864 protein-coding genes, 3 tRNA genes, 16 pseudogenes and 4 riboswitches (1 of these 887 running past the window's edge) are annotated in these 908,139 nt (G+C 66.6%); of the genes and pseudogenes, 471 read left to right on the top strand and 412 right to left on the bottom strand.

What is annotated here, in order from left to right:
* Positions 1-304: 304 nt before the first annotated feature.
* Together OHB26_RS31970 and OHB26_RS31965 are read right to left on the bottom strand one after the other, a co-directional pair.
* Positions 305-1,435, bottom strand: a complete 1,131-nt coding sequence (locus OHB26_RS31970; protein WP_330180972.1) for a cytochrome P450 — start codon at positions 1,433-1,435, stop codon at positions 305-307.
* Positions 1,436-2,194: 759 nt separating this feature from the next.
* Positions 2,195-3,442 carry a cytochrome P450 gene (locus tag OHB26_RS31965; RefSeq protein WP_442942766.1) on the bottom strand — a complete coding sequence of 416 codons (1,248 nt, stop codon included), beginning with the start codon at positions 3,440-3,442 and terminating at the stop codon, positions 2,195-2,197.
* A gap of 480 nt (positions 3,443-3,922) precedes the next feature.
* Between OHB26_RS31965 and OHB26_RS31960 the strand changes: the two genes are divergently transcribed.
* Positions 3,923-5,620 (top strand): SDR family oxidoreductase, encoded by a 1,698-nt coding sequence (locus OHB26_RS31960; RefSeq protein WP_330180970.1) that lies wholly within the window; start codon positions 3,923-3,925, stop codon positions 5,618-5,620.
* Positions 5,621-5,639: 19 nt separating this feature from the next.
* On the opposite strand, the pseudogene OHB26_RS39785 reads toward OHB26_RS31960, so the two are convergent.
* A pseudogene (locus OHB26_RS39785) lies at positions 5,640-5,753 on the bottom strand (acyl-CoA desaturase); the annotation flags it as partial.
* A gap of 301 nt (positions 5,754-6,054) precedes the next feature.
* Positions 6,055-6,894, bottom strand: coding sequence for an SAM-dependent methyltransferase (locus tag OHB26_RS31955; RefSeq protein ID WP_330180969.1), 840 nt, complete (start codon positions 6,892-6,894; stop codon positions 6,055-6,057).
* A gap of 635 nt (positions 6,895-7,529) precedes the next feature.
* On the opposite strand from OHB26_RS31955, the gene OHB26_RS31950 reads away from it, so the two are divergent.
* On the top strand, positions 7,530-8,111 hold the full coding sequence (locus OHB26_RS31950; protein ID WP_330180968.1) for a hypothetical protein: 582 nt from the start codon (positions 7,530-7,532) through the stop codon (positions 8,109-8,111).
* Positions 8,108-8,869, top strand: coding sequence for a cobalt-precorrin-6A reductase (locus OHB26_RS31945; RefSeq protein ID WP_330185845.1), 762 nt, complete (start codon positions 8,108-8,110; stop codon positions 8,867-8,869). Before OHB26_RS31950 ends, OHB26_RS31945 begins: the two co-directional genes overlap by 4 nt.
* On the opposite strand, the gene OHB26_RS31940 is transcribed toward OHB26_RS31945, so the two are convergent.
* The 4 genes from OHB26_RS31940 to OHB26_RS31925 form a co-directional block, all read right to left on the bottom strand.
* Positions 8,840-9,385, bottom strand: a complete 546-nt coding sequence (locus OHB26_RS31940) for a PadR family transcriptional regulator (protein ID WP_330180967.1) — start codon at positions 9,383-9,385, stop codon at positions 8,840-8,842. The two genes, OHB26_RS31945 and OHB26_RS31940, sit on opposite strands and share 30 nt — an antisense overlap.
* Positions 9,386-9,420: 35 nt before the next feature.
* A complete protein-coding gene (gene cobJ / locus OHB26_RS31935) occupies positions 9,421-10,992 on the bottom strand; it encodes a precorrin-3B C(17)-methyltransferase (protein ID WP_330180966.1) in 1,572 nt (523 codons plus the stop codon).
* Positions 10,989-11,624, bottom strand: coding sequence for a precorrin-8X methylmutase (locus tag OHB26_RS31930; RefSeq protein ID WP_330180965.1), 636 nt, complete (start codon positions 11,622-11,624; stop codon positions 10,989-10,991). Before OHB26_RS31930 ends, cobJ begins: the two co-directional genes overlap by 4 nt.
* A 186-nt stretch (positions 11,625-11,810) precedes the next feature.
* On the bottom strand, positions 11,811-12,248 hold the full coding sequence (locus tag OHB26_RS31925) for an Lrp/AsnC family transcriptional regulator (RefSeq protein WP_330180964.1): 438 nt from the start codon (positions 12,246-12,248) through the stop codon (positions 11,811-11,813).
* A gap of 138 nt (positions 12,249-12,386) precedes the next feature.
* Here OHB26_RS31925 and ddaH point away from each other — a divergent pair, with 138 nt between their 5' ends.
* The gene (gene ddaH, locus OHB26_RS31920) at positions 12,387-13,262 is read left to right on the top strand and encodes a dimethylargininase (RefSeq protein ID WP_330180963.1); all 876 of its coding nucleotides are present in this window, start codon (positions 12,387-12,389) and stop codon (positions 13,260-13,262) included.
* Here ddaH and OHB26_RS31915 read toward each other — a convergent pair.
* The 3 genes from OHB26_RS31915 to OHB26_RS31905 form a co-directional block, all read right to left on the bottom strand.
* Complete coding sequence (locus tag OHB26_RS31915; RefSeq protein ID WP_330180962.1) at positions 13,231-13,779, bottom strand: hypothetical protein; 549 nt, start codon at positions 13,777-13,779, stop codon at positions 13,231-13,233. The genes ddaH and OHB26_RS31915 overlap by 32 nt on opposite strands.
* A gap of 107 nt (positions 13,780-13,886) precedes the next feature.
* Positions 13,887-15,086: a precorrin-3B synthase gene (gene cobG / locus OHB26_RS31910; protein WP_330180961.1), complete on the bottom strand. Its 1,200-nt coding sequence runs from the start codon at positions 15,084-15,086 to the stop codon at positions 13,887-13,889.
* 65 nt (positions 15,087-15,151) lie between these two features.
* Positions 15,152-15,406 (bottom strand): hypothetical protein, encoded by a 255-nt coding sequence (locus OHB26_RS31905; RefSeq protein ID WP_330180960.1) that lies wholly within the window; start codon positions 15,404-15,406, stop codon positions 15,152-15,154.
* 149 nt (positions 15,407-15,555) lie between these two features.
* A riboswitch (adenosylcobalamin-variant (AdoCbl-variant) riboswitch) is annotated at positions 15,556-15,632 on the top strand.
* A 47-nt stretch (positions 15,633-15,679) separates the two neighbouring features.
* Between OHB26_RS31905 and cobN the strand changes: the two genes are divergently transcribed.
* From cobN to OHB26_RS31890, 3 genes are all read left to right on the top strand, one after another.
* The gene (gene cobN, locus OHB26_RS31900) at positions 15,680-19,318 is read left to right on the top strand and encodes a cobaltochelatase subunit CobN (RefSeq protein WP_330180959.1); all 3,639 of its coding nucleotides are present in this window, start codon (positions 15,680-15,682) and stop codon (positions 19,316-19,318) included.
* 249 nt (positions 19,319-19,567) lie between these two features.
* On the top strand, positions 19,568-20,107 hold the full coding sequence (locus tag OHB26_RS31895) for a hypothetical protein (RefSeq protein ID WP_330180958.1): 540 nt from the start codon (positions 19,568-19,570) through the stop codon (positions 20,105-20,107).
* Positions 20,108-20,277: 170 nt separating this feature from the next.
* Entirely contained in the window at positions 20,278-20,658 is a 381-nt protein-coding gene (locus OHB26_RS31890) for a PPOX class F420-dependent oxidoreductase (protein WP_330180957.1), read from the top strand.
* On the opposite strand, the gene OHB26_RS31885 is transcribed toward OHB26_RS31890, so the two are convergent.
* The 3 genes from OHB26_RS31885 to map all read right to left on the bottom strand — a co-directional run bounded on the left by OHB26_RS31885 (position 20,655) and on the right by map (position 22,669).
* Positions 20,655-21,038, bottom strand: coding sequence for a PPOX class F420-dependent oxidoreductase (locus OHB26_RS31885; RefSeq protein WP_330180956.1), 384 nt, complete (start codon positions 21,036-21,038; stop codon positions 20,655-20,657). The two genes, OHB26_RS31890 and OHB26_RS31885, sit on opposite strands and share 4 nt — an antisense overlap.
* Before the next feature lie 9 nt (positions 21,039-21,047).
* Positions 21,048-21,731 (bottom strand): TetR/AcrR family transcriptional regulator, encoded by a 684-nt coding sequence (locus OHB26_RS31880; protein ID WP_330180955.1) that lies wholly within the window; start codon positions 21,729-21,731, stop codon positions 21,048-21,050.
* A 170-nt stretch (positions 21,732-21,901) separates the two neighbouring features.
* A complete protein-coding gene (map, locus tag OHB26_RS31875; protein ID WP_330180954.1) occupies positions 21,902-22,669 on the bottom strand; it encodes a type I methionyl aminopeptidase in 768 nt (255 codons plus the stop codon).
* A gap of 77 nt (positions 22,670-22,746) precedes the next feature.
* Here map and OHB26_RS31870 point away from each other — a divergent pair, with 77 nt between their 5' ends.
* Positions 22,747-23,022, top strand: a complete 276-nt coding sequence (locus OHB26_RS31870) for a helix-turn-helix transcriptional regulator (protein WP_330180953.1) — start codon at positions 22,747-22,749, stop codon at positions 23,020-23,022.
* 25 nt (positions 23,023-23,047) lie between these two features.
* On the opposite strand, the gene OHB26_RS31865 is transcribed toward OHB26_RS31870, so the two are convergent.
* Entirely contained in the window at positions 23,048-24,085 is a 1,038-nt protein-coding gene (locus OHB26_RS31865) for a S1C family serine protease (RefSeq protein WP_330180952.1), read from the bottom strand.
* 226 nt (positions 24,086-24,311) lie between these two features.
* Between OHB26_RS31865 and OHB26_RS31860 the strand changes: the two genes are divergently transcribed.
* Entirely contained in the window at positions 24,312-24,437 is a 126-nt protein-coding gene (locus OHB26_RS31860; RefSeq protein ID WP_330180951.1) for a hypothetical protein, read from the top strand.
* Positions 24,438-24,448: 11 nt separating this feature from the next.
* On the opposite strand, the gene OHB26_RS31855 is transcribed toward OHB26_RS31860, so the two are convergent.
* Positions 24,449-24,910 carry a phage tail protein gene (locus tag OHB26_RS31855; RefSeq protein WP_330180950.1) on the bottom strand — a complete coding sequence of 154 codons (462 nt, stop codon included), beginning with the start codon at positions 24,908-24,910 and terminating at the stop codon, positions 24,449-24,451.
* Between the two features lie 463 nt (positions 24,911-25,373).
* Between OHB26_RS31855 and OHB26_RS31850 the strand changes: the two genes are divergently transcribed.
* From OHB26_RS31850 to OHB26_RS31840, 3 genes are all read left to right on the top strand, one after another.
* A complete protein-coding gene (locus tag OHB26_RS31850; RefSeq protein ID WP_330180949.1) occupies positions 25,374-25,844 on the top strand; it encodes a GNAT family N-acetyltransferase in 471 nt (156 codons plus the stop codon).
* 472 nt (positions 25,845-26,316) lie between these two features.
* Positions 26,317-26,997, top strand: coding sequence for an SDR family NAD(P)-dependent oxidoreductase (locus OHB26_RS31845; protein WP_330180948.1), 681 nt, complete (start codon positions 26,317-26,319; stop codon positions 26,995-26,997).
* Positions 26,998-27,024: 27 nt separating this feature from the next.
* Positions 27,025-27,639, top strand: a complete 615-nt coding sequence (locus OHB26_RS31840) for an SDR family oxidoreductase (protein ID WP_330180947.1) — start codon at positions 27,025-27,027, stop codon at positions 27,637-27,639.
* Positions 27,640-27,817: 178 nt separating this feature from the next.
* Here the strand turns inward: OHB26_RS31840 and OHB26_RS31835 are convergent, their stop codons facing one another.
* Complete coding sequence (locus tag OHB26_RS31835; RefSeq protein WP_330180946.1) at positions 27,818-28,573, bottom strand: class I SAM-dependent methyltransferase; 756 nt, start codon at positions 28,571-28,573, stop codon at positions 27,818-27,820.
* A gap of 243 nt (positions 28,574-28,816) precedes the next feature.
* On the opposite strand from OHB26_RS31835, the gene OHB26_RS31830 reads away from it, so the two are divergent.
* The 3 genes from OHB26_RS31830 (at position 28,817) to OHB26_RS31820 (ending at position 31,685) form a co-directional block, all read left to right on the top strand.
* Positions 28,817-30,139 (top strand): family 1 glycosylhydrolase, encoded by a 1,323-nt coding sequence (locus OHB26_RS31830; RefSeq protein WP_330180945.1) that lies wholly within the window; start codon positions 28,817-28,819, stop codon positions 30,137-30,139.
* A gap of 144 nt (positions 30,140-30,283) precedes the next feature.
* Entirely contained in the window at positions 30,284-30,946 is a 663-nt protein-coding gene (locus OHB26_RS31825; protein WP_330185844.1) for a class I SAM-dependent DNA methyltransferase, read from the top strand.
* A gap of 55 nt (positions 30,947-31,001) precedes the next feature.
* The gene (locus tag OHB26_RS31820) at positions 31,002-31,685 is read left to right on the top strand and encodes a GAP family protein (RefSeq protein ID WP_330180944.1); all 684 of its coding nucleotides are present in this window, start codon (positions 31,002-31,004) and stop codon (positions 31,683-31,685) included.
* A gap of 255 nt (positions 31,686-31,940) precedes the next feature.
* Here OHB26_RS31820 and OHB26_RS31815 read toward each other — a convergent pair whose 3' ends face one another.
* Positions 31,941-32,153 (bottom strand): thiol-disulfide oxidoreductase DCC family protein, encoded by a 213-nt coding sequence (locus OHB26_RS31815; RefSeq protein ID WP_330185843.1) that lies wholly within the window; start codon positions 32,151-32,153, stop codon positions 31,941-31,943.
* Positions 32,069-32,350 carry a hypothetical protein gene (locus tag OHB26_RS31810; protein WP_330180943.1) on the bottom strand — a complete coding sequence of 94 codons (282 nt, stop codon included), beginning with the start codon at positions 32,348-32,350 and terminating at the stop codon, positions 32,069-32,071. The genes OHB26_RS31815 and OHB26_RS31810 overlap by 85 nt, the downstream gene beginning before the upstream one ends.
* Before the next feature lie 723 nt (positions 32,351-33,073).
* Here OHB26_RS31810 and OHB26_RS31805 point away from each other — a divergent pair.
* The 5 genes from OHB26_RS31805 to OHB26_RS31785 all read left to right on the top strand — a co-directional run bounded on the left by OHB26_RS31805 (position 33,074) and on the right by OHB26_RS31785 (position 36,166).
* Entirely contained in the window at positions 33,074-33,481 is a 408-nt protein-coding gene (locus OHB26_RS31805; RefSeq protein ID WP_330180942.1) for a hypothetical protein, read from the top strand.
* Between the two features lie 39 nt (positions 33,482-33,520).
* Positions 33,521-33,817, top strand: a complete 297-nt coding sequence (locus OHB26_RS31800; RefSeq protein WP_330180941.1) for a DUF4383 domain-containing protein — start codon at positions 33,521-33,523, stop codon at positions 33,815-33,817.
* Positions 33,818-34,061: 244 nt separating this feature from the next.
* The gene (locus tag OHB26_RS31795) at positions 34,062-34,937 is read left to right on the top strand and encodes an AraC family transcriptional regulator (protein WP_330180940.1); all 876 of its coding nucleotides are present in this window, start codon (positions 34,062-34,064) and stop codon (positions 34,935-34,937) included.
* A gap of 19 nt (positions 34,938-34,956) precedes the next feature.
* Complete coding sequence (locus OHB26_RS31790) at positions 34,957-35,373, top strand: cupin domain-containing protein (RefSeq protein WP_330180939.1); 417 nt, start codon at positions 34,957-34,959, stop codon at positions 35,371-35,373.
* A 1-nt stretch (position 35,374) separates the two neighbouring features.
* Positions 35,375-36,166 (top strand): SDR family NAD(P)-dependent oxidoreductase, encoded by a 792-nt coding sequence (locus OHB26_RS31785; RefSeq protein WP_330180938.1) that lies wholly within the window; start codon positions 35,375-35,377, stop codon positions 36,164-36,166.
* Between the two features lie 328 nt (positions 36,167-36,494).
* On the opposite strand, the gene OHB26_RS31780 is transcribed toward OHB26_RS31785, so the two are convergent.
* From OHB26_RS31780 to OHB26_RS31750, 7 genes are all read right to left on the bottom strand, one after another.
* Positions 36,495-37,439, bottom strand: coding sequence for a nitrilase-related carbon-nitrogen hydrolase (locus OHB26_RS31780; RefSeq protein WP_330180937.1), 945 nt, complete (start codon positions 37,437-37,439; stop codon positions 36,495-36,497).
* The gene (locus tag OHB26_RS31775) at positions 37,436-38,719 is read right to left on the bottom strand and encodes a pyridoxal-dependent decarboxylase (protein ID WP_330180936.1); all 1,284 of its coding nucleotides are present in this window, start codon (positions 38,717-38,719) and stop codon (positions 37,436-37,438) included. The genes OHB26_RS31780 and OHB26_RS31775 overlap by 4 nt, the downstream gene beginning before the upstream one ends.
* Positions 38,720-38,975: 256 nt before the next feature.
* On the bottom strand, positions 38,976-39,158 hold the full coding sequence (locus tag OHB26_RS31770; RefSeq protein ID WP_330180935.1) for a hypothetical protein: 183 nt from the start codon (positions 39,156-39,158) through the stop codon (positions 38,976-38,978).
* 327 nt (positions 39,159-39,485) lie between these two features.
* Positions 39,486-39,974: a hypothetical protein gene (locus OHB26_RS31765; protein WP_330180934.1), complete on the bottom strand. Its 489-nt coding sequence runs from the start codon at positions 39,972-39,974 to the stop codon at positions 39,486-39,488.
* Between the two features lie 449 nt (positions 39,975-40,423).
* Positions 40,424-41,227: an alpha/beta fold hydrolase gene (locus OHB26_RS31760; RefSeq protein WP_330180933.1), complete on the bottom strand. Its 804-nt coding sequence runs from the start codon at positions 41,225-41,227 to the stop codon at positions 40,424-40,426.
* A 217-nt stretch (positions 41,228-41,444) separates the two neighbouring features.
* Positions 41,445-42,842, bottom strand: a complete 1,398-nt coding sequence (locus tag OHB26_RS31755) for a metallopeptidase TldD-related protein (RefSeq protein ID WP_330185842.1) — start codon at positions 42,840-42,842, stop codon at positions 41,445-41,447.
* A 21-nt stretch (positions 42,843-42,863) separates the two neighbouring features.
* Positions 42,864-44,390, bottom strand: a complete 1,527-nt coding sequence (locus OHB26_RS31750) for a TldD/PmbA family protein (RefSeq protein ID WP_442942765.1) — start codon at positions 44,388-44,390, stop codon at positions 42,864-42,866.
* Between the two features lie 187 nt (positions 44,391-44,577).
* Between OHB26_RS31750 and OHB26_RS31745 the strand changes: the two genes are divergently transcribed.
* Positions 44,578-45,552 (top strand): helix-turn-helix domain-containing protein, encoded by a 975-nt coding sequence (locus tag OHB26_RS31745; RefSeq protein WP_330180931.1) that lies wholly within the window; start codon positions 44,578-44,580, stop codon positions 45,550-45,552.
* Between the two features lie 24 nt (positions 45,553-45,576).
* Here the strand turns inward: OHB26_RS31745 and OHB26_RS31740 are convergent, their stop codons facing one another.
* Entirely contained in the window at positions 45,577-46,344 is a 768-nt protein-coding gene (locus OHB26_RS31740) for a TSUP family transporter (protein ID WP_330180930.1), read from the bottom strand.
* 697 nt (positions 46,345-47,041) lie between these two features.
* On the opposite strand from OHB26_RS31740, the gene OHB26_RS31735 reads away from it, so the two are divergent.
* Positions 47,042-47,683 carry a helix-turn-helix domain-containing protein gene (locus OHB26_RS31735; RefSeq protein ID WP_330180929.1) on the top strand — a complete coding sequence of 214 codons (642 nt, stop codon included), beginning with the start codon at positions 47,042-47,044 and terminating at the stop codon, positions 47,681-47,683.
* Positions 47,683-48,087 (top strand): hypothetical protein, encoded by a 405-nt coding sequence (locus tag OHB26_RS31730; RefSeq protein ID WP_330180928.1) that lies wholly within the window; start codon positions 47,683-47,685, stop codon positions 48,085-48,087. The genes OHB26_RS31735 and OHB26_RS31730 overlap by 1 nt, the downstream gene beginning before the upstream one ends.
* 25 nt (positions 48,088-48,112) lie before the next feature.
* On the opposite strand, the gene OHB26_RS31725 is transcribed toward OHB26_RS31730, so the two are convergent.
* From OHB26_RS31725 to OHB26_RS31715, 3 genes are read right to left on the bottom strand one after another with little or no spacing between them, the layout of a single operon-like run.
* A complete protein-coding gene (locus OHB26_RS31725; RefSeq protein WP_330180927.1) occupies positions 48,113-49,483 on the bottom strand; it encodes a cytochrome P450 in 1,371 nt (456 codons plus the stop codon).
* Positions 49,480-50,631, bottom strand: a complete 1,152-nt coding sequence (locus tag OHB26_RS31720; RefSeq protein WP_330180926.1) for a DUF6545 domain-containing protein — start codon at positions 50,629-50,631, stop codon at positions 49,480-49,482. Before OHB26_RS31720 ends, OHB26_RS31725 begins: the two co-directional genes overlap by 4 nt.
* Positions 50,628-50,951: an ImmA/IrrE family metallo-endopeptidase gene (locus OHB26_RS31715; RefSeq protein WP_330180925.1), complete on the bottom strand. Its 324-nt coding sequence runs from the start codon at positions 50,949-50,951 to the stop codon at positions 50,628-50,630. Before OHB26_RS31715 ends, OHB26_RS31720 begins: the two co-directional genes overlap by 4 nt.
* Positions 50,952-51,357: 406 nt before the next feature.
* Here OHB26_RS31715 and OHB26_RS31710 point away from each other — a divergent pair, with 406 nt between their 5' ends.
* The 10 genes from OHB26_RS31710 to OHB26_RS31665 all read left to right on the top strand — a co-directional run bounded on the left by OHB26_RS31710 (position 51,358) and on the right by OHB26_RS31665 (position 74,947).
* A complete protein-coding gene (locus tag OHB26_RS31710) occupies positions 51,358-52,563 on the top strand; it encodes a sensor histidine kinase (RefSeq protein ID WP_330180924.1) in 1,206 nt (401 codons plus the stop codon).
* Positions 52,564-52,638: 75 nt separating this feature from the next.
* Positions 52,639-53,301 (top strand): response regulator transcription factor, encoded by a 663-nt coding sequence (locus tag OHB26_RS31705; RefSeq protein ID WP_330180923.1) that lies wholly within the window; start codon positions 52,639-52,641, stop codon positions 53,299-53,301.
* Positions 53,302-53,316: 15 nt separating this feature from the next.
* A complete protein-coding gene (locus OHB26_RS31700) occupies positions 53,317-54,132 on the top strand; it encodes a class I SAM-dependent methyltransferase (RefSeq protein WP_330180922.1) in 816 nt (271 codons plus the stop codon).
* A gap of 70 nt (positions 54,133-54,202) precedes the next feature.
* The gene (locus OHB26_RS31695; RefSeq protein ID WP_330180921.1) at positions 54,203-54,697 is read left to right on the top strand and encodes an FxsA family protein; all 495 of its coding nucleotides are present in this window, start codon (positions 54,203-54,205) and stop codon (positions 54,695-54,697) included.
* Between the two features lie 81 nt (positions 54,698-54,778).
* A complete protein-coding gene (locus tag OHB26_RS31690) occupies positions 54,779-55,555 on the top strand; it encodes an alpha/beta fold hydrolase (RefSeq protein ID WP_330180920.1) in 777 nt (258 codons plus the stop codon).
* An 81-nt stretch (positions 55,556-55,636) separates the two neighbouring features.
* Positions 55,637-57,232: an amidohydrolase gene (locus OHB26_RS31685; RefSeq protein ID WP_330180919.1), complete on the top strand. Its 1,596-nt coding sequence runs from the start codon at positions 55,637-55,639 to the stop codon at positions 57,230-57,232.
* Between the two features lie 215 nt (positions 57,233-57,447).
* Complete coding sequence (gene lnt, locus OHB26_RS31680) at positions 57,448-59,064, top strand: apolipoprotein N-acyltransferase (RefSeq protein ID WP_330185841.1); 1,617 nt, start codon at positions 57,448-57,450, stop codon at positions 59,062-59,064.
* A gap of 348 nt (positions 59,065-59,412) precedes the next feature.
* Positions 59,413-73,101 (top strand): amino acid adenylation domain-containing protein, encoded by a 13,689-nt coding sequence (locus tag OHB26_RS31675; RefSeq protein ID WP_330180918.1) that lies wholly within the window; start codon positions 59,413-59,415, stop codon positions 73,099-73,101.
* Positions 73,098-74,090 carry an ATP-binding cassette domain-containing protein gene (locus OHB26_RS31670; protein WP_330180917.1) on the top strand — a complete coding sequence of 331 codons (993 nt, stop codon included), beginning with the start codon at positions 73,098-73,100 and terminating at the stop codon, positions 74,088-74,090. The genes OHB26_RS31675 and OHB26_RS31670 overlap by 4 nt, the downstream gene beginning before the upstream one ends.
* A gap of 56 nt (positions 74,091-74,146) precedes the next feature.
* Complete coding sequence (locus tag OHB26_RS31665; protein ID WP_330185840.1) at positions 74,147-74,947, top strand: ABC transporter permease; 801 nt, start codon at positions 74,147-74,149, stop codon at positions 74,945-74,947.
* A gap of 173 nt (positions 74,948-75,120) precedes the next feature.
* Here the strand turns inward: OHB26_RS31665 and OHB26_RS31660 are convergent, their stop codons facing one another.
* The gene (locus OHB26_RS31660; protein ID WP_067563234.1) at positions 75,121-75,456 is read right to left on the bottom strand and encodes an RNA polymerase-binding protein RbpA; all 336 of its coding nucleotides are present in this window, start codon (positions 75,454-75,456) and stop codon (positions 75,121-75,123) included.
* Between the two features lie 314 nt (positions 75,457-75,770).
* Between OHB26_RS31660 and OHB26_RS31655 the strand changes: the two genes are divergently transcribed.
* A complete protein-coding gene (locus OHB26_RS31655; RefSeq protein ID WP_067563858.1) occupies positions 75,771-76,094 on the top strand; it encodes a hypothetical protein in 324 nt (107 codons plus the stop codon).
* Here OHB26_RS31655 and OHB26_RS31650 read toward each other — a convergent pair.
* Positions 76,045-77,100 carry a hypothetical protein gene (locus OHB26_RS31650; protein WP_330180916.1) on the bottom strand — a complete coding sequence of 352 codons (1,056 nt, stop codon included), beginning with the start codon at positions 77,098-77,100 and terminating at the stop codon, positions 76,045-76,047. The genes OHB26_RS31655 and OHB26_RS31650 overlap by 50 nt on opposite strands.
* A 215-nt stretch (positions 77,101-77,315) precedes the next feature.
* On the opposite strand from OHB26_RS31650, the gene OHB26_RS31645 reads away from it, so the two are divergent.
* A complete protein-coding gene (locus OHB26_RS31645) occupies positions 77,316-78,233 on the top strand; it encodes an alpha/beta fold hydrolase (protein WP_330180915.1) in 918 nt (305 codons plus the stop codon).
* Between the two features lie 16 nt (positions 78,234-78,249).
* Positions 78,250-79,335, top strand: a complete 1,086-nt coding sequence (locus OHB26_RS31640) for a GlxA family transcriptional regulator (RefSeq protein ID WP_330180914.1) — start codon at positions 78,250-78,252, stop codon at positions 79,333-79,335.
* Between the two features lie 92 nt (positions 79,336-79,427).
* Here OHB26_RS31640 and OHB26_RS31635 read toward each other — a convergent pair whose 3' ends face one another.
* On the bottom strand, positions 79,428-80,114 hold the full coding sequence (locus tag OHB26_RS31635; protein WP_330180913.1) for a M23 family metallopeptidase: 687 nt from the start codon (positions 80,112-80,114) through the stop codon (positions 79,428-79,430).
* Positions 80,115-80,296: 182 nt separating this feature from the next.
* On the opposite strand from OHB26_RS31635, the gene OHB26_RS31630 reads away from it, so the two are divergent.
* Positions 80,297-80,623: an ArsR/SmtB family transcription factor gene (locus tag OHB26_RS31630; protein WP_330180912.1), complete on the top strand. Its 327-nt coding sequence runs from the start codon at positions 80,297-80,299 to the stop codon at positions 80,621-80,623.
* A gap of 76 nt (positions 80,624-80,699) precedes the next feature.
* Here the strand turns inward: OHB26_RS31630 and OHB26_RS31625 are convergent, their stop codons facing one another.
* The 3 genes from OHB26_RS31625 to OHB26_RS31615 all read right to left on the bottom strand — a co-directional run bounded on the left by OHB26_RS31625 (position 80,700) and on the right by OHB26_RS31615 (position 82,438).
* Positions 80,700-81,689: a glycosyltransferase family 9 protein gene (locus tag OHB26_RS31625; protein ID WP_330180911.1), complete on the bottom strand. Its 990-nt coding sequence runs from the start codon at positions 81,687-81,689 to the stop codon at positions 80,700-80,702.
* Positions 81,690-81,899: 210 nt separating this feature from the next.
* Positions 81,900-82,211 (bottom strand): hypothetical protein, encoded by a 312-nt coding sequence (locus OHB26_RS31620; protein WP_330180910.1) that lies wholly within the window; start codon positions 82,209-82,211, stop codon positions 81,900-81,902.
* Positions 82,208-82,438 (bottom strand): hypothetical protein, encoded by a 231-nt coding sequence (locus tag OHB26_RS31615; RefSeq protein WP_330180909.1) that lies wholly within the window; start codon positions 82,436-82,438, stop codon positions 82,208-82,210. Before OHB26_RS31615 ends, OHB26_RS31620 begins: the two co-directional genes overlap by 4 nt.
* Positions 82,439-82,560: 122 nt before the next feature.
* Here OHB26_RS31615 and OHB26_RS31610 point away from each other — a divergent pair, with 122 nt between their 5' ends.
* On the top strand, positions 82,561-82,911 hold the full coding sequence (locus OHB26_RS31610; RefSeq protein WP_330180908.1) for a hypothetical protein: 351 nt from the start codon (positions 82,561-82,563) through the stop codon (positions 82,909-82,911).
* 2 nt (positions 82,912-82,913) lie between these two features.
* Here OHB26_RS31610 and OHB26_RS31605 read toward each other — a convergent pair whose 3' ends face one another.
* The 5 genes from OHB26_RS31605 to OHB26_RS31585 all read right to left on the bottom strand — a co-directional run bounded on the left by OHB26_RS31605 (position 82,914) and on the right by OHB26_RS31585 (position 86,215).
* Entirely contained in the window at positions 82,914-83,051 is a 138-nt protein-coding gene (locus OHB26_RS31605) for a hypothetical protein (protein WP_330180907.1), read from the bottom strand.
* Between the two features lie 131 nt (positions 83,052-83,182).
* Positions 83,183-83,518 (bottom strand): YnfA family protein, encoded by a 336-nt coding sequence (locus OHB26_RS31600; protein WP_330180906.1) that lies wholly within the window; start codon positions 83,516-83,518, stop codon positions 83,183-83,185.
* A 59-nt stretch (positions 83,519-83,577) separates the two neighbouring features.
* Positions 83,578-84,810: a Dyp-type peroxidase gene (locus tag OHB26_RS31595; protein WP_330180905.1), complete on the bottom strand. Its 1,233-nt coding sequence runs from the start codon at positions 84,808-84,810 to the stop codon at positions 83,578-83,580.
* Complete coding sequence (locus OHB26_RS31590; protein WP_330180904.1) at positions 84,803-85,363, bottom strand: copper chaperone PCu(A)C; 561 nt, start codon at positions 85,361-85,363, stop codon at positions 84,803-84,805. Before OHB26_RS31590 ends, OHB26_RS31595 begins: the two co-directional genes overlap by 8 nt.
* Positions 85,364-85,663: 300 nt before the next feature.
* Positions 85,664-86,215: a hypothetical protein gene (locus tag OHB26_RS31585; protein WP_330180903.1), complete on the bottom strand. Its 552-nt coding sequence runs from the start codon at positions 86,213-86,215 to the stop codon at positions 85,664-85,666.
* 260 nt (positions 86,216-86,475) lie between these two features.
* Between OHB26_RS31585 and OHB26_RS31580 the strand changes: the two genes are divergently transcribed.
* The 3 genes from OHB26_RS31580 (at position 86,476) to OHB26_RS31570 (ending at position 90,299) form a co-directional block, all read left to right on the top strand.
* Positions 86,476-87,165 carry a response regulator transcription factor gene (locus tag OHB26_RS31580; protein WP_330180902.1) on the top strand — a complete coding sequence of 230 codons (690 nt, stop codon included), beginning with the start codon at positions 86,476-86,478 and terminating at the stop codon, positions 87,163-87,165.
* A gap of 95 nt (positions 87,166-87,260) precedes the next feature.
* A complete protein-coding gene (locus OHB26_RS31575; RefSeq protein ID WP_330185839.1) occupies positions 87,261-88,223 on the top strand; it encodes a HAMP domain-containing sensor histidine kinase in 963 nt (320 codons plus the stop codon).
* Positions 88,224-88,340: 117 nt separating this feature from the next.
* Entirely contained in the window at positions 88,341-90,299 is a 1,959-nt protein-coding gene (locus OHB26_RS31570) for a DUF4153 domain-containing protein (protein ID WP_330180901.1), read from the top strand.
* A 9-nt stretch (positions 90,300-90,308) separates the two neighbouring features.
* Here the strand turns inward: OHB26_RS31570 and OHB26_RS31565 are convergent, their stop codons facing one another.
* Together OHB26_RS31565 and OHB26_RS31560 are read right to left on the bottom strand one after the other, a co-directional pair.
* Entirely contained in the window at positions 90,309-90,659 is a 351-nt protein-coding gene (locus OHB26_RS31565) for an iron chaperone (protein WP_330180900.1), read from the bottom strand.
* A 14-nt stretch (positions 90,660-90,673) separates the two neighbouring features.
* On the bottom strand, positions 90,674-91,570 hold the full coding sequence (locus tag OHB26_RS31560) for a TIGR03619 family F420-dependent LLM class oxidoreductase (RefSeq protein WP_330180899.1): 897 nt from the start codon (positions 91,568-91,570) through the stop codon (positions 90,674-90,676).
* Positions 91,571-91,654: 84 nt separating this feature from the next.
* On the opposite strand from OHB26_RS31560, the pseudogene OHB26_RS31555 reads away from it, so the two are divergent.
* Positions 91,655-92,190 (top strand): annotated as a pseudogene (locus OHB26_RS31555) (sugar O-acetyltransferase).
* A 99-nt stretch (positions 92,191-92,289) separates the two neighbouring features.
* Positions 92,290-93,156 (top strand): NAD(P)H-binding protein, encoded by an 867-nt coding sequence (locus OHB26_RS31550; RefSeq protein WP_330180898.1) that lies wholly within the window; start codon positions 92,290-92,292, stop codon positions 93,154-93,156.
* Between the two features lie 9 nt (positions 93,157-93,165).
* Here the strand turns inward: OHB26_RS31550 and OHB26_RS31545 are convergent, their stop codons facing one another.
* Positions 93,166-93,507, bottom strand: coding sequence for a VOC family protein (locus tag OHB26_RS31545; protein ID WP_330180897.1), 342 nt, complete (start codon positions 93,505-93,507; stop codon positions 93,166-93,168).
* A 133-nt stretch (positions 93,508-93,640) separates the two neighbouring features.
* Between OHB26_RS31545 and OHB26_RS31540 the strand changes: the two genes are divergently transcribed.
* Both OHB26_RS31540 and OHB26_RS31535 read left to right on the top strand, forming a co-directional pair.
* Entirely contained in the window at positions 93,641-94,432 is a 792-nt protein-coding gene (locus OHB26_RS31540; protein WP_330180896.1) for a helix-turn-helix domain-containing protein, read from the top strand.
* A 38-nt stretch (positions 94,433-94,470) separates the two neighbouring features.
* Complete coding sequence (locus OHB26_RS31535) at positions 94,471-95,397, top strand: fructosamine kinase family protein (RefSeq protein WP_330180895.1); 927 nt, start codon at positions 94,471-94,473, stop codon at positions 95,395-95,397.
* A gap of 7 nt (positions 95,398-95,404) precedes the next feature.
* On the opposite strand, the gene OHB26_RS31530 is transcribed toward OHB26_RS31535, so the two are convergent.
* Entirely contained in the window at positions 95,405-96,796 is a 1,392-nt protein-coding gene (locus OHB26_RS31530; RefSeq protein WP_330180894.1) for a family 1 glycosylhydrolase, read from the bottom strand.
* Positions 96,797-97,201: 405 nt separating this feature from the next.
* The gene (locus OHB26_RS31525; RefSeq protein WP_330180893.1) at positions 97,202-97,993 is read right to left on the bottom strand and encodes an SAM-dependent methyltransferase; all 792 of its coding nucleotides are present in this window, start codon (positions 97,991-97,993) and stop codon (positions 97,202-97,204) included.
* A 411-nt stretch (positions 97,994-98,404) separates the two neighbouring features.
* Between OHB26_RS31525 and gloA2 the strand changes: the two genes are divergently transcribed.
* Both gloA2 and OHB26_RS31515 read left to right on the top strand, forming a co-directional pair.
* A complete protein-coding gene (gloA2, locus tag OHB26_RS31520) occupies positions 98,405-98,791 on the top strand; it encodes an SMU1112c/YaeR family gloxylase I-like metalloprotein (protein ID WP_330180892.1) in 387 nt (128 codons plus the stop codon).
* Between the two features lie 189 nt (positions 98,792-98,980).
* Positions 98,981-99,472 carry a peptidylprolyl isomerase gene (locus OHB26_RS31515; RefSeq protein WP_330180891.1) on the top strand — a complete coding sequence of 164 codons (492 nt, stop codon included), beginning with the start codon at positions 98,981-98,983 and terminating at the stop codon, positions 99,470-99,472.
* 78 nt (positions 99,473-99,550) lie between these two features.
* On the opposite strand, the gene OHB26_RS31510 is transcribed toward OHB26_RS31515, so the two are convergent.
* From OHB26_RS31510 to OHB26_RS31500, 3 genes are read right to left on the bottom strand one after another with little or no spacing between them, the layout of a single operon-like run.
* The gene (locus tag OHB26_RS31510) at positions 99,551-100,045 is read right to left on the bottom strand and encodes a phosphoribosyltransferase (RefSeq protein ID WP_330180890.1); all 495 of its coding nucleotides are present in this window, start codon (positions 100,043-100,045) and stop codon (positions 99,551-99,553) included.
* Positions 100,046-100,098: 53 nt separating this feature from the next.
* Positions 100,099-100,809 (bottom strand): metal-dependent hydrolase, encoded by a 711-nt coding sequence (locus OHB26_RS31505; protein ID WP_330180889.1) that lies wholly within the window; start codon positions 100,807-100,809, stop codon positions 100,099-100,101.
* A gap of 19 nt (positions 100,810-100,828) precedes the next feature.
* Entirely contained in the window at positions 100,829-101,122 is a 294-nt protein-coding gene (locus OHB26_RS31500) for a hypothetical protein (protein ID WP_330180888.1), read from the bottom strand.
* A 166-nt stretch (positions 101,123-101,288) separates the two neighbouring features.
* Between OHB26_RS31500 and OHB26_RS31495 the strand changes: the two genes are divergently transcribed.
* Together OHB26_RS31495 and OHB26_RS31490 are read left to right on the top strand one after the other, a co-directional pair.
* Positions 101,289-102,032, top strand: a complete 744-nt coding sequence (locus OHB26_RS31495; RefSeq protein ID WP_330180887.1) for an SCO6745 family protein — start codon at positions 101,289-101,291, stop codon at positions 102,030-102,032.
* A 1-nt stretch (position 102,033) separates the two neighbouring features.
* Positions 102,034-102,549, top strand: a complete 516-nt coding sequence (locus tag OHB26_RS31490; protein WP_330180886.1) for a hypothetical protein — start codon at positions 102,034-102,036, stop codon at positions 102,547-102,549.
* A gap of 43 nt (positions 102,550-102,592) precedes the next feature.
* Here the strand turns inward: OHB26_RS31490 and OHB26_RS31485 are convergent, their stop codons facing one another.
* Positions 102,593-103,447 carry an alpha/beta fold hydrolase gene (locus OHB26_RS31485; protein ID WP_330180885.1) on the bottom strand — a complete coding sequence of 285 codons (855 nt, stop codon included), beginning with the start codon at positions 103,445-103,447 and terminating at the stop codon, positions 102,593-102,595.
* A 78-nt stretch (positions 103,448-103,525) separates the two neighbouring features.
* On the opposite strand from OHB26_RS31485, the gene OHB26_RS31480 reads away from it, so the two are divergent.
* Entirely contained in the window at positions 103,526-104,398 is an 873-nt protein-coding gene (locus OHB26_RS31480) for an endonuclease/exonuclease/phosphatase family protein (protein ID WP_330180884.1), read from the top strand.
* Between the two features lie 99 nt (positions 104,399-104,497).
* Positions 104,498-106,021, top strand: coding sequence for a hypothetical protein (locus OHB26_RS31475; protein ID WP_330180883.1), 1,524 nt, complete (start codon positions 104,498-104,500; stop codon positions 106,019-106,021).
* 564 nt (positions 106,022-106,585) lie between these two features.
* Here OHB26_RS31475 and OHB26_RS31470 read toward each other — a convergent pair.
* From OHB26_RS31470 to OHB26_RS31455, 4 genes are all read right to left on the bottom strand, one after another.
* On the bottom strand, positions 106,586-107,503 hold the full coding sequence (locus OHB26_RS31470) for a TAXI family TRAP transporter solute-binding subunit (RefSeq protein WP_330180882.1): 918 nt from the start codon (positions 107,501-107,503) through the stop codon (positions 106,586-106,588).
* Positions 107,500-109,080, bottom strand: a complete 1,581-nt coding sequence (locus OHB26_RS31465) for a HAMP domain-containing sensor histidine kinase (protein WP_330180881.1) — start codon at positions 109,078-109,080, stop codon at positions 107,500-107,502. Before OHB26_RS31465 ends, OHB26_RS31470 begins: the two co-directional genes overlap by 4 nt.
* A 75-nt stretch (positions 109,081-109,155) precedes the next feature.
* Positions 109,156-109,815, bottom strand: a complete 660-nt coding sequence (locus OHB26_RS31460) for a response regulator transcription factor (RefSeq protein WP_330180880.1) — start codon at positions 109,813-109,815, stop codon at positions 109,156-109,158.
* Positions 109,816-109,839: 24 nt separating this feature from the next.
* A complete protein-coding gene (locus OHB26_RS31455) occupies positions 109,840-111,186 on the bottom strand; it encodes an MFS transporter (RefSeq protein ID WP_330180879.1) in 1,347 nt (448 codons plus the stop codon).
* Between the two features lie 196 nt (positions 111,187-111,382).
* On the opposite strand from OHB26_RS31455, the gene fadD11 reads away from it, so the two are divergent.
* From fadD11 to OHB26_RS31440, 3 genes are all read left to right on the top strand, one after another.
* The gene (gene fadD11, locus OHB26_RS31450; RefSeq protein ID WP_442942763.1) at positions 111,383-113,185 is read left to right on the top strand and encodes a fatty acid--CoA ligase FadD11; all 1,803 of its coding nucleotides are present in this window, start codon (positions 111,383-111,385) and stop codon (positions 113,183-113,185) included.
* A gap of 149 nt (positions 113,186-113,334) precedes the next feature.
* On the top strand, positions 113,335-113,958 hold the full coding sequence (locus tag OHB26_RS31445; protein ID WP_330180878.1) for a TetR/AcrR family transcriptional regulator: 624 nt from the start codon (positions 113,335-113,337) through the stop codon (positions 113,956-113,958).
* Complete coding sequence (locus tag OHB26_RS31440; RefSeq protein WP_330180877.1) at positions 113,955-114,611, top strand: enoyl-CoA hydratase-related protein; 657 nt, start codon at positions 113,955-113,957, stop codon at positions 114,609-114,611. The genes OHB26_RS31445 and OHB26_RS31440 overlap by 4 nt, the downstream gene beginning before the upstream one ends.
* Positions 114,612-114,633: 22 nt before the next feature.
* On the opposite strand, the gene OHB26_RS31435 is transcribed toward OHB26_RS31440, so the two are convergent.
* Positions 114,634-115,476 (bottom strand): class I SAM-dependent methyltransferase, encoded by an 843-nt coding sequence (locus OHB26_RS31435; protein ID WP_330180876.1) that lies wholly within the window; start codon positions 115,474-115,476, stop codon positions 114,634-114,636.
* 76 nt (positions 115,477-115,552) lie between these two features.
* Here OHB26_RS31435 and OHB26_RS31430 point away from each other — a divergent pair, with 76 nt between their 5' ends.
* Positions 115,553-115,966, top strand: coding sequence for a helix-turn-helix domain-containing protein (locus tag OHB26_RS31430; protein ID WP_330180875.1), 414 nt, complete (start codon positions 115,553-115,555; stop codon positions 115,964-115,966).
* A 68-nt stretch (positions 115,967-116,034) separates the two neighbouring features.
* Here the strand turns inward: OHB26_RS31430 and OHB26_RS31425 are convergent, their stop codons facing one another.
* The 9 genes from OHB26_RS31425 to OHB26_RS31385 all read right to left on the bottom strand — a co-directional run bounded on the left by OHB26_RS31425 (position 116,035) and on the right by OHB26_RS31385 (position 125,852).
* Complete coding sequence (locus OHB26_RS31425) at positions 116,035-116,406, bottom strand: hypothetical protein (RefSeq protein WP_330180874.1); 372 nt, start codon at positions 116,404-116,406, stop codon at positions 116,035-116,037.
* Entirely contained in the window at positions 116,400-116,654 is a 255-nt protein-coding gene (locus OHB26_RS31420) for a hypothetical protein (protein WP_330180873.1), read from the bottom strand. The genes OHB26_RS31425 and OHB26_RS31420 overlap by 7 nt, the downstream gene beginning before the upstream one ends.
* Positions 116,655-116,730: 76 nt before the next feature.
* On the bottom strand, positions 116,731-117,630 hold the full coding sequence (locus tag OHB26_RS31415) for an alpha/beta fold hydrolase (protein WP_330180872.1): 900 nt from the start codon (positions 117,628-117,630) through the stop codon (positions 116,731-116,733).
* 353 nt (positions 117,631-117,983) lie between these two features.
* Positions 117,984-120,947 (bottom strand): crotonase/enoyl-CoA hydratase family protein, encoded by a 2,964-nt coding sequence (locus OHB26_RS31410; RefSeq protein WP_330180871.1) that lies wholly within the window; start codon positions 120,945-120,947, stop codon positions 117,984-117,986.
* A 405-nt stretch (positions 120,948-121,352) separates the two neighbouring features.
* The gene (gene mshC, locus OHB26_RS31405) at positions 121,353-122,591 is read right to left on the bottom strand and encodes a cysteine--1-D-myo-inosityl 2-amino-2-deoxy-alpha-D-glucopyranoside ligase (RefSeq protein ID WP_330180870.1); all 1,239 of its coding nucleotides are present in this window, start codon (positions 122,589-122,591) and stop codon (positions 121,353-121,355) included.
* Positions 122,592-122,757: 166 nt separating this feature from the next.
* Positions 122,758-123,543, bottom strand: coding sequence for an SCO1664 family protein (locus tag OHB26_RS31400; RefSeq protein ID WP_442943052.1), 786 nt, complete (start codon positions 123,541-123,543; stop codon positions 122,758-122,760).
* Positions 123,539-124,126 carry a DUF3090 domain-containing protein gene (locus OHB26_RS31395; RefSeq protein WP_067563343.1) on the bottom strand — a complete coding sequence of 196 codons (588 nt, stop codon included), beginning with the start codon at positions 124,124-124,126 and terminating at the stop codon, positions 123,539-123,541. Before OHB26_RS31395 ends, OHB26_RS31400 begins: the two co-directional genes overlap by 5 nt.
* Before the next feature lie 27 nt (positions 124,127-124,153).
* Positions 124,154-124,888, bottom strand: a complete 735-nt coding sequence (locus OHB26_RS31390) for a histidine phosphatase family protein (protein ID WP_330180868.1) — start codon at positions 124,886-124,888, stop codon at positions 124,154-124,156.
* Between the two features lie 16 nt (positions 124,889-124,904).
* Entirely contained in the window at positions 124,905-125,852 is a 948-nt protein-coding gene (locus OHB26_RS31385; RefSeq protein ID WP_442942762.1) for an undecaprenyl-diphosphate phosphatase, read from the bottom strand.
* A 240-nt stretch (positions 125,853-126,092) separates the two neighbouring features.
* Between OHB26_RS31385 and OHB26_RS31380 the strand changes: the two genes are divergently transcribed.
* The 4 genes from OHB26_RS31380 to OHB26_RS31365 all read left to right on the top strand — a co-directional run bounded on the left by OHB26_RS31380 (position 126,093) and on the right by OHB26_RS31365 (position 130,305).
* Complete coding sequence (locus OHB26_RS31380) at positions 126,093-127,055, top strand: aldo/keto reductase (protein ID WP_330185837.1); 963 nt, start codon at positions 126,093-126,095, stop codon at positions 127,053-127,055.
* Between the two features lie 21 nt (positions 127,056-127,076).
* Positions 127,077-128,120: a heme/hemin ABC transporter substrate-binding protein gene (locus OHB26_RS31375; protein ID WP_330180866.1), complete on the top strand. Its 1,044-nt coding sequence runs from the start codon at positions 127,077-127,079 to the stop codon at positions 128,118-128,120.
* A gap of 212 nt (positions 128,121-128,332) precedes the next feature.
* Positions 128,333-129,454 carry a FecCD family ABC transporter permease gene (locus OHB26_RS31370; RefSeq protein WP_330180865.1) on the top strand — a complete coding sequence of 374 codons (1,122 nt, stop codon included), beginning with the start codon at positions 128,333-128,335 and terminating at the stop codon, positions 129,452-129,454.
* Complete coding sequence (locus OHB26_RS31365; protein ID WP_442942761.1) at positions 129,451-130,305, top strand: heme ABC transporter ATP-binding protein; 855 nt, start codon at positions 129,451-129,453, stop codon at positions 130,303-130,305. Before OHB26_RS31370 ends, OHB26_RS31365 begins: the two co-directional genes overlap by 4 nt.
* Before the next feature lie 74 nt (positions 130,306-130,379).
* On the opposite strand, the gene OHB26_RS31360 is transcribed toward OHB26_RS31365, so the two are convergent.
* From OHB26_RS31360 to OHB26_RS31340, 5 genes are all read right to left on the bottom strand, one after another.
* A complete protein-coding gene (locus OHB26_RS31360; RefSeq protein WP_330180864.1) occupies positions 130,380-131,411 on the bottom strand; it encodes a DUF6670 family protein in 1,032 nt (343 codons plus the stop codon).
* Positions 131,412-131,495: 84 nt separating this feature from the next.
* Positions 131,496-131,885, bottom strand: coding sequence for a DUF2568 domain-containing protein (locus tag OHB26_RS31355; RefSeq protein WP_330180863.1), 390 nt, complete (start codon positions 131,883-131,885; stop codon positions 131,496-131,498).
* Complete coding sequence (locus tag OHB26_RS31350; RefSeq protein WP_330180862.1) at positions 131,882-133,999, bottom strand: MMPL family transporter; 2,118 nt, start codon at positions 133,997-133,999, stop codon at positions 131,882-131,884. Before OHB26_RS31350 ends, OHB26_RS31355 begins: the two co-directional genes overlap by 4 nt.
* Positions 133,999-134,526, bottom strand: coding sequence for a hypothetical protein (locus OHB26_RS31345; RefSeq protein ID WP_330180861.1), 528 nt, complete (start codon positions 134,524-134,526; stop codon positions 133,999-134,001). The genes OHB26_RS31350 and OHB26_RS31345 overlap by 1 nt, the downstream gene beginning before the upstream one ends.
* A 142-nt stretch (positions 134,527-134,668) precedes the next feature.
* Complete coding sequence (locus OHB26_RS31340) at positions 134,669-135,040, bottom strand: hypothetical protein (protein ID WP_330180860.1); 372 nt, start codon at positions 135,038-135,040, stop codon at positions 134,669-134,671.
* Positions 135,041-135,285: 245 nt separating this feature from the next.
* Here OHB26_RS31340 and OHB26_RS31335 point away from each other — a divergent pair, with 245 nt between their 5' ends.
* From OHB26_RS31335 to OHB26_RS31325, 3 genes are read left to right on the top strand one after another with little or no spacing between them, the layout of a single operon-like run.
* Entirely contained in the window at positions 135,286-136,293 is a 1,008-nt protein-coding gene (locus OHB26_RS31335) for a YncE family protein (protein WP_330180859.1), read from the top strand.
* Positions 136,293-136,556, top strand: coding sequence for a DUF5703 family protein (locus tag OHB26_RS31330; protein WP_330180858.1), 264 nt, complete (start codon positions 136,293-136,295; stop codon positions 136,554-136,556). The genes OHB26_RS31335 and OHB26_RS31330 overlap by 1 nt, the downstream gene beginning before the upstream one ends.
* Before the next feature lie 32 nt (positions 136,557-136,588).
* Positions 136,589-137,668: a quinone-dependent dihydroorotate dehydrogenase gene (locus OHB26_RS31325; RefSeq protein ID WP_330185835.1), complete on the top strand. Its 1,080-nt coding sequence runs from the start codon at positions 136,589-136,591 to the stop codon at positions 137,666-137,668.
* A gap of 113 nt (positions 137,669-137,781) precedes the next feature.
* On the opposite strand, the gene OHB26_RS31320 is transcribed toward OHB26_RS31325, so the two are convergent.
* Together OHB26_RS31320 and OHB26_RS31315 are read right to left on the bottom strand one after the other, a co-directional pair.
* Entirely contained in the window at positions 137,782-138,204 is a 423-nt protein-coding gene (locus OHB26_RS31320; protein ID WP_330180857.1) for a hypothetical protein, read from the bottom strand.
* Between the two features lie 172 nt (positions 138,205-138,376).
* Positions 138,377-138,655 carry a hypothetical protein gene (locus tag OHB26_RS31315; RefSeq protein WP_330180856.1) on the bottom strand — a complete coding sequence of 93 codons (279 nt, stop codon included), beginning with the start codon at positions 138,653-138,655 and terminating at the stop codon, positions 138,377-138,379.
* A 476-nt stretch (positions 138,656-139,131) separates the two neighbouring features.
* Between OHB26_RS31315 and OHB26_RS31310 the strand changes: the two genes are divergently transcribed.
* The 4 genes from OHB26_RS31310 to OHB26_RS31295 all read left to right on the top strand — a co-directional run bounded on the left by OHB26_RS31310 (position 139,132) and on the right by OHB26_RS31295 (position 144,274).
* Positions 139,132-140,595, top strand: a complete 1,464-nt coding sequence (locus tag OHB26_RS31310) for a carbohydrate kinase family protein (RefSeq protein WP_330180855.1) — start codon at positions 139,132-139,134, stop codon at positions 140,593-140,595.
* A 75-nt stretch (positions 140,596-140,670) separates the two neighbouring features.
* A complete protein-coding gene (locus tag OHB26_RS31305) occupies positions 140,671-141,570 on the top strand; it encodes a GTP cyclohydrolase II (protein ID WP_330180854.1) in 900 nt (299 codons plus the stop codon).
* Positions 141,571-141,658: 88 nt separating this feature from the next.
* A complete protein-coding gene (locus tag OHB26_RS31300) occupies positions 141,659-142,279 on the top strand; it encodes a GTP cyclohydrolase II (protein WP_330180853.1) in 621 nt (206 codons plus the stop codon).
* Between the two features lie 165 nt (positions 142,280-142,444).
* A complete protein-coding gene (locus OHB26_RS31295) occupies positions 142,445-144,274 on the top strand; it encodes an AMP-dependent synthetase/ligase (protein ID WP_330180852.1) in 1,830 nt (609 codons plus the stop codon).
* 54 nt (positions 144,275-144,328) lie between these two features.
* Here the strand turns inward: OHB26_RS31295 and OHB26_RS31290 are convergent, their stop codons facing one another.
* Positions 144,329-145,642 carry a phthiocerol/phthiodiolone dimycocerosyl transferase family protein gene (locus OHB26_RS31290; protein ID WP_330180851.1) on the bottom strand — a complete coding sequence of 438 codons (1,314 nt, stop codon included), beginning with the start codon at positions 145,640-145,642 and terminating at the stop codon, positions 144,329-144,331.
* Between the two features lie 128 nt (positions 145,643-145,770).
* Here OHB26_RS31290 and OHB26_RS31285 point away from each other — a divergent pair, with 128 nt between their 5' ends.
* The gene (locus OHB26_RS31285; protein ID WP_330180850.1) at positions 145,771-146,328 is read left to right on the top strand and encodes a TetR/AcrR family transcriptional regulator; all 558 of its coding nucleotides are present in this window, start codon (positions 145,771-145,773) and stop codon (positions 146,326-146,328) included.
* Positions 146,329-146,534: 206 nt separating this feature from the next.
* On the opposite strand, the gene OHB26_RS31280 is transcribed toward OHB26_RS31285, so the two are convergent.
* The 3 genes from OHB26_RS31280 to OHB26_RS31270 all read right to left on the bottom strand — a co-directional run bounded on the left by OHB26_RS31280 (position 146,535) and on the right by OHB26_RS31270 (position 149,806).
* On the bottom strand, positions 146,535-147,071 hold the full coding sequence (locus OHB26_RS31280; RefSeq protein ID WP_330180849.1) for a YbhB/YbcL family Raf kinase inhibitor-like protein: 537 nt from the start codon (positions 147,069-147,071) through the stop codon (positions 146,535-146,537).
* A gap of 27 nt (positions 147,072-147,098) precedes the next feature.
* Positions 147,099-148,448: a M20/M25/M40 family metallo-hydrolase gene (locus OHB26_RS31275; protein ID WP_330180848.1), complete on the bottom strand. Its 1,350-nt coding sequence runs from the start codon at positions 148,446-148,448 to the stop codon at positions 147,099-147,101.
* Positions 148,449-148,588: 140 nt separating this feature from the next.
* Complete coding sequence (locus tag OHB26_RS31270; protein WP_330180847.1) at positions 148,589-149,806, bottom strand: hypothetical protein; 1,218 nt, start codon at positions 149,804-149,806, stop codon at positions 148,589-148,591.
* 177 nt (positions 149,807-149,983) lie between these two features.
* Between OHB26_RS31270 and OHB26_RS31265 the strand changes: the two genes are divergently transcribed.
* Positions 149,984-151,030, top strand: a complete 1,047-nt coding sequence (locus OHB26_RS31265; protein ID WP_330180846.1) for a phospholipid scramblase-related protein — start codon at positions 149,984-149,986, stop codon at positions 151,028-151,030.
* 91 nt (positions 151,031-151,121) lie between these two features.
* Complete coding sequence (locus tag OHB26_RS31260) at positions 151,122-152,672, top strand: FAD-dependent oxidoreductase (protein WP_330180845.1); 1,551 nt, start codon at positions 151,122-151,124, stop codon at positions 152,670-152,672.
* Positions 152,673-152,841: 169 nt separating this feature from the next.
* Here OHB26_RS31260 and OHB26_RS31255 read toward each other — a convergent pair whose 3' ends face one another.
* Complete coding sequence (locus tag OHB26_RS31255; protein ID WP_330180844.1) at positions 152,842-153,231, bottom strand: winged helix-turn-helix transcriptional regulator; 390 nt, start codon at positions 153,229-153,231, stop codon at positions 152,842-152,844.
* Positions 153,232-153,373: 142 nt separating this feature from the next.
* Here OHB26_RS31255 and OHB26_RS31250 point away from each other — a divergent pair, with 142 nt between their 5' ends.
* Positions 153,374-154,279 carry an NAD(P)-dependent oxidoreductase gene (locus OHB26_RS31250; RefSeq protein ID WP_330180843.1) on the top strand — a complete coding sequence of 302 codons (906 nt, stop codon included), beginning with the start codon at positions 153,374-153,376 and terminating at the stop codon, positions 154,277-154,279.
* A gap of 67 nt (positions 154,280-154,346) precedes the next feature.
* Here OHB26_RS31250 and OHB26_RS31245 read toward each other — a convergent pair whose 3' ends face one another.
* From OHB26_RS31245 to OHB26_RS31215, 7 genes are all read right to left on the bottom strand, one after another.
* Entirely contained in the window at positions 154,347-155,570 is a 1,224-nt protein-coding gene (locus tag OHB26_RS31245) for a hypothetical protein (protein ID WP_330180842.1), read from the bottom strand.
* The gene (locus tag OHB26_RS31240) at positions 155,567-155,791 is read right to left on the bottom strand and encodes a hypothetical protein (RefSeq protein ID WP_330180841.1); all 225 of its coding nucleotides are present in this window, start codon (positions 155,789-155,791) and stop codon (positions 155,567-155,569) included. Before OHB26_RS31240 ends, OHB26_RS31245 begins: the two co-directional genes overlap by 4 nt.
* A gap of 83 nt (positions 155,792-155,874) precedes the next feature.
* The gene (locus OHB26_RS31235; protein ID WP_330180840.1) at positions 155,875-158,241 is read right to left on the bottom strand and encodes a GMC family oxidoreductase N-terminal domain-containing protein; all 2,367 of its coding nucleotides are present in this window, start codon (positions 158,239-158,241) and stop codon (positions 155,875-155,877) included.
* A 14-nt stretch (positions 158,242-158,255) separates the two neighbouring features.
* A complete protein-coding gene (locus OHB26_RS31230) occupies positions 158,256-159,269 on the bottom strand; it encodes a hypothetical protein (protein WP_330180839.1) in 1,014 nt (337 codons plus the stop codon).
* Between the two features lie 10 nt (positions 159,270-159,279).
* Positions 159,280-160,761, bottom strand: a complete 1,482-nt coding sequence (locus tag OHB26_RS31225) for an aldehyde dehydrogenase family protein (protein ID WP_330180838.1) — start codon at positions 160,759-160,761, stop codon at positions 159,280-159,282.
* Between the two features lie 119 nt (positions 160,762-160,880).
* Positions 160,881-161,600 carry a FadR/GntR family transcriptional regulator gene (locus OHB26_RS31220; RefSeq protein WP_330180837.1) on the bottom strand — a complete coding sequence of 240 codons (720 nt, stop codon included), beginning with the start codon at positions 161,598-161,600 and terminating at the stop codon, positions 160,881-160,883.
* A 50-nt stretch (positions 161,601-161,650) separates the two neighbouring features.
* Positions 161,651-162,274, bottom strand: coding sequence for a winged helix-turn-helix transcriptional regulator (locus OHB26_RS31215; RefSeq protein WP_330180836.1), 624 nt, complete (start codon positions 162,272-162,274; stop codon positions 161,651-161,653).
* Positions 162,275-162,362: 88 nt separating this feature from the next.
* Between OHB26_RS31215 and OHB26_RS31210 the strand changes: the two genes are divergently transcribed.
* Together OHB26_RS31210 and OHB26_RS31205 are read left to right on the top strand one after the other, a co-directional pair.
* Positions 162,363-162,716 (top strand): hypothetical protein, encoded by a 354-nt coding sequence (locus tag OHB26_RS31210; protein ID WP_330180835.1) that lies wholly within the window; start codon positions 162,363-162,365, stop codon positions 162,714-162,716.
* A gap of 101 nt (positions 162,717-162,817) precedes the next feature.
* A complete protein-coding gene (locus tag OHB26_RS31205) occupies positions 162,818-163,948 on the top strand; it encodes a glycosyltransferase (RefSeq protein ID WP_330180834.1) in 1,131 nt (376 codons plus the stop codon).
* Here the strand turns inward: OHB26_RS31205 and OHB26_RS31200 are convergent, their stop codons facing one another.
* Positions 163,949-164,488, bottom strand: coding sequence for a hypothetical protein (locus OHB26_RS31200; RefSeq protein ID WP_330180833.1), 540 nt, complete (start codon positions 164,486-164,488; stop codon positions 163,949-163,951).
* Between the two features lie 145 nt (positions 164,489-164,633).
* Here OHB26_RS31200 and OHB26_RS31195 point away from each other — a divergent pair, with 145 nt between their 5' ends.
* The 5 genes from OHB26_RS31195 to OHB26_RS31175 all read left to right on the top strand — a co-directional run bounded on the left by OHB26_RS31195 (position 164,634) and on the right by OHB26_RS31175 (position 168,724).
* Entirely contained in the window at positions 164,634-165,143 is a 510-nt protein-coding gene (locus tag OHB26_RS31195) for a hypothetical protein (RefSeq protein ID WP_330180832.1), read from the top strand.
* Between the two features lie 38 nt (positions 165,144-165,181).
* Positions 165,182-165,751 (top strand): AAA family ATPase, encoded by a 570-nt coding sequence (locus OHB26_RS31190; protein WP_330180831.1) that lies wholly within the window; start codon positions 165,182-165,184, stop codon positions 165,749-165,751.
* A 21-nt stretch (positions 165,752-165,772) separates the two neighbouring features.
* Positions 165,773-166,720 carry an extracellular catalytic domain type 1 short-chain-length polyhydroxyalkanoate depolymerase gene (locus tag OHB26_RS31185; RefSeq protein WP_330180830.1) on the top strand — a complete coding sequence of 316 codons (948 nt, stop codon included), beginning with the start codon at positions 165,773-165,775 and terminating at the stop codon, positions 166,718-166,720.
* Positions 166,721-166,906: 186 nt separating this feature from the next.
* Positions 166,907-167,755 carry a slipin family protein gene (locus OHB26_RS31180; RefSeq protein ID WP_330180829.1) on the top strand — a complete coding sequence of 283 codons (849 nt, stop codon included), beginning with the start codon at positions 166,907-166,909 and terminating at the stop codon, positions 167,753-167,755.
* Between the two features lie 132 nt (positions 167,756-167,887).
* Complete coding sequence (locus OHB26_RS31175) at positions 167,888-168,724, top strand: DUF4389 domain-containing protein (RefSeq protein WP_330180828.1); 837 nt, start codon at positions 167,888-167,890, stop codon at positions 168,722-168,724.
* Here OHB26_RS31175 and OHB26_RS31170 read toward each other — a convergent pair.
* The 4 genes from OHB26_RS31170 to OHB26_RS31155 form a co-directional block, all read right to left on the bottom strand.
* A complete protein-coding gene (locus OHB26_RS31170) occupies positions 168,714-170,129 on the bottom strand; it encodes an amidase (RefSeq protein WP_330180827.1) in 1,416 nt (471 codons plus the stop codon). The genes OHB26_RS31175 and OHB26_RS31170 overlap by 11 nt on opposite strands.
* Before the next feature lie 81 nt (positions 170,130-170,210).
* The gene (mgrA, locus tag OHB26_RS31165; protein ID WP_330185834.1) at positions 170,211-171,215 is read right to left on the bottom strand and encodes an L-glyceraldehyde 3-phosphate reductase; all 1,005 of its coding nucleotides are present in this window, start codon (positions 171,213-171,215) and stop codon (positions 170,211-170,213) included.
* A gap of 22 nt (positions 171,216-171,237) precedes the next feature.
* Positions 171,238-172,542, bottom strand: a complete 1,305-nt coding sequence (locus OHB26_RS31160; protein ID WP_330180826.1) for a glycosyltransferase 87 family protein — start codon at positions 172,540-172,542, stop codon at positions 171,238-171,240.
* A gap of 153 nt (positions 172,543-172,695) precedes the next feature.
* Entirely contained in the window at positions 172,696-173,490 is a 795-nt protein-coding gene (locus OHB26_RS31155; RefSeq protein ID WP_330180825.1) for an SAM-dependent methyltransferase, read from the bottom strand.
* A 395-nt stretch (positions 173,491-173,885) separates the two neighbouring features.
* Between OHB26_RS31155 and OHB26_RS31150 the strand changes: the two genes are divergently transcribed.
* The 11 genes from OHB26_RS31150 (at position 173,886) to arsA (ending at position 184,906) form a co-directional block, all read left to right on the top strand.
* Positions 173,886-175,223 (top strand): DegT/DnrJ/EryC1/StrS family aminotransferase, encoded by a 1,338-nt coding sequence (locus OHB26_RS31150; RefSeq protein ID WP_330180824.1) that lies wholly within the window; start codon positions 173,886-173,888, stop codon positions 175,221-175,223.
* Positions 175,220-176,392: an MFS transporter gene (locus OHB26_RS31145; protein WP_330180823.1), complete on the top strand. Its 1,173-nt coding sequence runs from the start codon at positions 175,220-175,222 to the stop codon at positions 176,390-176,392. Before OHB26_RS31150 ends, OHB26_RS31145 begins: the two co-directional genes overlap by 4 nt.
* On the top strand, positions 176,389-177,327 hold the full coding sequence (locus tag OHB26_RS31140; protein ID WP_330180822.1) for a sulfotransferase: 939 nt from the start codon (positions 176,389-176,391) through the stop codon (positions 177,325-177,327). Before OHB26_RS31145 ends, OHB26_RS31140 begins: the two co-directional genes overlap by 4 nt.
* 6 nt (positions 177,328-177,333) lie before the next feature.
* Positions 177,334-178,152, top strand: a complete 819-nt coding sequence (locus tag OHB26_RS31135; protein WP_330180821.1) for an SDR family NAD(P)-dependent oxidoreductase — start codon at positions 177,334-177,336, stop codon at positions 178,150-178,152.
* Positions 178,146-179,021, top strand: coding sequence for a family 3 encapsulin nanocompartment shell protein (locus tag OHB26_RS31130; protein WP_330180820.1), 876 nt, complete (start codon positions 178,146-178,148; stop codon positions 179,019-179,021). Before OHB26_RS31135 ends, OHB26_RS31130 begins: the two co-directional genes overlap by 7 nt.
* A gap of 9 nt (positions 179,022-179,030) precedes the next feature.
* Positions 179,031-180,323 (top strand): NAD(P)/FAD-dependent oxidoreductase, encoded by a 1,293-nt coding sequence (locus tag OHB26_RS31125; protein ID WP_330180819.1) that lies wholly within the window; start codon positions 179,031-179,033, stop codon positions 180,321-180,323.
* 12 nt (positions 180,324-180,335) lie between these two features.
* Positions 180,336-181,046 carry an aspartate/glutamate racemase family protein gene (locus OHB26_RS31120; RefSeq protein WP_330180818.1) on the top strand — a complete coding sequence of 237 codons (711 nt, stop codon included), beginning with the start codon at positions 180,336-180,338 and terminating at the stop codon, positions 181,044-181,046.
* 91 nt (positions 181,047-181,137) lie between these two features.
* A complete protein-coding gene (locus tag OHB26_RS31115) occupies positions 181,138-181,425 on the top strand; it encodes a hypothetical protein (RefSeq protein WP_330180817.1) in 288 nt (95 codons plus the stop codon).
* 488 nt (positions 181,426-181,913) lie between these two features.
* Positions 181,914-182,132 (top strand): 2TM domain-containing protein, encoded by a 219-nt coding sequence (locus OHB26_RS31110; protein ID WP_330180816.1) that lies wholly within the window; start codon positions 181,914-181,916, stop codon positions 182,130-182,132.
* Between the two features lie 174 nt (positions 182,133-182,306).
* Positions 182,307-182,885 (top strand): flavodoxin domain-containing protein, encoded by a 579-nt coding sequence (locus OHB26_RS31105; protein WP_330180815.1) that lies wholly within the window; start codon positions 182,307-182,309, stop codon positions 182,883-182,885.
* Between the two features lie 245 nt (positions 182,886-183,130).
* Positions 183,131-184,906 carry an arsenical pump-driving ATPase gene (gene arsA, locus OHB26_RS31100; RefSeq protein WP_442942760.1) on the top strand — a complete coding sequence of 592 codons (1,776 nt, stop codon included), beginning with the start codon at positions 183,131-183,133 and terminating at the stop codon, positions 184,904-184,906.
* 130 nt (positions 184,907-185,036) lie between these two features.
* Here arsA and OHB26_RS31095 read toward each other — a convergent pair.
* Positions 185,037-185,566, bottom strand: a pseudogene (locus OHB26_RS31095) (GNAT family N-acetyltransferase); the annotation flags it as partial.
* 78 nt (positions 185,567-185,644) lie between these two features.
* On the opposite strand from OHB26_RS31095, the gene OHB26_RS31090 reads away from it, so the two are divergent.
* Both OHB26_RS31090 and OHB26_RS31085 read left to right on the top strand, forming a co-directional pair.
* The gene (locus tag OHB26_RS31090) at positions 185,645-186,343 is read left to right on the top strand and encodes an arsenate reductase/protein-tyrosine-phosphatase family protein (protein ID WP_330180814.1); all 699 of its coding nucleotides are present in this window, start codon (positions 185,645-185,647) and stop codon (positions 186,341-186,343) included.
* Positions 186,344-186,387: 44 nt separating this feature from the next.
* Positions 186,388-187,053, top strand: coding sequence for an arsenate reductase ArsC (locus tag OHB26_RS31085; protein ID WP_330180813.1), 666 nt, complete (start codon positions 186,388-186,390; stop codon positions 187,051-187,053).
* Positions 187,054-187,199: 146 nt separating this feature from the next.
* Here the strand turns inward: OHB26_RS31085 and OHB26_RS31080 are convergent.
* A tRNA-Leu gene (locus OHB26_RS31080) sits at positions 187,200-187,284 on the bottom strand.
* A gap of 155 nt (positions 187,285-187,439) precedes the next feature.
* Positions 187,440-187,754 carry an integration host factor, actinobacterial type gene (gene mihF, locus OHB26_RS31075; protein WP_153807097.1) on the bottom strand — a complete coding sequence of 105 codons (315 nt, stop codon included), beginning with the start codon at positions 187,752-187,754 and terminating at the stop codon, positions 187,440-187,442.
* Positions 187,755-188,003: 249 nt separating this feature from the next.
* Between mihF and OHB26_RS31070 the strand changes: the two genes are divergently transcribed.
* A complete protein-coding gene (locus OHB26_RS31070; protein WP_330180812.1) occupies positions 188,004-188,855 on the top strand; it encodes a tetratricopeptide repeat protein in 852 nt (283 codons plus the stop codon).
* Here the strand turns inward: OHB26_RS31070 and OHB26_RS31065 are convergent.
* Complete coding sequence (locus OHB26_RS31065) at positions 188,842-191,127, bottom strand: excinuclease ABC subunit UvrA (RefSeq protein ID WP_330180811.1); 2,286 nt, start codon at positions 191,125-191,127, stop codon at positions 188,842-188,844. The two genes, OHB26_RS31070 and OHB26_RS31065, sit on opposite strands and share 14 nt — an antisense overlap.
* A 127-nt stretch (positions 191,128-191,254) precedes the next feature.
* Here OHB26_RS31065 and OHB26_RS31060 point away from each other — a divergent pair, with 127 nt between their 5' ends.
* The 3 genes from OHB26_RS31060 (at position 191,255) to OHB26_RS31050 (ending at position 193,037) form a co-directional block, all read left to right on the top strand.
* Entirely contained in the window at positions 191,255-191,572 is a 318-nt protein-coding gene (locus OHB26_RS31060) for a hypothetical protein (RefSeq protein ID WP_330180810.1), read from the top strand.
* 72 nt (positions 191,573-191,644) lie between these two features.
* Positions 191,645-191,727, top strand: a tRNA-Leu gene (locus OHB26_RS31055).
* A gap of 671 nt (positions 191,728-192,398) precedes the next feature.
* A complete protein-coding gene (locus OHB26_RS31050) occupies positions 192,399-193,037 on the top strand; it encodes a Uma2 family endonuclease (protein ID WP_330180809.1) in 639 nt (212 codons plus the stop codon).
* Between the two features lie 136 nt (positions 193,038-193,173).
* Here the strand turns inward: OHB26_RS31050 and OHB26_RS31045 are convergent, their stop codons facing one another.
* The 5 genes from OHB26_RS31045 to OHB26_RS31025 all read right to left on the bottom strand — a co-directional run bounded on the left by OHB26_RS31045 (position 193,174) and on the right by OHB26_RS31025 (position 204,722).
* Positions 193,174-194,301 carry an SDR family oxidoreductase gene (locus OHB26_RS31045; RefSeq protein ID WP_330180808.1) on the bottom strand — a complete coding sequence of 376 codons (1,128 nt, stop codon included), beginning with the start codon at positions 194,299-194,301 and terminating at the stop codon, positions 193,174-193,176.
* Positions 194,298-201,671, bottom strand: coding sequence for an SDR family NAD(P)-dependent oxidoreductase (locus tag OHB26_RS31040; RefSeq protein ID WP_330180807.1), 7,374 nt, complete (start codon positions 201,669-201,671; stop codon positions 194,298-194,300). The genes OHB26_RS31045 and OHB26_RS31040 overlap by 4 nt, the downstream gene beginning before the upstream one ends.
* Positions 201,672-202,088: 417 nt before the next feature.
* The gene (locus tag OHB26_RS31035; protein WP_330180806.1) at positions 202,089-203,273 is read right to left on the bottom strand and encodes an acyl-CoA dehydrogenase family protein; all 1,185 of its coding nucleotides are present in this window, start codon (positions 203,271-203,273) and stop codon (positions 202,089-202,091) included.
* Positions 203,274-203,383: 110 nt separating this feature from the next.
* Positions 203,384-204,007, bottom strand: a complete 624-nt coding sequence (locus tag OHB26_RS31030; RefSeq protein WP_330180805.1) for a cytochrome b/b6 domain-containing protein — start codon at positions 204,005-204,007, stop codon at positions 203,384-203,386.
* Positions 203,988-204,722 (bottom strand): molybdopterin-dependent oxidoreductase, encoded by a 735-nt coding sequence (locus OHB26_RS31025; RefSeq protein WP_330180804.1) that lies wholly within the window; start codon positions 204,720-204,722, stop codon positions 203,988-203,990. The genes OHB26_RS31030 and OHB26_RS31025 overlap by 20 nt, the downstream gene beginning before the upstream one ends.
* A 97-nt stretch (positions 204,723-204,819) precedes the next feature.
* Here OHB26_RS31025 and OHB26_RS31020 point away from each other — a divergent pair, with 97 nt between their 5' ends.
* A complete protein-coding gene (locus OHB26_RS31020) occupies positions 204,820-205,014 on the top strand; it encodes a hypothetical protein (RefSeq protein WP_330180803.1) in 195 nt (64 codons plus the stop codon).
* 64 nt (positions 205,015-205,078) lie between these two features.
* On the top strand, positions 205,079-205,822 hold the full coding sequence (locus tag OHB26_RS31015; protein WP_330180802.1) for a hypothetical protein: 744 nt from the start codon (positions 205,079-205,081) through the stop codon (positions 205,820-205,822).
* Here the strand turns inward: OHB26_RS31015 and OHB26_RS31010 are convergent, their stop codons facing one another.
* Positions 205,823-206,641 carry an SDR family oxidoreductase gene (locus OHB26_RS31010; RefSeq protein ID WP_330180801.1) on the bottom strand — a complete coding sequence of 273 codons (819 nt, stop codon included), beginning with the start codon at positions 206,639-206,641 and terminating at the stop codon, positions 205,823-205,825.
* Positions 206,642-206,653: 12 nt separating this feature from the next.
* Here OHB26_RS31010 and OHB26_RS31005 point away from each other — a divergent pair, with 12 nt between their 5' ends.
* The 3 genes from OHB26_RS31005 (at position 206,654) to OHB26_RS30995 (ending at position 208,117) form a co-directional block, all read left to right on the top strand.
* Positions 206,654-206,950, top strand: coding sequence for a hypothetical protein (locus OHB26_RS31005; RefSeq protein ID WP_330180800.1), 297 nt, complete (start codon positions 206,654-206,656; stop codon positions 206,948-206,950).
* A complete protein-coding gene (locus OHB26_RS31000) occupies positions 206,947-207,591 on the top strand; it encodes a DedA family protein (protein WP_330180799.1) in 645 nt (214 codons plus the stop codon). Before OHB26_RS31005 ends, OHB26_RS31000 begins: the two co-directional genes overlap by 4 nt.
* Positions 207,592-207,676: 85 nt before the next feature.
* Positions 207,677-208,117 (top strand): hypothetical protein, encoded by a 441-nt coding sequence (locus OHB26_RS30995; protein ID WP_330180798.1) that lies wholly within the window; start codon positions 207,677-207,679, stop codon positions 208,115-208,117.
* Between the two features lie 23 nt (positions 208,118-208,140).
* Here the strand turns inward: OHB26_RS30995 and OHB26_RS30990 are convergent, their stop codons facing one another.
* Complete coding sequence (locus OHB26_RS30990) at positions 208,141-208,959, bottom strand: class I SAM-dependent methyltransferase (RefSeq protein ID WP_330180797.1); 819 nt, start codon at positions 208,957-208,959, stop codon at positions 208,141-208,143.
* A 75-nt stretch (positions 208,960-209,034) separates the two neighbouring features.
* Between OHB26_RS30990 and OHB26_RS30985 the strand changes: the two genes are divergently transcribed.
* Positions 209,035-209,622, top strand: coding sequence for a TetR/AcrR family transcriptional regulator (locus OHB26_RS30985; protein ID WP_330180796.1), 588 nt, complete (start codon positions 209,035-209,037; stop codon positions 209,620-209,622).
* Between the two features lie 70 nt (positions 209,623-209,692).
* Entirely contained in the window at positions 209,693-210,106 is a 414-nt protein-coding gene (locus OHB26_RS30980; protein WP_330180795.1) for a nitroreductase family deazaflavin-dependent oxidoreductase, read from the top strand.
* A gap of 46 nt (positions 210,107-210,152) precedes the next feature.
* On the opposite strand, the pseudogene OHB26_RS30975 reads toward OHB26_RS30980, so the two are convergent.
* A pseudogene (locus OHB26_RS30975) lies at positions 210,153-210,507 on the bottom strand (aminotransferase class III-fold pyridoxal phosphate-dependent enzyme); the annotation flags it as partial.
* A gap of 199 nt (positions 210,508-210,706) precedes the next feature.
* Positions 210,707-212,143, bottom strand: a complete 1,437-nt coding sequence (locus tag OHB26_RS30970; protein ID WP_330180794.1) for an aminobutyraldehyde dehydrogenase — start codon at positions 212,141-212,143, stop codon at positions 210,707-210,709.
* A gap of 216 nt (positions 212,144-212,359) precedes the next feature.
* On the opposite strand from OHB26_RS30970, the gene OHB26_RS30965 reads away from it, so the two are divergent.
* Entirely contained in the window at positions 212,360-213,880 is a 1,521-nt protein-coding gene (locus OHB26_RS30965) for a PucR family transcriptional regulator (protein WP_442942757.1), read from the top strand.
* Positions 213,881-213,886: 6 nt separating this feature from the next.
* Here OHB26_RS30965 and OHB26_RS30960 read toward each other — a convergent pair whose 3' ends face one another.
* Entirely contained in the window at positions 213,887-214,660 is a 774-nt protein-coding gene (locus tag OHB26_RS30960; RefSeq protein WP_330180792.1) for a TetR/AcrR family transcriptional regulator, read from the bottom strand.
* A 100-nt stretch (positions 214,661-214,760) separates the two neighbouring features.
* Here OHB26_RS30960 and OHB26_RS30955 point away from each other — a divergent pair, with 100 nt between their 5' ends.
* Complete coding sequence (locus tag OHB26_RS30955; protein ID WP_330180791.1) at positions 214,761-216,269, top strand: APC family permease; 1,509 nt, start codon at positions 214,761-214,763, stop codon at positions 216,267-216,269.
* Positions 216,266-217,894, top strand: a complete 1,629-nt coding sequence (locus OHB26_RS30950) for an amidohydrolase (protein WP_330180790.1) — start codon at positions 216,266-216,268, stop codon at positions 217,892-217,894. The genes OHB26_RS30955 and OHB26_RS30950 overlap by 4 nt, the downstream gene beginning before the upstream one ends.
* 154 nt (positions 217,895-218,048) lie before the next feature.
* On the opposite strand, the gene OHB26_RS30945 is transcribed toward OHB26_RS30950, so the two are convergent.
* The 5 genes from OHB26_RS30945 to OHB26_RS30925 form a co-directional block, all read right to left on the bottom strand.
* Positions 218,049-219,161, bottom strand: a complete 1,113-nt coding sequence (locus OHB26_RS30945) for a polyprenyl synthetase family protein (protein WP_330180789.1) — start codon at positions 219,159-219,161, stop codon at positions 218,049-218,051.
* Between the two features lie 202 nt (positions 219,162-219,363).
* Positions 219,364-220,344: a terpene synthase family protein gene (locus OHB26_RS30940; RefSeq protein WP_330180788.1), complete on the bottom strand. Its 981-nt coding sequence runs from the start codon at positions 220,342-220,344 to the stop codon at positions 219,364-219,366.
* Between the two features lie 79 nt (positions 220,345-220,423).
* Positions 220,424-221,200: an ABC transporter permease gene (locus tag OHB26_RS30935; protein ID WP_330180787.1), complete on the bottom strand. Its 777-nt coding sequence runs from the start codon at positions 221,198-221,200 to the stop codon at positions 220,424-220,426.
* A complete protein-coding gene (locus OHB26_RS30930) occupies positions 221,197-221,853 on the bottom strand; it encodes an ABC transporter ATP-binding protein (RefSeq protein WP_330180786.1) in 657 nt (218 codons plus the stop codon). The genes OHB26_RS30935 and OHB26_RS30930 overlap by 4 nt, the downstream gene beginning before the upstream one ends.
* Before the next feature lie 44 nt (positions 221,854-221,897).
* Positions 221,898-222,476, bottom strand: coding sequence for a TetR/AcrR family transcriptional regulator (locus OHB26_RS30925; protein WP_330180785.1), 579 nt, complete (start codon positions 222,474-222,476; stop codon positions 221,898-221,900).
* A gap of 74 nt (positions 222,477-222,550) precedes the next feature.
* On the opposite strand from OHB26_RS30925, the gene OHB26_RS30920 reads away from it, so the two are divergent.
* Together OHB26_RS30920 and OHB26_RS30915 are read left to right on the top strand one after the other, a co-directional pair.
* Positions 222,551-223,762: an FAD-dependent monooxygenase gene (locus OHB26_RS30920; RefSeq protein WP_330180784.1), complete on the top strand. Its 1,212-nt coding sequence runs from the start codon at positions 222,551-222,553 to the stop codon at positions 223,760-223,762.
* A gap of 139 nt (positions 223,763-223,901) precedes the next feature.
* A complete protein-coding gene (locus OHB26_RS30915; protein WP_330180783.1) occupies positions 223,902-224,351 on the top strand; it encodes a nuclear transport factor 2 family protein in 450 nt (149 codons plus the stop codon).
* On the opposite strand, the gene OHB26_RS30910 is transcribed toward OHB26_RS30915, so the two are convergent.
* Both OHB26_RS30910 and OHB26_RS30905 read right to left on the bottom strand, forming a co-directional pair.
* On the bottom strand, positions 224,309-225,052 hold the full coding sequence (locus OHB26_RS30910; protein ID WP_330180782.1) for a hypothetical protein: 744 nt from the start codon (positions 225,050-225,052) through the stop codon (positions 224,309-224,311). The genes OHB26_RS30915 and OHB26_RS30910 overlap by 43 nt on opposite strands.
* 9 nt (positions 225,053-225,061) lie before the next feature.
* Positions 225,062-225,640, bottom strand: a complete 579-nt coding sequence (locus OHB26_RS30905; RefSeq protein ID WP_330180781.1) for a hypothetical protein — start codon at positions 225,638-225,640, stop codon at positions 225,062-225,064.
* 410 nt (positions 225,641-226,050) lie between these two features.
* Between OHB26_RS30905 and OHB26_RS30900 the strand changes: the two genes are divergently transcribed.
* Both OHB26_RS30900 and OHB26_RS30895 read left to right on the top strand, forming a co-directional pair.
* The gene (locus tag OHB26_RS30900; RefSeq protein ID WP_330180780.1) at positions 226,051-227,286 is read left to right on the top strand and encodes a transcriptional regulator; all 1,236 of its coding nucleotides are present in this window, start codon (positions 226,051-226,053) and stop codon (positions 227,284-227,286) included.
* 188 nt (positions 227,287-227,474) lie between these two features.
* Positions 227,475-227,882 (top strand): DUF779 domain-containing protein, encoded by a 408-nt coding sequence (locus OHB26_RS30895; RefSeq protein WP_330180779.1) that lies wholly within the window; start codon positions 227,475-227,477, stop codon positions 227,880-227,882.
* A gap of 116 nt (positions 227,883-227,998) precedes the next feature.
* Here OHB26_RS30895 and OHB26_RS30890 read toward each other — a convergent pair whose 3' ends face one another.
* Positions 227,999-229,552: a succinic semialdehyde dehydrogenase gene (locus OHB26_RS30890; RefSeq protein ID WP_330180778.1), complete on the bottom strand. Its 1,554-nt coding sequence runs from the start codon at positions 229,550-229,552 to the stop codon at positions 227,999-228,001.
* Between the two features lie 143 nt (positions 229,553-229,695).
* On the opposite strand from OHB26_RS30890, the gene OHB26_RS30885 reads away from it, so the two are divergent.
* Together OHB26_RS30885 and OHB26_RS30880 are read left to right on the top strand one after the other, a co-directional pair.
* Positions 229,696-231,117: a DHA2 family efflux MFS transporter permease subunit gene (locus OHB26_RS30885; protein ID WP_330180777.1), complete on the top strand. Its 1,422-nt coding sequence runs from the start codon at positions 229,696-229,698 to the stop codon at positions 231,115-231,117.
* Between the two features lie 5 nt (positions 231,118-231,122).
* Positions 231,123-232,133, top strand: coding sequence for a sigma-70 family RNA polymerase sigma factor (locus OHB26_RS30880; RefSeq protein ID WP_442943051.1), 1,011 nt, complete (start codon positions 231,123-231,125; stop codon positions 232,131-232,133).
* A gap of 315 nt (positions 232,134-232,448) precedes the next feature.
* Here OHB26_RS30880 and OHB26_RS30875 read toward each other — a convergent pair whose 3' ends face one another.
* Together OHB26_RS30875 and OHB26_RS30870 are read right to left on the bottom strand one after the other, a co-directional pair.
* On the bottom strand, positions 232,449-233,087 hold the full coding sequence (locus OHB26_RS30875) for a hypothetical protein (RefSeq protein WP_330180775.1): 639 nt from the start codon (positions 233,085-233,087) through the stop codon (positions 232,449-232,451).
* The gene (locus OHB26_RS30870) at positions 233,084-234,586 is read right to left on the bottom strand and encodes an alkaline phosphatase (protein WP_330180774.1); all 1,503 of its coding nucleotides are present in this window, start codon (positions 234,584-234,586) and stop codon (positions 233,084-233,086) included. Before OHB26_RS30870 ends, OHB26_RS30875 begins: the two co-directional genes overlap by 4 nt.
* A 403-nt stretch (positions 234,587-234,989) precedes the next feature.
* On the opposite strand from OHB26_RS30870, the gene OHB26_RS30865 reads away from it, so the two are divergent.
* The 7 genes from OHB26_RS30865 (at position 234,990) to OHB26_RS30835 (ending at position 242,451) form a co-directional block, all read left to right on the top strand.
* Positions 234,990-237,428, top strand: coding sequence for a sensor histidine kinase (locus OHB26_RS30865; RefSeq protein WP_330180773.1), 2,439 nt, complete (start codon positions 234,990-234,992; stop codon positions 237,426-237,428).
* Positions 237,406-237,813 (top strand): roadblock/LC7 domain-containing protein, encoded by a 408-nt coding sequence (locus OHB26_RS30860; RefSeq protein ID WP_330180772.1) that lies wholly within the window; start codon positions 237,406-237,408, stop codon positions 237,811-237,813. The genes OHB26_RS30865 and OHB26_RS30860 overlap by 23 nt, the downstream gene beginning before the upstream one ends.
* 8 nt (positions 237,814-237,821) lie before the next feature.
* Positions 237,822-238,394, top strand: a complete 573-nt coding sequence (locus tag OHB26_RS30855) for a GTP-binding protein (protein WP_330180771.1) — start codon at positions 237,822-237,824, stop codon at positions 238,392-238,394.
* A 99-nt stretch (positions 238,395-238,493) separates the two neighbouring features.
* Positions 238,494-241,100 (top strand): sensor histidine kinase, encoded by a 2,607-nt coding sequence (locus OHB26_RS30850; RefSeq protein WP_330180770.1) that lies wholly within the window; start codon positions 238,494-238,496, stop codon positions 241,098-241,100.
* A complete protein-coding gene (locus OHB26_RS30845) occupies positions 241,078-241,503 on the top strand; it encodes a roadblock/LC7 domain-containing protein (RefSeq protein ID WP_330180769.1) in 426 nt (141 codons plus the stop codon). The genes OHB26_RS30850 and OHB26_RS30845 overlap by 23 nt, the downstream gene beginning before the upstream one ends.
* On the top strand, positions 241,503-241,877 hold the full coding sequence (locus OHB26_RS30840) for a DUF742 domain-containing protein (RefSeq protein ID WP_067563524.1): 375 nt from the start codon (positions 241,503-241,505) through the stop codon (positions 241,875-241,877). The genes OHB26_RS30845 and OHB26_RS30840 overlap by 1 nt, the downstream gene beginning before the upstream one ends.
* A gap of 13 nt (positions 241,878-241,890) precedes the next feature.
* Complete coding sequence (locus tag OHB26_RS30835) at positions 241,891-242,451, top strand: GTP-binding protein (RefSeq protein WP_330180768.1); 561 nt, start codon at positions 241,891-241,893, stop codon at positions 242,449-242,451.
* A 64-nt stretch (positions 242,452-242,515) separates the two neighbouring features.
* Here OHB26_RS30835 and OHB26_RS30830 read toward each other — a convergent pair whose 3' ends face one another.
* Genes OHB26_RS30830 through OHB26_RS30820 form a run of 3 tightly spaced genes read right to left on the bottom strand, consistent with a single transcriptional unit; the run spans position 242,516 to position 243,655 of the window.
* Entirely contained in the window at positions 242,516-242,638 is a 123-nt protein-coding gene (locus tag OHB26_RS30830; RefSeq protein WP_330180767.1) for a hypothetical protein, read from the bottom strand.
* A gap of 37 nt (positions 242,639-242,675) precedes the next feature.
* Complete coding sequence (locus OHB26_RS30825; protein ID WP_330180766.1) at positions 242,676-243,068, bottom strand: RidA family protein; 393 nt, start codon at positions 243,066-243,068, stop codon at positions 242,676-242,678.
* Positions 243,065-243,655 carry a DinB family protein gene (locus tag OHB26_RS30820; protein ID WP_330180765.1) on the bottom strand — a complete coding sequence of 197 codons (591 nt, stop codon included), beginning with the start codon at positions 243,653-243,655 and terminating at the stop codon, positions 243,065-243,067. Before OHB26_RS30820 ends, OHB26_RS30825 begins: the two co-directional genes overlap by 4 nt.
* A gap of 78 nt (positions 243,656-243,733) precedes the next feature.
* On the opposite strand from OHB26_RS30820, the gene OHB26_RS30815 reads away from it, so the two are divergent.
* The 3 genes from OHB26_RS30815 to OHB26_RS30805 are packed head-to-tail and all read left to right on the top strand — an operon-like array spanning position 243,734 to position 245,769.
* The gene (locus OHB26_RS30815; RefSeq protein ID WP_330180764.1) at positions 243,734-244,708 is read left to right on the top strand and encodes a helix-turn-helix transcriptional regulator; all 975 of its coding nucleotides are present in this window, start codon (positions 243,734-243,736) and stop codon (positions 244,706-244,708) included.
* Between the two features lie 33 nt (positions 244,709-244,741).
* Positions 244,742-245,071 (top strand): ArsR/SmtB family transcription factor, encoded by a 330-nt coding sequence (locus OHB26_RS30810; RefSeq protein ID WP_330180763.1) that lies wholly within the window; start codon positions 244,742-244,744, stop codon positions 245,069-245,071.
* A gap of 11 nt (positions 245,072-245,082) precedes the next feature.
* The gene (locus OHB26_RS30805; RefSeq protein ID WP_330185832.1) at positions 245,083-245,769 is read left to right on the top strand and encodes a cation transporter; all 687 of its coding nucleotides are present in this window, start codon (positions 245,083-245,085) and stop codon (positions 245,767-245,769) included.
* Positions 245,770-245,800: 31 nt separating this feature from the next.
* Here the strand turns inward: OHB26_RS30805 and OHB26_RS30800 are convergent, their stop codons facing one another.
* The gene (locus tag OHB26_RS30800) at positions 245,801-246,943 is read right to left on the bottom strand and encodes an epoxide hydrolase family protein (RefSeq protein ID WP_330180762.1); all 1,143 of its coding nucleotides are present in this window, start codon (positions 246,941-246,943) and stop codon (positions 245,801-245,803) included.
* 63 nt (positions 246,944-247,006) lie between these two features.
* Between OHB26_RS30800 and OHB26_RS30795 the strand changes: the two genes are divergently transcribed.
* Entirely contained in the window at positions 247,007-247,981 is a 975-nt protein-coding gene (locus tag OHB26_RS30795; RefSeq protein WP_330180761.1) for a helix-turn-helix transcriptional regulator, read from the top strand.
* 31 nt (positions 247,982-248,012) lie between these two features.
* Here OHB26_RS30795 and OHB26_RS30790 read toward each other — a convergent pair whose 3' ends face one another.
* From OHB26_RS30790 to mtnA, 4 genes are read right to left on the bottom strand one after another with little or no spacing between them, the layout of a single operon-like run.
* Entirely contained in the window at positions 248,013-248,549 is a 537-nt protein-coding gene (locus OHB26_RS30790; protein ID WP_330180760.1) for a MepB family protein, read from the bottom strand.
* Positions 248,550-248,558: 9 nt separating this feature from the next.
* Positions 248,559-249,233 (bottom strand): acireductone synthase, encoded by a 675-nt coding sequence (gene mtnC, locus OHB26_RS30785; RefSeq protein ID WP_330180759.1) that lies wholly within the window; start codon positions 249,231-249,233, stop codon positions 248,559-248,561.
* On the bottom strand, positions 249,230-249,805 hold the full coding sequence (locus tag OHB26_RS30780) for a 1,2-dihydroxy-3-keto-5-methylthiopentene dioxygenase (RefSeq protein ID WP_330180758.1): 576 nt from the start codon (positions 249,803-249,805) through the stop codon (positions 249,230-249,232). The genes mtnC and OHB26_RS30780 overlap by 4 nt, the downstream gene beginning before the upstream one ends.
* Positions 249,802-251,445: an S-methyl-5-thioribose-1-phosphate isomerase gene (gene mtnA / locus OHB26_RS30775; protein ID WP_330180757.1), complete on the bottom strand. Its 1,644-nt coding sequence runs from the start codon at positions 251,443-251,445 to the stop codon at positions 249,802-249,804. The genes OHB26_RS30780 and mtnA overlap by 4 nt, the downstream gene beginning before the upstream one ends.
* A 224-nt stretch (positions 251,446-251,669) precedes the next feature.
* Here mtnA and OHB26_RS30770 point away from each other — a divergent pair, with 224 nt between their 5' ends.
* From OHB26_RS30770 to OHB26_RS30760, 3 genes are read left to right on the top strand one after another with little or no spacing between them, the layout of a single operon-like run.
* Entirely contained in the window at positions 251,670-251,951 is a 282-nt protein-coding gene (locus OHB26_RS30770; protein ID WP_330180756.1) for a hypothetical protein, read from the top strand.
* Positions 251,948-252,361 (top strand): hypothetical protein, encoded by a 414-nt coding sequence (locus OHB26_RS30765; protein ID WP_330180755.1) that lies wholly within the window; start codon positions 251,948-251,950, stop codon positions 252,359-252,361. The genes OHB26_RS30770 and OHB26_RS30765 overlap by 4 nt, the downstream gene beginning before the upstream one ends.
* Before the next feature lie 31 nt (positions 252,362-252,392).
* A complete protein-coding gene (locus tag OHB26_RS30760) occupies positions 252,393-253,841 on the top strand; it encodes a sensor histidine kinase (protein WP_330180754.1) in 1,449 nt (482 codons plus the stop codon).
* On the opposite strand, the gene OHB26_RS30755 is transcribed toward OHB26_RS30760, so the two are convergent.
* The gene (locus OHB26_RS30755) at positions 253,758-254,477 is read right to left on the bottom strand and encodes a response regulator transcription factor (protein ID WP_330180753.1); all 720 of its coding nucleotides are present in this window, start codon (positions 254,475-254,477) and stop codon (positions 253,758-253,760) included. The two genes, OHB26_RS30760 and OHB26_RS30755, sit on opposite strands and share 84 nt — an antisense overlap.
* A 171-nt stretch (positions 254,478-254,648) precedes the next feature.
* Here OHB26_RS30755 and OHB26_RS30750 point away from each other — a divergent pair, with 171 nt between their 5' ends.
* Complete coding sequence (locus OHB26_RS30750; protein ID WP_330180752.1) at positions 254,649-255,335, top strand: phosphatase PAP2 family protein; 687 nt, start codon at positions 254,649-254,651, stop codon at positions 255,333-255,335.
* Between the two features lie 11 nt (positions 255,336-255,346).
* Here the strand turns inward: OHB26_RS30750 and OHB26_RS30745 are convergent, their stop codons facing one another.
* Positions 255,347-256,588 (bottom strand): KasA/KasB family beta-ketoacyl-ACP synthase, encoded by a 1,242-nt coding sequence (locus tag OHB26_RS30745; protein WP_330180751.1) that lies wholly within the window; start codon positions 256,586-256,588, stop codon positions 255,347-255,349.
* A 40-nt stretch (positions 256,589-256,628) separates the two neighbouring features.
* On the opposite strand from OHB26_RS30745, the gene OHB26_RS30740 reads away from it, so the two are divergent.
* From OHB26_RS30740 to OHB26_RS30715, 6 genes are all read left to right on the top strand, one after another.
* The gene (locus OHB26_RS30740) at positions 256,629-257,186 is read left to right on the top strand and encodes a TetR/AcrR family transcriptional regulator (protein WP_330180750.1); all 558 of its coding nucleotides are present in this window, start codon (positions 256,629-256,631) and stop codon (positions 257,184-257,186) included.
* Between the two features lie 165 nt (positions 257,187-257,351).
* The gene (locus OHB26_RS30735) at positions 257,352-257,603 is read left to right on the top strand and encodes a hypothetical protein (protein ID WP_330180749.1); all 252 of its coding nucleotides are present in this window, start codon (positions 257,352-257,354) and stop codon (positions 257,601-257,603) included.
* 194 nt (positions 257,604-257,797) lie between these two features.
* Positions 257,798-258,205 (top strand): NUDIX hydrolase, encoded by a 408-nt coding sequence (locus OHB26_RS30730; RefSeq protein WP_330180748.1) that lies wholly within the window; start codon positions 257,798-257,800, stop codon positions 258,203-258,205.
* 119 nt (positions 258,206-258,324) lie between these two features.
* Positions 258,325-259,446: a nitronate monooxygenase gene (locus OHB26_RS30725; protein WP_330180747.1), complete on the top strand. Its 1,122-nt coding sequence runs from the start codon at positions 258,325-258,327 to the stop codon at positions 259,444-259,446.
* A gap of 288 nt (positions 259,447-259,734) precedes the next feature.
* Entirely contained in the window at positions 259,735-260,511 is a 777-nt protein-coding gene (locus tag OHB26_RS30720) for an HNH endonuclease family protein (RefSeq protein WP_330180746.1), read from the top strand.
* 35 nt (positions 260,512-260,546) lie between these two features.
* Positions 260,547-260,771 (top strand): hypothetical protein, encoded by a 225-nt coding sequence (locus tag OHB26_RS30715; RefSeq protein WP_330180745.1) that lies wholly within the window; start codon positions 260,547-260,549, stop codon positions 260,769-260,771.
* A 65-nt stretch (positions 260,772-260,836) separates the two neighbouring features.
* Here OHB26_RS30715 and OHB26_RS30710 read toward each other — a convergent pair whose 3' ends face one another.
* On the bottom strand, positions 260,837-261,286 hold the full coding sequence (locus OHB26_RS30710) for an SRPBCC domain-containing protein (RefSeq protein ID WP_330180744.1): 450 nt from the start codon (positions 261,284-261,286) through the stop codon (positions 260,837-260,839).
* Positions 261,287-261,393: 107 nt separating this feature from the next.
* Between OHB26_RS30710 and OHB26_RS30705 the strand changes: the two genes are divergently transcribed.
* A complete protein-coding gene (locus tag OHB26_RS30705; RefSeq protein ID WP_330180743.1) occupies positions 261,394-261,924 on the top strand; it encodes an NUDIX hydrolase in 531 nt (176 codons plus the stop codon).
* A 62-nt stretch (positions 261,925-261,986) separates the two neighbouring features.
* On the opposite strand, the gene OHB26_RS30700 is transcribed toward OHB26_RS30705, so the two are convergent.
* Positions 261,987-263,132 carry a serine hydrolase domain-containing protein gene (locus OHB26_RS30700; protein WP_330180742.1) on the bottom strand — a complete coding sequence of 382 codons (1,146 nt, stop codon included), beginning with the start codon at positions 263,130-263,132 and terminating at the stop codon, positions 261,987-261,989.
* A 118-nt stretch (positions 263,133-263,250) separates the two neighbouring features.
* Positions 263,251-264,645, bottom strand: a complete 1,395-nt coding sequence (locus tag OHB26_RS30695; protein ID WP_330180741.1) for an MFS transporter — start codon at positions 264,643-264,645, stop codon at positions 263,251-263,253.
* Positions 264,646-264,745: 100 nt separating this feature from the next.
* Here OHB26_RS30695 and OHB26_RS30690 point away from each other — a divergent pair, with 100 nt between their 5' ends.
* Complete coding sequence (locus OHB26_RS30690) at positions 264,746-265,225, top strand: winged helix-turn-helix transcriptional regulator (protein WP_330180740.1); 480 nt, start codon at positions 264,746-264,748, stop codon at positions 265,223-265,225.
* 36 nt (positions 265,226-265,261) lie between these two features.
* On the opposite strand, the gene OHB26_RS30685 is transcribed toward OHB26_RS30690, so the two are convergent.
* From OHB26_RS30685 to OHB26_RS30675, 3 genes are all read right to left on the bottom strand, one after another.
* Positions 265,262-266,713 (bottom strand): amidase, encoded by a 1,452-nt coding sequence (locus OHB26_RS30685; protein WP_330180739.1) that lies wholly within the window; start codon positions 266,711-266,713, stop codon positions 265,262-265,264.
* Positions 266,714-266,962: 249 nt separating this feature from the next.
* Entirely contained in the window at positions 266,963-268,099 is a 1,137-nt protein-coding gene (locus tag OHB26_RS30680) for a winged helix DNA-binding domain-containing protein (RefSeq protein ID WP_330180738.1), read from the bottom strand.
* Positions 268,100-268,142: 43 nt separating this feature from the next.
* On the bottom strand, positions 268,143-269,309 hold the full coding sequence (locus OHB26_RS30675) for a thiolase family protein (RefSeq protein ID WP_330180737.1): 1,167 nt from the start codon (positions 269,307-269,309) through the stop codon (positions 268,143-268,145).
* A 136-nt stretch (positions 269,310-269,445) separates the two neighbouring features.
* Here OHB26_RS30675 and OHB26_RS30670 point away from each other — a divergent pair, with 136 nt between their 5' ends.
* Together OHB26_RS30670 and OHB26_RS30665 are read left to right on the top strand one after the other, a co-directional pair.
* Positions 269,446-270,213 (top strand): YoaK family protein, encoded by a 768-nt coding sequence (locus tag OHB26_RS30670; protein WP_330180736.1) that lies wholly within the window; start codon positions 269,446-269,448, stop codon positions 270,211-270,213.
* A gap of 25 nt (positions 270,214-270,238) precedes the next feature.
* Positions 270,239-270,841: an HdeD family acid-resistance protein gene (locus OHB26_RS30665; RefSeq protein WP_330180735.1), complete on the top strand. Its 603-nt coding sequence runs from the start codon at positions 270,239-270,241 to the stop codon at positions 270,839-270,841.
* Between the two features lie 67 nt (positions 270,842-270,908).
* Here the strand turns inward: OHB26_RS30665 and OHB26_RS30660 are convergent, their stop codons facing one another.
* From OHB26_RS30660 to OHB26_RS30640, 5 genes are read right to left on the bottom strand one after another with little or no spacing between them, the layout of a single operon-like run.
* On the bottom strand, positions 270,909-271,787 hold the full coding sequence (locus OHB26_RS30660) for a phosphoribulokinase (protein WP_330180734.1): 879 nt from the start codon (positions 271,785-271,787) through the stop codon (positions 270,909-270,911).
* Positions 271,788-271,824: 37 nt separating this feature from the next.
* Positions 271,825-272,901, bottom strand: coding sequence for a class 1 fructose-bisphosphatase (locus tag OHB26_RS30655; RefSeq protein WP_330180733.1), 1,077 nt, complete (start codon positions 272,899-272,901; stop codon positions 271,825-271,827).
* Positions 272,902-272,916: 15 nt separating this feature from the next.
* Complete coding sequence (locus OHB26_RS30650) at positions 272,917-273,969, bottom strand: AAA family ATPase (protein ID WP_330180732.1); 1,053 nt, start codon at positions 273,967-273,969, stop codon at positions 272,917-272,919.
* Between the two features lie 27 nt (positions 273,970-273,996).
* On the bottom strand, positions 273,997-274,419 hold the full coding sequence (locus OHB26_RS30645) for a ribulose bisphosphate carboxylase small subunit (protein ID WP_330180731.1): 423 nt from the start codon (positions 274,417-274,419) through the stop codon (positions 273,997-273,999).
* Between the two features lie 16 nt (positions 274,420-274,435).
* On the bottom strand, positions 274,436-275,893 hold the full coding sequence (locus OHB26_RS30640) for a form I ribulose bisphosphate carboxylase large subunit (RefSeq protein WP_330180730.1): 1,458 nt from the start codon (positions 275,891-275,893) through the stop codon (positions 274,436-274,438).
* A gap of 121 nt (positions 275,894-276,014) precedes the next feature.
* On the opposite strand from OHB26_RS30640, the gene OHB26_RS30635 reads away from it, so the two are divergent.
* Positions 276,015-276,890, top strand: a complete 876-nt coding sequence (locus tag OHB26_RS30635; RefSeq protein ID WP_330180729.1) for a LysR family transcriptional regulator — start codon at positions 276,015-276,017, stop codon at positions 276,888-276,890.
* Here OHB26_RS30635 and OHB26_RS30630 read toward each other — a convergent pair whose 3' ends face one another.
* Entirely contained in the window at positions 276,891-277,700 is an 810-nt protein-coding gene (locus tag OHB26_RS30630) for an amidohydrolase family protein (protein WP_330180728.1), read from the bottom strand.
* Between the two features lie 158 nt (positions 277,701-277,858).
* Here OHB26_RS30630 and OHB26_RS30625 point away from each other — a divergent pair, with 158 nt between their 5' ends.
* The 4 genes from OHB26_RS30625 (at position 277,859) to OHB26_RS30610 (ending at position 281,315) form a co-directional block, all read left to right on the top strand.
* Entirely contained in the window at positions 277,859-278,287 is a 429-nt protein-coding gene (locus OHB26_RS30625; RefSeq protein ID WP_330180727.1) for a DUF1707 SHOCT-like domain-containing protein, read from the top strand.
* Between the two features lie 135 nt (positions 278,288-278,422).
* Positions 278,423-278,908: a hypothetical protein gene (locus OHB26_RS30620; protein ID WP_330180726.1), complete on the top strand. Its 486-nt coding sequence runs from the start codon at positions 278,423-278,425 to the stop codon at positions 278,906-278,908.
* Between the two features lie 156 nt (positions 278,909-279,064).
* The gene (locus OHB26_RS30615; RefSeq protein ID WP_330180725.1) at positions 279,065-280,831 is read left to right on the top strand and encodes an MFS transporter; all 1,767 of its coding nucleotides are present in this window, start codon (positions 279,065-279,067) and stop codon (positions 280,829-280,831) included.
* A 4-nt stretch (positions 280,832-280,835) separates the two neighbouring features.
* On the top strand, positions 280,836-281,315 hold the full coding sequence (locus OHB26_RS30610) for a MarR family winged helix-turn-helix transcriptional regulator (protein WP_330180724.1): 480 nt from the start codon (positions 280,836-280,838) through the stop codon (positions 281,313-281,315).
* A gap of 218 nt (positions 281,316-281,533) precedes the next feature.
* Here the strand turns inward: OHB26_RS30610 and OHB26_RS30605 are convergent, their stop codons facing one another.
* Entirely contained in the window at positions 281,534-281,986 is a 453-nt protein-coding gene (locus OHB26_RS30605) for a VOC family protein (RefSeq protein ID WP_330180723.1), read from the bottom strand.
* A gap of 107 nt (positions 281,987-282,093) precedes the next feature.
* On the bottom strand, positions 282,094-283,305 hold the full coding sequence (locus tag OHB26_RS30600; protein WP_330180722.1) for a pyridoxal phosphate-dependent aminotransferase: 1,212 nt from the start codon (positions 283,303-283,305) through the stop codon (positions 282,094-282,096).
* A 92-nt stretch (positions 283,306-283,397) separates the two neighbouring features.
* Here OHB26_RS30600 and OHB26_RS30595 point away from each other — a divergent pair, with 92 nt between their 5' ends.
* Positions 283,398-283,976 carry a winged helix-turn-helix transcriptional regulator gene (locus OHB26_RS30595; RefSeq protein ID WP_330180721.1) on the top strand — a complete coding sequence of 193 codons (579 nt, stop codon included), beginning with the start codon at positions 283,398-283,400 and terminating at the stop codon, positions 283,974-283,976.
* Here OHB26_RS30595 and OHB26_RS30590 read toward each other — a convergent pair.
* Positions 283,965-284,393, bottom strand: a complete 429-nt coding sequence (locus OHB26_RS30590) for a CBS domain-containing protein (protein WP_330185831.1) — start codon at positions 284,391-284,393, stop codon at positions 283,965-283,967. The genes OHB26_RS30595 and OHB26_RS30590 overlap by 12 nt on opposite strands.
* A gap of 89 nt (positions 284,394-284,482) precedes the next feature.
* Complete coding sequence (locus OHB26_RS30585; RefSeq protein WP_330180720.1) at positions 284,483-285,853, bottom strand: dihydrolipoyl dehydrogenase family protein; 1,371 nt, start codon at positions 285,851-285,853, stop codon at positions 284,483-284,485.
* A gap of 197 nt (positions 285,854-286,050) precedes the next feature.
* Between OHB26_RS30585 and OHB26_RS30580 the strand changes: the two genes are divergently transcribed.
* The 12 genes and pseudogenes from OHB26_RS30580 to nuoK all read left to right on the top strand — a co-directional run bounded on the left by OHB26_RS30580 (position 286,051) and on the right by nuoK (position 297,387).
* Positions 286,051-286,461 carry an Rv3143 family two-component system response regulator gene (locus OHB26_RS30580; RefSeq protein WP_330180719.1) on the top strand — a complete coding sequence of 137 codons (411 nt, stop codon included), beginning with the start codon at positions 286,051-286,053 and terminating at the stop codon, positions 286,459-286,461.
* 321 nt (positions 286,462-286,782) lie between these two features.
* Complete coding sequence (locus OHB26_RS30575; RefSeq protein ID WP_330180718.1) at positions 286,783-287,163, top strand: NADH-quinone oxidoreductase subunit A; 381 nt, start codon at positions 286,783-286,785, stop codon at positions 287,161-287,163.
* Positions 287,164-287,237: 74 nt separating this feature from the next.
* On the top strand, positions 287,238-287,792 hold the full coding sequence (locus tag OHB26_RS30570; RefSeq protein WP_330180717.1) for a NuoB/complex I 20 kDa subunit family protein: 555 nt from the start codon (positions 287,238-287,240) through the stop codon (positions 287,790-287,792).
* A complete protein-coding gene (locus OHB26_RS30565; protein ID WP_330180716.1) occupies positions 287,789-288,604 on the top strand; it encodes an NADH-quinone oxidoreductase subunit C in 816 nt (271 codons plus the stop codon). The genes OHB26_RS30570 and OHB26_RS30565 overlap by 4 nt, the downstream gene beginning before the upstream one ends.
* Positions 288,605-289,936, top strand: a complete 1,332-nt coding sequence (nuoD, locus tag OHB26_RS30560) for an NADH dehydrogenase (quinone) subunit D (RefSeq protein ID WP_330180715.1) — start codon at positions 288,605-288,607, stop codon at positions 289,934-289,936.
* Positions 289,933-290,625 (top strand): NADH-quinone oxidoreductase subunit NuoE, encoded by a 693-nt coding sequence (nuoE, locus tag OHB26_RS30555; protein WP_442942752.1) that lies wholly within the window; start codon positions 289,933-289,935, stop codon positions 290,623-290,625. The genes nuoD and nuoE overlap by 4 nt, the downstream gene beginning before the upstream one ends.
* Complete coding sequence (gene nuoF / locus OHB26_RS30550; protein WP_330180714.1) at positions 290,622-291,959, top strand: NADH-quinone oxidoreductase subunit NuoF; 1,338 nt, start codon at positions 290,622-290,624, stop codon at positions 291,957-291,959. Before nuoE ends, nuoF begins: the two co-directional genes overlap by 4 nt.
* Positions 291,956-294,421, top strand: coding sequence for an NADH-quinone oxidoreductase subunit G (locus tag OHB26_RS30545; protein WP_330180713.1), 2,466 nt, complete (start codon positions 291,956-291,958; stop codon positions 294,419-294,421). Before nuoF ends, OHB26_RS30545 begins: the two co-directional genes overlap by 4 nt.
* Before the next feature lie 82 nt (positions 294,422-294,503).
* Positions 294,504-295,700, top strand: a pseudogene (nuoH, locus tag OHB26_RS30540) (NADH-quinone oxidoreductase subunit NuoH); the annotation flags it as partial.
* Positions 295,689-296,267, top strand: coding sequence for an NADH-quinone oxidoreductase subunit NuoI (gene nuoI, locus OHB26_RS30535; RefSeq protein ID WP_330185829.1), 579 nt, complete (start codon positions 295,689-295,691; stop codon positions 296,265-296,267). The pseudogene nuoH and the gene nuoI, both read left to right, overlap by 12 nt.
* Complete coding sequence (locus OHB26_RS30530; protein ID WP_330180712.1) at positions 296,264-297,091, top strand: NADH-quinone oxidoreductase subunit J; 828 nt, start codon at positions 296,264-296,266, stop codon at positions 297,089-297,091. Before nuoI ends, OHB26_RS30530 begins: the two co-directional genes overlap by 4 nt.
* Positions 297,088-297,387, top strand: a complete 300-nt coding sequence (gene nuoK, locus OHB26_RS30525) for an NADH-quinone oxidoreductase subunit NuoK (RefSeq protein WP_067563639.1) — start codon at positions 297,088-297,090, stop codon at positions 297,385-297,387. Before OHB26_RS30530 ends, nuoK begins: the two co-directional genes overlap by 4 nt.
* 54 nt (positions 297,388-297,441) lie before the next feature.
* Here the strand turns inward: nuoK and OHB26_RS30520 are convergent, their stop codons facing one another.
* On the bottom strand, positions 297,442-298,626 hold the full coding sequence (locus OHB26_RS30520) for an RNA-guided endonuclease InsQ/TnpB family protein (protein WP_442942751.1): 1,185 nt from the start codon (positions 298,624-298,626) through the stop codon (positions 297,442-297,444).
* A gap of 60 nt (positions 298,627-298,686) precedes the next feature.
* Here OHB26_RS30520 and nuoL point away from each other — a divergent pair, with 60 nt between their 5' ends.
* From nuoL to nuoN, 3 genes are read left to right on the top strand one after another with little or no spacing between them, the layout of a single operon-like run.
* Positions 298,687-300,567 carry an NADH-quinone oxidoreductase subunit L gene (nuoL, locus tag OHB26_RS30515; RefSeq protein WP_330180711.1) on the top strand — a complete coding sequence of 627 codons (1,881 nt, stop codon included), beginning with the start codon at positions 298,687-298,689 and terminating at the stop codon, positions 300,565-300,567.
* Positions 300,564-302,180 carry an NADH-quinone oxidoreductase subunit M gene (locus OHB26_RS30510; protein ID WP_330180710.1) on the top strand — a complete coding sequence of 539 codons (1,617 nt, stop codon included), beginning with the start codon at positions 300,564-300,566 and terminating at the stop codon, positions 302,178-302,180. The genes nuoL and OHB26_RS30510 overlap by 4 nt, the downstream gene beginning before the upstream one ends.
* Before the next feature lie 14 nt (positions 302,181-302,194).
* The gene (gene nuoN / locus OHB26_RS30505) at positions 302,195-303,814 is read left to right on the top strand and encodes an NADH-quinone oxidoreductase subunit NuoN (RefSeq protein WP_330185827.1); all 1,620 of its coding nucleotides are present in this window, start codon (positions 302,195-302,197) and stop codon (positions 303,812-303,814) included.
* A gap of 59 nt (positions 303,815-303,873) precedes the next feature.
* Here the strand turns inward: nuoN and OHB26_RS30500 are convergent, their stop codons facing one another.
* A complete protein-coding gene (locus OHB26_RS30500; protein WP_330180709.1) occupies positions 303,874-304,599 on the bottom strand; it encodes a TetR/AcrR family transcriptional regulator in 726 nt (241 codons plus the stop codon).
* A 94-nt stretch (positions 304,600-304,693) separates the two neighbouring features.
* Between OHB26_RS30500 and OHB26_RS30495 the strand changes: the two genes are divergently transcribed.
* The gene (locus OHB26_RS30495; protein ID WP_330180708.1) at positions 304,694-305,818 is read left to right on the top strand and encodes an FAD-dependent oxidoreductase; all 1,125 of its coding nucleotides are present in this window, start codon (positions 304,694-304,696) and stop codon (positions 305,816-305,818) included.
* A gap of 710 nt (positions 305,819-306,528) precedes the next feature.
* Here OHB26_RS30495 and OHB26_RS30490 read toward each other — a convergent pair.
* From OHB26_RS30490 to OHB26_RS30480, 3 genes are read right to left on the bottom strand one after another with little or no spacing between them, the layout of a single operon-like run.
* Entirely contained in the window at positions 306,529-306,957 is a 429-nt protein-coding gene (locus OHB26_RS30490; RefSeq protein WP_330180707.1) for a nuclear transport factor 2 family protein, read from the bottom strand.
* Positions 306,958-306,971: 14 nt separating this feature from the next.
* On the bottom strand, positions 306,972-307,538 hold the full coding sequence (locus OHB26_RS30485; protein ID WP_330180706.1) for a TetR/AcrR family transcriptional regulator: 567 nt from the start codon (positions 307,536-307,538) through the stop codon (positions 306,972-306,974).
* 4 nt (positions 307,539-307,542) lie between these two features.
* Positions 307,543-308,178: a hypothetical protein gene (locus OHB26_RS30480; protein WP_330180705.1), complete on the bottom strand. Its 636-nt coding sequence runs from the start codon at positions 308,176-308,178 to the stop codon at positions 307,543-307,545.
* Between the two features lie 203 nt (positions 308,179-308,381).
* On the opposite strand from OHB26_RS30480, the gene OHB26_RS30475 reads away from it, so the two are divergent.
* Positions 308,382-309,974 carry a GMC family oxidoreductase gene (locus OHB26_RS30475; RefSeq protein ID WP_330180704.1) on the top strand — a complete coding sequence of 531 codons (1,593 nt, stop codon included), beginning with the start codon at positions 308,382-308,384 and terminating at the stop codon, positions 309,972-309,974.
* Here OHB26_RS30475 and OHB26_RS30470 read toward each other — a convergent pair.
* Positions 309,961-310,980 carry a helix-turn-helix transcriptional regulator gene (locus OHB26_RS30470; protein WP_330180703.1) on the bottom strand — a complete coding sequence of 340 codons (1,020 nt, stop codon included), beginning with the start codon at positions 310,978-310,980 and terminating at the stop codon, positions 309,961-309,963. The genes OHB26_RS30475 and OHB26_RS30470 overlap by 14 nt on opposite strands.
* A gap of 105 nt (positions 310,981-311,085) precedes the next feature.
* Between OHB26_RS30470 and OHB26_RS30465 the strand changes: the two genes are divergently transcribed.
* From OHB26_RS30465 to OHB26_RS30455, 3 genes are all read left to right on the top strand, one after another.
* Positions 311,086-311,487 carry a RidA family protein gene (locus tag OHB26_RS30465; RefSeq protein ID WP_330180702.1) on the top strand — a complete coding sequence of 134 codons (402 nt, stop codon included), beginning with the start codon at positions 311,086-311,088 and terminating at the stop codon, positions 311,485-311,487.
* Between the two features lie 308 nt (positions 311,488-311,795).
* On the top strand, positions 311,796-312,647 hold the full coding sequence (locus OHB26_RS30460; protein ID WP_330180701.1) for an SMP-30/gluconolactonase/LRE family protein: 852 nt from the start codon (positions 311,796-311,798) through the stop codon (positions 312,645-312,647).
* Positions 312,648-312,827: 180 nt separating this feature from the next.
* Positions 312,828-313,070, top strand: a complete 243-nt coding sequence (locus OHB26_RS30455) for a hypothetical protein (protein WP_330180700.1) — start codon at positions 312,828-312,830, stop codon at positions 313,068-313,070.
* Positions 313,071-313,103: 33 nt separating this feature from the next.
* On the opposite strand, the gene OHB26_RS30450 is transcribed toward OHB26_RS30455, so the two are convergent.
* Complete coding sequence (locus tag OHB26_RS30450) at positions 313,104-313,970, bottom strand: helix-turn-helix domain-containing protein (RefSeq protein WP_330180699.1); 867 nt, start codon at positions 313,968-313,970, stop codon at positions 313,104-313,106.
* A 117-nt stretch (positions 313,971-314,087) separates the two neighbouring features.
* Here OHB26_RS30450 and OHB26_RS30445 point away from each other — a divergent pair, with 117 nt between their 5' ends.
* The 4 genes from OHB26_RS30445 to OHB26_RS30430 all read left to right on the top strand — a co-directional run bounded on the left by OHB26_RS30445 (position 314,088) and on the right by OHB26_RS30430 (position 316,717).
* Positions 314,088-314,489: a GlcG/HbpS family heme-binding protein gene (locus tag OHB26_RS30445; RefSeq protein WP_330180698.1), complete on the top strand. Its 402-nt coding sequence runs from the start codon at positions 314,088-314,090 to the stop codon at positions 314,487-314,489.
* Between the two features lie 72 nt (positions 314,490-314,561).
* Entirely contained in the window at positions 314,562-315,413 is an 852-nt protein-coding gene (locus OHB26_RS30440; RefSeq protein ID WP_330180697.1) for an alpha/beta fold hydrolase, read from the top strand.
* Positions 315,410-315,769 (top strand): VOC family protein, encoded by a 360-nt coding sequence (locus OHB26_RS30435; RefSeq protein WP_330180696.1) that lies wholly within the window; start codon positions 315,410-315,412, stop codon positions 315,767-315,769. Before OHB26_RS30440 ends, OHB26_RS30435 begins: the two co-directional genes overlap by 4 nt.
* A gap of 111 nt (positions 315,770-315,880) precedes the next feature.
* The gene (locus tag OHB26_RS30430) at positions 315,881-316,717 is read left to right on the top strand and encodes an NAD(P)H-binding protein (protein ID WP_330180695.1); all 837 of its coding nucleotides are present in this window, start codon (positions 315,881-315,883) and stop codon (positions 316,715-316,717) included.
* Positions 316,718-316,739: 22 nt separating this feature from the next.
* On the opposite strand, the gene OHB26_RS30425 is transcribed toward OHB26_RS30430, so the two are convergent.
* The 3 genes from OHB26_RS30425 to OHB26_RS30415 all read right to left on the bottom strand — a co-directional run bounded on the left by OHB26_RS30425 (position 316,740) and on the right by OHB26_RS30415 (position 320,320).
* Positions 316,740-318,779 (bottom strand): M3 family metallopeptidase, encoded by a 2,040-nt coding sequence (locus tag OHB26_RS30425; RefSeq protein WP_330180694.1) that lies wholly within the window; start codon positions 318,777-318,779, stop codon positions 316,740-316,742.
* Between the two features lie 77 nt (positions 318,780-318,856).
* The gene (locus tag OHB26_RS30420) at positions 318,857-319,372 is read right to left on the bottom strand and encodes a hypothetical protein (RefSeq protein ID WP_330180693.1); all 516 of its coding nucleotides are present in this window, start codon (positions 319,370-319,372) and stop codon (positions 318,857-318,859) included.
* A gap of 75 nt (positions 319,373-319,447) precedes the next feature.
* Positions 319,448-320,320 carry an LLM class flavin-dependent oxidoreductase gene (locus tag OHB26_RS30415; RefSeq protein ID WP_330180692.1) on the bottom strand — a complete coding sequence of 291 codons (873 nt, stop codon included), beginning with the start codon at positions 320,318-320,320 and terminating at the stop codon, positions 319,448-319,450.
* 182 nt (positions 320,321-320,502) lie between these two features.
* Between OHB26_RS30415 and OHB26_RS30410 the strand changes: the two genes are divergently transcribed.
* On the top strand, positions 320,503-322,059 hold the full coding sequence (locus tag OHB26_RS30410) for an alpha/beta hydrolase (protein ID WP_330180691.1): 1,557 nt from the start codon (positions 320,503-320,505) through the stop codon (positions 322,057-322,059).
* 21 nt (positions 322,060-322,080) lie between these two features.
* On the opposite strand, the gene OHB26_RS30405 is transcribed toward OHB26_RS30410, so the two are convergent.
* From OHB26_RS30405 to OHB26_RS39780, 5 genes are all read right to left on the bottom strand, one after another.
* Positions 322,081-322,740 (bottom strand): response regulator transcription factor, encoded by a 660-nt coding sequence (locus tag OHB26_RS30405; RefSeq protein ID WP_330180690.1) that lies wholly within the window; start codon positions 322,738-322,740, stop codon positions 322,081-322,083.
* A 4-nt stretch (positions 322,741-322,744) separates the two neighbouring features.
* A complete protein-coding gene (locus OHB26_RS30400) occupies positions 322,745-323,908 on the bottom strand; it encodes a sensor histidine kinase (protein WP_330180689.1) in 1,164 nt (387 codons plus the stop codon).
* A gap of 94 nt (positions 323,909-324,002) precedes the next feature.
* A complete protein-coding gene (locus tag OHB26_RS30395; protein WP_330180688.1) occupies positions 324,003-324,794 on the bottom strand; it encodes a MerR family transcriptional regulator in 792 nt (263 codons plus the stop codon).
* Positions 324,784-325,290: a VOC family protein gene (locus tag OHB26_RS30390; RefSeq protein ID WP_330180687.1), complete on the bottom strand. Its 507-nt coding sequence runs from the start codon at positions 325,288-325,290 to the stop codon at positions 324,784-324,786. The genes OHB26_RS30395 and OHB26_RS30390 overlap by 11 nt, the downstream gene beginning before the upstream one ends.
* A gap of 40 nt (positions 325,291-325,330) precedes the next feature.
* Complete coding sequence (locus tag OHB26_RS39780) at positions 325,331-325,438, bottom strand: hypothetical protein (protein ID WP_442942749.1); 108 nt, start codon at positions 325,436-325,438, stop codon at positions 325,331-325,333.
* Between OHB26_RS39780 and OHB26_RS30385 the strand changes: the two genes are divergently transcribed.
* A complete protein-coding gene (locus tag OHB26_RS30385) occupies positions 325,424-325,651 on the top strand; it encodes a TetR/AcrR family transcriptional regulator C-terminal domain-containing protein (RefSeq protein ID WP_330180686.1) in 228 nt (75 codons plus the stop codon). The two genes, OHB26_RS39780 and OHB26_RS30385, sit on opposite strands and share 15 nt — an antisense overlap.
* Here OHB26_RS30385 and OHB26_RS30380 read toward each other — a convergent pair.
* Positions 325,624-326,565, bottom strand: coding sequence for a LysR family transcriptional regulator (locus OHB26_RS30380; RefSeq protein WP_330180685.1), 942 nt, complete (start codon positions 326,563-326,565; stop codon positions 325,624-325,626). The two genes, OHB26_RS30385 and OHB26_RS30380, sit on opposite strands and share 28 nt — an antisense overlap.
* A gap of 75 nt (positions 326,566-326,640) precedes the next feature.
* Between OHB26_RS30380 and OHB26_RS30375 the strand changes: the two genes are divergently transcribed.
* The 4 genes from OHB26_RS30375 (at position 326,641) to OHB26_RS30360 (ending at position 330,531) form a co-directional block, all read left to right on the top strand.
* Positions 326,641-328,149, top strand: a complete 1,509-nt coding sequence (locus tag OHB26_RS30375) for an MFS transporter (protein ID WP_330180684.1) — start codon at positions 326,641-326,643, stop codon at positions 328,147-328,149.
* A 1-nt stretch (position 328,150) separates the two neighbouring features.
* A complete protein-coding gene (locus tag OHB26_RS30370) occupies positions 328,151-329,047 on the top strand; it encodes an SDR family oxidoreductase (RefSeq protein ID WP_330180683.1) in 897 nt (298 codons plus the stop codon).
* A gap of 69 nt (positions 329,048-329,116) precedes the next feature.
* Positions 329,117-329,923: a metalloregulator ArsR/SmtB family transcription factor gene (locus tag OHB26_RS30365; RefSeq protein ID WP_330180682.1), complete on the top strand. Its 807-nt coding sequence runs from the start codon at positions 329,117-329,119 to the stop codon at positions 329,921-329,923.
* Positions 329,920-330,531: a dihydrofolate reductase family protein gene (locus tag OHB26_RS30360; RefSeq protein WP_330180681.1), complete on the top strand. Its 612-nt coding sequence runs from the start codon at positions 329,920-329,922 to the stop codon at positions 330,529-330,531. Before OHB26_RS30365 ends, OHB26_RS30360 begins: the two co-directional genes overlap by 4 nt.
* Here the strand turns inward: OHB26_RS30360 and OHB26_RS30355 are convergent.
* The gene (locus OHB26_RS30355; protein ID WP_330180680.1) at positions 330,492-330,632 is read right to left on the bottom strand and encodes a hypothetical protein; all 141 of its coding nucleotides are present in this window, start codon (positions 330,630-330,632) and stop codon (positions 330,492-330,494) included. The genes OHB26_RS30360 and OHB26_RS30355 overlap by 40 nt on opposite strands.
* Positions 330,633-330,763: 131 nt before the next feature.
* Here OHB26_RS30355 and OHB26_RS30350 point away from each other — a divergent pair, with 131 nt between their 5' ends.
* Entirely contained in the window at positions 330,764-331,117 is a 354-nt protein-coding gene (locus tag OHB26_RS30350; protein WP_330180679.1) for a nuclear transport factor 2 family protein, read from the top strand.
* An 11-nt stretch (positions 331,118-331,128) separates the two neighbouring features.
* On the opposite strand, the gene OHB26_RS30345 is transcribed toward OHB26_RS30350, so the two are convergent.
* From OHB26_RS30345 to OHB26_RS30325, 5 genes are all read right to left on the bottom strand, one after another.
* On the bottom strand, positions 331,129-332,067 hold the full coding sequence (locus tag OHB26_RS30345) for a hypothetical protein (RefSeq protein ID WP_330180678.1): 939 nt from the start codon (positions 332,065-332,067) through the stop codon (positions 331,129-331,131).
* 7 nt (positions 332,068-332,074) lie between these two features.
* The gene (locus tag OHB26_RS30340; protein WP_330180677.1) at positions 332,075-332,293 is read right to left on the bottom strand and encodes a hypothetical protein; all 219 of its coding nucleotides are present in this window, start codon (positions 332,291-332,293) and stop codon (positions 332,075-332,077) included.
* A 48-nt stretch (positions 332,294-332,341) separates the two neighbouring features.
* Complete coding sequence (locus tag OHB26_RS30335; protein ID WP_330180676.1) at positions 332,342-332,911, bottom strand: DUF308 domain-containing protein; 570 nt, start codon at positions 332,909-332,911, stop codon at positions 332,342-332,344.
* Between the two features lie 75 nt (positions 332,912-332,986).
* Positions 332,987-333,610, bottom strand: coding sequence for a maltokinase N-terminal cap-like domain-containing protein (locus OHB26_RS30330; protein ID WP_330180675.1), 624 nt, complete (start codon positions 333,608-333,610; stop codon positions 332,987-332,989).
* 32 nt (positions 333,611-333,642) lie between these two features.
* Complete coding sequence (locus tag OHB26_RS30325) at positions 333,643-334,779, bottom strand: epoxide hydrolase family protein (RefSeq protein ID WP_330180674.1); 1,137 nt, start codon at positions 334,777-334,779, stop codon at positions 333,643-333,645.
* 154 nt (positions 334,780-334,933) lie between these two features.
* Between OHB26_RS30325 and OHB26_RS30320 the strand changes: the two genes are divergently transcribed.
* Positions 334,934-335,440: a nuclear transport factor 2 family protein gene (locus OHB26_RS30320; RefSeq protein WP_330180673.1), complete on the top strand. Its 507-nt coding sequence runs from the start codon at positions 334,934-334,936 to the stop codon at positions 335,438-335,440.
* Position 335,441: 1 nt separating this feature from the next.
* Here OHB26_RS30320 and OHB26_RS30315 read toward each other — a convergent pair whose 3' ends face one another.
* Positions 335,442-336,164, bottom strand: a complete 723-nt coding sequence (locus OHB26_RS30315; RefSeq protein WP_330180672.1) for a class I SAM-dependent methyltransferase — start codon at positions 336,162-336,164, stop codon at positions 335,442-335,444.
* A gap of 104 nt (positions 336,165-336,268) precedes the next feature.
* On the opposite strand from OHB26_RS30315, the gene OHB26_RS30310 reads away from it, so the two are divergent.
* The 4 genes from OHB26_RS30310 to OHB26_RS30295 all read left to right on the top strand — a co-directional run bounded on the left by OHB26_RS30310 (position 336,269) and on the right by OHB26_RS30295 (position 339,111).
* Positions 336,269-336,712 (top strand): nitroreductase family deazaflavin-dependent oxidoreductase, encoded by a 444-nt coding sequence (locus tag OHB26_RS30310; RefSeq protein WP_330180671.1) that lies wholly within the window; start codon positions 336,269-336,271, stop codon positions 336,710-336,712.
* Positions 336,713-336,780: 68 nt separating this feature from the next.
* Complete coding sequence (locus tag OHB26_RS30305) at positions 336,781-337,272, top strand: MarR family transcriptional regulator (protein WP_330180670.1); 492 nt, start codon at positions 336,781-336,783, stop codon at positions 337,270-337,272.
* Between the two features lie 81 nt (positions 337,273-337,353).
* Positions 337,354-337,722, top strand: a complete 369-nt coding sequence (locus OHB26_RS30300; protein ID WP_330180669.1) for a DUF4913 domain-containing protein — start codon at positions 337,354-337,356, stop codon at positions 337,720-337,722.
* 75 nt (positions 337,723-337,797) lie between these two features.
* A complete protein-coding gene (locus tag OHB26_RS30295) occupies positions 337,798-339,111 on the top strand; it encodes a cytochrome P450 (RefSeq protein WP_330180668.1) in 1,314 nt (437 codons plus the stop codon).
* Positions 339,112-339,122: 11 nt separating this feature from the next.
* Here the strand turns inward: OHB26_RS30295 and OHB26_RS30290 are convergent, their stop codons facing one another.
* Entirely contained in the window at positions 339,123-339,551 is a 429-nt protein-coding gene (locus tag OHB26_RS30290) for a MerR family transcriptional regulator (protein WP_330180667.1), read from the bottom strand.
* Positions 339,552-339,650: 99 nt separating this feature from the next.
* Between OHB26_RS30290 and OHB26_RS30285 the strand changes: the two genes are divergently transcribed.
* On the top strand, positions 339,651-340,592 hold the full coding sequence (locus tag OHB26_RS30285) for an MBL fold metallo-hydrolase (protein ID WP_330180666.1): 942 nt from the start codon (positions 339,651-339,653) through the stop codon (positions 340,590-340,592).
* On the opposite strand, the gene OHB26_RS30280 is transcribed toward OHB26_RS30285, so the two are convergent.
* The gene (locus OHB26_RS30280) at positions 340,576-341,169 is read right to left on the bottom strand and encodes a DUF4232 domain-containing protein (protein ID WP_330180665.1); all 594 of its coding nucleotides are present in this window, start codon (positions 341,167-341,169) and stop codon (positions 340,576-340,578) included. The genes OHB26_RS30285 and OHB26_RS30280 overlap by 17 nt on opposite strands.
* A gap of 132 nt (positions 341,170-341,301) precedes the next feature.
* On the opposite strand from OHB26_RS30280, the gene OHB26_RS30275 reads away from it, so the two are divergent.
* Complete coding sequence (locus OHB26_RS30275) at positions 341,302-341,910, top strand: GNAT family N-acetyltransferase (RefSeq protein WP_330180664.1); 609 nt, start codon at positions 341,302-341,304, stop codon at positions 341,908-341,910.
* A 92-nt stretch (positions 341,911-342,002) separates the two neighbouring features.
* Complete coding sequence (locus tag OHB26_RS30270) at positions 342,003-342,281, top strand: YggT family protein (protein WP_330180663.1); 279 nt, start codon at positions 342,003-342,005, stop codon at positions 342,279-342,281.
* Positions 342,282-342,329: 48 nt separating this feature from the next.
* Here OHB26_RS30270 and OHB26_RS30265 read toward each other — a convergent pair whose 3' ends face one another.
* The gene (locus tag OHB26_RS30265; RefSeq protein ID WP_442942748.1) at positions 342,330-343,184 is read right to left on the bottom strand and encodes an NmrA family transcriptional regulator; all 855 of its coding nucleotides are present in this window, start codon (positions 343,182-343,184) and stop codon (positions 342,330-342,332) included.
* Positions 343,185-343,288: 104 nt separating this feature from the next.
* Between OHB26_RS30265 and OHB26_RS30260 the strand changes: the two genes are divergently transcribed.
* Positions 343,289-344,188 carry a LysR family transcriptional regulator gene (locus tag OHB26_RS30260; protein WP_330180661.1) on the top strand — a complete coding sequence of 300 codons (900 nt, stop codon included), beginning with the start codon at positions 343,289-343,291 and terminating at the stop codon, positions 344,186-344,188.
* A 64-nt stretch (positions 344,189-344,252) separates the two neighbouring features.
* On the opposite strand, the gene OHB26_RS30255 is transcribed toward OHB26_RS30260, so the two are convergent.
* Together OHB26_RS30255 and OHB26_RS30250 are read right to left on the bottom strand one after the other, a co-directional pair.
* Entirely contained in the window at positions 344,253-345,050 is a 798-nt protein-coding gene (locus tag OHB26_RS30255; protein ID WP_330180660.1) for an SAM-dependent methyltransferase, read from the bottom strand.
* A 232-nt stretch (positions 345,051-345,282) separates the two neighbouring features.
* Positions 345,283-346,224 (bottom strand): hypothetical protein, encoded by a 942-nt coding sequence (locus OHB26_RS30250; protein ID WP_330180659.1) that lies wholly within the window; start codon positions 346,222-346,224, stop codon positions 345,283-345,285.
* A 505-nt stretch (positions 346,225-346,729) separates the two neighbouring features.
* On the opposite strand from OHB26_RS30250, the gene OHB26_RS30245 reads away from it, so the two are divergent.
* Complete coding sequence (locus OHB26_RS30245; protein ID WP_330180658.1) at positions 346,730-347,578, top strand: hypothetical protein; 849 nt, start codon at positions 346,730-346,732, stop codon at positions 347,576-347,578.
* 86 nt (positions 347,579-347,664) lie between these two features.
* Here the strand turns inward: OHB26_RS30245 and OHB26_RS30240 are convergent, their stop codons facing one another.
* Positions 347,665-348,657: a DUF1353 domain-containing protein gene (locus OHB26_RS30240; protein WP_330180657.1), complete on the bottom strand. Its 993-nt coding sequence runs from the start codon at positions 348,655-348,657 to the stop codon at positions 347,665-347,667.
* A gap of 147 nt (positions 348,658-348,804) precedes the next feature.
* Between OHB26_RS30240 and OHB26_RS30235 the strand changes: the two genes are divergently transcribed.
* The 4 genes from OHB26_RS30235 to OHB26_RS30220 all read left to right on the top strand — a co-directional run bounded on the left by OHB26_RS30235 (position 348,805) and on the right by OHB26_RS30220 (position 351,970).
* Positions 348,805-350,547, top strand: a complete 1,743-nt coding sequence (locus OHB26_RS30235) for an N-acyl-D-amino-acid deacylase family protein (protein ID WP_330180656.1) — start codon at positions 348,805-348,807, stop codon at positions 350,545-350,547.
* Positions 350,544-351,188 (top strand): TetR/AcrR family transcriptional regulator, encoded by a 645-nt coding sequence (locus tag OHB26_RS30230; protein ID WP_330180655.1) that lies wholly within the window; start codon positions 350,544-350,546, stop codon positions 351,186-351,188. The genes OHB26_RS30235 and OHB26_RS30230 overlap by 4 nt, the downstream gene beginning before the upstream one ends.
* Entirely contained in the window at positions 351,181-351,534 is a 354-nt protein-coding gene (locus OHB26_RS30225) for a hypothetical protein (RefSeq protein ID WP_330180654.1), read from the top strand. Before OHB26_RS30230 ends, OHB26_RS30225 begins: the two co-directional genes overlap by 8 nt.
* Positions 351,535-351,613: 79 nt before the next feature.
* Positions 351,614-351,970, top strand: a complete 357-nt coding sequence (locus OHB26_RS30220; protein ID WP_330180653.1) for a VOC family protein — start codon at positions 351,614-351,616, stop codon at positions 351,968-351,970.
* A 62-nt stretch (positions 351,971-352,032) separates the two neighbouring features.
* Here the strand turns inward: OHB26_RS30220 and OHB26_RS30215 are convergent, their stop codons facing one another.
* On the bottom strand, positions 352,033-353,262 hold the full coding sequence (locus OHB26_RS30215) for a serine hydrolase (RefSeq protein WP_330180652.1): 1,230 nt from the start codon (positions 353,260-353,262) through the stop codon (positions 352,033-352,035).
* Between the two features lie 94 nt (positions 353,263-353,356).
* Between OHB26_RS30215 and OHB26_RS30210 the strand changes: the two genes are divergently transcribed.
* Both OHB26_RS30210 and OHB26_RS30205 read left to right on the top strand, forming a co-directional pair.
* Positions 353,357-354,682: a S8 family peptidase gene (locus OHB26_RS30210; protein ID WP_330180651.1), complete on the top strand. Its 1,326-nt coding sequence runs from the start codon at positions 353,357-353,359 to the stop codon at positions 354,680-354,682.
* Between the two features lie 9 nt (positions 354,683-354,691).
* Positions 354,692-354,925: a hypothetical protein gene (locus OHB26_RS30205; protein ID WP_330180650.1), complete on the top strand. Its 234-nt coding sequence runs from the start codon at positions 354,692-354,694 to the stop codon at positions 354,923-354,925.
* 24 nt (positions 354,926-354,949) lie between these two features.
* Here the strand turns inward: OHB26_RS30205 and OHB26_RS30200 are convergent.
* Positions 354,950-355,239 (bottom strand): annotated as a pseudogene (locus tag OHB26_RS30200) (carbonic anhydrase); the annotation flags it as partial.
* Positions 355,240-355,294: 55 nt separating this feature from the next.
* Positions 355,295-355,585, bottom strand: a pseudogene (locus OHB26_RS30195) (helix-turn-helix transcriptional regulator); the annotation flags it as partial.
* A gap of 23 nt (positions 355,586-355,608) precedes the next feature.
* Between OHB26_RS30195 and dinB the strand changes: the two are divergent.
* From dinB to OHB26_RS30165, 6 genes are all read left to right on the top strand, one after another.
* On the top strand, positions 355,609-356,835 hold the full coding sequence (dinB, locus tag OHB26_RS30190) for a DNA polymerase IV (RefSeq protein ID WP_442942747.1): 1,227 nt from the start codon (positions 355,609-355,611) through the stop codon (positions 356,833-356,835).
* A 53-nt stretch (positions 356,836-356,888) separates the two neighbouring features.
* A complete protein-coding gene (locus OHB26_RS30185) occupies positions 356,889-357,737 on the top strand; it encodes a class I SAM-dependent methyltransferase (RefSeq protein WP_330180647.1) in 849 nt (282 codons plus the stop codon).
* A gap of 74 nt (positions 357,738-357,811) precedes the next feature.
* Positions 357,812-358,273, top strand: coding sequence for an SRPBCC family protein (locus OHB26_RS30180; protein ID WP_330180646.1), 462 nt, complete (start codon positions 357,812-357,814; stop codon positions 358,271-358,273).
* Complete coding sequence (locus tag OHB26_RS30175; RefSeq protein ID WP_330180645.1) at positions 358,270-358,623, top strand: ArsR/SmtB family transcription factor; 354 nt, start codon at positions 358,270-358,272, stop codon at positions 358,621-358,623. The genes OHB26_RS30180 and OHB26_RS30175 overlap by 4 nt, the downstream gene beginning before the upstream one ends.
* A 39-nt stretch (positions 358,624-358,662) precedes the next feature.
* The gene (locus OHB26_RS30170) at positions 358,663-359,106 is read left to right on the top strand and encodes an SRPBCC family protein (RefSeq protein ID WP_330180644.1); all 444 of its coding nucleotides are present in this window, start codon (positions 358,663-358,665) and stop codon (positions 359,104-359,106) included.
* Positions 359,107-359,516: 410 nt separating this feature from the next.
* Positions 359,517-361,538, top strand: coding sequence for an ArnT family glycosyltransferase (locus OHB26_RS30165; protein WP_442942746.1), 2,022 nt, complete (start codon positions 359,517-359,519; stop codon positions 361,536-361,538).
* A 3-nt stretch (positions 361,539-361,541) separates the two neighbouring features.
* Here the strand turns inward: OHB26_RS30165 and OHB26_RS30160 are convergent, their stop codons facing one another.
* Positions 361,542-362,588, bottom strand: a complete 1,047-nt coding sequence (locus OHB26_RS30160) for an FAD-dependent monooxygenase (protein WP_330180642.1) — start codon at positions 362,586-362,588, stop codon at positions 361,542-361,544.
* A gap of 128 nt (positions 362,589-362,716) precedes the next feature.
* Positions 362,717-363,580, bottom strand: a complete 864-nt coding sequence (locus tag OHB26_RS30155; RefSeq protein WP_330180641.1) for a class II glutamine amidotransferase — start codon at positions 363,578-363,580, stop codon at positions 362,717-362,719.
* 131 nt (positions 363,581-363,711) lie between these two features.
* Here OHB26_RS30155 and OHB26_RS30150 point away from each other — a divergent pair, with 131 nt between their 5' ends.
* The 5 genes from OHB26_RS30150 (at position 363,712) to OHB26_RS30130 (ending at position 369,244) form a co-directional block, all read left to right on the top strand.
* Positions 363,712-364,137, top strand: coding sequence for a nitroreductase family deazaflavin-dependent oxidoreductase (locus tag OHB26_RS30150; protein ID WP_330180640.1), 426 nt, complete (start codon positions 363,712-363,714; stop codon positions 364,135-364,137).
* 76 nt (positions 364,138-364,213) lie between these two features.
* A complete protein-coding gene (locus tag OHB26_RS30145; RefSeq protein ID WP_330185826.1) occupies positions 364,214-365,617 on the top strand; it encodes an FAD-binding oxidoreductase in 1,404 nt (467 codons plus the stop codon).
* A gap of 61 nt (positions 365,618-365,678) precedes the next feature.
* Entirely contained in the window at positions 365,679-366,557 is an 879-nt protein-coding gene (locus OHB26_RS30140) for an ABC transporter ATP-binding protein (RefSeq protein ID WP_330180639.1), read from the top strand.
* Positions 366,554-367,759, top strand: coding sequence for an ABC transporter permease (locus OHB26_RS30135; RefSeq protein WP_330180638.1), 1,206 nt, complete (start codon positions 366,554-366,556; stop codon positions 367,757-367,759). The genes OHB26_RS30140 and OHB26_RS30135 overlap by 4 nt, the downstream gene beginning before the upstream one ends.
* A 168-nt stretch (positions 367,760-367,927) precedes the next feature.
* On the top strand, positions 367,928-369,244 hold the full coding sequence (locus OHB26_RS30130) for an IS4 family transposase (protein ID WP_330180637.1): 1,317 nt from the start codon (positions 367,928-367,930) through the stop codon (positions 369,242-369,244).
* Between the two features lie 36 nt (positions 369,245-369,280).
* Here the strand turns inward: OHB26_RS30130 and OHB26_RS30125 are convergent, their stop codons facing one another.
* Positions 369,281-369,832 carry a hypothetical protein gene (locus OHB26_RS30125; RefSeq protein WP_330180636.1) on the bottom strand — a complete coding sequence of 184 codons (552 nt, stop codon included), beginning with the start codon at positions 369,830-369,832 and terminating at the stop codon, positions 369,281-369,283.
* Between the two features lie 180 nt (positions 369,833-370,012).
* Between OHB26_RS30125 and OHB26_RS30120 the strand changes: the two genes are divergently transcribed.
* Positions 370,013-370,399: a DUF4333 domain-containing protein gene (locus OHB26_RS30120; protein ID WP_330180635.1), complete on the top strand. Its 387-nt coding sequence runs from the start codon at positions 370,013-370,015 to the stop codon at positions 370,397-370,399.
* 19 nt (positions 370,400-370,418) lie between these two features.
* On the opposite strand, the gene rox is transcribed toward OHB26_RS30120, so the two are convergent.
* Positions 370,419-371,852 (bottom strand): rifampin monooxygenase, encoded by a 1,434-nt coding sequence (gene rox / locus OHB26_RS30115; protein ID WP_330180634.1) that lies wholly within the window; start codon positions 371,850-371,852, stop codon positions 370,419-370,421.
* Positions 371,853-372,003: 151 nt separating this feature from the next.
* Positions 372,004-372,249 carry an alpha/beta fold hydrolase gene (locus OHB26_RS30110; protein WP_330180633.1) on the bottom strand — a complete coding sequence of 82 codons (246 nt, stop codon included), beginning with the start codon at positions 372,247-372,249 and terminating at the stop codon, positions 372,004-372,006.
* Between the two features lie 134 nt (positions 372,250-372,383).
* Between OHB26_RS30110 and OHB26_RS30105 the strand changes: the two genes are divergently transcribed.
* Positions 372,384-373,214: a MerR family transcriptional regulator gene (locus OHB26_RS30105; RefSeq protein WP_330180632.1), complete on the top strand. Its 831-nt coding sequence runs from the start codon at positions 372,384-372,386 to the stop codon at positions 373,212-373,214.
* A gap of 10 nt (positions 373,215-373,224) precedes the next feature.
* Positions 373,225-373,968 (top strand): TetR/AcrR family transcriptional regulator, encoded by a 744-nt coding sequence (locus OHB26_RS30100; RefSeq protein ID WP_330180631.1) that lies wholly within the window; start codon positions 373,225-373,227, stop codon positions 373,966-373,968.
* 66 nt (positions 373,969-374,034) lie between these two features.
* Here OHB26_RS30100 and OHB26_RS30095 read toward each other — a convergent pair whose 3' ends face one another.
* Positions 374,035-375,642, bottom strand: a complete 1,608-nt coding sequence (locus OHB26_RS30095) for an SMI1/KNR4 family protein (protein ID WP_330180630.1) — start codon at positions 375,640-375,642, stop codon at positions 374,035-374,037.
* 201 nt (positions 375,643-375,843) lie between these two features.
* Positions 375,844-376,833 (bottom strand): AurF N-oxygenase family protein, encoded by a 990-nt coding sequence (locus OHB26_RS30090; RefSeq protein ID WP_330180629.1) that lies wholly within the window; start codon positions 376,831-376,833, stop codon positions 375,844-375,846.
* A 384-nt stretch (positions 376,834-377,217) separates the two neighbouring features.
* Between OHB26_RS30090 and OHB26_RS30085 the strand changes: the two genes are divergently transcribed.
* Complete coding sequence (locus tag OHB26_RS30085) at positions 377,218-377,613, top strand: helix-turn-helix transcriptional regulator (RefSeq protein WP_330180628.1); 396 nt, start codon at positions 377,218-377,220, stop codon at positions 377,611-377,613.
* Between the two features lie 76 nt (positions 377,614-377,689).
* Here the strand turns inward: OHB26_RS30085 and OHB26_RS30080 are convergent, their stop codons facing one another.
* Together OHB26_RS30080 and OHB26_RS30075 are read right to left on the bottom strand one after the other, a co-directional pair.
* Positions 377,690-379,459, bottom strand: coding sequence for an acyl-CoA dehydrogenase family protein (locus tag OHB26_RS30080; RefSeq protein ID WP_330180627.1), 1,770 nt, complete (start codon positions 379,457-379,459; stop codon positions 377,690-377,692).
* 709 nt (positions 379,460-380,168) lie between these two features.
* Positions 380,169-381,404 (bottom strand): epoxide hydrolase family protein, encoded by a 1,236-nt coding sequence (locus tag OHB26_RS30075; protein WP_330180626.1) that lies wholly within the window; start codon positions 381,402-381,404, stop codon positions 380,169-380,171.
* Between the two features lie 93 nt (positions 381,405-381,497).
* On the opposite strand from OHB26_RS30075, the gene OHB26_RS30070 reads away from it, so the two are divergent.
* Positions 381,498-382,724 (top strand): site-specific integrase, encoded by a 1,227-nt coding sequence (locus tag OHB26_RS30070; RefSeq protein ID WP_330180625.1) that lies wholly within the window; start codon positions 381,498-381,500, stop codon positions 382,722-382,724.
* A gap of 12 nt (positions 382,725-382,736) precedes the next feature.
* Here the strand turns inward: OHB26_RS30070 and infA are convergent, their stop codons facing one another.
* The 4 genes from infA to OHB26_RS30050 all read right to left on the bottom strand — a co-directional run bounded on the left by infA (position 382,737) and on the right by OHB26_RS30050 (position 386,536).
* Positions 382,737-382,961 (bottom strand): translation initiation factor IF-1, encoded by a 225-nt coding sequence (infA, locus tag OHB26_RS30065; protein ID WP_330180624.1) that lies wholly within the window; start codon positions 382,959-382,961, stop codon positions 382,737-382,739.
* Positions 382,958-383,752 carry a GNAT family N-acetyltransferase gene (locus OHB26_RS30060; protein ID WP_330180623.1) on the bottom strand — a complete coding sequence of 265 codons (795 nt, stop codon included), beginning with the start codon at positions 383,750-383,752 and terminating at the stop codon, positions 382,958-382,960. The genes infA and OHB26_RS30060 overlap by 4 nt, the downstream gene beginning before the upstream one ends.
* A gap of 193 nt (positions 383,753-383,945) precedes the next feature.
* A complete protein-coding gene (gene helR / locus OHB26_RS30055; RefSeq protein WP_330180622.1) occupies positions 383,946-386,111 on the bottom strand; it encodes an RNA polymerase recycling motor ATPase HelR in 2,166 nt (721 codons plus the stop codon).
* Positions 386,112-386,260: 149 nt separating this feature from the next.
* The gene (locus tag OHB26_RS30050) at positions 386,261-386,536 is read right to left on the bottom strand and encodes a hypothetical protein (RefSeq protein WP_330180621.1); all 276 of its coding nucleotides are present in this window, start codon (positions 386,534-386,536) and stop codon (positions 386,261-386,263) included.
* A gap of 141 nt (positions 386,537-386,677) precedes the next feature.
* Between OHB26_RS30050 and OHB26_RS30045 the strand changes: the two genes are divergently transcribed.
* The 6 genes from OHB26_RS30045 to OHB26_RS30020 all read left to right on the top strand — a co-directional run bounded on the left by OHB26_RS30045 (position 386,678) and on the right by OHB26_RS30020 (position 392,069).
* Positions 386,678-387,025 carry a hypothetical protein gene (locus OHB26_RS30045; protein ID WP_330180620.1) on the top strand — a complete coding sequence of 116 codons (348 nt, stop codon included), beginning with the start codon at positions 386,678-386,680 and terminating at the stop codon, positions 387,023-387,025.
* A 253-nt stretch (positions 387,026-387,278) separates the two neighbouring features.
* The gene (locus OHB26_RS30040; protein WP_330180619.1) at positions 387,279-388,121 is read left to right on the top strand and encodes an RICIN domain-containing protein; all 843 of its coding nucleotides are present in this window, start codon (positions 387,279-387,281) and stop codon (positions 388,119-388,121) included.
* A 120-nt stretch (positions 388,122-388,241) separates the two neighbouring features.
* The gene (locus OHB26_RS30035; protein WP_330180618.1) at positions 388,242-388,676 is read left to right on the top strand and encodes a hypothetical protein; all 435 of its coding nucleotides are present in this window, start codon (positions 388,242-388,244) and stop codon (positions 388,674-388,676) included.
* 26 nt (positions 388,677-388,702) lie between these two features.
* Entirely contained in the window at positions 388,703-389,329 is a 627-nt protein-coding gene (locus tag OHB26_RS30030; RefSeq protein ID WP_330180617.1) for a class I SAM-dependent methyltransferase, read from the top strand.
* Positions 389,269-390,588, top strand: a complete 1,320-nt coding sequence (locus OHB26_RS30025; RefSeq protein ID WP_330180616.1) for a family 1 glycosylhydrolase — start codon at positions 389,269-389,271, stop codon at positions 390,586-390,588. The genes OHB26_RS30030 and OHB26_RS30025 overlap by 61 nt, the downstream gene beginning before the upstream one ends.
* Positions 390,589-390,734: 146 nt before the next feature.
* Positions 390,735-392,069 carry a family 1 glycosylhydrolase gene (locus OHB26_RS30020; protein ID WP_330180615.1) on the top strand — a complete coding sequence of 445 codons (1,335 nt, stop codon included), beginning with the start codon at positions 390,735-390,737 and terminating at the stop codon, positions 392,067-392,069.
* Between the two features lie 6 nt (positions 392,070-392,075).
* Here OHB26_RS30020 and OHB26_RS30015 read toward each other — a convergent pair whose 3' ends face one another.
* Positions 392,076-392,750 carry a MerR family transcriptional regulator gene (locus OHB26_RS30015; protein WP_330180614.1) on the bottom strand — a complete coding sequence of 225 codons (675 nt, stop codon included), beginning with the start codon at positions 392,748-392,750 and terminating at the stop codon, positions 392,076-392,078.
* A gap of 101 nt (positions 392,751-392,851) precedes the next feature.
* Between OHB26_RS30015 and OHB26_RS30010 the strand changes: the two genes are divergently transcribed.
* The 5 genes from OHB26_RS30010 (at position 392,852) to OHB26_RS29990 (ending at position 397,453) form a co-directional block, all read left to right on the top strand.
* Positions 392,852-394,576 carry a GMC family oxidoreductase gene (locus OHB26_RS30010; protein ID WP_330180613.1) on the top strand — a complete coding sequence of 575 codons (1,725 nt, stop codon included), beginning with the start codon at positions 392,852-392,854 and terminating at the stop codon, positions 394,574-394,576.
* Positions 394,577-394,672: 96 nt separating this feature from the next.
* Positions 394,673-394,954, top strand: coding sequence for a hypothetical protein (locus OHB26_RS30005; RefSeq protein ID WP_330180612.1), 282 nt, complete (start codon positions 394,673-394,675; stop codon positions 394,952-394,954).
* Positions 394,951-395,298 carry a hypothetical protein gene (locus OHB26_RS30000; protein WP_330180611.1) on the top strand — a complete coding sequence of 116 codons (348 nt, stop codon included), beginning with the start codon at positions 394,951-394,953 and terminating at the stop codon, positions 395,296-395,298. Before OHB26_RS30005 ends, OHB26_RS30000 begins: the two co-directional genes overlap by 4 nt.
* Positions 395,299-395,576: 278 nt before the next feature.
* Positions 395,577-397,178 (top strand): C1 family peptidase, encoded by a 1,602-nt coding sequence (locus OHB26_RS29995; RefSeq protein ID WP_330180610.1) that lies wholly within the window; start codon positions 395,577-395,579, stop codon positions 397,176-397,178.
* Positions 397,175-397,453 carry a protease inhibitor I42 family protein gene (locus OHB26_RS29990; protein WP_330185825.1) on the top strand — a complete coding sequence of 93 codons (279 nt, stop codon included), beginning with the start codon at positions 397,175-397,177 and terminating at the stop codon, positions 397,451-397,453. Before OHB26_RS29995 ends, OHB26_RS29990 begins: the two co-directional genes overlap by 4 nt.
* A gap of 69 nt (positions 397,454-397,522) precedes the next feature.
* Here the strand turns inward: OHB26_RS29990 and OHB26_RS29985 are convergent, their stop codons facing one another.
* A complete protein-coding gene (locus tag OHB26_RS29985) occupies positions 397,523-398,017 on the bottom strand; it encodes a flavodoxin family protein (protein ID WP_330180609.1) in 495 nt (164 codons plus the stop codon).
* A gap of 113 nt (positions 398,018-398,130) precedes the next feature.
* On the bottom strand, positions 398,131-398,610 hold the full coding sequence (locus tag OHB26_RS29980; RefSeq protein WP_330180608.1) for a hypothetical protein: 480 nt from the start codon (positions 398,608-398,610) through the stop codon (positions 398,131-398,133).
* A 267-nt stretch (positions 398,611-398,877) separates the two neighbouring features.
* Here OHB26_RS29980 and OHB26_RS29975 point away from each other — a divergent pair, with 267 nt between their 5' ends.
* From OHB26_RS29975 to OHB26_RS29940, 8 genes are all read left to right on the top strand, one after another.
* Positions 398,878-399,393 (top strand): DUF2599 domain-containing protein, encoded by a 516-nt coding sequence (locus OHB26_RS29975; protein WP_330180607.1) that lies wholly within the window; start codon positions 398,878-398,880, stop codon positions 399,391-399,393.
* 127 nt (positions 399,394-399,520) lie between these two features.
* Complete coding sequence (locus OHB26_RS29970) at positions 399,521-400,777, top strand: aminotransferase class V-fold PLP-dependent enzyme (protein ID WP_330180606.1); 1,257 nt, start codon at positions 399,521-399,523, stop codon at positions 400,775-400,777.
* Positions 400,774-402,051 (top strand): heavy-metal-associated domain-containing protein, encoded by a 1,278-nt coding sequence (locus tag OHB26_RS29965; protein ID WP_330180605.1) that lies wholly within the window; start codon positions 400,774-400,776, stop codon positions 402,049-402,051. Before OHB26_RS29970 ends, OHB26_RS29965 begins: the two co-directional genes overlap by 4 nt.
* Positions 402,048-403,514, top strand: a complete 1,467-nt coding sequence (locus OHB26_RS29960) for an alanine racemase (RefSeq protein WP_330180604.1) — start codon at positions 402,048-402,050, stop codon at positions 403,512-403,514. The genes OHB26_RS29965 and OHB26_RS29960 overlap by 4 nt, the downstream gene beginning before the upstream one ends.
* Positions 403,514-404,845, top strand: coding sequence for a pyridoxal-phosphate dependent enzyme (locus tag OHB26_RS29955; RefSeq protein ID WP_330180603.1), 1,332 nt, complete (start codon positions 403,514-403,516; stop codon positions 404,843-404,845). Before OHB26_RS29960 ends, OHB26_RS29955 begins: the two co-directional genes overlap by 1 nt.
* 113 nt (positions 404,846-404,958) lie before the next feature.
* Entirely contained in the window at positions 404,959-406,836 is a 1,878-nt protein-coding gene (locus OHB26_RS29950) for a Na+/H+ antiporter (protein ID WP_330180602.1), read from the top strand.
* Between the two features lie 162 nt (positions 406,837-406,998).
* Positions 406,999-407,400, top strand: a complete 402-nt coding sequence (locus tag OHB26_RS29945) for a hypothetical protein (RefSeq protein ID WP_330180601.1) — start codon at positions 406,999-407,001, stop codon at positions 407,398-407,400.
* A 76-nt stretch (positions 407,401-407,476) separates the two neighbouring features.
* A complete protein-coding gene (locus OHB26_RS29940; protein WP_330180600.1) occupies positions 407,477-408,100 on the top strand; it encodes a TetR/AcrR family transcriptional regulator in 624 nt (207 codons plus the stop codon).
* Positions 408,101-408,191: 91 nt separating this feature from the next.
* Here OHB26_RS29940 and OHB26_RS39775 read toward each other — a convergent pair whose 3' ends face one another.
* Positions 408,192-408,623, bottom strand: a complete 432-nt coding sequence (locus OHB26_RS39775) for an FAD-dependent oxidoreductase (RefSeq protein ID WP_442942744.1) — start codon at positions 408,621-408,623, stop codon at positions 408,192-408,194.
* Between OHB26_RS39775 and OHB26_RS29935 the strand changes: the two genes are divergently transcribed.
* The 3 genes from OHB26_RS29935 (at position 408,589) to OHB26_RS29925 (ending at position 411,993) form a co-directional block, all read left to right on the top strand.
* Positions 408,589-409,170, top strand: a complete 582-nt coding sequence (locus tag OHB26_RS29935) for a TetR/AcrR family transcriptional regulator (protein WP_330180599.1) — start codon at positions 408,589-408,591, stop codon at positions 409,168-409,170. The two genes, OHB26_RS39775 and OHB26_RS29935, sit on opposite strands and share 35 nt — an antisense overlap.
* A 311-nt stretch (positions 409,171-409,481) precedes the next feature.
* Positions 409,482-410,771 (top strand): MFS transporter, encoded by a 1,290-nt coding sequence (locus OHB26_RS29930; RefSeq protein ID WP_330185824.1) that lies wholly within the window; start codon positions 409,482-409,484, stop codon positions 410,769-410,771.
* A 61-nt stretch (positions 410,772-410,832) separates the two neighbouring features.
* Positions 410,833-411,993 carry a PQQ-dependent sugar dehydrogenase gene (locus tag OHB26_RS29925; protein ID WP_330180598.1) on the top strand — a complete coding sequence of 387 codons (1,161 nt, stop codon included), beginning with the start codon at positions 410,833-410,835 and terminating at the stop codon, positions 411,991-411,993.
* Positions 411,994-412,099: 106 nt separating this feature from the next.
* Here the strand turns inward: OHB26_RS29925 and OHB26_RS29920 are convergent, their stop codons facing one another.
* On the bottom strand, positions 412,100-413,056 hold the full coding sequence (locus tag OHB26_RS29920) for an alpha/beta fold hydrolase (protein ID WP_330180597.1): 957 nt from the start codon (positions 413,054-413,056) through the stop codon (positions 412,100-412,102).
* Positions 413,057-413,251: 195 nt separating this feature from the next.
* Between OHB26_RS29920 and OHB26_RS29915 the strand changes: the two genes are divergently transcribed.
* From OHB26_RS29915 to OHB26_RS29895, 5 genes are all read left to right on the top strand, one after another.
* The gene (locus tag OHB26_RS29915; protein ID WP_330185823.1) at positions 413,252-414,019 is read left to right on the top strand and encodes an ArsR/SmtB family transcription factor; all 768 of its coding nucleotides are present in this window, start codon (positions 413,252-413,254) and stop codon (positions 414,017-414,019) included.
* A complete protein-coding gene (locus OHB26_RS29910; RefSeq protein WP_330180596.1) occupies positions 413,992-414,543 on the top strand; it encodes a hypothetical protein in 552 nt (183 codons plus the stop codon). Before OHB26_RS29915 ends, OHB26_RS29910 begins: the two co-directional genes overlap by 28 nt.
* Before the next feature lie 166 nt (positions 414,544-414,709).
* A riboswitch (M-box (ykoK) riboswitch) is annotated at positions 414,710-414,883 on the top strand.
* Positions 414,884-415,085: 202 nt separating this feature from the next.
* Positions 415,086-415,787, top strand: coding sequence for an MgtC/SapB family protein (locus OHB26_RS29905; protein ID WP_330180595.1), 702 nt, complete (start codon positions 415,086-415,088; stop codon positions 415,785-415,787).
* Positions 415,784-417,514 (top strand): ABC transporter permease, encoded by a 1,731-nt coding sequence (locus OHB26_RS29900; protein ID WP_330180594.1) that lies wholly within the window; start codon positions 415,784-415,786, stop codon positions 417,512-417,514. The genes OHB26_RS29905 and OHB26_RS29900 overlap by 4 nt, the downstream gene beginning before the upstream one ends.
* Before the next feature lie 12 nt (positions 417,515-417,526).
* Positions 417,527-418,843, top strand: coding sequence for an ABC transporter ATP-binding protein (locus OHB26_RS29895; protein WP_330180593.1), 1,317 nt, complete (start codon positions 417,527-417,529; stop codon positions 418,841-418,843).
* 65 nt (positions 418,844-418,908) lie between these two features.
* Here the strand turns inward: OHB26_RS29895 and OHB26_RS29890 are convergent, their stop codons facing one another.
* Positions 418,909-420,441, bottom strand: coding sequence for a DHA2 family efflux MFS transporter permease subunit (locus OHB26_RS29890; RefSeq protein WP_330180592.1), 1,533 nt, complete (start codon positions 420,439-420,441; stop codon positions 418,909-418,911).
* Between the two features lie 259 nt (positions 420,442-420,700).
* On the opposite strand from OHB26_RS29890, the gene OHB26_RS29885 reads away from it, so the two are divergent.
* The 8 genes from OHB26_RS29885 (at position 420,701) to OHB26_RS29850 (ending at position 426,951) form a co-directional block, all read left to right on the top strand.
* On the top strand, positions 420,701-420,934 hold the full coding sequence (locus tag OHB26_RS29885) for a hypothetical protein (RefSeq protein WP_330180591.1): 234 nt from the start codon (positions 420,701-420,703) through the stop codon (positions 420,932-420,934).
* A 19-nt stretch (positions 420,935-420,953) separates the two neighbouring features.
* Positions 420,954-422,054, top strand: coding sequence for an SPFH domain-containing protein (locus OHB26_RS29880; RefSeq protein WP_330180590.1), 1,101 nt, complete (start codon positions 420,954-420,956; stop codon positions 422,052-422,054).
* Between the two features lie 43 nt (positions 422,055-422,097).
* Positions 422,098-422,493 carry a cold-shock protein gene (locus tag OHB26_RS29875; RefSeq protein ID WP_330180589.1) on the top strand — a complete coding sequence of 132 codons (396 nt, stop codon included), beginning with the start codon at positions 422,098-422,100 and terminating at the stop codon, positions 422,491-422,493.
* Positions 422,494-422,604: 111 nt separating this feature from the next.
* Complete coding sequence (locus OHB26_RS29870) at positions 422,605-423,714, top strand: ATP-dependent DNA ligase (RefSeq protein ID WP_330180588.1); 1,110 nt, start codon at positions 422,605-422,607, stop codon at positions 423,712-423,714.
* Positions 423,711-424,781 carry a DNA polymerase domain-containing protein gene (locus tag OHB26_RS29865; protein ID WP_330180587.1) on the top strand — a complete coding sequence of 357 codons (1,071 nt, stop codon included), beginning with the start codon at positions 423,711-423,713 and terminating at the stop codon, positions 424,779-424,781. The genes OHB26_RS29870 and OHB26_RS29865 overlap by 4 nt, the downstream gene beginning before the upstream one ends.
* A 51-nt stretch (positions 424,782-424,832) precedes the next feature.
* Positions 424,833-425,324: a hypothetical protein gene (locus OHB26_RS29860; RefSeq protein WP_330180586.1), complete on the top strand. Its 492-nt coding sequence runs from the start codon at positions 424,833-424,835 to the stop codon at positions 425,322-425,324.
* A 3-nt stretch (positions 425,325-425,327) separates the two neighbouring features.
* Positions 425,328-425,627 (top strand): hypothetical protein, encoded by a 300-nt coding sequence (locus tag OHB26_RS29855; protein WP_330180585.1) that lies wholly within the window; start codon positions 425,328-425,330, stop codon positions 425,625-425,627.
* A gap of 65 nt (positions 425,628-425,692) precedes the next feature.
* Positions 425,693-425,773, top strand: a riboswitch (ZMP/ZTP riboswitch).
* 29 nt (positions 425,774-425,802) lie between these two features.
* Positions 425,803-426,951 carry a phosphoribosylaminoimidazolecarboxamide formyltransferase gene (locus tag OHB26_RS29850; RefSeq protein ID WP_330180584.1) on the top strand — a complete coding sequence of 383 codons (1,149 nt, stop codon included), beginning with the start codon at positions 425,803-425,805 and terminating at the stop codon, positions 426,949-426,951.
* Positions 426,952-426,987: 36 nt separating this feature from the next.
* Here the strand turns inward: OHB26_RS29850 and OHB26_RS29845 are convergent, their stop codons facing one another.
* A complete protein-coding gene (locus tag OHB26_RS29845) occupies positions 426,988-427,443 on the bottom strand; it encodes a hypothetical protein (RefSeq protein WP_330180583.1) in 456 nt (151 codons plus the stop codon).
* A 196-nt stretch (positions 427,444-427,639) separates the two neighbouring features.
* On the opposite strand from OHB26_RS29845, the gene OHB26_RS29840 reads away from it, so the two are divergent.
* Positions 427,640-427,891: a hypothetical protein gene (locus tag OHB26_RS29840; protein WP_330180582.1), complete on the top strand. Its 252-nt coding sequence runs from the start codon at positions 427,640-427,642 to the stop codon at positions 427,889-427,891.
* Here the strand turns inward: OHB26_RS29840 and OHB26_RS29835 are convergent.
* A complete protein-coding gene (locus OHB26_RS29835) occupies positions 427,888-428,727 on the bottom strand; it encodes an LLM class F420-dependent oxidoreductase (protein WP_330180581.1) in 840 nt (279 codons plus the stop codon). The two genes, OHB26_RS29840 and OHB26_RS29835, sit on opposite strands and share 4 nt — an antisense overlap.
* 62 nt (positions 428,728-428,789) lie before the next feature.
* Complete coding sequence (locus OHB26_RS29830; RefSeq protein ID WP_330180580.1) at positions 428,790-429,188, bottom strand: winged helix-turn-helix transcriptional regulator; 399 nt, start codon at positions 429,186-429,188, stop codon at positions 428,790-428,792.
* Between the two features lie 154 nt (positions 429,189-429,342).
* On the opposite strand from OHB26_RS29830, the gene OHB26_RS29825 reads away from it, so the two are divergent.
* Positions 429,343-430,263 carry an NADP-dependent oxidoreductase gene (locus OHB26_RS29825; protein WP_330180579.1) on the top strand — a complete coding sequence of 307 codons (921 nt, stop codon included), beginning with the start codon at positions 429,343-429,345 and terminating at the stop codon, positions 430,261-430,263.
* Here OHB26_RS29825 and OHB26_RS29820 read toward each other — a convergent pair.
* Positions 430,234-431,190 carry an AraC family transcriptional regulator gene (locus OHB26_RS29820; RefSeq protein ID WP_330180578.1) on the bottom strand — a complete coding sequence of 319 codons (957 nt, stop codon included), beginning with the start codon at positions 431,188-431,190 and terminating at the stop codon, positions 430,234-430,236. The genes OHB26_RS29825 and OHB26_RS29820 overlap by 30 nt on opposite strands.
* Positions 431,191-431,341: 151 nt before the next feature.
* Here OHB26_RS29820 and OHB26_RS29815 point away from each other — a divergent pair, with 151 nt between their 5' ends.
* Complete coding sequence (locus OHB26_RS29815; protein ID WP_330180577.1) at positions 431,342-432,391, top strand: saccharopine dehydrogenase family protein; 1,050 nt, start codon at positions 431,342-431,344, stop codon at positions 432,389-432,391.
* Here the strand turns inward: OHB26_RS29815 and OHB26_RS29810 are convergent.
* From OHB26_RS29810 to OHB26_RS29800, 3 genes are all read right to left on the bottom strand, one after another.
* Positions 432,375-433,070 carry a TetR/AcrR family transcriptional regulator gene (locus OHB26_RS29810; protein ID WP_330180576.1) on the bottom strand — a complete coding sequence of 232 codons (696 nt, stop codon included), beginning with the start codon at positions 433,068-433,070 and terminating at the stop codon, positions 432,375-432,377. The two genes, OHB26_RS29815 and OHB26_RS29810, sit on opposite strands and share 17 nt — an antisense overlap.
* The gene (locus OHB26_RS29805; RefSeq protein ID WP_330180575.1) at positions 433,054-434,199 is read right to left on the bottom strand and encodes an acyl-CoA dehydrogenase family protein; all 1,146 of its coding nucleotides are present in this window, start codon (positions 434,197-434,199) and stop codon (positions 433,054-433,056) included. The genes OHB26_RS29810 and OHB26_RS29805 overlap by 17 nt, the downstream gene beginning before the upstream one ends.
* An 82-nt stretch (positions 434,200-434,281) precedes the next feature.
* Positions 434,282-434,980 carry a TetR/AcrR family transcriptional regulator gene (locus OHB26_RS29800; RefSeq protein WP_330180574.1) on the bottom strand — a complete coding sequence of 233 codons (699 nt, stop codon included), beginning with the start codon at positions 434,978-434,980 and terminating at the stop codon, positions 434,282-434,284.
* 138 nt (positions 434,981-435,118) lie between these two features.
* Here OHB26_RS29800 and OHB26_RS29795 point away from each other — a divergent pair, with 138 nt between their 5' ends.
* From OHB26_RS29795 to OHB26_RS29775, 5 genes are all read left to right on the top strand, one after another.
* Positions 435,119-435,334: a hypothetical protein gene (locus OHB26_RS29795; RefSeq protein ID WP_330180573.1), complete on the top strand. Its 216-nt coding sequence runs from the start codon at positions 435,119-435,121 to the stop codon at positions 435,332-435,334.
* Positions 435,331-436,401, top strand: coding sequence for a hypothetical protein (locus tag OHB26_RS29790; protein WP_330180572.1), 1,071 nt, complete (start codon positions 435,331-435,333; stop codon positions 436,399-436,401). Before OHB26_RS29795 ends, OHB26_RS29790 begins: the two co-directional genes overlap by 4 nt.
* Positions 436,402-436,513: 112 nt before the next feature.
* Positions 436,514-437,977 (top strand): SDR family NAD(P)-dependent oxidoreductase, encoded by a 1,464-nt coding sequence (locus tag OHB26_RS29785; protein WP_330180571.1) that lies wholly within the window; start codon positions 436,514-436,516, stop codon positions 437,975-437,977.
* 335 nt (positions 437,978-438,312) lie between these two features.
* Entirely contained in the window at positions 438,313-438,678 is a 366-nt protein-coding gene (locus OHB26_RS29780; RefSeq protein ID WP_330180570.1) for a DUF2784 domain-containing protein, read from the top strand.
* Between the two features lie 38 nt (positions 438,679-438,716).
* The gene (locus OHB26_RS29775) at positions 438,717-439,490 is read left to right on the top strand and encodes an O-methyltransferase (RefSeq protein ID WP_330180569.1); all 774 of its coding nucleotides are present in this window, start codon (positions 438,717-438,719) and stop codon (positions 439,488-439,490) included.
* A 1-nt stretch (position 439,491) separates the two neighbouring features.
* Here the strand turns inward: OHB26_RS29775 and OHB26_RS29770 are convergent, their stop codons facing one another.
* Positions 439,492-440,262: a thioesterase II family protein gene (locus OHB26_RS29770; protein ID WP_330180568.1), complete on the bottom strand. Its 771-nt coding sequence runs from the start codon at positions 440,260-440,262 to the stop codon at positions 439,492-439,494.
* Positions 440,263-440,295: 33 nt separating this feature from the next.
* Here OHB26_RS29770 and OHB26_RS29765 point away from each other — a divergent pair, with 33 nt between their 5' ends.
* Together OHB26_RS29765 and OHB26_RS29760 are read left to right on the top strand one after the other, a co-directional pair.
* On the top strand, positions 440,296-441,669 hold the full coding sequence (locus OHB26_RS29765) for a CoA transferase (RefSeq protein WP_330180567.1): 1,374 nt from the start codon (positions 440,296-440,298) through the stop codon (positions 441,667-441,669).
* A gap of 148 nt (positions 441,670-441,817) precedes the next feature.
* Positions 441,818-443,380 carry an MFS transporter gene (locus OHB26_RS29760; RefSeq protein ID WP_442943050.1) on the top strand — a complete coding sequence of 521 codons (1,563 nt, stop codon included), beginning with the start codon at positions 441,818-441,820 and terminating at the stop codon, positions 443,378-443,380.
* A 39-nt stretch (positions 443,381-443,419) separates the two neighbouring features.
* On the opposite strand, the gene OHB26_RS29755 is transcribed toward OHB26_RS29760, so the two are convergent.
* A complete protein-coding gene (locus OHB26_RS29755; protein ID WP_330180565.1) occupies positions 443,420-443,992 on the bottom strand; it encodes a TetR/AcrR family transcriptional regulator in 573 nt (190 codons plus the stop codon).
* A gap of 103 nt (positions 443,993-444,095) precedes the next feature.
* Here OHB26_RS29755 and OHB26_RS29750 point away from each other — a divergent pair, with 103 nt between their 5' ends.
* The 3 genes from OHB26_RS29750 to OHB26_RS29740 are packed head-to-tail and all read left to right on the top strand — an operon-like array spanning position 444,096 to position 447,246.
* Complete coding sequence (locus tag OHB26_RS29750) at positions 444,096-445,307, top strand: FAD-dependent monooxygenase (RefSeq protein WP_330180564.1); 1,212 nt, start codon at positions 444,096-444,098, stop codon at positions 445,305-445,307.
* A 20-nt stretch (positions 445,308-445,327) separates the two neighbouring features.
* Positions 445,328-446,374 carry a nucleoside hydrolase gene (locus tag OHB26_RS29745; RefSeq protein ID WP_330180563.1) on the top strand — a complete coding sequence of 349 codons (1,047 nt, stop codon included), beginning with the start codon at positions 445,328-445,330 and terminating at the stop codon, positions 446,372-446,374.
* On the top strand, positions 446,371-447,246 hold the full coding sequence (locus tag OHB26_RS29740) for an amidohydrolase family protein (RefSeq protein ID WP_330180562.1): 876 nt from the start codon (positions 446,371-446,373) through the stop codon (positions 447,244-447,246). Before OHB26_RS29745 ends, OHB26_RS29740 begins: the two co-directional genes overlap by 4 nt.
* 9 nt (positions 447,247-447,255) lie before the next feature.
* Here OHB26_RS29740 and OHB26_RS29735 read toward each other — a convergent pair whose 3' ends face one another.
* The 3 genes from OHB26_RS29735 to OHB26_RS29725 are packed head-to-tail and all read right to left on the bottom strand — an operon-like array spanning position 447,256 to position 452,552.
* Positions 447,256-448,203 carry a 1-phosphofructokinase family hexose kinase gene (locus OHB26_RS29735; RefSeq protein ID WP_330180561.1) on the bottom strand — a complete coding sequence of 316 codons (948 nt, stop codon included), beginning with the start codon at positions 448,201-448,203 and terminating at the stop codon, positions 447,256-447,258.
* Between the two features lie 51 nt (positions 448,204-448,254).
* Positions 448,255-450,951 (bottom strand): formate dehydrogenase subunit alpha, encoded by a 2,697-nt coding sequence (gene fdhF, locus OHB26_RS29730; protein WP_330180560.1) that lies wholly within the window; start codon positions 450,949-450,951, stop codon positions 448,255-448,257.
* On the bottom strand, positions 450,951-452,552 hold the full coding sequence (locus OHB26_RS29725; RefSeq protein ID WP_330180559.1) for an NADH-ubiquinone oxidoreductase-F iron-sulfur binding region domain-containing protein: 1,602 nt from the start codon (positions 452,550-452,552) through the stop codon (positions 450,951-450,953). Before OHB26_RS29725 ends, fdhF begins: the two co-directional genes overlap by 1 nt.
* 168 nt (positions 452,553-452,720) lie before the next feature.
* On the opposite strand from OHB26_RS29725, the gene OHB26_RS29720 reads away from it, so the two are divergent.
* From OHB26_RS29720 to OHB26_RS29705, 4 genes are read left to right on the top strand one after another with little or no spacing between them, the layout of a single operon-like run.
* The gene (locus tag OHB26_RS29720) at positions 452,721-452,951 is read left to right on the top strand and encodes a hypothetical protein (RefSeq protein WP_330180558.1); all 231 of its coding nucleotides are present in this window, start codon (positions 452,721-452,723) and stop codon (positions 452,949-452,951) included.
* Positions 452,948-455,713, top strand: a complete 2,766-nt coding sequence (locus OHB26_RS29715) for a cation-translocating P-type ATPase (RefSeq protein ID WP_330180557.1) — start codon at positions 452,948-452,950, stop codon at positions 455,711-455,713. The genes OHB26_RS29720 and OHB26_RS29715 overlap by 4 nt, the downstream gene beginning before the upstream one ends.
* A gap of 40 nt (positions 455,714-455,753) precedes the next feature.
* Positions 455,754-458,354: a cation-translocating P-type ATPase gene (locus OHB26_RS29710; protein WP_330180556.1), complete on the top strand. Its 2,601-nt coding sequence runs from the start codon at positions 455,754-455,756 to the stop codon at positions 458,352-458,354.
* Positions 458,351-458,992: a hypothetical protein gene (locus OHB26_RS29705; RefSeq protein WP_330180555.1), complete on the top strand. Its 642-nt coding sequence runs from the start codon at positions 458,351-458,353 to the stop codon at positions 458,990-458,992. The genes OHB26_RS29710 and OHB26_RS29705 overlap by 4 nt, the downstream gene beginning before the upstream one ends.
* On the opposite strand, the pseudogene OHB26_RS29700 reads toward OHB26_RS29705, so the two are convergent.
* The 6 genes and pseudogenes from OHB26_RS29700 to acsA all read right to left on the bottom strand — a co-directional run.
* A pseudogene (locus OHB26_RS29700) lies at positions 458,981-459,637 on the bottom strand (DUF4389 domain-containing protein); the annotation flags it as partial. The gene OHB26_RS29705 and the pseudogene OHB26_RS29700 sit on opposite strands and share 12 nt — an antisense overlap.
* A gap of 46 nt (positions 459,638-459,683) precedes the next feature.
* Complete coding sequence (locus OHB26_RS29695; protein WP_330180553.1) at positions 459,684-459,938, bottom strand: acyl carrier protein; 255 nt, start codon at positions 459,936-459,938, stop codon at positions 459,684-459,686.
* Between the two features lie 6 nt (positions 459,939-459,944).
* On the bottom strand, positions 459,945-461,732 hold the full coding sequence (locus OHB26_RS29690) for a 2-oxo acid dehydrogenase subunit E2 (RefSeq protein WP_330180552.1): 1,788 nt from the start codon (positions 461,730-461,732) through the stop codon (positions 459,945-459,947).
* 1 nt (position 461,733) lies between these two features.
* Positions 461,734-462,708 carry an alpha-ketoacid dehydrogenase subunit beta gene (locus OHB26_RS29685; protein ID WP_330180551.1) on the bottom strand — a complete coding sequence of 325 codons (975 nt, stop codon included), beginning with the start codon at positions 462,706-462,708 and terminating at the stop codon, positions 461,734-461,736.
* On the bottom strand, positions 462,705-463,865 hold the full coding sequence (gene pdhA, locus OHB26_RS29680; protein ID WP_442942743.1) for a pyruvate dehydrogenase (acetyl-transferring) E1 component subunit alpha: 1,161 nt from the start codon (positions 463,863-463,865) through the stop codon (positions 462,705-462,707). The genes OHB26_RS29685 and pdhA overlap by 4 nt, the downstream gene beginning before the upstream one ends.
* The gene (gene acsA / locus OHB26_RS29675; protein ID WP_330180550.1) at positions 463,862-465,667 is read right to left on the bottom strand and encodes an acetate--CoA ligase; all 1,806 of its coding nucleotides are present in this window, start codon (positions 465,665-465,667) and stop codon (positions 463,862-463,864) included. The genes pdhA and acsA overlap by 4 nt, the downstream gene beginning before the upstream one ends.
* A 287-nt stretch (positions 465,668-465,954) precedes the next feature.
* On the opposite strand from acsA, the gene OHB26_RS29670 reads away from it, so the two are divergent.
* Complete coding sequence (locus tag OHB26_RS29670) at positions 465,955-467,106, top strand: site-2 protease family protein (RefSeq protein ID WP_330180549.1); 1,152 nt, start codon at positions 465,955-465,957, stop codon at positions 467,104-467,106.
* Positions 467,103-469,121: an erythromycin esterase family protein gene (locus OHB26_RS29665; protein ID WP_330180548.1), complete on the top strand. Its 2,019-nt coding sequence runs from the start codon at positions 467,103-467,105 to the stop codon at positions 469,119-469,121. The genes OHB26_RS29670 and OHB26_RS29665 overlap by 4 nt, the downstream gene beginning before the upstream one ends.
* 78 nt (positions 469,122-469,199) lie before the next feature.
* On the opposite strand, the gene OHB26_RS29660 is transcribed toward OHB26_RS29665, so the two are convergent.
* Positions 469,200-470,615: a wax ester/triacylglycerol synthase family O-acyltransferase gene (locus OHB26_RS29660; RefSeq protein ID WP_330180547.1), complete on the bottom strand. Its 1,416-nt coding sequence runs from the start codon at positions 470,613-470,615 to the stop codon at positions 469,200-469,202.
* 221 nt (positions 470,616-470,836) lie between these two features.
* On the opposite strand from OHB26_RS29660, the gene ppsA reads away from it, so the two are divergent.
* Positions 470,837-473,146, top strand: a complete 2,310-nt coding sequence (ppsA, locus tag OHB26_RS29655; RefSeq protein WP_330180546.1) for a phosphoenolpyruvate synthase — start codon at positions 470,837-470,839, stop codon at positions 473,144-473,146.
* Between the two features lie 10 nt (positions 473,147-473,156).
* Here the strand turns inward: ppsA and OHB26_RS29650 are convergent, their stop codons facing one another.
* Complete coding sequence (locus OHB26_RS29650) at positions 473,157-474,638, bottom strand: MFS transporter (RefSeq protein ID WP_330180545.1); 1,482 nt, start codon at positions 474,636-474,638, stop codon at positions 473,157-473,159.
* 173 nt (positions 474,639-474,811) lie between these two features.
* Between OHB26_RS29650 and OHB26_RS29645 the strand changes: the two genes are divergently transcribed.
* Positions 474,812-475,648 (top strand): hypothetical protein, encoded by an 837-nt coding sequence (locus OHB26_RS29645; RefSeq protein WP_330180544.1) that lies wholly within the window; start codon positions 474,812-474,814, stop codon positions 475,646-475,648.
* 74 nt (positions 475,649-475,722) lie between these two features.
* Here OHB26_RS29645 and OHB26_RS29640 read toward each other — a convergent pair whose 3' ends face one another.
* The 6 genes from OHB26_RS29640 to OHB26_RS29615 form a co-directional block, all read right to left on the bottom strand.
* Positions 475,723-476,085, bottom strand: a complete 363-nt coding sequence (locus OHB26_RS29640; protein WP_330180543.1) for a hypothetical protein — start codon at positions 476,083-476,085, stop codon at positions 475,723-475,725.
* Between the two features lie 155 nt (positions 476,086-476,240).
* Positions 476,241-477,239, bottom strand: a complete 999-nt coding sequence (locus OHB26_RS29635; RefSeq protein WP_330180542.1) for a helix-turn-helix transcriptional regulator — start codon at positions 477,237-477,239, stop codon at positions 476,241-476,243.
* Positions 477,240-477,350: 111 nt separating this feature from the next.
* On the bottom strand, positions 477,351-478,808 hold the full coding sequence (locus OHB26_RS29630; RefSeq protein ID WP_330180541.1) for a flavin-containing monooxygenase: 1,458 nt from the start codon (positions 478,806-478,808) through the stop codon (positions 477,351-477,353).
* Between the two features lie 15 nt (positions 478,809-478,823).
* Entirely contained in the window at positions 478,824-480,455 is a 1,632-nt protein-coding gene (locus OHB26_RS29625; RefSeq protein WP_330180540.1) for an AMP-binding protein, read from the bottom strand.
* Positions 480,445-481,383, bottom strand: a complete 939-nt coding sequence (locus OHB26_RS29620; RefSeq protein ID WP_330180539.1) for an SDR family NAD(P)-dependent oxidoreductase — start codon at positions 481,381-481,383, stop codon at positions 480,445-480,447. The genes OHB26_RS29625 and OHB26_RS29620 overlap by 11 nt, the downstream gene beginning before the upstream one ends.
* Complete coding sequence (locus OHB26_RS29615) at positions 481,383-482,681, bottom strand: TetR/AcrR family transcriptional regulator (RefSeq protein ID WP_330180538.1); 1,299 nt, start codon at positions 482,679-482,681, stop codon at positions 481,383-481,385. The genes OHB26_RS29620 and OHB26_RS29615 overlap by 1 nt, the downstream gene beginning before the upstream one ends.
* Before the next feature lie 215 nt (positions 482,682-482,896).
* Here OHB26_RS29615 and OHB26_RS29610 point away from each other — a divergent pair, with 215 nt between their 5' ends.
* The gene (locus tag OHB26_RS29610) at positions 482,897-483,043 is read left to right on the top strand and encodes a hypothetical protein (protein ID WP_330180537.1); all 147 of its coding nucleotides are present in this window, start codon (positions 482,897-482,899) and stop codon (positions 483,041-483,043) included.
* A gap of 6 nt (positions 483,044-483,049) precedes the next feature.
* Here the strand turns inward: OHB26_RS29610 and OHB26_RS29605 are convergent, their stop codons facing one another.
* Entirely contained in the window at positions 483,050-483,559 is a 510-nt protein-coding gene (locus tag OHB26_RS29605; protein WP_330180536.1) for a GNAT family N-acetyltransferase, read from the bottom strand.
* Positions 483,560-483,970: 411 nt separating this feature from the next.
* Here OHB26_RS29605 and OHB26_RS29600 point away from each other — a divergent pair, with 411 nt between their 5' ends.
* Positions 483,971-484,672, top strand: coding sequence for an alpha/beta hydrolase (locus OHB26_RS29600; protein ID WP_330180535.1), 702 nt, complete (start codon positions 483,971-483,973; stop codon positions 484,670-484,672).
* Between the two features lie 85 nt (positions 484,673-484,757).
* Positions 484,758-485,381 (top strand): maleylpyruvate isomerase family mycothiol-dependent enzyme, encoded by a 624-nt coding sequence (locus OHB26_RS29595; RefSeq protein WP_330180534.1) that lies wholly within the window; start codon positions 484,758-484,760, stop codon positions 485,379-485,381.
* A gap of 2 nt (positions 485,382-485,383) precedes the next feature.
* Here OHB26_RS29595 and meaB read toward each other — a convergent pair whose 3' ends face one another.
* The 3 genes from meaB to mutA are packed head-to-tail and all read right to left on the bottom strand — an operon-like array spanning position 485,384 to position 490,589.
* Positions 485,384-486,478, bottom strand: a complete 1,095-nt coding sequence (gene meaB, locus OHB26_RS29590) for a methylmalonyl Co-A mutase-associated GTPase MeaB (RefSeq protein ID WP_330180533.1) — start codon at positions 486,476-486,478, stop codon at positions 485,384-485,386.
* The gene (gene scpA, locus OHB26_RS29585) at positions 486,475-488,727 is read right to left on the bottom strand and encodes a methylmalonyl-CoA mutase (RefSeq protein ID WP_330180532.1); all 2,253 of its coding nucleotides are present in this window, start codon (positions 488,725-488,727) and stop codon (positions 486,475-486,477) included. Before scpA ends, meaB begins: the two co-directional genes overlap by 4 nt.
* Positions 488,728-488,729: 2 nt before the next feature.
* The gene (gene mutA, locus OHB26_RS29580; RefSeq protein WP_330180531.1) at positions 488,730-490,589 is read right to left on the bottom strand and encodes a methylmalonyl-CoA mutase small subunit; all 1,860 of its coding nucleotides are present in this window, start codon (positions 490,587-490,589) and stop codon (positions 488,730-488,732) included.
* A 519-nt stretch (positions 490,590-491,108) separates the two neighbouring features.
* On the opposite strand from mutA, the gene OHB26_RS29575 reads away from it, so the two are divergent.
* Complete coding sequence (locus tag OHB26_RS29575) at positions 491,109-491,780, top strand: TVP38/TMEM64 family protein (protein ID WP_330185821.1); 672 nt, start codon at positions 491,109-491,111, stop codon at positions 491,778-491,780.
* A gap of 33 nt (positions 491,781-491,813) precedes the next feature.
* Here the strand turns inward: OHB26_RS29575 and OHB26_RS29570 are convergent, their stop codons facing one another.
* On the bottom strand, positions 491,814-492,236 hold the full coding sequence (locus OHB26_RS29570; protein ID WP_330180530.1) for an Hsp20/alpha crystallin family protein: 423 nt from the start codon (positions 492,234-492,236) through the stop codon (positions 491,814-491,816).
* Between the two features lie 262 nt (positions 492,237-492,498).
* Here OHB26_RS29570 and OHB26_RS29565 point away from each other — a divergent pair, with 262 nt between their 5' ends.
* Positions 492,499-494,289, top strand: coding sequence for an adenosylcobalamin-dependent ribonucleoside-diphosphate reductase (locus OHB26_RS29565; RefSeq protein ID WP_330180529.1), 1,791 nt, complete (start codon positions 492,499-492,501; stop codon positions 494,287-494,289).
* 38 nt (positions 494,290-494,327) lie between these two features.
* On the opposite strand, the gene OHB26_RS29560 is transcribed toward OHB26_RS29565, so the two are convergent.
* From OHB26_RS29560 to OHB26_RS29535, 6 genes are all read right to left on the bottom strand, one after another.
* Entirely contained in the window at positions 494,328-496,190 is a 1,863-nt protein-coding gene (locus OHB26_RS29560; RefSeq protein ID WP_330180528.1) for an alpha/beta hydrolase, read from the bottom strand.
* Between the two features lie 227 nt (positions 496,191-496,417).
* Positions 496,418-498,436: a tetratricopeptide repeat protein gene (locus OHB26_RS29555; protein ID WP_330180527.1), complete on the bottom strand. Its 2,019-nt coding sequence runs from the start codon at positions 498,434-498,436 to the stop codon at positions 496,418-496,420.
* Positions 498,433-500,259, bottom strand: coding sequence for a hypothetical protein (locus OHB26_RS29550; protein WP_330180526.1), 1,827 nt, complete (start codon positions 500,257-500,259; stop codon positions 498,433-498,435). Before OHB26_RS29550 ends, OHB26_RS29555 begins: the two co-directional genes overlap by 4 nt.
* 7 nt (positions 500,260-500,266) lie before the next feature.
* Positions 500,267-501,559 (bottom strand): ABC transporter substrate-binding protein, encoded by a 1,293-nt coding sequence (locus tag OHB26_RS29545; RefSeq protein WP_330180525.1) that lies wholly within the window; start codon positions 501,557-501,559, stop codon positions 500,267-500,269.
* A 154-nt stretch (positions 501,560-501,713) separates the two neighbouring features.
* Complete coding sequence (locus OHB26_RS29540; RefSeq protein WP_330180524.1) at positions 501,714-502,664, bottom strand: pyridoxamine 5'-phosphate oxidase family protein; 951 nt, start codon at positions 502,662-502,664, stop codon at positions 501,714-501,716.
* 598 nt (positions 502,665-503,262) lie between these two features.
* Positions 503,263-503,592 (bottom strand): transglycosylase family protein, encoded by a 330-nt coding sequence (locus OHB26_RS29535; protein WP_067568731.1) that lies wholly within the window; start codon positions 503,590-503,592, stop codon positions 503,263-503,265.
* A 442-nt stretch (positions 503,593-504,034) separates the two neighbouring features.
* On the opposite strand from OHB26_RS29535, the gene OHB26_RS29530 reads away from it, so the two are divergent.
* The 4 genes from OHB26_RS29530 (at position 504,035) to OHB26_RS29515 (ending at position 507,599) form a co-directional block, all read left to right on the top strand.
* Positions 504,035-504,517 carry a helix-turn-helix domain-containing protein gene (locus OHB26_RS29530; protein WP_330180523.1) on the top strand — a complete coding sequence of 161 codons (483 nt, stop codon included), beginning with the start codon at positions 504,035-504,037 and terminating at the stop codon, positions 504,515-504,517.
* A 4-nt stretch (positions 504,518-504,521) separates the two neighbouring features.
* Positions 504,522-504,683 (top strand): hypothetical protein, encoded by a 162-nt coding sequence (locus tag OHB26_RS29525; RefSeq protein WP_330180522.1) that lies wholly within the window; start codon positions 504,522-504,524, stop codon positions 504,681-504,683.
* A 142-nt stretch (positions 504,684-504,825) separates the two neighbouring features.
* Positions 504,826-505,098 (top strand): hypothetical protein, encoded by a 273-nt coding sequence (locus OHB26_RS39770; protein WP_442942742.1) that lies wholly within the window; start codon positions 504,826-504,828, stop codon positions 505,096-505,098.
* Between the two features lie 407 nt (positions 505,099-505,505).
* On the top strand, positions 505,506-507,599 hold the full coding sequence (locus tag OHB26_RS29515; protein ID WP_330180521.1) for a phosphocholine-specific phospholipase C: 2,094 nt from the start codon (positions 505,506-505,508) through the stop codon (positions 507,597-507,599).
* A 19-nt stretch (positions 507,600-507,618) separates the two neighbouring features.
* Here the strand turns inward: OHB26_RS29515 and OHB26_RS29510 are convergent, their stop codons facing one another.
* Both OHB26_RS29510 and OHB26_RS29505 read right to left on the bottom strand, forming a co-directional pair.
* A complete protein-coding gene (locus tag OHB26_RS29510) occupies positions 507,619-508,896 on the bottom strand; it encodes an SPFH domain-containing protein (protein WP_330180520.1) in 1,278 nt (425 codons plus the stop codon).
* Positions 508,897-509,328 carry an NfeD family protein gene (locus OHB26_RS29505; protein WP_330180519.1) on the bottom strand — a complete coding sequence of 144 codons (432 nt, stop codon included), beginning with the start codon at positions 509,326-509,328 and terminating at the stop codon, positions 508,897-508,899.
* A 128-nt stretch (positions 509,329-509,456) separates the two neighbouring features.
* Here OHB26_RS29505 and OHB26_RS29500 point away from each other — a divergent pair, with 128 nt between their 5' ends.
* Positions 509,457-510,284 (top strand): DUF3097 domain-containing protein, encoded by an 828-nt coding sequence (locus OHB26_RS29500; protein ID WP_330180518.1) that lies wholly within the window; start codon positions 509,457-509,459, stop codon positions 510,282-510,284.
* Positions 510,285-510,322: 38 nt separating this feature from the next.
* Here OHB26_RS29500 and OHB26_RS29495 read toward each other — a convergent pair whose 3' ends face one another.
* Entirely contained in the window at positions 510,323-511,045 is a 723-nt protein-coding gene (locus OHB26_RS29495; RefSeq protein WP_330180517.1) for a hypothetical protein, read from the bottom strand.
* A gap of 122 nt (positions 511,046-511,167) precedes the next feature.
* Here OHB26_RS29495 and OHB26_RS29490 point away from each other — a divergent pair, with 122 nt between their 5' ends.
* The gene (locus OHB26_RS29490) at positions 511,168-511,977 is read left to right on the top strand and encodes a hypothetical protein (RefSeq protein WP_330180516.1); all 810 of its coding nucleotides are present in this window, start codon (positions 511,168-511,170) and stop codon (positions 511,975-511,977) included.
* 11 nt (positions 511,978-511,988) lie between these two features.
* Here the strand turns inward: OHB26_RS29490 and OHB26_RS29485 are convergent, their stop codons facing one another.
* A complete protein-coding gene (locus tag OHB26_RS29485; RefSeq protein WP_330180515.1) occupies positions 511,989-512,858 on the bottom strand; it encodes a hypothetical protein in 870 nt (289 codons plus the stop codon).
* Positions 512,859-513,017: 159 nt separating this feature from the next.
* Here OHB26_RS29485 and OHB26_RS29480 point away from each other — a divergent pair, with 159 nt between their 5' ends.
* On the top strand, positions 513,018-513,416 hold the full coding sequence (locus OHB26_RS29480) for a VOC family protein (protein WP_330180514.1): 399 nt from the start codon (positions 513,018-513,020) through the stop codon (positions 513,414-513,416).
* Here OHB26_RS29480 and OHB26_RS29475 read toward each other — a convergent pair.
* The 3 genes from OHB26_RS29475 to OHB26_RS29465 form a co-directional block, all read right to left on the bottom strand.
* Positions 513,402-514,037, bottom strand: a complete 636-nt coding sequence (locus tag OHB26_RS29475) for a helix-turn-helix transcriptional regulator (RefSeq protein WP_442942741.1) — start codon at positions 514,035-514,037, stop codon at positions 513,402-513,404. The two genes, OHB26_RS29480 and OHB26_RS29475, sit on opposite strands and share 15 nt — an antisense overlap.
* A gap of 413 nt (positions 514,038-514,450) precedes the next feature.
* Positions 514,451-515,929 (bottom strand): FAD-binding oxidoreductase, encoded by a 1,479-nt coding sequence (locus OHB26_RS29470; protein ID WP_330180513.1) that lies wholly within the window; start codon positions 515,927-515,929, stop codon positions 514,451-514,453.
* 100 nt (positions 515,930-516,029) lie between these two features.
* Positions 516,030-516,623, bottom strand: a complete 594-nt coding sequence (locus OHB26_RS29465) for a TetR family transcriptional regulator (protein WP_330180512.1) — start codon at positions 516,621-516,623, stop codon at positions 516,030-516,032.
* A 143-nt stretch (positions 516,624-516,766) separates the two neighbouring features.
* Here OHB26_RS29465 and OHB26_RS29460 point away from each other — a divergent pair, with 143 nt between their 5' ends.
* A complete protein-coding gene (locus OHB26_RS29460) occupies positions 516,767-517,909 on the top strand; it encodes an acyl-CoA dehydrogenase family protein (RefSeq protein WP_330180511.1) in 1,143 nt (380 codons plus the stop codon).
* A 125-nt stretch (positions 517,910-518,034) separates the two neighbouring features.
* On the opposite strand, the gene OHB26_RS29455 is transcribed toward OHB26_RS29460, so the two are convergent.
* A complete protein-coding gene (locus tag OHB26_RS29455; protein ID WP_330180510.1) occupies positions 518,035-518,274 on the bottom strand; it encodes a hypothetical protein in 240 nt (79 codons plus the stop codon).
* A 350-nt stretch (positions 518,275-518,624) separates the two neighbouring features.
* On the bottom strand, positions 518,625-520,406 hold the full coding sequence (locus OHB26_RS29450) for a thiamine pyrophosphate-requiring protein (protein ID WP_330185819.1): 1,782 nt from the start codon (positions 520,404-520,406) through the stop codon (positions 518,625-518,627).
* A 543-nt stretch (positions 520,407-520,949) separates the two neighbouring features.
* Here OHB26_RS29450 and OHB26_RS29445 point away from each other — a divergent pair.
* Positions 520,950-522,782, top strand: a complete 1,833-nt coding sequence (locus OHB26_RS29445) for a glycoside hydrolase family 15 protein (RefSeq protein WP_330180509.1) — start codon at positions 520,950-520,952, stop codon at positions 522,780-522,782.
* A gap of 14 nt (positions 522,783-522,796) precedes the next feature.
* On the opposite strand, the gene OHB26_RS29440 is transcribed toward OHB26_RS29445, so the two are convergent.
* Positions 522,797-523,918, bottom strand: a complete 1,122-nt coding sequence (locus OHB26_RS29440) for an enolase C-terminal domain-like protein (protein WP_330180508.1) — start codon at positions 523,916-523,918, stop codon at positions 522,797-522,799.
* Positions 523,919-524,031: 113 nt separating this feature from the next.
* On the bottom strand, positions 524,032-526,959 hold the full coding sequence (locus OHB26_RS29435; protein WP_330180507.1) for an FAD-binding and (Fe-S)-binding domain-containing protein: 2,928 nt from the start codon (positions 526,957-526,959) through the stop codon (positions 524,032-524,034).
* 497 nt (positions 526,960-527,456) lie between these two features.
* Here OHB26_RS29435 and OHB26_RS29430 point away from each other — a divergent pair, with 497 nt between their 5' ends.
* On the top strand, positions 527,457-528,293 hold the full coding sequence (locus OHB26_RS29430) for a SigB/SigF/SigG family RNA polymerase sigma factor (RefSeq protein WP_330180506.1): 837 nt from the start codon (positions 527,457-527,459) through the stop codon (positions 528,291-528,293).
* 284 nt (positions 528,294-528,577) lie between these two features.
* Here OHB26_RS29430 and OHB26_RS29425 read toward each other — a convergent pair whose 3' ends face one another.
* From OHB26_RS29425 to OHB26_RS29415, 3 genes are all read right to left on the bottom strand, one after another.
* Positions 528,578-529,585, bottom strand: coding sequence for an SDR family oxidoreductase (locus OHB26_RS29425; protein ID WP_330185818.1), 1,008 nt, complete (start codon positions 529,583-529,585; stop codon positions 528,578-528,580).
* A 170-nt stretch (positions 529,586-529,755) separates the two neighbouring features.
* Positions 529,756-531,102, bottom strand: coding sequence for a sensor histidine kinase (locus OHB26_RS29420; protein ID WP_330180505.1), 1,347 nt, complete (start codon positions 531,100-531,102; stop codon positions 529,756-529,758).
* 28 nt (positions 531,103-531,130) lie between these two features.
* Complete coding sequence (locus OHB26_RS29415; protein ID WP_330180504.1) at positions 531,131-531,865, bottom strand: response regulator transcription factor; 735 nt, start codon at positions 531,863-531,865, stop codon at positions 531,131-531,133.
* A gap of 201 nt (positions 531,866-532,066) precedes the next feature.
* Between OHB26_RS29415 and OHB26_RS29410 the strand changes: the two genes are divergently transcribed.
* Genes OHB26_RS29410 through OHB26_RS29395 form a run of 4 tightly spaced genes read left to right on the top strand, consistent with a single transcriptional unit; the run spans position 532,067 to position 536,242 of the window.
* Positions 532,067-532,684: a TetR/AcrR family transcriptional regulator gene (locus OHB26_RS29410; protein WP_330180503.1), complete on the top strand. Its 618-nt coding sequence runs from the start codon at positions 532,067-532,069 to the stop codon at positions 532,682-532,684.
* A complete protein-coding gene (locus OHB26_RS29405; RefSeq protein WP_330180502.1) occupies positions 532,647-533,396 on the top strand; it encodes an ABC transporter ATP-binding protein in 750 nt (249 codons plus the stop codon). The genes OHB26_RS29410 and OHB26_RS29405 overlap by 38 nt, the downstream gene beginning before the upstream one ends.
* A 5-nt stretch (positions 533,397-533,401) precedes the next feature.
* On the top strand, positions 533,402-535,750 hold the full coding sequence (locus tag OHB26_RS29400; protein WP_330185817.1) for an ABC transporter permease: 2,349 nt from the start codon (positions 533,402-533,404) through the stop codon (positions 535,748-535,750).
* 21 nt (positions 535,751-535,771) lie between these two features.
* On the top strand, positions 535,772-536,242 hold the full coding sequence (locus OHB26_RS29395; protein ID WP_330180501.1) for a nitroreductase family deazaflavin-dependent oxidoreductase: 471 nt from the start codon (positions 535,772-535,774) through the stop codon (positions 536,240-536,242).
* A gap of 14 nt (positions 536,243-536,256) precedes the next feature.
* On the opposite strand, the gene OHB26_RS29390 is transcribed toward OHB26_RS29395, so the two are convergent.
* On the bottom strand, positions 536,257-537,006 hold the full coding sequence (locus tag OHB26_RS29390) for a DUF4396 domain-containing protein (RefSeq protein ID WP_330180500.1): 750 nt from the start codon (positions 537,004-537,006) through the stop codon (positions 536,257-536,259).
* Between the two features lie 117 nt (positions 537,007-537,123).
* Here OHB26_RS29390 and OHB26_RS29385 point away from each other — a divergent pair, with 117 nt between their 5' ends.
* A complete protein-coding gene (locus tag OHB26_RS29385; RefSeq protein WP_330180499.1) occupies positions 537,124-538,929 on the top strand; it encodes a chloride channel protein in 1,806 nt (601 codons plus the stop codon).
* Positions 538,930-538,950: 21 nt separating this feature from the next.
* Here the strand turns inward: OHB26_RS29385 and ehuA are convergent, their stop codons facing one another.
* The 4 genes from ehuA to ehuB all read right to left on the bottom strand — a co-directional run bounded on the left by ehuA (position 538,951) and on the right by ehuB (position 542,063).
* Positions 538,951-539,715 carry an ectoine/hydroxyectoine ABC transporter ATP-binding protein EhuA gene (ehuA, locus tag OHB26_RS29380; protein ID WP_330185816.1) on the bottom strand — a complete coding sequence of 255 codons (765 nt, stop codon included), beginning with the start codon at positions 539,713-539,715 and terminating at the stop codon, positions 538,951-538,953.
* A gap of 64 nt (positions 539,716-539,779) precedes the next feature.
* Entirely contained in the window at positions 539,780-540,457 is a 678-nt protein-coding gene (gene ehuD, locus OHB26_RS29375; protein WP_330180498.1) for an ectoine/hydroxyectoine ABC transporter permease subunit EhuD, read from the bottom strand.
* On the bottom strand, positions 540,457-541,176 hold the full coding sequence (locus OHB26_RS29370; RefSeq protein ID WP_330180497.1) for an amino acid ABC transporter permease: 720 nt from the start codon (positions 541,174-541,176) through the stop codon (positions 540,457-540,459). The genes ehuD and OHB26_RS29370 overlap by 1 nt, the downstream gene beginning before the upstream one ends.
* An 11-nt stretch (positions 541,177-541,187) precedes the next feature.
* Positions 541,188-542,063, bottom strand: a complete 876-nt coding sequence (ehuB, locus tag OHB26_RS29365) for an ectoine/hydroxyectoine ABC transporter substrate-binding protein EhuB (protein WP_330180496.1) — start codon at positions 542,061-542,063, stop codon at positions 541,188-541,190.
* A 353-nt stretch (positions 542,064-542,416) separates the two neighbouring features.
* Here ehuB and OHB26_RS29360 point away from each other — a divergent pair, with 353 nt between their 5' ends.
* The 4 genes from OHB26_RS29360 (at position 542,417) to OHB26_RS29345 (ending at position 546,520) form a co-directional block, all read left to right on the top strand.
* A complete protein-coding gene (locus tag OHB26_RS29360; RefSeq protein WP_330180495.1) occupies positions 542,417-542,863 on the top strand; it encodes a CBS domain-containing protein in 447 nt (148 codons plus the stop codon).
* Positions 542,864-542,900: 37 nt separating this feature from the next.
* Positions 542,901-544,190 carry an ArsB/NhaD family transporter gene (locus OHB26_RS29355; protein ID WP_330180494.1) on the top strand — a complete coding sequence of 430 codons (1,290 nt, stop codon included), beginning with the start codon at positions 542,901-542,903 and terminating at the stop codon, positions 544,188-544,190.
* Positions 544,187-546,259 (top strand): acyltransferase family protein, encoded by a 2,073-nt coding sequence (locus tag OHB26_RS29350; protein ID WP_330180493.1) that lies wholly within the window; start codon positions 544,187-544,189, stop codon positions 546,257-546,259. The genes OHB26_RS29355 and OHB26_RS29350 overlap by 4 nt, the downstream gene beginning before the upstream one ends.
* A gap of 63 nt (positions 546,260-546,322) precedes the next feature.
* Positions 546,323-546,520, top strand: coding sequence for a hypothetical protein (locus OHB26_RS29345; RefSeq protein ID WP_330180492.1), 198 nt, complete (start codon positions 546,323-546,325; stop codon positions 546,518-546,520).
* A gap of 153 nt (positions 546,521-546,673) precedes the next feature.
* Here OHB26_RS29345 and OHB26_RS29340 read toward each other — a convergent pair whose 3' ends face one another.
* Together OHB26_RS29340 and OHB26_RS29335 are read right to left on the bottom strand one after the other, a co-directional pair.
* Positions 546,674-547,468, bottom strand: a complete 795-nt coding sequence (locus tag OHB26_RS29340; protein ID WP_330180491.1) for a maleylpyruvate isomerase family mycothiol-dependent enzyme — start codon at positions 547,466-547,468, stop codon at positions 546,674-546,676.
* Positions 547,469-547,483: 15 nt separating this feature from the next.
* Positions 547,484-547,639: a hypothetical protein gene (locus tag OHB26_RS29335; RefSeq protein WP_330180490.1), complete on the bottom strand. Its 156-nt coding sequence runs from the start codon at positions 547,637-547,639 to the stop codon at positions 547,484-547,486.
* A gap of 262 nt (positions 547,640-547,901) precedes the next feature.
* Here OHB26_RS29335 and OHB26_RS29330 point away from each other — a divergent pair, with 262 nt between their 5' ends.
* From OHB26_RS29330 to OHB26_RS29310, 5 genes are all read left to right on the top strand, one after another.
* Complete coding sequence (locus OHB26_RS29330; RefSeq protein ID WP_442942739.1) at positions 547,902-549,413, top strand: SulP family inorganic anion transporter; 1,512 nt, start codon at positions 547,902-547,904, stop codon at positions 549,411-549,413.
* A 1-nt stretch (position 549,414) separates the two neighbouring features.
* Positions 549,415-549,834 carry a MerR family transcriptional regulator gene (locus OHB26_RS29325; RefSeq protein WP_330180488.1) on the top strand — a complete coding sequence of 140 codons (420 nt, stop codon included), beginning with the start codon at positions 549,415-549,417 and terminating at the stop codon, positions 549,832-549,834.
* 253 nt (positions 549,835-550,087) lie between these two features.
* A complete protein-coding gene (locus tag OHB26_RS29320; protein WP_330180487.1) occupies positions 550,088-550,708 on the top strand; it encodes a hypothetical protein in 621 nt (206 codons plus the stop codon).
* Entirely contained in the window at positions 550,708-552,561 is a 1,854-nt protein-coding gene (locus OHB26_RS29315; protein WP_330180486.1) for an SPFH domain-containing protein, read from the top strand. The genes OHB26_RS29320 and OHB26_RS29315 overlap by 1 nt, the downstream gene beginning before the upstream one ends.
* Positions 552,562-552,569: 8 nt before the next feature.
* Entirely contained in the window at positions 552,570-557,606 is a 5,037-nt protein-coding gene (locus OHB26_RS29310) for a DNA repair ATPase (RefSeq protein WP_330180485.1), read from the top strand.
* A 330-nt stretch (positions 557,607-557,936) separates the two neighbouring features.
* Here the strand turns inward: OHB26_RS29310 and OHB26_RS29305 are convergent, their stop codons facing one another.
* Both OHB26_RS29305 and OHB26_RS29300 read right to left on the bottom strand, forming a co-directional pair.
* The gene (locus OHB26_RS29305; protein ID WP_330180484.1) at positions 557,937-559,145 is read right to left on the bottom strand and encodes a cation:proton antiporter; all 1,209 of its coding nucleotides are present in this window, start codon (positions 559,143-559,145) and stop codon (positions 557,937-557,939) included.
* A gap of 171 nt (positions 559,146-559,316) precedes the next feature.
* Positions 559,317-560,003, bottom strand: coding sequence for an arsenate reductase/protein-tyrosine-phosphatase family protein (locus OHB26_RS29300; protein ID WP_330180483.1), 687 nt, complete (start codon positions 560,001-560,003; stop codon positions 559,317-559,319).
* A 283-nt stretch (positions 560,004-560,286) separates the two neighbouring features.
* On the opposite strand from OHB26_RS29300, the gene OHB26_RS29295 reads away from it, so the two are divergent.
* Together OHB26_RS29295 and OHB26_RS29290 are read left to right on the top strand one after the other, a co-directional pair.
* Positions 560,287-561,282, top strand: coding sequence for a cytochrome c oxidase assembly protein (locus tag OHB26_RS29295; RefSeq protein WP_330180482.1), 996 nt, complete (start codon positions 560,287-560,289; stop codon positions 561,280-561,282).
* 28 nt (positions 561,283-561,310) lie between these two features.
* Complete coding sequence (locus tag OHB26_RS29290) at positions 561,311-561,937, top strand: hypothetical protein (RefSeq protein WP_330180481.1); 627 nt, start codon at positions 561,311-561,313, stop codon at positions 561,935-561,937.
* Between the two features lie 4 nt (positions 561,938-561,941).
* Here the strand turns inward: OHB26_RS29290 and OHB26_RS29285 are convergent, their stop codons facing one another.
* Positions 561,942-564,179: a hypothetical protein gene (locus OHB26_RS29285; RefSeq protein ID WP_330185815.1), complete on the bottom strand. Its 2,238-nt coding sequence runs from the start codon at positions 564,177-564,179 to the stop codon at positions 561,942-561,944.
* A 181-nt stretch (positions 564,180-564,360) separates the two neighbouring features.
* Here OHB26_RS29285 and OHB26_RS29280 point away from each other — a divergent pair, with 181 nt between their 5' ends.
* Positions 564,361-564,849 carry a MarR family winged helix-turn-helix transcriptional regulator gene (locus OHB26_RS29280; protein WP_330180480.1) on the top strand — a complete coding sequence of 163 codons (489 nt, stop codon included), beginning with the start codon at positions 564,361-564,363 and terminating at the stop codon, positions 564,847-564,849.
* Between the two features lie 24 nt (positions 564,850-564,873).
* Here OHB26_RS29280 and OHB26_RS29275 read toward each other — a convergent pair whose 3' ends face one another.
* Positions 564,874-565,866: a YeiH family protein gene (locus OHB26_RS29275; RefSeq protein ID WP_330180479.1), complete on the bottom strand. Its 993-nt coding sequence runs from the start codon at positions 565,864-565,866 to the stop codon at positions 564,874-564,876.
* Positions 565,867-565,996: 130 nt separating this feature from the next.
* Here OHB26_RS29275 and OHB26_RS29270 point away from each other — a divergent pair, with 130 nt between their 5' ends.
* The 12 genes and pseudogenes from OHB26_RS29270 (at position 565,997) to OHB26_RS29215 (ending at position 578,193) form a co-directional block, all read left to right on the top strand.
* A complete protein-coding gene (locus tag OHB26_RS29270; RefSeq protein WP_330180478.1) occupies positions 565,997-566,926 on the top strand; it encodes a LysR family transcriptional regulator in 930 nt (309 codons plus the stop codon).
* 122 nt (positions 566,927-567,048) lie between these two features.
* Positions 567,049-567,858 (top strand): GntR family transcriptional regulator, encoded by an 810-nt coding sequence (locus OHB26_RS29265; RefSeq protein WP_330180477.1) that lies wholly within the window; start codon positions 567,049-567,051, stop codon positions 567,856-567,858.
* A 12-nt stretch (positions 567,859-567,870) separates the two neighbouring features.
* Positions 567,871-570,536, top strand: a pseudogene (locus OHB26_RS29260) (fumarate reductase/succinate dehydrogenase flavoprotein subunit).
* Positions 570,536-570,763: a 4Fe-4S dicluster domain-containing protein gene (locus OHB26_RS29255; protein WP_330180476.1), complete on the top strand. Its 228-nt coding sequence runs from the start codon at positions 570,536-570,538 to the stop codon at positions 570,761-570,763. Before OHB26_RS29260 ends, OHB26_RS29255 begins: the two are co-directional and overlap by 1 nt.
* 12 nt (positions 570,764-570,775) lie before the next feature.
* A complete protein-coding gene (locus OHB26_RS29250) occupies positions 570,776-572,203 on the top strand; it encodes an ABC transporter substrate-binding protein (RefSeq protein WP_330180475.1) in 1,428 nt (475 codons plus the stop codon).
* 26 nt (positions 572,204-572,229) lie between these two features.
* Positions 572,230-573,102: an ABC transporter permease gene (locus OHB26_RS29245; protein ID WP_330180474.1), complete on the top strand. Its 873-nt coding sequence runs from the start codon at positions 572,230-572,232 to the stop codon at positions 573,100-573,102.
* Complete coding sequence (locus OHB26_RS29240; protein ID WP_330180473.1) at positions 573,099-573,866, top strand: ABC transporter ATP-binding protein; 768 nt, start codon at positions 573,099-573,101, stop codon at positions 573,864-573,866. Before OHB26_RS29245 ends, OHB26_RS29240 begins: the two co-directional genes overlap by 4 nt.
* On the top strand, positions 573,863-574,198 hold the full coding sequence (gene fdxA / locus OHB26_RS29235; RefSeq protein ID WP_330180472.1) for a ferredoxin: 336 nt from the start codon (positions 573,863-573,865) through the stop codon (positions 574,196-574,198). Before OHB26_RS29240 ends, fdxA begins: the two co-directional genes overlap by 4 nt.
* On the top strand, positions 574,195-575,571 hold the full coding sequence (locus OHB26_RS29230) for an FAD-dependent oxidoreductase (RefSeq protein WP_330180471.1): 1,377 nt from the start codon (positions 574,195-574,197) through the stop codon (positions 575,569-575,571). The genes fdxA and OHB26_RS29230 overlap by 4 nt, the downstream gene beginning before the upstream one ends.
* A 68-nt stretch (positions 575,572-575,639) precedes the next feature.
* Positions 575,640-576,770, top strand: coding sequence for an Mrp/NBP35 family ATP-binding protein (locus OHB26_RS29225; protein ID WP_330180470.1), 1,131 nt, complete (start codon positions 575,640-575,642; stop codon positions 576,768-576,770).
* 352 nt (positions 576,771-577,122) lie between these two features.
* The gene (locus tag OHB26_RS29220; RefSeq protein WP_330180469.1) at positions 577,123-577,323 is read left to right on the top strand and encodes a hypothetical protein; all 201 of its coding nucleotides are present in this window, start codon (positions 577,123-577,125) and stop codon (positions 577,321-577,323) included.
* 168 nt (positions 577,324-577,491) lie between these two features.
* Positions 577,492-578,193 carry a TetR/AcrR family transcriptional regulator gene (locus tag OHB26_RS29215; protein ID WP_330180468.1) on the top strand — a complete coding sequence of 234 codons (702 nt, stop codon included), beginning with the start codon at positions 577,492-577,494 and terminating at the stop codon, positions 578,191-578,193.
* Here the strand turns inward: OHB26_RS29215 and OHB26_RS29210 are convergent.
* Positions 578,190-579,134, bottom strand: coding sequence for an alpha/beta fold hydrolase (locus tag OHB26_RS29210; protein ID WP_442942736.1), 945 nt, complete (start codon positions 579,132-579,134; stop codon positions 578,190-578,192). The two genes, OHB26_RS29215 and OHB26_RS29210, sit on opposite strands and share 4 nt — an antisense overlap.
* A gap of 219 nt (positions 579,135-579,353) precedes the next feature.
* On the opposite strand from OHB26_RS29210, the gene OHB26_RS29205 reads away from it, so the two are divergent.
* The 10 genes from OHB26_RS29205 to OHB26_RS29160 all read left to right on the top strand — a co-directional run bounded on the left by OHB26_RS29205 (position 579,354) and on the right by OHB26_RS29160 (position 588,910).
* Positions 579,354-580,178 carry an SDR family oxidoreductase gene (locus OHB26_RS29205; RefSeq protein ID WP_330180467.1) on the top strand — a complete coding sequence of 275 codons (825 nt, stop codon included), beginning with the start codon at positions 579,354-579,356 and terminating at the stop codon, positions 580,176-580,178.
* Positions 580,179-580,378: 200 nt separating this feature from the next.
* Positions 580,379-581,131: an SDR family oxidoreductase gene (locus OHB26_RS29200; RefSeq protein WP_330180466.1), complete on the top strand. Its 753-nt coding sequence runs from the start codon at positions 580,379-580,381 to the stop codon at positions 581,129-581,131.
* Positions 581,132-581,145: 14 nt separating this feature from the next.
* Positions 581,146-582,180 carry a phosphotransferase family protein gene (locus tag OHB26_RS29195; RefSeq protein ID WP_330180465.1) on the top strand — a complete coding sequence of 345 codons (1,035 nt, stop codon included), beginning with the start codon at positions 581,146-581,148 and terminating at the stop codon, positions 582,178-582,180.
* A complete protein-coding gene (locus tag OHB26_RS29190; RefSeq protein ID WP_330180464.1) occupies positions 582,177-583,370 on the top strand; it encodes an acyl-CoA dehydrogenase family protein in 1,194 nt (397 codons plus the stop codon). The genes OHB26_RS29195 and OHB26_RS29190 overlap by 4 nt, the downstream gene beginning before the upstream one ends.
* Entirely contained in the window at positions 583,367-584,476 is a 1,110-nt protein-coding gene (locus OHB26_RS29185) for an acyl-CoA dehydrogenase family protein (protein WP_330180463.1), read from the top strand. The genes OHB26_RS29190 and OHB26_RS29185 overlap by 4 nt, the downstream gene beginning before the upstream one ends.
* Before the next feature lie 41 nt (positions 584,477-584,517).
* Positions 584,518-585,741 carry an acyl-CoA dehydrogenase family protein gene (locus OHB26_RS29180; RefSeq protein ID WP_330180462.1) on the top strand — a complete coding sequence of 408 codons (1,224 nt, stop codon included), beginning with the start codon at positions 584,518-584,520 and terminating at the stop codon, positions 585,739-585,741.
* A gap of 35 nt (positions 585,742-585,776) precedes the next feature.
* Positions 585,777-586,778 carry an NADP-dependent oxidoreductase gene (locus OHB26_RS29175; protein WP_330180461.1) on the top strand — a complete coding sequence of 334 codons (1,002 nt, stop codon included), beginning with the start codon at positions 585,777-585,779 and terminating at the stop codon, positions 586,776-586,778.
* A 90-nt stretch (positions 586,779-586,868) separates the two neighbouring features.
* Positions 586,869-587,480, top strand: a complete 612-nt coding sequence (locus OHB26_RS29170) for a TetR/AcrR family transcriptional regulator (protein ID WP_330180460.1) — start codon at positions 586,869-586,871, stop codon at positions 587,478-587,480.
* Positions 587,481-587,663: 183 nt separating this feature from the next.
* Positions 587,664-587,945 carry a hypothetical protein gene (locus OHB26_RS29165; protein ID WP_330180459.1) on the top strand — a complete coding sequence of 94 codons (282 nt, stop codon included), beginning with the start codon at positions 587,664-587,666 and terminating at the stop codon, positions 587,943-587,945.
* 272 nt (positions 587,946-588,217) lie between these two features.
* Positions 588,218-588,910, top strand: a complete 693-nt coding sequence (locus OHB26_RS29160; RefSeq protein ID WP_330180458.1) for a hypothetical protein — start codon at positions 588,218-588,220, stop codon at positions 588,908-588,910.
* Here OHB26_RS29160 and OHB26_RS29155 read toward each other — a convergent pair whose 3' ends face one another.
* The 8 genes from OHB26_RS29155 to OHB26_RS29120 form a co-directional block, all read right to left on the bottom strand.
* Positions 588,911-589,153, bottom strand: coding sequence for a hypothetical protein (locus OHB26_RS29155; RefSeq protein ID WP_330180457.1), 243 nt, complete (start codon positions 589,151-589,153; stop codon positions 588,911-588,913).
* 46 nt (positions 589,154-589,199) lie between these two features.
* Entirely contained in the window at positions 589,200-589,712 is a 513-nt protein-coding gene (locus OHB26_RS29150; protein ID WP_330180456.1) for a mycothiol transferase, read from the bottom strand.
* 101 nt (positions 589,713-589,813) lie between these two features.
* Complete coding sequence (locus OHB26_RS29145) at positions 589,814-590,881, bottom strand: ferrochelatase (RefSeq protein ID WP_330180455.1); 1,068 nt, start codon at positions 590,879-590,881, stop codon at positions 589,814-589,816.
* 20 nt (positions 590,882-590,901) lie between these two features.
* Positions 590,902-591,738 carry an NADH-dependent enoyl-ACP reductase InhA gene (gene inhA, locus OHB26_RS29140; RefSeq protein WP_330180454.1) on the bottom strand — a complete coding sequence of 279 codons (837 nt, stop codon included), beginning with the start codon at positions 591,736-591,738 and terminating at the stop codon, positions 590,902-590,904.
* Positions 591,739-591,824: 86 nt separating this feature from the next.
* Complete coding sequence (gene fabG1, locus OHB26_RS29135; RefSeq protein WP_330180453.1) at positions 591,825-592,544, bottom strand: 3-oxoacyl-ACP reductase FabG1; 720 nt, start codon at positions 592,542-592,544, stop codon at positions 591,825-591,827.
* A gap of 49 nt (positions 592,545-592,593) precedes the next feature.
* Positions 592,594-593,598 (bottom strand): VWA domain-containing protein, encoded by a 1,005-nt coding sequence (locus OHB26_RS29130; RefSeq protein ID WP_330180452.1) that lies wholly within the window; start codon positions 593,596-593,598, stop codon positions 592,594-592,596.
* Positions 593,595-594,569, bottom strand: coding sequence for a DUF58 domain-containing protein (locus tag OHB26_RS29125; protein ID WP_442942735.1), 975 nt, complete (start codon positions 594,567-594,569; stop codon positions 593,595-593,597). The genes OHB26_RS29130 and OHB26_RS29125 overlap by 4 nt, the downstream gene beginning before the upstream one ends.
* Positions 594,570-594,595: 26 nt before the next feature.
* Positions 594,596-595,792 carry an AAA family ATPase gene (locus tag OHB26_RS29120; RefSeq protein WP_442942734.1) on the bottom strand — a complete coding sequence of 399 codons (1,197 nt, stop codon included), beginning with the start codon at positions 595,790-595,792 and terminating at the stop codon, positions 594,596-594,598.
* 383 nt (positions 595,793-596,175) lie between these two features.
* Here OHB26_RS29120 and OHB26_RS29115 point away from each other — a divergent pair, with 383 nt between their 5' ends.
* A complete protein-coding gene (locus tag OHB26_RS29115) occupies positions 596,176-596,643 on the top strand; it encodes a DUF6328 family protein (protein ID WP_330185812.1) in 468 nt (155 codons plus the stop codon).
* Between the two features lie 5 nt (positions 596,644-596,648).
* Here OHB26_RS29115 and OHB26_RS29110 read toward each other — a convergent pair whose 3' ends face one another.
* Positions 596,649-598,370 (bottom strand): DUF885 domain-containing protein, encoded by a 1,722-nt coding sequence (locus tag OHB26_RS29110; RefSeq protein WP_330180450.1) that lies wholly within the window; start codon positions 598,368-598,370, stop codon positions 596,649-596,651.
* Between the two features lie 187 nt (positions 598,371-598,557).
* Between OHB26_RS29110 and OHB26_RS29105 the strand changes: the two genes are divergently transcribed.
* The 5 genes from OHB26_RS29105 (at position 598,558) to OHB26_RS29085 (ending at position 602,415) form a co-directional block, all read left to right on the top strand.
* Positions 598,558-598,983 carry a YciI family protein gene (locus OHB26_RS29105; RefSeq protein ID WP_330180449.1) on the top strand — a complete coding sequence of 142 codons (426 nt, stop codon included), beginning with the start codon at positions 598,558-598,560 and terminating at the stop codon, positions 598,981-598,983.
* Positions 598,976-600,127 (top strand): RNA polymerase sigma factor, encoded by a 1,152-nt coding sequence (locus OHB26_RS29100; RefSeq protein ID WP_330180448.1) that lies wholly within the window; start codon positions 598,976-598,978, stop codon positions 600,125-600,127. The genes OHB26_RS29105 and OHB26_RS29100 overlap by 8 nt, the downstream gene beginning before the upstream one ends.
* 274 nt (positions 600,128-600,401) lie before the next feature.
* Complete coding sequence (locus tag OHB26_RS29095; RefSeq protein WP_330180447.1) at positions 600,402-600,563, top strand: hypothetical protein; 162 nt, start codon at positions 600,402-600,404, stop codon at positions 600,561-600,563.
* A gap of 20 nt (positions 600,564-600,583) precedes the next feature.
* Positions 600,584-601,213 carry a disulfide bond formation protein B gene (locus tag OHB26_RS29090; RefSeq protein WP_330180446.1) on the top strand — a complete coding sequence of 210 codons (630 nt, stop codon included), beginning with the start codon at positions 600,584-600,586 and terminating at the stop codon, positions 601,211-601,213.
* Between the two features lie 35 nt (positions 601,214-601,248).
* Positions 601,249-602,415, top strand: a complete 1,167-nt coding sequence (locus OHB26_RS29085) for a TDT family transporter (protein WP_330180445.1) — start codon at positions 601,249-601,251, stop codon at positions 602,413-602,415.
* Positions 602,416-602,599: 184 nt separating this feature from the next.
* Here OHB26_RS29085 and OHB26_RS29080 read toward each other — a convergent pair whose 3' ends face one another.
* Positions 602,600-603,034, bottom strand: a complete 435-nt coding sequence (locus tag OHB26_RS29080) for a hypothetical protein (RefSeq protein ID WP_330180444.1) — start codon at positions 603,032-603,034, stop codon at positions 602,600-602,602.
* A gap of 197 nt (positions 603,035-603,231) precedes the next feature.
* On the opposite strand from OHB26_RS29080, the gene OHB26_RS29075 reads away from it, so the two are divergent.
* From OHB26_RS29075 to cynS, 3 genes are all read left to right on the top strand, one after another.
* Positions 603,232-603,951 (top strand): FAD-dependent monooxygenase, encoded by a 720-nt coding sequence (locus tag OHB26_RS29075; RefSeq protein WP_330185811.1) that lies wholly within the window; start codon positions 603,232-603,234, stop codon positions 603,949-603,951.
* Entirely contained in the window at positions 603,842-604,084 is a 243-nt protein-coding gene (locus OHB26_RS29070) for an aromatic-ring hydroxylase C-terminal domain-containing protein (protein ID WP_330185810.1), read from the top strand. Before OHB26_RS29075 ends, OHB26_RS29070 begins: the two co-directional genes overlap by 110 nt.
* A 75-nt stretch (positions 604,085-604,159) precedes the next feature.
* Positions 604,160-604,606 carry a cyanase gene (cynS, locus tag OHB26_RS29065; RefSeq protein ID WP_330180443.1) on the top strand — a complete coding sequence of 149 codons (447 nt, stop codon included), beginning with the start codon at positions 604,160-604,162 and terminating at the stop codon, positions 604,604-604,606.
* On the opposite strand, the gene OHB26_RS29060 is transcribed toward cynS, so the two are convergent.
* Both OHB26_RS29060 and OHB26_RS29055 read right to left on the bottom strand, forming a co-directional pair.
* Entirely contained in the window at positions 604,566-605,345 is a 780-nt protein-coding gene (locus OHB26_RS29060; RefSeq protein ID WP_330180442.1) for an alpha/beta fold hydrolase, read from the bottom strand. The two genes, cynS and OHB26_RS29060, sit on opposite strands and share 41 nt — an antisense overlap.
* A 72-nt stretch (positions 605,346-605,417) precedes the next feature.
* Complete coding sequence (locus OHB26_RS29055) at positions 605,418-605,921, bottom strand: pyridoxamine 5'-phosphate oxidase family protein (protein ID WP_330180441.1); 504 nt, start codon at positions 605,919-605,921, stop codon at positions 605,418-605,420.
* Positions 605,922-606,396: 475 nt separating this feature from the next.
* On the opposite strand from OHB26_RS29055, the gene OHB26_RS29050 reads away from it, so the two are divergent.
* Complete coding sequence (locus tag OHB26_RS29050; protein ID WP_330180440.1) at positions 606,397-606,879, top strand: NUDIX domain-containing protein; 483 nt, start codon at positions 606,397-606,399, stop codon at positions 606,877-606,879.
* 10 nt (positions 606,880-606,889) lie between these two features.
* Here OHB26_RS29050 and OHB26_RS29045 read toward each other — a convergent pair whose 3' ends face one another.
* From OHB26_RS29045 to OHB26_RS29020, 6 genes are all read right to left on the bottom strand, one after another.
* Positions 606,890-607,201: a transcriptional regulator gene (locus OHB26_RS29045; RefSeq protein ID WP_330180439.1), complete on the bottom strand. Its 312-nt coding sequence runs from the start codon at positions 607,199-607,201 to the stop codon at positions 606,890-606,892.
* The gene (locus tag OHB26_RS29040; RefSeq protein ID WP_330180438.1) at positions 607,198-607,662 is read right to left on the bottom strand and encodes a hypothetical protein; all 465 of its coding nucleotides are present in this window, start codon (positions 607,660-607,662) and stop codon (positions 607,198-607,200) included. The genes OHB26_RS29045 and OHB26_RS29040 overlap by 4 nt, the downstream gene beginning before the upstream one ends.
* Before the next feature lie 91 nt (positions 607,663-607,753).
* Positions 607,754-608,218, bottom strand: coding sequence for a GyrI-like domain-containing protein (locus OHB26_RS29035; RefSeq protein ID WP_330180437.1), 465 nt, complete (start codon positions 608,216-608,218; stop codon positions 607,754-607,756).
* Positions 608,219-608,286: 68 nt separating this feature from the next.
* Positions 608,287-608,694: an arsenate reductase ArsC gene (locus OHB26_RS29030; RefSeq protein WP_330180436.1), complete on the bottom strand. Its 408-nt coding sequence runs from the start codon at positions 608,692-608,694 to the stop codon at positions 608,287-608,289.
* Positions 608,695-608,710: 16 nt separating this feature from the next.
* Entirely contained in the window at positions 608,711-609,442 is a 732-nt protein-coding gene (locus OHB26_RS29025; protein ID WP_330185809.1) for an MIP/aquaporin family protein, read from the bottom strand.
* Positions 609,443-609,447: 5 nt separating this feature from the next.
* The gene (locus tag OHB26_RS29020; protein WP_330180435.1) at positions 609,448-609,816 is read right to left on the bottom strand and encodes an ArsR/SmtB family transcription factor; all 369 of its coding nucleotides are present in this window, start codon (positions 609,814-609,816) and stop codon (positions 609,448-609,450) included.
* A gap of 117 nt (positions 609,817-609,933) precedes the next feature.
* Here OHB26_RS29020 and arsM point away from each other — a divergent pair, with 117 nt between their 5' ends.
* Positions 609,934-610,746 carry an arsenite methyltransferase gene (arsM, locus tag OHB26_RS29015; RefSeq protein WP_330180434.1) on the top strand — a complete coding sequence of 271 codons (813 nt, stop codon included), beginning with the start codon at positions 609,934-609,936 and terminating at the stop codon, positions 610,744-610,746.
* 48 nt (positions 610,747-610,794) lie between these two features.
* Here arsM and OHB26_RS29010 read toward each other — a convergent pair.
* The 3 genes and pseudogenes from OHB26_RS29010 to OHB26_RS29000 all read right to left on the bottom strand — a co-directional run.
* A pseudogene (locus tag OHB26_RS29010) lies at positions 610,795-613,176 on the bottom strand ((Fe-S)-binding protein); the annotation flags it as partial.
* 159 nt (positions 613,177-613,335) lie between these two features.
* Positions 613,336-614,322, bottom strand: a complete 987-nt coding sequence (locus tag OHB26_RS29005) for a hypothetical protein (protein ID WP_330180433.1) — start codon at positions 614,320-614,322, stop codon at positions 613,336-613,338.
* A gap of 116 nt (positions 614,323-614,438) precedes the next feature.
* Positions 614,439-615,650 (bottom strand): beta-ketoacyl [acyl carrier protein] synthase domain-containing protein, encoded by a 1,212-nt coding sequence (locus OHB26_RS29000; RefSeq protein WP_330180432.1) that lies wholly within the window; start codon positions 615,648-615,650, stop codon positions 614,439-614,441.
* A 159-nt stretch (positions 615,651-615,809) separates the two neighbouring features.
* Between OHB26_RS29000 and asnB the strand changes: the two genes are divergently transcribed.
* Entirely contained in the window at positions 615,810-617,624 is a 1,815-nt protein-coding gene (gene asnB / locus OHB26_RS28995) for an asparagine synthase (glutamine-hydrolyzing) (RefSeq protein WP_330180431.1), read from the top strand.
* Between the two features lie 122 nt (positions 617,625-617,746).
* Complete coding sequence (locus OHB26_RS28990; RefSeq protein ID WP_330180430.1) at positions 617,747-618,595, top strand: acyl-CoA thioesterase; 849 nt, start codon at positions 617,747-617,749, stop codon at positions 618,593-618,595.
* 28 nt (positions 618,596-618,623) lie between these two features.
* Here the strand turns inward: OHB26_RS28990 and OHB26_RS28985 are convergent, their stop codons facing one another.
* Both OHB26_RS28985 and OHB26_RS28980 read right to left on the bottom strand, forming a co-directional pair.
* Positions 618,624-619,055: a nitroreductase/quinone reductase family protein gene (locus OHB26_RS28985; protein WP_330180429.1), complete on the bottom strand. Its 432-nt coding sequence runs from the start codon at positions 619,053-619,055 to the stop codon at positions 618,624-618,626.
* Between the two features lie 56 nt (positions 619,056-619,111).
* Positions 619,112-622,396: a BTAD domain-containing putative transcriptional regulator gene (locus OHB26_RS28980; protein ID WP_330180428.1), complete on the bottom strand. Its 3,285-nt coding sequence runs from the start codon at positions 622,394-622,396 to the stop codon at positions 619,112-619,114.
* 55 nt (positions 622,397-622,451) lie between these two features.
* Here OHB26_RS28980 and OHB26_RS28975 point away from each other — a divergent pair, with 55 nt between their 5' ends.
* Positions 622,452-623,135 carry a hemerythrin domain-containing protein gene (locus tag OHB26_RS28975; protein WP_330180427.1) on the top strand — a complete coding sequence of 228 codons (684 nt, stop codon included), beginning with the start codon at positions 622,452-622,454 and terminating at the stop codon, positions 623,133-623,135.
* 19 nt (positions 623,136-623,154) lie between these two features.
* Here the strand turns inward: OHB26_RS28975 and OHB26_RS28970 are convergent, their stop codons facing one another.
* Together OHB26_RS28970 and OHB26_RS28965 are read right to left on the bottom strand one after the other, a co-directional pair.
* Positions 623,155-624,567: an NlpC/P60 family protein gene (locus OHB26_RS28970; protein WP_330180426.1), complete on the bottom strand. Its 1,413-nt coding sequence runs from the start codon at positions 624,565-624,567 to the stop codon at positions 623,155-623,157.
* Positions 624,568-624,903: 336 nt separating this feature from the next.
* Complete coding sequence (locus tag OHB26_RS28965) at positions 624,904-625,467, bottom strand: Rv1476 family membrane protein (RefSeq protein ID WP_330180425.1); 564 nt, start codon at positions 625,465-625,467, stop codon at positions 624,904-624,906.
* Positions 625,468-625,723: 256 nt separating this feature from the next.
* Between OHB26_RS28965 and OHB26_RS28960 the strand changes: the two genes are divergently transcribed.
* The 3 genes from OHB26_RS28960 (at position 625,724) to OHB26_RS28950 (ending at position 629,404) form a co-directional block, all read left to right on the top strand.
* Positions 625,724-628,537 (top strand): aconitate hydratase, encoded by a 2,814-nt coding sequence (locus OHB26_RS28960; RefSeq protein WP_330180424.1) that lies wholly within the window; start codon positions 625,724-625,726, stop codon positions 628,535-628,537.
* Between the two features lie 187 nt (positions 628,538-628,724).
* On the top strand, positions 628,725-629,291 hold the full coding sequence (locus tag OHB26_RS28955; protein WP_330180423.1) for a TetR/AcrR family transcriptional regulator: 567 nt from the start codon (positions 628,725-628,727) through the stop codon (positions 629,289-629,291).
* Positions 629,292-629,331: 40 nt separating this feature from the next.
* A tRNA-Ala gene (locus tag OHB26_RS28950) sits at positions 629,332-629,404 on the top strand.
* 4 nt (positions 629,405-629,408) lie between these two features.
* Here the strand turns inward: OHB26_RS28950 and OHB26_RS28945 are convergent.
* Positions 629,409-629,915: a MarR family winged helix-turn-helix transcriptional regulator gene (locus OHB26_RS28945; protein WP_330180422.1), complete on the bottom strand. Its 507-nt coding sequence runs from the start codon at positions 629,913-629,915 to the stop codon at positions 629,409-629,411.
* A 71-nt stretch (positions 629,916-629,986) separates the two neighbouring features.
* Between OHB26_RS28945 and OHB26_RS28940 the strand changes: the two genes are divergently transcribed.
* From OHB26_RS28940 to OHB26_RS28925, 4 genes are all read left to right on the top strand, one after another.
* Positions 629,987-630,484 carry a cupin domain-containing protein gene (locus OHB26_RS28940; RefSeq protein ID WP_442942733.1) on the top strand — a complete coding sequence of 166 codons (498 nt, stop codon included), beginning with the start codon at positions 629,987-629,989 and terminating at the stop codon, positions 630,482-630,484.
* A gap of 153 nt (positions 630,485-630,637) precedes the next feature.
* The gene (locus tag OHB26_RS28935; RefSeq protein ID WP_330180421.1) at positions 630,638-631,054 is read left to right on the top strand and encodes an acyl-CoA thioesterase; all 417 of its coding nucleotides are present in this window, start codon (positions 630,638-630,640) and stop codon (positions 631,052-631,054) included.
* Positions 631,055-631,224: 170 nt separating this feature from the next.
* Positions 631,225-631,686, top strand: a complete 462-nt coding sequence (locus OHB26_RS28930; protein ID WP_330180420.1) for a hypothetical protein — start codon at positions 631,225-631,227, stop codon at positions 631,684-631,686.
* Between the two features lie 7 nt (positions 631,687-631,693).
* Entirely contained in the window at positions 631,694-632,653 is a 960-nt protein-coding gene (locus OHB26_RS28925; RefSeq protein ID WP_330180419.1) for a hypothetical protein, read from the top strand.
* Positions 632,654-632,762: 109 nt separating this feature from the next.
* Here the strand turns inward: OHB26_RS28925 and OHB26_RS28920 are convergent, their stop codons facing one another.
* A complete protein-coding gene (locus OHB26_RS28920; protein ID WP_330180418.1) occupies positions 632,763-633,014 on the bottom strand; it encodes a helix-turn-helix domain-containing protein in 252 nt (83 codons plus the stop codon).
* 87 nt (positions 633,015-633,101) lie between these two features.
* Positions 633,102-634,022 (bottom strand): APC family permease, encoded by a 921-nt coding sequence (locus OHB26_RS28915; protein ID WP_330180417.1) that lies wholly within the window; start codon positions 634,020-634,022, stop codon positions 633,102-633,104.
* A 205-nt stretch (positions 634,023-634,227) separates the two neighbouring features.
* Here OHB26_RS28915 and OHB26_RS28910 point away from each other — a divergent pair, with 205 nt between their 5' ends.
* Positions 634,228-635,655, top strand: coding sequence for an RNA-guided endonuclease InsQ/TnpB family protein (locus OHB26_RS28910; RefSeq protein WP_330180416.1), 1,428 nt, complete (start codon positions 634,228-634,230; stop codon positions 635,653-635,655).
* A gap of 63 nt (positions 635,656-635,718) precedes the next feature.
* Positions 635,719-636,444 (top strand): annotated as a pseudogene (locus tag OHB26_RS28905) (P1 family peptidase); the annotation flags it as partial.
* 30 nt (positions 636,445-636,474) lie between these two features.
* Here the strand turns inward: OHB26_RS28905 and OHB26_RS28900 are convergent.
* Positions 636,475-638,106 carry an ABC-F family ATP-binding cassette domain-containing protein gene (locus tag OHB26_RS28900; RefSeq protein ID WP_330180415.1) on the bottom strand — a complete coding sequence of 544 codons (1,632 nt, stop codon included), beginning with the start codon at positions 638,104-638,106 and terminating at the stop codon, positions 636,475-636,477.
* Positions 638,107-638,386: 280 nt separating this feature from the next.
* Between OHB26_RS28900 and OHB26_RS28895 the strand changes: the two genes are divergently transcribed.
* A complete protein-coding gene (locus OHB26_RS28895; RefSeq protein WP_330180414.1) occupies positions 638,387-638,593 on the top strand; it encodes a CsbD family protein in 207 nt (68 codons plus the stop codon).
* 117 nt (positions 638,594-638,710) lie between these two features.
* On the top strand, positions 638,711-639,724 hold the full coding sequence (locus tag OHB26_RS28890; protein ID WP_330180413.1) for an AraC family transcriptional regulator: 1,014 nt from the start codon (positions 638,711-638,713) through the stop codon (positions 639,722-639,724).
* 85 nt (positions 639,725-639,809) lie between these two features.
* Here OHB26_RS28890 and OHB26_RS28885 read toward each other — a convergent pair whose 3' ends face one another.
* The gene (locus tag OHB26_RS28885; protein WP_330180412.1) at positions 639,810-640,172 is read right to left on the bottom strand and encodes a hypothetical protein; all 363 of its coding nucleotides are present in this window, start codon (positions 640,170-640,172) and stop codon (positions 639,810-639,812) included.
* Between the two features lie 253 nt (positions 640,173-640,425).
* Here OHB26_RS28885 and OHB26_RS28880 point away from each other — a divergent pair, with 253 nt between their 5' ends.
* From OHB26_RS28880 to OHB26_RS28870, 3 genes are all read left to right on the top strand, one after another.
* Positions 640,426-640,992, top strand: coding sequence for an NADPH-dependent FMN reductase (locus tag OHB26_RS28880; protein WP_330180411.1), 567 nt, complete (start codon positions 640,426-640,428; stop codon positions 640,990-640,992).
* Between the two features lie 158 nt (positions 640,993-641,150).
* A complete protein-coding gene (locus tag OHB26_RS28875; protein WP_330180410.1) occupies positions 641,151-642,302 on the top strand; it encodes an MFS transporter in 1,152 nt (383 codons plus the stop codon).
* A gap of 51 nt (positions 642,303-642,353) precedes the next feature.
* Positions 642,354-643,220: an alpha/beta fold hydrolase gene (locus tag OHB26_RS28870; RefSeq protein ID WP_330180409.1), complete on the top strand. Its 867-nt coding sequence runs from the start codon at positions 642,354-642,356 to the stop codon at positions 643,218-643,220.
* A gap of 22 nt (positions 643,221-643,242) precedes the next feature.
* Here OHB26_RS28870 and OHB26_RS28865 read toward each other — a convergent pair whose 3' ends face one another.
* Together OHB26_RS28865 and OHB26_RS28860 are read right to left on the bottom strand one after the other, a co-directional pair.
* Positions 643,243-644,487: a cytochrome P450 gene (locus OHB26_RS28865; RefSeq protein WP_330180408.1), complete on the bottom strand. Its 1,245-nt coding sequence runs from the start codon at positions 644,485-644,487 to the stop codon at positions 643,243-643,245.
* A gap of 39 nt (positions 644,488-644,526) precedes the next feature.
* A complete protein-coding gene (locus OHB26_RS28860) occupies positions 644,527-645,879 on the bottom strand; it encodes a cytochrome P450 (protein ID WP_330180407.1) in 1,353 nt (450 codons plus the stop codon).
* Between the two features lie 202 nt (positions 645,880-646,081).
* On the opposite strand from OHB26_RS28860, the gene OHB26_RS28855 reads away from it, so the two are divergent.
* The gene (locus OHB26_RS28855) at positions 646,082-646,228 is read left to right on the top strand and encodes a DUF1059 domain-containing protein (RefSeq protein ID WP_330180406.1); all 147 of its coding nucleotides are present in this window, start codon (positions 646,082-646,084) and stop codon (positions 646,226-646,228) included.
* 46 nt (positions 646,229-646,274) lie between these two features.
* On the opposite strand, the gene OHB26_RS28850 is transcribed toward OHB26_RS28855, so the two are convergent.
* Positions 646,275-647,789 (bottom strand): dihydroorotase, encoded by a 1,515-nt coding sequence (locus tag OHB26_RS28850; RefSeq protein WP_330180405.1) that lies wholly within the window; start codon positions 647,787-647,789, stop codon positions 646,275-646,277.
* Positions 647,790-647,895: 106 nt separating this feature from the next.
* On the opposite strand from OHB26_RS28850, the gene OHB26_RS28845 reads away from it, so the two are divergent.
* The 6 genes from OHB26_RS28845 (at position 647,896) to OHB26_RS28820 (ending at position 654,499) form a co-directional block, all read left to right on the top strand.
* Positions 647,896-649,083 (top strand): CaiB/BaiF CoA transferase family protein, encoded by a 1,188-nt coding sequence (locus OHB26_RS28845; protein WP_330180404.1) that lies wholly within the window; start codon positions 647,896-647,898, stop codon positions 649,081-649,083.
* Positions 649,080-649,904, top strand: coding sequence for a cyclase family protein (locus OHB26_RS28840; protein ID WP_330180403.1), 825 nt, complete (start codon positions 649,080-649,082; stop codon positions 649,902-649,904). Before OHB26_RS28845 ends, OHB26_RS28840 begins: the two co-directional genes overlap by 4 nt.
* Complete coding sequence (locus tag OHB26_RS28835) at positions 649,901-651,334, top strand: MmgE/PrpD family protein (RefSeq protein ID WP_330180402.1); 1,434 nt, start codon at positions 649,901-649,903, stop codon at positions 651,332-651,334. The genes OHB26_RS28840 and OHB26_RS28835 overlap by 4 nt, the downstream gene beginning before the upstream one ends.
* A 253-nt stretch (positions 651,335-651,587) precedes the next feature.
* A complete protein-coding gene (locus OHB26_RS28830; protein ID WP_330180401.1) occupies positions 651,588-652,742 on the top strand; it encodes a helix-turn-helix domain-containing protein in 1,155 nt (384 codons plus the stop codon).
* Between the two features lie 519 nt (positions 652,743-653,261).
* Positions 653,262-653,483 carry a hypothetical protein gene (locus tag OHB26_RS28825; RefSeq protein ID WP_330180400.1) on the top strand — a complete coding sequence of 74 codons (222 nt, stop codon included), beginning with the start codon at positions 653,262-653,264 and terminating at the stop codon, positions 653,481-653,483.
* A 542-nt stretch (positions 653,484-654,025) separates the two neighbouring features.
* A complete protein-coding gene (locus tag OHB26_RS28820) occupies positions 654,026-654,499 on the top strand; it encodes an NUDIX domain-containing protein (protein ID WP_330180399.1) in 474 nt (157 codons plus the stop codon).
* Between the two features lie 200 nt (positions 654,500-654,699).
* On the opposite strand, the gene OHB26_RS28815 is transcribed toward OHB26_RS28820, so the two are convergent.
* Positions 654,700-655,623, bottom strand: coding sequence for a hydroxymethylglutaryl-CoA lyase (locus OHB26_RS28815; RefSeq protein WP_442942732.1), 924 nt, complete (start codon positions 655,621-655,623; stop codon positions 654,700-654,702).
* Positions 655,624-655,749: 126 nt separating this feature from the next.
* On the opposite strand from OHB26_RS28815, the gene OHB26_RS28810 reads away from it, so the two are divergent.
* From OHB26_RS28810 to OHB26_RS28800, 3 genes are read left to right on the top strand one after another with little or no spacing between them, the layout of a single operon-like run.
* Positions 655,750-656,961: a CaiB/BaiF CoA transferase family protein gene (locus OHB26_RS28810; protein WP_330180397.1), complete on the top strand. Its 1,212-nt coding sequence runs from the start codon at positions 655,750-655,752 to the stop codon at positions 656,959-656,961.
* Positions 656,962-656,970: 9 nt separating this feature from the next.
* Positions 656,971-657,588, top strand: a complete 618-nt coding sequence (locus tag OHB26_RS28805; RefSeq protein ID WP_330180396.1) for an isochorismatase family protein — start codon at positions 656,971-656,973, stop codon at positions 657,586-657,588.
* 32 nt (positions 657,589-657,620) lie between these two features.
* The gene (locus OHB26_RS28800) at positions 657,621-658,328 is read left to right on the top strand and encodes a hypothetical protein (protein WP_330180395.1); all 708 of its coding nucleotides are present in this window, start codon (positions 657,621-657,623) and stop codon (positions 658,326-658,328) included.
* Here the strand turns inward: OHB26_RS28800 and OHB26_RS28795 are convergent.
* Positions 658,325-659,110 (bottom strand): IclR family transcriptional regulator, encoded by a 786-nt coding sequence (locus tag OHB26_RS28795; RefSeq protein ID WP_330180394.1) that lies wholly within the window; start codon positions 659,108-659,110, stop codon positions 658,325-658,327. The two genes, OHB26_RS28800 and OHB26_RS28795, sit on opposite strands and share 4 nt — an antisense overlap.
* Positions 659,111-659,237: 127 nt before the next feature.
* Here OHB26_RS28795 and OHB26_RS28790 point away from each other — a divergent pair, with 127 nt between their 5' ends.
* From OHB26_RS28790 to OHB26_RS28770, 5 genes are read left to right on the top strand one after another with little or no spacing between them, the layout of a single operon-like run.
* Positions 659,238-659,717 (top strand): flavin reductase family protein, encoded by a 480-nt coding sequence (locus OHB26_RS28790; protein WP_330180393.1) that lies wholly within the window; start codon positions 659,238-659,240, stop codon positions 659,715-659,717.
* Positions 659,714-661,006 carry an acyl-CoA dehydrogenase family protein gene (locus OHB26_RS28785; protein WP_330180392.1) on the top strand — a complete coding sequence of 431 codons (1,293 nt, stop codon included), beginning with the start codon at positions 659,714-659,716 and terminating at the stop codon, positions 661,004-661,006. Before OHB26_RS28790 ends, OHB26_RS28785 begins: the two co-directional genes overlap by 4 nt.
* The gene (locus OHB26_RS28780; protein WP_330180391.1) at positions 661,003-662,391 is read left to right on the top strand and encodes an aldehyde dehydrogenase family protein; all 1,389 of its coding nucleotides are present in this window, start codon (positions 661,003-661,005) and stop codon (positions 662,389-662,391) included. The genes OHB26_RS28785 and OHB26_RS28780 overlap by 4 nt, the downstream gene beginning before the upstream one ends.
* Positions 662,388-663,527 (top strand): FAD-dependent oxidoreductase, encoded by a 1,140-nt coding sequence (locus OHB26_RS28775; protein ID WP_330180390.1) that lies wholly within the window; start codon positions 662,388-662,390, stop codon positions 663,525-663,527. The genes OHB26_RS28780 and OHB26_RS28775 overlap by 4 nt, the downstream gene beginning before the upstream one ends.
* Positions 663,527-664,936, top strand: a complete 1,410-nt coding sequence (locus OHB26_RS28770; RefSeq protein WP_330180389.1) for an aldehyde dehydrogenase family protein — start codon at positions 663,527-663,529, stop codon at positions 664,934-664,936. The genes OHB26_RS28775 and OHB26_RS28770 overlap by 1 nt, the downstream gene beginning before the upstream one ends.
* Positions 664,937-664,946: 10 nt before the next feature.
* Here OHB26_RS28770 and OHB26_RS28765 read toward each other — a convergent pair whose 3' ends face one another.
* From OHB26_RS28765 to OHB26_RS28750, 4 genes are read right to left on the bottom strand one after another with little or no spacing between them, the layout of a single operon-like run.
* Complete coding sequence (locus OHB26_RS28765) at positions 664,947-665,522, bottom strand: neocarzinostatin apoprotein domain-containing protein (RefSeq protein WP_330180388.1); 576 nt, start codon at positions 665,520-665,522, stop codon at positions 664,947-664,949.
* 8 nt (positions 665,523-665,530) lie between these two features.
* Positions 665,531-665,944 carry a neocarzinostatin apoprotein domain-containing protein gene (locus OHB26_RS28760; protein WP_330180387.1) on the bottom strand — a complete coding sequence of 138 codons (414 nt, stop codon included), beginning with the start codon at positions 665,942-665,944 and terminating at the stop codon, positions 665,531-665,533.
* Between the two features lie 20 nt (positions 665,945-665,964).
* The gene (locus OHB26_RS28755; RefSeq protein ID WP_330180386.1) at positions 665,965-666,543 is read right to left on the bottom strand and encodes a GPS-CTERM domain-containing protein; all 579 of its coding nucleotides are present in this window, start codon (positions 666,541-666,543) and stop codon (positions 665,965-665,967) included.
* Positions 666,540-667,700, bottom strand: a complete 1,161-nt coding sequence (locus OHB26_RS28750; RefSeq protein WP_330180385.1) for a hypothetical protein — start codon at positions 667,698-667,700, stop codon at positions 666,540-666,542. Before OHB26_RS28750 ends, OHB26_RS28755 begins: the two co-directional genes overlap by 4 nt.
* A gap of 221 nt (positions 667,701-667,921) precedes the next feature.
* Here OHB26_RS28750 and OHB26_RS28745 point away from each other — a divergent pair, with 221 nt between their 5' ends.
* From OHB26_RS28745 to OHB26_RS28710, 8 genes are read left to right on the top strand one after another with little or no spacing between them, the layout of a single operon-like run.
* Positions 667,922-669,559: a nitrilase-related carbon-nitrogen hydrolase gene (locus OHB26_RS28745; protein ID WP_330180384.1), complete on the top strand. Its 1,638-nt coding sequence runs from the start codon at positions 667,922-667,924 to the stop codon at positions 669,557-669,559.
* Complete coding sequence (locus OHB26_RS28740; protein ID WP_330180383.1) at positions 669,556-670,365, top strand: oxidoreductase; 810 nt, start codon at positions 669,556-669,558, stop codon at positions 670,363-670,365. The genes OHB26_RS28745 and OHB26_RS28740 overlap by 4 nt, the downstream gene beginning before the upstream one ends.
* Positions 670,366-670,367: 2 nt before the next feature.
* On the top strand, positions 670,368-671,303 hold the full coding sequence (locus OHB26_RS28735) for an alpha/beta hydrolase family protein (protein WP_330180382.1): 936 nt from the start codon (positions 670,368-670,370) through the stop codon (positions 671,301-671,303).
* A gap of 8 nt (positions 671,304-671,311) precedes the next feature.
* On the top strand, positions 671,312-672,433 hold the full coding sequence (locus OHB26_RS28730; protein ID WP_330180381.1) for an aromatic ring-hydroxylating dioxygenase subunit alpha: 1,122 nt from the start codon (positions 671,312-671,314) through the stop codon (positions 672,431-672,433).
* The gene (locus tag OHB26_RS28725) at positions 672,430-673,119 is read left to right on the top strand and encodes a hypothetical protein (protein WP_330180380.1); all 690 of its coding nucleotides are present in this window, start codon (positions 672,430-672,432) and stop codon (positions 673,117-673,119) included. The genes OHB26_RS28730 and OHB26_RS28725 overlap by 4 nt, the downstream gene beginning before the upstream one ends.
* A complete protein-coding gene (locus OHB26_RS28720; RefSeq protein ID WP_330180379.1) occupies positions 673,116-674,027 on the top strand; it encodes a hypothetical protein in 912 nt (303 codons plus the stop codon). The genes OHB26_RS28725 and OHB26_RS28720 overlap by 4 nt, the downstream gene beginning before the upstream one ends.
* Positions 674,024-674,818 (top strand): SDR family oxidoreductase, encoded by a 795-nt coding sequence (locus OHB26_RS28715; protein WP_330180378.1) that lies wholly within the window; start codon positions 674,024-674,026, stop codon positions 674,816-674,818. The genes OHB26_RS28720 and OHB26_RS28715 overlap by 4 nt, the downstream gene beginning before the upstream one ends.
* A gap of 4 nt (positions 674,819-674,822) precedes the next feature.
* The gene (locus tag OHB26_RS28710; protein ID WP_330180377.1) at positions 674,823-675,566 is read left to right on the top strand and encodes a maleate cis-trans isomerase family protein; all 744 of its coding nucleotides are present in this window, start codon (positions 674,823-674,825) and stop codon (positions 675,564-675,566) included.
* Between the two features lie 48 nt (positions 675,567-675,614).
* Here OHB26_RS28710 and OHB26_RS28705 read toward each other — a convergent pair whose 3' ends face one another.
* Entirely contained in the window at positions 675,615-676,508 is an 894-nt protein-coding gene (locus OHB26_RS28705; protein WP_330180376.1) for a DUF4437 domain-containing protein, read from the bottom strand.
* A gap of 82 nt (positions 676,509-676,590) precedes the next feature.
* On the opposite strand from OHB26_RS28705, the gene OHB26_RS28700 reads away from it, so the two are divergent.
* Positions 676,591-677,160: a TetR-like C-terminal domain-containing protein gene (locus tag OHB26_RS28700; protein WP_330180375.1), complete on the top strand. Its 570-nt coding sequence runs from the start codon at positions 676,591-676,593 to the stop codon at positions 677,158-677,160.
* A gap of 28 nt (positions 677,161-677,188) precedes the next feature.
* Positions 677,189-677,932 carry a maleate cis-trans isomerase family protein gene (locus OHB26_RS28695; RefSeq protein ID WP_330180374.1) on the top strand — a complete coding sequence of 248 codons (744 nt, stop codon included), beginning with the start codon at positions 677,189-677,191 and terminating at the stop codon, positions 677,930-677,932.
* 26 nt (positions 677,933-677,958) lie between these two features.
* On the opposite strand, the gene OHB26_RS28690 is transcribed toward OHB26_RS28695, so the two are convergent.
* On the bottom strand, positions 677,959-678,789 hold the full coding sequence (locus OHB26_RS28690; RefSeq protein WP_330180373.1) for an HpcH/HpaI aldolase/citrate lyase family protein: 831 nt from the start codon (positions 678,787-678,789) through the stop codon (positions 677,959-677,961).
* A 220-nt stretch (positions 678,790-679,009) separates the two neighbouring features.
* Between OHB26_RS28690 and OHB26_RS28685 the strand changes: the two genes are divergently transcribed.
* Entirely contained in the window at positions 679,010-679,978 is a 969-nt protein-coding gene (locus tag OHB26_RS28685) for an alpha/beta hydrolase (RefSeq protein WP_330180372.1), read from the top strand.
* Positions 679,979-680,002: 24 nt separating this feature from the next.
* Here OHB26_RS28685 and OHB26_RS28680 read toward each other — a convergent pair whose 3' ends face one another.
* Entirely contained in the window at positions 680,003-680,743 is a 741-nt protein-coding gene (locus OHB26_RS28680; protein WP_330180371.1) for an MBL fold metallo-hydrolase, read from the bottom strand.
* Positions 680,744-681,154: 411 nt separating this feature from the next.
* Here OHB26_RS28680 and acpM (OHB26_RS28675) point away from each other — a divergent pair, with 411 nt between their 5' ends.
* Positions 681,155-681,460: a meromycolate extension acyl carrier protein AcpM gene (gene acpM, locus OHB26_RS28675; protein WP_330180370.1), complete on the top strand. Its 306-nt coding sequence runs from the start codon at positions 681,155-681,157 to the stop codon at positions 681,458-681,460.
* Positions 681,461-681,690: 230 nt separating this feature from the next.
* Here acpM (OHB26_RS28675) and OHB26_RS28670 read toward each other — a convergent pair whose 3' ends face one another.
* The 5 genes from OHB26_RS28670 to prpD form a co-directional block, all read right to left on the bottom strand.
* A complete protein-coding gene (locus tag OHB26_RS28670) occupies positions 681,691-682,608 on the bottom strand; it encodes a methylenetetrahydrofolate reductase (protein ID WP_330185807.1) in 918 nt (305 codons plus the stop codon).
* 222 nt (positions 682,609-682,830) lie between these two features.
* Positions 682,831-683,053, bottom strand: a riboswitch (cobalamin riboswitch).
* 100 nt (positions 683,054-683,153) lie between these two features.
* The gene (locus tag OHB26_RS28665; RefSeq protein WP_330180369.1) at positions 683,154-683,723 is read right to left on the bottom strand and encodes a histidine phosphatase family protein; all 570 of its coding nucleotides are present in this window, start codon (positions 683,721-683,723) and stop codon (positions 683,154-683,156) included.
* 150 nt (positions 683,724-683,873) lie between these two features.
* The gene (locus OHB26_RS28660) at positions 683,874-684,998 is read right to left on the bottom strand and encodes a bifunctional 2-methylcitrate synthase/citrate synthase (protein ID WP_330180368.1); all 1,125 of its coding nucleotides are present in this window, start codon (positions 684,996-684,998) and stop codon (positions 683,874-683,876) included.
* On the bottom strand, positions 684,998-685,912 hold the full coding sequence (gene prpB, locus OHB26_RS28655; protein ID WP_330180367.1) for a methylisocitrate lyase: 915 nt from the start codon (positions 685,910-685,912) through the stop codon (positions 684,998-685,000). Before prpB ends, OHB26_RS28660 begins: the two co-directional genes overlap by 1 nt.
* Positions 685,912-687,414: a 2-methylcitrate dehydratase PrpD gene (prpD, locus tag OHB26_RS28650; protein WP_330180366.1), complete on the bottom strand. Its 1,503-nt coding sequence runs from the start codon at positions 687,412-687,414 to the stop codon at positions 685,912-685,914. Before prpD ends, prpB begins: the two co-directional genes overlap by 1 nt.
* A gap of 154 nt (positions 687,415-687,568) precedes the next feature.
* Here prpD and OHB26_RS28645 point away from each other — a divergent pair, with 154 nt between their 5' ends.
* Together OHB26_RS28645 and OHB26_RS28640 are read left to right on the top strand one after the other, a co-directional pair.
* Entirely contained in the window at positions 687,569-688,993 is a 1,425-nt protein-coding gene (locus OHB26_RS28645) for a short-chain fatty acyl-CoA regulator family protein (protein ID WP_330180365.1), read from the top strand.
* Positions 688,990-689,754, top strand: coding sequence for a helical backbone metal receptor (locus OHB26_RS28640; RefSeq protein ID WP_442942731.1), 765 nt, complete (start codon positions 688,990-688,992; stop codon positions 689,752-689,754). Before OHB26_RS28645 ends, OHB26_RS28640 begins: the two co-directional genes overlap by 4 nt.
* A gap of 91 nt (positions 689,755-689,845) precedes the next feature.
* Here OHB26_RS28640 and OHB26_RS28635 read toward each other — a convergent pair whose 3' ends face one another.
* Positions 689,846-690,103: a hypothetical protein gene (locus OHB26_RS28635; RefSeq protein ID WP_330180364.1), complete on the bottom strand. Its 258-nt coding sequence runs from the start codon at positions 690,101-690,103 to the stop codon at positions 689,846-689,848.
* Between the two features lie 135 nt (positions 690,104-690,238).
* Between OHB26_RS28635 and OHB26_RS28630 the strand changes: the two genes are divergently transcribed.
* Entirely contained in the window at positions 690,239-691,768 is a 1,530-nt protein-coding gene (locus OHB26_RS28630) for an FAD-dependent oxidoreductase (RefSeq protein ID WP_330180363.1), read from the top strand.
* Between the two features lie 3 nt (positions 691,769-691,771).
* Here the strand turns inward: OHB26_RS28630 and OHB26_RS28625 are convergent, their stop codons facing one another.
* The gene (locus tag OHB26_RS28625; RefSeq protein ID WP_330180362.1) at positions 691,772-692,083 is read right to left on the bottom strand and encodes a hypothetical protein; all 312 of its coding nucleotides are present in this window, start codon (positions 692,081-692,083) and stop codon (positions 691,772-691,774) included.
* Between the two features lie 705 nt (positions 692,084-692,788).
* On the opposite strand from OHB26_RS28625, the gene OHB26_RS28620 reads away from it, so the two are divergent.
* Positions 692,789-694,330, top strand: coding sequence for an AMP-binding protein (locus OHB26_RS28620; RefSeq protein ID WP_330180361.1), 1,542 nt, complete (start codon positions 692,789-692,791; stop codon positions 694,328-694,330).
* A 9-nt stretch (positions 694,331-694,339) separates the two neighbouring features.
* On the opposite strand, the gene OHB26_RS28615 is transcribed toward OHB26_RS28620, so the two are convergent.
* Together OHB26_RS28615 and OHB26_RS28610 are read right to left on the bottom strand one after the other, a co-directional pair.
* Positions 694,340-695,410 (bottom strand): NAD(P)H-dependent amine dehydrogenase family protein, encoded by a 1,071-nt coding sequence (locus tag OHB26_RS28615; protein ID WP_330180360.1) that lies wholly within the window; start codon positions 695,408-695,410, stop codon positions 694,340-694,342.
* Positions 695,411-695,423: 13 nt separating this feature from the next.
* The gene (locus tag OHB26_RS28610) at positions 695,424-696,242 is read right to left on the bottom strand and encodes an SDR family oxidoreductase (RefSeq protein ID WP_330180359.1); all 819 of its coding nucleotides are present in this window, start codon (positions 696,240-696,242) and stop codon (positions 695,424-695,426) included.
* A 93-nt stretch (positions 696,243-696,335) separates the two neighbouring features.
* Between OHB26_RS28610 and OHB26_RS28605 the strand changes: the two genes are divergently transcribed.
* The gene (locus tag OHB26_RS28605) at positions 696,336-696,917 is read left to right on the top strand and encodes a TetR/AcrR family transcriptional regulator (protein ID WP_330180358.1); all 582 of its coding nucleotides are present in this window, start codon (positions 696,336-696,338) and stop codon (positions 696,915-696,917) included.
* On the opposite strand, the gene OHB26_RS28600 is transcribed toward OHB26_RS28605, so the two are convergent.
* Together OHB26_RS28600 and OHB26_RS28595 are read right to left on the bottom strand one after the other, a co-directional pair.
* A complete protein-coding gene (locus OHB26_RS28600) occupies positions 696,914-697,123 on the bottom strand; it encodes a DUF397 domain-containing protein (RefSeq protein ID WP_330180357.1) in 210 nt (69 codons plus the stop codon). The genes OHB26_RS28605 and OHB26_RS28600 overlap by 4 nt on opposite strands.
* Entirely contained in the window at positions 697,120-697,998 is an 879-nt protein-coding gene (locus tag OHB26_RS28595) for a helix-turn-helix domain-containing protein (RefSeq protein WP_330180356.1), read from the bottom strand. Before OHB26_RS28595 ends, OHB26_RS28600 begins: the two co-directional genes overlap by 4 nt.
* 197 nt (positions 697,999-698,195) lie before the next feature.
* On the opposite strand from OHB26_RS28595, the gene OHB26_RS28590 reads away from it, so the two are divergent.
* Positions 698,196-698,420 carry a hypothetical protein gene (locus OHB26_RS28590; RefSeq protein WP_330180355.1) on the top strand — a complete coding sequence of 75 codons (225 nt, stop codon included), beginning with the start codon at positions 698,196-698,198 and terminating at the stop codon, positions 698,418-698,420.
* A gap of 216 nt (positions 698,421-698,636) precedes the next feature.
* Here the strand turns inward: OHB26_RS28590 and OHB26_RS28585 are convergent, their stop codons facing one another.
* Positions 698,637-699,965 carry a cytochrome P450 gene (locus tag OHB26_RS28585; protein WP_330180354.1) on the bottom strand — a complete coding sequence of 443 codons (1,329 nt, stop codon included), beginning with the start codon at positions 699,963-699,965 and terminating at the stop codon, positions 698,637-698,639.
* Positions 699,966-700,210: 245 nt separating this feature from the next.
* Here OHB26_RS28585 and OHB26_RS28580 point away from each other — a divergent pair, with 245 nt between their 5' ends.
* The 7 genes from OHB26_RS28580 to OHB26_RS28550 all read left to right on the top strand — a co-directional run bounded on the left by OHB26_RS28580 (position 700,211) and on the right by OHB26_RS28550 (position 718,625).
* Positions 700,211-710,662 (top strand): HAD-IIIC family phosphatase, encoded by a 10,452-nt coding sequence (locus OHB26_RS28580; protein ID WP_330180353.1) that lies wholly within the window; start codon positions 700,211-700,213, stop codon positions 710,660-710,662.
* Positions 710,649-713,198, top strand: a complete 2,550-nt coding sequence (locus OHB26_RS28575) for a thioester reductase domain-containing protein (protein WP_330180352.1) — start codon at positions 710,649-710,651, stop codon at positions 713,196-713,198. Before OHB26_RS28580 ends, OHB26_RS28575 begins: the two co-directional genes overlap by 14 nt.
* The gene (locus tag OHB26_RS28570) at positions 713,195-714,337 is read left to right on the top strand and encodes an alpha/beta hydrolase (RefSeq protein ID WP_330180351.1); all 1,143 of its coding nucleotides are present in this window, start codon (positions 713,195-713,197) and stop codon (positions 714,335-714,337) included. Before OHB26_RS28575 ends, OHB26_RS28570 begins: the two co-directional genes overlap by 4 nt.
* Positions 714,270-715,559 (top strand): glycosyltransferase, encoded by a 1,290-nt coding sequence (locus OHB26_RS28565; protein WP_330180350.1) that lies wholly within the window; start codon positions 714,270-714,272, stop codon positions 715,557-715,559. Before OHB26_RS28570 ends, OHB26_RS28565 begins: the two co-directional genes overlap by 68 nt.
* 3 nt (positions 715,560-715,562) lie before the next feature.
* Entirely contained in the window at positions 715,563-716,807 is a 1,245-nt protein-coding gene (locus OHB26_RS28560; RefSeq protein WP_330180349.1) for a glycosyltransferase, read from the top strand.
* A 72-nt stretch (positions 716,808-716,879) separates the two neighbouring features.
* Complete coding sequence (locus OHB26_RS28555; protein ID WP_330180348.1) at positions 716,880-717,899, top strand: hypothetical protein; 1,020 nt, start codon at positions 716,880-716,882, stop codon at positions 717,897-717,899.
* A gap of 72 nt (positions 717,900-717,971) precedes the next feature.
* A complete protein-coding gene (locus OHB26_RS28550; RefSeq protein ID WP_330180347.1) occupies positions 717,972-718,625 on the top strand; it encodes a hypothetical protein in 654 nt (217 codons plus the stop codon).
* 47 nt (positions 718,626-718,672) lie between these two features.
* Here the strand turns inward: OHB26_RS28550 and OHB26_RS28545 are convergent, their stop codons facing one another.
* On the bottom strand, positions 718,673-719,167 hold the full coding sequence (locus OHB26_RS28545) for a winged helix-turn-helix transcriptional regulator (protein WP_330180346.1): 495 nt from the start codon (positions 719,165-719,167) through the stop codon (positions 718,673-718,675).
* A 44-nt stretch (positions 719,168-719,211) separates the two neighbouring features.
* Between OHB26_RS28545 and OHB26_RS28540 the strand changes: the two genes are divergently transcribed.
* Positions 719,212-719,634 (top strand): nuclear transport factor 2 family protein, encoded by a 423-nt coding sequence (locus tag OHB26_RS28540; protein ID WP_330180345.1) that lies wholly within the window; start codon positions 719,212-719,214, stop codon positions 719,632-719,634.
* Between the two features lie 126 nt (positions 719,635-719,760).
* A complete protein-coding gene (locus OHB26_RS28535; protein WP_330180344.1) occupies positions 719,761-720,336 on the top strand; it encodes a TerD family protein in 576 nt (191 codons plus the stop codon).
* Between the two features lie 34 nt (positions 720,337-720,370).
* Here the strand turns inward: OHB26_RS28535 and OHB26_RS28530 are convergent, their stop codons facing one another.
* Entirely contained in the window at positions 720,371-721,396 is a 1,026-nt protein-coding gene (locus tag OHB26_RS28530; RefSeq protein ID WP_330180343.1) for an LLM class flavin-dependent oxidoreductase, read from the bottom strand.
* Between the two features lie 203 nt (positions 721,397-721,599).
* On the opposite strand from OHB26_RS28530, the gene OHB26_RS28525 reads away from it, so the two are divergent.
* The 3 genes from OHB26_RS28525 to OHB26_RS28515 all read left to right on the top strand — a co-directional run bounded on the left by OHB26_RS28525 (position 721,600) and on the right by OHB26_RS28515 (position 725,925).
* Positions 721,600-722,919 (top strand): lipase family protein, encoded by a 1,320-nt coding sequence (locus OHB26_RS28525; protein ID WP_330185805.1) that lies wholly within the window; start codon positions 721,600-721,602, stop codon positions 722,917-722,919.
* Positions 722,920-722,996: 77 nt separating this feature from the next.
* Entirely contained in the window at positions 722,997-724,151 is a 1,155-nt protein-coding gene (locus OHB26_RS28520) for a PucR family transcriptional regulator (protein WP_330180342.1), read from the top strand.
* 205 nt (positions 724,152-724,356) lie between these two features.
* Positions 724,357-725,925, top strand: coding sequence for a hypothetical protein (locus tag OHB26_RS28515; RefSeq protein WP_330180341.1), 1,569 nt, complete (start codon positions 724,357-724,359; stop codon positions 725,923-725,925).
* 19 nt (positions 725,926-725,944) lie between these two features.
* Here the strand turns inward: OHB26_RS28515 and OHB26_RS28510 are convergent, their stop codons facing one another.
* From OHB26_RS28510 to OHB26_RS28500, 3 genes and pseudogenes are all read right to left on the bottom strand, one after another.
* Complete coding sequence (locus OHB26_RS28510) at positions 725,945-727,009, bottom strand: lipocalin-like domain-containing protein (RefSeq protein WP_330180340.1); 1,065 nt, start codon at positions 727,007-727,009, stop codon at positions 725,945-725,947.
* A gap of 62 nt (positions 727,010-727,071) precedes the next feature.
* Complete coding sequence (locus tag OHB26_RS28505) at positions 727,072-728,361, bottom strand: oxygenase MpaB family protein (RefSeq protein ID WP_330180339.1); 1,290 nt, start codon at positions 728,359-728,361, stop codon at positions 727,072-727,074.
* Between the two features lie 191 nt (positions 728,362-728,552).
* Positions 728,553-729,068 (bottom strand): annotated as a pseudogene (locus tag OHB26_RS28500) (multicopper oxidase domain-containing protein); the annotation flags it as partial.
* Positions 729,069-729,388: 320 nt separating this feature from the next.
* Between OHB26_RS28500 and OHB26_RS28495 the strand changes: the two are divergent.
* Positions 729,389-730,024: a TetR/AcrR family transcriptional regulator gene (locus tag OHB26_RS28495; RefSeq protein ID WP_330180337.1), complete on the top strand. Its 636-nt coding sequence runs from the start codon at positions 729,389-729,391 to the stop codon at positions 730,022-730,024.
* Between the two features lie 86 nt (positions 730,025-730,110).
* Here OHB26_RS28495 and OHB26_RS28490 read toward each other — a convergent pair whose 3' ends face one another.
* Positions 730,111-730,437 (bottom strand): MerR family transcriptional regulator, encoded by a 327-nt coding sequence (locus OHB26_RS28490; RefSeq protein ID WP_330180336.1) that lies wholly within the window; start codon positions 730,435-730,437, stop codon positions 730,111-730,113.
* A 139-nt stretch (positions 730,438-730,576) separates the two neighbouring features.
* On the opposite strand from OHB26_RS28490, the gene OHB26_RS28485 reads away from it, so the two are divergent.
* The 4 genes from OHB26_RS28485 to OHB26_RS28470 all read left to right on the top strand — a co-directional run bounded on the left by OHB26_RS28485 (position 730,577) and on the right by OHB26_RS28470 (position 739,201).
* Positions 730,577-731,020 carry an Hsp20/alpha crystallin family protein gene (locus OHB26_RS28485; RefSeq protein WP_330180335.1) on the top strand — a complete coding sequence of 148 codons (444 nt, stop codon included), beginning with the start codon at positions 730,577-730,579 and terminating at the stop codon, positions 731,018-731,020.
* Positions 731,021-731,345: 325 nt separating this feature from the next.
* Positions 731,346-731,714 (top strand): cold-shock protein, encoded by a 369-nt coding sequence (locus tag OHB26_RS39765; protein WP_442942730.1) that lies wholly within the window; start codon positions 731,346-731,348, stop codon positions 731,712-731,714.
* Between the two features lie 688 nt (positions 731,715-732,402).
* Positions 732,403-732,768 (top strand): MerR family transcriptional regulator, encoded by a 366-nt coding sequence (locus OHB26_RS28475; protein ID WP_442942729.1) that lies wholly within the window; start codon positions 732,403-732,405, stop codon positions 732,766-732,768.
* A 346-nt stretch (positions 732,769-733,114) separates the two neighbouring features.
* Positions 733,115-739,201, top strand: coding sequence for an amino acid adenylation domain-containing protein (locus OHB26_RS28470; protein ID WP_330180334.1), 6,087 nt, complete (start codon positions 733,115-733,117; stop codon positions 739,199-739,201).
* 188 nt (positions 739,202-739,389) lie between these two features.
* Here OHB26_RS28470 and OHB26_RS28465 read toward each other — a convergent pair whose 3' ends face one another.
* The 8 genes from OHB26_RS28465 to OHB26_RS28430 form a co-directional block, all read right to left on the bottom strand.
* Positions 739,390-740,583 (bottom strand): ROK family protein, encoded by a 1,194-nt coding sequence (locus OHB26_RS28465; protein WP_330180333.1) that lies wholly within the window; start codon positions 740,581-740,583, stop codon positions 739,390-739,392.
* A gap of 150 nt (positions 740,584-740,733) precedes the next feature.
* Positions 740,734-741,915, bottom strand: coding sequence for a xylose isomerase (xylA, locus tag OHB26_RS28460; protein WP_330180332.1), 1,182 nt, complete (start codon positions 741,913-741,915; stop codon positions 740,734-740,736).
* Positions 741,916-742,028: 113 nt separating this feature from the next.
* A complete protein-coding gene (locus OHB26_RS28455) occupies positions 742,029-743,048 on the bottom strand; it encodes an ABC transporter permease (RefSeq protein ID WP_330180331.1) in 1,020 nt (339 codons plus the stop codon).
* Entirely contained in the window at positions 743,045-744,571 is a 1,527-nt protein-coding gene (locus OHB26_RS28450; protein WP_330180330.1) for a sugar ABC transporter ATP-binding protein, read from the bottom strand. Before OHB26_RS28450 ends, OHB26_RS28455 begins: the two co-directional genes overlap by 4 nt.
* Positions 744,572-744,652: 81 nt before the next feature.
* On the bottom strand, positions 744,653-745,609 hold the full coding sequence (locus tag OHB26_RS28445; protein WP_330180329.1) for a sugar ABC transporter substrate-binding protein: 957 nt from the start codon (positions 745,607-745,609) through the stop codon (positions 744,653-744,655).
* Between the two features lie 36 nt (positions 745,610-745,645).
* A complete protein-coding gene (gene rbsD / locus OHB26_RS28440) occupies positions 745,646-746,035 on the bottom strand; it encodes a D-ribose pyranase (protein ID WP_330180328.1) in 390 nt (129 codons plus the stop codon).
* On the bottom strand, positions 746,025-746,993 hold the full coding sequence (locus tag OHB26_RS28435) for a ribokinase (protein WP_330180327.1): 969 nt from the start codon (positions 746,991-746,993) through the stop codon (positions 746,025-746,027). Before OHB26_RS28435 ends, rbsD begins: the two co-directional genes overlap by 11 nt.
* Positions 746,994-747,007: 14 nt before the next feature.
* Positions 747,008-748,069 (bottom strand): LacI family DNA-binding transcriptional regulator, encoded by a 1,062-nt coding sequence (locus OHB26_RS28430; protein ID WP_330180326.1) that lies wholly within the window; start codon positions 748,067-748,069, stop codon positions 747,008-747,010.
* Between the two features lie 567 nt (positions 748,070-748,636).
* Between OHB26_RS28430 and OHB26_RS28425 the strand changes: the two genes are divergently transcribed.
* Positions 748,637-749,971: an MFS transporter gene (locus OHB26_RS28425; protein WP_330185803.1), complete on the top strand. Its 1,335-nt coding sequence runs from the start codon at positions 748,637-748,639 to the stop codon at positions 749,969-749,971.
* Here OHB26_RS28425 and OHB26_RS28420 read toward each other — a convergent pair.
* From OHB26_RS28420 to OHB26_RS28410, 3 genes are read right to left on the bottom strand one after another with little or no spacing between them, the layout of a single operon-like run.
* Positions 749,968-750,939, bottom strand: coding sequence for an alpha/beta hydrolase (locus OHB26_RS28420; protein ID WP_330180325.1), 972 nt, complete (start codon positions 750,937-750,939; stop codon positions 749,968-749,970). The genes OHB26_RS28425 and OHB26_RS28420 overlap by 4 nt on opposite strands.
* A gap of 39 nt (positions 750,940-750,978) precedes the next feature.
* Complete coding sequence (locus OHB26_RS28415; protein ID WP_330180324.1) at positions 750,979-751,677, bottom strand: DUF6875 domain-containing protein; 699 nt, start codon at positions 751,675-751,677, stop codon at positions 750,979-750,981.
* On the bottom strand, positions 751,674-755,612 hold the full coding sequence (locus OHB26_RS28410; protein WP_330180323.1) for an amino acid adenylation domain-containing protein: 3,939 nt from the start codon (positions 755,610-755,612) through the stop codon (positions 751,674-751,676). Before OHB26_RS28410 ends, OHB26_RS28415 begins: the two co-directional genes overlap by 4 nt.
* A 350-nt stretch (positions 755,613-755,962) precedes the next feature.
* On the opposite strand from OHB26_RS28410, the gene secY reads away from it, so the two are divergent.
* The 12 genes and pseudogenes from secY to OHB26_RS28350 all read left to right on the top strand — a co-directional run bounded on the left by secY (position 755,963) and on the right by OHB26_RS28350 (position 765,582).
* Complete coding sequence (gene secY, locus OHB26_RS28405; RefSeq protein WP_330180322.1) at positions 755,963-757,273, top strand: preprotein translocase subunit SecY; 1,311 nt, start codon at positions 755,963-755,965, stop codon at positions 757,271-757,273.
* 17 nt (positions 757,274-757,290) lie between these two features.
* The gene (locus OHB26_RS28400) at positions 757,291-758,169 is read left to right on the top strand and encodes a response regulator transcription factor (protein ID WP_330180321.1); all 879 of its coding nucleotides are present in this window, start codon (positions 757,291-757,293) and stop codon (positions 758,167-758,169) included.
* A gap of 119 nt (positions 758,170-758,288) precedes the next feature.
* Positions 758,289-758,486, top strand: a complete 198-nt coding sequence (locus OHB26_RS28395; protein ID WP_330180320.1) for a hypothetical protein — start codon at positions 758,289-758,291, stop codon at positions 758,484-758,486.
* Between the two features lie 46 nt (positions 758,487-758,532).
* Entirely contained in the window at positions 758,533-758,946 is a 414-nt protein-coding gene (locus tag OHB26_RS28390; protein WP_330180319.1) for a VOC family protein, read from the top strand.
* A 100-nt stretch (positions 758,947-759,046) separates the two neighbouring features.
* Positions 759,047-759,979, top strand: a complete 933-nt coding sequence (locus OHB26_RS28385; protein WP_330180318.1) for an SDR family NAD(P)-dependent oxidoreductase — start codon at positions 759,047-759,049, stop codon at positions 759,977-759,979.
* 120 nt (positions 759,980-760,099) lie between these two features.
* Positions 760,100-760,612, top strand: coding sequence for a DinB family protein (locus OHB26_RS28380; protein WP_330180317.1), 513 nt, complete (start codon positions 760,100-760,102; stop codon positions 760,610-760,612).
* Positions 760,613-760,683: 71 nt separating this feature from the next.
* Positions 760,684-761,439, top strand: coding sequence for an ATP-grasp domain-containing protein (locus tag OHB26_RS28375; protein ID WP_330180316.1), 756 nt, complete (start codon positions 760,684-760,686; stop codon positions 761,437-761,439).
* Positions 761,435-761,782: pseudogene (locus tag OHB26_RS28370) on the top strand (TauD/TfdA dioxygenase family protein); the annotation flags it as partial. The gene OHB26_RS28375 and the pseudogene OHB26_RS28370, both read left to right, overlap by 5 nt.
* 143 nt (positions 761,783-761,925) lie before the next feature.
* Positions 761,926-762,570 (top strand): ABC transporter permease, encoded by a 645-nt coding sequence (locus OHB26_RS28365; RefSeq protein ID WP_330180315.1) that lies wholly within the window; start codon positions 761,926-761,928, stop codon positions 762,568-762,570.
* Positions 762,567-763,880 carry an ATP-binding cassette domain-containing protein gene (locus OHB26_RS28360; protein WP_330180314.1) on the top strand — a complete coding sequence of 438 codons (1,314 nt, stop codon included), beginning with the start codon at positions 762,567-762,569 and terminating at the stop codon, positions 763,878-763,880. Before OHB26_RS28365 ends, OHB26_RS28360 begins: the two co-directional genes overlap by 4 nt.
* Positions 763,877-764,614, top strand: coding sequence for an ABC transporter permease (locus tag OHB26_RS28355; protein ID WP_330180313.1), 738 nt, complete (start codon positions 763,877-763,879; stop codon positions 764,612-764,614). Before OHB26_RS28360 ends, OHB26_RS28355 begins: the two co-directional genes overlap by 4 nt.
* Complete coding sequence (locus OHB26_RS28350; RefSeq protein WP_330180312.1) at positions 764,611-765,582, top strand: glycine betaine ABC transporter substrate-binding protein; 972 nt, start codon at positions 764,611-764,613, stop codon at positions 765,580-765,582. The genes OHB26_RS28355 and OHB26_RS28350 overlap by 4 nt, the downstream gene beginning before the upstream one ends.
* A gap of 43 nt (positions 765,583-765,625) precedes the next feature.
* Here OHB26_RS28350 and OHB26_RS28345 read toward each other — a convergent pair whose 3' ends face one another.
* The 4 genes from OHB26_RS28345 to OHB26_RS28330 form a co-directional block, all read right to left on the bottom strand.
* A complete protein-coding gene (locus OHB26_RS28345) occupies positions 765,626-766,186 on the bottom strand; it encodes a hemerythrin domain-containing protein (RefSeq protein WP_330180311.1) in 561 nt (186 codons plus the stop codon).
* 43 nt (positions 766,187-766,229) lie between these two features.
* Positions 766,230-767,093 (bottom strand): DUF1206 domain-containing protein, encoded by an 864-nt coding sequence (locus OHB26_RS28340; RefSeq protein WP_330180310.1) that lies wholly within the window; start codon positions 767,091-767,093, stop codon positions 766,230-766,232.
* A 138-nt stretch (positions 767,094-767,231) separates the two neighbouring features.
* Complete coding sequence (locus tag OHB26_RS28335) at positions 767,232-767,543, bottom strand: GNAT family N-acetyltransferase (protein ID WP_330180309.1); 312 nt, start codon at positions 767,541-767,543, stop codon at positions 767,232-767,234.
* A gap of 4 nt (positions 767,544-767,547) precedes the next feature.
* Complete coding sequence (locus OHB26_RS28330) at positions 767,548-767,844, bottom strand: putative quinol monooxygenase (RefSeq protein ID WP_330180308.1); 297 nt, start codon at positions 767,842-767,844, stop codon at positions 767,548-767,550.
* A 138-nt stretch (positions 767,845-767,982) separates the two neighbouring features.
* Here OHB26_RS28330 and OHB26_RS28325 point away from each other — a divergent pair, with 138 nt between their 5' ends.
* Positions 767,983-768,342: a VOC family protein gene (locus tag OHB26_RS28325; RefSeq protein WP_330180307.1), complete on the top strand. Its 360-nt coding sequence runs from the start codon at positions 767,983-767,985 to the stop codon at positions 768,340-768,342.
* Positions 768,343-768,347: 5 nt separating this feature from the next.
* Here the strand turns inward: OHB26_RS28325 and OHB26_RS28320 are convergent, their stop codons facing one another.
* Positions 768,348-768,539, bottom strand: coding sequence for a hypothetical protein (locus OHB26_RS28320; protein ID WP_330180306.1), 192 nt, complete (start codon positions 768,537-768,539; stop codon positions 768,348-768,350).
* Between the two features lie 211 nt (positions 768,540-768,750).
* Between OHB26_RS28320 and OHB26_RS28315 the strand changes: the two genes are divergently transcribed.
* Both OHB26_RS28315 and OHB26_RS28310 read left to right on the top strand, forming a co-directional pair.
* A complete protein-coding gene (locus tag OHB26_RS28315) occupies positions 768,751-769,788 on the top strand; it encodes an alpha/beta hydrolase (RefSeq protein WP_330180305.1) in 1,038 nt (345 codons plus the stop codon).
* A gap of 22 nt (positions 769,789-769,810) precedes the next feature.
* Entirely contained in the window at positions 769,811-770,617 is an 807-nt protein-coding gene (locus OHB26_RS28310; protein WP_330180304.1) for an SDR family oxidoreductase, read from the top strand.
* An 8-nt stretch (positions 770,618-770,625) separates the two neighbouring features.
* Here OHB26_RS28310 and OHB26_RS28305 read toward each other — a convergent pair whose 3' ends face one another.
* The 3 genes from OHB26_RS28305 to OHB26_RS28295 form a co-directional block, all read right to left on the bottom strand.
* Positions 770,626-771,312 carry a respiratory nitrate reductase subunit gamma gene (locus tag OHB26_RS28305; protein ID WP_330180303.1) on the bottom strand — a complete coding sequence of 229 codons (687 nt, stop codon included), beginning with the start codon at positions 771,310-771,312 and terminating at the stop codon, positions 770,626-770,628.
* A 93-nt stretch (positions 771,313-771,405) separates the two neighbouring features.
* Positions 771,406-773,469: a neutral/alkaline ceramidase gene (locus OHB26_RS28300; RefSeq protein WP_330180302.1), complete on the bottom strand. Its 2,064-nt coding sequence runs from the start codon at positions 773,467-773,469 to the stop codon at positions 771,406-771,408.
* A 22-nt stretch (positions 773,470-773,491) separates the two neighbouring features.
* On the bottom strand, positions 773,492-774,124 hold the full coding sequence (locus tag OHB26_RS28295) for a TetR/AcrR family transcriptional regulator (protein ID WP_330180301.1): 633 nt from the start codon (positions 774,122-774,124) through the stop codon (positions 773,492-773,494).
* 54 nt (positions 774,125-774,178) lie between these two features.
* On the opposite strand from OHB26_RS28295, the gene OHB26_RS28290 reads away from it, so the two are divergent.
* Together OHB26_RS28290 and OHB26_RS28285 are read left to right on the top strand one after the other, a co-directional pair.
* Entirely contained in the window at positions 774,179-774,847 is a 669-nt protein-coding gene (locus tag OHB26_RS28290; protein WP_330180300.1) for a class II aldolase/adducin family protein, read from the top strand.
* Positions 774,848-775,208: 361 nt separating this feature from the next.
* Positions 775,209-776,909, top strand: coding sequence for a serine/threonine-protein kinase (locus OHB26_RS28285; RefSeq protein WP_330180299.1), 1,701 nt, complete (start codon positions 775,209-775,211; stop codon positions 776,907-776,909).
* Between the two features lie 4 nt (positions 776,910-776,913).
* Here the strand turns inward: OHB26_RS28285 and OHB26_RS28280 are convergent, their stop codons facing one another.
* Together OHB26_RS28280 and OHB26_RS28275 are read right to left on the bottom strand one after the other, a co-directional pair.
* The gene (locus OHB26_RS28280) at positions 776,914-777,780 is read right to left on the bottom strand and encodes a MinD/ParA family ATP-binding protein (RefSeq protein WP_330180298.1); all 867 of its coding nucleotides are present in this window, start codon (positions 777,778-777,780) and stop codon (positions 776,914-776,916) included.
* Positions 777,781-778,143: 363 nt separating this feature from the next.
* Complete coding sequence (locus OHB26_RS28275) at positions 778,144-779,070, bottom strand: cyclase family protein (protein WP_330180297.1); 927 nt, start codon at positions 779,068-779,070, stop codon at positions 778,144-778,146.
* Between the two features lie 167 nt (positions 779,071-779,237).
* On the opposite strand from OHB26_RS28275, the gene OHB26_RS28270 reads away from it, so the two are divergent.
* Entirely contained in the window at positions 779,238-783,125 is a 3,888-nt protein-coding gene (locus OHB26_RS28270; protein ID WP_330180296.1) for a Pls/PosA family non-ribosomal peptide synthetase, read from the top strand.
* Positions 783,125-784,465 (top strand): M1 family metallopeptidase, encoded by a 1,341-nt coding sequence (locus tag OHB26_RS28265; RefSeq protein WP_330180295.1) that lies wholly within the window; start codon positions 783,125-783,127, stop codon positions 784,463-784,465. Before OHB26_RS28270 ends, OHB26_RS28265 begins: the two co-directional genes overlap by 1 nt.
* On the opposite strand, the gene OHB26_RS28260 is transcribed toward OHB26_RS28265, so the two are convergent.
* Both OHB26_RS28260 and OHB26_RS28255 read right to left on the bottom strand, forming a co-directional pair.
* On the bottom strand, positions 784,453-785,244 hold the full coding sequence (locus tag OHB26_RS28260) for an MBL fold metallo-hydrolase (protein WP_330180294.1): 792 nt from the start codon (positions 785,242-785,244) through the stop codon (positions 784,453-784,455). The genes OHB26_RS28265 and OHB26_RS28260 overlap by 13 nt on opposite strands.
* Positions 785,241-785,804, bottom strand: a complete 564-nt coding sequence (locus OHB26_RS28255; protein ID WP_330180293.1) for an ester cyclase — start codon at positions 785,802-785,804, stop codon at positions 785,241-785,243. The genes OHB26_RS28260 and OHB26_RS28255 overlap by 4 nt, the downstream gene beginning before the upstream one ends.
* Positions 785,805-785,884: 80 nt before the next feature.
* Here OHB26_RS28255 and OHB26_RS28250 point away from each other — a divergent pair, with 80 nt between their 5' ends.
* A complete protein-coding gene (locus OHB26_RS28250; RefSeq protein ID WP_330180292.1) occupies positions 785,885-786,565 on the top strand; it encodes a TetR/AcrR family transcriptional regulator C-terminal domain-containing protein in 681 nt (226 codons plus the stop codon).
* 55 nt (positions 786,566-786,620) lie between these two features.
* Here OHB26_RS28250 and OHB26_RS28245 read toward each other — a convergent pair whose 3' ends face one another.
* Positions 786,621-787,025, bottom strand: coding sequence for a tautomerase family protein (locus tag OHB26_RS28245; RefSeq protein ID WP_330180291.1), 405 nt, complete (start codon positions 787,023-787,025; stop codon positions 786,621-786,623).
* Positions 787,026-787,139: 114 nt separating this feature from the next.
* Positions 787,140-788,162: a DUF3089 domain-containing protein gene (locus OHB26_RS28240; RefSeq protein ID WP_330180290.1), complete on the bottom strand. Its 1,023-nt coding sequence runs from the start codon at positions 788,160-788,162 to the stop codon at positions 787,140-787,142.
* Positions 788,163-788,290: 128 nt separating this feature from the next.
* Here OHB26_RS28240 and OHB26_RS28235 point away from each other — a divergent pair, with 128 nt between their 5' ends.
* Together OHB26_RS28235 and OHB26_RS28230 are read left to right on the top strand one after the other, a co-directional pair.
* Entirely contained in the window at positions 788,291-788,908 is a 618-nt protein-coding gene (locus OHB26_RS28235; protein ID WP_330180289.1) for a TetR/AcrR family transcriptional regulator, read from the top strand.
* Positions 788,905-789,729 carry a dienelactone hydrolase family protein gene (locus tag OHB26_RS28230; RefSeq protein WP_330180288.1) on the top strand — a complete coding sequence of 275 codons (825 nt, stop codon included), beginning with the start codon at positions 788,905-788,907 and terminating at the stop codon, positions 789,727-789,729. Before OHB26_RS28235 ends, OHB26_RS28230 begins: the two co-directional genes overlap by 4 nt.
* Positions 789,730-789,733: 4 nt before the next feature.
* On the opposite strand, the gene OHB26_RS28225 is transcribed toward OHB26_RS28230, so the two are convergent.
* Positions 789,734-790,741 carry an LLM class flavin-dependent oxidoreductase gene (locus OHB26_RS28225; protein WP_330180287.1) on the bottom strand — a complete coding sequence of 336 codons (1,008 nt, stop codon included), beginning with the start codon at positions 790,739-790,741 and terminating at the stop codon, positions 789,734-789,736.
* Positions 790,742-790,903: 162 nt separating this feature from the next.
* Here OHB26_RS28225 and OHB26_RS28220 point away from each other — a divergent pair, with 162 nt between their 5' ends.
* Positions 790,904-791,269 (top strand): hypothetical protein, encoded by a 366-nt coding sequence (locus tag OHB26_RS28220; RefSeq protein WP_330180286.1) that lies wholly within the window; start codon positions 790,904-790,906, stop codon positions 791,267-791,269.
* 7 nt (positions 791,270-791,276) lie between these two features.
* Here OHB26_RS28220 and OHB26_RS28215 read toward each other — a convergent pair whose 3' ends face one another.
* Positions 791,277-791,720 carry a TIGR03618 family F420-dependent PPOX class oxidoreductase gene (locus OHB26_RS28215; RefSeq protein ID WP_330180285.1) on the bottom strand — a complete coding sequence of 148 codons (444 nt, stop codon included), beginning with the start codon at positions 791,718-791,720 and terminating at the stop codon, positions 791,277-791,279.
* Between the two features lie 134 nt (positions 791,721-791,854).
* On the opposite strand from OHB26_RS28215, the gene OHB26_RS28210 reads away from it, so the two are divergent.
* Positions 791,855-792,289 carry a hypothetical protein gene (locus tag OHB26_RS28210; protein WP_330180284.1) on the top strand — a complete coding sequence of 145 codons (435 nt, stop codon included), beginning with the start codon at positions 791,855-791,857 and terminating at the stop codon, positions 792,287-792,289.
* A 4-nt stretch (positions 792,290-792,293) separates the two neighbouring features.
* Here OHB26_RS28210 and OHB26_RS28205 read toward each other — a convergent pair whose 3' ends face one another.
* Together OHB26_RS28205 and OHB26_RS28200 are read right to left on the bottom strand one after the other, a co-directional pair.
* A complete protein-coding gene (locus OHB26_RS28205; RefSeq protein ID WP_330180283.1) occupies positions 792,294-793,505 on the bottom strand; it encodes a TMEM143 family protein in 1,212 nt (403 codons plus the stop codon).
* A 166-nt stretch (positions 793,506-793,671) separates the two neighbouring features.
* Positions 793,672-794,166: a carboxymuconolactone decarboxylase family protein gene (locus OHB26_RS28200; RefSeq protein ID WP_330180282.1), complete on the bottom strand. Its 495-nt coding sequence runs from the start codon at positions 794,164-794,166 to the stop codon at positions 793,672-793,674.
* A 278-nt stretch (positions 794,167-794,444) separates the two neighbouring features.
* On the opposite strand from OHB26_RS28200, the gene OHB26_RS28195 reads away from it, so the two are divergent.
* Positions 794,445-794,705, top strand: a complete 261-nt coding sequence (locus OHB26_RS28195; protein ID WP_330180281.1) for a GlsB/YeaQ/YmgE family stress response membrane protein — start codon at positions 794,445-794,447, stop codon at positions 794,703-794,705.
* Here OHB26_RS28195 and OHB26_RS28190 read toward each other — a convergent pair.
* Complete coding sequence (locus OHB26_RS28190) at positions 794,665-794,955, bottom strand: hypothetical protein (protein WP_330180280.1); 291 nt, start codon at positions 794,953-794,955, stop codon at positions 794,665-794,667. The genes OHB26_RS28195 and OHB26_RS28190 overlap by 41 nt on opposite strands.
* Positions 794,956-795,042: 87 nt before the next feature.
* A complete protein-coding gene (locus OHB26_RS28185) occupies positions 795,043-795,900 on the bottom strand; it encodes an alpha/beta hydrolase (protein WP_330180279.1) in 858 nt (285 codons plus the stop codon).
* A gap of 134 nt (positions 795,901-796,034) precedes the next feature.
* Here OHB26_RS28185 and OHB26_RS28180 point away from each other — a divergent pair, with 134 nt between their 5' ends.
* Positions 796,035-797,216 (top strand): PucR family transcriptional regulator, encoded by a 1,182-nt coding sequence (locus OHB26_RS28180; protein WP_330180278.1) that lies wholly within the window; start codon positions 796,035-796,037, stop codon positions 797,214-797,216.
* Between the two features lie 46 nt (positions 797,217-797,262).
* Here OHB26_RS28180 and OHB26_RS28175 read toward each other — a convergent pair whose 3' ends face one another.
* The 3 genes from OHB26_RS28175 to OHB26_RS28165 form a co-directional block, all read right to left on the bottom strand.
* Positions 797,263-797,961: an alpha/beta hydrolase gene (locus OHB26_RS28175; protein WP_330180277.1), complete on the bottom strand. Its 699-nt coding sequence runs from the start codon at positions 797,959-797,961 to the stop codon at positions 797,263-797,265.
* Positions 797,958-798,917, bottom strand: coding sequence for an alpha/beta hydrolase (locus OHB26_RS28170; protein ID WP_330180276.1), 960 nt, complete (start codon positions 798,915-798,917; stop codon positions 797,958-797,960). Before OHB26_RS28170 ends, OHB26_RS28175 begins: the two co-directional genes overlap by 4 nt.
* A gap of 95 nt (positions 798,918-799,012) precedes the next feature.
* On the bottom strand, positions 799,013-800,020 hold the full coding sequence (locus OHB26_RS28165; protein ID WP_330180275.1) for a GlxA family transcriptional regulator: 1,008 nt from the start codon (positions 800,018-800,020) through the stop codon (positions 799,013-799,015).
* Positions 800,021-800,105: 85 nt separating this feature from the next.
* Here OHB26_RS28165 and OHB26_RS28160 point away from each other — a divergent pair, with 85 nt between their 5' ends.
* Positions 800,106-800,696 (top strand): TetR/AcrR family transcriptional regulator, encoded by a 591-nt coding sequence (locus tag OHB26_RS28160; RefSeq protein ID WP_330180274.1) that lies wholly within the window; start codon positions 800,106-800,108, stop codon positions 800,694-800,696.
* Positions 800,697-800,784: 88 nt separating this feature from the next.
* Here the strand turns inward: OHB26_RS28160 and OHB26_RS28155 are convergent, their stop codons facing one another.
* Positions 800,785-801,627 carry a phytanoyl-CoA dioxygenase family protein gene (locus OHB26_RS28155; RefSeq protein WP_330180273.1) on the bottom strand — a complete coding sequence of 281 codons (843 nt, stop codon included), beginning with the start codon at positions 801,625-801,627 and terminating at the stop codon, positions 800,785-800,787.
* Between the two features lie 47 nt (positions 801,628-801,674).
* Between OHB26_RS28155 and OHB26_RS28150 the strand changes: the two genes are divergently transcribed.
* Positions 801,675-802,277: a TetR/AcrR family transcriptional regulator gene (locus tag OHB26_RS28150; protein ID WP_330180272.1), complete on the top strand. Its 603-nt coding sequence runs from the start codon at positions 801,675-801,677 to the stop codon at positions 802,275-802,277.
* On the opposite strand, the gene OHB26_RS28145 is transcribed toward OHB26_RS28150, so the two are convergent.
* Positions 802,246-802,935, bottom strand: a complete 690-nt coding sequence (locus OHB26_RS28145) for a class I SAM-dependent DNA methyltransferase (protein ID WP_330180271.1) — start codon at positions 802,933-802,935, stop codon at positions 802,246-802,248. The genes OHB26_RS28150 and OHB26_RS28145 overlap by 32 nt on opposite strands.
* 186 nt (positions 802,936-803,121) lie before the next feature.
* Here OHB26_RS28145 and OHB26_RS28140 point away from each other — a divergent pair, with 186 nt between their 5' ends.
* The 3 genes from OHB26_RS28140 to OHB26_RS28130 all read left to right on the top strand — a co-directional run bounded on the left by OHB26_RS28140 (position 803,122) and on the right by OHB26_RS28130 (position 805,264).
* The gene (locus OHB26_RS28140; protein WP_330180270.1) at positions 803,122-803,295 is read left to right on the top strand and encodes a hypothetical protein; all 174 of its coding nucleotides are present in this window, start codon (positions 803,122-803,124) and stop codon (positions 803,293-803,295) included.
* A gap of 104 nt (positions 803,296-803,399) precedes the next feature.
* Entirely contained in the window at positions 803,400-804,404 is a 1,005-nt protein-coding gene (locus OHB26_RS28135) for a saccharopine dehydrogenase NADP-binding domain-containing protein (RefSeq protein WP_330180269.1), read from the top strand.
* A gap of 11 nt (positions 804,405-804,415) precedes the next feature.
* Positions 804,416-805,264: an NAD(P)H-binding protein gene (locus OHB26_RS28130; RefSeq protein ID WP_330180268.1), complete on the top strand. Its 849-nt coding sequence runs from the start codon at positions 804,416-804,418 to the stop codon at positions 805,262-805,264.
* Between the two features lie 4 nt (positions 805,265-805,268).
* On the opposite strand, the gene OHB26_RS28125 is transcribed toward OHB26_RS28130, so the two are convergent.
* Together OHB26_RS28125 and OHB26_RS28120 are read right to left on the bottom strand one after the other, a co-directional pair.
* Positions 805,269-805,436: a hypothetical protein gene (locus OHB26_RS28125; RefSeq protein WP_330180267.1), complete on the bottom strand. Its 168-nt coding sequence runs from the start codon at positions 805,434-805,436 to the stop codon at positions 805,269-805,271.
* Positions 805,437-805,725: 289 nt separating this feature from the next.
* On the bottom strand, positions 805,726-806,373 hold the full coding sequence (locus OHB26_RS28120; protein WP_330180266.1) for a maleylpyruvate isomerase family mycothiol-dependent enzyme: 648 nt from the start codon (positions 806,371-806,373) through the stop codon (positions 805,726-805,728).
* A 96-nt stretch (positions 806,374-806,469) separates the two neighbouring features.
* Between OHB26_RS28120 and OHB26_RS28115 the strand changes: the two genes are divergently transcribed.
* Positions 806,470-807,381, top strand: a complete 912-nt coding sequence (locus tag OHB26_RS28115; protein WP_330180265.1) for a MerR family transcriptional regulator — start codon at positions 806,470-806,472, stop codon at positions 807,379-807,381.
* A gap of 46 nt (positions 807,382-807,427) precedes the next feature.
* Here the strand turns inward: OHB26_RS28115 and OHB26_RS28110 are convergent, their stop codons facing one another.
* Positions 807,428-807,778, bottom strand: coding sequence for a hypothetical protein (locus OHB26_RS28110; RefSeq protein WP_330180264.1), 351 nt, complete (start codon positions 807,776-807,778; stop codon positions 807,428-807,430).
* A gap of 116 nt (positions 807,779-807,894) precedes the next feature.
* Here OHB26_RS28110 and OHB26_RS28105 point away from each other — a divergent pair, with 116 nt between their 5' ends.
* Together OHB26_RS28105 and OHB26_RS28100 are read left to right on the top strand one after the other, a co-directional pair.
* Positions 807,895-809,049: a glycoside hydrolase family 76 protein gene (locus OHB26_RS28105; RefSeq protein WP_330180263.1), complete on the top strand. Its 1,155-nt coding sequence runs from the start codon at positions 807,895-807,897 to the stop codon at positions 809,047-809,049.
* Between the two features lie 722 nt (positions 809,050-809,771).
* Complete coding sequence (locus OHB26_RS28100; RefSeq protein WP_330180262.1) at positions 809,772-810,176, top strand: hypothetical protein; 405 nt, start codon at positions 809,772-809,774, stop codon at positions 810,174-810,176.
* Between the two features lie 921 nt (positions 810,177-811,097).
* Here the strand turns inward: OHB26_RS28100 and OHB26_RS28095 are convergent.
* The gene (locus tag OHB26_RS28095) at positions 811,098-812,543 is read right to left on the bottom strand and encodes an aminotransferase class V-fold PLP-dependent enzyme (RefSeq protein ID WP_330180261.1); all 1,446 of its coding nucleotides are present in this window, start codon (positions 812,541-812,543) and stop codon (positions 811,098-811,100) included.
* A gap of 200 nt (positions 812,544-812,743) precedes the next feature.
* Here OHB26_RS28095 and OHB26_RS28090 point away from each other — a divergent pair, with 200 nt between their 5' ends.
* Together OHB26_RS28090 and OHB26_RS28085 are read left to right on the top strand one after the other, a co-directional pair.
* Positions 812,744-813,460, top strand: coding sequence for a PP2C family protein-serine/threonine phosphatase (locus OHB26_RS28090; protein ID WP_330180260.1), 717 nt, complete (start codon positions 812,744-812,746; stop codon positions 813,458-813,460).
* Between the two features lie 139 nt (positions 813,461-813,599).
* Entirely contained in the window at positions 813,600-813,893 is a 294-nt protein-coding gene (locus tag OHB26_RS28085) for a hypothetical protein (protein ID WP_330180259.1), read from the top strand.
* 83 nt (positions 813,894-813,976) lie between these two features.
* Here OHB26_RS28085 and OHB26_RS28080 read toward each other — a convergent pair whose 3' ends face one another.
* The 3 genes and pseudogenes from OHB26_RS28080 to thrS all read right to left on the bottom strand — a co-directional run.
* The gene (locus OHB26_RS28080) at positions 813,977-814,159 is read right to left on the bottom strand and encodes a hypothetical protein (RefSeq protein ID WP_330180258.1); all 183 of its coding nucleotides are present in this window, start codon (positions 814,157-814,159) and stop codon (positions 813,977-813,979) included.
* A gap of 45 nt (positions 814,160-814,204) precedes the next feature.
* The gene (locus OHB26_RS28075; RefSeq protein WP_330180257.1) at positions 814,205-815,257 is read right to left on the bottom strand and encodes a fatty acid desaturase family protein; all 1,053 of its coding nucleotides are present in this window, start codon (positions 815,255-815,257) and stop codon (positions 814,205-814,207) included.
* Between the two features lie 214 nt (positions 815,258-815,471).
* A pseudogene (thrS, locus tag OHB26_RS28070) lies at positions 815,472-816,695 on the bottom strand (threonine--tRNA ligase); the annotation flags it as partial.
* Between the two features lie 281 nt (positions 816,696-816,976).
* On the opposite strand from thrS, the gene OHB26_RS28065 reads away from it, so the two are divergent.
* The 4 genes from OHB26_RS28065 (at position 816,977) to OHB26_RS28050 (ending at position 823,527) form a co-directional block, all read left to right on the top strand.
* Positions 816,977-817,876, top strand: coding sequence for an ADP-ribosylglycohydrolase family protein (locus OHB26_RS28065; RefSeq protein WP_330180256.1), 900 nt, complete (start codon positions 816,977-816,979; stop codon positions 817,874-817,876).
* Between the two features lie 102 nt (positions 817,877-817,978).
* Positions 817,979-821,032, top strand: coding sequence for an alpha-mannosidase (locus tag OHB26_RS28060; protein ID WP_330180255.1), 3,054 nt, complete (start codon positions 817,979-817,981; stop codon positions 821,030-821,032).
* Positions 821,033-821,373: 341 nt separating this feature from the next.
* Positions 821,374-822,855 (top strand): hypothetical protein, encoded by a 1,482-nt coding sequence (locus OHB26_RS28055; RefSeq protein WP_330180254.1) that lies wholly within the window; start codon positions 821,374-821,376, stop codon positions 822,853-822,855.
* 45 nt (positions 822,856-822,900) lie between these two features.
* A complete protein-coding gene (locus OHB26_RS28050; RefSeq protein WP_330180253.1) occupies positions 822,901-823,527 on the top strand; it encodes a LysE family translocator in 627 nt (208 codons plus the stop codon).
* Between the two features lie 19 nt (positions 823,528-823,546).
* Here the strand turns inward: OHB26_RS28050 and OHB26_RS28045 are convergent, their stop codons facing one another.
* The 3 genes from OHB26_RS28045 to OHB26_RS28035 are packed head-to-tail and all read right to left on the bottom strand — an operon-like array spanning position 823,547 to position 826,551.
* Positions 823,547-824,929, bottom strand: a complete 1,383-nt coding sequence (locus tag OHB26_RS28045) for an acyl-CoA dehydrogenase family protein (protein ID WP_330180252.1) — start codon at positions 824,927-824,929, stop codon at positions 823,547-823,549.
* Positions 824,930-824,971: 42 nt separating this feature from the next.
* On the bottom strand, positions 824,972-825,823 hold the full coding sequence (locus OHB26_RS28040) for a hypothetical protein (RefSeq protein WP_330180251.1): 852 nt from the start codon (positions 825,821-825,823) through the stop codon (positions 824,972-824,974).
* A 50-nt stretch (positions 825,824-825,873) separates the two neighbouring features.
* Positions 825,874-826,551 carry a TetR/AcrR family transcriptional regulator C-terminal domain-containing protein gene (locus tag OHB26_RS28035; protein ID WP_330180250.1) on the bottom strand — a complete coding sequence of 226 codons (678 nt, stop codon included), beginning with the start codon at positions 826,549-826,551 and terminating at the stop codon, positions 825,874-825,876.
* A 110-nt stretch (positions 826,552-826,661) separates the two neighbouring features.
* On the opposite strand from OHB26_RS28035, the gene OHB26_RS28030 reads away from it, so the two are divergent.
* The gene (locus OHB26_RS28030) at positions 826,662-827,150 is read left to right on the top strand and encodes a nitroreductase/quinone reductase family protein (protein WP_330180249.1); all 489 of its coding nucleotides are present in this window, start codon (positions 826,662-826,664) and stop codon (positions 827,148-827,150) included.
* Here OHB26_RS28030 and OHB26_RS28025 read toward each other — a convergent pair.
* On the bottom strand, positions 827,147-828,145 hold the full coding sequence (locus OHB26_RS28025; RefSeq protein WP_330180248.1) for a zinc-binding dehydrogenase: 999 nt from the start codon (positions 828,143-828,145) through the stop codon (positions 827,147-827,149). The two genes, OHB26_RS28030 and OHB26_RS28025, sit on opposite strands and share 4 nt — an antisense overlap.
* A 54-nt stretch (positions 828,146-828,199) precedes the next feature.
* On the opposite strand from OHB26_RS28025, the gene OHB26_RS28020 reads away from it, so the two are divergent.
* Positions 828,200-829,030: a helix-turn-helix transcriptional regulator gene (locus OHB26_RS28020; RefSeq protein ID WP_330180247.1), complete on the top strand. Its 831-nt coding sequence runs from the start codon at positions 828,200-828,202 to the stop codon at positions 829,028-829,030.
* Between the two features lie 135 nt (positions 829,031-829,165).
* Positions 829,166-829,363 carry a hypothetical protein gene (locus OHB26_RS28015; protein ID WP_330180246.1) on the top strand — a complete coding sequence of 66 codons (198 nt, stop codon included), beginning with the start codon at positions 829,166-829,168 and terminating at the stop codon, positions 829,361-829,363.
* Between the two features lie 61 nt (positions 829,364-829,424).
* On the opposite strand, the gene OHB26_RS28010 is transcribed toward OHB26_RS28015, so the two are convergent.
* Positions 829,425-830,417 carry a hypothetical protein gene (locus OHB26_RS28010; protein WP_330180245.1) on the bottom strand — a complete coding sequence of 331 codons (993 nt, stop codon included), beginning with the start codon at positions 830,415-830,417 and terminating at the stop codon, positions 829,425-829,427.
* Between the two features lie 156 nt (positions 830,418-830,573).
* On the opposite strand from OHB26_RS28010, the gene OHB26_RS28005 reads away from it, so the two are divergent.
* On the top strand, positions 830,574-832,139 hold the full coding sequence (locus OHB26_RS28005; protein ID WP_330180244.1) for an adenylate/guanylate cyclase domain-containing protein: 1,566 nt from the start codon (positions 830,574-830,576) through the stop codon (positions 832,137-832,139).
* Here the strand turns inward: OHB26_RS28005 and OHB26_RS28000 are convergent.
* Together OHB26_RS28000 and OHB26_RS27995 are read right to left on the bottom strand one after the other, a co-directional pair.
* Positions 832,115-833,350, bottom strand: coding sequence for an RNA polymerase sigma factor (locus OHB26_RS28000; protein WP_330180243.1), 1,236 nt, complete (start codon positions 833,348-833,350; stop codon positions 832,115-832,117). The two genes, OHB26_RS28005 and OHB26_RS28000, sit on opposite strands and share 25 nt — an antisense overlap.
* Positions 833,340-833,756: a YciI family protein gene (locus OHB26_RS27995; protein ID WP_330180242.1), complete on the bottom strand. Its 417-nt coding sequence runs from the start codon at positions 833,754-833,756 to the stop codon at positions 833,340-833,342. The genes OHB26_RS28000 and OHB26_RS27995 overlap by 11 nt, the downstream gene beginning before the upstream one ends.
* 144 nt (positions 833,757-833,900) lie before the next feature.
* Here OHB26_RS27995 and OHB26_RS27990 point away from each other — a divergent pair.
* The 3 genes and pseudogenes from OHB26_RS27990 to OHB26_RS27980 form a co-directional block, all read left to right on the top strand.
* A pseudogene (locus OHB26_RS27990) lies at positions 833,901-834,203 on the top strand (magnesium transporter); the annotation flags it as partial.
* Positions 834,204-834,292: 89 nt separating this feature from the next.
* On the top strand, positions 834,293-835,420 hold the full coding sequence (tmpA, locus tag OHB26_RS27985; RefSeq protein WP_330180241.1) for a 2-trimethylaminoethylphosphonate dioxygenase: 1,128 nt from the start codon (positions 834,293-834,295) through the stop codon (positions 835,418-835,420).
* Complete coding sequence (locus OHB26_RS27980) at positions 835,417-835,986, top strand: HD domain-containing protein (RefSeq protein ID WP_330180240.1); 570 nt, start codon at positions 835,417-835,419, stop codon at positions 835,984-835,986. Before tmpA ends, OHB26_RS27980 begins: the two co-directional genes overlap by 4 nt.
* Here OHB26_RS27980 and OHB26_RS27975 read toward each other — a convergent pair.
* The 6 genes from OHB26_RS27975 to OHB26_RS27950 all read right to left on the bottom strand — a co-directional run bounded on the left by OHB26_RS27975 (position 835,964) and on the right by OHB26_RS27950 (position 841,392).
* Positions 835,964-836,728, bottom strand: a complete 765-nt coding sequence (locus OHB26_RS27975) for a GntR family transcriptional regulator (protein WP_330180239.1) — start codon at positions 836,726-836,728, stop codon at positions 835,964-835,966. The two genes, OHB26_RS27980 and OHB26_RS27975, sit on opposite strands and share 23 nt — an antisense overlap.
* A gap of 13 nt (positions 836,729-836,741) precedes the next feature.
* Complete coding sequence (locus tag OHB26_RS27970; protein WP_330180238.1) at positions 836,742-837,812, bottom strand: ABC transporter ATP-binding protein; 1,071 nt, start codon at positions 837,810-837,812, stop codon at positions 836,742-836,744.
* A complete protein-coding gene (locus OHB26_RS27965) occupies positions 837,809-838,690 on the bottom strand; it encodes an ABC transporter permease (RefSeq protein ID WP_330180237.1) in 882 nt (293 codons plus the stop codon). The genes OHB26_RS27970 and OHB26_RS27965 overlap by 4 nt, the downstream gene beginning before the upstream one ends.
* The gene (locus OHB26_RS27960; RefSeq protein WP_330180236.1) at positions 838,678-839,553 is read right to left on the bottom strand and encodes an ABC transporter permease; all 876 of its coding nucleotides are present in this window, start codon (positions 839,551-839,553) and stop codon (positions 838,678-838,680) included. The genes OHB26_RS27965 and OHB26_RS27960 overlap by 13 nt, the downstream gene beginning before the upstream one ends.
* Positions 839,550-840,686 (bottom strand): ABC transporter substrate-binding protein, encoded by a 1,137-nt coding sequence (locus OHB26_RS27955; RefSeq protein ID WP_330180235.1) that lies wholly within the window; start codon positions 840,684-840,686, stop codon positions 839,550-839,552. The genes OHB26_RS27960 and OHB26_RS27955 overlap by 4 nt, the downstream gene beginning before the upstream one ends.
* A 259-nt stretch (positions 840,687-840,945) precedes the next feature.
* Positions 840,946-841,392, bottom strand: coding sequence for a hypothetical protein (locus OHB26_RS27950; RefSeq protein ID WP_330180234.1), 447 nt, complete (start codon positions 841,390-841,392; stop codon positions 840,946-840,948).
* Positions 841,393-841,513: 121 nt separating this feature from the next.
* Here OHB26_RS27950 and OHB26_RS27945 point away from each other — a divergent pair, with 121 nt between their 5' ends.
* Entirely contained in the window at positions 841,514-842,281 is a 768-nt protein-coding gene (locus OHB26_RS27945) for an XRE family transcriptional regulator (protein ID WP_330180233.1), read from the top strand.
* 13 nt (positions 842,282-842,294) lie between these two features.
* Positions 842,295-842,762: an NUDIX hydrolase gene (locus tag OHB26_RS27940; RefSeq protein WP_330180232.1), complete on the top strand. Its 468-nt coding sequence runs from the start codon at positions 842,295-842,297 to the stop codon at positions 842,760-842,762.
* Here OHB26_RS27940 and OHB26_RS27935 read toward each other — a convergent pair.
* A complete protein-coding gene (locus OHB26_RS27935) occupies positions 842,750-843,313 on the bottom strand; it encodes an HD domain-containing protein (RefSeq protein WP_330180231.1) in 564 nt (187 codons plus the stop codon). The two genes, OHB26_RS27940 and OHB26_RS27935, sit on opposite strands and share 13 nt — an antisense overlap.
* A 33-nt stretch (positions 843,314-843,346) precedes the next feature.
* Positions 843,347-843,637 carry a meromycolate extension acyl carrier protein AcpM gene (acpM, locus tag OHB26_RS27930; RefSeq protein ID WP_330180230.1) on the bottom strand — a complete coding sequence of 97 codons (291 nt, stop codon included), beginning with the start codon at positions 843,635-843,637 and terminating at the stop codon, positions 843,347-843,349.
* A 98-nt stretch (positions 843,638-843,735) separates the two neighbouring features.
* On the opposite strand from acpM (OHB26_RS27930), the gene OHB26_RS27925 reads away from it, so the two are divergent.
* Positions 843,736-844,659 carry a MerR family transcriptional regulator gene (locus OHB26_RS27925; RefSeq protein ID WP_330180229.1) on the top strand — a complete coding sequence of 308 codons (924 nt, stop codon included), beginning with the start codon at positions 843,736-843,738 and terminating at the stop codon, positions 844,657-844,659.
* Here the strand turns inward: OHB26_RS27925 and OHB26_RS27920 are convergent.
* From OHB26_RS27920 to OHB26_RS27910, 3 genes are all read right to left on the bottom strand, one after another.
* Positions 844,647-845,072, bottom strand: coding sequence for a hypothetical protein (locus tag OHB26_RS27920; RefSeq protein WP_330180228.1), 426 nt, complete (start codon positions 845,070-845,072; stop codon positions 844,647-844,649). The two genes, OHB26_RS27925 and OHB26_RS27920, sit on opposite strands and share 13 nt — an antisense overlap.
* A gap of 98 nt (positions 845,073-845,170) precedes the next feature.
* Positions 845,171-846,385, bottom strand: a complete 1,215-nt coding sequence (locus tag OHB26_RS27915) for an FAD-dependent monooxygenase (protein WP_330180227.1) — start codon at positions 846,383-846,385, stop codon at positions 845,171-845,173.
* Between the two features lie 30 nt (positions 846,386-846,415).
* A complete protein-coding gene (locus OHB26_RS27910; RefSeq protein ID WP_330180226.1) occupies positions 846,416-846,850 on the bottom strand; it encodes an alpha/beta hydrolase fold domain-containing protein in 435 nt (144 codons plus the stop codon).
* Between the two features lie 109 nt (positions 846,851-846,959).
* Here OHB26_RS27910 and OHB26_RS27905 point away from each other — a divergent pair, with 109 nt between their 5' ends.
* Together OHB26_RS27905 and OHB26_RS27900 are read left to right on the top strand one after the other, a co-directional pair.
* A complete protein-coding gene (locus tag OHB26_RS27905; RefSeq protein ID WP_330180225.1) occupies positions 846,960-848,201 on the top strand; it encodes an alpha/beta hydrolase fold domain-containing protein in 1,242 nt (413 codons plus the stop codon).
* A 169-nt stretch (positions 848,202-848,370) separates the two neighbouring features.
* Positions 848,371-849,558, top strand: coding sequence for a cation:proton antiporter (locus tag OHB26_RS27900; RefSeq protein ID WP_330180224.1), 1,188 nt, complete (start codon positions 848,371-848,373; stop codon positions 849,556-849,558).
* Here OHB26_RS27900 and OHB26_RS27895 read toward each other — a convergent pair.
* The 6 genes and pseudogenes from OHB26_RS27895 to aspS form a co-directional block, all read right to left on the bottom strand.
* Positions 849,514-850,731, bottom strand: a complete 1,218-nt coding sequence (locus tag OHB26_RS27895) for a fatty acid desaturase family protein (protein ID WP_330180223.1) — start codon at positions 850,729-850,731, stop codon at positions 849,514-849,516. The two genes, OHB26_RS27900 and OHB26_RS27895, sit on opposite strands and share 45 nt — an antisense overlap.
* Positions 850,732-850,871: 140 nt before the next feature.
* A complete protein-coding gene (locus tag OHB26_RS27890) occupies positions 850,872-851,588 on the bottom strand; it encodes a TetR/AcrR family transcriptional regulator C-terminal domain-containing protein (RefSeq protein WP_330180222.1) in 717 nt (238 codons plus the stop codon).
* 85 nt (positions 851,589-851,673) lie between these two features.
* Positions 851,674-852,384: pseudogene (locus tag OHB26_RS27885) on the bottom strand (M23 family metallopeptidase); the annotation flags it as partial.
* 149 nt (positions 852,385-852,533) lie between these two features.
* On the bottom strand, positions 852,534-853,364 hold the full coding sequence (locus tag OHB26_RS27880) for an RNA polymerase sigma factor SigF (RefSeq protein ID WP_330180221.1): 831 nt from the start codon (positions 853,362-853,364) through the stop codon (positions 852,534-852,536).
* A gap of 98 nt (positions 853,365-853,462) precedes the next feature.
* Entirely contained in the window at positions 853,463-854,896 is a 1,434-nt protein-coding gene (locus tag OHB26_RS27875; RefSeq protein WP_442943049.1) for a sensor histidine kinase, read from the bottom strand.
* A gap of 217 nt (positions 854,897-855,113) precedes the next feature.
* On the bottom strand, positions 855,114-856,412 hold the full coding sequence (gene aspS / locus OHB26_RS27870; RefSeq protein WP_330180219.1) for an aspartate--tRNA(Asn) ligase: 1,299 nt from the start codon (positions 856,410-856,412) through the stop codon (positions 855,114-855,116).
* A gap of 376 nt (positions 856,413-856,788) precedes the next feature.
* Between aspS and OHB26_RS27865 the strand changes: the two genes are divergently transcribed.
* From OHB26_RS27865 to OHB26_RS27850, 4 genes are all read left to right on the top strand, one after another.
* Positions 856,789-856,959 (top strand): hypothetical protein, encoded by a 171-nt coding sequence (locus OHB26_RS27865; RefSeq protein ID WP_330180218.1) that lies wholly within the window; start codon positions 856,789-856,791, stop codon positions 856,957-856,959.
* Between the two features lie 22 nt (positions 856,960-856,981).
* Positions 856,982-858,496 (top strand): MutS-related protein, encoded by a 1,515-nt coding sequence (locus OHB26_RS27860; protein ID WP_330180217.1) that lies wholly within the window; start codon positions 856,982-856,984, stop codon positions 858,494-858,496.
* Positions 858,493-859,965, top strand: coding sequence for a MutS-related protein (locus tag OHB26_RS27855; RefSeq protein ID WP_330180216.1), 1,473 nt, complete (start codon positions 858,493-858,495; stop codon positions 859,963-859,965). The genes OHB26_RS27860 and OHB26_RS27855 overlap by 4 nt, the downstream gene beginning before the upstream one ends.
* A 146-nt stretch (positions 859,966-860,111) precedes the next feature.
* A complete protein-coding gene (locus tag OHB26_RS27850) occupies positions 860,112-861,335 on the top strand; it encodes a molybdopterin-binding protein (RefSeq protein ID WP_330180215.1) in 1,224 nt (407 codons plus the stop codon).
* Positions 861,336-861,488: 153 nt separating this feature from the next.
* Here the strand turns inward: OHB26_RS27850 and OHB26_RS27845 are convergent, their stop codons facing one another.
* Positions 861,489-863,045 carry a hypothetical protein gene (locus OHB26_RS27845; protein WP_330180214.1) on the bottom strand — a complete coding sequence of 519 codons (1,557 nt, stop codon included), beginning with the start codon at positions 863,043-863,045 and terminating at the stop codon, positions 861,489-861,491.
* 44 nt (positions 863,046-863,089) lie between these two features.
* Between OHB26_RS27845 and OHB26_RS27840 the strand changes: the two genes are divergently transcribed.
* On the top strand, positions 863,090-863,437 hold the full coding sequence (locus OHB26_RS27840) for a GNAT family N-acetyltransferase (protein WP_330180213.1): 348 nt from the start codon (positions 863,090-863,092) through the stop codon (positions 863,435-863,437).
* 42 nt (positions 863,438-863,479) lie between these two features.
* Here the strand turns inward: OHB26_RS27840 and OHB26_RS27835 are convergent, their stop codons facing one another.
* Both OHB26_RS27835 and OHB26_RS27830 read right to left on the bottom strand, forming a co-directional pair.
* Positions 863,480-863,779, bottom strand: coding sequence for a hypothetical protein (locus tag OHB26_RS27835; protein ID WP_330180212.1), 300 nt, complete (start codon positions 863,777-863,779; stop codon positions 863,480-863,482).
* A gap of 109 nt (positions 863,780-863,888) precedes the next feature.
* Positions 863,889-864,035: a hypothetical protein gene (locus tag OHB26_RS27830; protein WP_330180211.1), complete on the bottom strand. Its 147-nt coding sequence runs from the start codon at positions 864,033-864,035 to the stop codon at positions 863,889-863,891.
* A 27-nt stretch (positions 864,036-864,062) separates the two neighbouring features.
* Between OHB26_RS27830 and OHB26_RS27825 the strand changes: the two genes are divergently transcribed.
* Positions 864,063-864,284: a hypothetical protein gene (locus tag OHB26_RS27825; RefSeq protein WP_330180210.1), complete on the top strand. Its 222-nt coding sequence runs from the start codon at positions 864,063-864,065 to the stop codon at positions 864,282-864,284.
* Positions 864,285-864,312: 28 nt separating this feature from the next.
* On the opposite strand, the gene OHB26_RS27820 is transcribed toward OHB26_RS27825, so the two are convergent.
* The 3 genes from OHB26_RS27820 to OHB26_RS27810 form a co-directional block, all read right to left on the bottom strand.
* Positions 864,313-865,911: an FMN-binding glutamate synthase family protein gene (locus OHB26_RS27820; protein ID WP_330180209.1), complete on the bottom strand. Its 1,599-nt coding sequence runs from the start codon at positions 865,909-865,911 to the stop codon at positions 864,313-864,315.
* An 81-nt stretch (positions 865,912-865,992) separates the two neighbouring features.
* Positions 865,993-866,304 carry a hypothetical protein gene (locus tag OHB26_RS27815; RefSeq protein WP_330180208.1) on the bottom strand — a complete coding sequence of 104 codons (312 nt, stop codon included), beginning with the start codon at positions 866,302-866,304 and terminating at the stop codon, positions 865,993-865,995.
* Between the two features lie 64 nt (positions 866,305-866,368).
* Positions 866,369-867,139, bottom strand: a complete 771-nt coding sequence (locus tag OHB26_RS27810) for a DUF6907 domain-containing protein (RefSeq protein WP_442942726.1) — start codon at positions 867,137-867,139, stop codon at positions 866,369-866,371.
* A gap of 218 nt (positions 867,140-867,357) precedes the next feature.
* Here OHB26_RS27810 and OHB26_RS27805 point away from each other — a divergent pair, with 218 nt between their 5' ends.
* A complete protein-coding gene (locus OHB26_RS27805; RefSeq protein ID WP_330180206.1) occupies positions 867,358-868,197 on the top strand; it encodes a helix-turn-helix domain-containing protein in 840 nt (279 codons plus the stop codon).
* Here OHB26_RS27805 and OHB26_RS27800 read toward each other — a convergent pair.
* The 3 genes from OHB26_RS27800 to OHB26_RS27790 form a co-directional block, all read right to left on the bottom strand.
* Positions 868,166-868,981: an alpha/beta fold hydrolase gene (locus OHB26_RS27800; protein WP_330180205.1), complete on the bottom strand. Its 816-nt coding sequence runs from the start codon at positions 868,979-868,981 to the stop codon at positions 868,166-868,168. The genes OHB26_RS27805 and OHB26_RS27800 overlap by 32 nt on opposite strands.
* A 102-nt stretch (positions 868,982-869,083) precedes the next feature.
* The gene (locus tag OHB26_RS27795; protein ID WP_330180204.1) at positions 869,084-869,356 is read right to left on the bottom strand and encodes a hypothetical protein; all 273 of its coding nucleotides are present in this window, start codon (positions 869,354-869,356) and stop codon (positions 869,084-869,086) included.
* 165 nt (positions 869,357-869,521) lie between these two features.
* Positions 869,522-869,989 (bottom strand): MarR family winged helix-turn-helix transcriptional regulator, encoded by a 468-nt coding sequence (locus OHB26_RS27790; protein WP_330180203.1) that lies wholly within the window; start codon positions 869,987-869,989, stop codon positions 869,522-869,524.
* 91 nt (positions 869,990-870,080) lie between these two features.
* Between OHB26_RS27790 and OHB26_RS27785 the strand changes: the two genes are divergently transcribed.
* Together OHB26_RS27785 and OHB26_RS27780 are read left to right on the top strand one after the other, a co-directional pair.
* The gene (locus OHB26_RS27785) at positions 870,081-870,863 is read left to right on the top strand and encodes a dioxygenase family protein (RefSeq protein WP_330180202.1); all 783 of its coding nucleotides are present in this window, start codon (positions 870,081-870,083) and stop codon (positions 870,861-870,863) included.
* A gap of 27 nt (positions 870,864-870,890) precedes the next feature.
* Complete coding sequence (locus OHB26_RS27780; RefSeq protein WP_330180201.1) at positions 870,891-871,433, top strand: DoxX family protein; 543 nt, start codon at positions 870,891-870,893, stop codon at positions 871,431-871,433.
* Here the strand turns inward: OHB26_RS27780 and OHB26_RS27775 are convergent.
* The 3 genes from OHB26_RS27775 to OHB26_RS27765 all read right to left on the bottom strand — a co-directional run bounded on the left by OHB26_RS27775 (position 871,420) and on the right by OHB26_RS27765 (position 873,830).
* Positions 871,420-871,674 carry a hypothetical protein gene (locus tag OHB26_RS27775; RefSeq protein ID WP_330180200.1) on the bottom strand — a complete coding sequence of 85 codons (255 nt, stop codon included), beginning with the start codon at positions 871,672-871,674 and terminating at the stop codon, positions 871,420-871,422. The two genes, OHB26_RS27780 and OHB26_RS27775, sit on opposite strands and share 14 nt — an antisense overlap.
* 81 nt (positions 871,675-871,755) lie before the next feature.
* On the bottom strand, positions 871,756-871,956 hold the full coding sequence (locus OHB26_RS27770) for a three-helix bundle dimerization domain-containing protein (RefSeq protein ID WP_330180199.1): 201 nt from the start codon (positions 871,954-871,956) through the stop codon (positions 871,756-871,758).
* 62 nt (positions 871,957-872,018) lie between these two features.
* A complete protein-coding gene (locus tag OHB26_RS27765; RefSeq protein ID WP_330180198.1) occupies positions 872,019-873,830 on the bottom strand; it encodes a pyruvate kinase in 1,812 nt (603 codons plus the stop codon).
* A gap of 248 nt (positions 873,831-874,078) precedes the next feature.
* On the opposite strand from OHB26_RS27765, the gene OHB26_RS27760 reads away from it, so the two are divergent.
* Positions 874,079-875,653: an ABC1 kinase family protein gene (locus OHB26_RS27760; protein ID WP_330180197.1), complete on the top strand. Its 1,575-nt coding sequence runs from the start codon at positions 874,079-874,081 to the stop codon at positions 875,651-875,653.
* A 37-nt stretch (positions 875,654-875,690) separates the two neighbouring features.
* Here OHB26_RS27760 and OHB26_RS27755 read toward each other — a convergent pair whose 3' ends face one another.
* The 3 genes from OHB26_RS27755 to OHB26_RS27745 form a co-directional block, all read right to left on the bottom strand.
* Entirely contained in the window at positions 875,691-876,725 is a 1,035-nt protein-coding gene (locus OHB26_RS27755; RefSeq protein ID WP_330180196.1) for a hypothetical protein, read from the bottom strand.
* Between the two features lie 149 nt (positions 876,726-876,874).
* Positions 876,875-877,423 carry an Rv1733c family protein gene (locus OHB26_RS27750; RefSeq protein ID WP_442943048.1) on the bottom strand — a complete coding sequence of 183 codons (549 nt, stop codon included), beginning with the start codon at positions 877,421-877,423 and terminating at the stop codon, positions 876,875-876,877.
* Positions 877,424-877,494: 71 nt separating this feature from the next.
* Positions 877,495-878,427: a universal stress protein gene (locus OHB26_RS27745; protein WP_330180194.1), complete on the bottom strand. Its 933-nt coding sequence runs from the start codon at positions 878,425-878,427 to the stop codon at positions 877,495-877,497.
* Positions 878,428-878,620: 193 nt separating this feature from the next.
* On the opposite strand from OHB26_RS27745, the gene OHB26_RS27740 reads away from it, so the two are divergent.
* From OHB26_RS27740 to OHB26_RS27730, 3 genes are all read left to right on the top strand, one after another.
* Complete coding sequence (locus OHB26_RS27740) at positions 878,621-879,973, top strand: polysaccharide deacetylase family protein (protein WP_330180193.1); 1,353 nt, start codon at positions 878,621-878,623, stop codon at positions 879,971-879,973.
* Between the two features lie 332 nt (positions 879,974-880,305).
* The gene (locus OHB26_RS27735; RefSeq protein WP_330180192.1) at positions 880,306-881,049 is read left to right on the top strand and encodes an SDR family NAD(P)-dependent oxidoreductase; all 744 of its coding nucleotides are present in this window, start codon (positions 880,306-880,308) and stop codon (positions 881,047-881,049) included.
* 178 nt (positions 881,050-881,227) lie between these two features.
* Positions 881,228-882,109 (top strand): STAS domain-containing protein, encoded by an 882-nt coding sequence (locus tag OHB26_RS27730; RefSeq protein ID WP_330180191.1) that lies wholly within the window; start codon positions 881,228-881,230, stop codon positions 882,107-882,109.
* On the opposite strand, the gene OHB26_RS27725 is transcribed toward OHB26_RS27730, so the two are convergent.
* The 3 genes from OHB26_RS27725 to OHB26_RS27715 form a co-directional block, all read right to left on the bottom strand.
* Positions 882,106-882,273 (bottom strand): hypothetical protein, encoded by a 168-nt coding sequence (locus OHB26_RS27725; protein ID WP_330180190.1) that lies wholly within the window; start codon positions 882,271-882,273, stop codon positions 882,106-882,108. The genes OHB26_RS27730 and OHB26_RS27725 overlap by 4 nt on opposite strands.
* Positions 882,270-882,575, bottom strand: a complete 306-nt coding sequence (locus OHB26_RS27720) for a hypothetical protein (RefSeq protein ID WP_330180189.1) — start codon at positions 882,573-882,575, stop codon at positions 882,270-882,272. Before OHB26_RS27720 ends, OHB26_RS27725 begins: the two co-directional genes overlap by 4 nt.
* A 148-nt stretch (positions 882,576-882,723) precedes the next feature.
* Positions 882,724-882,897, bottom strand: coding sequence for a CsbD family protein (locus tag OHB26_RS27715; RefSeq protein ID WP_330180188.1), 174 nt, complete (start codon positions 882,895-882,897; stop codon positions 882,724-882,726).
* A 215-nt stretch (positions 882,898-883,112) separates the two neighbouring features.
* On the opposite strand from OHB26_RS27715, the gene OHB26_RS27710 reads away from it, so the two are divergent.
* The 5 genes from OHB26_RS27710 to OHB26_RS39760 all read left to right on the top strand — a co-directional run bounded on the left by OHB26_RS27710 (position 883,113) and on the right by OHB26_RS39760 (position 886,260).
* Positions 883,113-883,442, top strand: a complete 330-nt coding sequence (locus OHB26_RS27710) for a plasmid stabilization protein (protein WP_330180187.1) — start codon at positions 883,113-883,115, stop codon at positions 883,440-883,442.
* Between the two features lie 73 nt (positions 883,443-883,515).
* Positions 883,516-883,698: a hypothetical protein gene (locus OHB26_RS27705; RefSeq protein WP_330180186.1), complete on the top strand. Its 183-nt coding sequence runs from the start codon at positions 883,516-883,518 to the stop codon at positions 883,696-883,698.
* Between the two features lie 193 nt (positions 883,699-883,891).
* A complete protein-coding gene (locus OHB26_RS27700) occupies positions 883,892-884,953 on the top strand; it encodes an alpha/beta hydrolase (protein ID WP_330180185.1) in 1,062 nt (353 codons plus the stop codon).
* Between the two features lie 384 nt (positions 884,954-885,337).
* The gene (locus OHB26_RS27695) at positions 885,338-886,156 is read left to right on the top strand and encodes an SDR family NAD(P)-dependent oxidoreductase (protein WP_330180184.1); all 819 of its coding nucleotides are present in this window, start codon (positions 885,338-885,340) and stop codon (positions 886,154-886,156) included.
* Between the two features lie 26 nt (positions 886,157-886,182).
* Positions 886,183-886,260, top strand: a complete 78-nt coding sequence (locus OHB26_RS39760; protein ID WP_442943047.1) for a 50S ribosomal protein bL37 — start codon at positions 886,183-886,185, stop codon at positions 886,258-886,260.
* A 154-nt stretch (positions 886,261-886,414) separates the two neighbouring features.
* Here the strand turns inward: OHB26_RS39760 and OHB26_RS27690 are convergent, their stop codons facing one another.
* Entirely contained in the window at positions 886,415-886,621 is a 207-nt protein-coding gene (locus OHB26_RS27690) for a hypothetical protein (RefSeq protein WP_330180183.1), read from the bottom strand.
* Positions 886,622-886,786: 165 nt separating this feature from the next.
* On the opposite strand from OHB26_RS27690, the gene OHB26_RS27685 reads away from it, so the two are divergent.
* Positions 886,787-887,353 carry a hypothetical protein gene (locus OHB26_RS27685; RefSeq protein WP_330180182.1) on the top strand — a complete coding sequence of 189 codons (567 nt, stop codon included), beginning with the start codon at positions 886,787-886,789 and terminating at the stop codon, positions 887,351-887,353.
* Between the two features lie 12 nt (positions 887,354-887,365).
* On the opposite strand, the gene OHB26_RS27680 is transcribed toward OHB26_RS27685, so the two are convergent.
* The 4 genes from OHB26_RS27680 to OHB26_RS27665 all read right to left on the bottom strand — a co-directional run bounded on the left by OHB26_RS27680 (position 887,366) and on the right by OHB26_RS27665 (position 891,609).
* Entirely contained in the window at positions 887,366-887,734 is a 369-nt protein-coding gene (locus OHB26_RS27680; protein WP_330180181.1) for a nuclear transport factor 2 family protein, read from the bottom strand.
* Positions 887,735-887,864: 130 nt separating this feature from the next.
* Positions 887,865-889,010 (bottom strand): low temperature requirement protein A, encoded by a 1,146-nt coding sequence (locus tag OHB26_RS27675; protein WP_330180180.1) that lies wholly within the window; start codon positions 889,008-889,010, stop codon positions 887,865-887,867.
* 91 nt (positions 889,011-889,101) lie between these two features.
* On the bottom strand, positions 889,102-890,739 hold the full coding sequence (locus tag OHB26_RS27670) for an L-lactate permease (RefSeq protein WP_330180179.1): 1,638 nt from the start codon (positions 890,737-890,739) through the stop codon (positions 889,102-889,104).
* 57 nt (positions 890,740-890,796) lie between these two features.
* A complete protein-coding gene (locus tag OHB26_RS27665; RefSeq protein WP_330180178.1) occupies positions 890,797-891,609 on the bottom strand; it encodes an AraC family transcriptional regulator in 813 nt (270 codons plus the stop codon).
* Positions 891,610-891,769: 160 nt separating this feature from the next.
* Between OHB26_RS27665 and OHB26_RS27660 the strand changes: the two genes are divergently transcribed.
* Entirely contained in the window at positions 891,770-892,639 is an 870-nt protein-coding gene (locus OHB26_RS27660; protein ID WP_330180177.1) for an alpha/beta hydrolase, read from the top strand.
* On the opposite strand, the gene OHB26_RS27655 is transcribed toward OHB26_RS27660, so the two are convergent.
* The 7 genes from OHB26_RS27655 to OHB26_RS27625 all read right to left on the bottom strand — a co-directional run bounded on the left by OHB26_RS27655 (position 892,622) and on the right by OHB26_RS27625 (position 897,917).
* Positions 892,622-893,635, bottom strand: coding sequence for an AraC family transcriptional regulator (locus OHB26_RS27655; protein WP_330180176.1), 1,014 nt, complete (start codon positions 893,633-893,635; stop codon positions 892,622-892,624). The genes OHB26_RS27660 and OHB26_RS27655 overlap by 18 nt on opposite strands.
* A gap of 100 nt (positions 893,636-893,735) precedes the next feature.
* Entirely contained in the window at positions 893,736-894,038 is a 303-nt protein-coding gene (locus tag OHB26_RS27650; RefSeq protein WP_330180175.1) for a hypothetical protein, read from the bottom strand.
* A 135-nt stretch (positions 894,039-894,173) separates the two neighbouring features.
* Positions 894,174-894,476, bottom strand: coding sequence for a hypothetical protein (locus tag OHB26_RS27645; RefSeq protein ID WP_330180174.1), 303 nt, complete (start codon positions 894,474-894,476; stop codon positions 894,174-894,176).
* Between the two features lie 127 nt (positions 894,477-894,603).
* The gene (locus OHB26_RS27640; protein ID WP_330180173.1) at positions 894,604-894,804 is read right to left on the bottom strand and encodes a hypothetical protein; all 201 of its coding nucleotides are present in this window, start codon (positions 894,802-894,804) and stop codon (positions 894,604-894,606) included.
* A gap of 63 nt (positions 894,805-894,867) precedes the next feature.
* Complete coding sequence (locus OHB26_RS27635; protein ID WP_330180172.1) at positions 894,868-895,422, bottom strand: hypothetical protein; 555 nt, start codon at positions 895,420-895,422, stop codon at positions 894,868-894,870.
* Positions 895,419-896,264, bottom strand: coding sequence for a hypothetical protein (locus tag OHB26_RS27630; protein ID WP_330180171.1), 846 nt, complete (start codon positions 896,262-896,264; stop codon positions 895,419-895,421). Before OHB26_RS27630 ends, OHB26_RS27635 begins: the two co-directional genes overlap by 4 nt.
* 213 nt (positions 896,265-896,477) lie before the next feature.
* The gene (locus OHB26_RS27625; RefSeq protein WP_330180170.1) at positions 896,478-897,917 is read right to left on the bottom strand and encodes a helix-turn-helix domain-containing protein; all 1,440 of its coding nucleotides are present in this window, start codon (positions 897,915-897,917) and stop codon (positions 896,478-896,480) included.
* Positions 897,918-898,084: 167 nt separating this feature from the next.
* Between OHB26_RS27625 and OHB26_RS27620 the strand changes: the two genes are divergently transcribed.
* The 3 genes from OHB26_RS27620 (at position 898,085) to OHB26_RS27610 (ending at position 900,290) form a co-directional block, all read left to right on the top strand.
* Positions 898,085-898,984 carry a helix-turn-helix domain-containing protein gene (locus tag OHB26_RS27620; RefSeq protein WP_330180169.1) on the top strand — a complete coding sequence of 300 codons (900 nt, stop codon included), beginning with the start codon at positions 898,085-898,087 and terminating at the stop codon, positions 898,982-898,984.
* Positions 898,985-899,000: 16 nt separating this feature from the next.
* Positions 899,001-899,825 carry an SAM-dependent methyltransferase gene (locus tag OHB26_RS27615; protein WP_330180168.1) on the top strand — a complete coding sequence of 275 codons (825 nt, stop codon included), beginning with the start codon at positions 899,001-899,003 and terminating at the stop codon, positions 899,823-899,825.
* Positions 899,826-899,888: 63 nt separating this feature from the next.
* Positions 899,889-900,290, top strand: a complete 402-nt coding sequence (locus tag OHB26_RS27610) for a hypothetical protein (protein WP_330180167.1) — start codon at positions 899,889-899,891, stop codon at positions 900,288-900,290.
* A gap of 33 nt (positions 900,291-900,323) precedes the next feature.
* On the opposite strand, the gene OHB26_RS27605 is transcribed toward OHB26_RS27610, so the two are convergent.
* Both OHB26_RS27605 and OHB26_RS27600 read right to left on the bottom strand, forming a co-directional pair.
* The gene (locus tag OHB26_RS27605; RefSeq protein WP_330180166.1) at positions 900,324-901,154 is read right to left on the bottom strand and encodes an SAM-dependent methyltransferase; all 831 of its coding nucleotides are present in this window, start codon (positions 901,152-901,154) and stop codon (positions 900,324-900,326) included.
* A gap of 25 nt (positions 901,155-901,179) precedes the next feature.
* On the bottom strand, positions 901,180-902,097 hold the full coding sequence (locus OHB26_RS27600; protein WP_330180165.1) for a helix-turn-helix domain-containing protein: 918 nt from the start codon (positions 902,095-902,097) through the stop codon (positions 901,180-901,182).
* A 145-nt stretch (positions 902,098-902,242) separates the two neighbouring features.
* On the opposite strand from OHB26_RS27600, the gene OHB26_RS27595 reads away from it, so the two are divergent.
* Positions 902,243-902,461, top strand: a complete 219-nt coding sequence (locus OHB26_RS27595; RefSeq protein ID WP_330180164.1) for a hypothetical protein — start codon at positions 902,243-902,245, stop codon at positions 902,459-902,461.
* Between the two features lie 63 nt (positions 902,462-902,524).
* Here OHB26_RS27595 and OHB26_RS27590 read toward each other — a convergent pair whose 3' ends face one another.
* Positions 902,525-903,223, bottom strand: coding sequence for an oxygenase MpaB family protein (locus OHB26_RS27590; RefSeq protein WP_330180163.1), 699 nt, complete (start codon positions 903,221-903,223; stop codon positions 902,525-902,527).
* A 238-nt stretch (positions 903,224-903,461) separates the two neighbouring features.
* Here OHB26_RS27590 and OHB26_RS27585 point away from each other — a divergent pair, with 238 nt between their 5' ends.
* Positions 903,462-907,445: an nSTAND1 domain-containing NTPase gene (locus OHB26_RS27585; RefSeq protein ID WP_330180162.1), complete on the top strand. Its 3,984-nt coding sequence runs from the start codon at positions 903,462-903,464 to the stop codon at positions 907,443-907,445.
* Positions 907,442-908,139 carry the 5' portion of a hypothetical protein gene (locus OHB26_RS27580; protein ID WP_330180161.1) on the top strand. It continues 46 nt past the right edge of the window, so 698 of the gene's 744 nt are visible here — the first part of the coding sequence; it begins with the start codon at positions 907,442-907,444; the stop codon falls past the right edge of the window. Before OHB26_RS27585 ends, OHB26_RS27580 begins: the two co-directional genes overlap by 4 nt.

Genomic DNA, 908,139 nt, shown 5'->3' with positions numbered 1-908,139 from the left:
TGAGCGCCTGAATCCAGTCGAATCAGCCGTCTCCATGCAGATATTCGACGGCTGGTGTCTCGGCGCTTCGCCGCGGTCGCGCCAGTCGAAGATCCGCGTCTCACTGGTCGAGATTGCTGATGAATTGCCCGAGTGGTTCGGCGCACCATCGAAAGTGGACCGAGACAGACGGGTTGGACCGGTAGGTATCGAGGCGAGAATGTTGCGGCGTTCTCGATGTCAGGGCAACGGCGCCCGCGATGGTGACAATGGGGTCTCCTCGATCAAGTCCTTTCCGGGCGTCCCGAAGCGTGAGGAGCCCGCATCAGTGCGGCGCAGGCAGTGGCGGGGCGGGGAGGAAGGTGACCGGTAACTGCGTCAGAGCGCGATGGAATGGGTCCGGGCGCCACCGCAACTGCTGCGGGTCTACCGACAGGGATATGTCCGGTAGCGCGTCGAGCAGTTGGTCGAGAGCCACCTCCACGATGACCGATGCCGCAGCCTGCCCGGGGCACATGCGTGGGCCCGCGCCCCAAGCGAGATGTGAACGATTGCCTTTGCGGTCGCCGGTCACCGCGGGGTCGGTATTGCAGGCTGCCAGGCTGATGATCACCGGTTGATGCTCCGGTAGCCACACCTCACCGATGATCTGCGGCTGACGCGGGTAGCTGATGCAGGCGTTCGCTATCGGTGGATCCGTGAACAGCACTTCATCGATCGCATCCCGGACGGAGAGTCCGCCGCCGAGGAGTTCGCCGCCGAACCCGTCATCGGTGAGCATCGAGAGCAGGGTGTTCGCGATCAAGTTCCACGTCGGTTCCGAGCCCGTCAGATACAGCATGGCCGCCTGGTGGGCCAGCTCCTCGTCGGATAGCTCGGTGGCGTGCTCGAGCAGCCGTGACGCCACATCCGCGGCCGGGGCTACGCGCTTGGCGGCCAGCACTTCTCGCAGCACGGTGACGAGCAGTTCGTCTGCCTGGGCGGCCGCCGCGGCGTCCACCGCGTCGCGGCGCAGCATGATTGCCGTATATGCCTCGTCCCCGGACTCGATCGAGAGTCCCAGCACAGCCTCGAGCGCCTCGACAGTGAGTGGGATCGCGTAATCGCCGAGCAGATCGGCGGTTCCCGCTTCGCAGAACCGGTTGATCAGCGCGACAGCGGTGTGTTCGACGGTGTTCCGCAACGCGTATAGGTCGATGCGGTCGAGACTCGCCGCGATGGCGTTCCGGTACACGGCATCTGCGTCTCCCGCGGCGCGTAATGCGTTGGGCTGCCACCGCATCAGCGAGAGTGCTGGACATCCGGTGGGGGCGTCGGACTGCCCCGGCCTGGGGTCCGCGGGAAAGCCGGCCGGGTTACCGAGTATGTGGCGCGCTGCGTAGTAGCCGGTGACCAGCGTCGCCGCCACCCCCGGCGCCACCTCGACCGGCACCAGATCGCCATGGGCGCTGCGCATCTTCTCATATGCGCGATGTGGGTCATCGGTGAACTCTGTCGAATGGAGCCTCACCCGAGAACACCACCGATATCGGTCGGCAGGGGCAGGCAGGTGCCTGATAGCGGGCATAGTGACATGGTCAAGGAACGGTTCCTGTCAACGAATACGTGATCAACGAAAGCGAAACAGGCGACAAATTCCCCGTCTTCAATGCGACGGAAGACTGTAACCGGGAAGAGATCAGAGAGCTGCCGGCCTTCGAGCGCGCAGGCCGCTACACCAAAGATGTGCGGCCACAGCAGCTCTCGGGTCAGTCACCTGATCATACCCACTCTCGGCGCACCGGCCGCCAGAAACGAGGGGACAGCAACACTTCCGCAGGTCGGCAGGCAAACGCTCCGGTGAACGCGGTTGCCGACCCCGCCGCGACGCCGTCGCGGGGCAACATAGGGCGCGGGCACAAGCACGCTGTGTCACAAAGTATTTCGTGTCTACCTCGGCTTACCGCATGCATGCGGCCTCAGTGAGATCGCGGGCTGAGGCCATCGACCGGCAGGTTCGGCCGCGGCCGGCCGATGCGGATCCGATGGCGGTCAGCCATCAGGGGGCGAATCCACAGACTCGCACCGGGATACTCGCGAAGCGCCGATGGTGCTGTGCCGCACAGACTTCAGGCCGGGTAGCGGAGACGCGTGGCCCGCCGGGCCACGAAAGGTGGCGGAGAGCCTGCTGATCCTCGGGATGCCGGATCGGCATCCCGAGGGATCGGCAGAGCGGTCAGAAGAGAGTTCGCGAGGGCGGGAAAACCACCGGCAGCTTCGCCAGGGATCGATGGAAAGGCCCTGGTCGCCAGATCAATTGGTCGGCAGGGTGGGCGAGCTGGATCTCCGGTAGCGCATCGAAGAGCTGATCGATGGCGTTGTGGGCGACGGAGTAGGCGACGTCCTGCGCGGGGCAGGCATGCGGTCCGGTGCCCCACGCCAGATGTGAGTTGTTGCCGTGGTGGACCCCGGAGATCGCGGGATCGTTATTGCACGCGGACATGCTGGTGACGACCGGTTGATTGGGCGGCAACCAGACGCCCTCGACCTTGCTCGGCTGCGCCGGGTAGGTGATACCGAAGTTCGCCAGCGGCGGATCCTTGAACAGCAACTCGTTCAACGCATCCCGCGTCGTCGATGCGGTCGCCCCCGAGAACCTGTCGTCGGTGAGCATCAGCAGCACCGTATTCGCGATCAGGTTCGTCAGGGGTTCGATCCCCGCGCCGTAGATCGTGACCAGCTGATGGACGAGCTCCTCATCGGTCAGCTCCGCCGCGTGGGTCACCAACCGCGTCGTCACATCCTCGCCCGGTTTGATCTGTTTGAGCTGTACCAGCTCCAACAGCGCGCGGGCGAACAGCGCGCTGCCCTCCCCGGCCTCGGTGCCCTCGAACATCATCGCCATACCCTGCGCCACCTGCTGCCCGATATCGGCCGGGCACCCGACCATGGCGTTGAGATAGGCGAAGGTGACCGGGAGCGCGTACTGGCTGATCAGATCCGCCTGCCCGTCCAGACAGAACGTGTTGATCTGCGGGATCGCCATCTGCTCTATCTCGAGGTGGATACCGTAGAGGTTGATGGCGTCGATACTGTCCACGCTGGCTTTGCGATAGCGCTCATGAGCCTGGCCCGCGCTGCGCAAAGCGTTCGGACGGTACTGCAGCATCGGGAGTACCGGACAGTCGGCGGGTATGTTCTTCTCCCAGGTGCGGGGGTCGGCCCGGAAACGCTGCGGATCGTTGTTGATCTGTACCGCGGCGCGGTAGCCGATCACCAATGTCGCCGCGATACCGGGCGATAGCTCCACCGGAACCAGGGAACCGAACTTACGACGCATCTCGGCGTAGAACCAATGCGGATCGGCGGCGAACTCGGGTGTGTACAGGGGAACCGGGGTGTGGTCGTGGGCGGTGACGGTCGAGGCCGGCGCCTCACTCCAGCCGGCCGGCGAGGGGGGATCGTAGGGTGTTGTCAACGACATGACTCCAGGTGTGGGCAGGGTCGCAGCGATGGACTGAGCGATCTCAGAATGCCTCTGAGCTGGCCCTGATTTCAGGGAAATAGGTTCTTCAGCGTGGGCGTTGGACGCGCGCCGAACTCCATGCGCGTTCGTCGAGGGAGTAGCGCACTCGTCGCTCCCGGGCCGGCACTTACACCGAAGGGTTCGTACCCAACAGGCTCCACGTCGCAAGATCATACGCACTCGGTTGCGCAGCGGCTGCTGGAGAGCTCAAGCGCGCGAACGCAATTCGTCAGGCGACCGCGGTGCGTGCTGGAGGCTCTCGTGCCTACGACAGGAATTGGTGGCGACGAACGTCTCGAAACCGATCTCTCCGGACCGGCCGTGGTCGGCCGAACATCGGCATGGTCCGGATTACGTCAAGACAGCGTCATCTGACAGATTCGGCGCCCTGTCACCGGCGGCGAAGGTATTTCCATGGCTACCGTTCGCTCTCACCCGATGTCCACCCAGTCTCCCGCCGAGCCTCTCGCACCCGGCGTGCACGCTTTCGACTCCGACGGCGTCACTCAGCGGTACCACGTGTACGGCAGCGGACCGGTCTGCCTGGCTCATCCCGGCGGACCGGGCATCGGCTGGGAGTACCTGCGCACGCCCGAGCTGGAGAAGCACCTGACCATGGTGTACGTCGAGGCGCTCGGCACCGGCGAATCCGGCCGACTGCCGACGCATCCGAACGGCTATACGCGCGAGCGCTACAGCATTGCGCTGCAACGGATCATCGATCATCTCGGTGTGCCGAAGGTCTATCTGCTCGGCCACTCACACGGGGCGTTCGTCGCCGCCTACCATGCGATCCACCGCCCCGCCGGGCTCGCGGGCATCATCCTGTACGAGGGCGCACCGGTAACCGGACCCGAGCACGGTGCGGAGGCCGCACGGCGGCTGCAGGAGTTCGCCGCGGCGCACGCCGATCGCCCCGGATTGAACGATGTGCTCGCGACTTTCGCGGCGATGCAAGACATTTCGACCGATGAGCAGACCCTTGCCGTCGCCCGCGGCGTGCTGCCCTCGTATATCGCCGACTACTGGGGCGACGAACGGCGCTGGGCTCCGGTGCGAGATGCGTTGCGCGCCAGCTACATCTCGGGACTGGACGCGATCGGTTCCCCCGATCTCGTCGACGACCGCGCCGACCTGCCGAAGGTGACCGTCCCGGCGCTGGTCATCGTGGGTCTCTTCGATGTCATCTGCGGACCACGGTGGGGCCGGGAACTGCACGAGCTCATCCCCGGCTCGCGGCTGGTGGTCCTGGAACACAGCGGACACCTGGGGCATCTGGAGGAACCGGAACGTTTCACCGACGCGGTTCGGGACTTCGCTCGCTCACCACGATCCACGTCACCGACGAACAAAGGAGAACCCATGTCCTCGCGACTGCACGGCAAGACAGCCCTGATCACCGGCTCCACCAGCAATATCGGGCGCGCCACCGCGCTCGCCTTCGCCGCCGAAGGAGCGCACGTCATCGTCTCCGGGCGGGACCGAAGCCGGGGCGACGCTGTCGTCGCCCATATCCGCGGAGCGGGTGGGCAGGCCGACTTCATCGCCGCCGATCTCGACGGCAGCCTCGCCGCCAGCCGAGCCCTTGCCGCGGCGGCGACCGAACAACTGGGCGGGCACATCGACATCCTGGTCAACAATGCCGGGATATTTCCCCCGGGGAGCACCCTGACCACCGATGAGGAGACGTTCGATCGCGTCTACGCCGTCAATGTCAAAGCCGCCTTCTTCCTCACCCAGGCGGTTGTTCCCGGCATGATCAGCCGCGGTGACGGCGTGGTCATCAACCTCGGATCGTGGGTTGCCCGCCTGAGCCTGCCGGTGGGCGCCCTCTACGCCTCGACCAAGGGTGCGATCGAAACCCTCACCCGCGCTTGGTCATCCGAGTTCGGTAGCCAAGGCATCCGGGTCAATGCCATCTCACCGGGGGTCATCGTGACCCCCGAGCAGGACACCGGAACCGACCCCCTGGGAGTGCTGATGCACGGCACCCCGGCGGGGCGCACCGGACATCCGGATGCCATCGCCGCCGCAGCCGTATACCTTGCCTCCGACGATGCCGCGTTCGTGCACGGCACCGTCATCGACGTCGATGGCGGCCGCACCGGCGTCGCGGTCGTCAAGGATGCGGTGTGAAGACAGAACCGGTCTCCGATTCGAATGCGCTCGCCAGCAACAGATTTCGCGATGGTTGCAGGAGATGGCCAGGCTGCCACCGCTGGTCGCGGGTGATTCGCACGATCCCGAATCCGAGATCGTCGTCGATTCCGCCGGGAGTCGCTGGGCGTGCTCGTCGTCGTTCGGGAGAACCGCTACGGACCGGGTAGCGGGACAGTGCGGTGGTCGACCTTGGGGTTCATGCCGACATAGTTCAACGGTCCCGGAGGTGCGGCCGGTGTCCGGCCAGCAGGATGGCCAATCCGGCCGGTCCGGTGGCGCCCACAACGATGCCGTAGCGGAATAGCGTGCCGGTCGATCCGGTGACGTGGTAGCCGAATCCCGCGAAGAACCACGATCAGCCGGGTCGATGCCGTCTGCGGCCTCGTAGGCGCCGCAGACGGCATCGAGAGTTACTCCGCCTTGCGGCCGACGCCGCCGACTATGCAGTGGCGCACCGCGCTGAGCATGCGCAGGCGCGGGCCGTCCTGCCACCAGTCGTCGCACAGCACCAATCCGGGTTCGATCATCTCCAGATCACCGAACATGGCCTGGATTTCCTCGCGTGTGCGGAAGCGGCCGCTGCCCATCGGGCTGTGAATGAACTTGTCCTCCATCTGCGCCGCCAGTTCGCTGAGCTCGGGCTCCTGTGGATCCTGCGGGTCGAAGAAGTGTGAGATCGCGACGAACGAGCCGGCGGGCAGTGCGTCGATGTAGGTCTGCATCAGCGCGGCCGAGTCCTGGCCGAGGTAGTGGTGCAGTGTCCCCACCTGCAGCAGCGCCAGCGGGCGGGTGAAATCCAGATGTTCGAGAACCGATGCGTCCTTGAGCACTTCCAGCGGCTGGAAGATATCGCAGGCGGAGATCGTGGCTTTGGTGTTCTCGGCCAGCAGTGCTCGGCCGTGCGCGAGGACCATCGGATCGTTGTCCACGTACACCACACGAGCGTCCGGGTTGACGCGCTGCACCACCTGATGAGTGTTCTCCGCCGTCGGCAGCCCGGACCCGAGGTCGAGGAACTGATCGATTCCCGCATTGCGGACCAGGAAGCGGCACACTCGAATCAGAAAGTCGCGATTGGCCCAGGCCAGATCGGTGGCCTGCGGTGCGACGGACTGCACCCGTGCGAGCACCTCACGATCGACCTCGAAGTTGTCCTTCCCATTGAGGAAGGCGTCGTAAACCCGCGCGATGCTGGCGCGGGTGGTGTCCACCCCTACCGGCACCGAACTCGGGTAGTCGGACTCGGGCATCGCAGACTCCTGAGTGTGATGTGTCCAGATCGCCACAAGTATGCGATACGACGGTGGCGAACACCGCGCGAATGCGTTGATCACCAATAACTTTGGCTACCCAGCGAGGGCGCTGAGGTCGAGTCCCACCTGGCGGAAGTCCGATCCCGGGCGGGAGATTGCCGCCTTTGGGCGGAATACGCCCGGTAAGCGACGGGGCGTTCAGACCGGTCTACGCCTTACGCGCTGATTACCGCAGTGTTCCGCAATGCCGCGAGACAGATGGAACCCGGCGGTGGGCCGATGAAACATCAGTTGGTCGGCGGTGGAATGGGTTATCTGGGGCAACCCGCGAGACACCGTGGCTACCCATGCCGCAGGGAAGACAGGCGATAAGTGGCGTGCTGGTGCGCAATTGGGCCATGCGGACGGCGCGCATTCTGCGTGCGTCACTACATAGACCAGCGGGAATACGTGCACGTGATGGTGGACAACTCCGAGATGCCGGAGGAACTGAAACCATCGAAACTTACACCAAGACTGTAGTCGGGCGCGGAAATGAACCATCCATACTGAAACATCTATCGGTCAACGGTAGTGTGACGTGCTGGAATCCGATCGAAATAGGGTTCTGTACTAGCCAATTTGGGAGATTCATGAAGTACAGGAAGTTCGCTGTCACCGCGCTCATGGCTGCCGCCGCGACCGGTATTGCCGCCGGTACCGGTTATGCGGCTCCGGCTGATCCGGCTCCGGCTGCTGTGCAGCAGTTGACGCCGGCCGCGCAGGCGCAGGGGCAGGATCACGGGGTCGATTACGCGGTGAAGCTGGCCGATACCGGCAAGACCGTCGTGACCCAGGTGACCGGGGGCGCGTTCAGTCTCGATACCGATGGCAAGGCTGTCACGCTCAAGGGGCAGGACGGCCAGGTTGTGGCCCAGTTGCCGTTGGTCGGCAAGGTCGGGCAGCAGGAGGTCGCGTTGACCGCGGCGATCGATCAGGATGGGCGGCAGCTTTCGCTGACCGCGCCCAAGGATGTGTCGGTCAAGTTCATCGGGTCGCAGGAATGGTTCTTCTCCGAGTTGCAGCACGCCGCGCTCGGTGGCGTGATCGGCGCGATCATCGGTGCGTTCTTCTTCGGGATCGGGTTGCCGTTCGGTGCGTTGATCGGCCTGCTGATCGCGGGTGGGCAGCCGCTGATCGATTCGGGTATCGCCTACTTCAGCGGGCAGCCCTGAGGATTTTGATTCTCGGCGGGACCCGGGAAGCCCGGGAGCTCGCCGATATCGCCTCCGGCGAGCGAGGATATGAGATCGTATCCTCGCTCGCCGGTCGTGTCCGCGAACCCGTACTGCCGGTGGGGCGGGTGCGGGTCGGGGGATTCGGGGGAGTGGACGGGCTGCGGGAGTGGCTGGGCGAGAACGGTATCGACGCCGTTGTCGATGCCACGCATCCGTTCGCCGGGGGGATTACCGCCAATGCCGCGCTGGCCGCCGCGGACGCCGGATTGCCGGTACTGCATGTGCGCCGCCCGGGATGGCGGGAAGAGCCGGGGGACAGCTGGATTCGCGTACCTGATCTGAAGACTGCGGCCGAAGCTGTTGCGGGGCTGGGGGATCGGGTATTTCTCACCATTGGACGGCAAGGTGTGGCGGCGTTCGCCGAAGCGGGGCAGTGGTTTCTGATCCGCGCCATCGATCCGCCCGAGGGCGCGGTACCGGCTCGGCATGAATTATTGCTGGCGCGTGGACCTTTCGCGCTGGCGGACGAGATCGCGCTGCTGCGCGCGCATCGCATCGATGTCATGGTGACCAAGGACAGCGGGGGAGCGTTGACCGGGGCCAAGCTCACCGCCGCTCGTTCCCTCGGAATCGCGGTGGTGGTGATCGATCGCCCGGCGTTGCCCGAGGGGGCGCATCAGGTGGAAACCGTTGCCGCGGCCTGGGATTGGCTGCGGCAACTCGGTTCAGGAGAGTCGGCTGGTGGGTTCGAGTAGCTCCGGCAGGCGGTCGAACCAGGCCAGTACCGCACGCTCGTAGCGGATGCCGAAGTCCACGGTGGCGCGTTCGAACGGGGACAGCTGTTGTTCGTCATGGCTGCCGAGGTATCCGGAGAGGCGCTGTTCGTGAATGAGGCGGTTGGTGGCGATGATTCGATCCAGTCGCGTGCGCTCCACGAATTCACCGAAGGAGAGGGTGAGTAGCAGTGGTACCCGGATGGTTTCGGCTCCGGGATCGCGGGCGATCCACTCGGCGAAGGCTTCCCGGCCGTTCTCGGTGATCCGGTACGGGGTGCGATCGCGCGCACCGGCCGCACCCTTCTCGACCAGCCCGATCTGATGCATGGTCGCCAGCTCGCGGTAGACCTGGCTCTGGGTGATGGTCCAGAAATCGCCGATGCGGTCCTGCGCCTGGGCGACCAGGTCCCAGCCGGACATATCGCCCCGGTGTAGGAAACCGAGTAGGGAAGCGGCCGTCGAATTGAGCGGGCGCTGGGTCTTTTCCTCTGCCACTACACTCCTTCCAGCCTGTATTCCACTATGGAATATTAATCGCCGTATCGGCGAGAGGTGTACACCCTGGGTCCGTCGGCCGTGTCGAACACCGTGGTGGTGGAGGCGCCGATGATCAGGAGCGTGCGCATATCCACCTCGTCCGGGTTCAACTCGGCGAGGGTGGTCACTCGCACGGTCTCGGTCGGGCCGCCCACATCGCGCCCGATCACCACCGGGGTCTCGGGTTTGCGATGCTCGAGCACGAGATCCCGCATGGCCCCGACCTGCCACTTACGCTGCGAGGAGGCCGGGTTGTAGACGGCGAACGCCATATCGGCCGCGGCCACGGCGGAGATCCGCCCGGCCACCACCTCCCACGGCTTGAGCCGGTCCGATAGCGAGATCATGGCGAAATCGTGGCCCAGCGGTGCGCCCATACGGCTCGCCACCGCACTTGCCGCGGTTACGCCGGGGAGCACCCGCACCGGGACGTCCCGCCACTGCGGATCGGCCGACTCCTCGACCACCGCCGCTGCCATGGCGAATACCCCTGGGTCGCCACCGGAAACAACGACGACCTTATGCCCGTTCTTGGCGAGGTCCAAAGCCATTGCGGCGCGCTCGGATTCGACCTTGTTGTCACTGGAGTGCCGCTGTTGGCCCGCGCGCTCCGGCACCCGATTCACGTAGGTCGCGTAGCCGACGATATCGGTCGCTGCTTCGAGCGCCCGTGCGACCTCGGGGGTGACCCATTCGGCCGCGCCGGGGCCGAGGCCGACCACGACCACCTCACCCATCGAATTGCGCTGCGCCGCAGTGGATACGCTCGCATCGCTCGCCGCTGCGGTGTCGTTCCGCGCGGCGGATGTCGCTGCGGAAGCCGCGCCGGTCAAGGCGATTCGGGTCTCGGGCTTCGGGCCGGGGACGATGGTGATGGCGAAGTACGGAACGCTCGCCTCATCGACATCGGCGGCGCGCAACACCCGCTGACGGGTGGAGCTCGCGCGCTCGACGTAATAGGCGTCATCCAGGCGGCCGGAATCCGAAAGCGCCTGGCGCACACCGGGATACGTGCGGCCGAGCTTCATGATGGCGGCCGCGTCGGCGGTGCGCAGTCGCTCGGTGAGCTCCTCGACCGGCATGGTGCCGGGCAGTATCGACAACACCTGCTCGCCCTCGACCAGGGGGGTGCCCAGCGCGGCGGAGGCGGCGCTGACCGAGGTGACGCCCGGAATGATCTCACTCTCGAAGCGATCGGCCAGGCGGCGATGCATATGCTGAAAAGAGCTGTAGAAGAACGGATCTCCGGCTGCCAGCAGCGCCACCGAGCGTCCGGCCTCGAGATGCTCGGCCAGTCGGGCGGCCGCGCTCTCGTAGAACTCGTCGATCGCGCCCTGATAACCACCCGGATGATCGGTGGTCTCGGTGGTCACCGGGTAGACCAGGTGCTCCTCGAGCTGCCCCGCGCGCATATACGGCGCGGCGATGGCCCGCGAGATGCTGCGCCCGTGCTTGGCGCTGTGGAACGCGATCACATCGGCCGCGCCGATGATCCGCGCCGCCTTGACCGTCACCAGTTCCGGATCGCCCGGACCGAGGCCGATGCCCCAGAGCTTGCCGCTCATTCCTGTTCGCTCGCAATCGCATTGAGGGCGGCGGCGGTCATGGCGCTGCCACCGCGTCGTCCGCGCACGGTGAGGAATTCGATATCCCCGTACTCGGCCAGGGCCTGCTTGGATTCGGCCGCGCCGATGAATCCGACCGGAATCCCGATCACCGCGGCGGGTTTGGGCGCACCGGCGTCGAGCATGTCGAGGAGGTGGAACAGGGCGGTCGGCGCATTGCCGACGGCGACCACCGCGCCATCCATGCGATCACGCAGGAGCTCCAGCGCCGCAACGGATCTGGTGTTCCCCATCTCGGCCGCGAGCCCGGGCACCCGGGGATCGCCGAGCAGGCACAGCACCTCGTTGTCGGCGGGCAGGCGCTTACGGGTCACGCCCGAGGCCACCATATTGGCATCGCAGAGAATGGGCGCTCCGGCCCGCATGGCCGCGCGCGCCGCATTCACCACACCATTGCTGAACTCCACATCCGCGGCCAGATCCACCTGCCCGCAGGCGTGGATCATGCGCACCACGACCTGCGACACATCCGCCGGGAAGCGCTCGAGATCGGCTTCGGAGCGAATCGTGGCGAACGAGCGCCGATAGATCTCGGCCCCGTCGGTGAGGTAGCTGGTACGCACGTCGGACATGGGCCCCAGCCTAGATTTCGCCCCCGCGCCGATGTGGAGCGGGTGGCCCGGGCCACTGCCGAGAACCCCTGAATCCACTTCGGCCACGCCCGGATCGGGTGGTCGCGGCATGGCCGACCGCGGTGCGCGGTGGACTCGAATCGGCCCGCGAAGGGGCGGCCGCGCGGCGGTAGCCCCACCTCGGGCTCAGGTGCGCGGACGCTCCAGCAGGCGTGACATGACGATGCTGCTGCGGGTGCGGCCGACCCGCGCGTTCTCGCGAATGCGCTCCACGGTCACCTCTATCTCGGCCATATCGGTGGCCATGACGTGCACGAGCGCGTCGGCCTCACCGGCGATGGTCCAGATCCCGACGACCTGGGGGATGGGCTCCAAGCTTTTACGCAGTTCGGCGGGTGAGATGTTGTCGCGGTAGTAGACCTCGACATACGCCTCGGTGCGCCAGCCCAGTGCGGCCGGATTGACCAGGGCGGTGAAGCCGGTGATCTGCCCGCCCGCCACCATCTTGTCCACCCGGCGCTTCACCGCGGGCGCGGACAACCCGACCACCGCGCCGATCTCCTGGAATGATGCCCGCGCCTGTTTGAGCAGATGGGCCAGAATTCGCCGATCGAGCTCGTCCACGACTCCACCTTTCGCCCCGGCGCAACGATTCGCTACAAATCTTCGAAACTACGCAACGATTCGCTATTTCAAGCGCAACGGTACGCCATTTACCTTCGTGATCAAGCTGTGTACCGCACAAGTTCAGAAGGAGCCTCGTTGACCTCCGTTGCCACGCTCCGCGCTCCAGAACCGGCAGGCGCTCGCCGCCCCACCCCTCGCCGGTATCTCATGTGCCGACCCGATCACTTCGACGTGTACTACGCGATCAACCCCTGGATGGACACCTCGGCCCCGGTCGACCGGGCGCTGGCCCTGGCGCAGTGGGAGAACCTGCGCGCCACCTTCGAACGGCACGGCCACACCGTGGATGTGGTCCAGGGCCTGCCCGCCCTGCCGGATATGGTCTTCGCCGCCAATGGCGGTCTGGTCATCGGGGATCGGGCGCTCTCGGCCCGCTTCGCCAATCCCGAACGCGCCGCCGAGGGCCCGGCCTACCACGATTGGCTTGCCGCGCAACGGTTCACCCGGGTCGCCGCCGCCCGTGAAACCAATGAGGGCGAAGGTGATTTCGCCATCGCCTCCGATCGGATTCTGGCGGGCACCGGTTTCCGCAGCTCCCGTGCCGCGCACGAGGAGGTGCAGGAGTTCTTCGAATTGCCGGTCATCTCACTGGAATTGATCGATCCGCGGTTCTATCACCTCGATACCGCGCTCATGGTCCTGGGTGACACCATCGCCTACTATCCGGCGGCCTTCAGCGGTGAGAGCGCGCGACTGCTCGCGAGTATGTACCCGGACGCCATCATCGCCACCGAGGACGACGCGAATGTCCTCGGCCTGAACGGGGTTTGCGACGGATACCACGTCTTCCTCAGTGATAAGGCGGTTGCCATCGCCGATCAGCTGCGTGTCCGCGGCTACGAACCGGTGGGCATCGACCTCTCCGAACTGCTGAAGGCGGGCGGCAGCGTGAAATGCTGCACCATGGAACAGCATTCGGTCAGAACGGCAGCGGTGCCCGCCATGGACTGACCGCCGGATCGTTCAGCGGATGCGCCAGCACCAGGAAGCGCAACAGCATGAGCGCCCCGCTGATCTGCAGAATCGCCAGGGGAATCTCACCGATGACCGCCGTGCCCACCGACACCCACACGTCGCCGGGCGCGGCGGTCACGATATCGAACCAGGCATCCACGAGCAGCAGCATGCCGGTGGCGAAGGCGGGCAGGATCAGGAACACCCGCCGTCGCCAGCCCAGATAGGCGGTGGCGCCCATCGTGAGCACCAGCAGCACATCGAATCCGATCCAGGTCAGGGACCAGTTGCGAGCGTGATAGTCCGCGGGCAGCGTCATACCGAGGTACACGATCCACGGGATCAGAATGAGCGAGCCGCCGACCATGAGCGTCAAACGGATGCGGCGGTGGAGCTTCACCATCTGCGGTGGGGGCAGGACCCGGTCGGCGGGCTGTAATCGGGCGATGAGTTCGCGGCGCTCGAGGTCGGACATGGCCGCGATCTCGTCATCGCTGAGCTTCGAAGTAGTCACACCGACCTCCCGCACGTGAACCGTTCCGCGCCGATCAACAATCCAGGCTGCTGGAACAATCCATTCTTCGCCGAAATCGGTCGGGGCGCGGCATCGACCCGCGCTGATCAGTCGGCGGGGTCCAGTCGGTAGCCGTCGGGGGTGGCGATGACATCGGTGACCGATCCACGCGGACGGCCGCAGCGGCGATCACAGCCGGACCAGTGCTGCCGTCCGGCGGCGACGATCTCCTCGGCGTCGAGGCCCGTACGCGCGGATTGCGGTGCGCCGATGGGCACTACGCGTCCGGATTCGACGGCCTCGGCGACATCGGCGCGGACATCGGTGATGGATTTACCGCAGCCGGGCATGCCCGCGCAGGCGCTGACCAGCAGCCAGGGGGAGTTGGCGTCGAAAATCAAGCCCATCGGGGCGAGGACCCGCACCACCTGTTCGGCGGTCCATTCATCCATATCGGTGATGACCAGGCTCCGCCACGGGGTCACCAGAATCGGCCGCTCCACGGCGGCGATGAATTCGGCGGTGCGGGCGGGCAGCGAGCCCAGGCGCACTCCCGCCCCGAGCGCGACACGGTCATCGGCCTGGGTCAGCCAGCCGATCGGAATATCCTGGCGCGCAGTCACTTCCACGACATCATCGGAGGTGGCCAGGTGGGACCGGGCCCTGAGCAGGTGGTCGGTGAGGCGGGCGGTGGCCTCCGGAATCTCGTGCAGCCGCCACTGCCCGTCGCGGAGATCGAGGAATCCGTGTGCGGCCGCGAGCATCAGGTCCACGGCCTCGGCGGCCGGGACTCGCACCCCGCTGTCCACGCCCGCGAGCAACAGTGCGAAGGTACCGCCGTCGAGCGCGTGCACGCCGATATCCCCGCCGAGTCCGCTCACATCGCCGCGCCCGTCATCGAGGGTGAACAACACGCGCCCGGGCAGCTCGGCCAGCCTCGCGTCGCTCTGCAATCCGGTATCGAGCGCGGGAACAAGGGGATGCACATCGGCCCAACCGCCGACCCGCCCCGCCAGCGGCGAGGCGATGATATTGCGAATCCGCTCGTGGGTGGCGCTGGGCAGCAGCCCGGCAGAGGTCAATCGCTCCTGCAGCGCGGCCGCGTCGCGAACCTGCCGCAACTGCACATTGCCGCGCGAGGTGAGTTCGATATTGCCGTCGGCCAATTCGCGTGCGGCCTCGGCGAGCGCCTGCAACTGTGGCGGCGTGAGCTGTCCGCCGGGTACGCGAATACGGGCGAGGGGCCCGTCGGCGGCGTCGTGCAGACGCAGTACGCCCGGGCAGGAGTCGGGATCTGTTCGGGTCATGACCACACCAGCCTACGGCGGGCGCCGGTGCGCGGCACCGACACCCGCCGGGCGGTCGGCGGTGGTCAGCCCGCCTGGTGCGGTTCGATCGATCGGGGCGCGCCGCGGCGCCGGGCGAAGGCGGGTGAGAGCTCCCAGGTGTCCTGGAGCAGATTCGGGGTGTTGTGATGATCCTGATGGTCGCGGCGGACCGTCGTCACAATGACGGTGATACCGAACAGGATCGTGCCGGCGCAGATGATGCCCGCGAGCATCGCATACTGCGTATGTCCACTGCCGGCGGCCGTCAGAGCCATAGCCAGCGTTGCGAAAGCAACCAATGCGCAAAAATATCCTGACCAGGCAGTGAAGCGATTCCGCCTGACCCATCCCGGAGTGTTTGGCATACCGGCAGCGTACGCGCGGTGGTGGCACCGGAACAGCCTCGCCGAGCAGCGTTTGCGGCACTGTGATGTGGGCGCGATAGCATCGGCGGGCTCGTCGGACGGAGAAACCGGTGCAATTCCGGTGCGGTCGCGCCACTGTGACAGTCAGACCTTCCCGTCGAGCGCCGTACCGTGCTGGGCGCGTCCACCCTAGGAAGGCCGAAACCTGTGATTTTGCTGCTGTCCACGTCCGATACCGATCTGCTGAGCGCGCGAGCCAGCGGTGCGGAGTATCGGCTCGCCAATCCGGCGCGCATTCTCCCCGAGGATCTGCCGGGCCTCCTTGACGGCGCGGATCTGGTGATCGTGCGCATTCTCGGCGGTAAGCGGGCCTGGGAGGAGGGCCTGGAGACGGTGCGCGCCAGCGGGATTCCGATGGTCGCCCTGGGTGGTGAGATCGCACCCGATGCCGAGCTCATGGAGTGCTCCACCGTGCCCGGCGGTGTGGCGGCGGACGCGCACAACTACCTCGCGGCCGGTGGCCCCGGAAACCTGTTGCAGCTGCACAACTTCCTCTCCGACACCGTGCTGCTCACCGGCCACGGCTTCGAACCGCCGGTGGAGCTGCCCAGCTGGGGTGAGCTGGACCGGGATGCGCGGGAGATTGCCGAGGGTGCGCCGACGGTCGCGGTCGTCTACTACCGGGCCCAGCATCTGGCCGGGAACACCGGCTATATCGACGCGCTCTGCTCGGCCATCGAGGACAAGGGCGCGCGGGCGCTGCCGGTGTACTGCGCCTCGCTGCGCACCGCCGAGCCGGAGCTGCTCGCCGAACTCCGCAAGGCCGACGCGCTCGTGGTGACCGTGCTCGCGGCGGGCGGCACCAAGCCCGCGACCGCCTCCGCCGGTGGCGATGACGAAGCCTGGGATGTGGGCGCGCTCGCCGATCTGGATGTGCCGATCCTGCAGGGACTCTGCCTCACCAGCGGGCGGGCGCAGTGGGAGGCCAATGACGATGGGCTCTCACCCCTGGATGTCGCCACCCAGGTCGCGGTGCCCGAGTTCGACGGGCGCATCATCACGGTGCCGTTCTCGTTCAAGGAGTTCGACTCCGATGGGCTCTCCACCTATGTGCCCGATCCCGAGCGCGCGGCGCGGGTGGCCGGTATCGCGGTGCGGTACGCGCGGCTGCGGCATATTCCCAACTCCGACAAGCATATTGCGATCGTGCTGTCGGCCTATCCGACCAAGCACGCGCGTATCGGCAATGCCGTCGGCCTGGATACCCCGGCCAGTGCGATCCGGCTGCTGAATGAATTGCGTTCGGCCGGTTACTACCTCGGCGAACCGGGGGAGATCCCGGGCCTGGAGCAGGGTGATGGCGATGCGCTGATCCACGCGCTCATCGCCGCCGGCGGTCAGGATCCGGACTGGCTGACCGCGGAACAGTTGGAGGGCAACCCGATTCGCATCGGGGCCGACACCTACGGCAAGTGGTTCGCACAGCTGCCGCAGGATCTGCGCGAGGGTGTCGAAGAGGCGTGGGGGACCGCGCCGGGTGAGCTGTATGTGGATCGCTCGGCCGATCCCCAGGGCGAAATCGTCATCGCCGCACTGCGATTCGGCAATGTGGTGCTCATCGTCCAGCCGCCGCGCGGCTTCGGGGAGAACCCGGTCGCCATCTACCACGACCCGGATCTGCCGCCGAGCCACCACTATCTGGCCGCCTACCGCTGGCTGGCCGCACCGGACGGCTTCGCCGCCGACGCCATGGTGCACCTGGGCAAGCACGGCAATCTCGAATGGCTGCCGGGTAAGACCCTCGGCATGTCCGCCTCCTGCGGCACCGATGCCGCCCTCGGTGATCTGCCGCTCATCTACCCGTTCCTGGTGAATGATCCGGGCGAGGGCACCCAGGCCAAGCGCCGCGCCCATGCCACCTTGGTCGATCACCTCATCCCGCCCATGGCGCGTGCCGAAACCTACGGCGATATCTCGCGTTTGGAGCAGTTGCTCGACGAGCACGCCAATATCTCCACCCTCGATCCGGCCAAGCTGCCCGCCATCCGCCAGCAGATCTGGACGCTCATGCGCGCGGCCAAGATGGACCATGACCTCGGACTGGCCGAGCGGCCCGACGAGGATGTCTTCGACGATATGCTGCTGCATGTCGACGGCTGGCTCTGCGAGATCAAGGATGTGCAGATCCGCGACGGCCTGCACATCCTCGGACAGGCCCCAGCCGGGGAGGCCGAGGTGGATCTGGTGCTCGCCATGCTGCGCGCCCGCCAGCTGTGGGGCGGCGAGGTGAATGTGCCAGGGCTGCGGGAAGCGCTGGGGCTCAGTGAAAGTGGTGACGAATCGCGCGAGCGAGTCGACACGTTCGAGACGCGTGCCCGCGAACTGGTCGCGGCCATGCAGGAGGTCGACTGGGACGTCGACGCCATCGACGCGATCACCGAAGACCTGGTCGGCGCCGACGGCGCGGCCATCGTCGGTGCGGGCGCGGAGCCGGAGTCGAGCCTGTCGGCGGTGCGTCGGGTACTGGGATTCGCTGCGACAGAGGTGGTTCCGCGCCTGCGGCAGACCGGCGTCGAGATCGCGCGCATCCTGCACGCGCTGAACGGCGGCTTCATTCCGGCCGGACCCAGTGGTTCGCCGCTGCGCGGACTCATCAATGTGCTGCCCACCGGGCGCAACTTCTACTCGGTCGACCCCAAGGCCGTGCCGTCGCGACTGGCCTGGGAGACCGGGCAGGCCATGGCGGATTCACTGCTGGCGCGCTACCTCGCCGATCACGGCGAATACCCACGCTCGGTGGGTCTTTCGGTCTGGGGCACCTCGGCCATGCGCACCTCGGGCGACGATATCGCCGAGGTGTTCGCACTGCTGGGTGTGCGGCCGGTCTGGGATGAGGCCAGTCGTCGTGTCACCAAGCTCGAGGCCATCGGCCTGCAGGAGCTGGGGCGCCCGCGTGTCGATGTGACCGTGCGTATCAGCGGTTTCTTCCGCGACGCCTTCCCGCATGTGCTGGCCCTGCTCGACGACGCGGTGCGCCTGGCGGCCGGACTCGATGAGCCCGCCGAGTCGAATTACGTTCGCGCGCATACCCAATCGGATCTGGCCGAGCATGGTGACGAGCGCCGCGCCACCACCCGTATCTTCGGCTCCAAGCCGGGCACCTACGGTGCGGGCCTGCTCCAGCTCATCGACTCCAAGAGTTGGCGCACCGATGACGATCTGGCCCAGGTGTACACGGCCTGGGGCGGTTTCGCGTACGGGCGGGAGTTGGACGGTGTCCCGGCGGCCGATGACATGCGCACCGCGTATCGCCGAATCGCGGTGGCGGCCAAGAACACCGACACCCGCGAACACGATATCGCCGACTCCGACGACTACTTCCAGTATCACGGTGGAATGGTCGCCGCGGTGCGCGCGCTCACCGGTAAGAATCCGGAAGCCTATATCGGTGACAGCACCCGTCCCGATGCCGTGCGCACGCGCACGCTGTCGGAGGAGACCGCGCGGGTATTCCGGGCCCGTGTGGTGAATCCGCGCTGGCTCGAGGCCATGCGCCGGCACGGTTACAAGGGTGCCTTCGAAATGGCCGCGACAGTGGACTATCTGTTCGGTTATGACGCCACCACGAATGTGGTCGCGGACTGGATGTACGAAAAGCTCGCCGAATCCTATGTATTCGACGATGTGAATCGTAAGTTCATGGAACAGTCGAATCCGTGGGCGCTGCACGGTATTGCGGAGCGGTTGCTGGAAGCTGCCGAACGTAAGCTCTGGGAGCAGCCGGAGGCCGCTACCCTGGACCGACTGCGCCAGGTCTATCTGGAAACCGAAGGCGAACTGGAATAAGGGAATTCCGCATTGTGCGGTGTGCCGGGGTAGGACGCATAGGACAACGGCGGACAACCCCGGCACCTGATCTACCCTCGCGGCAAGTCTGAGGGGACGATAAGAATCGTCCCGGCGTCAGACTCGGGGAGGCGTCGGGAACTCCAATCACACCAATTGGATAGAGAATTGGATGTGGATTCCCTGATTCGCCGACCGATTGTCATCGACCGAGCGGCGAATCGGCTCTTTCGAATACAGGTAATCATCATGAGAATAGCCAAATTCGCCGCAACTACACTTCTTTCCATAGCCGCGCTCTGCGTCGCCACCGTCACCGCTCACGGTGAACCGGCCATCGCGCAACCGGGCGTCAGTGGTGTCGATCGAGGGGTCGAGTACACCACCAGCCTGGCGCCCGATCACTCGGCGGTCACCACCACCCTCGCCGGTGGCAGGTTCGAAATGGCCGGTGGCACCGTCACTGTGCTCGGTCCGAGCGGGGAGACCCTCGCCTCGCTACCGCTGGCGTATCAACTGGCCGACCGGTCGGTTGACGTGATTCCCGAAATCGACGCCGCCGGAACCACATTGACCATGCGACCGGCGAGCACGGCCGATATCGCCACGCCCGCTGCCGATCCGGTGGCGCTACAGAATGTCGCCAATGCCGGATCGATTGTGGCCGGAGCCCTGATCGGCTGTGTGGTCGGCGCGGTCATCGGCATCTGGTTCTTCCTGGTCGGCGCGATCGTCGGCTGCGGGGTGGGCGGTCTGCTCGGGGCGATCATCGCCGATCAACAACTATGAGGTGAGCACGGCTGTGCGCGGGGCAGCACTCGGCCGTGCGCACGGCGGACCGCCGGACCGATTATCCGGCCCGGCGGTTCGACCGTGCTCGCGCGTACGCCTACGGTCGTAGGCGAATTTCCGCGCGTCGGCGGATGTGCACGCCCTACGGTGCGCAATACCGTTCAACCATGACTTGGAACGATCTGGCTCAGGCCAAATACGCCCTGCTCACCACGTACAAGAAGGACGGCACCCCGGCGAGCACGCCGGTCTGGATCGCCCCCGACGGTGAGCAGCTGGTGGTGTGGACCAATCCCAAGACCTGGAAGGTCAAGCGCATTCGCCGCAACCCGAGTGTCACCGTACAGATCTGTGACAACCGCGGGCGCCCGCGGGCCGATGAGGTGCTCCCCGGCAGTGCGCGGATTCTCGATGCCGCGGGCACCGAACACGTCCGCGCCGTGGTCTCCGCGAAGTACGGCCTGCTGGGCACACTGGCCATTCGCGGGCACAAGCTGATTCGCGGCGCGGACGCCTCGGTGGGCCTGGCGATAAGTCCGCAGGTCTAGGCGTCGGCGGTGATCTCGATACCCACGGTGCCGGTCTTACCGCGCCGCAGCGTGCTGCCGGTGACGATGAGATGACCCTGTAGTCCGTAGCGGCGCTTGACCAGGCCGCGCACCCGATCACCGCCCGCATCGTCCAGGATCTTCGCGGTGCCCTTGACGATATCGCCGTGCGCCTTGCCGCGCACATCGCACGCCTGCACGGTGACCTCCGGATTGCGCCGAATGCGCTTGACCTTCCAACTGTCGGTCACGGTCCAGATGTACAGGCGACCATTGTCGAGGGCGGCCCACAGTGGGGTACCGACCGGGGTGCCGTCCTTCTTGAAGGTGGTCAACAGGACGTACTTGGCGGTCCCCACGGGGCCGAACGGGTTATCCACGCCCGCAGCCTATCCGGTGCTCCGGGCTCCTACCATGCGCAGCGCCAGGGCGGCGTAGTCCTGGCCGAGTTGGATCGGGCTGCGGCGGTAGCCGGGGTGGTACCAGCGGGCGGTATCCACACAGAGCGAGAGCAGGGCGAGGGTGGTCACGCCCGGATCGGCGACGGTGAATTCGCCTGCGGCGGCGCCCGCGCCGACCAGATCGCGAATCAGGCCGTGGATGCCGAGTTGTACATCGAGTACCTCGGCGTGATGTTCGGGTGTCAGGTCCGTGAGGTGATTGAGCACCACGCGGACCGAGGCGCTGTGTTCGGCGTGCCAGGCGGTCAGCTCGCCGATGGTGGCCGCCAATCGGACCGCGGTTGTGCCCGGCGCACCGGCTGCGCTCTCGGCGACCTGCTTGGTCAACTGCGAAGACGAGAGGGAAATACGATGCAGCACCTCCTCTTTCGATCCGAAGTGGACGTAGAGGGCGGCGGGGCTGAGCCCGGCCCGGGCGGCGATATCGCGCGTGGTGGTGGCATGAAAGCCGCGTTCGGCGAAGGCGTCGATAGCGGCCAGGAAGATACGCCGTTGCCCTTCGGGAAAACGGCGCCGACCGCGCTCCGATCCGGTGAACGCGGCCGCCAGTGCTCCGCTGCCGGTGACCTCGGCCGCGTTCGGTTCGGGCGGTGGGTCGTGCTGGGTGTTCATCGAAACAGTATGGCGCGCGGACGGATTCCCGCTCGCAGGCACTGAACACCAACCGTCGCTTGGGAATACGGCGGTTGCCGGTTCTCTGTCCCCGCACCGCCCGACCGAGTCGGTGGTCGCCTCGACCGCAAGACCTACCTCGAATGATCCGCCGAGGTGTGCCTTGCGGATCAGGCGGCGCGGGTGAGGACCTGCGGGCCCGCCTCGGTGATCGCCACGGTGTGCTCGGAGTGTGCGGTGCGTGAGCCGTCGGCCGAGCGAATGGTCCAGCCGTCCGGGTCGGTGATGATGCGGTCGGTGGTGCGGGCGAACCAGGGTTCGATGGCGATGGTCAGGCCCGGGCGCAGGGTGTAGCCGCGGCCCGCGCGGCCGTGATTGGGGATGTGCGGGTCCTCGTGCATGGTGCGCCCGAGGCCGTGCCCGCCGAATTCGGTGTTCACCGGATAGCCGTAGGTCTGGGCGATCCGGGCGATGGCGGCGGAGATATCGCCGATTCGATTTCCGGGCAGCGCAACGGATATGGCGGCCTCCAGGGCCTCTTCGGTGGCGCGGACCAGGCGGGTGTCCGCCTCGGCGGCCGCGCCGACAATGACCGTGGTGGCCGAATCGGCGACCCAGCCGTCGATGCCGACCGCGAGATCGGCGGTCAGCACATCGCCGTCCCGGAGTGCGTAATCGAACGGAAGGCCGTGTAGCACAGCGTCATTCACCGAGAGACAGACGGTATTGCGGAACGGCCCGCGGCCGAACGAGGGGGAGTAGTCCCAATAGCAGGAGACCGCACCGCGTTCGCGAATGCGTTCGCGCACATAGGCTTCCAACTCCAGTAGATTCACCCCGACCTGTGCCCGGGCGCGCAGTTCGGTGAGTACGCTCGCGACGAATTCGCCGGTCACCCGCATGCGGGCGATCTCCGCCGTGGACTTGAGTTCAACCATGACAACCTCCGTATCGGTATTTTAATACCGACCATAGCGGGTTGCGGTATTTTTATACCAACCGTAAGGTGGCGGGCATGGTTCGACTACCCTTGACTCCGGCCCAGGTAGAGGCCGGGCGCCGCCTCGGCTCCGCCCTGCGTACCGCACGCGCCGGGCGGGACCTGGTCGAGATCGCCGTGGACGCGGGCATCTCCCCGGAGACGCTCCGCAAGATCGAATCCGGGCGTATGCCCACCCCCGCCTTCGGCACCGTGGTCGCGCTGAGCCGGGCACTGGGCATCTCCCTGGAGGAGTTGGCCGAGCATTGGCAGCCCGCCGTCGCCGAAACCGCGCGCCGCACGGCCTCCTGACCGCTTCGCCCGGTGTGAATCCCGTTCAGTCCACGGTCAATTCGACCGGGACGGCGATCACGTCGACCATGGCCCCATTGCGCAGCACCGTCACCGGTAGGGCGCGGCCGATGGCCTCGTCGAAGAGTTGGCGCTGAATGCCCTGGGCGTCCCGGACTTCGCGGCGTGCGACGCTGAGCACGAGATCGCCCCGGCGCAATCCGGCGTGATCGGCGGGGCCGCCCCGCACCACCTCCACGATGCGCAATCCGGCATCCTGGCCGGTCCGCGCCGCCACGCTCGCTGGCAGCGGTACGGGTACACCCACTATCCCGAGGTAGGCGCGCCGCACCCGGCCCTCGTGTAGCAGCGTGGTGATAATGCGGCGGGTGGTGATATTGATCGGAATCGCCAGGCCCAGGCCGATTCCGGCGACGGCGGTATTGACCCCGACCACGCGTCCCGCCGAATCCGCCAGTGCGCCACCGGAATTGCCGGGATTCAGCGCGGCGTCGGTTTGGATCACATCCTCGATGACCCGGGCCGCGCGGCCATTGCCGACCGGAACCGATCGGCCCAGTGCGCTGACCACGCCCGCCGTCACCGATCCGGCCAGCCCGAGCGGGCTGCCGACCGCGACCACCAATTGCCCGACGACCAGATTGTCGGCATCGCCCAGGGTGACCGTGGGTGGCGCACCGCCGCGCGCCCGCAGCACCGCCAGATCCGAGAGCGGATCGACGCCGATCACATCGAATCTGGACTCGACACCATCGGCGAACACGACCACACCGTTCTTGGCCGAACCCACCACGTGTGCGTTGGTGAGCAGGAATCCGTCATCGGTGAAGACCACCGCCGAGCCGCCACCGCGCCGCGTCTGCACGCTCGCCACATGCGGGGTCACCGCCTGCGCGACACCGATCACGGCGCGCGAGTATGCGTCCAGTGCGGCGGTTTCCGGTGCGGACGAGCCGTTTCCGGATACCGCATCTGAGCCGGGATGCTCGCCGGGCACGTCTGAGTTCTGCCGATCGGCCCCATCCGGGCTCGCCGCCGGCGAGAGCGCTGATTCGTCGGCCATGTGACCACCACCCGATTACATGATTACGTTGCCTGCTCCCAGGATGCCCGTGCGCGGGCGCAGCGGCATCCTTTTCGCTGGGGGCGCAATGTGATCGGGCCGGGAATTCGGCGGTGCGGTCGCGGCGTCAGTTCACCCGGAGGCGTTCAGGGGCGAATGCCTCCACGAGGTCGAGGGTCTTGCCGATCGGCCGGATCGGCGGGAAGCGACACGTAACCTCCTGAACGTGTCGGCGACCTGGCGCACCCTCCCCGACGTCGGGCACGTCCCCATGTACGACGACCCGGAGTTGGTGGCGCACACCATCCTCGAATGGACCGCCCGGGCCGCCGCCACCCGCGCGGCGGGCTGATCACCGCGTGATCAGTACTCGCCCTTGATCACGAAGTAGGATCCGCGAATCGTTCCCGCCAACTTGGATTTCTGCCTGGCGAATTTGAACGCGGAGAGCTCCTCGGGAACATCCATCCCGTCGGAGAGTTTGAATCCGACCGCCCGCTTCCCGCCATCGTCGACGGTGTACATCACATTGATCGACAGGCCGCTCTCGTAGAAGACATACGCCATCCGAATGTTCTCGACTTGAAAGGCAGTGGCCTCGAGCGGGCGAGCGGAAATCACGATCCCGCGCTCTTCCTCGAGAATCCGACTCACCCAATCGACGGTCGCCTTGGCCTTGCAGGCGGGCTCCACCGTGAAAACGTGGTCGTATTTGTTCTTGAAGTAGCGAGCCTCATTGGCCCGCAATCCCGCGAGCGCCTCCGCGACCGGTGACGATTCCAGGCCGACGGTGGAGACGGTATTGAAGTCCACGATATAGGTCACGTCGAACTCCTCTGCACGTCAGTCGTTGATCTTCCGTACCGATCGAACACTACAACGCAAAGTGCGTTCGGCGGTGAGGTCACCGGCGGCGGGTTCGAGTCATCCGGCCGGGGAGAATCGGTACACCAGGTTGAAAGCCACCAACGCACTGATGCCCAACCGCGCCCGACTCTCCCTCGGCCTCACCTGGACCGCCGCGACGAACACCTGGTCCGTGTGTCTTCGCCGCAGTCGTGCGGGCTGGCCGCTGCTTCCGGCCCTTGCGCTACTACCGCCGCGCCTATGAAGGCATCGAACGCGAGGCCGGACAGTCCATGCCGGATCGACTGTTGAATCGGTGACACTCGGCACGCCCGTATACGTGCCTTAGGTCTCTGGTGATGTGAATGACCCGATGGTCGACTGAAAGTGGTTGCCGCGCTGGTTCTTCGGTGGCCACTCTACTTCCGGAATGAAGGTCGCGATGAGTACTTCGGTCGGTGTCGGGTCGGATGTGTCGCTGCGCGCGATTACCGCGGAGACGGTGTACGAGGTGTGTGCGCTCAGCGAAACCCTGTCGCGGGAGCAACGAAAGTTGGTGGTCGACAACGGCGTATCGATCGCTCAGGCGTACTTCGCCGACGCGCCCTGGTTCCGCGGCATCTACTACGGCGAGGAGTTGGCCGGATTCCTCATGCTCGACCTCGCGATGGATTCCGACCGGCCCGGAGTGTGCCTGTGGCGCTTCATGATCGCCGGACCCCATCAGGGCAAGGGCATCGGCCGTCAAGCGATCGATATCGTGGCCAATCATCTCAAAGCCCGCGGGACCACTGCACTGTATGTCAGCTTCCGGCGCGGATCGGGCAGTGCGGAAGGCTTCTATCGTTCCCTGGGCTTCCAGCTCACCGGCTGCACGGTCGACGGCGAAATCGAGGCCGTCCTGCACTGGTGACCGACGACCAGGATTCAACTCACGCCGTTGATATTCGAGTGATGGGTGGGGCGAGCTCAGGCGTATGGGCCTTGCCCGATCGCCGACAGCAGCCAATCTATGACGACGAATTGCGGTGCGCCCATCAGGTACTGGGCAATTGCGTTGCTGATTCCGTTGAAGAATCTCAACATGGACGACCTCCTGTGCTGGGATGCGCGGTTCTCGGGCTACTCGGGCGCGGTGATTGGGAGACGTGACCTGGGAAAGGTCCAGGCAGGCGGATCTGGTCATACCCACCCTTTACAGTCCACCTCTCGGCACTGAAGTGACAGGGCCGAAGGTCAGCGAACGGGGTGAAAACTCCGCATCCGGTGGTTGAGTGCGTTTCTGACAACGTGAAACGCCTGGTGTGGTGCGGACCCGGGGGTATGCGCTCGGTCAACCCGATGTGACTCGACTACATGGCGATTCGGCGGCAAGATCAACGGTTATGAGCGATATCGCGCTGGTCACCGGCGGCAACCGAGGGATCGGCCGCGAGGTCTGCAGGCAGTTGGCCGACCGCGGGTTCACCGTGCTGCTGACTGCCCGGTCGGAGGCCGCCGGGAAGACCGCGGCCGCGGAGGCGGGCGCGATCCCCATGCGGTTGGATGTCACCGACAACACGAGCGTTGTCGGCGCGGCAGCGGAAGTGGAGCGCCGATACGGTCGGCTGGATGTGCTGATCAACAGTGCCGCAATCACTTACGACACCTGGCAGCTCGCGGAGAGCGCGGATTTGGCGGTCGTGCATGAGGCCGCGGAGACCAATCTCTATGGTCCCTGGCGGATGGTTCAGGCATTTCTTCCCTTGCTGCGCAAGAGCTCGCACCCCCGCATCGTGAATGTCTCCAGTGAGGCCGCGTCACTTGCCAGGATGGGCGGCGGCACCCCTGCCTACAACACCACCAAAGTCGCACTGAATGCCCTGACCCGCATGCTGGCCGCCGAGTTGCGTCCGGACCGCATCCTGGTCAACTCCATCTGCCCGGGCTGGGTGGCCACCGATATGGGTGGTCTCGGTGGTCGTCCCGTTGCCGAGGGTGCGGCCGGAATCGTCTGGGCCGCAACGCTTCCCGATTCGGGCCCGACCGGAGGTTTCTTCCGCGACGGTCGCCCCCTGCCCTGGTGACAGGGTTTGTCAACACAGGAGTTCCATATGAAGTATCTGGTCATCGGAGGCACCGGGCGTACCGGTCGGCGAGCGGTCGACCTGTTGCGCGACCTAGGACACGAGGTGGTCGTGGGCACCCGCCGCCCGCGCGACAATCACAGCGTCGCAGTCGATCTGGCGTCTCCACTGGATCCTCGGTTACTCGACGGCATCGACGGTGTCATCGTCTCGGTCGAGCCACCGGTGAATGACGCGGCCGCCGACGCGGTGATGAACGTCGGAATCGGCCGACTCGCCGAACTGGCTGCCGCAGCGAAGATCCCCGTCGTTCTGGTCTCCCAGATCTACATCACCCGCGCCGCCGAACACCCCGACATGGCGGGCATAATCCGCGCCCGCGGCGCCGGTGAACAGGCCCTGCGAGACAGCGGCACCCCGTATGCCATCGTCCGCCCGAGCTGGCTCACGGACGCCCCACCCACCGGCGTGCTTTTCGAACAAGGCGATCGCGGCGACGGCCGAGTCAGCCGCGCGACGGTCGCCCGAACGGCGGTAGCGGCCCTGCTGCATCCCGAATCCCACAGCAGGACATTCGAACTCTACGACGGCCCCACTCCAGCGGACTGGCCCACGGCCTTCACCGCCCTGACCGCCGACTGAAGATCTGTTGAGCTCCAGGGTATGACTTACCCCGGTAGTGACTCGGCGTCGAGGGTGGCGCGGTTGGCGAACGTAGCGGCTCGAGTACTGGGCGTGCCCCGACACCTCCGACCCTGAAGAGATGTTCTTCGTGAGCCCGCTGGTGCGGGAAGCGCTTCGGCGGTGCCAGCCGCCCCGGTCAGTCCGCTTCTAGCACGAAGAACAGGAAGCCCAGGAAGCTTGTGCCTGGGACCTCGCGGAATGCCTCGGGAAACAGCTCGCGGGCGGCGGGTACCGGCGGCGGTTCACTGATCACGCTGATGCGAAAGCCCGCCGCGGTGAAAACATCGGTCATCGCGTGCAGTGGTCGGTCCCAGAAGCTCAACCGGGCGATCTGGCCGCCCATGGTCCACTCTTCGGTGCGCTCGCGGGTCTGGAAGTAGTCCGTCTTCTCGCCCGACGAGCGTTCCGCGAGCCAGATCGCGAAAGGATGCTCCACCGAGACGATGAGTCGGCCGCCGGGCCGGAGCACCCGCCGCACTTCGGTCAGCGTCGGTTTCCAATCTCGCAGGTAGTGCAGCACCAATGAGGCGGCGACATCGTCGAACGTGTTGTCGGGAAACGGAAGTGGGTCGGCGAGATCGGCGATCCGCAGATCCGCCTCGGTGCCCAGTCGCCCACGTGCGAGCTCCAGCATTCCCGCGCTCGCGTCGATGCCTGTCACGGTGGCGCCTCGATCGCGCAGCTCGGCGAACAAGGGGCCCGAACCGCAGCCCGCGTCTAGAATCCGTCGGCCGGTCACCTCCCCGGCCAGCTCCAACATCGCGGGCCGTTCGTAGTACGCGTTCAGCAGGCTGGTCTCATTCTCGGTGGTGTATCCCTCGGCGATGCTGTCGTAGTTGTACGCCTGCGCCGGATCAGCGGGAATCCGAGAGCCTTCTGGAACCGTTGTCATACAACCCATCCTGGCATGGCGGCATGTGCCTGTGCTGTAAAGGGCTGGCAGCCAAGCAGTTTCGACCTTTCTTCGGTACGCCCGGTTCGGAAGTCGGTGTGGGATGGGCTCGACGGGTCAGAAGGACGGGTGATGTTGTGCCAAACCACTATCGACCTGGCATATCACCGAGATAAAGCTCAGCTATCCAGGAGTAAGTAACCGCATTCACTCAATTCGAGTACTGGTCCGGGAGAAGTGCTGATGCGCACTCGACTTCGCTGTCTCGTCGCGGCCGTGCTCGTCATAGCCGCCAACCTGCTCCTGGTACCCGGTGCTGCGCGCACCGCGCCGGAAAGAACCATCGGTGTACTCGGTGACGGATTTCTGTGGGGTGTGGCGGCCTCCGGATTCCAATCCGAAGGCCAGTCACCCGACAGCAATTGGACCCGCTACATCGAAGCCAATCCGGGCTGGGACCGCCTCGGCGATTCCGTCGATTTCCATTCCCGGTTCCGGTCGGACATCGCTCTGGCGAAGAACCTCGGCGTCAAGGTGTTTCGGATCGGTGTGGAGTGGGCGCGGCTGGAACCCCAACCGGGAGTATGGGATTCGTCCGCCTTCGCGTTCTATGACGATGTGGTCGACGCTATTGTTTCGGCGGGTATGCGACCCATGCTGACCCTGGATCACTGGGTGTATCCGGGTTGGGAAGCCGACCGGGGTGGCTGGCGCAATCCCGGCATGGTGGGGGACTGGCTCACCAATATGAGCAAGGTTGTCGACCACTACGCCGCACGCGATCCGATCTGGGTGACCGTCAATGAGCCGGTCGCCTACATCATGCATGAAGTGAACCGGAACGGGACCGACGCCGAGCAGATGCTGAACCGAGTCGCGCAGGCGCACAACAGCATCTACGACTACATCCACCGGGTCCAGCCGAATGCTTTGGTGACCAGCAATGTCGGTTACGTCGCCGGGGCGGAGTCGCAGGTCAACGGACCACTGCTGGAACTCATCGGCGACAAACTCGATTTCATCGGAATCGACTACTACTTCGGCTACGAACCGCCGACGCTCGCCGCCGCGCCCGCATCCGATGGCTCGGCCCCTGCCCCGGCGGGCATGTGGGATCTTCCGGTCCGCCCCGAGGGAATCTACTTTGCACTGCAACACTATTCGCGACGATTCCCCGGCAAACCATTGTGGATCGTGGAGAACGGTATTCCCACCGAGAACGGTCAACCCCGCGCCGACGGCTACACCCGCTCAAAGCATCTGCGCGACACCGTCTATTGGCTGCAGCGCGCGAAATCCGACGGCATGAACGTCATCGGCTACAACTACTGGAGCCTGACCGACAACTATGAATGGAGTTCCTACACACCACGATTCGGCCTCTACACGGTGAACGTACACACCGACCCAACCCTGAAACGCATACCCACCGACGCGGTCGACACCTACCACGACATCATCGACCACGACGGCGTGCCCGCCGACTACCTACCGGCCCGCCCACCCGCCGACTGCCAGCTGATCGACCCACCGGCCAGCTGCGACACCCCTGTCACCGCACCCTGAAATGATCTGGTCACTGTCGAACATGCATGGCGTGATGCTGGTCGCGCCGGGCGAGAGCTATGGAAATGCTTGTGGTTCAGGTGAATTCAAGCAGGTTCGAAGAACGTCTCGCCAGGCGTCCTCGGGTAGTCTGCGGACGTGGGGATGGAGCCGGGCGGCAACAGTTGGCTGGAAGACACCCGGACCTCGTACGACACTGTGGCCGAGAGCTATGCGGACCTGACACGTCACCTTCTCGAGGAAACGCCCGAAGAGCGTGCTGTCCTGGCGAGATTCGCCGACCGGGTGCGCACCCGGGGAGGGGGTCCGGTCGCGGACGTTGGATGTGGGACGGGACGCATCACCGCGCACCTTCGTGAGTTGGGCGTGGATGCCTTCGGAATCGACTTGTCGCCCGGAATGATCGAGGTGGCCAGGCGCGATCACCCTGGCCTCCGGTTCGATATCGGCTCGATGACAGACCTTCCTCTCGGGGACGGCTCCCTGTCCGGCCTGGTCGCGTGGTATTCGCTGATCCACATTCCGGATGACGAGATCGGTTCCGTCTTCGCGCATTTCCAGCGAGTACTCCAACCCGGCGGCCCCCTGTTGATCGGCTTCCACGTCGGAGACGAGTCGCAATTGAAGACCCAAGGCTACGGCGGGCACCTGATCAACCTCTACGTCCATCGTCGCGGGCACTGTCAGATGAGCGTGTTGCTCGAGGATCACGGCTTCGCCATCGACGCACAGCGAACTCTCACCTCCGCCGAGAGCTCACTCGGAGGGATCATTCTCGCCCGTCGCGCTGAATTGCCCGTCCTGTAGAAGTTCATTGCCGAGGGCTGCGGCGGTCGGCACCTACCGTATGGTCGGTAGCGTCATGTTGATCTTCCTATTGGCGCTCGCAGGGTTCGCCCTCATCGATTCACTGCACGTCCTGAACATAGGGATTACGGCGGCGGTGGTCGTTGACAGTCGACTGAGTCGTCGTTCGCCCGTCCCCGGCGCTTTGAGCTTCATCGCGGGAATATTTGCTGTCACAACAGCTTTCGGTATCTGCACCGTGCTCGGATTGAGCTTTCTCACCGATCTGTTTCACTTCGAGTTCACTCCGGCGGTTCGCTATCGGGGAGAACTCGCGGTCGGTGTGGTGCTGCTGATATTCGGTGCCGTTCGGTTGCCCGGGAGTGCGGCGGAGGCGATACCGCCTTGGGCGATCGAGGCGCGACGGCGTCCGTGGCTACTCGGGTTGATCGGAGCGGGTATGGGCCTCGCTCAGGCGCCGACGGCAGTTCCGTATCTGGCGGCGCTGGCGATGCTCTCGGTTCGTGAACCCCGGCCCGCATTGTGGCCGTTGATCGTGATCGCGTATTGCCTTATCGCGCTACTGCCGCCGATCCTGGTCCTGTATACCTCGACCCGACGCTCGACCCGCGCGAGGCGCTCCTATCGCGCGGTTATCCGAGCCCTGAACCGATTCGGTCCACTCTCGGTTCGCATTCTCTTTCTGATATTCGGTGCCGTGCTCGTGGTCGATGCGCTCCGGAACTACTCCCGGTTGTAGGGACAGTCAGTCACCCAGTTTCGATCCGCCCGAGTGGCTACCGGCTGCCCGCAAACCGAAGACGTCACGATGGCCGCGCGCGGTGTCCATGTTCCCGTTCTGGGAGCGTCGAGCGCGACCGCGGTCGCGTTGCCCGCCGGAGCAAGCCATTCGACGACGTTGGCGTCGTCTTTGTCGTGTCGACTTCCGAACAGTACGGCTGAGAAGCCGACAGAGACCGCGCGGCCGCTACTGAGCGCGGGCCGGGTACGGCCCTCAATCGTGCTTCGGGCCGGGGAAAGCGCACGCGGGAGTGCCGCCGGGTAGGCGGTGCCGGTTCTTGGCGACGAGGCGGTAGAGGGCGGCGGCGAGCCAGCTGATCGGCGGATTCAGCATGATTGCGCCTACTGCACGCCACGGCTGGGCCGCACGACGCAAGAGCAGTGCGCCGGCGCGGGCACCTGAGGCTCGGCTGCTGTCATCACCAATCCACTGAACCGCGGTTCGACCTGTTGTTCGGTCAGCCCTAAGGCTGGCAGGTCGATCCGTTGCCAGGGAGTGAAATCGACGTCCGGCCCTATTCGATGCCGGATGAAATCAACGCTGGCGGTGCAGAATGCGCAGTCGCCATCGAATACCACCAACGGTCGTCGTGCTGACTGCGGAGTGAATGCTGATTCCGTCATGGGGTTGCCTCCCTTGGGATCTCACAATCGATCCTAGAGTTTCAGCGACTCGCGGGGAATCTCGCGAACGGCCGCTGAGAGTGAAGTCACCTGACGCGACCATCGGATGACACGGATGTTATTGCGGCGCTGTGGGGCTCGCTTCTTGACCGTGTCGCGGCGGCGGTTTTCGTCAGCGCCTTGCGTGGTATGGGGGCGTCTGATCGCAGTCGCCAGTAGCGGGTTGCCATTCCGGGGCACGTGGGAACACGATGAGAATAGAAATGAGCTACAGCGCAGGCGATTTCGATGCCGTACGGAGGCAGGTGCAGTATCTGAAACTGGTCGAGCTGGTCCGATAGTGGAGGGCGCGGACGATGATGTCCGAGGTACGCTTTCGTCGGTGTCATGGCGCGCGGTTTTCTGGGAAGACTCTCGGGCCAAAAACCATGCACCTACTGCTGTGGTTACATGCCGAAGGAGCAGCAAATTTCGATATCAATCGCCGCGATTGTCGTTGCCTTTGAACAGGTTCACTGAACTATGAGGGCCATCGACACCAGGATCGCCCGCGCCGCATCGAGACTCGCTCCGCATGGCCGCCGCAACGCCACTTTGTCTCCAGCGGACGAGCTTGCCATTCGGTCATGCGCACCATCATGACCGGTTCGGCCGGCGTGGGATGCGCCCTGAGCGCGCGTTGTTGATCAGGTGGTTCAGCCCTCGGAGTCGTAAGCTCCTGCTGTGAACACGGGTGGGGCGGGATCGGCTGTGCCGGATCGACGGAAGAAGCGGTATTCACAGATCAGATCGGTTGCCACGCTGCTCGCCCTCGGCGTATATCTCGCTGCGGCAACCAGATTGATCGGCAGCGAAGAAATCTACGATGTGGTCGCGGGGCGTCTGTTCGCTCTTGCCATTCTTATCAGCGTTGTGGCGCTCTTTTTCGCCCTTCTCGGGCAAGAACCAGCCGCGCGAGGTAGTTGGCGGAGGGGATGGACAAAGCGGCGCGTATCTTTGCTCGCCTTCTCCGTCGTGCTACTTGCGAGCGCTACCTGGTCGTTCTTCGGCCGGGGCACGGTGATGAACCAGCTGTTGGGGCACACGACCATGATTGCTTCCATGCTCGTCATCGCGTGGAGCTCGGATTGAGTTCAGCGGCAATTGATGCGCCCTTGCGTGCCCCGGTGCTTGACTAGGACGGGCAATGGCTGGCACGCCCTGTTCCACCTGATCACGGGGTTGGCGGGACTCGTCCTGGCTCCCGTACGCTCCCGTTCCCTCGCCTACACCCGGGTGTGCGGGCTGTTCTATCTCCTCATCGCCGCACTGGGATTCACCGGTGGTGACCACGTCCTGCACATGATGGCGGTCGACAACTTCGGAAATGTCGTGCACACCATCGAGGGCGGGATCATGATCGGTGTCGGCGGGTTGGCCGCCGCCGGCGCACGCGTAATCGCGCAGCCTGCGGTTCGACGCGTGTAGCTCCACCAGCTCCCGGCTTCGCTTCGGTCCAGCCACCTTTGGTTGGTTATGCGGGTGAACTTTGACACCGGTTGCTGGCGAAGGTGGGTATCGCCGGCGTTCTGAAGATGTTGGAACTGGCGAATTTTGACACCGGGTCGAGGCTTGTGGCGCGACGATTCGTGTGCTGCTTACAAGAACACATGATCGACGAGATCCTGCGTGAGGATCTGTCGGCAGCTGCCGGCGCTCGTAGCATGAAACGGTGCGATCCAGCGAGCACGGGCAGGACCGAGACCGCGGACAAACAGCGGCCTGGGATGTCGCGCGACCGGCGCGGCCGATCAGCATCGCCGGGGTCGGTATGGCCGGATTCCGCGGCCATACCACCGGGCCGATCGAGCTGAGGGTCGTCCCGCACCCAGCCCTCACACTGGTCGTCGAGTTCGGTGACGGTCCCCTCGTCGTGGACGACGCCCTCGGTCGGCGAGAGCTGGGCGGGCTGGTCGCCGGACTCGCACCTGACGCGGTTCGTCTGCGCGGAAGCGACATCGAATGCGTCGAGGTTCGTCTGACCCCGCAAGCCGCGCACACCGTGCTGGGCGTGCGCCCGGGCGAGCTGCCGCGCGCCGTGGTCGCTCTCGACGAACTGTGGGGCCGGGGCGCATCGCGCATTCGGGAGCAGCTGCATGATGCCGCGACGTGGGAGGACCGGTTCGCCTCGGTGGAGACGCTGCTTGCCGGCCGTGGCGACGTTGGGTTGGCCATGCATCCCGAGGTGGCCTGGGCCTGGCGCCGGATCGTCGCCAGCCGCGGCGCGGCACGAGTCGAGGACCTGGCGGTCGAGCTCGGTTGGAGCCGCAAACGGCTTTGGACGCGCTTCGGATCGCAAGTGGGACTGCCGCCGAAGCGAGCCGCCAGGTTAGTGCGCTTCCATCACGCCGCCCGCCGCCTGGCCCTCGGGCACCCCCCGGCGCGGGTCGCGGCCGACTGCGGCTACGTCGACCAATCCCATCTGCATCGCGAGGTCGTGGCGTTCAGCGGTGCGACGCCCACGACGCTGGCCGGTGACCAGGAGTTCGCCGCGGACCACGCCGGGTTCGCCAGGAACGGAACATTCGTACAAGACCCACCGGGGTGACACGACCCAGGGTGGGGGCATGCGCATCTACGATCCGGTCGCCGTGGCCGCGAACCTCTCATCCTTCGAGTTCGTCCAGGAACTGGCACCGTTCAACGCCTCGTCCTTCGGCATGTATCGCGCCGACGCGGCTGACGCCTCGGCCTGGGAGCTGCACCCCGACACCGACGAACTGTTGATGGTCCTGCGCGGCGAGGTCACGGTCGAAATCCTCACCGCCACCTACCGGCACCAACTCGCACTGTCGGCCGGGCAGTTCACGGTCGTGCCGAAAGGCCACTGGCACCGCCACATCCGGGCACGCGACGTCGTCGAAATGTTCTACACCCCAGGTGCCAGCGTGAACTCCGACGCTGACGACCCCCGCATCATCTCGACCGCCGCGGCAGCGACCGATTCCGGGGCCGCCCCCACCACAATCGATCGGAACAATTGACATGAACCTCCAAGGCGCGAAGGTGCTGTTGACCGGAGCCACCGGCGGGATCGGCCACGCGCTGGCAATAGCACTGGCCGAGCGCGGCGGGCAGATGATCCTGACCGGTCGCCGCACCGGCCTTCTCGAGCCGCTGGCCCAGAAGCTGGGCGGCAGGGCCGTGCACGCCGACCTGACCGATCCGGACTCCGTGCACGAACTGCTCGCCGAAGCGGGCGAGATCGACGTGCTCGTGGCCAACGCCGCCCTGCCTGCGACAGGTCTGCTGGCCGATTACACCCTCGACCAAATCGACCGAGCCCTCGACGTCAACCTCCGTGCACCCATCGTGATGACCAAACTCGCCTCCGAACAGATGGCTGTTCGCCGCCGTGGTCACCTCGTCTTCATCTCCTCCCTGTCCGGCAAAACCGCCTCCGCGCAGGCATCGCTCTACAACGCCACCAAATTCGGACTACGCGGCTTCGCCCTCGCCCTGCGTGAAGACATGCGACCCCACAACGTGGGCGTCTCAACGATATTCCCCGGCTACATCAGCGACGCGGGCATGTTCGCCGACTCCGGCGCCGCACTGCCCCGAGGGGCCCGCACCAGATCACCGCACGACGTCGCCCGCGCAACCGTACGCGCTATCGAGAACAACATCGCCGAAATCGACGTCGCCCCGCTCGGCCTGCGGACCGTCGCACTGCTCGGCGGCATCGCCCCACGCCTGTCGGCCGCGATCCAACGCCGCAGCGGCAGCGACAAAGTCACCCAACAGCTCGCCGAAGGCCAACGCTACAAACGATGAAGGCAGCCGACATTCGGCCGGATCCTCGTTCGCCGATTCCGAGGAACGGGCGTCGTGACACTCGGAGCCGGGCTCGCTCTCGCGAACGCGGCGCACCTGTTCCAGCCGGGGACGCTCGTCGCGGAGAACCAGGCGATCCTGCGACACCCCATCTGGACAGTCCGAGCCGAAGCTCACCGAGTTCGGCAGTCGCTCCGACGCACCCTCGATCCCCACTCATAGCCCAGACCTCCGACCAAACAGCCGCGCAGAACGGCGGAACACACAGCGAGAGAACGTGTTCAAACTCTGGTCGGCCAATGAGACCCTGATCCACGCCAGACTGTTGTCACACTCCGGCGCGCAGGTTCAGGTTCAGGCCGAGTCGGTTATCGGTGAGGTGGCGGCCTTCGGGGCTGAAGCGGCGGTGGGCGTCGGGGCGGCAGTCGGCGATGAACAGGGCGTCATGATGCTGATGTTCGGGTCCGGCGGCGATGACCGGTTCTCCCGTCGGTGACCAGATGCCCGAGTTCGCGCGGTACTGCCAGCAGCCGGCGTCGGTCTCCTCCCAGCCGCGCCGATTGCAGTAGGCGACGAACATGCCCCAGACGCTCGCCATCGCCGGGATGATGTGGCGGGTCGCGTCCTGATAGGGCACCAGCGAGGGGCTGCCGTCAGCGAGGGTGAAATGCCGGTCCGCGGCGGTCGGGCCGATGACGATCCGGGCTCCCTGTTCGGCCAGATACTGATAGAGGGGTGGGAACTCGCATTCGTAGCAGTTGAGTATGCCCACCGTCATTCCGTTGATCTCCACGACCGGAGGCAGTTCGGATCCGAAGCTGTAGTTGCGTCGCTCGGCCGCACCGTACAGGTGTGTCTTGCGATAGTTCGCCGCCACCGTCCCATCCGCGGTGACGCAGGCGATGGCGTCGTAGAAGCGTGAACCGCCTTCGTGCGGTTCACGTTCCGGGTATGGCAGCACGATCGCGATCTCGGCGTCCTTGGCTGCGCGCCGGGCGCGTTCCACACTCGGACCGTCGACGGTCTCGGCCAGCGCGTCTCGCTCGCTCACCCCGATGGCGTATCCGGTGTTGTATTTCTCGGGGAACACCACGAGTTGCGCGCGGTATTCGGCCGCCTTACGGACGATGTGTTCGAGCCGTTCCATATTCTGTTCCACCGCCGCCGCGGTGCCGACTTCCCCCGCGCCCTGGTACAGGGCGATCCTCAGCCCGCCGCCCTCGGGCGGGGGATCGAGAGCGAGCAGGTCCGCGACGATCTCGACAGTGGTCACAGCATTCCTCCTGATGCGACGGCGACCGGCTCGGCCCCGATTCGATTGCTGCGGTGCGTTGTTCGTAGTGCGACTTGCAGATCTCCGGTGAGCTGATCGGCCAGCTCGGTACCCATGTCCGGGCGGCACACGATCCGCAGTGCGCGCTGTCCCGACCATGGCATGTCATAGGTGGGCACCCGCCATCCGCGGGTATGCAGGGCCGCCGCGACGGTCTCCACGCGCTCACGCGGGCCCGCCGCCACCACGATCGGCAGCTGGCCGGGATCGGATACGCGAACCAGTTCGGGGTCCGTGTCCAGGATCGCCGCGAGCGCGGTCGCGGTCTGGGCGCATCGGCGCAGGATTCGCGTATAGCCGTCGACTCCGTAGCCGAGAATGTTGAAGTACTGGTGGGCGACATGGGCGGCCGGCCGGGAGTACCCGAGGCCGAGAGTGCGGGTGCTGCCGCTGAGATAGTCACTGTCGCAAAACATTTCATCGGGCAGCGCGGAACGGTCACGCCACATGATCCACCCGAGAGTGGGCGGGACCATGCCGTACTTGTGTCCTGAGGTGTTGATCGAGCGGACCCTCGGGAGGCGGAAATCCCACTCGCGATCCGGTCGCAGGAAAGGGACCGAGAAGCCGCCCGAGGCCGCGTCCACGTGGATGTCGATATCGACGCCGGACCGGGCGTACAGGTCGTCCAGGCCGACCTGGATATCCTCGATCGGGTCGGTCAATCCGGTGTACGTCGCGCCCAAGGTCGCCACGACTCCGATGGTGTTCGCGTCACATGCGCTCGAAAGTGTTGTCGGGCAAGCGGTCTGAGTCCGCGGGTGCACCGCCACGACTCGTGGTTCGATACCGATGAATCGGCACAGCTGCCGCCAGCACACATGCGCGTTCGCGGCCATCACCAGGTTGGGGCGAGCCGTTCGGGTGCTCCCGGTCGGGCATTTGGTCCACCACAGCGCGGTCGCGGCCAATTGCGCGGCCTCGCTCGATCCGAATGTCGACATCCCCGACACCGCGCAGTTCGAGACCGGCTGTAGATTCCACCGCCGGGCCAGAAATCCCAGGCAACCGGATTCGAAGAGACCTACACACGGGTATTCTTCCCGGTTCACCGCATTGTAGGCAAGCATCCGGCCGTGAATTCCGATGCCCTCCAACGGAATCGCGGCCGTCGAGAACGTCGCCAGATTACGGCGTGGATCGCCGACCGACGCGGCGATCGCCTCGACCTGTCGAGCCGCCATACGCGTGCCGATACCAATCGAGAAACCGTCGCTCATCAAGCCCTCACCCTCAGTTGCGCATCAATACCGAGACATTTCGGAAGCACAGGCGGATCAAGCCACAGCGAACGGAAACAAGATCGAACAGATTTCTACCATGTTCTACCACGCGGATCCGGGACGGCCATACCGTCGAAGAAAGATGCGCCGTCGACCTCGGGCACCAAGCATTTGAGCGGCTATCCGAGGCGTACCGGCCACCGCCTCGGCCCCGAGTGTGTCCGACCCTCCTGAGTTCCGGTGTCTGCGAGGTCTATTGCAGGGCGAGTATTCGTGCCGGTGTGGTGAATTGGCGGAAGCTGTCGACGAAATCCTTCAGCGCGTGGCGGTCTTCGTCACCGGCCGGGCGGTAGCCACGTTCGGCGGTCACCACGACGAGGTCACCGGCTCGTATCCGTAGCACGTCCCAGCACACCGGCAGTACGAGGGCGTTCACCGTACGTCCGTGGCAGCTGATTGTGATATAGGAGCTGTATCGGCTCGCTACAGCTGCCAAGTCCTCCGCCGTGTCCTCTGTCAGAGCTCCGGCCGCCCGGAATTCCTCGAAGTGCATGTCATTTCCTCCGCGTCTCCCTGTTCGCGTCACCGCCGCCCAGCTTATGCACCGCCAGACAATCGAACACACCGAACTCGGTATGACGGTCCGTCACCGACTCATGAGATGACTTCCGGCCGTTGATCTTTCGCATGCCGACTCTCACCGCTTCGGACCAGCGCGAGTGGGCGGGGGTTCGAGCCGATCGAAGAACATTGAAAGTCCTTGTCACCGAGGCACTTCCCGATCGCGACGAGCGTTGAGGCACAACCACAATGCGCCCGCGAGCAGCAGACCGGGAGAGATGATCGGCATCACCGCGGCGATGGTGAAGTCGGCTTCGACGAACGTGTGGCTACGGTTATTGGTATAGGTGAAATCGCGGGCGTCGGCCCAGATCAGAGTGAATGCGATGGCGCAGACCGCCAGCGAACCGAGGGCTTGGATGCAGGCCAACACGAGTACCGCACCGAGTTTCGCGCGGGTTTGGACTCTTTCGAACAACAGAGTGGCAGCAAGCATCAGGGTTGCCGATCCAGCGAGCACCATCCAGACACCGGGCGTGCCGAGTTCCTGGGAAGACTTCATCACGGAGTACTGATCCCTGAAGCCGGGATAGTCCACCAGCGGGACATACAGACCGGAAAGCGTCCCGAAGCTGCCCAATCCCAGCATAACTCGCCCGGCGGTGCGCGCCTTTGCCTCGTCGCCGGACACCGATTCTTCGACCGTGCGCTCATTGTCATCAGTTGTCACAGATGCCGAGTCTGCCAGTCGGGTTATCGAAAGGCGTGAACGTGCCGCGGCGCCTGGGCCGTTTCACTCCTTCCATGGACCGAATTCTCGACAATGTCACCCTGTTCCGGCCGGGGAGGATCCGGATCATGCCGAGGCGGCAGTAGTGGAGACCGGGCCGAATCAGCCTGAAGGATCAGCCGGTACAACGGCCCGGCGAACGACTCACCGACATCGTGATCGACCGACACCAAGGCAACGCCCGCTCGACTATCGGCATCGATCACAGGGCTCAGCAACTTGTTGATCTCAGCGGCACCGACCACCGGCGAGACGATGGTCGGGCCATCGTGCCTGCGTATCCTCGCGCTCGCCACCGCTGAGAAGCTCGGGTGCGGTCGGTATGAGGTTGATTGCCGTGGATGCTGTTGTCAGCGGGCGAGGAAGCTCTTCAGGGTTGGGGTGAAGAGTTTGGGTTTGACCTGGTGGGATTGGCCGGGGAGTTCGGCGTAGTGGGCGGTGGGGATGGCTTGGGCCAGGGCGGTGTTGCCGTGGTGCATCCATTTGGGGCTTTTGGAGCCTACGAAGATCATGGTGGGGGCGGTGATGTAGGTGTAGCGGTCGGTGGGGATGGGGGTGCCGTCGAGGGCGTCGGACATGAAGCGGCTGTCGTAGGGGAGGGTGTGGGCGGATTTCTTGAGTTTGGACCAGCCGGGCATCAGGGGGAATGCGGCCACCGTCAGGGCGGGGGCGCCTACGCCGGTGTGCATGAAGTATCGGATTGCGGCGCCGCGCTTTTCGGCGGTGATGAGATCGCTCAGCCGGCGGTGGTAGTCGGCGGGGGCCGGTTTGCGGGAGCCGTCGGTGACCAAGGGGAATTCGTAGAGGCCGAGTTTGTCGACGGCGAGGCCGTGACGGATGGCCTCCAGCGCGAGCGGCACGCCCGACGAGAAGGCGCAGATGTGCACGGGCTCACCGGCTTCGGCGGCCACCGAGGCGAGATCCTCGATTTCGCGTTGCGGGTCGTAGGGCTGGGTGTCACCGCTTTCGCCGCGGCCGCGGCGATCGTAGGTGTAGACGGTGTAGCTATCCGAGAGTTCCTTGGCCACCGGGGTGCTGGGCCCCATATCGCGGTGGCAGAACGCGCCGTCGACCAGCAGGACGGCGGGGCCGGTGCCGATCTTGGAATACGCGATGACGGTGCCGTCCTTGGAGATCACGGTCGAGGTGCTCATAGTGATGGTTCGGTCCTTCGGTGCGAACGCTGGACGAGAGCGCTACGGATTGAAGCGGGTGTGTAGCCGAAGGAATCATCGCGTGGCAGAGCGGATTTGGCGATCACTTCGCGTGTTGCCGTGTGTTGGCCCGCGAGTCGACAGCCGCAGGGCGTGTCGCAGCCGGGCCTGCGGAGTGTCCCGCACCGCCGTGATCAGCCGGTGCGGAGTGTCGATGCTAGGTTGCCTGGCTCACCGAGGACATGTGGAAGTCCGGGATTCGCAAGGCGGGCATGGAGGTTCGGGTGAACCAGTCCTTCCACTCACGGGGGAGGGTGATTTCGCTGCGGCCCGCTTCGCTCACCCGGCGCAGTAGATCCAGGGGTGATTCGTTGAAGCGGAAATTGTTGACCGCGGCGGTGACTTCGCCGTTCTCGACCAGATATACGCCGTCGCGGGTGAGGCCGGTGAGCAGCAGGGTCGCGGGATCGACTTCGCGGATATACCAGAGACAGGTGAGCAGCAGCCCGCGTTCGGTGCGGGCGATCATATCCGCCAGCGATGCCTCGCTACCGCCCGTCATGAGCAGGTTCTCACCGGGAACCGCTACGGTGGCATCGAATTCGGCGGCGGTGGCGCGGGGGTACACCAGCGATTCGATCACGCCGTTGTGCACCCAGTTCGCGCGCTGCGCGGTCAGTCCGTTGTCGAAGACCGACAGCGACTCCGACGAGGCGGGCGTGGCCACGAACGGCCGGTACTCCAGCCCGGCGGCACTGGGATCCGAATACAAGGTGAGCGGAATATCGGTGAGCCGCTCACCGATTCGCGTTCCGCCCGCACGAGAGAAGGCGGTGTGGCCCTCGTGCGCGCCGCGGCCCTCCATGGACCACGCCATATAGATCATGAGATCGGCGACGGCAGAGGGCGGCAGCAGCGTCTCATAGCGCCCGGCGGGCAGCTCCACCCGCCGCTTACCCCAGTCCAGCCGCCGCGACAGCTCGGCGAGCAGGCCGGGCACATCCACATCCTGGAAGTCCGTGGTGCCCGCGCCGACCCACGCGCTCGCCAGCTCGGCACCCGCCCCGCGCTTGCCGTTGATCTCCACCGACCCGGTCGGCTGCACCCAGCGCCGCCGCACCCCGGTGGAGGTGCCCAGCCACGTCGAGTGCATTTGATGATGCGCGAACCCGTACAGCTGATCGGACCCGTCGAATCCGGGCGCGAGATCGCGTGCCAGTTCGGTGAATACGCCGATATCGGTGGTCCCGGCCGCACCCTCCCAATCCAGCATGGAGTCCAGGGTCGCCTTGTCCACGATCTCCGGATCCAGCAGCGGCATGGCATCGCGCGCCGGTTCGGCGGTGCGCGCGGCCTCCTCGCTGGCGCGCACCACATACTCGATATCGGCCGGATCCACACTCGTGGAGCTGACGCTGCCGACGCGAGCGGCACCGGCGGCATCGCGGAACACCGACATCACCGCCCAGTCCCGCGCGACCGAGGAACCATTGGTGGTCATGGAGTTTCCGGCCCAGCGCAGCGACGCCTCGTGCGCGTCGGTGACGATCACGATCGCCTCATCGGCGCGCGAGGACCGCAGCGCGCGTTCGACGACCTCGGGGGCGGGGAGCACACTCACCGTGTCGGTCCTTTCCTACTGTCCGGCCTCGGCGCGGGTATTGAGAATATTGATGCCGCGCACCAGCACCGACGGGCAACCGTGCGAAACCGCCGCCACCTGACCGGGCTGCGCTTTACCGCAATTGAAGGCGCCGCCGAGCACCCAGGTCGAGGGCCCGCCGACCGCCTCCATCGATCCCCAGAAGTCGGTGGTGGTCGCCTGATACGCGACATCACGCAGCTGCCCGGCGAGTTCACCATTGCGGATGCGGAAGAACCGCTGGCCGGTGAATTGGAAGTTGTAGCGCTGCATATCGATCGACCAGGATTTGTCGCCGACGATGTAGATGCCGTTCTCCACCCGGGAGATCAGCTCGGCGGTGCTGGTGTCACGTGTCGGATCGGGTTGCAGGGACACATTCGCCATGCGCTGGATCGGAACATGGTGTGCCGAATCGGCGTATGAGCAACCGTTCGAGCGCTCCAGGCCGAGCCGCGGTGCGAAGACGCGATCGAGTTGATAGCCGACCAGGGTGCCCTCGCGCACCAGATCCCATTGCTGTCCGGCCACGCCCTCATCGTCCCAGCCGACACTGGCCAGGCCGTGTTCCTGGGTGCGGTCACCGGTGACATGCATGATCGGCGTGCCGTAGCGCAGCGTGCCGAGCTTGTCGGGGGTCGCGAAGGAGGTTCCGGCATACGCGGATTCATAGCCGATGGCCCGGTCGTACTCGGTCGCGTGACCGATGGACTCGTGAATCGTCAGCCACAGATTGGTCGGATCGATCACCAGATCGGTCGGCCCGGCCGTGACCGTCGGGGCCTTCACCTTCTCAGCCAGCCATCCGGGAATCCGCGCGAGTTCGCCGTTCCAGTCCCAGGTTCCGTCCGCGCCGGTGACGTACTCCCAGCCGCGCCCCGTCGGAGCGGCCAGGGTCCGCATGGTCTCGAACACGCCCGCCGACGGATCGACGGTGATCGCCTCGAGCTGCGGATGCAATCGCACCCGCTGCTGGGTGATCCGCGATCCGAACGTATCGGCGTAGCAGGTCTGCTCCTTGACCTGCAGGACATCCGCCGTCACGTGATCCACACCGTCGGAGGCTTTGAGCCGCTCCGAATAGTCCAGCAGCAGTGCGACTTTCTCCGGTGTCGGCACGGCGAACGGATCGATGTCGTACGAGGAGACGTACTCGACATCCACATAGCGCGGCTCGGGTGCGAGCTCGACACGCTCGCGATTCAATCCGCGCAGAGTGGTGGCGACCGTGACAGCGCGCCGCGCCACCTCTACCGCCGACTCCGGCGTGAGATCCGCGTGCGAGGCGAACCCCCAGGTGCCGTCGACGATCACGCGCACCGCGAAGCCGAGATCGGTACTGTCACGCACCGATTCGACACGCCCGTCCCGCAATCGAATGGACTGCTGCACGATCCGATGCACCCGCAGGTCCGCGTACTCGGCCCCGGCCGCTCGCGCCGCCGTCAGAGCGGCCTCCGCGAGCGCGTTCAGCGGCAGTGCGCGGAACTCCTCGTCCACGACCTTGGTTGCGATGCTCACCCGCACCACGCTAGAGGGTCGCGTACCGCAGGTTCAACAACGCGCTGCGGCACAGTGAAGTTCACACCCTGCGAACTGGCACACGCTGCAACAATGCGTGAAGTGCGAAGAAGCACACTGCGAAACGCGCGCGACAAGCCCAGTACATACCGGGTTTTACGTACTGAATGCCGTAGGGTCTGCCCGCGTGCCGCCATCAGCGCTCCGCGACCGCAAACGAGAACGCACCCGCCGTGCCCTCTACGAGGCCGCCGTCGAAATGTTCGAGAGCAGAGGTTATGAGGCGACCACCGTCGCCGATATCGCCGCCGCCGCCGAAGTGGGCACTCGAACGTTCTTCAACTACTTCGCCAGCAAAGAGGAGCTCCTCTTTCCCGAACCCGACGATCGGGTGAGCGCGGCCGCCCAGGCCATTGCCGCCCGCCGTCCCGACGAACGCCCCGTCGAGGTGTTACTACGTGCCTTACGCGCGGTCGGGGACAATCCCGGCGAACACCTCGGCGACACCCTGGCCGCCCGAATCGCGGTGGTACGAGCGCAGGTTTCGCGCACCGTGCCCGCGGTGAGCGGCCGCGCCGCCTACGCCCAGCTGGCCACGCAACAGGAGATCGCCCGCCAACTCCGCGCCGCCTTCCCCGAGGAGCTCGACGAGGTCGGCGCCGCCGCCCTGGTCGGCGCGGTCGTCGGCGCCGTCTCCGGTGCGCTCACCGCGATCTTCCAGAGTGGTGCGTTCACCGATCCCGAACAGCTGCAACGCAAAATCCAGGAGACCACCTCCAAGGTGCTGGCCCCCTGGCTGACCCAGTCCGCCCCCGCCGCGGTGGCCAGCGCCGATCCGGACGCCAGCCATTCGCACTCCATGGAGGCCGCGCCGCGAGTGGACGAGACCGGATCGGCGGCGCCGCGCCCCGCCGACACCCGCCCGGAGCCCGCACGCCGCACCGATATTCCGGTCCGGCACCTGGGCGCAGCGGTCCTGCGCCGCCAGCCCCCCGAACCACTGCACCAGATCCCCGCCGGTCAGTGCGTCACCATCGAACCCGCCGTCACTCCCGTTGCGGAAACGGGCGGCGAATCATCGTGGCGCGGTGGCTCTTCCGCCCCCGACCCCGAGCCCGACCCGGCCGGTGACCTACGGGTGCGCGCGGGCGCGCTCGCCTGATCGCACGGGTGCCGCCTCGGCGAATCAGCCGAACTGCTGCCAGCCGAGGCGAATCACCATGGCCACCACCACAACCAGCAGCACGATGCGCACGAAACCCGCGCCCTTGGCCAGGGCCATGCGCGAACCCACAATGGACCCGGCCACATTCGCGACCGCCATGGACAATCCGAGCGCCCACAGCACATGTCCGGTGGAAGCCAGGAAGATCAGCGATCCCAGATTCGAACCGCAGTTGATCACCTTCGCCATGGCCGCGGCGCGCACGAACTCGGTGCCCAGCAGCGTGGCGAAGGTAATGATCAGGAACGTCCCGGTACCCGGTCCGAGCACACCGTCGTAGAGTCCGATCAACCCGGCTGCGAGGCCGACCACCAGCAGTGTCTTACGCCGCGTCGGCGGATGGGTGGCCATGGTGACACCCACCGACGGTCGCAGCGTCACGAAGATCGCCACCCCGATCAGCACCACCATCACGATCGGAATGAAGTACTTGCGGTCGATCAAGGCCACCAGCGCCGATCCGCAGGCCGCCGCGACGGCGGCGATCACCGCACCGGGAACCAGCAACTTCCACCGCATCGGCACCTTGCGCGCGAAGGTGATCACCGCCGCGGTGGTCCCGGAGAAGGCCGCGATCTTGTTGGTACCCAAGGCGGTTTGCGGCGCCAGCCCCGGTAACACCACGAAAAGCGTGGGCAGCACGATCAATCCGCCCCCGCCCACCACCGCGTCGACCCACCCCGCCGCCGTAGCCGCGGTCAGCAAGACCGCCCAGTCCGCAACGTCCACCCTGTGACCCAACCAGACCCGGGCACCACCCGGCAAACCTCACCGGCACGCCGGGCGCGCGGCACACCCCGCGACCTCTGGACGAGTAAGTCCGAGCTCACTTGTCGTGGAAGTGTTGTCGCTCGAGATCATTCGCCGATAGCGTGCAGCGAGCTCCCACCGGACCCGGCACCCCTCGTGGCCGGGTCCGGCGGCAGCCGCGCTGTCCTGTCGCCCCCTTCGCGCCAGGACAGCTCTTTTTTTGTGGGTGGCTCGTGTGGTCTTCTCCCGGGTGGTGAGGGCCGGCAGCAGCGGGGACCCGGCGCGCAGCAGGCGCGCGTCGCCAGGGAGTTTCGGATCTGCCTCCCCTTCCCCTGAGGTCGGCTTTCGGTTTCGGGGCCTGCCCGGCGCGGTCGCCGCGGTGGCGACCAGGCCGAGATCCGCGGCGTTGGTGGTACGACGCGCCCTGTCAGTTGTTACAGCCGCGAACTGTACCCAAATCGCTACTTACTTTCAACAGCATCACTGCTTAGTAACATCACGTACAATAGCTATTTTCAGATGCAAACTGCTTGTCAACGGTAGGTGAAACTAAGGGGTGCGCCGATGGAAGGTGCCGATTCGCGTCGGGTAGTATCGGCGCGGATGCCGGTAGAGCGGCCGTTCTGCAAGCCTTTTGCGTAGAGTCGAGGCGATGACTACACAACACCCTGAGTACTTGGGCCAGGTGGCGCTCGCTCGGCGTGAAGTGCTGGACCTGTCCAAGCAGGCGGTTCACGCGGCCGTCGGGCTGAATCCGCTTACCCTCAGCAAGATCGAGAACGGCCAGGCCGGGCGACTGCGCAAGGACACCTTGGCCCGGCTGGACAAGGTGTTGCAATGGCAGGACGGCTCCGCCGAGGCCGCCTGGACGATGGGGCGGCCTCCGGTGGAGGTCACCAAGTCCGCGCAAACCGTTCCGAGCGTGCTGTACATACCGTTTCCGCCCGAGCTGATCCAGGACACCGTCAAGCTGGCCGAGCTGGTCGCCCACATCGCCGGCGATGACGAGCGCTGGGCGGCGCTTGTGGCCGATATGGATACCGTCGCTGACCGGGTCTTGCGTGCCTGGACGATCGCCGATATCGAACGTCAGCGGTTCGAGGGCACGCTGAGTCCGGCGACGATCGAGATGCTGCTCGGGCATTACATGCGCCGCGCTCCCGAGGCGCCGACCGTCCAGGATCAGGACGAATTGATGTATCTGCGCTGGTTGTTGGGCAGGCTCCCGGATACCACGCCCGCCGATCAGGAAGAACGTTTTGCCCAGCGATGGGCGCGTGTGCAGCAGATGTACGCCGCGCCTCGCCGGATCAGCTGATGAGGAACACCATGCCGCTGCCGTTGGCCGACAAGATCGAACGAATGATCAGTTTCGCGCACCGCTGGGACGCGCCCGCGCTCAATGACGAGCAGATCGCCGCCGAGCTGACCTGCAAGCTCGGCCGCACCGTTGAGCCTGCCGACGTCGCGGGCCTGCGCACTGGGTCGACGGTCGCGATTGCCCCTGATCTCGCGGCAGCGCTGTGCGCGCTGTGCGGCGTGACGGACGTCGGCTACCTGCTGCCGGAGGGCGATGAGGATATCGATATCGACCTGCGGTTACAGCTGTGGACCTTGGCGCGGGATCGCGGAGTGCAGCATGTCGCGGCGCGCGCGATGACCCGCGACAAGCTGCGGGAGCTGATCGCCGACCTGCGCGCGCTGCCCGCCCGCACCCGGTAATCAGCCCCCTGTCAGCGGCGTCGCCTTACTTGATACGGCTGAAGGTGACCTCGAGATTGGACGGGCGCAGCGTCAAATTCTCTTCGACATCCAGCTCGCCAGTGCTGGCCAGTTCGAAATCGCGCACCAGCGAGGCAATGATCAGCTTCGCCTCGTGCAGCGCGAACGCCTGACCGATGCACGAGCGCGGACCCGTGCCGAAGGGCCGGTACATCCACGGTTTGGGCCGAAACCCGTTCTCTAGCCACCGATCCGGCCGGAATTCCCCGGCGTCGCCACCCCATACCCCGGGGTCGCGCTGGACCGCGAGCAGCAACACGAACACCCATTCCCCTGCCGCGATCGGGTAGCCGCCGAGTGTGGTGTCTTCTCGCGCCTCTCGGAAGAATCCGGGTGCGGTGGGCCAGAGTCTGAGTGTTTCGGCGATTACCGCGTCGGTGACCCGCAGCTTGGCAACGTCCTCGTAGGCGATTCGTCCGTCGGTGGTAACCGCGGCGGCTTCTGCGCGCACTTGTGCCGCGAGCTCCGGATCACGAGCCAGGAAGTGTGTGGCGAAGGAGAGCAGGTTGCCGGTGGTCTCGTGTCCGGCGATGAAAAGTGTCAGCACCTGATCGGCGATATTGTCGTCCGGCAGTGCCGGACCTTCGGCAGGATGCATCATGCGATCCAGTAGATCCGGGCACCGCTCGCCGGTCCGCCGCCGGGTTTCGATCACCTCCAGCACAGTGGATTTCATGAATTCGATGTCCTGGGCGTGCTGGCGATCGCGCTTGCTGCCGCCGAATAGCTTGCCCAGCAACGGAATCGCGGACTCCTGTGCATAGGAGAACACTCGGGTCAGCGCAGCGGCGAACGGAGCTCGTTCTGCCGCATCGCTTTCGAATGCCCCGACGCTGTAGCCGAATCCCGCGCGGCCGATCACCTCGAGGGCGGTATCGCCCATCATGGCCGCGGTGTCGGTGACGGTCCGGGTATCGCCGAGCCACCGCGAGGTCAGCTCCGCCACGTTCAGCATCGTGTCGTGGTAATCGGACATCGCCGCCGGCACGAACCCCTGAATCAGGACTTCGTGCCCGTGCCGCCACTCCGCGGAATCGTTCGACGCGGTGAACAGGCCATCTCCGCCGACCGGGACCAGCTTCTCGTAGGGTCTCGCGAAATGTCGCATCCAGGTCTTTTCGTCGATGACCTCGCGCATCAGCGCCGCCGACCCGGCGAACGTCAGATGCACCCCGCCGACGAATGACCTGCGATAGAGCGGCCCCAACTGCGAAAACTGCCACAGAGTCTTCTGATTCGGGCGTTTGCGGTCCATGCCGAGCACGTCACCAAGGATCGGAATCCGGTTCGGTGGATGCGGAATGCTCTGTGCGGCAGCGGATTTGGTTGTCGTCATAGGAGTGCCTTTCGGGCGTGGGCGTTTGAGTCGTCTGCTACGGCGGGCCGGGTCCGGGTCCACTCACGGGCGATATCCAGCACGAACGCTTCATCCCCCACCCATGCCGGGGCCGCTGCCCGCCGGTCGCCGCTCTCGGATCCACCCTCGGCGAGTGCCGATCGTAGGGCGTGGCACACCTGCGCCGGGGTGGGCTGCGCGTGCAAGCCGGTCAGATGGGGGGCAGCGGAGATCATGGTGTCCTCGATCTCGATGCGCATCCGGTGCTCGCTGACCTGCACCAGCGTGCTGCGCGGGACGTTCAAACGCATCTCCGGACGCGCGGTCATCATGTCTTCCCACATCGGCCCCAGTACCCGGACATTGCGCGAGGCGGAATCCCTGTGCAATCGGATCGCGAGCGAGGTGACGATCGAGGGCACCGTCAGCAGCATCAATACCGCGACGGGGAGCAGGAAGAGCAGATCGTTCCCGCTGGCGCGGTGGGCGGTGAGTTCGTCTCGGGTACCGGCGGTGATCAGCCATCCCGTGATGATCCGGCTCCAGGCGTCGATCTGGGAGAATGCGATGCACACCGTCAGGATCAGGCCGAATGCCGCGCGGGCCAGGCTCTGGCGCCAGTGCCACATCAAACTCACCGCGATGATCAGGACAGGGATTTCAGCGAGCGCGGTCGGCAGCGTGTACACCGTCAAGTAGATCCCTGGCCGCACGCCGGGCAGTTCCTCGACCGCCACATCGGCCGCCCGTGCCGGAGCGGAGATCCACGCCAGCGCCCCGGCGAGCACGACTACACCTGCCCAGATCAGGGTGACCACCGGGCCACGGACCGGCCGCCGTGCCCGCCAGAGCAAGCCGATCCACAAAATCGCACCCGCCCCGACCAACGCGGCGGCGTGGGTCGCGAGCCGCACATCCGCCAGCGCCACCCACCGGGTCAGCACCGACTGCATTGCGCGGTCCCGTAGCAACGCGGTGGACCAATAGGACCAGATCAGCACTGCCACAGCCCAATCGAGCCGTACACGCTCGAGCAGCACCGACATGCGCAGTATCCCGGCGATGGCGATCCACGCCAACAGCACCGCCATCACCGGCTCCGTCAGCGACGAGGTCGCCTCCGCCACCAGCAAAGAACTCGGACTCATCGCCACATCAGTTCGATCAGCGATGCCGCTCTGTGTCTCGCGCCGCCGATGCTCTCCGGCCGGCCTCGGCTCAGGCCCGCCAAATGCGTGCCGAGCCATTCCGCTTCCCGCTCGGCGGTGGTGTCGAAGTGCCGGCGGTGCATGATCGCCCGGACCCGCTCCGGGTCCAGACCTTCGGCGAGCAGCGAATCAGTGACTTCGAAGCGGTCGTCGCCTCGGTGCTCGAGCAGCACGTGCCCGATCTCGTGCATGATCTCCTGCCGCTGCCCGCGCGCCGATCGTGACGGGTCGTACTTGATGACCAACTCTTCCTCGGTCACCCACAACGCCCCGCATCGCGATAGCGACGGCACATTTATCCGCCACGGGGCCAGCACGATGTGTTTGCCCAGACGTTCGGACAGGTACCTCGTGAACTCTCCTACGGTCCACGGCGGCGTCAGCGGAATCTCCCCCAGGATGTGCTGTACCCGACCCTCATCCACCGCAGCCCCGACCTCCAGCGATCCATAGCTCCGGCCAGTTTCTATGTGCCAACTACGCACAACTCCGTGCGGCAGCCACACGAAAGGGCCGGCTTCTATCAACAGTCGACGCCACAATACTCGGTAAGATCATCCGTAGTAACGGCAGGGACAGCTGCCCGGTGAGGCTCGAACCCCCGGCGCTGATCTGGGTGGGCGATCGGGTGTAAATAGCAGCGGATCCGCTAGCTAGGGTGGGGGAGTGCGCCGGTTCAGTCTGTGGCTGCGGGGCAAACCGCTGATCTCCGATTCGATGCTGGCACTGCTGCTGCTCACCATCGATGTGCTCGCCGTGGGCGATGCCAGGAACAAGATCGCCTACCTGGTGCTCGGCGTCCTGCTGGTGCTGCCGATCATCATCCGGCGCACCCACCCGCGCGCCGCGGCCATCGCCCTGGTGCTGCTGTCGATGGCCACCTCGGTGACCCATTGGGCAGCCGAGGACCCCTCCGAACATCCGGCGCTGCTCGGGCTCGGCGTCATGCTGTACACGCTGGTCGCGTATGTCGGACGGCGCGAAGGGCTGTGGTACCTGGGCGCGCTGCTGCTCGACAGCGCGATCGCGCATCTGCTGGTCGGCAAGCCCGAAGGCGCGGACATCCCGTTCACCGCGCTCTACTACGCGCTGTGCTGGACCCTGGCCGAATTCGTCGGAGCCCGGCACGCCTACGACAACGAGGTCGCCGCCCGCCTCGCCGTCGCCGACTACGACCGCGAACGACAGGCCCACGATGCCGTCGCCGCCGAACGCACCCGCATCGCCCGCGAACTGCACGATGTGGTCGCACACGCGGTCAGCGTCATGATCGTGCAGGCCGACGGGGCGCGCTTCGCGCTCCGGCACGAGCCCGAGACCGCCGAGAAGGCCCTGGGCACCATCGCGGGCACCGGACGCGACGCCCTGCGCGAACTCCGCCGCACCGTCGAACTCCTGCGCACCGAGCATGCGCCGGAACAACTTCCGCAGCACGGCACCGCGGGCATCGCCAAAGTCGTGCAGATGATGCGCGATACCGGCTTGGACGTCTCCCTCGAGCTCAGCGGCGAACTCGATACCGTCACACCGGAAGTCAGCCTCGGCATCCACCGCATCGTGCAGGAGTCGCTCACCAACACCCTGCGCCACGCCGGACCCGATCCGCGCGCCGCCGTCCGCATCGAACGCGGCGATACCGATGTCCTGGTCGATATCGTCGACTCCGGCGGCGCGCCCGTCACCGGCACCCGCTCGAAATGTGGTGAGCCGCTGCCCGCGCCCGCCAGCGTCATCCCCGGCAGCGGTCTCGGCCTGGTCGGTATGCGTGAACGTATCGCCGTCCTCGGCGGCACCCTCGCCGTCGGCCGCAATGACCAGGGCGGCTGGGCCGTGCACGCCACCATCCCCCTGGACCGCACCACCGCCGAGTGATCGACCGGGCCGGAATCGGCCACTCCCGGACCGTGCCGCCCGGATGCGCCCGGTCGTACCGATAGATTGGGAGGCGTGCCGATCACCGTTCTCGTCGTCGACGACCAAGAGCTCATGCGCGCGGGCTTGAAGATGGTGCTGGGCGCACACCCCGATATAGAGGTGGTGGGCGAGGCCGACAACGGCGCCACCGCCATCTCCCGCACCGCCGAACTGCGCCCCGATGTGGTGCTCATGGATGTGCGCATGCCCATTACCGACGGTGTCACCGCCACCGCGCGAATCATCGAATCCGGTTGCGGCAGCCGGGTTCTGGTCATGACCACCTTCGACCTGGACGAGCACGCCCTCGGTGCGCTGCGCGCCGGCGCCAGCGGATTCCTGCTCAAGGACACCCCGCCCGAGGACCTCATCTCCGCCATTCGCAGTGTCGCCGCCGGTGATGCCGTGGTCTCGCCGAAGGTCACCAAACGCCTCCTGGACCGCCTCATCGCCGACGATCCCGCCGCGGGCCGCGACCCGGCCGTCCTCGATGTCCTCACCGCCCGTGAACGCGAAGTCCTCGAACATATCGCCGTCGGGCGCTCCAATGCCGAGATCGCCGCAGCGCTGTTCCTGTCCGAGGCCACCGTCAAAACCCATGTCGGCCGCGTGCTCACCAAACTCAACCTGCGCGACCGCGTGCAAGCGGTGGTGCTCGCCTACGAAACAGGTCTCGTTCGCCCGGGCAACGCCTAGAGGAAGGATCGCGCCATGTCAGCCGATGACAGTGTGTTCACGGGGGCGGTGGCGAAGTTCTACGAAACCTATATGGTGCCACTGATATTCGAGCCGTACGCCGAACCGGCGGTGCGGCGGGCGCTGGCACCGGACGTCGCCGACGTACTGGAGATCGCGGCGGGGACGGGCGTGGTCACCCGTGCGCTGGCGCTCGCATCGGATGAGCGGGTGCGCATTGTGGCGACGGACCTCAATCAGGCGATGCTCGACCAGGCCGCCGCGATCGGTACGGCACGACCGGTGCGGTGGCGGCAGGCGGACGCCATGCGGTTGCCGTTCGCGGACGCTAGCTTCGACGCGGTCGTCTGCCAATTCGGGGCCATGTTCTTCCCCGATCGGGTGACCGCCTTCGCGCAGGCCCGCCGGGTGCTGCGGCCGGGCGGACGATTCGTGTTCAGCACCTGGGATCGCATCGAGGACAACGAATTCGCCGATACCGTGACCGCCGCGATGGCCTCGGTCTTCCCGTCGGACCCGCCGCGCTTTCTGGCACGCACTCCACACGGCTGTCACGACATCTCGGAGATCACCCGGGACCTGGCTCAGGCGGGCTTCGGCACCTCGCCGCGGATCGATACGGTGACCGCCCGCAGCCGGGCGGATTCAGCACGGACGCCCGCGGTCGCCTACTGCCACGGCACCCCGCTGCGCGATGAGATCGAAGCCCGTGGCGATCTCGACCAGGCCACCTCGGCAGCCGAACAAGCACTCACCGAGCGCTTCGGCAGTGGTCCCGTCGACGGCAGGATCCAGGCGCATATCGTCACCGTGGTGAACACCCCTTTGTGAGCCTGGACGCATCGGGAGAAAAATCGGGGCCCGGCTCGTTGTAGGGGTAGATCGCCGAAAGGATCGTGTGATGCCCGCTCTACTGTTCGCCGCGTACTTCATCGCCGAGATTGCCACGCTCGTACTGTTCGGGCATCTCATCGGCGTGTTCCCGACCATCCTGCTGCTCATCGCGGGGTCGGCGGCGGGGCTGATCCTAGTGCGCTCGCAGGGCCGGCGCGTCTTCGAGGGCTTCCGCCGCGCCTCGCGCGGCGAGATCGACCCGAGCACCGCCGTCGCCGACGGCGCACTGGTGACCGTGGGCGCGGTGCTCATGTTCGTGCCCGGTCTGCTCACCTCGCTCATCGGTCTGGTGGCGCTGGTGCCGTTCACGCGCTTTTTGATCCGCCCGGTCGTGGCCGTGTTCGCCGCGCGCCGACTGGCCCGGGTCGCCACCGCGGTCGGGCCGTTCGGGTATCGCAATGTGGTGATCGATCCCGATGGTGAGGTCATCGACGCCACCGTGGTCACCGAGTACTACGACGACGGCCAGGGCGATGCCCGCCGCATGATCGACCCGCGCTGACCGCCGACACCTCTTCGGCGGGCGCGCCCGCATAGGCTTGTCGCGCCGCATCACTCCGTTCAGTCGAAGGGCCGATACTTCATGTCCAGCGAGACCACCGTGCGCAATGGCGCGGTCACCCTGCCGGTAACGCGCTCGGGTGCCGGCCCGGAATTGGTTTTCCTCAACGGCGGTGGCGCGACACAGGTCGCGTGGAAGGACGTCATCGCCGAACTGCACGGCTATGAGACGATCACCTTCGATCTGCGCGGCCACGGAAAAGCCTCGGCGGCAACCTCTTACAAGTTCGCCGACTTCCAATCCGATGTCGAGGCGGTGCTCGGCTCGCTCGCGGTGCAGCGGCCGATTCTGATCGGCTGGTCACTGGGCGCGGATCTGGCCCTCGAATACGCCGCCACACATCCGGTCGCCGGACTGGTCCTGGTCGACGGCGCGGTCCCGCTGCAGGAGCCGCTGGTCGAGGATCAGAAGAAACTGCGCGACTCGTTCAACAGCCTCGGCACCAAACTGGCCATGCGATTGGTGCGACTGACCCCGCACGGTTACGTCATGCCCGGGAAGGCCTTCGCCGACCTCACCATCGAACTCGATCAGCGGCGCCAGCAACTCCTGGACACCTACCGCACCCTGGACTGCCCGGTCACCATGCTGCTGGCCACCCACTCCGCACACGGCCGCGACGCCCATGCCGCCCATGTGAACCGCACCTGGAAAGCCGGCGGTGAGGTGCTGCGGGCCGCCGTTCCCAGCGCCGAGGTGAGCTGGCTCGACGGCGATCACAAACTCCCGTTCCACCATCCGGCGGAGATCGCCCGCGCCATCGAGAACCTCGCCGCCAAAGCCCAGTCGGCCGAATAACACCGGCCGCGGTGTGACGCACGTCCGATGGGTGGAGTGCGGTTGCGGCATCGCGGACCGCGTGCGGCAGACTGGAATCTCGTGAGTACCCAGTTGCTTGTCGGCGGTCGTATCTACAGCTCCAGCAATCCCGATGCCACCGCCATGGCCGTCACCGACGGGACCGTGGTGTGGGTGGGCGCGGACCGCACCGGACGAGCACTGCATCCCGATGCGGAGATCATCGACCTCGCCGGGGCGTTCGTGGCACCGGCCTTCGTCGACCCGCACGTACACGTCACCGCGCTGGGCCTGAAGCTCACCGGACTCGATCTGTCCCAGGCGCGTTCACTCACCGAATGCCTGGAGCTGCTGCGCGCCCACGCCGCCGCGCACCCGGACGGGCCCGTGCTCGGCGACGGCTGGGATGAGACCACCTGGGCCGAGGGCCGCCCGCCCAGCCTCGAGGAGATCGACGCCGCCGCGCCCGGGCGCACCGTGTATCTGGTTCGCGTCGACGCGCATTCGGCCGTGGCCTCCACCCCGCTGCTCGATGCCGTCCCGGCGTTGACCGGAACCAGCGGCTTCACTCGCGGCGAACCATTGCGCGCCGCGGCGCACCATCTGATCCGCCGCGCCGCGCTCGGCGCGCTGGCGCCCGCTCAGCGCGATCGCGCCCGCCGCGCCGCCCTCGATCACGCCGCCGCCAATGGCATTGCCGCCGTACACGAATGCGCCGGACCAGATATCTCCGGGGAAACCGATGTACGCGAACTCCTGGCCCTCGAACACGGCGTCGAGGTGCGCGCCTACTGGGGTCAGGCCGTCCGCACCGCCGACGAGGCCCGCACCCTGATCAAGGACCTCGGCGTGCACGCGCTCGGCGGCGACCTGTTCGTCGACGGCTCCATCGGCTCGCACACCGCCTGGCTGCGCGCACCCTACGCCGACCTCGACACCACCGGCACCAGCTACCTCGACGCGGAAACCATTGCCGCACACGTGCTCGCGTGCACCGAGGCCGGAATCCAATCCGGCTTCCATGTTATCGGCGATGCCGCCATGGACGCGGTCGTCACCGGCTTCGAACAGGTCGTCGCACAGGTCGGCGGCCCGGCCTTCGCCTCGCGCGGACACCGCATCGAACACGCCGAGATGGCCGATGCCGACCAGATCGCGAAATTGGCCGCCTGGGGCGTAATCGCCAGTGTGCAACCGGCTTTCGACGCCGCCTGGGGCGGACCCGAGGGCATGTACGCCGCCCGCCTCGGCGCGGACCGCGCCGCCACGCTGAATCCGTTCTCCGCCTTGGCCTCGGCCGGTGTCTCCCTGGCCATCGGCTCCGATGCCCCGGTGACGGCGTTGAATCCGTGGGAGGCGCTGCGCGCCGCGGCGCACCACCGCACCTCCGGTCACCAGATCTCTCCGCGCGCGGCCTTCGCCGCCGCCACCCGGGGCGCGTGGCGCGCGGGCGGGGTTCGCGACGGTGTCGCGGGAACCCTCGTCCCGGGCGCTCCCGCCTCGTACGCGGTATGGGAGGCAGGCGATCTCGTGGTCGCGGCCGCCACCGATACCGTGCAGCGCTGGTCCACCGACCCCCGCTCCCGCGTACCCGGTTTGCCGCCGCTGACCCCCGGTGCCGCACTGCCGCGCTGCCTGGCCACCGTGCACCGCGGGACCACCATCCATGCCGTGTGAGTTCGACCCGCGAAAGCCTTCGCGGACAGCGCTTCCCGACTCGACCTGCCGGTGCGGGACAATCAGCCGCGCGTCGCGGGGCGTCGAAAGGTGTTGGGGTTGTGAGTGAGTCGACGGTGGACAGTGGCGATCAGGCCGGGACCGGTGGTGCCGCGGGCGGCGGGCCGGTAGCTCGTGCGGCCGGTTCGCTCCGGGCGCATCCGGTACTGACGCGGATGGTCACCGCGGTGATCGCCGGATTGTTGCTGTTCGCCAGCTTCCCACCGCGCACGCTCTGGTTCCTGGCACCGGTCGGTATCGCGGTGCTGATCCTGACCGTGCGCGGAAACGGCCGTCTGCGTGGGGGATTCGGGTACGGATTCCTGGCCGGACTGGCGTTTTTCCTGCCATTGCTGCCGTGGACCGGAATCTATGTCGGTCCGGTGCCGTGGATCGCGCTATCCACCGCGTTGTCGGTCTATGTCGGGCTCTTCGGAATGCTGGCGCGGCTGGTCGGGCGGCTGCCGGGCTGGCCGCTGTGGGTGGCGACCATGTGGTCGCTGACCGAATGGGGCCGCTCCAGTTTTCCATTCGGCGGGTTTCCCTGGGGGAGACTGGCTTTCGGTCAGGCCGACGGATGGTATCTGCCCTACGCCATGTTCGGCGGCGCGCCGCTGGTGAGTTTCGCCGTCGCCCTCACGGGCGCCGGATTGGCCGCGGCGGCCGTAGGGGGAGTCGGCTACGCGCGTAGCACGGCAACCGGCGATGAGCGTCCGAATCGTCCCAGATCGGCGGCCCGGCGTCTCACATCCTGGAACGGAATTGTTGCTGCCGCAATGCTTGTGGCTATAGTTCCAATCACCGGAGTGATCCTCCGGACCGCGCTGCCCGGCCCGGAGGACGGCAACCGGCCGATCACGGTCGCCGCGATCCAGGGCAGCGTGCCACGTCTGGGACTCGACTTCAACGCCCAGCGGCGCGCGGTTCTCGACAATCACGTCAAGCGCACCGAAGAGCTCGCCAAGGCCGTCGCGGCTGGGCAGGCCCCGCAGCCCGATGTGGTGATCTGGCCGGAGAACTCCTCCGATATCGATCCGCTGCGCAACTCCGACGCCTATGCCGAGATCACCCAGGCCTCGCGAGATATCAAGGCGCCCATCCTGGTTGGCGCGGTGCTGGTGAACGACGATCGCACCACCAGCAATTCGGTCATCGTCTGGACCGCCGACGGCGGCCCGGGGGAGCGGCACGATAAGAAGATCATCCAGCCCTTCGGCGAGTACCTGCCGTATCGCGGTTTCTTCCGGCACTTCTCCGAATACGCCGACCGCGCGGGCTATTTCGTTCCCGGCAAGGGTGACGGCGTGGTGCATGTGCGGCCCGCGAGCGGCGGAGCGCCGGTCGCCGTCGGAGTGGCCACCTGTTACGAGGTCGCCTTCGATCGCGCCTTCGAGGACGCGGTGCGCGCGGGCGCGCAGATCCTGACGGTCCCCTCCAACAACGCCACCTTCGGCGACAGCGAGATGACCTATCAGCAACTGGCCATGTCACGCATTCGCGCGGTGGAGCACGGTCGCGCCGTGGTCGTTTCGGTGACGACGGGCGTGAGCGCCATGATCACCGCGGACGGCACCATCCAGCAGCAGACCGAGCAGTTCGTACCGGCGGCGCTGGTGACCCAGCTACCACTGCGCACGGACAAGACGATCGCCTCTCGGATAGGCCCCGCGCCGGAACGAATCTTGTGTATTCTTGCCGCGGCCGTCGCTGTGACGGCAGTGATTCGGCGGCGCGCCACCCATGCGAATCCGGTCGAATCCGATAATGCGGCCGGCACCCTTCCGGTTGAGTAACTCTCCGCGGGCACGTGTGACGAGGGCCGTCCCCGCTCCGGCGGTCCTGTTCGCCAACATTTAGCTGTCGCCTATCCGTCAGCCGAATTGCCCGAGTTCATAACGGTGCCTTATGCGAATTACGTGAAATACGTGAGGTTTGCTTTGAGGTAGCTGTCTAAATATGCGCTCCGCCAACGCTGTTCGTTGCCGGGCAACTCGAGATCACACCGATCCAGTCGGCGTGGTGCTCCGAATCATAGGGCGTGGATCACGTCCTAAGGCTCGCGCGTGCGCGAAAGCCGAACGGAGGACCGGCCACGGGGGTTATCGGGGAGTTGCGTCTTACAGCGGCAGAAGGAGTGATTGATGAGTTCATTGGCCACCGATCGTGTCGACCAATGTTCTTCGGGTGAATTCTCGGCTCAACCTTTCGCGCTGTCTCCCGCGCAATCGGCCCTGTGGTACGCGCAACGCATCCGGCCCGATATCCCGCTCACCATCGCCCAATACGTGGAGATCCACGGCGATCTGGATGTCGGCCGGCTGCTGTACGCCATCGAGCGGTTCGGCGCGGAGACCGAGGTGGGCCAGGTACGGCTGCTGGAGATCGAGGGGGTGCCGCACCAGGTGGTCGATCCCGCCTGGCGGCCGGGCTGGGCGCGCATCGACCTGCGCGAGGAGCCGGATCCGCGCGCCGCGGCCCTGGCCTGGATGAACGATCACGCGAGCTCGGCCATCGATATCGAACACGATCCACTCACCATCAATGTGGTGCTGCGGACCGGGGATTCGGACTACATCTGGTACACCCGCGGCCATCACATCGTCATCGACGGGTACGGCGCGATGAACGCCACCACCCGCACCGCCGAGATCTATACGGCCCTGGAAGACCACACCGAGCCGGTCGTCTCGCGCGCCACCCCCCTCGCGACCATCTACGCGGACGAGAACCGCTACCACGAGACCAGCCGCTGCCGCAGCGACGCCGAATACTGGCGCGAACAGCTCGAGGGCGTGAACGAACCGCTGAGCCTGTCCAACAGCAGTGCCGTGGGGATCGGTTCGGACGCCGGACGCCGCTGCGCCACCGCCGTACTCGGCGCACACGTCGAGGCGGCGGTGCAGGAGTCCGCGACGGCCTTCGGCTCCAATCCCTCCGCACTCTTCGTGGCCGCCCTGGCCTGCTATGTCCGCGCCGTCACCGGCAATCAGGATGTGGTGCTGAGCCTTCCGGTCTCCGCCCGCACCACCGTGGCGCTGCGCCGCTCCGCGGGCGTGGTCTCCAATGTGGTGCCCATTCGGGTGCGTTTCGAGGGTCCGGCCACCGTCGCCGATACCGTGCGCGCGGTCGAACTGCAGATCACCGGCGCCCTGCGGCATCAGCGCTACCGCAGCGATGACATCCGCCGCGATTGCGGCTACTCGCGTGATGCTCGCGGCTTCTTCGGCCCCATGGTCAATCTCATGCTGTTCCACAGCGAATTGAAATTCGGCAGCCTGGTCGGCTCGCTCAATGTGGTCTCCACCGGGCCCGTCGAGGATCTGTCGATCAATCTCTACAACGGCGACGGCAATCGCATCCACATCGATTTCGAGGCCAACCCGCGCCTGTACAGCGATGCCGAACTCGGTATGCACCACGGCCGGTTCCTGGACTTTCTGGAGCGCTTCCTGTGCGCCGATCCGCAGACCGCGGTCGGCGATATGCCCGTGCTCACCGATCTGGAGCGCGAACGCGTACTGCACGAATGGAATTCGACCCAGGTCGCCCGTCAGGAGGGCACCCTGGCCGGGCTCTTCGCCGACCGGGCCGCCATGTGCCCGAGCCGCGTCGCCCTGGACTTCGAGGGCGAGACGCTCACCTACGCGGCCTTCGACGAGCGCGCCAATCGCCTGGCCCGCGAACTCATCGCACGCGGCGCGGGGCCGGATACGGTGGTGGGCCTGGCCATTCGCCGCGGCCCGGACCTGCTCATCGGTATGTACGCGATTGTGAAGGCCGGTGCGGCGTACCTGCCCCTGGACCCGGATCACCCGGTCGATCGCATCGAACAGATTCTGGAGCAGGCGAATCCGCTGTGCGTGCTGACCGCCTCCCGCGACGCGGTCGAATTGCCCGTTTCGGCACGCCGATTCGATATCGACACCGCCGATCTCTCCGCGCGCGGCGGACGTCCGGTCACCGACGCCGATCGCACCGCGGCCCTGCGCGCCGATCATCTGGCCTACGTGCTGTTCACCTCCGGCTCCACCGGTAAGCCCAAGGGCGTCGGCGTCTCGCACGCCGCCATCGTGAACCGCTTGCGCTGGATGCAGCACGCCTACCCCCTCGACAGCTCCGATGTGGTGCTGCAGAAGACCCCCGCCACCTTCGACGTCTCGGTGTGGGAGTTCTTCTGGCCACTGCAGATCGGCGCGCGACTGCTCATCGCAGCACCCGACGGACACCGCGATCCGGGCTATCTGGCCCGGATCATCGCCGAGCAGGGCGTCACCACCGCGCATTTCGTGCCCTCCATGCTCTCGGTCTTCCTCACCGATACCGATGTTGCCGGGTGTACCGGTCTGGCCCGGGTCTTCTGCAGTGGTGAGGCGCTGCCCGCCGCCACCGTCGCCGAATTCCACGCCGCCCTCGGCACCGGTCCCGACGCGCCCCAGCTGCACAATCTCTACGGCCCCACCGAGGCCGCCGTCGACGTCACCGCCTGGCACTGCACACCCGGTGCGACGGATGTGCCCATCGGCGCGCCGATTTGGAACACCCGCACCTACGTCCTGGACGCGCGACTGCAGCCTGTCGCGCCCGGTGTGGTCGGCGAGCTCTATCTGGCCGGTGTGCAATTGGCGCGCGGTTACCTCGGGCGGCCCGGGTTGAGCGCCGATCGCTTCGTGGCCAACCCCTTCACCCCCGGCACCCGCATGTATCGCACCGGTGACCTGGTGCGCTGGCGCGGTGGGCGCACCGGCGTACTGGAGTACCTGGGCCGCAGCGACTTCCAGGTCAAGATTCGCGGTCTGCGCATCGAACTCGGGGAGATCGAGGCGGCACTGCTGTCGGACAAGCGGGTCGCGCGGGCGGTCTGCGTCGCCCGGCGCGGTCGTGGTGGCGATGAACTCGCCGCGTACGCGGTCGCCGCACCCGGGGTCGAGCCGCTCGATCCGGTCGAACTCATCGCCGGACTGCGTCGGGCACTGCCCGGATACATGGTGCCGCCGGTGGTGCTGGTGCTCGACGAACTACCGCTCAGCGCCAACGGAAAGGTCGATCGCAAAGCGCTGCCCGATCCGGGCAGCGCGCCGCGCCGCGCCACCCGTCCCAGCGCCGGACCGCGCACCGAGGTGGAGCATCAGCTCGTCGCCATCTTCGCCGAGGTGCTCGATACCGACGAGATCGGCGTCGGCGACAACTTCTTCGATCTCGGCGGCAACTCGCTCAGCGCCGCCCGGGCCATCGCCCGCGTCAACGGCGCACTCGGTGCCGGACTCACCATTCGCGATATGTTCGAATTCTCCACCGTCACCGCGCTCGCCGCGCGCGTGGACAGCCTGCAGGCCGAGACCTCCTCGCCCAAACTCGGTGCGGCACAGCGGCCCGCGCACATCCCGCTGTCGCTCGCGCAGCAGCGACTGTGGATTCTGAATCGCTTCGCCGAGCACGCCGCCGCCTACAACATGCCCCTCGCCGTGGAATTGACCGGGCCACTGGATATTCCGGCATTGCGTGCGGGCCTGCGCGATGTGCTCGAACGTCATGAGAGCCTGCGCACCACCTTCCCGGACACCCCGGACGGACCGGCGCAGGAAGTGCATTCGGCCGAAGAGATTCCACTCACGCTCGAGCCGATCGACGCCACCGCGAGCGATGTCCTCACCCTCGCGAGCGAATTCGTGAACTACGGCTTCGATCTGCGCAGTCAGGCCCCGGTGCGGGTCGCGCTCTACGAGACCGCGCCGGATCGGCATCTCTTCCTCATGGTGCTGCACCACATCAGCGGTGACGGCTGGTCCATCGCACCGCTGACCCGCGACATCATGAGCGCCGTCGCGGCGCGCACCGCCGGGACGGCGCCGGAGTGGACGCCACTTCCGGTGCAGTACGCGGACTTCGCGCTGTGGCAGCGGGAGCTGCTCGGCGATGAGGGCGATCCGGCCAGTGCGCTCTCGCGTCAGCTCGCCTACTGGCGGGCCGCGCTCGCGGACCTGCCGGACCAGCTCGATCTGCCCCTCGATCGCCCGCGTCCCCGGCAGCGATCCACCGATGGCGGCCGGGTGGAGTTCGAGATTCCCGCCGATACCCGGCGCCGGCTCGCCGCCGTCGCGGCCGAACGGGGCGTCAGCACGTTCATGGTGTTGCACGCCGCGCTCGCGGCAGTGCTTGCGCGACTGTGCAATACGACCGATATCGCCATCGGCACCCCCATCGCCGGACGCAGTGATCCGGCGCTGGACGAGCTGGTCGGCATGTTCGTCAACACCCTGGTGCTGCGCACCCGGGTCGATCCGGCCGCCGGTTTCGATCGCATGCTCGCCGAGGTCCGCGATACCGACCTCAATGCCTTCGCCAATGCCGACGTGCCGTTCGAGCGCCTCGTCGAGGTGGTCAATCCCGAGCGCTCGGCCGCCCGGCATCCGCTGTTCCAGGTCATGCTCTCCTACGACAGCACCCCGCCACTGCGCTTCGAAATGCCAGGCGTCACCGCCACGGTGGTGCCGATGGCGGTGGACGTCGCCAAATTCGATCTGCAGCTCACCGTGCACGAACCGCTCGGCGTCGCAGCCGACGCGGCATCTGTCAAAGACATGCCGCTCACCGCCGAATTCGGCTATGCCGCCGATGTTTTCGACCACGCCAGCGTCGAGGCCATCGCCCGCCGTTTCGTCGCGGTGCTGGCCGCCGCGGTCGCCGATCCGGCCGTGCCCGTCGGTGACCTGCCCATCCTCGATGCCCGCGAGACGGCCAAACTGGTGCCCATCATGGGTTCGCCCGCCGAACCCGCCAGCACCCTGGCCCGGCTGCTCACCGATACCGCCGAACGCGTACCCGATGCCGTCGCGGTGCGCTACCTGGCACACAACACCAGCTATCGCGAGCTCGACGAACGCTCGAATCGCCTGGCGCGCGTACTCATCGAGCATGGCGCGGGCCCCGAGGTGGTGGTGGCGGTCGCACTGCCGCGCAGCCTGGACTGCATTCTCGCGGTCTGGTCGGTGGCCAAGACCGGTGCCGCGTATGTGCCGATCGATCCGGATTATCCGGCCGACCGCATCGCGCATATGCTCGCCGACTCCGGCGCCATGCTCGGCATCACGAGTCCCGAGCGCCGGGACGAGATGCCGAACTGGCCGGGAAACCGTGGGCGGCACCGCAAGAGCTACGTCGACTGGCTGTTGATGGGCTCACCGGAGCTCGCGCAGGAATGCGCGCGCTTCCCGATCACCCCGCTCACCGACGCGGACCGGCATCATCCGCTGCGCACCGCCGGACCCGCGTACCTCATCTACACCTCCGGCTCCACCGGCAAACCCAAGGCCGTGGTCGTCACCAACGCCGGTATCGCCTCGCTGGCGCATGAGCAGATGCATCTGTTCCGGGTCACCGATTCCGCCCGCACACTGCACTTCTCATCGCCGAGTTTCGACGCCTCGGTGCTCGAGCTGCTGCTCGGGTTCGCGGCGGGGGCCACCCTGGTGGTCGCCCCCGCCGGTATCTACGGCGGTGCCGAACTCGCCGAGCTGCTGCGTGAAGAGCGGGTGACGCACGCCTTCGTCACCCCGGCGGCCCTGGGTACCGTGCCCGCGGAGAACCTGCCGGATCTCGAGGCGGTCATCGTCGGCGGTGAGGCCTGCCCCGAGGATCTGGTCCGTATCTGGACCGATCCGCGGGCTCGGCCCCCGCATCTTCCGGTGCGCCGCATGCACAATATGTACGGTCCGTCCGAGGCGACGGTCGCGGCCACCGCCACCGGACCCATGGTCGCGGGTCAGCCCGTGCCGATCGGCCTGCCGGTGCGCGGTATGCGCCTGTTCATCCTGGACGGTCGCCTGCACCCGGTGCCGCCGGGCGTGGCGGGGGAGCTGTACCTCTCCGGACCGGGCCTGGCGCGCGGCTACCTCGGCCGGCACGGACTCACGGCACAGGCGTTCCCGGCCAATCCACACGGCCGTCGCGGTGAACGCATGTACCGCACCGGCGATCTGGTGGTCGCCGACGGGACCGGGCAGCTGCGCTTCCTGGGCCGCGCCGACGACCAGATCAAGATCCGCGGCTTCCGTATCGAACTGCGCGAAATCGACCACGTCCTGCTCGCGCACGACGGAATCACCTTCGCGCTCACCGTCGTCCACAATGACGAGCGCGGTATCCCGCGCCTGGTCTCCTACCTGACCGCCGAGACCGAGATCGATATGTCGGCCGTACTGGAGACCGCGCGCGGTCGCCTGCCCGGCTATATGGTGCCCTCGGCACTGACCCTGCTCGAGCAGCTGCCGGTCACCCCGTCCGGCAAACTCGACCGCAAGGCCCTGCCCGCACCCGATTTCACCGCGGCCGCACCCTCGCGTGCCCCGGAGACCGAGCTGGAACAGCAGGTCGCGCAGGTCTTCGGTGTCGTGCTCGGCACCGAAATCCAAGGCGCGGAGGACAATTTCTTCGAGGTCGGCGGCAACTCACTGCTCGCCACCCGGCTCACCGCCGCCCTGCACACCGAATTCGGGGTGGAGTTGCCGGTCCGCGCCATCTTCGAAGCACCCACCGTGGCGGGTGTGGCGGCGCGATTGCAGGAAGCGCCCCGGACGCAGCGGGCGGCGCTGGCTGTGCATACCCCGCGCCCGGAGCGCGTACCACTGTCCCTGCCCCAGCAGCGACTGTGGTTCCTCAATAGATATTCCCCCGAATCCAGCGCCTACAACATCGCATTCGTGCTTCGAATCGACGGCGATCCGGATGTGCCCGCCCTGCGCGCCGCCCTCGCCGACCTGGTGGAGCGGCACGAGGTGCTGCGCACCGTCTTCCCCGAGGACGAGCACGGTGCGCGGCAGCGGCTGCTGGAGACCGCCCGCTGTCTGCCGGTACTCGACGCCGTCGAGACCGACGATGTGGGCGCGCGCACCGCACTGCGCTCCCTGGCGCGCCGCGGCTTCGACCTGACCCGCGAGATCCCCCTGCGAATGACCCTGCTGCGCACCGGGAATCGGCGCCACCTGCTCGGTATCGTCATGCACCACATCGCCGCCGACGGCTGGTCGCTCGGCCCGCTCACCCGGGACCTGGCCATCGCGTACGCCGCGCGGCACGGCGGCGTCGCACCCACCTGGACCCCACTTCCGGTGCAGTACAGCGATTTCAGCCTGTGGCAGCGCGAATGCCTGGGCCAGGAGTCCGATCCCGAGAGCACCGCCGCCACCCAGCTGGCCTACTGGCGCGGTGCGCTGGCGGACCTGCCCGAGGAGATGCCGCTGCCGTACGACCGGCCCCGGCCCGCCGAGCCCACCCAGCGTGCGGGCGTGGTGCGGTTCGAGGTCCCGGACGCCCTGCAGCGCGGGCTCGCCGAGGTCGCCCGCGGTAATGGCGTCAGCATGTTCATGGTGCTGCGCTCCACCCTCGCGGTACTGCTGCGCGTGGTCACCGGCGGCCGCGACATCGTCATCGGCACCCCGGTGGCCGGTCGCACCGATACCCGGCTCGACGAGCTGGTCGGCATGTTCGTCAACACCCTGGTACTGCGCTCGGACGTGGACCCGGACCGCGGCTTCGCCGAACTGCTGCAGGCCGACCGCGATACCGAACTCGCCGCCATGGCCAATGCCGAGGTGCCGTTCGAACGCGTCATCGAGGAGATCGGCAGCGCGGCGGGCGGAACGCGGCCGGTGCTGCAGGTCGCGCTCACCGTGCAGGACACGCCGGTTCCGGCGCTGCAACTGCCCGGGCTCGCCCTGCACGCCGAGGAACTCGATATCGCGCTGGCCAAATTCGATCTCGAACTGCGGGTACTGCCCGGCGTCCAGGGCGAGGGCGTCGCCGAGGACCGGGTCTTCGAATTCGTCTACGCCGCTGAGCTCTTCGACCAGCAGTCGGTGCGGATCCTGGCCGACCGTCTGCTCCGCGTCTTCGAGGCCGTCACCGCCGACCCGCGCGTGCGCATTCGCGCCATCGACGCCCGCACCGACGTCGAGCGCGAACTGCTCACCCCCGCCTGGGGTCCGGCCCCCGAACCGCAGTGCAGTCTGGCGGCCTACTTCGCCGCCACCGCACACCTGAACGCGGACCGCGAATTCCTGCGCTTCGGCGATACCGCGCTCACCTACCTGGAATCCGATGTCTACTCGAATCGGCTGGCGCGCGCCCTGATCCAGCAGGGCATCGGCCCGGGCGACCGGGTGGCCCTCGGGCTGACCCGCTCGGCGGAGTCGGTGCTCTCGGTGCTGGCCGTCGCCAAATCCGGTGCGGCGTTCGTGCCCGTCGATCCCAACTATCCGGCCGATCGGGTGCGGCATATGCTCACCGACTCCGGCTGCCGGGTCGGCATCACCATGACCGAGAACGCCGATCGGCTGCACGCCGCCGCCGGTGATCACGCCATGGCGTGGCTGCTGCTGGACGATCCGGCCCTGCTGGACGAATTGGAGGTGCTCGACGACGGACCCATCACCGACGCCGACCGCACCGCCACGCTCTGGACCGCCGACCTCGCCTATGTCATCTACACCTCCGGCTCCACCGGAAAACCCAAGGGCGTGGCGGTAACCCACGGCGGACTCTCCAACTTCGCCGACGAGATCCGCGACCGCATGCGGGTGGACCGCGACTCGCGCACCATGCACTTCTCCTCACCCAGCTTCGACGCCGCCGTCTTCGATCTGCTGCTGGCGGTCGGCTCCGGCGCGACCATGGTCATCGTGCCCGCCGATATCTACGGCGGCGACGAATTGGCCGCGCTCATGGAGGCCGAGGAGGTCAGCCACACCTTCATGACCCCCGCCGCGCTCGCCACCATCGACCGGGAGCGCTGGGAACTGCCGCACCTGCGCTCGGTCATGGTCGGCGGCGAGGCGTGCGGTCCGGAGTTGGTGGCCCGCTGGGCACCCGGACGCGCCATGTTCAACGGGTACGGGCCGACCGAGACCACCGTGGTGGTCACCATCGCCGGACCCATGGTCGTCGGGGAACCGGTCACCATCGGCACCCTGGTGCGCGGCGCGCGTGCCCTGGTGCTGGACGAACGCCTGCGCCCGGTACCCGTCGGCGTACCCGGTGAGCTGTACATCGGCGGCCAGGGTGTCGCGCGCGGGTATATCGACCGCTACGACCTCACCGCCGCGCGTTTCATCGCCGACCCGTACGGCCCCGAGGGTTCGCGCATGTACCGCACGGGGGATGTGGTGCGCTGGAACGCCAATGGTGAAATCACCTACCTGGGCCGCAGTGATCACCAGGTCAAGGTGCGTGGCTTCCGGATCGAACTCGGCGAGATCGACGCCGTACTCACCGCACACATCGGAATCCGCTTCGCGCACACCGAGGTCCGCGATATCGCGGGCACCAAACGCATCGTCTCGTTCGTCCTGCCCGTCGACGCGCACGCCATCGACCTCGACGAGCTGCGTGCACACTGTGCCGAACACCTGCCCGCCCATATGGTTCCGAGCAGTCTGACCCTGCTCGACCGCATCCCGCTGACCCCCGTCGGCAAACTCGACCGTGACGCACTGCCCCAACCCCAGGCCGTGGTCGCCGTGGTCTCCCGCGATCCGGAGACCGAGACCGAACGACTCGTCGCCCAGGTGATGGGCGATCTGGTCGGCACCGAACAACTCGGCGCGGACGACAGCTTCTTCGAGGTCGGTGGAAACTCGCTGCTCGCCACCCAATTGGTGGCCCGCTTGGCCGCCGCCACCGGAGTACGCCTCGAGGTGCGGGCCGTCTTCGCCGCACCCACCGTGGCCGGACTCGCCGCGCAACTGGACGCCGGTCCCACCGCCGCGGACGCCCGCCTGGAACCGCGCCGCCGTACCCGCCCCAAGCAGATCCCGCTCTCGGCCGCCCAACGGCGACTGTGGTTCCTGGAGAAGTTCAACGCCTCCGGGGATCAGGGAGAAGCGCTGGGCGCGTACAACATTCCGGTCGCCCTGCGCCTGCACGGCGAACTGGATGTGCAGGCACTGCGGGCGGCGTTGCACGCGGTGCAGGGCAGGCACGAGACGCTCCGGACGGTCTTCCCCGAGCTCGACGGCGAACCCTGCCAGCAGGTGCTCGATCCGGTCGACGCGGCGGTCTCACTGCCGCTGCGCGCGGTCAAACCCCAGGAGGTGCCCGACGAGATCCGCCGGGTCACCGCCGCCGGATTCGACCTCGGCACGCAGGTTCCGCTGCGCGCCACCCTCTTGCGCCTCACCGGCGCCTCCGGGGGTAATCGGGCCGAACCCTCCGAACACGTGCTGGTCCTGGTGGTGCACCACATCGCCATGGACGGCTGGTCACTGCAGCCCCTGGCGGCTGATGTGGCCACCGCCTACCGCGCCTACGCCGACGGCGGCGAACCGGACTGGGCCGAATTGCCCATCCAGTACGCCGATTACACGCTGTGGCAGCAGGATGTGCTGGGCGTCGAAGGCGATCCCGAATCGGTGATCAGCCGCCAGCTCGACTACTGGCGGCGCGCCCTGGACGGTATTCCCGAACTCCTCGCCGTCCCCGCCGACCGGCCACGCCCGCCGGTGCCCAGCTACCGCGGCGGCACCGTCGAATGCACCCTGGACGCCTTCACCCATCGCGAATTGCAGTCCCTGGCAGCCGAACACGGCGTCACCATGTTCATGGTGCTGCACGCCGCGCTGGTCGCCCTGCTGCACCGATTGACCGCAGGCGACGACATCACCGTCGGCACCCCCATCGCCGGGCGCGGACATCCGGCGCTCGATCGCATGGTCGGCATGTTCGTCGGCACCCTGGTACTGCGCACCCACCTCGACGGCAATGCCGCGTTCGGCGATCTGCTGCGGGCGGTGCGCGATACCGACCTGGAGGCGTTCGCGCACGCGGATGTCCCGTTCGAGCGCCTGGTCGAGGTGCTCAATCCCGCACGCACCCAGGCGCATCACCCGATGTTCCAGATCATGCTGTCGGTGCAGAACCAGCCGGTGCGAGTGCTGGAGCTGCCCGGCCTGCGCATCGAGAACGACGACGCCGATCCCGGTATCGCCAAATTCGATCTGCAGTTCACCCTCACCGAATCCTGGACCCCGCGTCGCGAACCCGACGGCATCACCGTCTCGGTCAACTACGCGGCGGACCTGTTCGAGGAGGCCACCGCCCAGCGGCTCGCGGATCGATTCGTGCGCATGCTCGGCGCGGCCGCCGCGAATCCGGCCACCGCCGTGGGCGATCTGGAGCTGCTGGACTCCGGTGAATGGTCGGCGCTGGCACCCGTACGCGGCGCCGAACCCAGCCTGCCCATCAGCTTCCCGGAGGTGTTCGAGGCCGCGGCCAACCTCAACCGGCAGGCCATCGCCGTGCGGGCGGCGGGCACCCAGATCTCCTACGACGCCCTGGACCGCTGGACCAACCGGCTCGCCCGGGTCCTCATCGGCTTGGGCGTCGGCCCGGAAACCCTGGTCGCCATGGGCATTCCGCGCTCGGCCGAATCGGTCGCCGTCACCCTGGCCATCGCCAAGGCCGGCGCCGCCTTCGTCCCGGTCGACCCCAACTATCCGGAACAGCGCATCAGCCATATGCTGCTGGACTCCGGTGCTGCCATCGGCATTACGCTCTCCGCGCATCGCGAGCGCATGCCCGACGGTGCCAACTGGACCGTGCTGGACGCACCCTCGTTCCGGCGACGGGTGCTGGCCACCTCGGACGCACCCATCACCGATGACGAACGCACCACGCCACTGCGCCTGGACAATCCGGCGTACGTCATCTATACCTCCGGCTCCACCGGCATCCCCAAGGGCGTCGTCGTCACCCACGGCGGCCTGTCCAACTTCGCCGCCGAAACCGCACAGCGCTTCGACGTCGGGCCCGGCGCCCGGGTACTGCACTTCGCCACACCGAGTTTCGACGCCGCCATGCTCGACCTGCTCTTCGCGCTCGGCGGCGCGGCCACCCTGGTGATCAGCCCGCCCGGTGTGGTCGGCGGCGCGGATCTGGGGCGGGTCTTCGTGGAGGAGGGCATCACCCACGCCTTCATCACCACCTCCGCGCTGGGCACCGTCGACCCGGCCGGTGTCACCGCGCTGCGGCATGTCCTCGTCGGCGGTGAGGCCCTGCCACCGGACCTGGTCACCCGCTGGGCGCCCGGGCGCAAGCTCTACAACGTGTACGGGCCCACCGAGACCACCATCGTCACGGTGATCTCACAACCCATGCACCCGGGCGGGCACATCACCATCGGCGGACCCATCCGCGGTGTCGGTGCGACCGTGCTGGATTCGCGTCTGCACCCGGTACCCGCCGGAGTCACCGGTGAACTGCAACTGGCCGGTGCCGCCCTGGCACGCGGCTACCTGCGGCGGCCCGGGCTCACCGCACAGCGATTCGTGGCCAACCCGTTCGGCAAGCCCGGTGAGCGCATGTACCGCACCGGCGACCTGGTGCGCTGGGTCGAGAACGGCGGGCGCGCAAGGGATCTGGAGTATGTCGGCCGCACCGACCATCAGGTCAAGATCCGCGGCTTCCGGATCGAACTCGGCGAGATCGACGCCGCCCTGGCGCGGCACGCCGAGGTCGAGTTCGCCACCACCATCGGACATCGCACCCCGGCGGGCGCCACCGCACTGGTCTCCTATGTGAAACCGCGCACCGGGACCGCGCCGAGTGTCGACGAGCTCACCGCGCATGTGGCCGAGTTGGTGCCCAATTACATGGTCCCGCAATCGATCATGCTGCTGGACCGGGTACCGCTCTCACCGGTGGGCAAACTGGATCGGACCGCACTGCCCGAACCCGTCTTCGCCGCCCGCGAGGGCTACCGCGCGCCCAGCACCCCGACCGAGGCGGCGCTGTGTGCCGCCTTCGCCGATGTGCTCGGCGTAGCACAGGTCGGTGTCGACGACGGCTTCTTCGAACTCGGCGGTAACTCGCTGCTGGCCACCAAGGTGGTCGGCCAGCTGCGGGCGCTCGGGGTGGATCTGCCGGTCCAGGCCATGTTCGGTGAATCCACACCGGCCGCCATCGCCCGTCGCCTGGCCGACGCCGACGGTGACGCGGGTGCGGCGCTCGCGGCCGCACTGCAACCGGTGCTGCCGCTGCGCCCGATCACCGCGACCAGTTCGGCTCCGCTGTTCTGTGTGCATCCGGCCATCGGTTTGGCCTGGTGCTTCGCCGGACTGCTCGCCCAACTGCCGCCCGATCGCCCGGTCTACGGTCTGCAGGCCCCGCACGTCACCGGCGCCGATGACCACAGCACCATCGGTGAAGCCGCGAAATACTATGTGGCACATTTGAAATCGGTACAGCCGCACGGCCCGTACCATCTGCTGGGCTGGTCGCTCGGCGGACTGCTGGCGCACGAGATCGCGGTACAACTGCAGGAGAACGGCGATGAGGTGGCACTGCTCGCGCTCATGGACAGTTACCAGCTCTCGGACCAGTGGCTCGAGGAGGCCGTACCCGGCGTCGCCGACATCATCGGCGAATTCGGCAGCGACCTGCTCGGCGGCGACACCGATGTCGACCCGCGCATGAGCCTGCAGGAGGCCGCGGAGTTCCTGCGCGGCCGACCGGGACCGTTCGCGGCGCTCACCGTCGATCACCTCGAACGCCTCTACACCGGCTACGCCAATGGCGCGGTCCTCGCGCACGGCTTCGAGCCGCGCGTCTTCATCGGCGACCTGCTCTTCTTCACCGCCGCCGACGACGAGATCAATCGCGCCGATCCGGACCGCAATGCCGCGGCCTGGGATCCACACGTCACCGGAGTCGTACATGATCAACTGGTGCGCTGCCGCCACTCGGGCATGACCACGCCCGAATCCCTGGCGGTCATCGGACCGGTACTGCGGGAACATCTGGCCGCCAGCGCCACCCGCACCGAACGGGAGGGGAGCCGATGAGCCTCGCGGTGGAGGTGGAGGGCCTGGTCAAGTATTACGGCAAGGTCCGGGTACTGGACGGCGTCGACCTGGAGATACCCTCCGGCACCGTCATGGGCCTGCTCGGGCCCAATGGCGCGGGTAAGACCACCACGGTCCGGATCGTCACCACCCTGCTCGCCCCGAGTTCGGGCCGGGTGCACGTCGCCGGGGTGGACGTGCTCAAGGATCCGGCGCGCGCCCGCACCAGACTCGGATTGTCCGGACAGTACGCGGCGATCGATGCCAACCTGTCCGGCTTCGAGAACCTGCGCATGGTGGCACGGCTCTACGGTATGAGCCATAAGCGCTCCGCCGACCGCGCCACCGAACTGCTCGCCGCCCTCGGCCTCGAACACGCGGCCGGACGGCGCGCGGGCACCTACTCCGGCGGTATGGCCCGGCGACTCGACCTCGCCGGGGCCCTGGTCTGCCGCCCGCCCGTAGTGGTCCTGGACGAGCCGACCACCGGCCTGGATCCCCGTGGGCGCCTGGATATGTGGCGGGTCATCGGCGAACTCGTGGACGACGGCACCACGGTGCTGCTCACCACGCAGTACCTCGAGGAGGCGGATCTGCTCGCCGATCGCATCACCGTCATCGACCGCGGGCGGGTCATCGCGCGCGGATCCGCCGATGAGCTCAAGACCTCCATCGGCGGTGACAAACTCACCGTCACCCTCGCCGCCGGACAGGATCCGAAACCGGCGAAACAGGTTCTCGCGCAAGTGGGAATCGGTGAACCGATCGAGGATCCCGGCACCGATCAGATCACCGTCGTGGTCGGCGACGGCACCCGCACCATGGTCGAGGCCCTGCGCCGGCTCGACGACGCCGGCGTCTGCATCCTGGACGCCGACGTGCACCGGCCCAGCCTCGACGACGTATTCCTTTCTCTCACCGGCAAATCCACGGACCGCAAACGATCCGAACACCGCACCGACACCGTGCAAGAGGAGATCCTGTCGTGAGCACCGCCACCGCCGAGGCCCCGGCACAGCCGAGACAGCCCGCCGAGCACAATCCGATGCTGTTGCTGCCCAGAGCGATTCGCGACAGCGCCATCGTCGCCTATCGCAATCTGCTGACCATTCTGCGGGTGCCGACCCTGCTGGTCACCGCCACCATTCAGCCACTCATGTTCGTGTTCCTGTTCGCCTACATCTTCGGGGCGTCCCTGGGCGGCGGCCAGTACCGGGAGTTCCTGCTCGCCGGAATCTTCGCCCAGACAGTGGCATTCAATGCCGCGTTCACCACCGTCGGACTCGCCAACGATCTGCACAAGGGCATTATCGACCGGATGCGCACGCTGCCCATGTCCCGGCTGGCCGTGCTCATGGGGCGCACGCTCTCGGATCTGGTGGTCAATATCCTCGCCCTGACCGTCATGGTGGCCTGCGGGTATGCCGTGGGCTGGCGCATCAACGGCGGAATCGCCGATGCCGTACTGGCTTTCGCGGTGATCCTGCTCTTCGCCTTCGCCATGTCCTGGGTGGGTGCGCTCACCGGGCTCGTGTCACCGAGCGTGGAGGTGGCGCAGAGCGCGGGCCTGATCTGGCTGTTCCCACTGTCATTCATCTCCTCGGCGTTCATCTCGGGGGAGACGTTGCCCGGGCCGCTGCGCACCGTGGCGGCGTGGAATCCCATTACCGCGGTCGCGGCGGCGGGGCGCAAACTCTTCGAGAACGGTTCACCGCCCGGCTTCACCCCGGCGGTGGGCTGGCCCGCCGATCACTGCGTCGAGTACGCCATCCTGTGCTCGGTGGGCATTCTCCTGGTGGCCGTACCGCTGGCCCTGCTGCAATACCGCAAGGTCGCCAGCCACTGAACGAGGTCCTCTCGCGCGAGTGACCTGCATCGCAGCCTGCGCAAACCCCTCCCGGACGCCGGGAGGGGCCTGTACCGTGAAAGAGACGAGGCCCCCTCCCGAATGGGAGGGGGCCTCGGTCAATTTTTGTGCACGGTCAATTTTCGAGCACGGTCAGTTCCTACCGTGTGCGCTCAGGCGCGGCGACGGCTCTTGATCAGATCCATCCGCTCCTGCAGCAGCTCTTCCAGCTCTTCCTTGCTGCGACGCTCGAGGAGCATGTCCCAGTGCGTACGCGGCGGCTTCACCTTCTTGGGCTCCTGCGTGGTGCCCTCCATGAGCACACCCTCCTGGCCATTGCGGCACAGCCAGGTCGGGGGGATCTCGGCGTCATCGGCGAAGGGAACATCGAATTCCTCGCCGTTCTCCGTCCGGTACCGCGCCATCCGACGGGGCGCCAGGTCGTGGTCGCGGTCGGTCTCGTAACTCACCGCTCCAAGTCGACTGCCCCGGAGTACGCGATCTGCCATGGGTGCGGTCCCTTCTCGCCTCTCGGCAACAATCAAAACTTCATGTCAACGCCAATGCTTACTCAACGCATCGGCGCGGGCTTCGGTTCCCGTGGAGAGAGAACCCCAACATTCTACTCTGTGTCTAATTTGCCTCCGCGTCGCTCCGGCGGTTCGCGGCCCTCGTGACCCCGTTTCTTCCCTCCCTCCGCTCCTCCGCTGCGCTCCCCCGCTCCACTCGGTCCAGAAACGGGGCGGGCCGCGAACTTACAGGTTCCGGCTTTTCGGCGTGCCACTTGTGCGTGGTCGGGGCGGGCTGGCTAAGGTTTGCGACCATGTCTCGCCGCCTGATGCCCTGTCAATGGTGTGGAAGGGAGATCGCCGATAGTGAGATCGGGCGCCGTCGGCGCTACTGTCGGCAGTCCTGTCGCCAGCGGGCTTACGAAGCTCGAAACAGTCTCAAGGGCAGCGGTATTCCCGAGGACTCGGTGGTGCTCAGCGCTCAGGAGGTCGCGGATCTGTCGGACCGGTGGTTCGCGGCGCGCTGTGCGGCCGAGGATGTCGCCACCGCGGTCGCCGAGGGGGCGGACTCCATCGAACTCACCGATCTCACCGCGATATTGGTGAAACTGACCCGGGACGCGGAGCGGCTGCGGTGACCAGAGTCGTTGCGGTGCTTGGCCCGCGGCGTCCCCGGATCGCGTAGACCAGGGCGGTGCCGAGCACCAGCACGGCGGCGACCGCGGCGAAACCGGTCAGGGTGGCCGCATCGGGGTGGATGAGGGCCTGTCCCCGGAAAGCCTGCCAGGCGATGACGGCGAAGAGTCCGGCGTAGGTCAGCGCCAGCACCCAGATCAGGTCGGCGCGAGCACGTTCGGTGCGCAGCCACGGCACCCGCCGGGCCAGCCGGGGCAGCAGCAGCGCGGTCACGATGAGTACCTGGATACCGTGCAGGCCCAGGAAATGCGCGATACGCAGATCGCCACCGGTGGTGCTCCAGTGCGTGATCGGCATCGCGCCGACGCCGTCGCGAACCGGCGGCTGCCCGGCCTCGAAGGTGTGCCCGGCGGCCAGTTCGATCGGATGCCCGTACGCGTCGGTGGCCTGCTGCTTACCGCTGTAACCCATGGCGTAGGCCACCGCCATACCGGCCACCGCGATCGCCAGTCCGGCGTGAATGGCGCGGGTCAGCGGGCGATCGGTGACCCGCTGCCACGAAAGTGCCACGGCGATCACCAGATTCGCCAGGAACAGGCCCGGCACACCGGTCATGAAAACCTGCTGCCCGATCACATTGAAGGCATCGGTTTCGGTATTGAAGTGGCTGAAGGTGCCGCGCGCGGCCTGCATCACGATGAACCCGACATCCAGCACCCCGGTGATCGCGAAGATCGTTCCCATCCACCAGGTCAGGCGCTGGCCGCGATGCGGGAACGAGAGCAGCCAGGCCAGCGTGAAGGCGTAGAGGACGAAGGCGACCGCGAATTTCAGCGGCTTCAGCCATACCGATTCGTGCAGCAGCATTCGATCGTCGAATGCCATGGCGCACAGGGAGAACAGGGCCAGTCCGGCCATGACGACGGTCATGGCGAGCAGCGGGCGATGCATCCGGCGGGTGGCGGATACCGGTGCGGCTGCGGTCTTCTCGGCGACGCTCGTGGTCATGCCGGCGACGTTATGGCCGGATTCCCGCACCGGTCGTCCCCCGGCGGTGGGGTCCGCGCGTAGTACCCGGGTACTGGGTGGCGCGGGTGACGATCTCTGCCGCAAAGGTGACCGACCCCGCCGCCGCCCTCGATTCGTGACGCCCGCCGCCGTTCAATTCGAGCTGTACGCAAGGTGTTCCGGGAACCACCGGAACGGGATCGAAAGGCAAGGCAGTGACCGAATTCGTGAGTGTGAGTGGCGGCCGGATCGCCTGTGATGTCAGCGGTGACGGGCCGCTGCTGGTGCTCTCGCATGGGATGGGTGAGCACCGCCAGGTGTTCCGGCATATGGTGCCGCTGTTGGCGGCCGCGGGGTATCGGGTGGTGAATGTGGATATCCGCGGGCACGGGGAGTCGAGTCCGAACTGGGCGTCCGAGACCGGGAAGTCCGCGATCAGTCGCACCGATGTCGCGGGTGATCTGATCGAGGTGATCGCGCACTTCGGTGGTCCGGCGGTCATCGTGGGGCATTCGATCTCCGGCGGCGCGGCCACCATCGCCGCCGCGACCGCGCCCGATCTGGTGTCCGGCATTGTCGAACTCGGCCCGTTCACACTGACCCAGCACATGGAACTGCTCGCCATGCTGCGCGTGCGCCGCTACCGCCGGGGCATGATCCGGTTGGGACTGCTCTTCGCACTGCGCAGTCCGCGAATCTGGTTCCGGTACCTCGATATCGCGTACCCGACCAAGCCGGACGATTACACCGAGTACATGGCTGGCGTGGCCGCGATCCTGCGCGAGCCGGGCCGGATGGCGGAGTTCATGAAGGCCGGGGCGACCACCCCGGCCGACGCGCACGCGCAGTTGCCGTATGTCGCCTGCCCCGCGCTGGTGATCATGGGAACCCTGGATCCGGACTTCCCGGATCCGCGGGTCGAGGCGGAGTCGATTGTCGAGGCGATGCGCCCGGGTATCGGACGGGTGGCGATGCTCGACGGTGCCGGGCATTACCCGCACGGTCAAATGCCCGGCGCCACAGCAGAACTCATACTCGATTTCCTCTCGACGCGGCTGCCGCGCAGCTGGGCCCAGCGTGGTCATCGGGCCGCGGAGGGCACCCGGGTCGGTGACGGCCACCGGGTTGGCTGAGGACACCGGCGGCCGGGTGTCGCGCGCATCTGCCCGCCCGCGCGGTCTGCTCGCCGCGGTCTCGGTCTTGCCGCGGGCGGTCGAGGCGGAGCGTGACGATAATGGCGTGGTGGCTCCTCGCACCGTTGTCCTGGTCGTCTTCGACGATTTCCAACTACTCGATCTCGCCGGACCTCTCGATGTGCTGGCCACCGCCAATCGCGTGATGGATGCCCCGGCCTACCGGTTGATCACCGTCTCCCCGGGCGGCACACCGGTGGCGGTGCCCGGTGGGTCCAGCATTTCGGTGGACAGGTCCCTGGAGGAGCTGGCGGCCGGCGCCGAGGAGATCGACACGCTCATGGTGATCGGCGGGGACGGCGCGTTCTCACCCGAGATCTCCGTACGGGTCGCCCCGCACCTGCCCGCGCTGGCCCGGCGGTCCCGGCGGATCACCTCGGTCTGCGCGGGCGCGGCGCTGTTGGCCGCGGCGGGGCTGCTGGACGGGTATCGCGCCACCACGCACTGGGCGGCCGCGGACCGCCTGGCCCAGTGGTATCCGCGCGTGCGGATCGAACCGGACAATATCTATGTGCACGACCGCAATCGATGGACCTCCGCCGGAGTCACCGCCGGAATCGATATGACCCTCGCGCTGGTGGAGGAGGATCTCGGCACCGATGTCGCCCAGACCATCGCCCGGGTCTTCGTCATGTATGTGCGGCGCGGGGGCGGTCAGGCGCAGTACAGCGCGCAGATGCGCACCCAGCCCGCCCGCACACCCGCCATCCGCGCCGTGCAGCAGTGGGTGCCAGATCACCTACGCGAGAATTTGACCGTCGCACTGCTGGCCGAGCGCGCCGGAATGAGCGAGCGCACCTTCGCCCGCTCCTTCACCGCCGAAACCGGCAGTACCCCGGCGCTTTTCATCGAGGATCTGCGGGTGGAGGCGGCGCGCACACTCCTCGAGACCAGCGATCTCACCGTCGACGCGATCGCCCGGGCGGTCGGCTACAAGCACGGCAAGACCCTGCATCGGGTGATCGCGCGCAGGCTCTCGACCACCCCGGATCGCTACCGTCAGCATTTCGCGACCTCCGGCCGGGACGCCGAGGCGGTATAGAAAACCCCGCACCGAGCACCTCGGGCGGGGTTCTCTGCGAAAAGCATTGCACCGGAACGGGAATCCCTCATCGATCCCCGAAGCGGTCATGCTCAGTCGGAGACGGTGCCGACATCCATGCCACGGCTCGCGAGCCAGGGCAGGGGATCGATCTTCACACCGGGGGAGGTGTGCACCTCGTAGTGCAGATGCGGTCCGGTGGAATAGCCGCGGCTGCCGACGGTGGCGATCTCATCGCCCGCGCGCACCTGCTGGCCCGGGTGCACCAGGATGTCCTGCATATGTCCGTAGACGCCGATGGTGCCGTCATCCTGCTGGATGCGCACCCAGAGGCCGAAGCCCGAGGCCGGGCCCGCCTCGATGACGGTACCGTCGGTGACGGCGCGAATGGGGGTGCCGAAGCCGTCCCCGAAGTCGATGCCCGCGTGCATGGCGCCCCAGCGGCTACCGAAGCCGGAGGTCAGCGGTCCGGCGACGGGGCGCACGGTTTTGGGGCGGGCCTGCTCGATACCGAGGTTGCGCAGGAAGTCGGTGACCTCCGGCGGCACGAACTGCGGCATCTGCGCCTCGTACGGGGTGAAGGCGGTGAACTGCGCGTCGTGCGGGGCAGCGACGGTTGCGACAGGATTGCTCGGTTGGGCTTCGGCATTCGGGTCGGCGGCGGCCAGCACACTCAACGAGGCGCCGACGACTGCGGAGACGGCCACTGCGCGAGTTGCGGCCGACCGGTACCGACTGGCCTTACGCAGGCCGCGAGATAACGGAACGGTTACGGGCATGCATCGAACGTACGGTGCGGTCATAACCGGTTCAAAACCCTGTAACCACCGTCACATCGGTACAAAAAGCCAGGTGATGTGTCACGACTAGGTAACGACACGCGGGTAATTTCGCCATGACCTTGGGATTGGGTGAATCGGGGTGTATTGACCTGATCAACTCCGCCGGGCACTCTATTTAAGTGCCTGCTAACGGAGTGAGAGTGTTGAGCGCACTCGCCGACCCGACTCGGCGCGCGGTATTCGAGGCGTTACCGCAGGGGCCGAGGGCGGTGGGCGAGCTCGCCGACCTCGTCGGAGTCAGTAGCTCGGCGGTATCCCAGCATTTGAAGATCCTGCGCGAGGCCCGCCTGGTGATGGTGCAGCCCGAGGGCACCCGCCGGCTCTACGGTCTGGACCCGCGCGGGCTGGCCGATGCCCGCGACTATCTCGAGCAGTTCTGGCCCAGTGCCATCGCCTCGTATTCGGCCGCGCTGTCCAGCGCCCGCGCCGATATCGCCGACACCTGAACGCGCGCCCCCTATATAGAGGCGCGCGGGTCGGAGGATGGTGCCTCTATATAGGGGAGTATGTGCCGCGCGGGTTTCAGCCCACGCGCCGATAGGTTTGCTGCGCACGGCGATCCAGGCCCGTTCCGGGCCATGGCCGTTTGCGCAGCTGCTTGTCGATCGCATTGATGACCTCGGGCACGCCGATCTTCAACAGCCCGGGATCGGTGGTCGCGGCGTCCGGATCGCCGGTCTGCCCGGCCCACAGCACCGCATGCCTGCCCAGCAGATGCGGGGGCGGGCCACTGCGACTGGGCGGGGTCGGCCCGAACAGCAGTACCGTGCGGGTGCCGAAAGCCGTTGCCAGATGGGCGACTCCGGTGTCACCGCAGACCACCAGGGCGGCCTCGGCGACGGTCGCGGCCAGTTCGATGAGGTTCTGCTGTCCGGCCAGCACCCGGGCGGTGTTGAGTCCGGCGCGCGCGGCCACCCCGAGGGCGATATCGCGTTCGGTCTCGTCACCGGTGATCACCACATCGCGGTCCTGTACCAGCAGATGCCGGACCACCGCGGCGAAGCGATCCGGGGGCCAGCGCCGGGCGGCAGCGCCCGCGCCGATATGTACGACCACGCAGTCGCGGTGACTGGTGGCGGCGACCGGCGGCACCAATCCGAGATTGCGGCGATCGGCGGTGATTCCGGCGGATTCGAGCAGATGGCACCACCGGTCCACATCGTGCATATCGGTATCCCACTCGGGTCCGGCCAACTCCGGGAAGGCCGGATTACGGTAGGTGAGAATGCTTTCGGGGTGGATGCGGGTCAATTCGAGCATGCTGTCGGCGGTGGCGCTGTGCAGATTCACCAGGAGGGCGGGCGGCTCGCCGTCCCAGCGGATTCCGGTCGGTTCGGCGCTCGGGATCATCTCGTCGATGGAGACGATCAGATCGACGATGGGTTTGAGTCGATGCGGTGCGGCCAGCGCGATGTGGTCCCCGGGCCGGGCCCGCCGCAGTGCCCGCAGGGCCGGGACCGCGGTGAGTAGATCACCCAGCCCGCGTGCCCGCAGCACGAGTACAACCGCCACTGAGTTCTCCTAGACGTCACTGCTTCCACACGCGGAAGACTCCCCAGGACACGCACGGAGAGCCACTGGAGGTGGACTACCCGCAGGGCGAACCCTCGAAACCAGTGCCCCGCCTGATCACATGGTCCGTGTGGCGAGACCGGACCATTGGGACGTGATCGCCTTCGGGCACACCCCGCGGGCACGGGGTTCGCTTGCGGGGGGAGGCGATCAGAGGTCGAATCTGGCGCGCAGCGCCACCTTCACCTGCTCCAACGCTTCGGCGGAGATGTTCCCGATGTGCTCGGTGAGCGTGTTCTTCGGGGTGAGTACGAGATCGTAGATCGCGGCCGCCTCATCGTTCGGCAATGCCGCGGTCAGTAGTTGCAGGGCCCGCGGCACTTCGCGGGCCTCCTTGACGGGTGCTACCAGAATTCGTTGCCGCGCTTGGGCTATGAGATCACTGTCCACGATGACCACCCGGCCGACCTGGCCGGTGAGCCGACTCTCGGACTTCCAGATCTGGCCCTGCTCATGGCTCACTCGGTGTCCTGTTCGAACATGATCTCTTCGGCGAGGGCGTCATTCTCGGTATAGAAGGACGGATCGGGCGGATTGTCCTTTTCGAACTCCGCGAGGATGCGTAGATCGTCGGCGAGCAGTTGCCGCATGACGGCGCGCTCGATGTATTCGCTCGGCCTGTTGCTCGATGCCGAACGCAGCCGCTCCGCCACCGCATCGGGAAGCGTGATGTTCAAGCGGGTCGTCATACAGCAGATCGTACAGTCGGTGCTACACGCCTGCGGTGTGTTATTGGAAGCTGGCCGGGATCAGCGAGTTTCGGTACTACCGACTGTCGTTGACGGGGGTTGATCAACTACCGTATGCAGTCATGGACTTCGTCTACGACCTGTTCGTCGTGTTCCATCTGCTCGGTATGGCGGCCGTGGTCGGCGGGTATGTGGCCGCTCAGCCGCGGGTCTCGGAGTTGATGGTGTGGGGTGCGCGCGCCCAGTTGATCACCGGCATCATCCTGGTCGGGATGGCCGAGTCGATCGATTCACTGGGCAAGGATCCGAATATGCCCAAGATCATCACCAAACTCGTGGTGGCCGTACTGGTCGCGGGCTTCGCCGAGATGGGGCGAGCCGATGCCAAGCGCGGCAAGGCGCTGCCGTGGATGACCCACGCCGCGGGCGGGCTGGCCATCCTCAACGTGTTCGTCGCCGCGCTCTGGAACTGATCTCACTGCCCGCCGTGTCGTGAATCGGCGTGGCGGGCAAAGGATTTCGCGAGCTCGGCGGCGACCACCGCCTGACCGGCCCTGGTCGGGTGGGCGGTGGTCGCCGCCGAGCCGATCCGGTCGCAGATGAGGGTGAACACGGACGGGCATGCCGCCCCTGGATCTGCGCGCCGCGAACCAGGAAAACACTCTGATCAGGCCGAACGCGAATTTTCTTCGCGCCGTGCAGTTTTGCGCGCACTGCGTGAATGCGCCCAGGTCAGAGCATGTTTCATGTGGAACGAGGCGCGTACATGACGACCGCGACACCGACCAGACAGATCAACGCGCCCAACACATCCCAGCGATCCGGGCGGAAGCCGTCCAGGGCCATGCCCCACAGCAGCGAACCCGCCACGAACACTCCACCGTAGGCGGCGAGGATGCGCCCGAAATTCGCGTCGGGTTGCAGCGTCGCCACGAATCCGTAGCAGCCGAGCGCGACCACCCCCGCGCCCGTCCACGCCCATCCGCGATGTTCGCGCACCCCCTGCCAGATGAGCCAGGCCCCACCGATTTCGGCGACGGCGGCCAGCGCGAACAGGGCGATCGAACGCAGCACGGTCATGGGGCAACCCTAGGACCCGGCCGGACCGCCCCTCGTGCACGGTCCGGCCGGATCGCGAGTCAGCGCCCGCGGGAGGCGCTTTCGAACAGCTGCTGTCCCAGATATCCGCCGGGCGCGGGCACGCCGGGCGGGATCACGAAGACAGCCGAACCGACCGGTGTGGTCCATTGGTTCAGTGCGTCGAACTCGGCGAGTCGTGCCTGCACCGGCAGATACTGGGCATCGACATCGCGCTGGCAGGCCACGAACAGCAATCCGGAGTTCGAGATGTGCCCGGGTGCGGGCGCGTCGTCGTAGTTGTAGCCGCGCCGCAGGAATCGCTCATTGTCGTGCGCGTGATGCGCGCGGGCGATATGCGAGGACGGCGGGATCACCGGGATGCCGTACTGGTCGACCTCGGTGAAATCCGGATCGTCGAATTCGGTTGTGCCCGTCAGCGGCGCACCGTTGGAATCGTGCCGTCCCAGGGTGATGGCCCGTCCGTCGGCATCGAGTTCGTCCCAGGTGTCGAGCTTCATGGCAATGCGGCGCAGCACCAGGGAGGTGCCACCCGCCAGCCAGGGTTGTGCGCCGCCGTCGTCCCAGACGAGTCGATCGAATTCGGCTGTGCCCGGGGCGATATTGACCGTTCCGTCGACCTGACCCATGAGATTGCGCATGGTGTGCCCTGTGGGCGCATTGCGGAATCCGTGCTGTACCCATCGCACCCGCACCAGCGATTTCACATGCTTGGAGAGCACGCGCACCGCATGCGAGACCGCGGTGGCCTCCTCGGCGCAGATCTGCAGGAGCAGATCCGCACCCGTGTACGCCGGGTCCAATTGATCGATGGGGAAGGGCGGCAACTGCTTCAGCCAGGACGGCCGCAGCTCGCCGAGTCCGGCCACGGCGAACAGCTCCGGTCCGAAGCCGACCGTGACGGTGAGCCGGGCCGGGCGCTGGGCCAACTCCGGTTCGGTATCGGCGAGCGCGGGTTTGCCCTGGGTGAGCCGTGCCGCGTCATCGGTCCAGATCTTCAGCAGGCCGATAATGTCCTCGCGATCCAGACCCGGCTTCAGATCGAACCCGACGAACGCCGCCGATCGCGCTGGCTCGGTGGCGATTCCAGCCTGATGCGCGCCGTGGAACGGCACCGTCTCCAGTCCGGGATCGCGGTCATCGTCGCGATGGGTGCGAGTGGCCGCGCCCCAGCCGATTCCGGCCGCGCCCGCCACACCCGCCGCGGCGGCGCCGCCGCCGAGCAGGCGTCGCCGGGAGACCCGGGTCGCGCGCGGCTGTGCCCGCTCAGCCACCGTGCGCGGCATTGTCGCCGGTGCTGGGCGCGTAATTCTCCTTACCGCCGGCGAAGTCACGCACCTGCGCGGTGACGGTGGTGCTGGAGCCGTCGGAGAAGACCAGGGTGATGGGGGTCTCCGAGCCGGTGCGCAGCGGCTGGCGCAAATCCATGAACATCAGGTGCTCGCCGCCCGGTTTCAGGGTCCAGGACCCGTGCGCGGGAATGGTGAGCCCGCCCTCCTTGGGGCGCATGGTCTTATCGCCCCCGGCGGCATCGGCGACGACCTCGTGGATCTCCACCCGCGCCGAGGCCGGACTGGAGGCGGCCACCAACTGCACGGGCTGATCGCCCGCATTGCTGAGCGTCCCGAACGCCGCGGACATGCCACTGTCGGCGGCCTTGATCCACTGATCGTTCATGGACACCTGATCGGCGGCCTTACCCGAGGTCGCACTCGACCCGGAATCGGACGAACAGGCCACGGGGAAGACAGCCAGCGCCGACAGTGCGGCAATGGCGGTGAGGCGGCGGGCACGACGCGGCGCGCGGCCTGCGAAAGATACGGACACCAAGAACTCCGATCGATGAGGGAAGACGATGGGACCTCGACCCGAAGCGACGGCACGCGCGCGCAGGACACGCACGCTCGGCGAGCCAGCTGTCGCGACTACCTGAGACGGTCCGCACCGCGGAGTCTGGTGTGCATGGCGCGGCCGGTCCGTCAGGAAACGCCGTCCGTACCGCACCCGAAATGACGAAAAGCGGTACGAGTGGGCCGTACGCGGTGAACGCCTGTACAGCGACGATGTGCTTCGTGACTACCTCTGAGCGCGCGAAATGCCAGGGCGCGCGGCGATGAACGCCTGCGGCTACGCCGGGACGAGGTGAGCGGAAATATCCATGGTGGCCGGTGGCCCACGGCGCCCGATTCCGGGACTCACCAGCAGCAGTCGCACCGCCGCCCGCTCATCGACCGAGGTGGTTCGCTCGGGCCGCTCCGTCGGAACCGGCGTGATCCCCAGCGCGACAATGAATCGTCGCACGCTGGTGATCGCGCGCCGCATCCCCACTTCGGCCGCGCGAATAATCAACGCCCCGAACGGAATAGCGATCAGATGCGCCACCGGCATGGTCGGCGACGCCGCGTGATGATGATGCTCCGGTGACATGGACAGTGCGATATGCCCGATGCCCTGCCCGGCCGCCAGCATCCCCATCACCGAGGCCAGCCCGTAGCGCGGCCGCACCGAGGCGACCACCACCCCGGTCACCGCACACGCCGCGAACAGCAGCATCAGCGCGGATCCGTCCGGTGCCGCATTACCCCCGCCGAGCCCGTGCGCGAAGATCGCCACGGCCCCCGACGCGGCCCCGACGGCAGCGCCGCGCAGGCGCGCGGTGTGATCCGTCGGTGATTGCACCCGGTCATACTACGGCCGGTCGTAACCACTGCGCTCCGCAGCCCGGCCCCGATCGGTTCCGGCCCGATGCCATCGCCTCGGATTCGCCCACGCTCTCGGAGGCGTCCACACCGGTCATGCCGTGCCCGGGGTCGTGCCGTGGGAGCGCGGGTTCACGGCCCCGGTCGACGCGGGGAGATCAGGTGGCGTGAGCGGGGTCTGCACAGGATCTTCACAAGCGGCGCGAACCATCTCCACTCGGACTGCCTAATGTCACCTGCATGGAATTGAGCCAGCAGGGCAGTGCGCGGCGGATTCTCGTGGTCGAGGACGAACCGACCATTGCCGAATCGATTGCCGTCCGCCTGCGTGCGGAAGGGTTCACCGTGGATCTGGCGCATGACGGGCCCGCCGCGGTGAGCGCCGCCGAAGCATGGCTGCCGGATCTGGTGGTGCTGGATGTGATGCTGCCGGGTTTCGACGGCTTGGAGGTGTGCCGTCGGATTCAGGCGCGGCGGCCCGTACCGGTGCTCATGCTCACCGCGCGCACCGATGAGACCGATGTGCTGATCGGATTGGGGGTGGGCGCGGACGACTATCTGACCAAGCCGTTCTCGCTACGCGTGCTCACCGCGCGAATTCATGCGCTGCTGCGCCGGGTCGAACGCACCGCCACTCCCGGGGCGACCATTGTCGTCGGTGATCTGCGTATCGATATCGATCAGCGCCGAGTGTGGCGGGCCGAGACCGAAACCCAGCTCACCCCACTGGAATTCGAACTCCTGGTACATCTGGCCCGCCGCCCCCGCGCCGTGCTGGCCCGCGATCGCCTGCTCTCGGAGATCTGGGGTTGGCCCGACGCGTCGGGCACGCGCGCCGTGGACAGCCATATCAAGGCCCTGCGCCGCAAACTCGGCGCGGACCTGATCCGCACCGTGCATGGCGTCGGCTACGCCTTGGAGGCGCGATGAGCGGGGTGAAGTCGGTGCTGGCGGCGGTCGATCGGGCGGCGGTGCGGGCGGCGGCCGATCGGTTGTCGGCGTGGCTGCCACGGCCACTGGATCGGATGCGGTCGATCAAGCTGAAACTCGCGATTGTGATGGTGGCTTCGGGTGCGGTGGCGTTCGGGTTCTTCGCGCTGAAAATCGGCTGGCTACCGCCGCGCACCACGATCGCGGCCATGCTGCTGGCATTGGTGCTGTCGCAGGGGCTGGCGCATGGGATGACCCTGCCGTTGCGGCAGATGACCGCCGCCGCCCAACGTATGGCGCAGGGCGATTATTCGCGGCGGGTGCGCGCCACCTCCCGCGACGAGGTGGGGCAGTTGGCGGAGGCGTTCAACCAGATGGCCGCGGACCTGGGTGCGGCCGATCAGCAGCGCCGCGATTTCATCGCCAATGTGTCACACGAATTGCGTACTCCCATCACGGCTTTGGGGGTGGTGCTGGAGAACCTCGTCGACGGGGTGGCCGAACCCGATCCGGCGACCCTGCGCACCGCGCTCGCCCAGACCGAACGCTTGAGCCTGCTGGTCACCGAACTCCTGGCACTGTCCAGCGTCGAAGCGGGCGCGGTCGCCCTGGACCGGGAAGTGCTGCCGCTGGAATCGCTGCTGAAAGAGGTCGTCGCCGAAGCCGAGGTCATGGCCGCCGCGGTGGACCGGCCCGTCCGGTTCACCATCACCACCACCCCCGGCTCGACCGTGTACGCCGACCGCGCCCGCCTGCACCAGGTGCTGCTCAACCTGTGCGATAACGCCACCCGGCACGGTCCGGCCCGGGGCGAGGTGCGCCTCACCGCGCATCCGCTGCGCGATCACACCGTCATCGAAGTCGAGGACGAGGGTCCGGGTATCCCGCCCGCCGACCGCGCCCGCGCCTTCGAACGCTTCACCCGGGGCGGTCGCCCCGATGGTGGTGGCACCGGCCTGGGTCTGGCCATCGCCCGCTGGATAGTCGACCTGCACGGCGGCACCATCGCCGTCGCGGCCCCCGGCTCCCGCATCCGCCTCACCCTGCCCAACCCCTGACCGGCGCGCCGATTCTCGGTCCCGGCCCGAATTCTTTTCCCCGGTAACCCATTTCGCAATCCGCCCGATCGCAGCACGCGACTCGGGACGGTCCCGCACGCCCATCGGAGGCATCGCATGTCCGACATACCGAACCCCGGCAATCCCGAACCCGCGCCGCAGGATCCGGCGACCCGCGAGTCGCGGGACCCGGATACCCCGATCGTGAGTGCGGAGCTGCCCGCCGCAGAGCCGATTGCGGTCGCGGGAGCAATGGGGGAAGCGGCCGCGCCGAGCGCGGCGAATACCTTTCCCGCCCCGAACGCGCCTTCACCGACGGCCCAGGGGATGGCAATCCCCGTGCCGGGATGGGATCCCGCCGCAGCGGTCCGGCCCGCGCGGGTGGGCGCCGGTGCGGGGGGATCAGGCGGAATAGGAGTGCTTCTCGGTGGCGTCGGCGGGCTGCCTGCCGGTGAACCGCCCGCAAGTCAGGCGTATCCGAGGAGTGCTCCGCCGGTTCGCGTACCGCCGCGGTCGGCGCTGATTCCCATGCCGCGCGGCGCCTTCACCGCGATCGCGGTGGCGGGACTGGCGGCGGCGGTGTTCGTTCCGCTGGATCGGCCCGGGGTCGGATGGTCGCTCGCGGCCCTGGCGTCCGGGAGTGCGGTCTATGCGGTGGATCGTGCCGCGCGCCGCCGGGGCGATGTCGTCACCGAGGACAGTGGGCCGGCAGCAGATGCGGATTCGTCCGAGTCGGTCGGGGACGCCCATTCGGACGACCCCGGCGACGGCGCGAGTCACACCGTGCTGGAACGCTTCTCATCGTTCGTGGCCCGGTTCTCCCGGCACTGGTGGGCGGTGTTGGCGCTGGCCTTGGTGGCGGTGGGGACCTTCCGGGCGGCGTCCTGGCTGTTCGTGCTGTGCCTGTTGGCCGCCGCGATTGCGGGGTCCTTGGCGATCGTGGGGCGCAGGTCCGCGTACGGGCTGTTCTTCGATGCGATCTCGGTGCCGTTCGGTGCGGTGACCTCGCTGCCGTGGCTGTATCGGTGGGCCGGGCATGCCGAGTCCGCGCGGGGTTCGGCGAGTCGGCGGGTCGGATGGTCGGTGCTGGCCACCGCGGGGCTGCTGTTGGTGTTCGTGCCGCTGTTGACGGGAGCCGATGCGGTATTCGCGCGGCTGGTTCAGGATGTGGTGCCGTCGATGCGGGGGCGGGATCTGTTCTGGTGGGGATTCGTGTTCGTGGTGGCCGGTCTCGGAGTGGCGGGGGCGCTGTACGTGCTGGCCGGGCCGCCTCCTGCGGCCGTAGAGTCGGATTCGGTGGTGGGTGAACTGCTCGATCAGGTCATTTCTGGGTCGGAATCGACTGGCGCACCAGGGGTTCGGCGGTTGTCGCGGGCCGAGTGGGGGCTGCCGATGGGTGCGCTGACCGTATTGTTCGCGATCTTCCTGGGCACCCAGTTGGCGGTGTTGTTCGGTGGTGACGGCTATGTCCAGCGCACCGCCGATCTCACCTACGCGGAGTACGCGCGCAGTGGCTTCTGGCAGTTGTCGATGGTGAGCATGCTGGCGCTGGTGGTGATCGCGGTGGTGCAGCGGTGGGCGGCGCAGCGGGAGGCGAAGGATCGACTGTGGTTGCGGGTGGCCGTGGCCGCGGTGAGCGCGCTGACGCTGGTGATCGTGGCTTCGGCGGTGCAGCGCATGTGGACCTATCAGCAGGCGTACGGATTCACGGTGCTGCGCGTACTGGTGGAGGTGTTCGAACTGTGGATCGCGCTGGTGTATCTGCTGGTGCTGGCCAGTCTGGTGCGATTGCGCCGCGAGTGGGTGCCGCGCGCGGCGATCGGCGCGGCCGCGGTCACCCTGCTGGTGCTGGCGGTGGTGAATCCGGAAGGTCTTGTCGCCGACCGCAATATCGATCGCTGGCAGTCGGGTAAATCCCTGGACCGCGACTATCTGAGTGGTCTGTCCGCCGATATCCTGCCCGCCCTGGACCGGTTACCGGCGCTCGAGCGTGAGCGGATCCGCACCTCGCTCGATCTGGGCCCGCGGCATGACAGCTGGCAGGGCTGGAACCTGTCCCGCGCCCGCGCGCATTAGCCCCCGGGTTCAGTGCCCGCCGCGCTGCTCGGCCAGCAGCGCGGCGGTCCTGGCGATCAACTCATAGGGAATCGGCTTGTTCAGCGGGAACTTCAATGTGCCCTTGCCCGCCTGATATTCGGCGATGGCCCGCGTGTATTCGGCATCGCCCGAGGGCACCGGATACACGCTGATGTGCTTCTTCCACCCGGCGAAGTAGACGACCGGCTTACCCCCGACCCGCATGGTCGGCACCTCATAGCTGATGTCCTCGGTCCACTCCGGGAGTGCGCCGTGCATGGTCTCGCGCACCCGTTCGAGCACCTGCCGGACCTCGGCGGGGAAGCCCGCGAGGTATTCGTCGACGGTCGAAGCGGCCATGCCCACCTCCGTTGTCAGTGCAATCGGTCGAGCAGGAATCCCGCGGCATCGAGCGCGGCGTCGACCGAGTCTGTCACATACATGAGATCCACGAAGACCTCATCGAATCCGGTGTCGGCGACCACGGTTTCGATGGTCCGGGCGACCAGCTCCAAATCGGTGCCCGCGGCGACATTGGCGCGCAGTACGGTCCCGATACTCCCGGGATCGCGACCCGCCGCCTCGGCCGCCTGATCGATGACTCCGCGCAGCTTCAGCAACTGCTCACCCCAGTCGGGCGGTCCCGGGACGGGGACCACGGGCAGCCAGCCGTCCGCGCGCTGTCCGATCCGTGCCAGTCCGGCCGGTTGGAACGCGCCCAGATAGATCGGCGGTCGTGGCCGCTGAACCGTCCGCAGTTCGCTGCGATGCCGTGGTACCGATACGAAGCGCCCCTCGTATCCGGCCGGGTCAGTGGTCCAGATGGCCTCCAGCGCATCGAGAGTCTCATCGAGCCGGGCTCCGCGGTGGGTGAAGGGAACGCCCGCCGCCGCGTACTCCTCAGGTGACCAGCCGATTCCGAACCCGGGCAGCAACCGCCCGCCACTGACCACATCGAGGGTGGTGAGTGAGCGTGCCAAGTGCGCGGGCCGATGCAGTGGAGCGATGAGCACATTGGTGCCCAGGGTGACCCGCTCGGTCGCCGCCGCCGCGATACCCAGCACCAGGAACGGATCGAGAATCGCATTGAACTCGTCCGGAATGGTGTCCTTACCGCCGTATCCGACGCTCGGATCGGTGGCCGCGATGAGCCGTTCCCCGACCCACAGACTCTGCGCCCCCGCCTGTTCGACCGCCGTGGCGTACCGCGCGATCCGAGCGCCCTGCGCCGCGTGCGCACCGTACTGGGGAAGCGAGAAGCCGAGTTTCACGTCTTCGTTGATACCAGAGCACACCGCGAGCATCCGCCGTCGGGACTGGGCAGGATGGATCGCGTGGGTGAACACAGGGACCGCATGCTGCGCGGCGAACTCTATCGCGACAACGACCCGGAGCTGATCGCCGAACGGCGGCACTGTCAGGGCTACTGGACAAATTCAATGCCACCGGCGCGGGGGAGGAGCGGCGGCGATACGCCCTGCTGACCGATCTGCTCGGCGCGATCGGGGAGGGCTCGTGGATCATGCCGCGCTTCCAATGCGATTACGGGCATCTGATTCGTCTGGGCGCCAACAGTTTCCTCAACTACGACGCCATCGTGATGGATTGCGCGCCGGTGACCATCGGCGATGACGTCTCGATCGGTCCGCGCGCGCAATTGTTGACCGCATTGCATCCGATGGAGGATCACGAGCTGCGCCGCCGACGCTGGGAGACCGCCGCCCCCATCACCATCGGTGACAATGCCTGGCTGGGTGGCGGTGTCATCGTCTGTCCGGGGGTGAGGATCGGCGCGAATACCGTGGTCGGCGCGGGCAGTGTCGTCACCCGCGATCTGCCCGAAAAGGTGTTCGCCGCGGGCAATCCCGCACGCGTGCTCCGCACCCTGTAGACCGGGATATCGGTTCGTCACCTTCAGGCCGGTGCCGTCGCACCGCGCGTACCCGCGAAAGCGCATGTGCCGCAACAGCCCGCACCGTACCGTGAAGCTATGGAGCCGGTACTCGTCACCGGTGCCGCCGGGGGACGTCAAGGATCGACCGGGCGGCATCTCACAGCGCAACTACTCGGGCGCGGGATTCCGGTCCGCGCCGTCGTACACACCGATGACGAACGCGCCACGGTCTTGCGCGCACTCGGCGCGAAAGTCGTCGTCGGCGACCTCAGAGACCTCGCCTTCACCCGCGCCGCCATGGACGGCGTACGCGCCGCCTACTTCACCTACCCGGTGATCGACGGCCTGCTCGACGCCGCGGGCGCCTTCGCCGTCTGTGCCCGCGAAGCAGGAGTCGAACGCGTCGTCGCGGTCTCCCAACTCGCCGCCGGGCCGCAAGCCCTCACCCCGCGCATGCGCCAGCACTGGGCGGCCGAGCAGATCCTGGACTGGGCCGATATCGGCGCGATCCACCTGCGCGCGGCCGTGTTCTTCGAGAACCTGGCCCTCATCGCCGCCACCGACGCGACCGCCCTGGAACTCCCACTCGGTCCCGCCGAGACCGAACTCCCGCTGATCGCCGCGAGCGATGTAGCCCGGGTAGCCGCGGGCCTGCTCTCCGACCTCGACCTCAAATCCGACCCGGTCCTACTCCTGACCGGCGACGTCCAACCCATCGACGCCGCGGCCCACACCCTCGGCCGCACCTACCGCGACACGGACCCCGAAACCTGGCGCCGCTGGGCCATCGACTTCTACGGCAGCCCACATGCGGCCGAACACCTCACCAAACTCTGGGAGATCTTCCGCCTCCTGTCCGAAGGCACCAACCTCTACCAGGTCACCCCCGCCATCCAGCAGTACGGCGGACACCCGCCGATCACCCTGTCCGACTTCGTCATCCATCGCCCCGGGCAGCACTGACTCATTCGATCAGGCGGGCGGTTCGGCGAGGGAGAGGCTGTTGCCGTCGGGGTCCAGGACATCGACATGGCGCACGCCATTGCCGTACGTCTCGATCGTGCCGTACTCGATACCGTGCGCGGTGAGACGGGCGAGTGTCTCGTCGAGTCCGTGCCAGGCGAAGGTGACCATCGATCCACCCACTCGCTCGGCTCGCATATACCGGTCGTCGATGACGATCCACGCGTTCTCACCGACCTGCCACAGGAACTCCTCACCCATGATCTGATCGGCGGCGCGGCCGAAGAACACCTCGTACCAGCGTGCGGACTCGGCCGCATCGCTCACACACATGACGCTGTACATGTCCATCCGCCCACTCCTGTCCGTCGTCACGAAACAGGGACCGGGCGGGCCGCCGAAACTCATCGGTCGAACCCGTGGATCGGAGCGCATTACCTCGCGGGTAATGGTTGCGCGGGAGCGGGATTCGTAGGATCGGGGCATGCGTACACAAACGGCCGGGGATCTGCTGCGGCACTGGCGAGTCACCCGGCGGCTCAGCCAACTCGAGTTGGCCGGGCGCGCGGAGACCTCCACCCGCCACCTCAGCTTCATCGAAACCGGACGCGCCACACCCAGTCGGCAGATGATCCTGCACCTGTGCGACGAGCTCGAAATCCCACTGCGCGAACGCAATCGGATGCTCCTCGCGGCCGGATACGCACCCGTCTACGCCGAACCCGAGCTGGATACCCCCGCCATGGAACCCGTCCGCAGCGCCATCCGGCAGATCCTCGCCGGACACGAACCGCACCCGGCGCTCGCCGTCGACGCCGGCTGGAACATGGTCGACGCCAATGCCGGAATCGCACTGTTCCTGGAGGGAATCGACCCGCGCCTGCTCACCCCACCGGTGAACGTCCTGCGCCTGAGCCTGCACCCCGACGGACTCGCCGGCCGCATCATCAACCTCGCCGAATGGCGCGGACACCTCTTCGAACGACTGCAACGGCAGATCGATGTCAGCGGTGCGCCCGAACTCATCGAACTACGGGAAGAACTGCGCGGATACCCCGGCGGTGAGCAAGCACCCGGCCTCCCCGAACCCGATCAGGCCGTCGTGCCCATGCGCTTCCGCTACGACGGACACGACCTCGCCTTCATCAGTGTCACCACCGTCTTCGGCACACCCATGAACGTCACCGTCGCCGAACTCGCCATCGAAGCCTTCTTCCCCGCCGACGCCGCCACCGCCACCCTGCTGCGCGCACGGATCGCCATAGCCGCCGACTAACCCTCGACAGGCGCGCGTATCGGCCAGAATCGAATCCCATGGACGTGACCGCGCACCTGACCCACCTGACAGGTGCCTCGCTCGCGCACCTGGAGACCCTCGGCCGCAGCCACGCCTGGACGCTGTACCGAGCCCAACTCGCCGACGGGCGCGAGGTATTCGTCAAAGCGATACCGGAAGCCCCCGAACCGACAACGGGAAACCCGAAACCCTCCGAACCCGTCACCGCGGATCCCGAGCCGCGATCCGGCACGTTCGCCGCCTCGGGGGCACTCCGAGCGGAGGCGGCAGGGCTGCGCTGGCTGGGGGAGGCCGATATCGACCTCGTACCCCCGGTACTCGCCGCCGACCGGGCAATGCTCGTACTGCCCTGGCTGACAACCGAATCCGCATCGCCCGCGGTCGCCGAGAAATTCGGTCACGACCTCGCCGAAATGCACGCCCTCGCCCCCGAGACCTACGGCGCACCCTGGACGGGATACATCGCCACCCTCCCACTGGACAACGCACCGAGCACCGGGGAGTGGGGGAGCTGGTATGCCGAACGACGACTGGCACCCTATCTACCCGCGGCCGAACCACATCTGGGCCGAGCGGGCGTACGCCTGATCGAAGAGGTCATCCGCCGCATAGACGACCTCGCCGGACCACCGGAGCCGCCCAGTCGCCTGCACGGCGACCTCTGGTCCGGAAACCTGCTCTGGACCGCCGACCGCGCCATACTCATAGATCCCGCCGCACACGGCGGTCACCGCGAAACCGATCTGGCCATGCTCGCCCTCTTCGGCGCACCACATCTGGACCGCATCGTGGCCGCCTACCACGACCGCATGCCCCTGAGTTCAGGCTGGCGGCAACGCATTCCACTGCATCAACTGCACCCGCTGTTCGTCCACGTGGCGCTGTTCGGTGGCACCTACCGCGGAATGCTGCTGGCCGCCGCGGCCGCCGCCCTCAGGGGCTAGCGCGTTCTCACGGCACCGATACCGGCCGCAGGCAGCTGTCGAACGGAAGCACGATCGAGCACACGGCGGGCTTGCGGGTGGGCCGGTAGTCGGCGGGCACACCATTGACCGCGGTGATGCCCCGGAACGCCGCGACCGCATCGGTCGGACGGCGAGTCAGGGTCGGATCGGTCTTCACATCGACCGTGTAGAGGCCGAATCGCGGTGCGTAGCTACCCCACTCGTAATTGTCGGTCAGACTCCAGTAGTTGTAGCCGATCACATTGATGCCATCGGCCTTCGCACGCTGAATCCAGTACACCGTGTCACGCAGATGATCGGCGCGGTCGTAACCGTCACTGCGCGGCAGTCCGCTGTCGGTCGGCATACCGTTCTCCACCACGTACAGCGGGAGCCCCGGGAACTTCTCGGAATAGGTGCGCAGGTCGTAGTAGATGCCCTCGGGTTCGATCGCGTTCTTCCACAATTCGTCACCCAGCAGCGCGGTGGTCGGCGGATGCGACAGCGACGTGCCGTAATAGAAATCGAGGCCGACATAGTCGAGCTTGTCGTGCACGCGATCGGCGAACAGCAGATCGGTCAGGTCCTGGATGATCGGATACTGCGCGATATTGCTGGTCACCAGCGCGCCCGGCTGACGCACGTGGATGTAGTCGTAGATGGCGCTGTGCGCCTGCACCAGCCGGTCGAACATCGGCAGCGCATCGAGCACCCCGATATCGCCGATCTTGATCGACTGCGCGACATAGCCCATCGGCTCATTGATCGTCACCCACAACGGGTTGTACGGCGCGTAACGGTCCACCACCCGGCGCATATTCGCCAGCCAGTCCGACACCATGTTCTTGCTCTTCCAACCGCCGCGGTCGGCCTCCCACCCGGGAATGGCCCAGTGGTCCAGCGTCAGCATCGGCCGCATACCCGCCGCGCGGATCTTCTCCACGACATTGTCGTAGAAGCGGAAGTTGTTCTCATCCCACACATCCGCCTGCGGCTGCACCCGAGCCCACTCGATGCTGAGGCGATACACCTTCACGCCGAGACCGGCCGCCAGCTCGATATCGTCCGCGTACCGGGTATAGAAGTCGACCGAATCGCCATACGTGTCGTGCGCCTTGCCCGACTTCGCGTAGCGACTCCAATTGCTGTCCGGCGCATGACCTTCGGACTGGAATCCGGCCGTGGCCACCCCCCACATGAAGCCGGACCCGAGCGCGGGCACCGTATCGGGGGCGGCTCCCGCACTACCCGTACCGGACCCGCTCGCGCTCCCGGACCCCGATCCACTCGAACTCCCGGAGCCACCACTGCCGGTCGGCGCCGCACCCGCGACGGCGGATCCGGCCACGGTAATCGCGATGGCCGACAAGACCGTACAGACCAGTCGAGAGCGCTTCATTCCAGTGCATCCTCCAGGGCGATCCGGCACGTCCCCGACATGTTCGGACGCGATGCCACAGACCATACTGGTCAAACGTCCAACATGTGCGCCTTTCCGCGCAACTCCCCGCCACGACCTCCCCGCCAGCCGGAAAGCCTTGCGAAACGAGGACATTCGCACCGACGGCCGATGCCGTCGGACCCTGCCGCCACACCCATCCACCATGCGACCGTCGACACCGAGACAGCGCTCGCCACATCCGGCGAGCTGATCGACCCGAGGAGCTGAACACCATGCACATGGACATGCAATCGCCGATCATGCAGATGTACCACACCGTCATGATGTGGCTGCACCAACAGGGAATCCTCCCGCCCATGACAATGCCGAGGTGACAACCCCCGAACACGCCATCGGAACCGATCAGGGCTTGCGGGCAACACCCGCGTAGCAGGACACCTCGGCGTCATAGGACGCCGACACATCGGTCAACGCATTCGGCCGCCACTGATGCGGCGGCACGACACCCGGTTCCACGAGCTCCAAACCGCTGAACAACTCGACGACCTCCGCGCGGGTGCGATCCTGCGCGGAAATGCCGCGGGACCGGTAGATCGCCCGCGCGGTGGCCACCTGTTCCGGGGCGAAATCGGCTGTGGCGGTACAGATCACCAGATATGAACCGGAAGCGAGCGCATCGACGAACTCCGATACCAGCCGACCGGCGCCGGACTCGACGAAATGCAGCAGGGCGATCATGCTCACGCCCACCGGCTCGCTCAGGTCGAGAATCTCGGTCAAGCGCGGGGCTCGCAGGATGGAGTTCGGTTTGGTGACATCACCCTGGATATAGGTGGTCCGGCCCTGCGCGGTACCGGTCATGAACGCGCGGGCGTGCGCCATGACGAGCGGATCGTTATCCGCGTAGACGACCCGCGACTCCGGTGCGGCCTGCTGCGCGATCTGGTGCAGATTGGGTTCGGTCGGAATTCCGGTGCCGATATCGAGGAGCTGCCGGATTCCGGCATCGACCAGGAATCGAGTACTGCGATGCATGAACTGGCGGTTTGCCTGGGCGGCGGTACGGATGCCCGGCCACACCCGCAGGATCTCCTCCGCGGCTCGCCGATCGACCTCGTAGTTGTCCTTACCGCCGAGGAAGTAGTCGTACATGCGAGCCGAATGCGGCTGGTCGAGAGCGGTATTCCTGTCCATGAAACCGTCGCTTCAATCGTCTGACCGCCGGAACCGTACCTACACAACCTAGTTCATCCGCCGGTCGCGCCGAATGGGTTAGCCGTAATAGCCGCGACATTCGCGGGGAGCGTGGGGGAATAGGGAACCTCGGGTAGGGGAAAGCGGTCGATGGGGGAGGCCGGGCGGCTGTTCACGAAGCCGTCGCCCTATTGCCGGGGGGCTTGCCGGAGGTGAATGGTGTAGGTCCTTCCCCGGAGAAACCATCTACATTCCATATGAACATGGGAATATGCGCATCTACGCATGTTTTCGCTCGATGTGTCATCGTGCGGAAAGAGCGCACTCACGCCGAAAAACAGCCTGGACGAGGGGAGGGGTTCCCGCCGTGGCTGCCGTGAGTTGTCGGTGTGTTGGGCTAGCGTCTGGCGGGTGGAGTTGCAGCGGATTCATCACGTCGCGGTGATCGCCTCGGACTATGCGAAGTCGAAGGCGTTCTATACCGAGGTGCTCGGGCTGAAGGTACTGGCCGAGCATTATCGGGCCGAAAGGCGTTCGTACAAGCTGGATCTCGCACTGCCCGACGGTGGGCAGATCGAATTGTTCTCATTCCCGGGCGCGCCGCCGCGGCCGTCGCGGCCCGAGGCGATCGGCCTGCGGCATCTGGCGTTCGTGGTGGCGGATGTGGGGGAGGCGCTCGCCGAGCTGGCGGGCAGGGGAGTGGTGGTCGAGGAGGTGCGGGTCGACGAGTACACGGGGAAGCGTTTCGGTTTCTTCTTCGATCCGGACGATCTGCCGTTGGAGCTGTACGAAGCGTGAGCCCGATCCGTCTTCGGAGAAGGTGACGTGATTAGTTAATGGAAATATGCGCATCTACGCATGTTCGCTCTTTTCGAGATCGACATGAACTCGCGAACAACGGAATCTCACCTGCGCGCCAATCCCGTTGAAAGACAGCGGAGGATGCCGGGCGGTCGCCCGATTCGGCGCTCCCATACGATGGTCGTCATGACCAAAGTGCTCCTGAAGACCTCCGCCGGGGATATCACCCTGGAACTCGACGAGGCCAAGGCGCCGAAGACCGTCGCGAACTTCGTCGACTACGTCAAGGCGGGCCACTACACCGATACGATCTTCCACCGGGTGATCCCGGGCTTCATGGTGCAGGGTGGTGGTTTCACCGCCGATATGCAGCAGAAGCCCGCCGCGCAGAAGGTGGAGAACGAGGCGAACAACGGTCTCAAGAACGACAAGTACACGATCGCCATGGCGCGCACCATGGATCCGCACTCCGCGAGCGCGCAGTTCTTCCTCAACTCCAAGAACAATGATTTCCTGAACTACCCGGGCCAGGATGGCTGGGGCTACACCGTCTTCGGCAAGATCGTGGACGGCACCGCTGTCGTCGACGCGATCGAGGGCGTGCGCACCGGCTCCAAGGCCGGCCACCAGGATGTGCCGGTCGAGGCCGTCACCATCTTCTCGGCCGAGCTGGTCTGACACTTTCCCGCTGTACAGCGAACGCCCCGGATTCGAGTGTCGAATCCGGGGCGTGTTCTTTCGTCCGAGGGAGGGCGCTCAGGCGTCCAGGACGCGTACTTCGCGTTTGACCACGGGCGGCTGCACGGACCACGGGAAGTTGATCCACCGATCGGTGTGCTTCCAGACGTATTCGCAGTCGACCTCCGAGCGCGGCTTCTGGTAGATGACCGCGCAGCGGACCTCGGCGACATGGTCCTGGCAGAAGTCGCGGACGAGTTTGAGGGTGGCGCCGGTGTCGGCGACATCGTCGGCGACAAGGACTTTCGCTCCGGTGAGGTCGACGACGCTGGGGACGGGCGGCAGCATGACGGGCAGGTCCAGGCGCTGGTCCACGCCGGTGTAGAACTCGACGTTCATGACGTGGAGGTTCTTGACGTCGAGGGCGTAGCCGAGGGATCCGGCGACGAAGAGGCCGCCGCGGGCGATGGAGAGGATGAGGTCGGGTTCGAAGCCGTCGTCGGCGATCTCCTGGGCCAGTTCACGTCCGGCGGTGCCGAACAGTTCCCAGCTGAGTTCTTCCCGATCGCTCATATCGCACTCCGTTCTTCGTCCTGCCTGCCGTTCAGGCGATCATACGAGGGCGCTCACGGCTGGTGGGTGATGGTGTACCAGAGCAGTGCGAGGGTGCCGAGCGCGAAGATGGGTACGACGACGAGGGTCTCCATCTTGTTGCCGGTGCGGTCGATGATCGGGATGCGCGTTCGTATTTTGAGCGGCCAGAGCAGTCGGCAGCCGCGGTCGGTGAGGCAGTCGCCGATGAGGTGGGCGAAGGCGCCGAGGCCGACGGAGAAGGGCAGCCAGGCGGGTTTGTCGCTGATCCAGTGGTCGATGGCGAATGTGCCGCAGGCGGCGAGGATTACGACGGTGCCCCAGGCTTTGAGGCTGTCGCCGGTGGGTGCGAGGTTGAGGGCGCGCACGGCGAGGGCGAGTAGGAAGAAGACGAGGGCGAGGGTGAAGTTGCGGCCGATCCAGTGTTCGCCGGCCCAGGTGCCGTAGGTGATGAGGGCGACGAAGGCGAAGGAGTGGGTGCCGTGGCGGTGTCCGCCGGAGATGGCGGAGATGCCTTTGCAGGCGTAGTGCGAAACCGGGCCCAGCACATGGGAGATGGTGCCGGAGGGGTGGTCGGCGTCGGGCAGCAGGGCGGCGCCGGCGGTGAGGAAGGTGCCCATCACCAGGTCGACTGCCCTGATGTTTCCGGATTGCATTGCGGGATAAGTCAATACGGTGAGCGGTAGCGCTGCGGCGGCTGCTGACCAGGCGAGCGCACCACTGGTTGCGTGTGAATGTCCTAGCACCGCTTGAAGGTTAGCGGATTCAGCTGGTCTCTCGTTCAGGCCTGGGTGCGAGGTGAGCTGGGTTGGGCGGCAGGGATTTCCGGCTCGCCTTGGGTATGGGGTCGGTGCCGGTCATGGTGGTGGCGTTGGCGGGGCCGTTCCAGCCGCAGGGGAGTCCGCAGGTGGCGACCACTTGTTCTTCGGTGTTGCCGTCGTCGAATTGCGCGGTGTAGGTGGAGGCTCGGGCGGGATAGCCGCAGAGTGGGCATTTGCCGAAGTAATTGAGGATTTCGCGCACGTCGGAGGAGATGACGGTTCTGCGTGGGGCGGTCATGCTGGCAACACCTTTCGTTGCTCGCCCAGGGTAGCGATTATCGAATCCTTGTGCAGCCATGAATATTTCGGCGGCCGTGGGTGGGGTTGCGGGGGCCTGTGGGTGGGGTGTGCGGCGGTGAAATAGTCTCGGGTGGATTGCGCTTTCCGCTCAGAGAGGAACGGACATGTCGGTAGCGTCCGCGGTGAAGGATCAGATCCAGCAGATCGGCGGGGGGTTCATGTTCTCCCGGGAGGCGAAGGCTTTCGCGGCGGGTGTGGGGCCGGGGTTCATGCCGGGGTATACGCGGGGCCGGGGTGGGGTGCTGGGTGATGTGGACGCGGATGTGGTGACGGCGGCGTTCGGTTTCTTCCCCGCGGATTCGATTCGTGCGGCGTGGGAGTCGTCGGCGTCGGTTCCGGCGGCGCGGGGCGCGGAGGGTTATCTACGGGCGTGCCAGGATTTCGGGCGACGCAAACTGGCTTCGTTCGCTCATGTGGAGCGTTTGGCGGAGTTGCTGGATAGGGTTGCTACGGCGGCTGATCCGGCCGGGGTTGTGTTGTTCGCTGGTTGGCGGGCGTTGCCGCAGGCGGAGGATGCTCCGGCGCGCGTTACGCATTTGATTCAGGCGCTGCGGGAGTTGCGTGGCGGTTTGCATTTGATGGCGGTGCGGGCGAGTGGTTTGGCGCCGCGTGATGCGGTGTTGATCGCGGGTTCGCCGTTGAGTTCGGGTCCGGATCAGGCGCGCTTGTATGGCTGGTCCGAGCCTTTCGGTGAGATCACTCCGGAGTTGAAGGGGCGTTGGATGCAGGCTGAGGCGTTGACGGATGAGTTGATCGCTCCGGTGTGGGCGGTGTTGGATGATGCGACGGCGCGGGAGTTGGTGGAGTTGTTGACCGCGTGTCATGCGACCGTGTTCGGGCCGCGCTGATATGTCGAGGGTGGCGCATCTGCGGGCGTTGATCGAGCATCCGGGGACGGGTGCGGGTGAGCGGGCGGCGGCTCAGCGCATGTTGGATCGCATTTTGTCGAAGTCGGATGTGCGGGCGGATCATCGGAGTTATGGCCCTCGGCATGCGCGGGTGGGCAGACACGCTGATCTGGAGTCGATCGCGGAGATGATTCGCGATGATCTGGCGTTCGTGCGGGTGGTTTTCGCGGACGCGCCGCAGCTGCCGGAGTGCGAGCCGGCGGTGGTGGATCCGATTCGGGATGCTCCCGAGGAGATCACCTATTCGGTGGTGGGTTTGCCGCAGGAGAACAGTATCGAGATCACCATCGAGGGTGTGCCGCCGGAGTGGGGCGGTGGTGCGGGTGTGAGCCCGCAGTTGCAGCGGCTGGCAGATGAGTTGGTGGATCTGTTGAACAGCTACAACCATGATGGTGAGGTGATCGGTAAGCGTTTCTTCGCGCGGGTGCGTACGCCGCACGAGACGCTGGTCTGGTAGGCGGGTGCGGGCCCGAGTGTGGGCCCGCACCGTCGTATTCATCTCAGCGGTGCAGGAATTCGAGGCTGATGCGTTCGAAGGCCTGTTTGGCTTCGATCATGACCCAGTGTCCGCATTTGGGGAAGATGTGCAGTTCGGAGTCGGGGATGAGGCGGAGCGGCATCATGGCCATATCGGGTGGGCATTGCCGGTCGTCTTTGCCCCAGGCGAGCAGGGTGGGGCATTTGACCTTGTGCAGCATGGACCAGTAGGGCGGGGTGGGGGAGTTGGCCATGAATTGTTGTTGTAGCGCGAATGATTCGGATCCGTACATGGCTTTGAGGGCCTGCTGGGATTCGGGGTTGGCGGCCAGGTCCCAGCGTTCGTCGATGATGTCGGCGGTGACGGTTTTGGGGTCGTAGACCATGCACTCGAGCCAGCGGATGAGTCCTTCGCGGCTGGGGGAGTCGGCGAATTGCTGGAGGAGGCGGGTGCCTTCGCTGGGGTTGGCGCTGAAGATGCCGGTGCCGACGCCGCCGATGGAGATGATCTTGCTGATGCGGTCGGGGTGTTGCACCGCGACATTGACCGCGACGACGCCGCCCATGGAGTTGCCGACCAGTGGGGCTTTGTCGATGCCCAGGGCGTCCATGAAGCGGATGACCGAGTCGACGGCCGAGAGCACCGGGTGTGCGCCGGGGACGGGGTCGCTGATGCCGAATCCGGGGAATTCGATGACGTAGCAGTGGAAGTGCTCGGCGAAGACGGCGAGGTTTCCGCGATAATTGCGCCAGCCGCTGACGCCGATTCCGGATCCGTGCAGCAGGAGCAGGGGTGGTCCGTCGCCGGCTTCGTGGTAGCGGATGACGCCCTGGTCTGTTCGGACTTCGCGTTGGGTGTTCTCGTAGGTGATGTCCACCCACGCCAGAGTAGAACACGTTACAGTTACGGGCTCGGGTGGATTCCATTGGGCGAGTAGGGAAGTACGGGGGAGTCAATGTCCGACGGCAAGGTGTTGCGGATCGCCCAGCTCAATATGGGCTCACTGCTGGAACCGCATTGGGAGCAGCGCCGAATCGAGATCCTGGCCTGGCTCGACCACCTCGACCCGGATGTGGTGTGCCTACAGGAGGTCTGGGAGACCGGGCCCGGCACCAATACCGCGGGCTGGCTCGTCGATCATGCCGCGCCCGGGCGGTGGCACTGGTGCTTCGGCGGGTATCCGCTGCCCGAGGAGGCCTGGCCTGATCGGACGCTGCGGTTCGGGTCCGCGATTCTGAGCCGGTGGCCCATCGAACGGCATCGGGTGTTCGCGCTACCCCTGGACCCCGAGCCCGCGGACCCGCACCCCTCCTATCGGATGCGGGCCGAGCTGTTGCACGCGCACACCGCCGGAATCGACGCCTACAGTACGCATCTGGCCCCGCCGCCCGCGCAGGCGTACCACCGGGTGCGCCAAGTACTGGCCATCGACGACGCCATCCGCGCCACCTGGGATCCGGTCACCGCCATGCCCGCCATCCTGTGCGGGGATTTCAACGCCAAACCGCAATCGGATGAGATGCGGTTCCTGGGCGCCAATGCGGTCATCGAGGGCCGCAGCACCTATTACGTGGACGGCTGGGCCACGCTGCGCCCCACCGAACCCGGCTACACCCTCGATCCGCTCACCAACCCGCAGGCGCGTTTCCTCAATGTGCCCGCCCAGCGCATCGATTACATCCTGGTGGGTGATCCGTTCCTGCGGCCCGGGGGAGCGGGCCGAATCCTGCACACCGACTTGGCTTTTCATCAATCTCTCACCGGGCCCCTGGCCAGTGATCACTACGGCCTGGTCACCGACATCGCCTGGCCACAGCGCCCGGATTAGACCTGCTCGTTCCGATTGTGCCGATTTGGCGGGTATGGCACAGTTCGAGCCGCGGTAGGAAGGCGGTGCAGGGCCGCCGCAGCAGAGGGGTACTCGGCGATGTCGCGGTATTCGGTGACCGGGGAATCCGGTGAGGTGTACGAGATCGCGCTCGGGGCCATCGGAGCCGACGGCGGTCTGCGCCGCTGCCGGGACCGCGGCGGGCGCGAGCGGATCTACAAGGAGTACGACACACCCGTCCAGGACCCCGATGCGATCGGATGCGCCGAACAGGCACTGCTTTTGGGGCGCGAAATCGTCCTGGCCGCCGAAGCCGACCCGGGCTCGGGGGAATGGGCCGCCGCGTCGATCAACTGGCCCATCGACCTGGTGATGCGGGACAGAGCCTTGGCCGGGGTGATCCTGCCGCCGATACCCGAGGAGTTCCTGGACGCCGACGGCCAGGCGCGCACGCTCGGCGAACTGGTGGGGGAGAACCCCGCCGAAGCGTACTTCCGTGTCGGAGTGCTGATTCGAGTCTGCGATATCTTCCTCGTCCTCGAGGAACGCTATCTCGCCCTACCCGGCATCTGCGAAGGCAACCTGGCCTGGAGTCGAACCCAGCCCCGCGCCCACCTCATCGACTGCGACGGACTACGGCCAGCGCTCGGCGCCGACGAATACAGCGGCCGCCTCGCCCTGGCCAACCTCATCCGCTGCGGATTGTTCCTGGCCCCGGGCATTCCCGAGGACCTCGATATCCGGCTACGCATGCTCCTGGACCGTTCCGACACCGCCGCCCCCGAACACAAACCCGGTGCGCAAGAGTGGCTGCACGGTTTGAAGGCCGCCTTCATGACCACCGACGGCAGCGCCTACCGCACCGATATGCTCGAGATCATCGACCGCCCCGCCCCACCGGCCCCGTTTCGTCCCGCCGCATTCCCGGTGCCCGCCAAGCACTCCGGCGGCCGGGTAGCCGGAATCTTCCTGGCGGTGGCGGGTCTCGTCGCCGTCATAGCGCTGATAGCCCTGCGCGCGGGCGATCCCAGCGCCACCGAAGCCGCCGCACCCGATATCGCCCTCACGCCCACCACGGCACCCTTCGACCCGGTCACCCTCGACCTGGCGACCACCGACACCACACCCTTCACCGCCGACGCGCTGCTCCCGCTGACCTTCCGTGATGCCAAGAACGTCGAATACACCCGTCGCGCAGGGGGAGTGAAGGACTGCGTCACCAAGGGCATGTCCCAGAACGTCAAACAAATCCTCGCCACCTACCACTGCGCCCAGCAGGCCGGGGGCTCCTATATAGACCAGTCCAACCAGATCCTGGTCTCCATCAATGTCATTGCACTGCCCACCGCCACCGACGCCACCACCCTCTACAACACCATGAAGGGCCAAACCCAGGACTGGACCATCTGGTGTCCGACCTCGGGCCCCGGCTCCACCCTCTGCGACAGTGACGCCGGATCCGCCACCCGTACCGCCTGGGGCTCGACCTCGCATCGCTACATCTACAAATCGACCGCCCTCTATCTCAACCTCTCCACCAACCCCACCGCCAAACAATGGCTCGACCCCGCCGCCGAGGCCGCGGTCAAACAGGCGGGCCCCACCAACTTCTGGCATCAATGACGAGCCGAAGCCGGGAGGAGGCAGGTATGCCGAAGACGCGTTCTCGCACCACCGAGATCCGGCGGACGCCCGGCCCGGGTAGATAACCATAACTTGACATAATGTCGATTATCGGTAGTTTTACGGCGGCAGGTGGGAGGGGTTAATGATCTTGTGTAACAGGCGATTTGGCGGTTTTCGGTGTTAAGTGACCGATCCGGAGATCCTGTGCCGGGATGCCGGTGTTGCTGTTCGTCGCGGCGGTTCGTGACGAAAACCGCTGCCGGAGTTTATTTTCCGGCCGAATCCTGATTGATCGTAAATTTTCCGGAATCAGCTGAGGTGGCCGATTGGGGCTCATGTGCCGGGTTCTCTCGGATCCGCGGATTCGAGGGGACCCTTCGGTTCGAGGGCTACTCCCCTGTCCATGCCTCACTGCCACAGGTTGATTCGTCACAGTGACGTATTGAGGTGGGGTGGCTGGACCCCTAGGCATGGGCGGTTTTGCCGCGGCGGTAGCCTGCGCGGCCATGGCGAACCCGATCACCGGCGGTCATAGCCGATCACCTATGACGGTTGGTCGATTCACCCATGGTGACGGCGGTAGGCGGTGGTCGCGCCCGGATGCAGGGGGACGGTGCCGGTGCCGATGAGGGAGCGGGCATCGAGGAACTGGGTTCCCGCCGCCTCGGCGGGGACGAGCGAATCGGCGTGGGTGAGAAGCAGTTCGGTGAGCGCGTCCGCGGTGGCCTCGGGCAGGGTGGGCGCGGCTACCAGCAGGTTCGCCACTCCGATGGTGTGGATGGCGGGTGCGCCCGGATAGGTGTCGGCGGGAATCAGGACCGGGTCGTACAGGTAGCCGAAGCGTTCGCGCATCGGTTCGGTCAGCGCACCCAGATCCAGCAGCCGCAACTGCGGGATGACCAATGCCGCGGTGGGGACTCCGCCCGCCCACAGCAGCGCGTCGAGTTGCCCGTCCAGCAGTGCTGTGACCGCTTCGCGCAGCGGGAGATGGGTGCGGGTGAGCGCATCGGTGGTGAATCCGGCCGCCGAGAGCAGCATCTGCCCGGTATGGGTGGCGCCGGATCCCGCCGCGCCCAAATTGATTCGCGCCCCGCGCAGGTCCGGGACGGTGCGAATCGGTCCGTTCGCGGCGACCGCCAGTTGTAGATAGTTCTCGTACACGCGCCCGATGGCCGGTGGCGGGTCGGGACTGTCGGCCACCGAGTCCGCGAGCACCAGTGCCACATCGGCCGCACCGCGGGCCAGCAACGCCAGATTGTCCGCCGATCCGCCCGTGGTCACCGTCTCGATCCGCAGCCCGGACCCGGCGGCGGTATGGGAGAGCAGTTGCGCGAACGCGTGATAGAAGCCGCCCTGCTCCCCCGCTGCCAGCCGCACGGTCGCCGCTGCCCCACCCGAACATCCGGTGATCGCGGCAGGCACAACCAACCCCGCCGCCAGCACGCTCGCACCGCGCAGCAATCCGCGCCGCCCGATCATCGCCGCACCACCGCGGGCAGGCGCACGATGACCGCCAGCCCGTGCGGGTCGACCGGGCGCACCGTGAGAGTTCCCTTGCGGGAGGTGGTCAGGGCCGCGGCGATGGACAGCCCCAACCCGGATCCGCCGATCCCGTCCGCTGAGGAACCGCGGAAGAAGCGGGTGGTGAGTTCGTCGAGTTCGGTGGCGGGCACCCCGACTCCGTCATCGGCGATCGTGACCGTGACCCAGCCCGGTTCGCGGGTGACGGTCAGCGCGGTGGTGGTTCCCGGGCCCGCGTACCGGCACGAATTACTCAGCGTCACATCGAGAATCTGGGCGAGAGTGTCCGCCGAGACTGCCGTCTCCGCGTGATCGGGCGGGATCGGCGAAGCCGGTACGTCGTGCGGGAGTGCGATCGGGGTCCGATCGTGCGGCGCGGGATCGGTGACCGGCTCGTTCGCGGGGGCGGTGCGCAGGGGCGGGTCGGTGACCGGATGCGCCGTCGCACGGGTGTCGAGGGCCGTCGCCGGGTCGGTGACGGTGGTCGGTGCCGGGTCGCGGCGAGTCAGGGTGATGCCCGCGGTGTCGAAGGCGGTGTGCCAGGCATCGATCCGGTCGTCGATGACCCCGGCCGCATCGCAGGATTCGGTGGCGGGTGCGGCGGTGGGATCGAAGTCGGTGCCCTCGGCGACCGCCAGATCCAGTAGGCCATCCAGCAGTGCGGTCAGGCGCTCCACCTCACGGGTCGCGCCCCGCAGTGTCGGCAGGGACGGCTCGGCGGTGCCGGGTTCGAGGGAGTCGAGGCGGATTGTCAACGCGGCCAAGGGGTTTCGCATGGCGTGCGCGGTGTCGTCGATGAGGCGGCGTTGGGCGCGGGTGGAGTCGCGTACGGCCAGGGCCATGGTGTCGAAGGATTCGGCGACCGCGCGTAGTTCGGGTGGTCCGCCGTGATGGCGGGTGACCGGAGTGGCCAGGCGCGGTTTGGGCAGGCTCGCGGTCAACTCCGCCACCGAGCCGGAGAGTCCGGCCAGCGGGCGCAGTACCCAGCGTGAGAGCACCAGTGCCAGTGCGGTGAACACGGCCATCGCCAGGAGTCCGCCGATCGCGACAATGCCCCACACCCGGGTGATATCGGTGCGCGCGGTGCGGGTGGAGGCTTCGATCAGCACCGCGCCGTCCACATGCGCGTCACTGCCGACGGGGCGGGCGATGAGCAGTATGGGTGCCGCCCACGGGGTCAGTCGTGCCACGGTGGCGGTGCGCTGATTGCGGCGGGCATCGCTCAGGGCCGAGGCCACCACCGGATCATGTTGATCGACACCGGCGTTGACGATCGGCCCGCCGCGCCCGTCCACCACCAGCACCGGTTCGCCGTACAGGTCGTGATAGCGCTCGACCTCCATGGTCAAGGCCCGATTGTCCCCGGTGGCCGCGGCGGTCACCGTGAGCGCGGCCAACCGGTCCGCGTCCCCGGTGCGGCCCAGGATCAGCTCCTGGGTGCGGCTGGTGGCCGCGGTCAAACACAATGGCACCGCGAACGCCAGCACGGCCAGGGTCGCGAAGACGGTGAGCGCGATCAACAGTCGGCGGCGCATTGCCGGCTCACCCCGACCGCGCGATGGCTCGCGTGCGCATCCCGGCGATGCGTTCGTCCAGCGGTCGGCACGGCATCATCGACCCCACCGGTAGCCGTAGCCGCGGATGGTGGTGATCAGGCCGGGCCGGTCGAGTTTGGCGCGCACACCGGTCATATGCACATCCAGCGAGCGTGAGACCGCGACGAACGCGTCCCCCCAGATGCGGTCCATGAGCACCTGGCGGCTCACCGCCGCACCGGGGCGCTCGACCAGGGCGGCGACGAGTTCGAACTCCTTGGGGGTGAGCCCGATATCGGCCCCGGCGACCTCCACCCGGTGCGCGCTCAGGTCCACGCGCACATCGCCGGTCTCGACAATGCGGGCCGGTGCCGCGGTGAGCTGTCCGGCACGGCGGGTGACGTTCTCGATTCGGGCCAGCAGTTCGGCGATGCGGGCGGGTTTGACCACGTAATCGTCTGCGCCGCCGCGTAATCCGCGCACGATGGAGCGTTCGTCGTTGCGGGCGGTCAGGATCACCACCGGGACCGCGCTCACCTCGCGGAGTTGGCGCAGCACGGTCAATCCGTCGGCGTCGGGCAGGCCCAAATCGAGGATGACCGCGTCATAGCCGCGATGGGAGGTGAGCAGGTCCGCGCCGCGGCGCATGCGGTCCGCGCGCAGTCCGCGCGCGGTGAAGGCTTCGACGAGGGCGTCGCCGACCCCGTCATCGTCTTCGACTACCGCAAGGCGCATGGGATCGATTCTCTCAATGCCGGATCAGCGGGTCGTGCTCAGCTCGGTCGCGGCCGGTGTGGGGGCCGGAGCGTCCTGGGCGTCGATGGTGGAGGCCGTGGAGGTTTCCCGCATGAAGAAGTAGGTCAGCAGTGAGATCAGCACGCACGCGGACACGTACCAGAAGTACACCGATTCGTGTCCGGCCTTCTTCAACGCCAGCGCGATCATCTCCGCGGTGCCACCGAAGATGGCCACGGTCAGCGCGTACGGCAAACCGACCCCGAGCGCGCGGATACGGGTGGGGAACAGTTCGGCTTTGACGATCGCGTTGATCGAGGTGTAGCCGGTGATGATGACCAGCGCGGTCAGCATCAACGCGAACGCCGCGATCGGATTGCGGGTGTCACCGAGCAGGGTCATGATCGGCACGGTGCCCAGGGTGCCCAGTACACCGAAGGTGATCAACAGTTTGCGGCGTCCGATGCGATCCGAGAGCGCGCCCGCGATCGGCTGCAACACCACGAACATCAGCAGGGCCACGAAATTGATCCACGCCACGGTCGATTTGGAGATACCGGAGGTGTTGACCATGAACTTCTGCATATAGGTGGTGTAGGTGTAGAACGCGACCGTGCCGCCCAGGGTCAATCCGACCACCAGCAGGCATTCGCGCGGGTATTCCAGCAGTACGCGCAGCGAACCGCGCGAGGATGTGGTTCGCGCTGCGGCCGATTCGGCCTGGAAGGAGGCGGATTCGTCCATTCCGCGGCGCAGCAGCATCACGATGATCGCCCCGAACGCGCCGATCAGGAACGGGATCCGCCAACCCCACGAGTACATCTGCGCCGAGGACAGGAACTGCAACAGCACGATCTGCACCCCGAGCGCGGTCAACTGCCCGGCCACCAGGGTCACGTACTGGAAGCTCGAATAGAACCCGCGCCGCCCCGCCGAAGCCACCTCCGACAGATAGGTGGCGCTGGTCGCGTACTCCCCGCCCACCGACAATCCCTGCAGCAGCCTGGCCAGCAGCAGGATGAACGGGGCGGCCACGCCGATGGTGGCATAGGAGGGGGTGGCGGCGATGATCAGCGATCCGGCCGCCATCACCGTCACCGACAGCGTCAGTGCCGCGCGCCGGCCGAACCGGTCCGCGTACCGGCCCAAAGCCCAGCCGCCGATCGGGCGCATCAGGAATCCGACCGCGAAAACCGCTGCGGTGGAAAGCAATTGGGCGGTCGAGTCACCGTCGGGGAAGAACGATGTGGCGAAGTACACGCTGAACGCGGCATAGACGTACCAGTCGTACCACTCCACCAGGTTGCCGATCGAGCCGCGCAACACATTGGCCACCACCCGGCGCTCACCACCGGGTTTGATCGTTGTCATTCGGGTTCTCCTTCCACGGGTGCCCCATCGCATCCCGGCACCACTGTGGCGGGCGACACAGCCGTTCTGAAGAGCTTCCGGCCGTTCTTAACCGTCCCTTAGGGCAATCACCGATGTGTGCAATCGGCCACCGCACCGCCCGATCAGGATCTACTGTCTGAGAAAGCAGTGGTGGGTGAGTGGATCGAGAAGCGTTATGGCAGACATGATTACGTCCCCGGCGGCCTTCCAGCGGACCGCGGCGATCGACCCCGAGGCGATCGCGGTGCGATCCATCGGCGGGGAACAGGCGTTGACCTGGGATGAGTACGCGCAACAGGTGCGGGCGGTGGCCGGGGGGTTGAGTGCGCTGGGGGTCGGGCGCGGGGACACCGTGGCGTTGATGATGGCCAACCGGGTCGAGTTCTACCCCCTGGAAGTGGGCGCCCAGCACGCGGGCGCCACCTCGTTCTCGGTGTACAACACCTTGAGCGCCCAACAGTTGAAGTACGTGTTCGAGAATGCCGGGAATCGGATCGTCATCTGCGAAGCCCAGTATGTGGATCGCATCCGCGCCTCGGGCGTGCCGATCGAAACCATCGTGTGCGTGGACCGGCCGGTGCCCGGAACGCTGTCGGTGGCGCAACTGACCTCGCTGGTGCGGCACGACTTCGACTTCGACGCCACCTGGCAGGCCGTCACCCCGGACGACATCGTGACCCTGTGCTACACCTCCGGGACCACCGGCAATCCCAAGGGCGTGGAGATCTCGCACGCGAACCTGGCCTTCGAATGCCAGGCGTATGCCTCGGTCATGCCCGTGCGGTTCGGGGACCGGATCACCTCCTACCTGCCGACCGCGCATATGGCCGACCGGGTCACCAGCCTGTACCTGCACGAGTACTACGGCAGCCAGATCACCACCGTCCCCGACCGCGCCCAACTCGGCGCCGCGCTCCTGGACGCGCGACCCACCATCTGGGGTGCGGTGCCGCGGGTCTGGGAGAAACTCAAAGCGGCCGTGGAATTCTCGGTCGCCAACGAAACCGATCCCGATCGTCGGAAGGCCTTGACCTGGGCGCTCGAGGTCGCCGGACGCAAAGCCCGAGCACAACTGGCCGGGGTGCCCCTGGACGATGTGCAAGCCGCCGAATGGGCCAGAGCCGATGAACTCGTGCTGTGCGGGATCCGCGCCGCACTCGGCTTGGATCGCCTGCGCTGGGCGCTCTCGGGCGCCGCGCCCATTCCCGCGGAAACCCTCGGATTCTTCTTCGGACTCGGCATCCCCATCTCCGAAGTGTGGGGCATGTCCGAACTCACCTGCGTGGCCAGCGTCAGCCCACCCACCCAGGCGCGCCTGGGCACGGTCGGAAAGCTCCTGCCCGGACTCGAATCCCGGATCGCCGAGGACGGGGAATTCCTGGTCCGTGGACCCCTGGTCATGCGCGAATACCGGCGCGAACCCGGCAAAACCGCCGACGCCCTCGACAAGGACGGCTGGCTCGCCACCGGCGACATCATCACCGTGGACCAGGACGGCTACCTGCGCGTGGTGGACCGCAAGAAGGAGATCATCATCAACTCCGGCGGCAAGAACATGTCCCCGGCCAATATCGAGAACACCATCAAAGCCGCCACCCCGCTCATCGGAGCCCTGGCCACCATCGGCGATCGCCGGCCCTACAACACCGCACTCATCGTCCTGGACGCCGAATCCGCCGAACCCTATGCCGCACACCATCACCTGGGTGACGCCTCCGCGGCCGCACTCGCCACACACCCCGAACTGATCGCCGAGATCGCGCGCGGCGTCGCCGCCGGCAACGCCCACCTGTCCCGGGTGGAACAGGTCAAACGATTCCTCATCCTGCCCACGTTCTGGGAACCCGGCGGCGACGAGATCACCCTGACCATGAAACTGCGCCGCAATCCCATCGCCGACAAATACGCCGCCGATATCGAACGCATGTACACGACCGAACTCGGCGACGGCGTCCACGAACCCGCATCGAGCACGTAAACCCTTGAGCCGCAGGAGTATTCGAACAGTGCGGGCATCCGTGTGGCGGCCGCGCCCGGGGTGGGCCACCTGAGCTGCGGTCCCCCTCGGCGGTGATCCGGACCACATCACCATTCATAACAGAGCACTTGCTCTGTTATGTTTCGACCATGCCCCGTCCCCGCACCCACGATCCGGATACCGTGCTCGATGCCGCCGAAGGGCTCGCCGCGCGCGCCGGGGCCGCCGCGGTCACCATTCGCGCGGTCGCCACCGCCACCGGGGTATCGAACGGGGCGATCTACCACACCTTCGGATCCCGCGCGGAACTGTTGGGGCGCACCTGGATTCGCGCGGCCCGGCGCTTCGGGGCCGTACAGCTCGAACTGATCGACGCCCACGCGGGCGCAGGCGTGGAGGCGGTGGTCGCCGCCGCGGACGCCCCCGCGGTGTTCGCGCAACGCTTTCCCGAATCCTCCCGGCTGCTGCTGAGCGTGCGCCGCGGGGATCTGCTCGGCGACGAGCTGCCCGAACAGATCGCCCGCGAGCTCACCGGACTCGAACGCTCACTCATCGAATTGATGAAACGCCTGGCCCTGGACCTGTGGGGGCGTAAGGACGCGCGCGCGGTCGATGCCATCACCACCTGCCTGGTCGACCTGCCCACCGCGGTGCTGCTGCACCGCGACCGGCTCGCCGACCCCACCGCTCGCGAACATCTGCGTGCGGCCGTGCGCGCGGTCCTCGCGATCGGACCCGCACCACACCACACCGACACGAAGGAACAACCATGAGCCCCACCCTCACCCATCGCGACAAGATCGCCGTCCTGGACCTCGGCGGCGACGAGAACCGATTCACCCCCGAATTTCTCGACCAGGTCAACGCCGCGCTGGACACCGTGCTCGCCGACGGCGCACACGCGCTGATCACCACCGGCAGCGGCAAGTTCTACTCCAACGGGCTGGACCTGGAATGGCTCTCGGGCAACGGCGATCGCGCGCAATGGTATGTGGCACAGGTGCAGTCGCTGTTCGCGCGGATGCTCACCCTGCCCCTGCCGACCGCCGCCGCACTGCCCGGGCACGCGTTCGGGGCCGGAGCCATGCTGGCCATCGCCCACGATGTGCGCGTCATGCGCGCCGATCGCGGCTACTTCTGCTTTCCCGAAGCCGATATCCGGATCCCGTTCACCAAGGGCATGGCCGCGCTCATCCAAGCCAAACTGACCCCCCAAGCCGCGATCGCGTCCATGACCACCGGGCGGCGCTTTCCCGCACCCGAGGCGATCCAATACGACCTCATCGACGCCACCGCACCCGAAGCCGAGGTGATCGACGCGGCCGTGGCGCTGCTCGCACCCCTGGGGGCCAAGGACCCCGGCACGCTCGGGGAGATCAAGAACGTCATGTTCGCCGACGCCGTGCTCGCCCTCACCAATCCCTGAACCCGGTACCGGACAACAGAATTCAGGCGGCGTGCGCGTCGATCAGCCAACACGCGGAGGTGTAGCGGACCTGATCGCCGTGCACGAACGGCTCGAACGCGGCGCGCACCACCTCGATCACCGCGGCACGGGTGGACTCATCGGCGCCGGGGAGCGCGAGCCCCACCGGACCGAAATTGGTGAAGTAGTGGGTCAGCGCGTCCACGGGCATCGCGCACTCCACATCGGCGGGACCGATACCGATATCGCCCCACCCACTCTCGGACAGGATGCGGTGCACGCGCGAGGGGTCGGCGAAACCGAACTGGCCCGGCGCATCCGGTATCCGCGCGGGCAGATCCGGCAACAGCGGTGCCGCGGCGCGTTCGGCGGTGGTCATGAACGGATTGTCCTGCGGGCTACGCCACACCAGCATCCGCAACGCCCCACCCGCGCGGGCGGCGGCCCGCAGATTCGTGAACGCGGCCACCGGATCCGGGAAGAACATCACCCCGAACCGGGACATGATCAGATCGAACGACGCGGGCTCGAAATCGTGGGTTTGCGCGTCGGCGAGCAGAAAACTCACCGGCGCCCGCGAATCCCGGGCGCGTTCGCGGGCGGCCTCGATCATCGGCGCGGAGATATCGACCCCCACACAACTGCCCGGCGCGCCCATCCGCCGCGCCGCCGCGAACGAGGTGGCCCCCGCCCCGCACCCCACATCCAGAATCGCCAGCCCCGATCCCGCGATCACCGGCCGCACCAGCAACTCCTCGAGCGGTCTCATCACCTGATCGAGCAACCCCTGGGACTGCACCCACACCTGCCCTGAATGTCCGTTCCAGCGACTGCTCTGCTCATCGGTGCGCGATTCGGTGGCCATGGGGTTCTCCTTTACTCGCCGGGAACTGCGGTGCACACTCCACCTTGTCAGTTCAAGTCGACTCGAGGTCAACCCCATGCTTTCGGATACGGATCTGGATATCGGTGAAGTCATCGCCCGCTCGGGCGTGCCCGCCTCCACCCTGCGCTACTACGAACAACGCCAGCTCATCACCTCCACCGGCCGCCGCGGTCAACGCCGCCAATACGCCCCGGACGTGCTGATACAGCTGGCCCTGATCGCCATGGCGCGCGCGGCCGGATTCCCCCTCGACGACATCGCCACCATGTTCACCGACGACGGCCGACCCCACCTGGACCGAAACCTGCTCTCGGACAAGGCGCACGAACTCGACCGCACCATCGCCGAACTCACCACCGTGCGCGACACCCTGCGCCACGCCGCGGCCTGCCCCGCCCCCACCCATATGCAATGCCCGGCCTTCCGGGCCATGCTCACCGCGGCATCGGGTATCGAGCTCACTTCATGAGAGTCTGTAATAGCAAGGTGCGCACAGGTATTCGCCGCTGATGCGGCCTCGAATGCCTGAGTGACCGGCTATCGTTCGGGAGAAATCACCGTGTCCGGGGCGACCAAACCCAGCAGGGCCCCGACGACTTGGCGCAGCGTGGACTCACCCACAACACCGATACGGTCCTGCAACCACGGGCGGTACACCGGAGTGATGCGGTATACGACCGCGGACAGACCGGGGAGCGGATCGGTATCGGAGAGTGGGACAGCCAAACCGGGCATTCTCGGGGCCAGTTCGACCGGGACTGCCAGCACCGTCGGCAGCAGAGCGTTCGCGGCGGTCCGGGACAGGATCAGCACTCGGTCGCCACCGAGCGAAGAGGGCTTCTCACGGCCCGCGATGGTGGGCAGATAGTGCCAGAGTTCGCCGTGTGCGGGCGTCGCGACTGTTACCACGCCGCGCCGTCCGCGCGAATGGCCTCGACCATGGCGGCCCGCTCGGCCTCGGCCTCGGCGAAATGCTCGTCGGTGTCGCGGCCGCGAGCACGCTCGTAATCGGCGGCGATCTGTGCGGAATTGGCGAGCAGTTTGTCACGTAGCGCCGATTCGACGAAGGTCGACAGCTTGATACCCAACTGTGCGGCGACCTCTTTGGACTGCTCCAGCAGGGTGCCATCCAAGCTCAGCGAGGTATTAGCCTTCATAGTAGGAAGGCTAACAGGAAACCCAGCACACTTTGCAGGAGTTCGAGCCTCATGACTCGGGGCTCCCGCCGAGTTCTCAGTGCGAGTGATCGTGCAGATGGGCCACGAGGTGCTCGGCTACGGCGGCCGGGTGTTCGGCGTGCAGGAAGTGGCCGGTGTTCGCCAGTTGCGCCGCCGATACGCCCGCACTCGCGGCCAGGAGGCGTTGCAGATCCGCGGACATGCAGCCGTCATCTGCTCCCGACAGCGCCAAGGTGGGGAGTTGAGCGGGTGGGGCGAGCAGCAGTCGATGGAAATCACGGGTGGGGGCGCGGTGGACGGTGAACAGCGAGCGGTAGTAGCGGGTGGCGGCCCACGCGGTGGCGCGGTGGGTGAAAACCTGTGCGGTGGGGGCGAAATCGGTGTCGGTGAACGACCACTCCGGGGACCAGCGATGCCACAGGCGGCGGATGAAGGCCGCGTTGTCGCGGGTCAGCAGACGCGGAGAGAGCCCGGATTGCATGAGGGGGATGTAGGAGGACAGCACGGTTTGGCGGGGCAGATGACGGGCCGCGGACAGGGGGAACCCGCCACCGAAGGGCGGGATGGCCAGCAGGGTCAGCGAAAGCCATTGGCGCGGATGGCGTTTGGCCAGGATCATCGCCGCGAACGCACCCCAGTCGTGGCCCACCAGATGGGTGGGCGGGCCGCCCAGGGCACGATGCCAGGCGGCGATGTCCTCCGCGACCGCGATCAGGTCATAGCGGGCGGAACGCGAGGCCGACTCGGGGGTGTACCCGCGCAGCCACGGGGTCAGGACCTGGAAACCGGACTCCACCAACAGCGGGATCACACCGTCCCAGCTGTGCGGGGTATCGGGAAAACCGTGCAACAGCATCACCAGGGGTGCGTCGGCCTCCCCGAAATGCCTGGCCGACAACAACAATCCGTCGTGGCGCAACTCCAGCGCGGACTCACCGGGATCAGCCGATGTCATGAAAACCTCTCTTCGAACCCGGTCCCACCCCGCCACGGCGGAGCACACCGGTGGGACACCCCGGCGTTCGAGGTGACCCGGCCCCCGCGCCGGGATCGGCGCAAGGGCTGTGGGGGTGCCGCGATTCGGCGAACCCCCGACCGCACCCACCGTCAGCGGCGAGTGCGACTGTGCGACAACATATTCGAACGATGCGACCGAGGCGGGCAAATCGCGCTCCCGCCCGGGTGTGACCCGCCCGGCGGGATTCGCCGCGCGCCCTGGGCACGAGTCGCCGTAGCGGCCCGGCGGTCCGGGCCACAGGCACCGAACCACCGGGAGACCACGCACTCACCGGGCACGAGAACCCGCGCTCAGCGGCCGCGCCACACCGGATCGCGCTTCTCGACGAACGCGCGCATACCCTCGCCCGCGTCCTGCGAGGACAGCGCGGCCGCGGCGACCTGACCCTGCCGCGCGAACGCCTCGGCGGTCGACCAATCCGGGGCCTGGTCGATGATCTGCTTACCCGCGTCGATACTCAACGGGGCGTTCACCGCGATCCGCTCGGCCAACTCCAGCGCCGCCTCCAGGGCCTCGCCCGGTGCGGCGACCTGATTGATCAAACCCAGCTCGGCCGCGCGCGCCGCGGTGATCGGATCACCGGTCAGGGTCAACTCCATCGCGATCGCGCGCGGCAGGCGCTGAGACAGGCGCAGCACGCCGCCGCCCACCGCGACCAGGCCACGTTTGACCTCCGGAATACCGAAGGTCGAATCCCGCGCCGCCACGATCAGATCCGCCGACAGCGCCAACTCACAACCACCGGCCAGCGCCGGGCCCTCCACGGCGGCGATGAGAGGTTTACGCGGCGGCTCGGACACGATGCCCAGGATGCCGCGCTTCTCGGTGACCGGCACCTCCCCCCGCGCGGCGGCCTTGAGATCCATTCCGGCACTGAAATATCCGCCCGCACCGGTGAGAATCGCGATGCGCGCGTTCGGATCGGCCTCATAGGCGTCGATCGCGCGCTCGAGGCCCAGCGCGGTCGCCAGATCGATCGCATTGCGGGCCTGCGGGCGATTGATCGTGATGATCATGACGTGCCCGCGCCGCTCGATCAGCACCGGAGCCGGCGGCGCAGCGGGCAACTCGACCCGATCGGTACCGGTCACGGTGACCGAATCACCGGCCACGGTGACCGGCAGGCCCAGCCAATCGGAGTCGGTGAGCGCGGTCAAGGTCTGCGAATCGGTGCTGCGCACCAGGATTCGCTCACCCTTGGCGGTGAGCACGCTCAGGATCGCCGCCTCGGGCACACCCAGGCGGTCATAGGGCAGCGTGTACGCCTCGACCACCGCAGGACCCTCATATCCGGTGCGGGCCGGGCGGGCCGCAGGATGCTCGATCACCGGGGTCAGATGCCGGTACGCCGACTTCGGCGGGGTCGCCGAATACACCCCGATCGCGTGCTTGGTCAGATACCAGCCCAACGAGGTTGCCAGACCGAAGGATTCGGGTTCGGCGCGCAGCCGCTGCACCAGGGTCGCCACCGCGTGCCCGCCATAGTTGTTGCCCGGACCGCCGCCGAAGGTCAAACCACCGGTCACCGACAGCGGCCGCTTGGGATCATCGGCGGCCAGACCCAATTCGCGGGCCGCGATCTGCACCGCGACCGGGAAACACGCGTACAGATCCACATGCGCGATCTCCTCGATCCCACGACCCGCATGTTCGAGCACCGCCGCACCCAGGGCCCGGATCGCCGGGGAAGCCGCCAATTCGGTGCGCTCGGAGACGAACCACTCATCGCTACCGGAGGCGCCCGCGTGCAGGAACACCCACTTGTCCTGCGGAATCCCGGCCGCCTCCGCCGCCGCGGCACTGCACATGATCAGACCACTGGCCATATCGACCGTCAGATTCGCGCACTCGAGCTTGGTATACGGGGCGGAGATCATCCGATTCGCCTCGGACACCGTGGCGATCTCCTCGGGCGTGAACTCCTGCGGCTGCCAGGCATGGGGATTGCCCGCCGCCACCGCCGAGAACCGCGACCACAATTCGGCCACCGCACGCGCGTGCTCGGCGGGCGTGCGGCCCAGGCGATGCCGGTTCGCCGACTCGAGCAGCGCGTACATATTGATCGGAGCCAACAACCCCGCCGCGGTCTCCGCGGCGTTGTTGGCGGGTTTGTCGATACCGACCGTGCGCGTGGGCCGCACACTCGAACCCTGTCGCGGCCAATCTAATTCGATTCCCGCGCGCTGGGCCGCGGCCTGGGTGGCACCGGCCTCCGCGCCGGTCACCAACACGATGTCGTAATCGCCGGCGGCGATCGCGGCGGCGGCCTCATTGATCACCAACTGGCCACCGTCCCCGCCGAAGGGACTGGACTGCACCGTCTGCACCGGACCCGCACCCACCGCGGCCGCCACCAGCGCACCCAGATCCCCGTACTGCCAGGAGGTCGGCGATACCGAGAACACCGCGTCCGCGCGCTCGAGCAGGCCCGCGCCCGCACCGGTATCGGCGGCCGCGGCCCGCAGCGCGCGCACCGCCAACTCCGACGGATCCGGATAACCGGGATCGGGCGTGCGCGAGACCACCTGACCCACACCCACCAGCACCGGGGTCGTCGGGGCCAGCACCACGCCGGAAGCCTTGTGCCGCACCGCCTTGCGTGCCGCACGCGCGGGCTCGGTGCCCGCGGCGGCGATCACCGCGGGCAGGGCGGCCAGCGAATCGCGCAGTGCGTCACCGAGACTGCGCGCCACCGTCGCACCCAACGGGCCCTCGATCGGCTGGCCCGCCAACCCCGCGTCCACATGCACCACCGCACCGGAGTCGTTGCCGGTCACCGTGATCCACAAGCCCAGCGCCAGCCCCTGCGGCCCGGTACCCCGCATCCGCAGGCCCGTCTCGTTCACCTCGAGCACCCGCCAGCGCAGATCCGCCGGAATACCCATGAACTTGGCGACCTGCGCGAATTCCAGGCCCGCCTCGGCCTGCCCGGGAGCCTCGTCCCGCCAGCCGCCATGAAAGGTGATCCACTCCGGAATATGCTGCAAACCGGTCAGATACGCCGTGACCCGCGCCGCGTCGAGAGCGACCTCCTGTGCGGCGTACGCGGACCGGATGAACTCGCTCAATCCCGCGGGCGGCACATGATCCCCGACCGGGGCCGCTACCGGTTCGGCGATGTCGCGCCCGGTGAATCCGGCCACCAGGTCCCGCACGATCCGCGGATCACGCGCCATCGCGCCCAGCAGCTCACCCCCCGCCCGGATCTGCTTGCGCACGGCACGGAATCGATCGAACCCGGGAACCGCAGTCACCTCGGGACCTCCTCTTCGAGGGTGAGAGCATCAATGCCTCACCGTATCGCCCAAACCCGGCAAAAGGGAGGGCGGATTCCCTCGGGCGCGGGCGACCTGATCGAAATGCGGCACCACCCCGTCCTCCCGGTAGGCGGTCGGCCGGGATCCACACCGGATGCGGTCCAACCGGTTTGAGTGGATCCCGGCCGAAAACGTGCCCGGATGACGAGGTGGCGCGCGCCAGGATGACGAGGTGGCGCGCGCCGGGACAGCCGCTGGGCACGGGCCCGGATGGCGGGTGGCGCGCGCCGGAACGACCGGTGGTGCGCGAAACGGTGACCGGTGACGAAAGGTTGACCGGTGACGCCGCGGAACGACGGGGTGGTCGGCGAAGTGTTTTACGGGGGTGTCAGGACCCGCGGGTCAGAGCTGAATGCCCAGCAGGGCATCGACCGCATCGCGGATCAACGCGGGCGCATCGGCGTCCGGCCCGCCGTAGGTCAGCGCCTGGGTGGCCCAGGCATCCACCGCGGCAAGGGCTTTGGGGGTGTCCAGATCATCGGCCAGATGCTGGCGCAGCCGGGCGACGGTGTCCTGCGCGGCCGGACCCGAGGCCAGAGCGGTCGCGCTTCGCCAGCGATCCAGGCGTGAAAGCGCTTCGGAGAGCACCGCATCGGACCATTCGCGATCCTGGCGGTAATGCCCGGCGAACAATCCCAGGCGAATCGCGGCCGGATCGGTGCCCGAGCGGCGCAGCTTGGACACGAAGACCAGATTGCCGCGCGACTTGGACATCTTCTCCCCGTCCAGGCCGATCAATCCGGCGTGCACATAGTGCCGGGCGAAGCGCCGGCCCTTGACCAGGGCCTCGGCATGGGCGGAGGAGTACTCGTGATGCGGGTAGATCAGATCGCTGCCGCCACCCTGGATATCGAATTCGGTGCCGATGCGGTTCAACGCGATCGCCGCACACTCGATATGCCAGCCCGGGCGACCCGCACCGAACGGCGCGGGCCAGGACGGCTCACCCGCGCGCGCGGCCCGCCACAGCAGCGCGTCGATCGGATCGCGCTTACCCGGACGCTCGGGATCGCCACCGCGTTCGGCGAACAGGCGATCCATGGTGGCCCGGTCATAGCCGGACTCGTAGCCGAACTGTTCGGTCGCGTCATGACGGAAGTACACATCCGGATACTGCGGATCCTCGACCACATACGCCGCACCCGAGGCCAGCAGCTTGTCGACGAGCTCGACCACCTCCTGCACCGATTCGATCGCGCCGATGTAATGCGCGGGCGGCACCACACGCAGGGCTTCCATATCCTCGCGGAACAGATCGATCTCGCGGGTGCCCAGATCACGCCAGTCGATGCCGTCGCGGGCCGCGCGCTCGAACAGCGGATCATCGACATCGGTGACGTTCTGCACGTAGTGCACCTCATGCCCGGCATCGCGCCACAACCGGTTGACCAGGTCGAAGCTCAGGTAGGTGGCCGCATGCCCGAGGTGGGTGGCGTCATAGGGGGTGATGCCGCAGACGTACATGGTGGCGGTCGCCCCGGGGGTGACCGGGCGCACCTGCCGGTCGGCGGTGTCGTACAAACGCAACGCCGGTCCGGATCCGGGGACGGTCGGGACAGCGATATCGGACCAGGACTGCATGAATCGAGGTTAACTGTGCGACGGGCATGCGACCCGCCCGCCCCCCGGTCACCGGTCTCCGGGCACCGCTGCGGGCATACCGGACGACCAGCGCCTTGATACCGTCCGCGCGCACGTCAAGGGTTGAAATCATGACGCAGACAACGTTCTCGGCCTACGAAAAGACTCAGAAAGCGGGCCAGGGGATCGGGCGCTGACTGGACGGTAGCGGCATCACCGGATTCTCCAGCAGCGCCTGCCCGCGCGCCTCGAGCGCCCGCACCTCGGCCTCGGTGATCAACTCCGACAGTCGCGTTCCGAGCTCCCCGGGCAGCGCCTTCACCAAAACCGTGATGTCGGTGAGCAATTCGTCATCGAGGGTCTCCCCGGCCCAGCCCCACAGCACCGTGCGCAATTTGGGTTCGGTATTGAGGCAGATACCGTGATCGACCCCGTACACACGCCCGTCCACCCCGGACAGCACATGCCCGCCCTTGCGGTCGGCATTGTTGATCAGCACGTCGAGCACCGCCATCCGCAGCAGCCGCGGATCGTGCGCGTGCACCAGCGACACCGGATGCCCGGACGGGTCCAGCGCGCGCAACACCTCCCGATAGCCCTCGGGGATCTCACCCACGGGCACCAGATCCACCAATTCCGGGCCTTCTTCAGGGGTGTCCACCCACCGCTGCACCATGCCCGGCCCGTACGGGCCCTCGCGCAGCACGGTTTCGGGAATCACGCCCCACCCCAGCGCCTGCGACACCGCATAGGAGGCGACCTCGCGTTCGGCCAGGGTGCCGTCCGGGAAATCCCACAGCGGCCGCTCCCCGCGCACCGGTTTGTACACCACCCGCAGCGGATGCGGCCCATCCTGTTCGGCCTCGCACACCAGCGTCACATTGCTGGCGGTGGTGACCTGCCCGATCACCGTCAGTTCGGCGGTGCGCAGCGGGTCGTTCGACACATCAATCCTCTAGCTCGGTGGTGGCGCCGAAGATATCGCCACGCTTGTACCCATTGGTGCGCACGCACATATGCCCGTTCGGGGACAGCGGTTCATTGCACAGCGGACACGGCGGGCGCCCGGCCGCGATCACCCGGGTGGAGCGCAAGGCGAATTCACGCGCCTGCACCGGGGTCAGGAACACCCGCACCGCATCCGGACCCTCCTCGGTGTCATCGAGGACCACCGATTCGTCGACCTCGGTTTCGGTGATGGCCAGCAGCTCCACCACCACCGCGTTGGCGTCCGCGTCCCAGCCCAGACCCATGGTGCCGACCCGGAACTCGGCCTCGATGGGGGTGGCCAGCGGCGCGATATCGGACACATCGGCGGGCTGCGGCGGCACCGGGGTGCCGAAGCGGCGCGCCACCTCGTCCAGCAACAACCCCATCCGATCGGCCAGCACCTTGACCTGCTGCTTCTCCAGCAGCACGCTCACCACGCGCGGATCCTGCACAGCCTGCAGGTAGAAAGCGCGATCGCCCGGCTCACCGACGGTACCGGCGATGAATCGATCGGGGGTGCGGAAAATATGGATTGCTCGGCCCATGGCACCTCCTCCAAAGCTCACTCACCACTAAGACTCGGGGCGCTCCGTATCCCCATTATCGCCACTGCTGGTATTGCCCGTTTCGCCTCCGGGCACCGGGCCCGATCTCGATTCGCCGCCGGTTTGCGGCGAAATCGCCGCCAGGGCGGACAGATCCGAGCCGGTATCGTTCACCCGCCACACATACGGGGCGGTCGGACTGTAGCGGACCACGCTGATCGACGCGGGTTCCACCACGATCCGCTGGAAACCGTCCAGATGGATTCCGAACGCGTCCGCCAGCAGCGACTTGATCACATCCCCGTGGGTGCACGCCACCCACAACACATCGCCGCCGTGTTTTTCTGCCAATATCCGGTCATGTTCGCGCACAGCGGAAACCGCGCGGAACTGTACCTGCGCCAAACCCTCCCCGGAGGGGAACACCGCACCCGAGGCGTGCCGCTGCACCACCTTCCACAGCGGTTCGCTCACCAGCTCACCCAGCGCCCGACCGGTCCAGTCGCCGTAGTCCACTTCCAGCAGGCGCTCATCGGGTTCGGCCTCGATACCGAGCTTGTCGGCAAGGGGTGCGACCGTGCGCTGACAGCGCAACAACGGCGAGGTCACGATGTGTTCGATGGGTAACGCGCCGAGGCGCTGAGCGACCGTCTGGGCCTGCTCGCGCCCACGGTCGGTGAGATCGACTCCGGCGCTACGCCCGGCCAGGGTGCGGGCAGTGTTCGACGTGGAGACGCCGTGCCGCAACAGGATCACCGTCACCGCAACAGCCTACTTGTCAGGTCGCACTCACGACGCCGGTCGCCAGCAGCGCCATCACCGTCACCCCGAGCAGGATGCGGTAGCCCACGAACCAATCCAGCGAGTGCTTGGTGACGAAGCGCAGCAGCCAGGCGACCGAGGCGTATCCGACCAGGAACGAGATGACGGTGGCGACCAGGATCTGCATACCCGAGGCGTTGAGGCCCTCACCGGCGGGTTCGAAGGCGTCCGGCAGCGAGAACAGACCCGAGGCCAGCACCGCCGGAATCGCGAGCAGGAATGAGAAGCGCACCGCGGCCTCGCGGGTCAGGCCGATGAACAGGCCCGCCGACGAGGTTGCGCCCGAACGCGACACGCCCGGGATGAGCGCCAGACATTGGGACAGGCCCATGATGATGCCGTCGCGGGTGGTGAGCTGCTCGATCGGACGGCGCTTGCTGCCGTAGTACTCCGCGGCCGCGATCACCAGCGCGAACAGGATCAGCATGGTCGAGACCAGCCACAGATTCCTTGCCCCGGTACGGATTTGGTCCTTCAACAGGAATCCGATGACACCGATCGGGATGGTGGCGATGATCACATACCAGCCGATGCGGTAGTCGAGTTCGCGCTGCGAATCCTCGTCCAGCACATAGCCGCCCGGAATATCGTCGCGATAGACCGGCAGCTGGGTGGTGGGCTGTTCGCTCAACGGCACCCGCACCGGTTCGCGGCCGGTGACCTTCCAGGACATGGTGGTGAACCAGGCCACCAGGATTCGCCAGATGTCCTTGGCGAAATACACCAGTACCGCGGCCTCGGTGCCCAGCTGGGTGACCGCGGTGAACGACGCGCCCGCGTCGTCGCCGAAGAACACCGCCGACACGATGCGCATGTGCGCCGAGGACGAAATCGGCAGAAACTCCGTCAAGCCCTGCACCAGACCCAAAATCAGCGCCTGCACCCACGTCATCGACTCGCCCACGCACACCCTCCAGTTCCCGAATCGTCGGCTGCCGGTGGACAATTCGCCCACGCGCGGCGCGATCGCCGCGAACACCGCCCGCGACCCTACAGGGCGGCGCGCCCGGGCTCGCAGCGGAAGCACCCAACCCGGTGAAGTGAGGGGACACCGCGCGTGTGGCCGCGGCGCGGCGAGGCATAGCGGGGCGGAGGAGGCTCGTGCGCTTAGGCTGACGCGTGTGACGAAAGTGCATGCGCGGTGATGGAACAGCGGACGGTGGGGCGCAGCGGGCTCCGAGTATCCCGGCTCGGACTGGCCACCCACACCTGGGGCCGGGAGACCGACGCCGAGGACGCGGCAGCACAATTGGCCGCCTTCGCCGAGGCGGGCGGCACCCTGGTGGACACCTCCCCCGCCTACTGCGACGGTGCGGCACAACGCATTCTGGGCCCGCTGGTGCGTGAGCTCGGGCGCGAGGAACTGGTGTTGAGCGTCTGCTCCGGACAGCGGGCCACCCGTACCGATCCGGCCGCCGGACCCGCGCCCGCGCCGGTGCGCTGGCGGGTGGACGCCTCGCGCCGCACCATGATGCGCCAACTCGATCAGACCCTGGAGTTGCTGGGCACCGATCACCTGGATCTGTGGACCGTGGCCGCCTGGGATCCGCACACCCCGCTCGAAGAGGTCGCCGCCACACTCGAATACGCGGTCCGCACCGGACGGGTGCGCTACGCCGGCGTGCGCGGCTACGACGGCTGGCAGCTGGCGACGCTGGCCTGCACCGCGCCGCTGACCGCCGCGCAGACCCCCTACTCGCTGCTGGCGCGTGGCGTCGAACACGAATTCGTGCCCGCCGCACAGCATCACGGCCTGGGCATCATCGCCACCGCACCGTTGGCGGGCGGCATTCTCACCGGCAAATACCGTGACGGCGTGCCCGCGGATTCGCGTGGTGCGGACGAGGCCACCGCCGCGGAGATCAACGCCACCCTCGACGATCGGGCCGTGCGCGTGGTCGACGCGGTGGTCACCGCCGCCGACGGTCTGGGCACCTCACCGCTGGCCGTGGCGCTGGCCTGGATTCGTGACCAGCCCGGCGTGGCCAGCATGATCGTCGGGGCCCGCGATATCGGCCAGCTCACCGGTGTGCTGGCCGCGGAAACCCTGGAACTGCCGCGCGCCATCACCGCCGCATTGGGCGACGTCAGTGCACGCACCGAATGAGCGATGGCTAGCCTTACCTGCATGAGGTGTCTCGTAAATGCCCGATCGGCCGTCCTGCTGCGCACCGCGGTGGCGGTGCTCGCGGGCGGTCTGGTCCTGGGCGCGACCGCCTGCACCAGCAGCGGCGGCGGCAGCGTCGCCGGACAGCAGGGACCGGCCACCGCGACCGTCGGCGACGCCGATCCGGTGCCGATCGGACCCGAACCCACCCCGACCCTGCCGGTCACCGTGCACAACTACGACGGCGGCGAGGTGACCGTCACCGACTCCAGCCGCATCATCGCCGTGGACCGCTCGGGCACCTTCGCCCAGACCGTGTACGCGCTCGGACTGGGCTCGAAACTGGTGGGCCGCTCCACCTCCGCGGCGTTCCCCGCGGTCAAGGATGTGCCGAACGTGGCGGGTGGTTCGGGCTCGATGAGCGTGGAAGCCATTGCCGCACTGCGGCCTTCGGTCCTGCTCACCGACAGCACCAGCGCCACCCCGGTCATGCGCGATCAATTGAAGGCCCTGGGTATCGCGACGGTGTACCTCGATCCCGAGCGCACCATCGACGGTGTCGGCCCGCAGATCGAAGCCGTCGCCAACGCGCTCGGAGTTCCCGACGCCGGTAGGAAGCTCGCCCAGCGCACCAAGGACGAGATCGCCGCGGCCACCGCGACCGTGCCCGCGCGCGATCCCGAGCTGCGCATCGCCTTCCTGTATCTGCGCAGTACCGCCATCACCATGATCGCCGGACCCGGTTCGGGCGCGGACTCGCTCATCGCCGCCCTCGGCGCGACCGATGCGGGCACCGCCTCGGGAATCAGGGAACCGTTCATCCCGATCACCAGCGAAGCCCTCATCGCCGCCGCACCCGAGGTGCTGCTGGTCATGTCCGACGGCCTGTCCTCGGTCGGCGGCGTCGACGGACTGGCCAAGGTCCCGGGCATCGCCCAAACCCCCGCGGGCAAGAACAAGCGCGTCGTGGACATGTCCGACGCCGTCGTACTGAGCTTCGGCCCCAACACCGGTCGCGTCGTGGCGGCCCTGGCCAAGGCCATCTACGGCGAAAAGACCGCATGACCGAGGCGCGCCGCCCCACCCACCTCGACCCACAGGATTCGACCGTGCCCCCAGCGGATTCCCCCGCACCAGCGGATTCCCCCGCACCGGCGGATGCCCCGCTCGCACAGCAGGATTCGACTGAACCCTCCCCCGGGATCACGGACGCGCCCGCACCGGAGCGCAACGGCGTCCGGTCGGCCGGCGAAGACCTCCATGCACACGGTGCACATATGCGGTCCGTGCCGGAATCGGTGGATTTGAACGCCGAAGTGGATTCGATTGCGGTGCACGGCAAGCCGGTGACCGGGCGCGGTGGTTCCCGCTCGCGCACGACGGCGATCTTCGCCGGGGCGCTGCTGGGTCTGATCGTGCTGGCGTTGATCTCGGCGGCCGTGGGTCAGGTGCCGACCACACCCCTCGAGGTCGCGGGCAGTTTCCTGCATCGCATCGGCTTGGACTGGGGGCCGATGCCCGCACATCCCGCCGGTGATGTGACCCTGTGGGAAGTGCGGTTCCCGCGCGTGGTGATGGCCATGCTCGTCGGCGCGGCCCTGGCCACAGCGGGTGCGCTGTTGCAGGGTGTCTTCGCCAATCCCCTGGCCGAACCCGGTGTCATCGGTGTCTCCGCGGGTGCGGCGGTCGGTGCGGGCACGGTCATCGTCGTCGGTGGCACGTTCGTGGCGTCCTGGTCGGTGGCCGCGGGTGCGTTCGTCGCCGGACTGCTGACCACCCTGCTGGTCTATGTGCTCTCGCGCTCCAACGGTCGCACCGAGGTGGTGACCCTGGTGCTGACCGGTGTGGCCATCAACGCCTTCGCGGGCGGACTCATCTCGTTCCTGCTGTTCAGCGCCTCTCCGGCCGCGCGCGATCAGATCGTGTTCTGGCAGATGGGCAGCCTCAACGGCGCGACCTGGCAATCGGTCGCGGTGGTCGCGCCGCTCACCGCGCTCGGGGTCGCGGCCGCGGTACTGATGGCACCGCGCCTGGACCTGCTGGCGCTCGGTGAATCCGCGGCCCGGCATCTGGGCGTGGATGTGGAACGCCTGCGCCGCAATGTGATCGTCGTGGTCGCGATCCTGGCCACCGCCGGCGTCGCCTTCACCGGCATCATCCTGTTCGTCGGATTGATCGTGCCGCATCTGGTGCGCATGATGGTCGGCCCCGCCCATCGGGTGCTGATCCCGCTGTCCGCGATCGTGGGCGCGGTGGTGCTGGTCGCGGCCGATATCGGCGCCCGCGCCCTGGTGCACAATGCCGACCTGCCGCTGGGCATGCTCACCTCCCTGGTGGGCGGACCCTTCTTCTTCTGGCTGCTGCGGCGCACCCGCGCCCGTTCGGGAGGCTGGGCGTGAGCACCGTATTGCGAAGTATCACCGGCGTTTTCGCCCGCCCGCACGAACTGCCCGCCACCCCGGCCCCGGGAACGGTCACCCTGCGCGCCCGCGGTGTCGGCCTGACCCGCACCGGCGGCAACCGAGTCCTGGACGGCGTGGACTTCGACGTCCTCGCCGGACAGATCGTGGCCCTGGTCGGCCCCAACGGCGCGGGCAAATCCACGCTGCTGGCCGCCCTCGCCGGGGAACTCGAACCCTCGCACGGCACAGTCGAACTCGACGGCAAACCCCTCACCGACTGGGCACCCCTGGACATGGCCCGCCGCCGCGCGGTCCTGCCGCAGAACCACACCGTCGGATTCCCCTTCACCGCACGTGAAGTCGTCGCCATGGGCCGCGCCCCCTGGGCCCGCACCGGCCGCCAGGACGCCGATGAGAAGATCATCGCCGAGGCCCTGGCCGCCACCGACGTGGAACACCTTGCCGCGCGCGCCTTCCCGGCCCTGTCCGGTGGTGAACGCGCCCGCGTCGCCCTGGCCCGCGTCCTGGCCCAGGACACCGCGACCCTGCTGCTGGACGAACCCACCGCCGCTCTGGACCTGGGCCACCAGGAACAGGTCCTGCACCTGGCCCGCGAACGCGCCGCCACCGGAGCCGCGGTCGTGGTGGTGCTGCACGACCTCGGTGTCGCCGCCGCCTACGCCGACCGCGTCGCGGTGCTGGACTCCGGTCGCCTCGCCGCCGACGGCCCACCCCGTGAGGTCCTGACCACCGAACTACTCACCCGCGTCTACAAACACCCGGTCGATGTCTTCGACCATCCCGAGACCGGTGCGCAGTTGGTGCTCCCGGTGCGCAGACGACACTGAACACCCCGTCGGCCACGCCGCATGCGGAGCCGCCGACGGAGCGGATCGACGGATGGGCCGAGAGTGCCCGACGGTCAGCGGCAGTCGATGTACTCGAGGTAGGCGCGGCCGGAGACCTCGCGGCCCAGGTAGGTGCCGGTGTAGTCGTAGGTGCCGACGAACCCGGCGCCGAGCCCATAGGAGTAGTCACCGCCGGCCTTGCCGTCGACGGCGATCAAGTCCCGGCCCTGGTCGTCGAGTACCCGCCACGACAACGAATTCGGCAGTCGCATCGTCCGGCCGTCGGGGGTGCGCCGCGGCTCGGCTTCGAATTCGCGTACGCGGAAGTCGAAGCCGCGGGTGAATACGCCGCCGTAACCGTCGAGTGAGCGCAGATAGACCGCTTTCTGGATCGGGAACCCCGCGGGACCGAGGACCTGGACCAGCAAGGCCTGTGTGCGGTCGTCGAGGTTCAGGACATGGTAGGTGAAGAACTTCGCGGGCAGCTTGGGTCGGGTGGAGGCCCTCACGCTGTGCGTTCCGACACCGGCGGCGTATTCGACTGTGCACAAACCCTGCACCTCGACACGCTCACCGCGATAATCGATTTGACCGCGATAGGTCGACAGCAGGCTCCAATGCCGGTACAGCGCAGGGATGTTCGCGAAGTGGGCCACCTTGTCGGTGGCCTCGATCTCGAGTTCGACGGTGATCTCGGGATGGGTGCGGCGCACCGTGAAGTGCGGGTAGGTACCGGCGATGACGAGTTCCTCGCCGAAGCGAAGGTGGCTGCCGTCCGAGGCGAACTCGCAGTCGCGATCGATACTGTGCACGAGGAACTGCCCGTCCGCCATGGATGCGGTCGCCGAGGAGGTGTACACCGTGTCGGACGGGGTGGTTGTGATCGCGTGATCATTGGCGAAGATCGCCACTCCGGGCGTCCCCAGGATCGACATGACCCCGAACGAACGGTGCGGTTCGGGCAGATCGGGCACCATGACCCCGTAGTGCACCCAGTTCCGCCGCCGCCCGGACGGCGGGCTCATCGACCGGCCGGAATCGAAGGGGGAACCGTTCACCCGCCCGGTTCGATTCACCAGACCGACCAATCGTTGCGCCTCGACCATCGATAGTCCTCCACTCTCCCGGCCGGCTCGGGCGAACCCTACCCGGAAGTAATATCGCGGCGCGGTGCCACGCGCGAATGTGGGCTACTCGTCCTGTGCCGCGCGCAGGGCATCGGCGGCCTGCTCGGTGTACACCTGATCCCACGCGATGCGCAGGCCCGCATTGCCCAGCCACAGCAGGAACAGCACCGCACCGGCGATCGGATGCCAGGCGAAGCCCAGCAGCACAGCCGCGGCACCGAACCAGACGACCTCGAGGACCGCGCGCTTCCAGCCGCGCACCGGGATGCGCGCGTCATGGGCCGCGCCGAAGACCGCCCACACCACCACGAACACCGCCGTCGCCACGACGGCGGCCGGAATGCGCACGATCAGCGGGGCGTCCAGGCGTAAGCCCCACGCGATGGCCGAGCCCAGTACGCACAGCTCGAGCAGGAACATCAGGAGCAGGTTCGCGCCCTTGAGAACAGTCACTTCCACACCAGTTTCAGCACAGCCGGGGTGAGCAGCATCCGGATGACCGTGGCGTCCAACAGCAGCGCGGCGATCATGCCGTAGGCGATGTACTTCATCAGCACCAGATCGGAGAATCCGAAGGCGCCCGTCACCACGATGAGAATAGCTGCGGCGGAGGTGATCACGCCGCCCGTATGCGCAATTCCATACCGGATGGCCTCTTTCGGCGAGGCGCCGTCCGCGCGAGCCTCGGCCATGCGCGATTGCAGGAACACCTCGTAGTCGGTGGACAAGCCGAACAGCACCGTCACGATCAACACCAGCACCGCGAACATCAGCGGGCCGGGGGTGAAATCGAACAGCCCCGCACCGTGACCCTCCACGAAGATCCAGGTCAGGATGCCCAGCGTCGCGCCGAGTGAGAGTGCGCTCATGACAACGGCTTTGATCGCCAGCACCAGCGAACGGAACGCCGCGTACATCAGCGCCAGCGCCGCGGTGATCAGGATCGCGGCCAGCAGTGGCAGGCCCTTGATCAAACCCAGGATGCTGTCGCGTTCCAGGGCGGGCACCCCGGCCACCATCACCCGCACCCCGGGCGGTTCGTCGATCCCGCGCAGCGCCGACATCACCGTATCGGCGTCGCGTTTGTCGACCAGACCGCTGCCCAGCACCGTCACCGCGTCCTTGGTCGGTGCGACCGGATCGAACGGCCCGGTCATATGCGCCGCGCTCACCTGATTCGCCTCGTACCGGATATCGCTGAGCTGCTGCGGATTCGCGCCCACCACCACGAGTTTGAGCGGTTCGGTGCGGAACTGCGGGAACATCCGATCGAAGTCCTGCTGCGCCACCCGCGCCGAATTGTCCGAGGCCAGATAGCGTTCGCTGAGCCCGCCGAACTCGATATGGCGGAACGGCAGGATCAACCCCAGCAGCACCAGCACGATCGGGGCGATCACCAGCCACGGTTTGCGCATGGCGAACAGCGCCAGCCGGGAGAAGAATCCGGCGTCGATCTGCTCGGCGGTGCGGATACCGGCCAGCCGATGCCAACCCCACAGATCGATCCGGCGGCCCACGATGCTCAGCGTCGCGGGCAGCGCGGTCACCGACAGCACCGCCGCCAGCAGCACCGAACTGATCCCGCCCAGCGGCACCGAGCGCAGTACGCCATTGGGGTAGATGAACAGCGCGCCCAGGCTCACCGCGATGATCGCCGCCGAGAACAGCACGGTGCGCCCGGCCGTGGCGACGGTGCGCGCGGTGGCCTCCTCCACGGTGCGCCCGGCCGCGAGCTCCTCCCGGAATCGGGTCACCGCGAACAGGCCGTAGTCGATCGCCAGGCCCAGGCTCACCAAAGTGACCACCGCGGAGGCGAAGACGTTCACCTGTAGATGATCGGTGAGCATGCGCATGATGCCCTGGGTGCCCAGAATCGTCATCCCGCCGATGAGCACCGGCAGCAGCGCCCCCACGATGCCACCGAAGACGAAGTACAGCAGGATCGCCACCAGAGGCAGCGCGATCAACTCCGCGCGATGGATATCGTTCTGCATCCCGGTGTTGATGCCCTCGACCACCGGCTGCATACCCGCCAACTGCACGGTCGTCCCGCCCGGCCCGGAACCCGGTGCGCCGGCGTGGAATTCATCCTTGATGGCCATGTAGTTGTTCACCGTGTCGGTGCCACCGTCGCCCTTCAAACCGATACTGGCGAAGGCGTGCGTGCGCGAGGCGTCGGCGAACTGGCCCATGAGCGCGCCGTCCCAGTACGAGTCGATCTTGAGGATCTGCTCGGAGTGGCTGCCGCGCAACCGATTCAACTCATCGGCGACCGCGCTGCGCACGGGTTCGTCATCGAGGGTGTGCCCGGCGGGGGCGGTGTAGAGCACGATCAGATCGCTGTCGGTATCGCGCCCGAAGGTGGAGTCGGCGAGTTTGGAGGCGGCTACCGATTCGCTGGACTCGTCGAACCAGCCCTCCTGGGTCAGATGATCGCCCAGATCGCGCCCGTAGCACCCCGAGGCCAGCACCGCCAGGGCGAACAGTCCGAACACCAGATACCGATTGCGGTGGATCAGACGCCCCCACCGCAGCGAACGCGAAGAGTGCGTGCGGGTTTCGAGCATCAGCCGCAGGCCGCGGTGCGATAGTCGGCCGAGCGCAGAATGCCGCACAGATCGGTGCGCGAGATCTTCCAGCGCCCGTCCTTGTTCACGAAGTGCACCACCGTGGTGCGCACATTGGATCCGGTGCCGTCCTTGTCCAGGCTCAGCGTCGCGGTGAGGGTGCCGTCGTGATTGTCGAACACCGGGTCCCGGACCCCGTACACCGCGCGCGGATTGTCCTGCAGCGCCTTGTACATATCCGGGATGGCGTCCTTGAACGCCTCACCGTCCTCGATGAGCGCGGTGCGCTCGGCATCGGGCAGATTCGGATCCAGCGCCGATTTGATCTGCGCGTCCAATTCCGCGGCGGTCGGAATCGGCGGCCGGTTCGCGCTCGACGCGGCGGCGGCCTGCGAGGAGGAGCTCAGCGCGGCATAGGCCGAGGAGCGGGCCGCATCCACCGACGCCTCGTCATCGGAGCCACCGCAACCGCTCACGGCCAAGGCCAGGAGAATCAGTGCTGCTGCGGCCGGTCGTCGAAGTGCCATCAACTTCCTCATGCTCGAACTGCGGGTGCTTGCCCACAGTCAATCATGCGCACGCCCGGAACCTGACTGGTGAGTCACATACGCGGGACGAGGGTGTCGGCCGTCATGCGCGCAGCCGGCCGCCGGACTCGCGCGCACCGCTTCACATTCCCTCGATGACCGCGCTCAGACGGCCCAACAGTGCTCGCACGGTGGACGCTTCGAGGGGCTGGGGCGGGCCGACGGGCACCGCCTCGGGGATGAGATCGCGCACCAGGGCGATGATGCTGCGTTCGTCGTCGAGGTCGATATCGGTGACCCGGGCCACGGCCACCGCCACCACGTCCTCGGCCGCGGGCACCTCGGTATCGAGGTCGGGCCGGTAGATCTCCAGGGTCAGGGTGGACCGCACCGTCCGGAACGCGAACGAGCGCCCGTCACCGGTGACCCCGAAACCGTGCGCGTACCGGCCCACGGTGACGTCCTCGACGGTGAAGTCGGGCGTCCCGGAGCCCGCGGTGTGGTCGGTTACCAACGAATCTCCCTGCCAGCGCCACTATTTACCCTTCACGGTAACCGTTGCCCCCGACAACCCCGCCGAAACCCCATGTCACGTCATGAATTCCGGGTGACGGCGCGCCACGCCGAAAAACCCGCCCATTCGCCTGGCGCATGACGGCGCGCCGCCGACCAAGACCCCGCCCACCGGGCGTTGTCGGGCACCATGGTCAGATTAGGTAGCACGCATACGTTTTGTCGGTCAGGTAAGGAGTTCGCTGCATGCGCCGTCGCGGCTGGATCCGGTCGGCCCTCGCGGGCGCGGCCGCGCTGACCCTGCTGACCGGATGCTCCTCCGGCGAGGACGGCGGGGACAAACCGACCATCGCACCCGCGACGCCCGCCACCGCGCCCGCGGTCACCGGCGTCCCGACCGGGCAGGTGACCCCGTCCACCGCGATCAGCGCGCTGCTGGCCGAACCCTCCACCGGTGTGCTGGCCGTGGTCACCGATGCGGGCAGGACACTGACGCTCATCGACAAGACCGGCACCAGAACCGTTGCCCTGCCCGGTGTGGTCGCCTCGCTCGCGGCGGGTAAGCCCGGGGAGATCCTGATCTCGGCGCCCGGCAAGATCATTCGCCTCGACACCGCCACCGCCAAGACGACCGAGGTCGCCCTCGACGGTGATGTGCGCTCGGCCGCCGTGCGCGCGAACGGTGATCTCGTGGCCGGACTCGGCACCGGCAAGGTCCTCATAGTGGCCCCCGATGGTGCTGTGCGCGAAAGCATTTCGGGTCTGGTCTCCGCCGACGCCATCGACACCTGCACCGATACCGTGGTCGTGCTGGACCGCCGCCAGACCGCCCTGACCGAGCTCAACCTGCCCGACAAACGCCTGGGCCTGACCCTGCGCACCGGTGACGGGGCGGCGAACATGATCGGCGATCACTTCGGCCGCCGCATCGTCACCGACACCGCGGGTAACGAACTGCTCGTCTACACCGCCGATCCATTGGTCCTGCGCCAGCGTTTCCCGGTAGGCTCTTCGCCCTACGCACTCGCCTACGATCAGCGGTCCGAGACCGTGTGGGTGACGCTGACAGGCAGTAACGAAGTCGTCGGTTACGACCTGTCGACGGGTATACCGGTAGAGGTGGGGCGCTACCCGACGGTGCGCCAGCCCGATTCGGTCACCGTCGACGCGTCCACCGGTGACCTGTTCGTGGGATCCGCGACCGGTGACGGTCTGCAACGGATCACCGCGGACCAGCGGAAGAGAGGGCAGTGATGGCTCGGGCCTCACGATCGGCGCGCCAGTCGCGCACACTACCGGCCGGCTGGGAGGAGACCAGTGACGAGTACGAATACGTGCCGTTGCGACTACCTCCCGAAGTCAATCGCGTGACCGCCTCCATGCGCCTGGCCATTCAGGCCGAATACGGTGGCTGGGAGCTGTCGCGGGTGCGTGCCTACACCGACGGCAGCCGTCGCGTGCTGTTGCGCCGCCGCAAGAGTTCCCTACTATCCCCGACACCCGAGGCGGTGATGTAACCCGCATGTCTTACTCGACCCCAGCCGAGCGCCTGTATGGGCTGCTGTTGAAGGCGATGTTCCTGCTCCCACCCGAGCGCATCCATCATCTCGCCTTCGCCGCGATGAAACTGGCCACCCGGTTCGCACCGGGCCGCTGGCTCACCTCGAAACTGCTTGTCACACAGGATCCGATACTGGCCTCGCGGGTGTTCGGGGTCGACTTCCCGAGCCCACTGGGGTTGGCCGCCGGATTCGACAAGAACGCCGAGGGTGCCGACGCGTGGGGTCCGCTGGGCTTCGGGTACGCCGAGATCGGCACCGTCACCGCGCAGGCGCAGCCGGGTAATCCCGCGCCGCGACTGTTCCGGTTGCCCGCCGATCGCGCGCTGATCAACCGGATGGGTTTCAACAATCACGGTGCCGCGGCCGCGGCGGCGAACCTGTCGCGCCGGCGCGCCGGGGGGATTCCCATCGGCGCGAACATCGGCAAGACCAAGATCGTCGAGGCCGCCGACGCCGCCTCCGATTACGCCACCAGCGCCAAACTGCTCGGCACGCTCGCCGATTTCGTGGTGGTGAACGTGAGTTCGCCCAATACCCCGGGCCTGCGCGATCTGCAGGCGGTGGCCTCGCTGCGCCCGCTGCTGCGGGCGGTGCTCGATACGGTGTCGGTGCCGGTGCTGGTCAAGATCGCCCCCGATCTCTCCGATGACGATATCGACGCCGTCGCCGATCTGGCGGTGGAGTTGGGGCTGGCCGGAATCGTGGCCACCAACACCACGATTCGCCGCGACGGGCTGAACACCCCCGCCGAGCAGGTGTCCGCGCTCGGTGCGGGTGGACTCTCGGGTCCGCCGGTGGCCGATCGGTCCCTCGAGGTGCTGCGCCGGTTGTACGGCCGCGTCGGTAGTCAGCTGGTGCTCATCTCGGTCGGCGGTATCGAGACCGCCGAGCAGGCGTGGGAGCGGATTCTCGCGGGAGCCTCGCTGCTGCAGGGGTACACCGGATTCATCTACGGTGGACCGTTCTGGGCGCGGCGCATGCACCGCGGCCTGGCGGTCAAGCTGCGCGCACACGGCTATTCGAGTCTGAGCGAAGCGGTCGGCGCGGGTCACACCACCCGCGCCTGAGGCGAAACCGCTTGCGGGCGTGCGGGTTCGCCCGCCCGAGCCGCGGCGACCGGACCGTCCACCCGGGGCGGTCTACCGTGTTCGCCGCGAATACGTCGTCGAGGCAAGCGATTTCAGGCCCACAGGTGTTGTGAGCGGGCTCCGGAGGTGGCGTGGGACAGGGCGCCCGGTGGCAGGGTGCCCACATACCAGCCGCGCATGATCGACTCGGGGAGTTCGGCGTCGGTGCCGTACGGGATCAGATCGTCGTGATGCATGCGCTCGGCCATGCGCTGGGCGAGCATGACCACCGCGTGTTCGACCGGAATGCCCAGGCGCGCCGCGCGTTCGGCGGCCTCGGAATGCGCGGCGTCATCGAAGACGATCTCCGGATCGGACAGGATCTCGTCCAACTCCATTCCGGCGTGCGCCTGCGCACGGGTCAAGCGCTGCTCGGGGAGCCAACTCAATGACCACACATCCTCTCTTTGCGCGCGGCGCGCGAATTCGGGGGTGATGTCACTGGTCATCTCCCGATGGGTGATATCGATTGTCACTGCGGGGTCCTCCCTGGGCCGAGCCGGTTTGCATCCTCATGGGACACCGGGCGTTCGGTATTTCAACATTCCCCAACCCAGCCCGGTCCGTCGGAAATGTCCAGGCGCACTCCGATACGCCGCCTCGCCGGTGAGGTTCACTGGCTCATACGCCAGCCGGAGTCATGGTCGATCACGCTCTCCCCCGCTCCATCATCCGCTGATGCAGCACCGCCATGACGTGTTTCACGCTGGTTCCCAGCTGGCTCGCAAGAACCTCGGCGCGCTCCCCCGGCTCGGCGCTGGCGCTGCACAGTTCGGCCAACTCCATGGCATCGCGCGCCTGTTCGAACGTCAGCGCCACCTCGGGCCACCAACTCAATTCCCAGGCCGGTTCGCCCGGATCCGCGCGCCGGCGCGCCCATTCGGCGCAGCTGCTACTGGTGATCGATCGACTGCTCTGGTAAATCACGACGGTTCTCCTCGTGGTGAAATGCCGTCGTGTGGCCACAGGTCTCTGGAACCCGGAACCGGCCGATCGAATTGTGTTGATCAGCCGGTGATGTCGCAACCGGCGCGATGTGAGCGCCGACGACGGCTTGGCTGGTTGCCTGGAATGTCCAGGCGGCTGGATATCTGCCTACGGGGCAACGGTATTCGGTTCCGGTTCGGAATCGGAGTCGCGTCGGCCCACCTTGCTGCCCCACCGTATTCGTCGCTTGAGAACAACCGAACCTGACACCAGAACCTCCGAACTGTCTGGTGGAGGCGTAATTTCGCCTAACCTAGGATGGCATTTACCGTTCAGGTCCGGCAATTGCCGATGCCACAAGGGAATTGACGATTTGTCTGTTCGCCAAACCTGACCGGCGGTATTCTTGGGAGCGAATGATGGGACCTCAGACTCCACGCCGCACCGCCCGTGCAACGGCACCGCAGGACCCGAGCATGGTTGCAGTGCGAGGTATTCTCACCCGCCTGCGGAAGCGGTCCGGACTGAGCCCAGATCGCTTGGACAGCACCGAGATCGACATTACAACGTTGCTGCAGCTCAGCGTCGTGCGACGCTACGTACACCTGAGCGGGATGGCCCCCAGGCCAGCGCTACTGCGGGTGATCGCTCACGTCGCCCGGCAGCTGCCTCCTACCCAACAGTTGATAGTCGATGCCGAGCTGTGTTTGGGGTTGTATGAAGGGCAGCCGACCAGCCTGGTCGATACCAGGCGACTGTACGCGCCGGATCTCGGCGATCGCCGCGTCTACCTGACCGAACAGTGGGAAGGGCTGCACCGTGCGCTGGGAGTGGCTGTGGCGCCCCCAGCACCGAGCGTGCGAACCCTGCGTGACGCACCCGAACAGCAGGCGTTCACCGCGCTCGCGGAGCTGCTCACCGCCGGATCTGAGCTCGATATCGTGCGGATGGCGGAATTGGATGCGGGACAGGCGAATACGACGCCTCGTCGTGGCACCGTGACCGTGATCGGTGATGCCGTGACCGATTTGATCAACGTGGTGGAGACTTTCCCGGAGCCGGGTGCCGCGCTCTGGGGCGATTTCGACAAGCACCCCGGCGGAAAGGGACTCAACCGCGCTGTCGCACTGGCGCGGCTGGGGTTCGATTCGCGGCTGATCGCGACGATAGGCGCCGACGCGGCCGGACGAGAGATCGTGGAGTACCTGCGAGAAGAAGGTGTCGACACGAGTTTGGTGAAGGTGACCGCCGGCGGGACGACCCCTGTCACCACGGTGATCGAGACGCTGGGGGGTCAATCTGCCTATATCGCGTTCAAACAGGATCGGCTGCGGCTTACCGAGTCCGATCTCGCGAGCCCTGCCGTGCGGGGTGCGGTCAGGCGCTCCGATGCGGTGCTCGTGACCTGCGAGCAGCCGATCGATATCGTTGCACGAGTCCTGGCGATGGTGCATTCGATGGACCCTCGGCCGTGGCTGATCATCAACACCTCGCCCCCGACGGTATTCCCTCGGCATATGCACGAGCATCTGGAGGCGGTCGACTACCTGATCGGGACTCGCAGGGAAGTCGCGGCGACCTGGCCGAACAGTTCGGTGGATCAATCGACGAATCGGCTGTTGCAGTTGGGTGTTCGCGCGGTGTGCATCCTGGAGGATTCCGGCTGCAGGGTCCGATCGCTCGGCGTTGATGTGGTGATTCCACACATCGACAACGGAACACCCTTTGTGGCAACCGGAGCGTCATCAGCTTTCACCACGGCGCTGGTCTACCGGTTGACGACTGCCAGGCGTCCTGCCGAACGCTCGGACTTCGAGTGGGCTGTGCGGGCAGTGTTCGCACGCCTGCCGGTGCTCAATATTCCCGATGCGATGCCGTCCGCGGACCGGATTGATCGGATGGTGGCCACCGAACCGGACACCAGACACGGCAGCCCATGATCGGCTAGGTGACCGCTCGATTACGTGCCCGTGTCGCGTCGCGCGAGCCCTGCCGGATGGGTGCATTATCGTCGCGTGCGTCTTGGTTGGGGCTCCGCGCCCTCCTCAGCCCTGGGAACAGACATCGCTACCGCATCAGGCTCGGGCACTCGGCATGCCTTCACCCGGGCGGGCCGTGCGATCCCGGTCGAGGTGGTGGAGATCCATTCCGGCGAGGGCGGTGGGCACGCTCTGGTGTTCGGGACGATCGGCGACGATTGCCTGGTCCGTATTCACTCGCGATGTCTCTATGGCGATGCGTTGTCGTCCGACGACTGTGATTGCGGCCCCGAGTTGTCGGCGGCTGTGGACATGATCCAGGCGACCGGCGGTGGGGTGCTCATCTATCTCGAACAAGAGGGCAGAGGTGCCGGATTGGTCGCCAAAGCGCGAGGGTATCAGCTCAGCCAGTGCAGCGGCCGGGACACCTTCGCCAGCTATGCGATGCTCGGATACCCGCCCGATGCCCGCACATACAGCGCGGCCGCGTCGACACTATGGAGTCTGGGGCTCAGGCGGATTCGGCTACTGACCAACAATCCGGAGAAGGTGTCGGCTGTGCGCGCTGTGGGCATCGAGGTGGAACGATTGCCATTGCGCATCGTGCCGCAGAATCGGGCGGCCCATGCCTATCTGGAGGCCAAGCGGCGCGCCCGCGGGCACCTGCTGCCTCAGCATTGGTGGGTGTTTCGCATGGCGAACGCACTTGTGCTGGTGGTGATCACGACTACCTTCATCGGATGCTGCGTCTCACTGGTCGCCGTCGCCGAGGTCGTCGCGATCGAACGGCTCGTGCTGCTGGCGTTCATGTGGGCGGCGAGCCTGTGGGGATGGCCGCGTACCCGGTTCATTCGTGCGCGAATTCGCTTGCTCAGCAGTCGTTTTACCTTCTTTGAACCGAACTCGACAACGGTGGACGACGACATTCGGCCATAATTGCCAGAGGCACACATGAGCTGGAGCGGCCGTGAAAGAGCTTCAGGCGACTGCACATTCGCTGACGCGCAAGGGGCGTGAGTTATCCGTGCGGGTTGACGAGGTGCGGACGGAGCTCGACACCGGAGCCGGGGAGTTGCTCGGTCACATACTCGTTTTCGGAGATCCGGACGAGGGATGTCTGGTGCGGATTCATTCGCGTTGTCTCTATGGTGACGCCCTGGGCTCCCAGGACTGTGATTGTGGAGCCGAACTCGATATGGCCATGGACATGATCCAGGCCGAAGGCCATGGCGTGCTGGTCTATCTGGAGCAGGAGGGCCGGGGGTCCGGGCTCATCGTCAAGGCGATGGGATTGCGGTTGGGCGCGCAGACCGGTGTGGACACCTTCACCAGCTATCGGATGCTGGGCCATCCGATCGATTCGCGCTCGTATGGGCATGCGGCGCAAGCCCTGTCGGGGTTGGGACTCGCGGCGGTGCGGTTGATGACGAACAATCCGGACAAGGTGGCGGCGCTGGAGGCGGCGGGGTTCGAGGTGCGTACGGTGCCGCTGCTGACCGAGCCGCGGAGTGAGCGGGCGCGGCTGTATATGGAGTCCAAGCGTGAGGTGTGCGGGCATCGGTCGTCGGTGAGTGCGCAGCGGTGGCCACGGCGGGCGGTGCGGGGAGCGTGGGGCCTGGTACGCAACGCCTATTCCGCCGGGTGAGCGGTTTGAGAGAGCGCGCGTAAAGATGTTGCACGCGACACAGTCGCCGGTTTCTGACTAAGCTGAGTGAGCCGCGCCACAGGAACCCGTGGTCGACCCGGGGTTCGCGCAGGTCGGATGGGTGTGCGTGTGGCGGGTGTAGCGAGAGGCAATCGGAAAAGGGTTATGACGACAGATATCGGCTATCCGCACAAATCGGGCAAAACGGTCTATACGATTCCGGCGGCGTTTCAGGAGACGCTGACGCTGCGTCCGGAGCAGATCGCGATCAGGACGGTGGGGGGCACCCGGGAGATCAGCTGGCGCGAGTACGGGGAGCAGGTGCGCAGTATCGCCGCCGGGCTCGCCGGGCTGGGTGTGAAGCACGGGGATACGGTCGGGATCATGCTCACCAATCGGCCGGAGTTCAATCTGGTCGATACCGCCGCGCTGCACCTGGGCGCCACGCCGTTCTCGATCTACAACACCAGCTCCGCGGAGCAGATCGCGCATCTGTTCACCAATGCCGAGAACAAGGTCGTCATCACCGAACCGGCGTTCCTGGACGCGGTGCGCGGGGCCGGGGTCGAGCTCGAACACATTGTGCTGGTGGAGGGTTCGGCCGCGGGCACCCTCACCCTGGCCGAGGTGCAGGCCGCACCCGCCCCGGATTTCGACTTCGATGCCGCCTGGCAGGCCGTCACCGCCGATGATCTGGCCACGCTGATCTACACCTCCGGCACCACCGGCCCGTCCAAGGGTGTGGAGTTGACCCATCGCAATGTGGTCGCCCAGATCGTCGGCCTGGTCGCCGGACCGCTCACCGTCGGGCTGGACGATCGCTCGGTGTCGTATCTGCCCGCCGCCCATGTGGCGGACCGGATTTCGGGGCATTGCGCGAACCTGTTCACCGGCGTGCAGATGACCTGCGTCCCGGACCCGCGCGAGATCGCCGCCGCCCTGCCCGATGCCCGGCCCACCGCGTTCTTCGGTGTGCCCCGGGTGTGGCAGAAGATCAAGGCCGGTATCGACGCCAAACTCGCCACCGAGTCGAGTCCGGTGAAGAAGGCCATGGCCAACTGGGCCATCGGGGTGGGCGTGAACGCCGCGCGCGCGGACCTGTCCGGTGGCGGGCGCGGTCTGCTGCTCGATGTGCAGCACAAGCTGGCCGATGCCCTGGTGCTGTCGAAACTGCGGCAGGCGTTGGGCTTCGACGAACTCAAGGTCGCGGCCTCGGGCGCGGCGGCCATCCCGCCCGAAACCCTCGAGTACCTGCTCGGGCTCGGCTTCGTCGTCACCGAGGTGTGGGGTATGTCCGAGACCTCCGGTGTCGGCAGCTACACCCCGCTGGACAAGCCCAAGCCCGGTACCGTCGGAATTCCCCTGGTGGACACCGAGGTTCGACTCGGTGGGGACGGCGAACTGCTGGTGCGCGGACCCATCGTCACCCGCGGCTACCGCAAGATGCCCGATAAGACCGCCGAGGCCATCGACGCTGACGGCTGGCTGCACACCGGCGACGTGGCCACCATCGACGGCGACGGATACATCACCATCGTCGATCGCAAGAAGGAACTGATCATCACCGAGGCGGGAAAGAACCTGTCTCCCACCAATATCGAGAACACCGTCAAGGCGGCGTCCTCGCTGGTCGGTCAGGTGGTCGCGATCGGCGACGCCAAGGCGTACATCGCCGCGCTGATCGTGCTCGACCCCGATACCGCCGTGGTGCGGGCCAAGGCGCTGGGCACCCCGGACGCGGATCTGAAGACCCTCGCCACCCGCCCGGAGATCATCGAGGAGATCAAGGCCGCGGTGAGCACCGCCAACGCCAAACTCGCACGCGTGGAACAGATCAAGCGTTTCATCGTGCTGGACGCGGGCTGGGAGCCCGGCGGTGACGAACTCACCCCGACCCTCAAGCTCAAGCGCAGCCCGATCAACACCAAGTACGCCGCGGAGATCGCCGCGCTGTACACCACCCCCGCACCGGACAATGTCGTGAACGTGTCCTGAGCTCGATAGCACGGTGGCCCGGACGAAATCGTCCGGGCCACAGTCGTTTTCCGGTCAGGCGTGGGCCGCGGCGCCCATGTCGATCCGGCGCAGCCGCTCGGTCATGGCGGCCGCGATGCGCTCCATCTGCACGTGACTGTGCTCGGCGGTGTCGTACTCGACCTGAATGGTGAGGCGGCCCCCGACGGTGAACAGGGTCATCTTCGGCGGCATGCCCGGTGCCATGGCGAAGATGTCATCGCGGATGAACTCCACGCCCGCGGGCAGCGAATGCGCCGGTACCCGGCCGATATTGGACAGCGCCAGGGTCGGCGGCGCGGTGAACAGGGCCGTGGTCACCGGATCGAGTTCGCGCTGCGCGGCGCGCATGAACATGGCGGGGAACCGGGCCTGTGCGCTGGCGTGCATACCGGCGGCCACCGCCACCGCGATCTCGACCGGATGCGAATCCGCATCCACCAGTACCGGCGTTCCCGCCCCGGCCGCGCAATTGAGGACGGTCGATTCCGTCAGGGCGGGAACCAGATCCGGGCGCAGATCCACCGCATGCCCGCACATCATCGGCAGCAGTCCCGCCCCGGGGACGAACTCGGTGCGTACCGCGGCCAGTGCCGCCCCGGCGAGCAGGCTGTTCATCGAAAACCCCTGTGCGCGAGCGGAGGTGACGAGCGCGCCGGTCTGCTCAGCGGTCAATGCGATGCGGCGCATGGCGAGTCGCCCGCTGCGATCACCCCCACTGTGACCATCACGGGGCAGATGCACCGGTGCGGCGGCGGGATCCATGGCCAGCGCGCCCGCGCGCACCATCTCCACGAAGGCGTCGACCTCGGTATCGTCGATCAGGCGTGCGAGCTGGGTGTCGACCCCGTCGGGCAGGTCGTAGCCGCACTCCGGTGGCGGCAGTGGCGATCCCGAGACGCGCGCGGTGTAGCGCCGCCACATCTCGTCGAGCAGTGGGAAGACCGAGCGCCCGTCGGCGATACCGTGATGCAGGATCAACACCACCTGCGTCTCATCGCGGTCGCGCAGCACCTGGGCGCGGAAAAGCCCTGCGCGCCAATCCTGTCGGGTATTCACCAGCGTGCGATAGGCATCCGCGCCACCCGGGATCACCTGCACGTTCGGCGCATAGGAATCGTCGAGTTCGAACCGCGGCACCCCGTCATGACCGGTGACGACCCGGGCGCGCAGCAGCGGATGTGCGGCGGCGAGTTCGGCGAGGACCTCCCGCAGTGCGGCGGGGTCGATCTCTCCGCGCACGGTGCTGCCGATGAACAGCGGCATACCGCCGACGGGCACACTGCCCAGTCGGGTGTCCTCGCCGAAGTAGGTGATCTCGAAGGGGGAGAGGGGTCGCTGTGTGCTCATGATTTCCGGCTTTCCTGCGGTGGACCTGGCGAAATCGACCATACACACGTTTCAAACACCTGTCACAGACAAATGTGTGAAACCAATGTCACAAACGATCGTTTGAATCCGCTGGTATGCTTCGCGAGGTGGGAACCCGAGAAGATCTGCTGGCCGGAGCCAAACAATGCCTGGCCGAGCGCGGCCTGGCGCGCACCACCGTGCGCGATATCGTGGCCGCCTCCGGCACCAACCTGGCCGCCATCAACTACCACTTCGGCACCCGCGACCAGCTGCTCAACCAAGCCATGCTGGAGTCCACCGCCGAATCGGTGAGCCGCATCCTGACCTCACTGCCCGAGGGTGACGACCTGGATTCGCCGCAGCGGCTGAAATCGTTCTGGGACAGGCTGATCGAATCCTTCGGCCGCGATCAGGCGCTCTGGTCGGCCAATGTCGAGGCCATGGCACAGGCCCTGCACTCCCCCGAGCTGCGCACCGAGATCGGCGCGGCGCAGGTCCGCGCGCGCGAGGGACTCTCGCAAGCCCTGGGCGACAACGACCCTCGCATCGGCGCGGTCGTGCAAACCCTGATCGGCGGCCTGCTCGTCCAGGCCCTCATAGACCCCGCGAACACTCCCACCGCTGATGATCTCGCAGCCGGAGTTCGTGCCCTGGCGGCACTTTCGGACCCCCACCACGACTGAGCCGCCGCTCCACAGTCGCCCCGCCCCGCAGGTTCATCCTGGCAACTCTCCCCCGGCATCCCGGCGGTTCTCTCTCCCGGCATGTTCTGGCATGTTCTGGCCGGGATCCACACCCGGGCAAAGCGCATTGCGAGGACAGGGCAGCTGCGCGCCGGAACAGCAGTGGCCCCGAGCGATTCGCCCGGGGCCACCGTCGAGAACGCGCTCTACTTCTGCTCGTGCGTGCCGATCAGCGTCGCGCGCCCGATGGCGTTCATGAACAGGTTGAACCCCAGGTACGCGGGCGAGGCGTTCTCATCGACCTCGAGCCGCTCCACGCCGACCGCGTGCACGACCACGAAGTACCGGTGCGGGCCGTGCCCGGCGGGCGGGAACGCGCCGGTGTACTCGTGCAGGCCCGCGTCATTGCGCAGCACGACCGCGCCCTCGGGCAGCGTGCCGCCCTTGCTGCCCTGTGCGGTATCCAGACTGGTGGTGGTGGCCGGAATGTTCGCCACCACCCAGTGCCAGAATCCCGAGGCGGTGGGCGCGTCCGGGTCGAAGACAGTGACGGTGAAACTCTTCGTCTCGGCCGGGAATCCGCTCCAGCTCAGCTGCGGGGAGATGTCCTTGCCACCCGCGCCGCCCAGCGCGCTGACCTGATCCATATGCAGCGGCTTACCCTCGCTGATCTCACTGGAGGTGAGGGTGAACTCGGGCAGTTGCGGCAGCGGGGCGTAGGGGTTGTATGAATAGTCGGGCACGGGGGCCGTCCTTTCGATCGCAGACCGTCAGCAGTTCAGTAGGAAGTGTTCCAGTACGCTCGCGCCGAACTCCAGTGCCTCCACCGGGACGCGTTCGTCCACACCGTGGAACAATGCGCTGAAGTCCAGGTCCGGGGGCAGGCGCAGCGGCGCGAAGCCGAAGCAGCGAATGCCCAAGCGCGCGAACGCTTTCGCATCGGTGCCACCCGAGAGCATGTACGGCACGGTGCGGCCGTTCGGATCATGGGCGAGGATGGCGGCATTCATGGCATCGACCAGGTGACCGTCGAAAGTGGTTTCGTACGAGTCGAGTTTGGTGATCCACTCGCGTTCGACATCGGGGCCGATGAGCGCATCGACCTCCTTCTCGAATTCGGCCTGCCGCCCCGGCACCACCCGGCAGTCCACCACGGCCTCGGCGGTCTGCGGGATCACATTGGCCTTGTACCCGGCCTGCAGCATGGTCGGATTGGCGGTATCGCGCAGGGTCGCACCGATAATGCGGGAGATGGTGCCGAGTTTGGCGAGCTGCCCCTCGATATCGGGGCTGGACGGATCGAAGGTCAGCCCGGACTCCTCGGCGACCGCGGCCAGGAATTCGGCCACCGAATCCGAGACCACCAGCGGGAAGGTGTGCGTGCCCAGGCGCGCCACGGCCTGCGCCAGGATGGTGACCGCATTGTCCTCGTGCAGGAACGACCCGTGCCCGGCGCGCGCCTTGGCGCGCAAGCGCATCCAGCCCAAACCCTTTTCGGCGGTCTCGACCAGATACAACCGGCGCTCACCGCCGTCGGGTCGCGGCACCGTCAGCGAGAAGCCGCCGACCTCGCCGACCGCCTCGGTGACCCCGGCGAACAGATCGGGCCGATTGTCGGCCAGCCACTGTGAACCCCAGCGTCCGCCGTTCTCCTCATCGGCCAGGAACGCGAAGACGATATCGCGCGGGGGCACCGTGCCCTCGATCTTGAACTGCCGGGCCACGGCCAGCATCATGCCGACCATATCCTTCATATCGATGGCGCCGCGGCCCCACACATAGCCGTCGCGGATGGCGCCGGAGAACGGGTGCACACTCCAATCCTCGGCCTGGGCGGGCACCACATCCAGATGCCCGTGCATCATGAGCGCCCCGCGGCTGGAGTCCGCGCCCTGTAGACGGGCGAACACATTGCCGCGTCCGGGCGCGCCGGACTCCACGTATTCGGTGGTATATCCCGCCTGATGCAGTTGATCGGCCACCCACTGCGCGCATTCGCGCTCGCCCTTGGTGGTCTCGAGTTCGCCGGTATTGGAGGTGTCGAACCGGATCAGCGTGCTGACCAGGTCCACCACCTCCGAGACGGCACGGGAGGTACGAGGTTCGCCAGTTTGGGACACGTCCCCTTTCCTACCATCTCGCCGCGTCCGCACCCCCGGCCCCCGCCGCCCCGGCGGTGCGCCCGCGCAGGTGGCGGCCACCGGCTCCGATTGAAATCATCGGTGGCCCAGCCCTTTCCCCGCGCCGGGAGATATGCGGGTCAGCGCAGTACGCGCAGGGTCATGGTGAGGGTGGCCAGCAGCGAGTCCAGGCGCTGATCGGCGATGCGTCGCTCCAGGATTTCGGGATCCAGCCGCGTGGAGGAGGCCCAGAGTTCGCCGATATGGGCTTGGGCGGCCACATCGGTGGCGGCCAGCACCCACAGCAGCGGCGCCCACAGGCGTGCGGCCTGGGCGATGGCGGGCAGCATGATCAGCGTCGAGGGATCCAAGGCCGCGAGCTGGGTTCCGGCGCGACGACGGACCTCGGCGGGGGTGCGGGCCAGGGGCTCGAGCAGGCCGCGCCAGAGCGCGATCTCACTGCTGCCGTCGACCGCGGCCACCATGGTCTCGGCCGATTCGCTGATCACCGGATTGAAGGCCAGTTTGGTCAAGGCCGACGGGCTCAGCTGTCCGGCGAATCGCAGCAGGTCATCGGTGGCGTCGGCGGCCAGGAACGTGGTGAGCAGATCGGCGATGGCCGAGGGTGGGGCGACCTCGAAGAGGATATCGCCGACCGCGGCGATCACATCGGGGGTGCAGCGTGCGAAGACCGACAGCGCGGCCAGGCGCAACTCCTTGGAGCCGTCGATGACCGTCGCCAGCAGTCGCGGAACGCGGTTGCCCGGCCCCGAGAGCAGTTGCCGCACAATCGCGCTGATGCTCTCCCCGGAGTAGGCGTAGGCGGCCGAGCGGATCAGGCCCTCGTCATCGGGGACGCCCTCCTCCACCGCGCGCACCAGATCCGGTGTGGCATAGGCCAGGAAGGGGCCCGCGGTGATGTAGTCGTGCCGCCGCAGCAATTCGTTGACGATTTCGATGACCGGTCCGGTGGGTGCCTGGTCGGCGAGCTGGCCGACGGTGCGCGGGTCCACATAGGGCGCACAATCGGCGGCGTACTCGATACTCAACCGCAGCAGCGCGTCGATGGCCTTGCGTGGATGCTGTACGCCGACCGCGCCCGCCGCGCGACCTGTCATGGTGGGCGGCACCATGCGCTGCACGATGGGCAGCGAGACCCCGAGCGGAATGATCGGCACCAGTGCGCTGATCCGCTCGAAAACCGGTGTGTGCTGGTCGAACAGTGTCCCGGAGATGCGCTGGTGGAGTTCGTCGAGGCGTTGTGCGCCGAGGCGTTCGAGATGTTCGAGGCGTTCGACGGGGACGTGCAGGGTCCTTGCCAGGAGTACGAGCTGGGCGCGGGTGACCAGATCGGTCATAGGCCGACCCGGGTCGCGGCAGCTCCGCCATAGGCGAATTCGACTGTGGCAGACATGTTTTCCCCGTCCTGCGGTGTCCTTGTCCGGACCGCCGTGTTCGACCGCTCATCATAGGTCGGCAGATGCGACGAAAACCGCAAATAGTGCAGACTCACAGGACCTCGTTAGGATGCGGCCATGAGTCATCCCGCGGGGTGGTACCCCGAGAGTCCAGGTTCGACGGTCTTGCGCTGGTGGGACGGCGCGCAATGGACGAATCACACTCAGCCGCAGCAGCAATCGGCGCAGGCACAGCCGCAGCAGGCCCAGCAAACGCAGGGGCAACAGCAGGAGCAGTACGGGCAGCAAGGTCAGCAGTATGCGCAGGCCGGACAGTCGCACGGGCAGCAACAGCAGGGCTATGCCAATCAGGGCCAGCAGCAGGGCAATCCGCAGCAGGGGCAGTACGCCCAGCCGAATCAGCAGTACGGTCAGCAGGGCCAGCAGTACGGTCAGCAGCAGTATGGCCAGCAGCCCAGTGACGCGCACGCCCTCGAGTTCGACATCGGCGGCGCGCACGATCCGTCCGCGATTCAGCGCCAGGTGCAGCAGCAGGCCGGGGTCGGCGCGACCCAGGCCGGTGGCGGCACCGTGTTCACCGAGCCGATCCTGGTGGTGAACCAGAAGGTCAAACTCATCGAAATGGCCAACGAGTACAGCGTTTTCGACCAGCACGGCCGCCAGATCGGCGCGGTGGTGGAGGTCGGGCAGAGCGCGCTCAAGAAGGCCGTGCGCTTCATGTCCAGCTACGACCAGTTCATGACGCACAAGCTGGAGATCCGCGACGGCCAGGGCCAGACCATGCTGCGGGTGACCCGCCCGGCCAAGGTCTTCAAATCGCGCTTCCTGATCGAGCACGGCAGTGGTCAGCCGATCGGGGAGATCATTCAGGAGAACATGATCGGCAAAATCAACTTCTCCTTTGTGGTGAACGGTCAGCAGATCGGCGGGATTCGCGCCGAGAACTGGCGCGCCTGGAATTTCATGATCCACGACCACACCGGTCAGGAGGTCGCCCGCATCACCAAGACGTGGGAGGGCCTGCTCAAGAATATGTTCACCACCGCCGACAACTATGTCGTGCAGATCCACCGCCAACTCCCCCAGCCGCTGCTGTCCATGGTGGTGGCCTCGGGCCTGGCCATCGACACCGCACTCAAGCAGGATTCGCGCGGCTGGGGCTGATTCCGCGCGCGAGGGTCGTGCCCGACCGGGCGCAAGTGGCACGCAAGCCAGCGCAAGTGCGGGGCAATCGGGTCCGAGCACAGTGCTTCTCATGAACGAGACACACGATGTGGTGGTAGTGGGAGCCGGACCGGTCGGGCTCATGCTGGCGTGCGAGCTGCGCCTGGCCGGGGTGGACGTACTGGTGCTCGAACGCCTCGAGGAAATGGATCTCACGATCAAGGCCGGTGCCATCAATGTGCCGACCGCGCAGGCGTTGTACCGGCGCGGGCTCCTGCCCGAGCTGCTGGAACAACATGAGGCGTCGTTCGCGCGGTTCGCGGCCTTCCAGCAGAGCCTCGGGGCCGAGACTGCACCGGCGGGCTCGGCGAACACACCACCGCCGGGCTTCAAGATGGTGCCCGGGCATTTCGCGGGCATCCAACTCAACGGTGCCGCAGTCGATCTCAACGATCCCGCCTTCGGCGATACGGGCCCCGCGGCGGCGGCCTGGTTCGTCTCACAGCAAGGCGTGGAATCCATCCTGGCGCGACGCGCCACGGAAATGGGTGTGGAGATCCGCCGCGGCGTCGAGGTCACCGGATTCGACGACGACGGTATCGGCGTCACCCTGAACTGTGTCGACCGCACCGTACGCGCTGGTTGGCTGGTCGGCTGCGACGGCGGTCGCAGCATCATCCGCAAAGTCGCGGACTTCGACTTTCCGGGCCTGGATCCGGAGATCACCGGCAGGCAGGCACTGGTCGAGATGACCGGCGCGGAAAATATCGCCCCCGGCTGGCACGACACCCCGAACGGCATCTACGTCTACGGCCCCGTACCCGGCAGGTTCCTCACCGTCGAACTCGACGGCCCGCCCGCCGACCGCACCACACCCGTCACAGCCGAGGAGCTGGAGCAGAGTTTCCGCACCGTCACGGGCGCGGACGTGCGTATCAGCAAAGTACTTTCGGCGACCCGCTTCACCGACAACACCCGTCAGGTCACCGAGTATCGCAAGGGACGCGTGCTGCTGGCGGGCGACGCCGCACACGTGCACTCCCCCTTCGGCGGGCAGGGCCTGAACCTCGGAGTCGGTGACGCGGTCAACCTCGGCTGGAAGCTCGCCGCCGTCGTACGTGGCTGGGCCACAACGGATCTGCTCGATACCTACACCGCCGAACGCCATCCGATCGGCGCCTGGGTGCTGGACTGGACCCGCGCGCAGGTAGCTGTCATGCGCACCGATCCGCGCAGCCGGGCCCTGCGCGCGGTCATGACCGAGCTTCTGGCCACCCGCGATGGCGCCACCGACATCTTCAAGAAGATCTCCGGCGTACTGCACCGCTACGACCTGGGCGACACCCACCCGCTCGTCGGCGCGGTAGTGCCGGACCTCGAACTCGCCGACGGCTCTCGCATCGGTGCGCATTTCGCCACCGGCCGAGGCGTCCTGCTGGACCTCACCGACTCCCCCGCCGTACGGTCAGCAGCCGCGGCGTGGCCGGAGCGGCTCCAGATGGTCACCGCCAAACCGGTTCAGCCCCAATCAGTTTCGGCCATGTTGGTGCGCCCGGACGGCATCGTGGCCTGGGTGGCGGACTCCGACGACACCGCCGGCCTGGCGGATGCCCTCATGCGCTGGTTCGGCCCCGCCCGGTAGCGACCGAGGTAGCCCGCTCAGCGGCGTGGCCGGCAGCCGTCGAATCCAGCCGCCGGCCAACAGGATCAACGGGACCGCACGCGGCGCGCTACTCGGGCGTTGGTGACCGCCAAGTCCCGTAGATCTCGGTCACGCCCCGGAGCGCATGGTGGCGGGGCGGGGTCTCGCGTTATGCCTCTGCCAGTGCCCGATGATCCTCATGGCGGTCGGTGGTGTGGACTCGGGCGGCACCGATCCGGGTGATGCGGCGCGAGCCCCAGGCGCCCAGCGGTGCCAGCGCCGCGTTGAGGGCCGCGCCCTCCTCGGTGAGCGAGTAATCCACGCGGGGCGGGATTTCGGGGTAGAGCTCGCGATGGATGATGCCGTCCTCGGCCAGCTCGCGCAGTTGCTGGCCGAGCATCTTCTCCGAGACACCGGGCAGGGCCTTGCGGAGTTCGCCGAAGCGGCGGATGCCGTGCTCGTGCAACTCCCACAGAATCAGCGATTTCCACTTGCCGCCGACCACATCCATGGCGGCGTCGATCCCGCAGAAGTATGGCCCGGATCTCTTCTCGCCCATGCCCCGTCCTCGCTACCTCGATGCACACCTTTCGGTGCGTCCCGGAGAAAATAGTGCGTACTTGTCGCCCAACGCTACTGCGAGCAATCTCGATTCCGGCGCGCGCCGATCACATCGGATGAGAATCGAAGGAGTACCCGTAATGAGTCACACGCAGACCCCGGTGATCGTGCTCGGACTCGGCGCGATGGGCCGGGCGCTGGCGGCGGCGTTCGTGAAAGCCGGTGTGCCGACCACGGTGTGGAATCGGTCCGCGGGCAAGGATATCGATCTGGTGGCGGCCGGTGCGGTGCGCGCGGCGTCGGTGGCCGAGGCGATCGGCGGCGACGGACTGGTGATCAGCGTGCTGCTCGATCACGCCTCGGTGCACGAACAGCTCGATCCGGTCGCCGGGCGGTTGGCCGGGCGGCGGTGGCTGAATCTGACCAGTACCGCACCCGAGGAGTCGCGGGAACTGGCGGTCTGGGCGCGCGAGCACGACATCGAATTCCTGGACGGCGGCATCATGGCCGTTCCGCCCATGATCGGCGAGGACGGCTCCGCGATCTTCTACAGCGGATCGCGATCGCTGTTCGACACCCATCGCGGTGTGCTCGAACTGCTCGGCTCGGCAGAGTATTTCGGTGCCGACGCCGGTGCGGCCGCGCTCAATGATTTCGCGCTGCTGTCGAGCATGTACCAGATGTTCGTCGGGTTCTTCCACGGTGCGGCCATGGCCGGTACCGGCGGGATGAGCGCCACGGCCTTCGCGCAGCGGGCGGTGCCGTTCCTCTCGGCCATGGTGCAGGGGCTGCCCGCGTACGGGCAGGTCATCGATTCGGGCGAATATGCCGCCCAGATCCAGCATTTGGCATTCCAGCAGGCCGCACTCGATGCCATCGTCCGGGCCAGCCGAGATGCCGGAATCGCCACCGACACCCTGGAACCGATCGCCGCGCTGGTGGGTCGCCAGGTCGAGGCGGGACACGGCGGGTTGGCGTTCGCCCGCTTCATCGAGGAATTGCGTCGAGCGCCGGTGGTTGCCACCGAACCCGAAGTTCGCCACTGAGCACTGCGGATGCGGACCGTGACCGGGCCCCGCCACATTTCGTGGCGGGGCCCGGTCATCTCCGGTCTCAGTGCGCGATACGCAAGGTGGCAGCCAGTGCCGAAAGCTGTTCGTCCAGACCGAGTTCGGTGATGCGTTCTTCCAATCTCCGCCGGTCCGGCTCGGCCAGGGCGGACCACACCTCGCCGATCCGTGATTGCGCGTCGGGTTCGGCCACCGCGAGCACCCGCAACAGCGGCGGCCACAGGTGCGCGTCGTCGAGCATCTCCGGTAGCCGTGCCAATACCGCGGAATCGAAGTGCGAGATATTGCCGCCGATGCGACGCGCGACAGGGGATTCGGTGCGCTCGGCCAGTTCCAGCAGCCCACGCCAGATCGCGGCATCGGCGCTGCCGTTGCCCGCGGCGGTGAGGGCGTCGATGGATTCCGGTTCGGTGACAACCGGATTGACCGCCAGCTGATCGAGTGCCGAGGGGCTCAACTGCCCGACGAAGCGCAGCGTCTCCGCGAGCACCCCGGCGGTGATGAAGGCTCGGACAAGTTCTCCGATGTCCTGGCTCGATCCCTCCTCGAAGAGGATGTCGCCGACGCCGACGATCACATCGGCGTCGCAGCGGGCGAAGACCGAGACCGCGGCCAGCTTGAGCTCGTCCGATCCCTCGAAGATCGTGCGCGCCAATCGGGGAACCCGCTGCTGCGCACCGTGCAGCAGATGCCGCACCACCGCGCTGATACTCGTGCCCGAGTACGCGTACGCGGCAGACCGGATCAGCCCCTCGTCATCGTGGGTGCCCTTCTCCACCGCCTCGATCAATGCCGGTGTGGCGTAGGCCAGGAACGGTCCGGCGGTCACGTAGTCGCGCCGGCGCAGCATCTCGTTCACGATGGCGACCACCGGTTCGGGCGGTGCCACATCGGCGAGCTGGCCCACCGCGTGCGGATCCATATACGGTGCGCCGTCGGCCGCGTACGCGGGCTCGAGCATGCCCACCGCCTCGGCCGCCTTGCGCGGATGATCCACGCCGATGGCCCCGGCCGCGCGCCCGGCGATGAGCGGGGGCACCATGCGCTGCACAAGCGGCAGCGAGATGCTCAGGGGAATGATCGGCACCAGCATGCTCAGCCGCGCGAAGGTCTGATTGTGCTGGGCGAATATGACTTTGGCCATGGCCTCCTGCATATCGTGCAGGTGCTGCGGGCCGAGTTTCTCCAGGTGAGCCAGGCGTTCGACGGGGACGTGCAGGGTACGCGAGAGCAGGGTGATCTGTGCCCTGGTGACCAGATCGCTCATCCCAGTTTGTTTCCGAACATGATCTTCTTGGCCGCCGTGCGCAGCGGCCACGGTAGCGCGCCGACGGTTTTGTCGACCGCGGCCACCATCTCCTGCGTTTCGGTGCGCTGCGCCTGCCGGAAAATCTCCAGCAGGTCGGCGGTTTCGGCCTCGGAGAGCAGTTCGAGCGCGGCCAATGGCCCACCCAGCTCCCGCTCCAGTTGGGTTTTGGCGTCCACCATGATTCCCCTTGTCCCCGAATGACCCGGATCACTGTCCGGTTTCGTCACCAAGGTCTACCAAGATCGCCGCCCGCGCGCCAGACCTAACGCAGCTCGGCGGCGATCGCATCGGCGGCGCGCAAGGCCATGGCCATAATCGTGACCTGCGGATTCACCCCCAGCGAGGTCGGGACCACCGATCCGTCGGCGATGTAGAGGCCGGTGGTACCGAAGACCCGGTTCTCGAAATCGACCACCGCCGTGCGCGCGTCCCCGCCCATGCGCGCGGTGCCCAGCGGATGCGGGCCCATCATGCGGAATTGCCTTGGGGTGAGCCGGGTTTCGGCGACCGCGCGGGCCTGCTCCAGGGTGCGGATGGGTGGCATCCCGGCGATGGGCAGGGCGACCGCCTCCGCGCCGCCGTGCAGGAACAGCTCCGCCAGGCCCGCGCACGCGTGCTGCAGCGCGGCCTGTACGCGCGGAGTCACGGTGTAGCGCAGCAGGGTTCGCCCGCCCGGACCGTGCTGAACGCTGCCGGCGCCGGTATCGCGGACCATGGCCCCGAACTGCTCGGTATACGGCCAGCGGTTCATCCATTCGGTGAGCCGGGCGCCGTGGAACGGCAGCACCCCGGCCGCGAATTGCGGTGGGATGGAGACACCTTCGAAGGTGCACAGCGGATCACCCAGCCCGGTGACGTGGTAGCCCTGCGGGATGCCCGACCAGGGTGTGCCCGGGGTCGGCATCATGGCGACCGCGCCGAGGGAGGGATGCACCGACAGATTGCGCCCCAGCGCGGGCAGATCGATGCCATTGCGGCGCAACAGCAGTGGTGTCATGAGGGTGCCGGTGGCGATCACGACCGCGCGGGAACGGATTTCCAGGGTGCGGGGTGCGCCGTGCGTGTCCTGGCCCTCGGCGAGCACTCCGACGGCCCGGCGATCGTTCAGCAGGATGCGGGTGACGGTGAGGTTGGTGTACAGCTGCGCACCGGCTTCGAGTGCCCTGGGCACCCAGCTGACATTGCTGCTGCGCTTGGCGTCGGTGGGACAGCCGTAGACGCACTGGCCCCGGCCGTCACACCCCACGGCATTGCGCGGCAGCGGGCCGTGCGTCGCACCGAGGGCATCCGCGCCCTTGCCGATAATGTCCGCGATCCGGCCCAGATAGCGTGGATCGGCATGGGCGATACCGAGTTCGGTCGCCACCTCATCGAGGTAGCCGCGGAAGGTCTCGGGGCTGAAGTCGAGTGGGAAGCCCGCCTCGAGCCATTCGCCGAGCACCGCGTCGGGGGTGCGGAAGGCGGTTCCGGAGTTGATGGCGGTGGTACCGCCGACCATGCGCCCGGTGCTAACACCCAGGATCGAATTGCCGACGGCCAGGTTGTAGCCGCCGTCGCGCCAATACCTTTGGGTGCGGTCGTGCAGTTCGCCGCGGAATTGTGCGCGGCTCGCGTACTCGCCCTCCTCGACCATGACCACCCCGAGTCCCTGCTCGGTGAGCCGAGCCGCCACCGCCGCGCCACCCGCGCCGGTACCGACCACCACCACATCGCATTCGACGAGATCCTGGCGCGGAGGGTCGTCGGGGACGGTCATATTCGCCAGCCAGCCGGGTTGACGCTCGAGCACGGGCTCCTGATAGCGGGGTGCGCCGATGGCATCGAGATAGCGGCGATCGCTGAAATGCGCTATCCGCACCGGTGTTTCGACCGCCGCGACCGCATGCTGGAGGGCCTGGTGTTTGCGAGCGTCCTCGATGAACCGTCGTCGATCCGCCTCCGAGAGCGCGGTCAGCCCGTGTCGATACCTGGCGCGGGCCGCGCTATCCAGGCTCCGCAGGGCAATGCGCAGGCCCGACCGCATAATCGGGGTCATATTGCCGACGAGTTCGTCGATGCGGTCGATGGTGCCCGCGTCCACCGCGGGTACCGCCCCGCCCGGTGCGATGAGCGCCTCGGCCACCGCCCGCAGGGTCGCGCGCTGGGCCGTGCTGAACGCTCCGGCGGGATCGCTCCCATCCGGTAGATCCGCGCGCAGCGACGTCCACGGCTGGAACGAGCGCAGGAAACTCGGATAGTCGTTGGCGAAGAACTGCATTCGTCCCGTCGCGATCTCCCGGTCCTCGCACCACAGTGTGGTGTCCAGGGTGGTCAGACTCGCATGCGCGCGCCGCAGCCAGCGCACATCCTTATGCCCGCTGAGCCGCCACGCGCGACCCTCACCATCGCGGAAGTCCAGGTCGTAGCTCATGCGCCGCTTTGTCACCGGCAGCGCCACCAGCGTGCCCAGCACCGCCGCGCCGTCCACCCACGGCAGTGCGCGAATCGTTCCGGTCAGCCGGGAGCGGCCATTGGTGACGAAGCCGCGCGCCCGCCCGGATTCGCAGCGCAGATCCATCGCGACGTGATGGGCGCGCCCGTCAGCGTCGTACAGTTCGCCGCGCATGGTTTCGAAGAAGGTCAAAGGCATGGTGAGGATTCCGCTCAGACGATGGGTTGCACGGCCGGAACCGGCTGCGGCACCAGAAATTCCAGTGCGCCGCCGAGTGGGCTGCGCAGTGCGAAGGCATTGCCGTTGACCGGGGCGACATGCACCGATACCGCCGCGGTCTTGGAGTTGAGGCAGTAGCTGGTGGCGCGGGCCGGATTCCGGTAGGCCAGGCACACCATGCGCGCGGGATCGGCGCGCATGCGCAGTTCGGCGCTGCCGTCGCGACCGCGCATGCGCAGGGTCCACTCGGGGAAGTCCAGGTGCGGTCGCTGCCGCCACAGGTCGGCGATCCGGTCGAAGCGGTACTCCTGATCGCCGCGCCGGATCACCAGCATGGACAGCAGCGGTGAGACCTTGGCGCCGAGCCGGGTGCGACCGGACGCGCCTTCCAGCACCGCGAACGGGGTGTCGGTGCCCGTCTCGGTGAAAATGCTGTGCCCCCAGGCGTATTCGGGACTGTGCTCCGCGCCCCAGTTATGGCCCTGCATACCATTCCAGCCGTGGAGATCCCAGCGTTCGCCATCCCAATCGAGATGCCCGGTGACGGTCGTGACCGGGAAGGGGGTCACCAGCTTGTTCTTGGGAAATCCGGTGCGCAGCAGCAGATCCGAGGGCAGTAGCGACAGCGGTTCACCCAGGACCGGAACCTTGGTGAATTCCAGATCCCAGGAGATGGCCGAGGTGTCGTCCTTCAGGGTGCCCTGCGAATCCCCGCCCCGGCCGGTCAACCGCATGCGCAGTGGGCCGACGGCAATGTCCTGGCCGAGCGCGTTCTGTTCGAAACATGCTGCGGGCAGGTCGATATCGGTGCACCAGGCGTGGGTGCTGTCGCCGTCGAAGACACCGCACCAGGCCTGTGCGAGTGCGGTGCCGTCCCTACCGGTGAGAATCGTGGCCTTGATCCACACCGCGCGTGCTGCATGCGGGTCATTGGCCCTGATGAACCAGGATTCGACGTGATCCCCGCCGGGCCGCAGCCTCGGCGCGTTCTGTTCGGTGGCAATCATGGTGTGTCCCTCAGAGTTTCGGTGAGCGGCTGAGCATGCCCAGCAGTGCTCGACCGGCGCGGGCGTAACCGCTCAGGCGATCACTGCGGTGCGGTGCGACGAAGGTTTCCCCGAGCGCGCGCATGGCATCCTCCAACTCCGCGCCGTACGGGTACCACCAGGGCCGCTTGGGGCCGAAGGCCGGACCGCGCGGTGACTCCACGATCTGCACCCAGGCGGCGTCCAGCAGTGCGTCCACGCCGTGCGAGCGGCCGAATCCGGAGCGCCCGACACCACCCCACGGCAGCTCGGGGGTCGAATACATGGTGGCGGCGACATCATTGATCGCCACCGATCCGGCGTGCAGGCGCCGGGCCAGGGCCCGCGCGCGAGCGGTATCGGCGGAGAAGACGCTGGCGGTCAAACCGTATTCGGTGTCATTGTGCAGATCGATCGCCTGCTCATCGGTGTCGAAGGCGACGACCGCGACCACCGGGCCGAAGGTCTCCTCCCGCCAGGCGTCGGAGTCGGTGACCGGCCGATGCCCGGGTGCGGCGGTGATGAGGGTGGGTGTGTAGCGGCGCTCGGGCAGCGGTTCGCCGCCGCTGACCTGCAAACCGAGCCCGCGGGCCGATTCGACATGTCGCTGCCAAATATCCTGTTGCCGTTGGTCTATGGCGGGTGCGAGGTCGCGGCGGGTGTCGATCCGGCGCAGTTTGTCCTCGAGCCGCACCACGAACGCGTCGTGCAGGTCGCGGTGCACCAGCACCCGCTCGATCGAGCAGCATGCCTGTCCGCCGTTGAAAGTCGCGCCCCAGGCCACCGCGGAGGTGGTGAACTCCAGGTCCGCGTCATCGAGCACGACCGCGGCGTCGACACCGCCCAACTCCAGGCCCACCGGGATGGGGAACTGTGCGGCGGCGGCCATGACCTTGCGGCCCGTGCTCACCGAACCGGTGAAGAGCACCTTGTCCGGACCGGCGGCCACCAGCTCCGCGCCCACTGCACCGTCACCGACCGCGAGTTGCAGCACACCCGGGGGCAGCTCGCAGCGCCCGATAAGTTCGATCAGGACCGTGGCGACCTCGGGGGTGAGTTCGGAGGGTTTGAGAATCACCGCGTTCCCGGCGATGAGCGCGGGCAGGACCTGGCTGAACGGGATGAGGAACGGCAGATTCCACGGCGCGATGGCGACCACCACACCGTAGGGATGATGGACGCGCAGCGCGGTGCGATGCGGGGAACTGGGCGAGGTGATCCTGGTGGACCCGAGCGTCTCGGCGGCATGTTCGAGGTGGTGGCGGGTGAGTGCGATCGCCGGAACCGCCTCGTGCGCGATGGCCTCGGCCCGGGGCTTGCCGTTCTCGCCGGTGATCGCGTCGGCGATCCGGTCGAGGTTGTCCAGCAGGATGCGGGGCAGCTCGGCCAGCGCCCGCACCCGCCCGTGGACCCCGAGCGCATCCCATTCGGGCTGCACCTTCCGAGCCTGTTCGATCAGCGCGCCCGCCGTCATACCCATCCCGCCTGTTCGGAGATCGTCGATCTTGGCCAGGTGGCCAAGTGGTCAGACCACTATATCGATGCGGCAGGATTAGGCAATAGGTGCTTGGGGTCAGCTCGATCCGGCCGGGATCACCCGGCCTGTACGCGCCCGAGGACCGTATCGAATTCCTTTGCGGCCAAGGACAACAGCGACTCCGCCGCAGCGCGCGCCGCCGCACCGTCGCCCGCGACAACCGCGTCCGCGACCGCCCGATACCGCTCGACCTGCCCCACCTCGGCGGCCATCAACCCCGCCAATGCCGCCAGCGCGGGCTCGTACACCGCCCGCAGATCGTTGTAGAGCAGCCGGAAGACGATCGAGTCCGCGCCATCGACCAGGTGATCCCAGAACGCCATGGCGATCACCTGCTGTGCGATCGGATCCCGCTCCCCCGCAAGCTTTTCCAGCGACCGGGCGAGTTCCCCGGCCAGTCGCGCCCCGGCTCGTTCGGCGGCGAGCCCGGCGACCTCCCGCCCCAGCACCAGCCGGGTCTCGAGAATCGACCGGATCACCGCCGGATCGATCTCCCCCTGGCGCACCAGCAGCCGCGGCAGCATATCCATCCCCGCGTGCCGCCGGAAATCGCGCACCGTGGTCGACCCGCCCTGCCGGACCTCGACCAGACCCGTATGTGCCAGGCGCTGCAAAGCCTCCCGCACCGTGGGCCTCGAAACTCCGAGCGCCTCGGCGAGCGCCCGCTCGGCGGGCAGGGCCGCCCCGGGTGCCAATTCCCCGTCCAGCACCTCATCCACGAGCTGCTCGAATACGGTATCGGGCACCGTCCGCCGATCGATCCGCCTGATTGCCATGCCCCGAACGCTAGGTGCGCCTGGTGAAGAGGTCAAGCGGCCAGACCAGTTCACCGGTCGAAGAGCAGCCGGTCCAGGGCCTTGCGATCACCCACGAAGCTCACAGTGCCGTCCGCGAGCGCGGAGTCGAGTGCGCCGGGATCGGCGAGCAGTCCGCCGAGCGTCTTGGGATCGGTACGCAGTGAGATATCGGCGGTGGCCGGTTCACCGCTGCGCACCTCGACCTTCCCGGAGTTCGTCGAGACCGTCCAGATCGAGCCGTCGAGTTCCAGGCGGCACACGATCGGCGGCGCGGCCGGATCACGCGGCGCGCCGCGCAGGAAGATCAGCACCGAGGTCGCGCTGAGGGCGGCGGGCTCGGGCGGGCTCGGGGCCTCGATTCCCCAGTCGCCCAATGCCAGCACGATCGGCTCGAGCTTGCGACCCCATTCGGTGAGCTCGTAGACCTGCGCGTTCGCCACCTTGCCGCGACGGATCACCCCGTGCTGTTCGAGTTCTCGCAGTCGATCCGCGAGCAGGTTCGAGCTCGCGTGCGGCAGGGCGTGCCGCAACTCCGAGAAGCGTCGAGGCAGGAACAGCAGTTCGCGTACGACCAGTAGCGCCCAGCGCTCCCCGACCACGTCGAGAGCGCGAGCGATCCCGCATGAGTCCCGGTAACTGCGGCTGGTCGGCACGGCCTCCACCTCTCCTTCGTTCTGACCGATCCTAACCCACCACTGAAAGTGGTTGTTTTTAACAACTCAATGCGGTTACTGTTTTGATATGAGCACTTCTCTTGCGGCACAGACCGTCTCCTCCGAACAGCGCGAGCACGCGACGATCGTGGATCCGGACGCACACACGATCCTTTTCGAGAATGAGCACGTGCGGGTGATCCAATCGCGCGCCTCACATGGCTGGGCGAGTGCGATGCATTCGCATCGTCCGATGGTCGTGGTCAACCTCGGCACCGGGCGGCAGAAGGTGACCTTCGCCGACGGCACGACCGCGATCGTGGATCTGAATCCCGGCGCGGTGGTCTGGCAGGAGCACTCCTTCGAGCACTCCTGGGAATTGCTGGCGGGCGAGGTGAATGTGGTTCTCGTCGAGGTCAAGTCGGCCGACGCGGGCGCATAAACCGCCGGGAAAGCGGGATTCGCGGGGTCTTCGGCTGGAGTTCACGCGGCGTTGGTCGTGGGGGTGCCGCCGGTAACCCGGTGCCCTGCACGATCAGCGAGGTGCGCATCGTGCAGCTGGCGAACTTCTATGGTCCGCGGTCGGGCGGGTTACGCACCGCACTGCACCATCTGGGTGCCGGATATGTGGCGGCGGGGCATGAAGTAGTGCTGATCGTGCCCGGTCCGCGACGGGCCGAGGAGTTGCTGCCGTCGGGGGTTTGGCGAATCACCGTGCCCGCGCCCGCGATTCCGTGGACGGGCGGATATCGCGCCGCACATCCGCGACGGGTGGCCGATGTGCTGGCCGGGTTGCGGCCCGATGTGCTCGAGGTGTCGGATCGGTTGACACTGCGGGGATTCGGGAACTGGGCGCGTCGCCGGGACATCGCCGGGGTGATGATCTCCCATGAGCGGCTGGACCGGCTGATCGGACAGGTGCTGCCCGGCCCCGCCGCCCGGCGCGCCGCCGACATGGCCAATCGCCGGACCGCGCAGAACTACGACATCGTGGTCTGCACAACGCAATTCGCGCGCGAGGAGTTCGAGCGCATCGATGTGCCGAATGTGGAGCTGGTACCGCTCGGGGTCGATCTGGATATGTTCAGCCCGTCCCGGTGCGATCTGCGGTTGCGCACCGATCTCGGCGCGGCCGATTACCCGCTGCTGGTGCACTGTGGTCGACTGTCGGTGGAGAAGCGGGTGGATCGCAGTATCGAAGCGGTCGGCCGCCTGCGCCGCGAGGGTATCGACGCGCGGCTCATAGTCGCCGGTGACGGCCCGCGCCGTGAGGCATTGGAGCGCCGCGCCCGCATGCTGCCGCCGTTGCGAGACGGTCTCTCGGCGGTGCATTTCACCGGATTCATCAATGACAGAACCGAATTGGCGACCCTGCTCGCCACGGCCGACGTCTCGCTGGCTCCCGGTCCGCACGAAACCTTCGGCCTCGCCGCGCTGGAGGCCCTCGCCGCTGGTACCCCGGTGGTGGCCAGCCGCTCCTCGGCGCTGGCCGATATCGTCACCGCCGATTGCGGTGCGGTGGCGGCCGACCACCCGACCGCCTTCGCGCACGCCGTCACCGATGTGCTCTCACGCCCGCTGGTGCAACGGCGTCAGGCCGCGCGCACCAGGGCCGAGCAATTCACCTGGCCCGCAGCGGTTTCCGGAATGCTCGGCCTGCTCGGCTCGGCCTGATCAATCCCGGGCCGGATCCGGCTGCCACGGAATGTACGGGCGCGCTTCGGATTCGGCGGCGACGCGGGCGGAGTTCAGCTGGAACGGGGTGATCCCACCGGGCTGCCACGGGCCGACCGACCCCGCGGCGACGGCGGCCCCGGCCTTGGGCGCCAGGCCGATCTCATCGCGCACCACGCGGATCGGCCGATCGGCCACGCTGAACCGGTCCAGATCGAGGAAGTCGTGACTGCCCCGGGTGAGCGCGCCACGGCGCAGCGCATCACCGAGACGACCCGCCATGCCCGAGGAACGCAGGTGCCCTTCGTTCGCCTCGAACAGTCCCGCTCCGGCGCGCAGGTATCCGGTCTCGAAGAGTGAGATCACCATGGCGAGCAGGCTGAACGCGCGCGGATCGTCATTGGCGCGCGCCATGAACGCGAAGACCTCGATCTCGTTCTCGAGGGTGGTGCCGTAGCCCGCGAGCACATGCACCCAATCGTGCTGTGCCAGTATCGGCGGCGCGGAGCCCGGCAGGCCCGGGGTTCGGTCATCGGGCAACCTTCCACGATCGGATCGGACCCTGATCATTGTCGTCATGAAACCGTCCGGCTGCGTGTTCGTTTCACTTCAGGCGTACGAGTGGCCGGGCCCCGCCGCGATGCCTAGAATTCATGGTTCGAACCGAGGTAAGGGGGCGCCCCCCATGACTTCCGTACCCTCCCATCCCGCCGTCGCCGCGGCCACCGCCCGGCTCGCGGCGCTCGACCAGCAATTCCAGCCGGTGGCACTCATCGAGCACGGCGACGGCGCGGCCGCGGTGCTGTTGGAGAGCCGCGACTTCCGCGTCATCGTCATAGTCGAACAACGCGACGACGAATGGATCACCCCGGCCATGGTCTCGGGCACCCCGCGCCCGGTCTCGCGCTCACGCCCCGCCCGCACCCTCGACCATCGTCCGCTGTTGCGGATGAGCCGCACCCGTGTCGCACATCCGGCCACCGATGGCAAACCCGCCGAAACCAGTTGGTCCGCGGTGCTGGGCACCGCCGCCGCCGATGCCACCACCCTGACCGTCATCTCCACCATCGACAGCTACACCGCGCCCATCGCCCCCAACGGTCTGGCCTTCGCCCTGGTCCGCACCCGCACGGGCGAGCATCCGCTGATCCATGTCCACACTCGCGACGGGCGCATAGTTCCCGTCGCCACCTGATCAGGTATCGGAGCCCGCACCGGATACGGTTGGGGGCGATGACGACTGGGGAACGCGGCGCGCCGAACGCCGCACAACGGGATACCGGGCGCGCCGTACTGGTTGTGCTGCGCGGCAATTCGGCATCCGGGAAGACCACCACCGCGACCGCCATCCAACATTCGATGGAGCGCAGCGCCTGTGTGGTGGTCCCCCAGGATGTGGTACGCCGCCAAATGACCTGGGAACCCGATGAGGCCGGGCGCATCAATGTCGAATTGATCGAGCACATAGCCACATTCGCCCTGGCGCGCGGTCTCGTGACGATCGTCGAGGGCATCCTGGACACCCGCCGATACGGCACCATGCTGGGGCGATTGGCCGACACCGCGCCCCGCAGCCTGTTCTACGCCTTCGATCTCACCTTCGAGGAGACCCTGGTGCGGCATGCGAGCCGTCCGCTGGCGGCGGAGGTGCCCGACAGTTCACTCGCGCAGTGGTATCACGGTTGGCAGCCGCTGGAATTCACCGCCGAAACCCGAATCGATTCGAGCTGGGAGCAGGCGACCATCGCCGACCGAATCCGCGGCGATATCGCGGCCGCCCGCACCGACGGGCCGGGCCGGTGAAATCGGCTTAATATCGGGGAGGTGACCATCGCACGCGTTGCCGCCGGCGCGGTCTCGGTCGCGCTCCTCCTGTTGACCGCCGGGTGCGGGCATCCCTTCGCGCGAGCGACCGACGATGTCACCGTGTCGTTCGAATACGGTGGGCTGCAACGGCAATACCTGATCCACCGGCCCGCCGGGGTGGGCGCGCGGGCACCCGCGGTACTGATCTTCCACGGCGGCGGCGGTACCGCGGAAACGATGACGAACTCGGTCGGATTCGACCGCCTGGCCGATACCGAGGGATTCGTGGCCGTCTACCCCGTCGGCTACGAGAAGTCCTGGAGCGACGGTCGCGGTGCGGACACCAAGGCCGGAGCCGCGGGCATCGACGATATCGGCTTCGTCTCGGCGCTCATCGATCGCATCATCGCGCAGGACGGGGTCGACGCGGATCGCGTGTACGCCACCGGAATCTCCAACGGCGCCATGTTCACCCAGGATCTGGGCTGCCGACTCTCCGATAAGCTCGCCGCCATCACACCCGTCGCGGGACCGCTCCCGGCGGCCGACGAATCCTCGTGCACGACAACCCATCCCCTGCCCGTCCTGGAGATTCACGGCACCGCCGATCCGATCGTCCCCTACGACGGCGGTCCGGTGCGCGTCACCTCCGGCAATCACGGTGGCAGCGGATCCAGTCCGGTGCTCTCGGTGGACGCCACCCAGCAGTTGTGGCGCACCAGGGACGGCTGCGGCCCGGTGCTCGACACCCCGCTGCCGTCGACCACCGATGACGGCACCTCGGTGACAATCGAATCCGCCGACTGCGTCAACGGCGGCAAGGTCCAGCTGTACTCGATCACCGGCGGCGGTCACACCTGGCCCGACGGCCCGCAATACCTTCCGGCCGCATTGGTCGGCAAGGTCAGTCACCAATTCGATGCCACGCAGGTGATCTGGCGGTTCCTGTCGGCGTTCCACCGCTGATCCCGGCGCAACGCCGACCGAATCGGCGTGTCCGGGATCGACGAAATGCCCTGTTTCGGATGCCGTTCGGCCCTGCGTTCGGCCGGTGCGGCGCGCGCATGCTGAACCGACCGGCCCGGAATCGTCGCCGATGCGGCGCGCTGTGCGCGGTATCGCCCTGTGACGGACGCGCCGGAGGAGAAATCCATGAACGCCTTGATTGCCGTCGGGGTCGTGATCGTGGCGCTCGCGCTGCTCATCGCGGCACTGTCGATTCGGGTGGTGTATCAGTACCAGCGCGGCGTGCTCTTCCGCCTCGGACGGGTCATCGGAGTCAGACAGCCCGGCTTGAACTTCATCATTCCGATCATCGACCGCCTCTCGCGGGTGTCCATGCGCATCGTCACCATGCCCATCCAGTCCCAGGGCATCATCACCCGGGACAACGTCAGCGTCGATATCTCCGCGGTCGCCTACTTCCGGGTGGTGGACGCCGAGAAATCGGTGGTCGCGATCGAGAACGTCTACGCCGCGATCGATCAGATCGCACAGACCACGCTGCGTAAGGTGGTCGGGCAGCACTCGCTCGATCAGGCGCTCGCCGAGACCGACACCATCAATGTCGACATCCGCCAGATGCTGGACACCACCACACTCGAGTGGGGCGTTGAGGTCACCCTGGTCGAACTCAAGGACATCCAACTGCCCGACACCATGAAGCGGGCGATGGCGAAAGAGGCCGAGGCCGAACGTGAGAAGCGCGCCAAAATCATTGCGGCCGAAGGCGAATCCATGGCGGCAGCGGCGCTCGGCGATGCTTCGGACACCATGATGGCGCACCCGCTCGCCCTGCAGTTGCGCAATCTGCAAACCCTCATCGAGCTCGGCGTCGACAAGAACACCACCGTCGTGTTCCCCGCACCGATGATGAGCGCGATCGGTGATATCGGTGCCTTCTTCGCCCGCGAAACCGCTGCCGCTGCCGCCCCGATGGCCGCCGCCCCGCCGGCGCGGGCGGTGGTGGTGCCCAATGGCGCAGCCGACGGATCGTACTAGCGGCAAGTGATCGGCTATCCGGTGCCCGACGCCGACAGGCGGCGCGGTTACCGGGCAATTCCCCCGTTCCGGACTACATTCGGGCTCGACCGGGTCCGGATCGAGAGTGAAAGCGGGTGTGATCGTATGACTATGGGTGAACCGTGGCCGTCCGGTGGCCAGGAATGGCAACCGATCGGCATACCGGGCGAGACGCTCGTCGAATTGGATGTTTATCCGCCGCAGGAACATCGGCGGTGGACCGTGCTGTTGCGGGCGCTGCTGGTCATACCGCAGCTGATCGCATTGTGGGTCCTGGGGATCGCCGCGTTCGTGGTGGTGGTCTGCGGCTGGTTCGGCGCGCTGTTCACCGGGCGGCTGCCGCTGTGGTGCGGGGACTTCCTGCGCGGCTACTTCTCGTACAGCACCCGGGTCTACGGGTACGCCATGCTGGTGGTCGACGACTACCCGCCGTTCGCCTGGAACCCACCGAATTACCCTGTGCGCGTACTGTTTCCGCAGCCGACCGAATTGAATCGGCTCGCGGTGCTGTTCCGGCTCATCCTGGCCTTCCCGATTCTGGTGTTCTCCAGCTGGCTGACCACCGGCTGGGCGGTGGTGTCCGTCATCATCTGGTTGATCGTGCTGATCACCGGGCGCATGCCGCGCTCGGTCTTCGAGGCGACCACGGCGGTCATGCGCACCGAATTGCGTACGCAGGCTTACACATACCTGCTGACACCGGCGTATCTGAAGGGTGTGTTCGGCGATCAGACCGGGGTGCCCGCCGATCCGGCGACCGAGCAGTGGACGCAGCCGGTGCGGCAGTCGCCGACCCGGCCGCTGCTGTTGTCGCGGGGCGGGCAGATACTGCTGATCGTCATGCTCATTCTCGGCATTCTGGCGAGCCTGGCGCAGAGCGTGACCGGCAATAATGATGACGACAGCGACGACTTCTCGCTGTCGACCTCGCAGCTCGTCAACGGATAGGACGCCGGGCCGTCGACGGAAAGCGGTGCGCCGCTTCGAGTTCGAACGCGGACTCGAGCAGCGTGCGCTCGTCCCCGTAGGCGGCCGAGAGCTGCACTCCGATGGGCATGCCCGCTCCGGACATGCCCATCGGCAGCGAAATCGCCGGTGTACCGGCCACATTGTTGATCGGGGTGAACCCGACGTAGTTCATGAGCCGAGTCAGCAGCTCATCGAATTCGATTGTGGGGCTGAGGTATCCGAGCTTGGGGGTGGTGTGACAGAGCACCGGGGAGAGAATCAGTTCGTGCTTGGCGAACATACCCGCCACCGCATCGGCGGTCCCGCGTAGCCGCCACAGCGCGGTGGGCGTGCGATGCAGATTCGCCCGGTGATGTGAACGCAATCCCTTGGTGAGGCCATCGAATTCGCCGGTGTCGAAGGATCGATCGAAGGTGAGCCTGCCCGCTGTGCCGATCAGATCCGCCAGCAGCGCCCAGAGTTGGACGAAATCATCGGCCCACTGCCTGGTCACGGGCAGCCGCACCGGTTCGACCTTATGCCCGGCATGCTCGAGCAGCGCGGCGGTGTACTCCACCGCCGCCGTGGTCTCGGCATCCACCGGCTCACCCACGAGTGTGTCCGTCACCAGGCCGATCCGCAGCCTCCGCCGTGCCGGACCCAACACCGCGCCGATCGGCGGCAGCGCCGGATTGCGCCGGAAGTCCTCCATGGCAGCGATATACGCGGCGGTATCGCGCACCGTGCGGGTGAGCACACCCTCGGAGACGAGATTGATCGGCATCATTCGCGCCATCTCGCCGTCCACATGCCGGCCCCGGCTCGGCTTCAAGCCGACCAGCCCCGCACAGGCCGCCGGAATCCGAATCGATCCCCCGCCGTCATTGGCGTGCGCGATCGGCACCACCCCCGCCGCCACCAGTGCCGCCGCGCCACCGGAGGAGGCGCCCACCGAATACTCGGTATTCCACGGATTGCGCGCGGGCTCGGCACTCATGAATTCGGTTGTGGGACTGAACCCGAACTCCGGCAGCCGGGATTTGCCGAGCACCGTCATCCCGGTGCTGCGGAACTGCCGCGTGAATACACCGTCACCGCGCGCGGGTCGCGCCCGGAATGCCGTGGTGCCGTGATTACTCGGCATCCCCCGCACATCGGTGTTGTCCTTGACGAAGGTCGGCACCCCGTACAGCGCCGCGGACTCGTCCTCGCCATAGCGCGGTGTCGCGAACTCGGCGTAGGCGACCGCGTTCAATGCCGGATCGACCTTTTGCGCCCGTGCCGCCGCGGCCGCGGCCAGCTCGGCGGGGGTGGTGATTCCGGCGTGCACCGCCGCCGCGGCTCCGACCGCATCATGGTGTCCCAGTGCGTCATCGGCATAGGCATCTAGTCGGCTGTCCAGCATGAATCGAGCATAGAGACTGCCGCTCGCACGAGGTAGGTCCCCGGGAATTCCTTCCTCCTGCGAGCGTGCCTCAGACCGGGGTCAGAGCGTGCCTTCTCGGGCGCTACGCCAGAGGTCGACCTCGCCGTCGTCATCGAGGAGTTTGTCGATGGCGGACAACTCGTCGGTGGTGAACTCCAGATTGTCCAGGGCCCCGATATTCTGATCGAGCTGCTCGGTCGAGGAGGCTCCGATCACCAGCGAGGTGACGCGTGGATCTCGCAGCGCCCAGGCCAGTGCGAGCTGCGCGAGCGTTTGCCCACGCTCGGCGGCGATGCCGTTCAGGGCGCGCAGGCGATCGCGCATCTCGTCGGTGAGCCATTCGGTTTGGAACGACTTGTCCTGGGTGGCACGCGATCCCGCCGGAATGCCGTCGAGGTACTTCGAGGTGAGCAGGCCCTGAGCCAGGGCGGTGAAGCCGATGATGCCGAAACCCTCGGCTTGCGCGGCATCGAGCAGGCCCTGCGTCTCGATCCAGCGATTGAGCATCGAGTACGACGGCTGGTGGATGAGCAGCGGGGTGCCGAGGTCGCGCAGGAGTCCGGCCATGGTCGTGGCGTCCTGTGCGGTATACGAGGAGATGCCGACGTACAGCGCTTTGCCTTGTCGCACAGCGGTATCCAGCGCTGTCGCGGTCTCCTCGAGCGGCGTGGTCGGATCGAATCGATGCGAATAGAAGATATCGACATAGTCGAGTCCGAGCCGGGTCAGCGACTGATCGAGGGAGGACAGCAGGTACTTTCGTGAGCCGCCACCCTGACCGTACGGACCGGGCCACATATCCCAACCGGCCTTGGTCGAGATGATCAACTCGTCCCGACAGGCGGCCAGCTCCTCGCGCAGGATGCGCCCGACATTGATCTCGGCGGCACCGTACGGCGGGCCGTAGTTATTGGCGAGATCGAAGTGCGTGATTCCGGAGTCGAAGGCGCGCAAGGCGATCGCGCGCTGATTCGCGAACGGGCGATCATCGCCGAAGTTGTGCCAGCAGCCGAGCGACAGCAGCGGCAGATCCAATCCGGAACGTCCACTGCGGCGGTAGCGCATCGACCCGTCATAGCGGGCGGGATCAGGAAGATACGGCACTGGTCATCTCCTCCGGTTCGCGGACACTCTGCGGGGTATCGGCGGGAAGCGCCGACCGTCGCAACCATACGGCCGCGGCGGCGAACAGTGCGAGCGTGAGCCAGAGGTAGGCGTTATGGTCCAGAACCGCGAACGCGCCGTGTTCGGGGAGGTCGAAGATGCTGCCGTAATGGAGTCCGACCAGTTCGAAGAGTCCACCCGAGGTGATCAGGCAGACCACCAGCAGACCCGCGGGCGCGAGCAGGCCACCGCGCCGGATCGCCAGATCGGCCAGGTAGATCAGCAGCGCGCCCAGCCATACCCAGTGATGAATCCAGCTGTACGGCGAGACCGCGGTGCTGGTCAGACCACACAGCACCACCGCGGGAAGTTCACGCCCGGTCGCGGACAACCGGCGCGCCAACAGCAGGCAGGCCACCGCGATGGCGACAGCCCCGACCAGCCACAGCAACTGGACCCACGACCCGTCGCCCAGGGTGCGGGCCAGCATGCCGCGCAGCGATTCGTTCTGCGGATTCTTCGGCACACCCACCCGGGCCGGATCGGCGAACGCGCCACTCCAGAACGTCCACGAATCCTTCGGCAGCACAGCCAAACCCACCACCATGGTCGCCACCAGCGCGCCGACCGCGGTCGCGGCGGCCCGGAACCGGCGAGTCACCAGCAGATACAGGACGAAGAACACGGGCGTCAGTTTGATTCCGGCGGCGACACCGGTGAGCGCGCCCTTCCAGCGGGAGGAATCCGGCAGCGCCATATCGGCCAGTACGAGCAGCAGCAGGAACATATTTACCTGCCCGAACGCCATGGTCTCGCGGATCGGCTCGCACATCATCAGCAGTCCCGCGATGGGCGGGCCGAGAATCAGCAGTCGCCGGTCCCGCCGAAACCCGAGAACGGCCAGCGCCGCCCACACCGATCCGGTCAGCATGGCGAAATTGCCGAGCCCACCCGCCCAGGTGAAGGCCAGGCCGTGAATCTTCGCCAACGGCACGAACAGCAGCGCCGAGAACGGTGTGTACACGAACTCCCAGACACCACGGGTACTCCCCCGCAGCGGAGTGTCATACACCGACACACTGTCCAGCACCCGCTGCCCCGCGATCTGATACGTGCCCAGATCGACCAGATGCAGCATCATCCTCGGCGCGGTCAGCACCTCATGTAGGTAGTAACCGCCCGCCAGCACCCCCAGCGCCGTCACCACCCACACCACCGGCATCGGAATCACGCGCCGCGGTGTCACCGCGCGATTCACATCCGCCGACGCACCAACCGACAAAGCCATGTCTCACCCCACTGGTTCCGGACCTGCTTGCCGGGACCAACGTAGTGACAACCTCCGACCCCTCGCCACCCGTCGCACCTGCAGGCGACGCCGAAAACCGGAACCGCCGTTACCTCCAATGCGAACGGATCGCGCTGGGATTCGGCCAGTCGTTCAGGGTTTGCGGCCTACGCCGCAGTAGCAGGAGACCTTCGCGTCGAAAGACGGGGAGAATTCGGTGGTTTGGTCCAGGCCCCAGCGGTGGGGCGGGACGATACCGGGCTCTACCAGATCCAGGTCGGCGAACCAGGAGGTGACTTCCTCGTGGGTGCGGACCTGCGCGGGGAGTTTGCGGACACGGTAGACATCCTGGGCCGCTGCCACCTGCTCGGGGGCGAAATCGGCTGTGATGGTGCAGATTACGAGATAGGAGCCGGGGGCCAGGGCGTCGAGGAAGGTGGAGACGATCTTGTTGATATCGGACTCGACGAAGTGCAGCAGGGCGATCATGCTCAACCCGACCGGTTCGTTCAGGTCGAGCAGCCCGGTTAGTTCGGGGGCGCGCAGGATGGCCGCCGGATCGGTGACATCGCCGTGGATGTAGGTGGTCGCCCCGACGCCGCTGCCCATGGTCATCAGGGCGCGGGCATGCGCGAGCACCAGCGGGTCGTTGTCGACGTACACCACCCGCGCATCCGGTACGGTCCGCTGCGCGACCTGGTGCAGGTTGGGTTCGGTGGGAATCCCGGTACCGATATCGAGGAATTGCCGAATCCCCGCTTCCGCCAGGAATCGGGTGCTGCGGTGCATGAACTGACGGTTGATCCGGGCGGCCTGACGGATATGCGGCCACGCCTGCAGGATCTCCTGCGCCGCCTTCCGGTCGATCTCGTAGTTGTCCTTGCCGCCCAGAAAATAGTCATAGATGCGGGAGGTATGGGGCTGGTTCAGTGGGTTGTCTCCGTCCATTCCTGTCACCGTTCATCGCATGTCGACCACACACCTTCTCGCACAGGCTAGTCCGTCTGTTTCCCGACACCCCCGGAAACAGCGAAAAGGGTGGTTTCACGGGGAAGATGGTGTGTGGACGCCGTTTTGCGGGCGTTTCATCCGATCGTTCGCTCCCGCCTGACCGGTCGATGTCTTCGCGTCGACGCGCCATCCTTCTGACATCCGTTGGGGCACAACGGGTTGCGTAGCCGATCACTCCAGGACGTGTGACCGGGATTTAACGACATTTCGGTCATAACCGACGAAAATCGGCGTAGCGTTCTTGGACATTCACCGAGATTCCCCGTCCTGAGAACCTCGGTCGACAAGCTGTCAGAACCGCCGGCGCGGTGTCGGTGGAAGCATGAAACACGATGGCGGACAACGTGATTGATGATTCGACATCTCCCCCGACAACACCCGTCACCCCACCGGCTCATACTCCGCGACTGGCCCTGTCCGGCGGCGATCCGATACGACATACCCCTTGGCCGACCTATGACCGGGGTGCGGTGTGCGTACACCCCGAGGACGAGGAAGCGGCGCTGCGCGCCCTCCGCGGTCACCTCTACTTCCGCTACGACCACCGCCCGCATCACGAGACCGAGTGCGCGCGATTCGAGGCGGAGCTGTGCGACTGGTTCGGGTCCGCGCACGCGCTGGCCACCTCCAGCGGCACCACCGCCCTGGCCCTGGCGATCATGGCCTCCGGAATCGAACCCGGAAGCCAGATCGCCTGTCCCGGTTTCACTTTCGCCGCCACACCCAGCTCCATCCTGCTCGCCGGATGCACCCCGTTCCTGGTCGACGTCGATGAGGACCTGCACCTGGACGTCGCCGATCTGCGCAGCCGGTGGACTCCGCGCGTCAAAGCGATCGTGGTGGTCCATATGCGTGGTTTCGCCGGAGATATGGGCGCGCTGCTGCGGTTCGCCGAGGAGCGCGGCGTGCCGGTATTCGAGGACGCGGTCCCCGCACTCGGCGCAGAGCTGGATGGGCGCAAACTCGGTACCTTCGGACTGGCAGGCGCGTTCAGCACACAGTCGGACAAATCGCTCAACAGCGGCGAGGGCGGCTTCCTCATCACCGATGACAGCACCCTGTTCGCCCGCGCCACCGTACTTTCCGGCGCCTATGAGGGCCGGTTGCGGCGGCACTTTCCGGACGGCGACCCACCGATCCCCACCGATCTCGACCTGCCGCTGTTCAGCTTCCGGATGGACGAGATCCGCGCCGCCCTGCTGCGATCCGAACTGGGACGACTACCGGTGCGGCTGGCCGCCTTCCGCGACAACTACGACTACGTCGCCGCGGCACTGGCCGATCTCGACGGCATTCGAATCCGGCGACCGGTGGCACCGGGCGCGTACCTCGGTGAGGCCTTCATCTTCCGGGTGGCCGAGGGTCGGGCACAGTGGTTCGCGCGGGCACTGTGCCGCGAGGGCATCGAGGCGCGCAATCTCGGATCGGACTCCGACCACAATATTCGCGCCTTCTGGAACTGGCGATTCATGTTCCGTGGCATGGAGACAGCCGCGGTCAAGGCATCCCTGCCGAATGCGACCCGGTATCTGCAAGCGGCGGTGGACATTCCACTCTCCTCGACCCTGTCGCGGGCCGACTGCGACGATCTGATCGCCGCGGTGCGCAAGGTCGCCGCCGTCATGGCCGCGGAGACCGACGCGAATTCCTCGTGGGCCGGACACCGATGACGGCGCCCTCGGAAACCGGAAAGCTCCCACGACTCGCGATCGCCGGGGTGTTCGGCGGATTGTTCTGCGGCTACCTGGGCCTGTCCGCGGCCATCCCGGTACTACCGGACCACGTCCGTGACCGCTTCGGTGCGGGCGATCTCATGGTCGGTCTGGTGGTCACGGCCACCGCGCTGACGGCTCTGCTCACCCGGCCCGTATTCGGCGGGCTGGCCGACCGGCACGGCTATCGGTCGGTCATGCGGTTCGGCGCCCTCGCGCTCGCGTTCGGCGGGCTGCTGTACTTCGTGCCGCTCGGCCTGATCGGGTTGATCGCGGTGCGCCTGCTGCTCGGCGTGGGCGAGGCCGCACTCTTCACCGCGGGAGCCGCCTGGACCGTCCTGCTCGCACCGCACAACCGGCGCGGCCAATTGATCGGGCTCTACGGCATCGCCATGTGGGGTGGCATCTCACTGGGAACGGCACTCGGCGCGGCACTACGGCATCTCGGGATCGACGCGGTCTGGACACTCTGCGCGGCAACACCTTTGGCGGGCTTCGTGTTGATCAGCATTGTCGCCCCGGAGCCGCGGGTGGCGCGATCCGGCGGCGGTCGCGGTCTGATGCTGCGGCCGGCCGCGCTGCCCGGCCTGGCCCTGGCCTTGGCCGCCGCGGGCTATGTCGGGCTGGCCGCGTTCATCATCCGCGACCTGCAAGTGCGCGGAATCGGCTCCGGCGCAGTCGTATTGAGCATCTTCAGCGCGGTCTACGCCGGTACCCGGCTGGTCATCGGGAAGCTGCCGGACCAGCTCGGACCGCGCCGCGTCGGCACCTGGTCCGGGATCGGCGAGGCGCTCGGCCTGCTGATCATCGCGTGGTCGCCGAACCTGCCGGTGGCGGTACTCGGTGTCGTGGTCATGGGCGTCGGGTTCTCGCTGCTGCACCCCTCGCTGGCGCTGATGGTCATGAACAGCACCGAAAGCACGAAACAGGGTGCGGCACTGGGCGCCTACACCTCGTTCTGGGATCTGGGCCTGTTCGTCTGGGGTCCGGCGACCGGGGCCATCGCGAGCGGATTGGGCTATCCCGCCGTATTTCTCGTCGGCGCGGGCTGTGCGTGCGCCGCCGCGGTCATGGCCAACACGATTCGGCAATCGCCGCCACCGGCTGCGAAGGGAGTCAGCGAATGACAGGCGCAGCACCGGTCAAGGTCCTGTGCGTCACGGGATGGTGCCGCAACGGCAGCACCATCCTCGGCAATATCCTCAATGAGATTCCGGGCGTATTCCATGTCGGGGAACTGCATTTCCTCTGGAAGAACGCTGCGGGCCGCGGAGTCAACGAGCAGTGCGGCTGCGGCCATAAGCTCGTCGACTGCCCCTTCTGGTCCACGATCCTGCCGATCGGAAGGCCCGCCGGGGCCACGCTGGAAGCCCACGCCGACACGGTCATCCGCCGCCAGCTCGGCCATATCCGAACCAGGCATACCTGGCAGCTACTCGCCCGCGGTCCGCATAACGAGGATGTTCGCGCGCACACCGATCTGATGTCCCGGATCTACCGGGCCGTCGCCGAGCGCGGCGATTCGCCGGTGATCGTCGATACCTCGAAGATGCCCGGTGAGGCAGCGTTGCTGGCGCATATGGACGGCATCACCCCGTACTACCTGCATCTGGTGCGCGATCCACGGGCCGTGGCCCAATCATGGAGCAAGCCGAAGGAATACGTGTACGCCATGTCGCCCGCGAAGAGCACCGGCTACTGGACCGGCTTCAACCTCGCCTCGCACGCGATCAACCGGCGCTATCCGCGGCGGTCGCTGTTCCTGCGCTACGAGGACTTCATCGCCGAACCGGCCGCGACGATCGACACGGTGCTGCGATGGTGCGAGCTCGACCCGGCGTCCAACCCGATGACCGATCGAACGGTGCAGCTGCACGCCAATCACACGGTCACCGGAAACCCGGACCGCTTCAACACCGGTGTCACCGTGATCCGCCCGACCGACGACCGCTGGCACAGCGCCCTGCCCGATTCCGCCAGGCGAACGGCGACGGCGCTGTCCTGGCCACTCGCGCTGCGCTACGGGTATCTCACCGGCGCTGAGCCCGGCGGAAGAGGGTGAGCGACAGTGGATTTGGGATTGAAGGACAAGGTAGCACTGGTCGCGGGCGGATCCAGCGGTATCGGACTGGCGATTGCCCGCGAGCTCGCCGCCGAGGGCGCACACGTCGCCATCGGTGCCCGCGACCCGGACCGGCTCGCCGCGGCCGAGCGGGTCGTGAAAGCGGTGGCGCGCGGCCGTATTCACGCCACGTGTGTGGACATCACCGACGCCACGGCGACCCGCCGCTGGGTCGAGGAGGTCGCCGCGGAGTTCGGCGGACTCCATATCGTCGTGGTCAGCGGCGGCACTCCGCCGACCGGGAGCGCGTCGACCTTCGCGGCGGCGGACTACCGGCAGGCGGTCGACACGGTATTGATGCCCGCCGTCGAACTGGCACTGGCGGCGCTCCCCCATCTGCGGAAAAAGCATTGGGGCAGAGTGCTTTTCGTGGCCTCGGAGACGGCGCTGGTCCCCATCAGCGGACTGGCCCTGTCCGGGGTGACCAGGGCGGCCATCGTGCGGTTCGCCCAATCCCTGGCGGCGGATGTCGGCCGCGACGGTGTGACCGTCAATGTGCTCGCACCGAGCGCGACCCGCACACCGCTGCTGGAACGAGTCCTGACACAGGGATCCGCCGACGTCGAGGACCAGCTGGCCGCCGTCGGCCGCGAAACCGCCGTGGGGCGGGTCGCGCATCCTGACGAAATCGCCGCCTTGGCAACATTTTTGGCCGGTGAACGCGCCGGTTACATCACCGGCACCGTCCAGCTGATCGACGGCGGCTCGAGCGTGCTCGGCGCATCCTCATCGCACTACACCGTTTCCCAGGAGGAGACATGCTGAAGTCGGACACCATCAAACAGACCCTGGCGCAGGTCGTCGCCGACCGGAAACAGGAACTGTCGCCGGGGCGGATGTTCGTCGAGGCCTGCGGGCAGCATGGGCTGGACGCGGCGGTCGAGTACGACGTGACCATCACCGATTCGCTGACCAGCTCGCGGCGCAAACCGCGCAATCCCGCCCGCAATATGCTCAAAACCATTGACCTGTCCCGCGATCCGCGCCAGTTCTACTGGCATGAGAGCGCGCCCGCGGCCGGAGACACACCGATCGCGGGCGCCGAGGTCCGACGCGAACTGGCCAGTCGATTCGGCAAATCGCCGATTCCGGAGCTGCTCACCACCACGGCCTGGGTGCAGGTCCCGCCGGATCTGTGGAAGGACCCCGACACCTTCGAGACCTTCATCAACTACCGCTTGATCGTGCGGCTCTGTACCGCCGAGAACCACACGATCATCAGCGGCGAGGGCGGGCTGTTGCACCTGCCCGGCATCGAAAGAATGACCTCGCCGGGCCCGTTCGCATCGGCAATCCTGCGCGCCTGCAACGAGATCGAGCAGATGGGCGGCACGGCGGACGGCATGATCATCAACCCCGTCGACTACTACCGGGCGCTGGGCACCGGACGGCTGATGGACGATCTCGAGCAGAACGGCGTCTTCATCGTCCGCACCCGCCTGGTCGAGCCCGGCAGCGCCATCGTCGGCGATTTCGGGCACGGCGCACAGCTTTTCGATGCCGGGCGTTCGGTGATCCGCTTCGCCGAGCCCCCCGAGGGGACATTCACCGAACCCGGCATCGCGCTGAAGGCGGAGATCTACGAACGGGTGGTGGTCAATCTGCCGACGAACTTCTTCGTCGTCACCGTCTAGGCCGAACCCATGACGCGCGATCGGCAAGACCCGATGCTCGCGGACCCGGACGTGGTGGTCATCGGCGGCGGTGTCGTCGGATTGTGCTGTGCCCACCAGTTGCGGCAGCGCGGGGCGACGGTCACGGTGCTCGAGCGCGGTGCGCTCGGCGGGCCACAGTCGTGTTCCTACGGCAATACGGGATTCGTCGGCACCCACGGTGCCGCGCCCCTGGCCGAACCCGGCATGCGCGCACTCGCCGTTCCCGGTGCGACCGAGCCGGATTCACCCTGGTACATCGAGCCGCGAGCGGATGCGGAACTGACGCGCTGGCTGGAGCATTTCCGGCGCGCCTGCTCGGTCGAGGCGGCTGCGGCCGGATTCCGGACGCTGATCGGCATGAAGCGGCGCAGCCTGCAGATTCTGCTCGAGCTGTGCGCTACCGAAAGCATTGCCGCGACCCTCGAGTCACCGGGCATCGTATTGGCCTTCAAGACCGCGGCGGGTTTCGACGATGCGAGACGCGGGGTCGAGCGCACCGTCGCCGCTGGTGTGCCGCTGCGCGTCCTCGGCCCGGGTGAACTCGGCGAGCTCGAGCCGAAGACGGTGTTCGATATCCACGGCGCGCTGTACAACCCCGAGGGCGCGTACCTGCACGTCCCCGATTTCATTGTCGAATTCGGCCGAGTCCTGAGCGATTCGGGCGTGGACATTCGTGAGCACACCGAGGTCGCCGGGTTCGAAGTACGCGAGCGAAATATCGTGCGCCTCAACACCACTCGTGGCGAGCTGCGTCCCGGCAATGTGGTCATCGCCGCGGGCGCGTGGTCGGCCGCGTGCGCCCACATGGCGGGCGTCGACCTGCTGCTGCAATCGATCAAGGGCCACAGTGTGACCGTGGCGATGCCACCGAGCGCTCCCTGCCGCCCGGTGCTGCTGAGCGAGGGCAAACTGGCGATGGTCCCGCTCGGTGACCGATTGCGGATCGGCGGGCAACTTGAAATGACCGGAATGAGCACCGAGGTCTCCGAACGCCGAATACGGGCGCTGCTGCGCACCGTGCGCGAATTCCTTCCCGCACTGGAGGAGACACCGACCCTGCACACCTGGAGTGGATTGCGGCCGTGCACTCCCGACAGCCTGCCCCTGATCGGTGCCGCGGGCGATCTGGGCAATCTGCTCATCGCCGCCGGGCACGGCCATATCGGTATGGGACTCGCGCCCGCGAGCGGCGAACTCATCGCTCAGCTGCTCGCGGGCGAACAGCCGCAGACCGACCCGATCCCCTTGCGGCCGAATCGCTTCGGCGGCGCAGTCACCTGAAACGGCGATGACATGGCAGACCGAGCGGAGATCAGGATCGGTGTCCTGTGTCTCGACACCACGTTCACCAAAATCCTCGGGCACATCCGCAATCCGGCGACCTTCGACTTCCCGGTCGTCTATCAGGTGGTCCACGGCGCGACCCCGCGCCGCGTGGTGACCGAGGCGGACCCGACGCTGCTCGAACCCTTCATCGACGCGGCCCGCGAACTCGAATCCGAAGGCGTGGCGGCGATTACGGCCGCCTGCGGCTTCCTGGTGATCTTCCAGCAGCGCCTGGCCGATGCCGTTCGCATCCCGCTGTACAGCTCGAGCCTCATCCAATTGCCGATGGTCCACCGCATGGTGGCCGCCGATCGCAAGGTCGGCCTATTGGTCGCCGACGAACACTCCCTCACCCGTCGTCATCTGGAGGCGATCGGCGGTGAGTCCGTGCCGATCTGCGTAGCCGGAATGGCCGCGCACCCCGAATTCCGCGAAGTCATCCTCGAAGGCCGCCGCAGCGCCCTCGACGCCGACCGCCTCGGCCGCGAGGTTCTCGACGAAGTGCGCCGACTGGCCGCGCTCCACCCCGATATGGGTGCGCTGATCATCGAATGCACCGACCTGGTGCCGTACCGGTACGCGATACAGCAGCATCTCGGCGTCCCGGTCTTCGATATCGTCACCCTCACCGAAATGGTGCACCGCGGCCTGTCCCCCAGCCCCTTCGGCCGGGCATGACGACCACGGAACTGGGGGCACACTTTTGAAACCAGCACACTTCAGATGTCCGTAGAGTGACCTCGATATCGCGAACCCCGAGGAGCACTCCGTGAAAACCACTGCCGCGCACCGCATTCGCCGCGCCGCCACGATCGGCTGCGTGCTGGCCGCCCTCTCGGCCGGAACCGCCACCGCCGCGCCGCTGGTCTTGCAACCCGCAGCCGAGGCACCCGCCATCGCCGACGGCACCGGATCCTTCGATATCAACGGCTCCTCCGAGGGCAACGTCTGGTTCTCGGTCAGCCAAGGCTCCAGCGAAATGGGCCTGCACCTGTTCGAATTCCTCTTCTGCAACGTGCTGGGCTCCAGCAGCCCCTTCATCTGCGGTTTCCAGTAGTCCGCGATCGGGACGAGAGAAGGGCTCTCCCCGGCGTCGAGGAGAGCCCTTCGTGGTGTGTCCGGAGGGGTCGGAACCGGAATCGTTATGAACGCTGGTCGGGCAGGATGAATTCGGTGTCGGTTCCGCTCATACGCAGCACTCGGTTCACACACGGTGATCCGAGTATCTGCGGCCGATAGGGTCGAACAACCCTGGAGTCGCCTGGACGACGGTAGTGCGCTCGGGGTGTACGAGAGAATTCGCTGCGGGCCATTTATGCACCCGCACAGCGATATTCGAATCGGGGTCCATGTCGGAATCCGTCGGGACTTTCGCCCCTTGGGTGCACGGCGGCGACAAGCCAAGCTGGAGAAGAGATTCGCACCGAACTCGAGGTAGGTGTGATGACTTTCGATAAAGATCCTGTCGATCGCGGGACACGCCACGTCGCAGATTCCGGGGAGTCGGCCTGGACGACCGATGAAAGAGATTGGGCGCGAAGGCGAGTGGAACGGAAGCACAAGCTGCGGGCCGATGTGATCGCCTATGTGGTGGTCAACCTGTTCCTGGTCGGCGTATGGGCCGTTACCGGGTTAGGGTATTTCTGGCCCGGCTGGGTGATCGCCGGGTGGGGAGTGCTGTTGCTGCTCGACGCGATCACCATCTACACCCATCGTCCGGTGACCGGTGCGGAGATCGAGCGCGAGTTACGCTCGCGAAACTAGCACAGGGTCGATCATGAGCTGGATCGCCAGCTGCGCGGACCGATCGGCCGAGTGAAATCTTCTGCGGTTCGATTGGATCCCGCTCGCCCACAAGCAATTCCGGTGACGAACGTCGATCCGGTAATGGGACTGACGACCCTGCTCAGGAGACCGGATCCGGCGGAGGGTTGCCCTATGACCTCCGACAACAACCACCGTATCGAACATGCGGTGCTCATCGTCTACGCGTCCGCGGCGGGTTCGACCGCCCAGATGGCCGAGTTCATGGCACAACGCATGCGGGACAAGCAGTTACACGTCCGTGTCGAACCCGTCGACCGCGCACCCGACCCCGGCCTGTTCGCGGCGGTGGTGCTGGGCAGTGCCATCCACAACGGCCGTTTCCTGCCCGGCTTCGCCGACTACATCCAACGCCATGCCGCCACCCTGAAACAGCAACCGAACTGGTTGTTCAGCGCCGGAATGGGCCCCGCGCTGCATGGTCCGGTAGGAGCGATCTTCAAGCGGATCACTCCACCCGAGATCACCGAATGCCGAACCGCGGTCGACAGCAACGAATACCGCGCCTTCGCCGGCGTCGTCGCCCGTCCGCCCGACTTGCGGACCCGGCTGCTGGTCCGACTCTTCGGCTGTCCCCTCGGCGACCTACGTGATTGGACCGCGATCGCCGCCTGGACCGACGGCATCACCAGCTGGATCGACAACACCCTGCCCGCCACCCGCTTCCCGGCCACCGGCAACCTCGGCGAGTAGATCGCGACGGTGAACGCCGAGCCGAATCGATTGTTCGCCCCCCGCACCGGCCTCCCGCACCAGGCCGAGGTCGGCATCCCATCTGCCGCACCTGAAACGACCCCGCCGCACGCTGTGGGATTGTTGCTGTTCGACCTGGTTGTCGGTGACGTTCGGCTCTGCCCGCACGGTGGGCCGGTGCGGTCGGATGGAGGCGGGTCGAGTTTGAGTCCGTTGTCTGTGGTGACCGAGAGGTGTTGGAGTCGATGGCCGTCATGAAGTTCCTCGCTGATGCTCCGCGGTTCTTGTTCTTCACCGGTAAGGGTGGTGTTGGCAAGACTTCGATCGCCTGTGCGGCGGCGGTGAAGTTGGCGCGCGCGGGCAAGCGGGTGCTGCTGGTTTCCACCGATCCGGCCTCGAACGTGGGTCAAGTGTTCGGGCTGGCGATCGGCATCACGGTCACCGCGATTCCGGGCGTGAACGGTCTGTGGGCGCTCGAGATCGACCCCGAGCAGGCCGTGCGGGCATACCGGGAACGGATCATCGAGCCGCTGCGCGGCACGATCCCCGACACCGATATCGCGGCGATGACCGAACAATTGTCGGGTTCGTGCACCACCGAGATCGCCTCGTTCAACGAGTTCACCATGCTTCTCACCGACGAAACCGGCGGCTATGACCACATCCTGTTCGACACCGCACCCACCGGGCACACCATCCGGCTGCTGCAACTGCCCGGGAACTGGAGCCAATTCCTCACCGGCGGTGGCGATGCCACCTGCCTGGGGCCACTGTCGGGGCTGGACAGGCACAAGGCCGTCTACGCCGCAGCGGTCACCACGCTCGCCGACCCGCACCGCACCCGAGTCATCCTGGTCGCCCGGCCCTCCCGCTCGGCGCTAGCCGAAATCGCCCGCACCCGAACGGAACTCGCCGCCATCGGCATGAACAACCAGTACGTCGTCGTCAACGGCGTCCTGCCCGACACCATCCAGGCCACCGACCCGCTCGCCGCCGCCGTCCACCGCCGTGAACGCGCCGCGCTCGCGGCCATGCCCGACACCGTCGCGGACCTCCCGCGCGACCTCATCGAACTCAAACCAGCCAACATCGTCGGCACCGACGCCCTGACCACCTTTTTCGACCCCACTCCGCCCTCGCAGGCCACCGCCACCGCACCGAACGTCTCTGTACACGCATCGTTGGCGCAGTTGGTCGACGACATCGAGGCAGACGGTCCGTGCCTGATCCTGTGCATGGGCAAAGGTGGAGTCGGGAAGACGACCGTCGCCGCCGCAGTCGCGGTGGCCCTTGCCCGCCGTGGTCACGACGTGCACCTGTCGACCACCGACCCCGCCGCCAACCTCGCCGAGACCCTCGAAGGCAGCATCGAGCACCTGCGCCTATCGCGCATCGACCCGACCCAGGCGGTCCAGGACTATCGTGCCCGCGTGATGGCCACGAAAGGAGCCGCCCTCGATGATGCCGGCCGTGCTGCCCTCGCCGAAGACCTGCTCTCCCCGTGCACCGACGAAGTCGCTGTCTTCCAAGCCTTCTCCCACGTGATCGCCGAATCCCGGCGACGCTTCGTGGTCATCGACACCGCCCCGACCGGCCACACCCTGCTGCTGCTCGACGCCACCGGCTCCTACCACCGCGACATCGCGCGACAACTCGCACCAGGCATCCGCTTCACCACCCCGCTGATGCGACTGCGGGACCCCGCCTCGACCAAAGTTCTGTTGATCACCCTGGCCGAAACCACCCCGGTCCTCGAAGCCCTCGACCTGCAAAGAGATCTCGAACGAGCCGGTATTCACCCCTGGGCCTGGATCATCAACAACAGCCTCACCGCCGCCGCACCCGGCGACCCGCTATTACAGCGCCGCGCCAACGCCGAACTCGCCCCGATCGGCCAGGTCACCCGTCATGCCCAGCGGTATGCCGTCATCCCCGCCCTCGCCATCGAACCTGTCGGCATCCCCGCACTCACCGCACTCACCGACACGACAGCGACACTCAAAGTTCGCGAACCCCATTGACCATCAACTGTTTTCGATGACGGTCACCGAATTCCAGTAGCTGTCGGTGAGGGGCATATGGTCGCGGAAATACGCGCCCCACTCCGGCTCTGCCGCGGCGGCCAGGGGATGAGGGGCTGAGTCGGCAAGCGGGGCGTCGGCGTTCGAGGAAGACGGTGTCGCGCCAGTCGCCGTCGAGTTGGGCGATGCGTTCGCGGACGCCGACGGTGCGGAATCCTGTGGCGTGGTGCAGGGCGATGCTGGCCCGGTGCTCGGGAAGATCGGGGTCTGCAGGGTCCGCAGGCCGGCCTGGTCGGCGGTGATGACCTGGGTGCGGACGAGGGCCTTGCCGACACCGCGACCGCGCATACCGTCGGCGACGTAGACCGAGGCTTCGGCGACTCCGCGGTAGCAGTCGCGAGTGGAGACGGGTGAGAGCGCGGCCCAGCCGACGACTTCGGCAACCCAACGGTGTTCGGCAAGCCATTTCGCGTCGAGGTCCTTCCGGGTGGGGACCTCGGTCTCGAAAGTGGCGTTGCGCGTGGCGATTCCCTCGTTGTAGATGCGGCGCACGGCGTCCCAGTCGGTGTCGGTCAGGGCGCGGACAGATACGTCGTCGGGGCAGCACGGCTGGGGTGGGAGGAGGACACCCATGACCGCGTCGGCGGCGTGTGGGAGGCCGGGATTGTCATGCGAAGGGTTCCTTCGTTTCGTGCTCCTGCTTGACACCCGCCGTATTACTCAGTGATTATTGAGTCAATGAGTACTGAGCAATCATGGAGTGTGGAGCGGCGTGCCGAAGTGCACGCCGCGCTGGCCGATGCCACCCGACTTCGTATCGTGGACGCGCTGACCGGCGGCGACATGTCGTCCTCGGAGCTGTGTGGACTGCTGTCGATTCCGACGAACCTGATGGCTCATCACCTGAAGGCGCTCGAACGCGTCGGAATGGTGGAACGCGGCAGATCCGAGGGCGATCGTCGACGCAGTTACCTGCGGCTTGTACCCGGATTCGGGGGAAAACTGTTGCCGCACAGCATGTATTCGGCGGCCAGGGTCGTATTCGTGTGCAGTCGTAACACCGCGCGTTCGCAGCTCGCGGCGGCTGCCTGGGTACAACGCAGTACGGTCCCGGCAATCTCGGCGGGCACCCATCCGGCCGAACGAGTACATCCGGGGGCGGTGGCCACGGCGCGTCGGCACCGGATCCCGATGCGACCGAGCCGACCTCGAGGCGTCGACGGGCTGCTGCACTCCGGCGACCTCGTCATTGCGGTCTGCGACAACGCCCACGAGGAATTGCCCTCGGGTATCGAACGCCTGCATTGGTCGATACCCGACCCGGTCGCGGCGGGCACCGACGAGGCGTTCGACAACGCACTCGAGCTCATTGCCGACCGCATCGACCGCATTGCGGCCGCGGTCGAACCCTTCGCGGCCGACGACGCGCACACCTGAATTCCGTCCCACCCATTCTCTGAACAAGAACATCGGAGCTCGTCATGGCTGAATCACCCGTCACGGACTATCAGCGTACGGACCTCACCATCGATCAGAAGTTAGCGCTCAGGACTGCCGCCACCCGGCTGCAGGAGGAGTTCGCCACCACTTTCGGTGTCGAGACCATCGAACGGTTCCTGCACTCCTCCTACGACCAATTCGCCGGGCGCGCAACGGTTATCAATTTCCTACCGCTACTCGCCGAGCGGTTCGCCCGGCAGCGCCTGCGGGCGCTGGCCCGCGTCGAAGGCAAGATCACCGACGGCAAGCCCACAGTGCTGTTCCTGTGCACCCACAACGCGGGCCGCTCTCAAATGGCTCTGGGCTGGTTTACCCAACTCGCCGGGGACCAGGCTGTCGTCTGGTCGGGCGGCTCCGAACCCGGCACCGAGATCAACCCGGCCGCGATCGCCGCCATGGCCGAGGTCGGCATCGACATCTCCGGCGAATTCCCGAAACCGTGGACCGAGGAGATTGTGCGGGCCGCCGACGTCGTCATCACCATGGGATGCGGCGATGCCTGCCCGGTCTACCCCGGCCGTCGCTACGAGGAATGGATCCTCCCCGATCCGGCCGGTGCGGACGTCGTCGCGGTGCGCCCGATCCGCGACCAGATCGAGAACAAAGTCCGGCACCTGCTCACCGAACTCGATGTTCCTGTCCGGTGAAATCCCGCGGCGGGCTGGTGGCGATCCTGAAATACGCCGATCCGAACGACAAGCTCGAGGTGTATCGGCAACTCTGACCTATAACCACGAAAACACGGGTGGTCGTGGAGAAGCTTCTCCACGACCACCCGTGTGCGTAGTGTCTGTGTCCGGAGGGGGACTTGAACCCCCACGCCCTAATACGGGCACTAGCACCTCAAGCTAGCGCGTCTGCCATTCCGCCACCCGGACCGGTGTGCTCAGCAAGGTTATCGGATGTCACCGTTTGGACCAAATCGCCCCAATCGGGTCTTCACCTGGGCCTTGCTGAGTGAAGGAGACCTCGAAACGGTGGGGAGCGGTTGCCTCCGGGCCCGAGTTCGACCCGGCAGGCGACCCCCCGAAACTCAGGCGCTCAACGCCTCCAGCAGTGCCGCGCGCTGGCGTGAACCCAGGCCACCGATACGACGATCGGCCGGGATTTCCGCTTCATCCATCAACTTGGCGGCCTTGACGGGGCCGATTCCCGGGAGCGCCTTGATCACGGCCGCAACCTTCGTCTTCTTGACCAGATCTTCGTTGTCTGCGCGCTTGAGAACCTCCGCCAGACTGACCGATCCCTGCTTGACCTGCGCGATCAACTCCGAGCGGGCCTTGCGCACCGCGGCGGCTTTGGCCAGCGCCTCGGAGCGTTGTTCGGGGGTCATGGTGGGCAGAGCCATATGTCCTTACCTTTCACTCGTTCGCTGGTACGTCGGCGTCGAGTAAACATGACGCCAGGCCCGCAACCGGTACGACACACCGCGTGTTTCGGCGCAACACGTCGAGCGACCTGCTGAAAAGGGCCGGATACGCAGGTCAATTGTCCAGGAGTTTGCTGTGGCAGACAACTGGCAAATACGCCGCTCATCGGCCGCGATCGGAGTTACGGTGGGCCCGAAATCGCGTACGGACCGGGAAGGGCGGGGCAGATGACAAGCTTGTATCAGTACGCCGTGTGGGAGACCACCGAACCGCCACCGGTGCTCCGATACGACAGCGCCGAGCCGCTGACCTGGAACGGCGCGAAGGTCTACCCCCTGCATTCGCAGCGCATCGGCGGCTCCCCCACCACCGTGACGCTCCGAATGCGCACCGCTCAACCCCGGCGCGGGGTCCGCGCACTCGGTATGGGACTGGCCGTGGAGGGCGGTCACGTGCTCTTGAACGACCGGAAGTTGAGTGGGGTTGACGTCTGGTCCGATGTCATGTCCGGCGGTATCGAACTACGCATATGCCCCACCGGATCCGATGCCGCCATCACGCTCACTCCGGTCTGGGTGGACGACTTCGGCGATGTGGTGTCCTGGTCGGGCAATTACGGCATGCTCATCACCCGCGAGAGATCCTGCCTGGTGCTGCACTGCAGCACCGGCGTAGGACCCCCGGACTTCACCGAACTCGTGGTCGAATTCGCCACCGCGCCTACCCCGCCCGACCCGATTCCGCCCGCCGATGCCGGGCTCTACACCGCGGCGCTGTACGACCTCGGCGTGGCCATGCAGCAGCGCGGCGACGGTCGGCAAGCCTGCCAATTATGGCGACAGGCAGCCGATTTGGGACATTTCGCCGCCGCCTACGACCTGGCCGTCATGTTGCTGCGACTGGGCCAACTCGCCGAGGCCGAGTACTGGTGGCGCATCGCCGCCGAACACGGCGATACCCGCGCCATGGCCGGGCTCGCCGAGGTCCTCGAACGGCGGGGCAATCCCGCCGAGGCCGCCCTCTGGCGCGATGCGCTGGCAGTCGAGGCATATCCGCAGCGAGTGCCTACCCTCGAATAGCGGCACCGTCCCGATAGCGCCGCAGGTACTCGCCGGTCAGCGACTCCGGATGCCGAAGCAGTTCGGCCGGCGTACCGGTGAATACGATCTCGCCGCCGTTCTTACCGCCGTCCGGGCCCAGGTCGATCACCCAGTCGGCGTGCGCGACCACATCGAGATTGTGCTCGATCACCACGACGGTATTGCCGCGCTCGACCAGCCCGTCCAGCAACCGCAGCAGCGTGTCCACATCGGACATATGCAGTCCGGTGGTGGGTTCGTCGAGTACGTACACCGTGCCGCTGTGCTGCAATTGCGTGGCGAGTTTGATGCGCTGCCGCTCACCGCCGGAGAGCGTACTCATCGCCTGTCCGAGGCTCAGATAATCGAGTCCGACCTCATTCATGGTGCGCAACTTGGCATTCAGTGCTTTTTCGGGGAAGAATTCCACGGCCCCCTCCGCTGACAACTCCAGCACATCGGCAATCGACTTGCCGCGCAGGTGAAGTGCGAGCACCTCATCGGAGAACCGCCGCCCGTCACAGGATTCGCAATGCGTGGTGACCGGATCCATATACGCGATCTCGGTGATGATCACCCCGCGCCCACCGCATTCGGCGCACGCGCCATCGGAGTTGAAGCTGAACAGGCTCGGCGGCTTCCCGGTGGCCTTGGCGAAGAGTTTGCGGATCGGATCCATCAGCCCGAGGTAGGTCGCGGGCGTGGAGCGTGAGGAGGCCGCGATGGCCGACTGATCCACGAACACCGACTCCGGATACCGCGCCATGAATTCATCGCGGATGAGACTGCTCTTCCCGGATCCGGCGACACCGGTGATCGCGGTGAGAATCCCGGTCGGCACCCCGACCGAGACATCCTTCAAATTGTGCGCGTTCGCATTCTCCACGCGCAGTTCCCCGTTCGATGCACGGAATGCCGTTTTGACCGCGAACGGCCGCCGCAGCCCCTGCCCGGTGAGCGTCCGCGCCACCCGCAGCTCGGCGAAGCTGCCGGTGAACATGATCTCCCCGCCGTGCGCTCCGGCCCGTGGACCGACATCGACGATATGGTCCGCGATCTGGATGACATCGGGATCATGCTCGACCACGAGCACGGTATTGCCCTTGTCCCGCAAGGCCTCCAGCATGCGATTGAGCCGCCCGACATCACGCGGATGCAGTCCGACGCTGGGCTCGTCGAAGATGTAGGTCATCCCGACCAGCGTGCTGCCCAGATGCTTGATCATCTTCAACCGCTGGCCCTCACCGCCCGACAGTGTGGCGGTGGGTCGATCCAGACTCAGATAGCCGAGCCCGATATCGGCGACCCGCCCCAGCGCTATCCGGCTCGCCTCGGCCAGCCCGAGCGCCGCCGGATCGGTGATCTCGCCCAGCACCTCGATCAGATCGGTGATCTGCAATGCCGTCCATTCGGCGATATTGCGTCCATTGATCTTGGTGGCCAAGGCTTTCGCATTGAGCCGGGCACCGTGACAGGCCGGACAGACGCCCTCGGTGAGGAATCTCTGAATCTGCTCCCGCGTCTTCTCCGACAGTCCGGAGGTGTCCCGCTTGAGCCGTGACCGGGTGAACTTATCCGCCAGCCCTTCGTAATTCGCCTTCCAGGTGCCCTTGTTGAAGGTCAGATCCACTTTGCCGCCGGTGCCGTGCAGCAGATCGTGCCATTCCGCGTCGCTGTAGTCGGCGAGCCTCTTGTCCAGGTCGAAGCGGCCGGAATTCCCGTAGAGCTGCCAATCTCCGCTGCCCACAGCGTATCCGGGCAGCAGAATCGCGCCCTCGTTCAAGGATTTCGAGCGGTCCACGAGTTTGTCGGGGTCGGCGGTGATCGTCATCCCGAGTCCGTCGCACTCGGTGCACATGCCCTGCGGGGTATTGAACGAGTAGTCGTAGACCAGCCCGGTCGACGGCGATCCGAACCGCGCGAACAGCGCCCGAATGAGCGCGTAGATATCGGTCATGGTCCCGACCGTCGAGCGTGGTCCGCCGCCGACGGCCTTCTGGTCGATGATCACCGGCGCGGTCAGATTCTCGATGGCCTCCGCATGCGGCCGTTCGTAGCGCGGCAGGAAGTTGAGGATGAACGCCGGAAAGGTGGCGTACAGCTGGCGCTGGGATTCGATGGCGATGGTGTCGAAGACGATCGAGGACTTGCCCGATCCGGAGACGCCGGTGAAGACGGTGATCTTGTTCTTGGGGATCTCCAGGGAGATATTGCGCAGATTGTGCTCGCGGGCGCCGAGGACCCGGATCGTTTCGGCGGAGGCAGCGGACATGACCCGAGCATGCCATCGAGCACCGACAAAATGCCCGGTGTTTTGTGACGTAAATCACACCATCTTGGGTGGATATCAGGGTCCCGCCCGGATTGCCGGACGATCGCGCCGTTCTACAGTGACGCGCATGAAAACCATGCGTTGGAGCGTCGGCCTCGCCGCCGCCGCGTGCGCCGTCACCCTGTTGTCCGGTTGTAGCGAGATCAAAACCGCCGTTAACCAGGGCGGCGACACCAAGTGCAGCGATTACCTCAAGCAGGATGCCGACACTCAGCGCATCACCATCACCAAGTTCATCAAGCAGCAGACCAACACCTCGAACGAGCCGTCCGGCACCAATGTCGATATCGGCATGGCCTCGGTGCAGACCCTCTGTCAGATCCAGTCCAATGCCGACACCCCCATCAAGAACGCCGACCTGGCGGGCATCTTCATCAAGAAGTAGCTCGGAAACCCGCCCGTACCAGCCGATTTCCGTTTTCGACCACACCTCGGTTACTGTTGTCGAGCACACCGAGTCGGGGTGGCGGAATGGCAGACGCGCTAGCTTGAGGTGCTAGTGCCCTTAGGGGCGTGGGGGTTCAAGTCCCCCTCTCGACACACGAGTAGAACCACGCGCGGTTTCGGCTGAGCTTCAGCCGAAACCGCCCATCTCATGTCGTATGCCGGTTTCAGACCCAGGTCCCGGTAGATCGCCAATCTGTCGTCGGGATCGGTCGTTCGCGGGATCGCCAGCAATCCCCGAGATATGTTGGCGCGCAGCAGATTCTGCCCAGACCTGCCTCACGGCCCGAGTCGCGCGGTAGCCTGACGCGTCCGAAAAGGCACTGCTGCACCAGCCGATACGATTCCAGGCGTTGACCCTGAACCTCGTTGAGGAGTACGGCATGGGCGCGGAGCCGAAGACGTACGTCTGGTTCTTCGATTCCTTCGCGGCTGTGCTCGGGCTGCTGAACGAGCCCTAGTGTTCGACGAATCCGTAATCCTTTGGTCCACAACGAAGCTCGTCCTGTGTGGGGCGATTCTTCTTCCTCCCTTCGGCTGTGGCAGGAACTCATCGATCGGTTTGTCGCGGAGCGGGAGCGGTACGCACCGCCGGGCGCTGAGCCGCTCACGCAGAAGCCGCCATCCGAGGCCCTGGGGCCGCACTCGCACCGCTGCGATCTGCTCGCGATGCCGATGGCGGTGGCTATGCTCTGAGAGGCGTCCACTCTCCCGCAAACCGTGGACATCGATCGAGTGGCCGTTCCATTTACCGAAGGACTACCGCCGTGTCGGAAGCGTTCGACTGGTCTTCGCCGAAGACCTACAGCCAAGCCGTCGATATCGATGACTACCTGGTGATGCCCGAAGACGTCTCCCGCACTGTCGAGATCAAAGACGGGATGATCGTCTTCTGCGAGTCGCCCTCGCCCAATCACAACGCCATCGCCCGCAACATCGAACGTGTACTCGCCGACGGAGAAGCGAAACGGGGACACAGGCAGCCTTGCCTTCGAGTCAATCGCGATCTCGACATGCTGGTTTCAGAGGTTCCCTTCCACTACAAGCGGCCCGATGTCATCGTCTACCGCTGTATCGAGGAACCGCACCGACGGTGGAAGACCAAGCCCACCATCGCGGACACGATTTTGGTGGTCGAGGTGGTATCGCCGACCACCGTCACCGCCGACACGATTGACAAGCGTGCCGAGTACGCCCGCTATGGCATCCAACACTATTGGATCGTCCGCATGGCCAACGACGACGGCCCAGCGATCTCCATTGAAATGCTCACGCTCAACTCCGACGGACGATACGTCTCCAACGGCCACCGCAACCGTAGTGATCACCTCGCCGCAGCGATCGACACATTGACCCCCTTCCAGATCACGCTCACCTGGGAACAGCTCGACGAAGGTCTCGACTGACTAGGTGACGTCCACGGCTGACACTTCGACGACCAGCAGTTTCCGCTGGTGGAACGCGTGGGCGTAGTGGTGGTGTCCCCCTCTCGACACATTAACTCCCCAGAGCCTTTACCGAGGCTCTGGGGAGTTTATTCGTTCAAGCCGAAGCGAATTCCCCGGTGGGCAGTGCCCCCAGTTCGGTGAGTGCGGCGATCCATCGGTCGAAGTAGTTCGCGTCCAACGGTGGTGGTTCCAAACCGGCTGCGCGTAGTTCTGCCCACGTGGCGTCGGAGTGGAATCGCGGAAGGCTGGTGCTCGCGCCGTCGACAGCTCCCGCCGCCCGCGCCAGCACCGCGGCCGGATACACGGCCGGGTCGTCGGCGTTGTCCTGGATCAGTCGGTACCAATGCGTGCGCGGCACCGGCGTCAGGATATGCCCGGTGCGCCGAAGCGCGTTGAATGCCTCGTCCAGCAAGGTGTCACGGGCATGGTGATAGCTGGTCGCCGTTCCGAACCGGGCAGCCAGGAACATTCCGCGGGCCACCGTGTCAGCGGTCTCGATCGGTAATCGGAAGTCGCGGGACGGGTAGTGCCGCAACGCGATCGACGCCCGCAGAAACCGATGCAGCAGATCGGCCTCCGCCGAGGTAGTGCCGGTCCGCCAGTCACCGGTGATGATGGCGGGCCGGTGGATGACGATATCGAGACCGCTGCTCCGGGCGGTACGCAGTATCGACTCGGCCTCTGTCTTGGTGCGCAGATAGCCGGAGGTGCCCGCGCAGGCGGCGGTAGGGATCGACGTCTCATTTACCTCGGGCATACCCGCGGCGGCGGCGCGCGCGAATACCGCGATTGTCGATGCCGCGTGTACCCGTGGCGCCGGCAATCCCAGTTCGATCCGTCGCCGCGCAAGGGCCAGAATGGTATTGGTGCCCCCGATGTTGGTCGGCGCCGATTGTTCGTAGCTGGCGCCCAGATTGATCGATGCGGCGCAGTGGAAGATGGTGCCGGCCGCACGGGCAACCGCGTCCCAGTCCGGCGGACTCGAGCCGAGCCGGGGCCGGTCCAGGTCGGCGGGCACCGCCACTACACGATCGAGATCGGCCACCGTGACCAGACCTGTCAACGCGTCGTGCAGTCGTTCGGCCGCGTGCGCGGTCGACTCCGCGCGAACCAGACAATGGATACGAGTATCGGTGCCGCGCAACAGTTCTCCACACAGCCTGCTGCCGAGGAATCCCGTGGCACCGGACAGTACGATCGAGGACGCTATCGACGCGCTCATCGCGTCCTCGCCAAAAGCACCTGGGCGAGCGGGTTGACCCCGGCCGCAGTGGCGAGTTCGACGGTCGGCAGTTCACATCCGAAGGTGCGCCGCACATTGGTGGCGAGTTCAGCCGCCATCAACGAGTCGACACCGATGTGGTCGAGTCGGCGCAAACGATCGATCCGCTCCGGAGTGGTTTGCAGGATCTGGGCGACCATGTCGCACAAGGTGTCCTGAATGAGGTGCAGCGCCTCCTTAGGAGCGGTCTCCTTCAGTTTGTCGCGCAATCCGACACCGGTATCGGTGTGCACGGGCAACAGTTCGGCGGTACGCGGCGCCGCGAGTGCGTACAGGAACTTCCGGGTGGCCGCCCAATCGATGTCGGCGACGGTGACCGTGCTGCCGATGCGGCGCCGGCCGGTCAAGTCCAGCAATTCATCCATAATTCCGAGCACCTGCTGTGAATCCATCCCTCGCACACCGAGTTCGGCGACCGTATGCCCAATGCGCGTGCGGTGCACGTACCCGACATCCGAGATCGCACCCCACTGGATCGCCAATGCCGTCCGCCCCGCCGCAGACGCCCGGCCCGCCAGCGCCTCTATCGCCAGATTCGCTGCCGCGTACGCACTCTGGCTGATATTGCCGATGAGAGCGCTCACCGAGCTGTAATACACGACGAAGTCCGCGGCCGGCAGCAGCGCGTCGAGCACGATGCCGCCCCCCATCTTCGGGGAAAGCACACTACGCAGCACGTCATCCTCGGCGTCGAGCAGCGGGGTGTCGTTCAGCACCATCGCCGCATGCACGGCACCTGCGATGCGTCTGCCGGAGCCGCCGATTTCCTCGATAATTCGGCGCATCGCCACCGGGTCGGCGCAGTCGGCCGCGTACGCTGCCGCGCGGACTCCTCGCTGTGCGAGGTCCGCCAGCAGGCTCGCCGCTTCGGGCGAACTGTCACCACTGCGGCTGACCAGCGCCAGCTGTGTGGCTCCGCCTTCGGCCAGATGCCGTGCTGTCGCCGCTCCGAAGCCGCCGAGACCGCCGGTCACCAGATAGCACGCGTCCGGATCGAGCCGCGCGGGCGTGGGTTCGGGGTCGAGCAGAACGCTCTCGGTGAGGTCGACGACCACCTTGCCGATATGCCGGGAATGCTGCAAACAGGTGAATGCGTCCTGTAGCCGCGAGGCGGGATACACCTGATACGGCAACGGCCGATAGCGGTGCTGCCGTATCGCCAGTTCGATCTCTCGGAAATGGGTGTCCGCCAGCGTCGAGTCCTCGGTCATCATCGGTGACACGTCGACACCGAAGAACACCAGGTTTCGCAGAAACGGCGCCATGGGCAGCGAACTGTCTGCGAGAAAGTCCCGCTTGCCGAGTTCGAGAAAGCGTCCATGCGGTTTCAGCAATTCCATACTGCGGACCAACGCATCACCGGCCAGCGAATTGAGCACCACATCCACCCCGGCTCCGGCGGTCAGGCGCCGGACCTCCTCGGTGAATCGGAGGCTTCGCGAATCGAGCACATGCTCGACACCGAGCAATTCGAGCATCGCGCGTTTCGCCGGGGTGCCCGCCGTGCCGATGACTCGCGCACCCACAGCCTGCGCGACCTGAAGCGCGGCCAGACCGACGCCACCGGCGGCTCCGTGGATCAGCACGGTTTCCGATGCGGTGAGCCGGGCCAGGTGGATCAGGCTGTGCTGCACCGTCAGAAACACCGTCGGCATCGTTGCAGCCGCGGCGAAGCTCATCTCATCGGGAATTCGGTAGGCGCGGTCGGCCCGCAATCGCACATGCGACCCGAACGAACCCGGCCCGACGCCGGCGACCCGGTCGCCGACGGTGAAGGGCGCCCCGGACCCGACCGCGATCACTGTGCCCGCACACTCCAGGCCGATATCACCGGTGGTGGTAGGGATCAGCCCGGTGGCCATCAGGACGTCTCGATAGTTCAAAGCGGCGGCCGCGGCTGCCACCACGATCTCACCGGGGCCAGGCTCCGGTGCGGCCGTCGCGGCCCACCCGGTTCGGTAATGCAGGCCGATATCGGTGACCGTCGCCAGATACGATCCGGAGGCGGGGGCTCGGCTGGGTCGCAATGGGCGCACACGCGGTACGAAGCGGCCGAGCGCGCCCACCAGCACCTCGTCCTCGGCGGAGTCGCTCAACAGTTCCTCGAGCATCGCGTCGACAGGATCGGCGGTGTCGGGGTCTCGGGTGAGGCATATGCGCCGTACACGCGCGCCGAGCAATTCGTTTGCCAGGCTGCGCGCCGCACCCCAGACCGCCGCGGAAACCGGCTCGCGCGGTGGCAGCGTCGATGAGACGGTTCGGGTGACGATCCAGATCTGTGGGTCGACCTGCTGCGGCCGGTCCTCGCAGGCTCGGGCCAGCGCCCGTAGGGCGCCGAGGTGGGCGATGGCGCGCCTGACCTGATCTGCGGGATCAGTCATGGCCTCGGCGTCACCGTCATCGCCGACGAGCACCACGATGCCGACGACACCGGTTGTGGTGGTGAGCAACTCACGCCAGTGTTCCTCGTTCCGGGCGTCGACCCCGAGATGAACTCGGCCGCCGGTACGTTGTTCCAACGCCGCCCCGAGCTTGGACGCGGTGTTCCCGTCGGCTCCGGTCGCAGCGACGATCCACTCGTGAGGCGCTTCCACGGGAATCGGATCGACCCGCACCGGCGACGGGGTGACACCGGGGGTGCGAACGCTCACGATGGTCGAGAAGTCTCTCACGTCGGGATCCGCCGGATCGCCGACTTGGATGGTGTCGTGGAAACCGCAGCGTTGCAATAGGTTCGGCCATTCTTCCCAGCTCACCAACGGCCCGTCCGAACGCAAGTCGAGGTCGTGGAAACCCCAATAGGAGTTGAGCATGCCGAAGATTGGGGTCAGGATCGCTTCGGAATGGGTCTCGACCAGAACGAGCTGGCCGTTCTCGGTCAGCAGGTCCCGGACATGACCCAGCGCTACGCTGACATCTGCTGCGGTGTGCAGCGCGTTCGCGCCGAATATCAGGTCATAACTGCCCGGAACGAATCCTTGCTCGACCGGATCGATCATGAGGTCGAAGGGTCGGTAGTCGACGAAGTCGAAGTCAGCGAATCGCCGCCTGGCCGTGGCGAAGAAAGCCGGGGAGATGTCCGTATAGGTGAATGTCGTTGTCCGAGGGTCGAATTCGGGGAGCAGCCACGAGGTCAGGCCGCCGGTACCGGCGCCGAACTCCAGTACACGCAGCGGACGGCCCGGCGTGAGGTCTGTTTGCGCCGATCGCAGCAACGCCCGGGCCACCGGGTATCCGCAGCGCATGAATGGCGCGTGATCGTAGTACCTGGTAGCCAGCGGATCAGATTCGGCGAAGAGCAGTTCGATCGGATCGACAGCGCCCAGCAGCAGTCCCGGCAGCAGGCGTCCGCAGATGGCGTGGGTCTGCAGTGCCACGGCATCACCAGGGCACGCCTCGAGTGCGGCGCGGAATGCCGCCTCCGGTGCGGGGCGGACTCGAACGGTCCAACGGGATTCGGTCGAATCCCCGCTCAACAGTCCGCATTCGGTGGCGATCGCCAGTAGCGCCCGTAGCCATCGGATGTGCGATTCTCCGACTCCCGCGTCGAGGAGATCGGTCATCGTCACCTGCGCTCGGCCCGGCACGAGCGCGTCCAGCATAGACACGACGAAATGCGCGGACACCTCGAGCGCGTGCGCGCGAAACGAGGTGTATCGAGCGTCCGCTCGTGCCGAGGCGATCCGAGAGAGGTCATCCGCACTGGCGGCGAGCAGTTGTTCAGGCGTTGGCAGCGGTGCGGGGGTCCACGGCCCGCACGGCAGCGGTGCCGCACGCAACACCTCGGTCAGAGGCGTCGTATCGGCAAGCCCGCCATCGAACCGGCGTAGCGTGCAGCCGGTGAGCTCGAGTGCGACCCGGCCGCGCGAATCAGCGATCACGATGTCCCACACCTCGTGCCGGTCATCACCGGATCGGGCGCGTACGTGGACAGTTCCGGCCGCGGTGAGAGAGTGCCAGAATCGAATTCGCTCGAACCTGACCGGAAGATACGGAACCGGGGATTCGCCGTCGATCAGGGACAAACCCGCTTGCAGCGCACCATCGAGAACGGTCGGATGCGCCGGATGCGGCACCGTGATCGGCAGTGTAGCGGTGTATCTGGCGAGGACTTCGCGATCGCCGCGGGCCAGGGCCGTCAATGCTTGGAAAGCAGGCCCGTAGTGCAGTCCGGCGCGAGCGCATGCGGCGTAGTGCGATTCCGCGGTGCGAAGGTCGGTGAGCCGGCGGTCCAACTCCTCGATATGCAGAGGCGGCGGTTCATCGGCGACGAGCGGGCGCACCCGGGCCGATACGTGGTCCTGCCAGGGGTTGGCCGAACCACTGCGGGAACAGATGGTGGCCCAGCCGCCGACGCCGAGGGATGTTTGCAACTTGATCTCTGGATCGGGGTCCTCGAAAGGCAATGTGAGTCCACGGTCGATCGCGACCCCGATCAGCTCGACGGGACCGTCGAACACCGATTGCCCTGCGGCGAGCAGTATGTCGATGAACCCGGCCGCGGGAAAGACTGCCGTGGCGCCGACCCTGTGGTCGGCGAGCCAGCCCGCTCGTGCAGGCTCGAGCACCTGATGCCACGCCGGACCGGAGGTCGGCAACCGAGAGCCGAGCAGATCACCGGCCTGTGCCGGGGCGATGGAATCGTCGGCATCCTCACGCCACCAGTCCGCCTCGCCGGTCCAATGCCGTTCGCGCTGCCATTGATACGCGGGCAGCGCGACGGTGCGTCCTGGTGTGGGGAACAATGCCGACAGGTCGGCGGCCGCGCCTGCTGCCACCGCCCCCGCCACCGTCGCATCCAGTCGCTCGGGCCCCGGCCTGTCGCGGCGCAGCGTCGAAAGGACCGCTGTCCGGTCGGATGTATCGGCTGCTACCCGTCGCATATACGTTGCCAGCACCGGGTGTGGCCCGATCTCGATCAATACCTCGCATCCATGGTCACGGACCATCGAGCGCATCGCGTCCGCGAACAAGACAGGTTCTCGAATATTGCGCCACCAGTAATCCGCGTCGAGTTCACCGGTCAGGACCGCGGCGCCCGTCACCGTCGAGAGCATCGGCACCCGGCCGACGCCGGAGGTCACCTCCGCCAAACTCGCCGCCAGCGGTGCTGCCGCAATGTCCATGCTGGGGCTGTGGAACGCGTAATCCAAGTCCAGCGGACGGAAGAACACCGCGCGTGCGTTCAGTTCGGCGCCGAACGCGGCGAGGGCTTCGCCGTCTCCGGCAATGGTCACGTCGCGGTCGCTGTTGATGCCCGCGATGGTCAGCACATCCGCGTACGGGGCGAGGGCGTCGCGCGCATCGCCCACACCGAGCCCGACTGCCGCCATTCGGCCGAGCCCGGCGGTCAGCGCTTGGGCGCGACTGCGTTCGACGATGATCCGGCACGCAGTGGGCAGATCCAGTGCGCCGCAGGCATAGCCGGCCGCTACCTCACCGACGCTGTGCCCGCAGGTGGCGGCGGGCGTGAGACCACGCGCCGCGAGCGCGGCCACGATTCCGATCTGAACCGTGAACAGCAATGGCTGTGCCACTTCGGTGGCAGCCATCTGGTCGGCAGGCCCGGGGTTGCGCAGAAGATCCAGTACCGACCAGCCGAGCGGCCCGGCCATTTCGGCGTCAGCTGCGACGACCTCGGCGGTGAACGCCGCGTCGACGTCGATCAAGTCGCTTCCCATGCCCGGCCACTGAGAACCGTTGCCGGAGAACACGAATCCTACGGTTCCCGTTCGGGTGGCGGTCCCGGTCGCAGTCGCGGGTGCGTCTTGTTCGGCGGCGACAGCGCGCAGGGCGGAGGCGGCATGTTCGGCATCAGGGGCCAGCACGACAATCCGGTGGTCGTGGCGACCGCGGCGGAACAGCGAAGTGTAGGCCATGTCGTAGAAGGCGTCGGTGGAGTCGCCCAGGTGGGTGGCCAGCGCTGTGGCGGCCTGACGGGCCGCGGCCTCGGTGCGGCCGCTGACCATTATCGGCCGGACGCGCCCGTCCTCGAGTGGGGTGGTGCCCCTGGCCGCGGTGGTGGCGGGTGCGGGCGCGAGTACCACGTGGGCATTGGCTCCACCGAATCCGAAGGAACTGACACCGACCAGGGCGGACTCGGTGACTCGCACCGGTCGAGCCTCGGTCACCGGCGCCAGCCCGAGCCCGGCGAAGTCGATCTTTTCATTGAGCGGTAGTGCGTGTGGGGTCGCCGGTGCGATTCCGTGCTGGAGCACCAGGATCGACTTCACCAGCCCGGCCATCCCCGCACCCGCCTCGAGATGGCCCAGGTTGGCCTTGACCGATCCGATTGGGAGCGGCTCGGCACGCCGCTGACCGAGCGCGCGTCCCATCGCGGCGCATTCGACCGGGTCACCGGCCTGGGTGCCGGTCCCGTGAGCCTCCAGGTAGATCAGCCGGTCCACGTCGAGGCCCGCTTCGCCGTAGACATGGTCCAGCAGGTCCGCCTGCGCGGTTGCGCTCGGCAGCGACAGTCCTGCCGTGCGGCCGTCGGCATTGACCCCGCTCGCGCGGATCACCGCATGAATCCGATCCCCGTCCGCGAGAGCTTGTTCCAATGGTTTGAGGAGTATTACCGCAGCGCCCTCCGCGCGGACGAAGCCGTCGGCGTTCGACGAGAAGGGATGACACAGCCCTGTTGGCGACAGCATGGACGCCTTGCTGAAGCCGACGAAGTCGGCAGGCGCCAGCAGCGCGTTCACCCCGCCAGCCAACGCCAGCGCGCTACGGCCGGTACGGATTTCCTGACATGCCTGATGGACCGAGGACAACGATGAGGAACAGGCACTGTCGATCGCGCCGGACGGACCGCGCAGGTCATACACGTAGGAGATTCGGTTCGCGGTATTGCAGGGTGCCGCGCCGCTCATGTTGTAGGCGTTGAAGCTGCGCAGCCGGCGCCGTTGCAGGTCGTCGTAGTCGCGCATCGAAACACCCATCACCACAGCGGTGTCGGAGCCTGCCAATGTCGCCGGGTCGATCTGCGCGTCGTCGAAGGCGTCCGCAGCGCATTCGAGCAGCAACCGCTGCTGCGGATCGACCTTGGCCGCCTCCTTCGGCGCGATACCGAAGTATCCGGCGTCGAAATCCGCCAGCCCCGTTCGGTATCCGCTTCGCACGGTGTACGTCTTACCGGCGTGCGAACGGTCGGAATCGAGGTAGTACGAGCCATCGAAACGATCGCTCGGTATATCCCCGATGACATCTCCTCCGGCAAGCAGAAGTTGCCATAGTTCGTGAGGTGAATCAATTTCTCGGGGAAATCTGCATCCGATTCCGACTATGGCAATCTCATGCGCAGATGACACCAATTCCTCCTCGTATCAACGAAATAGCTCGGATCGAGATGGGCGCGCAACGGTTTCTGTGGCCAGTTACCGCGCAGTTGGCAATGAGGAAGCGATTCCGCTCGACAATACCGAGCGCGATCTACGGAAGAATAGTCATTGACATGTCATAGATGCCGGGGTAGCAGTGCGAGCGTTTTTGCTGTTCCGGCCGGTCGCAAGCTGAATTTCCCGGCTTACCGACTGCCTTGCGTCTCAACGGTGAACAGCGCGTCCGACGCGCGACGCGCCAGTGTCACTGGCATCTGCGATGACGGTATCCATATCGATACGAACAGCTCTCGACCCTGATCGAACCCATGATTACGGCGGGGCAACTCCACGAAGGCCCCCGGTTGATAACCGGGGGCCTTCGCTGTCTCCGCGGGAAGTCGCGTTTCAGATGAGGGCGCGGAGCATGCCCTGCGGCTCCACACCCATCGAGGTGAGCGCGTCCGAGTGGTAGATCGAGCCCGGGATGTGGATGGCGTGCTGCAACCCGACATGCGCGTCCCGCCAGAAGCGTTGCAGCGCATTGTTCTTGCGTACCGCGTTGCCGCCGGAGCGGGCGAAGATCTCATCCACCGCCGAGACCGCGCGCCAGGCGCAGCGCACCTGATTGCGGCGCACCACCGAACGATCCTCGAAGGCGATGGGCTTGCCCGCGTCGGCGAGATCGTAGAGGCGGCTGATGCCGTCGAGCAGCTGTGAACGGGAGGCCGCGATCTCGGAGGCGGCCTCGGAGATCGCGTAGAGCACGTACGGATCGTCCTTGATGGCGGTGCCCATGGCCGTGATGCGATTGCGTTGATAGTCTAGGTGCGCGGCGAGCGCGCCCTCGGCGATACCGATCACCGCGGCGGTGATGCCGAGCGGGAACATGGCCCAGAACGGCAGGCGGTACACGGTCTCGGTGCGCCCGGCGCGATCGGCGGCGATGGTGCCCGAGGCCACCTCCTCGGAATCGATGGTCCGGTACTCCGGAATGAACGCGCCGTCGACCATGACATCCTTGCTGCCGGTCCCGCACAGCCCGATGACATCCCAGGAGTCGTCCACGATCGTGTAATCCGCGCGCGGCAGCACCACGTGCAGGGTGCGCGGCGGCATCATCGGCGTACCGTCCGGGTTGCCGATCATGGCGCCCAGGAAGATCCAGTCGCAGTGATCGGTACCGGAGGAGAAACTCCAGCGGCCGCGCAGAATGTATCCGCCGTCGATGGGGGTGGCCACACCCTGCGGTGCGTACGGTGACGCGATCCAGGTGTCCGGATCCTGGCCCCAAACCTCTTCCTGCAGACGGCGATCCATCAGCGCCATCTCCCACGGGTGCACGCCGCCGACCCCGCACACCCAGCCGGTGGAACCGCAGGCGGCCGCGACCGCCATCACCGCCTCGGCGAAATCCCTGGGGTGCGCGGCGTATCCGCCGAAATCGGTGGGTTGCAGCATTCGCATGACCCCGGCGTCGCGCACCAGCTCGACGCTCTTCTCCGAGAGTTTGCCCGCCCGCTCGGTCTCGTCGGCGTGCGCCGCGAGTTGCGCGGCGAGCTCCTCTACCCGTTGAACAACCTTGTGCGACATGCCCGCACCTTTCGACACCGCTCACGAAATCGGCCCCGCCGAACGGTGGGGCTGCTCCGAAGGTAACCGTGCCGAGCGCCACGGCGGGCGGAGTTCCCGTTGACCGAGGCTCAGCTGGACTCGTCGGTGGTTTCCTGCTGGGCCGCCCAGAGTTCGTGTTCGTCGGCCGCCCAGGTTTTGGCGACATCGCCGGTGAGCATGCCGCGCATGGCTTCTCGATCGCGTAGCGCGTACATGAGATGGCCGACCACGAGAATGCCGAAGGCGAGCGCGAACCAGTCGTGCATGAGGGTGGCGCCGGTGCGCCAGGCCAGGCGGGTCCAGTCGGGGAAGAACATGATGGTGCCGGTGCCGAACAGAACCAGGATCGATCCGGCGCTGAGCGCGGCGTTGAGCTTCTGTCCGGCATTGAACTTGCCGACGTCCATGCCCGCCAGGCGACGGGTTTTGGAGCGGAACCACAGCCAATCGGCGCGGGTGAACCGATTCAGCCGGGACAGATCCGCTCGGTAGGCGCGGGAGGCGAGGCCGAGCACCAGCGGCACCGGAAGCGCGAAACCCGAATAGACGTGCACGATTTCGACAGCGTGCCGATTGCCGACCAGGACCGCCAGCGATCCGTTGTAGAGGATCGCGGCGGTTGCTACGCAGATGAGCACGAGGACGGCGATCAGCCAGTGCACCCATCGTTCGGCCCGCGCGAAGCGGTGCAGATCAGCCGGTCGGGTCATCATCACGTCCATTCGACGCACCGACCCAGCCGTCGACGGAGTAGCCCCGGTGCTCCCAATAGCCGGGGACCACCTCGCGGGTGAGTTCGATTCCGGAGAGCCATTTACAGCTCTTGTACCCGTACATGGGCGCGACGTAGAGCCGCACCGGGCCGCCGTGGTCATGGGTGACCGGGCCGTCGATCATCTCGAGGGCGACGATGACGTCATCGCGGCGGGCCTGGTCGAGGGTGAGGCTTTCGGTATAGGTGCCGTCGAAGGAGGTGAATCGCACCGCGGTCGCGGTCTTGTCGACTCCCGCGCCGTCGAGCAGGTCCGCCAATCGGACTCCGCTCCAACGCACTTCGGGCACGCGCCAGCCGGTGACGCATTGGAAGTCGCGGACGAAGGTCGTCTGCGGCATGGCTTGCAGCTCGGGCAGCGTATGACTGCGCGGGGTGGTTACCAGACCGGTGATGTCGAGCCGATAGTTACTCGCATCGCGTCGTGGCGCACCACGGGTGACCGAGTAGAAGCGGAAGGTGTTTCCCACCGGCAGCAGTCCGACCAGGCCGGTCGGATCGTGATTCCCGATCGGCCCGAGTACCGCCGCCAGCCCGCGTTGCAGTGACGCCCCGCCCAGTACCCCCGCCGCTCCGGCGGCGAGCAACCCGAGCACCACCCGTCGCCCGACGGGCGCGCCCGAATCCTGCGACTCGGAAGTCTTGTCGATGGGCACGACTCCACTATCCACCGCGTTCGGTTGCCCGCCCACCCGAGGCGGTTACTGTTGAATCGGGAGCCGCCCGCCGGCGGTGTCAACGAAAGGCCCCGCTATGCGCAGCCCCATCCGTGTCGCGCTCGGCGTCATCTTCGCTCTGCTCGGATTGCTCTGGTCGCTCCAGGGTTTCGGCGTCATCTCCGGTAGCGCGATGAGCAATACCGTCACCTGGTCGATCATCGGCCCGATAGTCTTCGTCGCCGGTCTGGTCAATGTGTTCTGGGGTTGGCGCGGCCGTACTCGTACCTGATCCGCACCTGGCTACCCGGTCCGCCTCTGCGGACAAATCACCCACACCGGCTATCCTCGCGATCATGATCGACCGCGAAATCGTCGACCGCATCGATCGCCTGGTGGGCGACCAACTCGCCGCGTACGAATCCCGGTCCTGGTATCACGCGCCCCGTGAGCTGTGCCCCCACTGCGGCCGCGACTGGCACGGCCTGCCGATCACCGAACGCATGGAACAGATGCGTCTGGTGCACACCTTCGACGAGGGCTATCGCTACGCGCGGGACACCAGTCGAGTCCTGTGCCCGGGCGCCATGTTCGTGGGTCCGTCGGCACCGGAACCGCCGTCCCCCAACGGATTCGACGTACTCGCCGCCTGGCGCGACATGGTCTGGGCGGCCCGGGACTCCACCCCGATCTCCCTCGGCAGCCGCACCGGCGGCGAGATACCCGAGATCGGCGTGACCGGCGGTTGCGACCGCGCGGCCTGGCACTGCCCCCGCTGCGACACCTGGTCCGCGGTGGTCGAGACGATCAGTGCCGCAAATGCTTTCGCAACCGCTCTACAGTCCTACGCCTCCCATATCGCCCGCCGCCACGAAATCGAACTCGTGACCCCCTTCGACACCGCGGAATTCGCCACCCGATTCGGCCTGCCCCTTCGAGGACTTCTCTGGGATGCCGACCATCGCGTGATCGGCCGCTACGGTCCGGGTGGTTCGCATTTCGAGGATGGTCACACCGCACGTGAGCTGAAGGGCTTCGGTGCGACCCTGCCCGGCCCTCGCGAGGATCAGGGAACCAGGGTCAGGGTCGCACCGCGGTAGTCAATTGCCTTGGGCGGCAGCGGCGACGGGCTGCCATTCGCGCCACAGGGCGAGGCGGGATTCGTAATCGGCGGTGGCGATCCGCAGGGGGATCTCGCCGAGGAACATGCGCAGCGGCGGATTCTCGGCGTCCACCACCGTCAGGATCGCGTCCCGGGTCGCGGTGGGGTCGCCGCTCCGATTGGCGGCGCGTTGGCGCGAGCGGGCCTCGCGAGCCGGGTCGTAGGCCTCGAGAGGGGTGGCGTGTTTGGACGACGGGCCAGCCCAGTCGGTGCCGAAACCGCCCGGCTCGATGAGGGTTACGTGGATGCCGAAGGGGGCCACCTCTTGGGCCAGGGATTGGGAGAAGCCTTCCAGAGCCCACTTGGAGGCGTGGTAGGCGCCGAGGTTTTGGAAGGCGGAGATGCCGCCGATGCTGGAGACCTGCAGGATGTGGCCACTCCCCTGGGCGCGCAGAATGGGAAGAGCGGCCTGGGTGATCCAAAGCGCACCGAAGACATTGGTTTCGAACTGGGCGCGCAGCTCCTGCTCGCTGAGCTCCTCGATCATGCCGAATTGGCCGAAGCCCGCATTGTTGACCACCACATCGAGTCGGCCGAAGCGTTCCGCGGTCTGCTGGACTGCCGCGAAATCGCCGTCGCGGTCGGTGACGTCCAATCGGATCGCCTGGAAGGTGTCGGGATACTTGGCGACCAGATCGTCGAGGGTGCTCAGATCTCGCGCGGTGCCCGCGACGCTGTCGCCGCGCTCCAGGGCCGCGAGCGCCCATTCCCGGCCGAATCCTCGTGAGACTCCGGTGATGAACCAAACTTTGCTCATACGATCACCGTAATGAGCTGGAGTGCACTCCAAGCAAGGCCTATTCCGGCGAGTTTCACACCGTTTGATCGCTTCGTCGTCGATGACGTAATCGGCGCCGCTCGAGTAATCCGGGATCGCGTGAAGCTCGTCGAATTGCGGCGCGAGGAGCTCGAACGGTGGTTTCCGGGTCCGCTCGGTGCGGTGCTCGCCGTGCGATTGCCGGTCGAGGAGCGCGCTGCCCGCACGGTTCGACCTCGCTGTCCCATTGCGGCCGAGGGCATTCGGTGTCCGGCCCGCGGTGCGGACTGGGTAGCGTGGCGGGCATGAACTCGCTGCTGCACCGGATCCTGGACATCGCGCCGGTGTGGATCTACGTCATTGTCACCGCGCTGGTGTTCGTGGAGGACGCCATCTTCGTCGGCTTCGTGGTGCCCGGTGAGACGGCGGCGGTGCTCGGCGGGGTCGCGGCAAGTCAAGGGCACGTCCAGCTTTGGGCGATGATCCTGCTGGTGGTGATCGCCGCGATCGTCGGCGACAGTGTCGGATACGAGGTCGGCAAGAAGGTCGGACCGCGACTTCTCGGCGTTCGGATGCTCGACAAGCATCGCGGCCGGGTCGAGCAGGCGCAGGACTTCCTGGCCAAGCGCGGCGGGTGGGCGGTCTTCTTCGGGCGCTTCACCGCCTTCTTCCGCGCCATGATGCCCGCCCTGGCGGGCACCTCGAAAATGCCCTACCGCCGCTTTCTGGCCTTCAATGCCTTCGGTGGAATCGTCTGGGGCGCAACCTTCGTGGTCCTGGGCTTCGTCGCGGGCAACTCCTACGAGCGGGTCGCCAAAACCGTCGGCCGCGATATCGCCATCGGTGTCGCCGTCGTGATCATTATCGGACTGATCGTCTGGAAGGTGCGCGAAAGCCGTCGCGAGCGCCACTTCGAAGCAGACTACGAAGCCGCCCACGAAGCCGAGTGACCCGAATCCACTGCGGAGTTCTCGGCAGCACGGCTCGGGGATGCCACCCGCGGTGATGCGCGACCCCTCTGGTTGGATGAAGCCAGTGACCAGCGTGCACTTCAAACTCGTCGGACCGCATCACCTGGATCAGGTGATGCCGGCCTGGGCACCTCAGTTCCCCCGGTTCGACCGTGTCGTCGGCTACACCGACCTCGGGCACGCCTTTCTCATGAGTACTCGCACCGGCGAATACGGCGTCCTGGACCCGTACTTCCCCGGCACCAAGGACTACGGCGTCTTCAGCGATATCTCCGCTTTCGTGGATCGAGTGCTGTTCGACCCCGACTTCATCACCTACATCCTTCAACCCCAACACGTTGCGGCCATTCGCCGCCGCCTCGGGCCGCTCAATGACGGCGAGGTCTATATCGCGACCCCCTATCCCTTCACGGGCGGCTCGGAGCATCCGGACTCGTATCACACCGGCGGTGTCTGGGCCTTCTACGATCTGGTCGCCCAGGCCCACGGCTTCGAAAGCGATTAGGCGCGTACGAGTTCAAGCGACTCTCAGTCGCGGGTCGCGGTGACGACAACGGCCGCGTACCGCACGGTGAAGCTGCCGCCGAGTGCGTCGATCGCCTCGCCGACCTCGTTCAGGACATCGGCGAGCGGCTCCGCTGTGAGTCGGGTGAGCGCGCCCTGAGTGGGTAGGACATCCAACCATTCGGCCCGGGTGTAGGACCGCTCCCAGTCGAATCTCCATAGTTCCGGCTCCGCGAACAGGCCCGACTTGCGAATGCCGTCGATCGCCCGATCTGTCAACGCCGGATATCCCTTGCGGCCCAACCGCATTGCCGCGACATCGAACGGCGAGTCGGGTAGTGCGCGCCGGAACGCCGTAATGAACGCCTCGGTGATCTCGGCGGGCGGTTCGGCGGCATTCCAGAAGGCGGCGAACCTGCCGTGCGGCCGCAGGACCGCCGCGGCCTTCTCGGCTCCGGCCACCGGATCGACCCAGTGCCACGCTTGCCCGGAGATGACCGCATCGAATTGCCGACCGGCCGGATCCCAGCTTTCGAACAGGCCCGGTTCGACCGTCACCCCCGTTGTGCGGGCGAACTCCGCCATGCGCGCATCGGGTTCGACGCCCAGGATCGTGCATCCCGCCGCCAGAAATTGCCGTGCCTCTATGCCTGTGCCGCAACCGATATCGAGCATCTCGCGCCCGGGACTCTCGTTCACGATGCGCGCCACCATGGCCTCGGGGTAATGCGGTCTGGTCCGGTCGTACCGACCGGCGTCCACGCCGAATGATTCGGCGACCTGGCGGTGCGAATGCGGCTCCGGCCTGGGGTGATCTGCCGGTTCATACGGTATTGTGGGCATGTGCCCACTCTAGTGGGCACATGCCCACTCGTCAACGAGTGCCGCACGAGTGCCTATGGGAGAGAAGGTTTTACGGTGCCGACCGGCGTAGCCCTGCGTGACGTCCGCGAACAACTGTTCGCCGCCGCCGAACGCGTGCTGTCGCGGGACGGGCCGAGCGCGCTCACCAGTCGCGCCGTCACCGATGAGGCGGGCTGCGCGAAAGGCGTACTGCACCGCCACTTCTCCGACTTCGACGATTTCCTCACCGAACTCGTCCGCGACCGCATCGCCCGCCTCGGCCACGACGCCGCCACACTGCGCGAATCCGCGGGCACCGGCACCGTCGACACGAACCTCGCCGATGCGGTGACCAAGGTCTTCGGCCCGGTCGCGGTGGCCATTGTCAGTCTGATCATCTTCCGCGACGAACTACGCATCCGACTACGCCGAAGCCGCCCGATAGGCGTCCCCCTGCTCTCGGATGCCACCGTCATGATCGCCGACTATCTCACCGCCGAACGGGATCTGGGCCGCCTCACCCCGCAGGCCGATATCGACACCCTCGCCCCCACGCTCATCGGCGCGGGCCATCTCCTGTTCGCCGATCGGACCGGCACGCCACCCGAGCCCGCTGCCGTTCGGAAGATGGTTGCCACGGTCCTGTCCACCGCTACGGCATGATCATCCGGAGACGGAATTTCACGGCCGCGCCCCAGGTTGGTGCGGGGGTAACTACGAGAGGGCGGATGAGATGAACGCATTCAACGACAGTGTGATCGAAGAGTTCCGGGCCAATGGCGGACGCGTCGGCGGGCCGTTCGAAGGCCGCACCAATATGGTCCTCATTACGACGACGGGCGCGAAATCGGGTCGTGAGATCACCAACCCGCTGGTGTACGTCCCCGATGGTGAGCGCATCGCGATCATCGCCTCCAACGGCGGCGCGGACAAGCATCCGGCCTGGTACCACAATCTGCGCGCCAATCCCGAGCTGACGGTCGAGCTGGGCGACGAAACCTACACCGGCAAGGCCGAATTCGTGACCGGCGCCGAGCGCGACGACCTGTATGAGCGCATGGTCGAACTCATGCCGCAGTTCGACGATTACCGGCGCAATACGACTCGTGAGATCCCGGTAGCCGTGGTCTATCGGCAGCCTGCCTAGCGCTGCCGGACCGGCGAGGGCTCCCCGGCTCGACGTCGTTGAAGTCTCAGGCGATCTCCGCGCGCAGAGCCTCAGCGAGCACACCCAGCCCCTCGATGAACAGCGCATCGCCGATGACCAGCGGTGGCAGCAGCCGAATCACATTGCCGTAGGTGCCGCAGGTCAGCACCACTACGCGCCGTGTGAGCGCGGCCGCCGCCACCGCCTTGGTGAGCACGGGATCCGGCAATCCCGTGCCCGGCTTCACAATCTCGATGGCGAGCATGGCCCCGCGCCCGCGCACATCCCCGATAACGCCGGTCTCCTGCGCGAGGGCTCGCAGTCGCGGCATGGCGATGGCTTCGAGTTCGCGCGCGCGAGCATAAATCGAGTGCACGCAGCTGCTCCAGGGCGGCCAGCGAGTTGGTTCTCGATGCGCGAAATCACCCGCTGCGCGGCCTATCACTCGTCAGTGTCGATTCGTCACGGTACGGATACGACATGGGCATCCGGTAGATAGCGCCGTGCTCACAATGCGCTGCTGGGGCAGACGGTAGGCGATCTCGGTCACGGTGCTGAACTCCCGGTCGAAAAGTGAAGGGCTGCCGGTGGATCGGCGTACTAGTGGGCGCTCATGACATGCTTTATCCGGGTGTACTCCTCGACGCTGTACATCGAGAGATCCTTGCCGTACCCGGACTGCTTGAACCCGCCGTGTGGCATCTCGGCTACCAGCGGAATATGGCAGTTGACCCACACCGCACCGAAATCCAGTGCGCGGGTGAGGTATTCGACGGTCGAGTGATCGCGGGTCCAGACACTGGAGGCCAGGCCGTAGCGCACACCATTGGCCAGTTCGATGGCCTGCTCGGTATCGCTGAACGATTGCACGGTCAGCACCGGCCCGAAGGTCTCGTCCTGCACGATCGAATCATCCTGGCGCACATCGGTGATCACGGTCGGCGCGATGAAGAAGCCCCGCTCCCCCACCCGTTGCCCGCCGGTACGGACCTTGGCGTGCCCGGGCAACGCCGCCAACTTGCCCATGACGGTTTCGAAATGGTTCACGTTGTTGAGCGGCCCGTAGAACGTCTCGGGATCATCGGGCAGACCCGGCTTGACCGTCTCGGCCTTGCGCACCAGCGCGTCGACGAGCTGATCGTGAATCGATTCGTGCACCAGTACCCGGGTGGCCGCGGTGCAGTCCTGTCCGGCATTGAAGAACGCCGCCTCGGCGATAGTGCTTGCGGCAGCGTCGATATCGACATCCGGGAACACCACGGCCGGGGCCTTACCGCCGAGCTCCAGGTGCGCGCGCTTGAGCTGGGTGGCCGCCGCACCGGCAACCGCGATACCCGCGCGCACCGATCCGGTGATCGACACCAGACCGGGTGTCGGATGATTCACGATCGCTTCACCGGTGCTCGCGTCACCGAGCACGATATTCAGAACTCCGTCCGGCAGAATGCCTTTCGAGATCTTGGCCAGCACCAATGTGCTCTCCGGTGTCGTATCACTCGGCTTGAGTACCACGGTGTTCCCGGCGGCGAGCGCGGGACCGATCTTCCAGATCGCCATCATGAACGGGTAGTTCCACGGCGTCACCTGGCCCACCACGCCGATCGGTTCGCGGCGCACATGCGAGGTGAATCCCTCCATGTACTCCCCGGCCGCGCGACCCTCCAAAAGTCTTGCGGCCCCGGCGAAGAAGCGAATGTGGTCGGCGCTGACCGCGATCTCCTCGGCCGCGATAACGGCCTTGGGCTGTCCGGTATTGCGGGACTGCGCCGCGACGATTTCCTCGCTGTGCGCCTCGATGGCGTCGGCCAGCTTCAAAAGCGCCGCCTGGCGCGCACCCGGTGTCGTCTTTCCCCAGGTCGTGAAGGCGCGGGCGGCGGCGGTCATGGCCGCGTCCACATCGGCGGGGGTCGAGATCGGGGCCTGCCCGACCACGCTCTCGTCGACCGGATTCACCAGGTCGAGGGTTGAAGTACCGGACGACGCGACGAACTCGCCGTCGATGTAGTTCTGGAGCACGGGACTCGATGCTGAGGTCACTGTTCATCTCCCGGAAGGCGCGGTGTGCTTTTGTGCGTGCTTTCGGACAGTGTGCACGCGTTTGAATTCAACGCTGTGGTCGATTCAACCCCGTGTTCGATTCAACACCGTGTTCGATTCAACCCCGTGACTCGCCGGTAGGTGAGTGCCGAAACGGCTATTGCCGGGGCGTGTCATCGACAATCTGTACACTCGCAAATCTGCGAAAGGGGTCCTGTGTCGGTACCGGTGAGTTGGGTTCTGTCCCAGCTTGACCTGGCGATTCCATTGCGTGGCGGTGCCGCGGGCATCGGCCGCACCATCGACCTGGTCATCACCACCGAATTGGAGAACCCCTTCCGCTGGCTGTCCGGTGGCGAACTGGTGCTCACCACCGGTATGCGATTACCCGCCACGCCCGATGCCCGCGCCTCCTACCTGCGCAGACTCAATGAACGAGGCGTCGCCGCGGTCGGTTTCGGAATCGGGCTCAGTCACCCGGAGATACCGGAAGACATGATCAGGACCGCCGACGATATCGGCATCCCGCTCTTCGAAGTGCCGCTGCCGACCCCGTTCGCGGCCATCGTCAAGAGGGTCACCGAACGTTCGGCGCAGCTGCAATACGACGCGCTACTGCGCGCCTCGCGGGCCCAGCCCCGCATGACCCGGGCGCTGGTTCGATCCGGTGCGCGGGCGATAGTTCGGGAACTGGCCACCTCACTGCGCGCGACCGTCCTGGTGCTCGACGCCGATACGCGAATCACCGATGTGCACCCCGACGCCCCCGATGACGAACTGCTGCACACCGTCCGCACCGCCCTGGCCTCGGATCCGGCGGCCGCCAGCGGCGTGCACACCGTGCACGGCCAGTCGATCACCCATCAGCGCATCGGTGTGGGCGGCCGCGTGCACGGAGACCTGGTCGTGGTCAGCCCCGCCCCGCTCAGCGCCGTCGACCAGATCCTGCTCGGCCACGCGAACTCATTGCTGGCCTTGGATTTCGAGAAACCCGCCCGACTATGGGAGGCCCAGCACCGACTGAACAGCACCGTGCTGGGCCTATTACTCAGTCATGAGACCAACCTGGCCCCCGCCTGGACGCATCTGGCGCAGGCCGCCGATGCCGCCGGCCGTATTCGAGTGCTCGCCGCCGACTGCGACACCCTGGACGCGGTCGACGATATTCGCTCGGTCGCCGAGAGTATGGCCGTGCGCTCGGGGCATCCGCTGTTCCTGCATCTGATCGACCGTCGCGTCCGTGTGGTGTTGCCCGGAGTCGCGGCCGTCGCCTTCGCTCGCGAACTCGCCGCCGATCTGTCCCCCGGCACCAGCCGTGCGGTCCGCTTCGGCCTCAGCGGTGAGCATCCGCTGCCCGAGCTGGTCACCGCCACCGAGGCCGCCTCCCTGGCCGCCGCGGCCGCCGAACGCGGTAGTGCGCCATCGGAATTCGGTGCGCTCACCGGCCGATCGCTACTGTCCTTCGACTCCACCCGCCAGGTGCTGGACACCCTGGCCAAGACGATGCTGACCCCGCTCACCGATCACGACTCCGCGCACGGCACCGAACTGCTGATCTCACTACGCGCCTATCTCGAGGCGAATGGTCAGTGGGAGGCGGCGGCCGCGGCGACCGGCGTGCACCGGCACACGCTGCGCAAGCGCATCGCCACCGCGCAGGACCTGCTCGGCTGCGATCTGGACAGTGCCCGGGTGCGCGCGGAGCTGCTGCTGGCAATCCTCGCGGGCGGCAACTGAACTCGGTCAGGCCGGTGACTCGGGCCGCTCCGGCTCGGATTCGGCCCGAACCGCGGTCCGGGCGCGGGATTTACGAGGTCGCAGCGCCTGGAGCCGGGCGGCGGCGGCATCGAGAAACAGTTCGAGCGCGTAATCGTAGGATTTGCGGCGCATTTCGTCTCGCAGCAGCGGTGCGACGGCGACCAGATGCGGATACGTTTTCGGAGCGAGCGCCGGGTAGATTTCGTCCCAGACCCGATACTCGGCCGCCCGGGCGCTCTCCGGCATCGCGCTCCAGCAGGATTCCTGTGCCGCGCTCGCCATGCCCTGATCCACGAGCGCGTGGTAGAGCCGCACCGCCTCCTCGTCCGGGAATCCGGCGCCGCGCAGCACGCCCAGGACGGTGTTGATGGATTCGGCCTCCTTCGCCCGCCCGGTGGTGCGATACATGGTGAGTGTGGCAACCTGCGGGCAGTCCAGATATCCATCTCGAATACGGTGACCTATGGTCCGCAGATCCCGCCGCCAATCGCCGGTCGGCGCATACTCCGCCATGGTGCGGCCGATGAGTTCGTCGGCGACCGCGAGCAGCAGGTCATCGGTGCCTTTGAAGTATCGGTACAGCGCCGACGGGTCCGCGCCCAGTGCCGCCCCGAGTCGCCGTACCGAGAGTCCGCCCGCCCCGTGCTCGCGCATCATGCGCAGCGCGGTATCGACGATCAGCTCCTCCGAAAGTATGGCTCCCTGTTTGCTGGGTCGGTGGCGCTGGCGGGGTTTTCCGGGGGTCCGAAGGTCGCTCATGCGACGCAGCTTATGTCAACACCATTGACATAAATAGCCGTTGACATTTCTATATGGACACCGCTCCTGTGCGCACCCCCACTTTCGGAAGTTGAACTGCATGACCACCACTCCAATGCGTAGGTCACTCGGCGTCCTCGACAATGTCGTCATCGCCGCATCCAGTACCGCGGCAACAACCAGTATCGGCATCGGCCTGGGTCTCACCGCGGGCGTTGTCGGCCTGCACCTGCCGATCATCATGGCGCTGGCCGTCATTCCGGTCGCCTGCATAGCGGGCGCATATGCCCATCTGAACCGGGTCGAACCCAATGCGGGCAATACCTATGTCTGGGTGGGCCGTTCGCTGAACCCGTGGCTCGGCTTCCTGTGCGGCTGGGTGATGGCGGTGAGCATGGTGCTGTTCCTGGCGTACACCACCACCGTCACCGGCTCATCGATTCTGGCGCTGGCGGGTCAGGCCGGACTGCGCAGTATCGGCGGGGTCGAGCTCACCGCCGAATCGACACTGCAGTCCACCCTGGTCGGATTGCTCCTACTGGTCGCGGCGGTCATCACCGCGATCGTCGGCGTGGATCTGGCCGCCAAGGTGCAGAGCGTGCTGCTCATCTTCGAATACGTTGTGCTGCTTGGCTTCTGCGGCTACGGCTTGTTCGTCGGCGATCAGCCCTTCAGTATGGACTGGGTCGATCCGTTCGATATCCCCTCGGGCGCGGCCTTCGCACAGGGCATGGTGCTGGCGGTGTTCTGCTACTGGGGCTTCGACTCCGCGTACAGCATGACCGAGGAGTGCCACGACAGCCGCACCTCCGGTCGCGCGGGGGCCTACACGCTGATCCTCATGTTGGGTCTGTTCCTGTTGGCGTCCTTCGCCTTTCAGCGCGTGCTGCCACTGGACGAAATGGCCGATCACGGTGCCGAGGGACTGGTCTACTTCGGAAATGCCTTGGCCACTTCGCCTTTGACGCTGCTGCCGATGATCGCGCTGACCTTCTCCGCGGTCGCCTCGCTGCAATCGGGTGTCTTGCCCACGGTGCGTGGCATGTTCGCCATGAGCCGTGACCGCACGCTCGGCCCGGTGTGGGCGCGCGTCCATCCGCGCTATGGGACCCCCGCCGCCGGAACCCTCGTGCTCGGTGCGCTGGCGATGGTCGTCTGCGTGGTGGCGCTGGCCATTCCGAAGGTGCCCGATCTGATCAATGCGACCGTGAACGCCATCGGCATCATCGTCGCGCTCTACTACGCCGCGACCGCACTCGCGGCGGCTGTCCGATTCCGCGGATTGCTGCGAGTCGGTGTGCGCGCGGCCGTGGTCCCGGTCATCCTGCCGATGCTCGGCGCGATCCTGCTGCTGGGCCTCGCGGGCGCCCTGAGCTGGGACTACTGGAGTGGCGTCGACCATTACGAGGTCGCCGCCGACAACGGCTGGTTCGTACTCTCGGTGCCGCTGGCCATGGTCCTGTCCGGAATCGCGGTCGCCGCCTGGGCCAAATGGGTGCGCCGCTCCCCCTACTTCCTGCGCCCCGCGCGCGAGACGCTGGTAACCGAAGACATCGAAGAGCCAGCCCTGCCCGAACCGATCCCCTCGTTGTCAGGAGCAACCGAATGACCCACGCCGACCTTGTGTTCACCGGCGGCACCGTCCTCACCATGGACTCGGCGCGCAGCCGCGCCACCGCGCTCGCCGTCACCGGCGACCGCATCACCGCCGTCGGACACGCCGAGGTGCGGGCAGCGATCGGTCCGCGCACCGAGGTGGTGGATCTGACCGGACGGGCCCTGTTGCCCGGCTTCCAGGACGCGCATATCCACGCCGCCTCCGCAGGCGTCGAACTGGGCGAATGCGATCTCACCGGCACGGTGGACCTCGATGAGTACTTCCGCCGCATCACCGCCTATGCCGCCGAACATCCCGAGCGGGAATGGATTACCGGTAGCGGCTGGTCGATGGAGAGCTTTCCGGGCGGTGTGCCGACCCGGCAGCAGCTCGACGCTCTGGTGCCCGATCGCCCGGTGTATCTCACCAATCGCGATCATCACGGCGCCTGGGCCAATACCCGGGCGCTGGAACGGGCCGGGATCACTGCGGATTCACCGGATCCGGCGGACGGTCGCATCGAACGCGAGCCCGACGGCACACCCGCGGGCATGCTCCAGGAGGGCGCGATGCACCTGGTCGAGCAGGTGCTTCCGGCCATCACCGCCGAGGACCGGATGGCGGGACTGCTGCGCGCGCAGGCGCACCTGCACGCGCTGGGGATCACCGCCTGGCAGGACGCGTACCTCAGTGCCGACGGCGGTCCGATGGATCACGCCGCCACCTACTTCGCGGCCTCGGAGAACGGCACCCTCACCGCTCGTGTCAGCGGCGCACAGTGGTGGGAGCGGGAACAGGGCGCCGCGCAGATTCCGGCAATGATCCTGCGCCGCAAGCAGTTCCAGTCCGAGCGTTTCCGCCTCGACACCGTCAAGATCATGCAGGACGGCATCGCGGAGAACTACACCGCGGCCATGACCGTGCCGTACAAGGATCGGCACGGCTGCTGCACCGGCAACTCCGGACTCAGCTTCGTCGATCCGATCGCGCTGCGCGACTACGTGACCGAACTGGACGCACTCGACTTCCAGGTGCACTTCCACGCCCTGGGCGATCGCGCGGTCCGCGAATCCCTCGACGCGGTCGAGGCGGCCCTCATCGCCAACGGCCCGCGCGGCAATCGCCACCACCTGGCACATCTGCAGGTGGTGCACGCGGACGATATCCCACGCTTCCATCGCCTGGGCGCGGTGGCGAATCTGCAACCGCTGTGGGCGGCGCACGAGGCGCAGATGGATGAGCTCACCCTGCCCTTCATGGGTGGTGACCTGGCCGAACGGCAGTACATGTTCGGTGATCTGCTGCGCGCCGGCGCCACTCTCGCGTGCGGCAGCGACTGGCCGGTGAGCGAGGCCGCACCGCTGGCGGGCATCCATGTGGCGGTCAATCGCATTCATCCGGACTCGGACGAGCCGCCGCTGCTGCCCGAACAGCGACTGGATCTGATGACCGCCCTCGCCGCGTACACCGCCGGCTCGGCGTATGTGAACCGCCGCGATGACACCGGCACGCTGCGGGTCGGCGCACTCGCGGATCTCGTTGTGCTGGACCGGGATCCGTTCGAACACCGGCCCTCGGAGATCGCCGAAACCCAGGTCGATCAGACCTATGTCGGCGGTGTCCGGGTCTTCGGTTGAGGCGAATTCGAGGGGGGTGACACCGCGGCGCGCCGGGCGCGATGCTATTGTCTTGGACATCAGTCGCCCGTCGTGCGCGGCAATCCCCCTTCTTCGGTAAGAGACAAAGTATGTGTAACCGTCGGTTACACATAAATCCTCTGCCCTGCGTCGATTACTTGTCTCGATGGGCGACCAGGTGCGCCAGCGCCGTCAGATCGGCCGCGGCCACCTCCGGCGGGAGTGCGCCCAGCGCCGACTCCAATGCGGCGGCGGCACGTCCGAGCGTGTGTTCCCGCCCGCCCGCCTCCTCGATCAACAGGGCCGCCCGGGCCGCGCGCTGCGCGGTCATCGGCTGGCGCGCGTGATACATACGCGCGAACTCCCGGCCCGGATTGGTATCCGAGGCCAGTGCGGAGACCACCGGGAACGACTGTTTGCGCTGAATCAGATCGCTGTGCGCGGGCTTTCCCGTCACCGCGGGATCACCCCAGATATCGATGGCATCGTCGACCAGTTGGAACACCAGGCCGAGTTCGCAGCCGAAGGTGTGCATGGCCGACACCACGCGATGATCCGCGCCCGCGCAGAGCGCGCCGAGGGCGCACGCACAGCCCAGGAGCGCACCGGTCTTACCCGCGGCCATGGTGAGGTACTCGTCCACGCTCACCGAGGACCGCGCCGCGAAGGCGCAATCCTCGTACTGCCCCCGGCACAGTGTGACGGTGGCGCGGGCCAGCCGGATGACCGCCTCGGCCGTGACCGGTTCGGGCACACCGTCGGAGAGCACACCCAGCGCCAGTGCCTGCAAAGCATCGCCGAGCAGCGTGGCATTGGTTTCACCCCACACCCGCCAGACCGTGGGCCGGCCGTGCCGGAACGGGTCCGCGTCCATGACATCGTCATGCACCAGCGAGAAGTTGTGCAGCAGTTCGACGGCCGCGGCCGCGTGGGTCGCGTTCTCGATACTGCCGCCGCAGGCCACGGCGGCGGCGAAAGTGAGAGCAGGGCGTAAAGCCTTGCCCTGCGCGCCGGTGATCGCCACTCCGTCGGCATCACACCAGCCGAAGTGGTAGCCCGCCATGCGATCCATCGGGTCGGCGAGCGAGTCGACCGCCGCGCGCAGCACCGGTTCGATGGCCAGGCGGGCGGCGGCCAGCTGTCTGCGGGCCGCGTGCTGTGCGCCACTCTCGGCCGGGTGTTGGCCGTACTCGGCGGGCCGCTGGCGTATTTCGCTGTGGCTCAACTGGTTGGCCATACTCGGCCGGGACAGTCCCCATCGGCGCATACCGTCGAGTCGTTGTCCCGCTGTGGTTCTGGTCGGTTTCGACGCTCGCATAATCCGCCCCGCTCACTCGGACACACGGCCTCCGCAGCCACCCGGCGGTGATTGGGCGGCCATGCATAGAAGAGTCCAATCGTCCCACTCGGATGCGAAAACGCGGGGCCGCCTGTGGATTTCATTTCGGCAACGGCGGCTCCGCCGCAGTTCAGGTGAGTGGCAGGCCGTGTTCCAGGGCCTCCACCGGCGCGCTCGTATAACGGGCCGCTTGATAGTGGTAATCAAAATTCGCCCGAACGTACACCGTGTAATTGGTTGCGGTGGCCAAGGTGTCGTCGCGATCACGATCGACGACACCGGCATCGTCCAGTTCGGCGGGGAGTCGCTCCAGGGCTGCCGTCATGCGGTCTATGCACTCGGTGAGCATGTCGTTCACCAGCTTGAGCGCCTGAGGTCTGTTGTGCCCGAGGTGATATTCGGCGAGCAGCACCGAATTGTAGAGGTAACCGGACGCTTCGTCCGAGGCCACCGAGAGCACATCGTTGAACAGGCCCATATGCTCGACCGCGGCCTCACGCAGACTGCGCATGGCCGGAAGATAGCGGGCGGCCGCGGCCAGATCCACTCCTTCGGCCCGCTCGCTGATATCGAGAAAGACGAAGAGCGCCACCCCGTCTCGGCGATGCGCGCGATAGGTCTCCAGATCCGGAAGATTTCCGGAGAGTCGGCCCACACTCTCGGTGTAGTACGTCCAGAGCCAGTCCCGGATCTCCCCCCGCACGGCTTCGCGCCACTCCGGCGAGCGGCCCTCCGACAGCCGCCGCCACAGGTCGGCGAACGCCACGGCGAGGACGCCGGAAGGTTGCCTGGCACTGTCGAATACCGCGTTGAGGGCCTGTACGGCCTCCAAACTGCGCTGGGGATCCGGAATTTCAATATCGAACTGATCGTCGACGACGAAAGCCCAAGCCGTGTACTGGCTCAGGAGTGTGAGCTCCTCGACATCGGCGTGCGGACACCAGAGCGCGTACATTCGCGCAGGTCTGGTGCGTTCCATCCGCCGCCGCGTCAACTCGGTGGGTATCAGCTCGAACGCCTCGAGCCACTCCCACATACCCGCCTCTGCCTCCAGCTCCCGCGGATTGAGCTCCACCGGCGCGTAGGGCATGAAGAAATCGGTTGGTTCCATCGAAACTGCCTATCTCCCAACCAGTTTACCTGCCGATATGACAATACCGGCGTTTCAGGCTCAACCGGCGATCCGACCGCTATTCGGCCACCGACACCAGGCGCTGCACGGGGTCGAAGAGGGTCTGTTCGGCGACCCTGGTGGCTGCCAGAGCCGCGAGAGTCGTTGCGGCCAAGAGCATATACATGACCACTATCTGGTAGCGGATCGCTGTGAGCGGATCCACACCCGCGAGAATCAAACCTGTCATCGCCCCCGGCAGACTGATCAGACCGACCACCTTCGTAGAGTCTATCGCGGGGATGAGCGCGGTGCGCAGCGCCGAGCGGCGATAGGGCAGGAAGGCGTCATGCGCCGAAAGGCCAAGCGCCAGACGGGCTTCTACGGCGTCGCGGTTGTGTCGCGCGTCCTCGGCGAGACGGCGCAGGGCGATACCGGTGGCCTGCATGGCCGAGGAGACGATCATCCCGCCCACCGGAACCACCACGCGGGCGTGGGTGGAGATGACGCCCAACAGGATCAGCGCGCCGAGGGTGACGGCCGAACCGAACGCCACGCCCAGGGTCGCGGAGCGGCGGGCATGCGGTAGGCCCGCGCCGCGGCGGCCGGCTACGAAGCCCGCGATCACGACCATGAGCACGACCCAGCCGAGCGCGCCCGGCAATCCGGTGTGGCGGAACAGGATCAGCAGTACCGCGCCCACGGCGATCAGCTGGACTCCGGCCCGCGCGGCGGCGATGAGCAACTCGCGGGTGAGGTTGAGGCGCTGGCGATAGGCGATCAGCGCGGCCAGACCGACCAGTAGCAGTGACGCCGTGACACCGGTCCAGTCGGGTACCGAGAGTTCGTTGGTCACGACCGGTCCACCTCCCCCTCGGCGGCGAGGCGGGACAGCTTGCCGCGCTCCAGATACCAGATGTCGTCGGCCACTCCGGCGACGAATGTGGTGTCGTGGCTTACCAATACGACGCTGCCGCCCGCGGCGGTGTGCTTGCGAATGAGATCTCCGATGTGCGCCGCGGCGGTGTCGTCCAGGGCGGAGGTCGGTTCGTCCAGGAGCAGCACCTCGGGCTCCACCGCGAGCGCTCGGGCCAGGCAAACCCGCTGTGCCTCACCGCCGGACAGCTCCGCACAGCGCCGATCGGCGAAGTCCGGGGGTAATCCGGCGCGGGTGAGGAGTTCGTTGACCCGCTCGGCGGAGACCGGGCGACCCACCCGCACCTCGTCCGCGACGGTATCGGTGAGCAGCACCGGTTTCTGTGCTACCAGCCCGACCTGGCGGCGCAGCGGTAGCACCGGCAGATCAGTGATGGGTGTGCCGTCCATGAGGATGCGGCCTGCGCCGGGGTCGGCGAAGCGGTTCAGCAGGCGCAGCAGAGTGGTCTTGCCCGCGCCGCTGGGACCGATCACCGCGGCGCAGCGACCGTCGGGGAAGGTCGCGCTCACCTCGACCAGCAGCGGTGTCGATCCGTAGCCTGCGCTGACCTTTTCCAGGGTGATGGTGGGCACGGCACCACAATGCCGCAAAGTCGGGCACTCGGCCCGGCGCCGCGCTATCCGGCGGTGGCCGTCTGCCCGGCCGGGGCGGTGATCCGGTGCAGGGCTTCGGCGAGATCGGTTCCGGTGGGCGCGGTTTCGGGGTCGATGAGCAGTTGGGCGGCGACACCGATCAGGAGTGCCTGATAGAACGTGCCGACCCTGCGACTCGCCTCGGGATCGGAGTCCTCCATACCCTCGAAGAGACCGGCCAGACCCCTTTGCGCCTCGGGCGTGGTGGCGGCCAGTTGTTCACGGGATTCGGTGTGGGACAGCGCGTCCAGGGTGGCGGACCAGACGCCCCGGTGTGCGGTGATGGATTCGCGCACGGTGTCCCAGCGCGCGGCGAAGCGGCGCAGGGCATCGGGTTCGGTGGCGTCCGTGGCGGTCAGTGCGCGCGCCAGCTCGGTGCCCCATTCCTGGGTGGCCGCGGTGAGGGCCGCGGTGAGCAGGGCCTCCTTGGAGCCGAAGTGGTAACCGATGGCGGCCATGCTCACGCCGGAGGCGGTGGCGATATCGCGCACCGTGGTGCGGGCGAAGCCCTTCTCGAACAGGCAGGTGCGTGCGCCGGCCAGCAGATCCTCGCGATTTCCCATGCCGAGCAGCATAGTGCAAATGCCTGAAACAAAGGTATTGCGCAAACGCCTAAGACATTTGTACAGTTTTGGTCATGCAGCAGATCGCCAACCGCAATGTCCTGATCTCCGGTGCCAGCATCGCGGGTCCCGCCCTCGCCTTCTGGCTCAAGCGCTATGGCTTCAACCCGACCATCGTCGAGAAGGCTCCGGCCCTGCGCGAGGGGGGCCAGGCCATCGATGTGCTCGGCACCGCCACCGATGTACTGCGCCGGATGGGCCTGCTCGAGCGGGTGCACGAACTCCAGACGGGTAAGCGTGGGACCTCGTACGTGGCTGCCGACGGCACCGTCAAGGCCAGCATCAGCAGTGAGGTCTTCAATGGCGTCGGGGCCAACGGTGATGCCGAGATCGCGCGCGGGGATCTGTCCCGGGTGCTCTACGAGGCCACCCGCGAGGATGTCGAGTACCTGTTCGGTGACTCCATCGCCGCGCTCACCGAAACCGAGGACGGCGTGCGGGTGCGGTTCGAACACTCCCCCGCCCGCACCTTCGATCTGGTGATCGGCGCCGATGGCGTCCACTCCCACACGCGCGCACTGGTTTTCGGCCCGGAGTCGGAATTCGTCCGGCATATGGGCTACTACATCTCGATCTTCACCATGCCCAACCTGCTGAAGCTGGATCGCTGGGAGCTGGACTACAACACCCCCGGCAAGATCGCGGGCAGCTACAGCGCTCGCGAGAACACCGAAGCCAAGGCGATTTTCGCGTGGGCCTCGGAACAGCTGGACTACGACTATCGCGATATCGACGCGCAGCGCCGGATTCTCACCGACACGTTCGCCGGTCAGGGTTGGGAGGTGCCGCGCCTGCTCGCGGAACTGTCTGCGGCACAGGACTTCTACTTCGATGCCATGGCGCAGATCACGATGGAGACCTGGTCGAAGGGGCGGGTATCGCTGGTCGGGGACGCCGGGTATTGCGCCTCACCGCTCTCCGGGCAGGGTGCGGATCTCTCGCTGGTCGGCGCCTATCTGCTCGCGGGTGAATTGGCCGCTGCCGCAGGCGATTACCGGGTCGCGTTCGCGCGCTACGAGCGGGAGATGCGTCCGATGGTCGATGCCTGCCAGAAGTTCGCCGAAGGTGTGGGTCGGTGGTACGCGCCCGGGAGCAAGGCCATGATCCGGGTGCGCAATCTGAACGTTCGGCTGCTCCCCTACCTGCCCTGGCGCGGACTCATGGGCGGGACTCCGCAGCAGGTCGCCCGGACGGTCGCCGCCAAGAGTTATGCCGCTCGCGCATAACCGGGTGAATATTGCGGACCGGTCTGGACGAGATCGATTGCACCCCCGTATCTTTCGAAAACACAAGATCAGCCGCCGGTGCGCCGTACGCTCGGGCACCGACCCACAGCCGTATCGGCACAACCCCGGAGGCGCGCGCATGCTGTCCCTGCAGGAGATTTCGGACCGGATGGAGATCGAGGACCTGATGGTCCGGTACTCGCACGCCGTGGACACCCACCAGTGGGAGCTGCTCGACGAACTCTTCACCGCCGACGCCCATATCGACTACACGGCCATGGGCGGTCCGGCCGGTGATCTGGCCTCCACCAAGGCGTTCCTGGCCTCCGTCATGCCCAATTTCTCGGCGTTCCAGCATATGGTCGCGAACTCCGCGATTCGGGTGGAGGGCGATCACGCGACCGCCCGCACCATGTGCCACAACCCGATGGTGGTGGCTGGTGCGGACGGTCATCAGCGGTTGATGCTGTGCGGGCTCTGGTACCACGACAGCTTCGTCCGGGTGGACGGTGCGTGGCGGATCCGCCAGCGGATCGAGGAGAAGTCCTATATGTTCGTCGCCCCGCCCGCCGATGCCGTCATGAGCTGATCGAACAGCTCACGGTATCCGCGCAGTGCCTGCCGCAACTCCTCGGTGTCCGAGCCGTTTCCATGCTGCCAGCGCTGCTCCAACTGCTGACGGCGCTGCGCGAAATCATCGGCCAGCGCCTGAATGGTCCCGGAGACCAATTGATCGGCCCGAGTCACCGCATCCTTCGGATCATCGACGAACATGCCCTGCACCTCACGCCACTGCCCGCGCAACTGCGTCGGGTCGGTGGCGGGGGTTCGCTGCCCGTGCTGTCCCCGCGCCTCGTCGAAGCGCGGTGACTGACCGGGGTTCCGGATCTGACCGGGCTGGCGGGGATCGTCGATCTGGGACCGCTGACCGGCGTGCGGCGCTTGTCCGAATCCCTGGCCCTGCTGGCTGAATTCCGGGGACTGGCCCGAATGGCGGGTCTGGCCCAGAGCCGGGTCCTGGCCCGAATGTGTTGCCCCGGTCGGATCCTCGTGGCGCTCGCGATCCGAGCGCTGCGTTTCGCGCCCTGAGGCTTCACCGTGGGCGTCGGGGCTCAGGTTCTCCGCCCCGTCGTGGCCTGCGGTCGCGGTGCGCCCGCCGGTGTCGGCGGCGCGGCCACTGGTGCGTTCGGCGATGGGCCGGTCATCGGGCCCGGCGGACCGGACATCGCCGCCGGTCACCGTATTCTCCTCGGCGGCAAGCTGTTTCGCCTGCTCTGATTCGATACTCATGGTTGTTCCTCACTTCTCGGTTGTCGCGTGGCGGCCGTCGCGGGTGGTGTCGCCATTGACGCCCACCAGGTCCGCGAACAGTTGGCGGTAGTCGACGATGGCGGCGCGCATATCCTCGGTGGAAACCTCACCGCGCCCGGCTCGTCCGGCGATCTCATGTGCGCGCCGATACTCCGCCAGCGGCCGTGCGTGCTCGACCGAGAGATCGGCGACCTGCTGGTCGTAGCCCTCGGTCGGATAGCCGCGATCGGCCATGGCCAGCGTCAGCAGTCGGTCGGCATTGTCCAGCGCGCGTGCCGGATCGTCGATGAACTGCTCCTGCACATGCGCCCACTGCATGGTGTAGCGGCGCTTCTCGTCGTCGCCGAGTTCGCGCAGCCGCAATTGGCTGTGCCGCTTCTCCCGTTCGGTGAGTTCGCGTTCGGCCTCGCGCCGGCTGTCCGCCTGCTCGAGGGTGCGGTCGTACTCCGGTCCGAACCGTTCACGCAGCTTTCGACTGCGCATGCGCGGCAGCAACGCCAACGCGATCACCACCACCGCGGCGATCACCAGAATGATGATGACCACGGTTGTCATTGCACCCGACATCTGTACCTCCTCGTCGAGTCCGTCCTCTTGCGGACGTAATGCCTCGACTGAGCGGGCTCAAACGCGATACGGGATTACTCGCCGTGCGGCAGTGCGATGACGGCAGTCGCGCGGCGGGCATTTCGGTTGCGGCCGAGCGATCTTCAGGCGCGACGGCACTTCTCGATCCACGCCGCCCGCGAAGCGGGAGCAATCATGTTCACACCGATGCGAAATGGGTACGCCATACCTGCTGCCTACCAATCGAATCCGACGAGATCGCAAGCACCGAGATCCGGCCGTTCGCGAAGCCTGCGAAGGCGGTCGGATCGAATTACCGCGTGGACTCCACCGAATGGGGTACACGTGGCGAGTCCGCGCGCCATCATGGGGTATCGCATTTCCGAGTCGCCCCGCGAGGAGTTTGCGCGATGACACACCTGCCCGCCCTATCACAGCAGCGCGCGGAGTTGGAGAAGGTGTGGGCGCGCTGGGCCGCGGGCACGCGACAGTTACCGGCGATCGTGACTCCGAATGTTCCGGTCCCGACGCTTCGGGAAGAGGTCGTCGAGTCGTGGGAGCGTTCGTTGCGCACGGTGGATCCGGCGCGCGCGGTCGCACCCGCCACCGATCGCGACGAATTGGGTGCGCGCTGGGCGGATTCGCCGTTGCGGACACCGGTCACCGAATTGGCCGGGGAGATTCGGGCCATTGCCGAGGACGCGGGGATGATCGCGGTCGTCACCGATGACGAAGGGACCGTGCTGTTCAGCTGTGGCGATCGGTCGGTTCGGCGGCGGGCCGAGACGGTGAACCTGGCGCCGGGTGGTTGCTGGGACGAGCCGTATATGGGAACCAGCGGCGTCGCGCTCAGCCTGCACACCGGTCGGCCCAGTTCGGTGTGGGCCGCAGAGCATTTGGTGGAGGCCCTGCACGGGTGGGTCTGCTATTGCGCCCCGATTCGCGCCGCCGACGGTCGGCAGCTGGGCGTGCTGGATCTGTCGACCTACTGGGATCGCTCGCATCCGATGATCCTCAGCACGGTGCGCGCCTTGGTCACGGCCATCGAATCACGTTTGCATACGGAGCAATCCAGGCCGGTCGCACGCACCCGCCTCGAATGCCTGGGCGTGCCACGCCTGTTCAAGCAGGGTCGGCAGATTGCCATGCGCCCGCGTCAGGTGGAGATTCTCACCCTGCTCGCCCTGGAGCCGGAGGGCTTCACGCCGGAGCGTCTGCACGCCGCGGTCTACGGTGACCGGTCGGTGTCCCCGAGCACCCTCAAGGCCGATGTCTCGCGGCTGCGCCGCGCCACCGACGGTCGGATCGCGGACCGCCGCTATATGCTCACCGATCCGGTGGCCTGCGACGCGACCGAACTGCTCGCCGCGCTCGAAGCGGGCGATCTGGCCACCGCCGTGCGGCTGTATCGCGGTCCGCTACTACCGGATTCGGATATCCCCGGCATTGTGCAGTGGCGTGAACATCTCGACGTCGGACTGCGCACCGCGGTACTCGCGGATCGAAATCCCGAGCACGCCTTGCGATTCGGGCAGCGTTGTCCGGACGATATCGAAATCCACGAGCACGCACTGCGTTTGCTCGCCCCCGGCGACAGTCGTCGTGCGCTGGTGGCGGCTCGGTTGCACACCGCATTACGCGCGTAGTTGGTCGATGGTGAGCGGGTTCCCGGTCACCTCGGCGATCTGAGACAACCGCCCGCCGGTTGGAGCATCGTTGTGCGCGGGTTGCACTGAACAGCCTACTTTTCACCAACCGCGCGCCAACCCTCTGCCAACCCCACGGGTTCATAGTGACCCCGGTCACCGCATATCTGCGATCAGGAGCCGCGACCATGAAGACGGGTTCCGTTACCAGAGTGGCCATTACCGACGCCGCGGCCGATGTGCTGCAAGGCCTCATCTCCCACCACGGTCCGGTCATGTTCCACCAGTCCGGCAGCTGCGATGACGGCAGTTCGCCAATGTGCTACCCGCTGGGCGACTTCCGAGTCGCCGCGGCCGACGTCCTACTCGGCCGCGTCTTCCCCGACACCCCGTTCTGGTTGACCGCCGACCAGTACGAACACTGGCGCCACACCCATCTCACCGTCGACGTCACCCCCGGCCGCAGCGCCGGGTTCTCCCTGGAAGTCCCCGAGGGGGTCCGATTCGTCATCCGGTCCCGGTTGTTCACAGATGCCGAAGCGGCAGTGCTGGAAGCGGCTCCCGCCCCGCCCCGCGGCATCGACCTGACCGGATGACAGGCGGCGCGGCCGGTTTCTCCGGGCCGGCCGCGCCACCGCCCAACCCACTCGTGATGTGCCCGAGGCGTTCTCGGCTACGGAGGCTCGGGTACATCACCTGTATGCACGTTGGTTCAGCGGCCCGGGAGGTACTTGATGGCTCGGGCTACGCCCATGAGGAAGGGCTGCCATTTGTCCTGGGAGATCAGGGGTGGAGGGTCGAGGTTGAGGAAGCGGGTTACCACGACGGTTCGGGGTTCGGTGAATTTGAGGAGGCCGTCGGGGCCGTGGCGGCGACCTACGCCGGAGATGCCCATACCGCCCATGGGGGCGCCGGTGGAGCCCCAGGCCGGGGCGTAGCCCTCGTCGATATTCACTGTGCCCGCGTGTAGGCGGGAGGCGATGCGCTCGCCTTCGGCTTTGCTGCTTGCCCAGACGCTGGCGTTGAGGCCGTATTCGGTGTCGTTGGCTCGGGTGATGGCCTCTTCGACATCGGCTACCGGGTAGATGGAGACCAGGGGGCCGAAGGTTTCGTTGCGGCCGCATTCCATGGCGTCGGTGACGCCGGACAGCACCGTGGGTTCGAAGAAGAGGGGGCCGAGGTCGGGGCGGGGGTTGCCGCCCGCCAGCACCTTCGCGCCCTTGGAGACGGCGTCGGCCACGTGTTTGGTGACCGTTTCGAGTTGGGCTTCGGAGATCAGGCTGCCGATGTCCTGCGAGTAGTCGTAGGCCGCACCGACTTTCGCGGCCTTGACCGCCGTGACGAACTTTTCGGTGAATTCGGCGGCCACCGACTGCTCGACGTAGAGGCGCTCGATGGAGATGCAGAGCTGGCCCGCGTTGGAGAAGCACGCGCGCACAGCGGCTTTGGCGGCCTTGTCGAGGTCCGCGCCCGCGGTGACGATCATCGGGTTCTTGCCACCGAGTTCGGCGGAGAAGCCGATCAGGCGGCGGCCGCACTGTTCGGCCAGGGTGCGGCCGGTGTCTGAGGAGCCGGTGAACATGAGGTAGTCGCAGGCGTCCACGATGGCGGTGCCGACGACCGTACCGGGTCCGGTGACCACGGCGAACAGATCGCGGGGCAGACCGGCGCGGGCGAACAGTTCGGCATTGGCCAGCGAGGAGTACGGGGTTTGGCTGTCCGGCTTGACCACCACGGCATTACCCGCCAGCAGTGCGGGGATGGAGTCGCCGATGGACAGCAGCATCGGATAATTCCACGGCGCGATGACGCCGACAACGCCCTTGGGCACCGCATGCACCGACGTCCGGTTCAGCACCGGGAACGCCCCGGGCACACTGTGTTCGGCCAGCAGTCGCGGCGCGACGCGGGCGAAGTGACGGGCCGCGAACATCAGGCCCATGATCTCTTCCTGGGCGGCCCAGCGCGCCTTGCCGGTCTCGGCCTGCACCACATCCATCAGGTATTCGCGGTTCTCCACCACGAGATCCCGGTAGCGGTTGAAGACCGCGGCTCGCTCCTTGACGGGGCGGGCGGCCCATTCCGTCTGTGCGGCACGTGCTTTCGTGACGGCGGCGGTGACATCGGCGGCGGTGCCCACCGGCACCGAACCGAGCGTCCTGCCGGTGAACACCTCGGTGATCGCGCGGGTTTCGCGATCCTCGGTGGTATCCACTGCCGCGAACGTCCGCAGACGTTCGAAGACTGCGGCTGCCGGAACGGGCATCGTCGCCTCCTACTTACAAGTTACTGCCGGGTACACACAATCTACTCTTACCGGAACGCCGGGACCGCCGACTGGGGCCGATGAATTCGCCGCGTGCCGCGAGTAAGTACTCGTGACATCCCTTCGAAGAAGGACCGCACACGATGAAAATGACAGTCGGTCAGCGCTGGGTACTCGCGCTCACCTCACTCGCCGGGCTGATGATCGTGCTGGACGCACTGGTCGTCACCACGGCCCTGCACGCGATTCAACTCGATCTGCACGCCTCACTCGGCGCACTGGAATGGACCATCAACGCCTACAACCTGAGCTTCGCGGTCCTGCTGATGGCCGGAGCCGCGCTCGGCGACCGCTATGGCCGCAGGCGCGTACTCGCCTCGGGACTGACCGTGTTCACGGTGGCTTCCGCCGGCTGCGCACTGGCGCCGAATCTGGGCTGGTTGATCGCCGCGCGCACCGCGCAGGGGATCGGCGCGGCGGCCATCATGCCGGTGGCGGTGGCCCTGCTCTCGGCGGCCTTCGAACCCGCACAACGCACCCGCGCCCTCGGACTGTTCGCCGCCACAACGGGATTGGGCACACTCGGCGGCCCGCTCCTGGGCGGCGCGGTGGTGCAGGGGCTGACGTGGCAGTGGATCTTCTGGATCAACGTCCCGATCGGGGTACTGCTGGTCCCGCTGGTGCGGACGCGACTGCCCGAAAGCTTCGGCCTGGCAAGGCGATTGGATTACGCCGGGATCGCGCTGGTGAGCATTGCCGCCTTCGGCCTGGTGTGGGGCTTGATCCGGGGCAATGAATCCGGTTGGGCTGGTACCGAAGTCGTGACGGCGTTCGTCATCGGTGCGGCCGCACTCGCCGGGTTCATTCGCTGGGAGTCGCACACCGCCGCACCGCTGGTCCCCATGGGATTCTTCGTCTCCCGCGCCTTCTCTGCGGGTAATGCGGCCGGATTCCTGCTGACCGCCTCGATTTTCAGCGGCGCGTTCTTCTTCACCCAGTTCCTGCAGGTGGTCATGGGCTACGGTCCGCTCGGCGCGGGTCTGCGGCTGGCCCCCTGGACCGTCACGCTGTTCCTCATCGCACCCGTCGCGGGCAGGCGGGTCAACAGGTTCGGTGAGCGCCCGCTCGTGGTGCTGGGCCTGGTGATGCAGGCCGCCGGTTTCGGTTGGATCGCCCTGATCGCTCGCCCCGATCTGCCGTATCCGATGCTGCTCGCGCCCTTCGTGATCGCCGGTATAGGTGCGTCGATGGCGATTCCGTCGGCTCAGAGCGCGGTCCTGCGCGCGGTGCCCATGACCGCCGTCGGCGCCGCCTCCGGCACCTACAGTGCGCTGCGTCAGCTCGGTGGGGCCTTCGGAATCGCGGTCCCCGCGGCGGTCTTCGCCGCGGTCGGCAGCTTCGCCTCGGCGCAGGCTTTCACCGATGGTTTCGCCGCCGCGACGGTGACGGCGGCGCTGCTCGCCGTGCTCGGCGCGCTGCTGGGCCTGCTCATTCCGGCCGGTGCGCCGGTGCCCGACGCGGTGGTCGCGGCACTCGATGCCGAGCAGCTGGGAACGCCCGCGTGACCGGCATCGACACCCGTCGCTCCGAGCACGCGGTAGGTTCCTCGTCCATGCCGGACAGTACCGAATTCGCTTCCCGCACAGGGCCGTTCCGGCCGGAGTTGCTCGCGCACTGCTACCGCATGCTGGGTTCGATTCACGAGGCCGAGGATCTGGTGCAGGACACCATGCTGCGGGCCTGGCGGGCGGCCGATCGCTTCGACGAGCGCAAGAGTTCACTGCGCACCTGGCTCTATCGGATCGCCACCAATGTCTGTCTCACCGCGCTCGAACAGCGCGGCAGGCGCGCCCTGCCCACCGGGCTGGTCGGCCCGAGCGAACAGCTGGTACCGACCCCGCAGCGGTATCCGGAGATTCCCTGGCTGGAACCGATTCCCGATGCGCTACTGGGCGATTCGGCCGATGATCCGGCGGCGGTGGTGACGGCGCGCAGCGGTATCCGGCTCGCCTTCATCGCGGCGCTGCAGTACCTGCCCGCCCGTCAGCGCGCCGTATTGATCCTGCGCGATGTGCTGGCCTGGTCCGCCGCCGAGGTCGCCGATCTGCTCGAGACCTCCCCCGCCGCGATCAACAGCGCGCTACAGCGCGCACATGCCCACCTGGAGAAGGTTGCCCCGATGCTGGATCAGATGTCGGAATCGCTGAGCCCGCAGGAGCGGATGGCGGTGGACCGCTACATGCACTTCTTCGGCCGCTCGGATATGCGGGGCCTGGCCGAACTGCTGCGCGACGATGTCGTCATGGAGATGCCGCCCGCCCTGGTGTGGTTCGCGGGCCGCGCCGATGTGCTCGAATTCTTCACCGCCAAAACAGGTTCCGATCCGGGCAGGTGGCGTTGCGTGGGTACGGCCGCCAATACCCAACCCGCGGCCGCCTGCTATCAGCGGGACGACCAGGGCATCTACCGCGCACAATCCATCCACGTGCTGACTGTCCAGGATGGGGGCATCGACAAGATCACCGTGTTCCTGGGGTCCCAGCTGTTCGAACGCTTCGGTCTGCCCGCGACCCTCGAATAGCGGCCAAGAATCGTTGATCTGTAACCAATGGGCAGTCGAGACCGAACAATCCCCCAGCACCAGCTCTACCGAATAGCACCTGATGAGTTCCGTTATCGCTCGGCGTGCGGCACGCGTACGAGGGGTGTGCGTGCCGCATACCGGGGAAGACCACGCTGTCCCAGCATGATCGGTTGCGGCAATCCCCGGTGGTGGACAGCGGACCTTACTCGCGGCTACACCGCTCCTATCGCCGCCCTGGTTCGCGTGAGACGCGCGAGCCCGCGTGCACCAGGTGTGTGCACGCGGGCTCGCGAGTGGTGTTGTGGGAGCGGGCTATTCGTTGACCAGCACCGGAATCGACAGCACCGCGGCGGAGACCGCCGCATCGGCCGGAGCCGAGGTGATGGTGAAGTCGATACCGTCATTGTGCGGAATATGCGATCCGCCGCCCATGGCTTCTTCATCGGCGTGCTCGAAATGTCCGGTGCCCACCAGGCGTCCGGCGGCGTCGTAGAACGCCGCCGACACCTCGAGGGCGAGCACATCGCTCACATCGGTGGTGATGGCCAGGCGACCGTGGACCGCGTTCCCGTCCAATCGGGTACCGGTCAGCTTGATCCGATCGGTGAACGGTCCCGGTTCCACCCGCACCTCACCCGGCGCGGCGGCGATCGAACCGGCCGGTGCCACAGCGGGTTTCGGTGCGAATGACGGCGTAGCCACCGGACTCGACGTGGTCGTATTCGACGCGGGGGCGCATCCCGCTCCGAACGCGACCGCGGCAAGCAGTCCGGCGATCATCGCCCCGCGTACGGTGGTCGACGCCGTGCCGCGTAGGCGACGTCGCCGCCGCGTCCGTGGGCCCGCACCTGCTGTCTGCGGCTGTCGTGGCGTGGTCAGTCCGCGCAGCTCGGCGGCCTTCACCACGTGCGGCAGTGAATAGGCGGGCGCCGCAACACCGTTCACGCTCACGGCAGCAGGGCCTGGTGCATCTTGGTGTAGAGCGCGGTGTTGTCCTGGCTGGCGGCGAAGGCGTCGCCGCCCGGACCGTAGGCGTAGATCATCACGTCCGCGCCGGTGTGGTTGCCGGACAGGTAGGTCAGCCACAGGCTGGCCTCGGCCGAGCCGTCCTTGACCTCGGGCTTGTCATCGACGGTGCGGAAGGTCGCCGGGGCGAAGTTGCGCGGGTCGTTGGCGCCCGAGCCATTGACGAACCCGTTGGAGCGAACCGGATCCTTCACGTTCTCCTTGCCGTCCCGCGGCGGGTTGGAGTTGTTGGCCGGGTTGGTGGTGTCCACATTGGTGGGCGGTCCGACCGCTTCGGCATTGGTGAAGGTGTTCTTCTCGATGATGTTGAAGCCCGCGCACTCGTGGTCGGCGGTGACGATCACCAGGGTGTGCTTGTCCTTCTTGGCGAAGTCCATGGCGGCGGCGACGGCGTCGTCGAACGCCTTCATCTCGTCCAGGGTCTGCGCGGCGTCATTGGCGTGCGAGCGCTTGTCGATGAGCGCGCCCTCGATCTGGAGCAGGAAGCCCTTGCTGTCCTTGCGGTTCGACAGCAGGTCGATGGCCTTGGTGGTCATGGCCGCCAGGGTCGGCTCCTGCTTCTGCGGCGCGGAGTCCGGCAGCATCGCCTTGGCCTGGGTGACGGTCATATTGCCGCGGTTGAACAGGCCGATCACCTTATCGCTCTTGGTCGCGGTCAGATCCGCGGCGGTGGCGACCTTCTGGCTGTCGGCGGTCTGCGCCTCGAGCGCGGGGTCTCCCATGCTGCCCAGCACCTGATAACCCTTGTCCAGCATGGCCTTCTGGTCATCGGGCTCGAAGCGGGCCAGGCCGCCGCCGAAGATGACATCGGCGGTGCCGTTGCGCGCGATCTGCTCGGCGATCGGGGTCACCAGCGTCTTGTCCGCGGGTTGGGCCGCATAGCTGCCGTCGGACTTCTTGGGCAGGCAGGTCGATTCGCTGAATGTCGGTCCCTGGCAGCCGCGCAGCAGCGCGTGGCTGACCATGCCGGCCGGGGTGGCGTCGGTGATCTCGGCGGTGCTCACATTGCCGGTGGCGAAACCGGCGGCCTTGGCCTGCTCCATGAGCGTGGGCACGGACTTGCCGTAGGCGTCCACGCCGAGCGCGGCGTTGTAGGTCTTGACCCCCGAGGACCACGCGGTGGCCGCGGACGCGGAGTCCGTCACCAGCGCGGGCTTATCGCTGTTCGGCTCCACCGCGTAGGTGGATACCGCTCCCACGTACGGCAGCTGCTCCATGTTCAGGTGCCCCTTGACACCCATGAAGCGTTCGCGCGCGGCGGTGATGTGGGTGCGTCCCATACCGTCACCGAGCAGGTAGATGATGTTGTGCACTTCGTTGTCGGCCTTGCTGTCCGAGCCGCAACCCGCGACCAGGGTCGAGCCCACGAACGCGGCCGTGATGGCCGCGACCGCGCCGAGCCAGGCGCGCTTCTTGTGCTGCACTTAGTTCCCTCCAACCTTCGGGCCCGCTGTACCCCGGGCGCGGCGAACGTAACCCTGGACGGTTGCCCGAATCCGACGCGTAGCTGTCGAGTCGGTGAACGTCTGGCTCGACGGCCGACGGGCGTCGTGCCCGGCGGGCAGAATCCGGCTGCGGCGAACCGGCTACGCGCGCGGGAACGCGGGGCTATCCTCTGGTCACCAGGTTGGAAACGCACAGCGCAGGTGGTGAACCGGGTTGGCCGGACCGTCGTCGAGACTCGCTCTCGCGCAACGGATTCAAGGATTGTTCGGGCGACGACGCGGCCACCGTCGCATACCGGACGGCCGGTCTCGGAGTCAAATCCCATCCCGCTCAAGAGGACTCGCACGGGCGCTGCGGCCACCCGATGGCTACCCTCGGGCAATGCGCAGCAGGCGGCCAGGGGTGCGGACACGAATTCTGGCCATCGCCTTGGTACCCAGCCTCGCGCTGGTGGCCGTCGGCGTCGGCGCGACCGGATATCTGGTGGACCGCTCCAACTCCGCCCAGGACTGGGCCGATGAAATGCGCGCCGGGGTCGCACCCACCCGCGAACTCATCGAGGCGCTCGAACAGGAACGCCGAATCACGATGTGGCGGATAGCCGGAGCCGATACCGACCTGCACGCATTGGCCGCCGCTCGCCAGCGCCTCGACTCCGCACTGCATGACCTCGTCCCCGCGCAATCGAGACTGCACGCCATCGGACCGAAATCCATGGACGATGCCACCACCGCACTCACCGAATTGGGTAAGCGGCTCACGGTGATTCGCGTCGGACTGGACGCCGGAACCCTGCCCCTCGGCGACGCCGACGCCTTCTACAGCTCCATGCCGCAGTTCGTCCTGGCCGGGGTGCGCATCGCCCAGCGGACCGCGCCGGACCCGGCCACCGCCATCGAACTCGCCGCGGCCGGTGGCGTGCTGGAGGGCCTCGAGGCCATGAATCGCGCGAACTCCCTCGGCGCGGCACTCCTGGACGGCGGCACCGGCCTGCCCGCGGATCTGGCCGATGACTACCTGCGACTGGTCGGCTTCTACCACAATCGCGTGGAACGGCTGCTCACCGACGCTGATCCGGAGCAGGCGGCCGCCGCGAAAACCCTTGTGGGCGGGGCGGCTTGGCAGCGGTTGAGCAGTATGGAGACCGCGCTCTCCCAGCGTGCGGTACCGCGCGCGGAGGGCGCGACCTTCAAACCCGCGCCGTTGCCGCTGTCCCCCGCCGCCTGGGAGGACGCCGTCAAAGAGGTGAACAAGGCGCTCGCGGATATGTGGCAGGCCGAGAACTCCGAAGCCCAGCGTCTGGCCAGTGACGCCGCCACCACGACCACCCGCACTTCCCTGCTCACCGGCGCGGCCATGGTGGTCGTCGCACTCGGCGCGATTCTGGTCGCGCTCGCCCTGGCCAATCGGATCATCCGGCGACTGCGACGCCTGCGCGATGAGACCATCGCCCTGGCCGACGAGCGGCTGCCCGAGACCATGCGACTGCTCGCGAACGGCGTACACGTCGATATCGATACCGAAACTCCCGCACTGGATTTCGGCGGCGACGAAATCGGTCAGGTCGCCGACGCGTTCAGCCACGCGCACACCACCGCCGTCTCCGCCGCGGTCACCGAATCTCGCACCCGCGAGGGCGTGAAGGCCGTCTTCCTCAATATCGCGCACCGGAGCCAGGTCGTGGTGCACCGGCAGTTGGAGATCCTCGACGAGGCCGAATCCAAGCAGGAGGATCCGGCGCTGCTCGAGACCTTCTTCGTACTCGATCACCTCGCCACCCGCGAACGCCGCAATGCCGAGAACCTGGTCATCCTCGCGGGCGGACGCCCCGGCCGGCAGTGGCGCAATCCGGTGCCGCTCATGGAGTTGGTGCGCAGCGCCGTCGGCGAGACCGTCGACTATCAGCGGGTCCGAACCGGGCGGCTGCCACAGGCTTTCATCGTCGGTCTGGCCGTCGGCGATCTGATCCATCTGCTCGCCGAGCTCATCGACAATGCCGCGCACTTCTCACCGCCACAGTCCAAGGTGCAGATCACCGGTAACACGGTGGGGCGCGGAGTGGCGCTGGAGATCATCGATCAGGGCGTGGGCGTTCCGGAGCCCGAGCTCGAACGCATCAACGCAGTGCTGGGTACCGCCGCCGACCTCGGTCTGAGCACCTTCTCCTCGGACTCCCGACTCGGCCTGTTCGTGGTCTCGCAACTCGCTGCCCGGCACGGCATTTCGGTGCGCCTGTCCGAATCCGACTACGGCGGTCTGCGCGCCATCGTGCTGGTGCCCGCCGCGCTCATCGCCGGTGAGACACCCTCGCCCGAGTTCACCTCCGGTCAGCTCCCGATCCCCCGCCGTGCCGAATTCCGCCCGGACACCGATGAACTGCCGGTGCTCGACGCACCCGCGCGGCGCGATGCCCTACCGCCCGCCCCGGCAGCTCGGCCCATGGACACGGGCCGCCATGCACGAGTGGAACCCTCGGTCGATCACCGGCCGGACGATCACGCCGCGCACACCGACGGAGCCGGCCGTGAGCAGTCCGCGGACCCGCAAGGGTCGCGCCCCTCGCTGCCCAAGCGCCGCCGACAGGAAAGCCTCGCACCCGAATTGGCGCACGATCCGGCTCCCGAGGAGTCGACGGCCTGGAATACCGCTGTCCTCGAACCGGCCCCGCCCGCACTGCCCGAACGCAGTCCCGAGCAGGCCCGAGACCTCATGTCCGCCATCGAGAACGGCACCCGCCAGGGCCGCCGCTCCGATCAGGGCACCCTCCCACCCATCACACATCGACAGGAAGGCGACGGTGAGTACTTCTCCCGCCGGTGACCTCGACTGGCTGCTCGACGATCTCGTCGACAAGCTCGCCGGTGTCCGTCACGCCGTGGTCCACTCGACCGACGGTCTGCTGCTCGGCCGCTCCACCCGCATGCTGCGCGAGGATGCCGAACACTTCTCCGCCATGTCCTCCACGCTGTACGGGCTCTCCCGCAGTGCCGGACACCGTTTCGACGGCGGCGACGTGCGCCAGGCCGTCATCGAACTCGATCGCGCGGTGCTCTTCGTGACCGCCGCGGGCGCGAACGCCTGCCTCGCGCTGCAGGCGGGCGCGGACGCCAATCTGGGCATGGTGGCCTATGAGATGAACCTGACCGTGCAGCGGGTGGGAACATTCCTTTCCACCGCGGCCCGCCGCCCCGGCGAATTCGGCTGAGCCCCGGCATGACCGGGTTCGACGAGGACCACGCGCTCGCGCAATCGGTGAAGATCCTGATCGCGGGCGGCTTCGGGGTCGGCAAGACCACCATGGTCGGGACGATCAGCGAGATCGCCCCGCTGCGCACCGAGGAGATAATCACCGAACGCTCCGCGGGCGTCGACGATCTCACCGGTGTGGAGAGTAAGACCACCACCACGGTCGGCCTGGATTTCGGGCGGATCACCATCGATGCCGGGCTGGTGCTCTATCTGTTCGGCACACCCGGTCAGGACCGATTCTGGTTCCTCTGGGACGAATTGGCGCGGGGCGCGCTCGGCGCTGTGATCCTGGCCGATACCCGGCGGCTGGAGAATTCGTTCGCGGCCATCGACTTCTTCGAGCGGCGCGGGATCGGATTCACCATCGGCGTCAATTGTTTCGAGGGTGCGCCGGTGTATTCGACGCAGGAGGTGCGCGATGCGCTCGACCTCGATGAGCAGGTGCCGATCCTGCTGTGCGACGCGCGAGACCGCGCTTCGTGCAAGCAGGTACTGACCACCCTCGCCGAGTATCTCATTTCACGCGCTCTCACCTAACCTTCGATTCCGAAGCATGCATAACTTGGCGTGTCAATAATGTTCCCGTTCAATGGGATACGGTTGAGAATGTGATGCACGTCCCGTTACGTTGTGGCGATGTTCAGAGCGAGACTCGGGGTCCGGACCCGTGTTCTCGCCATCGCATTGGTTCCGAGCCTCGCGCTGCTCGTAATCGGTGTGGGTGGCGCGGGATACCTGGTGGTGGAAGGCAAGAACGCGCGAGAGTGGGCGGACGCACTCACGGCCGCGACACCTCTTTCGAAGGAATTGGTCAGCGCGGTCCAGTTGGAACGTCAGCTGACCATGGCCCAGCTCGCGGGTGACGAACCCAACCCGAAGACCTTGACCCAGGCCAGAACTCGGCTGGACAATGCGCTGCGCGGGATGAGCGGCACCACCAAGGACATGGAGAACCTGGGTCCGCAGGAGGTCACCGGCGACGTCGGCGGATTCCTCACCCTGACCCGATCCCTGGCGGCCGTGCGCACCCAGATCGACGGCGGCGCACTGCCGTTGGCCGACGCCTACAACTTCTACGGACATCTGCTCGACCTCATCTCCATCGGCACCCGCGCGGTGGAGACCACCGCGCCCAATCCGGAAATCGCCATGGAGACCGCGGCGACCCTGGAGATCGTCTCCGCCTCCGAAATGCTCTCGCGCGCGGATTCATTGGCCGAGGTGCTGCTCAAGGACGGCACTCTCACGCCGGACCTGGCCGTCGAATTCTCCCGGGTCCTCGGCGCGTACCGAGTCAATATCGGTGTGCTCGCCGGCGCGGACGGCAGTAAGGGCAAACCCGCCTTCCAGGCCGTGGTCAATGACCCGAACTGGCAGAAGCTGATCATGATGGAGAATGTGCTGCTTTCCCGCGCACTCGATCCCATGACCGCCGCGCCCGTCAAAGCCGGTGCCACCCAGCCGGTCGCGCCGCTGACCTTCACCCCGCAGGAATGGCACGACACGGTCAACGCCGTCAACAAGTCGCTGCTGGATATGTGGGACGCCCAGAGCCGGTACTCCCTCGGCGTGGCCGCCGACGTCGCCGACAAGAACGCCCGTAACTCGGCCATCGCCGGTGGCGCGATGCTGCTGGTATCGCTCTCGGCGTTCCTGGTGGCCCTGCTGCTCGCCAACCGCATCATCGGACGGCTCAAGCGGCTTCGTGACCAGACCTTCGTGCTCGCCGATGAGCGACTGCCCGAGATCATGTCGCAGCTGCGTGACGGCAAACAGGTCGAGATCTCCACCGAGACACCCGAACTCGACTTCGGCACCGATGAGATCGGTCAGGTGGCGAAGGCGTTCGGCCATGCGCACACCGCCGCCGTCTCCGCCGCGGTCACCGAGGCCCGCACCCGCGAGGGCGTGAAGGCGGTCTTCCTCAATATCGCGCACCGCAGCCAGGTCGTGGTGCACCGCCAGCTCGAGGTGCTGGACGAGGCCGAGGCCAAGCAGGAGGATCCCACCCTGCTGGAGATCTTCTTCCGCCTGGACCACCTCGCCACCCGCGAACGCCGCAATGCCGAGAACCTGATCATCCTCGCGGGCGGGCAGCCGGGCCGGCAGTGGCGAAATCCGGTGCAGCTCATCGAATTGGTGCGAAGCGGTGTGGGCGAGGCCCTGGACTACACCCGCGTCAAGATCACTCGACTACCCGAGGTGGCGGTTGCCGGTTCGGCCGTGGCCGACCTCATCCACCTGCTCGCCGAACTCGTCGACAATGCCGCGCACTTCTCCCCGCCGTCCTCGCAGGTCGAGGTGCGCGGCAATGTGGTCGGCAAGGGCATCGCCATCGAAATCGTCGACCAGGGCATGGGCATGCCCGAGGCCGAGTTCGCCCGCATCAACGATATGCTGCGCAACCCACCGGATTTCGGCGTCAACACGCTCTCGGAGGATTCCCGCCTCGGCATGTTCGTGGTGGCGCAGCTGGCGGTCCGCAACGGCATCTCGGTGCGACTGGCCGAATCCGATTACGGCGGCGTGCGCGCCATCGTGCTGGTGCCCTCCTCGCTCACCGTCTCGGCGGGCCGGACCGGCGAAATCCCGGCCGTACCCACGGCATTCGACACCGGGCAGTTCCACGCCGCCCTCGCCGCCGAGACCGCCCGGCAGCTCGAGGCCCAGCAGCAGTTCGAGGCGTCCAAGCAGTTCGAGGCCCCGAACGCGCCCGAAGCGCCGAAGCCGATCGGCAACCCCGGACCCTTCGAATCGCCCCGGCAGCTCGAACCGCCTGCCCCCGCGTCGTTTTCGAATCCGGCCCTGCCTGCCCGGCCCGAACCCCTCGCCCCGGAGCGACAGATGTCCTTCGATACCCCGCGACCCTTCGAACCACCGACACATCCGAGCACCAATCGGCCGCAGTACATTCCGCCTGCCCCGGCACCCCGGCAGCAACCGGAAAACGATTTCCGTGCACGCGAATTCGATCGGTCCCAGTACACTGGCTCCGACGTCCGTCCGGAGCTCCCGCGAAGGCGGCGGCAGGCAAGTCTCGCACCGGAATTGGCGCAGGAAAAGGCGGCTCAGGAGTCGCCCGAACAGCCCACCCGCACGGCCGAGCAGGCCCGAGATCTGTTCTCCGCCATCGAAAACGGAACCAGGCAGGGCCGCCGGGCCGATCCCGGCGCGGTCGAGCCTGTGTCCCACCCATTCCAGGACCGACAGGAAGGCGACGGTGACCACCTCAAACGCTGGTGATCTCAACTGGCTACTCGATGATCTGGTGGATCGACTCGCGGGCGTCCGGCACGCGGTGGTGCACTCCACCGACGGCCTGCTACTCGGGCGCTCCTCCGCTATGAGCCGCGAGGACGCCGAACACTTCGGCGCGATGTCCTCGACCCTCTACGGACTGGCCCGCAGCGCGGGCAGCCGGTTCGACGGCGGCGGTGTCCGCCAGGCGGTCATCGAGCTGGATCGCGCGGTGCTGTTCGTGACCGCCGCGGGCAGCCACGCCTGTCTCGCGTTGCAGGCCAACGAACAAGCCAACCTCGGCATGGTCGCCTACGAGATGAACCTGACCGTGCAGCGCGTCGGCACCTATCTGTCCACCACGCCGCGCCATCATCTGGCCGGACAGGTTGACCCCAGGCTGTCATGATGGCCAGGCCGGGGGATCACTGGTTCGACGATCAAGCAGGTCCATTGGTGCGCCCATACGCCAGGACCGGCGGTCGAACCATGGGCGCTGGGCATGATCTGGACATGCTCACGGTAGTAGTGGTGCCCAATGCGGCACCGGTGCTGCGCCGGGTCGAACCGGAATACGGCGATATCGTTCGCCTGTGCAGGCTCCCGCTGTCGGTCGCCGAAGTATCGGCGGCCCTGCGGCTTCCACTGGCAGTGACCAAGATCCTCGTCGGCGACCTCATCTCCGACGGCATCCTCAAGTTCCGGGCGCCGGTCTCCCCCGAGGCCGCGCCCGGTGACCTCAACATTTTGCGAGCTGTACTCGATGGCATCCGAAAACTTTGACCAATCCCAGCCCATGGCCGCGTCGGTGAAGATTCTCATCGCGGGCGGTTTCGGTGTGGGCAAGACGACCATGGTGGGGGCGCTCAGCGAAATAACGCCGCTGAGAACCGAAGAACTCATCACCGAACTCTCCGCAGGGGTCGACGATCTACGCGGTGTGGAAGGCAAGACCACCACCACGGTGGCCTTGGACTTCGGCCGCATCACCATCGATCGAAACCTGGTGCTGTACCTGTTCGGAACGCCCGGACAGGATCGATTCTGGTTCCTCTGGGACGAATTGGCGCGCGGTGCGCTCGGGGCGGTCGTACTGGCCGACACCCGCCGTCTCGAAGGGTCTTTCGCGGCAATCGACTTCTTCGAACGCCGCGGCGTGGCGTTCACGGTCGCCGTCAATTGCTTCGAAGGCGCACCGCTGTACACCCCGGTCGAGGTCCGCGAGGCCCTCGACCTCGACGAGCAGATTCCCGTTCTGCTCTGCGATGCCCGTGATCGCGTATCGGCCAAGAACGTGCTCATGACGCTGGTGGAGTACCTCATCACCCGCGCCGCGGCCGCACCGGTCGGTAGCTGAACCCTCCTCGCCACGAAAACAGCGCCTGCCCCGAGATTCTCGGGACAGGCGCTGTTTTCGTCGGTCAGGTCAGCGGGCCGTCGGCGACTATCGCCATGAGTGCGTCGGCGCGGCGCGCCGGGTTCGGGAGTGATTCGGTCGCCAGGGTCACACCGTTGGCCAGTGTCGGAGCGATCGCTCGCCACACCGAAAGCTGAACCCGCCGAGCGGCTTTCGCCGCACTCCTAGTCGGGGATGAGCGCTACCGCATCGATCTGTACGAGGGCGCCCGGGCGGCCCTGCGACGCCACCGAGACCACGGTGATGGCGGTGCGGTGATCACCCCACACCTCCCGGGACGCGGCGTATCCCGCCGCCGAGTCGACGTCCGCGCCGAGGTAGATATTCAGCTTCACCACATGCTCGGGTCCGGTACCCGCGGCGGCCAGCACCGCCAGCACATTGCGCATCGCCTGTTTCGTCTGCGCCGCCACGCCGTCGAGCAGCTTGCCGGTGCTGTCACTGCCGAGTTGGCCGCCGACATAGAGGGTCTTGCCCGCGGGCGCGATCACGCCCTGGGTGAACGCCGGGTTGTAGAAGAGCTCTTCCGGGTCCAGATGGATCGGCTCGGCGGTCATCGGTTCTCCTTCGGGTGTGCCTCGAGATGCGTGTGCAGGTAGAGGTCGCGCAGCAGGCAGACCTCGGAAAGATGATGTATCAGTTCGCGATTGATGTGCAGTATCAAATCCGCCATGGACAGCTCGGGATACGGCTCTTTCGGCCCGATCGGGGTGCGCAGCTCGGCCTCGCTGAGCCCCCGCACTCCGGTCGACCAGGTATCGATCTGCGTCTCGAGCTGTTCCAGGGCCGCGGCGGCGGTGTGCGCGTACTCCCATTTCTCGTAGGAGGTCTCGGGCGCGCCGAAATGCGCGGCGTTGCGCATGGCGAGCACGCCGACGATCACATGCCCGAGCCGCCAGGCGATGGTGGTGAACGGCGCGGGCGTGGGTGTCGGAAATGCGTAGTCGATGATGAAGCCCCCCACCCCGGCCTGCACCGGCGCGGTCGAGGTGCCGAGCGGCCGCACACTCCAGGCGTCCGGCGCCGGTGACCAGAAGTACTCGTCATCGGTGAGCCCCGCGAGCCGCGGTCGAATCTGATTGTCCCAATGCCACTCCCACTGCTCCCGGAGTGATCGATTCCAGTCGTATCCGTCTGCGTCCATGCGACCACCCTGACACCAATAGCGGACAGTATCGGTCCGCTATCTTGAGGAGACTCGGTGACAGGAAAGGTGGGTTCGATGACGGCATCCGCTGCTGCGCCCGGCACCACCGAGCGGGTTCTCAATCTGCTCGGACTCTTACAGCAACGGCAGGTCTGGACGGGTCCGGAACTCGCCGGCCGCTTGGGTGTCACGCCTCGCACGGTCCGCCGTGATGTCGAACGCCTGCGCGCTCTCGGCTATCCGGTGCACGCGAGTCAGGGTGTCGGCGGCGGGTATCAACTCGGTTCCGGACAGGACCTGCCACCACTGCTGCTCGATGACGACGAGGCGATTGTCACCGCGGTCGCGCTGCTGATCGGTGCGGGTGGTGCGGTCGCGGGCGTCGGCGATGCGGCGCTGCGGGCGCTGACCAAACTGGATCGCGTGCTGCCCAGTCGTTTACGACACGAGGTGCGCACGCTCGCCGGTGCGGTCGAATCATTCGACGGCGGTCGGACCCCGGTCGATCCGGGCACCCTCATGGCCTTGGCGCGGGCCTGCCGCGACGAACTCGAAGTCGGCTTCGACTACCCCTCCGCCGACACCCTCACCCGCCGCCGGGTCGAGCCGTACCGCCTGGTCGCCTCCGACCGCCGCTGGTATCTCTTCGCCTACGACCTCGATCGCGCCGACTGGCGCAGTTTCCGAGTCGACCGAATGACCGCGGTCTCGGCTCGCACCTGGCGTTTCCGTGCCAGACCGACCCCGGACCCGGTCGCCTACGTACAGGAGAGCGTGGCCAGCGGGGTCTACGCGAAACAAGCCCGCTTCCTGGTGCACGCCCAAGCCGCGGCGGTGCGCGCGCAAATCCCGGCCGCCGCGGCTGTGGTACGGCCCCGAGGTAAAGGCAAATGTGAAGTGCTCAGCGGCGCAACCGATCTCGACGCCGTCCTCTTTCATGTACTGCGGCTCGGACACGACTTCGAGGTACTGGACCCACCCGACCTCGCCGCTCGCTGCCACCTGCTGGCAGCCAAACTCGACGCCGCGGGCTCCAATAGTTCAGATTGACCTGAATACAGAATTATCTGTACTGTTTGTCCGGTGGAAACGTCGCTGCACACCGATGCCCTGGCCCGCTTCGGCCGCGCGCTCTCCGACCCGACCCGCACCCGAATCCTGTTGAGCCTGCGCTCCGAACCCGGCTACCCCTCGGATCTGGCCGATCGGATCGGCGTGTCCCGCCAGATCCTCTCCAATCACCTTGCCTGTCTGCGCGGTTGCGGCTTGGTGGTAGCCGTTCCGGAGGGTCGCCGCTCCCGCTACGAACTGGCCGACGCGCGCATCGCCCGCGCCCTGGAGGATCTCCTGGGTCTGGTCCTGGCCGTCGACCCCGCCTGCTGCACGGCCTCCGAAACCGAAGGCTGCTGCTGATGTCACTCGGTATGCCCGCCGTACCATCGCTCACGCGCCCGTCCCCGCAGCGAAAAGCCTTGCTGACAAAGCGAATTCGCTGGCTGGTCGTGGCGACGATCTCCTACAACGTGATCGAGGCGATCGTCGCCCTCACCGAGGGAACCCGTGCTTCCTCCACCGCGCTCATCGGATTCGGCCTGGACTCGATTATCGAAGTCTCCTCGGCCGCCGCCGTGGCCTGGCAGTTCTCCGCCCGAAATCCCGAGGCTCGGGAGAAGGCGGCGCTGCGAATTATCGCGTTCTCCTTCTTCGCCCTGGCCCTCTACGTCAGCGTGGACTCGGTCCGATCCCTGCTCGGTATCGGCGTAGCCCGCCACTCCCCCATCGGAATCGCCCTGGCCGCAGCCAGTCTCGCGATAATGCCGACGCTGTCCTGGACCCAGCGCAGCACGGCCCGAGAGCTGGGATCGGCCTCGGCCCTGGCCGATTCGAAACAAACCCTGCTCTGTACTTACCTCTCGGCGGTGCTCCTGGTCGGACTGCTCCTGAACGCCGCACTCGGCTGGTCCTGGGCGGACCCGATCGCGGCTTTCGTCATCGCCGCCATCGCGGTGCGCGAGGGCATCAACGCCTGGCGCGGAGACCCCTGCTGTGCGATTCCCGCCGCCCCGGGTGCCGAGGCAGCGGCCGCACGCGACTGCGACTGCTGCCCCTGACGAATTCCCCCGATTCGGCGAGATACCTTGCCTAGTCGCGGTATTCGCGGAAGGTGGCGCGCAGGTCGTCGACGATGAGGTCCGGTTCCTCCATCGCCGCGAAGTGACCGCCTCGATCGAACTCCGTCCACCGCACAATATTGTGGTTCCGCTCCGCGATGCGGCGGACGGGGATGCCGAGGTCCTGCGGCAACACCGCCACGGCGACCGGCACATCGGTCTCCGGTTCGGGCCTGCCCCAGGTCGCGGCCCCCTCGTAGTAGTAGCGGGCCGACGAGCCCGCGGTGCCGTTGAGCCAATAGATCATGACGTTGGTCAGCATCGCGTCCCGATCGACGGCGTCCTCGGGCGCATCGGTCGAGTCGGTCCAGTCCTTGAATCGTTCGACGATCCAAGCCATTTGACCCACCGGCGAGTCGGCGAGCGCGTACGACAGCGTCTGCGGGCGAGTGGCCTGCAACATCGCGTACGCGCCGAGTTCGTACTGTGCGCGCTGAGTCAACTGCAATGCTCGCTTCTCGGCGGGATTGTCCAGGTCGGCCGTCTCGGGAGTGACCGTGGCCGAGGCGATCATCGTCACGTGCAGCGCCACAACATGTTCGGGATCGATCACCGCCAGCTCCCGTGAGATGGCCGCTCCGGTGTCTTCCCCGTGTGCGGCGTAGCGGTCATAGCCGAGTCGCCGCATGAGTTCGGCCCAGGCCCGCGCGGCCCGGCTCGTCGACCAGCCGACAGCGGGCCCGGACCATCCGAATCCCGGAATCGTCGGCACCACGACATCGAACGCATCCCCGGCCTGGCCGCCGTGCGCGACCGGATCGGTCAGCGGACCGATCACATCGAGGAACTCCACGATCGATCCCGGCCACCCGTGGGTGAGGATGAGCGGCATCGCGTCGGGCACCGCGGACCGGACATGGAGGAAATGCACCTCGTGACCGTCGATCTCGGTGCGGAACTGTGGGAACGAGTTGAGTCGCGCCTCCTGCGCCCGCCAGTCGTAGGCAGTGCGCCAGTACCGCGCCAACTCCCGCGTGTAGTCGAGCGGAATGCCTTGCGCCCAACCGACTCCGGCGACGCCGTCCGGCCAGCGGGTCTCATCCAGTCGCCTGTGCAGATCGTCGAGCTGAGCTTGGGGGACGTCGATACGGAAGGGAGTGATCTCTGCGCTCATGAAAACGACTCTATGGCGCTGCTAGGACAACTTCCGTCCTAGCTCTACGGCAGAATGCACAGTGTGTTGGAAACCTCGGCTCGGCTGCTCGAACTCCTGTCGCTGCTACAGACACCCCGGGTGTGGACCGGCGCCGACCTGGCCGAACGCCTTGAGGTCGATGCGCGAACCGTCCGCCGCGATATCGACAAGCTGCGCAATCTCGGCTATCCGGTACACGCGGTCGCCGGAGCGGCCGGATATCGACTGGGCGCGGGAACCAAACTGCCCCCGCTGCTCCTGAACGACGATGAAGCGGTCGCGGTCGTCGTCGGATTGCGCACCGCGGCAGGCGGAACCATCACCGGTATCGAGGAGAGTTCACTGCGGGCGCTCGCGAAACTGGAGCAGATCCTCCCGGCCCGGTTACGCCACCGCGTGTCGGCGCTCCAAGCGGCGACCGTCAGCATGCCCGCGGGCACGCCGTCCGTGGACGCCAACATCCTCACCACCATCGCCGCCGCCATCCGTGACCACGAACAACTCCGCTTCGACTACCGCACCCACGGCGGCTCGGAGATCCGGCGGGCGGCCGAACCGCATCGGCTCGTACACACCGGACGACACTGGTACCTGGTCGGCTGGGACGTCGAGAAGCAGGATTGGCGCACCTACCGTGTCGACCGCCTGCACCCGCGCACTCCCAACGGCCCCCGATTCACCCCGCGCGCGGCACCCGAGGTCGACCTCACCGGCTGGGTGTCCCACGGGGTCAGCACCGCCCCCTATCGCTACCGGGCACGCATCACCCTCGAGGTATCGGCCGCGGTCGCGGCGGATCGCATCCCGCCGACCATCGGCGTCATCGAGGCGATCGACGATGAGCACTGCCTGCTGCACACCGGCTCGAACTCACTCGACGAAATAGCCGTCTACACCGGCCTTTTCGGCTTCGGATTCCACGTGCGCGAACCACCCGAACTCATCGACCACCTGCGCGCGCTGGCGGATCGCCTCACCGCGGCCGTCACGCCCCGTGACGACGTCCTCGACCGATGATCATGATTGCCGTTGCGGCTCGGCAACGGCATCACACAGTCGCGTGCCCATAGAGGCTTCGGGCGCGGGCGATGTCGATCGGCGCGTTCGTCGGCAGGTACAGGAAGTGGTCGAGTTGCCAGGACTGGGCCGCGGTTGCCTGGCGGTTGGGGGCGTCTACCCATGGTGGGTAGACACGGAAGGCGCGTTTACCGGCGGTGCCGTTCACCGATGTGATGCCGTGTCGGCTGAGAGTGTCCATCGTGAAGACGAAGTGGCCGAAGTGCTCGGAGCTGCGGGTGCTGACTACGACCAGGTCTATGGCATCGGTGGTGTCGAATGGGCGGATCGGGCCGGCGAGGGATCTGGTCCAGACGGTGACGAATTGGCCGACCTTGGTGGGAGTGGTTTTGCCCGTGCGGAATCGGGTTGTAAGGCCGTTGAGGGTGAAGGTGTGGGCGGCGTACGCACCGCCCTCGGGTTCGGCGATCGGCTGTGAGCAAGTGAAACCGCACGGGTCATAGACCAGAGACTTCGCGGCGAGCAGGTCGTCGGGAAGTGGAGTCACGTCCGACCATGCATTGGACACCGTTATCGCTCAGTTGGGTTCGATGTCGGCGAAGTCGCCGACCCAGCGGTGCGGGGGGCGCGGGGGGTTGGGTTCGCCGGGGCGAGCCACACCGATCGCCCGCCAGCCCGCGGCCACCGCGGCGTCGAGTTCATCCGGGTGATCCGAGAGGAACAGGATGCTCTCCGCGGGGACTCCTATTGCGCCCGCGATCTTCTCGTAGGAGGAGGCTTCGCGTTTGGGGCCCGCGGTGGTGAGATCGAAATGGCCGGTGATCAGCGGGGAGAGGTCGCCGGGACGGGCGAAGGTGAACCAATCCTTTTGATTGCGAACCGAACCCGAGGAGTAGATGTAGAGCTCCAGGCCGGATTCACGCCAGGCGCGCAGCATCGGCGGCACATCGGGGAAGAACTCGCCGTAGAGCGAGCCGTTGCGGAAACCCTCGGCGCAGATGATGCCCTGGGCGGCCTTCAGCGGCTCGGCCTTGACGTCGGTGTTCAGCCAATCGATGAGGATCTCGGCGACCGACGCCCCCGGCGCACCGGCCAGGGCGCGGGTCTCGGCGATGATGGCATCCGCCGCGCCGCCCTCGTTTTCGGCCAGCCAGCCGGGCAGGCGGGTGCGGGTGTAGCCGTACAGCTCCTCACGGACCGAGCTGGTCGGGCTGGTGGTGCCCTCGATATCGAGGACGATGACGTTGATCATGCGGGGAGCAACTCGTCGAGGGTGGGGAAGCCGCCGGAGATCTTGTCGCCGGTGAAGTCACCGATCCAGCCGTCTTCCTCCTCGAAGAAGCGGACGGCGACGAATTCGGGCTCGGTGCCCATATCGAACCAGTGCAGGGTGCCCGCGGGGACCGAGACGAGATCGCCCGCGGTGCAGACCGTCGCCAGGACCTCATCACCGAGGTGCAGATAGAAGCAGCCCTGACCGGCGGCGAAGAAACGGACCTCATCCTCGGCGTGCCGGTGCTCGTCCAGGAACTTGGTCCGGGCGGCGACGGCCTTGGCGGGCCACTCCGGGTCGGTGGCATCGGGGTGGATGCGGGCCACATCGATGAACTTGAAGCGGCCGTCCGCGTTCAAAGCGTCGATGCGCGACTGGTATTCGGCCAGCAGCTCCTCGGTCGAGGTGGCGGCGGTGAAGCCGTCGAACAGCGACCAGCGCTCGAAGGTGATACCGCGCTTGTTCAGCTCGGCGGCGATCACCGCGTCATCGGTGGTGCGCAGCTTGACCTCGGCGGAGTCCTGATCGGACATGATCTGCAGCAGCGTCATTTCGGGGTTCCTCCTCGGAACTGATTCTCGCGCACCGGGAGTTCGCGGTGTCCGGTCAAAGTAGTCAATTCGCACATGGCCTCGAGGCATTCCGCGCGATCGCGGGCCTGAGCCAAAGTGGCACCCCATGCCGTAATGCCGTGTCCGGCAATGAAAAGCACCGGCGGGGCGTCCGGATACTCGGTCAGGTACTTCTCGATATCCGCGCCGATCCGCGGAACATCGGCGTGATTCGGGAACACCGGGATATCGATGAGATCGGGGCGAGCGCCACCCAGACCCTTGATCAGCTCGTATCCGGCGAAACGCACAGGCTGCACCTCGGCGGCGGCCGCACCGATGGACACGGCGGTGGCGTGCGGCGGATGTACGTGTACGACTGCGGTCGAATCCGTGGTGCGGTAGACGGCGGTGTGAATCGTGGTCTCCGCGGACGGCTTTCGGCCGGTGGACGACACCGGCTCGGAATCGGCGACCGCGACGGTCACCATGTCGTTCGCGTCGAGCTCACCCTTGGACAGCCCGCTCGCGGTGACCACAGCCGTATCGCCCTGGCGCACCGAGATATTGCCCGCGGTGCCGGGCATCCAGCCATTGGCGTAGAGCCCCCGCGCGATCGCGGCGATCTCCCGTCCGGCATCGAGTGCGGAATTGCCGAGCACGCCATTCTCGGTGACCACGGCCGTCACCAGCTCCGGCGGCGTCACATCGAAGGCCGGATTGAACGTCCGAGTCCCCTCGGGAGCCGTTGTGACACCACCGAATCCGGTCACCTCACCCGCCGCGCGCTGCTCCACCACGATGTCGCTACCGCGCGCGGTCGCCACGTCCCGAGTGGATTCGGGCGCGACCACGATGAACGGAATCCCATGCCGCTTCGCCGCGATGGCCAGCATGTAGGTGCCGATCTTATTGGCCACCGACCCATCGGCGGTGATCCGATCCGCGCCGACCACGACCGCGTCCACACCCTCGGTGGCCATCGCCCACGCGGCGGCGGAATCGATGGTGAGGCGATGCGGGATACCGGCCTCGGCCATCTCCCACGCGGTCAACCGCGCACCCTGGAGCAGCGGACGAGTCTCGTCCACAATCACTTCCGCGAGCGCGCCGCGCTGATGCAGCACATGCAACGCGCCGATGGCGGTACCGACGGCGGTCGTGGCGAGCCGACCGGTATTGCAGTGCGTCAGAATCCGCAACGGACGATCCGGGCAGAGTCGCTGCACCAGATCGGCGGCGTGGGTGGCGGCGGCCAGATTCACCCGGCCGTCCTCGGCCAGCATCTCCAGAGCCTCGTCGAGCACGGCCTGTACGCCCTTCGGCAACTGCGCCAGGGCCCGCTGCACACCCCACGCGAGATTCACCGCGGTCGGCCGGGCGTCGGCGACACGCGCGGACTCCGCTTCGACCTGTTCGGTATTCACCACTCCATCGGTGGTGGCGGCGAGCGCCGCGAGCACCACACCGAAGGCACCCGACACGCCGATGGCCGGAGCCCCGCGAATCGCCAGCGATTTGATGGCGTCGATGAGATCGTCGACCGTGGTGATCCGCAGCTCCCGCAATTCCTGCGGTAACGCGCGCTGATCGATGGTGACCAGGGCACCGTCGACCCACTCGATCGAACTCTCAGCCATCTATCGTCTGTCCTCTCGCGACTCCGGCGCGGCCCGCATCGCGACCGGCACACGCCCACCGTATCGAACACGGATCGCCGCGTGACCGGCAGGTTTCAGATCAGTGGAATCCGAATGCGGTGGACTCGGAGCGGTCGCCGCGCGCCGGATCGACGGCACCTGTCGGATCGGGCCACGCCGTTACCTTCTCGTGTCCTTCGGGCATACCGCGCTATCATTCCGGTATGGCGAGAGAACGTCGCACCCGCAAGATCACCGTGACGGTGCCGGAAGAGATCGCCGCAACCCTCGACGACTGGCGCAGCAAAGGCCGTATCGAGTCGATCTCGGCATTCGTCGCCGAATCAGTCAAGAACCGCGTCGATCGCGCCGAATCCCTCGCTCGTATCGAGCAGGTCTTCGGTGGCCGTCCCCCGCTGGATCTCATCAATCGCGCCCGCGCCGTGCAGGGCCTGCCCCCATTACCCGAGGAGGATGTCGACGGCGATCACGCCGGCGCGGCATGACCTCCCCCGGCTCCACCCTCGGCGGCGTCGTCTTCGATACGGCCGCGCTGACCGCATGGGCGCATCGCGTCGCGTATGTGCAATCGGTGGTGTGGGCCACCGCGGACGCCGGGCACACCATCATCATTCCGGCGACCGCCCTGGCCGCGGCTCGCGCGCTGATACCGCCGGGCCGCCTGGATATTCTGGCCGTCCTGCTGGATCTGCCCAATACCGTCATCCAGCCGCTCGACCGCCCGGCCAGTGACCATCTCGGTGCGGCACTGGCCGATCGCATCGACGCCGATGCCCTCATTCCCGCCGGGCACGCGACAATCGAAGCGGTGAGCCGGGATTGGCCCTGTCTGACCGATCGCCCCGATACCCTGCGCAAACTCGACCCGCGCATTCAGACCGACACCCTGCCTTGAACACACCTGCCACCGTCACCCGATACCGGGCGTGCTCGATGATGGTCGGGTGAATCGGATTCCGGAGTGGCTGCGGCCTTCCCGCTGGGGCCTGCGCGTCCGGTCCGCCATTGTGGCCGCGCTGGTGGTCGGGGCGGTGCTGCTGGCCGCCGCCGGAGCCATGCTGTTACTGCTCCGCGAGTCGCTGCTGCGCGAACTCGACTCCGCGGCCGTCACCCAGATGGACGCACTCGCCCCGGAGCTCTCGCGGATCTCGGCGCAGGAGTCCGCGGAGAGTGTGGTCGGCGCACTGCCCGCATCGCTCTTCTCCACCGAAGGGTCCATCGACGCGGTCCAGGTGATCGACCCGCGCGGGCGGGTGCTGCGCTCCTCCGACCCGAAAACGACCGTGCCACTGCTGGATCCGAACGCTGTCGGGGATCGGGTGGTCGGCCGGGAGCCGGTCCCGGACGAGGATGACGACCTACGAGTATCCGCGCGATCGGTGTACACCCCGCTCGGTCGCTACACGGTGATGGTCGCGGTGAGTACCGAACCGGTCGAGCACGCGGTGACCAAGGTGGCCGCGCTGGTCGCCGTGGGCGGTCCGATTGTCGTCGCCGCCGCGGCGGCCGCGACCTACCTGCTGGTCGGGCGTTCGCTGCGCTCGGTGGAGGTGATCCGCCGCCGGGTCACCGGAATCGGCGCGACCGATCTCTCCGAACGCGTTCCGGTACCGGCCGCACGCGATGAGATCGCACGCCTGGCCGAGACCATGAATGCCATGCTGGCCCGCATCGAGGCCGGTCACCTCGCCCAACGGCGATTCGTCGGCGATGCCTCACACGAGTTGCGCAGCCCGCTCGCGGCGGTGGCCGCGGCCCTGGAGCTGGCCCGGGACCGGCCCGAGGTACTGGATCGCGAGCTGATCGACGGCACCCTGCTCCCCGAGACCGAACGCATGCGACACCTCATCGAGGACCTGCTGACTCTCGCCGCGGCCGATGAGCACCGGCTCGAATTGCGAACGGGTGATGTCGATCTGGACGATCTCGCCGCTGCGCAGGCCGCGGCGCTGCGCGGCCGGAGCGGGCTGACCATCCGCACCGATATCCGGCCGACCCGGGTGATCGGCGATCCCGCCAAGCTGGCACGGGCACTGCGCAATATCGCCGATAACGCAGCGGCACACGCTGATTCGAAAGTCGCCATCGCGGTGGATCGTGACGGCGAGCACGCCCGCGTGGTCATCGATGACGACGGCCCCGGCATTCCGGTCGCCGACCGCGCCCGCGTCTTCGACCGTTTCGTACGACTGGAGCCGGATCGGGCGCGCGCCTCGGGCGGCTCCGGTCTCGGCCTGGCGATCGTCGCCGAATTGGTCGCCGCCCACGGCGGCAGCGTCAGCGTGGGCGAATCACCCTGGGGTGGAGCCAGGTTCGTGATTCTGCTGCCCGTCGGTGGCCCCCGGATCGATCAGCCGGTAGCCGACGCCCCGTAGCGTCTCGATGCTGCCCTGCCCGAATGGCGTATCGATCTTCTTGCGCAGATAGCCGATATACACCTCGACCACATTCTCCGGGCCCTCATAGTGCGTATCCCACACATTGCGCAGTATCTCGGACTTGGTGAGGACAATCCCCTTGTGCCGCATCAGGAACTCCAGTAGTCCGAACTCGCGCGGAGTGAGCGTCAGTTCGGTGCCCGCGCGCCGTACGCTGCGCCGGGCCGGATCGAGTACCAGATCCCCCGCCGACAACAGCGCGGGCCGCTGCGGTGACGTGCGGCGCAGCAGGGCCCGCAGCCGGGCGATCAACACCACGAATGAGAACGGCTTGGTGAGATAGTCGTCGGCTCCCAGATCGAGCGCGTCGGCCTGCTCGTAATCGCCGTCCTTGGCGGTGAGCATGAGCACCGGCGTCGAAACGTCGCGGCTGCGCAGTCGTCGCAGCACCTCGTATCCGCTCAACTCCGGCAACATGATGTCGAGCACGATCACATCGAATTCGTCCTCGATCGCCCACCACAGGCCCTCGGTGCCGGTGTGCGCGAGCTGTACGACGAAACCCTCCAGCTCGAGTCCGCGCGCGATGGTGCGCGCCAGCCGCTGCTCATCCTCCACCACCAGCACTCGCACGGCCCAAGCATGCCCTATGGCAATGCGCTCCGAACATGATGGTCTGGCCCGATTTGTCGTGATCGCGCGTCATGGATTCGAAAAATCGAGCCGCTCACCCAGGTTCTCAACCTCTTCTCAGGCAGAACGTGTCATGGTCGAGAGATGCCGCCCGCAGTTACCGCAACGCAAATGGAGTCTTCGACCGTGCCGACGCGGCCACATGTGCCGCACCCCATTGTCCTGGGCACACTGCTGGCGCTGAGCGCGATCGTCGCCCTGCTCACCTTCGCGGTGCAGGTGCATCCGGGGCCGATCGGGCCCGACGCGAGTCTGCTGCAATGGTTCATCGGCCATCGGAACGGCACGGCGACCGTCTTCGCCAAGGGCATCAGCGCACTCGGCGACACCGGCACCATGACGGTGCTCGGCGTGGCCGCATGCTCGGGCCTGGCCTGGCGAAGGCAGTGGGAGACAGCGGTTTTCGTGGGCTTCACCGCGCTCGGTGCGGGCGCGCTGGTGTTCTTCGGCAAACTGCTCATCGCCCGACCACGGCCGCCGCTGATCGACCGGATGGTGGTCGAGATCAATCACTCCTATCCGTCGGGGCACGCGCTGGGATCGACCGTCGTGGTGGGTGTGGTTGTCGCGGTATTGCTGCCACTGCTGCGTGGATTGTGGCGCATGCTGTTGGTCACCGGCACCGTTCTGTTCGTGGTGGGTGTCGGTGTGTCCCGGCTTTACCTCGGCGTGCACTGGTCGACCGATATCGTCGCCGGATGGATTTTCGGTCTGCTCTGGCTGAGCATGTGCTTCAGTTTCCGGCCCGTACTCGCCGAGCATGCGCAGACGATGCTGTCCAAGGTCGCGCCGGACTGAGCTCTTCGCGGTCAGGCGCGACCCAGCGTGAGGGTCACATTGTGGCCGCCGAAGCCGAACGAATTGCTCAGCGCGTAGTCCAGGGTCTGATCGCGGGGTGCACCGGCGACGATATCCAGCGGAGTCGCGGCATCGCCCTGCTCGAAGTTCAGTGTGGGCGGGATGATTCCGCGCTCCAGCGTGCGCAGCGTGAGGATCGCCTCCAGCGCACCGACCGCGCCGATCGAGTGCCCGAGCGCGGACTTCGGCGCGTAGACCGAGGCGTCCGGTGCGACGGCCGCGATGGCATTGGCCTCGGAGGCATCACCGACCGGCGTGGAGGTGGCATGGGCGTTGATGTGCTGAATATCGTTGGCGGTCAACCCCGCCGAGTTGATCGCCTTGCGCATGGCGCGGGCCGCACCATCACCATCGGGTGCGGTGCCGGTGATGTGATAGCCGTCCGAGGTGATGCCCGCGCCGAGCACTCGCCCGAGAATCCGCGCACCGCGCGCCCGTGCGTGTTCCTCGGACTCCAGCACCAGCATGGCCCCCGCCTCGCCGAAGACGAATCCGTCCCGATCCTTGTCGAAAGGCCGTGAGGCGCGCGCGGGTTCGTCATTGCGCGTGCTCATGGCCCGCATCATGGCGAAACTCGCGATCGGCACCGCGTCGATATGCCCCTCCACGCCGCCCGCGACCACCATATCGACCTCACCGGTCGCGATCAGGCGCCAGCCGTGCGCGATGGCCTCCGCGCCGGACGCGCACGCCGAAACCGGTGCGTAGACGCCGCCTTTCGCGCCGATCTCCAATCCGATGGTGGCGGCCGAACCATTCGGCATGACCATGGGCACCGTCATGGGGGGCACCTTGCGGTAGCCGCCCGCCCGCATCACATCCACCGCGTGCACGAGGGCGTCTCCGCCGCCGAGTCCGGTCCCCACCGCCACCGCGAGTCGCTCCGCCTCGACCTCCGGCGTTCCGGCCTCCTGCCAGACGCGCCGCCCGAGCACCAGGGCGAGCTGCTGCACGAACGACATGCGCCGCTGTTCGATGCGGGTCAGCTGCTCCCCCGGCTGATTGGTCAATCTCCCGCCGATCCGCACGGGCAGCTGCTGCTCGGTCACGAAATCGTCTGTGAGCGGGGCGATTCCGCTCTCACCCGCGAGCAGTCGCGTCCAGGTGGTGTCCAGATCCGGCCCGAGGCAGGTGGTGGCGGCCATCGCGGTAACCACGACACTACGAGTTTCTGTACCAATTGCTACACCCATGACGACATGGATACCTGTACCGTCCGCTACAGTCAACTCCGTGCCACGCCCCCTCGACCACGCTCGCCGCGCCGAACTCCTCGAAGGCGTCATCGCCTATATAGCCGACCGTGGCCTGGCCGAACTCTCCCTGCGCCCGCTCGCGGAGTACCTGGGCACCAGCTCCCGCATGCTCATCCACTACTTCGGCACCAAAGAGCAGATGCTGGTGGCGGCGCTGGAGACCCAACGCCCCGATATCGCCACCCTGTTCGCGGGCATAGACGATCCGGACGTCCTCAAATCCCGCCTGGGCCAATCCTTCATGTTGAACACCACCGGCACGGCCTCGATCAGCATCCGAGTCCTGCTCCAAGTCCTGGGCGCGGCCACGGTGCCCGGCAGCCCCTTCACCGACTACGCCACCGATGCGATCCAGGTCCTCATTACCGCGATGACCGAAACCCTCGCCCGCATAAACCCTGCCATCGAGGATCCCGAAGCCGCCGCGACCCTGCTGATCTCGGGTATGCGGGGCGTAATCATGGACTGGTGGATCACCGGCGACACCGACCGCATCACCCGATCGGTGAATCTCCTGGTGAATCAACTCTTCTGAAGCATCCCCGTCAGCCTCCCACCGGGCCGATCGCTGCTGTAGTTCACCGACCCATCACCTCGCAGTCCGACGGTGGCCAACTTCCCCCCGTCATCACACCCCGTACCGCCGGTCACCCGGAAAGCGAACGTCAATTCGTTCTCCACCCCATTGACCATCCGCCCGATGCTCTCGCATCGATTCCCCGATCCCTGCGCGGTGCTGATGGCATCGACCACCTCCTCGGCCCCCTTCCCCGACTTGATCGTGAACACCAAATCGAAGGCCCCCGCCCCGCCACTGACAGTCCCCGTCCACTTCCCCAAAAACGCCTGCGGCACAGCCCAAACCGCCACCGCCGGGGTTGTATCCCCCGGCAGCCCGACGCTGGAGCTGACCGAACCCGTCGTCCTCCCCGTCGAATCCCCAGCGGATTGACACGCGCCGACCGTCACGGCAACCCCAACAGCCACCGCAACCCCCGCCGCGATCCGCCTCATCCCCGAATTTTAGTCGAATCCCCTTGCCGGAGAGCCCACTCCAGCCAACCCGCGGGTAGCGGCGCAGGCATACGCCGAGTAGCTCCCCGCGCCAGCACACGCACGTCGGGGGCACTGGCTTAGGCTGCGGGGATGCGGCTGATCGACACTGTGGCGTGGGTGCGGATCGAGGGTGGGCGGATTCTTTGTGCCCGGCCGAAGGGGAAGGACGTCTTCTATATTCCGGGTGGGAAGCGGGAGGGGGCGGAGTCCGATCTGGAGACGCTGGTGCGGGAGATCGACGAGGAGTTGACCGTCGCGTTGTTGCCGGAATCCGTTGTGCACGTTGGGACTTACGAAGCGGCGATTCCCGATGCCGTGGTGCGGATGGCCTGTTACACCGCCGAGTACAGCGGTACGCTCGCGGTCAGTAGCGAGATCGAGGAGATGGCCTGGTTCACCTACGCCGATCGCCCGCATGTTCCGCCGGTCGACCAGTTGTTATTCGACGATCTGCTCGCCGATGGCCGCCTCGCACATCACCCCGATCTCACCAACTAGAACATGTTGTTGACAGGTGCCGACCGGTAGGCGTCGCGAGACTGGTCTGAATGTAGAACATGTTCTAGTGTGATGGGCAGAACATTCCAGTGCCGGGAAGTTAGAGGAGCCCCCCACACATGCGTACCGAGATCTGTGATCGCCTGGGCATCGATGTACCCATCTTCGCGTTCACCCATTGCCGCGATGTGGCCGCCGCGGTCAGCAATGCCGGTGGCCTGGGCGTGCTCGGCGCGGTCGGCTTCAGCCCCGAACAGCTCGAGGTCGAGCTGACCTGGCTCGACGAGCACGTCCAGGGCGTATACGGCGTCGACCTCGTCATCCCCTCCAAGTACGAGGGCAAGGGCGTCGAGGGACTGAGCCCGCAGGAGCTCGAAGCCCAGCTCGCCAAGCTGGTCCCGCAGGGTCACCGCGATTTCGCGGCCAAGATCCTCGCCGATCACAATGTGCCCGAGCTGCCCGCGGACGAGCAGCCGAACCAGCTGCTGGGCTGGACCGCCACCACGGTCGCCCCGCAGATCGATGTCATTCTCAAGCACCCCAAGGCCAAGCTGGTCGCGAACGCGCTGGGCACCCCGCCCGATGACGTGATCAAGCAGATCCAGGACTCGGGCCGCCTGATCGGCGCGCTGTGCGGTTCGGTCAAGCACGCCATGAACCACAAGAACGCCGGACTCGACTTCGTCGTCATGCAGGGCACCGAGGGTGGCGGCCACTGCGGCGAGGTCTCCTCGATGGTGTTGTGGCCCCAGGTCGTCGACGCCATCGGCGATATGCCGGCGCTCGCCGCCGGTGGTATCGGCAACGGTCGTCAGGTCGCCTCCGCGCTGGCCATGGGTGCGCAGGGCGCGTGGACCGGTTCGCTCTGGCTGACCGTCGAGGAGGCCAATGTGCCGCCCGCGCAGATGCAGACCTACATCGACGCCACCAGCAGCGATACCGTGCGCTCGCGGTCCTGGACCGGTAAGCCGTGCCGCATGCTCAAGAACGACTGGACCGAGGCGTGGGAGCGGGACGACACCCCGAACCCGCTCGGCATGCCGCTGCAGATGATGGTCACCATCGACGGCGTCAAGCGCGGGCACAAGTACCCCGAGGCCGCCAAGGACGTGAACTTCAACCCGGTCGGCCAGGTCGTCGGCCAGCTGAACAAGATCGAACGCTCCACCGATGTGGTGCAACGCCTCATCACCGAGTACCTGGAATCCTGCGAGCGCCTGAACAAGCTGAACAATCAATAGCCTTCCCGCACGCTGTCGTTTCCGAACGACTCGCCGCGCCGATCATGTTGTCGGCGCGGCGTTTGCGTTCCACTTGTTCTCGATCTCGGTCTGCCTCAAGCTATTAGTAGCGCCGCGTTCGCCGACGGCCCCGATTCGGGGTCTGCTCGTGTGACCCCCGTCTCCGAACCGTCGGTGTGACTTGCTGTTTCGGGTAGAGGATTGCGACGGTGTTCGGGATATGTTGCAAAGTGAGCCATCGCGCCCCCGGAAACCGATGCTGCCCCAGGGTTTTGCGGCAGGTGCGGCATGAAACTGTCCATCCCCAAGTCCCGTAAGGGACTCTCCACCCTTGTCGGTCTGCTGCTGACCGTGGCGCTGGTCGTCATCGCCGTCATCCTCGAGCAGCGGAGCGGCACCGATACCGGCGGTAAGAACCCCCCGGTCACCGCCTCCGCCGACGGTAAACAGGTCGCCGCGGCGGTGGCGAAACTCGCTGTCGCGGACGAACTCCCGATGACCGGTTACAGCCGGGAGAAGTTCCCGCACTGGGACCACAACACGCCCGCGCACGGCTTCGGTCAGGCATTCGCGCAGTACAGCAAATGCACGACTCGCGATGTGATGATGCTGCGCGACGCGAGCGGCACGGTCACCCTCGACGCGAAAACCTGCGAGCTGAAGGTCGGTAAAGATGGCGGCTGGAAAGACCAGTACGGCGTCCTCGATGCGAAGACCGGAAAACTCAAGCCGTACAAGTTCATTACCGATCCGGCGGGCGTGGACGCCGAGCACATTGTCCCGCTTGCCGAAGCCTGGCGTTCGGGCGCGGGAAAGATGGATGAGGACACCCGCCGGAATATTGCCAATGACGCGATCAACCTCATCGCCTCGGACCCCTCGGCGAATAGATCCAAGGGCGATCAGGATGCCGCGCATTACCTTCCGCCGGGAAGCTTCCGGTGTGGCTATCTCGATCACTACATCCAGATAAAGATAAAATACAATCTGACCGTTGATCCCGACGAGCGCAAAGCACTGCTCACCGCAGTCGACGACTGCGTCAAACAAGGAGGGTTCAGATAATCGACGTCATCGAGATACCCGCCGCAGCAGCCGTCATGACCCAGGAGGAAGGGACGGTGTCGGGGGCACTCGACGTCGCCGTCGACGATGCGGGAACCGGTTTGGTTCGATACCGCGACACCGATACCTGGTACACCATCGGAAATCTCGACGATCGGCCGCCACTGCGGTGGTCGAGCGTCGAAGACCTGGTGGAGGCGATCGAAGCCGGACAGGGAATGCGTGATCAGGCCGGAAATACGATTCCGTTCGAGGCGTAACCGATCAGCGCCTATCCATTGACATCAATGGATAGGCGCTTTTCTTTTCCGCACAACGGCTTTCGTCAGCCTTGCACTGCCGCGAGCGACTCGGAGCGCTGCTTCAGGCCGTCGGTCATACCGTTGAATCCCTTGCGCATCGCGCCGCCGAGAACCGCGCTGACCAGAATGCTCACCGGGCCATTGAGCTCGAAATGCGAGGTGTAGCGGGTGCGGCCATCCTCCAGCGGGATCACATTGTGCTGGCGCAGACTGTTCAACAGACCCGGCACCGGCTTCATGTTGTAGCTGAATTCCTTGCCCGGAGTGTGGGTCCGGATGAATTCGCGCTGCTGACGCGGCTTCGAGCCGAGCAGGCGCACCTGCATATCGATCGGGGTGCCGGGTTCGAGGGTGGTCTGGCAGGAGGGGACGAAGGGATTCCACTCGCCGTATTTGGCCACGTCGGTGAGCACCTGCCACACCAGGTCGGCGGGTGCGTCGATCTCCACGCTGTTGTCGATGACAAGGGTCATGGGGGAACCATACTGAAACGAGTTCTAGGCGTCCGGGCGAGTACCCCGATCGCGCGGGCAGCATAGAGCCCCAGGCGATTACGCCCAGCTCGAGCTACGGTCGAACCGTGACACTCGCGGACCGCTACCCCCTGCTGCACACTCCCGCTCGCTGGGAATGGGGTGGCCTGGACGTTCAGTTCTCGACCGAACTTCCGCCCGATGACCTGGTCACCAATATTCACGTCATCTGCTTCGTCGGCGACGAAATCGTGCTCTGCCGCGACAGTCGCGGCTTCTGGCTGGTTCCCGGCGGTACCCGAGAGGGATCGGAGTCCGTGCGTGACTGCGTAATCCGCGAACTCCACGAGGAGGCCGGAGCTGAACTCGTCGGCCCGCTGCACTGGTTCGGCGCGCATCACGCGGTCACCGACCGCCCTGCGCCCTATCGCCCCTGGCAACCCCATCCGCGCAAAGCGTGGCTCTGGTGCACCGCCGATGTACGGCTGGCGGGTGCTCCCACCAATCCCGATGATGCCGAACAGATCCTCGAAGTCCGCACCTTCCCGCTGGCGGAGGCCCTCGATCGAGCAGCCACCGACGGCCCCCATATGCCCGAACTCCTCACCCTCGCAGCGGAGCTCCACCGCACCCGATGACTTGTACGTAATGGTGCGGAGGAGTTGGTCGAGGTTTGCCCGCGCCATCGCACGGGTGTTGGTCAGGGGCAGAGGGCGTGGGACATGAGGGCAGGTATGTCCGGGTTGTGGTCGGGGGCGCCGGTCATGGCGATCGTGGCGGAGCGGCCTTCTGCGGTGGCGCCGGTGATGGTGGTGTAGCCGGCTATGCCGCCGGTGTGCCCGAAGTATTGGGCGCCGCAGGAGAGTTGGGTGCTGCCGATGCCCAGGGCGTACTGGAAGGGGGTGCCGGGGACGGGGTTGCCGGCGAGCATTTCCTGGAGTTGGGCGGGTGGGACCACTTGGCCCGAAACCAGGGCTTGGTAGAAGTGGTTGAGATCGGCGCCGGTGGAGATGATCGCGCCAGCTGCCCAGGGGACGGAGGGTTCGGAGCGGGTGGCGTCGGTGAGGACACCGTCGATGGTGGTGTAGCCGTGCGGGTGGGGGCCGCGTATTTCCTGGTCGCCGGTGGCGGGGAGGTAGGTGTCGACCAGGTGGAAGGGAGCGGTGATACGGCCGGTCAATTCCTCTGAATAGCTTCTGCCTGTGACTTTTTCGATCAGCATGGCGGCGACGATGTAATTGGTGTTGGTGTACGTGTATTTCGTGCCGGGGGCGAATTTGGCTGGAAAACGCAGGGCGATCGTCACCTCCTGCGCGGGCGTGTAGGTGCGGCCTGCCAGAGCCGCGCGGTACTCGTCGATCTGGGGGTCGTCGGTCAATTCCGGTAGACCGCTGCGATGTTGCAGTAGCTGCCGGATGGTGATGTTGCGGCCGTCGACACCGTCGCCGACCAGTAGGCCGGGCAGGTAGGTGTCGACGGAGTCGTCGAGGCGAATCTTGTTCTCCGCCACCAGCTGCATGATGATCGCGGAGGTGAAGGTTTTGGAGATGCTGCCGACGCGGATCTGCTGTGGCGGGGTCATGGGAATCGGCGCGCCGGTGCTGCGATCCGCGACGCCCGAGGTGAGCGTCACGGTCTGGCCACTCTCGCTCAAGGTGGCGATCACGCCGGGTATACCGGAGCGCACGATCGCGTCGATATCGTTGCGTACCTGATCGACTCGGCGGGGCGATACCTGCATCAGAGTGGAGGTGACGGTCTTGGGCGTGCTGTCGGTGTTCACGCTGGAGCAGCCCGCCACCGCGAGCAGCGCGGTCAAGGCGGCCGCGGTCGGCATGATTCGCATGATTCGACGGTAGGGACCGGGGGCCTCGCTGAACATCGGGACAACCCCTGAGAGCTGCCCTGAAAAGTTGGGTGGCGACACCCGCCTACGGTCTGATGCGGGTGTCGTCTGGAGAGCGTCAGTCAGCCGGTCGCGGTAGTCGCGCCGCGAGACCGACGACTCCGGCCGCGACCGCCGCACCGGCGATGACATACCAGCCGCGCTGGAACGCTTCGAGATTCGCCTCCGGCCCGACCGGTGAACCGAGCACCGCGACCAGAACCGCGACGCCGATGGCCAATCCGAGCTGACGGGCCATACTCAACACCGCCGACCCGGTGGCGAAACGCTGCGGTGGCAGTCCGGCGGTACCGGCCGCGAAGCTGGTCGGCATGGTCAAGCCGACGCCGAGACCGGTGAGCAGCATGCCGCCCAGCAGTCCGCCCGCGAAATTCGGGGTGAGGGTGACCGAGACTGTCCACCAAAGGATCCCGGCAGCGAACAGCACACCGCCGAGCGCGATCACCGGCCCCGCGCCGATCCGGGCGATCAGCCGTCCGGCCAGAATCGCGACGACCGGCACCACCAGCGGTCCGGGCGCGATTGCGAGTCCGGTTTGCAGCGCCGACCAGTCCCATACGTTCTGCGCCCACAGCACCACCGACAGCAGCATGCCCGCGAACGAGATATTGAACAGCATCGAATTGCCCACCATCAGCGCGAAATTCGGCAGCCGGAGCAGCGCGGGATCCACCACCGGACTGCGGTGCCGCCGCGACGACGAGACGAATGCGAGACCGAGGACCACCGCCGTCACCAGTCCGCCGATCACACCGGGCGAACCCCAGCCCCAATCCTCACCCTTCACCAGCGCGAGAACGAGCGTCGCCACCGAGCCGACCAGCATGAGCGCACCGAACCCGTCGGGCAACGCACCACCGTCACCGGCCGGATTCGGCAGCAGTCGCAGACCGATCACCAGCGCCGCGATACCGATCGGCACATTCACCAGAAACACCCAGCGCCAATCGATCTCGACCAGCAGACCGCCCAGCACCGGACCCAGCGCCGCGCCGAGACCACCGAACGCGACCCATAGTCGCACCGCCATGGCCCGGCGCTCGGGCGGCGTCGCCGCGAGCACCAATCCGAGCGAGGCCGGGGTGAGCAGTGCGCCGCCGACGGCCTGCACCACCCGGAAGGCCACGAGCGCACCCACATTCCAGGACACCGCGCAGAGCGCCGATCCGAGAATGAACAGGCCGAGACCGGTCAGGAAGGTGGTGCGATTGCCGCTGCGATCGCCCAGTCGCCCGGCGGGCACCAGCAGTGCGGCGAAGACGATCGCGTACGCGTTCAACACCCAGGAGAGTCCGGAGATCTTCGATCCGGAGAAATCGGCGGCGATATCGGGCAGCGCCACATTGACGATGAACAGATCCAGGCTGGACAGCAGCACACCGATCGCCACAATGCCCAGCACCACCTGCGGATTCGTCGTCCGCCGGTCCTGCTCGGCCACAACGGTACTCAAGATCTCTCCCCCATCGGTCGGCCGGAAAGGCCAGTGAGTTGCATCATGAAACGCACCCTAGCCCGGTGAGTTCTTTCAAGCAACCGACTATGCTCGGGTGATGCGCCGAACCAGCTTCGAGGACATGAACTGCTCCATCGCCCAATGCCTGGAGGCCGTGGGCGAATGGTGGACGCTGCTGATCGTTCGTGACGCGATATTCGGCATCACCCGCTTCGACGACTTCCGGACCAGGCTCGGAATCGCACGCAATGTGCTTACGCAGCGGCTGGAATACCTTGTGGAACAAGGGATTATGATTCGCGAGCCGTATCAGGAGAATCCGGTGCGGTATGACTACCGGCTCACCGATAAGGGACGCTCACTGTGGACGGTGCTCGCCGCCATGCGGCAGTGGGGCGATACCTGGGCCGCGCCGGACGGGCCGCCGATCGAATCCGTGCACAAGCCGTGCGGGCACGTCATGACGGTGCGGCCGGTGTGTTCGGAGTGCGGTGAACACGTGCATGGGCGGGACCTGCGCCCACAGTTGGGGCCGGGCGCGCACTCGCCGGACCTGCTGCCGAGCCACACCCGCTGAGGGTGTGGATCCCGGCCGAGGGTCCGGTAGTGCGACCTATTCCGGTGCTCGGAAGCCGCCGATCTTCTGCTCGAGCAGTTCGGCCAGCCGCAGCGGGGTGCGGTCCTCGAACATCGGACCGATGAGCTGCACTCCCACCGGCAGCCCCTCGGGGGACCGGCCCGCGGGTATGGCGGTGGCGGGCAGACCGGGCATGGTGGCCGCACCGGCCCAGACGAGCTGATCGAAGTACGGGTACTCGACGCCGTCGATATCGATACGCCGGTTCTCCAAACCTCCGTTGTGGTTGTGCGGGAAGGCGGGAGTGGGCGTAATGGGGCACACCACGGCATCGAACTCGGTGAAGAGCTGGCGCCAGCCGTGGCGGTGGAGTTCGCGACGGTTGTTCGCCTCGACCCACTCGCGGTGGCTGAGTACCATGCCGCGCAGCCGCGCCGCATCGAGACTCCGGTCGTCCGCGCTCAGCGCGGCGGCCTGGGTCCGCAGCTGTTCGTACACGTCGATGGGAAGGCCCGCGGCGGCGTTCGACAGCATCAGCTGCATGTAAAGCGTTGCGGCCTCGGTCAGATCGGGCAGCAGCGGAGTGTGCCGTTCGACGCGAGCGCCCGCGTCGGCGAGCGCCTCGGCGACCCGGTTCACACCTGCCCGCACCGCCGATCCGGTCGGAATGAGCGGATGGTCCTCGATGATCAGGACCCGGAAGTCCGAGAGCCGATCGTGCCGCGCGGGCGGCAGTGCGAGGTCGTAGGCGATGCCGTGGGTCAGCGGGTCCGGTCCGGCCATCACGTCGAGCAGGAGGGTGAGATCGCGGGCGGTGCGCGCCATCGGGCCGACGACGGCGAGGTCGAGGTCGATCGGCAGGGCCGGTGCGGGCGGCGCGACCATACCGCGGGTCGGCGCCAGCCCGAGTGTCGGCTTATGCGCGTAGATGCCGCAGAAGTGCGCGGGGGTGCGCAGCGAGCCGGCGAGGTCGGAGCCGATGGACAGCGCGCCGAATCCGGATGCCAGGGCCGCCGCCGATCCGCCGGAGGATCCACCCGAGGTGCGGCTGTGATCCCATGGATTGTTGGTGGTGCCGTAGATGTCGTTGAAGCTCTGGATATCTCGCAGCGTCATCGGCACATTGGTTTTACCGAGCAGTACCGCACCGGCCGCCTTCAACCGCGACACCTGTACCGCGTCCTCGGTCGGCACATGGTTCGCGTGCTGCGGCATGCCCCAGGTCGTGGGCAGCCCGGCCATGTCATAGGACTCCTTGACCGTCACCGGAATACCGAGCAGCGGTCCGTTCTCGCCGCGTGCGCGCGCCTGGTCGGCACTGCTGGCGGCGTCCCGCGCGCGGTCGAAATCAGGTACACAGATCGCGTTGATCGCCTTGTCGTCCCGCTCGATTCGGGCGATCGCCTCCTCGGTCAGCTCCACCGAGGTCACCTCACCGGCACGCAACGCGGCCGACAATTCTTCTGCTGATCGAATATTCCATTCCATGAGTTCGACGGTATCGGCGTGCTTCGGCAGCCATAAAATGTCGATTCACACAACGGGGAAGTCGAATGGGCCACCGTCGGTTGCGAACTCACGCGGTCGTGCTGCCGTCGAAGAGGGCCCGCCCCAGGTCACAGTGTCGGCAGTGGGCCCACTCCGCGAGCGCGGGCCATGAAATGCCGCCCCGCGCAACGGGATGGATGTCTCAATGCTGCGGGACGGCGGGTACGCGAATACCGGTTCGGCGGCGGGTTATTCGGTCGTGACGATGAGTGGTGACGTGCCCATGGCTCGCGCTACGTGTGCGGCCTCGTCCTGTAGCTCCGGTAGTGGTGCGTCGGCATTGTCGAACATGGTGACGATCAGGTCGGTGTCCACGACCTCCCAGGTTCCGGCGATGCGACCGTTGATCAGTACCAGGGGTGAGATCCAGCCCGCGGTGCGGCTGACCTTGGCGCGGTGGTCGGCGGAGAGTAGTGCGGTATCGCCTGTTCCTGGACCGAGGACATATTGGTCGAAGGCACCGAGAAGGCGCACCGATCGCGCGGGTGCGGTGGCGGCGAGTTCGTCGGCGTCCTCGGTGCGGATGTAACCCTTTCGACCCTCCACCTCGACCTCGGTGAGCCGGTCACCCAGCTCGGAGAACCATCGCCGCAGTATCGGTTTGCGGATGCTGCCGCGGGAGAGCCAGGCATCGAAGGTCTCGGGCGTGGCGGGGCCGTACGCGCCGAGATAGGCCGAGATGACCTCGGGTGCGGCCACATCCGGTTCGGGGATTCCGCGCCAGCCGGGGATCAGCCGCGCCGGGCTGGCGAAGGTGACCGATGTTCCGTCGGCGGGGCCGTGGCAGAGCGCGCCCTGCCAAGCGAGAGGTTTGAGCAGTGCGCCCCAGCCCGAGCGCAGTTGCTCCTCGAGAGGATGGAAGCGGGGTTCGGCGACAATCGCGGAGACCAGTTCGTCGCGAGTGAGGATCGCACCGTCGAGGATCTCCCCCACGGCCTTGACGAGCGCCTCGATATCCTGTGGCGTCGCGCCGAAATTCTTTGTCCAGGAAGGCTTCTCCCAGGTGCGGGCGGAGCCCATCAAGGACAGGACTCCGGCCGCGACATCGGGCGTCAGCGCATGCAGGGTCCCGCGCATGGCCCAGGTCTTCAGCAGCTTCTTCTCCCCCAGCGCCTTGGTCACCGCACCGGGTTTCCCCTGCGTGGTTCGCAAGGCCACCGCGGTCTCCGCCGCCGAGGTGACCTGCGTCTGCACACCGGCCAGTCGCCCGACCACCGCGACCGCATCCGCCCCACCGCGTGGGTCGACGAACTGACGCCCCATGCGCCAGGCGAACACCTGATCCCACGAAACCCGCACCGCGCCCACACCTCTCGCCGAAGCCAACGCGACTACGGTACGACGCCGCACCGACAAATTCGCTGTCTGCTCAAAGGCGTTCGATAATGGTGGCGTTCGCCAGACCGCCCGCCTCACACATGGTCATCAGGCCGTAGCGCCCGCCGGTCTGTTCGAGGTGATTGACCATGGTGGCCAGAATTCGTACGCCCGAGGCGCCGAGCGGATGGCCGAGCGCGATGGCCCCGCCGCGCGGGTTCAACTTGGCCGGGTCCGCGCCGAGTTCATGCGCCCACACCAGCGGTACCGGCGCGAACGCCTCATTCACCTCGTAGGCGTCGATGTCATTGATGCTCAATCCGGCTCGATCGAGCACCTTGCGGGTGGCCGGAATGACCGCGGTCAGCATGAGCAGCGGATCGTCACCGGTCACCGCGAAGGAGTGGAATCGTGCGCGCGGCTTCAGCCCGAGCTGCGCGGCCTTCTCCTCGCTCATGATCAGCGCGGCGGACGCCCCATCGGTGAGCGGTGAGGAGTTGCCCGGTGTGATCGACCATTCGATCTCGGGGAATCGCGCCTTGAATTCGGCATCCACGAAGGCGGGTTTCAACCCTGCGAGGCCCTCGACCGTGGTGGTCGGGCGAATCGTCTCATCGGCGGTCAGCGTCCCGGCCGCCACCAGTTCATTGTCGAAGCCACCGGAAGCCGCGGTCTCGGCGGCCAATCGGTGTGAGCGCGCCGCGAACTCGTCGAGCGCGACCCGGTCGAACTTCCAGCGCGCCGCGATGACTTCAGCCGAAATCCCCTGTTGTACAAGCCCATTCGGGTATCGGTGCGCGATCGGCCCTCGATTGGCGTCCTTGCCTTGCGCATTGGAGAACATCGGCACCCGCGACATGGACTCCACGCCGCAGGCGATGGCAACGTCGTAGGCTCCCGCGATCACGCCCTGGGCGGCGAAGTGCGCGGCCTGCTGTGAAGATCCGCACTGCCGGTCGACGGTTGTGGCGGGTACCGCTTCGGGGAAACCGGCGGCCAGCACCGCCGTGCGGGCGATATTGAAGGCCTGCTCACCGCTCTGGGTAACGCAACCGCCGATCACATCATCGACCAGGGCGGGATCGATTCCGGTGCGATCGATGAGCGCTTCGAGGACTCCGGACAGCAGCGTCGCGGGATGCACTTCCGACAGTCCACCACCGGATTTCCCTCGGCCGGAGGGCGTGCGGACGACGTCGACAATGACGGCGGAGGTCATGGTTTCTCCTTTTTCGTACCTGCCTACCGGATGTGAATTCCGGTTAACATCAGTACTGTACCGCACTGTTTCGGCGACGCGTTCGACGAGATTTGTCCGTCCCGAAACGCTCAGAATTGGTTGCTAGCCTGTTGCCATGACTGTCAGCCAGGACGTCGCACCGGGCCCTTTCTGGGATCTCGAGACCCGCCTGTCCTCGGTCCTGTCGATGCTTGCCGGATACATCGGCGCGGCCGCCTACGCACACTCGGCGGGTTACTTCGTCACCTTCATGACCGGTAATACCGAACGCGCGATTATCGGAAACTTCGCCGGCGACCACACTTTGGCGGCGGGTGCGGCCCTGCTCATCCTCTCGTTCGTACTGGGCGTCTTCATCGCTTCGCTGTGCCGTCGCTACTGGTGGCGCAATCATCCACATGGCGCGACCATGTTGGCCACCGGAGCACTGCTGGTTGCCGCCGTGGGTGATCACATCCTCGGCGAGCGCGGTATCGGCCTGATCCCGATTCTGGCCGTGGCATTCGGAATGGGTGCGCTCAATACCTCTTTCGTGAAGAACGGTGAGGTGTCCATACCCGTCAGTTATGTCACCGGCACGCTGGTGAAACTCGCGCAGGGTGTGGAGCGGCATCTGGCGGGAAATGGCTCGGCGCGGGACTGGGCCGGATATGCCGTGCAATACGCGTCTTTCGCGCTCGGCGCGCTCATCGGCGGGCTGGTCAGTATTCCGGTCTCCGGTGAATCCATGCTGGACGCAGCGGTTATCGGCTCCGCATTGGTCGCCATCTATACCTGGCGAGCCGATGTGCGGTACTGCCGCCACGAGAAGAATCGCCGAACCGACGTCGCGTGCACAGCATCACAACCTGACACCACACCGGGCAACTTAACCGCAAAGTGACTTAGCTGGGCATATTCTCCGAAACATGACAACCAGCAAAGAGGAAGTTAACGAAGGGCCGGTGCACGCTCTGGCCCGGAGCGCCTGGCAGTCGATACTGGTCACCGGCATCCTCTCGGTGGTACTCGGCATCCTGATCCTGGCCTGGCCGGGGAAAACGCTGCTCGTCGCGGGCGTCCTCTTCGGCGTCTATCTGATTGTTTCCGGTCTCTTCCAACTCATCGCGGCCTTCGGCACGCATTTGAGCGCCGGAATGCGAATTCTGTCGTTCATCAGCGCGATTCTGTCGCTGATCCTGGGTTTCCTCTGCTTCCACGACTGGACCGAGCGCGGTGAGGCCACCGCGGTGCTGCTGCTGGCCATCTGGATCGGTATCAGCTGGATCTTCCGCGGCGTCTCCTCGCTGATCGTCGGCATCTCCGGAGACGGTATGCCGGGGCGCGGCTGGGCGATCTTCTTCGGCATCATGCTGGTGATCGGTGGTGGCTGGCTGATCGCCGCACCATTCGCCTCACTGCTGACGCTGACCCTGGTGGTGGGCTGGTGGTTGATCTTCATCGGCATTATGGAGATCATCAGCGCGTTCCAGGTCAAGAGCGGCGCGAAGAGTGTGCCCGCGGGTCTGTAGTCACCACCCGATATCCGGCGGTCGTCCTTCGGGGCGGCCGCCGGATTCTTTTGTCCGGGCCCATATTTCAGCGCAGTCGCTTGGGTCGCTTATCCATCAGTCGCAGAATCAGCGGTGTGAAGATGAGCTGCATGGCCAGGTCCATCTTTCCGCCGGGCACCACAATGCTGTTGGGCCGTGACATGAACGAATCGTGCAGCATGGACAGCAGATACGGGAAGTCGATGACCTTCGGATCGGCGAAGCGGATCACCACGAAGCTCTCGTCGGCGGTGGGAATCGTCCTGGCGGTGAACGGATTCGAGGTGTCGACGGTCGGCACCCGCTGAAAGTTCACATAGGTCCGGGAGAACTGCGGGCAGATATGCTTCACGTAATCCGGCATGCGCCGCAGGATGGTGTCGATGATCGCTTCACTGGAGTATCCGCGTTCGGTCTTGTCCCGGTGCACCTTCTGAATCCACTCCAGATTGATGATCGGCACCACCCCGACGAGCAGATCGGTGTATTGGGCCACATCGATGCCCTCGGTGGTGGCAGCGCCGTGCAGGCCCTCGTAGAACAGCAGATCGCTGCCCGGCGGCAACTCCTCCCACGGCGTGAATGTACCCGGCGGCTGCCCATAGGGTTTGGCCTCGCCCTCATCGTGCAGATATCTGCGGACCGCGCCGACGCCGGTTTCGCCGTAATCGCGGAAAAGCGATTCGAGTTCGCCGAGTAGGTTCGCCTCCGGCCCGAAGTGTGAGAACTGCAGATTGCGATTCTGTTCCGCTTCGGCCATGGCCAACTGCATTTCATTGCGGTCGAAGCGGTGGAACGAGTCTCCCTCCACCAGTACCGCGTTGATTCCCTCGCGGCGGAATATCTCCTGAAAGGTTCGGGTGACGCTGGTCGTCCCCGCACCGGACGACCCGGTGATCGCGACCACCGGATGTTTGACCGACATGGAACCTCCTCGATTGCCGGACAACGATTTCCGGGCTTCAGCGCCCGGCCGAGCGGAACAGCGAACGTGATCCGAACAGCGAGGCGTCGAAGCTGTGCCCCTCGTCCGGTTCGGAGTGATAGCGCTCGATGCGCTCGACCTCGTTGCGCGAACCGAAGATGAACGGGATCCGCTGATGCAGCTCACCCGGCTGCACCTGGAGCACTCGCTCGTGTCCGGTGGTGGCGGCGCCGCCCGCCTGTTCGACGATGAAGGCAATCGGGTTGGCGCCGTACAGCAGTGACACCCGGCCGGGGCGACTCGGATTCCGGGTGTCGCGCGGATACATGTAGAGCCCGCCGCGGGTGAGGATGTGGAAGGTGTCGGCGACCAGTGAGGCGACCCAGCGCATATTGAAATCCCGTCCGCGGGGCCCCTCGACGCCCTGTAGGCATTCGTGGACATAGCGGCGCACCGGCCGCTCCCAGAAGCGCTCATTGGCGGCATTGATGGCGAAACCCGAGGTGTCGTCCGGGATTCGCATGCGCGGGTGGGTGAGTACGAACGCACCCACCTCACGGTCCAGGGTGAACCCGTCCACGCCATTGCCGGTGGTGAGCACGAGCATGGTGGCCGGTCCGTACAGGGTGAACCCGGCGCACACCTGTTGTACGCCGGGTTGCAGGAAGTCGTCCGATGCCGCGGCCCGTCCGTCCTCGGGTGCGCGCAGCACACTGAATATCGTTCCGACAGGTAGGTTCACGTCGATATTGCTCGACCCGTCCAATGGATCGAAGGCGAGCAGATACTTCCCGCGCCTGACTTCGGTCGGTACCGCGTGGAATCCGCTCATCTGCTCGGACACCAGCGCCGAAAGCGGCCCACTCCACTGACTTTCGGCGACCATGATGTCGTGCGCGATGGCATCCATCTTGCGATGCACCGTAATCGGCAGATTGTCCGCCTCATACGCGCCGAGCGACCCCACGATGGCTCCCCTGGTCACCTGATTCGCAATGATCTTGGTGGCGGTGGCGAGCACGTTCAGCAGCGCCGAGAACTCCCCGGAGGATCCGGGATGCCGATGCTCCTGTTCGATGGTGTAGCGGGTCAGTGTCTTCAGACCTTCGGGCATTCCCTGCTCATTTCCTCACGTGGCTGGCACCTCCACCGGGGAGGCGAACACGCTGCTGCCGTAGACGTCGTTGTCTGTCAACGTGATCAGATCGGTGCGGCTCAGCGGCCGGTGTAACTCGACCAGGCGTTTGGCCTGGCGCAGGCGGCAGCGGTCCAGCGCGTTGCGGACGCTGCGGGCATTGGCGAAGCGGGGACGGGGCATCCGCAGTTCGAGGTATCGCGAGAAGGCCTCGGTGGCGGCGTCGTCGAAATGGAAATTCTCCTGCGCCACCATGAGTTCGGCGATGGCCAGGAGTTCGTCGTGGGTGTAGTCCGGGAATTCGATGTGATGCGCCACGCGTGAGGACAGGCCCGGATTGGCGGAGAAGAAGGTGTCCATGCGATCCGGATAGCCCGCGAAGATGACTACCAGCGAGGTGCGTTCGTTCTCCATCTCCTGCAGCAGGATCTCGATGACCTCCTGCCCGTAGTCGCGTTCGTTCTCCGGCCGGAACAGGTAGTACGCCTCATCGATGAACAGGACGCCTCCGGCGGCTTTGGCCAGGGCCTCCTTGGTCTTGGGCGCGGTGTGACCGATGAACTGGCCGACCAGATCGTCGCGAGTCACCGTGTGCACCTTGGGTTTGCGGATATAGCCGAGTGAATGCAGCATCTGCGCCATGCGCAGGGCGACGGTGGTCTTACCGGTGCCCGGCCCGCCGGTGAAGCTCATATGCATGGTGGGCCGGGTGGCCTGTAGGCCGAAGCGCTGGCGGGCGCGGTCGATGAGCAGCAGTGCCGCGATCTCGCGCACCCGGCGCTTCACATTGGCGAGGCCGATGAGTTCGGCGTCCAGGCGGGTAAGGGTGTCCTCGACATCCTTACCCGCGATATCGGTCGAGAGGTCCAGCAGTGCGTCATCGGCCAGCTGATCAGCCGCCGCATCCTGCGGTGACGAGGGGGCGGCGGCCGATCCGCGCAGCGGCGCGGGGTTCGTGGCCCCGGGCCGATGCATCTGGAACCCGTTGCCCGAGCGGTTGGCCACAGGTGCCCGATCGCCCGGGATCGCGGGATGCGCTGTACTCACGATTGGTCCTCCCGATCCGAATTACGTTCAGCCGCCGTAACGTTGGCCCGGACGGTCGTCCAGGGCGTACGGGTGGTAGCCGTAGCGCTGACTGCGATCGGCCGCATCGGTGCGTTCCAAACGGAAGCCCGGCTCCTCGGCCGGACGCTGCACCAGGAAGCTCAGTGCGGTGCTCTGCCGCCCGTAGGTGGCGTCGTAGGCGTTGACCCGGATGTAGTGCCGCGGGAAGGTCGCCCGGCAGGCATTGATCTCGGCGAGCACGCCGTCGGGCTCGTCCAGATCGAACAGGGGCAGGCCCCACATCTCCCAGTAGACATTGCGCGGGTGCGGATCATCGGTGTATTCGATGGATACCGGCCAATTGTTGAGCAGGGCGTAGCGGACCTGGGCCGCGATTTCCTCATCACTGAAATCCGGCAGGTGCGCGAAGGTGCCGTGTCGCAGTTGCATTGCGGTTCACCGCCTTTCAGCGTGTCGCGGTCGGAATGGCGTCGGGTGCGTCGGTGGAGGTGTAGTCGAAGGTGACATCACCCCACGTCTTCAGCGCTACCTCGAGCGGATGATTGGTCGCGGCGGCGCGGCGCAGAATATCCGGCCCCTCCTTGAGCAGATCGCGACCTTCGTTGCGCGCCTTGACGATTACTTCGAGCGCGACGCGATTGGCTTCCGCGCCCGCGGCGATGCCCATGGGATGACCGATGGTGCCGCCGCCGAACTGCAGGCAGACGTCATCGCCGAACAGATCGAGCAGCTGATGCATCTGCCCGGCGTGAATACCGCCGGAGGCCACCGGCATGACACCGGGCAGGCTCGCCCAGTCCTGATCGAAGAAGATGCCATTGGCCGGATTCGCGGGAACGTGGTTGTCCCGCAACGTGTCATAGAAACCCTTGACCGTATGCGGATCGCCTTCCAGCTTGCCGACGACCGTGCCCGCGTGCAGATGATCCACGCCGATCAGGCGGCACCACTTGGCCAGGACGCGGAAGCTCACGCCGTGCGTCTTCTGCCTGGTGTAGGTGGAATGTCCGGCGCGATGCAGGTGCAGCAGCATGCCATTGCGCCTGGCCCACTTGGACATCGACTGCATGGCGGTGTAGCCGACCGTCAGATCCATCATGATGATCACGCTGCCGAGCGATTTGGCGAATTCGGCGCGCTCGTACATGTCTTCCATATCGGCGGCGGTGACATTGAGGTAATGCCCCTTGAGCTCACCGGTGTCGGCGATCGCGCGGTTGACGCCCTCCATGGCGTACAGGTAGCGATCACGCCAGCGCATGAACGGCTGCGAGTTGATGTTCTCGTCGTCCTTGGTGAAATCGAGTCCGCCGCGGCAGGCTTCATAGACCACGCGGCCGTAGTTGCGGGCCGAGAGACCGAGTTTCGGCTTCACCGTCGCCCCCAGCAGCGGGCGGCCGTATTTATTCAGGTATTCCCGTTCCATAACGATTCCGTGCGGCGGACCCTGAAAGGTCTTCACGTATGCAACGGGAATTCGCATGTCCTCCAGGCGTAATGCCGCCAGGGGTTTGAAACCGAATACATTGCCGATCACCGAGGAGGTCAGATTCGTGATCGAGCCCTCTTCGAAGAGGTCGAGATCGTATGCCACATAGGCGAAGTACTCGCCCGGGCGGCCCGGCACCTCGTCGACGCGGTAGCACTTGGCCTGGTAGCGGCTGTGTGCGGTGAGCCGGTCGGTCCACACGACAGTCCATGTGGCGGTAGAGGATTCGCCCGCGACGGCGGCCGATGCCTCGATCGGATCGACCCCCTTCTGCGGCGTCACCCGGAAGACCGCGAGGACATCGGTGTCCTTGGGCTCATAGTCGGGGTTGTAGTATCCCATCGACGCATACGACTGCACGCCCGGATCCCACCGGCCGCGGGTGCCATCCTGATCATCGGATACGGCCATCATTCCTCCTGCGAACCGGGTTGGGCGACTTGCGATTCCCAGGATGACGGCAGTGTTATCGACAAACAATTCGATTGTTTCTCGTCTCCCTCAACCATTTCGTCGTGTTTGCTACCGTTTGACGATGGGTACGGTGAGCGCGGTCCGCATGGAAACGTTTCTCGCGGTGGCCCGGCACAGCAGTATTCGACGCGCGGCGGCGCAGTTGCACATCACAGAGGCGGCGGCCTCCGCCGCGGTTGCGCACATCGAGAAACAGTTGGGCGCCAAACTGATCGCGAAATCCGGTCGAGGTATCGCGCTCACCGAGGCGGGGCGGGTATACGCCGACTACTGCCGCAGCATCCTGGGATTGATGAAGGAGGCGCATGCCGCGGTGCGTGAGGCCGAGACGGGGCGGCTGCGCATCGGGGTGGTGGCGACCGCCGGTGAGTACGTGCTGCTGCGGCTGCTGGCCTCGTTCCGGAATCGGTATCCGGATATCGAACTGGGGCTCTCCATCCAGCCCCGGGATGTGCTGTACATCGAATTGACGCACCACGAAACCGATCTCGTGGTCGCCGGCCGCCCGCCGCGCGAGGCCGGACTGGTGACGCGGGCGCGGCGGCCGTGCCAACTGGTGGTGGTGGGCGCACCCGGGCGGTGGCCGGATCCGGCGGAGGCGACCTGGCTGCTACGAGGGGCGGGGTCGGGCACGCGGGACACCACGCTGGCACTCTTCGACAGGCTCCAAATCCGGCCTCCCACACTGACTCTCGGTACTCACGGCGCGGCGCTGGCGGCGGCCCGGGAGGGGCTGGGAATTACCCTGATCCACTCCGATGCCATCGAGGGTGATCTCGCGGACCGGCATCTCGAGGTGCTGCCGATCGAGGGCACGCCCCTGAACCGGCCCTGGCACGCGGTCACCACCCGCACGCCGACTCCGGCGGCGCGACTGTTCCTCGCACATATCACCGATCCGGAACGCGTGGGCGAGAAGGCCTTTCGCGCGGCGTGATCAGAGGTCGAACACGCGCCGCGCGTTACCGGCGAGGTACAGCTCCCGCACCTCCACATCGAGCTCCAATTCGTCCAGGCCCTTCAGCGCGTGCCCGGGCAGGATCATCGGATAGTTCGTGCCGAACAGCACCTTGCGGCGGCCGCTGCCCGTCTTCATATACGAGATCAACTCCGGAGGAAGACGTTTCGTGGTGTAGGCGGAGGTGTCGATGTACACGTTCTCATGTTTGCGGGCCACCGCGATCATCTCCTCGGTCCACGGATAGCCGATATGCCCGCAGACGATGGTCAGCTCCGGGAAATCCAGCGCCACCTGATCGATGTACGGGATCGGCCTGCCCGGCTCGGACGACCGCAGCGGTCCGGTATGCCCCACCTGCGTACAGAACGGCAAACCGGCCTCGACACACGCCGCGAATATCGGATAAAACCGCCGATCAGTGGGCGGTGTCTCCCACAACCAGGGCAGCACCCGCACACCCTTGAACCCCAGATCGGCACACCGCCGCACCTCCCGAACGGCCTCCATGGGCCGTCGAAGACCAACAGCGGCAACACCATTGAGCCGATCCGGCGCCGCCCCCACCCAGGCGGCCACCTCGTCATTGGAGATGAGCACCCCTTCGGGCGCATGCCAGGCCGAGATCAGGGCGCGTTCGATGCCCGCGGCATCCATCACCCCCAGCGTCGCCGACAGCGGAATCGCCTCGTTGGGAATGGTTCCGCCGGTCCATCGCCGCAGTGAGGCGAACATATCGTGTTCGAGGAATCGGAGAGTCGGATGCTGAGCCCAGACATCAATCGTCACCGTTGCAGTGTCCCCCGTGGGTCGTCGACGAAAACTCGAATCCGGGGTATGTACACCTCCGGCTGTACTCGGAAATACGCCGTGAGGCGCAAGCCGGCCATCGAATTCGGGCCTACTGTGGTGGACAGCGTATTTGGTTCCCCGGTGAGGTGGTTGGCATGACCGATTTCAGCCCCGCGGCCTTCGGGCCCGCGGCCCTGCGCGTGGGCACGGCAGAGCGTGAACAGGCTGCCGAGGCACTCGGTAAGCACTTCGCCGCGGGTCGCCTGGACGTGACCGAATACGACGATCGGGTGGCTCGCGCCTATGCCGCGAAAACCATCGGCGATCTGTCCGTTCTGTTCACAGACCTCCCGCAGCCCACAGCGATGCGATCGGCTCCGCCGGTCCAGGCGGCGCAGCGGCAGTCCTCCTCGGTATGGCTGCCGCTGGCCATATTCGGTGTACTCGCCTTGGGCGCGGTGCTGGTGGTGGTGACCCATATGGTGCCGTTCTTCGTGTTCCCCCTGGTGTTCTTCCTCTTCCTCCGCGGTCGACGCGGCTACGGACCCCGGTACGGCGGCGGCCGCCACTACACCCGGATGTAACTCGCTCGCGAACACCGATGCCCCGCCAAGTGATGAGGGTTCGGTGGCGGCCGGAGTTCTGTAAGGGCCTTTCTCCTCTGTCCCGACGGCACTGCCTGGGGAATCGTGAGTGCAAGGGAGAGAAGGGATTCCACCATGTCGAATCGTATCGAGCGCACTGCCCCCGGCGACCGTCCGCGTCGGCGAACCGGCCGCGTCCAGGTCACGGGAACAGTGGGCGCGGCGGCGGCCATGCTGTTCGCCACGGTTCTGGTCGCGCCGACCGTTCATGCCGCCGGTACGGTCACCAGTCTGAACGCCTCGCCGGGGTCACCCGCTCAGAGTGTGGGCCTCACCAGCCAGTACGGGTCGAACTGCACCTACACCCTCACCGCCGCGGTGGGTGACTACCACAACGTCAGGTTCACCGATACCGGTGCGGCCACGTTCGCTCCGAACGCCACGGTCATCCCCTACTACGACTCACACACCAGCCGCGGCCAGGCGACCGTCAGCTGGACTCCGACAGCGCCCGGTCAGCACCATCTCTATGCCGAGCAGTACCCCAACGGCAGTTTGGCCATCGATCTGTTGGTCGGCACCGGGGTGAACACCGGATCCGCCTGCCTCGTGCTGCCTTGACGGCCGTCCCCTCAGCCTCGGAATATGGATCGAGTCCGTCCGGTAGGTGGTCGATCACACCCGGTCGGTGGGGTGGGGCACGTCACCATTTCGTTAGTTAGCCTTATGCAACTACATTGGGCGGAGTTCGTTCAATAGAGTTTCTGGAGGCTTCTGATGGCTGCGGCCCCAACCACCGAGTTGGATACCGGTGACGTCCAGACCATTCGGAGGCGGCTCCGGGTGGATCGGGATCACCCGCACTACAAGTGGATAGCCCTGTCGAATACGACCCTGGGCATGTTGATGGTCACCATCAACTCCTCGATCGTGATCATCTCGCTGCCCGCGATCTTCCGCGGCATCGACCTGAACCCCCTCGAACCCGCCAATGTCAGCTACCTGCTGTGGCTGCTCATGGGCTTCTTGCTCAGCTCCGCGGTCCTGGTCGTGCTGTTCGGGCGACTCGGGGACATGTTCGGGCGCGTGAAGATCTACAACCTCGGGTTCGTGGTGTTCACGGTGTGCGCGCTGGCGCTGTCCTTCGATCCGTTCACCCACGGGGCCGGGGCGATCTGGTTGATCGGATGGCGCGTGATCCAGGGCGTCGGCGGCGCCATGCTGATGGCCAACTCCGCCGCGATCCTGACCGATGCCTTCCCCGCGAATCGACGCGGTGTGGCGCTGGGCATCAATCAGGTTGCGGCTGTTGCGGGTTCATTCCTGGGCCTGCTCATCGGCGGTGTGCTGTCCGAATGGGATTGGAAGGCGATCTTCTGGGTGAGCGTGCCGTTCGGCATTCTCGGCACGGTGTGGTCGTACCGCTCGCTGCACGACAATGGCATGCGCACCCCGGGCTCGCTGGATCTGCCGGGCACCATCACCTTCGCGCTGGGATTGACCGCACTGCTCACCGGCATCACCTATGGCATTCAGCCGCACGGTGATTCGAAGACCGGTTGGGACAATCCGTGGGTGCTGGGCGCGGTCTTCGGCGGTCTCGCCCTGCTGGTGCTGTTCTGCTATATCGAATCGAAGGTCGCCCAGCCCATGTTCAAGCTGGGGCTGTTCAAGAATCGCGCGTTCGGACTCGGCAATCTGGCCAGCCTGATGGCTTCGGTCGGGCGCGGCGGTATGCAGTTCATGCTGATCATCTGGTTGCAGGGCATCTGGTTGCCGCTGCACGGCTACGATTTCGAGTCCACTCCCCTGTGGGCCGGTATCTACATGCTGCCGTTGACCGTCGGGTTCCTGGTGGCCGGACCGATCTCGGGCTGGCTCAGCGATAAGTACGGTGCGCGACTGTTCGCGACCGGCGGTCTGCTGCTGGCGGCGGTCACCTTCGTGCTGCTGGTGATCATTCCGGTGGACTTCAATTACTGGCTGTTCGCGCTCATCATCCTGCTCAATGGTTTGGGCACCGGCATCTTCACCTCGCCGAATACCGCGGAGATCATGTCGGCCGTGCCCGCCGCGCAGCGCGGTGTGGCCTCGGGTATGCGGGCCACGCTCATGAACGGCGGTATGGCGCTCTCGATCGGCGTGTTCTTCTCGCTCATGATCGTGGGCCTGTCCGGAACCCTGCCCGGCGCAATGGATTCCGGTCTGCGCGCACAGGGCGTCTCGCCCGCGGTGGCGGGTCAGATCGCGGATATGCCGCCCGTCGGCAGCCTCTTCGCGACCTTCCTGGGCTACAACCCGTTCAAGGAACTGCTCGACCCGAGCGGCACCCTGGACCAGCCCGGCGTCAACAGCGATGTGCTCACCGGCCAGGAGTTCTTCCCGCACTTGATCTCCGACCCGTTCCACTCGGGTCTGGTGGTCGTATTCCTCGCGGCCGCACTTATGATGCTGATCGGTGCGATTGCTTCATGGTTCGCCGGCAGCGGGAAGGTTCCCGACGAGGTGACCGAGCTCCGCGAAGCCGATCGCGCGGGAATCTGACCCCATGATCGAGGAGGCCACACTGCACCAGCACACGAGTGTCGCCGACCCCGATCAGCTGACGGAGGCGGCCGAGCTGTACCACAGCATCGGCCGCCTGCTCCGCCTGCTGCGCCACTCGGGTGACCTCGGCCAGCTCAGTCCGGGCGCGGCCTCGGCGCTGGCTACCATCGCCCGCAGCGGTCCCATGCGCCTGAGCGATCTGGCGAATATCGAAAGGGTCAGCGCCCCAACCATGTCCCGCATGGTGACGGGCCTGGAAAAGGGCGGCTACATCGCCCGCGAAGCCGATCCGGAGGACGGCCGCGCCCAACTGCTGAGCGCCACCGCCCGCGCCCACGACCTGGTCACCGGCCTCACCTCCGCCCGCATCCAGCGCTTCGCCGCCGCCATGGGCAGTCTGGACGCCGCGCAGCGCGAAGCCCTCATGGGATCCCTCGGCACCCTGATCGAGGCCCTCGGCCAGGAGTCGAACCCGGCCTGATCGAACTCCCCTGGCCCTCCGGCGCATTGGTCGCGTGATCACCAGGGCATGAGGGAAGTCGCCCCTCATGTCCTGGTGATCTTGATGGCCCGCACTATGGTGGCCGAGACCCGCCGGTGATGGTGCGCTCGGGTCCTGGGCGTGCCCGCGGGAACGTTCATCGGCGATCTCCTGGGCTGGCGTCCGGTCTTCATCGTGCTGGGCGTGTTGTCTGCGGCTCAGGCGTTGTCGTAGGCGTCCTGCAGGGCCTTCAGATCGATCTTGGACATGGACCGCAGCGCCGCGTTCACGGCGGGCAGCCGGGCCGGATCGCCCATGAGGTCGGGCATTCCGGCGGGCACGATCTGCCAGGACAGGCCGTACTTGTCGGTCAGCCAGCCGCACGGGCCGGGCTCGCCCTCGGCGGTGAAGGCCGCCCACAGGCGGTCCACCTCGTCCTGGCCGTCGACCACGACCTGGATCGAGGCCGCATCGGTGAAGGTGTGTCCCGGACCGCCGTTGAGCAGGGTCAGGGCGTGGCCCGCCAATTCGAGGGAGATGACGAAGGCGGTGCCGTCGGGGCCGCGGCTGATATCGGTGACCTTCGAATCCGCGACCAGCGAGGTGTAGCAGTTCGCGGCCTCTTCGGCCTGGTTGTCGAACCAGAGGAAGGTGGTGACGGTAGTGCTCATGATGGGCTCCTGGGGTGTTGGTGAGCTGCTTTCACCTACCGGTCGGAGCCAATCACGTTCCTTCGACGTATCTCGGGAGATTTCTCGAGAATCTTTTTCGCGCCGGATCACTGCCGGTAGGTGGCCAGGAAGCGGCCGATGCGCTCGATAATCGCCTCCAGATCGTCGGCGTGCGGGAGGGTGACGATCCGGAAGTGGTCCGGGCGCGGCCAATTGAAGCCGGTGCCCTGCACGATATGGATCTTCTCCTGCAGCAGCAGATCCAGCACGAACTGCTCGTCATTGTGGATCGGGTACATGTCGAGGTCGATGCGCGGGAAGGCATAGAGCGCGCCCTTGGCCTTCACACACGACACACCCGGAATGGTGTTGAGCGCCTCCCACGCGCGATCGCGCTGTTCGCGCAGTCGCCCGCCGGGCAGCGTCAGATCGTAGATGCTCTGATGCCCACCGAGCGCGGCCTGAATCGCCTGCTGCGCGGGCACATTCGCGCACAGTCGCAGACCCGCGAGCATGGTCAGACCCTCGAGATAGTTCTGCGCGTGCTCGATCGGTCCGGAGACGACCAGCCAGCCGGAGCGGAATCCGGCCGCGCGATAGGACTTCGAGAGTCCGGAGAAGGTCAGCACCAGCAGATCGGGGGCGAGCGACGCGGTGGCGGTGTGCTCGAGATCGTCGTACAGGATCTTGTCGTAGATCTCGTCCGAGAACACCACCAGGTTGTGCCGCCGCGCGACCTCGAGCACATCGCGGACCACATCGGGCGAGTACACCGCACCGGTCGGATTATTCGGATTGATCAGCACGATGGCCCGCGTGCGATCGGTGATCTTGGCTTCGATATCGGCCACATCCGGGAACCAGTCCGAGCCCTCATCGCAGATGTAGTGCACGGGCTTACCGCCATTGAGCGCGGTGGCGGCGGTCCAGAGCGGGAAGTCCGGTGCGGGAACCAGTACTTCGTCGCCGTTCTCCAGCAGCGCGGTCATGGCCATCATGATCAGTTCGGAGACGCCGTTGCCGAGGAAGACCTCTTCGACATCGACGCCCTCCACGCCGAGTGTCTCGTAGTACTGCACCACCGCACGCCGCGCCGAGAGCAGACCTTTCGAGGACGAGTAGCCGCTGGAGGCGGGCAGGTTCCGCACCATGTCCTGCAGGAGCTCCGGCGGCGCCTCGAAGCCGAACGGCAGCGGATTGCCGGTATTGAGCTTCACCACATGGTGCCCCTCGGCCTCCAGGCGTGCCGCGTGCTCGGCGACCGGTCCGCGGATCTCATACGACACACCGGACAGCTTGCTCGACTGCTTGACCTGCATGGAAGTCCCTTCTGAATGCGGTTGCGGCACACTCTACTTGGAAATTCCAAGTTCGCACTTTGTTTTTCCAAGTAACAAGCTACAGTAGGTCCGTGCCCCGCAGAAGTTACGACCACTACTGTGCCGTCAGCCGCGCCCTCGACATTGTCGGCGACCGCTGGAACCTGCTGGTCGTGCGCGAATTGTGTTCGGGTCCGCGCCGCTACAGCGACCTGTTCGCCGACCTGCCCGGCATCAGCACCGATGTGCTGGCCGCACGGCTCAAGGAGCTCGAACGCGATGACATCCTGACCCGCCGCAAAGTCGGCCCCCGCACCGCGACCGCCGTCTATGAACTCACCCCGACCGGCATGGCTCTGCGCCCAGCCTTGGACGCGCTCTCCGCCTGGGGCACCGAACACCTCGGCGAACGCCGCCCCACCGACGCCGTCCGCGCGCACTGGTTCGCGCTCCCCCTGGGACGCGCTGTCGCCGAGGTACTTCCGATCGGCACCGCCACCGTGCACATCGGTGACACCGTCCTGCACTACAACATCACCGCGGACGGCATCACCCACCACGACGGCCCGGCCCCCGCCTCGGACCTCGAGATTCACCTCGATCTGGCGACCGCCACCGAGGTGGCCACGGGAGCGCGCCCGCTCCCGGGCCAATCGCCCTCAGCTCTGTAGATACCGGACGAGGTGCTCGCGCTCGTCCTCGAGCTCGGAGATCTGACTCTTCACCACATCGCCGATGCTGACTATGCCGACCATGTGCCCGTCCTCGAGCACCGGCAGATGCCGAATCCGATGCTGGGTCATGGTCTCGTTCAAGGTCTCCACCCGATCCTCGGGTGAGCAGGTGTGCACCGCCGCCGTCATGATCTCCGCGACCGGGGCGTCGAGCAGGTCGGCGCCGATGCCGTGCAGCCGCCGCACAATGTCGCGCTCGGAGGCGATACCGGACATCAGCACTCCGTCCGGTGACACCACCACCGCGCCGACATTGTGCTCGGCGAGCACTTTCAGCAGTTCACGCACGCTTGCATCGGGTGCAATCGTGACCACGCCGGGCCCTTTCCGGCGCAATAATTCCGAGATTCGCATATGTCCACCGCCATTGGATCGAACCATCGATGCCTCTCAGGATGAACCGTTCGCAAGGCTGTGAACAGCAACGATTTGCGCGTCGATATCTAACTTCCAGCGAGTGCATCGAGGGCGGCCTCGATGGCGCGGTGAAAGGTGGGGTAGGCGTAGATCATTCGGCGCAGGGTCGCGGTCGGCACCTCGGCATGGACTGCCAGGGTCAGGGCGGCGAGGACTTCGCCGCCGTCAGGGCCGACTGACGTGGCGCCGACCAGGACGCCACGGTCGGCGTCCTCGACGAGTTTGATGAAACCGGCATTGCCTGCCTTATGGAGCCAGCCGCGGGTGGAGTCCGGCAGGTTGGTGAATCCGGTGCGGACGTTCAAGCCCCGGGCGCGGGCCTGCGCTTCGGTGAGGCCGACACCGCCGATCTCGGGATCGGTGAAGGTGACGTGCGGGACGGCGTGGTACTGGGCGGTCTCCTCGGAGGTGCCGAGGATATCGGCGGCGGCAATGCGGGAGTGGTACATGGACATGTGGGTGAAGGCGCCGTGGCCCACGACATCGCCGATGGCCCAGACCTTGTCGGCCGCGCGCAGACGGTCGTCGACCGCAATGCTGCGGGCCTTCTCGTCGAGACCGATGGAACCGATTCCCAATGCGGACAGGTCGATTCGGCGGCCGGTGGCGATCAGCAGGTGCTGGGCGCGGACCGGATCACCGCTGTCCAGTTCGACGGTGAAGTGCGAGCCGTCGTGGCTGACGGCGCTGCCGTGGCCGCTGCGCACCGTGATGCCCTCGGCCTCGAACACCTCGGCCAGCAACTCCCCCGCTTCGGGTTCGTTCTGCGGCACCAGGTGACTGGCGATGACGGTGACCTGCGCGCCGAACCTGGCGAATACTTGCGCGAACTCCACGCCCACCGGTCCGCCGCCCATGACGATGAGCGATTCCGGCACCTCGGTGACGGCGACAGCCTCACGATTGGTCCAGTACGGCGTTTCGGCCAGACCGGGCAGTGGCGGAACCTGCGGTGCGGTACCGGGATTCAATACGATTGCCCGGTTCGCGTGGAATACCCGATCGCCCTCGGCGGTCGCGACCGTCACCTCACCGGCCGCGGTGATCCGCCCCCAGCCGCGGACGAACCGTCCCCCGGCCTTCTCGAACTTCTCCACCGCCGCCGCATCGTCCCAGTCATCGGTGATGTCATCGCGCACCCGCGCGGCGACAATGCTCCAATCCGGTGTCACCGCAGCCGATCCCGCGAGCTCGCCGACCCGCCGCGCCTCGGCCAGCGCCCCGGCCGCGCGCACCATGGCCTTGGTGGGAACGCAGGCGTAGTACGGGCATTCGCCACCGACGAGTCGCCCGTCGACGCCGACCACGGAGAGTCCGGCCCGCACCAGTCTGGTCGCCAGATCCTCACCGCCCGGCCCCATTCCGATGACGACGGCATCCACGGCTTCGGCTGGCATGGCCCCTCTTTCATTGAATCAGCGTTCGGCGGCAATCCTGTTCGACGTTAATGTCCGTTCGTGCGGTGCGACACCCGCCCCGCCGATCCGACCCGGTTCGGTCATACTTCGCCACGCCGGTGCTGGTGCCGCGACGCGCGAAGGGAATCCGGCGAACCTGCCACCAGCACTCATGCCGAACACGTACCATCCGGTGCGTGGCCGAAGCGAAGCGTCCCGCCGCGTTGCGGGTTCTCGTTTACAGCAATGACGCCGATACTCGGAGGCAGGTGATGCTGGCTCTGGGTAGACGCCCGCACCCGGAACTGCCTCCCATCGAGTACCTCGAGGTGGCCACCGGTCCGATTGTGCTGGAGCATATGGACGCTCACGAGCTCGATGTGTTGATCCTCGATGGTGAGTCCGCGCCGACCGGCGGCCTGGGTCTGGCCAAACAGTTGAAGGACGAGATCGCGGATTGCCCGCCGATCGTGGTCCTGACCGGCCGCCCGGATGATGCCTGGTTGGCGAACTGGTCGCGGGCCGATGCCGCGGTCTCCCATCCGCTGGATCCGATCCGGTTGACCGATGCCGTACTGGGCGTGCTGCGGAACCGTTCCGCCGCCTGATTTTCCGCTCCCCGCGACCTGGGGAAATCTATGTCACGTGACATTCGCGATTCCGTCGAATCGGTCATGAAAGACCGTTCCGAATTCGATCAAACGGAGCCGCGAAACGTCATGTATCTTCTTGCCTGAGTTGTAGGCTGTGCCGTAGCTCACACGAGCGCGGGCAACGGTATCAATGAAGCCGCCGCGTCAGTCCCCCGTTTTCCGCGCCCTCGACGAGTGGCGCCCTGGATGTGACTGGCCCGGCAGACGACGATGTCAGCCCGCCTCGGCAGCTGCCGTCCGCAAGTGCGTCCAGTTCGCAGGAGGGGTAGTGCTGTTGTGAATATCGAGGTGCCGACGCTTGTCCTCGGCGCGGTTGCCGCCGCGTTCGGGGTGTTCTCCGTTTTCCTTGCGGCCCTGATCGGGCCCAAGCGCTATAACCGCGCCAAGCTCGAGGCGTACGAGTGCGGTATCGAGCCGACCCCGCACGCCGTCGGCGGCGGGCCCGGTAATGCTGCGGGACAACGCTTTCCGGTGAAGTACTACCTCACCGCCATGTTGTTCATCATCTTCGACATCGAGATCGTCTTCCTCTATCCGTGGGCGGTGCATTTCGATTCGCTCGGTCTGTTCGGGCTGGCGGCGATGGCGCTGTTCATCTTCAACGTCTCGGTGGCCTACGCCTACGAGTGGAGGCGAGGCGGGCTCAGCTGGGACTGAGCCGCACACAGGGGATTCCAACCAGAGCGCCCCGCCCGGTGCGAGGCGCTCCGATCCGGGAGATGTAGTTCGACATGGGTCTCGAGGAGAAACTGCCCAGCGGCTTCCTGCTGAGCACGGTGGAAGATTTGGCCGGGTACCTGCGTAAGAGTTCGCTGTGGCCCGCGACATTCGGCTTGGCCTGCTGCGCGATCGAGATGATGGCCACGGGCGGTGGGCGATTCGATATCGCCCGCTTCGGTATGGAGGCGTTCCGCGCCTCACCGCGCCAAGCCGATTTGATGATCGTCGCCGGACGGGTGAGCCAGAAGATGGCCCCCGTCCTGCGTCAGGTCTACGACCAGATGACCGAACCGAAATGGGTGCTGGCCATGGGGGTGTGCGCATCCTCGGGCGGCATGTTCAACAACTACGCCGTCGTACAGGGTGTGGATCACATTGTGCCGGTGGACATCTACCTGCCCGGCTGCCCGCCGCGCCCGGAGATGCTGTTGAACGCGATCCTGAAGCTGCACGAGAAGATTCAGGAGATGCCGCTCGGCGTGAATCGCGAGGAGGCCGTGCGCGCCGCCGAGGCCGCCGCCCTCGCCAGCCCCACCACCATTCAGATGAAGGGGCTGCTTCGATGACCTTCGATACACCCACCGGTACGGAGAGCCCTCCGGAGGACGCTGTGAAATCGCACGGGGAATCGAATCAGAAGCCCGAACCCGAGCCGGTGCAGGAGCAGCTCGAGGCGGGTGAGATCGAGCCCGCCACAACGGAATCCGCCGCACCGGCCGATGAGGTGATCGGCGTCCGCAAGGGCATGTTCGGCGTCACGGGCACCGGTGACACCTCCGGCTACGGCCGCCTGGTGCGCACGGTCAGCCTGCCCGGCGGCAGCGCGCCACCGTACGGCGGGTACTTCGACGAGCTGGTCGCGATCCTGCACGATGTGCTCGCGGTGTCGAGCGTGCGCTTCGAGGACGCCATCGAGAAGATCGTGGTCTTCCGGCACGAACTCACCCTGCACGTGCGGCGCGAACACCTGCCCGTGGTCGCGAAGACGTTGCGGGACAACGAGAAACTGCGCTTCGAGCTCTGCCTGGGCGTGAACGGCGCGCACTTCCCGGAGGACACCGGCCGCGAATTGCACGCGGTCTACCACCTGAACTCCATCACCCATAATCGCCGGGTGCGCCTCGAGGTGTCCGTCCCGGACGCGGATCCGCATATGCCCTCGCTCTATTCGGTGTATCCCACCACCGATTGGCATGAGCGCGAGACCTACGACTTCTTCGGCATCCTGTTCGACGGTCACCCGTCGCTGACCAGGATTTCGATGCCCGACGACTGGCGCGGTCACCCCCAGCGCAAGGATTACCCGCTCGGCGGGATCCCGGTCGAATACAAGGGTGCGCGTATCCCGCCGCCCGACGAGCGGAGGGCGTACAGCTAAATGAACGACACAGATATCAAGTCCCGTCCGGAATCCGCGAAGCGACCAGAACGAGTTATCACGGTCGGCGGCAATGACTGGGACGAAATCTCCGCTGCCCTGGACGGGGCCGCCGAGGAACGCATAGTCGTGAATATGGGCCCACAGCACCCCAGTACACATGGGGTGCTACGGCTGATTCTGGAGATCGAGGGCGAGACGGTCACCGAGGCCCGTTGCGGTATCGGCTACCTGCACACCGGAATCGAGAAGAATCTCGAATACCGCAGCTGGGTGCAGGGCGTCACTTTCGTCACGCGTATGGATTACCTGTCGCCGTTCTTCAATGAGACGGCGTACTGCCTGGGCGTGGAGAAGCTGCTCGGTATCACCGACGATATTCCCGAGCGTGCCAATGTCATTCGCGTCATGCTCATGGAGCTCAATCGCATCTCCTCACATCTGGTGGCGCTGGCCACCGGCGGTATGGAGTTGGGCGCGCTGACGCCCATGCTGTTCGGATTCCGTGAGCGCGAACTGATTCTCGACGTCTTCGAGAACATCACCGGATTGCGCATGAACCACGCGTACATCCGCCCCGGCGGTGTCTCGCAGGATCTCCCCGAGGACGGCGTCACCAAGGTGCGTGAACTGCTGGAGCTCATGCCCAAGCGCCTGCGGGATATGGAGCTGCTGCTCAATGAGAACCCGATTTGGAAGGCCCGCACCCGCAATGTCGGTGTGCTGGATCTGACCGGCTGTATGGCGCTGGGCATTACCGGCCCGGTGCTGCGGTCCACCGGCCTGCCGCATGATCTGCGCAAGGCTCAGCCGTATTGCGGTTATGAGACATACGAATTCGATGTCATGACCGATACCGGTTGCGACTGCTACGGCCGCTACCTCATCCGGGTGAACGAGATGAAGGAGTCGCTCAAGATCGTCGAGCAGTGCCTGGACCGGCTGCGGCCGGGCCCGGTCATGGTCGCGGACAAGAAGATTGCCTGGCCTGCCGATTTGCAACTCGGGCCGGACGGCCTCGGCAATTCGCCGGAGCACATCGGCAACATCATGGGCAAGTCCATGGAATCGCTCATTCACCACTTCAAACTGGTGACCGAGGGCCTGCGTGTCCCGCCCGGCCAGGTGTATGTCGCGGTGGAATCCCCGCGCGGTGAGCTCGGCGTGCACATGGTGAGCGATGGCGGCACCCGCCCGTACCGGGTGCACTACCGCGACCCCTCGTTCACGAATCTGCAAGCGGTGGCGGCAATGTGCGAGGGCGGATTGCTCGCCGATGTCATTGCCGCGGTGGCCAGTATCGATCCCGTCATGGGCGGAGTGGACCGTTGACAGAGATTCTTCTCAACCTGAGTGTGCGCCCCATCCCCTATCCGCAGCCGGTGCACGACCGGCTCGCATTGGAGGCCAAGGAGATTATCGCGCGGTATCCGGAGCCGCGTTCGGCACTGCTGCCCCTTTTGCATCTCGTGCAATCGGTGGAGAGCTATGTCTCGGGCACCGGTATCGAATTCTGCGCCGAACAACTGGGATTGACCGATGCCGAGGTGACCGCGGTCGCCACCTTCTACTCCATGTATCGGCGCGGACGCACCGGTGATTACCACGTCGGGGTGTGCACGAACACGCTGTGCGCGGTGATGGGCGGCGATGAGATCTTCGGGGAATTGAAGCAGCACTTGGGCATCAAACACGGGGAGACCACCGCCGACGGCGCGGTCACCCTGGAGCACATCGAGTGCAATGCCGCCTGCGACTACGCACCCGTGGTCATGGTGAATTGGGAATTCTTCGACAACCAGACCCCGGAATCGGCACGGGCCATGGTGGATTCGCTCCGTAGGGGCGATGAGGTGACCGGCTCACGCAGCGGTATTCCGCTGTGCAACTTCCGCGATACCGCGCGCATTCTGGCGGGCTATCCCGATGCGCGCCCCGGCGCGACCGATGGCGCGCCCGGACCCGCCACGCTCGCGGGTCTGCACGCGGCCGAACAGGATTCGAACGGAGGCAGCAAGTGACGCGAACACAGGCCGCCCCGCGTGGACTGACCCCCGTGCTGTCCAAGTACTGGGCCGAACCTGATTCCTGGACCCTGGCGGCGTATCGCAGTCAGGGCGGTTATCGCGGGCTGCCCAAGGCCCTGCGCATGCAGCCCGACGAGGTCATCGCGACCGTCAAGGACTCCGGTCTGCGCGGACGCGGTGGTGCGGGTTTCCCGACCGGTATGAAGTGGGGTTTCATCCCGCAGGGCCCCGGCCCGGACGGTGTGACCAAGCCGCATTACCTGGTGGTCAATGCCGATGAGTCGGAACCGGGGACGTGCAAGGACATTCCGCTCATGCTGGCGAGTCCGCACGCGCTCATCGAAGGCGTGATCATCGCCTCGTACGCGATTCGCGCCTCGCACGCCTTCATCTATGTGCGCGGCGAGGTCGTACCGGTCCTGCGCCGTTTGCAGGCCGCGGTCGAACAGGCGTATGCCGCAGGGTATCTCGGCGACAATATCAAGGGCTCGGGGTACAACCTCGAGGTCGTCGTGCACGCCGGTGCTGGCGCGTACATCTGCGGTGAGGAGACCGCGCTCCTGGATTCCCTGGAGGGCCGTCGCGGTCAGCCGCGCCTGCGTCCCCCGTTCCCGGCCGTAGCGGGTCTGTACGCCTGCCCGACCGTGGTCAACAATGTGGAATCCATCGCCTCGGTCCCCTCGATTCTCGCCAATGGCGTGGATTGGTTCCGGTCCTTCGGCAGTGAGAAGTCGCCGGGGTTCACCCTCTACTCGCTCTCGGGTCACGTGACGCGACCGGGCCAGTACGAGGCGGCCTTGGGAATCACCCTGCGCGAGTTGCTGACTCATGCGGGCGGTGTCCGCAAGGGCCACACCCTCAAGTTCTGGACCCCGGGCGGCTCCTCCACCCCGATCTTCACCGATGAGCATCTGGACGTCCCCCTCGACTACGAGGGTGTGGCCGCCGCCGGATCCATGCTCGGCACCAAGGCCCTGCAGATCTTCGACGACACCACCTGCGTGGTGCGCGCCGTCCTGCGCTGGACCGAGTTCTACGCCCACGAATCCTGCGGTAAGTGCACGCCGTGCCGCGAGGGCACCTACTGGCTGGTCCAGCTGCTGGAGCGCCTGGAGCAGGGCACCGGTGACGAAACCGATCTCGACAAGCTGATGGATATCGCCGACAACATCAACGGCAAATCCTTCTGCGCCCTCGGCGACGGTGCGGCGAGCCCGATCTTCTCCTCCCTCAAGTACTTCCGAGACGAGTACGTCGAGCACATCCGCCTCGGCGCATGCCCGTTCGATCCGGCCCGGTCCACCGTCTGGGCTGAAGGAGTCCGATGACCGCGATAGCGAACTCCAATACCAGCGGCACCACCCCCACCGATATGGTGAGCGTAATCATCGATGGCACAACGGTTTCCGTGCCCGTGGGTACTTTGGTGATCCGGGCCGCCGAGCTCATCGGGGTGCAGATCCCCCGGTTCTGTGATCACCCGCTGCTCGATCCGGTGGGTGCGTGCCGCCAATGTCTGGTCGAGGTGGAGGGGCAGCGTAAGCCGGTTGCCTCCTGTACCCAGACGGTCAGCGAAGGCATGGTGATTCACACCCAGGTCTCCTCCCCTGCCGCGGAGAAGGCACAGGCGGGTGTGATGGAGCTGCTGCTCATCAATCACCCGCTCGACTGCCCGGTCTGCGACAAGGGCGGCGAATGTCCCCTGCAGAACCAGGCCATGTCCTCCGGCCGGGCCGAATCGCGGTTCGACGGTGAGAAGCGAACCTATCCCAAGCCGATTCCGCTCTCCTCGGCGATTCTGCTCGATCGCGAGCGCTGCGTGCTGTGTGCCCGCTGCACTCGATTCTCCCAGCAGGTGGCGGGTGATCCGTTCATCGAACTGATGGATCGCGGTGCGCTGCAACAGGTCGGGATTGCCGCCGGGGAGCCGATGGACTCCTACTTCTCCGGCAATACCGTGCAGATCTGTCCGGTGGGCGCGCTCACCGGCAGCACCTACCGTTTCCGCGCCCGGCCGTTCGACCTGGTCTCCAGCCCGGCGGTGTGCGAGCACTGCGCCTCGGGTTGCGCCCAGCGCACCGATCATCGGCGCGGAAAGGTCATGCGTCGCTTGGCCGGTGACGATCCGCAGGTCAATGAGGAATGGAACTGCGATAAGGGCCGCTTCGCCTTCCAGTACGCCACCGAGCGGGATCGGCTCACGACTCCGCTGGTGCGCACCTGGGACGGCACCCTGCAACCCGCCTCGTGGTCCGAGGCCATCGCGCATGCCGCGCGGGGTCTGGCCGCGGCGCGCGGGAACGCGGGTGTGCTGGTCGGCGGTCGCGTCACCATGGAGGACGCCTACGCCTATGCCAAGTTCGCGCGAATCGGCTTGGCCACCAATGACATCGACTTCCGTGCCCGCGAACACTCCGCGGAGGAGGCCGACTTCCTGGCCGCCCGTATCGCCGGGCAGGGCATCACCGTCGATTACGCCGCGCTGGAGCGCGCCCCGATCGTGGTGTTCGTCGGCTTCGAGGCCGAGGAAGAGTCACCGATGGTCTACCTGCGCTTGCGCAAGGCCGCCCGCAAGAACGGCACCGAGATCTACTCGCTCGCGCCGTACACCACCCGCGGGCTCCAGCGCATGAAGGGGACGCTGCTGCCGACCGCTCCGGGTGCCGAACCGCATCTGCTCGAGGCCATCCGCACCGGCGAAACCGATTCCGTCGCAGTGGCTCCCGGCCATCTGCACCATATCGCGACCCTCCTGCGCGAACCCGGTGCGCTGATCCTGGTCGGCGAACGACTCGGCGGTATTCCGGGCGGGCTGTCCGCCGCGGCCCGCCTGGCCGATGACACCGGAGCCGCGCTGGCCTGGATTCCGCGTCGCGCCGGTGAGCGCGGAGCGCTCGAGGCGGGTGCGTTGCCGCTCTTGCTCCCCGGCGGTCGCCCGGTCGCCGATCCCGTTGCGCGCCACCAGGTTCGCGAAGCCTGGGGCTCGGATGAGCTGCCCATGACCCCGGGCCGCGATACCAGCGCCATCCTGGCCGCCGCGCCCACCCTGGGCGCACTGCTCATCGGCGGTGTCGAGGTCGGCGATATGCCCGATCCGCATGCCGCGCTCACCGCCATCGACGCCGCGAGTTTCGTTGTCAGCCTGGAACTTCGGGCCAGCGATATCAGCGATCGCGCCGATGTGGTGTTCCCGGTGGCCTCGGCCATGGAGAAGGCTGGCACCTTCCTCACCTGGGAGGGTCGCCACCGCCAGTTCGAGGCCGCGCTGCGTGACTCGACCGTGCGCCGCGAGTCCGCGCCCATGCCCGAACATCGGGTGCTGGACGCCATCGCACACGAGATGGGTGTTCGCCTCGGTCTGCCCGATGTCTCCAGTGCCCGAGCCGAATTGGCGGATCTGGGCGCGTGGGACGGACCGGCCGCCGCCACCCCGGTGCACCGCCCGCATCCGCTGGCGCAGCCCACCTCGGGCACCGCGATCCTGTCCGCCTGGCGCATGCTCATCGATCGCGGCAAATTGCAGGACGGCGAACCCAATCTCGCCGGGACCGCCCGCCCGCCGGTGGTGCGGCTCTCGCACGACACCGCCGCCGAAATCGGCGCCACCACCGGCGATCCGGTCACGGTCGGCAATGATCACGGCCATATCACCCTCCCGCTCGTCATTACCGAGATGCCGGATCGGGTCGTATGGCTGCCCATGAATTCCCCCGGGGCCGATGTACTGGTGCAGCTCGGCACCACACCCGGCCACCTCGTGCGCATCCGTCGGGAGGACCACCGTGAGTGAGCTCGAATCGATTTGGGGGTTCGCGGGGCCCTCCGTGGTTACGCGGGCTGCCGCCTCCGGGCCTGACGCGAACCCCCTGGGTATGTTCGGCCACGATCCGTGGTGGCTGGTGCTGGTCAAATCCATCGGCATCTTCGTCTTCCTGCTGCTGATCCCGATGATCGCGGTCTACGCCGAGCGCAAGATCGTGGCATTCATGCAGATGCGTGTCGGACCCAACCGGGTCGGACCGCGCGGATCACTGCAATCCATTGCCGACGGCGTGAAGATGCTCCTCAAAGAGGACATCATCCCGGCCATCGTCGACAAGCCGATCTTCATTCTCGCGCCGATCATTTCGCTGATCCCGGCCGTGATGGCGTTCGCGGTGATTCCGTTCGGGCCCGAGGTGAGCATGTTCGGGCATCGCACGCCCCTGCAGCTGACCGATATGCCGGTGGGCGTGCTCTACATCCTGGCCATGGCCTCGGTGGGCGTGTACGGCATCGTGCTGGCAGGCTGGGCTTCCGGCTCCACCTATCCGCTGCTGGGTGGTCTGCGCTCCACCGCGCAGGTGATCTCCTATGAGATCGCCATGGCGCTCTGCTTCGCGGCGGTCTTCCTGCTCTCGGGCTCCATGGCGACCTCGGCGATCGTCAAGGCGCAGTACGGAACCTGGTATGTATTCCTGCTGCTGCCGTCCTTCCTGATCTACGCGGTGTCCATGGTCGGTGAGACCAACCGCGCACCCTTCGACCTCCCCGAGGCCGAGGGTGAGCTGGTCGGTGGTTTCCACACCGAGTACTCGTCACTCAAGTTCGCCATGTTCATGATGGCCGAATACATCAACATGGCAACGGTTTCCGCGCTCGCGACCACGCTGTTCTTCGGCGGTTGGCACGCACCGTTCCCGATCAGCCTGTGGGCGGGCGCCAACTCGGGCTGGTGGCCGATGGTGTGGTTCACCGCCAAGGTGTGGCTGTTCCTGTTCGTGTTCATCTGGCTGCGCGGCACCCTGCCGCGACTGCGCTACGACCAGTTCATGAATCTGGGCTGGAAGCTGCTGATTCCGGTCTCGCTGGCCTGGGTCATGTTCGTGGCGAGTATGCGCGCGCTGGAGAACGAGGGCATTCACATTCAGCGCACCGGCATGATCATCGGCGGAATCGTGGTCGCCGCCTTGCTGATCGGTTTGGTGCTCAGGGCCGGTCACGCGGGCGATGATCGCAGCAAGGCCGCACCCGATGCCGAAGCGACAACCAAGTATTCGGACTTCCCGGTGCCGCCCATGCCGGCCGAGCCGATGGCCTCGACGCCGAAGCCCGGTCTGCTGGAGCCGCTCGGCGGGTTCTATGTCACCGCCGCCACCATGTTCAAGAAGCCCAACACCGAGCTGTACCCGGAGGTCAAGACCCCGACCCAGCCGCGGTATCACGGTCGGCACCAACTCAATCGGCATCCGGACGGACTCGAGAAGTGCATCGGCTGCGAGCTGTGCGCGTGGGCCTGCCCGGCGGACGCGATCTTCGTCGAGGGCGCGGACAACACCGAAGAGGAGCGCTTCTCGCCCGGTGAGCGCTACGGCCGGGTCTACCAGATCAACTACCTGCGCTGCATCGGCTGCGGCCTGTGCATCGAAGCCTGCCCGACTCGGGCATTGACCATGACCAACGAGTACGAGCTGGCCGATGACAACCGCGCGGATCTGATCTACGAGAAGCAGAATCTGCTCGCACCGATGGAGCCGGGCATGGTCCCCGCACCGCACGCCATGTACCCGGGCGCGGACGAGGGCTCCTACTACCGCGGTGAAGTCCCCGGTGCGCCCGGTGAACTCGCCGGAGTCGAAGGAGGGACGAAGAAATGACCTCGCTCCTCGCCCAGCCTGCCCAGCAGCTGGTCACGCACACCTCCACCGGTGAGGCCGTGCAGTTCTGGATTCTCTCGGTCATCGCCGTGGTGGGCGCGCTCGGCATGGTCTCCGCGCGCAAGGCCGTGCACTCCGCGCTGTGCCTGGCGGCCACCATGATCACGCTGTCGGCGTTCTACATCGCCGAGAACGCGCTGTTCCTGGGCATCGTGCAGATCGTGGTCTACACCGGCGCGGTCATGATGCTGTTCCTGTTCGTGCTCATGCTGGTCGGCGTCGACTCCTCGGAGTCCCTGCGAGAGACCCTGCGCGGGCAGCGCATCGCGGTGCTGATCGTCGGCATCGGCTTCGGCATGCTGGTGATCGCCGCGGTCGCGCGCGGCATGAACGAGACGAGTGTGGCGACGACCGGTCCGGGCCTCGGCGGCAATGACACCATCGGCGCGCTCGCGGAGCTCATCTTCGTGCGCTACGTCTGGGCGTTCGAGCTGACCGGTTCGCTGCTCATCACCGCGACCATCGGCGCCATGGTGCTCGCGCATCGCGAGAAGTTCGGCCCGCGCACCGATCAGCGGACGCTGTCCAAGGAGCGGTTCCGGGACGGTAAGCGGGTCACGCCGCTGCCGACGCCCGGTGTGTACGCCCGCCACAATGCCGTCGACGCACCGGCGCGGCTGCCGGACGGTTCCTTCGAGGAGCTGTCGGTCAGCAGCATTCTGCGGCACCGCCGCAACCGCGCTCACGAAGAGGCGGTCGTGCGCACCGTCGGCGGCGGGAACGGCAACGGCGACAACGATTCTCCCGAGGAAGGCTTGCGGTGAACCCGGACAATTATCTGTACCTCTCCGCCCTGCTCTTCACCATCGGCGCGGCCGGAGTGCTGGTGCGGCGCAATGCGATTGTGGTCTTCATGTGCATCGAGCTCATGCTCAATGCGGTGAATCTGGCCTTCGTCACCTTCGCCCGACTGCACGCCAATCTCGACGGGCAGGTGTTCGCCTTCTTCACCATGGTGGTCGCCGCCGCCGAAGTCGTTGTCGGACTGGCCATCATCATGACCATCTTCCGTGCCCGCCGCTCGACCTCGGTCGACGATGCGAATCTGCTGAGGTACTGAGGTGGATACCGCACAGTTAACGCTTCCCCCACTCGGGGCCCAGGGATTTCACGCTCAGACAGCAACAGAGCCACCTGTCAGAGGGAGGTGATCCGATTGTCTTACATCATCAACACGTGTGTGGCCGCGCTCTGCCACAGCCAAAATCACTTTGGCGGCGTTCCGGTCCCGACCATTGATGTACCCGCAGCCGTGGCATCGGAAAGTTCTATCGGCGAGTCCAAGTTGATGCTTGGCTCTCGCAAAGCAACTCGAACACGTCATGCTCGTGTAGGCGGGCTGCACCAACACCACCCTCCGGCCAGCCCGCACTCCACGTTCGATCAACTCGCGCTTCGCTGCACCAATCGCGGCATCCGAAGCCTTACGCGCCATCGTGGACTTTGCCAGAAAGGTCGGCTTGAAGTCCTCCACCGCAATCAATTCATGTTTGTCAACAACTCGTTTCGCCCATATTCGCGAATCGTGCTGGGCTTGCCGGGCCGACTTCTTGTGCAGCTTTGCGGTTGTACGCGCGGCCCGCTTGTACCCGCGGGATTGTGGGCCGGGCTTGGCACGCCTACGCCTGGACATTTTCCGTTGAGATCGAGCAAGCTCCGCAGTGGTTCGAGCGCGGTGACCGAGGTACGGCAAATCGAACGAGGAGTCGGTCGTTGTGGCAGTGGTTATCACTCCCCAATCGACGCCAATGCTGCCCTCGGCGTCGGGCGCTCCCTTCACAGCGCGCCGGACAACAAACGACGCGTACCAGTGCCCGAGCGAATCTCGAGTCACCCGAACGCTTGTCGGTGCGGACGGCAGCTCACGCGACCACACCACTGGCATTCGGACGCCCTTCGCCAACACCAACTGGCCGTTCTTGATGCTGAATCCACGTTGGGTATATTCCAGCGACAGCTGAGCCGTCCTGCGCGTTTTAAACTTCGGCCGTCGTCTGCCCTTGACGGTGAAAGACTGCTCGTGTGCTTGGGCGTAGGTCCGCAACATCTGCTGTTGCGCAACCTGCGATCCTTCTCGCAACCACGCGTTACGCGCCCGGGTTTCGGTCAAGAGTTTGCTCAGACTGCAAAATGTTGGCCTGTTTCCCGATTTCTGTTGATGGACAGCCTCATTCCACAGGAACCGGCAGCGGTGCCACTCGGCCAGCAATGCGACCTCGGCAGTGCGGCCCGGCCGCAAGCGGAAGCTGTACCCCACCACCTCATCCACACTCAAAACCTTAGCCGCGACCACCGACATCGAAAGGAGGACGGCGCTATCTCCACCTCGTGAACGAGGAGGTATCCGCGCCAAAAACAAATGACCACGACGTTGTGGCTGCTGCCGGCACTGCCCCTCGGCGGCGCCGTATTCCTGTTGCTGGTAGGACGATTCACCGATAAGTGGGGCCATCTACTCGGAACCGTCATGGCGCTGGGCTCCTTCGGGGTCGCGGCGTGGGCGTTCTCCGACATGCTGGGTCGTTCCGATGCCACCCGCGCGGTGCATTACAGCCTGTTCAGCTGGTTGCCGGTGACGGGGCTGAAGGTCGACGCCGCACTGCAATTGGATCAGCTGTCGATGTGTTTCGCGTTGCTGATCACCGGTGTGGGATCGCTCATCCACATCTATTCGATCGGCTATATGTCGCATGATCCCGGACGGCGCAGGTTCTTCGCGTACCTGAATCTGTTCCTGGCCGCGATGCTGGTGCTGGTGCTCGCCGACAACTACCTGGTGCTGTACCTCGGGTGGGAGGGCGTGGGTCTGGCCTCATACCTGCTCATCGGGTTCTGGTACCACAAGCCTTCGGCCGCAACGGCGGCCAAGAAGGCGTTCATCGTGAACCGGGTCGGCGATATGGGTCTGGCCATCGCGCTGATGATCATGTTCGCGACCTTCGGGAGCATCGACTTCCGGACCGTCTTCGGCGCCGCGCCGCAGGCGAGCTCCGGAACCGTCACGGCCATCGGGCTTTTGCTGCTGCTGGGAGCCTGCGGTAAGTCCGCTCAGGTTCCGCTGCAAGCCTGGCTCGGGGACGCGATGGAGGGTCCGACGCCGGTGTCGGCGCTCATCCACGCGGCCACCATGGTCACCGCCGGTGTGTATCTGATCGCGCGATCCAATCCGATCTTCGATCTGGCTCCGGGCGCGCAGGCCGCGGTCATGGCGGTCGGTGCGATCACGCTGCTCTACGGCGCGATCATCGGTTGCGCCAAGGATGACATCAAGAAGGCCCTCGCGGCGTCGACCATGAGCCAGATCGGGTACATGATTCTCGCCGCGGGCCTCGGCCCGGTCGGTTATGCGGCGGCCATCATGCATCTGCTCACGCACGGATTCTTCAAGGCCGGACTGTTCCTCGGCGCGGGCTCGGTCATGCACGCCATGGATGACGAAACCGATATGCGGCGGTACGGCGGATTGCGCAAGCTGCTGCCGATCACCTACGTCACCTTCGGGCTCGGATACCTCGCGATTCTCGGCATTCCCCCGTTCGCCGGGTTCTGGTCCAAGGATCGGATTATCGAGGCCGCCTTCGCGCACGGCGGATTCGGTGGAATCATCACCGGACTAGCGGCATTGGCGGGCGCGGGTATCACCGCGTTCTACATGACCCGCGTCATGCTGCTGACGTTCTTCGGTGAAAAGCGTTGGAAGGAAGGCACGCACCCGCATGAGGCCCCGGCCTCCATGACCGGGCCGATGATTCTGCTGGCCTTCGGTTCCGTCGCCTCGGGCGCGCTGCTCGCCTATGGTTCGTCGCTGCAGAACTGGTTGGCTCCGGTCGTCGGAACCCATCACGGCGAGCCGATCATTCCGGTGTGGGCCATCACCTTCTTCGCGCTCGCGGTGGTCGCGGCCGGCGTGTGGGTGGCCTACGACCAGTACGCGACGCATCCGATTCCCGAAACCGCTCCCGCCGGAACGCCTCTCACCCAGGCCGCGCGCCAGGATCTCTACGGTGACGCGTTCAACGAGGCCGCGTTCATGCGGCCCGGCCAGCATGTGACCCGCTCGCTGGTGTTCGTCGACAATCGCGGAATCGACGGGTTGGTCAACACCACCGCCGCCGTCATCGGCGGCCTGTCCGCCCGAATCCGGCGGGTGCAGACCGGTTTCGTGCGCTCGTACGCCCTGTCCATGTTCACCGGCGCGGCACTGGTGGCCGCCGCCCTGCTGGCGGTGAGGTTGTTTTGAGTGACTTTCCCTGGCTGACGACGCTGTGGGCGGTTCCGCTGGTCGGGGCCGCGCTGGTGCTGTTCTTCCCCTCCTCCTGGCGTACCGGGGCGCGTTCGTTCGCGCTCGCGGTATCGCTCGGCACGCTCGGGGTGGCGATCTGGCTGGCCACCCAGTTCGAATCCGGTGGCGCGCAATACCAATTCGTGGAATCGCGGGAGTGGATTCCGGCCTTCGGGGCGGGTTACACCCTCGGTATGGACGGCATCGCGCTGGTGCTGGTGCTGTTGACCGCCGGACTCATGCCGCTGCTCATGCTCGCGGGCTGGCAGGATGAGCGTGAGGTCGGCAACGGGCCGCGGGTGGTGCACTACTACGTGGCGCTCATGCTGGTCGTGGAATCCATGGTGCTGATCTCCTTCACCTCCCTGGATATCCTGCTGTTCTACGTGTTCTTCGAGGTCATGCTCATCCCGATGTACTTCCTCATCGGCGGGTTCGGGCCGCGCACCGGTGATGCGGCGGTGCGGGCGCAGCGGTCCCGGGCGGCGGTGAAGTTCCTGCTGTACAACCTGTTCGGCGGATTGATCATGCTGGCGGCGGTCATCGGACTGTATGTGCTGACCGCTCGGGAGAAGTTGGGCGCCAACGGAAGCGGCACCTTCGATTTCCGGACCGTCATGCATGCCGCGAACACCGGACAGCTCGGAGCCGGACCGGTGGTGTTGAACGCGCTGTTCCTCGGCTTCATGTTCGCGTTCGCGGTGAAGGCTCCGCTGTGGCCGCTGCACACCTGGCTGCCCGACGCCGCGGTCTCGGCCACACCGGCGAGCGCGGTGCTCATGATGGCGGTGGTCGACAAGGTCGGAACCTTCGGCATGCTGCGCTACTGCCTGCTGCTGTTCCCTTCGGCCACTTCGACTTACGCGCCGGTGATCTGCGTGCTCGCGGTGATCGGAATCATCTACGGTGCGCTGCTGGCCATCGGGCAGACCGATGTCATGCGGCTCATCGCGTACACCTCGATCTCGCACTTCGGCTTCATTATTCTCGGCATCTTCGCGCTCACCACGCAGGGCGGGACCGGGGCGACACTGTACATGGTCAATCACGGGATCTCGACCGCGGCGCTGTTCCTGATCGCGGGATTCCTGGTGTCGCGCAGGGGAACCCGGCTCATCGCCGAGTACGGCGGGGTGCAGAAGGTCGCGCCGATTCTGGCGGGAACCTTCTTCATCTCCGGTCTGGCCACGCTCTCACTGCCCGGGCTCGCACCGTTCATCAGTGAGTTCATGGTGCTGATCGGGACCTTCACCCGATACCCGGTGGCGGCCGTATTCGCCTCCACCGCACTGGTTCTCGCCGCGCTCTACATCCTGTGGATGTACCAGCGCATGATGACCGGTCCGGTGAAGGAGGGTAATGAGCGGCTCTACGATCTGCTGCCGCGCGAAATGCTGGTGGTGGTGCCGTTGATCGCCGCGCTGCTGTTCCTGGGCGCGTACCCCAAGCCCGTGCTCGATCGGATCGATCCGGCGGTGGCGCGGACCCTCACCACCATCGGACAGCATGATCCGGTTCCGGCCGTGAAACCGGAAGCCGCCCAGACGTCTAGCGGAGGTGCTCACAAGTGAGTGCTACACCCCTGATCCTCGCTGTATCCAATTCGCCGCTCGCGGCGGCGGCAGTGCCCGCACCGAGTATCGAATACCGCAATCTCTCCCCGATGCTGATCGTCTTCGGTGTCGCCGTGGCCGGGGTGCTGGTGGAGGCGTTCGCGCCCAGGCAATCCCGGTATCTGATCCAACTGATCCTCGGGCTCGGCGGCATGGGCGTCGCGCTCGGCGCGGTGATCGGACTGCGCGGTACCAATGCGACCGCGGTGTCGGGTGCCGTCGCCATCGACGGTGTGACGCTGTTCCTGCAGGGCACCATCCTGGTGGTGTCGATTCTCGGACTGCTGCTCATCGCCGAACGTCGCGCGGATCGCATGCCGATTCACAAGGAGGGGCCGGGCACCTGGAGTCTGGCCGCTTCGCGTGGGGTGGATGCCTTCGCGCCACAGGCGGCCGCCATGCCCGGCAGCTCCGATGAGGTCGCCGCCACCAAGGCGGGCGTCGCGACCACCGAGGTCTTCCCGCTCACGCTGATGGCGGTGGCCGGGCTCATGCTCTTCCCGGCCTCCAATGATCTGCTGACCATGTTCGTTGCGCTGGAGGTGCTTTCGCTTCCGCTGTATCTGCTGTGCGGGTTGGCTCGGCGGCGTCGGCTGCTCTCGCAGGAGGCGGCGCTGAAGTACTTCCTGCTGGGCGCGTTCTCCTCGGCGTTCTTCCTCTACGGGATGGCGTTGCTGTACGGGTACGCCGGAACGGTGCGGCTGTCCGGTATCGCCGACGCGGTGGCGCGGGATACCAGCAACTCGCACACTCTCGCGATCCTCGGTGTGGCGATGCTCGCGGTCGGTCTGCTGTTCAAGATCGGCGCGGTGCCGTTCCAGTCCTGGGTTCCGGATGTGTACCAGGGTGCGCCGACGCCGATCACCGGATTCATGGCCGCCGCAACCAAGATCGCGGCCGTCGGTGCACTGCTGCGCGTGCTGTACGTCGCGGTGCCCGGACTGCGCAATGACTGGCGGCCGATCCTGGCGGCCATCGCCATCGCCACCATGGTGGTCGGTGCGGTACTGGCCATCACCCAGACCGATATGAAGCGCATGCTCGCGTATTCGTCCGTGGCGCATGCCGGTTTCATCCTCACCGCACTGGTGGCGGCCAACGACTCCGGCGTCTCCTCGGTCCTGTTCTATCTGGCGGTCTACGGCCTCGGCACCCTCGGCGCCTTCGCCATCGTCACCCTGGTCCGCGACGAAAACGGTGACGAGGCAACGGCTCTCCCCGCCTGGGCGGGTATGGGCCGACGCTCCCCCTGGCTCGCCACCATGTTCTCCCTCTTCCTGCTCTCCTTCGCGGGCATCCCGCTGACCAGCGGCTTCATCGCCAAGTTCAGCGTCTTCGCCGCGGCCTCCTCGGGCGGCATGTCCTCCCTGGTGATCGTCGGCGTTCTGAGCAGCGCCATCGCGGCTTTCTTCTACATCCGCGTCATCGTGCTCATGTTCTTCACCGACGCCCCGGCCGACGGCCCAACGGTCGTATCCCCCACTCTCACAACAACGGTCATCGCTATGACAGCGGCCGCAACCCTCGTCCTCGGCATCTTCCCGCAGCCGTTGCTGGACCTGGCCGAGCACGCCGCGACCTTCGCGCACTGACCTCGACCGTCCCCCGGCCCGCAGCGAATCCCGCTGCGGGCCTTTCTTTTCCGTGTGGGTCAGCCGGATGCGGGGACCAGATTGTTCAGGAGCAGACCGAGCGCGAACTCGAAGCGGTCGCGCCCGGTGCCGGAGATCAGCTCGGCGGCATGGCGTCGAGTCTGCGGGAACTTCTCGGCGGGTAGTGCGGTGAAGCGGTCCAGCAACTCCTCGTGGCTGAGCACCCATTCCTGATTCGGGCGCTGTCGCCGTTGCTGGACCAGCGACTGCTCCAGCGCATAGGCGCTGACGTAGAGGGATAGCGCGTCGCGGGTCCATCCGGCGGTCCGCGGCTCGATGCCGCCCGCGAGCAGGATCGCCAGAATCCCTTCACCCACCCGTAGCGTTTCCAGATTGGTCGACACCATGGCCAGCGCGGCGCGGGAGATGCCCGGATATTTCAGGTACAGGTCGCGGATCTGGGTGTACACCCCGACCAGCTGCTCACGCCAGGCGGCCGGGTCCGGTTCGGGGAGTACGACTTCCGCGTAGAGCCTGCCGATCAGCAGGTCGTCGATATCGTCCTTGTTGACGATGTGCGCGTACAGCGACGACGGACCGGTCCCGAGCACCGTGGCGACCCGGCGGATGGTCAGTGCGTCATACCCCTCGATGGCGACGACTTCCAGAGCGGCGTCGGTGATTCGCTCGATGGTGATCGGCTTCTTACGGGGCGTCGGCGCCGCGGAGTCCGCCGCGGGTTGGGCATGGCGAGCTGCGCGGCGTTGACGGGGATCGGCGGGCATGGCGATCACTATAGCTTGACACGAACTTAGTTCGTTGCGTAGAACTTAGATCGTCATAACGAACTTAGTTCGTATCGATATTCGGAGGTGTGTGATGCGTGTTTCCGTGATCGGAGCCGGTCTGGGTGGTCTGGCTCTCACGCAGGGGCTGCGCGGTGCCGGTATCGAGGCCGAGGTTTTCGAGCGCGACCCCGGAATCGTCGCGAGGTTCCAGGGCTACCGACTCGTGCTGAACCCGGTCGGTTTCCAGGCGGTGCGTGACTGTCTGCCCACCCGCTGGCACCCGCTGCTGGACGAGATAGTCATGGACGCCGCCGCCGAGCAGTTGGTCCTGGACCCGCAATTGAACGAGATCGGCAAGCTCGGCGCGGGCCGGACCGGCATCGTGGTCGACCGGCAGGTGCTGCGTCAGCTGTTGCTGACCGGCCTCACCGTGCACACCGATGCCACGCTGACCGGATACGACGTTCTGGCCGACGGCAAGGTCCGAGCCCGATTCGCTCGTCACGACCCGGTCACCGCCGACCTGCTCGTCGGCGCGGACGGCGTCACCTCCGCGGTCCGCGGGGTGTTGTCGCCGCGGACCACCCCGACCGATACCGGTGTCCGATTCGTCATCGGCCGCACCCCGCTGACCGACGAATTCGCCAGCCTGTCAAAGGCATACGGCTCGAAAATCGCGGGCGACGGCGTCGGCCTACTACTCGGCGCGATGCGCTTCCGCACCCCACCGAAGCGGGCCGCCGAACAACTGGCCCCCGAAGTCACCCTGCCCGACATCGGCGATTACGTGCGCTGGGCCATGATCCTGCCGCCGAACGGTTCACTGCGGGACCTGACCGCGCAGGACGCCGTGCTGTCCAGGATGGAAGGTTGGCATCCGGAGTTGCGCGCGCTGATCGAGCAGGCCGACCCGGACAACAGCACGCTCCTGTCCATCCGGGTGGTCAAGCCTGGTGAGCGCTGGCCGTCCGGCCCGGTCACACTGCTCGGCGACGCGATCCACGCCACCTCCCCCACCGGCGGCAACGGCGCGAACACCGCCCTGCGCGATGCCGACCTACTGCGCCGCTGCCTGATCGCGGCCGACGCAGGCCGCAGGGACCTGCTCGGCGCGGTCGACGACTACGAGCGGCAAATGTTCGAATACGGTGCCGAGGCCGTGCGCACCAGCCTCGAGCGGCTGCCCGCCTTCGCCCCCGAAGCAAAACTGTCCTGAGGCGAACGAATCTCTGCCGATACCATCCCTCCGCCCAGAGCAATCTGGCACGCGTCCAACGGCATTCGGTTCGGCGCCGTAACCTACCGCGAGTGGTGACATGAACTGTGGTCGTCCGATAATCGGTCGCGCTGCGCGTGGCTTGAGTTATTACCGTGCACTTGTGCAGGTCATTTCACGAATCGCTGCCACGGGCGCACGAAAGAGAAGTCAGGCTAAGGAGTTACAGCAGAGGAGCAAAATCGGTGGGGCACTGCGATAGCCGTGGATATGGTGCTGTCCAGGCGGCGACATCGGCGGGACACCGCCGCCTGGCTCCGGTCACATCGGCATGTTGGGGAACATCATGTTCCACATGCCGCGCAGCATGTCCATCATTTGCATGCACATAGGCATAGTGCTCACCTCCTTCAGGATGCGGCGCAGCCCCGACTCCGTGCCATTTGTGTGGTACCCGGATCCGTCCCGACTATTCGCCGTCCCCCGGAAACCCATCTGCCGCCACCTCGAACGCGGATCCTCGCCGATGATCGGGCGCTGCTGAATCTCGGCGATCCACCCACACCGGCCCCTGGCCCGGTCGCCCGTCCATTACTGACCCGGATTGGCCTGCGCGCCAACATGAACCCACTTCCGGCAATCCATTCCCGCCCATGAGGTGCGCACAACCCTGCTCGACGACAACGTACTTCGGTGAATAGTGTTGCGCGTCAGGCCAATCGGGTGGGTAGTGGGGCGAGGGTGTAGTTCTGCCAGATGTAGTTGTCCATTTGGTGTTGGTCGCCGGAGAGGTTGACTACGCGGTCGACCTTGCCGTCGGGGTTGAAATGCCAGACCAGTGCCCAGATGGTGTCCACTGCGCCTTCGCCTGCGGTGGAGTAGCCGCGGTGGATGTCGACCACGTATTCGTCGTTGGCTTCGAGGAAGAAGGTCTCGGCCTTCATACCCGCTTTGGCCAGCTGGTTGAAGAAGGCGAGGACCTCGTCGATGCCGTGCTTGGTGCCGGAGAGGGCGTGGTGGCCGGGGATGGTCCAGGTGATGTCCTCGGTGAGAACCGCGCGCATGCCGTCGAGGTCGTAGCGGGCGTAGGCGTCGAAGAAGGCGGAGATGGCGGCGATCTTCGGATCTTGTTCGGTCACAATGTCTCTCTTGATCAGTGCGGCATGGCGCGGAATTCGGTGTGCAGGGCGTCCTGCAAGCGTTCGAAGGTGTCGTCGACGGATTCGGGGAGGCCGAAGCCGCCGGCGGATTCGAGGGTGACGATGCCGTGACAGACGGTGCGGACCATGCGTACGGCGTGGACGAGGTCGGTGTCCGAGAGGTGGTAGCCGCGCAGGGCCGCGGTCAAAACCTGGTAGGCACGGGTCGCGACCTGGATGTAGGTGTCATCGTCGGCGGCGGGGGCGACGATGCCCGCCATGTAGCGGCCGGGATGGGTGCGGGCGTAGGAGCGGTAGGCGGTGCAGATCGCGCGCAGGGCATCGCGGTCGGAGAGTCCGGCGGTGGCGTCGGCCAGGACGGTGGCCAGTTCGCCGACGGAAAGCACTGCCACACCGCGTTTTACGGCTTCGAGGTTGTCGATGTGCTTGTACAGTCCGGGCAGCGAGACCCCGCACCGCTGTGCCACCGCGGCCAAGGTGAGTCGTTCCAGGCCCACCTCGTCCGCGACCAGGGCGGCTTCGGCGATGATTCGCTCGGGGGTGAGACCGGCACGGGGCACGCGGTTACCGATCCTTTCGGCCCAGGACGACACCGGTCCCGGTGATGACGACGAGCAGCAGCGGTCCGGACACGTAGGCCAGCGTAGCCAGGCCCTGGATCAGGAACAGATACCCGATCCCGGAGGCCACGATGGCGACCGCCATGGCAATCGCGGTGTAGTTCAACCACCGGGGCAGCACCCCGGAGATCGCGGCCGCGACCGCGAGCCCGGCCAACAGGAACATCTTCACCCCGTCGAACCGGCTCACCAGTTCGAAGAGCAGATGCGCGGAATCGGGCGAACCGGTGCGAGCCAAGGCCAGTCCGAGCAGGAACTGCGTGAACGAAATCAACGCTGCCGCAACGCCCGTCACCGCCGCGAGCCGGGCGGCGAGTCGCGAGCGAGTCGCGCGAGCCAGTGCCACCGAGACCACCGCCAAGCCGATGGCGGGCAGCCCTTCGGTCAGCAGGAACTGCACGGCGAACGCGCCGGTGTGGCCGGACAATTCGCGAATGATGTCACTGCCGGAATCGGCGAATACCGGAGCGGGCGCGCCCACCGCCAGTCCGGCGATCCAGGAGACCGAGTAGGCGATGCCGACAGCGTCGGGGAGGGAGGTGAGCAGGTGGGGGCGAGGCAGGGTGACAGCGGTCGACATGGCAGGAAACTCCCGTATGGTTAGTGCTAGTAACTGTAGGTTAATATACTTAACTTTGACGGGCAAGGGCCAGCCATTTCGGAGGCTGAGCCGATGGATGACCGAATCGGACGCCCGCACGCCCGTTTCGGAGTAGTTTCGCAACACGTTCCAGTTTCGGCGCTGACGCGTGGCGAAACGGTTTGGGCAGAAGGGCGCTGGTCGTGGCGGACTACATCATCATCGGATCCGGGAGCGCCGGGGCCATCATCGCCCGCAGGCTGGCCGACAGCGGCGCCGAAGTCACGTTGATCGAGGCGGGGCGGCGGGACAACACCCGGTTGGTGCGCAAGCCCGGCATGATCGGTCCGCTGCACAGCGTGCCGCAGTTGAAGAAGATCATCGACTGGGGGCATTACACCGTCGAGCAGAAGCATGCGCTGGGCCGCACCATCCCGCAGACGCACGGCAAAGTGGTCGGCGGATCCAGCTCGGTCAACGGCATGGTGTTCGTGCGCGGTAATCGGCAGAACTTCGATGATTGGGCCGCGGCAGGCAATACCGGCTGGTCGTACTCGGATGTGCTGCCCAGCTTCAAGAAGTTCGAATCGTTCGAGGACGGTGCGAACGAGTTCCGTGGCGGCTCCGGCCCGATCAAGGTGATCCGCGCGCGCGAGCTGCGGCCCGCATGCGAATCGTTCATGCGGGCATTCACCGAAACCACCGGCGTCGCCCGCAATCCCGACTACAACGGTGCCGAGCAGGAAGGCGTCTCGCTCTTCCAGCAGAGCAACAGCAATGGATTGCGCTACAGCACCGCGGTCGGATACCTCGACGATCGCCCGAAAAACCTTACGGTGCTGCCGAATACGCACGTACTGCGAATTCTGATCGAGAACGGCCGGGCCACCGGCGTGGAGTACCGGACCGAACACGGAACCGAAGTCCTGCGCGCGGATCGCGAAGTGATCGTCAGCGCGGGCGCATTCGGCTCCCCGCATCTGCTCATGCTCTCGGGTATCGGCCCGGCCGACCACCTGCGTGCCTTCGACATCGACGTGGTCGCCGACCTCCCGGTGGGCGACAACCTGCACGACCACATGTTCGTGCCGCTGACCTTCGCCATGCCGACCGCCGTGAACCGTTCCTCGCCAGGCTATTTCGCCCGAGCCTTGCTGCGCGAGTCGATGCGCGACAACAGCACCTGGCTGGCCCGCAGCGTCTTCGAGGTGGTCGCCTTCCTGCGCACCCCGTACGCGACGAATGTGCCCGACCTGCAGCTACACGTACTCCCCTGGGGCTACCCCGGCCCGAATCAAGACGCCCCGATCCGCCACACCCCCGACCCCCGCCAGTCCCTCACCATCATGGCGACGATGATCTACCCGCAGAGCCGGGGCACCCTGCGCCTGACCTCGACAGACCCCACCGCCGCACCCGCCATCGACCCCAACTATCTCGCCGAACAACGAGACCTGGACACCCTGGTCCACGGTATGGAACTGACCCGAGAGATCATGTCCGCCAATTCGATCCGCGGTTTGGTGGACGCCGAGATCGCCCCCGGACCGCAGTACCCCACCCGCGCGGACCTGGCCGCGGAGGTCCCCAACCGGGCAACCACGGTCTACCACCCTGTCGGCACCTGCCGGATGGGCGTGGACGAACGCGCGGTCGTCGACCCGACCCTGCGGGTACGTGGAGTCGAGGGCCTGCGAGTCGCGGACGCATCGATCATGCCGAGCATCGTCGGCGGCAACACCAACGCCTCCACCATGATGATCGGCGAACACGCGGCCTCGATCATCCTGTCCTGATCGGCGGGTCAGGACAGGGGTCGGCGGCGGTTCGGGGTGATTCGCCATACCGGGTCGCGACCGCGGTGGCGCGGTTGTGTAGGGCGGTGCGCAGGGAGTGCGGGGCAAGGGCCTCCGCGTCGGCGGCGAATTGCCAGAGCGCCCATTCGGCATGGCGTGCGTCCTGGAAGGTGACATCCATACGCAGCCAGCCGTTTTCGTCGATTTCCTCGTGATGAACGGCCAGCGCGGTGGCTGCCAATTCGTCTCGCCGAGCCGGGTTCACCCGCGCCAGCACCGCAATGTGATTGCCGCCGGTACGAAATCGCGTGCTGCGGTCTTGCCAGGCGCGGTCCAGGTCGACTCGGTCCGGTCGCTCCGCCGGTTCGGAGAGTTCCGCCGCTGCCGATACTCGGGACAGGCGGTAGGTCCGGTCCGCGCCGGATTTCGTCGCGAGTAGGTAGCCCTGGTCGCGAACGATGACGAGTCCGATCGGGTCGACCGTGCGCCACGCGGGAGCCTGGTCGAGGGCCGCGTAGTGGATACGGAGTTTGTGTCCGGCGAGGACGGCGCTGCGGATCTCGGTCAGGATGGTGGCGGGTACCTCGTCGGCGGACAGTCGACGCGACAGCAAGTCTGCCTCGGGGTCGATGAGTAGTCGCTCGGCCACGTCGGCCGCGGTAGCGCGGTAGCTTTCCGGTAGCGCGTCGACGACTTTGAGCATTGCCGAGGCGAGGGCGGAGCCGAGCCCGAATGCCTGTGCGCCACGGCGTGATCCGGCGATCAGCAGGGCGAGTGCCTCATCGTGATTGAGTCCGGTGAGTTCGGTCCGGAACCCGGGAAGCAATGCGAACCCGCCGTGCCGCCCACGTTCGGCGAAGACCGGGACACCGGCCGAGGAGAGTGCCTCGATATCGCGCAGCACGGTGCGGGTGGACACCTCCAGCTCGTCGGCGAGCTCGGTTGCGGTCAGTCGACCGCGCTGGCGTAGCAGCAACACCAGCGACACCAACCGGTCGGCACGCATGAAAGAACTCTAGCGAATACACGACACAGGATGTCGTATTTCCTTGGGAGGCTGACCACTACGACGTCACAACCGGTGTGAGTCGAAGAATCGAATGGAGCCGATGTGGTAGCCGAGCGAACCGCAGTCAACCCGGTGACCTGGTCGAAGGAACTGGGATTCAACCAGGCCGAGATCGTCACCGGTCACACCCGAACCCTCTACTGCTCCGGCCAAACCGCAATGAGCCCGGACGGCCGCCCCCAGCACCTCGGAGATATGGCAGCCCAACTCGCACTGACCCTCGACAACCTCGAGGATGTCCTGAAATCCGCCGACATGTCCCTGGCGAACCTGATCCGCCTCAACGTCTACACCACCGACGTCGATCTCCTGTTCCAGCACTATGGCGTACTCGCCGCCCGACTGGGCGCCGCGGCGGTAGCCCCGACAACCACCATGCTCGGAGTATCCCGCCTGGCAATCCCCGGCCAGCTGGTCGAACTCGAGGGCACCGCCGTCGACTAGCGGAGAGCTGCTTTTCGGCCGCGCCCCTCCACTTCGGCGCCTGTGAATTTTCCCCTGGCCTATGAGACCACCGAATTCATCCGGCGGCCGTGAGGCAGAACGGGTGGCCGGGTGGATCGAGCAGGACCCGCCATTTCTCCGGGGCGCAGTAGTGGGTGGGTTTGGTCGCGTCGCAGCCGATTGCGGCCTGCCGCAACGTCTTTCGATCTCCTCCGCAGGGGTCCCCGTTTGCGACCCCACTATGGAGCGATGAGTTTTCCGGGCCTGGGCCGTCAGCAGTAGTGGATCACTCTATTCGGAGGTGAAGGATGACCGGAAGTCCTGCGTTCCTGGTGCCCACCGTGCTGTTGGAGGGGCTGGCGCTCGGGGAATCGCCGCGCTGGCATGACGATCGACTGTGGTTGTCGGATTGGCTGGGCGGGGAGGTGATGTCGGTCGACGCCGAGGGCAAGAAGACTGTCGAGTTGGAGATGTCCGGAATTCCGTTCTGCTTCGATTGGCTGCCGGATGGGCGGCTGCTGATCCTGTCGAATGCGGACGGCCGCACACTGCTGCGCCGCGAATATGACGGAACCCTGGTCACGCATGCCGAGCTCGCGGATATCTCCAGCTATCCGTGGAATGAGATCGTGGTCGATGCGCGCGGGAACGCGTACATCAACTCCATCGGCTACGACATGATGGCCGGCGAGGACCCGAAACCCGGTGTGCTGGCGGTGGTTACGCCCGACGGCAGCGTCACGCAGCTGGCGGATGATCTGCATTTCCCCAACGGTATGGTCATCACCCCCGACGGTTCGACCCTCATCGTCTCCGAATCGCACGCGAAACGGTTGACCGCCTTCGATATCGCCGCCGACACCACCCTGAGCAATCGCAGGGTCTGGGCCGAGGTGGACGGCTATCCGGATGGCATCTGCCTCGATGCCGAGGGTGCGGTCTGGGCCGCCGCCATGGACCGTTGCCTGCGTATCGAGGAGGGCGGCCGGGTGCTCGCGCAGGTTGAACTGGATCGTTCACCGTTCGCCTGCATGCTCGGCGGCGACACGCTGTACATCGTCGCCGCGGAATGGAAAGGCGCGGAGGGTATGACACCGGCGAACCGAACGGGCCGAGTCCTCACCGTGCAAGCCCCGGCGCCACGCGCAGGGCATCCCTGACCTGGGCAATCATGTGGCACTTCAATAACTTCGGATGCGCAGTCCGCGCGCGTGCCATACCGTTGAGATCATCCCGAGCCGGACGAATGGGAGGACGGGCAAATGCGGCACGAGCCAGCGGCGATCGGTTTCCTTCGCCATGACGTGTCCGGAACGCACCAGCGGTGGGATCAAGCCCAAATGCGCCAGCTCGCAAGGCGTTTGGGCTACGACCTGTGTCGAACACTGGTATACGGGCCGGAGATGGGCGAACTCATGCAGGAGGTCCGTGACGCGATATCCCGGAATGAGGCCGACGCGGTCATAACGCCCAGCCTCGAACATTTCGACGGTGAGATCCCCGACCCCCTGGTGCAGGTGGCCGATGTCATCACGGTCTCCCCCGAGAACACCTACGCCCGCTGGCGCACCAAGCCCTTTTGACCGCGAGCGAAGACCTGCTGAAGGACCGGCACTTCATCGATCCGATTCGAGCGCGCGAGCTTCCTCGGTGCGCGTGTCCGGGGATTGCGCCGCCCATGAGGCCAGGATGCGCAGCGCCTCATGGCTCGGTGAGCCGATCGGTGCGGTGTAGGTGACCAGGGACTGCTCCGGAGCGGAAAGCACCTGTAGCACTTGCCAATCCAACTCCATATCGCCGACCACCGGATGATGCACGCGCTTGCGCCCACCCGCGAGGGCGCGCACGCCGTGCCCCGCCCACCAGCGCCGGAAGTCCGCATCCCGCACCGAGAGCTCACCGACCAGCTGCATGAGCCGCGAGTCGCCCGGCGTGCGCGCGGCGGCCATCCGCAGCCGGTCCACCGCTTCGGCTGCGACCGCCTCCCAATCCTTGAACACCGCGCGCATACGCGGCTCCAGGAAAACCAGTCGGACCAGTGCGCGCTGCTGCGCCGGAATCTCGCCGAAGTCGACGAAAAGCGCTGCGGCAGCGGCATTCCAAGCGAGGATGTCGGTACGCGGGCCGAGTACGAAGGCCGGTGTCGGCAGCGTATCCAATAGATCGCGGACAGCCGGACTCACTTCCGGCACGAGCGGACCGGATCGGTCGGGCCGCACCTGCACCAACATGCGCAGATACTCATGCTCCGCGGCGGTGAGGCGTAGCGCCCGCGCGATTCCCGCCAGCAGATTCTCCGAGGCCGCCGCGACGCGGCCCTGCTCCAGTCGCGTGTAGTGGTCCACGCTGACCGCGGCCAGCATCGCCACCTCCTCACGGCGCAGGCCCTTGACCCGGCGCGGATTGCCGATGGGGGGCAGGCCGACATCCTCCGGGGATACGGCAGCTCGCTTCGCCTTCAGGAATTCGCCCAGCTCACTCACCGGTCCAGTCTCGCATTCGGTGACGCGGTGTGCCTGGGGGTGCGATCCCCAGGCACACCGCCCCCGGGCATGACACCACCCTGGTTGAGGATCGTGAACGCCGCGAATCTCATTGGCATGACGAATATTTCGCTCGACACCGCAGCCCGCATCACTGCCGCCGGAATCAAGGCGGCCACCGCCATCGAGACGCCGATGAATATCGCGATCGTCGATGCGGCCGGGCATCTGCTGCATTTCGCGCGGATGCGGGACGCCATGCTCGGCTCCATCGACCTCGCGCAGCGCAAGGCCAAGACCTCCATCCTCTTTCATATTCCGAGTGCGCTGCTGGGCACGCTGTCCCGGCCCGACGGGCCGATCTACGGCATCGAGTTGAGCAATGACGGACTCATCTCCTTCGGTGGCGGCCTGCCGATCGCCGACGCCGAGGGCCACGTGATCGGCGCGGTCGGCGTCTCGGGCGGCACCGCCGATCAGGACGTCCAGGTCGCGCAGGCTTGTCTGGCGGCGCTGTAAAACCGGTTTGCCCACACCATCGTCCTATGTATATTAGTTTTTACCCTAATATCCATAGGAACGAGGGTGCTGATGAGATCCGATACCTTGCGCGTGTCCGGTGCGAACATCTACTACGAGGTGCGCGGGAATGGTCCACTGCTGCTGTTGATTCCGGGCGGCGGTGGGGACGCGGCCGTCGTGGATCCCATCGCGGATCTGCTCGCCGAGCGGTTCACGGTGGCCTGCCTGGACCCGCGCGGGTACTCACACAGCACCATCGACGACGGCGCACCGCTGGATCAGCGGGTCGAGGTGCAGAGTGCTGACGTACACCGGCTGATCACCCACCTCACCGATGAGCCCGCATACGTATTCGGCGGTAGCAGCGGTGCCATCGTCGGCCTGGATCTGCTCGCCCGGCATCCCGAACGGGTACACCGGCTCGTCGCACACGAACCGCCCTGCTTCGCAATCCTTCCCGACGCGGACGCGCAGGCCGCGTTCGTCGACGAGGTCTACACCCTCTTCCGCACCGAAGGACTCGGGGCGGCCGGAGCGCGTTTCCTCCGGGGCATCGGCGGCACCATGAAGCCGCTGCCAGATCCCGCGAGCCTGCCGCCCCGCGCTCAGGCCATGATGGCGCGACTGCTGGCCAACTCCCCCATCATGATGGAACACGAACTGCGCCAATTCACTTCACACATCCCCGATATCGAGGCCCTCGTGAAGGTCGCCGACCGCCTGGTCCTGGCCGTCGGCCGCGAAACCGGCAACCATCTCCCCGCCCGTCCGGCGGCGGTCCTCGCCGAACGCCTTGGCCTCGAGGTGACCCGATTCCCGGGCGGCCACAGCGGATTCACCGACGAACCGGAGGCCTTCGCCAACTTGCTCCGGGACGCCTTTCCGATTCAGCCAGGTCGCGCTGTTAGCGTCGGCACATGATCAATGGTGCGCACACCATCATCTACGCCTCCGATGCCGAGCGAGCGCGGGCTTTCTTCCGCGATGTGCTCGATCTACCGAATGTCGACGCCGGTGGCGATTGGCTGATCTTCAAATCCCCGCCCGCGGAGGTCGCCTTTCATCCGGCCGCACCACCGGAGAGCGGTTTGCACGCGCTCTATTTCATGTGCGACGACCTCGAAGCCACCATGGCCGAGCTCGCGGGCAAAGGCGTGGAGTTCAATTCGGATATCAGCGAGGCCCGCTGGGGGCGAATCACCACCTTTCTGGTGCCGGGTGCGGGAGAGGTCGGGCTGTATCAGCCGCTGCACCCGCTCGCTTACGACCTGGAATGACCGTCGGACAGACGTGAGTGTTCATCTCCGATGCTGTTCCCGTCGTGCGCTTCTCGTGTATTCCTGAATATGGGCGATCCATTCGGGAGCCGCCGGTGAAGGGGTGCAAGCATGTTCGTGGTGACGGGTGCGACCGGCAATGTGGGCGCGGAGTTGGTGCGGGCCCTCGCGGGAGGTGACGAGCCGGTGCGGGCCCTGGTGCGTGATCCGAAGCGCGCGAAGCTGCCGGAGGGCGTCGAGGGCTTCGCGGCGGATCTGACCGCGCCGGAGACACTTTCGGCGGCCTTCGCCGGAGCGCGGGCGGTATTCCTGCTGCCCGGGTATCCGGGTGTGGCGCAGACGGCGGTGAAGGCCGGTGTCGAGCATATCGTGCAGCTGTCGGGTGTCTCCGCGGCCACCGGTGATACGAGCAATGCCGTGACGCGGTACATGATGGCCTCCGAGCGGGAGGTCACCGAATCCGGTGCGGCATGGACGATTCTGCGGCCGTGCGCCTTCGATTCGAACGCACTGCGCTGGCTGCCCCAGCTCGCGGCGGGGGACGTGGTGCGCGCACCGTTCCCCGAGGTCCGCACGGCATCGCTGGACTCCTACGACCTGGCGGCGGTGGCCTCCCATGCCCTGCTGAACGACGCCTACCGCGGCGAAATCCTATGGCCCACCGGCCCGGAACCGCTGCGCCCGGCCGATCAGGTGGCGATTCTGGCGCGGATTCTGGACCGCGAACTGGTCTGCGTCGGGCTCACCGACGAGCAGGCGCGCGCGGATATGCTGCGCGACACCCCCGTCGAATACGTGGACGCCTTCTTCGACTTCTACGTCGACGGCGCGATCGACGAATCCATCGTCCGCCCGACCGTCGAGGAGATCACCGGCCGCCCACCGCGCACCTTCGCGCAGTGGGCCACCGTGCACGCCGACGCCTTCCGGGACGGCGCCACCGAATAGGCCGCCCCGGAACGGGTTTCGACTATCCGGTCAACCCCCGGCGGTTCAACAGCGGCTGGATCTCCGGGGCGCGACCGCGGAACGACTCGTATGCCGCGAGCGGGTCGACCGATCCGCCCTTGGCGAGCAGTCCGCGACGGAACTGTTCACCCTTCTCGCGGATCGGGGCGGCGCCGTCCTCGAACCACTCGACGGTGTCGGCATCGAGGACCTCACTCCAGATGTAGGAGTAGTAGCCCGCCCCGTAACCGCCCGCGAAGATATGCGCGAAGTATCCGGTACGGTAGCGCGGCGGAATGGCCGACAGGGCGAGCCCTGCTTTGCGCAGCGCCGACTCCTCGAACAGTTCGGCGTCGATATCGGCGGATTGGTCGGCGGTGATGCGATGCCAGGCCCAGTCCAGCAGGGTCGCGCCCAGGTATTCGACGGTGCGGAAGCCTTCGCCGAATCGCTCTGCGGCGGCACGCTTTTCGAGGAGCTCGGCCGGAATCGGCGCACCGGTTTCGACATGCTTGGCGTAATTCTCCAGGATCTCCGGGCGACTGGCCCACATCTCGTTGACCTGGGACGGGAACTCCACGAAATCGCGGGGCACCGAGGTTCCGGAGAAGAACGGGTACCGCACATCGGAGAACAACCCGTGCAGCGCGTGTCCGAACTCGTGGAAGAGCGTGCGGACGTTATCCCAGGTGAGCAGGGCGGGTTCACCCTGGGGCGGCTTCACGATATTGAGGTTGTTGACCACCACCGCGCGCGTGCCGTCGAGACCGGACTGGCCGACGAGCTCGTTCATCCACGCACCGCCGCGCTTGGAGGGCCGAGCGAAGAAATCGCCGAGGAACAGGCCCAGACCACTGCCGTCGGTATCGAAGACCTCGAAGACCCGGACCTCGGGGTGATACCCGACCAGATCCGTGCGCTCCTGGAAAGTGATGCCGTACACCAGCTCCGCGGCGTGGAAGACGCCGTCGCGCAGCACCCGCTCCAATTCCAGGTACGGGCGCAGGGCATCGGCATCGAGTGCGAAGCGTTCGGCGCGCACCTTTTCCGACCAGTACTGCCAATCCCACGACCGCAGTTCGGTATCGGCGCCCGGATCGCCCGCACGCATGGCGGCGGTGAGCTCGGCGGCCTCGCGTTCGGCATTGGTGACCGCGGGGGCGATGAGCTGGGCCAGCATATCCTCGACCGCGTCGGTGGTCTTCGCGGTCTGATCGGCGACCGTATACGCCGCATGATCGGGGTAGCCGAGCAGGTCGGCGCGCTTGGCACGCAGGTTCGCGATCCGGCCCGCCAGTTCGGCATTCGGGCTACCGCCGAACCCACGGCCGAGCGAGGCCATCATCATGCGCCGACGGACTTCCCGATCGGCCAACTCCGCGAGCACCGGCTGATTGGAGACATTCTGCAGGCTCAGCGCCCAGCCGTCCTGGCCGAGCGAGCGCGCGTTCTCGGCGGCCGCCGCCACCGCCGCCGGGGCCAGACCGGCGAGTTCGTCCTCGGTCTCCAGGATCAGGGTCGCGGCCTTGGTGGCGGCCATGATGTTGTGTTTGAACTCGGTTGTCGCCGAGGCGATCTCCATGTTCCAGGCGCGCAGCCGATCCCGCTCGGATTCGCTCAGGGCGGCTCCGGCGCGCACGAACCGGGTGTAGTACCGCTCGAGCAGTCGTGACTCCTCGGCGCTGAGCTCCAGGTTCTCGCGCTGCTCGTACAGCGCCCGGATACGCGCGAACAGCTGCTGATTCAGCAGCATGGCATCGCTGAGCGCGGCCAGCTTCGGCGACATCTCGCCCTCGATGGCATCGGTGCCCGGGGTGGCGTCCGAGGACGAGATATTGAAGAAGACATTCGCGACGCGCGTCAGCACGGCCCCCGAACGCTCCAACGCCACCACCGTATTCGCGAAGGTCGGCCCTTCGGTATCGGCGGCGATGGCGTCGATCTCGGCGAGCTTCTCCGCCATACCCGCCTCGAACGCGGGCAGGTAATGCTCCTCGCGGATATCCGCGAACGGCGGCAGCTGATACGGCAGGGTGCTGGGTTCGAAGAACGGATTGCTCACCAGCAAACCCTATGCCGTAATGCCTGCCGAGGTGGTGTCAGCGCCCGTTGCGGAACCGGCAACCCGCGAACCGCCCGCTAGGCCGCGCTCCACAACGTCTCGGCGGGCTTGTCCGGATCGACCCATTCCTGGTCGAAATACCAGACCAGACCTTGGGAATACTCGGCGATTCGCAGGGCGATGACCGATCCGAATACCGCGCCCAAACCATGCGTATCGTCCACCGCCATCTCGATATTCACCACCTGCGTGGTGGCGGCCAGATGCGCTCGAATCCGATCCGGCCCCGCACCCACCGCCCCGATCAGCGACTCCCCCAACGTCTCCCCCACCTGCGCGACAACCTCGGCACCGATCACGCCCGAGATCCGAATCCCGCGCCCCCGCTGCCCTTTCCACTCCACGCAGATATCCGGTTCGGCGGTGATCTGAAGATTCACCAGCGCATCTTCCAGCGCCACCTCCACCTCGTCGGCGCTGTCGAAGAACCCCTCCGCCAGCGTCCACAAATCCGCGCTCGATATCCAGTCCCACATTTCAGCGCCGTCCAGCTCCACGGACTCCCGGCAATACACGCTGATCCACTCCGCCACGGCCTCACCGTAGCGTCCGCGATCGTCCCGTTACACCCCCGACCGCCCCTGCCCCGCAATAATTTCCGGAGGAATTCAGGGGACGAGGGGGCGGATCTCGTCGGATACGAAGCGGATGAAGGCGGTGGGATCGGGTTCATCGGCGGTGGGTTGGAGGATGACGCTGGTTGCGCCCGCTTCGGCCCAGCGCAGGACCGTGTCGGCTATTTCACGGGCGTCTCCGGCGATGCCCACATCGGGGATGGCGTTGCGGTCCTTGGTCTCCAATTCGGCGGCTACTCGCTCGGCCGAGCCGGGGCCGGTGGCCGCGAGGAGGTAGACGACTATGGGGAAGGGTTGGGCGGCAAGGGGTTCGGGGCGAGCGGCCCGCAGGATTTCGGTGGCGGCGCGAATGCCCTCGGCGGAGTTGGAGTTGTCCAGGACGACGCCGTCGGCGGATTCACCTACCAGGTGGAGGGTTTTCGGGCCCTTGGCGGCGGCGAGAATCGGCGGGGCGGCGGTCGGCGGCCAGTCCAGGGCTACGTCGTCGAGCTGGACGTAGCGGCCTTTCACAGTGAGGCGTTGACCGGCGAGCAATCCGCGCAGGGCGTCCAGGTATTCGCGCAGCAGCGTCACCGGTGAGGCGGCACGGGCGCCGACCTGCCCCATCCAGTCCTGCACCCCATGGCCAACGCCCCAGATCCCCCGGCCGGGGAATATGCGCTCCAGGGTGGAGATCTCCATGGCGGTCACCGCGACATTGCGCAGCGGCACCGGGAGCACACCCACACCGATGCGTATCCGTTCACTCCATGCGAGTGCGGCTGCCGCGGTGGAGATTCCGCCCTCGAGAAAACAGTCCTCCCACAACCACAGCTCATCCAGCCCCGATTCATCGGCCGCACGAACCGCCGCACGCAAGGACTCCGGCGGATTCTGCGGGCGGAACACAGCTCCCAAGCTCGTCATGATCCATCCCTACCAGAGCCGCGTGAACGATGTGAGGCATTGCTACCCGGTATTCCCTTCGGTTGAGTGCGGCGGTGCGAAATGGGCTCGCCGGGTAGACGCCATGGAGTACGCGAATCCGTAACTTCGGAGTGTCGTCGCTGCTCGGCAGCGTTCAAAAGTCCACTGTCTGTGAGGGATTCATGCGGTCATTCCGAACCTGCGTGCGATTGGTCGCACTGTTGATCGCCGTGGCGGCACCGGTGGGGTGCGCCTCGGGACCGCCTACGGCGCGGGGGCTGCCCGCGCGGTTGCAGGGGCAGGTGATCGGGTGGCATGACTGCCGTACCGGGGCCGACGATGAGATCGGTGGGCGATTGGCTGCCGCTGGGGCACAGTGCGGGGAGTTTCTGGCGCCGGTGAACTATGACGATCCCGGTGGCGCATCGCTGTCGATCGCGGTGGCGCGGCGAGTGGCCGGTGATCCGGCACATCGGTTGGGGACCCTGGTGGTGGAGACCGGCGGGCCGGGACCATCACGGGATGGGGTGACCATGATCGTGGATGGGCCCGAGGGCGGACATGCGGCCCGAACGGAGCTTGCCGAACGGTATGACCTGGTGGGAATGGATCCGCGGTTCTTCGGCGCGAGCACGCCACTCGAATGCGGTTGGACCACCGGCGAGTATCTGGGAATAGCGCAGGCCGCCCCGACCGACCGGGCGAGCTTCGACCGGACGGTCCGCACCGCGCGGGACCTCGCCGCACGGTGTGAACCATCGCGAGAATTGCTGCCTTACGCATCGACGCGGAATGTCGCGCGGGATCTGGACCTGCTGCGCACCCTGCTCGGTGAATCCGAGATCTCATATCTGGGCTGGTCTTGGGGAACGTATCTGGGCGCGGTCTATTCGCAGATGTTCGGGGATCGGGTGGATCGGATCGTGCTCGACAGTCCGCTGGATCCGCGCGCACCCGGGCCTGATCTGACCCGTAGGACGGCGACGGCCACCAGGGCGGCGTTGGCCGATTGGGCTCGGTGGGCGGCCGAACGGGACAGCGAATTCGGTTTGGGGGCAACCGAAGACGTGGTTCTGGGCGCGATCGATGCGATGGCGGCGGCGGTGGCCGCGCACCCGGTCACACGCGACGGGGTCACGATTACCGGTGACATGGTTCCGGGGCTACTGCTGACCGTGGACGACTCCGATGAGTACTACACGACATTCGGTCGCCAGGTGCGGGCGTTGTATGACGCATCGCGCGGGGATACGGCCGACTCCGCTCCGGAGTTGGCGGCCAAGCTGGCCCTGTACTCCGATACCACCGTCGCACCCGAATTCGGTTTCAGTGCAACGGTTGCGAACCAGTGTGCGGATCGAGCGGCACGCGGTGTCGACGACTACTTCACCGATGTTCGGCGGCACCTGGCCGATGAGCCGATGTTCGGCGCGCTGGCGCGGCATCTCACCCCGTGTGCGGTGTGGCCGGTCGGCCCGGCCGAGCCCGCCACCGAAATCGCCAATCGAGTCCCGGCCCTGCTGATCGGCGCCGCGGGCGATCCGGTCGCTCCCGCGGCGGGGCAGCAGGCGCTGCGGCAGGCACTTTCCGGGGCGCGCGTGGTCACTCTGGAAGGCGCGTTCCGGCACGGTGTCTACCTGGCCGAGCCTGCCGGTTGCGTCGACGCGGTGGTCGAGCGGTATCTGCTCGACGGGGTGCTGCCGGGCGATGACATGAGGTGTCGCCGGGGCGAGAGCTGAAGGACTGCAAGGGCCGCGTGGTTACGAACCACCGGCCCGCACCAACCCGGCTTCATGCGCGGCGATCACAGCCTGCACGCGGTCCCGCACACCGAGTTTGGTCAGGATATGGCGCACATGGGTTTTCACCGTCCCCTCACCCACCCGCAACTCGACCGCGATCTCAGCGTTCGATTGCCCCCGCGCCATCACCCGCAGTACTGCGCGCTCGCGCTCGGTCAGGGTCGCGACCAGCCGTTGCGCGACCGGGTCGACCGGTGGTGCGAGCCGATCCAGCAGTCGTCGCGTGGTGGACGCCGCGAGTACCGCATCACCCGCGTGGACGGTGCGTATCGCGGTGAGAAAGACCTCCGGCGGGGCGTCTTTGAGCAGAAACCCGCTCGCTCCGGCACGCACCGCCGCCACGGCGTAGTCATCGAGGTCATAGGTGGTCAGCACCAACACCTTCGCGGCGATCGAATCCGAGGCCGCGAGAATCTGCCGTGTGGCCTCGATACCGTCCAACCGCGGCATACGTACATCCATGACGATCACATCCGGGGTCAACCGCGCGGCTTCGGCAATCCCGGCCGCACCATCCCCCGCCTCACCGACCACACGCATATCCGGCTGCGAATCCACGACCATTCGAAACCCGGTCCGCACCAATGCCTGATCCTCCACCAGCAGCACCCTGATCATCGGCCTACTCCTCGACCCGCAGCGGAATCCGCGCCACCAGCAGATGCCCGCCCGGCTGCCGCCGCAATTCGATATCGCCGCCGTAGGCCGCGACGCGTTCGCGCATGCCCAGCAGTCCATAGCCCGCGCGTCCCGATCCGGGAGTGCCACGCCCATCGTCCTCGACGCCGATCCGCAGCCACCCTTCCCGCGGGACTATCGAAACCCGAGCGCGTGCACCGGCTCCGGCATGCTTGACCACATTGGTCAAACCCTCCTGCACGATCCGGTACACCACCGAACCCATGCCCTCGGTCAATCCGTCAGGGATATCGATTGTCAATTCCACCGGTAGCCCGGCTGCCCGCACCTCGCCGACCAGTTGGTCGATATCGGCGAAACCGTGACTCGGAACCGTATCGGGCTCGGTCTCCGCATCCTGCCGTAGGACGCCGATGGCCCGCCTTGTCTCGGTGAGTGCCCGTCTGCCGTGTTCTCCGATCGCGGTCAAGGCATCCACGGCAACCCGCGGTTCGCGCTGTGCCGCATACCGTCCGCCATCGGACTGCGCGACGATCACCGCCAGTGAGTGCGCGAGAATATCGTGAATATCGCGGGCGATCCGAGCCCGCTCGGACAGCACCGCCAATCGAGTCTCCTGATCACGATTGCGCTCCACCAATTCGGCTCGCTCGGCCAAGGCCAGCAGCTCTCCGCGCCTCGCCCGTTGCCAGGCTCCGCCCAGCCAGGCCGCGAGTACCGTACTGGCCAGTCCCGCACCGACAATCACGTGCGCCAGCGCGGGCAATTGCGGCCAACTCCAGCCACCGAGTACCGCACCGATCGCCCCGGCGGCCAACCCGATTCGACTCGAATACCCACGCCCGTACGCGGCCAGCGTGTACACCGTGATGGGTACCGCGATATCGGCGGGTAACGCGCCCGCCGTATCCCGAATCAGCACCCATTGCGCAAATGCGGCCACTGCCACACCAACAGCGGAAACCTCCGGCCACCGCCGTCGAATTGCCAACGGCGCCAAGACCGCCACCGACAGTGCGAAATAATCCGCCTCCGCGTCGACGAGCACTCCACACAGCACACAACCCAGGATGAGTACCCCCGCCATGACCGCATCCACCAGCGCGGTCCGCCGACGCAACCAGAACACGACCCTCTCGTCGACCACCGAACCACCCTAATTCGAGCGGAGCATCCCCCACCTCACCCCTTGGAATGATCTTCCATCCCCGGGCTCCGACCTCCGGAACATAACCGGCGCCTCACGACCAGGTGGCGGTATCGGGATCTACGCCCCGGGCACGGGCATTCGCATTGACGATCCGCTGCAACCAGATATTCAGGCCGGGAGCCAACGCGTTGTAGAAAGACGCGTAGCCGGGATCGTCGACATACATGCGGGCTATGCAGACCTGCATAGCGTGCGTGCAATCGAAGTACTGTCCGATCGAGGCTCGATGACGTTCCGCCAAGGCATCGGCCTCGATGGTGCCGGGCTGCACTCCGTGTCGAAATGCCTCGGCCAGTTCGGCATTGACGGCGTGGGCGATCTCCTGCCATTCGGCGGGAGTGCGTTCGGCGGACCGTTCGGCGTATTGAGCCCACTGCGGCGTATCGGCCCAGCGGGAATGTGCTTCCTTCACCCGGGAGGGCTGCCAATCGGCGCCGAAGATCGCTACCTGTTCCTCGTCCGAGAGCAGTAGGCCGGTTTGCCTGGCCTCGATCAAACGGTCCAGGCTATCGGCCATGCTCCGCAAATGTGCCATGCGCGCACGCAATTGATCGCGTTGCCGGTGTAGCGATTCGACGGCGTCGGCTGCGGGCGCGTCCAGAAGGGCGGCGATTTCGGGTAGCGGGACATCCAATTCGCGGTAGATGAGAACGCGGTGGATGCGAGCCACGTCCGCCGGAGTGTAGAGCCGGTAGCCGCCGGGAGTGCGGGCGGACGGGCTCACCAGACCGATCTCGTCCCAATGGTGCAGGGTGCGAATGGTGACACCCACCTGTGCTGCGACCGCGCCGACCGTGCGGCCCTCGGCAATGTCACCGGCCATCGGTGGCAATTCCGATGGAGCGCAGGAACTCCGCTTCGGGACCGGTCGCATCGTAGGGATGTGCGGCGGTCATTATGACCCGCACGTTCTCGGGGGTGCGGACCTCCAACTCGATCGAATTCCAAGGCATTCGACGCGGTCCGGTGGTGCAGCCGGGGGTCAGGCGCTCGCAGTCGGCGGCGATCTGATCGATCTGGCTCAGGACGCAGGAGAAGCTGACGGTCTGTGCCGCCGCGGCGGCGGGCCGCTCGCCGGGGACCAGTAGGACATCCTGGAAGGCCCAGCGACGCAGATGGGTGATCTGATTCGGGACGGTGAACAGGTCGAAGAAGCCCAGGCCGCGGGTCCAGAAGTCCACGGAGGCGGCCAGATCGGCGGTCGGGAGCGTGACGAACATCGGCATGCCGTACAGGCCGTGGAAGAGTTCGGGCGCCTCGGCATCCGGGGCGGGAGTGGGAACCGGGCTGATATCGAAGGCGGGATAGGTGTTTGCCATGAAGCGATCATGAACCCTCCCGTTACGTGAGGGTCAAGTCTTATTCGACAGGTTGGGCGGTTACCCGGTCGAGGACGCGGATGAGGGCGGCGGCCGGGCTGGTCGGGGCCTGCCTGATGCGCCAGGCGATGAATTGATCGGGCCGCACGAGAACCGCACCGGTCTCACCGAGGAACAGTGGCGCGCCACCGTCGGTCCGTATCCGCGCGAGGCGATCGCCACCGGCGAATACCCCCACTTCGCCCGCCGGGTCAACGACGCCGAGGACAGCTCGGCCGCACCGCATTTCGAGTTCGGCCTGGGTTGTCTCCTGGAGGGCGTTGGTCGCACCGTTCAGGTGGGCGGATCCGCCGGGGCGTAACCGGTTACGCCGGAGGGGATAGCGAGCGCCTCGCGGATCGTGTCCCGTAGCCAGCGCTGCGCCGGATCGGCGTCGAGCCGGACGTGCCAGAGCAAACGCACCTGCACCTCGGGCAGGTCGGCGGGAATGGGGAACCAGCGGAGGCCGAGGGCGGCCCCGTACTGTTCGGCCAGGCGCTGCGGGACGAGCCCGACATAACCGCTGGAGGCGACCAATAGCGCGGCGACCGCCGAAGTCGGTACGACGGCGGCCACATGGCGTTGCAGGCCCTGCGCCTCCATCGCATCGTCGAGTGGACCACGTGCGCGACCCCGGCGGGATGAGGAGACGTGCGGATAGTGGCTCAGCTGAACCAGACTCGGCCGTCGATGCCGACCCAGCGGGCTGTCGGCGCGCACAATGCCGACCAGGCGCTCGCGGTACAGCACCTCGGTGCGGATATCGGGTGCGGTGTCATCACCCGCCCCGATATCCAGGTCGACCGAGCCGTCGCGCAGGGCCTCGACACTCTCGCTGCCCTCGGTGACGAAACGCAGCACCACTCCCTGGGCCACCGCCGCCGTAGCCTCGACCGCGGCCGTGACCAGGGTCGCGGCGATGCCGTCATTGATGCGAATGGTGAAGGTGCGCTTCGACTCCGCGATTCGAAGCTCGCGATCGGCGCTGATCAGCGCGGCGGCCTCATCGAGGAGTGAGCGCACGCGCGGTGCGGTCCGCAGCGCGAAAGGGGTCGGGGCCATGCCGCGCCCGGCGCGCACCAGAATCGGATCGTTCATGGCCCGTCGCAGGCGTCCCAGCGCACGACTGGTGGCCGGAATCGACAGGTGCAGGCGTTCGGAGGCGGCCGTGACGCTGCCGTCTTGCAGGAGTGCGTCGAAGACACGCAGAAGGTTCAGATCAAGCTGTTCCGCCACACTTGCATGCTACGCAACTACTTCTTGTCAAACTTGCGTCGCGCGCAGGTAACCCTGGTCCATACCGTATTTCCCATGGCATTCAACGATCTGATTCGCGAACAACCTCCATCATCGCGATCCTCCCAACCGCCCGCACCGCGCGGCCTGCTCGCGGTCATGTGCGCCTGCGTAGCACTGGTGGTCGGGATGGTGGCCGCCATCAACCTCGCCGTTCCCATGCTCGCCGCGAGCGGATTGCAGCCCTCGGCCTCGGCGCTGGTCTGGATTGTCGACACCTATGTGATCTTCTTCGCCTGTCTGGTGATTCCGGGCGGCGCCGCGGGAGATCGCTTCGGCCGCAAGGGCGTGCTACTCGCAGGACTGGGACTGTTCGCGGCGGGCGCGCTGCTGTCGGCGGTGGCCCCGAATGTGGTGTTGCTGCTCATCGGCCGTGCCATTACCGGTGTGGGTGCGGCGGCGGTACTGCCGAATACGCTTGCCGTCCTGATGCACGCGGTGGCTGTCGAACGCAGGGCTGGGACCATCGCGGTGTGGGCTTCGATGACGGGCATCGGCGGCGTGGCCGGCAATGTCGGTGGTGGTGCGATCCTTTCCGGTGGATCCTGGCGCTGGCTGTTCATCGCCGCGGTTCCGCTCGCGCTGCTGCTCGCGGCCCTGGTGGGTGCTGTCGCACCGGTGTCGGCGCGGCATGAGCGACGCCTGGACCGGCCCGGTACGGTGCTGCTGGTCGCCGCCTCGATTGCGCTGCTGATCGGTATCGTCCAGGGCCCGGAGGCGGGCTGGCGCAGTCCGGTCGTGATCATCGGATTCATCTGCGCCGCAGCGCTGTTCACTCTCTGGACGATTGTCGAGCTGAAGGCTGAACATCCACTGCTCGACCCCCGCCTGTTCCGGCTGCCCGCACTGCGCAGCGCCAGCCTCGGTATGGCGGCGGTGTTCTTCGGCATGTTCGCACTGTTCTATGTGAACGCGTCATTCCTGCAGTACGCCAAGGGATTCGGGGTATTCCAGACCGGGTTGGGCATTATCCCGCTGACCATTCCGATCGCCCTCGGCGCACGTCATGTCGGCCGCCTGACCGAGCGCGTAGGAATGAACGCGACCATCGCCGTGGCCTTCCTTTTCGTCGGCGGGGGCCTGCTCGGACTGTCACTGAGTGACGCGCGGACCTCCTATCCCGGCTATGCCACCTGGCTGGTGGTCACCGGAATCGGTGTGGCCCTGGCGCTTCCGACGCTCTCCGGCGCGATAGCGGTCGCATTGCCACCCGCTCAGGCGGGAGTCGGCGCGGGTCTACAGGCCACCACTCGCGAATTCGGCAGCGCACTCGGCGTGGCGGTCATCGGCACCATTCTCACCAGCCGATTCGTCGCCGCCCTACCTGCGGATATTCGCGCCGCCCACGATCCGCACACCGTCGCGCAGGCGCTCTCCGGCACCCCCGATCGCGCCGATGACATTGTCGCCGCGTTCATTTCGGGCGCGGATCTCGGATTCCGAGTGATCGGCGTGAGCGTGCTCATCCTCGGCGCCCTCGTGGTGCTCGAGTCCCTACTGTCCCGCAGTATCAAGGAGAAGTGACATGGACATCTTCATTACCGGAGCCACCGGCTGGATCGGCTCGAGCGTGGCCGATCACCTGCTCGCCGCCGGGCACACCGTCACCGGGCTCGCCCGCTCGGACGCCTCCGCCGATGCGCTCGAGCGCAAAGGAATTCGGGTGCTGCGCGGCGGTCTCGACGACCTCGACATCCTCCGCGCCGGCGCGGACAAGGCCGAAGCCGTTGTCCACCTTGCCAATAAGCATGACTTCACCAACCCGGCCGTCATGAACAAGGCCGAGCGCGACACCGTGCAGACCATCGGCGATACCCTCGCGGGTTCACCGCGCCCCTTCGCGCTCGCCTCGGGACTGTTCTGCGTGGCTCCCGGGCGCATCGCCACCGAACTGGACCGCTCGCCGTTCCACGGCGTCGACTCCTCGCGCGGCGGCAGTGAGAACCTCGCACTCGAGCTCGCACAGCAGGGCGTCCGCACCATCGTCACTCGCTTCGCGCCGAGTGTGCACGGTGCGGGCGACTACGGATTCGTGGCCGGGCTGGTGGGAATCGCACGCGCCAAAGGCGTTTCGGCCTATATCGACGACGGCGCGAACCGGTGGGCAGCGGTCCATCGCCTCGATGCCGGGAGACTCGTGCAACTAGCCGTCGATGAGCGGACACCGGCCGGTGCGATCCTGCACGCCGCGGCCGAGACCGGTATCGGTACCCGTGAGATCGCCGAGGCCATCGGTCGCGGACTCAGGTTGCCGGTCGTCTCGATTCCGGCAGCGGCGGCGGGCGAACACTTCGGCTGGTTGAGCCGGTTCTTCGGCACCGATATGGCCGCGAGCAGTGCGGCCACTTCGGCTCTACTCGGCTGGAAGCCTGAGCATCCGACCCTGTTCGAGGATCTGGACAGCGGTTACTACTACCTCTGAACTGCGGCCGAGAACCTTCTTCAAAGTATTCCTTGACAAGAATATTCACTTCAAGGAATACTTTGGCATATGGAACGGATCGCAGCAGCACTCGGGGACAGCGCCAGATGGCGTCTGGTCGAGCTACTCACCGAGCGCCCCCGCTCGGTCGGCGAACTGGCCCAGTTGACCGGTCTGCGCCAGCCGCAGACCACCAAGCATCTGCAATCGCTGGCCCGGGCGGGTCTGGTCACCGTCTTTCCACTCGGGCAGCGCCGTGTCTACGCGGTCGAGGCCGAACCACTCAAAGCCCTCGAGCGGCGACTGGGGGAATTGCTCGCGGCCATCGAATCGCATCGGGATGAGCGCGATGTGGTGGATCGCTACCGCAGCGCCATCGAATCGGAAACGCTTATCGCGGAACGGGATCGGTGGGCCGATGGGCGCACCTTCGGCTTCGACCGCACCCTGACCGTTCCCCCGGCCACCGTCTGGCGGTACTGGACCGATCCCGAACTACTCGAATCCTGGTGGGCCCCACCGTCGATGGCGATCACCGATTGCCGCATCGAACCGCAGGCGGGCGGCCGTGCCGTACTCGAGTACCGCGATGCCGAAGGCCGGGTGTACCGCTCCGAAGGCCGCGTACACACCGCATACGATCCCGAACACCTGGTCTACGACCTCTCGGTCCTCGATGCCGCGGGCGCGGTCATGTTCACCGGCCACTACGACCTGGCTCTGGCCGCGGTGCCCGAAGGCACCCGCCTTCGACTCGATCTGACCATCACCGAAACGACCGTCGAGGCCGTCCCCTTCATCGCCGGAATCGAAACCGGCTGGGGCCAGGTCCTCGACAACCTCACCGACACCATCGAAAAGGAAGTAAAGCCATGACCACACGCAAAGTCGCCGCGAATATCAGCATCACCCTCGACGGCCGCTACAACGGTCCCGGCGGCCCCGGCGATCTGTCTCCCATCGTCCCGTACATGGGCACCGATACCGCCCGAGATCACATGGCCCGCATGTGCGAGGGCGCGACCACCGCCCTGTTGAGCCGCGGCAACGGGCAGGGCTTCCTCGGCTACTGGTCCCCCATGGCCACCGACGAAAACGCCGACCCGCGCGACCGCGGCTACGCCAAATGGCTCGTCGACGCCGAAAAGGTCATCCTCTCGACAACTTTGACCGACGTACCGTGGGAGCGTACCCGCGTCCTGAACGCTCCCGCGGCGGACGCCGTGACCGAACTCCGGTCCACCGGCACCGGCGACATCTTGGTCAACACCAGCCCCAGCATCCTCAAGGCCCTGCTGGCCGCGGATCTCGTGGACCGTCTCTACCTCATCATCTGCCCCGCCATCGCCGGCGGCGGTGATCACCTGTTCGAGGACGGCCTGCCGGGTACCCGGTGGCAGCTCACCTTCCAGGAGACCGGCGAAGCGGGCGAGGTCGCCGCGGTCTACGACCGCATTCGCGCGGTGTCCCCGACGAATTCGTAGCTGTAGAGCACCAACTCGTCACCGATCTTCCGGGTGTCGACCAGGTGCAGCGGCTTTCTGGCACCGGCCTCGTCGAAGATACGCAGGCCGGTGCCCAGCACTGCTGGATACGACAGTCGAATCGGTCAAGAGCGCCCTCAAGTGGGCGCGCGCGAGCCTGCGGCAGCGCCGGGCCGCGGTCGTCGGGCACGAACCGGCTCCCGTTTCCGGGTCACCCGCCGAGAATGCGATCGTGGCGAAGTTCGTCGGCGCGTACGAATCCGCCGATATAGACGCACTGGTGGCTCTGCTGACCGACGACGTCTTCATGTCGATGCCACCGATGCCGCTGGAATACCGGGGCCGAGACATCGTGGCCCGCTTCCTCGCACTCGTTTTCGCCTCGGCGCAGCAATCGGAATTGATTCCGGCACGAGCCAACGGTCAGCCCGCACTCGGGGCCTACCTGGCTACCCCGACCGGTAGCCGTCCCGGAACCGGCCTCTTCGTACTCACCCTCGCCGGCGACCGAATCCGCGCCCTCACATGTTTCGAGGACACCGTGCTCCCGTGGTTCGGACTACCGCGATCACTCGCGAGCAGATAGCCGCGCCACGGTCATTCGAGGCGTTTGCTCGCCTCGGTGATGAAATCGAGTAGTTCCTCGCCGCGGCCGTTCGCTTCCGCGGCCCGGGTGAGCGCCGTGAGCATTTCATCGGTCCAGACCGGGAGTTCGAACAGCAGTTGGCGGTTGATCGGGGACATGACGTCCGCGATCGGAATCATCTCGGCCCAGGCGTTTTCGCGGTGGATGGATTCCACCATATGGGCCAGCACCTCATCACCCATGTCGACGGTGGCGTCGGCTACCCGGGCGAGGGTGGTATCGCTGACGAATTGGAGAAAGGTGAAGGCTTCGGCGAAGCGGTCCTGTTGGTGGGCGGAGGCGACGATGGCGCGAATACGGTCGTCGGGAAGTTGGGCCAGCACCACTTCGAAGCGGTCGGCGACGGTGTCGAGTTCGGCATTGAAGCCGACCTGGAGCAGGTCCTCGGCGTTGTCGATATGGGGCACCACGTCCAGGAGTTGTCGATCGGTGGCGGCGACCAGGAAGCGGGCCAGGGTTACGTAATCCTTGCGGCGCAACAGCTCTCGCATTACCGGTACCAGTACCTGGCTCTCGAATTCGCGCACGATCGGTGCGGCTGCCTCCGGATCCACGTACGGGGCGAGATCCGCCAGGAACCCCACCGGGACATTTCCGATGAGCGCCCGCGCGCGCTCGGGGCTCAATGAGCTCGCGATCATCCCGCACAGCAGGGGCCCGAAGAACCGGGTCGCGATCGAGATGGCGATGACGTTCGGTAGCAGCGCGCTGACCTTCGCCAGGCGCTGGAACATCGGGCGATACGGCGCGTCGAGCGAATGATGCATGCGCTGACGGACCCGTCGGATGGCGGTGGGATCGCTGTCGAGCAGGAAGGCCAGATTCTCCGGCTCGGTATCGAGTTCGCGGGCCAATTTCACCACTTCCGCGCGGGCCGCCAAACTCGTCATGATCGCCTCAGCTGAACAGCATGCGGCGCACGGCGGATCTGGCCAGGGCCGGCACCACGGTCAGCCCCTGGTCGATGGCCGCGCTCAGATCGCGTTCGCGTTTATCGCGGGCATGCTCGAACGCGGTGCGTAGCACGGCGTAGTGGCCCTCGTCGAGATCGCCGAGCGCCGCGAGATCGGCGCGCGGGACGCGACTGGCGTCATGCAGTCGATCGATCTCGGACACGTTCTTCAGCGTACGCGAATGACATTGTCGTGAATCGGGTTTCGCGCGTCAGACCGAAGCGCCGACTCCGCTGCGCTCGAATCGCGCCGCGGTCCAGATCTCGGTGACGCCCAGTGCGAGGGTGATCAAGCCGACGGCGATCGAGAGCGAGGTGACCGTTTCGAACGGCCCCACCGCGACCACCATGCCCACACCCGCGGTGACCAACCCGATGATCTCCTGCCAGCCCGACCCCACGAACTCGTCCGACCAGGCCGCGGTGATCGCGAGCACCACACCGCGAACCATCCAGCCCATGCCGATCCACAGGGCCAGCAACAGCACCCACTGCCCGCTGTTGATGCACCACAGCGCCAGCAGTAGCGCGGTAACCCCGCCGATGAACTGGAGCACCTTCAAGGCGGTGGCGATATTCGCACCGAATGCCGCGATCAACTGCATTGCCGCGGTGGCCAACAGCACCAGCCCGCACAGCGTGCCCTCGACCGTCACGGACTTGTTCGGCCAGACCGCCAGCGTGATCCCGACCCCCACCGAGCACACGCCCGTGACCAGCAGTGCCTGCCAAGCCCAGTCGGCAAACACCGCGATACGCCCCTCGATCCGATTGGTGGGCATAGCCGAATTGTATGACCGTTAAGTCCAATTCGTCGGTGGACCGGCACTTTCGGCAGGTCGGCACCGCGTGCCGCGCTACACGACACTCACGAAGACGCCCCGCGCGCTGCCCTCATCCCAGGGCGCTTGCACCCTGATTCCGGCCGAGGCGTCGGGGGTGATGGTGCGGTGCAGGCGGATTGCCGGACGGTCAGCGCCGAAGGAGATCTCCGTCGAGGTGGCGGTGTCGGTGACCGAGACGGTGTCGAATCCGGATGTGGGGACTTCGAAGTCGGCGGTCAGGACGGTCACGGTGGTGTCGACGGTGTCGCTGTCGTCGCGGTGCTGGGGCTGCGCGTGACCGCCCAGGAGGCGCGCGAGTTGTTCGACGAAGACCGGGTCGTGGGGTGCGTCGTAGAACCAGCGGGGGCCGAGAACACCGTGTTCGGCGGTGCCGATGAGGGCGTCATCGGCGCCTGGCATGGGTGCGCCACGGTAGGTCATTGGCGTCAGATACACGACCTTTCCGGGAGCGGAGGCGTCGGTCACCACGACGAATTCGATACCGACCTCCCCGGCCGGATCATCCAGCCGGAAGCCGCCCGCGGCCCTGGTGAATCGCGGATTCGGTCCGCCTCGAAACCAGGGCCGGGTGGGCAGCCAGGCCGCCAGTAGGTCGACTTTGCCGGGTACCAGGGTGGTGTCGTAGACGAGTGCCATGAGATCACCTTGGCATGGCCGTCGGCGTCCGGTCAGCGGAGCTTGCGGAAGAAGTCACGCAGGTCCGTGGTGAGCAGGTCCGGGGTCTCCATGGCGACGAAGTGGCCGCCGCGATCGAATTCGGACCAGCGCACGACCGTGTTCTGTTTCTCGGCGATACCGCGAATCGTATTGTTCCCGGGGAAGACCGCCACCCCCGTCGGGACGCCCGAGTCGGTGACCTCCGCACCCCACTGGCCGGACTCCTTGTACAGGCGCATCGAGGAGCCGATGGTGTTGGTGAACCAGAGCGTGGCGATATTGGTCAGCAGCATGTCGCGGTCGATGGCGGCGTCGGGCGTGGGCTTGGCGGGATCGCTGAAGGTGTTCACGACATCGAGCACCCAGGCCAGCAGGCCCGCCGGGGAATCCGAGACCGCGGGCGCGAGGGTCTGCGGTCGCGTCGAGTGGATGCCCGCGTAGCCGGAGGTCTCCTTACCGCTCCAATCCCGCATCTCCGCCAGCTTCGCCTGATCACTTGGGCTGTAGGCGGATCCGTCATCACCCCAGGAGGGAATGGTGATGGGATCGTTCAGATGGATACCCGCCAGATGATCGGTATCGATGCGGCCCAACTGCGGTGCGATGAACGAACCGGCGTCACCGCCCTGCGCGCCATATCGGGTATAGCCCAGGGCCGCCATGAGTTTCGCGATCAGCTCGGCACTGCGCTCGGTGGCGGCTTCACCCGGACGACGGGTGGGACCGGAGAAACCGAAGCCGGGCAGCGTCGGAATCACGAGGTGGAAGGCATCGTCAGCGACTCCCCCGTATGCGACGGGATCGGTGAGTGGACCGATCACCTCGGTGAAATCCTCGAAGGGCCAGCCGTGCACCAGCACCAGCGGCAGCGCATCCGCCTCCGGCGACCGCACATGCAGGAAGTGCAACCGCTGTCCGTCGATCTCGGTCACGAACTGCGGAAACCGATTCAATGCCGCTTCTCGTGCACGCCAATCGAATTCGGTGCGCCAGTACTCCGCGAGTTCGCGGACATAGCCGGTCGGGATGCCGTAGCTCCACTCCACGCCGGGCAGCTCATCCGGCCACCGGGTGGCCGCGAGGCGGGAAGTGAGATCGTCGATCGCGGCGGCCGGAATATCGATGCGGAAGGACTCGAAAGTGGTCATGGCCCTACGGTAGGAAGGAACTAGGTCACCTTCTGTCCTAGAGGCGCCGATTGTCCGATGCGTGGCGTGAAAAGCCCGCTCCCCCATGTTATGCGGTGTGATCGAGTGGTCAGGAGTATGACACCGCCCGACCGTACGAATGAGGAGATCGACAGTGAGCACCACCCATCAGGCACTGGCCGCGCCCGCCACGGATTCGGGAGCCGTCGCCGCCGAACTGCGTGACCGGGCCGAAATCGCCGATGCCCTGTACCGATTCGGGTTGGGGCAGGACATCAAGGACCGGGACCTGTTCGCCTCGGCCTTCACCGCCGACGCGGAGCTGGACTTCCGGCCCGCGGCCGCGGCCTGGGGTGCCGAGCCGCCGGTGATGGCCGGGCGCGACACCATCGTCACCACCATCCTGGCGATGTTCACCGATCGGGTGAACACCACCCACCAGGTGACGAACCCGCGCATCACCATCGATGGTGACACCGCCCGCATGACCGCCCTGGTCGAAGCCCAGCATCTGCTGATAGCGGACCCCTCGACCCGGGCGCTGTTGAAGAACCCCTATCAGCTCGAGCTGGTTCGTGACGGTGAGCGCTGGCTCATTCATCGCATGCGCATCGAGAATGTTTGGTTCGACGGCGACCCGACCGCGATCTTCGGCGGCTGACTCAGTCCGCCGACCGGGTGTCCCGCCGCTGCGCCTCGAGCACCAGCACGGGCAGCAGCATCGATCCCCGCTCATCGAGCTCGGGGTGAAAGTCGTACCGGGCGAACCGCGTCGACATCTGCTCGGGTGGGGCCGCCACCTCCAGCCGATCGCTCCGCAAGGTGGTGATCGCCCACTCCGGTCGAGTGAAGAGACGACGCAACTCCGCCTCGGAGATCGGATACGGCGCATACAGTTCGGCGTGATCGGCCGGGGTGAAACAGAATTGAATCAACCGGCCACCCGGTTCGAGAATCCGGGACAGCGCGGACACATGCGTCCGGCGCTGCTCCGGATCGAGGCAGTGCAGCAGCGCACTGCTCACCACCGTGTCGAAACCGCCGCCGAACCCGTCGAGTTCAGCGGCGTCGGCGACCTCGAACCGCACTCGCACCCCGCGCCGCTCGGCACGTTCGCGAGCCTGTGCGATGGCGGTGGGCGCGATATCGATGCCGGTCACCCGGTAACCGTGTGCGGCGAGGTGGATCGCGGTATCGCCTGGGCCGCAACCTATATCGAGCACCTCGCCCGTGATGCGACCGGACCGCTCGAACGCCACCAGCAATGATTGCGGTCTGCCGATATCCCATGGGGGTCGCTTCACGACGACTCCGGGAAAGACCTCGGTTCCGCTGTACAGCTTCTCGTAGTCGACCGCCGTCGGGTCGATCCGTTGCGAATTCATGCCCGCTCCCAGCCTTCATGCCTGGCCATCATGTCATATCTAACTCATACTATATGCTATTCGTAGAGTACGTATCTCATAGCTTCTCAGAAGGGTTCGGTTCCATGAACGCAGACAGGTACCGCCGCGTGACCAACACCATCAACAAGGTCATCGTCGGGTTGCAGCGCCGCGGAATAGCTTTCGGGCCGATGCAACTGCTCACCGTCAAGGGCCGTAAGACCGGGCAGCCGCGCACGTTTCCGATCGCGGTGAACGAACTCGACGGCGGCCGCTACATCTTTCAGGCGTTTCCGAAGGCCGCCTGGGTGGCCAATGCCAGGGACGCCGATACCGTCACGCTGACTCGCGGGCGCACCTCCGCGACCGCGCGCCTGGTCGAGGTTCCGGTCGAGGAGCGCGGTTCACTGCTGCGCGAATTGGTGCGGACCAGTCCGAAGAGCGTCGGGGATCGGTTCGTGACCACCGGCCTGGCGGAGGCGTCCACACCGGATGGGATCGCCGCGGCGGCGGATCGGATAGCGGTCTTCCGCGTCGAACCGGCCTGAGCTGCGGGCCGAGCCGCGTCGCGCCACGATATGATACGGAAACCATACGAACCGACGAGAGTGGTGCGGTGACTCCAGTAGCAGATCGGGCCGCGACGCGGCAGCGGCGCCAGCGCCTGGCCGCGGTCAAGGAGGCCGTGCGCGACTTGAACATTCAGCTCGCACTGCTCAACCGGAGATTCGGCGGCCGGGTCGAGCTCAGGGATGTCGACTGGACCTGTCTGGATCTCATCAATCGGCACGGCCCGCTGGCGCCGACCGCCCTGGCGCGCCGGGCGGGCCTGCACCCGGCGACCCTGACCGGTATCCTCGACCGCCTACAGAAGGCCGGATGGATTGTGCGCGAACGCGATCCGGAATCGACCGACCGCCGCGCCGTTACCATCCGCGCGGTGCGCGAACGCAACTCCGAGCTGTTCGAGGTGCTCGCCGGAATGAACACCCGCATGGATGATGTCTGCGCCCGCTACTCCGACGCCGAACTCGAGGTGATCACCGACTTCCTGCGCCGAACCGGCACGGCGGGACAGGAATCCGCCGACGAGCTGGCCGAAGGCTGATCTCAGCGACCGGATCACCGAACCGGGTTGCGTCACAGTGACGTTCGTGCGCGATGTCGCCCCTCATTGTTCAATAGAGGAATGACTGACGGAGGGGCGCAGACTTATGTCTACGTATCAGCGGTGGAGTTCGTGGAGAACTATCTCAGCCTGGTGTACCGGCGCGATGTCACCGAAAATCGGACGCGGGTCTGGTGCCGGGACTGGTGGATGCATGCCGAAGCCATAGCACGCCTCGATGCCATCTGGCGCGCCTGGGAGCATCTGCGCAGAGACAGCCACACCGGGTTGAGCGTGTGGTTCCTCGATCACGCCGACCCGCATATGCGCGAATTATTCGACCCGGAGGGCCCATTCAAGTTCTGCTCACCGGTGACCGGGCATTCGAACCAGCTCACGCCGCTACCGTTGAAGTCTCCGCCGAAGGACATCTTCGGCTCTGCCGACTAGGCGCTGAGCGTTCTAGGCTGTAATGAGCGTCTCCGGCGGTCGCGACGGAGCGGCCCGGGTGAAGGGATCAGCATTGTGAGCACCGCGTATCCATCGGGCCCCCGGTTGCCGAGCATTGTTCAGACACTGCTGTACGCGAAGTGGCGGGGAGCGCTGTTGCAGTACGCGGCTCGCAGGTACGGCGATGTTTTCACACTGCGCCTGATCCCGCCGTACTCGGAGCACGTGGTGGTGTTCTCACGGCCCGACCACATTCGGGAGATCTTCGCCGCGGATCCGGCGGATCTGCATGCGGGCGAAGGCAATCGGCTGCTGGTGCACATAATGGGTGAGCATTCACTGCTGCTCACCGATGAGGCCGAGCACGCACGGGCACGACGATTGCTGATGCCAGCTTTCTCGGGATCGTCACTGCGGGGTTATCGCACACTGGTCGAGGCCATCGCCAAGACGCATGTCGATCGCTGGGCCAGCGGGTCGACGGTGCACACCCTGGACCGGATGAACGATCTCACCCTCGACGTCATCATGCAGGTGGTGTTCGGCATGGCCGATGAACACCGGCGCGGTGAACTCGCACCGCGGCTGCGCCGGATCGTGAATATCAATCCGATCATCTTCTTCGGCTGGAAGTATCCGTGGCTGGATCGGCGCGGGCCGTGGAAGCGCTTCAGCGACAACCAGAATGCCATGAACGAGCTGCTGTACAGGGAGATCGCCCAGCGTCGCGCGCACCCCGATCTCGACCAGCGGGCCGACGTACTGTCCCGGCTGCTCGCGGTCGGCTCCGGTGAAAACCCCTCCGACACACCGCTCTCCGACGCGGAACTGCGCGATCAGCTGATCACGCTACTGCTCGCCGGGCATGAGACCACCGCCTCGGCGCTGTCCTGGGCCTGTCATGAACTCGCCGTGCATCCGCAGGTGCAGGAGTCCGCCCGCAGCGCGGCCCACGACGGCGATGACAAATACCTGGAGGCGGTGCTCAAGGAATCCATGCGCCGCCGCACCGTCATCGCCGCCACCGGCCGCAGACTCACCCGCGATATGACCATCGGCGGGCAGTCGCTCCCGCGCGGTACGGTCGTCTCTACCTCGATCCTGTTGGCGCACAGCCGCTCCGACAGCTTCCCGGACGGCACCGACTTCCGCCCGGAGCGCTTCCTGGACGGATCGGTCGGCCCCAACACCTGGCTACCGTTCGGCGGCGGCGTGCGCCGCTGCATCGGTGCGGGCTTCTCTCTCATGGAGGGCACCGCGGTCCTGCGCGAAATCCTCACCCGCTACCGGCTGTCGCTACCCGCCGGAGTCACCGGCGAGAGCTCACGAATCCGGAACATCACCCACGTCCCCGCGCACGGGGCACCGGTCCAGGTCACCCTGCTCTGACGTGCTCGCCATTAGCCGGAAGCACGCCCGGATAGTGGGCTGTGGCGGAATCCTCGCTCGGCTCTGGTGAATTCGGAGCAGTCGGGGCACTCCGCGATGATCGGGTGGCTGCACTCGGTCAGATGCTCGAGGAAGCGATCGGTGGTTCGGAGCAATTCGAGCTGCCGCTCGATATCGGCGCGCTTGTCGTTGATCAGACCCCGCCGGTCATCGCAGGAGCTGAGGCCGAGTTGGCGGATCTGGTCCAGCGACAGGCCCGCTCGTTGCAGGAGCCGGATGATGCGCGCTACGTCGAGGGTGTTGGGGTCGTAGCTGCGATGGCCGGAGGGGCTCCGGGGTGGGTTGAGCAGGCCCACCGATTCCCAGTGCCGCAGCACGTGCGCCTCGATGCCGAGTGCGGCCGCGGCATCGCCGATCCGCATATCCTGCGCGGTGGTCACAATTCGCCTCTTTACTTCATGTCGACGTGAAGTTTTAGCCTTCCAGCACTCCCGGCAACCGTCCAGGTTTCCGGGCACCGTGAACGGAGAGTGCAACCGATGTCGAACCCAGTACGTTCCCCGAGCCTGGCCCAATGCTGCGCCGCGGCAACCGGTCTGGTGCTTGGTATGGTGCGCCCGCGCCCGGTCGACGAGCGTTTTCTGCGCTCGATCACCGATGCGGGCCTACCCGATCCGAGCCGCACCGTGCGGGTGACCGCACTCGAGCAGGCGCCGCGCTCGGTGCCGACGGCCATGGTGGTCGAGGGCACCTTCCAACCGCGTCGCATTGTCAATTCGCTGACCACCTTCGTGGTTCAGCACCCGGAGGCGACCTTCCTGGTCGACCCGAGCGTCTGCCTCGATGCCGAACATCGCGCGATTGCCCAACTGCCCGCCGCCCTGCGCGGGGTGGTCCGGCCGCCCGCGGAGACCCTGGCGACCATTACCGCGCTGGGATTGCGGCCCGATCTGCCCGCACCCGATTTCGCCCTGCCCACCCATGCGCACTGGGATCACGTGTGCGGATTGCTGGACCTGCCCGGCCTGCCCATCCACCTGCATCGCCCCGAACATCAATGGATCAGCGCGGGGACGGTCGCACCCGTCGGCGGCGTCCGTGATTCGCTGATCGACCGCCCGATGGTCGAGTTCGAACTCGACGGCCCGCCCGTCCTGACCTTCACCCGCAGCCGAGACCTGTTCGGGGACGGCAGCATTGTGCTGGTGGACCTGGCGGGCCACACGCCCGGCAGTATCGGCATCCTCGCCCACACCGAGCGGGGCTGGGTACTGCTGGCGGGCGATGCGGCCTGGCATGAACTGCAGGTGGAGAAGATTCGCCAGCGGTCCGCCTTCCCGGGCAACTTCGTCGATGAGAACCGCGACGAAGCGTTCAAGACCCTGCATCGACTACACCTGGCGCGCAATTTCGCCACCGTTGTTCCCACCCATGACCACGATGCGACCCGGCGGTTGAACCTGGCTACTGCAGCGCGGTGACCGGGTGAATCTGTAGGTGGCAGGAGTCGATTCGGGCGCTCACGGTCACCGTGTCGGTGGTGTTCGGCGCGGTGACCCGGAGATCGGTGTAGGTGGAACACTGATTGCCATCGGAATCGAAGGCCACCCCCTCGACGATCGCCTGCGCACCGTGCGTGTTGTCCAGCAGGACGGTCGGCGGGGTGTCATCGCCCGAGGGGAGGCCGCCCATATATCCGCGCAGGGTGCGTTCGGCATGCAGAAGTGGACCGCCCGAGCCGGTGTCCACGCCGGGATATCCGTTCAAGGTGCAGGACTGGCTGTCCCGTGCGATCGAGAAGTTCAGGCGAACACCACGATGGCCCATTCCCGGAGACATGATGATCGCGTCCACCACCACCTGGCCACTACCGCATGCCGCGGGCACATTCGAGGCGAGTGAGGTCGGCGGGGGCAGGTTACCGGTCCGGGCGTCGGTGGTCGCGGGGACCGCGCCCTGCGTCGGAGTAGCGGCGCTTGCGGTTGTGGTCGGCTGCCCGGAGCCATTCGAATCGCTCGCGCATCCGGTCACCCCCAGCAGTGCGCAAAGGACCGCCATCCCCGCGTATCGTGCTGTCCTGGAACCCATTTCCGCCACTTCCCTCGCGTGTATTCGACGCTACTCGCATCGTCGGCCGGTGTGCACCCGGTCTTGCGGGCACGAACCGGACACCGCCAGTACGGTGAAGAAATGGAGATCACCGTCCGGCAGGCGCAACGCTCGGATATCCCGACGCTGGGGCGGGTACTCGGACTCGCCTTCGCCGACGATCCGATCGTCACGTGGCTGCTCCCCGACGCGGCATCACGGGCTCGACGTGCCGCCACCATGTTCACGACCGTGGCCCGGCACAACTACTTCGAGCACGGCGGTATCGATGTGGCCGTGGACGACTCCGGCGATCTGGTCGGAGTTGCCATGTGGGCACCACCGGGCCATTCGAGCGAGCACACCAACCTGCGCGCCCTGTCCGGATTGATTCGCGCCTTCCGCGGCCGCCTCTTTGCCGCCGGTCGGATGGCCGAGAAGATGGCGGCCGAACATCCACACGATCCGCCGCACTGGTACCTGGCCTCCATCGGCACACTGCCCGCCACGCGCGGCAAGGGGTATGGCAAGGCACTGCTCTCGGCACGACTGGACCGCTGCGATGCCGAGGGCCTTCCGGCCTACCTGGAGTCCAGCAAGCCCGAGAACGTTCCGTACTACGAGCGATTCGGCTTCGAGGTGACCGCCGAACTCGACGCCACCGAGGGCGGGCCGCTGATGTGGAAGATGTGGCGCGAGCCCCGCTCCTGACACGCCGTCCACTCAACCGGGCGGTATCCGAAATAGGGCGCTACGATCGGCCACGTCGGCCGACCGTAGCGGCCACTACTGAGGAGTTGGTCATGGGTCTGATCGCCGGTGTACTCGGTTGGCTGCTGACGGCATTCATCCTGCTGCTGCTCGCCCGCATGGTGCTGGACTGGATGGCGGTCGCGGGCAACCTGCCCGACTGGGGCTTGAAGGCCCGCGGCTTCGCCCACAAGTGGACCGAACCGGTGATCGCGCCCGTGCGCCGGGTGCTGCCGCCGCTGCGCGCCGGCGGACTCGCCATCGATCTGGCGTTCACGATCGTGTTCATCCTCGCGCTGGTACTGCGGTCGGTGGCATTCGGGCTGGCGTAGCGTCCGGAAACCGCGCGTCCCCGGACGCACGATGTCAGTGGACCACCCTCACACGGTGTCCGGTCGCCATACGCCGGTGGCCGCCGCCGCTCGTGCGAAGTCGCCGAAATCGCGTGGGGCGGAACCGGTTGCCTGACGCACGCCGTCGGCCGGTTGGGCATTGCGGCCGTCGAGCACCGTGGTGAACAGGTAGATCAGCAAGTCGACCAGTGCATCGGGTGCACCGTCCGCCCGCAGCGCGGCGGCGTAATCCTCCGGCGAGACCTCCACGTACTCGATGAATCGTCCGGTGGCCTCGGCGATTTCGGCCACCGCCTCGGCGAAGGTGAGCAGCCGCGGCCCCGTCACCTCGTAGATCTTGCCGGCATGCCCGTCCTCGGTGAGCGCGGCCACCGCCGCATCGGCGATATCGTCGATATCGATGAACGGTTCGGGTACCGCGCCGACCGGTAGCACCAGTCGCCCCTCCCGAATCGGTTGCGCGAATTGGCCTTCGGTGAAGTTCTGCGCGAAGAAGCTGGCGCGCACCACCGTCAGCTCCGGTCCGGCCTCGGCGAGCAGCTTCTCCGCCGACTGTGCCTCGTCCGCACCGCGACCCGACAGCAATACCAGGCGCCGCACCCCCGCGGCGGCGGCCATCTCACCGAACGCGCGCACCGCCTGTGGGGCCCCGGGCACCGCGAGATCGGGCTGGAAACTCACGTAGGCGGCGCGCACATCCAGCAGTGCCGGCGCCCAGCTGGCGGGATTCTCCCAGTCGAAAGGCGGTGTCGCGGTGCGTGATCCGATCCGCACCGGCACCCCGAGCGCCCGCAACCGGTCCGCCACGCGACGACCGGTCTTGCCGTTACCGCCGAGCACCAGGACAGTGGATTTGTCATACACAGAATTTCCTCGTTTCATGTGGACATCCGACTGATTCGAGGATCAGCGCTGTGCGGGACGGGAACAACGACGTATCCGGCAATGGTTGTGTCATTACGCTCAACGATGGACAGGGAGGCCGCGTGGAACGGTATGAGATCGAGGCATTCCTCGCGGTGGCCGAGGAGCTGCATTTCGGGCATGCCGCCGAACGACTGCGCGTATCGACCGGGCGTATCAGCCAATCCATCAAGGGACTCGAACGGCACTTCGGCGCACCACTTTTCGAGCGCACCAGCCGGAGGGTGGCGCTCACTCCGATCGGGCGGCAGCTCTACGACGATCTGGTACCGGGTCTGCGGCAGGTGCGGGCGGCAGTGGATCGCGCGACCGCGGCCGCGCGCGGCACCGACGGGAAGATCGATGTCGGATTCGTCGGAGCCGCTGCGGGACAACTGATTCTGGAGGCCACCGAGGTGTTCCGGTCCGAACATCCCGGCGCGGAGGTGCGCTTTCGGGAAGTGCAGATCAGCGAGGGGCTGGAGGGCTGGCGCAGCAATGCCTATGACATGGTGCTGATCAGCCGCCCCATCGATGAGCCCGATCTCGTCACCGGGCCGACGCTGATCAGCGAGGAGCGCATGCTGGCGCTCCCGCGCAGTCATCCGCTGGCCGCGAAATCCACTGTCTCCCTGGAGGATTTAGCACAGGTCACCCTGCTGCGCATGCCGTCCTCGGTGCCGCAGTCGGTGCTCTCGGATCGCATTCCGGACTTCACTCCGCGGGGTCTTCCGATCCGGCACGGTCCGGTCGCGCATACCTTCCAGGAGATGCTCGCGCTGATCGGTGCGGGCCGCGGCGCGTTCGTGGTGGGTGATCAGGTGACCCGCTTCTACCTGCGACCTGATGTCAGCTATCTGCCGATCCGGGACGCGCCACCGGTCGAATGGGGTTTCGTCTGGCGGGTCGCGCGCGAGACCGCACGCGTGCGCGCCTTCAACGAGGCTGCGCTACAGGTGAGCGAGAGCCGTCGAAACAGGTGATCCGGTGCGTTGAGGTCAACGCACCGGATCACCTGAATGCCTTATGCCACTGGGCGATAGCGCGTCAGGGCTTACGCGCCAGACCGGCGACGATCATCTGTTCCCAGTCGCTGAGCGTATGCTCGCCCTCGCCGGGCTGCGGCCGCCACTGCGCGCAGGGGACGATGCCCGGGTCCAGGATTTCGAGATCGCCGTAGAAGGCGCGGATCTCGGTGTCGGTGCGCCAGCGGCCGCGGCCGAACGCCTCCAGGATCTTGCGTTCGGTGGCTTTGGCCTCGCGGGTGCCGCCGGTGCGGAAATGCGAGATATAGACCTGGCTTCCGGACGGAACCTGATCGGTCCAGAACTTCACCACACCCGCCGGATCCTCATCGTCCTCGAGGAAACTCAGTGTGACGGCGAAGAGCAGACCCACCGGCCGGTCGAAATCGATGATCCGTTCCACCGCCGGATGTTCGCGAATCCATGCCGTCTTGCCGACATCGCCCTCGATCGCGTCGACATCGTCGTCGACGGCGAGCAGCGCGCGCCCGTGCGCGACCACGAACGGGTCATTGTCCACGTAGACGACCTTGGCATCGGGATGCACGCGGCGCGCGACGTCGTGGACGTTCTCGGTGGCGGGCAAGCCGCAACCCATATCGATGAATTGGGTAATGCCATCGGTGGCCATGCCGTGCACAGCGCGGAGGACGGCTTCGCGGTTCGTGATGGCGAGTTGCTCGGAACCGGCCAGATCACTCATGAAGTAGTCGCCGACATTTTTGTCGACGCCGTAGTTGTCTCGTCCACCGAGAACGTAGCTGTACACGCGCGCCACACTCGGCCGGGATTGCCGTGCTCGCATGGCGTTGATATTCAAGTGACACCCCTTTACCTTCCGTGCCCCCCGGCGGTTGCCGGTGCACGGGTAGTCCTGTCGGCCAGAACCTTTGATTGAAGATCATTGCAGATCGGGTCCGCGCGGAGCTCTCTTTTCCCTCTGACGATACCGCCGGACGCCCTCTTAAATCTCCGGCATTGCTGCACGTTCCGATGTCATTTCACATGTGCAGTACGCACGTGCGTGCATCGAAACGTGACGAACCGGACGGTCATTCGCCAACTGTGCTTTTTCCGGCCACCGAACGGCGTGCGGCCACAAGGGCATCCAGTTGCTGCTCGGCACGCTCGGCACGCGCGAGGATCTGCTGCCGGGCATCATCGAGCGCGGCGATTCGGGCAGCAGCCTCCTTGCGGGCGTGGTCCAGAGTGGCAGCGGCCTCCGTGCGCAGTGCGGACAGATCGGCCGCTGCGGTTTGCCGGGCGGTCGCGGCCTCGGTGCGGGAGCGCTCCAAATCCGTGCGGACCCGTCCCAGTTCGTCTCGCGTATCTGCGACCGCCTGATTGCGTTCGGCAACAGCCTGTTCCGCGCGTTCGATGGCGCGTTCGGCATCGGCGGCCCGCTGCACCGCCAGATCCCGCTCGGCCGCGGCGGCGGTCACCCGCTGTGCGCTGTCCCGCCGTACCTGCTCCACCTCGGCGACGGTCTTGGAGCGCGCGAGCTCGATCTCCTCGGTGGCCTGCTGCCTCGCCCGCTCCACATCCTCCTGGGCCTCGCGCCGGATCGTGCGAATCTCCGCCTCGGCTTCGGTGCGGGCGGCGAAGACATCATCGGCGGCCTGCTTGGTGATTCGCTCCACCTCACGCAGGGCGTCATCGCGAGAACTCGCGGCCTCGGCGATCCGCGCCTCGGCCTGCTCGGCCGCGGCCGCGGCATCCTCGGCCGCGGATTCGGCGGCCTCCCTGGACTCTTCGGCCTCCCGGCGGGCCCGCTCCGCCGCCACGGCCGCCATCTCGGCCTCGGCGATCCGCCGTGCCGCATCGGCCTGTACGGCCTGCACCTGGGCTTCGGCGACGGAAGGATCTGCCAGCGTGGACAATTCGGCCACCGCGCCCGCGAGGGTGTTCCCCAGTTGATCGGCGAGCGCTCGAAACTGAATCAGCAACTCATCGGCGCGCATTCGAGCCACGGTCACCGGGCCCTGTTGCGTCACAGTGACGTTCGTGGCCGGTGTCTCGACCTCCTCCTGTAGCCGTCGCTGCCGTTCCCGCCACGCCCTCCAGCGCGTGTGATCCGGATGCCCACAGTATTCCGACGGCCTGCCCGGTCCCCCGCCTCGAGTAATCGGTTTGGTGCATCCCGGGTAGTTGCAAACGCTCGACATCGTCAAATCGTAGCGTTGGTTTCGTCATTTCCAACGGAACAACACGAAACGAATCGTTTTGCGCCCCAAACGATCCGCCGCCGTGCTGACCCCCGATAAGTGAACGTTATCGGCGGTCAGCCTCGACGATTCCCCCGCTCAACCTTGATTTTGAATACGTTTCGTTTGGTCGCACCCAACGCAACGCAACTGCTACGTATCTCCCCAAAAACTGTGCACCCCTGTACATCCGTCCCACTTCGCACCGTTAGTGCTTCGTTGGTCGATGCAGAGTCACGCGGCCGACGATGGGTCCAGATCCGAAAACCACCCAGCAGAAACGTGAGAGAAGATCATGACCACTGCCCCCAAGCCCGCGCTGAAACGTGCCGTAATGGTCGCTTCGGCGTTCGCACTCGCCGCCGGTGCGATCCAGCTCGGCACGGCTCCGGCGTACGCCGTGGCGGGTCCGACAACCAAGTTCGAATGCCGCGATGTGCAGACCCCCGGCAACCTCTTCCCCGGTGACGAGGTCGCCTGCACGCTCAATGTGAGCACCATCGGAAACGACTCGTTCACCAATGTCGTTGCCGAGGTGACCATTCCGAGCGGTACGGTCTACCAGAGCGGCGGCACTCGGCAGGGTGCGGACAAGGTCGTGTTCAACCTGGGCGAGGTCACCAAGGCCAATGCCGGATCGGCCACCCTCACCGTCATGGTCAACGGCCAGACTCCCGCGAATACCGCCATCTCCAGCCAGGCCGTCGTGAAGGGCTTCGCACCGAACGGCGCGTTCGACACAACGGCGGCGTCCAATACCCTCACCACCACGACCGCCGGTACCGGTCAGGCCGCGAAGATGACCGCCAAGCAGGACCGGGCCTCGGTGAATACCTTCGGCCGGGCCGAGACCCCCATCACCGATCTGGTCGACGCACCGGCCGGGGTGTCCCCCAAGATCGTTCAGGTCACCAGCGCCGAACCCAAGAAGGGCTACGCCGGGTTCTCGATCATCGACAACGGACTGAAGATCGCCTGGACCGCACTGTGCACCGCGACCGCCCAGGAGAAGACCGAATCCTTCACCGTGAAGATCGCGGCCAATGGTCAGGCGCCCGTCGAGGCGAAGATCACCGTCCTGCTCGGCGACAACGTGGCCAACCAGGGGCTCGTCCCGCCCGCCAACTGCGCCCAGAAGCCCTGACGCTCAACCGAACCGCGCACGCGGACCTCGAAATACAGCGGTCGGTGCGGCTCCTCGAAGCCGCACCGACCGCTCGTTCGGGCGGGTCAAGCGAACCACCAGGACGCGATGAAGACGCCGAATGCGGCGACCACGCCGACGATGGCAAGTGCCTCGGCCAGCCACGGGTGCCAGGAATGCAGTTTCTCGACTCCGACATACAGCCAGCCGACCAGGACGATCGGCAGCACCGCCGGGATGATGACGGCGATCAGCGGGCCGACAATCCATCCGGCGATCCGGAACTTGCCCCAGGTGAGGCCGAGTAGCAGGGGGATGACGAGGGCACCCGAGAGGCCGCCGACCAGCGCGGTCAGGGGCCGGTCCCCCATCCATGGCAGGCTCGGAACTCCAGGGGTGTCGAAGAGGTCGAGGGTTCCCCAGATACCGAGTACGACGATCAGTCCCAGGGTGCCCCAGAGTGCGATTCGGTAGTGCCACTTCTGGATTGAGGTCCAGTCGACCTGCCTAGCCTCATGCATGGTGGCGACCGTGACGGCGGACCACACCAGCCAGCGGCGAATGAGACCGGTGCCGGTCTTGGCCATGGCGTCACGGAATATGCGGTCGGCTTCGTCGCGGTGGATCACCCGTTCGGCGATGTAGCTGGCGGGTTCGTCCTTGTTCAGGACCAGGCCGTCGTGCAGGATCGCCGCGGGCAGGTGCGCGCCGGTCTTGGGAACCAGCCAGGTGAGGAAGGACGGCACCGAGGTGAGGTCGGTGGTCCAGTGTTCGAGGTCTGCGGGGACCTGGATGGTGCCGACGCCTATGCCGGGTGCGTCGTCCACATAACCGATGCGGTGCAGCAGACGGAATTCCTCACGGCCGCTTGCGGTGTCGTAGAGACGCGCCAGGGAGATGGTGAGGTCGGGCAGCGGCGGCACGGGAGGGGCGGGAGCCTCGGGTGGTGGCGCTGGTGCGGGCTGCGGCTCGGTATTGACCACCACCGCCGCGGGCGAGATCGCATCGGCGGCCACCTCGGCCGGTGCGTGGCCCGCGTCGTAGAAGGATCCGCCGGGCTGCTCAACACTGAGCTTCATCACCACAGAATGACAGGAACATGCAGTACAGGAGGCATTCCATGCGGTGACGATGCGATCACGTCGGCGCGCCGCCGACGAAAAGCGGACAAACACTTCGTGCAAGTGCCCATTGACTCTTAGTGACCGATCGGTTGCAATCTTCTGGTGAGCTACGACACGATCATCAAAGGCGGCCGCTGGTTCGACGGCACCGGCGCGCCCTCCGCTATCCGTCATCTCGGTCTTCGCGGCGATCGCGTCGTGAGCGTCTCGGCGGACCCGCTCGACGAATCGGACTGCCCGAATGTCATCGATGCCACCGGCAAGTGGGTGACGCCGGGCATGGTCGACATCCATACCCACTACGACGTCGAAGTGCTGAAAGCGCCCGCGCTGACCGAATCCGTCCGGCACGGAATCACCACCGTGCTGCTGGGTTCATGCTCGCTCTCCACCGTGCACGTGACGCCGACCGATGCCGGTGACCTGTTCGGTCGCGTCGAGGCGATTCCCCGCAAGCATGTGATCGAGGCCGTCCAGGACCAGCGGTGGAGCTCGGCGCACGAGTACGTCACCTCCCTGGAGCGGCTGCCACTCGGCCCCAATATCGCTGCGATGCTGGGACATTCGGATGTCCGCACCGCGCTGATGGGTTTGGATCGCGCCACCCGGAAACAGGTCCGCCCCACCGCCGCCGAACAATCCGCCATGGAGGCGGCGCTGCACGAGGCCCTGGACGCGGGCTTCGTCGGTATGTCGGCACAGCAGTTGCTGTTCGACAAGCTCGACGGTGATGTGTGCCGGTCACGCACCCTGCCCTCGACCTATGCCAAGGCCCGCGAACGCCGCCGCCTCAATGCGATTCTGCGGCAACGCGATCGCGTGCTGCAGGCCGGACCGGACGTGACCTCCCCACGCAGTATCGCCGCCATGACCTTCAGCAGTGTCGGACTGTTCCGGCGTCGGCTCAAGACCACCCTGCTCTCGGCCGCGGATCTCAAGGCCAATCCGTTCCTGGTCTACATCATGGGCCCGCTCGCCCGGGTGGTGAACGCGCTCGGCGGGGATTTCCGCTGGCAGCATCTGCCCGTTCCGTTCGAGGTGTACGCCGACGGTATCGACCTGGTCATCTTCGAGGAGTTCGGCTCCGGCGCGGCCGCACTGCACCTGGCCGATCAGGTGCAGCGAAATACCCTGCTGCAGGACGAGTCCTATCGCCGCAGGTTCCGCAAGGAGTACGACGCGAAGTTCGGCATGCGCGTCTGGCATCGCGATTTCTTCGATGCCGAGATCGTCGACTGCCCGGACGACAGTGTCATCGGTAAGACCTTCGGCCGGGTGGGTGAGGAGCGCGGTGGCGTACATCCGGTCGATGCTTTCCTGGATCTGGTGGTCGCGCACGGCACCAAACTGCGCTGGCGCACCACCATCTCCAATCACCGGCCGCAATTCCTGGACAAGTTGAGCGCTGATCCCGGTGTGCAACTGGGCTTCTCCGATGCCGGCGCGCATCTGCGCAATATGGCCTTCTACAACTTCGGGCTGCGATTCCTGCGCCGGGTGCATCGCGCCGAAGAGGCCGGGCGGCCGTTCATGTCACTCGATCGCGCCGTGCACCGCATGACCGGTGAGATCGCGGACTGGTACGGCATCGACGCCGGGCGGCTGCGCGAGGGCGATCGGGCCGATCTGGTGATCATCGATCCCGAACACCTCGATGACGCTTTGGACGCCTACGCCGAGGCGGCCGTGCCCGAGTATGACAATCTCTCTCGTATGGTCAATCGTAATGACGGCGCGGTCGCGGCCGTCTTCGTAGGCGGCGAATTCGTCTTCGGTGACGGCGTCCCCGCTCCCGCCCTGGGCACCCGGCGAATCGGACGATTCCTGCGGGCCCGAGGCCGATGACGGCGGTCGCACCGAGGCGCACCCAGGCCGAGCGCAGCGCCGCCACCCGGTCCGCCCTCGTCGATGCCACCATCGAGGCGATTGCCGAGGTGGGTTATCACAATGCGTCGCTGGGTGAGATCAGCCGCCGCGCGGGCATCTCCAAGGGTGCGATCTTCCGGCACTTCGATTCCCGGACCGATCTCGTGGTGGCCGCCGCCGATGAGGTCCGGCATCGGCATATCCGCGCGGTACAGGTGCTGCGCCGACCCGAGAACAGTGATCGGCCAATCGATTTGGCCGACATCATGCTCCGGGTGCGCACCCAGGTCCGCGATCAGACCAATACGGTCTGGTTCGAACTGCTGGTGGCCGCGCGCACCGAACCGGAGTTGCGCGACCGGCTCGCGCCGGTGGCGCGCGGACTGCTCGATGAGGTCGAGGAGATGGCGGTGGCCGCGCTCTGCCCCGCCGTCACCCCCGAGACCGCGAAACTGCTCGCCACCTCGCTGATTCACATGTTCGACGGTGAGGCGATCTTCCGATCCACCTATCCGCGCCCCGAGTTGGAGGACTCCCGCATCTCCGCGGCGCGATACATTGCGCAGGAGTTTTTCGGTAGGGACAGTCAACCCACAGGGACGGAGTCCGGACGTGTCTGACGCAGAACCGGTCAGCTGGGATCACCTCAAATCTCGCCAGCCCAGCGCGGCGGATCGCAAAGCGCTGCAGCGGGAGCTGGTCGACCGCGCCGTCGCGGTGCGCAAGGAGAGCTGGGACGAGTATCGCGAGGTGTGGTCGAGCGGGGAGATCGCCGGGGTCGCGTATCTGCTCGATGATGCCGAGATGCTGGAGGAGCTCGGTGAGCAGGAGGGGTCCGTGCTCACCGTGTTCGCCGGGAACCTCTACGGATTCAATGGTGCGCGCAAGGATATTCAGGCCGGTCTGGTCGGCACGCAGGAGTGGTTCGCCGAGGCGCGCAAGCAATTGGAGTCTCGCCGAGACTGATCAGGAATCGAGAAGCTTTGGTTGCGGGGGCGAAACTAGCCTCATCTTGTAGGCGAAAACATCGACTTCAGGAGTGAACATGAGCGGCTCGACGACCAGGGGAATCAAGACCGTACTGCATCCCGTCACCGATCTCGAGAAGGCCAAGACGGTGTACACGGCGCTGCTCGGCGTCGAACCCTCCGCGGATTCGCCGTACTACGTCGGATACGAGGTGCAGGGCCAGCACATCGGCCTGGTACCGGGCGGTGCCGGACAGGGTATGACCGGACCGGTGGCCTACTGGGAGGTCCCCGATATCGAGGCCAAACTGGCCGAGGTGACCGCGGCCGGCGGGGTCGTGAACGAGCCCGTGCGCGAGGTCGGCGGCGGGCGGCGCGTGGCGACCGTGACCGATCCCGACGGCAATGTGCTTGGTGTGCTGCAGGATAGCTGAATCGGAGAGTCGAGGCCGCCCGCGTGGAGTCACGCGGGCGGCCGTCTTGTTCGTGCCGCCGTTCAGCCGTGGCGGGGTATCGCCGCGGAGATCTGGGCGACGAGTTTCCAGGGGCGGGAGGTATCGGCTACCGCCTTGCCGCTGGTGAGGATTGCGCCGGAGAGGCCGCGGGCTTGATCGGACCAGCCGTACTGGGTGGTCAAACCGCTTCGGCCGAAATGGGTTTCGGTGTGGCGGCCGAATTTGGAACGGGATGCGCCGAGTTCGTAGCCGGCCACCGAGACCCGTCCGGCCGCGCCGGGGATGCGGGTTGCGGGGGCGGTGGCCATGCGCAGGGTGTCGGGACGCATGATCCGGACGCCGTCCAATTCGCCTCCGCGCGTGAGGATCTCGTAGAACCTGGAGAGTTCGTACGCGGTGGTGACGAGATTGCCCGAGGGGAGTTCGGCGGTGAGGAAGGCTCGGGTGTCGGATTCGGAGGTGGGACCGGAGAGGCCGCCGCCCAGGGCACGGCCCGCCAGATGTCGCCAGACTCGGGAGGGGCCGGGGCCGACCTTCACGCTCGGGACGACCTGATCGACATCCGCGGAGGCGACGCCGAAGTTGGTCCAGCGGAAGCCGAGTGGGTCCAGGACCTGTTCGCGCAGATGGTCGCGCATGGGCTTGCCCGTGGCGCGCCGCACCAGCAGTCGTTGGATCAATCCACTGGTGAGGGCGTGGTAGACGCGGAAACGTCCGGGTCGCCAGCTGGGTTTCAGATCGGCCAGACCGCGTACGGCCAACTCCTCGTCCAGCACCAGATCCGTGCCACGGTACGGCGGAGTGATGAACGGGACGCCCGCCGAATGCGAGAGCACATCGCCGATCGTGATCCGTTCCTTACCCATGGCGGCGAACTCCGGAATGTATTGGCTCACCGGATCATTCAGCGCGAACGCGCCCTGTTCGGCGAGCATGACCATGAGCGCCGCCGCGACGCCCTTGGCGGTGGAGAAGCCGCAGAAAGGCATATCCGGGGTGATCAGGCGTTTGGGCGTATCGGGTGCGTCGGTGGGGCCATTGCCCCAGCCGTGGCCGATCGCCCGGTTCAACAGGATCTTGCCGTCCCGGCGCAGACAGATCTGGATCGCGGGCGTGGTACCCAGGCGATACCAGTCGCGCACTGATTCCCAGACCGCTTCGACCGCGCGCGGGTCGACCCCGGCCTCGGCGGGGTCATCCTCCGGCCCCGCGGTCGTCACGCTCTCCAGCTTCGGGTCGATCGTCACCATGGATATCGCACCTGGGCTCATCCGATCAGGATAGTTAGAACCAATCGGTAGATTTCGTGGTGCGTGCTGAGGGTTCTGTGAGAAGTTTCGGCGCGATACCGGCACGATGGTGATCATGCGCGTGCTGATTCAGGTTCGTCCGACAGTCGATGTGGTTGCCGCGGTGGCTGATCCCGCTATCCATATCACCGCCGCCGAGGTACTCGGCGCACAGTCCGATGTGGCCATCGACCACTCCTATGCTCCGGTCGCGGTTCCGGGATATCGCCACGGCAGCCCCGAGCCGTACTCGCTGGCACCCGAGCATGCCACGGTCCTGGTGCGCGGTGAGATCGCCGACGCGGACCTCACCACCGCCGTCCCGCGGCTGACCGAGTCCGCGCCGATCACCGGCGTCTTCGCCGATCCGATTATCGAGGGCGTACTCACCTGCGGCGACACCGGCCCGGTCGGGAACTGGAACGATGTCGGAAACCTGCTGCACACAACCGAATTCGCCGCGGCCGGGCTCACCGGTAAGTCCGTCGCGCTCGCCATCGTGGACACCGGGATCAATGCGGCGCTGGTGGAGAAGGTGCGCGGCGGCTCGATCACCATCGATGCGCAGCGCGGCTGGAATCCGGCGGGTGTCACCGGAAAGCCCGGACAGTTCCCCGTCGATCACGGCAGTATGTGCGCCTTCGACGCGCTGATCGCCGCACCGCAGGCGACGCTGTTGGACTTCGCGGTACTGCGCAGTACTCGGCGGGGTGGCTCCACGATGGACGGGTTGCTCTCGGATGCGCTCGCGGGGTACGCGCAGTTGCGCACGGTGCTCACCGATCAGCCCGCGGCCTCGCGTGCGCTGGTGGTCAGCAACAGTTGGGGTTCGTTCTCGCCGCAGTGGGACTTCCCGGTCGGCAATCCGGGCAATTACTCCGACAATCCGTCGCATCCGTTCAATGTCATCGTCGGATCGCTGGAGGCCGCCGGGGCCGACATCCTGTTCGCGGCGGGCAACTGCGGACGCGATTGCCCGGATAGCCGGTGCGCGTACCAGGATCGGCCGATCGGCGGCGCGAATTCACTCGGCGGCGTGCTGACCATCGGCGGTGTCGACACCACGAATACCCGGGTCGGCTACTCCTCACAGGGCCCGGGACGGCTCACCGATCGCAAGCCCGATGTCTGCACCTACACCCATTTCCTCGGGTCGACGGCGTTCGGCGCGGGCACGCCCGATACCGGAACCTCGGCGGCGACACCGGTCGCCGCCGGAGTGGTGGCGGCAATCCGCTCGCAGTGGCCCGCCACCGTGGTCTCTCCGGCGCAACTGCGGGATATCCTGCGCCGCACCGCGATCCGGCGCGGATCGACCCCCTTCGATTACGACTACGGGTTCGGCGTACTGGATACAGCGGCCGTGCTCGCCGAGCTCCGGAAGGTCGCTGTACGCGCGTAGCGTGGAGTCATGCCGCTGCTCACCATCCGACTATCGGCACACGCGACATTGACCGATGCGCTCGAAACCCTGCGGCTCACCGCGGACGAGGTCGATATGGAATTCGGTCTCGTCCCGGTCGATCCGGAAGCCGGACTGTTCGCGCTCCGCGTGAGCGATGCCGTGGCCACCCGCCTGACCACCGCCGGGTTCGAACATGTCCAGGTGTACGCGGATCCGCGCATCGAACCGGCCGACGGATGACCGAGTGGGGAATCGCGTTCCAGGTCAGGCGATTTCGCCGATATTGCCGATACTTCGATGCAGTTTCACGCGACCGTCCGCGAGTTGACAGGTGACGCAGGCGATCGCGCACTCCCCCGCCGCGACGCGCTCGGAAATGATGATGGAGCGCTGCATGAGTACCCGGGCGGTCTCCTCGACGTGCCGGGCTTCGAGATCGTGACCTCCGCCAGGCCCTCGCGGCGGCCGATGAGGATGGACGGGGTGACGCGTTCGACGACGCTGCGAATGAATCCGCCTGGGACATCGCCATTGTCGAGGGCTTCGATGGCGGCATACGCCCAATCCTCCACAGCCGCTCCGAGTCGACCCCGACAATTCAGTTATGGTCTAGCAACCATCGGGATCGTGGCCGTCGAGCTCGTGCCGAACCATCGCCGCCAGGGGGACGCCACTGCGTTCTCGCCGATAGATACCCGGCGCGATCCCATATTCACGTTTGAACGCCTTGGCGAAGGCGAATTCCGAGGTGTAACCGACCTGCCTGGCGACGGTGGCGAGCGGGGCGCGGTCGCGGCGTAGCAGGCGGGCCGCGGTGATCATGCGCCAGCGAGTCAGGTAGGTGAGCGGCGGTTCGCCCACCAATCCGGTGAAGCGCCGGGTGAAAGTGGCTCGGGCCATAAGACCGTTGAGTATGCGAACATATGTTCGTGTCCGGTGCTGAGCGGAGTGGTGGAGGACGTCCCGAGCGGGCGGCGATTCTGCATGCCGACCTGGACTCTTTCTATGCCTCGGTGGAGCAGCGGGATGATCCTCGGCTGCGGGGGCGGCCGGTGCTGGTGGGGTCGGGGGTGGTGCTCGCGGCCAGTTATGAGGCGAAGGCGTTCGGGGTACGGACGCCGATGAATTCCAGGCAGGCGCTTCGACTGTGCCCGAATGCGATTGTGGTGCCGCCCCGGATGTCGGCTTATGCGGCGGCAAGCAAAGTCGTGTTCGAGATCTTTCGGGATACGACCCCGGAGGTGGAGGGGATCTCCATCGATGAGGCGTTTCTGGATGTGAGTGGGTTGTGGCGGATCGCCGGATCGCCGGTGGATATCGCGCGGAGGTTGCGGGAACGGGTGCGACGGGAGGCGGGGTTGCCGATTTCGGTGGGGGTGGCGCGGACCAAGTTCCTGGCGAAGGTGGCCAGTGCGGTGTCCAAACCCGATGGGCTGCTGGAGGTTCCGCCGGATGGGGAGTTGGAGTTTCTGCATCCGCTGCCGGTGGAGCGATTGTGGGGCGTGGGCGAGGTGACGGCGCGGGAGCTGCGCGAGCGCGGGATCACGCGGGTGGGGCAGTTGGCACAGATGGGTGAGGGTCCGCTCGCGGGGGTGCTCGGGCCCGCCGCCGGGCGGCATTTGCATGCCCTGTCGTGGGCTCGGGATCCGCGGCGCGTGGAGACCGGTAAACGGCGACGGTCCATCGGAGCACAGCGGGCGCTGGGGCGCAGGGTGCGCACCGATGCCGAGATCGAGGCCTATCTGCTGGGGTTGGCGGACCGGCTGGGGCATCGATTGCGCGCGGCGCGGCGGGTGTGTCGAACCGTGGTGTTGCGCTTGCGATTCGACGACTTCGGGCGCGCCACTCGCTCCTACACCCTGCCCGAGGCAACCGATAGCGGTGCGGCCATCCTGCGGGCCGCGCGCGCACTGCTGGCCGCGGCGCTGCCGCTGATTCACGAACGCGGTTTGACGCTGGTCGGGCTGGCGCTGACCAATCTCGACGACGCCGACTCCATGCAGTTGTCACTGCCGCTCGAGCATCGCGCCGAGTCCACCCTGGACTCGACCCTGGACGCCCTGCGGGATCGCTTCGGTGCGGGCACCGTGACCCGGGCCGCACTGCTCGGACGCGGCGAGGGATTGTCGGTACCGATCCTTCCGGACTGAGTTCCGTTGCCGCCGAGCATGTTCGAGTAACGATCATGGGGCAGGATCGGGGAATGCTGAATACCGTCGCCCCCGAGGACACCGCACTGCGCGTCGCGCTCTGGCGGGCACTGCATGTCGAGGTCGATCCGCTGCCGCATGTGCTCGAGGATGTGATCGGTCTGGAGTTGGCCGCGCCCGCGGATACCTGGCGGCAGCGGCCGGATATGAATCCCGAGGTGATGGCGCGGATTCGGGCGACCATTGTGGCACGAGCGCGGCTCACCGACGATCTGGTGCGCGAGCAGGCCGAACTGGGGGTCGATCAATACGTGCTGCTCGGTGCGGGGATCGATACCTTCGCGCAGCGCCGACCCGAGATCGCTTCGCGGATGCGGATTTTCGAGGTCGATCAGACCGGGCCGCAGGAGTGGAAGCGGCGTCGTCTGATCGAACTCGGCTACGGGGTGCCCGAACATCTCACGCTGGTGCCGGTCGATTTCGAGACGCAGTCCTGGTGGGATCGGCTGGTGGCGTACGGATTCGATCCGACCCGGCCGGCGGTGGTGGCCTCGCTCGGAGTCACCATGTATCTCACCGCCGAGGCGAATGCCGATACCTTCCGGCAGGCCGCCGAGCTCGCGCCCGGCTCGACCTTCGCGACCACCTTCACACTGCCGTTGAAGCTGGTGGAAGAGGTGGAGCAACCGGGGCGCGCCAATACCGAGCGGATGGCCCGCGCCGCCGGAAATGCCTTCATCAGCTTCTACTCCCCCGATGAGATCGTCTCGCTCGCACTGGATTCCGGGTTCGCGGCCGCCTGGCATGTCTCGGCCGACGAGCTTGCCGAGCACTACTTCTCCGGCCGTACGGACGGATTGTGCCCCTCCAGTTCGGAGCAGATTCTCATCGCCACCGTTTAGCAACCGATGGTTGCGCGTCTCCGGTTCGTCGACTAACGTCATGTGCAACCAAACGTTGCACATGGAGGTGGGTTATGGCGAGTCTCGAATTCGGCAGTATCGAACGGGAGATCCACGTGGACGCACCGCCCGAGGTGGTGTTCGAAGTGGTCAGCAGTCCCGAGCACATCTCCGAGTGGTGGACCGATGATGCCTCGTTCGAGGTGCGGCCCGGAGCGGTGGGCGAATTCGTCTGGGGTGACCGCGTGGATGTGCTCGCGATGCGGGTGGTGGCCGTGGATCCGCCCAGGTTGTTCTCGTTCCGTTGGTGCTATCCGGACGGCAAGGTCGACGATTCGGTCAATTCCATGCTCGTCACCTTCGAACTCACGCCTGCGGGCGGCGGCACCAGAATCCGCATGGTCGAGACCGGTTTCCGCGAAATGGGTTGGGAGGTGGCCAAGCTGGAGGAGCAGTACCAGGAGCACGTCACCGGGTGGAACACCTTCATCCCCCGTCTCGGCGACTACATCTCGAGGTTGGTGTCCACGCTATGACCACCGTGGTCGACGACGATCTGTGGTCCGCCATCGGCGACCCGACCCGTCGTCGCATGCTCGACCTACTGCTTGCCGATGGCGATGGCACGGCCACCAGCCTCAGTGAGCGACTACCCCTCACCCGGCAGGCCATCGCCAAACATCTCGGCGTGCTCGATCGCGTCGGCCTGGTGCACGCCACCCCCGCCGGACGCGAGCGCAGGTATCGGGTGGATGAGGCCCAATTGGCCCGCGCCGTTGCGCAATTGGCGGCGGTGGGCTCCGAATGGGATGCCAGGCTGCGCCGTATCAAGCGCCTGGCCGAGGTAATCCAGCGCACCAGGGAACAGCGCGCCGAACAGCAGTGAATTCATCGAACCAGCAATCACACTGAAGGAAGATTCGAAATGGTAGACATCCTGCACCGCGTGGCGATCAAAGCTCCTGCGGCCGAGGTCTATTCGGCGCTGACCAGCACCGAAGGGCTCTCGGGCTGGTGGGCGAACAACACCGCCGGCAAGGCCAATGACATCGGCGGCGTTGTGAAATTCAGTTTCGTCGCGGGCGGATTCGATATGAAGGTGCTCGAACTGGATCCGGGTAGCCGTGTCCTATGGGAGGTCGTCGAAGGCCCCGAGGAATGGGTCGGCACCCACGTGGACTGGTCGCTCCAGCAGGCCGACGACTACACCGTCATCCTCTTCAAGCATCTGGGCTGGAAGGAGCCCGTGGAGTTCATGTATCACTGCAGCACCAAGTGGGCCATATTCCTGATGAGCTTGAAGTCGCTGGTCGAAACCGGTACGGGCGCACCGGATCCGCACGATGTGAAGATCGACAACTGGAACTGATCCCACGCCTGGTCGCCGACGGTCAGCGAGCGTTCGATACCCGGCCAGGCCCGATGCAGTTCTTCCTGCCAATACGGCCACGCATGCTGACCACCGGCAACGTAGTGATTAGGTGGCGGGGACACCGAGGTAGTACGTGTAGCGGCCATCGAGGACGGTCACCGTATTGACGTTCTTGTCGGCCATGAAGTCGACGAGGTCGGTTCTGGTCTCCCAGGAGGACTCCGCGCCGCTGTCGTCGACACCGTCCTCGACTCCATTGAGCAGATATCCCTTGACGAATCACCGGCCCAACGCCCGATCTCGCCGCCGCGTTCCCGCTCGAAGAATCAGGCCGCAGAATGGAATTCGCAGCGTTCTCCCAGCTCGGAGCCAGCGTTCTCACCGCGTCACCCGCGAGACTCCCGGCGGTGACCGCCACTACCGCCGAGGCCGCGCCACCCGTATCGTCTCCGCCCGCCGACGCCGCGACCACCGAACTAACGCCCGCCCGCAGCTGGGAACGACTCGGATTAGGGGTACTCCTGCTGGGGACGGCCGTCGCCTACCTGTGGAATATCACCGTCAATGGCATGGGCAATGGTTTCTACGCCGCCGCGGTCTGGTCGGGCTCGTCCAATTGGCAGGCGCTGCTGTTCGGCTCACTGGATCCGGGCAACTTCATCACCGTCGACAAGCCACCGGTCTCGCAGTGGGTGATGGCGCTGTCGGGGCAGCTCTTCGGTTTCAGCAGTGCGAGCATGCTTGCACCGCAGGCACTTATGGCGGTCGGGGCGGTCGCGCTCATGTACGGCGCGGTCACCCGGATGACCGCGAGTCGCGGCGCCGGATTGCTGGCGGGCCTGACGCTGGCCGTCACACCCGTGGTGGCCCTGATGTTCCGGTTCAACAATCCCGATGCGGTCATGGTGCTGCTCATGACCGCGGCCGCCTATTGCACGATCCGCGCGCTGCCGAAGGCGAGTATGCGGTGGCTGATGCTGGCCGGAGTCGCGCTCGGCTTCGCCTTCCTGGCCAAGATGCTCGAGGGTTTGATGGTGCTGCCCGCGCTCGGGCTGGCGTACCTGGTGGTCGCGCCGACCACCCTGCGGAGTCGGTTCACGCATCTGTTCGCCGCGGCGGGCGCGCTCATCATCTCCTCGGGTTGGTATGTGCTGCTGACCATGCTGTGGCCGCAGGACTCGCGGCCGTATCTCGCCGGTTCCAAGGACAACACCTTCATGGATCTGGTGCTGGGCTACAACGGATTCGCCCGGTACCTCGGCCACAACCATATGGGCGGCCGCAGTCCGTTCGAATTGCCCGAGGGCTACGAGATTCCGCACGGTATCGAGCAGCGCTTCGGTGGCGGCTTCGGCTCCGGCCGCGATCGCATGTTCACCGGAGAGATCGGTTTCGAGATCTCCTGGCTGTTGCCCGCCGCATTGCTCGCCTTCGTACTCGTCCTGATCGCCCGCGGCCGACTGCCACGCACCGATCTGGTGCGCGGTGCGGCACTGGTCTTCGGACTGTGGCTGGTTATCGACGGCATCGCCTTCTCCGGCATGAAGGGCGGCATGCACGCCTACTACACCCTGGCCGTCGCACCCGCGATCGCCGGTGTGCTCGCCCTGGGCGTGCACGAACTGTGGCGGCGCAGAGCGGACAGGTTCGGCCGAATCGGCGGTGCCGCACTGATTCTCGGCATGGGTGGCTGGGCCTTCGTGCTATTGCAGCGCAATTCCGGCTGGCAGCCGTGGCTGCGCTGGACGATCCTGGCGGTGACAATCGCCGCCGCGCTCGGCTTGATACTGGCGGCGCTGCCGCCTGCCGAGCGCGTCCGCGGCGGCGACCGCATCGCGGCGCTACTGCTGGTGGCGGGCACTCTCGCGGGCCTGGCCGGTTCGGTCGCCTACACCGCCGCCACCCTGCCGCAGTCCCATACCGGCGGCGGCCCGACCGTCGGTCCCCCGGCGCCGCCCAAGGACCTCGGCGCGCTCGGCGCTTTCCGCCGTCAGATGAGCATGATGATGGGAACCGGTGAGGTCGATCCGCAGCTGCTCGCCATGCTTAAGGCCACCGATACCGAATGGTCCGCGGCCATCGACCGCTCCGGACCGGCGGCCGGGCTCGAATTGGCCAGTCGCACCGCGGTTATGGCCATCGGCGGCTTCACCTCGGAGGATCCGGTGCCGACCCTGCCACGATTCCAGCAGTATGTGCACGACCACCGGATCACCTACTACATCGTCCCCGAGGTGAAGCTGCCCGATTCCTGGCGGACCGATAAAAAGCCCGCCGGTGCCAACGCGCCCGCACCGCAACCGAATTCGGAGCCCGGCAGCTGGCGACCGGCCGGGCACAAGGAGATCCTGGACTGGGTCATGGCGCACTACACCGAACAACACGTCGGCAATCTCGCGGTCTTCGACCTGACCGCGCCCGCGCACTGACGATCAGCGAGCGTTCCGGCTGCGGACGAGTTCGCGGTCCGCATTGATCTTCCGGCGACGGCGTGCCATGGCGTCGCCGGGGGAAACGCCCGAGATCAGCGCCTCGTAGACCGCGTGCACATCTTCGAGCGCATCGCGCGCGCCGACTCCGGCGGCCGGGGTGATGGCATGGTCGGCGTCCCCGACCAGCAGCACCGAATCACCGGGTTCCGCGGCGCCTTCGAGGGGAACATTGCGCGCATTGCTCACGTGAACGGCCTCGGTGGTCTCGAGGAACGTATCGATGAGCGGCCGATTCGATGGCGTCGCGGCGCGAATCGCCGCTGCCCATTCGTCGATGGGCCGCAATCCGAGATCCTCGCTGTCCGCCTCCAGGGGCGGACGCGGGATGCGCACGAACCACAGCGCCGCGTCATCGCCTGGCCGCCAGATATGCCCGAGGGTGCTCAGAGATGTTCCATCGGAATCGATTTCGGCGAAGAAGTGCAGTGTCGCCGGATCGCTCGGCAGCGTGACCGGCCCGCCGGTCATCCCGTAGAGCACCACATCGCCCGCATACACCGGCCGCCGCTCGGGTTCCAGGCCCTCCCGTACCACCGAGTCGATCCCGTCCGCGCCCACCAGCAGATCCTCCACTCGCGCGGTCGAATCACCCTGGTGCAGGGTGCATCCGCCGTCATCGACGGTCACGCCGGTAATCGGTTCACCGTAGGTGGTCTTGGCCCCCGACTCGGCGACGAAGTCGTTCAGGATTCCCATCAGGTTGCGCCGCATCCAGAACCGATGCCCGCGACTATTGACCCGTCCGCCGCGCCCGAGGTTGTTCGCGTATCCCAGCCCGCCGGTGACCGCATACGATCCGGCCTCCACCGCCGCCTGATCCACGCCGAGGCTCGCCAGCGCATGATGTCCGCGATCATCGATGAACAGGAACGCACCACCACCCGGCCCGGCCTCCCGCTCCTCGAACAACGCCACCTCGGTCCCGCCGCGTGCCAATGCGCCCGCCAGCGCCGATCCGGCGATCCCGCCCCCGATGATCGTCACCATCTGAAACCTCCCTGTGGCACCACGAATGAGATGAGCGAATCCGCCGGAAATGTCGGCTCTCCTCCATCATGAGAAGCCGCGCCGCCGTTGGGAAGTGCCGCGCGTGGCGACACTCCGGACGCGGGCCGCTAATGCGCCGTCTGTGAGGCTGCCGCGGTCGGATCCAGATCGGCGAGCGAAAGCAATTGGTGGGGTGCGTCTTTCACGACGATTCTGGACTTCACCCGCAGTTCGTCGTCGACGTGCAGGAGCTCACCGCAGGCCAGTGCCCGCCAGGCCGGATCCGAGTCCATGCGCTCGGTGGCGATCACGACCGCCGGACAATCGGTGAGTTGCCCGCTGGCGGCGCGGATCCCACCGCGGCCACGATGTTCCAGGCGTCCACCATCCGGGCCGCCCGGCGCACGCTCGAGCACGAAGAGTTCGTGGGTCCCCGGATAGCGCAGCGCCCACAGTTCGGTCGCGGTGGTCAGGATCAGGTTCAACGCGTAGACGGGCAGATTGTCCGCGATCCATCGAACGGCGTCGGCGATACCCGCGCCCACATCTCCCCCGTGCCGATCCGTGCGCTGGGTGATGAGGGCGAAGAACCGCTCGGAATCGGTATCGCCGCGGACCAGATCGCGGTATTCGCCCAGCTCGGTCTCCAATTCGCGCAACCCGTGCAGGACGCCGTTGTGCGCGAAGAGCCGATTGTGCTGTTCGAAGGGGTGCGTGTTCTGCGGCAGCAGCCCGCCGGTGGAGGCGTATCGCACATGCGCGACAAAGGTCGTCGATTCGCATTCCCGCGCCTCGCGGGCGAAATCGGCATCCTCGTAGGCCGCGATCGGCTGCTTCTCCACCAGCGGCTCCCCCGCCGCGCTGAAAGTCCCGAGCCCGACCCCGTCGGGCTCCCGATGACTCTGCCGCTGCAGACTGTCGGGGGCGTTCAACAGCCAGAATGTGGCCTTCACCCGCTGCGGCGCAGCTGACAAACCGAATAGGCGGCACACGGCATCCTCCTGGATCGCGCGGTCCTGAAAACGGCGGAGTATCACTGGGCGGCTATACCGCCACGATAGTCCGCCCCGCTGAACGGGCTGTCGTCGAAATATCCCGTCCCCGCGCGCAGTTGATATCGCGCATGACCGATGTTGTACGTCAGCAGATGAATCAGGACGTCATCGAGGAGTTCCGCGCCAATGGCGGCACAGTGGGTGGGCAGTTCGAGGGCCACGAACTACTCCTGCTGACCACCACCGGCGCACATACCGGTGAGCCGCGCACCTGGCCGCTGGGATTCCACCGTGACGGTGACAATCTCGTCGTCTTCGCCGCCAATGGAGGCCGGCCCAATCGGCCCGGTTGGTACTACAACCTGCTCGCGCATCCCGATGCCGTCATCGAGGTCGGCACCGACACCTGGCCCGTACGAGCCGAGGTCACCAATGGTGCGGAGCGGCAGCGGCTCTGGACCCGCGTGCTCGAACCTTTCCCGTTCCTCGCCGACTTCCAGGCCAAGGTCTCCTGGGAAATCCCGGTAATCACCTTGTCCCGCACCGAGAACTGACCTCGCCGCCCGATCCCAGGTCGCACGCCAGGCGGCGGCACGGTCCCGAATCCGCCGCTACCGTGTCGGTGTGAATATCAGTGCAGGGGACTCTGTTATCGATCGCCGGGCGTTGAGCGGTTGGAGCCGGACGGCTTCGACTGTGGCGCAGGTGCTTTCAACCGGCGATATCGATCGGGTGGCGAAGGCGGTCCGGGAGGCCGGGCCGCGCGGGGTGATCGCGCGCGGGCTGGGGCGCAGCTACGGCGATCCGGCGCAGAACGGCGGCGGCCTGGTCGTCGATATGACCGGTTTCGATCGGATTCACAGCGTCGATCCGGACAGCGGCATTGTCGATGTGGACGCCGGGGTCAGCCTGGACGCACTCATGCGCGCGGTGCTCCCGCACGGATTGTGGGTGCCGGTGCTGCCGGGGACGCGGCAGGTGACGGTCGGCGGGGCGATCGCCTCCGATATCCATGGCAAGAACCATCATTCGCACGGCAGCTTCGGCAATCATGTGCGGTCAATGGAGCTGCTCATGGCGGATGGCTCGATTCGAACCCTCACGCCGGAGGGCGCGGACGCGGACCTGTTCTGGGCCACCGTCGGCGGAATGGGTTTGACCGGCATCGTGGTGCGGGCGCGAGTTCGTATGAAGCACACCGAGACCGCGTACTTCATCGTCGACAATGACCGCACCGATTCGCTCGACGAGACCATGGAATTGCTGACCGGCGGATCCGATGACGGCTACGACTATTCGATGTCGGTGCCGGACACCATCAGCACCGGAGCCAAGCTCGGGCGCGCGGCGTTCAGTCGCGGTTCGCTCGCCAAGATCGATGAGCTGCCGGTGAAACTGCGCGGGAACCCGCTGAAGTTCGATGCGCCGCAGCTGTTCACCGTGCCCGATATCTTCCCGAACGGGATGGTCAACAAGGTGACGGCACGGATTCTCGCCGAGGTGGCCTATCGGGTGTATCCGCAGCGGGCGCGCGGGCGGATTCAGAATCTGACGCAGTTCTATCATCCCCTCGATCTGCTCGGTGAATGGAATCGCGCCTATGGGCGGCGGGGCTTTCTGCAGTATCAGTTGTCGATGCCGTTCGGGGCGCAGGATCAGCTCGCGGATGCGGTGCGTGCCATCGCGCACTCCGGGCATCCTTCGTTCCTGAATGTGTTCAAGCGGATGGGGCCGGGTAATCCCGCGCCCCTGTCCTGGCCGCATCCCGGGTTCATGCTCAGCCTGGACTTTCCGATCGCGCCCGGCCTGGATCGGCTTTGTGCGGAGTTGGATGAGCGGGTGCTCGCGGCGGGCGGGCGACTGTACTTCGCGAAGGATTCGCGGACCACCCCGGAGATGGTGCGCGCGATGTATCCGCGTCTCGCGGAGTGGCAGCGGGTGCGTGATGCGGCCGACCCGGAGCGGGTGTTCGTCTCGGATCTGGCCCGGCGCGTCCAGCTCGTCGACGCGGAACCGGCGGGCGCGCGCCGCTAGTCTCGCCGCAGGCACCGCAGGGAAGACCGACCAGTCGGCCGAGGAGTACAGGGGAGAATTCATGCTGGAAGTCGCGCATCTGGTGCGCCGATTCGGCGACAACGTCGCCGTCGATGATGTCTCGTTCACCGTCCAGCCGGGCGCGCTGACCGGATTCGTCGGCGGCAATGGCGCGGGTAAGACCACCACCATGCGAATGATCATGGGCGTCTTGGCCACCCACGGCGGCGAGGTCCACTGGCAGGGGCATCCGGTGACCGCCGCGGATCGGCGGTCCTTCGGGTACATGCCCGAGGAGCGCGGACTGTATCCGAAACAGCCGGTGCTCGATCAGCTGATCTATCTGGCGCGACTGCGCGGGCTGCCCGCCGCCGAGGCCAAACAGCAGGCGCAGGAGCTGCTCGAGCGGTTCCAACTCGGCGATCGCGGTAAGGACAAGCTGGAATCGCTGTCACTGGGAAATCAGCAGCGCGTGCAGATCGCGGCCGCGGTCATCACCCATCCGACCGCATTGATTCTGGACGAGCCGTTCTCCGGTCTGGACCCGGTCGCCATCGACTCCATGGCCGAGCTGTTGGGTGAGTATGCGGCGCAGGGCGTTCCGGTGCTGTTCTCCTCCCATCAGCTCGATCTGGTCGAGCGGCTCTGCGATCACCTGGTGATTCTGGCCAAGGGCCGGGTGGTGGCGCAGGGCGCGGCCGCGGAGCTGCGCAGCACCGGTCCGGCCCGCTATCGGCTCGGGTTCACCGGCGATACCGGCTGGCTCGGCGGATTCGCGGGCGTGCGTGTGCTGGAGCGCAACGGCTCCGGCGTTCTCCTGGAATTGACCGGCGCCAGCACCGATGAGTTGCTCACCGCCGCGCTGGCGCACGGTTCGGTGCGCGAATTGGCCGAAGTGCGGCCGTCGGTGTCGGAGATCTATCGAGAGGTGACCGCATGACCCGCGAAACCACCCCGTCCGCAGTCGATTCCGCGCCCTCGGGAGTGTGGCGGATTGTCGCCGCCCGGGAGATCGCGGTGAAGCTGCGCGACCGCAACTTCCTGGTCTCCACGATTCTGACCGTCGTGGTGATCGTGGCCTCGCTGTCGATCAGCGCGTTCATGGGCAGCCGCGCCACAACCGTCGACGTCGGCATTGTCGGCGAGGACGCCGCACCGATCGTCACCGCCGCCACCGCGCTGGCCGACAGCGCGAAGAAGAATGTCACCTTCACCGCGCACCAGGTCGCGGACGCCGGCACGCTCGAACAGCAGGTCAGGGATGAGACCGTCACCGTCGGCCTGCTGCCCGATGCGAATGGCTGGCGGTTGATCGGCAAGTCCGCCGAGAATGACGACGCCGCGACCTATCTGACCGCCGCAGTACGGCAGATCACGTTGCAGCGCAATGCCGTTGCGGCCGGAACCTCCATCGAGCAGCTCTCGCGTGGCAGTGCGGTCAGCTACGACCTCATCGACAAGGCGGCCGTCGATCCGGCGCTGGCGAAGGTGGTGACGATCGTCTTCGCCTTCCTGTTCTACCTGTCCTCCATCCTGTTCGGCATGGCGATAGCGCAGAGCGTGGTCGAGGAGAAGCAGAACCGCATTGTCGAAATCCTGGCCAGCGCGATCCCGTTGCGCCAGTTGCTGATCGGCAAGGTGGTCGGCAATACCGTCATGGCCTTCGGTCAGCTGATCCTGTTCGGCGGTGCGGGCCTGATCGGCCTGGCCGCCATCGGCAAGGGCGATCAGGTCACCCAGATCGCCGGCGCCGCGGGCTGGTTCATCATCTTCTTCGTCATCAGCTTTCTGGCGCTGGCCAGCCTCTGGGCGGTCGCGGGCGCGCTCGCCACCCGGAACGAGGACCTGCAATCCACCTCGACCCCGCTGTCGATGTGCATCATGCTGGTGCTGTTCGCGGGCATCTTCCTCACCGGCACCGGTCGCGTAATCGCCTCGTACGTACCGATAGTCAGCATTGTCGCCATGCCCGGCCGCCTGGCCGACGGCACCGCCGAATGGTGGGAGCCCTGCATCGCCCTGGCGGTCACCGCCGCCGCCACCTACGGCATCGTGGTGATCGCCGAGAAGCTCTACCGCCGCTCCCTCATGCAAACCCAGGGCCGCCTCACCATCCGCCAAGCCCTGCGCGTCGAGGATTAGGCGCAATGCCGCGCAGTTAGCGGTTGGGGATGCCTGTCAAGCGAGTGTCGTTGCGGGACTTGACATGTTGTGAAACGAGACAGCGGAACTACTGGTAGAGAGGTTTTGTCCTCCAAGACAAACCGTCCACCGGGAGTTCCGCTGTCTGTTCAGTCTGTCATCAAACATGTGTCGGTGGTAGCGGCGGGGGTGTTCGCGCCGGGTCATCTGGGGGAGTTGACCCAGATCGTGCCATTCGAAATGGTCGACGCCGCAGTGGAATCGGGGCGAGCGAGACAGACGCGGGTGCGGGATCTACCCTCGCGGGTGGTGGTGTATCTGCTGTTGGCCGGGGCGTTGTTCACCGAGCTCGGCTACACCCAGGTATGGGCCCGGATGGTCGCGGGCCTGGACGAAATCCTCGTGGCCCGCCCCGGTTCCTCGGCCTTGGCCCAGGCCCGCCGCCGAGTCGGTGCCGCACCGTTGCGGGAGTTGTTCGGGCTGCTCGCCGGTCCCGCTGCCGGCGCGGCCCGATGGCGCGGCCTGTTGGTCTGTGCGGTCGACGGCACCACCATGTTCGTGTCCGACTCCGCCGCCAACGCGGGTACCTTCGCCCGTCAGGGCGGCGGCAACGGCGACTCGGGGTATCCGATGCTGCGACTGCTCGCGGTGGTGGCGTGTGGCACCCGCACCGTCATCGACGTCGTGTTCGGCACCTCGGGTGTCTCCGAGATCGCCTATGCCCCAAAGCTTTTCCGATGCCTGCACGAGCGGATGTTGTTGCTGGCGGACCGCAACTTCGCCAGCGCCGCGCTGATCGGACAGATCGCGCAAACCAAAGCCGACCTGCTGATCCGTGACAAGACCAACCGTGTGATGCCGTTGATCGAGCGGCTGCCCGACGGGTCGTGGCTCGCGGTGAAGGGTCCGGTAGTTCTGCGGGTAATCGACGCCGACATCGCGCTCACCCCGAAAGGCGGACCACCCCGCCGCGAACGCTACCGGTTGCTCACCACCTTGACCGACCATCACCGCTACCCGGCGATGGAGCTGGTGCGGCTCTATCACCAGCGCTGGGAGATCGAAACCACCTACGCGGAACTGAAATCGACCATGCTCGGCGGCCGGGTACTGCGCGCCCGCACACCCGCCGGGATCGACCAGGAGGTCTATGCCCTGCTGAGCACTTACCAAGCGCTGCGCATCGCCATCGCCGACGCCACACACCCGCAGGCCATACCCCTGCAAGCCAGCTTCTCCATTGCACTCAATACCGCCCGCGACCAGGTCGTGGCTGCCGCCGCGGTCATCGCCGACACCGCCGTCGACCTGGTCGGACGGATCGGCCGCACGGTCTTGGCCGACCTCCTGCCCGCACGCCGACCACGCCAAAGCCCCCGCGTCGTCAAGCGAGCGATCTCCAAACACCGCGCCAAAGGCGCCATCGACCGCACCAATTATCCCACCGTCACCATCACCATCAACCTGCGAAAACACCCGAGTTGACCGCAGACAGGTCGGCCTAACTGCGCGGCATTGGGATTAGGCGGCCTGATTCGCTTCGACGGTCACCGCGGTACCGGCGAGTTTGTCGGCGGACTCCGCGAGGGCGCGCCCGAGCTCGACGTACTCGGCGGTTCCGGCCGGCGAGTGCTCGTAAGCGCCGAGTCGGGCTGCGGCGGAGGCGAATACGACCGCCACGATCACCTTGATGGTGGCCACGTCCCACGGCAGGGGGTAGGGCCCGTATCTGTCATCCGAACCCGCGCCCGGGAACGGGCCCGGCCAGGGCCAGCGCGGCCAGCGGGTGCCGCACTCCTGCCAATCGCGGGTGATTCCGGCGATGTAGTCGACCGCCGCGGCCGGGGTCGAGTTCACCGCGGTGGTCAGGGCGAGGGCGGTCCGGACATCGCCGTGCGCGAGCTCGGCCACCCCCGCCAGGAAGTCCAGGCCGGGCGGGAGCTGACCGGCGGCGCGGCCCACCTGCTCCGAGGCGGTGAGCCGCGCCTGCCGCGCCGGGCCGTACGGTGCGATGACTTCCCAGATCTGTGGATGCAGTCTGGCGGCTATGGCGAGTAGCTTGCTGTAGCTCATGACGATCACTGCTCCTGTGGTTGCTCCGACCACCAGCGTCGTCCCGTCCCACCTGCGTGTATCGAGTAGCGAACTACGCGAATCGGACTGATCTGCGTGACCTTGTCCCGCCGGTACCCGCGCACCGGAAGGATCGTGGTCGTGAGTCACTCAATGCCATCGTCGCGCCATCCGTCGAACATGCTGCTGGTCATCGCCTCCGTGTGCGCGATCGCCATTTCCGGTCTCATGCTCATCGTCGTCCTCGTCCGCGCCACCGACGGCGGCGCCGCCCACGCGAAACCCGCGGTCGCGCAACCACAATCGCAGGCACAGCCCTCCGCGGCGCCGACCTCGGTATCACATGAACCGAAGCTCGATTCGGCGGCCGTGGAGGCTTCGATCGGGACGATGCTGCGCAGCAGCTACGGGATCACCGATGTCGAGAATGTGCACTGCCCGGACATGATGACGTCCCGGCCGGGCGCGATATACGACTGTTCCCTGCTTGTCGGCGGCGAGAACAAGGACGTGTCGGTCCGGGTGACGACCCGCCAGGGCACCTATGAGGTCAGCCGTCCATCCTGATACCGAAAGTCGTTCGGCCTCAATTCGTTTCGACGGCTGCGCCGAACCAGCTGGGCAGGTGATCGAGCAGGTCCCGCTGATCTTCACCGACCCAGACCACATGCCCGTCGGGCCGCAGCAGTACCGCGGGGGCGTCCAGCTCCTCACTGAGGTCGATCACATGGTCGACGCGGTCCGCCCAGCCCGCCACCGAGAGCCGGCCGGTCTGGTCGAGCAGCAGTCCACGGCCGGAGTGCATGAGCTCGTAGAGGCGGCCGTGCTTCAGGGTGATGTCCCGCAACCGTTTTCCGAGCAGCGGGTGGCCCGCACCGAAGTCGTAGCGGATGGACAGGGCGGTGATCTTCTCGGTGAGGAAGCGGGTCACCTCGTCGAAGTCCATCAGCTCGGAGACCAGGCGGCGCACGGCGAGCGAGTCCGGATCGGCGGACATCAACACCTTCTGCGCGCGGGTGTTGTCCAGAACATCGGCGGCAACGGGTCGCCGTTCGTCCTGGTAGGTGTCCAGCAGAGTCTCCGGGGCCCAGCCGTTGACCTCGGCGGCCAGCTTCCAGCCCAGGTTGAACGCGTCCTGGATACCGAGATTCAGCCCCTGTCCGCCCATGGGCGGGTGTACATGCGCGGCATCGCCGGCCAACAGCACCCGGCCGACCCGGAATTGATCGGCCAGGCGGGTGCCGTCACCGAAGCGTGAGAGCCAGCGCGGCGAGTGCACCCCGAAGTCGGTGCCCGCGGTCGCCACCAGTTGTTGCTTCAACTCGTCGAGCGTGGGCGGGGTGGTACGGTCCTCGGCTACTTCGGCGGCGGGGACCACCACGCGATACCTGCCATCGCCGACGGGCCCTGCGCCGAAGAACAATTGGGTCTTGCGGATCTCGGTCATCACCGCGGTGATGGTCTCCGGATCGGCGGTCAGCTCCACCTCGGCGAGCAGGTAGTTCGATCGGCTGGCTTCGCCGGGGAAGCCGATATCGAGCAGTCTGCGCACGCTGCTGCGGCCGCCGTCGCAGCCGACCAGATAGCGCGAGCGCAGCTCGGTGCCATCGGCCAGCGCGACGGTCACGCCCTGCTCGTCCTGACTCACGCCGACCACCTCGGTGCCGCGCCGGATCTCGACGCCGACTTCCAGCGCGTGCTCGGTCAGCAGTCGTTCGGTGACGGGCTGATGGATGCTCAGTACATACGGGTGCGAGGTGTCCAGCCGCTCCGGCTGCGGTTTGGCAATACCCGCGAAGAACCCGCCCAGCGGAAACTTCCGCCCGAGCTCGAGAAAGCGTTCCAGCAGTCCGCGCTGATCCATCACCTCGATGGTGCGCGCGTGCATACCCAGCGACCGCACGATTTCGGTCGGCTCGGCATCCTTCTCCAGCACGAGCGCCTGGACTCCCTGCAACCGCAATTCACTCGCCAGCCACAGTCCGGTGGGACCGCCGCCCACAATGCTCACATCGATCATGAAAACCCCCATTCGACTCAGATATCCGCAGGTACTGACTTCGGCTGGAGATTCTGCACCGTCCCCCGGGGCTTGCCGCAAGCCCCGGGGTGCGATATATCTTGAAGGGGAAGGGAAAGAAATACTCGACCAGCCTTCCCATCAACCGCGGTCAGTCTTCCGCATTCTTCGCGACGAAATCCAGCAGATCCGCGGTGAGTCGCGCGCCATGGGTCAAATACAGGCCGTGCGGCGCGTTTTCGTGGATCGCCAGTGTGCTGTTGGGGAGCAGTGACGCCAGTACCCGCGCCGACATCTCCGCCGTGACCGATGCGTCGGTATCGCCGTGGATGATGAGCGTCGGCAGATCTATGGAGGGCAGCTCGGCGCGGAAATCGTGCGATTCGATGAAAGGCATTGGGGGTGAGTCCTTTTTCCGGTCGGGCGGCCTCCTCGGCCGCTGCCACCAGACTCGGCGCTACCACCGCGGGAAGGTCAACAGCCGAGGCGAGGGCAGACTCTCCTCCAAAGGGAGACAGCACAATGGTGGGCATGTTGTCGATCGGGGATTTCTCACGCGCCACCCATATGACCGTCAAGTCGCTGCGGCACTATCAGCGGATCGGTTTGCTGGAGCCCGCGGGAGTGGACCCGGACACCGGATATCGGCAGTACACGGCCGAGCAGATTCCGATCGCACAGGTCATTCGACGATTCCGGGATCTGGATATGCCCCTGGAGGAGATTCAGGCGGTGCTCAGCGCACCCGATCTCGCCGCACGCAATGAACACATCACCTCGCATCTGGCCCGGCTCGAGGATGAATTGAAGCGCACACAGCGCGCGGTCACCTCGCTGCGGAATCTGCTCGTACCCGGCAGCGTCGAGAAGATGCCCGCGATCGAATTGCGCGCGGTACCGGCGACACCCGCCGCGGTCATCACCGAGATTGTGGACGCGGAGAATTCGGTCGCCTGGTTACAGGGGGCGCTGGGTGAGATCTCGGCGACGCTGATCGCACAGCAACTCCCGGCGGCCGGTCCGGCGGGTGGCATATTCAGCGACGACCTGTTCACCGAACATCGCGGTGAGGTCACCATTTTCATTCCGTGCAACGGCAAGCTGAAAGCCATGGGCCGAGTCGCCCCCGCCGAGGTGCCCGCCGCGGAGTTGGCGATCATCGAGCATGCCGGGCCACCTGCCGAGGTGGATCGCGCCTATGGTGCGCTCGCCGATTTCGTCACCCGCCATGCCCTCGCTGTCGACGGTCCGATTCGCGAGTACTACCTGATCGGTCAGCGCGACACCCTCGACACCGCCCGCTGGCGGACCGAGGTGTGCTGGCCGGTGTTCCGCATCGGCGCAACTCATCCGGTGCCCTAGACTCGACGAGGTGTCCAGTGCCGACTCCGCAGCGCCCGCTCTCGGCGGTCGCCAGGCGCGCTGGGTTCCGCACAATGACGAGCGCCGTGAACGCATTATCGCCGCCGCCATCGAACTGCTCGATGAGAACGCACCCGGGGTCGAGGCGCCGATGCAGCAGATCGCCGAACGGGCCGGGCTCGCCAAATCCGTGGTGTACCGGCAGTTCTCCGGGCGCGATGATTTGGATCGGCAGGTGCGCTCCGCCATTTGTGCCGAGTTCGCCGCCACCGTCGACGCCGCACTCGATATCGGCGCGGGTTCGATCCGGGTGATCCTGGTGCGCGCGGTCGGCGCGGTGGTCGACTGGATCGCCGAACATCCGCGACGCGATGAGTTCGTGCGGCGCGGACCCGGGGTCGGCGATCCCGCCAATATCTCGGCCATGGTCGGGCTCCAGGCCGAAATCGCCAGCCGGGCAAGGCAATTGGTCTCCGGGCTGGCCGGGGTGGTCGGTGTCGCGGACGAACCCGCCATCGACACCATGACCTTCGCCATCGTGACGATGACCGAATCGACCGTGAACCGCTGGACCCGTGATCCCCATCCGGCGCTGACCCGCACCCAACTGGTCACCGCCGTAGCAGGTTACGCCTGGAGCGTCCTGGACGGCGTCGCCCGCGAGCACCAGCTCACCCTGGACCCGGATCGCCCGCTACTCACGGTGTTGAGCGACCTGGCGGCGGGCACCCCGGCTGCCTCAGCCCAAGGCTGAACTCCTTGCTGTGCGTGATGAGGCGCTGCCGGGGGCGGGCGGAGTCGGGGGCGTGGCCCCGATCGGTCAGAGTGTGCCGCGCATGATCGGCAGTGAAGCAGTGCCAGGGTCGACGCCCAAATCTGCGGCCCAAGCGATCTCGTCGCCGAAGGCGGCGTCGCCTACCAGCTGCGCGGCAGCCAGTCCGGCAGGTACCGCGTCCCGGTCACGCAGCAGCCGCCATTGCCGCATGGTGGCTACCAGCACCCGCAAGGCCGGCAGCGTGGCGACCGTCTCGAGATCGGAGACCTCGATCTCCGAGATGTCCAGGCGTTGCAGCGCCGGCAGTGTGGCCAATGGACTGATCCGCACCGGCTCGGTCGTTCCGGAAAGGGAGAGGTCCCACAGGGCCGGGTGGCCCGCCAGCGGATGCAGATCGATGCGTGGCGCGGTAAGGCGCAGCTGTTCCAGCGGAACCGTATGCGGCACGGACAGCCGCACCGATTCGGCAACGCGGACCTCCAGCTGCCTCAGCAGGGGCAGGGCCGCCAGTTCCGCGGCATCGAACGAATCACGGCCGTCGACTGTGAGACTCTGTACGGCGATCGCGCCGGCAAGCTCCGCGACCGATTCGCCGGCACCGCGCAGATACGCGTGCATATTCGGATGGTCGGCGATTTCGGCGTTGTAATACTCGAACGCCGACTCGCCCACTCGCAGGGATTCGACTGTCCGCCGCAGCATTGCGAGAACCGAGTCGTCCCGCCGAACAGCGGCGCCCAACCCGTCGGGTTCGAATTCGATTACCTGCCCCGACACTCCGATCGGACCGGGGTCGAGGTCGACGGCGGTCACGTCGCGGTCGCTGGAGCCGATGATCACCCACTTCGGACTGCGCGAGATTCGGCGCACCACGCCGTGGGGCCAGGACTCGAGCACGGTGCGACCGAAGTCGGCGAATAACGAGTCCCTCCAGGCGCCGACAGTGCCGGCGCCGTAGTGATCGGCCACCTCGATGTCGTCATTGAGATGGGTGGCGGCGATGATTGCCAAAGGCTGAAGCGCGGTGAACGCCAGCAGGCCTCGGTCGTCATCGTCGTAGCCCACCACCCGATACAGCGCGCGCAGCTCCTCTGGTAGCCGGAAACCAATCCGCGACTCGGCCGCGGCGATCTCGGCTTCGGTAATTCCGGCACCCAGCTGCGGCGCGTGGCCGTCTTGCCGACTGCGCAGCTCCACGTACTCGCGGACCAGATCGGCCACGGTCGCGACCAACTCCGGATCAGTGGGGCGGCCGTCGGGGTTCTCGTCGGCGACCGGCGATGGAACCGCATGGCCGGGGTACCGATAAGTTGGGTCGCGGATCACCTGTCGGGTGAAATCCCACCCCAGCTCGTTCTCGTAATGCTGTGACTGGCAGCGGTACTGGAACTCGTAGCTGTCGCCCCGCACGCGCAGCCGCATCTGCACCAGGTCGTCCGCGTCCTTGTCCACGCCTAGCTCAGCGCGCACCGCCGCCGAGATGGCCGCGGTATCCGGCCACTTTCGTGGCAGCATCAGCGTGCCGATCGAGCCGTGCGCTCGTGCGCCGTAGCCGCTCACCGCATTGTGGTGCATCTCCAACGTTCCCGCAGTTGCGCCGCGCGCCGCGAACTCTCGTGCCAGGTTTTCGACCTGCTCGATCAATTCAGTCATGTGGCTCACCCCATTACAGCAGCATGTCGTGGCCACCTTAGCCACCCACATCGGCATGGCCGATCTCCCATGGATGGGAACAGGATCCGATGAATTCGGTGGGATATCACTATCCTGATCGCGGACCGCCTGACCGCCGATGAACGGGATCGACTCGCGGCAGGCCTGCCGCTGCTGTACCGACTCCTCGAGTAGCTCCGTTCAGGCGGTGCGGCGATCCGGTTCGCTGCGGTAACGCGACGGCGGGCCGTCGATGTGCAGTCGCGACCAGAGTTGGCGGGCAATGGGATTCATCAGGCCGAGGTCACGGGCCAGGCTGCGCATGTCACCGAAGTAGCCGGACAGGATGCGGCGTGAGTGCGGGGCGTCCCAGAACGCTTCGCGCATAACCTCTTCCGGGATGTCGAAGCGGCGGGCGAAGGATTTGGGCGGGGCCATGATCTCGCCCGCGAGCCAGCGCATCGCGACCGGGAAGGCGACCGAGCAGATCGCGCGACTGGCCGTGCCCATGCGGGAGATATGCGCGGTGAGGAAATCTCCGGCGAAGGAGATGTGCCGGGCCTCCTCGGCAATGTGAATCTCCATGGTGCGCAATACCGCAGGCGGGACATTGCCGCCGTGGCGGATGAGCGCCTTCTGGTAGTGGTCGATCGGCTCCTCGCCGCCGAGCACCCCGATGAACAGGATGACGTGCGCGTATCCGCCCGCGACCCCGATGAATGGTGACAGCATCCGGAACAGTGGCCGCATACCCGGCACATCCACGCCGATGCGGTTCACCAACTCCTGGAACATCTGAATGTGGTTGCACTCCTCGGTCATCTCGTGGAGGCAGTAGCGGAACTCCGGTGAACCATTGGGGAGCTTCATGATGTACTGCATCATTCCGCGGATCAGCACACTCTCGAACGCCGCGCCGACCTTGATGACATTCGCGATCCGCCAGCGCCCGATCTCGATCTGCCGTTCCAGGGGCAGGTTTCGGTACCAGTCGGTAGCGCCCAGCGGATCGTACTCCGGCGCCAGCACCCAGCGCGGATCATTCGGATCCAACGCGAATTCCGGTGCGTCCCACTCGATATCGAGATAGGGATCGAACTTGCGGTGCACCGACCCCTCGGACAGGGTGGCCAGCGCCGCACGGTACTCGGCGTCGAAGAAGTCGGTGCGAACCGAATCTGACAGCGTCATCGATGTCTCCTCACGCGATCGGGCGGCGGTGGGCCACCCGACCATTCGAGGGTATATGGGACTCGCAGTCCCACACAATAGGTTGACCGATCGTGTCAGCGGAAGGTGCGGGGCCGCTCGCCCCTTTGTCACCCGCTGACCGCGAGTGCTGTGCTGCTCATCCAACCCCCTTCGGTGGGCCAGCGGCACAGCACTCGCGACGGGCCCGGTTCGCGCTGGATATCGTCGTTCCCGCGTTCCCGTCGGGGAAAGGCTAAGTGCGCGTATAGATTCGGGTCGACTGGATTCACGACGCGCCGGTTCCGGGTTTGCGACAGGCATGTCCCGACACGGCGGGCTCGCTGACATCTTCAGTTCCTGCACATCAGCACACACTGGGCCGGGTTGCTCGCCGGCTCCCTCGACGAACGCAGGGCACCGGAGAACACGAAGTTCGCCGCCATCTCTCGCGATGCGCGCCTACATATTCAACGCTACTGCGATGACCCCCGGCTGACCGTGGAGACGGTCGCCGAACATCTCGGGATCACCCGGCGCCAGCTCGAACGCTCGATGAGAGATTTCGGCACCTCCCCGCACAGATACCTACTCGCCACCCGACTCGACCGCGCCGTGAATCGGTTGACCGACCCACACAATCATGGCCGCACCATCGCCGATATCGCCGTTGCCAGTGGCTTTGTGGCGCTGTCGGTCTTCAATCGGGCGTGCCGCGAACGGTACGACGCGTCCCCCGGTCAACTGCGTCAGCGCGGCGCCCGGCCCAGGGCGGCTGGCTGAATGACCGTCCAGGACATGCCCTGCCACCATCGGATAGGGGTCGCGCCTGCGCGACCCCTATCGGTTGGCTATCTACTCAGTGACGCCGTGGATCCCGACCGCGCGACTCCCAGGCGGCGGGTAGATCATCGGAAAGCACTGGTGCGCCCAGGATTTCGTCATCGAACCCGAAGGCGTCGAGCAACGCGGGCAGATGCTCGGCGAGGGTGTCGATGGCCTGTCGCAACTGACGCTTGATCGTCTCGACGCCCGCGAGATCGAACAGGCCGTGCGTGAGATACCAGACCGCATTCTGGTCGAAGTAGCTCAAGGCGAACACATCACGCACCGCGGCGATCTCGGGATGATCGGCGTGCTGGTGCAGCAGCTGGTAGGTCTCTTCGGCCGCGTAAGCATCGGCCAGTTCGAGTGCCTGCGGAATGACCGTCAGCCGCCCGTCCAGGCCAGGAGTTGCCAGGTCCTGCTGAGTTTCCTCCACGATGGTGAGGGTGCGGGCGTTGAACAGGCTCAGGCGATCGCCCTGGTCGGCCGGATCGTGTACACCCGCCTCGGGCGGGAGCTTTCCGGCCAGGTGTTTGGCCAGCACGCGCCCTGCCGTCGAGCCGAGAACATGGCAATCGCCTTCGCCGGTGATCGCCCCGTGGCATACGCCGAGGTAGTCGGCGACCCGATTCGCGCTGAACATGCCCTGTGCCGCCATCCGCAGTCGGCAATGGGTCACCGTGTCCAAGGCGTGCAACTGGATGTACGGCTTGGCCAACATCACCGACACGACAGTGTCGCGACTGGTCAGGTCGCTGTCGGCGAGCCGGGTCTTGATCGCGTTCCCGTAGATCGTGCGGGCCACGGTACCGGCCAGGTCGGTCAGCAAGGTGTCCCGCACGTGTGGCAGCTCGATCATCAGCGGGGTGTCGGACTCCGTCAGCGGCACAGTGCGTTTCGCGGCGTATCGCAGCGCGATATACAGCGAGGCGCGGGCCTCGGCGTTGAGGCAGCTCGCGAGCGCGAGCCGTCCCACGGTGAGCTGGCTGATCGCCGAGGCGAACGAACGCTTTCGCGCGTCCTCGTCCCGCCAGGTCAGCACACCCTGATCGTCGATGCTGGCCAGATCGTTGCTCAACCACGCCTCGCGGTCGACCCGCAGTTTGTCGAAACTGATCACCGCGTTGTCCATGATGACCAGCGGCTGATGATCGAGTTGGGTGATGGTCACCCCCGGCGCCGGTTGCCCGTCGGCGCCGCGTAGTCGGGCCGTGAACAGATGCACACCCTGATCAACCCCCGCACCGTCGATGAAGCGGGCGCTGACGATACAGACCCGCGACACCGGAATGCCGACGCTGGGCATGAACTTGCGAGCCCGCGGGGTCGGGGTGTCGATGACGAACCCGTCGCCGTCCCAGGTTGCCCGGGTCTGCATGAACGCGATATTGGAGCCACAGCCGTACTCGGTCAGCAGAATGACACCGACACTGGAGCCGTCGTCGAGGTCGTGCAGATACGGCGCGGCCGACTCGGCGTCGGTGAGGGTCGACAGGCTGCCCGCGACCAGGTTGTAGTGACCGGAGATCAGCGGAATCAGATCCGTCGACAACACCGCCGCCCAGTCGAAGACAGCGAACAACCGCGGCAGGTCGGTGGCGATATCGCGGGTGCTGCCGGTCTCTTGGACCAGGTTGTGCAGCTGGGCGTAGGCGTTCTCGCGACGCTGCGCCTGGCTCTGCCGGTCGGTGACGAAGTACTTGGGGTTGCTCAGGACCTTCTGTAAGTGTTGGTCGAATTCCAGGCTGCCATGCCGAAGCACCTCGGCCAGCGTCGTCCCCTCGTAATGCCCATGCGAATCCATAACCCGTCTCCTACTCATTCTTGCGATCCCATCAGCAACTCATCCGCTGCTGGGCATAGGAGACGACCGCCGATCCCTCACACACTGGCAGTTCGATGTTGCTACGACTACGCGAATACCGCGCAGCACCAGCAAGGAAGGGAACGGACGATCATCTCTCAGAAGTTCGGCGCACCACACACCTTCATATGAGGTCCGGCCGGGTGGACCGGACGGGGATCTCTAATACCGACCCGACCGAGCGGTTCTTGTCGGCGCGGCGGTGGGCTGTTCGCGTGGACGGGGCCGCCGCGAGAACCCGGCGACGAACCATCGTCGCGGGCGCATCGAACTGCGTGATGTGTTGCCGCAGTGTTGCGTTCGGCTCCGTACTCATGAATTGTAGTGTCCCACAATTCGTCTCACTACCTACTGTTAACGTTCCCAGATACTGGGCGCACCTGCCCAGCGAACTCGTCTTTACCGCGCTCCACGAGCGAACTTCGATCGGTCGATAGATATCGGCGACAGGCAGACGTAGCCGTTGGAGATCAACGAGGTGACCGCGGCGAGGCCGGCCGGATCTGGGCTTCTGCCCGATGGCAGTTCGTCGTCACCATGGCAGCGGCACCGGCGCGACGATCATCGTGCAGTCAGGCGAAGTGGGGCTGCCTGACTGCACGGGATATATGAGGGACTCGCGGTCCCCTGTAATAGTCCGGTGGACTGGTCAGGGATGCTCTCGGAAGGTGCGGCGCAGATCTGCTACCCACTCGTCCGGAATCTCCCAGGGGATGAAGTGGCCGCCATAGTCGTGGGCGGTGAGGTTGACGTGGTTGTACCAGGCGGCCCGATCTGTTTCGAGGAAATGCTCGACCCGGCGGTCTGTGGTTACGCCGGGCGGGTTCTCGTGGGCTACGAAGGTGATGCCGGTGGGCGCTTCGATCGCCGGTTCACGGTCGTGGGAGGGGGTCCAGGGGTAACGGTTGTGGTTGGCGTAGACGCGGATCGAGGTGCTGATCGAGTTGGTTACCCAGTAGATGGTGGCGTGGGTGAGTAGTTCGTCCTTGGTGAAGACGGTTTCGATATCGCCGTGGTTGTCGCTCCAGGTGGTCCAGCGTTCGAGGATCCAGGAGAGCATGCCCGCCGGGGAGTCGGTGAGGCCGTGCGCGAGGGTGCTGGAGGCGAGCATCTGGGCGGCGAGGTGGACGGCGAAACGCTTCTCCAGCTCCAGGACTCGCGCGTGGACCTCGGGCGGGAGGCCCTCGGGAAGTGGGCGGCCGCCGGTGATGTCCCAGGCGCGGTCACCGTTGAACAGGTCCAGGCGCTGGCCCGAGCCGATGTGGATGCCGTAGAGCTCGTCGGCGTATTTGTGGCCGAGTTGACCGGTGACCAGGGCGCCCACATCGCAGCCGGCGGCGGCGTACTTCTCGTGGCCCAGCACCTCGGTCATGAGGGTGTGCCAGATATCGGCGACCTTCCAGAAGTTGAGGTCGGGGCGGTCGGGCACGGGGGTGGAGAAACCGAAGCCGGGGAAGGACGGGACGATCACGTCGAACGCGTCGGCCGGATCGCCGCCGTGCGCGGCGGGATCCGCCAGGGGGTCGATGACTTTGGACCAGTGCCAGAAGGTCCAGGGCCAGCCGTGCGTGAGGATCAGCGGCTTCGGATCGGGGCCCACACCGGGTTTGCGCATGAAATGCACCGGCACACCATCGATTTCGACCCGATAGTGCTCGTAGGCGTTGATCTCGGTTTCGGCGGCGCGCCAATCGAACTCGGTGCGCCAGTACTCCACGAGCTCCTGCAGGTATTCGCGCGGTACGCCGTAGAACCCGTCCTTATTGCCCGCGTCATCGGACCAGCGGGTCAGCGTCAAGCGCTGGCGCAGATCATCCAGCACCTCATCGGGTACGTGAATCGGCGGCTGCCGCAAGGGAAGTGAACGGCCGGGCTCGATAGTCAAGATCTCCTCCTGTGACGCCACGGGATATCGCCACCCGACGATACTGGCGCGCGTTCCGGCATCGACGCCGACCGGTGCCGTAGGGTCGAGCCCATGTCCGCCGACAGTGAATCGCAGGCCACCGCGGCACGCGGTGCGGTGATCGCGGTGCCCGACGCGGTGCGCACCGAACTGCGCCGTGGAGTGCGCAGTGTGCTGGTGGATACCGCTGCGCTGCACCTGGTTCGGGAACGCTTCGACGATGAGCAGGCCGGATCGCTGCGCCGCTATCTCGAGGCGTCGCAGTCCGCGAATACGCTGCGCGCCTATCGCACCGATTGGATCGCCTGGGCTGCATGGTGTCTGGCCGAATCACGGCAGGCGCTGCCCGCCGACTCCCTGGATGTGGCGGTGTACCTCGCCGCGGCCGCCGACGCGCGCCGCCCGAATGGGGAATGGGCCTTCAGCGCAGCGACTTTGGAGCGCAAATCGGCGGCCTTGGCCGCCGTGCACGCCGCGAATGGGCTGCCCTCACCCACCCGCGCCGATGTGGTGCGCCTGACCCTGCGCGGTATCCGCCGCACGCGCCGCACCCAGCCCAAGCGGAAGCGACCGGTCCTGTTGCACACCCTGGACCAACTGCTCGCCGAACTTCCCGAGCCCGGTTGGCCCACCGAACCGGCCCGCCGCCGCGACAACCTGCTGCTGCTGGTGGGTTTCGCGGGAGCCTTGCGCCGCAGCGAGATCGCGGGCCTGGCGATCACCGATGTACGCGTCGACACCGATCACACCAGTGGCGAGCCACTGCTGCTCATCCACTTGCCCACCACCAAGACCGACCCGACCGGCATCACCGGCCAGCGCGTGGCTCTCCCCCGCGGCCAGCGCCCGCACACCTGCCCGGTCTGCGCTTTCGCGGATTGGATTCGCCTGCGCGAGAATCACTTCACCGATCCGGCCACCCTCCCGGCCTGGTTGGCCGCCAATCCCGCGGACTCTCGAATCCACCGCTGCCACGGCTTCACCGGCACCACCCTCACCGATCCGGACCTGCCGCTCTTCCCGTCCATCTCCCGGCACGGCGGCATAGCCGACTCCCCCATGTCCGGCCGTGCCGTGGCCGAACTGGTGAAGCGCTACGCCGCCCGCGCCGGATTGGACCCGGACCTGTTCTCCGGTCACTCCCTGCGCGCGGGTTTCGCCACCCAGGCCGCCCTGGGTGGCGCCAGCGACCGCGAGATCATGCGGCAGGGCCGCTGGTCCAACCCCCGCACGGTGCACGGCTACATCCGCACCGCGAACCCCTTGGAAGACAACGCCGTAACCAAACTCGGTCTCTGACCGAGACGCGAATCAGTTCCGATATCGGAAGAGGATCCGCCCGCGCTCCAGGTCGTACGGACTGAGCTCCACCAGGACCCGGTCGAAGGGCACGATCTTGATGTAGTTCTTTCGTATCTTCCCGCTGATATGCGCGAGCACGGTGTGCCCGTTGGTGAGCTCCACCCGGAAGGTGGCGTTGCGCAGGCACTCGGTCACGGTGCCCTCGATCTCGATACCCTTGCTCGTCTTGGTCATGGCAGCACCAGTTCCAGATTGCCGCCGACGCGCTGGGCGCCGATCCCGTCGAACAATGCCGTTGCCGCGGTGTTGGATTCGTTCACCTCGGCGTACGCCGGGCCGATCCCGTCCCGATGCAGCCGGTCCAGCGCGTGCGCCAGCAGTGCCCGCGCCACACCGGCGCGTTGCTCCTCGGCCCGGACCGCGATCAATCCGATGCGCGGTCGCCGGGTCGCCCGCACGACGCGAATCAGGCCGACATATCTGCCCCTTCGCATCGCGACCGCGTACTTGGACGGGTCGACGATGGTGTCGCCGTCCCCCCGGCACAGCACCTCGGCGGGCATATTGTGCCAGCCGACGGTCGCCTCGACCTCCGCGCGAATGACCCGATCCAACTCTCGCAGTGGATCTTCCGCCGCGGTACCGGCGGCCACGATCGTGATCCCCGGTGCCGCGGTGGTATCGAGTCCGGTGACCTCCGGGTCGGTGGGCACCGAATACTCCCACTCGCGGCGGCCCCGGGTGAAGCCCGCGCGCCGCCAACTCGCGATCAGGTCGGTCTCGACCTCGTCCACCACGGTGTACAGCGGCCGCGACAGTTCGGCCCGCATCGCATCGGCGAGTTGATCGAATACGGTGGCATGCCAGGCGTCGACGCTGACGAAGAGCCGTCCGTCGGGCCGCCGGGTCACATCGCCGTTGCCGACCACCCGGCCGTCCACCTCGGCATGCCATTCGGTATCGGATACCCGCGTGATGACCGCGGCGGGCGCGCCGGTTTCGAACGTGAAATGTTGTGAGTACATGGTTGTCGCCTTTCGGGAGTGCCTTGTTCAGGCGCTCCCGGCGACGACTACGACGTTCGCCCAACCGTGACGGCGAGGGGGAGCACCCATTTCGATGCAGCGTTCATGGGTCTCACCTCCTCGCACGATGTCACGGTCCCGACAAGCTATCAGCCTCCCTGCTCGCCTCGCGAATTCTTTTCCGGCGGCCGCGTCACCGGCCGGGCGTTGTGAGAATGACGAGTTGCTGTGTCGCTCTGGTCATTGCGACGTAGCGGTCGACGGCTCCTTCGATACCCTCCCCGAACCTCTCCGGATCGACGACCACAACCAGATCGAATTCGAGGCCCTTCGCCAACACCGGTGTGAGCGAACGGATTCGGGCGGTCGGACGAAAGGCCGGGTCTCCGATGACGCAGGCGACGCCTTCACCCTCCTCGTGTTCGGCCTGCCAGCTGTCAACTATGGCGGTCAGGTCCGCGGTGGAGCCGTGGATGACCGGGATTCCGCTGCTGCGAATGGAGGTCGGGACATTGGCGTCGGGGAGCACGGCGCGGATGACGGGTTCGGCCTCGGCCATGACCTCCTCGGGGGTGCGATAGTTGACGGTGAGGCCCGCGATGGTGACCCGGTCCAGACCGACGCGTTCGAGGCGTTCCTGCCAGGTCTCGGTGAACCCGTGCCGGGCCTGTGCGCGGTCGCCGACAATGGTGAAGCTGCGAGAAGGGCAGCGCTCCAACAGCATCTGCCACTCCGCGTCGGTCAACTCCTGCGCCTCGTCGACCACGACATGTGCGAACGGTCCGGCCAGGACATCCGGGTCGGCGATGGACAGCACGCTCTCGTCGACGAGATTGTCCTTGAGGTCCTGCTGGCGCAGCATGGTCATCAACCCCTCGCCGTCGTCATGCACGGCCGAGGCGATCAGGTCGCCGATGACCTCGTCCATGCGAGCGCGTTCCGCGGCGATGAGCGCCTCGTTGCGGCGTTTGGTGCGCGCCGCCTCGGGGTCGCCGAGTCGCCGGCGGGCGGCGTCCAGCAGTGGCAGGTCCGAGGTCGTCCACCGCTGGGAGTCCTTGCGCTGCAAAGCCCGTACTTCCGCGGGGGAGAGCCAGGGCGCGCACTTGCGCAGGTAGGCGGGGACCGACCAGAGGTCGCCGACCAGGTCCGCCGCCTCGATCAGCGTCCACGAGTTGTTGAGGGCGGTGCGTAGCTCCCGGTTCTGCCGCAACGACTCCAGCAATGCTCCGGCCGGAATGTCCTCATCATGTTTCTCGGCGAGGATCGCGAACAGCACCTCCCAAATCTGTTCGTGCGCCTCATTGTGCGGGGTGCCGGGTTCGGGCGCTCGGAACGCCTCGGCCCAGTCGTCCGGGCTGAGCCACACGTCGGCCCAATCGGTCGAGACCGTCATACCTCTGGTGGGCGGCTGCTCGTAGAACTCGACGGCCTTGTCGATCGCCCGCACCAGGTCCGCGGAGGATTTCAGCCGCGCGACTTCGGGATCCGTCTCGACGGTTGCCCGCGCGCCCTCGGTGACCAGGTCGCGCAGCGTGCACGACTGCACACCCTCCTCGCCGAGATTGGGCAGGATATCCGCGACATAGGACAGGTACGGCCGATGCGGGCCGACGAACAACACCCCGCCCCGGCGATGCCCCAGGCGCGGATCGGCATACAGCAGATAGGCCGAACGGTGCAGCGCCACAACGGTTTTACCGGTACCCGGCCCACCGTCGACCACCAGCGCGCCCTGGGATCCCGCGCGGATGATCGCATCCTGATCGGCCTGAATGGTGCCGAGCACATCGCGCATGCGGGCGGAGCGATTGCTGCCCAGGCTCGCGATGAACGCGGACTGATCGTCCAGCGCGGCATCGTTCTCGAATCCGTCGGCGGTGAACACCTCATCCCAGTAGTCGCTGATCCGCCCGAGCGTCCAGCGATACCGGCGCCGCCGCACCAACCCCATCGGATTGCCGTGCGTCGCGGCGAAGAACGGCTCGGCCGCCGGGGAACGCCAGTCGACCAGCAGTCGATCCCCCAGGCTGTCGGTCAGCCCCAGCCGTCCCACGTATACGGGCTCGGCACTCCCCTCGGCGATGAAGTGCCCCAGGCACAGATCCAGGCCGAAGCGGCTCAGCCCGCGCAGGCGCGCGGTGAGTTGACGGACCTCCTGATCCCGCTCCACCGCCTCCTGTCCCAATGAGACAGGTGCCTTGCGCACCGCATCGAGGCGTTCGGTCAACTCCGCTTTGGATCGTTCGAGGCTCTCCGCGATAGCCGCGAAGCGCGCGCGGTCAGCACCGATCAGCGCGGGGTCGGCTTTGGCGGCGAGGCGGTCCGGCAGATTGAACGCATCGATGGTCACAGGGCTCACGTCTCCCAATGCAACTCCTCATTTCCGCAGGTTCTGGCTTCGATGAGCGATTCTGCGGCATCCCCCGGGTCTTGCCGCAAGCCCCGGGGTGCGATATAAGTTGAGAGTGGGAAGGAGTTCTACTCCTTCCCATAGCCATTTCTCCGGTACTACCGGGACTTCAGAATTCGACTGGTTCCATTGTCGAACTCGACCACCGATTTCAGTCGCCACGCCGAGACGACGAGCAATCCGATCATGACGATCCACATCGCGGGCAGCATCCCGAGCAGCCACACCGGTTCCGCGCCGATGCGCGGAACCGCTACGGCCAGAAGGCAACTCGCGGCCATACCGGATATGAGGAACACCGCCTGCTTGACGCCAGACGGGCGGGACGACCTGCCGCGCCGCTCGACCGGGGACCGCGGCGGGACAGTGCTCATTCGCCGAGATCAACCGATTCGACCGCGGCGAATTCGCCACCACCACAGCCGATCTCGCCACCCTACTGGGCCGTCCCGCCCGATCCGCCCGTACGGTTCTGGCGGAAGTCGTCTCCGCCGACTGACGCTATGCTCTCCGCCATGGGTCGAAACTCTGCGGTCTGCTTTCTATTCGCCGCCACCATGGCCGTCGCCGGTTGCGACAGTGTCAGCGGCCTGGACACCGACGCACCCAAACCCGCGGGTACCACGACGACCGCGAGTTCGGCGACCACTCACCCGGCGATCACGGCTCCCCCGGTGGCGGCGACCACCGCCCCGGCAACCACGACTCCCCGGACTCCCGTCACCACCACCGCGGCCACCCCGCTCACGGCGTGCGCCGACAAGGATTCGGCAGATCCGCTGGAGGACTGCACCTCCGGGTCGGCCGACTCCACCGCCAGCACAACCAAGCCCCGCACCAGTACAAGCACGAGCAGCGAGTAGCCCGCTTCCACGGTGGTATGTTTTCGAATTCGACTCGGGCGCTGAGTAATGCGCGAATAATCTGGGGTGTTCGACCCTCTCCGCAACGGAGAACCGCCGTGCCCGATCTTTATCGGGTGTTGACGCGAGCAGTGGCGCTCGAACCCTCCGCATACGAACCGTTCGGCTCTGTATTCACCTTGAACTCCCGGTTCGATGTTGTCGCGTTCCCCGCTGCGGGAAATATCCTTCGAAAAACAAGGAACGCATTCTCATGGTTACCTACATGATCGACAATATCGCGTCGGGCAAGGTCCTCGATGTCCCGAATCACAGTGCGGACAATGGAATTCAGATCGACCAGTGGAGCGATAACGGCGGCGTCAATCAGCAGTGGGAGCTGGTCGACGCGGGCGGCGGGCTCGTCAAGATCGTCAACGTCGAGTCCAAGAAGGTGCTGCATGTGCGAGATTCCAAGGCGGCCAACGGCGTTCCGGTGGAACAGTGGGACGACCACGCCTCGGACCCCAGCCAGACCTGGAAGGTCGCCGACGGCGGTCGCGGGTTGACGAAGTTCTTCTCGGCGCTGGGCGGTAACAAGGTGCTCGATATTCCGGGCGGCAATCGCACCGACGGTGTGGGGCTGCAGATCTGGGATGATGTCAATGCGCCGAGCGAACATTGGGCACTTGTCATGACCAATGTCAAACTCCTGAACGCGGGCTCCGGCAAGGTCATGGATCTCCCCGGATTCAATACCTCCGACGGCACCGTGATCGCGCAGTGGGAAGACAATGGCGGCGCCAATCAGCGCTGGCGGCTCTACCCGATAGATTCCGGGCTGTACTCGATCGGCAATATGGCGAGCGCGAAATTCCTGGATATCGGACCGGGTAGCCCCGCCTCCGACGGACCGCAGATCGTGCAGCAGCCGATGCGCCAAACCGCCATGACCCAGCGGTTCGCCCTGAAGGACAGCGGTGACGGCGCCAAGGTCATCGTCAACGCGGCCGCGGGTCAGCCGATCCACTCCAGTCGCGGCAGCAAGGACAACGGCTCGGTGATCTGCCTGATCGGCGGCGGTGGCGATCCCACCATGGGCTGGAAGCTGGTGTAACCCAACCCCTTACGCCCCGGCCCCGCGCGGCCGGGGCGTAAGGGTGCGGCAAACTTCGGGCCGATTCGTGATGTAAAGCTTTCCTTGACAAGCCCGTTGGCGTCAAGGCAGCATTTACATATGAACGATGCACAGCACAGAGACCCCGCCGACGAACGCGCGGTCCTGGCGAAACTCCTGTCCACCAATGCCGAATTCCTCGCCGAGGTGCTCCGCCCCGCCGAGGGCACGCCCACCCCCTCGGTCATGGCCGCACTTCGCGCGGCCCGCAGCCTCGACAGTGTCGTCGACGATGTGCTGCGCTCACTCGTACAGCAGGCCCGCGACGAAGGCCGCACCTGGGCCGAGATCGGCGAGGTCTTCGGCACCTCCCGGCAGGCGGCCTTCCAGCGCTTCGGCACCGGCGGTACGCCGCTGCCGCCCATGCCACCCGCACCCCCGTTCGCCAAGATGCCGGATATGCCGCCGATGCCCGAGATGCCGAAGGCACCGCCCATGCCGCATATCCCCGGCTGGCCGCCCACCCCGCCGATGCCCCCGCACCCCGGCTCCTGATCCCCTGCGCGCGTGGATTTCCGGACATGATGATCACCGACCGCCCGACCGCCACCCGTCGCCGACTCCTCACCGCCGCCCGCTGCCGGTACGCCGAAGACCGGCTCGCGGACGCGATCACCGCGGGCATCTCCCAACTGGTCCTGCTCGGCCCCGCGCTGGATACCTTCGCCCGGCACAATCCCTATCCGGGACTCCATGTGACCGAGCTGACGGACGCCCAATTCGTCTCGGCGGCAAGCGGGTTCGATCTGCGAGCACCCGCATTCCTCATCCGGCTCACCGGCACGCCGGTGCCGCGGGGTCCGGGCGATCGAGTGCCACTCACGACGACGCTGCGGCGACTCGGGAGCGGTGCGGCGGGGTCCGAGATCGTGTTCGACTACCTACCCGAGCGTCATCGCTTCCTTCCGGAATTCCTGAGTGACCGGGGGTTCGAGGTGCTGGAGGATCTGGGGGCGGCCGCACTTGCCTCGCGCTATCTCGATCGTCCGGTCGAGGGGTATTCCGGCGAACCCCGTGTGATTCGGGCACGGGTTCGCCATAATTTCGGACACCCGCCCAGTCAGCTCGATTCCGACCGAGGAGATCCATGCGCCCGCACTCCCGCCGTCACGCGCTCGCCACCCTGGCCGCCGTCGCGACCGCGCTGATCGCGAGCGCCACCCCCGCCCAGGCGGACTCGACCGGCGTCCCGGGACTCGGCGACAACTTCTACTGGGGTGTGGCCTCGGCGGGATTCCAATCCGAAGGTCATGCGCCGGACAGCAATTGGCTGCGCTACGCCAGCACCCATGCCGATTACGATCGCTATGGCGACAGCGTCGACTTCTACACCCGCTACGCCTCCGATATCGCCCTGGCCAAGGATGTCGGCGTGAATGTCTATCGGCTCAGCATCGAATGGGCGCGGGTGCAACCGCAGCCGGGCGTCTGGGATGAGGCCGGATTCGCCTTCTACGACAAGGTGATCGCCGCGATTCGCGCGGCGGGTATGCGGCCCATGCTCACCCTCGACCACTGGGTGTACCCGGGTTGGGAAGCCGATCGCGGCGGCTGGGCGAATCCGGGCATGCTCGACGACTGGCTCACCAATATGCGCAAGGTGGTCGACCGGTACGCGGGCGATGATCCGCTGTGGGTCACCATCAACGAACCCGCCGCGTACCTGATGAACGAGGTGCGCAATGGCGGCCTGCCGCTCACCGAACTCCCCGCCATGCAGGATCGACTCGCCGCCGCGCACAACAGCATCTACGACCACATCCACCAGGTGCAGCCGGGCGCGATGGTGACCAGCAATGTCGCGTACATCCCCGCGGCCGATGCGCTGGTGAACGGACCCATGCTCGACATGATCGGGGCCAAGCTCGATTTCATCGGGATCGACTACTACTACGGCATGTCGCCGGAGGTGCTGACGCAGTTCACCTCCTACGCGCAGTCGGAGCTGTGGAAGCTGCCGCTGCAGGCCGACGGCATCTATTACACGCTGCGGCATTTCGCCCGGCTCTTCCCGGGCAAACCGCTCTACATTGTCGAGAACGGGATGCCCACCGAGAACGGGCTGCCGCGCTTCGACGGCTACACCCGCGCCGATGACCTGCGCGACACCATCTATTGGATCCAGCGCGCCAAGGGCGACGGCATGAACATCATGGGCTACAACTACTGGAGCCTGACCGACAATTACGAATGGGGTTCCTACACACCCCGTTTCGGGCTGTACACCGTCGATGTGCGCACCGATCCGACGCTGACCCGGCGGCCCACCGATGCCGTGGACGCGTATCGCCTGATCACTCGCACCGGTGGAGTTCCGGGCGGTTATCTCCCCACCCGCGCCCCCGCGACGTGTTCGCTGGTGGATGCCGCCGAGAGCTGTGTCGATCCGGTGACCTTGCCGCGCTGAGTCATCTCCGCGCTCAGCGCGAGTAACGCAACATATGTCACATCCGCACCATGCGACACGCATCGGCGTGCGCGATTATTCAGCTATCAGCCAGTTACGCTCCGATTCGGGACATTCCGACCACTCGTCCCGGAACAGGAGTCCCGATGCGCACACGGCTGCACCGTCTCGTCCTGACCGGGATCGCCGCGGCGACAACCCTCTTACCGGTCACCGCGGTCGGCTCGGCCACCCCGCCCGCCGCCACCTCGGCCGCGCACGGATCGCTCGGCGAGAACTTTCTATGGGGTGTGGCCGCCTCGGGCTTCCAATCGGAGGGCCATGCGCCGGACAGCAATTGGATGCGGTATATCCAGAACAATCCGGACTGGGACCGGTACCGCAACTCCATCGACTTCCGCTCCCGCTACCCCAGCGATATCGCCCTCGCGGCGGGCCTGGGCGTGAAGGTCTTCCGCATCGGCATCGAATGGGCACGCCTGCAACCCACCCCCGATACCTGGGACGAGGAGGGCTTCGCCTTCTACGACTCGGTCGTGGACACCATCCTCGAGAACGGCATGCAACCCATGCTGACCCTGGACCACTGGGTGTATCCGGGCTGGGCCCTGGACCGCGGCGGCTGGAACAACCCGGGCATGGTGCAGGACTGGCTCACCAATATGAAGAAGGTGGTGGACCGGTACGCCTCCCGAAATCCGGTGTGGGTCACCATCAATGAGCCGGTCGCGTACATCATGCACGAGGTGCGGCAGAACGATACCGTCGCCGATCAGATGCTCGACGAGGTCGGGCAGGCGCATAACGAGATCTACGACTACATCCACAAGATACAGCGCGGGGCGCTGGTGACCAGCAATGTCGGCTATGTCGCGGGCGCGGAGTCCCAGGTCAACGGGCCACTCATGGAGCGCATCGGCGACAAGCTCGATTTCATCGGCATCGACTACTACTTCGGGGTCGAGCCGCCCAAGTCCAATGCGGTCTCCCTGCCCGACGGTTCGGCGGCGGCTCCCAAGGGGATGTGGGATCTGCCGGTGCGGCCCGAGGGCATCTACTACGCGCTGCAACACTATTCGGAGAAGTTCCCGAACAAGCCGCTGTGGGTGGTGGAGAACGGGATGCCCACCGAGGACGGCAATCCGCGCAAGGACGGTTACACCCGCTCGGATCATCTGCGCGACACCGTGTACTGGCTCCAGCGCGCCAAAGCCGACGGTATCAACCTGGTCGGCTACAACTACTGGAGCATTACCGACAATTACGAATGGAGTTCGTACACACCGCGTTTCGGGCTCTTCACCGTCGATGCCAAGGCCGATCCGAGTCTGACGCGCACGCCCACCGAGGCGGTCGACACCTATCGCCGGATCGTGGCCTCGAACGGTGTGCCCTCGACCTACGTGCCGGTGCGCGGCCCCTCCGATTGCGGACTGGTGGATCCACCCGCCAGCTGTGATGACCCGGTGACGGTTCCGTAGGTGCGCTCAGTCGTCGAGTTCGCGAACCGCGCGCTCGATTTCGGCGGCCAGGGTCGCACCGCCCACCTCGCGGGCGGCGGCCCGATAGCGTTCCTGGAAGCGAATCAGGTCCGGGCGCACGCCTTCTCCGCCGTAGCTGGTGCCGACCGCGTCCCGGAAGGCGCGCACCATCTCATCGGCCAGATCCGCGATACGGGTGCGGATGAGGGTGCGCAGGGTGCCCGAGAGGGAGATATCGGTGCCGACGTCGTAGAGCACCAGCGCACCGGTGAGCATGGCGGGTTCGGGGATACGCCAGCGTTGACCGTGCGGTTGCACATAGCCCGCGCTCACCAGCTCCTCGAGGATCTCCGGTCTGCGATCACCGAGCACCTCGGAGAGTTGCTCGTCGTCGATGATCGAACCCGTATCGCCGTCCCCGTAGCGCGGGTCGAAGAGCTCGCGCCAATCCCCCTCGGGCGGCACCTCGGCGTCGAAGACCTCGCGGATCGCGTCCAATCGCAGGCCACGCGCCTGCATGGCCGCTATCGCCCGCAGTCGCTCCACATGTTCTTCCCCGTAGACCGATTCCTTGCCCGTGCGTCCGGGCTTGGGCAGCACGCCGAGCGAATGATAGTAGCGAATGGTGCGTGCGGGCACCCCGCTGAGTTCGGCGAGCTGGGAGCGGCTGTATCGATCCACGCGAACAGCATAGATACCGCAACCGGTCGACGTTGACAGTGGGAACTGTCCGCGTTAGCGTAACCGCCGCCACACTGTCGACGACGACAAGGGAGTTTGTGATGAACCGACGCGAGACCGACTTCGATGTACTGATCGTCGGATCCGGCTTCGGTGGCAGCGTCACCGCGCTGCGCCTCACCGAAAAGGGTTATCGCGTCGGGGTATTGGAGGCCGGTCAGCGCTACGCCGATGATGAGCTGCCCGACACCAGCTGGGATCTGCGCAAATTTTTGTGGGCGCCCAAGCTGGGCTGCTACGGCATCCAGCGCATTCACCCGCTGCGCGATGTCCTGATTCTCGCCGGCGCGGGCGTCGGCGGTGGATCACTGAACTACGCGAACACACTGTATGTGCCGCCGCAGCCGTTCTTCGAGGACGCGCAGTGGAAGGACATCACCGACTGGCGCGATGAACTGCTGCCGTACTACGAACAGGCGCAGAAGATGCTCGGCGTGGTGAAGAACCCGCATATGACGCCCGCCGACGAGGTGTTCAAGCAGGTCGCGGAGGATTTGGGCGTCGGTGACACCTTCGTGCAGACCCCCGTCGGGGTGTTCTTCGGCGAGGCGGGCAAGAAGGTCGCGGACCCGTACTTCGGCGGCGCCGGACCCGAGCGCACCGGCTGCATCGAATGCGGTGAGTGCATGACCGGATGCCGCCACAATGCCAAGAACACCCTGGTCAAGAACTATCTGTATCTGGCGGAGAAGGCCGGGGCGCAGATCATTCCGATGACCACCGTCTCGGCGGTCAAACCGCTGCCGGACGGCACCTGGGATGTGAATACCGTCCGCACCGGGACCTGGTTCCGCAAACAGCCCAAGACCTATACCGCCGCGAATGTGGTGCTCGCCGCCGGAACCCGTGGGACGCAGCAGCTGCTGTTCGCCATGCGCGATCAGGGCACGCTGCCCGGGCTCTCGGATCGGCTCGGGGTGCTCACGCGCACCAACTCCGAATCGATCGTCGGCGCGGCGACCCGGAAGGTGAATCCGGATATCGACTTCACCCGTGGCGTGGCCATCACCTCCTCGATTCATCCGACGCCGGACACCCATATCGAGCCGGTGCGCTATGGCAAGGGCTCCAATTCGATGGGCCTGCTGCAAACCCTCATGGTCGACGGCGGCGGGCGGATTCCGCGCTGGCTGCGGTTCCTGCTGACCGTGTTGCGGCATCCGATGACGCTGTTGCAGTTCATGTCGGTGAAGGACTGGAGTGAGCGGACCATCATCTCGCTGGTCATGCAGCATCTGGACAATTCGATCACCACGTACACCAAGCGCGGATTGTTCGGGCGCAAGCTGACCTCGAAACAGGGTCACGGCGAACCGAATCCGACCTGGATTCCCGTGGGCAACGAGGTGACGCGCGCGGTGGCCGACAAGATCGGCGGCGTGGCGGGCGGCTCCTGGGGCGAGGTCTTCAATATCCCCCTGACCGCGCACTTCCTCGGTGGCGCGGTCATCGGCGCGGACGCCGACAGCGGTGTCATCGATCCGTATCACCGGGTCTACGGGTACCCGACCCTGAGCGTGGTCGACGGGTCGGCGGTGTCGGCGAACCTCGGGGTGAATCCCTCGCTGACCATTACCGCCCAGGCCGAGCGGGCTGCCGCGATGTGGCCGAACAAGGGTGAGGTCGATACCCGGCCCGAGCCCGGCACCGGCTACCAGCGCATTGCCCCGGTCACGCCGAATCAGCCCGTCGTACCTGCCTCTGCTCCGGCCGCGCTGGTCTTGCCGATCGTCGAAATCCGCAGCGGCAAGATCGAATCCGCCTGATTCGGAGATCGGCTCCCGCCGCTTTCGTTCGAGCCCCGATTCCTCATCCGGAATCGGGGCTCGAACTGCGGAGATGCTCGTTGTATTCTCATAGGTGTGGGTTATGAGTGGCTGCTCTCGGCAGCGATGAACCTCAATGGCGGTCTGACCACCGATGAGGTGCTCCGGGCACTGGCCGACGCACCACACCGCTGGGTCCAGGCCGTGTTCACCAAGAACGGCGCACCGGGCCTGTCGGTGTGGACTCGTACCCCGGCCGGGACTCCGATACTGGTGGTCCTGCGCCCATTGGGCGGATTCGATCATCAGATCGTCTACGCGGCCCCGATGACACCCGACCAGGTGACCGCTTTCGAGGAATGGGAGGCGAACCAATGAGCAAGCGCCACAACGAGTATCGCGACCTCGCCGAAGCCGAGGACCTCGCCGCCGCGGCCGCCGCGGGCGAACTGATCTTCGGGGCGACCATCGCCGCCGACGAGGTACTCCCCCCACCCGCCGCCGTTCCCGACTCCGCCGACGACACCCTGGTCGTCACCACGGTCCGCCTCACCGTCCGCCAACGCCGCCGCGCCGAGGAGATCGCCCGCAAACGCGGCACGGACCTCTCCTCCCTCATCCGCGGCTGGGTCGACGAAGGCATCGCCGAGGACAGCGACGACTACGCCGTCTCCGCCGCCGAGGTCAAGCGCCTCCTAGCGGGTCTGCGTCGCATCGCCTGACTTCGAAATGCGATTCTCACTGTGCCGGTAACGCGACCGCTGGTTCGGTTCGTTTCCATGCACCGGAGATGCTCTTCTATTCGGGTGCGGGTGCGCGCATACTGCTGAGGTAGTTCCGATTCGGGGCGATGATCTACGATCGGCCGCGACGCTGCGGTGAGTTCACATAAGTTCCAACCAGGGAACCTCTTATGGCTAATCTCGACACCGCTGAACTTAATTCTCATCTGCGTAATTCCAGTGCGCGCTGGACAGCGCGTGAGACACCACAATCGCAATTGAGCGACTCCGCGAAGAAAGCGCTACTGGGAGTCGTATTCACCGCCGCCGATCGGCAATTGGCGGCGGCCGGGCCACGCGAAACCGCCGCCGAGACCGCGGTGTTCGCCGCGGAGGTCGACTGGCGCAACCGCAATGGCAATCACGTCACCTCGGTCAAAGATCAGAAACTCTGCGGCTCATGCGTTTCGTTCTGCTGCACCGCGGTGGTGGAGTCGATGGCATCGATCGAGCACTCCCAACTGCTCGATCTGTCCGAAGCCGACTCGCATTTCAATTCCAATCACGGGCCGAGTTGCATCGGCTGGAACGCGACCGCCTGCATGGACCAGATGAAGAAACGCGGAGTCGTCGGAGACGATGCGCTGCCCTATATGAGCGCCTTCGACAATCCCCCGCAAATCGATCCGCGAAATAGTATGTGGAAACCGTATCGGCGGCCGACGCCCGATCGTCCCGCCACCCAGGTTTCCATCAGCACCCACGGCCTCGTCACCGATATCACCGCACGCAAGAACTATCTCAGCGAGACCGGGCCGTGCGCGGCATGCTTCGATGTCTACGATGACTTCTACTCCTACGGCTCCGGGGTGTATCACCATGTCAGCGGCGCGTTTCAGGGCGGGCACTGCGTGCAGGTCATCGGCTATTCCGAGGCCGAGCAATGCTGGATCGCGAAGAACTCCTGGGGCACCGGCTGGGGTATGTCCGGTTTCTTGAAGATCGCCTACGGTGAGTGCCGTTTCGACACCTACACCTTCGCCACGGCACAGGGTGTGAATCTGCCCGCGACCTTCGGCTGGAGTGGCTGGGAATCGCTCGGCGGTGTGCTGACCTCCAAGCCCGCCGCGGTGTCGTGGGGTCCGAACCGGATCGATGTCGTCGCGCGCGGTACCGATGCGGCCGTCTATCACCGCTGGTGGGACGGGGCCAGCTGGGGCGGCTGGGAAACGCTCGGTGGTGGACTGCAAGGCGGCCCGGCACTGTGCTCCTGGGCCTCGGGCCGACTCGATATGTTCGGCGCCGGGCACGACCATCAGCTGTATCACCGGTCGTTCCAAGGTGATTGGTCCGCCTGGGAGGCGCTGGGTGGTTTGGTGTCCTCGGATCCGGCGGCGGTGTCTTGGGGTCCGGACCGGATCGACGTCTTCGCCCGCGGGATGGATTCGGCCCTGTGGCATCTGTGGTGGGACGGCAGTCAGTGGGGTGGATGGGAAAACCTCGGGGGCGTACTCGATTCCGCTCCGGCCGCCGCCTCGTGGGCGGCCGATCGGCTCGATATCTTCGCCAAGGGCGCGAACAGCCAGCTCAATCACAAATGGTGGAACGGATCGAAGTGGAGCGAGTGGGAGAACCTCGGCGGCTATGTCGCCGGTGACCCGGCCGCGGTGTCCTGGGGCCCCGACCGCATCGACGTTTTCTATCCCGGCGTCGACTTCCGCCTGATGCACAAGTGGTGGGACGGCTCCCGATGGAGCGAGGAGGAGAGCCTGGGTGGCCAGCTCACCTCCGGAGTGGCCGCCGCCTCCTGGACGGCGGGCCGATTGGATTGCTTTGCCGAAGGCACGGATTCGGCCATGATCCACAAGTGGTTCGGATGACGATCACCGCCACCGTCGGGGCGGTCTTCGAGATCGCACTGAAGTCGACCCCGACCACCGGCTATCAATGGCACCCCACCAACCTCCCCACCCCCATCGAAGTCATGGAATCCACCTTCACACCGATTCCCGGCGGCGAGCCCGGAGACGGTGGCACACAACACTTCCGCCTGCGCGGCACCACCCGCGGCCACTATACGATCGAGTTCCGACTCGAGCGATCCTGGAACAGCACCGCGGTCGACACCCACACCACCGAAATCGACATCACCTGAACATGATCGGATGCGATGCAACCGGAAAAAGCGGTTCCAGGTCTACGCGCGAGCCCGGTTGGGAACGAGTCAGCTACGAGCCGATGACCCGCTCGGATCAGTGGTGAGGCGGGTTCGGAGGTGGTTGGCGAAGGATTGGGCTGCGTGGAGGTCGGCGGGGGTGGGGTGGGATTTGCGGATGCCGCCGAAGGGTTTGAAGGGGAGGAAGGTGTCCAGGGCTCGGCAGGAGAAGGTGTCCTGGACGTTGAAGCCCTTTTGTTCGAGGAGGGTTACCAGGGGGCGCGAGAAGCGGGTGCGGCCCTTGTCGGGAAAACCGCTGGTGGCGAAGACGAATGCCTTGGTTCCGGGGAATTGTGGGAGGCCCTCTATGAGATGCACGAGGGCGGGGTGGAATTTGCGGGTGAAGATGCCGGAGCCGAAGCCGATCAGGTCGTAGCCGAGCAGGTCGGTGGCGGTAACCGCATCGGGGGCAACCACTTCGGCGTTCAGGGTGGTCGCCATGGTGTCGGCGACTTTCTTCGTATTGCCGTGGGAGACCGATGTGCACACGATCAAGGTCTTCATGAGGGTCCCTCTCCGTTGTCGGGTCCGCGTGGTGCGGTCGACTCGGAGACACCGTCGGTGCTCCGCCCGTGACACGGATCGAATATGACCCGGGTCACAGCCCGTGTGGGTGCTCACCGGGCGTGGATGTGCGCGAAACCCATGGGAGAGGTGGGGGGTGGGACCGCGCCTACGGGGGCGCGGAATTCCTGGAGGGCGGGCAGGACGTCCACGTGGCGGGCCGCGTAGCAGCGGACCTGCGGCAGGGCGTGGGCCACCTCGGTGCGTTCGAGGGGTTCGGCGTCTATGTAGCCGACCTGTTCCAGATCCACGCCCAGGGTTTGGGCGATGCGGGTGATGGCGGCGGACTTCTTACCCCAGCCGACCTCGATCACCGCGAACCGGTCGTGCAGGCCGTGTTTGCGCAGTTGCGCGACGGTCCAGGCGAATTCACCGCGGCTGGCGACGGCATGCATGACGCCGCGCTCGCGCAGGATGCGCAGGGCGCGCACCGCCTCGGCACGCAGTGCGCCATCGGTCGAGTCGCAGACCACGCCGTCCCACAGGGAGTTGTCCACCTCCCAGACAAGACATTTCACAGTCGGTGTGTTCATCCTGCCCCTACAGTCTCCCAGCCTTCCCTCGCCGCGCGCGGGCGCGCTCGGGTCGGCAACCACATCCGGTACCACGGGTGCGGGGCGGCCCTCAGTTGTCCGAGAACCGCCCGGCCGTGACATCGTAGGTGCCGTCTGGGCCAATGTGCCACCGCTGGCAAATCCCGGACGCTGGCATCGCGGTGCCGATGATGCGAACGTGATGACCCGATGACCGCTGTTGACATGGACCGATACGATCGCGAGGAACGGAAAGGGGCGCGACCGATGCGGCAGCGCTGGAAACTATCGGGTGGCTTGCTCGCGCTGGCGCTCTCGCTGAGTGGTTGCGGGGCGGCCGAAGAGTCATCGCCGGTTATCGTCGGCTCGCTGAGCACGCTCGCCGCGGCCCCCGCCGCACCGGCCACCACCGCGACCGGACTACCCATCGCCGATCCGACACTCTCGCAGGCTCCCGCGGTCGACAACTATGCCGATCAGCCGCTCATCGATCGCACCGAGTGGACCGAGGCCGTCGACGGCCGCCGACTGCTCGTCTACCCCACCGACGCGGGCCGCAGGGACAACTTCCCGACCGCGGGCGAACGCGCCTGGCAGGAAGTGCTGGTCGACTCCCCCGACGCCGACACACCCGGTATGCGTGACCAATTCATCTGTCACTGGGAGTGGGCGCGCCTGGTGCAGCCCGATAAGCCGAGCTGGAATCTGGAGCCGTGGCGTTCGGCGGTCGGCTATCAGGAGACGGTGAACGCCATGTGCAATCCCGGCGGACCCGAACGCTGATATCTCGTTTCCGGCGGTAACGAGCCGGCCTACGAAACCGCTTGCCCGCGAGAACCTTCCAGCCGCGGCGAAAAAATGCGTATCGTTGGTTGCGTCCAGCGCGTACTCCTGAGAAGGGAGCGGCACGGTGCGGTCCTGTGCGCCTGCGTCCAACGCTCGGGATGCCGCGCTGTCCCGCCACATGTTCCCGGCGCTGCGCGAAACACAAGAGGTCTACCTGGATTCGGCGTCCACCACGCAGAAACCGGAGTCGGTGATCGCGGCGGTCGACGGCTATCACAGCGTGCGAACGGCCAATGCCGGGCGCGGGACCTATGCGTGGGCGACCAGTCTGACTCGCGAGATCGACGGTGTGCGCGAACGTATGGCCGGATTCATCGGCGCGCACCCCGATGAGGTGGTATTCACCGGCGGGTCGACGGCCGGATTCAATGCGGTCGCACTGTCGTGGGGGCTGACCAATCTGCGCGCGGGCGATGAAATCCTGTACAGCCCACGCGATCACGCGTCGAATGTGTATCCGTGGGCGCAGCTGCGGCAACTGCTGGCCGGATTCGGCCGCGCGATCGGACTGGTCCCGTATCGGGTGAACGAACTCGGTGAGGCCGACTCGGACGATATCGCCGCGAAGGTGACGCCGCGGACTCGGCTGATCGCGGTGAGTCATCTGCACCACGTGTTCGGCGCGCTCACCACGCTCGAGGAATTGCGCGGGCGGATAGACCCCTCGATCGCCCTGTGTTTCGACTGCAGCCAGAGCGGCGGGCATCTGCCGGTCGACGTGCGCGAACTCGACGCCGATTTCGCGGTATTCGCCGGACACAAAATGTTCGGTGCGCCCGGGACCGGGGTGCTGTATTGCCGCCGCCGACGCCACCCCGAACTCGCCCCATTTCTTCCGGGCGGCAATTCCGGTGTCTTCCTGGATGATTCCGGATTGCGCGCGGGCCCGATGCCGCAGCGCATGGAGGGCGGCACCCCCAATATCCCCGGTATCCTCGCCCTGGGCGCGGCCCTGGATGTGCTGGACAATCTCGGCCTGGACACCATCCGCACACACAATCGCGCACTCACCCAGCGCCTGATCACCGGCCTGCGCGCGATCCCCGGCCTGGACTTCCTGCCCGGTCCCGCCTACGCCCCCTGCGAAACCGGTTACGGCATAGTCTCTTTCACCCTCGCCGGGATCAGCGCCAATGACCTGGGCTTCGTCCTGGGTGAACTCGGTTTCCTGGTGCGCGCGGGCGCACACTGCGTACCGTCGAACAATGAACCGGGAGACGAGGATTCGGTGCGGGTGAGTACCCACATCTACAACACCTTCGACGAGATCGACCGCTTCACCCACAGTGTCGCCACGATTGCCGAGGAGGTCTCCTCATGACAACCAATGGTCACGAACCCCGCTACGACCGGCGCGCCGCCTCACGGGTGCTGGCCGTACTGGCCCGGCCGGGACTGTTCGAGGGGGCACCGAATACGGCGGGCAGAAGTGTCGAATACACCTGTGCGCCACTGCGTCCGGAGCCGGGATCGCATCTGACACTGTCGCAGCGCCTGTATCTGGAGCGGTTCATGCGACCGTGCCGGGCCGAGCAGGTCACCAGCGCCACCCATCGCATCGCCTGGACCGACAGCGACGGCATTCCCAATACCGGGCATTTCCACTCCGGCGGGCTGGGACCGATCGTGCCGATCGCCATGCGCGAGGCCGTACTGGCGCTGTGGCATCTCCTGGGCGCGAATACGGCGCTGGCGCAGCGTATCTCACGGCTCACCGAGCGTGAGCGCGATGTGCTGGCGGGCACCACCACCGATCATGAACCCCTCGATATCTACCGGGTCGGGATCGAGGCGTGCGGGCGCGCCCTGGCCCAGCACGCACTGCTGGCCCGCTGGACCCCCTATCGCACCCCGGTCGAATTCGCGCTCGGCATGCGTGATTCCGGCGTCTACGGTGCGGTCGCGACCCGCTGGTTCTGGGAATTGCAGGCCTCGAGCTACCGGCGCGGCATGATCGCGGTCACCCTGGCCACGCAACCCGATGGCACGGTGCGCTATTCGGCCGAATCGGTGGCGACGCTGCGCGCGATGAAGGATATGACCATCGAGGACGCGCACCGTGTCATGCGCCGCGCCACACTTACCGAGGGGCTCGGCATTCCCGAGGCCATCGCCAAGTATCACCACGAACTGGATCTGATCTCCCGGCAGTACGCGCTGCTGCCGCCCGGCACTCGCCCCGCCTGTCTGGCCGCCATGCCGCATCAACTCGACGGCGCGCACTACAGCCTGCTGCCGCTGGTGGTGGACCGTTTCACCGAGGTCTTCACCACCCTGGTCAGCCGATTGACCATTACCGAGGTGCCGGTCGAAACCGCCTCGGCCACCGCCGAACTCGCCGTCGAGGAACAGATCTTCTACGTGCCCGATATGACCTGTAAGCACTGTGTGCGCACCATAACCGGCGTCCTGGAGTCGATGGATATCGGCGTGCACGATATCGACCTGACCGCCAAGCGCGTCTGCGCCGAATTCCGCAGCCCGCGTAACCGGCAGCGCGCCTTCGAAGCGTTACGTGACAGTGGCTACAACCCCACGGTCGACCTGCCCGCGACGACCGAAACGCCGCTGCCCGCCACGGAATCGGCCGTATGACGGCTTCGGCTCCGCCGCGTCTGCCGGCGAAGATCGATCCGCTGGTGCGCGCGTTCCTGGCGGATCCCGCTGCCGCCGAGGCCGCGCTGACCGAGTTCGGCTCACCCGCGCACCTGGTGTTCCCGCAGGTATTCGCGGAGAACCTGGCGCGGTTACGAAGCGTGCTCGAGCGCGGGCTGCGGTATCGGATCTGCTACGCGAACAAGGTGAATCAGTCGCGGGCGTTCGTGCGCGCCGCCGAGCGAGCCGGGATCGCGATCGATGTCGCCTCGGCGGCGGAGCTGGCCGGGGCGGTGCGGGCGGGCTTCGAACCCGCGCGGATCGAGGTGACCGGTCCCAAGGGCGCGGAGTTCCTGCGCGATCTCATCGCCACCGGGGTCACCGTCAATGTCGACAATGTGTGGGAACTGCGCCGCATCGCCGAACTCGCCGGTGAGCACGCGAAAGTGCCGGTGCTGGTACGACTCTCCGGTTTCGCGGGCACACCGGTCAGCCGATTCGGCGTCCCGCTCGCCCAGGTCGACGAGGTCTTCGAGGTGCTGTGCGCACAGCGCGGCCGCATCCAGTTCCGAGGTTTCGCCTTCCATATCGACTCCGGTGAACCCGGTGAACGCCTGCGCGCGGTGGAAGCCTGTCTCGAGCTCACCGAACGCGCCTATCTCGAGGGGCTCTGCCCCGGCGTGCTCGATATCGGCGGCGGCTTCCGCCAGGTGTTCACCGATGACGCCGACGCCTTCGACGCCTACGTGCTGGCCCTTCGGGAATCTCTGCTCGGTCGCGGTGAGCCGATGGCGTGGGGCGGCAATACCTTCGGCTTCCACCTCGACGGCGGCGCCGTGCACGGCACACCCGTATTCCACAAGTACGCCAATACCGTTCCCGCCGATCGCATGCTCGCCGATCTGCTCGATGCCGGGCTCGAGGCGCAGGGCGGGCGCACCTTCGCGCAGGTCGCCGCCGAGAACCTGCTGGAGGTGTGGCTCGAGCCGGGTAAGGCGCTGGTCGATCATGCGGGAATCACCCTCGCACGGGTGGAGTTCGTCAAGGAGACGGCCGACGGCAGTGTGCTGGTCAATCTCGACCTCAGTCGCGATACCGTCACGCCCGCCGATCAGGAGGTGATGGTGGATCCGCTGCTGCTGCCCAATCCCGCGCACGCGCACGGCGATTCCGGGCCGATCGGGGTTTTCCTGGCCGGACGGTTATGCCTGGAACGCGATCTGATCACCAATCACAAGGTGTGGTTTCCGCGGCGCCCGCAGTCGGGGGATGTGATCGCATTCCCCAATACCGCTGCCTACCATATGGATTTATCGGCAGCGCGTGCGTCCATGCATCCACTGCCGGTCAAACTCGCTGTCGTGCGAGGGCCGAGCGGATTCCGGGTGTGCCGCGATGAGGAATTCGACGTCGCGGACCTGGATCGCGCATCGGCCGACTCGCAATGGCATGGGGTGCGGTAATGCGCTACGACCACATCACCGAACTCATCGGCAATACGCCGCTGCTGCGCCTGGACCCGGCCGTGCACGGACTCGAAAATATCGAGCTGTACGCGAAATTGGAGTTCTACAACCCGTTCGGCTCGGTGAAGGACCGCGTCGCCTGGGGCATGATCCGCGATGAACTCGACGATCTCGTCGACAGCGGGCAAACACTCATCGAGGCGTCCAGCGGCAACACCGCCAAGGCCCTGCGAATCCTGGGCGCCATGCACGGGATCGGATTGCGCGCGGTCACCAATCGCATCAGGGTGAGCGAGGTGCGTGAGCTGCTGCAGCTGTTCGGCACCGATATCGAAGAGCTGCCGGGCCTGTCGGAGTGCCCGGACCCGACCGCACCCAATGACGTGTACTCGGTGATCGAATCGACCATGGCCAAATCGCCCGGGTCCTGGCATCACCCGTCGCAGTACACCAGCGAGAAGAATATCGACGCTCACTACGAGGGCACCGGCCGCGAAATCCACGAGGACCTCGCCCGTGACGGCATCACTCGCGTGGACTATCTGATCGGCGGACTCGGCACCACCGGATCCACCCGCGGCGCGGCAACGTTTCTGCGCAAACACAATCCGGAGTTGAAGGCCGTCGCGGTGGTCTCCGAACGCGGCGACTTCATCCCGGGCATCCGCTCGGAGACCGAGATGTGGGATGTGGGTCTGTTCCAGCCGGACTTCTACGATCGCATTATCGCGGTCGAAGCCGGAATGGCAGTCGATGCAACGCTGGATCTGGCGACCCGCTACGGCGTACTCGCCGGACCCACCAGCGGAGCCACCTACGCCGCGGCCCTGGAACATTTGCGCACGGTGCGGGTTTCGCCCGAACAGCCGCAGACCGCGGTGTTCATCGTCTGCGATCGCATCGAGCCGTACCTGTCCTATATCCGCAAGCGCCGCCCCGAATTGTTCGGCCGCGCCCACCGTCCGGCCGCACCGGACGCCACCGAACTCGCCGACACCCCGGCCCTGTCCCCCGACGAACTCGAAACCCTGGACCGCGAATCGCGGCCCACCATCGTCGATACCCGAGGTGCCATGGCCTATCGCATCGCGCACGTGCCCGGTGCGATCAATATTCGGGACGATCAACTCGACGATATGCTCGCCCAGGGCGTCCCGTTCTCCCGCTCGCGCCCGGTCGTTTTCGTCTGCCCGGTCGGTGAGCTGTCCCTGCGGTTCGCGGCGATGGCACGCCGTGCCGGATATGAAGCGTCCAGTCTCGCAGGCGGAATCGCGGCCTGGCGGGACAGCGGTAAGCCGATGGAGTCCGCTCCACGCGCGCCCCGATGAGCTGTTAGCGCTGCGTACGGCACTCGCCGCGCCCGGTCGAGGCGTGGATTTCGCGGGACTGCCAGCACTGACACACCCCGCCGATGCGCGATTCGGACACTCGTCCTGGCACGATGAGCCTCGTGGAGTTGGCGTTCGGGCTCGTCGTGTTGGTGGCGGTAGCGGTCGCGTTGGCGGCGCTGGCCCGCCGAATGGATGTGGGTGAGCCCTTCGTGCTCACCGTCGCCGGGGTGCTGGCCTCCTATCTGCCGTTCGTGCCGGAGTTCGATATCGAACCCGAACTGGTGCTGCTGGGTTTGCTGCCGCCGCTGCTCTATACGACCGCCATTCGCACCTCGCTGATCGACTTCCGGCCCAAGAAGGTGTCGATCACGCTGTTGTCGGTGGGGTTGGTGCTGTTCACCGCGTTCGCGGTGGGCGGGGTCGTGTACTGGTTGCTGCCGGTGCCGTTCGCCGCGGCCATCGCCATCGGCGCGGTGGTGGCCCCACCCGATGCGGTCGCCGCGACGGCGGTCGCGCGCCGGGTCGGTATGCCGCGACGGATCGTGACCCTGCTCGAGGGTGAGTCGCTGTTCAACGACGCGACCGCCCTGGTGACCCTGCGGACCGCGATCGCGGCCATGGCCGGTGCGATCACCATCTGGGAGGCGGGCCTGGATTTCCTCGGCGCCGCCGGTGGTGGCGCGCTGCTGGGCGGGGTGGCGGCGCTGGTGCTGGCATTCCTGCGCCGCCGCATCAACGATCCGGTGCTCGATACCAGTGTTTCGCTGCTCGCGCCGTGGATCGCGTATCTGCCCGCCGAGGCGCTGCACGCCTCCGGGGTGATCGCGGTGGTCACCTGCGGTCTGATCCTGGGTCACGGTGCGCCGCACTGGCAGTCCGCGGCCTCGCGGATCGCCGAGCACACCAATTGGAGCACCATCCAGTTCCTGTTGGAGAGCGCGGTCTTCCTGATCATCGGCCTGCAGGTGCGCCATATCGTCGAGGACGCCTGGCACAGCGATCTGCCGCATCACTCGCTGCTGCTGGCCTGTGTGGGGGTATTGGCGGCGGTGATCCTGGCGCGCCCGATCTGGGTGTATCCGGCCACGTACTTCGCCTGGTCGATCGAGGGCAGGCGGCAGGGCAAGCCGAAACCGGCGTGGACCGGACCCGCGGTGGTGGCCTGGGCGGGTATGCGCGGTGTGGTCACCCTGGCCGCCGCGCTGCTGCTGCCCGCCGACACGCCGGAGCGCGCCACGCTGATTCTGCTGGCGGTCGTGGTGGTGGCCGGAACATTGCTGTTGCAAGGGCTCTCACTGCCGCTGCTGGTGCGGCTGCTGCGCCTGCACGGTCCGAGCCATGCCGAGGATCTGCTCCAGGAAGCCAATCTGCTGCAGCAGGCGACCGCCGCCGGGCTCGAGGCCCTGGAAGCCAATATCGGTGAGGAGACCCCGCCCGATATCGTCGACCAACTCCGCAATCAGGCGGTGGCGCGGGCGCAATCGGCGTGGGAGTTGTTGGGGCGCTCGGAATCCCAGCGCATCACCCCCAGTGGTGAATACCGGCGCCTGCGCCTGGCCATGCTCACCGCCGAACGCGAAACCGTGTTGCGCGTACGCGATGCGGGTCTGGTCGAACACGAGATCCTGCAGTCGGTGATGGCCACCCTCGACCTGGAGGAGTCAACCATCGTCCGCATTGCCGAGGCCGATGACGACGGCCGCGAGTTGCTCATGATCCCTACCGCTTCCGGCGGTTGCGAACATCTGCGCGAGGCCCCGCACACCAAGGTTCCCGATATGCCCGACGCCTGTGCCGAATGCCTGGACGAGGGCCTGGTCTGGGTGCACCTGCGCATGTGCCTGTCCTGCGGGCATGTCGCCTGCTGCGATTCCTCGCAGGGCAATCACGCCACCAAACACTTCAATAACACCGGCCATCCGGTCATGCGCAGTGTGGAGCCCGGCGAATCCTGGCGCTGGTGCTACGTGGACGAACTGCTCGGATAGCGCCCGGTTCGCAAGAGATCACGGAAGTGATTGCGCCCCAACCCTTTATGGAACGAGTAGTTCGATTCGCGCGTGTCGCGGCCCCTGAATGCCGACACTGGAGGTACGCGCTTTTTCGTGGCGCACCATTCAATTCACCCTTTCTCAGCGGAGATGGTCCTTATGACCCGATCGCGAAAACCAGTTCTCGCCCTGGGCGGAGTCGCCGCGGCAGCCGCGGCACTGGTGCTGGCCGCACCGAACGCCTCGGCCTATGTCACCAGCGTCACCGTATCGTCGGGGTCGAGTATCAATCTCGGCAGCGGCAACTACGGCACCAACTGCTCGTACACCGTCACCGTGAACGGCAGTCCGAACGAATACGTGTGGCTGTACGACAGCAGCAGCGCGACCTTCAGTCCACAGCAGCTCGGTCTGGGCAACGGCGGTACCGCGACCGCGACTTGGACACCGACCTCGACCGGGACGCATTACCTGCAGGCCTGGTCGTACAACGGCTCGCAGTGGGCGACGGCGCAGGTCGGCACCGGTATCAATCTGGGTTCGGCCTGCGTGGTCAGCTGAGCGGGCGCACACCGTATGCGCACGCCCCCGGCCGGGTGTGCGCATACCCCGCGTGCCGGGCACTACCCTTGACCCGGTGCAGACAGGCCAGCCCCCCTCCGACGCAGAACCCCGTATCTGGGGTGGAACCACCCTCACCGAACGCCGTGAGGCCCGCCGCGCGGCGTTGCTGGACGCCGCGCTCGATCTGATCGGTGAATCCGGGGCGGGCGCGGTCACCATGCGCGCGGTCTGCCGCACCGCCAATCTCACCGACCGGTACTTCTACGAAAGCTTCACCAGCCGAGACGAATTGCTCGATGTGCTGTACCGGCAGATCGCGGACGAATTCCTGGAGCCGATGACCGCGTTCGCGGTGGCCGACGATCCGACACGGGATCGGGCGCTCTCGCAGGTGCTGGTGGACAAGGTGCTCGAGGATCCGCGTAAATCGCGCCTGTTCCTGGTCGAGCCGTACTCCTCGACGGGGCTGGGTCAGACCACCATCTCGGTCATGCCCGCGTTCACGCGGTTGATCCAGGATCACCTGTTCGCGCATATCGATGATCCGGTGCGGCGGCGGCTGGCGGCGGTGACCATGGCCAGCGGTAACGCGGGCATGTTCTCGGCGTGGCTGAATGGGACGCTGCGCGCGACCCGGGATCAGATCGTCGATCATCTGGTCGCGACGATCGTGGCATATCGCTCGATGTATCGCTGATCTTCGGCGGCGAGAGCCTGGTCGCGCATCCCGAGGTGGCCGCTCGCACACTCGAATTCATCGCGCAGCACGAGGATGTACCCGCCGCGCGTCAGGTCATACGGTGCGGCCGAAGAGCTGGGCGGCCATGGCGAGGGCATTGTCCATGGTCGCGAAACCCTGGGGAGCATGAGGGTTTCGCAGGCGGCCACGGCCTCGATGACCGACTGCTCTCCGCGTGCGCGCGAAAGCAATTCGGCGGCAAGGGTTTCCGCTGATCGGTGTACATCGCGACGGTGTCGTCATCGGCGCCGCTGATATCGCGCACCAGAGCGAAGACCGCCGGTGGCAGACAGGCGCGTAGCGCGCGGTTACCATTGGGGTCGATATGGATGCGAAAGCCCTGATTGCGGATTCGCGGCGTCGGGTCCTGCTCGTGGACCGCGACATCGAAGCCGCCGCGCCGCAGGGCCTGTGCGAGCGCGAGTCCGCCGACTCCGGCGCCCGCGATGAGAATCCTTGGTGTTTGCGATATTTCGGTCATCCTTGCCGCTGCCGCCGAGTTCGGGGCATACGGGTACGCGGGTGCTCGCATCGGCGCCATCTCCGCGCGCGCGGGGGTGAACGTGCAGCTGATCTCGTCCTATTTCGATGGCAAAGAGGGGCTCTACCAGGCGGTTTCGCAGCAGTGGCAGGAGCGGCAACGCGATCTCGTCGCGCCCGGCACCCCACTGCCCGAACAACTGCGCACCTATGCCCTCGAGTCGCTGCACAATCCCGAGGGCGCGCGACTGCTCGCCTGGACCGGGTTGCAGTACACCGGCCCCGCCGACGATCCCGATCATGAGCCGCGCGCCCGCATGCTCACCGAGAGTGTCGAGGAGTTGCGCGCATTGCAGGACGCCGGTCAGCTGCCAGCTGATCTGGATCCGGCGTATCTGCTGGTCATGCTCATGGCCGCGGCCATGGCGCCGACCACGCTGCCCCATGTCGTCGAAGGCGTGTGCGGTGCGGATCCGCGCTCACCGGAGTTCCTGGCGCGCTTCGCCGACCAGCTCGCCACGCTCTCGCGTCACCTCGGCCTGGGCTGAATCGAACGCGCGGGTCGCCCGGATGGCGCGGACCGGGGCGGGCGCCCCGTCCAAACAGGTTTGCCGTCCTATTCACGCCACTGAGATCCAAGTCACAAAACTCTTGAACGCGCTGGTGATCGCGGGTCTCCGCACGCCCGCTCGCGGTTGCTCCCGTTTGCTGCCCGCCGTGCCGGGTACGCGAGGTTGTCATGCGCGGCGGAGAGCGTTTCCGGCGCGCGAGGGATTTTCGCGATCAGGGAAGAGAGGCGCGTGTGACAAGCCGCGACCCCAAATCCGGACAGCAGACCCGTTCGGTGGCCGCAGCGGCCATGGGCAATGCCACCGAGTGGTTCGACTACGGCGTGTACGCCGCGGCCGCCACCTACATCACCGCCGCGTTCTTCCCCGGACATCTCGGATCACTGGGCACCATGCTCGGTTTCGCGGTGTCGTTCGTGCTGCGGCCCTTGGGCGGCATGGTGTGGGGGCCGCTCGGTGACCGTGTCGGGCGAAAAGTGGTGCTGGCCACCACGATTCTGCTCATGGCGGCTGCGACCGGGGCCATCGGACTGCTGCCCAGCCATGCCACCGCGGGTGTGTTCGCGCCGATTCTGCTGATCACGCTGCGCGTGGTGCAGGGCTTCTCCACCGGTGGTGAATACGGCGGTGCGGCAACCTATCTCGCCGAAACCTGCAGTGATCGCAAGCGCGGATTCCTGGGCAGTTTCCTGGAGTTCGGCACGCTCGGCGGTTTCGTCGGCGGTTCGGCGGTGGTGCTGGCCTGCCAGCTGGCGCTGGGCTCGGACGCGATGTACGAGTGGGGCTGGCGGATCCCGTTCCTGCTCGCGGTGCCGCTGGGATTGATCGGCTGGTATCTGCGTTCGCGCCTGGACGAATCCTCGGTCTTCACCGAGGTGCAGACCGAGGAGCACCCGCCCACCGGCTTGCGGGTACTGCTCACCGACTACCGGCGTGAGCTGCTGACGCTGGCCGGGCTGGTGGTCGCGCTCAATATCGTGAACTACACCCTGCTCACCTATCAGCCCACCTACCTGCAGCACACGCTCGGGGTGGGCGAATCCACCACCACCGCGATGATGTTGGTCGGTCAGCTGATCATGATGCTGGCCCTGCCGTTCTTCGGCCACCTCTCCGATCGGGTCGGCCGCCGACCGGTTTGGCTGTACTCCCTGATCGGCCTGGCGGTTATGGCCATCCCGATGTACTGGCTGATGGGTCGCGGAATCGGCTGGGCCGTACTGGGTTTCGTCGTCGTGGGCCTGCTCTACATTCCCCAGCTGGCCACCATCTCGGCCACCTTCCCGGCGATCTTCCCCACCCAGGTCCGCTACGCCGGTTTCGCCCTGGGCTACAACGTCTCCACCGCCGTCTTCGGCGGCACCGCGCCGCTGGTGAACGAGGCGGTCATCGAAGGCACCGGCTGGACCCTGTTCCCCGCGATATACATGGTCGGCGCGTGCGCCATCGGCCTGGTGGCCTGGTCGTTCCTGCGCGAAACCGCGGGCGCCTCGCTGCGCGGCACCGATGTGCCGATCACCGACGAGATCCCGGCCGTGCCGCTGTTGGTGCCCGCGGTGCGCGACCCGTTGGGGGCCTGAAGCAGTCCCGATACCGCACATCCGTCCGTCCGGTCGCGGGGAGGCGGCGCACGATGGAGGGATGCGCAGCGCACATCTTCGTCCCGTCGAACGACTACGACCGCGCCGATCCGGGCATTCCGGAATCCTGGCCGTGATCACGGGTGCGGCGCTGGCCGTCGGCACGGTGGCGGGCTGCTCCGGCAGCGAGTCGACTCGGCCGTCCGGTTCCGCGGTGGTGGCAAGCGCTACCGCGCCGAGTCGCCCCTCCGGTGTGATCGATCTCGAGGGTGGCCAGGACCTCGTACAGGGGATCGAGGTGCCGTGGGGGCTGGCGTTCCTGCCCGAGGGCGGGGTGTTGGTCGCCGAGCGTGACTCCGGGGCGATTCTGCGAGTGCGGGCGGGAGTTCCGGCGGAGCGGGTGTATCAGGTGCCGGGGGTGGCAGCGGCCGGAGAGGGTGGACTGCTCGGGCTCGCGGTATCGCCGCAGTACCGCGAAAACGGTTATGTCTACGCGTATTTCACCGCGGCCGCGGACAATCGCATCGTGCGATTCCGACTCGGCGGGCAGCCCGAGGTGCTGTTCTCCGGCATCGCGAAGGCATCGAATCACAATGGCGGGCGAATCGCGTTCGGACCGGACGGGATGCTGTACGTGGGCACCGGCGACGCGGGTTCGCGGACCGCATCGCAGGATCCGGCGAGCCCGAACGGCAAGATCCTGCGCCTGACATCCGAAGGCCGCCCCGCACCGGGTAATCCGACCCCCGGCTCACCGGTGTACACCCTCGGCCACCGCAATGTGCAAGGGCTGGACTGGGATTCGGCGGGCCGCCTGTTCGCCGCCGAGTTCGGCCAGAACCGCTTCGACGAGATCAACCGCATCGAACCCGGCCACAATTACGGCTGGCCGGAGGTGGAGGGCATCACCGACACCCGCTCCGGCCGATTCACCAACCCCCTGCTCACCTGGTCCCCCGCCGACGCCTCACCCTCGGGTATCGCCATCACCGCGAACACCCTGTACGTGGCGGCCCTACGCGGCGAACGACTCTGGACGATCCCGCTTCACGCCGACGGCACCCTCGGTGACCCGTCCGCACAGTTCGCCGCGCGGTTCGGCCGCCTGCGCACGGTCGCGGTCGCCCCGGACGGCGCACTGTGGCTGACGACCTCGAACACCGACGGCCGCGGCGGCCCCCACCCCGGCGACGACCGCGTCATCCGGTTCCCGTCCCGCTGAACGGACGCACTGCCGGTCGCTCGATCACCAGGAACGGGTGGTCGATCCATCTCGGAGATCCGACCGTCATTTCCTGGGGATCGGCTGTCCGGCAACTGCTTTCACGTCAGGAAGCCAGGGCCAGGCGCGGGCGCGCGGTGGTGCGCGCGGGGGTGGCGTGGGAGATCAGGCGGGTCAGGGCCGCCGCGACGCGGGCGGGTTGTTCCTGGATCACCGAGTGGCCGGCGCCGTCGATCAGTACCAGGTCGGCGTAGTCGATGGCGGTGGCCATGGCGATCGAGTGCGCGGGCGGGGTCATCAGATCGGCGGTGCCGCACAGGATCAGGGTGGGGATCGCCGACAGGGCCGCCAGCGCGTCGCTGCGGTCGTAGCTGGTGAAGGCGCGCAGGTACGCGGACATGGTCACGATGGGGGTGGGGTTGTGTACGGCGTTGGCCAGGGTGAGCATGCGCGGGTCGATGCTGCGCTCGCCGGATTGGGCGGTCCGCACGATCGGCGCGAAAGCCTTACCCGCCAACAGTTTCGCGTGATGCATCAGGGTGGGTGCGTAGCGCACCGCGGCGTGGAACAGTGAGATGACCGGATGGCGCAGCAGGCGGCCGATACCGGTGTCGGCCAGGCCGCTGGCGGTGGTGGCGATGAGGCCGACCCCGGTGATACGGGTGCCGATCTCCCGCGGGTGCTGGCTGATGTAGGTCAGTGCGGCCATCCCGCCCATCGAGTGACCGACCAGCACGACCGGTCCGGTGGGTACGCGGGCGTCCAGGACATCGCGCAGGTCGTGGCCGAGCTGCTCGAGGGTGTAGGTGCGCCAGGGCGCGGTGGCCGAGTCACCGTGCCCGCGATGGTCGTAGCACACGACCCGGGCCCGGGGATACTGCCGCAGCAGCGCGTCGCGGATGCGGGTCCACAGCTCGCCGCGGCTGCAATGTCCGTGCAGCAGAACAACTGTCAGCTCCGCGTCCCGCGGCCCGTACTCGCGTACCGCGAGCTCCACCCCGTCCCGGGTCCGGACCGTGACACGACCGGGCGTCGAGTGGGCGAAGGTGCTGGCGATCGGCATGGGTTCAGTCTTCGCTGCCGCGGGCGCGCGTGGCAGTGCCCCGAGTGTTGAGCAATCCGCCCGCAGGTGGCAGAGATCCCCACCTAGGTGGGGGCCGGAAAATGGCTGGTGGCATGCCCCTTTTCCGATCACCATTGACATATGCAGGTAAATACCTGCATGATTTGGGACGTGCAAGACGAACCGGATCTGGACCTGGTCTTCAAAGCGCTCGCCGACCCGACGCGGCGGCTGGTGCTGGATCGACTGCGCGAACACAACGGGCAGACCCTGCGCGAACTGTGCGAGCGGGTGCAGATGGCCCGCCAGTCGCTGACCCAGCACGTGGACATCCTGGTGCGGGCCGGACTCGTCACCGTGCTGCGGCGCGGCCGCGAACGGGTGCACTACATCAATCCGGCCCCCATCCACGACATCGAACAGCGCTGGATCTCCAGCTTCGATCGACCCCGCCTGAACCTGATCAGCGCCATCAAGAACCGAGCAGAGGAGTACGCCATGACCACGACCATCCCCGATTTCGTGTACGTCACCTACATTCACGCCAGCGCCGAACAGGTCTGGCAGGCGTTGACCGACGCCGAACTCACCTCCCAGTACTGGTTCCACGAGAACATCTCCGATTGGCAGGTCGGCTCGCAGTGGGAGCACCGGCGGGCCGACGGCTCGGGCGTGAACGATGTGGTCGGCAAGATCCTCGAGGCGACCCCGCCGACCCGCCTGGTGCTCACCTTCGAGGATTCCCCGGAAGAAGAACGCGACCCCTCGGTGGTCACCTTCGAGGTCGACCCGCACATCGATATCGTGCGCCTGACCGTCACCCACACCAATCTGCCGAATCAGGAAATGCTGCAGGGCATTTCCAGTGGCTGGCCCGCGGTGCTGGCCAACCTCAAATCCCTGCTCGAGACCGGCAAGGTGCTCCCCCAGGCGCCGTGGGAAATGTCCCGCGCCCACTCCTGATCCCGCATCCCACCAAGGACACGCTCATGCTCGACACCACCGCCCTGCGCGCGGCCTACCGCGCCCTGCTCGATGCGGCCGCCACGGTCGCCGACGCACCACACCGGCTCACACCCCCGGCCGGGGAATGGAACGCCGATCAGATCCTGGCCCACGTCTCACTGCTGACCGCGACCACGATCGCCACCGCCTCCGCCGTGGCCGCGGGCCGGCACACCAGCTACGACAACCGCCTGTCCCTGGACACCTGGACCATCGCCAATGTCATCGCCCTGACCGGTGACAACACGGCTTTGCGGGAGCGGGTGCGCCAGCAGGGCGAGGCGCTCTGCGCCCTTGGTGGCGCGGGCCTGACCGACCGGGAACTGGACACCCTGGTCCCGACCCGTCTGCTCTCGGCGCACACCCTGCTGCTGGATCAGCCGCTCGCACTGCGCGATCTGTTCGGCGGACTCACCGACTCCGAGCTTCCCGGTCATACCGATCAGCTGCTGGCACTGCTGCCCGCCCCGGTCGCCGCCTGACAGACCGCGCTCGTAGCTACGAATAGCATTGCCCTGCTTAACATTTCACGCCACCCCGAACTGCCGTGGGCCATCCGATATGGCCCACGGCGGTTTTCGTGCGCACAGTTGCGCCGGTCACAGGAGTTGCCGGATCCGGCTGTTCGGGTGTTTACTCGCTGACGCAAGGTGCCGTCGTTAGCTGAGGCTCCTCCGCGGATACAGGCCGGCGACCCCGAACGTCGAGAGACGCCCCGGGTCAGGACAGGTCTCCCCGAGATAAGGGGTGATCCCGACCGGCTCCCACACTCGCTGTGGGTTACGCCGTGGAGTGCTGAAGGTCTTACGAGGGGTGGCTACCGTTCCGGCGATCCGCGCCGGATTCCACTCTCCCTCGGCACGTGTGCGCAACGGCGTGGAGGTGATTGTCGTGCCCGATGGATCGGACAGAGTTCCGTTAGCCAATCGTTCACCAGGTGACACTCACCCCTTGCGCTGCCCGCTGGTTTCCACGCGGTAGCGTCCGTTCACGAGTGCGCCGACCTCTATTTTCGGAGGGCGTCATGACCACGTGGGAAATGCTGCTTCGACTCGGCGCGGGCGTCGGGTTCGGCGCGGTGATCGGATTCGAACGCCAGTACCGCGCACGCATGGCCGGACTGCGCACCAACGCGCTCGTGGCCGCGGGCGCGACCCTGTTCGTGCTGTTGTCCGCGCACGGCTTCAACGGTGCCGATGCGGACCCGACTCGTGTTGCGGCACAAATCGTTTCGGGTATCGGCTTCCTGGGCGCGGGTGTCATCCTGCGCGACGGGTTCAATATTCGCGGACTCAATACCGCGGCCACGCTGTGGTGTGCGGCGGCGGTCGGCGCGCTGGCCGGTGCGGGCATGTACAGCACCGCGGCCGCGGGCACGGTGGCCGTGGTGGTGGTCAATACCGCCCTGCGCACCGCCGCGCGCGCGGTGGATCGCCCCCACGACGGGGCCGATGAGGCGCTGTACGCGTTCACCGCCCGCACCGATGACGCACACGAGGCTGCTGTGCGTTCGCTACTGGTGCAGTCGCTGGCCCGCACGGACTTCCGGCTGGTGTCGATCTCGAGCCACAATATCGAGCCCAATCGGGTCGAGGTGCGCGCGGAGTTGACCGGGGACCGCCGCGACGACCGGCAGATGGAGTCCGCGGTGAGCCGGTTGAGCCTGGAACCGTCGGTGACCAGCGTGGGCTGGCGCACCGTGCCGCAGGCGGAGGTGGAGGCGTGAGCACCACCTACCCCACCCGCGGTGTGCTGGATCGTCCGCGCTCACGCTGGGCCGATATCGCGGTCTTCGCGGGCGCGGCGATCGCGATCTGGATCGCGGTACGCGTCTCGGCGGGAATGAACGTGCCCTTCGAGCACGCCGGCGCACCGTCCTCGATCTCCACCGATCCGGCCGAGCTGCCCTACTACGCGGTGCGTTCGCTGCTGCGCATGTTCGTGGCGCTGGGCTTGTCGATCGTGTTCACCTTCGTCTTCGCCACCGCCGCGGCGCGATTGCCGCGCGCGGAGAAGATCATGCTGCCGCTGCTGGATATTCTGCAGTCGGTGCCGATCCTGGGTTTCCTGTCGGTGACGGTGACCGGGTTCATCGCCCTGTTCCCGGGTTCGTCGCTGGGGTTGGAGGCGGCGTCGATCTTCGCGATCTTCACCTCCCAGGCCTGGAATATGGCGTTCGCGTTCCACCACAGCCTGGTCTCACAGCCGCGCGAGCTCGATGAGGCCGCCCGGAACCTGAGATTGTCGCGCTGGCAACGGTTCTGGCGACTCGATGTGCCCAGTGGGATGTTCCCGCTGGTGTGGAACGCGATGATGAGTTTCGGTGGCGGCTGGTTCTTCCTGACCGCGGCCGAGGCGATCAGCGTCAACAACCGCGAGTACGCGCTACCGGGCATCGGGTCCTATGTCGCGTCCGCGGCCGCCGAAAGCGATACGGGCAGAATCCTTTGGGCTGTGCTCACCATGATCGTGATGGTGCTGGGGCTCAATATCGCGTTCTGGCGGCCGATCACGGTGTGGGTGGAGCGTTTCCGGTACGAGGACTCCGAGGCCGCGAACGCCCCCCGCAGTCTGGTGCTGGATCTGTTGCGGCGCTCGCATATTCCGCTGCTGCTGGGCCGGGTGCTCGGTCCGCTGATCCATCCGATGGACCGGATCATGCGGGTCTTCGGTCTGGCCGAACATCAGCTGTACGTACCCGAGAAGCGCCGCCGCGCCAACGATGCGCTGTTCACCGCGATCACCGTCATCGCATTGGCGGTGGGCTGTTTCTACATGCTGCGCTATATCGGCTCCACCGTCGGTTTCGAGGAGCTCGCGCACGCGGCCTATCTGGGTTCGATCACCCTTTCGCGGGTGGTCGTGGTGCTGATCTTCGCGACGCTGATCTGGGTGCCGGTCGGGGTGTGGATCGGGTTGAACCCCAAGGTGTCCCGGCTCGCGCAGCCGATCGTGCAGGTGCTGGCGAGCTTCCCGGCCAACTTCCTGTTCCCGCTGGTCGGGGCGGTGCTGGTGGCCACGAGCGCGAGCCTGCAGTGGGCGGGCATCCTGCTCATGGCATTGGGCGCGCAGTGGTACATCCTGTTCAACGTGATCGCGGGCGCCGCCGCGGTCCCCAATGATCTGCGCGAAGCCGCGGCGAATCTGCGACTGCCGCGAATCCTGTGGTGGCGCAGGCTGATTCTGCCCGCCGTCTTCCCCAGCTATGTCACCGGTGCGATCACCGCGGCGGGCGGGGCGTGGAACGCCTCCATCGTCGCCGAGATCGTCACCTTCGGCTCCACCACGCTCACCGCCACCGGTTTGGGCGCGTACATCACCGAGGCCACCACCGCCGGTGACAGCCCGCGCATTCTGGTCGGCGTGCTCGTCATGAGCGCCTATGTGGTCGGGCTCAATCGAATCTTCTGGCGCCGCCTCTACACCCTGGCCCAGCGCCGCTACTCGCTCTGACAAGGAGACATCATGACCACCGTAACCACCGGTGAGGTCCTCATCGATATCGACGATGTCGGCATGTCGTTCACCGGCGCGGCCGGGGAGCGCCTCAATGTGCTCGAACACGTGAATCTGCAGGTGCGCGACGGGGAGATCGTGGCGCTGCTGGGCCGTTCGGGCTCGGGCAAGTCGACGCTGTTGCGCGCGGTCGCCGGACTGCTGGCACCCACCAGCGGGCAGGTGCGCTATCGCGGCAAGCCCTTGCGCGGGGCGAATCCCGGTGCGGCGCTGGTGTTCCAGTCCTTCGCGCTGATGCCGTGGCTGACCGTGCAGGATAATGTCGAATTGGGTTTGGCCGCACGCGGTATCGCCCCCGGGGCCCGTCGCGCCCTGGCGCTGGAGGCCATCGACCGGATCGGTTTGGACGGTTTCGAAACCGCCTATCCCAAGGAGCTCTCCGGCGGTATGCGCCAGCGTGTCGGGTTCGCCCGCGCCCTGGTGCTGGAGCCGGATCTGCTGCTCATGGATGAGCCGTTCTCGGCGCTGGATGTGCTGACCGCGGAGAATCTGCGCACTGAGCTCGTGAACCTGTGGGCCACAGCGGATTTCCCCACCCGCGCGATCTGTATCGTCACCCATAATATCGAGGAGGCGGTGCAGCTCGCGGACCGCGTGGTGGTGCTGGGCGCGAATCCGGGCCACATCATCGCCGAGGTGCGCATCGATCAGCCGCGTCCCCGTCATCGCCGCGCACCGGGTTTCATCGCCCAGGTCGACCAGATCTATGGTCTGCTGACCGGGCGCGATACCGAAATCGCCGCCACCACACCCGATTCGGGCACCCCGTTCCTGACTCCCCTGCCCGATGCCTCGGTCGGCGGTATCGCCGGTCTGCTGGAATTGGTCTACGCCAAGGACGGCCGCGCCGATCTCCCGGTCATCGCCGACGAACTCAATTTCGAACTCGACGACCTACTCCCCCTGGTGGACGCCGCGGCCCTGCTGGGTTTCCTGCTGGTCGATTCCGGTGATGTCATTCTCACCAATGTCGGCTCGAATTTCACCACCGCCAATATCCAAACCAGCAAACATGTTTTCGCCACCCAGGCCCGCCGGCGCGCACCCCTGGTCCGCACCATCTGCAGCGCGCTGGTCGGCAGCTCCGACGGCACCGCCCGCGCGGACTTCTTCCTGGATCTGCTGCGGCGCGGCTTCTCCGCCGAAGACGCCCGCCGCCAAGTCGAATTGGCCATCGACTGGGGCCGCTACGGCGAACTCTACGACTACGACACCGATTCCGGCCGCATCACCGCCGACCCCGCGGGGCTGGCGGCCACGTCCTAGTCGCCCCGAACAGCATCGTGCCCCCGCCGGATGATCCCGGCGGGGGCACGATGGGGTGCGAGAACTCAGTGCGCGACCACGACCGGGGCGTCGACGAGTTCGGGATTCCTGGGTTTGGTGCGGGGCAGGAAGGCCGCCGGGATGAGGGTCACGGCCAGCAGCACCAGGGCGACCACGAAGGTGTGGGCGAAGGCGGTGGCCGCTTGGTCGAAGCCGGTGGGCAGCGAACCCGGGGGCAGCTTCTCGGCGATGGTCGGATCCGAGCGCGAGGCGATGGCGGCTCCGGCCAGGGGGCGGTTGTTGAGCAGGTTGGTCAGGACCACGGAAATGGTTGCGGTGCCGATGGATCCGGCGGTCTGGTTGACGATGTTCATCAGGGTCGAGCCGCGCGCCACCTGGGCGTGGGTGAGGGTTTGGATGGCGGCGGTCATGGTGGGCATCATGGTGCAGCCCATACCCAGGCCCATCACGAACAGCGCTCCGCACAGTGCCCAGTAGGGGGTGTCGGCGGTGACCTGGGTCAGGAATGCCATGCCCAGCACCATGATCGAGATACCGGTGAGCACGATCTTGCCGGGGCCGATCTTGTCGACCAGGCGGCCCGCGACCGGCATGGTCAGCATGGCGCCCAAACCCTGTGGGGCGATGAGCAGACCGGCCATCAGGGTGGATTCACCGCGCACCTGCTGCAGGTAGCTGGGCAGCAGCAGACCAGAGCCGAAGAACGCCATGGCGAACAGGGTCATGGTGAGCACCGCGTAGCGCAGCGACTTGTTCTGGAACAGGCGCAGATCGATCAGCGGATGTTCGGTGTGCAGGGCGCGATAGACGAACGCCGCCAACAGGATCGCGCCGATGATCGCCGGGATCAGCACCTTGGCCGAGGCGACGGTGCCCTCACCGGGAATCGAGGACACACCGAACAGGAACAGCGCCAAACCCGGTGAGGCCAGCAGCATTCCGATGAAATCGAAGGACTGCGAGGGTTCGGGGCGATCGGCCGGGAACACGATGAACGCCAGTGCCAGGGCGACGATGCCGATGGGCAGGTTGATCAGGAAGATCCAGTGCCAGCTGAAGCTGTCGATCAGCCAGCCACCCAGGATGGGGCCCATGATGGGGCCCAGCAGCATCGGCACACCCAGCACGGCCATGACGCGGCCGATGCGCTGCGGTCCGGCGGCGTGGGTCATGATCGTCATGCCCAGCGGCATGAGCATGCCGCCGCCCAGGCCCTGGATGACGCGGAAGGCGATGAGCGACTCGATATTCCATGCCGTGCTGCACAGGATCGAACCCAGGACGAAGAAGACCAGCGCGGCCATGTACAGGCGTTTGGTGCCGAAGCGGTCCGCGGCCCATCCGGTCAGCGGGATCACGGTGGCCAATGCCAGCGTGTATCCGGTCATGGTCCACGCGGCGATGGCGTAGGTGGTGTCGAACGTCTGCTGGAAGGTGGGGATGGCCACGGTCACGACCGTCACGTCGAGAATCGACATGATCGCGCCGAGCACCACGACACCGGCGATTTTGAGAACGCCTGCGTCCAGTTTGTCGTCGGCCGAATTCGTGGCCGGTATATCCGGAGGGGTGGTCACCGCTTAAGCCTGCCAGCTCGAGGGCCGGGGAACCAGTTTTTTCTCACCTCGACACGCACGGGCATATTCTCGGCACCTTTCACGATTGCGGGAGCGGACAATCCGAACTCGGCCGCCGCTCAGCGGCTTCCAAATGGTACCGAGCAGTAGCAATGGCGCAGTTATCAATTTGGTCGCGATATTCGACCGACCGGTCCCGCTATTGGCGCAGAACGCAACTACGCTGACATCTCACCGCGAATCCGAGGAGCTGGCCGCGATGTCCGACCCGGTACTGGGACTGACCGGTACGCTGACCACGCCGATCCGGGGTCCGCACATGCTCGGAGAGGTTCTGGTCGCCATCAGGGGAGGAACCGAGCTGTACATCGCGCGCGCCGACCAACCGCTCGACACCGGTGCCTCGGTACTGATCGTCGCGGTGCATCCGGGTCGGCTCGTGGATGTGGTGCCGTGGATCCCGCTCCCGGGCGATCCTCGTGGGGAAATCTGAGATAGCAAGGGAGACAACAGTGCTGGGTTATCACGTGCCCGACCCGGATCAGGCCATGCTCGTCAGTGGCGGCGGCCCGAAGGAGAATTCGCCGTTCCGGGTGGTCATCGGTCACGGCGCCTGGGTGATGCCGTGGTTCCGCAAGGTCCGCTTCCTGTCCCTGGCCATGTACGAGGCCGAGATCCAGGAGCGCTGCGTCACCAAACAGGCCATCCAACTCGATGTGCGCGCGGTCATCGCGTTCAAGGTCGCCAATGACACCTCCTCCATTGTCAATGCCGCACAACGGTTCCTGTCCGAACAGGAACGCGAGATGTCGGTGCTGACCGGGCGCATCTTCTCCGGGCATCTGCGCTCGATCGTGGGCTCGATGACCGTGGAGGAGATCATCCGCGAACGTCAGAAGCTCGCCGACGAGGTGCTGGTGGCCTCGAAGGTGGAGATGAGCAATATCGGGCTGTGGGTGGATTCGCTGCAGATCCAATCCATCGACGACGGCAATCTGGGCTATATCGCCGCGCTGGCCGCCCCGCACAATGCCGCCATCCAGCGCGACGCCCAGATCGCCCAGGCCGCCGCCGCCCAGCTCGCGGCCCAGGCCGAACAGGAATCCCAGCGCCGCCAGGCCGAATACCAGCGCGAGACCGCACTGCTGCGCGCGCAGTATCAGCGCGATATCGACAAGGCCAATGCCGAAGCGGCACAGGCGGGTCCGCTCGCCCAGGCCACCGCGCTGCAGGAGGTGCTCACCGCCCAGGCCGAGCAGGCGCGCAAACAGGCCGAACTGCGTGAGCAGCAGTTGCAGACCGAGGTGGTCAAACCCGCTCTGGCCGAGGCGGAACGGGTGCGCATCCTGGCCGTGGCCGAGGCCGATCGCACCCGGATCCAGGCCGAGGCGGCCGCGTCGAACAATCGGATCGCCCTGGATCAGCTTCTGATCGAACAGCTTCCGGAGATCGTGAAGCAGGCCGCCGCGGGGCTGTCCAATGCCAATCTGACGGTGCTCAATGGCCCCGAAGGGGTGAGTGAGATCGTCAATGGCATGGTGGGACAGGGATTGACAGTGTTCAATTCGTTGCAAAAGGCACTTTCTTCCAACAATGATCGTGCCGCGGACTAGAGTTACCGCAGAGGGACGCGGCGTACGAGGAGCGGGTGTTTAGGTGTCCATCGGGAAATTGGTGTCGTTCGACAGCTCTCGGGGTTTCGGTTTCATCCGTCCGGAAGACGGTGGGCCGGACGTGTTCGTCCATGTCAACGACATCGGGCTGGACGAAGATGAGCTACGACAGGGGCGGGTGTTCGAATTCGATGTGACCGAGGGGGATCGTGGGCCCAAGGCCATCAATCTGGCGCTGGTCGCGGGCGCACCGCCGCCGGTGCGCGCGCACAAGAGCAAGGATCGCCCCGCGGGTGGGCAGATGAGCGCGGGTGAGCATCGGCGATTGATCACCGAACTGCTGCTGGACGCGAGTCCGGCGCTCACCGCCGGGGAGATATTGACCATCCGGGACAGGCTGACCGCGTTCGCGGATCAGCATGGCTGGATTGAAAACTGAGCGGTACCACCAAACCGACCAGTACCCCCGTACGATCTTGCTGGGACGCGGACCGGTGAATTTTCACCGGTCACGCCGTCTACCTGGGTGAAACCAACCCGAGGAGGTCGTGTGGAGCTGCCCGTCACCCCACCGGTGAAACCGATGCTGGCCAAATCGGTCTCGACCCTGCCCCGCGAGGCAGGGCTGCGCTATGAACCCAAATGGGACGGGTTCCGGTGCATAGTCTTTCGCGACGGCGACGAGATCGAACTCGGATCCCGCAATGATCGCCCGCTGACCAGGTACTTTCCCGAACTCGTCGAATTGCTGGGTAGGGCGCTGCCGGACAAGTGCGTGCTGGACGGTGAGATCGTCATCGTCACCGAGAACGGCCTGGACTTCGACACCCTGCAGCAGCGACTGCATCCGGCGGCCTCACGGGTGAACAAGCTCGCGGTGGCGACACCGGCCAGCTTCGTCGGATTCGATCTGCTGGCCCTGGGCGATCAGGATCTGACCGGGGAACCGTTCACCGAACGCCGCCGACTGCTCGAGACGATCCTGCACGGCGGCGGGGACGGCGCGCAGGGCCTCGAGCGAATCCACCTGACCCCCATCACCGATGATCCCGATATCGCGCAGGACTGGTTCACCCGATTCGAGGGCGCGGGCTTCGACGGGGTCATGGTCAAGGCCGCGGATCTGGCGTACCTGCAGGACAAGCGGGTGATGTTCAAGGTCAAACACGAGCGCACCGCGGACTGTGTGATCGCCGGATTCCGCTGGCACAAGGACGGTGAAGGCGTCGGATCACTGCTGCTGGGACTCTTCGACGCCGAGGGCAATCTGCATCATGTCGGGGTGGCCAGCAGTTTCACCGCGGCCCGGCGCAAGGACCTGGTCCAGGAGTTGGCGCCGCTGCGGGTGAACGCGCTGGAGAATCATCCGTGGCGCGAATGGGCCGACGCGGCCGCGCAAGCCCGCGCGGACGGGAAGATGCCGGGCGGGGTGAGCCGGTGGACCGGCGGTAAGGATCTGTCCTGGGAGCCGCTGCGCACCGAACTGGTCGCCGAGGTCCGCTATGAGCATGTGATGGCCGGGCGGCTGCGGCACGGCGGGCGCCTGGTGCGATTCCGCACCGACCGCACCCCCGAATCGTGTACCTACGCCCAGCTCGACGAGGTCGCCCCCGCCGAACTCTCGGCGATCTTCGACGAGGCGAAAGGTGTTGCGCGGTGAGCGCTTCGGTCGAACTCGAGGTGGACGGGCACACCGTCACCCTGTCCAACCCGGACAAGATCTACTTCAACAAGCGTGGCGAGACGAAACTGGATCTGGCCAACTATTACCTGTCGGTGGCCGAGCCGATCATGAACACCATCGGCAATCGGCCGGTACTGCTCGAACGCTATCCCGATGGGGCGTCCGGCAAGTCGTGGTTCCAGAAGCGGGTCCCCAAATCGGTGCCGGACTGGTTGCGGACCACGGTCGTCTCCACCCCCAACGGCACCACCAGCGACGCCCTGGTCGCCGCCGATATGGCGCATATCCTGTGGGCAGTCAATTTGGGCTGCTTGGGATTTCACGTCTGGCCCACCCATGCGGGCGCCGAACTCGAGGCCGCCACACCGCAGGTGCACGATGCCAACGGTGACCTGCTGCCCCCGACCGGTATCACCGACGAGCTGCGCATAGACCTGGACCCCTCCCCCGGTATCGGCTTCGACGATCTGCGTGAAGCGGCAAGGCGCACCAGGGATTTGTGCACCGAACTGGGGATCGATGTGCGCGTGAAGACCTCCGGTTCGCGCGGTCTGCACCTGTACGCGCTGCTGCAACCGAACTGGGACGGCTATCAGGTGCGCGCGGCGGCGGTGGCGCTGGCGCGCGAACTCGAACGCCGCCACCCCGACACCATCACCGCCGCCTGGTGGAAAGAGGAGCGCGGCTCGCGAGTGTTCGTCGACTTCAACCAGAACGCCCCGCACAAAACGGTTTTCGGCGCGTGGTGTGTGCGCCCGAAGGTCGGCGCCCAGGTCTCCACGCCCATCTCCTGGGATGCCCTGGACACGGTCACCAATGACGATATGACCATCGCGACCGTCCCCGCGCGCGTGGCCGAACTCGGCGACCCCTGGGCCGACCGTATCCCGCAGTCCTTGACCGCACTGCTGGAGATGTCCGAGAAGGATATGGCCGCGGGCCTGATGGACGCCCCGTGGCCGCCGCAGTATCCGAAGATGCCCAATGAGCCCCCGCGCGTCCAGCCCAGCCGCAAGGCCACACCGGATCCGAAGGGTTCCTGATCCGCGCGTACGCTGCTCACCTGCACTGATCCACTCGAGAAGGGGGATGTCATGATGCGCAAGGTCCGCACGGTCGCGGCGGTCGCCACACTGCCGATCCTGGTTTTGGCCCTCTCGGCCGGTCCCGCCGCCGCGGGCCCGGTGTCCTTCGATTCCGCGCACGTGGACCTCTCGCCGGGCTGTGCGGGCACGGTCACCGCCGAGGTATCGGCCAGCCAGGGCCAGCAGGCCCGCGAATTCGCCGATTTCATCGACAGCACTGCCCGGGTGACGGTGAACTTCACCCCCGATGCCGCCAGCAACCCCCTCGGTTCCCTGTCCGCCGCCCCCGGCGGTGACAGCTGCCAGGTCGCCACCACGGTCACCATGCGCAACCTCGACACCGGGGTGAGCAACACCGAAACCCGCACCACCGTGCACGACGGCCACTACGGCTGGAACGCCGCCTTCTTCACCCTCCCCGGTTCGGGCCGCGTCGCGGTCCAGGTCAGCACCAACCCGAACCCCGCCGAGCTGACCATCGACGTCCCCGCCCCCTACTGACCCATGACCGACGAGCGCCCCGCCGGCCGATCCCGCTGGGGCACCCCCACCACCCTGGTCCTGTACCGAACCCCGGACCGCTGGCGCCACGCGGTCTACCTGAGCGACCCCGACGGCGTCCTGGACGGCTCCCTGCCCGATATCGCACCCACCTGCGCCGTCGAACAGGCCCAATCGGATCTGCATCGCCGAGTCGAACTCGCGAACGGTCGAAGGTTCCATCTCTCCTGGCACGAGGCCGACAAACCCGACTGGTGGACAGCCGAGGTCACAGACCTGGGCCCGCTGCCCCAACCTGAGTGACAGCAGTACCTGAGTGACAGCAGTCCGCGCACCGGGGTGGTTGGTGCGGACTTCCTGTTCTAGAGTTGGTGTTTCGCGACTGGCGTCACGTGGGCAAGACCACGAGGAAGCGCGGTATCGGAGCGTCGTCCGCCTGGGTGCTCCCGAACTCGAGTTCGGGATGTGGAGTGCGGCAATGGATTTGCGATATGGGATGAACCCCCGGCAGCGGGCTCGGATTGCCGGGGACAGTGCCGCGCATGTGCGGGTGCTGCACGGGTCGGGGTCGATGATCAATTATCTGGATGCGCTCAATGCCTGGCAGCTTGTCGCCGAGGCGCGGCGGGCGACCGGTGCGGTGGCGGCCGCGTCGTTCAAACATGTTTCACCGGCGGGGGCCGCGCTGAACGGGGTACTCGACGACACCGTGCGCACGGTGTGGGGTTTGGGCAGCGCATCGTTGGGATCGCTTGCGGCGGCGTATGTTCGGGCGCGCGACGCCGATCCGCGGTCATCGTATGGCGATATGATCGCGGTGTCCGAGCCGGTGGATGAGGAGCTGGCGGATCTGCTTGCCACGGTGGTCTCCGACGGGATCATCGCCCCGGGGTACGCGCCCGGGGTCGTCGCGAAGTTGGGTCGTAAGAAGGCCGGACGCTACCTGGTTTTCGAGATGGATCCGGACTACTGTCCGCCCGCGGTCGAGATGCGGACCGTGTTCGGTGTGGCTCTCGAGCAGGATCGCGATCGAGAACCGATCACGGCGGATCTGCTGCGTTCGGTCCAGGGTCCCGCGCTCACCGATGCCGCCTCGACCGATGCGGTTCTGGGGATGATCGTGGCTCGCTATACCCAGTCCAACTCGGTGGTCTTCGTCCGTGACGGCATGACCGTCGGTGTGGGTGCCGGTCAGCAATCGCGCGTGGACTGCACCCAATTGGCCGGGAACAAGGCGCGAACCTGGTGGTTGCGCAGGCATCCGGGCATCCGGGATCTGCCGCTGCCGTCGGGGTTACCACCTCAGCAGCGAGTGAACTGGCAGATCGCACTGGCCTCCGACACTCTCACCGCCACCCAGCGCGACGAACTCGCGGGATTGCTGCCCCGACCGCACACGCTGCCGGACAATCGCGAACGTGCCCGCTGGAGTCGCGAACTGACCGGTATCACATTGGTGTCCGACGGCTATCTCCCGTTCCGCGACAATATCGATGTCGCCGCCGAATACGGTGTCACGCTCGTGGTCGAACCGGGCGGTGCACTGCGCGGTGACACGATCGCCGATGCCTGCCGCGAACATCGCATCGCGCTCGCCCGGACGGACCTTCGACTGTTCCATCACTGAGATACCCTCGCGCACAAGCGGTTTGCGGGTCGGGGATCAGCTCGGGCGGGTCGGGTCCGGCGGGGGTGCGGAGTCCGGATCGGCGGGGGTTTGCGCTGTGGTGGGGGTGACTCTGCGGGGTTTGGCTATGCGGCGGATGCCCACGGTCGGGGAGGTGTCACCGGCGCGGCGGCGGCGCAGGGCGTCCAGGTCGAAGATGGTGGCTTCGCGGGCCGGTTGGGTGGGGTCCTGCGGTGGGGTGGTGGGGTGGGCGGGGCCGGGGTCCACGGGCCACCAGCCGGTTTCGCGTTGCAGTTCCGAACGCAGGACGGGCCTGGTGGGGGCGGGTTCGTAGGGCGAATCACCGCTGGCGTGCCAGGTTTTGCGGGGTGGGCCGTCCGGATCTTCGGGTAGTCGGCGGGGGCGGCGGGGCAGGCGGGTGAGTTTGGCGGCTTCGAGCGCGTTCTCGTCAGGGTTCGGTGGGGTTCCTGGGCCCGATAGTTCGTCGCTCACGTCCGTATTCTCCCTCGAGATCCTTGCACTCGTCTGCATGCGCTGTCGCACACGTGACGAATCAACGATAACCAAGAACCCGCCGGGGATCGCTCAGGCGGGTGGTCCGGGCGCAACGAGAACGATCCGGTGCAGGGATGGGAACGACCCGGCATGATCGCTGGGCGTCTCCGGTTCCAGGGGTGATGATGGCTGTGTGGCGAGTGAACGGATCCAGGTGCGATGCGTTTTGGTGTTCGGGGACAGTGAGAACGCGGTCGCCTACCTCGAAACACCGTGGCATCCGGCACGATCGCCCATGGCGTGGGCGGCGAACGAGATAGCACGGCAGGCCGGGCTGCCCACCAATGAGCTGCCCGGCCGCGAATTCTGGGCCGATGCCGAACGATCCGGCGAAGGAGCGCTGCGACTTTCGGGGTTTGTGCTGGTGTACGACCCGCGACTCTAGGCGGACACGCGGGCGGTGAGTACGGGGGCCAGGGTGCGCAGCACCTCGAGGTGGTCCCCGCCCAGCACCTGTAGCGCGATATGGTCCCCGCCCGCGCGCAGGTGTTCGGTGGCCGACTCGACGATCCGGTCGGCATCACCGTGCAGGATGAGCGCGTCCACCAGGCGGTCACTGCCCGCGCCTCCGAGTTCTTCGGCGGCGAAACCCGAGCGGCGCAGGTTGTTCGCGTAATTGCTCAGGGTCAGGTAGAAGCGCGTGAAGTCGCGGCCGACGGCGCGAGCGCGCTCGGGATCGTCGTCGAGCACGATTTTGTGTTCGGGCGCGATGAGGGTGTCCGGGCCCAGCAGTGCGCGCAGTGCTGCGGTGTGCTCGGGGGTGCTCAGGTACGGCAGCGCCCCGGCGGTACGGTCGCGGGCGAGCTCGGCGACCTTCGGGCCGAGCGCGGCCAGGGCGCGGCGTTCCTTCGGAACCTCGGCCTTGTCCAGCTGATCAAGGTAATTCACCAGTGCGTCATAGGGTTTGGTGTATTCGCCGGTGTTCTCGCGGTGCCCGACACCGACACCGAGCAGGAATCGTCCCGGGAAGCGGTCCTCGAGGCGGTGGAAGGTCGCCGCGGCCTGCTCGGCCGGGGACGCCCACACATTGACGATGCTGGTGGCGATGGTGATCGACTCCGAGGCGGCCAGCAACGCGTCATAGCCGTCCCAATCCGCGGCGGGCGAACTGCCCAGCCATATCGCGCCGTAGCCGAGTTCCTCGAGCTCACGCACCCCCGCGGGGGTCACCACCTGGTGGGGCAGCCATACACCGAATGTGCCGAGTTGATCTTTCGCCATACCTGCGAGCAACAGCCGTGCCCGGATGCGCATTCCCGCCCGCCGCTACCGGTTTCGCCGATTCAGTTCGCGGTGTCGAAGGCGGTGCGCGCGGCGAACACCTCGTCCATGTTCTCCTCGGCCCAGTTCTTGAGCATGTTCAGGATCGGGAACAGACTGCGCCCCAACGGGGTCAGTGAATAGTCCACGCGCACCGGCACCTGCGCGGTCACGTGACGTTCGAGCAGCCCATCCCGTTCCAGGGTGCGCAGGGTTTGGGTGAGCATCTTGTTGCTGATTCCCGCGACAATCGCCGAGATCTCCCCGTACCGGCGCGGCTCACCGGTGAGGGTGGCCAGTACGAGTCCGGTCCATTTGTCGCCGAGGGTGTCCATGAGCTTGTTGGTGGGACACGCCGCGACGAACGCGTTGTAGTCGTTCTTGCGCTGTTCGCGCTGCTGGGCAACGGTTTTGGTGGGCATGCGGATTCCTTCCGGTGGGCTAGGCACTTTCCGGTGCCTTCTTCTCACGAGCTGACCGCCGGGCTTAGGTTGAGCACACGCCCGCCGCCGGACATCCGGTGCGGGCGTTCCACCGGTGGCTATTGCAACCCTTCGCATACTCAGGAGCATTCCGATGCGTGCTGTCGCATTCACAGAATTCGGCGGGCCCGAGGTTCTCACCGTCCTCGACCTGCCCACACCCGCGCCCGCCGCGGGTCAGATACTGGTGAAAGTTGTTGCGAGCCCGGTGAATCCGGTCGATACGGCGGCCCGCGCCGGATATCTGGCCGGTCTGCTGCCCGCCCGGCAGGTGTATGTGCCCGGGGTCGAGTTCTCCGGAGTCGTCGCCGAACTCGGCGCGCGGGTGGACGGGTTCGGCGTGGGGCAATCGGTGATCGGCCTGTTGCCGTGGCTCGCGGATCCGGTCGGCGCGGCCGCCGAGTACGTGGTCATCGCCGCCGAGGCTCTCGCTCCCGCCCCGCACAGTGTGGATCCGGTCGCGGCCTCGACACTTGCGTTGAACGGCATCACCGCGGATCTGGCGGTCTCGGCCGCACGGTTGGCACCGGGGCAGCGCGTGCTGGTAACGGGTGCGGCCGGAGGCGTGGGCGGTTATGCGGTGCAGTTGGCGGCCGCGCGCGGCGCGCAGGTGATCGCGGTGGCCTCGGCCGGTGACGCGGATCTCGTACGCGCTTTGGGCGCGACCGACTTCCTCGATCGCGCCCATGCCGATATCGATTCGCTGCGCGCGCTGGGCCTGGACGTGGTCATCGACGCGGCTGTGCGCGGCGCGGAACTGATCGCCGCGGTCCGCGACGGCGGCCGTTTCGCGGCGCTGTTGCCGCCCGCCGCACCCGAATCCGAGCGCGGCATCACCGTGCACACCGTGCAACAGTCCCCCAACGGCCCGCGCCTGGCCGAATTGGCGACACTGGTCGACGCCGGAACCCTGACCCCGCGGGTCGCGGACACGCTGCCATTGCGGGAGGCCGGGTCCGCGCACGCCCGTTTCGAGAAGGGCGGACTACGCGGACGGCTGGTCCTGCTCCCCTGACCGCCCGTCACCGTTCTCCGTCGAGGTGGCGGAGTTCCGGTATCTGCCCGGGGCGACTCCGAATTCGCGTTTGAACGCCTTGGCGAACGCGAATTCGGAGGTGTACCCGCAGCGTTCGGCCACCACCCGCACCAGGGCATCGGTATCGCGCAGCATGCGCGCGGCCAGGGTCATCCGCCACCAGGTCAGATAGGTCTGCGGGGCGGTGCCGATCACGGCGGTGAATCGCTGGGCGAACACCGAACGCGACAGGCCGCCGACCGCGCCGAGCGATCGCACGGTCCAGGGTGCGGCGGGTTCGCGGTGCATGGCCGCCAGCGCGGCATACAGGGCCGGATCACGCAGCGCGCCCGCCCATCCCGTGTCCTCGGGCTGATCGTCGTACCAGGCGCGCAGCATATATTGCAGCAGCACCTCCAACAGCGGGGCGATCACGCCGGAGTGGTTTCGGGTGTCGAGTTCCAGGCCCAGCAGATCGATCGCCCCGCGCAGTGCGGTGTGGTGCCCGATGCGCGCGGGCAGGTGGATGACATCGGGCAGTTCCGAAAGCAGTGGATGCGCCCGGGATTGGTCGAGCCGGTATGCGCCACACAGCAATACGGTGGTCGAGGCGTCTTCGGACGGTGTCCCGGCGGCTGTTCGGCCGGTGTCGAGCACGGCTCGCTCGGTGCCGTTCCAGGGTGGGCCGCCGGGTCTGTCGCCGATGGCGTGCCCCATTTCGCGGGGCAGGAACGCCACATCTCCGACCTGGAGCCGGATCGGCGCGCCGCGCGCGGGCGTGAGCCAGCAGGAACCACGCAGCACCACATGGAATCCCGCGCCGTCCTGTGGCGGGAACCGCTGTCCCCAGGGTGCGCGCACTTGGGTGCGCGTGGAATGCGGGGTGCCCACGCGCATCGCGGCAATGGCATCGGCGAGTAGGTCCACTTCCCCACCGTACTGCGGCCGGACAGTGATCAGGACGTTCTGACATCTTCTACGGAGCAATGAGCATGGATCGTCCTGATGGCGGGTCCTAGCGTGAATGGCGAGCCGATGCTCGTCGGTTCGGTCCCCCTCAGCTATGGAGTTGTCTCCCATGAGAATTGCCGTCTACGGAGCCACCGGATTCACCGGCGGTCTGGTCGTCGCCGAACTGGCTCGCCGCGCCCTCACCCCGGTCCTGATCGGCCGGGACGGGCCGAGATTGCAGGCGGCCGCGCGCGCCGCGGGTGTCCCCGATGCCGAGATCCGAATCGCGGAGCTCGGCGAGAGTGCCGCGCTCACAGCGGCTTTCACCGATTGCGCGGCCGTGGTCAATGCGGCCGGACCATTCACCCGGTGGGCCACCCCGGTCATCGAGGCCGCGATCGCGGCGGGCGCGCACTATGTGGACACCAGCGGCGAACCACACTATCTGCGCACCGTTTTCGATACCTACGGCCCCGCCGCCGCCCGGGCCGGGGTCGCCATTGTCCCGGCGATGGCCGATGACGGTGGTCCCGGTGATCTGATCGCCGCGCTCACCGCCGCACCCTCGGGCTCACAGGTCGATGAGGTCTTGATCGCGGATCTGCGCCGGCCGGGGGCGGTCTCGCGCGGCACCGCCCGCACCATGGCGGCGGTCCTGTCCTTGGAGACATTCGAGTTCACCCAGGGGCGATGGCTTGCGGTCGAGGCCGCCGAGCCCGCGCCACTGACGGTCCCGGGCGAACCGGATCCGGTGCCGGTGGGGGTGCTGACCCTGCCCGGCGTGGTCACCATCCCACGCCGGATACCCGCCCGGCGCGTGCGCAGTGTCATCCGCGCGGAGGTCGCGGCCCTGTTCGGCGCACTCACCGCGGAGGTCGCCGAATCGGTCCCGGCCACGCTCACCGATCAGGAACGCCAGGCCAGCAGTTGGTTCATGTACGCCCAGGCCACCGCCGTGGACGGTGCCCGCACACACGGCTGGGTCACCGGCCCCGACGGTTACGGCCTCACCGCGGTCATCGCCGTGGAGGCCGCGGTCCGCCTGGCCGCCGGTGACCGTGCCGGAGTGCTCAGTCCCGCACAGGCTTTCGACCCCCGCGATTTCCTGGACGCTCTCACCGAGCACGGTGTGACCTGGCGGGTCGAGCAGCTCGCCGAAATCAGATCGTCCCGTTGACCTTCGGGAACGATTCGGTGATCAGCGTGGTGAGGGTGTCCGAGAGCAGATCGTGTACCTGGGGGCGATCGAGTGAACCGCGCACGATCCATTCCCGTCCGGCGGCCTTCACCAGGCCGCCGTAACACCGCACCAGGGCCTGCAATTCGGCGCTGTGCAGGGAATCGTCCAGGCCGACCATCTGCACGACTCGGGCGGCGGCGGCATTGTCGGCTTCGTCGAGAATGCGTTGCACATCCGGGTCGTCGCCGATGCCCTCCAGACCGGTGACCTTGACCCAGGTGGTGCCGTGCTCGCCGATGGTGTCCAGCAGCCAGGCGACGCTGGCCTCCACGCGTTCACGGATGGTGCCCGAGGAGGGCACCAGCATGTGGTCCGCGCGCGGCAGGGTCACCATGCGGCGCACGACCGCCAGGTACAGGTCGCGCTTATTGCCGAAGTAGTGGTTGATCAGCCCGCGCGCCACCCCGGCGCGCTGGGCCAACTCCGCGGTGGAGACAGCGGCATAGGGACGTTCGCCGAACATGTCGATGGCGCAGGACAGGATCTGCGCGCGGCGTTCGTCGGGTTCGAGCCGTCGCCGCCGGGACGGGGTGTCGTCGGCGGGGACGGGCTCGAGCGCGGTGTCGGTGTTACCGCCGGGCTTCGACGGTGCGTGACTGTCAGAGTGAGCGGGCAATGAGGTCCTTCATCACCTCGTTGGCACCTGCGAGGATCCGCAGGACCCTCGCGCCGGTGTACAACTGCGCAATCGGATATTCGGTCATGTAGCCATAGCCGCCGAAGAACTGCAGGCAGCGATCCACCACATTACCGAGTTGGTCGGTCAACCAGTACTTCGACATGGCAGCGGTGGGAATGTCCAGTTCACCGCGCAGGTGTTTACCGATGCAGTCATCCAGGAAAACGCGCCCGACCCTGGCGATGGTGGCGCACTCGGCGAGCTCGAACTTGGTGTTCTGCATGGCGAAGAGCGGTTTGCCGAAAGCCTGACGGCCCTTGGTGTACTCGACGGTGAGCTCCACCGCCTTCTCGGTCATGGCCACCGCCAGAATCGCGGTGACCAGGCGCTCCTGGGCGAGCATCTGCATCATTTGATAGAAGCCCTGACCCTCGGCTTCGCCCAGCAGATTCGAGGCGGGCACCCGCAGGCCGTCGAAGAACAGCTCGGCGGTGTCCTGCCCCTTGCCACCGATCTTGGACAGGATGCGACCGCGGGTGAATCCCGGGGTGTCGTCACCGACCTCGGCGAAGATCAGCGAGACACCCGAGGCCCCCTGGGTGGGGTCGGTCTTCACGGCCAGGATGATGCCATCGCACAGCCAGCCGTTGGAGATGAAGATCTTCGACCCGGTGATGACGTACTCATCGCCCTCGCGCACCGCGCGGGTCTTGATGTTCTGCAGATCCGAACCGGTACCGGGTTCGGTCATACCGATCGAGAGCAGCATCTCCCCGCTGGCGGCCTTGGGCAGCACACGGCGCTTGAGCTCCTCGGAGCCGAACTGGTGGATGTAGGGCGCGATGATCGAGGAGTGCACCGACATGCCCAGTGCGCCGTCACCCAGATGCGCCTGCGCCTCGATGATCGCGGCCTCATGCGCGAATGTGCCGCCGCCACCACCGTATTCGGCCGGAATGGCCGCGCACAGCAGCCCGAGTTCACCGGCCCGGTTGTACAGGGCGCGGTCGGGATGGCCCTGTTCGATGAACTTCTCCTCGTGCGGGATCACCTCCTTCTCGAAGAAGGTGCTCGCCAGTCCTCGTACCGCTTCGACCTCGTCGTCGCTCCATGCGGGGCGTGCCATTGTGGTTCCTTCGCTGTGCCTGCTCGCGCTCTCGCGCCTCGGGACAAGGGTGCACGGCTATTGGCACCGTGTCAACAAAGCGTCAACGCTCCGCCGATCGCGCCTGATTGACCTCGGCGAAGGTGGCGAAAATCGGCGTGTCCGGATCCGCCTCGATACCCTGGCGGCGCAGGAAACCATCTATCAGACCCCACACCAGTTCCGTGGCCTGATCGACGAATTCGACCGTCTGCGCCTCGCTCGGACGATCCGAATCCGAGAGCCACAAATCGGTGATCGCCACCACCGCACCCACCAGAGCGCGCGAAAGATACTCCAGCCCCGAGGTTTCCAACGGCACCGCCTCGGCGATCGTGCGCGCCATCCTGGTCAGCTTGCCCGCGGCCGCACGACCCAGATCCAGCTGCAGCACCCCGGCTCCCGACTGCTGCAACACCGGAGCCTGACCCAGATAGCGAAAAACGTTGGGATGCTCCAGGATTCCACTCGAGTACTCGGTGAAGATCCGCCGCAACGCCGCACGCGGCGGCGCGAGCAGGAGGGTCATATCCGAACCGGTCGCGGCGAACGCGCGCTTGGTCATACGATCCGAGATCTCGGTGAACAAATCGCCCTTATCGGCGAACTGCCGATACAGGCGCGGTTTGGTGATACCGGCCTCGCGGGCGATGTCATCCATGCTCGGGCGCGGACCCTTGCGATCGATCACACGCACCGCGGCATCCACGATCTCCTCGCGGGTCACCGGGCGCGGACCGGATCCGGTGCTGATTCGAACCACCCGCGCAGTGTACACGTACCGCCAGTACGGTGATGCACACCACAGGCCAGGTCCACCGCACGGCATTGCCATGAAACCCGCCGTACTGCCAGTATCGAATCCCGTACCGGCAGTACGATCGACCCGGAAAGACCACCGATGTCAGACGCAGCAGCCCAACTCCGCGACACCCTCCGCGCACCCCTCCCGGCCGCCTTCGACCAACTCGGCGACGCCGACCTCACCGAACTCGACCGACTCCTGCACGCCGCCATGACACACCGCGCGGCCACCCTCGACAACGCCATCGGCACCTCCCTCGACTTCGTACCGCGCCTCATGCGCCCCGCCGTCAAGAAAGCACTGGGACTATGAGCGAACACCTCGTCGCCGTCGCCGAAACCACCAAACTCGCACGCCTGCTCGGCATCTCCGACCCCACCGAACTCGACTTCCTCGTCGACCTCCCACCCGCGGCCCTACGCGAATTCCGCGAACGCGCCACCGACCGACTCTTCGACCGCGACACCAAACGCCTCAAAGGCGTCGCCGCCGGAGCCAAACTCGTCCCCGCCGCCATCAGCGCCAAAGTCGCCGAACGCGCCTTCGGACCCACCCTCTGCGCCGCCGTCGCCAGCACCATCGACCCCCAACGCGCCATCGACATCGCCAAATCCCTCCCCGCACCCTTCCTCGCCGACTGCGCCGTCCAACTCGACCCGCGCCGCACCGCCGCCATCATCGCCGCCGTACCCACCGAACTCGTCGCCGACGTCGCACGCGAACTCCTCGCCAAAACCGACCACATCACCATGGGCCGCTTCGTCCACGTCGTCCCCGAACCCGCACTCCGCGCCGCCGCCCCCCTCATGAGCGACACCGACCTACTACGCATCGCCTTCCTACTCGAAGACAAAACCGCCATCGACAACGTCCTACACATCGTCGCCGACCGCGTCCCCGGCGTAATCCGCGCCGCCGCAGCACAATCCATGTGGGCCGAAGGCATCGACCTGCTCGACTCCATCGCCCCACACAACCGCGGCTGGATCGGAAACCTCACCGCCGACCTCGACGACAACGTCATCGACGCCCTCGTCAAAGCCGTCCAAGAACTCGACGCCTGGCCCACCCTGCTCCCCATCACCGGCGCCATGAGCACCGAAAGCCTGCAACGCTTCGCCGAACGCCACGCCATCCAAAACCCCGCCACCCTGCGCGCCCTCATCACCAGCACCGGCCAACACGACCTCTGGACCCACGCCCACCCACTCGTCCACGCCGCCATCACCACCGAAACACCCGACTCGTTCTGGCAGACCCTCATCGAACTCCGCCACGAAATCCCCGCCGACCTGCTCACCGAACTCGCCGAACGCGCCCGCGAACTCGGCCGCGACAACGACGCCGACCACCTCCAACCGATCGGCGCCACGACCTGAACATGTGCCCCGCGCCATAACCGCACGTGGCCGTGGCAGAGCGGATGTCGACACGATGCGACAATGGACGACGCCCGCACGCCCACCGCACGAAGGACAGCAGCACCCACCGATGGCCGAGAACACCGCACCGGCGTACGCCACCGAGACCACGGCCATCAACGCCGACGAACTCGCCATTTGCTTGCGCGTCCTCGAACAGGCGGCACAGCTGGACAAAGAACACCCCGACTCCGTCACCGTGCAACGCGCCGTCGGGCACATGTTCAAAAAACTCAAGCAGCGTCGGCGCATCGAAGCCCGCGACACCGTCTCCGAAGCCGACAAAGCCGTCATCGCGGCCACCGCCACCGGATCACCCAACCGCATCGACGACGAAACCGCGGGCATCCCCATCAGCTCCAGCACCACCGGAGTCGCCACCGCCGGAACACTGCTGCGCGCCCGCCCCTGCTACATCTGCAAACAGAAATACACACAGGTCGACGCCTTCTACCACCAGCTGTGCCCCGAATGCGCCGCACGCAGCCACGGAAAACGCGATGCGCGAACCGATCTCACCGGCAAGCGCGCACTGCTCACCGGCGGCCGCGCCAAGATCGGCATGTACATCGCACTGCGACTGCTGCGCGACGGCGCGCACACCACGGTGACCACCCGATTCCCCAACGACGCCATCCGCCGCTTCGCCGCACAACCCGACAGCGCCGACTGGCTGCACCGCCTGCGCATCGTCGGCATCGACCTGCGCGATCCGGCCCAGGTCGTCGCACTCGCCGATGATGTTGCCGCACAAGGGCCCCTGGACATCCTCATCAACAACGCGGCACAGACCGTACGACGCTCCCCCGGCGCGTACAGCGCACTCGTCGAAGCCGAATCCGGGCCACTGCCCGCCGGCGAACTCCCCGACGTGGTCACCTTCGGCAAGACCATGCAGGCGCACCCGACCGCACTCACCGCCTCACTGACACCCAGCCTCACCGCCGCGGACATCACCGATCTCGCCCTCGTCGCGGGTTCGGCCACCCCCGAACGCATTTCGCAGGGCGTGGCCATCGACGCGGGCGGCCTGGTCCCGGACCTCGCGCACACCAACAGCTGGGTGCAGACCGTCGGCGAAGTCGACGCCACCGAACTACTCGAAGTGCAGCTCTGCAACTCGACCGCACCGTTCATCCTCATCTCGCGCCTGCGCCCCGCCATGGCCGCCGCGGCCGCACCCCGCAAGTACGTCGTCAACGTCTCCGCCATGGAAGGCGTCTTCGGGCGCGCGTACAAGGGCGCGGGCCACCCGCACACCAATATGGCCAAGGCCGCGCTGAACATGCTCACCCGCACCAGCGCGCGCGAAATGTTCGAAGCCGACGGCATTCTCATGACCGCGGTCGACACCGGCTGGATCACCGACGAGCGCCCGCACTACACCAAGGTCCGCCTCGCCGAGGAAGGCTTCCACGCCCCCCTCGATCTCGTCGACGGCGCGGCTCGCGTCTACGACCCGATCGTCCGCGGCGAGGCCGGCGACGACCTGTACGGCTGCTTCCTCAAGGACTACGAACCCTCCGCCTGGTGACAACAGAGGGCCGATGACCGGCCCCCTCTTCTCTTTGCGTGTTTTTCGAGCTCTTGAGTTGCTGCTTAACCGCAGCAACTCAGAGTAGTGAAATACATAGTTAGATGCGCATATCTGAGTATCGATATGAAATTGATTCACCCAAGGTTCCCCCTGATCAGCGCGACCTGACCGCCGCTCCTCCTCTTCACGATGCTCGCCGCATAGACGGAACTACCGCTCCCCGAGCCCTCTTTCGCGGCACCGACTCCCCCGGGGATACATGCACAGATGCGCATATCTGCGTGTGAATATGTGCCTCCACTCCCCCTACCACCCGGCTCTATGCTGGGGACATGCTGTATCGGCTGCTGGCCGACCTCACCGCGGGCGCGCACTTCCTCTTCGTCGGCTATGTGGTGTTCGGTGGGTTCCTGGCGTGGCGCTGGCCGCGCACCATCTGGCCGCACCTCGCCGCCTTCGCCTGGGGTTTCAGCACCATCCTGTTCGGATTCGAGTGCCCGCTGACCAATTTGGAGAACTGGGCCAGGCATCGGGCCGGAGATCCCGGACTACCGTCGACCGGATTCATCGCCCACTACATCACCGGCGTGCTGTATCCGAGCGGTGCGGTCGATCTGGTGCGCGTTCTGGTCGCGGTCTGCGTGCTCATCTCGTGGGCGGGTCTCGCGGTGCGCGGTCGCCGGGCGGTCCGGGCATAATCGCGGCGACGGTTCATCCTGCGAACACGGGAGACGGTATGGGCGGCAAGGGGATCGGGGCGACGCTTCGAGGTCGCGGGAATCAGCTGTTGTCCATGGCCCGACTCGCCATTGGGCTGCGGAGGTTCGAACGTACGGGACAGGTCGGGGATGGACGTGAGGCCGCAGCCCGGGAGTATGTGCTCACGCACGCGACGGCCGGTGACCCCGACAGCGTGCTCGCCACGATCGACGAATTCGCGCGCACGCGCAGCATGCTGGTGAATGTCGGCGATGAGAAGGGCCTGCTGCTGGACGCGGCGGTGCGCAAGACGCGGCCGAAGCTGCTACTGGAGTTGGGAACCTACTGCGGGTACAGCGCGGTGCGGATCGGACGGCTGCTGGATTCGGGCGCGCGGCTGGTGTCGGTGGAGTTCAGTGCCGCCAATGCCGAAGTAGCGCGGGCGATCATCGCGCACGCGGGCCTGTCCGATCGGGTGACCGTGCTGGTCGGGACCATCGGCGACGGCGGGGAGACCATGCACCGGCTCGCGCTGGATCACGGATTCGACTCCGGCACGGTCGATCTGATCTTCCTCGATCACGCCAAGGAGGCGTACCTGGCGGATCTGAGGACGATCCTCGCGGCCGGTTGGCTGCGCGCGGGAACCATGGTGGTCGCGGACAATGTGCGCGTGCCCGGCGTCCCCGACTATCGCGCCTATATGAGGACCGAGGAGGGTACGAGCTGGCGGACCGTCGAGCACGACACCCATGTGGAGTATCAGTCCATCCTGAAGGATCTCGTGCTCGAATCCGAGTATCTGGGCTGAGTTAGCGACCGGCGCGCAGTCGCTCGGTCACCAGATCCGCTATGGCGGCCGTGTTTTCGGGTGTGTCGAGGTAGGTGTGACCGCCCGCGAAGGTGACGATGTCGAAGGCCCCGGCGGTGTGCGCGGCCCACTCCCCCACCTGCGCCACCGTGGTGGTCGGGTCGGAGGTGCTGATCAGCGTGGTGATAGGCGCACGCAACGGGTCGCCGGGCCGATACCGGTATGTCTCCACCGCCCGATAGTCATTGCGGACGGCGGGTAGCACCAGATCGGCGAATCCGGGGTCCTCGCGCAGCATGCTCAGTAGCGCCGGGTCATTGCCCAGCAGCTCCAGTTGGTCGATGAGCACGGCATCGGATTCGAGGTGCAGTCGTCCCGGCTCCATGAAATCCGGTGCGGGGCGCCCGGATACGAACAGGTGGGTCAGGGTGCGGCCGGCCGCCTCCCAGCGCCGAGCGGCCTCGAAGGCGACCGTCGCGCCCATGCTGTGCCCGAAGATGGCGATGGGGGTGGTCGCGGGCCAGCGCAGCATTTCGCGCACGGTCTGCTCGGCGAGTTCGGTGAGCTCGGGAATCTGCCGCTCCGCCATCCGATCCTGGCGTCCCGGGTACTGCACCGCGAATACCGCTGTCCCGGCGCCGAATCGCTGCGCCAGCGCTCGATACGCGCCCGCCGACCCGCCTCCGGGCGGGAAGCACACCAGCACGGCGCGCGGGTCCGCGTCGGTGCGCAATGCGCGCAGCCAGTCGGTGCCGGTGAGATGTGCCACCACAGCGATGCTCCTTCGACGACTATGGTCGGACCGATGAGTGCCTACGAAGCGCTGGTCCGCGAGTACGAGTCCGGGGTCGGTATCTCCGGATCGAGTATGCCCGCCGTTGATCCGGGAACGAATTTGGCTGCGACACTGCCGGTGTGGTCGCTGGCCGGGGGCGCGGTGGCGAGCTTCGCGGCCGCGGCCGATCGGCGCAGGGTGGCGTGCGGACTCACCCCGCTGGAGAGTGTGCTCGATCCGGCCCGGGTGGCGGCCGCGTTCTCGAGTGAGCGGCTGTTCCGCGTCGACGGAACGCCGCCCGATGCCTTCGCGGAGCTGTCGGGCTTCTTCCCGACTGCGGACGGTTGGGTGCGAACGCATGCCAACTACTCGCATCACCGCGAAAGGTTGCTGACCGTACTGGGATTGCCCGCCGATGCGGATCGCACCACCGCCGTGGCACGCATGGCGGAGCTCTCCGCGGCCGAGATCGAGGACCGGGCGGGCGATTCCGGGGCCATCGCGGTTCGAGTGCGCACCGAGCACGAGTGGGCCGACAGCCCGCAGGGTAGGGCGGCGGCGGACGGCCCGCTGGTCGCGATCGAACGGCGCGATGATCGTGGACCGGTCGAATCCCCCACCGACGCAACCCAGATGCTGCCGCTGCGCGGTGTGCGGGTGCTGGATCTGACCCGGGTGATCGCCGGTCCGGTGGCCACGCGCGCGCTCGCCCTACTGGGTGCGGAGGTGTTGCGAGTGGATCCGCCACAACTGCCGGAGATTCCGTGGCAGTTCCTCGACACTTGCCAGGGCAAGCACTCCACACTGCTGGATTTACGAACCGAACTACCCGTTTTCACCGACCTGCTGAGCGAAGCGGATGTACTCGTAACAGGTTACCGACCGGGCGCTTTGGAACAACTTGGTGTACATGCGGCAGAAATTCGGCCAGGAATTGTGCACGGCCGGGTTTCGGCGTGGGGTGAGCGCGGCCCCTGGGGGGCACGACGCGGTTTCGACAGTATTGTGCAGGCCGCGTCCGGAATATCGCTCATCGAAGGCGCGCCGGGAAATTCGCAGGTTGCGTCCCCAATGGGCGCACTCCCGGCACAGGCCCTCGACCATGCCAGCGGGTATCTGCTCGCCGCCGGAGTGCTGGACGCGCTCACCGCCCGCGAACGGGATGGGCTGGGACGGGATGTGCGAGTTGCGCTGGCCCGCACCGCATCCTGGCTGTTGGCGGCGGGGGGCCGCGAGCCGGAGCACGCCCCGGCGAATGTCCCGGAATCGGCGTACGCGGTCGAACACGACCGGGTGGTGACGGCCGCGCCCGCGCTCAGCGAATATCCCGATCACCCTTGGCCCGCTTCGCAATACGGTACACATGTCCCAAACTGGACACTCCGACCGGCCGGTTTTGAGTAGTTTTCCCGCTTCACGATCGCCTGCACGTACACCCGCAAACACATCGGCGAATAATGCGAATTCCCTTCGTACATATCGTTTTTGTGTCGTTAATAAGTGAGATGCTGGGACCGACATCGATATTGTCGACACTTGCGTCGGCGTGCGGATGGAGGACGTCATCGTGGACACACCAGGCCCCCTGCTGACCAACGCAGCGGCAGATTCCACCCGCACAGTGGGTCGCCGGGAATGGGCGGGGCTGGCCGTACTGGCACTGGCCTGTTTGGTGTATTCCATGGATCTGACGGTTTTACACCTGGCCGTCCCTCAGATCAGCGCGGAGCTGAGACCTACCAGTTCCCAATTGCTCTGGATCATCGACGTTTACGGCTTCCTGGTGGCGGGTTTGCTGCTCACCATGGGCACCATCGGTGATCGGATCGGACGCCGGCGACTACTCATGGCCGGTGCGGCCGCCTTCGCCGCGGTATCGATCATCGCGGCGTTCGCGCCCTCGGCCCCGGTGCTCATCGGCTGTCGCGCGGTGCTCGGCATAGCTGGGGCGACGCTCGCGCCGTCCACGCTCTCGTTGATATTCACCATGTTTCCCGATCCCGGCCCCCGGTCGGTCGCTGTCGGGGTCTGGGTCGGGTCGTACTCGGTAGGTGGCTCGATCGGACCGCTGGCGGGCGGGCTCATGCTGGAGCATTTCTGGTGGGGTTCGGTATTCCTGCTCGCGGTGCCGGTCATGGTGCTGCTGCTGATTCTCGCGCCGCGGGTACTGCCGGAGTTCCGTGATCCGAATGCGGGCAAAATCGATCTGCCGAGTGCGCTGATGTGCACCAGCGCGGTACTTCTGGTGGTCTTCGGCATGAAGAAGGTCGCACAGGACGGGCCGGTGCCCATCGCCATCGGCGCGCTGGTGGCCGGGGTCGTGGTCGGCACCACGTTCGTGCGCCGACAGCTCGGCGCCGCCGATCCCATGCTGGATCTGCGACTCTTCCGGCTGAGCAGTTTCCGAATCGCGCTGACCATCAATATGGTCGCCATCTTCGCCGCGTTCGGCTACTTCCTGTTCGTCGGCCAGTATTTCCAGCTGGTGCTGGGCATGTCACCGCTGCGCGCCGGAATCGCCACCATCCCATCGGGATTGGGCTTCATGATCGGTTCGCAACTGGCGCCGCGATTGAGCCGGTCGGTGCGCCCCGCCTACCTGATCGGGGTCGGCATGGCCATGGCGGCGGCCGGACTGCTGCTGCTGACCCGGGTCACCGAACAGGGCGGGGTGGGGATCACCATCGCCGCGTCACTGCTGGTGTCGTTCGGGCTGGCCCCGGTATTCGGCATCACCACCGAGCTGATCGTCGGCACCGCGCCCCCCGAACAGGCCGGAGCCGCCTCGGGATTGGCCGAGACCGGTGCGGAGTTCGGCGGCGCGCTGGGCATCTCCATGCTCGGCAGCCTCAGCATCGCGTTGTATCGCGGGCAGTTGGCGAATACGCTCCCCTACGGTTTGCGCGATGCCGATGTGCACAGCGCCCGGGACACCCTCGGCGCGGCCATGGAGGTCGCCAACGCATTGCCCGGGAAGCTCGGCGAGTCCGTGGCGGAGGCGGCCAAGCACGCGTTCCTCACCGGAATGCATCTCACCTCCGCCATCGCGGCCGTGGCGGCACTGCTGCTGGCGGTCTCCGCACTGGTGCGATTGCGGCATATCGAAGCGAGCTGAATCAGCGCCGGGCACAGGGCAGATCGACTCGCACGGCCGTCATTCGCCGGTTATCGCCCGAATGGCGGTCTTCAGATCGTCGCCGTCGAGCAGATCCGCCGCGGGCGCGATCATCCACTGCATGGCCATGCCCTGGAAGAGCGCGAACAACAGCTTGGCCACCGCGCGCGCCTGATCGGCGGTCAGATCGGGATGCGCATCGCGGACCGCCTGCGTCATATCGTGATAGGCGCGCTCGGTGGCCTCGGCCATATAGACCTGCATCTCCGGATCCCGGGAGATCTGGATGCCGTTCTCCACGCTCAACAGCAGGTTGTCGTGATTGCGCTGGATGACGTCGAACAGACCGTTCCAGGTCGGGCCGAGCGCGTCCCAGAGTGATTGCCCCTGCCCCCCATCTTTGATGGCGGCGTCGATCTCGTCGCCGAGCTCGGTGCCGACGCCCTCGGTGAGCGCCTGCATGACGAGGTGGTCCTTGGAGCCGAAGTGGTAGCCGATGGCGGCGAGGCTGACACCGGCGGCGTTGGCGATATCGCGGGCGGTCACCTTGGCCAGGCCACGCTCCAGGACGGCCTTCCGAGCGCCCATCAGTAGGTCTTCTCGATTTCCCATACCCTCACCCTATCAGCGTCTTAGACATTTGTTCTAGACACACGTGCCAAAATCTGTTAGACATATGTCTTAGACGGACGTACTTCACCACACGGGAGACAACATGAGCACCACCGCCAACACCCTCCGCATCCTCGTCGCCGGCGGCGGCATCGCCGGGAACTCCGTTGCTCTGCAACTGCTTCGGGCCGGAATCGCGGTCACCGTCGTCGAGCGGGCCACCTCCCCCCGGCCCGGCGGCCAGGCCGTCGATCTGCGCGGTCCCAGCCGCGAAGTAGCCGAACGCATGGGGCTGATGGCGGGCATCAACAAGCGCCTGCTGCACGAGAAGGGGATGAGCATCGTCAAGGCCGACGGCGCCCCCGTCTACCGCATGTCGATGGAGATGTTCGACGGGAAGGGCCCGATCGCCGATATCGAGATCACCCGCGGCGATCTCAACGAGGTGCTGCTCACCGAACTCGCGGGAACCGCGGGCGAACTCGACTACCGCTACGGCGATTGGATCGAGACCATCGATCAGGACGGCAGCGGCGCCACCGTCGGCTTCAACTCCGGTAAGACCGAGCGCTACGACCTGGTGATCGGCGCGGACGGCGTGCACTCGCGCACCCGCAAACTGGTCTTCGGACCCGAGGAGCAGTTCACCACCTACCTCGGCGGGTACATGTCCTTCTACACCATCCCCACCCCGGCGGGCGCGGAGCAGGATTGGATGGCCATGCATGTGGTGCCGCGCGCCTCGCTCGGCGTCCGGCCCGATTACGATCCCGCCACCTCCAAGGCGATTCTCACCCTGCGCACCGAGCAGGATCCGGCGCTGCGCGGCGATATCGCGGCCCAGCGCAAGCTGATTCGCGACATGCTCGCCGATGCGGGCTGGGCGGTGCCCGAGGCGCTCTCGCATCTGGACACCACCGAGGACTTCTACTTCGACGAGTTGGTACGCGTCGATATGCCCTCGCTCTTCAAGGATCGGGTCGTACTGCTCGGCGACTCCGGCTTCTGCGGTTCGCCCATGACCGGTATGGGCACGGCCATGGCGATCGTCGGCGCGTACCTGCTCGCCGGTGAAATCGCAGCCACCCCAGCGGATCTGGACGCGGCGCTGGTCCGCTACCAGGAGCAGGTGACCCCGTTCCTGGACAAGGCCAAGGAGCTTCCGGGCGGCGGTATCGGGATGATGCTGCCGACCTCCAAGGTCGGGCTCAAGGTGATGCAGCAGGTGGGCAAGCTCATGACCACCAAGCTGTTCCGCCCGATCATGATGAAGATGCTCGACACCACCCAGGACTACGTGCTGCCGACCTACTGATCGCGCGGGTCTACGCTCGAATGGTGCGGCAGAAGATCATCATGGACAACGACACCGGCATCGATGACTCCCTGGGACTGCTCTACCTCCTGGCCTCCCCCGAGGCCGAGATCATCGGAATCGCCTCCAGCGCGGGCAATGTGCCCGCGTCCCGGGTGGCGGCCAATAATCTCGCCCTGCTCGACCTGTGCCGGGCCCCCGAAGTCGAGGTGGCGCTCGGGGCGGCGGAGCCGCTGGCGATTCCGCTGCGGACCACCGAGGACACGCACGGCCCGCAGGGCGTCGGGTACGCGGAGCTGCCGGTCTCCGCACGCACGCTCTCGGATCGGTCGGCCGCGCAGATGTGGGTCGATCTGGTTCGGGAACATCCGGGCGAGATCGTCGGATTGTGCACCGGGCCATTGACCAATCTGGCGCTGGCGCTGCGTTCGGAGCCCGAATTGCCCCGGTTGCTGCGACGTCTGGTGATCATGGGCGGGGCGTTCAACCATCCGGGGAACACCACACCCACCAATGAGTGGAATGTGCACGTGGATCCGGAGGCCGCCAAGGAGGTCTTCGACGCCTTCTCCGCCGCGCCCGCCGACCGGCGGCCGATCGTGTGCGCGCTGGATATCACCGAGACCATCGAGATGCGGCCCAAACACCTTGCGCTGCTTGCGGAGCGGGCCGGGAGCACGCCGGCGGAGCTGGTGCGCGAGACCGATCCGCCCGAACTGCGCTCGGCGGCGAGCAATCCACTGGTGCGCTTCCTGACCGATGCGATCCGGTTCTACTTCGACTTTCACAGGCTCTACGACCAGGGGTATCTGGCGCATATGCATGATCCGTTCGCGGCGGCGGTCGCCCTGGATACCGCGCTCGCGGTCACCAAGCCCGCGACGGTCGATGTGGAGTTGGCCGGAACCATCACCCGCGCGACCACCGTCGCGGACTGGGCGGGTATGTGGGAGCGCGAACCCAACGCCGACATCGTGATCGGGACCGATCCGGAGCAGTTCTTCGAACGGCTGATCAGCCGGGTCGGGGACTACGCGCGCACGGTGTATCCGGAGGTCGGCGCGTGAGCGAGGCGTATGTGGCCGGATTCCCGGCGCGGCTCGGACTGCCCTCGATCATCGATATACATACGCATTTCATGCCGGAGCAGGTACTGCGCAAGGTGTGGGGGTACTTCGACTCCGCCGGACCGCTGCTCGGCCATCGGGAATGGCCGATCACCTACCGCGATGAGGAGCAGGTACGGCTCAAGACCTTGCGCGGGTTCGGGGTGAGTGCGTTCACCTCGCTCGTGTATCCGCATCGCCCGGATATGGCGGCCTGGCTCAATGAATGGTCGGCCGATTTCGCCGCGCGCACACCGGATTGCCTGCATACCGCGACGTTCTACCCCGAGCATGGCGCGGACAGCTACGTGGAGGCCGCACTCGACGCGGGCGCGCGCATCTTCAAGGTGCACGTGCAGGTCGGGCACTTCCATCCCGGTGATCCGCTGCTCAACGACGTCTGGGGCATGCTCCAGGAGTCGGGTACCCCGATCATCATCCATTGCGGATCCGGCCCCGCCGCAGGCGAATTCACCGGTCCGGAGCCGATTGCCGAACTACTGCGCCGCTTCCCGCGCCTGCGCCTGGTGATAGCGCATATGGGTGCCCCCGAATACAGCGAATTCCTGGATCTGGCACAGGCTTACGATGAGGTGCTGTTCGACACCACCATGAACTTCACCGATTTCTTCGAGGCCGCCGACCCGTTCCCGATCCACGAACGCCCGCGCCTGCGCGACCTGGGCGATCGCATCCTGTTCGGCAGCGACTTTCCCAATATCCCGTACACCTACGGGCATGCCCTGCACTCGCTGGAGCGGCTCGAACTCGGCGACGACTGGCTGCGGCAGGTGTGCCATCACAATGCCGCGCGCGTCTTCGGCCTCGAATAACGCGCTGCCTCAGGTCCATACACCGGATCGCTCGGGCGCGGTGAGCGTGCCGAACAGTTCGGTGATGCGCCCGGGCTCCCCGGGTTGGGTGCCGGGGGTGGCCAAAGCCGCTGTCGCCGCGGCGATACCGAGCCGCACGGCATCGCCGAGCGCGTACTCACGTAGCAGGCCGACGGCGAGCCCGCCGACCATGGCATCGCCCGCGCCGATACCGCTCGCCACGGTCGACCGAATCGGCGCGAAGTACTCCTCGTTCTCCGCCGTCACCAGCAATGCCCCGGCCGAACCCAGTGACAACACCACGATTTCGGTGACACCGTTCACGATGAGATCGCGCGCGGCCGCGAGCTGCGACCCACGATCGGGCAGCGCGTGCCCCACCAGGTCCGAAAGCTCGCGCACGCTGGGCTTGAGCAGGCGGATACCGCGACGCAGGGCATGCAACGGCGCTCCAGCGGTGTCCACTATCAGTGGTATGTCGAGTTCGCCGAGCAGATCCGCGAGCCGCTGATAGAAGTCGTCGGGCACCCCGGGCGGCAGACTGCCGCTCGCCACGACCAGCCGCGCCGCCCCGGCCGCCCGCTCCACCTCCACCAGGCAGCGATGCTGTTCGGCCGAGCTCAGCCGCGGACCGGGAAAGACGAAACGGTATTGCGCACCGCAGGATTCATCGGTCACCGACAGGCTCTGGCGGGTCGGTTCGGATACCGACACCGTGCGCATCGGCACCCCCGTGACCCGCACCAATTCCGCGAGCTGGATACCTTCGGGCCCACCGATCGGAAAGACGGCGGTGACCGACTCCCCCAGCGCGACGACCGTGCGCGCCACATTGATTCCGCCCCCGCCCGGATCGAATCGCGGTGTCGTACAGCGCATTTTGTCCGTAGGCCGGACAACGGCGGTACTCGCGGCGATATCCATCGCGGGGTTCATGGTCAGCGTCACGATCGACACCGGCGCTCCTGGAGATCTGGCCTCATCGCATAAGGCATGGGCGGGCGAGCATTAGGGTGCGAGGTCATGCGCGGCTCCGAGCGCGACGGCGGTGACCTTGTACTCCGGGCAGTCGGTCACCGAATCGGTGCGGCTCGAGGTGAGTTCGTTGGTGCGTGCCAGCGGGAAGTGGAAGGCGGTGAAGACCTGACCCGGCGCCATCTGCGTGGTCAACCGGGCGGGTAGCACCATGCGCCCGCGCCGACTGCGGATCTCGACCGGGTCACCGTCCGAAATGCCCAGTGCGGCGGCGTCATCCGGCGCGAGGTCCACGGTTTCGGCGGACAGCAGTTCGATATTGGGGGTGCGCCGGGTCATCGAACCGGAGTTGTAGTGCACCAGGCGGCGACCGGTCACCAGTACGAACGGGTACTCGCGGTCCGGTTCCTCACCCGGGGGCAGATAGGGCCGCGCGGCCAGGGCCGCACGCCCGTCCGCCGTGGCGAAACCGTTCAGATACAGCGTCGGAGTCCCCGGATGACCCCGATCCGGGCAGGGCCACTGCAGCGAGCCCTCCTCATCCAGCCGGGCATGCGAGATGCCGCCGAAAACCGGTGTCAACCGGGCACATTCGGCCAGTGCGGCGGCCGGAGTCGGACAGCGCGGGTCCACGCCCATGGCCGCGGCCAGACCATTGAGGATGGCGAAGTCCGAGCGCACACCCGGCGGCGGAGCGAGCGCGGGACGCACCCGCTGGAAGCGCCGCTCGAAATTCACGAAGGTGCCGTCCTTTTCGAGAAACGCGGCCGCGGGCAGCACCACATCGGCCAGTTCCGCGGTCCGGGACAGGAACAGGTCCTGGCTGACGACGAAATCGCAGGCGTCCAGGGCCGCACGGACGTGGTGGGAGTCCGGATCGGAGGTCACCAGGTCCTCGCCGATCACGTAGAGCGCGCGCAGGCTGCCGTCCAGCGCCGCACCGAACATCGCGGGAATGCGCAGTCCGGGACGCTCCGGCGGGGATATGCCCCACTCTCGGGTGAAGCGCTGTCGCACACCCGGATCCGAGACCCGCTGATATCCGGGCAGCACATCCGGTAGCGCGCCCATATCCGAGGCGCCCTGCACATTGTTCTGCCCGCGCAGCGGGAGCACCCCGCATCCGCCGGGTGTACCGACGGTGCCGCGCAGCAGTGCCAGATTCGCCAGGGTCCGCACCCCGTCGGTGCCGTGCGCGTGCTCGGTGACGCCCAATCCATAGAGGATGACGGGGTGTTCGGCGCGGCCGAACAGGCGCGCGGCGGTGCGCAGCGATTGGACGCTCACACCGGAGATCTCGGCCACGCGCTCGGGCGGGTAGTCCTCGAGGAGTTCGATCAATTCCGCCAGCCCGCCGGTGCGCGCGCCGAGATACTCCAGATCGGCCATGCCCTCGTCGAGTAGCACCCGGGCCAGCCCGTTGAAGACGGCCACATTCGATCCCGGTCGCCCGCCGAGGTGTACGGAGGCTATCTCCGCCAGCCCGGTGCGGCGCGGGTCGATCACGATCAGCCTCGCACCCGCGAGCACGCGGTGCGTGATGCGCGCACCCACGACCGGGTGCGCCTCGGTCGGATTCGCGCCCGCCACCAGAATGCAGTCGGCGTGCTCGAGGTCGTCGAGGGAGTTGGTGCCGCCGGCGAGACCGAACGACGCGGTCAGCCCCGCGGCCGTCGGCGCGTGGCACAGCCGCGAGCAGTTGTCGATATTGTTGGTGCCCAACACCGTTCGGGCGATCTTCTGGGCGAGATAGTTCTCCTCATTGGTGGCGCGCGCCGAACAGATCATGCCGATGGCCGAGCCGCCGTGCAGGTCCCGGATGCGGGTCAGCTCCCCGGCCACCACCGAGAGGGCCTCCTCCCAGGTGGCGGTGCGCAGCGGGGAACCCCGCCCGGCCGAGCGGATGAGCGGCTGGGTGAGCCGGTCACCGGATTCGATGAATCCGTGCGCGAAACGTCCCTTCACACAGGCATGTCCGCGGTTCACCGGCGCATCCCTGTTCGGTGTCACCGAGACGATCCCGCCGGTGTCGGTGTGCACGTCCAGCGTGCAACCGACTCCGCAGTAGCCGCAGGTCGTGGTCGTGGTCGCGGTGGCAGTGCGCCCGGCGGCATGTGTTTCGGTCAGGGCTCCGGTGGGGCAGGTGTCCACACAGCCACCGCAGGATACGCAGGGCGATTGCGCCCACGGCCCACCGTCGCCGGGCACCACGACCGTGTCGAAGCCGCGGCCGGACAGCTCCAGGGCGAAGGTGCCCTGCACCTCCGAGCACATCGAGACACAGCGTCCGCAGGCGATGCACAGGTCACGGTCCAGGGTGATGTAGGGATTCGAATCGTCGATTCCCTCGCCCTCGCGGGCGGCGCCGCCGAACTCGCCACCGTGCACGCCCATTCGTTCACACAGGCGCACCAATTCGCTCTGCGAGGCGGCGATGCCGAGTGCTCGCGGCGGTAGTTCGGACACGATCAGCTCCAAGGCCCCGTGCGCTGCCGCACGCGCGTGCGCGTCCTCCGGATCGATCACCATGCCCTCGCGCACCGGGGTCGTACAGGCCGCCACCACCCGATGATCGGCCGCGACCAGGCAGATCCGACAGGATCCGCGCGGGGTGAGCCGATCATCATGGCAGAGGGTCGCCGGATCCAGTCCGGCGGCGCGCAGGGCATCGAGAACCGTTGCGCCATCCGGAATCTCGACCGGAATACCCGCCACGTAGACGAAGGTCATCAGATCCTCCCGGAGGCGGTGGTCCCGTAGACCCGCAGCAGACTCCGCACCGCACCGGCGATACCGGATCCGAACGAGCACATGCTGCCGGTACGCATGATGTCGAGCAGTCGTGCCAGCCCAGGATCGATTTCGGCGGCCTCGGGATCGGTCGTCTCGACGAGCTCCAGTCCACGGCGGGTGCCGACCCGGCACGGCGCGCAGGCGCCACAGCTCTCCCGCGCCGCGAAGGTCCACAGATGTCGCAGCAGTTCCGCGGGCGCCACCGTGTCCGGAACGGCCACCAGACTGCCGTGACCGAGCGTGACACCGAGACGGGCGAGATCGGCGGTGGCCAAGCCGATATCGAGCTCATCGGGTCCGAGGAATCCGCCGAGCGGACCACCGACCTGCAGTGCGCGCAGTCGCGCCCCGCCGCGCAACCCACCACCCAATTCGGTGACCACATGCCGCAGCGGTGTTCCGAACTCCACCTCGTAGACCCCCGGTCGCTCGAACGACGCGTTGAGGCAGACGAGTTTGGTTCCGGTCTCGACGGGGCGGCCCAAACGGGCGTACGCCTCCCCGCCGTAGCGCACGATCCACGGGATGGCCGCGAGCGTCTCGATATTCTGAACCACCGTGGGATGGCCGCCGAGGCCGTATTCGGTCGGGTAGGGCGGGCGGGCCTGCACCGCACCGCGCAGACCGGTCAGCGCGCGCAGCAACGCGGTCTCCTCCCCCGCCACATAGGAGCCCGCACCGGCGCGCACCGAGATGTCGAAGTCGATCCCGCTGCCGTGGATATCCCGCCCGAGATGTCCCGCCGCCCTGGCCTGTTCGATGGCGGCACCTACGGACGCGGCGGCCGCCGGATACTCCGAACGCACCAGGATCAGTCCGTGCGAGGCGCCCGTCGCGCAGCCGCACAGCGCCAGCCCCTCGAGCACCCGATGCGGGTCGTACTCCAGCAGCAGCCTGTCGCAGTACGAACCGGGATCACCCTCGTCCCCATTGGCCACAACCCAGCGCGGGGTGGAATTGCGGTTCGCGGCACGCCATTTCGCGCCCACCGGGAACTCGGCCCCGCCGCGACCGCGCAGTCCGGAACGCACCACCTCGGCGATGATGCCGGCGCGCCGCCAGGACGGCAGGGCCTGAGTCCAGGCGGACCAGGGTCGCTCACCACCGCAGAGTCCGGCCAGCACCACCGGTTGCCGAACATCGGCGGCGAACGGGATGGACGGGGCGGGTACACCGGCGCCGACCATCGCATTCGCACCGTGCAGTGCGGCAGGGGCCGCATAACAGCAGCCCACACAGTAGACATACCGGTCGCCCGCGGGAACCGGGACGCCGCCGCGCGCGACGAAACACCCCGTACCGTCGCACCTCCGGATGTCCTGGCCCGGGATGACCGGGGTGAAATCGGCGTAGAAGGAGGCGGTACCCGCTACCGCCGCCAGCGGCAGACCCGAGACGCGCGCGACGTCATCGACGTCTTCGGACCCGATGGCGCCGTGTTTGTCGTGTGCCGCCCGCAGTCCGTCGGTCGCGTTCCCGGCGGACGATGCGAATCGATTGGCACGCAATGCCATCCAGTCCCGGGGTTGGATACCCATGGTCTCCTCGATTCCGCCCCGGAGCGGCGGGGCCGATATCCGATGACTCTGCTCGCTTCGGACCGCCGGGAGCAGAGTCGGCAAGCCTTCCCGGTGAGGGGCTTTGGTCACTTCAGCTCGTGCGCGGTGTCCCTAGTCGTGCTCCGCGACCCGACGGAGCCTGGTGATATGGATTTGCACGCAGCGCACTCCGGCACCGGATCACGGCCCCACGCCGACGATCCGAAACCGGCGGCACCGGTTGCCGCCGGTGGTTCGCGTGCGGCGAAATGGGCTGTGGGCAAGCCGATCGACCAAGCGCTGCGACCGATCCGGATCGTTCCCGCCGCCGGCGAACCGCTCGTGCGACCCGGACCGGTCGTCCGATCCAGCACCGCCGCAACGGACTACCGGGTATGAGTGCGACCACCCGGCCGGTGCTCCCGCCCGCGTCGCAGACCGCCGCCGACGGTGCGATGCCGGATTTCGATCCCCGCGAACCGGTGGACCGTTTGATCCGCGACCTGCGCGCGCGCCGCGATGGCCTCGATACCCGGGACGCGGCGCGGCGGCTCGAGGTGTACGGTCCGAACGAGTTGCGCCGCGTGGCCCGGCCGCATTGGCCCGCCGATCTGCTGGCTCAACTGATTCATCCACTCGCGCTGCTGTTGTGGGCGGCCGCCGCACTGTCCGCGGTGACCGGATCCACTGTGCTGGCCCTGTCGGTTGTCGCGGTGATCGCGCTCAACGCGCTCTTCGCGGTCGCGCAGGAGCGGCAGGCCGAGCGCGCGGTGGAGGCGCTGGCCGCGTATCTCCCCGATCAGGCGACCGTGCTGCGCGATGGACGGCGCACCGAGGTGAACGGCGGCGCATTGGTACCCGGTGATGTGCTGCTGCTCGCCGAGGGCGACCGTGTGCCCGCGGACGCGTGCCTGCTGAGTGGTTCGGTGGAGGTGGATCCGTCCGCGCTCACCGGTGAATCGAATCCGGTGCTGCGCGCGGCCGGTGCGGCGGACCCCACGCTATCCCTGCTGCAGGCAACCGATCTGGTCTTCACCGGTACGACCGTGGTGGGCGGTGAGGCGACCGCGCTGGTGTTCGCCACCGGAATGCGTACCGAGATCGGCCGGATCGCGGCACTGTCGCAGCGGGTGCGCACCGAGCGCAGCCCGCTCGAGCGTCAGGTGCGCAGACTCACCTGGTTCATCGCGGCGATCGCGATCGGCGTCGGGGTGATCTTCCTGCCCATCGGCATGCTGGCCGCCGGATTGTCGGTCTCGGCCGCGGCGACCTTCGCCATCGGGTTGTTGGTGGCCAATGTGCCCGAGGGTCTGCTGCCCACCATCACCCTCGCGCTCGCGGTCGGGGTGCGCGGACTGGCCCGCTCCGGTGCACTGGTCAAACGGTTGTCGGCGGTGGAGACGCTCGGATCGACCACGGTGATCTGCACCGACAAGACCGGGACCCTCACCGAGAATCGCATGCGCGCGGAGTGGGTGTGGACGCCCGAGTACGAAGCCCCGGCCGCCGCGATCGATGGCGGACATCCCGTCATCGCACTGTTGGCGCAGACCCTGGCGGCCTGCTCGAATGCCGAAATCGCCGGCGGCGCGGCGGATTCCACCGATCGCGGCGATCCCACCGAGATCGCGCTGCTGCGGCTCGCCGCGCGTCTGGGCGCGGATACCGGCGCGGCGCATCGATCCGATCGACGAATCGCGCAATATCATTTCGACCCGGTTCTCAAACTCATGTCGACCGCCGACCGCGGCGGCGACGGCCCGATCTGGTTGCACACCAAGGGTTCTCCCGAGGCGGTGCTCGCACGCTGTGTCGCGATCGCCGGGCCCGATGGCGCGGATCGACCGCTCACCGATGCCGAGCGGGTCCGGCTCACCGCCGTGGTGGACGGCTACGCCGATCGAGCGCTGCGCGTGCTCGCGGTGGCGCGGCGGGCGCTGCCGGCCGGTGACCCCGGCGACCGGGCCGCGGCCGAGGCACGATTGACCTTCCTGGGCCTGGTGGCGCTCACCGATCCGGCGCGCGCCGAGGTGCCCGGCGCCGTCGCGGAGTGCCGGCGCGCGGGTATTCGCATCATCGTGATCACCGGGGACCATCAGCGCACCGCCTCGGCCGTGGCCCGTTCGGTCGGCATCTGCGGTCCGGATCCCATGATCGTCACCGGTGACGAACTCGCCCGGCTGCGTGATGCCGACCTCGAGCAGGTGCTGCGCGCCAACCCCGACATACTCTTCGCGCGCTCGTCGCCCGAGGACAAGCTGCGCATTGCCGAGGCCCTGCGCGCGTCGGGAGATATCGTCGCCATGACCGGGGACGGCGTGAACGACGCGCCCGCGCTGCGGCGGGCCGATATCGGTGTGGCCATGGGGCTTTCGGGGACCGATGTCGCCCGTGAGGCCGCGACCATGGTGCTCACCGACGACAATTTCGCCACCATCGTCACCGCGGTGCGGGCGGGGCGGCGCGTCTACGACAATGTCCGCAAGTTCATCGTCTACATCTTCGTGCACCTCACCCCGGAGGCCGTTCCGTTCCTGCTTTTCGCGCTGTCCGGCGGGGCGGTGCCGTTGCCGCTGACCGTACTGCAGATTCTCGCCATCGACCTGGGGACCGAGACGCTGCCCGCGATCGCGCTGGGCCGCGAACCCGCCGAACCCGGATTGATGGACCGGCCGCCGCGCCCGCCGTCGGAGAGCGTGGTGCGCCCGAACATGCTGTTGCGTGGCTACGGCCTACTCGGCGGGGTCTCGGCCGTACTGGTACTGGCCGGGTTCTTCCTCACCCTGTACACCGGTGGCTGGCGACCGGGCGCGGACACCGGGCCTGGTTCTGACCTGCATCATCTCTATCTCCAGGCCACCACCATGACATTCCTGGGCATTGTGGCCTGTCAGCTGGGCACCGGCCTGGCCGCGCGCACCGAGACCGCGACACTGCGCGCGATCGGTTTCCTGAGCAATCCATTGCTGTTGTGGGGCATGGTGTTCGAGGTCGTCTTCTCGCTGACCCTGGTCTATCTGCCACCGCTGGCGCATATCTTCGGCCTGGCCGCACCCGCGCCGGCGCAGCTGGCCGTCCTGCTGCTCTACCCGCCGCTGGTGTGGGGGGCCGACGAATTGCGCAAGATGGCACGACGCCGCTCCGATCGGCCTCGACGGTGACAACCCGCCCACCGTCCGGGACCTTGTTCCCTGTTCCAGGGTGTTGGCGGCTGCTGAACTCGAAGGGGTGAAGACCATCGCGCAGGCCGTGCCGGTGACCGGCCTCTCGACAGGTGAGGCGGCGATTCGGCACGAGCAGGACGGGCCGAACCTCTTGCCGCAGCGTCCACCGGTGCGGTTGTGGCGGCGCCTGTTCACGCAGTTGCGCGATCCGCTCGTCATCGTGTTGCAGATCGCGGTGATATTGACGGCCGCGACCCGGGACTGGACCGATATGTCGGTGATCCTGCTGGTCATCGTGGTGAACACCGCGGTCGGCGTCCGACAGGAGGTGCGCGCGGACAAGGCCATCACCGCGCTGTCGCAACTGGCCGCGCCCACCGCCAGGGTGGTCAGAGATGGTGCCCAGCAACAACTTCCGGCCGCCGAGGTGGTCGTCGGCGATCTGCTAGTGCTCGCCGAGGGCGATATCGTCGCCGCCGATGCGGTATTGACCGAGGCCGCGTCACTGCGCGTGGACGAATCTGCGCTGACCGGTGAATCGGTGCCGGTGGACAAGACCGTCGCGGACGGCGTCGGCGTCTGCGCGGGGACCGTGGTGGTCAAGGGCCACGGCCGCGCGGTGGTGACGGCCATCGGCGCGGCGGGCAGCACCGGACGAATTGCCCGGCTGCTGGATCAGGATCCCGGTCTGACACCGTTGCAGCGCCGCCTGGTGGATGTGGGCAGGCTGCTCGCGGGGGTCACGGTCGCACTGTGCGCGATCGTATTGGTGCTGGGCCTGTTTCGCGGGCAGCCCGTGCAGTTGATGGTGGTGACCGCTATCAGTCTGGCGGTCGCCGCGGTTCCCGAGTCACTGCCCGCGGTGGTCACACTGGGGCTCGCGGGTGGTGCGCGGCGGATGGCGGAGCGGCACGCGCTGGTCCGCAGACTGCACGCGGTGGAGACGCTCGGTTCGGTCACCGTCCTGGCCACCGACAAGACCGGAACGCTGACCGAGGGGCGGATGGTCGCCCGGGAGCTGTGGACACCGGAGGCGGAGGCGAAGATCAGCGGAACCGGTTATGCCCCAGCGGGTTCCGTGCGGTCCGGGGATCAGGATCTGGGACGCGGCGACATATTCGCGGTGACCGAACTGCTCAGCGCGGCCGCGCTCTGCAATGATGCCCGGCTGATCGCACCCGGTCCCGAGGGAGGGCCCTGGGTCGCACTCGGTGACCCTACCGAGATCGCATTGCTCAGCGCTGCGGGCAAACTCGGGCTGGACCGGCATGAGTTGCAGGCCGAGCTGCCCCGTATCGGCGAGCGCCCTTTCGACGCCGACCGCAAGCGCATGACCACGATTCACCGCCTGCCGCACGGCTCTCGGGTGATCTGTAAGGGCGCACCCGAGTCGATTCTGAACTCCACCGTGCTCGGCGATGATCCGGAGCTGCTGCTGCGCGCCTCCGAGCACGCGAATCGATGGGCGCACAACGGCTTCCGAGTGCTCGCCGTGGCGCAGACCGATCGGGCGGACACACCGGCGGCACGGGAGGATCCCGAGCGAGGGCTACATCTGCTCGGCTTGATCGCCATCTTCGATCCACCCCGTACCGCCGCCGCGGCGACCATCGCGGCGTGCCGGGGCGCGGGCATCCGGCCCGTCCTCATCACCGGTGACCATCCGGGCACCGCACGCGCCGTCGCCGCCGAACTGGGCATCATCACCCCGGACGAGGCGGTGGTCGATTGCCGCGAGCCGATCGGCCCGTACCTGACCACCGGGACCGTATTCGCCCGTGCCACACCGGATCAGAAGCTGACCATCATCCAGGCGCTGCGCGATGACGGGCAGGTGGTGGCCATGAACGGGGACGGAGTCAATGACGGTCCGGCGCTGCGGCGCGCCGATATCGGGGTGGCCATGGGTGAGCGCGGCACCGAGGTCGCCCGGCAGGCCGCCGATCTCGTGCTCGCCGATGACGATCTGGACACCCTGGTGGTGGCGGTCGGCGAGGGCCGGCGGGTCTACGCGAATATCCGCCGCTTCCTCGTCTACGGGCTCTCCGGTGGGGCCGCGGAGATCGCGGTCATGCTGGCCGGGCCGTTCCTGGGGCTGGCGCTGCCGTTGCTGCCCGCCCAGATTCTCTGGATCAATCTGCTCACCCATGGGCTGCCGGGGGTCGCGCTCGGCGGTGAACCCGCCGCGCCGGGCATTATGGGCCGCGCACCGCGACCGCCCGAGCAGAGCATTCTCGGGGCGGGTCTGTGGCAGCGGGTGGTGCGTATCGCGTTCGTGCTGACCGCGGTGACACTCGGTGTCGCGGTGTGGGCGTATCACACCGATCGGCCATGGCAGAGCATGGCGTTCTTCGCTTTGGGCACAACACAACTCGCGGTGGCGCTGGGTTCCCGCGCGCGCCCGCGCTCACTGGACAATCCCCTGCTGCTCGTGGCTGTCGCGGCGGCGCTGGGCCTGCAATCGGCCGCGCTGTATCTGCCGCCGCTGCGCGATCTGCTCGGCACCCACCCGCTCGCCGCGACCGATCTGTTGATCGTGGGAGGCTTGTCGATCCTGGGCTATGTCGCGGTGCGCCTGGACCGCAGACTGCATCCCGGCGAATCCCCTCCCGCAACAACCGATTCCGATCCGAGATGAACACCCTGCTGCCGTATCTCGTCGTCATCGCCGCGGTGTTCGCCCTCAATCTGCTGCCCGCCTTCGGACCGCCCACCTGGATACTGCTCATCGTTTTCCGGCTGAACTGGCAGCTGAACCCGATCGCCCTGGTCATGATCGGCGCGTTCACCGCCGGAATCGGCCGACAGTTGCTGGCGATGGCCACCGCCCGGCTCGGCGACCGACTCAGCGCGCACCGCAGGGAGAGCCTGCGCGCCGCCGGTGACTATCTCACCGGCCACAAGGGTCGTTCACTGGCCGGACTGACGCTATTTCTGCTGTCCCCCTTGCCCTCCGCGCAGATGTTCGAGGCGGCCGGGCTCATCGGCATCCGGCTGCTCCCGCTGACCGCGGCCTTCGTGGCGGGCAGACTGGTCAGCTATTCGCTCTATATGGGCGCGACCGGTATCGCCGAACGCAGTTTCGGCGAGGCGTTCACGAACTCGCTCACCTCGCCGTACTCGATCGCCATACAGGTGGTGGTGATCGTGGCCGTCATCGCGCTGGCCCGGATCGACTGGACCCGATATATCCCGGCCGCCGACCGACACGGTGACAACGTGCGAGTGCCGCGCCCCCGTGGGAACGCGGCACCCTGCGACGACTCAGATCTGTGATCGCTGATCGGGCTCGCGTGCGCCCTGATCCAGGCGGAACGGCGGATACTCGTCGCGGAGTAGCGCCGAGTAGCTCAGCACTCGGTAGAACCATCGGTTGAGGCCCATGACGAAGTCGAATACGCCGCGCGGATACCCGCCGGTGAACAGCAGCGCCACAGCCGCGATCAGGACGAGCACTCCGATCAACGGAATCGTGTTGCCGCCATTGTCATTTCCGGAGTCACCGCCGAGCATGACGCCACCGCTGAAGATCGCGCCGAGGATCAGATAGTGCGGAATGGCCAGCAGCCACCACTTCACCAGCACCAGTCCGCGGGAGAGCCGTTCGGGATAGTCGACCTCCAGATCCGCCGGATAGTCCGCGGGCCGCAGTGAGAACGGCGGGTACCGGTCCGTGCCGAGTGCGGCGTAGGTGTAGAACTGCACCCGCCAGGACCAGCGCATCACCCCGACATTGAAGTCGAAGAGCGCGCGTGGATAGCGCTCGGTGAACAGAATCGCGAAGCCCGCCACGAGGGTGACCAGCCAGAAGGCTATCCAGAGGAAGAGCAGGATGACGTAGTGCGGAATGGCCAGCAGCCATTTCACCAGCCACAGCCAGCGGGACAGCGGTTGATCCAGTTCGCCGCGTAGTCGAATGGGCTGTGCCGCGGGGGTTTCGGGGTTCATGGTCGCTCCTCGGTCGGATTCAGGCGTTCGTGGTCAGGAAGTCGACGCACGAGTGGATCGTCAGCAGTCGCGGGTACTCGTCCTCCTCGATGCGCTGACCGCGCGCCACCGACAGGCGTTCGATGAAGGTGAGGAAGTCCAGCGAGTCGAGATCCAGTGCGCGCCGCAGCGGTTCGTCCGCCGGGAGCGCCGACAGTTCGGCCTCGGTGGCGAAACCGCGCAGCGCGGCGCGCACGACCGCCTCGGCGGTATCCCGGGATTGCATGGTGGACATGAGAATTCAGAGCTCCTCTGGGTGTTGCAGCAGATCCGACAGGGTGTGCAGGAAACGAGCGCCGACCGCGCCGTCGCTGGCCCGGTGATCGGCGGAGAGCGTGGCGGTCACCTGGGCGCGGACGCCGAGCAGTCCGTCCACCGCACACGGGCGTTCACTGATCGCGCCGAAGCCCACAATGGCGACCTGCGGTGCGGCGATCACCCCGAAGACCGAATCCGCGCCCAGATCACCGAGATTGGTGACCGTGATGGTGGCGGGGGTGGTGTCCGCGGCGCGCAGCCGCAGGGTGCGGGTCCGCTCCGCGACGCCGCGCAGGGCCGCCATCATGGCCGTCGGCGCGAGGGTGTCCGCGTCGGGGATGGTCGGCACGATAATGCCGCCGCCCCGCAGTGACACCACCATTCCCAGGTGAACCACGGACGCGGGCTGAAACCGCTCGTCCACCCAGTACCCGTTCATCTCCGGTACCGCCTTGGCGGCCCGCGCGGTCGCGGTGAGCAGGAGCGCGGCGGGCAGGAGCCGCTCGGCGACCGGTGCGCGCCGATTCGTCTCCCGCAGCCAGCGCAGCGCGGCGTCCATATCGACGGTGCTGGAGAGGTAGTAGTGCGGCACAGTCTGTTTGGACCGGGTCATGGCGGCGGCGATGGCGCGCCGCATCGCCACCGGATCCCGCGGCGGCAGCTCGGCGACCCGCTCCGCGCGCGACGAGGCGGCACTGACCACCCGCTCCGTCGGTGCGGGTTCCGGTGCCACCGTGCGCGATCCCAGCGCCGGCGCCACCTCCGTGCTCGATTCCCGCCGCTGCGCCACCGTCGCGGCGGCGGCCCGTACATCGGCGGCGCGCACCGCACCGTCAATGCCGCTCCCACCGACTGCGGCCAGGTCCACACCGAGGTCGACGGCCAGTCGCCGCGCGTACCCGGAGGCGCGGCCGGTCTTGTCCGACGCGTGCGCGAGGGCATCGGATGGCGTCTGCTGTTGTCGCGCAACATCATCGGAGACAATGCGGTCGGCGGTGCGCGAAGCTGGTACCGGTACAGCGAACTCCTCGCCGGTGTTGTGGATCATGCCTTCCGGCCGCTCGATCGCCCCGGCTCGTTCCGTCGCCGCGTGTTCCACATCCGAGCGGACGATTCGACCACCCGGCGCGGAGCCGTGCACGGTATCCAGATCTATCCCGGCCTCGGCGGCGAGCCGCCGGACCAGCGGGGTGGCTCGCACTCCCGTGTGCTGTGCCCCCGCGGCGAACGGCAGAGTGCGCGCGTTCGGCGATTCGGCCGTCGGCAGCGACGCGGCAGCGCGCACCGGTGCGGCCTCGGGCGGAGCCTCGGCCCGGGTCGCGGCCCGAATCGCCCGCTTGCGGCGTCGGCTCGGACGGTCGGCCACGCCGGTGCCGACGGTGGCCGCCGCAACCTCGCCGACCTCGGGGATCTCCGCGGCCCGCTCGCCCTCCGCGGCCGCTGCCACCTCCGCGGCTTCGGCCACTTTCACGGCTTCGGTGACTTTCGCAGGGCCCGTTGGTATTTCAGCGGCAGAGCCGGTGTCCCCGGCCGCTGCTACGGCGGTGATGGTGGCCAGCGGGGTGCCGACCGGGACCGTGACGCCTTCGGGGACCAGGAGTTCGCCTATGACGCCGTCGTCGAAGCATTCGACTTCGATGGCGGCTTTGGCGGTGTCGACCTCGGCGACGACGTCACCGGCGTGCACGCTGTCGCCGGGGTGGACGAGCCAGGTCAGGAGGGTGCCCTCGGTCATATCCGCGCCGAGGGAGGGCATTCGGAATTCGGGCATGTCAGTCCACCGCCCGGTGTACGGCCGCGACCACGGCGGCGGGTTGCGGGAGTGCGGCCTCCTCGAGCTGCCTGGCGTACGGAATCGGCGCCTCGGCGGTGCAGACCCGTTCGATGGGGGCATCGAGGTCGTAGTACGCGTATTCGGCCGCGCGCGCGGCGATCTCGGCGGAGACGCTCATACTGCGCCAGCCCTCGTCGACGATCACCAGGCGGTGGGTGCGGGTGATCGAGGCGAGTACGGTCGCCTCGTCGAGCGGGCGCAGGGTCCGCAGATCGATCACCTCGGCGGAGATACCTTCGCCCGCAAGCTGTTCGGCGGCCGTCTCGGCGGTGTGCAGCGCACCGCCGTAGGACACCACCGTGACATCGGTGCCGCTGCGGCGAATGGCCGCGTGCTCGATATCGACGGGCCCGGCGTCCTCGGGCAGTTCGGCCTCGTCGTTGTAGAGCGCGATGGGTTCGAAGATCAGCACCGGATCCGGGTCCCGCAGGGCGCTCCACAGCATGCCGCGCGCATCGGCGACCGTCGCCGGTACCAGCACGCGCAGGCCCGGGATATGGGCGTAGAACACCTCGAGGCTGTGCGAATGCTGTGCCGCGAGTTGGCGTCCGGCCCCGGTGGCCATCCGGATGACCAGGGGCACCCCGAGCTGTCCACCGGACATATGCCGCAGGGTGGCGGCGTTATTGAGGATCTGGTCCAGGGCCAGCAGGCTGAAGTTCACGGTCATGATCTCCACGACCGGGCGCATACCGCCCAGTGCCGCACCGATTCCCGCGCCGACGAACGCCGATTCGCTCAGTGGGGTGTCCCGGATGCGCTGCGGCCCGAACTCGTCCAGCAGTCCGCGGCTCACCCCGAAGCAGCCGCCGTAGGCTCCGATGTCCTCCCCCATCAGGAAGACCCGTTCATCGCGAATCAGGGCCTCGCGCAGCGCCTGCCGCATGGCCTCTCGATAGCTCGTGGTGGTCATTTCCGCTCCGCATAGACGTGCCTGGTCAGATCGCTGATCGGCTCCAGGGGTGCGGCCTCGGCGGCCGTGATCGCCGCATCGATCTCCGCGTCGGCGGCGACCTCCAGTGCCGCGCGGTCGGCAAGGGTGAAATCGCCTGCGGCACAGAGTTCATCGAACAGCCGCGGAATGGGATCGCGGGTCTTCCACTCCTCGATCTCGGTCTTGGCGCGGTAGCGGTCGGCGTCGTACATCGAATGCGCCCGGAATCGGTAGGTGCGCAGCTCCAGGAAGCACGGTCCGCCGCCACCGCGAATGGACTCCACCGCGCGCCGGGTCGCCATGCCCACCGCGATGGCGTCCATGCCGTCCACGGGCCAGGCGGGCAGGCCGTAGCTCGCCGCGCGCAGTGCCAGATCGGTGACGGCGTGCTCGTGTTCGAGCACGGTCCCCATCGCGTAATGGTTGTTCTCACAGGCGAACAGCAGCGGCAGCTGCCACAGCGCGGCCAGGTTCAGGCATTCGTGGAACTCGCCCTCGGCGACGGCGCCGTCACCGAAGAGGCAGACGGTCACCGCGCCGGTGTCCCGCATGGCATCGGCCAGCGCGAGTCCGGTGGCGACCGGCAGCCCGCCGCCGACGATCGCATTGCCGCCGTAGAAGCGCCGTTCGGCGTCGAACAGGTGCATGGAGCCGCCCCGGCCGTGACTGCATCCGGTGGTGCGCCCGTACATTTCGGCCATGATCGCGTTCATCGGCACGCCACGCGCCAGCGCGTGCCCGTGATCCCGGTAGGTGGAGACCACCGCATCGGCGGGTTCGAGCACGCCCAGCAGGCCCGCCGCCACCGCCTCCTCGCCGATGTACAGGTGCAGGAAGCCGCGGATGGCCTCACTGCTGTACAGCCGTACACAGCGTTCTTCGAAGCGGCGGATGCGAATCATCTGACGTAGCAGTTCGATTCGCTCGGCCGGCGTGATCGGCGCACCGGACCGGCGGGGAACCGGCACTCCGCGATGCGCTCGCACCGGGCTCGCATCGGCCGGGGTGGCCGCGACGGGCGCCGACTCGGCCCGCGGTTTCGCCGCCGCCTTCGACACCGATTTGGCGGCCGTCTTGCGCCCGCGACGTGCCCCGTTGGCCGATTCGCCCGCCGGGCGGCGCGGTGCGGTGGTCATGACGCCCCCTCCACCATCGAGGTGTCGCCTTCGGGCAACCCGAGCTCGCGGGCTTTGAGCAAGCGCCGCATCACTTTTCCGCTGCGGGTGTGCGGTAGTGCGTCGATGAACTCGATCTGTTTGGGCGCGACCGCCCCCAGTCGCCGTCGTCCGAAGGCGATCAGTTCGTCATGCAGCTCCGATGTCGCGTCCCGGCCCGGCTTCAGGACCACGAAGGCCTTCACCAGCTCACCGGCCACCGGATCGGGCGTGCCGATGACCCCGGCCTCGGCGACCGCCGGATGCGCCATCAGCGCGCTCTCGACCTCGAAGGGACCGACCAGGTGACCCGCGGATTTGATGACGTCGTCGGCGCGGCCGATGAACCAGTAGTAGCCGTCGGCATCGCGGCGGGCCAGATCACCGGAGAAGTACCAGCCGTCGGAGAACGACCGCGCGTAGCGGACCGGATCATGCCAGTAGCCGCGGAACATCGAGGGCCAGCCGGTGCGCACCGCCAGTTCACCGATCTCCCCGACCTCGGCGAGCTGGACACCGCCGGGCAGGCTGGCGGCGCGGCCATCGGGACCGCGGCGCACGATGGCCACCTCGATACCGGGCAGCGGTCTGCCCATGGATCCCGGGCGCACCTGCGCCGAGGCCAGATTGGCGATCATGATGGCTCCGGTCTCGGTCTGCCACCAGTTGTCGTGCACCGGATGGCCGAGCACCCGCGCACCCCATTCGACCGCTTCGGGATTGAGTGGTTCGCCGACGCTGGCCACGAAACGCAGTGCGGACAGATCGGTCCCGGGCGGCAGCTCATCACCGCGGCGCATGAGCATGCGCAGCGCGGTCGGCGCGGTGTACCAGACCGCGACCCGTTCCCTGGTCAGGGTCTCGTACCAGCGCGCGGCGTCGAACTCGGCCTCATCGCTGATCACGGTGGCGCCCAGGCACAGTGGTGCGATGACGCCGTAGGACATTCCGGTGACCCAGCCGGCGTCGGCCGTGCACCAGAAGATATCGCCGGGACGCAGGTCCAGCGCGTAGCGGGCGGTGACCTTATGGGCGAGCACCGCGCCGTGCACATGGATCGCGCCTTTGGGTCGTCCGGTGGTGCCGCTGGTGAAGTGCAGCAGCGCCGGATCCTCGATTCCGGTGGGCACGATGGGGAATTCCGGCGGTACCGCGGCCATGGCGAGGGAGAGTTCGATGGTGTCGTCCACCTGCGGATCGTCGATACCGGCATCGGTGACGAGCACATGCCGCAGTGCGGGCAGCGTCGCGCGATTCGCCGCGATCCGACGGCGATAGAGATCGGTCGTGGTGACCACGGTGCTGGCGCCCGAGAGCTCCAGGCGTTCGCGCACCGGTTCCGGACCGAAGGCCGAGAAGAGCGGGGAGACAACGCATCCCGCCTTCCAGGCGCCGAGTATCGCGACGTACAGCTCCGGTGTGCGGCCCAGCAGCATGGCCACCCGTTCCCCGCGCCGCACCCCGAGATCGCGCAGTACGTGCGCGAATCTGTTGCTCAGCGTGGCGAGTTCGGTATAGGTGAGATCCACCCTGCTGCCGTCCGCGCCGAGCCAGCGCAGGGCGGTGGTCTCGGCGACCGGGGTGCCCAGATGGCGGTCCACCGCCTCGTAGGCGATGTTCACCCCGCCGCCGGGGAGCCCGGCGAGCTCCGAACGTTCGGTGGCCCAATCGAATTCGCGATAGGCCCGGTCGTAGTCGGTGAGGTTCGCGTCCGCGCGCTCGCGTGCGGTCTTGTCGATCGATGTCCAGTGCTGCGGTGTGCTCTGCTGGCTGACGGTTTTCATTTGTCCTCCTCCCGTCAAGTCAACGGGGGCACACCCGATACCGGGAGGGCGCAAAGACCATCGCCGAGGTGACCTCGGTCGCCTGTGCCGGGATTCGCGCCGAGTTCAACGCGCTCGGGGGCTGTTCGGACCGATGACTATGGTCCCGGCGCCGCGGGCACGAGGCCCCTCCTGCGGAACCCCCGATGCGACCAGGCTCGACGGTATGCGCGACGACGATCCGCGCGACGACATCCGTACGACCGGGTCCGGCCAGGATTCGGCGGTCCGAGAACGAAGGATTGGCAATGATCGAGGCAACTGTTCCACTCGGGCGAGTGGCCGGGATCCGGATCGCGGCGCACTGGTCGGCGCTGGTGACCATCGCCCTGTTCGCCTGGATACTCGGCGCCTCGCTGTCGGGTACCGGCAGCGCCGTAATGGTCTGGAGCACAGCGATTCTCGGCGCGGTCGCGCTGGTCGTCTGCCTGCTGGCACACGAGCTCGCGCATTCGATCGTGGCGCGCCGCAATGGCGTTCAGGTGCAGGAGATCGTGCTGTGGCTGCTGGGCGGGGTCTCCGAGCTCACCGATGAGCCCGGCGACGCGCGCGCCGACCTGAAGATCGCGGTGGCCGGACCGGCCACCAGTGTGCTGCTCGGCGGGGTCGCCGGTATCGCGGCGGCCCTGTCCGCACTGGTCTCCCCCGACGGCCCGGTGACCGCGGCGCTGCTCTGGCTGGCGACGGTCAATATCATTCTGGCCCTGTTCAATATGCTGCCCGGCGCACCGCTGGACGGCGGCCGGGTGCTCCGCGCGGCGCTGTGGTGGCGCAGCGGGGATCGACTGCGCGCGGCGGCCACCGCGGCCCGCAGCGGTCAGGTGCTCGGGACGGTGCTGATGCTGCTCGGCGTCGCCGAGGTGATTCTGTTCGGGCAGTTCGGCGGGCTCTGGCTGGTGCTGCTGGGCTGGTTCCTGCGCACCGCGGCCCGCACCGAACTGGTCCTGTCCGGGTTGCGGCATCGCTTGGGCGGCACCACGATCGGCGATGTCATGACTCCGTCCCCGATGGCGTTCCCGGCCGGTTGGACCATTGCCGAGGCGCTGCGCTCGGAGGCCCCGCGAACCCAGCATCGGGTGTTCCCGGTGGTGGACGCGGCGAATCACCCCGTGGGTGTGGTCGCCTGGTCGGATCTGGCCGCCGTGCCCGAACCCGCCCGTGCCACCACCCGATTGGCCGATGTCACCCGCAAGCTCGTCCCCGCCGCCATCGCCAATGCCGATGAACCGCTGGCCGATCTCGCCACCCGAGTGGTGTTGCGCCCCAACCTCGACGCGGTCGCCGTGGTGAATATCGCCGGGCATCTGATCGGTCTGGTCACCGCCACCGATCTGGCCCTGGCCTGCGACCGCTCCGCCCTCGGCCTGCCCATCACCCCTGCCCCAAGGAGCCTGCGATGACCTCGACAACCCCGGTGCTGCGCGACAATCCGCAACCGGTCTTCCGTGATCGCCGCGAGGCGGGCCGCACCCTGGCGGCCCTGCTGACCGACTATCGCGACGATCCCGATGTCCTGGTGCTCGGTTTGGCGCGCGGCGGCGTTCCGGTGGCCTGGGAGGTCGCGGCGGCGCTGGGCGCGCCCCTGGACACCCTCATCGTGCGCAAGCTCGGTGCGCCCGGGAATCCGGAGTACGCCATCGGCGCGCTGGCCGACGGCGGGCGCATCGTGCTCAATGACGATATGGTGCGCGGACTGCGGGTGACCGCCGAGCAGGTACGCTCGATCGCCCGGGATGAGGCGCGTGAGCTCGCGCGCCGCGAGGCGGTCTACCGCGCGGGGCGAGCACCGCTCGATTTCGCCGGGCGCACCGTAATCCTGGTCGACGACGGTTTGGCCACCGGTGCGAGCATGTTCGCCGCCGTCGAGGCGGTGCGCGCCGGAGAGCCCAAACGGATAGTGGTGGCGGTGCCCGCCGCGCCCGAGTCCACCTGCCGGGAGTTCGGCGCGCTGGTCGAGGAGATGGTCTGCGCCACAATGCCTTCGCCGTTCCTGGCGGTCGGTCATTCGTTCTGGAACTTCACCCAGGTCACCGATGCCGAGGTACGCGAACTGCTCGCCACCCCGACCACCGGTGTGCGCGCACCGGCGCAGGATCCGGCGGCGATCCTGCGCGCCGCCGCGATCGAGGCGCCGGCGGGCGTCCCGCCCGAACAGGAGCTCACCGATCTCATCGGCGATGCCCGGTTCGTCCTGATCGGCGAGAGTTCGCACGGCACCGAGGAGTTCTATGCCGCGCGCGCCGCCATCACCAGCTGGCTCATCAGCGAACACGGCTTCACCGGGGTCGCGGCCGAGGCCGACTGGCCCGACGCCTACCGCGTCGACCGGTTCGTACGCGGATACGGCCCCGACGAATCACCCACCCACGCGCTCAGCGGTTTCGAACGCTTCCCCGGCTGGATGTGGCGCAATACGGTGGTGCGGGAATTCGTCGACTGGCTGCGCCTGCACAATGACGGTCAGCGCCGCGCGGGACTGCCGGGCGCCGGGTTCTACGGTCTCGACCTGTACAGCATGCACCGGTCCATGCAGCGCGTCGTGGAGTACCTCGAACAGGTGGATCCGGCCGCCGCGCAACGCGCCGCCCGCCGCTACGCCTGCTTCGACCGCACCTCCGGCGACGACGGTCAGGCGTACGGTTTCGCCGCGGCCTTCGGAGCCGGTGAGTCCTGCCAGGCCGAGGTGGTGCGCCAGCTCGTGGAATTGCAACGCGATATCGGCGAGCTGACCGAAACCCATGATGGCGAAGCGCATTTCGATGCGGTGCGCAATGCCTGGACCGTACGCGACGCCGAGGCGTACTACCGCGCCATGTTCGGCGATCGGGTCACCTCGTGGAATATGCGCGATGAGCATATGGCCGATACCCTCGACGCCCTCGCCCGCCATCTCGACCGGCCCGGCGCACCCGCGCGCATCGTGGTGTGGGCGCACAATTCGCATATCGGGGATGCCCGCGCCACCGAGATGGCCGCCGAGGGACAGCTCTCACTCGGTCAGCTGATCCGGGATCGGCACGGAAACGACTGCCGCACCATCGGATTCACCACCGGCGGCGGTACCGTCACCGCGGCGAGCAACTGGGGCGGCGACGCCGAGCGCAAGACGGTGCGGCCCGCCCTGCCCAGCAGTCTCGAGGAGCTGCTGCACGACACCGGCATACCGGAGTTGTTCCTGCGCACCGATATTCCCGGCCCGGCCGGGGATGTCCTGCGCGCGCCCCGACTCGAACGCGCCATCGGAGTCATCTACCAGCCCAGCACCGAACGCCAGAGCCACTACTTCCACGCTCGGGCGGCGGACCGGTACGACGCGATCATCCATATCGATCACACCACCGCCCTCGAACCGCTCTACCCGGGCAGCGTCTGGGCGACCGGCACGACACCGGAGACCTACCCGAGCGGTCTATAACGGGCTCGAATCACACTGGGCCACAGCGCCGGTCACCCTCCCCGATCCGATCGAGGAGGGTGACCGGCACTATCGGCGTCAGCGGGTGGGAGCCGAATGGTGTGACGCGGCGGAGCGCGGATGCGGTGCGGTGGCCGCACGGGCGCGCGCCGCCGCCAGCAATTCGGCTATGCCGCTTCGGATCCCCTCGGCCAGGACCTCGATATCGGGGGTGCTGTCGAAATCACCGGTGATACCGAAGTTCAAATGGTCGAGGTAGCTCAGGATCGCGATTCCGGTGCGCAGGCGCATGGCGATCGGGACGATCGGGAACAGATCGAGCACCTCCCTGCCCTGCACGGTGACACGGACGCGCGGACCCCGGACATTGGTGGCCAAGGCGGTGACACCGCGCTGGGGCAGCAGCGCGGCCAGGCGCAGACTCCACGCCACGGTCGCGAACGGCAGTCTGGCCGCCATCGCGATCATCGAATCCTCGGCCTGTGCCGCGCCTTTCGATTTGTGTTCGGCCATGCGGGTGTGGATGACCCGCAACCGCACCACCGGATCGTCGAGATGTACGGGCAGTCGGGGCAGCAACGCCGACACCCGATTGTCCAGCAGATTCATCGCGTCGGCCGGTCGCATCGACACCGGAACCAGAATGCGCAGCGTATCGTCGACCGGCCGCTCCCCGCGGGCGAGTAGCAGGGCACGATAGCCCGAGGTCACCGCCGCCAGCACCACGTCATTGACCGTCGTGCCGAAAGCCGCCCTGATCTCGCGGACGTCGGTGAGCGAGGTACGCGCGCCGATATAGCGGCGCTGCCGACCGATGGAACCATTCAGCGATGATTCGGCCGCGGGGATGATCGCGCCGGCCGCCACCGGCAGCACGCTGCGCAGCAGATCCACCGCCTGACCCGGCAGACCGAAAGGCAGTCGCACGGCGCTGAGCGTCCGGTCGAACCAATTGGGCGAGTGCGCGTCCACGATGTCGGCCGGCGCCGCCGGTACGCTCGCGTCGGCCGGTGCCGCCTCCTCCTGCACCGGATCGCAGAAGGTCGCGAACATGGTGACGCCGGAGACCCCGTCCACCAGACTGTGGTGGGCTTTGATCAGCATCGCCCAGCGCTCATCGGTCAAACGCTCGATGACCACGCACTCCCACAGCGGATGGTCGCGGTCCAGGCGCTCGGCCAGATCGGTCGCGATGAAGTCGAACAGGGCCGCGTCATCGGCCGGTTCCGGTAGGGCGATCCAGCGAATATGGTGTGCCAGATCGAAATTCGCGTCCTCCTCCCAGTTGGGTGTGGACAGATCCAGCCGGGCGCGGTGCACCCGCTGTCGCAGCCGGGCATTATCGGCGATCCGGCGACCGAGCTCGCGCGTGAACTCCGCGCGGCTCGGTGGTGTGCCGGAAAGAATTGCCACGGCGCCGATTCCGAGACTGATATGCCGGTCGGAATCCTCTAATTCGATGAAACCCGCGTCGAGCGGTCGTAATTCGGTCATGACCGACTACCTGAGAACGAAATGTATAGGACACCTCAATGGTTTCCGGCGCGGCACTTCGGCGAAAGAACCGAAGGTAACCGGTGCGGGTGACCGGAGCCCATCTTCCGCGGCCGCCGCTCGCCACGGGTCCAACGCCCCACGGGCCGGGACCTTCGCCCCTGCCGCCGGACGACCCGGGAGCGGGACGCTGATTCCAGACGACAATGGAGGAGCCGGTAATGGGCGACTATGTGGCTGATCTGGGCGAGCTGCGGCTGAAGGACGCGGACCGTGCCGGCGGTAAGGGTGCGAACCTCGGTGAACTGGTGGCGGCCGAGTTGCCGGTGCCGCCGGGCTTCGTCATCCTGAAGTCCAGTTATGCGGAGGTGATCAGTGCCGGACCGCACGGTCCGGACCTCGATGCCCTGCACACCCAGGCGCTCTCCCTCGCCTTGAAGCGCGACCGCACCAGCGGACCGCGATTGGAGGAGCTGTGCCGGCATATGCGCGAACTGGTGCAGGCCACTCCCCTGTCCGATCAGGTCGAGAAGTCGGTGCTGGCCGCCTATCACGGGCTCGGCGCGGAGGCCCTGGTCGCGGTGCGCTCCTCCGCCATCGGCGAGGACGGCGCGACGGCCTCGTTCGCCGGAATGAACGTCTCGCGCACCAATATTCACGGTGACGCGGCCCTGCTCACCGCACTGGTCGACTGCTGGTCCTCGCTCTTCACCCCGCGCGTACTCACCTATCGGGCACGCCGCGGTATGCACGATCGGCCCGAGATGGCGGTCGTGGTGCAGTGCATGGTGAAGGTGCGCACCGCCGGGGTGGCGTTCACCGCGGATCCGGCCTCGGGCCGGCGCGACCGGGTGGTGATCGATGCCGCCCGGGGGCAGGGCGAGGTGGTGGTCTCCGGCGCCACCGAACCCGATACCTATACCGTCGACGCGAACGGCCCCACGCTGCTGGATACCCGGCGCGGACAACAGAGCTACGCCATCGTCTCGGGTCCCGACGGTGATCGGCAGGTACAGCTCACCGAGGCCGAGCGGAACGCGCCGGTCCTGACCGCGCAACAGGCGCTCGAGGTGGCGGCGCTGGCGCTGCGGGTGCAACAGCATCACGACGGCATTCCGCAGGATGTCGAATGGGCCTACGACGATGAGCGACTGTGGTTGGTGCAGGCCCGCCCGATCACCACACTGGCCGGCGAAGTGAGCCCGAATGCCCCGATGGCGCGAACGGTTCAGGGACCGACCCTGTTGCGCGGGCTGGGTGCCGCGCCCGGCCGGGCCGGTGGTGTGGTGCGCGTACTGCGCACACCCGCCGAGGGTGGCACGCTGCGCGACGGTGAGGTGCTGGTGGCGCCGATGACCAATCCGGACTGGCTGCCCACCATCGCGCGGGCCGCTGCGCTGGTGACCGACAGCGGCGGGATGACCTGTCACGCCGCCATTGTCGCGCGTGAGCTCGGCGTGCCTTGTGTGGTCGGAACACGCACCGCCACAACGGTATTGACAACAGGCACCGAGGTGACGGTGGATGGGACCGAGGGCCGGGTCCTGGCGGGCCGGCAGGTGATCGGCGGCGCTATCGCCGAACCGCGCCCGGTCGCTGTCGCCTCTTCCGAGGTGACCTCCACACGTGTCTATGTGAACCTGGCCCTGCCGGAGGTCGCCGAACGTGTCGCGGCTCAGGATGTCGACGGGGTCGGTCTGCTGCGCGCGGAGACCCTGCTCACCCAGGCGCTGGGCGGGCGGCATCCCCGCGATCTGATCGCCCGCGGGGAGGATCAGCTGTTCGTGACCCGGATGGCGGACTCGTTGCTGCGCATCACCACGGCCTTCGGGCATCGTCCCGTCGTCTATCGGGCAATCGACATGCGCAGCAACGAATTCCGCTCTCTGGAGGGCGGTGGCCGCTACGAACCGCTCGAGCACAATCCGATGATCGGCTTCCGCGGCTGCTACCGCTATGTCCGCCAGCCCGAACTGTTCCGGCTGGAGCTGGCCGCCCTGGCTCGCGTGCGCGAGCGGACTCCCAACCTGCACTTGATGATTCCGTTCGTGCGCACCCGCTGGGAGCTGGAGGCCTGCCTGGAGCTGGTCGACGCCAGCCCGCTCGGCCGCCAGCGCGGACTGCATCGCTGGGTGATGGCCGAGGTGCCCTCGGTGGTCTTCCGGCTCCCCGAATACGTGGGCATGGGTATCGACGGCGTCTCCATCGGCAGCAATGATCTGACCCAGTTGATGCTGGGCGTGGACCGGGACTCCGAGGACTGTGCCGAACTCTTCGACGAATCCGATGCCGCGGTACTCGATGCCATCGGGCGCATCATCGGTACCGCCAATCGACTCGGCATCACCTCCTCGCTGTGCGGGCAGGCCCCCTCCACCCGACCGGAGTTCGCCGAACATCTCGTCCGGATGGGCATCACCTCGGTCTCGGTGACCCCGGACGCGGCCGCCGCGACCCGGCGGGTCGTCGCCGCGGCGGAACGACGGGTCCTGCTGGAGCACGCACTGCGGCGGCCGGCCGAACATCGCTGACCGGACTCGATCACCCCGCGTGGGCGGAGGACTGGGCGGCTTGGCCCTCGGCGATGTCCTCCGGGGTGAAGCGCATGCGCAGCACCACCAGGCCGGTGACCGCCGCGATGGCCGCCGAGCACAGGAAGGCGACGCCGTATCCCAGGGCCAGGGCGTGCACCTGGGAGTCGGTGGCGAGGGCGGAGGGATCGGTGGTGCCGCCTTCGGAGCGGACGCGCGCCGAGACCGACGCGCCCACCGCCACCAGACCCAGTGCGCCACCGAGGCTCTGGGCCACCTGGGCGAGGGCGGTGAGCGGGCCGATATCGGTGGGGCGTACCCCGGCGATGGAGGACAGGGTCAGCGGGATGACCGCGAAGCCGAAACCGAATCCGATGGTGATCGCCGCGATGACGATGACCGGGAAGTACGCGGGACGGGTGTCGACAATCGTTGCGGCATAGACGCATCCGGCCGCGATGATCGCGCACGCGATCATCACCAGCCAGCGCGGCTGCACGCGCAGAACGAGGCGGGAGGAGACCGTCGCGCCGACCGCGAGCGATACCGCGAACGGGAGCACGGACATTCCGCTCTGCAAGGGCGAGTAGTGCAGGACGCTCTGCAGGAACATGGAGATGAAGACCGACAGGCACATCATGATCGCCCCGGACAGGCCGATGGCCACCAGCGCCGCGACGCGATTCGGATTGTGGAACAGCGTGAACGGCAGCAGCGGATTCGGGGCGCTGCGCTCGACCAGCACGAACGCGGCGAGCAGCAGGACCGACGCGATCGCCGGAATCGTCACCAGCGGGCGGGTCGGGCCATTCCCGGCCTCGTTCAGGGCGAAGACCGCGAGGGTGACGCCGAGGGTGCCCAGAATCGCACCGGGCACATCGAGCGCGGTGCGTTCGCCCGTCGATTCCCGGAGACAGACCAGCGCGCCGACGGTGACGAGTACGCCGATCGGCACATTGATGAGAAAGACCAGCCGCCAGGAGATTTCGGTGAGTACGCCCCCGGCGATCAGCCCGGCGACCGATCCGATCCCGGTGAGCGCGGCGAAGACGGCGAATGCCTGACTGCGTGCCTTTCCCGGCGCATAGGTGGTGGCGACCAGCGCCATCGACGTGGGCGCGGCAATGGCCGCCGCCATGCCCTGTAGGGCCCGGGCCCCCACGAGAACCGCCGGATCCCAGGCGATTCCGCACAGCAGCGAGCTGAGGGTGAACATGCCGACCCCGAACGTGAAGACGCGCTTGCGCCCGAAGGTGTCCCCCAGACGTCCGCACAGCAGCATGAGCCCGCCGAGCGCCAGCACATACGCGGTGACGATCCAACTACCGCCGGCCTCCGACAATCCCAGTGCGCGCCGGATATTCGGCAGCGCCAGCGCGACGACCGTACCGTCCAACACCACCAGCAGTTGCAGGCCCCCGAGCACGAATATGGGTACGCCCCATACCCGTTCCTGTCCGATGGTCGCGGGCCCGGCCGCGGAGACGATCATGAGAGCCGACCCTACAGAGCACGGCTGTCCGGCGGCAGTGCTCCGCAACCGCTCGCGCATCGCACCGCTGACCGCCGCCGAGGTGCCCCGGCATGCGCGGCAGGGTCATCGGCCCTGTTCGGAGAGGGCCGATGACCCTGCCGCCGGCGGGCTCGGACGAGCAGAGTGCGGTAATGACAGAGCACACGCCCCCGCCGCAGCGCTTCTCGACCGTTGCGGTGATCCTGGCCGTTATCGCGTTGATCGTCGCCGCGGTGGCGGTGGCATTGATCGTGCGGCATACCGGTGACCGAACCACCGCCACGACCTCCTCGGCGACGCCCGTGCCCGCGACGGGCTCCCCCGGTACCTCCGAACCTTCCGCGGGGACAGCGCCCCGGACCACCACCGCACCGCCCGCGCATACCTTCGGGTTTCAGCCGCTGTGGCCGTTCTCCGGTATCGCGGACGCCGAGGCGTGGCAGCGCGAGGCGAATCCGGGCGGGCATCAACCGTGGCATCTCGACGCCGGCCTGATCGCGCAGATGTTCACCACGCAGTACCTCGGATACACCGGCGTCGACAAGATCGTGAAGACCGATGTCCGGGGTGATCAAGCCTGGGTGAACGTGGGCTTCACGAACCCCAACGGCGCCATGGTCACGGCCGCGGTCGTGCATCTGGCGCAGATCGGTTCGGGTGCCGATCAGCCGTGGGAGGTCGTCGGCACCCAGGACAGCACGCTCACGGTGACCACGCCCGCATACGGTTCGGCGCTGTCGTCACCGCTGACGGTCGGCGGCAGCATCACCGGGGTAGACGAGAGCCTACGGGTGCAGGTCCGAGGCGGCGCCAATCAACAACAGCCGGTCGGTCAGGTGGCCGGGATTCCCGCCGGCGGAACGAATTCGCCTTGGACGGTGACGGTTCCGCTCACCGCGGCCTGCCCCGGCACCCTCACCGTCGCCGTCTCCACCGGTGGCCATATCGCGGATGTGGAGCGTTTCGCCGTCACCGGCGTGCACTGCTGAATGGCATCGGACGCACAAGGAACGGGCCGAGAGGATCTCGGCCCGTTCCGCTGCGCGACGGTCACGCCGTGCGATCAGCCCTTGCTCGACGGCGCAGGGGTCTTGCCGGTCTCGGACGCGGGAGTCCCGCCGTCGTGGGCGCTGCGCTCGGCGTACTGGGCCTTGACCTCGGCCTGCCACTTCTCGAAATCGGCGCGCATCACGCTGATCTGATGCTCCACCGCGTCGCGGGTCTCGGACCACCACTTCTGGGCGGCCTCCCGCAGCTCCGCGGTGGTCTTCTCGAGTTCGTCACCCTCGCGATCCATGGTGACGCTCAACTCGTCACGCCGGGCGCGCAGCGCCGCCCGGTTCTTCTCCCGCGCGGCGGCGGAGGAGTCTTCGAACTGCTTCACGCGGGCCGCGAGATCCACCAGTGTTTCCGACAACGGCTTCATAGTCATACCTCTCGAAATATTCTGATCCGCAGTGGGATCCGGCGTTCGCCTGCGTCAATCGTGGCCGTTTCGCCCGTTTGTCCACAGGGCAGAACGTCCTCGGTTGTCCCTGTCACTGGCCCCGATCCGCACCTCGGAAATGCCCTGCCGCGGAGTCAGTTCCGCAGGGTATGGCTGGGCGGCACGCCGTACGCCTGGCGATATCGGGTGGCGAAGCGCGCGGGGTGGGTGAAGCCCCAGCGGGCGGCGATGGCGGCGACCGTCAGCCCTCGGGTGGGGTCGGCGGCCTGTAGGTCTCGATGGGCGTTGGCGAGCCGGGTTCGGCGCAGATAGTCCATCGGGGTGGTGTCGAGGTGGCGGCGGAATCCGGCCTGTAGGGCGCGCGGGCTCATCCGCACCTCCGCGGCGATGCGTGCCAGCGTGAGTGGTTCGGCGGCATGGTCGTCGATGAAACGCGCGGCCCGGCGCACCGCGGCGGGGGTCGACTGGCCGGGGCCGGGTGTGTACGCCGCGGTCATGGTCGTATTGGGGAAGGTGGTCAACAGCGCGGTGGCCGCCAGCTGTTTCAACCCGTGCAGGGCCAGCGGGTGAATGCCCCCGGTGCCGGAGTCCATCAGTCGGCGATACAGAAATGTCGAGGTCGCGGACCAGGCCCGCTGTGTGCCCGCCAGTGGAGCCATGCCGTGGAATCGCAGTGGCCGATCCGCCGGATCGCGCACCTCGCAGGCGTGCTCGGCGACGACCGACAACGGGATGCGAACCACCGCGTACACCGGATCGCGCAGCGCGGTCACCCAGCCGGACTCCATCGGCGCCAGGCAGACTCCGCCCGCACCCAAGTTCACTCGCTGATGCTCGGTGCCCAGGTAGCCGTGACCGGCGACCAGCACCCCCGCGACCAGCTCGCCGGAGGGTTCGCCCTCGGCGTGATAGCTGATCCCGGAGAAGCGCAGCAGATCGGCCCCGAGCCCGTCCGTGTTGACCGACCGCACCTGCACGGTCGTACGCTGCGGATCGGTCACGCTGATACGCGCCCGATGGTCGATCACCAGACTCTTGACCACCGCCACACCGGATTCCGGGTCGCAGGCGCGAATATCGGTGCGCTGCACCGGAACCGTCGCGGACCCCGCATAACGCTTCGCTGACACCACGGCTCGCCCCACCCTCAACGTACTGTCATCAGCTTCCCACAGAGGGTATCCAGAACACGAGGTCACTGTCCGGAAAACGAATCGTCCCCACGTGATCCGAACCGCGCCGGGTCAGCGGGTGATGAGGAAATCCTTGTCATCGGGATGGGAGAGCATATCGGTCATGGTCTTTCGGTCGAAGGGCCACAGATCGATGGCTCCGCCGTCGGTGAGGTACCAGGAGTTGCAGCCGGTGTTCCAGACGGTGGGGCCGAGGGCTGCGGCCACTTCGTCATTGAAGCGGGTGGTGGCTTCCTCGGTGACTTCGACGGTGGTGAGGTCGCCGTCGCGGAATCGCCGCAACCACTCGACGATGTGGCGGGCGGTCAGTTCGGCGGAGTATTGCAGTGAGATGGAGCCGGTGGGTGAGTTCGGGCCCAGCACGGTGAACAGGTTCGGGAAACCCGGAATCGCGGTCATGGCGTAGGCGCGGGGGCCTGCGGTCCAGGCTTCGTCGATGGTGAGTCCGTCGCGGCCGCGCAGTCGCATCGGGCGCATGTAGTTGTGGGTCTGAAAGCCGGTGGCCAGCACCAGGACATCGATATCGTGTTCGCGTCCGTCAGCGGTGCGGATTCCGGTTTCGGTGATCTCGGTGACGGCCTCGGTCACCAGCTCGGCATTCGGGGCCTGGATGGCCCGATAGTAGGAGCCCGAGATGACCTGGCGCTTGCACAGCGGCTGATAGTCGGGGGTCAGCTTCTCCCGCAGTTCGGCATCGCGGACCTGCACCCGCAGGCACAATCGCGCATAGGATTGCACCAGCGAGCGCCGCCAGCTCGGCCGGGTCACGATATCGGCGAGAATGCCCGAGCCCCACAGTAATCCGTCATAGAGCGCGGCATTCACGGCCGGTGCGGCATGCAGTGCGGCGCTCACGATGCGCGGCTGCGGCAGGTTCGTCGGGGCCCAGAGCACCCACTGCGGGGTGCGGGCGAACTGGGTCAGGTGCGCGGCCGCGGGTTGTAGCGCGGAGACGATCTGCACACCGGTGGAGCCGGAACCGATTACGGCGATCCGCTTTCCGGCGGTCTCGACCGAATCATCCCACCGCGCGGTGTGCACGACCTCGCCGGTGAATCGATCCAAGCCCGGAAGGTCCGGCGTATTCGGGGTATGCAGTACGCCGGTCGCGGCGATGAGGAAGTCCGCGGAGTACTCGCGTCCGTCACCGAGCGTGACTCGCCAACGCCCGGAATCGAATTCGGCCTCGACGACCTCGGCGTTCAACTCGATACGCGATTCCAGGCCGAAGCGCTCCACCACCTCGCGGTGATACCGCTGAATCTGCTCACCCGCGGCGAATACCCTGGGCCAGTCCGGTTTCGGGGCGAAGGAGAACTGGTAGAGGTTCGACGGCACGTCGCAGGTGAGTCCCGGGTAACGATTCCAATGCCACACTCCCCCGACATCGGAGCCCTTCTCGAGAATGGTGAAGTTCTCGAACCCGTACCGGCGCAGGGTGACAGCGGTGGCGATTCCGGCGACTCCGGCGCCGATAATGAGAACTTCCGGATCGCGATCGATGGTCATGGTTGGGCGGTCCTGTCAGGAGGCTAGGTGGTCGTCGAGCTTGTGCCGCAGCACTTTTCCGCTGGAATTGCGCGGAATCTCGGCGAGGCGAATGAATTGCTTGGGCGCCTTATAGCGTTCGAGGCGGTCGCGGACGTGCTGTTTGAGCTCGTCGTCGGTGGGTTCGGGCGAAGCGGTGGTGACGATGTACGCGCGCAGCACCTGCCCGTATTCGGGGTCCGGGACGCCGATGACGGTGACATCGGTGACCCCGGGATGTTCGGCGAGGGCGTTTTCCACCTCACGCGGGTAGATGTTCTCGCCGCCGGAAACGATCATCTCGTCATCGCGGCCGTCGATATAGAGCCGCCCGTACGCGTCGAGGTGACCCATATCGCCGGTGTCGACGTAGCCGTCGATCATCTCCTTGGTCGGTGCGAAACCGGCCGAATCGGCGGTGTAGCCGCTGAATCCGATCCCGCCGCGCACGAAGACGGCGCCGGTCTCATCGACGGCCGCGGCTGTGCGATCGGCGCGCAGCACCCGCACACCGACGCCGATGATGGGCCGCCCCACCGTCTTCGGGGAGTACGCCAGATCGTCCGGGGTCGCGATGGCGACCACCCCGGCCTCGGTGGAGCCGTACCCATTGAGCAGCGGGCCGAAGTCGCGCTGGAACGCGGCGATGGTGGCGGGTGAGATGGGCGCGGCGCCGGTCATGGCCAAGCGCAGTGAGGTGGCCCGGTACCGGCGGCGAATGTTCTCGGGTAGTGCGGTGAGCCGCTGGATCATTACCGGGACGCCGATGAAAACCGTTGCGCGATAGCGCTCGATATCGGCGAGGGTCAGCTCGGGATCGAAACGGCGGCGTGCGATGACAGTCGCGCCCAGCGCCAGTTGTCCGGCGAGCGCGGCCACACCGAATCCGTGGAAGAACGGCGGAGCCACGACCACCACATCCCGACGGCGTAGTCGGCTGACGGCCGCGAGCGAGACGGCGGCCTCCAGCGCGGGGCGCAGGCCGACATTTCTGCCGACCCCCTTCGCCATACCGGTCGTGCCTGAGGTGAGCAACGTGATCCGGACCGGACGCCGCACCGGCGGAGGTGCCGAATTCCGTTGGCGTGCCATCTGATCCAGGGTCGGAAGGGTTGATTCCGTATCCGGTTCACACCAGGCGCGAACCCGCTTCCCGGGATAGCCGGTTTCGGCGAGCGCCCCGAGGAACTCGTCATCGTGGATGAGCGCGTCCGGCCGGTGCCGTTCGAGAATCCGGGAGAGCTGCACCGGTGGCAGCTCGGTATTGAGCAAGACCAGCTCACAACCCAGGCGACTGCCCGCGATAACGGCTTCGATGAAGCCGCGGTGGTTGCGACACAGGATGCCGATCGAACGCAACCGCGGGTCGACCGCGTGCAGCGCGCCGGCGATCGCCTCCGAGCGCCGCACCAGATCGCGGTAGGTCACCGCGCCGAGGTCATCGATCAGCGCGATCCGATCGGGGTGGCGAGCCGCGCTGACCGCGACGAGCAGACCCAGTGACCGGCCGTACGAGTGGTAGCCGCGCGCGATCGAGAGCGCCGCACGCGGCCCGACCGGACGCAGCGCACCGGATGAGGTGATCGCGGACAGCGCTGTGCGCCAGCCGATTACGGAGTCATTCGGCACCGGCGGACCCCTTGCCGTTGATCGCGCGCAAGGCCGCGTCGGTATCACCGAGCCGTCGGTACACGGTGGTGAACGCGATCTCCAGCGGCACCCGGGCCAGCGGCACCACCACCGAGGTCAGATAGCCGTAGGCCGGAATCAGGAAGCGCGGCTTGCTGATCAGCGCCCGTGCGACGACGGTCGCGGCCTCGGCGGGTGTCTGGCCGGGCAGTGCGGACATCCATCGACTGGGCGCGCTCATCCGGGTGTGCATGAGTCCGGCGTAGATGGTGGTGAGGGTGACCCCGTCGGGGCGGGCCTCCATACCGACCGCGCGCATCCAGACATCGAACCCGGCCTTGGACGAGAGGTAGAACCCCCATTTGGGCGCGACCGGGAACAGCACACCGACCGTGGAGACATTGACGATATGCCCACTGCGCCGAGCCCGCATACTCGGCAGCAAGGCGAGGGTCAATCGCATCGGACCCAGGTAGTTGGCGCTGGTGGTCGCGGTCAGATCCTTGGGCCGGTCATAGGACAGGTGTATCGAGCGCCGCAGCGACTTCCCCGCATTGTGCACGAGGTAGTCGACCTGTCCGAAACGGTGCAGGATCTCGGCGGCGAATTCGGTGATCGACTCCGGATCGGCCAGATCCAGGCGGATGGCCGCGGCCGTACCACCGGCGGCCTTGATCTCGGTCGCGACGGCCTCGAGCTCATCGAGTGAGCGGGCTCCGAGGACGACCGTGGCCCCGGCCGCGCCGAGCAGGCGGGCCGACTCCGCGCCCAAACCGTGTGAGGCGCCGGTGATTACCGCGATCTTGCCGTCGACTTCGCGCCGTAGTCGTGCCGGATCGGCGATACCGCGCGGGCCGATGAGCCAGGCCGCGGCCCGCCCGATCGGTCCGGCGGCGAGCCCATTGGATGGGCGGTGGACGGTATCCACTAGCTGGTCTCGTTTCGTTCGGGTCGGCGCGCGTGGTCGATATCGAGCAGCGCCGCAATGGTTCTGGAGGTGAGGGTGATGGCCGGGTCCAGGGCCAGGGTGGTCTGGATGGTGGCGAATCCGGCCGCGAGTACCAGGCTCTGCAGTTGTTCCCGATCGCGCTCGGACTCGTTGAGCCAGCGGGCGGTCGCGCCTTCGACGAAGGCCAGCCAGCCGTCCATGGCGATGCGCAGCGCCGAACCGTCTCCGCTGGAGACGATTTCGGTGAGCAGGGCCGAGATCAATCGGTCGCGGTGGCCCTGATGCTGGGCCGCCAATCGTTCGTCGACCCCGGTGCGGGGGGTCATGACGAACGAAAGACCCTCCTGCTGAGCGAAGTCCAGGTAGATACCGAAGCCGCTGATCAGGCGTTCCATGGCCGGACCGCGCAATTGCTGGAGCCGGTCCCAGAAGTCGTCGAACACCGCTTCGTGCACCGCGAGGTACAGCTCGTACTTGCCGCCGAAGTGATAGCCGATGGATCCGGCCGCCACCCCCGCCGCCGTGGCGATCTCCGCGATCGACACCTCGTCATAGCGCTTGACCGCGAACGCCGAGCGCGCGGCGGCCAGGATGGTGCCGCGGGAACGCTGTCCGCGCCGGTTCACGGAGGTACTCCCCGAACCAGTTTTTGAATCACGTTCAACTTCGTGCACGAGGGCAGGATATCCAGGTTTCTGAACAGAATTCAAGAACTGATTCGCGGGCCGCTCTCCCCCGCCGACCGCGGTGAGCACCTCGTCGATGACGGTGGTCGCGATGGAGGGATCGACCGCGCGCTGTACGCCGACACCGATGACCAGGGCGAAGACGGCATCGGTGAGCGCTTCCGAGCGCAGTATGGTGGCGAACTTCGAGCGCGCCGTACGCAGTGAGGTGGCCAGGCGCTCCCGCAGCTCATCCTGTCGGCGCAGGGCAGCGACCACCTCGCACTCGAGCAGCGTCACCGCCGGGTCGCCGAGCGCCGCTCCGGCCCATTCACGCAGGCGCGCAAGCCTTTCCGCACCATCGGCGGCACCCGAGACAGCCTCCCCCGCGGCCCGCAGCCGCTCGGCGTAGATGCTCTCCAGGACCGCCACCCCGAGCTCGGCCTTATCGCCGAAGTTCGAGTACACCGCCCCGCGGGTATATCCGGCGGCCTCGGCGATCCGCTCCAGCGGCACCCCGCCCAGCCCATCGGCGAGAAAGAGTTCCCGCGCGGTGCCGACAATCGCCGCGCGAGTCCGCTCCCGACTCTCGGACCTGGTTGGACGTGCCACGCGGGCCTCCTGAGCTACAGCCGGACGATCCTCTGATACAAATACAGAGTGTATCTGAAGTCTGCTGGTCTCTGAAGACGTCCCAACGCAGCCTCAGGGGCGGGCTCGCTGCCCATTCCCCGCCTCTCCGTTGACCGAGCACTGCCTTTGAACGAATTCCATTGCAGTTCAACGATGTTCGGCCCGTAATCTGGGAACCTGCCGAGGGAGCGACCGTGAAGCGAAAACTGTTCCTGATCATGGCGCTCATCGCCGTTGTATCGACCTTCGACTACGCCACGACCGCGGGGCATTACGCCCTCGTCGTCGCGGCCGGAGTCCTCGCATCCTTCCTGCTCATAGAGAAATCGAACAGGGTCTGACACGGTTCAGGATGCCTCGGCGACCGGCCAGGCGTACTCGAGTTCGATCAGTTCGAAGCCCTGATCGAAGTGGGCGACGCGCCGATCGGTGCGCACTCCCCCGCGACGCTCATAGAAGGCGATAGCGGACGTATTCGCTTCCAGCACTTCGAGATACAGCGTCCGCCCCGGATGCTCGGCGCGCACCCAGTCGAGCGCCTGCCGAAACAGCAGCGAACCGGTGCCCAGCCGCTTACCACTGGGCCGGACATGCAGATTGTCCAACAGCATCCGCCCGTCCGAACACGGCATCAGATACACGAACCCGACCACCCCGGATTCATCCTCGGCGAGAAACAGCGCGGCCCCCGGCGCAGGCGCACCCAGCCTCCGCCCCCAAATCCCCAGCCGCTCCTCATACAAGGGCCCCTCGAGATATTCCGCGGGCATGATCCCCGCATACGCGGACCGCCAACTCGCGGTATGCAGCGCCGCGACCGCCTCCACATCGGCCCGCAACCCACTCCTGATCTTCATCGCCGACATCATCTCACGGTACCGGGATGGCGGAAAGGTAGCCATCCACGCTCGAGAAGGGCTACGCGGGAGCGGATTCCGTTGAAACGCCCGCGCGCTGTTCACGTGATTTCAGGTTTTGCCAGGGAATAATCCAGTGATGCGCCGGAGGTCGATATTCCTGATCATCCTGTCCGTTCTGATAACTGTAATGATGCCCGGGGCATCGGAGGCTGATCCCGGGCGTGGGGCCGCGGTGGTGGATGTGCGGGCGCTGGGTGGGCGTCAGTTCGAGTACCTCGTGTATTCGGCGGCTATGGATCGGACTGTGCCGGTGTGGGTTTCGCATCCGGAGGGGGCCGCGCCCGCGTTGTATCTGCTCAATGCGATCGATGGTGGGGAGGCGGGGGTCCGTGGACGAATCGGACCGATGTGGCGCAGTTCTTCGCCGATAAGCAGGTGAATGTGATTCAGCCGATCGGGGGGCGGGGGTCGATGTATACCGATTGGTCCGGGGATGATCCCGTGCTCGGCCGAAACAAATGGTCGACGTTTCTGATCGACGAGTTGCCCGCGGTATTGGGTCCGCGTTTGGGGTTGACCGGGCGTAATGCGGTTGCGGGGACATCGATGTCGGCCGCTTCGGCCTTGGCGCTGGCACTGCGGGCGCCGGGCCGGTATCAGGCGGTGGGGGCGTTCAGCGGGTGCCCGCGCACCGATGACGCGTTCGCGCGGGCCATGGTGCGGTCCGAGCTGCAACTGTTCGGGGCGAACGCGGACAATATGTGGGCGCCGGGTGATCCCGCCTGGATCGCGAACGATCCGGTCGTCAATGCCGAGCGGTTACGCGGTGTGGCGCTCTACATTTCGGCGGGCAATGGCCTGCCCGGCGTCCATGATTCGCTGGGCGACTATTCGATCGCCGGTGATGTCGCCCGGTTGACGGACCGCCTGGCGGTCGGCGGAGCCATGGAGACGGTGGTGCGCGATTGCACGCGGTCGCTGACCGACCGACTCGCCGGGCTCGGCATTCCGGCGACGGTCGTGTATCGCAATGGCACCCACGCCTGGCCGTACTGGCAGGACGATCTGCACGATTCGTGGCCGCTCTTCGCCGGCGCACTCGGGGTATGAGCCGAGAACTCGATGGTCTCGCGCGCACAGCGATGAGTTTTCAGCGCGCACTCCGTCGAAGTCTGTACCGAGCGAGGGAGAAAGCATGACCGACGATGTCTGGGCAATGGTGCATTCGGAGCGGCGGGCGCTCATCACGGATCTCGAGAAGCTCGATGACGAGCAGTGGGAGTGGCCGTCGCTGTGCGAGGGGTGGACGGTGCACGATGTGGCCGCCCACCTGATCGATACGGCACGGACGACCCGCTTGGGATTCGCGGCGGCGATGATTCGGGCCCGATTCGACTTCGACCGTCAGAACATGCGCGGTGTGCGGCGATGGCGTGGTGACTCACCCGCGGAAACCCTGCGGAGGCTGCGCGAGGTGGCGACGCGGACATCCACTCCGCCCGCACCACTGGACAGTCGACTCGTCGAAGAGATCGTGCACGGCGAGGACATTCGCCGCCCGCTGCGATTGATCCGGAGTTACCCCGAGGAGGCGGTCGTACGAGCCATACGGTTGCAGGCCCGCACTCCGGCGGCGATCGGCGGGGCCAAGGAACTGCTGACCCGGATCACCGTGACAGCGGATGATCTCGAGCTGTCCCTCGGCGACGGCCCGGAGGTGCGGGGACCGGCACTCTCCCTACTGCTGGCCATTGCCGGTCGCCCGGCGGTGTTCGACGAACTCACCGGACCGGGCGTCACCGCCCTCGCCTCGGCCTGATGTCAGTGCCGGTCGAAGGCTTGCAGGAGTTGTTCGGCGGCCAGGGCGGGGGTCAGTGACCCGTCCCGGACCTGCTTCTCCACCTGGGCGCGAACGGATTTGACGCTCGGATTGTCGGAGAGTCGGCGCAGCAGGCTGTCGTTGACCATGGTCCAGGTCCAGTCGATCTGCTGACGGCGACGCTTCTCCGCGAACTCGCCCGCCTCGGTCAGCACCTTGCGATGGGTCAGCACCGTATCCCAGAACTTGTCCAGGCCAACGCCATTGAGGCCGCTCATGGTGATCACCGGTGGATGCCACAGGGAATCGCGCGGATGGATCAGGCGCATGGCGCCGGCCAGTTCGCGGGCGGCGGCCTTGGCCTCGAGTTCGTGTTTGCCGTCGGCCTTGTTCACCGCGACCAGATCGGCGAGCTCGAGCACGCCTTTCTTGATGCCCTGCAACTGATCTCCGGTGCGAGCCAGGGTCAGGAAGCAGAAGACATCGACCATATTGGCGACGGTGACCTCCGACTGCCCGACGCCGACGGTCTCGACCAGGATGACGTCGTAACCCGCCGCCTCCAGCAGCACGATGGTTTCGCGGGTCGCCTTGGCCACGCCGCCCAGGGTGCCCGCGGTGGGCGAGGGGCGGATGAATGCGTTGCGCTCCACCGAGAGTCGCGCCATCCGGGTCTTGTCACCCAGGATGGAGCCGCCGGTGCGCGTCGAGGACGGGTCCACGGCCAGCACCGCCACCCGATGCCCCTGTTCGATCAGGGACATACCGAGCGAATCGATGAAGGTCGACTTACCCACGCCCGGAACACCGGTGATACCAACACGATTGGAGATCACCGCATCGGTCTCGGGGGTCAGGCGCAACAGCAACTGCTGCGCCAGCTCGCGGTGATCACTTCGGCTCGATTCGACCAGTGTGATCGCCCGAGCCAGACCGGACCGCTCCCCCGCGCGCACGGAGACCGCGAGCTGATCGACGTCGATGGTGCGTTTGGCCGCCCGGGCGGCGGGCCGGGGTTCGCCGGTCCCGCCTACTCCTGCGGTGGTGCCCAGCCGCGGATGTGGTTCACCCGCGGCCGGACGCACGGCGTCGCTCATTCGGCCGCGCCGGTGCCGATCTCATGGCCCAGCGAATCGGCCAGCTTCTTGATCAGGTCGATGGCGGCATCGGCGATGACGGTGCCGGGTGCGAAGATCGCGGCCGCACCGGCCTCGTACAGTTCGGCGAAGTCGCCGGGCGGGATGACGCCGCCGACCACGACCATGATGTCGGAGCGTCCGACATCGGCCAATGCCTGCCGCAGGGCGGGCACCAGCGTGAGGTGGCCTGCCGCCAGCGAGGAGACGCCGACAATGTGCACGTCATTGTCGGCGGCCTGCTGGGCCACCTCTTCGGGGGTCTGGAACAGCGGGCCCACATCGACGTCCATACCGAGATCGGCGAACGCGGTGGCGATCACCTTCTGGCCGCGGTCGTGGCCGTCCTGACCCATCTTGCAGACCAGGATGCGGGGGCGGCGGCCCTCGGCCTCGGCGAATTCGTCGACGAGTTCGATGGCCCTGCTGATATTGCTCACCTTGCCGGCCTCCTCGCGGTAAACACCGGAGAGCGTGCGGATTTCGGCCTGATGGCGGCCGTACACCTTCTCCAGCGCGTCGGAGATCTCACCGACGGTGGCCTTGGCACGGGCGGCGGCGATGGCCAGGGCCATCAGGTTGTTCTCCATACCGCCCTCCGAAGAGGCCGCGGCACGGGTCAATTCGGCCAGCGCGCGCTCGCATTCGGCGGTGTCGCGCTCGGCGCGCAGGCGAACGAGCTTCTCGTTCTGCTCGATCCGCACACGCGAGTTCTCGACCTTGAGGACCTCGATCTCCTGGTCCTCCACCGCCTGGTACTTGTTGACGCCGATCACGGCCTGCTGACCGGTATCGATGCGCGCCTGGGTGCGGGCGGCGGCCTCTTCGATGCGCAGCTTCGGAATACCCTCCGAAATCGCCTGTGCCATACCGCCGTGCGCCTCGACCTCGGCGATATGCGCGCGAGCCCGCTCGGCGAGCTGATGGGTCAGCCACTCGACGTAGTACGAACCACCCCACGGGTCGATGGGCCGAGTCGTATTGGACTCCTGCTGAATCAGCAGCTGGGTGTTGCGCGCGATACGAGCGGAGAAGTCCGTCGGCAGCGCCAGGGCCTCGTCGAGGGCGTTGGTGTGCAGCGACTGGGTGTGGCCCTGGGTGGCGGCCATGGCCTCCACGCAGGTGCGCGGCACATTGTTGAACACGTCCTGCGCGGTCAGCGACCAGCCCGAGGTCTGCGAATGGGTGCGCAGGGACAGCGATTTCGTGTTCTTGGGCTCGAACTTGGCGACCAGTTCACTCCAGAGCAGACGTCCCGCACGGAGTTTGGCGACCTCCATGAAGAAGTTCATGCCGATGGCCCAGAAGAACGACAGGCGCGGGGCGAACTTGTCGACCTCCATACCCGCCTCGATACCGGCCTTGATGTACTCCACGCCATCGGCGAGGGTGTACGCCAGCTCCAGGTCGGCCGTGGCTCCGGCCTCCTGAATGTGGTAGCCGGAGATGGAGATCGAGTTGAACTTCGGCATCTTGGCGGAGGTGTACGCGAAGATGTCCGAGATGATCCGCATCGAGGGCTTGGGCGGATAGATGTAGGTGTTGCGGACCATGAACTCTTTCAGAATGTCGTTCTGAATGGTTCCGGCCAGCTGTTCGGGCTTGACGCCCTGCTCCTCGGCGGCGACGACGTACAGCGCCAGAATCGGCAGCACCGCGCCGTTCATGGTCATCGACACCGAAACCTGGTCCAGCGGAATCTGATCGAACAGTTCCCGCATATCCAGGATGGAGTCGATGGCGACACCGGCCATACCGACGTCACCGGTGACGCGCGGATGATCGGAGTCGTAACCGCGGTGGGTGGCCAGGTCGAAGGCGACCGAGAGGCCCTTCTGACCCGAGGCCAGGTTGCGGCGGTAGAAGGCGTTCGAGTCCGCGGCGGTGGAGAAGCCCGCGTACTGGCGAATCGTCCACGGCTGGTTCACGTACATGGTCGGGTAGGGACCACGCAGGAACGGCTGCACACCCGGCACGGTGTCGAGCGGATAGCCTTCCGCCACAATGGCATCGCGGTCCGCCTTGGTGAATACCGGTGGCACGTCGATACCTTCGGGCGTGGCCCAGGTGAGCTGTTCGGGCGCATAGTGATTCGCCGACGCGGCCTCGGCCACGAACTCCTGGACCTGCGCCGCCGCGACGGGCGCGGTCTCCGGCTCCCCGAGCGGAACCTCGGCGAAATTGCCGATCAGATGCTTGATATCGCTCATCTCTATGCTCCCAGCTTCTCCAGCAGGCCGGACAGCGCCGTCACCGCATCCATCCGCGCCGTCAGGAATCCGTCCGGACGCTGCGCGCCGGTCAGGTCGGCGACCGCCTTCTCCGCTCCGGCCAGCAGCACCGTGGTCACACCGGCCGCGCGCAGGGCGTCGACGGCCGCACCGGCATCGGTGCCGTAGCGGGCGTCCGAACCACACAGCACCGCCACGCTCACATCGGATTCGGTTGCCGCCGCGCCGATTCCGTCGGCGGCCAGAGCGCCCGGGTTGATCGGTTCGATACCGCCCGAGGCCAGCACATTGGCGGTGAAGGTGACCCGCACATTGTTCTCCGAGACCGGACCCAGCGGCACCAGCAGGGCCTTGGGTCGCGCGCCGTTGGCGGCGAGGTAGGCGTCGGAGCGGTTGCGCAGCGCCTCGAAGGCCGCGCCGTAGCGGGCGATCGGGCTGGCCGCGCGGGCCGCCTCCGACAGTGGCTCCTCACCCAGGTTCGGAAACTCGTTGACGCCGGTGACGGCCGACTTGCGGTGCGCCACATCGGAATCACGCCGGACGCGGGTCTCCTCGATGCGTTCGGCGAGCAGGCCCGCCTGCAATGCGGCGAGGTAACCGCCCGCGGCCTCGATCTCCTGCATGAACTCCCACGCCTTGGCGGCGAGTTCATCGGTGAGCGATTCGACGTACCAGGAACCGGCACTCGGGTCCTGCACATGACCCAGGTGCGACTCCTCCAGGAGCAGCAGCTGGGTATTGCGGGCCATACGCTCGGTGAACGCCTGCGACACACCGAGTTCCCCGGCGGGCAGGGCATCGTCGAAGGGCAGCACGGTGACGATATCCGCGCCACCGACGCCCGCGCCGAAGGCGGCCAGGGTGGTGCGCAGCATGTTCACCCACGGATCGCGCTGGGTCATCATGGCGGCCGAGGTGACGGCCTGCTGCGGGGCATTGCCGTAGTCGGGGGCGCCGACGACCTGTGCCACGCGCGCCCAAAGACGGCGGGCGGCACGGAATTTGGCGATCGACTCGAACTGGTCGTCGGTGGCCGCGAAGCGGAAGCTCAACTGGTCCAGGGCATCGGAGATATCGGCGCCCGCGTCGGTGAGCGCGCGCAGGTACTCCAGTCCGGCGGCGACAGCCGCGCCCAGCTCCTGCGCGGCGGAGGCACCGGAGTTGTGGAATGCGATGCCGCAGACGGTGATCGCGCGAATGCTCTCCGGGCGCGCCACGGCCTGCTGCGCGAGCACGACGGCCCCGTCCAGGTCGATGGCGGAGGAACCGGCGAACAGACTCGTCAACGGGGTCGCGCCGAGCGAGACCCGGATCCCGGTGCGATCGGCGACCTCGTAGCCGTCGAGCACCGAAAACAGCTGGGCCGCAGCCTCTGCCGCGGCGGGACCGGCGTCCAGAGCCAGCGGGGCCAGCTCGAAGAGCAGACCGTTCAGGGCCGCGGGCAGTTGATCCACCGGCACACCGCGTTCGGCGACGCCCAACCACACCGCACTCACGCCATTCTCCAGCGCGTCCAGTATGTGGCGGTTTACAGTGGCCCCGTCGGAACCGCCGAAGCGCTGGCTGACGAACCAGCCGCGGTGCACATCGCGGGTGGCGTCGCCACCGCGCACGAACGGGAAGGCGCCCGGCAGCGGCTGCTCGGGCAGCTCATCGCGACGCGTGTAGAGGGGGTTGACGGTCAGGCCGTCATATGTGGTGACCGCGAGCAGCTTCTCCGGCTCGTCCGGAAGTTCGGAGACCTCGACCCTGCGGGCCTTGGCCAGCACTCCGGCAACACCCTTGCGCCAGGCGGCGTACCCGGGCACCGGATCGGTGTCCGGGTCTGAAGCAATCGGCATAGCTGCTGTTCCTTCTTCCACTCACTGACCAAACGACCGGTTTGTAGTACATTCGCACTGCTCAGAGGTCATTTCGGTTAACGAGCATTCCTCGTCTTTCCCCTGATGCTAGCGGGACGGTTGTGATTCCCGTCCATTGACTCTCACTACCCGCCGGTAACCTGGCAATGCGCCAACAACGCCCCGCGAACCCCGAGCACCGGAGTCCGGGCAGGTCAGCGGGGATACCGCGGGGATCGGCACGCACCCGGAAACACTCGGCGAGGTCACCGAAACACGCAATGGCCTTCCCACACATCGGGATCCGGCCGCGACCACGCACCCGGCCGGAGGCGGCACGGGCAGCCGAGAGACTCTCCGTACAGCCCGGTGCGAGCCGTGGTCATGGATCCTCCACGCCGCGGACCATCGCCGGTCGGCCATGCGATGCCCGCCGACATCGCCGGAGTCGGTAATGTCCGGGCACAAACGCAGGGTGTGCACGAGGAGGATGGCGGCATTCGCGAAAGACTGGGCGGTATGGCCGGAATACTCGGCCGTCTCCGCCAACCCCGGGTGCTGGCGGTGCTGATCGGCCTCGCGCTGCTGTTCGGTCTCGCCACCTTCGCCCCGCATCCCGCACCCCAGCAGATTCGGGACTGGGCCGATTCGGTCGGGCCGTCACTGCCGCTGGTGTTCTTCGCGGTGCACACTCTGGTCTGTATCGCGCCCTTTCCGCGCACCATCTTCACGCTGAGCGCGGGCATGCTCTTCGGTCCGGCCGAGGGGTTGGCGATCGCCGTCGGCGCGACCACACTCAGCGCTGTACTGGCGTTACTGCTGGTGCGCGCGCTCGATCAGGATCGGGTCCGAGCACGCCTGACTCATCCCGCGGTTCAGGCCGTGGACGCGCGGTTGGCGCGGCGCGGGTGGCTGGCCATCGGGTCGCTGCGGCTGATCGCCTTCGCGCCGTTCTCGGTGGTCAACTACTGCGCCGGACTGTCCTCGGTCGGGATGAAGCCATACCTCGCCGCCACCGTCTTCGGAATACTGCCGGGCACCATCGGCACGGTCCTGCTCGGTGACGCGCTCACCAACAACACCTCCCCCGCACAGCTCATCCTGACCGCGGCCTGCCTGGCCGTCGGCGTGATCGGCCTCATCGTGGACACCCGCCTCGCGGTCCCCGAGCCCACCCGCGAATCGGTCTGATCGACTCGCGGTGGATCCACGCCGACCGCCGCGTTACTTCGTAACCTGCACGTCGATCTTCTTGACCAACTCCTTGGTCTCGCCCATCGGAACACTGACGGACAGCACACCATTGGTGTAGGTGGCCTCGATGCCCTCCTCGGTGGCGCCGGGCGGCAGGGTCACCGAGCGATGGAAGGAGCCGTAGCTGAACTCCGAGCGCCCCTTGTGTTCCTTCTTCTCGGTGCGCTCGGCTTGAATCGTCAAACGCCCGTTCTGGATGGAGACTTCGATATCCTTCTCCGGATCGATACCGGGGATCTCCGCGCGTACCACATAGTGGCCATCCTCTACGGTGTCCTCCAACCGCAGCAGATGTGAGCCGAACGCCGCAGGCGAAGCGGAAGGGGAGATGAGGTTCCACAAATCGTTGATATCGGGCAAAAGCACCTGACGGTGGGTGGGAAGTGAGCTCATAATTCCTCCTCGAGGAAAAAGCTTGTCGGACACCTCGATTCAACGGTTCCCGTCGCCTCCTCGATAGGGCATCGAGTTGTCCATCGGCATGGACCAAAGTCCCTATGGACGCCCCGCACCGGGACCTCCGGCCCTACTCAGCGCTCCGCCGATCGGGCCACGATGACAGTTATCGCCGCAGCCCTGACGCGTACGCGGGCAATGGCGACACGAATCCGGCTCGGATTCAACCCTGTTCATCCACCCGAAGGAGGCCGCGACAATGCGTGCTCGCGACATTCCCTCCCGCCCGGTGGCGGTGGACCGGCCCGAACAGGCGGCGGTCGCCGATGATCTGGGACTCTCACCCGCCGCGTTCGCGGTGGTCGCCGAACGCTATCTGCGGCGGGACGGGAATGGGCGGGTCTGCGAATCGCCGGGGCAGATGATGGATCGGGTCGCGCGGTTCGTCGCGCGGGCCGAGGACGACTATCGGCCCGGCGGTGCCGACCGGTGGGCACCGCGCTTCGCCGCACTGCTGAGGTCACGCGAATTCTTGCCCAATTCACCGACATTGATGAACGCGGGCACCGGAATCGGGGTGCTGTCCGGCTGTTTCGTACTGCCCATCGAGGATTCGCTGGACTCGATCTTCACCACGCTGCACACCACCGCGCGCCTGCACCGGGCCGGGGCCGGTACCGGGTTCTCGTTCTCACGGCTGCGGCCGCGCGGCGATACAGTCGCCAGCGGCGGACACGCGAGCGGACCGATTTCGTTCATCGAACTCTATGCCGCGGCGGCACGAGCGATTCGATTCGACGGCCGCCGCGGCGCGAATATGGCCGTCCTGGACGTGCACCACCCCGATATCCAGGAGTTCGTGCGCGCGAAGGCGAAGCCGGGCGCCCTACCCACCTTCAACCTGTCGGTGGGGGTCACCGATGAGTTCATGCGCGCCGCCACGGCCGATCAGCCCTATGCGCTGATCAATCCCCGCACCGGGCGAACCGTCCGCCGGATCTCGGCCCGGGCGGTACTGGAAACCATTGCCGCACAGGCGTGGCACACCGGCGAACCGGGAATCCTGTTCCTCGACACCATCAATCGCGCCGATCCACTGCCGGAGCTGGGGCCGCTGGAGGCGACCAATCCGTGCGGTGAGGTACCGCTGGCGCCGTACGAATCCTGCAATCTCGGCTCCATCGCGCTGGCCCGCTTCCTCGACGGTGATCACCTCGACGACCAGCGACTCGAGCGGGCGGTGCGAGTAGCGGTGCGATTCCTCGACGATGTCATCGACGTATCGACCTATCCGGCGCCCGAGCTCGCCGCGGCCGCGCTCGCCACCCGCAAGATCGGTCTCGGAATCATGGGCCTCGCCGAAACACTGGCGGTCCTGGGCCTTCCGTACGACAGTGTGGCGGCCGTGGATTTCGCCCGGGGACTGATGGCACGAATTACGGGATGGGCACATGACGCCTCCCGCGAGCTCGCCGCCGAACGCGGCGCCTTCCCGCTGTTCGAAGACAGCTGCTGGGCCGCTGATGGGGACGCACCGCTGCGCAACGCCCAGCTCACCGCGATCGCTCCCACCGGAACGATCTCATTGCTCGCGGGCACCTCCGCCGGAATCGAACCGCTGTACGCCCTCTCGTACACCCGAAACATGATGGGTCGTGACTTCGCTCAGGCCGCGCCGTTATTCGAACGCGTCGCCGTCGAACGCGGGATCTGGTCACCTGAGATCGCCGCGGAGATCGCCGCCACCGGTACCGCCGCCCACCCCGACATCCCCGCGGACCTGCATCGGCGCTTCCTCACCGCACATGAACTGGACCAGTACTGGCAGGTCGAGATGCAGGCCGCCGTGCAGCGAAACACGGACGCCGCAGTGGCCAAAACAGTCAATCTGCCGGAGACCGCGGATATCGGCGAGGTACGGAACGCCTTCCTGCACGCATGGCGGGCGGGGTGCAAGGGCGTCACGGTGTATCGGTCGGGCAGCCGCGCCGATCAGGTACTGCGGCATCCGGTCTCCGATCCGCACGCCTCGAATCACGCGGCTCCGTGACTATTCGGGCCGACTCGTCTCCCGCACTCGGTATCCGCTCACTTCTCCTCGCGCAGGATTGTCAATGCGCGGGCAACGCGATCGGTATCCGCCGCAGTCCAATTCGGGGGCGCGGCGACCGCCGCCCAGGCCTCCGGAAGCAGGTCCTCATAGTTGTGACCGTGGCCGGACGGCGGTGACTGGGCGCGCACGAGATCCGCGCTCACCTGCCAGAAGGTGATGATCGGGAACCAGCGCATGGAGGGTGTGCGATCGCGACCCGGGGGCTCGGTGAGCCAATTCGGGCGGGTGAACAGCAGATTGGGGTTCCACCAGACGACCGGATCGGAGGCGTGCTGGAGGTAGAGGACGCGCGGATCGCTCCAGGGGTCGGTAGCCGAGTTCGGCGAATCCGGTCCGGGGATCCCGAGATCCTGTTTCCCCGCCGCGAATCTCACGATGAGACCACCGGCGTAGGAGGGCAGGACCTCGTGGGTGCCGGGGTCGCGGCGGTCCTCGATCTCACGCCACATGCGGTTGGAGTTCGGCGGGCCGACGAACAGCGCGCCGTCCACCTGGCGGCGCAGATCGGGCAGCGAATCGAAGGCGCTCTCCGCCGATTGCGATCCGAGGCTCTCGCCGTAGACGATCAGCCGCGGGCGATGGTCCGCGGGCAATCGCGCCCAGTGCTGGCGAATACCGTCGAGGAGCGCGGCGCCCGCGGACGCGGCGGCGGAGCGATCGACCAGGAATGAGATCCAGCTGGGTAGATACGAATACTGGAGTGCGGCAATCGCGGAGTCGCCGTTGTACATCAGCTCGAGCGATTGCGCGGCCGCCGGATTCACCCAGCCGGTGCCGGTGGTGCCCGCCACGACCAGCACCTTGCGATCCCAGGCCCGGGTGCGATCGAGCTCCTCGATGATCAATCGCACCCGGGCCGCGAGATCCGGGGCCGACTCCAGTCCGGCATAGACCCGGATCGGCTCGCGCGCGGGCGCGCCATTGATCGCGGATAGCCGAGGGGAGCCGATACCGCCCGCGACGAAGGTACGGCCCTGCAATCCCAGGGTGTCCCAGCGCGCGGGCGAGGCGGGGCTGCCCGAGCGCTCGGGCTGAACGGGTTGCAGGACACCGTGTTCGGTGCCGTTGTTCTGCCCGGCGAAGACCACTCGCGCGGCATCGGAGCTACCGGCCAGCAGCACCTTGTCGACGAAGACCACCAGCAGTACCGCGACCGTGATCGGCGCGAGCACATGGGCGACCGGCATCGGAACTCGCAGCCGCGCGGAGAGCACATTCGCCAGCGCGCCGGCCGCCCGCCGCAGGCCACGCGCGATCAGCAGAATGAGGGTGAAGATGGCCAGGATTATCAAACCGGTACGCAGATAGCCGATTCCGACGGTCGGGGGCATACCCATCAGCGCATCGACATCGCGCTGCCAGTTCGCGGCCGCCAGCAGCGTGCTGATCACCGTGGAGACCGCGAGCACGGCCACGATGATCTCCGCCGCCAACTCCACGCGATACCGCATGCGCCACCACGAGAATCTGGGAGCCACCCAGCGCCGCACCGGATACGCCAGCGCCACACCGACGCCGTAACCCGTGACGCTGGTGATGCCGGTGACGATGCCCTGAAATATCCAGTCTCGCGGTAAGAGTGACGGGCTCAGGCTCCAGGCGAAGAAGCCCAGCGCGAATACCAATCCCACGAAATCCAACCCGAGAATCGTGACGGGTGGGGTGCGCTCATCCACCGGCGTCGACTCCGGCTCGGGCTCGGATACCGCCCCCGCCGCCAACTCGCGCTCCTCCACCGGCGCGACCGCGGACGCCGACTCCGGTGCGGGCGCGGGCTCCGGACGTGCGGGATCCGCGTCCGACCGCTCGGTACTCCCCGGGGATTCGGCACTTTCCATTGGCCAACCTTCTCATCTCGGGCGACCGGCAACCCACGGGCATGAGCGGTGACGTGCTCCGAATCACGGTTCCCGCCGAGCTTCGATATGTGAGGCCGCCCCCGTCAGCGCGGCGCGGGTTCGGCCGGGATCATCGAAACCTGTTGATTCATAACCTGTGTGGATCCGGGCCAAAGCACGCCGGGATGACGAGGCGACTTGATGCCACGCAGCCCGATAGGAGAGGGCTAGGCGGAAGCCGCGTCGCTCGACGTATCGGCGGATGCGTCCATCTCGTTCGGGCGCAGCGGCCAGCGATCGACGCGGCGGAGTGGGCGGACGCCTCGGCGCATCGACCCCGGGGCCGTACGCAAGGTGGCGGCGGCCCGATCCGAATAGGTCTGTGCGAACAGCGAGCTCGGGTTCAGCTCGCGCGCATGCGCCAGCCATCCGGTGGCTTGACGCAGTACCTCGTCCGGGCGGACATCCGCGGCGGGATCGAGGAGTCTCGCGCCGAGTTCGGGATCGAGTACGGCCGCCGAGCCCAGATGTTGCAGACAGCGGGCGATGCCCAGCCGATCGCCGAGATCGCGCCACTCGCTCAGCGCCGCTTGCCAGGAGCGCAGTGCCCGTCCGGGTGCGCCGACGGCCCAGTCGAGCACACCGAACACCTCGTGCACATGCGCCAGCCCGGCCGGATCGCGGTCGTCGGCGGCCAGGGTTTCGGCGAGTTCGAGTCGATCACGCGCAGCGTCGAGGCGCCCCTGGCGTAGATGTACCAGCGCCAGATTCAGCAGCGCGCACACCTCCCCCGCCACGTCCTCGCGCGGCAATCGCCACCAGGCGGCCTCGAGCGCGGTGGCGATCCGATCCAATTGCGGTGTGGCGGATTCCAGTTCGGCCAGAGCCCAACGGTGTCCGGCACGAGCGCGCAGGTTCGTCAGCAACGATCGCGGGCGAATATGCTGCGGCGGAGTGTAATTCGGATCCGCGCGAATTCGGGCGAGCTCACCGATTCCGGGGAACCTGCCCGACGCCCGACTACCCCGCCCCGGAAACGGCAGCCGCCGCCACCGGGTGGATACCCCGCGCCGGACCGCCCGCGCCGTGGCGCCCAGCATCGCCGCCCCCCGCCCGAAAGCCCCCGCCCATCCCGCTCGGATCGCCAACCACCGCACCGAAACCCGCGCCCACCTCGCGGGAACCGCCAGCCATCGCCCGCTAGCCCGCGCCCAGCGGGTGGGAATCGCCGTCCAGCGCCCAGGCGTGCCCCACCAGGACCGCAACCGCCCCCAACGGGATCGCGTCCATCGCACCAGAGTCGCGGCCCACCGCCTGCGCCCCGGAGCACCGCGCCGTGGCGCCGAGACGATCCGGTCCATGACGGTCGCCATTCCGGTGTCGTTCTCCCCCTTGCCGATTCGCGCGTACCACAGGTCCAGGGCATCGGCGAGTGCCGCCAATCGCGGGATCGCCACCCGTACCCGGATCAGCTCGGGCATATCCGCCGACCGCTCCAATAACGCGCGCAGCCGGGGCTCCTCGGCTCGGAACCAGCGCTGGGCGGTCGCGGAATCCGCCGGATCATCCAGTGCCGCAGCCCATCCCGTCGCAGCTTCGGCGCGGCCGCGCAGGAGCTCGTGGCAGGCCGCACGCCACTCCGGTAGCGCGCGCACCACGGCGACACCGGGCAGGTGCGGCACGGCGGCGATACGGCATCTGCCCGGGGTGAGCGTGACGAGCACGCCGCGACGCGTCAGCTCGGCGAGTAGCGCGGTGGCGGTTTCGGTTTCATGCGCGGGCGCGGATGTTCCGAGAGGCAGGCGCGCTCGCGCGGTCGCCATCGCACCGAGCACCTCGAGCAGTACGCCGATCTCACAGTCACGCACCGGTAGTTCGCGCAGGACGGCGGCTTCCCGATAGCCGTCCAGGGCCGCGTCCGAGACCGGCTCCACGGGTGCGGGCCAGGGACCGCCCGGTTCGGGCAGCTCCGGCGGCGCCACCCGCCGCTGGCCCGAGATCTCCGCGGTGGCCCGGAATACGGTGATCAATCCGCCGATCACGAACAGCGGCATGACCACCCAGCCCAGCGCGCTCGAGAACAGGGTCACCACGACATTGGCTTTGAAGGCATCGGTGATCGAGACCCGAGTCAGCTCACCGATCAGACCCGAGCCGGCGACCATGGCGCCACCCAGAATGCGCTGTAGCACACCGGATTTCGGGGTAGATATGACGTTGACGTCGGCATCGCCGGAGGGACTCATCGCACCGCTCCCCCGGTGAGTCCGGGCACCAGCCAGCGCCGCCAGAACAGCAGCAGGAGCGTCACCGGCACAATGGCCGAGACCAGCGCCCCCGCCGCCAATTGCGCCGAGTTCTGCTCGAATTGGCGGGTGTCGCCCCACAGCAGCAGTGACCAGGGGCTCGCGCCCGCACCGCTGATCAGCAGTCCGATGAAGAAGTCGTTCCACACCTGAACGAACTCCAAGACCGCGACCGCACCGAGGGCCGGACGCACCGCGCGCAACACCCGCCCGGCGACGACGCGCGGCGGAGCCAGACCGTAGAGCGCGTCGGCGGCCGGGGTGTAGGCGGGCGCGAGCAACGCACCACGCAGAATCAGAATGGAGATGGGCAATCCCGCCGCGGCGTGCGTGAAGATCAGGGGTACCCGGGTTCCGGCGAAACCCCAGGCATTGATCGCGTCATGCAGTGGTCCGAGGTACATCTGCGCGGGCAGTACAGTGAGAATCGCCAAGCCGGGCACCACGATTCGCGCACCGAGACCGGCGCGCACCGCTGCCAGCCGATGCGCCACCTGTACCGCGACGAGCAGCACGATCAGGGTGGCCAGCACCGCGACCTCCGCGGTGGTGGCCAGGGCATTCCAGAGCGCGCGGTCATGCAGGATCTCGCGGAGCTCCGTACTCACCGGGCGACCCGAACTCCCCAGCGCCTGCCACACCAGCATGCCGATGGGAACGAGTGCGACGGCGCTCAGCACCGCGACGATCACCGCTTGCCCGACACCTGTTCGCTCCCTGCCGGTTTCGGGCAGACGTGCGATGGCGGCGGACCAACTCATCCGATGTCCGCGCATACCGGCCTGCGCCCATACCGCCGCCGACCCGGTCACCACCGCCAGCGGTAGCGCATAGGCCGCGGCCGCACCGCACCACGGTCCGCACGCCGCCGAGGTGCGCCACCAGTACACGGTCGCGGTATCGATCTGATACTGCATGGACCTCGGCACCGCCGCGAGCACCGCATCGAACACCCGCGCCGCCGCCACCCCGACCACCAGGAACGCGACCAGCCACACCGGCTGCATGAGCCGCAGCAGGCGAATCACGAAGTGCGGCTCGGTCTCGTCGTGGAGTTGCCCGGCGCGCACCGGATCGGCGTCGATGGCCAGCAGTGCGGCGCGGAACAACCCGGTGAGCAGGCCGAGCCAGGTCCAGCCGAAGGCCAGCAGCAACATCACCACGAAGGCGATGCGGTAGGCCACGACACCGCCGAGTTCGCGATCGGCGGTGATCCGATCGAAGAGCAGCCGCACGGCGATACCCGCGGTGAAGGCCGAGATGCCGAAGGGCAGGATCAGTGGCCGCCAGGTCCAGCGGAAGCGGCGGGTGGACCAGGCCAGTCGCAGGGCCAGCAGCACCAGCAGGGCCGCGTACACCACCCAGCCGATGGTGATCACATACGCCCGCAATCCGTCGGGGGTGAGGCCGTGCACGATCAGACTCAGCCCCACGGCCGCGATCAGAACGGTCCAGATCGAAGCGCCGATCCGCAATGGTGTTGCGGGCCGAGGGAAACGGGCGATCAGCCCGCGCGCCGCGGCAAGCGGGAGCGTGGCCAGCACGAGAATCGCACAACCCACCGTGAGTCCGGGCCGGGCGACGGCGGCGAGCCACAGCGTGCACAGCGCCGGCAGTACCACGAAGACCGCGATCAGACCGAGCGCCGGAACGAGAATCGCCGCACCTATCCATTTGCGGGGATGGCGGCCGGGGACCAGCGGGCCCGAGAGCCTGCGGGGTACCAGTTCCAGGTCCAGACCGTGCGAATGCAGTGCGTCCATGGGCAACTCAGTCGATCCGCCGTCGTTGCAGCTCATCGATGGCGGCGGTGGTGTGGCGTACGGCCGCGTCGATACCGGCGGTGTCGAGCTCGGTCAGGAATTCGGTGAGGATTCGCCACAGTTCGAACCGTCCACCATCGGAGCCGATTCGATCGCCCATATCGAAGGCGGTCCAGTGCTCGAAACGCGTGGCTACCGGTGCGATGAGTGGCGAATACACCTGTGGGGTGCGCTGATTCGCGGCCACGAAGCCCCCGTACCGGGTGATCCACGGCAGGGGTGCCTCAGGTTGGGTCAGCAGCGATACCAGCTGTACCGCACTGTCTTTCGCCGATCTGGTCACCACCATGACATCACCTCCGGCGATCACCGGCGCGGCCTCGGCCCCGCCCCCGCTCGGAAACGCCGCGACGCCGACCTTTTGCTCCAGGTCGGTACCCGGGACGCAGTCGCGCACGATCGGCTCCGCGAAGTCCGGCGCCACCACCATGATGGCCGAATGATGCTGGAACACATCACGAATGGCATCGGGGAACTGACGGGTCAGGGTCTTGCCGATATCGCCCGGAAAGGCGTGCCGGTGTCCCCAGACCGCCGCCAGATCGCGCAGGGCCGAGCCGATATCGGCGGGCGGGCGGCCCTGCGGGTCGAGCCACAGCGGCGGATCGGCCATCCGGTCATAGGCTTCGGGATACTCGGCCCACAGCACATTCTCGAAGAAGTCGGTCAGCACCCAGCCGTCGGCCGCGCCCAGGGCGAGCAGGCTCATACCCGAGTCGGCCAGTGCGTCCATCCGCCCGGGCCAATCGCGAATGGGCCAGGTCTCGGGATCGGGCAGTCCGAATCGCCGCAGGCGTTCCCGGTCATACCAAATGAGTGATTTGCACGCCATTTTGAATGGCAGCCCGTACAGCCGGTCCCCCGCCGTGGCGATCCTCAGCAGGGTCCGCCAGCCGTCGGCGTACTGGGCGGTGGCGCTCCAGAGGCCGTCGTCCAAGGCCCGCAGTCGCCCGTCCTCGGCGAGATTTCGCACCTGACCGGCCTGTGGCAGCATGACGATATCCGGTGCGGATCGACCCGCACCGAAGACCGTGCCGATATCGTCGCCGAGCGGGATGACCTCGGTCGGATGGTCGAATCTCAGTGCGTCCAGCACACTTTCGAATGCCTCCAGCTCCGAGCCGCCCCAGGAGACCGCGATCCGCACCGCATCGGACCGGGAACCGAAGCCCTCGGGAGCGCAGGCGGCGGCCAGCGGTAGCACCGCACCGGCCCGCAGGACCGCTCTCCGAGTCGCCATACCACCCCGCCCGCCCCGGGCCGCGCTTCGGCTTCACCGACGAGCAGGTAGAACGATACCGCCGGTTCCGGATCACGGCCGCGACTTGATCGAATCGCGCGATATCGAGAACCCTTGCCGCACTGCGGCGGTCGGCCCTGATTGCCGGGTTCGATCAGCGCAGGGCTTCGAGCAGCCCCTCCTGTTTCGCCCGCTTCAGACCGCGCCTGGCCAGGAAGCCATTGGCGAGCAGGAGCACCGTCTTGTTCGCCGGGGCGGCGAATCCGGAGCTGGTGTGCGGGGCGTAAGTGCCTGTCGTTCCGGCGGATTCGAGCCAGCCGGTGTGCTGACGGGATTCCAGGCCGATCAGCTTCGGGCGGTAGTCGTGCGAGAGCAGGCCCGCTCGGCGGCCGCCCGCGGGGGCACCGGCCGGAATGTCGAGGTGCAGCCCCTCGGGACCGGAGCCGGTCGGGCGAACGGGCACGATCGCGGGAAAGCCGTCCGCCTGAGCAAAGCCCAGCAGGCAGTGCGCGAGGCGCTCGGCGTTCGCGGCGGCCTTGGGAACATCGACACGTGGGGCGGCGCCCTGAGCGGGCGGCTGCTGCGAGGAGACGGCGCCGACCGGTAGCGGTTCACCGAAAACCTCAGGCACACCCTCGGTATCGAGGTCCGGCCACACCACGATGCGATGCACCGCGACCGTAACGAGGATGCGGTCCCGGTAGTAGGCGCTCAGCCAGCTGTCCCAGAACCGGCCCCGTCGGGGCGGACCCATGAACGGGACGACCCGCTCACCGATCTCCTCGAGCATGGCGCTGTCCGGGCTCACCTCGAAGGTCGCCGTGCCCTGTACCAGCACATACCGCTGATTGCCGAGATCACCGAGACCGTGCTTGCGGGCGTGGTAGGCCAGCGCCACTCGCGGATCGCGCTTGATGCGCTCGAGTTTGCGCCCGAATCCGAGGGAGGTGGTGAAGCCGACGGTGCCCTTCGCACGGTCGCGCAGACCGATCGGTGCGACGGCCGAGACGACCGTGCCACCCGCGGGTGTGAGGTAGGCCAGTGCGCAGGTCAGATCGCCGCCGAGAATGTCGTCCACCTCGTCGGGCCAGGTCACAACAGTCATCTTCGCGAGCCTATGACGTCATCGCGCGCGCCGGGTCATGTCCGTACAACGCCGCGAAACGGACTGCGGCCGTGTACAACCAGCGTGCCCGGGGCAGACCTGCGTCCACCAGCCGGGTTCTCGGCCACCGAGAAATGATCCCCAAGGACCGGCGGCCGTCAAGCCCCACTGTCAGCCCGGGTACGCCCCGCCCGCGAACTATCCCGTACTCGATCGGGCGTCGCCACCCTACCGATCCCGTTTCCTCACCGGTGTTGCCGCGCGGCTCAGCGTCACCCGGATGGGGCCGCGCGAAATCCAGCACCGCCCGCTTTCGAAACCCGGTGATCGTGGATCTGTTCGGCTGGGTTGCGACGGGACAGGATCGGACCGGACGGTCTTGGCCCCGGTGTCGAATGTGACCGATGACGACGCGGATCAGGTGCGTGACCTGCGGGTGACCGCGACCCCGGAGTTCCAGGCGCTCAAATCCGAACTGGCACAGGCGATCTACGACGCCCACCGCTAGCCTCGGAGGGAACGAGGATGGCCCCGGATCGACACTGATCCGGGGCCATCGTCAGGTATATCCGCCGGTCACCCGGCGGCAAGCGGTGCCTTACAGGTAGGCGCCGCAGTGCGGCCACGCGCCGCGGCCCTGGCCGGCGAGCACGTTCTCGGCCACGCGGATCTGCTCCTCGCGGCTGGCGTTGGCGGCGTTACCCTGGCCACCGTAGGCGTTCCAGGTGCTCTGGGTGAACTGCAGACCGCCGTAGAAGCCGTTACCGGTGTTGGCGGCCCAGTTGCCACTGCTCTCGCACTGCGCCACGGCGTCCCAGTCGCCCGAGGCGGCGGAGGCGGTCGCGGTGGTCAGCGCGAACGGAACGGCGGCCAGAATGCCGGTGGCGGCGGTGGCGACGAGCATGCGGGTGCTGAACTTGCGAGTCATAGAAGGATTCCCTGCCTGCGCCCTGCCGGCCCGCGCTCTCGGCTGCGGGTCCCCGTCCCCAGGGATGTCGGTTTCGTTCGAACCGCGGGACGGGGTTGCCGGTGTTCGGCGGTTCGATTTCGGACTCGTTGATTCGAGCCGTGAACGACGGTAACGGAACAATCACAACTAATCACGGCGCGATCACGGGCGGTTGACAAATTGGCGACGGCCGCACTCCTCGAGTTTGCGCAGACAGCACCGGACGAATGGTGAATTACATTCTTCGAATTCAAGGCCGATAATGTGATGGACGCCACTGGAAAATAGTGATCCGAGTCGCGTAATACATATCGAATTTCAGCGATGCAGAACTTCTGCGCGACACCTCCGGCACGCTCTTCCGGTGCGTTTCCGGTGAAGGCGATCCGGCTGCGCGCAACCGTTGCCGCCGGTCAGAGCCATGGCCACCGCGGAACCACGCTCCGGCGTCCATGCCGTCGATCCGGCAATCCAGGTGCTGAGCTGCTTCGAAGGCGATCCCGAACTGTCGGTGAGCAAGCTGGCGCAGCTGGCCGACCCACCGGTGAGCACCGTGCACCGGCCCGCCCGGGCACTCGTCCGCGGACGGCTACTCGAACAGGACGACACCACCGACCGTTACCGGATCGGTCACGGTCCGGCGTCGCTGGCGCGGCGCGGCCTGGACCGCCTGGGCATCGAGTCCGCGGCACCGCGGCTGTACGCGCTGACGGCCGGGATTCGCATCACCGTGAGCGTGAGCGTGGCGCGGGACCGGGACGCCGTCACGGTGTTCCAGGCCAGGCCAGCGGTGTTCCCTGCCCCAATCAGGTGCCGGGCGACCGCCGCCGACCGGCGCGGCCGAACTCGTTCCGACCGACGACCCGATTCGCGCGATCGCGGTACCCATTGCCGGAGCCGATAAGCGGGTGCGCGGCGCACTCGCGGCGCAGGCGCGCTCGGCCCGGCTCGATGCCGACCTTGTCCGAAATATCCTGCCCGCCATGCGAATCATCGCGGACCGGATCGCACTGCTGTTCCAAACCGATGGCGCGGCAACGGATTTCGTCGCCGAATTAGAATCACACTGATTTCCACATCGCGACATGCCGGTTACCCGGACCGTCCCGACACCGTACTCCTTGATCAACCGGTCATTCCTGAATACGCGTTCCGACAAACGCATTCATCGAAAGAATCACTATGGGCTCTCCTTTTCGATCGTCACGGGAATTGCGAATCCTCGCGGCCACATTCGCCATTACCAGCGCGGTGGGAGTACTCACCGGCTACGGTAAGTCCGAACCGGCCACGACCGCCGACGGGAGAACCGTTGTGCGCTACCAGGGTCAGACCGGGCAGGTGACGCCATTCGAACTCGCGGCGGATCTCGGCTACTTCAACAAGATCTCGCCGCATTGGGAGGGCGATACCACCAGCGACGAACTCCTGGAGCGGCTCTACGCGGAGCTGTCGGATCCGGCGTACACGGCCCGATTCCGCTGAGAGAAAGGCAGTCTCGCGTTCTGGGACAACCGCGCCACCGCGCAGCTCGCGCCCAGCGATCTGAACCATCTCGATGTCACCCGGGTGCTGTACCGCACCACCCTCGAAGGGGATGTTCCGGTGGGTGTGGACGGAGAGCCCTCGCGCGCCATCTCCGGAGAACGCTTCGCCGGGGTAACCGGCTGATACGCTCCGAACCTATGCCGAGGGCCTTCGACCACACCCTGTCGAGGGCCCTCGGCCTGTGCCGGGCGTGTGCCGCGCGCGGGTACGTCGCATGCCGTTCATGCGCGGCACATCTGCGGCACGCACTCGACCACCTACGGCCACCTTTGCCCTATTTGCTTTCATCCGGCGATCATTCGGCGATCACCCGGAGTTCCGGTCCGGCTGCTCTACTTCGACATATGGTCAACGTCTCCCGCAGGCGGCTGCTCGGCTCGGCAGCGACCATTGCGGCGGGCGCGGCGGCAGGGTCGCTACTGCCGTCTTCGCTGCACCGAGCCATGGCGGCGCCCGTGCGGTCGGGCGGATTGGATGCCATCGAGCATGTGGTCCTGCTCATGCAGGAGAACCGGTCATTCGACCACTACTACGGATCGCTCGCGGGCGTTCGCGGGTTCGGTGATGAGACCCCGCTACGATTGCGCAACGGTGACAACGCGTTCCGGCAACCGGGCGGACCCGGGGGTGCGGTGCTGCCGTTCTCGGCGCGTGTGGCGGCGGCGCACGCGGGACGGCCGGACAGCGATATCCAGTATCTGGACAGCCTCGATCACGAATGGAAGGGCAGCACCAAGGCGTGGGGGCACGGGTGGTGGGATCGGTGGATCGAGGCCAAATCCCCGGCCACCATGACCTACTACGAGCGCCGCGATCTGCCGCTGCAGTACGAACTCGCCGACACCTTCACCATCTGCGACGCCTACCACTGTTCGATGTTCGGCGGGACCAATCCCAATCGCAATTACTTCTTCACCGGCACAACGGGATTCGAGCCGTGGTGCCGCAAACGCGCGGTCGACAATGCCGCCTATGACGCCCGGCATCGCGGATACGACTGGCGGACCTATCCCGAACGCCTGGAGGCGGCGGGGGTGTCGTGGCAGATCTATCAGGAGTGGGACAACTTCACCGACAATCCGGTCGAATACTTCCTGCCGTTCAAGCACATCGGGCATAAGGTGCTCGCCGAGGTGGACGGGCGATATCAGACCACCGAGAAGTTCTACGAATCCCTCGCGGGGCGGCCGCTCGCGGATCAGCAGCGGCTGCTGAACCAGTTGAAGGCGGGGCGGGACAAGCTCTCCCACGCCGAGCGCAGCCTCTTCGACCGTGCCATGTATCGCGGGGAACCCGACAGTCTGCTGCGGCGGTTCGCCGATGACATTGCGGCGGACCGGCTTCCGGCGGTGAGCTGGCTGGTGCCACCCGCCCGTTACTCCGAGCATCCGTCGGAGTCCACACCGGTGGGCAGTGCCGACTTCATCTACAAACTGCTCGATATCATCGGCTCCGATATCGACACCTGGTCCAAGACGGCGATCTTCCTGACCTTCGACGAGAACGACGGCTACTTCGATCATGTGCCGTCGCCGGTACCACCGCGACCCTCCTCCGGCAATGGGGACGACTGGTATGACGGGCAGGCGATCGGACTCGGCGTGCGGGTGCCGATGACGGTCATATCACCCTGGACCATGGGCGGATTCGTCTCCTCCGAGGTCTTCGACCACACCTCGGTGCTGCGCTTCCTGGAGCTGTGGACCGGGGTCGGGGAGCCGAATATCAGCTCCTGGCGGCGCACCGTCTGCGGCGATATGACCTCGGTCTTCGACTTCTCCGCCAAGGGGAAACGGCGGCGATTGAGCACGCCCGGGCCGATCCCCGCCGCGGTCGACCGGTGGAAGGCCGAACCGCCCGAATCACAATCGCTTCCGATACAGGAGCCGGGCACGCGCAAGGCGCGGCCACTCCCCTATCAACCCGCGGTCTCGAGCACGGTGGACGGGTCGGCGCTGTCGGTGACGCTCATCAATACCGGTAGGGCCTCAGCGCATTTCACGATCTACCCGTTCGCGGGGGTCACCGGCGATCCGCGGCACTACGACGTCGACGGCAAGACGACGGTGCAGTTCGCGGTCACCGGGAAATACGATCTCGTCGTACAGGGGCCGAATCGGTTCTGGCATGAACTGCGCGGCGACACCACGGGGGTGGCGGCCGGGGTGCGGGTCGGTACCGAACCCGGCGCTCGATCGGCCGTTGTCCTCACGCTCGCCAATCAGGGTGGGCGCGTTGCCGTTTTGACCATCACCCCGCGCCGCGGTGGCGGCGATCCGCGCCGCGTCGAACTCGCGGCGGGCAGCGAACAGCGCCTGGAATGGCCCACCCGTGACGGCTGGTACGACCTGGAGATCACCGCGGTCGGCGATGCGGAGTTCCGCCGTCGCGTCACCGGACGGATCGAGGACGGTAAGCCGGGCGTGAGCTCGGACTGACCGTCCTCGATTCGCGGAACTAGCGGCCCAGTGGACGTCCGGGCGGCGGTGGCTGCTGCCAGCGCTGATCACCGGGCGGATCCTGGCGATGCTGCTGTGGATCCGGTGGGAGCTGCTGTTGTTCCGGCGGCTGGGGTACCGCACGCTGTTGCGGCGGTTGGGTTTCCGCGCGAGGGCGGGCCGTCGGGGGCAGGGCGGTCGATTCGACCGGTGCGCGGGCATCGGCCTCGGCGGCACGGACCGCACGTTCGGCAGCCGGGTCGGTGGCGGTATTGAACCAGTCGGCGACCTCGTCGGCGTCGTCCTCGGGACGTTCGGTGGGCCCGCTATCGGTGGCGGGTTCATACCGGAAGGTGCCGTCCTCGCCCTCTTTCGCGAAGTTGCGGGCGAAACCCTCGAGGGCCTTGCCGAAGTCGCTGGGCACCAGCCACACCTTGTTGGCATCGCCCTTGGCGACCTGCGGCAGGGTTTGCATGTACTGGTAGGCCAGCAATTCGGGGGTCGGCTTGCCGTTCTTGATGGCGGCGAAGACCTTTTCGATCGCCTTGGCTTGGCCTTGCGCCTGCAGATACGCGGCGGCGCGCTCACCCTGCGCGCGCAGGATGCGGGATTGCCGCTCACCCTCCGCGGAAAGGATGGCGGCCTGCTTGGAACCTTCGGCGGAGAGAATCGACGCCTGCTTCTGGCCCTCGGCGGTCTTGATCGACGCCTCGCGCTGCCCCTCGGCGGTGAGGATGATGGCGCGCTTCTCGCGGTCCGCCTTCATCTGCTTCTCCATCGACTCCTGAATCGACGGCGGCGGATCGATGGCCTTGAGCTCCACGCGCGAAACCCGCAGACCCCAGCGGCCGGTCGCCTCGTCCAGAACACCGCGCAGCTGATGGTTGATCTGATCGCGGGAGGTCAGCGTCTCCTCGAGGGTCATACCGCCGACCACATTGCGCAGCGTGGTGATGGTCAATTGCTCTACGGCGGCAATGTAATTGCTGATCTCGTAGACCGCGGCCTGCGGACTGGTGACCTGGAAATACACCACCGAGTCGATCTGCACGGTCAGGTTGTCCTGGGTGATCACCGGCTGCGGTGGGAACGACACCACCCGCTCGCGCAGATCCACCTTGGCGCGAATACGGTCGGCGAAGGGCACCAGGAAGGTCAGCTGCCCGGAGACGGTGCGCGAATAGCGCCCCAGACGTTCGATGACGGCGGCCTCCGCCTGTGGCACCAGCGCCACCGACTTGAAGACGACCACCACCACCAACAGGACCAGAACGAGAGCGACTATGAGTACAGCCATCTAAGGCCCCTTCCACACGACGACGTGGGCGCCGTCGATCCTCATGATGTAGACGGTCGAACCCTCCGGATACCGCTCATCCGGATCGAAGGCCCGCGCGCTCCACACTTCACCATCGAGCTTCACCCGGCCACCATGTTCGTCGATCGCCTCCAGTACGCGCGCCGTCTTACCGGGGAGCGCGTCCACGCCGGTGGGCGTCGAAGGTGGAATCGAGTAGCGGCGCAACAGAAGTGGGCGAACCAGTAGCAGCAGGGCGATGGCGGTGACACCGAACACCACCGCGTCCACCACCAGCGAGGTATCGGCCAGACCACTCACGCCCGCGGTGATCACCGCGGCGCTGCCCAGCATGAGCAGCGTGAGATCACCTGTGAGCATCTCCGCCGCCGCGAGGAGTATCCCCGCGACCAGCCAAACGATTGCGGCCACCACACCACAGTAATCGTTCGCGCCGAACACTGTGCAAGATCGCCCGCGCCGACCCCCGAATCGGTACCCGCCCCGAAAACGCGCGTCGGAGCGGGGCGTTTCCCGGATCAGCCGGTACCTTCGATGCGGTGAACGGGCGTGACAACTATGGCGGCGACATCTTCTCCGGACATGCGCGGACGCGAAAGCGCGAGATACCGAAGGTGATCGCCGAGCGCGACCTGGTCGCCGAGGACGCCGCCAGCGGATTCTGCGGTGCCGTAGTCGGTTTCGACCGCAGCTACGATGGCGACTTCGTCAAACTCGAGGACGGGCGCGGGCGGGTGCGATTGTTCGCACTGCGCGAGGCGGCCTTCCTGATCGACGGACAACCCGTCACCCTGATCCGGCCCACCGCCACCGCACCCAAACAACCCACGCGCTCGGCCTCCGGTTCCACCCGCGTCGAAGGCGCGCGCGCCCGCGTCGCGCGAGCCAGTCGAATCTGGGTCGAAGGCGTGCACGACGCGGCGATCGTCGAGCGGGTGTGGGGGCATGACCTGCGCATCGAAGGCGTCGTGGTCGAACAACTCGAGGGCCTGGACCATTTGGCCGCGCGGCTGACCGAATTCCGGCCCGGCCCCGGCAGCCGAGTCGGCGTCCTGGTCGACCACCTGGTCACCGGTTCCAAGGAGACCGGCCTGACCACCGGACTCGGCCCCCACGTCATGGTCACCGGCCACCCGTACATCGATGTCTGGCAAGCGGTTCGGCCCTCGGTGCTGGGTATCGCGGCGTGGCCGGAGGTTCCGCGCGGTGAGGACTGGAAGACCGGCATCTGCCGTCGCCTGAACTGGGGCACCCCGCAGGAGGGTTGGCGGCGCGTCTACAACGCCGTCAACTCCTACAGGGACCTCGAACCGCATCTCATCGGCGCGGTGGAGCGCCTCATCGACTTCGTCACCGAACCCGAGTAACCCTGCGGCCGTTGCTCACTCGTGTGTAATGGGGCCGGTCAGTCGATATTGAAGTCGAGATTCACCGGGCGGTCGGGGAATTCGTCGGCATTGAGGAGTTCGGTGGCGGTGGCGGCGATATCGGAGCCCACCAGGTCCAGGTCCATATCGCTGATGCGGGCCTCGCCCGGCCCCTCGAGCAGGAGGCCGAAGGCTATGTAGTGGGCGGCTTCGGGAACGTCTGAGACGACGTGGTGCTGGGTCCAGCGGGTGGTGCCGTGGATGCGGCGGTTCTCCATACTGTCGAAGCGCAGGATCTCACCCTTGCGGCCGTTGACGCGGATCCACAGGCCGACGGCGGAGGTGTCGGGGGCGGTGGTTTTGATATTGCCGGAGAGCTGAATGCGCTTGCCGCGGTACTGCTCTGCCTTGACCATCTGCATGAGGGTGCCGAAACCGCCCGCGTTCGGACGCGAGCGCAGGTACCCGGCGGGGCTGTGGCGGCCGCGCACGGTGCGGTCGATGCCGATCTCGTACTTGCCCGGATCGCTTTCGCTCAGTACCCATCCCGTGAGCAGACGCCCTTCGGAGGAGGCGAAACCGGGCAGCGCCTTGGTCTCCAGGAATACCTTCGTGGTCTCGATGCGCACCCGTTCGGTATCCGCTTCGAGCTTGCGGGTTTCGGCGGCGGTGCGCTTACGCGTGGTCAGATAGGTGACCAGGGCCACGCACAATCCGCCGAAGAGGGAGGAGAGCAGGCCGAGCACCATGGAATCGTTCATCTCCCCGGCCTTCGATCGTCGAGCACCGGACCCATTCTCCCGAACCGGACGTGATCACGCCGTCGAACGGTTGATCGATTTCCGATCCAGCCCATAGTTGCTCGCCAGCTATTCTTTAAATCATGAGTACGCCGAGCGCCACGCTGACGGTCTGGGCCAGCTCCTGGCTGGCCGGTCGCAGCGCCCCCGACGATGTGCTGGATGCACTGCGCGCCTGGGCGCCCCGCCAAACCGTCGCGGCCGGAGATCCCGTCACCGGCGGCCACACCGGACTTCCGTGGGCCGCCGACGAATCCGAGGAACCCACCGGGGCCGGAATCATGGTGCTACTCAAACTCATTCGGGAAGCCTTCACCGGTCCCGCCGCCCAATTGCGCCTGGTGCTCCCCATCCCCGGCGATGTTCGCGGCGTCCCCGTCGGCACCGAATTCGCCGCCGCCGCAACCGAAGCGGGCGAGGGCCTGTTCATCGGCGCTCCCGGCAGCGACGGCACCGGCTTGGTCCCGGTCTGGACCGACGACGAAACCCTCCAGTGGCGCGTCTACGCCACCGCCATCCCCTTCGCCATCGAACCCGATATGCCCCTCGGCGAAGCCGAATACGCCATGCGCCAGGCGGTCCGCGACGCCGCCGACGCCCTCCAACAACTCCACACCACCCAGGTGGACCCCACCGGCCCCAGCCCCCGCGACCTCATCGAAGACGAACTCGAAGCCCTCTCCCAGCACCGATACCCCGACTCCCTCCCCCTGCGCGCCCGCCGCATCCTCGACACCGCCGACCAGGTCGCGGCCATCCTCACCGTCGCCGAACGAGCCCCCGCCTCGGCCCCCACCTCCGCCACCGCCATAGCCGCCCAGGAATCCCTGCTCCGCCCCCTCTGGAACGCCATCCGCTCCGCCCGCTTGGCCGCGGTCCACGCCCGCGGCTAGGCACGAAACCCTCACTCCCCGAAGATATCCGCGGCCTTCGTCACCTCGAAGGCCCGGTCGAACCAGGTTTCGAGCACATTGGTATCCGAACAACCGGCAACTCGATCGATCACATCCTGCGGCACCTTGATCTCACGCTTTCGCAGAACACCTATGACAGCCTCCGCCTTGGCCTCGGCACGCCCTTCGGCCCGAAGCCGCTGCGAAGTCTCGGAGCGAAAGAATGAAAGATCCACAGCCATCAGATTCCTCCAAATTTCGGCGGCGGGTGATACACCCAACCCAAGTTCGGTGAGTTCCGCGAACACCGTGGCGGTGTCCTCGTCAACGGTCTTCAACGCCTCTGCCAACGTACCCAGTATCACACCGATCTCAGCACTCCGGGCATGGGTGACGGCCGAAAAGGCGGCCAGCGGAATGTCGTGCGTCGCTACCGCCAGATTGTTCACAACCGGCACGTTATGCGGACCCAACACCATGGGCCGTAGGGTCAACACGGCCCAGATTCGCGGACCCATGATGAAGTTCCGGTCCGCCCACAAAGCGGTGTCGAAGTCCTGACAGACCACCAGCAGAGTGCACGGCAGTCGATACTTCGCCTGAAGATATGCCAGGTAGTAGGTCCACGAGTAGGGCTTGTCCTCGTCGCGGCGACTTTGGGATTCGACCACGAGTAGGTAGCTGCCTTCGGACGCGGTATCGATCTTCAGAACCGTGTCGGCCCGGCGTTCCAGAGGTTTATGCTCGGTCAGGTCCGTCGACAGCAGGGCCACCGAGACCGGATCGGGGATCGGTAGGCCGAGCACTCGGAAGGCTCGTGCGAACACTCCGGGATCTTCTTGAAAGATGCGATGCATCACCTCGTGCGGCGAATTGACCATGAGGGTGAAGCTACAGCTCAAATCGCACACATGTTCGACCGCTTGGGATTCGGTGCGGTTTGTCCGGCGAGTTGGACGGCACGCTGACGACACTCCACGGACATGCCGGTGTCCGATTTGTTCAAGACTCGGGTAGGTGGGCGGGCTTACGGTTCGGGTATGACATTTCAGATTGACGCGGTCGGGATTGTTGTTTCGGATATGGGCGCCGCCGTGGGGTTTTATCGGCGGCTCGGGGTGGAGATCGGGGCGGGGGCGGAGAAGGAGCCGCATGTGGAGGCTTCACTCGGGGACGGGGTTCGGCTGCTGTTGGATACCGAGGAGACGATTCGGTCGTTCCATCCCGAATGGCGTGGCGGGACGGGGCGAATGGGGTTGGCCTGCCGGTGTGAATCGGCCGCCGAGGTTGACGCGAAATATGAGGAGTTGGTGGGGGCCGGGTATCGCGGGGAATTGAAGCCGTTCGATGCGTTTTGGGGGCAGCGGTATGCGACCGTGCTCGATCCCGATGGAAATGGGGTGGATTTGTTCGCGGCGCTCGAGTTACCCGCGCAGTAGTTCGGATAGCGGGATTCCCGCGAAATCTCGGATTTCGCGGGAGAAATGCGGCTGGTCGGCATAGCCGGTGCGGGCGGCTACCTCGGCGGGTGGGATGCCGGCGCGGGCCAGGGCCAGAGCTCGTTGCATGCGAAGGATGCGGGCCAGGGTTTTGGGGCCGTAGCCGAAGGCCGCCAGCGAGAGGCGATGCAGGCGGCGGGGGCCCAACTCCAGATCTGCGGCGAGGGCCGCGACCGTGGTTGTGCCGGACTGGAGTTCCGTCACGATACGGGTGAGGATCGGGTCAGCGGGGTCGGTGGAGGATGCTCGCCACTGGGCAATCGCTTCGAGGCCGCGCGTGGGAAATGACGCGGATTCGAAGAGTTGGGTGGCATGGCGAGACTCCGAGCGGGACCAGAGGTCCGCCAAACCCGGTCGGCTGTTGCGGAGTTCGTCGGCGGGGATGCCGAGGAGGGCGGGGGCCGCTCCGGGAGGAAAGCGAATGCCCGCGATCCGCGCCGGGAAACCGGCCGGTGGGTGGTACGCGTGGGTGTCGGGGCCCGCGACCGAAAGCTTGCCGTTGATCCAGAGCAGGTCCATACAACCGTCGGGCAGGACCGGCGTTCCGGTGTCGACCGACATATCGAGGATCCAGACGCTCGCGCCCGGGATGATGGATGGGCGTTCCCGATAGCCCTGGGGCGCATGGATATCCGGCGAATCCCCTGGTCGGTCGAGATGAGAACCGTTGAAACACACCCCGTTCGGCACATCGTGCGTGAATGCATCCCGCGCCCAATTGCACTCGCTGCAATCTTGCATGGTCTGCCGTCGCGGTGGGGTATTCATCAGTGCTTGCGGACGACTCGATCAGGCCGGCCCGGCTTCCACACGGTGATGTCCATATGACCGGCACCGACCGAGGACTCGATCCAAGACGTCATGTATCCGACCATACTCAGTCGCACCGACATACCGAACCCGCCACGACCGGCCGTGATCTGCTTGAATGGAGCAAGCCAGCCCGGCTCCGGAAGGCCCGCTCCGTTCTGAGCTCAACACTTGGTGATCGACTGGTCGAAGGTGAAAACGCCGTGCGGGTCGTACTTCTGGGCGATCCGCCGCAGGCGCGGAGCGTTCGAGCCGTAGTAGGCGCTCGACCAATCGCTCAGGGCCGGATCGATGTAGTTCACGTACGCGGCATTGCCGACGAGATCGCCGAGCGCGTTCCGAACCTCGGTCACCGCCGTTCGCGCGGCGGGCGTGGTCGCCCCGACATATATCTGCGCGGTGGCGAGTGCGCCGCGATGCGGGAACGCGGTGTCCGCGACCCCGATTCGACTCGGTGCGCCCACCATACTGTCCAGCAGAATATCCATGCCGGTGCGCCCGGTGAGCAATGCGGTCAGTTTGGCCGGGTCAGAGAGTGGTTTATTCAGGACTCGGGACGAGGCGGTGAATGATTCACGGCCGAGCGCTCCCCCGCCATTCCAGTTCGGATGGCATTGGTCCGCCGAGTAATTCGAGCAGCCGCCGAAATACATCATGGCCGACAGGTAATTCCTGGATAGCGAATACCGGTTCGAGGGCTGCACCCCGGTCGCCGCGACGAGCTTGTCGACCAGCGTATTCAGGGCGCTCTCGCTGCCGACATAACAGCCATTGATGCGGCAGGTCGGCGGGCTACCGGCGGAAGTACCGAGGGTGGACCAGAATTCGTCCGGAGCCGATTGAGTGAAGGACTGCCAGCCACCGAGCACATCGGTGAGCGTGCCCGCGGGAAACTTCAACTGGAACACCACGAGCTGCGGCGCGGCGACGGTCTTGAACGTGAACGAGGTGACCACGCCCAGGTTTCCACCGCCGCCGCCGCGCAGCGCCCAATACAGATCGGGCTCGGAGTCGGCCGAGGCCGTGCGCAGCACACCGTCGGGCGTGACCACCTGCGCCGAAACCAGGGAGTCACAGGTCAATCCGTACTTGCCCGAGAGCACCCCCAACCCGCCGCCGAGGGTGAGTCCGGCAATACCGACGGTTGGGCACGATCCAGCCGGAAGGCAACGCCCGGCCCGCGCCAGCCCGGAGTACACATCCATCAATCGCGCGCCCGCACCGATGACCGCTGTCCCGTCCGCGCCGACCTGGACCGAATTCATCCGCCCCACATCGACAATCAGCGCACCATCCGGCGTCGAATAGCCGGCGTAGCTGTGCCCGCCACTGCGTGCCGCGATCCGGGTACCGGACTGGGAGGCCAGACTGACACACGCCTGCACATCCGCCGCGGTGCCGCAGCGCGCGACCGCCGCCGGTTGCCGATTGTCGAAGCCCGGGTTGTACGCCATCTTCGCGGTCGCGTAATCGGTGTCGGCGGGCAGGCTGAGCGCACCGGCGAGCCGCTGCCGCAGCACATTCCAATCCACCTGCCTCGCAGCAGATTCCGACATACACCCGGAGAGCGCTCCCGCGCCCAGTGCCGTGTACGCCGCACCCGCTGCGGCAGCGCGCAGCAGGCTGCGCCGATTCATCGCCATGGCGATGTCCTCCCCCGAGGCCGCGCTCGCACGCCGAGCGCTGATTCAGAACGTCTCTACCACCGGTGTATCGCGGCAGTGGAGAGTCCCGTTTCGCTTCTCAGGCAAGCAATCCGTCGGCCAGACGCGCCCATTCGGCGAGAACCTGCTTGCGCCGCAAGCGATCCCGGCCCACCATCTCGTCGAGGGTGGCGCCGCGCACCAGGTTGATGGTCAGCCAGAACGCCGATTCCAGCCGCTCGCGGGAGATATCGATGCGCGCGGCGCAGGCGTCGAGCAGCTCGACGGTCAGCTCATGCTGTACGCGTAACATATTGCGCCGCAACTCTTTCTCATTGGCGATGCCGACATACAGCTCCACCGACGCCTTGCCGAGCTTGCCCGCGAAGGGCGCCGTCACCAACTCGACGAGGGTCTCTCCACGCGAGGCGGCTCCCAGCGTCCGCGCCCGCCGTTGCAGGGCCTCGCGCTGGCGCTGGGTCAGATGTTCGATGGTCTGCGCGAACAATTCCTGCCGGGTATGGAAGTGATGCAGTTGCGCGCCGCGTGTCACCCCCGCCCGCGCGGTGATATCCGCGATCGACGCACTCGCGTATCCCACCTCGGCGAGGCTGTCGATGGCGGCATCCAGCAGCAGCGCCCGCGTACGCAGACTCTTCTCCTGGTGCTTGTTCGGGGGCAGGGCGGATACCACCCGGTCAGTCTAGCCAAACACCGCAATTGCGTGCACCCTTGCACGCAATTGGATGCTGGACGTACTGTGCAGGCAGGGGCCCATGCCGGTCGACCGGCGATGACGGCCCCGCCTGCCCGCGCACCCACCGGAGAATGGAAGCCATGCCCGTCGACCGCCTGCTCCCCACGTCCGAAGCCCGCGACCTCATCGAGCTCACCCGCGATATCGCGGACAAGGTCCTGGAGCCGAACGCCGCGCTGTACGAGAAGCAGGAGCGCTATCCCGATGAGGCATTCCGCGCACTCGGCCAGGCCGGGCTGCTGAGCCTGCCGTATCCGGAGGAGTTCGGTGGCGGCGGCCAACCCTACGAGGTGTACCTCCAGGTCCTCGAGGAGCTCGGCGCGCGCTGGGCCGCCGTCGCGGTCGCGGTGAGCGTGCACAGCCTGTCCTGCCATCCCCTCTTCGTCTACGGCACCGATGAGCAGAAGCAGCGCTGGCTCCCGGAGATGTTGTCCGGCAACCTGATCGGCGCCTACAGCCTTTCCGAAGCACACGCCGGATCCGATGCCGCCGCTTTGCGCTGCCGCGCCACCGAAACCGAGGGCGGCTACCGCATCACCGGCACCAAAGCCTGGATCACCAACGGCGGTAAAGCCGACTACTACACTCTCTTCGCCCGCACCGGCGAAGGCTCGCGCGGCATCTCCAGCTTCCTGGTCCCCGCCGACACCCCCGGCCTGTCCTTCGGCAAACCCGAGGAGAAGATGGGCCTGCGCGCGGTCCCCACCACCACCGCCGCCTACGACGACGCCTTCCTCCCCGCCGAGCGCCTCATCGGCGATCCGGGCCAGGGCCTGTCGATCGCGTTCAGCGCCTTGGACTCCGGCCGCCTGGGCATCGCCGCGGTCGCCACCGGCATCGCCCAGCGCGCCCTCGACGACGCCGTCGCCTACGCCAAGGACCGAGAAGCCTTCGGCCGCCCCATCATCGACCACCAGGGCCTCGGCTTCGTCCTGGCCGATATGGCCGCCGCCGTCGACTCCGCCCGCGCCACCTACCTCGACGCCGCCCGCCGCCGCGACGCCGGTCTCCCCTACTCCCGCCAGGCCAGCGTCGCCAAACTCATCGCCACCGACGCCGCCATGAAGGTCACCACCGACGCCGTTCAGGTCTTCGGCGGCTACGGCTACACCCAGGACTTCCCCGTCGAGCGCTATATGCGCGAAGCCAAGATCACCCAGATCTTCGAGGGCACCAACCAGATTCAGCGGCTGGTCATCGCCCGGAGCCTGGCGAACGGTTGATTTCCGCGGGCTGCGCAGTGATCGATGATGCCGGCGTCAACTCCCTTGAGTAGCGGCCCACCGGCCACCCCAATCTTGGTGTGACGACCATCTTTCATCGGCTCCGAGTGCGTTCTCCAACGGATTCATGGCCACGACGACTGCGATCGGGGCCACGCCGGACCGAGCTGGTCGCCCCACAGGCTCGCATACGGGAGTACCGCGAGTCCGGCGTGTACCTCGTCATCGACGGTGACCGATACCCCGTGGCGACCGAGTTCGAGCACCAACCGTTCGGCGATCGGCTTCGCGACGCGATAGTCCAGTACCGCACCTCCGTCCGGAAACCGCAATCGCACACGGACTTCTCCGGGTTCATCGAGCATGAGAAACGATATTAGTAGACCGGGGAGAACCCTGCCGAGCGGAAGATATTGCAATCAGTTGACGAACATTGAGACCGCATGAAGATTCGCGCCCTTTCCTTCGGCGACGCCCAGGAAGGCTGATACTTTCGAATTCCGTTGATATTCTACATATCTCGGCTCCGCCAACGGCGTCGGAGCTCCGAGGATGACCGGCAATGCCGACAGAGCGGCAGGTATGGTCGGACACGGAGGCGGTGGTCGATACGGAAAGCAGGGTTTTCGCAACCTTCAGGGCCCGGATCACCGCCTCCCTCGAATTACGCACCCGCGGCAGACAATTCGCGCAAGCCTTGAATTGAGCTGGACGGTCAGGGACGGAATTCCTGGGCTTTCGTTTTGGCACCCTGGAGCATGAGGTGCCAGGCGTCCGAGTCACCCCTCAGAATTGACTTGCTCAGGTCTTTGATCTGCTCGTAGGTGGCGTGCGGCGGAATCGGGGGCACCTCCGGGTCGGTGCGCACGTCCAGCACGGTCGGCCGGTCGGCCGACAGGGCCTCGCGCCAGGCTCCAGGGAGCTGATCGGGATCATCGACGGCGATGGCGTTCAGCCCGAAGCAGCGGGCGACGTCGGCGTAGGAGATATCCGGAAGGGATTGCGATTCCTCGAACTTCGGTGCGCCACCCATCGCACGCAGCTCCCAGGTCACCTGGTTGAGATCGTTGTTGTGCAGCACACACACCACGAGCCGCGGATCGGACCACAACTCGCGGTAGCGTGCGATGGTCATCAGCTCGGCCAAACCGTTCATCTGCATCGCGCCGTCGCCCACCAAGGCGATGGCGGGCCGTTCCGGGTGCGCGAATTTCGCGCCGATCGCGTACGGCACGCCGGGGCCCATGGTGGCGAGGGTGCCGGACAGGGAGCCGCGGATCTGCCCGCGGAAGCGCAGACAGCGGGCGTACCAATTGGCGGAGGAACCGGAATCGGCTGTGACGATCGCGTTTTCGGGGATCTGCTGGGAGAGCTCCCAGACGACCCGCATGGGGTTGACCGGTTTCGCCTCGAGCATGGACTGGTGTTCGATGGTCTGCCACCAGTGCCGCAGGTGGCGTTCCACTGTCTCCCGCCAGGCCCGGTCGCTGTTGCGGCGCAACATCGGAATCAGTTGCCGCAGGGTGGCTTTGGCGTCTCCGACGAGATTGACTTCGGTCGGGTAGCGCATTCCGATCATCATGCCGTCGAGGTCGATCTGCACGGCCCGCGCTTGCCCGAACTCCGGCAGGAATTGGGCGTAGGGAAAGTTGGAGCCGACGATGAGCAGGGTGTCGCAGTCCCGCATCAGTTCGTAACTCGGCCGACTGCCCAGCAGGCCGATGGGGCCGGTGACGAAGGGGAGATCGTCGGGCAGTACGTCCTTGCCCAGCAATGCCTTCGCCACCCCGGCTCCGGTGAGTTCGGCCACCTCGATCACTTCTTCGGCGGCTCCGCGCGCACCCTGGCCGATGAGGATCGCGACCTTGCTACCGGCGTTGAGCACTTCGGCCGCGCGCTGGATTTCACCGGTCGGCGGAAGGGTCGTGGACGGCAGGGCGCCGGGCGGGCTGGAGGGCACCTGTTTGAAGGCGTGTTGGGGAGGTTCGTAATTCTCTTCTTGCAGATCGGAGGGGATGATCACCGCTGTCGGCGATCGCCGGGCCATGGCGGTGCGGAAGGCACGGTCCAATGCGTTGGGTAGCTGGCTGGAGACGTTGACTTCTACCAAATAGTCCGAGGCCACGTCCTTGTACAGCGTTTGCAGGTCGATCTCCTGCTGATAACTGCCGCCCATCGCGCTGCGGGCGGTCTGCCCGACTATGGCGACGACCGGGACATGGTCGAGTTTGGCGTCATAGAGGCCGTTGAGCAGGTGGATCGCCCCGGGGCCCGAGGTCGCGGCGCAGACCCCGACCTTGCCGCTGAACTTGGCGTACCCGGTCGCGGCGAAGGCTGCCATCTCCTCGTGCCGGGCTTGGATGAATCGCGGCTGGTTGCCGGCCCGCCCGAAGGCGGCGACGAGCCCGTTGATGCCGTCACCGGGGTAACCGAAAACCTGTTCCACCCCCCATTCCCGCAACCGCTGTAGTACGTGGTCGGCGACTGTCTCGGCCATATGTCTGCTCCTGTCTACTGGCGCTTGGTCTTGTCGATGCACTCGCTGCGCGTGCGCTTCGGACGTCGGCTCGCGGTCGGCGGACGGTTCCGCGGGCGGGTGAGATCGGTAGTCCTCGCGATATCGCCGACGTTCCTCACGCGTCGGATGCGGCTCGAGCAATCCGCCGCGCTGGACCATCGAACGGTTCAGCAGCACTGTCCCGCCGCCCAGTAGAACCAGCGCCGCGATCGCGTCGCCGGTCGCCCGCTGCGGCAACCCGCGACCCGCGGCCACCAAGAACAACGCGGCCGCGGCCGCACCGGCGATCACCAGGAAGAAACCGGTGAACACCACTTTGTCGCTGGCGAAACCAGATGCTGTCCGGCGCATGTAGCCGTGCTACCCCGGCGAGATCGCCTGAAACAGGCTGACGCCACTCGGTTCGGCGCGAGGTCTGAGCGAAGAGATTCGGCTGGGGGTCGATTGTCATCCCCGGGAGCGGGCACTGCCTCGGGTAGGAGGCCGCCGGTATCGACGGCCGGCACCCGGGAAAGGATTTCCATGGTCATCTCAGGCGAGCAGCACCGGCGGACCGATGCGGACTACTCCGCGCTGGCGCGATCCGGGCCGCCGGTGCATGTGCTGCGCGACTACGCGCTGATCGCCGATGGGGAGCGTGGTGCGCTGATCGGACCGCGTGGCGATCTGTCCTGGCTGTGTGTGCCGCGCTGGGACAGTGACGCGGTGTTCGCCACGCTGCTCGGTGGCCGCGGCTGCTACACCGTCGCGCCGACCGGTCGATACGTCTGGGGCGGCTACTACGAACCGGGGACGCTCATCTGGCATTCGCATTGGGTGGTCGGTGCGTCGGTGGTGGAGTGCCGGGACGCCCTCGCGCTTCCCGCTGATTCACATCGCGCGGTGGTGCTTCGCCGAATCACCGCGGTGCGCGGGGAAGCCGAGGTGCTGGCCACACTCGAACCCGCCACCGCATTCGGCCGGGAACCGCTCGCGGATATCACCCGCGATGCCGAGGGAGTGTGGTGCGCGCAGCATGGGGGCATGCGCATGCGCTGGTCCGGGGCTGCGTGGGCGAAGGTGGATCGATCCGGCCGGTTTTCGCGGCTGTCACAGCGAATCCACTTGGCGGAAGGCGACTTTCACGATCTGATTCTGGAAGTATCGGATGCGCCGCTGCCCGGGGAGCGCCTCGACGCCGAAACCCTGTGGCAGGCGACGACATCGGAATGGGGCCGCGCGGTACCGCCGATCGGCCGCAACGCCACCGCGGCGGATACCGCACAGGCCTACGCGGTGATGCGCGGCCTCACCAGCGCGGGTGGCGGTATGGTCGCGGCGGCGACCACCAGTCTCCCCGAACATGCCAACCGGGGCGAGAATTACGACTACCGCTATGTGTGGATCCGGGATCAGTGCTATGCGGGCTTGGCGGTCGCCGCCGACGGGCCACACGAATTGCTCAGCAGCGCGACGCGTTTCGTCTCCGAGCGGCTGCTGGACGATGGCCCGAACCTGCAACCGGCGTACACGGTCGCCGGCGGGCGCGTGCCCGGGATCCGGGATATCGGGCTGCCCGGCTACCCCGGGGCGACCAGTCTGTTCGGCAACCGGGTTCGCGATCAATTCCAGCTCGACATCTTCGGTGAGGCATTGCTGCTGTTCGCCGCGGCCGCGCGATACGACCTGCTGACCGATCAGCACCGCCGGGCCATAGCCCTCGCGGTGTCGGCGATCCGCGATCGCCGGGACGACCCGGACGCGGGGATATGGGAACTCGGCGCACATCGGTGGACCCACTCCCGGCTGATATGCGCGGCGGGCCTGCGGGCCGTCGCCGGACAGCGCGCGTCCGGGGTGGACGCGGATTCGTGCGGGCGTCTCGCGGAGACCATACTGGCCGAAACCACCCGTACCAGCCTGCATCCGAGCGGTCGCTGGCAGCAGGCCCCCGACCTGCCGGATATGGACGCGGCCCTGGTACTACCCGCGGTACGCGGAGCGCTCCCCGCGCGCGACGCACGCAGCCTGGCGACGTTCCGCGCCGCCGAGCGTGATCTGTCCCGCGACTACTTCGTCTACCGGTACCAGCATTCCGATCTCGCCGGTCCGCTGTACGCCGCGGAGGGCGCGTTCCTGATGTGCGGCTTCGCGATGAGCCTGGGCGCGCTGCGACTGGGCGAGAAGTCCACGGCGTGGCGCTATTTCGAACGCAACAGGACAGCGTGCGGTACACCGGGGCTCTTCGCCGAGGAGTTCGATATCCGACAGCGTCAATTACGCGGCAACCTGCCGCAGGCGTTCGTGCACGCGCTGATGTTCGAGGCCTCGGTCCGGCTCGCGGAGGTCGATCCGGGGGCCTGCCCGCGCGAGTGACGGGGTGCGGACGATCAGCGCAGCCGGTACATCGACGCCGACTCCGAGATGCGCATGCCATGTCCCGGACGGTCCTGCTGAACGATGAGCGCGCCGTCGGACACCTCTGGTATGCCCTCCGCCAGCAGCGGACCCAACCGCGCATGATCGATGAACCATTCGAGATGGCGCAGATTGGGCACCGCCGCGGCCACCGGTCCATGCAACTCGGGAGCGCAGTGACCCGAGACCTCCAGCCCGCGGGCGGCGGCGAGCGCCGCCGCCCGAAGGAATCCGGTATAGCCACCGCAGCGGGTGACGTCCAACTGCAGGCAGTCGACCGCTTCCAGGAGTGCCGCGGCGTCGTAGACGTCGTAGGCGTACTCCCCCGCGGTCACATCGCAGCGCACCGAATCACGCACGGCGGCAAGGCCGATGGGGTCGTCGCTGGTGACCGGTTCCTCGAACCAGACCACGCCGAGTCGATCCAACTCCGCGCCCACTCGCCGCGCCTGCCCGACCGTGTATCCACCGTTGGCGTCGACCATGATCGACACCTGCGGGCCTGTCAGTTCCCGGAGCCGACCAACCCGTGCCAGATCCCGGTCGAGGTCCGCGCCGCGTCGCTCCGCGATTTTGATCTTCACCGCCGTGCACCCTGCCGCCAGCCATTCGCCGACCTGTTCGGTCAGCGCGGTCTCCTCCAGATTCGTGAATCCGCCCGAACCGTAGAGCGGTACACGATCACGGACCACGCCGAAGAGCGTGGCCAATGGCACTCCCAGCAGCTTGGCCTTCAGATCCCACAGGGCGATATCGACCGCGCTGATCGCGAACGCGGCGATCCCCTTGGTCCCGATATTGCGGCACGCGCGATGCATCGAACGCCAGCAACCCGGAGTATCGAAGGGTGAACCACCGCTCAACACCGGCCAGAGATGGGTGGTGATCACCTCGGCCACGGCCGGCGAACCATAGGTCCAGCCGAGCCCGAATTCGCCGCCCGCGCCGATGCGCACCGCCACCGCTGTGGTCCAGTCCCACTCCAGGGTCGCGTCCGCCTCGGGGTGCGGGGTCGGGAATCGGTAGACCGCTACCGCGATATCTTCGTCCATTCGCACAGGTTTCGAATCCACCTCGAAAATGCGCAGTCCCATGGCTCGCTCCTTCCATGCCGCCCCGGCCGAGCGGGTTCCGTCTCGGCTCGCTGCGGCGGATACCCCGATCCGGGCGCTCTACCCACGTTGTCACGCTGTCCGCGGAATCGACCTCAGCTCTCGGCGCGGCGGCCCCCATCGGGCTCACCACCGGTGAGACCGCGAGCCAGCAGCTGCGCCGAATGGATGGGTTCGGTGCCGGGTGCGAGCTGTCGAATTTGTGTTCGGCAGCTGAAACCGTCTGCCAGCACCGAGGTTCCAGGGTTTCGGTCCCGGATGGCCGGCAGGAGCTTGTCCTGCGCGCAGGCCACCGAGACCTCGTAGTGCCCTTTCTCGAACCCGAAATTGCCGGCCAGGCCGCAACATCCCGCGTCGAGCACCTCGATATCGGCGCCGGCGGAGTCCAACAGGTCGTGATCGGCGCCGTAGCCCAGGATGGCGTGCTGATGACAGTGCGGTTGTGCCAGGAGTTTCGCCTCCAGGTGCGGAGGCTGCCAGTCGGCTGCGCGCCGAGTGAGTAGTTCGGCGAGGGTAAAGGTCTGTGCGGCAAGCCTTTCGGCGTCCTCGTTGCCGTACAGCAGTTCGGGAAGGTCGGATCGGAATACCGCCGCGCAACTGGGTTCGAGCACGACGATCGGGGTGCCCGCGCGCAGGTGCGGGCGCAGCACCCGCAGCGTTCGCCGCAGCGCACGCTGGGCGGTCCGCAGCTGACCCGTCGAAATCCAAGTGAGCCCACAACAGACGGCCTGGTCCGGGACCCGCACATCGAATCCGGCGGCGGTCAGCACCGCGACGGCGGAGTGCGCGATATCGGGTTCGAAATTATTGGTGAAGGTATCGGGCCAGAGCACGACAGATCCGCGGGTGCCCGTTCCTTCATGCTGCTGTCCGGAGAACGTACTCGTGAAACGCCGCCGTGCGAAGCGCGGGAGTTCGCGTTGCTCGGCGAGACCGCCCGCGCGCTTGAGCACCGTGGAAACCGCCCGGGTGTGCGTCGCGCCATTGGCGAGCCGGCTCATCGTGGTGGCCAGGCGCGCCCATAACGGAATCCATCCCATCGAGTAGTGCGCCATCGGGCGAATGCGTTTGTCGTAGTAGTGCGAAAGGAATTCCGCCTTGTAGGTGGCCATGTCGACATTGACCGGGCAGTCACTGCGACATCCCTTGCAGGCCAGGCACAGATCCAGCGCGTCGCGGACCTCGTCCGATCGCCAGCCGTCACCGATGACCTCACCGTTGAGCATTTCGAAAAGCAGCCGCGCCCGGCCCCGGGTGGAATGTTCCTCTTCACGCGTTGCTCGATAGCTCGGGCACATCACGCCGCTTTCCTCGCCACGGCATTTGCCCACACCGACACAGCGCCCCGCCGCGCGACTGAACCGATGGTCGTCCTCCGGATAGGCGAAGAAGGTTTTCGGTTCCAGCGGTAAGTAGGTGACCCCCTGGCGCAAATCTCGCGTCGGCTGCCGGGGCCGCACGATATCGCCCGGGTTCATCCGCTCATCGGGATCGAAGAGCGCCTTGAGCTCTTCGAAAGCCCGCACCACCTTGTCGCCGAACATGATCGGCAAGAGCACACTGCGGGATTGCCCGTCGCCGTGCTCGCCGGAGAGGGATCCGCCATAGCTCACCACCAGCTGCGCGGCATCGTCGATGAAATGCCGATAGTGCTCGATGCCGTCGGCGGTGCGCAGGTCGAACGGAATCCGCGTATGCACGCAGCCCTGCCCGAAATGGCCGTACAGCGAGGAAGATCCGTAACCGTAGCGGTCGAGGAGCTTCTCGAAATCGCGCAGATAGTCCCCGAGCCGGTCCGGTGGCACCGCCGCGTCCTCCCAGCCCTCGTGCGTCTCCGGGCCGTCGGGTGGATAGGCGGTAGCACCCAAGCCCGCCTCGCGCGCGGCCCAGATCTCTCGCTGCCGGCGCGGATCGTCGAGCAGGGTCGACGACGCACCGGTCCGCTCGGTCACCTCGTCCATCATCGCGTGTGCTCTGCGATCGGCCTCGGCTTGATCCTGACCCTCGAATCGCACCAGCAACCAGCCGCGACCCTCGGGCAACTGCTGAATGGCCTGCTCGGCCAGATGGCGGCTGTGTTCGAGTTCCACCAGCCGATGGTCCATGCCCTCGAGAGCTATGGGGTTGTGCCGCAACACGTTCGGGACCGCATCGGCGGCGGCGTAGATGTCCCGGAACCCGAGCACGGCCAACGCGACAGCGGAGGGTTTCGGCACCAGCGCGATCTCGGCCCGCAGCACGGTCACCAGCGTGCTCTCACTGCCGACCAGCAATTTCGCCAGATCGAAATTCTGCTCCGGCAGTAGTGCGTCGAGGTTGTAGCCCGACACCCGCCGGGGGATCTTCGGATAGCGCTCCCGAATGTCCTCGCCGTGACGGTCGAGCAGCGCGCGCAGACCCTGCACGATCTCCCCGAGTCGCCCGCCCGCGGCGATCATCGCATCGCCTTCGGCCTCGGTGGTGGGTCCGACCCAGGTGCGCAGTCCGTCGTAGGTGAGGATCTCCAACCGGCGGGTGGAGTCGACCATCTTGCCGTACGCCTGCGCCGTGGCCCCGCACGAATTGTTGCCGATCATGCCGCCGATGGTGCAGCTGACGTGGGTCGACGGGCGCGGCCCGACCATGAGACCGTACGAATCCAGGGCGTCGTTCAGCCGGTCCAGCGCGATACCCGGTTCCACCACCGCGGTGCGGGCCCGCTCGTCGACCGAGATCAGCCGATCGCAGTATTTGCTCCAATCGAGCACGATCGCGGTATTGCAGCACTGCCCCGCCAGGCTCGTACCTCCACCCCGAGAGAACACCGGTACGCGGTGTTCGCGGCAGACCGCGATCGCGGCCACCGCATCCTCGGGCGTGCGCGGCACCACCACCCCGATCGGCACCCGCCGATAGTTGGACCCATCGGTGGAGTAGGCCGCCCGCGATCCCGCGTCGAAGCGGACCTCGCCACTCACCGCCGACCGTAGATCGTTTTCGAGAGCCGATGTCTCGGCGGCGGTCGAATGCCGTAGCGGTGTCATGGAACCCGCACCTCGCTCTTGACGCTCCGCGTGATCATGTTCGGATCCCCTTTCTCTCGGTTCGGTTCTCCCAGTGCCCGTCTACCCCGGCGAGTGACCCTGATCGACGCCGCGAAACGCCGACGCGCCGACAAATCGACCCTGTGGACGAGTACGAAGGCGTCAAGAGGCCGTGGCTGTGACATCCGGCAAACCGGTACGGGTCCGCGAATAATGTCTGCTCCGGTTTTATTGCACAGTGCACGGGTAAGCCCCCAATGTGCGCGAGATACCTCGGATCGTGCAGCGGCACAACGACGTTCCGCCTCGGGGTTGGCTCGGACCATCCCCGCTGTCATCGATGACCTCGGCCCGAGGCAGCTTGCGCGCCACCCGGTCGGCTACCGCGAAGAACCGTTCCGCCCGATCCCGGCAAGCGGTCTCTTGGCCCGAGACGGCCGAACCTTGTCATCCCTCGAACAAGTTGATCATCCGCCGATAACAACGATGGGGCAGCGATGGTATCCGAGCAGACCGATGCGAGCGAGGTGCGCCGACGTGCCCGCCGTGGCACGCGTGCCGACAGCTATGACGACATAGAACCCTGGTTCGACCAACTCGCGAGCCTGACCCCCGCCGATCCGGAGTACGAGCGCTTGCGCACGCACATCTTCGAGTTGTGCCTGCCGCTCGCCGAGCACATCGCCCGGCGCTTCGCCGGACGCGGGCAAGAGTTCGAGGATCTGGTTCAGACAGCGCGGGTGGGCCTGGTGCTCGCGGTCGATCGCTTCGACAACACCCGGGGGTCATCATTTCTCGGGTTCGCTGTTCCCACCATCGCCGGGGAGGTCAGACGCCACTTCCGCGATCACGCCTGGGCCGCTCATGTACCGCGCCGGATGAAGGAGCTCGAGCGGCGCATCGGACCGGCTACCGAGGCATTGGCCCAGCGACTGCACCGCATGCCGAAAGCGCGCGAATTGGCCGCCGAACTCGATGTCGAACTCACCGAACTGACCAGTGCGCTGGTGGCCGCCAATGCGTACCGCACCGACTCGCTGGACACGTGCGCCGGAGGCGCGGGCGGCGAATCCGAGGCGGTTGCGCCGCCTGCTACGGACGAACCCGGCTATCTCGTCGTCGACGACGCGCTCGCCGTCGCTCCGCTGCTGCGTGACATGCCCGAGCGCGAGCGCAGGATGCTTATCCTGCGATTCGGCCAGAACCTGACGCAGGCCGAAATCGCAAGAGCCATAGGCGTTTCCCAGATGCATGTGTCGCGCATGCTCACCAGGACGCTGCAGGAGTTACGCGACCGAGCGCTCGGCGTGTGCCCCAGCGCGGTGGCCCAGTAACAGTCCGGCTCCGGTCAAGGTCGTCGCTATCGCGGTATCGGCCAGGGCGGCCCGCCGGTAGCGGCGACTCCCCGCCGCGACCGCCGCCATCGATACCGCGTGCAATGCGTCCACACCTACACCGAAACTGACCAATGAGGGTCGCGCGAGGGTCGTCCCCGCCTGTACCGAGTGGCGGACAGCAAGAATCCGCAGCACCGCAGCGAAGCCCGTCCTCGACGAAACATGCTGAGCAGCAATCAGATACGACGCACTCAGCCCGAGGCGGGCGATCGGAAACGCGATCATCGGCGTGCCCTTCGAACGCCGGCGGCCAGGACCGCCGCACCCGACAGGCCCGCCAGCACGCCGTGATGTCGCGAGGCCCACGACTGTGGGCTGTACCGGTGGGAGCGATCGTCGAACACACCGTGCGCGCCGTAGTCATGACCGTGGCGGCCATCGGCGGGCTCCCACAGGTTCGTCGGCTGATCGCCCGGGCGCGGCCGGTCGGTCTGCTGCGAGTCGAATCCGGTATGCGCGAGGTACCGGTCCAGCAGACCGGGAGCCACGGCATTGGCGATCAGGGTCCCCACGGTGCTGAGACCGACCCAATACTCGCGGCGGCGCGGATGATCGGCGGCGTAAACCACTGCGCGAGCGGCGACCTCGGGCTGATAGATCGGCGGCACCGGTTGCGCCTGGTTCGGCAGCCGGGACAGCACCCAGGAGAACTGCGGAGTATTGACCGCCGGCATCTGAACCATGGTCACCCGCACATTGCTCTTGTCGTGCAACAGTTCACATCGCAGGGACTCGTGGAAACCCTGGATCGCGTGCTTGGAACCGCAATAGGCGCTCTGCAACGGTATGCCGCGATAGGCCAGCGCCGATCCGACCTGCACGATCGTGCCGGAATCCCGTTCCCGCATCCGGCGCAGCGCGGCCATGGTCCCGTACACGAACCCCAGATAGTTGACTTCGGTCACCCGCTTGAATTCCGCCGGGGAAATCTCCGAGAATCGCGAGAACACCGAGGTGAAAGCGACATTCACCCACACATCGATGGGGCCGAACGCCTCCTGCGCCGCCGCGGCGGCGGCCTCGACCTGCTCCGGATCGGCCACATCGGTGGGGAGTGTCAGGGCCTCCCCACCGGCCTTCTCGACATCTCTGGCCGCGCCCAGCAAACCCTCATGACCGCGCGCGAGCAGTGCCACCCGCGCGCCGCGCCGCCCGAACTCCTCGGCCACCGCCCGCCCGATCCCACCGGACGCCCCGGTAACCACGACACTCTGTCCCGCCTGCACCATATCGGTCCTCCGAATCGCATCGACTCCGCTCATCCACGGGTCGTATGCCCCACCGACGCCGGAGAAAACGCGTGCGAACCAAGCTCCGGGGACCGTCACTTTTCCAGCAGGTGCACCTTCACACCGATTTCGAAGCAGCTACCGCTGGATTCGCACCGGACAATCCGACGTCATCCCGCCGACGAGGCGCTGGCGGGCAGCCGGATGATGAATCGTGCTCCCCCACCGGGCCGATCGCCGCAGTCGACCCGGCCGTGGTGTGCCGCAACCGTTTCCGCGACCAGTGCCAGGCCGATTCCGGTCCCGGTTCCGCTCGCGGACCGACGCCCCGTATGGGCGGTGGCGAAACGTTCGAAGATTCGCTCGCGATCAGCCACCGGCACACCGGGCCCGGCATCGTCGACGGTCACCACCGCGTCGTTCCGTTCCCGCCGCACGCACACCGCGGCCACCCCGCCACCGTGCCAGTCGGCGTTGTCGAGCAGGTTGCCGATTGCCCGCTCCAGCTCCAGCTTGCGCCCGCTGATCACCACATCCTCTGTCACAGTGAGCAATTGAGCCGGATACTCGCGGTCGGCCAGAATATGAGTGAGCAGCTCGCCGACCGAGAGAGGTTCGGTGTCGCCGCGGTGGACCCCGGCCTCGACCCGCGCCAGGGCGAGCATGTCGTCGAGCATCCTGCTCAAATGGTCCACCTCGGCGCTGACCAGACCGAGTGCGCGGCGCGAACGGTCGGGCAGTTCGTCGGCATGCCGGTTCATCACGCTCACGCTGGTGATCAATGTTGTCAGCGGGGTCCGCAGTTCATGACTGACATCGCCGACGAGTCGCCGCTCCCGCTCGATTCGTTGCTGTAGCGAATCGACCATGGTGTTGAATGCCTCCACCGTGGTGGACAGATCTCTGTCCGACGTCTCCGCCAATCGCAGCCCCAACTCCCCCGAGGCAATGCGCGCTGCCGCGCCCGCGACCTCACGCAGTGGTTTGAGCACTCTTCTGCTGGCCCACAGGCCCAGGGCCGCGCCGATAGCCGTGGCCGCGATGGCGCTGCCGACCAACAGTTTCCGCAACATGCGCAAATTGGATTCGAGCTCGGTCACCGGCGTGAACTCGTAGAACATATCCCCGTCGTCGGTCAGTGGCACCGCGACCCGGAGATAGCGGGCATCCCGGAGCGACACTTTCGCGGTCGGGATGGTGCGCTCCTCCCGTACGCCCTGCGGAAGTAGTTGCTCCACGGTCAGTTCGGGGTCGGTGTCGAACCATTCGCTGCCGCTGTGCAGCACCAATACCGTGCCGTCCCGCGGCTCGAGGATGGCGAGCACCTCGTCACCGGTGCCGTCACGCAGTCGAGGACGCAAGACGTCCGCGTGCGCCCGCGCCAGCCGATCCGCCGAACGCACCCGCTGGGTCTGCATGTAGTCCCGGCCGATGGAGTACACCGATACGGCCAGCACGAGCGCGACCAGGCTGGCGCTCACCGTGAACGCGAGCACCGCCCGGCCACGCAGGCTCACCGCCCGGAGCCCAGCGCGGCCACGCCGGTCACCGCTGGACATCGAGCCGATAGCCGAGTCCCCGCACCGTCACCACCACACGCGGATCGGACGGGTCACGTTCGATCTTGGTGCGCAGTCGCCGCACATGGACATCGACGATGCGCTCGTCACCGAAGAAGCCTCGGTCCCACACCCGGTTGAGTAGGTCACCTCGGCTCAGCACGCGCCCCGGGCTGGCCGCCAATTCACACAGCACCCGGAATTCGGTAATGGTCAAATGCACCTGCTCATCGCCACGGCGTACCGTGCCGCCCTGAATCGACAGGACCAGCGGCGAATGCGAATCAGCGTCCAGCACAAGGCTTTCCGGAGGTTCCAAGCTCGGGTCCGCACCGTTGTCGCGACCCGCTGCCAACCGCGCGCGGCGACGTAACGCCCGCAGGCGGGCCGTGATCTCCTTGACCACGAACGGTTTGGTGACGAAATCGTCGGCTCCGGCCTCCAGCGCCGCCACCACGTCGTGGGTGTCGTCCCGCGCGCTGACGACGATGATCGGCACGTCATGTTCGCGGCGCACCTCCCGAATACAGGTGTATCCGTCCATACCACCGAGCATCAGGTCGACGATGATCACGTCCGGCACACCATGAGTTCGCAAGTGCCGCAGCGCGTTCTCCGCGTTCTCCGCCTCGGTGACGTCGTAACCCTCGTCCTCCATGGCCAGGCGCAATGCCAGACGCACGCGGTCGTCATCCTCGACGACAAGCAGGTTCACACCCATGTCACTTCCTTCACCGGCATGCGGACCCGGTCAGCACGGCCCCGAACGGCGGCGTGATCGAGCGGAGCCGCCGCCGAAGGTATCGGGTACCCATTTCCGGACTTCTCAATCTATGCATACAGCAACTGTTGCACAATGCGTGATTCCCGGATAGTTTGGTTGTACGTCCAAGGTGAATGACCAAACTAGACGGAGAGATCTGTGGCCACGGCGATCGAACAGGGTAAGCAGACCCGCACCCGCCTGATGACGGCCACGGTGGAACTCATCGCCGAACGCGGCTGGGGCGCGGTGACCACCCGCATGGCGGCCGAGCGGGCGGGTGTGCGGCCCGGGGTCGTGCACTACCACTTCAGTTCGGTCGGCGATCTGCTGATCGAATCGTCATTGCACATGGCGCGCAACGAATTCGACGCTGTGATGGGCCAGTTGACCGGCGTCGACGGCCCGGAGGGTATGCGGCGGATACTCAGCGCCATCAGCGCCTACTCCGCCGCCGATCCGTCGACGATCGCGATGAGCGAGATGATGCTGGCAGCCACCCGGGAGGAACGACTCCGGACCGAACTCGGGACCTTCGTCGCACGGGCTCGTGCCGGGCTCACCGAATGGTTCCGGGAGCAGGGTGTGACCACCGATCCGGAGGCCACCGCCGCAGTGGTGCTGGCGTTGATCGACGGGTTGATTCTGCACCGCCTGATCGACCCGACCCTGGGCTCGGTGGATGTGACCGGCCCGCTGCTGCGCGCTGCGGGACTGACCGATAATGAGGGGACTTCCCATGTCCGACAACACGAAAAAACACCGATCGAGGACTGACCGGGCCCGCGGTGGCATCCAGCTGAGCGGGGTGAGCAAGACCTATGGGGTGGGCGAGGCCGCAGTGCACGCCCTCACCGATATCGACCTCGATATCGCGCCGGGCGAGTTGGTGGCGGTGTTAGGGGCCAGCGGCTCGGGCAAGACGACACTGTTGAATATCGCCGGCGGTATCGAATCCGCCGATTCCGGCTCCATTGTGATTGCCGGACAAGACATTTCGGGAATCAAACCGGCGGCGCTCGGAGACTTCCGCCGCGACCACGTCGGATTCGTCTTCCAGTTCTTCAATCTCATTCCGAGTTTGACCGCTCGCGAGAATGTCGAAGTCATCATCGAGTTGACCGGGCGCGGCGATCGCCGGCGGGTGCCGGAGCTCCTGAGCGCGGTCGGGCTGGCCGACCGGGGCGATCATTTTCCGGCACAGCTGTCCGGTGGACAGCAGCAGCGGGTGTCGATCGCTCGCGCGCTGGCCACCGATCCGGATCTGCTGCTGGCCGATGAACCCACCGGCGCGCTCGATGTCGCCACCGGCCGTGAGGTTTTGGCGCTGCTGCAGCAGACCAGCAGGGACGGGCGCGGGGTTGTCATGGTCACCCATAACGAGGCCGCGGCGGCCATCGCCGACCGGGTGGTGCGGATGCGTGACGGTCAGGTGATCGCCTGTGAGACCAATGCGAGCCCGGTCGACGCGGCAACGGTTCGGTGGTGAGCACGATGATCCGGCATCGGGTGCTGTTCACCAAGATTCGCCGCGAACTGTGGCGACGGCCCGCCCAAGTCATCGCGATCGCGACCACCGTACTGCTCGGGGTGATGTTGTTCATCGCCAGCTACGACTCCTTCCGCAATCTCGAAACCTCCTATGGCCGCACCTATGACCGGCTACACCTGGCCGACTACACCGCGACCGGCGGCGATCCGGCGGCGGTCGCGGCGGCGGTGCGCGGTCTCGAAGGCGTCGATCGGGTCACCATCCGCACCCAGGCCGACGTCCCGCTCACCATCGGCGACACCAAACTGCTCGGACGTGTTGCCGGACTTGCCGATCCGGGCCTACCGGGAGTGAACGAGCTCGACCTGACCAGCGGTACGCTCCCGGACCCGACGCAACCCGGCCAGGCGGTAGTCGAACAGCACGCCGCCGACACCTTCGGTCTGCGAGCCGGAGATCACCTGCGAGTATTCGACGGAAACGACTGGCGCACCGTGACGATCAGCGGCACGGCCCGCTCGGCGGAGTACCTGTGGCCCGCGCGCAGCCGCCAGGACGTACTGAACGATCCACACTCGTTCGCGGTCGTGTTCGCCCCGCAATCACAGGCACTCGCCTTGACCGGACAACCGCGCCCCAACCAGACCCTTGTCGAGATGGCCGGATCCGCGACCGCGGCCGATCGGGACCGGGTCACCGCCGCGCTCCGGACCGCCGGCGCGACCGCGATCGAGTCGCAGGCCGAACAACCCTCCAATGCCGCGCTGCACGAGGATCTTTCGGGCTTCTCCGAGATCGCTATCGGCTTCCCGGCGCTGTTCCTGGCCGCCGCGGCCATCGCCGAGTACATTCTGCTGACCCGGCTCGTGCAGACCGAACGCCCGATCATCGGCACCATGCTGGCCATGGGCGCGCGCCGCCGCACGGTCATCGGTCACTATGCGACGTTCGGGGTCGCCATCGCGGCAGCGGGAGCGGCACTCGGGCTGCTCGGCGGTTTCGTGGCGACCTCGGCGGTGACCTCGGCATACACCCGGGCGATCGGTATCCCCGACACCGTGATCGAGCATCGAATCGGTACGGCCGCGATCGGATTGGCGCTGGGCCTGATCGCGGGCCTGATCGCGGCGCTGGCCCCGGCCATCGCGGCGGCCCGCATCGCACCGGCGGCAGCCATGCGCGGTGACGGCCTGTCCCCCGGTCGGCCCGGCCTCATCGCCCGCTGGTCGGCGCACTGGACGAGGCTGCCCGTGGTGGTCCGCATGGCGGTGCGCTCGATGGCTCGCGGCCGGCGGCGCACGATAGCGACCATGACCGGAACCGTACTGGCACTGGTATTGATCCTGGCGTCGGTCGGAATGCTCACCAGTATGCGCAATGTGCTGCACCTGCAATTCGATGTCATCGAACACGAGGACGCCACCGTTCTCATCCAGGGCGCAGACACAGCGGTGCGCGACCGGCTGGCCGCGATCCCCGGTGTCGCCGCCGTCGAATCCGGCACGATCACCCCGATCACCGTGTCCGCCAACGGGAATTCGTACACGACCACACTCAACGGATTGCAGCACGATACGACCATGCACGGCTTCCGCACTTCGGACGGTATGACCACGCTGCCCTCCGACGGCGTACTCGCCGGAAAGCCCCTCGCTGATCGACTCGGCGTCCACATCGGCGAAACCATCACCGTCACACCGGCTTTCGGAGCACCGCAACAGGTCCGGCTGGCCGGACTACTCGACGAACCACTGGGCACCTTCGTGTACGCCGACACCGGCACCGCAGGGCGGATCGGCGGAATCGGCATGCACGGCTTCCTGCTGCGCTTCGACCCCGCCGCCGACCGCGATGCGGTCAGAAACGCGGCCACCGGCCAGCCCGGCGTGATCGCGTACACCGACACCCACGCCTTACAGAATCAGTTCGATCGATTCCTGGGTCTGTTCTGGATATTCATCATCGTCATGCTCATCCTGGGCGCGGTACTGGCCTTCACCGTCATCTACGTGACCATGACCGTGAATTTCGCCGAACGCACCACCGAACTGGCCACCTTGCGCGCGACAGGAGTACGCACGCGCCGCATCACCGGCATGCTCGCCCTGGAGAATCTCACCGCGACGCTCCTCGCGGTCCCGCTCGGCCTCGCCGCCGGAGTGCTCGCCGCCTGGGCGTTCCTGAACTCGTTCAACAGCGACATGTTCACTATCGAACTCGCCATCGGCTGGGCCGCACCGCTATTGGCGGCGCTGGCGGTACTGGCCGCCGCCGCCCTGTCCCAACTACCCGCCGCGCGCCTGGTCCGCCGCATCGACATCGCCCGCATCGTGCGCGAACGCGCCCGCTAGTCCGACACCACGGAGGTCATCATGCCGACATCGACCGGAGCGCGCCTGGGCGCGAGAATACTTCGCACCCGATCACTGGTGCGAGCCCCCATCCACCTGTATCGAGCCGGTCTCGGCTTCCTGTTCGGCACCCGAATGCTGATGCTTCAGCACACCGGGCGCCGCAGTGGCGCACCACGATTCGTCGTACTCGAGGTCGTCGACCGGCCCGCTGCCGACCAATTGGTCATCGTCTCCGGGTTCGGGGTGAGCGCGCAGTGGTACCGCAATATCCAGGCCGACTCGAAGGTCCGGGTCTGGATCGGTACGCGCCGCGGGGTACCCGCGATCGCCACACCGATGAGCGCCGAGGACTCGGCGACCGCACTGGCCCGCTATGCCGATGCGCACCCGGTCGCATGGGAGCGCTTGCGCGCCACCATCGAAGAAGCCACCGGCGCACCAGTGGACACCCTGCCGATGGTCCACCTGCGACTGACCCGCCCGCACTGACCGACCGCGCCCGCCTACATCGCCTCCTTGACGCCGCGCCGAATCAACCAGACATTGGCCGGCCATGAGGTCGCGAAACCGATGATCATCCCGATCTGCATCAGGAACCAGTAGGCCGCCGTGTTCGGATGCAGATGCGGGCCGGGGAAGAACACATAGCTCATCAACGCCATCCAGCCGAACAGGCCGATCTCGAACGCTGTCAAGGACAGCACGTCGGCCTTGGCGGCGCGCATCAGACCTTCGCGCACGCCGAGTCCGCGCATCGGCGCGATGGCGAAATATTGGAACACGATTCCCAGCGCCAGCGCGGCGGTGAAGTCACCCGCGAACTCCGGCCACAAGGCCCGGCCGAACCATTCGATCCCGACCGTGAACACCAGTATCTCGGCAAGAATGTCGCCCAGGGTGCAACCCGCGCCGCAGTGACCGACGCCCACCGCGACGGTCACCCAGCGCGGCTTGTCCGGCGGATCCTCTCGGCCGTGTCCCGTGAGCCACTTTCGCGTCTGCTGCCGTCCGTACCGCAGGTACATCCAGACCGCGACCGGTCCGAAGTACAGCGCGGTCACCGGCCATACCACCTCCATAACCGGCATGCGCTGCCGATATCGGAGCAGACAGATATCGAACAACAACACCAGCGCGCTCAGCCCGGCGAGACCGAGTCCACCCCACGCCAGCGCTTGCAACCACGGCGGGACATCGGCCACCGCCGTGGCGACGCGATCCGCTACGGCCAACTCCGTTTCGACACTGCGCATTTGGTCGTGCTACCCGTATTCGCACACCGTATTCGCCACGGTTGACATCCTGCGCTACCGCACGAATCGGGCGACCCCGACATTTCATGCACATAGCAACTGTTGCATACTGACCACATGTTGTCGCTCGACGGAGCCAGGAGTAGTCGGCTCCGCATCTCCCTGCCCCCGCGGTCCACCTTCGTCACCTGGCTGCGGGAGAGCGCGGGTGGGGTGTTGTCGCTGGCCATGATCGTGGGCGCGGCGACCGGCGTAGCGGCCATCGGATTCCGGTATCTGATTGTCGGGGCAACACGGTTCTTCACCGGTTACGACGACTACTCCGGGCTCGGGCGGGTCGCCTCCGGGCACTGGCCCGCACTCGGGTTCTGGTTCCTGCTCTTCGCGCCCGTACTCGCCGGCGCGATATACGGGCCGATCGTGTACCGATTCGCACCCGAGGCGCGCGGGCACGGTGTGCCCGAGGTGATGTACGCGGTCTCCGAACGCGGCGGACGGATCGCACCGCAGGTGGTGGTGCTCAAGGCGCTGGCCTCCGCACTGTGTATCGGCGGCGGCGGTTCGGTCGGACGAGAAGGCCCCATCGTTCAGATCGGCTCGGCCGCCGGCTCGGCCATCGCGCAATGGACCCGGCTCGACACCTCGCGGGTGCGGCTGCTGGTGGCCTGCGGGGCCGCCGGCGGTATCGCTGCCACCTTCAACGCACCGCTGGCCGGACCCTTCTTCGCGATGGAGCTGATCCTGCGCAACTTCGCCGCGGAATCGTTCGGCGCGGTGGTGCTGTCCAGCGTCACCGCCAGCGTCGTCGGACGCGCCGTGCTCGGCGATCACGCGTTTCTGTCCTTGCCCGCGTTCGCGGTCCGCAATCCGGTCGAGTACCCGCTGTATCTGTTGCTCGGCGTGGCGGTCGGCGTGGTGGGCGTGTGCTTCTCCAAGGTGCTGTATCTGATCGAGGACGCGTGCGACTGGGTGTGGCGCGGGCCGGAATGGGCGCGTCCCGCGGTCGGCGGCCTGGCACTGGGCGGACTGCTCATCGCCCTGCCGCAGATGTACGGCGTCGGCTATCCGGTCCTGGAGAACGCCGTCCAGGGTAAATATCTCATCGGCATGCTGCTGGTCCTGCTGATCGGGAAGATGGTGGCCACCAGCCTCACCATCGGAATCGGCGGCTCCGGCGGCGTTTTCGCGCCCACCCTGTTCATCGGGGCGATGGCGGGCACCGCCTTCGGCCAGCTGGCGCACCAGATCCTGCCCACCGCAACCGAATCCGCGGGGGCCTACGGTTTGGTGGGTATGGGCGCGGCCTTGGCCTCGGCCACCCGCGCTCCCATCACCGCCGTGATCATTCTGTTCGAGCTCACCGGCGAGTACACCATCATCCTGCCGCTCATGGCCGCCGTGGTGGCGGCGACCGGCATCTCACGGCTGCTGTCCACCGACACCATCTACACCCGCAAGCTGCTGCGTCGCGGGGTCGATATCGAACGCCCGCACACGCCCTTCAGCACGGTGGTCGCCGCCGATATCGCGCACCCGACGGTCGAAACGATCACCGACACCGCCGATCTCGTCACCGCGGCCGCCGCACTGGAACGATCCGCGGTCGGCCTGGTACCGGTACTCGGATCCGACGGCCGCTACCGAGGCTGTCTCTCGGCCCGAGACGTCGCCGAATCCCTCGACGACCCCGAACCGCCCACCACGATCTCCAGACTGGTGAAACATCTGCCAACGGTCGCCGCGGACACGAACTTCCACGACATCGTCACCGCGCTCGCGGGCCACGGCGGCACCGGACTGCCCGTGGTCGACACCGAACACACCGCCGTCATCGGCTGGGTGACTCACGAGGACCTGCTGTCGGTTCTGCATCCCACGCCCGGGGTTCAGCACGGCGCGGTTCCCTCCGCGAAACCGCGCTGACCCCAGCGCATCCCGAGTAGCTCAGCCGCGATCCAGCACCGCGGCCAGGAAGTCCCGGGTGCGATCCTCGGCCGGCGCGGTGAAAATCTGTTCGGGCGCGCCGGATTCGATGATCCGGCCCCCGTCCAGCATCAGTACCCGATCGGAAACGCCTCGGGCGAAACGCATTTCGTGAGTGACGCAGAGGAAGGTGAAGTCGCCTTCCTTCGCGATATCGGCGAGCAGATCCAGCACACCGGTCACCAATTCGGGGTCCAGGGCCGAGGTCACCTCGTCGAGCAGCAGGATATCGGGGTCCATCGCCAAGGCTCGGGCAATGGCGACCCGCTGCTGCTGACCGCCGGATAGCTGCCCGGGTTTGGCGTCGATCTTCGCACCCAGGCCCACCAGGTCGAGCAGCCGCAACGCCCGCTCCTCGGCTTCGTCACGCGAAGTGCCCAGGCTGCGGATCGGCCCCTCGGTGATATTGCGCAGCACCGACATGTGCGGAAAAAGGTTGAACTGCTGGAACACCATGCCGATGCGCTGACGCAGCCGGCGCTGGTGTGCTTCGTCCGCTGGCACCAAGCCACCCCGCTTCGGCATGTGGCTCAGGCACTCACCGCCGATATCGATGGTCCCGGACGTCACCCGTTCGAGCGTCATCACCAGTCGCAGAATGGTGGTCTTACCCGACCCGGACGGGCCGATGAGGGTCACGAATTCGCCGGGGTCCACCCAGAAATCCAACCCGCTGAGGCAGTGGGTCTCACCGTAACGCTTGGTGACATCGTTGAACCGAATCATCGGAGAGTCGGCGTTGGGCGTATTCGGCGGGGGAACGATGGAATTCATCTCGGCCGCATCGATTTCAGAGAACTCCAACACGGCGCTGCACCTTTCGAACCAGAATCGAGCAGGGATAGCTGAGGGCCAGGAAGGTCAGGCCCACCGCGAACCAGGCTTCCGGACCGGCCCCACCGGCACTGCCGGCGTAGACGGTCTTGACTTGATAGACCATGTCGAGCACCACGATCGCCGAGAGCAACGGCACTTCCTTGAACATCGCGATGGTGTAGTTGCCGAGTGCGGGCAGCACGCGCGGAATCGCCTGCGGCAGAATCACATCTGTCCACACTCGACGGCGCGGCAGGCTCAGCGCGGTGGCCGCCTCCCACTGCGCCGCGGGCACCGCCTCGATCCCGGCGCGGTACACCTCGGAGGTGTAGCAGGCGTAGTGCACGCCCAGCGCGGTCACACCGACGATGAACCGCTGCGTCTCGACTTCCAGACCGCCCAGAAGATCCGGGCGGACGATCCAGTACAGCACGAAGATCTGCACCAGCAGCGGCGTGCCGCGCACGAATTCTATGAACGCCCAAAGCAATTGGTCGACCACCGGAATGCGCAATCCACGCACTATCGCGAAGATCAGGCCCAGGAGATAGGCCACCAGTGAACCGAGCACGGTGAACTCGATAGTCACCCGGAGCCCGTCCCAGATGTAGGGGAACGCCTCGAAGAAACGGTCCCAGCGCCACTTCCGCATCAGAGCACCGCCCCGACCGGTCGCCGCCGATTCGAGGGCGTGCGCCCGGCCCGGCGCGCGGCCACCTTCTCGAGCCAGCGCATGATCACGGTCACCGCGACCGCGATCAGCAGGTAGATGACCAGTTCGAGCAGGTAGATCACGCCGAGTTCGCGTGAGAACTCCGGTACCGCACGCAATTCGTCGGCCTTCTTGAAGATCTCGGGAACCGCGATGAAGCTCAGCAGTGCGGTCGCCTTCACCAATTGAATGAACAGCGTGTTGAACGACGGCAGCATCTCCACCACCGCCTGCGGCAACACCACCCGCCACAGGCGTTGGCGCGGAGTCAGATTCAGCGCGACCGCCGCCTCCAGCTGTCCTTTGGGCACCGATTGCACCGCGCCGCGCACGATCTCGGCCCCGTACGCGCCGTGGTTGAGCCCCAGCACGAGAATGCCGATGAGCAGCAGCCCCTGCGCGGTGGCCCCGATCGCCACCCCGAAAAAGATGGGCACCGCCACCGCGAAGAAGAACAACTGCACCACTTCGGAACTGCCGCGGAAGCCCTCCACGTAGACCCTGCTCAATGCCCGCACCGGTAGCCGCGGCGACAACAGCGCGGTACCCGCCAGGAAGGACAGTACGACCGTCAGCGCGATACCGCCGACGGTCGCCCAGAGCGTGGCGGGCAGACCCGCGAGGATGCGGTCGAGGTAGGTCGAGATATTCGCCGACACCGGACAGCCGATCAGCCCGCGCAGTACTGTTCGGCGGTGGCGGCCCGGTCGGGCTCGTTCGCGGCGGTCAAGCCGAACGGCTTCACCAGACGCAACCATTCACCGCTGTCATGCAGTGCGCGCAGTTCGCGATTGAAGTCGGCGAGGAATTCGGTGTCGTCGATGCGGAAGTTGAAGGTGCCCACGTCCGATTTCGGGTTGTAGTGGAATGACTGCGTCACCTCGAGGTTGGCGTCGGGGTTGGTGCGGACCAACCAGGCGGCGGTCACATCGAGCATCGCGGCCCCATACACGTCCCCATTGCCCACCGCGCGCAGAATATCGTCCTGCTTGGCCATCGGCTCGATCAACTTCCCCGAGACGCCCGAGGATTCCGCGTAGCCGTTCTCGACCGCCCCGCCGAGCGTAGCCATCCGGACATCAGCCCTCGTGATGTCCTCGAATCGGTTGATCTGCTTCGGATTTCCCTTCGGCACCAGGAACGCCGAACCGACCTGATAGTCCGGGATCGCGAAAGCCGAACTCTCACAACGCTTCTTATTGATGAACATCCCAGCGGCGACGAATCCGTAGCTCTGCGCCCGCAATCCGTCGATCAGTCCGTCGAAGTCGGTGACCACGCCCTCGATCTCGTCGATACCGAGTTTCTTCAACACGGCGCGCGCCACGACGGGCGCGTACCCGGTGAGTTCACCCTTCGCGTCGAGGAAGGCCCACGGCGCCTCGTTCGCGAAACCGACCTTGATGCGGCCCGAGGACTTCGCGTCCGCGTAGGTCACCGCCGCCGACTTGTCCCCACCCACACCGCACCCCGACGCGGCCAAGGCCACCGCCGCCGCACCGAACGCGAAGAACCGCCTGCGCGGCATCGACAGTTCGGTTGTCACGCGAGTTCGCACAGTCTGTCATCCGATCGTCGAGTCTGTATTGACGATCCAGATTGACGACTCGATTTTGAGACAATCCTGTCGAACACCTTGCGATTACATGACGATCAGCTGTCGGCTCATGATTCTGCCCGAACCGGGCACCTCCGTTGGCTACCCCGACCCCCGAGTTGCTCCTGACGGTTTCTTTACGGCATCTTTAGCTCAGGTGTGCCGGGAAGTCTGGTCGGCGAACGTGATCCGAAACCTCGGATCACGCCCTTCGGCGTTGGAGTTTCCAGTGGCAACCACGCGGACGATCATGGGGTTTCCAGGGCGGATCGCGATGCCGTCCGGCGTCGTATCCTCCAGGTATGCATGCTGCTCAACTCGCCGAGGAATTCCCGGTGGTCACACTCGACACCAACGCGCTGGACGCGGCCCGACTGCTGGCCGAACACCGTTTGCCGGGGATCCTGGTCACCGACAACGGCGGCACTCCGGTGGCGGTGCTGCCCGCCTCGCAGGTGGTGCGGTTCATCGTCCCGAGTTATGTGCAGGACGATCCGTCGCTGGCGGGTGTGCTGACCGAATCGATGTGCGACCGCATCTCGGACAAGTTGCGCGGCAAGAAGGTTCGCGAAGTCATTCCCGAGGGACTCAGCAATGTGCCCGCGGTGGACGGCGACGATACTGTGATCGAGGTGGCCGCGGTCATGGCGCGCCTGCGCAGTCCACTCCTCGCGGTGCTCAAGGACAAAGAGCTGCTCGGCGTGATCACCGCATCGCGGTTGCTCGCGGCAGTGTTGCCCGACCGCTGAACCACTCGATCGACTCGACCGCCGGGTGGTGGTCGCGGTGACCGTGCTCGCGATCGGCGTCTTCGTCGTCTCGTATATTTTCATCGCCACCGAACGAATCCCGAAGACGCACGCGGCACTCGGCGGTGCGGCGATAGTGCTGGCGCTCGGGGTGGTCCATTCCGAGGACGCGTTCTACTCCCGCGAGACCGGTGTCGACTGGGACGTCGTCTTCCTGCTGTTCGGGATGATGATCATCGTCGGGGTGCTGCGCCAGACCGGTGTCTTCGAATACACCGCGGTCTGGGCCGCCAAGCGCGCCAAGGGATCCGCGCTACGGATCATGATCCTGCTGGTGCTGATCACGGCCGTGGCGTCCGCGTTCCTGGACAATGTCACCACCGTGCTGCTGATCGCGCCGGTGACCCTGCTGGTGTGCGAGCGACTCGAGATCAACCCGGTGCCGTTCCTGATCGCCGAGGTCCTGGCCTCGAACATCGGTGGCGCGGCGACCCTGATCGGCGACCCGCCGAACATCATCATCGGCAGCCGGGCGGGCTTGTCGTTCAACGACTTCCTGGTTCATATGACGCCCATCGTGATCATCGAGATCGCGGTGTTCACGCTGATACTGCCGCGGTTGTTCCGGGGATCGTTCGAGGTGGACCCCGCGCGGGTCGCCGATGTCATGGCCTTGGACGAGCGCGAAGCCATCCGGGACAGTGGCCTGTTGATCAAGTGCGGACTCGTGTTGGCGGCGGTGTTCACCGGATTCGTCGGCCATTCGATATTCCATGTCGAGCCGTCCGTGGTGGCGTTGCTCGGCGCGGGTGTGCTGATCCTGGTTTCCCGTCTCCCGCAACGCGATTACATGGCGGCGGTGGAGTGGGAGACCCTGCTGTTCTTCGCCGGACTGTTCATCATGATCGGCGCACTGGTGAAAACCGGTGTGATCGAACGCCTCGCCTCGGCGGCAACCGACGCCACCGGTGGGAACGCGCTCGTGGCGACCATGCTCATTCTCGGTGTGTCGGCCGTGCTGTCCGGGGTGATCGACAACATCCCCTACGTCGCGACCATGAGTCCGCTGGTGGCCGACCTGGTCGCCGGAATGGATCACAGCACTCCGGGCCACCCGCTGTGGTGGTCGCTGGCCCTGGGCTCGGATTTCGGCGGTAACCTCACCGCCGTCGGTGCGAGCGCCAATGTCGTCATGCTCGGCATCGCGCGCCGTGCCGACTACCCGATCTCGTTCTGGGAGTTCACCCGCAAGGGCGTCGTGGTCACCGCCATCACCGTGGCGGTCGCCGCCCCCTATCTGTGGCTGCGCTACTTCGTCCTCGCATGAGCAGAAAAGAACACGCCATCACCTCCGCCGAAACTTCCCAGCCCTACCGGCACGACCTGGATGGGTTGCGTGGTCTGGCCATCGCGCTCGTGGTGGTGTTCCATATCTGGTTCCGGCGAGTCTCCGGCGGGGTCGATATCTTCCTGGTGCTCTCGGGCTTCTTCTTCACCGGACTGCTGTTGCGGCGCAACGACTCCACCGGTGCGGTGGGGGTGGTGGCGACCCTGCGGCGCACCCTGCGGCGGTTGCTGCCCGCGATGGTGACCGTGCTCGTGGCGGTCGCGGTGGCGACCGTGCTCATCAGTCCGTACACCCGATGGGCCGATGTGGCCGATCAGACCCTGGCTTCGCTGTTCTACTACCAGAATTGGCAGCTCGCGCTGTCGTGGTCGGATTATCTCGCGGCCGATCCGTCGGTGAGTCCGCTGCAACACCTGTGGTCGATGGCGGTACAGGGCCAGTTCTATCTCGCCGCAGTGCTTTTCGTCGGGGTACTGGCGTGGGGATGCCGACACGTCGGGAAGGCCGGGCTGGTGCGCCCGGCGACGCTGACGGCGGCCCTCACGCTCGGCGCCGCGTCGTTCGCGTACGCGGCGAATGGCCATGCCACCCAGCAGGGTTGGAACTACTACGACAGTCTCGCCCGCGCGTGGGAACTGCTCGCGGGTGTCGCGCTCGCCGTGCTCGCACCGCTGCTGACGCCCGCGCGAGCCACCCGGATCGTGCTCGCCGTGCTCGGGGTGTCAGGCGTGCTGGCGTGCGGATGGCTCTTCAACGGCGCCAACGCTTTTCCCGGTCCCGCCGCGTTGTTTCCGGTCGCCACGGCCGCCGCGCTGATCATCGCCGGAACCGGACTGCCCGCCGCTGAACAGCCCTGGCCGAACCGACTGCTGGCCACCCGCCCGATGGTCGAGCTCGGCGCCCTCGCCTATCCGTTGTACCTGTGGCATTGGCCGATACTCATCTTCTATCTCGTCGAATTCGAGCAGCGCATGGTCGATTTCGCCGAGGGCCTGCTGATCATCGCATTGTCCCTGGCGCTGGCCTGGATGACGCATCGCTGGATCGAGCAACCGCTGCGCCAGGCCGCCCGGAGCGAATCCGGGTCCGCCCCACGCTCTTACCGCTGGCTGGCACGCGCGGGGGTCGCGCTCGCGAGTGTCCTGGTGATCGCGGCCGCCTCGGTTTGGCACGTGATTGTGAATTCACAGCCCACCGCACCCGCGGCGGCACTGGACCCGGTGCTCTATCCGGGAGCGGAGGCTCTGACCGCCGGTATCGCCGCACCACCGGCGAAGATGCGACCAACCGTCTTCGAGGCACCCTCGGAACTGCCACCTCCCACGTTGCAGGGCTGCATCGCCGATTGGAACACCCGTACGGTCGTCACCTGCACCTACGGTGATCAAGAAGCCGAACGCACCCTGGCGGTGGTCGGTAGTTCACACGCCGAGCATTGGCTGCCCGCCCTCGACCTACTCGCGACCGAAAACCATTTCCGCATAGTCGTTTATCTCAAGATGGGGTGTCCCCTCACCGTGGAAGCCGAACCCTTGTACAAGGGCGAAGCCAATCCCGACTGCGTGAACTGGACCCGCGAGGTCATCGACCGGCTGGGTACCGAACAACCGGACTGGGTATTCACCACCGGAACCCGCCCCGTGGATGACGGCGGGGACGAAACCCCCGCCGACTACCTGGATGTGTGGAACGAACTCACCGCCCGCGGCCTGAATGTGATCGTCATCCGGGATACACCATGGTTGCGGCACAACGGCATTCGCTATCGCGCGGTCGACTGCCTCAGCAAGGGCGGCGATCGCCTCGGCTGCGGTATGCGACGCGCCGACGCCCTCAACCCCGTGAATCCCGCCATCGAAGCGGCGGCCGGCTACCCGAATATCTATCCGATCGACCTGACCGACGCCGTCTGCGAACCGGAGATCTGCCCCGCTGTCGAAGGCAACGTCCTGATCTACCACGACGAGCACCACCTGACGGCCACCTACTCGCGCACCCTCGCGCCGGCACTGGGTCGTCAACTCGGCCCGATCCTGGGCTGGTGGTGACCTCTTCCGCAAATCGATTGCACAGTGCAATAATTGCTCTCTGCACGATTGGAGGCTCCGCACATGATTCTGGACGCTCTCACCTTCGGCCTGTGCCTGATCTATCTCGGCGTCGTGTCCATCATGTTCGCCGTCGGACTGATCGATATCGCCGATCCGCCGGTCTCCGCCCGATGCGATGGCTGCGCCCGCTGGATATTCGACCCGAACCGCACCCTCAGACCTTTCTGCCAGCGCTGCCGAAAAGCCACGCACAGGTAGACGACTCGAGCGCTAAGCCTGCTTCAGGCGTGCCGGGAATGTATCTCGCGATCGCATCGGTTACCAACTACCTCCACCTCGACGGCCCGATGCACATGACTGTCGACGTTGGCCACGGCGCGGGCATCTACGGCTCCCGGAATACGACCGCTTCTAGAAGACAGTGCGCTCGAGCCACTGCGTGAGGACATCGCGGTCGCCGGTGATGTCCAGGCGCGCGGTGTCGACCGGGATGCGCCGCAACATGGTGAGGAAGAGAGCGACCACGGACCCACGGACGGTGACCGTGCCGGGGCCGGGGTCGTGGTTCCATTGGATCGTGTCGCCGTTGGGGCGGATCGTCCAGGCGCGCGGGTGTTTCAGGCCGTCATCGGTGGCGTACAAGCTCAGGATCTCGCCGCCGCCCAGTGCCGGTGTCGAGTCACCCGATGTCGATCGGGCGGTGAAAACCAGTGCGGTCCGCAGGATTTCGAGTGCTTCGGACAGGCCGTCGGCAGCGAGTTCGGGCTCCAGGTCGACTTCGCGGCCCAGGGCCAGCGCGGCATCCGCGCCGTGCACGGTGGCTTCGTGCAAGCGTCGGCGGATCCACCAGCGCGCCGGGAGCGGCGGGCCGATCGGAGTCCAGATGGGAACGTCGGAACCGGTCGCGTCGACCGCGTCCAAAACTGTTTCGGCGCTGCGCCGAAGCCAATTGTCGGCTTCATCGGGGTCGGCCGGTGGCGTTCGGTGCGGCGTGGCCGCACGGCTGAGTCGTGTGGTGGCGCGTTCGGCGATCATTGTCGCGGCCCAGTGATGTCCGCCGCCGAGATGGATGAGCAACTCGGTCAGAGTCCAGCCCGGGCAGGTCGGGATCGGAGTGTCCCGATCGGCTTCCCGGACGAGGTCGGCCAGCCGCTCGGTGTGGTCCAGTAGGGCCGCACGCTGAGCCTCGAGATCAAGGAATGCCACGAGATCGACGGTAGTTCAGCATGATTCGCCGCGCCACCGCCAGCCGAAGGCCGCCGCCACCAAACCCGCCACCAGAGAGAACAGCATTGCCTGCGTGAAATCATTTGCCAGCGTATAGATCACCGCCTGTGCGGCGACGGAGTAGATCAGCAGCAGGACAATCTTCAGCACCGGCATACGGTACCGGTCGCACGACGCGTCCGAGGGTAGGCCCGATCCGGCCGAATGTGATGTGGACCATGCGGGCCCGTGTGGATTTCAACTCTACCCTTACCGGAGGGTAGGGTCGTTTCGCTGAACGATTGCTGGCCTTCGGTATCCGCGCCGCGGATATACCCCTCCCCCGTGATGGTCGCTCGCTCGGCTTCCTTTCAACTCACCGGCGGACGCCCGTTCGCCGGGTGCGCCCATGCGCTCGACGGACGGAGAACCCATGGCGTCGACAACGCACCGACCCACCGACACCTCGGTGCTGGCCGCGCTGCGCAGCCCGAAACGGCTGCGGATCGAAACCCTCGCGGGTCTGGTCGTCGCGCTGGCGCTGATCCCGGAGGCGATCTCGTTCTCGATCATCGCCGGGGTGGATCCGCGAGTCGGGTTGTTCGCCTCGTTCACCATGGCGGTGACCATCGCCATCGCCGGCGGCCGTCCGGCGATGATCTCCGCGGCGACCGGTGCGGTGGCGCTGGTGATCGCGCCGCTGGTGCGCGAGCACGGGCTGAACTATCTGGTGGCCACGGTGATTCTGGCCGGGGTACTGCAGATCGTGTTGAGCGTGGCGGGGGTGGCCAAGCTGATGCGGTTCATTCCGCGCAGTGTCATGGTCGGATTCGTCAACGCCCTGGCGATCCTGATCTTCCTGGCGCAGGTGCCGCATCTGTTCGGGGTGCCGTGGCTGGTGTACCCCATGGTGGCGATCGGCCTGGCCGTGATGGTGCTGCTGCCCAAGCTGACCACCGCTGTGCCCGCACCCCTGGTCGCGATCGTGGCGCTCACCGCGGTCACCATGATGTTCGCCCTGAATGTGCCCAATGTCGGTGACGAGGGCGAACTTCCGTCCAGCCTGCCCGCGCTGCTGATTCCGGACGTGCCGCTGAATCTGGGGACGCTGCAGATCATCGCGCCCTACGCGCTGGCGATGGCGCTCGTCGGACTGTTGGAATCGCTGATGACCGCGAAGCTGGTCGACGACATCACCGACACCCACTCCGATAAGACCCGTGAGGGTTGGGGGCAGGGCATCGCCAATATCGTGACCGGATTCTTCGGCGGGATGGGCGGTTGCGCCATGATCGGCCAGACCATGATCAACGTGAAGGTCTCCGGAGCTCGCACCCGCATCTCCACCTTCTTGGCCGGTGTGTTCCTGCTGATCCTGGTGGTCGGCCTGGGCGGGCTGGTCGCGCGCATCCCGATGGCCGCACTGGTCGCGGTGATGATCATGGTGTCGGCAGGCACCCTGGACTGGCATTCGATCGCGCCGAAAACCCTGCGGCGCATGCCGATCGCCGAGACCACGGTCATGCTGGTGACGGTCGCGGTCACCGTCGCCACGCACAACCTCGCCTACGGCGTCATCGCCGGGGTGCTCACCGCCATGGTCGCCTTCGCGCACCGGGTCGCGCACTTCACCGAGGTCGACAAGGTGTCCGAGTCCGACGCCGATCACGACGGCGAGATCGACACCCGGGTGTACAAGGTCCGGGGTGAACTGTTCTTCGCCTCCAGCAATGACCTGGTCTATCAGTTCGACTATGCGAGCGATCCCGCCAACGTGATCATCGATATGTCCGAGGCGCACATCTGGGACGCCTCCACCGTGGCCACGCTCGACGCCATCACCACCAAATACGCCGCCAAGGGCAAGAACGTGGAGATCATCGGCCTCAACGCGGCGTCCGAAGCCCGCCGCGAACGCCTCTCCGGTCACCTGGCCGCGCACTGACATGGGTACCGATTTCGGAGCGCGCTACTTGCAGATCGGCCAGGTGGCCGAGCGAACCGAGCTGTCACTCAAGACGATTCGTCACTATGACGAGGTCGGGCTGGTACAGCCGTCGGCCCGCTCGGCCGGCGGGTTCCGGCTCTATACCGAGGCGGATGTGGACCGGCTACTGGTCATCCGCCGTATGAAGCCACTCGGTTTCACCCTCGCGGAGATGAAGTCGCTCCTCGATGCCGTCGACATCCTCGACGATCGCACCACGACCACGGCGGAGCGGACCGAAGCCCGGGCGTTCCTGCGCGAGTGCGGGGCCAAGGCCGGCGACAGCGCGGAACGGTTGCGCCGCCAACTGGCCTATGCCGAGGAGTTCGCCGAGTTGCTTGCTGCTCGCACGCGGGTGCCGACGGCCGATCAGGACTGACCGGAACTCGGCAACGCCGTGCCCGGAATCGCCTGCCACGCCGACAATCCCAGCTCGAACGGGCGACGCGCCGGTGCGGTTATTCGACTTGCCCGGGAACGGTCTTTACGGCATTCTTACGGGCAAGGAGAGCCGGGAAGTCTGGTCGGCACGCAATCCGCCGCTGTGTGGATTGCGGTGGAACGACCGATGGAGTCTCTCGTGATACAACTCTCGCCGCTGCGCGTCCGTTTCCACCCGGCTCGTGCCGGGCATGCGTGAATTCCTCACCGCGACACTCACTTTCCCCACCGTTGTCTTCAGCTTCGCGCTGATTGTCGTGATCGTGTACTGGCTGGTGTCCCTGGCCGGTGCGATCGATCACGACCTCTTCGAAACTGACTCCGACGCAACGATTCCCGGTCTACACGACCGGTGGGGACTCGGGGGTGTCCCGGTCACGATCACAGTGTCGGCGCTCATCGCACTGACCTGGTTTCTGTGCCTGGCCGGCTCGACGCTCACGGGCCGACTGCATCTCACCGGTGCCGCGGGCGCTTTCGCCGGTTGCGCGGTATTGATCGTCGCCTTCCTCGCCGCGGTCGCGGCGGTGCGAGCGCTGGTGATTCCGCTGCGCGGGGTGTTCGCCGCCGCCGCACCGCCCACTCGCGGCAGCCTCGTCGGCCGCGTGTGCGTCATCCGCACCGGCCACGTCGGCCCGAATTTCGGTCAGGCCGAACTGATTTCGCAGGACGGTTCCGCTGCCGTCATCCAGGTGCGCCAGACCGCCGAACATTCCGCTGAAACACCACTCGCACACGGTGTTTCAGCCGTCGTCTACGACTATGACCCGGCCACCGAGACGTTCTGGGTGGCCCCACTGGAGGGGATTTGATGTCTACCATCGCCATTGGACTCGGTGTCCTGCTGGCCGTCGCGCTACTGCTCGCGATCGCCGTCACACTCATTGTCAGCAGTCTGTTCAAAAAGGTGGAACAGGGCCGCGCCCTGATCATTTCGAAGATGCGGCGGGTCGATGTCACCTTCACCGGCGCGGTCGTGCTGCCGGTGCTGCACAAGGCCGAATATATGGACATCTCGGTCAAGACCATCGAGATCGCCCGCGTCGGCCGCGATGGGCTCATCTGCCGGGACAATATTCGCGCCGATATCCGCATCACCTTCTTCGTGCGGGTGAACAAGACCGTCGAGGATGTCATCAAGGTGGCCCAGGCCATCGGCACCACCCGCGCCAGCGATCAGGCCACGCTGCAGGAGTTGTTCGCCGCCAAGTTCTCCGAGGCGCTCAAGACGGTCGGCAAACACCTGGATTTCGTCGATCTCTACACCCAGCGGCACGAGTTCCGTGATCGCATCATCGCGGTCATCGGCACCGACCTCAATGGCTACAGCCTCGAGGACGCCGCCATCGACCATCTGGAGCAGACACCGCTGAACCAGCTCGACGCGCAGAACATCCTGGACGCCCAGGGTATTCGCAAGATCACCGAACTGACCGCCGTGGAACACGTGCGCACCAACGAGTTCCGCCGCCACGAGGAGAAGGAGATCACCCGCCAGAACGTCCAGGCGCGCGAAGCGGTGCTGGAGTTGGAGCGTCAGCAGGCCGACGCCGAGAATCGGCAGAAGCGCGAAGTGGAGACCACCCGCGCCCGCGAAGAGGCCGAGATCGCCCGCGTACAAGCCGAAGAACGGCTGCGCTCGCAGACCGCGCACCTGCGGACCGAGGAGGCCCTGGGCATTCAGGAGCAGAACGCGGGCCGCGAGATCGCGGTCGCGGAGAAGAACCGCGAACGCGTGATAGCCGTCGAATCCGAGCGCATCGAGAAGGACCGGCTGCTCGAGGTCACCGCCCGCGATCGCGAGGTGGAGTTGGCGCGCATCGCCGCCGATCGCGAGGTCGAGACCGAGAAGCGCACCGTCGCCGAGGTGGTGCGGGAACGCGTGGCGGTGGACAAGACCGTCGCCGAGCAGGAAGAGCAGATCAACCGGCTGCGCGCGGTGGAGGCCGCCGAACGGGAGCGGCAGGCCATCATCATTCGCGCCGAGGCGCAGGCGCAGGAACATCTGGTCAAGGACATCAAGGCGGCCGAGGCGGCGGAGGCCGCGGCCAAGTTCAAGGCGAAGGAAGCGCTGACCTTGGCCGAGGCCGATCAGCGCAGCGCCGATATGCGGGCGCAGGCCAAGATTCGGCTCGCCGAGGCATCCCAGGCCGAGTCCGCCGCCTACGGGCTCGGGCAGGCGCAGGTCAAGGAACGCGAAGCCGACGCCGTCGAGAAGATGGGCCGCGCCGAGGCGAGCGCACTGCGGGAGAAGGGTCTGGTCCAGGCCGAAACCCTGCGCGAGAAGCTCAAGGGCGAGGCGGAAGGGTTGCGGGACAAGGCCGCAGCCATGGCGGCCCTGGACGACGCCACCCGCGAGCACGAGGAGTACCGGCTGCGGCTGGAGTCGGAGAAGGAGGTCGAACTGGCGAAGGTCAACGCGCACCGGGAGATCGCCGCGGCACAGGCCACGGTGCTGTCCGCCGGGCTGGCGAAGGCGAATATCGATATCGTCGGCGGCGATTCGGTCTTCCTTGATCGGATTGTCGGTTCCATCGGCCTGGGCAAGGGGCTCGATCAGCTGATCGGGAATTCCGAGGTCGGTAAGACCGCGGCGACCGCGCTCATCGGAAAGTTGGCCGGGCGCAACGGTTCCGGTGACGGCGAGCGGGTCACGGTCAAATGAGCATCGATATGCAGTCGCGTACCGGCCGCCGGATCGGAGGGGAATCCGGCGGCCGGGCCGCGGCCGAGACGACACTGGACTCCGGCACCTACGAAATCCTGCGCGTCAGGTTGGCCGAGCATGCCGCCGAATTGGCCCGGCGCGCAGCGCTTCTCAACCGGCAGCGAGTCGAGGAGTTCGGCGGTTCGGAGCTGACCCTGCTCGGCACCGAGCGCATGCGCACCGCGAACAACTGTGTGCCGCGCGATGTGGTCGCGCTGCCCGATGGCCGAATGGTGTTCGGCTACAACATCTTTGTCGGCACGCGTCCGGAAACAACCGTCGAAGACGTGTTCGCGGTGCACCGGTTCGCGCCTCGGGCCGATCCGCCGCGCGGCGACCGGGACGCATCCGGCTTCGAATTCCGATCCGCCGAGCCCACCGGGCTTTTCGACGACCCCCGGTTCCAGCATGATTTCGCGGAGCTCTACCGGTATTACAGCCAGACCCGGCTGCTGCGATTGCGGCGCGTCGAGGGTCGGCTGCTCGCGGTATTCCAGACCGGACAGCGCACCGGCGATATTCGGGTGCTGCGCTGGCAACTCGACCCCGGCGGGTCGATCCGATACCTGGACAATCGAGGCGAGCGCGATCACGTGTTCCCGCCCGCACACGAGTTCGAGTGGATCGAGACCACCCGCGATGACCAGGTACTGGGCCGGCACCCGCACCTGTCGATCCTGGGTGAGGTGTTCGTCGAGACACTCGGCGGCACGCTCACCATCAAAGTGGAGAACAACACCGAGTCCGGCGCGGGTGTGTACAGCGAGCCGGTCGACGAACCGCTGCAGAGTCTGGCCGACGCGGACGTGCACTACGCCCGGCTCGGTCCGCTGATTCTGCTGCGCGTGCGCCCATACAACGAAAATGACTGGCGGCATCTGGTTTTCAATATTCGCACCCGGGATGTCGTCCGTCTGGACGGTATCGGGCAGTCGTGCCGGCGACTGCCCGAGGATCAGGGCATCATCTTCCCGGGCGGCTACTACCTGGCCACCGGGGCGCACAAACGGTTCGACACCGTTGTCGACGACCTCGAGTACGAGCGGACGATTCGGGCGGGCAACGGCGAGGACGTGCTCTACGTCTTCCATGCCCGCGCCGCGGGCCGCACACTGCTGCTGCCCTACAACCTGGTGCGCACCGAGGTCGCCAATCCCCTGTCCTGCCAGGGGTATGCGCTGTTCGATGAGGGCACCCTGACGGTCCTGCGGGCGTTGTCCGACGAGCCGACGCGCGTCCATCCGATGCAGGTGTGGCGCACACCGTTCGTCTCGGATACCCATGCCGCCGCCCAACCGGTCGGCAGCGGCCCGCTGCATCGGGTCGGTAATGCCGAATTGGTGCGCGGCATCTCCGACTGTCTCGCGGTGGCCCGCATGGTGGACGAGATGCGGCCCAACGCGGCGGTTTTCGAGGCCGTCATCGCGGCATGTACACGCGCCGCCGACCATTATCACTGGCTCGGCGAACCGGATCTGGGCGATGCGGCCGCGCCCCTGGACGAGCTGCGGAGCACCGCCGCACAGGTACTCGACGAGTACGCGAAGGTCACCGCGCTGACCGCGCACGCGAGCGCGGCGGTCGACACCGCGGCCGAACAGGCCACCACGCTCATCCGGCGTGCCCGCACCGACGCACAACGCAGCGCCGACGACTGGGTGCGGCTACTCGCCGAGTTGCACCGCGCACAGGGCAAACTGGTGACACTGCGCGATATGCGCTACGCCGATACGGACCGCATCGCCGCCATCGATGCCGCACTGACCGAGGCACTCGGCGACGCGGGTCGACAAGCGATCGAATTCCTCAGCGGGGCAGATGCCTTCACGGGCTATCACAGTGAGCTCGACGATCTGCTGGAGCAAGCGGGGGCGATCACCACCGTCGCCGACGCCGAACCGGTGCGGCAGCGGCTCACCGAGCGAAGCGACGCGCTGCGAATCGTCACCGAGATCGTCGGCGCTCTCGACATCGCCGACGCCACCGTCCGAACCGGCATTCTGACCCGGATCGGTGCGGTCCTCGCCGGCGTCAACCGGGTACGCGCGACCGTGCAGGCGCGGCGCGGCGAACTCGCGTCCGAGGAAGGACGCGCGGGTTTCGCCGCCGAATTCACGCTGCTCGGTCAGGCGATCACCGGCGCGCTCGCGATCTGCGACTCCCCCGACGCCTGCGATGAGCAGTTGGCGACCCTGCTGCTGGCCATCGAGAATCTGGAGACCCGATTCGGTGAGATCGACGATTTCGCCGACCGGCTCAGCACCAAGCGCGAGGACGTGTACGAGGCGTTCTCGGCGCGCAAACAAGCGCTACTGGACGAGCGGGCACAGCACGGCGAGCGCATCGCCGCCTCGGCGCAACGGATTCTGGCCGGGATCGGCCGTCGCGTCGCCGCGCTGGACTCGCTCGACGAAGTGAACACCTGGTTCGCCTCCGATCCCATGGTGACCCGGTTGCGCACGGCGATCGCGGACCTGCGCGCACTCGGCGATCAGGTGCGAGCCGAGGAGTTGGAGGGTCGGCTGCGCGCCGCCCGGCAAGAGGCCGGACGCGTGCTGCGCGATCGCGCCGACCTTTACGACGACGGTGGCGAGAGCATTCGCCTGGGCCGCCATCGGTTCGCGGTCGACACCCGGCCGGTGGAACTGACCATGGTGCCGCACGAGGGCACCATGTGGTTCACGATCACCGGTACCGACTACCGAGCGCCGGTGCGCGACAGCGACTTCGACACCACCCGCCCGTACTGGTCCCAGGTGCTGGTGTCGGAGACCACCGAGGTGTACCGCGCCGAACACCTCGCCATGTCGATCCTGGCCGAGGCCGAACGCGACGGAGGTCTCGACGCCCTGCGCGAAGCGGCCGGAACCGAGGGCGATCTGGCCGAACTCGTGCGCAAGGTGGCGGCCGGACGCTACGACGAGGGATATGAGCGCGGCGTGCACGACCATGATGCCACGGCGATTCTCGGTGCGGTGCTGCGGTTGTACCCGGGCGCGGGGCTGCTGCGGTTTCCGGCGGCAGAGCGCGCGGCGGCACAGCTGTGGTGGCGCTTCGCCCTCGACGGCGACGAGGGGGCGCGCACCCACTGGCGCACGCGCGCCGGTTCGCTGGCCCGTGCGCGCACCGTCTTCGGCCGGACGGCCGCGGTGGACCGGGTATGCGTCGAATTGGGGAGCCGCATAGACGAATTCGCTGAGGCGTTCGGATTCGGCGATTTCGCCGGTGCGCTCGCCGGTGAATATCTCTTCGAGGAATTGTCGGCATCGGCATCGGGATTCGCCGCCTCGTCGGACGCCAGGCTTCTACTGGAGCGGTTTCGCCGAGCCCTCGACGCACCCACGTGGACCGCGTTCGAATCCGACCTGGACGCGCTCGCCACGGAATCCGCCGGGGCCGCGGCCCTCACGACGCGATACCAACTCGTACGCGCCTGGCTCACCGCTTATCTGGAGCAGTCGGACGACGGGCTGGAGCTGGCCTGCGCCCTGCCCGAAGCGGTGGCCATAGTGCTGTGCGGAACCGCGTTTCCACGCTACGAGTCCGCCGCGACCTTGTCCGCCACGGTCCCGGGCCTGCTGGGTACGCACTCGCGGATCACACAGCGGGAGTTGAGCTTCCGGGTCGACGAAATCCTGGCCCGCTGCCGCCGCTTCCGGCTGGAACGGGTTCCGGGTTTCCGTGCATACCAGCGCCGCCGCACCGAGCTGGCGACCGACGCACGGAATCGCTTGCGGCTGGACGAGTTTCGGCCTCGCGCGCTGAACGGTTTCGTTCGCAACCGCTTGCTCGACGAGGTGTACCTGCCGCTCATCGGCGACAATCTGGCGAAACAGCTCGGCACCGTGGATGATTCGGGCAGCACGGACCGTTCGGGTCTGCTGCTGCTGATCTCACCACCCGGATACGGCAAGACCACGCTCATGGAGTACGTGGCCGCACGGCTCGGGCTGATACTCGTAAAGGTCAACGGCCCCGCCCTCGGCCGTGACGTGATCTCGATAGATCCCGCGCACGCCCCGAACGCCACCGCCCGCCGGGAACTCGAGAAGATCAATTTCGCACTGCAGCTCGGCAATAACGTCCTGCTGTACCTGGACGATATCCAGCACACCGCACCGGAATTGCTCCAGCAGTTCATTTCACTATGCGACGGCCAGCGCCGCATGGAGGGCGTATGGGACGGCCACACCCGCACCTACGATCTGCGCGGCAAACGCTTCGCGGTGTGTATGGCCGGGAACCCGTACACCGAACAGGGCACGCGCTTCCACATCCCCGATATGCTCGCCAATCGCGCCGACGTCTGGAACCTCGGCGATGTGCTCTCGGGCCGCGACGACCTGTTCGCCCTGAGCTACCTCGAGAACGCGCTCACCACCAATCCCGTTCTCGCGCCGATCTCCTCGCGCGACCGCGCGGACCTGGAAGTCCTGGTGCGCATGGCCCGAGGCGACGAACCTGCCACCGCGGACCGCCTCACCCACCCCTATACGGCGACAGAGCTCACCGAAATCACCTCGGTACTGCGCAAACTACTGCGCATCCAGGAGGTGGTGATGTCGGTGAACCGCGCCTACATCGCCTCCGCCGCCACCGCCGAAGCCTCCCGCACCGAACCCCCGTTCCAGCTCCAGGGCTCCTACCGCAATATGAACGCCCTCACCGAACGCGTCGTACCGGTCATGAACGATGCCGAACTCGAAACCCTCATCGACGACCATTACCTCGGCGAAGCCCAAACCCTCACCACCGGAGCCGAATCCAACTTGCTCAAACTCGCCGAACTGCGCGGCCGCCGCACCGCGGAACAGGCCGAGCGATGGTCCGAGGTGAAGAGGGCGTACCTACGCGAGCGGGCACTCGGCAGCGCGGACGACGATCCCATGGTCCGCGCGATCGGCGCGCTCGGCCTGCTCGGCGACCGCATCGCCGGAATCGAATCCGCCTTGCGCACCATCGAATCGAACTCGGCGTCCGGAAGGCACAGTAGATCGGCGTGACCGGTGGTGCGGCGCATCAAGACCCGATTCCACAGGTCACCCATCCAGGAGATCTCCGCGCCGCATGCGGTCGATGACCGCCGCGGAGCGGAGTTCTCCTCGTGCCCCGGGATGCGACCAGTAGAACCGGATCAGGTACAGCAGCAACGCGGCATCGATTCCCAGTGAGCGGTGCGATCGTCATCTCACGCTCGAGCAGACCGCGGGACCAGCGAGCCAGGAGACCGCCGCCGCCGTCCACCCGCACTTTCCTGCCCAGCGGCGGGAGAATCCGGACGGTGGGTAGATCGTTGCGGACGCAGGCGGAAACGGCCCCGCGGCAGCAGCTCGTCAATGGTCGGCGGGCGTGGCCACCGGTGGCTTCGCACCCGGTAGTCCGTCCAGCGGTTCCACCCGCAGATACTTCGCCACCGGTACATCGGTCGAGGAGTGCAGCACGATCGACAGGGCGATGGTCACCGCGACCAGATCGAATACCAACTCGCCGTTGGGAATTCCGGATTGCAGCGCCAGCAGGCCGTAGACCACCGACGCGAACCCCTTGGGACCGAACCACGCCGCGGCGGCGCGCTCGGGACCGCTGAGCGGGGTGCGCAACAGCGACAGCAGAATCGCGGCGGGGCGCACCAGCACGATGGCGAGCACGGCCAGCACCCAGCCGCCGACTCCCAAGTGCGACAGTCGATCCGGGGTGATGAGCGCGCCGAAGACCAGCAGGGCCGCGAATTTCGTGATCTCCGAGAGCAGATCACCGAGCGGCTCGAACACCTCGGCCGCCATTTTGTCCATCGTGGCCAGCGTCGACCCGGCCGCGAAGGCCGCCAGATACGGGTTGGCGTGCGTCAGGTGGCACACGCCGTACAGCGAAACGGCAATCGCGAACGGGCCCAGGGCTTGCAGACGCGGTTCGGCGGTCAGGATCGGCAGTCGCCATGCCAGCGCGACCGTGGCCGGGATCGCGATGCCCAGTACCACACCCAGCACCAGTTCGACGGCGACCTCGCCGAGCCCGGAATCCCGGTGCGCGGCCGTGGCCAGGAAGATCAGGACGAACGGCAGCGCGAGCCCATCGTTCAAACCCGATTCGACATTGAGCAGCCGACGCAAACGCAGCGGGACATCGGTGCGGCCCACGATCGCCGAGGCGAACACCGGGTCCGTCGGCGACAGGATCGCGCCGAGCAGAAACGCGGTGGGCCAATCCAATCCGGCCAGCCAGTGCGCGGGCACCGCGATCAGCACCATGGTGAGCGGCATTCCCAATCCGAGCGCACGGCCCGACAGCCGCCAGCCTTCGCGCAGCGCACGCACATTCGCCCGTTGGCCATCGGTGAACAAGACCGTGAACAGCGCGACATCGGCCAGCAACACGACCACGTCATCGTCGGGATCGACCGTCACCACACCGAATCCGCCCTGTCCGAGCAATGCCCCGGCCAACAGGAACAGCAATGCCGTCGACAAGACGGTCCGCGCCGCCACACCGGACAGCGACACACAGACGAGCAGTACCACCCCGAACGCCAATACCAGCGTCATCGACCCCACCGTTTCATCGGTCACCACACCGCGACCCGCGGCTCGGGATCGCTTCGCCGACCAGACTTCCCGGCACTCCGCAAGTAAAGATGCCGTAAGAATTCCCCGGGCGCAAATCAAAATCAGGTCAAGGCAATCCAGGCCCTGGTCCACGCGCGATGCGACGACCTATCACGCCACGCCTTCAGTGGCCGGTGATAATCCGAGGTTCGCGATCAACCGGGAGACCCGGCGTTCGATCTCGTCCCGGATAACGCGAATCTCCTCGATCCCCTGCCCTGCCGGATCGGCGAGCGGCCACTGTTCGAAGCGATGCCCGGACAGGATCGGATCGGTATCCCCGCAGCCCATATCGACAACCACATCGGCGGCGCGCATGAGTTCGTCTGTCCACGGCTTCGGAAACTCGTCGGCAAGATCGATGCCCCGCTCCGCCATCGCCGCCACCACTTGCGGATTCACCACCGCATCGGGTGCCGAACCGCCCGCCCAGCCCACCGCGCCCCCGCCCACCATGCGCGTGAAGAATCCGAGCGCCATCTGCGAACGCCCCGCATTGTGCGTACACACGAACAGCACCGCCGGACCCGCGCCGACGCTGCGGCCGACGGCCCGCAGCAATGCGATCAACCGCTCGCGCGCAAACCTCTCGGCCAGGAATGGGAGCCGGTCCGTGTCTGCCGCGAAGGCCGCGAGCCGTTCATAGGAGGAAGTCACCATCCGGTCGATAGTGTTGGCGTCGCATAGCTGGGCGAACTCCTCGCGGAGCCGCGCAGCCGCCTGTTCCAGTTCGGTCGCCCGACGCACCTCCGATGAGCCGCGGCTGTTCGATATGCCGTCGGCGTGGCTTTCGGTCATGAATCACTCCCTCTCCGCGATCTCGATGCCGGACTCGGCCGATCGGCGCATCGTCGTCGCTGCGCCAAGGTTCCGTGTACACGGCGGGACCTTCAGCGGATGAATCCTGATCAGCGAGCCGCGACAACCACCTCAAAGCCTAGCTCGACAACCGTTCAGCGCGATTCGACCAGTCTTCAGACAAGCGTCGCTGGATGGCGACGGTGAGCGGATTTCTCGGTGTGACCACCCCTCAAACACAGGCACTGAGCAACTGTTGCATACTGCCACTGTGCGATTAGCGATGAGCAGCTCTGCACCAACGCTCGGCGATCTACTCCGTGCCTGGACCCTGTCCCCGATCGTGGACATGCTGCTGGTCGCCGGTGCGGTGATCTACCCGTGGCTGGTCCTGCGGGCGCGAAGCCAGGGAATGCCCTGGCCGAAAGCGCGGGCCGGGTGCTGGTACGCGGGACTCGCGGTATCGGCGGTGACGACCAACAGCGCACTCGCGATCTATTCGCACAACCTGTTCACCGCGCACATGCTCGTACACCTGCTGATGATCATGGTCGTTCCCGCACTGTTCGTGTGGGCACAGCCGATTCGCCTGGTGCACAGCGCATCCGGCCCGCACACCCGCGCGAGGATCGACCGGTTGCGTACCCGGGGTCCACTGCGATCACTGGTATCGGTCCGGTTCACCGTCCCGCTCTACACCGCGGTGATCCTGCTGACCCATCTCACCGGATTCCAGCAGGCGATGGCCACGCACATGTGGATTCACGACGCCGAGCTGATGCTGTATTTCCTCAGCGGATATCTGCTGTTGCTCCCGCTGATCGGCGGTGAGCTGACCATCGAGCCGGCGCGGCCCCATCCGCTGCGACTGGTCGTCCTGGCCCTGTGCACCGGACCCGATACCCTCGTCGGCGTCACGCTGATGATGTCCACCAGTGTGCTCGCACCCGCCTACGCCGCATCCCGCACCTGGGGACCGACCGCCCTCGCGGACCAGAGCGCGGCCGGAGTGATCATGTGGGTCGGCGGCGACGGCGTGATGATGGTGCTGATGCTCATCGTTGTCGCGCAATGGATTCGGTCCGGCGACCACGGCCTCGGCCCGTGGCTCGATGCTATCCGGGGTGACGCGACTCTCGGGCAGTCCGGCGCCGACATCAGCGATATCGACAACGAGCAAGCAGCCTTGGACGCCTACAACGCCCGGCTGGCGGAACTGCACGGCCGCCCGCACACACTGATCGCCCACCCACAGAACGGCATGACCAATGACGAGTAGCCACAACGGATTCCGCCGATATCGTGCGATGACCCGGTGCGGCGTAGCAGGACTCCTGCTCGCCACGGCGGTCGCGTGTTCGTCCCCGGCCGGCGGGAGTTCGGCGGCTTCGGCCTCGGGGCTCGATTCCGCGCATCCGGGCGACACCATCCCACTGTCGCTGATGATGTTCCACTCGATCACCTGGCGGCCGTGGCACGGAACCACATTGCCCTTCGCCGATCGTTGGGGACCGACGACCGTTCAGGGCGACGTCGCGACCGGATTCAGCCACACTCCCGAAGGCGCGGTCATCGCGATGATGCAACATCAGGCCCGGCTCGCGGGGCTCGACGGCGCCGCCTGGTCCGCCGCCGCGCGGGTGATGGCGGTCGTCGCACCCGCGGACCAGCCACCGGATCACCACCTCGGCACCGGGTTCGACACCGGTTCCCAGCTCCCCTACTTCGCCGGCTATCACTGGTCGTCCTACACCACGGATCGGGCGGAGGCGGACTTGGCGTTGCAGACCGATGACGGCGCACTGAATTCGGTGCATGTCGCGGAGGTTTGGCGCGGCGGCGACTGGAAGGCCGAGCTACCGGCCGCGGGCGGAACCCTCACTCCGCTATATGGAATGGACGCCTACCAGCCCTGGCCGGCGGTACCCCGCTGAACGATCACATGGGCACCGGCAGGAGGGGTTCGGTCCGCGGCTCGAATTCGGCAGCGGGCGTGATGATTCCGTCGTCGTCGACCTCGGGGCGGCTCCGGCGGTAGGACCACTGCAACAGCGCCAGGCCCGCCAGTCCGGCCAAGGCGGTGGCGATGCCGATCTTCCAGCCCGGTGGCCGCCAGGACACGATCAACTCCCCGTTCCTGGTGCCGGACGGGATATCCACGGCCACAAAGATATTCGCGATGGTGTGGAATCCTATGTCGCGGCCGTCGAGGGTGACGCGGTAGCCGGGCCACGCCAGGCGAGCGAAGACCACCCGGCCACCGGTATCGGAGGTGACGCGGATGTGGCTGGTGAAGCCGTCCCGGCCGATCGGGGTGGTGCTGACATCGTGCGTGTCCGCGATGTAGCCGTTGCGGTTCGACACCGGGCCATCCGCTCTCTCGAGTACCCAGATGTAGCGCTCGTGCCCGGGATAGTCCACCCATTTCCACCCCGGCGGCGCGGGATGGGTACCGGCGTCCGGGTATTGCGCGCGTTGCAGCACAACGCGATCCACCTTCATCAGATCGACATAGGTGCGCCCCGTGGCGGGTTCGACGGAGAAGGCCGCTCCGAAGGCGGCGGGACAGGTGCTGCCGTCCCAGCCCATACACAGCAGTTTGCTGAACTTGCGGTAGCCGATCGGGGTGTAGGCGTTGACATAGTCCAGGCCCAGGTTCTTGGCGTAGTTGCCGAATGCCAGCGAACCCCACGCCCCGCCGATGTTCTGCTCGGGCGGCGACACCAGGGCCCGGTCGGCCAGTTGCAGTGTGACACCGGCGAAGTGCGGGAACGCCGCCGTCATCTCGGATCGACTCTCCGGGAAGTGATAGGACATCGGCGTCGCCCCTTGTACCCGGACCTGGTCGTAAGCGATCGGGAACATCGCCAGTATGGCCAGCACACAGGCCACCGCGATGCCGCGGCTGCGAGCCAGCCACACCAGCCCGGCGGTCAGCACGCCGACCACCGCGACCGCCACCAGGTGCCGGATCACCAGATGCGGTGCCGCACTGAACGATCGCACGAACAACAACCCGAGCAGCACCGCCGCGGCGGTACCCCGGCGTCGCCAGTCGGCGAACGTGCCGTGGCGACTGAGCAATACGCACACCAGCACCAACAGCCCGACCGCCAGCATCGGCAGCACCCGGGCGGGCCAGCGCAACGGCCCGATGCGACCCGGCCCGGCGGTCCACATCAGGAAGATGAGCACGAACAACGCCGCACCGGTGTATTCGCGCCACGAACGCCGGACCGCGGCCCAATCGATGAAGGCCAGCAATGGAATCAGGAACCAGGCGATGTAGACCATCGGCAGCGGTTGCACGTACCCCCACCAGCCGGTGAACGCCGGGACGGTGCTCGGCAGGCTGGCGTTCAGCGACTCCGACCATGGCACATTCAAGAAGTCGTCATTGATGATGCGCTCGTTGCCGCGCCAGGTCACCGAGGAGGACAACATGCCCGGCAGATAGGTTTCGAGCCCGGCCAGACCCGCGCACGCGGCCACCGCCAGCAAGCGCAGCGACGGCCGCCACGCGCGCTGAAGAGCGATCTCACCAACCGCGACCGCCAGGATCATCAACGCCGATTCCACTGCGGGAAACACATATTGCACGGAGATCGCGAAGTACAGGAACACGAACACCGGGATGGGCCCGTTGCGCCAGCTCCGCGATTCGGCATCGCCTCGCACATAGGCGATCGCCGATGCCCAAGCGTGCAGCATCCACGCGGTGCCGGTGAGCGAGGTCGCCCAGCTGGCCTCATCGAAGAACAAGAACCAGCCCGACAGTGGAAAGGCTACTGCGGCAACGGCCGCCCACGGTGCGCGGGCGCCGTAGGCCAGGCAGACCCGGAACACCCCGAGGGCGGCGATGATGGAGAAGATCAGCTTCACGATCGTCACGTACAGCGCCAGGTTGTCCACCGTCGGCGCGAAGTAGTCGACCACCATCTGCGGCGGGTTGTAGAGGCCCGCCTCCTCCATGGAGTAGTTGCCCGACATCCACTCCCACGGCACCAACGCGGGGAACCTGCCCCCACGCAGGTGCCGGCCCAGCATCACCCACATCGGGCCGTACTGGGATTCGGTGTCATCGGTATAGAAATGGCGGGGATTGGCCAGCAATACCGACATGTACCCCGCGACCACACCGAGAACGGTGACCAATCCCCAGCGGTACACATTCATCCGAAGCGACAGCGCTGCACGAATTCCCACGAGCCGGAGACACTACCCGAAACAAGCAGTATGCAACAGTTGTCGTGTACCTGAATTCGATTCCATCACAACGGCGGTGCGAATGTACATACCCCCGAGCCTGACGGCAGGATAGAACCGAAAGATGAACGCGGAGCATGTGGAGGAAGTCGTGGCAGCGAAAGACACGGTGGTCGGAGAGTCCGTCGACGAACTCACCGACGCCCTGCTCGCCGCATCCCGCCTACTGGTCGCGCTGTCCGCACGCTCCATCTCACTGGTCGACGAATCCATCACCATCCCGCAGTTTCGAACCCTGGTGATCCTGTCGACCCGCGGACCATCGAAGGTCGTGACCCTGGCGAGCGCGCTCAATGTGCAACCCTCGACCGCAGCGCGGATGGTCGATCGCCTGGTAGCCGCGGAGCTGGTGGATCGCAATCCCAATCCCGATTCGCGACGGGAACTCATCATCGAATTGACCGAACAGGGCCACCGGGTCGTCAACGCGGTGACCGGCCACCGTCGCCGCGAACTCGCCGCGGTGGTGAAGCGCATGCCGGAGGCGGACCGTTCCGGATTGGTGCGGGCCCTGACAGCCTTCACCGAAGCGGGCGGGGAGCCCCACGCCGACCTCGACGTCGACAGCTACCAACTCTGACCTCGAACCCCGAGCCCGCGCAGCTCAACGCCAACCGGTGGCCGTCTGAAGGGCGAGACTGCCGGCCGCGAGGATCAGGCCGAGCGTACCGCCGAACAGCAGGGGGCGAGGACCGGTGGCGCGAATCTGCTGCCAGGTCAACGAGGTGCCGATGGCGGCCAGCACCGACGCGATGAGCCAGGCACTGAGGTGACTGAGTGAAGCCGACCAGGAGTCGGGCACCACGCCGAGACCGGCGATTGACGATGCCGCGAGAAAGAAGGCGACGAAGAGCGGGAAGCTTTGGCGGAGAGAGGTTTTGGGGCCGCTGTCGCGTCGGCTGAAGTGTAGTCCCAGGCACATCGGAACGATCATCAAGCTGCGGACCAGTTTGACGATCACCGCGAAGTGGGCTGCGGCGGGACCGAAGATGACCCCTGCCGCCAGCACCGATGAGGTGTCGTTGATCGCCGTACCCGCCCAGAGTCCGAAGGCTTCCTGGGAGAGGCCGAGTAGTCGACCGAGCGGCGGATAGACCAGTACCGCAACAATATTGAAGATGAAGATGGTGCCCAGAGCGTAGGCGACACGTTGTTTGTCGGGCTTCATCACGGAGGTTGCGGCGGCAATCGCGGAGGCGCCGCAGATGGTCGTGCCGACCGCGACGAGAATTGCCGATTCCCTATCCAGAGCGAGCATTCGGCCGATGACAACCGCGGCGACAGCACCGACGACCAATGTTCCCACCAGGACTACGGCGGTGCGACGGCCGACCGCCAGCACCGAGCCGACCGGTAGGCCGAGCCCGAGGAGCACGATGGCCGCGCCGAGAACATGCTTGCGCGTGAAAGCCATTCCCGTCGCGAAAACTCCTGTCTCAGTGCAGGACCGGCGCGCCATGGCGCCGAGGATCGCACCACCCAGCAGGGCGATGATCGGGGTACCGACCATCGGCAGTCTCGCACCGACCACAGTGGCGGCGGTGGCGAGAGCTGCCGCCAGGAGGAGGCCGGGAACATTACGGCGAAGCCAGATCATCTCCTCACGATCGCGATGGCGCCGCCGGGCCGGTAGCCGCCAGTACGGGAGGACCCCATAAGCGGCGCTGATGAGCAGGGCCGGCCGCTCGGGGTGCCGTGGCGTCGGTATCGGCTCATAATGTGCCGCTATGACACTGCCGCCGGGAACACCCGATCTGGATGTCCTCGATCTACTGGTCTCGGTCGCGGAGTTCGCCAGCCTCGGTGCGGCGGCCCGGCATCACGGGATCACCCAGCCCGCGGCGAGTATGCGAATCAGCGCGCTGGAGCGGCGATTACGGTTACGGCTGCTCGATCGCGGCCCGACCGGTTCCCAACTGACCGATGCGGGCAGGGCGGTTGTCGCCCATGCCTTGCCAGTCCTGGCGGCGGCCCGGTCGTTCGTCGAGGGGGTGACCGCACTGCACACCGCCGATGTCGCGCGATTGCGGGTCGCGGCGTCGAAAACCATCGCCGATCACCGGATTCCGCAGTGGCTCGCCGCCTTGCGCACCACCTGTCCCGACGTGACCGTCGCATTGGAGGTGGAGAACACCCGGCAGGTGGAGGTGCTGGTCCGCGACGGTGCGGCTGATCTCGGTTTCGTCGAGGGCCCGCATTCGCCGCGTGGTCTCGACAGCCGGGTGATCGGCGCGGACGAACTGGTCGTGGTCGTCTCGCCGGCGCATGTGTGGGCGAATCGGCGCAAGACGGTGACACTGCGCGAACTCGCCTGCACCGCGCTGCTGTGGCGCGAACCCGGATCGGGGACGCGGGAAACCGTGTGGGAGGTCCTCAGCGCGGAGTGCCAACCGGCCGCACCGGCAGCCGAACTCGGGTCCGCTATCGCCATCACCGCGGCCGCCTGCAACGGTGTCGCGCCGGCGGTGTTGAGCAGACTGATCGCCGCGCCGATGCTCTCGACCGGCGCACTCGTCGAGGTGCGACTTGCCATTCCGGTGGCGCTCACCCGCAAGTTCCGAGTGATCTGGCGACGACAGTCGCCACCGTCGGGACCGGCCGAGTTTCTGGTCAGACATGCCCTGCGTGTGGACTCCACAAGCCCGAGCAACTGGTGATACTCCCATCTCGTGCGGCATCAGCGCAGGTAGATGGCTTGCGCCCCGGCTGGTAACTGGCGTAACTCGTCGGTAATTGCGCGAAACGTCGCATGTAACGCGCTGTTCCGAGCATTTGCCACATGACAGGCAGAACGTATCCGGCTCGGGCGGCAGCCCCTGATCCGAACATCGGCAGGCGTTCCGCTCCGGCTCGCCGCATTCGCGACATCCTGCGGGCGCGTATCCGCAGCGGTGTCTACGGCAATCGACCGCTCCCGTCGGAGACGCAGTTGGCGGCCGACTTCGACACCAGCCGCAATATCGTGCGCGACGCCTTGGCGCTGCTGCGCGATGAGGGCCTGGTGGATCGGGTGCCGGGGGCGGGCACCTTCGTGGTGGCGGACAAGGCGGTGCAGGGCCTGGACCGTCTGCGCGGGCTCGCCGAAACCTTCGAGACCGGCAGCGATCGCGTGGTGAACCGGGTGCTGCTCGCCGAGGTCGTGCCAGCGACACCCATTGTCGCCGAACGCCTCGAGCTCGAACCCGCCACACCGGTGGTCGCGCTGGAGCGTATTCGCTACCTCGACGGCAGCCCGCTGTCGCTGGACGCCAGCTACCTCACCGCCGATGTCGGCGCGCCCTTGCTGGAACTCGACCTCACCGGCTGCGATGTATTCGGGCTGCTGGAAGCCGAACTCGGCCTGCCGCTCGGCTCGGCCGCGGTCTCGATCGAGGCCGTCGCCGCCGATCCCACCGTCGCCGGACTCCTCGCGGTCCGGCCCGGTTCACCGCTGCTGTTCCTGGAGCGGCTCACCTACACCGACTCCGGCCGGCCCATCGATCTGGAGTACGTCCGCTATCGCGGCGACCGCTTCTCGCTCTCCGGCCGACTCGACCGCATACCGGTCGCACCGAATCGCGGTGCGCCCGAACCGAAGGAAAGGGGCTGATCACCGATGCCAATGGAGATTCCACCGGCCGCACAGCGCCGGGAAATGACCTGCGATGTGCTCGTCGTCGGCGGTGGCACAGCGGGCACCATGGCCGCGCTCACCGCGGCCCGGCACGGCGCGAACGTCCTGCTGCTGGAGAAGGCGCATGTGCGGCACTCCGGTGCGCTGGCCATGGGGATGGACGGGGTCAACAATGCCGTCGTGCCGGGTAAGGCCAGCCCGGAGGATTACGTCGCCGATATCACCGTCGCCAATGACGGAATCGTCAACCAGCGCACCGTGTATCAGACCGCCACCCGCGGATTCGAGATGGTGCAGCGGCTGGAGAGCTACGGCGTCAAATTCGAGAAGGATGAGCACGCCGAGTACGCCGTCCGCAAGGTGCATCGCTCGGGCAGCTATGTGCTGCCCATGCCGGAGGGGCGCGACGTCAAGAAGGTCCTGTACCGCACGCTGCGGGCCCGGGATGTGCGCGCCAAGGTGACCATCAGCAATCGGGTCATGCCGGTGCGGGTACTCACGGTGGCGGGCAAGGCGGTCGGTGCTGTCGGATTCGATACCAGGACAGGGGAATTCGTCACAATATCGGCAGGGGCGGTGATTCTGGCGACCGGCGCGTGCGGGCGACTCGGATTGCCCGCGAGCGGCTATCTGTATGGCACGTACGAGAATCCGACCAACGCCGGCGACGGCTATGCGATGGCGTATCACGCCGGAGCCGAGCTGTCGGGTATCGAATGCTTCCAGATCAACCCGCTCATCAAGGATTACAACGGCCCGGCCTGCGCCTATGTGGCCAATCCGTTCGGCGGGTATCAGGTCAATGCCGAGGGCAATCGCTTCGTCGACTGCGATTACTGGTCCGGGCAGATGATGGCCGAGGTCAAGCGTGAACTCGACAGTGCGCGCGGACCGATCTATTTGAAGCTGAGCCATCTGCCCGATGCCACCATCCGGCAGATCGAGGGCATTCTGCACACCACCGAAAGGCCCACCCGCGGCACCTTCCACGAGGGGCGCGGCACCGACTATCGGACTCGGGACATCGAGATGCACATCTCCGAGATCGGTTTGTGCAGTGGACATTCCGCATCGGGGGTATGGGTCGACGAATACGCCGCGACCACCGTGCCCGGGCTCTACGCGGCGGGCGATATGGCGCTGGTGCCGCACAACTACATGATCGGGGCCTTCGTCTACGGCGATATCGCGGGCGAGAGCGCCAGCGAATACTCCAGGGGCGCGGTACATCCCGAGCTGCCCGAGGATCAGATCGAGGCCGCGCACGCACTCATCTACCGGCCGCTGAGCAATCCCGACGGGCCGCCGCAGATGCAGGTCGAGTACAAACTGCGGCGCTTCGTGAACGACTATCTGCAACCGCCCAAGACGCAGAGCTACCTCACGCTCGGGCTGGAGGCATTCGAGCGCATGCACGGCGATATCGCGGAGATGGGCGCGCAGACGCCACATGAACTCATGCGATGCGCGGAGGTCACCTTCATTCGCGACTGCGCGGAGATGGCGGCGCGAGCCTCGCTGCGGCGCACCGAGAGTCGCTGGGGGCTGTACCACCAGCGCTCGGATTGGCCACGGTCCAATGACGCCGAATGGTTCTGCCACCTCAACCTCTATCGCGGCGAATCGGGCGCGATGGAGTTCACCACGCGGCCCGTCGCACCGTACATCGTGCCGGTCCCCGGGTTCATCCGCCCCGATGGCGTGGCCGATGTCGCGGCTCCCGAACTCGTCGGCGCATGGGGCGGGCGATGAGTACGCGACTGCTCCAACTCATGGAATTGGCCGAGGAGTGGCCCGAATTGGCGGAGCTGCGGCCATTTCTCACCGACACGGACCCCGAGGTACGCCGCACCGCGCTCTCGGTGCTGAGTGAGACCACCGAGGAGTGGGCCGCGGCCTCGCCGGTGATCGCCGCCGGGCTCGCCGACCCGGATGTGACGGTGCGCCATGCCGCCATCGGACTGCTGACCGAACTCCTGGAGGTCCTGATCCCCGGTCCGGAATTCGATGCGGCCCTGCGCAATTGCGCGGCTGCCGGCGAGCCCGCTGTGCGGTCCGCCGCCATCGAGGCGTTGTGGCGGCACCGGCGCACCACCGCGGCGGAGTTGCTGGGCTGGTTCGCCGATCCGAACGCCGAGGTGCGCGGCCGGATCGTCGGCGGCTTCACCTCCGTGGACGCGCTCGCCGAACTCGGTACCGCCGCAGCCGATCCGGTGCCGCTGGTTCGGATAGGTGTCGCGAAAGGTATCGCGGCGGTCGGTGATCCACGGGGCGCGAGCACCCTGGTCACTCTCACCGCCGATGCGGATCCCCTGGTTCGGGCTGCGGCCTTCACCGCGCTGGCTCACACCGGCTGTGACGACGAGGCCGCCGCCCTGGCTGCCGCCGCCATGACCGACCCCGCCTGGCAGGTCCGCCAGGGCGCGGCGATCGCCCTCGCGGTCGCCGACCCGGAAACCGCCGCACCACACCTGATTCCCGCAGTCACCGACGACAACCTCGATGTCCGCAAAGCCGCGGTCCGCGCCCTCGCCGAACGCATAGCCGAACTCCCGGAGGTCGCCGCCGCCCTCCACGCCGCGCTGGCGGACCCGGACGCCGATGTCCGCGCCTTCGCCCGCATCGGTATCGCCAATTCTCGAAAGGAAATCTGATGGCCCAGGTCAATACCCGCATCGACGTGCCGGTCAGCGTCGATGAAGCCAAATGTATCGACGGCTGCACACTCTGCGTCGATATGTGCCCGCTGGATTCGCTCGCGATCCACCCCGACACCGGCAAGGCGTATATGCACGTCGACGAGTGCTGGTACTGCGGGCCGTGCGCGGCGCGCTGCCCGGTCGGGGCCGTGACGGTCAATATCCCCTATCTGCTGCGCTGACACCGGGACACCATGATGAGGACACCGAATATGTACCGGCGCATGGCATTGCTGCTCGGCGCTGTCACGGCAGCGACCGTTGTGAGCGGTTGCGGATCGAGCGGGGACGGCAAGACCGTCACCATCAATATCGGCTATCAATCCAAGACCATCAATACCGTCACCGCGGGCACGCTACTGCGCGATCGCGGGACCTTCGAGACCAAACTGGCCGAACTCGGCAAGGCCAAGGGCATCACCTACAAGGTGGAGTGGAAGGATTTCGCCGCCGGTCCCCCGCTGACCGCGCAGATGCTCGCCGGACAGGTCGATATCGGATCCATGGGTGACGCGCCGATTCTGGTGAACGGCTCGAAGACCCGCGACCACGAGGATGTGCGCACCGAACTCATCTCGGTCACCGGATATAACCTGCACGGCTCCTTGAATCAGATTGTGGTGCCGCTCAATTCACCTGCCGCGACCCTGCCGGATCTGCGCGGCAAGGTGGTCTCCACGAGTATCGGCTCGGCCGCGCACGGCATGCTGTCCACCGGTTTGTCCAGTGCCGGTCTCGCTTTGGACGATGTCAAGCTGCTAGGCCAGGATCCGGCGGTCGGCGCGTCGGCGCTCCAGGGCGATCAGGTGTCGGCGCTGGCGCAGTTCGTGCCGTGGCCGCAGAAGCTCATCTTCGACGGTAAAGCGCGACTGCTCTACGACGGTGGCACCGCCGGAATTCCGACCTTCCACGCGGTGGTCGCCAATAAGCGGTTCGACACCGCCAACCCCGATATCGTCAATGCCTTCCTGGCCGCCCAGCGCGAAACCGCCGACTACATCAATCACAATCCACTGAAAGCCGCCGAACGAGTCGCCGACATCACCGGCATTCCAGCGGAAGTCGTTTACCTCTACAACGGCCCCAATGGGATGGTCAGCTTCGATTCGACCATCAAACCGCAGCTGGTCGACGCGCTCACCAAACTGCTGCCATTCCTGAAGGGCCTCGGCGCGCTCGCGGATCTGGACATCAACGAGTTCGTCAATGACAAATACGTTCGGGCGCTGTACGGCTCGGACTATGACGCACAGCGGTCGTCCACGACCGCACCGAGCCCATTGACCGGCACCGACTCGGTATGCGGTGGCGCGGTGAACAATCCGGCGACTGCCTCGGAGGTGTGGTTCAAGGGCGAGGAAACCACGCGGGTGGCCAGGACACCGACCTGTCTGCTGCGCCTGGTCGGCACGCACGGCGGAGAAGCCCGCAGCGCCTACGTACCCGATACCGCCTCCGGCACCCGCATTTTCGCGGCCACCGCCACCTGGGTGAGCGATCCGGCCGCCGGACCGGATGAACGACTGCGGCCTTTCGCGGTCAAGGCCGACGCCCAGACCTATGCGACCGGCCACGCCGGTAGCGCCGTCCTGGACTACCAGGCCGCACTGATCGCCAGATAGCACCGAACAACTCCTGGAGGCTCGACATGACGGTTTCCGCCGAACCTGTAACCCGCATCCCCACAACGCCTTCCGAACCACAGACCACGCCGGGAGCGCCACGACGGGCGGTCGCCATCGCCCTCCCCCGGCGATTACGCTCGGCTCTGCTCACCGCTGTACCGCTGACCGGGCTGGTGCTGCTCTGGTACCTGCTCACCGCCAATCACGTGGTGTTCTGGCTGCGCTTCGACAAGATACCCACGCCCGCAGAGGTTTTCGACTCCTTCCGCACCCAGCTCGGCACGCATGACTATTACAGCAACATCCTGTCCAGCATGCGCCGCATCCTGATCGGATTCGGCCTGGCGACCGTGGCCGGAGTGATCACCGGTATGGTCATCGGCCGGTCCGCCCTGATCAGCGCGCTCGTGCGGCCGGTGCTCGAGGTATTCCGGCCCATTCCCGCAATCGCCCTGGTGCCCTTGGCGATTCTGCTCTTCCCGACCAGCGAGCAGGGCATCGTGTTCATCACCTTCTTCGCGGCCTTCTTCCCGGTCGCGGTGAGCACCATCCACGCCATGCACGCACTGCCGAAGGTATGGGAGGAAGCCGCGCGCACCCTGGGCGCCCGACGCTGGGAGATCCTCGTCCACATCGCGCTACCGGGTGCGCTCCCCGGCATCTTCTCCGGACTGTCGGTTGCCATGGGTGTCGCCTGGATCTGCGTCATCAGCGCGGAGATGATCTCGGGCCAATTCGGCATCGGCTATTTCACCTGGCAGTGCTACGGGCTGCTCGACTATCCCGGGGTCGTGGTCGGGATGCTCTCCATCGGGGTGATGGGCTGGGCGACGGCCTGGCTCGTCGAGGCGGCGGGGCATCGGGTCAACCGCTGGCTGCCACGGGCTGTGCGATGAGCACCGGAGCGGCCGTGCGGCTGCGTGGTCTTCGCATCGCCTACGGCGAAAGCCTCACCGCCGAAGTCGATCTGGAGGTCTCGCCCGGCGAGATCGTGGTGCTGCTCGGCCCGTCCGGCTGCGGTAAATCCACCATCCTGCGGGCCCTGGCCGGATTGCTCGAACCGGTCGGCGGCACCGCCGAGATCGACGGGGGCAGCGGCGAACAATGTGCGATGGTCTTCCAGGAGGACGCACTGCTGCCGTGGCGCAGCGCCCGCAAGAACGTCGAATTCGCCTTGAAACTGCGCGGCGTGCCCCGCGCACGCCGCCGGGCCGAAGCCTTGGAACTATTGGTTCAAGTCGGACTCGACGGCTACGGCGAACATCTGCCCGGAGCGCTCTCCGGCGGTATGCGCCAGCGCGTCCAACTGGCTCGCACCCTGGCCACCGAACCCCGCGTCCTGCTCATGGATGAGCCGTTCGGCGCGCTGGACGCCCAGACCCGGGCCGATATGCAGCGGCTGCTCATCACCGTCTGGCAACAGCGCAAGACGACGGTGCTGTTCGTCACGCACGACGTCGATGAAGCCCTGCTATTGGCCGATCGAATCGTATTGCTGACCCCGCGCCCGGCCCGGATTCAGCGCATCGTGACCATCGACCATCCGCGAGCACCCGGCGCCCGATTCGAACCCGAATTCGCGCGCCACCGTTACGAGATCCTGGCCGCGCTCGGCGACACCGCCGAGCTCGCGGCCGCAACCACCGAGGAAGCATCATGACCTTCGTCATCGGCGCCGCCTGTGTCGACATCATGGATCGGGCCTGCGTCGAGGAGTGCCCGGTCGACTGCATCTATACCGGCGGCCGCATGGCCTATATCCATCCCACCGAATGCGTCGACTGCGGAGCATGCGAACCGGTCTGCCCGGTCGAAGCCATCTACCTCGATACCGACATTCCAGCAGGGCAGCAACAATTCGTGGCGGAGAATGCCCGATTCTTCGATGAGCCGCTGCCCGGCCGCGCCGCGGCGCTCGGATCTCCCGGCAGCGCTTCGACAGTGGGCGAGGTCGGAGCGGACACCGCTTTCGTACAGGCGTACCAGCCATGACCAGCTCGAAACGCGCACTGCGCGTGGCCATTATCGGGGCCGGGCCGGCGGGCATCTACGCCGCGGACGCGCTGATGAAGTCCGATGCCGATGTCTCCATCGACCTGTACGAGCGAATGCCCGCACCGTTCGGACTGATTCGGTACGGCGTCGCACCGGACCATCCGCGCATCAAGGGCATCATCACCGCCCTGCACAAGGTCTTGGATCGGCCGCAGGTCCGGCTGCTGGGAAACATCGAGTACGGCGCCGATATCACCCTGGACGATCTACGTACCTTCTACGACTCGGTGATCTTCTCCACCGGTGCGAATACCGATAGGGCACTGGATATCCCCGGCATCGAACTGGACGGCTGCTACGGCGCTGCCGATTTCGTGTCCTGGTACGACGGGCATCCCGATGCACCGCGCACCTGGCCGCTCGATGCGGAGCGGATCGCGGTGCTCGGTGTCGGGAATGTGGCCCTCGATGTGGCCCGCATGCTGGCCAAGACCGGCGAGGAACTGCTGCCTACCGAGATTCCGCCGAATGTGCACGAAGCGTTGCGGTCGAACAGGGCCGTGGAGGTACATGTTTTCGGCCGCCGCGGTCCCGCGCAGGCCAAGTTCACACCGCTCGAGTTACGCGAGCTCGACCACTCACCAACCATCGAGGTGATCGTCGACCCCGAGGACATCGACTACGACGCCGGGTCGGAAACCGCACGGCGGCAGTCCAAACAGGTGGACATGATCGCGAACACCCTGGAGCAGTGGGCCATTCGCGATCCCGGCAACCGGCCGCACAAACTGTTCCTGCACTTCTTCGAAGCACCGGTCGAAGTGCTCGGCGCCGCCGGCCGGGTCACGGGCCTGCGCACCGAACGCACCCGGCTCGACGGCACCGGCGAGATCGAAGGCACCGGGGCATATCGCGACTGGCCGGTGACCGCCGTCTATCGCGCCGTCGGCTATAAGTCGCAGCCGATCCCCAAACTCCCGTTCGACGATCGCGCGGGCGTGGTGCCCAACGAGCAAGGGCGAGTGCTCATCGACGAAGATGCGGCCGGCGCCGCACGGTACCTGCCCGGGGTGTACGTGACCGGCTGGATCAAACGCGGCCCGGTCGGCCTCATCGGCCACACCAAAGGCGATGCCAACGAGACCGTCGCCTGCCTGCTCGACGATCGCGAAACACACTCGGCCCCGGCAGATCCCGATCCGGACTCGGTGGCGGCCTTTCTGACCGCCAGGGGCGTTGCCTTCACGACCTGGCAGGGCTGGCACCGCCTGGATGCCCACGAACGCGCTCTCGGAGCCGCCGAGGGCCGGGAACGCGTCAAGGTCGTCGAACGCATCGACATGCTGCTGGCCAGTCTCGGCGCGCACTGAAGGGGCCGGACCGCACCGCGAGTCCCGGCCTGCCCGGTATCCGTACCGTCACGAAAGTCGGTTCATCCATGATCATTTCGGCGCAGCCGATCACCATCGAACACATCCACCAGGCACTCGCCGTCGTCGAGGACCCCGAAATTCACCGTCCCATCACCGAACTCGACATGGTCGGCGCCATCACCATCGATGCCGCTCACGTCGATGTGCGGATCCTGCTCACCGTGGCCGCGTGCCCGCTGCGCGAACGCATCACCCACGACGTCCGATCCGCGGTGCTGGCCATCGATGGAATCTCCACGGTCACTGTCGAATTCGGCGTCATGTCCGATGAGCAGCGCACCGCGCTGCGCCGCAAGGTTCGCGGCGACGAACCATCGATCCCGTTCTCGGAGCCGGGCTCGCGAACCCGCGTCTACTGCGTCGTCTCCGGCAAGGGCGGCGTCGGAAAGTCGAGCGTCACCGTCAATCTGGCGGCGGCCCTGGCAGCGCGGAACGTCCGCGTCGGCATTCTCGACGCGGATATACACGGCCACTCGATTCCCAGCATGCTCGGCCTCCGCACCGGACCCACCCAGGTGGATCGGATGCTCATGCCGCCCACCGCGCACGGCATCAAAGTCATCTCCGTCGGCATGTTCGTCGAGGACAACGAACCCGTCCTCTGGCGCGGCCCGATGCTGCACCGAGCCCTCCGGCAATTCCTCACCGACGTCTACTGGGGCGACCTGGATGTCCTCCTCGTCGACCTCCCGCCCGGCACCGGCGACATCGCCATCTCGCTGGCCCAAATGCTGCCCAGCGCAGAACTTCTCGTCGTCACGACGCCCCAGACAACTGCCGCTCAGATCGCCGAACGAGCCGGTGCCGTCGCCGCCCAGACCAAACAACGCGTGGTCGGCATCGTGGAGAACATGTCCTGGTACGACGCACCCGACGGCACCCGCCGGACCCTCTTCGGCGCAGGCGGCGGCGCCAGGGTGAGTGAGCGTCTCTCCGGCCTCCTCGCAACGGACTGTCCGGTCCTGGGCCACATTCCCTTCGACCCGGAATTCTCCGCGACCAGCGACCACGGCACCCCAATGGTCCTCTCGGCCCCCGACTCCCCCGCCACAGCCGTCTTCTTCGACATCGTCCGCGCACTCATACCCGTACCGCGCAGCCTCGTCGGACTGCGGCTCACAGTGACACCCGGCTGATCGAATCCTGCCACCCGACAACTTCAAACCCTGTCTGCACCAAAGGGTTCGGCGATGCCCGCACCAACACGGCCGCGCCGCCCCGGACATCGTCAGCCGTGGTGCCGTCTCAACACCGCGACGACCAACACCATGGCGAGCCGCGCCGTCAGGCGGCAAAGACAGTACGGACGACGGACTCGTCGCCATCGATCTCGACCGGTCCGAAAGTGCGAGCATCATCGAGGGCCAGCGCGCCCGCGGCGAGTCCGACATCCTCTGGCTCAGCGACGGGCACCCGATGGACCGGAATCGGTTGGTGGCTCACGCGAAACCGGGCCGCAAGAACGTGACCCGGTGCCGGGTCGACGTCATGAACACCCTTGTCTCGGGTGACCGTGTCGCCGCCCGCTATACGGTCACCGCCACAATGCGCACCGGCCGGACGATCGCCACCGAGATATACATGTTCGGCGACCTCGCCCCGGACGGACGACTGCACCGAGTCGACGCCATGACGCGCGATCTGCCTGAGTCGAAAGAGGCAGCACCGGAAGATATCTCCGACCACTGACGACAACGAAACCGGGCGAGTCGATTGACAGCCAAGGGTGTTCGGCCACGGCCTGCCAGGCGAGAGCGCATGGGAACAAGGCGAGAGGGGCGACGATCAAACGGCTGATCGGCGAACTGGGCCGCGGGTAACCACCGAATCGCGGTGATACGGTGGCCACCTCGGAAAATGTCCTTCGATCGACAGGTTGTGAGCAGCGTGGTGGCCGAATCCGGGTCTGCCGAGGGGGAATCGGGGCGGGTGGGGCCGCGGACCCGGCGCGGGGTGCGGACTCGGGAGGCGTTGATTTCGGCGGCGCGGGAGGTCTTCGAGCGGGACGGATATCCGGATTCTCGGATCTCGGATATATCCAAGGCGGCGGGGATGGCCTCCGGATCGTTCTACACGTACTTCGACAGTAAGGAAGAGATCTTCGCGGCGCTGGTCGAACAGGTACAGGATGAGATGTTGCATCCGCATCTGCGGGAGCGCAGCGGGATCACCGACGCTCGAAGCCTTATCGAGGCCGCGAATCGGGATTATCTGTTGTCGTACAAACGCAATGCCCGGCTGATGGCATTGTTCGAGCAGGTCGCACATGTCGACGAGAACTTTCGGCGGATGCGGGTCGAGCGCGGGAAGGCGTTCGTACAGCGCAATGCGCGGATGATTCGCGCCCTGCAGGAGTCCGGGCAGGCCAGTGCCGATCTCGATCCCACGATCACCGCGCATGCGCTGTCGGCGATGGTGAGCCGGATGGCGTACACGGTTTTCGTTCAGAACCAGCGCATCTCGTTCGAGAAGCTGGTGACGACCTTGACCCAGCTGTGGATCAACGGGCTGCAGTTGACACCCACCACACCCTCGGAGATCGATTCCGCGGGCGACTAGGCGATTTCGCGAGCGAAATCGATCAGGGCGGCGTTGACTTCCCTCGGCCGCTGTTGCTGAATCCAGTGGCCCGCGCCCTCGAGAATGATGGAACCGCGCAGATCGGTCAGCACCGCGGGCATTTTCGCCAGGGGCGTGAAGCGGATGACGGGGTCGGCGGAACCGGCGATGAACAGGGACGGCTGGGCGATCTTGGTATCGGCGAGGTGCGCGGTACGTTCCCAGCTGCGGTCGAGATTGCGGTAGTAGTTGAGTCCGCCCGTGAATCCGGTCGCCGTGAATGTCCGCACGTAATAGTCGAATTCGGCGGGAGTCAGCCACGGCGGCAGGGGCGGCTCGGCGGCTTCGGTCTCGAGATACGAACGCGCGCTGAGCACCTCGTCCCGTAGGAGGGTACGGCGCACGTCCGACGCGAGCACCTGGTCGGCGACCCCGGGCTCCTGGAACCAGCACATGTAGAAGTCGTCGCCGAGCCGCGAACGCAGAATCGACACCGGCGGGCCGGACGAGCGGGGCGTGGCCGGGACGCTCAGCCCGGCGACCGCGCGCACCCGATCCGGGTATGCGCGGGCGAGCTGCCAGACCACCGAGGCGCCCCAGTCGTGGCCGACGAAGATCGCGTCCTCGATACCGGTGGCGTCCAGCAGGCCGATCAGATCCGCGCAGACGGTCAGGATGTCGTAGTCCTCGACGCGCTCGGGCCGGGAGCTGCCGCCGTACCCGCGCATATCCGGGGTCAGGGTACGAAAGCCCGCGTCGGCGAACGCGAAAACCTGGTGCCGCCAGGAGAATCCGAGTTCGGGGAAACCGTGGCAGAACACCACCGGGACGCCGTCGCCGTGCTCGACGACCCGCATTTCGATGCCATTGGCCCGCACTTGGCGGCTGCTCAGGCTTTGCCAGTCCTGGCCTGGATCTCGTGCGGTCACGTTGTCCTTCATGCTGCGCTACCGGTCCGGCGTGGGACACACGGTATGCAAAAGTGACGCCGAGTTCAACTATGGACTGAAAGTCATTGCGCTGCAACCTCTTTGATATCCGATGCCGCGACTCCCCCGGAATCCGGCCCTTGAACGCGGACACGGAGACGAGTAGACAGGCGGGATCATCGGCTCGAATCCGGCATCGGATTCGAGCTCCGGACTCGAAGAGGAGTACTCGTGCAGGTCGCGGGAAAGATCGCGGTGGTCACCGGTGGCGGCGGCGGAATAGGCGGTGCGCTCGCGGCACGGTTGGTGCGGGACGGGGCGCGGGTCGTGGTCGCCGATCTCGACACCGACGCCGCGAAGGGCATTGCGGCAACGATCAGCCGGGACCATCCCGGAGCGGCGGTCGCGGTGGGTGCCGACGTATCGGATATCGCGCAGATCGAAGCGCTGATCGCCCGTGCGGAGGCCGAATTCGGACCGATCGACCTGTATTTCGCCAATGCCGGTGTCGCCGGACCGGTCGGGCTCGGCGAGGACGACCTGCAGTGGGCGACCACCATCGACGTCAACCTGCGGGCGCATGTGCGCGCCGCGCGTCTACTGCTGCCGGGCTGGCTCGAACGCGGCGAAGGCTATTTCGTCAGCACCGCGTCCGCGGCCGGGCTGCTCACCCAAATCGGTTCCGCCGCTTACTCGGTCACCAAGCACGCGGCCGTCGGATTCGCGGAGTGGCTGGCGGTGACCTATGGCGATCGCGGCGTCCGGGTCAGCTGCCTGTGCCCCATGGGCGTCGAGACCCCGCTACTGCGCGCCGGCGAAAACTCCGGGGATGCGCTCGGCGCGGCCGCGACCCGGGCCGTGACCTCGGCGGGTGCGGTACTGACGCCGGACGAGGTCGCCGAGATCGTGATGGCCGCCCTCGAGCAGGAGCGGTTCCTGATCCTGCCGCACCCCGAGGTGCTGGACATGTACCGGCGCAAAGGTGCCGACTACGACCGCTGGCTGTCCGGGATGCGGCAGTACCAGCAGCGCCTGCTGGACGGTGCCAAGTCCTGAATACCTGAATCCGGATTCGATATTTCGGGCATCACCACTGGTGAGAGCACTAGGCTGACTCGAATGTGTCACGAGTCACACTAGATTCGGCTCTACCCGCCCTTGACCCATGCGGCCCGCGTCACGCATCGTGTCCACTACTTACCAAGCGCTTAGTAACTGATTCGAGCGGATCGCCTGAACTCCGAAAGGACCCCTCTGTGAACAGATTCGACGGCAAGACCGCGATCGTCACCGGTGCGAGCCGGGGCATCGGTCTCGGAATCGCGCAGCGCCTGGTGGACGAGGGGGCGAAGGTCGTGATCACCGCACGCAAGAAGGAGGCGCTCGACCAAGCGGTCGCGACCCTCGGCGGACCCGCGCACGCGCTGGCCGTCGCCGGGCGCGCCGATGACGCCGACCATCAGGCGGAGACCATCGCACGCGCGATCGACACCTTCGGCAGCGCCGATCTGCTGGTCAACAACACCGGCATCAATCCGGTCTTCGGCCCGATGGTCGAGCTCGACCTGGCCGCGGCCCGCAAGATCGTCGAGGTGAACTGCCTGGCCGCGCTCTCCTGGGTACAGCAGATCTACAAAGCCTGGATGCACGAGCACGGCGGCGCGGTCGTCAACATCTCCTCGGTCGCGGGTACCAAACCTGCCCCGGGCATCGGGTTCTACGGCGCCAGCAAGGCGATGCTCACCCACATCACCCAGGAACTCGCCGTCGAACTCGGTCCGGCCATCCGGGTCAACGCGGTCGCCCCGGCGGTGGTCAAGACCAAATTCGCCAGTGCGCTCTATGAGGGACACGAAGCCGAAGTGGCCGAGAACTATCCGCTCAAACGGCTGGGCGTACCGGAGGATATCGGCGGCGTGGTGGCATTCCTGCTCTCGCAGGACGCGAGCTGGCTGACCGGACAACTGGTGGTCGTCGACGGCGGCCTCACGCTGACCGGCGGCGTCTGACCCCCGGTGCCGTGATGAATTCTCCTGATACCGCCCTGCCGGGCCTGGACCTCGACCGGCTCACCGAATGGCTTGCCGCGCAACGGCCGGACCTGGCCGAGGGGCCACTGCGCGGGCAGCTGATCGCCGGTGGGAAATCCAATCTCACCTATGCGATCACCGATGGCGCGACATCGTTCGTACTGCGCAGGCCGCCGCTGGGCCATGTCCTCGCGACCGCGCACGATATGTCCAGGGAACACCGGGTGATCAGCGCCCTCGCCGGGACCGATGTTCCGGTGCCCGCCACCTACGCGCTGTGCGAGGACACCGAGATCATCGGTGCCCCTTTCTATTTGATGGAATTGGTGGCGGGTACGCCGTATCGCACCGCGGCCGAGCTCGAGGCGCTGGGACCGGAGCGTACGACCGTGATCTCGACCGGTTCGATCGATACGCTCGCCGCGTTGCATTCGGTGGATCCGGCCGCGGTCGGTCTCGGGGATTTCGGGCGCCCCGAGGGTTTTCTGGAACGGCAGGTGCGCCGCTGGAAGAAGCAACTCGACGCCTCGCACTCGCGGGAGCTGCCCGCCGCCGTCGAATTGCATGAGCTGCTCGCCGCATCGCAACCGCCGCAATCGGCGACGCGGATAGTGCACGGCGACTACCGCCTGGACAATGTGCTGGTCGATGCGACCGATCACGTTGCGGCAGTGCTCGATTGGGAGATGGCCACGCTCGGCGACCCACTCACCGATATCGGCCTGCTGCTGGTTTACCAGCGGATGGGTACGCGTCGGATCCCCGGCGTCACCGATGTCGCCGCGGCACAGGGCTTTCTGAGCGAACCGGAGATGCTGGACCGGTATGCCCGGCGCGCGGGCCTCGACCTGACCCATATCGGCTTCTATGTCGCGCTGGCCTCGTTCAAGCTCGCGGTGATCGCCGAGGGCATCTACTACCGCTATCTCCACGGCCAGACCGTGGGCGCCGGCTTCGAGAATATGGGCGATATGGTGGACCCGCTGTTGCGTGCCGGGATCGCCGCGCTCGGAGAGAACGACAGATGACCAATCCCGAAGCGGTACGCGAGGATCTGCGCGGACGCGTGGCCGCCCTGCTCACCGACCATGATCCGGCCACCACCGATCCGGTGACCTTTCACCGCGCCCGTTTCGACGCGGGGCTGGCGTGGGTGTACTACCCGGAGGGCGTCGGCGGTCTCGGCCTCGATCGCGAACTACAGCCCTTCGTCGACACCCTGTTCGAGGAGGCCGGAGCGCCGGGCAACAATCCCGAACTCAATGGCATCGGGCTCGGAATGGCCGCGCCGACCATCCTCGCCTACGGCACGCCCGAACAGCGACAGCGCTATCTGCGGCCGCTGTGGGCCGGGGAGGAGATCTGGTGCCAGCTGTTCAGCGAACCCGGCGCCGGATCGGATCTGGCGGCGGTGAGCACCCGCGCCGTGCGCGACGGCGATGACTGGATCGTGAATGGGCAGAAGGTCTGGACCTCGGTGGCGCATAAGGCGCAGCGGGCGATCCTGGTGGCGCGCACCGATCCCGATCGCCCGAAACACGCTGGGCTGTCGTATTTCATCTGCGATATGACCGCTCCCGGCGTGGACGTGCGGCCGCTGCGCCAACTCACCGGTGAGGCCGAGTTCAATGAGGTGTTCCTCACCGATGTGCGCATTCCGGATGCGAATCGCCTCGGCCAGGAGGGTGCGGGCTGGCGGGTGGCCACCACCACCCTCAACAACGAGCGGGTATCGATCGGTGGGCGCCCGGTACCGCGTGAGAGCGGAATCCTCGGCGCGGTGACCCGGACCTGGCGCGGTCACCCCGAGCACCACACCCCCGAACTGCACGATCGGCTGCTGCGGCTCTGGGTGGAGGCCGAGGCCGCGCGCCTGGCCGCCACCCGGTTGCGCCAGCGGGTCGCGGGCGGTCAACCGGGTCCGGAGACCTCGGCCCTGAAGCTGTCCTTCGCCCGAATCAACCAGCAGCTCAGCGGATTCGAACTCGAACTGCTCGGCGAGGACGGCCTGCGCTACGAGGACTGGACCATGGTGCGCCCCGACCGCGTCGACTTCGCGGGCCGGGACGCGGGGTACCGGTACCTGCGCGCGAAAGGAAATTCGATCGAGGGCGGGACCTCCGAGATCATGCGCAATATCGTCGCCGAACGGGTGCTGGGCCTGCCCGGCGAAGCGCGCGCGGACAAGGACATCGCCTGGAAGGACCTGATCCGATGAGCGAGGACATCCTGCTGCTCGACACCGATGTCGAGACCGCGCTGCGCGCGGCGGTGCGGAGTCTGCTGAATGAGCGCTGCGATCCGGCGGCGGTGCTGGCCGCCTATGCCGGCGACCGGTCGCTGACGCGCTCGCTCTGGAAGTCGATCACCGCCGAATTGGGGTTGGCCGGGTTGCTGATCCCCGAGAACCGGGGTGGCGCGGGAGGTTCCGCGCGCGACGCCGCGGTGGTGCTGGAGGAGCTGGGGCGTTTCGCCGCGCCGGTGCCGTTCCTGACCAGCAGTGTGATCGCGGCGACCGTACTGCTGGCGGGCGATTCCGAACTCGTCGCGCAACTCGCGACGGGTGAGTGCACGGCGGCCCTGCTCGCGCCGTTCTCGGCGGCGACCGTCGAGCAGCTTCCCGCCCTCGTCAAGGACGCTGACGGCAGGCTGTCCGGCCGGGTGACGAGTGTGGCCGGAGCCTTCGAGGCGGATGTGCTGCTGGCGGCGGTGCGGACGCCGCAGGGCACCGAGGTGCATGCCATCGCGACCGCGCTGGTGACGGTGGATCCGGTCGTCTCGCTCGATATGACCCGGCCCCTGGCCGATATCACCGTCGACGCCGCGCCCGGGCGGGTGGTCGTGCCGGCGGGAGCCGGATTGCCCGCGCTGCGTGTGGGTTTGGCGACCGGTGCGGCACTGCTGGCCTCCGAACAGGTCGGTGTCGCGGCCTGGTGCCTGGACACCACCGTGCGATACCTGAAGGTGCGGCGGCAGTTCGGGCGCGTGGTCGGCGGCTTCCAGGCGCTCAAACATCGGCTCGCCGACCTGTACGTCGAACTCGAATCCGCGAGTGCGGCAGCACGATACGCGGCCGGTGCGCTGGCGACGGCTGATCCGGACGCCACGATCGCCGGAGCCGTGGCGGCCGCGTACTGCGGTGAGATCGCGGTGCGTGCCGCCGAGGAAGCGGTCCAGTTGCACGGCGGAATCGGAATGACGTGGGAGTATCCGGTCCACCTGTACCTCAAGCGCGCCAAGGCCGATCAGATCGGGCTGGGCAGTCCCGCGCACCATCGGTCCGTGCTCGCCGGGCTGGTCGATCTGCCGCTCGGCCGGGACTGAAACCGTATGTGCCGCATCGTAAACGACGATCAGGAGTAGAGATGTTCGAGCTCTCGGGCAAGGCCCTGCGGTACCGGGACGATCTGCTCGCCTTCATGGACGAGCACGTCTATCCGGCGGAAGCGATCTTCGAAGCGCAGATGACCGAATCCGGTGACCCGCACTATCATCCGCCGATCCTCGAGGAACTCAAGACCGAGGCGCGCAAGCGCGGACTGTGGAATCTGTTCCACCCGCATCCCGGCCTGGGTGCGGGGCTGACCAATTCCGAGTACGCGCCGCTGGCCGAGATCATGGGCCGCAGTGCGCATCTCGCGCCGGAGGCCACCAATTGCAGTGCGCCCGATACCGGGAATATGGAGGTGCTGACGCTGTTCGGCACCGAGGAGCACCGGCGGGAGTGGCTCACTCCCCTGCTCGCCGGGGATATCCGTTCCGCGTTCGCCATGACCGAACCCGCGGTCGCGAGCTCGGACGCCACCAACATCCAGTTGCGGATGGACCGCGATGGCGACGATTACGTGCTCAACGGCCGTAAATGGTGGACCTCCAACGCATTACACCGCAACTGCAAGGTGCTCATCGTGATGGGCAAGACCGACCTCGACGCGCCGACGCATCGCCAGCAGAGCATGATGGTGGTCCCGCTCGACACTCCCGGCGTGACCGTCGTGCGCGGCCTCACCGTATTCGGCTACCAGGATCGAGAGGGCCACGCGGAGGTCGTCTTCGACAATGTCCGGGTCCCCCGCACCGCACTGCTGGCCGGGGAAGGCGACGGGTTCATGATCAGCCAGGCCCGGCTGGGCCCCGGCCGCATCCACCACTGCATGCGGGCCATCGGTATGGCCGAACGGGCCCTGGACCTGATGATCGATCGAGCCCAGGCGCGCACCACCTTCGGCGCTCCGGTCGCCGATCGGGCCAATATCCAGGACTGGATCGCCGAATCCCGCATCGAGATCGAGATGGTCCGGCTGCTGACGCTCAAGGCCGCGTATCTGATGGACACCGTCGGAAACAAGAACGCGCGCACCGAGATCGCCGCCATCAAGGTCGCCGCGCCGGAGATGGCGCTCAGGGTGATCGACCGGGCCATTCAGGTGCACGGCGGCGGTGGCGTCTCCGGCGATTTCCCGCTGGCCGCCATGTACGCGCATGTGCGGACGCTGCGGCTGGCCGACGGGCCGGACGAGGTGCACAAGCGCACCATCGCACAGCGCGAACTGCGGCGCCGGGATCCGTCCTGGGGCCGGAAAGGCTGAGCCGCCCAGATGAATTCGACGAGAAGGAGTCCCGCATGACGAAAACACAGCAGGTGCTGCTGGCCGAACGGCCGACCGGGCTGCCCACCGCGGACACCTGGACCGTGACCACGACCGAACTACCCCCGCTCACGCCGGGACAGATCCTGGTGAAGATCTCCTTCATCTCGCTGGATCCGGCCATGCGGGGCTGGCTCAACGATGTCCGGTCCTATCTGCCGCCGGTGGGTATCGGCGAGGTGATGCGGGCACTCGATATCGCCACCGTGGTCGAGTCCACCCATCCGGACTTCGCCGTCGGCGATACGGTCAGCGGCACCTTCGGTGTCACCGAGTACGCGATCAGCGACGGCCGCGGTGTGCGGCGGGTCGATCTGAACGCCGCGTCCGGGCCCACCTGGCTGGGTGCGCTCGGAATGCCCGGTATGACAGCGTATTTCGGCCTGCTCGAGGTCGGGAAGCTGCAACCCGGCGATATCGTGCTGGTCTCGGCGGCCGCGGGTGCGGTCGGCAGCGTGGCCGGGCAGATCGCGAAGGCCAAGGGCGCCACCGTGATCGGCATCGCGGGCGGTGCGCAGAAGTGCCGGATGCTCACCGAGGAGCTGGGTTTCGACGCGGCGATCGACTACCGAGCGGGCAATGTGCTGCGGCAACTGCGCGAGGTGGCCCCGGACGGCATCGATATCTACTTCGACAATGTGGGCGGTGAGATCCTCGATGCCGCCCTGGCCAACCTGCGCCGCGGCGCGCGCGTGGTGCTGTGCGGGGCGATCTCGGCTTACAACGAGCAGAAACCGCCGCCGGGGCCCTCGCGCTATATGTCGCTGCTGGTGTTCCGGGCGTCCATGACCGGGTTCGTGGTCTTCGACTACGCCGATCGCTACCCCGAGGCCGGTGCGCAGCTGGCGCAGTGGCTGGCCGAGGGCCGGATCAAGAGCCGCGAACATGTGGTCGAGGGCGGTGTGGCGCAGTTCGGCGAAACCCTGAACATGCTGTTCACCGGCGCGAACACCGGCAAGCTCGTCCTGGCGCTCTGACACCGTGCCGCGTCCCCGGCGCTGCTCCGGGCCGGGGACGCGGCACGGCCGCCTGACATGTCACGGTTCGACTGATGGGAGACTGGCCAGGTGATCGAATCAGCGGACCGCTCGCGCGCGGACGACACTCGCGCACGGCTGCTCGACGCCGCCGTGATCGCCTTCGCCGAACGCGGCTTCCACGGCTCGACGACCCGTGACGTCACCTCGATAGCGGGCTTGAGCACCGCCGCGATCTACGTGCACCACCGCTCCAAAGAGGAACTGCTCTACCAGATTTCGCGCACCGGCCACCTGGACACCCTCGAGCGCGTACAGGCGGCGATCGCCTCCTCGGCGGACCCCACCGAACAGCTCATCACCCTCATGCGCGACTTCGCGATCCATCACGCCCGCGCCCACACCGTCGCCCGCGTCATCAACTACGAACTAGCCGCCCTGTCCCCCGACCATCAGCGCGAGATCAAGGACATCCGCCACACCATCGACACCGAGGTCCGCAACCTCATCGAACACGGCGTCGCCGACGGCTCCTTCGACAACCCGAACCCCCATATGGCCGCGGTCGCCATCCTGTCCCTCGGCATCGATATCGCCCGCTGGTACCACGACAACGGCCCCTGGACACCCGAAGACCTCGGCGACTACTACGTCGACCTGGCCCTGCGCATCGTCGGCGCAAACCACCCGAATCAGGCTTAAGCACACCGACATGTAATAGAGATACCGACGGGTCGATATCTCTATTCGGAAATTGTGGCCTCGCAAGATAATTCACGGATTTCGCCGAATCAATTCGGACTATCCCTTTGCGGCACATTCGCGCATGCGCCGGACGTACACTCCTCGCGCGAAATATATTCGGCACCACCGAGGAGAACCCTGATGACGAAGCTCGACTGGACGACGGCTGTGACAACGGGTCCGGGTGGAGTACGCACCGAAGAAGCCGGGGTCGTCGCGGGCGAGGTCACGCTACGGACATTTTGGTCGGATTCCGATAGTCAGGCATTGGTTACCCTGCAGCACAAGGAAATACCGGACTGGTACACGATGTCGGGCAGTCCGGTCGATGCGCCGTCCGAAGCGGCGGGCAAAGCCGTCCACGAGGCCGCGGTCGATGCCGTGCGACAGGGCGGTGGCGCCACGGTCCCGCACAACCCATAGCGTCGGCAGATCCGAGAGAACCACCGAAAAGATGCGACACGGGGATATCGGAGATGACAGGATACGGTGAAACAGAAGGGATTTCACTCTGCCCCTGATCAACTGAGGGAACAGCTTTTCGACGCCGGGAACCTCACCCGATCCCGCACGTGCGTCCACCAGAAACTGACGGCACTGCCCTTCGGCGTGCCGGGTACATCAGTTCCTGGTGGACGCATAGCGCGCTGCGTGGTTCCCGGCGTGCGGGGGTGGGGCGGGCGATACTCACTGCTGTGAGTGGGTCGGAGAAGCAGACGGGTGATGATCAGGTGCCGGCGTGGGCGCGGCGGACCGCGGGGGAATCGCGGTGGTGGGCTACCGGGGCGATGGTGGGACTGCTGGGGTTGCAGTACTTTCTGCCGGATGAGCTGACACCCGGGCCGCGGTGGGTGGTGCCCGCGGTGGGGGCGGTGCTGCTGCTGGTGCTGGTGGCCGCCAGTCCGTATCGGCTGGACCGCGAGGAGATGCGGTTGCGGCGGCTGGGTTTGCTGCTCATGGCGCTGCTCGGGTTCACCATGATCTGGGCTGTCCTGCGTCTGGTGCAGGGCCTGATCGATGGATCGGTCAGCGATAATGCCGGTGGGCTGCTCGCCTCCGGCGCGGGGGTGTGGCTGTCGAATTTTCTGGTATTCGCGCTCTGGTATTGGGAATTCGATCGGGGCGGACCCGCGGCGCGGGCGCACGCGCGCAAGTCGTACCCCGATTTCCTGTTCGTGCAGATGCAGAATCCGGACCTGGCGGATCCCGAGTGGGAGCCGCAGTTCCTGGACTATCTGTATCTGTCGTTCACCAATGCGACCGCGTTCAGCCCGACCGATGTGATGCCCATGTCGCGCTGGGCCAAGCTCACCATGATGGTGCAGTCCGGCATCTCGCTGATCACCGTGAGTCTGGTGATCGCGCGAGCGGTCAACGTCTTGAAATAACTAGCGGTTGAACCACATATCGACCACGACCATGACCACGGCGATCACGATCAGGATTACCGCCAGGGACATGGACTGGCCGATGGTCATGCAGATACCGGCGGCCAGGAACAGGCTCAGGACCGGGGCCCAGACGAAGTAGTCGGGTGCGCCTAGCGCGCGCTTCTTCGCGACCGCCCCACGGGAGTTACCGGCACCGACACCTCGGTCACGCTGTACGCGACCACCATTAGCCCTGTCCACCTGCGACACACTACATTTCACCGGGCCATCGCGGGCGGAGAGGGGGTCAGCGGCGACGCAACAGGACACCGCGGACGAAAGCGGCCTGGCCGGAGTGCTGAATATCGTCGTCCACCACGCTGATCAGGCGCACACCCAAGGTCACCGGGGGATCCCAGCGGGTGTCGACAATGCGCGGGAGGTCGGCGTCGACCAGGACCGAGACATATTCGATGGTCTGCGCATGCACGGCGTCGTAATAGCCGAGCAGCAGCTCCGCTGAGACACCGGATAATTTCGCCACATCGGCGGCCTGATGCCCGTATCCCGTTGCGGCGTCATCGAAGACGAGATCGAAGCGCTTGGCCCAGCCCTGGGCTGTCCAGACCTGTTCCAGGCCCGCGACATCGGCGATATGGTCGTCCTGGACCCGGGTGAGATGCCAGATCAGCCAGGCGATGGAGTTCGCGCCCGGCTCCAGCTGTTCGGACAACTCCGCGGCGGTCAGCCCCTCGACCGCGCCGTGCACATTCTCCTTGACCCGGCCGAAGGCGTCGACCAGCAAATCAGCACTTGTCATGACCGAATCCAAGCACAGGATGGACCGGCATATTCCCGGGCTCGCCAGGGACAGTGTGGATCCCGGCCAAAAGCATCCCGGGATGACGAAGCGTCGCCTACTCAGCGGTGGGTGGGTCGAGGGGGCAGCTCGCAGCACCCCGGGACACAGGGCACGCCATTGAGAGTGCAACCCAGACTGGGCATATCGCTCAATTTCACCGGTGCGGCACCCGTGAGGCGCTCTTCCACGAGATCCACGACCATGCGTGCGAATCGAGCGTCACCACCGGCGGTCGCGGCGCGCGCGAAGGCCATACCGAGTTCGGCGGCACGCTGTTTCGCCTCATTGTCCAGATCCCAGATCACCTCGAGATGATCGGAGACGAACCCGATCGGGCAGACCACGACGGAGTTGACGCCCCGCACCGCGAGCGCATCCAGATGATCGACGATATCGGGCTCCAGCCACGGCACCTGCGGCGGACCGGAGCGGGACTGCCACACCAGGTCGTACTCGTCGAAACCGGTTGCGGCGGCGGCCAATCGGGACGCCTCGGCGACCTGACGGCTGTACAGCCGCTGCTCCCCCGGCGGACCGGAGGCATTGTCCGCGGAGACCGGAATGGAGTGCGCGGTGAACACCAGTCGCGTACCCGCCCGCCGATCCTCGGGCAGCGACGCCACGGCCGCGCGAATCCCGTCGGCCACCGACTCGATCAGCAGCGGATGATCGAAATACTGGCGCAGTTTCACCAGATCGGGCGCGTTGGCCACATCGGCCCGCGCCCGCGCGATGTCCTCGTGGTATTGCAGACATCCGGAGTACCCGCCCCACGCGGAGGTGGGAAACACCAGGGCGGAACGGATTCCGTCCACTCGCATCCCCTCGACGGTGTCCTCCACCATCGGATGCCAATTCCGATTACCGAAGTACACCGGCAAATCGATTCCGCGCGAAGCGAATTCGGCCTCGACTGCCTTGATGATGTCCAGGTTCAGCGCATTGATCGGCGATACCCCGCCGAAGTGCAGATAGTGTTCCGCGACTTCGGCGAGGCGCTCGGGCGGTACGCCCCGGCCCCGAGTGACGTTCTCCAGGAACGGCATAACGTCTTCGGGGCGCTCGGGACCGCCGAAGGACAGCAGTAGCAGCGCATCCACTTGTTCAGCAGCGGCATCCGCGGCCACGGCTACTCCTTCAGCTCTACTCAGTTGTTGAAACCGTCGGCCGGGAACCAGGTGTTGTGGCTGGCACCACCGTCGACGTAGATGATGGAACCGGTGGTGCCCGGCAGCCAGTCGGACAGCATGGTCACCACGGACTTGGCCACCACGGTCGGGTCGTCGACATCCCAGCCGATCGGCGACGCGCCGTCCCAGTAGGTGTTCAGCATGTTCAGCTGCTTGGCGTCATCGGTGGCGGTGCCCGCGATGGCCTTGGCGGCCAGGGTCTTGATCGGGCCCGCGGCGATCAGGTTGGAGCGAATGCGCTTGGCCTCGCCCACCTCTCGCGCCACGTACCGGTTCACCGATTCGAGCGCGGCCTTGGCCACACCCATCCAGTTGTAGTACGGCATGGCGGTGCGCGGATCGAAGTCCATGCCCACGATGGAGCCGCCCTCGTTCATGACCGGGAGTACCGCGCGCGCCAGTGAGGCGTACGACCACGCCGAGATCTCGAACGCCTTGGCGGCATCCGGGCCGGGACCGTCCAGGAACGGCATGGCCTCGGGGCCCATCAGGGTGCGCGGTGCGAACGCGATGGAGTGCAGCACACCGTCGATGCCCTCGGGAGCCAGCTCGCGGACCTTATCGGCCAGCTCGGCGAGGTTCTCCTCATTGGTGACATCGAGGCCGATGGCGGGGGGAACCTCCTGCGGCAGCCGCTTGGCGATCCGGTCGATCAGCCGCAGCCGCTCCGGAATACCGGTGATGATCACCTTCGCGCCCTGCTCCTGCGCGACCGCGGCCGCGTGGAAGGCGATCGACGAGTCGGTGATGATGCCGGTGATGAGCACGGTCTTGCCAGCAAGCAATCCACTCATGGGTTGTTCGGTTCTCCTCGTTCAAAAGTTCTGGGGGTCGGTGCGTTCGGGGTCCAGCTGAGCACTGTGTCTTTACAGTGACAAGCTCAGTGGCCCATGCCCATTCCGCCGTCGACGGGGATGATGGCACCGGAGATGTAGGACGCGTCGTCCGAGGCGAGGAAGCTGATCGCCGCGGCGACATCCTCGGCCTGGCCGATGCGACCGGCGGGGATGAATTCGAGGGCGGCCTTGCGCATCTCGGGGGTCATCTCATCGCGGGTCATATCGGTGTCGATCAGGCCGGGGGCGACCACGTTCGCGGTGATATTGCGCTTGCCGACCTCGCGGGTGATGGCGCGGGCCATACCGACCAGACCGGACTTGGCGGCGGCGTAGTTGACCTGACCGGGCGCGCCGACCTGGCCGACGACCGAACCCAGGAAGATGACCCGGCCCCAGCGGCCCTTGAGCATATTGCGGTTGGCGCGCTGGGCCACCCGCCACGCACCGGTGAGGTTCGCGTCGATGATCTTGGTGAACGAATCCTCGGTCATACGCATGAACAGCGTGTTGTCCACGATGCCCGCATTGGCCACGACGACCTCGACCGGACCCTGATGCGCCTCGACCTCGGTGAAGGCGCGATCGACGGATTCGCTATCGGTCACATCGCATTTCACGCCGAAGAGACCTTCGGGCACGCCCGACCCGCGATGGGTGACGGCCACCTTGTGCCCGTCGGCGAGCAGGCGCTGAGCCACCGCGAGGCCGATGCCGCGGTTACCGCCGGTCACCAGTACCGACCGGGATGTGATGTTCGACATAGAGGGAAACCTATCTGTTCGTGTTCGGGACTCGGCGCGCGGTACCGATTTACGGCAGACGCTGACGATAGAGCAGCGCGGTCACCACACCTGCGGCGGTCACCACGAGGCCCAGGAGCAACCACGGCCGGCTGGCATCGCCCATCGTCATCTCGTACCCGATTTGCTGTTCGAGGGTGTCGTAGACCTGGGTCAGCTCTTCGAGGCTGGAGGCGGTGTAGAAGTCGCCGCCGGAGAGCTTCGCGATCTCGCGCAGGGAATCGTCATCGACCGGAACCCGTACGCGCTGTGAGCCTTTGCCGTCCTGATCCGGAATCTCGACGGTGCCCCAGGTGGTGCCGAAGGAAATCGTCGAGACCGGGACGCCCTTCTCCTTCGCCAGACGCGCGGCGGTGAAACCGTGGCGGGGATTGTCGACATCCTTATCGTCCGGCACGGTCTGCTTACCGTCGGACATGAGCACAATCCGTGCGGGCGGCGGAGTTTCGGCGCCGCCGAGCACCGAGGCCAGGGTGTCGATCGATTGCAACGCGGTCAAGATGCCTTCACCGGTGGCGGTGCGCTCGGCCAGCTTCATATTGTCGATGGCCGCCTTGACGGCCTCGCGATTGGTGGTCGGCGACATCTGCACCGACGCGGTTCCGGCGAAGGTGACCAGACCCAGATTGATACCCGGGGTGAGTCCGTCCGCGAACTCCTTGGCGGCCTTCTTGGCCACCTGAATTCGACTCGGCGGCACATCGGTCGCCTCCATGGACAGCGATACGTCGATCACCAGAATGACGGTCGCGCGATTGCGCGCCACCTTCTTCGCGGCGGTCGGACCCGCGGCGGCGAAGGTCAGCAGAATCAGGCCGACCAACATCAGCGCCACCGGTGCGTGCCGGAACCAGCCGGGCTGACTCGGCGCGACCTTCTCCAGCATCTCCATATTGGAGAAGCGCAGCACATGCCTGCGCCGACGCCACTGCACCAGCACATAGATCAGCGCGATAATCGCCACCACGGCCAGGAAACCCAGCCACCATTGATGGGTGAAATTCGAAAGGCTCACTGTCGTGGCACCCGCCCGGCATTCGAGGCGCCGAAAGTATGGCGCCGGGTGGAGACGAACCTGACCACATCGGTGATCCAGTCCCGATCGGTACGCAATTCCATCACCGGCGCGCCACAACTCCGCAGCGCCGACTCCACCTGTGCACGGTGGCGCTGCGCGGCTTTCGCGTAATCGGCGCGCAGTGAGGAGGTGACACTGAATTCGCGGGTGCGGCCGGTCTCGGGATCGTGCAGCACCACATCGCCGAGTTCGGGCAGCTCGACATCGCGCGGATCGAGCACCTCGACCGCGAGCAGATCGTGCCGGCCCGAGATGGCGCGCAGGGACCGCTGCCAATCGATATCGCCGAGGAAATCGGAGATGACAACGGCGAGACCGCGTTTGCGCTGCGGTCGGCGCAACGATTCGATCGCGCCCTGCAGATCCCCGCGCACCCCGTCGCGGGCGTGCGGGGTGGTCGCGATCTTGCGCAGCATGGTCTGCGCGTGCACCCGACCGCTGCGGGCCGGAATGCGAATCAGCTCTTCACCATTGGCGATGACGGCACCGATCCGGTTACCGCCGCCACCGGTCAGATGGGTGACCGCGGCCGCGGCCGCCACCGCCAGATCGCGCTTCTCGCACAGCGCGGTGCCGAAGTCGAGGCTGGCGGAGAGGTCCACCACCAGCCAGGTCTCCAGTTCGCGGTCGGCGATGGTCTGCCGGACATGCGCGTGCGTGGTGCGGGCGGTGACCGACCAATCCATCTGGCGCACATCATCACCCGGCTGATACATGCGCGCATCACCGGCATCGGAGCCCGGGCCCGGGATCAGGCCGAGGTGATCACCGTGCAGAACGCCATCCAGGCGGCGGCGCACGGTGAGTTCGAGGGTCTTCAACGCCGCCGCCAGACGCGGGTCTGTCAGCTCACCCTGCCGGAACGAGGGTGGGGCGTGCGAGGAGCCGCTGGGAGTTGAGATCGTCACGGGCGCAACCGAATCCGAGGCCCGCCTCACTTGGGCTGAGGCTGGCCGGGAACCCCTTGCACCTGACCGTTAGGGGCCTGCGGCGGCTGCGGAATACCCTGCTGCCCCTGCGGCGGCTGCGGAATTCCGGGCGCCGGCTGCGGCTGACCGTGCGGACCCATGACCGGCGGTGCGGCGGGCATCGGCGCGGGCGCGCCGCCCGGGGCGACGGCCTGCGGGGCCACCTGCGGCAGACCGACCGTCTGCAGTACGCGCTTGATCACGTCATCGGGCGAAACCTCGTCGGCGAGCGCGTCGTACGACAGCACCAGGCGGTGCCGCAGCACATCCGGAATCACCTCGACGACATCCTGCGGGACCACGTAATCGCGACCGCGGATCAGCGCGACCGCACGCGCGGCGGCGATGATGCCCAGGCTCGCGCGCGGCGAGGCGCCGTAGGAGATCCATCCGGCGACATCGTGCATACCGAAGTCGGCGGGCTTACGGGTGGCGGCGATAACCCGGACCACGTAATCCACCAGCGCGTGATGCACGAAGGTGTTCGCGGCGACCTTCTGCAGGCGCACCAGCTCATCCGGATCCAGTACCGGCTTGGCCTCCGGCGGAGTGACACCCATCCGGTAGATGATCTCGCGCTCCTCCTCGACGGAGGGGTAGTCCACAACCACCTTGAACAGGAAGCGGTCGCGCTGCGCCTCGGGCAGCGGGTACACGCCTTCGCTCTCGATGGGGTTCTGAGTCGCCATGACCAGGAACGGATTCGGCATCGGATAGGTCTTGCCACCGATGGAGACATGCCGCTCGGCCATTACCTCGAGCAGCGCCGACTGCACCTTGGCGGGTGCGCGGTTGATCTCGTCCGCGAGTACGAAGTTCGCCACCACCGGACCGAGTTCGGTATCGAACTCCTCGCGGCCCTGCCGGTAGATGCGGGTACCGACGAGGTCGGTGGGCACCAGGTCGGGGGTGAACTGCACGCGGGAGAAGCTGCCGCCCACCACCTTTGCGAAGGTCTCCACGGCCAGGGTCTTGGCGATACCGGGCACACCCTCGAGCAGCACATGACCGCGCGCGAGCACACCTACCAACAGCCGTTCGACCAGCCGATCCTGCCCGACGATCACCCGTTTGACTTCGTAAATCGCCTTTTCCAGGGTCTGGACATCGCGCTCGAGGGTGTTCGGCGGCGGCGCGTCCTTCACCGTACTCACTCCGCTCACACCATCAGTCGAAGTCACCAAAATCCCCGCTTTCGCATTGGTCCTGTGCGTTCCGCCCCAACTATTCCAGGTATCCGGCGCGTTCGCCGCACCCGGTTGGGGTCCGACGCCCAAGTCGCGTCGCGGGCGGATCACGAATTTCGTTCGATCCTGCCGTCGATACCCGGACGACCTGGGAATTCGACTCGAATCTCAGCATTTCCACAGTGTGTTCGCAGCGCGCATCCACCGGTTCGCGCGAGTGTCGTGCGCGTCCGGACGGGTATGCGGCACATAGTGAGCAACGAAGGGAGAACATCGTGTCCGAGACCTGGGCGCGCGACCTCGGAGCCGAACACGAGCCCGCCGAAACCGGCACCGAGCACCGCTGCCGCGCCGACCGCATGACCGACGGACGGCATGAGACGGGAGTCGAACGGCTGGACCGCAATTGGAGCAGTCTGATCCAGGAATTGCGCGTCGTGGAAACCGGTGTGCAGCTGTTGACCGGATTCCTGCTCACACTTCCCTTCCAGAACCGTTTTCAGCTGCTCTCGGGCTCGATGCGGGTGCTCTATCTGGCAGTCGTGACCGCATCGATCGCCGCCACGGTATGCCTGATCGCGCCGGTGGCAGCGCATCGAATCCTGTTCCGGCGACATCGAATCGAGAATGTGGTGACCGCGGCGCACCGCTATGCGATAGCGGGCCTCGGATTACTGGGTCTGGCATTGATCGGCACGGCGGTATTGATATTCGATACGGTCGCCGGACCGATACCGGCAGCTGTCGCGGGCACCGCGTTCGCCATATTGTTCGCTGCGGTCTGGGTACTGCATCCCTGGCGTCAGCGACGCGGGCGGATCGGCTGACCGGTTCAGAGCGCATCGAGCTCGCGAGCCAGGTCATCGAGGCCGAGTGAACCCTGCGAGAGTGCCGCCATATGCCAAGCCCCGAGATCGAAGGCGGCGCCGTGCTTCTCGCGGGCGGCCGCACGCCCGGCCAGCCAGACCCGTTCACCGAGTTTGTAGCAGATGGCCTGGCCCGGAATGCTCAGGTAGCGAACCATTTCGCTGTCGAGTTGATCGGCGGGCAGGCCGCAGTAGCGGCCGTAGAAATCACGGGCACTGCGCACATTCATGACCTCACCCGCCGAGGCGGGGGCATCGGCGGGGAAGGCCATTCCGGCGTGGATGCCGATATCGATGATCACCCGTTGCACGCGTTGCATCTGTGCGTTGAGGAAACCCAACTGCGCGGCCGGATCGGTCAGATAGCCGAGTTCGTTCATGAGCTGTTCGGCGTAGAGTGCCCAGCCCTCGGCATTGGCGGCGACGAAACCCTGACTGATCTGGAACAGGGACAGCTCTTTCGCCAGATAGGTCCATTGGCCCAGCTGCATATGGTGGCCGGGCGCGCTTTCGTGATACCAGAGCGCGATCAGATTCCAGATCGGCATGCGGGTGCGACCGCGAGTGGGCAACCAGGTGCGCCCGGGGCGGGCGAAGTCGACGGTGGGTTGGCTGTAATACGGTGCGGCCATCGACCCCGCGGGGGCGATCATGGCCTCGACCTGCCGGAGCGGTTCCGCGAGGTCGAAGTACGTGCCCTGTAGGTCCGCGATGGCCTTGTCGATGAGGCTTTGCAGGTAGTGCAGGATGTCGTCCGGGACGGCATAGGATTCGCCGTTCTCGGTCAGCCAGGCCATGGTTTCCAAGGGCTGGGAGCCGGAACGTACTGTGTCCGAAGCGGTTCGCATGCGTGCCCACACATCGTGGAACTGCTCCCAGGCCCAGTGGTAGGCCTCGTCGAGATCCAGGTCCGCACCCGTCCAGAAGCGAGCGAAGCGCCGGTAGCGTTCGCGGCCTACGGTGTCGGACTGTCCGGCCGCGGCGGGTGCGTAGGTTCGAGTCAGCCAATCCCGCATCTCGGCGAAGGCGGCGGCGGTGGCCGCCGCCGCGCTATCCAGTTGGGGGCGAACCGATTCCGGTGCGGTGGCGGCGAAATCCTGGAACCAGCTGCCCGACTTCCCGGTCAATAGCTGTCCGAGGCTGTCGATGACCACCCCGACGGGGGTCGGCCCCGACAGCAATCCGCGTTCGATACCGACCCCGAGCGTGGCACGGTACTGGCGCAGGGCCTCCGGAATTCGCCGCATACGGCGGTCGATCACCTGCCACTGCTCCGGCGTATCGGTCGGCATGAGGGTGAACAGGTCTCGAATGCCCATCAATGGGGAGGAGGTCGGTGCGGTCAGTGTCCAGCCGCCGTTGAACACACCGACGGTGCGCAGGTCCTCCCCCGCCTCGCGCATGGCGATCTCGGCATTCAACCGCTCCCGCAGCAGCACGGCGCATCGGCGTTCCACATCCGGCAAGGTGGAGCCGCTCCGCTCGACAGTCGTGAGCTGGGCGAGGGTCTTGCGCGCGAGGTCACCGATCGCGGCGAGCCCCTCCGGCGTCAGATCGGGAAGTTCGTCGTTGTCCGGATCGAATCCGAGTCGGACCGCGAGGGCCGGATCGAGTTCGGCCAGGGCGTGGACGTAGTTATCGGCGACGGCGCGCGGCGTGGTCGCGGTGGGGTCTGTGTGCTGAGCCATGGCGCATTACCTCTCGGGCAGGAAGTGGGGCAGCGAAGGCACACGCTCGACGAACAGATTTCAGTGTGGTCCAGGCGGCTGAGTCGAAATACTCTGGCCCCCGGATGTCGAGAACCTGGAATCGGCTCCGTCCTCGTAGTAGAAGCGGCCCGAGACGAGTCGCGCCAAGCACTGAGGAGAAGACATCATGGCGAAGTACCTGCTGCTCAAGCACTATCGCGGTGCACCGGCCGCGGTGAACGACGTGCCGATGGACAAGTGGACGCCGGAGGAGATCTCGGCGCATGTGCGGTACATGAACGATTTCGCGGCTCGGCTGGAGAAGAGCGGGGAGTTCGTCGACAGTCGGGCGCTCGCCCCGGAGGGGGTGTTCGTCCGATTCGACGGTGCGGGGCGGCCGCCGGTCACCGATGGACCGTTCGCCGAGACCAAGGACCTCATCGCCGGGTGGATGGTGATCGATGTCGACAGCTACGAGCGCGCGCTCGAATTGGCCGGTGAGCTGTCCGCCGCGCCCGGCGCCGGTGGGAAACCGATTCACGAATGGCTCGAATTGCGCCCGTTCTACAGCGCGTCGCCCACTATCGCAGAGTGCGACTTCCACGGTGAATGAGGTTCTGCTCCGCAGCCTTACCCCCGGCGTGCTCGGGATACTCGTGCGCCGCGGAGCTGATTTCGCGGCGGCCGAGGACGCGGTACAGGAGGCGTTGATCGAGGCGGTGCGGGTGTGGCCGGACGACCCGCCGCGCGATCCCAAGGGCTGGCTGGTCACGGTGGCCTGGCGCAAATTCCTGGACGAGACCCGCGCCGAGGCGGCACGACGGCGGCGGGAGGACCTCATCGACGAGGAGCCCGCTCCCGGACCCGCGGTCGAGGCCGACGACTCGCTGCAGCTCTATTTCCTCTGCGCGCATCCGTCTTTGACACCCTCGTCGGCGGTCGCCCTCACGCTGCGCGCGGTCGGCGGCCTGACCACCCGTCAGATCGCGCAGGCGTACCTGGTGCCCGAGGCGACCATGGCCCAGCGGATCAGCCGGGCCAAACGCACCATCGCGAACGTGCGGTTCGATCAGCCCGGCGATGTCGCCACCGTGCTGCGGGTGCTCTATCTGGTCTTCAACGAGGGCTACTCCGGCGATATCGACCTCGCCGCCGAGGCCATTCGGCTCACTCGGCAACTCGCGACCACGATCGACCATCCCGAGGTGGCCGGGCTGCTCGCACTCATGCTGCTGCACCATGCCCGGCGTGCCGCCCGGACCGCGGCCGATGGGAGTCTGGTGCCGCTCGCCGCCCAGGATCGCGGTCGATGGGATACCTCGATGATCGCGGAGGGCGTCATGATCCTGCAGGCCGCCCTGGCCCGGGACCGGCTGGGCGAATTCCAGGCCCAGGCCGCCATCGCCGCACTGCACGCGGACGCGCGGACCGCCGCCGAGACCGACTGGGTGCAGATCGTCGAGTGGTACGACGAACTCATCCGCCTGACCGACAGCCCGATCGCGCGCCTCAATCGAGCGGTCGCGGCAGGCGAAGCGGACGGCCCCCGCGCCGGACTGAAAGAGCTTGCGGCACTCGATGATTCACTCCCCCGCCATACGGCGGTCGCGGCGTACCTGCACGAGCGCGACGGCGACCTGACCACGGCGGCACGGCTCTACACCGAGGCGGCGCGCAGTGCACCCAATCTTCCCGAACGCGACCATCTGACTCGCCAGGCCGCGCGACTGAACAACCGCGAGCATCCGGGGACATAGCGCCACTCTATGGACGCATAGCAACGCTACCGGTGCCGGAGCGAGGCCGGCTGAGGCATCGTCGACGGTAATTGACTATGTGCCTTCTGCGGGTGCCTGTCTCGTCGCTTTGACCGCTTCTCGGAATACCTCATAAGCGACCGGTACGCGCCGGACTGGCGTAATGCCGGGTGGTCGCCGATGGAGATGCAACCATTCATTTGTTTCTGCGGTTCCAGCACGAGGTACAGGACAACGCTCGCTACGGCCAATGCCCGGAAAGGATTCCTGCCTCATGTACACCCTGCTGTTCGCGCTGGTCTTGATGAGTGTGCTCGCGATTGCCCGGGCATGGCCACCGCGTTTCACCTGGGCGTTGTGCACGGTGACACTCGCCTTGCTCGTCCTATCCGTTGTCCCCCACATTGTCGGACGAGAATTCGGAATCGCGCTGTGATCCCCCGTGCGGCGACTTCGATGACAACCGATGCCGCGACAGCGCGGACAGGCCGGTCTCACCACCTGGGCCTGTGGTTCGCTCATCTCTATGTGCTCGGCATTTGCGGAACACTCGCCGGGGCCTACTTCTTCCAGTTCGCGCTCGGGGAATACCCGTGTTCGATGTGTCTCCAGCAGCGAATGTTCTTCCTGCTCAGCGCAATCGGCCCGGCTTACATCATAGCCCGCGCACGCGAAGGCGCGGTAACCACACCACAATTCGCCACCGGATGGGGCTGGGCGATTCTGGTCGCGGTGCTGGGCGGTATCGAATCGGGATCCCAGACACTGATGCACATCATTCCACCCGATCCCGGTTATGCCGGAACACTTTTCGGGCTTCATCTGTACACGTGGGCACTGCTCGTCTTCATCGCGGCCGTCATCGCGTGTGCCATTGTCCTGATACTCGCCCCCATGAGCGAACCACTCGATGCAGGCGTCAACTCGCCCGCATTTCGGAAAGCGGCCTCGGTGACGCTCACCGTTCTGGTTCTCTTCGCCGCGACCAATCTGTTCTTCTGTTTCCTGGAGCAGGGATTCCACTGGCAGATGCCCGGCGATCCGGACGGCTACGAGTTCTTCTCCGACCTCGGAATAACTGATTGATTATCGCCATGGACGGCACCAGCGAAGGCGGCTCGATGAAACGACCCCGGCTTTTGTCCGCACTCCAGTCACCCCATCAGGTATTCGGCCATCTGGGACCCAACTGGTTCGCGCCCGTCATGGGGACCGGCATCGTGGCTACCGCGGCGGCCACGTTGCCGGTGCGGATCCCGGGACTATCGGTGTTCGCCCGGGTTGTATGGGTACTCGCCGCGGCCACGCTGCTGGCAGTCGTCCTCGCGATGGCCGTGCATTGGATTCGGCATCCGGCTACCGCTCGCAGCCACGTCTACAACCCGCAGATGGCGCATTTCTACGGTGCCGCGCCAATGGCGCTACTCACCGTCGGGGCCGGTGCGCTGCTGACCGGAAAGCCACTCCTCGGCGAGCACGTGGCCATCAGGCTCGATTGGGTGCTGTGGACCGCGGGCACCGTGGGTGGCCTGTTCACGGCGGTCGTCGTCCCCTACGTCATGTTCACCCAACACAATGTCGAGTCCGACGGCGCCTTCGGCGGGTGGCTCATGCCCGTCGTGCCACCGATGGTTTCCGCCGCCACCGGCGCACTGCTCATCCCCCATGCGGGGTCCGGCTCCGGCCCCGCGACCCTGCTCTACGGCTGTTACGCGATGTTCGGGCTATCGCTGTTCGCCTCGATCATCATCATCACGATGATCTGGAGTCGCCTGACACATTTCGGCAGCTCCGGAACCGCACGCGTGCCGACCCTGTGGATCGTGCTCGGCCCCCTCGGACAATCCATCACCGCCGCAGGCCTTCTCGGGAGCGCCGCGCCCCTCGCGGTCACTCCGGACGTCGCCGCCGGGTTGCGGGTGTTCGCCGTCATTTTCGGAGTTCCGATCTGGGGGTTCGCGGTGCTGTGGATCGCCCTCGCTACCGCGCTGACCGTGCGAACCCTGCGGGCCGGAATGCCTTTCGCGCTGACCTGGTGGAGCTTGACGTTCCCGGTCGGCACCTTCGTGACCGGTACCACGCAACTGGCCGTGCACACCGACCTGCCCGCTTTTCGGGTCGGCGCTGTCGCCGCGTTCGCCGGGCTGCTGTTCACGTGGTGCTTGGTCGCGATCCGAACCGCGATGGGCAGCATTCGCGGACATCTGTTCCTGCCCCCTCCCGCAGCGGCACCGATCAAGGCCGGCAAAGGACCTGCCCGCCGGAACCTGAACAGCCCAACCCCTTGACGAGTCTCGCCGCAGAACATTGCGGTGTAGTCGATTCCCTGTTCGGTATCGCCCGCGGCGTTGAGGTCGCGCAGGACCGTGGGTTCGCCCTGGCCGCCCGGTTCGAGGACCCGAGCAAGAACTCCCTCGGCCCGCCTCAGCGCGAGGGTGACCTCGCGAACTGACCTCGTGGGTTCGCGGCCGATCAGCTCACGATGTGGATCGGTCGCGAACCGGTGGTGGCAATGACCGTCGAGCCCTGTGAGAGATTGACAGTGACCATGCCGCCGGAGTCGTTCGGCAGGGCACGGCCGGGTGCTATGAGGTTGCCGGACCAGGCATGCGATATGCCGTCGCAGTCGATCTGGACGGGTCCGTCGAGTTTGACGGCTATCGGGCCGCCGATGCCGCCGGAGAACATCTGCTCCAGTGATCCGTCGACCACTTGGATTCCGGCGGTTCCGCCGCCCGAACAGTCGGCCGTGCCGCCGATGGCCAGGGTGGTCACCCGGTAGGTCAATGCGGAATCGACGCTGATGGTTGCGGGTGACTGTGCGGCCGCGGGGACGGCGATGATGCCGCCGCAGCCGAGCGTTGCCGCCAGTACGAACAGGGGTGGAGTGCTGGAGCGACCGAACATGATGCGCCTCCTGTCGGTGGCCGATCGCATGTGATCACCACATCATGCCCCCGTCCGCGCCACCGATACCCACATGTTGCCGAAATGCCGCCCTGGCCTCGGTCGGCGTATACCGCCCATCGCTTTCGCCCCCGGAACCGCGGTGCAGCTCCTGATCAAGTCCCTTCGCCTTCGGACCGGCCGCTGAAGGTCGGCCCATCAGTGTCTTCACCACCGAGGACGAACTCACCGAATACGACGACGACAATCCGATGACCCTGGCGGAGCTGCGGGCCAGCGTCGGCCGGGTACTCGGCGTGGATATGCCCCTCGAATCGCCGACTCGACTGTCGCGCTTCACCTTTCAAGCACGCCAGGCCGAAAGCTACCGTGTGGGACGGATTCTGCTGGCGGGCGATGCGGCGCATCTGTTCCCCGCGACCGGCGTGGCATTGAACGCGGGCATGCTCGATACGGTCAACCTGGCGTGGAAATTGGCTGCCTCCGTACAGGGTTGGGCACCCGAGGCCCTGCTGGGCACCTACCATTCCGAACGACACTACGCGGGGGTGCGTACGCTGCTGCACACCCAGGCTCAGGTGGCATTGCGGCGTGCGCAGGATCCGGCCGCCGATGCCCTGCGCGCGGTATTCCAGGAGTTGCTCTCCGATGAGCAGGCACTCGAGCGGATGGGAGCCTTCATCGCGGGCAGCGATATTCGCTATCCGATGCCCGGTGACCACGAACTGATCGGCGGTTTCGCGCCTGACCTGACCCTGCACACCGACGACGCACACCGACGACGGCACCAGCGATGTCGCCGAGTTGATGCGGGCAGCCCGGCCCGTATTCCTCGTTCTGGCCGATCGTCCGGAGCTGCGCGAAGTCGCTCGGGAATGGGCCCACCGCATCGAAATCCGAAGCGGCAAAACAGATAACCGCCCGGCTGACGCCTTCCTGATCCGCCCCGACGCCTGCGTCGCCTGGGCCGCTGGCCTCGGCGAACCGGCCGACACCGCCGCTCGCTCCCTGCGGGAGGCACTCACCACCTGGTTCGGCGCACCGCGGTAGGCGGATTCGAGCACCCCGCACCGACTCTCGACCGCTCGCGTCGACAGGACCGGCGGGCTCCTCTACGGTGCCGGTATGACGACGAAGAAGCAGGCGGGAGAGGCGGTACTCGCCGCGAAGGCGCGACTCGGGCTGACCTGGGTACAGCTCGCCGAACTGCTCGACGCACCGGAGGCGTGGACCGTTGCCGCCTTGCTCGGACAGCACCCGCTCAGCGTCACACAGGCCGAAAAGGCCGCGGGAATACTGGAACTCGGCGCCCAGGAGATCGCCGCGTTCACCGCGCGGCCGACGCGCGGCGCGCTGGACGCGGCGGTGCCGACCGATCCCACCATCTATCGCTTCTACGAGGTGTTACAGGTATACGGCCCCGCGATCAAGGAGTTGATCCACGAGAAGTTCGGTGACGGCATCATGAGCGCCATCAACTTCAAGATCGACGTGGATCGCCGCGATGATCCCGGGGGCGAAAGGATCGTCGTCACACTCGACGGCAAATATCTGAAGTATCAGTGGGGCTGAGGTCGCCGCCGGACAGGAAACGCTCCAGTTGATCGCCGAAACCCGGTGCGGCCGCCACGAAATGGCCCGCACCGGGTGCGATGACCCGCTCCGCGTGCAAGGCCGCCGCGAGTTCGTCACAGATCCGCTCGATCCCGGGCTGATGCGCACCGGAGGCGACCATGGCGGGAATCCCCTTCGCGCGCAACACTTCCAGATCAACCCTGATCTCCCCCGGCAGCCGCGCGTACTGCGCCCGCCGCACCGCGGCCGTCACCGCCTCCGGCAGCGGTCCCGCCCCGACGCCGGGAGCTCCCGAGAGCGTGAGAAACTCCCGCAGCGCCTCAGGTTCGGAGTCGAGCCCCTCCAGCAAAACCATGTCCCCCAACTCCTTCAGCCGCACCACATCCGCATCCCGCTCGGCCAGGAAGTACAGCGGCGGCTCGATCAGCGTCAACGACCGCACACTCCCCGGATCCGCGACCGCGGCCAGCAAAGTCCCGAGCACCCCGTAGGAGTGCGCGACCACATGCGGTCGAAGCCCCCGGAACACCTCCCCGAGATCCTGCGCATCGACCAGGAAGTCATGCCGCCCCCGCACCGGCGGACTCGGCGCGAACCCCCGCCGATACACCGGCACCAACGTCCACCGCTCAGCCAGCGCCTCCAGCCCCGCCCAGGTGGCCCCCGGCCCGGCCCCACCGTGCACCAGCACTATCTCCGGACCATTCCCGACCCGCCGCACCGCGAGATCATCCATAACCCCAGTCTCTGCCTCCCGGTGCGATCCGGTCCAGCATGACCGCGTCCGGAGTGAGAAATTCCATTCCCCTCAAGGCGTCTGTGGCACCGCGTCTTTCGGCATCATGACCGGATAGCGCACCAGCCGGAAGCTGTCGAACGTCAGCTCGCGGACGTGAGTGAAATCCGACCACAACAGTCGGCCGCCCTTCAGCAGGAGCATCGGGCGCACCCGCCGCCGGACCTGTTCGAGTTCCGCGGCGGTCGCGAGTCGTCGGGGACCGGCTGTGCCGTACAGCCGCACGCCGGGAGGAGTGGCGAAGCGACCGGTCAGCAGTGACCGGAACCAGAACAACGATCCGCTGTCGACCGCCGACAGGCAGACCCGTGGATTCGCGTCGAGATTGCTTGCCAGGGCGCTCGTGTACTGGTCGAAGTAGAACCCGGTGCGGTCGTCCCGGAGGAAGACCGTCCCGATCGGGGTCACATTCGGCATCCCGTCCCTGTCGACCGAGGCGATCGCGAAGTGGCCCGTCGATCTCTTCGCCCGCGACACGATCTCGCGAACCTGATCCCATTCACGGTCAACGGTCATCGTGACTCGCCCCCGGCAATTCGGCTCCCCTGCTTCATAATTCGGAGGCTAACAGCATCGGACGGGAGGACATCGATTGATCATCGAGATTCCGGAGGGGTGCGCTCGGCGGAAGGTTGCCGGGGGGAGGCTGGGTGGAGTGGATTGCGGGGTTGCCGGGAGTGGTCGATGAGGTGATAGGACGGTGGGGTGAGCGCAGGAGGGGGCGGCGGCAGGGCGATCCGGAGTGACTCATCGGAATCACCGACCGACTCGCCGAAGCGCTCACCTGAAATCGCCCGAATTCCGTTCTGACTGGCGCGGCGATTCACCCTCGTGGACACTGTGACAGCCGGTACCGGATGCCCGAAACTTTCCGGCGGACGCGACCGTCCCATGGAGATGCGCCGAAACTTACGGATCTCCTTTCACTCCAGTGGTTTTCCAGCGGTAGCGTAGAAACTGTGCCGGTCGACGGTGTCCGGCGGTACGGGATGTGGGTGTACAAGTGTGGGATTTCGAGGTTTCTCCCCGGCAGTCGATCGGCGAGTCGGTGCTGGTCGATCTACAGGCGAAGGCCGAGGCCGATGGCGTGGCATTGCGGATCGGCGTCGTATTGGAGAACAACGGCGCGGTACTGCTGTTGGAGCGCCAGGAGTATGTGGCCGGTAGTCGGCCGTTGAACCTACCGGGCACCACGGTGCGCCCGGGTGAGGAGCTGGCCGCCGCGGTGGCGCGCGCGGTGCTCGAGGAGACCGGGCTGACGGTGGTCGACATCCGCACGCATCTGGGCGGCTTCGATTACCTGTCGAATGCCGGAAAACCGGTCCGCCGTGAGCATTTCGCGGTCGAGGTGGCGGGTGTCGGGCCGATCCGGCTGAGCAATTACGGTGACTACCGCTGGATCCCGCTCGACGGCGACCTACCGGTGACGCCGTCGATTCGCCGCATCCTCACCACCTACCGGGAACAGCGCTGATTCCCTCGAGTCAGACCGGATCCGATGGCGGCGCGGCGGCCGCCACGATCTCCTGCAGTGCGGCGATATGCCCCAGGAAGGCGTGCCTGCCGGTGTCCGTCAGCCGCGCCCGCACCTTGCGGCGGCTGCCGTCGAGGCGACGCTCGGTGCTGATGTATCCCGCATCCTCCAGCGTCGCCAACTGCTTGGACAGGGCCGAGTCCGACAGCGCCAGCCGGTCTTTCAGAAACGCGAACTCCGCCCAGTCGGCCGCCGCCAGCGTCGCCACCAGCGACAGCCTGGTACTGGGATGGATCAGTTCGTCGAAGCGTGCCGCCGTCATGCCCGCACCCACCGCCGCAGCACCCGCAACAGCTCCGGTCCCCCGAACCCGATGATCGCCGCGACCAGCACCGCCGACCAGATACCCGGGTGCGCGGCCCCGTCGGCATTCAGGGCGAACGCCGAACCTACAGTGACACAGACCAATCCGATCAACATGCCGATCACCACGATGGGCGTCCGCCGCCCCGCCGTATCCGCCGAGACCTGTAGCCCGTCCGTGCGCCGCCGCCCATCGAGCAACCGCGAAGCCACGGCCGAATGCCCGGCCCCGAACGCCAGGGTCGCGGCGATCACCAGCCAGTCCGGCCCCAGATCACCGATCACCCCCAGCACCAACCATCCGGCCGCCATCCCCCACCAGTACCCCCGAGGCAACCCGACCTCATCGGCCACCCGGCGCCGAGCCCGCTCGGCCGCATCCAGTGCGGCCCGAGCCTGATCCGCGGCAACGTCATCCATGACAACCCCCTCACTTTCCTAACGGGAAAGTCAAGCGTCCCACTTTCCCGCCAGGAAAGTCAAGGGCGGTCGCCGATTACGGAACCCGAGCTCAGCCCGCTATCGGCCAATTGAGTTCGGTGCGCAGGTCGTCGGGGTTCATCTCGGGCGAGGGCTGGGTGAGGTAGACCTCCCAGCGTTGGTCGGCCGGAGTGAGACCCTGGGCTTCGATCCACTTCTGAAGTTCGTTCCAGGAGGAGGTGAGACCGTCGAATCCGCCGAGGTGGATGACGCGCGCGACCTGTCCGCCCGGGAGAGAGCTCGCGATGACCTCGCCGGTGGGTTCGACCGGACCACCGGTGGCGAAGCCGACCTCGACGTCGAGCGGATCACCACCCGCTCCGCGGTAGAGGCCGAAGGCCGGGCCCTTGACATCGAGTCGCTGGGTGGCGATCGCGCCACCGAGCGCACCGAACGAGGCATCGAAGAAGTCGCGCAGGCCCGCGAGTGGGACCACGGCGTGGACCGCGGCCGTCACGACCGGGTCGAGGGTGACGAGTTCGGGTACAGCGGTCATCTGATTTCCTCCGAAGGTGAGTCGTCTGGCTGTGACTGTCGACGGTGCACGGGCGGAAGACTCATCGGTCAGTTGATATCGAGTTCGGCGAGCAGGTCACGGATACGGGATTCGATCTGGTCGCGAATGGTGCGGACAGCGGCGAGATCCTGACCGGCCGGATCGTCGAGTCTCCAATCACGATAGGAGACGCCTGGAAAGAACGGGCACGCGTCCCCACAGCCCATGGTGATCACAATGGTCGAGGTCTCGACCGTCTCGGGTGTGAGGATCTTCGGAGTCTGGTCGGTGATATCGATACCGACCTCGCGCATGGCCTCGACGGCCACCGGATTGACGGTATCGGCGGGCGCGGTTCCGGCGGAACGGACTTCGACCCGATCCCCCGCGAGGCGACTGAGAAAACCCTGCGCCATTTGCGAGCGCCCGGCATTGTGGACGCAGACGAACAACACACTCGGCGTGGTGGATGCCATTGCAGCAGTAAGCCTTTCAGGAGGCGGCGGGCCGATGTGGAACGACCACGTCATCGGCGGCGACGGGGGGTGCGGGATAGAACAGCGCGACCGCGCCGAGCCCGAGCAGTGCGCCGATCAATTGCGCGGCGATGAATCCGGGCGCGGAGGCGGGTGCGATACCGGCGAAGGTGTCGGTGAAGATCCGTCCGATGGTGACGGCCGGATTCGCGAACGAGGTGGAGCTGGTGAACCAGTAGGCCGCACCGATCCAGGCCGCGACGGCCACCGGTGCGAGCGCGGATCGGCCCGTACGAACCAGGGCGAAGATGAGCACGATAAGCCCTGCGGTGGCGACGATCTCACCGATCAGATGCCCGCTGTCGACGCGATCATGGGTCGAGATCTGCCCGGCGGACTGGTTGAACATGACGTTCGCCAGCACCGCGCCGGTAATAGCCCCGGCCGTCTGCGCGGCCACATACGCCGCGAGTTCCCCACCGGTCAGGCCCGTGCGCGTCTTCCGGCCGACCAGCCAGTCGGCCAGGGACACAGCCGGATTGAAGTGCGCACCGGAGACCGGCCCGAATATCAGAATCAGCACGGCGAGCCCGAAGACCGTGGCGGTCGAATTCTCCAGCAATCGCAGGCCGACATCATTGGGCGAAAGCTGTTGCGCGGCAATACCGGAGCCCACGACGACGGCGACCAAGGCCGCGGTACCGACGCCTTCGGCCGCCAATCGGCGCGCCAGCGGCGGCGCGATGATGTCGCTCACGCGGGCGTGACGGTCAGGCCGGTGGGCACCAGCACATCGGAGAGTCGCTGCAGCGCAGCGGGAATCACCCGGTAGTACACCCAGGTACCGCGCCGCTCGGAGGTGAGCAGGCCCGCCTCGCGCAGCACCTTCAGATGATGCGAGATGGTGGGCTGGGACAGCTCGAAGGCCGGAGTCAGCTCACACACACAGACTTCCTCCCCGCCGGCCGCGGCGATCAGGGACAGCAGCCGCAGGCGCACCGGATCCCCGAGCGCCTTGAACGCTCCCGCCAGCGTGACCGCACTCTCCGCATCGAGAGGTTCGGACAGCGTGGTGGAGCAGCAATTCGCCAGGGCGATCACCGGAAGTTCTTGTTTCGACACGTTTCTATATTGACAGATGTCGATGCAGCACGCCAGACTTGATTCGACAGTCGTCAATATAGCCCGGTCAGCGGAGCAGAAGGCTCCGGTTTCGGGTGCTTCGAAAGGGTGATCCCCATGTCAGATCTCGACAACGAACTGCGCGAAACCGTGCGATCCCGCTATGCCGCGGCGGCAACGGCGGTCGCCGCGGGCGGCACCGCCGAAGATTGTTGCGGGGGCAGCGACTGCTGCGCGACCGGAGCCATGGAGCTCGACGAGAATTTCGGTGCGAGCCTGTACGCCGCCGCCGACCGCGACCAACTCCCGATCCAGGCGGTCGCCGCATCGCTCGGCTGCGGCAATCCGACCGCGGTCGCCGACCTGCGAGCAGGTGAACGAGTGCTCGATCTCGGATCGGGCGGCGGTATCGACGTCCTGCTGTCCGCACGCCGCGTCGGGGCGACCGGTAAGGCATTCGGCGTCGATATGACCGATGAGATGCTGGCCCTGGCCGATGCCAACGCCGCCAAGGCCGGCATCACCAATGTCGAGTTCCTCAAGGGCACCATCGAAGCGATCCCCCTGCCCGACAGCAGCATCGACGTGGTGATCTCCAATTGCGTGATCAACCTGTCGACCGATAAGCCCACCGTCTTCGCCGAAATGGCGCGAGTTCTCGTGCCGGGCGGGCGAATCGGCATCACCGATGTGGTCGCCGATGATGCCCTCTCCCCCGCCGAGCGTGCCGAACGCGGCGACTATGTCGGCTGTATCGCGGGCGCGCTCTCCTTCACCGAATACCGAAACCACCTGGCGGCAGCCGGATTCGGCGATATCGAGATCACCTCCACGCACGCCGTCGCGGACGGCATGCACTCGGCGATCGTCAAGGCCGTCAAACCGTCCGAGCCGAGTTGCTGTGCGGGCGACTGCTGTTCGGGCCAGTAGGCTCCGGTAATCGCCTTCATCACCACCATCATGTAGCGCTCACCGAACCTGTGCACCCGGAGCTTTCAGTCCGCCTTTCATGGCGAGGCCCTTGCCGCCGGGTGCCTTGGCCGGCCCCTTCATACCCAGGCCCTTACCCGCGGGTGCGGCCTTGGGCTCGGCCGCGGCGGCGGTCTCGACCACAGGAGCCTCGGCCTCGACCGGCTCGGGCTCGGAAACCGGTTCGGGCTCTTCGACCTTCGGGACCTGAACAACCTTCAGGTTCTCGCTCAACACACTCGACTCGACCCGAGTGATCGAGTCCAACATCAACTGCGCCACATCGACGACCTCGGTGCCCTGACCGACCTCGCCACCATCCTTACGCGCGGTCACACCATCGGTCAGCATCACCCGGCAGAACGGGCACCCCGTCGCGATCAACGACGGCTCATTACCCCCCGCGAGGGTATCGAGGGCCTCATCGACACGGTCGACGTTGATGCGCTTGCCGAGCTGCTCCTCCATCCACATCCGCGCGCCACCGGCACCACAACACATCGACCGCTCACCATGACGCGGCATCTCGACCAGATTCGACCCCGACGCCGCCATCAACTCACGCGGAGCGTCGTAGATCTTGTTGTGCCGACCCAGATAACACGGATCGTGATAGGTGACATTCTTCGCCACCGGCGAGACCGGGATCAGGTTCTTGCCACGCACCAGGCGGTTCAACAACTGAGTGTGGTGCACCACCTCATAGGAGCCACCGACCTGCGGATACTCATTGTTCAACGCGTTGAAGCAATGCGCACAGGTCACCACGATCTTCTTCTTGGCCTGCTCGACACCCTCGAACACCGAATTCAACAGTTCGATGTTCTGCATCGCCAACTGCTGGAACAGGAACTCGTTACCCGCACGCCGCGCCGAGTCACCGGTGCAGGTCTCCTCCTGACCCAGCACCATGAACTTCACCCCCGCGGTCGCCAGCAACTCGGCCACGGCCTTGGTGGTCTTCTTCGCCCGATCCTCATACGCGCCCGCACAACCCACCCAGAACAGGTACTCGTACCCGTCGAAGGAATCCGCGTCCCGACCGAACACCGGAATCTCGAAGTCCACCTCGGAGATCCAGTTCAGGCGATCCTTGGCGTTCTGCCCCCACGGATTGCCCTTGTTCTCCAAATTCTTGAACAACCCCGCCAACTCGGACGGGAACTCCGACTCGATCAACACCTGATAGCGGCGCATATCGATAATGTGATCCACATGCTCGATATCGACCGGGCACTGCTCCACACACGCACCACACGTGGTGCACGACCACAACACCTCGGGATCGATAATGCCACCGACATCCTCGCCACCCACCAGCGGACACTCCGCCTCGGCCCACGCGGCCTCGGACACCTTGCCCGAATCGCCACCGGCGAGCAGATAGGGAGCCTTGGCGTACGTGTGATCCCGCAGCGACATGATCAAAAGCTTGGGAGACAAGGGTTTTCCGGTGTTCCACGCCGGACATTGGCTCTGGCAGCGACCGCATTCGGTGCAGGTGGTGAAGTCCAGTAACGCCTTCCAGGTGAAGTCCTCGATCTTGCCCGCACCCAGCACATCGACATCCGGATCGGCGGTCTCCATCTCCAGCACCTTGCCGCCGGACATCATGGGCTTGGCCGCTCCCAGCGCGACGCCACCATCGCCCTCGCGCTTGGAGTAGATATTGAAGAACGCCGAAATCCGGTGCCACGCAACACCCCAGGTGAGTTTGCGGCCGATGAGGTACAGGAAAGCCGCACCGGCGAGCATCTTCACGAACGCGAAGACCGAGATCAGTACCGGGCTCGCCGGAAGCACTCGCGCCACCTGCGTGGTCAGCGGATCGCTGAACGCGTGCGCGCCACCGTACGTCGCGATCTTGCCCGACTTGACCAGCGCATCACCGAAACCGTGTGTGGCCACGATCAATTCGACGAGATACGCGGCAAGGAAGTTGGACCCGCCGAACCGGGAGAGCCGCTCGGGCCGTCGCGGATGATTCAACTGGCGGATGAGGATCAGCGTCACGATTCCGATGACCGTGCCGACACTGAGCACCTCCTCCAGCAGGTGATAGCCGAAGGTGTCACCGATGTTCGGCCAGTGGAACTCGGGATCGAAAGTCTGCCCGTAGGACTCGAAATAGAAGACCATCCCGAGCAGGAACCCGACCATCACCAGCCAGTGCGCCCAACCGACGGTCCGGAACTTGTTCATCCGGGTATGCGCGCCGACCTCGACCAGTACGGTCTTCACCCGCGGCAGTACCGGCCGCAGCCGCGACCGATCCGGTTGCCCCGCACGGAAAACTCGAATCATCCGCATCAGCCCCGCGAAGAGCGATCCCCAGCTGAGCAGGGTGATGATCCCGCCGATGATTCCCAGTGCGATCGTCGCAGTACTCAAGGTGCTGACCCCCCGGTCCGAGAATTCACCGGGCAGTAGCCGAGTCTTGTTACTGCCCAGTAACTTACGTATCTTCTGTCAAGTTATCATCGATTCCGCGAAGACGAAAGCACCGATTCGTTCGACTCCGCCGCGAAAGCCTGTGCCCCAGGCCACATCTCAGGCGCGCGTGGTCCGGCCGTGCGTGTCCGCGGCGGCATCGAGCGAATTACTCAGAGCCATCAGCTTTTCCACGGCCTCACCGTGCTGTTCGATGAAGTCCTGACGAGCCCGGCCCCGCCGGAAGTGGATGAACGCGCGCCCGGTTTCGAGCTGCCAGGTGTACCAGAACAGGTACGGCACCGTGAGCGCGAAATTGACTATGCCCCAGACGATCCAGACGTCATTGTTGAACCAGCCGTCCGAGGGCATCACCTTCGGGAAGAAGTTGTAGATGGCGATCACCACCATCAGCACGGGCAGCGTGTAGATGCGGGCCATGATGTACAGCTCCGGACGGCCCTTGACCAGCGGGTAGATCTCCGCGACAGCCAAAATGCAGACACTGGCCGCGAAATGCTCCTCCTGCGGCGGGTATCCGCCGAAGGTGAAGCACAGATTCCAGGTGGTGTAGAGGAAGTTCCACGCCATGGTCGTATAGGCGACGAGTTCGGCATTGCGACCGGGCAGCACCTCCCAGAAGCGCGGGCAGTACGGAATGGTCAGGCAGAGTCCCAGGCCGACCGCCGCGTTCCAGTAGTTGCCGATCTCGGCGTCGCGCAGGGTGGCCTCGGCGATATTCAGGAACAGGATGGCGTACGGAAACCACAGAAAGCGCGGATTCCGCAACAACTCCCAGATCCGCCCCTCCCGCTGCTCGGCGACCGCGATCCGCATCGCGCCGACAATGATCAGCGGAATCAGCACCGACAGGATCTTCGCCCACGAGAACCAGTTGATCAGCCCGATATCGCGGCCCGGCCCCCAAATCCACAGCGGGAAAGTGAGCAGCGCCAGCCCCCACACCCACATCGCCGGGCGCGGATGCTTGCGCATGAAGTCGACGATCACCCACAGCACAGCGCAGAACACCACCATCGACACCAGGGTCACCCAGGTGAATGGCGCGGGATTCCCCGAAACCGCCTCCGACGCCGCACTGATCACGTGAACCGCCTTCCACCGTCATCTATCGGGAATTGCGCGGGCTGGCCGTATCGGCATCATCATTACCCGTTCCAGCGGGAATCGGACGCGGCACGCCGAGACGAGCGCCCGTCCGGTTACGCGGCTCCCAGGACGAGATGAACGAAGGTGCCCGAGAGGCCGTAGGTACTGACGCCCGCGTACGCCGTTTCCGGGTAGGGCCAGTCGGTGCCGCTGCGCACCGGCGCGATACCCAGGCCCGACCAGTCCACCGCCGAGGTGGGCTGATCACAGTGCAGGGTCGCGGGAATGTGGCGATGCTTCAGTGCGAGAGCGGTTTTGATGACTCCGGCCAGACCGCCCGCCGCCTCCGGATGGCCGATATTGGATTTGATCGATCCGACCAGGCAGGGTTGCGCGGCCGGACGATTCCGGCCGATGGCCGCGCCGATCGCCTGCAACTCGAGGTGATCACCCGCCGGGGCCGCATTGCCGTGCGCTTCGAGATAGCCGAGCTGTTCGGGCGCGAGACCCGCTGTGGCGCAAGCACGTTCGATGACCTGCAGATAGCCCTCGAGGGAGGGTGCGATGACCGCCTTGGCGGTGCGGCCCTTGCTCGCCTGTGCGCTGCCGCGAATGACCGCGTGGATATGGTCACCGTCGCGGCGGGCGTGCGTGAGCGGCTTGAGGACCAGCACCGCGGTACCGTCACTGCGCACGAACCCGTCGGCCTCCTCACTGGCGAAACGGCAACGGCCGGACGGCGAGAGCATTCCGGCGGCCGCGTACCCGACGGTGTGGTCGGTACCGCGCACCAGGCTGACACCGCCCGCGAGCGCGATATCGCACTCCCCGGTCCGCAACGACTGGCAGGCCAGATGTACCGCGAGCGTCCCGGACGAGCAGGCCGCGTCCACGGTCGCGCACGGGCCACGCAGATCCCAGGCGTAGCCGATACGGCCCGACGCCATACTGCGCGCGGCGGCGCCCGCGATGGCGTACATGTCGACGGCGCGATCCCGGGAGCGATTGTCCCAGTGTTCGGCGGTGCTCTGCCCCATGAAGACTCCGATGGGCTGGCCCGCCACCCGGTTCTCATCCAGTCCGGCATCGCGCAGCGCATCGCGGGTTGTCAACAGCAATGCCCGATGCTGTGGGTCGAGTTCGGCGCTCTCACGGTCGGTGATATGGAACTCCGAGGGATCGAAATCGGCTGTGCTGTCCGGAAATTCACCCGCTGCCAGCGCGTCGACGCCATCGCACAGCAGTTGCCACAGCTGCCGGTGATCCATCGCTCCGGGGAACCTGCACCCCATACCCACGATCGCGATCGGCTCGTTCGCACTCATCCGTACCGTCCGTTCCCTCGATGCTGCGCGCCTGGTGACCCCCCTCCAAGATCACCCGTACGATAGCCGCGATCTATCGCCCACCGAGCGCATCTGATGCCGGTCGGCGCGGCCGAACTCGTGGTCCCCTCCAATTCGTCAACAGGAAGGCACAACCGAATGTGCGGTATCGCAGGCTGGGTTGATCCGTGCGGCAGGCTCCGCGACGGCGAACACGTCGCGGCCGCCATGGCCGCGACACTCGCCGGTCGCGGACCCGATGGGCACGGCGTCTGGGCGAATTCGCATGCCGCGCTGGCACACCGCCGCCTCGCGGTGCTCGATCCCGACCACGGACACCAGCCCATGCTGGTCGCGGACGACTCCAATCGCACCATTGCCGCACTCGCCTACACCGGCGAGGTGTTCAACCACGCCGAGCTCCGGAGCGCGCTCGAACTGCTGGGGCATAAATTCGCCACCCGCACCGATACCGAAGTGGTGCTGCACGCCTGTCTGGAGTGGGGACTGGACGCGGTGCACCGACTGCACGGCATGTTCGCCTTCGCCTACTGGGATGTCGCCACGCGGCGCCTACTCCTGGTCCGCGACCGACTCGGCATCAAACCGCTGTGCTACCGGATCGACGGTCCCCGAGTGTATTTCGGCTCCGAACCCAAGGCACTGCGCGGTGTCGGACCCACGGAAATCGATCCGGACGGGCTGCGCGACCTCCTCGCCTGTGTTCGCACTCCCGGCCGCACACTGCTGCGCGGGGTCAGCGAGGTCCGTCCCGGCACGGTGCTCATCGTCGATCCGCGCGGCGTTCGCGAACATCGGTATTGGAGATTGGAACCCGCTCCGCACCAGGACGATCGGGCCACTACGGTCGATACCGTCCGCGGCCTGCTCACCGATATCACCACGACTCAGTTGCACGCCGACGTCCGCCTCGGCTCGCTGCTCTCGGGCGGGCTCGATTCCAGTGCGCTGACCGCCCTGGCCCAGAACGCCCTGAGATCAACCGACACGAAACTGTCCACGTTCGCCGTCGACTTCGCCGGAAACACCGGCGATTTCGCGCCCGACGCACTGCGGACCACACCCGACGCACCGTACGTCCGCGATATGGCCGCCCACTGTGGACTCGACCATCGCGATATCGTGCTCGACTCCACCGCCCTCACCGATCCGGCAGTACGTCACGCGGTGGTCGCCGCCCGCGATCTACCCGCCGCCGGCGATATGGACTCCTCGCTGTATCTGTTGTTCCGGGCGGTACGCGAACACGCCACCGTGGTGCTGTCCGGGGAGAGCGCCGACGAGGTCTTCGGCGGCTACTCCTGGTTCCATGACCCGCAGGCGATTTCGCGCGCCGACTACCCGTGGCGCTACTTCGCGGGCCGCAGTGGAGCCTGTCGAGCGCTGCTCCGCGACGATATCGCCGCCGCACTCGACCCGACCGCGCACCGCGCCGATCACTACCGTCAATCGCTGACCGAAATCCCTACGCTGCCAGGTGAATCCGAGATCCAGCGCCGTATGCGCGAGATATTCTGGCTGCACTACACGCACTGGCTGCCCGATCTCCTGGATCGCAAGGACCGGCTGTCGATGGCCGTGGGCCTGGAGGTGCGCGTCCCGTTCTGCGATCACAAGCTCATCGAATACGCCTTCAATATCCCTTGGCGGCTACAGACTTTCGACGGTCGCGAGAAATCACTCCTGCGCGCCGCCGTGGCCGATCTCCTCCCCTCCAGCGTCACCGCACGGGTGAAGGCCCCCTACCCCATCACCCACGACCCGGCCTACGGTCGCGCCCTGCGCGAGCAGGCCGCGGACCTCCTGGCGGCCCCCGCTGCACCCGTCTGGGACTACCTGGACCGCAACCGGTTACGCGATCGTCTGCGACGCCCCCTCACCGACCGAGCCACCCGCTCCGGCCTCGACTTCACCCTCAACTTCGATATCTGGCTCCGCCAGCTCGCGAAGTGAGCGCCACCCCGCGTGCCGTCTTATGTGGCACGCGGGGTCGAGAGATCAGTACGCCTGCGGGTGCGTCCCGCTCACCGCTCCTCGGGATCTCCGGCGTCCCAGGCGTGTGCGAGCATGTGGCAATGGCCGGTGGAACTGATCTTTGGCCGGTCGTCGACCTGGCCGAACTGCTCGAAGTGCTCGAACTCGATGAGGTCGGTCCGGGACGATTCCGGGCTCGGAATGTGGCCTCGACGCTGCCGACGACGCTGGGCAGTCAGACGTTGGCGCAGGCGGTGGTCGCCGCCGAACGGACGGTGCCGCATATGGCGGTGCAATCGCTGCACGGTGTCTTCCCGCGCGGCGGGTACGCCGATCGCGAGGTCGACGTGGAGGTCGAAATCGTGCAGTCGGGGCGGGCATTGGCGACGGTGCAGGTGTCGTTCAGCCAGGACGGGCGCGAGCACGCCCGGGTGCTGGCCATGCTCAGCGTCGACGAACCCGACTTCCTCGCGCACGGCGCCACCCTTCCGGCCGACGTGCCCGGGCCGGAGGAGTGCGCGGAACTGCCGTGCGCGCTGCTGCCGTGGGAAGTTCGCACACTCGGCGGGGCCTATGCGGTGGCGCTCGACCTCGCGGGGCCACCGTCACTGGATGTGTGGATGCGCTGCGACAAGGCCCCCGATCAGCCCGGAATCGCCCGGGCACTGCTGGCCCACGGCAGCGAGGGATTCCTCGGCCCGGTCGCCCTGCGCCCGTATCCGCAGGCCGAGCTGACCCGCCGGGGCGGTTTCGCGACCGCGGCCATGCTCGCGCAGACCATCACATTCCATCGACCGTTCACCCTGCACGATTGGCTGCTACTACGCTGCGAAAGCCCCTTCGCGGGCAGCGGACGGATGTACGAACGAATCCAGATATTCACGCGCACAGGTGAATTGGTGGCATCGGTGGACGCCCAGGGTCTGCTGCGCGGCGGAAGCACGGGGTAGGTTCCCATTCGCCGCGGCCGGGCGACGGCTACCCGAGTGGTGTCAGGGTGACCAGGGGAATTGTTCTGGTCGTCATCGCCTGATAGTCGGCGTAGCCGGGGTGAGCCGCGATGACATCGGGCCAGAGCGCGTCCCGCTCCCCCGCTGGCAGCACGCGAGCGGTCATGGGCCGATCCGGACCGTGCCCGAGGGCGACCCGGACCGCGGAGTTCGCGCGGATATTGTGCAGCCACGCCGGATCGATGGGATCACCGCCGCGGGAGGCGACGACCACGATCGTGTCGTCCTCGATGATCGGTGCGGTGAGAATGACGGTATGCGACCGACCGGATTTGCGGCCGATCGTGGTCAGCCTGATCGTCGGCATCCCTTTGAAGGTGGTGCCGAGCATCCCGCCGCTGAATTTGAGCACGGCACGGTGAATGGTGTTGGCGGTCTTGAGTCTACGGTCGGTCGGCATAGCGACGCTCCTGCTGCTGGCTGATAGGTGATCCGCCACCCAGCTTCCGGAGGCCACTAGTAATCGACTTGTGAACCGATGCGGTGCTGTACGGCACTGACCCATTCGCGGCATCCACAGCGGCGAGCGAGGCGTTCGGCGGCCGCGTAGTGCTCGGCCGCCAGGTCGGGTTCGCCGAGCAATACCGCGAGGTCACCGAGCACGGTGTCGACCGGTCCCGCGACGTGCGCGCCGGTGTCCGCGCCCGCGATCTGACCCGAATAGACGCGCAGCTGCCGGTACACCCGCGCCGCCTCGGCTCGTTGCTCGAGACCCACGACGGCCATACCGCGCACGGTCAGGAACAGCGAGCGGAAGAAGTCGTCGCGCAGCGGCCGCCGAGCCTGCGCCACGCTCAGCGCACCGCGCCGATCACCGGTCGCAAGCAGTGCCAGCGCGAACGGATCGACGACCAGATCATTGCCCGAAGCCTCGAGTTGCGCGAACGTCTCGGCGAGCAGCGGTGCGAATTCGCCGACCCGGCCCTGCGTGAGCCGGATGGCGACCAGGGCGATCAGCAGGTTGCCGTCCGCATCGAAGACCTTGTGGCGCTCGAAGAATTCATGGGCCCGCAGGTAACTCTGTTCCGCGACTTCGAGATCGCCCGTCAGGTGCGCCACCATCGCATGGCCCATGAGGTTCGCGGCGCGAGCCTGCGCCCACTGGTAGCGGTCGGCCAGCAGTGTCGCCGCGGCGAGTTCGGAATTCGCGCGGTCCACATCGCCATGGGCCGTCGCGACCTGGAGCGCGAGGTTATGCCCGATCAGCGCGAGGGCGGGAAGCGCGTTGTCCTCGCCGAGGGTGATCAACTCGGTCGCGATCCGATCACGCTCGGCGAGTGGAATCACTGTGTCGTACACCGAGATTCGCGCCTGCAAAGCCAGTCCGAGCAATCCGGGATCATTCAGACCACGCGCCAGGGATTCGGCCGCCTCGGCCGCCTCGCGTGCTCGTTCCGGTAGCTCGCCGCCGATCTCACGGACCAGTGCGACCAGGAGTCCGCAACGCGCCCGCGGTGTGAGCCCGCCGGTGTGCAGCGCGGTCTCGATCGAGGCGACCACCTGCTGATCGACGGACCCGTAGACGCGGTTCAGCCAGGGCGTCGGTGTGTCCCACGAGGTGAGCGCCTCGACGAGCGACTCGGGTGTATCGGCCGCGGATACCGCCCGGTCGCGCGCCTCGCGAGCCTGCTGACCGGCACCGGCGGCCAGATAGCTGCTGCTCATCCGCGAAAGCGCGGTGACTCGCTCGGCCGCGGTATCCACGCCGCTGATCCGTGCGAGCGCGGCGGCGACGCGACCGTAGCCTTCGGCCGCGGCATCGTGGGCGAATCGGCGTTCGGCCTGTTCGGCTGCCGCGCGGGCGGCGTCCGCGGCCCGCCGTGCCGTCGATGCGGTGAGCGACTCCCCGAAATGGTGCGCCAGCGCCGAGAGATCCTCGGGCCGGATCCGCTCGATCGACTCGGCGATGCGCAGATGCCAGCGGCGGCGTCGGATACGGGACAGATCACCGAGCAGGGTGTCCCGGATGAGCGCGTGTGTGAACCGCGCATGCTCGGAATCCGGTTCCTCGAGCAGTCCGGCCAGCACCCCGGCCTCCACGGCATCGAGGACCTCACCTTCGCCGATCTCGGCCGCGCCGATCAGCACCTCGATATCGAATTCGCGCCCGATCACCGCGGCCAGGCGCAGGACCGATACGCCGACCTCGGGTAGTCGTGCGAAGCGCCGCCGCAGCACATCTCGCACACCCTGCGGTACCTCCGAGGTCGCCACCAGCGCGCCCTCGCTGGCCAGTAGACGAGCGCTTTCGGTGAGGTAGAAGGGATTTCCGCCGGTGCGTTCGGTCAGCGCCTCCAGCGTCGCCCGATCGGGATCGGGTCCGGCGACCGCGCGGATGAGCACCGCCGCCTCATCGAACTCCAGGCCGCGCAGACGTATTCGCGTCGCGGTCGCGGTGGCGAGCGAAGCGAGCGCGTCCTCCAGCGGCATCCCGATCTCGTCGGGGCGATAGGCGATCACGATCAGAATCGAGGCCGATTTCGCCACGCTGCCGAGCAGGGTGAGAGTCTCCAGGTCCGCACGGTGCAGATCGTCCAGGAATACCGCGAGCGGTTGCCGCCGCGCCGTCTCGTCCAGGTACGCACCGACGGCGCGATGCAGCAGGAATCGCCCGACCGAGGCATCGGCGTCGAATCCGGGATGCCGGTCGGCGAGTAACGGCTCGAGCGGCGCGGCGTGGTGGCCGGGGTCGACCGTGGCGGCGAGTTCGCGCAAAGCCTCCACCCACGCCCACGCCGGTGGCGCACCGTCCTCCTCGGGACAGCGGCCGGTGATCACGCGCCAGCCGCCGGTCACCAGCTCGGCCCGAAACCTTTGCAGCAGGACGGATTTGCCGCTGCCGGCCTCCCCGAGCACGGCAGCGACACGAGGCGCTCCACCCGCTCCTGCCGCGCGCCGTAGTTCATCCAGTTCCCTTGTGCGGCCGACGAATTCGGAATTCGGCCCGGAAGGCTCGACGGTCGGTGACGGCAATGGAACCGGTGCGGGCAGCCCGACCGGGATGCGTTGCGCCAGCACATCGGCCTCGAGCTGGACCAGGGCGGGGCCGGGGTCTATACCCAGTTGATCCGCGAGTACATCGCGAGCGGCACGCAGCGCGGCGAGCGCGTCCGCCTGCCGTCCCGCATGGAACCGCGCCAGCGCCGAAACCCGCCACGCCTCCTCACGCAGCGGATACGCACTGGTCAGAGCATCGGCTTCCACGGCGGCAGCGGTCGGGTCGCCGAGTTCCACCAGCGTCGCGGCCAGGCGCTCACGCGCGGCCAGGCGCAGCTCCTCGAGTCGGCTCGCCTCGGATCGTGCCCACGATTCGTCACTGAATTCGGCGAACGCCGAGCCGTGCCATCGACCGAGCGCCTGCTCTAAGCTGCGCCTTCGTTCCACGGGATCCGTTGGCGCGCTGCGCAGTTCGGCTTCGAACTGCCAGGCGTCCACCGCCTCGGGAGCGAGCCGCAACGCGTATCCCGGCGCCTGACTCACCAGCACGGTGGCGGGTGAGCGGGGCAGCCGGTCCGGCTCGAGGACCTTGCGCAGATGCGAGATGTACGCCTGCAACGTGCCGAGTGCGCGCGTGGGCGGCTCACCACGCCAGAGATCGTCGATCAGCCGGTCGACCGGCACCACCGCACCGCGCGCGACGAGCAGAATGGTGAGCACGCCGCGCTGGCGGCGACCGCCGAGATCCACGCTGCCCCGCCCGGTCTGTGCGGTCAGCGAACCGAGCACCTGAATCCGCACCATGGCGGCCGATTCTATTGCAAGTGTCCTACAAGTGGATCGACGCACAGTGGGCACCATGACCGCCACAACCCGGACCACCGAACGCCCCGACACCACCGACATGGTGCTCATCCACCGCGCTTTCCGCCGCCATTTCGACGCGCTGCCCGGTCTCGTCCGCGGTGTCGCCGACTCGGACCTCACCCGCGCCCGCCGCATCGTCGATTTCCTCACCGAACTCACCACCGGCCTCCACCACCACCACACCGGCGAGGACGAACTGATGTGGCCCCTGCTGCTCGAGCGAGCGAAAACCGATGGCGCACCGATACTGCGCATGGAGGAACAGCATGAGCGGATCGCCGAACTCTCCGCCCGAGCGGACCGGCAGGCAGCGGAGTTCGCCGCAGCGGCCCAGCCCCGGGCGCGCGAGCAACTCGCGATCACGCTGTCCGCGCTCGCCGCCGCTCTGAACGAACATATGGCCGAGGAGGAAACCGCCGTCCTCCCGCTCGCCGAACGTGTCATGACCGCCCGCGAATGGGCGGCCCTGGGCGAACGGGGACGCGACGCCATGCCCAAGGACCGACAGTTGATCTTCCTCGGCTTCATCCTGCAGGGGGTCCCGCACGCCGAACGCCGAAAGTTCCTCGCCGACATGCCCTTCGCCGCCAGACTCGCCTGGCGCCTACTCGGCCGCCGCGCCTTCGCCGCGGAGTACCGCTCGATCTACGGCACTGATCCCGATTCCCGGGGCTGACATCCCGCGAACACCACGGTCAGGAGATGATGCGGACCGCATACGGCATGATGCCGTCCTCGCGGACCGCGGAAACCCTTACCACCTCACCGGATTGGGGAGCTTCGACCATTTTGCCGTTGCCCACGTAGAGGGCGACGTGCTGCGAACCGCCCGGACCCCAGAAGAGCATATCGCCGCGTTCGCGGTCGGCGACGGGGACGCGGGAGCCCATTGTGTACTGGTAGCCGCTGTAATGGGGTAGGGAGACACCGACTCCGGCGAAGGCGTAGATCATCAGGCCGGAGCAGTCGAAGCCGGTTTTGTTGTAGTCGCCGTAGCTGTCGGCGGTGCCGCCGTCGCGGATGCCGAGGGTGGCGCCGTCCTCATCGCCGCCACCCCAGGCGTATTCGACGCCGAGCTGGGACATGGCCCGGTCGACGACGGTTTCGACCAGGGCCGAGCGCGAACCGCTGGGGCGGGTCAGGGTGTAACGCGGCGGGGGCGGGGAGTCGCCGAGCTGGGTGTGTGGGCGGTGGCCCGAAGCGGCGAGGGAGGCAAGGTCACTGGCGGCGCGGTCGGCATTGACGCGGGCGGCGGCGGCCACCGCGGCGGCGCGGGCGGCGGCCTCGTCCTTGCGGCGCTGGTCATCCCAGGCCAGGTAGGTGTCACGCTGGCTCTGCAATCCGGCGACCTGGGAGCGCGCCGTTTCCAGCCGCTGCTGCGCCGAATCGCGCTGCTGCATCAGGGTATTGCGTTGCACCGTCTGCTGATCGAATTCGGCCTGCGCGGCGGCGACGGCGTGCTGGGCGTCGGTCTTCTTGGTCTCGGCGTCCGCGGCGGCGGCATCGGCGACCTGCTGCGCCTGTTTGGCGGCGGAGGTCTTGTTCGCCTGATCGACCTGCGCGCGGCGCAGTCCGCCGACGACCTGCTGCTGAGTCCGGGAGGCGATGGTCAGCACCTGGGCGCGGGCGAGCGCGATCTCCGGGCTGGGCGCGGCCATATAGCTGATCAGCGAGGTCGATCCGGGCCGCATGTAGACCTGGGCGACATATTTGTCGAACTGCCTGTGCGCGGTACCGACCTGCACCCCGGCATCGGTGAGCTCACGCTGGCAATTGCCCACCGCCTGCGCCGCGGCGTCGGCGGCATCGCGGGCGATCTGGAGGTCGACCAGCGCCTTGTTGACGGCTTCGCGACGCGCGGCCACGGCATCGTCGAGGAGCTGCAACTGCTGTTCGGCGGTGGCGACCTGATTGATGAGCGCGCCCACCTCGCCCACGGTGGCATCGACATCCGCGCCCGCCTGGGCGATCTCACTGTCGCTGGGATTGGGTGGCGGTGGTGGCGTGGCATGACCGGTGGTCATCCCCACGGCCACCACGATCATCGCTGCCAGCAATTCCGTAGCGAGCCGACCCGGGCGCAACTGACGTTTCGCCGGTATTCGCATCGCACCTCCCTGGTTCCCGCTCTGGCCCCGGGGAACACACCACGAGCCTCAGCCGAACATCCAGTACCACTGGAAACTCGAGACTCGTTCGACACTTCTTCCCCAACAGCGTCGTTGCGAAACGGTACGACACTTCAGCCACGGGTTGAATCAGCCACGCGGGAATGACTTGTAGGCAATTCAGACGTTGCCAGTCATTAGCCGGTTTGCGCCGCGATTACCGCACAAGACAGGCGCTGACGGCCGGAAAACGTTCCGGCCGTCAGCGATGCGGTAGCGAAGGAGACTGGGCCTCGGCTCGAGTCGGACGAGCGATCAGGCGAGCGGGAAAGGAGATCAGGCGACAGGCGTGCGCGGACGTTCCGGCACGACCGGGGGCTGCTCCCCCGGACCGGAACGCTTGACCTTCACCGCGTACAACCCGCCGATGAACGCCGCCAGCGCGATGACCGCGACCAGGGTGATGACGGTCCAGGACACCGTCTCGGGCTGCTCCAGCCGATCCACGAAGGTCTGCGCCGCGTCCACGGTGTGATCGGACCCGCGATACTTGGACTTGTCCTCGGCCCACTCCAGCCGCGCCCGCGTGAAGGTATCGCTGTAGGTGCCGACCCAATCGTCGCTGAACACCACCACGGTGCCGTGTTCCTGCTCGCCGATCTCGGTCGCGAGATCCCGCAGGCTCGCCTCGATGCCCAGGTTGCCCTGCACCACAACGATGTTCAGATCGATGCCGTGATCGCGCGCGTCCGCGGCGATGGCGGCGAGACCGTCCTGCTTGCGATTCTTGGGGGCGGCGACGTGATTGTCGGCCAGGTCGAGCAAGATCGACTTCAGGTCTGTGTTGGGCGGTAGTTCCGCCTTCATAGGCGTGAAAACCGAGGCGCGCGAGACGGTCACGAACGCACAGTACGCGACGACGTGTCTCTACACCTCACCGCGGCACGCCGTAAGCTGCGACTGTCCCGCTGGATGAACTTCCCAGAACCGCACATCGGTACCGGAAGAATCACTCCGGGCCGCTCGGGGACCTCCCCGATGCGGATACAGGACAAGCGTACTGTTAGGGTGAAGTACGGACGAGGCCTGCGCCTCGACGAGCCATCGGCACAGCCCCGCCGGTGGCCCTCCCATTCACAGACGAGTGGAGCTGACAGTGACGAGTATCGATTCCTTCGGCGCCAAGGGCACCCTCGAGGTCGGAAGCAACTCTTACGAGATCTTCCGTCTCTCGGCAGTGCCCGGCACCGAGAAGCTGCCCTACGCCCTCAAGGTCCTCGCGGAGAACCTGCTTCGCACCGAGGACGGCGCGAACATCACCGCCGACCACGTGCGCGCCATCGCGAACTGGGACCCGAATGCCCAGCCCGACACCGAGATCCAGTTCACGCCCGCCCGCGTGATCATGCAGGACTTCACCGGTGTCCCCTGCATCGTCGACCTCGCCACCATGCGTGAGGCCGTCACCACCCTCGGCGGCGACCCGAGCAAGGTCAACCCGCTCTCCCCCGCCGATATGGTCATCGACCACTCGGTCATCCTCGACGTGTTCGGCCGCGCCGACGCCCTCGAGCGCAATGTCGACCTGGAGTACCAGCGCAACGGCGAGCGCTACCAGTTCCTGCGCTGGGGCCAGGGCGCCTTCGACGACTTCAAGGTCGTCCCGCCGGGCGTCGGCATCGTGCACCAGGTGAACATCGAATACCTGGCTCCCACGGTCATGGTCCGCAACGGCCAGGCCTACCCCGACACCTGCGTCGGCACCGACTCGCACACCACCATGGTCAACGGCCTGGGCGTGCTGGGCTGGGGCGTCGGTGGCATCGAGGCCGAGGCCGCCATGCTGGGCCAGCCGGTCTCCATGCTGATCCCGCGCGTCGTCGGCTTCAAGCTGACCGGTGAGATCGTCCCCGGCGTGACCGCCACCGACGTCGTGCTCACCGTCACCGACATGCTGCGCAAGCACGGTGTGGTCGGCAAGTTCGTCGAGTTCTACGGCGCCGGTGTGGCCGAGGTTCCGCTGGCGAACCGCGCCACCCTGGGCAATATGTCCCCCGAATTCGGTTCCACCGCGGCGATCTTCCCGATCGACGAGGAGACCATCAACTACCTGCGCCTGACCGGCCGCAGCGATGAGCAGCTCGCGCTCGTCGAGGCGTACGCCAAGGAACAGGGCATGTGGCACGACGCCGACAACGAGCCCGCGTACTCGGAGTACCTGGAGCTGGACCTGAGCACCGTGGTGCCGTCCATCGCCGGCCCGAAGCGTCCGCAGGACCGAATCCTGCTGTCGGACAGCAAGACCGCGTTCCGCAAGGACATCCACAACTACACCAACGATGCGGAGTCCGGCCCGGCCGCGACCACCCCGCACACCCACCTGGACGAGGCCATCGAGGAGTCCTTCCCCGCCTCGGATCCGGCCGTGCTGTCCTTCGCCGATGACGACGCCGTGCTGCCCTCGGCCGCCAACGGCAACACCGGCCGTCCGTCCAAGCCGATCAAGGTCTCCGATCCCGAGCGCGGTGACTTCGTGCTCGATCACGGCGCCGTCGTGGTCGCGGGCATCACCTCCTGCACCAACACCTCGAACCCGTCGGTCATGCTGGGCGCGGCCCTGCTGGCGCGCAACGCGGTCGAGAAGGGCCTGTCCTCCAAGCCGTGGGTCAAGACCAATATGGCCCCGGGCTCGCAGGTCGTCTCGGACTACTACGAGAAGGCCGGTCTGTGGCCGTACCTGGAGAAGCTGGGCTTCTTCGTCGGCGGTTACGGCTGCACCACCTGCATCGGTAACACCGGGCCGCTGCCGGAGGAGATCTCCAAGGCGATCAACGACAACGACCTCTCGGTCACCGCGGTGCTCTCGGGCAACCGTAACTTCGAAGGCCGTATCTCCCCCGACGTCAAGATGAACTACCTGGCCTCGCCGCCACTGGTCATCGCCTACGCGCTCGCGGGCACCATGGACTTCGACTTCGAGACCGATGCCCTGGGCAAGGACAACGACGGCAACGACGTGTTCCTCAAGGACATCTGGCCGTCCCCGCAGGAGATCGACGACACCATCAAGTCGGCGATCAGCCGGGACATGTTCACCAAGTCCTACGCCACCGTCTTCGAAGGCGATGAGCGCTGGAAGGGTCTGAACACCCCCGAGGGCGACACCTTCGCGTGGGACGAGAACTCGACCTACGTCCGCAAGGCGCCGTACTTCGACGGCATGTCGATGGATCCGACCCCGGTCACCGACATCAAGGGCGCGCGCGTGCTGGCGCTGCTGGGCGATTCGGTCACCACCGACCACATCTCCCCGGCCGGTCCGATCAAGCCGGGCACCCCGGCCGCGCAGTACCTGGATTCGCACGGCGTGGAGCGCAAGGACTACAACTCCCTGGGCTCGCGTCGCGGTAACCACGAGGTCATGATTCGCGGCACCTTCGCGAACATCCGGCTGCGCAACCAGCTGCTGGACGACGTCTCGGGCGGTTACACCCGCGACTTCACCCAGGACGGCGGCCCGCAGGCCTTCATCTACGACGCCTCGCAGAACTACCAGGCCGCGGGCATCCCGCTGGTCGTGCTGGGCGGCAAAGAATACGGGTCCGGCTCGTCTCGTGACTGGGCCGCCAAGGGCACCAGCCTGCTGGGCGTCAAGGCCGTCATCACCGAATCGTTCGAGCGCATCCACCGCTCCAACCTGATCGGCATGGGCGTTGTGCCGCTGCAGTTCCCGGCCGGCGAGTCCGCCGCGTCGCTGCAGCTGGACGGCACCGAAACCTTCGATATCGAGGGCATCACCAAGCTGAACGAGGGTGTGACTCCGAAGACCATGAAGGTCACCGCGACCAAGGAGAACGGCGAGAAGGTCGTCTTCGACGCGGTCGTCCGCATCGATACCCCCGGTGAGGCCGACTACTACCGCAACGGTGGCATCCTGCAGTACGTGCTGCGGAACATGATCCGCGGCTAGTTCGTTCCATACGCGACTCGGCCGGGAAGGGCTGTTTCACGGCCGAGTCGTGGTGGCGGGCAACGGTTTCGCCGTTGTGCGCCGCGCGGTCCGTCAGGATCGCTTCGCTCGTCGCTAGTGCGGGATTTCCGCACCGGTCATCTCAGATCGGTGCGGAGATCCCGCACATCCCGTTTCGGAGGAGTCCATGCCCAAGGTCAGTGACGACCACCTCGCCGCGCGCCGCAGCCAGATTCTGGACGGGGCCCGCAGTTGCTTCGCCGAGTACGGCTACGAGGGCGCGACCGTGCGTCGCCTGGAAGAAGCGACCGGTCTGTCGCGGGGCGCGATCTTCCATCACTTCCGCGATAAGGACGCCCTGTTCCTGGCTCTGGCACAGGAGGACGCCGGCCGGATGGCCGAGGTCGCCGCGAACCAGGGCTTGATCCAGGTGATGCGCGATATGCTCGCGCGCCCGGAGGATTTCGACTGGCTCGGAACACGTTTGGAGATCGCGCGCCGCCTGCGCAACGATCCCGAATTCCGGCGCAATTGGGAGGAGCGCTCGGTCGAACTGACCGCGGCGACCGTCGCCCGCCTGGAACGCCGCAAGGCCGAGGGCGCGCTGCGCGACGATGTGCCCACCACCGTGCTGCTCGGTTATCTCGACCTCGTACTCGACGGTTTGATCGCCCGCATCGCCTCGGGGCACGCCAACGACAACCTCTCGGCCGTGCTCGATGTGGTGGAAGCCTCTATCCGACGCCCGAATTGACGCGACGTCCGAACTCGGCGAGTGCTAGGTTCTGTGCGGCCATGATGTAGCTCAGCAGGTCGAGCGTCCGTACTGCATGTGGAAGGTCGCGGGTTCGATTCCCGCCGTCATGGCCCCTCATTCGCCACGCTCCAGATCCGCGAGCAGCAGCCGGGTGATCCGGTCCAGATCCTTGCGATCCTTCGCGGAAAGCACCGAGAGAATGCGGGTTTCGTTCTCCACGTGCTCGGTGATCAGCTGGTCGATCAGCTCCAGTCCGCGATCGGTGAGCGCCACGCGCACCGCGCGGCGGTCCCCCGCATCGGCGATCCGGCACACCAGTCCCGCCTTCTCCAGCCGGTCCAGGCGACCGGTCATACCCGCCCGCGAGAGCATGAGGGTATCGGCCAGTACCGAGGGATTGAGCTCATAGGGCGCTCCCGAACGGCGTAGTGCCGCAACCACATCGAACTCGCCGCGCTGGAGTCCGTGTGCGGCGAAGACCTCTTCGATCTGCCGTCCGGCCACGACGGACAGCCGGCCGAGACGGCCGATTATGGCCATGGCCTCCAGGTTCAGGTCCGGTCGCTCGTGATGCCACTGCGCGGTGATGGTGTCGACCGCATCGGATTTCGCTTCACCCATGGACAGCATTCTATTCGCTCCTATATAGTTCGATAGCGAACTATAACCCATCGAATAATTCGGAGCTTGCCATGAACAGCCCTTCCCGCCCCGTCGCCCTCCGCCAGCCGCATGAGGCCGAAACCCTGGGCAACGAGAACGTCACCATGCGCCTGCTGCTCGACGCGAATGAGACCGGCGGTTCGGTCAGCACCCTCGAGGTCACCATGCGGCAGGGCGCGGATGGCGCGGCCCCGCACTTCCACACCCGTTCCGACGAGCTGTTCTACGTCGCCGAAGGTGAGCTTCAGTTCCTCGCGGGCGATCGCATCGTCACCGTCGCGGCGGGCGGATCGGTCGTGGTTCCCAAATTGATGCCGCACGCCTTCGGCGCGACGCCGGACAGCGGGGCCCGCATCATGATCGCGCTCATGCCGGGCGTGGAGCGTTTCGAGTACTTCCGCCTCCTGGATCGGATTGCCAAGGGCGAATCCAGCTTCGAGGAGCTGACCAAGGCCCAGGAGGAGTACGACAACCACTTCGTCGACCGCCCGGACTGGTGGGCCGAGCGCAATGCCAACCGGCGCTGACCGCCCCACCGGCCGCGCGTGATTCCCACCGCGCCAACCTGCGGCAATACCCCCGCGGCGAGCCGAGCCGCGGGTAGCCCGGCAGTCGCCGGATTGTGCCGCAGACCACTGAATTTCCGGAATGCGAGTGCGATTGCCGGGGTTGTTCGGTTCATGCCATTCTCCGTTCCGATCACCGTGCGCGGCTATGAACTCGACATCAACGGTCATCTCAATCAGGCCGTATACCTGCAGTACGCGGAGCACGCGCGGTGGGAGATGCTGAAGGCGGCGGGTACGCCGGGCGAGAAGCTGGTCGCCTCCGGGATCGGTCCGGTGGTGCTGGAGAACAACATCAAGTACTTCCGCGAGCTGCATCTGGGCGATGAAGTGACCGTGAGCTGCGAATTCGAATGGGCCGGTGGCAAGGTATTCCGGATGCGTCAGGAGATCCGGAAGCTGGATGGCACGGTATCGGCCGAGCTCACCGTGACCGCGGGGGTGATGGATCTGAAGGCTCGCAAGCTCGTCGCCGATCCGGGTGCGGCATTACGAAGACTCGCCGAAGCGCCCGACGTACTCGGACTCTGATTTGCGCGCGGTGTAGCGAAAAAGTCTCAGGCTGAGCGGTTTCCGACGCCTCGGTAGGGTTTGCCGGAGCGTTGGAAATATTTCGTTGCGAACCGAACGAGCGCGTATGCGGGATATGATTCAGATCAAGCTCGGCCCCGCAGCAAATCCCGAGCAGATCGGAGTTAAGCATGACCGGCGCCCTCCATCACCTCGCGTCAGCGCATATAGACGCTACCGCGCCGCCACTATCTGGCTATCTCATAGCATCCACCGATCGGCATATCAGCGTGCGCGTCACCGACGGCACCTGGACGCTCAATCGCGCGGATGTTCTGGACCTGACCGAAAGGGAAGTTGCGGCTGCGCAGGGAATCTGCGAGGGCCGCCCGGTATTCGTGCGCGTACGCAACGGCGCCACAGCGGATTTCACGCAGCGCCGCCGTATCGAACTCACCGAGCGACCGCCGACGATTCCGCAGGACTACTCCCCCGCCCGCGGTGACGACGAGTTGGCCGCGCTCACCGAGGTCTGGGCTCGCGGCCTGGAGCTCACCCCGAATCCGGGGGTCGCCGGTGCCACCATGACCTGCGTGCAGACCCGTTCGCTGCGCGGCAGTGACGACGGCATCGCCGCCGACAGTCTCGACTGACGCTCAGATGTCCGCCCGCTCAATGGGTTCGGTGCTCGTTGTCACCGAGGCCGACGACCTGCACGGCGATGCGCTCGCCGCCACGCTCCGTAAACACCACGCGCTCAGTCCGATTCGGCTCGATATGCGTGACTTCCCGCGTGAGAACGGCACTTTCCGGGTCAGCCGGGACGGCACCTCACGCAGCCTCTCCCATATTCTCGGACTCGACGCGGTCTCCTCGGTGTGGTGGCGACGCCCGCATCCGACCCTGGTACCGGGCAGTATGCGCAGCGAGGACGACGACTACCGGCAGGCCGAATGCGACGGCTTCCTGCAGGGTCTGCTGTGGTCCATGCCCGCGCTGTGGGTGAACGATCCGGGTGCAGATCGCACCGCGAATCGTAAACTCGTGCAATTGGAGACGGCCTATCGCGCCGGCTTCGCGGTGCCCGAGACGCTCATCACCAATGATGCCGACGAGGCCCGCTCGTTCATCGAATCGCGGCCCGGGCCGGTGGTTTTCAAGCGCACCGGTACCGGGCGCGGCGCGTTCACCGAGACGCGCATAGTGACCCCGGCCGATATCGATCTGCTGCCGGGAATCCGAAACTCCCCCACCATTTTCCAGGACTACATCCACGCCGAGTGCGATCTGCGCATCGTCTGGGTGGACGGAATCGAGTGGGTGGTGCGGATCGATTCGCAAGCCGGTGTGGGACGGGTGGATTCGCGCCTGGACACCTCGGTGGCCTTCACCCGGGATCGCCTGCCCGCCTCGGTGAGCAAATCGCTGACCACGCTCATGGGCGCACTCGGACTCGCCTTCGGCGTGCTGGATCTGCGGATCGGCCGCGATGGCGAAATCTGGTTCCTCGAGGTGAACCCGCAGGGGCAGTTCGCCTATCTCGAAATCAAGACCGGTCTGCCGATCTTCGAGAGTCTGGCCAATCTGCTGGTACTGGGCGACGGTACGGTCTCCGGCTAGCGACGGCGCCGTAGCCGACCAGCGGCCGCATCACATCGTTCGGCGGCCGCGCGGCATCGCAAGTGGTCGAACGGTTTTCACCGTCGACCCACTGCGATCTCCCGGTCGGCTACTTGCTCCCGGCCTTGGCCCCCGCCTTGCGGCGGTTCGCACCACCGCGGCTGCGGAGTTGCACATGCGACTCCACCAGCACATTGTGGATGAAACCGTATGAGCGGCCGGTATCTCGCGCCAGCGATCGAATGCTGGCTCCGGCTTCATACTGCTTCTTGAGCTGGGTTTGCAGGCGGTCTCGCGACTTTCCCGTCACGCGTGTGCCTTTACCCAATACGGCTTTACCCTGTGCGGGCCTGTCACTCATGACTTCCTCCGAGTCGCCGTGGGCGCCTCACTCAAGGTTAGAGACTCGGACGGCTGTGATCAATGAATCCGTGTGATCGGAGTCACCTCATGGCTCGGAGATCGGCTCCGGCAGGGCCCATCGATCCGTCCGCGGACGGAGAAAGATCAGGTAGTAGGCGGATCCGAGCGCCAGCGTGACCACGGCGACGATCAGTTGCGAGACCGAATCGCGACCCAAACTGTAAGCCGCATAAACCATTACCGCGATCACCAGCAGCGGCGGTAACGGCCACAGCGGCATTCGGTAGCTCCCCGTGGGCGATTCGCGGCGCACCCGCAGCGCGGCAATCGCGACAAACAGGTAAACCAGGATCAATCCGGCTCCGGTCGCGGTGATCAACCAACTCAAAGGCAGTGTGGCAGCGGCGATCGCGGCAATCGCACCGGTCAGGATGGTGGCCGCCACGGGCGTATGCCAGCGCGCGTGCACCCCGCTCAGCAATCGATCGATCGGATCGGGCCAGCTGCGATCGCGCGCCGAGGCGAAGAGCAACCGCGAGATCGGAAGAATGATCGCGATCACCGCGTTGACGATGGCGATCGCGATGCCGACACTCACGAATGCCCGCACCGCGGGTCCGCCCCGCGCGGTGAGGAAGTAGTTCATCGGGGCCGCGCTGTTGAGCAAATCGTCCATCGACGGCGCGCCGAGCACCACTGCGGCCAGGGGCAGGATTTCGATGACCACGGTCGCCGCGAGACACACCATGATGACGCGCCCGATGGTGCGCGAGGCGTTCTTGGTCTCCTCCGCGTAGTACACCGCCGCCCCGTAACCGTTGAAAGCGAACAGCGCCACCGGAATCAGCGGTACGAGATCGCCCGACCCGAGGTGGCCGAGCCCGTCCGATGTCGCGGTCATCGTCCGAAACCATTCGGACGGACCACGTTCCACATGGGTGAAGCCGAGCACCACCAGCACCGCGATGGCCGCGATTCTGCGCGAACGCTCAGTAGGAGCGGCCACGACGGGGCGGTTTGAACTCAACGGCAATGACGAACTGATCAGCACCGCGTGTAGGGACGAGGTAGCGAGCCAGGTCCGCACCCAAGAACTGATCGTTCAAAACCACGACAATTTTCACATTTGGCCGGGTTTGGTTCGCGCGCAACCGATACCAGCGACGGCGGTACCCAATTGCTGTCGGTGGCCTGTGTCACACTTGCCGATAATGAGCAGGCACACCACCTTCCGCTACCGGCTCGACCTCACGGTCGAGCAACGCACCGTGCTGGCCCGGCACGCGGGCGCCGCACGATTCGCATTCAACCAATGCCTGCACATGGTGAAAACGGCTCTCGCCCACCGCACTACCAACCCAGGGCATCCAGTGCCATGGACCAGGTTCAGTCTGATCAACGAATTCAACACTTGGAAGAAGACCGAGGCCGCCGGGCGGGTATTCGCGGTCAGCCCGGGCGGTGTCGCCGAGGTCGAGGTAACCGGGTTGGAGTGGCGGACTGAGGTATGCCAGCAGGTATTCGAGGAGGCCGCCGTCGACTGCGGCCGCGCCCTGGCGGCGTGGTCCGAGTCTCGTAAGGGCAAGCGCAAGGGTCAACGGGTCGGGTTTCCTCGATTCAAGAAAAAGAACCGCGGCACCCCTGCATTCCGGCTACGCAACAAACGCACCAAGAGCGGACAATCGACGATCCGGGTGGGTGACGCTGGTGTGGCACGGTCGGTCACCTTGCCCGGTCTCGGGGCGCTCCGAGTATGCGAGAACACCCGCAGCCTGCGTCGTATGCTCACCGGCGGACGCGCAAAGATCCTCTACGCCACCGTGTCCGAGCATGCGGGACAGTGGCGGATCAGCGTAGCCACCGAAGCCGCCGACCTGCATCCCATCAACCACCACCCGCGCCGCGACTCCGGCGACGAGGAGGGATGGGTGGGATTGGATCGGGGATTGTCGGCGTTTGTGGTCGCGGCCACCGCCGACGGCACCGAACTGGCCCGCCTCGCCGCACCCAAACCCCTCGCCGCCCAGATCGCCCGGCAGCGTCGGTTGTCGAAAGCGGTGTCTCGCAAGCAGAAAGGATCACGCAACCGGGCCGACGCCGTCGCGAGACTCGCCCGCCACCACAACAAGACCGCCAATGTTCGCCGTCATTTTTTGCATCAGGTCACCAACGCGCTGGTCAAAACCCACGGTCGGCTCGTCATCGAGGACCTCAACGTGGCGGGGATGCTAGGCAATCACCACCTCGCGCGTGCCATCAGTGACGTCGGCTGGGCAGACTTCGCCCGGCTGTTGCGCTACAAGCAGAGCTGGCGTACCGGCACCGTCGTAATCGCCGATCGCTGGTTCCCGTCGAGTAAGCGGTGCTCGGCGTGCGGCACCGTCAATCCCGGTCTAGCGTTGGCGGATCGAACCTTCGCCTGTGCGTGTGGGTTCCGGGCCGACCGTGACTTGAACGCGGCGATCAACCTCGCGCGATGGCCAACAACTCAGCAGAACCTTTCACGATCCCCGGACCTCCCAGCAGGGGGCCGGGTCATCAATGCTCGCCGACGGGACGGCGCTGACCGACATCCTCTGGGTGCCGGTGAAACCAGCCCGGTAGACGCGGGAACCGATGCTCATCCAGTACCGGTGTGAGCGTGGGACGCCCGAGAAGGGCGCTGTTGAACAAACCCGGAACCACAGGTTTTTCGGCAGGTTGTCAACGACGTCAACGGCGGTCACGTGACGCCGGAGATCGTGGCGCAGGCCCTGGACGCGGCGGAAACCGGTCCGCTGCAAGAGGGTTCGGTGGGTGGCGGGTCCGGGATGAACTGCTATGCGTTCAAGGGTGGCAGCGGGACCGCGTCACGCCTGGTCGAGTTCGGGTCGCGGCAGTACACGGTCGGAGTGTTCGCGCAGGCGAATTTCGGTTCGCGCCATGAACTCACGGTCGCCGGGCGGCGTATCGGATCGCAGCTCACCGTCGGCAATCCGCAGGAGTCCACCGCGTGGGGTACCGCGCCGGATCGCTCGCCCGCCGCTCCGGGTGGTGCGGGTTCGGTGATCGTGATCGTGGCGACCGACGCACCTTTGCAGCCGCTGCAATGCACGGCCATGGCGCGCCGTGTGCCATTCGGCTTGGGCCGCACCGGAACCACCGGCAGCCTGTTCTCCGGTGATCTGTTCCTGGCCTTCTCCACCGCCGCTGACCGGCCCGCGGAAACCGGTTTCCCCGTGGGGGATCCGAGTGCCGATGAGCTGATCACCACGACGCGGCTGCCGTGGAATCGGATGGATCGGTGCTATGCCGCCGTGGTGGACGCGGTCGAGGAGGCGGTGTTGAACGCGCTCATCGTGAATACCGATATGACCGGCCGCGATGGGCACTTCTCCCCCGCGCTCCCGCACGATCAGCTGAAAAAGCTGCTGGCGGAACGGCACTGACTGCCATTCGACAGTCAGCGCCGGTTCGCATCAGGCGAGCTGGATGAGCTCCAGGTACTCCTGCGACCAGTGGTCCTCGGTGCCGTCGGGCAGCATGATGACCCGCTCGGGGTTGAGCGCCTCGGCCGCGCCCGGATCGTGGGTGACCAGCACGACCGCGCCCGCATAGCTGCGCAGCGCGTCCAGGACCTGCTCACGCGAGATCGGGTCGAGGTTGTTGGTCGGCTCGTCCAGCAGCAGCACGTTGGCGGCGGAGGAGACCAGACCGGCCAGCGCCAGACGGGTCTTCTCACCACCCGAGAGCGTGCCTGCGGGCTGCTCCAGCTGCGGGCCGGAGAACATGAACGCGCCGAGCAGTCCGCGGAGGTCCTGTTCGCCCGCGTCGGGTGCGGCGTGCCGGATGTTCTCCCAGACGCTGGCATTGTCGTCGAGGGTGTCGTGCTCCTGGGCGAAGTAGCCGACCTTGAGGCCGTGGCCGGGGACCAGGTTGCCCGCGGTGGGCTGTTCGGCTCCGGCGAGCAGGCGCAGCAGGGTGGTCTTACCCGCGCCGTTGAGGCCGAGGATGACCACGCGACTACCCCGGTCGATGGCCAGGTCCACGCCCGCGAAGATCTCCAGTGACCCGTACATCTTGGTCAGGTTCTCGGCCATGAGCGGGGTCTTGCCGCAGGTCGCCGGGTTGGGGAACTTGATGCGGGCGACCCGGTCGGCCACGCGCAACTCGTCGACCTCGGACAGCATGCGTTCGGCGCGCTTGATCATCTGGTGTGCGGCAGCGGCTTTGGTGGCCTTGGCGCCGAGTTTGGCGGCCTGCTGCTTGAGCGCGCTGGCCTTCTTCTCGGCATTGGCGCGTTCGCGGCGGCGGCGCTGTTCGTCGGTGGCGCGGGCGTCGAGGTACTTCTTCCAGCCCATGTTGTAGATATCGGCCTCGCCGCGCACGGCGTCGAGGAACCAGACCTTGTTGACCACGTCGCCGAGCAGTTCGACATCGTGGGAGATGACGATGAGCCCGCCCTCGTGGTTCTGCAGGAAGCCGCGCAGCCAGGTGATGGAGTCGGCGTCGAGGTGGTTGGTGGGCTCGTCCAGCAGCAGGGTGGTGTCGGACTTGCCGCCGCTGCCGTCGGAGGCGGCGAACAGGATGCGCGCCAATTCGATTCGACGACGCTGACCGCCGGAGAGGGTGCGCAGCGGCTGGGCGAGCACCCGGTCCGGCAGTCCGAGGCTGCTGCAGATCCGCGCCGCCTCGCTCTCGGCGACGTATCCGCCGAGCGCCGAGAACCGGTCCTCGAGCTGGCCGTACTTACGAACGGCCTTATCGCGGGCGTTGTCGTCGGCCACCTCGGCCATGATGGTCTGCTGCTTCTCCATATCGCGGATCAGCGTGTCCAGGCCACGCGCCGACAGCACCCGGTCCCGCCCGAGCACATCGAGGTTGCCCTCACGCGGATCCTGCGGCAAATACCCCAAATCCCCGGACCGAATCACCTTGCCCGCGTAAGGTTCTCCCTCGCCGGCCAGAATTCGCAGCGTGGTGGTCTTACCGGCGCCGTTGCGCCCGACCAAACCGATGCGATCACCGGCCTGCACCCGCAGCGCCGAACCGGGCGCCGTCAACAGGGTGCGGACTCCGGCCCGGACCTCCAGGTCGGTCGCGGTGATCACAAACGTCTCCTCGTGCGTGGGTGTGCTGACGGATAACTGCTCGATTGTGGGCCATCACGACACACAAGAACCACCGATTTTACCCGCTACCCCGCCGAACCCCACGGTCAGGGCTGTCACATCGCGTCGCACCACCGGAAACGACCGAGTTGGTACGGCTCCCGCGAGGATCGGGCGCTCGACCGGCCCCCGAACCGGAGCCCCGTCATTAACCGGGAAGTAACTGTACGGTGGGTCTTGGCCCGACCGTCGGGTGCGATCGATCGATTCGGAGGGTTCCATGTCTCTGAGTGACAAGATCAGCAACAAGGCCGAGGAGCTGGGCGGCAAAGCCAAGGAAGCCGCCGGGAATCTGACCGACGATGACAACCTCCGCGCGGAGGGCAAGGCCGATCAGGTCGAATCCGGGCTCAAGGGCGCGATGGAGAACGTCAAAGACGCCGTCGAAGAAGGCGTCGACAAGGTGAAGAACGCCTTCAAGCACTAGCCGACGCGCCAGGATTTCCAGCGGCCGCCGGGGCATCGAACCCGGCGGCCGTTCGCGCTCAGCGAATCGTCGCGCCGGTGTCCGTGGTCGCGCTGAATTCTCACCTATGCTGCCGCGGTGATCGACGACACCATCCCTGCGCGGACCGCCGCACTGATCTGGGGGGCCGCCCGCCAGATCGGTGTGTCGCCCGTGCATCTGGCGCATTCATCGGGGCTGGATCCGGCCACCTTCGATGATGATCTGTTGCGGGTGCCGACCGAATCGGTCTGGCGGATGTGGGAATTGATTGATATCCGCGCGGGCGCTCGTGCCGGTCTCCTCGCGGCCGAGCAGGCCGATCGGGACGGACTGCATGTGTGGGACTACCTGTTCTCCAGTCGGCCCACGCTCGCCGAGAGTTTGCGCACGGCGATGGAGTTGCGTGCGGTGGTCACCGATCCGGGCGTCGGCTGGGAGGTGATCGAGGACGGTGGCCTGCTCACGATCCGCTGTGCGGTAGCCGTGGAACCCGAGGCGGTGCTGGCTCCGGTCGAGGTCTTCGTGCTCGCGGTCATGCTGCGACGAGTGCGCACCGCCGTCGGACAGCAGGTCGTACCGGTTCGAGTCAGATTGACCCAGCCGCCCGGACCGGGGCGCGGCTATCTGGTGGACGAATTCGGCACCAGCGGTATCGATTTCGGCGCGCCCTACTCCGAAATCACCTTCCTCGACGTCGGCGCGCTGCCCACCGGAACCGACCCGCGCCTGGGCGCGCTGCTGAGTCGCCATGCCGAGCTCACGCTCGCTGCCGCGCGTGCGGCTCCGACCTGGCATGACAAGCTCCGCGCCGCCATGCACCAGTCCATGGCGGCGGGTGGTCTCGACCTCGCCGAGGTGGCGCGCCGTTTGGCCACCAGTCCGCGCACCCTGCAGCGCCGCCTGCAGGAAGAGGGCACCAGCTGGCGTGCCGAGGTCGACGCCGCCCGGCACCGCCATGCCGTGGATCTGCTGCGCGAGACCGCTCTCCCCCTGCAATCGGTCGCGGCCCGTCTCGGCTACACCGATGCCCGTGCCCTGCGGCGCGCCTTCCACCGCTGGACCGGCAGCAATCCGGACGCCTTCCGCCGCGGAGTGATCAGCGGAGCGTGAGCGCGTGAACCGGCGGCGTCCCCTGCGGCCGGGTGTTCAAGCCAGCAGACGGTAGCCGCGCACGGCCGCCCATTCGGCCGGGCGTTCAAGCCAATAGGCGGTTGTCACGCACATCGAAGCACACCAGGCCGTATGCCTTGGCGCGCTCGGCGGCGAAGACCGCCACCTCATCGGCCCTGGCAGGCAACGTGGCGATGTAGATGAACGGGCCGCTGGCGTTGTCGATCAATGGCGAGTCCGCCCATGGACTTTCGTCTTCGGCGCTGTCGTGGTGAGCGGTCGTATCAGGCCACTGTCCGTTGAGATCGGCCACGAACGCGCGCATGCGGTCGGTGGGTGGCAACTCCCGCTCTTCGAGATATTGCCGCAGCAGGCGCGCGCATTCCCGGCCGGCGGCCGGGCCGTCCGACGGCGGCTCGCCTTCCCATACGGCGAAGTCATAGGTCATAACCGCCACCATCCGATCGACCGATAAGTCAGCGGAGCGTAGCGCCGAGCACCACCGGTTTCCGCGGTTGGGAACAGCGTCCCGGCATGAGCGACAACGCATTCGCTGCCAACCGGTTGCTTTGGCGGGGCGGGACCGGATCGCGGCGCATAGTGTCCGGCGGCCCGCGATCGAACCGGCCATAGATTCATGGCAGAGCGCCGAACAGCGCGAATCTCCAGTCGAATCCGCAAGCGGGACAGGACCATCCACCATGACCAATTACAGAATCCTCGCCATCTCCGGCAGTCTGCGAGCGGACTCGCACAACACCGCACTGCTGCGCGCGGCACAGAAGTTCTCCACCGGACTCGAGGTGCGGATCTATGACGGATTGCGCGAAATCCCGCCCTACGACCAGGATCTCGACACCCCGGACCACCGGCCCGCACCCGTCACCGAACTGCGTCGCCGCATCACCGAGGCGGACGGGCTGTTGATCGCCACCCCGGAGTTCAATTACTCGATTCCCGGTGTGCTCAAGAACGCCATCGACTGGGTCAGCACCGATTGGACCCGGACCGAGGGCCTTCCGCTGCTGCGCAAACCCGTCGCGATCATGGGTGCCGCGCCGACCCAATTCGGTTCCGTCCGTGCCCAACTCGCGCTGCGGCAGGTCTTCGTATGGACCGAGAGCGAGATCGTGGTCAAGCCGGAGGTGATCGCCTTCCGCTCGCACGAGCGTTTCGACACCGACGGCAACCTGGTCGACGAAACCACCGTCGAGTTGCTCCAGGGCCTGCTCACCGCCCTCACCGCCAAGATCGACCGCGCGAAGTAGTGCGAAGAATTTTCCGAGGCTGGGAATTATCCCGCCACATATAACCTTTGAAATATCGATTACAGGTTAGAAGCGGGCGATCCTGGATCGTCGAGATCCTGACGTTCCGCTCCGCTTCCACTCGTCAAAAGCATTCGGACAGTAAGGAAGTGATGGGCATGCGGCGCGATCAGGTGGCCTGGGCGGGGCTGGCGGCGATGACGGTTTCGTTCGGGTTGAACTTCTCCATGGGGGTGTTCTTCGCACCGACCGCCGCCGCCTACGGGGTCAGTGCGACGGCGCTCGCGGTGGCCGCGGCACTCGGGACCACCGTGACCGGGGTGGCTCAGCCCTTCGTCGGCAGACTCCTCGACCGCGCCGGGGCCAAGCTGGTATTGATCGGCGGGCTCACGCTCATCTCCGCCAGCTATCTCGCGCTGGCCCTGGTACGCCAGACCTGGCAATTCGTCACCGCCTACATGGTTCTCGGCGGCATCGGGTTCGCGGCCTCGTCGACTCTGACGGTCACCACACTGATCGGACGAACGCTCGGCGGTCAGGTCGGCCCGGCACTGACCAGGGCCGCGGTCGGCATCAACCTCGGGCAGTTGATCGGGCCGTGGGCCGCCACCGCACTGTTCGAACCCATCGGCGTACGGGCCACCTACGCGGCACTCGGTGCCGTCGGGCTGGCCGTCACCGGCATACTGTGGGCGTTGCTGCCGAGCGATCCGGTCACCAATACCGTTGCCGGACAAGCGGAATCACTCGCCGGGCGAGGCCGGATACTGATCTCCTTCGGACTTCATTCGGCGACCCTGTACGTGGTGATCCTGATGCTCCCCAAACACGCGGTCGAGGCGGGCTGGTCCGTGGTGGACGCGGGCCGGCTGGTGGCCTTGGCCGCACTGGCCGCCGGACTCACCTCCGCCGCCATGGTCCGACTACAGCGCGGATACCGCGCCGAACACCTGCTGCAAGCGCTCTACGCCCTGCGGATAGTCGCACTCGCGCTGGCGGTTTCGAGTACCGCGCCGATCACGCTGATCGCGGTGGCGGTGCTGTTCGGGGCCGCGTCGTTCCCGATCGTTCCGCTGACCATGGCGGTGGTATCGCGCGGGCTCGATCCCGCTCGTATGGGCCGCACGCTGTCGCCGGCCTGGGTGATCCACCAACTCGCCGCCGCCGCGGGACTGGCCCTGGCCAGTTCGATGCACGCCCTGACCGACAGCTACCGAGGCTATTTCGCACTCGGCCTGCTCTTCAGCGTCGGCGCGGCCCTGCTGCTCATTCCCTCTCGCACAAAAGAACTCGTCGCCACCGCGGCCTGACTCCCATCCCACCGATCAGTACAACAACAACTCGAAACCGGAGAGAACACCATGACCACCGTCACCCATCACACCGTCGAAATTCAGGGTCTGCCCGTCTTCTACCGCGAGGCAGGCGATCCGGCCAAGCCGACAATCGTGCTGCTGCATGGGTTTCCGACCAGCTCGGCCATGTTCCGCAACCTGCTGCCCGCACTCGCGGCGGACTACCACCTGATCGCACCGGACCATATCGGGTTCGGGCAGTCCGCGATGCCCGCGGTGGACGAGTTCGAGTACACCTTCGACAAACTCACCGAGATCACCCTGGAACTGCTCGACACCCTCGGGATCGAACGATTCGCGTTGTACATCCAGGACTACGGCGCGCCGATCGGCCTGCGGATCGCCGCTCGGAACCCCGAACGGGTCAGCGCCCTGATCACCCAGAGCGGCAATGCCTATACGGAGGGGTTCACCCCGTTCTGGGAGGTGCTGTTCGCGCACGCCAACGACCGCGTCACCCATGAGCCCGCCGTCCGCAAGCTTCTCGAACTCGACGCCACCACATGGCAATACACCCACGGTGTTCCGGCCGACCGGCTGCATCGGGTCAGCCCGGACACCTGGACCCTGGATCAGCATTACCTGGATCGACCGGGTAACAAGGAGATCCAACTCGAGCTGTTCGCCGACTACAAGAACAATCTCGACGGCTACCCGGGCTTCCAGAAGTACTTCGCCGAGCACCGCCCGCCGGTACTGATCACCTGGGGCGAACACGACGAGATCTTCGGCCCCGACGGCGCCCGCGCCTTCCTGCGCGACCTCCCCGAGGCCGAACTCCACCTGCTGAACGCGGGCCACTTCGCCCTCGAGACGCACGGCCCCGAGATCGCCGATCTGATCCGCGACTTCCTGGCCCGCAAGCTCGGCTAGTCCATGAATCACAGGCGCGGGGTCAGGTGTAGCGGACCTGCCAGCGTTTGAAGCCGTTGATCCAGCCGTTGCGCAACCGCTCCGGCGGCGCCACCTCGCGCAGGTCCGGCAGGACGTCGGCGATGGCATTGAACATCAGATCGATCTCCAGCCGGGCCAGGTTGGCCCCCACACAGAAGTGCGGGCCGGTGCCGCCGAAGGCCAGGTGCGGATTGGGGTCGCGCAGGATATCGAAGGTGAACGGGTCGGCGAAGGCATCCTCGTCGAAATTGGCTGAGCCGTAGAACAATCCGACGCGATCACCCGCCCGGATGTGCTGCCCGCCCAGTTCGGTATCGGCGGTGGCGGTGCGCTGGAACACCGTCACCGGGGTGGCCCAGCGCACGATCTCGTCGGGGGCGGTGGCCGGGCGCTCGCGCCGATACAGGTCCCACTGCTCGGGATGGTCGACGAACGCCTTCATTCCATGCGTGATGGCATTGCGCGTGGTCTCGTTGCCCGCGACCGCCAGCAGGATGACGAAGAAGCCGAATTCGTCCGAACCCAGTGCCTCACCGTCGATATCGGCGTGCACCAGGCGGCTCACGATATCGTCGAGGGGGTTCCTGCGACGGTCTTCGGCCATATTCCAGGCGTAGCCCAGCAGATCGACCGAGGCTTGGGTGGAGCTGTCGGTGCTGGCGGTGTCACCGTATTCGGGGTCGTCGTAGTTGAGCATCTGGTTCGACCACTCGAACAGTTTTCGGCGGTCGGCCTGCGGAACCCCGATCAGCTCCGCGATCGCCTGCAGCGGCAGCTCACATGCGATCTGTTCCACGAAATCTCCACTGCCGCAGACTTTCGCGGCTTGCACGATCGCGGCGGCCCGTTCGGCCAATGCCGCTCGCAGGCCCTCGATCGCGCGCGGGGTGAAGCCCTTGGAGACGATCCGGCGAATCTTGGTGTGTTTGGGCGGATCCATATTCAGCAGGATCGCGCTGGTCAGTTCGATCTGCTCGGCGGTGACCGCACCGGGCAGTCGGATGATGGAACCCTTGCGCTGTGAGGAGAACAGTCCCGGATTGCGCGAGATCTCTTTGATGTCCTCGTGTTTGCTCACCACCCAGTAGCCGCCGTCGTGGAACCCGCCGGATTGCGCGTCGGTCTGCGGATTCCACCAGACGGGGGCGGTGCGGCGCAGGTGTGCGAATTCCTGTACGGGATTGCGGGTTTCCCACAGCGCGGGATCGGTGAAGTCGAATCCCGCCGAGAGTGAGGGCGCGGACAAATCAGCCTCCTGAAGACAGCACTGTCTGGAACTGGTGGATCACCGTTGCCGGCGGCGGTAACGCACGCGGCACGGCTGTTGTAGCTGGACCACCATCTTCGAATGATCGTTGCGGTAGGTATCCGAGGGCTGGGCCAGCTCGAACTCCCAGTCCCGCAACAGGATCGAGAAGATCGCCTTCAACTGCATGAGCGCGAAGGGCGCACCGACACAGCGATGCCGACCCGCCCCGAACGGAATCCACGTCCAGCGGTTGACGATGTCCTCCTGGCGCGGATCCAGATACCGGCTCGGGTCGAACAGGTCGGGCTCCGGGAAGTCCTCGGGGATGCGGTTCGAGATCGCCGGTGTCGCGGCCACCATGTCACCGGGGGCGATTCGGTGCCCGCACACCTCGAACTCGTCGCGCGCGATCCGCATCAGGATGATCAACGGCGGATGTAATCGCAGCGATTCCTTCAGCGCCGCTTCGAGATTCGGAATCTGCCGCAGGGCATTGTGACTGACCTCGGAACCGTCGGCGTACAGCTGGTCCAGCTCGGTGACCACCGTGGCCAGGGTCTCGGGGTGGCGCAGCAGTTCGATAGTGGTCCACGCCGCGGTCCCCGAGGTGGTGTGGTGCCCGGCGAACATCATCGAGATGAATATGCCGGTGATCTCGCTGGCCGAGAATCGCGGCGCACCGTTCTCGTCCGGCACCGACATCAGTACATCGAGCATGTCGCGAGAGTCCTTGCCCGACGGCGGATTCGCCGCCCGGCCGTCCATGATCCCCTGCACCAACTCCACCAGTGCGACGCGGGCTTCGTCGCGTCGGCGGAAGCTCTCGATCGGAGCGTACGGATCCACGTACGCCAGTGCGTCGGTGCCCTGCTCGAGCTCGTGGTACAGATGCGCGAACCGCCCGTCGAGCTCTTCACGGAACTTCTGCCCGATCAGACAGGCCGAGGACGTGTAGATCGTCAGCTCGGCGAAGAACGCGAGCAGATCGATCTCACCCTCGTCACCCCAACCGGCGAGCATCCGATCCACCTCGGCCGCGATGGTCACCGCGTGCCCGCGCATATGATCCGCGCGCAGGGCCTGGTTGTGCAGCATCTCCTTGCGCCGCTCCGGCGGGGCGTCGAATACCACGCCCTCCCCGAAGATCGGCTTCATGAACGGGTACGCCGCGGCCTGATCCAAATCCTCGTCGCTGGCGCGGAAGAAGAATTCGTTGGCCTCGGATCCGGACAGCAGGATCACATCGCGCCCGGCGAGTTCGAAGGACCCGACATCCCCGCATTCGGCGCGGACGCGCCCCATCAGAGCGATCGGATCGGTGCGGAACTCTTCGAGATGTCCGTGTTCACCGCCGCCGCCCGATACCCGTCGCGGCTTGACCAATGGCATGGGAATTCCTCTCCGGGCGACCACATCGGCACCCCAGACACGTGTCCGGACGGTACTACGAATGGAAGTCCAGAACAAGGCCCGCATACCTCTTGCGCCCGGTCAGAAGCCGGAACTATATTCCGAAGAGCTGTCCGGACGAAGCACGACGCGCACGCGCACAAGGAGTGGAACCCAGCATGACCCGTATCCCCGGTGACTCATGAAGACCCGGCTCAACTGCCCCTGCGGTGAACAGATCCGGGGCACCGACGAGGACGACCTGGTCGAGCAGACCCTCGCGCATCTCGCGCAGCAGCATCCGACCCACAACTACACCCGCGACGAAATCCTCTTCATCGCCTACTGACGACCGCGCGGGTTCAGCCGTCACAACTTGCGCGCAGAACTCGCGCTCAGACCTGTTCGTCCGTGACGGTCGCGGATGGTCCACGGCGCAGGTAGCGACCGATGGGCGTGCCCTGGATATGGCCGTCGCGCACGATTCGGCGACCGCGCAGAAAGACGTCGGTCACCCGCGCATTCATTTCGAAGCCTTCGAAAGGTGTGTATTCCTGGGCGGATTCGGAGTCCGCGGCACGGACCGTCCACTGGGCGTGCGGATCGACCAGCACGATATCGGCGTCGGCGCCGGGGTCGAGGGATCCTTTGCCGGTGAGACCGTAGCGGCGGGCGGGGGCGGCGGAGGTCAGCTCGGCTATGCGACCCAGCGGCAGTCCACGTTTGAGACCCTCGCCGACCAGGCCCGGGAGTAGGTATTCGGCACCGCCGAATCCGGACTTGGCCAGGAAGACGTCCTCCGGATCGTCGCCGAACTTCTCTTCGGCCCGGCAGCAGGCGTGATCGCTGACCACCCAATCGATTTCGCCCGCGAGCAGGTGCCGCCAGAGGGCTTCGACGTCGGCGCGTTCGCGCAGTGGCGGATTCACCTTGCCGCCTATGCCGTGCGCGCTGTCGACATCGGCGAGCAGATGGCCGATGGTGACCTCCCGGCGAAAGTCGATATGCGGGAAGGCCGATGCCATGCGCAGCGCGGCGTCCACGGCCTTGTCCGAGGACAGGTGCAGCAGGTTGATATTCGGGAAATCGGTTTCGTGGGCCAGGTAGGAGGCCACCGTAATGGCCAGGCCCTCCGAATGCGCCGGACGTGCGGCACTGTAGGCGCGGAGGCCGGTCAAAGTGCGGTCGGCTTCGACGAGTTCGGTATAGGCGGCCATGATTTCGGCGGTTTCGCAGTGCAGCGACAGGGTGATCACCTCGCCGTAGCGCTCGCGCGCCCGGCGCAGGCCGCGCATGACGAATTCGAAGTGCGCCAGATCGTAGCGTTCGGTGGGCGGGATCATCAGAAAAGCCGCCTGGTCGTGCGAGCGACCGTGCAGGCCGTGGCCGCCGTAGAACATGAAGATCTTGAACGAGGTGATACCGAATTCCTCTACCAGGAACGGTATTTCGTCAATGTGCTCACGGGTCATGGGCGCCAGATGCAGGGCGTGGTCGACGTAGGAGCGGCCCGCCATCCGGTCGAGCGCCTCGGGAACGAAATCTCGGTAGGAGCCACCGCGATTGAGGTAGTAGCGCCCGGTGCGCAGATAGCTCAGCGAGGTGGTGACGCCGCCCTGCGCGCAGGCGCGGCTCTCGCTCTCGGTGTCATCACCGAGGTCGGCGTAGATGCCCCAGTGCTGGTGGGCGTCAACGACTCCGGGAAAGGCCAGCAGTCCACCCGCGTCGACGACCTCGGCCGCGGATGCCGAAATGCCCGCGCCCACCCGCGTGATCCGGCCGTCGGTAATGGCGATGTCCAGCACATCGGGCATCTCGGTCGATGCGTCACCCGGGCGGACCACCCGGGCGTTCCGGATCAGTAGATCGTTATCCGCCACTGCCTTCTCCAGTTTCCTTGTGCGAAACATCTTTACCGACTGTGCGATCATCGCAGTACGATGCGCTGGTAGTCAACGCCGCAGACCTCTCTCATGTTTCACTGTGGGAAACTTTGCGGAGACAAGGAGATTGATCATGACCGGGCCGCTATCGGGCATCAAGGTCCTCGATATCGCGACACTCTTCGCCGGACCGCTGGCGGCCACACTGCTGGCCGATTTCGGAGCCGAGGTGATCAAGATCGAGCATCCACGCGGAGATCCGGTGCGCAGCCATGGCGCGCAGCGGGCCGGAATCGGACTGTGGTGGAAGATGATCGGTCGAGGTAAGCGATCGGTGACCCTGTATCTCGGCGCACCCGAGGGGCAGGAGCTGTTCCGTCGCATGGTCGCCGACGCCGATGTGGTGATCGAGAACTTCCGGCCGGGCACCCTCGAGCGCTGGGGGCTGGGCTATTCCGCACTGCGCGAGATCAATCCGCGACTGGTACTGGCGCGGGTCACCGCCTTCGGCCAGGTCGGCCCGTACGCACAGCGTCCGGGATTCGGCACGCTCGCCGAGGCGATGAGCGGTTTCGCGGCCATGACCGGCGAACCCGACGGCCCGCCGACCCTGCCGCCGTTCGGCCTTGCCGACGGAATCGCCGCCCTGACAACGGCTTTCGCCATCATGACCGCATTGCGAGCCCGTGAGGCGACCGGCCGGGGCCAGCAGGTCGACCTGGCCATCGTCGAGCCGATCCTGACTCTGCTCGGTCCGCATATCACCGCCTACGACCAACTCGGGCAGGTGCCTCCGCGCACCGGCAACCGGTCCTCCAACAACGCGCCGCGCAACCTGTACCGCACCGCCGATGACGAGTGGGTCGCGGTCTCCACCAGCGCCCAGTCGGTGGCCGAACGGGTGATGCGGTTGGTCGGGCGGCCGGATCTGGTGCACGCCCCGTGGTTCGCCAGCGGAGCCGAGCGTGCCACGCACGCCGACGAATTGGATGAGGCCGTCGGTTCCTGGATCGCGGCGCGCAAGACCGACGAGGTGGTGGCGGCGTTCGAGAACGCGGAGGCCGCCATCGCGCCGGTGTACACCACCGCCGATATCTTCGACGATCCGCAGTTCCGGGCGCTGGAGTCGATCATCAGCCTGCCGGATGCGGAGTTGGGGCGAATTCGCATGCAGAACATCCTTTTTCGGCTCTCGGAGACGCCCGGAGCGATTCGCTGGACCGGACCACCACTGGGTGCGCACACCGCCGAGGTGCTGGCCCGCTACGGCGTCGACGCGGACCGCCTGGCACAACTGCGCGAGACGGGAGTGGTGCGATGACCGAGATGACCCGAGATCCCTTGGTGGCGGCCGTCACCGGCGGTGTGCGCCTCATCGAACTGGGCCAGCCGTTCTTCACCGGTATGCCGTGCTCGCCGAATCACCCGGGGTTTCGCATGACCCTGATTCGCCGTCACGGCGATATGGTGCGCCCGGACGGCGGGTCGGCGGCGAATGAGATCATCGTGACCGGCGGCCATGTCGGGACGCATATCGACGCGCTCAGCCATGTGAGCCATGACGGCCTGTTGTACGGCGGGGTGGACGCGCAGGAGGCGCAGCGCGGGGGTGCGTTCACCCGGCACGGGGCCGAACATCTTCCGGGTCTGATGCGACGCGGTGTCCTGTTGGACGTGGCACGGCTGCACGGGGTCGACGTACTGTCCGGCGGGTACGAGATCACCGCCGAGGATCTGCGCCTGGCCGCGAAACAGGCGGGAACGCAAATTGATCCGGGCGATATAGCACTGATCCGCACCGGCTGGTCACGCCATTTCACCGACCGGGACGCCTACCTCGGCAATGCCTCGGGAGTGCCCGGAGTGGGTGTGGGCGCGGCCCGGTGGCTGACCGAACGGGGTGTGACGGCCACCGGATCCGATACCACCGCGTACGAGTGCATTCCGCCCGGCGCGGGCCACAGTGTGCTGCCGGTGCACCGCATCCTGCTGGTCGAATCGGGCATCTATATTCTCGAGCATCTGGCGCTGGAGGAGCTGGCAGCCGCCGAACTCGCCGAATTCGTCTTCCTGCTCGCGCCTTTGCGCATAGTCGGCGGCACCGGATCGCCGGTGCGTCCCCTCGCGGCGGTGTCACGATGAGCGAATCGACGGTGGTACAGCGGCTGGCCGAGTTCGCCTACACCGCCGGAATCAACGGGGTGGGTGCGGAGTTGCGGGCCGACGCGGCGCGGCGGGTGCTCGATGTGCTCGGCAATAGTCTTGCCGCACTGCGTACTCCGCCCGCCGTCGCGGTTCGCACCCTGGTGGATGAGTGGGGTGGGCGGCCGCAGGCGACGGCCCTCGGCCTGCCGGGCGGGCTACCCGAGGCCAGTGCCGCGCTGCTCGGCGGAACACTCGCGCACGCAATGGATTTCGACGACACACATCTGCCGTCGGTGCTGCACCCTTCGGCCTCCGTGGTGCCCGCCGCCCTGGCGGTCGCCGAATCCCGCAATGTCAGTGGACCGCGGTTGCTGGATGCGGTCGGCGTCGGAATCGAGATCACCATCCGCCTCGGAATAGCTGGATACGATGCCGCGCTGGGCAATTCGATCTTCTTCGAGCGCGGTCTGCATGCCACGGCCATTTGCGGAACGGTCGGCGCGGCCGCGGCCGCCGCTGTGCTCTCCGGTCTCGACGCGAACGGGATCGCCCATGCCATGGGGATCGCGGCCAGTATGGGTTCGGGTCTGCTGGAGGCCAATCGCACCGGTGGCACCGTCAAACGCGTGCACTGCGGCTGGGCGGCGCACGGCGGGGTGACCGCGGCCGGTCTCGCTCGCACCGGGATGACCGGTCCGCCTACCGTGATCGAGGGAAGATTCGGTCTGCTGCAGGCGTTTTGCGGTGACAGGGCCGATATCGACGCCATCTGCCGGGGCCTCGGCGAGCATTGGGAGTTGCCGGGCGTGTTCTTCAAGCCCTACCCCTGCAATCATTTCACCCACGCCGGTATCGACGCCGCGCTGCGACTGCGCGCACAGGGCATCGATCCGGACGATATCGCCGAATTGGAGTTGGGCGCGCCGACGGCAGCCTTGCGCACCATAGGTTTTCCCGCCGAGGTCAAGGCCCGCCCGGAATCCGGTTATCACGCCGCGTTCTCCGGCCCGTACACCGTCGCTGCCGCACTGCTCGGCGGTGGCGGCCTGGGACTGTTCCACGAGGATTTCACCGACACCGCTGCCCGTGATCCGAAGCGCCTCGCCCTGGCCGCGCGGGTGCACTGCATCCCGGATCCGCACTGCGACAGCATCTTTCCGCATCAGTTCCCGGCGGTACTCACCGCGCGCCTACGTACGGGCCAGATGCGTACCGAGCGGGTGGAGGTGAACCGCGGCGGCCCGGGCAACCCGCTCTCCGCCGAGGAGCTTGCCACCAAGTTCCGCCTCAACGCCGCGTCCGCACTGACTCCGGCCGAGGCCGATCAGGTCACCGATCACGTCTATCGACTGGTCGATGCGCCCGACCTGACGGCGTTGCTGATGAGCTTGAAGTCGTGGAGCCCGACCAAAAGCACGCCGGGGTGACGGGGTGTCATCCATCGGTGTTCGCCGCGATGCCCACACGTCCTCTACCTGGCGTTTTGCATTCCGACGGTCATCGCCGCACGCCCCTGGACAGTGCGAATTGTGACACGTAGGTGACACAGAACAGCCCGCACTCCGCTTGGGTGCGGGCTGTTCCTGCGCCGATGAGTGTGGTGGCGCGGCCCGATCGTACGTCGATCTGTAACCGCTGTACCCCTACACGAACGAACCGCACGGTCGTAGCGTGGGCTGTATGAGTGTGGTTGGTGATCGGGTGAAGAATGCCCGCAAGCGGGCAGGCATGACGCAGCGAGGGCTTGCCGACGCCTCCGGCGTCTCACTGTCGCAGCTTCGAAAGATTGAACAAGGCGACTACGATCCCCGCCTGGAAACGTTGCGTGCCTTCGCAGTCGCCATGAACCTGCGTACTTCCGCCCTACAGGCCACGCCGGACTACGAAATTCCTGACAGCGACACCGAGGCCCAGTGGCAGCCCGTCATGCACGCCCTGTATGGCAATATTGCCCAACCTGACGAACCGGCCACCTCCGAGGGCCTTCAGGCGATGCTCGACACCGTGCAGACGATGATCAGCGCCGACCGGTACCGCGAAGTGACGGTGTTGCTGCCCAACCTGATTCGCGATATGGACAGCCTCGCCGATGCACGCGGCGTGAAGTTCAAAACGCTGAACATGGTCGCCTCCTTGTTGGCGCAGACCAGGCAATTCGAGGCCGCTGACATCGTCCTCGGCCGTGCTGTCGACGTCGCTGAGACTCATGTCGAGGCGGCAACGGCGATCGACACTCTGTTGTGGGCGCTGCTTCGGCAGGGTCGTTTGGACGACGCCCGATCGTTGGCCGTGCAGTGGGCAGACGACATCGAACCGCGATTCTCCCGTGCCACCCTGCAATCGGTCGGGATGTGGGGTCGGTTGTGGTTGAAGATCGCCAATGCCGCCATCCGGGACAACCAGCCGCACGAGGTGGAGGATGCGCTCTCTCTGGCCCGCGCAGCGGCGGCCCGCATCGGTCACGATGTGTACGTGGAGCGGCTGTTGGGCCGTACCTTCGGCCCACTCGAGGTGTCCTACATCAGTGCTGAATCGCATGTGATCGCCCACGAGCCGGAGAAGACGCTCGCGATCGCGTCCAAGGTTCCGGCACCGACGATCGAACCGGCGGGTGCCAGCAGGATGAGGCACAAGCTCGATGTCGCCAATGCGTTCACGCAGATGGGTCGATATGGCGAGGCGCTGGATGAGTTTCGCATCGTGCGGCGGACAGCGCCGGAATGGCTTGTACAGCAACGGTATGCGCGCGACATTCTCGGAACGATTGTGAGCAAACGGCGCACGTTGACGCCGGACATGCGGGAGTTGGCGAACGTCATCAAACTCGAATACTGATAGTCCGAGATACGTCCCATGAATGGCACTTCGGTTCGACATAGAGCCGAAGTGCCATGGTGTGCCCCTGCCCGCAGGTGTGATGCTCAGGCTCGACCCCGCCGCCGAGTCGATCACCGGCCCCTTAGCCAGCTCCCCGGCGGCGGGTGTCTCTCCAACCAAGCCGTGGAAGGGGCGTCACGTGACTGCGAAACCAAGGGCTATCGGATACCTGCGGCGAGACATCTCCGGTGTTCACCAAAATTGGGATGAAGTTCGAATCAGAAGTCTCGCAGCACGATTCGGATATGACTTGTGTAAGATTCTCGTGTTCGGACCAGAGACTGAGCGCCGCGCCTACCGCCTCCGAGTTGCTGCGAGCCGTACACGCGCCGAGGCGATCTTCGTTCCTGGCATCCGCCATTTCGACGGCGGCGAGGTGCCGACCGAAATCTCCCAGGCCGCTGCCGTGGTCGCGGTAGACACCAGACAGACTTTCGCGCGAAAGCCTTCCCTCGCAGAGGCATTGGACGAGTAGCGATGAATGACCTCAAAGGCAATCCCGGCCGCGAAGGCGGTCCGATGGGCTACCTGCACTGCGAGCACGGCCTCATCCCCATCGGCGCAGACGGATTCCCGGTGGACAGTGATATCCCAGAACTCGAAGCTCTTACAAGACCGACCGAACTCGACCGGTACCCAGTCCTCGAAATCGAACCGGAATCGGTCACTGATACCGTAACCCCTTACGGGGAAAGATAATTGCGGCGAAATGATTACCTCGAACCGGCTGGCAACCCGCGGGCATATTCACACTAGATGCTGTGCAACATGATTCACGCAACTCGTTCCACCCGCGCCACTGGGCGTAACGCTCCTCGATTCGGTCCGGCATGAACCCGTGCCGGTGGAATCGACCGTCCGGACCGGCCAGTGTCGGGACGGTGCCAGCGTCCGACTGGGGTTCGCGGATCCGGACTGCCCTCACGTCGAGGAGAGGGACGCTCTCGAGCAGATGGGCGGGACACTGCCCGGACGCATCCGGAACGCGCTGAGCATGCTCGGCCCACTCGTCGACACCCCCGGATGCACCGTCGGGTTGCACACTGCACATCTGTACAACTCAATATTCCGGTTCGACGACCAAATGATAGTCACGCCTTACCTGTTCCGTGCGCGTGGGTATCAACACACGGCGCTGCACCTACGACAGTTGTCCTCGCACGGCATCTTCGGCTCGTTTGCCGACCAATTCGAACAAATCTGGGGCACGGTAACCACCTACTCGCAAAGATCGGAATTCAATGGGCTCACGGCGTGACTATTACAAAGACCCGAACGCACCCAAGGCGAACAGCCTGGTCCCGGGCGGATCCGCGCTGATCGTCGATTCCGAAGCGCGGGTATTGATGCAACGCCGAGGCGATTCCGGCAACTGGTCTCTACCGGGAGGAATCATGGAGATCGGCGAGACGCTCGAGCAGTGCGTAATCCGGGAGACCAAGGAAGAAACCGGGCTGGACATTGAAATCACCGGCCTACTCGGTATCTACACAGACCCTGAACACGTCATCGAATACGCCGATGGCGAGATCCGGCAAGAATTCGCAATTACCTACTACGGCAAAGTAATCGGCGGCAACGTCGAGGTCAGCAGCGAGTCGACCTCGGTCCGCTTCCTCGGCTTGGACGAGCTGGAGGCGCTGCCGGTACACGACACCGTACGGCTACGGCTCCGCCATCATGCCGAGCACCGAACCGAGCCATACCTAGGCTAGGCCAGCCATCCGGCGCGACGTCCAGGCGTCGGCGCGGCGCTGCGGACGGCTTCACTCCGAGTCCCTTCCTGACGATTACGGGCGCTGTCGAGACGGTCCGCGGATACCGCCAAGTGCCGCAGTCGATGTCATCGATGCCGAAGTCCGCACTGATCGGGATGACGAGGGTCGGGGCATGGCAGATGACGCGGTTTACGGTTTTACCGGGTCGCGCCGGGGAAGACTCCGGCCCTGCCGAGCAGGGCGGGGACCGGGTTACCGAGGGTGTCGCCGAGCCAGGTGGCGGTGTCGATGATCTTGCCGATGTCCACGCCGGTGTCGATGCCCATGCGGTCCAGGGTGTACAGCAGGTCTTCGGTGGCGATATTGCCGGTGGCGGCGGGGGCGAACGGGCAGCCGCCGATGCCGCCGATACTGGCGTCCAGCACCCGGGCACCGGCTTCCAGGGCCGCGATGGCATTGGCGTAGCCGGTGTTGCGGGTGTTGTGGAAGTGGCAGCGTGGCAGCGCAGCCGGTGCCAGGGTGCGCAGACCGTGGACGAGACGGCGGACCTGGTCGGGGGTGCCGACGCCGATGGTGTCGGCCAGCGCGATCTCCTCCGGATTCGCCTCGGCCACCTGTGAGATCAGGTCCAGGACAGTGGCTTTCGACACCTCGCCCTCGAAGGGACAGCCGAAGGCGGCGGCGATCGTCACCGTGCGCCACAGTCCCGCGGCGGCGGCGCGTTCCGCCAGGCGAAACCACCGCCGAACCCCCTCGGCGGTATCGCAGCCTTGGTTGCGGTTGCTGAAGGTATCGGTGGCCACCACCACGACATTGATCTCGTCCACCCCCGCGGCCAATGCCCGGTCCAGCCCGCGGTCATTGAAAACCAGTCCGGCATAGGAGATATCGGCGGTGCGCGGCACCCCCGCCATGACCGCCTCGGCATCGGCCATCTGCGGCACCCGCGACCCGTTCACGAAGCTCACCGCCTCGATGCGGCGCACTCCCGCCGCCGCCGAGCGCCGTATCAATTCGATCTTCGCCGCGGTCGAGACAATCCGCGATTCGTTCTGCAAGCCGTCGCGGGGCGAGACCTCGACCAGTGTGGTGTCCACGAATTCTCCTTCATACCGGGACATTCGGTGCGCAGCCGGACCGATCGGCGGCCGATCTTGCTCACCGTTTCGCTACGGGATACATTGTATCCATTCTTCCCGGCGGTGCGCTCCAATCCACCGCCGGTGCGACAGAACGGAGTTGGCCGCATGGCAGAACCGACAACCCCCACCGGACCGCTGACCGACCTGCGGGTGATCGAGATGGGACAGTTGCTGGCGGGCCCGTTCTGCGGTCAGCTGCTCGGCGATCTGGGTGCCGAGGTCATCAAGCTGGAATCCCCGGGGCAGGGCGATCCGATGCGGGAGTGGGGGCGGGAGAAGCCCTATGGACGCTCACTCTGGTGGCCGGTGGTGGCACGCAACAAGAAGTCGGTCACCTGCAATCTCCGCACCGAGGCCGGTCAGCGATTGGCGCGCGAGCTCATCGCGCAGGCCGATATCGTGGTCGAGAACTTCCGCCCCGGCACCCTGGAACGCTGGGGACTGGACTACGAGACGCTGCGCGAAGACAATCCGGCCCTCATCCTGACCCGCGTCACCGGCTACGGCCAGACCGGCCCGTACGCACCGCGCGCGGGTTACGGCTCGATCGGTGAGGCCATGGGCGGTATCCGCTACACCACGGGCGATCCCGGCAGCCCGCCCGCCAGAACCGGTATCTCCCTGGGTGATTCGCTGGCCGCGGTCTTCGCCACCATCGGCACCCTGGCCGCGGTGCATCATCGCGAGCGCACCGGCGTCGGCCAGATCGTCGATGCCGCCATCTACGAGGCGGTGCTGGCGATGATGGAATCCCTGCTGCCCGAATGGGGCATCACCCAATACCAGCGCGAGCGCACCGGACCGGTGCTGCCCAACGTCTCCCCCAGCAATGTGTACGCCACGGCGGGCGAGGACCTGATCCTGATCGCGGCCAATCAGGACACCGTCTTCGCGCGCCTGGCCAAGGTCATGGGGCAGCCCGAACTCGCCGCTACCGAGCGCTTCGCCACCCACTCCACCCGTGGCGAGAATATGGCCGAACTGGACGACATCATCGGCGAATGGACCGGCACCCGGACCGCGCCTGACCTGTTGAATATCCTGCACGAGGCCGGGGTGCCCGCGGGCCGGATCTACACCGCGCGTGACATGTTCGCCGATCCGCACTTCGCGGCCCGCGAAGCCATTGTGCGACTGGCACATCCGGAGTTCGGCGAGATCCCCATGCAGAACGTCTTTCCCAAACTGAGCGAAACACCGGGCTCGGTGCGGCATCCCGGGCCGGAGCTGGGCCAGCACAATGCCGAGGTCTACGGCGCGATCCTCGGACTGGACGCGGATCGGCTCACCGAGCTGTCCCGCACCGGCGTGATCTGAGGCGATGTCATGTCCGACCTGGCCGAGGAGTACCTGCGCCACGGTTTCGCCGCCCGGATCGGCGCGGGTGAACGCCCGGCGGTACTGGTCATCGATGTGTGCGCCGCCTACCTCACCGATGGTTCGCCGCTGCGCGCCCCCGTCGAGGAGGCGGTGCGGGCCACCGCCCGGCTGGTCGCCCGGGCCCGCGCTGTCGGCAGGCCCGTCGTCTTCACCCGGGTGAGCTATCGTCCGGGCAGTGCCGACGGCGGACTGTTCCGGCGAAAGGTCCCGGCGCTCAACGCTTTCGAAGACGGCAATCCGATGGGCGAATTCGTCGCCGACCCCGCCCCGCTACCCGGCGAGGTGGTGGTCACCAAGCAGTACGCCAGTGGATTCCACGGCACCTCACTCGCCGCGACCCTGACCGCGCAGGGCGTGGACACCGTCCTGGTCACCGGACTCACCACCAGCGGTTGTGTGCGCGCCACCGCCACAGACGCACTGCAATACGGATTCCGCCCCCTGGTGGTGGCCGACGCCTGCGGTGATCGCGATCGCCGCCTGCACGAGGCGAACCTGCTGGATCTCGATGCCAAGTACGCCGATGTGATCGACCTCGAGACCGCGCTGACCGTTCTGCGCTGAACCGCGATTCAACTCTCCCCGAAGGGATTTCCATGGGACCGCATCATTACGGATGGTGGATCCTGCTGCACCTGGTGCTGTTCGTCTTCTGGCTCGGCGGCGATCTCGGGGTGTTCTACTCGAGCCGTTTCGTCATCGATCCGCGGCAGACACCCCCGGCGCGCGCGACCGCATTGGCGATCATGAGCGGATTGGATCTGGGCCCGAAGATCTGCCTGGTGCTGTTCCTGCCCAGCGGCGTGACACTCATGGCCTTGGACCCGCACGGCGCGAAGGCTTTTGGGATCACGTTGTTCCCCTGGTGGTTCGTGGTCCTGACGTGGCTCTTCGCTGCCGTGTGGCTGACTGTGGCGATTGTCGCGCACCGCACCCACGGCAGGATCGCGAGCGTCTATCGCGCCGATCTGATCATCCGATTCGTGGTGATCGCGGCCATGACCGGCGCCGGTCTCTACACATTGGTGGCGCACGACCCGTTCGGCGTCACCACCAATCCGCGCTGGCTGGGCGGCAAGATCCTGCTCTATACCGCGGCGATCGCGGCGGGGCTCGGCATTCGAATCACGCTGCGCCCCTTCGGTCCCGCCTTCGGCCGGTTACAGACCGAGGGCTCGACCCCGGAGCTGGAGGCCATCCTGCGCCGCAGCGTCAATGGCTGCCTCCCCTACGTCTGGATCATCTGGGGTGGCGTGCTGGCCGCCGCGACGCTGGGCGTCTTCAAACCGGGTGCGAATCTCTAACCCGTATAACCGAGTTGGGTCGAGAGCGCGCCGGAGGCCTTGAGCAGGATCGGCGCGTATTCGTCCATGCGGGGTTCGAATCGCGAGAGCGGTCCGCAGACGCTCAGCGCGGCGACCACCCCACCATCGTGATCCAGAATCGGTGCGGCGATGGATGCCGCGCCGATCTGCCGCTCCCCCAGCGATACCGCGTAACCGCGCTTGCGGATGGTGTTGAGCTCCGCGCGCAGTTTGCGCTGCGAGGTGACGGTGGCATCGGTGAACGCACTCAGTTCATGCCGCCCGAGGTATTCATCGATCTCCTCCTTGCGCAGGAAGGCCAGGATCACCTTGGACGAGCTGCCCGCGTGCAGTGGATACGGTTGTCCCAGTGCGACTTCCATGCGCAGTTCCTGATCCGGCACCACCTGGTCCACATACATGCGCGTGTCGCCGCGCCGAATGGACAGGGTCGCGGTCTCGCCGGTGAGCGAGGCCAATCGCCGCAGCTCCGGGGCGGCCATGACGCGAAGATCGGTGCGCGCCAGATACGCCCGGCCCAAGGCCATCGCGGCATGCCCGAGCGCGTAACGCCGGGTGGTCGGCTCGAGGGTGATGAGATCCCGGCTGCGCAGGGCGGTGAGGATGCGATGCACCGCGGCTTTGGTGATGCCGAGTTCATTGGCGATCTCGGTGACCCCGAGATCTGGCCGGCCGCTGCGTCCGAAGAGCAGCAGCACGTCCATGGCTCGTTCGACGGCTGCGATCGAACGGCTCTGGGTGTCGGATTCCGTATCGGGCACGCGGTCAGTCTAGGGGGCGGATTTCCCGATGGGAAACACCATCCCCCTGTTGTTCCCCTTGCGCCCGCCCATATCAGCGCGTTACCTTGTGCGTAACAGCGTTTCCACTACCGAAACGGAGTTGGATATGGAGCCGCAGTATCTCCGTACGGTGCTGGCGCAGTGGGCAACCGGCGTCGTGGTTGTCACCACCCTCGATGAGCAGCGCGGCCGGCACGGCATGACGGCGAGCTCCTTCACCAGTGTGGCGCTGCATCCGCCGCTCGTCTCGGTATGCGTGGCCTCGACCGGCGCGACCTGCCGAATGATCAGGCGCAGTGGGATTTTCGCGGTCAATGTGCTCGGCAGCGACCATGAGGAGATCGGGCGGCGCTTCGCCGGCCCCGCGGCGGACGACCGTTTCACCCGGGGGCACTGGGAGACCGCGACCACCGGCGCGGCGGTGCTGGCCGATGCGGTCGCCTGGCTCGATTGCGCTGTCGCCGCGTGCTATCCGGCCGGCGACCACACCATTGTGCTCGGGATGGTCCAGGACGCGGCCACCCCGCGCCCGGCCGCCCCACTCATTTATCACGACCGCACCTACTACGAGGGGATTGCCCGATGATCGGTGAACGACTGGTCGAAGATATGACCGACGCCGAACGCGAACGCGCACAACGGGTCGAATCGGTGCTGCCCGCCCTGCGCGCGGCCGCCGCGGAGGCCGACCGCACCGCCACCTTCCCGGCCTCGCATATCGGTCTGCTGCGCGAGGCCGGACTGCTGGGCCTGGTGGTGCCCGAGCGATTCGGCGGTTTGGGCGGCACCCTGCGCGATCTCGCCGCCGCCACCTTCGCCATGGGCACGGCCTGCCCGTCCACGGCGCTGGCGTACTTCTTCCACAACACCAGCGCGTCGCGGGGGCTGTTGCCCCTGGAGGCGATCGAGGCCGGATTGTTCGATGCCGCAGAGGTTCCGGAGGTGCGGGCCTTCGCCGAGAAGGTGCTGACCCGCATGGCCGAGGGCGTGTGGCTGGCCAACTTCGCCTCCGAATCGGTCAAGACCTCGGGGGCGAACATCACCATCGCCACCACCGCGCGCAAGGTCTCCGGCGGGTGGATTCTCAACGGGGAGAAGTCTTTCGGCTGCGCCACCGGGGTCGCGGACTACTACCTGACCTCGGCGAAACTCGAGGGCTACGACACCGCGCAGGGCCTGGCCACCTTCTTCGTCCCGCGCGAGGCCACCGGCGTGAGCGTGCGCGCCCCCTGGGACGGGCTCGGTATGCGCGCCACCGCCAATAACGGCATCCGGCTCGATGACGTCTTCATCCCCGAGGACGAAGCTCTCGCCGTGCCGGGCGCTTTCACCAAGATGCTGACCATGAGCCGAGGCAGCTTCGTCGGCAATCAACTCGCCATCGCCGCCGTCTACACCGGCTGCGCCCAGCGCGTCTACGACGACGTCTTGCGCGCCACCACAACCAAGACCTTCGCCGACACCGGCGCACCCATCGCCTCCTCCCCCGTGCATCAGGTGCTGTTCGGTGAGATGACCCGCGATCTGGAGACCGCCTACCTGTGGCTGCGCTATCAGCTCGCGGTCGAGACCGCCGAGGTGCCGTTCAAGCCGAAGCAGGAGGTATTCACCCAGTGGCGACTCGGCAAGGGCGCGGTCACCGAAGCCTGTTTCCGGGTGGCCTTGGGCGCGCTCAAGGCGGGCGGCACCTCCGCCGCATCCATGGAAGGCACCGCCGGGCGCGCACTTCGAGATCTCGCCATGGGCCTGGTGATGACCTTCCCCGCCGAGCGGGGCATGCTCGAGGTCGCCCGTATCGTCACCGAGGCCAAGGCCAATGAACTCTTCGCCACCGCTCCGGAGCAGGCGAACGTCCCCGCCGAGGTCGGCCGATGAGTCTGGAACTACCCGCGATTCGCGATCTGATCGACGGCGAATGGGGTGTGCCCACCGTGGATCTCGGTATCGCACTGGAGAATCCGGCCACCGGCGCACCGGTGGCCCGTGCGGTGGCGACCGCGCCGGATCGGGTGGACCGTGCGCTCGCGGTGGCCGAGCGCGCGCACGGGCGGATCACCGCGGAGACCCTCGACGCGATCGCGGACGGCCTCGACGCGCGGTTGACCGCGATCACCGAACTCGATGCCTTCGCGACCGGGGTGCCCATCCGGCAGACCACTCCGCTGGGCGTAATCGTCTCGGGCGCTTTCCGATTGGCGGCGGCGCAGTTGCGCTCCGGCGCGCTTCGGGCGGATCGGGAAGGAGTCGAGGTGCATCGGCTGGGGCTGGGTCCGGCGCTGTGCCTGGTGCCGTGGAACGCGCCCGCGCCGATGGCGGCCCATAAGGTGGCCAATGCGCTGGCGGCCGGATGTCCGGTGCTGCTGAAGGTCAGTGAGCTGACCCCGTACAGCTCGGTGCTGCTCGCCGAGGTCGTGGCCGATCATGTGCCACAGGGCATGTTCCAGCTGGTGCAGGGCGGTGCCGCCACCGGTGCGCGGCTGGTCGCCGACGCCCGGATCAAGGCGGTGTCGTTCACCGGTGGTGTGGCGGGCGGGCAGGCGGTGGCGATCGCCTCGGCTCCCCTGTTCCGGCCCTGTCAGCTGGAATTGGGCGGGAACAATCCGCTCATCGTGCTGCCCGACGCCGATCTCGATACCGCCGCCCGGATGGGCGCGGAGCTGCTGACCACGCTCAATGGCCAGTGGTGCCGGGCGCTGGGCCGATTGATCGTGCCCGTCGAACGCGTCGGCGAAATCGTCGAGGCGATCGGCAAGCGGCTCGAATCACTCACCGTGGGAGCACCATTGGATCCGGCCACCGAGTTCGGCCCGCTGGTGCATTCGCGCCACGTCGGCGCGCTGCGCGCCGCGATCGCGGGGCGCGCGGAGCGCAGCTTCGGACAACTTCCGGAGTCCGGAAACTATTTCGCTCCAACGCTTCTCGATGACGATTTGACCGAGGAGGTGTTCGGCCCGGTCGCCGGTGTGGCCACCTACGACAGCGTCGAGCAGGTGGTGCGCCTGGCCAATGCGGTGCCGTACGGCCTGGAAGCCTATGTGTGCGGTGCGGATACCGAGTTCGCCCGCGCCATCGCCCGCCGTATCCGCGCCGGCGAGGTGAAGGTGAACGGCTCCTCGATCATGAGTCTGCACCTGATGACCCCGCGTCCGGCGTGGGGCATCTCGGGCCTGGGCGAGGAGGGCACGGCCGAGACGCTGCGCTTCTTCACCGGCGCGCGGGTGGTCGGCGTCGAAGGGCGTTTCGCCCTGCACACCTCATGAGCACCGTCCTCATCGCCGGGGCCGGGCCCGTGGGGCTCACCGCCGCACTGACGCTGGCCCGGCGCGGCGTGGATGTGACGGTGCTCGAGGCGGGTTCGGAGCTGGCCGCCGAATCGCGCGCCTCCACCTTCCACCCGCCCACCCTGGAGATGCTCGACGACCTCGGCGTGGTGCGGGCACTGTTGCGCAAAGGGATTGTCGCCGAGACCTTCCAATACCGCGATCGCGGCGGCGATGCCATCGCCACCCTGGATATGGGCGTGCTGGCCGCCGATACGCCGTTCCCGTACCGGGTGCAGTGCGAGCAGAGCAAGCTCACCCCGATCCTGCTCGATGCCGCACCCGGAAATCTCGGGGTGCGCTTCGACCATCGCGTCGAGGATGTCCGGTGCGACCCGCACGAGGTGAGTGTCCGCACCAGCGCCGGTGTGCTGCGGGCGGATTGGCTGATCGGCGCGGACGGCGCGCACTCGGCGGTACGGCGCTCGACGGGTATGAGTCTGGAGGGGAGCACATACCCGGAACGGTTCCTGGTCGCCTCGGTGCGCGAGGACCTCACCGCCGCACTGCCGGGCATCGCCCCCATCAACTACATTTTCGATCCGCGCGAATGGCTGGTACTGCTGCGCACCCCCGACCACTGGCGGGTGCTGCTGCCCACCCCGGGCGATACCGACGACGACACCGAATTGCACCGCCTGCCAACCCGTTTGGCGGGCGTCGCGGACCTCGGTAGGCCCTGGCGTATCGAGCAGGCCGCCCTCTACCGGGTGCACCAGCGGGTGGCGCCGCGCTTCCGTGACGGCCGGGTACTGCTGATGGGCGATGCCGCGCACGTGAACAATCCGCTCGGCGGTCTCGGTATGAACAGCGGTATCCACGATGCGGTGCGCATGGCGCACGCCCTGGCCGATGTCATCACCGGTGCGCCCGAGCGGGTGCTGGACGAGGCCGCCGCGCTGCGGCGCACCGTCGCCATCGAACAGGTGCAGCGCACCAGCCACGACAACTGGTCCCGTCTACGCGGGCATGACACCGAATACCGTGACCGGCTCCGCGCATTGGCGGCCGATCCGGTGGCGAGCCGCGCGTATCTCCGGCGCGCCTGTCTGATGGAGCCGTTGGAGGCCGCGTAGTGAGAATCAGCCGAGAGAATCCCGCCCGTCCCCGGGAGATCGTCGGATCGGTGCCGGTGACCCCGCCCGGGGCGGTGGACGTCATTGTGCGCGAATCACATCGGCGATTCCGGGAGTGGTCGGCTCGACCACTGGCCGAGCGGCTCACCGCCCTGTGGCATGCGGCCGATGCGATGGACGCCGATCGCCCCGCGCTGGCGGAGCTGCTGGCCCGCGAATCCGGCAAGCCCGTCGCCGACTGCCGTGGCGAGATCGCCTTCGCCGCCACGTATCTGCGCTGGATCTGCGATCGAGCCGAGGCCGTCTACACCGGCACCGAGACAGACGATGCGCGCGGACGGCTGGGTATGACCCCGCGTCCCTACGGCGTGGTCACCGCGATCACGCCGTGGAACGCACCGGTGATCCTGTCCCTGCTCAAACTGGGTCCGGCGCTGGCCGCGGGAAATACGGTGCTACTCAAGCCCTCTCCGCTAGCCCCGCTGACGATCACCGCGGTGGCCGAGTTCTTCCCCGCCACCACCGTCCTGCACGGCGGCCCGGAGCTGGTGCACGCGCTCATAGCGCATCCATTGGTGCGCAAGGTCGCCTTCACCGGCGGTGAGGCGGCGGGCCGCAGTATCGCCGCCGCGGCGGGCCAGGCCATCACCCCGGTCGTACTGGAGCTCGGCGGCAATGACCCGGCCATATTCTTGGACGATTTCGCCCTCGACCCGGACGATTACGAACGTCTGGTGCTGGCCTCGTTCGCCACCGCGGGCCAGGTGTGTATGGCGGCCAAGCGGCTATACGTCCCGGAACACCGTGCGCAGGAGTTCGCCGACGCGTATCTCGCTGCGGCACAGCGCATTCTGACGGTCGGTGATCCGCTGGACGAAGCGGTCACCATGGGACCGGTGGTGACCCGGGAGGCCGCCGACCGGGTCACCGGTCTGATAGCCGACGCGCACGCACGCGGCGGCCGAATCCTGCCCTTGGCGAAAGCCGCCGAGCCACAGGGGTATTTCATCGATCCGGTACTCGTCCTGGGCCCGCCCGATGACGCCCCGCTGGTGCACGCCGAGCAATTCGGCCCCGCCGTACCCCTGCTCACCTATCGTGACGAAGCCGAAGTGCTCTCCCGCGCAAACGATTCCGAGCTGGGCTTGGGCGCTTCGGTCTGGTCCGCCGACGAGACCCGGGCCTTCGCCTTCGCCGCCGGTATCGAGGCCGGTTTCACCTTCGTCAATACGCACAACCGCACCGGGATGACGCTGCGCGCCCCGTTCGGCGGGATCAAATCCAGTGGCTACGGCCGTGAATACGCCGAGGCGGGTCTGCTCGAATATGTCTGCACCACGGTCGTGCACGCCCCCGCCGCCTTCCGCGCCGGCGGCGAGGGAATGCCCGCCCGGGCCTACCCGGGATAGCGGCCGGTGCTCATCGTGTCCCGGTCCGGCGGCGCAGCAGGACCGCGACCGCGATCGCGAGCAGTACCACGATCACACCGACCACGACCAGGATCGGGACGGTGTTGGAGTCGTCGGAATCGGAGACGGCGGTGGTGGTTTCGACGGTGGTCGTGGCCTTCGGCGTCGCGAAGGTCAGCGGTACGGCTGCCAGGATGGCGGAGGGATTGGTGAGGCTGGTGACGGCGAGGGTGCATGCCCCCGGCGCGGCCGTGCAGTCCACATCCCCGATCTTGGAGACGATCGTGATGACACTGCCGCGATCCCCGGGCTGCCAGGTGCCCGCGGCATCGGCCGTACCCAGTAGCGAGCCGCCCAGATTGCAGTCGGCCGGTGTGGTTATGGTCGGTTTGCACTGGCCGATGGCGACCGTCGGAAGGTTCGCCGGCAGCCCGTCCAAGGCCACCGTCACGGTCTGACCGTCGGTGACCGCACCGGAGGGGGTGGGGTGCAGTACGGGGGCCGCCGCGGCGGAGGGGCTGGTCGCGAGCAGCGCGGCGGTCAAGACCGCCGCGCCCGCGACACCTCGAAAGATGTTGCTTCTCATACCGTTTCTCAGCCGAAGGTCAGCGGGATCGAGGCGATGATATTGGTCGGGTCGGTCAAACTGGTGACCGCGATGGTGCACGCACCCGGGGCCGACGCGCAGTCGACGCCACCGACCGAGCCGACCACGGTGATGGTGTCACGGCTCGCCTGCCAATTGCCCTCGCCGTCGGCGCGGCCGAGGATGGAGCCGCCGAGGTTACAGTCTCCCGGACCCGAGACCTGTGAGGTGCACTGTCCCACGGCGACGGACGCGAGATTCGGGGCGAGCCCGCTCACCGACACCGAGATGGACTGACCCGCTCCCAGCCCGCCGGTCTGGCTCAGCGAGACCGACGCCGCCTGCGCGGTCGCCCCGCCGAAGACCGCCAGGGCCGATAGGCCCGCGAGCACGGCGCTACCGCGTAGAAAACTTCGAAACATGGTGTTCTCCTTCTGTTTCACTACAGCCGCCGCCGATCGGCGAAGGCCATTCCGGCGACGATGACGAGCAGACCCGCGGTCGCCGACCACAGCAGCGTGGAGGGACCGTTGGTATCGGTGGCGGCGGTGGTGGTCGTGGGGGTCGCCACGGGTGTCACCGCCGGTAGCCGCGAGCCCGCGAAGCTCACCGGCACCGCCGCCGAGTTGGCGGTGATGACCGCCACGGGTTCGGTGCCGGGCAGCGGTGCGGCCGCGATGACGCACTGCTGTTGGACGCAGTCGATGCCATTGAATTTCGGCCGCACGATGAGGGTCAGGGTTCCGAAACCACCGTCGGACCCGATATTGACGAAGGTGGCTCCACCCTCGAGGTCGCAGTCCTTCAACCCGTTGGTGAAGCCCAGCTTGCACAATCCGACCGCCACGGCGGCCAGTCCGGGCTGGAATCCACTGCCCGCCACCGTGACTCGCTGCCCCTCATGCAATTCGTTGGTGGCGCTGACATGCAGTGCCGCCGGGGCGTCCGCTGTCGCGGGTGCGGTCACGGTCAGCGCCGCGACCGCCAGTACGGCGCAGCAGTGTGGGATCGCGCGAATCATCGGAGCCCTCCTTCGGTGGCATAGGTGGTGGCCGAACCGGCCGGACGGTGGACATGAGCGGACGTAGGCACCGCTGGAACCATGCGCAGCGCGGCGAACAGGACCGGAATGGCGAGCAGGGTGAGGGCAGAACCCGTGCCCCAGCACCGCGCGAGTACAACCGCGAGTGCGATGCCGACGAGGCCGCCGCAGGCTGCCGTGAGTACCGTGACCGCATGCCGCGCCGATCCGGCGTCCCGCGAGAACTCTTGGGTCAGTACCGAATCCGCGACCGAGAGGCAACGCACCCCGGTCGCGAGCGTGAGGCCCACGCCCACGGTCAGTTGCCACGGTCCAGGTGCGGTGGCGATCAATATCGCGCCGCCCGCTTGCAGTACCAGCAGCGGGGCGAGGGCACGGCCGGTTCGACCGGGGAGAAGTGCCGTCACCACCATGGGCGCGGCGGCGAAGACGAGGTATCGAGGATGGTCGGCGTCGAGCACGCTCCAGCGGAACAGCAGCAGATGCAGTGCGGGCAGGACGGTACCGCCGATCGCCAGACCTGTTGCCGCATAGGCGGGTAGCAGTCGCGCACCGGTGCGCGCAGCCTGCCGGACTCCGTGATCGTCAGACTCCGCGACGGTGGACCAGCTACACACCGCCAACGCGACACTCAGCACCAAAGCCACGAATCCCGTTGCCAACAAGGCGATTCCGGGATGTTCGAAGCAACCCCACGCAATGAGAGCACCCGCCGTCGGACCCGCCGCGAGTACCGCGAAGGATCCGCGCACCCCTTCGGCCGCCCGGAGACCGGATACCAGCAGCACCATCATCAGCGCACCCGCGACCAGCAGCCCGCCGGTGAACGCCCCGATACTCGAGGTCGTGCCCGCGGCGATCAATCCACCGCCCGCGACCACCCCGATCACACCGGTGACGCGCCCGATCCCCCTGCGCCAGAGCTTGATCGCGGGCAGCACCGCGACTACGCCGAGCGTCACCGCGGTCACCGCGATATAGCCCACCACGGCACCGGGCAATCCGACCGCGCCGCCGAGCGGTTTGTTCAACAGCGCGATCTGCACGGCGGTCATCGGCCCCACCGCGGTCGCCAGGAGCACGGTGAGCCAGGTTGCCACCTGGTTTCCGAGACCGGATGCGCTTCGAGTCGCCATCCCTCACCTCCAGCACGTGTTTCTCTAGCGGAAACACGGTTTCGCAGTTGCCATATTGAACCCGCGCCATCTGCGCATGTCAAGGCCGTTCGGATCCGTAACCGACTGGAAACAACGGATATTCGGCGAGCACTGGACAGATCCCCGCCACCGGTACAGAATCACGACTATTCGGAAACAGCGTTTCGATCTCCGAAACAATCAGTGAGAGGGGCGAGTTCATGACCCGAGTCGCGGCCGCACAACTCGCCGCGGGCACCGATGTGGCGGCCAATCTCGCGGCCTGCCTGCGCATGATCGACGCCGCCGCGGCGGCCCGCGCCGAACTCGTGGTGCTGCCCGAGTTCTGTAATCACCTATCGTGGTACACCGATCGCGACCACGCGCACCGAATGGCCTGCCGACTGGGCGACCCCTTCTTGACCGCCGTCGCCGAACGGGCCGCACGGCACCGCATCTACGTCAAGATCGGGGTGACGCTCGCCCGGAACAATGGCCGCACCACCGGAACCGGCCTGCTCTACGGTCCGGACGGCACGCTGCTGGGCGAATCCGACAAGCAGATCCTGATGGGCGCGGAGAACGACCATCTCGATCCCGGCGACATCGATTCGCCGGTCATCGAGACGCCCCTGGGCCGCATCGGCATGTACGCCTGTATGGAGGGCGTCACCTGCGAAGTGGCTCGATCACTGGCCGTGCGCGGGGCGCAACTACTGCTCAACAGCCTCAACTCCTTCGCCAGCGATGAAGCGAGCCTGCACATTCCGGTGCGCGCCGCGGAGAACAAGGTATGGGTGGTGGCCGCCAACAAGATCGGCCCGCTGCTGCCCGAACAGCAGCTTCCGGCGATCGCGGAACGGCTCGGCGTACCACCGGACCGGCTGCACGGGGCGGGCGAGAGCCAGATCGTGGCACCGGACGGAACGACTCTGGCCCAAGCGCCGGTGACCGGTGAGGGCTTCGTCATCGCCGAGATCGAGGTGGCGCTGGCCGATGACAAGCGGCGGCCGGACGGCACCGACACCCTGACAGCCCGCCGACCACAGCTGTACGCCCCGCTGCTGGCGGACTCGTCAGCACGCCGTGCTCCGGCGGGCGCGGAAAGCGTGCTGGTGGCCGCCATCGCACCGGATCTCGAACTGCTCGCCGAAACGGCTACCGCCGGTTCGGAATTGATCGTGCTCCCCGAGCTGTCCGGACCGACCCCGGCCGAGGTCGTCGTCGCACTGCGCGGCACCGACGCTCACGCCGTACTCACCGTGCGCGAAGGCGACGTCCACCACGGCGTGCTGGTGAACGCGCACGGCATAGTCGGCCGTCAGCCACAGCTGCATCGCACCCACCGCCACCCCTGGCTCGGCACGCTCGGCGATGAGCTCGAGATATTCGAATTGCCCTGGGGCCGACTGGCGATCGTGGTCGGTGATGACGCACTGTTCCCGGAGACCTGCCGCCTGGCCGCGGTTCAGGACGCCGATGTGATCGCGATCGCGCACACCCCGTCCGAGCCCTGGGAACAACGCCTCGGCCTGCCCGAACGATCGGCCGAGAATCGCCTCAATGTGGTTGCGGCCGGGCTCGATTCGCGCGGCGAATTCACCGCCGCCGTCTACGCGCTGAGCCCCGACTTCACCCTGTGGACCGCGTGGAGCGGCCCCTTCACCGGCGTCATCAGCCACCCCGATATCACCGCCGATTCCGGCGCGGACCGGGTGCGGGCGCTCATCCGCCCGGCCCAGGCCGTGAACCGAAACGTATCCAGGGGCACCGATCTGGTGGCGGGGCGGCCGCGCGCCGCGACCGCCGCGCTGATCCGGGAACCCGCCGCACTCACCACACAGACGGAGCTGCCATGAGCGAAACCGTGCAACATGTCGAGCAGATGGTCGACGAAACACCCCGGGTCGATGTGACGGAGACCTTCCGAGAGTGGCAGGAGCTGCTGAGCGAACTACGGGGACGCATCGCCGCGCGCTTCGAACTCCGCCGTGATCCCAGCACCGAAGATCTGGAGTCCTACGGTGACGCCGCCACCGGTCCATCCGGCCGCCTGGCCGCCTACTCCGGTCCGGAGATCGACTGGCTGGTGCACTCCTGGATCGGCGATCCGCGTACGGGTTTCGTGAATCTGCACCTGACCGCGTGGCTGGGACCGCAGGTGCGGGTGCCGCATCTGGGCTCGGCGCTGCTGCTGTATCCGCAGGGCTGGTTCTACGTCGATGCCATGCCGCGCGGGGATCTGGTCGGCGACGGTGACTATTACGACCGCTACTACCGCGACGCCGATGAGCCCTGGCTCCAATTCAAGCCGGATCATCCCGACTTCACCTGGTTCACCAGTCGCACCGGCTTCATTCGGGCCAGCCTGTCCCCCACCGCCTACTGCTACTCCTTCCCCGCCACCCGCCCCAATCTCGATGCCGTGCGCGACTTGTTGAGCGCCAAGGTGGATCAGTGGCTCGGCTGGGTCGATGCCGCCGAACCGGTACCCGCCGCCGAACAGGCCGAGCTGGCCGCGCGCGATCTGCGGATCCGCCGCAATATCGCCGAGCGGGATCCCGCGAATGTGATGGGCGAGCGCATGTTCGGCGCGGAGATGACCCAGCGCCTGGTTCGCGCCCTCTGGGGCGGCGACCGGGTACTCCCGAGACCGGTGGGTTGAGCATGATCCGTTCACTCTGGTGGTCGGTGCGCACCGATGGTGACGCGCCCTTCGATACCGCCCATATGAAGGTCTACTACCCGGCCGTGGCCTCGAGGGACGATGCCGAACGGCTGACCGGCGTCTTCGCACCGGATCCCGCGCATGCGCCGTATCCGGTGGTCATCTTCCTCTCCGGAGTCAATGTCGGCCAGGATTCCTACCGCCGCTACGTCACCGCCCTCGCCGAATCAGGCTTCGCGGTGGTGACTTTCGACCGGGTGGCCGAGTTGTTCGGCGGACAGCGCGGGCTGACGCCCGGGGTCGATATCGACGCCGCGCGGCCCAGCACCTACGGCACCCGGCCCACCTGCCCCACGATTCCGGCGGTGCTGACCGCACTCGCCGAGCTCAATGCGTCCGAACCACTCCGCGGCGCACTGGATCTGGATCGGATCGCATTGGGCGGCCATTCGGCGGGCGGCACCGTGGTCTTGCAGTCGGCGAGCTACTTCCCGGCCGTACGAGCGGTATTCGCCTGGGGTGCGCACACCATGGTCGCCACCATGCTCGGCTGGGATCCGGGCACCGTCCTGCCCGCGCAGGTGAATTGTCCGGTGCTACTGGGGGTCGGCACCAATGACGGGGTCATCACGGGCAGTGCGGACCGCTACGGCGAGGGCGCGGATCGACCCGATCCGGTGGCCCGGACCTTCGCCGAGGCGCTGCCCGAGGGCGATCATCTGCTCGCGGTGGTGCCCGGCGCCAATCACTTCGGCATCGCCGACGCCGATCCGACCGCCGCGCGCGCCTTCCTGGACGGTCCGGCCGAGACCGACGCACTGCCCGGCTTCGCCCGGCTCACCGCCCTGTTCCTGCGCGCGCATCTGCGCGCGGACGAGGCGGCGCGCGAGGAGCTCGCCGGTTTCGACGACGGCATGCTGCTGAAGCGGCGATAGGAGATCGGGTGCTCAAGAACTTCTGGTACGCCGTGGAATTCGCCGACCGGGTCGGTCGCGAACCACGCAAGGTCACCTGCCTCGGACAGGATTTCGTGCTGTACCGCACCGAATCCGGGGCGGTGGTCTGCCTCTCGGATCTGTGCGTGCATCGCGGTGGCGCACTCTCCATGGGCACGGTGAACGGCGACTGCATCACCTGCCCCTATCACGGCTGGCAGTACAACGCCGAGGGCGTGTGCGTGCGCATTCCCGCCAACGCCGCCGAACGCACCATCCCGCGCAAGGCGCGCGTGGACAACTATCCGACGCTCGAGCGGCACGGCATGGTGTGGGCCTTCCTCGGCGATCTGCCCGAGGCCGAGCGTCCGCCCATTCCGGAGATACCCCAGTGGGACGATCCGGCCTTCCGGGCGGTCGAGTACGAGATGGTGGTGGACGCCAATTACGAACGCACCTTCGAGAATGTCGTGGACGCCTCACACACCCCGTTCGTGCACGGCACCGCCTTCGGCAATCCGAGCAAGCCCGAGATCCCCGATTTCCGGGTGAGCCAGACCGATTGGTCGGCCGAGGCCGATATACAGCTCAGTCCGCCACCGCCCAAAGGGCTGTGGGGACTGCTGTCGCGGGGTAAGCCGCGGCCCGAGTACGTCACCGTCACCAATGCCTGGTACCTGCCCAATATCGTGAAACTGCATGTGCGACTGCCGATCGGCGATCTGATCCTCTACGACTTCAATATCCCGCTCTCGCAGGATCGCACGCTGGTCAAGATTCTCGGTTTCCGCAACTTCTTCACCGGTGCGTGGGCCGATGCCAACGCGCGCAAGCGAATCGAGAAGATCCTGCTGCAGGACCGGCCCGTGGTGGAGTCCCAGCGACCCGAACTGCTGCCCTTCGATCTCTCCGACGAGCTGCATGTGCGCAGTGACGCGCTCCAGGTCGCCTACCGTCGCCGGCGCGCACAGCTGATCAAACAGGGCTGGTGGGTGCAGGGCGACGACATCATCACCGGTGACGGACCACGGCGCACCGCCACCGTCATTCCCTCACCCGCGCGGCGGGACAATCCCGAACTCGCCAGCGCCTGGGTGCACAAGGCCCGCAATGGAGGAACCCCGCAATGAGCCTGCCCGCCGCGCTCAGTGAGCGCACACTCGAAACACTCTCCGGCGCACTGGGATTGACGGTCGCCGAGGACACCCCGCTCACCAGTGCGATGAGCCCGGAGCCGGTGGGGCGGCTGCGGGTGCTGCGGGGCGGCCCGATCGACAAGGCCGTCACCGTGGACCTGGTGGTACCGCCCATCGGCCTGGACAGCCATATGATCTTCGCCTTCACCGCGAGCGACTCCGCGGTACCGCACTTCACGCTCGATTCGGTGTACGGCGGCGACTACTACGCCATGCACCTGGATTTGATTCCGCGCGTGGATCTGGCAGTCCATCTCGAGTACCTGGACAGCGCCTACCTGCCGCTCACCGCGCTTCTCGAGGCGGCCTGGGAGATCGACGGCGTGACCCCGGCGGCGATCGGCCCCCGGCAGCGGGCGTTGATGTCCCCATGGATGGTGGTGTGCCGGGCCACCGAGCCCGCCTTCGAGGCGCTGGACGCGACTGTGGACGCCTATCTCCAGCATTGGCTCACCCTGGTGGACAAGGGCGTTCCCGCTGTCGAGGCCGATCTGCCCGGACGTGATCTGGCCAATCGCGCGAATCTCTTCAGCCCACAGGTGGATCCGGTGTGGGCGCAGGTCACCCGGCTGCTGGGGGCCGAACAGTCCGAGCGGGTGCGCGAGGAGTTGGAGTCATGACCGTCGCGCCGAGCGCATGGCAGCAGCGGATCGCGGGTGAATGGGCCGGGCGGCCTTCGCTTTTCGATGCCGAGGGCGTCTGGCTGGGGTTCGAGGACATCACGCGGTCCTCGGTGCACACCGACGGCGAGACGACCTACTACATGGACGGCGGACTCACCGGCGGCGGCACACTGGCCGGACGCTTCGCCCTGGGCGCGCCCTTCGCCTTCGGGGTGATCGACTCCGACGGCGACCGAATCTACACCGGACCCGACTTCTACGGCGCGGGGCAACCCTACGGCGGATTCGTGGACGCGAACTATTACGGTCCCGGCTGGCAGGTATCGCTGAACACCTGGAATCAGACCCTCGGCGATACCCAGGTGTACTCGTCGGCGCTGTATCAGGGACCGGCCATGGTGGGCGTCTTCAACGGCCTGTACACCCGTGATCCGGAGCTGGTCACCGAACGCATCGAGACCGAGACCCGCTGCGGGGCGGTGCCGTTCACCGTGCCGACCAAGGACGAGAGCCGCTACGCGGGTGATCTGGAGCTGTGGAGCTCCGAGCAGAAGGAGCTCGGCGGTCTGCGCATGACACTGACCATCGATCCGCTGAGTCTGCTCAGCGCCGAACACCATCTGGAGATGTCGGGCGCCATCGACTCCGACTCTCGAATCACGGTGCGCCGGGACGGTATCCGCTCCTTCCACGAGGGGCCCGACGTCTGGGGCAACGGACTCGCCTATGGGCGCGCCAACTTCGTCCGCCTGCACCGGGGCGACGGAACCCGGCTCGTCGGAAGGGAATTCATGATGGACGCCGAACCCGGTATGGGCTCGGGAACTCGGCTCGCGGTGGTCTATCAACTCTTCCAGCACAATCGGCTGACCGCGATCATGCACGGCGTATTGGAGCGCGAATGAGCACGATCGCCATTACCGGCGGCACCCGCGGCATCGGACTCGGGATGGCGCGGGCGCTGCTCGCGCGCGGACACCGGGTGGCCGTCTGCGGTACGAATCCCGAACGCGTGGAACAGGTCCGCGCCGAACTGCCCGCCGACAGTCTGGCCTTCGCCGCCGATGTCACCGATCGCGAACAGCTACAGCGCTTCTGGGACGCGGCGGTGAAACACCTGGGCGGAGTGGATATCTGGATCAACAACGCCGGTGTCTCGCATCGGCGCACGCCCATCTGGGAGCTGAACCCCGCCGATACCCGCACCGTGCTGGACACCAACCTGATCGGCGTCCTCAACGGCTGTGCCGTCGCCGTCCCCGCCATGGCCGAACGCGGTCACGGCCATATCTGGAATATGGAGGGCCTGGGCAGTGACGGCCGGGCGGTCCCCGGACTCGGGATCTACGGTGCGAGCAAGCGCGCGGTCACCTATCTGACCGAGGCCCTCGCCAAGGAGGTCCCCACTCAGGTCACCGTCGGTCTGCTCAGCCCCGGCATGGTCGTGACCGATCTGCTCACCGACGGCTACGACGAGGCCGAACTCGCCAAGGCGCGCAAGGTGTTCAATATTCTGGCCGACCGCGTCGAGACCGTCACCCCCTGGCTGGCCGAGCGCGTGACGACCCGGACCCGCAATGGCGCGCACGTGCGGTGGCTGACCACGGGAAAGGTCATGCGCCGCTTCGCCGCGGCCCCGTTCCGCCGACGCGATCTCTTCGCGCCGGAACCCGAAACCCACACCACCGGGAGTTGATTCGATGCCCGACGTACTGGGCTGGCGCACCAAGTTCGGTGTGCTGGCACCCTCGACCAATACCGTCGTGGAACCGGATTTCGCCCGGATGGGCGTTCCCGGGGTGACGGCCCACTTCGGTCGCATTCACATCCGCGACCAGAATATGAGCGACGACGCCGGTATGGAGCGCCTGCTCGATCAGATCCGCGCCGAACTCGTCGCCGCCTGCGAGCGGGTCCTGACCTGCGAACCCGACTATATGGTCATGGGGATGTCCGCCGAAACCTTCTGGGGCGGAGTCGAAGGCAATCGGCGGTTCGTCCAGCAGATCCACGAGGTCACCGGTTTACAGGTCGCCACCGGGGCGGAGGCTTGCCGCCGGGCGCTGGAGTTGTTCGGGGCCAAGCGCATCGGCGTGGTCACGCCCTATCAACCGGTGGGCGATGAGAATGTGGTGCGGTTCTTCGGCGAACTCGGTTTCGAGGTCAAGGCCATCACCGGATTGCGCTGTCCGACAGCGGTATCCATCGCCCATGTACCGGAGGACCGCTTGCGCGAGGCGCTGCTGGACGTGGACGGAGACGGTGTGGACGCCCTGGTGCAGTGCGGCACCAACCTGTCCATGGTGCGATTGGCCGATGAGGCCGAGCGCTGGCTGGGCAAACCGGTGCTCGCCATCAATGCCGCCACCTGGTGGATGGCATTGCGTGACAATGGAATAGCCGATCGCATCGAGGGCGCAGGGACGCTGCTCCGCGATCACTGACACACAAGAGAAAGACCGGGCCCGTCATCGGGGCCCGGCCTCTTCGTACTACTGATGCGTCGGATCGGCCCACAACCCGATGGAGGCCGAGCGCACCGGGGAGATGAAGCGGGGTGCGGCGGTCTCCGGGAAGTCCGGACCCCAATTAGTGGCGTCGCCGGTCATGACGACCTTGGCATTGTCGGTGTACCAATCCACCAGATCGGCGTCCGACCGCACGATCCAGGTACAGCCCCGCTCGGCGTCGGCGGTGAAATCACCGTGCCTGATGAAGGGCGGCCGCCAGAAATACGTTCCCGGCCACATATTTCCGAAGTTGTATTCGAAGCCGCCGTCCAGGCAGTACGCCTCCTCACTGCACGGGTGATGCGCCAGCGGCTCCTCCCGCCAGCCGGGCTTTGCCTTGATCAAGCGGGTGTAGAAACCGGTCTTCTCATCGCGTTGCAGGAGTTTGATGTACAGGCCCGGGACGGGGGTGCCGCCCAGGTCGAAGCGCATCGGGCTGCCGTCTTTGACATCGATCCACGGCATGGCCGCCGAGTCCAGAACGACCAATTTCTGGTCGGGACGGACGAATTCGCGGTCGGCGTCGGCCGCTTCGAAACCCCAGCCACCGCCCTCTCGGAACAGCAGGATCTCGGTCCCGGCCGCCACCGACAGCGCCGGTGTCAGCACGCCGACGGGGGCCATCCAGAACCCCTCCGGGCCGAGCTCGGTATCGCCGATGGTGACTCGGCCCGAGAGTACGAACCATTCGGTGGCGGCCAGATGCACGCCCGCGGGGCGGGTCCAGTCGCTGGTGAAGCGAACCTTGAGCGAGGCGGAGCCGTCCTCCTCGTCATAGCTGAGATTGCGCTGTTCGGCGCTGCCGGTGGCGTTCTCGAATTCGGCGAGATGCCAGATCAGGTCTTTTTCGTCGATGAGTTCAACATGCGGACGCACGGGTCCTCCTGAGGGAAGCGGTAATTCCGATACAGAATGTAGCGCTTACGAATAAGCAAAACAAGATGTATCGTTTATTGCTGTGACCAGACCTGGACGACCGGCGGGGCCCGCAGCCGACACCGCGGAGATAGTGCTCACCGCCGCCCTCGAGCTCGTACTCACCGAGGGGGCGGTGGCACTGACTCCGCAACGGCTGCACGGGATTACCGGCGTCGCGCGCACCACCATCTACCGACACTGGCCCGCACCGAAGGATTTCCTGGCCGCACTCATCGCCGTCGCCCCGCATCCGTCACCGGAGCCGACCGGCGATCCGGTGGCGGATCTGCACGCGGAGGTGGATCTGCTGTGTGATCGGTTGCGCGACAAGCCCGTCGGGGCGTTTCTGCGCGCCCTGGTCACCGCCTCGGCCACCGATCCCGAATGCGTCGAGCTCCGTCAGCGCTATGTGCTCGACCTCCTCGAGCCTTTCCGCACAGCCGCTTTCGCCGCCGGGATCACCGATCCCTCGGTCGTGGCGGAGACCGCCATGGCGATCGTGGCCCCGCTGCTGGTCGACGCGCTGCTGCTGGATCGACCGGCGGACCGCGATCGCGCTCATCGCGCCGTCGCGGAGGCGCTGTCACACATCACGACTCGCTCTCAGTGACCAGATCTCGCGAATCCGAGGAAACCCGATGACCAACTCAGTGGGAACCCGTGCCGTCTTCGGCGTGATCGTGCCCAGCACCAATACCGTTGTCGAACACGACTATTGGACGGCGCGCGTGCCGGGCATCGCCTACCGCGCGGGATCGATGTATATCGAGAATCCGGTGATGGGCGATGACGACGACTTCCGGGCGCTGCTGGGGCAGATCCGCGCGTCCATCGATACGGCCGTGCGCGATGCGCTCACCGCCGAACCGGATCGCATGGTCATGGGCATGTCCGCGGAGACGTTCTGGGGCGGTGTGGCGGGGAACGCGGCCTTCGAGCAGCGGTTGCGCGATCGCACCGGATTGCCGGTGACCACCGGTGCGAGTTCCTGCCGCGCGGCGCTGCGCGAGCTCGACTGCCGGCGTATCGCGGTGTTCTCCCCCTATCAACCGGTTGCCGATGTCGAGGTCGGGACGTTCTTCACCGAAGCCGGGTTCGATATCGCCGCCATCACCGGGCTGCGCTGTCCGACGGCGATGGATATCGCGCGGGTCGGCGACGAACGATTACGCGCGGTGGTCGCCGAACTCGATGGACCCGATGTCGAGGCCATCGTCCAGGTGGGCACCAATCTGTCGTTCGTGGCATTGGCCGATGAGCTGGAGCGGGAGCTGGGCAAGCCGGTCATCGCCATCAACGCGGCGACACTGTGGCATGCGCTGCGCGAGCACGGGCTGGACGATCGCGTCGAGGGCGCGGGGCGGTTGCTACGCGAGCATTGACACACCGATTCGGGGACCGGGTCCGCTCACCGTTCGGCACCCGCATCGGCGAGCAGCCTCCGAGCCCGGCGGATGACCGCCAGGTCCACCATGCGCCCGTCGGCGTCCAGCACCACCCCGCCGTGCGCGGATTCGAAGCGGGACAACAGCTCTCGGGCGCGTGTCAGCGCCACCGGGTCCGGGGTGAATACCTCGTTGACGATCGGGACCTGAGCCGGGTGAATGCAGGAGCGGCCGCGAAACCCCAAGCGCGCCAGGTTCTTCGTTGATTCCGCGAGCGCGTCCAGGTCACGAAAGTCGGTGCTGACCGGGCCGATCGGCGGATCGATGCCCGCGGCGGCGCTGGCCAGCACCACCTGGGTGCGGATGGCGAGCAGCCCGCCGGGGTCACCCGGATCGATTCCGGTGTCGGCGCACAGGTCCGCCTCCCCCAGTTGCAGCCGGGCCACGCGCGGTGCGGCGGCGATGGCGCGGGCCTCCAGGATCGCGTTGGCGCTCTCCAGCAACGGGCAGATCCGAATTCGGCCGGGTACGGCCTCATGCGCGCTCAGCACCGTCGCGGCGGCGCGAACCTGTTCCGCCGATTCGGTTTTGGCCAGACAGATCGCATCCAGGACGGGTAGTGCGACCGCGCTCAAATCGCGATGGGCCTCGGGTCCGGAGTTGACCCGCACCCAGATGCGAGGCCGCGCGACGGTGACGGTACGCAGCCAGTTCGACACCTCCGCGCGTGCGGAGTCCTTGTCGCCCAGGGGAACCGCGTCCTCCAGGTCCAGCAGCACCACATCGGCCGGACCCGCCACGGCTTTGTCGAACAGTTCCGGGCGGTTGCCGGGCACATAGAGGACGGATCTCATCACGGGTCTCCTGACCGCGAGCCGGATGCGACGGGCTCGCCTTCTGCGAAACACTGTTCCACAGAACGAAACATTTCCGCAATCGGTTCGCCCCGCCCAACTTTTACGGTCTATTCGCCGGAGCCTTGACAGGTGCCGGGATATGTCCGCTAATGATCACCCATATATCTGAAACGCTATTCCGCTCACGGAAACGGCGTATGTCGCAACTGGAGTCGCGATGAACCTTCGAGGTTCGACCCTGACCGTCCTGGCCGCAGTATGCGCCCTCGGAGTCGGCGGAATCGGTCCCGCCGCCGCAGCACCATCGGCGCTATCGGGAGTGGTCGACATCCCCTGCGCCGCCGAGACCCTCCATCAGAGTGCCGACTGGTATCTGCCCGCCGGGCAGCCGCGGGGCCTGGTGTGGGTGCAACACGGTTTCGCCAGGAGCAATACCAATGTCGCCGCCCTCGCGCAAACCCTCACCGACGCGGGCTATCTCGTCTTCGCGCCCAGTCTGCCCTTCATGAACCTGGCCGGTTGCACCCTCCAGAACCTCGGCGACAACACTCCGTTCCTGAATCAGGTCGCCCAATTGTTCACTACCGCTGCCGATTCCACCGGACCACTACAGCGCAGCCTCGCAGCGGCGGCGGCCGAGTCGGGCCGGTCGGTCCCCGCGATCCCGGAGGAGTTGGTCTTCGTAGGCCACTCGGCGGGCGCGGAGGCGGTCGAATACGTCGCCCACCGCCTGCGCACCACCTCCCCCGCCACCTGGGCACGGCTGCGCGGGCTGGTCCTGTTGGACGCGGTGAAGTCGTTCCTGGGCAACAACACCGACCGCGCCCTCACCGACCTGGACGCGACCCCACTGCCGATCCTCACCATCGCCGGACCGCCCTCGCTCTGCAACAGCTTCGCCAGCGGAACGACGGCCCTGCAAACCCTGTTGCACCGCCCCTTCATCGGAGTCCGTCTCCCCGCGGGCGAACACACCGATGCCGAGGGCACCAGCAGCGATGGCCTCGGCGAGCTCCTGTGCGGTGTCCCCCAAACACTCAATGTGTCCGCCCTGCAACAGCTCGTCACCGCATGGACCACCGATTTCATCGACGGCACCCACACCCCGGGCTACTACTCCGACGCGACGTCGATAGCCGATTCACTCCCGGCGGTCCCCAACGTACAACCGCTGCACGGGGCCTGACGGGCTCTCATCAGCCCGCGCCGACTAGCGCTGCTCGGCGAGCGCTTCCGCCACGCGAGTCGCATCGAAGGAGGTGGGCAGGCCGTGGCCGGGGACGAGGATGCGGGCGGGCTGGGTGGCCAGTCGCAATGCCGTGTCGTGGGTGCGGGTTTCGTCGTGGTTGAAGACGCTCGGCAGAATTTGCGGACCGGTACACGGGGACAACGGGTGACCGGTGACGAGCGCGTCGCCGGAGAACAGCACACCCTCGGACGGCATGAGGTAGGCGGTGTGGCCGCTGGTGTGCCCGGGAGTCGGGATCGCGACCAGCCCACCGGGCAGCGCTGCCAGGGTGTCGGCGTGGCCGGTGGCGGCCATCGGCAGGGTCATCCGGATATGACCGAAGATGGCGGGCAGGGTGTGCGCGACCCAGCGTCGACCGCGTTGCGTGGCAAGCTGTTTGACCATGCCGACGGGCGTCATCTGTTGCAGGTATTCGCGTTTGGCGTGCCGGACCTCCTCTTCGCCCGTATAGACCGGCATCCCGACCCGTTCGACCAGCGCGGGCACCCCGCCGATGTGATCGAGGTGCGCATGGGTGATCAGCACGGCCGCGATATCGGTGAGCTGATGCCCGATCTGCCGCACCGAGGCGATCACATCCGCGCTGTCGGACGGATACCCGGCATCGATGACGGTGACGCCCGAACCGTCGCTCACCAAGGCCCAGTTGACATTCGTTCCGGCCACCGCATAGACGGAATCGGAAATCTGATCGATCTTCACAAGCCCTCGCTCATTTCGGGATACCGCGGCTGCCCAGGATAAAGCCGCGCGCCCGGGACATCTCACTTCAGATCGGCGAGGCGGCCGGTTTCGAGGTGGGCGATATCGCCGCCCGCGTCCGGGCACTGTGCGATCCCTACAAATGTCACCCCAGCGCGATGGTGGTTCGAGACGATCACCGGGCCAACCGATTCAGCCTCCGCGCCCGTTGGAGGGTTCCCACAAACCTGTGTCCACACCTTCGTATCGGGTCGCCATCATCCGATCTCCACCCGGCTGTATATGTTGTGTGCAGCCGATGACGGAAAGTGCTTGAGCTACAACCGGTTTGAACGGACCAGCGCGGGTCCGCAGCTACTCCCCCGTCACCTGCCCATACACCGGAGTCATGCCATGTCGAAGGGAATATTTGTGTCCACCACCCAGGAAAAGATCGTTGCCGGCATCGCCGAGATCATCGAGGAGGTCACCGGTATCGAAGCCTCCGAGGTAACCCTCGACAAGCACTTCGTCGACGACCTGGATATCGACTCACTGTCCCTGGTCGAGATCGCCGTCCAACTCGAGGACAAGTACAGCGTCAAAATCCCCGACGAAGACCTGGGCAACCTGCGCACCGTCGGCGACGCCGTCACCTACGTCCAGCAGATGGAGGCCGAAAACGCCGACCTCGCAGCGGAATTGCAGGCCAAGTACAACGAGGACCATGCCGAGTAATGACCGCTGGACCGCGCGCCCTCAAGTCCACCCACCCCTTCGACTCCGCCAGAACCCAACTGGCAGTCCTGCTCCGCTACCACCTCTCCGCCCGCTGACCCGAATCCCACTGTCGAACAACGTCATCGGTCAGCGAAGGACCGAAGCCGTTCGAGACCGTCCAGCACCTCGGCGCGGTTGCCCGAACGATTCATCCATATCGTGCGCCGGGCAGCGATGTCGGCGGGCCGTCAGGCGCTGAGTGGGGTGGCGGTCGAGCGGTAGCCGAGGTTGTCGAGGACTTCGCCGGTGGCTTTGGCGAAGTTGAGGGTGATGAAGTGGAGGCAGGGGGCGCCTTCGGCGGTGAGGCGCTCCGCCATTTCGGTGGCGATTTCGATGCCGGCCGCGCGGACCGCGGCCTTGTCCTCTTCGGGGCCGGTTCCGGCCGCGCGGTGCAGGCGCTTCAGGACCTGGGGTGGGACGGGGCGGCCGCTGAGTTCCTCGGCGCGGGCCACGGTGCGCAGGGAGGTGATCGGCATCAGTTCGGGGATGATGGGTTTCGCGCCTTCGACGGGGTCGTGGGCGATGAGGCGGTCGCGCAGGCGCAGGTACTCATCCACGTCGAAGAACATTTGGGTGATCGAATAGTCCGCTCCCGCACGGAGTTTCGCGGCGAGGAAGGCCGTGTCGGCGTCCAGGTCGGGTGAGCGGTGGTGGCCCTGGGGAAAGGATGCCACACCGACGTTGAAGTCGCCCAGGTCGCGGACGATTCGGACCAGCTCTTCGGCGTATTCGACGCCTTCGGGATGCTTGCTCCAGGGACCGAGGGGGTCGCCGGGCGGGTCACCGCGCAGGACGAGGATATTGCGGATTCCGCAATCGGCGTAGGACCCGACGAGAGAGCGCAGTTCAGCGATGCTGTGGCCGACTGCGGTCAGGTGCGCGACGGGCAGCAGGGTGGTTTCCCGGGCGAGCTGTCCGGTGATCCGGGCGGTGCGATCCTTGGTGGATCCACCCGCGCCGTAGGTCATCGAGACGAAGGCGGGGTGCATGCGTTCGAATTCCCGGACCGCGCGCCACAGCCGGGCTTCACCGGCGGCGTCGCGGGGCGGGTTGAACTCGACGGAGAAGGGCACGCGCGGGCCGGAGTGCGCGCGCAGGCTCTTCACCACCGACGAGACGCCGGAGGTGATCGGGGAGATACGGGCGCGTGGGTGCGTGGAGCCGACCGCCGGAGCGGCAGTGTTGTTCAGCATCGGTGTTTTCCATGGTCGGAGTCGATGGTCGTCACCGAGGAGGGGTGCACGCTGGCGGAGCCCTGGAAGCATCATCCCGTGCCCGGGTCCACTCGGCGTACCGCCCGATCCGCGAGGCGACGACCGCCGGATACGGCGTATCCGGCGCAACCGGCAGGTCTTCGGACTCATGGGCGCCGACCCGGCTCCGGGTCGACCCCGGCGCACCCGGCCGGGGCTGGACCTGCGGCCGCCGCTTCGCGGGCAGTATGCCCGGTGCGTTGACGACCGTCGTTCCCATTTACCGCTGCGGGACAGTCCCGGATTCTCACCGGGTTCCCTCTAGCCTGTGCGAGGCACAGGTTTCGACGCTCACGATGGGTTCGGGGCTCCGTATGCCGCATCGTCAGCGAACCAGCTGCCCGAACAGGATAGCCGGACGCGAGCCCGATTGCCGCCACCTGCTCGCATGTTGGGATTCAGTACAGTGCGCTCGCCGTGGTCCGCAGCGTCCACGCGGGGACGCGATGATGCAGTGTGGTCGCGGTCAGCGGCGGAATATCGATGCGCCAGAAGGACTGCGCGGGCGCATCGAGGGTGCACACCACCGCGGCGCGGACGATGGCCGGATGGGTGATGGCGGTAATGTGCTCACCGCGTCCGGCGAGCTCGCCGAGCCAGCCGCGCACCCGGTCGATCAGATCGGTGACGGATTCCCCGCCGTGCCCGCGATACGCCGGGTCGGTGAGCCAAGCCATCAGGTCTTCGGATGCGAGGGTATCCATCCCCTGCCCCGCCCAGCGTCCATGGTCGATATCCCGCAGCGCCGCATCCGGCTCACCGGCCAGCCCGAGTGCGGATGCCGTTGCCCGCGTTCGCATTTCAGGCGCGTACCGAATCACGGTGTGGTCGGCCCCCATTAATGCACCGACCTTGGCGATGGTCCGCTCACCGAGCGCGTTGATCGGCTCGTCGACCGGAAAGCGAGCTCCCTGAACGGCGTCGGTGATCGCGTGCGTGATCAGCGTGAGCCTGGTGACCGCGCTCATGCCGAGGTCACCGCATTCCGCGAGCGGGGGACGTGAGAGGTTGCCACGATGATTCCTCGAGTTCGCGGATGGGAGCGCCCAACCCTACGAAACCACATGCTCGCAGGTCAAACGCTGACTCACTGCTTGGATCGGGCTACCGGCCGACGCTCAGGCGACCACGGAACGCTGTGGCACGCCGACGTATTCGCTCAGCGGCCGAATGAGGGCATTGGATTCGCCCTGCTCGATAATGTGCGCGGTCCACCCGGTGACGCGGCTCATCACGAAGATGGGTGTGAACGCCTCGATATCGAAGCCGAGCAGGTAGTAGGCGGGCCCGGTCGGGAAGTCGAGGTTGGGTTCGATGCCGGTGGCCTCGTTCATGGTGCGCTCGAGGATGTCGTAGATCCGCACCCACTGCTGCCCGCCGGTGGCGGCGGCGATATCCAGGAACGCCTTCTTCATGGTGGGCACGCGCGAGTCACCGTTCTTGTAGACCCGATGGCCGAAGCCCATCACTTTCTCCTTGTGCGCGAGCTTGTTTCGCAACCACTGTGCGGCAAGGTCGGGATCGCCGATCTCGATCATGTCGTGCATGACGGCCTCGTTCGCGCCGCCGTGCAGCGGGCCCTTGAGCGCGCCGATGGCCGCGGTGACCGCACTGTAGATATCCGACAAAGTGGAGGTGACCACGCGGGCGGCGAAGGTGGAGGCATTGAAGCTGTGCTCGGCGTACAGGATCAGCGACACTTCGAAGGCTCTGACCAGCTCCGGTGCGGGCACCTGCCCGAAGCACATGTTCAGGAAGTTCTCCGCGAAGCCCAGATGTGAGTGCGGCGCAATGGGATCCAGTCCGTGCCGCCGCCGGTGATCGGCGGCGACAATGGTCGGAAGCACCGCCATCATGCGAAGTGCCTTGGCGCGGTTGGCTTTCGGAGAATTGTCGTCCTCCGCCGGGTCCTCCGCCCCCAGATAGCTGATCGCCGTGCGCACCACATCCATCGGATGGCAGTTCTCGGGGAGTTTGGTCACCAGCGACAGCAGTGACCGGTCGGCGCGCCGAGCAGCCCGCTCCCGCAGGCAGAATCGCTCGAGTTCGGCATGACCGGGCAGTTCGCCGTTCCAGAGCAGGTAGGCGACCTGTTCGAAACTACAGTTGGCCGCCAGCTCCTGTACCGCATAGCCGCGGTAGGTCAGCGAGTTGGTCTCCGGCACCACCTTGGATATCGCGGTGGTGTCCACCACGACGCCTGCCAGACCCTTGTAGATGGTCGGTATCGCGGTCTCCGGCATCACCGGTCTCCTTCCAGGGTGAAATTGAAGATGTCCGTGTCGAATTCGTTGTAGCGCTCGTACCGGAGAAGTTCGTAGAGACGGCTGCGCTGCTGCATGCGCTCCAGCAGCGCGGATTGTGTTCCGGTGGCGAGGATTTCACGCAGTCCGGTTTCGGCGGCGTACATGGCCAGGCGCAGGGTCGTCACGGGGTAGATGACGGCGTTGTAGCCGATGGATTCGAGGGTGTTCGCCGCGATCAGTTCGGACTTGCCGAACTCGGTCATATTCGCCAGCAAGGGGATTGAGACCGCGCCCCGGAACTTCTCGAAGGCGGCCACGGTATCGAGCGCCTCGGTGAAGATCAGATCCGCACCCGCGTCGGCATAGGCCCGGGCGCGTTCGATGGCCGCGTCGATTCCCTCGATTCCGGCGGCATCGGTGCGGGCGCAGATGATGAAGTTCGGATCGCGGCGCGCGGTGACGGCGGCACGCAGGCGGCGCACCATCTCATCGGTGGGCACCACGGCCTTACCGTCGAGGTGACCGCAGCGTTTCGGGTTGACCTGGTCTTCCAGGTGCAGTCCCGCGATTCCGGCGTCCTCCATGACCGTGACCGTGCGGGCCGCGCTCATGGGTTCACCGAATCCGGTATCGGCGTCGATCAGCACCGGCAGATCGGTGACCCGGGCGATCTGCTGTCCCCGCCCGGATACTTCGGTGAGCGTGGTCAAACCGATATCGGGCAGCCCCAGATCGGCCGAGAGCACCGCACCCGAGACGTACACGCCTTCGAACCCGATCTCCTGAATCAGCTTGGCCACCAATGGATTGAAGGCGCCCGGCAAACGCTGGATACGGTTCGAGGAGAGCCCGGCGCGCAAGGCCGCGCGCTTCTCGGACGCCGAGGTGGCGGCTGCCAGCAGTCCTGCCATCAGAACAGACCTTTCGGGGATTTGGGCGCGCGGGCGAGCACATCCGGTGAGACGGTGAAGTTGAGCTCGGACAGCTCGTCGGCGGACAGTTCGCCCGCGCGCTGGACCACGTCGAGGAAGCGCTCCTGCTCGGCGGGCTCCAGCACGCCTTCGGCGAGCGTGCGGAATTTGGCGATGTACTGCTCGCGGGCGAAAGGCCGCGCGCCCAAGGGATGCGCGTCGGCGACGGCGAGCTCGTCGATGATGACCTCACCGCTGCTCAAAGTGACCTCGGCGCGCGCACCGAACGCCTTCTCATTCGGATCGGTGGAGTGGTAGCGACGAGTCCACTCCGGATCCTCGGCGGTGCGGATCTTGTTCCACAGCGCGATGGTGTCCGGCCGCTGCGCCCGCTCCGGCGCATAGGACCGCTCGTGATGCCAGGTCCCGTCCTGCAGTGCCACCGCGAAGATGTACATGACCGAGTGGTCCAGGGTTTCGCGTGAAGCCTCGGGGTCGAACTTCTGCGGATCGTTCGAGCCGGTGCCGATCACGTGGTGCGTGTGATGGCTGGTGTACAGCACGATCGATGCGATCTGCTCCAAATCACCGATCCGATCGCGCATCCGGCGGGCCAGGTCGATGGGTGCCTGGCTCTGGTACTCGGCCGAGTGCTCCTTGGTGTAGGTGTCCAGGATGCCGCGCTTGGGCTCGCCCGGACCGGGCAGTGGCACACCGTATTCCGCGTTCGGGCCGTCCAGCAGCCAGGCGATGACACCGTCCTCGCCCTCCCAGATGGGCGACGGCGCACCTTCACCGCGCATGGCACGATCGATGGCCTCGACCGCCATCTTGCCCGCGAAGGCCGGGGCGTACGCCTTCCAGCTGGAGATCTCACCCTTTCGGGACTGACGGGTGGCGGTCGTGGTGTGCAGCGCCTGGCCGATCCCCTGGTAGATGGTCTCGGTCCCGAGGCCGAGCAGGGTGCCGATACCGGCGGCGGCGGACGGTCCGAGGTGGGCGACGTGGTCGATCTTGTGCTCGTGCAGGCAGATCGCGCGCACCAGGTCCACCTGGATCTCGTAACCCGTTGCCAGTCCACGGATCAGGTCACGACCCGAGCGTCCGGCATGCTGGGCGACGGCCAGGATCGGCGGAATGTTGTCGCCCGGATGCGAGTACTCCGCCGCCAGGAAGGTGTCGTGGAAGTCCAACTCGCGCACCGCGACTCCATTGGCCCAGGCCGCCCATTCGGGCGAGTACGAGCCGCCGACGCCGAATACGGTCGCACCCGGCCGGTGCGGGTGCCTCAGCGCCTGTGCACGCGCATTGGTGACGGGCCGCCGGATGATCGATGCGGCGGCGACCGCGGCATTGTCGATGATGCGATTGACGATCATCTCCTCGGTCTCCGGCGCGACCTCCACCGCATCGGCGGCAACCTCGGCGATACGCCATGCCAGGTGCTCCTCGCGCGGGAAGTGCTCGGCGGAGCGGTGCGTTCGGACGAGATGATTCTTCACGTTCGGAGTCCTCCCGGACATCGGCTTCATCGGTATATTTCGCACGCTACACACCCCGGTGGACGGTGGAAATCCCCCGCAAATGCCTACTTTTGTGGAAGCGAAGCTGTGAATTTGTAAAAGTTGTGGAAGCCGGTCCTGCTAGATTGCGGTCATGCAGAAGATGTATGCCGGAGGCCGCCTGCGGGCGCTGCGCGAACAGCGCGGGCTCTCGCAGTCCGCGCTGGCGAAGGCGCTCGGCATATCGGTCAGCTACGTCAATCAGCTCGAGCATGATCAGCGTCCGCTGACCGTGCAGGTGCTGTTGCGGCTCAACGGCAGTTTCGATCTCGATATGGGGTTCTTCGCCGCCGATACCGATGCCCGGCTGATCGCGGATCTACAGGACGTCTTCGCCGAGGACCCGGAGAGTGTGGGTATCACCCACGCCGAGATCGATGATCTGGTCGCCCGGGTACCGGCCGCGGCGCATCTGCTGGTCGGCCTGCATCGCCGCCTGCGCGGCGCGACCGAGCAGCTCGAGCGGTTCTCCGCCGGAATCGACGGCGGCACAGCCGATTCCGCTACCGCGCGCCCCTATGAGGATGTGCGTGACTACTTCTACGACCGCCGCAATCACATCGCCGAACTCGATACCGCGGCCGAGGAGTTGTTCGCGCGCAACGGATTGACGGTCGGCGGCCTGGATCTACAGTTGACCCGCGTCCTGCGCGAACAGCACGATATCGCGGTGGTGATCCGCAACGACGATCCGGACGCGCCGGGCCCCAAACGCCTCTACGATCCGCAGGCGCGGGTGCTCACCATCGCCCGGCGGCTCTCCGCGGGCCAGCGCGCCTTCCAATTGGCCACGCAGCTGGCCTTTCTCACCCAGGGCGCGCGCCTGGCCCGGCTGATCGAGGCGGCCGAGTCCGTACCGGACCGTTCGCGTGGTGTTCTGCGGATCGGGTTGGCGAACTACTTCGCGGGCGCGCTCATCCTGCCGTACCGGCAGTTCCGCGACGCGGCCGAAACCCTGCGCTATGACATCGAATTGCTGGCCGCGAAGTTCGAGGTCGGCTTCGAGACCGTCTGCCACCGGTTGTCGACGCTGCAACGCCCGGGCGAGCGGGGCATTCCGTTCTTCCTCGTACGCACCGACCGCGCCGGAAATATCTCGAAACGCCAGTCCGCCACGGCTTTTCACTTCTCCAGGGTGGGCGGTAGCTGCCCGCTGTGGGTGGTGCACGAGGCGTTCTCCACGCCCGGGCGTATCCGCACCCAGATCGCGCAGATGCCCGATGGCCGTAATTACCTGTGGCTGGCACGCACCACCGATGAGGCCACCCCCGGATACCTCTCCCCCACACGCGATTTCGCGATCGGGCTGGGCTGCGATCTCGCCTATGCCGGCAAGCTGGTGTACTCGCACGGCCTGCCCATCGACGACCCGCGTACGGCGGTGCCGATCGGCGCGGGGTGCAAGGTATGCGAACGGGCCGATTGCGCGCAGCGCGCGTTCCCGCTGCTCGGGCGGCCCATCGAAGTGGACGACAATCGCGCCCTCACCGTCCCCTACGCACCCGCTGCTCGCGCATGATGATCGACGACCTCGGGGCCGAGGTTCCCATCGACCGGCCGATCCGGCGTGTGGTCTCACTGGTCCCCTCGCTGACCGAGGCGATCGCGCTCACCTGCCCCGGTCTGCTGGTCGGCGCGACCGACTGGTGCACGCACCCCGCGGAGCTACCGGTCGAGCGGGTGCGCGGGACCAAGAATCCCGATGTGCGCCGAATCGCCGAGCTCGCACCGGATGTGGTGGTGTGCAATGAGGAGGAGAACCGCCGCCTCGATGTCGAGCGACTGCGGACGGCGGGAATCGCGGTGTGGGTCACCCGAATACAGACCCTCGAACAAGCCTTCGCCTCGATGAACCGGCTCTTCGCCGAAGCGTTCGGCCTCGCCACACCGGGCTGGTTGAGCCGCGCCGAGGCCGAATGGTCCGCGCCGCCAACCGAACTCGTCCGCGATGCCGTGATCGCGATCTGGCGCGACCCGTGGATGGTCGTCGGCCGCGACACCTTCACCGGCGATCTGGCCCGCCGCCTGGGTCTGCGACTCGTGCACGCCGACCGCCCGCAGCGCTATCCGACACTCTCACTGCCGGAATTGACCGCGGGCATCGAGCTGGCCGTCCTCCCGGACGAACCGTATGTCTTCACGAAAATCGATGGTCCGGAGGCTTTTCCGGGCATCGATGTAGCTCTGGTCGAGGGCCGAAGCCTCACCTGGTACGGGCCCTCGCTGGTGACTGCGCGCGAACACCTCACCCGCGGACTGTCGCAGACCTTCCGTGCTTGAACCCCATGTCGACGCGCGACCGCCCGCGCGGCACCGGGTGTCGCGCGGACGTTGTGTCACAACCGAATTCGAGGATTACGGAAGGTAATCGTTACGGGCTGGGCTGCGGAACGTCCACATTGCAGTCGCTGATCTTGGGGTTCACGCCCATATAGTTCAGCGGCCCCGCGATGATGGTTACCGCGATGGTGCCGGTGCTCGCGCAGTTCGTCGGGGCATTGTCGAAATAGTGGCGCTGCCCGGCGGCCACCGCGCCGATGATCAGCCAGACCACCAGGAGCAGGCCGACCAGGCCAGCGACGCTGGATCGAGTCCCGCGAACCATTCTTCGGTCGTCATATGCGTTCATTGCTCAACTCCATGTTGACTTGTGCAGTTCCGGTTCACCCGTTATCGGTCGCAATACCCGGCTTCGGGCGGCTCAATCGGGGCGGCCGGCGCGGGCACCCGGTTTCGCCGGCGAGTGTGCGGATATAGCCCGAACATGACTTCTCTGTGGATGAAGGACGCCGAGACCCCGGCCCGGTTGCGACTGACCCCGGGGTCCCATTTCGACACCGTGGTGATCGGTGCCGGGATAACCGGGCTGGTGACGGCACTGCTGCTCGCCGAGAGCGGGGTCGAGGTGGCGGTGGTAGAGGGGCGGCGCATCGGTGAATCCACGACGGGCGCGTCGACCGGCAAGGTCAGCCTGTTACAGGGGACACGGGCGCAGCGGATTCGCCGTCGCCATGGCGATCGGGCGCTGATCAACTATGTCGAGGCGAATCAGGCTGGGCGGCAATGGTTGTTGCGGTACTGCGCGGAGCATTCATTGCCCGTGCAGCGGGAGTCTGCGGTCACCTATGCCCAGAGCGAGCGGGAGAAGTCTGCTGTGCGAAAGGAATTGGAGGCACTGCAGGCGGCACGCCTGCCGGTGGAGTCCATGGCCGAGGCCGACGTACCCTTCCCGTTCTTCGGCGCGGTGACACTATCGGACCAGGCGCAGCTGGACCCGATCGCTCTGCTCGCCGCGCTCGCCGCGGATGTGGAGGCGCATACCGCGCCCATCTTCGAATCGACGCTGGCACACAATGTGCACAACGGCGGCAACGGCGAGTTGCGGGTCGAGACCGAGCATGGCGAGCTCACCGCGCGCACCGTCGTTATCGCAACCGGCACACCGTTTCTCGATCGCGGTGGGTATTTCGCGCGGCTGGTGCCACGACGTTCGTATCTGTCCGCGTTCCGGGTCGCCGAGCCGATTCCTCGGCAGATGTTTCTCAGCGCCGGTGGTCCCACTCGGTCGGTGCGGTATGCCCCGACACCCGAGGGCGATGTGCTGATGGTCGGCGGACACGGTCATGTCGTCGGCCGCGCGTGTTCAGCACTCAATCATGCCGACGAGTTGATCGAATGGACGCGGCGCTGGTTCCCGAGCGCCGAACCGCTGCACAACTGGTCCGCCCAGGACTATCTGCCGATCGACGAGTTGCCGTACGTCGGGCCGCTACTGCCCGGACGCGATCAGATTCTGGTGGCGACCGGCTACGCCAAATGGGGTCTGACGAACGGCGTCGCGGCCGCGCTCGCGTTGGCGGGGCGGGTGACCGGTAAGCCGCCGGTCTGGGCGAGCTCGCTGAGCAGCTGGCGCACCTCTGAGCTGCGTTCCCTGCCGACGGCCGTCTCCGCGAACATATCGGTGGCGCACCAGCTCCTCACCGGATGGCGGCATGCCCTGGGCTCGGGCCGGGGCACGCTGCCGCCGGAAGGGCAGGGCCGAATCGAGCGCCACGGCGTCATCCCGACCGCCGTATCGACGGTCAACGGGGTCACCACCGAGATCTCCGCGGTCTGCCCGCATCTGGGTGGGATTCTGGGTTGGAACGATGCCGAGCAGTCCTGGGATTGCCCGCTGCACGGCTCGCGCTTCGCCCCCGACGGAACCCTGCTCGACGGTCCGGCCAGCACTTGTCTGCACCCCATGGCCTCGCCCTACCGGACTCCGGACCGGTTTCCCGGTCCGGAGCTGTGATCGCTACTTCTTCGGCACGAGCACACCGGTGAGATCGGCATTGCGTATCGGCGTGTCCGGATTGGCCTGCGCCTGACACATCAGCCCGATGGCGGCGATGGCACCGTCGACGCCGTCGGCGTCCGGTGTCGGGGTCACTTTGGTGTCCTGCTCCAGATACTTGCGCACGGTCACCCGCTGCTTATCCTTGTCCTGCGCCACGAATTCACTGCATGGCGTATCCCCGCCCTTATTGACCGCTTCCTTGGCCTGCTCACACCCGCTGACCAGTGACCCAGCCACCAGCGCGACCATCAGCGACGCCCCCGCTCCCATCGACCAGCTCCGCATACTTCCTCCAGTGCGAGTAGTTCAGTGGACTATCCACGCAATATCCGCTGGGCAGCGCCGCAAACCGCCCCCAAATCCAACCGACCGGCCGTGCCAACTCGCCGACCCGCAGTGCCAGCCGGTTCGCCCGGTTCGACGGGGGCCGAAATGTCGGTGAGACTCGTTGTGACCGGCAGTGATTCATGGATACGGGAGTTACGGTCGGTCTGCTCCGGGCATGGCGCGGCGCACCGAAGCGCGCACTGTGCAGGGAAGGCACTTCGCGTCGCCGAAGCCCACGCAGACGGCTCCGATGACATGGGGTGTTCATCCGGTGGTGCCCAGCGGGACGTCGGATAGAAGTGCTGGTGCCGGGAGTAAAACGAGACGGCCCGGAAGCCCCCTCGGCTTCCGGGCCGTTGTCCAATGCCAGAGCACGGTCCACCCGGCCCCCGCACCGCCCCACCGACCACCCTCACCGGCCACTCCCCCCTAACCCCGGTGTGCACCCTCACCTCAGCGCGTGCCAAACCTCCCTCACCCCGGCGCGTACCAAACCTCCCTCACCCCGGCGCGTACCAAACCTCCCTCGCCCCGGCGCGTGCCAAACCTCCCTCACCCCGGCGCGTACCAAACCTCCCTCGCCCCGGCGTGCTCTTGGCCGGGAGCCACACCCCGCCAGGCAGCCCGGGACTGGCAGACTTCGTTGGTATGAACCAGGATCCGAAGGTTGCCTCGATTGTGTGCGGTGCGCGGGAGCGCAGTCAGCCGGAGGCGCTCGCGCGGGCGGGGCGGGTCGGGGCGGCGGTGCTGGCCGCCGGGATCGGGCGCGGCGATAAGTGCGTCATCATGGCGCGCAATGACATCGAATTCCTCGAGGTGTCGGTCGGGATCGCCTCGACCGGCGGGAATCCGCTGCCGATCAATACGCGCTGGATGGCGGGTGAGGTCGCCCATGTGCTCAGTGATGCGAAGGTGCGGCTGATCTTCGCGCACACCGAATTCGTGCCGGTGCTCGAAGCGGCGTGCGAGCTGGCCGGGAGTGCCGCGCGGATAGTCGAAATCGCCATGGCCCCCGAACTTCTCGCCGAGGGCGGGTGGGATGCCGCGCTGGCGGAGCCGACCGGGCGGCATGAGCTGTTACAGGACTGTATCGACGCCCATCCGGACCCCGTGGGGCATATCGAGGGCGCGATCGCGGATTCGATGGGCGTCATCTACACCTCTGGAACCACCGGCAAGCCCAAAGGTGTTGCGCGCGAGCAGATGTCCCCGCACCAGTTGTTGAGTATCGCGGGCGCGACGGCGCAACGCATGGGTCTGGCTCCCGGCGTGCCGATGCTGGTGGCCGGGCCGCTGTATCACACCTCACCCAATGCCGTTGCGGTGCTGGGCCTTCGGATGGGCGCGAATATCGTGATCATGCCGAAATGGGATGCGCGCGCCTTTCTGCGCCTGGTCGACCGGCATCGCATTCAGCAGGTCAAGATCGTGCCGACCATGGTGTCGCGCATCCTCAGCGTGCCCGCCGCCGAGCGTGCGCGGTACGACCTGTCGAGCCTGACGCATGTCATCCATTCGGCCGCACCGTGTCCGCCCGTGCTCAAACGCGCCGCCATCGACCTGTTCGGTGACGCCCTGTGGGAGTTCTACGGTTGCAGTGAGGCGGGCACGATCACCTGGATCAGCGCGGCGGAGTGGCTCGCGCATCCGGGCAGTGTGGGCCGCGCGGCCGATGGCTCGGCGGTTCGCATCGGTGACGAGCACGGAAATCCCTTGCCCGCCCGGCAGATCGGACGGGTCTGGGTGCGCGGCGCGGACTACTGGCCGCGCTTCGAATATCTGAATCAGGGCGCACCGCGGTCCCCCGTCGAGGGCATGCTGTGGGTGGGCGACCTCGGCCACCTCGACGACGACGGCTACCTGTATCTCACCGGCCGTGACGCCGAAGTGGTGATTCGCGGCGGGGTGAACATCTACCCCGCCGAGATCGAGAATGCCATCGCCGCACTGGACGGCGTCGAAGACGTCGCGGTGTTCGGCATTCCCGATCCCGGCGATATGGGCGAGCTGGTGGTCGCGCACATTCTGCCCCGGCCCGGCGCGGACCTCACCGAAGGCGTTGTGCGCGAGGCGCTTTCCGGCTCACTGGCCCATTACAAGGTGCCGTCCCGCATTACCGTCGTGGATTCCCTGCCGCGCGATGACAGCGGCAAGGTCTACAAACGTCGACTCCGCGAACTCGCGGAGTGATCCGGCGGTTCAGCGGATGGTGCCCGCACCCGCGATCAGCGGAAGGTCGAGGGCGGTCACCCATCCCGGCCGCAACTCGTTCACGGCGGGCACGGCATTGAGCGCGCGCATCCCGGTGGCGAGGCATCCGGCCACCGCGGGCGCGCGGCCGGAACCATCGGTGAACCGGAACGAGGTCTCCTGCGAAATCGACGGCGAGCCGATGATATCCACGCGGTAGACATCGTCCTTGACCCCGGCGGGCCATTCGGGAGCGGCGTCGAGCCCGATCCGGTTCACATGCTCGAGGGTGATGACCTCGCGGTCCTTGTAGATCCCGTTGATGGTGAACCGGATCGCGGCGACGGTGCCCGCCTTGATGATTCCCTTGGCGCACGGCCGATCCTCGGGCGTGACCCACTTGTCCCAGGTGGTGGTGATGGTGTCGAGTTCGATGCCGACCGCTCGCGCGATCATCGGCACGGTCGGCCCCCAGGCCATGATCAGCAGATCAGGATGTTCGAGCATGGCCTTGAACTCCGGCGGATGCCCGATGCCCATCTCGAACTCGTAATCGCCCTCGTACTCGGTGTAGTCGAGCAGTTCCGAGGCGCGCACGGACTTGACTTCACCGCAGAGCCCCATGAGGGTCATGGGGAACAGGTCGTTGGCGAATCCCGGGTCGATCCCGGTGGTGAAACACGAAGATCCGCCCGCCGCACAGGCTTTGGTGATCGGATCGCGCCACACATCGGGCAGCTGTGCGATCTCGGGGTACACCCACGGCGTCATGGCGGTCGAGCAGACGTCGATTCCCGCGCGCAGGAACGCGGTCATGACCCGGATGTTCTCCTCGGCGAACTGCGCGGTGGGCCCGTAGTGCACCAGCGCGTCCGGTCGCAACGCGATCAGTTCCTCGACCGAATCGGTCGCCAGCACACCGGTTTTCGGCTGCCCACATAGATCACCGGCATCCTTGCCGACCTTGTCGGGATTGCTCACGCCGACGCCGACGAGTTCGAACAGCGGATGGCGCAGGATCTCGGTCAACACCATGGAGCCGACAACGCCGGTGCCCCACAGGACGATTCGCTTCTTCACGGGTACTCCTGATTCAGCGGTGGAATTCACCGCAGTCGACGGTCAGCATCTGTCCGGTGACCGCGCTGGCGAGGTCGCTGGCCAGGAAAAGCGTTGCGCGCGCGACCTCTTCGGGTCCGGCCAGCCGGCGCAGATCGGTCGGCTCGGCCTTCTGCCGGTAGATCTCCTCGTGCGTGGTTCCGGCCTGGCTGGCCAGCCAGTCGAAGTACGCCTTGTTGATGTCCTCGTACACGTACGACGGCGCGACGCTGTTCACGCGGATGCCACGCGGGCCGAGCTCGGTCGCCAGCGACGAAGCCAGGTGCGCCAGTGCGCCTTTGGAGAGCTTGTATCCGGAGAACTCCGGCTGCGAGCTGTACGAGACGCACGAGTTCAACATGATGATCGACCCGCGCGTCCGCTCCAGCGCATCGGCGAAGAGCGTCGAGAGTCGCAGCGGTGCGAAGACATTGGTCTCATTGGCGACGCGCAACGCTTCGAGCTCGATCTCGGTGATCGGATTCATCGGCGGAATGGCGAAGGCATTGTTGATCAGGCAGTCGACCCGCCCGAATTCGCCCACCGCACGCTCCACCAATGCCTGGCGCTGTTCCTCATCGGTGATGTCGGTGGGCGCGACCAGTGCGTTGCGCCCCAGCGCACGCACCTCCGCGGCGAGCTTCTCCAACCGCGATTCGGTGCGACTGACCAGCACCAGATCGGCCCCCATCCGGGCCGCCTCGATGGTCAGCGAATGACCCAGTCCGGGACCGATTCCCGACACCACGATGACTTTGTCCTGCAAGAGCGGCACCGGCCGATAGGTCTCGGTGAGATGCGGGGCAGCAGACACGATAACTCCTCGAGCCGCAGCAGTTACAGAGTGTAACGGCTTTGCTGTGACAGACTGTAACGACTCTCACCCGCGCTGACAAGGACGGATTTCGTGACCGAACGCCATCGCCTGGGCCCGCACCGCGACCCCGCGGTGGATAAGGCCGTCCTGGACGCCGCCCGCAGCCTGCTGGTCGAACGCGGTTACGCCGCAACGTCAATCGACGCGATAGCGGCCCGCGCCGGGGTGAGCCGCCCCGCCATCTACCGCCGCTGGCCCACCAAGGCGCACCTCATCGCCAAAGCGGTCTTCCCGGATGTCGGCTCCGACCAGATAGCCCCCGACCTGACCTCGGAGATCCGCAAGGTGATCCGAGGGACCATCCAACTCTTCGGCTCGGCCGAAACCCGCGCCGCCATGCCCGGCCTGATGGCGGAAATGCGCCAGGACTCCGGCCTCTACGAAAAGCTGTCCGCTCGCCTCGACACCCCCACCCGCGAAGAACTCGCCGACTACCTCCCCACCGAAGCCGACCCCACCCGCCCGGGCCTGGACCCCAACACCCTCCTGGACACCATCGCCGGCGCAGCCCTGTTCGCCATGTGCATCCGCGATATCACCGACCTCGACGGCTACGCCGAATCCCTGGAGGACCTCCTGCTCTACGGCATCATGGGCACCCGCCCCGACTAGGACAGATCGAACCGGCCGCCCTTGACGGCGGCATTGAACGAATCCCACTCGCCCGGCCCGAATACCAACACCGGGCTGATATCCCCCAACTTGGAGTCCCGCACTCCGACGGAGCCCCCGCCCAGGTGCGCAGCCTCTACACAGTCCTGATCCGGACCGCTGCGACTGCTCTTGAACCACTCCGCCTTGGACAGGTCGATGCTCACTCGAACTCCTCTGCAATGCTCAGTACCAACCGCCTGGTCTCCGGCTCGCTCAAAGCTGTCGCGCGCAAGATCTTGCAGGCGGCCCGATACTGTTCCATCTCTCCTGGCTTGTCCAGGTACAGCGCACCCGTGTAGCCCTCCACGTACACCAACGGAGGCTCCGTCAGGCGGGAGTTCGCGAACATCGGGAACTCCATCAGTGTGAACGTACCAACGATCAGCGGCAATGGCGTCGCAATCCCCATGGGCACCACACGAATTGACACGGTCGGCAGTCCCATCAGATCCGCGATGTGGCGCAACTGTTCGGCCATCACCGCGGGCCCGCCGATCGCCCAGCGCAACGCCGACTCACAGACATACATGGTCACACTGAAGTCGGCCGGATCCTCGGACAGCCGTTGCTGTCGCTTCGCCGAAATCTCAATACGCTGTTCAACTTCCACGGTCGCCATGCTCGGGTACGCGGCCCAGATCACCGCCCGCCGATAGCCGGGCGTCTGGAGCAGGCCGGGCAGCAAGTTCAGATGAAGCGTGGTGAGCTTGCGCGCCGACTCTTCCATTCCCAGATAGAGATCGAAGTGACTGGGTACAGCGGCGCCATAGTTGTGCCACCATCCCGGACTCTTGGTCTCGGCGACCAGGCCGATCAACGCGGCGACGATATCCTCATCAGCGCCATACAGCCTGCACAACGCATTGACATCGATCTCCCGAATCTTCGGCCCGGGCTGCCCGGTCTCGATCCGCCAAAGTGTTTGCGCCGAAACATCAATGAGCTTGTACGCCCGCACCGCCGGAATCCCCGCCTGTTCACGGAGCTGCTTCAGCGTGCGACCGATCAGGCGGCGCGGAACTGTGGAACCAGCAGCCATCTCTTAGCCTCACTATCGGTCTTATGCAAATTTGGAATGATTCTCCCAGCCGGATTGGAAGGCTGAGATCCTTTGGCGCATTTTGCATCCTGGAACATTCCAAACCTCACCGCGACCGCGTAGACCTGTGGTTATCCACCGGCGGACAGTAACTCCCAAGTCCCCCGAACCGATCCCCAGTGCGAGGAGGCAAAGACATGACGATCAGCCATGAGCCACCGGACTATCCGGTCATGAACTTGGAAGTTGCGCGGCGAGGCCAGGCCGCTCACCGGGACTGTGACCCCGAAACATGCTCCGCGAAAGTCTATTTCGACAAAGTCGCGCTCCGCCTCAGCCGCGAACTCCACACCATCCGCAGCTCTCACAACAGCGACAATCTCAGGGGAAACTGGAATATTTGGACAAATCCCACCACCTGAGCCCCATCCCGCCTACCGACCGACAGGTGATTTCCCACGTACATGCACTCATACGGGGGGCCTCTCGCATCTGCCAGCGCCATTACATTCACGCTCCCCCAACGCCGGGGCCACCGGGCTGGGCGATTGATCACCAGGAACCGAGGTCGCCGGAATGACCCGATCCGCGTCATGAGTTCCTGGTGATCGCGCGACCAGGTCGGAGGTGGGTTGGTTTTATCTGTGACGCAGGGTGATTCGCGCGTTGTAGGCGGGGCTCAGGCCGGTGTGGTACTTCCGCGCGGGTTCTATCGGGCCGGGGATGGGGTCGATGCGGCGCTTTTCGATAATGGCGCGGAACAGGATTCGGGCTTCGGCCAGTGCGAATTGCGCGCCGAGGCAGCGGTGCGGGCCCGCGCCGAAGGTGAGCCAGTTGTGGCCGTCGGGCTTGCGGTCGAGGAAGCGTTCGGGGCGGAAGGTGAGCGGATCGGGGTAGATCTCCTCGGATTCGTGGATGAGCAGGACGGGAATGATGACGATGGTGCCCTCGGGGATCTCCACGCCGTTGACCACGGTGTCGCGCAAGGCGATTCGGCCGGTGAAGGGCGAAACGGGGCGCAGGCGCATGGTTTCGGCGACCACCGCGTCGAGGTAGGCGTCCAGGCGCGCTTCATCGCCCGAATCTACGGCCGCGTCCAGCTCGGCCATGGCTTCGGGGTGTGCGGCGAGCATGGTGGCGATCCAGCCCAGGGTGATGGCGGTGGTTTCGTACGCGCCCAACAGGATTCCGCGCATACTCCGCGCCAGTCCGGCATCATCGTGCTGATCCAGATCGGTATCGATGTACCGCGCGAGCACATCCTTGCGGTCGACGCCGTCCTCGTTCGCGGCCCGGCGCGCGGTGATCTCCTCGATGATCACCTCATCGACCTTGGCCTGTGCGCGGGCCAACGGCGGGTACGGCGGGGTGAACCCACCCAGGAACGGGGTCAGCAACGTGACCGCCAGGAACCCACGGCTCTCGATCTCATGGAACCAGGCCTTCACCGCATCCTCGAGCCGCCCGCTGCGCGAGGGTGCCACATCACCGAAGACGACCCCCAGCAACACCCCAATTGCCAGATCGTAGCCAGCGGTCAGGAATTCGATCGGCTCGCCCACCGGCCACTTGGGCAGCTCGCGCTCGACGACCTCGATCATCAGCTCTTCGTAGGACTTCAGCGCCTTGTTCTGGAACGGCGGCGAGTACAGCTTGCGCTCACGACGATGATCATCACCCTCCAGGAAGATCAGCGTCTCCTTGCCGAAGACCATGTCGTGGCTCGACAGCCTGGCCATCAACTGGCCGATGGAGAAGTCCTCGTGATTGGTGAATACCTCTCGAACATCGTCCATCTCGTGTGTGACGAGCATGGTCGGGAAGCCGGGCGGGTCCGCGACGAAGCGCTTGCCCAGCGCCACGAGCGGGGAACTGTGCGCGCCCGGGCGGATCAGGCCACCGAGCTGCGCGAGGCGGCGGGTGCGTAGGTGAGGAAGATGGCGCAGCTTTATCGGGGTCTGTGACACGCAGCCATCTTCACCGCTGTCCGGGCGTCTGGCAATCATGAAATCCCCGCAGCGCCAACGAGTGTCGTGTTCTGGTGCCCCTACTTTTCGGGGCGCGGGTTGACCTCGCGGGCGCTGGGCGGACAGGGGTATAGATGGCTAGGGTGGGCGCAAACAGGCCGCAACGCCCACTGAGCCATTCCTCATGCACCTGGGGAACGAAGTCCGGCCGACGAATACGTTCCACCAGGTAGAGAAGGATTTTCGTGCTCAACACTTTTACTGAAACACTGTTCGCTCAGATTGCGAGCCGCCCGGCCGACCTGGTCTACCGGTTCCTGGACAGTGGCGATGTCGAAGGCGTTGTCCGCGAGCTGTCCTACGCCGACCTGGGCGTGCGCGCCAAGGCGATCGGCGCGGCCCTGCAGGATTCGCGGCCCGAGCGCGCGCTCCTGCTCTACCCGGCCGGGCAGGACTTCGCCGAGGCGTTCTTCGGCTGCCTCGCCGCCGGTGTCGCGGCTGTGCCCGCCCCGCTGCCCGAGTGGGACAACCGGTCACTGCGGCGGCTGCGGCGGATGGTCGCGCACGCTGAGGTCGATGTGGTGCTCGCCCCGGCGCGGGTGGTCGCGGATGCGGCGGCGCTGTGCGCGGAGATTCCCGAGTTGGCGGGATTGCGCTGGCTGGCGACCGATGAGATCACCGGCGATCAGGCCACCCGGTGGCATGAACCCGATCTGCGCCCGGAGTCGGTCGCGTTCATCCAGTACACCTCCGGCTCGACCAGTGCGCCGCGCGGCGTGCTGATCACCCATGAGAACCTGCTGCACAATCAGGGCGCGCTCGTCGACGGACTCGGGCACGACCGCGATTTCGCCGAATCCTGGGATGGCGCGCTCTTCGCCAGCTGGCTGCCGATGTACCACGACATGGGCCTGATCGCGCCGCTGCTGCATACGGTTTACCTCGGCGCCAATTCGGTGCTCATGTCGCCGATGCACTTCCTGCAACGACCCGAGCGCTGGTTGCGGGCGATCTCCACCTACCGGGCGCACACCAGCGGCGGACCGAATTTCGCCTATGAGCTGTGTGTGCGGCGCATCGCGGCCGAGCAGATCGATCAGCTCGATCTGAGCCGTTGGCGGGTGGCGTTCAACGGCTCCGAGCCGGTGCGCGCGAGCACGATTCGCCGATTCGCGCAGACCTTCGGGCGGGCCGGATACCGCGCCGAATCCCAGCATCCGGTCTACGGTTTGGCCGAGGCCACGCTGATTGTGACCGGGCCGAAGATCGGCGTGGCACCGAGTTTCCACGAGGTGCGCGATGCGCTCGGTGATCGCGCGCGCGGGGCCGAACTGGTCGGCGTCGGACGTCCGGTCGGAGGATTGTCGATCGCCATTGTCGATCCGGAGAGCGGTATCGAGCGCGCCGCCGGATCCGAGGGTGAGATCTGGGTAGCCGGAAAAAGCGTGGCGGCCGGGTACTTCCGCGATGAGCAGGCCAGTGCCGAGGTGTTCGCGGCGACCCTGCCCGGTGACGAGCGCCGCTTCCTGCGCACGGGTGACCTCGGATTCGTCTCCGATGGCGAGCTCTTCGTGACCGGTAGGAGCAAGGACCTGCTGATCATCGACGGGCGTAATCACTATCCGCAGGACATCGAATCGACGGTCGAGGCCGCGCACTCCGGGGTCCGCGCCGGATGTGTCGCCGCGTTCTCCGTCGAACTCGGATCCGGTGGTGAGCAGCCCGTCGTGGTCGCCGAGGTGCGCACCGAGGAACCCGATGAGCTCAACGCCATCGAGACGGCGATCCGCGGTGCGGTCTCGACCGAGCACGGGCTCACCCTCGCCACGGTCATGCTGATTCGACCGGGAACCATCTTCAAGACCAGTAGCGGCAAGATTCAGCGTCAGGCGTGCCGGGCCGCGTACGGCTCGGGCGAACTGCTCGAATTGACCGCGGGGCCATTGCGTTCACCCGAGGATGAACTCTTCGACTTCGAGGAGGAGATCGCGGCCGCACCGGCCACAGCGAGTGATAAGCCGTCCACCGAGGCGGTGCGGACCTGGCTGGTCAAGACCATCGCGCAGCAGGCGGCACTGGATCCCGAGCGTATCGACGTACATCAGCCGATTGTCGAATTCGGTTTGGGTTCAGCCGATTTGGTCGAGTTGGTGGTGGACCTTTCGGACTTCTACGGCGAGTTCCTCGATACCAATCTGTTCTTCGACAATCCGACCATCGACGGGGTGGCCAACGCGCTCGCCCCGGCGACCGAGACGGTTCCGGACGCTACGGAGCCCGAGGTCGCGGTCAGCGCCGTCACCGTCGATGCGGACGGTGACGGTATCGATGAGGACGCGATCGCCATCATCGCCATGTCCTGTCGCTTTCCGGGCGCCGCCGACTCGCCGGAGGCGCTGTGGCGCTTGCTGGACGGTAACCTCGACGCTCTGTCTGAGGTCCCGGAGGGCCGCTGGGATATCGAGGATCTCTACGATCCGGACACCACCGCGAGCGGTAAGGCGTACACCTTCCGCGGCGGATACGTCGACGGCCTGGATCGTTTCGACGCCGCTTTCTTCGGTATCGGCCCGCGCGAGGCCGCGGTCATGGATCCGCAGCAGCGCGTCATGCTGCAACTGGCGTGGGAGGCGATCGAGCGGTCGGGACGCGATCCGCGCACCCTGCACGGCAGCGCCACGGGCGTATACCTCGGTGTGTACGCGACCGGATATCTCGCCGATCCCGCCCCCGAACAGCTCAATGGCCAAGTGGGAACCGGGCTTTCGCCGAGCGTCGCGTCCGGGCGCATCTCCTACACGCTGGGCCTGCACGGCCCGGCTGTCACCTTCGACACCGCCTGCTCGTCCTCGATCGTGGCCATGCACTCGGCCATGGCGGCGCTGCGCGCGGGTGAATGCGATCTCGCGCTGGCGGGCGGCACCACACTGCTCATGTCACCGATCGCGCATATCGAGCTGTGCAAACTGGGGGTGCTGTCCCCCACCGGCAAATGCGCGCCCTTCTCCGCCGAGGCGGATGGCACGGTCTGGGCCGAGGGCGCGGGCATGGTGCTGTTGAAGCGCCTCGGCGATGCCCGCCGCGACGGCGACCGGGTGCTGGCCGTCGTCCGGGGATCGGCGGTGAATCAGGACGGGCGTAGCCAGGGCCTGAGCGCACCGAATGGCGCTGCCCAGGAACAGGTGCTGCGTTCGGCGCTGCGGGTCTCGGGGCTGAGCCCGCACGATATCGACTATGTCGAGGCACACGGCACCGGCACCGCTCTGGGCGATCCGATCGAAGCGCGCGCCCTGGCACGGGTATTCGGGCCGGGCCGCGATCCGGAACGCCCGCTGGGCATCGGCTCGCTCAAATCCAATGTGGGACATACCCAGGCGGCGGCGGGCGTGGCCAGCGTCATCAAACTGGTTCTCGCACTGCAGCATGAGCGCATTCCCGCCACCTTGAACGCGAAAACATCCTCACCGCACGTGGATTGGGAACGCAGCGGCGTAGCCGTGGCGGGTGAGTCGCTGCCGTGGCGGCGCGGGGAGCGGATCCGGCGCGCCGGGGTCAGCGCCTTCGGGCTCAGCGGCACCAACGCGCACCTCATTCTGGAGGAGGCTCCGGCCGTGCCGGTCACGGTTCCCGAGGCCGCGACCGCCGACCGGCAGGTGGCGCTGCTGCCGATTTCGGCGCGCAGCGAAGCATCGCTGCACGGTCAGGCGCAGCGGCTGCTGGATCTGGTCAGCGCCGATCCGTCGCTCGATCCGGGCCCGGTCGCGCGCTCACTCGCCTTGCGGCGCACCCGATTCGAGCGACGTTCGGTGGTCGTAGCGGCCGATCGCGAACAGATGATCGGCGCACTGCGCGCACTCGTCGACGGCCACGAATCACCCGATGCCGTCCTCGGCAACGGCCCGGTGCTCACCAATGCCAAGACCGCGTTCATCTTCCCCGGTCAGGGCACGCAGTGGGTCGGGATGGCGCGCGATATGCTCACCGCCTCCGAGGAGTTCCGCACCGAATTCGAGCGCTGCGACAAGGCTTTCAGCGCGCTGCTCGGATGGTCACCACAGGACCGGCTGGCCACCATGACCGTCGAGGATCTCTGGGATCATCCACTCATCCAGCCGCTGCTGTTCATGACCATGGCCGCGCTCGCCGCCACCTGGCGTGCGGCGGGCGTGACGCCGGACGCGGTGATCGGCCACAGTCAGGGCGAGGTCGCGGCGGCCTACTGCGCCGGCGTGCTCGAACTGGGTGACGCCGCGAAGATTGTCGTCACCCGCAGTCGCCTGATTCAGGACATCGAGGAGCCGGGCGCCATGGCCGTGGTCGGCCTGCCCGAGGCCGAGGTCATCCCGCGACTGGCGAAATTCAGTGATCGGGTGTCGATCGCCGCCGTCAATGTGCGGCGCTCGACCTTCATCACCGGGCAGCAGGCCGCCGTCGAGGAGTTTCTCGCCGAGCTGTCCGAGGCCGGGATCTACAACAGGCTGCGCGCCGCCGGGCCGAGCCTGGGCGGGCACAGCCCCATGTATGAGCCGCTGCGCGAACCACTGGCCGTCGCGCTGGCCGGAATGACGGCGGAATCACCTGTCACACAGTGGTATTCGACCGTCACGAGCGAGCCGGTCACCGCCGCGGTCGAGCCCGGCTACTGGTTCCGCAATGCCCGCCAGACGGTGCGCTTCGCCGACACCGTGGAGCGCATGATCGCCGACGGCTTCCGCTATTTCGTCGAACTCGGCGCACACCCGATGCTGACCGCGGCCGTGAAATCCCTCGCCGATGAGCTCGACCGCGAGGTCATCGCCGTCGGCTCGCTGCTGCGCGAGCAGGACGGGCCGACCGCACTGGCCCGCGCCCAGGCCGAACTCCACGTCGCCGGGCACGAACTCGACTGGACCGGCCTGCTGCCCGATGCCGCTCCCGTGGACCTGCCCACCTACGCCTTCGACGAACGCCGCTTCTGGACCGAGCGGATCAACCGCGATTCCACCGCCCTGGGCCTCGGCGATATCGAGCACCCCATCCTGGGCGCCGTTGTGCCGCAGCCAGATTCCGGTGGGGTGGTCCTCACCGGCCGGGTCTCGCGCCGCCTGCAACCGTGGGTCACCGACCACGCGGGGCCGAACGCGGTGATCGTCCCCGGCGCGGCGCTGGTCGAAATGGCCATCCGCGCGGGCGACGAAGCAGACGCCCCGGTCCTGCGCGAACTGGTCCTGCGCGCCCCCATGTTGCTCCCCGAGCGCGGCGCCCTGCGCATCCAAACGGTCGTCGGCGGTCCGGACACCGCCGATCACCGTAATGTCCGAATCTACGCCCGCGACGACCAAGACCCCGACGCCCAGTGGGCCCTGCACGCCGAAGGCACCCTCACCGAGGACGCGGACCCCACTGCCGCACAGGCATATTCACCAGCGCGCCCACACTCCGGGGATTGGGCGCCATCCGCCGCGGGCACGGCGGCGCACGCGGGCGCGGCAGCGTGGACACAGTCCCCTGCGGTCGCACACCCGCCGTCCGGCGCGCTGGCGGAGTCCAATGCGGCGGCGTGGCCACATGCCCATGCGACGGCGGGCCCGCAGTCCGGCGTACTCGCGGGCTCGGGTGCGGTGGCGTGGCCGGCATCAGGTTCGTCCGCGTGGCCACCGGCGGATGCCGAACGAGTCGATGTCGAGGCGCTCTACGCCGAGTTGTACGCGCGCGGCCATCAATACGGTCCGCACTTCCGAGCGGTACGCGCGGCATGGCGTCGTGGTGCGGAGATCTTCGCCGAGGTCGAACTCGCCGAGGCCGCGCACGCGGACGCCGCGAAGTTCGGCATCCACCCGGCGCTGCTCGATGCGGCGCTGCACACCACTGCCCTGTACGCCCCGGACGGTGAATACGCTCTGCTCCCGTTCGTCTGGAGCGATGTAAATCTGTGGGCGTCAGGCGCGACCGCACTTCGCGTCCGCCTGACGCGCTCGGCCGCCGATACCGTCATCATGTCGGCGACCGACCGTACCGGCCGCCCGGTCGTCTCGGTCGGCTCGCTGCTGCTGCGCCCGGTCGCGGCCACCCAGTGGGATGCCGCAGCCCTCGCCCCGGCCTATCGCCGTCTGTTCCGATTGAACTGGTCCGAGTGCGCGCTCGGCACCGCGAAGCGGGCACTCACACTCTCCGAGTGGCCCTTTCCCGAACTGGCAGACATCACCGAGGGCCAGTCGGAATCCCCCACGGCGAATTCGAAGGCCCCCAACGCTGTCCACGCGCCCGTGCGGACCGCGGCTGTCCCCGAGCCCACCCAGCGCGCGGACGTAATCATTCTCCGAGTGCCCGAGGGCGATTCGCCCGGGCAGGTACACGCGGTCGCCCAGGGACTGCTGGCGACACTGCAGCGCATCATCGGTGACCCCCGATTCGAGCGGGCGACACTGGTGGTCCGTACGCGTGGCGCGGTGGCCCCGAGTGAGCCGATCGCGCAGGGCGACAGGACGAGTCCGGATCCGGCGGGCGCGGTGGCGTGGGGTTTGGTGCGCTCGGCGCAGTCCGAGAATCCGGGACGGATCGTACTGATCGATTCCGCCGATCCCGAACTCGATATCGCCGCACTGCTCGCGACAGCGGAACCGCAGCTGGCGGTCCGGGACGGGGTGGCGTTCATGCCTCGACTGGCGCGCCTACCGCAGGACGCTGCCCGAACGTTGGAGGGGCGAGTCGGCCTCGGGGACGGGGCGGTGCTGGTCACCGGGGCTCCGGGCGGACTCGGGTCGGCGCTGGCCCGGCATCTGGCCGATGCGTACGGGGTGCGGGATCTGGTGCTGGTCAGTCGGCGCGGCGTCGACGGGCCGGGCGGTCTGCAATTGCGGTCCGATCTCGAAAGTCGTGGTGTGCGAGTGCGATTCGCCCAGTGCGATATCACCGATCGCGATGCACTGGCGGCGTTGCTCGACGGGCTGCCGCTCGCCGGTGTGGTGCACGCGGCGACCGTGCTCGATGACAGCACGCTGGGGTCACTCACCCCGGCGCAGCTCGATACCGTGCTGCGGCCGAAAGTCGATGCGGCGCACCATCTGCACGAGCTGACAGCGGATCGAAAGCTGTCGATCTTCGTGCTGTTCTCCGCCGCGGGCGGCTTGTTCGGCACGCCCGGCCAGGCCAATTACGCCGCCGCGAACGCCTACCTCGATGCGCTGGCGCTGTATCGGCGGTCCGTCGGACTGCCCGCACAGTCCCTGGCCTGGGGCGCCTGGGCGGTCAATCAGACCGCGTACATGGCACGAGCCGACCTGCAACGCTTCGAGCGCGCCGGGGTGCGCGCGTTCTCGACCGCCGACGGTATGGCCTGTTTCGATGCCGCGCTGCGCGTGGGTGAGCCGATGCTCGTTCCGCTGCTGCTCGATACCGAGGTGCTGCGCCGTGAACCGGGTGTCCCGCGACTGCTGCACGGATTGGTGCGCCGCACCGCGCGCCGGGCGGTGGCCGATCGATCCGCCGCCGACGCGGTGACGGAATCCCGTTTCGCCGAACGGCTTCGCGCTGTTCCGCGTGCGGAGGCCGTCGCCCTGGCCATCGCCGCCATCTCCGAATGGACCGGGCAGGTACTCGGCCACGCGGGCGCGGCACAGGTTTCGGCCGAGGCGAACTTCCAGAGCCTGGGCCTGGATTCGCTGATGGCGATCGAACTGCGCAACAAGGTGCGTGAGCACACCGGAATCTCGGTTCCGCTCGGCAGCATTCTCGCCGAACAGAATCTCACCGATCTGGCCGGTTACCTCGTGGAAGAGGTACTCCGACAGGGTGATTCCGGCGCTGCCGCCGCCGTGGTCGCCGAGGTGCCCGAGCTGGAGATTCTCCCGGTGACCCGGGATATGATGCGGCTGCTGCGCACCGAACAGCTCGGTATTCCCAGCGCCGCGCAGACCGGCGGTGTGGCGGTACGCCTCCCGATCGCCGTGACTCGGCCCGGGCTGGAACAGGCGGTCAACCGCCTGGCCCGCCGACATGCCGCGTTGCGCACCACAATTCGCCGCAGCGAGGAGCACGGCCGACAGCTCGAGATCCACCGTGAGCCGGGCGAGCTGGCGACCTGGCGCGACCTCGAACATCTCGACGACGCCATCGTGCAGCAGTATTTCCGGGAACTGATGACGCGGCCGTTCGACCTGGAGACGGGCCCGCTGTGGCGCTTCGAACTCCTCAATGCCGAATCGGCTGCCCCGGTACTGCTTTTCGGTGCCCACCATGGGATGAGCGATGTGCAGTCGATGCTGCTGGTAGCGGGTGAACTCGCCGCGGAGCTCTCCGGTGCGATCCTCGAGGACACCCTCACCAACCGGGATATGCATCAGCTGCTCATCGCGCAGCCGAACAAGCGCGCGGGTGACGAGGCCGCGGGCGCCCGCTGGCGTGACCTGTTCACCGGATCCCAGCGCCTGGAATTGACTCTGGCACAACAGCGTCCGGTGCGGCGCAGCTATGGCGCGGGTGCGATCGCACTCGATATGCCCGCCGGACTGCACGATCGCGTCGCCGATCGAGCCCGCGATCTCGGACTCACCCCGGCCGCCATCTTCCTCGGCGCGCTGAGTGTGCTGCTGGCCCGCCATCAGCAGACCGATCGCTTCGCGCTGGCCGTCCCGGTCGATACCCGCATGCACGCCGATGCCACCGACGCCGTCGGATACTTCGGTCTCCCGGTGCCATTCCCGGCGACGGTCACCGCGCAGGACACCATCACCCATGTGCTCGAGCGCACCGGTGCACGACTGCGGACGCTGCTCGCCCCCGGCGCGGGCTTCGCCGAGGTACTCGCGGCCCTGGCCGGCGAGGGCCTGCACCGCGACAACGCGCCGATGATCGAGGTCTACTTCAACTATCTGCGCGCCAACTCCGCCGTCGCGGCGGCCGAGGTGGTCCCGGTGAGCACCGGATACTCCGACCTCGACCTCATGGTCGCGGTCCTGCCTGATACCGGACAGGTGTGGTTCACCTACAACAGCGACATCATCGACGCCGAGACCTGCGCCGAGTTCGGCGCCGGATATCTGGCGACGGTCGCCGCGGCGATCAGCGATCCGGGAGCCCCCGCGCGTCCGGAACTCGCTGATACACAGCGGACTTCCGGTATCCGTGCGGCATTGGGCGCAACCTTCGCCCTGGGCAGACTGCCCGAGTTGATGGCGGCGGCCGCCGATACCACGGCGATCACCGTCGCGGAGGCCCCGTACCACCATGTGCTGTCGAGCCTGCGGGACCCGTCCGGCGTCTTCACTCAGCCCTCGATGTCGCTGAGCATCGTGCTGCTGCGCGCGGCGGATCTGGAGCGATTCGGCGGACTCTCGGACGAGCTGCTCACCGAGCTCGCCACCGAATATCCGGCGGCGGTAAGGGAACTCGCCGAACGCACCCGCAAACCGGTCATCGTCGGAATCCTGCCCTCGGCCGCTCCCGAGGAGCGGCTCACCGCATGGGAGCAGGTCGTCACCGAACGTCTGCGCGCGGTCCCCGGCGTCGCACTGCTGGGTCCGGACGAGTGGACGCGAAATCACCGGGTGGACAACCCCTTCGACGATCGCACCGCCATCCTGGCGCACCTGCCATTCACCCCCGAATTCCAGGCGGCCGTGGCGCTCACCCTGGTTTCGACGGTGGGCGCGGTCACCGAACCCGCACCGAAGGTGATCGCCGTCGACGGCGACGACACGCTGTGGAGCGGCACGGCGGGCGAGATCGGCTCGACCGCCGTGGTATTCGACGAAGCACGCCTGGCCCTGGCACAGCGCCTCGCACAGTGGCGGTCGGCGGGAACTCTGCTGGTACTGCTCACCAACAATGACGCCGATACCGTCGAAGCCATTCTCGACAGATCCGAAAGCCCGCTGCGCCGAGACGATTTCGCGGCGATCTCGACGGGCTGGAATGCCAAGCCGGAACGACTGGAGGAGGTCGCCCGCACCCTGGGACTGGGCCTCGACACCTTCTGCTACCTCGATGACAACCCGGTCGAGGTGGCGCGGATGCGCTCCGAACTCCCCGAGGTGCTCTCGGTGACCTGTCCCCCGGCGGCGGAACTGGAATCCTTCCTCACCCGCCTCTGGCCGATGGTCCCGATCGCCGCGACGGCGGAGGACCGCACCCGAGCGGACTTCTATCGCCAGGACCGCGAGCGCGATAGGGCCCGGGCCACAGCTGAATTCGCGGACTTCCTGGCGCAGCTGGAGCTCGAGGTCGATATCGATCCACTGACCGATGCCACCCTCGAACGCGCACAGCAGCTCGTCCGGCGGACCAGCCAGTTCACCCTTGCCAGCGTCACGGCCGCCGAACTGGATCGCTGGCGCGCCGAAGGCCAGGTCTGGACCGCGACCGCCCGCGACCGCTTCGGCGACTACGGCCTCATCTCGGTGCTCGCCCTGCGCTCGGACAACGATGCCCTGACCATCACCGGCTGGCAGCTCAGCTGCCGAGCCCTCGGGCGCGGCGTCGAAGAACGCCTGCTGTCCTGGGCGGCCGACCAGGCTGATGCCCTCGGCCACACCACGGTCCGGATATCGTTCGAGCACACCCCCAGGAACGAACCCGCCCGCCGACTGGCCGCCCGCCTGCTCGGCACCACCTCCGACACCGACCGCCTGGACGTCTCGGTGACCCCGGACCGCCTGCGGCAGTTCCGCTCCTGGGACGCGCAGTCGAATATTGAGGAGGTGACCGTTGACCGGTCCTGACGAGCGGCTCCCGGTCCGCAATGCGGCCGTAGACCGTCGCCACCGCGCCGAAACCCTCGAAAGAGGTACGGCCACCATGGACATAGCCGATCTACTCGCCCGCACCGGCACCCCGGCGCGGGCCGATGGTGCGGCACAACCCGATTCGGTGGCCACGACACCGGATACGGCTCTCGCCGATGCGCACCCCGCACCGCCTGACCGGACACCGAGGACCTCCGCTCAGGCACCGCGGGGCTGGACCCCCGAGTCCTTGGCCGAGGCCATCACCGAGCTGGCGAATCGGTTCACCACCACATCCATCGATGCCGACACCGACTTCTTCGACGCGGGTGGAACCTCGCTCGCGGCCGTGGAGTTGGTAGCGGCGTTGGCGCGGGAGCTCGATATCCACCCGGATCTCGACACGATCTTCTTCGATGCCCGCCCGCGCAGGCTCGCGCGGCGCTGGCTCGCCGACCATCCCGAACTCGCCGGACCCTCGGATGAGGTGCGCACAGCCGACGACGCACGGCAGCTCTCGGATTCCGAGGCTGTCACGCCGACGCATACCGGCGATCGCGGCGGAATATCCGCTGGCCCGGGCGAACTCGGCAGTTCGCCCGGCGGTTCGGTAGCACCCCTGCCCGGCGCGCATCTCGGATGGGCGGATGACGGCGATCTCGCTCGGCACGGTGCCGCCCGCGAGACGCTCGTATCGCAGCCGTCTCCCGCCGAGTCCTTCACCGACACCGATGATCTGGCGCTGTTGTTCGCCGATCTCGGGGGTGCGGATCGGCTACCCATCGTGGCGGGTCCGGAGCGGGTCGCGCCGCAGCGGATTCTGTTGACCGGGACCACCGGGTTCCTGGGTAGTCATATGCTGCTGGATCTGTTGCGGCACAGTCAGGCTCATGTGGTGTGCCTGGTGCGGGCCGATGACGACCAGGCCGCCGCGCAGCGGTTGGAGGATGCGGTTCGGCGGTTCGCGCTGCCGTGGTCGCGGGAGGTGTTGCGGCGGGTGACGCCGCTCGCGGGTGATCTGCGCCTGCCTCGGCTCGGGTTGTCCGACGAGCGGTGGAACGAGCTCGCCGTCGAGGTTGATTCGATCGTCAATGCCGGTGCCGCGGTGGATTTCCTGCGCGGGTATCCGTCGCTGCGGCGCACCAATGTGCTCGGGCCGCTGACGCTGGCGGAGCTGGCCTGCACCGGACGACCGAAGCCGGTGCACCACATCTCTTCGATGGCGGTGTTCAACGGGTCCGAGGCGGAGACGCTCGGCGAGGATGAACCCACCGCCAATGTCGCCAAGTTGCCGATCGGGTACGACCGGTCGAAGTGGGCTGCCGAGGCGATACTGCGGCGCGCGAGTGAGCACGGGCTCGTGGTCACGGTCATGCGACCGGGTGGCATCGGCAGCCATCCGGAGACGGGTGCGCACAACCCCCGCGACCTCAATGCGGGAATCACCGCCGCGCTCATGCGTTTTCGCACCGTGCCGGGATTCCGGTACCTCAACTCGGCCCCGGTGGATTGGGTCAGCCGCACCGCCGCGGCGATCGTGTGCACGCCCAGCGCCTGGGGGCACACCTATCACCTGACCGGAGCGCCCACCTCGCTCGAGCAGATCGTTGCCGAAACCTCACTCGGCGGCTTGGGAATTCGCGTCCAGCACTGGGAACAGTGGTGTGCGGATGTGGTCCGCGCGATCCGGGAGGGTCCGGTACCCGAACTGGAATCCCTGGCCCAGGTGCTCCAGAGTCCGGTCGCACGCACGCAACTCGCGGCCATGGTGACCGCGCCCCCGGCGACAGCCGCACGCACCGATGCCTTCGTCGCCGCGCACGGACTGCCCACGGCGACCATCCCCGGCCCGGCACAGCGCGGCAAGATGCTCGCCACCATGGCGGGTATGGGACCGCAGCCGGGTGCCGAACCGTATCTACGTTTCCACGAAACACTCAGCGGCACAATTGGTCCGGCAGGTGAGACAGCGGCGATCCCGTGCGATCTGCGGCTGGCACTGTCCGTCGCGAGCAGCGCCCAGGTGTTCTCGGCCCGCACCCTCGATATCAACGGCGAACTGACCTGCCCCGCCCTGCACGACGAACCGCTCACGGTCCAGGGCACCGCGATCGTACGCCCGCACGACGGCATCCCACTGCGCAACGAGACCCGCCATCCGATCATGCATTACCAACTCACCCTGCGTGATTCGTCCGGCGGCACCTGGTGGCTGGAGGGCTACAAGTTCGCCGCCGCCCGCCGCCGAATGGTGCGCCAGCTCGGCACCCAGCTCATCGAGATCGGGCGCACCGGCGAGCCCGCCGCGTTCACCGGCGAGGTGGCGGTGCCGATGCACACCTACCTGCCCGATCAGATCGACGGTATCGAGATCGATCCGCGCCTGCCCGAACGACAGCAACGCCTGGCGAAGATGTTGTGGCTCAGCTGGTTCGGCGGCCAACTCGGCAAGAGCCTGCTCGAACCGATGCTGCGCGTCGGCACCGATCTGCTGGATCTGCGCCGCGCCATGCGGAAGGAGCAGCGACGATGACCCGACCCGACCCCACCGCGGCGGACGTGATCCCATTCCGCACCGACGACGGCATCGACCTGCGGCTGCGCAAGGTCGGCCCCGATGACGGCCCGGCGGTCCTGCTGATCCACGGACACGGCGTCTCCTCGGAGATGTTCGCGCTCCCCGAGATTCGCAATATCACCGATGTCCTGACCGACGCGGGCTACCAATCCTGGCTCTTGGACTGGCGCGGCAGTTGCGCCCTCCCGTACAACGAATCCGGCCGCCCGTACACCTTCGACGATGTCGCCCTCTACGACCTGCCCGCGGCGGTCGCCCGGATCCGCGAGCACATCGGCGACCGGCCGCTGTTCGTGGTCGCGCACTGCATCGGCGCGATCTCCCTGTCGCTCAGCCTGACCGGCGGTCTGCTCCCCGGCCTGGCGGGCGTGGTCGCGCAGGGTGTCTTCCTGACCCCGAAGGTCAGCACCTCCGCCCGCATGCGCGTCCTGCTGGCCAGTGAGATGCTCGGCTCCCGCGTCACCCATCTGGAATCGGACTTCCGCAAGGTCGGCCTGTGGTCCAAGCGGACGCTGCTCTACGCCGCACTCTCCCGCAAGGGTGACTGCCCGGACCCCACCTGCCGCCTGGTCCACTACGGCTGGGGTATGGGCGCGAAACTCTTCGAACACGACCACCTGCACCCCGGCACCCACGACCGTCTCGCCGAACTGTTCGGCGCGGTACCGCTTTCCGTACTCCCGCACCTGCGTCAGATCGAGTTGGCGCACGCGGTGGTCCGCTGGAATGTCGACGATGAGCGGTACCACGCGCTCCCGGAGAACGCCCTGGACCAGGCGTCCCGGATCGACTGCCCGGTGCTGTTGCTCGCGGGCGGTCGCAATGAAGCCTGGGTCGACTCCAACAAGCTCTGCTACGAGGTACTTTCGGCACGCAATCCGGGTGTCGAGGTGCGCTACACCGAGATTCCGTCCTACGGCCACCTGGACACCTTCATCGGCCGCGGCGCGGCCCTGGATGTCTTCGGGCATATCGTCGACTTCCTCGACGAGACAACGGCGCAGATCACCAACGAAAGTCGAGAGTATGCGAATCGCATTGTTGACGGCGGGAACCCGGGGCGACCATCAGCCATATCTGGCGCTGGCCGATGAACTGCGTTCGCGCGGCCATCATGTCGAGATCACCGCGACCGAGAACTACGCGGATGTGGTGCGGCGCTCGGGTTTCGAACCGCACGTGATTCCGTTCAACTCCGCCGAGTTGCTGGAGTCGCCCGCCGCCAAGCGCGGACTCTCCTCCGGCAATCCGCTGCCGTTCCTGCAGATCATGCTGGATACGGTCAAGATCATGGCGGGTGAGCGCGGTGCGCAGATGCACGATGTGCTCACCGGCGCGGTGGAGTCGGCCGATGTGATCGTCTCGTGCGCCTCCACGCTGCCGTGGGCGATGGAGCGCCGGGAGAAGACCGGGCAGGTCGTGGTCGGCGGGCTGCCGTATCCGCTCGAGCGCACCGCGGAGTTCCCGTCCTCGTTCACCATCAAGAAGATGATCTCCTCGCAGCGGCTGCGGCTGGCCAGTTACTCGGCGTTCGAGCTCGCCTACGGAGTGGCCTATCGCAAGATGGATAGGCGGGTACGGGAGATGATGGGATTGCCCGGCGCACCGCGCAATCCGTTCAAGCGTATCCGCGAAGACGGAATTCCCCTGGTGCACATGGTGAGTCCGGTGCTGCTGCCCAAGCCCGCCGATTGGGAGGAGCGCGCCACGGTCGTCGGCGCGCCGATCCTGCCGCAGCGACTGCGCGATGCCTGGGGCGAGGCGGTGGTCTCCCCCGAACTCAGCGACTGGCTCGACGAGGGTGAGCCGCCGATCTACTTCTGCCTCACCGGAATGCCGATCCTCGACCCGGTCGGCTCCTGCGATCTCATCGCCCAGGTGTGCCGCCGACTCGGTGCCCGCGCGTTGGTGACGGTCAAGGGCGAGGGCTATCCGCGCGGTATCGGCTACGACCGAAACCTGTTCGTATTGGACTCATTCGACTACGACCGGGTGCTGCCGCGCTGCCGCGCGGTGGTGCACCACGGCGGCAGCGGCAATACCCATGATGTGCTGCGCGCCGGACTGCCCGCGGTGGTGATCGGCGTGCACAGCGACCAGTTCTTCTACGGCTGGCGGATCTCCGCGCTCGGCATCGGAGCGGACTTCCCGTACCCGTCGCTGACCGAGGATCGGCTGCACGATGCCCTCGTCCGCACCCTGACGCCGCAGGCGCGCGATCGCGCGGCGGAGCTGGGCCGCCGGGTCTCACAGGAGAACGGCGTCGCGGCCGCCGCCGATGCGGTGGAGAAGCTCGCCGCCAACGCATCGGCCTGAATCGTGGACACCCTGCATATCGCGATCTTCACCGACTTCCATCCGGCGACGCTGGGCGGGGTTCAGACGGCCATGCGGTCGCTCTGCGACGGGCTGCGCGCGCTGGGGCATCGGGTGACCGTATTCTGTGCTCCCGCACCGGGATCCGTGGCAGCGGACGGCAATACGGTGGTGCTCGATTCGGTGCCGTTCAAGATGTCGACCGGGCTGCCGGTGGTGCTGCCGAGCCCGGCCAATCGGCGCTTGATCGATACCGCGTTCGCCGAGCGTGGGCCCGTCGATATCGTGCATACGCTCACGACCTACGGCTGCGGGATCGCGGGCATCCGCGCGGCGCGCAGGCACGGCGTCCCGGTGGTGCAGACCATGCAGAGTCGCGATGACACGGTGATCGAAAAGTATTCGCCATCACCGTATTTCGCGGCGCTGACCATGCGACTGCTGCACGGCTGGTTCGTGCCATTGCGCCGCCAACCACCCTTCGAAGGCGATACCCGCACCACGCGACTGGCATGGCGGCCCATGATCGCGCAGGCGCAGGCCGCCGACCGGGTGACCGTTCCCACCCATCACTTCGCCCGGCGCTTGGCCGCGCGGGGCGTCGATCGGCCGATTCACGTGGTGTCCAACGGAATCGACGACGGACTGCTCGATCGGATTCGTGCCGCGACCACTCCGGTCGTGGACCCGCACGCACCGCTGCGCGCCCTCTGGTGCGGTCGGCTCTCCCCGGAGAAGCGGCCCCTCGAAGCCATCGAGGCGGTCCGCTCGGTCGAGAACTGCACCCTCGACATCTACGGCAGCGGACCGCTGGCCGATCGCGTCGAATCCGCGGTTGCCCGAGGGAATCTATCCGGTCGCGTACACCTGCACGGTGAGGTCGATCAATCCGAATGCCTCACCGCCATGCGCACCCACGATCTGCTGCTGCTCACCTCGGACTGCGATACCCAGGGCATGGTGCTGCTCGAAGCCGTAGCCATGGGCCTGCCGATCGTCTACTGCGATCCGGAGCTCTCCGAAACCATCCCCGCCGACGGCGGCCTGCGCACCCCGACTCCCGCGGTCGATTCGTTCGCCGCGGCGCTGCGGACTCTCGCGGGTGGCAGATCCCGTATCGAGTCCCTGCGCGAGGCCCTCGCGCCGCACTCCGATGAGCCTCGGCAATCCAGACATATCACCCAGATTCTCTCGGTCTACACCGAAGCCATTGCCACCGCTAGCAACCTCTCCTCGGACCGCATCTGACCGTATGCTGCCTCACAACGCACAGCCGCCCTACCGACTGTGCTTGCGGATCAATGGAATTGGGGAGTATCGATGTCACCGGATTACCGACGGCCCGATGACCTGTGGAGTCAGGACACCGAGATACTGCCGGTCGTCGGCGATTACGACCCGGCGTACCAGCCGCAACAGGGCGGTCGGCAGATCTCACCGGCGGTTCGGTACGCCCTCATCGGATTGGCGACGGTGCTGGTCATCGCGGTCGCGACCGGCGGATTCTTCGCCGCCAGAGAATTCGGCAGCTCCACCGACACCTCGAGCGCACTGCCGACCACGACGGCGTCGGCGGCACCGGTGACCACCACCTCGGCCAAGCCCGCACCCTCGGCGCCACCGGTCGCCGGGGCATCGCTGGCCGCGGTCCTGGGCTGGATCAATGAGGGCACCCCGGTCAGCGCGAGCGACTTCCGCACCGCGACCACCAGCGATGGCACCAAGAACAACCTCGGATCGGCCGTCGCCTTCGCCAGCCCGTCGAAGAAGATCCAATGTATGACCCCCAAATCGGGGACCAGCTTCGGACAGGGCGGGCTGACCTGCATGGTGAGCTTCGACGACCCGCCCGCGCGCCCGGCCACCCGCCCGAACGGCCAATGGGTGGGCAGCTGGGTCGACTTCCCCGGCGCCACCCTGGGCATCGGACACCTGGAGGGCGACCCGGGACAGTTCTCGCTCGGCGACGGCGCGACCCTGGCCTACGGCAGCAAACTCAGCATCGACGACTACGACTGCCGCATGGACCAGACCGGCCTCTTCTGCGGCAATCGATCCACCGGCTCGGCCGTACAGCTCAGCTCGGACGGCGCGGTGCCATTCGGCTGCCTCGCCAAAGCCACCGCGCGCGAGTACGGCATCGAATACTCCTGTGCTCCCACCACTACGACCACCTCCGCGACCAAGTCCACGACCACCTCGACCTCCAAGGCCAAGGCCGCGCCCGCCCCGGGCGACAAATGCGATACCCCCGGGGAGAAGGCCAAGAGCGCCAGCGGCGTCAAACTCACCTGCGATACCGCCGGGGATTCGGGCCTGCGCTGGCTGGCACGCGGATAGCCCGGCCGCGACAGACACGGCGCGAGTGCGGGTTACACCGATCTGTCGGCACCCGGCGCTAATCTGCCGAATATGGTCAAACCGGAATCCGCACTACGGCGCTTGCTGCGCGATACAGGAAAGCTACTGCAGCCGTACGGATTCCAAGGTGATGAGCCGACCTGGGTGCGTGTCGAAGCGGCCGGGGTCGCGGCGGTCGGGCGCACCCGCACCTTCCGCACCTTCACCGGCGGTCAGCAGATCCTGCGCTTCGGCCTGACCATGAGCGCCACTCCCCTGGCGTGGTGGGAGTTCTGCACCTGGCGCAGTACCCGACTAGGGCTCCCGCCGATCCCCTTCGAAGAGGCCACCGGTCCGGGCCTGATCCCCGACGGTCTCCCCGACACCATGACCGAGATGTGGTCCATGCGCCTGGTGGACCAAGGCCATATCGATCCCGCCGATATCGACACCATCCGCGCCGAACTCCCGCGCCGCGTCCACGCCTACGCCCGGCGCGCCATCCGGCTGCTCGAACCCGGCCACTACCTCGATGAGCTACTGGCACAACCCGATCCGCACCTCGGCACCTGGGAGGCGATCGTCGTCCTGCTCGCAGACGGCGGGCCGAGCGCGCAGCTCGACGAGGCCACCGAACAGCTGCTCCGCTGCGTCGCGGCCCAGGACGCATCCGAGTACGGCGACGACGTCATCACCTACGCGCAGTCCCGCGCCGCGCTCGTGTGAGAGTCCGCACGAGGGGAGAATCCGGACCGGCGAGGTGAATAGGCTGTTCATCTCTTCAACACGTTGGCGATCAATGCGGTTCCGGGCGCGATCCTCCCCCCGGACCCGGGTCGGTAGTCAACCGATCCGGTGGTCAACTGCTCACCACAGCGATCGCAGACCACAACAGGTTGGGTGATGTGGTCGCAGTCTTTGTGGCGCACCAGCAGTGGCGGACCCTCAGCGCCTGACTCCCATCGGTCTCCCCACGCCATCAGGGCCAGCAGCGCGGGCATAAGATCCCGTCCCTTGTCCGTGAGCCGATACTCGAACCGGTCCGGATGGCGCTCATATCGATCCTTGCGCAGCACTTCGGCACTGACCAATCGCTGCAAACGATCGCTCAATACATTCGTGGCCACCCCGAGGTCACGCTGGATCTCATCGAACCGATGTAAACCCACCGCGACATCTCGCACCACGAGCAGCGCCCAGGGATCCCCGACGATCGCAGCCGAGCGAGCGATCGAGCAGGCGATCCCACCGAAGTCGGTTCGTGCCATGACAGTCCCTTGTTAATAGCAAGCCAGCAGGTTAACTTCACTATATGTACCACGCTATCGTGCGATCCCTGGTCCGGAGAACCTGGCGCAGAGCAGGCGCCGGCGATTACGACGCGGCAGTCTCGATGGCCGCACCCGATATCCACTTCCGATTCCTCGGCGACACCGCGCTCGGCGCGGATCTACGCGGCCGGCAAGCCTTCCGGAACTGGTTCGATACCTTCGAACAGCACTTACCCGGCATCCGCCTCGAACTGACAGATGTCGTCGCGAACGGCTGGCCCTGGAAAACGACCGTCGCCGCACAACTTCGAGTCACCGGCACCCTCGCCGACGGAACCCCCTACCGCAACACCGCAATCCAATGGCTCACCCTGCGCTGGGGCCGCCTCACCGACGATCTGGTCCTGGAAGACACCCTCGCCCTCGACGCCGCACTCCGCCGCCAGCAAGCGATTACGGCATGATTCCCTCCGGCGGCCCCGGAACCTTCCCGGCAACAACGGCGTTGACCGATTGCGGAGCGGATCTCCGAGGAATAATCCGGTAGGGCCGGTGGCCGGCCGCCGTAAAGATCGTTAGGAGAAGTGGGTATGGGTGTCAGTCTGACCAAGGGTGGCAATGTTTCGCTTACGAAGGCGGCTCCGAACCTGACGGCCGTCGCCGTCGGTCTGGGCTGGGACCTGCGCACCACCACGGGAACCGATTTCGACCTGGACGCCAGCGCCATCGCGCTGGGCCCGGAGAAGAAGGTCGTATCCAACGGCCACTTCGTCTTCTTCAACAACCTGAAGTCCCCGGAAGGCAGCATCGAGCACACCGGCGACAACAAGACCGGTGAGGGCGAAGGCGACGACGAGGTCATCAACGTCGACCTCGCCAATACCCCGGCCACCATCGACAGCATCGTGTTCCCGGTCTCCATCTACGAAGCCGATACCCGCGCACAGAGTTTCGGCCAGGTGCGCAACGCGTACATCCGCGTCGTGGACCGTTCCAACGGCACCGAACTGGCTCGCTACGACCTGTCCGAGGACGCCTCCACCGAGACCGCCATGGTCTTCGGCGAGCTCTACCGCAACGGCGCCGAGTGGAAGTTCCGCGCCACCGGCCAGGGCTACACCTCCGGCCTGGCCGGCATCGCCCAGGACTTCGGCGTCACCATCTGAGCGCCGCGACGCTTGGGCTGAGGGCCGTCAGCGGCTAGGCCAGGGCGGGCGCGGCAGCGCCCGCCAACACCGCCGCGGCCAGTCGCCTATGCGACTCCAGCCGCGCGGTGCGGTCGAAAGTACTGGTGTGGACCAGGATTTCATCCGCACCGGTGTGGGTGACGAGGCTCTCCAGCGCCGGGATCACGGTGGATTCGGGGCCGTGGATATGCCCGCGCAGCGAATCCTCGAAGATGCGCCGCTGCCGCTCGGTCATGGGCTCGCGATCGATCCGATCGGGCGAGATCAACGCCGGGAATTCACCGCGGGTGCGGGAGTAAGCGGCGGACCACGCCTCAGGTAGCAGTAGACGATGGGCTTGTTCGACGGTGTCGGCGATGACCACCGACGCCGAGACGATCACATAGGGTGCGCTCCCCCATTCGGTAGCGTGGAAATCCCTGCGGTAGTTGCCGATTGCCTCGATCATGGCATCCTCTCCGGAGACGGCGGCAATGACCAGTGGCAGCCCGAATCGCGCGGCGCGCTGAGCTCCCGATCCCGTCGCCAGCAGATACGCCGGAACCCGCAATCCCTCGGCGGGCCAGGCATGCACACCATTTCGACCGCGGGCGAAGTACTCGAGCAGCTCGGTCAACTGCGCGTCGAAATCCTCGGCATCATCCTTGCCGCGCCCGAGCGCGCGCCGCACCCCATCGGTGAATCCCACCGATCGCCCCAGACCCATATCGATCCGCCCCGGATACAGCGCCTCGAGCGTCCCGAACTGCTCGGCCACGACCAGCGGTTGATGATTGGGCAGCATGACCCCACCGGTCCCGACCCGAATACGATCGGTCGCGCCCGCGATCGCCGCGGCGAGTACGGTGGGCGCGGAACCCGCGACTCCCGGCACACTGTGATGCTCCGACACCCAGAACCGGTGATAGCCCCACTCCTGCGCCAACCTGCCGAATTCGACTGTCTCGCGCAGCGCCTCGGGATGCGGTTGCCCGTCCCGCACGCGCGAACGGTCGAGGATGGACAAGCGGGTCGCCCGTAGTGCGGAGGTCATGTGCATGGCAACGCATCCGCCGCGCGTTGATTCCACGCCGGAGAATCGCCGCACGTTCGTGCATATGCACAATTCGATCGATGCATAGTCGGCATGACGCCGATTGCGCCCGCCATGGCGGTGGTGTGAGCTGAGTCGCACGGGCCGGAGTGGTTATGCCGGTGGTGTGGAAACAATGGAGTTTTGGAGGCTCGGTGAACAGGGCGGGAATGCGGCGGTTGCTGGTATTGGCGACGTCGGCGTGTTTGGTGACGGGTGTAGTGGGCGCGGCGGGCGCGGAGCCGGACTATCCACCGGCCTTCCCGCCGAATCAGAATCAACTGCCGCAATTGCCCACGGAGCCACAGATTTACGATCTGCTGCCGATTCCGTCGCCGGATCAGGACCCGTGGTACAACGACCCCGAGAATCTCGCCGACTACCAGCCCGGCGATATCGTGCGCGAGCGAGAAGTGCAGACGCGACTGCTCGGCCTGCCCGTCCCGGTATACACGAAACAGCTGCTGTTCCGCTCCGAGGATGTGCACGGAAATCCCATTGTCACCGCGACAACCGTTGTGGTGCCGGGCATTCCGTGGCAGGGCAGTGCGCGGCCGGTTGTCTCGTTCCAAGAGGCCATCGACTCCACCGATTCGGCCTGCAACCCCTCACATACCCTGCAGACCGGCACCATGAAGGAGTCCACGCTGGTCGCGGGCTGGCTGGCGCAGGGATTCGCGATCAATGTCCCGGACTTCGACGGCAAGTTCAATACCTTCAACACCTTCGACGAAGGCAAGATGGTGCTCGACAGTCTGCGAGCCCTGAAGAATGATCCGGCGTTGGGGCTCAACGATTCCGGGATCGCGCTGTACGGATACTCCGGCGGCGGATCCGGGTCGATTCGCGCGGCGGAACTGCGGCAATCCTACGCACCGGATGTGCGACTGCTCGGTACCGCGATCGGCGGAACACCCGGCGATCTGGTCGCCGAGGCCGATTACGCGACCCGTGAGCAGCCGGGGGTGACCGGGACCAGCAATTTCACCATGTGGCTCGGATTCGCCTCGCTCGCACGGGAGTATCCCGAGGTTTTCCGGCCCGAGGAATTCCTGACCCCCGAGGGGCAGGGCCTGCTCGCCGATATGCAGCATCGCTGCTATGCGACCATCGCACTCGAAGGGGTGTATCGGCCGATCAGCGATTACTTCCTGCCGGGTAAATCGCTCAATACCGCGCCCGAGGTATTGCAGGTGCTCAGCGACAACAGCCTGGGCAAGCACATTCCGGATACACCGATTCTGTGGTGGCACGGTGTGTGGGATGAGCTGATTCCACCGTCCGTGGTGCTGCCGACCGTTCAGTCGTACTGGGATCGCGGCGCCGACCTGCGGTTCTACACCGTTCCCGTCCCCGAGCACATCACCAATGCCGTCACCGGCTGGATGCCCGCGGTCGCCTGGATCAGCGCGGTGCTGCGCGGTCTGCCGCCCGGACCCAAATTCATGGCTCCATTCCAGCCGCTCCCGCCAGGATTCCCGGGGAGCTGATCCCGGGACTACCTGCGACAGCCTGTATCGCATAGTGTGTCCGCAGACACGTTATGCGCGGGGCACAGGGAGGTGGCATGGGCGACGCATTGGAACTGCTGCGCGACCGCGCCACCACCCTGGCCGCCAGCTTCAGCGGTGGCGTCTCCCCCTACGACACACTGCCGCAATCGTTCAGCGATGCCGATTTCGTCCCCAGCGCGACGCTGAATCTCGAACTGTTCTTCCGCCTGGCCATCGATGGCGTCGAACCCTCGGCCGCCGATACCCAGCCGCTCGTCGACCGCGCGCTCACCCTCGTGCACGATGGCATGCCGTTGGCCGAGGTCCTCGGCAATTATCGAGTGGGTGCGGCCTTCTTCTGGGCCCAGCTGATCCCGCTATTGGATACCGCGGACTACGGGGTTGTCCCCCAGGTCGGTCTGCGGCTGACCGAGTATCTGGGTCTGATCATGGCGCGCATCGCGGCCGCGCTCGTCGAGGATGCGCGCCAACCGCGCTGGGATCTACTGGAGCGGCAGCGCGAGATCGCCGATGCGCTGTTATCGGGGCGCGAACCGGCCGGCTGGGCAACCGATCCCGAATCACCGCCCGCACCAGCGTTTCTCATCGCCGTGGTCCGCCTCGGCGAGCCCACCCCGGGCACCCTCACCCGGCTGCGCGGTCACCTGGCCCATCTGCCCGGCACACTGTTGCACCGCGACGGTGGCGGCTGGACGGCGCTGGTTCCCATGGTCGCGGACGATCCGAATCCGGAGCGCCCGCTGATTCAGGCTCTCGCCCTGCGCGATTCGGCTCCGCACCCGCAGTTCTGGATCGGTGTGGCCCCCGCGCGCTCACACGCGGAGATACCGGACGCCTACACCGAGGCGACCGCGGTGGCCGAGGTGGCCCGCTGCCTGCACCTGCCCGAGGTGGTATGCCGCCGCCAGCAGATGATGTTCGAATACGCCATCGCCACAACGGGTTCCACCCGCCGCACGCTCGCGGCGCTCCTGGACCCGCTCGACGACCAGCCGATGCTCGCCGACACCCTGGACGCCTTCATAGACAACCGGTTCAACCACAACGCGGTGGCTCGGGCGCTGTTCATTCATCGCAATACCGTCACCTACCGGCTGTCTCGCATCACCGATCTGACGGGGTACGACCCGCAGCATCCGACCGGCATCTCCACACTCATGGCCGCCCGTACCGCACGGCGACTGGAATCGAAATCCTTCCGGCCCTGAGCAATTCCCGAAATCAGAACCGGCCATGCGGTTTTCAATGCAATTCTGATCTTACAAACCGAAAAAGACAGTGTCGCTTAATTATTGAATGCGAATGGGCCTTTTGCCCGAGCCATTCGGGAGTAGCATGATGCGCGGACGCGGATGACCATGCGAGCGCGGTGCGCTCGCGGCGCCGCGTCATGTATCAATCTGGAGTAAAACCATGTCCGAAAACAATCATGTTCTCGATCAGGCATTCAAAGACGCATTGGCCCGCGCCGCCCATCTCGACAAACTCGGCATTCCCCCGGCCGATACGGGTGATCTTTTCCCCGACCGCACACCGACCAATACCGAGCTGGTCAAAGCCAGTGCGGCGTTCTATCACAAGCATCAGGCGGTGATGGACAAGGCGGTTCAGGATGTTGTCGACTTCCTCGACAGCCCGGACGGCGTCGCCTATGTCAAGGCATTGGAGGGATCATTCGAGAGCGCGGCACCGAACCCACTCAGCGCCGAGCTCGCCACGGAGATACTGCACAACGGCGAATTCGACCTCGCGACAGCACATCCGCAGGGTTTGCGCGGCTTCGGCATCGGCGTATCCGCGGGTGTGAGCGCCGTGGTCGGCCTGCTCGCCGGCGCGGATGTCGTCTTCGATTTCAAGGATGAGGCGCAGGTGCACGGCCGGGTATGGAAGGGAGCGTCCGCGAAAGGCGGCCTCTCCGTCAGCGCCGGACTCGAATTGAGCTTCTGGGTCAACAAACCCGTCACCGGGGCCATCGCGGGCTGGCTGCTCGACCTCTACATCCAGACCAAATACATCATTGTCCTTTTTGTCCGTTTCATGTACGTCAATCAAAGGCCGGAGGGCACCACCGAACTCGACTTCAGCGGGGTATCGCTGCAGTTCCCGCTGGGTATCGGATTACCCATCCGGCACTCCAAGGGAACCGATGGAGTGGTCGCGGTCTACGCCGCCAGCCAAACGGCATACGACAAACCCAGGCGGGCAACCCTCGACGTGATAAACAAGGCGACCGGTCTGGGCACCATCGCCGTAAAGGAAACGGCCACACTCGAAGTCACGCTGAAAAATACCTCTGGCAACGATGTCCCCTTGAGCTCCGGGGCAACCATGACGATCAATATGCCGTCATACTTCACCGATGCCGATGTGAGCGCCATGAGCATCAACTATCCCGGCTGGACATTCGCCGACGACGACGGCAATTTGACCCTCACCCTGTCGAAGAACTCCACCTGGACCTCGAATTCGACTCTCGACCTGGTCATCACCAACGTCAAGAGCAGCAACCAACCCCCCGCGGGCCAGCAAGCTCAACCCGGCAAAATCCGGGTCGGCCTGAACGACATCTCCTTCACCGCACCCATAGGCACGAGCGCCGATTTCAGCCTCGTCTGGGCCAATTCCCAAGCCAAACTGGCCTGGGTTGCCAAGGTGGCCGACAACATCAAACTCACCGGCGACGGAGACGGCAGCCTGACCGCCTACGCCCAACCCGGAAACCAGGTCATCCCGCTCACCACGGCCGTGGACTCCGCCGGAGTGAACTGGACCCTCGGCTATATCTTCAACTACAACACCAATGTCGGCGACCAGGTGATCCCCCAGGTCACCGCGGTCTGGTGGAAGACCGATGCCCCCAAGGTAGGCAACAACATCTTCTACGGCACCGCGGTCGACGTCTCCGGCCAACCCTCGATCGCCTGGAACGGCGGCAGCCAACAGAGCGGCAGCTCCATCACCGTCACCCCCACCTTCGGCTGACTCTTCCTCCCAAGACAATTCACCGTAGCGCGACGAGCTCGTGCAGGGTGGTGCCGGACTGCCGATCCACGGCGCCGCCCTGTTGGATCGCCAGTTCGAACGAGGATTGGAAGCGGAAGTAGGCCGGATGCCCGATCACCCTGTGCAGCAATGGACGTAGCAGCCGCGATCGGACAACGGGGACATCGTCGAGTAGATCGTGGGCGTGAATGACCTGTTCCACGCTCAGCCGTAGTTCCAGTTGGCCCGGCACCCGCAATTCGATCCACTCCGGGAATTCCCGGCCCGCGGTCGAGTCGTACCGCATCGGTCCCTCGGTGAGCACGGTCTCCCCGGTCGACAACACCACTTTGTCACCGCGGGCCAGCATGAGCGGTGCGATCGAGTGCCCGCCGCGCTGCGGCTGGGTCAGCACATTCGCGTACAGCAGCGAGTACTCATCGGTGTAGAGCCGACCCCAATGCCAGCGGTCGATGATCCGCTTCATATCGCCGACACCCCAATTGTGGTCGGCGTAGCCGCGTCCGATGACCGACAGCCTGATGCCGTCGATTTCCAGAGTGCCGTGCACGCGGGCCCGGGGCGCACCGACCACCCACCCGAAAGTCTCGCCGTCCCCGAATCGGGTCTCCCCCTTACCCGGCATCCAACTTGGCGTCTCGTTCTCGAAGGTCAGCTCGAACGCCACACCGTCCTCGGCCAGCCGCACATGATGGCGCGGCAGACCGCCGGCCACGAACTCCGAACGCGCGGTGTTCGCACCGATCCGCACATCACAGCCGTCGGCCGAAAAGCTCGTCGCCGCATGCGGATAACGCTTGGCCACCTGCCGACGGCCCCCGTCGGGGCTGTACACGATCAGCTCCACCCAGGGCCTCGCCCAGGGCAGATCCTCCGGGCGGCGTTTGGCCAGGAACCCGACCACCACATGCCCGCTGTCGAGCTGTGCGTCGAAATACCAGTGTTCGAAGGCCGCCCTGCTCGGCGACGGATGCAAGCCGTTGTGGTGCGGCTCCACCGTGGTCAGGTCGCCGTCACGACGGCCCGGACCATTCCACACCTCGGTTATCGCGGTACTCGGCATAGCGGTACATCCTTGGGAGAGAGAAAGATCGAGAACCGCACGGGTGATGCGGAACGGGCGGGTCAGCGCCGCAGCGCGCCGGTGGCATCGAATTGCGCCTCGCGCCCGGCCATTTGGGCGCGGTACCAGTTCTCGCGATGTCCGACCATGACCCGCTCGTGCAGCCGCGCGAACGGCGGACAGACCCGTCGAAGCACTTCCATCGCGGTGATGAGCGGGAACCGGGCGATGGGAATGAGAATCCACGGGAACGCCGGGGGCATTCGATATCCGCGCCGCGTGCTGGGAGCCATATACATGGCCGCGTATACCGAGTTGATCCGAAAGTTGTAGGCCGCGCGCACCCGGGCCACCCCGCGATGCTCCGGCCGCGGGGCGAAGGCCGCCGGATAGGACTCGATCAACTCGGCGCCGTGCCGTCCCGCATCGAAGGAGCGGGAGATGATCGTCATCGCCAGTACGCGCAGCGAATCGGCGACCGTCTCGGGATACCAGCGCACCCGCACCCCCAGCAGATGTCCCAGATACCGTTGAAAGTGCAGCAGCGCACGGATTTCCGAGGGCGTGGTCTGATAACCGAGCAACCACAAACCCATGCCCGGGGTGACGCTGCCCGCCAACAGGGTCAACAGCTGGTAGGTCTGACTGATCGGCAGTCCCCACCGCGCCATATCCCATTCCGGATGCTGGGCGACCTTCGCTCGGACCGACACATGCATGACCCGCACCTTCATGGCGGTGGCCCGCCCCGGCGAGCCGGGATCCAGCAGCGCACCCGGCTGTGACACATCGATCCAGAATCGGCAGGTCTCGAGAAACCTTCGCAGCGCGCTGTTTCCGGCATAGCCACCGGCAAGCGATAGCGGGGTGGCGACGGCGGCCTCGGTGTACACCTCGAGGGTTTCCGCGCCCGCGAAGCTGAAAAGCATAGTGCCCCAACGGCGCCAGATGGCGGCGCCCTGTTCCACCAATTCCGGGCGCAGCCAGTCGGGCCGAGTCTCGAACTCGGCGAACAGTTCCCGCATTTCGGCGGGTGCGCCGGGTACCGCGTTCACTCCCGATATGAGTGCGGTCTCCAGCATCTCGCGGCCCAGCTTCGGGCCGATAGCACCGTGCATTACCGCGGCCACGAACCGCTCGGCCACCGGATCGCCGGCGAACAGGTCCTCGCACAGGGCGTTCGCCTGCTCATCGGTGGGGAATGGCCCGCTGCCGGTGACCGCGGTGACCAGGCGTTCGAAACGCTGCACGCCCGGTGTGGCACGGCCCTCCCAATAGCGGAAGGCGCTGGGACAGCGACCCGGCGGGGGTGGGTGTGCTCCGGCGGTTGCCGACGGGACATCCACTGACATGGGTGATCCTTCCGGTCGAGTCCCGGGATGACCACTCCGGGACAACGAGTCGAACATACCCTCAAGTATCGACTCACGGTACCGAAAAGTATGGAAAAGAATCGGCTTCCGACCGGCCGATACCCCTCACTGCGGCACCGCGCGGAAGCGCAGCATCATGTCGTGATCCTCATGATCGAGCAGATGACCCCGCCGCCTTCCCACGACCCCTGCGGCACCACGGGCGTGGTGCGCAGGCACTGCCGGCCGTCGGCCTGGAAGATCTTCTCCTGCAATACCAATGGCACCTCGTACTCCCCCGACGGCAATCCCAGCGGATTGCCGTCCGCGCCGGTGTCGAATTCGTCGCGCAGCAACACCATTCCGGCCAAGCCCGCGTACACATTCGCGCGGGTGATGCCCATCGCGTGGTCGTGATACCACAGTCCCGCCGCATCTTGCGGGAACGGATAGTCGTGCACGGCTTCCTGCCCCGGAAACACCAGTCGCTCGGGATGGCCGTCGCTCGCGGGCGGGGTCACACCACCGTGCAGATGCAATACGCTCGGCGGCGCAGCGCGGAAGTCCGCGCCGACCCCGTGCACGGTGGTATCGATATCCGCCGAAAATGGGTGCGCGCCAAGTTGATTGACCAATCGCACAGTGAGCGGCGTACCCGCCCGATGTTCGATGGTCGGGCCCAGATAGCTCGAGCCCCCGTATCCCATCGCCGGCGATTCGGCCAGGTCCCGATGAAATCGGTGCGTGGTGCTCACGGCCGTCAGTTCCAGGACATCGCGAATGCCACCGTGACGATAGCAGCTCCGCGCAACAGCCCGCGGCGGCCGATGGTGCCGTTCATCTTCTCCACCCTTCTCGGGCGTGGACGTATCCGATCACGCCTCCATACCCATGGGTACAGTAGACCGTACTGTCAAGAATGGTTCAGTGCGCCGCCGCATCGCTCGAAGCCGCCATTCGCGCGGGATACCGCCCGGCCCGCCTTCTACGATCGAGGAGTGCACATGACCGACAAGCCCTGGCGCCCATGACCACCGAGCCCGCCACACCGCGCAGGTCCAAGAAGGCCGAGGCTCAGAAACAGCGCGTTTCGAAAACCGGCGCTCCCTCGCGCAGTGGCCGCGGCCCCCGGCTCTCCTACGACGACTGGGTCGACGGCGCCCTCGCCCTACTCGCCAAGGAAGGCGCATCCGCCGTACGCATACCCCGGCTCTGCGAAGCCCTCGGTGTCACCAAGGGCAGCTTCTACTGGCACTTCGACGCTATCGAACAGCTCGAGGAAGCCATGGCGGACCGCTGGAGCACCACTCAGGCCCGGGTTATCGCCAATCTCGCGAACCTCGACTCGATGCCGATCGAACAGCGCATCGAAGCCATGGCCGCCATGCTCGTCGAGCGCAACTGGCTGGTCGAAGCCACCGTCCGCGAGTGGAGCCGCACCCGCCCGCGCGTGGAAACCGCCATGCGCGAACTGGACCAGCGGATTTTCGAAACCATCCGGGCGGCCCTGACCGACCTCGGATTCGATGCCGAAACGGCAAGACTGCGCGCCGGAGCGATGGTCTACCTCGGTATCGGTTTCATCCACGGCCGCGGCAGTCTGCCGATTCCGACGCAGGACGAGGTGCACACCGTCATCGCCCTGCTCACCCGCAGAACCTAGCCCGCCGTACCCGACGATCATGAGTACGGCCGGGGGACGTCCACGGGCCGCGAACTTTCCGCCCCGAACCAGGATCCAGATTCGAGTCAGGGGGTATGAGGACGGTGAATGCCGCGTAGTTGGTCGCGTTCGTCGATCAATGCGGCGTTGGCGTCCTCGAGTTCGAGGATGCGCCCAATACCCGCGAGGTTGACGCCCTCCTCGGCCAGGGTGGTGATGCGCTGCAGGCGCGCGAGATCGTCACCGCTGTAGCGGCGGGTACCTCCGGCGCTGCGGATGGGGGTGATCAAGCCGTGCTGCTCGTATAAGCGCAGGGTCTGGATCCCGATCCCAGCCAACTCCGCGGCCACCGAGATCGCGTACACCGCCTGCCCCGAGCGGGGTAGGTGGGTGCCGTCGTGCTGTGGACGCATCGGCGCTCCTGTCTGTGTCGTACCACTTCCCACAGATTACCTACTCTCGACACTTGCACTCACCTGTGTAGAGTGCTAAATAATATCTATGCCAGATGGCAGAGGTTATCTGGTGAAGCGACTATCGAGAATGGAGTAGTTGGAGGTGGCGACCATGCTGATGCGCACTGATCCCTTCCGTGACCTGGATCGTCTGACGCAGCAGGTGTTCGGCACCGCGGCCCGACCCGCGGCAATGCCGATGGATGCCTGGCGTGAGGACGACCAGTTCCTGGTCGAGTTCGACCTGCCGGGCATCGATCCCGATTCCCTGGACCTGGACGTGGAGCGCAATGTGGTGACCGTGCGCGCCGCACGCCCGGAGATCGACCCCGGCCGATCCATGCTCGCCGCGGAACGCCCGCGCGGGGTATTCAGCCGCCAGCTGGTACTGGGCGAGAGTCTGGACACCGAGAGAATCCGGGCGGACTACCGCGACGGAGTACTGCGCCTGGCAATCCCGGTCGCGGAGAAGGCCAAGCCCCGCAAGATCGAAATCTCCCGCCCCGAACGCGAACCCGAACGCCAGGTCATCAACGCCTGACCCGGGGGCCACCGAACACCACACACCTGGATCACTCTGCGGCTACGCCCGAGTCGCGAAAGTGAGGTGATGCCTGTCCCTCAAAACTCACGCACACCCACGAGGGCCGGACACCGTCGGTAGTGCGGCCGACCGCGCGCGCTACGGATACCCCTCGGTCCGTGCGCACGGCAACCGTTGTGGCGCAACGAGTCTGGCGCGGCGTCCCCCTTGCGGGTATCACGCAGCATCATGTCGATCTACCCGCTTCACCGGGTGGGTTCGGTCGGCCCGTTCCGGCCGAACCCACCCTCTCGTTTCCCGATACGCGAGAGGAGGAATCGCGATGACCACGATCGCGACCGCCGACGAGTTCGATCTGACCGACCCGCACGCACACACCCGCGAGCACGAACTGCCCCGTTGGCAGCACGCGCGCGTGGCCTGGTTCGACGCCGGGAAAGGGTTCGGATTTCTGACGCCCGATACCGGATCCGCGGTGTTCGTGGACTTCTCCGTGATCGAGGTCCCCGGGTACAAAACCCTCTCCGCCGGGCAACCGGTCATCTACACCGCCCTGAACACACCCCGCGGACCCGAAGCCACCCGAGTCGTCCCCTATCCGCGCTCCAGCGCCGGACCGGCCCCGCGGTACGTCGCTCCCTGCGCCGCTACACGCCGATCCCGGTGCCGTGCCCGGTACCGCGCAGCCTGACCCCGATACCCCGTCCGATCGGACAGATCCATGAGTACGACAAGCACCTCCAGCACCGACCGCGAGCACACCGACCAGGAACCACCGGTGGTGTACTGGCCCGACCCGAGCCCGCTACGCCCGTGGTGGGAAAGCATCATGCGACCGGCGATGCCCGCGGCCCCTGCCGCGCAGCGCTCCCCCGATCCGCGTCATCCCCGCGCACGGAACCCGCATGCACGCCGACACGCACCGATCCGCGCACTCGCGTGCCACCGACCGCACCACGCACACGCCGACACGGAAACTCTGTAGTGAAAACTGTAGACATTCGCGATTGCGGTATGTAATTTAACTGTCGTTGAAGTGAGGGATCGAGTGACTGGGCAGGTGAACTGCCTGGTATGAAGTACACCCGCCCCCTCCGGCGCAGACGAGAATCCGGCTGACCCCCCGTAGCTGGACCGCCGCCGGAGGGGACGGCACACAGCACGACAAAGGACCTTTGTTGACAGGCAGTACCCGACACGCATGGAGGTGGCCACTGAGTAGTCCGATACCCGTCCCGCATCCCGAGAAATGTCGGGCGCGGGGTACAGCATCGGCCCATAGGGGCCGATGAAGAATAGTCCCCCTTTCGTATACGTAGACCTCAGGCCCCGGCGCACCCGCGCCGGGGCCTGGAGTCGTTGAAAACCTGAGAGGTGTTGTGCAGCAACCGGATACGACACCCACCGGCAGTGCCGGTGGGCCGGACAAACTCGATGACGAGGACTTCCCCGCCTACAGCATGGGCCGTGCCGCGGAGATCCTCGGCGTCACCCAGGCATTCCTGCGGACCCTCGATGCCGCACGGCTGTTGACCCCGCAACGCTCGGCGGGCGGGCATCGCCGCTACTCGCGCTATCAGCTGCGGATCGCCACGCGCGTACGCGAATTGATCGACGCCGGTAACTCCCTCGACGGAGCATGCCGGATCGTGATCCTCGAAGACCAGCTCGCCGAGGCCCAAGCCCTCAACGCCACCCTGCAACACGCCCTGGACAAGCACGACGCACCGGGCTCGCAGCGCTGAGCGACTCACCGCCTGCTCCGCAGATCCGCCGGAACCGAAGCACGGGTCCGGTACTGCGGTGGCAGTGTTCCCTACACGACGCCCGTGATGAAAAGCCTCTCCGCACGACAGCGACGCCGCAGCCGCACGCGGGGCGGGCTCGATCCCTGGGAGTAGCTACTCCCCCGCATCGCGGCAGCGGTGGCGGCGGTGCCGATTTCCCCGCTGTGGCAAGGGATGTGGATCGGTCGTAGCATCAGGCGGGCATTCGACCGAAGACGGCAGGACACCTATGCGCGACGGCACCCACGGTCCCACTCCACGTTCGACTCGGCGTCGACGCGACAGCGGAACCGGTGGCCGAAGCTTGGCTGCGCTACTCACCGCCGCGGTGGAGCGGAACCCCGACGGAATCGCGATCGTCACCGACGAGGTCGAACTCAGCTATCGCGCGCTGGACGCGCGCACGAATCAGTTGGCGCGCAGGCTGTCCCGGCTCGGGGTCGGCCCCGAGGATCGGGTGGCTGTCGCACTGTCCCGATCGGTGGACTCGATCGCGGCGGTCTGGGCGATCGCGAAGACCGGCGCGGCATTCGTCCCGCTGGATCCGGCCTATCCACGGGCGCGGATCGACTACCAGCTCAACGACAGCGGATGCGTTCTCGGACTCACGCATCGCCGTCATCACGATATTCTTCCCGGCACGGTCCGGTGGCTGGCATTGGACGATCCGGGGGTTCTCGCCGAACTCGCGGTGGAACCGTCGAATCCGATCTCCTATCTCGATCGGCCTGCGCCCCTGCGCCTTTCCAATATCGCCTATCTGACCTACACGTCCGGATCGACCGGCATGCCCAAGGGCGTCGCCGTCACCCACACCGGTCTGGCCGCCCTCTGCGCGGACCTGCGCGCGACCCTGGCGACCACCGCCGCGTCCCGGTGCCTGCACTTCGCCTCGCCGAGCTTCGACGCCTCGATGCTCGAGCTGCTGCTCGCGATCGGATCGGCGGCCACGATGGTCATCGCCCCGCCATCGCTCATCGGCGGTGGCGAACTGGCGGAGTTCCTGCACCGGCACAGGGTTTCCCACGCGTTCCTGACCCCCTCGGTGCTGGCGACCGTGCAACCGGCGGGGCTGGAGACCCTGTCCACGATCGTGGTGGGCGGTGAAGCATGTCCCCCATCGCTGGTCACCAGATGGGCGACCGACGGGCGGCGTATGCACAATGCCTACGGACCCACGGAGACCACCGTCGCGGCCACCCTCAGCGGTCCGTTGCGACCCGATGCCCCCGTCTCGATCGGCGGACCGGTGCAGGGTGCCGGGCACCGAATCCTCGATAGTCGATTGCGGCCCGCCGCCGTCGGCTCGGTCGGCGAGTTGTATGTCACCGGTCCGGGAGTGGCACGCGGCTATCCCGGCCTGTTCGCACTCACCTCTGCGCGCTTCGTCGCGGATCCGCAGGGAGCGGCCGGGACGCGGATGTATCGCACCGGAGATCTGGTGCGCCGCAATGATATCGGCGAGCTCGAATATGTCGGCCGGATCGACCATCAGGTCAATATCCGCGGCCTGCGCATCGAACTCGGGGAGATAGACGCCGCGCTCATCCGGCTGGACGGGGTCGCGAGCGCGGTGACCGTGGACCGCGAAACCGCCACCGGCGAAACCGAACTGGTCTCGTTCGTGCTGGCCGATCCCGATGCGCAGCCATATACGCCGGATCTGCTGGCCGGTTTGGCCGCCCAGGTGCCGGCCTATATGGTGCCCAACTCGGTCATCGTGGTCGAGGACTTCCCGCGCACCGAGGCCGGGAAGGTCGACCGAACCGCATTGCGTGCCCTCCCGGTGCGGCGTTCGGGTCCGCGGCGCGTGACCGGTGCCGGGGAGGACCTGGTCGCCGAGGTGTTCGCCCAGGTGCTCGGCATCGAGCGGATCGGCGCGGACACCGATTTCTTCGCCGTCGGCGGCAATTCGCTGCTGGCCACCCAGGCGGCGGCGCGGCTGAGCGAGAGCTGGCAGGCACGGATTCCGCCCCAGCTGCTGTTCGACCATCCGACCATCGCCACGCTGACCAAGGCCATCCGGTCCCGGCATTTCGACACCGCCCGCCCGGCACTGTTGGCGGGACTGCGCCCGGATCGAATTCCGTTGTCGCCGAACCAGCTTCGATTCTGGCTGCGCAATCAGTTCGACACCGCCACCGCGGTCGACAATATCGGCTTCGCACTGCGCCTCACCGGCTTGGACACCGACGCGTTGCGCGCGGCGCTGCTGGATGTGATCACCCGACACGAGGCGCTGCGCACCCGCTATCCCGCCGATGCCGACGGGCCGTACCAGCGAATCATGGACGCGGGCATGGCTATGGACAACTTCGCCGTGCGGGATATCGCCGAGGACGAACTCTCCGCGCAGGTGCACCGGGCGATTCGCGAGGGCTTCGATGTCACGGCCGAGGTTCCGCTGCGGATGCGGCTGCTGCGGACTCCGACCGAGCAGGTGCTCGTCTGCGCGGTGCACCATATCTGTGCCGATGGCTCGTCGATGGCTCCGCTGGCCCACGATATGGGCCTGGCCTACGCCGCCCGATGCGGCGGCACCGCACCGGCATGGCGGCCGGTGGCGGTGCAGTACGCCGACTACGCGCTCTGGCAGCGCGAACTACTCGGCTCCCGGGACGACTCCGAATCGCTACTGGCACAACAGCTCCGGTACTGGACCGGCGAGTTGCGCGGGCTGCCGGACCAACTCGACCTCCCGGCCGACCGGCGTCGCCCCGCGATCGCCTCGCTGCGCGGCGCGACGGTCGATCACCTGCTGCCCGCCGCCACCCACGAGCGATTGCTGACCTTCGCGCGTGGACGCCAGGCGAGCCTGTTCATGGTGATGCGCACCGCGCTCGCGGTCCTGCTGGCCCGCCTGTCCGGCACCGAGGACATCGCGATCGGGGTGCCGATGACCAATCGCGCAGAACCGGCGCTCGATGGCGTCGTCGGAATGTTCGTCAATACCACCGTCTCTCGCACTCGGGTCGAGGCAGCGGAGAGTTTCGAGGCGTTGCTGGCCCGCGCCCGAGATCGGGACCTGGCCAATTTCGCCCACTCCGAGGTGCCGTTCGAACACGTCGTGGACGCGGTCGATCCGGTGCGGTCACCCGGACGGCATCCGCTGTATCAGGTCGGATTCGCCTTCCAGAATTTCACGCCCGCGGATTTGGAGATGACCGCGACGGATATGTCGGTGTTCGAGATCGAGACCGATACGGTCAAGACCGACCTGCACATCGGGGTGATCGACACCCGCGACGCCGAGGGCGCGCTCGGTCCCATCGCGCTGAGATTCGGTTACAGCACAGACCTTTTCGATCGATCGACGGTCCGGGGGTTCATCGACGCCTATACCCGGCTACTGGAGTCGATCCTCGCCGATCCGCGGACGGCGGTCGGCGACCTCACCATCTTCGACGGCCGCGATGGGCACCGCGGCGACGACGTGCCGGTCGCGCGGGAGCAGCTCACCGCCGCGATCGCCCGTCAGGCGGCCGAACACCCGCACGCGGTCGCCGTGGTCAGCGAGAACGAGTCCGTCACCTTCGCCGAGCTCTACGATCGCGCCACCCGGCGGGCACGATGGCTGATCGCCCAGGGCATCGGTCCGGAATCCCTTGTCGCGGTGGCCATGCGCCGCTCCCTGGAGCAGGTCATCACGTTGTACGCGGTCGCGGAGGCGGGAGCGGCCTGGGTGCCGATCGATCCCGATCATCCCGCCGAGCGCATCGGCTACATCCTGGAATCCGCAGCACCGCACTGTGTTCTGACCACGATCCGGGATGGGTTCACCCTCGGTGACCCGCGGACCGTGGACACCCTCGACACGACCGGATATCCCGCCGGACCGGTGCGCGATGCCGAGCGGACCGCGCCCTTGCGAGGCGATCATCCCGCCTACGTCATCTACACCTCGGGATCGACCGGCAAGCCCAAGGGCGTGGTCGTCACCCACACCGCGATCGTCAACCAGCTCGCCTGGATGCGCACCCGCTACGACCTGCGGGCCCGGGACACGTATCTACACAAGACCGCCGCCACCTTCGATGTCTCGCTGTGGGGGTATTTCCTTCCGCTGGGGGCCGGTGCGCGGCTCGTGCTCGCCGGGCCCGACGAACATCGGGACCCGCACGCCATCTGCCGGTTGATCGCGAATCACCGTGTGACCCTGACCGATTTCGTGCCGACCATGCTCACCCTGGTGGCCAGATCCGCGAGCTCCGAGGATCTCGAGTCACTACGCGCCGTATTCGTCATCGGCGAGGCGCTCGCGCCGGAGACCGCGCAAGCGTTCGCCGAGGTCAGTCCGGCTGAGCTGCATAACCTGTACGGTCCGACCGAAGCCGCGGTCAGCATTACCGAACACCATGTGGCGGAAGCGGATCTGCGTGCGTCGACCATGCCGATCGGTGTGCCGGTGTGGAATTCGCGGTGCGGTGTGCTCGATGCCAGATTGCATCGCCTCTTTCCCGGGGTCGCCGGTGAGCTCGTACTCGCGGGTGATCAGCTCGCCCGCGGCTATCATCGCGCGCCGGGACTCACCGCGAGCCGATTCGTGGCCAGTCCGTTCGGGCCGCCCGGGGCGCGGATGTACCGCAGCGGCGACCTGGTCCGTTTCCGCCCCGATGGAGTGCTGGAGTATTTGGGCCGCACCGATTTTCAGGTCAAGGTGCGTGGGCACCGCATCGAACTGGGTGAGATCGAATCCGCCCTGCTCGACCATCCCGCCGTGGCGCAGGCCGTGGTCACGGTACGTCGGGACGCCCAGGACGACCGGCTGATCGGCTATGTGGTGCCACGAGTTGGAGCGACCGTCGAGCCGAAGGCGTTGCGGCACCAGGTTTCCGGACTCCTGCCGGGGTATATGGTCCCGGCGGCGGTGATGGTGCTCGACGAGCTGCCGGTCAACACCAGCGGCAAGGTCGATCGGGCCGCACTGCCCGCGCCGGTGTTCGTCAGCGCGGAGGCGGCCGGGCCGGGCACCCCGCTGGAGATCGCGATCGCGGAGGTCTTCGCGGAGGTTCTCGACGTCCCCGGTGTCGGGCCGACATCGGATTTCTTCGAACTCGGTGGCTCGTCACTACTGGTATTCGTACTGCACCAACGCCTTTCGGACCGACTCGACTGCGACGTTCCGATGTCCGCGATCCTGGCGGCACCGACGGTGGCGGGGCTGGCGGCCTATGTGAGCGGTAAACGCCAACCCGGCCCGGCTTTCACTGCCGCGGCCGATGCGGTCCTGGATCGGGCCATCTCGATCGCGGGATGCGCACTCGCACGGCGCACCGCACACGATGTTCTGCTCACCGGTGCGACGGGTTTCCTGGGCGCACATCTGCTGCACGAGTTGCTGACCCGCACCCGGGGGCATATCTGGTGCCTGGTGCGCGCGAAGGGCAATCAGGATCCGTTGGATCGAGTCCTGGCGGCGCTGACCTGGTTCGGGCTGCCCACCGACGGCGTCGCCGAGCGGGTGACGACCGTACCCGGCGATCTGGCGTTGCCGCGACTGGGCCTGGACCCCGCGCGGTTCGAGCTACTCGCCGAACGAATCGATGTCATCTATCACAATGGCGCCAGGGTCAATCATGTCGATCCCTATGAGCGGCTGCGCGCGGTCAATGTCGAGGGAACGCGAGCGGTGCTCGAATTGGCCACCACCGCGCGGGTGAAGGCGGTGCACTTCATCTCCACCCTCGGCGCCGCCATCCCGGCGGGCCCGGTTCCCGAGGTCGTCGGCGAGAACGATCGGCTGCGCGCGGACCAACTCCAGTCCAACGGCTACCTGACCTCGAAATGGGTTGGCGAGGAACTGATTCGGCAGGCCGGTGGGCGCGGGGTGCCGGTGACCATCCACCGGCCGGGCACCATCTGCGGCGACACCTCCACCGGGGTCAACAATCCCGACGACGCCTTCTGGAACATGGTGCGCGCCGCCGCGGTGCTCGGCGTCACGCCCGAGGTGGGCGATGCCACGGTCTCCCTGGTCCCCGTCGACTACGTCGTGCGCGCGATCGTCGCCGTCGCGTCGAGCCCGCGCCGGGAGACCGTCTACCACCAGGTCAACCACACACCCGTCGCGGTGCGCGAAGTCCTGGAATGCCTGCGCGAACAAGGCCACCCGGTGCGGGAACGGTCGATGGATTACGTACTCGCCGAACTGAACCGCCAATCGGCGGCCCGCTCCGCCGCGGGCGATGACTCCCTGGCCCGCGCGGCGGTGCTGGCCTCCACCTTCGGTGAACTCGCCGGGCATACCCGATGGGATGACGCCCATACCCGAGAGGCGCTGCACGGGAAGAACATTCACTGCCCGGTCATTGACCGGGCAGTGCTGAACCGCTATCTCGCGCAGTTCACGGCAGCGGGCTTGCTTCCCGTGGTCACCGTCGGGGCCCACTGAGCCACAGCGGAAGATCTGGCTTCGCCCCCCAGAATGTCGTCTCGTTCGACGCGCTGGACCGGTCGGCAATGGTGGGGACGGAGCCGCGCGCCGCCGAACGCAGTGACAGTGTGCCTGTACATCCTCGAGCGGTGTCCGCGACCACGGAAAAGGAGTTCAACCACGGGCGCGGTCGCCCGTGCGCCGGATTACCCCGTCGTGCTCCGCCCATCGGCGCTCGGCACGGTGGCCGACAGGAGTTCCGGTGCGAGGCAACAGCGGCGGGTGATGAGCGCTGCCGCGCCGCGTGCCACGGCGGTCCGCCCGAATGGCGAGACCGTGAGGGTGACCGGACGGCGTACGGCGGCGAGGACGCCGCTGCCGAGTTCGGCACGCACTCCGGGGGCGAGATCGTCGAAGAGGGTCGCATAGCCGCCGCCGAGCACGACGGTCCCGACGTCGCAGACATTGATCAGGGAGGCGAGCGCGGTGCCCAGTGCCGAACCGGCGCAGTTGACGGCGGAGCGGCTGCGGGTGTCACCCTGGCGCAGGGCGTCGTGCAGCGCGCCGAGTCCGCGCGCGCCCGCGGCGGCGAGAATCGCGTGCAGACCCGCGTATTGCTCGACGCAGCCGTAGCTCCCGCAGGTGCAGGGGCGGCCGCCGCGCTCGATGATGACATGTCCGAGCTCGCCCGCGAACCCGCTGCCCCCGCGAAACAGGGAGCCGCCGAGGACGATTCCGGCGCCGATGCCGACATCGCCGGAGACGTAGACGAAGTCGTCTCCGGCGAGCCGCTGCGGCCAGAGATGAGCCAGGGCGGCGAGATTGGCTTCGTTGTCCACCATCACCATCGGCATCCCGAGCGCGGCGGCCAGGCGCTCGCCGATCCGGCTACCGGTCAGGGCGGGCACATTGGGCGCGTGCACGACCGTGTCGCCGTGCACGATGCCGGGCACGGCCAGCCCGATTCCCAGTGGCTCCCGGCCTGATTCGGTGAGCGTGGCTGATACGAGCCCGGCGACGCTGTCGATCAGTTCGTCGATGCCGCGCCGGCGGTTGTCGATCTCGACGCGGCGTTCGGCCGCGGTGGAGCCATCCAGCCGCTGCACTGTGACGGCCAGGTGACGCACATTGATCTCCACGCCGATCGCCACGGGAGCGGCGTCGGAGAACCGCAGCGGTCGTGACGGGCGGCCGCGGCCGGCGTTCACCACCGGGTCCTCGGCCAGAATCCGTTGCCGCAGCAGTGGTTCCACCAGGCTGGCCACCGTCGCTTTGGTCAGGCCGGTGCGCTGGGCGAGCTCGGCCCGCGACGCCGGGCCGTCGAGGATGGCCACCAGCAACGCCTGCAGATTTCCGGTGCGCACCTGCCGCAGGTGAACGGGGCCGGGCAGCCGTGTCATCGCTCGGGATACTTCGATCGGGCGGCCCGGCAGCGCTCCCGGACCGCGCCCGTCGTCGGCGACTCGTAACGGCACGTCCGCGATGACGGGGGCCGTGCGGGCATCTCGGCGCCGCCGTCCAGCACCCCGGCGACCACCAGCGTCATCCGATCACCGCGCGCCGAGCAGATGTTCCAGCGCCAGCTGGTTCAACCGGACGAACCCGTACCCGCGTTCGCCGGCCCGGTCCGGATCGAAATCCGCCGACTCGGGATCGTCCAGCAGGTCCGAGTATCCCTCGCCCGGGGTCAGCGTCGGGGTACGCAGGTCGGCGACCCCGGCCGTCGACAGTGCCCGCAGCACTTCGGGATCCGCGCGGAAGGCCCGGGCGCGTTCCTTCAGCAGCAGATAGGTGCGCATATTCGCGGCGGCCGAATCCCATACGCCCGCAAGGTCCTCGGTCCGTGAGGGCTTGTAATCGAAGTGCCGCGGGCCGTCGTAGGCGGGCGTCCCGTCCGGGCCGCCGTTTTCCAGCAGGTCGACCAGGCTGAACGCGTTCATCAGATCGCCGTGCCCGAACACCAGGTCCTGGTCGTATTTGATGCCGCGCTGGCCGTTCAGATCGATGTGGAACAGCTTGCCCTGCCACAGCGCCTGCGCGATACCGTGCGCGAAGTTCAATCCCGCCATCTGCTCGTGTCCCACTTCGGGATTGACCCCGACCAGCTCCGAATGCTCGAGGGTGGCGATGAACGCCAGCGCGTGCCCGACAGTCGGCAACAGGATGTCCCCGCGTGGCTCGTTGGGTTTCGGCTCGAGCGCGAAGCGCAGGTCGTAGCCGCGGTCACGCACGAATTCGGTGAGCAGGTTCACGCTTTCGCGATAGCGGTCCAGTGCCGCGCGCACATCCTTGGCACTGTCGTACTCCGCGCCCTCGCGCCCGCCCCACAGCACATAGGTGCGCGCGCCGACTTCGGCCGCCAACTCCACATTCCGCAACACCTTACGCAGCGCGAACCGGCGCACACCCCGATCGTTGCTGGTGAAACCGCCGTCCTTGAACACCGGATGGGTGAACAGATTCGTGGTCACCATCGGCACCACCATTCCGGTCTCGGCCAGCGCCTGGCGCAGCCGATCGATCCGCCGCTGCCGTTCGGCGGTCGCGGCGCCGAACGGGAACAGATCGTCGTCATGGAAGCTGAGGCCGTAGGCCCCCAACTCCGCGAGCCGGTGCACCGCCCGCACCGCGTCCAATTCCGGCCGGGTGGCGTCCCCGAACGGGTCCCTCCCCCGCCACCCCACCGTCCACAATCCGAACGAGAACTTATCCGCGGGCGTTGGCGTCACCATGATGAACCTCGACTTTGTTCAGGCATTGAACTTAGTACTCGGCAGCCTACTCACCACCGCTACCCAATTCTCGAGGGACAGCCAAATATGTTGTACAACAACATATTTCTTTGTCACGGCAGTAGTCGGCTCTCGGCGGCACCCGAGAGCCGGGTCATCAGTTGTTTGCGATACGCGTCGAGAATGACCGCGATGATGATGACGGTTCCGGTCACCATCGTGCGCTGGAAGTCCGAGACCCCCATCAGCAGTAGGCCGTTGGTCAAAACTCCGAGCAGGCAGGCGCCCAGCAGGGTGCCGATCACCGAGCCACGGCCCCCGGACAGGCTCGCGCCCCCGATCACCACCGCGGCGATGGCATTGAGTTCATAGCCCTGGCCCAGGATCGGGCTGGCGACACCGAGCCGAGCCATATAGATCACGGCGGCCAGACCGACGCACAACCCGCCGATCACGAAACACACGATCTTGATCAGATTGGTCCGGTGCCCCGAAAGCCGCACCGCCTCTTCGTTGTTGCCCGTCGCATAGACCAGTCGCCCGAAAACAGTGCGCGACAGCACGAACCAGGCCACCGCCACCATCGACAGCGCCACCGCGAATACCGCGGGGATGCCCACCACGGTCGCGGTGCCGAAGCTCGTCAACGCCGCGGGCAGGTTGTAGATCGTGCGGGCATCGGTGTACTGCTCGGCGGCGCCGCGCGCGACATAGAGCATGCCGAGCGTGACGATGAACGAGGGCACCCGCCAGCGTTCGGTGACGAAACCGCTGATGAGACCACAGATCGCACCGATGAGCACGCTGAGGCCGATGGCGAACGGAAGCGCCGAGGAGCCACCGTTCTCCATCGCCTTGCCTGCCACCACGGCACACAGGGCGATGACCGAACCCACGGACAGATCGATGCCGCCCACCAGGATCACGAAGGTCATGCCGACCGCCAGCATGGTATTCAGCGTGATCTGGGTCATGATGTCGCGGAAATTGCCGGTCGTCGCGAAATGCGGTGCGGCAGCCAAGAAGAACGCCGCCAATGCCACCAAGGCCACGCCGATGCCGGCCTCGCCGAGCACCTGGCTCAGCACTTTGGCGGCACGAGTGTTGGTTCGTGCGGTGCTGAGAGAAGTCATGCTGCACTACCGTTCTTCAAATAGCCGGAGTAGGCGAGGTTGAGGATGTGCTCGGCGTCGAAGTCCGCACGGGCGACCTCCCCGGTGATCCGGCCCGCCGAGAAGACCAGAATGCGATCGCAGATGCCGGTGAGTTCGGACAGATCCGACGAAACCACAAGCACCCCTTTGCCCACGGTGGCCAGATCGAGCAGAAGTTGGTGTATCTCGTAGCGAGCGCCGACGTCGATGCCACGCGTCGGCTCGTCGACGATCAGCAGGTCCGCATCGGCGGCCAGCCAGCGCCCGAGCACGACCTTCTGCTGATTGCCGCCGGAGAGTGACCGAACGGACTGTTCGGGGCCGCTCGCCTTGATCCGCAGCCTGCTGGAAAGTTCACGGGCCGAAGCTATTTCGGCTCGACGGCGCAACAGTCCGGTACGACTGACGCGGTCCAGGCCGGCCAGACTCAGGTTGGCCGCGATCGACAGATCGAGCACCAAACCCTGGGATTTGCGATCTTCGGTGAGCAGGCTGATGCCGTGGCGAACCGCGTCCCGCGGGTTCTTGATGTGCGCGGGTTCGCCACGCACCGAGACGGTTCCGGCGGCAGGACGGTCCGCGCCGAAGATCGCGCGCATCGCCTCGGTGCGTCCGGAACCGACGAGTCCCGCGACGCCGACCACCTCGCCCGCGCGCACGCTGAACGAGACCGACGGCGCCCGCGCGGTCACCCTCAGATCGCGCACCCCGAGCAGTTCGTCCCCGGTCGGCCGCGCGGTCACCGGCGGGTACTCGGCGGCCAGATCGCGCCCGACCATCATCCGGACCAGACCGGGGATGTCGATATCGCCGATCTCGCGGGCGGCTACGCTGGTTCCGTTGCGCAGCACCGTGACTCGGTCGCCGATCTCGAAGATCTCGTCCAGATGGTGCGAGATGAAGATGATCGCCACACCCTCGTGCTTGAGTCGCCGCATCACCTTGAACAGCGTCGCGGTCTCCCGCGGAGTGAGTGTCGCGGTCGGCTCATCCATGATCAGCAGGCGGCACTCGGTGGAGAGCGCCTTGGCGATCTCGACCAACTGCATCTGTGCGATACCGAGGCGGCCGACCGGAGTATCCGGCGACACCTCGAGACCCACCTGTTCGAGCAAACCTTCGGCACGCCGCCGCATGGCACGGCGATCGACGACGCCGAATCGGCGCGGCATGCGCTGGAGGAAGAGGTTCTCCGCGACCGTCAGCGCGGGCATGAGCGCCAATTCCTGGTGTACGACCTGGATTCCGGCGTGCAACGCATCCGCGGCGCTGGCGGGGCGATGGTCGGCGCCGCCGAGAACCATGCGGCCCGCGTCCGGCCGCTCCACGCCCGCAAGGCATTTCACCAGCGTTGATTTGCCCGCTCCGTTTTCACCGATCAGCACATGTATCTCACCGGCGGTGACGCTCAGATCGACACCGTCCAGTGCCGTGACGCCCGGATAACGTTTGCTCAAACCGGTGATCTCGAGGAGGGTGCCGGCTCGGGGTTCGGGGTTCATTGTGCTCCCAGTAATCTCGGATGTACCGGGGTGGAGTCGATTCCGCCGACTCCACCCCGGTCGTCGTTCAGGTCGGGCCCCTCATGCCCCGGCGGTGACGACGTTCATCCTGGTCTTCTCCCAACCGGCGACGGGCTGACCGCCGATCAACTTCATCGCGACATCGATTCCGACTCCCGCTTGTTCGGAGCCGTACTGGTCGAGGGTGGCCAGCATCGGACCGTTCCGGAGGAAGGTCTTGACCGCCGGGATGTTGTCGATCGAGACGACCTTGATATCCGCGTGACGCTCCTGGATGACCTTGATGACACCGAGCGCCATCGAGTCATTGGAGGCCAGCACGCCCTGGATATCCGGGTGTGCGGTCAGCATGTTGCCGAATACGGTGTGCGCTTCGTCGGTCTCCCAGTGCGCGGTCTTGGAATCGAGCAGGGTCAGCTTCGATTCGGCGACAGCGTCGTTGAACCCGTTCTTACGCTGCAGCGCGTTGTCCGCGCCCGGATTGCCCTCCAGGATCACCACTTTGCCGTTCGGTCCCACCGCCTTGGCCAGTACATCGCCGACCTGCTTGGCGCCGGCCCGGTTGTCCGGACCGACCAGCGGGATGTCGACCCCGGCCGACTTCAGGGCATCGGGATCGAGTGCGACATCGATATTGACCACCTTGATCCCGGCCTTGCTCGCCTTGACCACCGACTGCACCAACGCCTTCGAATCGGCCGGGGCGATGACGATGCCCTGGACCTGCTGGGTGATGCACTTGTCGACCAGTGCGATCTGACCATCGACGTCGGTTTCGTTCTGAATGCCCGCGGTCCGCAGGTCCAGTGTCCCGAGCTGGTCGACGTGATCCTTGGCGCCCTTCTGCATCTGCTGGAAGTATTCGTTGGCGAGCGACTTCATGATCAGGCAAACGGTGGGTTTGCCATTGGCGTTGGTGGCCGGGCTGGTCGCGGTCTGCTCGGTGCCACAGGCGCTGAGCGCCGCCGTGGTCGCCGCGACTACGACAGCGAGTACCGTCCTTGTGCTTCTTCGCATTTCAGGTGAACCTCTCTTATTACGGGAACTGTTGCGCTAGAACGCGACGCCGGCGCGCAATACGGCATTGGCGTAGGGAGTGGCTTCGCCGGTGCGGACGATCACCCGCGCGTCGACCGTGCGATTCTTGAGCTCGGCATGCGACACCGTCGAAGACGGGATCTGCCCGAGCGCCGACGCCAGGCCGTCGAGAATTGCCGGATCGGCGAGTTCGCTTGCATAGCAGGCGTGTTCGAACACCCCGTCGGCGAGGATGGCACGCAACACCGGAAGGAATCCCGGTTCGCCGCGCCGCCAGAGCAGATCGATCCGCTCGACACCGGCCGGGATCGGCAACCCGGCATCGGCGATGACGATGAGGTCCGTATGGCCCAGGCCGGTCACAATCTGCATGAGGCGCGGATGCCAGAGTCCGTCAGTACGCATGGGTGCTCCGCCGCGAACTCTGTTCCGAGACAAAGGCATCGACCTCGACCGCGCCCGGCACCGAGGACTGTGCCCCGCGCCGCATGGTGGCGAGAGCGCCTGCGGCACAGGCTCTTCGGACAGCCGCGCCGAGATCCGCCGACCCGGATGCGCGCGCGACGGTCAGCGCCGCGCAGAACACATCGCCCGCTCCGACAGCATCGATCGCGTTGACCGCGAAGGGCGGAACAGCCGCGCTGCGGCCGTCGGCATCGGTGTAAACGGCGCCTCGCGCGCCGAGGGTGATGACGACCTCCGACGGTCCGAGTGCGCGCAGCGCCACCGCGAGAGCCATCGGCTCGCGCTCCGAGCACCCCGATACCGCATCGAGCAGACTCACGGCTTCACCTTCGTTGACGACCAGAATGTCGGCGCAAGCGATCAATTCGACCAGCTCGGGGCCGATATCGGGCGGCAGCGGCGCGGCGTTGAGAACGACGAGCACCTGCGCGGCCCGGGCCGTTCGAGCGGCGGCAAGGCAGGTCGCGGTCGGCACCTCGAGCTGGAGCAGCAGGGCATCCGCGGACGCGATGCGATCGGCGTGCTGATCGAGTCCGCTGGGGACGAATGTTCCGTTGGCGCCCGGCGACACCGTGATCATATTCTCGCCCGCCGAGTCGACCAGAACCAGCGCCGAGCCCGAGGCCCCGTCGTCCACGGTCACCGCCGAGTCGTCGACTCCGGCGCGCCGGAGCGCGCCGCGTAGCTCGCCACCGAACTCGTCCGCGCCGATCCGGCCGATCAATGCCGTTCGCGCACCGAGCAATTGAGCGGCCACCGCCTGGTTGGCGCCTTTTCCGCCTGCTCCGCGTTCCAGATCGCCGCCGGAGACCGTCTCGCCCGGCCGTGGCAAACGCCCGACGCGGACCGATAGGTCCATATTCATACTGCCGACGACTACTACCTTCGGTTTACGCAACAACACTCCCGGGTTCATTCGCTCGGTACCGATGGCGCCGACTGGTCCGCGATCGCCGAATCTCCACCCGGTGGATCGGGGCAACCGCAGGATCCGCGCGCGACCAGCGTGGTGTCATGGGTGATTCGGCTCGGCGCGAGCTCGGGATCGGCGATCTTGGCCAACAGCCACTCCACCGCCGAGCGGCCCAGATCTTCGAAGGGCTGACGCATCGTAGTGAGCGCGGGCACGGTGTAGGCGCTGCCCTCGATCCCGTCGAAAGCGCAGATCGCTAGGTCCTGTGGGACACGAAGACCCAGTTCGGCGGCGGCGCGCAGCACACCGAGCGCCTGTTCGTCGCTGGCAACGAACAGGGCTTCCGGACGGTCCGGACCCGAGAGCAGCGCGCGCCCGGCACGGTAGCCGTCCGCCCGGCCGAAGGCCGCGTGCACGACCATGCCGTCCGCACGGCTGTGACCGGATTCGGCGAGAGCGCGACGCCAACCCGCGACTCGATCGACGGTCGGATGGATGCCCTGTAGGCCCGCGATGCAGCCGATCCGCTCGAGTCCATGGCCGAGGAGGTGTTTCGTCGCCTGATAGGCGCCGCCTTCGTTGTCCACCAAAACGTGTGTGGCGCCGGGTAATTCGAGTTCGCGGTCGAGTATCAGGCGCGGGACGGATGTCCCGGAGAGCTCGGAGATCCAGCTACTGGCCCCGTGTGCGGGCGCGACGATCATCCCATCGACCTGCCGGTCGATCAGGATTCGGATGTAGGTGGCTTCTCGCGTGTCGTCGTCCATCGCATTGCCGAGCAACAAGGTGTAGCCGGCGTCGAAGGCGACATCCTCGATGGCGCGGGCCAGCTCGGCGAAGAAGGGGTTCGAATTGTCCGGCACCACCAGCCCGAGCGTCATGGTCCGCGACGTCTTCAGCGACCGGGCCACCGCGTTCGGCCGATAGCCCAATTCCTCGATGGCCGCGACAATTCGGGCGCGAGTCGCGGGTGCGACCTTGCGGGGACCGCCGTTGAGCACGTAACTGACCATGGCGTCCGAAGTACCCGCCAGCTGCGCCACATCGCGCCGCGTCACCATATGAACCTCGAATCAACTCGTGTTGATTGGAGAGTATGGGGTGGGTCACAGTTTTCCCGCAAGAGCCGAATTGGTTACGTTTCGATAACAGCCACTCGCTGAATTCGGTACCGCCGCCCGCACGGCCACAACACATCGAAATGCGTAGTTGCACCCAAACCTTTTCTCCACCAATGGAATTGCCCGATCATGGCGATACCATCGGCAACGCTTCGCATCGGGCATTTCAGAGGACGACTGCCAGCACGATCGCGATCCCGCTGCTCATACCAACCCGCCCGATCCGGTTCAAGATGCATCCGGAGCTGTAGTGCGAGCCAAGGACATCCGGATGGTGAGCGGCGAGCATCAGCACCACGGACCGAGCTCAGCACTGCCGAGGTGCGGCGCGGAGACGTTTGCTCCGGATATGCTGACCCCATCGACTCACCGCAGAGTTTCGAGAAGTCCGTCGCCGGCGAGCGGGATGCCGTCGATACCGGTGGCGGTCCGATCGATTCGCACGCGAGCACGGGCGGAGCGACGGGGGCGTGGCTTTCCTTCGCGGGGTGTTTGATCGCGGTGTTCATGCAGATGATCGACGGCACGATCGTGACCACCGCCCTGCCGAGTATCACCGCGGATCTGGCGGTTTCGCGCCAAGCACAGCTGCTGGTGGTGTCGGGGTATTCGCTGGCCTTCGCGTGCACGCTGCTGACGGCGGCCCGCATCGGCGAGCTGGTTGGGCGGCGCAGCATGTTCCTGACCTCGGTGGTGGTGTTCACCGCGGCCTCGGGGTGGTGCGGAATGTCCGGCAGTGCGGGAGAACTCGTCGCGGCGCGGGTCGTACAGGGCGGTGCTGCCGCGGGAATGACCGCGCAGACCATCGCCATCGTCGCGGCCGCCTTCCCTCGTGACCGGCATCAGCAGGTGTTCGCCATCTACGGCGCGGTGGCCGGATTCGCCGGAATGCTGGGGCCCATCCTCGGCGGGGCGCTGGTCATGGCCGATCTGTTCGGGCTGGGCTGGCATTCGGTGTTCCTGATCAACCTGCCGCTCGGACTGGTCGCCTTGGCGCTGGCACTGCGGTATCTGCGTCTGGGCCGACCGGAGCATCGTGAGCGGCTCGATCCCGCGGGGGCGCTACTGTCCACCGTGAGCCTGTTCGCACTCCTGTACGCGCTCACCGACATCCAGCAGCACGGCTGGCGGCCGATACCTTTGGCGATGATCACCGGGGCCGCCGGTTGCGCGGCGGTATTCGTCGCCCAGCAGCGCCGCGAGGCACGGCGCGGGCGCAGCCCGCTGGTGCGGTTCGATCTGTTCGCCGACCGCCGCTTCGCCATCGGATCCGCACTGGTGACCGCGTTCTTCGGCATGTTCACCGCCTTCGTCTTCGCGGTGTCCATCACCCTGCAGGACGAACTGGGCTTCTCCGCCTGGCGCACGGGACTTTTGATGACCCCCTTCGCGGTGGGCGCCTGTGCCGGTGCGCTGGCTTCCCCGATGCTGGTGCGGCGCTGGGGAGTTCGCACGCTGGCCGCGGCCATTACCGCATACGGCGTATGCGTCGCGACAGGTGCGATCTATCTGCGGGTGACCGACGGGGTCGTCTCGGTGCCCCTGGTGATCGGGCCGGTGCTGCTGGCGGGTCTGTGCGTCGGAATGTTCTGTGTGCCACTGCAACCGATCATGCTGTCGGGCCTGGCACAGCGGCAGCTGGACGCGGCCTCGGGCATGGTGCCGACCATCGAGCAGCTCGGCAACGCACTGGGCCTGGCACTGCTGAGTGCGGTGTGCTTCCGTGCGCACACCCTGGCCGGAAGCGTCACCATGTTCACCGCGATCGCGATGGTGGCGCTGGCCATGGGTGTGCTCACGCTCGCGCTACCCGAACCCGCCAACCGTGAGAGCGCCGACTAGACCCCGAGTGCGGCGGCGAACAGGGGCCAGGAGTCATGGACGTCATCCTGCCAATACGGCCAGGCATGAGTGCCCGACCGGTACACGACCTGAGCCGGAATACCCTGTGCGGCAAGCCGATCGGTCAGTGCGGCGGTACATCCGCGCACGACCGATTCCATACTGCCGCCCACCAGCATCCGATCGGCCAGCCGTCCGGCGTCACCGCCGATCGACGGATCCGCGAGCGTGTCGTGCACCCCGGCCGCGCCGTCTCCGGCCGAAATGTAGAGTGCCACACCGCGCAACCGGTCCGCGTTCACAATCGGATCGTGTGCGGCCCAGGCCGGATTGCCCGGTGCGCCCCACATATTGGACGCGCTCGCGCCGTACGGCTGCAACTGCGAGTACACATACGCGGTCGACACCGGATCACTCGTGCGCGGACAGCCACTGTAGGAACCCACAGCCTGATACCTGCCCGGCGCCTCGATGGCCAGGTTCAGCGCCGAGGTCGCCGACATCGATGTTCCGGCAACGGCATTGCGGCCGGTCATGCCGAAGCGATCCTCCAGCAACGTGGGCAGTTCATCGATCAGGAAGGTGGACCACCGGTTGCGCCCGAGCACCGGATCGTCGGCCACCCAGTCGGTGTAGTAGGAGGCGCGCCCGCCGATCGGCTGAATCACATTGACCGGTTTATCGGCGAAGAACTGCGCGATATCGGTGCGGTTGGTCCACGGACCGCCGCTCTCACCGCCGTCGACCGCGTTGAGCAGATAGAGCGCGGGTGCGGGGCCATCCGGGTGTGACACCCAGACCGGGATCGCCTTGTTCATGGCTGCCGAGAAGACCACGACTTCGTATTGACGGCCACCGAGCGGGCGGACCTCGAGAATCGAGGAGCCAGGATCGGCGTGCACGGGTATCGGCAATAGGACAGCGAATGCGGCGATGACCACGATTGAACAGCGCAGGATTCGGTGCATGATTCCAGTATCAACCGGTGAGGTCCGGATACCCGGGTATCACCGAGCGTGTTCGTCTACGGAATGTATTCGCAGAGCGGTTATTTCATCGGCGTCCGGACCCTCGACCAGCATTCTCTCGGCAATCGACCAGCGCAGTGCTCGGGGCAGGTCCGGCGCCAGCTGTGTGAAATACGCGTACAGCCAATCGGTGCGGGCGACCAGGAAGGGATAGTCGGTGCTCATCATCGGGCGAAGCACCAGCATCGGCACCGGCGCGTCGAGCGGATGGAAGTCGCGGTTCCACAGTCCCGGCACCGCGCAGCCCGGATAGAACTGCCCGAGCATCAGTCCGTCGGCCACCGCCTCCGATTTACGGGCCAGATGCACGGCGTCGATCAGTTCGTAGCGCGTCAGCCCGGGAAAGATCGTAACCAGGGTGGAACGCCTTGCCTCCCCGGGGTTCTCCCGCAACAGCCGCCGATACACCTCGAACGCGTCGTCGATCGCCAGGTGCATCCGGTCCTGCTCCAGAGCGTCGCCACCGGCCACGGATCCGGCCCAGACGAGTCGATGTGCGGCGCTGTACCGCACGAACGGGCATACCGGCCCCGGACGCCCCAGCTCCGGATGCGGACGCGGCAGATGTTCGGTCATCCATCGCAGCAGTTCCGCGGCCTCGGGCTCCTGCCGTTCCCACTGCCCGGGGTCGGTGTAGATATTCCACCAGCGCACCCCGGAGCGCGGCCCGGTCCTCAACGGCCGTCCCCGGCTTCCAGGTGCGCGGCGAGCAGCGGGCCGATGATCGGAACCACGTCGGCATTGCAGAACTGGGCGTGGGTGGTCGCGACCGGGTGCTCGATGAGCGCGCCTTCGACATGTGGCTTCCACATATCCGCGCCGAGCGATTCGGTCACGCCGCGAGTCGCCAAGAAGTAGAGCAGATCACCGTCGAATACGCCGGGGCGGCAGTCATGGGACAGGCGAACCCCGTCGGCATAGCCGCGATGCAGGCGGGTCAGCTGCTCGGCCGTCAGACCGGTGCCGAACGAGGCTGGGGCAGCGGCCAATTCGGCTGCGGCCTGCTCGGCGGTGAGGTCCGCCAGCTCATCGCCATCCTCGGGTTCGTCCCCGAGCAGGTGGGTCAGCAGATCACGCATGCGCGGCAGCGGGGGCTGCGGCATATCGTCGGGAAAGACGATGCTGTCCAACATGGCCAGTGTCGCGACCTCCGCACCGCGTTCGGCCAGCCGGATGGCGATGGCATGCGCGATCTGCCCGCCCAGTGACCAGCCGAGCAGATGGTAGGGGCCCTCGGGCCGCACCCGCAGGATCTCCTGGACATAGCCGTCAGCGAGGTCGTCGATGGTGGCCCCGGCACGCGGTTCACCCTCGAGCGTCAGGGCTTGCAGACCGTACACGGGGCGGTCGTCGAGCTGCTGCGCCAGCGCGCCATAGCACCAGGCCAATGGGACGGCCGAATGCACGCAGAACAGCGGTGGGCGGGATCCGTTGCGGCGCAAGGTGAGGACAACACCGAGGGCATCGTCCGTAGCACTTCCGCCCGCATGCTCGGCCAGACGCGCGGCCAGTTCCCGGACGGTCGGAGCCGTATAGAGCCACCGCACCGTCATCGGAAGCCCGGTGGCGGCGGCCAGCTCGGCCGAGAGCGCCACGCCCGTCAGCGAATTGCCGCCGACCTCGAAGAAATCGTCGTCGAGGCCCACCCGCTCGGTCTCGGTGATCTTCGCGAAGTGGTCGGCGACGAGGCGCTGCAGTTCCGACTCCGGCGCCCGATAGGGCTGACGCACAACGGGCGGCACCGGGAGCGCGGAGCGATCGATCTTGCCGTGCGCGGTCACCGGAAGCCGGTCCATCTCGACAAGTTGCGCGGGTACGAGCGCGGCCGGCAACAGCTCGCGCAGGCGCGCTATCAGGTCGGCGTGATCGAGTTGATTCGATTGCGCCGCAACGATATATCCGATCAGCCGGATGCCGCCCGGTCCCTCCTGGACGGTCACGACGGCGTGCGCGACCTCCGGCAGGGTCGTCAGCGCGGCCTCCACTTCGGCCGGTTCCGCGCGACGACCGCGAACGCTCAATTGGTCGTCGGCGCGCCCGCGGAACTCCAGGGTGCCATCCAGCGCCGAATGGACGAGATCGCCGGTGCGGTAAACGCGTTCGCCGCTACCGGACGGATCGGCGACGAAGCGTTCTGCCGTGGCACCCGCTCGCCCGAGGTAACCCCGCGCCACACCCGGGCCGCCCAGATACAACTCGCCCGCGCAGCACGCGGGCACCGGATGTAATCGATGGTCGAGAATCAGCGCCCGCACGCCGGGCAGCGCCGGGCCGATGGAGACCGGCCCCGTGGGCATCAGAGCCGCCGATTGTGTTGCCATCACGGTGGTTTCGGTCGGACCGTACCCGTTGAAGAGTCGCAGCGCCGGACCCCAGCGCCGGACCAGATCCGCCGGACAGGATTCGCCGCCCACCACCGCGACCCGCAGGGTCGGCACCTGCTCCGGGGTGAGCGTGGCCAGCACCGCGGGGGTGGTGAGGAAGTGGGTGATCGCCGCCTCGTTCAACAGCTCTGCCAGGGCGGCACCCGCCACGACCGACGGCGGTTCGACGATCAAGGTGGCCCCGGCGGCGAACGCCGCCAGCAGTTCCAGCAGGTGCGCGTCGAAGGAAGGGGCGTGCGCGTGCAGAACACGCGAATCCCGGTCTACCCCATAGTGTTCGACAATATGGTCGGTGAGCGGTCCGAGTCCGCGATGCGTGACGGCCACCCCCTTCGGGGTGCCGGTCGTGCCCGAGGTGTAAATGAGATACGCCGAATGGTCCGGGCGCAGCGGCCGAATCCGCTCGGGGTCTCGAATCGGGGCGCCCGCGCGGCGCCGAACTCGCGCGCGGGTTTCCGGGTCGTCCAGTACCAGCCACTCCGGCCCCACGGGGAGGGCGTCCCGGGCGGAGGTCACCGTCATCCCATGGCGCGCGCCGGAATCCGCCGCGACAATGCCCAGGCGATGCGCCGGGTCGGCGGGATCGACCGGTACGAAGGCGGCTCCCGTCTTGGCCACCGCCCACACCGCCAGGACCGATTCGGCCGAACGCGGTACCGCGACCAGAACGGCGGTGCCCGGCCCCGCTCCCGTTTCGATCAGCTCGCGCGCCCACCGCGAGGACATCTCGTCCAGCTCACGATAGGACCAGGAAAGGGAACCATCCTGTAGCGCACTATCTTCGGCGCAGGGCTTCACCTCGGAACCCGACCCACTCAGCCTGCCACGGAGAAGATCCGGGAGCAGTCGATCGGCGCCCGCGGCAGCCGGGGTCGCTCGGACGCCACCCGGCTCCAAGCTCCGGACCGGCCGGTCCGGGTCGGCGAGGAATCCATCGAAGTAGGCCAGGAACCGTTGATGCAGCGCCCGCAGCGAGTCCGCGGAGTACAGCTCCGAATTGGCCTGCATACCAATGGTGATCGCATTATCGTCCGGCCCCAGTTGGTAGCCGTTGACCAGCAAGTCCTCCACCGGCCCCAATGCCAGCAGCTGGACCTGCGCGGTGAGCGGTCCCATGTTCAGCGGTGCGACGGCCCCGAGCATATTCACCACCGGCCCGAAACCACCTCGCACGGTGTGACTCTCACCCCGATCGCGCTGAATATCCTCATACCGGTACCGCTGATGCCGCAATGCCCCGACCACGCGAGCGCGCACCTGGTCGACCACACCCGCCGCTGTACCGTCACGAAACTCGCGCAGCCACAGCGGAACGACATTGGAGACGGATCCGGCCGATCGGCGCAGCGCCGCCGTTGGGCGCGCCGCCACCGGCAGGGACAGCACGATATCCTCGGCGCCGGTCAGCGCGGCCAGGTAGCAGGCGAATGCCGCGATGGTCAGCTCCGGCAACGTGTACCCGCGCTGCCGCCAGGCAGCCACGCTCTGCGCGGTGTGCGGCGGTACGAGGGCCGTCACCCGATGCGGCGTGCGCGGCCGGACCGCCGATCGACCCGCCAGTCGCACCGGGTCGGGCATACCCGCCAACTGCTCTCGCCAGTACTCGCCGTCGGCCCGAGCACGCGCCGAATCGGCGTAGGCGCGCTCGTCTTGCAGAAGCTCGGCGATCGTCAGCGGACAACCCGACAATGTCCGCCCGGGCTCGCCGGAATCGACCAAACCTGTTGCGGCGGCGTATAACTCGACGGTGCGACGCAGCATCACCGCGGCACCGATCCCATCCAGCACGATGTGATGACTGCGCAGATACAGCAGGTGATGCTCCCGCGCCACTCGGAATACCGTGGCCACGGTCGGCGGATCGGCGATCAGGTCCAGCGGCGAACCGTGATCACGTTCCATCCGCAGCACCGCGACCGCGACCGCATCGGCCTCGGACAGTGCGCTGAAGTCCTCGAACCGCAGCGGCCCGAATGCGTCCCGGTCCAGAAATTGGGTGGGATAGCCGCTGTCGATCCGGAAGCGAAGGAGCGGCGACTGCACCTCCGCCGCGGCCAGCGCGGCACACTCCCCCAGCAAATCCACCCGGAGCGGCCCGCGCAGCGTCAGATACATGGCGACGGTATTGGGCACCTCGGGATACAACTGCTGCGCCACCCACCAGCGCAATTGCGCCGCGGACAGCGGCAGCCCGGCAGCGGGGGCAGCGTCGGCGATTACGGTCCGCACCGCGGACCGGGATATCGGGTCTCCATCGGCCCGCGCCAACGTACCTCCTCACGCCCCGAGCAACTTCGATCGAACCGTTCAGTGGGAACCTACTGCACTCCCCCTCTTCAGGCGTGGAGGAACCGCCGTACCGCGACCGTCGAACCGCGGGATGTGACTGCCGACGGGGCATGTGCGTCGCGAAGTCGCTGTGCGCGAAGAGTGCGGGTCCCTCCATCGAGGGAGGTGGAAGTGCGACTCGCGGGCGACGTGGACCGGTGAGGTTGGTCCGTAGCGTCGGAGACCCGGCAGGTTGATCTCGTTCGAAGCGCGATTCGCCTGTGCAGCAGCACTGTTCATCAGGAGGATTTGTGCTTTCCGCCTTCGTACCGGCTTTGCGAACTCCGGATCTACGGCGGAAGATCCTTCTCACCCTCGGGTTGCTGGCGCTTTACCGGATGGGCGCGACGCTGCCGTCACCCGGTGTCGACTACCGAACGGTGCGCAGCTGTGCGGATACCGGCTGCGACTCCACGGGCATCTTTCAGCTCATCAATCTCTTCTCAGGTGGTGCGCTGCTCCAGCTTTCGGTGTTCGCGATCGGCATCATGCCGTACATCACCGCGAGCATCATCACCCAACTGTTGACCGTGGTGATCCCGCGCTTCGAGGAGCTGCGCAAGGAGGGGCAAGCGGGACAGAGCAAGATCACGCAGTACACCCGCTATCTGGCTGTCGCGCTGGCGGTCTTACAAGGGTCGACGCTGGTGGCGTTGGCCGCGCACGGCCAACTGCCGCCCGGATGCCCCAGGAGCGTGCTGGCGGATAACTCACTCTTCGCCATGACCAGCATTGTGCTGGTCTTGACCGCGGGCGCGGCGCTGGTCATGTGGTTCGGCGAGCTGATCACCGAGCGGGGCGCGGGAAACGGCATGTCGCTGTTGATCTTCGCCGGTATCGCGGCGCGCATCCCGATTCAGGGCAAGGCGATTCTGGACAGCAAGGGTGTGCTGATCCTTGCCGGAATATGCGGCGCGGCATTCCTGACCATCGTCGGCGTCGTCTTCGTGGAGCAGGGTCAGCGTCGGATTCCGGTGCAGTACGCCAAGCGCGTAGTCGGTCGCAAGATGTACGGCGGATCGTCGACGTATCTGCCGCTGAAGGTCAATCAGGCCGGTGTCATCCCGGTGATCTTCGCATCCTCGCTGCTGTATCTGCCGAACCTGCTGGCGCAGTTGACGCGGCGGGGTTCGGGTACGGCCGAGTGGCAGCGGCTGATCCAGAAATATCTGGTCAATCCGAGCAACCCCGTGTACGTCGGGAGCTATTTGACCCTGATCGTGTTCTTCACCTACTTCTATGTCGCGATCACCTTCGATCCGCACGAGCGCGCGGACGAGATGAAGCAGTTCAGCGGATTCATTCCGGGCTACCGGCCCGGTAGACCGACCGCCGACTATCTGAACTACGTGCTGAGCCGCATCACCCTGCCCGGTTCGATCTACCTCGGCGCCGTCGCCGTACTACCGAACCTGCTGCTGCACTTCGGCGCGACCGATACGACCCAGGCCTTGGCGCTCGGCGGTACCTCGGTGCTGATCGTGGTGAGCGTCGGCCTCGATACGGTCAAACAGATCGAAAGTCAGCTGTTGAACCGGAACTACCAAGGGTTCCTGCGCTGAACCTACAGTCGGACGGTATGGCCACCAATCCCCCGATACATCCGCTGCGCCGGGCAGCGTCCTCACTCGCGCTCGCGATCACCGCCGCGACGCTGTCGGTGGGCGGCACAATCGCACCGGCGCACGGCGCGGCCCCGCAATCGCTGCCCGCGGCGCAGAACTCGAGTGCGGTGCGGCCGCCGGAGGCGATCGAGACCTCGACATCGTCGACGATTTCGGTGCTGATCGCCGACGGCCATATGGTCTTTCGCTCCGGCCTGCGCGCGGTGATCGGCGCCCAGCCCGATATCGAATGCGTCGCGGAGGTCGGTGACGGCGCGGCCGCCATCCACGAGATCCAGCGGCTCCAACCCGACGTTGCCCTGATCTGCCTCGATATGCCCGGTCTCGATCACCCTGCCGCGGGTGCGCGCACCGCGGAATTCGGCGGCGCCACCCAGATACTCACCCTGACCAACTCCGCCTCCGATGAAAACCTCTACCGCGCAAGGTGTCTGGGCGCCAGCGGATTCCTCGCCAAATCGCTGCCCGCCGCGGGCCTGGTCTCAGCCATCCGGACCGCGGCGCACGGAACCGCCCTGATCGACCCGAGTCTGACCCGCCGCCTGATCGCGCGACTGACCACCGGAATCGAACCGTTCCCGGCCGCACCGGAAGTCGAAACCCTGACAGCCCGGGAGCATGAGGTTCTACTCCTGATCGCCAACGCCTACACCAACCCCGAGATAGCCCAGATCCTCGGAGTCGGCGAACAGACCGTCAAAACCCACGTCTCCAACGTCCTCGCCAAACTAGGTGTCCGCGACCGCGTACACGCCGCGGTCTACGCCCACACCCGGCGCATCGTGCCGCGCGAACCACACGTCTCCGGCGTGGTCGTTCCCGGCAGGTCTTGACTTTCCCGGCGGGAAAGTGGATCGTTACTTTCCGACAAGGAAAGTGAGTCAGCCGTCTACCCGGCGTCCTCACCGAAAACACCTCTCCGGTTCGAAAGCGTTGGCGGAGAACAGAATCCGTGGATGATCGCTTCGAATCACCGACCGAACAGGAGCTCGACATGGGCATCTTCCGCAAAACCAAGCGTGACCCCGAACCCTCGGCCGAGCAGCAGCCCACAGCGTCCCAGGCTCAAACCGAGCAGGAAGCCAAGCGCCGCCGTCGTCGGCGTCGCCTGCTGGGCGGCGCGTACACCGGCGGCTGGAGCGGAAGCTGACATACCCAACCGGCGGGTAGGACGGCACCGTGCGAGCATCTGTCACATGCCGATTTCCGCGGGATCCATCGCCCACCTCCGCCTCACCGTGTGCGATATCGACCGATCACGGGCCTTCTACGAGAAGGTTTTCGGATGGCCGGTGGCACTGGAGATTCCGGCCGATGCGGACGAAGAAACACGACAGCGGCTCAGCTTCCTCCATGGCGGGGTGATCTACCGGATGGAGCACGGACTGATCGGACTGCGACCCGCGGGAACCGATCGCTTCGACGAAAACCGCCCCGGCCTCGACCACCTCGCCTTCTCACTCGGCTCCCTCGCCGAACTGGAGGCCGCCGCCGCCCATCTCGATGCCTGCGGTGTCGTCCGTGAAGATATCAAGGACATCGGCGTCAGCTACATCCTGGAGTTCCGAGACCCGGACAACATCGCACTGGAACTGGTCGCTCCCAAGTAGTCGCGGGCGCGGCCGCCGCGGACCTTCATGGAACGCCTGCGACCTGGCATGTCAGTACCGCGTGAGGGCGGTGCAAGAACGCCGCGCGAGAGTCGACGGCATGACCTGGCAGAGCGGCCTTCGTGCCGACGGGAAGACGTTTCTGGTGACCGGCGCGAACGCGGGCATCGGGTATTTCGCCGCGGAACAGCTCGCGGCCAGCGGGGCAACGGTGGTGCTCGGCTGCCGCGACACCGGTAAGGCCGAGCTGGCGATGCGGGTGATTCGGGAACGGGTGGAGGGTGCTCGGCTGCGACGGGTGCGCTTGGATCTCTCGGATCTGTCCTCACTACCCGCGACGGTGGATGCCCTCGGCGTCGACAGTTTGGACGCGGTCGTACTCAATGCCGGGATCCTGCTGTCCGGGCCGGAGCGCCGGGTGAGCCCTCAGGGCCACGAATTGATGTTCGCGACAAACCATCTCGGGCATTTCGCGTTGGTCGCGCACCTGGCCCCGATGCTGACAGCGGCGGTCGGGAGCCGAGTAATCACCGTGGGCAGCTTCGCGGCCCGATCGGAGCGACTCGATCTCTCCGACCTGCAATCCGAGCACGACTATCGCTCCAAGCGCAGCTACGGGCGATCGAAACTCGCGCAGATGCTGTTCGGCTTCGAACTGGACCGCCGTTTGCGTGCGCGCGGCTCCGCCACCGCCAGCATCGTCGTCCACCCCGGCGGCGCCCTGGACGCCCTGACCCCGGCACGCCCACCGTTGTTCACCCCCACCACCGCCCAACGCCTACGCGCGCTCCCCGCGAATATTGTGCTGCACGGCAAACATTCGGGTGCCCACCCCATCGTCCGAGCCGTTCTGGACACCGAGATCACCAGCGGACAGCTCTGGGGCCCACGCGTTTTCGGCCTCCGCGGACAACCACATCACGAAACGCCCCACCCGCACATGACAGACCCCGACACCGCCGCCAAGCTCTGGACCGCCGGTTCAGCGCTCACCGGCGTCGATCCCTTCGACCGCGCAACGAGCGCGCCATAATCAAATGAAACGATGCCGACCAGGAGCTGATGGCAACAAAACGGAGAAGATGCGGCCGCCAGTTCCCTGGTCGCCGCGCTCTGCCCTGACGAGTTTCGTTCGCGTCGGCATGATGAACGAATGGAGTCGACCGAACGAACCGAGACAGATCATCTTGCCGGAGAACGTGAAACGCTCATCGGCCTCCTGGACTTCAATCGAGAGACGCTGGCCCGGAAGTGTTCCGGACTCTCGGCTGACCAGCTGCGCTTGCGAGCCGTGCAGCCGTCGGAGTTGTCACTGCTCGGACTCATCCGCCATCTGACCGATGTCGAACTAGGCTGGTTCGGCCGTATCCTGTCCGGCTCGGATGCCCCGTTCAGGTATTGGCAAGCCGACACCCCGGACGGCACCGACTTCGATGTCGACGACGCTGACGTGGAGGAATCACTCCGGTTGTGGCACAACACATATGCCCAATCGCGCGAGATCGTCGATGCCTGCGAATCGCTCGACACCTTCGGCGTCCACGAGCCAACCGGCGACCGCTTCAGCCTGCGTTGGATCCTCACGCACATGATCCAGGAGTACGCCCGCCACAACGGGCACGCCGACCTCCTCCGGGAACGAATCGACGGCCAGACCGGCGTTTAGGAACGCCCCCACGTTCACATGACAAACCGCTGCCCCGGCGTCGATCCTTTCGACCGGGCAACATACGCATCATGATCACCACCGCATTCCTCCAGCACTCCGGCAACGGCCCGATGAGACATGAGGAGAGCCTGCTGGCGGAGGGCTTGCGGCGGCGCGGGATTCCGGTGCAGCACTACACGATCAAGCGGATTCACCGCCGCCGATTGCCCTTGCGTGCGGACACGCTGATCGCGGGCGATATGGACGCGATGCACGGGGCCATGCGCCAGCTCCGGATCCCGATACCCGTGCCCGACGACTATCCGATCAGTCTGCGGGAGTTCCTCCGGCGGCGGGTGTGGGTTTCGACTCTGGGTGAGATCGAACGGGAACTCGATACCGGTTCTGCCCCAGCGACATTCGTCAAACCCGCAGATCGGCGAAAGAGCTTCACCGGTGCGATCTGCTACTCGGAACGAGATGTGGCGGCGTTCGGCAATGTCAGTCGGCGACAACGGGTCTGGTGCTCCGAGGTGGTCCGCTGGGCCGCGGAATACCGCGTCTACGTGGTCGATCAGCGCATCGTCGCTATAGACCACTATGACGGCGAGCCGACAACTCCACTCGATATGAAGGTGGTGACCGCGGCAATCACCACGTACCGCAACTCCGGCACCGCACCGGCCGCGTACGGAATCGATTTCGGGGTGCTGACAACCGGCGAGACCGCGCTCGTAGAAGCCAATGACGGATACGCGCTGGGCGCGTACGCCATCGACGCCGACAGCTATACAGAGTTGATCATGCGCCGATGGGCCGAGCTGCTCGAGTCGGCGAAGCCTTGAACCAAGCGCCGGAGAGCGCGCGCTGCTGTTGGGTTGCTTTGCGAAGGAGCTGGTCGGCCTGTCCGGCAATGAGTCGAGGGCGCTGTTCCGGCTGTTCCAGCAGCGCATCACCCACCTGGAGAACACCACCCGCTGGAACTGGTCACCGGGCGATGTGGCGATCTGGGACAACCGTGCCACCCAGCACTATGCCATCGACGATTACGACGGCAGTGAGCACCGCGAACTCACCCGCATCACCCTCGCGGGCGGGATCCCGGTCGGTGTCGACGGCCGCTCGAGCACGGTGATCGCCGGCGACGCCGCCTACTACTCATCCGTCGAGACGCCGCGGGCGGCTTGAAAGGCACAACGCCATAACGGCATCGCACGCACCGCGCGCCACACCGACCCGAGCGCGCGCGATCGACTACTGTCCAACGGCTCACGTGTCCGGTGATCACGCAGTCAGGAACCGACCCGGCCTCGGCCGACAAGGGGTATCCCGTGCATTTGTGGAGCTATATCCGAGGACGCGGCGACACGCTGGCATTCCTCACCTATCAGCATGCGTCCCTGGCATTTCAGACGGTCCTGGTCGGGACGGTCATCGCGGTACTCATCGCGATCGCGGTGTATCGGCTGCCGCTGCTGTCGGCACTCACGCTGACTTCCAGCCGCGTGGCGCTGACGATCCCCTCGCTCGCATTACTGGCCCTGCTACTGGTCCCCTTCGGGCTCGGCGTGGTGCCGTCATTCCTCATGCTCGCGTTCTTCGCGACCCTGCCGGTGATCGGCAATGCGATCGTCGGATTGCGGTCGGTGCCGGATTCGGTCATCGAATCCGCGCGCGGTATCGGATTCTCGCGCCGGCGCATTCTGTTCACCGTCGAATTGCCGATCGCCTGGCCGGTGATTCTCACCGGAATCCGAATCTCCACGCAGATGGTGGTCGGCGTCGCCGCCATTGTCGCGTATGTGCTCGGCCCCGGCCTCGGCTCACTCATCTTCAACGGCCTGTCTCGGCTCGGCGGCGCGAATGCCCTCGAAATGGCGCTGACCGGAACCATTCTGATTGTCGCGATCGCGTTGGTGTTCGACGCGCTCCTCGTCCTGCTCGGACGTCTCACCATCGCAAAGGGACTCTCATGACCGATGCTGTGACCACCCGGCCCGTTCCGGCGGAACGCAATGTGACCGGCGCGTCCATCACCCTGGACGGAGTCGTCAAACGCTATCGGGGACAGGAGAATCCGGCGGTCGAACGCCTGGACCTGGAGATCGAGGCCGGTCATATCGTCGCGTTCGTCGGCCCGTCCGGCTGCGGTAAGACCACGACCCTGAAAATGATCAACCGCCTGATCGAGCCGAGTGAGGGGCGGATCCTCATCGACGGGCGCGATGTCACCAGGGAGGATCCGGACAAACTGCGGCAGTCGATCGGGTATGTCATCCAGTCGGGAGGTTTGTTCCCGCACTGGTCGGTGGCCAAGAATATCGGCGCGATTCCGCGCGTCCTGGGCTGGGACAAGAAGCGAATCGAGGAGCGCACCGAATATCTGCTCGATCTGGTCGGCCTCGACCCGGCCACCTTCGCGGACCGGCTGCCCAAGGATATGTCCGGCGGACAGCAGCAGCGCGTCGGCGTGGCCCGGGCGCTGGCCGCCGATCCCCCGGTGCTGCTCATGGACGAGCCGTTCGGCGCGGTCGATCCGATTACACGAGTTCGCTTGCAGGACAGTCTGATCGCGATCCAGCACGAGCTCGGCAAGACCATCGTGATCGTGACGCACGATTTCGAGGAGGCCACCAAGCTCGGCGACAAGGTGCTGATCCTGTCCGAAGGCGGGCATATCGAGCAGTACGCGACACCGGAGGAAGTTCTCACCGATCCGGCCACGCCGTTCGTGGAGGAGTTCGTCGGATCGGGGGCGAAGCTGGCGTATCTGACGGTGTCGCGGGTGCGAGATGTGGAGTACGACAACGTGATTACCGCCCGGGTCGGTGAGCCGTCCGGGCAGGTGATCGAGCGGGCCAAGGCGGCGGGACACGATTGGATCGTGGTGGTCGACCGGTCGGGGCGGCCACGGGCGTGGCCCACACTCACGGAAGTGGCCTCCAAACCGGAGGTTTCGGACTTTCTGGATCGGCGATTGCCCGTCGTGGCGCGATCCTCCACGCTCAATGACGCGCTCGACGCCATGCTCGCGACCAGTCAGGGGGCCACCCTGGTCACCGACGGCAGGGGTGCGGTCGTCGGTTCGCTGAGCATCGGGTCGGTGACAGAGCTGATCCGAACCAAACTCGCCGAGGGGCATCCCGAGGAAGCCGAGCTGTCGTACGAAAATCATATCGACGGAACCGATTACGAGCCGACTCCGGTGATCGCCGCCGAGGACGAACCCGGTTCGCTCGCGGCGACCCCGCGCGATGCCGACGACGAACCGGCCGGGCAGTCATGAATCGATTGCGCCGCACGCCCATTGACGTCTGGTTCGAACCGATCATCATTCTGGCGATAGGGATCGGCTACCTGCTGTGGTACCGATCCACCACCTTCACCGCGACGGAGCAGGCCTCGCTGGGCTGGGCCAATCTGCAGACCACGATGCTGGCCCATATCAAGCTGACCGTGGTGGCCACGCTGATCGTCGTGGTGGTGGCGATACCGCTGGGGATCGCGCTGACCCGGCCGGGGTTGAAGCGACTGGAACCGATCGTCATCAATATCGCCAATATCGGCCAGGCCGCACCGGCGGTCGGGTTGCTGGTGCTGTTCACCTTCTGGCTGGGCACCGGATTCCGCACCGCCGTCATCGGTCTCGTCGTGTACGCGATTCTGCCGATCCTGCAGAACACGATCATCGGTCTGCGGCAGGTGGATCAGCGCACCATCGAGGCGTCGCGCGGAATCGGGTTCTCGGCCGCGCGCACCCTGGTGCAGGTCGAGCTGCCGCTGGCGGTGCCGGTAATTCTCAATGGCGTACGCACCGCGCTGGTGATCCTGGTCGGCACCGCGACCCTGAGTACCTTCATCGGCGCGACGAGTCTGGGCACGCTGATCACGACGGGCGTCACCCTCTTCCTGCCCAAACTGCTCATCTCCGGCGCGATTCTGGTCGGGCTGCTGGCACTGATCATCGACTGGCTCGGCAGACTGGTCGAATTGGCCGCGACCCCGCGGGGTGTGTCATGAGGCGGCGGCGGTCCGGATCGATTGCGCTGCTGTTGGTTTCACTGCTGGCCGGGTGTGGGCTGGTGAGCTCCTCGGGCACCTTCCATGCCGCGAGCCTGCCGGGCGGGGATAAACCCCTGGACGGCGCGAAGCTGGTCGTCACCTCCAAGAGCTTCACCGAGGGCGTCCTGCTCGGCAAGATCACCGCGACCTATCTGGCCGCCGCCGGAGCCGATGTCACGGATCTGACCGGTGCGCCCGGCTCGGCCTCCTCGCGGCAGGCCCAGCTCAACGGCGATGCCGACATCCTGTGGGAGTACACGGGCACCGGCTGGGTCAACTACCACAATGAAACCGAGACGATCGTGGACCCGCACGAGCTGTGGCAGCGGGTGCACGATATCGAGAAGCGCGAGAACAATCTCGAATGGTTGCCGCCGTCGAACTTCAACGACACTTACGCTTTCGCCGCCTCCACCCCGACCGCGCAACGCCTGAATGTGAAGTCGCTGTCCGACGTCGCCGCACTGCCGGTCGCCGACCGCACCTTCTGTGTCGATGACGAATTCTTCAGCCGCTCCGATGGTTTCATTCCGATGCTGGCGAAATACGGTATCCCCTACAACGATCCGAACGGGGTCCCCCCGGCCAACGTCACCCGCATGGACGCGGGCGTCGTCTACCCCGCGACCGCCAAGAGCTCACCCTGCGATTTCGGCATGGTCTACACCACCGACGGCCGCGTCAAGAACCTGAATCTCACTGTCCTGGAAGACGATGAGAAGTTCTTCCTCCCCTACAGCGGTACCGCCGTGGTCCGCACCGCCATCATCGACAAGCACCCCCAACTCCGGACTCTGCTCGGCACCATCTCCGAACGCCTCACCGACCAATTGATGCAGGACCTCAACGGGCGGGTCGACATCACCGGAGAAGACCCTTCCGACGTCGCCTACGACTGGCTCAGAAGCGAGAAACTCATCCAATAGTGGTCACGTCGCCGCCATCTCGGTCCACTGCGTTCCGCAACGTTCACCGCTCGGTCTTGTGCTGCCAGTCCCGGACCGCGTGCCGCACCCGATCGAACAGCGCCAGCGGAGGTCCGGCGAGTACGTTCGCCGCCGGGGAGTCCCCTTCGACAGGGTTCGGCCGGGTCGGTGCGACCGCCTCGGCGACCCGCACGGCGATGGCCATCCGCGACCGCTGATCGTCGGAAAGGCGTTCGCGCAGAATGGCGAATTCCTCTTTCTCCTCGATTCCGGCGTGTTCGCGAACCGCCTCGGCGAAATCGGTGAACATGGCGGCGAAGGCCGGGTGCTCGACACCCATCTCGTACAGGTCGGCCAGTACCTGTTTGGCCTCGCTCTCTTCCTCCAGTCGGCCCTCGACGAGTGCGTCTTCGCCCGAGGCGTGCCGGGCGGCCGGATGTACGACCTCCGCTTCGGCGCTCTCGTGGATGGCGAGTACGCGCACCAGATCGTCGAAGGGCTCACGGCGTTGCGGGCCGGTCGTGGATTCCACTCGATGAAGCAGGATTTTGATCTGTTCGTGCTGCTCCAACAGCAGGGCGACGATGTCTTCTCGGTACTCCATATCGGCCGCGTACCCGGCATCGACGATTCGAACCGCCGGTTTGCTACATCTTGGTGTAGCGGGCCATGACGAAACTGTAGAGACCGTAGGTGATGATGCCCAGGCCCGCGATGACCAGCAGGATCATGCCGTACGGTTGCGCCCCGAGAGTTTTGAGGGCTCCGTCGAGACCGGTGGCCTTATCCGGCCGGGATTGGCTCGCGGCGAGGATCACCAGCGCCCCGACCGCTGCGATCGCCAGGCCCTTCGCGATATATCCGACCGTCCCGAGCATTCGGACGGTATCGCCGGGAGTGCCCTTCAAATCCTTCAGGAAGTTCTGACTACCCCCCTTGTAGATGTGGTAGCCGCCGATCGCGATGATGATCAGCCCGCCCGCGACCAGAGCGATTGTGCCCGCGGTGTTCTGCATCAGGCGCGCACTGAACCCGGCACTCTGACTTCCACTGGACTTACCGCTGCCGCGAGCGAATCCGAACGCGGAGAACGCGAACGCGAAGTACACCACCGCCACCGCGAATGCCTTCAGGCGATTGATCGCCTCGGACTTCTTGGAATCCGCATCAGGTTTGGATGAACTACCGAGCACCGCTTCGGCCACCCGCCACAGCCCCATCAGCACAAACGCGACCACCCCGATCCAAAGAACGATCACGCCACCGGGTTTGCGGGCCAGCTCCGTCATCGCACCGGATTGATCCGCGGTACCGCCCGCACCCCCGAAAGCGATTCGGACGGCGATATAACCGATCAGCAGGTGGACGATGCCGCTCACGACAAACCCCGCCCTGGCGAATCGTTCGAAAACACTGTTCTGGGCCAGACGCCCCGCGGTAGCGGACGAGTTATCCGACGAAGCCCCCGAGGACTCGGCGGCGGGGACCCGAGAAGTGTTGGTATCAGGCATGATTCCTTCCTCGGGCGGGTAATGCACCCACCCGGCCGAACGAAGTCCGTTTACCCGGTTCAGCCCGGCACTAACGCACAGAGAGGGACGCCACCATCGGGGTGGGGCGTCCCTCATACCGGCAGAATGAGCGGCGGCTCAACTCAGGTTCTTGCCGTACCAGATCTCGGCGTAGGTCTTGTCGTTGTACGCCGGGATCTCGGCGTAGCCGTGACGGCGGTATAGGGCGCGGGCTTCGATCAGATCGAGTCTGGTGTCGAGAACGATTCGCTTGGCCCCGAGGGCGGAGGCGACCTCTTCCTCCGCAACCAGCAGAGAATTCCCGCCGCCGGTGCCGCCCCAGGGCTGGCGAACGAAGACTCGGGTCAGCTCGACGGTATCGCCGCCCAGTACGCGCAGCGCGGCCGCTTCCGGATCCCGCACTCGAGTCTGCTCGACATTCCACGCCACGCTGTCAGTCCTCGAAGCGTTCGAAGGTCGGGGTGATGCCCGGTGCCCACAGGGCAATCAAGGCGTCGATCAGTCTCGCGTGCACGCCGCGCTCGGCTTCGGTGTGCTTGTCGAGTAACTCCTGATTGGTCCAACGCTCCAACATCACCAGCGTGTCTGGATCGTCCATATTCTGGAAGAGGTCGTAGCGCTCACATCCCTCTTCCCGCTCCACGACGGCCTTCAGATCCTTGAACGCTCGGGCGAAATCGGCGGCCCGGCCGGGTGCGACACCGATGGTGACGATGTGATTAATCGGCATGAGATTCCCTCCCTCGCAACGGGATCCAGTCTACTTTCGCCCCACACACCGGCTCTTACACTTCGACCGCAACGCTGATTGTCCGGACCTGCGGTGCGGTCAGCGACAGGTCTGCCGATCTGAGGTAGTAATCAGGGTATGGACATCAACGCCTTGTTCTACGGATTGGCCGTGACGAATTTCGAGGCGGCGGACAGTTGGTACACCCGCCTGTTCGGCCGCGCCGCGGATGTCGTCGTGACTCCGGGAATCGAGGCGATGTGGCAGCTGAGCGACACCGCCTTCGTCTACATCGTGGCCGATCCCGACCACGCCGGTCACGCACTGGTGAACATCGCGGTATCCGACCTGACCGCCACCGTCTCCGAAATCGGTTCGCGCGGTATCGTTCCCGGACCTTTCATCCTGGTCGGGCCCAACGGTGCGGCAGGCCGGAAAGCACCGTTCACGGATCCGGACGGCAACTCGATCTTCGTCATCGAAATCGCCGGCGCCTGAACAAGTCACGCGTCGGCTCTGCCCAGGGTTGTCTTACCCGAGGCGGCGCGAATGCCGGTACAGGCCGAACGCATGTGAGGGCCGCGCCGCAGCGAGGGCGGCGTCGCGAGCACCGTCGGCGGCGACATCCCCGGCAAGACCGATGTGCCCAATCCGGCCCGCACCGTACCGACCGCCGGGTCCTCGAGGTAGGTCACGCTTTCGAACAGGCCACCGGATTCGGGAAGATCCGGCCCACCTTCGCGGGTTGTATCGATGGTAGAAAGGTCTCGGAATGAGGGGAATTTCCCTCTCGGGCATGACAATCCGCGTCCGAGCAGTCAAGATGGTCGATGGCCCAGGCCATAATTTGACACCGTTGTTAGACAGTTCAGCGCTTCGGGTTCGCGGCGCGGACAGGAGCGCCCCGTGGCAACGTCGCCGCAGACCTCGGAATCCGTCACGTCCGTGATCATCGAATCGACCCGGCCCGCCCGTATCGGTACCCGCATCGCACATCCGGTGCTGCGCACCACCCTGCAGCAGTTTCTGCGGGCGGGGGCGTGGGTGGCCGACTTCGGGCCCGGCCCGGCCGAGCTGATCTTCCGGGCCACCAGGTTCTCGGAGGCGCCCGCGCGCATTATGGGCACGCCGCGTGGAACACACCGGCATCCGGTGTTCTTCGAGGACTTCCAGGCCGAATGGCTGTGGGCCGCACCGGTTGCCGATCCGCGCATCGAGCGCGACGCGGCGATCCTGTACTTCCACGGCGGCGCGTTCATCGCGGGCGGGCTGCACAGCTACCGTCGGCACACCGCGCGACTGGGCATCGAGAGCGAGTTGCCGGTCTTCACCGTCGACTACCGTCAGCTGCCGGACGCGCACCCCAATGAGAGCCTCGACGATGCGCTGACCGCCTACCAGCACCTCCTGGACCAGGGCTTCGCTGCCGAGAGGATCATCGTGGCGGGCGACTCCGCCGGCGGCGGTCTGGCGCTGCGCCTGGTGCTGACCGCCCGAGATCTGGGTCTGCCACTGCCCGCGGGCATTTCGGTGACCTCGCCCTGGGCCGATTTCGACTCCACCGCCCGCGACGCGCATCCCAATGCCAATACCGATGCCGTGCTGCCCGCGACGGGCCCGGCCATGGTGGTGCGCCGCGGTATCGTGGTCGATGGCGTACTCGACCCGAGCTGGTCGGTGGTCAACCACGATTTCACCGGTATGCCGCCGATCCTGCTTCAGGTCGGCTCCCGCGAGATGCTGCTCTCAGATGCCCTCGAGGTGGCGCGCCGTTGTGAGGAGGCGCAGGTGCCGATGACCCTGCAGATCCGCGCCGACGCGCCGCACACCCTCATCCACCTGGGCGCGGGCCTGCTCGCGGACGGCCGGGACGCCGCCAGGGACGCGGCGGGCTTCCACCGTGCGATGATCGAACAGGCCGCCACCGGCCGCAGCGCCGCCTGATTCGACCATCGGAGAGGCTCGAATGTCCCAGCCCGCCAACGCATCCAGCCCCGCTGTGCTGATCACCGGCGCGGCCGCCGGAATCGGCCGCGCCATTGCCGCCACGTTCGCGGCGCGGGGCTGGACCGTCGGGCTGTACGACATCGATGCCGAAGCCGCGGCGCGCACCGCCGAGGAGATCGGCGGGAACACCGTCACCGGGGCGTTCGACGTCACCGATCCGGCGGGCTGGGAACCGGCACTGGCGGATTTCACCGCCGCCACCGGCCGCCTCGATCTGCTGGTCAACAATGCGGGCATCCTCTACTCGGGTGCGTTCGGCGAGATTCCCCTCGAACGCCAGCACCGCCTGGTCGATGTCAATATCAAGGGCGTCTTGAACGGCTGCCACACCGCTCTCCCCTATCTGCGCCGCACCCCGGGCAGCCAGGTCATCAATTTGGCCTCGGCCTCGGCGCTCTACGGCCAGCCCGGCCTGGCCACCTACGGGGCCACCAAGGCGGCGGTCCGCAGTCTCACCGAGGCCCTGGATCTGGAGTGGCGGCACTACGGCATCCCCGTGCGCGATCTGCTCCCCCTGTTCGTCGCCACCGACATGATGAACGAGGTCGCCAAGGGCTCGAAGGCGGCCACCACCCTCGGCGTCCGGCTCAGCCCCGAGGATGTCGCGAATGCCGTGTGGCACACCGCGACCCACCGTCGCGCCATCCGCGGCTCGCACGTCCTGGTCGGCTGGCAAACCAAAGTCACCGCTGCCGCCACCCAACTCTCCCCCGCCTGGCTCAACCGTATGGTCGTCGGCTGGATCAGCAAGGCCGACACCCTCTGACCGCGGCCCTATGCGGGATGGCGTTTGCGCGGCACCGGAATCGGCCAGGACCGGACCACCGCTGCCGAACGGCGCAGCACGCGCAGCAGCGGCACCGTGAAGATCCCCGCCAGCCGCGTATAGGGCCACATCGCGATCAGTAGCAGGACGATCAGCCCGCGCGCCTGATAGATGATCGGTGCGTGCTGCATGACCACGGCATTGGGATGCAGGGTGACCAGCGACCGGATCCAGGTGAAGAGCGTCTCCGCGGTGCGGTAGCGATCATCGGTCGAGTACGGGTCGAAGGTCACCAGAACCGATGAGAGCAGGGCGGCAACGAGCACCGGCAGCGTCATACGATCGATCGGCGTAATGCGCGGGCGCGCCTCGGCGGTGATCAGCGGCGGGATGAGGATGAGCCCCGCGCCGATCGCCGCCAATGGTATGGCGACGGATTGGGTGACCGTGAGCAGTGCGCTGACACCGCCGCCCGTACGTGAATGTGGCCCGGACACAGTCACTTCGGTGACCCGCACCACGAACAACAGCGGCACCCCGGTACGAAATGCCAGACTTCCGAACCGTTGCGCGGTGTCGACGTGCGGGCCGTACAGGTAGCCCAGGAACCGATCACGCCGAAAACGCCAGAGGTGTCCCGCGACGCAGGACGCGACAGCGGCGACCGGCAGGAAGACCCACAACACATACATCATGGTCGACTTCCTCGTCAGATCGATCCCACTGTTGCGCACCACTGTTGCACGTGCGTCGGCCGGGCGAAAGAGGCGAAGTCGGCGAATTCCGCGCTATCCCACCGCGAATTCGATCGACGTACCGGTGAATCCGGAGGTTCGCCCGGCCACGTCCCTACTGTCGCCGTAGTACTGGATCCGATATTTCCCGGTCTCGACCTCGGACGGAACGCTCCAGCGGATCTGAATCAGCGAGGCGGCCGGATTGTCCTCCGGTCGCCGCCAGTGCAGTTCGGTGCACCAGTCGTTATCGTCGTGGACCCGCGTCCAGCCGTCGCCGGTGGCGCGTTGCACCTCGAAGTAGGTTCCACCCAGACGGAAGTTGTTGTTCGGGTGCGCGCCCACGAACTCGACCGAGACCGTATCTCCCGCAGCGTAATTCGCGGCGGGCTGGGTCACCACATCGCCGAAGGCCCGGCCCGCGACCGGTACGTCCGCGGGGACGGCGGCCAGCAGATTCGGCTGCAACCCCGAATTCCAGTCCAGCGGTGCGGGACCCCGGCCCAGATCGGTGCGGGCGGCCACGGCGCGCGCCAGGCGGTCGAACTCCTGCATGTACGCCGAGAGAGTCCAACGGCCGTACAGGGTTTCACCGCCTTCGTACTGTTGCGAGACGTACTCCTCGGGCGTGGTGACATACCCGCAGTAGCCGTTGGCATAACCCTGCATGAGCACGTTCTCCATCGGCACGCCCAGGGCGCGCGCGACCACGCGCCGCACCCGCAGCCCGGACACGATGGTGAATTCCGCCGGACCCGAAGCCAATACGAGATCACCGATGCGCATGATCTGGATCGCCACCACCTGCGGCACCCAGGGCCGCGGCGGCAGTATCCCGAGCGGGACGATATCCAGCTTGGGGGCCTGCACATCCCGCATCCACTGTTCGATCGGCGCGTCGATACCACCGAGCGCCGCCACCATCGGATTGGTGTCGCCCTCGTGCAGGAACGGGATCTGGGTATTGAAGTTGTCTTCCGAACTGGTGGCCACGGCCGCCGCGCCCATCATGGCGGGTGCGGTGCGCGCGGGCTTACCGTCGGGCGTGTAGGACCCGTCGATGAGGGTGTCGGACATGTTCACATAGCGGATGACCGAATCGACGCCGCCCTGGGACATACCCCGCGCGGACGCGAAAGCTTTTCGCCCGGCTTGATATTGGCGTTCACCGATCATGGCGCAGTTGGCCCGGTTGTCCTCGGTCGGCCCGGCCGGATGCCAGGGTCGCGTCCACAGGTTCGGGGTCATATCGCCGGGATTGGTCTGCGGGAACGCGGCGATGAAGCCGGGCTGCCCGTCCAGGTATCGCGCGCCCATCTCGTCATGCTCCCAGCGATAGCTGGCGTAGCCCTTGTTGTCGACCGAGATGAGCGTGTTGTGATCGGTCAGCGAGGTGCCGTGGGTGGCGAACCAGGTGATCGCGCCGACATCCTTGCCGCCCTGGCGAAGTCGAAGCACGGTGACCGCCGGATCGATGCCGTCCGGGAACTCCGCCTTGTCCTCGGCGGGATTGAGATCGAAGGCCACCCACGAGCGATTGGCGCTGGCATCGTGCAGTTCGCCATGCCCGATCATGATGTCACCCGGCGCGAGCCGCTCATGCGCGCGCACGATAGCCGCGACGATACCGCCCACCTCGGCATCATAGGAGTTCTGTTGAAACCCTTGTGCCGCAAGGGAGTACGCATACTCACGCGCGGTGCCACCGCAGGAGTTGTGATTGTGCGTGGCATTGAGATTCACATTGCGCTCGGTGTAGAGATCACCGAATCGCTTGGCCAGCTCCACCATCACCGCCAGGTGCACCGACTGGAACAGGCAGGCGTTGTCGGTGTTCACGAAGACCACGCGATCGCCGCTGACCTGGTCGACAATGATGTACGCGCGCGCCCAGCAGCGCATGAGCAGGCCGGTGGTGACCTGGTCCAGTTCGGAGTAGCCCATCATGCCCTGACCGGCGGGCGCGCCGGTCATATCGGCCATACCGCAGCCGACGAGGTAGCCCGCACCGCTCTGCGGCTGTGCGACAGCGGTTTTCGCGCCGAGCAGTCCGCTCGCGCCCAGGGCGGCGGCGGAGACGGCCGCGCCTGCCAGCGCGGATCGGCGGGACACCCTCATCGAATACTCCTCCATATGTTCGTCACGGCGCGGCCCACTGGGCCGCGTAGGCACGCAGGGCGATCTTGGCTTCGCGCAGCAGACCCGGATCACCCTCGGGGTCGGTGCGGAAGGCCTCCTGCATAACCGCATCGCCCATGAGGTGCGCGGTCCGGCAGGCGATATCCAAGTCCGGCCCCGGGGCGGCGATGCCCTGGGCGATCATGATCTCGCGGAGCGTAACCGCCATCCGGCGTTTGTGCTCGCGGTCGGCCGCGCGCGCCGCCTCGGTGAGATGGCGACCGAACCACAGCGCGCGGAAGCCGGGCTCGCCGCGGTACACGTGCGCGAAGGCATCGATCAGTACATCGGTGGGGTCCGGCCAGCGCTCGGCGCGAGCGAGTTCGAGCAGTGCGGCCGTGCGGGATTCGATCATGGCCAGATAGGACCCGGCGAGCGCCTCGATGATCGCGTCGCGGTCCGGCAGGTACTGGTAGAGCGAGCCGACCGAGATACGCGCCGCGGCGGCCACCCTGATCATGGTCAGCGCCTCGACACCCTCGGTCCCCAGCAGCCGATCCGCGACCTCGAGCACCCGGGCCAGGCGTTCGCGGCTGCGCGTCTGGCGCGGCACACGGCGCAGCAGCGCATCGGGCAGCTGAATTGGGGCGGGCATGCTCGGCTTTCAAGTCAATGTGAATCAGATTCAGGTTTGGCTAGGGTAACGGCTATGAGCACTACCGCGCCAGCCGAATGCGCCCGTGTCGCACGGGCTTCCCGGCGGTTGGCCGAGGAGGGGCTCCTCATCGGCACCGCCGGGAATGTGAGTCTGCGGTTCGGCGACCTGGTGGCGGTCACGCCCACCGGGGCGGTGCTGGCCGAGGTGAGCGCCGAGGAGGTGACCGTGGTCGATCTGAGCGGGGAGATCGTGGCGGGCCGGTATGCGCCGACCTCCGAGCTCGGATTGCATTTGGATGTCTACCGGGCGTATCCGGCGCGGGCGATCGTGCACACCCATGCGCCGAAATCGACAGCCCTGGGATGCGTGCTCGACGAATTGCCGGTGCTGCACTATCAGCAACTCTTGCTCGGCGGGGCCACACCGGTCGTGCCCTTTCACCCGTTCGGCACCCAGGAGCTCGCCGAGGCGGTGCGAGAAGCGTTGCGGGGCAAGCAGTGTGCGCTGATGGCCAATCACGGCGCGGTGGCGCTGGGCGCGACCCTGGATCAGGCGGTCGAGCACGCGCTACTGCTGGAGTGGGCATGTGCGCTGTACCTCGACGCCGCGTCGATCGGCACCCCGCGAGCACTGACCACAGCACAGCAGATGGCGGTGATCGAGGTGGCCATGCGCACCGGGTACGGGACGCGCAAACCCCTCGACAGCGCCGGAGAGTAAGGACAACCGATGAAGGTCATCACCCTGGGCGCACCTGTGCTGGATGTTCTGGTTCGGTAACGCGGCGGCGGCTCTGGTCGCACAGGGATTGGGCAGCGACCACGGCGAATTCGACCTGTCCGCCGCCGACGCCTTCGCCACCGCCACCCCTACCCTCAGCTGAGGGCTAGGTGAAGTCACGTCGCGCCGACATCACCCCCGTCATCCCGGCGCGGCTTTGGCCGGGATCCATCGCGACAGGTCGGCTGCGGCCGGTGTGGATCCCGGCCAAAAGCATGCCGGGATGACGAGCGGGCGGCGCGCCGGGACGGTTGAGGAATGCGGGGTCGCGCGGGCGGGGCTTGCCCAATAGGCTGGCGCGGTGATTTCCGGGCGGACAGTGGTCGACGGGCGCTTCGAATTGCTCGAGCCGCTCGGCAGTGGCGGTATGGGGACGGTGTGGCGGGCCTACGATGTGGCGCTGCATCGGGAGGTGGCCCTCAAAGAGGTCAAGGCCGCCGATCCGGAGCGAGTGAGCTCCCCGGGGGTGCAGCGCGAGCGGGTACTGCGCGAGGCACGGGCGCTGGCGCGGATCGGGCATCCGAATGTGGTCGCCATTCACCATATTGTGGATTCACCGGGCGAAGAGCATCCGTGGATCGTGATGGAGCTGGTGCGCGGGCGCAGCCTGTCCGAACAGCTCGATATGGGGCCCATGCCGCCGGAGCGGGCCGCGCAGATCGGGCGCGGGATTCTGGCGGCGCTGCGCGCCGCGCATGCGGTGGGCGTACTGCATCGCGATATCAAGCCCGCGAATGTGCTTATGCGCGAGGATGGTTCACCGGTCCTCACCGATTTCGGCATCGCCGCCATCAATGGCATGGAGGGGCTCACCTCCACCGGTAGCGTGGTCGGTTCGCTGGATTATGTTGCGCCGGAACGGCTCGGCGGTCAGGAGGGGCATCCCGCGTCGGATCTTTGGTCCCTCGGACTACTGCTCTACGTGGCCGTCGAGGGCTACCACCCGCTGCGCCGCGATACCTCGGTCGGCACCTTGGCCGCGGTCATGCGCGGCGAGGTCCCGCCACCGCGCCGCGCGGGTTCACTCACCGCGGCCCTACAGGCGATCCTGGTCCCGCAGCCGGATCAGCGACCGACCGCCGAGCAGGTGGATTGGCTGCTCTCCCAGGTGATTACCACCCCGACTCCGTATCCGGCCGGAGTCCCCCCGCTACACCAGGCTCCGACCGTGACCTCCGAGCCGCACCCGTCGGCGGGGACCTCGTCGGAGTATTCGTTGCCCTTACTACCTTCGGGCCCCTCACACCCACTGTCCTACGGCGGACATCCCGCACCTTCGGGGTACCCGGCGACGCCGGTGTACGCGCCACCCATCGACAATTCCCGGGGCCTTGCGAATGATGGTGCGCCGCAATCGAACCGGGGCTTGATCATCGCGGCCGTCATCGGCGTGGTGGTGATCGCGGCCGGGGTGGTCGCCGCGGTGGCACTGCGGCCGAGTTCATCGACCGATAACCCGAACAAGCAGGCGATTCCGAGTCTTCCGGTGGGTACCAATATCGTTCAGCCCAGCTTCACCTTTCCGACCACACAGCCGCGCACCACCTCCGCCGGGGTCGATCTACTCACACCCGGCGGTGTCCGGCAAGCCATCGCGGCGCTGGAGAAGGCAACGGGCGGACAGAATTTCACCGAATCCACCATCTACCCGGAGTTCATCACCACCGGCGCACCGGTCAAGGACCGTCCGACCGTTTACGACGAGTACACCTTCCGCGACGGCGCGGCCACCCGCACCGGCCCCGGCGGTCAGATCTCCGGTCATCCCACCGTCGCGCTCGGCGGTATCGACTGGGATATCCTGCCCGCGCTGCTGGCCACCGCCCAGGACAAGCTGGCGGTCCCGAACCCCAAGAGCCACTACATCATTGTCGATCCGGCCTGGACGTTCAATGACAACAAGCCCACGCTACTGGTCTACTACTCCGACGAATACAACGGTGGCGGTTACGTCGCCGCCGATGTGGACGGCACCATCGTGCGCGTCTACAACAGCAAGTAGCGAGTCAGCGCAGTAGGTTCACGATCTGCCGGTAGGCCGTGCGGGTGGGCGGTGCGAGCTTCGACCAGCTGACCGCGCCACCGGTGGCCAGATGCGCGTCATAGGGAATCTCGGTGACGGCGCGGACGAACTTTCCCAGGTAGGTGCGAACGTGTTTGGCGTAGCCCGGACCGTCGCTGGGGTTCTGCCTGGTCACGACGATGACCGCCTCGGCCAGGTGGTACTCGCTGTAATTGTCGTCCAGCCAGATCAGGGCCGGGCGTAGTCGGTTCACCGCGTCGGCGCGGGCGGCCAGGGTGATCACCAGCGAGATGCGCGAATCCGCCAGCAGCGGTGCGACCATCCGATTGGTCACCGGCGATCCGCCGTCGTAGACCGGCAGACATCCGGCATCACAGAGGCTGCGATGCACCGAGGCGTAGCTCTCGCGCCGGGGTAGCGCCTCGGGGCCGCGCGGCAGAATGCCGACGCTCGAGGTGTTCTCACCACAGCTGTCCAGCACCGCCGAGGCCAGCCCGCGATGACTCATATTCAGCCAGGACTGCACGGTTCCGGCGGGATCGATTGCGTCGCAACCCCTTCGGGCCAGATCCCCGCCGGTCGCGGTGGCATCCACCACGATCGGCGAATGTTCGCGGTAGTTGTAGGAGGCGGCCGTGGCCACGCCGAGCGCGGTGGTGGTGGTGCCCGCGCCGCCGGAGCTCCCGAGTACGAGTACCGGCGGTAGATCGGCCCAGAGCAGAAAGCCATTGGTGCTGCGCAGGCGCACGACATCGGTGGGAGCGCCGGGTGGGGCCGGACGTAGCAGCACAGACAGATCCGTAGGGGTGGAGGACAGCGCGGCGGGATGATCGGGAAAACTGAGAGACACTCGAAATTCCTTTGTGCGAGCGGCATCGCCTGTAGGACACGCGGCAGCGCAACCGATCGAATACGTCCCGCTCGGCACCCACACCGTGCCGACGGACACCCCTGCACTACCACGTCTTCGATGAAGTAACTTCGGTTACTGCGCCATCCCCCCTTGCCGATACTCGAGGCTCAAAAGAGTTGTACTACAACTCCTTTCAGGGTGGAACGATAGTACACCGATCATGTTGCCGTGACGATTCGGCGGCGATCGTGATCGGTTGACCGGGAATTATCTTCGAATGCGCCGCCGATCCATCGATTCTCCGAATGCGGATAACTACATCGCCCCTGCGCCATATAAGACGCGCGGGCGATATTCATCTCACAGAATCGCGATGGGTGCGACCGGAGCTCCGGTCGCACCGACGAAGGGTTCCGGAGTCGCCGAGAGCAGGAATTCATAGCGGCGTTCCTGGGCGCAGACCTCGGAGAGCTCCTCGAGGTTCCAGTTCTGCCCCTGCAGCATGCCCATCTCCACCAGATGTAACGCATGCACGGCGAGCCAGACATTCTCGATCTCCGGCGGGAAGATCTCGAAGGTCAGCGTGTCATTGGCCACGGCCGCGACATCACGCGCATGAAACCATTCCGGGCAGCGCACCGACAGACCCGGCGACGGCACCGCATAGCCTTCCCGGTCGCCCGCGAGGAAAAGGCGTATCTGACCGGTACGAATCAAGACCAGATCGCCCGGGCGGACCCGAACCCGGCCGAATTCCTCGGCCGCCTCCAACTCCTCCGGGCCGACGGCGTAATCCGGGGCCAGCCGCTCGACGCCGAGCGCCGCGGCCACATCCAGCAGTACGCCCCGCGAGACGATATGCCGGGCCTTGTCGATACCGCTGCGGGATGCCCCGCCGTGGGCGGTGATCCCGGAGGCCGGGCGATTGTTGTAGATCCGCCCCGCGCGCGAGACGTGCGGCAAAGCGTCCCAATGGGTTCCGGCCTGCAGGCCCATGGTGACCACATCATCACTGGTGGCGACCGTATCGGGGCCGAACATCTCCCAGTTGACCGCGATCATGCTGTGGAGTGGGTTGACTCGGCCGCGAATCATGCCGGTCTGAATGCCCTGCTGGCTCAGCGGCACCGCCAGCGGCACCCGCCGCCCGCTGCGAACCACGGCGGCGGCCGCGCGCACCACATTGTCGGTGATGAGGTTGAGCGTGCCGATCTCGTCGTCGGAACCCCAACGGCCCCAATTGTTCACGCGCTTGGCCAGGTCGAGAAATTCGGATGGGAAAGCCATATCCGGAAACTTACCCACCGCGCGCCGGTGAACCGCACACACCAGACAATCCACTCGCCGAGTACCGTGGACAATTGGTCACCGTGGAGTTCGCCCGCTGGTAACCCTCGTGTGAAACAACAGACGCCGGAGCGCCGAACGGTTCTATGAGAGGTGGGCACGACGCGATGCAGCAGTCCCAGGTCGATACGGCGGTGGGCGCCAGCCCGTTGCTACGGGCCACACTGGCACCATCGGCCCGAACCCTGGTCGATATTCTCGCCGCCACCGCGGCGGCGCATCCCGAGGCACCCGCCATCGACGACGGTGCGGCGGTGCTCAGCTACTCGGAGTTGCTGAGCGAAATCGATATCGAGGTGGGCCGCCTGGCCGCGGCGGGTGTGCGCGCGGGTGATCGGGTCGGCGTACGCATGCCGTCGGGGACCGGTGCGCTGTACATCACCATCCTCGCGGTGCTGCACGCCGGTGCCGCGTATGTGCCCGTGGACGCCGATGATCCCGACGAGCGGGCGCGCCTGGTCTTCGGTGAGGCGAGGGTGAGCGCCATCGTCACCGGCGAGGGCATCCGAAGCACCGGTGTGACAACCGAATCCAGGACCGAGTCGACCGCGCACCCGACGCCCGCCGATGACGCCTGGATCATCTTCACCTCCGGCTCCACCGGAACACCGAAAGGCGTTGCGGTGACCCATCGCAATGCCGCGGCCTTCGTCGATGCCGAGGCCCGGCTGTTCCTCCGGCAGGAGCCGATCGCCCCCGGTGATCGCGTACTGGCCGGACTCTCGGTCGCCTTCGACGCCTCCTGCGAGGAGATGTGGCTGGCCTGGCGGCACGGAGCGTGCCTGGTGCCCGCGCCGCGCGCGCTGGTGCGCACCGGCGCGGATCTGGGACCGTGGCTGGTGCGCCGTGAGATCAGCATTGTCTCCACCGTGCCGACGCTGGCGGCGACCTGGCCCGCCGAGGCCCTGGACGCGGTCCGGCTGCTCATCTTCGGCGGCGAGGCGGTGCCGCCGGAGCTGGCGGAGAAGCTCGCCGGGACCACCGATCGCGAGGTGTGGAACACCTACGGCCCCACCGAGGCCACCGTGGTCGCCTGCGCGGCGCTGCTGAACGGCTCCTGGCCGGTGCGCATCGGGCTACCCCTGGACGGCTGGGATCTGACCGTCATCGACTCCGCAGGAAACCCGGTCGCCGAGGGCGAATCCGGTGAACTCGTCATCGGCGGCGTCGGCCTGGCCCGCTATCTGGACCCGGCCAAGGATGCGGAGAAGTACGCGCCCCTGGAGTCCGTCGGCTGGGACCGCGCCTATCGCAGTGGTGATCTGGTGCGCAATGACAGCGAGGGCCTGGTATTCCTGGGCCGCGCCGATGATCAGATCAAGCTGGGCGGCCGCCGAATCGAACTCGGCGAGATCGACAACGCGCTCCAGCATCTGCCCGGAGTCACCGGTGGCGCGGCCGCCATTCGAACCACCAAGGCGGGCAATAAGATTCTGGTCGGCTACCTCACCGGACCGGGCAACGACTACGACCTCAAGGCCGCGCGAGCCATTCTCGCCGAACAACTTCCGGCTCCGCTGGTACCGCGCCTGGCCGTGGTCACCGATATGCCGACCCGCACCTCCGGCAAGGTCGATCGGGATGCGCTGCCGTGGCCGCTGCCCAAGGTCGCCGAGGTCGATCCCGGGCTCACCCCGACCGAGCAATGGGTTGCCGGACTGTGGGATTCGATTCTGGGCGCGGAGGTCACCGATCCGAACGCCGACTTCTTCGATCTGGGCGGCGGCTCACTCGCGGCCGCGCAGTTGGTGACCGGATTGCGGGAACGGCATCCGCAGATCACCGTCGCCGATCTCTACGATCAGCCGCGACTCGGCGCGCTGGCCGCCCTGCTGGACGCCACCGCGCCGGTCGCCGCCGCACAGGAGCGCGTGGTCCGCCCGGTTCCCCTGCCCGCACAGCTGTTCCAGGTACTGGCCACCATTCCGCTCACCACGCTGACCGGATTGCAGTGGCTGACCTGGCTGGCGATTGTCGGCAATATCGCGTCCTGGACCGATTCGCTGCCGTGGCTGCCGCACCTGTCATGGTGGTGGGCGCTCATCGCCTTCCTGCTGTTCATCTCCCCGCCCGGCCGAATGGCATTGTGCGTGGCGGGTTCCCGGCTGCTGCTGAGCACCGTGGCGGCCGGAACCCATCCGCGCGGCGGTGCGGTGCATCTGCGGCTGTGGACGGCCGTACGACTGTCCGAGGCCAGCGGGGCCGAGAACCTCTCCGGCGCACCGTGGATGGTGCCGTTCGCGCGCGCCCTGGGCGCGCGCATCGGCAAGGGCGTGGATCTGCACACCCTGCCGCCGGTCACCGGCTTGCTCGAACTCGGCGACGGCTGCAGTGTCGAACCCGAGGTCGACCTGTCCGGATACTGGATCGACGGCGATCTGGTGCACATCGGCCCGATCAGCATCGGCCCGGGCGCGGTGATCGGTGCGCGCTCGATTCTGCTGCCCGGCACCAGGATCGGTAAGAACGCCGAGATCGCGCCGGGTTCGGCGGTCTCCGGCCGGGTCAAGGCCGATCAGGCGTGGGCCGGTTCACCGGCGGTGAAGGTCGGTAAGGCACAGCACGGCTGGCCCGATCACACCCCCGCGCGCGCACCCCAGTGGATCGCCATCTTCGGCATCACCTCCATGGCCCTGGCCGCGGTGCCGATTCTCGGACTCGCCACCGGTGGCGCGTTGATCGCCTGGTGGATTCGCGATACCACCACCCTCACAGCGGGACTCGGGCGCGCGTTCGCGATACTGCCGGTGGCCGCGTTGCTCAGCCTCGGCGTGTACGCCGCGGTGACGATTATCGCGGTGCGACTGTTCAGCATCGGACTCACCGCCGGATACCACCCGGTGCGCAGCCGCGTCGGCTGGCAGACCTGGGCCACCGAACGGCTGCTGGACTCCGCCCGCACCTTCCTGTTCCCGCTCTACGCAAGCCTTTTGACCCCGGTCTGGCTGCGCCTGCTCGGTGCGAAGATCGGCAAACACGTCGAAGCCTCCACCGTGCTGCTACTGCCGAAGTTCACCACGGTCTCCGATGGTGCGTTCCTGGCCGACGACACCATGATCGCCAGTTATGAACTCGGCGGCGGCTGGCTGCATATCGGTGAGGCCAAGGTCGGCAAGCGCGCCTTCCTCGGCAATTCGGGTATGACCGCGCCCGGTCGCCGGGTGCCCAAGAACGGGCTGGTCGCGGTCCTCTCGGCCGCACCGTCCAAGGCCAAGGCGGGCTCTTCCTGGCTGGGAAGTCCGCCCGTACGCCTGCGCCGCACCGCCGGAAGCTCCGATACCGCACGCACTTTCGATCCGTCCTGGCGGCTGCGGGTGGCGCGCGGCATTGTCGAGACCTGCCGTTTGATCCCGGTGCTGGTGACCTTCGCCATCGGCCTGGGCGTGCTGTTCACCCTGGCATGGCTGGCCCAGCACCTCGGGCATCTGGCCACCGCACTGCTCAGCGGGCTGGTGCTGCTGGCCGCCGGTGCCGTGGCCGGGGCCTGCTCGGTCATCGCCAAATGGTTGCTGGTCGGGCGGATCGGGCGGGTGGAGCATCCGCTGTGGTCCTCGTTCGTCTGGCGCAACGAGGTCGCGGACACCTTCGTGGAACATGTTGCCGCACCGTGGTTCGCCCGCGCCGCGACCGGTACGCCGGTGCTGAATCTGTGGCTGCGTGGACTCGGCGCCAAGATCGGCCGCGGGGTATGGTGCGAGTCCTATTGGCTACCGGAGGCTGACCTGGTGACACTCGGTGACGGCGCGACCGTGGAACGCGGCTGTGTGGTGCAGACCCATCTGTTCCATGATCGAATCATGGCCATGGACACCGTAACCCTCGGTGCCGGAGCCACTTTGGGACCGCACTGCGTCGCCCTGCCCGCCGCGAGCATCGGCGCGGGCGCGACCATCGGACCCGCGTCCCTGGTCATGCGCGGTGATACCGTGCCGCCGTCCACGCGCTGGTGGGGCAACCCCATCGCGCCGTGGCCGCAGTCCGGAGCGGGCCAGTGATGCCGGCCGGGTTCGACGCGGAGCCGATCGACGATTACCTGCCGCAGAACGGGAATCGTGGCTACCGGGTGTCGCGGTACGAGCTGGAGTTGGTCTACAAGGTAGCCAGCAACCGGCTCAGCGGGCGCGCGGAGATCACCGCGGTGACCACATCGGTGATGGATCGGTACGCGCTGGATCTGGCGCAGTCGCTGACGGTTTCGAAGGTTTTCGTCAATGGCGCGCGGGCCTCGAAGTACACCCATCAGCGCGGGAAGCTGATCATCACTCCCGCACAACGGATCCCGGCGGGCGGTGTGCTCGCCGTGGTCGTGCAGTACAACGGGGTGCCGACACCGCTGCGTGGACAGTGGGGCGAGGTCGGCTGGGAGGAGCTCACCGAGGGCGCTCTCGTGGCCAGCCAGCCCAATGGCGCGGCCTCCTGGTATCCCTGTGACGACCACCCGAGTTCCAAAGCCTCCTACCGCATTTCGATCACCACCGACACCCCGTACTACGCGCTGGCCAATGGCACGCTCATGCGTAAGCAGACCAAGGCCAGCCAGACCACCTGGGTGTACGAGCAGCCCGAGCCGATGGCCACCTATCTGGCCACCATCCAGATCGGGCCGTATCGCAAGCATCGCCTGGAGGCGCCCCGCGGTGCGGTGCCCATGCAGGCCGTACTGCCCCTGCGGCTGCGCGCGGCCTTCGAGCACGATTTCGCGCGGCAACCGCGAATGATGGAGGTCTTCACCGAGAAGTTCGGGCCCTATCCGTTCGAGGGGTACACGGTCGTCATCACCGATGACGAGCTGGAGATCCCCATCGAGGCGCAGGGCATCTCGATCTTCGGCGCGAATCACTGCGACGGGCGGCGCGGCTCGGAACGCCTTGTCGCACACGAGCTCGCACACCAATGGTTCGGTAACAGCCTCACCCTGCGACAGTGGCGCGATATCTGGCTGCACGAGGGATTCGCCTGTTACGCGGAGTGGATCTGGTCCGAGGCCGCCGGCGAGCAGAGCGCCGACCAACTGGCCCGGGCAGCGCACCACATGCTCTCGCGGAACTCCCAGGACATCCTCATCGGCGATCCCGGCCCGGCCCGCATGTTCGATGACCGCGTCTACAAGCGCGGCGCGATCACCCTGCACGCACTGCGCCTGCACTTGGGCGACCCGAAGTTCTTCAACCTGCTGCGCGAGTGGACCACGCGCTATAGGCACGCCTCGGTCACCACCGACGAATTCACCGACCTGGCAGGGCATTACAGCGATACTTCACTGCGCGGGCTGTGGGATGGCTGGCTCTACAGCCTACCCCTCCCCCAGCTCGCACCGCCGAGTCACACCGGTTGATTCGCCCGTTCGAACAAGTGCGGGTCGTGCGAGTTCACCAGGAGCAGGTCCGGCTCGGCGGCTGACCAAAGCCGGGTCAGCCGTTCGTGATTGGCCCGGACCCGGCTCCGGTCGGCGGCGACGAGACGCTCCATCGCCGTCAGGGCGAGCGGGGCGGTTCGGCTGCCGTCGAGTTGGCCGTGGTGGTAGAAGGAATCTCCGGCGTGCAGGATCCACCGCGATCCGGCATCGACGGCGATGGCGGCGTGACCGCGTGAGTGGCCGGGCAGGTTGATGAGCACGATGCCGGGGGCGATCTCGGTGAGCTCCCGAGCGCTCGGGAAGCCGCGCCACGATTCACCGGTGGGCGCGTATTCGACGAGGTCGGGACCGTGTTCGCGGTGCGCCCGGGGATAGCGCTGCCATTCGACCAGGTTTCCCGGGTGCTGCGCGGCCAGCGCTTCGGCATCGGTGAGATGTACTCGCGCCCAGGGAAAGTCGGCGAGGCCGCCGGTGTGGTCGGCGTCGAAGTGGGTGAGCACGATATGCCGGACATCGCACGGATCGAAGCCGAGCTGCCGGATCTGGTTGATCGCGGCTTCAGCGGGATCGAAGACGGGCCGCACATAGCAGCGCGCCAGGCCGAAGCGTCGTATCGGCTGTTCGGCATCGCGCAGGCCGAGACCCGAATCGATGAGTGCCAGACCGTGATCGGTCTCGACGAGTAGGACATGGCAGACCAGTCCGCCGGGTGTGGCGGGCGGATGCATTGTGCCGCAGTTGAGATGGTGGACCTTCATCGAGCCGACAGGTCCGCGGGCGCTGTGTCGACAAGCGCGGGGCTGGGGTCGCTCGACATGGCGAGCAGACCGCGTAAGGCACGAATCACCAGGGGCCAGGTGCGCGGATCGCGCAGCTTCAGGCCGCCGATGAGCTGCTTCAGCATGGTGAGCGTGTCGAAGTAGATGCGCTCGGCGGTCAGCTTCTCGTTCTCGTCGAAGACGAAATACGCCGTCATGCGGGTGCGATGCTTCGAGCCCGTGGGCGGAATGCCGCCGAGTGGCCCCAAATGCGTACCCAGCAGCCAGAATTCGACAATCACGGCATCGGCGCTGTGTCGCAGGGCGATGATCTCGTGATCCTGATCCGGGAAGGCGATGCGGGTGTCGTGGTAGTAGTCGCGCACCGCGGTGTCACCGTCATGAATGGTCAGGGTCGGAATGATCTCGTAGTGCGGGTGCGGGAAAGTCGCGAGGACATCGTCCCAGTCCTGGCGCACCTCATCGTGAAAGTGATCGAGAACTAGCTGCTCACGGGCCCGAAGCACCGCAACGGGCGGTATGGCGAAGCGGTCGGTCATTGCGAATCTCCTGTAATCCCACGGCGTGGGAATACACGTCAGATTAAACCCACGCCGTGGAAATATGCAATGGTGAACCCATGACCGATGCGGCCACTCCGGCGCGGCCCCGACGGGGACGACCACCCAAGACCGAGGCTCAGCTCTCGCGCGCGGCGATCCAGCGGGCGGCGCTCTCCGTGATCGATACCGAGGGCATCGCGGCGGTGAGTATGCGATCGGTCAGCCGGATGCTCGGCGTCGATGCCAAGAGCCTCTATCACCACATCGAGGGCAAGGACGACCTGCTCGATGCGGTCGCCGAACATATCCTGGGCCAACTCCACATCCCCGCGCCGACCGATTCGCTCGACGGCGATCTGCGGGCGCTGGCCCATGAGTTCCGGCGCGTCACTCTCGCCCATCCCGAGGCCGCGATGCTGGTGCTGACCCGCCAGCTCTCCTCACCGGTGGGCCTCACTCCGACCGAAGCGATTCTCGCCCTGCTGCACCGCGCCGGAATCGCCCCGGAGCAAGCGGTCCATCTGCTCAGAACCCTGCTGGCCACCCTCGTGGGAACGCTGCTCCGCGAGGTCTCCGCCGGACCGACCTTCGGTACCGCCGATCCGGCGGAAATCGCCGAACGTCAACGCGCGCTCCAGGACTCGGGCCTCCCAACCCTCGTCCCGGCCGCGCCGTATCTGGCTCATTTCGACCGCGATCAGGAATTCGAGTACACTCTCGACCTGATCGTGCGGATCGTCACCTCGTACGGAGCCTGAACGCCCGACCCCGCGAACGGGCGCTCGTGTTCCATCGCACGGAACGGCTTGCCGGTCAGTCCTTCTCCGTCGGATCCATCCGACGCCGGGCCAGCTGCGTCACGCCGTTGTATCCATAGCCTTCGCCGTCGAGTTCATAGAGGGCGACGTATGCCGCGCCCGGCAGCGTGCCCAGATGGGTGTTGAGCACGTCGTAGGCGTGCTCGATGAACGCCGCCTTCTCCTGAGAGGTGTTGGTGCCCAGGGTGATACTGACCTCGAGGTGCGCACCGGTGGCCTGTGCCGGGCGGGTCGCCCCGACGAACCAGCGGTCCGCGGGTACGAGATTGAGGTGCACGACGGTGACCTCGGGCTCCTTGAACAGGTCCTTCTCCAGCAGACCGGTGATATCCGCCGCGAGGGCGGCCTGGGTGTCCGGTGCGATATCCGGGTCGGCGATGGTTATGCGTACGAACGGCATTCGGCTCAGCTCCTGCTCCCATGGGGTTGACCTCCGAATCTATGGCAGGTTCGGAGGCCACCCAGGGGACAGATCGCGACAGGTGCCGGACTTCGTGCGCCAGCACGGCGAGGGTCAACGGCGCAGGTACGCCGCGCTCTCACCGGCGACCAGGTTCAGCAGATCCCGCTGTGCGAGATTGACATCCAGCAGGTGCGTGCCCCAGGTCTGGTCCGGCAGCACGGGCAGCAGCCCCGCGCCCGCGCCGCCGACCTGGAGTACATGCGGATCGTCGCCGCCGGTGCAGTGGGCTTCGAGGCCGTCGATCTCACGGCCTTCGACAATCGCGTGGATCGGGGCATCGACGTTGTCCCGCAGCGAGGCCGGGTTCGTGCACAGGACCTCGTAGCCGGGACCGTACGGCAGGGTGCCGCGCACATCGGAGATGTCGGGCGTCTGCGGCGAACGGCCGAAACGGGTGTTCGACGGGGGTGTGCGGGTGAACGACGAATAGGCGACGACACAGCCGACCTGTTCGGCATCGGTGCAGGCGGGTACCGAGGCGAAGTCACCGCCGACCGTCGCACCCTTGCGCACCAGCACATCGCCGCCGATGAGCAGTGCCGAAACCAATTGCGACTGAACCGGTTTCCCGTCGATCCGATCGCGGATCAGCGACCGCAGCATCCGGGTGCCCTGCGAATGACCGATGAGCACCACCCCGCGACCGTCATTGTGCTCGGCCAGGTAGTCGTTCCACGCGTTCTCGACATCCTGATAGGCGAGATCCCTTGCCGCGGAGACGCCTTCGGCGGGCGGATGGAACAGTGCCCGCAGTGTCACCTGCCGATACACCGGAGCCCACACATTGCACTGCGCACCGAACAGTCCCGCCTGGGTCCTGGCCACCGCCCGCAACTCCGCCGAGGCGTCGAAGTTCGTATTCGTGGCCTGCTGTAGCGAGGCGGTCGGATACACGTAGAAGCAGTCGATCGGCGCATCCGAACGCCCGCCGCACGGATCACCGGCCTGACCGGGACGGCACAGCCAGGTGGTGGCGGATTCGGCCGAGGCCGGGGCTGCCACCGCGAAGGCCGCGATCAGCGCGAGCACCGTACCGCCGAGCAGCGCCGCGACGGCGGGGAATCGAACGGTCACGCGAATCTCCTTGTCACCGTGGCGGAACCGGCCGGATGCGATAGACCGCCTCGCCACTGCGGCGAGCCTATCGGATCGATGACGACCCGGACTTGGCAAGCGGACGCCATCGATACATAATCACCGTTATGCCAAAACAGGTCGATGCGGTGGCGCAGCGCCGGACCATCGCATCCGCTGCGATAACGGTGATCGGCTCCGCCGGGATCGAGGGGACTCGACTGCGCGATGTGGCGGCGGCCGCCAATGTCACCACGGGCGCGGTCACGCACTATTTCGACGGTAAGGACGCGGTGCTCGAGGCCGCATTCGAGGAGGTCGTGCGGCGGGTGCTGGAGAGCCCGGTGGCCCTGCCTACCACCCCCGGTGACATCGCCGAATGCATCGACATCTTCGCGGTCTACCTGCCGCTGAACGATGAGGGCTTGGGCGAATGGCGGGTATGGCTGTCCTTCTGGGCGCGCGCCATGAACGATGCGCGCCTGCGCGCGGTGCACCAGCGCTACTACAGCGCCATTATCGAGCGCATCGCCTATCGGATCGCCACGATCGGCGGTCCGACGGTGACGCGTACGGACCTGCACGCCCGCGCGGATGCGGTGCTCGCCGCCATCGACGGCGTCGGCTGCCGCGCCGTACTCGAACCCGATTCCTGGCCCGCCGATCGCCAGCGAGAGACATTGTCGCGCTTGCTCTTACCGATGCTCACCGCGTTCGCGCACGAAACCAGGAGTTCCGATCTATGACCGAACAGGACATGTCCGCCGATGATCCGCTGGCGGACTTCGTTATTCGTGAGATCACCCTCGACGAGGTGACCAAGCGCGTGTACGTCGCCGGATCCGGACCGGCAGTCATCGTCATGACGGAGATGCCCGGCATCAGCCCGCATGTCGCGCGCTTCGCCCGCTGGGTTCGTGATGCCGGATTCACCGTCTACATGCCGTCGCTCTTCGGTCGCGACGGTGTGGTGGCCAGTGCCGAGGAAGGTGCGAAGGTTTTCCAGAGAGCCTGTGTCAGTGCCGAATTCCGCGCATTCGCGGCCGACGAATCGAGTCCGGTCACCATCTGGCTGCGCGCACTGGCCAGGTTTGCGCACCAGGAGTGCGGCGGGCCGGGCGTCGGGGCGATCGGCATGTGTTTCACCGGGAATTTCGCGCTCACCATGATGCTGGAGCCCGCCATGCTCGCACCGGTGCTGTCACAACCGACACTGCCGATGAACGATCCGGCCGGAATGCATATCGCACCCGATGAGCTCGCGGCCGTGCGTACTCGGCTCGAACGCGAGGATCTGACCGTACTCGCCTACCGCTTCGCGGGCGACAAGTTCTGCCGCGCACAGCGTTTCGCGGCATATGAACAGGCCCTCGGTGACCGATTCGTCGGCCGGGTACTGCCCGATACTGCCGCCAATCCCGATACCGCACCGTTCTTCTCGACGCATGTGCCCGGCCCGCACAGTGTGGTCACCGCGCATCTGATCGATGAGGCGGGCCAGCCGACCATTGCCGCCCGCGATGAGATCCTCGCCTTCTTCCGGCAGCGGCTCAGCGCGGGCGTTTGATTCACTACTTCCCGACGGGTTCGCGGGCCGCCATGGTGCGGCCGGTGAGCTCGACCGAGCGGACGCGGTCCTCGATATTCGTGGCGTGATGGGCCAGGATGAGCTCGTCCGCGCCGATCTCGGCGGCGAAATCCTCCAGGTACGCGACAACTTCGGCGGGTGTGCCTACCGCGGTGTAGGTGGTCATCTTCGCCAGGTGCGCGCCATTGGGCGTGGTGAGGAACAGATCGATCTCCTCATCGCTGAAATTGGCGTCGGCCGCACCGCGCTGGATCATCGCACGAGCGCGGGCGCGGTAGGCGATCCGCTTCTGAGCTTGGGCCTCGTCGTGATCGTCGGCGGCGAAGACATTCGCGCCCGCCATCACATACGGTTCGGCAAGCTGCTCGGAGGGGCGGAACCCCTCGCGGTAGGCCGCCACGGCTTGATGCAGCGCATCGGGCGCGAAATGCGAGGCGAAAGCGTAGGGCAGGCCGAGATGCGCCGCCAACTGCGCCCCGAAGAGCGAGGATCCCAGAATGTACAGCGGCACAACGCCTTCCGCGCGCGGTACCGCATTGATCCCGGGAATCCGGGAATGCCCGGAGAGATAGCCCCGCAATTCCAGCACATCCTGCGGGAAGCTGTCCGCGGCGGCGGGATTGCGCCGCAGTGCCCGCATGGTCGCCTGATCGCTACCGGGCGCACGCCCCAACCCGAGATCGATTCGCCCCGGGAACAGCGATTCGAGCGTGCCGAACTGCTCGGCGATCACCAGCGGCGAATGATTCGGCAGCATGATCCCGCCCGCACCGAGTCGAATGCTCTCGGTCTGCGTGGCCACATATCCGATCAGCACGCTGGTCGCGCTCGAGGCGATCGACTTCATATTGTGGTGCTCCGCGTACCAGACCCGCCGGTGACCGCTGCGCTCGGCGGCCTGCGCCAGCCGCACACTATTGCCGAAACTGTCACGCGCGGTCTGACCGGGCGCGATGACCGCCAGGTCGAGGAGGGACAGTGCGACAGGCATCGGAGGCCGCCTTTCTGATTCGGAGACATTCTGGGGCGCGGCCGGACCACACCCACTCCCTGTTGCAAGCGATCTCTCGGCGAAGTTATGCCCGCGGCCCCCGACACGCGCACCCGCACCGCTTCCGGCGTAACCGTTCCCGCAGGTGAGACCCTTGCCGCTGTGACCGACTCGCTGATGATGGCCGCGATCGAGACCGTCTCTCAGACGGTGAACTCCTATGCCGCCGCGGCGGCCGGGCGACCCCTGCCCCCGGTGACCTGGATGTGGGATTGTTGCGCCCATTTCTCCGGTACGGAGTCCGAATTCTGCGGCACCTTCCACCCCGATATGCCCGCCATCGAGGCGAACGCCCAACTCGAACAGTGGGCGCTGGCGCTCAATCTCTGGGAAACCACCACCGATCGCGAGGCCACCGAAGGCCGCCGAACCTTCGCGGGCACCCTCGCCGATATCCGCATCCGATTGACCGCGGCGGTCGAATCCCTCTCCCCCGCAACCGAAACCCAACCGCTGCTGATTATGTGACGACCGCTCAGCCGTTGCCGTAGACCCGATCCGGAATGACGAGTACGACCGCGCGCCGATCCTCCGCCATGACCCGGTCGTACTCGTCCCAATCATCGTGGGTGCCACCGGCCGCGGTGAATACCGCGCGCAGCAGCACCCGCAGGTGTTCGCCGTCGATACCGGAGACCGGATCGTCCGGGCCGACAATCCATACCGACCCCTCGACGGTGACCCACTGCCATCCGACCCGAACGACAACCGTCATTCGCGGATCGGCCCGCAAATTCGCCAATTTGCGAGTACCACCCCGAACCACCATGCCCACCACATTTTCGCCGCTCACAGGGTGCTTCAGCACACCCGCGTTGACGACCGACGACTGAATCGTGCCATCCGGCCGCAGCGTGGAGGCAATACAGAGCCCATGATCCCCGGCGATGAGCCGTTCGAAATCCGCGAGTTCGCTCACGAACGAAGTGTACGCACGCGGGCACGGAGCCCGGCGTTACAGGTGTGCGGTGTGGGGTTCGGCACGCTTGATTCGAATTGGGGCGCAAGTACATTCGAAGGCGGGTTGGGTCTTTCGAATGGAGTGATTCACTTATGCGTCATACGTTGACGATCGGGTTCGGGATGATCGGTCTGGCCGCTGCCGCGGGTGCGGTACTCGCGCCATCGGCCGCCGCACAGGATTTGGCCGAGGGGGTCGGGTGCGCCGGGTTCACCTGCCACAACGACACCGATGACACGTATCGAGTCGAGGCTACGGTGTTGTGTTCGAACGGGGTTCGGATTCCGATTACGCGGTATCTCGCACCGCACGGGCGGGAGATACCGGTATCGGCGCTGTGTCCGATGATCACCGAGCCGGGACACTGGGTGCAGCAGCCGCCGGTCATGGATTCGGATGGATGGAAAACGCAGCCGCCCACGTTCGAGCCGGGGCCGACGCGGCCGAATCCGGTGGTGAGCGTGGACTATCAGAGTGCGGTGGTGGATAACGACCCGCAGCCGGCCCCGAGCGGTTCCGGCGCGTAGGCAATCAGCGAAAGATATTGTCCCAGTGGCGATCCAGGCGCTGTTTTGCTTCGGGAAGTGCGGCCACGGTCCATTTCCCGGGCTCGGGCTCGATGAGTAGGTCCAAATCGCGCAGGGCGTGCAGGCCAGCACCGGCTTCGAAGTCGAAGGTGGTCTGCCAGCGGGTCCGGAACCAGGATTCGATGCGCTGATCGAGTTCGGCGGTGGTGAGGGGGCCGGTGGCGCCGCGGAGGAAGTGGTAGGTAAGCAGGGTTTGTTTCACCTCCGACTCCTCCGCGGCGTCCAGCAGGTGGTGGAAGACTCCGGCGTCATTGTCCAGATTGCGGAAGTACAGGTGTTCGGAGAGCGTCTTCATCAGCTGGATCTTGCGGTTCTTGAATTTGGAGAACTGGCGTACCAGGTAGCCGCCGAAGGCGGCCAGGCCCGCGCCGAGGCTCACCAGGGCGGTCTGATCCAGGGTCACCGATTCGTCGCGCAGGCCGAGCCAGAATGCCAGCAGGAGCACCAGAACGCCCAGCGAGGCAACGAGTTTGGTGACCAGGACGACGATTCCGGAGACCACGGCGGGGACGCCGATCAGGAGTTTGTCCAATGCCCGCATGCGCACGTGAACGCTGGGGTACAGCATCTCGAGGTCGTTTCTCGGCACGTTCTGGAAGAGCTTGAGCAGGACACCGCCATTGGGATGAGCGGCATTCTCGTCGTTGTGCCCGGTGAAGGCGACGTACACCAGAACCTTCGAGTAGCTGGTGAATTCGATCGTGCGCCGTCGTAATCCGTACAGCCACTTCACTTCCTCCGTGCGCTGGGACACCCCGCGCCGGAAGAACATCGCCGTATCGATATTCTCGTCGTCCACCTCGAGCCGCACCTTCACCAGCGAGTGTTCGGCGAAGGCGTGCCGCATCTCGGCGGCGTCGATCCGCGTGAAGTCCGCGTCCTCGGCCAATGCGATGAGCTCTTGCTCGACAACCCGCCGAGCGTTCGCCCGATCCCGCTGTGTCGCAGCCCGAATCGTGCGCTCATCCTCCGCGGGGTCGACCAGCTGATACGCATCCAGCACCGCATCCCCGCGCCCGTGATACCGGTGGTGCACCAGTGCGGCCAGCATCCGCGCGAACTCCAGAAACGACGCTCGCTCGCTCTCGGGCAACTCCGCCGCGCACAGCGCTGTCACCGCGCTCTTACGAAACGGCAGAAAGTGTTCGGTCTCCATCGGCAGCTCCTATCGGCGGGCGGGCCCGTCGGAGATCACCTTAGGGGGCCATACCGGAAACCCCTGGAGGGGAATGCCTTCCGATAGCGATCAGGCCGACCGTTCCCACCGTCGGGTGGCAACCTCGACTGCTCCGAGGTCGCCACCCGTCAGGACCGTAGGACGATCAGACTGCGGGCCAGTCGTTCTCGGTCTCGGCGACCTTGTTGACGTAGTTGGTCAGGGTCTGCAGTGCGACCAGCGCGACGATCTCGAGCAGCTGCTCCTCGGTCCATCCGGCGGCGAGCGCGGCGCTCGGGTCGGCCTTGCCGCGGCTCTCGGTCAGCTCACGTGCGAAGCCGACGGCCGCGGCCTCCTTGGCATCGTCGGAGGCGCCGGCCTTGGCGGCCTCGATTTCGGCATCGGAGAGCTCTGCGACCCGCTTGCCGGTGAAGGTATGCGCCGCAACGCAGTACCCGCAGTCATTGGCCGCGCCGACCGCCAGCGCGATGCGCTCGGAGGTCGGGCCGGGTAGTGCGCCGCGCTTCAACGCACCCGACAGGCCCAGGTAGCCCTCCAGGACTGCGGGCGCGTTGGCCATCACCTTGGTCATATTCGGCACGCGACCCATGCGCTTGCGCACCTCGTCCAGCAGCGGGGCGTCCTCGACGGTCTTGATCATGACAACAGCCTTTCCAGTGGAACTTCCGATTTCCGTGGTGCTTACAGTCGATTCAACGACGCCGCGGAGCACGATCCGGGCACTGAACGCGCCACGGTGCGGACCGTCGACGCCAAAGCATTCAGGTGGAAGTAATCCGGCTGTCAGGACCGCGCCATTCCGTCGCGATATTCGGCCGTGCCGGTTGCTGGACGGTTACTATTGAGAATAGATCATCCGTTCCAACGACGTGAATCGTCCATTGTTCGGGTGTCCGCCGTCAGACAGGAGAACACCTCATGCTCGGTCTAGGGATTCTCGGCTGGATCATTATCGGTGGTCTCGCCGGGTGGATTGCCAGCAAATTGATGAAGACCGATGCTCAGCAGGGCATTGTGCTGAATATCGTGGTCGGTGTTGTCGGTGGTTTGCTGGGCGGATTCCTGCTCAAAGTTCTCGGCGTGGATGTCAATGGCGGTGGCTTGTGGTTCAGCTTCTTCACCTGCCTGGGTGGCGCGGTTATCCTGCTGTTCCTCGTCGGGCGTTTCGCCCGGCGCTGATCGAATGGTCCTCGCGCGCGCGGTGATGCTCGATACGCACCACCGCCGCGCCTGTGACCAGGCATAACACACTGGCCAGGACGCCGATCAACGACCAGCCGTCGAAACCGGTACCGGTGGCGGTGAGGGTTGATCCGAGGACGAGAATTCCGAAGAACAGCAGCGCGAGCCCGGGGCCGTTGACGGTATCGAGAATGGACTCTCCGGTGGGCGTCCCGGTGGTCTCGCGAAAGCCTGCATGGTGACTCATCGAGGGGTTCTCCTTCGGCTGGTCGTTCTCCCCAACCCCTCCGGGATGCCCGACCACACTCGCCCCAAACGGGACAGTTCGCGCCGATCAGCGTGTCGTCGAAGTGTCGCCCCGAGTAATCCATGCGACAAGATCGGATTCGACTTCCTCGCGATTGATTTCATTCAGAATTTCATGCCGTGCGCCCGGATATACGCGATAGGTGAGGTCGGTCAGCCCGGCGGTACGGTAGCGCTCAACCAGCAGATCACTCAGGCGCAGACCATCATTGAGCGGATCGCGATCACCGACCATGAGATAAAGCGGCAGATCGGTCGGTACCGTCGTCGGCTTCGAAAGTCGTTGTGCGGCAACCTCTGCCAGCAGACCCATATTGGCGGCATCGATCTCGAAACCGCACCAGGGATGCGCGATATAGGCATCCACCTGCGCTTCATCGCGGCTGAGCCAGTCCGAGGGCGTGCGGGTGGGCTGGAACCCCGCATTGAACAGACCGAGAAGATCACCGTTCGCGGCGGCGATATTGTCGAAGAGCCCGTCCACCGCTGTGCTGCCGCACAAGACCACATCGTCGACCAGCGCGGAATCGTCCAGAATGTACTGCTGGACGGCGAATGATCCGAGGCTGTGGCCGAACAACACGAGCGGGATCCCGGGATGCCTCTCGCGTAGCAGCCCGGTGAGGATGACCAGGTCCTGGACCAGCAGATTCCAGCCGTTCACACCGAGGTCACCGGGTGTCGCGGACATGCTGTGCCCGTGCCCGCGATGATCATTGGCGTACACCGCGTAGCCGTGCTCGGTGAGCCGCTCGGCGAGGTGTCCGTAGCGCGCGGCGTACTCCCCCATCCCGTGCGCGATTTGGACCATGCCGACCGGTTCGCCGGTCGGCAACCATTCGCGCACATGGATATCCACGCCATCGCTACTGGTGAAGGTGAACACGGGCGACTCCTGGAACTCGGTCGGGTCGCCGACGATCGTCGCATCGGAGCGGCAGGATTCCCATGGGTGCGCCGACAACATCGCAGGTCGCCGGTTGTTCTCCGGGACAAATACACCAGCTGTACGCTGGTCGGATGCCGCGTACGACCCCACCCGAAGCGATCATCGAGGTGGCCGACGCCCTACTCGGGCGAATCGATGATCTCGGGCTCGCGCTCGCGCATCGATTCCAACGAGAACTGGAGTCGTACCGCAATGCCGCCCAGGTCCCGTTCGACTCCATCCGCACCTCGTGCACCCGCAACCTGACCCTGATGATCCGCCACTTCACCTCGGCGAATCCGGTCGATCCCGAACCTCCGAAGGAAACCGGCCGCCTGCGCGCTCAGCAGGGTGTGCCGCTGGCCGAGACCCTGCACGCCTTCCGCATCGGATTCGAATTCCTCTGGTCCGAACTGGTTTCCGAGGCCCGCGGGCATCCCGATGTCACCGATGCGATGCTCGTGGCGGTGGCCGCGGAGGTGTGGGCACTCTCCGGGGAATACGCGGTCGCGGTGGCGAACGCCTACCGCGAGATGTCCTCCGAACTCCTACTGCAACGCGAACACGAACGCTCGGTCCTGGTCGAGGCCCTCTTCACCGGCGTGATCGCCGATCCGAGCACACTGGGTGAGACGACCCGCATCCTGGGCCTCCCCGCGACCGGCAGATACCTGGTAGCCGCCGCCGATGTCCCCGCCCCGGGCCGAGAAGCCCTGCCCGGCATCGAATCCGGGCTGCGCGCCCTGCGGATCACCTCCGCCTGGCGGCTACTCCCCGATCAGCAGATCGGCGTCCTGGCGGTACCCACCGACCGCGAACCAGCGGTACTCAGAACCCTCCGCAAACACCGCACCCGGGTAGGTATCAGCCCACCCTATGAATCTCTGCCGGAGACCCCGCAGGCCCTGCACTTCGCCCGTCTGGCCTTGACCGGTCTGCGCGGACGCGCCACGGGCGTAGCACGTTTCGACGACAATCCCCTGGCCATGCTGATCGCCGCCGCCCCCGTCGAGGCCGCCCGCATGGTCCACGTCCAACTGGGTCCGATCCTGGAGCTCCCCTACGAGGAACGGAACCGGCTGCTCGAAACCCTCCGGACCTGGTACGCCGCAAACGGTTCGGCCGCCGAGACCGGTCGCCGTCTGTACCTGCACCCCAATACCGTCCGCTACCGTCTGCGCCGAATCGAAGAGCTGACCGCCCGCACCCTCACCGATCCGGCGGCGGTCACCGAACTCGGCACCGCCCTGCAAGCGCACTCGCTCCTGGACTGATCCCGGACGGCCGCACGAAATATCGTGCGGCCGTTCACCATAACGCTCAGCGCTGGGTCGCCTGGAGAATCAGATCCGCGACGGCTTGCGGCTGTGCGACGGCAACCGCATGCGAGGCGGCCACCTCGACGGTGGTCGCACCGGCCCGATCGGCCATGAAACGGTGCGCCTCGATCGGAATGTTGTAGTCCTCGGTGGCCAGCAGCGCGTAGGACGGAATGCTCTTCCAGGCGGCCGCGGTGGCCGCTTCCGCGAGGGCCGCGACGGCTACCGGTCGCTGAGTCGCCGCCATCCGGCGGGCGGCATCGGCCGGGACATCGGCGGCGAACTGCTTGTGGAACAGCTCCTGCTGGATGTAGAGCTCGGTGCCCGCGCTGCCATCGGCAAGTGGATACGATCCGGGCCGGGTGGTGGGTCCCAGCGTCGAGCCGGGGAATTTACCACTCAACTCCAGGGCGCTCTCGCCGATCTCGGGAATGAACGCGGCGATGTACACCAGCGCCTGGACATTCGAATTGCCCTCGGCGGCAACGGTGATGACGCTGCCGCCGTACGAATGTCCGACCAGCACGATCGGACCTTCGATCCCGCTGAGCACCGAGGCGATGTACGCGGCGTCACCGGTCAGGCTCCGCAGCGGGTTGGCCGCGGCGATCACGGTCTGCCCCTGCGCCTGCAACCGATCCACCACGCCGTTCCAGCTGGACGAGTCGGCGAACGCGCCGTGTACGAGTACGACGGTCATGCCAGCGCCTCCTTGAGCACCGCGACAGCCTGCGCGACAGCGGCTTTGGCGGCATGGGTGTCATGCATGGAGTTCACCATCACGAAGTCGTGGATGATCGCGCCGTACCGCACCTGGGTCACCGGTACTCCCGCCGCGCGCAGCTTGCCCGCGTACGCCTCGCCCTCATCGCGCAGCACATCGGCCTGACCCGTGATGACCAGGGCGGGTGGGAGTCCGGCGAGCTGTGCGATGGTGGCTCGCAGCGGTGAGGCGGTGATCTGGGCGCGGTCCTCAACATCGGTGGTGTACTGATCCCAGAACCACTTCATGCCCTCTCGGGTCAGGAAGTAGCCCTCGGCGAACTCCAGATAGGACGGAGTATCGAAGTTGGCGTCGGTCACCGGGTAGAACAGCACCTGCTGCCGGAAGCTGACATCGCCGCGCTCCTTGGCCATCAGGGTGAGTGCGATGGCCATATTGCCGCCGACGGAGTCCCCGGCGATCGCGATGCGGGTGGGGTCCAGACCCTTGTCCGCGCCATTGCCGTTGACCCACTGGGCAACTCGATAGGACTGCTCGTTGGCGACCGGGTAGCGCACCTCGGGTGAGCGGTCGTACTCCGGGAACACCACGGCCGCGCCGGTGCCGACCGCGAGATCGCGGACCAGGCGGTCATGGGTGTGCGCGTCGCCGAAGACCCAGCCCGCGCCGTGCGTGTAGATGATCACCGGCAGTGCTCCGGTGCTGCCGACCGGCTTCACGATGCGCACCCGCACCGATCCGGTGGGTCCGCCCGGCACGGTGATCCACTCCTCGTCGATCTCCGGCTTGAAGATGGGGGAATCCTGCACGCCGTCAACGGCTTTGCGGCCTTCTTCGGGGCTGAGCTGATAGAGGAACGGCGGCTGCGAGGTGGCGTCCACGAACTCCTGTGCCGCGGGTTCGAGCGAGATTCCGAGCGGGTTTCCGGTCATCGAGATTCCTTTCCCTACATCGATCGGATAGCCAATCCAGTCTGCTCGGCGGGCCACCGCCCGCGCCCCTCGCTGCGGGCCGTAATTCCCCCCGATCAGGACACCGCGAGGGTGGGCGGCCCGTAGTCCACGCCCGTGGATCGGAAGCGCTGCTGATACTTCCGGGGCGAAATGCCCAGTCGCGCAACGAATGCGCGGCGCATGGCCTCACTGCTGCCATATCCGGCGGCCATGGCCGCCTCGGTGACGCTGTAGCCCGCGTGCAGTTTGTCCCGCGCCAGGCCGAAGCGGATGAAGGCCACGTACTCGGCGGGTGAGTTCTCCAGTTCGGCGCGGAACAGGCGGGTCAGATGCCGCACGCTCACCCGCGCGTATGCGGCGAGTGATCGCACCGTATGCGGATGGGCCGGATCGGCGCAGATCAGGTCGGCGACCGCGCGCACCAGCGGACTGCGTGGCGCGGCACCGTGCAGTGAAGCCGAGAACTGCGACTGACCGCCCGCGCGCTGCATGTACACGACCAGCGATTGCGCCACCGCGCGAGCGTTATCCGCGCCGTGATCCTCCTCCACGAGCGCCAGCGCGAGATCCACCCCGGCCGCGACACCCGCCGAACTGTAGGTGGTTCCATCGCGCACGAAGATGGCATCCGGATCCACCCGAATCTTCGGATACCGCGCGGCCAGGTCGCGGGTGAACTTCCAATGCGTGGTGGCACGGCGACCGTCGAGCATTCCGAGTTCGGCGAGTGCGAAGGTGCCGCTGCAGATGGAGGCCAGTCGCCGGGAATCGGCCGCGAGCCGCCGCACCGCCTCGAGCAACTCGGGTGTCACGAATTTGGCCGGAGGTAGCTCACTGCCCGGAATCACCACCGTATCGAACGGCCCGGCCTCGGCGGCGGCACCCGCGACCACCACGCTCGCACCGATCGAGGTCTGCACATCTCGCCCGTCCGCCGAGACCAGCACCACCTCATAGGCGTCCACCGATTGGTTGGCCTCCACGAAAACCTCCGCGGGACCGACGAAGTCGAGCATCTTCACGCCGTCGAAGACCAGTATCCCGATTCGCCGACGCACCTTGACCGCTTTATTGGAGGACACGTCCACCATTATTCTGGAGGCACGGCTCCAGAATCAAGTGGTGTGACACACAGCAACTCCGCAGCGGCATTGGTAGGTTGAGCGAATGGGACGCGCACGACGGTTCGACGAATCGAACCTCCTCGCTGCCGCGACAGAGCTGTTCTGGTCCAACGGATACGACAACACCTCGGTGGAGGACGTCTCCGTCGCCACCGGCGTCGGCAACGGCAGCATCTACGCGGCATACGGCAATAAGAAGGGCCTGTTCCTCGCCGCGTTCGATCGCTACTGCGAGGCCAGAGCCCAATTCGTGCGCACCACCATCGAATCCGCCCCCGGCACGGCCCGCACCGCCGTCCGCACCCTCCTGAAAGCCGTTGTCGACGACTGCGCCGCCCAACCCCACCGCCGCGGCTGCCTCATGATCAACAGCGTCGCCCACCTCGCCACCCGCATCCCCGAGGTCGCGACCACCGCGGCCCGCACCACGGCCGCCATGGAATCCGCGGTAGCCACCCGCCTGCGCCCCGCAGCACGGGACCTCACCGAAGCCGAGCTGTCCGCCCTCAGCGCGAACATCGTCCTGGTATCCCAGGGCCTCATCCAACTCAGCCGCCTGAACACCCCGCCCGCCCGCCTCGCCGCAACCGCGGAAGTCACCTGCGCCAGCCTGCCCGCCTGGGCGGACCGGTAACCGCCGTCCCGCTCCGAGTGTTGAATTCCGGGGCGGGCGTTTCGGATTCGCCCATGGATACGGGATGAGAACGGGGAGAGCTAGTCGGTCACTCGGCGAGAAGGCGTTTGGGGTGCATACCGTCCACCTGCCCGATGAAGGGTGGGTGGATGCTGTAGCCGAGCATGCGGCGGATGTCCTCGTCGACCGTGCGGGCTATATCGTGCGGGGTGGAGAGGGTGAAGGCTTCCTGTGGGCGCAGCCAGGGTTCGCAGTACTGGGCGGTGACGGCCAGGCGGGCGGCGGTGGAGCGGTTGGGGCCACCGCCGTGCCAGAGGGTGCCGAGGAAGAAGACGCAGGAGCCGGCGGACATGATTACCGGGCGGCGGCCCGAATCTCCCTGCGGGAGTTCATCACCCCAGTCCTGGCTGCCGGGGACGATTTCGGTCGCGCCGTTGGTTTCGGTGAAATCGTCGATGGCCCAGATGGTTGCGGCGCTGAGCGCTCGACGGGGGCGCGGCAGCGGGTAGAAGCCGTCATCGGTGTGCAGCATCTGGGCGGATTCGCCGGGCAGGATATTGATGACCTGCAGCATGGAGAGCAGGTAGTTGGGCATGAGGAGACGGTCGAGCAGGGCCAGTACCCGCGGATGGGCGGCCAGGCGGTCGCAGCTGCGGGTCTTGTTCAGCACACTGTAGATGCGCTGGGTGGCATGGCCCTCGAAATTGTTGCGGCCCTTGAGATTCAGCAGCGGATCGGTGTCGTCTCGAATCGCTTGCAGCTCGTGCGCCGTAATCAGATCAGGGAGGATCACGTAGCCGTCCCGCAACAGTGCGGCCAGGTCGGCGTCGACCAGTGCCGAATCCACCGTGCTCCCGCTGCTTTCGGTCCGGCGATAGGTTCCGGCCAGGTCACCGGCGAGATCGGTCACGGATGAGACTTCAGCGCTCATGGCGCACCTCCGATTTAACATAACTGAATTCTGTTATGCTTCGGAGCATGGCACGGGCTCCCCACGGTCGTCAACAACTACTCGATGCCGCTCGCGCGGAGCTGGTCGCGACCAATGGCGTGGTCGATCTCAACGCACTCAAACGGCGATCCGGGCTGAGCACCGGTGCGCTCTACCACCACTTCGGCTCCAAAGCCGGTCTGCTGGTGGCGATTTACGAGGAGTTCCACGCCGGGCTGGTCGCCGCCATCGCCGATGAGACCATCGCGGGCGAACACGGCTGGGCGGCCCGCGAACGCGCGCGTACCCGCAATTTCGTGGCCTATCACCTCGCCGATCCGCTGTCGGAGCTGTTGCTCGGCCGCATCAGCACCGAACCGGAGGTCGCCGAGGTGGAAGCCGCCACCCTCGAGCGCATTATCGAATCCGCGGGCCGCAATATCCGCTCCGGCCAGGAATCGGGCGAACTGGATGCGAGCATCGATCCGGACCTCGCCGGCGCATGTGTCATGGGCGCGCTCCGGCACGGCATGGCCGAACAACTCCGCCGCCACCCCCGCCCCTCCATCGATCAAGCGACAGCGGGGCTTTGGCGATTCATCGCCGCCGCGGTCGGCGTCAGTCCAGCTGCCACACCAGCGCCATGGTGAATGGATGGCCGCGCAGCTCCGCCCATTTCGGCTTGCGTGTCAGCCACTCGTCATCCACCAGCGCCTCGGTGACCTCGGTCAGCCGCCATCCGGCCGCGATACCGGCCGTGATATGTTCACCGAACAGGTGCAGGTGCGTACTGATCGCAAGTGGCTCACCGAATTCGGGCGTGTAATGCGTGGGCATACCCGTCACCATCATGAACTGTGGGTGATAGGCCACCAGGACGAATGTCGCACCGCGGGCGGCCAATCGGCCCGCCTCGGTATAGAACGGGGCCAGCTCCGGCAGGTGCTCGTCGATCAGCGAGGAGATCACCACATCGTATGCGCCGCTTGGCAATCCGGTATCACGGACATCGGCCTGGGTCAGGGTGGTGTGCGCGCCGCGAGCCCGGGCGCGTTCGAGCATTCCGGCGCTGAGGTCGACCCCGTCGATATGGGTGAGACCGTGCGCGCGCAACCAACCGCCGGTGCGGCCGGTGCCGCAGCCCAGATCGGCGGCGCGCCCGTGCCAGCGCACCCGAACGCGCTCGAGTAGCGCGTAATCCATCTCGTCCATGACGGTCTGCTCGTAGGTCGGGGCCCAGCCGTCGTATCCGGTGGCCACATCGACGGTTCGGTAGTTGCGGCGGTCGAAATCGGCGAAGGTCGGCATAGCGGCAGTATTCCGCGCCGAAGCCGTATCGGGCCAAGTATTTTCGGCTGGCCGCGCCGAAACCCGGTGAAGCGCGGCGATAGCGCCTAACCTGGGGTTTGTTTCAACTCGACCAAAACGGGAATGGCTGCAGTGCCCAACTGTCCAGTTGCAGCCGTCTGGCGCAGAACGCAGGAGCAACCCAGCGTGAGCAGGAAAGCAACAACCACCCATCTCGAACCCGAGCTCGATCAGAATTCCGTCAAGGCGGTCAGCGGCGCCGATGCCTGCTGGCCCGAACCAAGTCCATTGGCTTCCTGGTGGGAGGGGGTCATGTTCGACGACACCGAACCCCACCGAATCACCCGCGATATAGCCTGAGGATCGGCTCGATCCGACTGCCGCACAAGCGAACTTGTCGGTGGGCGGGAATACGCTCGATAAGTAGATTCTGATTTGCCTATCAGCGTAAAGAGTTGATCTTCATGACTGTATTCGCCGTTTATGGGGCCACCGGTCATACCGGTCGCCTGGTCACCGCCGACCTTCTCGCCCGGGGTCGGGATGTCATTGTCTCCGGGCGAGATTCCGGTGCGCTGGCCGCGCTCGGACAGGCGCGCGTCATGCCCGCGGGGCTCGATGATCCCGCCGCACTGCGCGCGCTCGCCGAGGCCGCCGATGTGCTCATTCACTGTGCGGGACCCTTCACCACCACCGGACTGCCCGTTGCCACGGCCGCGGTCGAGGGGGGTTGCCACTATGTCGATCATGCCGTCGAGGTGCATTTTGTGAAGCGGCTGTTCGATACGTTTCCCGAGCGCGCACAGCGGGCCGGGGTCACCATGCTGCCGAGTGTGAGTTTCTATGGCGGACTGGGCGATTTACTCGCCGGTGCGGTGGCCCGGGACATATCCGAAATCGACCGAATTACCGTGGCTTACGCCGTCCACAATTGGATGATGACGCACGGCGCGGTGGAGACCGCACGGTTGCTTTTCTCAGATACCGACCGGATCGGATATTTCGACGGGAAGCAACAGTACGGATTCGTGGAGCCGCGCCAGGCGATATTCGCCTTCCCGCCCCCGGTCGGTCCGCGGCCGATGATCGCGCCGGTGCCGTTCCCGGAGGCCGTCACGGTCCCCCGGCATACCCGGACCAAGGCAGTCGAGGCACAGCTCACCGCCGCGACCTTCGCCGAGGATCAGGCGTTCACCAGTGAGCAGGTCGATGCCGATGCGCGGGCGGAGAGCGAATTCACCATTACCGCACAGGTTCTCGCCGCCGCCGGCTCGGCGGCCGGGCATCTGCGCGGCCGGGATCTATGGCGCGCCGCGGCACTGGCATCCGTCGAGGCCGCCGTCCGGCTGGCCGGAGGCGTGGCGAAGAGCGGAGTGCACAGTCCCGCAGAGGCTTTCGACGCCACCGAATTCCTGACCGCGCTCGCCGACCGCGGCGCGTTCACCCTCGAACTGCCGAAGAAGGCGTGAGGAGAACAGCGATGGAACCCATTCTCGTCACCGGTGCGGCCGGTGGTAGTCAGGGCGGTACCGGTCGCACGGTCGCGGAGACGCTGCTGCGTGCGGGCCTGCCGGTGCGCGCCTTCGTGCATAGCGATGACGCCCGCACCGCCGAACTGAAGGATCTCGGCGCCGAGGTGGTCCGCGGGGATCTGCGCGAGATCAGCTCGGTGCTACCCGCGGTGCAGGGTGTGCGCCGCGCGTACTTCACCTACCCGGTCACCGCCGGAATGCTCGACGCCACAGCCGTTTTCGCGGCAGCGGCGCGCGAGGCCGACCTACATCGCGTGGTCGCGGTCTCGCAGCTCGGATCCGCCCATAACGCCGGAACGCCGCATATGCGCAGGCACTGGGTGGCCGAACAGGTCCTCGATCGCGCCGAGATCGGCGCCGTACACCTGCGTGCGGCGGTCTTCTTCGAGAATCTGCGGGTGGCGATCGGTGCCAGCGACGTTCTCGCGCTACCGCTCGGCTCACCGGACACGGTGCTGCCCTTGATCGCCGCCGATGATGTGGCGGGCGTGGGAGCCGGTGTCCTGCGCACCGATGATCCGGTGGATTCGGTGCTCTGGCTGGCGGGCGAGATCATGACCGTGGGCGCGGCGGCCGAGCACTTCGGCGTCCGCTATGCGCATGTGGACGCCGAGGAGTGGGCCGAGACCGCGATCTCCCGATATCGCGATCCGGTGGCGGTCGACCACCTGACCCACCTGTGGACCATGTTCGCCGCCATCGGCTCGGGTCATGAACTCTTCCGGGTGACCGAATCGATCGAGCATTACACCGGTCGACCGCCAATCACCCTGCGCGACTACCTATCCCGCGATTGACGAGCTAGGCCGCCTTACGATCCGGGCCCGCCCCGGCGCCGGGATCGTCGAACATCGCGCGGTGCATCGCACACCGATGCGCCGGTCCCGGCTTACAGAAGGCAGGATCCAGTCGCTGCACGAAGGTGAGGTTGTCACGCCGCCAGCAATCCATACAAACCGGCTCGTCCATGGCGTCCTCCTAGGTCTTTCGAAAGGCCTGCGATTCGGGGGTTCCCCCGCGCACCACCTCTCACTCCCGACGTATCCATCCGCTCATCACGAAGCCGCCATATTGTTACCGCGCACACCGATTCAGCCGTTCGCGGTCGGATTGCGGTGCCTGCCACCACCTTGGGGGCCGAGCGATATGAGAGTCATGATGGCGATTCCGATCTGGATATGCCGATCCAATGATTGTGCGGTCTCGAGCCGAATTGGGCGACCGATACAGAAAGATCGTCGCGGCCGCCCGACCGCGGCTAGCTGACACCTACCTTTCGGATGAGTGCGGCCGCACCCGGGCCGGTCAGGGCGTCGAGGCGGGCGGTGCGGCCCGAAGCGAGCAGCAGCAGGTCGGCGATCGGGGCTTCGACGAGCGTGCCCGCGCCCGCTGACCAGTCGGTATCGGTCGCGGTGAGATGGAAACCGGCGAGGCGCTGTTCGGAGTGGAACAGCCACTTGGTGCTCCACACCCGTTCCATCGCCAGACGGGCTGCCGCCGTGGGCATTTCGATTCGCACGCCGAGCGGGATCGCGATGTCCTGGATATGGACGAGCACATCCATCAGGCGATCGGCCGGCGTGGTGCCCGGTGCGGTGGTGCGCAGCCCGATCGTGGCACGCAGCTCCTGCAGCAGTTGCCGGGAGCTCCGGCTCTCGGCATGCCGGATTCCGGTATCCCGAGCGAAGCGGGTGATGCTGCCGCGCGCCCGGATCAGATTGATCAGCAGTGAACCGAGAGTCGGATTGCTGGAGAGCACGACGTGGGCGACCACATCGCGGATGCGCCACTCCGCGCAGAGCGAATCGCGATCCCAATCCTGCTCGGAGAGTGATTCGAGCAGTTCCACCAGGGTTACGCGCTCGGCGGAGACGGCCCGCCAGATATCGTCGGAGGTCATAGCCATTGGGGTGAATTCCTTTCGCTTCGGCGCTAGTACCGTAGGAACTCCACCCGGGTGGAGGTTCAAGGAATAGTGACCCACGACACACTTCGCGGATTGGTGAGCATCGGGGAGCTGGCGCAGCTCACCGGCGTTCCGGTGCGCACCATCCGGTTCTACTGCGACAACGGGGTTTTGGAGTCGGTGCGCAGCTCCGGCGGGCATCGCATGTTCGACAGCGGGCGGGCAGCCGAACGGCTGCTACTGGTGCGGCGGTTGCGCACCCTCGGGGTGGGGTTGCCCGCGATCGGCGCGGTGCTGACCGGTGAGCAATCGCTCGCCGATGCCGTGGCGGCCGAGCGGGCGGCGGTGGATGTCGAACTCGATGGATTGGCCTGGCGGCGAGCCTGTCTGCGCGCCATCGAGAACGCCGATCCGGCCGAGCGGGCCGCACGTCTGGAATTACTCGCGAATGTGCAGAGCGGTGCGTCCGCGTACGAGACGCTGGTGGGGTTCTGGCGACGGGTGCTCACACCGGTGCCGTCGGAGTTGTTCGACGGGTTTCTGGATATGAATGTGCCGGGGCGACTCCATGATCCGACGCCGGAGCAGGTCGTGGCCTACGCCGAGTTGGTGACACTGGTCATCGACCGGCAGTTCGGCCTGGTCGTGTCACAACAGCTCTGGCGCGCCGACCCGTATCGGATTCCGGATCGAGCGGGTTTGATCGCCGGGGTGGGCGAGGCGTGCGGAATGGCGGAGACCGCCATCGCCGCGGGCGTGGCGCCCTCCCCCGGTCCGGAGCTGGATCGATTCGTGGGCGCGCATGCCGCCGCGCGTGCCACCCGCGATACACCCGGGTTCCGTGCACGACTCGCCACCGGCTGCCCTGACACGGACCCGCGCACTCGGCGGTATTGGCAGCGAGCGGGCGAGATCATGGGCGCCTCGACCACCGCCGGCGCGGGTCAGCGCTGGTTGTTCGACGCACTCGCCCGGACAACGAGCGAACCGACCCCCGGCACGCGTTGACGCCGACCCGAGACGCTTTGACACACGCGGCGGCCGGGCACGCAGATCAGGCCGCCACGGCGCGCCGGAGTTGGCGCAGCACGGTATGGGGATCCGCGACATCGACCACGAGCCGGGTGAAATCGGCCCCCGCCAAATCGATCCGCACACCCTGCCCACCGAAGTGCGTATCCCAGAATTCCTTCCGCCCCTTACCTCGGAAGGTTCCGGCCGCGATCACGCCCGGAAAGAAGGTGCCGGGGGCCCGGACCCACGGCGGCCGCAGATCCACTTCGGCCGGGCCCACCGCCGTGACCTGCGATAGATCGAACGTAAGCCGCTCGCGCAGCGCCAATACCCGATGCGCTCCGGTCACGTGCACGGTCACGGTTGTCCCCGCGATCTCCAACTCGACCATCGCGCACCTCCACTCGCACCGACGAACTTCCGCCCTCCACAGTGCCGCGCGATTCTGGTCATAGGCTGAGCGTCGCCTACGAGATCTCTCAGATTCGCGCCGATACTGTGGCAGCCGTGATCGCGAACAGGAGGGTTCGGTGGGCCGCGGTGGCCGGGGCGGTCGCGGTGCTGCTCGCGGGCTGCGCGAGCGAGCCGAGTTCCGGTGAGACCGATATCGACGCACCACGGCGGATGCGCGCGGTGGAGCGGCTGCTGGAGCGATACGACCATGGGACGGGGCTCTGGGAGAACGATGCGAGTACATGGCAGAGCGCCAACGCACTGAACTCGTTGATCGATTACATGCGCGGGACCGGGGATCGCCGATATCTCGGGTATGTCGAGTGGACCTACGCGCACGGCGAGGTGGCTCGCACCGGTCTACCTCGGACGACCGGATACAACGATGACGAATTGTGGTGGGCGCTGGCCTGGATCAATGCGTTCGACCTCACCGGGCAGGAGCGCTATCTCACCGCGGCGCGGACGATCGTGGACGGGCTCGACGAGCAGCGGGCGTCATTCTGCGGTGGTGGAATGCCTTGGGCGCGTGTGGGAGTGGATCCGCAGCTGCGGCCGTGGCGGCAGGTGAACTCGATCACCAATGCGCTGTATCTCAGTGCGACAGCGCAACTCGGCGTCCGGGTCGAGGCCGCGGATCGGTCGCGGTATCGCGCGCACGCCACCGCTACCTGGGACTGGTTCGCCAGGGGAGCCGGAGGCGCGCTGGTGGACTCCGCCGGGGTGCTGAACGACCATCTCGACCAGTACGAGAACACCTGCGTGCTGGTCGACGAGAACACCCGCTGGACCTATGGGCAGGGCGAGATGCTCACGGGAATCGTTGCGCTGTACCGGCTTACGGGCAATGCTCAGCTACTGGGGATCGCCGATCGGATCGCCGCGACCACGACTCGTGAGGGGTCGCCGTTCATTCGGGACGGGATTCTCGACGAGCCGAGCGCCACCGGCTGCCCGGGTTCGTCCTGCCACGATGCCGAGATCTATCGGGGTGTCTTCGTGCGCGGCTACCGGGACCTGTTGCGGACCGGTCGATCGCAGGTCGCGTCGGTCGATTTCCTCACCCGCCAGGCGAACTCGCTGCGCGATACCAACGGCGAGTACGGATTCCGCTGGCAGGGTGTACCGCAGGCGGATGATCACCCCAACTTCGCCACCCAGGCGGCGGCCTTGGACGCACTCAACGCCCCGCACCGGACGACCCCGTAGCACGCCCGCAAAGCCGACGCAGCACGTCGAACATCGTGCCGCTCAGCGGGAACCGCTTCCGGACTGGACGGCATCCAACACCGCGACATCCGCAGTGGCAAGGGGCGTTGGAATTTCGGCGTGAGGGTCTTTGGTCCTCAATTAGTCCCATACCAGGCACTTCGGACTCGACTCGGCGCCGGTGTGAGCTACTGTCGTACCCGAACGCACGATGCCCACCGCAATATTTCTGCGGTGGGCATCGTGTATGTACTGTGTGCCGCATTCGCTGTTGTGGCGCACAGCCGCCGACGTCCGACCTGCGATCGGGCGCCAGCGGATCTCGGGTAGCCCGTCGGCGGCGGTGTACTTCCTTGGAAGTGTGCCCAGCATCGTCGCCGACGGGTCCGGTCAGCGCTACCTTAGCGCGGCAGCGGCGATTTCGGTGGAATCGTTCCGTGCGTCGCTACCCCTCGCGCTGTGGACGACGCGTTAACGTGAATGTCGCTGGTCTATTGTTCCGCCTCCCGACAACCCCTCACCCGGTGCGGTCGACAACGAGGATTCCCGGTAGACCGACGGGGTGGGACGTGGAAAGGACACTTTTGTTCACCAGTCACCGCTTGGCCGCTACCGTCGCTGTTTTCGGCGTTCTGCTCGTCGCACCCCCGCTGATCACCCACGGTGCGGCACTACCCGTTCCCGCTCCGCAGGCGACGATGAATTGTCAGGAATCGGGGTCGGTGTCGTGGGCTGCCCCTGGAATAGGCACCGCGCCCGCGACCATCGAATGGAATGCCGGAATCGACTTCACCAACTGCACCGGATCGGCAGTCGATCAAGGACATTCGACACCGGTGCGCCTGGCCGAGAAGGGAACCGAACTCGTATCCTGCGACGGCGACGTCTCGGTCCACACCGGTACCGGCGAAATCACCTGGTCGGACGGTTCCACCAGCCAGATCTCCGCCGGGGTGAACGTACAGAGCAAATCCGCCGGTGCGGGCCACGGCACCTTCCCGATCACCATTCTCACGGGCAACTACGTCGGTCATCCGGTAACGGACGACAACACGGTGACTCCGTCGGGCCAATCGTGTCCAGGTCTCACCAAAGCCACGCTCACCGGCACGCTGTCCATATTCTGATCGACCCTCGCACCACTCGGTATGAGCAGAGCTTCGCGCAGACCGATCAGCGAACCAGTGTGGCTGGTCAACCCCCGAATGCTGCCGAACAGCATGACGGGGTTGTGGTCGCCCCACCGCAGCGCACCACTCGCGGGCGCTGACGCCGAACCGATCACCGCCGGGGAGGCCGAGCACGACAGGTTCTTCGGCATCCGACGCGTCTCAGCCGATCCCGCCACCCTGTGGCGGACGGCTTTGACGCGCGGCCTGCCGCAGCTCACCGCCCGACTCGCCGCACAGACCCCACCCGTGCACGAACCGGATCTCCTCGCCGGCTTAGCTGCCGCGGCACCCCCGGAGCTCATCCGATCCCTGACACCATCGCCCACCGCACCGACCGACATCCCCTGGACCGCGCTGGACTGGTGGGTGCAGGGGCACCGTCTCTTCGCGGTCCTGACCCAGATGACCACGGTGGCACTGCATCACGCCTGCCTGCACGAACACCTGGGTATCCCGAGCGCCGCCAGCGCGGGCCTCGATATCGCCGCGGCGCTGTTCCATTCCAGCGCAGCGGTATTGCGCATCACCGCGAACTTCGGCCCCACGCTCTACGCGGAGCAGATACGACCGCTGATGGCACCGCCCCATGTCTCGCCGGGATTCAGCGGACTGCTGTCGGCGGATCATCGGGCGTTGGTCGCGGCGCTGCGGCAATGCCGACATGGCATGGACAATCCTTCGACGCGCTCCGGGGTCGCGCGTCTGCGGGCCGCGCTCACGGCGGTATACGCGTCACACGAAGGCGTCTGCGAACGCTTCGTCGGTGACACCGCACCCAGCCTCCGCACGGTGGCGAGCCCCCGCGGTTCCGCAGCGGTCATCGTGTTGCACGAGCTCGGACAACGGCGGATCGGGCTGCTCCCACCGGGTGCGCCCTCACTCGCCGACGTCGGCGCTGCGGCTGATCTGATCCCAGGCGGCGGCGACATGCTCGAACCTGGTAGCCGTACCGCCGATCGCCAGACGAAGCGTGAACGCGCCGCGAATCACGGTGTGGGACAGATAGATCCGACCGGAGGCGTTGAGCGATTCGAGCAACCGCTGATTGGGTTCATCGGCCCCACGAAGCCGGAAACAGACCAGTGACAGCCGATGCGGAGCGATCAGCTCGAAGCGTTCGTCCGCACTCACCCATGCGGCGAATTCCTGTGCCAGCGCGACACTGTGCCGTAGATGCGCCCGCAATCCCTCGACCCCGTAGCAGCGAATAACCGCCCAGAGTTTGAGCGCGCGGAACCGTCGCCCCAAGGGCACCTGCCAGTCCCGGTAGTCGACCACCGCACCCGCGTCGGTCGCGGTATTGCGCAGATACTCCGGCAGCACCGACAGCGCGCCCACCAATGCCTCCCGGTCGGCGATATAGCAAGCGTCGCAGTCGAATGCGGTGAGCAGCCACTTATGCGGGTTGGTCGCATAGGAATCGGCGTAGGCGCCCACCCCTTGATGAATCCACCGAAACTCCGGGCACACCGCGGCCACCCCGGCATAGGCCGCGTCCACATGCAGCCACACCCCGAATTCCTGGCAGATCCGACCGATCGACTCGACCGGATCGACCGCACCCGTGGAGGTGGTGCCCACCGTGGCCATCACCATGACCGGGATAATGCCCTGCGCCACATCATTTTTCATCGACTCTCGCAGCAGGTCCGGATCCATCGACAGGTCCGGACGGGTTTCGATGAACCGGATCGACGATGCGCCGAGACCGGTGATGCGCACGCCCTTCTCCAGCGCGGAGTTCGCCTGCGTCGAGGTGTACACCGCATAGCGACCGCGCTCGACACCGTCACGGGCGACCTCACCGCCCGAGATCCGGTGTAGCGCAGCCACCAACGCCACGAGTATCGCGCTCGATGCCGAGTCCTGGATGACACCGCCACCGGTGCCCGCGAACGTGAATTTCTCCGGCAACGCCAACATCCCGGCGAGCCAATCGAGTACATGCTGTTCCAACTCGGTACACGCCGGACTGGTCTGCCACAGCATCCCCTGCACGCTCAGCCCGGAGGCGAGCAGCTCCGCGAGCACCGCCGGACCGGACGTGCTGGTCGGAAAGTAGGCGAAGAATCCAGGATGCTGCCAATGCGTCAGTGCCGGAACCACAATCGTGTCGAGATCGGCGAGTACAGCATCGAAGGACTCACCGGCCTGCGGCGGTGCGGGCGGCAACTGCTCGCGCACCCACCCCGGTGACACCGGGGATCGCACCGGCAAGGACTCCACCCGCCCCCAGTAATCCGCGATCCAATCCACCGCGGCCCTGCCGTGACGGCGAAACTCCTCGGCGGTCATGTGAACGGGCACAGGTGTTTCGGCCATCGGCGGTCGGGTCACGGCGCTGCGGGCGGCCGCTGGCCCGTTCTCCTTCTTGTCGTCGGTGCGCGGATGCGGTGAGCAGTTACCGAGATACGAACGAACACGAGATGCGGAGCGGTTGAGCAGCGACGATCCTATCCCCCGCTCGCGGCGCCGAGCCCGCGAGCGCGCCGATCGCGGGCCTGACATGCCAGAATTCGCGGGTGCGCATTCCCTCGATCGATGTTGCCGTGGGCAGTGATACCGGCAGACGCTATTCGGCCAACTTCGATGTCAGCTATCTGCGTGAGCGTCCACTGCTGGCCGTGCTGGCCGACGGTATGGGAGGCGGGCCGGGCAGCGCGGCCGCGGGGCGGACAGCGGTCGAGCTCTTTGTCGATCACCTCGGTCGCGCACCGGAACCCGGACCGGATACGCTGCGCGACGCGGTGGCCGAGGCACATGAGCGGGTGGGTCGAATCGGTCAGGAATTGCGGGATCTGGCCGGGTGCACGCTGACCGCCATTGTCGCTGCGCCACAGGGCTATTGGCTCGTGCAGATCGGCGACTCACGGGTCTACCGGTTGCGGGCCGGGCTGCTCGAACTCTTGACGACCGACCACACCATGGCCTGGCTCGGGGCCGTACACGGTTGGTATTCCTTCGACTCCGCGCAGGCCGCGGCCGCACGGTATCAGCTGACCCGCTATATCGGACACGGCGGCGCACCGGAACCGGACGTATTCCAGGTGACCATGAGACCGGGCGACCGCTACCTGATGTGCACCGACGGTGTATCCGATCAGATCGGCTACGACGAGCTGCGGGTCTTCCTCGGTCGCAATGCCACTGCGCGGTCCATCGTCGGTGAGATCCTGGCCGCCTGCGATGCGGCCGGCGGAATCGACAACGCCACCGCCATCGTGCTCGGCGTCGACTGATCACCATCGGTGAACAGCGTTCACTTTCGTGATGTCCAGCACTTGCGGTGCGGTCACTTCGTAGAATTCCTATGCTATTCGGGCTCGGCTGGGTATGAACTAGGCGAAACATGCTTAAAGCGCAAGGAGATCGACGATCATGCATGCTCAGAACCTGAGTGCATCCGCCCCCGAGACGGATACCGAGCTGGAATCCGCCATCGCGCTGGTGCGGACGAAAGCCCCCGAGACCCGGTTCGGCCGGTTGTCCGCTCGGCGGCCTGCCAACGGCGGCAAGTACATTCAGGTCAATCGAGTCGACGCCGCCGGCCTGGTACTGCCGAGTGGCTGGACCTTCCTGGTCGATACAGCGAAGGAGACCGTGGTCAGGACCGCGGTCGATCCGGAGAACTTCGACCCCAAATACGCTGTGCGCCACGGTATGGCGTGCTGATCGAAGTCCGGGGAGGTTCATCTCCGAACGGCCACACCGAGCTTCCGGTCCGACTCCGCCGCTAGCGCTCCTCACCCCGAAGCTCAGTGTGGGATGAGGCTCGCCGGGCGCGGGGCGGGACGGGAGGTCAGGTGGGCCTCGATCACCGCCGCGAGCGGTAATCCGCCGTAGATGTCGAATCCACCGCCCGCACCGGCGATCAGCATGTCGGTCGCGGTGCGCAGGCGATGGAACAGCGGTGGTTCGGCCAGGCTGAAATCAGACACTTGACCATTCTGGCCGCCGAATCCGCCGGCGGCCGCAGGATCAGGTCAGCGGGCCTGGCGGCCTACGGCATTGAGGTGGGTCAACGCCTGGGCGTACGAGGTGAGCAGGCCGGTCTCGGCGTAGGGAATGCCTCTGGCGGCGCAGAATTCGATGACGATGGGCTGGGCGAGGCGCAGGTTGGGGCGGGGCATGGAGGGGAAGAGATGGTGTTCGATCTGGTAGTTGAGGCCGCCGAGGGCGGTGTCGGTGACGAAACTGCCCCGGACATTGCGGGAGGACAGGACCTGACGGCGCAGGAAGTCGGTGTTGTCCCCTTCGGGGAAGACTTCCATACCTTTGTGATTGGGGGCGAAGGTGCAGCCCATGTAGAAGCCGAACAGGCCCTGTTGCAGGGCGATGAAGACCAGGGCCTTGGCCGGTGACAGAACCAGCAGGACCGTGGCGAGGTAGCCGGCGGCGTGCGCGGCCAGCAGCGCGCCTTCCCAGAAGCGGTGTCGCAGTGGCCATTTCACCACCGCGCGGACGCTGGAGAAGTGCAGGCTGCCCGCCTCCAGGAACAGCATCGGGAAGAACAGCCACGCCTGGTAGCGGAAGATGAAGCGGCGCAGGCCCTTACCGGCCACCGCGCGGGCTCCCGAGTGCGCCAGGACGCCCGAGACATCGGGATCCGCGCCCTCGGTGTTGGGGTGGGCGTGATGGCGGTTGTGGTTGCTCGTCCACCAGCCGATGCTCAGTCCGGTGGCGAGATTGCCCGCGATCAAACCGTATACATAGTTCGCATGGCGCTTACCGAAGATCTGCCGGTGCCCGGCGTCATGCCCCAGGAACGCGAGCTGGGAGAAGACCGCCGCCAAGAATACCGCGACGGCCAATACCCACCACGAGTCACCGATCGCCACCAGCGCGGCCCAGCCACCCACGAAGGCGGCTCCGGTCAAGGCACTTCGCCACGCGTACGAGCGCAGGCGTCGGTCCAGCAAACCCGCCTGGCGCACCCGCCGCATCAACACCGCGTACTCACTGCCGCGTATCGGTGCGGAATCACGCACCACCGGCACCCGACTCTGCACTATCGACGCAGACCTGCGCTGCGTCATCTCTATCACCACGGGCTCTGCACATCCTGCTGTCGCTGTTGATCGGCGGACGCCCCATTAGCGCCCGCCGCCGCACCGGATTCCGAAGTCAGCACATGGCCGCTCGCCTGCCTAGCCAACAGCATGCCGCGCCGCGACCACCATCAGATGAACATACGTGCCGAACGGCAACACATCTGCATGACGATTGCACCCTGCGGGCTTCGGGCCGGTATCAGTCGATCCACAAACGGGTTTCATGAGCGGCGATCAACGCGCTGACATGCGATAACACCGATTCGGCGGATTGCGGTGGCAGCCGGCGGCCAGCACGCAGACGCGGTGCCACATCGCCGGTCGCGCGTTCGGCCGGACCGATGACCAGTTGATACGGCACGAGTTTGGCGGCGCGAATTCGCCGGGCGAGGCTGCCGGCGTCCGCAGGGACCAGCTCGGCGCGCAGATCTATAGCACGGCAACGATCCAGCAATTCACCGGCGGCGGCCTCCTCGGTGTCCGAGACCGGCAGAATCATCACCTGAGTCGGGGCCAGCCAGGCGGGGAAGGCTCCGCCGTGCACCTCGATCAGCTGGGCGACGGCGCGCTCGACGCTGCCGATAATGCTGCGGTGCACCATGACCGGTCGATGCCCGGCCCCGTCGGCACCGATGTACTCGAGGTCGAACCGCTCGGGTTGATGGAAGTCGATCTGGACGGTGGACAGGGTCGATTCCCGGCCGGCATGGTCCGCGATCTGTATGTCGATCTTGGGTCCGTAGAACGCGGCCTCCCCTTCGACCGATTCATAGGGCAGCCCGGACCGGTCGAGAACTTCGGCGAGCAGTTTGCTCGCGCGGGTCCACATATCCGGCGCCGCAACATATTTCCCGCCGGGACCGGGCAGTGACAGTCGATAGCGCGCCGCGCTGATACCCATCGCCCGATACGCATCGCCGATCATCGCCAGCGCCGCCGCGGCCTCCTGCGCGACCTGGTCGAGGGTGCAGAAGATATGCGCGTCATTGAGCTGAATACACCGCACCCGGGTCAAACCACCCAGTGCGCCGGACATTTCGGACCGATACATGCCGCCGAGTTCTGCCATCCGCAAGGGCAACTCCCGATAGCTGTGCGAACGCGACCGATAGATCACCGCATGATGCGGGCACAGACTCGGGCGCAAGAGCACCTGCTCCCCGCCGACGTCGAGGGGCGGATACATATCGTCCCCGTAATGCTCCCAATGCCCGGATATCTCATACATTTCCCGCTTGCCGAGCACCGGCGAATAGACATGCCGATACCCGGCTCTCCGCTCCACCCCGCGGATGTACTCCTCCAGGCTGTGCCGCACAACGGCCCCATCCGGCAGCCAATACGGCAGTCCCGCACCGATCAGCGGATCGGTATCGAACAGTCCGAGCTCCCGGCCCAGTCTCCGATGGTCGTACATGTGGGACTCCTCCCATTCGAGGACGAGTGACCACGCGAAAAAGCCCCGGGCACTCGCCCGGGGCTTCGATCAGAACAAAGGTTCAGCGCGCCGGGACATACTCCGGCGTCGTGGTGACATAAGCGCGCTGCATGCCCGAGACGGTACCCCCGCATTCGACGGCCGGGCAACGGAATACCGGGCAGCCACCAATACCACTGTGTCGCAAACGAGTTCAGCTGGCACTCGCAACGTCGCCCAGCCGGATGTTGCGTTATCCGTCCGAGGGTCGGCAGTATTGCGTCCATATGACAATTCCCTCCGACCCCGCGCCCGACAGCCTCGATGGACTATCCGTCGGCGATGCGCTGGGTGCCCAGTTCTTCGTCCCCGGCCGATCCCGCTCCGAACTTCAGGCGGGACGACCGCCCGCCGCGCCCTGGCCGTGGACCGACGATACCGAGATGGCCTGTTCGGTCCTGACCGAGATCCGCGCTCGCGGTCGAATCGATCGCGACGCGCTGGCCTATGTTTTCGCCGACCGCTGCGAGCCCTATCGCGGATACAGCGGCGGCACAGTCGCATTGCTACACCAGGTACGCGATGGGCGGCCGTGGGCGGAGGCCGCCGGAGCCCTGTTCGACGGGCGCGGCTCGCTGGGAAACGGGGCCGCCATGCGGGTCGCGCCATTGGGCGCGCACTTCGCCGGAGAGTTGGATCGGGCGGCGGAGGCGCTCTCGGCCGAGGTCACCCATCGGCATCCGGAGGCGATCGTCGGGGCGATGACGGTTGCCGTCGCGGCGAGCCATGCCGCCATGACTCGTGAAACGGGCTGTGCGCCAGATGAATTGCTGGAGGTTGTCGAGCCCTATCTCGTCGATGGACGGACTGCGAAGGGTATTCACCGGGCCCGGGAGTTGCTGGGGAAATCGGTCGACGAGGCAGCCTATGAGCTGGGCAATGGCGCACAGGTCACCGCCCAGGACACGGTGCCGTTCACGCTGTGGGCGGCGGCGACCTTTCTGACCGATTACCCCGCTGCGGTCACCGCGTGCGTGCAAGCGGGCGGAGATGTGGACACCACCGCGGCGATCGTCGGCGGAATCGTGGCCGCCCATACGGGGATCGGGAGTACCGAATCGGTCCGCGGCATACCGGCGGAGTGGCTGGCGGCGCGGGAGGCGCTGCCGGGCTGGGTGCGGGGCTGAAGGGTTCCGGACACGTATCGAAGCGTGGCCGGAAATTCACCGCGGTACCGGAGAATGAAGGCGGTTCGATGATCACTTTCCGGTGCGATCGGAGCTGCCGCTATGCACGATGACCGTCGCTTGATCGAGGACCGCCTCGGGCGGGTGCTGGGTGAACGGATCTTTCCGGCGATCTATCCGGAGTCGGCGCCCCTGCGGGCGTCGATCTGGGTGGCGCCGGGGGAACCGGTCGAGGTGGCCGAGGGGATCGGGGCCCCTCGGACGCCGATCGAGTCGGGAGCCCGCTGGGGTGCGCCGTGGGGGACGAGTTGGTTGACGGTCGAGGGGACGGTGCCGCAGGCATGGGCGGGCAAGACCGTCGAGGCGCTCATCGACCTGGGATTCGACCAGAATATGACCGGTTTTCAATGTGAGGGCCTGGTGTATCGGCCGGACGGGTCACCGGTGAAGGGGCTGCATCCGCGCAATCAGTGGGTGCGGATCGGCTCACCCGTGCTGGGCGGTGAGCCGGTGCTGTTGCATGTGGAGGCGGCCTCGAATCCGATCATTCCGTTCTTCGGGCCGACCGCACTCGGGGACAGGATCACCGCCGGTGGCGATCCGCAGTATCGGCTCGGACGGCTGGATCTGGCGGTCTTCGACGAAGAGGTCTGGCAGTTGGCGCAGGATCTCGAGGTGCTCGGGGAGCTCATGCACGAGATGCCGGAGGATCCGGCGCGGCGGTATGACATCGTGCGGGCCATCGAGCGGGCGCTCGACGCGCTCGATCTGCTGAATGTGAATGCCACCGCGGCGGCGGCGCGGGCCTGTCTGGCGGAGGCGCTGGCCGCCCCGGCGATACCCTCCGCGCATCGGATCTCGGCGGTCGGGCACGCGCATATCGATACGGCGTGGTTGTGGCCGCTGCGCGAGACGGTGCGCAAGGTAGCGCGCACGACCGCGAATATGACCGCGCTGCTGGCGGATTCACCGGAATTCATCTTCACGATGTCGCAGGCCGCGCAGTACGACTTCGTCAAACAGCATCGGCCCGAGGTGTACGCGCGGATCAAACAGGCGGTGGCCGAGGGGCGATTCGTGCCCGCCGGTGGCATGTGGGTCGAGTCCGATACGAACATGCCCGGATCGGAGGCGATGGCGCGGCAGTTCGTGCACGGTAAGCGATTCTTCCTGACCGAGTTCGGTATCGAGAATCAGGAGGCTTGGCTGCCCGACACCTTCGGATTCGCGGCCGGGCTGCCGCAGATCATCAAGGCCGCCGGGTCGAAATGGCTGCTGACGCAGAAGATCTCCTGGAGTCAGATCAATCAGTTCCCGCATCACACATTTCTGTGGGAGGGGATCGACGGGACGCGGATCTTCACACACTTCCCACCGGTCGACACCTACAACTGCTCGATGCAGGGGCGCGAGATCGCGCATGCGGCAAGGAATTTCAAGGAGAAGGGCCGGGCGTCGCGATCGCTGGCCCCGACCGGCTGGGGTGATGGTGGCGGCGGGACCACCCGGGAGATGATCGCCAAAGCCGCGCGGATGGCGAACCTCGAAGGTTCGCCGAAGGTGCGGTGGGAGACGCCCGCCGACTTCTTCACCGAGGCCGAGGCCGAGTACGCGAATCCCGCGGTGTGGGTGGGTGAGCTGTATCTGGAGCTGCATCGCGCCACGCTCACCAGTCAGGCCCGGACCAAGCAGGGGAACCGGCGGAGCGAGCATCTGCTGCGGGAAGCCGAACTCTGGGCCGCCACCGCGGCGGTACGCAAGGGCTTCGACTACCCGTACGCGACGCTGGACCGGATCTGGAAGACGGTCCTGCTGCACCAATTTCACGATATTCTGCCCGGCTCGGCGATCGCCTGGGTGTACCGCGAGGCCGCGCAGACGTACGCGGCCGTCGCGGAGGAGCTCACGGCGATCATCGATGAAGCGCAGCGTGCGCTCGGTGGCGATCGGCCGGGACCGAACGTCTTCAATTCGGCTCCGCACACCTGGTATTCGGTTCCGGCCGGAGGTGCCGGACCGATGCGGACCGCTCCCCCGTGCTCGGTGACCGAGCGCTCCGACGGTGGGTTCATTCTCGAAAACAGTGTGCTGCGCGTCGAAGTCGATGTGCGGGGGCTGGTTGTCTCGATCTTCGATCTCGAGCATCAGCGCGAGACACTGCCGCCCCATGCGGCCGCGAATCTCTTGCAGCTGCACCCGGATCTGCCGAACTCCTGGGATGCCTGGGATGTCGATCTCTTCTACCGCAATCGGGTCACCGATCTCGTCGACGCGGATTTCCTCGTGGCGGATAAGGATTCGACCGCCGCCGCCACGGTGCGCATCGGCCGCTCCTTCGGGTCATCCAAGGTCGCGCAGACGGTGACACTGCGGGCAGGCGCACGCGCACTGGATATCGACACCGCCGTCGACTGGTTCGAGACCGAGAAGTTCCTGAAACTCGCATTCCCCCTGGACATTCACGCCGATCGCTATGCCTCCGAAACCCAGTTCGGGCATATGTATCGGCCGACGCACACCAATACCAGCTGGGAGTACGCGAAATTCGAGGCATGTAATCACCGCTTCGTCCACCTCGGCGAACCGGGCTGGGGTGTGGCGCTGGTCAATGATTCGACCTACGGGCACGATGTCACCCGCACCGTCCGCGATGACGGCGGGACCACGACCACGCTGCGGGCCTCCCTGCTGCGGGCACCGCGATTCCCGGATCCGGAGACCGATCACGGATCGCATCATTTCCGGCATTCCCTGCTGCCGGGCGCCTCCATCGCCGATGCCGTGCGGGACGGGTATCGCATCAATCTCACGACTCCGATGCCCGGTGTCGCACAGGGCGTGCAGCCGCTGTTCGGCATCGACAATGACGCCGTGGTGACCAGTGCGGTCAAACTCGCCGATGACGGGAGCGGCGATATCGTGCTGCGGGTTTACGAGGCGCATGGCGGCCGCGCGGAGGCAGTGGTATCCCCCGGATTCGATTTCAGCGGATACGAACTGTGCGATCTGCTCGAACGCCCACTGGCCGGAGAATCCGTAGAGAGCCCTCGGAGCGAGGGAATTCGATTGCGGCTGCGACCATTTCAGCTCGTGACACTGCGCTTCACCCGCACGACCGAATCCGCTTGGAACAAACACTCCGCAATGCGGGGTTGACATCCGAGCCGCCCGCACGCGGGCTGTGCGGGGTAATCCGCAGGTGCTCGGTGCACCGCTGTCCGCGCCGGTGCGATGGCGGCGAATCTGCCAGCCGGGTCAACGGCACGGCGAGACAGGCCCCCGACATCAGGGGGGCTCTACTACCCGTTCGCCACCGTCCGCGCACTCGCTGCGGTCCGGAACGGTGGCTGCTGAGGAACCGACCTGTAGCAATCCGTCCTCGATCGCCGAACAAGTGCTAGGTTGCGTCGGTTGTCTTGTATCGGATGGAGTTTCGGGTGGGGCTGGGAAATTTTTGGCGGCGCGGACAGGAGCCCCGGAACGAGATAACACCGGAGGTGGCGGACGACCTGTGGGAGTCGTACGCGGACGTGCTGACCTGGCGTTTGTTCACCCTGCCGCTCGGGGGCCGAATCATGCTGTCCCCCGGGCAGGGTCGCACCGCGCGCTTCACCCGGGACGGCGGTGGGCTGGAGTGGGCGCTGTTCGCACCCGGCCAGGACAATCTGCCCAGTCGCCGACTGCCCTGGCCCGCACGCTTCTCGGAGTACGAGAGCTTCGCGACCATGGCGGTGCGCGGATTTCGCGAGCTCTTCGGCGTCACACTGCCATTCGAGTTGACCGCGCAGGCGTGGGTCGAGGACGCCGGGGAGCGACTCGAGACGCGCGGAATCGGATTCGCCGAATTCGGTGACGATATGAGCGATCTCGATGCGGACGCGGCGTTCGAGATGATCGAGATCGGGCGCGAGATCGGCGCATCCGATCGGGAGGTCAGGACACACGACCACGGGCTCGCCATGGTCTATGGCACGCGGATGCTCGAGCAGCAACAGGTCGAGATCCTCATCGGCGGGGCGGAGCAGTGGCCGGTGCGCGATCACACGGTGCATTTCATCGGGGTGAGTGGGGACGACCGGCTGGTCGTCATGGATGTGTTCGTCAATCTCGAAGGGCTGGAGGGCATTCCGGCCGCGAGCACCGAAGTCGACGGGCGGATGGTGGATCGGGGCACTCCGGCGTACGCGCGCGCCATGATCGACGCGGATCCGGATTTCCGGCGGGTGCTGGCGCAGCGGCCCGCACTGGCGCAGGGGCTGGCCGAGCATCGGGTCCAGATCGACTATTCGATCCTGGAGATCGATTCGCGGCAGCGGGCGCTGCAGCATCGCTTCGATGGCGCACCACCGGTGGTAGTCGATCTCGAGTACTCCGACGGTGCGGTGGACGATGCGAACGGTCCCGCGACCGATCCCATCGACGTGCGCCTGCCCTTCGATCCGTTCCCACTGCTGCAGCCCGCGGATTGGCCGTATCGGAATCGAATTCCACACTGGCCCAGCGCATCCGGTAACGCGCCGATCATCGTGTTGACCGGCGATACCGGCGCCGGCTACGCCATCCAGAGTTACGACCAGTCCGCGCCCGAGAGCGAGTTCATGCTCCCCGCGGCGATCGCGCGCCTGACCGGGCTGCATCGCTACGACTGGGAGATCGACGAGCTCTACGGCCTGGCCGTCGCCACCTGCTCCGGTCATGACTTCTCGGCGGAGAAGGTCCTCGATCCGCACGCGATGTTGGACGCGCACAACGCACTTCGCACCGCACGCCTGTGGGTGGCTACGCCGCGCCGAACCTGTCTGACCGCCGTTCCGTATGACCTCGATGATCGGCAAGCGCTGGTGTTCCAGCATCTCGTGCGCCTCACCTATGACGACGACTCCTACGGCAACGCCCCCATCACCCGCGGCGTGTACCTCGTCGAACATGGCCGCATCACAACCTTTGTCGACGATGTGGACCTCATCGGACGGCACTGAACTATCCGAATCGATCTCGACTGACCCGCTCGCTAGCCTGAGCGCATGCTGGATGCTCTCCTGTCGTTCGCCGTAGTCGCGGGGTTACTCACCCTTGTCCCCGGCCTGGACACGGCACTCGTGCTGCGAGCGGCGTTGAGTCGGAGTCGCCGCCATGCTTTCGCGACCGCTATCGGAATCGGTTGCGGCACGTTGGTGTGGGGAGCCGCGGCGGCCGCCGGGGTGTCAGCGCTGCTGACCGCTTCGGAATTGGCGTACTCGGTCCTGCGGATCGTGGGTGCGGTTTACCTGGGTTGGATGGGTTTCGGGATGGTCCGCGATGCCTTCCGGCGGCGGGACGCCATTTCCCCGGTCGAGATGGACGACTCTCGCAGCGTCCTCGGAGCGTGGGCTCGTGGAGTCGGGACCAACCTGCTCAATCCGAAGGTCGGAGTCTTCTACATAGCGATGCTCCCCCAATTCCTCCCCCGCGGGGTCTCTCCCCTGCTGATGGGCTGCCTACTCGCGCTCATCCACAATATCGAGGGCATGCTGTGGTTCACCGTAATCATCTGCGCCGCAACCATTGCCAAGAAATGGTTGACCAGCGACAGCGTCCGCCGCGCCATGGACGCCAGCACCGGAACCGTCGTCCTGGGCTTCGGCGTCACATTGGCCACCAGCCGCCCTTGACCGTCCGACGCCTTGCGGGCTAACGGCGGGGCGGGCGGAGGAATTTCAAGGCGGCCTTGGTGACCGGGGTGGGGACTCGGTCGCGGAGGTGCAGAGCGGTGGCGGCGGCTTTGGTGCGGGGTGGGGTGCCGCGGCCGAACCATTTGTTGAGGGGGCCGCCGGTGGGGGTGAGGTCTACGTGCAGGGGTGGGCGGCCTTCGGCGGCGCCCAGGGCGTTCGAGATCACGATGCGCTGGATTTCGCTGGTGCCTTCGAAGATGGTGTAGAGCTTGGCATCTCGGTACCACTTTTCGACGGGATGGTCTGTGATGTAGCCCCAGCCGCCCAGGGTTTGAATGGCTCGTTCGGTGGTTCGCACGGCTGCTTCGCTGGCGGCGAGTTTGGCCATGGAGCCTTCGCCGCGTTCGAAGCGGACGCCCCGGGCCGCCATCCAGGATGCTCGCCAGGTCAGCAGGCGGGCGGCATCTATTCGGGTCGCCAGATCGGCAATCGGGAATGCGATGCCCTGGTTGTCGATAATGGGGGCTCCGAAGGCTTCTCGGTGGTTCGCGTAGGAGGTCATGCATTCCAGTGCCGCTCTTGCTATTCCCAGGGCTTGGGCCGCGACCATGGGGCGGGTCTGTTCGAAGGTACCGAGGGTGACCGAGCTGGAGCGGCCGTTACTCCGGGCGGCGGCGCGGCGTTCAGCGAGGGCGTGCTCGAGTTTCTCCGCACCACCCAGGAGATTCTCGGCGGGGATGCGGACACTATTGAATTTCAATTCCGCGGTGTGCGATGCGCGGCAACCGAGTTTGTCGAGTTTGCGGGCCAACTCCAGGCCGGGGGTGCCGCCGGGGACGACGAAAAGCGCTTGGCCGCGGTGCCCGAGCTCCTCGTCGACAACCGCGTTCACGATGTGCACGTTGGCGATTCCGCCATTGCCAATCCACATCTTGTGGCCGTCGATAATCCAGTCGCTGCCCTCGCGAACCGCGCGCGTGCGCAGGTTCCGTACATCGCTGCCGCCCTCCGGTTCGGATATCGCGAGTGCGGCGAGCTTCAAATCCCCCGGGGTGCCGAAGCATTCGGGCGCCCACCGCAACATCTGCTCGGGTGTGGCGGCCTGGCCGATGGCGGACAGAGCCAGCGCGGGCATCACAATCGCCAATCCGATGCCCGCGCAGCCCCAGAACAACTCCTCCATGAACATCGGCAACGACAGTCCGGTCGGGTCGCCGATGAGGTCGCGGTAGAACAGCGGGCTGTAGAAGCCCCGCTCGGCGGCCTCCTCGAGGACAGGCCAGGGGAATTCCTGCGCCCGGTCATAGTGCGCGGCGACGGGCCGCGCACAGTCTCGGGCGAACTCGTGTGTTCGCTTGGCCAGATCGTGCTGTGCGGCTGTCGGAGTCAGGTCGAAGGTCACTTTCCCGCGATACCCGGCGATCAGCTATTGACACACCTCGAATTACCAGCCGCCGGCGAAGAGAGCGGCCAGCGACGGAGCGGGGTCGATGACAGTGGTCGTATTCGCCACCGTGACAACGATCGCGGCCACCGAAATCAACGTTGCGGCGATACCGAATGAACCGAATACGCGTCGCGTTCTGCGGTCATCGCGGGCGGACTTCATGAACCGCCCGCACGCATACAGGGCGAGGGCGAGGGCTGCGACAGCCACAATCGGGGCCAGTACCACCAGCACCTCGTGGTACACCTGGAAATCGCGGACCATCACATCGAGTGCGGGTGCACCTCGACCACCGTGATAGTCGGTCAGTCCCAGCCTGACCTGACCGAGCGTATCGTCCAGCCGAGCGTCGCCCGGCCCGCCCATCAGCATCGGAAACAGCGAGGCGAATGGTGCGATCGCACCCTGAATATTCGCCAGTACCAACAACATCGAGCACACCACGAGTATCGATGCCACGGCACCGGACGCCGCGAAAGCGACTCGCTCCCCCGCTGCCGCTCCACCGGCCCGCAGGAATGCCTGCCAAAGCAGCGCGCTCAATGCGATAAGCACAACGAGCAGCACCGCGGCGATTACCGCCTTGACGACGTGATATCGCACCCAATAGTCGACAACCCGCTGCAGACTCGGCGTGAAACCCGCACTCCCGGAATCCCAGTACTCGATGAATGCCGCGCGAAACCCATCCCGCAGCGATCCCTCATCGGCGAATCCCCCACCCGCCCAACTCGTCGCGACAAACCGCGGTGCGATAACGAACGCGAATCCCAGCCCGACCGCGACGGCGGCGAGCATGCCACCCGCTCGATGGGAGAAACCTGCGGATCGAACTGCGACGCTGGGCATAGACCCTCCTTCGACGCCATCGAGTCTGCCACCGCCGCCCCCCCTCGAGGTCAGGTGCTGCGCAGGCGATCCAGGCCGTCGAGAATCAGGTCGAGGCCGAATTCGAATTCGGATTGGTCGTCGCACCAGCCCAGGATCGCGCCCGAGTCGGTGTGCGGGTCATTGCTCATCATGCCGACGATATTGGGAAATCGGTCTGCCATGGATACCAGGGTGGCGGCGGCCTCCTGCTCGGATTGCTCCGAGGGCGGTTGGAAGAGTTCCTGGGTGAAGCCGAGGGCGCGGCTGCCGAGCGTGTGCATGGCGTGGTGGGCCAGGTCGTAGGAGAAGCCGCCGAGGCGGAGTAGACCGATGATCGCATCGAAGTACGCGATGACCGAAAGAGTCATCGGGGAGCGCGTTCCGATCAGGGCGGGGGCCCAGGGGTGCCGCAGGAGTATTTGGCGCGCAGTGAGGATTCGCTTGCGCAGCAGTGGCTTCCAGTCGGTGGGCGATACTGCGGCCAGTGGCTCGACGGCGTCGTTGATGGTGTCCAGCACCACTTCGACCATACCGTCGAGGAGTTCGGCCTTATTCGCCACGTGGTGATAGAGCGACATCGCCTCGACACCGAGGTCGGTGGCGACGCTGCGCATGGTGACTGCCCCGACGCCCTCGCGGTCGGCCCGCGCGACGGCGGCGGCGAGGATCTGCGCCCGGCTCAGGCGAGGTCGTTGTTCGGCGGCCATGGCAATCAAACCTACCGTACGTCGTAAGTTTCCCCGGCCTTGACAGCCTTACGTTGTAAGTGTTCCCCTTACGGTCTAAGACTTACAACGTAAGGGAGTGTGATTCGACCATGTGGATCTGGATCGCGATCGGCGCGGGGACACCGGTGGGATTGGTCCTGGGTTTGTTCCTATTTCTGGTGGTGGTGATGCATACCGGGTACGCGCCCGGGCTTGCGCTGATTCGGCGGTTCAATCGCCGGTTCACCAATCAGCGGGTCATGAGAACCGCGGGGCAGGCGGGGGCCGATGCCTCGGTGATCTGCCATATCGGCAGGTCCAGCGGTAAGGCTTATCGGACGCCCGTCGGGATCACCGAGGCCGGTGACGATTTTCTGATTTCCCTGCCCTACGGAACTACGCCCGATTGGCTTCGGAATGTGTTGGCGGCCGGGTCCGCGGAGGTGATCCACCAAGGCCGCGAGTATCCGGTCACCACACCCGAATTGGTCGCACCCGCCGCCGTGGCCTCGTATCAATCGTGGTCCGAGCGATTGGGACTGCGGGTGTTCGGCGTCGATAATATTCTTCGCCTGCACCGGGTGTCCGGCGCGAACTAGGGCAGGACGACGAGCTTGCCGGTCGCCTCGTTGTTCTCCATGTATCGATGGGCGGCGACGATATCTTCCAGGGCGAAGACTCGGTCGATATTGGGGCGGTAGACGCCCGCCTCGATATGGTCGACGACTCGTTGCAGGAGGGGCGCACCGGTACCGCCCTTGTAGTTGTCGCTGTGGAATGCGGTGAGCTTGGTACCCGACGGGATCTGCGCGATCGGTTCGAAATCCGGAATCAGCCAGCCGCTGAGTGAGCCCGACATGCAGACGGTTCCGCCACGCCGGACCAGGCGGAGCGAGTCCACCAGCGTGCTGGTGCCGATCAGATCAAGGATGTAGTCCGGGCCGTCGGGCCAGATGCGGTGCAGGCCTTCCGCGAGCGGTCCGCCGTTGTCGATGAGGACATGGTCGACGCCCGCCTTGGTCAGGGTGTCGGATTTACCGCGCCGGCGGGTGGTGGCCGCCGTCTCGAATCCGTAGCCCGAGGCGATCGAGGCGGCGGCCAAACCGACCGATGCCGTTCCACCACGAATCAGCAAGCGGCCCTTGATATCAGGGGTGATACCGAGCATGTCCAGTGCACCCTGGGCCGTCAGATAGGTTTCGGGGAGTGCGGCGAGCACCTCCCAGGGCAGGGTCGTGTCGATCGGCATGAGCAGTTCGTTCGGCAGGAGGGCGTACTCGGCGTAACCGCCGTCGAACTCCCGGCCCATCTCCCCCATCACCGCCGCGACGGTGGTTCCCTCTTGCAGGGTGGGATGGGTCGAGACCGCAAGCGTTCCCACGCATTCGATCCCGAGAACGCGCGGGAATCGCACGCTGGGCGAGTGACCCTGACGGGTCCGCAGTTCCGACCGATTCAGGCCCGCGCCTTGCACTCTCACCAGACTCCAGCCCTCCCGAACGGCGGGGACGGGTAGTTCGCGGATCTCCAACGCCTCCGGGCCGCCCGCTCCGTCGCAGACTGCCGCTCGCATGGTCTTCAGGTTCTCGGTCATGCCTCCACTTTCGTCGCGGGACGCGGTGGCGGGCCACCGATACAATGCCAACCTATGCCCATCGGCCGCCAACCTCCGCCCGGACCGACCTCACGCCTGTGGCCGTCGGGTGGAGCGCATCTGTGGCCATCGGGCGGCACGAGTTCGGTGCACTCGCATCCACGCGGGCATCTGGTGTACGCGGCGCGCGGCGTCCTGTCGGTGCACACCGAGGAGGGCACCTCGATCGTGCCCACCAACCGAATCGCCTGGACTCCCGCGGGATTCACGCACTATCACCGCGCGCACAGCCACACCGATATGCGGATCGAATTCCTGCCGGTGACCCTGGCACGGCTCATACCGGCTCATCCCGCCGTATTCATGGTCTCCGGCCTGGCCCGCGAAATTCTCCTGACCCTCACGGGCCCGGACAATTACGCTCCGGGCGGCCCCGACCGCGCCGCCCGCGCCCGCCTCCGCAGGGTGCTCGTCGACGAACTGCACCGAGCCCCCGAACAGCCCCTCCAACTACCCGAACCCCGCGATGACCGCCTCCAGGCCATCGCCCGAATCCTGTACGAAAACCCCGCCGACAGTACCCCGCTCGCCGACCTCGGCCGCCGGATCGGAGCCAGCGCCCGCACCCTCAGCCGCCTCTTCCACGACGAACTCGGCATGACCTTCTACGAATGGCGCACCCAACTCCGCATTCACCAGGCCCTGATCCTGCTCGCCGACGGCCACCACACCACCCATATCGCGCACGCCTGCGGATGGTCCAACCCGAGCGGCTTCATCGCGGCCTTCACCGCCGTTATCGGCACCACCCCGGGCCGCTACCGCACCTCGGCGCAGGAGAGGTGGACCTATGGCGATGATCGGGCAACTCGCGGAGACTTGTAGCCTGGACGGGTGAAAATTGGAATGTGCTCTGTTGCAGGCGCTCTCGTCGTCACGGCGTTGTCCGTTACGTCTCCGGTCGCTACGGCCTTTCCTTCGGGGTCGGCCGGGGCCGGGGACGGGCGTCAGGTGGTGATCGTGGATGGTCAGTTGGAGTTGAGCGATCTGGACTCGTGCTGGGCCAGCGGGTTCGCACGGGATATCCGGTTCGAGAATCGGAGTTCGCGCAACTTCCTGGTGTACGGGTCCAGCGATTGCAGTGGCGAACCCACCGCGACCGTGGCTCCCGGCGCATCCGCCACATATTTCGGATGGTCGGCCATGGCCGCCAAGTAGTTTGCCGATACCGCGGGCCCCGGACGAATCGGTTTCGTCCGGGGCCCGCGCTGTGCCGGGATCAGTTCATGGTGCCCTGCATGGGGATATAGATTTCAGCGGCTTCGACGAAACCCGCGCCGGTCAACTCGGCCAAGGCCAGGGATTCGTCCAGCTTGCGGAGGGCCTTGCGCACGTAGGGGCGATCGTCCCATTGGTCACCGACCGCGGTGAGCGCGTCGATATTGTGGGACAACCAATTTCGCATCGGACGAATGTCGGAGGGCGCGGCATACCCGCCGATCATGTAGTTGTTGTGGATGGTCCAGTTGGATTCCCACTCCAGGGACGGGAACTCGGTAGGCAGTACACCGAGCAACGGCCGGTTGTCGCCGAGTGGCGCATAGCCATCCGTTGTCGCGCGCTCGGAGAGCTCACTCGGCCATACCCTGCCGCGTTCGATCCAGCCGGGAAGCAGCGCAGACAGGAACTCCATCAGCACGAATTGCGCATTGCCGGTGAGCGCACCGGCGGCGAAGATTTCGTCACCGTCACCATTGGCAATGGTCGAACGCCCCGCGCGAACCGCCCGCGCGGCGCCGCGCAGCAGATCCAGCTTCCACCGGAAGCCGATCGCGAGGTGTTCGTCATCGGGCAGCGTGCCATTCGAATCGGGCTCGACATGTTTCACCAAAGTCGGGTCCAGCAGCGCGATCTGGCCGCGAGCCAGATCATCCACCTCGTCCACCCCGGCATCGCAGTACCGGACAACGGTTTCCGCCACCGCCGCCGGCTCCTCGGCGGTCACGAAGAAAGGCCGCCCCCAGATATAGAAGAAGGTATCGAAATCGGTATCCGCACTGGCCTTCCGAACCCCCAGACCCCAGGCATTCGCCCGAAACCTGACCTTCGCCTGCCGCACCGCGGCAGCGATCAAATCATCCAGATCATCATCCCGCCCGAGCCCGGCCAGGAACGGCGTAACCCGCTCCCGCACCACCCGCATATCGACAGGATGAAAACTGATGTCGTAACCCATGTACTGCCCCCGTTGTAGCGATTCTGTCGCGGTCACAGTACCGATGCTTCCCGACATCTGCCGCGGCCTCCGTGTCGCGGGTTCGTGTCAGGGGACCTCGGATCCGGCTGGAACGCACGCGTTCCGGCCCAGGTGAACCGTGGACGCGGCACGATCCGGCCGAGTGATACCGGTGTGGCTTAAGCTGCACGAATGGCGGAGGGTGAGCGGTCTGGCGGGGCGTTGGGGACGGCGCCCTGGGGGTCCCGGCTGCTCGGACCCGCGGACGAGGGGGCGATATCGCGGCGGGTGCGGGTGCAGGTACTGCTCACGGTGCCGTTGATCGCGGCGAATCTGGTCGGCATCGCGGTGGCGATGGTGTTGATCGGGGTGGTGCTGCCCGGACCCTCGGTGTTCACCCGGCGGCTGGTGCTGCTCAATTTCGTAGTGACGCCGCTGTACGCGGTCTTCGCGATGGTGGTGGGGATGACGTGGGGCACGGTGTGGGGGCTGCGGACACTGCGCTGGTCCAATGATCCCGATCATGTCCCGGATGCGAAGCAGCGGCGGGCGGCGGCCTCGGTGCCGCGGCGGCTGGTCATCCAGCAGGCGCTGCTCTGGCTGGGCGGGCTGGCCATTCTGACGCCGCTGTACGGACTCGTCGACCCGGTATTCGTGCCCAAGTTCGTACTCGGTATCGCCTTCAGCGCGATTGTGGTGTGCGCCAACGGTTATCTTGCGGCGGAGTTCGCGCTGCGAGTGGTGACCGCGCGGGTGCTGGACGCGGCTCCCTCACGAAAGGCGAGCGGGCTGGGCGTATTCGGACGTTCGGTACTGGTGTGGATGCTCGGTTCGGGCACCCCGGTCGCCCTGCTCATGGTGGTGGCGGTGCTGGCCCTGAGCGGAATGGACATCAGTACCGAGCGACTCGCGGTATGCGTGCTCTCGCTGGGCGGTGCGACGCTGGTCTTCGGCGGCGTGCTGATGACACAGACCCTCGCCGCCACGGTCGCGCCGATTCGCGGCGTGCGCAATGCGCTCCGCCGCGTCGAGGGCGGCGATCTGGATGCCGCGGTCACGGTCTACGACGGCACCGAATTGGGTGAACTGCAAAGCGGTTTCAACCGGATGGTGCAGGGTCTGCGCGAACGCGAACAGATTCGGGACCTGTTCGGCCGCCATGTGGGCCATGATGTGGCCGCCGCCGCACTGGAGCGCAATCAGGAGCTCGGCGGTGAGGAGTGCTTCGCCGCGGCGATCTTCATCGACATCATCGGCTCGACCACCATGGCCGCGAGCCGCCCGGCCCGCGAAATCGTCACCATCCTGAACGACTTCTTCGCCATTGTGGTGGATGAGGTCGAGCGCTACGGCGGCCTGGTCAACAAGTTCGAGGGCGATGCCGCGCTGGCGGTCTTCGGCACCCCCGCTCCCCTCATCGATCCGGCGGGCTCGGCACTGGCCGCGGCCCGCGCCATTCGGGAGCGGTTGACCAGTGCCACAACCGAATTCGATGCCGGTATCGGCGTGGCGGCGGGGCGTGTGGTCGCCGGAAACGTCGGTGCGCACCGCCGCTACGAATTCACGGTGATCGGCGATGCGGTCAATGAGGCCGCCCGCCTCTGTGAACTCGCCAAAGCCGAGGAGAATCGGGTGCTGACCTCCGCGAGCACTGTCGAAGCGGCCGACCGCGCCGAGCAGAAGCATTGGGACACCGGCGAATCGGTCATCCTGCGTGGTCGCTTGAAGCCGACCTATCTGGCGCGCCCGCGCAAATAGCGCTGCTGCGGCAGGCTTGTGGTGAGTGAAGCCGCGAATTCGAAGGCTGCGCGAGCAGATTCGTGATCGCCGGTCATCTCCAGCAGATGCGCCCGCACCGCGTAGAGCCGGTGATCAGCCGCTAGTCGGCCATCGGTCTCCAGCTTCCCGAGCAGCTCCAGCCCGGCCCGCGGACCCCGCGACATAGCGACCGCCACGGCATGATTGAGCGCGACCACCGGATTGTCGGCCAGCGCCAGCAGCCGCTCGTACAGCAGCACGATCTGCGCCCAATCGGTGGACTCGTTATCGGGAGCCTCGTCGTGCAGCGCGGCAATCGCCGCCTGCAGCTGATACGGCCCCACCGGTCCACGCGGCAACGCGGCGGTGATCAAATCGACCCCTTCGGCGATCAGATCGGCATTCCACAGCGCGCGATCCTGCTCGGCCATCGGAATGAGACTCTGATCGGGTGCGGTCCGGGCCGCCCGGCGAGCGTCGGTGAGCAGCATCAGCGCGAGCAGTCCCGCGACCTCCGAATCCCCGGGCAGCAGTCGAAACACCATGCGGGTCAACCGAATCGCCTCGGACGACAGCTCCACGCGGTGCAGGCTCGGACCTGTGGTCGCCGCGTAACCCTCCGTGAAGATCAGGTACAGCACATGCAGCACCGCCGCCAGCCGGTCCCCGCGCTCCGCGGGCGCGGGCGGCGCGAATGGCAGACCACTCTGTTTGACGACCGTCTTGGCGCGCGAAATACGCCGCGCCATAGCCGATTCCGAGACCAGGAAGGCGCGCGCCACCTCCGCCGTGGTGAGCCCGCCCACCGCGCGCAGCGTCAATGCGATCTGCGATTGCGGCGGCAGCGACGGATGACAGCACAGGTACAGCAGCACCAGGGTGTCGTCACCATCGGCCGGCGCGCGATCGGCCGGTGGCGTCACCCAGTCCTGCGGCAACGCCCAGCCCGCCACGGTGTCCGCACGCTTGCGGCGAGCCTGCTCCGCCCGCAACAGATCGGTGAGCCTGCGCGCGGCGACGGTGATCAACCACGCCAGCGAGTTATCGGGCACCCCGACGTCCGGCCACTGCGTCGCCGCCGCCAACAGCGCCTCCTGCACCGCATCCTCGGCGGTATCGAAATGCCCGTAGCGCCGCACCACCGCGGCCAGGACCTGCGGCGTCAGCCGACGCAGCAGATCCTCGACCGGTTCGCCGAACTCAGAAGGCAAGTTCCTGGGCACCATCGGTGATGGGCCGGATATCGGCGTACGCGGTAGCGGCCGCATCACCCGGCACCGGGCAATTCCGCAGGCGACCGGCGATTTCGGTGGCACGATCGAAGCTTTCACACTCGACGATCCAGTACCCCGCGAGCACCTCCTGGGTCTCGGCGTAGGGCCCGTCCGTCACGAACGCCTGACCATCCCTATTGCCGACCCGCCGGGTGTGCACGGGCGCGGCCAGCCCACGCGTCTCGACCAACTCCCCCGATGCGGCCAACTCCTTGTCGAACGCCTCCATGAACCCGACCATGCCCGCGAAATCCTCCGCCGACCAGGCCGGTGTCTGTTCGGTCCCGCCCGCCGTGCCGTCATAGTCCCGCTGCGAGGCATAGCTCAAAATCATGTACTTCATGACCACTCCTTATCCGGGGCCACACCGTTGTGCGACTCATGGGGAACGTCGAAGCCGATTCCCATTCTCGGACACGACACCGGCGAGCGGCGAGCGGCTCGAACTCCCAGGGAGATTTGGGCGGAATCGGCATAGCATCAGGCCGTGCCTTCGATACCGCCGCTGCCCTCGTTCCGCGGAGCGAGGCGACGGTCGGCGATACCGTTGCCGCGAATCCGGATTCCCACCGCGCGGGCGATTGTGGATTGCGCGGTGTATGTCCAGGGGCGGCGGTTGCCGGGGCATTTCTCGCATACGGCGGCGCTGGCCGAGGTGCGTAAGCGCGGGACCGGGTTCGTGTGGGTGGGGTTGCATGAACCCGATGAGGGCCAAATGACCGATATCGCAGAGACTTTCGGGTTGCACGCGCTCGCGGTGGAGGATGTCATGGAGGGCTCACACCGGCCGTAGCGCCCGGCCATGGCCTCGCAGAGGTATTCACGCGAAGTTCAGAGCGAGAAAACCCACCGTGCCCGTGCTGTGCCATACTCGCAAACATGTATAGCCAAGTCTCGCGCGGGGTCGAAGCGGCCGTGATCGGCGGGGATGTCCGGCTCAGCGCGGATGGTCGTACGGTGGACATTCCCGCGATCTGGTTGCGGGACAACGCACCTGATGCGGACAGCCGGGATGTGCTGAGCGGGCAACGACTCTTCGATATTGTCGATCTGCCCGCGGATATCCGGGTCGAGGAGGCGTCCGTGGCCGAGGATCGCCTGCGGGTGCGGTTCACGCCGGGCGGGCATCAGACCTCGTTCGCGCTGGATACACTGCTGGGCGAGGTGAATCAGGTCGCGAATCTGGACCTGCGCACTGAGCGGGCCAAGCGACTGTGGAGTGATGCGGCACGGGCCGCGGCCTTGGAACCGGTCGAATGGGAGAGCTATCTGAGGCATCCCGCCCCCGCGCTGCGACAGGTGGTGGAGTGGGGATTCGTCCTGCTGCAAGGGGTTCCGGCGGAGGCCGGGCAGGTGACGAAGGTCGCCGAGACCTTCGGATATGTGCGGGAGACGAATTACGGGCGGATCTTCGATGTGCGGGTGGAGCCGAATCCGGTGAACCTGGCCTTCACGGGATTGGCGATTACGCCGCATACCGACAATCCGTATCGGGAGCCGGTGCCCACCCTGCAATTGCTGCTCTGCCTGCACAATGCGGCCGACGGTGGGGATTCCGGCATGGTGGACGGGTTCGCGGCCGCGGCCGAACTGCGGGAGACCGATCGCGCCGCATTCGACCTGCTCACCTCGACACCGGTCACCTATCGGTATCGCGGCGACGGCACCCGGCTCGGCGCGGTGGTGCCATTGATCGGCCTCGATGCCGAGCAGCGGATTCGGGAGATCCGGTTCAACAACCGGTCCATGCAGGTGCCGCTGACCGATCCGGCGCGCGTGCGGGCCTTCTATACCGCGTACCGCAGCTTCGCGGAGCTGCTGTACAAACCGCGGGCGCAGTTGAACTTCCGGCTCGAGACCGGTGACTGCCTCATCTTCGACAACACCAGGGCGCTACACGCCCGCACGGCCTTCGCGGCCTCGGGCGGGCGGCATCTACAGGGCACCTACGCGGATTTGGACGGCTTGAACAGCACGCTGCGACGACTGGAGGAGCAGGGACGATGACACACGCATACGAGGCGCTGACCGAGATTTTCGACAGCGAAGGCGCGAAAGAGTATCTCGGCGAACAGGTTTCGATCGCCACTCACATGTTGCAGACCGCGCAGGTGGCACGCGACTCCGGGGCGTCCGCGGAGCTGATCGTGGCGGCGGTGGTGCACGATGTCGGCCATTTCTCGGGTGCCATGAGCGGACTCGACCTCATGCGCGGCCACGACAATCGCCATGATGCCATTGCCGCGGAGTGGCTTTCACAATGGTTCGAACCCGCCGTCACCGAGCCGGTACGCCTGCACGTGGCGGCCAAGCGGTATCTGTGCGCCACCGACGCGGCCTACTACGACCAACTCTCCGATGCCTCGAAATACACCATGTCGGTCCAGGGCGGGGAGATGAGCGCGGATGAGGTCGCGGCCTTCGCCGCCGAGCCGCACTGCCAATCCGCCACGGCCCTGCGCAGATTCGACGATGCCGGGAAGAATCCCGATGCGGCGGTGCCGACCCTGGCCGACTTCCGCGCCGAGATCGAGGCCCTGGACCGCACGGTCACGTCGCCAGCAGCGATCTGACCCGGCTCACCGCCCCGGCCGCCACCGAATTGCGCACCACGAACGCGACCGCCGATCCGACATAGGTGTCGAAGGAGCATTCCAGGACCTCACCTGCCGGATCGGTGGTGCGCCGGATGGTGCGCAGCAGCGGTGTGCCGGTACGGATTCCGAGTAGTCCCGCGGTGCGGGCAGGCGCGGCGATGGCATCGATGGAGTGTTCGGCGTCGGCGAAGACGATGCCGTAGTTCTCCAGGTGATCGGTGATCGATTCGGCGTCCAGATCCATCGCCAGAATCGGTTCGGCCAGACGTTCGGGATAGTAGGTGTTCTCCAGCATGGTCGGGGTGCCACTCAGCAGGCGGACCCGCTCCACGTGAAAAGCGTTCTCCCCCTTGGTCAGACCGAGCTTCTCCCGCACCTCCGGGGTCGGGATGACACGCGCGGTGCCGACGGTGCGGCTGCTCGGGGTCTCACCGATACTGCGCGCCCAGCGCGCGAAGCTGACCAGTTCGGTCATCGGCTGTGCGCGCGGGCCACGCAGCACCTGCCGGCGCGCACCCTGCCGCGAGGAGACTACGCCGGAGGCGCGCAGGAACGCGAACGCCTGCCTGATGGTGCCGCGCGAGACGCCGTACCGCTCGCTCAGGCGGTGCTCCGAGGGTAGTGACGCACCGTCGGCGAACTCACCGTTCTCGATCGCCGCGCGCAATTGCTCGGCGATCTCCCGATAGCGGGGAACCTTCGGATTATCAGTCGTCACACCGCAACTGTATTCAACGGGGATCCGCGGCCAGCAGCACCGGGCGGTCCAGGAGCGATACGTTCACCCGGGTGCCGGGTGTGAGGTCGGCGGCGCGGTGGCTGGCCACATCGGCCAGCAGCTCGATACCGTCGGCGCGGGTCAGGCGCAGCCGGGTGGTCGCACCGAAGAAGGTTCCGGCCTCGACCGTGGCTGTGCCGTCCGGGGATTCGTGCACCAGGACCGCTTCGGGGCGGGCCAGGACGGTGACCTCACCCGCGGCGGTCGCCTCGCCGTCACAGGGTAGGACCTGCTCGCCCACTCGCACATGGGTGCCATCGACGGCGGTGGCCGGGATGCGGTTCATGGTGCCGACGAATTCGGCCACGAAGGGGGTTGCGGGGCGCTGATACACCTGATCGGGGCTGGCGCACTGCTCCATTCGGCCGTTGCGCATGACCGCGACCCGGTCGGCGACGGCCAGCGCCTCCTCCTGGTCATGGGTGACGAAGACGGTGGTCACGCCGAGTTCGCGTTGGATACGGCGGATCTCCTCGCGCAATTGCTGGCGCACCTTGGCGTCGAGGGCCGAGAGCGGTTCGTCCAGCAGCAGCACCCGGGGCGCGATGGCAAGGGCGCGGGCCAGGGCCACACGCTGCTGCTGACCGCCCGAGAGTTGATGCGGGAACTTGGTGACGTGCTCGCCGAGGCCGACCATATCCAGGAGTTCGCGGGCGCGTTCACGTCTGCGCTTGGCGGGGCGACCCCGCAGGCCGAGGCCGAAGGCGACATTGTCCTGGGCGGACATGGTCGGGAAGAGGCTGTAGGACTGGAAGACCATGCCCATATCGCGCTTGTTCGCGGGAATCGAGGAGGCGTCGCGGCCGCCGACCAGGATCTCGCCCGAGGTCGGATGGTCGAATCCGGCGAGAATTCGCAGCGCCGTGGTCTTTCCGCAGCCCGAGGGGCCGAGCAGGGCGATGAATTCGCCCGGATCGATATCGAGGGTGAGGCCGTCCAAGGCTTTGACATTGCCGTAGTGCCGGTGCACGTCGACGAAACCCACTGCGGTACTGCTGATTTCGGGGACTACCTGGGCGGTCATCGGGAGGCCTTTCGGGATCGACCGGCGATCGAGACAACAATGAGCAGGATGAGCCAGGTCAGCACCAGGCTCAGGATCGAGAGCGCGACCTGTAGTTGGCCGTCGGTATTGGCGGACTGCGCCAGCCAGACGGGGAAGGTGCGGAAGATGAGGATCTTGGCGATCGTGTACTCCCCCATGACAAGTGCGAAGGTCAGGAAGGCCGCGTTCAGGATGGAGGTGCGCAGGGCGGGCAGGACCACGCGCCACAGCACCGTGAACCAACCCGCGCCGAGGTTCTGCGCGGCCTCCACCAATACCTCGATGCGCGAGCCACGGATACCGGCGTCCAGAGCGCGGAAGGTGAACGGGAGGGCGATCACCACGTAGACCAGGGCCAGGATCAGCGAGAGGGGTTGCTGCTGCAGGGCGGTGAAGACCTGGCTGATCTCGACGTAGTCGCTGTTATTGCCCCAGGAGAGCACGCTGCGGACGCCTACGACCAACGCGACGGGCGGGATCACCAACGGCAGCAGGGAAAGCAACTCGACCACGGGACGCGCGGACTGTAATCGCAAGTGCACCAGCAGCATTGTCGGCACCATCAGCACCAGGGTGACGACGACCGCGATGAGCCCGAGGGCCAGCGAGGTGCCGAGTGCGTCGGAAAGCCCCGCGGTGGACAGGATTCGCCGGTAGGCGCGGAAGCTCACGCCGTTCTTGTCGTGGATGGTGAACCAGAAGGCCACCGCGAACGGGCCGATGAAGTACAGCGCGGCCAGGCCGAGCACGATCCAGCGCCAATACGCCCTGGGGCGGGTATAGGTGCGCACCGAGGGCGGATGCTGTTGTCCCGCAGTGCCGCCCAGCACCACGGTGGGATCGGTCACTGTAGCCATCGGGAGGTCCTGTTCTGCATGTACTGGTAGAGCAGGGTGAGCGGTACCACCACCACGATCATGTTCAAGGCCAGAGCGGCACCCAGGTTCTCTTGTCCGACAAGGACATTGCCTGAAACCGCGCTCTCGATCTGGAGCGGGGTGATGGCGAGGGTGCCGTTGGTGAGCGCGTCGGCGGTGGCGAAGGAGGAGAACGAGGTGCAGAACAGCAGTGCCACACTGCCCAGGAAATGCGGCAGCAGGGCGGGACCGGCGACATAGCGCCAGTACTGCCAGCCGTGCGCGCCGAGGCTCTCGGCGGCTTCGCGCCACTCCGGGCGCAGGCCCTCCAGGGCTGGGGTGATGACCAGAACCATCAGCGGCACAAGGAAATACAGGTAGACGAACTGCACACCCGCCTGCGAGTACAGGTCCAGGTGCAGATCATCGCGCAGGGAGATATCCAGGTGATCCTGGAGCAGTTTGGTCAGCACACCGGCATTGCCGATCGCGGCGACGAACAGGAATGCCAGTGGCAGGCCGCCGAAATTCGCCAGTACCGCCGCGCTGGTGGAGACCGCGCGCTGCAGGAGTTGACCGCGGCCACTCACAATCGCCTGTGCCAGCACGATTCCCAGCGCGGCCGCGATGATCGCGACCACCAGGGAGAGCACGACACTGTTCTTCAGGCCGGTGAGATACGCGCCCTGCAGCGCCGAGGCCACATTCGCGGTGCCGAACGAGGTGCTCCCGCTGTCACCGACCTGGAACGCCGAGTACACGATCACACCGGTCGGCAGCAGGAAGAACACGCCCACGTACGCGAGAAACGGGACGAGCCCGAGCCATTTCAAGGCTCGGGCCGAACGAACCGATGAACTCATTTGACAGTGTTCGCCCAGGTCTGAGTCATGGTGTCCTTGGCCTTGGCGGCCTGATCATCGGTCGGGTAGACCGGCTTGTCGCTGGCCGCGGGCAGCACCTTCGCCAGCGCGGGATCGACCTTGCCGCTCTTCTGCATGGCGGGCAGGCGGACCGGTCGCGCGAAGCCCTTGAGCAGACCGTTCTGACCCTCATCGCTGTACAGGTACTCCTGCCACAGGCGGGCGGCGGCCGGATGCGGGGCGGTCTTGCTGATGGCCTGGGCGTAGTAGCCGCCGATGCTGGCGTCGGTGGAGACCGCGACGGTCCACTTCGCGCCGGAGTTGGCGGTGGTCTGGGCGATACCGGCGTTGAGGTAGTCCCAGTCGATGATGATCGGGGTCTCACCGGACTGCACGGTGGCGGCGGTCGCCTTCACCGGTACGAAATTGCCTGCGGCCTTGAGCTTTCCGAAGAAGTCGATACCCGGCTGGATATTGTCGGCCGAGCCGCCGTTCGCCAGTGCCGAGGTCCAGACCGCCATCAGCGCGGAGTTGCTCTTGAGCGGGTCCCCGCTGAGGGCGACCTGGCCCTTGTACTGCGGCTCGAGCAGATCGGCGATGGTGGTCGGGCACACCTGCACCTTGGCGGCATCGCAGCCGATGGACATGTACCCGCCGTAATCGGCGAACCACGTTCCGTCCGAAGCCTTCTGGGAGTCCGGGATATCGGCCCAGCCGGTCACCTTGTACGGCGCGTACAGCCCCTCCTTCGCGCCGGAGATGGCGAACGAGGTGCCCACGTCCACCGCATCGGGCGCGCGATCCTGCCCCTTCAGCGATTTGATGGCATTGATCTCATCCGCACTGCTAGCACCCGGATTGTCGTCATTGACCTTGATCCCGTACTTGGCGGCGAAGTTGTCCATCAGTTCGCCGTACCCCGCCCAATCCCGTGGCAGCGCCATGAGATTGAGCGTCCCCTCCTTCTTGGCGGCCGCGATCAACGCGTCCATCCCACCCAGATCGGCGGCCGAGGTAGCCGTCGCGGCACTGCTGGCCGCCGTCTCCGACTTCTTGGTGCAGGCCCCCATACTCAGGACCAAAGCCCCCGCGACGAGACAGATTCCAACATTGCGAGCAGTTGCGATGCGCACGAGCGACTCCCGGTCCAGCGTTCGATCAAATCCGGGAATCGATCACGATCCCCGGCAACTTGTACATACATTCGGCCCGAAAGTTGTATAGCCAAGATATCGTAAACATTTACGGAGCGTGAACAGAAAATGTGATCTCAGATCCACTTCCCGTTCACCCCATCTTGCGCTGCACCCGCTAGGCCCCGCAGCCAATTCCCGCACGCATCACCATGCTCCTGCGAAAGACCGGGTTGCTGCGAGTTCACACCCCCTCAACTCATTCAGCCGTCGTCGCTGACCCCGAACTGACCGCAATAACCTTCATTCGCCGCACCAACGCCCCCGGCACCCGACCGCCCTCGAAATGCTCAGGCCCGGGCACGATCACGGCCTCAGCATCGAGCCGCGCGGCCTGGGTCCGCAACCGCGCCAGAGGTGGCCGCCCGCTCTGCGGGTCGTAGACAACCATCTCGGCGAAGTCGAAGCCGAGTTGTGCGGCGAGCCTTCGAATCTGCGACTCGTGCCAAAGCTGCCCGATACCGGACACGTCAGTTCGCAAGTACCCCAACGCCGTTGGCCTGTAGCGCACTGCCATCCTCTCCTCACGGTCATCGTCGTCTGGTCGGTGGCATTCCAGGTAGACCCCACCATCTGACTCGACTTCGCAGTCATCGACTTCCAACAAACCCCCGGTGAACTCGAAGAGCCTTCTGCGCTTGGCCATCTCGACCCCGTTTCGTCGCTGGTGAAAGCAATGGTGGCGGCGGAGAGCGGGATCTTGTAACCGCGTATCGAAGGGAGCCGTAGACGTCCTCGGACTTTTCCGGCGTCCCAAGGCGATTCCCTTGCCGATGGTCGATCCGTCGGCTTCCATGGAAGCTATGAACGTTCGGCTGCAGAGCGTGCTGGTCCAGCGAGGTGTGCGGCCCGAATCATTGGCTGAGGTCTGCGAGGTCGATCCGAAGACGGTGAGCAGGTGGCTCGGTGGCAGGGTGCCGCACCCGAAACATCGCCATAATGTCGCGCAGCACCTCTGCGTCGAAGAGGAGTTCCTGTGGCCGCCCACCGCGGAGGCTCCACCCGATTCGACGAATGCCGAACTTGTTGCTACCTACCCGAATCGTGCCGAGGTTCCGAGGGATGTGTGGTTGTCGCTGCTACGCGGTGCCACCGAGCGGATCGAAGTACTCGTCTTCTCCGGGACATTCATCGTCCAGTCGAACCCCCAGGTCGTGAAGATGCTGGCCGAACGCGCCTCGCTGGGCACTCAGATCCGACTGTGTTTCGGCAACCCGAATGGGGATTCGATCACCGCGCGCGGCCGCGAGGAAGGGATTGACGACACGCTGTCAGCGAAGATCCGTGCTTCGCTCACCTACTATCGCCCGTTACTGACTCAGGAGCTGTGCGAAGTTCGGCTGCACGACACCACGCTGTACAACTCGCTCTTCCGATATGACGACACGCTGCTGGTGAATCCTCATATCTGGGGACAACCGGCCAGCGCGAACCCGGTCTTCCAGCTCGTACGGAGTAATGATGGCGGGTGGTTCGACAGCTACGCCGACAGCTTCGATGCGATCTGGGCTGCCGCGCAGCCATGGACCCTCTGACGAAAGGCCGCCCATGGGCAGGACCGAGTACTACAACGACCCAACGGCGCCCAAGCCGAATTCGCTTGTCGTGGCGTGCAATCTCCTCGTCACGGATGAGTCTGGGGCGATCCTGCTACAGCGACGCCGCGACACGGGCCAGTGGGCACTGCCAGGCGGTGCAATGGATTTGGGTGAGACAGCGGCCGAATGTGCGATACGGGAGTGCAGGGAAGAGACCGGGATTACTGCGCGGATTACCGGCTTTCTCGGGGTGTACAGCAATCCGAACCACATCGTCGCGTATACCGATGGCGAGATTCGGCAGCAGTACGAGAACTGCTATATCGGCCGACCGATCTCGGGAAGGCCCACCATAAACGAGGAAGCCGATGGTGTGACCTTCGTTCATCCGAACAACCTCGACCAGTACGACATTCACCCAAGCATGCGCCAGCAGATCGGCGACTTCCTGTCGGGCAACTTCCCCTATTTGGGGTGAGCCGCCAATGCGTGATCGACGCGGGAGACGGACGCGCGGATGGCGGGCGCGGCACGCTGAATGAACCTGCCTACCAACGTCTCCGGACCATAGCGGGCGATGATCTCGGCTATGCGGTTGGTGACGGTGGTTCTGGAACCGTCCGGCGTGGTCGTCATATCGCAGTAGACCAAGGCGTCGACAAGGACCTGGTTGTCGAGGATGGGGAATTCGGCCTCGAGTACTTCACGGAGGCCGCGCTCTTCGGCCTCCAGTAGCGCGAATGAGTGGTTGGCCACGAGCCGCACCAGGGTGGCGTCGGCATGGTGCCGATCTCGTAGAAGGCGGGCACCATCCAATGGATGGAAGCCGGTCGCGACCGCGTTCGGCGAGTAGCCGACATCGTGGAGAATTGCAGACCTTACGAGAAGGTCTGGGTCGCAACGTAAATGGGGCGCGAGTTCGACTGCCGCTCTCGCTACTCCCTGGGAGTGTGCCCACCGGCGTGGGAGGGCGGTCTCCAGTTCGGTTCGAGCCAGAGACCAAGCCCACGACGACTCGTAAGCGACCATCGGTCAACGGTACTACCCGAGGGAAGCGGCCGGTCAGCGGTCGGAGGAGGCTTCGATTTCGGCGGCCAGGTGGGGGTGGGCGGCTTCCATTTTCTGGACGTAGGTCACTGCGTCGGCGACGGTTCGGAGGCTGGACAGGTCTTCGTCGGGGATCTTCACGGAGTACTTGTCTTCGAGTTGGACGGCGATTTCGACCAGGGAGAGGGAGTCGATTTCGAGGTCTTCGGTGAAGGACTTCTCCAGGGTGACCTCCGCGGCCTCTATGCCGGTCACCTCTTCGATGATTTCGGCGATGCCCGCGATGATTTCCTGCTGGGTGGTCATGGGATGCGCTCTCCTGGTTCGGGATCCGCCACTCGGGGTGGTGGCGGCTGTGTCAGTACGCTAGGGGCTCCAGTTGGGTGGAGGTTCAAGGCGTTGTGATGGATGACACACAGGTGAGTGGGTTGGTGGGGATCGGGGAACTGGCGCGGCGCAGCGGGGTTTCGGTGCGGACGATTCGGTTCTATTGCGATGAAGGGATTTTGGAGACCCGGCGGAGTGCGGGTGGGCATCGGATGTTCGATGGGGACAGTGCTGTCGAACGGCTGATGCTGGTGCGGCGGTTGCGGGCACTGGGGTTGGGGCTGGGGAGCATCGGCGAAGTGCTGCGGGGACAGAAGTCCCTCGACGAGGCCGTCGCGGTCGAAAGTGCACGGCTGGATGAGGAATTCAGGGCACTGGCCTGGCGGCGGGCTTCGGTGCGGGCGGTTCAGGTGGCCGCACCCGGGGAGCGGGGTGCGCGGCTCGCGTTACTCGCCGCCGCGCAGGATGGTGAGGCGGTACACGAAGGGCTGGTGCGGTTTTGGCGGCAGGTGCTCACGCCCGTCGGTCGCCGTGAGGTCGATGGCTGGGTCGAATGGAATGTTCCCGAGCCACCTGTCGATCCGTCTGTGGACGAAGTGGTCGCGTATGCCGAATTGGCCGCCTTGGTCGGCGATCCCCAGATGAACAGTATTGTGCGACAACAGCTCCTGCGGAGTCAGCCGGAGTCGATTCGCGATGTGGGCGCACACTACGCCGAGGTGGGCGATGTCATGGCAGATGTGGTGCCTTTGGTTTCGGCGGGGGTGCGGCCACGCGGGGGCGGTGAGCTCGATCGGTTCGTCGATGCGCACGCGCGTGCGCGCGGGGAGCGGGATTCCCCGCTGTTCCGCGAGCGAATGCTCGCCGATGCCACCGATACCAATCACCGGATCCACCGGTATTGGGCTCTGACACAGCGTTTCGTCGGAACACGAATCACCGTGGGGCGAGCCCATGACTGGGTGTACCGCGCGCTGGCGCGGGACGCCTACGGGACGTAGAAGGTGGCCAGGCCGGGGGTGATCGTGCTGGCGGTGACCGTGGTGAGGATCAAAGCGACCTGACCCGGGCCGGTATTGATGGTCGCCGCGGAGGGAATGCCGTTGAGCCCGTCGGACAACTGCGCCGCACCGGTCGCACCGGTGGAGAGGTTGATCCACCGGATATTCGACGACAGCGGGCAGCCCCAGCCGCCGGGCCTTCCGCCGGTGATCAGCACTACGCCGGGCTGATCACCGACGACCGCCGCGCAGTCGCCTGCGGGGGCATCGAAACTTCCGGTGGGAATCCCGAAAGGGGCCGGATTGATCTGGAATGGAATGGTTGTCGCATCCGCCGCGGCTGTGCCCGTAGATGCCATCCCCGCCGCGGCACCGATTGCGGCCAATACACCGAGCTTGTGAGCGACACCCATAGTGGAGTTCTCCTGCATCCTGTTGGACCCAACCCGACATTGCTGACCATATCGGGGACTCACGGCCCAGCGTTACAGGTCGGCATACTTTCAGCTAATCAGACCGGGACTTCGAACGGCGCATAGTCGTGCAGGGTGATGGCGTCGGCCTTCCGAAGCGACTTGGACATGAGCCCGCGCATGGGCTTGGAGGTCATCATGCGGACCGAGAAGTTGCGCATCCCGATAGCCACACGGCTGCCGGGCAGGAAGCCATCGACACCACCCGGCGGCAACTTCTGGCATTCGGTGACGTACGGCCGCAGTTCGTCCTGATAGCGAGCGAACGCCGTCCGATGGTCATTGCGTGAGCGCGCCAATTCACCGGCGAGGACATACGCGCCCACCATGGCCATCCCGGTGCCATTGCCCGAGAGCGGGGAGCCGCAGTAGCCCGCATCACCGATGAGCGCGACCCGTCCCCGCGACCACGACTCCATCCGCGTCTGACTGATGGTGTCGAAGAAGAAATCCGGGGCCTGATCCATCACCTCGAGCAATCGCGGTACATGCCAACCGAGTTCGCCGAACTTCTCGGTGAGAATGCGCTGTTGTCCGGCTCGATCATGCCGGTCGTACACCAAATCCTTTGCCTTGAAACCGAACATGGCCTTGGCGCTGGCCGGCCCCTCGGGACGAACGGCCGCGAGCAACCCGCCCGGCGCGTTGTACATCAGGAACCAGTCGTCCAGCTCCAGCCCCTGCACCGGAATCGTGAAGTAGGACAGGTAACCCCCGAGAGCGTGCACGAACTCGGCCTCGGGACCGAAGGCCAGCCGCCGCACCGTGGAGTGCAGTCCGTCCGCACCGACCACCACATCGAAGATACGAGATGCGTTGCGGGAGAAGTCGACCACCACCCCGTCCGGGGTCTCCCGCAGGCCGGTGATCGTATCGTCGAACAGGTACTCGACACCGGATCGCGCTGCGGCATAGAGGATATCGGTCAGATCGCCACGCAGTATCTCGATCTCGGCGACCGCACCCTCACCATCGAAGAGTTCGGCGGACATACTCGCCGACCAGTTCCCGTCGGCATCGACATACGCAAGCCCCTTCTCATGTACGCGGGCCCGCTCGATCTGCGGCAGGATCCCCATGCGCTCGGCCACCTCCTTGGCAACGCCGCGCAGGTCCACGGCCTGCCCGCCGGGTCGCGGGGCGGGTGCGCGCTCGACAACGGTGACCTCGAATCCATAGCGGCGCAGCCAGTAGGCGAGGGTCAGTCCGGCAATACTGCCGCCGGAGATCAGGACGGTGCGGGTGGTGTTCACGGGTTCTCCTGGAAGAGTGTCGAGTACTGACTAGAAAGCGGGAATAATCAACTGCCGCAGGATCGGTGGCCAACCCCGCACGCGCGCCATCCGGCGCACAGCGGTGGCCAGCGCACCGCCTGCTCCCCTACCGCCGATGAGTAGCCGATCCGCATCGGCATCCAGCTCGACGGCATGATCGGCCGCCCATTCGAAGGTGCCGACGGCATCGGATTCGATCACCCGCCGCTGCTCGGGCAGCAGGTCATAGCGCACCGCGAAGACGATGAAATCGCCTGTCGCGGAGAGGCTCCGGCAGAGCTCGTCGAAATCGGCTGTCCCGCAGGGGTTTCCGATATCGAAGAGCATGAGCAGTGGCCGCGGCGGCCCGGTGGGACCGGGCCAGTAGACGCGGGCCCGGCGACCGGCGACCGCGGCCCGCAAATGCAGCTCGGCTACCCGGCAACGGGGTGGAGTGGAGGTCACCACCGAACATTCGCATCGGGTGCGCTCGACAAGGAAGGTCCGAATGGGCATGGCAGTCTTGCGCCGACGGCATGACCACACGCGCCCTCGATGGGCAATACTCGTGATCATGACTGTCGATACCGGCGAGAACACGGCCGGAGGCCCGACTCCCCTGCCCAAGGCACCCGATGCGATCGAACTCCGCCATCTGCGGGCCTTCGTCACGGTGGCGGAGGAGCTCAATTTCGGGCGGGCGGCCACCCGACTATACGTTTCACAACCCGCGCTCAGCAGGCAGATTCGCTCGTTGGAGCGCCTCGTCGGCTGCGATCTGTTGCGCCGCACCACCCATCGCGTCGAGCTCACCCTCGCCGGTGAAGCACTGCTGGATCGTGCCCGGCAAATTCTCGGCGATGTCGATGAGGCGGTTGCCGTGACCCGCGCGGTCGGCGGCGAACTCGTCGCCCGCATCGCCAAATACTGGGAACCGCTCAACGATCCCGACCCTGAATTGCAGGTGTGGCGAGACGCGTACGAGGATCTGCACGCGCGGTTCCCGCCACCGCCCGAGGTGCGGATACGGCCGATCAATGCGGGTGGTGTATCCACCCTGCTGCTCACCCCGGACCAGCCCGTCGATGCGACGATCCTGTTTTTGCATGGCGGCGGGTACATCCTGGGCTCCGCGTTCGGATATCGCGCGCTCGCCGGGGCGCTGGCCGCCGCCGCGAATACCAGAACCCTCATCCCGGATTTCCGGCTGGCACCCGAGCACCCGTTCCCGGCCGCCGTCGACGATGCGTTGAGCGCATACCGATGGCTGCTGGACACCGGCACCGCGCCCGACCGCATCATCCTGGCCGGCGATTCGATCGGCGCGCACTTGACCATGTCGACCCTGATCCGCCTGCGCGAGCAGGAACTACCGCTCCCCGGGGCGGTCGTATCCCTCTGCCCCGGAATCGATTTGCACTGCGGATCGCATACCGAGAATGGACCGGAGGCCGATCCGGCCCAGGTGACCGCGGAGCAGTTCCAGCGGCGCATTATCGGCGACTACCTGGCTGGGCATCGGGATGACGACCCCGTGGTCGCACCGCTGCGCGCAGATCTGACCGGTTGTCCGCCGATGCTCATACAGGTCGGCACCGGCGACACTCATCTCACCGACGCGCACGAACTGGCGGATCACGCCCGCGCGCACGGCGTCGAGGTGCGGCTCGAGCTGTATCCGGTGGCAACGCACGTGTTCCACATCTTCTGGTCGTTCCTGCCGGAGGCGGCCGATGCGCTCGAACATGCGGGCGCGTTCATTCGGGAGCAGGTCGAGCGGGCCGGAACAGGCACGGCCGCACGCTCGACCGCATAGGCCGCGACCACCACGATCACGTGCTGCCCGTTTTGCCCGATTAGGGTAAGGGCGTGAAGAGTGTAGTAGCGCAGTTGGCAAGTCTCGAAACGACTCAGCCCGATCCGATCGCCATCGGCAGGACCGACGGTCCGGGCGGCGTCCGAATCCTCACGGACGGCTGAGCTGAATGGTCGCGCATGAAACCGCACTGTCCCTGATCCAACTGGGCGCGGTGCTATTCGGATTGGGATTGCTCGGGCGACTGGCCGCACGCATAGGAATGTCGCCCATTCCGCTGTATCTGATCGGCGGGCTGGTCTTCGGCACCAGCGGGCTGATCGAACTGCAACATGTGGATCATTTCATCGAACTGGCCAGCGAGATCGGCGTGGTCCTGCTCTTGCTACTCCTCGGATTGGAGTACACCGCAAGCGAATTGGTGACCGGCCTGCGCAGCTCCTGGGCCGCGGGCGTGCTGGACCTGGTGCTCAATACGCTGCCCGGGGTCGCGGTCGCCCTGATCCTCGGCTGGGGCGCGACCGGAGCCGTCGCCATGGCGGGCGTCACCTATATCTCCTCCTCCGGAATCGTCGCCAAAGTGCTCAATGACCTTGGGCGACTGGGTAACCGGGAAACACCGACCATCCTGTCGATTCTGGTGTTCGAGGATCTGGTGATGGCCGGATACCTGCCCGTGCTCACCGCCATCCTGGCCGGAGCCGGATTCGCCGCCGGGCTCATGACCGTCGGAATCGCCTTGGCCGCGGTCACGGTGGTGCTGGTCGTCGCACTGCGCTTCGGCAATTACGTATCCAAGATCGTCGACAGCGACGACCGCGAAATCTTCCTGCTCAAACTCCTGGGCTCGGCCCTGCTCGTCGCCGGAGTCGCCTCCGCACTTCAGGTTTCGGCCGCCGTCGGCGCGTTCCTGCTCGGGATCGCCATCTCCGACTCCACCGCGCACAATGCCGCCAAACTCCTGGAACCCCTGCGCGATCTGTTCGCCGCGCTGTTCTTCGTCCTCTTCGGGCTCAGCACCGATCCGGCCAGCATCCCGCCGGTACTCGGCTGGGCGGTGATCCTGGCCCTGCTCACCGCCGGAACCAAGATCGCGACCGGATGGTGGGCCGCCGGCCGGGCCGGGGCCTCCCGGTACGGGCGCGCCCGCGCCGGATCGGCACTGGTCGCCCGCGGCGAATTCTCCATTGTCATAGCGGGTCTCGCGGTCACCGCGGGTGCCGTACCCGCGGAATTCGCGGCCCTGGCCACCACGTACGTCCTGATCATGGCCGTACTCGGACCGGTGGCGGCACGCCTGATCGAACCCGCCCTACGCTGGGCGGACCAGCGAATCGCGCCGAGCGCGGTCACGTAGCGCCGTGCGCAGACCGCGCCGGACCGTGGATGGCGCAGCCTGGGGATCGCCCGCGAACTTGCGTTCGGAGGCGGTCTCCGGGGCATCGTCCGCGGTCGCGGTCAGGAAGCTGTCCGGCAGGGCGAGTTTGTTGATGGTCCGCAGCGTCAGCAGATATTGGCGGGGCAGCGGGCCGGTCGTATAGGGCAGATCGTACTTGTCGCAGAGTTCCCTTACCCGCCTGGCGATTTCGGGATAGCGATTACTGGGCAGGTCCGGGAAGAGATGGTGTTCGATCTGGTGGGACAGGTGACCACTGAGGAAGCCCAGCACCGGTCCGGCGTCGAAGTTGGCGGTGCCGAGCATCTGGCGTAGATACCACTCGGCCTTGGTCTCGTTCTCCAGCGCGGCGGGGGTGAACTTCTCCGCACCGTCGGGGAAGTGACCGCAGAAGATCACCACGTAGGCCCAGAGATTGCGCAGCGCGTTGGCCGAGACCGCGGCCGCGAGGGTGCGCCGCCAGCGCCGACCACTCAGCGCCGGGAACAGCACATAGTCCTTACCGGTCTGGCGGATGATCTTGCCGATCAGCAGTCGCTGCTGCGCCTGTCGCTCCGCGGATGTGGCGGCGCGATCCTGTTCGGAGTACAGCCCGTGCAGGGCGATACCCCATTCGAAAGTGGCTGCCAGCAGCAGGTTTTGCAGCGGCTGCAACAGCAGCCGGGGCCGCCACTGCTGATCACGGGACATCCGGATCACACCGAAGCCGATATCGTCGTCGACGCCGATCACATTGGTGTACACGTGATGCCGGAAGTTGTGCGAGTACCGCCACTGCGCCGAAACCCCGGCCATATCCCACTCCCAAGTGCTGGAATGGATTTCGGGATCGTTCATCCAATCCCATTGGCCGTGGCAGACATTGTGGCCGATCTCCATGTTCTCGATGCTCTTGGCCGTTGCCAGCGCGGCGGTCCCGAGCAGCCAACCGAGCTTGCCCCGGCCGAAGGCGATCACCACCCGCGCCGACGCGTCCAACACCCGCTGGAACGCGATCGTCCGACGGATGTAATTCGCGTCCCGGGTACCGCGCCGCTCCTCGATCTCGGCGCGAAGGGCATCGAGCTCCCGTCCGAGCGCCTCGATATCCGCCGCGCTCAAATGCGCGTAAACAGCGACCTGTGTGATTGCCATACGTCACGTCCTCGAAATCATGAGCGCCCGCCACGTGCACCCATGAGCTGGCGATATTCCCAGGCTAGCGCGGCTTACGACGTCTGTCTACAACGTAGACATGGCATGTAGATGGACGTGGCCCGGCCACCCGGGAAAGTTCAGTGCGCGGGACCGGACAGGTTCGCGGCGAGTCCGGTCAGCAGGATGTCCAGACCACGCTCGAGTTCGGCCGCGCCGTCATAGTCGGCCAGCACCGGCGCCAACTCGCGCACCAGCGGAAACTCCTCCAGCGGAAGCCGATACAACCCGAGCCGCAGCACATCATCGGTCTCCTCGGGCCGCTCCACGATCTCCTGCAGCTCATTGAGAATGTGCCCGTGGAGGAAGCCGAAGAGCGCGCGATACACATGCAACGCGTCCGCGCCGGAGAAGCCCGCGCGGGTGAGCAACTCGAGCACAGCCTCCAACGGGCGCACCACCGCCGGCGGCCGCAGCCCCAGCGGCGTGGCCAGCGGACGGGTCACCAGCAATGGCACCACGCGCGGATGCGCCAGCGCGAGTCCGCGGAAATCACGTGCCACCGTGCGCAATTGGGCGATCCAGTCCGAATCGGAGGCATCCACCGACAGCTGCGCGAAGACGATCTCGGCGACACCATCGAGGACGGCCGCCTTATTCGGCACATGCCGATAGATCACCATCGGATCGCGCTTGACAGCCTCGGCCAGCCGCCGCATGGAGAGCCCTTCGACGCCATCACTGTCGACGATCCCCAGCGCGGCGTCCAACAGCACGGCCCTGGTGATCGGCGCGTCGGAATCACTCCGGCGGTGTGCCGGACGGGAGGACTTACGGCCGTCCCGGTCTTCGGTCATACGCCAGGCCCTCCGGTCTCGTCACCGTGCGCGATGAACCGAGTGTAGACCTACGGCGTAGACGCGATCGGCCGGGCGCATCGGCTCAGTCGCGTTCGGGACCCAGCGAGATGCCCCGGCTGGCCAGCCACGGCAGTGGATCGACCTTGTCGGCGCCATTGAGCCACACCTCGAAATGACAGTGCGGACCGGTGGAGAAGCCGCGATTGCCGACCGTGGCGATCTGATCGCCGGCCAGCACCCGCTGCCCCACATCGACGGTCGCGGTATCGACATGTCCGTACACGGTGATGGTGCCGTCATCATGTAGCAGGCGCACCCACATACCGAATCCGGAGGCGGGACCGGCGCTGATCACCTTGCCGTCCTCGACCGCGTAGATGGGCGTGCCGATCGGCGCCGCCACATCGACACCCAAATGCTGGGCGCCCCAGCGGGAACCGAATCCGGAGGTGAAGGTGCCCTCGGCGAACTTCACGAACAGCGGTCGCAGCTTCGAGGCCGCGCGAGCGGCGATATCGGCCTCGAACTGCTCACCGTTGTGCAGAATGTCCTGGAAGTCGGCCGGATTCTCCACCTGTGTGGCATCGAGGATCTCCGGGAAATGCGCATCGGTGCCGTCCAGCGTCGCGGGTTGCAGCGCCGCCAGTTCTTCGGTATTCGGACTGTTCAGCGGGTTGGTGTGCACCTCCTGCAGCCCGGCCTGGGTGGCGGCGACCGCCGCACCCGCCGCCACCGCGGCGATCACCGCACGGCCCCGCAGCACATTGATCGCCGGTTCCCGGCGATGTGCACCGCGGCCACTCGATTCCCAGGAAGTATTGCCCCGCAATAGAACTGCGCCTCCTACCTAGCCCTGCCCTGCATCAGCCGCGAGACGATAACAAACGAAACTGTGAATCGTTCCCAGGAATGTGTGCTGATCGCGGGGCGGACCGGGTGGTTTCAGGCGCTACGTGCGAATTCCGCTGGCCCGAGGGCCCGTTGGCGCAACGTGGTCAATGTCCGCGACAGCATGCGCGAAACCTGCATCTGCGAGACGCCCAGGCGCTTGCCGATCTGCGACTGGGTTTGATTGTCGAAGAAGCGCCACACCAGCATTTGCCGTTCGCGCGCGGGCAATTCCCGCAGCAGCGGGCCGACCGCGAGCGCGTTCTCCAGCAGTCGATAGGAGGGCTCCTCGGCGCCGAGCGTGGCGATCAGAGCCGAATCCGCGGAATCGTCCTCACCGCGCGCGATATCGAGTGAACTGGTCTGATAGGCATTGCGCGCGATCAATGCCTGTGTGACATCACTCAATTCGACATCCAGCTCCGCGGCGATTTCGCGAGCGGTGGGCATACGCTCCAGGCGCTGCGCCAGCACCTCGACCGCGCCGGTGATGCGTTGTTGCAACTCCTTGGCGCTGCGCGGAACGCGCACGGCCCAGGTGTTATCGCGGAAATGGCGTTTCACCTCGCCCATTACCGTCGGGACCGCGAATGACAGGAAGGAACTTCCACGCGTCACATCGAAGCGATCCACGGCCTGCACCAATCCCACCGAAGCCACTTGGTGTAAATCGTCGAACTCCTCGCCACGACCCCCGAAACGGCGCGCGATATGTTCGGCCAGCGGCAGGCAGAGTTCGATGATCTCCGCACGCAGCGTCTCCCGATGCGGATCGTCGGGAGCCAGTTCCGCCAGCTCCGTGAACCGCACCTCGATATCGTCATAGGTGTCGCCCGGACTGCTCGAAGTCCGCTTTCCCTCGGTACTCGGTATCGCCTCGTTCATGAAGTTTCCTCACTTCTCTACGAATCCGACTATCCCCGAGTACCCACTCTGCCGTTATCAAAACGTAATCAATTCGAATTGACCTCTCACCTGGCATTTCAGGCGGGCGCCTCGCGGGGCAGTCGCACCGTGAAGGTGGCGCCCGCCCCCGGCGCGGTATCGACCGTCACCCGGCCACCATGCGCGACGACCAGCGCCTGCACGATCGACAAACCCAGCCCGGTGCCGCCGCTGGCCCGGGCGCGAGAGGAGTCGGTGCGATAGAAGCGTTCGAAGACCCGCAGCGCGGCGTCGGGGGCCAAACCGGGCCCCGCGTCGCTGACATCGACGCGGACCTCGTCACGAGAGGGTGTGAGCCGCACCGTGACCGGCGTCGGAGCGGGCGTATGGGTGAGCGCGTTACCGAGCAGATTCGCCAGCACTTGGCGCAGCCGGGCCTCATCGCCGACCACCTGCAAAGTCCCCTCCCCCGGCCGGATTTCGAGTTCGATGGGGCGATCCGGCGCATCCGGGTCCGAGCGCTGCCGCGCGGCCATGGCCTGGGCGTTGTGCACCGCGTCGGTGGCCAGCAGCAGCAGGTCCACGGGCTTTCGCTCGAAGGGCCGATTGGCGTCGACCCGGGCCAGCATGAGCAGATCCTCCACCAGCAGACCCATCCGGGCGGCCTCGCCCTCGATACGGGTCAGGATGCCGGCGGCATCGGCGCTCGCCCCCTGCCGATACAGCTCGGCGAAGCCGCGGATGGTGGTCAGCGGGGTGCGCAGTTCATGACTGGCATCGGCGATGAAGCGGCGCATCTTGGCCTCGGAGCGCCGCGCGGCCTCCTCCTGCGCCTCGGTGGCGGCGACGCCGTGCTGAATCTGCGCCAGCATCTCATTGAGCGAACGCGCCAGATGATCGACCTCGGTATCGACATTGCGCACGGGCACCCGCCGATGCAGATCACCGCCCGCGATGGCGGCCGCGGTCTCCTCCACCTGCCGCAGCGGGCGCAGACTGCGCCGCACCACCAGATAGCCGCCGCTGCCGAGCACCAGCAGAGCCGTTGCGCCGACGGCGAGTTCGAAGTAGATGAGCCCGGAGATGGTCTCCAGGTTCTCGGCCAGGGAGATACCGACGGTGGTCGAGCCGTACGTATTGGAGATGGTCAGGATTCGCCAGCGCGGCATGGAGGCATCGGTCGAGCCGACCGATTCCGGTCCGTCCCCGGCCTGTTCGGAGAGATCGGGCGTCGATTGGTCGTTTCCGGCCAGGAACTCCGAATAGACCGTCCCATCAGGGCCTTTGCGTAATTCGTAGTAACGGCGCGGCTGTTCGGTCAGCTTTATCGGCTGTGGCGGGCGCGGCGCGTCGGTGGGCACCCAGACGGTGCGGCCGTCCTCGGTGGTCACCTGCTTCATCGCGCGCGGCTGTGCCCAACTGCGCGCCGCGTCATAGAGTTGTTCATCGGTGCGTGAGGTCAATGAGCGCGACAGCGCCGAGGTCAGGGCCACTCCAGAGGCGAGCAGCACCAGTGCGGCCAGGGCTACCATCGCCACCACCAGGCCGATTCGCAGTGGAACCGAGGAGGCCCGGCGTGCCAGCGTCTTTCGCAGGTTCACGTCCGACTCAGCCTCGGTCCCGAGTCCCGCTCCCACACTGTCATGGGTCGATGTTCCCGGTGCCAGCCTCGGTCCCGCTGTACGTGCGCTGGGTGTTTCCTGTGAATCGCCGGATACCGCAGCGGGGCACCGATACCCGGCGAGGTGGTCACGGGTGCATGCGGTGGATGTCCCGGGGGAACAGGGTCGCGTACCGAACGTTGTCCGCACCCACGAGGCGTGCCACCCAGCGCTCCAGGCCGATGGCGAAGCCGCCGTGCGGTGGCATGCCGTGGCTCATGGCCTCGAGGTAGGCGCGATAGCGGGTGGGATCTTCGCCCCGGGCGGTCAGCGCGGTCAGGTAGTCGGCGTGGTTGTGCAGCCGCTGGCCGCCGGTGACGAGTTCGATTCCGCGGAAGAGCAGGTCGAAGGAGTTGGTCCAGCGCGGGTCGTCGGGTTGCGGATGCGTGTAGAAGGGGCGCTTGGCCGCCGGGTATCCCTCGACTGCGAGGAAGTCGGAGTCGAACCGCGACTTCGCCCATATGCCCAGCAGCCGTTCATGTTCGGGCGTCAGATCGGGTTCATCCGGTGCGGCACCGGCCAATTCGGCCGCCTCGGTGAAATGCAGCACCGGAATCCGATCGGGCACCGAGGGCAGCTCCGCGCCGGTGATCTCGACCGCACCGGGCGCGGCGGCACGCACCCGGTCCACCATGGCGGCGAGGGTGTCCCGGAGCAGCGCGAGCACGTCGCGATGGTCCTCGAGGAACGCGAACTCCACATCCAGCGAAAGGTATTGGGCCAGATGCCGGGCCGTGTCATGCGGTTCGGCCCGGAATACCGGCCCGGCCTCGTACACCCGCTCGAAGACACCGGTCAGCATCTGTTTGTAGAGCTGGGGCGATTGCGCGAGATACGCGGGGACGCCGAAGTAGTCGAGTTCGAAGACGTTCGCCCCCGATTCCGGCGACTGGTCCACGATCTTCGGCGTGGCCACCTCGGTGAAGCCGATGCCGTCGAGGTGGCGACGGAAACCGCTCAGCGATGCCGCCGCGATCTGCCACACCGCACGTCGGGTGGGATGCCGCCAGGTCAATGCCGCGTGATCGAGCAGCGTCGGCAGGTGGGCCTGGAGTCTCGGCCGCCACAGGTCGACCGGTTGCGGTTGTGCGGGCGCGCTCAACGCCGAGATCTCCGGGTCCACGATCTCGACCCCGCCGGGCGCACCCCCGTTCTCGACGATCCGGCCGATCACGCGGATCACCGTCTCCTCCGGCAGCCCCGAGACCTGTTCTCGCACTGCGGGATCGGTCACCACGACCTGCGCCGAACCGGATCGATCGCGCAGCACGACGAAGGTCACGGTGGCGAGTTGCCTGCGCCGCTGGATCCAGCCCTCGAGTGTCACCCGGGCCTCCGGCCCCGTGGCTCGCACAGCGGGCAGTGTCGCGCAAAGGGTACGTGTCATCTGATTCACCTCCTGGTTGTTGCCCCGGGAGGTGTGGGCGATCGGGTAGGTCGCGGTGCCACCACACCTTCGCGGCCGAGAATCCGGCCGCCTCTGGTGGTCGTTTCCTTCGGTGACCGGCCGATCGGCTCGGAGGTCGTCACTCTCGTCAGCGCCGTGCCGACGATGGTAGAGATCCGCGGCCGTCGTGGCGATCCAATTGTTCGGCCGCGCGCCGGACCCGTCTCGACCAGCTGATTGGGTCCCGGAAGTTGGCACGATTGGTCATCGATCGCCCATTCACCTGTTCGAGCGCCGCAACTACAGTGATCGACGGTCCACAAGCTGTGCGGTTACTGCCCTGTAGAACATGCGATCAGAGGTGGCGAAAACAACGGTGACAGTGACGAATACGCAGCATTTGCTGAGCGAGGTCCTCTCCAGATACGGGAGCGTCGACGCGTTCTGCTCCCGCCTCCGCGACAGCATCTACCAGACCACCGAATTACCGCGAATCGCTCCCGAACCCGAGACGGGTGGTCGGCACCGCCGCTACGATCCGGCTTGATCCGGGGAGGAGTGTGGGGCGGGTGGTTTTCACAAGCATGCTGTGGCCGCAGGGTGCGGTGCGCGCGGCCGAGACCGCCGATCAGGCGGTGATCGAGGATTTGAACCTCGATCAGGTCTTCGCGGTCACCGGGGGCGCGGAGCACGAGGCGGTGCAGTATCGGCCGCTGCGCGATGTCGCGAGCGTGATTTTCCGGCAGGAGGTCTTTCGCGATCTCGACAATGACGCGCTGCGGGCGGTATTCGAGGCATTCGCCGATGGAATGCATTCGGTTCGCAGACATATGGACCGCGCCGGACGGTTGACCCATCCGCGGCAGCGCGATCGCTGGCAACTCGATGCCGAGACGGTGTACTGCCGCACGGTCCGGGAGATGAGCGCAGGGCTGCAACGCCTTTCGCCGCAATCGACCGGATTGCGGGAATGGCGCGAGTGGTTGACCGGATACGTCGATGACGCCGCGTTCGGGGACCTGACCGCCGAGGTCGAGGTCGTGCGCGCCGAACTCGATGCCGTGCGCTACTCGGTGCAGGTGACCGGGCGGCAACTCACCGTCGACCGCGCCGTGGAACAGGCCGACTACAGCGAGATCATCGCCTCGGCGTTCGCACGGTTCCGGCCGGATTCGGACCCCGCTCGCCCGCCCATGGCGGACCCGTGGCCGGATATGAACGAGGTCGAGGAGCAGGTCATCGCGGCCGTGGTGGAGCTGTACCCGAAACCCTTCGCACAGCTCGAGCGCCATACCCGGCGGTACCGCGATTTCATCGATGCCACGATTGCGCGCTTCGATGTCGAAATACGCTTCTACCTGGACTATCTGCGCTTCGCACACGGACTCGGGGCGCGCGGGATGCCCTTCTGCTATCCGGAGGTCACCGCGGAGTTCGACGGTATAGCGGTGGAGGGCGGCTTCGATGCCGCACTCGGCCTCGAGCTCGCCGAACAGCGGAAGGTCGCGGTACGCAATGATTTCCGGCTCGACGGCACCGAGCGCGTGATTACCGTGACCGGGCCGAATCAGGGCGGTAAGAGCACCTTCGCCCGAATGGTCGGGCAGACGGCGTATCTGGCCGCGCTCGGGTGCCCGGTACCGGGGACCGGTGCGCGAATAATGCTGCCGGACAGGGTGTTCACGCATTTCGTGCGCGAGGACGAAATCGACGACCCGCACGGTGCGCTGGCCCAGGAGCTGGGGCGTATGCACGACATACTGGAGCTGCTCACCGACCGGAGCGTCCTGGTGCTGAATGAAAGCTTCAGCACCACAACCGCTTCCGATGCGGCGACGATCGGCGGCGAGGTGATCCGGCGGATTGTCGAGCGCGGCGCGATGGCGGTGTACGTGACCTTCCTCGAGGAGCTCGCCACGCTTCGCCCGGAGGTGGTGAGTATGGTCGCCGGGGTCGAGACCGCGGATGATCCGGTGCGGACCTTCCGTCTGGAGCGGCGCGCACCCGATGGGCTCGCCTACGCCACGGCGCTCGCCCAGCGCCATGGACTGACCTACCACGAGATTCGCGCGAGGCTGCGATGATCCCGATCGGACTGCTGCAACCGGCCGGCCGCGAGGTGCGCGGGGTGCGCGTCGACGACGCGGTCACCGCGGACCTCGGGCTCGACGACCTGTACGCGGCAATGACGGACGGTGATGATTTCATCGCCACCGTCATGAAAACCGTTGTACCCCTGAGCCTGACCGATCTCGAGGTGATTCGGCACCGACAGGGCGTGCTCGCGGACTGTTGCGCCGATCCGGCCATGCTGCGCGCCCTCTACGCCGTCGCCACCGAGGCGACCGCGGTGCGGCGCTGGACCTCCGGGCGCGGTCGCGAACCCCGCGGCAGACTCGGGCTCGCATTACAGCCGCTCCAGGCACTGGTCGGATTGCTGCGGCAATTGCGGCAGAACTTCGACAAGTACGCCGACTCCTGCCGGTCCGAAGGATTGGACCGGCTGCGCCGAGCGCTCGCCGATCAGCTCGAGGACGGCTATCTCGACCTGCTCGAACAGCATGTGGCCGCACTGTATTTCGAGCACGGTATGCATTTCAGCGCTGGGCTCGGTACCGGGAACAAGGCCGATCGCATCGTGCTGCACGAACCACCCGCCGCCTCCAAACGCTCACTCTTCGGCAGGCGCTCCGGCGTCAGCTTCGAGGCCTTCGAGAATTTCGAATTCCATGACGGCGATCCGCTGCGCGCGGTCATCGAACCGCCCCTGGATGTGGTCGCCGAGGTCGTCTCCCGCGTCACCGACAATGTGCAGGACTTCTTCCGGCAACTGCGCACCGAGCTGGCGTTCTATCTCGGCTGCGTACAGCTGCATCGGAGGTTGACGGCGGCAGGGGCACCCATCTGCTTCCCGATACCGGTCGGGGCGGGCGAGAATCTCTTGCGCGCAACCGATTTGCGCGATATCGGGCTATCGCTGACCGCCGCCGAGGTCGTCGGCAATGACATCGAGGCGATAGACACCACCCTGCTGGTGGTCACCGGCGCCAATAGCGGTGGCAAATCCACCTTCCTGCGCGGAGTCGGAACCGCACAGTTGCTGATGCAGGCCGGAATATTCGTCACCGCACAGGCTTTCACCGCCGATGTCCGCACCGGTCTGTTCACCCACTTCGTCCGCGCCGAGGACCCGACCATGACCCACGGGCGTCTCGACGAGGAACTTGCCCGTATGCGCGAGATCACCGATCGGGCGAACGGCCCGGCAATGCTGCTCTGCAACGAACCCTTCGCCTCGACCAATGACCGCGATGCCGCCGCCATCGCCGATCCCATCATCTCGGCACTGCTCGACTCCGGCATCAAAGTCGTTCTGGTCACGCACCTTTACGAGTTCGCGCACCGACGCCACCTGGCCGCCCACCCCACGGACCTGTTCCTGCGCGCCCAACGCGCCACCGACGGTCGCCGCACCTACCGGCTCACCACCGGCGCACCCGAGCCGACCAGCCACGGCCAGGACATCTTCCGGCGTATCTTCGGCGACCGTTGACGCACAGCCGCGTGCTCAGCTGAGTGAGCAGGTCGCAATGGGTCGGCAATTGCCGAGAAAGCACCTGGAAATCTCGGCGGATGAGGATTCCTTCGGTAATAGGCCGGGTCATGCCGATACCCGTCCGCCGAGGGAGGACATGACCCGTGAGCCCAGCACAGAGCCGAATCGCGGACCCGGCAACCGGTCCCGGGCTGCGGGTGCCGGTCGCGGAGATCGCCGAGGTACTCGGTGCGTGGTTGACACCGGTCCCGGCGCGGCGAGCGCCTCTCGCCGAGGCCATCGGGGCGACACTGGCCGAGCCACTCACCGCGATATCGGCACTGCCCCGGGCGGATACCGCGGCCATGGACGGTTTCGCGGTCAGCGGCAGCGGTCCGAATTGGCTGTTGCGCAATGAGATACGCACCGCCGGTGCGCGCTCGCCGGGATCACTGTCCGAGGGTGAGGCGGTGCGAATCGCCACGGGCGCACCGACTCCGGCGGGCACCACCACGGTACTGCGCGATGAACATGTGCATACCGAGCGGATCGCCGGATGCTGGACACTGCAGCGGATACCGGGCACACCACTGCGCGATGACACCCGACTGCTCGGTGAATATTGGCTCACCGGAACAGAACTCGCCACCGAGGGCGCTCGGGTCGATGCCGCGGTGGCCTCGGCGGCCCTGAGCGCCGAGGCGCCGATCGCGGCGGTGCGCGGCCCCCTGCGCGCCGACCTGGTGATGACCGGCGACGAGATCCGCAGCGCGGGCGATCTGGCCCCCGGTCAATCCCGCGATTCGATCGGCCCGATCCTCCCGGAGTACCTGCGCGCCTGCGATATCCAATTCCGCAAACTCTGGCGGCTCCCCGACGACCACACCCTGCTGCGCGCCTGGTTCGACCTGCCCACCGACTCCGAACTGGTCATCACCGTGGGCGCGACCGGTCGCGGTGCGGCCGACCATCTGCGCCCGGTGCTGCGTGAACTCGGCGCGCACATCCTGATCGACGGCGTCCGGCTCCGCCCCGGCGGCTCCCAGATCGTCGCCCGGCTCCCCGACGGCCGCACCCTGCTGGCCCTGCCCGGCAACCCGTTCGCCGCCGTAGCGGCCCTGCTCACCACCGGTCGAGCGTTGGTCGACACGCTCACCGTCCGCCCACAATGCGGGCAATATTGGGGCCGCCTCGCCACCACCCCCACTCCCGAGCCGAACATCACCCGCATCATCCCGGCCCGCCAGATCCCAGGCGGCGTCTGGCGAACCCATACCGCCATCGGCACCCCGCACCTCGCCGATCTCATCGGAGCCCAGGCGCTGGCCCTGATCCCCCCATCCGCCAGCCGGGGGACGCTGACCGAACTCATCCCCCTCCCACGCTGATCAGCGCTCGGCGGCACGCAGTTTCAGCTCGTCGAGGGTGTACTCGAGTATCCGCGCCAGATCCTGTTCGGTATCGAGCACCCGGTAATCGAAGGCGACTCTGAATGCGGCGACACCGGTCTCGGCCGTCAGGCTCGCCGTTCGATCGGGATACTATTTCGCCGATCGATCCGCGTGACCAGCATGCTGGGCGACCGCGCGGGCGAGATGCAGATCATCGACGGTCGCGAGGTAGGCGGGCGGGGTCCGGGCGATACCGAGCTTGGTGAATTCGTCCAACAGGGCGGTGTGGACGGCCCAAGTGACGCCAGGCTGTTCGTGCAGCAGCGGGGCGAGCTCTTCGATTGCCCTGGTGGCCCGCAGGTCTCCGAGCCCCGAAATAGCGTAGTGCCGAATGATCTCACGGCGGTCGGTGCGGGCCAGATCGATAAGCCGGTCGATCGCCTCACCCCGCGGGGCATGCGCCACGTAGGTGCGCAGCGCCTCATAGCCGGTGGTTCCCGTCGCGGTCGCGAGGTATTCCCAAGCCCGAGCGGCGATTTCGGGTTGCGGCGGGAGCCGGATCAGCGAGTATATGGCGGATTTGCGCACGGTGGAGCTGATGTCGCCGGTCAAGGTCAGCAGCGTCGTGCTGTCGGACCAGTCGGCGAAGGCGGCACAGCAGATCTCACGGATGAGGGGATCGGGATGGGACAGCAGCCGGGAGGTCAGGCGCACACGTGCGGCGGAATCGAAGGCGAGCCACTCGATTCGGCGCAGCGTGGTTTCCATGACGTACCAGTCCTGATCGGGGTTCTCGAGAATGGCCCGAAGGTCCTGCTCGGAGAGCACGGTGCCCGCGGGCCGCTCGGGTGGCGAGAACGGTCGCGAAGGAGTGTATGTCCGGGCGGGCTCCGATTGCGGGCGGAGTAGGTCGGTGATCGGGCGAGCCCAATCCTGAAGCAGCCCAGCCTCTTTCGGGTCCGCCACGTGCAGCATGGATTCGAACTGTTCGCGCAGGTCCTCGAAGCCCCGGATCGCGGCCGCGCGTACCTCGGCGTCCTCGCTGTCGCACAGCTCGGCCACGGCCCGCAATACGCGGCGGGTGGGGTAGTAGCGCAGGGTGTCAAGAGCCGTCACGGCGAGCTCCGGTGAGCGGTCCCGGGCGGCCTCCAACAGGCCCTCCGCCGCGGCGATCGGTTCCTCCCACAGCAGCATATCCGCTGCGACCCTGCGTATTTCACGATCAGGGTGGTTCAGCGCCCGGACCGGTACGGGCATGAACTCGGCCTCCCCGAACCCGAAGCTCATGCTGCGCAGTGCGGTCGCCTGCCATGGGTGGTCGTCATCGGCCGCTACCGGAATCACAATATCGGCCTCGCCGCGCTCCATGAGTCGCAGCGCGTGCCGCATCAACACCGGATCGCCGCTCCCCCACCAGGTTCGGCGGATCTCGGGGGTTGTGGTGTCGTCGTATCCGGCAACGACCTCCGAAGCCTCGCTGCGAATCCAGGCGGGCCGGCCGGTATCGAGGACGATGGCGGTCAGCGGTGCGATCGTCCGGTAGTCCTCGAGCCCGGCCAATCCGGTGAACGCCGCCGCACATTCGGTCTCGGCGGTATCCGCGGCTTCGACCTGAGCGAGCAACGCGAGGGTCCGTGACCGGTCGAAATCCGACTCCATGCGACTCAGAATGACATGAGCGAGCGCGTGCCCCGACACGGCGCTCACGGGCCGCATGAGATCGTTGTAGATCAACCGATCAGGAGGATTCAGTGAGCGCTACCGATGACAACCAGGGTCAGGCCGACATTGCGATCTCCAACGCGGACAACCGATATGCCATCAGCGTCGACGGCGTGCAGGCCGGTCTGACCGCCTACGTCGACCACGGCAACCAGCGGATCTTCTATCACACCGAGATCGGTGCGGAGTTCGGCGGACGCGGCCTCGCCAGCCGCCTCATCCCCGCCGCCCTCACCGATACCCGCAACCAGGGCAGGCGTGTGGTCCCGGTATGCCCGTTCGTCGCCGCCTACGTCCAGAAGCATCACGACTTCGACGACATCCTCGATCCGGTCACCCCGGAGGTCATGAAGGTCCTCGACGCCGCCCTGAACTAGCCGCCGATCCCGGCGCGGCACCTGCGACACCGCATGCGCGGGTCAATGTCCCTGCCGGCGCCGGGGACCGCGACGGTCATGGGTGCGACGGTATTCGACGGCGAGCCACACGCCCCCGGCCAGGTAGAGCACGGCGGCGACAATGCCCGAGACCATGGCCCGCTCCGCGAATCCGTAGCCCGCGGCGGTCAGCGCCAGACCCGTCGACACCATGGCCAGCGCGATCATCACCATGCCGGGCAGGTTCTTGGCATCCTCGATGCCCTCCCCGGCATGACTACGGACAGCGCGCGCACGACGCGGCGGTGGCGTGACCATATCTTCCTTGGGTTGATCGGCCATTACGCGTCTCCTCCATCCACTCTCGGAACACGATTGCCTCTCATGCGGCGCGTACCCGTGCCCGCGTGGCTCACACCCGCTGCGCGGTGTTCGATCTCGCGGAAAGTGGTTAGAGCTGCGGTATGACCACCACCATTGCCGAAATGATCGTCACCGCGCTCGCGGACGAAGGGGTCACCCGGGTCTGGGTGGGTGACGCGCTGATCGGAAATCCGGCCGCCCGTACGGCACTGGAGGATTGCGATGTGCTCTTCATGGCGGGCACCGACTTTCCCTACAGCGATTGGTACCCAACGGCAAGACCGTCATTCGACTCGATGCGCGGCAGGAGCATATCGGGCGGCGCACGGGCGTGGATCTCGGATTGGTCGGGCACTGTGGGACCACCTTGGACGCGCTGTTCCCCCAGCTCGAGTCGACCCATTCGGATAAGCATCTGAAATCGGCGCTGGACGCGTACCAGGGCTGGCAGCATCGGCAACAGTCCGTCGAGAGCCGGGACTGATCGGCGAGAACCCTTACCGCACAGCCGATCAGCGCGCGGCGAACTGCGGACGGAAGGTATCCGGGTCGGCGGCGACCCAGTCCGGCACCCAGGAATCCGGGGTTTCGTTGAACAGTTGATGCGGGGTGAGCCATTCGTAAAGCTCGGCATAGGAACGCTGTTCGGTGGTCGATACGCGTTTGCGGAGCAGATGGGGTGAAAGCTGCGAGATATCGGAGACCCCGAGCGAGGCCAGGATCTGCGCCGCCTGCTCGGTGGTGGCCTGGTGATAGCGATAGACCCGCTGGGTCTTGTCCGCGACATCCAGGGCACGGGCTCGGCGCGGATCCTGGGTGGCCACACCCACCGGGCATTCGTTGGTATGGCAGCGCTGGGCCTGAATACAGCCGATGGCCATCATCATCGCGCGTGCGGCCAGGGTGAAATCCGCGCCCTGGATGAGTCGTTTGACGATATCGTTGCCGACCGCGACCTTACCGCTCGCACCGAGCTTGATCCGGTCGCGCAGGCCCGCGCCGACCAGCGCGTTGTGCACGATCATCAGACCGTCGGTGAGCGGCAGGCCGACATGGTCCTCGTACTCCAAAGGCGCTGCGGCCGTACCGCCTTCGGCTCCATCGACAATGATGAAATCCGGGGTGACGTGCTCGGCGTGCATGGCTTTGCACAGTGCGAGCACCTCGACGCGGGAGCCGACGCAGAGTTTGAAGCCGATGGGCTTGCCACCGGAGAGTTCCCGCAGCCGCGCGACGAAGCGGATCAACTCGCGCGGGGTCGTGAACGCCGAGTGCGCGGCGGGGCTGACGCATTTCTCGTGCACGGGAACGCCGCGGAATTCGGCGATCTCGGGGCTCACCTTCGCCGCGGGCAGCACACCGCCCAGACCGGGCTTGGCCCCCTGACTCAGTTTGATCGACACCGCCTTGATCTGCTGGTGCGCGACCTGTTCGGCGAAGCGGTCGGGATCGAAATGCCCATCGGCGGTGCGGGTTCCGAAGTAGCCGGAGCCGATCTCCCAGATCAGGTCACCGCCACCCTCGAGGTGATAGGGGGTGATACCGCCCTCACCGGTGTCATGAGCGAAACCACCCAGTGCCGCACCACGATTCAGCGCCCGCAGCGCATTCGCCGAGAGAGCACCGAAGCTCATGGCCGAAACATTCAGCAGCGCCATCGAATACGGCTGCTCGCAATCGGGGCCGCCGATCATGACGCGCGGCGGCTGCTGCGGCTCGGGTATCGGGGCGATGGAGTGCACCAGATATTCGTAGCCGACCTCCTCGACATCGCGTTCGGTGCCGAAGGAGAGTTCGCCGTGAATCCCCTTGGCGCGCTCATAGATCATGGTGCGCGTATCGCGATCGTAGGGGCGCCCGTCGTAATTGCGCTCGATGAAATACTGCTGCAACTCCGGGCGCAGGCTCTCCAGCAGATAGCGCATATGCCCGAGCACCGGATAGTTCCGCAGGACCGAATGGCGCTTCTGCACGATGTCGTACACGCCGACCACGAGCAGCAGCACCAGAATCACCAGCAGGGCGTACCAAGCCCAGGAGCCGATGGCCGCGGCCACACCGACCGCGATGACAGCGGTGGACAGGAACGCGATCACGAAAAACCGGAGCATCAGCCGTCCTTGGATCTGTGGGCCGCAGCGTACGTCCGCAGCCTAGCGATCCGATCGCGTTCCCGAGCGCGCACCCGCCGGTCAGGCCCGGCGGTCCACCGCGGCCCAGGCGGTCAGCGCCACGGCGCTGGACACCACCGCGACCGACGGCCAAGCGCCGATCTTCTTGGCCAGTGGATGCGAGGCGCCCATCGCGCCGATCGACAGACCGGTCAGCGCGGCAGCGCCGCCCGTGCCGATCGTCTTGCGCCACCGCGGAATCGCGGCCGCGGTGCCCGCCGCGAAGACCACACCGCCGAGCTGGCGCTTCTTGGTGGTCTGCGCCAGCGCGAAGCCGCCGACCAAGCTGCCTGCCGCGAGCAACGACGTTGGTACCGCGGGAATCCGAGCCATATGACTACCTCCATGTCAGTGCTGTACGAACACCTCGACGATAACCGGAGGAATGACCACCGGTTCAGTCGGGCTGGACTTCATCACCGGCATTGAGCAGCGCCGCGGCGATCTGTCGCGCTTCGGGCGCCCGCAGTTCGGTGGGTTCGTCATCCTGCACCGTCAGAGCGATGACGATATCGCGGCCGAAACGGGTGTCCCTGGCGCAGAGGCGAATTCGGAGCTCGGCATTCCAGCGATGCGGGCCCGCGACCGGGATGGTGGCCGCCCGGCCGTAATGCCAGAGGCCGACGAGTGGATCCTGATCATCGACATCGTCATGCTGAACGCACCAGGGCGGGCACCGCTGCGGCTCCAGCAGCGCGTCCGGCACCACACGCGAATCCCACAGATCCGCAATGGCTATCAACGTCTCGGCGGTACGGCGGGCCTGCGGAATGGAGAGCTCGGCGTGCGCGCGGGTGGGCGCCACCAGATCGATCCAGCTGTGCCGATGACCATCGCAGTCGTGCGCGTTGAGCTGCACGAAGACGGTGGGCAATACCGGATGCGGCTGCGGCCCGACCAGTACCGAGGTCTCCTGACCGCAGTGGCGACCGCCATCGCAGGGGTCGAACGGGTCCGGCTCCTCATGCTCGACGCACCAGGCCGGACAGGGTAGGACGATGGTCATTTCAGCCCCCGGGTCGGTCGCAGTATGCCCCGTTCGCGAGGACTGCGCCCCCTTCGCGCAGCCCTCGCGCCGGGATCCCCGCACGCCGCTGGGCGGGGCGCAAGATATGGACGCAATGCCGGGCACATACGAAATGTGCTGTACCACAGTGCAATTGCCCATCGCCCTGCAGACCCCGAGGGATGCCATCGGAGCCGCCCGCAATCACAACACGCGGGATCGCGACGGTAAAGGTGTCGTGGGCACCCTGATAAGAGGTACCTCTGGCCAGAGGTTCTCCCCGCCGTGGCGAACGACATCCGAACTTCCGGGGCAATCCTCATGAACCGGAACAGACGGTCACTCGGACGACGAGGCGTCCACCGGGTATCGTTCCGGCAGTGAATGCTGGCCACACCGCGCCGGGGGGATTCATGGCCGACCAGCTGCTGGCCCCCAATCTTGCCGACTTCGTCCGAACCCACCGCACCAGCCCGCGACCACCCGATCATCCGCGCGGCCTCAGCCGCCCCGCCCTGGCCGCGCGATGCGATGTCAGTGCCAGCTATATCGCCCAGATCGAACAGCGCGAAAAGGTGTCGCCCAGCCCCGAAGTCGTGGACGCGCTGGCCCGCGCCCTGGAGCTCACCCCCGCCGAGCGGCAGCATATGCACAATCTCGCCGCACCCAAGACGCCCGGACCGCGCACCCACGATCCGATGCCGGTGGCCGAGATGCTCACCCTCATCACCGACGACCTGCGCGATGCCGCCAACGACCTGATGCCGCACCTGTCCGGTTATATCGACGAGCGCTGGAATGTGCTGTGGGTCAATGAGACCTACGATCGCGCATATCCGCGGTTGCTGGAAGTGGTCAATATCCTGGTGTGGTTCTTCCTGGTGCCCGAGTCCCGCCGGGTGATGATCGAATGGGAGGACGAGGCCCGGCTCACGGTGAACTGGTTCCGCTGGCATATGGGTCGCTACCAGGATCCCGAATGGGCGATGGAGCTGCTCGCACAGCTCAGCTCCTGCGATGAGTTCCGCGCCATGTATCTGGCCGAACGCGTGGATTTCGAGCGGCATCAGCCGCATATGCATCTGCGCGATCCCGACACGCACGATCCCTACAGCGTGCGGGTCAGGATCACCGATGTGCCGGGTGTCGACGCACCGTTCCAGTGGTTCATCGGCATCCGGCAGCCGTTCAACGGACCGGCGAGCTTGCTAGCCGAATGAGGAAGGCGCCGAGCGCTTCATTGACCGGTTCGGGCGAGGTCCAGTTGGCGGCGTGCCCGGCTCCGGCGATCGTCACCACATCGTCCGCACCCGGCAGTCCGGCGGCGAGCTGCGCGGATTTCTCCGCCGTGCTGGAGCCATCGTGTTCACCGCGCAGAACCAGTGCGGGACAGGTGATCTCGCCGAGCCGGTGCACCAGGGACTCGCGTTCGATGAGGGTCCGCGCGGCGCCGCGGATGGCGGTGCGGTCGCTGGCGGCCCACTTGTAGCGCCACGGCGCCTGATCGACCACGGTGCCGCCGATCAACTGGGCGGCCAGGCCCTCGGAGAGCTCGCCCAGCGGGACATCGGGATTGGTCCAGGCGGCGAAGAGGCCGCGGTACTCCGCGCGCTGCTCCTCGGGTGAGTCGCTGGCTTCGGTATCGAACAGCAGCAGGGCGTCGGTCCGTTCGGGCGCCAGCAGTGCGGCGCGCAGTACCGCGTACCCGCCCTGTGACATACCTCCCAGTACGGCATTCCGCACGCCCGCGGCATCCATGACGGCGAACATATCGCGCGCCGAATCCCAGTAGGTGAACGGCTGGTCGGGCTCCGAGACGGTGGCCCCGTGACCGCGCGCATCCCAGCACAGCACCCGGAATCCACGCGATTCCAGGTATTCGACCTGCGGAGAGAACATGGACAGATCCATGAAGAATCCGTGGCCCAGCACCACGGTCGGCAGATCCTGGCCACCGGAGTCGGTGTAGAAGATACGGGCACCCTCGGTACTTACGTACGGCATGGCCGTAGCGTATCTGTGTGCTGCGCCGATGTCGCGCCTGCATCACACTCTGTCCAGAGGTGGATTTGTCCTATTCGGTTCCAGCGGAACCGCTTTGGTGACCTATTCGACAATCCAATGCGGATGTACGGCCGCCAGGTGGGCATCGATCGCCGCGCCGACCCGCTCCCGCCAGCCCGGATTCTCCTGGGTGGTGTTCTCGTCATGCACCCAGGGACAACCCGGCACCGGGCAGACGAATCGGTAATTGCCCAAGTCGTCGAGGCGCCCGCCGGGGCTGAAACGCCAACTACCCGTTTCCGTTCCGTCCCCGGGTCCGGCGGAGGCCACGTTTTCGTCTCCCACGCGGATACTCGACCACAGGGTGGTGCGCATGTACCACTTGCATACCGCGCGGTCCGCGATGCGGCGCCGGTCATACCCGTGTTGTTCGCGCGATCCGTGTAGACCTCCGGACCGCGGTCCGGCGCTCCGGGGTCAGCCGGGTGATATGCCTGCGGTACGGCGCGCGAACAAGCCGAACCCGTCGGCCGGTATCGACTAGGGCTTGGCAGGCGGCTGGGCGAGTCGGCGGCCGACCTCACCCAGACCGGCCGCGATGGCCTGTTGCTGCGCCGGGGTCAGGACATCGATCAGGACCTGGCGCACGGTCTCGACGTGACCGGGCGCGATCTCCGCCAGGCGGGCGCGACCGGTGTCGGTGAGGACCGCGAGCACGCCTCGCACATCGGTGTCGCAGCTCTCACGGCGGACCAGGCCCGCCTTCTCCAACAGCGTGACCTGGTAGTTCAGACCACTTTTGGAGGTGTAGAGCGCATCGGCCAGTTCGGTCATGCGTACGGAGTGCTGCGGCGCGTCCGCCAGTCGGACCAGTACCTCGTACTGGGTGTGCGAGAGGCCCTCCTGTTTGAGGTGGCGTTCGATCTCGCGGGCGACCAGCGCTCCGGCCGCGAGGAAGCTCTGCCAGGTCCGCATCTCGCGGTCGTTCAGCCATTGGGGTTCCCGCACGGGTCCAGCATAGCCCCTGTTGTTCAAATTTGAACAAGCTGCTAGCGTGATTATTGTTCAAATTTGAACATGATGTGCGAAGGGAAGTCCGATGGCTGCCGATACCGGGTCCATGCCCGTGCTGTATCTGTCGCATGGCGCGCCGCCGCTGGCCGATCATGCGCACTGGCCCGGCGAGCTCGCCGCGTGGGCGCGGGAGCTGCCCAGGCCGCGGGCCGTTCTGATCGTGTCCGCACACTGGGAGACCGCACCGATCGCACTCGGGGCGACCACCACCGTGCCGCTGGTCTATGACTTCGGCGGGTTCGAAAAGCGCTATTACGACGTCACTTACGCCGCACCCGGGGCACCGGAACTGGCCGCCGAGGTGCGTGCGCTGCTCTCCGGCCCCGGCGCCGGCGTGCGGGATTTCCCCGATCGCGGGCTGGATCACGGTGCGTACGTGCCGTTGAAGGAGATGTATCCCGATGCGGACATCCCGATCCTGCAACTGTCCATCCCGACGCTCGACCCGCGGGCCCTGCTGGAGGTGGGGCGCAAACTCGCTCCCCTGCGCGCGCAGGGCGTACTGATCGTCGGGAGCGGATTCTTCACCCATAATCTGCGCGCCATGACCGGCGACGACGAGCATGCCTACTCGTTCACCGTCGAATTCGACGAGTGGGGCCGAGAAGCGCTGGCCGCCAACGATATCGACACGCTATTGAACTTCCGGCACACCGCGCCCGGCGCACAGCTGGCGCATCCGCGCACCGAACACTTCGCACCGCTGTTCGTCACCCTCGGCGCGGGCGAATCCGATCTGGGCACCGTCCGCACCGTTATCGACGGCTTCTGGTTCGGCATGGCACGACGCTCCATCCAGCTCGGCTGACTACACCCCTCCACGAAAGGCGTTCTCATGACCACGATTTCGACCGCGACCACACCCGCCGAGGCCGTGTCCACGCCCGCCACGGCCATCTCCTATGACCTCGGACTCCTGCTCCTGCGTCTCGCCGTCGGCCTCACCATGGCCGCACACGGGGCCCAGAAACTCTTCGGCTGGTTCAACGGCGGCGGAATCGACGGCACCGCGGCGTTCTTCAGCATGAGCGGATATCCCGCCGGGCGCACCATGGCGGTCATCGCCGGTCTGACCGAAACCTTCGGCGGACTGGCCCTGGCGATCGGCCTGCTGACCCCGCTGGCAGGCGCCGCACTGGTGGGCACGCTGCTGAACGCGCTCGCCGTGAAGTGGGGCAACGGCTTCTTCGCTCCCAAGGGCGTCGAGTACGAACTGCTCCTCACCGCCGCCGCGGCCGCGCTGACGCTCACCGGTCCGGGCCGCTACGCCGTCGACCGTCTCCTGCCCGCGCTACGCAACCACCGGCTCGGCTACGGGCTCGCCGCCCTGGTACTCGCCGTCGCCGCGGCCGCCATCGTGCTGCTCATCCGCAACTGATCTCACCATCCGGATGCAGCGTGTCCAGTAGTCGCTGCCGCGCGAGTCGCTCACAGAGTTCGGGCATCGGGGCCGGTGGCGTACCGGCCAGATCCCGTAGGCAGCCCTCGATCGTGTCGGTCACCGCTTCGCGCAGCACGTCATTGCCGAATTCCGCACACAGCCGATCCATCATCCGGCGGATCGCGTTCTCGTCGAGCCGCATTCGCGCCGGGCGCTCCGTAGCCTGCACATTGCTCACGCGATCAGCTTCCAGGTCGGACGCGTCGCACAGCAGGGCCGAAAGTCCTCGGCATCCGGGCCCGCGCCGCCGCGCCCTCGATCACCGCGCACCGCTCTCGGCCAACTCGCGGGCCGCTCGGCGTTCCACGAGCAACGGAACGAAGGACCGCACTTTCGATTCGGTGAAGACCGCGCGCGCCCGAGAGATGACCTCCGCGACGACATCGGGCGGCACCTCCGGGTGTCGCGAGGTCAGCCGCTCGTGCACGAACCGAAGTTGAGTGTCTTCGTCATTGCGCATACACACATGCTGCTCCGAATGCGATGGGCGGCACAGGGTCCTTCGGCCCGAGCCGCTGCGCCTCAGGACCCGGCTGCGGTCTCGTTCCACGAGCGCAGTTGGCGCAGTAGCGGATTCTTCTTGCGCTGATGTTCGGCCATGCGGGTGAGGATGTCGTCGAGGAAGGCCACGGCGTGGTCGATGTACGGGCCCTTGTTGAGCATGACGCACTCCGCACGCCCGGACATCGCGGCATCGGTGACCTCGGCCCGCGAGGGGCGGCCGGTGCGTGCGAGGGTATCGAGCACCTGGGTCGCCCAGATGACCGGTACGTGAGCGGCCTCGCACAGCCAGAGGATCTCCTCCTGCACCTCGGCGAGCCGGGCGTAACCCGCCTCCACCGCCAGATCGCCGCGGGCGATCATCACCCCGATGTGCGGTCGGCGCATGGCGGTCAGCAGGATCTCGGGCAGATTCTCGAAACCGGCCACCGTTTCGATCTTCAGGATCAGGCCCAGGCCCGTGCCGCCCAGCTCGCTCAGATGATGTTGCAGCAGTTCGACATCGGCGCCGCTACGAACGAACGACAGGCTGACCGCATCGGCGTGCTCGATCACGAACGGCAGGCGCGCGATGTCCGCATCGGTGAGCGCGGGCAGCCGCAGCGCGGTGTCGGGCAGATTGATGCCCTTGGCCGCACCGAGCCGCACACCCGGCGCGGGGGCGTCGGTGATCCGCACCCGCAATGCGCCCGGATCGATCGCCTCGATCACGCCGCCGATCTTGCCGTCGTCGAAGAAGATTCGCTGCCCGACCCGGGTGTCCCGGAAAACCTCGGGCAGCGTGCAGCCGATCCGGGGCGGCGCCCCGTTCGCGTCGACCGGATCGGAATCGGCGATGACCAGCAGTGGGTCGCCATTGCACAGCATCAGCTTGCGTTCCCGCCGGGGCAGTTCGTCCACCACCGTCGAATCATGGTGTGCGCCGGTCAGTTCGGTCTCCGGCACCAGATACGCGGTATCGCCGAGTTCGGCGTAGCAGCCATCGGGCGTGACCGAGGTGATCACCAGGCGGCGAGCCGATCCACGGGCGTCCTGAAACCTGATGCGCTCACGCACCTTTCGCCGACGCAGCCAGGGCTCCCCGCGCACCGGCACCCGCACCGCACCCACGGCGGGCGGCCCGCTCGGGCTGGTCAGCCATACCCGGACCGGCCGAACGCAGCGCCCGAGTTCATCGCGTTCGGGTTTGAGGTGAAGCACGGCCGGGCCCGGCAGAATCGGACCGGTGCGCAGTTTCGGGCCGCCGAGATCCATGGTGACCCGCACATGCCGTCCCTGTGCCCGTGCGGCGGCGCGCACATTGGCGATCATTCGGGCCCACCGCTCAGGGCCGTCGTGTGCGCAATTCACCCGCACCACCTCGGCTCCCGCCGCCACGATCCGCTCGACGAGCCCGGTATCCGCGGCGGCCTCGGTCGGCAGCGTCACCATGATCCGGGTGCGCCTGCCGTCGCGGGCGGCGCCGAGCAGCGCATTCGCATTGCGCCGCAACAGCCTTTCCCCGGAGACGAAGTCCACCGGATCGCACTCCGGGGACTCGGCGACCCGATCGGACGATCCGGCCACCGCCATACGCACCGCGTCCACCGAGGCCAGCACATGTGCCTCCGATCTACCCAGTGACGAGAGCCCCGCGATGGCGAGATCGGTTTGCAGGTCCCGAACATCGCGACGGCGCAGAGCCACATAGTGCGCCAGGTTCTCGGCACTGGCGCGATTGTCCGGGTGCACGGTGCGTAATTGGGCATCGGCCGCCGCGGCGTCGACCAGTTCCGCGCGGAGCCGATCCAGCCGGTCCGCCAAATCGGCGGCACCGACGCGCTGTACGTTCATCCCGCCACCCCGGAATCGGCAGAAAACCATCGAATCTCATTACATGCGGCACGTCCCACGTTGCACGGCAACACCTTTCAGCCCCTTCAGGATCGCCTGTCGCTGCCGCCGCATGCAGGGCACAAGACCATCGAACCGGGGACCAAAGTCCCGAGGGGGCGGGCCAGCTGACCAGGTGCCCCCGAATCGAACACCAATGGCCCTATCCACGCGCCACCACCGGGGTGATGGTGAGCACGGAGGACACAATGAACTCACACGTCGGGTACCGGGACCGGATGACTCGGATCACGCAGATCACCCGGGTGCTGTGGCGGGGCGAAACCGATTGGCTGTCGGACGCATTGGGCGTGCGCGAGTGTGGTTCGCTGCGCTGCCGACTGCACTGTGCGGCCGGATTCAGTCAGTGCGAACATCATATGGCGCTGGAACGACCACTGCCGGAACGGATTCGGGAGGTGCTCGAACAACTCGGGCCGACCTTCGTCAAGGCCGGGCAGATGCTCGCGCTGCGCCCCGACTATCTACCACTCCCGTATGCACAGGCCCTGCAACGCTTGCAGACCCATGCGCTGCCGTTCGACTCCGATACCGCACAGGCCATTATCGAAACCGAACTGCGGGCGCCGATCCACCGGCTGTTCGCGGACTTCGAGTCGCTGCCGTTCGCGGCGGCCTCGCTCTCGCAGGTACATCGGGCTCGGCTGCGCGACGGCCGCACGGTGGCGGTCAAGGTGCAGCGGCCCGATATCGACCGACTGGTGGCGAGTGACCTCGCGCTCTTGCGCTGGGCCGCAGGCAAAGTCGAGCTGCACCGGCCCGGCGCACTCGCCTTCCGGCCCACCGAGGCCATCGACGAGCTCACCACGTACACCACTCGCGAGCTCGATTTCCATCGGGAAGCAACGGTTTCCGAGCAGATCCGGCGCAATGCGGCACACGACAAGCGGCTGGTGGTGCCCGCGGTACACCGCTCGCTCAGCACTTCCCGGGTGCTGACCACGGACTTCATCGACGGGATGGCGCCCGCTCCGGCCGCCACGCTGACCACCGCCGGGATAGACCCGGACCGGGTGCTGGCCGCCGGCGCCAGCTGGATGGTGCGGCAACTGTTCACCGACGGCCTGTTCCATGCCGATCCGCATCCGGGCAATATCCTGCTGCTGCCTGGAAACCGGGTGTGTCTCATCGATTTCGGCATGTTCGGCCGTCTGGACCGCACCCAGCGCCGTCGAATGGGGCTGATGTTGCTCGCGCTGATCGGCGGCGACTACAACGCCGTCGGCACCCAACTGCTGCGCATGTCCACGCTGCGCCCCGGCGCGGATCCGCGCGGATTCCGTGACGCCGTAGCCGAACTCGTCGAGGATTGGTACGAGGCCGAATCCGGTATGACCGCAGCGCAATTGCTATTGCGCGATCTCGGACTCGGCGGGGCGTTCGGCATCGTATTCCCGCGTGAGCTGATGCTGCTGTGCCGTGCGCTGGTCACCCTGGAATCCACCGCCCGCGTGGTGCGGCCCGAACTGGATCTGTCGGTGTTGTTCCGCCCGCTGCTGCCACAACTGCTCATATCCCTGCTGCCGACACCGTCGAACCTGTGGGCCACCCTCTCCGAACAGCGCATCGACTATCTCGGGCTGGCACTGGACCTGCCCGATATGGTCATCGAACTCGCGGATGCACTGCGCCGCCGCGATATGCTCGATCAACTCACCGCGGCCGTCGCGCCACCGCCGCCGCGCAGTTGGCTCCCGGCCATGGCCGGATTGGCCACCGGCGGCTGGATAGCCCGGGGCGTGCGCGCGGCGCTACCGCGCTGAACGGCTCCCCGGCGATAGCCGACGCACCGGGGCCGATTCATTCCAGGGACCGCGGATGTCCCGGCGCCAGTACGCAAGTCAGGAAGGCGCCGGTCACCGCCGCCACCACGGCGGCCATGACCAACCCGCCGAGTACGCCGATCAACACCACCAGCGGCGCGGATTGCCCGGGCTGCCACAGCGGCGTAGTCACCGCGGTGAACGCGGTCAGGCCCGCGACCCACGCGACCGCCGAGCCCCAAACCCAGAGCACCGCACGATCGGTGAAGCGTCGCAGGACCGTCCACTGCATGATGCCCAGCGCGAACACCATGATCAGTGCTCCCGCCGCTACCGCCGGGACCTGTGCCCACATCGGCCAGCCGGTGGCACGCTCCCCCAGCAGCATCGGCAGCAGACCGACCGACCAGGCGACCACCCCGCCCGCGGCCGTGGCCGCTGTCCAGTCGCGAATCCGCAACCGGGACAGCATGGTGCGCAGTACTCGTGCTTGGAAGAAGCCGAGCACGCTGCCCTCGATCAATCCGGCCGTGAGCATGGCGACCATGGTCGTGGCCGCGCCCGCGTCGACGGTCAGCGTCCCCGCGACCGCGGGAGCCAGGAAGCCGAGAAATTCTCCCAGTGTGACCCGGCCGAACCACAGTCGCCGCAGTCTGCGCAGTGATCCGACAGGCTCGTGCCCGGCAGGCTCGATCACGACATAGGGGTCGGCCGAGGACGATTGCGTTCGCGGGCGTCCCTGCTGATAGGCCGCCTCCACTTCCTCGTGCTCGATGGTTCCCGGGAACACCGCCCGGCCGATGCCGCTGAGCCATTCTCCGTCGATCCGGATCGAGACCGGATGCGGAGATCGGAAGTTACGCCACCACGTCTTCTCGGCGGCATCTCCCACCCGGACGACCACATTGTCCTCCATCCTGACCGGTAGTACGGGGAGGGCGATATGACGCCCCGAACGCCTTCCCTCGTAACGTAATTCACCTACCGCGTGCCCAAGTCCGGTCGGTAGTCGCAATGCCAGCAACATCACCGACGCGCCGAATCCTGGGGCCTCGTACTTCGTTGTCACCATGACCTCCGCGGGATCAGTGCATCGATTCGTGCCATACCTCGATGCTGCGCCGGCGGGTTCGGCGGCAACAGAATCGAAAGTCCCTGTCCGCGTGGCCATTCGGCGCCGCCACCGAATGGAGTCCCACACGGACCTCGCCACACCGAGCGTCAGGTGCCGATGGGGCGGCCGATGCTCCGCCACTCGGCGTCCCACTGGGCAGCGCGCCGCTGGGCGAGCAGCCGGTTGACGGACCAGACGAGCAGCAGGCCGCCGATCCAGGTCAGCATCAGTACCGCGAGCCCGGCGCCGATGCCGGCGCTCACCGCCACCGAGGGCGGCTGTGGCGGATCGCCGGGCTTGCCGTCGGCGCCGAGCCATACCCTCACCTCGGAGCCGACCGGCGTTTTTTCCGCCACGGTCACCGTGGCCGAGCCTGATTCGCCATTGCGAGACCAGCGCACCGGCGCTTGGAAATCGGGTTTGCGATAGGGCCCGTTGGACGCGGCCTCCACCGGCTCGGCCAGGACGGTGGCCGAAACCGCCACCTTCGCGGCGTTCTCGGATCGGATGCGTTCCACCGCACCGGAATAACCGGCAGTGCCGACGGCGCCCGCGATCGAGACCATGGCCAGCATGACCCCGATCACCAGCAGGCGCAGTACCCCTTCGAGCCGGTCGGATCCCCGCATCAGTGGGTTGGTATTCCACGGCCGCATCCGCCAGCTACGGACGAACAGTGCACTTTTGCGCGACATCGCTTGTCCTCCTGAATCTTTCGAGCGATCGCTCAGTCTTGGCGCACCACGAGCACGGGGCAATCCGCCAAGTGCAGCAGTGCGGTACTCGTCGAACCGAGCAGCAGCCCGGCGAAACCACCGCGACCGTGCGAGCCGACCACCAGCAGCTGGGCCCGGTCCGCATGTTCGAGCAGGGCCCGCACCGGGGTATCGCGGGCCACGAAGCGCTGGACCGGCACCTCCGGATACTTCTCCCCGAGGCCGGCCAGGCTTTCGCTCAGCAGAGCCTCCTCGGTGTCCCGAATGCGATTCCAGTCCACGGCGGGCAGGTCGTATCCGGTGGTATCGCTCCACGCGTGCACGGCGATCACACCGACCTGCCGCAGCGAGGCCTCCTGGAACGCCGATTCGACGGCGGGAAGGCTGTTCTCGGTGCCGTCGACACCGACCACCACGGGTTGGGCGAGCGACATCGAGCCGGTCTCGGCCACCTCGTGCACGACCACCACCGGGCAGTGCGCGTGCCGGGTCACCGCAGAGCTCACCGAACCGAGTACCGCCCGGCGGATGGCTCCGCGACCGCGATTGCCGACCACCAGCAGGCGCGCCCGCTTCGAACGGGCGATCAGCGTGGGCGTGATCAGCTCGAGGGTGAACTCGGTGGTGATGGCGAGCGTGTCGCCCCGGGCGGCCGTCTCGGCGGTACGTTCGGCCTCCGTGAGTACCCGGGCGCCGTCTCGGCGCAGCCAGGCCAGCTCGTCTCCGCTCACCGCGGTCCTGCCGGTGGTGCCGTTCGGGATGGCGTACGAGGTGATGATGTGCAGCGGGCAATGCCGCAGCCGCGCCTCGACCGCCGCCCAGGCGACCGCCTGATAGGACGTGACCGACCCGTCGACCGCGACGACGATGGGGGAAACTATTCGGATTCGACGCGTGAATCGCGTTGTCAGCCATGGGAAAGCCTCCTGAGCGTGCTGTTGCATCGAGCATCCCGCGCGGTGCACGGCCCATCCCAGAGACCAAGGTCACCCCGTCCGCGGGACATGGGCACAGAACTATGCGCGCGGCGCGAACGACCGATGTCCGCTCGACTCGGGACCTCCTGCCCTGACGCCGGAACCACCGGAGCGCGCACTGTGAATCAAGTTCCGGCGGTTGCGCGTGAGGGTGGGTTTCATGAAGACGGTCAGCAGAATCGCGGCGCTGGCGACGGCAGTCGTGCTGGCGTTCGTGCCGTACACCGCATCGGCGGCCGACGCGCCGCCCTCGGCGGCGACGGTGTTCACCCGGGCCTACGACACCACGACCAAGAACGTGACCCTCACCTTCGACGCGGACTGGTGGAGTCCGGGCAATCCGGAAGAGGTGCTGCGCATTCTGCGGGACAACGCGGTCACCGCGGCGTTCTCACTCACCGGACGCTATGTGGAGAAGTACCCGGACCAGACGCGAACCCTGCTGTCCGCCGGGCACAAGCTCATCAACCACAGCTACGACCACCCCTATTTCACTCAGCTGTCCCGAGCGGACCGCTGGGCGGAATTGGACAGGGCGGAGGCCGCGTTCAACCGGCTGGGCTACACCTCGGCGGGCTGGTTCCGCGCGCCGTATCGCGATGGATATCTGGATGCGGGCGTCAACGCCGATCTGGCCGCGCGCGGCTACTACCTCAACTACGACTGGACATTCGACACAACGGGATACGAGGGCGCGAGCCTGGACACCATCCTGTCGCGGGTACGCCAGTACACGGTGCCGGGTGCGACGATCGTGATGCATTTGAGCAATGACTCGACCGATACCGCGGCGTTGCCGTCGATCATCTCGACCCTGCGCGGCATGGGCTATGGCTTCAACGACCCGTACCGTTCGGTCACCAAGGGACTGATCGGAGCCAAGTACGCCGCACTGGGCGCGCAGTCCTGCGCGCTCGGCGTCCCGCGCTCGGGTGAGATGGTCGCCACCACGGCCGGAACGAGTGCGGTGCAGTGGTTCGACGGCGGCCGCGTCTACTGGCGCAATGACATCGGCGCGTTCGAGGTGCACGGGGCGATCGCCGGGACCTACATCGGGCTCGGCTCGGTGACCTCGTTCCTGGGATACCCGCGAACGGATGAGACCGGCACACCCGACGGAATCGGGCGGTACAACCACTTCCAGGGTGGCTCCATCTATTGGAGCCCGGCGAGCGGATCACACACGGTGTACGGAGCGATCCGGGACAGGTGGTCCACACTCGGATGGGAGCGCGGATTCCTCGGCTACCCGGTATCGGACGAGGTCGGCGTGACCGGCGGGCGGGCATCACAGTTCCAGGGCGGCAATATCTACTGGTCCGCCGCCACCGCCGCGCATGAGGTGCACGGGGCGATCCTGGGCCGCTATCTTCAACTCGGCGGCACCGGAAGCACTTTGGGTCTTCCCACCGGCGACGAGTACAGCGTCGACGGCGGGCGGCGGAGCGACTTCGCGCATGGCGCGATCCTGTGGAACGCCTCAACCGGAGCGTTGACCGTGCTCTCCGACTGACCTGGCAAACGTCATCAAGGGGGGGAATTGGCCCCGCAGGCCGAAACGAGGGGTGGCGGTCCTGCGGGGCCCGACCTGGGAACTGCCGTTTGCCGGGGGTGCATGGACGCAGTAACCCGTTCGAGCAGGCCGTGAACCCAGTATCCGGCCGACGGTGGCCGTCGAATGCGCTGCGGGTGAACATGATTCGTTTTTCGGACACGGGCGTCGCGTTCTGGATATCGCCGAGAGCGGGCAGCCGGGTGCGGTGCCGGTGAACGTTGTCGCGGCAAACCCGGAATCTATGAAGTAGTTTCGGCGAGAGCATGATTCGTTCGTAATGGGGAGTACAGATGACACGACGCGCGGTGGTCAGTGGCGGCGGGACCGGAATAGGGCGAGCGGTCACGGAACGGCTTGCGGGCGACGGGGATTCGGTGGTCATCGTCGGTCGCCGCGATGCCGTCCTGAAAGCCACTGCCGAGGAGATCAATTCGGCCGTCGGAGCGGAGCGCGTCACGACCGCGACCGCCGACCTCACCGATCCGCGTGAGGTGCGCGAGCTCGTCGAGCACATCGCGGCGAGCGGGGGTATCGACGTCCTGGTCAACAACGCGGGCGGTAATCCCGCCCGCGCCTCGAACGACCTGACCGCGCTCGCGGAGGCGTACACGGAGGCATTCCGGCTGAACGTGATCACCGCGGTGCTGTTGACCGAGGCGCTCATTCCGCACCTGATACGACCCGGCGGCCGCATCGTATCGGTGAGTTCGATCGCCGCACTGCGCGGTAACGGACCCTACGGCGCCGCGAAGGCCGCACTACACGGCTGGGCGATGGGGCTGGCGCAGCAGCTCGCCCCCGAGGGCGTCACCGTCAATATCGTCGCCCCGGGCTTCGTACCCGCCACCGAGTTCTGGTCCGAGCGGTTGACACCACAACTTCAGGCCGAGCGCATCGCGCAGATTCCGCTCGGCCGGGCCGGAACCCCCCGCGAAGTCGCCGCGGGCATCGCCCATCTCGCCTCCCCGGAAGCCGGTTGGACCACCGGCCAGATTCTGCAGATCAACGGCGGGACACTGCTCGGCCGCGGCTGACTCGCCGGGGTGACAGCCGCGGATTCGCCGCGGGTGCGGATCGAGCGGCGCGTCCGCGCTTCGGGCGATAGGATTTCGATCCGCCAGACAGGGTCGAGCAAACGGCCCCGTTCGGCTCAGCCCAGCCCCGCCGACCGGTTCGGTGGGCGCCGATCCGAAAAGGCCCGTGGTGTCCGACGTGTCCTCTGCGACCGAACAAATCGAAAGAAATCGAACTGATCTGCTGTCCGAGCTCGTCATGCATCTTCGGGAGAACCGGACGGTGCTGCGCGAGGAGTGGGCGCGGCGCATTCGGGCGGCCCAGCTACTCACGGCGATGACGCCCGATGAGATGTTCTCCGAGGCGACATCGGTCTACGACAACTATGTCGCGGTCCTGGAGACCGGATCGGTTGAGGCGCTTCAGGATTACGCCCGTGACCTGTCCGAGCGCATCATTCCCCGCGGCGTGGAGACGCACGAGGTGCTCGGCATCGTGCTCCTGCTGCGAGATGTGCTGGCGCGCTCGCTGTTCGAGAAGTACCAATCCGATGTGACTGTCCTGAACCGGATTCTGGATGCCTACGAGCCCGCCGCCAACCGCATCGCCAATACCGTCGGCGTCTCCTTCGTGGAGGAGCGCGAGCGCATCATCCGCCAGCAGCAGGAGGCGATCCGCGAACTCTCCACCCCGGTGCTGCAGGTCCGCGAACAACTGCTCATCCTGCCCATCATCGGCGTGCTCGACAGCCAGCGCGCCCGCCAGCTCACCGAACAACTCCTGCGCGCGATCCGCGTCAACCGCGCCAAGGTGATCGTCATCGACATCACCGGTGTCCCGGAGATCGATGCGATAGTCGCCAACCACCTCGTCCAAACCGTCGACGCCTCCGGCCTGATGGGTGCGAGCGTCATCATCACCGGCCTCTCCTCCGATATCGCTCTCACCCTGGTGACCATCGGTCTGGACCTGTCCAAGATGAACGCCGTCGGCGACCTCCAGGGCGGCATCGAAGAAGCCGAACGCCTCCTGGGCTACGAGGTGACCCGCTCGGGCGAACCCGGCCTGAATCACGTCTAGAGGTAGAGGGTGGCGGCGGTGCAGAGCAGGACCAGCGGGACGCCGGGCAGCGCGATGGCGGCGAAGGCCCGGGGCGTGATGATCAGGCCCTGGGCTCGGCAGCGGGCGGCCCAGAGGACTGTGGCCAGGGAGCCCCAGATGGTGATGAGCGGGCCTATGTTCACGCCGAGGAGGATTTCGTAGAGGTTGGTGGTGGTGCCGGGAGGAACAGCAGGGGTGTCGAGCCCCGGGCGAGCCGGGCACACCGCACGGCCGCCACCTCGAATACGCCTGCCACGCTGGATAGTTCGGCGAGCAGGGTGGCGGCGATCAGGAAGCCGAGAATGGGTGCGCCACGGTCGGCGACGATCTCGGTCGCCTCGGGCAGCGGTAGCCAGCCGGTGGCGACGGCGGCAATGGCGAGCAGCGGCGGGACCAGCCAGAGTCGAGTGGGAGTGAACCATCGCCCCATCGTCGGTCCCGCCATCGGCGCACTCACCCTCTCCATGCCTTCAAGATCGTCTCGTGGCCATCAGGTTATGCGCCGGACCGCTGCCGAGCCGACGCGGTTGCCCGAACATGGCGGTGCCCGGGCGCCGCATCGGCACCCGGGCACCGCCCGTTCGTGAGGGGAATCAGTGGCGGAAGGCGTCCTTGACCTTCTCCCCCGCGTCCTTGATGTTGGACCTGACCTGATCGGCCTTGCCCTGCTGCTCCTGGTCTTCGTCACCGGTGGCCTTGCCGACCTGCTCACGTGTCTTACCCGCGAGCTCGTCAGCCTTGTTCTTGGCCTTGTCGGTTGCGCTCATGGCAGTCCTTTCGGAGTATTTCCGCCGTAGCGGGCGAACGCTGACGTCCACACCTGGGCACTACCCGGGGTCCCACCCGGTATGCGGGGACGGCGCATCCCATCGGAAACTCTCAGAAATAAGAGACGGTCGAGTATCGCGGCGAATTCGGGGTAATCGCGCGGCATGGTGAGTAGTCGCGGACGCCATCGACTTCCGCACAGAAAGGCCAGGTCATGCCAAAGGAATGGACCGCTGAGGAAGAACGCGAATACGAGCACATCAAGGATTCCGCCGAGCAGCGGGGTGAGAGCGCCGAGCGTGCCAAGGAGATCGGTGCGCGCACGGTGAACAAGAACCGGGCGCAACAGGGGAAGACCAAGACCGCCGGCCGCAGCTCGGTGCGGGATATGTCACCGCAACAGCGCGGCGGGAAGCGCTCGGGCAAGCGGGGACCGAAGGGGCTCACCCGCGATCAGCTCTACAACGAGGCCAAACAGCGAAATATCAAGGGCCGCTCCAGTATGACCAAGGATCAGCTGGCGCGGGCGCTCGGCCGGAAGTGATCCGCTCACCCGGAATCGGCGATGCCTCCACCGTTCTCGTGATGAACTCGGTTCGATCGGGTAAGCGCGCGGTATGGAACTTTTCGCTATTTTCGCGCTTATCGCGCTGCCGTTCGTGGCAGCCCTGCTCATGCTGCGCCGACCCCACGATGCCGGGCCGCCGCCGGCGTCTCCCGAAGTCGAGGAGACGCCGCCGGAATATCCGAGTGGCTGGTATGTGGAAGAGCTCTACTCGGGCCGTTCGAATCACAAATGACGCCGACGTGGGCCGCATCACAGAATTCGAGGCAACCTCTCAGCAACGTTCGCCCGGTCGGGAGCGATAGGTACTCGAGCGAGCGTGGTGACGGAAACTGCCTCCCGAGCCACGCTCGCTCAGCGCCCGGTGCGGGGACCGGATCCGGATGGCCCTGCGGTCGCGAGACCGCTCGAGCGAGAGGACCCGATCGATGAGATCGATTCGTGGTAAGTCGAATTCGACCGAGAGACCCGGCGGTCTGGCCCGGCGAGCGGTGCTTCTACTGGCATTGACGCTGTTGACGCCCTTGGGAATCGCGGTTGTCGGTAACGGCGCGAAGGCGTCGGCGGCATTCAATCCGGCCGCATTCGACTTCTGGGTCGACTCACCGAGCATGGGCCCCATCAAGACTCGCGTGTTGCGGGCCGCGGACGGCAATACCGATCGGGTGGTCTACGCGCTCGACGGTATGCGGGCGCGCGAGGATCTCAATGGCTGGGAGATCGAGACCAATGTGGCCGAGACCCTGGCCTCGTGGAATATCAATGTGGTCATGCCGGTGAGCGGTCAATCCAGTTTCTACACCGACTGGAACGCACCCAGCGAATTCCTCGGCATCCCCGCGGGCACGGGCTCGGCGAATACGGGCTCCGGTGCGACGGACGCGCTCTCCGGCGGTCCGGGCAAGAGCTACCGCTACACCTGGGAATCCTTCCTCACCAATGATCTGCGCTGGGCACTGCGAGATCGCCTGGGCTTCAATCCGAATCGCAACGGCGTCTTCGGCCTGTCCATGGGCGGCAGCGCGGCGCTGACCCTGGCCGCGTACCACCCCGACCAATTCAGCTTCGCCGGTTCCTACTCCGGCTATCTCAATATCTCCGCCCCCGGCATGCGTGAGGCCATCCGCCTGGCCATGATCGACGCGGGCGGCTACAACGTCGACTCCATGGCCCCGCCGTGGGGCCCGCAATGGCTGCGCATGGACCCCTTCGTCTTCGCCCCGCGCCTGATCGCCAACAACACCCGCGTCTACGTCGCCGCGGCGAGCGGTCTGCCCACCGCCCAGGACGGCCCGAATATGGGCACCGTCAACGGTATGGCGCTGGAAGCCTTGGCCCTGGCCAACACTCGCGCCTTCCAGGTCCGCATGGCCACCCTCGGCGGCGGTAACACCATCTACTCCTTCCCCGCCTACGGCATCCACGCCTGGAACAACTGGCAGGACGAGGCCTACCGCATGATCCCGGACCTGTCCGCCAATATCGGCTAGCACCGGCTGGACGCCAGGACAATCGAACTGTCAAGGATCTGTCAAAGCGCGGTCGAAGGTCTTGCCCTTGACCGCGCCATGGGTTGATATCGCTGTATGACTGCACCCGTCGGCCCCCACCGCACATTGTGCGCGGCTGCCGACGGTGCCGGGCACCGCGTCGAGCGGATGCCGTCCAACCTGGAGCGTTTCGGCTTCGGGAGCGAGGACGAGCCGCCAAGTCCGGCCTAGCCGGCCAGTCGAATTCTGTGTCGCGTTGTAGATCTGCGCGCACATTGTCGCCGTCTGTGCGACCTGATCAACCCACCCTCGCGACGTTCGTCGCGATTCAGCCGCGTGATCGACCACCCCGGTATCGGTCACGCGCACCTTGATGGGAGACCTATGTCCGCAAGTCCGTCCAGCACCCGTACCGTCCTGGTGACCGGCGCCGAGGAACGCCTCGGATTCGCCACCGCGGAGCGGGTGATCGCCGATGGCGACACCGTCATCGCGCATGTCCTGGACAAGAATCGCGCCGACGACACACTCCTGCGACTGCAGGCCGTCGCCCGGCCCGGCCAGGTACGTATGGTGCACGCCGACTTCGCACGCTTGACCGAGGTCGATGAGCTCGCCCGCACCCTGGTGGCGGAGTTGGCCGGTCTGGACGCGCTGATCAATGCCGCGGCCATCCCCGCCCCGCAGGCGCGCACCCGCACCGAGGACGGTCACGAGTTGACCCTCCAGGTGAATTACCTTGCCCCGCACCGCCTCATCACGGCACTGGCCCCGGCGATCGCGGCGGCGAACGGGCGCGTCGTGGCCGTCACCTCGCGCCTGCATCTCGGCGGCAATATCGACTACACCGACCTGGATCGCAATCGCGGAATCTACACCCCGCTCTCGATCTACGCCCAGGCCAAGCTGGCGCTGACCATGTTCAGCCGTTCGCTGGCCGAGGCCGGGCCGGTGGGCCTCACCGCGATCAGCGTCTACCCCGCCGACTTCGAGATCGACGTCCCGCAGATCCGCAGTCACCGGGACGCGCCGGTGAAATCCGCCGCCGACGTGCTGGCCACGCTCAGCAACCCGGCCACCTCGGTCGTGAACGGCGGCTACTACGAGGGCCTGGAAGTCGCGAAACCCGCCGCGCTGGTGCGTAATTCGCGTGCGCGCGCTCGCCTGGCCGCGTGGAGCAATCCGCTCGCACACACGGCCTGAAACTTTCATTCGAACCGGAGGAGTCCATGTCCGAACGAGCCCGCAAGAAACGCGCCCGCCGGCTGCAGAAGGCCAATCACGGCCATCGGCCCAACCAGCGCTGACCGACCTCCGGCGCACCCGACATCGGCATGTCGCGGTGCGCCGAGGACAGGAACCGCCGCGAGCCCGCAAAGCCGCGGCGGTTTCGTCGTATGCGCGCACGGCCGCGCGGTTCGGATCACGCTGACCCCCACCCGGGAACGGTGATCCGACCCGTCAGGCAGCGGGCCGGTCGGACGAATGACCGTGCCACCGTTGCCGTTCGATCAGCTCGATCAAACTGTCGACCGCCGCGAGCGAGGACCACTCATCGCGCGCGACGAGGCCGGGGTACTGATCGGAGCGAGCGACGAAGGCGGTCTCCGCCGCCGACCAATCGACATGGAAGTACGACAGACTGACACTCCTGCCGACGGTGCCCATAGCAATCGCCTCTTCCGCTGATCTCGACCCGAATCTCGATTGGACACCACGGACCGGAAAGGGTCCCGCGCCTTTACACCTCCGCTATCGCCACACCCGCGAAAATTTCCGATTCCTTTGCACCCCATGGCGGTGCGCCCGGACAGCCCCTCCTACAATCCCCGCGTGACGCTCACTCTCGCCGATCTGACCGGCTACACCGAACGTGATCTCGACACCGACCTGGCCCGGTGGTTCCCGGGGGCTGAAACCGTTTCCGTGCCAGCTGAAACACGTTCGGTGACACCATTTCTCACCCGACTGTCGCCCGTGGACGCGGCGGCCCTGGCCGCCTTCGACCGGCGCGTGCGTTCGGGCCTGATGCCCCAGTTCCTGGATATCCACGACTGGTCCTACGGCTTCGACTTCGGTGCGAATGACTGCGGCATAAGGGATTCCGATTACACCACCGAACTCACCGATGACGATGTGTATTCGATCGGCGCGGACGGCGGCGGAAACCTGTACGTCGTGATCCCCAATGGCCAAGTGGCCGTATGGTTTCACGAGGAAGAGGTACTCGAAGGCGGCACCCGCTTCGACAATCTCGATGTGTTCCTCTGGTCCTTCGTGCGCTACCGCGCGGTCAGGGCGGGCGCACTGCCCCGCACGGCGGTGGAGGCCGACTTTCTGGCACTGGCCCAGGACGGTGCGGTGGAACCGGACCTGGGCCTGTTGCGCCTGATGAAATGAGTGGTTGCCCCGCTACTCGTCCCAGGCTTGGATCGAGGTCTGGTCGATGATGCGGCCGTCACGCAGGTCGGCGACCGAACTGCACAGCACCCGCACGCCGTCGGGGTACCGGCAGGATTCCAGGAAGGCGAGGTGGTCGCCGTCGACGACCACGCTCTCCAGCGTGTGGGTCATCTCGCGGCCGTAGACGTCGGTCAGCATCTCGGAGATCGCCGAACGGCCGTGCATGACCCGCGGGTGACTGGGTTGGGTTCGGTGATCGACCATGCGTATCTCGGCATCGTCGGCGTAGAGCGACAGCAAAACCTGGGCGTCCCGGCCCTCGATACCGCGGCGCAGCGCCTCGGCATCGAAACCATCGGGTGTCGACATGGTGCTCATAAGGGTCTTCCTTTACTCGTGATGGGTCACGAGCCGGACCCCCGATTCGGCCCGTAGCGAGCGGCTTACGCCGGTTGACACCCGAAATCGCCCGATCAGCAATCACCTGGTGAACGGGTGGCGGTTGCGGTCACGCGCGGCCGGGAAGCCGGACCAGCGGCAGTGCGTGGCCGGTCGAAACCACCCAGTGCTCATAGGCGTTGAGGGCGGCGATGACGATCGTCACGATGATCAAGGTCGCCAGGGTCGGCAGGAATGAGCCGAGAGCGGTCAATGCGCCCAGGGCCAGTGCGACAACGGTTCTGCCGAGCGTGGGTGCGCCGAACATGCGCCAGCGGGTGAAGCAGAAGCCAAGCACGAACAGGGCCGCGCCCAGTGGAAGCAGGTAGGCGTTGACCCCGTGCGCGGTACCGGTCGGGTGTTCGACCACCGCGCGAGCGCCCACCGAGACCAGGACCAGGCCGACCACCAGCAGCATGTGACCGTAGCTGAGCACATCGCGAACCACCGTGCCGCGTACGCGATTGGTGCGCAGGGAATGCTCGATCGCGGAGAATCCGTACGCGAAGTACAGCCACCACAGGCCGCAGCCGAGCAGGAAGGTCAGCACCACCGCCGCCCACGACGCCAAACCGAGGTGCGATTCGGAAGCCTGATTGCCCACCGAGGCAACACATTCGCCGAGTGCGATGATCACGAACAGGGCGAAGCGCTCGGGCAGATGCGTCGCACCGAACCGCACCGTGGCCACCGCGCGCACAGACAGCGCCGGACCGGCGAAGGCGAGCAGCACCGCCACCACCCAGATCGCCACGCGCACACCACCTTCGGGCACAATTCCGGCGACCACCAGCAGCGCCGCGCTGATTACGGATATGACGTACGGGTTCAGCCACCGATCGAAGGTCCGCTTGCGCCGGATCGCCACCCACAACAGCAGTCGCAGCGCCAGGTGCGCGCTGGCGAAGATCAGCGGCTCGGCATGCCCGGTGAACGCGTGCGGGGCGGTGATGGCCATCGTGAACATGGCCAATCCGGAGGCGAACAGGAAGAACCGCTGGCGCGAGGTGTCCTCCACCCCGTGCACCGTGAGCGTGACCCCCACCCAGGACCACCACATCACCGCCAGCAGCAGTACGGCCTGCCCCACCGCACCCCAATTCGGATGCGACACCGGCAGATGCGCCGCCTGGGTCACCGCGAAAACAAGTACCAGGTCGAAGAACAGCTCAGCCCAACTGGCCCGGTCATGCGCCTCGTGTAGAGGTTCGGTCACGTCAATCCTTGTCTGGCGGTCGATCGAAAGCGTCCCACTGTAACCGCGCACCGCCGTCGAAATTCCCCGGCTGTGACCGAACCGTCCGGAGCTATCCGATGGCCACCACCGCGACCGCCGTCACCGCCAGCAGCAGGTAGATCGCGGCGGCGACCCGTAATCCGAAGCGCAGCAACTGGTTCTCGGTAACGCCCGCCGCGGTGGCGCGCTCACCCGCCACGGCGAGGATGAGCATGATCATCGGCAGGGAGGTGAAGACCGCGTGGCCCGCGCCGCTGTTCTGCAGGGCCGCGAACCAGGTGCCGAGACCGGTGGGGGCGAGTTGCTGCTGCAGCGACATCATCAGCACATTGCCGCCGACATTCGAACCGGTGACGAAGCCGCTGAGCATGCCCAGGGCCGGGGCCGCCACGGCTACGACCGGCTCGGGAGCGTTGGCGACCGCCGCACCCAGGCGGGCGATCATACCGCTGTCCGCCATCAGACGGCCGAGGACGACGAAGCCGGTCAGGGCGAGCAGGGGGCGGGTCACCCGCGTGAGAGCGGCTCGCAGGTCCGGGATTCGGGGACGGCCGCGGTCCAATAGCAGGGCGGCGGCCAGCAGCGGCAGACCCGGTGAGGACAGCAGGGCGAAGCTCGCGCCACCGGCGTGCAGGGCCAGCGGCCCGATGCCCGCGGTGGTGGCGAGGCGCAGGATGGCTATGCCGCCGAGGACAAGGCCGTAGGCGCGCAGGACAGTGCGCGGAGGCAGCAACCGCGCCGGTCCGGACTGCGGCTCCAGGGCAAGCGCACCGTTCGGGTCGTGCGTGCCACTCCGATCGAACGCACTCCTCGGGTGCGCGCCGCTCCCGTCGTGCATCGCATTTTCCTCATGTGCACCACCGACTTCGGACAGGGCGGTTGCCAGTTGTGCTTCGATCCGGCGCGGCCGCCGCGCCGCGCACAGCACGAGCGCGACCGTGGTACCGAACAATCCGGCGAGTACGCCCGCGGGCGGGACGATGCCCAGCCCGTTGACGATCAACAGTCCCAGGGCAAGCAATCCGCCGGCTCCGGCGGCGAGAAGTACTGTGCGCGAGTGATTCTCATGGCGGGCCAGCAGCGCCGCCCAGACCGTCACGAGTGGGAAGATCAAGGCGCTGGTAACGGCGGTGGCGACGCCCAGCGTGGCCGTCGGCACCTCGGCGAGCGCGGCGCCGATGACGGTGGCCAGGCCCAGCGTCCCCCACGGGATGATGTTCATCCCGAGCATCGCCTGACGCAGCGCGGTCGCGGGCGGCGCGAGCGCCAGCAGTACCGGCACGGTGACCAGCAGCGAGACCCCGAAACCGGTGAGCGCCTCCACTGTCGGCGCGATTCCGGCCACCACCAGCGCGACCTTGGCCGGACCCGAGAGCGGCAGTGCGCGCACCCACTCCCCCAGCGATCGGTGCACCCCGTGCCGGGTCAGGACCTGGCTGAGGTAGACGCCGGGCAGCATGACCGCGGCCGCGTTGAGCACCAGCAGGCCCGCTCCCCCCGCCCCCGCACCCAGTGCCGTACCGGGCAGGGTGAACTCCGGCCGCCACCAAATCAGCAGTGCCGCAACGACACTTCCGGTGGCCGCCGCCCAGTGCGCGGGACGGCGCAATCCGGTGATCATCGCCAGCACCACGATGAGCGGAAATACCGCCAATGCCCACATCATTGCCTCCCATGGCTTTTCGCTGCCGATCAACAGCTGCGACACAGCCTGGCTGTCAGGGTGGGTGGCGGTATTGAACAAAAGTCTCGGCCGCACGCCGAATCAGGGACGGATCGCGCCGGGCGTCACACCGAAGTAGCGCTTACAGATCCGCGTGAGGTGCGCCTGATCGGCGAATCCCACCGCGACCGCCACCTCGGCGGGCAGCCCACCGGCCAGCAACAGACGGCGTGCATGATTGGCGCGCAAGCGAAGCAGATAGGCGTGCGGCGGCAACCCGTACGCGCGCCGGAACGCGGTGATCAGCGTGGCCCGCGGAATCCCGGACACGGCCGTGAGTTCGGCGACCGTCACCGATTCGGTCCATCGATCGTGCAGCAGCTCGCGCGCCAGCTCCACGCCCCGGCGCGGCCGTCCATCGCCCGTGAGCTCACGTCCGCCGCGCGCATGCCGTGCGAGTACCGCACCAAGACCCGTGAGCAGCAGGGACTCCGCGGTGAGTGGATCACCGGCCTGCTCCTGCGCCCGATGCACGCATCGCATGCGCGCGAAGAGCTCGTCATCGCGCACCGCCGTTTCCGGGAACCAGACCTCGCTCGTGCCCAACTGGGCACCGGCCAGCTCCTCGACCAGGTCGGTGTCGAAGTAGAACATGCGGTAGCGCCAACCGGATTCGACCGCCGCGAATCCGGTGTGCACCTGCCCGGGATTGATGATCACCAGCTGACCGGCCGGAATCACCACCGTGCCGCCCGCCATATGCAGGCCCTCCGCGCCCTGTTCGATGACGCCCACCGACAGCTGATCGTGACTGTGCCGGTCGAAGGTGAAGGTCTCGAATCGCGCGGCGAGCAGATCCACCTGGGAGCTGGCGTCGGCGGTCCAGAGCCGAGCGTGCTCACCTGCCGATCCCACTCGCGCAGGCTAGCAAACCGGTGGTTGTTGGATCGGCGGTGCGGATTCCGGATGCCGAGGTTGGCGTGCTCGGTCCCCCCGCTGGCGTGCGATGCCCGCGATCGGTGCCGGATTCCGCGCATAGACTCTCGCCGTCCATACGATTCGAGGGGTCCGACAGATGAGAACCGAACGCTTCACCTTCACCAACGACGGCGATCAGCTGGTGGGAGTGCTGCACCTGCCCGAGGGGAGACCGGTCGGCGCGGTCGTCACCACCGGACCATTGACGTCGGTCAAGGAGCAGGCGGCGGGGGCGTACGCACGGGCGCTGGCCGAGCGCGGATTCGCCGCCCTCGCCTTCGACCACCGGACCTTCGGTGAAAGTGAAGGCCAGCCGCGGCAATTCGAGAACCCGTTCGGCAAGGCCCAGGATATCCAGCAGGCCGTGACGGCGCTGCTCGCCGATGAGCGGACCCGGGAGCTGCCGGTGGTCGCGGTCGGTGTATGCGCCGGAGCCGGATATATGGCGCGCGCGGTCGCGGACGATCCGCGCATCCGGGCGTTCGCGGGAGTGGCCGGGTACTACTCCGATACCACCGCCGCCCCGCCGAGCCCGGAGGCCATCGCCCGGGGCCGCGCCGCCGAGCAGGTGTGGCGCGATACCGGTGTCGCGGAGATGATTCCCGCGGTCGCGCCCGATGGCGGCGATGTGGGAATGCCGCTGCGCGAGGCGTACGAGTACTACGGCACCGCTCGCGGTGTGGTGCCGAACTACACCAACGGGTTCGCCGTCCAATCCTTCGCTTACACAAGCGAATTCGACACCATCGAGGCCGCCGCTCGACTCGCCGTCCCGTATGTGATGGTGCACTCGGAGCATGCGCTGGCCCCGGCCTTCGCCCGCAAGTTCTATGCGACGGTGTCGAGCCCCAAATCCGAGCTGTGGCTGGAATCGGTGGGGCAGATCGACTTCTACGACGATCCGCGGCTCATCGATGCCGCCGCGGACGCGGCCGCGCAGCTGTTCCGCTCAGTTCTGGTGGGTTGAGAGCAGCCGGAAACTGCCCGGGCTGCGACCGGTCCACTGGGTGAACGCGCGGCGCAGCGCCCGGGCATCGGAGTAGCCGACCCGGGCGGCGACGGCCTGCACGGTGAGATCGGTATCGCGCAGTAGATCGGTGGCGCGCTGCCGCCGCACCTGTTCGACCTCATCGCGCCAACTGGTGCCCAGGTCGGTCAATCGGCGTTGCAGCGTGCGCGGACTGACGGCCAAGCGCGTCGCGATCGTGCCCAGACTCAGATCACCGCGGGTCAGCGCATCGGACACGGCCGCGTGAAATCGGTCCAGCCAGGACGGCAGCAGCCGGGCCGAGGCGAGTGACAGCCGGGCGTAATCACACAGCAGATCACCCAGGCCCGGATCACCGGAGGTGGGCAGGCGGCCGATGTCCAGGAAACAGATCTCCGAGTGCGAGGCACCGAATTCGATTCTGCCGGTGCCGAATTCGTCGATCAGGTGGTTGCGCCGCGCGGTAGTGAGATGGGTGAACGCGACTCGGATGGGGATGATGTGCTCACCGGTGGCCTCGCGGATTCGGCGCAGCACCAATGCGAGTACGAACTCCTCCACCGGTACGAAGACCGGGTCGGCCTCCGCGGCGACGCCGACACGGACGGTGAGCAGGCCACCATCCTCGATCACCTGCCAGTCGACGCACGGATCGGTGACCGCCGAGCGCAATTCCATGACCGTGCGCAGACTCTCGGCCAGCGTCGGGCGGCTGGAGAACAGGTAATCCCAGACGCCGAGGCTGCCGAGTCCGGCGGCGGCGCTGGCGCACAGACCCGCCCCCGGTCCACCGGCGAAGCCGATCATCTCCCACATCCGCCACGCGGATTCGATAGGCACCCGTAATCGATCGTCCCCGAACATCGACGAATCCACCGCGATGCCGCCGGAGAGTTGTGCCTGCGACACCCCCAAGGTCAGGGCGGTTTGCTGGAGTACGAGCGCGGTACGAGTAGGGATGGTGCCTTCGATCACCGGCGGAGTGTAGCGGTCTTTAGATACCGAACGGTTTTCTTATTGAGTGCAACAGCGATCGCCACGATCGCGGCCGCCGAAACCGGTGCGCAGGAGGGGACTACCGTGCCGCGACAGCACCGGCCTCGGCAGCGCGAATCGCCTTGCCCAGTGCGGTTTCCTCGAAATCCGCGCCCGGTCCGGTCGGCATCACCGCGCGCACCACCTCGGCGGCATCGGCCGCCGCGGTCGGGTCATCCCCCACCAACCGCACCGCGACCTGTCGCGCGATCCCCGCCAGATCCGCCGCCACCAGCTCCGCCGCCTCCGGTCCGGCGCTCTCGCGAATCTGCGAAACCAGCTGTCTGTCATAGACATCGGTGAGCTGCCCGATGATCTCCTGAAGCTCTCTTCGACCGGTCATACCCCGCCTTCCGCCGCGTCCGGCCACGGCCGACGCTTCCTTGCGATGTCGAGGGCATCATTCCCCACATCGACCTCCGGACGGCGCATCAACACTGTGAGGTTGGCATCACAACCGATTCGTCCCGGCGTTATCTCACGACTGCTCGGATTGCCAGTCCCTGCCGAACAGGGTCAATTGCGAAGGGTCGCCGTCACCTTCGCCGTAGAGGGTGCGCAGGCAGCGCACGCAGGTGACGCCGGCGCGGGTGGGCTGCAGGGCGGTGGGCGACCAACCTGCCACACCGGTATGGCATAGCAGTTCGGGCACCTCCTCGGATCCGACCCACTGGCCCAGGCCGACCGCATGCACCGTGCGCCCGTTCCGGACGATGGCGTGTACTCCGGGGTCACCGAATTTCGCCCGCGCGAATGCGGCCAAGGGGGCGATGTCAGTCATGTTCTGGACGATACGGACACGGTACGACACCGGCGGCGAACCGCACCGGTACAACACTCCCGGGACACTCGGGTTATCGGACAGCCCCGGGGCCATCACCCAGGCATTGTCGTGAATCGCACATAACTTATGACATCGATGGCGGACCGTCGATACCGCCAGGATCTCCGACGATTACCGAAGAAACCCGGATCGACTTCTGCTGATCTCCGCCCGCCCCGACCTCCCCGCCGCCGAAGCCCGCCTCCTGGTCCACGCCGCGCTGGCCTTGGTGGTGGACCTCGGCCGCCGCTTCGGCTCCACCCACCCCTGCTGCTCCGAACGCCACGTCACCCACCTGATGCGGACCGTCCTGTTCGAACAGGCGCCCCGGCGAACTTCTCCGCCACGCCTACCGCTGCCCGATTCCGTTCCAGCCCAAGGGGAGTAGGACGCGCAGGGTGCGGATCTCGTCGACGAGATCGGCGTAGCCCTCCTGGACCTGGGCAAAGCGCAGCGCGGCGTCGTGGTGATGTTGGGCGCTGTCGCTGTGGCGCAGGGTCCACTGCATTTGGGCGTAGGTTGCGGCGAGATGGCTGATGACCTCACCCAGTGAGTGGGTGTGGCGGCGTCCGGTGGCGGGGCGCGGGAGATGAAAGGCCGACCACTCGTCGATACGGCCGATGAGGGTGCCGACCCGGCCGCGAGTCACGGTTTCGTCGAAGTCGGACGGGCGGCGGGTCGCCGAGATCGCGACGGTGATGAGGGTGGCGTGTAGATCGGCCAGTTCACGGGCCCACTCGATCAGCGGGGAGCCACCCTGGAGGGTACCGGCGATGGCGAGGAGTAGTTGCCGGGCCTCCAGCAGACCCTCGGCGGCGAGCAGGCGATCGCGGTAGGGTTCGCGGTCGTTGGGCGGGATAGCGGTCACTCCGACTCGGACGATGGTGCTCGATTTCGGTCTCATGGAACGACATCCGATGCTTCCAGGGGCAGTGCGCAACGGGTGAAGGTGCGACCGCCGTCGATGAAACGCTGCGAACTCTCACACAGCACGGCCAAGGACGCAGCGATCTCGTCCATTCGCGGATGCGGCTCCTCGAGCTCGACCACCAGCTGTCCGCTCGCCGTTCCGAGCAGCCGGATCACCGCGGGCGCGATATCCGACGGGAATTCCAGCACACCCGCGGTCGGCCGGGTCGGATCGTTGATCATTGCCGCGTAGATGGAATCGACGGATTGGACGGCCGCGATCCTGCCGAGGCGGAACAGTTCGGTGGCCGCGTCGAGTTGGGCCACGGCCGGGATCGACCCGAGCCGGGACTCCACCAGCACCCGCGCGTCCGTGTAGGAGGGGGAAAGCGGCTCGTCCGGCTCGTCGACAATCGCGTCGAGGTGGTGAATTCTCATGCGCGCCTTGGCAAGTTCGGCGACCGCCGCACGGCCGGAGGGCCCGAGGTCGGCCAGATGCTCGCGTGAGGGCACGATCAGGTGCGCACCCGGCACACCGGCCGTCGTTTCGATGATCTGCCACAACACCTCCGCGCGGGGCCAGGGCCGCAGGACCTGCTCCAGGTCCACCCGCCAGGACCGCGCGATCTCCACCAGACGGCGCTGCGTCGTCGCGGCCGGATCGTCGCGATCGAGTTCGGCGAGCATCTCGCGGAGCAGCACCTCCGCGGCGATCGGCTCGAAAACGACTGTGCCCTCACCGAATCCGGCGTGTGCGGCGTAATCGTGAATCATGGGCGCCACCCCGCGCCGGAGATCGGCCGGCAACAGATCCACCCGGGCATATCCGAACCACATGAGAGTGCTCCCGCGCTTGTTCCGGCCGCGCGTCACATGCCCGAGCGGCGGGCGTGGGCATCATCTGTGGTCATACCACGAGTCAAGCGGGATACAAGCTCTGCGGCAATGACATTCGACAGGTCAGATGCGGACGGGGCGGCCGGTCCGCATGACATCCGCCGATCCGATCAGGACATTCGACGAATGTCAGGTATGACAGATGACGCTTTCCTAGGCTGTCGCGAGCCGATGTCGGATCGGTGAACGTGCCCGGTGCGGTGTGGTATCGAGGGCTTGACGGATGTCCTGACAGATATCACGCACATCGGAGCGCGGTGAGGTCAAGGTGGCGATATGCACCAACCGGCCGAGCCGGTCGGCGACCCGTCCACTGTCGACCTCGCTGGTCAGCCGCAGCGAGGCGGTGGCGAACGACACCGCCTCATCGATCTGACGCAGCCGGAACGCCCCGGTGGCGATGGTGATGTTGTCGAACAGAATGCTGCGCGCCGGTCGCCCGGGCGCGCACGCGGCCAGCGATTCCCGTGCGCTGGCAACGGCTTTGAGCGTGTACTCCTCCGCGGCCCGGCCGGTCGCGGTCAACGCGTACTCGTTGTAGATCACCGATTGCATACCAGTGAACTCACCTGGGCTGAAGAACACCCGGGTCCACGGATCGACCAGATCCCCGACCCGAGTGATCTCGTCCTCGGCGCGCGCGAGGGCGAATCGCATCCGGCTCACATCACCCATCATGGCGTGCGCCCAGGCCTCATTGGCGTACAGCCGAGCCGATTCCCCGCCATTGGCCGCGTCCTGGGCGGGCAACTGCCCGAGCTGGAACATACGGAGCGCGGTGCGCGGATCATGTTCGATCAAACTGATCCGGCCCAGCACATACAGGGTCGAGGCGACCAGGCTGTCCGCGCCCGCCCGACGCGCGAAAAGCAGTGCCATCGTGGCATATTGGCGCGCACGATGTTGGTCACCGACATCGTGGCAGGCCCAGCCCAACAGGCGAGCCAGATCCGCGGAGGCGACCAGCATCGAATGCTCGCGGGCCTGTCCCCGGTACCGGGCCAGCAGTGTCGTCGAGAGCTTCAGCAGGTTGGTGGCGGCGTCCGCGACGGCGGAGCCGCCGTGCCGCTGGTCGATTTCACGCAATCTGGCGGTGGCGTCGCGCACGAAGTCATGATCGGGTTCGGGGCCGGGGAAAGATGTCCCGGGTTCGGGCTCACCGAGGGCCGGAAGCCACGGAATCAGGACATCGGGAGAGCCGACCACCGCGCTGGCGAGTGTCTCCAGAAAGGTCGGATCGGTGTCCCGCACTTCACCTCTGGGCACGTCGCCGGTCGAACATGACATCATCCCCGACTCGGACCTGACATTCGCGGACGCGACCTCGATATCCGGATCCGGCGCACCCACGGCCGCCAGCAAATCTCGATAGGTCCGGTTCGGTCTGCGCACCTCGCCGAGTTCCCACCGCGCGATATGCCGCTCCGAACACGCGGCATTGATCCCGAGCCGACGCGCCCGCTCATTGATCAGCTCGGCGAAATCCGCACGGCTGAGCCCCAATTCGGTACGCCGGTACACCCGCAGCGCTCGGCCCCAGTCCCCCGCGGCGTGCGGGTCGCCGTGTCCGGCGTAGGGGTCGGTGACATCCATTGCGGCGCCGCCCTTCTCGGCTAACTCACACGTAACCGGCCGGTCACGGTTCGGATTCACGCTCGGCCACTTCCGCGTAATAATCGTGCCCGATAATCTATCCTGATAATCAGATTTGCGAAACTTGAAGCGGCTCTAGGCGAAGCGGCCCGATACGGTGGGGAGCCATGGCGAGAACCGCGCGAAAAGTATTGCTGGGCAGGGAGATCGATGCGATGCTGCGGCGCGCGCGAACCACCCAGGCCGAGGCGGGCAAACTCATCGGGGTCAGCCAATCCCGCATCGCGGCCGCGATCGCGGGCACCGGCAATCTGACCGCCGAGGCGCTCGACACGCTCGCTCGCAAACTCGGCATCTCCGATGAGGACTACATCCGAATCCTGTTGGACCTGCGCGAGGACAGCCATCGCCGGGGCTTCTGGAACTCGGGTTACCGCCGCGCCTATATCGAGGAGCTCCGGCTCCTGGTCGATCTGGAGAATGTGGCCGATCGCCTGCGTGAGACCGGGGCGGAGATCGTGCCGGGCCTACTCCAGCACCCGAGCTACATCCACGCCCTGCATGAGCCCTTCCAGCCCGATCCCGGCGATCCGGACGCGGTGACGGTCGAGGATTACGTGCGGGCCCGGACCGCGCGCCAGCAGATCCTGTTCAAACGCGGGGCGCCCGAATTCCACGCCATCCTCTCCGAATCCTGCCTGCGCCGAACCTACGGCGGCGACAGCGTCATGCTCGATCAACTCGGTCACCTCATCGAGCTGTCCCATCGCCCCAATATCCAACTCCAGGTCATGCCGTTCACCCATCAGGCCCCCGGGGCGGGCATGGAGGACCGCTACATTCTGGTCCGAGTCCCCTCACCGGGCGCCGCGGGCGATCTCGAGATGGTGGTCGTCGAGGCGCAGGGCGAGATTCGCTATATCGACGACAAACCCGCCGTCGGCATCCGCGATCGCATCTTCAACCGCCTGGCCATGACCGCCCTCGGCCCGGCCGACTCGCGCCAGTTCATGGAACACCTCGCCCGCGGCCTGCGCAGCCGCCCCACCGTTCATCGCCAGCCCTGATCGCAGAGGAAATACGATGTCCAGCAATGACTTCGAACCCCGCCCGATAGACACCCACAAGCCGAGTCCGGCACGCATCTACCACCATATGATCACCGGTGAGGTGATCTTCGAATCGGATCTGCCATTCATCCACCGGCTCTACGAGGAGATCCCCTTCTACCCGCTCTGGGCTCGGCACAACCGCCGATTTCTCACGCGCGCGGTGCGATACATGATCGACAGTGGCATCCGCCAGTTCCTCGATATCGGATCCGGGCTGCCGACCGGCGGCAATACCCATGAGGTCGCCCGCTCGCTGGCTCCGGACGCCCGTGTCGTCTACGTGGACAATGACGAGGAGGCGATCAATCGGGCGCGAGATCTGCTGCGGGAGCACGATCTGCTCGACAGCACCGTCATGATCGACGCCGATCTACGCGATCCGGCGAGGATTCTCGAACACCCGGAGACCCGGCGCCTGATCGACTTCTCCGAACCGGTTGGGCTGCTGCTGGTTTCGGTACTGCCCTGGGTGCCCGATGCCGACGATCCCGCCGCACTGCTGGCCCGGCTGCGCGCGGCCGTCGTCCCCGGCAGCCAGCTCGCCATGACCCATGTATCCCTCCAGGACGCGGGCCAGGAGATCAAACAGCAGGTAGCCGCCGGTGCGGCGGTCTTCGGCGATACGAGTACACCGGTCACCCTGCGCACCCGCGAGCAGTTCGAAACCTGCTTCGACGGTTGGAAACTCGTCGAACCGGGCATCACCTACGCCACGGACTGGCATCCCGATCAGCCGGTGGACACCACCGACTACGCCCGTCCATGCAACTTCGCCGCTATCGGAACCCTCCCCTGAGGCGAACAGATAGATGTGCGGCGCGACAACGGAGGTCGTCCGCGCAGTTCGAAAGGATCCACCATGCTGTCGACACCCACCGCCGGACAATTCCGCAAGGCCAGCACCAGCTCCCCGCAACAGGCATGCGTCATGGTCTACCGAGACGACCACCGCACCCTCGTCTGGGATGACAAGCTCGCCACCGTCGACACCGCGCATACGAGCGTCCCGCTCGATCAATGCCTGAGCTTCGACCACGACCAATTCGAAGTCATCCTGGAGGCGATCCGAGCGGGCACACCCGTGCGGCGAATACTGTTGATCGCCTGCACCACCGACGGACGCTACGAGTTCAGCGCGGCGCCGGAGTACGCGCCGACCGCCGGATCCGCGAGGCTGGTATTCGACCACCGCGAGTACTCGGCGTTCGTCGAGGCGGTGCGGCGGAACGAATTCGGCCGATCAGCCTTCGCGGCCAACTGAAGTCGGCCCCCTGCGGGCATGACTCGGACCGGTTCAGGGTTTGCGGCCGATACCCGCCCAGTACCAGGCGCTTTCGGCCTCGGCGACCGCGACGGGGCGATCGGTGAGCTCGGGGCGCCAGGTGGCGACGGGAACCAGGCCCGGATCGATGAGGGTCGTTCCGGCGAACAGATCGCCGGTATCGGACTTGCTACGGGGATGGAATCCTATACCGGAGGACTCCGCGGCCGCCTTGACCCCGGCCATCGCCTCGGGAGCGAAATCGGCTGTGGGGTGCGTGATTACGACATAGCTGCCGGAGGGCAGCGCATCCAGCAGTTCGGCGATGATCCGCTGCGGGTGGTCGTCGTCGGAGAAGTACATCATGATGGCCACCAGCATGATCGCGACCGGTTCGGACAGGTCCAGGGTGCCGGTGAGATCGGGATGATCCAGGATCGAGCGCGGATCGTGCAGGTCGGCGTGGATGAACCGGGTGCGGCCCTGCGGGGTGCTGTCCATCAACGCGCGCGCATGGGCGAGCACGATCGGATCCTTGTCCACGTAGACCACGCGGGCGTTGGGGTCCGAACTCTGCGCGACCTCGTGAGTGTTTCCGGCCGTGGGTATTCCGGTGCCGATATCGAGGAACTGGGTGATCCCGGCGTCGGCGACCAGGTAGCGGACCGCCCGGGCCAGAAAGGCGCGGTTGGCGCGCGCCATGGTTTTGATGGTGGGGACATGCTCGGCGATCATGTCGCCCAGTGCGCGATCGGCGGGGTAGTTCTCCTTGCCGCCCAGCCAGTAATCGTAGACGCGCGCCTCGTGGGCGATGGTGGTGTCGATCTCGGTGGGCAGCGGTGTGCCGAGAGAGTTGTCGGACATGAGATCTCAGTTCTGCTAGAGGAATTCAGCGGATGGTTCGAGCTGTGGAGACGGAGGTTCGGAGCGTGTCGAGGAGATCGGCGGTGTACTCGGGCGGAGCGGCGCACACCGACAGCCGATCCCAGATCGCGTTGAACCGGTCCAGATCGCCGGTCTTGTCGAGGAATTGGGCACCGGCCAGGTGCTGAAGATAGGCGATATCGCTCAACTCGGTGGCGGCGAACCGCAGCAGGGTGAAGGCGGTGTCACTGATGGCGGGACCACCGACATGGTCGGGCAGCACCTGCACGGTGATGTCGGGGCGCGCCGCCAACTCGGCGAGGTGATCCAGTTGCGAATGCCACATCGCCGAGCCACCGATCTGGCGGCGCAGGGCGGCCTCCTCGATGACGAACCACAGTTTGGGCGAACCGGCGCGAATCAACAGCTGCTGGCGCCGTACCAGCAGTTCGACACGCTGCCCGATCTCGCCCGCCGATTCGCGATGGGCGATCGCGAAGATCGTGTGCGCGTAAGACGGAGTCCGCACCAGTTCGGGCATCAAACTCGGTGCGTAGCAACGGATCAGGGCGGCCGAATCCTCGAGTGCCAGATAGGTGTCCGGGCGCGCGGTGGTCAGATCCGCGCCCGCCTGCCAACGTCCGACGGCATTGGCCCGGTGCGCCAGGCGCAGATACTCGGCGCGTGCACCGGCATCGTGCACACCGTAGGCGGTGAGCAGATCATCGATATCCATCGCGCGAAAGCTCACTCGACCGGCCTCGAGCCGGCTGATCTTCGAATGCGAAGCCCGGATCACCCGGCCCGCGGCGTCGCCGCTGATCCCCGCCGCCTCGCGCAGCCTGCGTAATCGCAGCCCGAGCACCCGGCGCAGTAAGGCCGGATCCTCATCCGGATCTTCTCGGGCATCCGCGCCCGGTACCGCGGTCAATTTCTCGATCACTGCCACTCCTGTCGGCATAGGCATCGCGAACCTGAGTGTGCCACAACATATTACAGGGCACCCTTCAAATGCTTGCACGTGCCGATGCACGTGCACTGCGCTATTCTGTGCGCGGGGATCACACCCATCCCCGTTGGGGGCCGCAATGAAGACAGGCGAAACCACTCGAGGATTCGACTTCGATACCTACGACAGGATCGGGATCGCCGAGGTTGTCAGTACGTACGGCATGGACGCCGTACACCGCCGGATCGAACTACTGCGCCGCACCGGAATGCACTACGCCGCAAAGGCTATCGAACGCGAGCTCGAAGCCGCACAACTCACCGAGCCGTCACGACTGCTCCGGCGGCGATCGGCGTGAAACCGGAATCCGCCGTGCCCGATCACCTCGATCGAGCGCGGCGGTCCGACGGCTTGGTCGGCATCAGATCAGGGCTCGGTGCTTACGCATTCGGTGCCGCACATTCCGCATCATCGACGTGGTTCCGGCGAAGCGAATGAACTTGGGGACGAAGCGATTCACGAACCCGACGAAGACGAACAGGTGCTCGAACCTCCGCTGATCGGCCGCGCTCCACTCCACCCCCATGGCCGCGCGGAAGTGTGGTGCGAGGTATCCGGCGGTGAGGAACCGCAGTAGACCGCCGAAGATCACCCGCAGATACCAGTGGATCATCCGCAAACGCAGCAGATCATCGATATAGGCGCGGACCTCGGGATCGACCGCCACTTCCCGACACGCCTCATTCCAATAGATATCGAAATCGGCGCGCGTCCGCTGGCGATGCGCGATATTCACCGCCGCACGGAACTCCGCCTGCTCCTGCGGCGAGCCCAGGATCGCCACCGCCAAATACGAAGCGGTGGTGCGCAACCGCTTCCACGGATGCGCCATCAGCGAACCGGATTCGACCTTGCTCTCGAGCACGCCCCGCCCGACACCGGGGACCGCCAGCTGCATCGCCACATTGGCCGCGGCACCGGAGAACTGCCAGAAGTCGAGCGCGTCCTGTAGCTGCGGCAGCCGCTTGGTCTCCGACCGATGGATCGACGGAATGCGAATGCGCGTCTGCGCATTGGTCAGCGGCGCGTCGTCGTACTGCGGCTCAGGGGCCGCGGTCATAATTGTCCCCTCAGCGCGGAGATGCGCGAATGCCCATTAACTTAACGGCAATCGACTATGCGAGTCAATGCTCGATTAGGTCATGTGAACAGCGATCAGCCCATTCTCACCAGGCATTCCGTGCTGGATTCACCAGTAACATGGTTGACCTCCACGGGTCGCTGCCGGACGCGGCCCCGATGCGCGGCCGCCGGAGCGACAGTTTGGTGGAAAGCGGTTTTCGGGAGATCATGAGCGCGTGTCGAGCGGTACGGGCGAGGTCCCGAGGCGGCGGGCGAGTGTCTTGCCGCGCAGGGTTTTCGCCGAGAGGTTGTCGGCGTTGTTCGACGCGGCCGGAAACCCCACGCTGCGATCCGTCGCCGCGGCCGCGGCCGCGCGCATGGCCGCGGCCGGTGGGAGCAATACCGCCACCACGCAGCGAATCAGCGATTGGCGCACCGGCAAAGCCGTTCCAGCCGAGTTCGAATCACTGCTGCCGGTCCTGCTCACCCTGATCGAAAAAGCCACCCGGACCGGCGCGCCCGCGCCCGAACTGGTCAAACTGCCCGCCTGGCGGGCGATTTGGCGGGCGGCACAGGCCCGCGGCCCCGAAGCCGAAATCGCCTGCCCGTACCTGGGATTGGCCGCCTACGGCCCGCAGGACCGCGAATGGTTCTTCGGCAGAACCCGGGCCACGACGGAGATCACGGAGCTGCTGCGCCGGACGGTGGATGGCCCGAACACGGGTCCGGTCGTGGTCATCGGGGCCTCGGGCGCCGGTAAATCGTCCGTACTGCACGCGGGGGTGATCCCGGCGCTGCGCGCCGACCGGGACTGGAGTGTGGCCTCCATGACTCCCGGCACCCGACCGGCCAAAACCCTCTCGGAGTTGCTGAACCCGTCCGATCAGCACACCAAACGCCCCGATCTCGTGGTCGTCGACCAATTCGAGGAGACATTCACACTCTGCCGGGACGAGCCCGAACGCGAGCGGTTCCTGCGCGACATCGCGGTCCTGACCGAAACCTCCCGCACCATGGTGGTTCTCGCGGTCCGCGCCGACTTCTACCCACACTGTCTGGCCTATCCGGTGCTCGAGGACGCGATCAATGCCCGCTGCTACGCATTGGGACCGATGCGCGTGGAGGAACTCGGCGAGGCCATCACCGGACCGGCCCAGGCGGCCGGACTGAACCTCGAACCGGGACTGCCCGAACTCGTCGTCACCGAATTGTGCGGTCTGGGCGCGGGGCATGACCGGCGCAGCTACGACCCCGGCGGGCTGCCCCTGTTCTCGCATGTCATGGCCGCCACCTGGCAGCATCGGGCGGGCGCTCGGCTAACGGTGGCGGGCTATCGCAAGGCCGGTGGTGTCGCCGGATCGGTGGCCGCCACCGCCGAACTGGCCTGGCAGGCGCTGACTCCCGCCGAACAGGCCGCCGCCAAAGAACTGCTCATGTATCTGGTCACCGTCGGCGTCGACAGCCGGGATACCAGGCGCCGCGTTCCGCGCGCGGAATTGCTCATGCGCACAGGCAATTCCGAGGCCGCGCAGGCCGCGCTGATCCGCCTGATCGACGCGCGGTTGATCACCGCGGACTCCGTGGGTGTCGGCGAATCCGGTATCGCGGCCGCACCGGCGAGCGGCGCCGAGCCCGAGAGCGGTACCGCGCGCGAAATCGTCTGGTTCACCCATGAGATCGTGCTGGACGCCTGGCCCCGCCTGCGCGCCTGGATCGACGAGGGCCGGGTCGATCATCTGATACGTCAGCGACTGGAGCTCGATGCCACCGAATGGGCTGCGACACAGCGTGATCCGGCCCTGCTGTATCAGGGCGCGCGGTTGACCACCGCGGAGCAGCTGGTCGGGTCACCGGGAGGCGTCATCGGCGAGTTCCTCATCGCCGCGCAGACCACCCGGACCCGCACCCGCAGGCTCGCCCTCGCCACACGCAGTGTGCTCGCACTCCTGGGCGTCGGGGTGCTGGTACTCGGCATAGCGGCGTACGCACAGACCAGACTGTCGGCGCAGGAGCGTGAAAACGCCGATCTGGTGGCGACGTTGGCCGAGGCCGACAGTGTCCGCGGCACCGATCCCTCACTCTCCGCCCAGCTCGATCTGGTCGCCGATCGCCTGCACCCCGGCGATCCGGATATTCGCTCGCGCCTGTTGCGCACCCAGAACCTGCCGCTGGCAGCACCCCTGGCCGGGCATCGGGGTGCGGTGAATCAGGTGGCGTACCGGCCCGACGGGCGAGTGCTGGCCTCGGCCGGACAGGACGGCACGGTGCGACTGTGGGAGGTCGCCGACCTCGCCCATACCGCATCCCTCGGATCACCCCTCGAGTGCGCGGATGCCGCGACCGCAACGCTGTTCAGCCCGGATGGCAAACTCCTGGCAGCCGCGTGCGGGGGCGCGATTCGACTCTGGAACGTCGAAGATCCCGCGCGTCCGAATCAGCTCGCGACCACCGGTGCGGGCAAGGTGAGCAGGCTCGCCATCGCTCCGGACGGGAAGACCCTGGCCGGGAGCGACGGTACGACCGTCACCCTGTGGGGTATCGACAATCCTTCCGCGCCAAGGCAATACGTCCAACTGCCCGGTATCGGGCCGGTGGTGGCCATGACCTTCGGGCCGGGCGGGCAACTCGCGGTCGCGGGCAGCCACACCGTCCAACTCTTCTCACCCGGTGCGGCGCCCACCGCCCTGAGCGCGCCGATATCGGTGCCCGGGCCGGAGATTCAGGCCATGTCCCTGAGCCGCGACGGCACCACGCTGGCGGTCGGCGGCGGCGACAACGCCTTCGTGGCAACCGGCAACGCCGATGCCACCGTCACCCTGTGGGACCTGGCCGACCAGCGCCGACCGGCGCAGATCGGCAGCCCGCTCGTGGTGGCTACCAAATCCGAATTGCGTTCGCTCGCTTTCGATCCCGACAGCGGAATACTGGCCACCGGCGACCGCGACAGCATCACCCTGTGGTCGGTCGTCGATCGCGCCCACCCGACTCGTCTCGGCGAACCGCTGGCCGCGCCATCACCACCCTGCCCCGATGCCAACAGCTTCCAGCCCTGCCGGGACAGCCCCAACACCCTGGCCTTCGCCGCCGACGGACAGACCGTCGCTGTCGGCGGCGCGCAGGGCGGATTGCGGCTGTGGTCACTCCCGCCCGCGGTGATCGGCGGTCGCATCGGCTGGTCGGCCAACTCGGGGGCCATCAGTGCGGTCGGCACCATGGAGACCAGCGTGGTGGACGGCCGAATCGAGCTGTGGGACATACACGATCGCCGATCGGTGCGCCTGCTCGCCGATCTCGGCCCCGGACCGAGCCGGGACTTCGCCGGCACCCCCGCACTCAGCGACGACGGCCGACTGACCATCACCAGCGCCGGAGCGCACGCGGGCGTGCAACTGCTCGATGTCGGCGATCCCGCGCACATCCGCACGCTCTACCGCTTCCCCGACGCCGTCGCGGGCTGGTTCGGGCAGGGCGGGCGCCTGCTGGTGACCCTGGAATCGTTCTGGAACGTGCGCCTGTGGGACCTGTCCGATCCCGCGCACCCGGTCGCCGTCAGCCCACCCACCGAAATAGGTTCGGCCCCTATCGGTTTGACAGCGTTCGCGATACCGCACAGCGGTCACCTGGTGGTGACTCTCGCCCCCGACAAGAATGCCGCCGGAGAACCCGAGTACCTGATCAAGCTCTGGGATATCGCCCGCCGCGGCAGCATGACCGAGATCCACCGCATCGCAAGCGATCCCGATCACCCGGTCGGGGCGTTCGGACTCACCCCCGATGAGCGCACCATGGTCACCCTGTCCGCGAACACCCTGCGGATCTGGGATATCAGTTCCCCGGCGCAGGCGCACCCGCTCGGCGACCCGATCATCGGGCACGCCTTCAATATCCAATCGGTCGACTTCAGCCCCGACGGCACCCTCATGGCTACCGCGGGCGCGGATTCCACGGTGCGGCTCTGGGACTTTCGCGATCGCGCCCATCCCCGGCCCATCGGGCAGACCATCACCATGCCGAGCCGCACCACCTGGAATCTGAGTTTCGACCCGGCCGGTGGGCGGTTGATCGGCGTCGGCAACAGCGTGATGAGCATCTGGGATCTCGACGAACGCGAAGCGGCACAACGGATCTGCGCCGTCACCCACAATGCGCTCACCCGCGAGGTCTGGGCCGCACATCTGCCCCGGCTCCCCTACCAGCCGCCCTGTCCGGAGACCACGTGAGCCGAAACCGCCTATGGGCCCTGCTGTGCACCGCCGCGCTCACCCTCGCCGGGACCGCCACCGCCGCCGCGGACACCCCGCCACGACCCGAACGGGCGCTGGTCGGCGCGGGTACCGGGCTGGCCGTGCTGCGCGGTGGACCGCTGACCGATCACGCCGTCGTGTACATGTGCACGCTCACCGCCATCGGATATGACGCGGCGGGCAACCTCATCGGCCTGACCAACGCGCACTGCGAATACGACGGCGATCAGCAATGGCTCGGCGATCTGGTGCTGCTGCAATCCGAGGCGTTCGCACCCGGCGCGACCGTGCCCGATCTGCACCTGCTGGGCCGAGTCGAATACATCAGCGGCGGCAACCCGGTCGTCCCGGGACCGAATGGTCCGGGACTCGACTACGCGGTCATCGTCTTCGACAAATCGACCGTCGAACCGGTCACGACGGTCGGTGAGACAACCGTCCGCAACCTCGGCGCACCACCCCCGGACGGCACCCCGGTGTGCAAACAGGGCATGACCAGCGCGCGCACCTGCGGTGTCACCCTCGCCACCGTAGGTCCGTACCTGCTGACCACGGTCTCGGAGTACCCCGGAGACTCGGGCGCTCCCGTCGTCATGGGCGACACTCTGATCGGTAACCAGTGGTCCTGGGGTGCGGGCACCAGCATCACCGCCATCCTGGCCGACCTCGA

Source organism: Nocardia sp. NBC_01503 (genome assembly GCF_036327755.1).
Lineage (GTDB): Bacteria > Actinomycetota > Actinomycetes > Mycobacteriales > Mycobacteriaceae > Nocardia.
The sequence above is the reverse complement of the archived record's forward strand: the minus strand, read 5'-3'. Positions and strand labels throughout refer to the sequence as shown.

What these genes read in the sequence shown, in the direction of transcription:
- mtnC (WP_330180759.1), bottom strand. Translation starts at nt 249,233, where the DNA reads ATGATCAACGTCATCGTCCTCGATATCGAGGGCACCACCAGCCCGACC.
- OHB26_RS29325 (WP_330180488.1), top strand. Translation starts at nt 549,415, where the DNA reads ATGGGTACCGATTTCGGAGCGCGCTACTTGCAGATCGGCCAGGTGGCC.
- OHB26_RS29485 (WP_330180515.1), bottom strand. Translation starts at nt 512,858, where the DNA reads ATGGTCAATTCGCCGCACGAGGTGATGCATCGCATCTTTCAAGAAGAT.
- OHB26_RS31725 (WP_330180927.1), bottom strand. Translation starts at nt 49,483, where the DNA reads ATGACGACAACCAAATCCGCTGCCGCACAGAGCATTCCGCATCCACCG.
- OHB26_RS28120 (WP_330180266.1), bottom strand. Translation starts at nt 806,373, where the DNA reads ATGGCTATGACCTCCGACGATATCTGGCGGGCCGTCTCCGCCGAGCGC.
- OHB26_RS28210 (WP_330180284.1), top strand. Translation starts at nt 791,855, where the DNA reads ATGCGTCATACGTTGACGATCGGGTTCGGGATGATCGGTCTGGCCGCT.
- OHB26_RS30070 (WP_330180625.1), top strand. Translation starts at nt 381,498, where the DNA reads ATGTCCGCCGACAGTGAATCGCAGGCCACCGCGGCACGCGGTGCGGTG.
- OHB26_RS31650 (WP_330180916.1), bottom strand. Translation starts at nt 77,100, where the DNA reads ATGACCACGAGCGTCGCCGAGAAGACCGCAGCCGCACCGGTATCCGCC.
- cynS (WP_330180443.1), top strand. Translation starts at nt 604,160, where the DNA reads ATGACGACGAAGAAGCAGGCGGGAGAGGCGGTACTCGCCGCGAAGGCG.
- OHB26_RS27970 (WP_330180238.1), bottom strand. Translation starts at nt 837,812, where the DNA reads ATGACCGCCCAGGTAGTCCCCGAAATCAGCAGTACCGCAGTGGGTTTC.
- OHB26_RS29570 (WP_330180530.1), bottom strand. Translation starts at nt 492,236, where the DNA reads ATGAGCTCACTTCCCACCCACCGTCAGGTGCTTTTGCCCGATATCAAC.
- OHB26_RS30435 (WP_330180696.1), top strand. Translation starts at nt 315,410, where the DNA reads ATGATCAATGGTGCGCACACCATCATCTACGCCTCCGATGCCGAGCGA.
- OHB26_RS31290 (WP_330180851.1), bottom strand. Translation starts at nt 145,642, where the DNA reads ATGAGCACACAGCGACCCCTCTCCCCCTTCGAGATCACCTACTTCGGC.
- OHB26_RS30640 (WP_330180730.1), bottom strand. Translation starts at nt 275,893, where the DNA reads ATGATGGCCGTATCCGATGATCAGGATGGCACCCGCGGCCGGTGGGAT.
- OHB26_RS30500 (WP_330180709.1), bottom strand. Translation starts at nt 304,599, where the DNA reads ATGCCCGCCGATCCCCGTCAACGCCGCGCAGCTCGCCATGCCCAACCC.
- OHB26_RS29665 (WP_330180548.1), top strand. Translation starts at nt 467,103, where the DNA reads ATGACCTCGACAACCCCGGTGCTGCGCGACAATCCGCAACCGGTCTTC.
- OHB26_RS29990 (WP_330185825.1), top strand. Translation starts at nt 397,175, where the DNA reads ATGACGATCACCGCCACCGTCGGGGCGGTCTTCGAGATCGCACTGAAG.
- OHB26_RS27645 (WP_330180174.1), bottom strand. Translation starts at nt 894,476, where the DNA reads ATGACTGACATCGCCCCCTTGGCCGCATTCGCGCGGGCGAAATTCGGT.
- OHB26_RS28540 (WP_330180345.1), top strand. Translation starts at nt 719,212, where the DNA reads ATGTACCACGCTATCGTGCGATCCCTGGTCCGGAGAACCTGGCGCAGA.
- OHB26_RS31580 (WP_330180902.1), top strand. Translation starts at nt 86,476, where the DNA reads ATGGAATTGAGCCAGCAGGGCAGTGCGCGGCGGATTCTCGTGGTCGAG.
- OHB26_RS28820 (WP_330180399.1), top strand. Translation starts at nt 654,026, where the DNA reads ATGGGCTCACGGCGTGACTATTACAAAGACCCGAACGCACCCAAGGCG.
- OHB26_RS27995 (WP_330180242.1), bottom strand. Translation starts at nt 833,756, where the DNA reads ATGAAGTACATGATTTTGAGCTATGCCTCGCAGCGGGACTATGACGGC.
- OHB26_RS28620 (WP_330180361.1), top strand. Translation starts at nt 692,789, where the DNA reads ATGAACCAGGATCCGAAGGTTGCCTCGATTGTGTGCGGTGCGCGGGAG.
- OHB26_RS28155 (WP_330180273.1), bottom strand. Translation starts at nt 801,627, where the DNA reads ATGAGCGCTGAAGTCTCATCCGTGACCGATCTCGCCGGTGACCTGGCC.
- OHB26_RS28050 (WP_330180253.1), top strand. Translation starts at nt 822,901, where the DNA reads ATGCTGGATGCTCTCCTGTCGTTCGCCGTAGTCGCGGGGTTACTCACC.
- OHB26_RS29975 (WP_330180607.1), top strand. Translation starts at nt 398,878, where the DNA reads ATGCGGCAGCGCTGGAAACTATCGGGTGGCTTGCTCGCGCTGGCGCTC.
- OHB26_RS29035 (WP_330180437.1), bottom strand. Translation starts at nt 608,218, where the DNA reads ATGACCGCTGTACCCGAACTCGTCACCCTCGACCCGGTCGTGACGGCC.
- OHB26_RS31965 (WP_442942766.1), bottom strand. Translation starts at nt 3,442, where the DNA reads ATGTCGTTGACAACACCCTACGATCCCCCCTCGCCGGCCGGCTGGAGT.
- OHB26_RS31060 (WP_330180810.1), top strand. Translation starts at nt 191,255, where the DNA reads ATGAAAACCATGCGTTGGAGCGTCGGCCTCGCCGCCGCCGCGTGCGCC.
- OHB26_RS29270 (WP_330180478.1), top strand. Translation starts at nt 565,997, where the DNA reads ATGACACTGCCGCCGGGAACACCCGATCTGGATGTCCTCGATCTACTG.
- OHB26_RS31840 (WP_330180947.1), top strand. Translation starts at nt 27,025, where the DNA reads ATGAAGTATCTGGTCATCGGAGGCACCGGGCGTACCGGTCGGCGAGCG.
- OHB26_RS27715 (WP_330180188.1), bottom strand. Translation starts at nt 882,897, where the DNA reads ATGAGCGCAACCGACAAGGCCAAGAACAAGGCTGACGAGCTCGCGGGT.
- OHB26_RS27905 (WP_330180225.1), top strand. Translation starts at nt 846,960, where the DNA reads ATGACTGTCGATACCGGCGAGAACACGGCCGGAGGCCCGACTCCCCTG.
- OHB26_RS27690 (WP_330180183.1), bottom strand. Translation starts at nt 886,621, where the DNA reads ATGGGCACCGTCGGCAGGAGTGTCAGTCTGTCGTACTTCCATGTCGAT.
- OHB26_RS27760 (WP_330180197.1), top strand. Translation starts at nt 874,079, where the DNA reads ATGAACTCACACGTCGGGTACCGGGACCGGATGACTCGGATCACGCAG.
- OHB26_RS31070 (WP_330180812.1), top strand. Translation starts at nt 188,004, where the DNA reads ATGACAAGCTTGTATCAGTACGCCGTGTGGGAGACCACCGAACCGCCA.
- OHB26_RS28385 (WP_330180318.1), top strand. Translation starts at nt 759,047, where the DNA reads ATGACCTGGCAGAGCGGCCTTCGTGCCGACGGGAAGACGTTTCTGGTG.
- OHB26_RS29750 (WP_330180564.1), top strand. Translation starts at nt 444,096, where the DNA reads ATGAGCACCACCGCCAACACCCTCCGCATCCTCGTCGCCGGCGGCGGC.
- fdxA (WP_330180472.1), top strand. Translation starts at nt 573,863, where the DNA reads ATGACCTTCGTCATCGGCGCCGCCTGTGTCGACATCATGGATCGGGCC.
- OHB26_RS31255 (WP_330180844.1), bottom strand. Translation starts at nt 153,231, where the DNA reads ATGGGCGAGAAGAGATCCGGGCCATACTTCTGCGGGATCGACGCCGCC.
- OHB26_RS28810 (WP_330180397.1), top strand. Translation starts at nt 655,750, where the DNA reads ATGGCAGAACCGACAACCCCCACCGGACCGCTGACCGACCTGCGGGTG.
- OHB26_RS31035 (WP_330180806.1), bottom strand. Translation starts at nt 203,273, where the DNA reads ATGTCGCACAAGGTTGTTCAACGGGTAGAGGAGCTCGCCGCGCAACTC.
- OHB26_RS27810 (WP_442942726.1), bottom strand. Translation starts at nt 867,139, where the DNA reads ATGGGCAATTGCACTGTGGTACAGCACATTTCGTATGTGCCCGGCATT.
- OHB26_RS30375 (WP_330180684.1), top strand. Translation starts at nt 326,641, where the DNA reads ATGGCATTCAACGATCTGATTCGCGAACAACCTCCATCATCGCGATCC.
- OHB26_RS28665 (WP_330180369.1), bottom strand. Translation starts at nt 683,723, where the DNA reads ATGAGCGCGGTCACCAGGCTCACGCTGATCACGCACGCGATCACCGAC.
- OHB26_RS30800 (WP_330180762.1), bottom strand. Translation starts at nt 246,943, where the DNA reads ATGAGCGCAGAGATCACTCCCTTCCGTATCGACGTCCCCCAAGCTCAG.
- OHB26_RS28330 (WP_330180308.1), bottom strand. Translation starts at nt 767,844, where the DNA reads ATGCCGATTAATCACATCGTCACCATCGGTGTCGCACCCGGCCGGGCC.
- OHB26_RS28190 (WP_330180280.1), bottom strand. Translation starts at nt 794,955, where the DNA reads ATGAGTCACCATGCAGGCTTTCGCGAGACCACCGGGACGCCCACCGGA.
- OHB26_RS31230 (WP_330180839.1), bottom strand. Translation starts at nt 159,269, where the DNA reads ATGATTGCCACCGAACAGAACGCGCCGAGGCTGCGGCCCGGCGGGGAT.
- OHB26_RS29545 (WP_330180525.1), bottom strand. Translation starts at nt 501,559, where the DNA reads ATGGCGACTCGGAGAGCGGTCCTGCGGGCCGGTGCGGTGCTACCGCTG.
- OHB26_RS39775 (WP_442942744.1), bottom strand. Translation starts at nt 408,623, where the DNA reads ATGACCGAAATATCGCAAACACCAAGGATTCTCATCGCGGGCGCCGGA.
- OHB26_RS28130 (WP_330180268.1), top strand. Translation starts at nt 804,416, where the DNA reads ATGGAACCCATTCTCGTCACCGGTGCGGCCGGTGGTAGTCAGGGCGGT.
- OHB26_RS30275 (WP_330180664.1), top strand. Translation starts at nt 341,302, where the DNA reads ATGGAGATCACCGTCCGGCAGGCGCAACGCTCGGATATCCCGACGCTG.
- OHB26_RS28160 (WP_330180274.1), top strand. Translation starts at nt 800,106, where the DNA reads ATGGGACGCGCACGACGGTTCGACGAATCGAACCTCCTCGCTGCCGCG.
- OHB26_RS29780 (WP_330180570.1), top strand. Translation starts at nt 438,313, where the DNA reads ATGCTGTATCGGCTGCTGGCCGACCTCACCGCGGGCGCGCACTTCCTC.
- asnB (WP_330180431.1), top strand. Translation starts at nt 615,810, where the DNA reads ATGTGCGGTATCGCAGGCTGGGTTGATCCGTGCGGCAGGCTCCGCGAC.
- OHB26_RS31210 (WP_330180835.1), top strand. Translation starts at nt 162,363, where the DNA reads ATGAGCACTTCTCTTGCGGCACAGACCGTCTCCTCCGAACAGCGCGAG.
- OHB26_RS29275 (WP_330180479.1), bottom strand. Translation starts at nt 565,866, where the DNA reads ATGATCTGGCTTCGCCGTAATGTTCCCGGCCTCCTCCTGGCGGCAGCT.
- OHB26_RS30035 (WP_330180618.1), top strand. Translation starts at nt 388,242, where the DNA reads ATGAACGATGCACAGCACAGAGACCCCGCCGACGAACGCGCGGTCCTG.
- OHB26_RS29795 (WP_330180573.1), top strand. Translation starts at nt 435,119, where the DNA reads ATGTCAGACGCAGCAGCCCAACTCCGCGACACCCTCCGCGCACCCCTC.
- OHB26_RS28380 (WP_330180317.1), top strand. Translation starts at nt 760,100, where the DNA reads ATGGAGTCGACCGAACGAACCGAGACAGATCATCTTGCCGGAGAACGT.
- OHB26_RS29440 (WP_330180508.1), bottom strand. Translation starts at nt 523,918, where the DNA reads ATGGGACTGCGCATTTTCGAGGTGGATTCGAAACCTGTGCGAATGGAC.
- OHB26_RS28025 (WP_330180248.1), bottom strand. Translation starts at nt 828,145, where the DNA reads ATGACCGAGAACCTGAAGACCATGCGAGCGGCAGTCTGCGACGGAGCG.
- OHB26_RS28860 (WP_330180407.1), bottom strand. Translation starts at nt 645,879, where the DNA reads ATGCCATTGGTCAAGCCGCGACGGGTATCGGGCGGCGGCGGTGAACAC.
- OHB26_RS27770 (WP_330180199.1), bottom strand. Translation starts at nt 871,956, where the DNA reads ATGCGCAATGACGAAGACACTCAACTTCGGTTCGTGCACGAGCGGCTG.
- OHB26_RS28350 (WP_330180312.1), top strand. Translation starts at nt 764,611, where the DNA reads ATGAGGCGGCGGCGGTCCGGATCGATTGCGCTGCTGTTGGTTTCACTG.
- acpM (WP_330180230.1), bottom strand. Translation starts at nt 843,637, where the DNA reads ATGACCACCCAGCAGGAAATCATCGCGGGCATCGCCGAAATCATCGAA.
- OHB26_RS31550 (WP_330180898.1), top strand. Translation starts at nt 92,290, where the DNA reads ATGGAGCCGGTACTCGTCACCGGTGCCGCCGGGGGACGTCAAGGATCG.
- OHB26_RS30205 (WP_330180650.1), top strand. Translation starts at nt 354,692, where the DNA reads ATGCCGCTGCTCACCATCCGACTATCGGCACACGCGACATTGACCGAT.
- OHB26_RS29550 (WP_330180526.1), bottom strand. Translation starts at nt 500,259, where the DNA reads ATGGACGCACTGCATTCGCACGGTCTGGACCTGGAACTGGTACCCCGC.
- OHB26_RS31700 (WP_330180922.1), top strand. Translation starts at nt 53,317, where the DNA reads ATGTCAGCCGATGACAGTGTGTTCACGGGGGCGGTGGCGAAGTTCTAC.
- OHB26_RS30990 (WP_330180797.1), bottom strand. Translation starts at nt 208,959, where the DNA reads ATGCCCACAATACCGTATGAACCGGCAGATCACCCCAGGCCGGAGCCG.
- OHB26_RS31030 (WP_330180805.1), bottom strand. Translation starts at nt 204,007, where the DNA reads ATGATGACCCGACCGGCTGATCTGCACCGCTTCGCGCGGGCCGAACGA.
- OHB26_RS29395 (WP_330180501.1), top strand. Translation starts at nt 535,772, where the DNA reads ATGCCGACATCGACCGGAGCGCGCCTGGGCGCGAGAATACTTCGCACC.
- OHB26_RS28985 (WP_330180429.1), bottom strand. Translation starts at nt 619,055, where the DNA reads ATGCCGACCGACCGTAGACTCAAGACCGCCAACACCATTCACCGTGCC.
- OHB26_RS31180 (WP_330180829.1), top strand. Translation starts at nt 166,907, where the DNA reads ATGAACGCCTTGATTGCCGTCGGGGTCGTGATCGTGGCGCTCGCGCTG.
- OHB26_RS28360 (WP_330180314.1), top strand. Translation starts at nt 762,567, where the DNA reads ATGACCGATGCTGTGACCACCCGGCCCGTTCCGGCGGAACGCAATGTG.
- OHB26_RS28075 (WP_330180257.1), bottom strand. Translation starts at nt 815,257, where the DNA reads ATGACGCAGCGCAGGTCTGCGTCGATAGTGCAGAGTCGGGTGCCGGTG.
- OHB26_RS30615 (WP_330180725.1), top strand. Translation starts at nt 279,065, where the DNA reads ATGGCTGCGGCCCCAACCACCGAGTTGGATACCGGTGACGTCCAGACC.
- OHB26_RS28420 (WP_330180325.1), bottom strand. Translation starts at nt 750,939, where the DNA reads ATGCACCGAATCCTGCGCTGTTCAATCGTGGTCATCGCCGCATTCGCT.
- OHB26_RS28135 (WP_330180269.1), top strand. Translation starts at nt 803,400, where the DNA reads ATGACTGTATTCGCCGTTTATGGGGCCACCGGTCATACCGGTCGCCTG.
- OHB26_RS29695 (WP_330180553.1), bottom strand. Translation starts at nt 459,938, where the DNA reads ATGTCCACCATGCAATCCCGGGATACCGCCGAGGCGGTCGTGCGCGCC.
- OHB26_RS31775 (WP_330180936.1), bottom strand. Translation starts at nt 38,719, where the DNA reads ATGAGCGACGGTTTCTCGATTGGTATCGGCACGCGTATGGCGGCTCGA.
- OHB26_RS29250 (WP_330180475.1), top strand. Translation starts at nt 570,776, where the DNA reads ATGATGAGGACACCGAATATGTACCGGCGCATGGCATTGCTGCTCGGC.
- ehuA (WP_330185816.1), bottom strand. Translation starts at nt 539,715, where the DNA reads ATGATTCGGTTCAACGATGTCACCAAGCGTTACGGTGAGACCCACTGC.
- OHB26_RS29425 (WP_330185818.1), bottom strand. Translation starts at nt 529,585, where the DNA reads ATGGTGCAGGCGGGACAGAGTGTCGTGGTTACCGGGGCGTCCGGTGGG.
- OHB26_RS28825 (WP_330180400.1), top strand. Translation starts at nt 653,262, where the DNA reads ATGAATGACCTCAAAGGCAATCCCGGCCGCGAAGGCGGTCCGATGGGC.
- OHB26_RS28400 (WP_330180321.1), top strand. Translation starts at nt 757,291, where the DNA reads ATGGCCACCAATCCCCCGATACATCCGCTGCGCCGGGCAGCGTCCTCA.
- OHB26_RS29400 (WP_330185817.1), top strand. Translation starts at nt 533,402, where the DNA reads ATGATCCGGCATCGGGTGCTGTTCACCAAGATTCGCCGCGAACTGTGG.
- OHB26_RS30185 (WP_330180647.1), top strand. Translation starts at nt 356,889, where the DNA reads ATGCTGAATACCGTCGCCCCCGAGGACACCGCACTGCGCGTCGCGCTC.
- OHB26_RS28775 (WP_330180390.1), top strand. Translation starts at nt 662,388, where the DNA reads ATGAGCACCGTCCTCATCGCCGGGGCCGGGCCCGTGGGGCTCACCGCC.
- OHB26_RS29450 (WP_330185819.1), bottom strand. Translation starts at nt 520,406, where the DNA reads ATGGCCGAGACAGTCGCCGACCACGTACTACAGCGGTTGCGGGAATGG.
- OHB26_RS30335 (WP_330180676.1), bottom strand. Translation starts at nt 332,911, where the DNA reads ATGCCCACCAATCGGATCGAGGGGCGTATCGCGGTGTTTGCCGACTGG.
- OHB26_RS30020 (WP_330180615.1), top strand. Translation starts at nt 390,735, where the DNA reads ATGCGCACACGGCTGCACCGTCTCGTCCTGACCGGGATCGCCGCGGCG.
- OHB26_RS31470 (WP_330180882.1), bottom strand. Translation starts at nt 107,503, where the DNA reads ATGATCGGGCGGCGCGGATTGCTGCGCGGTGCGAGCGTGCTGGCGGCG.
- OHB26_RS27635 (WP_330180172.1), bottom strand. Translation starts at nt 895,422, where the DNA reads ATGAGACCGAAATCGAGCACCATCGTCCGAGTCGGAGTGACCGCTATC.
- OHB26_RS31370 (WP_330180865.1), top strand. Translation starts at nt 128,333, where the DNA reads ATGCGGTCCGTGCCGGAATCGGTGGATTTGAACGCCGAAGTGGATTCG.
- OHB26_RS28885 (WP_330180412.1), bottom strand. Translation starts at nt 640,172, where the DNA reads ATGACCTATGACTTCGCCGTATGGGAAGGCGAGCCGCCGTCGGACGGC.
- OHB26_RS28765 (WP_330180388.1), bottom strand. Translation starts at nt 665,522, where the DNA reads ATGAGAAGCAACATCTTTCGAGGTGTCGCGGGCGCGGCGGTCTTGACC.
- OHB26_RS28065 (WP_330180256.1), top strand. Translation starts at nt 816,977, where the DNA reads ATGACAATTCCCTCCGACCCCGCGCCCGACAGCCTCGATGGACTATCC.
- OHB26_RS28790 (WP_330180393.1), top strand. Translation starts at nt 659,238, where the DNA reads ATGGAGCCGCAGTATCTCCGTACGGTGCTGGCGCAGTGGGCAACCGGC.
- OHB26_RS31125 (WP_330180819.1), top strand. Translation starts at nt 179,031, where the DNA reads ATGACGCGCGATCGGCAAGACCCGATGCTCGCGGACCCGGACGTGGTG.
- OHB26_RS29955 (WP_330180603.1), top strand. Translation starts at nt 403,514, where the DNA reads ATGCGCTACGACCACATCACCGAACTCATCGGCAATACGCCGCTGCTG.
- OHB26_RS28510 (WP_330180340.1), bottom strand. Translation starts at nt 727,009, where the DNA reads ATGCCGAGTACCGCGATAACCGAGGTGTGGAATGGTCCGGGCCGTCGT.
- OHB26_RS28455 (WP_330180331.1), bottom strand. Translation starts at nt 743,048, where the DNA reads ATGACTTCTCTCAGCACCGCACGAACCAACACTCGTGCCGCCAAAGTG.
- nuoI (WP_330185829.1), top strand. Translation starts at nt 295,689, where the DNA reads ATGCCGGCCGAGCCGATGGCCTCGACGCCGAAGCCCGGTCTGCTGGAG.
- OHB26_RS30060 (WP_330180623.1), bottom strand. Translation starts at nt 383,752, where the DNA reads ATGTACTCACAACATTTCACGTTCGAAACCGGCGCGCCCGCCGCGGTC.
- OHB26_RS31810 (WP_330180943.1), bottom strand. Translation starts at nt 32,350, where the DNA reads ATGACGGAATCAGCATTCACTCCGCAGTCAGCACGACGACCGTTGGTG.
- OHB26_RS28245 (WP_330180291.1), bottom strand. Translation starts at nt 787,025, where the DNA reads ATGCCGTTCGTACGCATAACCATCGCCGACCCGGATATCGCACCGGAC.
- OHB26_RS30030 (WP_330180617.1), top strand. Translation starts at nt 388,703, where the DNA reads ATGATGATCACCGACCGCCCGACCGCCACCCGTCGCCGACTCCTCACC.
- OHB26_RS28125 (WP_330180267.1), bottom strand. Translation starts at nt 805,436, where the DNA reads ATGGACGAGCCGGTTTGTATGGATTGCTGGCGGCGTGACAACCTCACC.
- aspS (WP_330180219.1), bottom strand. Translation starts at nt 856,412, where the DNA reads ATGACACGTACCCTTTGCGCGACACTGCCCGCTGTGCGAGCCACGGGG.
- OHB26_RS30675 (WP_330180737.1), bottom strand. Translation starts at nt 269,309, where the DNA reads ATGACCTCCGCCGTCATTGTCGACGTCGTCCGCACGCCCTCCGGCCGA.
- OHB26_RS31085 (WP_330180813.1), top strand. Translation starts at nt 186,388, where the DNA reads ATGGCTGAATCACCCGTCACGGACTATCAGCGTACGGACCTCACCATC.
- OHB26_RS27710 (WP_330180187.1), top strand. Translation starts at nt 883,113, where the DNA reads ATGCCAAAGGAATGGACCGCTGAGGAAGAACGCGAATACGAGCACATC.
- OHB26_RS28645 (WP_330180365.1), top strand. Translation starts at nt 687,569, where the DNA reads ATGCAGAAGATGTATGCCGGAGGCCGCCTGCGGGCGCTGCGCGAACAG.
- OHB26_RS30445 (WP_330180698.1), top strand. Translation starts at nt 314,088, where the DNA reads ATGACGAATATTTCGCTCGACACCGCAGCCCGCATCACTGCCGCCGGA.
- OHB26_RS31635 (WP_330180913.1), bottom strand. Translation starts at nt 80,114, where the DNA reads ATGCCCGTAACCGTTCCGTTATCTCGCGGCCTGCGTAAGGCCAGTCGG.
- OHB26_RS29855 (WP_330180585.1), top strand. Translation starts at nt 425,328, where the DNA reads ATGACCGACGAGCGCCCCGCCGGCCGATCCCGCTGGGGCACCCCCACC.
- OHB26_RS30715 (WP_330180745.1), top strand. Translation starts at nt 260,547, where the DNA reads ATGACCCAGGAGGAAGGGACGGTGTCGGGGGCACTCGACGTCGCCGTC.
- OHB26_RS30330 (WP_330180675.1), bottom strand. Translation starts at nt 333,610, where the DNA reads ATGGCACTCGTCTACGACACCACCCTGGTACCCGGCAAAGTCGACCTA.
- OHB26_RS30620 (WP_330180726.1), top strand. Translation starts at nt 278,423, where the DNA reads ATGTCGAATCGTATCGAGCGCACTGCCCCCGGCGACCGTCCGCGTCGG.
- OHB26_RS28260 (WP_330180294.1), bottom strand. Translation starts at nt 785,244, where the DNA reads ATGAAGGTCCACCATCTCAACTGCGGCACAATGCATCCGCCCGCCACA.
- OHB26_RS29495 (WP_330180517.1), bottom strand. Translation starts at nt 511,045, where the DNA reads ATGAACGATTCCATGGTGCTCGGCCTGCTCTCCTCCCTCTTCGGCGGA.
- OHB26_RS31140 (WP_330180822.1), top strand. Translation starts at nt 176,389, where the DNA reads ATGACAGGCGCAGCACCGGTCAAGGTCCTGTGCGTCACGGGATGGTGC.
- OHB26_RS30365 (WP_330180682.1), top strand. Translation starts at nt 329,117, where the DNA reads ATGGAACGGATCGCAGCAGCACTCGGGGACAGCGCCAGATGGCGTCTG.
- OHB26_RS31475 (WP_330180883.1), top strand. Translation starts at nt 104,498, where the DNA reads ATGTCGCGGTATTCGGTGACCGGGGAATCCGGTGAGGTGTACGAGATC.
- OHB26_RS28030 (WP_330180249.1), top strand. Translation starts at nt 826,662, where the DNA reads ATGTGGATCTGGATCGCGATCGGCGCGGGGACACCGGTGGGATTGGTC.
- OHB26_RS30395 (WP_330180688.1), bottom strand. Translation starts at nt 324,794, where the DNA reads ATGGCCGGTGACATTGCCGAGGGCCGCACGGTCGGCGCGGTCGCAGCA.
- OHB26_RS30245 (WP_330180658.1), top strand. Translation starts at nt 346,730, where the DNA reads ATGACCACTGCCCCCAAGCCCGCGCTGAAACGTGCCGTAATGGTCGCT.
- OHB26_RS30730 (WP_330180748.1), top strand. Translation starts at nt 257,798, where the DNA reads ATGCGGCTGATCGACACTGTGGCGTGGGTGCGGATCGAGGGTGGGCGG.
- OHB26_RS31480 (WP_330180884.1), top strand. Translation starts at nt 103,526, where the DNA reads ATGTCCGACGGCAAGGTGTTGCGGATCGCCCAGCTCAATATGGGCTCA.
- OHB26_RS30635 (WP_330180729.1), top strand. Translation starts at nt 276,015, where the DNA reads ATGGGTACGGTGAGCGCGGTCCGCATGGAAACGTTTCTCGCGGTGGCC.
- OHB26_RS29605 (WP_330180536.1), bottom strand. Translation starts at nt 483,559, where the DNA reads ATGAAGATCAGGAGTGGGTTGCGGGCCGATGTGGAGGCGGTCGCGGCG.
- OHB26_RS30910 (WP_330180782.1), bottom strand. Translation starts at nt 225,052, where the DNA reads ATGAGTATCGAATCAGAGCAGGCGAAACAGCTTGCCGCCGAGGAGAAT.
- OHB26_RS28235 (WP_330180289.1), top strand. Translation starts at nt 788,291, where the DNA reads ATGCCAAAACAGGTCGATGCGGTGGCGCAGCGCCGGACCATCGCATCC.
- OHB26_RS31005 (WP_330180800.1), top strand. Translation starts at nt 206,654, where the DNA reads ATGAGCTGGAGTGCACTCCAAGCAAGGCCTATTCCGGCGAGTTTCACA.
- OHB26_RS28425 (WP_330185803.1), top strand. Translation starts at nt 748,637, where the DNA reads ATGCAGATGATCGACGGCACGATCGTGACCACCGCCCTGCCGAGTATC.
- mtnA (WP_330180757.1), bottom strand. Translation starts at nt 251,445, where the DNA reads ATGGCTGAGAGTTCGATCGAGTGGGTCGACGGTGCCCTGGTCACCATC.
- OHB26_RS31960 (WP_330180970.1), top strand. Translation starts at nt 3,923, where the DNA reads ATGTCCACCCAGTCTCCCGCCGAGCCTCTCGCACCCGGCGTGCACGCT.
- OHB26_RS29565 (WP_330180529.1), top strand. Translation starts at nt 492,499, where the DNA reads ATGCGTGCTCGCGACATTCCCTCCCGCCCGGTGGCGGTGGACCGGCCC.
- OHB26_RS28710 (WP_330180377.1), top strand. Translation starts at nt 674,823, where the DNA reads ATGCCCGACGTACTGGGCTGGCGCACCAAGTTCGGTGTGCTGGCACCC.
- OHB26_RS29095 (WP_330180447.1), top strand. Translation starts at nt 600,402, where the DNA reads ATGTACACCCTGCTGTTCGCGCTGGTCTTGATGAGTGTGCTCGCGATT.
- OHB26_RS31445 (WP_330180878.1), top strand. Translation starts at nt 113,335, where the DNA reads ATGCCCCGTCCCCGCACCCACGATCCGGATACCGTGCTCGATGCCGCC.
- OHB26_RS30285 (WP_330180666.1), top strand. Translation starts at nt 339,651, where the DNA reads ATGTCGAACCCAGTACGTTCCCCGAGCCTGGCCCAATGCTGCGCCGCG.
- ehuD (WP_330180498.1), bottom strand. Translation starts at nt 540,457, where the DNA reads ATGCGGAAGTGGCGCTGGGACCGTTTCTTCGAGGCGTTCCCCTACATC.
- OHB26_RS29470 (WP_330180513.1), bottom strand. Translation starts at nt 515,929, where the DNA reads ATGGCGATGAATCGGCGCAGCCTGCTGCGCGCTGCCGCAGCGGGTGCG.
- OHB26_RS31430 (WP_330180875.1), top strand. Translation starts at nt 115,553, where the DNA reads ATGCTTTCGGATACGGATCTGGATATCGGTGAAGTCATCGCCCGCTCG.
- OHB26_RS31570 (WP_330180901.1), top strand. Translation starts at nt 88,341, where the DNA reads ATGTCCGACATACCGAACCCCGGCAATCCCGAACCCGCGCCGCAGGAT.
- OHB26_RS31760 (WP_330180933.1), bottom strand. Translation starts at nt 41,227, where the DNA reads ATGAGCACCTCGACCGTGATCTCCAAGGACGGCACCGTCATCGCGTAT.
- OHB26_RS28990 (WP_330180430.1), top strand. Translation starts at nt 617,747, where the DNA reads ATGGCCGGTGGAACTGATCTTTGGCCGGTCGTCGACCTGGCCGAACTG.
- OHB26_RS30170 (WP_330180644.1), top strand. Translation starts at nt 358,663, where the DNA reads ATGGTAGACATCCTGCACCGCGTGGCGATCAAAGCTCCTGCGGCCGAG.
- OHB26_RS31045 (WP_330180808.1), bottom strand. Translation starts at nt 194,301, where the DNA reads ATGAGCGCGTCGATAGCGTCCTCGATCGTACTGTCCGGTGCCACGGGA.
- OHB26_RS28725 (WP_330180380.1), top strand. Translation starts at nt 672,430, where the DNA reads ATGAGCCTGCCCGCCGCGCTCAGTGAGCGCACACTCGAAACACTCTCC.
- nuoL (WP_330180711.1), top strand. Translation starts at nt 298,687, where the DNA reads ATGACCACGACGTTGTGGCTGCTGCCGGCACTGCCCCTCGGCGGCGCC.
- OHB26_RS29055 (WP_330180441.1), bottom strand. Translation starts at nt 605,921, where the DNA reads ATGACCGTTGACCGTGAATGGGATCAGGTTCGCGAGATCGTGTCGCGG.
- OHB26_RS29835 (WP_330180581.1), bottom strand. Translation starts at nt 428,727, where the DNA reads ATGGCGAAAGATCAACTCGGCACATTCGGTGTATGGCTGCCCCACCAG.
- OHB26_RS27960 (WP_330180236.1), bottom strand. Translation starts at nt 839,553, where the DNA reads ATGAGTTCATCGGTTCGTTCGGCCCGAGCCTTGAAATGGCTCGGGCTC.
- OHB26_RS31345 (WP_330180861.1), bottom strand. Translation starts at nt 134,526, where the DNA reads ATGGCACTTCGACGACCGGCCGCAGCAGCACTGATTCTCCTGGCCTTG.
- OHB26_RS30585 (WP_330180720.1), bottom strand. Translation starts at nt 285,853, where the DNA reads ATGCCAGCCGAAGCCGTGGATGCCGTCGTCATCGGAATGGGGCCGGGC.
- OHB26_RS30750 (WP_330180752.1), top strand. Translation starts at nt 254,649, where the DNA reads ATGGAGTCTTCGACCGTGCCGACGCGGCCACATGTGCCGCACCCCATT.
- OHB26_RS29240 (WP_330180473.1), top strand. Translation starts at nt 573,099, where the DNA reads ATGAGCACCGGAGCGGCCGTGCGGCTGCGTGGTCTTCGCATCGCCTAC.
- OHB26_RS29230 (WP_330180471.1), top strand. Translation starts at nt 574,195, where the DNA reads ATGACCAGCTCGAAACGCGCACTGCGCGTGGCCATTATCGGGGCCGGG.
- OHB26_RS29315 (WP_330180486.1), top strand. Translation starts at nt 550,708, where the DNA reads ATGTCTACCATCGCCATTGGACTCGGTGTCCTGCTGGCCGTCGCGCTA.
- OHB26_RS29895 (WP_330180593.1), top strand. Translation starts at nt 417,527, where the DNA reads ATGACCACCGTAACCACCGGTGAGGTCCTCATCGATATCGACGATGTC.
- OHB26_RS30175 (WP_330180645.1), top strand. Translation starts at nt 358,270, where the DNA reads ATGACCACCGTGGTCGACGACGATCTGTGGTCCGCCATCGGCGACCCG.
- OHB26_RS29510 (WP_330180520.1), bottom strand. Translation starts at nt 508,896, where the DNA reads ATGGCTGTACTCATAGTCGCTCTCGTTCTGGTCCTGTTGGTGGTGGTG.
- OHB26_RS27595 (WP_330180164.1), top strand. Translation starts at nt 902,243, where the DNA reads ATGAAGACAGGCGAAACCACTCGAGGATTCGACTTCGATACCTACGAC.
- OHB26_RS31515 (WP_330180891.1), top strand. Translation starts at nt 98,981, where the DNA reads ATGACCAAAGTGCTCCTGAAGACCTCCGCCGGGGATATCACCCTGGAA.
- scpA (WP_330180532.1), bottom strand. Translation starts at nt 488,727, where the DNA reads ATGAGCGATATCAAGCATCTGATCGGCAATTTCGCCGAGGTTCCGCTC.
- OHB26_RS29070 (WP_330185810.1), top strand. Translation starts at nt 603,842, where the DNA reads ATGCGGGCAGCCCGGCCCGTATTCCTCGTTCTGGCCGATCGTCCGGAG.
- OHB26_RS31065 (WP_330180811.1), bottom strand. Translation starts at nt 191,127, where the DNA reads ATGTCCGCTGCCTCCGCCGAAACGATCCGGGTCCTCGGCGCCCGCGAG.
- OHB26_RS29330 (WP_442942739.1), top strand. Translation starts at nt 547,902, where the DNA reads ATGGCGTCGACAACGCACCGACCCACCGACACCTCGGTGCTGGCCGCG.
- OHB26_RS29980 (WP_330180608.1), bottom strand. Translation starts at nt 398,610, where the DNA reads ATGAACACACCGACTGTGAAATGTCTTGTCTGGGAGGTGGACAACTCC.
- OHB26_RS31880 (WP_330180955.1), bottom strand. Translation starts at nt 21,731, where the DNA reads ATGAACACCCAGCACGACCCACCGCCCGAACCGAACGCGGCCGAGGTC.
- OHB26_RS29945 (WP_330180601.1), top strand. Translation starts at nt 406,999, where the DNA reads ATGACCCGATCGCGAAAACCAGTTCTCGCCCTGGGCGGAGTCGCCGCG.
- OHB26_RS30805 (WP_330185832.1), top strand. Translation starts at nt 245,083, where the DNA reads ATGCCCGCCGTACCATCGCTCACGCGCCCGTCCCCGCAGCGAAAAGCC.
- OHB26_RS30530 (WP_330180712.1), top strand. Translation starts at nt 296,264, where the DNA reads ATGACCTCGCTCCTCGCCCAGCCTGCCCAGCAGCTGGTCACGCACACC.
- arsA (WP_442942760.1), top strand. Translation starts at nt 183,131, where the DNA reads ATGGCCGTCATGAAGTTCCTCGCTGATGCTCCGCGGTTCTTGTTCTTC.
- OHB26_RS30150 (WP_330180640.1), top strand. Translation starts at nt 363,712, where the DNA reads ATGACCGATGTTGTACGTCAGCAGATGAATCAGGACGTCATCGAGGAG.
- OHB26_RS31395 (WP_067563343.1), bottom strand. Translation starts at nt 124,126, where the DNA reads ATGGGCCGAGCAATCCATATTTTCCGCACCCCCGATCGATTCATCGCC.
- OHB26_RS29030 (WP_330180436.1), bottom strand. Translation starts at nt 608,694, where the DNA reads ATGGCATCCACCACGCCGAGTGTGTTGTTCGTCTGCGTCCACAATGCC.
- OHB26_RS31525 (WP_330180893.1), bottom strand. Translation starts at nt 97,993, where the DNA reads ATGGACAGGAATACCGCTCTCGACCAGCCGCATTCGGCTCGCATGTAC.
- OHB26_RS27755 (WP_330180196.1), bottom strand. Translation starts at nt 876,725, where the DNA reads ATGGTGACAACGAAGTACGAGGCCCCAGGATTCGGCGCGTCGGTGATG.
- OHB26_RS29540 (WP_330180524.1), bottom strand. Translation starts at nt 502,664, where the DNA reads ATGACTGTTGTGACCTGGCCCGACGAGGTGGACGACATTCTCGGCGGC.
- OHB26_RS29985 (WP_330180609.1), bottom strand. Translation starts at nt 398,017, where the DNA reads ATGAAGACCTTGATCGTGTGCACATCGGTCTCCCACGGCAATACGAAG.
- inhA (WP_330180454.1), bottom strand. Translation starts at nt 591,738, where the DNA reads ATGAGTGGATTGCTTGCTGGCAAGACCGTGCTCATCACCGGCATCATC.
- OHB26_RS28845 (WP_330180404.1), top strand. Translation starts at nt 647,896, where the DNA reads ATGACCGGGCCGCTATCGGGCATCAAGGTCCTCGATATCGCGACACTC.
- OHB26_RS31375 (WP_330180866.1), top strand. Translation starts at nt 127,077, where the DNA reads ATGAGGTGTCTCGTAAATGCCCGATCGGCCGTCCTGCTGCGCACCGCG.
- OHB26_RS30040 (WP_330180619.1), top strand. Translation starts at nt 387,279, where the DNA reads ATGGTTACCTACATGATCGACAATATCGCGTCGGGCAAGGTCCTCGAT.
- OHB26_RS28930 (WP_330180420.1), top strand. Translation starts at nt 631,225, where the DNA reads ATGACCGGCGCCCTCCATCACCTCGCGTCAGCGCATATAGACGCTACC.
- OHB26_RS30230 (WP_330180655.1), top strand. Translation starts at nt 350,544, where the DNA reads ATGACGGCGGTCGCACCGAGGCGCACCCAGGCCGAGCGCAGCGCCGCC.
- OHB26_RS29175 (WP_330180461.1), top strand. Translation starts at nt 585,777, where the DNA reads ATGACGAAAACACAGCAGGTGCTGCTGGCCGAACGGCCGACCGGGCTG.
- OHB26_RS30850 (WP_330180770.1), top strand. Translation starts at nt 238,494, where the DNA reads ATGTTCAGAGCGAGACTCGGGGTCCGGACCCGTGTTCTCGCCATCGCA.
- OHB26_RS30720 (WP_330180746.1), top strand. Translation starts at nt 259,735, where the DNA reads ATGAAACTGTCCATCCCCAAGTCCCGTAAGGGACTCTCCACCCTTGTC.
- OHB26_RS27680 (WP_330180181.1), bottom strand. Translation starts at nt 887,734, where the DNA reads ATGAGCACCATGTCGACACCCGATGGTTTCGATGCCGAGGCGCTGCGC.
- OHB26_RS31175 (WP_330180828.1), top strand. Translation starts at nt 167,888, where the DNA reads ATGGGTGAACCGTGGCCGTCCGGTGGCCAGGAATGGCAACCGATCGGC.
- OHB26_RS29215 (WP_330180468.1), top strand. Translation starts at nt 577,492, where the DNA reads ATGTCCTTCGATCGACAGGTTGTGAGCAGCGTGGTGGCCGAATCCGGG.
- OHB26_RS31265 (WP_330180846.1), top strand. Translation starts at nt 149,984, where the DNA reads ATGAGTCATCCCGCGGGGTGGTACCCCGAGAGTCCAGGTTCGACGGTC.
- OHB26_RS27785 (WP_330180202.1), top strand. Translation starts at nt 870,081, where the DNA reads ATGGCTGCCGATACCGGGTCCATGCCCGTGCTGTATCTGTCGCATGGC.
- OHB26_RS29950 (WP_330180602.1), top strand. Translation starts at nt 404,959, where the DNA reads ATGAGCCTCGTGGAGTTGGCGTTCGGGCTCGTCGTGTTGGTGGCGGTA.
- OHB26_RS29555 (WP_330180527.1), bottom strand. Translation starts at nt 498,436, where the DNA reads ATGAGTCCCTCCGGCGATGCCGACGTCAACGTCATATCTACCCCGAAA.
- OHB26_RS30700 (WP_330180742.1), bottom strand. Translation starts at nt 263,132, where the DNA reads ATGCGAATCATGCCGACCGCGGCCGCCTTGACCGCGCTGCTCGCGGTG.
- OHB26_RS27935 (WP_330180231.1), bottom strand. Translation starts at nt 843,313, where the DNA reads ATGGTCGCTTACGAGTCGTCGTGGGCTTGGTCTCTGGCTCGAACCGAA.
- OHB26_RS29345 (WP_330180492.1), top strand. Translation starts at nt 546,323, where the DNA reads ATGATTCTGGACGCTCTCACCTTCGGCCTGTGCCTGATCTATCTCGGC.
- OHB26_RS30855 (WP_330180771.1), top strand. Translation starts at nt 237,822, where the DNA reads ATGACCGGGTTCGACGAGGACCACGCGCTCGCGCAATCGGTGAAGATC.
- OHB26_RS29860 (WP_330180586.1), top strand. Translation starts at nt 424,833, where the DNA reads ATGATGCGCAAGGTCCGCACGGTCGCGGCGGTCGCCACACTGCCGATC.
- OHB26_RS39765 (WP_442942730.1), top strand. Translation starts at nt 731,346, where the DNA reads ATGACCACGATCGCGACCGCCGACGAGTTCGATCTGACCGACCCGCAC.
- OHB26_RS29195 (WP_330180465.1), top strand. Translation starts at nt 581,146, where the DNA reads ATGAATTCTCCTGATACCGCCCTGCCGGGCCTGGACCTCGACCGGCTC.
- OHB26_RS27630 (WP_330180171.1), bottom strand. Translation starts at nt 896,264, where the DNA reads ATGTGGTTCGGATATGCCCGGGTGGATCTGTTGCCGGCCGATCTCCGG.
- OHB26_RS30110 (WP_330180633.1), bottom strand. Translation starts at nt 372,249, where the DNA reads ATGCCTTTCATCGAATCGCACGATTTCCGCGCCGAGCTGCCCTCCATA.
- OHB26_RS29935 (WP_330180599.1), top strand. Translation starts at nt 408,589, where the DNA reads ATGAGAATCCTTGGTGTTTGCGATATTTCGGTCATCCTTGCCGCTGCC.
- OHB26_RS29445 (WP_330180509.1), top strand. Translation starts at nt 520,950, where the DNA reads ATGGTCATCTCAGGCGAGCAGCACCGGCGGACCGATGCGGACTACTCC.
- OHB26_RS30645 (WP_330180731.1), bottom strand. Translation starts at nt 274,419, where the DNA reads ATGCAACTGCGACACGGCACCTTCGCGCACCTGCCGGATTTCAGTGAT.
- OHB26_RS29930 (WP_330185824.1), top strand. Translation starts at nt 409,482, where the DNA reads ATGGGCAATGCCACCGAGTGGTTCGACTACGGCGTGTACGCCGCGGCC.
- OHB26_RS29755 (WP_330180565.1), bottom strand. Translation starts at nt 443,992, where the DNA reads ATGGGAAATCGAGAAGACCTACTGATGGGCGCTCGGAAGGCCGTCCTG.
- OHB26_RS31235 (WP_330180840.1), bottom strand. Translation starts at nt 158,241, where the DNA reads ATGCCTTTGACCTTCTTCGAAACCATGCGCGGCGAACTGTACGACGCT.
- OHB26_RS29210 (WP_442942736.1), bottom strand. Translation starts at nt 579,134, where the DNA reads ATGAAGGACAACGTGACCGCACGAGATCCAGGCCAGGACTGGCAAAGC.
- OHB26_RS30495 (WP_330180708.1), top strand. Translation starts at nt 304,694, where the DNA reads ATGCGTGTTTCCGTGATCGGAGCCGGTCTGGGTGGTCTGGCTCTCACG.
- OHB26_RS28300 (WP_330180302.1), bottom strand. Translation starts at nt 773,469, where the DNA reads ATGAGGGTGTCCCGCCGATCCGCGCTGGCAGGCGCGGCCGTCTCCGCC.
- OHB26_RS31195 (WP_330180832.1), top strand. Translation starts at nt 164,634, where the DNA reads ATGACTTCCGTACCCTCCCATCCCGCCGTCGCCGCGGCCACCGCCCGG.
- OHB26_RS29535 (WP_067568731.1), bottom strand. Translation starts at nt 503,592, where the DNA reads ATGACTCGCAAGTTCAGCACCCGCATGCTCGTCGCCACCGCCGCCACC.
- OHB26_RS28195 (WP_330180281.1), top strand. Translation starts at nt 794,445, where the DNA reads ATGCTCGGTCTAGGGATTCTCGGCTGGATCATTATCGGTGGTCTCGCC.
- OHB26_RS30415 (WP_330180692.1), bottom strand. Translation starts at nt 320,320, where the DNA reads ATGACGAGCTTGGGAGCTGTGTTCCGCCCGCAGAATCCGCCGGAGTCC.
- OHB26_RS28355 (WP_330180313.1), top strand. Translation starts at nt 763,877, where the DNA reads ATGAATCGATTGCGCCGCACGCCCATTGACGTCTGGTTCGAACCGATC.
- OHB26_RS31155 (WP_330180825.1), bottom strand. Translation starts at nt 173,490, where the DNA reads ATGGACGGAGACAACCCACTGAACCAGCCCCATACCTCCCGCATCTAT.
- OHB26_RS27795 (WP_330180204.1), bottom strand. Translation starts at nt 869,356, where the DNA reads ATGCGCACCACCCTGTGGTCGAGTATCCGCGTGGGAGACGAAAACGTG.
- OHB26_RS29685 (WP_330180551.1), bottom strand. Translation starts at nt 462,708, where the DNA reads ATGACCACCACGAGCTATCGAGAGGCCATGCGGCAGGCGCTGCGCGAG.
- OHB26_RS30655 (WP_330180733.1), bottom strand. Translation starts at nt 272,901, where the DNA reads ATGCCCGAAGGTCTGAAGACACTGACCCGCTACACCATCGAACAGGAG.
- pdhA (WP_442942743.1), bottom strand. Translation starts at nt 463,865, where the DNA reads ATGACCACCGCACCGCGCCGCCCGGCGGGCGAATCGGCCAACGGGGCA.
- OHB26_RS28110 (WP_330180264.1), bottom strand. Translation starts at nt 807,778, where the DNA reads ATGGTCGAGTTGGAGATCGCGGGGACAACCGTGACCGTGCACGTGACC.
- OHB26_RS30815 (WP_330180764.1), top strand. Translation starts at nt 243,734, where the DNA reads ATGACGGCATCCGCTGCTGCGCCCGGCACCACCGAGCGGGTTCTCAAT.
- OHB26_RS28020 (WP_330180247.1), top strand. Translation starts at nt 828,200, where the DNA reads ATGCCCATCGGCCGCCAACCTCCGCCCGGACCGACCTCACGCCTGTGG.
- OHB26_RS27590 (WP_330180163.1), bottom strand. Translation starts at nt 903,223, where the DNA reads ATGACCGCGGCCCCTGAGCCGCAGTACGACGACGCGCCGCTGACCAAT.
- OHB26_RS30610 (WP_330180724.1), top strand. Translation starts at nt 280,836, where the DNA reads ATGATCGAGGAGGCCACACTGCACCAGCACACGAGTGTCGCCGACCCC.
- OHB26_RS28035 (WP_330180250.1), bottom strand. Translation starts at nt 826,551, where the DNA reads ATGGCCGCCGAACAACGACCTCGCCTGAGCCGGGCGCAGATCCTCGCC.
- OHB26_RS28515 (WP_330180341.1), top strand. Translation starts at nt 724,357, where the DNA reads ATGTCCGAAAACAATCATGTTCTCGATCAGGCATTCAAAGACGCATTG.
- OHB26_RS31130 (WP_330180820.1), top strand. Translation starts at nt 178,146, where the DNA reads ATGCTGAAGTCGGACACCATCAAACAGACCCTGGCGCAGGTCGTCGCC.
- OHB26_RS30780 (WP_330180758.1), bottom strand. Translation starts at nt 249,805, where the DNA reads ATGACGCTGCTGCAGATCATGTCCGATCAGGACTCCGCCGAGGTCAAG.
- OHB26_RS30980 (WP_330180795.1), top strand. Translation starts at nt 209,693, where the DNA reads ATGAACGCATTCAACGACAGTGTGATCGAAGAGTTCCGGGCCAATGGC.
- OHB26_RS30000 (WP_330180611.1), top strand. Translation starts at nt 394,951, where the DNA reads ATGAGCAAGCGCCACAACGAGTATCGCGACCTCGCCGAAGCCGAGGAC.
- OHB26_RS27965 (WP_330180237.1), bottom strand. Translation starts at nt 838,690, where the DNA reads ATGGCTACAGTGACCGATCCCACCGTGGTGCTGGGCGGCACTGCGGGA.
- OHB26_RS30430 (WP_330180695.1), top strand. Translation starts at nt 315,881, where the DNA reads ATGTTCGTGGTGACGGGTGCGACCGGCAATGTGGGCGCGGAGTTGGTG.
- OHB26_RS28595 (WP_330180356.1), bottom strand. Translation starts at nt 697,998, where the DNA reads ATGGCTGCTGGTTCCACAGTTCCGCGCCGCCTGATCGGTCGCACGCTG.
- OHB26_RS31955 (WP_330180969.1), bottom strand. Translation starts at nt 6,894, where the DNA reads ATGCCCGAGTCCGACTACCCGAGTTCGGTGCCGGTAGGGGTGGACACC.
- OHB26_RS31510 (WP_330180890.1), bottom strand. Translation starts at nt 100,045, where the DNA reads ATGAGCGATCGGGAAGAACTCAGCTGGGAACTGTTCGGCACCGCCGGA.
- OHB26_RS28535 (WP_330180344.1), top strand. Translation starts at nt 719,761, where the DNA reads ATGGGTGTCAGTCTGACCAAGGGTGGCAATGTTTCGCTTACGAAGGCG.
- OHB26_RS28590 (WP_330180355.1), top strand. Translation starts at nt 698,196, where the DNA reads ATGACGATCAGCCATGAGCCACCGGACTATCCGGTCATGAACTTGGAA.
- OHB26_RS30625 (WP_330180727.1), top strand. Translation starts at nt 277,859, where the DNA reads ATGACCGATTTCAGCCCCGCGGCCTTCGGGCCCGCGGCCCTGCGCGTG.
- OHB26_RS28625 (WP_330180362.1), bottom strand. Translation starts at nt 692,083, where the DNA reads ATGGGAGCGGGGGCGTCGCTGATGGTCGCGCTGGTGGCTGGGTCACTG.
- OHB26_RS31930 (WP_330180965.1), bottom strand. Translation starts at nt 11,624, where the DNA reads ATGTCCGACGTGCGTACCAGCTACCTCACCGACGGGGCCGAGATCTAT.
- OHB26_RS28925 (WP_330180419.1), top strand. Translation starts at nt 631,694, where the DNA reads ATGTCCGCCCGCTCAATGGGTTCGGTGCTCGTTGTCACCGAGGCCGAC.
- OHB26_RS29220 (WP_330180469.1), top strand. Translation starts at nt 577,123, where the DNA reads ATGAACACCCTTGTCTCGGGTGACCGTGTCGCCGCCCGCTATACGGTC.
- OHB26_RS28275 (WP_330180297.1), bottom strand. Translation starts at nt 779,070, where the DNA reads ATGGCTTTCCCATCCGAATTTCTCGACCTGGCCAAGCGCGTGAACAAT.
- OHB26_RS28720 (WP_330180379.1), top strand. Translation starts at nt 673,116, where the DNA reads ATGACCGTCGCGCCGAGCGCATGGCAGCAGCGGATCGCGGGTGAATGG.
- OHB26_RS28180 (WP_330180278.1), top strand. Translation starts at nt 796,035, where the DNA reads ATGCCGCGTACGACCCCACCCGAAGCGATCATCGAGGTGGCCGACGCC.
- OHB26_RS30325 (WP_330180674.1), bottom strand. Translation starts at nt 334,779, where the DNA reads ATGACCACTTTCGAGTCCTTCCGCATCGATATTCCGGCCGCCGCGATC.
- OHB26_RS30905 (WP_330180781.1), bottom strand. Translation starts at nt 225,640, where the DNA reads ATGTCGGGTGCAATGACAACCGTGGTCATCATCATTCTGGTGATCGCC.
- OHB26_RS29350 (WP_330180493.1), top strand. Translation starts at nt 544,187, where the DNA reads ATGAGCAGAAAAGAACACGCCATCACCTCCGCCGAAACTTCCCAGCCC.
- OHB26_RS28230 (WP_330180288.1), top strand. Translation starts at nt 788,905, where the DNA reads ATGACCGAACAGGACATGTCCGCCGATGATCCGCTGGCGGACTTCGTT.
- OHB26_RS29575 (WP_330185821.1), top strand. Translation starts at nt 491,109, where the DNA reads ATGGCCGGAATACTCGGCCGTCTCCGCCAACCCCGGGTGCTGGCGGTG.
- OHB26_RS28750 (WP_330180385.1), bottom strand. Translation starts at nt 667,700, where the DNA reads ATGGCGACTCGAAGCGCATCCGGTCTCGGAAACCAGGTGGCAACCTGG.
- OHB26_RS29060 (WP_330180442.1), bottom strand. Translation starts at nt 605,345, where the DNA reads ATGGATGATCTCGCGGTGCGGCGGGTCGGGAATGGTCCGGAGATAGTG.
- OHB26_RS31440 (WP_330180877.1), top strand. Translation starts at nt 113,955, where the DNA reads ATGAGCCCCACCCTCACCCATCGCGACAAGATCGCCGTCCTGGACCTC.
- OHB26_RS28445 (WP_330180329.1), bottom strand. Translation starts at nt 745,609, where the DNA reads ATGCGAAGAAGCACAAGGACGGTACTCGCTGTCGTAGTCGCGGCGACC.
- OHB26_RS28310 (WP_330180304.1), top strand. Translation starts at nt 769,811, where the DNA reads ATGTCCCAGCCCGCCAACGCATCCAGCCCCGCTGTGCTGATCACCGGC.
- OHB26_RS30180 (WP_330180646.1), top strand. Translation starts at nt 357,812, where the DNA reads ATGGCGAGTCTCGAATTCGGCAGTATCGAACGGGAGATCCACGTGGAC.
- OHB26_RS29390 (WP_330180500.1), bottom strand. Translation starts at nt 537,006, where the DNA reads ATGCGCAGTGTCGAAACGGAGTTGGCCGTAGCGGATCGCGTCGCCACG.
- OHB26_RS27835 (WP_330180212.1), bottom strand. Translation starts at nt 863,779, where the DNA reads ATGGCCGATCAACCCAAGGAAGATATGGTCACGCCACCGCCGCGTCGT.
- OHB26_RS29225 (WP_330180470.1), top strand. Translation starts at nt 575,640, where the DNA reads ATGATCATTTCGGCGCAGCCGATCACCATCGAACACATCCACCAGGCA.
- OHB26_RS31455 (WP_330180879.1), bottom strand. Translation starts at nt 111,186, where the DNA reads ATGACAACGATCAAACCCGGTGGTGAGCGCCGGGTGGTGGCCAATGTG.
- OHB26_RS29090 (WP_330180446.1), top strand. Translation starts at nt 600,584, where the DNA reads ATGACAACCGATGCCGCGACAGCGCGGACAGGCCGGTCTCACCACCTG.
- OHB26_RS31730 (WP_330180928.1), top strand. Translation starts at nt 47,683, where the DNA reads ATGAGGAACACCATGCCGCTGCCGTTGGCCGACAAGATCGAACGAATG.
- OHB26_RS29305 (WP_330180484.1), bottom strand. Translation starts at nt 559,145, where the DNA reads ATGACGCTGGTATTGGCGTTCGGGGTGGTACTGCTCGTCTGTGTGTCG.
- OHB26_RS30390 (WP_330180687.1), bottom strand. Translation starts at nt 325,290, where the DNA reads ATGGCAAACACCTATCCCGCCTTCGATATCAGCCCGGTTCCCACTCCC.
- prpB (WP_330180367.1), bottom strand. Translation starts at nt 685,912, where the DNA reads ATGGCAGGACTGCTGGCAGCCGCCACCTCGGCGTCCGAGAAGCGCGCG.
- OHB26_RS29045 (WP_330180439.1), bottom strand. Translation starts at nt 607,201, where the DNA reads ATGACGGCGGCACGCTTCGACGAACTGATCCATCCCAGTACCAGGCTG.
- OHB26_RS29415 (WP_330180504.1), bottom strand. Translation starts at nt 531,865, where the DNA reads ATGGGTGTGAACCTGCTTGTCGTCGAGGATGACGACCGCGTGCGTCTG.
- OHB26_RS28255 (WP_330180293.1), bottom strand. Translation starts at nt 785,804, where the DNA reads ATGACCGACCGCTTCGCCATACCGCCCGTTGCGGTGCTTCGGGCCCGT.
- rox (WP_330180634.1), bottom strand. Translation starts at nt 371,852, where the DNA reads ATGATCGATGTGAGCATTGTGGGCGGCGGTCCCACCGGACTGTGGCTG.
- OHB26_RS31695 (WP_330180921.1), top strand. Translation starts at nt 54,203, where the DNA reads ATGCCCGCTCTACTGTTCGCCGCGTACTTCATCGCCGAGATTGCCACG.
- OHB26_RS27745 (WP_330180194.1), bottom strand. Translation starts at nt 878,427, where the DNA reads ATGCAACAGCACGCTCAGGAGGCTTTCCCATGGCTGACAACGCGATTC.
- OHB26_RS27940 (WP_330180232.1), top strand. Translation starts at nt 842,295, where the DNA reads ATGGGCAGGACCGAGTACTACAACGACCCAACGGCGCCCAAGCCGAAT.
- OHB26_RS30685 (WP_330180739.1), bottom strand. Translation starts at nt 266,713, where the DNA reads ATGGAATGGAATATTCGATCAGCAGAAGAATTGTCGGCCGCGTTGCGT.
- OHB26_RS30455 (WP_330180700.1), top strand. Translation starts at nt 312,828, where the DNA reads ATGCGCCAGCTCGCAAGGCGTTTGGGCTACGACCTGTGTCGAACACTG.
- OHB26_RS27765 (WP_330180198.1), bottom strand. Translation starts at nt 873,830, where the DNA reads ATGAACGTACAGCGCGTCGGTGCCGCCGATTTGGCGGACCGGCTGGAT.
- OHB26_RS31120 (WP_330180818.1), top strand. Translation starts at nt 180,336, where the DNA reads ATGGCAGACCGAGCGGAGATCAGGATCGGTGTCCTGTGTCTCGACACC.
- OHB26_RS30045 (WP_330180620.1), top strand. Translation starts at nt 386,678, where the DNA reads ATGGGTCGAAACTCTGCGGTCTGCTTTCTATTCGCCGCCACCATGGCC.
- OHB26_RS31655 (WP_067563858.1), top strand. Translation starts at nt 75,771, where the DNA reads ATGTCTCGCCGCCTGATGCCCTGTCAATGGTGTGGAAGGGAGATCGCC.
- OHB26_RS31535 (WP_330180895.1), top strand. Translation starts at nt 94,471, where the DNA reads ATGGACGTGACCGCGCACCTGACCCACCTGACAGGTGCCTCGCTCGCG.
- OHB26_RS29530 (WP_330180523.1), top strand. Translation starts at nt 504,035, where the DNA reads ATGGCCACCGCGGAACCACGCTCCGGCGTCCATGCCGTCGATCCGGCA.
- OHB26_RS31295 (WP_330180852.1), top strand. Translation starts at nt 142,445, where the DNA reads ATGACGACAGATATCGGCTATCCGCACAAATCGGGCAAAACGGTCTAT.
- OHB26_RS29650 (WP_330180545.1), bottom strand. Translation starts at nt 474,638, where the DNA reads ATGATCGTCTCCGCGGCCGGGCCCGCGACCATCGGACAGGAACGGGTA.
- OHB26_RS28640 (WP_442942731.1), top strand. Translation starts at nt 688,990, where the DNA reads ATGATGATCGACGACCTCGGGGCCGAGGTTCCCATCGACCGGCCGATC.
- OHB26_RS29435 (WP_330180507.1), bottom strand. Translation starts at nt 526,959, where the DNA reads ATGACACCGCTACGGCATTCGACCGCCGCCGAGACATCGGCTCTCGAA.
- OHB26_RS31870 (WP_330180953.1), top strand. Translation starts at nt 22,747, where the DNA reads ATGGTTCGACTACCCTTGACTCCGGCCCAGGTAGAGGCCGGGCGCCGC.
- OHB26_RS29165 (WP_330180459.1), top strand. Translation starts at nt 587,664, where the DNA reads ATGACGAAGCTCGACTGGACGACGGCTGTGACAACGGGTCCGGGTGGA.
- OHB26_RS28250 (WP_330180292.1), top strand. Translation starts at nt 785,885, where the DNA reads ATGACCGATGCGGCCACTCCGGCGCGGCCCCGACGGGGACGACCACCC.
- OHB26_RS29475 (WP_442942741.1), bottom strand. Translation starts at nt 514,037, where the DNA reads ATGTCGGTCGACACCGGAACGCCGGTCCTGCCCGACGGTTGTATGGAC.
- OHB26_RS28290 (WP_330180300.1), top strand. Translation starts at nt 774,179, where the DNA reads ATGAGCACTACCGCGCCAGCCGAATGCGCCCGTGTCGCACGGGCTTCC.
- OHB26_RS28530 (WP_330180343.1), bottom strand. Translation starts at nt 721,396, where the DNA reads ATGCACATGACCTCCGCACTACGGGCGACCCGCTTGTCCATCCTCGAC.
- OHB26_RS30690 (WP_330180740.1), top strand. Translation starts at nt 264,746, where the DNA reads ATGCGCCGAACCAGCTTCGAGGACATGAACTGCTCCATCGCCCAATGC.
- OHB26_RS31260 (WP_330180845.1), top strand. Translation starts at nt 151,122, where the DNA reads ATGAACGAGACACACGATGTGGTGGTAGTGGGAGCCGGACCGGTCGGG.
- OHB26_RS28545 (WP_330180346.1), bottom strand. Translation starts at nt 719,167, where the DNA reads ATGGCACGAACCGACTTCGGTGGGATCGCCTGCTCGATCGCTCGCTCG.
- OHB26_RS31690 (WP_330180920.1), top strand. Translation starts at nt 54,779, where the DNA reads ATGTCCAGCGAGACCACCGTGCGCAATGGCGCGGTCACCCTGCCGGTA.
- OHB26_RS30725 (WP_330180747.1), top strand. Translation starts at nt 258,325, where the DNA reads ATGCGTACCGAGATCTGTGATCGCCTGGGCATCGATGTACCCATCTTC.
- OHB26_RS30090 (WP_330180629.1), bottom strand. Translation starts at nt 376,833, where the DNA reads ATGACGCTGTCAGATTCGGTTCGCACCGACTTCTTCGACGCCGAGTAC.
- OHB26_RS31360 (WP_330180864.1), bottom strand. Translation starts at nt 131,411, where the DNA reads ATGGTCGAGGCGCAACGATTGGTCGGTCTGGTGAATCGAACCGGGCGG.
- OHB26_RS28755 (WP_330180386.1), bottom strand. Translation starts at nt 666,543, where the DNA reads ATGATTCGCGCGATCCCACACTGCTGCGCCGTACTGGCGGTCGCGGCG.
- OHB26_RS30890 (WP_330180778.1), bottom strand. Translation starts at nt 229,552, where the DNA reads ATGCCCGTTCCGGCAGCCGCAGTCTTCGAACGTCTGCGGACGTTCGCG.
- OHB26_RS31545 (WP_330180897.1), bottom strand. Translation starts at nt 93,507, where the DNA reads ATGGACATGTACAGCGTCATGTGTGTGAGCGATGCGGCCGAGTCCGCA.
- OHB26_RS28940 (WP_442942733.1), top strand. Translation starts at nt 629,987, where the DNA reads ATGAACAGCCCTTCCCGCCCCGTCGCCCTCCGCCAGCCGCATGAGGCC.
- OHB26_RS29760 (WP_442943050.1), top strand. Translation starts at nt 441,818, where the DNA reads ATGGAGGACGTCATCGTGGACACACCAGGCCCCCTGCTGACCAACGCA.
- OHB26_RS29040 (WP_330180438.1), bottom strand. Translation starts at nt 607,662, where the DNA reads ATGGATGACGTTGCCGCGGATCAGGCTCGGGCCGCACTGGATGCGGCC.
- OHB26_RS29150 (WP_330180456.1), bottom strand. Translation starts at nt 589,712, where the DNA reads ATGACAAGTGCTGATTTGCTGGTCGACGCCTTCGGCCGGGTCAAGGAG.
- OHB26_RS31420 (WP_330180873.1), bottom strand. Translation starts at nt 116,654, where the DNA reads ATGAAGGCTAATACCTCGCTGAGCTTGGATGGCACCCTGCTGGAGCAG.
- OHB26_RS29965 (WP_330180605.1), top strand. Translation starts at nt 400,774, where the DNA reads ATGACAACCAATGGTCACGAACCCCGCTACGACCGGCGCGCCGCCTCA.
- OHB26_RS31020 (WP_330180803.1), top strand. Translation starts at nt 204,820, where the DNA reads ATGCGCAGCCCCATCCGTGTCGCGCTCGGCGTCATCTTCGCTCTGCTC.
- OHB26_RS28855 (WP_330180406.1), top strand. Translation starts at nt 646,082, where the DNA reads ATGAAGACCCGGCTCAACTGCCCCTGCGGTGAACAGATCCGGGGCACC.
- OHB26_RS31000 (WP_330180799.1), top strand. Translation starts at nt 206,947, where the DNA reads ATGAACTCGCTGCTGCACCGGATCCTGGACATCGCGCCGGTGTGGATC.
- mshC (WP_330180870.1), bottom strand. Translation starts at nt 122,591, where the DNA reads ATGCAGTCCTGGTCCGATATCGCTGTCCCGACCGTCCCCGGATCCGGA.
- OHB26_RS31150 (WP_330180824.1), top strand. Translation starts at nt 173,886, where the DNA reads ATGGCGGACAACGTGATTGATGATTCGACATCTCCCCCGACAACACCC.
- OHB26_RS29790 (WP_330180572.1), top strand. Translation starts at nt 435,331, where the DNA reads ATGAGCGAACACCTCGTCGCCGTCGCCGAAACCACCAAACTCGCACGC.
- OHB26_RS27830 (WP_330180211.1), bottom strand. Translation starts at nt 864,035, where the DNA reads ATGAAGAGCACATCGCAATCCTCCAGTGCCGTACGGGCGGCCGGATTT.
- OHB26_RS30960 (WP_330180792.1), bottom strand. Translation starts at nt 214,660, where the DNA reads ATGAGCGACCTTCGGACCCCCGGAAAACCCCGCCAGCGCCACCGACCC.
- OHB26_RS30025 (WP_330180616.1), top strand. Translation starts at nt 389,269, where the DNA reads ATGCGCCCGCACTCCCGCCGTCACGCGCTCGCCACCCTGGCCGCCGTC.
- OHB26_RS31540 (WP_330180896.1), top strand. Translation starts at nt 93,641, where the DNA reads ATGCGTACACAAACGGCCGGGGATCTGCTGCGGCACTGGCGAGTCACC.
- OHB26_RS31380 (WP_330185837.1), top strand. Translation starts at nt 126,093, where the DNA reads ATGGAACAGCGGACGGTGGGGCGCAGCGGGCTCCGAGTATCCCGGCTC.
- OHB26_RS30300 (WP_330180669.1), top strand. Translation starts at nt 337,354, where the DNA reads ATGACTGACGGAGGGGCGCAGACTTATGTCTACGTATCAGCGGTGGAG.
- OHB26_RS27610 (WP_330180167.1), top strand. Translation starts at nt 899,889, where the DNA reads ATGCTGTCGACACCCACCGCCGGACAATTCCGCAAGGCCAGCACCAGC.
- OHB26_RS28715 (WP_330180378.1), top strand. Translation starts at nt 674,024, where the DNA reads ATGAGCACGATCGCCATTACCGGCGGCACCCGCGGCATCGGACTCGGG.
- OHB26_RS28570 (WP_330180351.1), top strand. Translation starts at nt 713,195, where the DNA reads ATGACCCGACCCGACCCCACCGCGGCGGACGTGATCCCATTCCGCACC.
- OHB26_RS29265 (WP_330180477.1), top strand. Translation starts at nt 567,049, where the DNA reads ATGACAGGCAGAACGTATCCGGCTCGGGCGGCAGCCCCTGATCCGAAC.
- OHB26_RS28805 (WP_330180396.1), top strand. Translation starts at nt 656,971, where the DNA reads ATGTCCGACCTGGCCGAGGAGTACCTGCGCCACGGTTTCGCCGCCCGG.
- OHB26_RS28875 (WP_330180410.1), top strand. Translation starts at nt 641,151, where the DNA reads ATGCGGCGCGATCAGGTGGCCTGGGCGGGGCTGGCGGCGATGACGGTT.
- OHB26_RS28935 (WP_330180421.1), top strand. Translation starts at nt 630,638, where the DNA reads ATGCCATTCTCCGTTCCGATCACCGTGCGCGGCTATGAACTCGACATC.
- OHB26_RS28270 (WP_330180296.1), top strand. Translation starts at nt 779,238, where the DNA reads ATGCAGCAGTCCCAGGTCGATACGGCGGTGGGCGCCAGCCCGTTGCTA.
- OHB26_RS30940 (WP_330180788.1), bottom strand. Translation starts at nt 220,344, where the DNA reads ATGGAACCAACCGATTTCTTCATGCCCTACGCGCCGGTGGAGCTCAAT.
- meaB (WP_330180533.1), bottom strand. Translation starts at nt 486,478, where the DNA reads ATGAGCGACGCCGTGCGTCCGGCCGCGGGTGAACCACATCCGCGGCTG.
- OHB26_RS29630 (WP_330180541.1), bottom strand. Translation starts at nt 478,808, where the DNA reads ATGACCATCGATCGCGATCCGGAAGTTCTCATTATCGGCGCCGGAGTC.
- OHB26_RS29825 (WP_330180579.1), top strand. Translation starts at nt 429,343, where the DNA reads ATGCGTGCTGTCGCATTCACAGAATTCGGCGGGCCCGAGGTTCTCACC.
- OHB26_RS27920 (WP_330180228.1), bottom strand. Translation starts at nt 845,072, where the DNA reads ATGGGTGTCGCTCACAAGCTCGGTGTATTGGCCGCAATCGGTGCCGCG.
- OHB26_RS30590 (WP_330185831.1), bottom strand. Translation starts at nt 284,393, where the DNA reads ATGCGAATCTCGGAATTATTGCGCCGGAAAGGGCCCGGCGTGGTCACG.
- OHB26_RS27750 (WP_442943048.1), bottom strand. Translation starts at nt 877,423, where the DNA reads ATGCGGCCGTGGAATACCAACCCACTGATGCGGGGATCCGACCGGCTC.
- OHB26_RS31825 (WP_330185844.1), top strand. Translation starts at nt 30,284, where the DNA reads ATGGAGCCGGGCGGCAACAGTTGGCTGGAAGACACCCGGACCTCGTAC.
- OHB26_RS30885 (WP_330180777.1), top strand. Translation starts at nt 229,696, where the DNA reads ATGAAAATGACAGTCGGTCAGCGCTGGGTACTCGCGCTCACCTCACTC.
- OHB26_RS28660 (WP_330180368.1), bottom strand. Translation starts at nt 684,998, where the DNA reads ATGCCGGAGACCGCGATACCGACCATCTACAAGGGTCTGGCAGGCGTC.
- nuoD (WP_330180715.1), top strand. Translation starts at nt 288,605, where the DNA reads ATGAACGACACAGATATCAAGTCCCGTCCGGAATCCGCGAAGCGACCA.
- OHB26_RS29705 (WP_330180555.1), top strand. Translation starts at nt 458,351, where the DNA reads ATGAACACCCTGCTGCCGTATCTCGTCGTCATCGCCGCGGTGTTCGCC.
- tmpA (WP_330180241.1), top strand. Translation starts at nt 834,293, where the DNA reads ATGTATAGCCAAGTCTCGCGCGGGGTCGAAGCGGCCGTGATCGGCGGG.
- infA (WP_330180624.1), bottom strand. Translation starts at nt 382,961, where the DNA reads ATGACCAAGACGAGCAAGGGTATCGAGATCGAGGGCACCGTGACCGAG.
- OHB26_RS28555 (WP_330180348.1), top strand. Translation starts at nt 716,880, where the DNA reads ATGTCACCGGATTACCGACGGCCCGATGACCTGTGGAGTCAGGACACC.
- OHB26_RS28630 (WP_330180363.1), top strand. Translation starts at nt 690,239, where the DNA reads ATGACTTCTCTGTGGATGAAGGACGCCGAGACCCCGGCCCGGTTGCGA.
- OHB26_RS31145 (WP_330180823.1), top strand. Translation starts at nt 175,220, where the DNA reads ATGACGGCGCCCTCGGAAACCGGAAAGCTCCCACGACTCGCGATCGCC.
- xylA (WP_330180332.1), bottom strand. Translation starts at nt 741,915, where the DNA reads ATGGTGACGCCAACGCCCGCGGATAAGTTCTCGTTCGGATTGTGGACG.
- cobJ (WP_330180966.1), bottom strand. Translation starts at nt 10,992, where the DNA reads ATGAGCGGCAAGCTCTGGGGCATCGGCCTCGGTCCGGGCGATCCGGAA.
- OHB26_RS30770 (WP_330180756.1), top strand. Translation starts at nt 251,670, where the DNA reads ATGGCGAGAGAACGTCGCACCCGCAAGATCACCGTGACGGTGCCGGAA.
- OHB26_RS29690 (WP_330180552.1), bottom strand. Translation starts at nt 461,732, where the DNA reads ATGCCCGAATTCCGAATGCCCTCCCTCGGCGCGGATATGACCGAGGGC.
- OHB26_RS31460 (WP_330180880.1), bottom strand. Translation starts at nt 109,815, where the DNA reads ATGCGCCTTGCGGTAGTCGAAGACGATGACGGGGTCGGCGACGCCCTC.
- OHB26_RS28325 (WP_330180307.1), top strand. Translation starts at nt 767,983, where the DNA reads ATGGACATCAACGCCTTGTTCTACGGATTGGCCGTGACGAATTTCGAG.
- OHB26_RS31830 (WP_330180945.1), top strand. Translation starts at nt 28,817, where the DNA reads ATGCGCACTCGACTTCGCTGTCTCGTCGCGGCCGTGCTCGTCATAGCC.
- OHB26_RS31160 (WP_330180826.1), bottom strand. Translation starts at nt 172,542, where the DNA reads ATGGCTTTGTCGGTTGGTGCGTCGGCGGATGTGAATCGCGCGGTGACA.
- OHB26_RS28305 (WP_330180303.1), bottom strand. Translation starts at nt 771,312, where the DNA reads ATGATGTATGTGTTGTGGGTCTTCCTGCCGGTCGCCGCTGTCGCGTCC.
- OHB26_RS29480 (WP_330180514.1), top strand. Translation starts at nt 513,018, where the DNA reads ATGACATTTCAGATTGACGCGGTCGGGATTGTTGTTTCGGATATGGGC.
- OHB26_RS28340 (WP_330180310.1), bottom strand. Translation starts at nt 767,093, where the DNA reads ATGCCTGATACCAACACTTCTCGGGTCCCCGCCGCCGAGTCCTCGGGG.
- OHB26_RS29670 (WP_330180549.1), top strand. Translation starts at nt 465,955, where the DNA reads ATGATCGAGGCAACTGTTCCACTCGGGCGAGTGGCCGGGATCCGGATC.
- OHB26_RS28780 (WP_330180391.1), top strand. Translation starts at nt 661,003, where the DNA reads ATGAGTCTGGAACTACCCGCGATTCGCGATCTGATCGACGGCGAATGG.
- OHB26_RS27615 (WP_330180168.1), top strand. Translation starts at nt 899,001, where the DNA reads ATGTCCAGCAATGACTTCGAACCCCGCCCGATAGACACCCACAAGCCG.
- OHB26_RS28910 (WP_330180416.1), top strand. Translation starts at nt 634,228, where the DNA reads ATGAGCAGGCACACCACCTTCCGCTACCGGCTCGACCTCACGGTCGAG.
- OHB26_RS28760 (WP_330180387.1), bottom strand. Translation starts at nt 665,944, where the DNA reads ATGTTTCGAAGTTTTCTACGCGGTAGCGCCGTGCTCGCGGGCCTATCG.
- OHB26_RS28430 (WP_330180326.1), bottom strand. Translation starts at nt 748,069, where the DNA reads ATGGTGACGCGGCGCGATGTGGCGCAGCTGGCGGGTACTTCGGACGCC.
- fadD11 (WP_442942763.1), top strand. Translation starts at nt 111,383, where the DNA reads ATGGCAGACATGATTACGTCCCCGGCGGCCTTCCAGCGGACCGCGGCG.
- arsM (WP_330180434.1), top strand. Translation starts at nt 609,934, where the DNA reads ATGTCAGATCTCGACAACGAACTGCGCGAAACCGTGCGATCCCGCTAT.
- OHB26_RS31850 (WP_330180949.1), top strand. Translation starts at nt 25,374, where the DNA reads ATGAGTACTTCGGTCGGTGTCGGGTCGGATGTGTCGCTGCGCGCGATT.
- OHB26_RS30140 (WP_330180639.1), top strand. Translation starts at nt 365,679, where the DNA reads ATGCTGGAAGTCGCGCATCTGGTGCGCCGATTCGGCGACAACGTCGCC.
- OHB26_RS28970 (WP_330180426.1), bottom strand. Translation starts at nt 624,567, where the DNA reads ATGCGAATACCGGCGAAACGTCAGTTGCGCCCGGGTCGGCTCGCTACG.
- OHB26_RS31660 (WP_067563234.1), bottom strand. Translation starts at nt 75,456, where the DNA reads ATGGCAGATCGCGTACTCCGGGGCAGTCGACTTGGAGCGGTGAGTTAC.
- dinB (WP_442942747.1), top strand. Translation starts at nt 355,609, where the DNA reads ATGTTCGTGTCCGGTGCTGAGCGGAGTGGTGGAGGACGTCCCGAGCGG.
- OHB26_RS29560 (WP_330180528.1), bottom strand. Translation starts at nt 496,190, where the DNA reads ATGGAAAGTGCCGAATCCCCGGGGAGTACCGAGCGGTCGGACGCGGAT.
- OHB26_RS29085 (WP_330180445.1), top strand. Translation starts at nt 601,249, where the DNA reads ATGAAACGACCCCGGCTTTTGTCCGCACTCCAGTCACCCCATCAGGTA.
- OHB26_RS30920 (WP_330180784.1), top strand. Translation starts at nt 222,551, where the DNA reads ATGCAGCAGATCGCCAACCGCAATGTCCTGATCTCCGGTGCCAGCATC.
- OHB26_RS28800 (WP_330180395.1), top strand. Translation starts at nt 657,621, where the DNA reads ATGGGACCGCATCATTACGGATGGTGGATCCTGCTGCACCTGGTGCTG.
- OHB26_RS31105 (WP_330180815.1), top strand. Translation starts at nt 182,307, where the DNA reads ATGACCTCCGACAACAACCACCGTATCGAACATGCGGTGCTCATCGTC.
- OHB26_RS30210 (WP_330180651.1), top strand. Translation starts at nt 353,357, where the DNA reads ATGCGCGTGCTGATTCAGGTTCGTCCGACAGTCGATGTGGTTGCCGCG.
- OHB26_RS28740 (WP_330180383.1), top strand. Translation starts at nt 669,556, where the DNA reads ATGAGCGAAACCGTGCAACATGTCGAGCAGATGGTCGACGAAACACCC.
- OHB26_RS27900 (WP_330180224.1), top strand. Translation starts at nt 848,371, where the DNA reads ATGGTCGCGCATGAAACCGCACTGTCCCTGATCCAACTGGGCGCGGTG.
- OHB26_RS31845 (WP_330180948.1), top strand. Translation starts at nt 26,317, where the DNA reads ATGAGCGATATCGCGCTGGTCACCGGCGGCAACCGAGGGATCGGCCGC.
- OHB26_RS31250 (WP_330180843.1), top strand. Translation starts at nt 153,374, where the DNA reads ATGAGTCACACGCAGACCCCGGTGATCGTGCTCGGACTCGGCGCGATG.
- OHB26_RS28095 (WP_330180261.1), bottom strand. Translation starts at nt 812,543, where the DNA reads ATGGCCGAAACACCTGTGCCCGTTCACATGACCGCCGAGGAGTTTCGC.
- OHB26_RS29960 (WP_330180604.1), top strand. Translation starts at nt 402,048, where the DNA reads ATGACGGCTTCGGCTCCGCCGCGTCTGCCGGCGAAGATCGATCCGCTG.
- OHB26_RS31415 (WP_330180872.1), bottom strand. Translation starts at nt 117,630, where the DNA reads ATGACATCGGCTGATCCCGGTGAGTCCGCGCTGGAGTTGCGCCACGAC.
- OHB26_RS30345 (WP_330180678.1), bottom strand. Translation starts at nt 332,067, where the DNA reads ATGACGAGTTTGGCGGCCCGCGCGGAAGTGGTGAAATTGGCCCGCGAA.
- OHB26_RS29715 (WP_330180557.1), top strand. Translation starts at nt 452,948, where the DNA reads ATGAGTGCGACCACCCGGCCGGTGCTCCCGCCCGCGTCGCAGACCGCC.
- OHB26_RS31675 (WP_330180918.1), top strand. Translation starts at nt 59,413, where the DNA reads ATGAGTTCATTGGCCACCGATCGTGTCGACCAATGTTCTTCGGGTGAA.
- OHB26_RS28735 (WP_330180382.1), top strand. Translation starts at nt 670,368, where the DNA reads ATGATCCGTTCACTCTGGTGGTCGGTGCGCACCGATGGTGACGCGCCC.
- OHB26_RS27980 (WP_330180240.1), top strand. Translation starts at nt 835,417, where the DNA reads ATGACACACGCATACGAGGCGCTGACCGAGATTTTCGACAGCGAAGGC.
- OHB26_RS27800 (WP_330180205.1), bottom strand. Translation starts at nt 868,981, where the DNA reads ATGCCGTACGTAAGTACCGAGGGTGCCCGTATCTTCTACACCGACTCC.
- OHB26_RS28465 (WP_330180333.1), bottom strand. Translation starts at nt 740,583, where the DNA reads ATGACACGGCTGCCCGGCCCCGTTCACCTGCGGCAGGTGCGCACCGGA.
- OHB26_RS29885 (WP_330180591.1), top strand. Translation starts at nt 420,701, where the DNA reads ATGTCCGACCCGGTACTGGGACTGACCGGTACGCTGACCACGCCGATC.
- OHB26_RS31610 (WP_330180908.1), top strand. Translation starts at nt 82,561, where the DNA reads ATGGACTTCGTCTACGACCTGTTCGTCGTGTTCCATCTGCTCGGTATG.
- OHB26_RS28565 (WP_330180350.1), top strand. Translation starts at nt 714,270, where the DNA reads ATGCGAATCGCATTGTTGACGGCGGGAACCCGGGGCGACCATCAGCCA.
- OHB26_RS28390 (WP_330180319.1), top strand. Translation starts at nt 758,533, where the DNA reads ATGCCGATTTCCGCGGGATCCATCGCCCACCTCCGCCTCACCGTGTGC.
- OHB26_RS28815 (WP_442942732.1), bottom strand. Translation starts at nt 655,623, where the DNA reads ATGTCCCGGTATGAAGGAGAATTCGTGGACACCACACTGGTCGAGGTC.
- OHB26_RS31575 (WP_330185839.1), top strand. Translation starts at nt 87,261, where the DNA reads ATGCGGTCGATCAAGCTGAAACTCGCGATTGTGATGGTGGCTTCGGGT.
- OHB26_RS31835 (WP_330180946.1), bottom strand. Translation starts at nt 28,573, where the DNA reads ATGACAACGGTTCCAGAAGGCTCTCGGATTCCCGCTGATCCGGCGCAG.
- OHB26_RS31010 (WP_330180801.1), bottom strand. Translation starts at nt 206,641, where the DNA reads ATGAGCAAAGTTTGGTTCATCACCGGAGTCTCACGAGGATTCGGCCGG.
- OHB26_RS31790 (WP_330180939.1), top strand. Translation starts at nt 34,957, where the DNA reads ATGCGCATCTACGATCCGGTCGCCGTGGCCGCGAACCTCTCATCCTTC.
- OHB26_RS29285 (WP_330185815.1), bottom strand. Translation starts at nt 564,179, where the DNA reads ATGAATGTGTACCGCTGGGGATTGGTCACCGTTCTCGGTGTGGTCGCG.
- OHB26_RS31190 (WP_330180831.1), top strand. Translation starts at nt 165,182, where the DNA reads ATGACGACTGGGGAACGCGGCGCGCCGAACGCCGCACAACGGGATACC.
- OHB26_RS29775 (WP_330180569.1), top strand. Translation starts at nt 438,717, where the DNA reads ATGGGCGGCAAGGGGATCGGGGCGACGCTTCGAGGTCGCGGGAATCAG.
- OHB26_RS27650 (WP_330180175.1), bottom strand. Translation starts at nt 894,038, where the DNA reads ATGACCGGTCGAAGAGAGCTTCAGGAGATCATCGGGCAGCTCACCGAT.
- OHB26_RS28265 (WP_330180295.1), top strand. Translation starts at nt 783,125, where the DNA reads ATGCCGGCCGGGTTCGACGCGGAGCCGATCGACGATTACCTGCCGCAG.
- OHB26_RS29110 (WP_330180450.1), bottom strand. Translation starts at nt 598,370, where the DNA reads ATGGCTCAGCACACAGACCCCACCGCGACCACGCCGCGCGCCGTCGCC.
- OHB26_RS29320 (WP_330180487.1), top strand. Translation starts at nt 550,088, where the DNA reads ATGCGTGAATTCCTCACCGCGACACTCACTTTCCCCACCGTTGTCTTC.
- OHB26_RS29595 (WP_330180534.1), top strand. Translation starts at nt 484,758, where the DNA reads ATGACCGACGATGTCTGGGCAATGGTGCATTCGGAGCGGCGGGCGCTC.
- OHB26_RS29115 (WP_330185812.1), top strand. Translation starts at nt 596,176, where the DNA reads ATGACCGACGGACGGCATGAGACGGGAGTCGAACGGCTGGACCGCAAT.
- OHB26_RS29385 (WP_330180499.1), top strand. Translation starts at nt 537,124, where the DNA reads ATGTTGTCGCTCGACGGAGCCAGGAGTAGTCGGCTCCGCATCTCCCTG.
- OHB26_RS31785 (WP_330180938.1), top strand. Translation starts at nt 35,375, where the DNA reads ATGAACCTCCAAGGCGCGAAGGTGCTGTTGACCGGAGCCACCGGCGGG.
- OHB26_RS29645 (WP_330180544.1), top strand. Translation starts at nt 474,812, where the DNA reads ATGACAGAGCACACGCCCCCGCCGCAGCGCTTCTCGACCGTTGCGGTG.
- OHB26_RS31335 (WP_330180859.1), top strand. Translation starts at nt 135,286, where the DNA reads ATGCGCCGTCGCGGCTGGATCCGGTCGGCCCTCGCGGGCGCGGCCGCG.
- OHB26_RS27735 (WP_330180192.1), top strand. Translation starts at nt 880,306, where the DNA reads ATGACACGACGCGCGGTGGTCAGTGGCGGCGGGACCGGAATAGGGCGA.
- OHB26_RS27855 (WP_330180216.1), top strand. Translation starts at nt 858,493, where the DNA reads ATGATCCCGATCGGACTGCTGCAACCGGCCGGCCGCGAGGTGCGCGGG.
- OHB26_RS27705 (WP_330180186.1), top strand. Translation starts at nt 883,516, where the DNA reads ATGGAACTTTTCGCTATTTTCGCGCTTATCGCGCTGCCGTTCGTGGCA.
- OHB26_RS30865 (WP_330180773.1), top strand. Translation starts at nt 234,990, where the DNA reads ATGCGCAGCAGGCGGCCAGGGGTGCGGACACGAATTCTGGCCATCGCC.
- OHB26_RS31330 (WP_330180858.1), top strand. Translation starts at nt 136,293, where the DNA reads ATGGCTCGGGCCTCACGATCGGCGCGCCAGTCGCGCACACTACCGGCC.
- OHB26_RS27740 (WP_330180193.1), top strand. Translation starts at nt 878,621, where the DNA reads ATGAAGACGGTCAGCAGAATCGCGGCGCTGGCGACGGCAGTCGTGCTG.
- map (WP_330180954.1), bottom strand. Translation starts at nt 22,669, where the DNA reads ATGGTTGAACTCAAGTCCACGGCGGAGATCGCCCGCATGCGGGTGACC.
- OHB26_RS29300 (WP_330180483.1), bottom strand. Translation starts at nt 560,003, where the DNA reads ATGACCGAAAGCCACGCCGACGGCATATCGAACAGCCGCGGCTCATCG.
- OHB26_RS27700 (WP_330180185.1), top strand. Translation starts at nt 883,892, where the DNA reads ATGAGATCGATTCGTGGTAAGTCGAATTCGACCGAGAGACCCGGCGGT.
- OHB26_RS31970 (WP_330180972.1), bottom strand. Translation starts at nt 1,435, where the DNA reads ATGCGCAGCGCCCATGGCGATCTGGTGCCGGTCGAGGTGGCGCCGGGG.
- OHB26_RS28870 (WP_330180409.1), top strand. Translation starts at nt 642,354, where the DNA reads ATGACCACCGTCACCCATCACACCGTCGAAATTCAGGGTCTGCCCGTC.
- OHB26_RS30010 (WP_330180613.1), top strand. Translation starts at nt 392,852, where the DNA reads ATGAACCGACGCGAGACCGACTTCGATGTACTGATCGTCGGATCCGGC.
- OHB26_RS30215 (WP_330180652.1), bottom strand. Translation starts at nt 353,262, where the DNA reads ATGAGCCCAGGTGCGATATCCATGGTGACGATCGACCCGAAGCTGGAG.
- OHB26_RS27780 (WP_330180201.1), top strand. Translation starts at nt 870,891, where the DNA reads ATGACCACGATTTCGACCGCGACCACACCCGCCGAGGCCGTGTCCACG.
- lnt (WP_330185841.1), top strand. Translation starts at nt 57,448, where the DNA reads ATGGTCACCGCGGTGATCGCCGGATTGTTGCTGTTCGCCAGCTTCCCA.
- OHB26_RS27660 (WP_330180177.1), top strand. Translation starts at nt 891,770, where the DNA reads ATGAGAACCGAACGCTTCACCTTCACCAACGACGGCGATCAGCTGGTG.
- OHB26_RS27625 (WP_330180170.1), bottom strand. Translation starts at nt 897,917, where the DNA reads ATGGATGTCACCGACCCCTACGCCGGACACGGCGACCCGCACGCCGCG.
- OHB26_RS30310 (WP_330180671.1), top strand. Translation starts at nt 336,269, where the DNA reads ATGAACGCAGACAGGTACCGCCGCGTGACCAACACCATCAACAAGGTC.
- OHB26_RS28505 (WP_330180339.1), bottom strand. Translation starts at nt 728,361, where the DNA reads ATGTCAGTGGATGTCCCGTCGGCAACCGCCGGAGCACACCCACCCCCG.
- OHB26_RS27620 (WP_330180169.1), top strand. Translation starts at nt 898,085, where the DNA reads ATGGCGAGAACCGCGCGAAAAGTATTGCTGGGCAGGGAGATCGATGCG.
- OHB26_RS29245 (WP_330180474.1), top strand. Translation starts at nt 572,230, where the DNA reads ATGACGGTTTCCGCCGAACCTGTAACCCGCATCCCCACAACGCCTTCC.
- OHB26_RS28945 (WP_330180422.1), bottom strand. Translation starts at nt 629,915, where the DNA reads ATGGGTGAAGCGAAATCCGATGCGGTCGACACCATCACCGCGCAGTGG.
- OHB26_RS29920 (WP_330180597.1), bottom strand. Translation starts at nt 413,056, where the DNA reads ATGCCGATCGCCAGCACCTTCGCCCACTCGACGCCCGGTCGTGTCACG.
- OHB26_RS31895 (WP_330180958.1), top strand. Translation starts at nt 19,568, where the DNA reads ATGAGAATAGCCAAATTCGCCGCAACTACACTTCTTTCCATAGCCGCG.
- OHB26_RS28920 (WP_330180418.1), bottom strand. Translation starts at nt 633,014, where the DNA reads ATGAGTGACAGGCCCGCACAGGGTAAAGCCGTATTGGGTAAAGGCACA.
- OHB26_RS30470 (WP_330180703.1), bottom strand. Translation starts at nt 310,980, where the DNA reads ATGCGTGCCGACCGGTTGGTGTCGCTGGTGTTGCTGCTACGCCAGCGC.
- OHB26_RS29405 (WP_330180502.1), top strand. Translation starts at nt 532,647, where the DNA reads ATGTCCGACAACACGAAAAAACACCGATCGAGGACTGACCGGGCCCGC.
- OHB26_RS31600 (WP_330180906.1), bottom strand. Translation starts at nt 83,518, where the DNA reads ATGACCGTGCTGCGTTCGATCGCCCTGTTCGCGCTGGCCGCCGTCGCC.
- OHB26_RS29455 (WP_330180510.1), bottom strand. Translation starts at nt 518,274, where the DNA reads ATGCTCGATGAACCCGGAGAAGTCCGTGTGCGATTGCGGTTTCCGGAC.
- OHB26_RS31220 (WP_330180837.1), bottom strand. Translation starts at nt 161,600, where the DNA reads ATGGCAATCAGGCGGATCGATCGGCGGACGGTGCCCGATACCGTATTC.
- OHB26_RS27695 (WP_330180184.1), top strand. Translation starts at nt 885,338, where the DNA reads ATGTCCGCAAGTCCGTCCAGCACCCGTACCGTCCTGGTGACCGGCGCC.
- OHB26_RS30105 (WP_330180632.1), top strand. Translation starts at nt 372,384, where the DNA reads ATGTTGTCGATCGGGGATTTCTCACGCGCCACCCATATGACCGTCAAG.
- OHB26_RS30520 (WP_442942751.1), bottom strand. Translation starts at nt 298,626, where the DNA reads ATGTCGGTGGTCGCGGCTAAGGTTTTGAGTGTGGATGAGGTGGTGGGG.
- OHB26_RS28695 (WP_330180374.1), top strand. Translation starts at nt 677,189, where the DNA reads ATGACCAACTCAGTGGGAACCCGTGCCGTCTTCGGCGTGATCGTGCCC.
- OHB26_RS31090 (WP_330180814.1), top strand. Translation starts at nt 185,645, where the DNA reads ATGAGTACTGAGCAATCATGGAGTGTGGAGCGGCGTGCCGAAGTGCAC.
- OHB26_RS28175 (WP_330180277.1), bottom strand. Translation starts at nt 797,961, where the DNA reads ATGACCGTCGTACTCGTACACGGCGCGTTCGCCGACTCGTCCAGCTGG.
- OHB26_RS28040 (WP_330180251.1), bottom strand. Translation starts at nt 825,823, where the DNA reads ATGCCCAGCGTCGCAGTTCGATCCGCAGGTTTCTCCCATCGAGCGGGT.
- OHB26_RS30840 (WP_067563524.1), top strand. Translation starts at nt 241,503, where the DNA reads ATGGCCAGGCCGGGGGATCACTGGTTCGACGATCAAGCAGGTCCATTG.
- OHB26_RS29490 (WP_330180516.1), top strand. Translation starts at nt 511,168, where the DNA reads ATGAGTACGCCGAGCGCCACGCTGACGGTCTGGGCCAGCTCCTGGCTG.
- OHB26_RS29000 (WP_330180432.1), bottom strand. Translation starts at nt 615,650, where the DNA reads ATGAGTGCGAACGAGCCGATCGCGATCGTGGGTATGGGGTGCAGGTTC.
- OHB26_RS30945 (WP_330180789.1), bottom strand. Translation starts at nt 219,161, where the DNA reads ATGCGCCGATGGGGACTGTCCCGGCCGAGTATGGCCAACCAGTTGAGC.
- OHB26_RS28145 (WP_330180271.1), bottom strand. Translation starts at nt 802,935, where the DNA reads ATGCCGACCTTCGCCGATTTCGACCGCCGCAACTACCGAACCGTCGAT.
- OHB26_RS29815 (WP_330180577.1), top strand. Translation starts at nt 431,342, where the DNA reads ATGAGAATTGCCGTCTACGGAGCCACCGGATTCACCGGCGGTCTGGTC.
- OHB26_RS31565 (WP_330180900.1), bottom strand. Translation starts at nt 90,659, where the DNA reads ATGGCCGCTTCGACCGTCGACGAATACCTCGCGGGCTTCCCCGCCGAG.
- OHB26_RS30125 (WP_330180636.1), bottom strand. Translation starts at nt 369,832, where the DNA reads ATGAGCTACAGCAAGCTACTCGCCATAGCCGCCAGACTGCATCCACAG.
- OHB26_RS28975 (WP_330180427.1), top strand. Translation starts at nt 622,452, where the DNA reads ATGACCGCCACAACCCGGACCACCGAACGCCCCGACACCACCGACATG.
- acsA (WP_330180550.1), bottom strand. Translation starts at nt 465,667, where the DNA reads ATGAAAACCGTCAGCCAGCAGAGCACACCGCAGCACTGGACATCGATC.
- OHB26_RS27950 (WP_330180234.1), bottom strand. Translation starts at nt 841,392, where the DNA reads ATGGCCAAGCGCAGAAGGCTCTTCGAGTTCACCGGGGGTTTGTTGGAA.
- OHB26_RS29180 (WP_330180462.1), top strand. Translation starts at nt 584,518, where the DNA reads ATGTTCGAGCTCTCGGGCAAGGCCCTGCGGTACCGGGACGATCTGCTC.
- OHB26_RS31500 (WP_330180888.1), bottom strand. Translation starts at nt 101,122, where the DNA reads ATGACCGCCCCACGCAGAACCGTCATCTCCTCCGACGTGCGCGAAATC.
- OHB26_RS28895 (WP_330180414.1), top strand. Translation starts at nt 638,387, where the DNA reads ATGTCTCTGAGTGACAAGATCAGCAACAAGGCCGAGGAGCTGGGCGGC.
- OHB26_RS28200 (WP_330180282.1), bottom strand. Translation starts at nt 794,166, where the DNA reads ATGATCAAGACCGTCGAGGACGCCCCGCTGCTGGACGAGGTGCGCAAG.
- OHB26_RS29460 (WP_330180511.1), top strand. Translation starts at nt 516,767, where the DNA reads ATGCCCGTCGACCGCCTGCTCCCCACGTCCGAAGCCCGCGACCTCATC.
- OHB26_RS29925 (WP_330180598.1), top strand. Translation starts at nt 410,833, where the DNA reads ATGCGCAGCGCACATCTTCGTCCCGTCGAACGACTACGACCGCGCCGA.
- OHB26_RS31820 (WP_330180944.1), top strand. Translation starts at nt 31,002, where the DNA reads ATGTTGATCTTCCTATTGGCGCTCGCAGGGTTCGCCCTCATCGATTCA.
- OHB26_RS27815 (WP_330180208.1), bottom strand. Translation starts at nt 866,304, where the DNA reads ATGGCTCGGATTCCCGCGGTACCAACGTCGTTGCTCGCGGCAGGCAGC.
- OHB26_RS28685 (WP_330180372.1), top strand. Translation starts at nt 679,010, where the DNA reads ATGAACCTTCGAGGTTCGACCCTGACCGTCCTGGCCGCAGTATGCGCC.
- OHB26_RS29660 (WP_330180547.1), bottom strand. Translation starts at nt 470,615, where the DNA reads ATGACCGAATTACGACCGCTCGACGCGGGTTTCATCGAATTAGAGGAT.
- OHB26_RS30820 (WP_330180765.1), bottom strand. Translation starts at nt 243,655, where the DNA reads ATGGACGCAGACGGATACGACTGGAATCGATCACTCCGGGAGCAGTGG.
- OHB26_RS31530 (WP_330180894.1), bottom strand. Translation starts at nt 96,796, where the DNA reads ATGAAGCGCTCTCGACTGGTCTGTACGGTCTTGTCGGCCATCGCGATT.
- OHB26_RS28690 (WP_330180373.1), bottom strand. Translation starts at nt 678,789, where the DNA reads ATGAGATCCGTCCTCTATGTGCCCGGCAACCGCCCGGAACTGTTCGAC.
- OHB26_RS31665 (WP_330185840.1), top strand. Translation starts at nt 74,147, where the DNA reads ATGCTGTTGCTGCCCAGAGCGATTCGCGACAGCGCCATCGTCGCCTAT.
- OHB26_RS30135 (WP_330180638.1), top strand. Translation starts at nt 366,554, where the DNA reads ATGACCCGCGAAACCACCCCGTCCGCAGTCGATTCCGCGCCCTCGGGA.
- OHB26_RS31890 (WP_330180957.1), top strand. Translation starts at nt 20,278, where the DNA reads ATGACTTGGAACGATCTGGCTCAGGCCAAATACGCCCTGCTCACCACG.
- OHB26_RS30080 (WP_330180627.1), bottom strand. Translation starts at nt 379,459, where the DNA reads ATGGATTCGCATGGGCATTACGAGGGGACGACGCTGGCCGAGGTGCTT.
- OHB26_RS31615 (WP_330180909.1), bottom strand. Translation starts at nt 82,438, where the DNA reads ATGACGACCCGCTTGAACATCACGCTTCCCGATGCGGTGGCGGAGCGG.
- OHB26_RS27895 (WP_330180223.1), bottom strand. Translation starts at nt 850,731, where the DNA reads ATGGCAATCACACAGGTCGCTGTTTACGCGCATTTGAGCGCGGCGGAT.
- OHB26_RS27605 (WP_330180166.1), bottom strand. Translation starts at nt 901,154, where the DNA reads ATGTCCGACAACTCTCTCGGCACACCGCTGCCCACCGAGATCGACACC.
- OHB26_RS29185 (WP_330180463.1), top strand. Translation starts at nt 583,367, where the DNA reads ATGAGCGAGGACATCCTGCTGCTCGACACCGATGTCGAGACCGCGCTG.
- OHB26_RS28060 (WP_330180255.1), top strand. Translation starts at nt 817,979, where the DNA reads ATGCACGATGACCGTCGCTTGATCGAGGACCGCCTCGGGCGGGTGCTG.
- OHB26_RS30370 (WP_330180683.1), top strand. Translation starts at nt 328,151, where the DNA reads ATGGACATCTTCATTACCGGAGCCACCGGCTGGATCGGCTCGAGCGTG.
- OHB26_RS28850 (WP_330180405.1), bottom strand. Translation starts at nt 647,789, where the DNA reads ATGTTTCGCACAAGGAAACTGGAGAAGGCAGTGGCGGATAACGATCTA.
- OHB26_RS30545 (WP_330180713.1), top strand. Translation starts at nt 291,956, where the DNA reads ATGACCGCGATAGCGAACTCCAATACCAGCGGCACCACCCCCACCGAT.
- OHB26_RS30120 (WP_330180635.1), top strand. Translation starts at nt 370,013, where the DNA reads ATGCTGCTGGTCATCGCCTCCGTGTGCGCGATCGCCATTTCCGGTCTC.
- OHB26_RS30745 (WP_330180751.1), bottom strand. Translation starts at nt 256,588, where the DNA reads ATGGGTGTAGCAATTGGTACAGAAACTCGTAGTGTCGTGGTTACCGCG.
- OHB26_RS29785 (WP_330180571.1), top strand. Translation starts at nt 436,514, where the DNA reads ATGGCCGAGAACACCGCACCGGCGTACGCCACCGAGACCACGGCCATC.
- OHB26_RS30895 (WP_330180779.1), top strand. Translation starts at nt 227,475, where the DNA reads ATGAAGACGGGTTCCGTTACCAGAGTGGCCATTACCGACGCCGCGGCC.
- OHB26_RS39760 (WP_442943047.1), top strand. Translation starts at nt 886,183, where the DNA reads ATGTCCGAACGAGCCCGCAAGAAACGCGCCCGCCGGCTGCAGAAGGCC.
- OHB26_RS30835 (WP_330180768.1), top strand. Translation starts at nt 241,891, where the DNA reads ATGGCCGCGTCGGTGAAGATTCTCATCGCGGGCGGTTTCGGTGTGGGC.
- OHB26_RS30460 (WP_330180701.1), top strand. Translation starts at nt 311,796, where the DNA reads ATGACCGGAAGTCCTGCGTTCCTGGTGCCCACCGTGCTGTTGGAGGGG.
- OHB26_RS30660 (WP_330180734.1), bottom strand. Translation starts at nt 271,787, where the DNA reads ATGTCGGTCAAACATCCGGTGGTCGCGATCACCGGGTCGTCCGGTGCG.
- OHB26_RS30240 (WP_330180657.1), bottom strand. Translation starts at nt 348,657, where the DNA reads ATGAAGCTCAGTGTTGAGCAGCCCGGCGGATCCTTCTACGACGCGGGC.
- OHB26_RS28295 (WP_330180301.1), bottom strand. Translation starts at nt 774,124, where the DNA reads ATGCCCGCCCCAATTCAGCTGCCCGATGCGCTGCTGCGCCGTGTGCCG.
- mgrA (WP_330185834.1), bottom strand. Translation starts at nt 171,215, where the DNA reads ATGCGCTACCGCCGCAGTGGACGTTCCGGATTGGATCTGCCGCTGCTG.
- rbsD (WP_330180328.1), bottom strand. Translation starts at nt 746,035, where the DNA reads ATGCGTACTGACGGACTCTGGCATCCGCGCCTCATGCAGATTGTGACC.
- OHB26_RS30410 (WP_330180691.1), top strand. Translation starts at nt 320,503, where the DNA reads ATGCGGTCATTCCGAACCTGCGTGCGATTGGTCGCACTGTTGATCGCC.
- OHB26_RS29720 (WP_330180558.1), top strand. Translation starts at nt 452,721, where the DNA reads ATGGATTTGCACGCAGCGCACTCCGGCACCGGATCACGGCCCCACGCC.
- OHB26_RS27720 (WP_330180189.1), bottom strand. Translation starts at nt 882,575, where the DNA reads ATGGCGGGACCGACGATGGGGCGATGGTTCACTCCCACTCGACTCTGG.
- OHB26_RS30050 (WP_330180621.1), bottom strand. Translation starts at nt 386,536, where the DNA reads ATGAGCACTGTCCCGCCGCGGTCCCCGGTCGAGCGGCGCGGCAGGTCG.
- OHB26_RS28170 (WP_330180276.1), bottom strand. Translation starts at nt 798,917, where the DNA reads ATGACCGGAAACCCGCTCGGAATCTCGCTCGAACCCGCGGCACAGGAG.
- mihF (WP_153807097.1), bottom strand. Translation starts at nt 187,754, where the DNA reads ATGGCTCTGCCCACCATGACCCCCGAACAACGCTCCGAGGCGCTGGCC.
- OHB26_RS30955 (WP_330180791.1), top strand. Translation starts at nt 214,761, where the DNA reads ATGACCACCACTCCAATGCGTAGGTCACTCGGCGTCCTCGACAATGTC.
- OHB26_RS27875 (WP_442943049.1), bottom strand. Translation starts at nt 854,896, where the DNA reads ATGGTAGCCCTGGCCGCACTGGTGCTGCTCGCCTCTGGAGTGGCCCTG.
- OHB26_RS30710 (WP_330180744.1), bottom strand. Translation starts at nt 261,286, where the DNA reads ATGACCCTTGTCATCGACAACAGCGTGGAGATCGACGCACCCGCCGAC.
- OHB26_RS30480 (WP_330180705.1), bottom strand. Translation starts at nt 308,178, where the DNA reads ATGTCGACCGCTGTCACCCTGCCTCGCCCCCACCTGCTCACCTCCCTC.
- mutA (WP_330180531.1), bottom strand. Translation starts at nt 490,589, where the DNA reads ATGCCGATTGCTTCAGACCCGGACACCGATCCGGTGCCCGGGTACGCC.
- OHB26_RS29850 (WP_330180584.1), top strand. Translation starts at nt 425,803, where the DNA reads ATGGATTTGCGATATGGGATGAACCCCCGGCAGCGGGCTCGGATTGCC.
- OHB26_RS30315 (WP_330180672.1), bottom strand. Translation starts at nt 336,164, where the DNA reads ATGAATTCGCAACGGATCGACCCGACGGCGGTCGACTACGAGAAGCTG.
- OHB26_RS31495 (WP_330180887.1), top strand. Translation starts at nt 101,289, where the DNA reads ATGTCGGTAGCGTCCGCGGTGAAGGATCAGATCCAGCAGATCGGCGGG.
- OHB26_RS31720 (WP_330180926.1), bottom strand. Translation starts at nt 50,631, where the DNA reads ATGAGTCCGAGTTCTTTGCTGGTGGCGGAGGCGACCTCGTCGCTGACG.
- OHB26_RS30605 (WP_330180723.1), bottom strand. Translation starts at nt 281,986, where the DNA reads ATGAGCACTACCGTCACCACCTTCCTCTGGTTCGACAACCAGGCCGAA.
- OHB26_RS27925 (WP_330180229.1), top strand. Translation starts at nt 843,736, where the DNA reads ATGGATGACACACAGGTGAGTGGGTTGGTGGGGATCGGGGAACTGGCG.
- OHB26_RS29905 (WP_330180595.1), top strand. Translation starts at nt 415,086, where the DNA reads ATGACCACGTGGGAAATGCTGCTTCGACTCGGCGCGGGCGTCGGGTTC.
- OHB26_RS28495 (WP_330180337.1), top strand. Translation starts at nt 729,389, where the DNA reads ATGACCACCGAGCCCGCCACACCGCGCAGGTCCAAGAAGGCCGAGGCT.
- OHB26_RS28880 (WP_330180411.1), top strand. Translation starts at nt 640,426, where the DNA reads ATGACCAATTACAGAATCCTCGCCATCTCCGGCAGTCTGCGAGCGGAC.
- OHB26_RS30900 (WP_330180780.1), top strand. Translation starts at nt 226,051, where the DNA reads ATGACACACCTGCCCGCCCTATCACAGCAGCGCGCGGAGTTGGAGAAG.
- fabG1 (WP_330180453.1), bottom strand. Translation starts at nt 592,544, where the DNA reads ATGTCGAACATCACATCCCGGTCGGTACTGGTGACCGGCGGTAACCGC.
- OHB26_RS29640 (WP_330180543.1), bottom strand. Translation starts at nt 476,085, where the DNA reads ATGAAGCCGTTGTCGGAAACACTGGTGGATCTCGCGGCCCGCGTGAAG.
- OHB26_RS30570 (WP_330180717.1), top strand. Translation starts at nt 287,238, where the DNA reads ATGGGTCTCGAGGAGAAACTGCCCAGCGGCTTCCTGCTGAGCACGGTG.
- OHB26_RS27820 (WP_330180209.1), bottom strand. Translation starts at nt 865,911, where the DNA reads ATGCTCCGGTTTTTCGTGATCGCGTTCCTGTCCACCGCTGTCATCGCG.
- OHB26_RS28150 (WP_330180272.1), top strand. Translation starts at nt 801,675, where the DNA reads ATGGCACGGGCTCCCCACGGTCGTCAACAACTACTCGATGCCGCTCGC.
- OHB26_RS30360 (WP_330180681.1), top strand. Translation starts at nt 329,920, where the DNA reads ATGACCACACGCAAAGTCGCCGCGAATATCAGCATCACCCTCGACGGC.
- OHB26_RS29080 (WP_330180444.1), bottom strand. Translation starts at nt 603,034, where the DNA reads ATGTTCGGTCGCTCCAGCACTCCACCCCTGTTCGTACTGGCGGCAACG.
- OHB26_RS31245 (WP_330180842.1), bottom strand. Translation starts at nt 155,570, where the DNA reads ATGAGCGATCTGGTCACCAGGGCACAGATCACCCTGCTCTCGCGTACC.
- OHB26_RS28345 (WP_330180311.1), bottom strand. Translation starts at nt 766,186, where the DNA reads ATGGAGTACCGAGAAGACATCGTCGCCCTGCTGTTGGAGCAGCACGAA.
- OHB26_RS31670 (WP_330180917.1), top strand. Translation starts at nt 73,098, where the DNA reads ATGAGCCTCGCGGTGGAGGTGGAGGGCCTGGTCAAGTATTACGGCAAG.
- OHB26_RS30280 (WP_330180665.1), bottom strand. Translation starts at nt 341,169, where the DNA reads ATGGCGGTCCTTTGCGCACTGCTGGGGGTGACCGGATGCGCGAGCGAT.
- OHB26_RS28085 (WP_330180259.1), top strand. Translation starts at nt 813,600, where the DNA reads ATGCATGCTCAGAACCTGAGTGCATCCGCCCCCGAGACGGATACCGAG.
- OHB26_RS30160 (WP_330180642.1), bottom strand. Translation starts at nt 362,588, where the DNA reads ATGGTGACGATCATCGGGGGCGGGATCGCCGGATCGGCGCTGGCGGGC.
- OHB26_RS28525 (WP_330185805.1), top strand. Translation starts at nt 721,600, where the DNA reads ATGCGGCGGTTGCTGGTATTGGCGACGTCGGCGTGTTTGGTGACGGGT.
- OHB26_RS29360 (WP_330180495.1), top strand. Translation starts at nt 542,417, where the DNA reads ATGCATGCTGCTCAACTCGCCGAGGAATTCCCGGTGGTCACACTCGAC.
- ppsA (WP_330180546.1), top strand. Translation starts at nt 470,837, where the DNA reads ATGGGCGACTATGTGGCTGATCTGGGCGAGCTGCGGCTGAAGGACGCG.
- OHB26_RS28955 (WP_330180423.1), top strand. Translation starts at nt 628,725, where the DNA reads ATGCCCAAGGTCAGTGACGACCACCTCGCCGCGCGCCGCAGCCAGATT.
- OHB26_RS31225 (WP_330180838.1), bottom strand. Translation starts at nt 160,761, where the DNA reads ATGACGGCGGGCGCGCTGATCGAACAGGCTCGGAAGGTGCAGCCCGAA.
- OHB26_RS29290 (WP_330180481.1), top strand. Translation starts at nt 561,311, where the DNA reads ATGACCCGGTGCGGCGTAGCAGGACTCCTGCTCGCCACGGCGGTCGCG.
- OHB26_RS28830 (WP_330180401.1), top strand. Translation starts at nt 651,588, where the DNA reads ATGAGTGTGGTTGGTGATCGGGTGAAGAATGCCCGCAAGCGGGCAGGC.
- OHB26_RS29515 (WP_330180521.1), top strand. Translation starts at nt 505,506, where the DNA reads ATGGTCAACGTCTCCCGCAGGCGGCTGCTCGGCTCGGCAGCGACCATT.
- OHB26_RS30405 (WP_330180690.1), bottom strand. Translation starts at nt 322,740, where the DNA reads ATGATCAGGGTGCTGCTGGTGGAGGATCAGGCATTGGTGCGGACCGGG.
- OHB26_RS31270 (WP_330180847.1), bottom strand. Translation starts at nt 149,806, where the DNA reads ATGACCGATCTGGTCACCCGCGCCCAGCTCGTACTCCTGGCAAGGACC.
- OHB26_RS30095 (WP_330180630.1), bottom strand. Translation starts at nt 375,642, where the DNA reads ATGACTGAATTGATCGAGCAGGTCGAAAACCTGGCACGAGAGTTCGCG.
- OHB26_RS28005 (WP_330180244.1), top strand. Translation starts at nt 830,574, where the DNA reads ATGGCGGAGGGTGAGCGGTCTGGCGGGGCGTTGGGGACGGCGCCCTGG.
- OHB26_RS28205 (WP_330180283.1), bottom strand. Translation starts at nt 793,505, where the DNA reads ATGGAGACCGAACACTTTCTGCCGTTTCGTAAGAGCGCGGTGACAGCG.
- OHB26_RS31865 (WP_330180952.1), bottom strand. Translation starts at nt 24,085, where the DNA reads ATGGCCGACGAATCAGCGCTCTCGCCGGCGGCGAGCCCGGATGGGGCC.
- OHB26_RS28840 (WP_330180403.1), top strand. Translation starts at nt 649,080, where the DNA reads ATGACCGAGATGACCCGAGATCCCTTGGTGGCGGCCGTCACCGGCGGT.
- OHB26_RS30600 (WP_330180722.1), bottom strand. Translation starts at nt 283,305, where the DNA reads ATGCAGGTCAAGCAGTCGAGCAAGCTGTCCGGTGTGTCGTATGAGATC.
- OHB26_RS31015 (WP_330180802.1), top strand. Translation starts at nt 205,079, where the DNA reads ATGATCGACCGCGAAATCGTCGACCGCATCGATCGCCTGGTGGGCGAC.
- OHB26_RS30735 (WP_330180749.1), top strand. Translation starts at nt 257,352, where the DNA reads ATGCTCTCGCATCGATTCCCCGATCCCTGCGCGGTGCTGATGGCATCG.
- OHB26_RS29295 (WP_330180482.1), top strand. Translation starts at nt 560,287, where the DNA reads ATGAGCAGCTCTGCACCAACGCTCGGCGATCTACTCCGTGCCTGGACC.
- OHB26_RS28520 (WP_330180342.1), top strand. Translation starts at nt 722,997, where the DNA reads ATGGGCGACGCATTGGAACTGCTGCGCGACCGCGCCACCACCCTGGCC.
- OHB26_RS29105 (WP_330180449.1), top strand. Translation starts at nt 598,558, where the DNA reads ATGGCGAAGTACCTGCTGCTCAAGCACTATCGCGGTGCACCGGCCGCG.
- OHB26_RS28745 (WP_330180384.1), top strand. Translation starts at nt 667,922, where the DNA reads ATGACCCGAGTCGCGGCCGCACAACTCGCCGCGGGCACCGATGTGGCG.
- fdhF (WP_330180560.1), bottom strand. Translation starts at nt 450,951, where the DNA reads ATGACCTTCGTCTACGTGGCGGGTATTCCGGTCGAGATTCCGGATGGC.
- OHB26_RS30265 (WP_442942748.1), bottom strand. Translation starts at nt 343,184, where the DNA reads ATGAAACGAGGAAATTCTGTGTATGACAAATCCACTGTCCTGGTGCTC.
- OHB26_RS31465 (WP_330180881.1), bottom strand. Translation starts at nt 109,080, where the DNA reads ATGCGCCGCCGACTGTTGATCGCGCTCACCGTCTTCGCGACCCTGGCC.
- OHB26_RS30270 (WP_330180663.1), top strand. Translation starts at nt 342,003, where the DNA reads ATGGGTCTGATCGCCGGTGTACTCGGTTGGCTGCTGACGGCATTCATC.
- OHB26_RS28490 (WP_330180336.1), bottom strand. Translation starts at nt 730,437, where the DNA reads ATGCGTCCACAGCACGACGGCACCCACCTACCCCGCTCGGGGCAGGCG.
- OHB26_RS30915 (WP_330180783.1), top strand. Translation starts at nt 223,902, where the DNA reads ATGCTGTCCCTGCAGGAGATTTCGGACCGGATGGAGATCGAGGACCTG.
- OHB26_RS29745 (WP_330180563.1), top strand. Translation starts at nt 445,328, where the DNA reads ATGGTGCGGCAGAAGATCATCATGGACAACGACACCGGCATCGATGAC.
- OHB26_RS31490 (WP_330180886.1), top strand. Translation starts at nt 102,034, where the DNA reads ATGTCGAGGGTGGCGCATCTGCGGGCGTTGATCGAGCATCCGGGGACG.
- OHB26_RS27880 (WP_330180221.1), bottom strand. Translation starts at nt 853,364, where the DNA reads ATGAACGAGGCGATACCGAGTACCGAGGGAAAGCGGACTTCGAGCAGT.
- OHB26_RS30950 (WP_330180790.1), top strand. Translation starts at nt 216,266, where the DNA reads ATGACCCACGCCGACCTTGTGTTCACCGGCGGCACCGTCCTCACCATG.
- OHB26_RS31950 (WP_330180968.1), top strand. Translation starts at nt 7,530, where the DNA reads ATGAAGTACAGGAAGTTCGCTGTCACCGCGCTCATGGCTGCCGCCGCG.
- OHB26_RS30565 (WP_330180716.1), top strand. Translation starts at nt 287,789, where the DNA reads ATGACCTTCGATACACCCACCGGTACGGAGAGCCCTCCGGAGGACGCT.
- OHB26_RS28835 (WP_330180402.1), top strand. Translation starts at nt 649,901, where the DNA reads ATGAGCGAATCGACGGTGGTACAGCGGCTGGCCGAGTTCGCCTACACC.
- OHB26_RS28550 (WP_330180347.1), top strand. Translation starts at nt 717,972, where the DNA reads ATGGTCAAACCGGAATCCGCACTACGGCGCTTGCTGCGCGATACAGGA.
- OHB26_RS31350 (WP_330180862.1), bottom strand. Translation starts at nt 133,999, where the DNA reads ATGCTCGAAACCCGCACGCACTCTTCGCGTTCGCTGCGGTGGGGGCGT.
- OHB26_RS29805 (WP_330180575.1), bottom strand. Translation starts at nt 434,199, where the DNA reads ATGGCACGCCCCGCATGGAGCGACGACGAGGTCGAAGCGGTACGAGGA.
- cobG (WP_330180961.1), bottom strand. Translation starts at nt 15,086, where the DNA reads ATGACCCGAACAGATCCCGACTCCTGCCCGGGCGTACTGCGTCTGCAC.
- OHB26_RS28785 (WP_330180392.1), top strand. Translation starts at nt 659,714, where the DNA reads ATGATCGGTGAACGACTGGTCGAAGATATGACCGACGCCGAACGCGAA.
- OHB26_RS29190 (WP_330180464.1), top strand. Translation starts at nt 582,177, where the DNA reads ATGACCAATCCCGAAGCGGTACGCGAGGATCTGCGCGGACGCGTGGCC.
- OHB26_RS28375 (WP_330180316.1), top strand. Translation starts at nt 760,684, where the DNA reads ATGATCACCACCGCATTCCTCCAGCACTCCGGCAACGGCCCGATGAGA.
- OHB26_RS27890 (WP_330180222.1), bottom strand. Translation starts at nt 851,588, where the DNA reads ATGACCGAAGACCGGGACGGCCGTAAGTCCTCCCGTCCGGCACACCGC.
- OHB26_RS31310 (WP_330180855.1), top strand. Translation starts at nt 139,132, where the DNA reads ATGGTTGCAGTGCGAGGTATTCTCACCCGCCTGCGGAAGCGGTCCGGA.
- OHB26_RS29765 (WP_330180567.1), top strand. Translation starts at nt 440,296, where the DNA reads ATGAGTGCCTACGAAGCGCTGGTCCGCGAGTACGAGTCCGGGGTCGGT.
- OHB26_RS29255 (WP_330180476.1), top strand. Translation starts at nt 570,536, where the DNA reads ATGGCCCAGGTCAATACCCGCATCGACGTGCCGGTCAGCGTCGATGAA.
- OHB26_RS30765 (WP_330180755.1), top strand. Translation starts at nt 251,948, where the DNA reads ATGACCTCCCCCGGCTCCACCCTCGGCGGCGTCGTCTTCGATACGGCC.
- OHB26_RS28635 (WP_330180364.1), bottom strand. Translation starts at nt 690,103, where the DNA reads ATGAACGCATATGACGACCGAAGAATGGTTCGCGGGACTCGATCCAGC.
- OHB26_RS30825 (WP_330180766.1), bottom strand. Translation starts at nt 243,068, where the DNA reads ATGACCGCCGAGCCGATCCATCTGGACCCGGAAGAGCTCTTCTACAAC.
- OHB26_RS30440 (WP_330180697.1), top strand. Translation starts at nt 314,562, where the DNA reads ATGAGATCCGATACCTTGCGCGTGTCCGGTGCGAACATCTACTACGAG.
- OHB26_RS29725 (WP_330180559.1), bottom strand. Translation starts at nt 452,552, where the DNA reads ATGGGTATCCAACCCCGGGACTGGATGGCATTGCGTGCCAATCGATTC.
- OHB26_RS29830 (WP_330180580.1), bottom strand. Translation starts at nt 429,188, where the DNA reads ATGCCCACCAAAACCGTTGCCCAGCAGCGCGAACAGCGCAAGAACGAC.
- OHB26_RS28980 (WP_330180428.1), bottom strand. Translation starts at nt 622,396, where the DNA reads ATGGTGCGGATTCAGGTGCTCGGTTCGCTGACCGCACAGACCGGGCGG.
- OHB26_RS29310 (WP_330180485.1), top strand. Translation starts at nt 552,570, where the DNA reads ATGCAGTCGCGTACCGGCCGCCGGATCGGAGGGGAATCCGGCGGCCGG.
- OHB26_RS31435 (WP_330180876.1), bottom strand. Translation starts at nt 115,476, where the DNA reads ATGGCCACCGAATCGCGCACCGATGAGCAGAGCAGTCGCTGGAACGGA.
- OHB26_RS30670 (WP_330180736.1), top strand. Translation starts at nt 269,446, where the DNA reads ATGACTGTCAGCCAGGACGTCGCACCGGGCCCTTTCTGGGATCTCGAG.
- OHB26_RS30665 (WP_330180735.1), top strand. Translation starts at nt 270,239, where the DNA reads ATGACAACCAGCAAAGAGGAAGTTAACGAAGGGCCGGTGCACGCTCTG.
- OHB26_RS31170 (WP_330180827.1), bottom strand. Translation starts at nt 170,129, where the DNA reads ATGCTGGACAGCCGACTAGATGCCTATGCCGATGACGCACTGGGACAC.
- OHB26_RS29430 (WP_330180506.1), top strand. Translation starts at nt 527,457, where the DNA reads ATGGTATCCGAGCAGACCGATGCGAGCGAGGTGCGCCGACGTGCCCGC.
- OHB26_RS30220 (WP_330180653.1), top strand. Translation starts at nt 351,614, where the DNA reads ATGAGCGGCTCGACGACCAGGGGAATCAAGACCGTACTGCATCCCGTC.
- OHB26_RS28450 (WP_330180330.1), bottom strand. Translation starts at nt 744,571, where the DNA reads ATGAACCCCGAACCCCGAGCCGGCACCCTCCTCGAGATCACCGGTTTG.
- OHB26_RS30925 (WP_330180785.1), bottom strand. Translation starts at nt 222,476, where the DNA reads ATGGGAAATCGCGAGGATCTGCTGGCCGGCGCACGCACCTGCCTGTTC.
- OHB26_RS28225 (WP_330180287.1), bottom strand. Translation starts at nt 790,741, where the DNA reads ATGCCTGTCGCACTGTCCCTCCTCGACCTGGCGGTCATCGCGCCCGGT.
- OHB26_RS31240 (WP_330180841.1), bottom strand. Translation starts at nt 155,791, where the DNA reads ATGGTGGACGCCAAAACCCAACTGGAGCGGGAGCTGGGTGGGCCATTG.